This is a genomic window from Vagococcus sp. JNUCC 83, from assembly GCF_053667615.1.
The window spans coordinates 749,022-1,671,767 of record NZ_CM132204.1; the positions used below are offsets into that span (position 1 = coordinate 749,022).

The 922,746-nt window shown below is 33.7% G+C and carries 903 protein-coding genes, 5 tRNA genes, 1 other RNA gene, 10 pseudogenes, 2 riboswitches and 4 other annotated features (2 of these 925 running past the window's edge); of the genes and pseudogenes, 239 read left to right on the plus strand and 680 right to left on the minus strand.

All coding sequences use genetic code 11. The features are described from left to right. A protein-coding gene (locus JNUCC83_RS03500) for a glucose-6-phosphate isomerase (RefSeq protein WP_454460842.1) crosses the window boundary here: on the plus strand, positions 1-320 show its final stretch. 1,030 nt of this gene lie to the left of the window's left edge; only the last 320 of its 1,350 coding nucleotides appear in the window; the start codon falls outside the window, past its left edge; its stop codon occupies positions 318-320. Between the two features lie 56 nt (positions 321-376). Then, complete coding sequence (locus tag JNUCC83_RS03505) at positions 377-1,066, plus strand: DNA alkylation repair protein (RefSeq protein ID WP_454460843.1); 690 nt, start codon at positions 377-379, stop codon at positions 1,064-1,066. Between the two features lie 12 nt (positions 1,067-1,078). Here the strand turns inward: JNUCC83_RS03505 and JNUCC83_RS03510 are convergent, their stop codons facing one another. Then, on the minus strand, positions 1,079-1,252 hold the full coding sequence (locus tag JNUCC83_RS03510) for a hypothetical protein (protein WP_454460844.1): 174 nt from the start codon (positions 1,250-1,252) through the stop codon (positions 1,079-1,081). A gap of 161 nt (positions 1,253-1,413) precedes the next feature. On the opposite strand from JNUCC83_RS03510, the gene JNUCC83_RS03515 reads away from it, so the two are divergent. Both JNUCC83_RS03515 and JNUCC83_RS03520 read left to right on the plus strand, forming a co-directional pair. Then, positions 1,414-1,599 carry a hypothetical protein gene (locus tag JNUCC83_RS03515; RefSeq protein WP_454460845.1) on the plus strand — a complete coding sequence of 62 codons (186 nt, stop codon included), beginning with the start codon at positions 1,414-1,416 and terminating at the stop codon, positions 1,597-1,599. Between the two features lie 36 nt (positions 1,600-1,635). Next, positions 1,636-2,268, plus strand: a complete 633-nt coding sequence (locus JNUCC83_RS03520) for a DUF1361 domain-containing protein (RefSeq protein WP_454460846.1) — start codon at positions 1,636-1,638, stop codon at positions 2,266-2,268. A 100-nt stretch (positions 2,269-2,368) separates the two neighbouring features. Here the strand turns inward: JNUCC83_RS03520 and JNUCC83_RS03525 are convergent, their stop codons facing one another. After that, a complete protein-coding gene (locus JNUCC83_RS03525; protein ID WP_454460847.1) occupies positions 2,369-3,520 on the minus strand; it encodes an FtsW/RodA/SpoVE family cell cycle protein in 1,152 nt (383 codons plus the stop codon). A 243-nt stretch (positions 3,521-3,763) separates the two neighbouring features. Here JNUCC83_RS03525 and trxB point away from each other — a divergent pair, with 243 nt between their 5' ends. Both trxB and ccpA read left to right on the plus strand, forming a co-directional pair. Continuing rightward, complete coding sequence (gene trxB, locus JNUCC83_RS03530; protein WP_454460848.1) at positions 3,764-4,681, plus strand: thioredoxin-disulfide reductase; 918 nt, start codon at positions 3,764-3,766, stop codon at positions 4,679-4,681. Positions 4,682-4,898: 217 nt separating this feature from the next. Beyond that, a complete protein-coding gene (ccpA, locus tag JNUCC83_RS03535) occupies positions 4,899-5,900 on the plus strand; it encodes a catabolite control protein A (RefSeq protein WP_454460849.1) in 1,002 nt (333 codons plus the stop codon). 137 nt (positions 5,901-6,037) lie between these two features. On the opposite strand, the gene trhA is transcribed toward ccpA, so the two are convergent. Then, positions 6,038-6,682 (minus strand): PAQR family membrane homeostasis protein TrhA, encoded by a 645-nt coding sequence (trhA, locus tag JNUCC83_RS03540; protein ID WP_454460850.1) that lies wholly within the window; start codon positions 6,680-6,682, stop codon positions 6,038-6,040. Between the two features lie 118 nt (positions 6,683-6,800). Between trhA and JNUCC83_RS03545 the strand changes: the two genes are divergently transcribed. From JNUCC83_RS03545 to JNUCC83_RS03620, 16 genes are all read left to right on the plus strand, one after another. Beyond that, positions 6,801-7,643: a DegV family protein gene (locus tag JNUCC83_RS03545; protein WP_454460851.1), complete on the plus strand. Its 843-nt coding sequence runs from the start codon at positions 6,801-6,803 to the stop codon at positions 7,641-7,643. A 51-nt stretch (positions 7,644-7,694) separates the two neighbouring features. Further along, positions 7,695-8,558, plus strand: coding sequence for an SGNH/GDSL hydrolase family protein (locus tag JNUCC83_RS03550; RefSeq protein ID WP_454460852.1), 864 nt, complete (start codon positions 7,695-7,697; stop codon positions 8,556-8,558). 13 nt (positions 8,559-8,571) lie between these two features. After that, positions 8,572-9,204: a YpmS family protein gene (locus tag JNUCC83_RS03555; protein ID WP_454460853.1), complete on the plus strand. Its 633-nt coding sequence runs from the start codon at positions 8,572-8,574 to the stop codon at positions 9,202-9,204. A gap of 12 nt (positions 9,205-9,216) precedes the next feature. Continuing rightward, positions 9,217-9,432: a YozE family protein gene (locus tag JNUCC83_RS03560; RefSeq protein ID WP_454460854.1), complete on the plus strand. Its 216-nt coding sequence runs from the start codon at positions 9,217-9,219 to the stop codon at positions 9,430-9,432. A gap of 11 nt (positions 9,433-9,443) precedes the next feature. Then, positions 9,444-10,883 carry a S41 family peptidase gene (locus tag JNUCC83_RS03565; RefSeq protein ID WP_454460855.1) on the plus strand — a complete coding sequence of 480 codons (1,440 nt, stop codon included), beginning with the start codon at positions 9,444-9,446 and terminating at the stop codon, positions 10,881-10,883. Between the two features lie 84 nt (positions 10,884-10,967). Next, entirely contained in the window at positions 10,968-11,534 is a 567-nt protein-coding gene (gene lepB / locus JNUCC83_RS03570; protein ID WP_454460856.1) for a signal peptidase I, read from the plus strand. Positions 11,535-11,546: 12 nt separating this feature from the next. After that, complete coding sequence (gene ylqF / locus JNUCC83_RS03575) at positions 11,547-12,392, plus strand: ribosome biogenesis GTPase YlqF (protein WP_454460857.1); 846 nt, start codon at positions 11,547-11,549, stop codon at positions 12,390-12,392. Continuing rightward, positions 12,389-13,156 (plus strand): ribonuclease HII, encoded by a 768-nt coding sequence (gene rnhB, locus JNUCC83_RS03580; protein WP_454460858.1) that lies wholly within the window; start codon positions 12,389-12,391, stop codon positions 13,154-13,156. Before ylqF ends, rnhB begins: the two co-directional genes overlap by 4 nt. A 55-nt stretch (positions 13,157-13,211) precedes the next feature. Further along, positions 13,212-14,069 (plus strand): DNA-processing protein DprA, encoded by an 858-nt coding sequence (gene dprA / locus JNUCC83_RS03585; RefSeq protein ID WP_454460859.1) that lies wholly within the window; start codon positions 13,212-13,214, stop codon positions 14,067-14,069. 100 nt (positions 14,070-14,169) lie between these two features. After that, entirely contained in the window at positions 14,170-16,251 is a 2,082-nt protein-coding gene (gene topA / locus JNUCC83_RS03590; protein WP_454460860.1) for a type I DNA topoisomerase, read from the plus strand. A 95-nt stretch (positions 16,252-16,346) separates the two neighbouring features. Then, positions 16,347-17,663 (plus strand): methylenetetrahydrofolate--tRNA-(uracil(54)-C(5))-methyltransferase (FADH(2)-oxidizing) TrmFO, encoded by a 1,317-nt coding sequence (gene trmFO, locus JNUCC83_RS03595; protein ID WP_454460861.1) that lies wholly within the window; start codon positions 16,347-16,349, stop codon positions 17,661-17,663. Between the two features lie 130 nt (positions 17,664-17,793). Then, positions 17,794-18,693 (plus strand): tyrosine recombinase XerC, encoded by a 900-nt coding sequence (xerC, locus tag JNUCC83_RS03600; RefSeq protein ID WP_454460862.1) that lies wholly within the window; start codon positions 17,794-17,796, stop codon positions 18,691-18,693. A gap of 21 nt (positions 18,694-18,714) precedes the next feature. Next, the gene (gene hslV / locus JNUCC83_RS03605; protein WP_454460863.1) at positions 18,715-19,263 is read left to right on the plus strand and encodes an ATP-dependent protease subunit HslV; all 549 of its coding nucleotides are present in this window, start codon (positions 18,715-18,717) and stop codon (positions 19,261-19,263) included. A gap of 12 nt (positions 19,264-19,275) precedes the next feature. Then, positions 19,276-20,673, plus strand: a complete 1,398-nt coding sequence (gene hslU / locus JNUCC83_RS03610; protein WP_454460864.1) for an ATP-dependent protease ATPase subunit HslU — start codon at positions 19,276-19,278, stop codon at positions 20,671-20,673. Between the two features lie 21 nt (positions 20,674-20,694). Continuing rightward, positions 20,695-21,489 carry a GTP-sensing pleiotropic transcriptional regulator CodY gene (gene codY / locus JNUCC83_RS03615; protein ID WP_454460865.1) on the plus strand — a complete coding sequence of 265 codons (795 nt, stop codon included), beginning with the start codon at positions 20,695-20,697 and terminating at the stop codon, positions 21,487-21,489. Positions 21,490-21,499: 10 nt separating this feature from the next. Continuing rightward, a complete protein-coding gene (locus JNUCC83_RS03620; RefSeq protein WP_454460866.1) occupies positions 21,500-22,372 on the plus strand; it encodes an aldose 1-epimerase family protein in 873 nt (290 codons plus the stop codon). A gap of 107 nt (positions 22,373-22,479) precedes the next feature. On the opposite strand, the gene JNUCC83_RS03625 is transcribed toward JNUCC83_RS03620, so the two are convergent. Continuing rightward, a complete protein-coding gene (locus tag JNUCC83_RS03625; RefSeq protein ID WP_454460867.1) occupies positions 22,480-23,313 on the minus strand; it encodes a pyruvate, water dikinase regulatory protein in 834 nt (277 codons plus the stop codon). 125 nt (positions 23,314-23,438) lie between these two features. Between JNUCC83_RS03625 and JNUCC83_RS03630 the strand changes: the two genes are divergently transcribed. The 11 genes from JNUCC83_RS03630 to glyS all read left to right on the plus strand — a co-directional run bounded on the left by JNUCC83_RS03630 (position 23,439) and on the right by glyS (position 33,763). Continuing rightward, positions 23,439-23,834, plus strand: a complete 396-nt coding sequence (locus tag JNUCC83_RS03630; RefSeq protein WP_454461321.1) for a Fur family transcriptional regulator — start codon at positions 23,439-23,441, stop codon at positions 23,832-23,834. A 116-nt stretch (positions 23,835-23,950) separates the two neighbouring features. Continuing rightward, a complete protein-coding gene (gene rpsU / locus JNUCC83_RS03635; RefSeq protein ID WP_071456767.1) occupies positions 23,951-24,127 on the plus strand; it encodes a 30S ribosomal protein S21 in 177 nt (58 codons plus the stop codon). Positions 24,128-24,150: 23 nt separating this feature from the next. Then, entirely contained in the window at positions 24,151-24,594 is a 444-nt protein-coding gene (locus tag JNUCC83_RS03640; protein WP_454460868.1) for a GatB/YqeY domain-containing protein, read from the plus strand. Positions 24,595-24,770: 176 nt separating this feature from the next. Next, positions 24,771-25,724: a PhoH family protein gene (locus JNUCC83_RS03645; protein ID WP_454460869.1), complete on the plus strand. Its 954-nt coding sequence runs from the start codon at positions 24,771-24,773 to the stop codon at positions 25,722-25,724. A 22-nt stretch (positions 25,725-25,746) separates the two neighbouring features. Further along, the gene (locus JNUCC83_RS03650) at positions 25,747-27,918 is read left to right on the plus strand and encodes an HD family phosphohydrolase (RefSeq protein WP_454460870.1); all 2,172 of its coding nucleotides are present in this window, start codon (positions 25,747-25,749) and stop codon (positions 27,916-27,918) included. 3 nt (positions 27,919-27,921) lie between these two features. After that, complete coding sequence (gene ybeY / locus JNUCC83_RS03655; RefSeq protein WP_454460871.1) at positions 27,922-28,398, plus strand: rRNA maturation RNase YbeY; 477 nt, start codon at positions 27,922-27,924, stop codon at positions 28,396-28,398. Next, positions 28,382-28,774 carry a diacylglycerol kinase family protein gene (locus JNUCC83_RS03660; protein WP_454461322.1) on the plus strand — a complete coding sequence of 131 codons (393 nt, stop codon included), beginning with the start codon at positions 28,382-28,384 and terminating at the stop codon, positions 28,772-28,774. The genes ybeY and JNUCC83_RS03660 overlap by 17 nt, the downstream gene beginning before the upstream one ends. An 18-nt stretch (positions 28,775-28,792) precedes the next feature. Next, positions 28,793-29,698 carry a GTPase Era gene (gene era / locus JNUCC83_RS03665; RefSeq protein ID WP_454460872.1) on the plus strand — a complete coding sequence of 302 codons (906 nt, stop codon included), beginning with the start codon at positions 28,793-28,795 and terminating at the stop codon, positions 29,696-29,698. A 44-nt stretch (positions 29,699-29,742) separates the two neighbouring features. Further along, the gene (gene recO / locus JNUCC83_RS03670; protein WP_454460873.1) at positions 29,743-30,546 is read left to right on the plus strand and encodes a DNA repair protein RecO; all 804 of its coding nucleotides are present in this window, start codon (positions 29,743-29,745) and stop codon (positions 30,544-30,546) included. 243 nt (positions 30,547-30,789) lie between these two features. Continuing rightward, positions 30,790-31,695, plus strand: a complete 906-nt coding sequence (gene glyQ, locus JNUCC83_RS03675; protein WP_454460874.1) for a glycine--tRNA ligase subunit alpha — start codon at positions 30,790-30,792, stop codon at positions 31,693-31,695. After that, a complete protein-coding gene (gene glyS / locus JNUCC83_RS03680) occupies positions 31,688-33,763 on the plus strand; it encodes a glycine--tRNA ligase subunit beta (RefSeq protein WP_454460875.1) in 2,076 nt (691 codons plus the stop codon). Before glyQ ends, glyS begins: the two co-directional genes overlap by 8 nt. Before the next feature lie 202 nt (positions 33,764-33,965). Here the strand turns inward: glyS and JNUCC83_RS03685 are convergent, their stop codons facing one another. Further along, positions 33,966-36,308 (minus strand): transglycosylase domain-containing protein, encoded by a 2,343-nt coding sequence (locus JNUCC83_RS03685; RefSeq protein WP_454460876.1) that lies wholly within the window; start codon positions 36,306-36,308, stop codon positions 33,966-33,968. Positions 36,309-36,475: 167 nt separating this feature from the next. On the opposite strand from JNUCC83_RS03685, the gene tyrS reads away from it, so the two are divergent. The 30 genes and pseudogenes from tyrS (at position 36,476) to JNUCC83_RS03835 (ending at position 71,688) form a co-directional block, all read left to right on the plus strand. After that, positions 36,476-37,738, plus strand: a complete 1,263-nt coding sequence (gene tyrS / locus JNUCC83_RS03690) for a tyrosine--tRNA ligase (RefSeq protein ID WP_454460877.1) — start codon at positions 36,476-36,478, stop codon at positions 37,736-37,738. A 326-nt stretch (positions 37,739-38,064) separates the two neighbouring features. Next, on the plus strand, positions 38,065-38,796 hold the full coding sequence (locus JNUCC83_RS03695) for an amino acid ABC transporter ATP-binding protein (RefSeq protein WP_454460878.1): 732 nt from the start codon (positions 38,065-38,067) through the stop codon (positions 38,794-38,796). Between the two features lie 12 nt (positions 38,797-38,808). Further along, positions 38,809-39,603: a transporter substrate-binding domain-containing protein gene (locus JNUCC83_RS03700; RefSeq protein ID WP_454460879.1), complete on the plus strand. Its 795-nt coding sequence runs from the start codon at positions 38,809-38,811 to the stop codon at positions 39,601-39,603. Between the two features lie 20 nt (positions 39,604-39,623). After that, positions 39,624-40,268 (plus strand): amino acid ABC transporter permease, encoded by a 645-nt coding sequence (locus JNUCC83_RS03705; protein WP_454460880.1) that lies wholly within the window; start codon positions 39,624-39,626, stop codon positions 40,266-40,268. A gap of 15 nt (positions 40,269-40,283) precedes the next feature. Next, positions 40,284-40,937 carry an amino acid ABC transporter permease gene (locus JNUCC83_RS03710; RefSeq protein ID WP_454460881.1) on the plus strand — a complete coding sequence of 218 codons (654 nt, stop codon included), beginning with the start codon at positions 40,284-40,286 and terminating at the stop codon, positions 40,935-40,937. A gap of 105 nt (positions 40,938-41,042) precedes the next feature. After that, positions 41,043-41,942, plus strand: a complete 900-nt coding sequence (locus JNUCC83_RS03715; protein ID WP_454460882.1) for a deoxyribonuclease IV — start codon at positions 41,043-41,045, stop codon at positions 41,940-41,942. Between the two features lie 90 nt (positions 41,943-42,032). Then, on the plus strand, positions 42,033-42,263 hold the full coding sequence (locus tag JNUCC83_RS03720) for a YneF family protein (protein ID WP_454460883.1): 231 nt from the start codon (positions 42,033-42,035) through the stop codon (positions 42,261-42,263). Between the two features lie 86 nt (positions 42,264-42,349). Continuing rightward, positions 42,350-44,101, plus strand: a complete 1,752-nt coding sequence (locus JNUCC83_RS03725) for an ABC transporter ATP-binding protein (protein WP_454460884.1) — start codon at positions 42,350-42,352, stop codon at positions 44,099-44,101. After that, positions 44,101-45,882, plus strand: a complete 1,782-nt coding sequence (locus JNUCC83_RS03730; protein WP_454460885.1) for an ABC transporter ATP-binding protein — start codon at positions 44,101-44,103, stop codon at positions 45,880-45,882. Before JNUCC83_RS03725 ends, JNUCC83_RS03730 begins: the two co-directional genes overlap by 1 nt. A 178-nt stretch (positions 45,883-46,060) precedes the next feature. Beyond that, a complete protein-coding gene (locus JNUCC83_RS03735) occupies positions 46,061-47,608 on the plus strand; it encodes an FtsX-like permease family protein (RefSeq protein WP_454460886.1) in 1,548 nt (515 codons plus the stop codon). 12 nt (positions 47,609-47,620) lie between these two features. Next, positions 47,621-48,295: an ABC transporter ATP-binding protein gene (locus JNUCC83_RS03740; RefSeq protein ID WP_454460887.1), complete on the plus strand. Its 675-nt coding sequence runs from the start codon at positions 47,621-47,623 to the stop codon at positions 48,293-48,295. Next, the gene (locus JNUCC83_RS03745) at positions 48,288-49,775 is read left to right on the plus strand and encodes a PASTA domain-containing protein (protein ID WP_454460888.1); all 1,488 of its coding nucleotides are present in this window, start codon (positions 48,288-48,290) and stop codon (positions 49,773-49,775) included. Before JNUCC83_RS03740 ends, JNUCC83_RS03745 begins: the two co-directional genes overlap by 8 nt. Before the next feature lie 118 nt (positions 49,776-49,893). After that, entirely contained in the window at positions 49,894-52,215 is a 2,322-nt protein-coding gene (locus JNUCC83_RS03750) for a cation-translocating P-type ATPase (protein ID WP_454460889.1), read from the plus strand. Positions 52,216-52,335: 120 nt separating this feature from the next. Further along, the gene (gene dnaG, locus JNUCC83_RS03755) at positions 52,336-54,183 is read left to right on the plus strand and encodes a DNA primase (RefSeq protein ID WP_454460890.1); all 1,848 of its coding nucleotides are present in this window, start codon (positions 52,336-52,338) and stop codon (positions 54,181-54,183) included. A gap of 22 nt (positions 54,184-54,205) precedes the next feature. Next, positions 54,206-55,324, plus strand: a complete 1,119-nt coding sequence (gene rpoD, locus JNUCC83_RS03760) for an RNA polymerase sigma factor RpoD (protein WP_454461323.1) — start codon at positions 54,206-54,208, stop codon at positions 55,322-55,324. A gap of 168 nt (positions 55,325-55,492) precedes the next feature. Beyond that, complete coding sequence (locus JNUCC83_RS03765) at positions 55,493-56,503, plus strand: DUF1002 domain-containing protein (protein ID WP_454460891.1); 1,011 nt, start codon at positions 55,493-55,495, stop codon at positions 56,501-56,503. 127 nt (positions 56,504-56,630) lie between these two features. After that, complete coding sequence (locus tag JNUCC83_RS03770; protein ID WP_454460892.1) at positions 56,631-57,788, plus strand: efflux RND transporter periplasmic adaptor subunit; 1,158 nt, start codon at positions 56,631-56,633, stop codon at positions 57,786-57,788. Next, entirely contained in the window at positions 57,788-58,495 is a 708-nt protein-coding gene (locus JNUCC83_RS03775) for an ABC transporter ATP-binding protein (RefSeq protein ID WP_454460893.1), read from the plus strand. Before JNUCC83_RS03770 ends, JNUCC83_RS03775 begins: the two co-directional genes overlap by 1 nt. Further along, complete coding sequence (locus JNUCC83_RS03780; protein ID WP_454460894.1) at positions 58,488-59,708, plus strand: ABC transporter permease; 1,221 nt, start codon at positions 58,488-58,490, stop codon at positions 59,706-59,708. The genes JNUCC83_RS03775 and JNUCC83_RS03780 overlap by 8 nt, the downstream gene beginning before the upstream one ends. Before the next feature lie 196 nt (positions 59,709-59,904). Further along, positions 59,905-61,341, plus strand: a complete 1,437-nt coding sequence (locus JNUCC83_RS03785; protein ID WP_454460895.1) for an NCS2 family permease — start codon at positions 59,905-59,907, stop codon at positions 61,339-61,341. A gap of 190 nt (positions 61,342-61,531) precedes the next feature. After that, positions 61,532-62,431, plus strand: a complete 900-nt coding sequence (gene cdaA / locus JNUCC83_RS03790) for a diadenylate cyclase CdaA (protein WP_454460896.1) — start codon at positions 61,532-61,534, stop codon at positions 62,429-62,431. Beyond that, entirely contained in the window at positions 62,421-63,395 is a 975-nt protein-coding gene (locus JNUCC83_RS03795) for a CdaR family protein (RefSeq protein WP_454460897.1), read from the plus strand. Before cdaA ends, JNUCC83_RS03795 begins: the two co-directional genes overlap by 11 nt. A gap of 40 nt (positions 63,396-63,435) precedes the next feature. Further along, on the plus strand, positions 63,436-64,791 hold the full coding sequence (gene glmM / locus JNUCC83_RS03800) for a phosphoglucosamine mutase (RefSeq protein ID WP_454460898.1): 1,356 nt from the start codon (positions 63,436-63,438) through the stop codon (positions 64,789-64,791). Positions 64,792-64,932: 141 nt separating this feature from the next. Beyond that, positions 64,933-65,892, plus strand: coding sequence for an IS30 family transposase (locus tag JNUCC83_RS03805; protein ID WP_454460899.1), 960 nt, complete (start codon positions 64,933-64,935; stop codon positions 65,890-65,892). 249 nt (positions 65,893-66,141) lie between these two features. Then, positions 66,142-66,500 (plus strand): annotated as a pseudogene (locus JNUCC83_RS03810) (helix-turn-helix domain-containing protein); the annotation flags it as partial. Between the two features lie 87 nt (positions 66,501-66,587). Continuing rightward, positions 66,588-66,854 (plus strand): IS3 family transposase, encoded by a 267-nt coding sequence (locus JNUCC83_RS03815; RefSeq protein WP_454461324.1) that lies wholly within the window; start codon positions 66,588-66,590, stop codon positions 66,852-66,854. Between the two features lie 84 nt (positions 66,855-66,938). After that, on the plus strand, positions 66,939-68,180 hold the full coding sequence (locus JNUCC83_RS03820) for an IS256 family transposase (RefSeq protein ID WP_454459153.1): 1,242 nt from the start codon (positions 66,939-66,941) through the stop codon (positions 68,178-68,180). A 179-nt stretch (positions 68,181-68,359) separates the two neighbouring features. After that, a pseudogene (locus tag JNUCC83_RS03825) lies at positions 68,360-68,815 on the plus strand (transposase); the annotation flags it as partial. A gap of 507 nt (positions 68,816-69,322) precedes the next feature. Then, complete coding sequence (gene glmS, locus JNUCC83_RS03830; RefSeq protein ID WP_454460900.1) at positions 69,323-71,131, plus strand: glutamine--fructose-6-phosphate transaminase (isomerizing); 1,809 nt, start codon at positions 69,323-69,325, stop codon at positions 71,129-71,131. 110 nt (positions 71,132-71,241) lie between these two features. After that, the gene (locus JNUCC83_RS03835) at positions 71,242-71,688 is read left to right on the plus strand and encodes a hypothetical protein (protein WP_454460901.1); all 447 of its coding nucleotides are present in this window, start codon (positions 71,242-71,244) and stop codon (positions 71,686-71,688) included. A gap of 111 nt (positions 71,689-71,799) precedes the next feature. On the opposite strand, the gene JNUCC83_RS03840 is transcribed toward JNUCC83_RS03835, so the two are convergent. Next, a complete protein-coding gene (locus tag JNUCC83_RS03840) occupies positions 71,800-73,899 on the minus strand; it encodes a Na+/H+ antiporter (protein ID WP_454460902.1) in 2,100 nt (699 codons plus the stop codon). A gap of 189 nt (positions 73,900-74,088) precedes the next feature. Between JNUCC83_RS03840 and JNUCC83_RS03845 the strand changes: the two genes are divergently transcribed. After that, positions 74,089-74,841 (plus strand): ABC transporter ATP-binding protein, encoded by a 753-nt coding sequence (locus JNUCC83_RS03845; protein ID WP_454460903.1) that lies wholly within the window; start codon positions 74,089-74,091, stop codon positions 74,839-74,841. Continuing rightward, positions 74,831-76,705 carry an ABC transporter permease gene (locus JNUCC83_RS03850; RefSeq protein WP_454460904.1) on the plus strand — a complete coding sequence of 625 codons (1,875 nt, stop codon included), beginning with the start codon at positions 74,831-74,833 and terminating at the stop codon, positions 76,703-76,705. Before JNUCC83_RS03845 ends, JNUCC83_RS03850 begins: the two co-directional genes overlap by 11 nt. A gap of 44 nt (positions 76,706-76,749) precedes the next feature. On the opposite strand, the gene proC is transcribed toward JNUCC83_RS03850, so the two are convergent. Continuing rightward, positions 76,750-77,535 carry a pyrroline-5-carboxylate reductase gene (gene proC / locus JNUCC83_RS03855; protein ID WP_454460905.1) on the minus strand — a complete coding sequence of 262 codons (786 nt, stop codon included), beginning with the start codon at positions 77,533-77,535 and terminating at the stop codon, positions 76,750-76,752. A gap of 132 nt (positions 77,536-77,667) precedes the next feature. Here proC and JNUCC83_RS03860 point away from each other — a divergent pair, with 132 nt between their 5' ends. The 3 genes from JNUCC83_RS03860 (at position 77,668) to thrS (ending at position 82,283) form a co-directional block, all read left to right on the plus strand. Next, a complete protein-coding gene (locus JNUCC83_RS03860; RefSeq protein ID WP_454460906.1) occupies positions 77,668-78,408 on the plus strand; it encodes an ABC transporter ATP-binding protein in 741 nt (246 codons plus the stop codon). Next, positions 78,398-80,029 (plus strand): hypothetical protein, encoded by a 1,632-nt coding sequence (locus JNUCC83_RS03865; protein ID WP_454460907.1) that lies wholly within the window; start codon positions 78,398-78,400, stop codon positions 80,027-80,029. Before JNUCC83_RS03860 ends, JNUCC83_RS03865 begins: the two co-directional genes overlap by 11 nt. Before the next feature lie 319 nt (positions 80,030-80,348). Next, a complete protein-coding gene (gene thrS / locus JNUCC83_RS03870) occupies positions 80,349-82,283 on the plus strand; it encodes a threonine--tRNA ligase (protein WP_454460908.1) in 1,935 nt (644 codons plus the stop codon). A gap of 41 nt (positions 82,284-82,324) precedes the next feature. Here the strand turns inward: thrS and JNUCC83_RS03875 are convergent, their stop codons facing one another. After that, entirely contained in the window at positions 82,325-83,458 is a 1,134-nt protein-coding gene (locus tag JNUCC83_RS03875; protein WP_454460909.1) for a trans-sulfuration enzyme family protein, read from the minus strand. Positions 83,459-83,672: 214 nt separating this feature from the next. Between JNUCC83_RS03875 and JNUCC83_RS03880 the strand changes: the two genes are divergently transcribed. The 17 genes from JNUCC83_RS03880 (at position 83,673) to JNUCC83_RS03960 (ending at position 100,856) form a co-directional block, all read left to right on the plus strand. Further along, positions 83,673-84,032 (plus strand): Rid family detoxifying hydrolase, encoded by a 360-nt coding sequence (locus JNUCC83_RS03880; protein WP_454460910.1) that lies wholly within the window; start codon positions 83,673-83,675, stop codon positions 84,030-84,032. Between the two features lie 58 nt (positions 84,033-84,090). Continuing rightward, positions 84,091-85,509: a cation:dicarboxylate symporter family transporter gene (locus tag JNUCC83_RS03885; RefSeq protein WP_454460911.1), complete on the plus strand. Its 1,419-nt coding sequence runs from the start codon at positions 84,091-84,093 to the stop codon at positions 85,507-85,509. A 115-nt stretch (positions 85,510-85,624) separates the two neighbouring features. Continuing rightward, positions 85,625-86,530 (plus strand): RluA family pseudouridine synthase, encoded by a 906-nt coding sequence (locus tag JNUCC83_RS03890; protein WP_454460912.1) that lies wholly within the window; start codon positions 85,625-85,627, stop codon positions 86,528-86,530. 197 nt (positions 86,531-86,727) lie between these two features. Then, a complete protein-coding gene (gene pyrR / locus JNUCC83_RS03895; RefSeq protein WP_454460913.1) occupies positions 86,728-87,267 on the plus strand; it encodes a bifunctional pyr operon transcriptional regulator/uracil phosphoribosyltransferase PyrR in 540 nt (179 codons plus the stop codon). A gap of 137 nt (positions 87,268-87,404) precedes the next feature. After that, positions 87,405-88,697 carry a solute carrier family 23 protein gene (locus JNUCC83_RS03900; RefSeq protein ID WP_454460914.1) on the plus strand — a complete coding sequence of 431 codons (1,293 nt, stop codon included), beginning with the start codon at positions 87,405-87,407 and terminating at the stop codon, positions 88,695-88,697. A gap of 14 nt (positions 88,698-88,711) precedes the next feature. After that, on the plus strand, positions 88,712-89,638 hold the full coding sequence (locus JNUCC83_RS03905; protein ID WP_454460915.1) for an aspartate carbamoyltransferase catalytic subunit: 927 nt from the start codon (positions 88,712-88,714) through the stop codon (positions 89,636-89,638). Positions 89,639-89,648: 10 nt separating this feature from the next. Further along, positions 89,649-90,932, plus strand: a complete 1,284-nt coding sequence (pyrC, locus tag JNUCC83_RS03910) for a dihydroorotase (RefSeq protein ID WP_454460916.1) — start codon at positions 89,649-89,651, stop codon at positions 90,930-90,932. A 4-nt stretch (positions 90,933-90,936) separates the two neighbouring features. Further along, entirely contained in the window at positions 90,937-92,019 is a 1,083-nt protein-coding gene (locus JNUCC83_RS03915; protein ID WP_454460917.1) for a carbamoyl phosphate synthase small subunit, read from the plus strand. Continuing rightward, the gene (carB, locus tag JNUCC83_RS03920; RefSeq protein ID WP_454460918.1) at positions 92,012-95,191 is read left to right on the plus strand and encodes a carbamoyl-phosphate synthase large subunit; all 3,180 of its coding nucleotides are present in this window, start codon (positions 92,012-92,014) and stop codon (positions 95,189-95,191) included. Before JNUCC83_RS03915 ends, carB begins: the two co-directional genes overlap by 8 nt. Positions 95,192-95,206: 15 nt before the next feature. Beyond that, entirely contained in the window at positions 95,207-95,986 is a 780-nt protein-coding gene (locus JNUCC83_RS03925; RefSeq protein ID WP_454460919.1) for a dihydroorotate dehydrogenase electron transfer subunit, read from the plus strand. After that, positions 95,983-96,903 (plus strand): dihydroorotate dehydrogenase, encoded by a 921-nt coding sequence (locus JNUCC83_RS03930; protein WP_454460920.1) that lies wholly within the window; start codon positions 95,983-95,985, stop codon positions 96,901-96,903. Before JNUCC83_RS03925 ends, JNUCC83_RS03930 begins: the two co-directional genes overlap by 4 nt. Further along, positions 96,900-97,622 (plus strand): orotidine-5'-phosphate decarboxylase, encoded by a 723-nt coding sequence (gene pyrF / locus JNUCC83_RS03935; protein WP_454460921.1) that lies wholly within the window; start codon positions 96,900-96,902, stop codon positions 97,620-97,622. The genes JNUCC83_RS03930 and pyrF overlap by 4 nt, the downstream gene beginning before the upstream one ends. Continuing rightward, positions 97,622-98,242, plus strand: coding sequence for an orotate phosphoribosyltransferase (gene pyrE, locus JNUCC83_RS03940; RefSeq protein ID WP_454460922.1), 621 nt, complete (start codon positions 97,622-97,624; stop codon positions 98,240-98,242). The genes pyrF and pyrE overlap by 1 nt, the downstream gene beginning before the upstream one ends. A gap of 426 nt (positions 98,243-98,668) precedes the next feature. Further along, a complete protein-coding gene (locus JNUCC83_RS03945; protein WP_454460923.1) occupies positions 98,669-99,208 on the plus strand; it encodes a YagU family protein in 540 nt (179 codons plus the stop codon). Between the two features lie 199 nt (positions 99,209-99,407). After that, entirely contained in the window at positions 99,408-99,815 is a 408-nt protein-coding gene (locus JNUCC83_RS03950; RefSeq protein ID WP_454460924.1) for a phosphate-starvation-inducible PsiE family protein, read from the plus strand. 17 nt (positions 99,816-99,832) lie between these two features. Further along, a complete protein-coding gene (locus JNUCC83_RS03955) occupies positions 99,833-100,459 on the plus strand; it encodes a YfbR-like 5'-deoxynucleotidase (protein ID WP_454460925.1) in 627 nt (208 codons plus the stop codon). A 109-nt stretch (positions 100,460-100,568) separates the two neighbouring features. Further along, complete coding sequence (locus JNUCC83_RS03960; protein WP_454460926.1) at positions 100,569-100,856, plus strand: helix-turn-helix domain-containing protein; 288 nt, start codon at positions 100,569-100,571, stop codon at positions 100,854-100,856. Between the two features lie 16 nt (positions 100,857-100,872). On the opposite strand, the gene JNUCC83_RS03965 is transcribed toward JNUCC83_RS03960, so the two are convergent. From JNUCC83_RS03965 to JNUCC83_RS03985, 5 genes are all read right to left on the minus strand, one after another. Continuing rightward, positions 100,873-101,034 carry a hypothetical protein gene (locus tag JNUCC83_RS03965; protein WP_454460927.1) on the minus strand — a complete coding sequence of 54 codons (162 nt, stop codon included), beginning with the start codon at positions 101,032-101,034 and terminating at the stop codon, positions 100,873-100,875. Between the two features lie 93 nt (positions 101,035-101,127). Next, positions 101,128-101,871: a hypothetical protein gene (locus JNUCC83_RS03970; protein WP_454460928.1), complete on the minus strand. Its 744-nt coding sequence runs from the start codon at positions 101,869-101,871 to the stop codon at positions 101,128-101,130. Between the two features lie 30 nt (positions 101,872-101,901). Beyond that, entirely contained in the window at positions 101,902-102,093 is a 192-nt protein-coding gene (locus JNUCC83_RS03975) for a hypothetical protein (protein WP_454460929.1), read from the minus strand. Positions 102,094-102,099: 6 nt separating this feature from the next. Continuing rightward, on the minus strand, positions 102,100-103,800 hold the full coding sequence (locus JNUCC83_RS03980; RefSeq protein ID WP_454460930.1) for an NFACT RNA binding domain-containing protein: 1,701 nt from the start codon (positions 103,798-103,800) through the stop codon (positions 102,100-102,102). Between the two features lie 72 nt (positions 103,801-103,872). Beyond that, positions 103,873-105,405: a cell division site-positioning protein MapZ family protein gene (locus tag JNUCC83_RS03985; protein ID WP_454460931.1), complete on the minus strand. Its 1,533-nt coding sequence runs from the start codon at positions 105,403-105,405 to the stop codon at positions 103,873-103,875. Positions 105,406-105,579: 174 nt separating this feature from the next. Here JNUCC83_RS03985 and JNUCC83_RS03990 point away from each other — a divergent pair, with 174 nt between their 5' ends. The 4 genes from JNUCC83_RS03990 to JNUCC83_RS04005 all read left to right on the plus strand — a co-directional run bounded on the left by JNUCC83_RS03990 (position 105,580) and on the right by JNUCC83_RS04005 (position 109,182). Then, a complete protein-coding gene (locus JNUCC83_RS03990; RefSeq protein ID WP_454460932.1) occupies positions 105,580-106,245 on the plus strand; it encodes a hypothetical protein in 666 nt (221 codons plus the stop codon). Between the two features lie 324 nt (positions 106,246-106,569). Beyond that, on the plus strand, positions 106,570-107,559 hold the full coding sequence (gene trpX, locus JNUCC83_RS03995; RefSeq protein WP_454460933.1) for a tryptophan ABC transporter substrate-binding protein: 990 nt from the start codon (positions 106,570-106,572) through the stop codon (positions 107,557-107,559). Next, positions 107,556-108,437 (plus strand): ABC transporter permease, encoded by an 882-nt coding sequence (locus JNUCC83_RS04000; RefSeq protein ID WP_454460934.1) that lies wholly within the window; start codon positions 107,556-107,558, stop codon positions 108,435-108,437. Before trpX ends, JNUCC83_RS04000 begins: the two co-directional genes overlap by 4 nt. Further along, positions 108,430-109,182 (plus strand): ABC transporter ATP-binding protein, encoded by a 753-nt coding sequence (locus JNUCC83_RS04005; protein WP_454460935.1) that lies wholly within the window; start codon positions 108,430-108,432, stop codon positions 109,180-109,182. Before JNUCC83_RS04000 ends, JNUCC83_RS04005 begins: the two co-directional genes overlap by 8 nt. A gap of 30 nt (positions 109,183-109,212) precedes the next feature. Here JNUCC83_RS04005 and JNUCC83_RS04010 read toward each other — a convergent pair whose 3' ends face one another. Together JNUCC83_RS04010 and JNUCC83_RS04015 are read right to left on the minus strand one after the other, a co-directional pair. Beyond that, a complete protein-coding gene (locus JNUCC83_RS04010) occupies positions 109,213-110,169 on the minus strand; it encodes a Dyp-type peroxidase (RefSeq protein ID WP_454460936.1) in 957 nt (318 codons plus the stop codon). A gap of 111 nt (positions 110,170-110,280) precedes the next feature. Then, positions 110,281-110,718 (minus strand): hypothetical protein, encoded by a 438-nt coding sequence (locus tag JNUCC83_RS04015; protein WP_454460937.1) that lies wholly within the window; start codon positions 110,716-110,718, stop codon positions 110,281-110,283. Between the two features lie 225 nt (positions 110,719-110,943). On the opposite strand from JNUCC83_RS04015, the gene JNUCC83_RS04020 reads away from it, so the two are divergent. Both JNUCC83_RS04020 and JNUCC83_RS04025 read left to right on the plus strand, forming a co-directional pair. Then, complete coding sequence (locus JNUCC83_RS04020) at positions 110,944-112,461, plus strand: UDP-N-acetylmuramoyl-L-alanyl-D-glutamate--L-lysine ligase (protein ID WP_454460938.1); 1,518 nt, start codon at positions 110,944-110,946, stop codon at positions 112,459-112,461. A 192-nt stretch (positions 112,462-112,653) separates the two neighbouring features. After that, the gene (locus JNUCC83_RS04025; protein WP_454461325.1) at positions 112,654-114,261 is read left to right on the plus strand and encodes a bifunctional aspartate transaminase/aspartate 4-decarboxylase; all 1,608 of its coding nucleotides are present in this window, start codon (positions 112,654-112,656) and stop codon (positions 114,259-114,261) included. 88 nt (positions 114,262-114,349) lie between these two features. Here JNUCC83_RS04025 and JNUCC83_RS04030 read toward each other — a convergent pair whose 3' ends face one another. From JNUCC83_RS04030 to JNUCC83_RS04085, 12 genes are all read right to left on the minus strand, one after another. Beyond that, complete coding sequence (locus JNUCC83_RS04030) at positions 114,350-115,540, minus strand: DUF998 domain-containing protein (RefSeq protein WP_454460939.1); 1,191 nt, start codon at positions 115,538-115,540, stop codon at positions 114,350-114,352. A gap of 96 nt (positions 115,541-115,636) precedes the next feature. Continuing rightward, positions 115,637-116,716: a tyrosine recombinase XerS gene (gene xerS / locus JNUCC83_RS04035; RefSeq protein WP_454460940.1), complete on the minus strand. Its 1,080-nt coding sequence runs from the start codon at positions 116,714-116,716 to the stop codon at positions 115,637-115,639. A gap of 576 nt (positions 116,717-117,292) precedes the next feature. Next, positions 117,293-118,075, minus strand: coding sequence for an ABC transporter ATP-binding protein (locus tag JNUCC83_RS04040; protein ID WP_454460941.1), 783 nt, complete (start codon positions 118,073-118,075; stop codon positions 117,293-117,295). A gap of 5 nt (positions 118,076-118,080) precedes the next feature. Next, a complete protein-coding gene (pheA, locus tag JNUCC83_RS04045; RefSeq protein ID WP_454460942.1) occupies positions 118,081-118,908 on the minus strand; it encodes a prephenate dehydratase in 828 nt (275 codons plus the stop codon). Continuing rightward, positions 118,909-119,412 (minus strand): shikimate kinase, encoded by a 504-nt coding sequence (locus tag JNUCC83_RS04050; RefSeq protein ID WP_454460943.1) that lies wholly within the window; start codon positions 119,410-119,412, stop codon positions 118,909-118,911. A 1-nt stretch (position 119,413) separates the two neighbouring features. Beyond that, a complete protein-coding gene (gene aroA / locus JNUCC83_RS04055) occupies positions 119,414-120,703 on the minus strand; it encodes a 3-phosphoshikimate 1-carboxyvinyltransferase (protein WP_454460944.1) in 1,290 nt (429 codons plus the stop codon). A 13-nt stretch (positions 120,704-120,716) separates the two neighbouring features. Continuing rightward, positions 120,717-121,808, minus strand: a complete 1,092-nt coding sequence (locus tag JNUCC83_RS04060) for a prephenate dehydrogenase (protein ID WP_454460945.1) — start codon at positions 121,806-121,808, stop codon at positions 120,717-120,719. A 16-nt stretch (positions 121,809-121,824) separates the two neighbouring features. Then, positions 121,825-122,991, minus strand: a complete 1,167-nt coding sequence (aroC, locus tag JNUCC83_RS04065; protein WP_454460946.1) for a chorismate synthase — start codon at positions 122,989-122,991, stop codon at positions 121,825-121,827. Beyond that, entirely contained in the window at positions 122,991-124,058 is a 1,068-nt protein-coding gene (gene aroB, locus JNUCC83_RS04070) for a 3-dehydroquinate synthase (RefSeq protein WP_454460947.1), read from the minus strand. Before aroB ends, aroC begins: the two co-directional genes overlap by 1 nt. Before the next feature lie 13 nt (positions 124,059-124,071). Continuing rightward, positions 124,072-125,094 (minus strand): 3-deoxy-7-phosphoheptulonate synthase, encoded by a 1,023-nt coding sequence (aroF, locus tag JNUCC83_RS04075; RefSeq protein WP_454460948.1) that lies wholly within the window; start codon positions 125,092-125,094, stop codon positions 124,072-124,074. Positions 125,095-125,110: 16 nt separating this feature from the next. Beyond that, positions 125,111-125,977: a shikimate dehydrogenase gene (gene aroE / locus JNUCC83_RS04080; protein WP_454460949.1), complete on the minus strand. Its 867-nt coding sequence runs from the start codon at positions 125,975-125,977 to the stop codon at positions 125,111-125,113. Between the two features lie 399 nt (positions 125,978-126,376). Then, the gene (locus JNUCC83_RS04085) at positions 126,377-126,901 is read right to left on the minus strand and encodes a GNAT family N-acetyltransferase (RefSeq protein WP_454460950.1); all 525 of its coding nucleotides are present in this window, start codon (positions 126,899-126,901) and stop codon (positions 126,377-126,379) included. Positions 126,902-127,164: 263 nt separating this feature from the next. On the opposite strand from JNUCC83_RS04085, the gene JNUCC83_RS04090 reads away from it, so the two are divergent. Continuing rightward, positions 127,165-127,719 carry a tyrosine-type recombinase/integrase gene (locus JNUCC83_RS04090; protein WP_454460951.1) on the plus strand — a complete coding sequence of 185 codons (555 nt, stop codon included), beginning with the start codon at positions 127,165-127,167 and terminating at the stop codon, positions 127,717-127,719. A 27-nt stretch (positions 127,720-127,746) separates the two neighbouring features. On the opposite strand, the gene JNUCC83_RS04095 is transcribed toward JNUCC83_RS04090, so the two are convergent. The 12 genes from JNUCC83_RS04095 to lepA all read right to left on the minus strand — a co-directional run bounded on the left by JNUCC83_RS04095 (position 127,747) and on the right by lepA (position 138,499). Beyond that, positions 127,747-128,130 (minus strand): VOC family protein, encoded by a 384-nt coding sequence (locus tag JNUCC83_RS04095; protein ID WP_454460952.1) that lies wholly within the window; start codon positions 128,128-128,130, stop codon positions 127,747-127,749. A 70-nt stretch (positions 128,131-128,200) separates the two neighbouring features. Further along, positions 128,201-129,184 (minus strand): choloylglycine hydrolase family protein, encoded by a 984-nt coding sequence (locus tag JNUCC83_RS04100; RefSeq protein ID WP_454460953.1) that lies wholly within the window; start codon positions 129,182-129,184, stop codon positions 128,201-128,203. 199 nt (positions 129,185-129,383) lie between these two features. Beyond that, positions 129,384-129,596 carry a hypothetical protein gene (locus JNUCC83_RS04105; RefSeq protein WP_454460954.1) on the minus strand — a complete coding sequence of 71 codons (213 nt, stop codon included), beginning with the start codon at positions 129,594-129,596 and terminating at the stop codon, positions 129,384-129,386. A 54-nt stretch (positions 129,597-129,650) separates the two neighbouring features. After that, on the minus strand, positions 129,651-130,187 hold the full coding sequence (locus JNUCC83_RS04110) for a hypothetical protein (RefSeq protein WP_454460955.1): 537 nt from the start codon (positions 130,185-130,187) through the stop codon (positions 129,651-129,653). Between the two features lie 121 nt (positions 130,188-130,308). Beyond that, positions 130,309-130,728: a hypothetical protein gene (locus JNUCC83_RS04115; protein ID WP_454460956.1), complete on the minus strand. Its 420-nt coding sequence runs from the start codon at positions 130,726-130,728 to the stop codon at positions 130,309-130,311. 101 nt (positions 130,729-130,829) lie between these two features. Continuing rightward, complete coding sequence (locus JNUCC83_RS04120; protein ID WP_454460957.1) at positions 130,830-132,224, minus strand: aldehyde dehydrogenase family protein; 1,395 nt, start codon at positions 132,222-132,224, stop codon at positions 130,830-130,832. Positions 132,225-132,234: 10 nt separating this feature from the next. Beyond that, the gene (locus tag JNUCC83_RS04125; RefSeq protein ID WP_454460958.1) at positions 132,235-133,569 is read right to left on the minus strand and encodes a dihydrolipoyl dehydrogenase family protein; all 1,335 of its coding nucleotides are present in this window, start codon (positions 133,567-133,569) and stop codon (positions 132,235-132,237) included. Between the two features lie 22 nt (positions 133,570-133,591). Next, positions 133,592-134,293: a YoaK family protein gene (locus tag JNUCC83_RS04130; RefSeq protein ID WP_454460959.1), complete on the minus strand. Its 702-nt coding sequence runs from the start codon at positions 134,291-134,293 to the stop codon at positions 133,592-133,594. A 74-nt stretch (positions 134,294-134,367) separates the two neighbouring features. Beyond that, on the minus strand, positions 134,368-135,531 hold the full coding sequence (locus JNUCC83_RS04135; RefSeq protein WP_454460960.1) for a cupin domain-containing protein: 1,164 nt from the start codon (positions 135,529-135,531) through the stop codon (positions 134,368-134,370). Between the two features lie 418 nt (positions 135,532-135,949). Continuing rightward, a complete protein-coding gene (locus JNUCC83_RS04140) occupies positions 135,950-136,153 on the minus strand; it encodes a helix-turn-helix transcriptional regulator (RefSeq protein ID WP_454460961.1) in 204 nt (67 codons plus the stop codon). Between the two features lie 2 nt (positions 136,154-136,155). Then, on the minus strand, positions 136,156-136,521 hold the full coding sequence (locus tag JNUCC83_RS04145; RefSeq protein WP_454460962.1) for a DUF2178 domain-containing protein: 366 nt from the start codon (positions 136,519-136,521) through the stop codon (positions 136,156-136,158). A 139-nt stretch (positions 136,522-136,660) separates the two neighbouring features. Continuing rightward, complete coding sequence (lepA, locus tag JNUCC83_RS04150) at positions 136,661-138,499, minus strand: translation elongation factor 4 (protein WP_454460963.1); 1,839 nt, start codon at positions 138,497-138,499, stop codon at positions 136,661-136,663. Positions 138,500-138,620: 121 nt separating this feature from the next. Between lepA and JNUCC83_RS04155 the strand changes: the two genes are divergently transcribed. Further along, positions 138,621-139,844, plus strand: coding sequence for a GNAT family N-acetyltransferase (locus JNUCC83_RS04155; protein ID WP_454460964.1), 1,224 nt, complete (start codon positions 138,621-138,623; stop codon positions 139,842-139,844). 45 nt (positions 139,845-139,889) lie between these two features. Here the strand turns inward: JNUCC83_RS04155 and xylA are convergent, their stop codons facing one another. From xylA to licT (JNUCC83_RS04205), 10 genes are all read right to left on the minus strand, one after another. Further along, positions 139,890-141,197 carry a xylose isomerase gene (gene xylA / locus JNUCC83_RS04160; protein ID WP_454460965.1) on the minus strand — a complete coding sequence of 436 codons (1,308 nt, stop codon included), beginning with the start codon at positions 141,195-141,197 and terminating at the stop codon, positions 139,890-139,892. After that, entirely contained in the window at positions 141,190-142,704 is a 1,515-nt protein-coding gene (gene xylB / locus JNUCC83_RS04165; RefSeq protein ID WP_454460966.1) for a xylulokinase, read from the minus strand. Before xylB ends, xylA begins: the two co-directional genes overlap by 8 nt. Positions 142,705-142,722: 18 nt before the next feature. Next, on the minus strand, positions 142,723-143,958 hold the full coding sequence (locus tag JNUCC83_RS04170; protein ID WP_454460967.1) for an MFS transporter: 1,236 nt from the start codon (positions 143,956-143,958) through the stop codon (positions 142,723-142,725). 22 nt (positions 143,959-143,980) lie between these two features. Beyond that, a complete protein-coding gene (locus JNUCC83_RS04175) occupies positions 143,981-144,886 on the minus strand; it encodes an AraC family transcriptional regulator (RefSeq protein ID WP_454460968.1) in 906 nt (301 codons plus the stop codon). 23 nt (positions 144,887-144,909) lie between these two features. Further along, positions 144,910-146,562, minus strand: coding sequence for a glycoside hydrolase family 43 protein (locus JNUCC83_RS04180; protein ID WP_454460969.1), 1,653 nt, complete (start codon positions 146,560-146,562; stop codon positions 144,910-144,912). A gap of 185 nt (positions 146,563-146,747) precedes the next feature. Continuing rightward, a complete protein-coding gene (locus tag JNUCC83_RS04185) occupies positions 146,748-147,143 on the minus strand; it encodes a DUF805 domain-containing protein (protein ID WP_454460970.1) in 396 nt (131 codons plus the stop codon). 150 nt (positions 147,144-147,293) lie between these two features. After that, a complete protein-coding gene (locus JNUCC83_RS04190; protein WP_454460971.1) occupies positions 147,294-148,421 on the minus strand; it encodes a GTPase in 1,128 nt (375 codons plus the stop codon). Positions 148,422-148,579: 158 nt separating this feature from the next. Next, complete coding sequence (locus JNUCC83_RS04195) at positions 148,580-149,989, minus strand: glycoside hydrolase family 1 protein (RefSeq protein WP_454460972.1); 1,410 nt, start codon at positions 149,987-149,989, stop codon at positions 148,580-148,582. 15 nt (positions 149,990-150,004) lie between these two features. After that, positions 150,005-151,876: a beta-glucoside-specific PTS transporter subunit IIABC gene (locus JNUCC83_RS04200; RefSeq protein ID WP_454460973.1), complete on the minus strand. Its 1,872-nt coding sequence runs from the start codon at positions 151,874-151,876 to the stop codon at positions 150,005-150,007. A 91-nt stretch (positions 151,877-151,967) separates the two neighbouring features. Beyond that, positions 151,968-152,804, minus strand: a complete 837-nt coding sequence (licT, locus tag JNUCC83_RS04205; protein ID WP_454460974.1) for a BglG family transcription antiterminator LicT — start codon at positions 152,802-152,804, stop codon at positions 151,968-151,970. Between the two features lie 320 nt (positions 152,805-153,124). Between licT (JNUCC83_RS04205) and JNUCC83_RS04210 the strand changes: the two genes are divergently transcribed. Together JNUCC83_RS04210 and JNUCC83_RS04215 are read left to right on the plus strand one after the other, a co-directional pair. Further along, positions 153,125-154,561 (plus strand): ABC transporter permease, encoded by a 1,437-nt coding sequence (locus JNUCC83_RS04210; protein WP_454460975.1) that lies wholly within the window; start codon positions 153,125-153,127, stop codon positions 154,559-154,561. 24 nt (positions 154,562-154,585) lie between these two features. Next, positions 154,586-155,227 carry an ATP-binding cassette domain-containing protein gene (locus JNUCC83_RS04215; protein ID WP_454460976.1) on the plus strand — a complete coding sequence of 214 codons (642 nt, stop codon included), beginning with the start codon at positions 154,586-154,588 and terminating at the stop codon, positions 155,225-155,227. A gap of 167 nt (positions 155,228-155,394) precedes the next feature. Here JNUCC83_RS04215 and JNUCC83_RS04220 read toward each other — a convergent pair whose 3' ends face one another. From JNUCC83_RS04220 to JNUCC83_RS04240, 5 genes are all read right to left on the minus strand, one after another. Beyond that, positions 155,395-156,021, minus strand: a complete 627-nt coding sequence (locus JNUCC83_RS04220) for a FusB/FusC family EF-G-binding protein (RefSeq protein ID WP_454460977.1) — start codon at positions 156,019-156,021, stop codon at positions 155,395-155,397. A 150-nt stretch (positions 156,022-156,171) separates the two neighbouring features. Further along, a complete protein-coding gene (locus JNUCC83_RS04225) occupies positions 156,172-156,633 on the minus strand; it encodes an NUDIX domain-containing protein (RefSeq protein ID WP_454460978.1) in 462 nt (153 codons plus the stop codon). A gap of 32 nt (positions 156,634-156,665) precedes the next feature. Then, positions 156,666-156,881 carry a hypothetical protein gene (locus JNUCC83_RS04230; protein WP_454460979.1) on the minus strand — a complete coding sequence of 72 codons (216 nt, stop codon included), beginning with the start codon at positions 156,879-156,881 and terminating at the stop codon, positions 156,666-156,668. A 39-nt stretch (positions 156,882-156,920) separates the two neighbouring features. After that, positions 156,921-157,547 (minus strand): TIM44-like domain-containing protein, encoded by a 627-nt coding sequence (locus JNUCC83_RS04235; protein ID WP_454460980.1) that lies wholly within the window; start codon positions 157,545-157,547, stop codon positions 156,921-156,923. 102 nt (positions 157,548-157,649) lie between these two features. Further along, positions 157,650-157,904: a DUF2087 domain-containing protein gene (locus JNUCC83_RS04240; protein WP_454460981.1), complete on the minus strand. Its 255-nt coding sequence runs from the start codon at positions 157,902-157,904 to the stop codon at positions 157,650-157,652. 126 nt (positions 157,905-158,030) lie between these two features. Here JNUCC83_RS04240 and JNUCC83_RS04245 point away from each other — a divergent pair, with 126 nt between their 5' ends. The 3 genes from JNUCC83_RS04245 (at position 158,031) to JNUCC83_RS04255 (ending at position 160,108) form a co-directional block, all read left to right on the plus strand. Then, complete coding sequence (locus tag JNUCC83_RS04245; RefSeq protein WP_454460982.1) at positions 158,031-158,363, plus strand: hypothetical protein; 333 nt, start codon at positions 158,031-158,033, stop codon at positions 158,361-158,363. A 34-nt stretch (positions 158,364-158,397) separates the two neighbouring features. Then, positions 158,398-158,673 carry a hypothetical protein gene (locus JNUCC83_RS04250; RefSeq protein WP_454460983.1) on the plus strand — a complete coding sequence of 92 codons (276 nt, stop codon included), beginning with the start codon at positions 158,398-158,400 and terminating at the stop codon, positions 158,671-158,673. Positions 158,674-158,866: 193 nt separating this feature from the next. Further along, the gene (locus JNUCC83_RS04255; protein WP_454459153.1) at positions 158,867-160,108 is read left to right on the plus strand and encodes an IS256 family transposase; all 1,242 of its coding nucleotides are present in this window, start codon (positions 158,867-158,869) and stop codon (positions 160,106-160,108) included. Positions 160,109-160,361: 253 nt separating this feature from the next. On the opposite strand, the gene JNUCC83_RS04260 is transcribed toward JNUCC83_RS04255, so the two are convergent. The 8 genes from JNUCC83_RS04260 to JNUCC83_RS04295 all read right to left on the minus strand — a co-directional run bounded on the left by JNUCC83_RS04260 (position 160,362) and on the right by JNUCC83_RS04295 (position 166,689). Next, complete coding sequence (locus JNUCC83_RS04260) at positions 160,362-160,688, minus strand: type II toxin-antitoxin system PemK/MazF family toxin (RefSeq protein WP_454460984.1); 327 nt, start codon at positions 160,686-160,688, stop codon at positions 160,362-160,364. Then, positions 160,689-160,922: an AbrB/MazE/SpoVT family DNA-binding domain-containing protein gene (locus JNUCC83_RS04265; RefSeq protein ID WP_454460985.1), complete on the minus strand. Its 234-nt coding sequence runs from the start codon at positions 160,920-160,922 to the stop codon at positions 160,689-160,691. A gap of 117 nt (positions 160,923-161,039) precedes the next feature. After that, positions 161,040-162,584, minus strand: a complete 1,545-nt coding sequence (locus tag JNUCC83_RS04270) for a bifunctional metallophosphatase/5'-nucleotidase (protein ID WP_454460986.1) — start codon at positions 162,582-162,584, stop codon at positions 161,040-161,042. Next, positions 162,577-163,386: a phosphonate ABC transporter, permease protein PhnE gene (phnE, locus tag JNUCC83_RS04275; RefSeq protein ID WP_454460987.1), complete on the minus strand. Its 810-nt coding sequence runs from the start codon at positions 163,384-163,386 to the stop codon at positions 162,577-162,579. The genes JNUCC83_RS04270 and phnE (JNUCC83_RS04275) overlap by 8 nt, the downstream gene beginning before the upstream one ends. Before the next feature lie 15 nt (positions 163,387-163,401). Beyond that, positions 163,402-164,202 (minus strand): phosphonate ABC transporter, permease protein PhnE, encoded by an 801-nt coding sequence (phnE, locus tag JNUCC83_RS04280; protein WP_454460988.1) that lies wholly within the window; start codon positions 164,200-164,202, stop codon positions 163,402-163,404. A 2-nt stretch (positions 164,203-164,204) separates the two neighbouring features. Continuing rightward, entirely contained in the window at positions 164,205-164,954 is a 750-nt protein-coding gene (gene phnC, locus JNUCC83_RS04285) for a phosphonate ABC transporter ATP-binding protein (protein ID WP_454460989.1), read from the minus strand. 75 nt (positions 164,955-165,029) lie between these two features. Continuing rightward, positions 165,030-166,085 (minus strand): phosphate/phosphite/phosphonate ABC transporter substrate-binding protein, encoded by a 1,056-nt coding sequence (locus JNUCC83_RS04290; RefSeq protein ID WP_454460990.1) that lies wholly within the window; start codon positions 166,083-166,085, stop codon positions 165,030-165,032. Positions 166,086-166,272: 187 nt separating this feature from the next. After that, entirely contained in the window at positions 166,273-166,689 is a 417-nt protein-coding gene (locus JNUCC83_RS04295) for a CoA-binding protein (RefSeq protein WP_454460991.1), read from the minus strand. A gap of 131 nt (positions 166,690-166,820) precedes the next feature. Here JNUCC83_RS04295 and plsY point away from each other — a divergent pair, with 131 nt between their 5' ends. Then, positions 166,821-167,453: a glycerol-3-phosphate 1-O-acyltransferase PlsY gene (gene plsY, locus JNUCC83_RS04300; RefSeq protein WP_454460992.1), complete on the plus strand. Its 633-nt coding sequence runs from the start codon at positions 166,821-166,823 to the stop codon at positions 167,451-167,453. A gap of 48 nt (positions 167,454-167,501) precedes the next feature. Here the strand turns inward: plsY and rpmF are convergent, their stop codons facing one another. The 5 genes from rpmF to nrdR all read right to left on the minus strand — a co-directional run bounded on the left by rpmF (position 167,502) and on the right by nrdR (position 171,214). Next, positions 167,502-167,681, minus strand: coding sequence for a 50S ribosomal protein L32 (gene rpmF, locus JNUCC83_RS04305; RefSeq protein WP_071456833.1), 180 nt, complete (start codon positions 167,679-167,681; stop codon positions 167,502-167,504). Between the two features lie 58 nt (positions 167,682-167,739). Further along, positions 167,740-168,300: a YceD family protein gene (locus tag JNUCC83_RS04310; protein WP_454460993.1), complete on the minus strand. Its 561-nt coding sequence runs from the start codon at positions 168,298-168,300 to the stop codon at positions 167,740-167,742. 81 nt (positions 168,301-168,381) lie between these two features. Continuing rightward, on the minus strand, positions 168,382-169,320 hold the full coding sequence (gene dnaI / locus JNUCC83_RS04315) for a primosomal protein DnaI (protein WP_454460994.1): 939 nt from the start codon (positions 169,318-169,320) through the stop codon (positions 168,382-168,384). Next, positions 169,317-170,720, minus strand: coding sequence for a replication initiation and membrane attachment family protein (locus tag JNUCC83_RS04320; RefSeq protein WP_454460995.1), 1,404 nt, complete (start codon positions 170,718-170,720; stop codon positions 169,317-169,319). The genes dnaI and JNUCC83_RS04320 overlap by 4 nt, the downstream gene beginning before the upstream one ends. 29 nt (positions 170,721-170,749) lie before the next feature. Then, positions 170,750-171,214 (minus strand): transcriptional regulator NrdR, encoded by a 465-nt coding sequence (gene nrdR / locus JNUCC83_RS04325; protein WP_454460996.1) that lies wholly within the window; start codon positions 171,212-171,214, stop codon positions 170,750-170,752. A gap of 306 nt (positions 171,215-171,520) precedes the next feature. On the opposite strand from nrdR, the gene JNUCC83_RS04330 reads away from it, so the two are divergent. Further along, on the plus strand, positions 171,521-173,137 hold the full coding sequence (locus JNUCC83_RS04330; RefSeq protein WP_454460997.1) for an MFS transporter: 1,617 nt from the start codon (positions 171,521-171,523) through the stop codon (positions 173,135-173,137). Positions 173,138-173,177: 40 nt separating this feature from the next. Here the strand turns inward: JNUCC83_RS04330 and coaE are convergent, their stop codons facing one another. The 30 genes from coaE to JNUCC83_RS04480 all read right to left on the minus strand — a co-directional run bounded on the left by coaE (position 173,178) and on the right by JNUCC83_RS04480 (position 202,561). Further along, positions 173,178-173,771, minus strand: a complete 594-nt coding sequence (coaE, locus tag JNUCC83_RS04335) for a dephospho-CoA kinase (RefSeq protein ID WP_454460998.1) — start codon at positions 173,769-173,771, stop codon at positions 173,178-173,180. An 11-nt stretch (positions 173,772-173,782) separates the two neighbouring features. Then, a complete protein-coding gene (mutM, locus tag JNUCC83_RS04340) occupies positions 173,783-174,613 on the minus strand; it encodes a DNA-formamidopyrimidine glycosylase (protein ID WP_454460999.1) in 831 nt (276 codons plus the stop codon). An 18-nt stretch (positions 174,614-174,631) separates the two neighbouring features. Beyond that, positions 174,632-177,283: a DNA polymerase I gene (gene polA, locus JNUCC83_RS04345; RefSeq protein WP_454461000.1), complete on the minus strand. Its 2,652-nt coding sequence runs from the start codon at positions 177,281-177,283 to the stop codon at positions 174,632-174,634. A 153-nt stretch (positions 177,284-177,436) separates the two neighbouring features. Further along, positions 177,437-177,799, minus strand: a complete 363-nt coding sequence (locus JNUCC83_RS04350) for a P-II family nitrogen regulator (protein ID WP_454461001.1) — start codon at positions 177,797-177,799, stop codon at positions 177,437-177,439. A 9-nt stretch (positions 177,800-177,808) separates the two neighbouring features. Then, positions 177,809-179,023 carry an ammonium transporter gene (locus JNUCC83_RS04355; protein WP_454461002.1) on the minus strand — a complete coding sequence of 405 codons (1,215 nt, stop codon included), beginning with the start codon at positions 179,021-179,023 and terminating at the stop codon, positions 177,809-177,811. Between the two features lie 132 nt (positions 179,024-179,155). After that, positions 179,156-180,235 carry a DUF1648 domain-containing protein gene (locus JNUCC83_RS04360; RefSeq protein ID WP_454461003.1) on the minus strand — a complete coding sequence of 360 codons (1,080 nt, stop codon included), beginning with the start codon at positions 180,233-180,235 and terminating at the stop codon, positions 179,156-179,158. A gap of 1 nt (position 180,236) precedes the next feature. Beyond that, positions 180,237-180,608, minus strand: a complete 372-nt coding sequence (locus JNUCC83_RS04365) for a GntR family transcriptional regulator (RefSeq protein WP_454461004.1) — start codon at positions 180,606-180,608, stop codon at positions 180,237-180,239. 187 nt (positions 180,609-180,795) lie between these two features. Next, positions 180,796-181,677, minus strand: a complete 882-nt coding sequence (locus tag JNUCC83_RS04370) for a YusW family protein (protein WP_454461005.1) — start codon at positions 181,675-181,677, stop codon at positions 180,796-180,798. A 136-nt stretch (positions 181,678-181,813) separates the two neighbouring features. Continuing rightward, positions 181,814-182,509 carry a Bax inhibitor-1/YccA family protein gene (locus JNUCC83_RS04375; protein ID WP_454461006.1) on the minus strand — a complete coding sequence of 232 codons (696 nt, stop codon included), beginning with the start codon at positions 182,507-182,509 and terminating at the stop codon, positions 181,814-181,816. Beyond that, positions 182,478-182,933, minus strand: coding sequence for a MaoC family dehydratase (locus tag JNUCC83_RS04380; protein ID WP_454461326.1), 456 nt, complete (start codon positions 182,931-182,933; stop codon positions 182,478-182,480). Before JNUCC83_RS04380 ends, JNUCC83_RS04375 begins: the two co-directional genes overlap by 32 nt. A 72-nt stretch (positions 182,934-183,005) precedes the next feature. Next, positions 183,006-184,343 carry a UDP-N-acetylmuramate--L-alanine ligase gene (murC, locus tag JNUCC83_RS04385; RefSeq protein ID WP_454461007.1) on the minus strand — a complete coding sequence of 446 codons (1,338 nt, stop codon included), beginning with the start codon at positions 184,341-184,343 and terminating at the stop codon, positions 183,006-183,008. 111 nt (positions 184,344-184,454) lie between these two features. After that, positions 184,455-185,255, minus strand: coding sequence for a hypothetical protein (locus tag JNUCC83_RS04390; RefSeq protein ID WP_454461008.1), 801 nt, complete (start codon positions 185,253-185,255; stop codon positions 184,455-184,457). Between the two features lie 117 nt (positions 185,256-185,372). Then, the gene (locus JNUCC83_RS04395) at positions 185,373-185,696 is read right to left on the minus strand and encodes a hypothetical protein (protein WP_454461009.1); all 324 of its coding nucleotides are present in this window, start codon (positions 185,694-185,696) and stop codon (positions 185,373-185,375) included. A 123-nt stretch (positions 185,697-185,819) separates the two neighbouring features. Then, complete coding sequence (locus JNUCC83_RS04400; protein ID WP_454461010.1) at positions 185,820-186,257, minus strand: OsmC family protein; 438 nt, start codon at positions 186,255-186,257, stop codon at positions 185,820-185,822. A 114-nt stretch (positions 186,258-186,371) separates the two neighbouring features. After that, positions 186,372-186,809 (minus strand): threonine/serine exporter family protein, encoded by a 438-nt coding sequence (locus tag JNUCC83_RS04405; protein ID WP_454461011.1) that lies wholly within the window; start codon positions 186,807-186,809, stop codon positions 186,372-186,374. Between the two features lie 17 nt (positions 186,810-186,826). Continuing rightward, a complete protein-coding gene (locus JNUCC83_RS04410) occupies positions 186,827-187,573 on the minus strand; it encodes a threonine/serine exporter family protein (protein ID WP_454461327.1) in 747 nt (248 codons plus the stop codon). A 96-nt stretch (positions 187,574-187,669) separates the two neighbouring features. Next, the gene (locus JNUCC83_RS04415; protein ID WP_454461012.1) at positions 187,670-188,272 is read right to left on the minus strand and encodes a DUF5052 family protein; all 603 of its coding nucleotides are present in this window, start codon (positions 188,270-188,272) and stop codon (positions 187,670-187,672) included. A 60-nt stretch (positions 188,273-188,332) separates the two neighbouring features. Beyond that, positions 188,333-190,930, minus strand: coding sequence for an ATP-dependent chaperone ClpB (gene clpB, locus JNUCC83_RS04420; protein ID WP_454461013.1), 2,598 nt, complete (start codon positions 190,928-190,930; stop codon positions 188,333-188,335). Positions 190,931-191,132: 202 nt separating this feature from the next. Continuing rightward, positions 191,133-192,368, minus strand: a complete 1,236-nt coding sequence (gene pepT, locus JNUCC83_RS04425; protein WP_454461014.1) for a peptidase T — start codon at positions 192,366-192,368, stop codon at positions 191,133-191,135. Between the two features lie 13 nt (positions 192,369-192,381). Beyond that, entirely contained in the window at positions 192,382-193,500 is a 1,119-nt protein-coding gene (locus JNUCC83_RS04430; protein WP_454461015.1) for a Nif3-like dinuclear metal center hexameric protein, read from the minus strand. Then, positions 193,497-194,198 (minus strand): tRNA (adenine(22)-N(1))-methyltransferase, encoded by a 702-nt coding sequence (locus JNUCC83_RS04435; protein ID WP_454461016.1) that lies wholly within the window; start codon positions 194,196-194,198, stop codon positions 193,497-193,499. The genes JNUCC83_RS04430 and JNUCC83_RS04435 overlap by 4 nt, the downstream gene beginning before the upstream one ends. Before the next feature lie 133 nt (positions 194,199-194,331). Beyond that, on the minus strand, positions 194,332-196,176 hold the full coding sequence (typA, locus tag JNUCC83_RS04440; RefSeq protein WP_454461017.1) for a translational GTPase TypA: 1,845 nt from the start codon (positions 196,174-196,176) through the stop codon (positions 194,332-194,334). A 125-nt stretch (positions 196,177-196,301) separates the two neighbouring features. Further along, the gene (locus JNUCC83_RS04445; protein ID WP_454461018.1) at positions 196,302-197,069 is read right to left on the minus strand and encodes an inositol monophosphatase family protein; all 768 of its coding nucleotides are present in this window, start codon (positions 197,067-197,069) and stop codon (positions 196,302-196,304) included. Next, positions 197,059-197,388 carry a UPF0223 family protein gene (locus tag JNUCC83_RS04450; protein ID WP_454461019.1) on the minus strand — a complete coding sequence of 110 codons (330 nt, stop codon included), beginning with the start codon at positions 197,386-197,388 and terminating at the stop codon, positions 197,059-197,061. The genes JNUCC83_RS04445 and JNUCC83_RS04450 overlap by 11 nt, the downstream gene beginning before the upstream one ends. A gap of 92 nt (positions 197,389-197,480) precedes the next feature. Continuing rightward, a complete protein-coding gene (locus JNUCC83_RS04455; protein WP_454461020.1) occupies positions 197,481-198,917 on the minus strand; it encodes an ATP-binding protein in 1,437 nt (478 codons plus the stop codon). Between the two features lie 6 nt (positions 198,918-198,923). Beyond that, positions 198,924-199,649 carry a winged helix-turn-helix domain-containing protein gene (locus tag JNUCC83_RS04460; protein WP_454461021.1) on the minus strand — a complete coding sequence of 242 codons (726 nt, stop codon included), beginning with the start codon at positions 199,647-199,649 and terminating at the stop codon, positions 198,924-198,926. Next, positions 199,630-200,007 (minus strand): SdpI family protein, encoded by a 378-nt coding sequence (locus JNUCC83_RS04465; RefSeq protein ID WP_454461022.1) that lies wholly within the window; start codon positions 200,005-200,007, stop codon positions 199,630-199,632. The genes JNUCC83_RS04460 and JNUCC83_RS04465 overlap by 20 nt, the downstream gene beginning before the upstream one ends. Positions 200,008-200,285: 278 nt before the next feature. Further along, positions 200,286-200,933: a pyroglutamyl-peptidase I gene (gene pcp, locus JNUCC83_RS04470; protein ID WP_454461023.1), complete on the minus strand. Its 648-nt coding sequence runs from the start codon at positions 200,931-200,933 to the stop codon at positions 200,286-200,288. 21 nt (positions 200,934-200,954) lie between these two features. Beyond that, positions 200,955-201,875, minus strand: a complete 921-nt coding sequence (locus tag JNUCC83_RS04475; RefSeq protein ID WP_454461024.1) for a DUF979 domain-containing protein — start codon at positions 201,873-201,875, stop codon at positions 200,955-200,957. 14 nt (positions 201,876-201,889) lie between these two features. Continuing rightward, a complete protein-coding gene (locus JNUCC83_RS04480) occupies positions 201,890-202,561 on the minus strand; it encodes a DUF969 domain-containing protein (RefSeq protein WP_454461025.1) in 672 nt (223 codons plus the stop codon). Between the two features lie 282 nt (positions 202,562-202,843). Here JNUCC83_RS04480 and JNUCC83_RS04485 point away from each other — a divergent pair, with 282 nt between their 5' ends. After that, positions 202,844-202,999, plus strand: coding sequence for a hypothetical protein (locus JNUCC83_RS04485; RefSeq protein ID WP_454461026.1), 156 nt, complete (start codon positions 202,844-202,846; stop codon positions 202,997-202,999). A gap of 192 nt (positions 203,000-203,191) precedes the next feature. On the opposite strand, the gene JNUCC83_RS04490 is transcribed toward JNUCC83_RS04485, so the two are convergent. The 9 genes from JNUCC83_RS04490 to parE all read right to left on the minus strand — a co-directional run bounded on the left by JNUCC83_RS04490 (position 203,192) and on the right by parE (position 214,735). Next, the gene (locus JNUCC83_RS04490; RefSeq protein WP_454461027.1) at positions 203,192-203,545 is read right to left on the minus strand and encodes a hypothetical protein; all 354 of its coding nucleotides are present in this window, start codon (positions 203,543-203,545) and stop codon (positions 203,192-203,194) included. Between the two features lie 19 nt (positions 203,546-203,564). Next, positions 203,565-203,903, minus strand: a complete 339-nt coding sequence (locus JNUCC83_RS04495) for a thioredoxin family protein (RefSeq protein WP_454461028.1) — start codon at positions 203,901-203,903, stop codon at positions 203,565-203,567. 45 nt (positions 203,904-203,948) lie between these two features. Beyond that, positions 203,949-204,902, minus strand: a complete 954-nt coding sequence (locus JNUCC83_RS04500; RefSeq protein WP_454461029.1) for a DUF1803 domain-containing protein — start codon at positions 204,900-204,902, stop codon at positions 203,949-203,951. 57 nt (positions 204,903-204,959) lie between these two features. Further along, positions 204,960-205,889, minus strand: a complete 930-nt coding sequence (locus JNUCC83_RS04505) for a manganese-dependent inorganic pyrophosphatase (RefSeq protein WP_454461030.1) — start codon at positions 205,887-205,889, stop codon at positions 204,960-204,962. 149 nt (positions 205,890-206,038) lie between these two features. After that, positions 206,039-206,674, minus strand: coding sequence for a PepSY domain-containing protein (locus JNUCC83_RS04510; RefSeq protein ID WP_454461031.1), 636 nt, complete (start codon positions 206,672-206,674; stop codon positions 206,039-206,041). Between the two features lie 157 nt (positions 206,675-206,831). Continuing rightward, positions 206,832-207,605, minus strand: a complete 774-nt coding sequence (gene pflA, locus JNUCC83_RS04515) for a pyruvate formate-lyase-activating protein (RefSeq protein WP_454461032.1) — start codon at positions 207,603-207,605, stop codon at positions 206,832-206,834. Positions 207,606-207,683: 78 nt separating this feature from the next. After that, a complete protein-coding gene (gene pflB / locus JNUCC83_RS04520; RefSeq protein ID WP_454461033.1) occupies positions 207,684-209,930 on the minus strand; it encodes a formate C-acetyltransferase in 2,247 nt (748 codons plus the stop codon). 304 nt (positions 209,931-210,234) lie between these two features. Continuing rightward, positions 210,235-212,691, minus strand: a complete 2,457-nt coding sequence (parC, locus tag JNUCC83_RS04525) for a DNA topoisomerase IV subunit A (RefSeq protein WP_454461034.1) — start codon at positions 212,689-212,691, stop codon at positions 210,235-210,237. A 28-nt stretch (positions 212,692-212,719) separates the two neighbouring features. Next, the gene (parE, locus tag JNUCC83_RS04530; protein ID WP_454461035.1) at positions 212,720-214,735 is read right to left on the minus strand and encodes a DNA topoisomerase IV subunit B; all 2,016 of its coding nucleotides are present in this window, start codon (positions 214,733-214,735) and stop codon (positions 212,720-212,722) included. Between the two features lie 260 nt (positions 214,736-214,995). Between parE and JNUCC83_RS04535 the strand changes: the two genes are divergently transcribed. Beyond that, complete coding sequence (locus JNUCC83_RS04535) at positions 214,996-216,204, plus strand: MFS transporter (RefSeq protein WP_454461036.1); 1,209 nt, start codon at positions 214,996-214,998, stop codon at positions 216,202-216,204. A gap of 62 nt (positions 216,205-216,266) precedes the next feature. Here JNUCC83_RS04535 and JNUCC83_RS04540 read toward each other — a convergent pair. The 5 genes and pseudogenes from JNUCC83_RS04540 to JNUCC83_RS04560 form a co-directional block, all read right to left on the minus strand. After that, positions 216,267-216,641, minus strand: a pseudogene (locus JNUCC83_RS04540) (transposase); the annotation flags it as partial. A 182-nt stretch (positions 216,642-216,823) separates the two neighbouring features. Then, entirely contained in the window at positions 216,824-218,065 is a 1,242-nt protein-coding gene (locus JNUCC83_RS04545) for an IS256 family transposase (RefSeq protein ID WP_454459153.1), read from the minus strand. Positions 218,066-218,149: 84 nt separating this feature from the next. Then, complete coding sequence (locus tag JNUCC83_RS04550; protein ID WP_454461037.1) at positions 218,150-218,638, minus strand: IS3 family transposase; 489 nt, start codon at positions 218,636-218,638, stop codon at positions 218,150-218,152. Further along, entirely contained in the window at positions 218,617-218,940 is a 324-nt protein-coding gene (locus JNUCC83_RS04555; RefSeq protein WP_454459949.1) for a helix-turn-helix domain-containing protein, read from the minus strand. Before JNUCC83_RS04555 ends, JNUCC83_RS04550 begins: the two co-directional genes overlap by 22 nt. A gap of 113 nt (positions 218,941-219,053) precedes the next feature. Then, the gene (locus tag JNUCC83_RS04560; RefSeq protein WP_454461038.1) at positions 219,054-221,384 is read right to left on the minus strand and encodes a DNA translocase FtsK; all 2,331 of its coding nucleotides are present in this window, start codon (positions 221,382-221,384) and stop codon (positions 219,054-219,056) included. Positions 221,385-221,711: 327 nt separating this feature from the next. Between JNUCC83_RS04560 and sstT the strand changes: the two genes are divergently transcribed. Further along, the gene (sstT, locus tag JNUCC83_RS04565) at positions 221,712-222,956 is read left to right on the plus strand and encodes a serine/threonine transporter SstT (protein WP_454461039.1); all 1,245 of its coding nucleotides are present in this window, start codon (positions 221,712-221,714) and stop codon (positions 222,954-222,956) included. 261 nt (positions 222,957-223,217) lie between these two features. Here sstT and JNUCC83_RS04570 read toward each other — a convergent pair whose 3' ends face one another. Then, complete coding sequence (locus JNUCC83_RS04570) at positions 223,218-224,057, minus strand: SGNH/GDSL hydrolase family protein (protein WP_454461040.1); 840 nt, start codon at positions 224,055-224,057, stop codon at positions 223,218-223,220. A 530-nt stretch (positions 224,058-224,587) separates the two neighbouring features. Next, complete coding sequence (locus JNUCC83_RS04575) at positions 224,588-225,400, minus strand: helix-turn-helix domain-containing protein (protein ID WP_454461041.1); 813 nt, start codon at positions 225,398-225,400, stop codon at positions 224,588-224,590. 210 nt (positions 225,401-225,610) lie between these two features. Here JNUCC83_RS04575 and JNUCC83_RS04580 point away from each other — a divergent pair, with 210 nt between their 5' ends. The 5 genes from JNUCC83_RS04580 (at position 225,611) to JNUCC83_RS04600 (ending at position 230,629) form a co-directional block, all read left to right on the plus strand. Beyond that, entirely contained in the window at positions 225,611-226,129 is a 519-nt protein-coding gene (locus JNUCC83_RS04580) for a hypothetical protein (RefSeq protein ID WP_454461042.1), read from the plus strand. A gap of 83 nt (positions 226,130-226,212) precedes the next feature. Further along, positions 226,213-226,689 carry a DNA-deoxyinosine glycosylase gene (locus tag JNUCC83_RS04585; protein ID WP_454461043.1) on the plus strand — a complete coding sequence of 159 codons (477 nt, stop codon included), beginning with the start codon at positions 226,213-226,215 and terminating at the stop codon, positions 226,687-226,689. Between the two features lie 118 nt (positions 226,690-226,807). Continuing rightward, complete coding sequence (locus tag JNUCC83_RS04590) at positions 226,808-228,334, plus strand: class I adenylate-forming enzyme family protein (RefSeq protein WP_454461044.1); 1,527 nt, start codon at positions 226,808-226,810, stop codon at positions 228,332-228,334. 108 nt (positions 228,335-228,442) lie between these two features. Further along, positions 228,443-228,967, plus strand: a complete 525-nt coding sequence (locus tag JNUCC83_RS04595) for a DUF2165 family protein (protein WP_454461045.1) — start codon at positions 228,443-228,445, stop codon at positions 228,965-228,967. Positions 228,968-229,387: 420 nt separating this feature from the next. Further along, entirely contained in the window at positions 229,388-230,629 is a 1,242-nt protein-coding gene (locus tag JNUCC83_RS04600) for an IS256 family transposase (RefSeq protein ID WP_454459153.1), read from the plus strand. A gap of 203 nt (positions 230,630-230,832) precedes the next feature. On the opposite strand, the gene JNUCC83_RS04605 is transcribed toward JNUCC83_RS04600, so the two are convergent. The 6 genes from JNUCC83_RS04605 to JNUCC83_RS04630 all read right to left on the minus strand — a co-directional run bounded on the left by JNUCC83_RS04605 (position 230,833) and on the right by JNUCC83_RS04630 (position 235,992). Next, on the minus strand, positions 230,833-231,777 hold the full coding sequence (locus tag JNUCC83_RS04605) for a hypothetical protein (protein WP_454461046.1): 945 nt from the start codon (positions 231,775-231,777) through the stop codon (positions 230,833-230,835). Between the two features lie 76 nt (positions 231,778-231,853). Further along, entirely contained in the window at positions 231,854-232,315 is a 462-nt protein-coding gene (locus JNUCC83_RS04610) for a hypothetical protein (protein WP_454461047.1), read from the minus strand. A 2-nt stretch (positions 232,316-232,317) separates the two neighbouring features. After that, positions 232,318-232,752, minus strand: a complete 435-nt coding sequence (locus JNUCC83_RS04615; protein ID WP_454461048.1) for a Panacea domain-containing protein — start codon at positions 232,750-232,752, stop codon at positions 232,318-232,320. Positions 232,753-232,915: 163 nt separating this feature from the next. Next, a complete protein-coding gene (locus JNUCC83_RS04620) occupies positions 232,916-234,037 on the minus strand; it encodes a hypothetical protein (RefSeq protein WP_454461049.1) in 1,122 nt (373 codons plus the stop codon). Between the two features lie 411 nt (positions 234,038-234,448). Continuing rightward, entirely contained in the window at positions 234,449-235,204 is a 756-nt protein-coding gene (locus JNUCC83_RS04625; RefSeq protein ID WP_454461050.1) for a nucleotidyltransferase domain-containing protein, read from the minus strand. Between the two features lie 14 nt (positions 235,205-235,218). Then, a complete protein-coding gene (locus tag JNUCC83_RS04630; protein WP_454461051.1) occupies positions 235,219-235,992 on the minus strand; it encodes a hypothetical protein in 774 nt (257 codons plus the stop codon). 453 nt (positions 235,993-236,445) lie between these two features. Between JNUCC83_RS04630 and JNUCC83_RS04635 the strand changes: the two genes are divergently transcribed. The 4 genes from JNUCC83_RS04635 to tnpC all read left to right on the plus strand — a co-directional run bounded on the left by JNUCC83_RS04635 (position 236,446) and on the right by tnpC (position 239,740). Next, entirely contained in the window at positions 236,446-236,874 is a 429-nt protein-coding gene (locus JNUCC83_RS04635; RefSeq protein ID WP_454461052.1) for a GNAT family N-acetyltransferase, read from the plus strand. Between the two features lie 705 nt (positions 236,875-237,579). After that, a complete protein-coding gene (locus tag JNUCC83_RS04640; RefSeq protein WP_454461053.1) occupies positions 237,580-237,786 on the plus strand; it encodes a hypothetical protein in 207 nt (68 codons plus the stop codon). Next, positions 237,776-238,132 carry an IS66 family insertion sequence element accessory protein TnpB gene (gene tnpB / locus JNUCC83_RS04645; protein WP_454459704.1) on the plus strand — a complete coding sequence of 119 codons (357 nt, stop codon included), beginning with the start codon at positions 237,776-237,778 and terminating at the stop codon, positions 238,130-238,132. The genes JNUCC83_RS04640 and tnpB (JNUCC83_RS04645) overlap by 11 nt, the downstream gene beginning before the upstream one ends. A gap of 105 nt (positions 238,133-238,237) precedes the next feature. Further along, positions 238,238-239,740 carry an IS66 family transposase gene (gene tnpC, locus JNUCC83_RS04650; protein ID WP_454461054.1) on the plus strand — a complete coding sequence of 501 codons (1,503 nt, stop codon included), beginning with the start codon at positions 238,238-238,240 and terminating at the stop codon, positions 239,738-239,740. A 282-nt stretch (positions 239,741-240,022) separates the two neighbouring features. Here the strand turns inward: tnpC and JNUCC83_RS04655 are convergent, their stop codons facing one another. Then, positions 240,023-243,679: a YobI family P-loop NTPase gene (locus JNUCC83_RS04655; protein WP_454461055.1), complete on the minus strand. Its 3,657-nt coding sequence runs from the start codon at positions 243,677-243,679 to the stop codon at positions 240,023-240,025. A gap of 60 nt (positions 243,680-243,739) precedes the next feature. Further along, complete coding sequence (locus JNUCC83_RS04660) at positions 243,740-245,290, minus strand: hypothetical protein (protein WP_454461056.1); 1,551 nt, start codon at positions 245,288-245,290, stop codon at positions 243,740-243,742. 321 nt (positions 245,291-245,611) lie between these two features. On the opposite strand from JNUCC83_RS04660, the pseudogene JNUCC83_RS04665 reads away from it, so the two are divergent. Then, positions 245,612-246,296, plus strand: a pseudogene (locus JNUCC83_RS04665) (IS30 family transposase). A gap of 164 nt (positions 246,297-246,460) precedes the next feature. Here the strand turns inward: JNUCC83_RS04665 and JNUCC83_RS04670 are convergent. From JNUCC83_RS04670 to JNUCC83_RS04715, 10 genes are all read right to left on the minus strand, one after another. Next, positions 246,461-247,087 carry an IS256 family transposase gene (locus JNUCC83_RS04670; protein WP_454461057.1) on the minus strand — a complete coding sequence of 209 codons (627 nt, stop codon included), beginning with the start codon at positions 247,085-247,087 and terminating at the stop codon, positions 246,461-246,463. Positions 247,088-247,282: 195 nt separating this feature from the next. Next, positions 247,283-248,677, minus strand: a complete 1,395-nt coding sequence (gene sufB / locus JNUCC83_RS04675) for a Fe-S cluster assembly protein SufB (RefSeq protein WP_454461058.1) — start codon at positions 248,675-248,677, stop codon at positions 247,283-247,285. A gap of 14 nt (positions 248,678-248,691) precedes the next feature. After that, positions 248,692-249,165, minus strand: a complete 474-nt coding sequence (gene sufU / locus JNUCC83_RS04680) for a Fe-S cluster assembly sulfur transfer protein SufU (protein WP_454461059.1) — start codon at positions 249,163-249,165, stop codon at positions 248,692-248,694. Then, positions 249,152-250,384: a cysteine desulfurase gene (locus JNUCC83_RS04685; RefSeq protein ID WP_454461060.1), complete on the minus strand. Its 1,233-nt coding sequence runs from the start codon at positions 250,382-250,384 to the stop codon at positions 249,152-249,154. Before JNUCC83_RS04685 ends, sufU begins: the two co-directional genes overlap by 14 nt. Continuing rightward, positions 250,385-251,674, minus strand: coding sequence for a Fe-S cluster assembly protein SufD (gene sufD / locus JNUCC83_RS04690; RefSeq protein WP_454461061.1), 1,290 nt, complete (start codon positions 251,672-251,674; stop codon positions 250,385-250,387). A 17-nt stretch (positions 251,675-251,691) separates the two neighbouring features. Beyond that, positions 251,692-252,465: a Fe-S cluster assembly ATPase SufC gene (gene sufC, locus JNUCC83_RS04695; RefSeq protein ID WP_454461062.1), complete on the minus strand. Its 774-nt coding sequence runs from the start codon at positions 252,463-252,465 to the stop codon at positions 251,692-251,694. A gap of 194 nt (positions 252,466-252,659) precedes the next feature. Next, positions 252,660-253,841 (minus strand): cation:proton antiporter, encoded by a 1,182-nt coding sequence (locus JNUCC83_RS04700; protein WP_454461063.1) that lies wholly within the window; start codon positions 253,839-253,841, stop codon positions 252,660-252,662. A gap of 233 nt (positions 253,842-254,074) precedes the next feature. Continuing rightward, entirely contained in the window at positions 254,075-254,920 is an 846-nt protein-coding gene (locus JNUCC83_RS04705; protein ID WP_454461064.1) for a MetQ/NlpA family ABC transporter substrate-binding protein, read from the minus strand. A gap of 19 nt (positions 254,921-254,939) precedes the next feature. After that, a complete protein-coding gene (locus JNUCC83_RS04710; RefSeq protein WP_454461065.1) occupies positions 254,940-255,629 on the minus strand; it encodes a methionine ABC transporter permease in 690 nt (229 codons plus the stop codon). 1 nt (position 255,630) lies between these two features. Continuing rightward, positions 255,631-256,659: a methionine ABC transporter ATP-binding protein gene (locus tag JNUCC83_RS04715; protein ID WP_454461066.1), complete on the minus strand. Its 1,029-nt coding sequence runs from the start codon at positions 256,657-256,659 to the stop codon at positions 255,631-255,633. A 64-nt stretch (positions 256,660-256,723) separates the two neighbouring features. Beyond that, positions 256,724-256,978, minus strand: a binding site (T-box leader). A gap of 168 nt (positions 256,979-257,146) precedes the next feature. Between JNUCC83_RS04715 and deoC the strand changes: the two genes are divergently transcribed. Then, entirely contained in the window at positions 257,147-257,794 is a 648-nt protein-coding gene (gene deoC, locus JNUCC83_RS04720) for a deoxyribose-phosphate aldolase (RefSeq protein WP_454461067.1), read from the plus strand. Positions 257,795-257,849: 55 nt separating this feature from the next. Here deoC and JNUCC83_RS04725 read toward each other — a convergent pair whose 3' ends face one another. The 19 genes from JNUCC83_RS04725 to JNUCC83_RS04815 all read right to left on the minus strand — a co-directional run bounded on the left by JNUCC83_RS04725 (position 257,850) and on the right by JNUCC83_RS04815 (position 275,056). After that, on the minus strand, positions 257,850-258,854 hold the full coding sequence (locus JNUCC83_RS04725; RefSeq protein WP_454461068.1) for an SIS domain-containing protein: 1,005 nt from the start codon (positions 258,852-258,854) through the stop codon (positions 257,850-257,852). Between the two features lie 36 nt (positions 258,855-258,890). Then, entirely contained in the window at positions 258,891-259,712 is an 822-nt protein-coding gene (locus tag JNUCC83_RS04730; RefSeq protein WP_454461069.1) for a PTS system mannose/fructose/sorbose family transporter subunit IID, read from the minus strand. Beyond that, complete coding sequence (locus JNUCC83_RS04735) at positions 259,699-260,487, minus strand: PTS mannose/fructose/sorbose/N-acetylgalactosamine transporter subunit IIC (RefSeq protein WP_454461070.1); 789 nt, start codon at positions 260,485-260,487, stop codon at positions 259,699-259,701. The genes JNUCC83_RS04730 and JNUCC83_RS04735 overlap by 14 nt, the downstream gene beginning before the upstream one ends. Before the next feature lie 18 nt (positions 260,488-260,505). Continuing rightward, the gene (locus tag JNUCC83_RS04740; protein ID WP_454461328.1) at positions 260,506-261,264 is read right to left on the minus strand and encodes a sugar phosphate isomerase/epimerase family protein; all 759 of its coding nucleotides are present in this window, start codon (positions 261,262-261,264) and stop codon (positions 260,506-260,508) included. Positions 261,265-261,344: 80 nt separating this feature from the next. Next, positions 261,345-261,815, minus strand: coding sequence for a PTS sugar transporter subunit IIB (locus tag JNUCC83_RS04745; protein WP_454461071.1), 471 nt, complete (start codon positions 261,813-261,815; stop codon positions 261,345-261,347). Positions 261,816-261,826: 11 nt separating this feature from the next. Beyond that, positions 261,827-262,252 carry a PTS sugar transporter subunit IIA gene (locus JNUCC83_RS04750; protein WP_454461072.1) on the minus strand — a complete coding sequence of 142 codons (426 nt, stop codon included), beginning with the start codon at positions 262,250-262,252 and terminating at the stop codon, positions 261,827-261,829. Positions 262,253-262,321: 69 nt separating this feature from the next. Then, positions 262,322-265,093, minus strand: coding sequence for a sigma-54-dependent transcriptional regulator (locus JNUCC83_RS04755; RefSeq protein WP_454461073.1), 2,772 nt, complete (start codon positions 265,091-265,093; stop codon positions 262,322-262,324). Between the two features lie 80 nt (positions 265,094-265,173). Further along, the gene (locus JNUCC83_RS04760; RefSeq protein ID WP_454461074.1) at positions 265,174-266,520 is read right to left on the minus strand and encodes a DEAD/DEAH box helicase; all 1,347 of its coding nucleotides are present in this window, start codon (positions 266,518-266,520) and stop codon (positions 265,174-265,176) included. Between the two features lie 48 nt (positions 266,521-266,568). Further along, positions 266,569-267,510: an AEC family transporter gene (locus JNUCC83_RS04765; RefSeq protein WP_454461075.1), complete on the minus strand. Its 942-nt coding sequence runs from the start codon at positions 267,508-267,510 to the stop codon at positions 266,569-266,571. Next, on the minus strand, positions 267,507-268,649 hold the full coding sequence (gene alr, locus JNUCC83_RS04770) for an alanine racemase (RefSeq protein ID WP_454461076.1): 1,143 nt from the start codon (positions 268,647-268,649) through the stop codon (positions 267,507-267,509). Before alr ends, JNUCC83_RS04765 begins: the two co-directional genes overlap by 4 nt. Positions 268,650-268,719: 70 nt before the next feature. After that, positions 268,720-269,574, minus strand: a complete 855-nt coding sequence (locus JNUCC83_RS04775) for a DegV family protein (RefSeq protein ID WP_454461077.1) — start codon at positions 269,572-269,574, stop codon at positions 268,720-268,722. 89 nt (positions 269,575-269,663) lie between these two features. Beyond that, a complete protein-coding gene (locus JNUCC83_RS04780; RefSeq protein ID WP_454461078.1) occupies positions 269,664-270,710 on the minus strand; it encodes an LCP family protein in 1,047 nt (348 codons plus the stop codon). A 65-nt stretch (positions 270,711-270,775) separates the two neighbouring features. Beyond that, a complete protein-coding gene (locus JNUCC83_RS04785; protein WP_454461079.1) occupies positions 270,776-271,060 on the minus strand; it encodes a hypothetical protein in 285 nt (94 codons plus the stop codon). An 83-nt stretch (positions 271,061-271,143) separates the two neighbouring features. Then, positions 271,144-271,704 carry an elongation factor P gene (gene efp / locus JNUCC83_RS04790; protein ID WP_454461080.1) on the minus strand — a complete coding sequence of 187 codons (561 nt, stop codon included), beginning with the start codon at positions 271,702-271,704 and terminating at the stop codon, positions 271,144-271,146. Positions 271,705-271,821: 117 nt separating this feature from the next. After that, the gene (locus JNUCC83_RS04795; RefSeq protein WP_454461081.1) at positions 271,822-272,571 is read right to left on the minus strand and encodes an ABC transporter permease; all 750 of its coding nucleotides are present in this window, start codon (positions 272,569-272,571) and stop codon (positions 271,822-271,824) included. Then, on the minus strand, positions 272,568-273,410 hold the full coding sequence (locus tag JNUCC83_RS04800; RefSeq protein ID WP_454461082.1) for an ABC transporter ATP-binding protein: 843 nt from the start codon (positions 273,408-273,410) through the stop codon (positions 272,568-272,570). The genes JNUCC83_RS04795 and JNUCC83_RS04800 overlap by 4 nt, the downstream gene beginning before the upstream one ends. 49 nt (positions 273,411-273,459) lie before the next feature. Continuing rightward, a complete protein-coding gene (locus tag JNUCC83_RS04805) occupies positions 273,460-274,017 on the minus strand; it encodes an RNA 2'-phosphotransferase (protein WP_454461083.1) in 558 nt (185 codons plus the stop codon). 326 nt (positions 274,018-274,343) lie between these two features. Continuing rightward, positions 274,344-274,865 carry a GNAT family N-acetyltransferase gene (locus JNUCC83_RS04810; RefSeq protein ID WP_454461084.1) on the minus strand — a complete coding sequence of 174 codons (522 nt, stop codon included), beginning with the start codon at positions 274,863-274,865 and terminating at the stop codon, positions 274,344-274,346. 32 nt (positions 274,866-274,897) lie between these two features. Then, positions 274,898-275,056: a hypothetical protein gene (locus JNUCC83_RS04815; protein WP_454461085.1), complete on the minus strand. Its 159-nt coding sequence runs from the start codon at positions 275,054-275,056 to the stop codon at positions 274,898-274,900. Between the two features lie 161 nt (positions 275,057-275,217). On the opposite strand from JNUCC83_RS04815, the gene JNUCC83_RS04820 reads away from it, so the two are divergent. Further along, positions 275,218-275,532: a heavy metal-binding domain-containing protein gene (locus tag JNUCC83_RS04820; RefSeq protein ID WP_454461086.1), complete on the plus strand. Its 315-nt coding sequence runs from the start codon at positions 275,218-275,220 to the stop codon at positions 275,530-275,532. Positions 275,533-275,622: 90 nt separating this feature from the next. On the opposite strand, the gene JNUCC83_RS04825 is transcribed toward JNUCC83_RS04820, so the two are convergent. After that, the gene (locus JNUCC83_RS04825; RefSeq protein ID WP_454461087.1) at positions 275,623-275,922 is read right to left on the minus strand and encodes an ABC transporter permease; all 300 of its coding nucleotides are present in this window, start codon (positions 275,920-275,922) and stop codon (positions 275,623-275,625) included. Here JNUCC83_RS04825 and JNUCC83_RS04830 point away from each other — a divergent pair. After that, positions 275,810-276,424, plus strand: coding sequence for a TetR/AcrR family transcriptional regulator (locus JNUCC83_RS04830; RefSeq protein ID WP_454461088.1), 615 nt, complete (start codon positions 275,810-275,812; stop codon positions 276,422-276,424). The two genes, JNUCC83_RS04825 and JNUCC83_RS04830, sit on opposite strands and share 113 nt — an antisense overlap. 68 nt (positions 276,425-276,492) lie before the next feature. Here the strand turns inward: JNUCC83_RS04830 and JNUCC83_RS04835 are convergent, their stop codons facing one another. The 7 genes from JNUCC83_RS04835 to JNUCC83_RS04865 form a co-directional block, all read right to left on the minus strand. After that, positions 276,493-276,939, minus strand: a complete 447-nt coding sequence (locus JNUCC83_RS04835; protein ID WP_454461089.1) for a GNAT family N-acetyltransferase — start codon at positions 276,937-276,939, stop codon at positions 276,493-276,495. A gap of 115 nt (positions 276,940-277,054) precedes the next feature. After that, positions 277,055-278,392, minus strand: coding sequence for a type I glutamate--ammonia ligase (gene glnA / locus JNUCC83_RS04840; RefSeq protein WP_454461090.1), 1,338 nt, complete (start codon positions 278,390-278,392; stop codon positions 277,055-277,057). Positions 278,393-278,424: 32 nt separating this feature from the next. After that, positions 278,425-278,757 (minus strand): MerR family transcriptional regulator, encoded by a 333-nt coding sequence (locus JNUCC83_RS04845; RefSeq protein WP_125958017.1) that lies wholly within the window; start codon positions 278,755-278,757, stop codon positions 278,425-278,427. Between the two features lie 107 nt (positions 278,758-278,864). Then, the gene (locus tag JNUCC83_RS04850) at positions 278,865-280,115 is read right to left on the minus strand and encodes a methionine gamma-lyase family protein (protein WP_454461091.1); all 1,251 of its coding nucleotides are present in this window, start codon (positions 280,113-280,115) and stop codon (positions 278,865-278,867) included. Continuing rightward, positions 280,099-281,343 carry a GTPase HflX gene (gene hflX / locus JNUCC83_RS04855; RefSeq protein ID WP_454461092.1) on the minus strand — a complete coding sequence of 415 codons (1,245 nt, stop codon included), beginning with the start codon at positions 281,341-281,343 and terminating at the stop codon, positions 280,099-280,101. The genes JNUCC83_RS04850 and hflX overlap by 17 nt, the downstream gene beginning before the upstream one ends. Beyond that, positions 281,340-282,296, minus strand: coding sequence for a tRNA (adenosine(37)-N6)-dimethylallyltransferase MiaA (gene miaA / locus JNUCC83_RS04860; protein ID WP_454461093.1), 957 nt, complete (start codon positions 282,294-282,296; stop codon positions 281,340-281,342). Before miaA ends, hflX begins: the two co-directional genes overlap by 4 nt. Beyond that, positions 282,289-283,014: a glycerophosphodiester phosphodiesterase gene (locus JNUCC83_RS04865; protein ID WP_454461094.1), complete on the minus strand. Its 726-nt coding sequence runs from the start codon at positions 283,012-283,014 to the stop codon at positions 282,289-282,291. Before JNUCC83_RS04865 ends, miaA begins: the two co-directional genes overlap by 8 nt. A 133-nt stretch (positions 283,015-283,147) precedes the next feature. Here JNUCC83_RS04865 and JNUCC83_RS04870 point away from each other — a divergent pair, with 133 nt between their 5' ends. The 3 genes from JNUCC83_RS04870 (at position 283,148) to bsh (ending at position 285,022) form a co-directional block, all read left to right on the plus strand. Continuing rightward, complete coding sequence (locus JNUCC83_RS04870; protein ID WP_454461095.1) at positions 283,148-283,315, plus strand: DUF3042 family protein; 168 nt, start codon at positions 283,148-283,150, stop codon at positions 283,313-283,315. A gap of 72 nt (positions 283,316-283,387) precedes the next feature. Beyond that, entirely contained in the window at positions 283,388-283,969 is a 582-nt protein-coding gene (locus JNUCC83_RS04875; protein WP_454461096.1) for a uracil-DNA glycosylase family protein, read from the plus strand. Between the two features lie 78 nt (positions 283,970-284,047). Further along, positions 284,048-285,022, plus strand: a complete 975-nt coding sequence (bsh, locus tag JNUCC83_RS04880; RefSeq protein WP_454461097.1) for a choloylglycine hydrolase — start codon at positions 284,048-284,050, stop codon at positions 285,020-285,022. A 35-nt stretch (positions 285,023-285,057) separates the two neighbouring features. Here bsh and JNUCC83_RS04885 read toward each other — a convergent pair whose 3' ends face one another. The 6 genes from JNUCC83_RS04885 to JNUCC83_RS04910 all read right to left on the minus strand — a co-directional run bounded on the left by JNUCC83_RS04885 (position 285,058) and on the right by JNUCC83_RS04910 (position 288,525). Next, positions 285,058-285,450 (minus strand): rhodanese-like domain-containing protein, encoded by a 393-nt coding sequence (locus JNUCC83_RS04885; protein WP_454461098.1) that lies wholly within the window; start codon positions 285,448-285,450, stop codon positions 285,058-285,060. A gap of 22 nt (positions 285,451-285,472) precedes the next feature. Next, entirely contained in the window at positions 285,473-286,444 is a 972-nt protein-coding gene (locus tag JNUCC83_RS04890) for an ROK family glucokinase (RefSeq protein WP_454461099.1), read from the minus strand. After that, entirely contained in the window at positions 286,444-286,653 is a 210-nt protein-coding gene (locus JNUCC83_RS04895; protein WP_071456978.1) for a YqgQ family protein, read from the minus strand. The genes JNUCC83_RS04890 and JNUCC83_RS04895 overlap by 1 nt, the downstream gene beginning before the upstream one ends. Before the next feature lie 72 nt (positions 286,654-286,725). After that, positions 286,726-287,454 (minus strand): rhomboid family intramembrane serine protease, encoded by a 729-nt coding sequence (locus JNUCC83_RS04900; RefSeq protein WP_454461100.1) that lies wholly within the window; start codon positions 287,452-287,454, stop codon positions 286,726-286,728. Continuing rightward, complete coding sequence (locus tag JNUCC83_RS04905; RefSeq protein WP_454461101.1) at positions 287,441-287,914, minus strand: 5-formyltetrahydrofolate cyclo-ligase; 474 nt, start codon at positions 287,912-287,914, stop codon at positions 287,441-287,443. Before JNUCC83_RS04905 ends, JNUCC83_RS04900 begins: the two co-directional genes overlap by 14 nt. 185 nt (positions 287,915-288,099) lie before the next feature. Then, positions 288,100-288,525, minus strand: coding sequence for a MarR family winged helix-turn-helix transcriptional regulator (locus tag JNUCC83_RS04910; RefSeq protein WP_454461102.1), 426 nt, complete (start codon positions 288,523-288,525; stop codon positions 288,100-288,102). Positions 288,526-288,613: 88 nt separating this feature from the next. Between JNUCC83_RS04910 and JNUCC83_RS04915 the strand changes: the two genes are divergently transcribed. Next, complete coding sequence (locus tag JNUCC83_RS04915) at positions 288,614-289,588, plus strand: FUSC family protein (protein ID WP_454461103.1); 975 nt, start codon at positions 288,614-288,616, stop codon at positions 289,586-289,588. A 21-nt stretch (positions 289,589-289,609) separates the two neighbouring features. On the opposite strand, the gene JNUCC83_RS04920 is transcribed toward JNUCC83_RS04915, so the two are convergent. Further along, a complete protein-coding gene (locus JNUCC83_RS04920) occupies positions 289,610-289,843 on the minus strand; it encodes a DUF952 domain-containing protein (RefSeq protein WP_454461329.1) in 234 nt (77 codons plus the stop codon). 193 nt (positions 289,844-290,036) lie between these two features. Between JNUCC83_RS04920 and JNUCC83_RS04925 the strand changes: the two genes are divergently transcribed. Further along, on the plus strand, positions 290,037-290,774 hold the full coding sequence (locus tag JNUCC83_RS04925; RefSeq protein ID WP_454461104.1) for a GNAT family N-acetyltransferase: 738 nt from the start codon (positions 290,037-290,039) through the stop codon (positions 290,772-290,774). Positions 290,775-290,817: 43 nt separating this feature from the next. Here JNUCC83_RS04925 and rlmN read toward each other — a convergent pair whose 3' ends face one another. The 4 genes from rlmN to JNUCC83_RS04945 form a co-directional block, all read right to left on the minus strand. After that, the gene (gene rlmN / locus JNUCC83_RS04930; RefSeq protein WP_454461330.1) at positions 290,818-291,885 is read right to left on the minus strand and encodes a dual-specificity RNA methyltransferase RlmN; all 1,068 of its coding nucleotides are present in this window, start codon (positions 291,883-291,885) and stop codon (positions 290,818-290,820) included. Positions 291,886-292,009: 124 nt separating this feature from the next. Continuing rightward, on the minus strand, positions 292,010-292,330 hold the full coding sequence (locus JNUCC83_RS04935; protein ID WP_454461105.1) for a hypothetical protein: 321 nt from the start codon (positions 292,328-292,330) through the stop codon (positions 292,010-292,012). 28 nt (positions 292,331-292,358) lie between these two features. Continuing rightward, positions 292,359-293,549 (minus strand): coenzyme F420-0:L-glutamate ligase, encoded by a 1,191-nt coding sequence (locus JNUCC83_RS04940; protein WP_454461106.1) that lies wholly within the window; start codon positions 293,547-293,549, stop codon positions 292,359-292,361. A gap of 146 nt (positions 293,550-293,695) precedes the next feature. Then, the gene (locus tag JNUCC83_RS04945; protein WP_454461107.1) at positions 293,696-295,018 is read right to left on the minus strand and encodes a polysaccharide deacetylase family protein; all 1,323 of its coding nucleotides are present in this window, start codon (positions 295,016-295,018) and stop codon (positions 293,696-293,698) included. 306 nt (positions 295,019-295,324) lie between these two features. Here JNUCC83_RS04945 and JNUCC83_RS04950 point away from each other — a divergent pair, with 306 nt between their 5' ends. Further along, a complete protein-coding gene (locus JNUCC83_RS04950) occupies positions 295,325-296,719 on the plus strand; it encodes a pyridoxal phosphate-dependent decarboxylase family protein (RefSeq protein ID WP_454461108.1) in 1,395 nt (464 codons plus the stop codon). 48 nt (positions 296,720-296,767) lie between these two features. Here the strand turns inward: JNUCC83_RS04950 and JNUCC83_RS04955 are convergent, their stop codons facing one another. The 3 genes from JNUCC83_RS04955 to thrC are packed head-to-tail and all read right to left on the minus strand — an operon-like array spanning position 296,768 to position 299,562. Next, positions 296,768-297,205 carry an ACT domain-containing protein gene (locus JNUCC83_RS04955; protein WP_454461109.1) on the minus strand — a complete coding sequence of 146 codons (438 nt, stop codon included), beginning with the start codon at positions 297,203-297,205 and terminating at the stop codon, positions 296,768-296,770. Next, positions 297,187-298,071, minus strand: a complete 885-nt coding sequence (gene thrB / locus JNUCC83_RS04960; RefSeq protein WP_454461110.1) for a homoserine kinase — start codon at positions 298,069-298,071, stop codon at positions 297,187-297,189. The genes JNUCC83_RS04955 and thrB overlap by 19 nt, the downstream gene beginning before the upstream one ends. Before the next feature lie 3 nt (positions 298,072-298,074). Beyond that, positions 298,075-299,562, minus strand: coding sequence for a threonine synthase (gene thrC, locus JNUCC83_RS04965; RefSeq protein ID WP_454461111.1), 1,488 nt, complete (start codon positions 299,560-299,562; stop codon positions 298,075-298,077). An 83-nt stretch (positions 299,563-299,645) separates the two neighbouring features. On the opposite strand from thrC, the gene JNUCC83_RS04970 reads away from it, so the two are divergent. The 3 genes from JNUCC83_RS04970 to JNUCC83_RS04980 are packed head-to-tail and all read left to right on the plus strand — an operon-like array spanning position 299,646 to position 303,107. Then, on the plus strand, positions 299,646-300,785 hold the full coding sequence (locus JNUCC83_RS04970) for a homoserine dehydrogenase (RefSeq protein WP_454461112.1): 1,140 nt from the start codon (positions 299,646-299,648) through the stop codon (positions 300,783-300,785). Continuing rightward, complete coding sequence (locus JNUCC83_RS04975) at positions 300,778-302,100, plus strand: aspartate kinase (protein ID WP_454461113.1); 1,323 nt, start codon at positions 300,778-300,780, stop codon at positions 302,098-302,100. The genes JNUCC83_RS04970 and JNUCC83_RS04975 overlap by 8 nt, the downstream gene beginning before the upstream one ends. Further along, on the plus strand, positions 302,097-303,107 hold the full coding sequence (locus JNUCC83_RS04980) for an aspartate-semialdehyde dehydrogenase (RefSeq protein WP_454461114.1): 1,011 nt from the start codon (positions 302,097-302,099) through the stop codon (positions 303,105-303,107). Before JNUCC83_RS04975 ends, JNUCC83_RS04980 begins: the two co-directional genes overlap by 4 nt. A 40-nt stretch (positions 303,108-303,147) precedes the next feature. On the opposite strand, the gene JNUCC83_RS04985 is transcribed toward JNUCC83_RS04980, so the two are convergent. From JNUCC83_RS04985 to JNUCC83_RS05015, 7 genes are all read right to left on the minus strand, one after another. Then, entirely contained in the window at positions 303,148-303,450 is a 303-nt protein-coding gene (locus JNUCC83_RS04985; protein WP_454461115.1) for an ArsR/SmtB family transcription factor, read from the minus strand. Between the two features lie 14 nt (positions 303,451-303,464). Next, positions 303,465-305,183, minus strand: coding sequence for a phospho-sugar mutase (locus tag JNUCC83_RS04990; protein WP_454461116.1), 1,719 nt, complete (start codon positions 305,181-305,183; stop codon positions 303,465-303,467). 146 nt (positions 305,184-305,329) lie between these two features. Continuing rightward, positions 305,330-310,096: a Cna B-type domain-containing protein gene (locus JNUCC83_RS04995; RefSeq protein ID WP_454461117.1), complete on the minus strand. Its 4,767-nt coding sequence runs from the start codon at positions 310,094-310,096 to the stop codon at positions 305,330-305,332. Positions 310,097-310,265: 169 nt separating this feature from the next. Then, positions 310,266-310,724, minus strand: a complete 459-nt coding sequence (locus JNUCC83_RS05000; protein ID WP_454461118.1) for a hypothetical protein — start codon at positions 310,722-310,724, stop codon at positions 310,266-310,268. Positions 310,725-310,836: 112 nt separating this feature from the next. Then, the gene (locus tag JNUCC83_RS05005; RefSeq protein WP_454461119.1) at positions 310,837-311,199 is read right to left on the minus strand and encodes a thioesterase family protein; all 363 of its coding nucleotides are present in this window, start codon (positions 311,197-311,199) and stop codon (positions 310,837-310,839) included. Then, complete coding sequence (locus JNUCC83_RS05010) at positions 311,189-312,409, minus strand: CCA tRNA nucleotidyltransferase (protein ID WP_454461120.1); 1,221 nt, start codon at positions 312,407-312,409, stop codon at positions 311,189-311,191. The genes JNUCC83_RS05005 and JNUCC83_RS05010 overlap by 11 nt, the downstream gene beginning before the upstream one ends. Before the next feature lie 13 nt (positions 312,410-312,422). Beyond that, complete coding sequence (locus JNUCC83_RS05015) at positions 312,423-312,770, minus strand: nucleotide pyrophosphohydrolase (RefSeq protein ID WP_454461121.1); 348 nt, start codon at positions 312,768-312,770, stop codon at positions 312,423-312,425. Between the two features lie 126 nt (positions 312,771-312,896). Between JNUCC83_RS05015 and JNUCC83_RS05020 the strand changes: the two genes are divergently transcribed. Next, positions 312,897-313,784 carry a YitT family protein gene (locus JNUCC83_RS05020; RefSeq protein ID WP_454461122.1) on the plus strand — a complete coding sequence of 296 codons (888 nt, stop codon included), beginning with the start codon at positions 312,897-312,899 and terminating at the stop codon, positions 313,782-313,784. A gap of 2 nt (positions 313,785-313,786) precedes the next feature. Here JNUCC83_RS05020 and JNUCC83_RS05025 read toward each other — a convergent pair whose 3' ends face one another. The 10 genes from JNUCC83_RS05025 to JNUCC83_RS05070 all read right to left on the minus strand — a co-directional run bounded on the left by JNUCC83_RS05025 (position 313,787) and on the right by JNUCC83_RS05070 (position 323,042). Next, a complete protein-coding gene (locus JNUCC83_RS05025) occupies positions 313,787-314,332 on the minus strand; it encodes a YpiB family protein (RefSeq protein ID WP_454461123.1) in 546 nt (181 codons plus the stop codon). A 9-nt stretch (positions 314,333-314,341) separates the two neighbouring features. Then, positions 314,342-315,586, minus strand: coding sequence for a tetratricopeptide repeat protein (locus JNUCC83_RS05030; RefSeq protein ID WP_454461124.1), 1,245 nt, complete (start codon positions 315,584-315,586; stop codon positions 314,342-314,344). 26 nt (positions 315,587-315,612) lie between these two features. Then, complete coding sequence (locus JNUCC83_RS05035) at positions 315,613-315,855, minus strand: GlsB/YeaQ/YmgE family stress response membrane protein (protein WP_454461125.1); 243 nt, start codon at positions 315,853-315,855, stop codon at positions 315,613-315,615. 122 nt (positions 315,856-315,977) lie between these two features. Next, positions 315,978-316,253 carry an HU family DNA-binding protein gene (locus tag JNUCC83_RS05040; RefSeq protein ID WP_071457044.1) on the minus strand — a complete coding sequence of 92 codons (276 nt, stop codon included), beginning with the start codon at positions 316,251-316,253 and terminating at the stop codon, positions 315,978-315,980. Positions 316,254-316,480: 227 nt separating this feature from the next. Further along, positions 316,481-317,791, minus strand: coding sequence for a ribosome biogenesis GTPase Der (gene der / locus JNUCC83_RS05045; RefSeq protein ID WP_454461126.1), 1,311 nt, complete (start codon positions 317,789-317,791; stop codon positions 316,481-316,483). A 122-nt stretch (positions 317,792-317,913) separates the two neighbouring features. After that, complete coding sequence (rpsA, locus tag JNUCC83_RS05050; protein WP_454461127.1) at positions 317,914-319,083, minus strand: 30S ribosomal protein S1; 1,170 nt, start codon at positions 319,081-319,083, stop codon at positions 317,914-317,916. A 104-nt stretch (positions 319,084-319,187) separates the two neighbouring features. After that, on the minus strand, positions 319,188-319,859 hold the full coding sequence (cmk, locus tag JNUCC83_RS05055) for a (d)CMP kinase (protein ID WP_454461128.1): 672 nt from the start codon (positions 319,857-319,859) through the stop codon (positions 319,188-319,190). A 67-nt stretch (positions 319,860-319,926) separates the two neighbouring features. Continuing rightward, on the minus strand, positions 319,927-320,547 hold the full coding sequence (locus tag JNUCC83_RS05060) for a LysM peptidoglycan-binding domain-containing protein (RefSeq protein WP_454461129.1): 621 nt from the start codon (positions 320,545-320,547) through the stop codon (positions 319,927-319,929). 48 nt (positions 320,548-320,595) lie between these two features. Next, a complete protein-coding gene (locus tag JNUCC83_RS05065) occupies positions 320,596-322,044 on the minus strand; it encodes a RecQ family ATP-dependent DNA helicase (RefSeq protein ID WP_454461130.1) in 1,449 nt (482 codons plus the stop codon). Beyond that, positions 322,041-323,042 (minus strand): YpbB family protein, encoded by a 1,002-nt coding sequence (locus JNUCC83_RS05070; protein ID WP_454461131.1) that lies wholly within the window; start codon positions 323,040-323,042, stop codon positions 322,041-322,043. The genes JNUCC83_RS05065 and JNUCC83_RS05070 overlap by 4 nt, the downstream gene beginning before the upstream one ends. Before the next feature lie 75 nt (positions 323,043-323,117). Between JNUCC83_RS05070 and JNUCC83_RS05075 the strand changes: the two genes are divergently transcribed. Next, positions 323,118-323,324 (plus strand): ferredoxin, encoded by a 207-nt coding sequence (locus JNUCC83_RS05075; RefSeq protein ID WP_454461132.1) that lies wholly within the window; start codon positions 323,118-323,120, stop codon positions 323,322-323,324. 33 nt (positions 323,325-323,357) lie between these two features. Here the strand turns inward: JNUCC83_RS05075 and JNUCC83_RS05080 are convergent, their stop codons facing one another. From JNUCC83_RS05080 to xerD, 6 genes are all read right to left on the minus strand, one after another. Then, on the minus strand, positions 323,358-325,226 hold the full coding sequence (locus JNUCC83_RS05080; protein WP_454461133.1) for an acyltransferase family protein: 1,869 nt from the start codon (positions 325,224-325,226) through the stop codon (positions 323,358-323,360). Between the two features lie 151 nt (positions 325,227-325,377). After that, positions 325,378-325,956, minus strand: a complete 579-nt coding sequence (locus JNUCC83_RS05085) for an ECF transporter S component (protein WP_454461134.1) — start codon at positions 325,954-325,956, stop codon at positions 325,378-325,380. 124 nt (positions 325,957-326,080) lie between these two features. Then, positions 326,081-326,211: riboswitch (FMN riboswitch) on the minus strand. Positions 326,212-326,266: 55 nt separating this feature from the next. Continuing rightward, positions 326,267-326,989, minus strand: coding sequence for a pseudouridine synthase (locus JNUCC83_RS05090; protein ID WP_454461135.1), 723 nt, complete (start codon positions 326,987-326,989; stop codon positions 326,267-326,269). Between the two features lie 3 nt (positions 326,990-326,992). After that, complete coding sequence (gene scpB / locus JNUCC83_RS05095) at positions 326,993-327,583, minus strand: SMC-Scp complex subunit ScpB (RefSeq protein WP_454461136.1); 591 nt, start codon at positions 327,581-327,583, stop codon at positions 326,993-326,995. A 1-nt stretch (position 327,584) separates the two neighbouring features. Then, positions 327,585-328,334, minus strand: coding sequence for a segregation/condensation protein A (locus tag JNUCC83_RS05100; RefSeq protein ID WP_454461137.1), 750 nt, complete (start codon positions 328,332-328,334; stop codon positions 327,585-327,587). A gap of 12 nt (positions 328,335-328,346) precedes the next feature. Next, positions 328,347-329,246, minus strand: coding sequence for a site-specific tyrosine recombinase XerD (xerD, locus tag JNUCC83_RS05105; RefSeq protein ID WP_454461138.1), 900 nt, complete (start codon positions 329,244-329,246; stop codon positions 328,347-328,349). Between the two features lie 152 nt (positions 329,247-329,398). Here xerD and JNUCC83_RS05110 point away from each other — a divergent pair, with 152 nt between their 5' ends. After that, complete coding sequence (locus JNUCC83_RS05110) at positions 329,399-330,196, plus strand: hypothetical protein (RefSeq protein WP_454461139.1); 798 nt, start codon at positions 329,399-329,401, stop codon at positions 330,194-330,196. Positions 330,197-330,209: 13 nt separating this feature from the next. Here the strand turns inward: JNUCC83_RS05110 and fur are convergent, their stop codons facing one another. Both fur and JNUCC83_RS05120 read right to left on the minus strand, forming a co-directional pair. Further along, complete coding sequence (gene fur / locus JNUCC83_RS05115) at positions 330,210-330,677, minus strand: ferric iron uptake transcriptional regulator (protein ID WP_454461140.1); 468 nt, start codon at positions 330,675-330,677, stop codon at positions 330,210-330,212. A gap of 99 nt (positions 330,678-330,776) precedes the next feature. Next, a complete protein-coding gene (locus tag JNUCC83_RS05120) occupies positions 330,777-331,649 on the minus strand; it encodes a CvfB family protein (RefSeq protein WP_454461141.1) in 873 nt (290 codons plus the stop codon). A 167-nt stretch (positions 331,650-331,816) separates the two neighbouring features. On the opposite strand from JNUCC83_RS05120, the gene JNUCC83_RS05125 reads away from it, so the two are divergent. From JNUCC83_RS05125 to JNUCC83_RS05140, 4 genes are read left to right on the plus strand one after another with little or no spacing between them, the layout of a single operon-like run. Beyond that, positions 331,817-332,683, plus strand: coding sequence for an ABC transporter ATP-binding protein (locus tag JNUCC83_RS05125; protein ID WP_454461142.1), 867 nt, complete (start codon positions 331,817-331,819; stop codon positions 332,681-332,683). Positions 332,684-332,685: 2 nt separating this feature from the next. Continuing rightward, positions 332,686-333,552 carry an ABC transporter permease gene (locus tag JNUCC83_RS05130; protein ID WP_454461143.1) on the plus strand — a complete coding sequence of 289 codons (867 nt, stop codon included), beginning with the start codon at positions 332,686-332,688 and terminating at the stop codon, positions 333,550-333,552. Between the two features lie 5 nt (positions 333,553-333,557). Then, on the plus strand, positions 333,558-334,010 hold the full coding sequence (locus JNUCC83_RS05135) for a LytR/AlgR family response regulator transcription factor (protein ID WP_454461144.1): 453 nt from the start codon (positions 333,558-333,560) through the stop codon (positions 334,008-334,010). After that, positions 334,003-334,410, plus strand: a complete 408-nt coding sequence (locus tag JNUCC83_RS05140; protein ID WP_454461145.1) for a DUF3021 family protein — start codon at positions 334,003-334,005, stop codon at positions 334,408-334,410. The genes JNUCC83_RS05135 and JNUCC83_RS05140 overlap by 8 nt, the downstream gene beginning before the upstream one ends. Positions 334,411-334,429: 19 nt before the next feature. On the opposite strand, the gene JNUCC83_RS05145 is transcribed toward JNUCC83_RS05140, so the two are convergent. The 4 genes from JNUCC83_RS05145 to dnaE all read right to left on the minus strand — a co-directional run bounded on the left by JNUCC83_RS05145 (position 334,430) and on the right by dnaE (position 342,014). Next, positions 334,430-335,590 carry an MFS transporter gene (locus tag JNUCC83_RS05145; protein WP_454461146.1) on the minus strand — a complete coding sequence of 387 codons (1,161 nt, stop codon included), beginning with the start codon at positions 335,588-335,590 and terminating at the stop codon, positions 334,430-334,432. A 176-nt stretch (positions 335,591-335,766) separates the two neighbouring features. Then, positions 335,767-337,521, minus strand: a complete 1,755-nt coding sequence (gene pyk / locus JNUCC83_RS05150) for a pyruvate kinase (RefSeq protein ID WP_454461147.1) — start codon at positions 337,519-337,521, stop codon at positions 335,767-335,769. A 33-nt stretch (positions 337,522-337,554) separates the two neighbouring features. After that, entirely contained in the window at positions 337,555-338,517 is a 963-nt protein-coding gene (gene pfkA, locus JNUCC83_RS05155) for a 6-phosphofructokinase (RefSeq protein WP_454461148.1), read from the minus strand. A gap of 176 nt (positions 338,518-338,693) precedes the next feature. Further along, positions 338,694-342,014, minus strand: a complete 3,321-nt coding sequence (gene dnaE / locus JNUCC83_RS05160; protein ID WP_454461149.1) for a DNA polymerase III subunit alpha — start codon at positions 342,012-342,014, stop codon at positions 338,694-338,696. Between the two features lie 132 nt (positions 342,015-342,146). Here dnaE and JNUCC83_RS05165 point away from each other — a divergent pair, with 132 nt between their 5' ends. Then, a complete protein-coding gene (locus JNUCC83_RS05165) occupies positions 342,147-342,338 on the plus strand; it encodes a YjzD family protein (protein ID WP_454461150.1) in 192 nt (63 codons plus the stop codon). A gap of 38 nt (positions 342,339-342,376) precedes the next feature. Here JNUCC83_RS05165 and JNUCC83_RS05170 read toward each other — a convergent pair whose 3' ends face one another. From JNUCC83_RS05170 to JNUCC83_RS05190, 5 genes are all read right to left on the minus strand, one after another. Continuing rightward, positions 342,377-343,594, minus strand: a complete 1,218-nt coding sequence (locus JNUCC83_RS05170) for a multidrug efflux MFS transporter (protein ID WP_454461151.1) — start codon at positions 343,592-343,594, stop codon at positions 342,377-342,379. Positions 343,595-343,734: 140 nt separating this feature from the next. Then, a complete protein-coding gene (locus JNUCC83_RS05175) occupies positions 343,735-343,914 on the minus strand; it encodes a hypothetical protein (protein WP_454461152.1) in 180 nt (59 codons plus the stop codon). A gap of 102 nt (positions 343,915-344,016) precedes the next feature. Beyond that, positions 344,017-345,384 carry an MFS transporter gene (locus tag JNUCC83_RS05180; RefSeq protein ID WP_454461153.1) on the minus strand — a complete coding sequence of 456 codons (1,368 nt, stop codon included), beginning with the start codon at positions 345,382-345,384 and terminating at the stop codon, positions 344,017-344,019. A 162-nt stretch (positions 345,385-345,546) separates the two neighbouring features. After that, entirely contained in the window at positions 345,547-346,269 is a 723-nt protein-coding gene (locus JNUCC83_RS05185; RefSeq protein ID WP_454461154.1) for a gamma-glutamyl-gamma-aminobutyrate hydrolase family protein, read from the minus strand. 53 nt (positions 346,270-346,322) lie between these two features. After that, the gene (locus JNUCC83_RS05190; RefSeq protein WP_454461155.1) at positions 346,323-346,703 is read right to left on the minus strand and encodes a hypothetical protein; all 381 of its coding nucleotides are present in this window, start codon (positions 346,701-346,703) and stop codon (positions 346,323-346,325) included. Positions 346,704-347,603: 900 nt separating this feature from the next. Here JNUCC83_RS05190 and JNUCC83_RS05195 point away from each other — a divergent pair. Beyond that, positions 347,604-348,134: a hypothetical protein gene (locus JNUCC83_RS05195; RefSeq protein ID WP_454461156.1), complete on the plus strand. Its 531-nt coding sequence runs from the start codon at positions 347,604-347,606 to the stop codon at positions 348,132-348,134. A 12-nt stretch (positions 348,135-348,146) separates the two neighbouring features. Here the strand turns inward: JNUCC83_RS05195 and JNUCC83_RS05200 are convergent, their stop codons facing one another. Genes JNUCC83_RS05200 through JNUCC83_RS05215 form a run of 4 tightly spaced genes read right to left on the minus strand, consistent with a single transcriptional unit; the run spans position 348,147 to position 350,308 of the window. Next, positions 348,147-348,332: a hypothetical protein gene (locus JNUCC83_RS05200; RefSeq protein ID WP_454461157.1), complete on the minus strand. Its 186-nt coding sequence runs from the start codon at positions 348,330-348,332 to the stop codon at positions 348,147-348,149. A gap of 36 nt (positions 348,333-348,368) precedes the next feature. Next, entirely contained in the window at positions 348,369-349,667 is a 1,299-nt protein-coding gene (locus tag JNUCC83_RS05205; RefSeq protein WP_454461158.1) for a LysM peptidoglycan-binding domain-containing protein, read from the minus strand. 47 nt (positions 349,668-349,714) lie between these two features. Next, the gene (locus JNUCC83_RS05210; RefSeq protein ID WP_454461159.1) at positions 349,715-349,924 is read right to left on the minus strand and encodes a hypothetical protein; all 210 of its coding nucleotides are present in this window, start codon (positions 349,922-349,924) and stop codon (positions 349,715-349,717) included. After that, positions 349,925-350,308 (minus strand): hypothetical protein, encoded by a 384-nt coding sequence (locus tag JNUCC83_RS05215; protein WP_454461160.1) that lies wholly within the window; start codon positions 350,306-350,308, stop codon positions 349,925-349,927. It lies immediately after the preceding gene. A gap of 204 nt (positions 350,309-350,512) precedes the next feature. On the opposite strand from JNUCC83_RS05215, the gene JNUCC83_RS05220 reads away from it, so the two are divergent. Further along, positions 350,513-351,511, plus strand: coding sequence for an acyltransferase family protein (locus JNUCC83_RS05220; protein WP_454461161.1), 999 nt, complete (start codon positions 350,513-350,515; stop codon positions 351,509-351,511). Between the two features lie 18 nt (positions 351,512-351,529). Here JNUCC83_RS05220 and JNUCC83_RS05225 read toward each other — a convergent pair whose 3' ends face one another. From JNUCC83_RS05225 to JNUCC83_RS05335, 23 genes are all read right to left on the minus strand, one after another. Continuing rightward, positions 351,530-353,611, minus strand: coding sequence for a BppU family phage baseplate upper protein (locus JNUCC83_RS05225; protein ID WP_454461162.1), 2,082 nt, complete (start codon positions 353,609-353,611; stop codon positions 351,530-351,532). A 19-nt stretch (positions 353,612-353,630) separates the two neighbouring features. Next, entirely contained in the window at positions 353,631-356,348 is a 2,718-nt protein-coding gene (locus JNUCC83_RS05230; protein WP_454461163.1) for a phage tail spike protein, read from the minus strand. Continuing rightward, positions 356,345-357,085, minus strand: coding sequence for a phage tail protein (locus JNUCC83_RS05235; protein WP_454461164.1), 741 nt, complete (start codon positions 357,083-357,085; stop codon positions 356,345-356,347). The genes JNUCC83_RS05230 and JNUCC83_RS05235 overlap by 4 nt, the downstream gene beginning before the upstream one ends. Next, complete coding sequence (locus tag JNUCC83_RS05240; RefSeq protein ID WP_454461331.1) at positions 357,075-359,585, minus strand: phage tail protein; 2,511 nt, start codon at positions 359,583-359,585, stop codon at positions 357,075-357,077. The genes JNUCC83_RS05235 and JNUCC83_RS05240 overlap by 11 nt, the downstream gene beginning before the upstream one ends. Positions 359,586-359,626: 41 nt before the next feature. Next, positions 359,627-359,824 carry a hypothetical protein gene (locus JNUCC83_RS05245; RefSeq protein WP_454461165.1) on the minus strand — a complete coding sequence of 66 codons (198 nt, stop codon included), beginning with the start codon at positions 359,822-359,824 and terminating at the stop codon, positions 359,627-359,629. Positions 359,825-359,829: 5 nt separating this feature from the next. Beyond that, positions 359,830-360,183 carry a phage tail assembly chaperone G gene (gene gpG / locus JNUCC83_RS05250; RefSeq protein WP_454461166.1) on the minus strand — a complete coding sequence of 118 codons (354 nt, stop codon included), beginning with the start codon at positions 360,181-360,183 and terminating at the stop codon, positions 359,830-359,832. Next, a complete protein-coding gene (locus JNUCC83_RS05255) occupies positions 360,183-360,800 on the minus strand; it encodes a major tail protein (protein ID WP_454461167.1) in 618 nt (205 codons plus the stop codon). Before JNUCC83_RS05255 ends, gpG begins: the two co-directional genes overlap by 1 nt. Next, a complete protein-coding gene (locus tag JNUCC83_RS05260) occupies positions 360,800-361,186 on the minus strand; it encodes a phage tail terminator family protein (protein WP_454461168.1) in 387 nt (128 codons plus the stop codon). The genes JNUCC83_RS05255 and JNUCC83_RS05260 overlap by 1 nt, the downstream gene beginning before the upstream one ends. A gap of 3 nt (positions 361,187-361,189) precedes the next feature. Beyond that, positions 361,190-361,588 (minus strand): HK97 gp10 family phage protein, encoded by a 399-nt coding sequence (locus tag JNUCC83_RS05265; protein WP_454461169.1) that lies wholly within the window; start codon positions 361,586-361,588, stop codon positions 361,190-361,192. After that, the gene (locus JNUCC83_RS05270; protein ID WP_454461170.1) at positions 361,581-361,949 is read right to left on the minus strand and encodes a hypothetical protein; all 369 of its coding nucleotides are present in this window, start codon (positions 361,947-361,949) and stop codon (positions 361,581-361,583) included. The genes JNUCC83_RS05265 and JNUCC83_RS05270 overlap by 8 nt, the downstream gene beginning before the upstream one ends. Further along, positions 361,949-362,293: a hypothetical protein gene (locus JNUCC83_RS05275; RefSeq protein ID WP_454461171.1), complete on the minus strand. Its 345-nt coding sequence runs from the start codon at positions 362,291-362,293 to the stop codon at positions 361,949-361,951. Before JNUCC83_RS05275 ends, JNUCC83_RS05270 begins: the two co-directional genes overlap by 1 nt. A 13-nt stretch (positions 362,294-362,306) precedes the next feature. Then, positions 362,307-362,591 carry a hypothetical protein gene (locus tag JNUCC83_RS05280; protein ID WP_454461172.1) on the minus strand — a complete coding sequence of 95 codons (285 nt, stop codon included), beginning with the start codon at positions 362,589-362,591 and terminating at the stop codon, positions 362,307-362,309. 41 nt (positions 362,592-362,632) lie between these two features. Beyond that, on the minus strand, positions 362,633-363,526 hold the full coding sequence (locus JNUCC83_RS05285; protein ID WP_454461173.1) for an SU10 major capsid protein: 894 nt from the start codon (positions 363,524-363,526) through the stop codon (positions 362,633-362,635). A 12-nt stretch (positions 363,527-363,538) separates the two neighbouring features. Next, entirely contained in the window at positions 363,539-364,165 is a 627-nt protein-coding gene (locus JNUCC83_RS05290) for a capsid assembly scaffolding protein Gp46 family protein (RefSeq protein WP_454461174.1), read from the minus strand. Positions 364,166-364,339: 174 nt separating this feature from the next. Beyond that, entirely contained in the window at positions 364,340-364,600 is a 261-nt protein-coding gene (locus JNUCC83_RS05295; RefSeq protein WP_454461175.1) for a DUF2829 domain-containing protein, read from the minus strand. 55 nt (positions 364,601-364,655) lie between these two features. Then, positions 364,656-365,024, minus strand: a complete 369-nt coding sequence (locus JNUCC83_RS05300) for a hypothetical protein (RefSeq protein WP_454461176.1) — start codon at positions 365,022-365,024, stop codon at positions 364,656-364,658. A 12-nt stretch (positions 365,025-365,036) separates the two neighbouring features. Next, the gene (locus JNUCC83_RS05305; RefSeq protein WP_454461177.1) at positions 365,037-366,089 is read right to left on the minus strand and encodes a phage head morphogenesis protein; all 1,053 of its coding nucleotides are present in this window, start codon (positions 366,087-366,089) and stop codon (positions 365,037-365,039) included. After that, entirely contained in the window at positions 366,064-367,539 is a 1,476-nt protein-coding gene (locus JNUCC83_RS05310) for a phage portal protein (RefSeq protein ID WP_454461332.1), read from the minus strand. Before JNUCC83_RS05310 ends, JNUCC83_RS05305 begins: the two co-directional genes overlap by 26 nt. A 12-nt stretch (positions 367,540-367,551) precedes the next feature. Beyond that, positions 367,552-368,928: a phage terminase large subunit gene (terL, locus tag JNUCC83_RS05315; RefSeq protein WP_454461178.1), complete on the minus strand. Its 1,377-nt coding sequence runs from the start codon at positions 368,926-368,928 to the stop codon at positions 367,552-367,554. Beyond that, entirely contained in the window at positions 368,915-369,355 is a 441-nt protein-coding gene (locus JNUCC83_RS05320) for a phBC6A51 family helix-turn-helix protein (protein ID WP_454461179.1), read from the minus strand. The genes terL and JNUCC83_RS05320 overlap by 14 nt, the downstream gene beginning before the upstream one ends. A gap of 66 nt (positions 369,356-369,421) precedes the next feature. After that, complete coding sequence (locus JNUCC83_RS05325) at positions 369,422-370,084, minus strand: hypothetical protein (protein WP_454461180.1); 663 nt, start codon at positions 370,082-370,084, stop codon at positions 369,422-369,424. A 458-nt stretch (positions 370,085-370,542) separates the two neighbouring features. Further along, positions 370,543-371,022 carry a sigma factor-like helix-turn-helix DNA-binding protein gene (locus JNUCC83_RS05330; RefSeq protein WP_454461181.1) on the minus strand — a complete coding sequence of 160 codons (480 nt, stop codon included), beginning with the start codon at positions 371,020-371,022 and terminating at the stop codon, positions 370,543-370,545. Between the two features lie 34 nt (positions 371,023-371,056). After that, on the minus strand, positions 371,057-371,431 hold the full coding sequence (locus tag JNUCC83_RS05335; protein WP_454461182.1) for a hypothetical protein: 375 nt from the start codon (positions 371,429-371,431) through the stop codon (positions 371,057-371,059). Between the two features lie 407 nt (positions 371,432-371,838). Between JNUCC83_RS05335 and JNUCC83_RS05340 the strand changes: the two genes are divergently transcribed. Next, a complete protein-coding gene (locus tag JNUCC83_RS05340) occupies positions 371,839-372,522 on the plus strand; it encodes a DUF4145 domain-containing protein (RefSeq protein WP_454461183.1) in 684 nt (227 codons plus the stop codon). Here JNUCC83_RS05340 and JNUCC83_RS05345 read toward each other — a convergent pair. From JNUCC83_RS05345 to JNUCC83_RS05360, 4 genes are all read right to left on the minus strand, one after another. Then, a complete protein-coding gene (locus JNUCC83_RS05345) occupies positions 372,519-372,683 on the minus strand; it encodes a hypothetical protein (RefSeq protein ID WP_454461184.1) in 165 nt (54 codons plus the stop codon). The two genes, JNUCC83_RS05340 and JNUCC83_RS05345, sit on opposite strands and share 4 nt — an antisense overlap. A gap of 267 nt (positions 372,684-372,950) precedes the next feature. After that, positions 372,951-373,820, minus strand: a complete 870-nt coding sequence (locus JNUCC83_RS05350) for a DnaD domain-containing protein (protein WP_454461185.1) — start codon at positions 373,818-373,820, stop codon at positions 372,951-372,953. Between the two features lie 14 nt (positions 373,821-373,834). After that, the gene (locus JNUCC83_RS05355) at positions 373,835-374,557 is read right to left on the minus strand and encodes an MBL fold metallo-hydrolase (RefSeq protein ID WP_454461186.1); all 723 of its coding nucleotides are present in this window, start codon (positions 374,555-374,557) and stop codon (positions 373,835-373,837) included. After that, positions 374,554-375,453 carry a recombinase RecT gene (locus JNUCC83_RS05360; protein ID WP_454461187.1) on the minus strand — a complete coding sequence of 300 codons (900 nt, stop codon included), beginning with the start codon at positions 375,451-375,453 and terminating at the stop codon, positions 374,554-374,556. Before JNUCC83_RS05360 ends, JNUCC83_RS05355 begins: the two co-directional genes overlap by 4 nt. A 53-nt stretch (positions 375,454-375,506) precedes the next feature. Between JNUCC83_RS05360 and JNUCC83_RS05365 the strand changes: the two genes are divergently transcribed. Beyond that, positions 375,507-376,319, plus strand: coding sequence for a TIGR02391 family protein (locus tag JNUCC83_RS05365; RefSeq protein ID WP_454461188.1), 813 nt, complete (start codon positions 375,507-375,509; stop codon positions 376,317-376,319). Here JNUCC83_RS05365 and JNUCC83_RS05370 read toward each other — a convergent pair. The 8 genes from JNUCC83_RS05370 to JNUCC83_RS05405 form a co-directional block, all read right to left on the minus strand. Then, positions 376,275-376,526 (minus strand): hypothetical protein, encoded by a 252-nt coding sequence (locus tag JNUCC83_RS05370; RefSeq protein ID WP_454461189.1) that lies wholly within the window; start codon positions 376,524-376,526, stop codon positions 376,275-376,277. The two genes, JNUCC83_RS05365 and JNUCC83_RS05370, sit on opposite strands and share 45 nt — an antisense overlap. Next, positions 376,526-378,466, minus strand: coding sequence for an AAA family ATPase (locus JNUCC83_RS05375; protein WP_454461190.1), 1,941 nt, complete (start codon positions 378,464-378,466; stop codon positions 376,526-376,528). Before JNUCC83_RS05375 ends, JNUCC83_RS05370 begins: the two co-directional genes overlap by 1 nt. Further along, the gene (locus JNUCC83_RS05380) at positions 378,459-378,791 is read right to left on the minus strand and encodes a hypothetical protein (RefSeq protein WP_454461191.1); all 333 of its coding nucleotides are present in this window, start codon (positions 378,789-378,791) and stop codon (positions 378,459-378,461) included. The genes JNUCC83_RS05375 and JNUCC83_RS05380 overlap by 8 nt, the downstream gene beginning before the upstream one ends. Positions 378,792-378,855: 64 nt before the next feature. Beyond that, positions 378,856-379,092 carry a helix-turn-helix domain-containing protein gene (locus JNUCC83_RS05385; RefSeq protein ID WP_454461192.1) on the minus strand — a complete coding sequence of 79 codons (237 nt, stop codon included), beginning with the start codon at positions 379,090-379,092 and terminating at the stop codon, positions 378,856-378,858. Between the two features lie 6 nt (positions 379,093-379,098). Then, positions 379,099-379,278 (minus strand): hypothetical protein, encoded by a 180-nt coding sequence (locus tag JNUCC83_RS05390; protein WP_454461193.1) that lies wholly within the window; start codon positions 379,276-379,278, stop codon positions 379,099-379,101. Continuing rightward, positions 379,266-379,472 (minus strand): hypothetical protein, encoded by a 207-nt coding sequence (locus JNUCC83_RS05395; protein ID WP_454461194.1) that lies wholly within the window; start codon positions 379,470-379,472, stop codon positions 379,266-379,268. The genes JNUCC83_RS05390 and JNUCC83_RS05395 overlap by 13 nt, the downstream gene beginning before the upstream one ends. A 15-nt stretch (positions 379,473-379,487) precedes the next feature. Next, positions 379,488-379,661 carry a hypothetical protein gene (locus tag JNUCC83_RS05400; RefSeq protein ID WP_454461195.1) on the minus strand — a complete coding sequence of 58 codons (174 nt, stop codon included), beginning with the start codon at positions 379,659-379,661 and terminating at the stop codon, positions 379,488-379,490. A 70-nt stretch (positions 379,662-379,731) separates the two neighbouring features. Then, positions 379,732-379,998 carry a MerR family transcriptional regulator gene (locus JNUCC83_RS05405; RefSeq protein ID WP_454461196.1) on the minus strand — a complete coding sequence of 89 codons (267 nt, stop codon included), beginning with the start codon at positions 379,996-379,998 and terminating at the stop codon, positions 379,732-379,734. A gap of 59 nt (positions 379,999-380,057) precedes the next feature. Between JNUCC83_RS05405 and JNUCC83_RS05410 the strand changes: the two genes are divergently transcribed. After that, positions 380,058-380,282, plus strand: coding sequence for a DUF2188 domain-containing protein (locus JNUCC83_RS05410; RefSeq protein WP_454461197.1), 225 nt, complete (start codon positions 380,058-380,060; stop codon positions 380,280-380,282). On the opposite strand, the gene JNUCC83_RS05415 is transcribed toward JNUCC83_RS05410, so the two are convergent. Genes JNUCC83_RS05415 through JNUCC83_RS05425 form a run of 3 tightly spaced genes read right to left on the minus strand, consistent with a single transcriptional unit; the run spans position 380,279 to position 381,484 of the window. Further along, entirely contained in the window at positions 380,279-380,482 is a 204-nt protein-coding gene (locus tag JNUCC83_RS05415) for a hypothetical protein (protein WP_454461198.1), read from the minus strand. The two genes, JNUCC83_RS05410 and JNUCC83_RS05415, sit on opposite strands and share 4 nt — an antisense overlap. Positions 380,483-380,494: 12 nt before the next feature. Next, positions 380,495-381,274 carry an ORF6N domain-containing protein gene (locus JNUCC83_RS05420; protein ID WP_454461199.1) on the minus strand — a complete coding sequence of 260 codons (780 nt, stop codon included), beginning with the start codon at positions 381,272-381,274 and terminating at the stop codon, positions 380,495-380,497. After that, positions 381,275-381,484 (minus strand): helix-turn-helix domain-containing protein, encoded by a 210-nt coding sequence (locus JNUCC83_RS05425; RefSeq protein ID WP_454461200.1) that lies wholly within the window; start codon positions 381,482-381,484, stop codon positions 381,275-381,277. A gap of 305 nt (positions 381,485-381,789) precedes the next feature. On the opposite strand from JNUCC83_RS05425, the gene JNUCC83_RS05430 reads away from it, so the two are divergent. From JNUCC83_RS05430 to JNUCC83_RS05455, 6 genes are all read left to right on the plus strand, one after another. Beyond that, positions 381,790-382,113, plus strand: coding sequence for a helix-turn-helix domain-containing protein (locus JNUCC83_RS05430; RefSeq protein ID WP_454461201.1), 324 nt, complete (start codon positions 381,790-381,792; stop codon positions 382,111-382,113). Positions 382,114-382,124: 11 nt separating this feature from the next. Further along, positions 382,125-382,481 carry a M78 family metallopeptidase domain-containing protein gene (locus tag JNUCC83_RS05435; protein ID WP_454461202.1) on the plus strand — a complete coding sequence of 119 codons (357 nt, stop codon included), beginning with the start codon at positions 382,125-382,127 and terminating at the stop codon, positions 382,479-382,481. Positions 382,482-382,570: 89 nt separating this feature from the next. After that, positions 382,571-383,548: an HNH endonuclease gene (locus tag JNUCC83_RS05440; RefSeq protein ID WP_454461203.1), complete on the plus strand. Its 978-nt coding sequence runs from the start codon at positions 382,571-382,573 to the stop codon at positions 383,546-383,548. Between the two features lie 84 nt (positions 383,549-383,632). Next, complete coding sequence (locus JNUCC83_RS05445; protein WP_454461204.1) at positions 383,633-384,076, plus strand: hypothetical protein; 444 nt, start codon at positions 383,633-383,635, stop codon at positions 384,074-384,076. Between the two features lie 70 nt (positions 384,077-384,146). Continuing rightward, a complete protein-coding gene (locus JNUCC83_RS05450) occupies positions 384,147-385,391 on the plus strand; it encodes a hypothetical protein (protein ID WP_454461205.1) in 1,245 nt (414 codons plus the stop codon). Between the two features lie 397 nt (positions 385,392-385,788). Then, positions 385,789-386,967: a site-specific integrase gene (locus tag JNUCC83_RS05455; RefSeq protein ID WP_454461206.1), complete on the plus strand. Its 1,179-nt coding sequence runs from the start codon at positions 385,789-385,791 to the stop codon at positions 386,965-386,967. Between the two features lie 98 nt (positions 386,968-387,065). Here the strand turns inward: JNUCC83_RS05455 and rpmG are convergent, their stop codons facing one another. The 8 genes from rpmG to JNUCC83_RS05495 form a co-directional block, all read right to left on the minus strand. Beyond that, a complete protein-coding gene (gene rpmG, locus JNUCC83_RS05460) occupies positions 387,066-387,215 on the minus strand; it encodes a 50S ribosomal protein L33 (protein WP_071457069.1) in 150 nt (49 codons plus the stop codon). Positions 387,216-387,357: 142 nt separating this feature from the next. Beyond that, positions 387,358-389,475, minus strand: a complete 2,118-nt coding sequence (locus JNUCC83_RS05465; protein ID WP_454461207.1) for a penicillin-binding transpeptidase domain-containing protein — start codon at positions 389,473-389,475, stop codon at positions 387,358-387,360. A 190-nt stretch (positions 389,476-389,665) separates the two neighbouring features. Continuing rightward, entirely contained in the window at positions 389,666-390,160 is a 495-nt protein-coding gene (locus JNUCC83_RS05470) for a dihydrofolate reductase (protein ID WP_454461208.1), read from the minus strand. Between the two features lie 27 nt (positions 390,161-390,187). Beyond that, positions 390,188-391,135: a thymidylate synthase gene (locus JNUCC83_RS05475; protein WP_454461209.1), complete on the minus strand. Its 948-nt coding sequence runs from the start codon at positions 391,133-391,135 to the stop codon at positions 390,188-390,190. Positions 391,136-391,159: 24 nt separating this feature from the next. Next, positions 391,160-393,049, minus strand: a complete 1,890-nt coding sequence (locus tag JNUCC83_RS05480) for an ABC-F family ATP-binding cassette domain-containing protein (protein WP_454461210.1) — start codon at positions 393,047-393,049, stop codon at positions 391,160-391,162. Between the two features lie 150 nt (positions 393,050-393,199). Next, the gene (hpf, locus tag JNUCC83_RS05485) at positions 393,200-393,754 is read right to left on the minus strand and encodes a ribosome hibernation-promoting factor, HPF/YfiA family (protein ID WP_454461211.1); all 555 of its coding nucleotides are present in this window, start codon (positions 393,752-393,754) and stop codon (positions 393,200-393,202) included. Positions 393,755-393,899: 145 nt separating this feature from the next. Beyond that, a complete protein-coding gene (locus JNUCC83_RS05490; protein WP_454461212.1) occupies positions 393,900-394,589 on the minus strand; it encodes a ComF family protein in 690 nt (229 codons plus the stop codon). Positions 394,590-394,593: 4 nt separating this feature from the next. Next, on the minus strand, positions 394,594-395,886 hold the full coding sequence (locus tag JNUCC83_RS05495; RefSeq protein ID WP_454461213.1) for an ATP-dependent helicase ComFA: 1,293 nt from the start codon (positions 395,884-395,886) through the stop codon (positions 394,594-394,596). Between the two features lie 96 nt (positions 395,887-395,982). Between JNUCC83_RS05495 and JNUCC83_RS05500 the strand changes: the two genes are divergently transcribed. Further along, positions 395,983-396,906 (plus strand): alpha/beta fold hydrolase, encoded by a 924-nt coding sequence (locus JNUCC83_RS05500; protein ID WP_454461214.1) that lies wholly within the window; start codon positions 395,983-395,985, stop codon positions 396,904-396,906. A 41-nt stretch (positions 396,907-396,947) separates the two neighbouring features. Here the strand turns inward: JNUCC83_RS05500 and JNUCC83_RS05505 are convergent, their stop codons facing one another. Then, complete coding sequence (locus JNUCC83_RS05505) at positions 396,948-397,502, minus strand: PsbP-related protein (protein ID WP_454461215.1); 555 nt, start codon at positions 397,500-397,502, stop codon at positions 396,948-396,950. A gap of 54 nt (positions 397,503-397,556) precedes the next feature. Here JNUCC83_RS05505 and JNUCC83_RS05510 point away from each other — a divergent pair, with 54 nt between their 5' ends. Next, positions 397,557-398,201, plus strand: a complete 645-nt coding sequence (locus JNUCC83_RS05510; RefSeq protein WP_454461216.1) for a YigZ family protein — start codon at positions 397,557-397,559, stop codon at positions 398,199-398,201. A gap of 20 nt (positions 398,202-398,221) precedes the next feature. Here the strand turns inward: JNUCC83_RS05510 and JNUCC83_RS05515 are convergent, their stop codons facing one another. From JNUCC83_RS05515 to thmT, 28 genes are all read right to left on the minus strand, one after another. Continuing rightward, positions 398,222-398,929, minus strand: coding sequence for a GntR family transcriptional regulator (locus JNUCC83_RS05515; RefSeq protein ID WP_454461217.1), 708 nt, complete (start codon positions 398,927-398,929; stop codon positions 398,222-398,224). Positions 398,930-399,056: 127 nt separating this feature from the next. Further along, positions 399,057-399,248 (minus strand): hypothetical protein, encoded by a 192-nt coding sequence (locus JNUCC83_RS05520; protein ID WP_454461218.1) that lies wholly within the window; start codon positions 399,246-399,248, stop codon positions 399,057-399,059. A 100-nt stretch (positions 399,249-399,348) separates the two neighbouring features. After that, positions 399,349-399,420, minus strand: a tRNA-Gln gene (locus tag JNUCC83_RS05525). An 8-nt stretch (positions 399,421-399,428) separates the two neighbouring features. Next, positions 399,429-399,509 (minus strand) — tRNA-Tyr (locus JNUCC83_RS05530). Between the two features lie 79 nt (positions 399,510-399,588). Further along, the gene (locus JNUCC83_RS05535; protein WP_454461219.1) at positions 399,589-399,795 is read right to left on the minus strand and encodes a DUF2969 domain-containing protein; all 207 of its coding nucleotides are present in this window, start codon (positions 399,793-399,795) and stop codon (positions 399,589-399,591) included. Between the two features lie 84 nt (positions 399,796-399,879). Next, positions 399,880-400,530, minus strand: a complete 651-nt coding sequence (locus JNUCC83_RS05540) for a CBS and ACT domain-containing protein (protein WP_454461220.1) — start codon at positions 400,528-400,530, stop codon at positions 399,880-399,882. A gap of 3 nt (positions 400,531-400,533) precedes the next feature. Beyond that, positions 400,534-401,238 (minus strand): ABC transporter ATP-binding protein, encoded by a 705-nt coding sequence (locus JNUCC83_RS05545; protein WP_454461221.1) that lies wholly within the window; start codon positions 401,236-401,238, stop codon positions 400,534-400,536. Beyond that, positions 401,238-402,014, minus strand: a complete 777-nt coding sequence (locus tag JNUCC83_RS05550; RefSeq protein WP_454461222.1) for an ABC transporter ATP-binding protein — start codon at positions 402,012-402,014, stop codon at positions 401,238-401,240. The genes JNUCC83_RS05545 and JNUCC83_RS05550 overlap by 1 nt, the downstream gene beginning before the upstream one ends. Continuing rightward, complete coding sequence (locus JNUCC83_RS05555; protein WP_454461223.1) at positions 402,007-402,960, minus strand: branched-chain amino acid ABC transporter permease; 954 nt, start codon at positions 402,958-402,960, stop codon at positions 402,007-402,009. The genes JNUCC83_RS05550 and JNUCC83_RS05555 overlap by 8 nt, the downstream gene beginning before the upstream one ends. Before the next feature lie 9 nt (positions 402,961-402,969). Next, positions 402,970-403,845, minus strand: a complete 876-nt coding sequence (locus JNUCC83_RS05560; protein ID WP_454461224.1) for a branched-chain amino acid ABC transporter permease — start codon at positions 403,843-403,845, stop codon at positions 402,970-402,972. A gap of 60 nt (positions 403,846-403,905) precedes the next feature. Beyond that, positions 403,906-405,075, minus strand: a complete 1,170-nt coding sequence (locus JNUCC83_RS05565; RefSeq protein ID WP_454461225.1) for an ABC transporter substrate-binding protein — start codon at positions 405,073-405,075, stop codon at positions 403,906-403,908. A gap of 146 nt (positions 405,076-405,221) precedes the next feature. Next, entirely contained in the window at positions 405,222-405,497 is a 276-nt protein-coding gene (gene yidD, locus JNUCC83_RS05570; protein ID WP_454461226.1) for a membrane protein insertion efficiency factor YidD, read from the minus strand. Positions 405,498-405,555: 58 nt separating this feature from the next. Then, positions 405,556-405,735 (minus strand): DNA-directed RNA polymerase subunit beta, encoded by a 180-nt coding sequence (locus tag JNUCC83_RS05575; RefSeq protein WP_454461227.1) that lies wholly within the window; start codon positions 405,733-405,735, stop codon positions 405,556-405,558. Positions 405,736-405,768: 33 nt separating this feature from the next. Then, positions 405,769-407,067 carry a UDP-N-acetylglucosamine 1-carboxyvinyltransferase gene (murA, locus tag JNUCC83_RS05580; RefSeq protein ID WP_454461228.1) on the minus strand — a complete coding sequence of 433 codons (1,299 nt, stop codon included), beginning with the start codon at positions 407,065-407,067 and terminating at the stop codon, positions 405,769-405,771. Positions 407,068-407,169: 102 nt separating this feature from the next. Continuing rightward, positions 407,170-407,412, minus strand: a complete 243-nt coding sequence (locus JNUCC83_RS05585) for a DUF1146 family protein (protein ID WP_454461229.1) — start codon at positions 407,410-407,412, stop codon at positions 407,170-407,172. Between the two features lie 57 nt (positions 407,413-407,469). After that, positions 407,470-407,889, minus strand: coding sequence for a F0F1 ATP synthase subunit epsilon (locus tag JNUCC83_RS05590; RefSeq protein ID WP_454461230.1), 420 nt, complete (start codon positions 407,887-407,889; stop codon positions 407,470-407,472). An 18-nt stretch (positions 407,890-407,907) separates the two neighbouring features. Beyond that, positions 407,908-409,311: a F0F1 ATP synthase subunit beta gene (gene atpD / locus JNUCC83_RS05595; protein ID WP_454461231.1), complete on the minus strand. Its 1,404-nt coding sequence runs from the start codon at positions 409,309-409,311 to the stop codon at positions 407,908-407,910. Between the two features lie 21 nt (positions 409,312-409,332). After that, positions 409,333-410,247 (minus strand): F0F1 ATP synthase subunit gamma, encoded by a 915-nt coding sequence (locus JNUCC83_RS05600; protein ID WP_454461232.1) that lies wholly within the window; start codon positions 410,245-410,247, stop codon positions 409,333-409,335. Between the two features lie 16 nt (positions 410,248-410,263). Further along, positions 410,264-411,802 carry a F0F1 ATP synthase subunit alpha gene (gene atpA, locus JNUCC83_RS05605; protein ID WP_454461233.1) on the minus strand — a complete coding sequence of 513 codons (1,539 nt, stop codon included), beginning with the start codon at positions 411,800-411,802 and terminating at the stop codon, positions 410,264-410,266. A 37-nt stretch (positions 411,803-411,839) separates the two neighbouring features. Continuing rightward, positions 411,840-412,379, minus strand: a complete 540-nt coding sequence (gene atpH / locus JNUCC83_RS05610) for an ATP synthase F1 subunit delta (protein ID WP_454461234.1) — start codon at positions 412,377-412,379, stop codon at positions 411,840-411,842. Further along, positions 412,372-412,893: a F0F1 ATP synthase subunit B gene (atpF, locus tag JNUCC83_RS05615; RefSeq protein WP_454461235.1), complete on the minus strand. Its 522-nt coding sequence runs from the start codon at positions 412,891-412,893 to the stop codon at positions 412,372-412,374. Before atpF ends, atpH begins: the two co-directional genes overlap by 8 nt. A 62-nt stretch (positions 412,894-412,955) precedes the next feature. Continuing rightward, positions 412,956-413,168, minus strand: a complete 213-nt coding sequence (gene atpE / locus JNUCC83_RS05620; RefSeq protein ID WP_071456694.1) for an ATP synthase F0 subunit C — start codon at positions 413,166-413,168, stop codon at positions 412,956-412,958. Between the two features lie 37 nt (positions 413,169-413,205). Then, a complete protein-coding gene (gene atpB, locus JNUCC83_RS05625) occupies positions 413,206-413,928 on the minus strand; it encodes a F0F1 ATP synthase subunit A (protein WP_454461236.1) in 723 nt (240 codons plus the stop codon). Positions 413,929-414,373: 445 nt separating this feature from the next. Continuing rightward, positions 414,374-414,844, minus strand: a complete 471-nt coding sequence (smpB, locus tag JNUCC83_RS05630; protein WP_454461237.1) for an SsrA-binding protein SmpB — start codon at positions 414,842-414,844, stop codon at positions 414,374-414,376. Between the two features lie 11 nt (positions 414,845-414,855). Further along, the gene (gene rnr / locus JNUCC83_RS05635) at positions 414,856-417,198 is read right to left on the minus strand and encodes a ribonuclease R (protein ID WP_454461238.1); all 2,343 of its coding nucleotides are present in this window, start codon (positions 417,196-417,198) and stop codon (positions 414,856-414,858) included. 8 nt (positions 417,199-417,206) lie between these two features. Beyond that, complete coding sequence (locus JNUCC83_RS05640) at positions 417,207-417,950, minus strand: alpha/beta hydrolase (protein WP_454461239.1); 744 nt, start codon at positions 417,948-417,950, stop codon at positions 417,207-417,209. Between the two features lie 82 nt (positions 417,951-418,032). After that, positions 418,033-418,269 carry a preprotein translocase subunit SecG gene (gene secG, locus JNUCC83_RS05645; RefSeq protein ID WP_454461240.1) on the minus strand — a complete coding sequence of 79 codons (237 nt, stop codon included), beginning with the start codon at positions 418,267-418,269 and terminating at the stop codon, positions 418,033-418,035. 91 nt (positions 418,270-418,360) lie between these two features. Beyond that, a complete protein-coding gene (gene thmT, locus JNUCC83_RS05650; protein ID WP_454461241.1) occupies positions 418,361-418,537 on the minus strand; it encodes a 2-hydroxymuconate tautomerase in 177 nt (58 codons plus the stop codon). A gap of 201 nt (positions 418,538-418,738) precedes the next feature. Between thmT and JNUCC83_RS05655 the strand changes: the two genes are divergently transcribed. Then, positions 418,739-419,563, plus strand: a complete 825-nt coding sequence (locus tag JNUCC83_RS05655; RefSeq protein ID WP_454461242.1) for a transporter substrate-binding domain-containing protein — start codon at positions 418,739-418,741, stop codon at positions 419,561-419,563. A gap of 2 nt (positions 419,564-419,565) precedes the next feature. After that, positions 419,566-420,213 carry an amino acid ABC transporter permease gene (locus tag JNUCC83_RS05660; RefSeq protein ID WP_454461243.1) on the plus strand — a complete coding sequence of 216 codons (648 nt, stop codon included), beginning with the start codon at positions 419,566-419,568 and terminating at the stop codon, positions 420,211-420,213. 126 nt (positions 420,214-420,339) lie between these two features. Here JNUCC83_RS05660 and JNUCC83_RS05665 read toward each other — a convergent pair whose 3' ends face one another. Beyond that, complete coding sequence (locus tag JNUCC83_RS05665; protein WP_454461244.1) at positions 420,340-422,307, minus strand: sucrose-specific PTS transporter subunit IIBC; 1,968 nt, start codon at positions 422,305-422,307, stop codon at positions 420,340-420,342. 210 nt (positions 422,308-422,517) lie between these two features. On the opposite strand from JNUCC83_RS05665, the gene JNUCC83_RS05670 reads away from it, so the two are divergent. Then, complete coding sequence (locus JNUCC83_RS05670; RefSeq protein ID WP_454461245.1) at positions 422,518-423,996, plus strand: sucrose-6-phosphate hydrolase; 1,479 nt, start codon at positions 422,518-422,520, stop codon at positions 423,994-423,996. 15 nt (positions 423,997-424,011) lie between these two features. After that, complete coding sequence (locus tag JNUCC83_RS05675) at positions 424,012-424,995, plus strand: LacI family DNA-binding transcriptional regulator (protein ID WP_454461246.1); 984 nt, start codon at positions 424,012-424,014, stop codon at positions 424,993-424,995. 38 nt (positions 424,996-425,033) lie between these two features. Here JNUCC83_RS05675 and JNUCC83_RS05680 read toward each other — a convergent pair whose 3' ends face one another. From JNUCC83_RS05680 to JNUCC83_RS05695, 4 genes are all read right to left on the minus strand, one after another. Further along, the gene (locus JNUCC83_RS05680) at positions 425,034-425,744 is read right to left on the minus strand and encodes a LutC/YkgG family protein (RefSeq protein ID WP_454461247.1); all 711 of its coding nucleotides are present in this window, start codon (positions 425,742-425,744) and stop codon (positions 425,034-425,036) included. Then, positions 425,737-427,209, minus strand: coding sequence for a LutB/LldF family L-lactate oxidation iron-sulfur protein (locus tag JNUCC83_RS05685; protein ID WP_454461248.1), 1,473 nt, complete (start codon positions 427,207-427,209; stop codon positions 425,737-425,739). Before JNUCC83_RS05685 ends, JNUCC83_RS05680 begins: the two co-directional genes overlap by 8 nt. Continuing rightward, the gene (locus JNUCC83_RS05690; RefSeq protein ID WP_454461249.1) at positions 427,209-427,967 is read right to left on the minus strand and encodes a (Fe-S)-binding protein; all 759 of its coding nucleotides are present in this window, start codon (positions 427,965-427,967) and stop codon (positions 427,209-427,211) included. The genes JNUCC83_RS05685 and JNUCC83_RS05690 overlap by 1 nt, the downstream gene beginning before the upstream one ends. A gap of 110 nt (positions 427,968-428,077) precedes the next feature. Further along, positions 428,078-429,610, minus strand: coding sequence for an L-lactate permease (locus tag JNUCC83_RS05695; protein WP_454461250.1), 1,533 nt, complete (start codon positions 429,608-429,610; stop codon positions 428,078-428,080). A gap of 346 nt (positions 429,611-429,956) precedes the next feature. On the opposite strand from JNUCC83_RS05695, the gene JNUCC83_RS05700 reads away from it, so the two are divergent. Further along, a complete protein-coding gene (locus tag JNUCC83_RS05700; protein WP_454461251.1) occupies positions 429,957-431,141 on the plus strand; it encodes an iron-containing alcohol dehydrogenase in 1,185 nt (394 codons plus the stop codon). 65 nt (positions 431,142-431,206) lie between these two features. Here JNUCC83_RS05700 and JNUCC83_RS05705 read toward each other — a convergent pair whose 3' ends face one another. From JNUCC83_RS05705 to dnaX, 22 genes are all read right to left on the minus strand, one after another. Next, positions 431,207-432,754: a HAMP domain-containing sensor histidine kinase gene (locus tag JNUCC83_RS05705; protein ID WP_454461252.1), complete on the minus strand. Its 1,548-nt coding sequence runs from the start codon at positions 432,752-432,754 to the stop codon at positions 431,207-431,209. Beyond that, the gene (locus JNUCC83_RS05710; RefSeq protein WP_454461253.1) at positions 432,754-433,443 is read right to left on the minus strand and encodes a response regulator transcription factor; all 690 of its coding nucleotides are present in this window, start codon (positions 433,441-433,443) and stop codon (positions 432,754-432,756) included. Before JNUCC83_RS05710 ends, JNUCC83_RS05705 begins: the two co-directional genes overlap by 1 nt. 227 nt (positions 433,444-433,670) lie before the next feature. Further along, entirely contained in the window at positions 433,671-435,446 is a 1,776-nt protein-coding gene (locus JNUCC83_RS05715; protein WP_454461254.1) for an ABC transporter ATP-binding protein, read from the minus strand. After that, entirely contained in the window at positions 435,439-437,169 is a 1,731-nt protein-coding gene (locus tag JNUCC83_RS05720) for an ABC transporter ATP-binding protein (RefSeq protein WP_454461255.1), read from the minus strand. Before JNUCC83_RS05720 ends, JNUCC83_RS05715 begins: the two co-directional genes overlap by 8 nt. A gap of 152 nt (positions 437,170-437,321) precedes the next feature. Beyond that, positions 437,322-438,299 (minus strand): GMP reductase, encoded by a 978-nt coding sequence (guaC, locus tag JNUCC83_RS05725; RefSeq protein WP_454461256.1) that lies wholly within the window; start codon positions 438,297-438,299, stop codon positions 437,322-437,324. Between the two features lie 181 nt (positions 438,300-438,480). After that, on the minus strand, positions 438,481-439,236 hold the full coding sequence (locus JNUCC83_RS05730; RefSeq protein ID WP_454461257.1) for an ABC transporter permease: 756 nt from the start codon (positions 439,234-439,236) through the stop codon (positions 438,481-438,483). After that, the gene (locus JNUCC83_RS05735; protein WP_454461258.1) at positions 439,237-440,115 is read right to left on the minus strand and encodes an ABC transporter ATP-binding protein; all 879 of its coding nucleotides are present in this window, start codon (positions 440,113-440,115) and stop codon (positions 439,237-439,239) included. It lies immediately after the preceding gene. Positions 440,116-440,129: 14 nt separating this feature from the next. After that, the gene (locus JNUCC83_RS05740) at positions 440,130-441,047 is read right to left on the minus strand and encodes an aldo/keto reductase (RefSeq protein ID WP_454461259.1); all 918 of its coding nucleotides are present in this window, start codon (positions 441,045-441,047) and stop codon (positions 440,130-440,132) included. A gap of 12 nt (positions 441,048-441,059) precedes the next feature. Then, entirely contained in the window at positions 441,060-441,689 is a 630-nt protein-coding gene (locus JNUCC83_RS05745; protein ID WP_454461260.1) for a GntR family transcriptional regulator, read from the minus strand. A 1-nt stretch (position 441,690) separates the two neighbouring features. Further along, the gene (locus JNUCC83_RS05750) at positions 441,691-442,845 is read right to left on the minus strand and encodes an ATP-grasp domain-containing protein (protein WP_454461261.1); all 1,155 of its coding nucleotides are present in this window, start codon (positions 442,843-442,845) and stop codon (positions 441,691-441,693) included. 247 nt (positions 442,846-443,092) lie between these two features. Beyond that, entirely contained in the window at positions 443,093-443,665 is a 573-nt protein-coding gene (locus JNUCC83_RS05755; protein ID WP_454461262.1) for a xanthine phosphoribosyltransferase, read from the minus strand. A gap of 48 nt (positions 443,666-443,713) precedes the next feature. Then, a riboswitch (purine riboswitch) is annotated at positions 443,714-443,811 on the minus strand. Next, positions 443,795-445,462: a glycoside hydrolase family 73 protein gene (locus tag JNUCC83_RS05760; protein ID WP_454461263.1), complete on the minus strand. Its 1,668-nt coding sequence runs from the start codon at positions 445,460-445,462 to the stop codon at positions 443,795-443,797. Its footprint overlaps the riboswitch before it by 17 nt. 17 nt (positions 445,463-445,479) lie before the next feature. Then, entirely contained in the window at positions 445,480-447,384 is a 1,905-nt protein-coding gene (locus tag JNUCC83_RS05765; RefSeq protein ID WP_454461264.1) for a coiled-coil domain-containing protein, read from the minus strand. A 169-nt stretch (positions 447,385-447,553) separates the two neighbouring features. After that, positions 447,554-448,423: a 16S rRNA (cytidine(1402)-2'-O)-methyltransferase gene (gene rsmI, locus JNUCC83_RS05770; protein WP_454461265.1), complete on the minus strand. Its 870-nt coding sequence runs from the start codon at positions 448,421-448,423 to the stop codon at positions 447,554-447,556. Between the two features lie 44 nt (positions 448,424-448,467). Continuing rightward, entirely contained in the window at positions 448,468-448,800 is a 333-nt protein-coding gene (locus tag JNUCC83_RS05775; RefSeq protein ID WP_454461266.1) for an initiation-control protein YabA, read from the minus strand. Between the two features lie 14 nt (positions 448,801-448,814). Next, a complete protein-coding gene (locus tag JNUCC83_RS05780) occupies positions 448,815-449,633 on the minus strand; it encodes a PSP1 domain-containing protein (RefSeq protein WP_454461267.1) in 819 nt (272 codons plus the stop codon). A 12-nt stretch (positions 449,634-449,645) separates the two neighbouring features. Then, positions 449,646-450,587 carry a DNA polymerase III subunit delta' gene (locus JNUCC83_RS05785; RefSeq protein ID WP_454461268.1) on the minus strand — a complete coding sequence of 314 codons (942 nt, stop codon included), beginning with the start codon at positions 450,585-450,587 and terminating at the stop codon, positions 449,646-449,648. Beyond that, on the minus strand, positions 450,587-450,916 hold the full coding sequence (locus JNUCC83_RS05790; protein ID WP_454461269.1) for a cyclic di-AMP receptor DarA: 330 nt from the start codon (positions 450,914-450,916) through the stop codon (positions 450,587-450,589). The genes JNUCC83_RS05785 and JNUCC83_RS05790 overlap by 1 nt, the downstream gene beginning before the upstream one ends. Before the next feature lie 17 nt (positions 450,917-450,933). Continuing rightward, the gene (gene tmk, locus JNUCC83_RS05795; protein WP_454461270.1) at positions 450,934-451,587 is read right to left on the minus strand and encodes a dTMP kinase; all 654 of its coding nucleotides are present in this window, start codon (positions 451,585-451,587) and stop codon (positions 450,934-450,936) included. Between the two features lie 14 nt (positions 451,588-451,601). Further along, positions 451,602-452,198, minus strand: a complete 597-nt coding sequence (recR, locus tag JNUCC83_RS05800) for a recombination mediator RecR (protein WP_454461271.1) — start codon at positions 452,196-452,198, stop codon at positions 451,602-451,604. 67 nt (positions 452,199-452,265) lie between these two features. Further along, on the minus strand, positions 452,266-452,580 hold the full coding sequence (locus tag JNUCC83_RS05805) for a YbaB/EbfC family nucleoid-associated protein (RefSeq protein WP_454461272.1): 315 nt from the start codon (positions 452,578-452,580) through the stop codon (positions 452,266-452,268). Positions 452,581-452,604: 24 nt separating this feature from the next. Then, on the minus strand, positions 452,605-454,338 hold the full coding sequence (gene dnaX / locus JNUCC83_RS05810) for a DNA polymerase III subunit gamma/tau (RefSeq protein ID WP_454461273.1): 1,734 nt from the start codon (positions 454,336-454,338) through the stop codon (positions 452,605-452,607). A 169-nt stretch (positions 454,339-454,507) separates the two neighbouring features. On the opposite strand from dnaX, the gene JNUCC83_RS05815 reads away from it, so the two are divergent. The 4 genes from JNUCC83_RS05815 to JNUCC83_RS05830 all read left to right on the plus strand — a co-directional run bounded on the left by JNUCC83_RS05815 (position 454,508) and on the right by JNUCC83_RS05830 (position 458,465). After that, positions 454,508-455,731, plus strand: a complete 1,224-nt coding sequence (locus tag JNUCC83_RS05815; RefSeq protein ID WP_454461274.1) for an SPFH domain-containing protein — start codon at positions 454,508-454,510, stop codon at positions 455,729-455,731. A gap of 18 nt (positions 455,732-455,749) precedes the next feature. Next, on the plus strand, positions 455,750-456,799 hold the full coding sequence (locus tag JNUCC83_RS05820; RefSeq protein WP_454461275.1) for a TFIIB-type zinc ribbon-containing protein: 1,050 nt from the start codon (positions 455,750-455,752) through the stop codon (positions 456,797-456,799). Positions 456,800-456,891: 92 nt separating this feature from the next. Further along, positions 456,892-457,596, plus strand: coding sequence for a TPM domain-containing protein (locus JNUCC83_RS05825; protein WP_454461276.1), 705 nt, complete (start codon positions 456,892-456,894; stop codon positions 457,594-457,596). 107 nt (positions 457,597-457,703) lie between these two features. Beyond that, the gene (locus JNUCC83_RS05830; RefSeq protein WP_454461277.1) at positions 457,704-458,465 is read left to right on the plus strand and encodes an alpha/beta fold hydrolase; all 762 of its coding nucleotides are present in this window, start codon (positions 457,704-457,706) and stop codon (positions 458,463-458,465) included. Here JNUCC83_RS05830 and JNUCC83_RS05835 read toward each other — a convergent pair. From JNUCC83_RS05835 to JNUCC83_RS05955, 25 genes are all read right to left on the minus strand, one after another. Further along, complete coding sequence (locus JNUCC83_RS05835) at positions 458,462-459,454, minus strand: nucleoid-associated protein (protein ID WP_454461278.1); 993 nt, start codon at positions 459,452-459,454, stop codon at positions 458,462-458,464. The two genes, JNUCC83_RS05830 and JNUCC83_RS05835, sit on opposite strands and share 4 nt — an antisense overlap. Before the next feature lie 34 nt (positions 459,455-459,488). Continuing rightward, a complete protein-coding gene (gene galU, locus JNUCC83_RS05840) occupies positions 459,489-460,418 on the minus strand; it encodes a UTP--glucose-1-phosphate uridylyltransferase GalU (RefSeq protein ID WP_454461279.1) in 930 nt (309 codons plus the stop codon). A gap of 17 nt (positions 460,419-460,435) precedes the next feature. Next, positions 460,436-461,446 (minus strand): NAD(P)H-dependent glycerol-3-phosphate dehydrogenase, encoded by a 1,011-nt coding sequence (locus JNUCC83_RS05845; protein ID WP_454461280.1) that lies wholly within the window; start codon positions 461,444-461,446, stop codon positions 460,436-460,438. 101 nt (positions 461,447-461,547) lie between these two features. Further along, complete coding sequence (gene lgt / locus JNUCC83_RS05850) at positions 461,548-462,366, minus strand: prolipoprotein diacylglyceryl transferase (protein ID WP_454461281.1); 819 nt, start codon at positions 462,364-462,366, stop codon at positions 461,548-461,550. Continuing rightward, positions 462,363-463,304, minus strand: a complete 942-nt coding sequence (gene hprK / locus JNUCC83_RS05855; protein ID WP_454461282.1) for an HPr(Ser) kinase/phosphatase — start codon at positions 463,302-463,304, stop codon at positions 462,363-462,365. Before hprK ends, lgt begins: the two co-directional genes overlap by 4 nt. Before the next feature lie 82 nt (positions 463,305-463,386). Continuing rightward, the gene (locus tag JNUCC83_RS05860) at positions 463,387-463,863 is read right to left on the minus strand and encodes a threonine/serine exporter family protein (RefSeq protein ID WP_454461283.1); all 477 of its coding nucleotides are present in this window, start codon (positions 463,861-463,863) and stop codon (positions 463,387-463,389) included. A 12-nt stretch (positions 463,864-463,875) separates the two neighbouring features. Next, on the minus strand, positions 463,876-464,637 hold the full coding sequence (locus JNUCC83_RS05865) for a threonine/serine exporter family protein (protein ID WP_454461284.1): 762 nt from the start codon (positions 464,635-464,637) through the stop codon (positions 463,876-463,878). Positions 464,638-464,865: 228 nt separating this feature from the next. Next, entirely contained in the window at positions 464,866-465,213 is a 348-nt protein-coding gene (gene rplS / locus JNUCC83_RS05870) for a 50S ribosomal protein L19 (RefSeq protein ID WP_079347943.1), read from the minus strand. Positions 465,214-465,331: 118 nt separating this feature from the next. Beyond that, positions 465,332-466,072, minus strand: a complete 741-nt coding sequence (gene trmD, locus JNUCC83_RS05875) for a tRNA (guanosine(37)-N1)-methyltransferase TrmD (protein ID WP_454461333.1) — start codon at positions 466,070-466,072, stop codon at positions 465,332-465,334. Continuing rightward, positions 466,062-466,592, minus strand: a complete 531-nt coding sequence (gene rimM, locus JNUCC83_RS05880; RefSeq protein ID WP_454461285.1) for a ribosome maturation factor RimM — start codon at positions 466,590-466,592, stop codon at positions 466,062-466,064. The genes trmD and rimM overlap by 11 nt, the downstream gene beginning before the upstream one ends. Before the next feature lie 114 nt (positions 466,593-466,706). After that, positions 466,707-467,168, minus strand: a complete 462-nt coding sequence (locus JNUCC83_RS05885; RefSeq protein WP_454461286.1) for a hypothetical protein — start codon at positions 467,166-467,168, stop codon at positions 466,707-466,709. 96 nt (positions 467,169-467,264) lie between these two features. Continuing rightward, positions 467,265-469,598 carry an HAD-IC family P-type ATPase gene (locus tag JNUCC83_RS05890; RefSeq protein WP_454461287.1) on the minus strand — a complete coding sequence of 778 codons (2,334 nt, stop codon included), beginning with the start codon at positions 469,596-469,598 and terminating at the stop codon, positions 467,265-467,267. A gap of 130 nt (positions 469,599-469,728) precedes the next feature. Beyond that, a complete protein-coding gene (locus tag JNUCC83_RS05895; protein ID WP_454461288.1) occupies positions 469,729-470,169 on the minus strand; it encodes a hypothetical protein in 441 nt (146 codons plus the stop codon). Positions 470,170-470,349: 180 nt separating this feature from the next. Continuing rightward, a complete protein-coding gene (locus JNUCC83_RS05900) occupies positions 470,350-473,022 on the minus strand; it encodes a cation-translocating P-type ATPase (RefSeq protein WP_454461289.1) in 2,673 nt (890 codons plus the stop codon). A gap of 241 nt (positions 473,023-473,263) precedes the next feature. Then, positions 473,264-475,120: an LTA synthase family protein gene (locus tag JNUCC83_RS05905; protein ID WP_454461334.1), complete on the minus strand. Its 1,857-nt coding sequence runs from the start codon at positions 475,118-475,120 to the stop codon at positions 473,264-473,266. 8 nt (positions 475,121-475,128) lie between these two features. Then, a complete protein-coding gene (gene nadE, locus JNUCC83_RS05910; protein WP_454461290.1) occupies positions 475,129-475,962 on the minus strand; it encodes an NAD(+) synthase in 834 nt (277 codons plus the stop codon). A gap of 58 nt (positions 475,963-476,020) precedes the next feature. Continuing rightward, the gene (locus JNUCC83_RS05915; protein ID WP_454461291.1) at positions 476,021-476,347 is read right to left on the minus strand and encodes a hypothetical protein; all 327 of its coding nucleotides are present in this window, start codon (positions 476,345-476,347) and stop codon (positions 476,021-476,023) included. A gap of 135 nt (positions 476,348-476,482) precedes the next feature. Continuing rightward, positions 476,483-476,746 (minus strand): type B 50S ribosomal protein L31, encoded by a 264-nt coding sequence (locus JNUCC83_RS05920; protein ID WP_079347925.1) that lies wholly within the window; start codon positions 476,744-476,746, stop codon positions 476,483-476,485. Positions 476,747-476,836: 90 nt separating this feature from the next. Next, on the minus strand, positions 476,837-478,108 hold the full coding sequence (gene rho, locus JNUCC83_RS05925) for a transcription termination factor Rho (protein WP_454461292.1): 1,272 nt from the start codon (positions 478,106-478,108) through the stop codon (positions 476,837-476,839). 1 nt (position 478,109) lies between these two features. Beyond that, positions 478,110-479,387, minus strand: a complete 1,278-nt coding sequence (gene murA / locus JNUCC83_RS05930) for a UDP-N-acetylglucosamine 1-carboxyvinyltransferase (protein ID WP_454461293.1) — start codon at positions 479,385-479,387, stop codon at positions 478,110-478,112. Positions 479,388-479,581: 194 nt separating this feature from the next. Then, the gene (locus JNUCC83_RS05935) at positions 479,582-480,448 is read right to left on the minus strand and encodes a class II fructose-bisphosphate aldolase (protein ID WP_454461294.1); all 867 of its coding nucleotides are present in this window, start codon (positions 480,446-480,448) and stop codon (positions 479,582-479,584) included. Positions 480,449-480,596: 148 nt separating this feature from the next. Then, positions 480,597-482,075 (minus strand): aldehyde dehydrogenase family protein, encoded by a 1,479-nt coding sequence (locus JNUCC83_RS05940; RefSeq protein ID WP_454461295.1) that lies wholly within the window; start codon positions 482,073-482,075, stop codon positions 480,597-480,599. 118 nt (positions 482,076-482,193) lie between these two features. After that, positions 482,194-482,550: a DUF1622 domain-containing protein gene (locus tag JNUCC83_RS05945; RefSeq protein WP_454461296.1), complete on the minus strand. Its 357-nt coding sequence runs from the start codon at positions 482,548-482,550 to the stop codon at positions 482,194-482,196. A 59-nt stretch (positions 482,551-482,609) separates the two neighbouring features. Next, positions 482,610-483,215: a DNA-directed RNA polymerase subunit delta gene (rpoE, locus tag JNUCC83_RS05950; RefSeq protein WP_454461297.1), complete on the minus strand. Its 606-nt coding sequence runs from the start codon at positions 483,213-483,215 to the stop codon at positions 482,610-482,612. Between the two features lie 76 nt (positions 483,216-483,291). Continuing rightward, a complete protein-coding gene (locus tag JNUCC83_RS05955) occupies positions 483,292-483,735 on the minus strand; it encodes a YwiB family protein (RefSeq protein WP_454461298.1) in 444 nt (147 codons plus the stop codon). Between the two features lie 137 nt (positions 483,736-483,872). Here JNUCC83_RS05955 and JNUCC83_RS05960 point away from each other — a divergent pair, with 137 nt between their 5' ends. The 7 genes and pseudogenes from JNUCC83_RS05960 to JNUCC83_RS05990 form a co-directional block, all read left to right on the plus strand. After that, positions 483,873-484,727 carry a lipoate--protein ligase family protein gene (locus JNUCC83_RS05960; protein ID WP_454461299.1) on the plus strand — a complete coding sequence of 285 codons (855 nt, stop codon included), beginning with the start codon at positions 483,873-483,875 and terminating at the stop codon, positions 484,725-484,727. Next, a complete protein-coding gene (locus tag JNUCC83_RS05965; protein ID WP_454461300.1) occupies positions 484,728-486,080 on the plus strand; it encodes an HD domain-containing protein in 1,353 nt (450 codons plus the stop codon). It abuts the gene before it with no gap. After that, positions 486,070-486,882: a sugar-phosphatase gene (yidA, locus tag JNUCC83_RS05970; protein WP_454461301.1), complete on the plus strand. Its 813-nt coding sequence runs from the start codon at positions 486,070-486,072 to the stop codon at positions 486,880-486,882. Before JNUCC83_RS05965 ends, yidA begins: the two co-directional genes overlap by 11 nt. Positions 486,883-486,992: 110 nt before the next feature. After that, positions 486,993-487,351, plus strand: a pseudogene (locus JNUCC83_RS05975) (helix-turn-helix domain-containing protein); the annotation flags it as partial. Between the two features lie 87 nt (positions 487,352-487,438). Further along, positions 487,439-487,636 carry an IS3 family transposase gene (locus JNUCC83_RS05980; protein WP_454461335.1) on the plus strand — a complete coding sequence of 66 codons (198 nt, stop codon included), beginning with the start codon at positions 487,439-487,441 and terminating at the stop codon, positions 487,634-487,636. Between the two features lie 89 nt (positions 487,637-487,725). Then, positions 487,726-488,967 carry an IS256 family transposase gene (locus JNUCC83_RS05985; protein ID WP_454459153.1) on the plus strand — a complete coding sequence of 414 codons (1,242 nt, stop codon included), beginning with the start codon at positions 487,726-487,728 and terminating at the stop codon, positions 488,965-488,967. Positions 488,968-489,153: 186 nt separating this feature from the next. Beyond that, positions 489,154-489,666 (plus strand): annotated as a pseudogene (locus JNUCC83_RS05990) (IS3 family transposase); the annotation flags it as partial. 62 nt (positions 489,667-489,728) lie between these two features. Here JNUCC83_RS05990 and gndA read toward each other — a convergent pair. After that, positions 489,729-491,156, minus strand: a complete 1,428-nt coding sequence (gene gndA / locus JNUCC83_RS05995) for an NADP-dependent phosphogluconate dehydrogenase (protein WP_454459154.1) — start codon at positions 491,154-491,156, stop codon at positions 489,729-489,731. 113 nt (positions 491,157-491,269) lie between these two features. Next, complete coding sequence (locus tag JNUCC83_RS06000) at positions 491,270-492,166, minus strand: DMT family transporter (protein ID WP_454459155.1); 897 nt, start codon at positions 492,164-492,166, stop codon at positions 491,270-491,272. Between the two features lie 194 nt (positions 492,167-492,360). On the opposite strand from JNUCC83_RS06000, the gene JNUCC83_RS06005 reads away from it, so the two are divergent. Next, positions 492,361-494,043 carry an IS1182 family transposase gene (locus JNUCC83_RS06005; protein WP_454459156.1) on the plus strand — a complete coding sequence of 561 codons (1,683 nt, stop codon included), beginning with the start codon at positions 492,361-492,363 and terminating at the stop codon, positions 494,041-494,043. Here the strand turns inward: JNUCC83_RS06005 and JNUCC83_RS06010 are convergent. The 16 genes and pseudogenes from JNUCC83_RS06010 to rimP form a co-directional block, all read right to left on the minus strand. Further along, a complete protein-coding gene (locus JNUCC83_RS06010; RefSeq protein WP_454461336.1) occupies positions 494,033-494,956 on the minus strand; it encodes a metal ABC transporter substrate-binding protein in 924 nt (307 codons plus the stop codon). The genes JNUCC83_RS06005 and JNUCC83_RS06010 overlap by 11 nt on opposite strands. A gap of 142 nt (positions 494,957-495,098) precedes the next feature. Continuing rightward, the gene (dnaJ, locus tag JNUCC83_RS06015; RefSeq protein ID WP_454459157.1) at positions 495,099-496,262 is read right to left on the minus strand and encodes a molecular chaperone DnaJ; all 1,164 of its coding nucleotides are present in this window, start codon (positions 496,260-496,262) and stop codon (positions 495,099-495,101) included. A gap of 142 nt (positions 496,263-496,404) precedes the next feature. Further along, complete coding sequence (gene dnaK / locus JNUCC83_RS06020; RefSeq protein WP_454459158.1) at positions 496,405-498,234, minus strand: molecular chaperone DnaK; 1,830 nt, start codon at positions 498,232-498,234, stop codon at positions 496,405-496,407. A gap of 51 nt (positions 498,235-498,285) precedes the next feature. Continuing rightward, positions 498,286-498,858: a nucleotide exchange factor GrpE gene (gene grpE / locus JNUCC83_RS06025; RefSeq protein WP_454459159.1), complete on the minus strand. Its 573-nt coding sequence runs from the start codon at positions 498,856-498,858 to the stop codon at positions 498,286-498,288. Positions 498,859-498,874: 16 nt separating this feature from the next. Beyond that, positions 498,875-499,921 (minus strand): heat-inducible transcriptional repressor HrcA, encoded by a 1,047-nt coding sequence (gene hrcA, locus JNUCC83_RS06030; protein WP_454459160.1) that lies wholly within the window; start codon positions 499,919-499,921, stop codon positions 498,875-498,877. 289 nt (positions 499,922-500,210) lie between these two features. Further along, complete coding sequence (gene hemW, locus JNUCC83_RS06035; RefSeq protein ID WP_454459161.1) at positions 500,211-501,347, minus strand: radical SAM family heme chaperone HemW; 1,137 nt, start codon at positions 501,345-501,347, stop codon at positions 500,211-500,213. 1 nt (position 501,348) lies between these two features. Further along, the gene (locus JNUCC83_RS06040) at positions 501,349-502,302 is read right to left on the minus strand and encodes a bifunctional riboflavin kinase/FAD synthetase (protein WP_454459162.1); all 954 of its coding nucleotides are present in this window, start codon (positions 502,300-502,302) and stop codon (positions 501,349-501,351) included. Between the two features lie 13 nt (positions 502,303-502,315). Then, the gene (gene truB, locus JNUCC83_RS06045) at positions 502,316-503,233 is read right to left on the minus strand and encodes a tRNA pseudouridine(55) synthase TruB (protein WP_454459163.1); all 918 of its coding nucleotides are present in this window, start codon (positions 503,231-503,233) and stop codon (positions 502,316-502,318) included. 117 nt (positions 503,234-503,350) lie between these two features. Continuing rightward, positions 503,351-504,319 (minus strand): Gfo/Idh/MocA family protein, encoded by a 969-nt coding sequence (locus JNUCC83_RS06050; protein ID WP_454459164.1) that lies wholly within the window; start codon positions 504,317-504,319, stop codon positions 503,351-503,353. A gap of 123 nt (positions 504,320-504,442) precedes the next feature. Beyond that, on the minus strand, positions 504,443-504,790 hold the full coding sequence (gene rbfA, locus JNUCC83_RS06055; protein WP_454459165.1) for a 30S ribosome-binding factor RbfA: 348 nt from the start codon (positions 504,788-504,790) through the stop codon (positions 504,443-504,445). Between the two features lie 30 nt (positions 504,791-504,820). After that, positions 504,821-506,785: pseudogene (gene infB / locus JNUCC83_RS06060) on the minus strand (translation initiation factor IF-2); the annotation flags it as partial. A 260-nt stretch (positions 506,786-507,045) separates the two neighbouring features. Then, a pseudogene (locus JNUCC83_RS06065) lies at positions 507,046-507,154 on the minus strand (translation initiation factor IF-2 N-terminal domain-containing protein); the annotation flags it as partial. 13 nt (positions 507,155-507,167) lie between these two features. Then, positions 507,168-507,473: a L7Ae/L30e/S12e/Gadd45 family ribosomal protein gene (locus JNUCC83_RS06070; protein WP_071456580.1), complete on the minus strand. Its 306-nt coding sequence runs from the start codon at positions 507,471-507,473 to the stop codon at positions 507,168-507,170. Next, positions 507,463-507,762 carry an RNase P modulator RnpM gene (gene rnpM, locus JNUCC83_RS06075; protein WP_117973025.1) on the minus strand — a complete coding sequence of 100 codons (300 nt, stop codon included), beginning with the start codon at positions 507,760-507,762 and terminating at the stop codon, positions 507,463-507,465. Before rnpM ends, JNUCC83_RS06070 begins: the two co-directional genes overlap by 11 nt. Before the next feature lie 26 nt (positions 507,763-507,788). Continuing rightward, a complete protein-coding gene (gene nusA, locus JNUCC83_RS06080) occupies positions 507,789-508,991 on the minus strand; it encodes a transcription termination factor NusA (RefSeq protein WP_454459166.1) in 1,203 nt (400 codons plus the stop codon). Positions 508,992-509,011: 20 nt separating this feature from the next. Next, positions 509,012-509,485 (minus strand): ribosome maturation factor RimP, encoded by a 474-nt coding sequence (gene rimP, locus JNUCC83_RS06085; RefSeq protein ID WP_454459167.1) that lies wholly within the window; start codon positions 509,483-509,485, stop codon positions 509,012-509,014. A 241-nt stretch (positions 509,486-509,726) separates the two neighbouring features. Here rimP and JNUCC83_RS06090 point away from each other — a divergent pair, with 241 nt between their 5' ends. Then, on the plus strand, positions 509,727-510,539 hold the full coding sequence (locus tag JNUCC83_RS06090) for a metallophosphoesterase (protein WP_454459168.1): 813 nt from the start codon (positions 509,727-509,729) through the stop codon (positions 510,537-510,539). Between the two features lie 41 nt (positions 510,540-510,580). Here JNUCC83_RS06090 and JNUCC83_RS06095 read toward each other — a convergent pair whose 3' ends face one another. Genes JNUCC83_RS06095 through JNUCC83_RS06115 form a run of 5 tightly spaced genes read right to left on the minus strand, consistent with a single transcriptional unit; the run spans position 510,581 to position 514,965 of the window. Continuing rightward, positions 510,581-510,979, minus strand: a complete 399-nt coding sequence (locus tag JNUCC83_RS06095) for a PTS sugar transporter subunit IIA (RefSeq protein ID WP_454459169.1) — start codon at positions 510,977-510,979, stop codon at positions 510,581-510,583. Between the two features lie 24 nt (positions 510,980-511,003). Further along, positions 511,004-511,807, minus strand: a complete 804-nt coding sequence (locus tag JNUCC83_RS06100) for a PTS system mannose/fructose/sorbose family transporter subunit IID (RefSeq protein WP_454459170.1) — start codon at positions 511,805-511,807, stop codon at positions 511,004-511,006. Beyond that, the gene (locus JNUCC83_RS06105) at positions 511,794-512,690 is read right to left on the minus strand and encodes a PTS mannose/fructose/sorbose/N-acetylgalactosamine transporter subunit IIC (protein WP_454459171.1); all 897 of its coding nucleotides are present in this window, start codon (positions 512,688-512,690) and stop codon (positions 511,794-511,796) included. Before JNUCC83_RS06105 ends, JNUCC83_RS06100 begins: the two co-directional genes overlap by 14 nt. A gap of 13 nt (positions 512,691-512,703) precedes the next feature. Beyond that, positions 512,704-513,180, minus strand: a complete 477-nt coding sequence (locus tag JNUCC83_RS06110) for a PTS sugar transporter subunit IIB (protein WP_454459172.1) — start codon at positions 513,178-513,180, stop codon at positions 512,704-512,706. Then, on the minus strand, positions 513,181-514,965 hold the full coding sequence (locus tag JNUCC83_RS06115; RefSeq protein ID WP_454459173.1) for a glycoside hydrolase family 35 protein: 1,785 nt from the start codon (positions 514,963-514,965) through the stop codon (positions 513,181-513,183). A gap of 227 nt (positions 514,966-515,192) precedes the next feature. Here JNUCC83_RS06115 and JNUCC83_RS06120 point away from each other — a divergent pair, with 227 nt between their 5' ends. Further along, complete coding sequence (locus tag JNUCC83_RS06120; protein ID WP_454459174.1) at positions 515,193-515,921, plus strand: GntR family transcriptional regulator; 729 nt, start codon at positions 515,193-515,195, stop codon at positions 515,919-515,921. A gap of 39 nt (positions 515,922-515,960) precedes the next feature. Here JNUCC83_RS06120 and JNUCC83_RS06125 read toward each other — a convergent pair whose 3' ends face one another. The 14 genes and pseudogenes from JNUCC83_RS06125 to rpsB all read right to left on the minus strand — a co-directional run bounded on the left by JNUCC83_RS06125 (position 515,961) and on the right by rpsB (position 534,453). Next, positions 515,961-516,941 carry a LacI family DNA-binding transcriptional regulator gene (locus JNUCC83_RS06125; protein WP_454459175.1) on the minus strand — a complete coding sequence of 327 codons (981 nt, stop codon included), beginning with the start codon at positions 516,939-516,941 and terminating at the stop codon, positions 515,961-515,963. Between the two features lie 18 nt (positions 516,942-516,959). Continuing rightward, positions 516,960-518,438 carry a UDP-glucose--hexose-1-phosphate uridylyltransferase gene (gene galT / locus JNUCC83_RS06130; RefSeq protein WP_454459176.1) on the minus strand — a complete coding sequence of 493 codons (1,479 nt, stop codon included), beginning with the start codon at positions 518,436-518,438 and terminating at the stop codon, positions 516,960-516,962. Between the two features lies 1 nt (position 518,439). Beyond that, the gene (gene galE, locus JNUCC83_RS06135; protein WP_454459177.1) at positions 518,440-519,441 is read right to left on the minus strand and encodes a UDP-glucose 4-epimerase GalE; all 1,002 of its coding nucleotides are present in this window, start codon (positions 519,439-519,441) and stop codon (positions 518,440-518,442) included. 13 nt (positions 519,442-519,454) lie between these two features. Beyond that, complete coding sequence (locus JNUCC83_RS06140; RefSeq protein WP_454459178.1) at positions 519,455-520,618, minus strand: galactokinase; 1,164 nt, start codon at positions 520,616-520,618, stop codon at positions 519,455-519,457. Between the two features lie 433 nt (positions 520,619-521,051). Beyond that, positions 521,052-522,044 carry a UDP-glucose 4-epimerase GalE gene (galE, locus tag JNUCC83_RS06145; RefSeq protein WP_454459179.1) on the minus strand — a complete coding sequence of 331 codons (993 nt, stop codon included), beginning with the start codon at positions 522,042-522,044 and terminating at the stop codon, positions 521,052-521,054. Between the two features lie 22 nt (positions 522,045-522,066). Beyond that, positions 522,067-526,398 carry a PolC-type DNA polymerase III gene (locus tag JNUCC83_RS06150; protein WP_454459180.1) on the minus strand — a complete coding sequence of 1,444 codons (4,332 nt, stop codon included), beginning with the start codon at positions 526,396-526,398 and terminating at the stop codon, positions 522,067-522,069. Between the two features lie 80 nt (positions 526,399-526,478). Continuing rightward, positions 526,479-528,179 (minus strand): proline--tRNA ligase, encoded by a 1,701-nt coding sequence (locus tag JNUCC83_RS06155; RefSeq protein ID WP_454459181.1) that lies wholly within the window; start codon positions 528,177-528,179, stop codon positions 526,479-526,481. 24 nt (positions 528,180-528,203) lie between these two features. Beyond that, positions 528,204-529,484: an RIP metalloprotease RseP gene (gene rseP, locus JNUCC83_RS06160; protein WP_454459182.1), complete on the minus strand. Its 1,281-nt coding sequence runs from the start codon at positions 529,482-529,484 to the stop codon at positions 528,204-528,206. Positions 529,485-529,517: 33 nt separating this feature from the next. Beyond that, positions 529,518-530,306: a phosphatidate cytidylyltransferase gene (locus JNUCC83_RS06165; protein ID WP_454459183.1), complete on the minus strand. Its 789-nt coding sequence runs from the start codon at positions 530,304-530,306 to the stop codon at positions 529,518-529,520. Beyond that, positions 530,303-531,037: pseudogene (uppS, locus tag JNUCC83_RS06170) on the minus strand (undecaprenyl pyrophosphate synthase); the annotation flags it as partial. The gene JNUCC83_RS06165 and the pseudogene uppS, both read right to left, overlap by 4 nt. Before the next feature lie 230 nt (positions 531,038-531,267). Continuing rightward, complete coding sequence (gene frr / locus JNUCC83_RS06175) at positions 531,268-531,825, minus strand: ribosome recycling factor (protein WP_454459184.1); 558 nt, start codon at positions 531,823-531,825, stop codon at positions 531,268-531,270. A gap of 3 nt (positions 531,826-531,828) precedes the next feature. Continuing rightward, the gene (gene pyrH, locus JNUCC83_RS06180) at positions 531,829-532,551 is read right to left on the minus strand and encodes a UMP kinase (protein ID WP_454459185.1); all 723 of its coding nucleotides are present in this window, start codon (positions 532,549-532,551) and stop codon (positions 531,829-531,831) included. Between the two features lie 111 nt (positions 532,552-532,662). Next, a complete protein-coding gene (gene tsf / locus JNUCC83_RS06185) occupies positions 532,663-533,544 on the minus strand; it encodes a translation elongation factor Ts (protein ID WP_454459186.1) in 882 nt (293 codons plus the stop codon). A 123-nt stretch (positions 533,545-533,667) separates the two neighbouring features. Beyond that, on the minus strand, positions 533,668-534,453 hold the full coding sequence (rpsB, locus tag JNUCC83_RS06190; protein WP_079345218.1) for a 30S ribosomal protein S2: 786 nt from the start codon (positions 534,451-534,453) through the stop codon (positions 533,668-533,670). Positions 534,454-534,717: 264 nt separating this feature from the next. Between rpsB and JNUCC83_RS06195 the strand changes: the two genes are divergently transcribed. Both JNUCC83_RS06195 and JNUCC83_RS06200 read left to right on the plus strand, forming a co-directional pair. Beyond that, the gene (locus tag JNUCC83_RS06195) at positions 534,718-535,338 is read left to right on the plus strand and encodes a histidine phosphatase family protein (RefSeq protein WP_454459187.1); all 621 of its coding nucleotides are present in this window, start codon (positions 534,718-534,720) and stop codon (positions 535,336-535,338) included. A gap of 75 nt (positions 535,339-535,413) precedes the next feature. Beyond that, positions 535,414-535,986 (plus strand): DUF308 domain-containing protein, encoded by a 573-nt coding sequence (locus tag JNUCC83_RS06200; protein WP_454459188.1) that lies wholly within the window; start codon positions 535,414-535,416, stop codon positions 535,984-535,986. Positions 535,987-536,101: 115 nt separating this feature from the next. On the opposite strand, the gene tnpA (JNUCC83_RS06205) is transcribed toward JNUCC83_RS06200, so the two are convergent. Then, on the minus strand, positions 536,102-536,575 hold the full coding sequence (gene tnpA, locus JNUCC83_RS06205) for an IS200/IS605 family transposase (RefSeq protein WP_454459189.1): 474 nt from the start codon (positions 536,573-536,575) through the stop codon (positions 536,102-536,104). 153 nt (positions 536,576-536,728) lie between these two features. Further along, the gene (locus JNUCC83_RS06210) at positions 536,729-538,075 is read right to left on the minus strand and encodes a hypothetical protein (RefSeq protein WP_454459190.1); all 1,347 of its coding nucleotides are present in this window, start codon (positions 538,073-538,075) and stop codon (positions 536,729-536,731) included. A 119-nt stretch (positions 538,076-538,194) separates the two neighbouring features. On the opposite strand from JNUCC83_RS06210, the gene JNUCC83_RS06215 reads away from it, so the two are divergent. From JNUCC83_RS06215 to rpsT, 6 genes are all read left to right on the plus strand, one after another. Next, positions 538,195-538,824, plus strand: coding sequence for an MBL fold metallo-hydrolase (locus tag JNUCC83_RS06215; protein WP_454459191.1), 630 nt, complete (start codon positions 538,195-538,197; stop codon positions 538,822-538,824). Between the two features lie 125 nt (positions 538,825-538,949). Next, positions 538,950-539,783: an undecaprenyl-diphosphate phosphatase gene (locus JNUCC83_RS06220; protein ID WP_454459192.1), complete on the plus strand. Its 834-nt coding sequence runs from the start codon at positions 538,950-538,952 to the stop codon at positions 539,781-539,783. Positions 539,784-539,925: 142 nt separating this feature from the next. Then, on the plus strand, positions 539,926-541,845 hold the full coding sequence (locus tag JNUCC83_RS06225) for a heavy metal translocating P-type ATPase (RefSeq protein ID WP_454459193.1): 1,920 nt from the start codon (positions 539,926-539,928) through the stop codon (positions 541,843-541,845). Between the two features lie 90 nt (positions 541,846-541,935). Further along, a complete protein-coding gene (locus JNUCC83_RS06230; RefSeq protein WP_454459194.1) occupies positions 541,936-542,478 on the plus strand; it encodes a DUF1836 domain-containing protein in 543 nt (180 codons plus the stop codon). Then, entirely contained in the window at positions 542,471-543,325 is an 855-nt protein-coding gene (locus JNUCC83_RS06235) for a DegV family protein (protein WP_454459195.1), read from the plus strand. The genes JNUCC83_RS06230 and JNUCC83_RS06235 overlap by 8 nt, the downstream gene beginning before the upstream one ends. A 107-nt stretch (positions 543,326-543,432) precedes the next feature. Next, positions 543,433-543,687: a 30S ribosomal protein S20 gene (rpsT, locus tag JNUCC83_RS06240; RefSeq protein ID WP_454459196.1), complete on the plus strand. Its 255-nt coding sequence runs from the start codon at positions 543,433-543,435 to the stop codon at positions 543,685-543,687. A gap of 51 nt (positions 543,688-543,738) precedes the next feature. Here rpsT and holA read toward each other — a convergent pair whose 3' ends face one another. The 7 genes from holA to JNUCC83_RS06275 all read right to left on the minus strand — a co-directional run bounded on the left by holA (position 543,739) and on the right by JNUCC83_RS06275 (position 552,756). Then, a complete protein-coding gene (gene holA, locus JNUCC83_RS06245) occupies positions 543,739-544,758 on the minus strand; it encodes a DNA polymerase III subunit delta (protein ID WP_454459197.1) in 1,020 nt (339 codons plus the stop codon). 48 nt (positions 544,759-544,806) lie between these two features. Further along, entirely contained in the window at positions 544,807-546,966 is a 2,160-nt protein-coding gene (locus JNUCC83_RS06250) for a DNA internalization-related competence protein ComEC/Rec2 (protein WP_454459198.1), read from the minus strand. Positions 546,967-547,096: 130 nt separating this feature from the next. After that, positions 547,097-547,573: a ComE operon protein 2 gene (locus JNUCC83_RS06255; RefSeq protein WP_454459199.1), complete on the minus strand. Its 477-nt coding sequence runs from the start codon at positions 547,571-547,573 to the stop codon at positions 547,097-547,099. 66 nt (positions 547,574-547,639) lie between these two features. Next, complete coding sequence (locus JNUCC83_RS06260; protein WP_454459200.1) at positions 547,640-548,851, minus strand: Y-family DNA polymerase; 1,212 nt, start codon at positions 548,849-548,851, stop codon at positions 547,640-547,642. A 129-nt stretch (positions 548,852-548,980) separates the two neighbouring features. Next, complete coding sequence (gene ltrA / locus JNUCC83_RS06265; RefSeq protein ID WP_454459201.1) at positions 548,981-550,843, minus strand: group II intron reverse transcriptase/maturase; 1,863 nt, start codon at positions 550,841-550,843, stop codon at positions 548,981-548,983. Positions 550,844-551,644: 801 nt separating this feature from the next. After that, positions 551,645-552,031, minus strand: coding sequence for a hypothetical protein (locus JNUCC83_RS06270; RefSeq protein WP_454459202.1), 387 nt, complete (start codon positions 552,029-552,031; stop codon positions 551,645-551,647). Between the two features lie 83 nt (positions 552,032-552,114). After that, on the minus strand, positions 552,115-552,756 hold the full coding sequence (locus JNUCC83_RS06275) for a helix-hairpin-helix domain-containing protein (RefSeq protein WP_454459203.1): 642 nt from the start codon (positions 552,754-552,756) through the stop codon (positions 552,115-552,117). Positions 552,757-552,947: 191 nt separating this feature from the next. On the opposite strand from JNUCC83_RS06275, the gene JNUCC83_RS06280 reads away from it, so the two are divergent. Beyond that, positions 552,948-554,252 carry an ISL3 family transposase gene (locus JNUCC83_RS06280; protein WP_454459204.1) on the plus strand — a complete coding sequence of 435 codons (1,305 nt, stop codon included), beginning with the start codon at positions 552,948-552,950 and terminating at the stop codon, positions 554,250-554,252. A gap of 86 nt (positions 554,253-554,338) precedes the next feature. On the opposite strand, the gene JNUCC83_RS06285 is transcribed toward JNUCC83_RS06280, so the two are convergent. The 10 genes from JNUCC83_RS06285 to JNUCC83_RS06330 form a co-directional block, all read right to left on the minus strand. Next, positions 554,339-555,364 (minus strand): SepM family pheromone-processing serine protease, encoded by a 1,026-nt coding sequence (locus JNUCC83_RS06285; RefSeq protein ID WP_454459205.1) that lies wholly within the window; start codon positions 555,362-555,364, stop codon positions 554,339-554,341. A 13-nt stretch (positions 555,365-555,377) separates the two neighbouring features. Next, positions 555,378-555,866 (minus strand): pantetheine-phosphate adenylyltransferase, encoded by a 489-nt coding sequence (gene coaD, locus JNUCC83_RS06290; RefSeq protein WP_454459206.1) that lies wholly within the window; start codon positions 555,864-555,866, stop codon positions 555,378-555,380. After that, positions 555,859-556,425, minus strand: coding sequence for a 16S rRNA (guanine(966)-N(2))-methyltransferase RsmD (gene rsmD, locus JNUCC83_RS06295; RefSeq protein WP_454459207.1), 567 nt, complete (start codon positions 556,423-556,425; stop codon positions 555,859-555,861). The genes coaD and rsmD overlap by 8 nt, the downstream gene beginning before the upstream one ends. 66 nt (positions 556,426-556,491) lie before the next feature. Then, positions 556,492-556,824: a YlbG family protein gene (locus JNUCC83_RS06300; RefSeq protein ID WP_454459208.1), complete on the minus strand. Its 333-nt coding sequence runs from the start codon at positions 556,822-556,824 to the stop codon at positions 556,492-556,494. Beyond that, on the minus strand, positions 556,811-557,242 hold the full coding sequence (locus JNUCC83_RS06305) for a YlbF/YmcA family competence regulator (RefSeq protein ID WP_454459209.1): 432 nt from the start codon (positions 557,240-557,242) through the stop codon (positions 556,811-556,813). Before JNUCC83_RS06305 ends, JNUCC83_RS06300 begins: the two co-directional genes overlap by 14 nt. Further along, the gene (locus tag JNUCC83_RS06310; RefSeq protein WP_454459210.1) at positions 557,239-558,384 is read right to left on the minus strand and encodes a CAP-associated domain-containing protein; all 1,146 of its coding nucleotides are present in this window, start codon (positions 558,382-558,384) and stop codon (positions 557,239-557,241) included. The genes JNUCC83_RS06305 and JNUCC83_RS06310 overlap by 4 nt, the downstream gene beginning before the upstream one ends. 22 nt (positions 558,385-558,406) lie before the next feature. Further along, positions 558,407-561,835: a pyruvate carboxylase gene (locus tag JNUCC83_RS06315; protein WP_454459211.1), complete on the minus strand. Its 3,429-nt coding sequence runs from the start codon at positions 561,833-561,835 to the stop codon at positions 558,407-558,409. A gap of 24 nt (positions 561,836-561,859) precedes the next feature. Next, positions 561,860-563,059: an FtsW/RodA/SpoVE family cell cycle protein gene (locus JNUCC83_RS06320; protein WP_454459212.1), complete on the minus strand. Its 1,200-nt coding sequence runs from the start codon at positions 563,057-563,059 to the stop codon at positions 561,860-561,862. Between the two features lie 23 nt (positions 563,060-563,082). After that, entirely contained in the window at positions 563,083-563,370 is a 288-nt protein-coding gene (locus JNUCC83_RS06325; protein ID WP_454459213.1) for a DUF1507 family protein, read from the minus strand. Positions 563,371-563,498: 128 nt separating this feature from the next. Further along, on the minus strand, positions 563,499-564,110 hold the full coding sequence (locus JNUCC83_RS06330; RefSeq protein WP_454459214.1) for a superoxide dismutase: 612 nt from the start codon (positions 564,108-564,110) through the stop codon (positions 563,499-563,501). 173 nt (positions 564,111-564,283) lie between these two features. Between JNUCC83_RS06330 and JNUCC83_RS06335 the strand changes: the two genes are divergently transcribed. Next, positions 564,284-565,081 (plus strand): DUF1189 domain-containing protein, encoded by a 798-nt coding sequence (locus JNUCC83_RS06335; protein WP_454459215.1) that lies wholly within the window; start codon positions 564,284-564,286, stop codon positions 565,079-565,081. Between the two features lie 295 nt (positions 565,082-565,376). Here the strand turns inward: JNUCC83_RS06335 and JNUCC83_RS06340 are convergent, their stop codons facing one another. From JNUCC83_RS06340 to mltG, 7 genes are all read right to left on the minus strand, one after another. Continuing rightward, positions 565,377-565,664 (minus strand): HesB/YadR/YfhF family protein, encoded by a 288-nt coding sequence (locus JNUCC83_RS06340; RefSeq protein ID WP_454459216.1) that lies wholly within the window; start codon positions 565,662-565,664, stop codon positions 565,377-565,379. An 84-nt stretch (positions 565,665-565,748) separates the two neighbouring features. Beyond that, a complete protein-coding gene (locus tag JNUCC83_RS06345; protein WP_454459217.1) occupies positions 565,749-566,411 on the minus strand; it encodes a potassium channel family protein in 663 nt (220 codons plus the stop codon). 29 nt (positions 566,412-566,440) lie between these two features. Continuing rightward, positions 566,441-567,073: a response regulator transcription factor gene (locus tag JNUCC83_RS06350; protein WP_454459218.1), complete on the minus strand. Its 633-nt coding sequence runs from the start codon at positions 567,071-567,073 to the stop codon at positions 566,441-566,443. Next, positions 567,066-568,145: a sensor histidine kinase gene (locus JNUCC83_RS06355; RefSeq protein WP_454459219.1), complete on the minus strand. Its 1,080-nt coding sequence runs from the start codon at positions 568,143-568,145 to the stop codon at positions 567,066-567,068. Before JNUCC83_RS06355 ends, JNUCC83_RS06350 begins: the two co-directional genes overlap by 8 nt. Beyond that, positions 568,142-568,873: a cell wall-active antibiotics response protein LiaF gene (gene liaF, locus JNUCC83_RS06360; RefSeq protein WP_454459220.1), complete on the minus strand. Its 732-nt coding sequence runs from the start codon at positions 568,871-568,873 to the stop codon at positions 568,142-568,144. The genes JNUCC83_RS06355 and liaF overlap by 4 nt, the downstream gene beginning before the upstream one ends. A 138-nt stretch (positions 568,874-569,011) precedes the next feature. After that, entirely contained in the window at positions 569,012-569,482 is a 471-nt protein-coding gene (gene greA, locus JNUCC83_RS06365) for a transcription elongation factor GreA (protein ID WP_454459221.1), read from the minus strand. A gap of 168 nt (positions 569,483-569,650) precedes the next feature. After that, a complete protein-coding gene (gene mltG, locus JNUCC83_RS06370; RefSeq protein ID WP_454461337.1) occupies positions 569,651-570,883 on the minus strand; it encodes an endolytic transglycosylase MltG in 1,233 nt (410 codons plus the stop codon). A 246-nt stretch (positions 570,884-571,129) separates the two neighbouring features. Between mltG and JNUCC83_RS06375 the strand changes: the two genes are divergently transcribed. Continuing rightward, complete coding sequence (locus JNUCC83_RS06375) at positions 571,130-571,471, plus strand: zinc ribbon domain-containing protein YjdM (RefSeq protein WP_454459222.1); 342 nt, start codon at positions 571,130-571,132, stop codon at positions 571,469-571,471. A gap of 145 nt (positions 571,472-571,616) precedes the next feature. Here the strand turns inward: JNUCC83_RS06375 and JNUCC83_RS06380 are convergent. Beyond that, positions 571,617-571,689: transfer RNA gene (locus JNUCC83_RS06380), tRNA-Thr, on the minus strand. 1,074 nt (positions 571,690-572,763) lie between these two features. On the opposite strand from JNUCC83_RS06380, the gene JNUCC83_RS06385 reads away from it, so the two are divergent. From JNUCC83_RS06385 to JNUCC83_RS06405, 5 genes are all read left to right on the plus strand, one after another. Further along, positions 572,764-573,516, plus strand: coding sequence for an ABC transporter ATP-binding protein (locus tag JNUCC83_RS06385; RefSeq protein ID WP_454459223.1), 753 nt, complete (start codon positions 572,764-572,766; stop codon positions 573,514-573,516). After that, the gene (locus JNUCC83_RS06390) at positions 573,509-576,118 is read left to right on the plus strand and encodes an ABC transporter permease subunit (protein ID WP_454459224.1); all 2,610 of its coding nucleotides are present in this window, start codon (positions 573,509-573,511) and stop codon (positions 576,116-576,118) included. Before JNUCC83_RS06385 ends, JNUCC83_RS06390 begins: the two co-directional genes overlap by 8 nt. Further along, entirely contained in the window at positions 576,115-577,203 is a 1,089-nt protein-coding gene (locus JNUCC83_RS06395) for a 2-aminoethylphosphonate--pyruvate transaminase (protein ID WP_454459225.1), read from the plus strand. Before JNUCC83_RS06390 ends, JNUCC83_RS06395 begins: the two co-directional genes overlap by 4 nt. Positions 577,204-577,214: 11 nt before the next feature. Continuing rightward, positions 577,215-577,991: a phosphonoacetaldehyde hydrolase gene (gene phnX, locus JNUCC83_RS06400; RefSeq protein ID WP_454459226.1), complete on the plus strand. Its 777-nt coding sequence runs from the start codon at positions 577,215-577,217 to the stop codon at positions 577,989-577,991. Between the two features lie 490 nt (positions 577,992-578,481). Then, positions 578,482-579,012, plus strand: a complete 531-nt coding sequence (locus JNUCC83_RS06405; protein WP_454459227.1) for a P-loop NTPase family protein — start codon at positions 578,482-578,484, stop codon at positions 579,010-579,012. Positions 579,013-579,185: 173 nt separating this feature from the next. On the opposite strand, the gene JNUCC83_RS06410 is transcribed toward JNUCC83_RS06405, so the two are convergent. From JNUCC83_RS06410 to JNUCC83_RS06425, 4 genes are read right to left on the minus strand one after another with little or no spacing between them, the layout of a single operon-like run. Beyond that, entirely contained in the window at positions 579,186-579,821 is a 636-nt protein-coding gene (locus JNUCC83_RS06410) for a TIGR01906 family membrane protein (RefSeq protein ID WP_454459228.1), read from the minus strand. A gap of 3 nt (positions 579,822-579,824) precedes the next feature. After that, positions 579,825-580,589 carry a TIGR01457 family HAD-type hydrolase gene (locus JNUCC83_RS06415; protein ID WP_454459229.1) on the minus strand — a complete coding sequence of 255 codons (765 nt, stop codon included), beginning with the start codon at positions 580,587-580,589 and terminating at the stop codon, positions 579,825-579,827. Between the two features lie 10 nt (positions 580,590-580,599). Then, positions 580,600-581,208: a YutD family protein gene (locus tag JNUCC83_RS06420; protein ID WP_454459230.1), complete on the minus strand. Its 609-nt coding sequence runs from the start codon at positions 581,206-581,208 to the stop codon at positions 580,600-580,602. A gap of 31 nt (positions 581,209-581,239) precedes the next feature. Further along, positions 581,240-582,595 carry a bifunctional metallophosphatase/5'-nucleotidase gene (locus tag JNUCC83_RS06425; RefSeq protein WP_454459231.1) on the minus strand — a complete coding sequence of 452 codons (1,356 nt, stop codon included), beginning with the start codon at positions 582,593-582,595 and terminating at the stop codon, positions 581,240-581,242. Positions 582,596-582,678: 83 nt separating this feature from the next. Here JNUCC83_RS06425 and JNUCC83_RS06430 point away from each other — a divergent pair, with 83 nt between their 5' ends. Beyond that, positions 582,679-583,152 carry a methylated-DNA--[protein]-cysteine S-methyltransferase gene (locus tag JNUCC83_RS06430; protein WP_454459232.1) on the plus strand — a complete coding sequence of 158 codons (474 nt, stop codon included), beginning with the start codon at positions 582,679-582,681 and terminating at the stop codon, positions 583,150-583,152. Positions 583,153-583,162: 10 nt separating this feature from the next. Here the strand turns inward: JNUCC83_RS06430 and JNUCC83_RS06435 are convergent, their stop codons facing one another. From JNUCC83_RS06435 to gpsB, 10 genes are all read right to left on the minus strand, one after another. Then, positions 583,163-583,912 (minus strand): tyrosine-protein phosphatase, encoded by a 750-nt coding sequence (locus tag JNUCC83_RS06435; protein ID WP_454459233.1) that lies wholly within the window; start codon positions 583,910-583,912, stop codon positions 583,163-583,165. A gap of 119 nt (positions 583,913-584,031) precedes the next feature. Beyond that, on the minus strand, positions 584,032-584,616 hold the full coding sequence (locus JNUCC83_RS06440) for a hypothetical protein (protein WP_454459234.1): 585 nt from the start codon (positions 584,614-584,616) through the stop codon (positions 584,032-584,034). Positions 584,617-584,677: 61 nt separating this feature from the next. Further along, a complete protein-coding gene (locus JNUCC83_RS06445) occupies positions 584,678-584,854 on the minus strand; it encodes a hypothetical protein (RefSeq protein WP_454459235.1) in 177 nt (58 codons plus the stop codon). Continuing rightward, entirely contained in the window at positions 584,854-585,534 is a 681-nt protein-coding gene (locus JNUCC83_RS06450; RefSeq protein ID WP_454459236.1) for an NAD(P)H-dependent oxidoreductase, read from the minus strand. The genes JNUCC83_RS06445 and JNUCC83_RS06450 overlap by 1 nt, the downstream gene beginning before the upstream one ends. Before the next feature lie 61 nt (positions 585,535-585,595). Beyond that, positions 585,596-586,486, minus strand: a complete 891-nt coding sequence (locus tag JNUCC83_RS06455; RefSeq protein ID WP_454459237.1) for a class I fructose-bisphosphate aldolase — start codon at positions 586,484-586,486, stop codon at positions 585,596-585,598. A gap of 112 nt (positions 586,487-586,598) precedes the next feature. Continuing rightward, positions 586,599-587,942, minus strand: coding sequence for a TrkH family potassium uptake protein (locus JNUCC83_RS06460; RefSeq protein WP_454459238.1), 1,344 nt, complete (start codon positions 587,940-587,942; stop codon positions 586,599-586,601). Between the two features lie 99 nt (positions 587,943-588,041). After that, the gene (locus JNUCC83_RS06465; RefSeq protein WP_454459239.1) at positions 588,042-589,544 is read right to left on the minus strand and encodes a carboxypeptidase M32; all 1,503 of its coding nucleotides are present in this window, start codon (positions 589,542-589,544) and stop codon (positions 588,042-588,044) included. Position 589,545: 1 nt separating this feature from the next. Next, positions 589,546-590,703 (minus strand): THUMP domain-containing class I SAM-dependent RNA methyltransferase, encoded by a 1,158-nt coding sequence (locus JNUCC83_RS06470; protein WP_454459240.1) that lies wholly within the window; start codon positions 590,701-590,703, stop codon positions 589,546-589,548. A gap of 75 nt (positions 590,704-590,778) precedes the next feature. Then, positions 590,779-591,149, minus strand: an RNA gene (gene rnpB / locus JNUCC83_RS06475) — RNase P RNA component class B. A gap of 19 nt (positions 591,150-591,168) precedes the next feature. Then, entirely contained in the window at positions 591,169-591,597 is a 429-nt protein-coding gene (gene gpsB, locus JNUCC83_RS06480; RefSeq protein WP_454459241.1) for a cell division regulator GpsB, read from the minus strand. Between the two features lie 249 nt (positions 591,598-591,846). Between gpsB and recU the strand changes: the two genes are divergently transcribed. Beyond that, positions 591,847-592,461 (plus strand): Holliday junction resolvase RecU, encoded by a 615-nt coding sequence (gene recU, locus JNUCC83_RS06485; RefSeq protein ID WP_454459242.1) that lies wholly within the window; start codon positions 591,847-591,849, stop codon positions 592,459-592,461. Continuing rightward, positions 592,451-594,712, plus strand: a complete 2,262-nt coding sequence (locus tag JNUCC83_RS06490; RefSeq protein WP_454459243.1) for a PBP1A family penicillin-binding protein — start codon at positions 592,451-592,453, stop codon at positions 594,710-594,712. Before recU ends, JNUCC83_RS06490 begins: the two co-directional genes overlap by 11 nt. 28 nt (positions 594,713-594,740) lie before the next feature. On the opposite strand, the gene nth is transcribed toward JNUCC83_RS06490, so the two are convergent. The 3 genes from nth to JNUCC83_RS06505 form a co-directional block, all read right to left on the minus strand. Beyond that, entirely contained in the window at positions 594,741-595,397 is a 657-nt protein-coding gene (gene nth / locus JNUCC83_RS06495; protein WP_454459244.1) for an endonuclease III, read from the minus strand. A gap of 8 nt (positions 595,398-595,405) precedes the next feature. Further along, on the minus strand, positions 595,406-596,110 hold the full coding sequence (locus tag JNUCC83_RS06500; RefSeq protein ID WP_454459245.1) for a DnaD domain-containing protein: 705 nt from the start codon (positions 596,108-596,110) through the stop codon (positions 595,406-595,408). Between the two features lie 139 nt (positions 596,111-596,249). After that, positions 596,250-597,176 (minus strand): NAD(P)H-dependent flavin oxidoreductase, encoded by a 927-nt coding sequence (locus JNUCC83_RS06505; RefSeq protein WP_454459246.1) that lies wholly within the window; start codon positions 597,174-597,176, stop codon positions 596,250-596,252. A gap of 234 nt (positions 597,177-597,410) precedes the next feature. Here JNUCC83_RS06505 and JNUCC83_RS06510 point away from each other — a divergent pair, with 234 nt between their 5' ends. After that, positions 597,411-598,022: an FMN-dependent NADH-azoreductase gene (locus JNUCC83_RS06510; RefSeq protein ID WP_454459247.1), complete on the plus strand. Its 612-nt coding sequence runs from the start codon at positions 597,411-597,413 to the stop codon at positions 598,020-598,022. Positions 598,023-598,063: 41 nt separating this feature from the next. On the opposite strand, the gene JNUCC83_RS06515 is transcribed toward JNUCC83_RS06510, so the two are convergent. The 17 genes from JNUCC83_RS06515 to JNUCC83_RS06595 all read right to left on the minus strand — a co-directional run bounded on the left by JNUCC83_RS06515 (position 598,064) and on the right by JNUCC83_RS06595 (position 614,369). Then, positions 598,064-599,005 carry a permease prefix domain 1-containing protein gene (locus tag JNUCC83_RS06515; protein WP_454459248.1) on the minus strand — a complete coding sequence of 314 codons (942 nt, stop codon included), beginning with the start codon at positions 599,003-599,005 and terminating at the stop codon, positions 598,064-598,066. Next, entirely contained in the window at positions 599,005-599,334 is a 330-nt protein-coding gene (locus JNUCC83_RS06520) for a PadR family transcriptional regulator (protein ID WP_454459249.1), read from the minus strand. The genes JNUCC83_RS06515 and JNUCC83_RS06520 overlap by 1 nt, the downstream gene beginning before the upstream one ends. A 118-nt stretch (positions 599,335-599,452) precedes the next feature. Then, a complete protein-coding gene (locus JNUCC83_RS06525; RefSeq protein ID WP_454459250.1) occupies positions 599,453-600,679 on the minus strand; it encodes a hypothetical protein in 1,227 nt (408 codons plus the stop codon). A gap of 315 nt (positions 600,680-600,994) precedes the next feature. Next, entirely contained in the window at positions 600,995-601,624 is a 630-nt protein-coding gene (gene upp, locus JNUCC83_RS06530) for a uracil phosphoribosyltransferase (RefSeq protein WP_454459251.1), read from the minus strand. A gap of 81 nt (positions 601,625-601,705) precedes the next feature. Further along, entirely contained in the window at positions 601,706-602,944 is a 1,239-nt protein-coding gene (gene glyA, locus JNUCC83_RS06535) for a serine hydroxymethyltransferase (RefSeq protein WP_454459252.1), read from the minus strand. A gap of 58 nt (positions 602,945-603,002) precedes the next feature. Further along, on the minus strand, positions 603,003-604,040 hold the full coding sequence (locus JNUCC83_RS06540; protein ID WP_454459253.1) for an L-threonylcarbamoyladenylate synthase: 1,038 nt from the start codon (positions 604,038-604,040) through the stop codon (positions 603,003-603,005). Positions 604,041-604,054: 14 nt separating this feature from the next. Continuing rightward, positions 604,055-604,894, minus strand: coding sequence for a peptide chain release factor N(5)-glutamine methyltransferase (gene prmC / locus JNUCC83_RS06545; RefSeq protein ID WP_454459254.1), 840 nt, complete (start codon positions 604,892-604,894; stop codon positions 604,055-604,057). Continuing rightward, positions 604,887-605,957, minus strand: a complete 1,071-nt coding sequence (gene prfA, locus JNUCC83_RS06550; protein ID WP_454459255.1) for a peptide chain release factor 1 — start codon at positions 605,955-605,957, stop codon at positions 604,887-604,889. Before prfA ends, prmC begins: the two co-directional genes overlap by 8 nt. A 13-nt stretch (positions 605,958-605,970) precedes the next feature. Beyond that, positions 605,971-606,546: a thymidine kinase gene (locus tag JNUCC83_RS06555; protein ID WP_454459256.1), complete on the minus strand. Its 576-nt coding sequence runs from the start codon at positions 606,544-606,546 to the stop codon at positions 605,971-605,973. A gap of 126 nt (positions 606,547-606,672) precedes the next feature. Continuing rightward, the gene (locus JNUCC83_RS06560) at positions 606,673-607,026 is read right to left on the minus strand and encodes a prepilin peptidase (RefSeq protein WP_454459257.1); all 354 of its coding nucleotides are present in this window, start codon (positions 607,024-607,026) and stop codon (positions 606,673-606,675) included. A 62-nt stretch (positions 607,027-607,088) separates the two neighbouring features. Further along, the gene (locus tag JNUCC83_RS06565; protein ID WP_454459258.1) at positions 607,089-608,570 is read right to left on the minus strand and encodes a DEAD/DEAH box helicase; all 1,482 of its coding nucleotides are present in this window, start codon (positions 608,568-608,570) and stop codon (positions 607,089-607,091) included. Between the two features lie 191 nt (positions 608,571-608,761). Continuing rightward, entirely contained in the window at positions 608,762-609,745 is a 984-nt protein-coding gene (locus JNUCC83_RS06570) for an ornithine cyclodeaminase family protein (protein WP_454459259.1), read from the minus strand. A gap of 13 nt (positions 609,746-609,758) precedes the next feature. Then, positions 609,759-610,637 carry a sulfite exporter TauE/SafE family protein gene (locus JNUCC83_RS06575; protein WP_454459260.1) on the minus strand — a complete coding sequence of 293 codons (879 nt, stop codon included), beginning with the start codon at positions 610,635-610,637 and terminating at the stop codon, positions 609,759-609,761. A 2-nt stretch (positions 610,638-610,639) separates the two neighbouring features. Further along, on the minus strand, positions 610,640-611,449 hold the full coding sequence (locus JNUCC83_RS06580) for a TrmB family transcriptional regulator (protein WP_454459261.1): 810 nt from the start codon (positions 611,447-611,449) through the stop codon (positions 610,640-610,642). Positions 611,450-611,686: 237 nt separating this feature from the next. After that, positions 611,687-612,490 carry an ABC transporter ATP-binding protein gene (locus JNUCC83_RS06585; RefSeq protein WP_454459262.1) on the minus strand — a complete coding sequence of 268 codons (804 nt, stop codon included), beginning with the start codon at positions 612,488-612,490 and terminating at the stop codon, positions 611,687-611,689. Between the two features lie 11 nt (positions 612,491-612,501). After that, on the minus strand, positions 612,502-613,383 hold the full coding sequence (locus JNUCC83_RS06590; protein WP_454459263.1) for an ABC transporter permease: 882 nt from the start codon (positions 613,381-613,383) through the stop codon (positions 612,502-612,504). 26 nt (positions 613,384-613,409) lie between these two features. Next, positions 613,410-614,369 (minus strand): ABC transporter substrate binding protein, encoded by a 960-nt coding sequence (locus JNUCC83_RS06595; RefSeq protein ID WP_454459264.1) that lies wholly within the window; start codon positions 614,367-614,369, stop codon positions 613,410-613,412. A gap of 514 nt (positions 614,370-614,883) precedes the next feature. Here JNUCC83_RS06595 and JNUCC83_RS06600 point away from each other — a divergent pair. Next, a complete protein-coding gene (locus tag JNUCC83_RS06600) occupies positions 614,884-615,249 on the plus strand; it encodes a YxeA family protein (protein ID WP_454459265.1) in 366 nt (121 codons plus the stop codon). Positions 615,250-615,276: 27 nt separating this feature from the next. Here the strand turns inward: JNUCC83_RS06600 and JNUCC83_RS06605 are convergent, their stop codons facing one another. After that, entirely contained in the window at positions 615,277-616,191 is a 915-nt protein-coding gene (locus JNUCC83_RS06605) for an RluA family pseudouridine synthase (RefSeq protein WP_454459266.1), read from the minus strand. Between the two features lie 86 nt (positions 616,192-616,277). Next, positions 616,278-618,905 carry a cation-translocating P-type ATPase gene (locus JNUCC83_RS06610; protein ID WP_454459267.1) on the minus strand — a complete coding sequence of 876 codons (2,628 nt, stop codon included), beginning with the start codon at positions 618,903-618,905 and terminating at the stop codon, positions 616,278-616,280. A gap of 450 nt (positions 618,906-619,355) precedes the next feature. On the opposite strand from JNUCC83_RS06610, the gene JNUCC83_RS06615 reads away from it, so the two are divergent. After that, the gene (locus JNUCC83_RS06615) at positions 619,356-620,381 is read left to right on the plus strand and encodes a lactonase family protein (RefSeq protein ID WP_454459268.1); all 1,026 of its coding nucleotides are present in this window, start codon (positions 619,356-619,358) and stop codon (positions 620,379-620,381) included. Between the two features lie 69 nt (positions 620,382-620,450). Here JNUCC83_RS06615 and JNUCC83_RS06620 read toward each other — a convergent pair whose 3' ends face one another. The 4 genes from JNUCC83_RS06620 to JNUCC83_RS06635 form a co-directional block, all read right to left on the minus strand. Further along, the gene (locus JNUCC83_RS06620; RefSeq protein WP_454459269.1) at positions 620,451-621,392 is read right to left on the minus strand and encodes an NAD(P)-dependent oxidoreductase; all 942 of its coding nucleotides are present in this window, start codon (positions 621,390-621,392) and stop codon (positions 620,451-620,453) included. Positions 621,393-621,408: 16 nt separating this feature from the next. After that, positions 621,409-622,629, minus strand: coding sequence for a peptidase T (gene pepT / locus JNUCC83_RS06625; protein WP_454459270.1), 1,221 nt, complete (start codon positions 622,627-622,629; stop codon positions 621,409-621,411). Between the two features lie 60 nt (positions 622,630-622,689). Next, complete coding sequence (locus JNUCC83_RS06630) at positions 622,690-622,851, minus strand: LPXTG cell wall anchor domain-containing protein (RefSeq protein ID WP_454461338.1); 162 nt, start codon at positions 622,849-622,851, stop codon at positions 622,690-622,692. Between the two features lie 109 nt (positions 622,852-622,960). Next, positions 622,961-624,616: a peptide ABC transporter substrate-binding protein gene (locus JNUCC83_RS06635; protein WP_454459271.1), complete on the minus strand. Its 1,656-nt coding sequence runs from the start codon at positions 624,614-624,616 to the stop codon at positions 622,961-622,963. A 242-nt stretch (positions 624,617-624,858) separates the two neighbouring features. On the opposite strand from JNUCC83_RS06635, the gene JNUCC83_RS06640 reads away from it, so the two are divergent. The 8 genes from JNUCC83_RS06640 (at position 624,859) to JNUCC83_RS06675 (ending at position 632,113) form a co-directional block, all read left to right on the plus strand. After that, positions 624,859-626,316, plus strand: coding sequence for an ABC transporter substrate-binding protein/permease (locus JNUCC83_RS06640; RefSeq protein WP_454459272.1), 1,458 nt, complete (start codon positions 624,859-624,861; stop codon positions 626,314-626,316). Continuing rightward, a complete protein-coding gene (locus tag JNUCC83_RS06645; protein WP_454459273.1) occupies positions 626,309-627,031 on the plus strand; it encodes an amino acid ABC transporter ATP-binding protein in 723 nt (240 codons plus the stop codon). Before JNUCC83_RS06640 ends, JNUCC83_RS06645 begins: the two co-directional genes overlap by 8 nt. A 51-nt stretch (positions 627,032-627,082) precedes the next feature. Further along, positions 627,083-628,231 (plus strand): pyridoxal phosphate-dependent aminotransferase, encoded by a 1,149-nt coding sequence (locus tag JNUCC83_RS06650; protein ID WP_454459274.1) that lies wholly within the window; start codon positions 627,083-627,085, stop codon positions 628,229-628,231. Positions 628,232-628,294: 63 nt separating this feature from the next. Further along, complete coding sequence (locus tag JNUCC83_RS06655) at positions 628,295-628,558, plus strand: hypothetical protein (RefSeq protein WP_454459275.1); 264 nt, start codon at positions 628,295-628,297, stop codon at positions 628,556-628,558. Between the two features lie 122 nt (positions 628,559-628,680). Further along, positions 628,681-629,559 (plus strand): cation diffusion facilitator family transporter, encoded by an 879-nt coding sequence (locus JNUCC83_RS06660; RefSeq protein ID WP_454459276.1) that lies wholly within the window; start codon positions 628,681-628,683, stop codon positions 629,557-629,559. 23 nt (positions 629,560-629,582) lie between these two features. After that, complete coding sequence (locus JNUCC83_RS06665) at positions 629,583-630,719, plus strand: NAD(P)/FAD-dependent oxidoreductase (RefSeq protein ID WP_454459277.1); 1,137 nt, start codon at positions 629,583-629,585, stop codon at positions 630,717-630,719. A 3-nt stretch (positions 630,720-630,722) separates the two neighbouring features. After that, positions 630,723-630,884, plus strand: coding sequence for an SPJ_0845 family protein (locus JNUCC83_RS06670; protein WP_454459278.1), 162 nt, complete (start codon positions 630,723-630,725; stop codon positions 630,882-630,884). 84 nt (positions 630,885-630,968) lie between these two features. After that, positions 630,969-632,113 (plus strand): IS3 family transposase gene (locus JNUCC83_RS06675; protein WP_454459279.1). Its coding sequence is split into 2 segments (ribosomal slippage): positions 630,969-631,251 and positions 631,251-632,113, totalling 1,146 coding nucleotides; the frame shifts between segments, so codons are not numbered across the junction. A gap of 53 nt (positions 632,114-632,166) precedes the next feature. Here JNUCC83_RS06675 and JNUCC83_RS06680 read toward each other — a convergent pair. After that, complete coding sequence (locus JNUCC83_RS06680) at positions 632,167-632,448, minus strand: glycine cleavage system H family protein (RefSeq protein ID WP_454459280.1); 282 nt, start codon at positions 632,446-632,448, stop codon at positions 632,167-632,169. A gap of 16 nt (positions 632,449-632,464) precedes the next feature. After that, on the minus strand, positions 632,465-632,821 hold the full coding sequence (locus JNUCC83_RS06685; protein ID WP_454459281.1) for an arsenate reductase family protein: 357 nt from the start codon (positions 632,819-632,821) through the stop codon (positions 632,465-632,467). 160 nt (positions 632,822-632,981) lie between these two features. Between JNUCC83_RS06685 and JNUCC83_RS06690 the strand changes: the two genes are divergently transcribed. Next, positions 632,982-633,644, plus strand: coding sequence for a metal-dependent transcriptional regulator (locus JNUCC83_RS06690; protein ID WP_454459282.1), 663 nt, complete (start codon positions 632,982-632,984; stop codon positions 633,642-633,644). A 24-nt stretch (positions 633,645-633,668) separates the two neighbouring features. Here JNUCC83_RS06690 and JNUCC83_RS06695 read toward each other — a convergent pair whose 3' ends face one another. The 5 genes from JNUCC83_RS06695 to obgE form a co-directional block, all read right to left on the minus strand. Further along, the gene (locus tag JNUCC83_RS06695) at positions 633,669-634,856 is read right to left on the minus strand and encodes an FtsW/RodA/SpoVE family cell cycle protein (protein ID WP_454459283.1); all 1,188 of its coding nucleotides are present in this window, start codon (positions 634,854-634,856) and stop codon (positions 633,669-633,671) included. A 3-nt stretch (positions 634,857-634,859) separates the two neighbouring features. Next, on the minus strand, positions 634,860-635,285 hold the full coding sequence (locus JNUCC83_RS06700) for a lipopolysaccharide assembly protein LapA domain-containing protein (protein WP_454459284.1): 426 nt from the start codon (positions 635,283-635,285) through the stop codon (positions 634,860-634,862). Positions 635,286-635,299: 14 nt separating this feature from the next. Beyond that, positions 635,300-636,097: an SDR family NAD(P)-dependent oxidoreductase gene (locus JNUCC83_RS06705; RefSeq protein ID WP_454459285.1), complete on the minus strand. Its 798-nt coding sequence runs from the start codon at positions 636,095-636,097 to the stop codon at positions 635,300-635,302. Positions 636,098-636,108: 11 nt separating this feature from the next. After that, on the minus strand, positions 636,109-637,038 hold the full coding sequence (gene rnz / locus JNUCC83_RS06710) for a ribonuclease Z (RefSeq protein WP_454459286.1): 930 nt from the start codon (positions 637,036-637,038) through the stop codon (positions 636,109-636,111). Between the two features lie 113 nt (positions 637,039-637,151). Next, positions 637,152-638,468, minus strand: a complete 1,317-nt coding sequence (gene obgE / locus JNUCC83_RS06715) for a GTPase ObgE (protein WP_454459287.1) — start codon at positions 638,466-638,468, stop codon at positions 637,152-637,154. A gap of 282 nt (positions 638,469-638,750) precedes the next feature. Here obgE and JNUCC83_RS06720 point away from each other — a divergent pair, with 282 nt between their 5' ends. Next, on the plus strand, positions 638,751-639,503 hold the full coding sequence (locus JNUCC83_RS06720; protein WP_454459288.1) for a peptidylprolyl isomerase: 753 nt from the start codon (positions 638,751-638,753) through the stop codon (positions 639,501-639,503). Positions 639,504-639,551: 48 nt separating this feature from the next. Here the strand turns inward: JNUCC83_RS06720 and JNUCC83_RS06725 are convergent, their stop codons facing one another. Next, positions 639,552-640,085: a hypothetical protein gene (locus tag JNUCC83_RS06725; RefSeq protein WP_454459289.1), complete on the minus strand. Its 534-nt coding sequence runs from the start codon at positions 640,083-640,085 to the stop codon at positions 639,552-639,554. A gap of 222 nt (positions 640,086-640,307) precedes the next feature. Here JNUCC83_RS06725 and mvk point away from each other — a divergent pair, with 222 nt between their 5' ends. From mvk to fni, 4 genes are read left to right on the plus strand one after another with little or no spacing between them, the layout of a single operon-like run. Further along, positions 640,308-641,255 (plus strand): mevalonate kinase, encoded by a 948-nt coding sequence (gene mvk, locus JNUCC83_RS06730; protein WP_454459290.1) that lies wholly within the window; start codon positions 640,308-640,310, stop codon positions 641,253-641,255. Further along, on the plus strand, positions 641,252-642,250 hold the full coding sequence (gene mvaD / locus JNUCC83_RS06735; protein ID WP_454459291.1) for a diphosphomevalonate decarboxylase: 999 nt from the start codon (positions 641,252-641,254) through the stop codon (positions 642,248-642,250). Before mvk ends, mvaD begins: the two co-directional genes overlap by 4 nt. 13 nt (positions 642,251-642,263) lie before the next feature. Then, positions 642,264-643,373 (plus strand): phosphomevalonate kinase, encoded by a 1,110-nt coding sequence (locus JNUCC83_RS06740; protein ID WP_454459292.1) that lies wholly within the window; start codon positions 642,264-642,266, stop codon positions 643,371-643,373. 2 nt (positions 643,374-643,375) lie between these two features. Next, positions 643,376-644,425, plus strand: a complete 1,050-nt coding sequence (gene fni / locus JNUCC83_RS06745) for a type 2 isopentenyl-diphosphate Delta-isomerase (RefSeq protein ID WP_454459293.1) — start codon at positions 643,376-643,378, stop codon at positions 644,423-644,425. Positions 644,426-644,449: 24 nt separating this feature from the next. Here fni and JNUCC83_RS06750 read toward each other — a convergent pair whose 3' ends face one another. The 9 genes from JNUCC83_RS06750 to JNUCC83_RS06790 all read right to left on the minus strand — a co-directional run bounded on the left by JNUCC83_RS06750 (position 644,450) and on the right by JNUCC83_RS06790 (position 650,350). After that, the gene (locus tag JNUCC83_RS06750; protein ID WP_454459294.1) at positions 644,450-644,785 is read right to left on the minus strand and encodes a DsrE family protein; all 336 of its coding nucleotides are present in this window, start codon (positions 644,783-644,785) and stop codon (positions 644,450-644,452) included. Further along, positions 644,782-645,975 carry a nucleotidyltransferase gene (locus JNUCC83_RS06755; RefSeq protein WP_454459295.1) on the minus strand — a complete coding sequence of 398 codons (1,194 nt, stop codon included), beginning with the start codon at positions 645,973-645,975 and terminating at the stop codon, positions 644,782-644,784. Before JNUCC83_RS06755 ends, JNUCC83_RS06750 begins: the two co-directional genes overlap by 4 nt. Positions 645,976-646,036: 61 nt before the next feature. Continuing rightward, on the minus strand, positions 646,037-646,777 hold the full coding sequence (locus JNUCC83_RS06760; RefSeq protein WP_454459296.1) for a class I SAM-dependent DNA methyltransferase: 741 nt from the start codon (positions 646,775-646,777) through the stop codon (positions 646,037-646,039). Then, positions 646,777-647,118: a ribosome silencing factor gene (gene rsfS, locus JNUCC83_RS06765; RefSeq protein WP_454461339.1), complete on the minus strand. Its 342-nt coding sequence runs from the start codon at positions 647,116-647,118 to the stop codon at positions 646,777-646,779. Before rsfS ends, JNUCC83_RS06760 begins: the two co-directional genes overlap by 1 nt. 27 nt (positions 647,119-647,145) lie before the next feature. Continuing rightward, a complete protein-coding gene (gene yqeK / locus JNUCC83_RS06770) occupies positions 647,146-647,745 on the minus strand; it encodes a bis(5'-nucleosyl)-tetraphosphatase (symmetrical) YqeK (RefSeq protein ID WP_454459297.1) in 600 nt (199 codons plus the stop codon). After that, positions 647,735-648,373, minus strand: coding sequence for a nicotinate-nucleotide adenylyltransferase (locus tag JNUCC83_RS06775; RefSeq protein ID WP_454459298.1), 639 nt, complete (start codon positions 648,371-648,373; stop codon positions 647,735-647,737). The genes yqeK and JNUCC83_RS06775 overlap by 11 nt, the downstream gene beginning before the upstream one ends. 11 nt (positions 648,374-648,384) lie before the next feature. Then, positions 648,385-648,696, minus strand: coding sequence for a ribosome assembly RNA-binding protein YhbY (gene yhbY / locus JNUCC83_RS06780; protein WP_454459299.1), 312 nt, complete (start codon positions 648,694-648,696; stop codon positions 648,385-648,387). A 21-nt stretch (positions 648,697-648,717) separates the two neighbouring features. Next, positions 648,718-649,827: a ribosome biogenesis GTPase YqeH gene (gene yqeH / locus JNUCC83_RS06785; protein ID WP_454459300.1), complete on the minus strand. Its 1,110-nt coding sequence runs from the start codon at positions 649,825-649,827 to the stop codon at positions 648,718-648,720. Further along, the gene (locus tag JNUCC83_RS06790) at positions 649,820-650,350 is read right to left on the minus strand and encodes a YqeG family HAD IIIA-type phosphatase (RefSeq protein ID WP_454459301.1); all 531 of its coding nucleotides are present in this window, start codon (positions 650,348-650,350) and stop codon (positions 649,820-649,822) included. Before JNUCC83_RS06790 ends, yqeH begins: the two co-directional genes overlap by 8 nt. 170 nt (positions 650,351-650,520) lie before the next feature. Here JNUCC83_RS06790 and JNUCC83_RS06795 point away from each other — a divergent pair, with 170 nt between their 5' ends. Further along, a complete protein-coding gene (locus JNUCC83_RS06795; RefSeq protein ID WP_454459302.1) occupies positions 650,521-650,817 on the plus strand; it encodes a bacteriocin immunity family protein in 297 nt (98 codons plus the stop codon). Between the two features lie 42 nt (positions 650,818-650,859). Here JNUCC83_RS06795 and purD read toward each other — a convergent pair whose 3' ends face one another. The 15 genes from purD to hutU form a co-directional block, all read right to left on the minus strand. Further along, entirely contained in the window at positions 650,860-652,113 is a 1,254-nt protein-coding gene (purD, locus tag JNUCC83_RS06800) for a phosphoribosylamine--glycine ligase (RefSeq protein WP_454459303.1), read from the minus strand. Between the two features lie 14 nt (positions 652,114-652,127). Then, on the minus strand, positions 652,128-653,675 hold the full coding sequence (purH, locus tag JNUCC83_RS06805; RefSeq protein ID WP_454459304.1) for a bifunctional phosphoribosylaminoimidazolecarboxamide formyltransferase/IMP cyclohydrolase: 1,548 nt from the start codon (positions 653,673-653,675) through the stop codon (positions 652,128-652,130). Further along, positions 653,668-654,246: a phosphoribosylglycinamide formyltransferase gene (gene purN, locus JNUCC83_RS06810; protein WP_454459305.1), complete on the minus strand. Its 579-nt coding sequence runs from the start codon at positions 654,244-654,246 to the stop codon at positions 653,668-653,670. The genes purH and purN overlap by 8 nt, the downstream gene beginning before the upstream one ends. Further along, entirely contained in the window at positions 654,243-655,289 is a 1,047-nt protein-coding gene (gene purM / locus JNUCC83_RS06815) for a phosphoribosylformylglycinamidine cyclo-ligase (RefSeq protein ID WP_454459306.1), read from the minus strand. The genes purN and purM overlap by 4 nt, the downstream gene beginning before the upstream one ends. A 1-nt stretch (position 655,290) precedes the next feature. After that, entirely contained in the window at positions 655,291-656,709 is a 1,419-nt protein-coding gene (purF, locus tag JNUCC83_RS06820) for an amidophosphoribosyltransferase (RefSeq protein ID WP_454459307.1), read from the minus strand. Continuing rightward, positions 656,694-658,916: a phosphoribosylformylglycinamidine synthase subunit PurL gene (gene purL, locus JNUCC83_RS06825; protein WP_454459308.1), complete on the minus strand. Its 2,223-nt coding sequence runs from the start codon at positions 658,914-658,916 to the stop codon at positions 656,694-656,696. The genes purF and purL overlap by 16 nt, the downstream gene beginning before the upstream one ends. A 1-nt stretch (position 658,917) precedes the next feature. Further along, positions 658,918-659,598: a phosphoribosylformylglycinamidine synthase subunit PurQ gene (gene purQ, locus JNUCC83_RS06830; protein WP_454459309.1), complete on the minus strand. Its 681-nt coding sequence runs from the start codon at positions 659,596-659,598 to the stop codon at positions 658,918-658,920. A gap of 2 nt (positions 659,599-659,600) precedes the next feature. Beyond that, on the minus strand, positions 659,601-659,852 hold the full coding sequence (gene purS, locus JNUCC83_RS06835; protein WP_454459310.1) for a phosphoribosylformylglycinamidine synthase subunit PurS: 252 nt from the start codon (positions 659,850-659,852) through the stop codon (positions 659,601-659,603). Positions 659,853-659,854: 2 nt separating this feature from the next. Further along, positions 659,855-660,568 carry a phosphoribosylaminoimidazolesuccinocarboxamide synthase gene (gene purC / locus JNUCC83_RS06840; protein ID WP_454459311.1) on the minus strand — a complete coding sequence of 238 codons (714 nt, stop codon included), beginning with the start codon at positions 660,566-660,568 and terminating at the stop codon, positions 659,855-659,857. A gap of 205 nt (positions 660,569-660,773) precedes the next feature. Continuing rightward, positions 660,774-662,072 carry an adenylosuccinate lyase gene (gene purB, locus JNUCC83_RS06845; protein ID WP_454459312.1) on the minus strand — a complete coding sequence of 433 codons (1,299 nt, stop codon included), beginning with the start codon at positions 662,070-662,072 and terminating at the stop codon, positions 660,774-660,776. Between the two features lie 14 nt (positions 662,073-662,086). Then, a complete protein-coding gene (gene purK / locus JNUCC83_RS06850; protein WP_454459313.1) occupies positions 662,087-663,217 on the minus strand; it encodes a 5-(carboxyamino)imidazole ribonucleotide synthase in 1,131 nt (376 codons plus the stop codon). After that, complete coding sequence (purE, locus tag JNUCC83_RS06855) at positions 663,201-663,689, minus strand: 5-(carboxyamino)imidazole ribonucleotide mutase (RefSeq protein WP_454461340.1); 489 nt, start codon at positions 663,687-663,689, stop codon at positions 663,201-663,203. Before purE ends, purK begins: the two co-directional genes overlap by 17 nt. Positions 663,690-663,765: 76 nt before the next feature. Beyond that, on the minus strand, positions 663,766-665,166 hold the full coding sequence (locus tag JNUCC83_RS06860) for a gluconokinase (RefSeq protein WP_454459314.1): 1,401 nt from the start codon (positions 665,164-665,166) through the stop codon (positions 663,766-663,768). A 125-nt stretch (positions 665,167-665,291) separates the two neighbouring features. Continuing rightward, positions 665,292-668,285: an ATP-binding protein gene (locus tag JNUCC83_RS06865; protein ID WP_454459315.1), complete on the minus strand. Its 2,994-nt coding sequence runs from the start codon at positions 668,283-668,285 to the stop codon at positions 665,292-665,294. Positions 668,286-668,470: 185 nt separating this feature from the next. Then, on the minus strand, positions 668,471-670,495 hold the full coding sequence (hutU, locus tag JNUCC83_RS06870) for a urocanate hydratase (RefSeq protein ID WP_079347592.1): 2,025 nt from the start codon (positions 670,493-670,495) through the stop codon (positions 668,471-668,473). A gap of 248 nt (positions 670,496-670,743) precedes the next feature. On the opposite strand from hutU, the gene hutI reads away from it, so the two are divergent. Further along, complete coding sequence (hutI, locus tag JNUCC83_RS06875; RefSeq protein ID WP_454459316.1) at positions 670,744-672,009, plus strand: imidazolonepropionase; 1,266 nt, start codon at positions 670,744-670,746, stop codon at positions 672,007-672,009. A 78-nt stretch (positions 672,010-672,087) separates the two neighbouring features. On the opposite strand, the gene JNUCC83_RS06880 is transcribed toward hutI, so the two are convergent. The 8 genes from JNUCC83_RS06880 to ftcD form a co-directional block, all read right to left on the minus strand. Next, the gene (locus JNUCC83_RS06880; protein ID WP_079347588.1) at positions 672,088-672,966 is read right to left on the minus strand and encodes a YitT family protein; all 879 of its coding nucleotides are present in this window, start codon (positions 672,964-672,966) and stop codon (positions 672,088-672,090) included. Positions 672,967-672,990: 24 nt separating this feature from the next. Beyond that, the gene (gene hisS / locus JNUCC83_RS06885; protein WP_454459317.1) at positions 672,991-674,289 is read right to left on the minus strand and encodes a histidine--tRNA ligase; all 1,299 of its coding nucleotides are present in this window, start codon (positions 674,287-674,289) and stop codon (positions 672,991-672,993) included. A 130-nt stretch (positions 674,290-674,419) separates the two neighbouring features. Then, entirely contained in the window at positions 674,420-675,973 is a 1,554-nt protein-coding gene (hutH, locus tag JNUCC83_RS06890) for a histidine ammonia-lyase (protein ID WP_454459318.1), read from the minus strand. 68 nt (positions 675,974-676,041) lie between these two features. Next, positions 676,042-677,397 (minus strand): APC family permease, encoded by a 1,356-nt coding sequence (locus JNUCC83_RS06895; RefSeq protein WP_454459319.1) that lies wholly within the window; start codon positions 677,395-677,397, stop codon positions 676,042-676,044. 86 nt (positions 677,398-677,483) lie between these two features. Further along, on the minus strand, positions 677,484-678,095 hold the full coding sequence (locus JNUCC83_RS06900) for a HutD family protein (RefSeq protein WP_454459320.1): 612 nt from the start codon (positions 678,093-678,095) through the stop codon (positions 677,484-677,486). A gap of 14 nt (positions 678,096-678,109) precedes the next feature. Continuing rightward, positions 678,110-679,786 carry a formate--tetrahydrofolate ligase gene (locus JNUCC83_RS06905; RefSeq protein ID WP_454459321.1) on the minus strand — a complete coding sequence of 559 codons (1,677 nt, stop codon included), beginning with the start codon at positions 679,784-679,786 and terminating at the stop codon, positions 678,110-678,112. Between the two features lie 44 nt (positions 679,787-679,830). Further along, on the minus strand, positions 679,831-680,457 hold the full coding sequence (locus tag JNUCC83_RS06910) for a cyclodeaminase/cyclohydrolase family protein (protein WP_454459322.1): 627 nt from the start codon (positions 680,455-680,457) through the stop codon (positions 679,831-679,833). A 13-nt stretch (positions 680,458-680,470) separates the two neighbouring features. After that, positions 680,471-681,370 (minus strand): glutamate formimidoyltransferase, encoded by a 900-nt coding sequence (ftcD, locus tag JNUCC83_RS06915; protein ID WP_454459323.1) that lies wholly within the window; start codon positions 681,368-681,370, stop codon positions 680,471-680,473. A gap of 586 nt (positions 681,371-681,956) precedes the next feature. Here ftcD and glmL point away from each other — a divergent pair. Then, positions 681,957-683,306 (plus strand): methylaspartate mutase accessory protein GlmL, encoded by a 1,350-nt coding sequence (gene glmL / locus JNUCC83_RS06920; RefSeq protein WP_454459324.1) that lies wholly within the window; start codon positions 681,957-681,959, stop codon positions 683,304-683,306. 130 nt (positions 683,307-683,436) lie between these two features. Here glmL and JNUCC83_RS06925 read toward each other — a convergent pair whose 3' ends face one another. From JNUCC83_RS06925 to JNUCC83_RS07040, 24 genes are all read right to left on the minus strand, one after another. After that, positions 683,437-683,730: a hypothetical protein gene (locus tag JNUCC83_RS06925; protein WP_454459325.1), complete on the minus strand. Its 294-nt coding sequence runs from the start codon at positions 683,728-683,730 to the stop codon at positions 683,437-683,439. A gap of 90 nt (positions 683,731-683,820) precedes the next feature. Continuing rightward, positions 683,821-685,326, minus strand: coding sequence for a M23 family metallopeptidase (locus JNUCC83_RS06930; RefSeq protein ID WP_454459326.1), 1,506 nt, complete (start codon positions 685,324-685,326; stop codon positions 683,821-683,823). A 188-nt stretch (positions 685,327-685,514) separates the two neighbouring features. Then, on the minus strand, positions 685,515-686,234 hold the full coding sequence (locus JNUCC83_RS06935) for an MIP/aquaporin family protein (protein ID WP_454459327.1): 720 nt from the start codon (positions 686,232-686,234) through the stop codon (positions 685,515-685,517). A gap of 7 nt (positions 686,235-686,241) precedes the next feature. Then, positions 686,242-688,068: a type 1 glycerol-3-phosphate oxidase gene (glpO, locus tag JNUCC83_RS06940; RefSeq protein WP_454459328.1), complete on the minus strand. Its 1,827-nt coding sequence runs from the start codon at positions 688,066-688,068 to the stop codon at positions 686,242-686,244. A gap of 17 nt (positions 688,069-688,085) precedes the next feature. After that, a complete protein-coding gene (gene glpK, locus JNUCC83_RS06945) occupies positions 688,086-689,591 on the minus strand; it encodes a glycerol kinase GlpK (protein WP_454459329.1) in 1,506 nt (501 codons plus the stop codon). A 151-nt stretch (positions 689,592-689,742) separates the two neighbouring features. Continuing rightward, on the minus strand, positions 689,743-691,236 hold the full coding sequence (locus JNUCC83_RS06950) for a helix-turn-helix domain-containing protein (protein ID WP_454459330.1): 1,494 nt from the start codon (positions 691,234-691,236) through the stop codon (positions 689,743-689,745). Further along, complete coding sequence (locus tag JNUCC83_RS06955; RefSeq protein ID WP_454459331.1) at positions 691,226-692,536, minus strand: NAD(P)/FAD-dependent oxidoreductase; 1,311 nt, start codon at positions 692,534-692,536, stop codon at positions 691,226-691,228. The genes JNUCC83_RS06950 and JNUCC83_RS06955 overlap by 11 nt, the downstream gene beginning before the upstream one ends. 111 nt (positions 692,537-692,647) lie before the next feature. Further along, positions 692,648-693,160 (minus strand): GNAT family N-acetyltransferase, encoded by a 513-nt coding sequence (locus JNUCC83_RS06960; protein WP_454459332.1) that lies wholly within the window; start codon positions 693,158-693,160, stop codon positions 692,648-692,650. A 76-nt stretch (positions 693,161-693,236) separates the two neighbouring features. Next, positions 693,237-694,139, minus strand: coding sequence for an AEC family transporter (locus JNUCC83_RS06965; RefSeq protein WP_454459333.1), 903 nt, complete (start codon positions 694,137-694,139; stop codon positions 693,237-693,239). 212 nt (positions 694,140-694,351) lie between these two features. Further along, the gene (locus JNUCC83_RS06970) at positions 694,352-695,530 is read right to left on the minus strand and encodes a GW dipeptide domain-containing protein (RefSeq protein ID WP_454459334.1); all 1,179 of its coding nucleotides are present in this window, start codon (positions 695,528-695,530) and stop codon (positions 694,352-694,354) included. Between the two features lie 138 nt (positions 695,531-695,668). Further along, entirely contained in the window at positions 695,669-696,124 is a 456-nt protein-coding gene (gene tnpA, locus JNUCC83_RS06975) for an IS200/IS605 family transposase (protein WP_454459335.1), read from the minus strand. 122 nt (positions 696,125-696,246) lie between these two features. After that, positions 696,247-697,671, minus strand: a complete 1,425-nt coding sequence (locus JNUCC83_RS06980) for a GW dipeptide domain-containing protein (RefSeq protein ID WP_454459336.1) — start codon at positions 697,669-697,671, stop codon at positions 696,247-696,249. Positions 697,672-697,703: 32 nt separating this feature from the next. Then, positions 697,704-700,625: a GH25 family lysozyme gene (locus JNUCC83_RS06985; RefSeq protein ID WP_454459337.1), complete on the minus strand. Its 2,922-nt coding sequence runs from the start codon at positions 700,623-700,625 to the stop codon at positions 697,704-697,706. A 216-nt stretch (positions 700,626-700,841) separates the two neighbouring features. Further along, positions 700,842-701,198, minus strand: coding sequence for an IS66 family insertion sequence element accessory protein TnpB (gene tnpB / locus JNUCC83_RS06990; protein ID WP_454459338.1), 357 nt, complete (start codon positions 701,196-701,198; stop codon positions 700,842-700,844). Then, positions 701,188-701,394 carry a hypothetical protein gene (locus tag JNUCC83_RS06995; protein WP_454459339.1) on the minus strand — a complete coding sequence of 69 codons (207 nt, stop codon included), beginning with the start codon at positions 701,392-701,394 and terminating at the stop codon, positions 701,188-701,190. Before JNUCC83_RS06995 ends, tnpB (JNUCC83_RS06990) begins: the two co-directional genes overlap by 11 nt. Before the next feature lie 123 nt (positions 701,395-701,517). Further along, complete coding sequence (locus JNUCC83_RS07000) at positions 701,518-705,018, minus strand: bifunctional glycosyltransferase/CDP-glycerol:glycerophosphate glycerophosphotransferase (RefSeq protein WP_454459340.1); 3,501 nt, start codon at positions 705,016-705,018, stop codon at positions 701,518-701,520. A 40-nt stretch (positions 705,019-705,058) separates the two neighbouring features. Continuing rightward, on the minus strand, positions 705,059-706,153 hold the full coding sequence (locus JNUCC83_RS07005) for an acyltransferase (protein ID WP_454459341.1): 1,095 nt from the start codon (positions 706,151-706,153) through the stop codon (positions 705,059-705,061). 59 nt (positions 706,154-706,212) lie between these two features. After that, the gene (locus JNUCC83_RS07010; RefSeq protein WP_454459342.1) at positions 706,213-706,554 is read right to left on the minus strand and encodes an EamA family transporter; all 342 of its coding nucleotides are present in this window, start codon (positions 706,552-706,554) and stop codon (positions 706,213-706,215) included. A gap of 1 nt (position 706,555) precedes the next feature. Continuing rightward, positions 706,556-706,900 carry a DUF2304 domain-containing protein gene (locus JNUCC83_RS07015; RefSeq protein WP_454459343.1) on the minus strand — a complete coding sequence of 115 codons (345 nt, stop codon included), beginning with the start codon at positions 706,898-706,900 and terminating at the stop codon, positions 706,556-706,558. After that, on the minus strand, positions 706,900-707,616 hold the full coding sequence (locus tag JNUCC83_RS07020; protein ID WP_454459344.1) for a glycosyltransferase family 2 protein: 717 nt from the start codon (positions 707,614-707,616) through the stop codon (positions 706,900-706,902). Before JNUCC83_RS07020 ends, JNUCC83_RS07015 begins: the two co-directional genes overlap by 1 nt. Before the next feature lie 88 nt (positions 707,617-707,704). After that, positions 707,705-709,594 carry a DUF6020 family protein gene (locus tag JNUCC83_RS07025; protein WP_454459345.1) on the minus strand — a complete coding sequence of 630 codons (1,890 nt, stop codon included), beginning with the start codon at positions 709,592-709,594 and terminating at the stop codon, positions 707,705-707,707. 67 nt (positions 709,595-709,661) lie between these two features. After that, positions 709,662-710,057 (minus strand): glycerol-3-phosphate cytidylyltransferase, encoded by a 396-nt coding sequence (tagD, locus tag JNUCC83_RS07030; RefSeq protein WP_454459346.1) that lies wholly within the window; start codon positions 710,055-710,057, stop codon positions 709,662-709,664. A gap of 19 nt (positions 710,058-710,076) precedes the next feature. Further along, complete coding sequence (locus tag JNUCC83_RS07035) at positions 710,077-711,429, minus strand: hemolysin family protein (protein WP_454459347.1); 1,353 nt, start codon at positions 711,427-711,429, stop codon at positions 710,077-710,079. A 100-nt stretch (positions 711,430-711,529) separates the two neighbouring features. Then, entirely contained in the window at positions 711,530-712,642 is a 1,113-nt protein-coding gene (locus tag JNUCC83_RS07040; protein ID WP_454459348.1) for an AI-2E family transporter, read from the minus strand. 112 nt (positions 712,643-712,754) lie between these two features. Between JNUCC83_RS07040 and JNUCC83_RS07045 the strand changes: the two genes are divergently transcribed. Beyond that, complete coding sequence (locus JNUCC83_RS07045; RefSeq protein ID WP_454459349.1) at positions 712,755-713,189, plus strand: GNAT family N-acetyltransferase; 435 nt, start codon at positions 712,755-712,757, stop codon at positions 713,187-713,189. A gap of 51 nt (positions 713,190-713,240) precedes the next feature. Here the strand turns inward: JNUCC83_RS07045 and JNUCC83_RS07050 are convergent, their stop codons facing one another. The 7 genes from JNUCC83_RS07050 to JNUCC83_RS07080 all read right to left on the minus strand — a co-directional run bounded on the left by JNUCC83_RS07050 (position 713,241) and on the right by JNUCC83_RS07080 (position 718,515). After that, on the minus strand, positions 713,241-713,450 hold the full coding sequence (locus JNUCC83_RS07050; protein WP_454459350.1) for a hypothetical protein: 210 nt from the start codon (positions 713,448-713,450) through the stop codon (positions 713,241-713,243). Positions 713,451-713,651: 201 nt separating this feature from the next. Next, on the minus strand, positions 713,652-714,941 hold the full coding sequence (locus tag JNUCC83_RS07055; RefSeq protein WP_454459351.1) for an ISL3 family transposase: 1,290 nt from the start codon (positions 714,939-714,941) through the stop codon (positions 713,652-713,654). Positions 714,942-715,115: 174 nt separating this feature from the next. Further along, the gene (gene ntdP, locus JNUCC83_RS07060; RefSeq protein ID WP_454459352.1) at positions 715,116-715,649 is read right to left on the minus strand and encodes a nucleoside tri-diphosphate phosphatase; all 534 of its coding nucleotides are present in this window, start codon (positions 715,647-715,649) and stop codon (positions 715,116-715,118) included. Positions 715,650-715,764: 115 nt separating this feature from the next. Next, positions 715,765-716,901 (minus strand): A/G-specific adenine glycosylase, encoded by a 1,137-nt coding sequence (gene mutY / locus JNUCC83_RS07065; RefSeq protein ID WP_454459353.1) that lies wholly within the window; start codon positions 716,899-716,901, stop codon positions 715,765-715,767. Between the two features lie 2 nt (positions 716,902-716,903). Continuing rightward, on the minus strand, positions 716,904-717,695 hold the full coding sequence (recX, locus tag JNUCC83_RS07070) for a recombination regulator RecX (RefSeq protein WP_454459354.1): 792 nt from the start codon (positions 717,693-717,695) through the stop codon (positions 716,904-716,906). A 43-nt stretch (positions 717,696-717,738) separates the two neighbouring features. Then, positions 717,739-718,278: a competence protein ComK gene (locus JNUCC83_RS07075; protein WP_454459355.1), complete on the minus strand. Its 540-nt coding sequence runs from the start codon at positions 718,276-718,278 to the stop codon at positions 717,739-717,741. Between the two features lie 36 nt (positions 718,279-718,314). After that, positions 718,315-718,515, minus strand: a complete 201-nt coding sequence (locus JNUCC83_RS07080; RefSeq protein WP_454459356.1) for a hypothetical protein — start codon at positions 718,513-718,515, stop codon at positions 718,315-718,317. Positions 718,516-718,705: 190 nt separating this feature from the next. Between JNUCC83_RS07080 and JNUCC83_RS07085 the strand changes: the two genes are divergently transcribed. From JNUCC83_RS07085 to JNUCC83_RS07100, 4 genes are all read left to right on the plus strand, one after another. After that, complete coding sequence (locus tag JNUCC83_RS07085; RefSeq protein ID WP_454459357.1) at positions 718,706-719,194, plus strand: sigma-70 family RNA polymerase sigma factor; 489 nt, start codon at positions 718,706-718,708, stop codon at positions 719,192-719,194. 87 nt (positions 719,195-719,281) lie between these two features. Further along, entirely contained in the window at positions 719,282-719,491 is a 210-nt protein-coding gene (locus tag JNUCC83_RS07090; protein ID WP_454459358.1) for a DUF1659 domain-containing protein, read from the plus strand. Between the two features lie 32 nt (positions 719,492-719,523). Beyond that, positions 719,524-719,736: a DUF2922 domain-containing protein gene (locus tag JNUCC83_RS07095; RefSeq protein WP_454459359.1), complete on the plus strand. Its 213-nt coding sequence runs from the start codon at positions 719,524-719,526 to the stop codon at positions 719,734-719,736. A gap of 61 nt (positions 719,737-719,797) precedes the next feature. After that, entirely contained in the window at positions 719,798-720,598 is an 801-nt protein-coding gene (locus tag JNUCC83_RS07100) for a GH25 family lysozyme (protein WP_454459360.1), read from the plus strand. Between the two features lie 58 nt (positions 720,599-720,656). On the opposite strand, the gene wecB (JNUCC83_RS07105) is transcribed toward JNUCC83_RS07100, so the two are convergent. The 23 genes from wecB (JNUCC83_RS07105) to JNUCC83_RS07215 all read right to left on the minus strand — a co-directional run bounded on the left by wecB (JNUCC83_RS07105) (position 720,657) and on the right by JNUCC83_RS07215 (position 747,751). Beyond that, positions 720,657-721,796 carry a non-hydrolyzing UDP-N-acetylglucosamine 2-epimerase gene (gene wecB / locus JNUCC83_RS07105; protein WP_454459361.1) on the minus strand — a complete coding sequence of 380 codons (1,140 nt, stop codon included), beginning with the start codon at positions 721,794-721,796 and terminating at the stop codon, positions 720,657-720,659. A 12-nt stretch (positions 721,797-721,808) separates the two neighbouring features. Beyond that, positions 721,809-723,023 (minus strand): nucleotide sugar dehydrogenase, encoded by a 1,215-nt coding sequence (locus JNUCC83_RS07110; RefSeq protein WP_454459362.1) that lies wholly within the window; start codon positions 723,021-723,023, stop codon positions 721,809-721,811. Next, complete coding sequence (locus JNUCC83_RS07115) at positions 723,020-724,219, minus strand: lipopolysaccharide biosynthesis protein (protein WP_454459363.1); 1,200 nt, start codon at positions 724,217-724,219, stop codon at positions 723,020-723,022. The genes JNUCC83_RS07110 and JNUCC83_RS07115 overlap by 4 nt, the downstream gene beginning before the upstream one ends. Beyond that, entirely contained in the window at positions 724,216-725,385 is a 1,170-nt protein-coding gene (locus JNUCC83_RS07120) for a glycosyltransferase (protein WP_454459364.1), read from the minus strand. Before JNUCC83_RS07120 ends, JNUCC83_RS07115 begins: the two co-directional genes overlap by 4 nt. A gap of 9 nt (positions 725,386-725,394) precedes the next feature. Further along, entirely contained in the window at positions 725,395-726,534 is a 1,140-nt protein-coding gene (locus JNUCC83_RS07125; RefSeq protein ID WP_454459365.1) for an EpsG family protein, read from the minus strand. Positions 726,535-726,536: 2 nt separating this feature from the next. Then, positions 726,537-727,730, minus strand: a complete 1,194-nt coding sequence (locus tag JNUCC83_RS07130; RefSeq protein ID WP_454459366.1) for a glycosyltransferase — start codon at positions 727,728-727,730, stop codon at positions 726,537-726,539. Position 727,731: 1 nt separating this feature from the next. Beyond that, positions 727,732-728,856 (minus strand): non-hydrolyzing UDP-N-acetylglucosamine 2-epimerase, encoded by a 1,125-nt coding sequence (gene wecB, locus JNUCC83_RS07135; protein WP_454459367.1) that lies wholly within the window; start codon positions 728,854-728,856, stop codon positions 727,732-727,734. Positions 728,857-728,861: 5 nt separating this feature from the next. Next, positions 728,862-729,971: a capsular polysaccharide biosynthesis protein CapF gene (locus JNUCC83_RS07140; RefSeq protein WP_454459368.1), complete on the minus strand. Its 1,110-nt coding sequence runs from the start codon at positions 729,969-729,971 to the stop codon at positions 728,862-728,864. After that, the gene (locus JNUCC83_RS07145) at positions 729,968-730,990 is read right to left on the minus strand and encodes an SDR family NAD(P)-dependent oxidoreductase (protein ID WP_454459369.1); all 1,023 of its coding nucleotides are present in this window, start codon (positions 730,988-730,990) and stop codon (positions 729,968-729,970) included. Before JNUCC83_RS07145 ends, JNUCC83_RS07140 begins: the two co-directional genes overlap by 4 nt. Beyond that, positions 730,991-732,202 (minus strand): glycosyltransferase family 4 protein, encoded by a 1,212-nt coding sequence (locus JNUCC83_RS07150; RefSeq protein WP_454459370.1) that lies wholly within the window; start codon positions 732,200-732,202, stop codon positions 730,991-730,993. Continuing rightward, positions 732,180-733,088 carry an NAD-dependent epimerase/dehydratase family protein gene (locus JNUCC83_RS07155; RefSeq protein ID WP_454459371.1) on the minus strand — a complete coding sequence of 303 codons (909 nt, stop codon included), beginning with the start codon at positions 733,086-733,088 and terminating at the stop codon, positions 732,180-732,182. The genes JNUCC83_RS07150 and JNUCC83_RS07155 overlap by 23 nt, the downstream gene beginning before the upstream one ends. 2 nt (positions 733,089-733,090) lie before the next feature. Continuing rightward, positions 733,091-733,705 (minus strand): sugar transferase, encoded by a 615-nt coding sequence (locus JNUCC83_RS07160; RefSeq protein ID WP_454459372.1) that lies wholly within the window; start codon positions 733,703-733,705, stop codon positions 733,091-733,093. A gap of 2 nt (positions 733,706-733,707) precedes the next feature. Next, on the minus strand, positions 733,708-735,507 hold the full coding sequence (locus JNUCC83_RS07165) for a polysaccharide biosynthesis protein (RefSeq protein WP_454461341.1): 1,800 nt from the start codon (positions 735,505-735,507) through the stop codon (positions 733,708-733,710). 39 nt (positions 735,508-735,546) lie between these two features. Beyond that, on the minus strand, positions 735,547-736,311 hold the full coding sequence (locus tag JNUCC83_RS07170; protein ID WP_454459373.1) for a tyrosine-protein phosphatase: 765 nt from the start codon (positions 736,309-736,311) through the stop codon (positions 735,547-735,549). Between the two features lie 17 nt (positions 736,312-736,328). Further along, on the minus strand, positions 736,329-737,042 hold the full coding sequence (locus JNUCC83_RS07175; protein ID WP_454459374.1) for a CpsD/CapB family tyrosine-protein kinase: 714 nt from the start codon (positions 737,040-737,042) through the stop codon (positions 736,329-736,331). Positions 737,043-737,055: 13 nt separating this feature from the next. Continuing rightward, the gene (locus JNUCC83_RS07180; RefSeq protein ID WP_454459375.1) at positions 737,056-737,895 is read right to left on the minus strand and encodes a YveK family protein; all 840 of its coding nucleotides are present in this window, start codon (positions 737,893-737,895) and stop codon (positions 737,056-737,058) included. Between the two features lie 128 nt (positions 737,896-738,023). Continuing rightward, the gene (locus JNUCC83_RS07185) at positions 738,024-741,542 is read right to left on the minus strand and encodes a CDP-glycerol glycerophosphotransferase family protein (RefSeq protein ID WP_454459376.1); all 3,519 of its coding nucleotides are present in this window, start codon (positions 741,540-741,542) and stop codon (positions 738,024-738,026) included. Continuing rightward, entirely contained in the window at positions 741,542-742,714 is a 1,173-nt protein-coding gene (locus tag JNUCC83_RS07190; RefSeq protein WP_454459377.1) for a CDP-glycerol glycerophosphotransferase family protein, read from the minus strand. The genes JNUCC83_RS07185 and JNUCC83_RS07190 overlap by 1 nt, the downstream gene beginning before the upstream one ends. Positions 742,715-742,727: 13 nt before the next feature. Beyond that, positions 742,728-743,543 carry an ABC transporter permease gene (locus JNUCC83_RS07195; protein ID WP_454459378.1) on the minus strand — a complete coding sequence of 272 codons (816 nt, stop codon included), beginning with the start codon at positions 743,541-743,543 and terminating at the stop codon, positions 742,728-742,730. A 13-nt stretch (positions 743,544-743,556) separates the two neighbouring features. Then, positions 743,557-744,297 carry a WecB/TagA/CpsF family glycosyltransferase gene (locus JNUCC83_RS07200; protein ID WP_454459379.1) on the minus strand — a complete coding sequence of 247 codons (741 nt, stop codon included), beginning with the start codon at positions 744,295-744,297 and terminating at the stop codon, positions 743,557-743,559. After that, a complete protein-coding gene (locus tag JNUCC83_RS07205) occupies positions 744,294-745,421 on the minus strand; it encodes a CDP-glycerol glycerophosphotransferase family protein (RefSeq protein ID WP_454459380.1) in 1,128 nt (375 codons plus the stop codon). The genes JNUCC83_RS07200 and JNUCC83_RS07205 overlap by 4 nt, the downstream gene beginning before the upstream one ends. Continuing rightward, a complete protein-coding gene (locus tag JNUCC83_RS07210) occupies positions 745,402-746,433 on the minus strand; it encodes an ABC transporter ATP-binding protein (RefSeq protein ID WP_454461342.1) in 1,032 nt (343 codons plus the stop codon). The genes JNUCC83_RS07205 and JNUCC83_RS07210 overlap by 20 nt, the downstream gene beginning before the upstream one ends. 178 nt (positions 746,434-746,611) lie before the next feature. Continuing rightward, a complete protein-coding gene (locus JNUCC83_RS07215) occupies positions 746,612-747,751 on the minus strand; it encodes an LCP family protein (RefSeq protein WP_454459381.1) in 1,140 nt (379 codons plus the stop codon). 195 nt (positions 747,752-747,946) lie between these two features. Between JNUCC83_RS07215 and JNUCC83_RS07220 the strand changes: the two genes are divergently transcribed. Then, positions 747,947-749,083: a glycosyltransferase family 4 protein gene (locus tag JNUCC83_RS07220; RefSeq protein WP_454459382.1), complete on the plus strand. Its 1,137-nt coding sequence runs from the start codon at positions 747,947-747,949 to the stop codon at positions 749,081-749,083. Between the two features lie 7 nt (positions 749,084-749,090). On the opposite strand, the gene JNUCC83_RS07225 is transcribed toward JNUCC83_RS07220, so the two are convergent. Together JNUCC83_RS07225 and map are read right to left on the minus strand one after the other, a co-directional pair. Further along, positions 749,091-750,026, minus strand: coding sequence for a YihY/virulence factor BrkB family protein (locus JNUCC83_RS07225; protein ID WP_454459383.1), 936 nt, complete (start codon positions 750,024-750,026; stop codon positions 749,091-749,093). A 15-nt stretch (positions 750,027-750,041) separates the two neighbouring features. Beyond that, positions 750,042-750,794 carry a type I methionyl aminopeptidase gene (map, locus tag JNUCC83_RS07230; protein WP_454459384.1) on the minus strand — a complete coding sequence of 251 codons (753 nt, stop codon included), beginning with the start codon at positions 750,792-750,794 and terminating at the stop codon, positions 750,042-750,044. Positions 750,795-750,941: 147 nt separating this feature from the next. On the opposite strand from map, the gene JNUCC83_RS07235 reads away from it, so the two are divergent. Continuing rightward, entirely contained in the window at positions 750,942-751,391 is a 450-nt protein-coding gene (locus JNUCC83_RS07235; protein ID WP_454459385.1) for a flavodoxin, read from the plus strand. A 51-nt stretch (positions 751,392-751,442) separates the two neighbouring features. Here the strand turns inward: JNUCC83_RS07235 and JNUCC83_RS07240 are convergent, their stop codons facing one another. Beyond that, the gene (locus tag JNUCC83_RS07240; protein ID WP_454459386.1) at positions 751,443-752,012 is read right to left on the minus strand and encodes a TetR/AcrR family transcriptional regulator; all 570 of its coding nucleotides are present in this window, start codon (positions 752,010-752,012) and stop codon (positions 751,443-751,445) included. Between the two features lie 262 nt (positions 752,013-752,274). Between JNUCC83_RS07240 and JNUCC83_RS07245 the strand changes: the two genes are divergently transcribed. Next, complete coding sequence (locus JNUCC83_RS07245) at positions 752,275-753,513, plus strand: aminopeptidase (RefSeq protein WP_454459387.1); 1,239 nt, start codon at positions 752,275-752,277, stop codon at positions 753,511-753,513. A gap of 42 nt (positions 753,514-753,555) precedes the next feature. Here the strand turns inward: JNUCC83_RS07245 and thiI are convergent, their stop codons facing one another. The 17 genes from thiI to JNUCC83_RS07330 form a co-directional block, all read right to left on the minus strand. Beyond that, a complete protein-coding gene (gene thiI, locus JNUCC83_RS07250) occupies positions 753,556-754,773 on the minus strand; it encodes a tRNA uracil 4-sulfurtransferase ThiI (RefSeq protein ID WP_454459388.1) in 1,218 nt (405 codons plus the stop codon). Positions 754,774-754,785: 12 nt separating this feature from the next. Beyond that, positions 754,786-755,937, minus strand: a complete 1,152-nt coding sequence (locus JNUCC83_RS07255) for a cysteine desulfurase family protein (RefSeq protein ID WP_454459389.1) — start codon at positions 755,935-755,937, stop codon at positions 754,786-754,788. A gap of 125 nt (positions 755,938-756,062) precedes the next feature. Further along, complete coding sequence (locus tag JNUCC83_RS07260) at positions 756,063-757,787, minus strand: septation ring formation regulator EzrA (protein ID WP_454459390.1); 1,725 nt, start codon at positions 757,785-757,787, stop codon at positions 756,063-756,065. A 416-nt stretch (positions 757,788-758,203) separates the two neighbouring features. Further along, entirely contained in the window at positions 758,204-759,031 is an 828-nt protein-coding gene (locus tag JNUCC83_RS07265) for a MetQ/NlpA family ABC transporter substrate-binding protein (RefSeq protein ID WP_454459391.1), read from the minus strand. Further along, positions 759,031-759,708 (minus strand): methionine ABC transporter permease, encoded by a 678-nt coding sequence (locus JNUCC83_RS07270; RefSeq protein WP_454459392.1) that lies wholly within the window; start codon positions 759,706-759,708, stop codon positions 759,031-759,033. Before JNUCC83_RS07270 ends, JNUCC83_RS07265 begins: the two co-directional genes overlap by 1 nt. Further along, entirely contained in the window at positions 759,705-760,424 is a 720-nt protein-coding gene (locus JNUCC83_RS07275; RefSeq protein WP_454459393.1) for an ATP-binding cassette domain-containing protein, read from the minus strand. Before JNUCC83_RS07275 ends, JNUCC83_RS07270 begins: the two co-directional genes overlap by 4 nt. A gap of 195 nt (positions 760,425-760,619) precedes the next feature. Then, the gene (locus tag JNUCC83_RS07280) at positions 760,620-761,447 is read right to left on the minus strand and encodes a DUF72 domain-containing protein (RefSeq protein ID WP_454459394.1); all 828 of its coding nucleotides are present in this window, start codon (positions 761,445-761,447) and stop codon (positions 760,620-760,622) included. Positions 761,448-761,511: 64 nt separating this feature from the next. Continuing rightward, a tRNA-Leu gene (locus JNUCC83_RS07285) sits at positions 761,512-761,597 on the minus strand. A gap of 58 nt (positions 761,598-761,655) precedes the next feature. Further along, positions 761,656-762,099, minus strand: coding sequence for a SprT family protein (locus tag JNUCC83_RS07290; protein WP_454459395.1), 444 nt, complete (start codon positions 762,097-762,099; stop codon positions 761,656-761,658). Positions 762,100-762,111: 12 nt separating this feature from the next. Next, positions 762,112-764,286, minus strand: a complete 2,175-nt coding sequence (locus JNUCC83_RS07295; RefSeq protein ID WP_454459396.1) for a Tex family protein — start codon at positions 764,284-764,286, stop codon at positions 762,112-762,114. Between the two features lie 2 nt (positions 764,287-764,288). After that, on the minus strand, positions 764,289-766,208 hold the full coding sequence (locus JNUCC83_RS07300) for a coiled-coil domain-containing protein (protein ID WP_454459397.1): 1,920 nt from the start codon (positions 766,206-766,208) through the stop codon (positions 764,289-764,291). Between the two features lie 81 nt (positions 766,209-766,289). Beyond that, on the minus strand, positions 766,290-766,676 hold the full coding sequence (locus tag JNUCC83_RS07305) for a DUF1149 family protein (protein WP_454459398.1): 387 nt from the start codon (positions 766,674-766,676) through the stop codon (positions 766,290-766,292). Between the two features lie 118 nt (positions 766,677-766,794). Next, positions 766,795-767,505 carry a beta/alpha barrel domain-containing protein gene (locus JNUCC83_RS07310; protein WP_454459399.1) on the minus strand — a complete coding sequence of 237 codons (711 nt, stop codon included), beginning with the start codon at positions 767,503-767,505 and terminating at the stop codon, positions 766,795-766,797. A gap of 55 nt (positions 767,506-767,560) precedes the next feature. Further along, complete coding sequence (locus JNUCC83_RS07315) at positions 767,561-768,190, minus strand: glycoside hydrolase family 73 protein (RefSeq protein ID WP_454459400.1); 630 nt, start codon at positions 768,188-768,190, stop codon at positions 767,561-767,563. 7 nt (positions 768,191-768,197) lie between these two features. Next, a complete protein-coding gene (locus JNUCC83_RS07320) occupies positions 768,198-768,932 on the minus strand; it encodes a M15 family metallopeptidase (RefSeq protein WP_454459401.1) in 735 nt (244 codons plus the stop codon). Between the two features lie 5 nt (positions 768,933-768,937). Then, entirely contained in the window at positions 768,938-769,498 is a 561-nt protein-coding gene (locus tag JNUCC83_RS07325; RefSeq protein WP_454459402.1) for a hypothetical protein, read from the minus strand. Between the two features lie 121 nt (positions 769,499-769,619). Next, positions 769,620-770,582 (minus strand): aromatic acid exporter family protein, encoded by a 963-nt coding sequence (locus JNUCC83_RS07330; RefSeq protein WP_454459403.1) that lies wholly within the window; start codon positions 770,580-770,582, stop codon positions 769,620-769,622. A gap of 122 nt (positions 770,583-770,704) precedes the next feature. On the opposite strand from JNUCC83_RS07330, the gene JNUCC83_RS07335 reads away from it, so the two are divergent. Together JNUCC83_RS07335 and JNUCC83_RS07340 are read left to right on the plus strand one after the other, a co-directional pair. Then, the gene (locus JNUCC83_RS07335; RefSeq protein ID WP_454459404.1) at positions 770,705-771,334 is read left to right on the plus strand and encodes a hypothetical protein; all 630 of its coding nucleotides are present in this window, start codon (positions 770,705-770,707) and stop codon (positions 771,332-771,334) included. Positions 771,335-771,350: 16 nt separating this feature from the next. After that, entirely contained in the window at positions 771,351-771,956 is a 606-nt protein-coding gene (locus JNUCC83_RS07340) for an FUSC family protein (protein ID WP_454459405.1), read from the plus strand. 134 nt (positions 771,957-772,090) lie between these two features. Here the strand turns inward: JNUCC83_RS07340 and JNUCC83_RS07345 are convergent, their stop codons facing one another. From JNUCC83_RS07345 to JNUCC83_RS07385, 9 genes are all read right to left on the minus strand, one after another. Continuing rightward, positions 772,091-772,780 carry a response regulator transcription factor gene (locus tag JNUCC83_RS07345; RefSeq protein ID WP_454459406.1) on the minus strand — a complete coding sequence of 230 codons (690 nt, stop codon included), beginning with the start codon at positions 772,778-772,780 and terminating at the stop codon, positions 772,091-772,093. Positions 772,781-772,791: 11 nt separating this feature from the next. Continuing rightward, positions 772,792-775,431 (minus strand): DUF4118 domain-containing protein, encoded by a 2,640-nt coding sequence (locus JNUCC83_RS07350; protein WP_454459407.1) that lies wholly within the window; start codon positions 775,429-775,431, stop codon positions 772,792-772,794. Positions 775,432-775,444: 13 nt separating this feature from the next. Next, positions 775,445-775,972, minus strand: coding sequence for a potassium-transporting ATPase subunit C (locus tag JNUCC83_RS07355; RefSeq protein ID WP_454459408.1), 528 nt, complete (start codon positions 775,970-775,972; stop codon positions 775,445-775,447). A gap of 11 nt (positions 775,973-775,983) precedes the next feature. Next, a complete protein-coding gene (gene kdpB, locus JNUCC83_RS07360; RefSeq protein ID WP_454459409.1) occupies positions 775,984-778,035 on the minus strand; it encodes a potassium-transporting ATPase subunit KdpB in 2,052 nt (683 codons plus the stop codon). A 23-nt stretch (positions 778,036-778,058) separates the two neighbouring features. Next, positions 778,059-779,741, minus strand: coding sequence for a potassium-transporting ATPase subunit KdpA (kdpA, locus tag JNUCC83_RS07365; RefSeq protein ID WP_454459410.1), 1,683 nt, complete (start codon positions 779,739-779,741; stop codon positions 778,059-778,061). Between the two features lie 4 nt (positions 779,742-779,745). Further along, entirely contained in the window at positions 779,746-779,820 is a 75-nt protein-coding gene (locus JNUCC83_RS07370) for a potassium-transporting ATPase subunit F (RefSeq protein ID WP_454461343.1), read from the minus strand. Positions 779,821-780,086: 266 nt separating this feature from the next. Further along, a complete protein-coding gene (gene licT / locus JNUCC83_RS07375) occupies positions 780,087-780,923 on the minus strand; it encodes a BglG family transcription antiterminator LicT (protein ID WP_454459411.1) in 837 nt (278 codons plus the stop codon). 109 nt (positions 780,924-781,032) lie between these two features. Continuing rightward, positions 781,033-782,916, minus strand: a complete 1,884-nt coding sequence (locus tag JNUCC83_RS07380) for a beta-glucoside-specific PTS transporter subunit IIABC (RefSeq protein ID WP_454459412.1) — start codon at positions 782,914-782,916, stop codon at positions 781,033-781,035. Between the two features lie 254 nt (positions 782,917-783,170). Beyond that, on the minus strand, positions 783,171-784,601 hold the full coding sequence (locus JNUCC83_RS07385; protein WP_454459413.1) for a 6-phospho-beta-glucosidase: 1,431 nt from the start codon (positions 784,599-784,601) through the stop codon (positions 783,171-783,173). 101 nt (positions 784,602-784,702) lie between these two features. Between JNUCC83_RS07385 and JNUCC83_RS07390 the strand changes: the two genes are divergently transcribed. Continuing rightward, positions 784,703-785,677: a LacI family DNA-binding transcriptional regulator gene (locus JNUCC83_RS07390; protein ID WP_454459414.1), complete on the plus strand. Its 975-nt coding sequence runs from the start codon at positions 784,703-784,705 to the stop codon at positions 785,675-785,677. 121 nt (positions 785,678-785,798) lie between these two features. On the opposite strand, the gene JNUCC83_RS07395 is transcribed toward JNUCC83_RS07390, so the two are convergent. The 19 genes and pseudogenes from JNUCC83_RS07395 to JNUCC83_RS07485 all read right to left on the minus strand — a co-directional run bounded on the left by JNUCC83_RS07395 (position 785,799) and on the right by JNUCC83_RS07485 (position 804,527). Next, positions 785,799-786,314: a hypothetical protein gene (locus JNUCC83_RS07395; protein ID WP_454459415.1), complete on the minus strand. Its 516-nt coding sequence runs from the start codon at positions 786,312-786,314 to the stop codon at positions 785,799-785,801. Positions 786,315-786,330: 16 nt separating this feature from the next. Then, entirely contained in the window at positions 786,331-786,717 is a 387-nt protein-coding gene (locus tag JNUCC83_RS07400) for a DUF4430 domain-containing protein (RefSeq protein ID WP_454459416.1), read from the minus strand. A 153-nt stretch (positions 786,718-786,870) separates the two neighbouring features. Next, positions 786,871-789,657 carry an isoleucine--tRNA ligase gene (ileS, locus tag JNUCC83_RS07405; protein ID WP_454459417.1) on the minus strand — a complete coding sequence of 929 codons (2,787 nt, stop codon included), beginning with the start codon at positions 789,655-789,657 and terminating at the stop codon, positions 786,871-786,873. 274 nt (positions 789,658-789,931) lie between these two features. Beyond that, entirely contained in the window at positions 789,932-790,735 is an 804-nt protein-coding gene (locus tag JNUCC83_RS07410) for a DivIVA domain-containing protein (protein ID WP_454459418.1), read from the minus strand. Positions 790,736-790,749: 14 nt separating this feature from the next. Next, positions 790,750-791,532, minus strand: coding sequence for a YlmH family RNA-binding protein (locus JNUCC83_RS07415; RefSeq protein ID WP_454459419.1), 783 nt, complete (start codon positions 791,530-791,532; stop codon positions 790,750-790,752). Positions 791,533-791,550: 18 nt separating this feature from the next. Next, the gene (locus JNUCC83_RS07420) at positions 791,551-791,814 is read right to left on the minus strand and encodes a YggT family protein (RefSeq protein ID WP_454461344.1); all 264 of its coding nucleotides are present in this window, start codon (positions 791,812-791,814) and stop codon (positions 791,551-791,553) included. A gap of 15 nt (positions 791,815-791,829) precedes the next feature. Further along, positions 791,830-792,453: a cell division protein SepF gene (locus JNUCC83_RS07425; RefSeq protein WP_454459420.1), complete on the minus strand. Its 624-nt coding sequence runs from the start codon at positions 792,451-792,453 to the stop codon at positions 791,830-791,832. Positions 792,454-792,469: 16 nt separating this feature from the next. Continuing rightward, positions 792,470-793,144: a YggS family pyridoxal phosphate-dependent enzyme gene (locus JNUCC83_RS07430; RefSeq protein ID WP_454461345.1), complete on the minus strand. Its 675-nt coding sequence runs from the start codon at positions 793,142-793,144 to the stop codon at positions 792,470-792,472. 319 nt (positions 793,145-793,463) lie between these two features. Beyond that, a pseudogene (gene ftsZ, locus JNUCC83_RS07435) lies at positions 793,464-794,438 on the minus strand (cell division protein FtsZ); the annotation flags it as partial. A gap of 21 nt (positions 794,439-794,459) precedes the next feature. Next, positions 794,460-795,800: a cell division protein FtsA gene (ftsA, locus tag JNUCC83_RS07440; RefSeq protein WP_454459421.1), complete on the minus strand. Its 1,341-nt coding sequence runs from the start codon at positions 795,798-795,800 to the stop codon at positions 794,460-794,462. A 131-nt stretch (positions 795,801-795,931) separates the two neighbouring features. Beyond that, a complete protein-coding gene (locus JNUCC83_RS07445; protein WP_454459422.1) occupies positions 795,932-796,846 on the minus strand; it encodes a cell division protein FtsQ/DivIB in 915 nt (304 codons plus the stop codon). 20 nt (positions 796,847-796,866) lie between these two features. After that, positions 796,867-797,955 (minus strand): undecaprenyldiphospho-muramoylpentapeptide beta-N-acetylglucosaminyltransferase, encoded by a 1,089-nt coding sequence (murG, locus tag JNUCC83_RS07450; protein WP_454459423.1) that lies wholly within the window; start codon positions 797,953-797,955, stop codon positions 796,867-796,869. Positions 797,956-797,957: 2 nt separating this feature from the next. Beyond that, positions 797,958-799,319, minus strand: coding sequence for a UDP-N-acetylmuramoyl-L-alanine--D-glutamate ligase (murD, locus tag JNUCC83_RS07455; RefSeq protein WP_454459424.1), 1,362 nt, complete (start codon positions 799,317-799,319; stop codon positions 797,958-797,960). Between the two features lie 14 nt (positions 799,320-799,333). Further along, complete coding sequence (gene mraY / locus JNUCC83_RS07460; RefSeq protein WP_454459425.1) at positions 799,334-800,302, minus strand: phospho-N-acetylmuramoyl-pentapeptide-transferase; 969 nt, start codon at positions 800,300-800,302, stop codon at positions 799,334-799,336. A 1-nt stretch (position 800,303) separates the two neighbouring features. Further along, on the minus strand, positions 800,304-802,196 hold the full coding sequence (locus tag JNUCC83_RS07465; protein ID WP_454459426.1) for a peptidoglycan D,D-transpeptidase FtsI family protein: 1,893 nt from the start codon (positions 802,194-802,196) through the stop codon (positions 800,304-800,306). Continuing rightward, on the minus strand, positions 802,196-802,585 hold the full coding sequence (locus tag JNUCC83_RS07470) for a hypothetical protein (RefSeq protein WP_454459427.1): 390 nt from the start codon (positions 802,583-802,585) through the stop codon (positions 802,196-802,198). The genes JNUCC83_RS07465 and JNUCC83_RS07470 overlap by 1 nt, the downstream gene beginning before the upstream one ends. Before the next feature lies 1 nt (position 802,586). Then, entirely contained in the window at positions 802,587-803,552 is a 966-nt protein-coding gene (gene rsmH, locus JNUCC83_RS07475; RefSeq protein ID WP_454459428.1) for a 16S rRNA (cytosine(1402)-N(4))-methyltransferase RsmH, read from the minus strand. Positions 803,553-803,572: 20 nt separating this feature from the next. Further along, positions 803,573-804,004: a division/cell wall cluster transcriptional repressor MraZ gene (gene mraZ / locus JNUCC83_RS07480; protein ID WP_454459429.1), complete on the minus strand. Its 432-nt coding sequence runs from the start codon at positions 804,002-804,004 to the stop codon at positions 803,573-803,575. Positions 804,005-804,152: 148 nt separating this feature from the next. Next, positions 804,153-804,527 carry a DUF3397 domain-containing protein gene (locus JNUCC83_RS07485; RefSeq protein ID WP_454459430.1) on the minus strand — a complete coding sequence of 125 codons (375 nt, stop codon included), beginning with the start codon at positions 804,525-804,527 and terminating at the stop codon, positions 804,153-804,155. Between the two features lie 170 nt (positions 804,528-804,697). Between JNUCC83_RS07485 and JNUCC83_RS07490 the strand changes: the two genes are divergently transcribed. After that, positions 804,698-804,817, plus strand: coding sequence for a DUF4044 domain-containing protein (locus tag JNUCC83_RS07490; protein WP_454459431.1), 120 nt, complete (start codon positions 804,698-804,700; stop codon positions 804,815-804,817). 29 nt (positions 804,818-804,846) lie between these two features. Here JNUCC83_RS07490 and recN read toward each other — a convergent pair whose 3' ends face one another. The 16 genes from recN to JNUCC83_RS07570 all read right to left on the minus strand — a co-directional run bounded on the left by recN (position 804,847) and on the right by JNUCC83_RS07570 (position 816,676). After that, positions 804,847-806,523 carry a DNA repair protein RecN gene (recN, locus tag JNUCC83_RS07495; protein ID WP_454459432.1) on the minus strand — a complete coding sequence of 559 codons (1,677 nt, stop codon included), beginning with the start codon at positions 806,521-806,523 and terminating at the stop codon, positions 804,847-804,849. 13 nt (positions 806,524-806,536) lie between these two features. Continuing rightward, positions 806,537-806,983: an arginine repressor gene (locus JNUCC83_RS07500; protein WP_454459433.1), complete on the minus strand. Its 447-nt coding sequence runs from the start codon at positions 806,981-806,983 to the stop codon at positions 806,537-806,539. Between the two features lie 12 nt (positions 806,984-806,995). Beyond that, complete coding sequence (locus JNUCC83_RS07505) at positions 806,996-807,823, minus strand: TlyA family RNA methyltransferase (RefSeq protein ID WP_454459434.1); 828 nt, start codon at positions 807,821-807,823, stop codon at positions 806,996-806,998. Then, positions 807,820-808,716 carry a polyprenyl synthetase family protein gene (locus tag JNUCC83_RS07510; protein ID WP_454459435.1) on the minus strand — a complete coding sequence of 299 codons (897 nt, stop codon included), beginning with the start codon at positions 808,714-808,716 and terminating at the stop codon, positions 807,820-807,822. The genes JNUCC83_RS07505 and JNUCC83_RS07510 overlap by 4 nt, the downstream gene beginning before the upstream one ends. A gap of 2 nt (positions 808,717-808,718) precedes the next feature. Beyond that, positions 808,719-808,946 carry an exodeoxyribonuclease VII small subunit gene (locus JNUCC83_RS07515; RefSeq protein WP_454459436.1) on the minus strand — a complete coding sequence of 76 codons (228 nt, stop codon included), beginning with the start codon at positions 808,944-808,946 and terminating at the stop codon, positions 808,719-808,721. Further along, positions 808,939-810,291, minus strand: coding sequence for an exodeoxyribonuclease VII large subunit (gene xseA / locus JNUCC83_RS07520; protein ID WP_454459437.1), 1,353 nt, complete (start codon positions 810,289-810,291; stop codon positions 808,939-808,941). Before xseA ends, JNUCC83_RS07515 begins: the two co-directional genes overlap by 8 nt. Beyond that, the gene (gene folD / locus JNUCC83_RS07525; RefSeq protein ID WP_454459438.1) at positions 810,278-811,150 is read right to left on the minus strand and encodes a bifunctional methylenetetrahydrofolate dehydrogenase/methenyltetrahydrofolate cyclohydrolase FolD; all 873 of its coding nucleotides are present in this window, start codon (positions 811,148-811,150) and stop codon (positions 810,278-810,280) included. The genes xseA and folD overlap by 14 nt, the downstream gene beginning before the upstream one ends. 169 nt (positions 811,151-811,319) lie before the next feature. Next, positions 811,320-811,967, minus strand: coding sequence for a hypothetical protein (locus tag JNUCC83_RS07530; RefSeq protein WP_454459439.1), 648 nt, complete (start codon positions 811,965-811,967; stop codon positions 811,320-811,322). A 303-nt stretch (positions 811,968-812,270) separates the two neighbouring features. Further along, positions 812,271-812,723, minus strand: a complete 453-nt coding sequence (gene nusB / locus JNUCC83_RS07535) for a transcription antitermination factor NusB (RefSeq protein ID WP_454459440.1) — start codon at positions 812,721-812,723, stop codon at positions 812,271-812,273. Further along, the gene (locus tag JNUCC83_RS07540) at positions 812,710-813,138 is read right to left on the minus strand and encodes an Asp23/Gls24 family envelope stress response protein (protein ID WP_454459441.1); all 429 of its coding nucleotides are present in this window, start codon (positions 813,136-813,138) and stop codon (positions 812,710-812,712) included. Before JNUCC83_RS07540 ends, nusB begins: the two co-directional genes overlap by 14 nt. 24 nt (positions 813,139-813,162) lie before the next feature. Then, complete coding sequence (gene efp / locus JNUCC83_RS07545) at positions 813,163-813,720, minus strand: elongation factor P (protein ID WP_454459442.1); 558 nt, start codon at positions 813,718-813,720, stop codon at positions 813,163-813,165. 37 nt (positions 813,721-813,757) lie between these two features. Continuing rightward, on the minus strand, positions 813,758-814,822 hold the full coding sequence (locus JNUCC83_RS07550; protein WP_454459443.1) for a M24 family metallopeptidase: 1,065 nt from the start codon (positions 814,820-814,822) through the stop codon (positions 813,758-813,760). A 115-nt stretch (positions 814,823-814,937) separates the two neighbouring features. After that, complete coding sequence (rpmA, locus tag JNUCC83_RS07555) at positions 814,938-815,222, minus strand: 50S ribosomal protein L27 (protein ID WP_071456391.1); 285 nt, start codon at positions 815,220-815,222, stop codon at positions 814,938-814,940. Beyond that, positions 815,216-815,563, minus strand: coding sequence for a ribosomal-processing cysteine protease Prp (locus JNUCC83_RS07560; RefSeq protein WP_454459444.1), 348 nt, complete (start codon positions 815,561-815,563; stop codon positions 815,216-815,218). Before JNUCC83_RS07560 ends, rpmA begins: the two co-directional genes overlap by 7 nt. A 22-nt stretch (positions 815,564-815,585) precedes the next feature. Continuing rightward, entirely contained in the window at positions 815,586-815,894 is a 309-nt protein-coding gene (rplU, locus tag JNUCC83_RS07565) for a 50S ribosomal protein L21 (RefSeq protein WP_071456389.1), read from the minus strand. Positions 815,895-815,914: 20 nt separating this feature from the next. Further along, positions 815,915-815,985: a sequence feature (ribosomal protein L21 leader region), on the minus strand. Positions 815,986-816,061: 76 nt separating this feature from the next. Next, entirely contained in the window at positions 816,062-816,676 is a 615-nt protein-coding gene (locus JNUCC83_RS07570) for a TetR/AcrR family transcriptional regulator (RefSeq protein WP_454459445.1), read from the minus strand. Between the two features lie 269 nt (positions 816,677-816,945). On the opposite strand from JNUCC83_RS07570, the gene JNUCC83_RS07575 reads away from it, so the two are divergent. Continuing rightward, positions 816,946-817,019: transfer RNA gene (locus JNUCC83_RS07575), tRNA-Arg, on the plus strand. 88 nt (positions 817,020-817,107) lie between these two features. On the opposite strand, the gene JNUCC83_RS07580 is transcribed toward JNUCC83_RS07575, so the two are convergent. After that, positions 817,108-817,800 carry an O-methyltransferase gene (locus tag JNUCC83_RS07580; RefSeq protein WP_454459446.1) on the minus strand — a complete coding sequence of 231 codons (693 nt, stop codon included), beginning with the start codon at positions 817,798-817,800 and terminating at the stop codon, positions 817,108-817,110. Between the two features lie 139 nt (positions 817,801-817,939). On the opposite strand from JNUCC83_RS07580, the gene JNUCC83_RS07585 reads away from it, so the two are divergent. Then, positions 817,940-819,865: a fructose-1,6-bisphosphatase gene (locus JNUCC83_RS07585; protein WP_454459447.1), complete on the plus strand. Its 1,926-nt coding sequence runs from the start codon at positions 817,940-817,942 to the stop codon at positions 819,863-819,865. Positions 819,866-819,911: 46 nt separating this feature from the next. On the opposite strand, the gene rplT is transcribed toward JNUCC83_RS07585, so the two are convergent. From rplT to infC, 3 genes are all read right to left on the minus strand, one after another. Further along, entirely contained in the window at positions 819,912-820,271 is a 360-nt protein-coding gene (gene rplT, locus JNUCC83_RS07590) for a 50S ribosomal protein L20 (RefSeq protein WP_454459448.1), read from the minus strand. A gap of 70 nt (positions 820,272-820,341) precedes the next feature. Next, positions 820,342-820,542 (minus strand): 50S ribosomal protein L35, encoded by a 201-nt coding sequence (rpmI, locus tag JNUCC83_RS07595; protein WP_071456384.1) that lies wholly within the window; start codon positions 820,540-820,542, stop codon positions 820,342-820,344. Positions 820,543-820,567: 25 nt separating this feature from the next. Next, positions 820,568-821,089 (minus strand): translation initiation factor IF-3, encoded by a 522-nt coding sequence (infC, locus tag JNUCC83_RS07600; protein WP_071456383.1) that lies wholly within the window; start codon positions 821,087-821,089, stop codon positions 820,568-820,570. A 24-nt stretch (positions 821,090-821,113) separates the two neighbouring features. After that, positions 821,114-821,252, minus strand: a sequence feature (ribosomal protein L20 leader region). A gap of 110 nt (positions 821,253-821,362) precedes the next feature. On the opposite strand from infC, the gene JNUCC83_RS07605 reads away from it, so the two are divergent. After that, entirely contained in the window at positions 821,363-822,025 is a 663-nt protein-coding gene (locus JNUCC83_RS07605; RefSeq protein WP_454459449.1) for a pentapeptide repeat-containing protein, read from the plus strand. A 38-nt stretch (positions 822,026-822,063) separates the two neighbouring features. On the opposite strand, the gene JNUCC83_RS07610 is transcribed toward JNUCC83_RS07605, so the two are convergent. The 6 genes from JNUCC83_RS07610 to dhaK form a co-directional block, all read right to left on the minus strand. Next, positions 822,064-822,264 carry a cold-shock protein gene (locus JNUCC83_RS07610; RefSeq protein WP_071456381.1) on the minus strand — a complete coding sequence of 67 codons (201 nt, stop codon included), beginning with the start codon at positions 822,262-822,264 and terminating at the stop codon, positions 822,064-822,066. Between the two features lie 182 nt (positions 822,265-822,446). Further along, positions 822,447-823,436, minus strand: a complete 990-nt coding sequence (dhaQ, locus tag JNUCC83_RS07615; protein ID WP_454459450.1) for a DhaKLM operon coactivator DhaQ — start codon at positions 823,434-823,436, stop codon at positions 822,447-822,449. Between the two features lie 97 nt (positions 823,437-823,533). Further along, entirely contained in the window at positions 823,534-824,670 is a 1,137-nt protein-coding gene (locus tag JNUCC83_RS07620) for a glycerol dehydrogenase (RefSeq protein ID WP_454459451.1), read from the minus strand. Positions 824,671-824,685: 15 nt separating this feature from the next. Further along, positions 824,686-825,054, minus strand: a complete 369-nt coding sequence (gene dhaM, locus JNUCC83_RS07625) for a dihydroxyacetone kinase phosphoryl donor subunit DhaM (protein ID WP_454459452.1) — start codon at positions 825,052-825,054, stop codon at positions 824,686-824,688. Further along, a complete protein-coding gene (gene dhaL / locus JNUCC83_RS07630) occupies positions 825,055-825,633 on the minus strand; it encodes a dihydroxyacetone kinase subunit DhaL (protein WP_454459453.1) in 579 nt (192 codons plus the stop codon). 15 nt (positions 825,634-825,648) lie between these two features. Further along, the gene (gene dhaK / locus JNUCC83_RS07635) at positions 825,649-826,638 is read right to left on the minus strand and encodes a dihydroxyacetone kinase subunit DhaK (RefSeq protein ID WP_454459454.1); all 990 of its coding nucleotides are present in this window, start codon (positions 826,636-826,638) and stop codon (positions 825,649-825,651) included. 165 nt (positions 826,639-826,803) lie between these two features. Here dhaK and dhaS point away from each other — a divergent pair, with 165 nt between their 5' ends. Next, complete coding sequence (gene dhaS / locus JNUCC83_RS07640) at positions 826,804-827,367, plus strand: dihydroxyacetone kinase transcriptional activator DhaS (protein ID WP_454459455.1); 564 nt, start codon at positions 826,804-826,806, stop codon at positions 827,365-827,367. A gap of 28 nt (positions 827,368-827,395) precedes the next feature. On the opposite strand, the gene trmB is transcribed toward dhaS, so the two are convergent. From trmB to JNUCC83_RS07660, 4 genes are all read right to left on the minus strand, one after another. Continuing rightward, the gene (gene trmB / locus JNUCC83_RS07645) at positions 827,396-828,034 is read right to left on the minus strand and encodes a tRNA (guanosine(46)-N7)-methyltransferase TrmB (RefSeq protein WP_454459456.1); all 639 of its coding nucleotides are present in this window, start codon (positions 828,032-828,034) and stop codon (positions 827,396-827,398) included. A 50-nt stretch (positions 828,035-828,084) separates the two neighbouring features. Continuing rightward, entirely contained in the window at positions 828,085-828,864 is a 780-nt protein-coding gene (locus JNUCC83_RS07650; protein ID WP_454459457.1) for a phosphotransferase family protein, read from the minus strand. Between the two features lie 113 nt (positions 828,865-828,977). After that, positions 828,978-830,198, minus strand: coding sequence for an ABC transporter permease (locus JNUCC83_RS07655; protein ID WP_454459458.1), 1,221 nt, complete (start codon positions 830,196-830,198; stop codon positions 828,978-828,980). Beyond that, positions 830,198-830,932, minus strand: coding sequence for an ABC transporter ATP-binding protein (locus JNUCC83_RS07660; RefSeq protein WP_454459459.1), 735 nt, complete (start codon positions 830,930-830,932; stop codon positions 830,198-830,200). The genes JNUCC83_RS07655 and JNUCC83_RS07660 overlap by 1 nt, the downstream gene beginning before the upstream one ends. A 149-nt stretch (positions 830,933-831,081) precedes the next feature. On the opposite strand from JNUCC83_RS07660, the gene JNUCC83_RS07665 reads away from it, so the two are divergent. The 3 genes from JNUCC83_RS07665 (at position 831,082) to JNUCC83_RS07675 (ending at position 833,042) form a co-directional block, all read left to right on the plus strand. Then, positions 831,082-831,504, plus strand: a complete 423-nt coding sequence (locus JNUCC83_RS07665) for an HIT family protein (RefSeq protein ID WP_454459460.1) — start codon at positions 831,082-831,084, stop codon at positions 831,502-831,504. Positions 831,505-831,506: 2 nt separating this feature from the next. Continuing rightward, positions 831,507-831,884 carry a YtxH domain-containing protein gene (locus JNUCC83_RS07670; RefSeq protein ID WP_454459461.1) on the plus strand — a complete coding sequence of 126 codons (378 nt, stop codon included), beginning with the start codon at positions 831,507-831,509 and terminating at the stop codon, positions 831,882-831,884. Between the two features lie 135 nt (positions 831,885-832,019). After that, positions 832,020-833,042, plus strand: coding sequence for a peptidylprolyl isomerase (locus tag JNUCC83_RS07675; RefSeq protein WP_454459462.1), 1,023 nt, complete (start codon positions 832,020-832,022; stop codon positions 833,040-833,042). A gap of 148 nt (positions 833,043-833,190) precedes the next feature. On the opposite strand, the gene lplA is transcribed toward JNUCC83_RS07675, so the two are convergent. The 3 genes from lplA to JNUCC83_RS07690 all read right to left on the minus strand — a co-directional run bounded on the left by lplA (position 833,191) and on the right by JNUCC83_RS07690 (position 836,204). Then, complete coding sequence (gene lplA / locus JNUCC83_RS07680) at positions 833,191-834,198, minus strand: lipoate--protein ligase (protein WP_454459463.1); 1,008 nt, start codon at positions 834,196-834,198, stop codon at positions 833,191-833,193. Between the two features lie 12 nt (positions 834,199-834,210). Beyond that, positions 834,211-834,945 (minus strand): MBL fold metallo-hydrolase, encoded by a 735-nt coding sequence (locus JNUCC83_RS07685; RefSeq protein WP_454459464.1) that lies wholly within the window; start codon positions 834,943-834,945, stop codon positions 834,211-834,213. A gap of 173 nt (positions 834,946-835,118) precedes the next feature. Further along, positions 835,119-836,204 (minus strand): M42 family metallopeptidase, encoded by a 1,086-nt coding sequence (locus JNUCC83_RS07690; protein WP_454459465.1) that lies wholly within the window; start codon positions 836,202-836,204, stop codon positions 835,119-835,121. A 175-nt stretch (positions 836,205-836,379) separates the two neighbouring features. Here JNUCC83_RS07690 and JNUCC83_RS07695 point away from each other — a divergent pair, with 175 nt between their 5' ends. Beyond that, the gene (locus JNUCC83_RS07695; RefSeq protein ID WP_454459466.1) at positions 836,380-837,054 is read left to right on the plus strand and encodes a response regulator transcription factor; all 675 of its coding nucleotides are present in this window, start codon (positions 836,380-836,382) and stop codon (positions 837,052-837,054) included. Positions 837,055-837,079: 25 nt separating this feature from the next. Here the strand turns inward: JNUCC83_RS07695 and JNUCC83_RS07700 are convergent, their stop codons facing one another. The 6 genes from JNUCC83_RS07700 to JNUCC83_RS07725 form a co-directional block, all read right to left on the minus strand. After that, the gene (locus tag JNUCC83_RS07700) at positions 837,080-837,739 is read right to left on the minus strand and encodes a carbohydrate kinase family protein (protein ID WP_454459467.1); all 660 of its coding nucleotides are present in this window, start codon (positions 837,737-837,739) and stop codon (positions 837,080-837,082) included. A 215-nt stretch (positions 837,740-837,954) separates the two neighbouring features. Beyond that, a complete protein-coding gene (nrdG, locus tag JNUCC83_RS07705; RefSeq protein WP_454459468.1) occupies positions 837,955-838,533 on the minus strand; it encodes an anaerobic ribonucleoside-triphosphate reductase activating protein in 579 nt (192 codons plus the stop codon). A gap of 45 nt (positions 838,534-838,578) precedes the next feature. Further along, complete coding sequence (gene nrdD / locus JNUCC83_RS07710) at positions 838,579-840,741, minus strand: anaerobic ribonucleoside-triphosphate reductase (RefSeq protein WP_454461346.1); 2,163 nt, start codon at positions 840,739-840,741, stop codon at positions 838,579-838,581. A 290-nt stretch (positions 840,742-841,031) separates the two neighbouring features. After that, positions 841,032-842,588, minus strand: a complete 1,557-nt coding sequence (rny, locus tag JNUCC83_RS07715) for a ribonuclease Y (protein WP_454459469.1) — start codon at positions 842,586-842,588, stop codon at positions 841,032-841,034. A 248-nt stretch (positions 842,589-842,836) separates the two neighbouring features. After that, positions 842,837-843,898 (minus strand): recombinase RecA, encoded by a 1,062-nt coding sequence (gene recA / locus JNUCC83_RS07720; RefSeq protein ID WP_454459470.1) that lies wholly within the window; start codon positions 843,896-843,898, stop codon positions 842,837-842,839. Positions 843,899-843,992: 94 nt separating this feature from the next. Then, a complete protein-coding gene (locus tag JNUCC83_RS07725; protein WP_454459471.1) occupies positions 843,993-845,207 on the minus strand; it encodes a CinA family nicotinamide mononucleotide deamidase-related protein in 1,215 nt (404 codons plus the stop codon). A gap of 143 nt (positions 845,208-845,350) precedes the next feature. Here JNUCC83_RS07725 and sdaAB point away from each other — a divergent pair, with 143 nt between their 5' ends. Both sdaAB and sdaAA read left to right on the plus strand, forming a co-directional pair. Next, a complete protein-coding gene (sdaAB, locus tag JNUCC83_RS07730) occupies positions 845,351-846,010 on the plus strand; it encodes an L-serine ammonia-lyase, iron-sulfur-dependent subunit beta (protein ID WP_454459472.1) in 660 nt (219 codons plus the stop codon). A gap of 15 nt (positions 846,011-846,025) precedes the next feature. Further along, a complete protein-coding gene (sdaAA, locus tag JNUCC83_RS07735) occupies positions 846,026-846,895 on the plus strand; it encodes an L-serine ammonia-lyase, iron-sulfur-dependent, subunit alpha (RefSeq protein ID WP_454459473.1) in 870 nt (289 codons plus the stop codon). Between the two features lie 63 nt (positions 846,896-846,958). Here the strand turns inward: sdaAA and JNUCC83_RS07740 are convergent, their stop codons facing one another. From JNUCC83_RS07740 to zapA, 7 genes are all read right to left on the minus strand, one after another. Next, the gene (locus JNUCC83_RS07740) at positions 846,959-848,167 is read right to left on the minus strand and encodes an NAD(P)/FAD-dependent oxidoreductase (RefSeq protein WP_454459474.1); all 1,209 of its coding nucleotides are present in this window, start codon (positions 848,165-848,167) and stop codon (positions 846,959-846,961) included. A gap of 92 nt (positions 848,168-848,259) precedes the next feature. Then, positions 848,260-848,553 (minus strand): hypothetical protein, encoded by a 294-nt coding sequence (locus tag JNUCC83_RS07745; protein WP_454459475.1) that lies wholly within the window; start codon positions 848,551-848,553, stop codon positions 848,260-848,262. A gap of 69 nt (positions 848,554-848,622) precedes the next feature. After that, positions 848,623-850,404 (minus strand): excinuclease ABC subunit UvrC, encoded by a 1,782-nt coding sequence (gene uvrC, locus JNUCC83_RS07750; RefSeq protein WP_454459476.1) that lies wholly within the window; start codon positions 850,402-850,404, stop codon positions 848,623-848,625. 99 nt (positions 850,405-850,503) lie between these two features. After that, on the minus strand, positions 850,504-850,815 hold the full coding sequence (trxA, locus tag JNUCC83_RS07755; protein WP_118251152.1) for a thioredoxin: 312 nt from the start codon (positions 850,813-850,815) through the stop codon (positions 850,504-850,506). An 85-nt stretch (positions 850,816-850,900) separates the two neighbouring features. Then, positions 850,901-853,273 (minus strand): endonuclease MutS2, encoded by a 2,373-nt coding sequence (locus JNUCC83_RS07760; protein ID WP_454459477.1) that lies wholly within the window; start codon positions 853,271-853,273, stop codon positions 850,901-850,903. Between the two features lie 64 nt (positions 853,274-853,337). Then, positions 853,338-853,889, minus strand: a complete 552-nt coding sequence (locus JNUCC83_RS07765) for a CvpA family protein (RefSeq protein WP_454459478.1) — start codon at positions 853,887-853,889, stop codon at positions 853,338-853,340. 12 nt (positions 853,890-853,901) lie between these two features. After that, complete coding sequence (zapA, locus tag JNUCC83_RS07770; RefSeq protein WP_454459479.1) at positions 853,902-854,375, minus strand: cell division protein ZapA; 474 nt, start codon at positions 854,373-854,375, stop codon at positions 853,902-853,904. A gap of 154 nt (positions 854,376-854,529) precedes the next feature. On the opposite strand from zapA, the gene rnhC reads away from it, so the two are divergent. Together rnhC and JNUCC83_RS07780 are read left to right on the plus strand one after the other, a co-directional pair. After that, positions 854,530-855,456 (plus strand): ribonuclease HIII, encoded by a 927-nt coding sequence (gene rnhC, locus JNUCC83_RS07775; protein ID WP_454459480.1) that lies wholly within the window; start codon positions 854,530-854,532, stop codon positions 855,454-855,456. Between the two features lie 174 nt (positions 855,457-855,630). After that, complete coding sequence (locus tag JNUCC83_RS07780) at positions 855,631-857,823, plus strand: amidase family protein (protein ID WP_454459481.1); 2,193 nt, start codon at positions 855,631-855,633, stop codon at positions 857,821-857,823. Positions 857,824-857,978: 155 nt separating this feature from the next. Here JNUCC83_RS07780 and JNUCC83_RS07785 read toward each other — a convergent pair whose 3' ends face one another. The 7 genes from JNUCC83_RS07785 to pepA all read right to left on the minus strand — a co-directional run bounded on the left by JNUCC83_RS07785 (position 857,979) and on the right by pepA (position 861,657). Beyond that, positions 857,979-858,296, minus strand: coding sequence for a DUF1292 domain-containing protein (locus JNUCC83_RS07785; protein ID WP_454459482.1), 318 nt, complete (start codon positions 858,294-858,296; stop codon positions 857,979-857,981). Between the two features lie 69 nt (positions 858,297-858,365). Further along, positions 858,366-858,785 (minus strand): Holliday junction resolvase RuvX, encoded by a 420-nt coding sequence (gene ruvX / locus JNUCC83_RS07790; RefSeq protein ID WP_454459483.1) that lies wholly within the window; start codon positions 858,783-858,785, stop codon positions 858,366-858,368. After that, positions 858,782-859,051: an IreB family regulatory phosphoprotein gene (locus JNUCC83_RS07795; RefSeq protein ID WP_071456343.1), complete on the minus strand. Its 270-nt coding sequence runs from the start codon at positions 859,049-859,051 to the stop codon at positions 858,782-858,784. The genes ruvX and JNUCC83_RS07795 overlap by 4 nt, the downstream gene beginning before the upstream one ends. A 93-nt stretch (positions 859,052-859,144) precedes the next feature. Further along, complete coding sequence (gene ytpR / locus JNUCC83_RS07800) at positions 859,145-859,762, minus strand: YtpR family tRNA-binding protein (protein ID WP_454459484.1); 618 nt, start codon at positions 859,760-859,762, stop codon at positions 859,145-859,147. A 29-nt stretch (positions 859,763-859,791) separates the two neighbouring features. Further along, a complete protein-coding gene (locus tag JNUCC83_RS07805) occupies positions 859,792-860,247 on the minus strand; it encodes a universal stress protein (RefSeq protein WP_454459485.1) in 456 nt (151 codons plus the stop codon). A gap of 14 nt (positions 860,248-860,261) precedes the next feature. Continuing rightward, on the minus strand, positions 860,262-860,573 hold the full coding sequence (locus JNUCC83_RS07810; protein ID WP_454459486.1) for a thioredoxin family protein: 312 nt from the start codon (positions 860,571-860,573) through the stop codon (positions 860,262-860,264). Positions 860,574-860,580: 7 nt separating this feature from the next. Beyond that, positions 860,581-861,657, minus strand: a complete 1,077-nt coding sequence (gene pepA / locus JNUCC83_RS07815; protein ID WP_454459487.1) for a glutamyl aminopeptidase — start codon at positions 861,655-861,657, stop codon at positions 860,581-860,583. 176 nt (positions 861,658-861,833) lie between these two features. Here pepA and JNUCC83_RS07820 point away from each other — a divergent pair, with 176 nt between their 5' ends. Beyond that, positions 861,834-862,193, plus strand: a complete 360-nt coding sequence (locus JNUCC83_RS07820) for a PepSY domain-containing protein (protein WP_454459488.1) — start codon at positions 861,834-861,836, stop codon at positions 862,191-862,193. Positions 862,194-862,280: 87 nt separating this feature from the next. Here the strand turns inward: JNUCC83_RS07820 and JNUCC83_RS07825 are convergent, their stop codons facing one another. The 21 genes from JNUCC83_RS07825 to JNUCC83_RS07925 form a co-directional block, all read right to left on the minus strand. Beyond that, the gene (locus JNUCC83_RS07825) at positions 862,281-863,042 is read right to left on the minus strand and encodes a (S)-acetoin forming diacetyl reductase (protein WP_454459489.1); all 762 of its coding nucleotides are present in this window, start codon (positions 863,040-863,042) and stop codon (positions 862,281-862,283) included. 215 nt (positions 863,043-863,257) lie between these two features. Next, positions 863,258-865,960, minus strand: a complete 2,703-nt coding sequence (locus JNUCC83_RS07830) for a YhgE/Pip family protein (RefSeq protein WP_454459490.1) — start codon at positions 865,958-865,960, stop codon at positions 863,258-863,260. Then, positions 865,954-866,451 carry an RrF2 family transcriptional regulator gene (locus tag JNUCC83_RS07835; RefSeq protein ID WP_454459491.1) on the minus strand — a complete coding sequence of 166 codons (498 nt, stop codon included), beginning with the start codon at positions 866,449-866,451 and terminating at the stop codon, positions 865,954-865,956. The genes JNUCC83_RS07830 and JNUCC83_RS07835 overlap by 7 nt, the downstream gene beginning before the upstream one ends. Positions 866,452-866,604: 153 nt before the next feature. Then, a complete protein-coding gene (locus JNUCC83_RS07840; protein WP_454459492.1) occupies positions 866,605-867,288 on the minus strand; it encodes a metal-dependent hydrolase in 684 nt (227 codons plus the stop codon). Between the two features lie 313 nt (positions 867,289-867,601). After that, a complete protein-coding gene (locus tag JNUCC83_RS07845; protein ID WP_454459493.1) occupies positions 867,602-868,315 on the minus strand; it encodes a tyrosine-protein phosphatase in 714 nt (237 codons plus the stop codon). A gap of 13 nt (positions 868,316-868,328) precedes the next feature. Then, entirely contained in the window at positions 868,329-869,108 is a 780-nt protein-coding gene (locus tag JNUCC83_RS07850) for a PhnE/PtxC family ABC transporter permease (RefSeq protein WP_454459494.1), read from the minus strand. A gap of 13 nt (positions 869,109-869,121) precedes the next feature. Then, positions 869,122-869,913 carry a phosphonate ABC transporter, permease protein PhnE gene (gene phnE, locus JNUCC83_RS07855; protein ID WP_454459495.1) on the minus strand — a complete coding sequence of 264 codons (792 nt, stop codon included), beginning with the start codon at positions 869,911-869,913 and terminating at the stop codon, positions 869,122-869,124. After that, positions 869,906-870,718 carry a phosphonate ABC transporter ATP-binding protein gene (gene phnC, locus JNUCC83_RS07860; RefSeq protein WP_454459496.1) on the minus strand — a complete coding sequence of 271 codons (813 nt, stop codon included), beginning with the start codon at positions 870,716-870,718 and terminating at the stop codon, positions 869,906-869,908. Before phnC (JNUCC83_RS07860) ends, phnE (JNUCC83_RS07855) begins: the two co-directional genes overlap by 8 nt. A 2-nt stretch (positions 870,719-870,720) precedes the next feature. Further along, entirely contained in the window at positions 870,721-871,632 is a 912-nt protein-coding gene (locus JNUCC83_RS07865) for a phosphate/phosphite/phosphonate ABC transporter substrate-binding protein (RefSeq protein ID WP_454459497.1), read from the minus strand. A gap of 212 nt (positions 871,633-871,844) precedes the next feature. After that, entirely contained in the window at positions 871,845-872,675 is an 831-nt protein-coding gene (locus tag JNUCC83_RS07870; protein ID WP_454459498.1) for an energy-coupling factor transporter transmembrane component T family protein, read from the minus strand. After that, complete coding sequence (locus tag JNUCC83_RS07875; protein ID WP_454459499.1) at positions 872,672-874,381, minus strand: ABC transporter ATP-binding protein; 1,710 nt, start codon at positions 874,379-874,381, stop codon at positions 872,672-872,674. The genes JNUCC83_RS07870 and JNUCC83_RS07875 overlap by 4 nt, the downstream gene beginning before the upstream one ends. A gap of 56 nt (positions 874,382-874,437) precedes the next feature. Further along, a complete protein-coding gene (locus JNUCC83_RS07880) occupies positions 874,438-874,989 on the minus strand; it encodes an ECF-type riboflavin transporter substrate-binding protein (protein WP_454459500.1) in 552 nt (183 codons plus the stop codon). 9 nt (positions 874,990-874,998) lie between these two features. Then, complete coding sequence (locus tag JNUCC83_RS07885) at positions 874,999-875,856, minus strand: SAM hydrolase/SAM-dependent halogenase family protein (protein WP_454459501.1); 858 nt, start codon at positions 875,854-875,856, stop codon at positions 874,999-875,001. A 79-nt stretch (positions 875,857-875,935) separates the two neighbouring features. Further along, complete coding sequence (locus JNUCC83_RS07890) at positions 875,936-877,141, minus strand: M20 family metallopeptidase (protein ID WP_454459502.1); 1,206 nt, start codon at positions 877,139-877,141, stop codon at positions 875,936-875,938. Between the two features lie 24 nt (positions 877,142-877,165). Further along, positions 877,166-878,017: a MetQ/NlpA family ABC transporter substrate-binding protein gene (locus JNUCC83_RS07895; protein ID WP_454459503.1), complete on the minus strand. Its 852-nt coding sequence runs from the start codon at positions 878,015-878,017 to the stop codon at positions 877,166-877,168. A 19-nt stretch (positions 878,018-878,036) separates the two neighbouring features. After that, positions 878,037-878,717, minus strand: coding sequence for a methionine ABC transporter permease (locus JNUCC83_RS07900; protein WP_454459504.1), 681 nt, complete (start codon positions 878,715-878,717; stop codon positions 878,037-878,039). After that, a complete protein-coding gene (locus tag JNUCC83_RS07905; RefSeq protein ID WP_454459505.1) occupies positions 878,701-879,780 on the minus strand; it encodes a methionine ABC transporter ATP-binding protein in 1,080 nt (359 codons plus the stop codon). The genes JNUCC83_RS07900 and JNUCC83_RS07905 overlap by 17 nt, the downstream gene beginning before the upstream one ends. 340 nt (positions 879,781-880,120) lie before the next feature. After that, positions 880,121-880,355 (minus strand) — a binding site (T-box leader). Between the two features lie 69 nt (positions 880,356-880,424). Beyond that, on the minus strand, positions 880,425-881,852 hold the full coding sequence (locus tag JNUCC83_RS07910; protein ID WP_454459506.1) for a glycoside hydrolase family 1 protein: 1,428 nt from the start codon (positions 881,850-881,852) through the stop codon (positions 880,425-880,427). Between the two features lie 10 nt (positions 881,853-881,862). After that, a complete protein-coding gene (locus tag JNUCC83_RS07915; RefSeq protein WP_454459507.1) occupies positions 881,863-883,722 on the minus strand; it encodes a beta-glucoside-specific PTS transporter subunit IIABC in 1,860 nt (619 codons plus the stop codon). Position 883,723: 1 nt separating this feature from the next. Continuing rightward, positions 883,724-884,563: a PRD domain-containing protein gene (locus JNUCC83_RS07920; RefSeq protein ID WP_454459508.1), complete on the minus strand. Its 840-nt coding sequence runs from the start codon at positions 884,561-884,563 to the stop codon at positions 883,724-883,726. A gap of 252 nt (positions 884,564-884,815) precedes the next feature. Then, on the minus strand, positions 884,816-885,832 hold the full coding sequence (locus JNUCC83_RS07925; RefSeq protein WP_454461347.1) for a branched-chain amino acid aminotransferase: 1,017 nt from the start codon (positions 885,830-885,832) through the stop codon (positions 884,816-884,818). Positions 885,833-887,040: 1,208 nt separating this feature from the next. Between JNUCC83_RS07925 and JNUCC83_RS07930 the strand changes: the two genes are divergently transcribed. The 3 genes from JNUCC83_RS07930 to JNUCC83_RS07940 all read left to right on the plus strand — a co-directional run bounded on the left by JNUCC83_RS07930 (position 887,041) and on the right by JNUCC83_RS07940 (position 891,301). Beyond that, entirely contained in the window at positions 887,041-888,969 is a 1,929-nt protein-coding gene (locus JNUCC83_RS07930; protein WP_454459509.1) for a heavy metal translocating P-type ATPase, read from the plus strand. Positions 888,970-889,125: 156 nt separating this feature from the next. After that, positions 889,126-890,586 (plus strand): ABC transporter substrate-binding protein/permease, encoded by a 1,461-nt coding sequence (locus tag JNUCC83_RS07935; RefSeq protein WP_454459510.1) that lies wholly within the window; start codon positions 889,126-889,128, stop codon positions 890,584-890,586. Further along, on the plus strand, positions 890,579-891,301 hold the full coding sequence (locus JNUCC83_RS07940) for an amino acid ABC transporter ATP-binding protein (RefSeq protein WP_454459511.1): 723 nt from the start codon (positions 890,579-890,581) through the stop codon (positions 891,299-891,301). The genes JNUCC83_RS07935 and JNUCC83_RS07940 overlap by 8 nt, the downstream gene beginning before the upstream one ends. Before the next feature lie 46 nt (positions 891,302-891,347). On the opposite strand, the gene JNUCC83_RS07945 is transcribed toward JNUCC83_RS07940, so the two are convergent. The 14 genes from JNUCC83_RS07945 to JNUCC83_RS08010 all read right to left on the minus strand — a co-directional run bounded on the left by JNUCC83_RS07945 (position 891,348) and on the right by JNUCC83_RS08010 (position 908,301). Further along, positions 891,348-892,448: an iron-containing alcohol dehydrogenase family protein gene (locus JNUCC83_RS07945; protein WP_454459512.1), complete on the minus strand. Its 1,101-nt coding sequence runs from the start codon at positions 892,446-892,448 to the stop codon at positions 891,348-891,350. A gap of 286 nt (positions 892,449-892,734) precedes the next feature. Then, complete coding sequence (locus JNUCC83_RS07950) at positions 892,735-895,596, minus strand: Spy0128 family protein (RefSeq protein WP_454459513.1); 2,862 nt, start codon at positions 895,594-895,596, stop codon at positions 892,735-892,737. A 354-nt stretch (positions 895,597-895,950) separates the two neighbouring features. Next, complete coding sequence (locus JNUCC83_RS07955; protein WP_454459514.1) at positions 895,951-896,661, minus strand: winged helix-turn-helix domain-containing protein; 711 nt, start codon at positions 896,659-896,661, stop codon at positions 895,951-895,953. A 395-nt stretch (positions 896,662-897,056) separates the two neighbouring features. After that, complete coding sequence (gene yajC, locus JNUCC83_RS07960) at positions 897,057-897,425, minus strand: preprotein translocase subunit YajC (protein WP_454459515.1); 369 nt, start codon at positions 897,423-897,425, stop codon at positions 897,057-897,059. 82 nt (positions 897,426-897,507) lie between these two features. Beyond that, positions 897,508-898,653 (minus strand): tRNA guanosine(34) transglycosylase Tgt, encoded by a 1,146-nt coding sequence (tgt, locus tag JNUCC83_RS07965; protein WP_454459516.1) that lies wholly within the window; start codon positions 898,651-898,653, stop codon positions 897,508-897,510. 17 nt (positions 898,654-898,670) lie between these two features. Further along, entirely contained in the window at positions 898,671-899,705 is a 1,035-nt protein-coding gene (queA, locus tag JNUCC83_RS07970) for a tRNA preQ1(34) S-adenosylmethionine ribosyltransferase-isomerase QueA (RefSeq protein ID WP_454459517.1), read from the minus strand. Positions 899,706-899,784: 79 nt separating this feature from the next. Beyond that, on the minus strand, positions 899,785-900,798 hold the full coding sequence (gene ruvB, locus JNUCC83_RS07975) for a Holliday junction branch migration DNA helicase RuvB (RefSeq protein WP_454459518.1): 1,014 nt from the start codon (positions 900,796-900,798) through the stop codon (positions 899,785-899,787). A gap of 15 nt (positions 900,799-900,813) precedes the next feature. Beyond that, positions 900,814-901,431, minus strand: a complete 618-nt coding sequence (ruvA, locus tag JNUCC83_RS07980) for a Holliday junction branch migration protein RuvA (protein WP_454459519.1) — start codon at positions 901,429-901,431, stop codon at positions 900,814-900,816. Positions 901,432-901,542: 111 nt separating this feature from the next. Then, on the minus strand, positions 901,543-901,968 hold the full coding sequence (msrB, locus tag JNUCC83_RS07985; RefSeq protein WP_454459520.1) for a peptide-methionine (R)-S-oxide reductase MsrB: 426 nt from the start codon (positions 901,966-901,968) through the stop codon (positions 901,543-901,545). A 5-nt stretch (positions 901,969-901,973) separates the two neighbouring features. After that, positions 901,974-902,531 carry a Maf family protein gene (locus JNUCC83_RS07990; RefSeq protein ID WP_454459521.1) on the minus strand — a complete coding sequence of 186 codons (558 nt, stop codon included), beginning with the start codon at positions 902,529-902,531 and terminating at the stop codon, positions 901,974-901,976. Between the two features lie 9 nt (positions 902,532-902,540). After that, positions 902,541-904,472, minus strand: a complete 1,932-nt coding sequence (gene mutL, locus JNUCC83_RS07995; RefSeq protein ID WP_454459522.1) for a DNA mismatch repair endonuclease MutL — start codon at positions 904,470-904,472, stop codon at positions 902,541-902,543. Positions 904,473-904,487: 15 nt separating this feature from the next. After that, complete coding sequence (mutS, locus tag JNUCC83_RS08000) at positions 904,488-907,082, minus strand: DNA mismatch repair protein MutS (RefSeq protein WP_454459523.1); 2,595 nt, start codon at positions 907,080-907,082, stop codon at positions 904,488-904,490. A gap of 15 nt (positions 907,083-907,097) precedes the next feature. Continuing rightward, a complete protein-coding gene (locus JNUCC83_RS08005; RefSeq protein WP_454459524.1) occupies positions 907,098-907,478 on the minus strand; it encodes a YlbF/YmcA family competence regulator in 381 nt (126 codons plus the stop codon). 22 nt (positions 907,479-907,500) lie between these two features. Beyond that, positions 907,501-908,301, minus strand: coding sequence for a TIGR00282 family metallophosphoesterase (locus JNUCC83_RS08010; protein ID WP_454459525.1), 801 nt, complete (start codon positions 908,299-908,301; stop codon positions 907,501-907,503). A 146-nt stretch (positions 908,302-908,447) separates the two neighbouring features. Between JNUCC83_RS08010 and JNUCC83_RS08015 the strand changes: the two genes are divergently transcribed. From JNUCC83_RS08015 to JNUCC83_RS08030, 4 genes are read left to right on the plus strand one after another with little or no spacing between them, the layout of a single operon-like run. Next, on the plus strand, positions 908,448-909,080 hold the full coding sequence (locus tag JNUCC83_RS08015; RefSeq protein WP_454459526.1) for an NAD-dependent epimerase/dehydratase family protein: 633 nt from the start codon (positions 908,448-908,450) through the stop codon (positions 909,078-909,080). Between the two features lie 15 nt (positions 909,081-909,095). Next, positions 909,096-909,854 carry a phosphopantothenoylcysteine decarboxylase domain-containing protein gene (locus JNUCC83_RS08020; RefSeq protein WP_454459527.1) on the plus strand — a complete coding sequence of 253 codons (759 nt, stop codon included), beginning with the start codon at positions 909,096-909,098 and terminating at the stop codon, positions 909,852-909,854. A gap of 3 nt (positions 909,855-909,857) precedes the next feature. Then, positions 909,858-910,400 carry a phosphopantothenoylcysteine decarboxylase gene (locus JNUCC83_RS08025; RefSeq protein ID WP_454459528.1) on the plus strand — a complete coding sequence of 181 codons (543 nt, stop codon included), beginning with the start codon at positions 909,858-909,860 and terminating at the stop codon, positions 910,398-910,400. A gap of 10 nt (positions 910,401-910,410) precedes the next feature. Continuing rightward, positions 910,411-911,043 (plus strand): ECF transporter S component, encoded by a 633-nt coding sequence (locus JNUCC83_RS08030; RefSeq protein ID WP_454461348.1) that lies wholly within the window; start codon positions 910,411-910,413, stop codon positions 911,041-911,043. A gap of 186 nt (positions 911,044-911,229) precedes the next feature. Here JNUCC83_RS08030 and JNUCC83_RS08035 read toward each other — a convergent pair whose 3' ends face one another. The 3 genes from JNUCC83_RS08035 to JNUCC83_RS08045 all read right to left on the minus strand — a co-directional run bounded on the left by JNUCC83_RS08035 (position 911,230) and on the right by JNUCC83_RS08045 (position 913,965). Next, positions 911,230-912,948 carry an IS1182 family transposase gene (locus JNUCC83_RS08035; protein WP_454459529.1) on the minus strand — a complete coding sequence of 573 codons (1,719 nt, stop codon included), beginning with the start codon at positions 912,946-912,948 and terminating at the stop codon, positions 911,230-911,232. Positions 912,949-913,150: 202 nt separating this feature from the next. Further along, on the minus strand, positions 913,151-913,471 hold the full coding sequence (locus JNUCC83_RS08040; protein WP_454459530.1) for a hypothetical protein: 321 nt from the start codon (positions 913,469-913,471) through the stop codon (positions 913,151-913,153). Positions 913,472-913,536: 65 nt separating this feature from the next. Continuing rightward, the gene (locus JNUCC83_RS08045; protein ID WP_454459531.1) at positions 913,537-913,965 is read right to left on the minus strand and encodes a NusG domain II-containing protein; all 429 of its coding nucleotides are present in this window, start codon (positions 913,963-913,965) and stop codon (positions 913,537-913,539) included. A gap of 169 nt (positions 913,966-914,134) precedes the next feature. Here JNUCC83_RS08045 and trhO point away from each other — a divergent pair, with 169 nt between their 5' ends. Both trhO and JNUCC83_RS08055 read left to right on the plus strand, forming a co-directional pair. Further along, complete coding sequence (gene trhO, locus JNUCC83_RS08050) at positions 914,135-915,112, plus strand: oxygen-dependent tRNA uridine(34) hydroxylase TrhO (protein WP_454459532.1); 978 nt, start codon at positions 914,135-914,137, stop codon at positions 915,110-915,112. Between the two features lie 336 nt (positions 915,113-915,448). Next, positions 915,449-915,880 (plus strand): DUF3995 domain-containing protein, encoded by a 432-nt coding sequence (locus tag JNUCC83_RS08055; protein WP_454459533.1) that lies wholly within the window; start codon positions 915,449-915,451, stop codon positions 915,878-915,880. A gap of 216 nt (positions 915,881-916,096) precedes the next feature. On the opposite strand, the gene JNUCC83_RS08060 is transcribed toward JNUCC83_RS08055, so the two are convergent. From JNUCC83_RS08060 to JNUCC83_RS08085, 6 genes are all read right to left on the minus strand, one after another. Next, positions 916,097-917,281 carry an MFS transporter gene (locus tag JNUCC83_RS08060; RefSeq protein ID WP_454459534.1) on the minus strand — a complete coding sequence of 395 codons (1,185 nt, stop codon included), beginning with the start codon at positions 917,279-917,281 and terminating at the stop codon, positions 916,097-916,099. Between the two features lie 151 nt (positions 917,282-917,432). After that, a complete protein-coding gene (gene dtd / locus JNUCC83_RS08065) occupies positions 917,433-917,870 on the minus strand; it encodes a D-aminoacyl-tRNA deacylase (RefSeq protein ID WP_454459535.1) in 438 nt (145 codons plus the stop codon). An 11-nt stretch (positions 917,871-917,881) separates the two neighbouring features. Continuing rightward, a complete protein-coding gene (locus tag JNUCC83_RS08070) occupies positions 917,882-920,098 on the minus strand; it encodes a RelA/SpoT family protein (RefSeq protein WP_454459536.1) in 2,217 nt (738 codons plus the stop codon). A gap of 119 nt (positions 920,099-920,217) precedes the next feature. Beyond that, complete coding sequence (locus tag JNUCC83_RS08075; RefSeq protein WP_454459537.1) at positions 920,218-920,973, minus strand: 16S rRNA (uracil(1498)-N(3))-methyltransferase; 756 nt, start codon at positions 920,971-920,973, stop codon at positions 920,218-920,220. A gap of 2 nt (positions 920,974-920,975) precedes the next feature. Further along, positions 920,976-921,923 (minus strand): 50S ribosomal protein L11 methyltransferase, encoded by a 948-nt coding sequence (prmA, locus tag JNUCC83_RS08080; protein ID WP_079347102.1) that lies wholly within the window; start codon positions 921,921-921,923, stop codon positions 920,976-920,978. 15 nt (positions 921,924-921,938) lie between these two features. After that, positions 921,939-922,412 carry a DUF3013 family protein gene (locus tag JNUCC83_RS08085; protein ID WP_454459538.1) on the minus strand — a complete coding sequence of 158 codons (474 nt, stop codon included), beginning with the start codon at positions 922,410-922,412 and terminating at the stop codon, positions 921,939-921,941. A gap of 112 nt (positions 922,413-922,524) precedes the next feature. On the opposite strand from JNUCC83_RS08085, the gene JNUCC83_RS08090 reads away from it, so the two are divergent. After that, a protein-coding gene (locus JNUCC83_RS08090) for a replication-associated recombination protein A (protein WP_454459539.1) crosses the window boundary here: on the plus strand, positions 922,525-922,746 show its 5' portion. Its footprint extends 1,059 nt past the window's final position; the window shows 222 of its 1,281 coding nt (coding positions 1-222); the start codon lies at positions 922,525-922,527; its stop codon lies beyond the right edge, outside the window.

The following is a 922,746-nucleotide window of genomic DNA, read 5'->3' on the forward strand; positions in this document are numbered from 1 at the left end:
ATCAAGACTTAGATGGTTTAGGTTACATTCAAGGAAAAGAAATTGATTTTGTTAACACAAAAGCATTTGAAGGAACACTTTTAGCACATACAGATGGTGGCGTACCAAACTTTGTGGTAAATATTCCTGAAACTGATGCTTACACATTAGGTTACTTAATGTACTTCTTTGAAATCGCAGTTGGTATTTCTGGTTACTTAAATGGTGTAAACCCATTTGACCAACCAGGTGTTGAAGCATACAAGAAAAACATGTTTGCACTTTTAGGTAAACCTGGTTTTGAAGAGTTAGCAAAAGAGTTAAACGAACGCCTTAAATAAGATAGATGACGAGTGCTCGACAAATTTGTCGAGTGCTTTTTTAATGGAGGAATCTTATGGCAACTATACAAGAACAATTATTTTCTTATCAAGACACAACTTATAAAGAATTTAATGCTAGACTAATCCCCACGATAGATCCAGATAAAATTATTGGAGTAAGAATGCCTCAACTTAGAAAATTAGCTAAGGAAATGATAAGAAAAGGTAATACAGAAGAATTTCTAGCTGATTTACCTCATATATACCATGAAGAAAATGTTTTGCACATGTTGATTATTTCCAATATAAAAGAGTTTGATGATGCTATCAAAGCCTATCAAATCTTTTTACCTTATGCAGATAACTGGGCTGTGACTGATTGTCAAACACCGGTAATCTTTAAAAAGAATCCAGTCAAATTGCTTCCTTTTATTGATGAATGGTTGAGTTCAGATCAAGACTATACAGTGCGTTTTGCTATTCTTCAATTAATGACTATTTTTCTAGCAAGTGAGACTTTTAATCACTCGATTTTGGACCGAGTGTGTGACGTAAAAAGTGACGCGTATTACGTCAATATGATGCGCGCCTGGTTTTTTGCGACAAGTTTAGTGAAACAATACGATACAACGCTTCCTTATATTGTCAATCATAGTTTAGACGATTGGACACACTTAAAAACGATTCAAAAGGCACGTGAAAGTTTACGAATTTCACCAGAAGTAAAAGCCTATTTAAAGACGTTAAAAAAGCTTTCCAATTGAATGGAAAGCTTTTTATGGAGCTTTGGTCCCAAACATGTTCATTTTAGGTTTAGGAATTTCTTTATTATGTTGAGCTGCCAACTCCATTGCTTTAACATATAAATCGAGCTTTTGTTCAAGGGTTAACTCTTTTTTTTCAGAAACTAAAACAGCTTGAGCAAATTTTTCTTTATCAATATAAATCATATCTCTCACCCCATCTTAATTAATAATGAATACATTATATCAAATGTCATAAGAAATAAAAATTATTTTTTATGATTATTTTGTGAATTAATTATTCTGTGTTAAAAAAAATGGTATAATATAGGGATACAGAATTTATTAGCAAGTAAGGAGGCAGTAATATGCCAGTTGAGGATTTTGTCAATGAATTATCACATTTAAAAACTATTCTTGTTTTAAAGCGAGGGATAGATATGGAACGCTTCAATCAACTTTACAATGAGGCAATACAGTGTATGATAGAAGGAAAGCAGATTGATAAACAAATGATGGAAGAATTTATTTATTTTAGTAATCAAATAAAGTAATAAGATAATAAATACTATTTAGTAAGGAGGTACTATATGAAAAATATTGTTAGACTTATGAGTTTATTGTTAATCATAGGGATGTACAGTACACGTTTTTCGTTTTTATCACTAAATATCTTATTAGCCTATATTCCGTTAGAGGTGTCATTTCAATTTTTTAAAACAAAAAATAGTTATATTAAAATGGGTTTAGCTGCACTATTTATGCTTTATTTTCCTAATATACCTTATCTTGTGACGGACATTATACATATGGACATTTTAGATATATATAATCACTTTACAGGGGATAGTATAAAAAATTTAGGAGACTGGACCTTAACAATCGTACTATTTTTATCAGTCTTTAGTTTTGTTTTGATTGGTTTTGGTCAGTTATTAAAACTTATGTCGTATGCTAAAAAAAGATTTAAATTATCTACTATACAAGTCAGTATCGGTTTAGTGATCAGTTGTTTTTTATCGTCATTAGGTATTTATGCAGGGAGATTTCCACCTAGATTTCATTCCATAGACCTTTTTGTAAGACCTTGGTATGTGTTTAAAACCATTTTTTTAGATTGGTCATTTATTAAGTTAGAAATAGTTTGTTTATTTTTATTACTTCATTTGAGTATCATAGGAGTTATGACGATGAACAAGTATTTATCAAAATTAAATCTTTAAAAAATCCTAGAAACTGTTGTACTTCCAAAGCTTAGATTTTATCTATACCTTGGGACTACTTCAAATTTTCTAGGATTTTTTAGGTTTATTTAAATAGTGACTATTGTTTTGAGTCCATACCAAAAATTAACCCTAAAGCTAACATTGTGGAGACAAGAGCCGTTCCCCCTTGACTAAGAAAAGGAAGAGGAATGCCTGTTAGAGGTAGCAGTCCAATGGAAGCACCAATATTTTCGACTGTTTGGAACACCAACATGAACACAATACCGACACAAATATAAATATTAAATGTTGAATTGCTACGAATACCTGTATAAAAAATTTGGAAGAATAAATATAAGTAGAGTAAAATAACGGCTGTCGCACCAACAAATCCGTATGCTTCTCCAATAAAAGTAAAAATCATATCTGATTCTCTGACAGGCACGTATACTTGAACACCTGTTGTACCAGTGCCAAACATTCCACCAGAACCGATAGCTAAAAGTCCTTGCACTTGTTGATAAGCAATCGATGTTGCGTATTCAAAAGGATCAACCCAAGCTCTAATACGATTTAACTGGTATTCTTTGAAATGCAAAGATGATAAAATAGATTGACCAAAATCGGTAAATACAAGAAAAATTAACGTTCCTCCGAGTAAAGCAGCTATTCCACCTAAAACAGCCACAATTCGCCAGTTAATGCCAGAAGCAATAATTAACGCTCCCAAAACACAAATAAACACCAGACTGGTTCCAAAATCTTTTTGGACAAACATAAGAAAAAATAAAGGTAATGAATATAAAAATAGTTTTTTAATCATGTTTAAATCAGTATGAATATCTTTAACAGGGACATTTTTGTTATACTTAACTAATTCTTTTGACATAAACAGAATGTATGCTGTTTTTGCAATTTCAGAAGGTTGAAATTGAAAACCAAAGATGTCCAACCATCGTTTTGTATTAGTCAATTCATACATATGTGGGTCATAGAAAAAATACAAGGACCCCATTAAAAGAAGAGAAAATACATAGAACCAGGGAACAGCTTTCCAAATAAAATCTCGTTTGATATACTTGACGCTAAACATTAAAACAGTGCCTATTCCAACGAAAAGAAGTTGTTTTAATGCCTGCTTGACTGGGTTGTTTTGATCATAGTATGCTACCCAATATTGTAGCCAAATACTTAAAATAAGCATTAAAAAAATCGGAAGCAGTAGAGCATAGTTAAAATTATTTTGTTGTTGATATTCTTGTCGCTTCATGCCATTATCTAGTCCTTTATTCAGTTATATTAAAAAATCATGGTTCATACTTGTAATAAGCTACCACTTTTAACTATATTAGTATATAGTAATAATGAAATTAAATGAATTTTTAATCTTTTTGTTGTTATATAATCAAATTTGAAGAAATTTGGTCCAAAAATTTAAGTATCAAGACGTATAAATAGACAATAAAAAAAGAAAAGGTTAAAGTATGAGTAGAAACTATAGGGGGTATTAGTAATGTATGATGTAATTATTATTGGAGCTGGTCCAGGAGGGATGACATCTGCTCTATATGCTTCTCGTTCTGGTTTATCTGTTTTAGTAATCGAACGTGGCGCACCTGGTGGACAGTTGATGAATACTGATGAGGTGGAGAACTATCCTGGGTTTAATTTAATTTCTGGTCCTGACTTAGCACTTAAAATGTATGAAAATTCTTCTAACTTTGGGGCTGAACATGTTTACGGAAATGTTGTTAATGTTGAAAATCATGGCACTGTTAAAAAAGTGATTTGTGATGATGCAACCTATGAAGGGAAAACAGTGATTATCGCTTCTGGTAGTGAACATCGTAAAATAAATATTCCCGGTGAAGAAGAATATGCTGGACGTGGTGTATCTTACTGTGCCGTATGTGATGGCGCATTTTTTAGAGACCGTCATCTAGTGGTTATTGGTGGGGGAGATTCTGCCATTGAAGAGGGAATATATTTAACACAATTTGCAAGTAAAGTAACAATTGTGCACCGTAGAGATGAATTGAGAGCTCAAAAAATACTACAAGAACGTGCATTTAAGAATGACAAAATTGAATTCATGTGGAATAAAGTCCCTATTGAAATCAATGGGAATGATACAAGTGTCCAATCAATAAAATTAAAGGATACAAAATCTAATGAAGTTGAAGATTTATTAGCTGATGGTGTATTTATTTATATTGGCCTTGATCCATTGACTGATTTTGTTAAAGATCTTGGTATTACAACGGAGCACGGTTGGATTACAACTGATGCTCGTATGTCAACAGCTCTACCTGGTATTTATGCCATTGGAGATGTTCGCGATACTGTATTAAGACAAATTGCAACTGCTGTTGGAGATGGAAGTATTGCCGGTCAAGAAGTTTACAACTATTTAAGTAGTTTAGATGATTAAAATAAACTAACTCCTTTGATAAAAATCATGCAAGCATTTTTATCAAAGGAGTTTTTTGTTTAAAAAGTAAATAATGGGTTTAAATTTCTATCGTTTTTTTGTAATTTTCAAAACTTTTCATGAAAACATCTTTAAAACGCTTGCAAAGTTTCTTGTTTTCTGATAATCTATTTGTGACTTATAAATTGACAGTAAACTATTAAAGGAGAACATAAATATGGAAAAACAAACAATCACCATTTATGATGTAGCTAGAGAAGCTGCAGTTTCGATGGCAACAGTATCTCGTGTTGTTAATGGGAACCCAAATGTAAAACCGGCAACAAGAAAAAAAGTGTTAGAAGTAATTGAAAGATTAGATTATAGACCAAACGCTGTGGCAAGAGGATTAGCAAGTAAAAAAACGACAACTGTGGGTGTGATTATTCCAGATGTAAGTAACGCTTATTTTGCCTCTTTGGCGCGTGGAATTGACGATGTAGCAACAATGTATAAATACAACATTATTCTAGCTAACTCTGATGGTAATGACGTTAAGGAAGTTAATGTATTAAATACGTTACTGGCAAAACAAGTAGATGGTATTATTTTTATGGGACACCATTTGACAGAACAAATTAGAGGAGAGTTTTCTCGCTCAAAAACACCCGTTGTATTAGCTGGTTCAATTGATCCAGACAATCAAGTTGGATCAGTGAATATTGATTATGAAGCAGCAACAAAAGATGCAACAAATCAATTAATTCAATCTGGGAATAAAAAAGTGGCCTTTATTTCTGGTTCTTTATTAGACCCAATCAATGGTATCCAACGATTAAAAGGATATAAAGAAGCTTTGAAAGAAAATGGTTTAGATTTTAACGAAGGTTTAGTATTTGAAGCAGAATATAACTATAAATCAGGACTGGCACTACATGATAGAGTAGTTAACAGTGGGGCTAGTGCGGCCGTTGTTGCTGATGATGAATTAGCCGTAGGTTTATTAAATAGCTTAACGGATAATGGCGTAAAAGTACCGGAGGAGTTTGAAATTATCACAAGCAATAATTCTTTATTTACAGATATTGCTAGACCAAGTGTTACAAGTATTTCACAACCACTTTATGATATTGGCGCTGTTTCAATGCGATTGTTAACTAAATTAATGAATAAAGAAGATATTGAAGAAAAAGATATTGTACTACCTTATGGTCTAATTCAAAAACAATCAACAAAATAAAAAAGAGGCTGACTAAAAAGTCTTAAAATAGAAAAATCCCATGACATCAGTTTATTAAAATACTAATGTTATGGGATTTTTGTTTTATTGGTTTAGTGATTTTTATTTAAAAAGTTGTTTGTTGGTCAGACTCTTTTTTATGTATAAAGATAAACTGAAAAGAAAATAAATATAGCACCGGCTAATACAAACAAATGCCAAATGACATGCATAAATTTCAAATGTTGTTTGCTATAAAAGAAGGTTCCAGCTGTATAAGATACCCCGCCCAGTACTAATAGAAGCAAACCGTTAAAACCAAGCCCTTCATAAAGTGGCTTAATAGCAATCACACATAGCCATCCCATTAATATATAAAGAAAGTAGTCAGCTTTACCCCGTTTTTGTAAAAAAATAGATTTGTAAACAATCCCTGAAATAGCAAGTACCCATATAATGATAAACATCGTCCAACCTAGCTTTCCACCAATCGTAACTAAACTATAGGGTGTATAACTTCCTGCAATCAATAAATAAATCGAACTATGATCGAATACTTGGAATACTTTTCTTGCTTTAGTAAAAATTAAACTATGAAATAAAGTTGAAAATAAAAATAAAAGAATCATCGAGGCACCAAATATAGAGTACGAAACGATTCGAATAGGCGAGTGCATTTGAGCCCCTTTTATGATAAGTAAGACAAGACCAGCAATACTAAGTCCAGTACCAATTCCATGGGTAATAGCATTAAAAACCTCGTTTACAATAAGATATTTTTTTGAAAAAGATGGATTGTGCATACTGCATACGCCCTTTCGTTTTTTAGTGAAAAATATTTTCTTTTCTGTTATACTAAATAAACAGAAAAGATTAATATAATTGTACATGAATATTGTTGGTTTTGAAAGAGGTTTGATGATGACAAAAATTAAAATAGTGACAGACTCATCTTGTATTATTCCAGAAGAGAGATTAAAACAAATTGATATCCATACTATTAGTTTATCTATCATGATTGATGGCGTAATCTATGCCAATCAAAATGAACTAGATCCTTTTGAGTTTATGACGATGATGTCTAATTCAAAAACATTACCTAAAACAAGTCAACCACCGATTGGCGAGTTTGTTGACTTGTATGATTCATTAGGTGAAGATGGTAGTGAAATTATTTCTATCCATTTAACAGAAAAATTAAGTGGTACAGTAAATACAGCTAGACAAGCCGCTCAATTATCTAAATCTAATGTCACAGTGATTGACAGTGATTACATTGATCAAGGTTTAGGTTTCCAAGTGTATCAAGCAGCAAAAATGGCTAAAGAAGAAACATATACGGTTGATGAGATTGTTAAAGCAGTAGAGCATGTGAAAGATAATACCCAATTATATATTGGTGTAGCAACACTAGAAAATCTTGTAAAAGGTGGACGTATAGGAAAACTTGTCGGTGCTGTATCAGGATTTTTAAATATGAAATTATTGATGCAACTAAAAAATGGTGAGTTAGAAGTTGTAAGTAAAGGTCGTGGAAATAAAACATTTATAAAATGGGCAAAGGATTTGGAAAAAAAATTGTCTGATTTATCGGTAGAGTACTTAGGGATGTCAGAAGCCTCTGGTGTTGATATTTGTGAAGAAATGAAAGTCATTTTTAAACAAACATTGCCTGACTTAAGTATTCCAATCGTACACACGACACCCCTTGTGGCAACGCACACTGGAAAAGGTGCGTTTGCTGTGATGTTTTATACAGATTAAGAGAATGATAGCAGATCAACTATGGTCTGCTTTTTTAAATGAGGGATTTAGATGAAAAAAATAGCGTCTCATATAAGAAGTTTGTTATTTTTTGTTATTTTGGTTATTATTTTTAGTCTAGTGGGATTACTATTGATTCCTAGAGCTGATAATATCCATCTAACCAAAGAGACAACAGAGACTACTGAACGAATTGAAATGATACGCTTAAGTGCTATTGGGGATTCGCTAACTGAGGGAGTTGGAGATACGACGAAATCAGGTGGTTATGTTCCCTTATTGCAAAAAGATTTATCTGATACGTACCCTGTTGATGTGTTTCAGATAGAAAATTTTGGTAAGTCTGGTGATCGTAGTGATCAAATTTTAAAGAGACTAAAAAAAAATGAAGACATGCAACAATCGGTTTCAAAAGCAAATGCTATTTTATTGACCGTTGGGGGCAATGACCTAATGCACGCTCTTCAACCTAAATTATTTAGTAAAATAACAACGAATAAAATGGAGTCATCAAAAGAGAAGTATTATGATAGATTAGAGGGACTGTATACTGAAATTCGGGCATTGAATCCTGAAGCACCTATTTATCAATTAGGTATTTATAATCCATTTTATTTAAATTTTTCTGAGATTACTGAATTACAAGATATTGTTGATTTTTGGAATAAAAGCTCTCAAGAGTTTGTAAAAAAACAAAATAATGCTTATTTTGTTCCTATTAATGATGACATCTATCAAGGGATTCCAGAAATATCAAAAACGACGGAAGAAAAAATCAAGGCTGAAAAAGATCCATCACTAAATGATTTAATATCATCAGAAGACACGTTTCATCCTAATAATTTAGGGTATCAGATTATTGCAAATGCCTTTGAATTAAAAATGTCTGCCACAAAAGACAAATGGTTAAAGTAGGAGATGTGAGACATTGGTAGAAAATAAAGCAGAAAAGAAAAATAAAATGATAAATTTTTTTAAAAATCCGTGGAAAGTCGCATTTCTTTCTCTTTTAGCAATCATTGTGGCGCTAGTACTTGTAATAGGTTACCGTGTAAGTACGCCAAGGATGAATTATGATGCAAAAAAAGAAACAAAAGTTAACGTAAAAGACCCGATATTAGAAGTATCTATGACTAAAGATCAAGTGACACGTGCTGTGAACTACTATATAAAAGATTTACTTGATAGTTCTGGTGTAGATTACAGTTTTCATCTAGATAAGGAAGCTTTAATCGATGGGACATTTTCTTTATTAGGACATGACACACATTTTTATTTATATTTTGAGCCATTTGTGTTGGCAAATGGAGACGTTCAGTTAAAAGCAAAAGACTTGACTGTTGGAACATTAAACGTTCCTATACCTGCTATGATTAATTATATTTCTCATTCGGTTGATTTTCCTAAATGGGTCGAAATTAATTCTGACGAAAAATATATCACGCTGCATTTGCAACAATTAAAGCTAGCAAATGGTATGAGAGTCAAAGCAGAACAAATCAATTTATTGAATGATCAAATAAGATTTAATTTATATCTAGCTGAAAATAACAAAAAGTAAAGGAGCTATGTTATGAGTTTTTATCAATACATTCAAATTCATAGAGGAAAGTTGCAACAAGATGCTATTTCACTTTTAGCTGAAAATATTTTTGATGACATTCAGTTTCCTAAACAAGAAACGGATTATCATGTACTCTCTGATTACTTAGAAACCAACGCTTATTACGTTCCTAATATGGATGTTTTTGATGAATTATGGGGTATGTACCAAGAAGCTACTAGATAGGGAGTGTTTATATGAAAGAAAGTAAACCTAAAAAAAATCAAAAAACGATTTCGTTTACCAAATATATTGTTACTAGCGTCATTGTGGCTATTTTAGCCATTGGTGGAACTGTATTCATTTATGAATCCAAATCAGGTGTTTCTTCTGTTTCTGCAAAAGATGATCTTGATAATATATCAGATTTAGCAACATTGATTCAACAAGGTTATATCAAAAATGTGGATTCGAAAAAATTGTATGAAGGTGCGATGAAGGGAATGATTGCAGCCATTGATGACCCTTACTCAACCTATTTTAATGCGGATGAAGCAAAAGGATTTGAAGACGATATCAGTGGAAACTTTGAGGGCATTGGGGCTGTTATGACCATGACAAATGATATGCCAACTGTTGCTGAGCCACCAATAAAAGATTCTCCAGCTGAAAAAGCTAAATTACAAGCAGGGGATGTTATTTTAAAAGTTGATGGCAAAAGTATTGAGGGAAAAACGTTAAGTGAAGTTGTTAAGCTAGTGAGAGGGGAAAAAGGAACGGATGTTACGTTAGATATAAAACGTGGGTCTGACACTTTCCCAGTGACTCTTACCCGTGATGTGATTCCTGTTGAGTCTGTTACCGGTAACCTTGATAAAAGTCATAAAGACATTGGCTATATACAAATTAGTAGCTTCAACTCAACCACGTCTGAAGAATTTGATAAGGTCGTCACAAAGCTAAGAAAAGATGGTGCAAAATCATTTGTGATTGATGTGAGAGGTAATCCAGGAGGTATGCTTGACCAGGTTGAACAGATAACTAGTCGTTTCTTAAAAGATAGTAAGCCGATAGTGAAATTTGAAAGTAAACTTGAAGGTAATGAGGAACATGTTGCTAGTAAAAAACTTGATAAAGGCGAAAAAATTACTGAACCAACTGTATTGTTAGTGGATGAGAATAGTGCCAGTGCTTCAGAGATTATGGCGGCAGCATTTAAAGACTCTGCTAATATTGATGTGATTGGGACAAAAACTTTTGGTAAAGGAACAGTACAAACAGTGATTCCTTTAAATGATGGTGCTGAAGTTAAATTAACCATCAAAAAATGGTTAACACCTAAAGGCAAGTGGATTAATAAAAAAGGAGTAGAGCCATCAATTGAAATTGCTAAACCATCGTATATTGACCATAAATTAATTGATACATCTTTAACTTATAAATTAGGATCTATCAATGAAAATGTTAAAGTACTTAATGAATACTTAAACGTATTAGGGTATGATGTTGATATATCTGATACATTTAATGAAAAAACGCAAAAAGCAATTAAAGAATTTCAAGAAAAGAATAAACTTGATGTAACAAGTGAAGCAAACAAAGAAACAGTGAATGAGTTAGAAAAACAGATTGTAGAGTATTGGAAATCACATGATACCCAATATGAAAAAGCGATTGAAACAATTTCGAAAGACTAGTGAAAACTAGTCTTTTTTCAGGAATATCATAAAAGAAAGTGATGAATACTATAGCATTCTTTTATCATTTTATATATGATTAGTATGAGAGAAAGGGTGAATCTAGTGGAAAAAAAGATAGTTGAAACAATTTGGCATTGGCTGAAGATGTTTGTTCTTTGTACAATCATTATATTTATTGTAAGAGCATTTATCTTTGTTCCATTAGAAGTCACAGGCAACTCGATGTCTCCTACTTTAAAAGAACATGATTTTGTTGTGGTAGAAAATTTTTCAACGGTAAAACGCTTTGATATTATTGTGTTTCATGCACCAGATGGAAATACGTATGTTAAACGAGTTATTGGACTTCCTGGTGATCGTATTGAGTATAAAAATGACACACTATATGTTAATGAAAAAAAAGTAGAAGAAACTTTTTTAAAAGATATAAAAAAGAAAAAAAATGAGTATGTATTAACGTCAGATTTTGATACAAAAGAGTTACTGGGTGTTAAAACTATACCAAAAGATCAGTATTTTGTGATGGGAGATAATAGGCGAGTAAGTAAAGACAGTCGTTCTTTTGGCACCATTTCATCCTATTCGATTATAGGAAAAGCTCGTCTTGTTTATTATCCGATAAAAGATATGAAGATTATTAAAGATTAAAGGAGTATTATGATGACAATTCAATGGTTTCCAGGTCATATGGCAAAAGCAAGACGTGAGGTTGCAGAAAAATTAAAATTAGTAGATATTGTGTTGGAAATAGTTGATGCTAGATTACCAATTTCAAGTCGTAATCCGATGTTGGATTCACTTATTCAACAAAAGCCAAGATTAATGTTGTTAAATAAATCTGACTTAGCAGACGTGAAAGAAACGCAAAAATGGCATGAGTATTTTGCAGCCCAAGGCATTTCTTGTTTAGCGATTAATGCAAATGAAGGAAAAGGCATAAATAAAATTACACCTAAAGTAAAAGAAATTTTAGCGGAAAAAATCGAGAGACAACGTGCTCGAGGCATGAAACCTAGACCTGTTAGAGCGATGTGCATAGGTATCCCTAATGTTGGTAAATCAACGTTACTTAATCGGTTAGCTAATAAAAATATGGCTAAGACGGGTAATATGCCTGGTGTAACAAAAGGACAACAATGGTTAAAGACAGGAAAAGATTTCGAATTATTAGATACGCCAGGAATTTTATGGCCGAAGTTTGAAGACAAAGAAATTGGTAAAAAACTAGCGTTAACTGGTGCTATTAAAGATACACTTCTTCATATGGATGACCTTGCTTTATATGGCTTAGAGTTTTTTAAACAATACTATCCTGAGCAACTTGCAGAACGCTATAAATTGACTGAAGAAGATATGACGCTTAATAATGTTGATATGCTTTTATTAATCACTAAAAAAAGAGGATTTCAAGATGACTATGAGCGAGGAAGTGTCATGATTGTTCAAGAGATTCGTGATGGTAGATTAGGCAAATACACACTAGATAGAGTTGAGGACAGTCTATGAGTGAGACAATACAATCAATAAAAGAAAAATTTTCTGTTGTAACAAAGACTGACGACTGTTTATTTCAAGAGTATGCCTCTGATGAGCGTAAAGGTGTCCAAAAGATTATTGAACAAACGCATAATCGATTGGCTAAAGAAAAAATGTTACAAGAACACTTTCAAGAGATGACACGGTACGAAAAAAGTGCAAAACAACAGGGATATAAAGTGATTGCCGGGATAGATGAAGTCGGTCGAGGTCCGTTAGCAGGCCCAGTTGTTGCAGCAGCAGTCATCTTACCTGATGACTTTGATGGCGTTGGGATTAATGACTCGAAACAATTATCCTTAAAGAAAAGAGAAAGCTTTTTTGATAAAATAATGGCCGAAGCTTTATCAGTTGGCATTGGATTTGTTGACCAAGAGATGATTGATCAAGTAAATATTTATGAAGCAACCAAATTAGCTATGATAGAAGCAGTAAATAAGTTGTCTATCTCAGCAGATTATCTATTGATAGATGCCATGCGATTACCTATAGATATTCCTCAAGAAAGTATCATAAAAGGCGATGCTAATAGTATTTCAATTGCTAGTGCTAGTATTATCGCTAAAGTGACTAGAGATAGATTGATGGTTGAGTATGATAAAGAGTTTCCAGGGTATGGGTTTGCAAAAAATGCTGGATATGGCACTAAAGAACATTTAAAACAATTAGATAAAGAAGGCATCACACCTATTCATCGAAAATCTTTTGAACCGATTAAGAGTATGATAAATTAATATAATTAACTCCCTTTTGCGAATGTTTTAATAAACATGGTAAAGGGGATTTTTTATGAATAAGTTAATAATTTTTAGATTGAAGCATGTGAGAGGAATTGGCAATATTGGTCGGTTAAAATTGTTAGACTATATGTCTAATAATGAAGAAACCTATTGTATGCAAACGATGATAAAAATAGCACAAGTAAAACCACAGTATCAAGAGATATTTTTAGAAAGTTTTTCAGAAAGTCAAAATATTACACAACAAGACTTAGACTTATTTTTAGAACAATATGGCATGATCACGTATTTGGATGATGATTATCCAACGTCCTTATCTGAAATATATAATCCACCTATAGCTTTGTTTTACAAAGGAAGAAAAGAGTTGTTACAAACAAAAATGATTTCAATTATTGGTTCAAGAGAGCAAACGCATTTTGGCAAAAACATCATAGAAACAATCGTTCCAGATATTGTCGATAATAATCTAACAGTAGTTAGTGGTTTAGCTAAAGGAAATGACACATGTGCTCAGAAATTAGCGATTAGGCGGCAAGGACAAACGATTGGTGTATTAGGATTTGGTTTAGATAGAGTATACCCAAAAGAAAATAAACGGTTGCAAGAATACATGTATGACAAACAACTTGTCGTGACAGAATATCTACCCAATGAATCACCTCTAGCATTTCACTTTCCAGAAAGAAATCGAATTATCGCTGGTCTGTCTTTGGCAACGCTAGTGATTGAAGCTAAGAAAAAAAGCGGGACATTTATCACCGCAAGCCTTGCACTTGAAGAGGGTAGAAGTGTTTTAGCCATTCCGAATAACCCATTGATAAGTGAGTCTGAAGGCTGTTTAAGTCTTATTCAAGAAGGGGCAAAATGTGTTATTAGTGTAGAAGATATTTTAGAAGAACTATAGAAATCCTTGACAAATCCAAAATCAATAGATAATATGATAAACGATTGCCGAAGTGGTATATATAAAAGCATAAAATGTAAAAAGAGAGAGGGAGAGGGGCATGAGTTACAAATATTTAGTGATTGTGGAATCCCCTGCTAAAGCTAAAACGATAGAAAAGTATCTTGGAAGAAATTACAAGGTCGTAGCAAGCGTTGGACATATTAGAGATTTACCTAAAAGTAAGATGGGTATTGATATTGAAAATAATTTTGAACCTCACTATATAAATATCCGAGGAAAAGGTCCTGTTATAAAGGATTTAAAGAAACATGCAAAAAAGGCGGAAAAAGTTTATCTCGCAGCCGATCCGGACCGCGAGGGGGAAGCGATTGCATGGCATTTAGCTCATATTTTAGATCTTGATTTAGATGATAAAAATCGTGTGGTATTTAATGAAATCACAAAAGAGGCTGTTAAACAAGCCTTTAAAGAGCCGAGAAAAATTAATATAGATTTGGTTGATGCGCAACAAGCTCGACGTATTTTAGACCGTTTAGTTGGTTATTCAATTAGCCCTTTATTATGGAAGAAAGTTAAAAAAGGACTGAGTGCTGGTCGTGTACAATCGGTCGCATTAAAAATGATTATTGACCGCGAAGAAGAAATCAGAAATTTTAAACCTGAAGAGTACTGGAGTATACCTGGAACATTTTTAAAAAACAAAGCGAAATTCTCTGCTAATTTTTATGGTGTAGATGGAAAAAAAGTGAAATTATCTACTGAAAAAGATGTTAAAGCAGTGACAGAAAAGTTAACTGGTAGAGATTATGATGTGGTAAAAGTAACTAAAAAGGAACGTAAAAGAAATCCGGCGAATCCATTTACCACAAGTAGCCTACAACAAGAAGCAGCTCGCAAACTAAATTTTAGAACCAGAAAAACGATGATGGTGGCTCAACAGCTTTATGAAGGAATAAAGTTAGGTAAAGGACAAGGGACGGTTGGTTTGATTACTTATATGAGAACTGACTCAACAAGACTGTCAGATACGGCTAAAAGTGAAGCGTATGATTTTATTGTAGATACATATGGCCAAGAGTTTTTTGATTCTAAGAAAAAACCAGCTAAAAAAGCAGAAGGCGCACAAGATGCCCATGAGGCAATACGTCCATCAAGTGTGATGCGTACGCCAAATTCTATTAAGGAGTATTTGGATAAAGATCAGTTTAAGTTGTACTCACTCATCTGGTCTCGTATGGTAGCAAGTCTTATGTCACCCGCCGTAATGGATACAATGCGTGTCGACTTAACGCAAAACGGTGTTTTATTTGTTGCAAATGGATCTAAAGTGAAATTCCCTGGATTTATGAAAGTTTATGTTGAAGGAAAAGATGAAGGCAAAGAAGAAAAAGATAATATCTTACCTGATTTAGAAGTGGGCGATGTGGTTAAATCAGTTGATATTGAGCCAAAACAACACTTTACGCAACCTCCAGCGAGATACAGTGAAGCAACTTTAGTTAAAACGTTGGAAGAACAAGGTGTTGGTCGGCCATCAACTTATGCCCCAACTCTTGAAACGATTCAGCGTCGTTATTATGTTAAATTAAATGCTAGACGTTTTGAGCCTACTGAATTAGGTGAGATTGTGAATACGATTATGTGTGAATATTTCCCACAAATTGTTGACACAACATTTACAGCTGAAATGGAAAAAGAATTGGATGCTATTGCTGAACATAAAGACCAATGGGTTGATGTCATCAGTCGTTTCTATCATCCATTTGAAAAAGAATTGGCTACAGCAGAAGAAAAAATGGAAAAAATCCAAATTAAAGATGAGCCGGCCGGGTTTGACTGTGAAGAATGTGGCTCTCCAATGGTGATTAAACTTGGAAAATATGGGAAATTCTATGCATGTAGTAATTTTCCTGATTGTCGAAATACCAAAGCCATTGTGAAAAAAATCGGCGTAACGTGTCCAACGTGTAAAAAAGGCGATGTTATCGAGAAGAAAACGAAAAAGAATCGTATTTTTTACGGATGCGACCGATACCCTGAATGCGAATTTACATCATGGGATAGACCAATTGGACGTGATTGTCCTAAATGTCATCACTATCTTGTGCAGAAAAAAGTTCGTGGTGGTATGCAAATTATTTGTAGTCATTGCGATTATCAAGAGGATGTCCAAAAATAATGTTAGGCATCTTTTTCTAAATTGTGTATAATGCTTAAGAGGACAAGAGAACTCACTCTTGTCCTTTACTTAATTACTGAGAAAGAGGTAACTAAATGACAGAAAATAGAGTAACCGTTATTGGGGCAGGACTTGCTGGAAGTGAAGCGGCATGGCAAGCAGCATGCTCAGGCGCCCAAGTTGATTTATATGAAATGAGAAAAATAAAAAAAACACCTGCACATCATACTGACCAATTTGCTGAATTAGTTTGTACTAACTCATTAAGAGCAAATGGTGTTACAAATGCTGCTGGGTTGTTAAAAGAAGAGATGCGACAATTTGGTTCAGTTATTATCGCAGCAGCAGATAAAACACAAGTTCCAGCTGGTGGGGCATTGGCAGTAGATAGAGAAAGTTTTTCTGAAGAAGTAACAAAGCAAGTGTCTAACCACCCAAATATTACTGTACATCATGAAGAAATCACAGAAATTCCATCTGAAGGTATTACAGTGATTGCGACTGGTCCTTTAACAAGTGAGCCTTTAGCAGAAAGCATTAAAGAATTTACTGAGTCAGAAGGATTATATTTTTATGACGCAGCAGCACCAATCATAGAAAAATCGTCTATTGATATGGATAAAGTGTATTTAAAATCTCGCTATGATAAAGGTGAAGCAGCTTACCTTAATTGTCCTATGACAAAAGATGAGTTCTATGCGTTTAGAGAAGCGCTTGTTAACGCTGAAGTAGCACCTTTAAAATCATTCGAAAAAGAAAAATTCTTTGAAGGATGTATGCCGATTGAAGTTATGGCAAATCGTGGTGAAAAAACAATGACATTTGGTCCGTTGAAACCAGTTGGATTAGAAGATCCAAAAACAGGTAAACGTCCTTATGCGGTTGTTCAACTTCGTCAAGACAATGCAGCAGCATCACTTTATAACATTGTTGGATTCCAAACACATTTGAAATGGGGCGAACAAAAACGTATCATTCAAATGATTCCTGGATTAGAAAATGCTGAAATCGTGCGATATGGCGTGATGCATCGAAATACGTTTATGAATTCGCCAGAATTACTTGATCCAACGTACCAATCACGTAAAAAGCCAACGTTATTCTTTGCTGGTCAAATGACGGGAGTGGAAGGTTATGTTGAAAGTGCGGCAAGTGGTATTTTAGCAGGACGAAATGCGGCAAGACTTGCCCAAGGTAAAGAGCCAATTGTGTTACCACAAGAAACAGCGATTGGTGGTATGGCTCATTATATTACGCACACATCAGGTAAACATTTCCAACCAATGAATGTCAATTTTGGACTATTTCCAGAGTTACCTGAAAGAATTCGTGATAAAAAAGAGCGTTACACACAAATTGCTAACCGTGCGCTTGAAGCAACAAAAGAATCGCTAACATTATTTGAAAAATAGTATGTCATCTGACATGCTATTTTTTTATGGTTTGTTTAAAAATGTGTATAATTTTTTTAAAACATATAAATATATTGGTAAAAAAATTTTTTGTATGTTACATTAATTTTATAATTTGTAATGAAAGGGGTTGATTTCGATTGATCACTTAGCGTTATTTATAAGATATTTAATGGATGAGCGACATTATTCATTACAAACAAAACAAGCTTATGAGGATGATGTTACACATTTTTTAGAATTTTTGGAAGAAACAGGAAATTCTGACTATTTAACGATTACTTTTCAAGATGCTAGAATTTATTTAGCTTATCTTCATGATAAAGAGTATAGTCGAAACACAATTAGTCGGAAAATTTCGAGTCTTCGGTCATTTTATCAATTTTTAATAAAAAATGAATGGATTCAAGATAATCCTTTTAGTTATATACAAATGAAGAAAAAAAAGCAAAAGTTACCAAGCTTTTTATATGAAAAAGAATTGATGATATTATTTGAATCAGCATCTGGTGAGAAACCACTGGATAGTCGCAATCGAGCGATTTTAGAGTTACTTTATGCGACAGGGATTCGTGTGTCGGAATGTGTCGCAATTGAGTTATCTGATATAGATATGGATCATTCGATTGTGTTAATCAATGGGAAAGGTGGCAAGCAACGCTATGTGCCATTTGGGTCGTTTTGTCATGATGCATTGGTAGAATATCTATCCACGACACGAAAAGAGTTGATGGAAAAATACAATGAAACCCATCAACGATTATTTATTAATCATAGAGGACAGCCACTTACTGCAAAAGGTGTGCAATATATATTGGATACATTAATTAAAAAAAGTAGTTTGACAACGAATATTCATCCACATATTTTTAGACATACTTTTGCTACACATCTATTGGACAATGGAGCAGATATGAGAACAGTCCAAGAATTATTAGGGCACTCAAGTTTGTCCTCTACACAAATATATACGCACGTTACAACAAGTGCGTTACAAAAAAATTATCGGAATTTTCATCCGAGAGCTTAACTTAGAATAGGAGAATGATTTATGGGATATACAACATTTCACTCAACAACGATATGTGCCGTAGAAAAAGACGGCAAATTTGCAATGGCTGGTGATGGTCAAGTAACCATGGGAGAGTCAGTTGTAATGAAAGGAACTGCCAAAAAAGTTAGACGTATATACAATGACGAGGTTGTTGTAGGATTTGCGGGAAGCGTAGCAGATGCGTTTAATCTTGAAGGGAAATTTGAAGAAAAATTAAATCAATATAAAGGTAACTTAATGCGTGCTGCAGTAGAACTTGCAATGCAGTGGCGTAGTGATCGTGCCATGCAAAAATTAGAAGCAATGCTTATTGTGATGAATGACAAAGAGATGCTAGTTGTTTCTGGTACAGGTGAAGTCATTGCACCAGATGATGGCATATTAGCAATTGGTTCCGGTGGAAATTACGCCTTAGCTGCTGCAAGAGCACTTAAACGAGATGGTCGAGAAGATTTAACGGCTGGCAAAATCGCTAAAGCTGCCTTAAATGTTGCAGGTGACATTTGTGTTTACACAAACCATAACATTATAGTAGAAGAATTATAGGAGATGACTTTAATGAGTACAGTAACAAAAACACCAAGACAAATAGTAGAAGAATTAGATCAATATATTATTGGACAAAATAAAGCAAAGAAATCTGTCGCAGTGGCCTTACGTAATCGTTATCGTCGTATGCAACTAGATGAAGTAATGCAACAAGATATTACCCCTAAAAACTTATTAATGATAGGACCAACTGGTGTTGGGAAAACAGAAATTGCTAGACGACTGGCAAAAATTGTCAATGCACCATTTGTTAAAGTTGAAGCAACAAAATTCACTGAGGTGGGTTATGTTGGTCGCGACGTAGAATCAATGGTTCGTGATTTAGTTGAAGCAAGTATCACGATTGTGAAAAAAGACCAGTACAGTCAAGTTTATTCAAAAGCAAAAAAAGCAGCTGAGAATAGATTGGTTAAATTATTAGTACCAGGTATTAAAAAAGAAAAACGCCAATCAACCAATCAATTTGATATGATGATGCAAATGATGAACGGCTTCCAACAAAATAATGACGAAGAAAAAGAAGAAGTGACCGATTCTATCCGAGTAAGTCGTGAAACAGTTCAATCTCAACTTGAAAAAGGTCAACTTGAAGACAGAGAAATTACGATTGAAGTCGAAGAGAAAAAGCAAACGCCAACGATGAATAATGGGTTGGAACAAATGGGGATTGATTTAGGAGATGCTCTAAATTCATTAACTCCTAAGAAAAAAGTTAAACGAACAGTCACTGTAAAAGAAGCACGTGAAATCTTAATTAATGAAGAATCAGAAAAATTAGTCAATAGTGCAGATATTCATAGTGAAGCGATTAAATTAGCTCAAAACAATGGGATTATTTTTATTGATGAGTTTGACAAAATTACGTCTAAATCTGAAAGCAATGGCCAAGTATCTCGTGAAGGCGTTCAGCGTGATATTTTACCAATCGTTGAAGGATCAATTGTCAATACTAAATATGGAACGATTGCGACTGATCACATTTTATTCATTGCATCAGGAGCGTTTCATTTAAGTAAACCAAGTGATTTAATACCTGAGTTGCAAGGTCGATTTCCGATTCGCGTTGAGCTAGATGACTTAACAGCAGAAGACTTTGTTCGTATTTTAACTGAACCAAATAATGCGTTAATCAAACAATATATTGCATTACTAAAAACAGAAAATATTGATGTGACATTTACAAAAGAAGCAATCGAGCGTTTATCAAATATTGCTTACAATGTCAATAGTGAAACAGACAACATCGGAGCAAGACGTTTACATACGATTCTGGAAAAATTATTGGAAGATTTATTATTTGAATCGCCTGATATGTCAATGGGAGAAATAACTATTACAGAACAATATGTGAATGAAAAATTAGGTAAGATATCTGAAGATGAGGATTTGAGTCGTTACATCTTATAAGAATCGTTTAGGAGTGGTGGTATGAATGATTTATTGCAAAAAACACGGATGATAAATGAATTGCTACAAAAAGAAAATACCATTCAAGAAGAAAAAGAATTGCCTTATTTACAAATGGCGCAAGTATTATCTGATGTTATGGATTGTAATACTTATATTTTGTCTAAAGAAGGCGAATTGTTAGGGTATTCGGCGGTACATGATTTTAACAATGAACGCATTAAAAAGATGATTACCAATCATCAATTTCCTCATTCTTACACAACATTGTTAAAAGATATTCAGCAAACAGTTGAAAATATACCAATTGAAGAAGAATTGACTGTATTTCCATTCGAATTAAAGGCAGAGTTAACCAACTCTTATACGACTTTAATCCCTATATTTGGAGCGGGTACAAGATTAGGTACTATACTGTTAGGCCGAATTAATAAAAAATTCAATACGGAAGATTTTATTTTAGGAGAGTATAGTGCCACAGTAGTTGGGATGCAAATGCTTTATCAAAAATCTGGTGACATCGAAAAGCAAGTACGAGAAACAAGTATGGTACAAATGGCTCTTAAATCATTGTCATTTAGTGAGTTAAAAGCCATTAAAGCTATTTTCGAAGAACTCGATGCTAAAGAGGGTATATTAACCACGTCAAGTATTGCTGATAGAATCGGTATTACACGCTCAGTTATCGTTAATGCTCTCAGAAAATTAGAATCAGGAGGTGTGATTGAGACACGTTCACTTGGTATGAAAGGGACATTTATAAAAATAACGAATGAGCAATTAATTAGTTTATTAGATAAAGAAACTGTTGTATAGGAGTCTTGTCATGACAATATATTTAGAATCAGATACAGCCAAAGTGAAAATCGAAGAGTTTGGTGCTGAATTATCAAGTTTTATTTCAAAAGAAACAGGTGTTGAATATATTTGGCAAGCTGATCCAAATTTTTGGGCACGGCATGCGCCTATATTATTTCCGATAGTCGGTAGACTAAAGAAAAATGAGTATGAATACGATGGTAAAACATATCACATGAATCAACATGGATTTGCAAGAGATATGATGTTTAATGTGGTTGAAAAGACGGATTCAACGGCTATATTTGAGCTAAAACATAATGATGATACACTAAAAATATATCCCTTTAAATTTCGATTATTGATAGCTTATAGGTTAGTTGGTAATGAACTAACCGTAAGTTATGAGGTGTCAACACTCTCTGATGTGATGTATTTTTCTATTGGTGGACACCCTGCCTTTAATGTGCCATTAGTAGAAGGTACAACGATGGAAGATTATTATTTGCATTTTTCACCCTTGAAATCAAGAATCAAGATTCCTTTAAAAGGTGCTTATATTGATAGTGAAGGAAAAACGTTGGCTCAAACAAATACATCTATTCAATTAAATCATGGATTGTTTAAAGAAGATGCACAAATTTTGGAAACAAAAGGAAAAAATGCTTTTTCTATTCTCTCTGAAAAACATTCTCATGGTATTACATTAAGTTATGAAGAATTTCCATTTGTTGGTTTTTGGACACCGAATACAGTGGAAGCGCCATTTATCTGTATAGAACCTTGGTGTGGAATTGCAGATGATGTGTCAAGTTCTGGTAAATTAGAAGATAAAATAGGCATCAATAAATTATCAAAAGATGAGACATTTAACAGAAGTTATACTATGACAATCATGTAAAAAGAATGTTTCTACAATTATAAATAAAAAATCCCACGAAATCAGTATAATTAAACATTGACTTCGTGTGATTTTTTGTTAATTAAGCCATTTTTTATTAGCCTTTTTTATCCAAAGTAACTGGTATCTTCAATATTTAATTCACTTAGAATGATTGAAGCCGTTTCTTCAATTGATAATTGAGCCACATTGATAACTAAACATCCTAATTTTTTATATAAATCATTGGCAAAATCGAGTTCGCGTTTTATTTTATCGATGTCAGAATATGCAGTATCTGGGTTTAGACCATACGATTTCATTCGTTCACGACGAATACGATTTAATACTTTAGGATTATTTGTCAGACCAACAATTTTTTTCGGGTCAACATCCCATAATTGAGGCGGTATGTGAGCTTCAGGTATTAGAGGTAAATTAGCGACTTTTAAATTTTTATTGGCTAAAAATAAACTGAGTGGTGTTTTTGATGTACGAGAAACACCTAATAACAAAATATCAGCTTCTAAAAATCCTTTAGGATTTTTTCCATCGTCGTATTTTACTGCAAACTCCATGGCACTAATTCTTTCAAAATAGTTTTTGCTTAAAAAGTGCATAGCACCGGGCAAACGACTTGGTTCTAATCCAGTTCGTCTTGATAGTTCCCCTACTAGCCCTGAAAGAACATCAATAGTAAAAAGATGATGTTCTTTGCCATAATTATTGGCAATGTTAACTAAGTCTTTAGAAACGAGTGTGTGTAATACGATAGCATCAACTGCTTTTGCTTCTTCAAGAGCGTTGATTAGTTCATCTTCTCGATAAATAAACGCACGTTTAACGATTTGAATTTTTATCTTAGCATCTTCATATTGAGCCATAGAAGCCTGAGCTAATTTTGAAGCCGTTTCTCCTGCCGAATCAGAAATAATAAATATACTGATACGTTGATCGGTCATAAGCACGTCACATCCTTAATGTTTTTACTTTATATAAATTATAGCATATAATATATCCTAAACGGTGATTATTACAAAGTGAGGGGAAAGATTTGCAAAAAGAATTAGAACAAGCCATAACAATAATGAAAGACAATGGATTAAAGTATACTCAAAAACGTTCGGATATCCTTTCTTTTCTCATCGATGAAAATCGTTATGTTGCAGCTCTTGATGTGTTTAATTTTATGAATAGTAAATATCAAGGGGTTAGTTATGATACGATCTATCGAAATTTACGTGACTTTGCTGAATTAAATATTTTAGAAGAAACAGAACTACAGGGTGAAAAAAGATATCGATTTCATTGCGATGTTCACGGTGAACATCACCATCATCACTTTATATGTACATCTTGTGGAGCTACTCGTGAAATACATATGTGTCCAATGGATATGTTTCAAGAACAACTTCCGGGCTGTTTAATTGAAGGTCATAAGTTTGAAATTTTAGGTAAATGCGAGAATTGTTTAAAAAATTAACAATAGGTAGTTGACGAGAAAAACTCAATTAGATATAATATATTGTGAACAGTTTTTTGTTTAATATTACTTTATATAAAAAACGGTTACCAAAAAGTTTGGAGGGAGGGATTTATATGTCAAAAACTGTTGTTCGTAAAAACGAATCATTAGATGACGCTCTTCGTCGCTTCAAACGTTCCGTTTCAAAAACTGGTACTTTACAGGAGTACCGCAAGCGTGAATACTACGAAAAACCAAGTGTTAAACGCAAGAAAAAGTCTGAAGCTGCAAGAAAACGTAAAAAATACTAGTTTTAATGAATGGATCTGATATTATGACTCTATTGAATAGGTTAAACAATGATATCAAAGTAGCGATGAAAGCAAAAGATAAAGAAACGTTATCTGTTTTACGGATGATGAAATCTTCTATTCAAAATGAGGAAATCAAAAAGGGAGATTCTTTATCACCCGATGAAGAATTAACCGTGTTATCTAGAGAGATGAAACAACGTAAAGATTCTTTACAGGAATTTAAGGATGCTGATCGTGATGATCTAGTTGAAAAAGTTTCTGCTGAAATAAAAATTGTTGATCGCTATATGCCTGAACAATTAACTGAAGATGAATTACGTTCAATTATTCAATCTGCTATAGATGAAACAGGTGCGTCATCAATGAAAGATTTCGGAAAAGTAATGGGTGTTGTTATGCCTAAAATTAAAGGAAAAGCTGATGGTCAAACTGTCAACTCTTTAGTAAAAGCAAGCCTAGCATAGGTCATTAAGTTTCTTTATCGTTTGTGTATGAAAAGATTTTTTAGAAGATAGTGATATTTAGTCACTATCTTCTTTTTTATTTAAATGATACTTTTAGTACAACAACCGTCGTTATTTTTTTTATTTGTATATTATGGTATTATTTAGGGTATAAGATAATGAAGGAGCTGTAGTTATTGACGTCAGAAACAACACTAGTTTTTATGTTAGATAAAAATATTGAAAGCAATGATTTGTTTGGTACACATGATAAACACATCAAATTACTAGAGGATTATTTACATGTATCGATTTCTTCGCGAGGAGAAGTTGTTCATTTATCAGGAAGCGTAGAAAATGTTTCTATGGTTCAAGACATATTAACAGCCATACAACAACTTATATTAAGAGGACACAAAATCACAAGTAGCGATTTGCTAACAGCTATTCATCTCGCTAAAAAAGGTCAATTAGACACATTTTTTAGTCTGTATGAACATGCTTTATTAAAGGACAATAAAGGAAACCCAATCAGAGTAAAAAATGATGGACAGAAAAGGTATATAAATGCCATCAAGAAAAATGATGTAACATTTGGTATTGGTCCAGCTGGGACAGGAAAAACATTTTTAGCTGTCGTTATGGCTGTGAGTGCGCTTAAAAAAGGTGAGGTAGAGAAAATTATCTTAACACGACCTGCCGTTGAAGCGGGTGAAAATCTTGGATTTCTTCCTGGAGATTTACAAGAAAAAGTTAATCCATATTTAAGGCCAGTATATGATGCGTTATATCAAATTTTAGGGATGGAGCATACGACACGTTTGATGGATAGGGGAGTAATTGAAATAGCTCCTTTAGCTTATATGAGAGGACGTACGTTAGAAGAAGCGTTTGTCATATTAGATGAAGCTCAAAATACGACAAATGCTCAAATGAAGATGTTTTTAACACGTCTAGGAAATCGTTCTAAAATGATTATCAATGGAGATAAAACCCAGATTGACTTGCCACGTGGGGTAGAAAGTGGGCTTGTTCATGCAGAAAAAATTTTAAGAGGGATTAAAAATATCACATTTATTGAATTTTCAGCTGAAGATGTTGTGAGACATCCGGTTGTTGCTGATATTATTAAGGCGTATGCAGACAACTAAAGGGGAAAAAGGAGTGAGGTAAATGAAAAAAATACAACAAGTACCTAGTTTACTTGGTAAATACTATACACCTCTAATTCTATTTTTGATGTCTTTAATCATGTTTGGTTTAATGTTTGGTAGCGTTAGACAAAAACAAGTAACATATAAAGTTGGTCAACTGTCTAGTGAAACCATTCGTGCAAATAAAACAATTGAGAATAAGAATGAAACTAAGGAAAAACAAAAATTAGCGATGGAAAGCGTGACACCTGAGTACACATATAATCCAGATGTTGAAGCCAAACAAATAGAATATGTCAAAACTATTTTTGACTTAGTAAAGCAAGTAAATGAAACAGCTGAAAAGCAATACACCGATAAAAAAACTAGTACAAAGCCAACAGTTGAAGATAAATTACCCATGCTAAAATCTAATTTTGAAAAGTTTAATCAAAATGATATTGCTTTTTTTCAATCTTTTCCTGACACATTTTATGAGCAATTGCTAGAATTATCTACCAGCGATTTAGATAAATTAGAAAAGTTTGCAGAGGAGACGTTACAAACCATTTTATCTAAACATATTAGAAATTCAACATTACAGGCTGAAAAACAAAATGCTAAAGAATTAGTGCAGTATGATGAATTAGACTCACAAGAGCTAAACTTACTTGTGATGATCTTTGATAAAGCAATCGTTGTCAATGAAGTGGTGAATGATAAGACCACGGAAGCAATGAAAGAGAGCGCAAAAAACAATGTGCTTCCTGTGATGATTTATCAAGGTGAAATTATTGTACGTGAAGGAGAACAGATTGATTCTAAAGCAATGGAGAAAATCAAGTTACTTGGATTAACCAATCAATCGACGTCAACATCTCCCTTACTATCTATGATTTTAGCCATTTTATTACAGGCTATATTAGTGATTTATATTTTGCGCCATTCGCCAAGAGAATTACATGTAAAAAGTGTGACGCTATATGCAATAGCTATCACTGTCAGTGTGCTATTTATGAAGTTGTTATACTTGTTCCAAAAGGATAGTTTAAGTAATGTCTCACTACTATTTCCAGCGGCATTTGGCTCAGTTATTTTATACATGTTCTTAGATAAGCGATGGGGTTTACTAATGGGAATGTTTCAAGCCATTTTTTCTATTTTTATTTTCTATAATTTGGCTGGGACAACTTCACTGTTAGTTATTTCATTATTCTATATGTTTTCTGCATTTGTTTCGACCTTTTTAGTTAATAAACGAATAGGAGCACAGTTAAAAGAAGCTTTCTTTTTACTTATTATCATGCCTATTCTGTTTATGGCAGTATTAGTTATTTATCAAGGATTTAATATTGGTGATAGTCGTTCTATTACTACGCTGTTTATTTCAACAGGTAGTGGGTTATTCTCGTTTATCTTATCCATTGGTTTATACCCATACATTGAACTTCTTTTAACAGATGATAGTGTGATTGTTTTAAACGAGTTAAGTAATCCAAATCAACCATTGTTGAAACAATTGTTGGAAGAAGCACCAGGAACATATCATCATAGTATGATGGTAGCTAGTTTAAGTGCAAATGCTGTGGCGCAAATTGGTGGTAATTCACTCTTAACTCGCGTGGCTAGTTATTATCATGATGTTGGAAAAATAAAACACGCGAACTTTTTCGTTGAAAATTTACCAGATGGCGCAGAAAATCCTCATAATTTCTTGTTACCATCAGATAGTAAAGAAATTATATTCAGTCATGTGACAGATGGTGTGAAAATTTTAAAAGAAGCCGGTATGCCACAATTTGTCATTGATGTATGTCAACAACACCATGGAACCACGTTGATGAAATATTTCTTTATTAAAGAGCAGGAAAGAAACCCAGAAACAACTGAAGAAGCCTTTAGATATCCCGGACCAAAACCACAATCACGTGAAGCCGGAGTCATAAATATTGCAGATAGTGCTGAAGCGGCTGTTAGAGCGATGGATCATCCAACAAATGATAAGATTAAGGAATTTGTTCATAATTTAATTCAATCACGATTGGAAGATGGTCAGTTAAATGAATCAGGCCTAACACTTGATGAAATTGCGATTATTGAGAAATCACTAGTAGATGGCTTGTGTTCAACCTTCCATTCTCGTATTAAATATCCGAAAATGAAATCAGAAGCAGAAAAAATGAAGCAAGAACAAGAAGAAAGAAGGATTTAACTTATGGACTTGGTACTCCTAGATAAAACAGAGTCACTTTCACAAAATCAACTAGACTTTGTGTCAAATATTGTTGAATTTGCAGCAAAAAATGATGCGATACAATTACCTGAAAATACTGAAATGTCAATTACTTTTGTTGATGATGAAGAAATTCATCAAATAAACAAAGAACATCGTCAAAAAGATCGTCCGACTGATGTTATCAGTTTTGCATTAGAAGAAGATGATTTATCTGGTTTTGAATTTGATTTGGAAGAGCTTGGATTACCAAGAAATATCGGTGATTTGTTTATTTCAGTTGATCGAACCAAAGAACAGGCGCAAGAATACAATCATTCATTTGATAGAGAACTTGGATTTTTGGTAGTACACGGATTTCTTCATTTAAATGGCTATGATCACATGAACGAAGAAGATGAGAAAGAGATGTTTGACTTACAAAGAAAGATATTGGATGATTATGGCTTGGAACGATAAGCAAACGGAAAAAAACAGATGTTTTCTTCAATCAGTTGTTCATGCGTTAAATGGGTTCAAAACTGTTGTCAAAGAAGAAAGAAACATGACATACCATTTACTTTTAGGAAGTGGAGCAATTATCTTAGGGTTATTATGTCATCTTTCTTTAAACGAATGGGTATGGCTAGTTTTTGCTATTGTCTTAGTCTTAATGGCTGAAATGATTAATACAGCCTTTGAAGTGTTAGTTGACTTGGTGACAGAAAAAACGTATCATCCATTAGCTAAAAAAGTGAAAGACATGGCTGCGGGAATGGTTCTTATTAGTGCTTTTTTCGCTGTGTTTGTTGGAAGTATCGTATTTTTACCAAAAATAATAGAATGGATTAGGTAATAAGAAAGGACAGTATACATGTCAGAACAAAATTTTAAATCAGGGTTTGTCGCTATTGTTGGGCGACCAAATGTTGGAAAATCAACATTATTAAACAGAATAGTGGCTCAAAAAATTGCTATTATGAGTAATAAAGCTCAAACAACGCGAAATAAAATTCAAGGAATCTATACAACAAAAGAAGCACAAATTGTTTTTATCGACACACCAGGAATTCATAAGCCTAAAAATAAATTAGGTGACTTTATGGTGGAAACAGCTTATAGTGCGTTACGAGAAGTGGATGCTATTTTATTTATGGTAAGTGCAGATATGCCAAGAGGTCGTGGAGATGATTTTATCATTGAGCGTTTAAAAAAAGCTGATGCACCAGTGTATTTAGTCATTAATAAGATTGATACTGTTCATCCAGATGACTTATTACCAATTATTGATGATTATCGTCAAGAATTAGACTTCAAAGAAATAGTACCGATTTCTGCAACAGAAGGAAATAATGTGGAGCGACTACTTGAAACGTTGGTGAATGATATGCCAGAAGGTCCTCAGTTTTTCCCAGAGGATCAAGTAACCGATCATCCAGAATACTTTATTGTGTCAGAACTTATTCGTGAAAAAGTATTGCAGTTAACAGAACAAGAAGTACCCCATTCTGTTGCAGTAGTAACAGAAAGTATGAAACGTGATGATCATGACAAAATCCACATTCAAGCAACAATTATCGTCGAACGAGATAGCCAAAAAGGGATTATTATTGGTAAAGGCGGTAAAATGCTTAAAAATATTGGAACAAAAAGTCGTAAAGATATCGAGAATTTATTAGGCGATAAAGTCTTTTTAGAACTTTGGGTAAAAGTTCAAAAAAATTGGCGAGACAAACGTCGTGATTTACAAAATTACGGCTATAGAGAAACAGATTATTAAACATGGATGTTTCCATGTTTTTTATTCTTTAAGGAGGTGCTGTGGTGAGAGGTCCGCAAGAAGTAAATGGGCTAGTTTTATTTTCTAGGAATTACCGTGAAAGTGATAAATTAGTAAAAATATTTACGGAATCTAGTGGAAAACGAATGTTTTTTGTCCGTCATGCGAATAAAAAGAATAGTCAAATCAACTCAGCTGTTCAACCCTTTACTATGGCAACTTATATTGGTGATTTAAAAGATGAGGGGCTGTCATTTTTAAATTCAGCCAAGGATATTCACCCATTTTTTTCGATTCAACAAGATATTTTTTTGTCAGCTTATGCGACATATATTCTTAATTTAAGTGATGCTGCGATTGATGATAATGTATATGACCCTTTCTTATTTGGTTTTTTAAAAGATTCTTTGACCCTTATTGATGAAGGTTATGACGCAGAAATTATCACTAATATTTTTGAAATTCAACTCCTTCAACGATTTGGCATACAACTTAATTTTACGTCGTGCGCCATTTGTGGGAGCCAAGAAGAGCCTTTTGATTTTTCTGATAAATATCATGGTGTCTTGTGCCAAAAACATTGGTTGATGGATGAACGACGATTTCATTATTCTCCAAGAGCGTTGCATTTTATCAGATTGTTTAATCATATCAGCTTTGAGCAGATAAAAAGTATTAATTTATCTGATAAGACAAAGCAACAAATAAGACAAGTGATTGATTCAATCTATGAAGAGTATGTGGGAATACATCTAAAAAGCAAGAAATTTATTGATGACATGCAAAATTGGCAAGAATTGATTCCAAAACGAGAAAACAAAATTGACAAACAAGACAATACCCATTAAAATAAAGACAACTTATATAGACACGTTGAAAGAACTAAGTAGAAATGTATTGACTAAATGAAGCGAATTTGGGGTAGTGTGAGCCAAGTATTAGTAAACATTTTGAAGGCACTCTGGAGTGTTTGAAATGAAGCTGCCGTGAAAACGGAAGTAGGGTGGAACCGCGAATAGTCGTCCCTATGTTTGATAGATTATTATCAAGCATAGGGGCTTTTTATTATATAAAAAATAGGAGGAGAAACAATGAGTCAAAAATTAACCATACAAGAAATGATTTTAGCTCTACAAAATTATTGGTCAAATCAAGGTTGTATGTTGATGCAAGCATACGATACGGAAAAAGGGGCCGGTACAATGAGTCCGTATACGTTTTTACGTGCGATTGGACCTGAACCTTGGAATGCAGCATATGTTGAACCATCACGTCGACCAGCTGATGGCCGATATGGAGATAATCCAAATCGTTTGTACCAACATCATCAATTTCAAGTAGTGATGAAACCTTCACCAGAAAACATCCAAGAATTATATTTAGATAGTCTAAAGGTATTGGGGATTGACCCATTGCAACACGATATTCGTTTTGTTGAAGATAACTGGGAAAATCCATCAATGGGTTGTGCTGGATTAGGTTGGGAAGTTTGGTTAGATGGCATGGAAATCACTCAGTTTACTTATTTCCAACAAGTGGGTGGATTAGAATGTAAACCTGTCACATCAGAAATTACATATGGATTGGAACGTTTGGCTTCTTATATTCAAGAAGTTGAGAGTGTGTATGAGTTAGAATGGACAAAAGGCGTTAAATATGGCGAAATTTTTGTTCAGCCAGAATATGAACATTCAGTTTATTCATTTGAACAAAGTGACCAAGATTTATTATTATCGTTGTTTAATAGTTATGAGAAGGAAGCAAAACGTGCGATAGAATTAGGTTTGATTCACCCTGCTTATGATTATGTTTTAAAATGTAGTCATATGTTTAACTTACTTGATGCTAGAGGTGCAGTGTCTGTTACTGAAAGAGCTGGATACTTAGCGAGAATTCGTAATATGGCACGTGCATTGGCTAAGGGTTTTGTTGAAGAACGTGAAAAATTAGGATTCCCATTATTAAAAGGATCAGTGGAGGGGGATAACCATGAGTAAACAATTTTTATTAGAAGTAGGACTAGAAGAAGTACCTGCTCATTTAGTAACACCAACATCAAAACAATTTGCTAAAAAAGCGGCAGATTATTTAAATGAAAACCGTGTATCGTTTGACAATATAGAAGTATTTTCTACGCCAAGACGTTTTGCGATTCGTGTTAATGGGCTAGCTGATAAACAAGAAAATATCGAAGAAAAAGCAAAAGGTCCTGCAAAAAAAATTGCACAAGATGCTGATGGCAATTGGACAAAAGCAGCAATAGGTTTTGCAAAAGGTCAAGGTGCCACAACAGAGGATTTATATTTTGAAACAATTAAAGATGTTGAGTATGTCTTTGTTGATAAATTTATTGAAGGACAATCTGTAGAAACTATCTTACCAGGGTTAACTGATGTTGCAGCACACCTAACATTTCCGATTAGTATGACATGGGGAGAAGGGAACTACCGCTTTATCCGTCCAGTACATTGGTTAGTGGCGTTACTTGAAGATAAAATTATCCCTATGTCATTGTTTGGCATCAATAGTTCAAACACATCTCGTGGACATCGTTTCTTAGGAAAAGTTGCGACAATTAATCACTCATCTGATTACGAAACATCTTTAGAAGAGCAATTTGTTATTGTGAATCCTGTGATTCGTCAAGATAAAATTAGTAAACAAATTATAGAGATTGAAGAAGCAAACCAATGGATGATTCCACAAGATGCTGATTTATTAGAAGAGGTTGTTAATTTAGTTGAATACCCTACTGTATTTGTGGGGGATTTCCAAGAAAATTATTTATCTTTACCGTCAGAAGTGTTGATTACATCAATGAAAGAACATCAACGTTATTTTGAAGTATTGGATAATGAGGGTCAATTATTAAATCATTTTGTGTCTGTTAGAAATGGAAACTCTGATTATATTGACAATGTTATAAAAGGAAACGAAAAAGTACTTCAAGCTCGTTTAGAAGATGCGGAGTTTTTCTATGAAGAAGATTTAAAATCATCTATTGAAGATTATGTGCAAAAATTAAAATCAGTGACATTCCATGAAAAAATTGGTTCAATGTATGAAAAAATGCAGCGTGTATCAGCTATTTCTAAGTTAATCGGAACATCTGTTGGATTGAGTGATGCAGAGATGAACGATTTAAAACGTGCCGCACAAATTTATAAATTTGATTTAGTGACATTAATGGTCGATGAATTTCCAGAATTACAAGGAATTATTGGAGAAAAATACGCTAAATTAAAAGGTGAAAGTGACGGTGTTGCGACAGCGATTCGTGAACACTATTTGCCAAAATCAAGTGATGGGGAGTTGCCTGAAACAAACGTAGGAGCTGTGTTAGCTATCGCAGATAAGTCTGACACTTTATTATCTTTCTTTGCAGTTGGTTTAATGCCTAAAGGATCTAATGACCCATACGCGCTAAGAAGACAAGCTTATGGCATCATTCGCATCATTGAAGCCAAAGGTTGGGATTTCCCGATTGTCCGATTACAACAACAAATGAAAGAATTAATCAATAATGATAGTGAACGATTTGGTTTAAGTATTGATTCAGATGATGACGTATTAACAGAATTTATTAAAGGTCGTATGAAACAATGGTTTGGTGGGAAACACATTCGCCACGATATTATTGAAGCGGTATTAGAAAGTCGACAAGAAAACTTGCATACTATGTTTGAAACAGCAGATATACTTGTTAATCATGCCCAAGAAAATGACTTTAGACCAACAATAGAATCATTAACTCGTGTAATTAATTTATCTAATAAGGCTGAAGATGAAGAAATCGGTATTGTTGATCCTGAATTGTTTGAAAATGAATCAGAGAAAAAATTATATGATGCCATTCTTTCAGTTTCTGAAAAAGTTGGTGACTTGACACTTAATGAATTGTATGAAGAGTTACGCAACTTAAATCCATTGATTGAAGCATATTTTGAAGACACAATGGTCATGGCAGAAGATGAAGCTGTTAGAAATAATCGTTTGAATCAATTAAAAATTATTGCTAATATCGCTTTGTCATTTGCTAGTTTAGATCGTTTAATTGTGAAATAGAAAAAGAGTGGGACTTGTAGTGCACCCCAAAAGTTAGACCAAAAAATCTAACTTTTGGGGTGTTTTTTTGTATGTTTTGAAAACTACCTGTTATACGGGTGGTTTTTTCAAAACATACAAAAAAGGAGTAGATTTCTCTACTCCAAAAAGTATAATTTTTAGGGCTCACTACAGTTCCCTTTATTTCTCCAATTAATTATATTTATCGTTTGCTATTTGTTGTTTTACTAAATGATTTCCATGCATCTTTATAGTTCGCATCGGTACCACCAATACCGAATTTAAATGTGCTGTCTTTTGCTCCGTCTGTGGCGTATAGACTGTCAACTTCTTTTGCCCCCTTTAAATTTATTTGTTGGTTATCAACTTTAACTGTTCCAACTTTTTCACCAGTAAATTCGACAACTTTTTCTTTCTTAACAGAAGAATCAAGTGTGAATTTTTCATTAGCTTTAAAAATATCAGGGTTTCTTTGGTAAACATAGTTAGTCATATAAGACCAGTAAACCATGTTTTGTTTATTCCAAGTTGAATTCATTTTTGTATTATCATCATAACCAATCCAACTGCTCATTGTAACACCAGGAGTTGAAGCCGTAAACCAATAATCTTTTTCTAATTCGGATGTTCCTGTTTTTCCAACCCAGTCTGCTCGTGCAAGTGTTGGGTTAACAGATTGTAAAGCTTCTTGTGCTGGTTTCCCTGTTCCGCTTTTTAAAACATCTCTCATCATATCATTCATAATGGAGGCTGTAGCTGGTTTAAAGACTTGGGTTGGTTCTTTAGTATGCTCATAAACAGTTTCGCCTTTTTCATTCGTGATTTTTTCAATGGAGTATCCTTTGTTGTACTCACCTTTGTTAGCTAATGTTGCATAAGCTTCGGTTTCTTCTAAGACAGTTAAACCGTAGTCCGTTCCTCCTAAAGGAATAGATTCTCGGTAAAATTCATCCGGATTTAGTCCAATATTCATTTTGTCAAAGTATTGTTTTGGATCGACATGTTCTAACATATCTTTGTATAAGTTAACTACTGGTATGTTAAGCGACCATTTTAACGATTCTCTGACGGATTTAAAGGAGTTACTTCCTGTGTCAGAATAATTTTTCACTTCTTGACCATTTTTATATTTTAATGGATAATCCGATAATTTTGATTCGGAACCAATGATTCCATTATCAATCGCAGGCGCATAAGCTAATATTGGTTTCATCGTAGAACCAGGAGAACGTCTTGTTTGGAATGCATGGTTATTTTGGTTTTGACTATAATCCCGACCGCCAATAAATCCGTAAATTCTTCCAGTTTGATTGTCCATTAGCACGCTACCGGTTTCAAGTAACTTTCCACTACCATCATCTAGTAGGTAGCCAAAGTTAGCGACGGCATCTTGCATAGCATCATGAGTGTTTTTGTCGATGGTAGAGTGAATGGTATAACCAGAACGACTAATATCTTTTTTTGCCCGTTCAAAGTATTGGTTAAATAGTTCATTGGAAGCATCGATATCTTCTTTTGAGTAACCATCAGCTTCGTAGTAATTTGGCATTAAGACACGTGCAGCTTCATCATATAAGTAAGTATATAAAAATCCATTTTCTGTATCTACTTTAGGACTTGGTGCAATAAAATCTTTTGTTAAATCATAATTTTTTGCAGCTTCATATTCTTCTTTTGTAATGATTTTTTCACGATACATGTTAAATAAAACGTCATTTTTCCTAGTTAATCCAGGTGTTAAATCTTCTTTCAACTGGGCATCGTTAGTGTAGGGTGAATATTCAATCGGACTTTGAGGTAGTCCGGCTAAAAAGGCGGCTTGCGGCAAAGTTACCTCACTGGCATGCACACCAAAAATTCCCAGAGCTGCTTCTTCAATGCCAGCGATATTTTCACCATGATTATTTCGACCAAACGGCGACACATTAAGGTAAGCACTTAATATGTCATCTTTTGACATAAATTTTTCAGTTTTGAGAGCCAACATAATCTCTGATACTTTTCTTCTATAAGATGTTTCATTTGTCAGCACTTGTTGTTTGACTAATTGCTGAGTGATAGTAGACCCACCAGATTTACTTCCAATACCAATTACATCAGATAAGGTTGCTCTAGCAATTGCCTTTGGGACAATACCATGATGTTGATAAAAGTTTTCATCTTCTGTTGATACGAGGGCTTCTTTAATAAAGTTTGAGATATTATCTGATGTTACGTTTGTTCTAATCAAGTCAGATTTTATGACTGAGATGAGCGAACCATCTGCATAGGTTATGCTGGATTGTTGATCTAAATCAGAAATTTTTTTTGTTAAATCTTCTTTATCAGGAACGTCAACAGTTTTGGCTAGGGATGCAAAATAGCCAATACCAGTTCCGATGCCAAGTGTACCTACTGCTAGGATAATAATAATGGCTACTATAAACAATGACCGTAACACTCTGTATGTAACATTGACGACAAAGGGCCAATGATGCTGTGTTTCGGTTGAACTTATTTGATTTTCTTCCTCAATTGGACCATCAAACTTATTGTCCTCATTCAATTTATCACCTCATCTAAAATAATGTGCTCAATTATATTATTTTACAATTATTTATTATACTTAGTCAAATTGTTTTATTTTTCAATGATAAAAATGGTATTTTCATCTTTCTTTTATGAATTGAATAGGTTAAGATTAAAGATGAATAAAAATAAGGAGGAACTAATATGACAACGAGTTTTTTATCAGAATTAAAGGATCGTGGTCTGGTCTATCAAATGACTGACGAAAAAGCATTAGAAAAATTATTGAATGAAGAGTCTGTTAAGTTGTATATTGGTTTTGATCCGACAGCAGATAGTTTACACATCGGTCATTTATTACCAGTATTAACGTTAAAACGATTTCAAGAAAGAGGACATGTTCCTGTAGCACTTGTCGGTGGAGGAACAGGAATGATTGGAGATCCGTCATTTAAAGATGCTGAACGCAGTTTAAACTCTACAGAAATTGTCCAATCTTGGGCAAATAGTCTAAAAAATCAATTATCTCGTTTTATTAATTTTGAGGATAATATTAATCCAGCAATTTTAGCGAACAATGCTGATTGGTTAACAAATATAACTATGATTGATTTCTTAAGAGATGTTGGTAAAAACTTTACAATTAATTATATGATGAGTAAAGAGAGTGTGAAACGTCGTATTGAAACTGGAATTTCTTATACAGAATTTGCTTACCAATTACTTCAAGCATATGATTTCTTAAAATTATATGAGACTGAAGGCGTAAAACTTCAATTAGGTGGTAGTGATCAGTGGGGAAATATTACATCTGGAATTGAGTTGTTACGTCGTGAAAAAGAAGTCCAAGGATATGGTTTAACCATGCCATTAATTAAAAAAGCTGACGGAACAAAATTTGGTAAAACAGAAGGAAATGCTGTGTGGCTAGATGCTGATAAGACATCTCCATATGAATTTTACCAGTTTTGGTTGAATACAGATGATCGCGATGCCATTCAATTCTTAAAATATTTTACATTTTTATCATTAGATGAGATAGCTGAAATTGAAAAAGAATTTAATGAATCACCTCATGAAAGAGCGGCGCAAAAAGCTTTGGCTAAAGAAGTTACTATCTTAGTACATGGTGAGCAAGCGTATGAACAAGCTGTCAAAATTTCCAAAGCATTGTTTAGTGGAGACATCAAAGAATTGACTGGTGAGGAAATTAAACAAGGATTTAAAGATGTTCCTAGTTATGAAGTAACAACTAGTGATGATTTAAATCTAGTGGAATTACTTGTGAATTCTGGAATTGAATCATCAAAACGTCAAGCACGTGAAGATGTGCAGAATGGTGCTATTTATATTAATGGTGACAGAATTCAAGAATTAGATTATGTATTATCTGATCAAGATAAAATTGAGAATGAATTTATTGTTGTCCGACGTGGAAAGAAAAAATATTTTCTTTTAAAATTTTAAGTAATTTTCGTCAATAGTGTCTTCATTTAACTTAAGAAAAAATGATGGTAAACATCTTTTTTTCTTAAGTTTTTTCTTTTTTTAACTAGATAATATAGAGAGAATAATGATAAATAAGTACTTCATTATTTTATTTAATAATCTTTATTAAATAAAATGTTTTAAAAAAAACATTCATTTTAATAAAGTTTTCAGAAATTTTCATTTAAGAAACCTTTACAACTATAAAGTTTTGAGTATATAATTAATTCTTAATAGAAATAAATTAGTTTTTAATGAGAAATGATGGTTATTTATCATCATGATGTAAGAAAGGAGTTTTAACAATGATTACATTTAAAAATGTAGAAAAATATTACGGGGAGTTTCATGCGTTAAAAGATATTAATTTAACCATAGAGACAGGCGAAGTGGTTGTTGTATTAGGTCCTTCAGGATCAGGGAAAAGTACGATGTTACGTTGTATCAATGCGTTAGAGGAAATCACTACAGGTGAATTGATTGTAGACGGGACAAATATTTTTGATCCAAAAACTAATTTAAATGAGGTAAGAAAGAACTTAGGGATGGTATTTCAGTCTTTTAATTTATATGCCAATATGACCGTGCTAGAAAATGTCACTCTAGCACCAATTAAAGTATTAGGCTTAGATAAACAATCGGCTAATGAACGAGCAGAAAAGTTATTAAAACGTGTGGGGATGTTTGATAAAAAAGACTCTTATCCATCCCAACTATCAGGTGGTCAACAACAACGTGTGGCGATTGCTAGAAGTTTAGCTATGACACCTGATTACATGTTATTTGATGAACCAACGTCAGCACTTGACCCAGAGATGGTAGGAGAAGTGTTAGATGTTATGAAATCATTAGCAAAAGATTCTGGTATGACGATGGTTGTCGTGACTCATGAGATGGGATTTGCTAGAGAAGTAGCTGATCGAGTGATATTTATGGCTGATGGCGAAATTTTAGAAGACCGTGAGTCAGAAGCTTTCTTTGATGATCCTAAAGATGAGAGAGCAAAACAGTTTTTAAGTAAAATTATTAGTCATTAGGAGGAAAGGCGTATGAAAAGAAAGTACGGTGTTTACATTATGTCAGTCTTCCTTGCATTTATTTTTTTACTTGGAGGATGCGGGGCTAAGAGTGTCTCTGAAATGAATGTATTAGATAAGATTAAAGAAAAAGATAAAATGGTTTGGGGTGTGAAATACGATACCAAGCTTTTCGGTTTGATGAATATTGAGAAAAGAGAAGTTGAGGGATTTGATATTGATATTGCAAAAGAAATCACTAAACGTTTATTAGGTGATGAGAAAAAAGCTGAATTTGTTGAGGTAACCTCAAAAACAAGAATCCCATTACTAAAAAATGGAAACATTGATGCCATTATAGCAACTATGACTATTAGTGATGAACGGAAAAAACAGGTTGATTTCTCTGATGTTTATTTTGATGCTGGACAATCATTACTCGTAAAAAAAGGGAGTGACATAAAAAGCGTCGATGATTTAACAAAAGATAAAATAGTCTTAGCTGTAAAAGGTTCAACTTCTGCCATTAATGTGAAGAAAAAAGCGCCAGATGTCAAAGTATTAGAGTTAGAAAACTATGCTGAAGCGTTCACTGCTCTTCAATCAGGACAAGGAGATGCAATGACCACGGACAATAGTATACTTTTAGGGATGGCTTCAGAGAATCCTGATTACGAGCTAGTCGGTGGTAATTTTACCAAAGAGCCATATGGTATTGCGTTTAATAAGGGTCAAACACAACTTGTTAAAGAAGTTAATAGTATCTTAGCAGACATGCATCAAGATGGGACATACGACAAAATTTATAAAAAATGGATTAAAGACTAACAGGCAAAGGAGATGAGAACATGTTAGAAATTTGGAATAACTACCATCAAGATATTTTAGCTGGATTAAAAGTCACGCTGACAGCTAGTATTATTGCATTGATATGTAGTTTGATTATTGGGACGATTATGGCGATGCTACAAGTTTCCACTAAAAAATGGGTTAAAAAAATAGGAAATATATATGTTAACTTTTTTCGGAATATTCCCCTATTGATCGTCGTGATGTTTTTCTTCGTTGTTTTACCTTTATATGGGTTTAAATTTGATGGCATTACTTCAGGGACAATTGGTTTAACTCTTTATACGTCAGCTTTTATTGCAGACACTGTTAGATCTGGTATAGAAGCTGTATCAAAGGGACAAAAAGAAGCGGGAATGTCACAAGGACTTAGTTACATTCAAATCATGTTTTACATCGTGTTGCCTCAAGCATTTAAAATTTCGCTACCGTCATTAGGAAATCAGTTTATCAACCTAGTAAAAAATTCATCTATACTAGCTATGGTTACCGGAGCAGACTTAATGTATGCTGGAGATTTAATTGCTAGCACAACATTTAATACACTAGGAACATATACACTGATTGGTTTAATTTATTTATTAATGACCATGCCTTTATCTTACTTGATGAGATATATTGAAACACGAGTTGCAACAAACTAAAAAGGAGTGAATCACATGAATTTTGCTCAAGCATTAACGTTACCAAATTTAAGATTTATTTTTGATGGCTTGCTTGTCACAATCGAGGTAGCCGTCATTTCGATTATACTGAGTTTTATCATTGGTGGTATTTTAGGGGTCATTCGTTTTTTGAGAATCCCCTTCCTGTCAAAAATCGTTGGTTTGATTGTTGATATTATTAGAAATTTACCTCTATTATTAATCATTTTCTTTACTTATTTTGCGCTACCACAAATCGGTATACAGTTTAGTATTTTTTGGTCAGCTGTTGTTGCCTTAACGATATTTGAGTCTGCGATGTTGTCAGAAATTATTCGTGGAGGAATTGAAGCTGTACCTAAAGGTCAAATGGAAGCTGGGCGTTCAACTGGTCTTAACATTATTCAAACAATGTACTATATTGTGTTGCCGCAAGGAATAAAGTTAATGGTGCCGCCGCTTGTTAGTCAATTTGTATCATTAATTCGTGATACATCACTTGCTGTAGTGATATCATTGCCTGAGCTGACACATAATTCTAAAATTATTTACGCTCAGTACCCAAGCACTGTTTTAGTGATGTTTATTGTGATGACCGTTTGTTATTTTGTTATTTGTTATTCATTGTCAAGTTTTGCAAAACGGTTTGAATTAAATTATCAAAAATAATCGGACAATTGTGTTCGGTTATTTTTTTAGGCAATTATCTTGTAGTCGATTAAATAAAACGCTACAATTTATAAAGTAAGTTAATAGGAAATGAGGAATTATGTTATGTTATTAGGGTCTCACGTGAGTATGAGTGGCAAAGAGATGTTACTTGGTTCAGCAAAACAGTCAGTAGAGTACGGGGCATCGACATTTATGATTTATACAGGTGCACCTCAAAATACACGAAGAAAGCCAGTTGAAGAGTTAAACATTGAAGCAGGACAAGCATTTATGGTTGATAATAATTTAGATGTGGCTAAAATAGTGGTTCACGCACCATATATTATTAATCTTGGTAATACAACTAAACCGCAAAATTTTGGCTTTGCGGTAGATTTTCTGCGTCAAGAAATTGAGCGAGTTTCTGCTATTGGTGCAACACAAATAACGATGCACCCTGGCGCCCACGTTGGTGCTGGAGTTGATGCTGGGATTAACCAAATCATTAGAGGGCTAAATGAAGTACTGACATCAGATCAAACACCACAAATCGCTTTAGAAACCATGGCAGGTAAAGGAACTGAAATTGGCCGTTCATTTGAAGAAATTGCGCGAATTATTGATGGGGTGACACATAATGAAAAATTATCAGTCACACTTGATACTTGTCATATTAATGATGCTGGATACAATGTTCGTGAAGATTTTGATGGTGTGCTAGCAGAGTTTGACAAAATCATAGGATTGGATAGATTAAAAGTGATTCATGTGAATGATTCTAAAAATGATCAAGGTTCTCATAAAGATCGCCATGCTAATATCGGGTTTGGGACTATTGGTTTTGACGCATTAAATTATGTGGTTCATCATGATCAATTAAAAGAATTACCTAAGATTTTGGAAACACCTTTTGTTGGTGATGATAAGAAAACAGCTAAAGCACCATACTACCATGAGATAAAAATGTTGAAAGAAGGAAAATTTAATCCTAATTTACTCATAGATATTGAAAATAATGCCTAATTTTGTTAAAAGACTCTTTTCATTAGCGTTGTTTTCTAGTACAATTACATATTGTGGAGTAGATTAATTGGAGGAAGGAGCGTCGAAAAGATGAATACTGGATTAGCTATTTTATTCATTATTATTGCCCTATTATTAGGAGCAGTCGGTGGATTCTTTTTAGCAAAGAAAACATTTGAAGATCAATTACAGAAAAATCCTCCCGTTAATGAGGATATGTTGCGTATGATGATGTCACAGATGGGACAAAAACCATCAGAGAAAAAAATACGTCAAATGATGCAAAACATGACAGCACAAAATAACAAAAAGAAAAAATAAGTTGTTTTGTTTTGGAATGAATAAAAACATAAAAAACGGGTGCTTTTTCGCACCTGTTTTTTTTATGGAAAAAAGGAGTGACTAACTTGAGCGTTTTTAAAAAACTAGCTTGGTTTTTCAAAGAGGAAAAGAAAAACTACATTATTGGTGTAGGGGCATTAATTTTAGTGGCTATTATTCAATTATTACCACCAAGAGTGATAGGGATAGTGGTCGATTCAATTGCTGACAAAACATTAACAAAACAGAAATTATTATTTTGGGTAAGTTTATTGGTTGTTGCAGCGATTGTTGTTTATTTATTACGTTATGTCTGGAGGACGCATATATGGGGCGGTGCAGCTCGACTAGAAAAAAGAATGAGAAAAAGATTGTTTCATCACTTCACTAAAATGGATCAAACGTTTTATCAACGCTATCGTACAGGAGATTTGATGGCACACGCTACAAATGATTTGAATGCTATCCAAAACGTCGCAGGTGGTGGGATTTTAACTTTTGCGGATGCATTTATTACTGGGGCAATTACAGTAATCGCAATGATAATTTTTATTGATTGGCGTTTGACATTACTTGCTTTACTACCATTCCCTTTACTAGCAGTATTGTCTAGTAAACTTGGCGATAAATTGCATGGAGCATTTAAAGAGTCGCAAGATGCTTTTTCTCGTTTAAATGATAAAACACAAGAGACAATTACTGGTATTAAAGTCATTAAAACATTTGGTCAAGAAAAAGAAGAAATAGAAGATTTTAAAGAAAAAGTTGATTATTCGGTTAGAAAGAATAATCGTGTGAACTTTTTGGATGCTTTATTTGATCCATTAATTACTATTATAATTGGGTTAAGTTATATTATCTCGATTTCATTAGGTGGGTATTTAGTTAAAACAGGTAGTATTTCTATTGGTCAATTAATCTCATTCTTTAATTATATTGGGATGTTGGTTTGGCCGATGTTCGCAATAGGTCGTTTCTTTAACATACTACAACGCGGTAATGCAAGTTATGACCGCGTGAACGAATTATTAAGTGAAAAGTCAGCGATTGTGGAAATGAAAACAGGGGTACAGGAACCAGCAAAAGGAGATATTCATTACCATATTGAGTCATTTAATTACCCAGAGGATGAGACAGTTGCCTTAGAAAATATTGATTTTACATTGCATGAAGGAGATACTCTAGGCATTGTTGGGAAAACAGGTGCAGGTAAAACGACATTATTGAAACTTTTAATGCGTGAATACGATGATTATAATGGCGAAATATTATTTGGTGATAATAAAATTCAGCATTATACACTAGATGCTTTATTGCATTCTATTGGTTATGTTCCGCAAGATCATTTTCTTTTCTCAATGACAGTAAGAGACAACATTCGATTTGGTCGCCCAAAAGCAACGCAAGAATTAGTCGAAAAAATTGCTAAACAAGCAGCTGTTCATGAGGATATTTTAGGTTTTTCTAAAGGATATGACACAATGGTTGGTGAGCGTGGTGTTTCTTTATCAGGGGGACAAAAGCAACGTATATCAATTGCCAGAGCTTTACTGACAGAGCCAGAGTTACTGATTTTGGACGACGCTTTATCAGCAGTTGATGCAAAGACGGAAGAACTTATTCTATCTGGTTTAAAAGAAACAAGACAAAATAAAACGACAATCATTACGACACACAGATTAAGTAGTGTGAAACATGCGAAAGAAATTATCGTGATCGACGAAGGAAAAATTATTGAGCGTGGCACACATAGTGAATTGATTGCCTTAAATGGTTGGTACAAGAGAATGTACGACCATCAACAACTGGAACAAAAAATAGAAGGGGGGATAAGTTAATGGAAGAAGAGCAATCAGCATGGTCCAAATCATTTACGATGAAAGAACAAAAAGATATCGTCAAACGATTGATATCTTTTGCAAAACCGTTTCGGAAATACTTTTATGGCTCTTTAATTTTTGCTGTATTACTTGCAGTAGTTAATATTATCTTGCCTAAAATCTTACAGGTTTTTATGGATAATCATTTAACTGATACAAACGTTGCAACCAAAACGATTCTTTATTTTGCTGGTCTATACGGATTAGGAACATTGTTTAAAGCCATTGTTTGGTTTGGCCAGTGGATTTTATATTACAAAGGGTCATTGCAAACATATCAATCCATTCGAGTAAAATTATTTTCTAAATTACAAACAATGGGGATGCGTTATTTTGACCAAACACCAGCAGGATCGATTGTTTCTCGTGTAACCAACGATACAGAGACGTTATTTGATTTTTGGTTAGTGTTCTTAATGGTATTATCAGCTTTATTTGGTATTGTTGCTTCATTTATTGCGATGGCGACGATTAATATTCAATTAATGTTTGCTTGTTTATTATTTTTCCCAATACTTCTTATAATTATTTGGTATTATCAAAAATTTAGTTCTAAAATTTACCGTGGCATGCGCGAGAGATTAAGTCAACTCAATACGAAATTAAATGAGTCCATTTCAGGTATGCAAATCGTTCAGTATTTTAGACAAGAAGATCGATTGGAAGAAGAATTTGAAGAAAATAATAATGATTACTTAAAAACAAAATATGCGATGATTCGTACAAATTCACTACTTCTTGCACCAATTATTAACTTATTATTTGCGTTGGCAACGGCAATGATACTAGCATTTTTTGGATTTAAGTCATTTAACTCGCTAGTTGAAGTCGGCATGATTTATGCGTTTATTTCATACGTGCAACAATTTTTTAATCCAATGACACAAATGATGGACTTTTTAAGTACGTTTCAAGATGGATTAGTGGCAGGTAGCCGAATCATGCGTATTATAGATCATGAAGAGTTAGTTCCTCAACAAAATGAAGGAGCTAACGCGACAATCACTAATGCAAAAATCGAATTTAGAAATGTGAGCTTTTCATACGATGGAAAAAATAATGTTTTAAATAATATTAGTTTTGTAGCCAACCCTGGTGAAACAGTGGCATTGGTTGGACATACTGGTAGTGGAAAAAGCTCCATTATTAATGTGTTAATGCGTTTTTACGAATTTTATGATGGTGAGATTTTAATTGATGATGTGAATATAAAAGATTACCCAATGGATGAATTGCGCGAGAAGATGGGGTTAGTATTACAAGATGCCTTTATGTTTTATGGTGATATTTCAAGTAATATTCGCCTATTAAATCAATCAATTACAGATGAACAAATTGTTCAGGCAGCAGAGTTTGTTCAGGCAGATAAATTTATAGAAACATTACCTAAAAAATATCATGCACCTGTATTAGAAGGGGGATCAAGTTTTTCATCGGGTCAGAGACAGTTGATCTCCTTTGCAAGAACGATTGTAACTGATCCAAAAATTCTTGTGTTAGATGAAGCAACAGCTAACATTGACACTGAAACTGAGACACTGATTCAAGAAGGACTTGAAAAAATGAGAAAAGGTCGCACAACGATTGCGATAGCTCATAGGCTATCAACTATCAAAGACGCAAACCTTATTTTAGTGCTTGAAAAAGGACACATTGTTGAAAAAGGAACACACGATGAGTTGATCCAAAAAGAAGGATTGTACTATGATATGTACCGATTACAAAATAATCAAATTTAACTTTGAACAGATGGTTAGGCCGATAATTGTGGTCTGCCATCTGTTTTTATTTAGACAACTAATAAATGTAGGAAGAAAGTTTAAATTATTTTTTACGAAAATATTAAATTTTAATGAATTTTATAATAAAGGATGATAAAATGATTAATAAGACAATTATTAAAAAGGGAGTGAAAAAGTGAACTTTTTTAAAAGAGCCTTATTGAGTATTCAAAGAAGAAAAGGGAAATCATTGATCTTATTTTTAGTTATATTTATTTTAGGAAACGTAATGGCAGGAGCGATAGCCATTCAACAGGCAACGAAAAACGTTGAAAATAATATCAAAACAAAACTTGGTGCCAATGCTACTGTATCGTTTAATTCAGATAAAATAAATGAGTTAGAAGAATCTGGTAAAGATTTTGATATTAAAGAACCAGATTCTAAAGTTTATAAAGAAATTGGTGAGTTAAAGCAAGTAAAATTTTATGACTATTCAATCATTGATATCATGCAGACTAAAAATATTAAAAATGTCGAGCCTTCTGATGGTAGTTATAGCCGAGCTTCTGAGGGAATGTATTCATTTAATATTAAAGGAGCTAGTCGTCCAGAATTAAGTGATGAACAATCGAAAAAAATTAATTTGGTAGATGGACGTAATTTTAAGGCAGATGAAATAAAAAAAGGGGCGGCTGTAGCGATTATTTCTGATAAAGTTGCCAAAGAAAATAATATACATGTTGGTGATAAAGTCGTATTTGACCGGCAAGTGGTCCATATCAGTCAAGGAAACTCTGGAGAATCTGGAGAAATGGCTACTGAAACGAAATCAAAAGATTATCCAATTGAAATTATTGGGTTATTTGGTGTAAAGGAATTAAATATTGACAAAGAAACAAATAATGACCAAAAAAATACCAATCAAAAGATGGACCAAACCATTGATTTATATGAAAGGTTAAATGTTATTTATTTACCGAATGATTACATTGAAAAAACACAAACAGAAATGTTGGAGTTCTCCTATGATAGCTTTCCTGATAATTACTTAGATGAAAATGAAAAAGTAATGGATAAAGAAACTGTTTTAAAAGAGTTTGCTTACAAATCTGTCCAAGCGACTTATGTGTTGAATAAACCAGAGGACGTTGAAGATTTTCGCTTGCTTGGAGATCAGATACTCAAAGATAATGAGTTAACCTATTATAAAATTGAAGCAAGTTCAGACCAATTTGACTCGATAGCTGGTCCCATTAAAGGCATGGCAAAAATTTCTCGTATTGTGTTAATTGTTTCTGTCATAGCATCAATTTTCATCATCACTTTGGTAACAATTCTATTTTTAAGAGATAGAAAGCATGAACTAGGTATTTATTTATCATTGGGTGAGCAACGCATAAAAGTTGTAGCACAGATTGCGATTGAAGTAGTATTGGTTGCATTAATAGCTATGACGCTATCAGTTTTTTCTGGTAATATGCTAGCACAAGGATTTTCTGATTCATTAATGGCCACAGAACAACCAGAGACCACAGATGAGAACATGGTAATGTATAATTATGGGAGTGCAATAAGTGATGTTAATGTCACAGAAGATGATGTTATTAGCGCATATGAAATTAAACTGACACCATCTTATATTGTTCTTTATTATGTGCTAGGACTAGTTGTTGTGTTGCTTTCAACTGTTGTTCCTCTTGTTTATATCATGAGGCTCAATCCGAAAAAAATTATGATGTAAAGGAGCCAAGTCATGTCAATATTAAAAGCCACTAAACTGAATTATTATTATCAAGATGGTGACACTCGCCGTTTTATTTTAAAAAATACAAATGTGTCATTTGAAAAAGGCAAATTCTATACGATTGTTGGTCAGTCTGGTTCTGGAAAAACCACTTTACTATCTTTACTTGCAGGATTAGATACACCACAAGAGGGTCGAATTTTTTACCAGAAAAAAAATATTGAAAAAATTGGCTATGATGAATATCGTAGAGATTATATCAGTATTATATTTCAGAATTATAATTTGATTCCATATTTAACTTCAGTCGAAAATGTAATGGTTCCAATGGCAATAACAACTAATAAAATACCAGAAAATCAAGAGGAAGTCGCAATCAATTTGTTGGATTATATGGGAATATCAAATGAAAAATCAAAACGATTGGTGACTCAATTATCAGGTGGAGAACAACAACGAGTGGCAATAGCACGAGCCTTATCAACGAATGTAGATGTTATCCTAGCTGATGAACCAACAGGTAATTTGGATGAAGAGATGGAACAAGAGATTGTGAATATATTTAAAATGCTAGCTCATAAACACAATAAATGTGTGATCGTAGTTACACACTCGCCTGAGATAGCCTTGCAATCGGATCACTCCTATCTTCTAAGAAAAGGAGCATTAAAAGAGAATGTCTGATTTTTTATCGAATTTTGATAGTGAGAACTATAAAAATATGTTAAATGAGAAAAAGAATAGAAAAGAATTATCATCAGGTGAAGAAAATGATACAACGTCAAAATCAGAACCATTAAGTGACTTCTCAAGATATGATGAGCAAGAGTTTGATGACGTAGATGATGTATTTCAAGAAGAAAAAACTTATTCAAATGATTCAAAAATAAAAGTTAAAAGAAAACGAAAAAAAAACAATAAGCAGCCAATTGACAGTATCCAATCAGATGGTTTGCCAGACCATGACGTAGAAATTGATCCTGACTATAAGAAAAAACAAATGAAACGTAGAGTTGTCATAGGTATATCAGTTGTTGTCTTATTATTAATTTTTTATGGGATTTATTATCAAATTACGCGAGTCGTTGTTCCAAATTTCTCTGACAAGACAGTGGTTGATGCAAAAAATTGGGCATCTGAAAATAACATTAAACCTGAAATTAAGCAAAAATATTCAACAAAAGTTGAAGCAAATGGCGTTATGAGTCAGTCTGTTTCACCTAATAAAAAAATAAAAAAAGGCTCAAAGTTAGTGTTTACAGTCAGTGAAGGGGCTGATCCGAAAGAGAAGATTAAGCTTCCAGAATTTGAAAAAATGTCTAAATCAGAGGTAGAACAATGGATCTCCAAAAATAAGGCTGAAAATGTGACCATTATTGAAGAATACAATGATAAAATTGAAAAAGGCAAATTTATTAAATTAGACTTTACTGATAAAGAAGTAAATAAAGATAATTATTTACGTCAAGATATTGCCAATGTCTATTTTTCAAAAGGAAAAGAAGTGTTTGAAAAAAATATCTCAGTTCCTAACTTTATTAAAAAGGCAAAATCAGATGTTGAAGATTGGGCAAAGAAAAACGAAATAAAAGTTGAGTACAAAGAAGTTGACTCTGATAAAATTGAGAGTGGATTAGTAGTGTCTCAAACAGTAGCGGCAGACACAAAAATTGCTAAACATGATTCGATGGGTGTTTCTATTTCTGTCGGCAAGGCAGTTGTTGTTCCAAACTTTGCTAATTATTCAGCTGAGGCAGCAGCAAATGTGTCAGGAGATCTACAAGTTATTACGAAAGAAGTTTTCTCAGACAGTGTCCCATTCGGTCAGCTGATTTCTCAATCAGTAGAAGCTGGCAAAAAGTTAACTGGGGACGACAATAAAACTATTAACTTAACTTATTCTTCCGGAAGACCTTATATAAAATCATTCTTTGGTCAACTCGAAGGTGACATTCCTAAACTAATCTATGATAACTTTAATTCTAAAGGAGCAAATGTTACTTATGAGGTATACTATATTGACTCTGATAAAGAAAAAGGTCAAATCGTTAACACTAATGCATATAATCAATATATTGCGACTAATGCCCATTTAGTTTTTGCGATTAGTAACGGGAAATATGCGTCGTTACCGACAGAATCTAACGACAGTGAAAATGAGTAATATGATAAACTCCTAAGCTTTTATAGTTAGGAGTTTAATTATTTGTTAAAACACTTTAAATTGCCCTGATTTATCTATATAATAATGGAAGAAATAATGAAAAGAGAGAGTAGATGGAATGAAAATGAATGAAAAAGGTCTGACGCAAGAAGAAGTCAGTCAAAAAATTAAACAAGGGCAAGTAAATGATTATGTATCTGATACATCAAAAAGTAACAAAGATATTATATTTGATAATGTCTTTACGTTATTTAATTTATTAAATGTTATTATTGCTATTTGTTTAGCACTTGTTGGTGCTTATAGTAATATGTTTTTTATGGCTATTATTATTTTAAATATAGTAATTGGTGTGTCTCAAGAAATACGAGCAAAAAATTTAGTGGCCCAATTATCTATTGTTAATGAGGAAAATGTCGATGTTTACCGAGATAATCAGAAAGTAAGTATCCCAACAACTGAATTAGTGTTAGATGATTTAGTCGTTCTTTCAGCAGGACAACAAGTGCCATCAGATATGGAAATAGTTTCAGGTAGCATTGAAGTAAATGAGGCACTCTTAACAGGTGAAGCTGATTTAATCAAAAAATCAGTTAACAGTGAACTAATGTCAGGAAGCTATGTGACAAGCGGTCAGTGTGTGGGGCGAGTGATTCATGTTGGTAAAGATAATTACGCAATAAAAATTGCTGAAGAAGCTAAAATTCATAAACCAGTCACATCAGAATTGGTTCTATCTATTCGTAAAGTCGCTAAATTTACGAGTTATATTATTATTCCCCTAGGTGTGATTCTCTTTTTAGAAGCGTACTTTTTAAGACAGAGTGACTTAAAGTTATCTGTTGTATCATCAGCGGCAGCTCTATTAGGAATGCTTCCAAAAGGAATGGTACTTTTAATTAGTATTGCTTTAGCAACAGGTGTGGTTAAATTAACTAAGAAAAAAGTATTGGTTCAAGACATGCATTCCATTGAAACCCTAGCACATGTGGATGTTCTTTGTTTAGACAAAACAGGGACAATCACACAGGGTAAAATGATTGTTTCAGAGATGATTGATTTAAGTAGTCACCAGTCTAATATTAATACAAAAAAAATAATGGGAAATTATATCAATGCAACAGAGGATAATAATTTAACGATGCAGGCTCTTCGTTCTTACTTTGAGCCATCAAGTGATTTGACAGTGATTGATGTGTTACCCTTTTCTTCTGATAGAAAGTGGGGAGCTGTTTTATTTGAAGAAATCGGCTGTGTGTATTTAGGTGCACCAGAACGTTTGGTAGCTGAAAATTCAATTCCAACGCAAGTTAATCAAGCCCAAGAACAAGGTAGTCGTGTGTTACTGATTGGGATAGATAAAGAGGTTACAAGTATAAGTGATAGTGTGGGGAATGTTGAAGCACTGTCTGTTTTGGTTATTGAAGATGCCATTCGTGAAAATGCTGAACAAACATTGGCTTACTTAGATAGTGAAGGTGTTGCTTTAAAAGTCATATCAGGGGATAACCCAGTGACAGTCTCAAACGTTGCTCGTCGTGCGGGATTGAAAAAGTATGACCAATTTATTGATTTATCAACTGTTGACACAGAAGAAGAGGTTAAAAAATTGGTTGATGACTATACAGTTTTTGGCCGAGTGAGTCCGCAACAAAAAAAATGGTTGGTTGAAGCATTACGCCAAAAAGAACATATTGTGGCTATGACAGGTGACGGGGTAAATGACATCCTTGCAATGAAAGAAGCAGATTGTAGTATTGCTATGGCTGAAGGAGATAACGCAACTCGTCAAATGGCTAATCTTGTGTTACTAAATTCAGATTTTACTACATTACCAGATGTATTATTTGAAGGACGTCGTGTGGTAAATAATGTGACAAAAGTCGCAAGTATTTTCTTTATTAAAACAATTTATTCATTTATTTTGTCAATCATTTGTATGGTGGCAGCAATTGGTTTTCCGTTTATCCCAATTCAAATTACGTTGCTTGATTTAGCGATTGAAGGATACCCAACATTTTTCTTATCATTTGAATCAGATAAAAGAAAAATAACTACAAAATTCTTGCCAACTGCTTTAAGAAGAGCCTTGCCAAATGCATTATTAGTGATCATCAATATTTTAGTCATTTACTTTATCTCGCCTAAATTTGGGATTAGTGGGATTGATCAAACAACGTTAATGTATTACATGTTAATAGCAGTGAGTGCGATGGCAGTCATAAAAGCTTGTCTACCATTTAATCCATTACGCTTATTTTTAGCAGTAACAACAACTGTGGGTACTTTTGTTGCAGCCATGTTGTTTAAATCATTATTAGAGATTACTTGGCTTAATGCAACGACTCTACCAGTATTTGTGGTACTAGTTATTTGTTCAATAATAGGTAAGTTAATTTTAGATAAATTAATTACTGGAAAAATGGGCTCATTTAACTAAGCGCTAATTGTTGCAAAGTCACTGAATTATGTTATAATTTATTATGAAAAGTTATGTCGTGGTCGCGCTGGATTCAGTGCGACTTTTCTGACTTAATTATGTAAAAAGGGGATGACGATTATGTCACAATTAATCCCTCAAGAATTAATTGATACAGTCAGACAAGAAACAAATATTGTTGATGTGGTTGAAAATTATGTTCAACTAAAAAAATCAGGTAAAAATTATTTAGGATTATGTCCTTTTCATAATGAAAAAACACCGTCATTTACCGTAGCTGAAGACAAACAGATATTTCATTGTTTTGGGTGTGGTAAAGGTGGAAATGTGTTTACGTTTATTCAAGAGATTGATGGGTTAAGCTTTCCTGAAGCAGTTAATAAATTAGCACAACCTCTGAACGTGACGTTACCTAGCACAACTTTCACATCGACTAACCAAATGTCGAGAAATTCGACACATGAAACGTTGATCGATATGCATGAGCATGCTAAAAAATTTTTTCATCATATATTAGTCAATACAGAAGCTGGTAAAGAAGCTTTAGCATACCTCGATTCAAGAGGCATACCGCTAGCTATGATTGAAGAATTTGAACTGGGTTTTTCTCCAGATAATCGAACGATTTTACTAAAAGTTATGGAAAAAGAGTATGATGAACGCTTGTTTTCTGAATCTGGTTTGTTTGTTGAAAGAGAAGATGGGACTTTTTTTGACCGATTTGTCAATCGAATCATGTTTCCAATAAAAGATGAGCAAGGAAAGACGATTGGCTTTTCAGGAAGAAAGTTACCTGTACAAACAGGCGATCAACATCATGACAACCAACCAAAGTATTTAAATAGTCCTGAAACACCTATTTTTAATAAGCGTGATGTGATTTATAATTACCATCTAGCTCGTCCTCATATTCGCAAAATAAATGACGTTTATTTATTTGAAGGTTTTATGGATGTAATGGCTGCTTACATGTCAGGTGTAAAAAATGGTGTAGCAACCATGGGGACCAGTTTAACTGAACAACAAATACATAAGCTAGAACGAATATCTCAAGAGATTACTATTGTTTATGATGGAGATAGTGCAGGGGTAAATGCAACCAATCGAGCGATTGAGTTGTTAACTAACAACACAGCACTAGGTATTCAAGTCGTGACACTACCCAATAAACTTGATCCAGATGATTATCGGATGACTTATGGGAAAACTGCGTTAGAAAATGAGTTGCTTCACCATAAACAAACGATTTTTCAATTTAAAAAGTTCTATTTGCAACAAGAGTTTAACCTTGAAAATGAATCTGATGTTATTGCTTATTTAGACCTTGTGTTACAGGAATTAGCCAAAGTACCTTCAGTGATTGAAAAAGACCTTGCGTTGACTCAGTTAGCAGATGACTTTCAATTGTCAAAAGAGACATTACAAGTTCAGCTAAATGAGTACATCCAATCTCACAAACGTCACCAGTTTAAACAGGTTATTCCTAAAAAAGTAGAACAAGTCATTCCACAAGTACAGCAAGTTAGAAAATTAACAGTTGTAGAAAAGGCTGAAATGCTTTTAATCTATCGAATACTTAGAGAAAAAGCGACATTCAGTAAAATTAGTGCAATTGAGAATTTTTCGTTTGTTCATGATGATTACCAAGAACTATTTCAACACATTGCTAGTTTTTATGAATTATATGGACAGGTCGAATTAGCTGATTTTATCAATTACTTGAAGGAAGATAAGTTACGTAATTTATTAATTACGATTACCATGCAAAGCTTTAGTGAACAAAGCAATGATCGTGAAATAAACGATTGTTTGAGTATCATTGAAAAAGCAGGGATAGAAACTAAAATAAACGCCTTAAAAACGCAACAAAAAGAGGCAAAACAGGTAGGAAATGCAACAAAAGAAATGGAAGTAACATTAGAAATTATCCAGCTACAAAAAGAATTGAGTAGCTGGGGGATAATATAAGGGGGAGTCCATCGTGTCAAAAATGGTAAAAGATGAAGCATACAAAAAAGAAGTAACCAAGTTCATCAAATTAAACAAAGTAAAAGGTTCAGTGTTTTATGATGAATTAACCAACAAATTAGCTACTCCTTATGAATTAGATGCAGATGATATGGATGAATTGATTGAAAAAGTTGAGGATGCAGGAATTAGTGTTGTCGACGAAAAAGGTGAACCTAGTGAACATAGTTTGCGTATAGCCAAAAAAAATCAAGAATCTAAAAAAACAAAAGAAAAAGAAGAAGAGGAAGATTTAATTGCACCAGCTGGTGTGAAAATTAATGATCCTGTTCGTATGTATTTAAAAGAAATCGGTCGTGTCTCTCTTCTTACAGCTGATGAAGAAGTGGCATTAGCCCTTAGAATTAAAGATGGTGATCCTGAAGCAAAACAAGAATTAGCTGAAGCTAACTTACGTTTAGTAGTAAGTATTGCCAAACGTTATGTTGGTCGTGGGATGCAATTTCTTGATTTAATTCAAGAAGGTAACATGGGTCTGATGAAAGCTGTTGAAAAATTTGACCATGAAAAAGGATTCAAATTTTCTACTTACGCGACTTGGTGGATTCGTCAAGCGATTACTCGTGCGATTGCTGACCAAGCGAGAACGATTCGTATTCCGGTTCATATGGTTGAAACAATTAACAAATTGATTCGTATTCAACGTCAATTACTTCAAGATTTAGGACGCGAACCTACGCCAGAAGAAATTGGTGCAGAGATGGATTTACCGCCTGAAAAAGTTCGTGAGATTCTTAAGATTGCTCAAGAGCCAGTATCTCTTGAAACACCAATTGGGGAAGAAGATGATTCTCACTTAGGCGATTTCATTGAAGACCAAGAAGCAACAAGTCCAGCAGAACATGCGGCATATGAATTATTAAAAGAACAATTAGAAAGCGTGCTTGATACATTGACTGATCGTGAAGAAAATGTGTTACGTTTACGTTTTGGATTAGATGATGGCCGCACTCGAACATTAGAAGAAGTTGGAAAAGTATTTGGTGTTACTCGTGAGAGAATTCGTCAGATTGAGGCAAAAGCTTTAAGAAAATTACGCCATCCATCACGTTCTAAACAATTAAAAGACTTTTTAGAATAAAACACGCTAAGGCACTAGTTGACGCTAGTGTCTTTCATTTTAGCTATGAACTTTTATAAAAAGAATGTTAAATAATCATTAAAAAAGTAAATTCATCCTAAAGTTTGATGGAAATCTATTTAGTTTATGATACATTTGTAGTGAATTAAAAAACGAAAAGGTGATTTTATGAATAAATTTAAAAAAATACTATTGAGCTTATCTCTATTATCTACAGTTGGATTAGCAACAACCGTTTCAGCAGCCGAAAAAACGAAAGATGAAGGTTGGGATATTCCCAATATTGCATTGGGAAATGGATTAACAGAGTCTGAAAAACAACAAACACGTGACATCCTTACGAAAGATTTGTCACAAGTTTCAATGTTAAAAGGGACAAATGTTAGTAACATTAATGAATATATTGTTGATGGCAATGATTTAGTGAAATATGTGACAGATGTTCCTGAATTTACAAGCTCGTCTAAAGCTTATTCAAGTGCGTTGATTGCACGTACTAAAAGTGGCTCTGGTGTGACCGTAGATATCGTGACGCCTGATAAAATAACTGCACGAACTGAAGCAATGTACCGCTCTGCAGCAATAACTAGCGGTGTGTATGATGCTTATATACGAATCGCAAGTGTGAGACCCATGGATGGAAGTGGAGCATTAGCAGGGATTTATAAAATATACGATGAGGTAGCACCTGCTTCTGATCAAACCGAGCAAAAAGAACGTGATGAAAAACGTGAAGTGGCTCAAGATCAAATGCAAGTTGTTTCAGCCATTGACAAACAAAATCAGGACAACAAGGATTACTCTTCTGAAAATATTTTAGTTATGCTAGCCGATATCCAAATGGAGCTTCAAAAAATTAATAAAAAACTAAGTGAAATGTCTGATGAGCAAAAGAAACAAGAAGTAACCACAGTGGTTGATGAACAAATTGAAAAAAATGGGTTACAAGATGCTATTACTCCTGAGTTAAAAACTCAAGTAGTTAATAACATGGTTAATTTTTCTAATACCAGTGCCATTACTGACAAAGAATTAACCAGTCAATTATCTGGCTTTAAAGATGATATTGTGAAAAATGGAAAAGAATTTAAAGATAATCTACTCTCTGATGAAAATGTAGAAAAAGCAAAAGGATTCTGGCAAAAAATCAAAGACTTCTTTAGCAATCTATTTAAATAATAAAGTGAACTGTCTAGTATTTTACTAGGCAGTTTTTTTATTAAGGTGGCAATAGGTCTATCGACTGATTTATATCACGTCTTTTTTTTGTATACTAAAATTACTAAAATAAAAGGAGTTCGGAAGAATGGCAAAAAAGAAAAAGTGGATTATTGGTAGTATTGTTGGCTTAGTAGTTGTATCGACTGTTGGAGGCAAGTTACTTCTATCTAAAAAAGAACCAACAGAAATAACTAAGGAACCAAAGATTGAATTTTTTACTGTTGAAAATGTGGATCAAGTTTTTATAAATGGTGTTGTAACCCCTGTCATGTCAAAAGAATTTACTAAAGACACGACATTGGGAAAACTTGGTGATTTAAATGTAAAAAATGGCGAAAATGTCACTAAAGACACAGTTTTATATCAGTACTTGGATGAAACAACAGACTCTCAAATTAGAGACTTGAAGTTTCAAATAGAATCAACCCAAGCAGAAAAAGAAAAAGCTGCAAGACAGATGCAACTAGAAATAAACGAAATGAATAATGTCTCAACAACAGAGTCTGGTGACACACAAAGTATGCCTGTTTCAAAAGAAAGTATTGAATTAAAGTATGATTTAGCAAGCTATGATATAAAAATCAATCAACTTCAAACACAAATAAATGAGTTAAGTGAAAAACAAATCAATAAAGTGGTAGCACCATTCGATGGTCAAGTGATTATCCCACAAGATCAAAATAGAGATAGTGCTATCTTAACCTTATCTTCAACTGACTTTTATGTTGAAGGAAGTGTAAATGAAAAAGATTTAGATAAAGTGAAAGAAAAACAACAAGCAGATGTAAAAACAGTAGCAGATAATAAGTTATACAAAGGTGAAGTGACCTATGTGTCTAATATACCGAATACTCAGCAGTCATCAGAAGGCAGTAGCGGGGGTGGAACTAGCAACTCGTTATCGACTTACACTGTTAAGTTAAGCTTAAAAGATGCTAAAGCGATACGCAAGGGGTTTCACGTACAAGCATCTGTGAAACTTAATGATGAAAAAATTGAGATTCCTAAAAAGGCTGTAAAAGTGGATGACAAAACAAAAGAAGTCTATGTGTTAGTTGACGACTTTGGAACAATAGAAAAGCGAATAGTTGAAACAAGTGATCAAGGAGCGTCACAAGATAAAGTCATTATAACTAGTGGACTAGAAGGATTAGATAAAGTGATTGTGTCTTCTGATACTGAATTAGTTGTAGGTGAGCCAACTCCTGGTGGTGAATCATCAGCTGAAGGAGGGAATCAGTAATGACTCAAGATAACCAAGTGCTAGTTGAGTTAAATGATATTAATAAATACTATCCCGTTGGTAAATCTCAGCTACATGTTTTAAAAGAACTAAATTTATCGATTCATCAAGGTGAGTTTATAATGATTATGGGAAAATCTGGTAGTGGGAAAACTACTTTAATGAACATTATTGGTTTTTTGGATCAGTTATCAGATGGTGAATACATTTTTGATGGAAAAGACGCTTCTAAATTAACTGAAAATGAAAAATCGACCCTTCGAAATGAATACATTGGATTTATCTTTCAACAGTTCTTTTTGATTCAATCGTTAAATGTTGTTCAAAATGTCGAATTACCAATGGTTTATGGTGGTAAAAAACGAGAAAAAGAACGACGAAAAATAGCGTCTGACTACTTAAAGATGGTAGGACTGGAAGGAAAAGAATTTTCAAAAACGACAGAACTATCAGGTGGTCAACAACAACGTGTAGCTATTGCTCGCGCATTAGTAAATGATCCATTATTAATTATGGCAGACGAACCCACTGGAGCATTGGATAGCGAAACAAGCGAGGATATTATGACAATTTTATCTGATTTAAATAAAGAAGGAAAAACTATTGTTATGGTAACGCATGATCCTGATATGCGAAAGTATGCGACACGAGTTGTGTATATGAAGGATGGATTATTCCTATCAGAGGAGGAGTTTATTAATGCTTAAAAATTTACTATTGAGCACGTTTTTAAGTTTACGTGCGCATAAACTTCGCGTCTTTTTGACGATGGTCGGAATTATTATCGGGATTACAGCCGTCGTTACTGTATCTGCCATTGGGGAAGGAATGAAACAAAGTAGCTTAAAAGTTTTAGAGTCAACAGATGCAAACGTCATTCGTTTAGTATATAAAGTCGACTATAGTGATGAGACAATCGGCTTTCAGGATGAAGAACCGTTTGCTTTTGACCGATTAGACTTAAAATTATTACGTGGTCTTGAAGGTGTTGATACAATAAGTGCGGATTATGGTTTTGGTTTTGGGGCTAGAGAATCTGTGACAAGTACATTTGATTTTTTTGATACATCTGGTAGTGGTGAGGTTGTTGCTACGAGTAAAACAGACACTCCAGTTGGTTTTGGTAATAGCTTTACCACCAATCAACTAGAATCAAATAGTATTATTATTACTTACGATACTATGCAAACATCATTGGGGATTAGAAAAGCAAAAGACGTTATTGGTCGCGCAATTGATGTGGATGGTATTAAGTTTGTCGTAGTAGGTGTAAAAGATAAATTAGATGATGGTGCTATGATTATGGATGATTCAGTGTTTTATAATGAGGTACCTAAAAAAGCATTTAATGAATTATCAAAAAATAAACCAATCAATGCTATTAAATTAAAAGCAACTGGAACAAAAGATAGACAACAAATTATTGAACAGGCAAATACGTTACTAAAACAACAACATCCAGATTTAGTTGGTATGTTTGAAGAAGACCGTTCAAATGAACAGGCACGTCAAGAAATCGAGTCAATGCTTCAAGCTGTCGTAACAGGTCTATTGTTTATTACGGCTATCTCTTTACTTGTTGGTGGAATCGGTGTAATGAACATCATGTACGTTTCAGTATCAGAGAGAAAAAGAGAGATTGGAATTAGACGAGCTATTGGAGCAAAACCTGTGACAATCTTGCTACAGTTTCTATTAGAAGCAGCCTTTATCACATTAATCGGTGGGGTTGTCGGTATTTTCTTTGGATGGGGGTTAGCGACACTTATCTCAAGTTTTGCTGAGGGAATCACTGCAATCGTGAGTCCAAGCATGGCTATATTCTCAGCCTCTATTTCTGCGGGGATAGGATTAATATTTGGTGTGATACCTGCCATCAATGCAGCAAAACTGGATCCAATTAAAGCCATTTATCAATAAAAAAACGCACTTAATTTGTTTTTATCAAGCAAATTAGGTGTTTTTTTATAAGTTATCGAAAAAAACACGAACAATACACAGAAAAATATAAATTAATATCAATAAATTGTTGCTATTCTTAAAAATTCATTTTATAATCAAGTCTGTTAGTGATATTGACGAACAAATTATATTATGGAAGGTGTAATGTTAGGAAATGGAAAAGTTTTTTAAATTAAAGGAAAACAATACAACAGTTTCTACAGAAATAATGGCGGGCTTAACAACGTTTTTTGCAATGAGCTATATACTTTTTGTTAATCCAAGTATCTTATCTTTATCAGGTATGCCATTTCAAGCAGTCTTTTTAGCAACTATTATCGCATCAGCAATAGGAACTTTAGTTATGGGATTGTTTGCAAACGTTCCTTACGCTCAAGCACCTGGTATGGGCTTAAATGCGTTCTTTACCTTTACAGTAGTTATGGGGTTAGGTTACAAATGGGAACAAGCTTTAGCAATGGTTTTCTTATGTGGTATTATCAATATTATTATTACAATTACAAATTTAAGAAAGCTGATTATTCAGTCAATTCCTGAAGGATTACAACATGCTATTGGTGGTGGGATTGGAATTTTTATTGCCTACGTTGGAATTAAAAACGCGGGATTATTACAATTTACATCAGATGAGGCATCAATTGTTTCATCAGTTGTAGATGGCGATAAAGCAACAAATGTTGTTTCAAATGGTGGTATTGTACCAGCACTTGCTAATTTTAATAATCCAGCTATTATTTTAGCGTTGATTGGTTTAGTCATTACAACCGTGTTAGTAATCAAAAACGTAAAAGGGGCTATTTTGATTGGCATTATTTTAACAACTATCATTTCTATTCCAATGGGTGTTGTTGATTTCAGTAGTATCAATTTCCAAGAAAATTCATTAGGTAATTCAGTTAAAGAGTTAGGCACAACATTTGGTGCGGCTTTTGGTCCTAATGGTATGTCTTCTCTATTCTCAGATGCGTCGAAAATTCCACAAGTCCTTTTAACAGTGTTGGCATTTAGTCTTTCTGATATTTTTGATACGATTGGAACATTTATTGGAACCGGTCGTCGTACTGGGATTTTTTCAAAAGAGGAAGAAGATTCAGTGATGACAAGTAAAGGAATCAAATCAAAAATGGATAAGGCCTTGTTTGCAGATGCTATTGCTACAACAGCTGGAGCAGTTGTTGGAACAAGTAATGTGACAACTTATGTGGAAAGTGCGGCTGGTATTGGAGCAGGTGGACGTACAGGACTAACATCTGTGGTTGTTGCTATAATGTTCTTATTAAGTAGTTTCTTATCGCCTATTGTTGGTGCAGTACCAGCTCAAGCAACCGCGCCAGCCTTGATTCTCGTTGGTGTGATGATGATGGCATCTTTCAAAGAAATTGAATGGACGAATTTAGAAGAAGCAGTGCCGGCATTCTTTACTTCTATTTTTATGGGTCTTGTATATAGTATTTCTTATGGGATTGCAGCTGGTTTTATCTTCTATGTACTGATTAAAGTAGTTAAAGGAAAAGTAAAAGAAGTATCACCTGTTTTATGGGTAGTTACTGCATTATTTATTATAAATTTTGTGGTCTTAGCTACTCTATAATTAATAAAAAACGAGTATCTAGCAAATTATTTGTTAGATACTTTTTTTATTTAAATATTAAAAAATGTCATTCTTTGTTTTCTAAATATCATCCTATGTTATAATAGGAAAAGTATTATAAAGCATCTATCATTTGGGGGGATCAGTACAAAAGAGCACAATATTTAAAAAATGAAGGGGGAGGAGCAAGATGCTATCAACAGTAATGAACTTGTTCAGACCTGAAATTTGGCAGAACTTATTAAATGAATATTTTACGCTGAGTGTATTGGTTCATATTGTCGATATTTTAGTGGTTTGGTATGTTGTATACAAACTATTAATGTTACTAAGTGATACAAAGGCGATTCAAGTATTTAAAGGGATTGCAGTGATTATCATAGTAAGAATTATCAGTGACTTTTTAGGATTAAATACAGTTTCTTGGCTGATGAATCAAGTAATTACTTATGGTGTTGTTGCAGCTATTGTCATTTTTCAACCGGAAGTTCGTCGAGGGTTAGAACATTTAGGTAGAGGAGCTGCTTTAACGCATTCAAATAAGCAAAAAAGTATGCAACAATCATTTATTACTGCACTGGATGAATCATTGCAGTATATGTCTAAGAGAAAAATTGGCGCACTCATTACGATACAAAAAAATGATAGTTTGATTGATATCATTGAGACAGGTATTCCTCTTGATGCAGACATTTCTAGCCAACTGTTAATCAATATATTTATTCCGAATACACCTCTACATGATGGTGCGGTGATTATTAAGGATAATAAAATTGCGTCTGCCTCAAGTTACTTGCCTTTATCAGAAAGCAATAAAATACCAAAAGAATTTGGCACAAGACACAGGGCAGCTATTGGAATGAGTGAATCATCTGATGCCTTGACTTTAGTCGTTTCTGAAGAGACTGGCGAGGTAAGTATTACTTATAATAAAACTTTTTTACCGGGACTACAAAGGGATGCTTATTTAGAAGTATTAAGACAAGAACTATCTGATGAGCATGAAGAAGAAAAACAATCAGGCATTGCTTTACTTATTGATGACATGAAGAAAAATTTTACAAAAGGAGGCAAAAAAGATGAAAAATGATAGTAAATCTCCTTGGTTTATAAGGATTTTATCTTTGTTTTTTGCTATCCTCTTGTATTATAACGCCAATTCATTTGCAATATCGAATAAACAAGTTAATACAATAACTGAGCTTGAAGCAACAGCTGAAAATGTTCCAGTCAATGTTACATACAATCAAGATAAATATTTTATTTCGGGTTATAAAGAAAGTGTTTCTGTTGATTTGACAAGTAACAATAAAATATTACTTGATAAAGAATCGAATGCTGAAACGCGTGGTTTTTCAATTGTCATGGATTTGACAAAATATAATGTAGGAACGCATGAAGTACCACTTGAAATCGTTGGTTTACCAAATTCTGTAAAAGGAACAATTAAACCAAGTAAATTATCTGTTGTCATAGAAAATAAAGATAGCAATACGTTTAAAGTTGAGCCGGCCATCGATAATAAAATTTATCAAGATGGGTATTCAACAAAAGAAGCCACTATAGATCCAATAATGGTAAAAGTTAGTGGAGCTGAGTCTTCCATTAAAGAGATAGATCGTGTGATTGCTGGAGTGAGTGAAAAAACCAATGTCACAGGTAATTTCTCTGAAAAAGTACAACCTTATGCAGTCAATAAGGCGGGAGAACCACTAAACGTTAAAATAGAGCCAGAAACAGTGAGTGTTAATGTGAAAGTTAATGTTCCAAGTAAGCGAGTTAAAGTGACCCCAGTACAATCTGGGACTATTCCAAAAGGGATTAAAGACTTCACATTTACTATAAAAGATGACATGGTAGATATTGAGGGACCCAAGGAAGTTTTAGATGAAATCAATGGGATTGATTTAAAAATAGATACGACAAATATTAGAGAAACAACGACAAGTTCGTATGCAGTTGTTGTACCAAATGGTGTGAAAGTAACACCTGAAACAGTCTCAGTAACAGTGAAACCAAATGAATCAAAATCGTCGTCTAGTGATAGCAAATAACAATTATATTAATTGTAAAATGAGTTAGGAGAATAGAACAATGGGTAAATATTTTGGAACTGATGGTGTGAGAGGTATTGCGAATAAAGAACTAACACCAGAGTTAGCGTTTAAAATTGGTCGATGTGGAGGACATGTATTATGTCAGCATAGTCACCTAACTGAAGGGAAACCACAAGTTCTTGTGGGTCGAGATACACGTATATCCGGACAGCTATTAGAACAAGCGTTAATCTCAGGTCTTTTATCAGTTGGTATTGAAGTATTACAATTAGGTGTTATTTCTACACCTGGAGTAGCTTATTTAACACGAACTCAAAAAGCAGCAGCCGGTGTCATGATTTCTGCTTCTCATAATCCAGCAGAAGATAATGGCATTAAATTCTTTGGCCCAGATGGCTTTAAATTGTCTGATGATGAAGAAGAAGAAATTGAAGTATTGTTGGATGCTGAAACAGATGTGTTACCTCGTCCGTCAGCATTAGGTTTAGGTACGCTAAATGTTTATAGAGAAGGTGCACAGAAATACATTGAATTTTTAAAGAAAACTGTTGAGGAGCCTTTGACTGGCTTGACTGTTTGTTTAGATGGTGCAAATGGAGCAACAACACCTTTAATTAATCAGTTGTTTGCAGATTTAGATACTGATTTCTACACAATGGGTGTTAGACCAGATGGTTTAAATATTAATGATGGGGTCGGTTCAACTCATCCTGAAGCTTTAGCACAGTTTGTTATTGAAAAAGAAGCAGATTTAGGATTAGCTTTTGATGGTGATGGAGATAGAGTGATTGCCATTGATGAAAATGGACAAATTGTAGATGGAGATAAGATTTTATATATTTGTGGCAAATACCTTGCTTCTAAAGATGAATTAAACAAAAACACAATTGTTGCTACAGTAATGAGTAATTTAGGCTTCCATAAAGCAGTTGAAGAAGCTGGCCTAACAGCTATAACCACACAAGTTGGTGACCGTTATGTGGTAGAAGAGATGAGAAAATCTGGTTACAACTTAGGAGGAGAACAATCAGGCCATATCGTATTTTTACAACACAATACAACAGGTGATGGCTTATTATCAGGTATCCAATTGATGCAAGTGATGAAAGATTCTGGTAAAAAATTATCAGAATTAGTAGCAGATATTGAAGAATATCCACAAAAATTAGTGAATATAAAAGTTTCAGATAAATATGGTGCAATGGATGTTCCAGCTATTAAGGCTGTGATAGAAGAAGTTGAAAAAGAAATGGACGGAGATGGTCGTATTCTTGTCAGACCTTCAGGAACAGAGCCACTATTACGTGTCATGGCTGAAGCACCAACGGAAGATAAAGTAAATTATTATGTCGATAAAATTGCTGATGTAGTCGTTCAAGAAATTGGAATGTAGTGGGAAGAACAAGTGGGGTTGTAATTACTTCACTTGTTTTTTTACTCGCCGATTGTAAAATTAAGCTAGACAAATAAAAAATCATTTGTGATACACTCAAATTGTAATTCCGACAAAAGAAAACAAGGAGAGTGCTCACAAATGACCTATACACATCTTACTACAGATGAACTCGTTTTAATAGAATCTTATTATCATATACATAAAAAAGGAATAATTGTTGCTAAGTTATTAAAACGATCAAAACAGACTATTTATAATGTTTACAAAGCTTTTGATGACGGGTTATCTGCACTAGATTACTATAAAAGATATAAAAACAATAAAAAGAAGTGTGGTAGACGTCCTATTTCTTTACCTGATGATGAAACAGAATATATTCAAAAGAAAGTGGTTCAAGGGTGGACTCCAGATGTCATTATTGGTCGTGCGGAGTTTCCTATTTCATGCTCTGTTAGAACTCTTTATAGATTATTTAAACAGGGAACATTTGACGTGTCATCGTTACCTATGAAGGGAAAAAGAAAATCAAATGGTCATAAAGAAAAAAGAGGAAAACAAGCCTTTAAACGAACTATCCATCAACGTAATGAGGACTATCAACACTTTAATCATGAGTTTGGTCACCTCGAAGGTGACACTATTGTTGGAAAAGATCATAAAAGTGCTATCATCACACTCGTTGAAAGACTCTCAAAAGTAATTATTACACTAAAACCAACGGGTAGAAAGGCAGTAAACATTGAAAATAGTCTAAATAATTGGTTTGATAACGTGCCCAATCATCTTTTTAAATCCATCACATTTGATTGTGGAAAAGAGTTTTCTAACTGGAAATCAGTTAGTAACTTGAATGATATTGATATCTATTTTGCTGATCCAGGAACACCGTCACAACGAGGTTTAAACGAAAATTCTAATGGATTATTACGTAAAGATGGATTACTGAAACATATGGATTTCAACAGCGTTGATGAATCTTTTATTCAATCAATTGCATCAAAAAGAAACAAGATTCCGAGAAAATCACTAAATTACCTAACACCATTAGAAGTATTTTTGAGTTATGTCGATCATGATATTTTGTCCAACTTAATTTGACAATTAAGAACTTAAAGAATAGAAAGATAATAATATATAAAATGAGGAGGGATAGTATGTTATTAAGAAGGATTAGATGGTATATCAAAATATTTTATGGAATCATGATTCTTTCGGTTTAATGGTGTCTCTTTATAAAGGGTCTATATTTGGGATGATTGGTAGGGAACTGACCCCAAAAGATGAGACAAATATAAAAACACCCCTGTTGAATTCATGTAAAATGAATTTAACGGAGGTGTATTTTTTATGGTTAAAAGGATTGCTTATCCAGTAGAAGTAAAAGAAGAAGCTATAAAAATGAAACTTGAAGGTAAAACAACATCAGAAATTATGAATAAACTCAACATTCGGAATAAAACTCAGGTGAAAACATGGTGGAAATGGTATAGAAATGGAGAATCTTATCGATTCTCTCAAGGTGTGGGAAAACAATATACTTATGGAAAAGGTAATGAACACTTTTCACCTTTAGAAGTTCTAGAAAGAGAAAACAAGTACTTGAAACAGGAAATTGATGTTTTAAAAAAATACAAGGAGTTGGAAAGGATGTGGAAAAAGAAGTATTCATAAATTTAGTTGATTCTTATAAAGGAAAACTATCTATAACATGGTTATGTCACTATTTTGGGATAGCTAGAAGTACTTACTATCGTTGGTCTAAGAAAGAATATGTTGCCGATAATCGAATTAAAATGATTGAGCAGCTGTGTAAAGAAAACAAGTTCACTTATGGTTATCGAAAAATCACTTTTTTACTTCGTAAAAAGATAAAAGTGAATCATAAAGTTGTTCAGCGTATTATGCAAAAATATGGATGGAGTTGTCAGGTGAAAATAAAGAAAGAAAAACGTCCTGGTTCTATTTATTTTAAAACTACTAATGTAATTGATAGAGACTTTAGTTCAAGTAAGCCACTAGAAAAACTAACAACAGACATCACTTATGAGAGTGTAATATAAACTGTGTAAGTAACCTACCATCCTAGGTAGTGGATTGCTTCGCGGTTTTTCTTTTTTTACAATAGATTAAAGGAGTGAGAAGCTGTGGCTAAAAAGAAAAGAGACCAAAAATCAGCGAAGTTAGCTCAATCAATTATTGACATCTATCAACCAGAATCGGTTGAAGATATGCAAGAAGCTTTAAAAGATGTTTTTGGACCGATGTTTGAAGCTATGCTACGTGGAGAATTAGATAATCATTTAGGTTATGAGAATCAGTCAAGACAAGAAAAAGAAACTCAAAACAGACGGAATGGATATGGAAATAAAAAGTTAAAAACAAGTTTCGGTGAATTAGACATTCAGGTTCCAAGAGATAGAGATGCTTCTTTTGAACCAGAAATTATTCCTAAAAGAAGCAAAGACGTTTCAAGTATTGAAAGTAAAGTTCTTTCTATGTATGCCAAAGGCATGAGTCAACGAGATATTGCCTCGACAATTGAAGATATTTATGGCTTTACTATTTCTCATGACATGGTGTCGGATATCACAGATCAAATATTATCAGAACTTGAGGAATGGCAAATCAGACCTCTGGCCAAATGCTATGCCTTCTTGTTTGTTGATTGTATGTATGTCACTCTAAGAGAAAATTATGAAGTGAAAGAATGTGCAGTGTATACAATTCTTGGCTATGATTTAAAAGGAAATAAAGAAATTTTAGGCCTTTGGTTAAATCAAACAGAATCAAAAAACAGATGGATGCAGATTTTTGATGAGATTAAAGAGCGTGGAGTTGAAGATATTCTATTTATTTCAATGGACGGCGTATCAGGACTTGAAAATGGTGCTAAAGCTATTTTCCCAGGCGTTGTGGTTCAACGTTGTTTAGTTCATTTAGTTAGAAATGCCCTTCGCTATGTACCAAGTAAGAGTTATAAAGAAGTTTGTAAGGATATGAAGTCTTTTTACAGCGCTTCTTCTTTAAAGGCTGCTCAAACAGCTTTTGATACCTTTCAAACAAAGTGGGCTATTTATCCAGGAGCTGTTGATGTTTGGAAAAGAAATTTTCAACATGTTGAACAACTATTTGATTATGGATCAGCTATTCGAAAAATAATGTACACAACAAATGCTGTAGAGAGTGTTCATTCAAGTTTCCGTAAGGTAACTAAAAAAGGCGCTTTCCCTAATGAGAATGCCCTTCTTAAGCTGCTATATCTTCGAGTAAAAGAACTTCAAAGTAAATGGGAAGGTGGACACGTTCACAATTGGGCTATGGTGCTTAATCAATTAACTGTTAATGATTCTTTTTCAAAACGAGTTGAAAAATATAATCGGTACTAATCAAAATAGGTTGGATATATATAATTTGACAACGAGTCTCTCGTCCTGTGAATTTTTATCGGGACAAGAGCTTTATTAAAAATGCCCTCTTATCCTCGAAGATTATCACAGGACGACTCATTGTCAAATTGTCGTTCTATTATTATTTAAAATTACTTACACACTTAACTTGACAAACCCTCACTTATCTTGATTATGGTCCTAAAAGACTCTATCTTTCTAGCATTATGGATTTGTTTAATGGAGAAATACTTTCTTATACAATAAGTGAAAAACAGGACATATCTTGTGTTTTAGACACACTAAATAAATTACCTAAACTTCCAGATAAATGTATACTTCATTCGGATCAAGGTTCTGTGTATACTTCATATGCTTATTATCACGCAACAAAAGAAAAGAGCATTACCAGAAGTATGTCCCGAAAAGGGACTCCTGCAGATAATGCTCCAATAGAATCGTTTCATTCCATCCTAAAGTCTGAAACGTTCTCATTACACCCAGAGCTTGGAAGCTCTACAATTAGTGTAATTGAAACTGTACAAAATTTCATCAACTATTATAATAAAGAAAGAATTCAACAAAAATACGACTACTTATCTCCAGTTGACTATCGGAAAAAAGTAATCGCATAGGTGTTTTTATTACTGTCTCATTTTAGGGGTTCAGTCCCGTAGTGTGGTATTTTTTTTCGCAACATTGCTTATTAAACGGATGTATGGTGAAATTTATAAAGAATTATCGGAAGCGATAAAACAGGTGAGTGATGACAAACCTATTTAATAAAAAGTATTTGTTTATATAAATCAAATTTTCTTGTTATCGTATCATGTGATAAATATTATGTATATACCAATTTGTATAGTTTTTTTATATAAAGTTATTTTAATGTTGACTGAAACTGTATTAAAGGTTATTATGTTCTTGTTTCTATTTTATATAACTATTTAATTAATCTATACCAATAAAGCGCCAGACCTTTTATAGGTGACGAGGAATGAGTTTATCGAAAATTCGGCGGGTGACTCATAGGGATGTGCACTCTTAAAGGTAAAGACAAAAAACAAAGCAATTTGTCATACAAAACTTTGCCTAAGCAAATAAATAGAAACAACTATTTTAAAAGAAAGTTGGAATAATAAATGTGTGGAATAGTTGGAGTAATCGGTCATAACCGAGCGAAAGATATTTTATTAACAGGATTAGAAAAATTAGAATATAGAGGGTATGATTCAGCAGGGATTATGGTAGCAGATGATTCGACTGCTTACTTAGTTAAAACACCGGGTCGTGTGAGTGAGCTAAGAGCTTTAGCTAATAACGTTCCTGAAGGTCATATTGGAATCGGCCATACACGTTGGGCGACTCATGGCGTGCCAAACGTTGAAAATGCACACCCACATCAATCAACCAGTGAAAAATTTTGTTTAGTACATAATGGGGTTATCGAAAATTATTTGGAATTAAAAAATGATTATCTATCAGAAATAGCCTTAAAAGGTGATACTGATAGTGAGATTGTTGTTGAATTAGTAGATTATTTTTATCGTCAAGGAAACTCTTCCTTTGAAGCGTTTAAAGCAGCCTTAGATAAGGTAGAAGGGTCTTATGCCATTGCTTTAATGGATGTTGAAGATAATAACACATTATACTTGGCAAAAAATAAAAGTCCATTATTAATTGGTATTGGTGAAGAGTGTCATTTCGTAGGTAGTGACGCAATGGCAATGATTAATGAAACCAATCAATTTATTGAAATTAAAGATGGCGAGCGTATTAAATTAACACCAAGTACGTTAACAATATTTGATGAGGAAGGAAATACAGTAAGTCGTGAACCATTTGTGGCTGATATAGATGCCACAGACACAGAAAAAGGCTTGTACCCTCACTACATGTTAAAAGAAATTGATGAACAACCTAGTGTCATGAGAAAGTTAATTTCTGAGTATTTAACAGAAGATGGCGTATCAACCATTGATGATGAAATGGTGTCTCATATGACCTCTAGTGATCGTATTTATATCGTTGGATGTGGGACAAGTTGGCATGCCGGCTTAGTTGGGAAAAAAATCATTGAAGAGTTAACAAATATTCCAGTTGAAGTTCACTTGGCTAGTGAAATGGGTTATGATATGCCAATTTTATCAGAAAAACCTTTCTTCATATTCTTAACCCAAAGTGGTGAAACAGCAGATAGTCGCCAAGTGTTAGTTAAAGTGAATGAGTTGAACTTACCATCACTAACGATTACGAATGTTAAAGGATCAACTTTATCTCGTGAAGCGACTTATACGTTATTGCTGCATGCAGGTCCAGAAATTGCGGTTGCATCAACAAAAGCTTATACATCTCAAATTGCAGTTATTGCTTATTTAGCACAAGCAATGGGTATGAAAAAAGGCATAGAACTAGCTAAAAACATTGATTTAGCTCATGAAATGGCGATTATCGCATCAGTAATGGATTCAATGATTAGTGAAAAAGAATTAATCGCAAACTTAAGTGAATCTTTCTTGGGTCACACTCGCAATGCCTTTTTTATTGGACGTGGTTTAGACTATGCCGTATCTATGGAAGCTGCGCTTAAATTAAAAGAAATTTCATACATTCAAGCTGAAGGATTTGCTGCGGGCGAATTAAAACATGGAACGATTGCATTGATTGAAGAGGGCACACCTGTTATCGCTATTATCACAGATGAGAAAACAGCGAGTCATACGCGTGGAAATGCCAAAGAAGTTGAAAGTCGTGGGGCTAATGTTTTAACTATTTCTCTTGAAAATGTTGCTCATGAAGGTGATGAGTTAGTATTGTTACCAGTTCATGAACTACTAACACCACTAGTTAGTGTGGTGCCTTTACAATTATTAGCATACTATGCAAGTTTACAAAGAGGGTTAGATGTTGACAAACCTCGTAACTTAGCTAAAAGTGTCACAGTAGAATAATCGATTAAACCAACTTTCTTGATAGAAGGTTGGTTTTTTTATGGTATGATAAATAAAAAAAGGGTGGTTAAAATGAAAAAATAAAAGGGTTGGTTTTAATAGGTATCATGATGTGTTTTATAATTGCATTAACAGCTTGTTCAACTAATAAGAATGAAGTAACATCTGCTCAAATTACGTCGGTTGTGAATAATAAAGAGGGATTACAAGAAAATGCTTTTTATAATTTTAATAATGGTAAGTTGGATGTGATGATTAGTTATTCACCATTTGAAAATCCAAATACTAGTCCTTCAGATTCTAATTATGATAAAAAGTTAGATGAAGTCATCGCTAATTTAAACAAAGAATTTCCAAATGAGAACATGACAAAAGACAATTTTGACAATAAATTAGAAAAAACATTTAAAAATGTTACAGTTACAGTAGATAAAGAAAAGAAAAAAGTGACCATTGATGGAAAAGATGTGAAAAAGACATTTACTATGTCAGATACCAATGACAAACGATTGATTGATGATTTTGGTAATGAGTATGAACTGAATTGTAGTGAATGATTTGTTTAAAAAAATCAAGTAAAGAAGGTATTATTAGCTATTTTCTTCCAGTATTTTAAAGGATCTATCACATAAAAACCAGTCTAAGAGAAAATCTCTTAAACTGGTTTTTTAGTCTTCAATATTTGTTTGTAAGAAGGATGTTTCACTATAATTAATCCCTTGACGAAGTTGGTTTGCCATAGTATTTGAAATACGACCTTGTTCAAGTAAGGCTTGGATCATGCCACGTTCTTCATCAAGTACGCGTAAAAAGTAATCTTGATACAATTCTTGATAGCTTAGCTCTTGGACTAGATGATAGTGCTCAATACGATGAACTTTACTTTGATATTCCATCATCAACTGGTTTAGAATATTATATCTTACAGCAAAATACTTATCTGATCTGTTTAGATTATTTTGGCAATCACTTAGCATACTAATAGTAGCTTCAGAACTTTGTACTTCAAGGAGTGTAATTTTCTTTATATTCTCTAATTGATAAGTTTCTGGTTGTCGTTTCAAAAACATATGATAGACGAGTTTTTTTGTTTTCTTTTGTGCTTTATATAAGTATTGTTGCATCATAATCGCAAAGTTACTTGAGTGAGCGCGTTGTTTGTATTTTAACATTTTTAAATAGTTCTTTTCGATGTTTTTAGGAATATCTAGTGTAGGAAGCTGTTCCATCACTTTTTTTGTTTCATATTCGGCAGTTAAATGTCGGTATTCTATTTCGAGTTGGTAATAGATTTCGTTTGATGTGTAATCATCATCTAAGTAAAGAAACCGTAATTGTTTATCTAAATCTTGTAAAATATCATTGATTATTAATTCATTTTCAGGTGTTAATTCTTGCTGTAAACAATGTATCGCTTGTTTTGTAATGAGCTTTCTAGCTTCGATTTCTGGTAATTCAGATGTGTCGCATAATGTGTCAATTGACTCTTGAAGTGTTTCATCACCTGTTAGGACTAGACGTTTCTTTTGCTTAGTGAATATAGGTAAAGTGATGACTGCAACGAGTAAACTCATTAAAATAACGCCACTAGCTAAAAAGATGATGAGGTATCTTTCTTGGAAGAGGTTTCCATCTGGTAAAAAGAAGGGAATAGATAGCACCATCGCCATTGTAACTGCCCCTCTAACACCAGTTAGTCCAGTCAGTACTGCTACGGAAAATTTTGGTTTTAATTCCAATGTTTTTTTTGATTTTAAATAGTCATACCACATGTAAGTATAGGACCAAAATGTACGAATACTCATCAAAATCACCCAAACAATTATCACATAAAGAATGAGTAACCCATTATTTATGCTAGGGTCCACGATTGCTGCTCGCATAGCATAAGGCAAAGTTGAACCAAGTACAACAAACACAATACCGTTTAATAAATAAATAATGATATCCCATAATTTATTGGTGACAATTTTAATTTCAGAGAAACGTCCCCTAAACAAAGGCTCTTGCTGAATAGATAGTACCCCAGCAACAACAACACCAATAACACCTGAGGCATGGAGCATCTCTGCGGCGATAAAAATGATAAAAGGTGTCATAACTTGTAAAGAAGAGTGAAGAATCACATCTTGAATGCCTTGTCTAAGTAAACTACGTTGGACTAAGTAAATCATTTTGTTAATTAAATAGCCAACAATGACACCGATTAAAGTCATATAGATAAAATCACCTGTTGCTTGTTTTAAAGAAAAATAACCTGTTAAAAACGCGGCAAGTGCATATTTAAATGCAATTAAGCCACTCGCATCATTAATAAGACTTTCGCCACTAATCAACGTCATGATCTTTTTGGGTAATTTCACTTGTTCAGCGATTCCTTGTACAGCTACCGGGTCTGTTGGTGATAAGACTGCAGCAAGGGCAAAAGCAAGCGGTAAACTTACTTGAGGGATAAAAACATTGATTAATAAACCACCCGCAATTGTGGTTAAAAAGACTAATAAAATTGCATTTGCAAAAATTGGCGTTCGTAATTCCCACAGCTCTCTTTTAGGGAAATGTTTGGCATCGCTATATAAAAGCGGTGCCACAAACAACAGCATAAACCAATCTGTTTGTAATTCAATATTTATATGTAAAAATAACGCAACAATGACACCGACACCGATTTCTATCAAAGCAGTCGGGATTGATACGAGATAATGACTGATAATATTAGATATAATAACAAGTATTATAAATAAAATAGTCGCTTCTAAAACGGCCATTTGTTCACCTCCATTTTTTATTATATTATTAAGTATAGCAAAAATATGTACAAATAATAGTCTTTTTTAATAAAATTGTGTTAATATTTGAAGTTTGTTAACAAACTTACACTATTGTTCGTTTAAATAAACATATTTACATGTTACTCTATTATTAAGGAAATTGAGAAAAAGAAAGTAGGCTATACAATGTTAGAAATAAATAATATAACAAAAAGTTATGGTACCAAAGAACTGCTCTTTCAAGCACTAAAAGGGGTATCATTATCTGTTGAAGACGGGGAATTTGTTGGTATTATGGGTCCTTCTGGTAGTGGAAAGTCAACTCTTTTAAACATGATAGGAACGATTGATAAGCCATCTTCGGGTGGATTGATGATTGACGGGATTAATCCCTCAGAATTGACTCAAGAAGACTTAGCAAAATTTAGACGAAATGAATTAGGTTTTGTCTTTCAAGATTTTAATTTAATGCCAACGCTGACTGTTGGTGAAAATATTGTCTTACCATTAACACTCGATGGAGAAAAAGTTAATATAATGACAAAAAAATTAAACGATATTTCAGAAATATTAGGCATTGATTCTCTTTTAACTAAGCGAATTGCTAACATATCTGGTGGACAAGCTCAGCGAGTGGCAATTGCTAGGGCGATGATTCATCAACCTAAGTTATTACTAGCTGATGAGCCAACAGGAAATCTTGACACAAAGGCTTCAAAAGATGTTATGCGGTTGTTATCTGATTTAAATGAAAGATTAAACTCAACAATTTTGATGGTAACTCATGATGCATTTGCCGCGAGTTATTGCAGACGAATTATTTTTATTAAGGATGGTGAATTAACGGATGAGATTCATCGTCATGGCACTCAAAGTGAGTTTTATGATGATATTTTAGTAAACTTGAAGCAGTTAGAAGGTGAAGCCGATGACTTTTAAGGATTTTATTTTTAAGAATACCATGCGTAATAAATCGTTGTATTTGGCTTATTTCTTGAGCACGTTAACAACGGTTATGACGTTTTTTGCGTTTTCTGTGTTTTCTAATCATCCAATCCTTCAATCATCTGACATGAATCAAGTTGTTGTGGTTGGAATGAATGTTGCATCAGCCATCATTTATCTTTTTTCTTTTTTTTATGTCTTATACTCAATGGATATCTTCTTACAGTCCAGAAAAAAAGAGTTTGGATTGTTATTAATTCAAGGAATGTCTCCAAAACAACTAAGAAAAATGGTGTTCCAAGAAAATATGATTGTTGGATTTTTTGCCACAGTAATTGGGATGTTAGTTGGCTTAATATTTTCACAAATACTGTTGCTTTTAAGTAAATCAATACTAGGAATTTATCTGCCATTTTATTTTCCATTAACATCCATAATTATGACGTTTATTGCATTTACTTTGCTATTTGTTATTATTTCATTTTTCATCCAATTTAAAATTCCAAAAATGGACGTGCAAGAATTATTAAAAAGTGATGAGTTAGGAAAAGGGTTATTAAAACCATCAAAAATTAAATCATTACTGGCTATCTTAATGATAGGGCTAGGATACTTTATTGCCTTAAATGTTAAGGGAGTACAAGTGGCTATTGTGTTGATTCCTGTTACAGCATTAGTTATTTTAGGGAGCCATTTTCTTTTTAGCCAATTTAGTGTGTTAATGATTTCTTTTTTTAAGAAGAGAAAAGATCGTTTTTGGAAAAAAACAAATATGTTGGTTTATTCTGATTTAGGATTTCGTATGAAAGACAATGCTCGCTCATTTTTCTTAGTCTCAGTGATTACGACTGTTGCGTTTGCAGCTATTGGTTCTTTAACTGGATTTAAAGAAATGAGTTATTCATCGGCTAATGCAATGACCTATGATTTTTATTTATCTGATATTGATGGAAAAAAAGAGGAGTTAGCTAAAAGTTTGGAGGCTGTCCAGACTGAAGTCGATAATCAGTCATTAGACATGACAGAACTTCGCATGAAGATTGTTAATGTCCCATCAACCGAAAAGCTAAACGGTTACCGAGTGATAAGTAATTCCACTTATAATGAATTGGCTAACTTTATTGGCAATAAAAAATTAGTGGATGATAATAAAACTTACCGAGTAGATGCTAAAAATAGTCGCTTACAATCTAACTATAAACAACATTATTTAAAAGAATTACCTGTTCCAGATAATGAGCCAGTTAGTGTGGAAAATTTATCTGTTGAAAAAGAGGTAATACCAGGTTTTCAAAATGTTTATGTTGTTCCAAAACTTGTGTACCAATCTTATATTAAAACATATGGTGTTCAACAAGAAATAGGATGGTTGGCAGATAAAAAAACACATGGTAAACAAGTTTCAGTTGCGAATCGTTTAGAAGATATTGAAGGGTTGCAAAGTAAAGCATTAATCATCCAATCCATTACTGATATTTATACGCCAGTCTTGTTTGTTGGATTTTTTATTGGGGCTATTTTCTTTGTTTCAGCAGGTAGTTTTTTATATTTTAGATTATATAGCGATATGGCTGTTGACACAGAAAAATTTAAGATTGTGTATAAATTAGGGTTTAGTCGAAAAGAGATGAAAAAAACCGTATATAAACAAGTAGCTATTTTATTCTTTACACCAATCATTGTTTCTAGTATTCATGGCTTAGTTGCATTAAAAGCAATGTACGCTATGTTTGACGAAACCATTCAATCAACTGCTTTTGTCGTTATTGGTGCTTTTATCATGATTCAGCTTGTTTACTATTTAGTCGCACGCGAGTTTTATTTTAGAAAACTGTATCATGAGATAACCTCAGATTAAAAAATATCCCAGAGACCAATATGTGGTTTTCTGGGATATTTCTTTTATTTATAACTTTCCATAATGGTATCAATACCCGAAATAGTCGCATATCGAAAGCCGTTTTTTTCTAAAGCAACAACTCCTTTAATAGTTGTTCCACCAGGAGACGTTACTTGGTCTTTTAGTTCTCCGGGATGTTTTTGTGACTCTAATAGTAAATTTGCTGAACCACTCACCATCTTGGCCGCAACATTATATGCTAACTCTCTATCCATACCATACATCACTGCAGAGTCACCAAGCGCCTCCATAAATACATCAACAAATGCCGGACCGCAACCTGCCAAGGTACCAAAAATATCGATTTTATCTGCTGTGATTTCTTCTACAGATCCAAGAATATTCAAAGTATCATGTACGAGTTCTTTTTGTTTTTCTGTTATAGAGTCAGCGTAAACGATGCCAGTTATCCCTTGATTGATTTGAACAGGTGTATTAGGTATGGCTTGGGCAACTGGATAGTTTTCACCTAATGCTTTTTGCATCTCTTTAACAGGAACACCAGCAGAGACTGAAATAATAGGGATTCCTGATGTTAAAACAGATTTTAAATCATTGATAACAGGTAATATAATAGGTGTTTTAACTGCTAGAAAAATAATATCAACTTGATTAAAATCAGATAATTCAGTGGTTAGATGAAACGGAATATCTTTTTGTAAGTCAGTTGCAGTGTTTCCGCGTCCTCCTTTTACTAGTAAATCAGTTGGTTGGATTTTTTGTGAATGTACCCAACCTTTTATCATAGCGCCGCCCATATGACCAGCACCGAAAATACCAATTTTCATGATAGTACCATCCTTTGTTTTTATTTTATAGTTATTTAAAGTATAGAGCTAAAAATATTTAATGACAACTAATATCATACTATATCGCTTTATGATATACTAAATTAAATTTAAATAAAAGGAGTGGGTTGGGTGGAGTTAGTGGTACAAAATGTGGTAAAAAAGTTTGACGATAAATTAATTTTAGATTCAGCAAGTTTTACTTTTGAAAAGGGAAAAATTTATGGTCTTTTAGGAAGAAATGGGGCAGGAAAAACAACTCTGTTTAATTGTATTTCGCAAGATTTATCGATAGATTCAGGGGACATCCAAATAAGTGATGATGGTGATTTGCATTATTTTTCAGATTTAGAAGTGGGGTTAGTGCATGCGACACCAACTGTACCAGATTTCATGACGGGTTATGAGTTTATTAAATTTTTCATTGATATGAATAAAGAAAAAATGTTACATGTCAGAACACCTGATGAGTATTTGGCCAAAGTAGGGATAAAAAAGGAGGATAGACATCGTTTATTAAAAGACTATTCCCATGGGATGAAAAATAAAGTGCAAATGATTGCGACGATGATGGTGCAACCACCTATCCTATTATTAGACGAGCCGTTGACTAGTTTTGATGTGGTCGCAGCGCATGAGATGAAAGAATTGATATTATCCATAAAAAAAGATTCTGTTGTGATTTTTTCTACGCATATTTTACAATTAGCACAAGACTTATGTGATGAAATCGTGGTCTTACATAATGGTAAACTTACTGGTTTTGATCCGAGTAAAATTCACACGAATAGTTTTGAATCAGATATTGTCGCAATGTTATCTGATGATGTGATAGAAGAAGTTGTCGTAGATGGTGATGCCCATGATCAATAAAGTTAAGCCAATACTAAGTGAGTATTTTTCCTTTCAGTTATTTAAAGGAACGACATTTGTTAATGGGTTGTTCTATTTTATCGGTAGAATACCACTCATTGGAAAATTTGTTCCAGTGAGAATGGTCTACGCTGATTATCCTTTAAAAAGAGTTTTTACGTTAATTAAGTTACTTATTTCATTAGCGATTAAAATCACAATTGGCATTGTTCCGTTTTTTATTAGTCTATTTTTATCTAATGTGGTCTTCAAATCGTTTAACTTAACCAGTGTTGATATCTGGTTGCTGGTTTTTGCTTGGTATCTACCGTTATTTGGTGCATTATTTTCCTTACCTGATAAAAAAGAAGTCCTATTTGTTGTCAACTTTCGATTAAATAAGGCGTCTTATTTAAAACGAATGTCGATGTTAATACTTGTGGGAGATTTAGTAATTATCGGGTTTGCTTTGCCTATTTTGAGTAAATCAAACAACTTACCAGTACTTTTAACAACATTATTTGGTCTAAGTGTATACTTAGTATCTAATGCATTATGGATGAGAGTTGATTTGCCGCTATCACTGAAACATAAACAATGGACAATGAAAGTTATACTCTTAGTAGCGATGTTTGCTGTGACACTTGGTGTGATGTTGACCATCCTGTCTCCGATAATGAAACTATTATTTGCTCATCCGCTCATTATTGTGGGACTCATCATTATTAATTGTGTATTGAGTTGGTATTTGATTAAAAGTTACTGGCATTATGAGTCTTTTTTATCAGTTGTAGGGAAAAAATTTAAAAGTGCTATGTACTTTTTTGAAGCGGATGATATGGAGCTAAAAAATAAGACAACAAACTTTACTGAGGGAGTCGGACTGACTAAAAAAATGAGTATTGACGAAAATGTGTCGTTTGAGCATTTGTCTGGTAATGCTTATCTTAATGCGTTGTTTTTTAGTCGCTTTAAAAAAGGGCTCAGTCGAGGAGTTATCATTAAACTTGCTATCATTAGCACTATCGGATTAATTCTTATTGTTGTCAGTCAATTTTTTCCCATGCTCTCAGGTCTATCAGAACTAGAATCATTTATGTATCGATTAGTACCATCTCTTTTCTTTGTTTTATATTTAACGTCTGTTGGAAAAAGTGTGGTTCAAAGTTTGTTTATGAACTGTGATATTTCTATGCTATCGTTTCCCTTCTATCGAACAAAAGAAGCTATCATTAGTGGATTTTTTGTGCGATTTAAAAAAATTCTTTACTACAATAGCCTTGTAAACGGTACGTTACTATTTTGGCTCGTTCTATTTAATTTGATAGTCATGGGGATACGCTCAATTTATTTAATTGGTCTTGTCCTTTTAGTGATGATTAGTTTGACCTTGCTTTTTTCATTTCACGAGTTGTTTGTTTATTATATCCTTCAACCTTTTACCAGTGATTTTGAAGTAGTCAATCCAGTTTATAAAGCAGTGAATGGTATATTCTATTTATTTGCTTATATTAATTTACAACTAAAAACAACTGGTCTTTACTATGCGTTAGGTTTATCGATTGTGTCACTATTGTATGTTGGGATTGGTTTAATGGTCATAAAAAAAGTAGCACCAAAAACATTCAAATTAAAAAATTAAATGTTTACACTTGTTTTCTATTTCTAAAGGTGTTATAACTATACATATAGATAAATAAAAGATAATTGTTGAGAAAGACACCGATATATGAGGGCTATCTGACAGGGAGGAAAACATTATTGAGAGTTTTCTAGATAAGTGCATGTGTTGACCACTTTCGAAAGTTGAGTTGAAACTTGACCGGTCGTACCGTTAACACGCTAGAGGAGACATGTAGTAGTGTCTTAAATATTAGGTGGAACCACGATGATTCGTCCTAGTAGGTCGTTATGACTTACTAGGGCTTTTTTTATTTAAACAATTAAAAGGAGACGATAGTATGATTAACATTACTTTTCCAGATGGCGCTGTCAAAGAATTTGAGAGTGGCTCATCAACATTAGATATTGCAAAAAGTATCAGTAATTCTTTAGCTAAAAAAGCATTAGCAGGTAAATTAAATGGTGAGTTGATTGATTTAGAGAGACCAATCGAAGTTGATGGTTCAATTGAAATCGTGACACCAGACCATGAAGATGCGTTAGGAATTTTACGTCATTCAACAGCTCATTTAATGGCAAATGCCATGAAACGTTTGTATCCAAATATCCACTTTGGTGTTGGTCCAGCGATTGAAAATGGTTTTTACTATGACACTGACAATGGCGAAAATGTTATCTCTGAAGAAAATTTAGAAGCAATTGAAAAAGAGATGATGGCGATTGTAAAAGAAAATAACCCAATCGTTCGCAAAGAAATTTCTCGTGCCGATGCTTTAGAGTTGTTTAAAGAAGACCCATATAAAGTGGAATTAATTACTGACTTACCAGAAGATGAAGTGATTACAGTTTATGAGCAAGGTGGCTTTGTTGATTTATGTCGTGGGGTGCATGTGCCATCTACTGGTCGTATCCAAATCTTCAAATTATTATCGGTTGCTGGAGCATACTGGAGAGGAAACTCTGATAACCATATGATGCAACGTGTTTACGGAACAGCATTCTTTGATAAAAAAGCCTTAAAAGAATACATCAAAATGCGTGAAGAAGCGAAAGAACGTGACCATAGAAAGTTAGGTAAAGAATTAGACTTATTTATGTTAAGTCCTGAAGTTGGCTCTGGCTTACCATTCTGGTTACCAAAAGGTGCAACAATTCGTCGTACAATCGAGCGCTACATCACTGATAAAGAAATCAGCTTAGGCTATCAACACGTATACACACCAATCATGGCAAATGTGGAATTTTACAAAACATCTGGTCATTGGGATCATTACCATGAAGACATGTTCCCACCGATGGACATGGGGGACGGTGAAATGTTAGTATTGCGTCCAATGAACTGCCCACACCACATGATGGTTTATAAAAACGATGTTCATAGTTACCGTGAATTACCAATTCGTATTGCTGAGCTTGGTATGATGCACCGTTATGAAAAATCAGGTGCGTTATCAGGATTGCAACGTGTGCGTGAAATGACATTAAATGATGGTCATACATTTGTTCGTCCAGATCAAATCAAAGATGAATTCAAACGTACATTAGAATTAATGGTTGCCGTGTATGAAGATTTCAATATTACAGATTATCGTTTCCGTTTAAGTTACAGAGACCCAGAAAATACTGAAAAATACTTTGATGATGATGAGATGTGGGAAAGAGCTCAAACAATGCTGAAAGAAGCGATTGATGAATTAGGTTTAGAATACTTTGAAGCAGAAGGCGAAGCGGCGTTCTACGGACCTAAACTTGACGTGCAAGTAAAAACTGCCTTAGGAATGGAAGAAACATTATCTACTATCCAGTTAGACTTCTTATTACCTGAACGTTTTGACTTAACTTATGTTGGACAAGATGGCGAAAACACTCATCGTCCAGTCGTTATTCACCGTGGTATCGTGTCGACAATGGAACGTTTTGTGGCTTACTTAACTGAAGTATACAAAGGAGCATTCCCAACTTGGTTAGCACCCGTTCAAGGAACAATCATTCCAGTTAACTTAGACTTACATAGTGACTATGCGTTTGAAATCAAAGAACAACTAAATAGTTTAGGCTTACGTTTTGAAGTGGATGATCGTAATGAAAAAATGGGTTACAAGATTCGTGAATCTCAAACTCAAAAAATTCCATATCAAATCGTTGTGGGAGATAAAGAGTTAGACAACGGTGAAGTCAATGTCCGTAAATACGGAAGCAAAGAAACTGAAACAGTGAAATTACCATTATTTGTTGAATCAGTGGTTGCCGAAGTGAAAAACTACAGTAAATAGTACAAAAGAAAGACCAAGTCGATTGCGATTTGGTCTTTTGCTTATTTAAGAGCACTCTCTAAATCAGTAATTAAATCATCGCAATCTTCAATTCCACAAGATAGACGAATTAATGTGGAGGTAACGCCCATTTTGATACGTTCTTCTTCTGGCATACAGGCATGTGACATCGTCCAAGGGTAAGATAAAATGGACTCAACACCACCCAGACTGACAGCGACAATTGGAATTTGACATTTATTAAAGAAGTCTGCCACTTTGTCTTCACAACTTAATTCAAAGCTTAACACAGCACCACCAGATTGCGTTTGTGATTGATGAACATTTGCTTGAGGATGAGTTGCTAATCCAGGATAATAAACAGATTTTATTTCATTATGCTGTGATAAAAACTCGGCAATTTTAGCCGCATTTTTAACGGATTGTTCCATACGCAATCCCATTGTTTTGACCCCTCTAAGAAGTAGCCAAGCATCTTCCACACCTAAAATACTGCCTAAAGCTTTTTGATGTTTTTTCAAAATAAAATATAGTTCTTCATCATTTGTCGCGATGAGTCCAGCTAAAATATCACTGTGTCCATTAATAAATTTTGTCGCACTATGAATGACAATGTCAACGCCTAAATCAAGAGGATGTTGATGAACAGGTGTCATAAATGTGTTATCACATGCCGTTAAAATGTTGTGTGTTTGTGCTAAATGACAGACAGCTTTTAAGTCTGTAATCGTTAATAAAGGGTTCGATGGTGTTTCTAAATAAAATAATTTCGTATTTGGTTGAATGGCATTTTCCCATGCTGAAACATCAGATTCATCAACGAAAGTATGTTCCACTCCAAAACGTGTTAGAAATTCCGTCACAATCTGATAAGTGCCACCATAAATGTTTTTTCCTAAAATTAAGTGATCTCCTTGAGATAACATAAATAAAACAGAATTGATGGCGGCCATACCTGATGAAAAAGCTAAACCAAATGTTGCATTCTCAAGAGATGCGATACATTCTTCCACAGCTGTGATGGTTGGGTTACCAAATCGTGTGTAGTTGTATCCCGTGTGATGAAACACATCGTCTTGATGAAACGTGGATGTTTGATATTTTGGGATAGATGCTGCGCCAGTTTCTTTGTCTATGACAGAATAGCCGTGTAATAATTTTGTATTGATATTCATAAAACCCCTCCAATATATTTGAACAGTCATAATATAACTTGAAAGTAACACTATAATGTATGCGTTGTCAACAACTTAATTATATTTTCTATGTATTAAAAAACGTTCATATGAATAAAATTTCAAATAAATTGGCATTTTCGAGAGCATATTTTTTTAATCGAAGGATATTTTGTGTATAATGACAACTATAAATTAGGAATGGAGGATGATTATGTCGAAATTACCAAAACCCATTGGACCTTATTCTGTTTTTCGTGAGGCAGGAAATTTAGTTTTTGTTTCCGGACAAATTCCAATTGATGTTGAAACAGGAGAGATTGTTTCAGAAACAATAGAAGGTCAAGCAACACAAGTGATGGAAAATATCAAGCTGATATTAGATGAGGTTGGAGTTGATTTTAATGCCATTATTAAAACAACTTGCTTTTTACAAAATTTAGAACACTTCAACACATTTAATGACATTTACGGTAGCTATTTTACTGATAAGACGCCAGCTAGATCAGCGTTTCAAGTAGCTAAGTTACCAAAAAACGCCTTATTAGAAGTTGAATTTATTATTCAAAAATAATGTGGTGTAGGATACATAGAAGAGTCAGTTAAGACTGATAAAAAAGGAGATGATATTCATGATAGATGTTCCATTTTTCTCACAGTTTTTAAAAGTGAGTAATTTTTACACGTTGATTGCTATTGTATTGTTAGGTGGTGCAATCATGTGCTTAAGAATACTCAAAAATAGAAAAGTAAGCTTTTCAAAACGCATGATCATCGCTTTAGTTATCGGACTTGTTTTAGGAATTGGTATCGATGTGATAAGTAGTAAGAACGGAATTTATATCGATCATGCTAGAGGAGAAATATCTGCGTGGTTTGGCTTAATTGGTACAGGGTTTTTAAAACTCGTTCAGTTACTTGCGATTCCAGTTGTTTTTCTTTCTATTATAAAGGTAGTGGTGGATGTACAAGGGAATCGGATTAAAAGTTTGACGACACGAACATTCATTACATTATTAAGTACCACAGCAGTTTCAGCCATTGTTGGTATTTTAGTTGTAAAACTATATAATCTTAATGCTGTTAGTTTTGCTGGAGATTTAACTGAGCAAAAATCTGAATTTATCAATAACATTGCAGCACAAAGTTTTCCAGAGTTCTTCTTAAATTTGATTCCAAATAATATTACCAGTGTTATGGGAGATAATGGAAGTATCGTATCCGTTGTGATTATTGCAGCGATGTTTGCTAGTGCAATTCGTTTCTTGAAGGTAAAAAAACCAAAAGAAGTAGCACCTTTTGTTTCATTTTTAGATTCACTCCGAGTAACAGTGAACTCCGTTTTAACTAACGTTATTAAGTTGATGCCATATGGTGTGGTTGCACTAGTAAGTAATACAATTATTACGAATGGTGTTCAATCAATTGTTAGTATGTTAGGTTTTATTGCGGCATTATATACTGGTGTTATCATCATGCTTCTTGTATATGTGGTTATTCTTCTATTTATGGGAGTTAATCCTGTGACATTTTACAAGAAAGCATTCACCACGTTATTGTTTGCTTTCTCATCTCGTTCGAGTGTCGGAACACTACCTTACACCTTAAAAACATTGGAAGATGATATGGGCGTATCTGGCGAAACGTCAAATTTTGTGGCCACACTAGGGACAACAATTGGGATGAATGGTTGTGCGGGTGTATTCCCGGCAATGTTAGGAACTCTTGTTGCAGCAGCAGCTGGAGCGACAATGGACTTTTCATTCTTTGTATTAGTCGTTGTTGTTGTAACAGTTGGTTCAATCGGAATTGCTGGTGTACCAGGAACAGCAACTGTTGCCGCAACCGTTACATTGAATGGTTTAGGTTATGGTTCTGCTATTTCTAGTATTGGTGCCGTGTTTGGTATTGATCCGATTATTGATATGGGACGTACAATGTTAAATGTAACTGGAAGCATGGTGTCAGCTATAGTCGTTGACAAATGGGAAGGGTCATTTAATAAAGAGGCATTTAATGCCCCATCAACACCAACTGAAATAAATGAATAATTTGTAAAAGAGGCGATTATCGTCTCTTTTTTATTTTAAATTCTTCATTGCGCTAGTGAATAGCACTTCATTTTGTGATAAACTAAGTGAGCAAGTTGAATGAAGGAGATAATACATGACACAACTAAATTATGTAGTACAAGATAAAAAGGGAAGAATTGATAAAGTATTAGCTGATGTTTATACTGAGTATTCTCGTTCTCAAATCCAAAGTTGGTTAAAAGAAGAAGCAGTGAAAGTCAACGGAGACATCGTTAAAGCCAATTATAAAGTTAAAAATGAGGACGTTATTGATGTTGATGTTCCTGCACCAAAAGAATTGACATTAGACCCACAAGACATTCCCATTGAAATTGTTTACGAGGATAATGATGTTATTGTTGTAAACAAGCCTCAAGGAATGGTGGTTCATCCTTCTATGGGGCACCCTAGCGGAACGTTAGTTAATGCCTTATTATTTCATGCGGATTCGTTATCTAGTATTAATGATGTGATACGACCAGGGATTGTCCACCGAATAGATAAGGACACATCTGGATTATTAATGGTAGCTAAAAATGATGCGGCTCACATCGCTTTACAAGATGAATTAAAAGAAAGAAAAACATTAAGAAAATACGTCGCACTTGTTCATGGTGTTATTCCACATGAAAAAGGAAAGATTGATGCACCTATTGGCCGAAGCAAAGACAATCGTCAAAAACAAGCCATTGTCGCAGATGGGAAAGAAGCAGTGACGCATTTCACGGTGTTAGAAAGATTTTTAGATTATACATTGATTGAATGTGTTCTTGAGACAGGTCGTACGCATCAAATTCGCGTGCATATGGATTACATAGGTTATCCGATTGTTGGCGATCCTTTATATGGTCCAAAGAAAACCATTAAAGGAAATGGGCAGTTCTTACATGCTAAAACGTTAGCCTTCACTCATCCAACAACAGGTGAGTTGATGACGTTTGATTCTGAGTTGCCAGAAATATTTAAAAAAACTTTAAAAGAAATCGAAAATAATGATTGATATTTGTTGGTTGCTACGTTATACTCAGTACAATAAAACAGAATAGTCCTTTAAGAGTAGTCCAGAGAGGCTAAGAAGGAGCGTGTAATATTTTTAGATAGGGATAAGTGTATCCTTATATAATTGTGACTAAACACAAACCTCTTAACTCTCATGGGTAAGAGGTTTTTTTGTTGGAAAAATAAGGGGGAAAGACATTGACTGAAAAGGTAGTGGTTGATGAAATGACAATGAAACGAGCATTGACACGTATCACGTATGAGATTATCGAACGTCATAAAGGCATTGATGATATTGTGTTAATTGGAATTAAAACACGTGGCATTTATTTAGCCAATCGTATAGCCGATCGCTTAAAACAACTTGAGGGAAAAGACATTCCGGTTGGAGAATTAGACATTACATTATACAGAGATGATAACCATGTTAACGAACATGATACACCAGAAGTTCATGCATCAAATATTCCATTTTCAATTGAAAACAAAGAAGTTATTTTAGTGGATGACGTGATTTATACAGGGAGAACCATTCGTGCCGCACTGGATGCGATTATGGACATTGGTCGTCCTGAAAAAATTTCACTTGCCGTTTTAGTCGATAGAGGACACAGAGAATTACCCATTCGTGCAGATTATGTTGGGAAAAACATTCCAACCTCAAAAGATGAACAAATTATTGTTTCTGTAAAAGAATACGATGATAAAGATGAAATAAAAATCAAACAACTTAATTAAATAAGCTTTTTAATCGAGTACAGAGAGACTAGGAAAAGCAGTAACAATTGGTGGAAAAAGTCAAACACCAATCTGTTTTCGTGCGCCTCGTTTCTAACAATGAAACGAGGATTTTTTATTATAAAGGAGACTGTCAAATGAAAGAAAATTATAGAAACCCAGATGTTGTATTGGATATACACGATAAACCCAAAGGAATTAAATGGCTAGGTCTTAGCTTACAGCATTTGTTTACCATGTTTGGTGCAACAGTTTTGGTACCAATACTAGTAGGAATTAATCCAGGCATCGCTCTATTTAGTTCAGGTTTAGGAACAATAGTCTATTTAATCGTCACAAAAGGAAAAATACCGGCTTACTTAGGAAGTAGTTTTGCGTTTATCGCAGCGATGCAGATGTTAATGAAAGATGATGGGTATCCAGCTGTGGCACTAGGTGCGATTACAACAGGGATTGTGTACTTAATTGTGTCAGCAATTGTTAAACGAGCAGGTTCTGCTTGGTTAGATAAGTTGCTTCCAGCGATTGTGGTTGGACCAGTTGTGATGGTCATCGGTCTTGGGTTAGCAGGAAATGCTGCAAGCCAAGCAATGTATGCAGTCGGAGCAAATGGCGAACAAATTTACAGTGTAAAATACATTGCCGTCGCACTAGTAACCATGGCCTTAACAATATTTTTTAATATGTATCTTAAAGGATTTATGGGACTAATTCCAATTTTATTAGGCATTGTGTGTGGTTATTTTATCGCACTAGCAGTTGGCATTGTCGATGTTGAGCCAATTAGACAAGCAGCATGGTTTGCTTTACCTGACTTTCAAGCGCCATTTGTGACTTACACACCAAAATTTTACTTAACAGCAATTGTGACAATGGCCCCTATCGCGTTTGTGACAATGACAGAGCATATCGGTCACTTGATGGTATTAAACAAATTAACAAAACGAGATTTCTTCAAAGAGCCAGGATTAGATAAAACACTTAAAGGTGACGGATTAGCACAAATCGTCGCTGGTTTAGTCGGAGGCCCTCCTGTGACAAGTTATGGTGAGAATATCGGCGTACTAGCGATTACTCGCGTACACAGTGTGTTTGTCATCGGTGGAGCGGCAGCCTTAGCAATGGGATTAAGTTTTGTTGGAAAACTAACAGCGATTATTCAAAGTATTCCTAACCCAGTTATTGCGGGAATTAGTTTTATCCTATTCGGAGTGATTGCTTCAAGCGGATTGAAAATCTTGATTGATAATAAAATTGATTTTAACTTAAAACGTAACTTGTTGATTGCCTCAGTTATCTTAGTAGTGGGAATCGGCGGATTAACCTTCCAAGTTGGAGCAGTAGCAGTATCTGGCATGGCACTTGCCACATTGTTTGGTATCATTTTAAACCTGATTTTACCTGAGAAAGCAAAAAGTGAATTAGAATAAAAGGAGAGGCTCAAATGATTATTACATCGGAAAAGATAAGTTTAAAACATTTATTAACTGCAGAATCATTAAGCGATCAAGAAGTAATGGGATTAATTAAACGAGCACAACAATTTAAACAAGGGGCTACTTCGACGTTACCCCATCAACAATATTTTGTTGCCAATTTATTTTTTGAAAATAGCACGAGAACACACAAAAGTTTTGAAGTCGCAGAGAAAAAAATGGGCATCGATGTAATAGAGTTTGATGCAAAAACAAGTTCTGTTTCAAAAGGAGAATCACTTTATGATACGGTGCTAACCATGTCAGCTATCGGTGTGCAAGCCTGTGTGATTCGTCACTGGGAAGAAGATTACTACAATGAATTAATTCAAAGTAAAACCATCACCACCTCAATTATTAATGGGGGAGATGGAAGTGGAAATCATCCCACACAATGCTTACTCGATCTTTTAACCATTTACGAGGAGTTTGGTCATTTTGAAAACTTAAATATTGCGATTTGTGGGGATTTAACACACTCACGAGTAGCAAACTCAAATATGAAAATGTTAAAACGTCTTGGAGCTAATCTTTATTTTTGTGGTCCAGAAGAATGGTACAACAAAAAATATGAGGCTTATGGAACTTATTTACCAATAGATGAGGTATTAGATAAAGTTGATGTTATGATGATGCTCCGTGTTCAACACGAACGTCACGATGATAGTGAAAGTTTTTCTAAAGAAGAGTATCATCAGCAACATGGTTTAACGAATGAACGAGCAACAAAAATGAAAGAAAAAGCAATTATCATGCATCCAGCACCAGTCAATCGGGATGTGGAGTTGGCAGATGAGTTGGTTGAAAGCTATCAGTCACGGATTACGCAACAAATGACAAATGGTGTTTTTATGAGAATGGCAATCTTAGAAGCAATATTACAAGGAAAATCATAGGAGGAGACAGATGAACACATTAATTAAAAATGGGCGAGTGGTAACAAGCAGAAATCAGTTGATTCCAGTAGATGTATGGATAGAAAATGAAAAAATTAAAGGGATTGGTACGTTTGATGACTTATCAACTAATTTTGATAAAGTAGTGGATGCAAAAAATGGATTAATTACACCAGGTTTTGTGGATGTTCATGTACATTTTAGAGAACCAGGATTCGAGTATAAAGAAACTATCGAAACAGGAAGTCGTTCAGCTGCTAAAGGTGGATTTACAACAGTCTGTGCTATGCCGAATCTTAATCCAGTGCCAGATACACCAGAGCTTTTAACTGAGATGTATCAACGAATCGAAAAAGACAGTGTGGTTAATATCTTACAGTATGCTCCTATTACTAAAGAGTTAAACACAGAAGAATTAGTTGATTTTAAGGGATTAAAAAAAGCAGGAGCCTTTGCATTTACTAATGACGGTGTTGGTGTTCAAACTGCTGGTGTGATGTATGAAGCAATGAAAGAAGCAGCTGCACTTGATATGGCAATCGTTGCACATACTGAAGATGAAAGTTTACTGTTTGGTGGTGTGATGCACTTAGGAGAAAAATCAAAAGAACTAGGTTTACCCGGTATTATGAGTGCAACAGAATCATCACAAATTGCAAGAGATGTGTTATTAGCAAAAGAAACAGGCGTACACTACCATGTATGCCATGTATCGACTAAAGAAAGTGTCGAAGTGATTAGACAAGCGAAAAAGAACGGTATTCACGTGACATGCGAAGTGTGCCCACATCACTTGATCATGACAGATGGTGATATTACACATGATCATGGTTACTTTAAAATGAATCCGCCATTAAGAGCAAGTGATGATCAACTAGCATTAATTGACGGGTTGCTTGATGGTACGATTGATTGTATCGCAACAGACCATGCACCACATGGACATGATGAAAAAAATCAAAGTATGATAAAGTCACCTTTTGGTATTGTGGGAAGCGAAACGGCATTTTCTTTAATGTACACTCACTTTGTTGAAACAAATCGCTTTACATTAGAGCAAGTGGTGTATTGGCTAACAGAAGCTCCCTCAAAAATATTTAATTTAGAAACTGGCTCACTAAATATAGGAGCAGATGCTGATATTGCCATCTTTGATTTAGATAAAGAAGTGGTGATACCGGAAGAATTTGTATCAAAATCACACAATACACCATTTAGCGGTGAAAGAGTTAAAGGTGATACGTTATACACATTTGTAAAAGGTCAAATGGTTTGGAATAAAGAGGAGGTATAAGGGTATGAAACGATTGTTAATCTTGGAAGATGGAACGTGTTATGAGGGTGAAGGATTTGGCGCTTCAAACTCTGCAACAGGGGAATTAGTATTTACAACGGGAATGAGTGGGTATCAAGAAATGATGACAGACCCAAGTTTTAAAGGTCAAATTTTATTATTTACATACCCAACAATTGGAAATTATGGGATTAATCGAGATGATTTTGAATCCATGTCTCCAGCATGTTCTGCTGTTGTTGTAAGAGATGTTGCTAGAGTCGCATCAAATTGGCGCTCACAAGCAACATTGGATGAGTTCCTAAAAGATAAAGGTGTTCCGGGGATCAGTGGGATTGACACTCGTGCCTTAACCAAAAAAATTCGTGAAAAAGGAGCCATGAAGGCAAGCATTATTGACGTTGTGCCAGACTTGCATCATGCGTATGATCAACTTAGAGCAACTGTGCTATCATCAACACAAGTTCAAGCAGTATCAACAGCCAAGCCATATAGTATTCCAGGAACTGGGGCAAATGTGGTCATTATAGATTTTGGTATGAAGCAAAGTATCTTGCGTGAATTAATTAAAAGAGAGTGTCACATCACTGTGGTTCCTTATGACACAACCGCAAAAGAGATTTTATCTTATCGTCCAGATGGCGTGATGCTATCAAATGGGCCTGGTAATCCTAAAGACTTACCACTGGCATTAAAAACAATTTTAAAACTTCAGGAAGTTGTTCCAATCTTTGGTATTTGTTTAGGACATCAATTATTAAGTTTAGCTAATGGGGCAGATACGTATAAAATGCGTTTTGGTCATCGAGGTGGCAATCATGCTGTTCGTGAGATTGCTTCTGACTTAGTTTACTTTACATCTCAAAATCATGGGTATGCGGTGTCATTAGATAGTCTTGATACCACAGAATTGATGTTAACACATATTGATATTAACGATGGATCGGTTGAGGGTGTGAAACATAAACATCATCCGGCATTTTCCGTGCAATTCCATCCGGATGCTGCACCTGGGCCACATGATGCAGAGTCAATTTTTGATGAGTTTATTGAATTAATGGAAAACTGGGGGAACGAACATGCCTAAAAGAGACGATATTAAAAAAATACTAGTGATTGGATCAGGTCCAATCATCATCGGACAAGCAGCAGAATTTGATTACGCCGGGACACAAGCATGCCTTGCTTTAAAAGAAGAGGGCTATGAAGTCGTATTAATTAATTCTAACCCAGCAACCATTATGACAGACAAAGACATTGCTGATAAGGTGTATATCGAACCAATCACTCTTGAATTTGTCACAAAAATCTTACGTAAAGAAAGACCAGATGCGATTTTACCAACTTTAGGTGGGCAAACAGGCTTAAATATGGCTATTGAACTAAATGATAAAGGTATTTTAGAAGAACTTGGGATAGAGCTTTTGGGAACGAAGATAAGCGCCATTGATCAAGCAGAGGATAGAGATTTGTTTAAACAATTAATGGAAGAACTTAATGAACCAATTCCTGAAAGTGTGATTGTTCATACAGTAGAAGAAGCTGTAGCGTTTGGCCGTGACATTGGTTACCCATTAATTGTACGTCCAGCATTTACTTTAGGTGGAACAGGTGGCGGTATGTGTGATGATGAAGAGTCACTTATTGCTATTACGAAAAATGGAATCAGCTTATCTCCTGTTAACCAATGTTTAATTGAAAAAAGTATTGCAGGTTACAAAGAAATTGAATTTGAAGTGATGCGCGATAAAAAAGATCAAGCCATTGTGGTGTGCCATATGGAAAACTTTGACCCAGTAGGCATTCATACAGGTGACTCAATCGTCTTTGCTCCTTGCCAAACATTATCTGATGTTGAAGTTCAGCTATTAAGAGATGCATCACTAAAAATTATTAAAGCACTAGAAATAGAAGGTGGTTGTAATGTTCAGTTAGCCTTAAACCCAAATAGTTATGAATATTATATTATTGAGGTAAATCCTCGAGTGAGTCGATCTTCCGCTCTAGCAAGTAAAGCAACAGGATTTCCGATTGCAAAAATTGCGGCAAAAATTGCAGTAGGTTTAACACTCGATGAAATGAAAAATCCAGTGACACAAACGACTTATGCGATGTTTGAACCAGCACTTGATTATGTGGTTTCAAAAATTCCGCGTTGGGCCTTTGATAAGTTTGAACACGGAGATAGATTATTAAGTACCCAAATGAAAGCAACCGGAGAAGTGATGGCGTTAGGTCGTACGATAGAAGAATCATTACTAAAAGCAGTGAGATCTTTAGAGATTGGGTTACATCATATTGACTCAGAAGAATCAAAAGACCTGTCAGATGATGAGTTAATCAAACAAATGGTGGAAGCAAAAGATGACCGTTTATTCAGAGTAGCTGAAGGAATTAGACGAGGAATGTCTATCAAAGATATTGCCCAATACACAAAAATTGATATCTTTTTCTTAGATAAAATTAAACGAATCATAGAATTGGAAACATTAGTATCAGAAAAACCAAAAAACTTAGAAACATTAAAAGAAGCTAAACGTTATGGAATAGCTGATAGTGTGATTGCAACGTTATGGGGCACCTCAACAGAAGAAGTATTAAGTTTAAGAAAAGAGTATGGCATCTTACCGGTTTATAAAATGGTGGACACATGTGCTGGAGAATTCGCTTCGGAAACCCCATACTTCTATAGTACTTATGAAGAAGAAAACGAAAGTGTAAGAACGGATAAAGAATCGGTTATCGTATTGGGCTCAGGTCCAATACGTATCGGTCAAGGGGTAGAATTTGATTATGCAACAGTGCATTCGGTGAAAGCCATTCAAGAAGAAGGGTACGAAGCAATCATCATTAATAGTAATCCTGAAACCGTGTCGACAGATTTTTCTATCTCAGACAAACTATACTTTGAACCGTTAACGTTAGAAGATGTCTTAAATGTGGTTGAGTTAGAACAGCCTAAAGGGGTAATTGTTCAATTTGGTGGACAAACAGCGATAAACTTAGCTGAAGGTTTAACACAGCATGGTATTAAAATCATTGGTACAACGTTAGAAGATTTAGACAGAGCAGAAAACCGTGATAAGTTTGAACATGCTTTACAAGAATTAGGTATTCCACAACCTGAAGGAGCTACTGCGACAAATGAATCTGACGCGATAGCCATTGCAGAAAGAATTGGTTATCCAGTGTTAGTTCGCCCAAGTTATGTTTTAGGTGGTCGTGCGATGGAGATTGTGTGGAGTACCAAAGACTTAAAACGTTACATGGTTGAAGCGGTAAAAGCCTCACCAGAGCACCCAATCTTAATAGACCGCTACGTGGTTGGAGTAGAGTGTGAAGTGGATGCGATATGTGATGGTCAAGATGTATTAATCCCTGGTATAATGGAACATATCGAGCGAGCTGGTGTGCATTCGGGTGACTCAATGGCAGTGTATCCTCCACAAACCATCTCTCAACGAGTGATTGATAAGATTGTTGACTACACTCAAAAATTAGCAAGAGGGTTAAACTGTAAGGGGATTATGAACATCCAATTCATTGCGCAAGATGAAGAAGTGTTTGTGATTGAAGTGAATCCGCGTGCCAGTCGAACTGTGCCGTTTTTAAGTAAAGTGACAGATATTCCAATGGCAAAACTTGCGACACAATTAATTTTAGGCCACACTTTAAAAGAATTCGGGTATGAGCCTGGATTGTATAAAGAAAGTCCAATGGTTCATGTGAAAGCCCCGGTGTTCTCATTTGCAAAATTACATGAGGTGGATACTCAATTAGGACCAGAAATGAAATCGACAGGTGAGGTCATGGGAACGGATCAAACAATGGAAAATGCTCTTTACAAAGCGTTTGAAGCAAGTGGCATGCACTTACCCGACTACGGCAATGTTCTGTTTACTATTTCGGATGATGCAAAAGAAGAAGCACTAATTTTAGCTAAACGTTTTTCTGATATCGGCTACGGTATATTGGCAACAGAAGGGACGAGTAACTATTTAAGAGAGCATGATTTAGTCGTTGAAACTGTCGCAAAAATTGCTGATACGACTAATTACAATGTGATTGATAGCATTAGAACAGGTAAAGTCAGCTTAGTGATTAACACCACTGGAAATAGCGCTAAAGAAACTTCGGACGGATTTAGAATTCGCCGAACTGCTGTAGAAAATGGTGTGCCTTTGATGACATCACTAGATACGGCAGAAGCGATTTTGAAAGTACTAGAAGCTAGAAGTTTTACAGCAATATCATTATAAAAAGGGAGATTGAATATGAAGCAAGAGATGATGGAGATTGTCAATCAAGTTGAATTAGCACCACGTATATTCGAAATGACGTTAAGAGGTGACTTAACAAAAGAGATGGTAACACCAGGTCAATTTATTCATATTCGTGTTCCAAGACAAGATTTACTGCTTAGAAGACCGATCAGTTTAGCAAAAGTCAATCATGATAATCAAACGTGTAAAATTATTTATCGTGTGGAAGGCGATGGAACCAAAGTCTTTAGCCAATGTCAGGTTGGAGAGAAACTTGATTGCTTAGGTCCCTTGGGCAATGGGTTTGATATTAGTATGGTAGAAGCTGATGATATTGTGTATGTCATAGGTGGAGGAATAGGTGTTCCTCCTCTTTATGAGTTAGGTCGTAGATTAAAAGAAAAGGGTGCGACTATTTATTTTTTGAATGGATTTGCCTCAAAAGATGTGATGTATTATGAAAAAGAATTTAGTGATCTAGGACAATTACGTATCGCAACAGATGATGGCTCATATGGAACAAAAGGTCATGTTGGAATGTTAATAGATGAGGTGACAGATACTGTTGGAAAACCTAAAGCAATCTATGCATGTGGTGCGCCAGGTTTACTTAGAGCAGTAGAAAATAGCTTTATAGATCATCCTCATGTCTACCTTTCAATGGAAGAGAGAATGGCATGTGGCGTGGGTGCATGCTATGCCTGTGTTTGTCAATCTAAAAAAGACCCTAACATCAATAAAAAAGTTTGTGATGAAGGGCCGATATTTAAAGCTGGAGAGGTGATAATATGAGTCGATTAAGCGTAACTATACCCGGTTTAGAGTTAAAAAATCCTATTATGCCAGCAAGTGGCTGTTTTGGTTTTGGTGATGAGTATGCGAAGTACTTTGATTTAAGTAAACTAGGCGCTATCATGGTTAAAGCAACAACCGCTGACATGCGTTATGGTAACCCCACGCCGCGTGTCGCGGAAACACCAAGTGGGATGTTAAATGCGATTGGGTTGCAAAATCCTGGTTTAGATACAGTGATGACGAAGCAATTACCCTCTTTAGAAAAATATGATGTGCCAATCATTGCAAACGTGGCTGGCTCAACAGTGGATGATTACAAACGTGTGTGTGAAAAAATCGGCGACGCACCAAACGTTAAAGCTATTGAATTAAATATTTCTTGTCCCAATGTTAAAGAAGGTGGCATTGCTTTTGGAACAAACGCTAAGGTAGCAGCTGAGCTGACTGCAGCAGCTAAATCTGTGGCAAGTGTCCCTGTATATATCAAATTATCTCCCAATGTGACAAGTATTGTGCCAATCGCTAAAGCAGTAGAAGAAGCTGGAGCAGATGGTATCACAATGATTAATACATTATTAGGTATGAGAATTGATCTAAAATCCAGAAAACCAGTTCTTGCTAATGGAACAGGAGGATTATCAGGTCCAGGAATTAAACCTGTGGCTATTAGAATGATTCATGAAGTGTCACATGCAGTAGATATCCCTATTATTGGTATGGGAGGCGTGTCAACGGTTGATGATGCTATCGAAATGTACCTAGCTGGCGCAAGTGCTGTAGCAGTTGGAACAATGAACTTTACAGACCCATACATTTGTCCAAAATTAATCGATGAATTGCCTAACAGAATGGATGAATTAGGAATAGAATCAATCGAACAACTAATTAGAGAAGTGAAAGAGGGCAGACAATGAGAGAAAAAAGACCAGTTATTGCTTTAGACTTACCAAGTAAAAAAGCCATTGAATTATTTTTAGCTAATTTTCCTAAAGAAGAATCACTTTATGTTAAAGTAGGGATGGAATTATTTTATCAAGAGGGACCAAGTATCGTGACATGGTTGATTAGTATGGGGCATGATGTCTTTTTAGATTTAAAGTTACATGATATTCCAAATACCGTGTATTCTGCGATGAAAGGATTGGCTAAACTTGGTGTCTCTTTAACGAATGTTCATGCTGCTGGTGGCAAAGAGATGATGGAAGCAGCGTACAAAGGATTAAAAGAAGGGACCTCTAACGGACAATCTGTTCCTAAATTAATCGCAGTCACTCAATTAACCTCAACCAGTGATGAACAGGTCAAAGAAGAACAACTCATTTCTGTTGGCTTAAATCAAAGTGTGCGTCATTATGCGGTATTGACTCAGCAATCTGGATTGGATGGTGTTGTATGCTCGGCTCATGAAGCAAAAGACATTAAAACTCATACGAGCCAAGACTTTGTTTGTCTAACACCAGGTATTCGTTTAGCTAGTGATGAGGTAGGCGACCAAAAACGTGTGATGACACCAAGTAAAGCAAGAGAAAATGGGGCAACGTATATCGTTGTTGGAAGACCGATTACACAAGCTGAAAATCCCTATGATGCTTATTTAGAAATAAAAAAACAATGGAATGGAGAAATAAATTAATGAAACAAGTTGCTAAAGAATTACTCTCAATTAAAGCCGTATCTTTAAGTCCAAATGACCCTTTTACATGGGCAAGTGGTATCAAAAGCCCTATCTATTGTGATAATCGTTTAACGATGAGCTACCCTGATGTGCGTAAACAAGTCGCAAAAGGTTTAGCAAACTTAATTAAAGAAAATTATCCAGAGGTGGAAGTGATTGCTGGTACAGCGACTGCAGGGATTCCACATGCAGCTTGGGTAGCAGAAGAACTGGGGTTACCAATGGTCTATATTCGTGGAAAATCAAAAGATCACGGAAAGAAAAATCAAATCGAAGGACGCATTGATAATGGTGCGAAGATGGTGATTATTGAAGATTTGATTTCAACTGGTGGAAGTGTAATTGAAGCCTCAGAAGCGGCAAAACGTGAAGGTGCTGATGTTTTAGGAGTGGCTGCAATATTTACTTATCAGTTACCAAGTGGTGTTGAAAACTTTAAAGAAGCTAATTTATCATTTGATACACTAACAAATTACGACGAATTAATCGAAGTAGCCATTGAAAATGATTATATAACCGAGTCTGACCGATTGTTACTACAAGAATGGAAAAAAGATCCTGCTTCTTGGTTAAGCTAAAGAGATCAATTATAAACGCACATAGTATAAAGAAATAAGATACTCAAAGACTTTTTATTAGTATCTTATTTCTTTATACTTAGAATTGTTACCCATATGAATAAACATTATTACAACGACATTTTATAGCTATTAACATAACAAAAATATCCCAACAAAACGATATTCATAAAGCTACTAATAAAACAAAAAGCTACAATATACTAAATAAGTATTATAAAAAAGGTTAAATTTATAGTTGAAATGTTCAAAAATATATCGTATATTATACTGGAAAGTTATTCGTTGCACTTTAAAGTGAAATTAATCACAAATAATAATTATATGCGATAGTAAAAAAATAAACAAAGTTTTTTTAAAGGATTTATTATTAGTATTATATTGTTGTTTCGAATAATTTAATTATTTTTTGAAGGGAAGGATTAAATGTTTGAATTGAATAAGCCTCGTGCCTCATTTAAGGAGATATTTGTTAAAAGTATTTGGTTTGGAATAATTTCAGGTATGATTTCAGGCATGGTAAAAATTGGATGGGAAGCAATTTTACCACCTAGAACTATTGCAAGAAATTTAACCAACCCTCCTCAGCAAGTTATGGAATTATTTGGAGTACCTGAGTCATTGACTCATGCCTATGTATTGTATTCTGAGGATCAAAAAGTTTTTTGGTTTTCTTTGTGCTTACATTTCAGTTTTTCAATTGTGTTTTCTGCTTTATTTATTTTTGTTGCACAGTATTGGAAAAAAATTGCTCTTTGGCAAGGGGCCGCCTATGGAATTATTGTGTGGATTGTTTTTCATATTTTATTGATACCTGCAATAGGAGGCATGCCAGCACCTTGGAATCAACCATTTGATGAACATTTTTCTGAATTCTTTGGTCATATTGTTTGGGCATGGTCTATAGCAGCATGTACTTATTATTTAATAGGTAAAGATAAAAAAGGTAATCTTGAAAACATTTAAAGTAAGAAAAATAACATGTTTTTTTTAACGAAAATTCGTGGAAAGATTTCTTTGATAAGATGAAGGGTCACAAAAATGTGGCTCTTTTTTTGTGATCAATTATGGCAAGGTATTAAAAGGACGTTTTTACAGAGTTTTATAGTTGCATTATTAGATACTTTATTATTTAATAGATATACTATTTCATTTAGGAGGATTTATGGAAGAAAAATTAAAAAGAGTTTTAAGCATAATAATGAATGTTTTTCTAGCCATCTTAGCATTACTCATTGTTATTTATATGGGATTTGATTTAGTGAACATTTTTAAACTAATTTTTACACAAAATGATATGGGATCAATTGATTCAATTGCTGATTATATACTTGGTTTCTTCATGTTGTTTGAGTTTATTATTATGACGTTAAAATACATTGAGGATGCTCACAACGTTCCAATCAAATACCTTGTGCTGATTAGTATTACAGCGATTCTAAGACAGTTGCTTGTTGTCCATAACAACGGAGGGCAGACGTTACTTTTAACTATTGCGATTTTGACACTAACACTGACACTTTATTTACTTGAGTTAATTAAAGCGAAAGAAAAGATTAGAAAAAACAAATAACAAAGGATGGTGATGTTATGGGGTTAAATGATTACATAGCAGGTCTAAATAACTTAGAGAAAATCACTCGTGCACCTGGTTTCTTTAAGTTTACTGAACATACTGTGGCTGCACACTCATATCGAGTTGCTTCAATTGCCCAAGTGTTAGGAGATATTGAAGAATACAATGATGTAGAGATTGATTGGAAAAGTTTATATGAGAAGGCTTTAAATCATGACTATACAGAACGTTTTATTGGAGACATTAAAACACCTGTGAAATATGCCAATAAAGAATTACGTGGAATGCTACAGACAGTTGAAGAAAAAATGACCGATGAGTTTATCGCTCAAGAAATACCGGAAGAATTTCAAGCTATTTATCGTAGACGATTGTTTGAAGGCAAAGATGATACCGTAGAAGGGGAGATATTATCGATTGCTGATAAAGTTGATTTGTTGTATGAATCATTTGAAGAAATCGTCAAGAACAACCCAGAAAGTGTCTACAAAGAAATGTTTTTAGAAGCGGTTCAAACCATACAAGGATACAACCATCGTCCTTCAGTACAGTACTTTTTTGAAGAGATTTTTCCAGAATTATTTGATAAGCCATTTTATGGCAAAGAAGAATTTATCATTCAAGTCAATCGATATTTATAATAAAAACTGCTAATTATGATTAGGATAATTGGCAGTTTTTTATTATACTATAAGAGAAGACAATGATATTATCGCAAATGAAATAAAATAAAAAAGGAATGTTCCCACCATGACTACAAATAAATTTGTCTATCCACACCCAATCAATACATTTATTATTAAGCATTTAAAGTATACAGTTCAAGAATTTTGCGAACAATTTCAATACCCCCAGTCAACTGTAGCCACATGGGTGAGTCGAGAACGACGTATCGAGTCGTTGCCAGTGTCGTTTATTTATTCTTTATCACTAGCTACAGGAAAATCGATGGATTGGGTATATGAATCATTACTCGTATTACAAGAAGAGTATGATACTCATCGACAAGAACATAAAAGAACGAAAAAGCACATATAAAAACGAGTAAAATAGCTTACTCGTTTTTATTATCTAATTTAATTTTTCCTTCATAATCAGAAAGATTCAATCCTCTTAAGTGATTAATATCTGTGCCCGTTGAAATTCCAACACCTCGTGTGTCATCATATCCAATTCCACTGTAAAAAATATGATATGTATTGCCTTCTTTTAACATCGCACTACGATATAATCCTTTACCATCAAATCCTATACGTTTTCCTGAAGGGAAGATGATTGGTTTTAGTGTATCCCATGTTTTGTTATCCTTTTATTTAGAATAGTATAGGTTCATAACATGTCGGTCGGATAGTTTATACTCACCACTTGATTTAAATCCGACAACCACCATTTCGTAACCTAAATCAGTTTTTTGGACATCCAAATGCCAGTGATGCATGTTTTCTTCTTCGTACGGGACATTCACTTCGACTGGTTTACTCCATGTTTTACCATCTTTACTATCTCTAGTCCAAATTTTATATCCGTGTGCAACGTACCATACTTTATAACCGTTGTCATCTTTAATAAATACTGGTGATATCCAATCTTCTCCAGGTTTTGTTCCGTCAAAAACAATTTCTTTTGGTGTCCAAGATTTGCCATCTGTTGATGTTCGTTTGTAAATAATTGATTTTTTATTAATGTCATCGACATATCGCCAAAAAACTTCTAGTCGATTATTTTCTTTATCATAGAGAATATGTGTATCAGAATCATATTGCATAGGTGTATTATTCTCATTGAATTTCTCACTTTTTGGTTCATCTAAAGGATTTGCTTCATTAGGTATCCAAGAAACTAAGTCATTTGATTTAAAAACATGCGGGTTTTCATAGATAGCTTTTCCTTTTGGATAGGGTGTTACAGCCATCCAATACTTATAGCCATCTAGCGGCTTGTCAAGTGCGACAACAGATGGATGTGTTGCTTCTATACTCCCATAAACAGAAGGTAAAGTAAGTCTTTCTGTTGCATTTGCTTCTGTCTTAATCTTTCGTCCATTGTAAGTCACGATATTGCTATGATCAATCGTTCCTTTTTTTTATTGAATGTATTGTTTCAACGGATTATAAGTTAGTACACCACCTGCAACAATTAAGACAAGCATTAAACCATTTAATTTATTATTTTTTAGTTCCTTTTTAAACAGATAACGATAGATGAAATAAGATAATGCAAATACAGCTAAACTTATTCCAACTATAGCTAAAAGAACCGTTCTAAAACGTAACATAAAATACTATAACTCCTTTATTTTTTTAATCTCATTGATATCTGGGGTCACAAATAGTGTTTTTTGGTTTTCGTAAATCACAAATCCTGGTTTCGCCCCATTTGGTTTTTTAACATGTTTTACTGCCACATAATCAACAGGGACAGATGCTGACAAACGATATTTAGAGTAATACGCTGCAAGCAATGCTGCTTCAAGAAGTGTTTGTTCATTAGGATTGCTATTTTTTATAATGACGTGAGAACCAGGAATATCTTTCGTATGTAACCATATATCATTTTTGTTGGCAGTTTTTAGAGTGAGTTGATCGTTTTGGATATTATTTTTTCCAACAAAAATAGTATCGCCATCACTTGAAATAAATTGGAGTGGCTTCGATGGTTTGTTTTTTTGTTTTTTCTTATCTTTTGTTTTGTTTTTGATATATTTTTCGGCAATCAATTCTTCTCTAATCAGCTGCACATCACTAGGTGAAGCAATATCAAGCTGAGCTAAAACTGATTCTAAATAAAGTAGCTCATATTTTGCGATTGTTAGTTGCTCTTTAACGACTGCAACACCATTTTTTAATTTTTGATATCGTTGAAAGTATTTTTGCGCATTTTGGTTTGGTGTGAGAGCTTCATTTAAACTAATGGTAATTGGTGCATCATTATCATAATAGTTTGGCAACTCAACACTTGTTGCCCCACGTTTGACTTCATGTAAAAAAGTGGTTAATAGTTCGCCTTTAATACGATAAATTTCAGCATTATCTGCATCAACTAATTGTTTTTCTAAAAGTTTTGTTTTCTTATTTAATTTATTGATGTCATTAGTCACTTTTCTGATGAGTTCACCAGCTTGTTGTTTAACACGATCTTTTTCGGCTTTTCCTTCATAAAATGCATCTAACATATGACTCAGTGTATCAAAATCGAATAGAACATCGTCGTAAGTCTGATAACCAATAGGGGAGAATCGCTCTTTTTTATTGATTAAACCTATTGTGGGTTTGATATGGTTCTCCATCTCGTCAAAAAAATTCGTCCATGTTGTGACTTTATCTGTATCATGGTGTTTTAAACGATACACCAATTCATTAGCTGTGTCTGTTGCAAACCCTTCAAACTGCTGTTGAATAGCTTGTGGTGTGATGTCAGCCATGCTATTTAGCTCTCTAAATAAAATTTCTTTATCAACAGTCCAAGGATTTTGCGTATTTTTTAATGGGGGAGTGATGTAGTCTGCTCCCGGTAAAAGTAAACGGTAACTATTTTGACTCATTCCCACATGTTTAATGGTGTCGATGATTTTATTCGTCTTTTTATTGAGTAAAATGATATTACTGTGTCTTCCCATCAGTTCAACGATTAAAACGATGCTTTCTAAATCACCTAAATCATTGCGACTTTCAAATGAAAATGAAATAATTCGATCATTATTAGTTTGATGAATGTCCTGTAAAATGCTCCCTTCAAGGTATTTTCGCATCGTCATACAAAAATTTGGTGGGGTAGAAGGGTTTTGATATTTTATCGTTGTTAATTGAATTCTGGCGTAATTTGGATTAGCCGATAATAGTAAAGTATGATTTTTTTGATTGTTACGAAACACCAACATTAACTCATTATCATATGGTTGATGCACTTTTGACAATCGACCATTAATTAGTGCTTCTGATAATTCTTTTACCATCAAATGGGTAAATATACCGTCAAATGACATAATAAATCCTCCTTTTTCATTTCGAAATAAATAAGGAGAAACAACAATACATTTGTTATTTCTCCTTTCCTTTTAATTTGGTCCGTTTCCTTTAAACCAACCAGTTTTATCATTGATTGTGACAACATAAATAGGGAATTCTTCTGGCTTGCTATTTGGGAATAATTTTGAATTTTTTGTTGCATACAAGTCGTAGAACCCTACACCATTTTCGATGAATTTAGGGACTAATGTATAGCCACCTTCAACAACGTAGCCACGTTTAATCACTTCTGCAATCACTTTTTCCTGTATCCCTGCATTCCATGCCCATGCAGGATCAGATAAGTCAATTGTTGCATCTTGTCTTGTTCCCCAACGTCCACCGTTAGTTGATGGAGTAGATGAGCTGCCATTTTGAGTTGAATTCGTATTATTATTTTGTTGTGTATTTTTTTCTTCTTCAGCTTTAGCTGCCGCTACTTGTTCTTCTTCTTCTTTACGTTTTGCTTCTGCTTGTTTTTCTTGTTCATCAATCACTTTGCTAACGTCATCAAGGATTTTTTGATAGCGATCTTTTAATTCAGGATCTTTAATCGCAGAAAGTTGTTTGACCGCATCATTATAAACTTGTTTGCTTGGTTCACTGACGACTTTATCTTCACGGTATAGTTTTTCTAGCGTTGTCGTGAAGTCTTTAATCGAAGTCTTTTGATCTGTCGCATCTTTTATCGCTTCATTATAAAGTTTATCAAAAGCTGTTTCTTCTGGATCAATCGCTTTAACAGTTAATTTGCTATCATCTTTAACATACGCATCACTAATTAGTTGGTTTCCTTCGATAACAGGCTTTTTAAATGCTTCGTTAATAGCTGTTAATCGAGCGAACGTTTTAATCGCGTGTTGCATGCGTTCATTTAATTTATCATACTGCTCAGTGCCTTTAACTTCTTTTATTTTTTCTTCGGCATCAGTTATATCTTTTTGAGTAATTCCTTTTTTAAGAAAAACGTCGCCTTGATTTTTCATATATAAATTCTGAATAGCATCGTCAGCACTGTTTGTTAATTTTAAGGTTGTTTCTAATTCGTTTTGTTTTTTCTGAGAATTGTAGACATAGCCACCACCAAAAACGATTAACAGAACGATAATACCAACTAAAATTTTGTTTTTATTATTCTTTTTAGGAGGTTCGACAGGCAATGGTGTTTGTGTTTCTTTCACTCTTGACTGGATTGGTTCATCATGAGTTTCTATTTCTTCTTCGAACTCTGTTGAATCCGTTGAACTTGATTTTGGCTCCTGACTTTGGATACTTTCTTGAAAGACTTCAGTAGATTCGTTTGTTTCATCTCTAGTCTTATCTTCTTCAGTTATTTCCTCAGATTCTTCTTCAGATAAGTCATCTTCTAATCTTGTACGATGTTTGAATGTCGGAATAGAAGGAGTAGGTTCACTAGGTGTTTCTTTACTATATTTACTTGATTCAGTGTTATCATTTACCGTGTCATTTGTTATATTATTTTGTTCATCAATTGGGACAAATAAATCGCAGTTAGGACAATAAGTTTCTCCAGGTTTGAATACATGACCACAATTCGGACATTTTTTTATATTATTGGTCAAAAGAAATCGCTCCTTATTAGTTTGAATAATTATATTAACCTATATATTATAAACCATTAGAGGTAAAAATAGTAGTCAAAAACAAGAATCAATTTTATGAATCTCGTTATGTACTATTCTCAAAGTGTTAAATTTACGTTATAATGTTTCTAGAATACGTAAGGTGGGGAGTAGATGACTGAGTTAAAAGGGCGAGTAAAGCAACTTTTTCGTTCTCTAAAAAAAGTTAATTGGCTAGAAATGATTAAGAGTAATAAACAATTTATTATCATCATCAGTTTCATCACCGTTTTATTTTTAGTGGTGTCAGCGATTGTGTCTGCTGTCAGACCAAATATCAGAGAAAAACAATTAGATGCTATTACTGGTATTCAATCGGAGAATAAACAAGTTGTGCCGATAAAAGAAACTGATATTAAACAAGTATTTTCGGATAAAAGTTCTCATATCATTGCCATTATTGATTCAAAAAATAATCCAAGCATTAATCAAGTTGAAAAGCTTTTGACGAAAAAATCCCCATTAGTGACGATTGACTGGAAGATTGATTACATCCAACCAATCTATAATTTTTCAGATATTTCTAAGGATTATGGACTGAAAGCAAAAAATAATTTTATTGTGATGGAAGATGGAAAAGAAAAAGGACGTTATTCATTTAATACGTTAAAAGGTGGATTTGACACATTAGATGAAAAATTAGTCGATATTATCCAGCCAAAAATAGCTAGAAAAGAACCAAAACGAATCAAAGTTGCTCAAAAAGTAGATGAAAGTTTGACAAGCTCATCTTCAAACGATCAAACACGTAAAACAACAAAAGAAGTTTTTTTTGAATAATGATTGACACTATCAAAATTAAGATGTATTATGATAACAACTTAAAAGAGAAATGAGGAAATTGCCATGAAACAATCTATTGTAAATCAACTAAGTCACTTAAATAGAAAAACATGGCAAACTTGGCGTAGGTAGTTGTATGTGTACACTTAATTGAGTATAGATACGACTTTTAGAAAACATTCTAAAACAGTATCTATGCTAGTGAATAATCTATCTATTCTGCCGCATAGACGTACTATCTATGCGGTTTTTTTGTGATTAAACAAAGACAATAAACCGTAAAAAGGTTTATTGTCTTTTTATTTTTAGGAGGAAAACACGATGAAAAATAAACGATTAAAATACACGGTTTACATGATTCTAGTAGTTTTGGCAGTATTTTTTGTAATAGGATATAACAAACAAGAGGCTAAAGTTAAAAAAGAAATTCCAACAGTCGGGGTGTTGCAATTTGTTAGTCATCCATCTCTTGATTTAATCTACAAAGGGTTTGTAGAAGAAATGGCAAGACAGGGCTACAAAGATAAAGACACGTTGACCATAGATTTTCAAAATGGACAAGCTGATCAGAGTAAGCTCTCAAGTATGAGTCAACAACTCATCAGTAAAAAACCAGATGTCTTAGTGGGGATTGCCACACCAGCTGCTCAATCTTTGGCTAATCAAACAAAAGATATTCCTATTGTTTTAGGTGCTATTAGTGACCCTAAAGCAGCTGGATTAGTGAAAAATAATAATCATCCAGGAGGTAATATCACAGGGGTTAGTGATCAAGCCCCCGTTGAAGCTCAATTAAAACTTATGCAGCAACTTTTACCAAACCTAAAAACAATCGGTATCATTTATTCTTCTGCAGAGGATAATTCATTATCACAAGTGAATCGTTTTAAAGAGGTGGCTGAAAAAGAAGGCTTAACGATTAAAACATATTCTGTTCCATCAACCAATGAAATATCGCAAATGACTCATGTCATGACAGGAGAAGTTGATGCCATCTATACCCCAACAGATAACACTATTGCAAATGGTTTTCAAACGATTGTCTCAATCGCAGATGACGCGAAGATTCCTATTTTCCCATCGGTTGATACCATGGTAGAAGAAGGCGGTGTAGCAACCATAGGAATTAATCAATATGATTTAGGGGTGCAAACCGCTAAAATGGTGGCAGATATTTTAGATAAAAAAATCACAACAAAAGATACACCAATTTATACATTTGATACAGGGGATTTAGTAATCAATGAAGAAAAGGCTGCTAAACTAGGTATTAGCATACCAAATAACTTAAAAGAGGAGGCAAAAAAATGATAGTTTCAACGATTGGACAAGGGATATTATGGTCAGTACTTGGCTTAGGGATTTATTTAACATATCGTATTTTAGATTTTCCAGATTTAACAACTGAGGGGAGTTTTCCTCTGGGAGGCGCAATTTGCGTGACAGCCATTACAAGTGGTGTATCACCGATTATTGCAACGTTACTGGGCATGGTTGGAGGCATGTTGGCTGGGTTAACAACAGGACTTTTGTATACAAAGGGGAAAATACCTGTTATTTTATCAGGGATTCTTGTGATGAGTGCATTAAACTCTGTCATGCTATTTGTGATGAAGTCCCCCAATCTATCGTTATTAAATAAACCAAAACTATTTTCTTTATTCAATTTTGCCCATTTACCAGCAAACTTTGACGTGGTATTTATTGGATTAATCATTATAGCTATTGTTATTGGCTGTTTATTGAGTTTTTTAAATACTGATTTAGGTCAAGCTTATATTGCAACTGGAGACAATGAGATAATGGCAAAATCTTTGGGTATTCATACTGATAAGATGAAAATCTTAGGCTTAGTGGTTTCTAATGGGTTAATCGGTTTGTCAGGTGCATTAATTGCCCAAAGTGATGGGTATGCTGATGTCAACAAAGGGATTGGCGTCATTGTAATTGGTCTTGCATCTATTATTCTAGGTGAACTCTTATTTGGCGAATTGACTATGTTGGAACGCTTTATAGCTATTGTTGTGGGTAGTATTATTTATCAGCTACTTATTTTAGTCGTAATTAAGTTAAGTTTTGATACGACTTATTTAAAATTCTATTCATCAGTTATTTTAGGTATTTGTTTAATCATTCCTGAGCTGAGTAGAAAGTTCAGTACAGCAAAAGGAGGATCGTCAAATGACTAACGCATTAGAAATTAAAAATGGTGTCAAAACAATCTCAAATGGTCGTCACATTATGAATCATCTTAATCTTTTAGTAGAAACTGGGGACTTTATTACTATTTTAGGTGGAAATGGTGCAGGTAAGTCAACTTTATTTAATGCAATATCTGGCCAGTTGAGTTTAACTAGTGGGACAGTCACTATAAATGATGAAGATGTGACAACTAAAAGTGAAGTGTACCGTGCAAAATATATTGCCCGAGTATTTCAAGATCCTAAATTAGGAACAGCCCCACGAATGACTGTTGCAGAGAATTTGCTATTAGCAGAACTAAGAGGAAAGAAAAGAGGGCTTAAAAAACGTCAACTTTCTCAAAAAAAAGAAGCATTCTTTGAACAATGCTTAAAAATTGGTAATGGTCTTGAAAATCATTTAGATACACCAACTGGTAATCTATCAGGAGGGCAACGACAAGCATTAAGTTTATTGATGGCTACTATTCAAAAGCCTGATTTACTGTTACTTGATGAGCACACAGCTGCCCTTGATCCAAAAACAAGTAAACAACTAATGGCCTTAACTGAGAAGACCATCGCAGAAAATGATTTAACCTGTTTAATGATTACGCATCGTATGGAAGATGCTTTAAAATATGGCAATCGTCTGATTGTTTTAGATTCTGGTAGCATCAAGGAAGATTTTAATCAATTAAGTAAAAAAGAACTTGATATGACAGATTTATTAACATTTTTTGATGTGTTGTAAAAAAAGAGACCCTTTGTAGAGTCTCTTTTTTTATTTCAATGTGTCGTCAGCAATTTGAGCCAAAGTATCTCTTGATGGAATGAAAAACAACTGACCAAATAAAATATCAGAAAAACTGAGTAAAAAATCTGATTTATCAAGCATATTTTTTAACATTCCTTTAGTAACTGTCCAATGTCTAGAATAGCCAATAAAGTAGGTACCCGTTTGTCTCGATGCTGGATTAGAAAAAGGAACATTCATTCGAATAATTTTTTGTTCTTCACCATTTATATCAAATTTTGATGCAACATTATGAGCATTTTTAAATTTATCCTTATCTTCTAATTCAAGATCAGTAAATTTTTCTCGTCCAACAGCTTTTTCTTGATCTTCTGTGGCTAGCTGATTCCAACTATCCATGTTATGATGCCATTTTTGAGCAAATGCATATGAACCATTGATAAACTGACTATCTTCTTCACCAATTAACGCATACTCCGCAGCATCCTCCACAGCAGGGGCCTCAGTACCGTCGATAAAACCGATAATGGCACGTCCTTCAAAATAGCGAAAGCCTTTTGTTTCATCAACAACAGTGACATTATCTTTTAAAAATCGCATAAACTGAGTTTGTGCTTCATACACAACGGCTTCATTTTCTCCGCGGATATGGAAAAATAAATCTCCCGTTATCGCAGGCATTGAATATTTTTCGTTCTTTAACGTTTGATAGGTTTCCAGTTCTTTTGGTTTTTGTTTTCCCTCAAATAAGTAATCCCAAGCATCATTGCTAAATCCAATGGCGACTTTTAAACCAGATTCAGCCGTTAAACTAGCATCTCTGATTCTTAGAGATCGAATAATCGCTTGAGATCTATCTACAAACGAGCTGATTATCTCCTTATCTAATTCTCTATTTTTTCGATTTAATTTTAAAATAGTAAATTGAACATGCTCACCAACATCTTTCCATACATCTTGCGCTTTACTAGGGTTTATAGGCATAATAATCGTCCTTTCTAATGTCTCTTTATTATAATAATACGCCATTTATTGTAAAACTAAAAATAAAAACAAAAAAACCAATGACATTTACTATGCACTGGTTTAACTTGATTATTTTTTGGGGATTAATTTAATGATCACATCAGTATTTTCTACACTGTCAACAGGCGTTAAAATAATATCTTTTCCATCCTTTTCCATTTTAAAGACCCCGTTAATATCTAATTGGTCTGTTTTTAAGGTGATTTCATCATCTTCAATTGAGTAGCGAGAAACTGTATCGGTGTTATTTGATAATTGTTTGGCAAATTTTTTATAGAGTTCGTCGCCAACATAATCTTTGTCTTTTTTATTAAATGACTTAGTATCAAGCTTTGAGATTAATTTATCATGGTCAAATCTGACACTTAGGGGAGGTAGTTGTTGATCAGACTCCCTAATTAATGTCCAATCACGTTTAGTTAACTCTTGTTGGTAAGTTAACGGACTACAAGCAACCAAAAAGAGACTCGCAATGATCATTATGACCGCTGATTTGATATATTTCATTATCATTCCTCCGAATCGTTAGATACGTATAAAAATATTTTTACATGTATACTATATCATAAATTTGAGAGATATTGTGAGCATATAAATCATAAATAAAAAGGAAATCGCAATAATATATCCTTTTTTATACACAAACGTGATATCACAAAAAGTTAGACTAGTATTAATTTTAATATTCTATGATATAATAGCACTAAATTATATTAGTAAGGCGTGATTTTTTTGACAATTGCTTTGAAACAAATTGAACAACTATTAAAACAGGAAAATTTATTAAAAGAATTTACATACAATCATTCATGGTACTATAATCTACCAGTGGATGATGATATCTTAACATCTTTGTCTTATGACTCTAGAAATGTTTCAAAAGACACATTGTTTTTTTGTAAAGGGGCTGGATTTAAGGAAGAGTACTTAAAAGATTCCATTCATCGTGGCTTAAAAATTTATGTTTCTGAAACACCTTTCGAGGTTCCTGCATACCTTGGTATTATCGTGACAGATATACGAAAAGCAATGGCGATTTTGAGTATGGCTTTTTATGACTACCCACAAGAAAAATTAAAGTTAGTCGCATTTACGGGGACAAAAGGAAAAACAACGTCTGCTTATTTTCTAAAATACATGCTAGATGAGTTTAATCAACAAAAAACAGCGATGCTTTCAACGATGAATTCAACGCTTGATGGAAAAACATATTTTAAATCTCATTTAACCACACCTGAATCACTTGATTTGTATCGAATGATGCATGAAGCAGTGAAACATGGTATGAGTCATTTAGTGATGGAAGTATCTTCTCAAGCATATAAACTTAATCGTGTGTATAATCTTCGTTTTGATGTGGGAATTTTTCTAAACATTTCACCTGATCATATTAGTCCGATTGAACACCCAACGTTTGATGATTACTATTATTGTAAGAGACAATTAATCAGTCATTCAAAAACGTTTATTGTTAATTTAGATACAACTAATGTCACGTTAATTTTAGAAGAAGCAAAAGACAAAAAGATTCCAACTTTAACCTATAGTGCGACCAATCAAGCGGCTGACTATTACTGGGAAAAAGGACAAGATGATTCGACGCGTTTTACTGTAAAAAGTGCACAGGATAAGTTGTCACTGTGCGCTACTTACCAATTAGGTCTAATGGGTGATTTTAATAAAGACAACGCCTTAGCAAGTATTATGGCAGCCAGATTACTAGATGTGCCCGTTGAAATATGTCAAAAGGGATTAAAAAAAGCCATTGTTCCTGGTCGAATGGAGCAACTAACTCAAAAAAATGGTTCAACGATTTATATTGACTATGCCCATAATAAAGTGAGTTTAACCAGTTTATTGTCATTTGCAAAAAGTGAACATAATAACGGACGAATTATTACTGTTATAGGAAGTACAGGAGATAAAGCAATTTCCAGACGTAAAGACTTTGGTGACGTACTAAATGAGTATACAGATGTAGTGGTTCTAACATCTGATGATCCTGGGTATGAAAACCCAAAAACTATCGCCGAAGAAATCAGTCGCTATATTGTCAATGAGTCTGTAGAACAAATCATTGAACTAGATAGAGAAAAAGCAATAAAACTGGCACTTGATATGGCTCGTCCAGAAGATACTGTTATCTTGGCAGGAAAAGGGCGAGATTTATACCAAAAAATAGAGGGTAAAGATGTTCCTTATTTAGGTGACTTTACAATCACTGAATCCAATATAACGAATCAACAATAAATTTATTATGTTAACCAAATAAGGCTAGTTAGAATTTAATTTCTAATTAGTCTTATTTTATTGCGTTTATTCTATGATAAAAGTATGAAACACATGATCTTTTAGAGAAACTTCCTTACAATAGCTAGAAAGCAAGTTTATGATGATTTAATATATTATATTATTAGATAGCACGTGGAGGGAAAAGCGATGATGGATCAGTCAGAAGAAAAGAAAATAGAAACACTTGGAGCATTTGAAATTAGTAAAAAAATGGTTGAACTGGCTAAAGAAAATAGTAAAGGAAATCCTTACTTAAATGCAGGACGCGGAAACCCAAATTGGATAAACAAAAAGGCAAGACTAGCTTTTTCAAGACTAGTAGAATTTGGTATTGAAGAATCAGAAAGAACCATCTCTGAAGGAGATTTAGTTGGGTATACTGAGTTAGAGGGGATTGCTAATCGATTTAAACAATTTCTATCTCCTGATAATAATGATACGGATGCTTTTTTGATGACTTGTTTAGAGTATTTATCACAAGATTTACATTTAGTATTAGATGAGGTAATCAAAGAATTTGTTGATGGGGTATTAGGTAATTTGTATCCTTCACCGAATCGCGTGTTAAAACACACAGAAATTATCATAAATCAATACTTACAAAGTGTGTTATATCATGGAATTGATTTAGCACAAGACACCACATTATTTCCGACAGAAGGAGGAAGTGCTGCAATTGTTTACACGTTCCAATCATTGAAAGAAAATAAATTAATTCATCCTGGTGATAAAATAGCCATTAACACACCTATTTTTACGCCTTATCTACAAATTCCAATGTTAAATGATTATGAATTAGTTGAGGTAGACTTGTCTTCAAAAGAAGAAAACAATTGGGAAATGAATCCAATGACTATTAAACAATTAAATGACCCCGATTTAAAAGCTTTTTTCTTAGTTAATCCAAGTAACCCAGGTTCAAAGGCTCTAAGTGAAAAAAGCTTAATGGCGATTAAACAAGCCGTTGAGAATAATCCCAAATTGATGATAATTACAGATGATGTTTATGGCACATTTGTCGATGATTTTCAAACAGTCTATTCTGTGGTACCTCATAATACATTACTAGTTTATTCATATTCAAAATTATTTGGTGCTACTGGATGGCGATTAGGAGTCATTGCTCTTCATAAAGAGAATGTTTTTGATACATTAATAGCAGAACTATCAGAGGAAGAGTCTGCCGAACTCGACAAACGTTATAATCTAGTGGTGTTGGATACTGAAAAAATGAGTTTTATTGATCGCATGGTAGCAGATAGCCGCTCGATTGGACTTTATCATATAGCTGGGTTATCTACGCCGTCACAAATCATGGAAGCATTGTTTAGCTTGACTCATTTGGTAATCAGCGATACAACTGATAAATACATTGAATCATCAAAGAAATTAATTAATGAGCGCTATGAAAATCTTCATACAGCTCTAAATTATCAAACAGATGAAAGTCAGAAAAACGCTAAGTATTATTCGATGATTAACATTTATGAATTAGCTGAGAAAAAATACGGAACAGACTTTAAGAAATTTCTTATGACACACTATGAGCAAATCGATTTTTTAGTTAATCTCGCAAAAAAAAATGGCATTGTGCTCATGGATGGGGTTGGATTTGGTGCTAATCCAGGTGATTTAAGAGTTTCTGAAGCAAACTTACCAACAGATGATTATCAAAAGATTGGTGAACAAATGTTGGAATTATTAAATGATTACTACCAAACATTTAAACAAGATAAGAGGCTGACCCAAAAATCTTAAAATAGAAAAATCCCATGAAATCAGTTTATTAAAACACTGACTTCATGGGATTTCTGTTTTGTTAGTTTAGTGATTTTCATTTAAAAACTTACTTTTGGGTCAGCCTCTTGTTATTCAAGTCATTTAGGTGAATACGTGTCACGCTATCTTCATATGATGTTAATCGATTGATTTGTTGCAATAGAAGAAGTATCCAACTAAACGCCAAACCAAACGCAATAATTTCAAAAACAGTTAATGATAAATAACCCACTGTTTCAAATAAAAAATTAGCAAGAACTAGAAAAACAGCAATAGCATAGGACACGACTAAAAACTCTTTGGTCACTTTTGGTAGGAGCCATTTAATACCAATAATTAATAAAATTATGAGAAAAATCAATAAATTAGCTGCTCTGTCGTGCATTTGGTGCCATACTCCTTTATTATTTGGAAAGAAACCAACCCCACCAAGAGACACGGACAAGACAGTCATCAAAACACGTAAAATGGTAATATTTATACCAGTAAAGTCATGATTTTTTAGATTGACAAACAAATAGTCAACTAAAGCAATCATTAATAAAGAAGCTAAGATCAACGTTAAATTAAATGGCCAACTCCGCATAGCATCATTTGTTCCTAAGTAGCTAAAGTTGTATTGCCACCATTTGCTCTGACTATTGGTTAGCATTGCAAAAAATACGCCACCAATAATAACTGCAATCAAAAGAGACACAATCATTGAAGAAGTGAAAATATTAGCTGAATAAATCATATAATAGTTAATGACACAAGCAAAAAATAGAAAAAGAGCACTGGCAGTATAAACATCTAAAGTTGCGCCAACAAATAATTTACTCATCATCCAAAAGAAAGCTGATAATAGTAAAGCAAGTGCTACGGTAAATGAAAAAATAATCGTCGGCACATTTCGCCAATAAATATCCTGTGTGGATTGATTTTTTGGATTTTTTTTACCTTTAATGAAAAAATACGTAAAAGATACCATGCCACTAATTAATCCTAAAGTAATTAAATGACTGGCAATAGAAAAATTGCCCGTTAATGGAATTTGAGTAAGTCCTTTTTTTATAATCGAGTAAAAAAATAGAACTGTAACAATCATCGATGGGTAGATAAAATACTTTAGTGAAATGGATTCATTGTTTTTAATCGTTGTAGGCCTTTCGATAATCAGACGATTCGCCTCTTTTTTTATCTGAATAGTACCAGTTTCATCTTTAACATCATCTAGTAAAGAAGCAGGTAAATCAACTGTATATGTTTTTTTTGACATAGTACGCCTCCTTTATATCATTCCTTCATAAGGATTAGTATATCAAATAAGTAGACATAAAAACATTTAAAAAGCCATTCAACCACGTGAATGACTTTACGTTGTCCATAGATCATTGATAGCTTCTCGTTTTTCTTCATCAACAATATGGGTATATATGGCAGTCGCACTTGTTCCAGTTTGACCTAGTTGATGCGAAACTGTCAGTAGACTATTCGTTTTTTTATAAAGTTGTGTACCAACTGTATGACGCAATTTATGCGGAGTGACTCTCACTTTAAATGCTTCACTGTATTTTCCGACAAGTTTTTCAACGGTCGATTGATCAATTTGTTGAGACGTACCACGATAATAGGATAAAAATAAGCTTTTTTCTGTCTCGCTAGGCTGATAAAGTTGTGAGCGTTGCTCGAGATAACTCACAATATATGGCATGAACACAGATGATATCATTGTCGTATCCTTAAATCCACCTTTACGAATCACTGTAGCTTCCATATTTAACACATCTAAGTCTGACACTTTCATGTTTACTAGCTCTGATAAACGAATACCAGTACCTAAAAATAAGGAAATAATAGCAATATCTCTGATTTTATTTCTTCTAAAAGCATGTTTTGCTTGGTGACTAGACAGTAAATTCTCATACGTTTCATCAATAAAAGAGATAAATTCAAGTGATTCATCACCAATGAATAATTTATTCTCAATCGATCGTGAACGATCTTGAAGTGTTCGTCCAGTTTTTACATTATCCACTTTTTCCATAATATTAATGGCTATATATGGTTGGCCATGCTCATCTGATGTTTGTAGTGATAAAAAATGAAACAATGATTTTAAAGCAGTAATGGATCGTTGAATACTGACATAACTTCTCAGTTGTCCATCAGATGTTGTCCCAAGGCGAGGAGAGGATAAAAGAAATCCTTTATATAACTCAACATCCTCGTAAGATAGCTGTCTTAGCTCAGAGAGAGAAATTTGAGCAGGGGAGCTTTCAATGCGTGATTCTTTAGCAAGCCATTCAAAAAAACGACGAAACTCTTTTGAGTACTCGTATAGAGTTGTGATTGAATAGGGGACAATCCGCTTTTTCTGTATGTATTCTTTTACAAAAAAGGGAAGAGTTGATAATTCTTGTTCTAATCTATTAATTAATTTTTCCTGTGACATAAAATAACCTCCAAACATATGTTTGTTTTAATAATATGCTTATTTTATAATAATGTCAATAAAATATAATTTATTGATGTTTTTTATATAAATATGTCTATGTTTCAAGAAAGATAATACTTTCAAGAAACATAAAAATAAGAGAGAACACATTCTTGTTGTATTGGTATATAACAGATAAACTAAGTCAGATATATAATTTAGATAATTAAATATATTTTTCATTCATTATAAATAACAATATATTTTGATAGTATTTTTAGTCATTATTAATGATGCTTAGTTAATTGATTCATTTTGTTAATCAATTTGGTTACAATGTATTGGATCATAACTGTAGTAAGATGCTAAGATAAATGAATTATTCAAATAAATATCATCAGATATATCAGTGAAATTTAGTGACATGAGCTGTAGATACCTTTAATCAACTATGATTATGTATCAAAAATTAACTTCGTTTAATATATATTATGTAAACCAATTAAAAATAATTTATCTATCAGTAAGATAGTTAGCTCTTCTCTTTCTCTTTCTCTTTGACTAAATAAAAAGTTCTAAAGGTTTATTTAGCCCTTAGAACTTTTTAGGAATCACAGTAAACTGTTCATCAGTTAGTTTAATGACATCCACACTGTGATCATAAAATTCTGTTAAGATATCTGGTTTAAATAAATCTGATTTTAATCCTTGTGCAAATATTTGACCTTGTTTAAGCAATAATACGTGATCCACACTGGTTGGTATTTCTTCAATATAATGAGTTACAACAATTAATCCTTTAGTCGTCTTGTTAGATGCTAGTTGGTTAATTTGAGACAGAATAAACTCCCTAGCAAATAAATCTAGTCCATTACATGGTTCGTCGAAAATCAATAACTCTGGTTGAGCCATCAATGCTCTAGCAATTAACACAAGTTGTTGTTGACCCTGTGACAAGACACCAAATTTCTTTCCAATAATCAAAGTGCCACCAAGGTTAATTAGTATATCTTTTGCTAACTGTTTATCTTCAGCTGTGGTTTTCTCCCAAATACCGATACTTGCAAACTTTCCACTTAGCACAATATCCTCGGCAACATCATATGGTCTGATACGTTGTTTTATATCTGAGCTGATCCATCCGATTTTCTTTTTTAAGTCTGGAATGGAAGTGTTACCAAATGTTTCGCCTAAAATCGTTAACTGTCCACTTGATGGCCAGTCGTAACCAGTGATTAACTTCAATAAAGTGGTTTTACCAGAGCCATTAAGTCCTAATATCGCCCAGTTTTCATCTTTTCTCATTTGCCAGTCTATGTGTTGTAGTATGGGGTGCTTCTCTCTAATAAATGACACGTTTTGACAATTTATTAACATTTATATCACTCCTTTATATCAATAGGATAATATCCTAAATGCTGATACGTTGCACCAAGTAAGGTAATTTCTTCTAAAGCATACTCGATTAATGGAATATTACCACTAATCTCGACGTCAATAATAAAATAATATTCACCTAACTCTGTTTTTAGTGGACGTGATTCGATTTTGCTCAAATCAATTTCTCGCCATGCAAAAGCTGATAATACTTTATGCAAGATTCCTGGTGCATTTTTAGGCAATGTGATAAATAAGGTTAATTTTTCAGGTTTTCGGTCATCATTTTTAAAGGGTTGTTTTCCTAATAACCAAAAACGCGTTTGATTAAATCGATTGTCTTGAATATCTGAGGCGAGTATTTCTAATCCATACTCTATTGCTGCTTCTTTTGAGGCAATTGCAGCAACTGATTGTGCTGGGTTTTCTGCGACGTATTCTGCTGCAAACGTTGTCGATTGAACTTGCTCAATCAAAACATCTGGGTAATACGTTTCTAAAAAATGTTGAGATTGTGCTAAAGCTTGAGGATGTGACACTATTTTTTTAGGAATGATGGTTAAATCATTTACTAACAACTGCTGTTCAATTGGTAAAATAATTTCACGGTAGACTTGTATATCATTTTGATGGAAAAGTCCATCAATACTTGTGTGAACAGACCCTTCTAAAGAGTTTTCAATTGGAACAACGACATAATTAACTTGATTATTCTTTAGTGCTTTAATACAGCTGGTAATGCTTGCGTAAGGTTGTAATTCTTTGTCATCAAAATAACTTGCCGCAGCTTTATAAGTAAAAGAATTTTTTGGTCCTAAATAACCAACCTCCATTTAATCACCTACTTTTTTTAAAATAACATCAGTAATTTCTTCTGGTGTTTTATTTGTTGTATTGACAATATAATCAGCCATCTCTTCATAAATTGGTATTCTTGGTAAAAAAATATCTTTTACCTCTTTTAATGTTTTATTATGAATCAATGGTCGATAATTGATGTCATCTTGTGCAATTCGACGTAGCAATTCATCCAAATCTGTTTGGAGATATACAATAGTTGCATGTTCTTTTAATAACACTTGGTTTTTTTCTTTTAAGATGACTCCTCCACCAGGCGATAAAACACCTGGTGAGGTTAAATAATCTTTTAAGAGAGTTGTTTCCATCTCTCTAAATGCTTCTTCTCCATATTTATCAAAGTACTCAGAAATGGGCATGTCTATATGTTTAACAATCTGCTCATCTAAATCAATTTGAGGTTGTTTCATCTTTTGGGCTAGAAGTTTTCCAACCGTTGACTTTCCAGCACCCATAAAACCTATTAAAACAATGGGCATATTAGTTTCCCCCTCTACCTAAGGTCAACTCTTTAACATCATCGAAAAATGTTGGATAGGACACAGAAACAGCGTCAGATTTATCCATACTCACCACATCCTCAGTTAGCAATGCAGCAATTTGGAGCATCATGCCAATACGATGGTCGCCCCTACTGGAGACGTTTCCCCCATGTAAAGCGGTTGGCCCATTGATGATTAATCCATCTTCAGTTGGTATAATATCTGCCCCGAGTTTTTGTAGTTCTTCAGCTGTCGCATCAATTCTGTTCGTCTCTTTGACTTTTAGTTCTTCTGCGTTTTTGATGACAGTTGTCCCATGTGCTTGTGTGGCTAAAAGAGCGATGATTGGGATTTCGTCAATCAGTCGAGGGATGATATCTCCGCCAATTTCTGTCGGTTGTAACTGACTTGTTTTAACTGTGATAGTCGCTGATTGGTTAGCTGTATCGATGTCACTTAAAGACACCTCTGCTTGCATCTCTTTTAACACATCCAATATCCCAGTTCTTGTCGGATTGATACCGACATTTTTTAGGATGATATTACTATCAGGTACAACAGCTCCAGCAACTAAAAAGAAAGCTGCTGATGAGATGTCTCCAGGTACAATGAGATCTTGTCCGACTAATTCTTGTGGCCCAGATAGTCGAATTTCTTTACCATCAGTCTCTATTGTCCCACCAAATTGTCTAATCATCTCTTCTGTATGATTTCGTGTGGGTTCTTTTTCGATAACGGTTGTTTCCCCGTCAGCTTGAAGCGCAGCAAATAAAATAGCTGATTTTACTTGGGCACTTGCAACAGGCATATGATAGGTAATTGGTGTTAAATGATTATTTGCCGAGATAGAAATAGGTGGAAATTCACTATTGTCATGTCCTTTTAGAGAGGCTGACATGTCGTTTAAAGGAATCATCACACGATTCATCGGGCGTTTATTTAAATAAGTATCACCAAATAAGACTGTATCAAATGGTTGTTTAGCTAAAATCCCCATCATCAAACGAATGGTTGTTCCAGAATTACCTAAATCTAAATCAGTTTCTGGTTTTTTTAACCCATCAAAGCCAACACCTGTTACTCGAATGACATCCCCATCATCTGAAATAGGAACTCCTAACGATTTAAAGGCATTAAGTGTGCTAATACAATCTTCTCCTCGCAAAAAATTCTTGATGGTTGTTGTCCCTTTAGAAATGGCACCAAACATAATACTTCGATGTGAAATAGATTTGTCAGCAGGAACTTGAATGGTCCCTTTTAATGGGTGCTTAGAGATTAATTTCATCGTTGTTTTCCTCCTACTGTGTTCGACAGAGATACTCTGTTTGTTCTTCAATACAAGCTTTTGCTTTTAATAGGTCTTTATCACTTTTAAAACTCACTTGTAAGACCCCAATAATATCTTCACGGGTTTCTAAAATTTTTAAATTAATAATCGATAGCTTTTCTTGCCCCAATAGAGTAGTCACTTCAGCGATAATCCCAGGCTTATCTGGTACGTCAATAAATAAATCGTAAAAGGCTGGAATAGTCCCTTTTTGGTGAATGGGTAAATGATCACGTGTTTCTTTTGCTCGCTCAAAAAAATCATAAATGGCTTGAGAGTTTTTGGTTATCAACCACTCTTTCACCTCATCCATCTGTTCTTGCCAATCGTTTATAGACCCAATCAATGTTTCTTGGTTACTCATCAAAATATCTGTCCACATTTTTGGATCAGATGAAGCAATTCGTGTAATGTCTCTAAACCCACCGGCAGCCAGTTGTTTGGCTCTCGGGTGAAGTTGATTAAACACATCAGCTTGGTTGACCAAACCAGAAGCAATAATATGTGGTAAATGAGATAGCATGGCCGTAATAGCATCATGTTCAGTTGATGATAGTTCGACATACTTAGCATTCGTGCCATTATACAACTGTGTCAATTCATTCACTCGAGGAACATCTAAGTCGTTTGTTATGATGAAATAAGCATTTTCAAATAACAACTCATTGGCCGCAGTGACACCAGATTTATGTGATCCTGCCATAGGGTGACCACCAATAAAGTCAAATGGCATGGTCTTTGCAAGTGTCATGAGTTCTTTTTTTGTGCTACCTGTATCTGTAACAAGGACTGTTTCTTTTAATGGTAGGCGAGCTAATTCATTTAAATAGTTCATTGATATGGATACAGGTGTCGCCAAGATAACAATATCTGCTCTTATCGCACCATCACTAAAGGATACAGGTACTTCATCCACAATCCCCGTTTTTTTAGCAATTAGATTAGTATTTTCAGAATAATCCCAACCTACTATAGTATCAGTTGGGAATTCTTTTTTAATACACTTGGCAAGGGATGCTCCGATTAGCCCAAGACCAACTATCATTATTCTTTTTGTGGCCATAAGTCCCCTCCTACAACTAAAAGTTCTTCGTATACTCTCGGTAGTCTTTCACAGATTGAACGAGTTCTTCAAAAGAGTCACTTTCAAATTTCTCTAAAATTTCATTAGCAACCACCGTAGCAACCACGTTTTCAGCAACAACACTTGCTGCAGGAACAGCCGTACTGTCAGAACGTTCAATGCTTGCTTTATAAGGCTCTTTTGTATCAATATCGACACTTTGAAGTGGTTTGTATAGCGTTGGAATAGGTTTCATCACGCCACGGACAACGATTGGCTCACCGTTTGTCATACCGCCTTCAAATCCGCCAAGATTGTTTGTTCGTCTAGTATAGCCTTTCTTGTCATCCCAAAGGATTTCATCCATTACTTGTGAGCCAGGTAGCTTTCCAGCTTCAAAGCCCACACCAAATTCTGCTCCTTTAAAGGCATTGATACTAACGACAGCTTGTGCGATTTTGGCATCAAGTTTTCGGTCCCATTGGACATAACTTCCAAGCCCTGCTGGTACTCCACCAACTAAAATTTCTACAACGCCACCGATTGTGTCACCTTTTTTCTTCGTTTCATCTATTAAATCACGAATGTCTTGTTCGACCGACTCATCAACGACACGCACGTCCGATTTTTCAGAAATATCTCTGATTTCAGACACTGTCAAACCGTCTGGAACGGTCGCTTGAATCCCTCCGAGCATTGTTACGTGTCCTGCTACATTGATATCTAATTCAGAGAGAATTTTTTTAGCTATGGCACCAATGGCAACACGCATGGTTGTTTCACGTGCCGATGAACGTTCTAATACGTTACGCAAATCATCAAAATGATACTTCATCCCACCAACCAAATCAGCATGGCCTGGTCTTGGTCGAGCAACACGACGAATTTTCTTTTGTTTGTCAGGAACTTCTTCAATTCCCATGACTTTTGTCCAGTTTTTCCAATCTTTATTTTCAACAACTAGCGTCATAGGAGACCCTAACGTTTTTCCATGACGTAGGCCTGATGTGATGCGAACGCGGTCTGTTTCAATCAACATACGGCCACCACGACCATAGCCTGTTTGTCGTCTAATTAATTCTTTATTTATGTCATCTGCAGTGAGTGGTAATCCTGCAGGAAGTCCTTCGATAATTGCTGTCAGCTCTGGACCATGAGATTCACCGGCTGTTATATATCTCACTAAATTTCCTCCTCAATGATGTAATCTTTTATAGTATCTATTGGAATATCAACAATTTTTGCTTGTCCCAATTTTTTTAATAAAATAATTTTTAGTGTATTACCTCGTGCTTTTTTATCATGAGTAATGGTTTCAAAAATAGTCTCTTTATTTAGTGAAATTGATGTTGGTAAATGAAATTTTGACAGCATCTGAATCAATTCATCCGTAATGCCTTGCGGTGTTTGATTAAATTTTTCTGCTTGTGTAGAAATCATCACCATACCAAGGCTAACACCTTCACCATGACTGACGACACCGTAACCCGACGTTTTTTCGATTGCGTGACCAATGGTGTGTCCAAAATTTAAAGTCAAACGATTGCCATGATCAAAGACATCTTCTTCGACAACCCGACGTTTCACATCAAGTGACGCGTGAATCACTTCTTCTGCATGATTGAGCAAATCTTGTTCATTTTTTAATGTGTTTAAGAGGTCCCATAGCTGCTTGTCAGCAATAGCTGCTGATTTAATGATTTCAGCAATTCCTTCTCTAACACGTCTTATTTCTAACGTGTTAAGAACGTTTGGATCAATCAACACGCCATCTGGTTGAGCAAATGTTCCAACTAAGTTTTTGGCTTTACCAGTGTTTACAGCTGTTTTTCCACCGATGCTTGAATCCACTTGCGCTAAAAGAGTTGTAGGAATTTGTAAAAAATGGATACCTCGCATATATGTAGAGGCAACAAATCCGACTAAATCGCCAATTACTCCACCACCCAAAGCAATCACGCCATCACTTCGTGTGAATCCTTTGTCCGCTAGCTCGTCATAAAGATAAGTGGCTTTTTCGAGCGATTTGCTTTCTTCACCATTTGGAACAACCAGCATGGTGACATCAAACCCAAATTCTATCAAGCTATCAATGACATCGTCACCATATAAATTTTCTACTATGTCATCTGTAATAATAGCTACTCGTTGTGGTCGCCAAATATTTGCTACCCATTGTCCACAAGAGTTTAGTAGCCCGCGTTTCACGTCAATTTTATAGTGGTGATTTGGTAAGTTTACTTCAATCATGCAAAAGACTCCTTTAGTTTAGTGATTTAATTTCTTCCATTGCTTTGACCATAATGTTTACTTCATCCATCATTTTTAAATACGTTTTTTCATTAAGTGATTGTTGCCCATCTGACCAAGCGTTTGCTGGATCTGGGTGGATTTCTACAATCATGCCATCTGCTCCTGCAGCGACACTTGCTCTTGCCATTGGTGGCACTAAATCCCATACCCCTGTTCCGTGACTTGGATCGGCAATAATAGGGAAGTGACTCAATTTTTTAATAATAGGAATAGCGCTTAAGTCAAAGGTGTTTCTTGTCGCTGTTTCGTAAGTGCGGATACCACGTTCAATAAAGATAACATCACTTTTACCAGAAATAGCCACATATTCTGCAGCATTTAACCACTCATCAATCGTTCCTGAGATACCACGTTTCAATCCGATTGGTTTCCCAGTTTGACCAACAGCACTTAACAGTTTGTAGTTTTGCATGTTTCTTGCACCAATTTGTAAGATATCACTGTATTCAGCGACCATATCAATGTGGGCTTCATCCATTACCTCAGTGATCACTTTCATGCCAAATTCATCTGCAGCTTGTCGGATGTATTTTAATCCTTCTTCTTCTAACCCTTGGAACGCATAAGGAGAGGTACGAGGTTTAAACGCTCCACCACGAAGCACTGTTGCGCCTCCTGCTTTTGCCATACGTGCCGTTTCACGGATTTGATCTAGCCCTTCAATCGAACAAGGACCTGCCATCGTAACAAAACTACCATCACCTATTTTTAATCCGTCAACATCAACAACCGTATTGTCTGGGTGGAATTCACGTGAACTTAGTTTGTATGTGTTGGTAATACGAACAGTTTTATCGACCCCATCGTAACTGTTAAACGCGATATCTTGAATATTTCTAGTATCCCCTTTAATGCCTAAAACTACTTGCTCTTCTCCAGTATTGACTTGCACTTCTAAATCACTTTCTTCAATACGTTGTACCACTTTATCAATTTGTTCATTTGTTGCTCCTAATTTCATAATAACGATCATCTTATTTTCCTCTTTTCTATGCTTTTTCTAAAATATGTTTGACTTTTTCTATTGGCATATCTTTATTTGTCCAAAGATTAAATGCCTTTGCCCCTTGATACAATAACATATCAAGACCATTAATGGTTTGGCAGCCTTTTTGTTGTGCTTGTTTTAATAATTTGGTTTGTCTTGGGTTGTAAATCACGTCATACACCACTAACTCTTTTCTAAACAGCAAGTCATCTTCTATTAATGACTCATCATTTATCATGCCAACACTTGTTGAGTTGACGAGTAGTTGTGACTGACTAATCGCTTCTTTTAAAGCTTTAGTATCAAATAAATCGGTTAACGTTATCTTACATGTTACGATATTAGACAGTTCCTTTATCTTTTTTTCCATTTCATCAAATCGTTTGCCAGGGCGACTAAAAAGGTGAATGTCCTTAAAACCATCTAAAGCTGCTTGAACCAAAATGGCTGTGGCAGCACCACCTGCTCCTAACATTGTCATCGATTGATTCTTAATAGGGACGTTATTTACACGAAGACTTTCGACAAAACCAAATCCATCAGTATTGTGCCCAATTAGTTTTCCATCAGAGTGAACAATTGTATTTATCGCACCAATTAATTTGGCTGACTCTGATAACTCATCCATATAAGGTATCGCATTTACCTTATGTGGCATAGAGAGATTGACACCCAACATATTTAAGGTTCGGATAGAGGTTATGGCATCTTCTAACTTTTCTGGTACAATATCAAACGCTAAATAAACTGCATTGATACCTGTCAATTCAAAAGATGTCGAGTGTAGTGTTGGTGATAAACTATGTCTAGCAGGACTTGCAAAAAATCCAGCTAATTTGGTTTGTCCGTTTATTTCCATCTGTGTCATAGTGTTCACATTCCTCCTAAATAAAAAAGATGCTCACGTAGATTTTAAAAACCTCTACAGTGAACATCTTTATACTTAATATACAGTATATAAAAAACACCACTATAGATTTTCTTAAGATCTATGTGGGTTTTGAAATCAATCTAAATTTCCTTAGCCATCATAGATACAAACTTCGGTAGTTTGCATCCATACTCTTGATGAATACAAACTTATCTAAAATAGCTAAAGTAGTAATTATTCAGTTGTGGGCTTTTAATAATCTGTTTTATTTTCATGATATTTCCACTCCTGATGTAAGATTGAACTAAGTATAGTCTTAAAATGAGAGTATGTCAATAATATTATTAAAATTTCATTGGATTTATTCTATATTTTTTGAAAATTGTCTATATTGGTTTACATAACAAAATTATCGTTATCTAAATAAATGTGATAGTGATTGACGTTATATCGATTAATAGTCAGTTGCCTGATGAACACACCACCGTTTTTTTCGATTACTTTAATAGATGTTGGATTATCACTACGACAAGTTAGCAACACATGAGTAAATCCAAATTTCTTAGCTTCTTTTAATGTCAAATCTAAAAGATAACTTCCATAACCGTATCCCTGAAATGATGGTGCGATGGAATAACTAATATGGCCACCCTCTTTTTGTAAGTAGTTTGTTAAATGATGTTTAATATCTGAGAGGCCTATCATCACCCCATTCTCGTCAATTAACCCAAAGTGAGAGGTTCTAACTGTTTGTTTATAATCCTTTTCTTTTACTATAATTAATTCTCTTTGCCATTTTTTTAAATCAGTAGCAGTTTGTAATTGATATGAACCATGGATAATATCCTTTGAAAGATTGAACGATTCTTTAAATGCCTGAATAATTGGCAAAGGAACATCTTCTAAGTTAATTAATTTCATTGAGACACCCCATTTTTTAATTTTCGATTTTAAGGCTTTGTTTGGATAATGACCCACTAAAATAAATTTAAAGTGCTTAGAATCGTTTTAAATCCAAAATGATTTTTTTGACTTGTTAATTTTAGTTCACTATATTATGTAAAATAATGAACTTAACTCCTGATTTATCAAGGGTTTAAAATTCTATATTAATAAGTTCATTATTATGTTATTATATAATAAAAATAGTGAACTGTAAAATTCAGAGAAAAGAGTGATAAAATATGTCATATAACGTCCAACCTTTGCGGGCTCAAACTGAAATAGATGATTTTTTATTTTGGTTAAGACGAACCAATCATCCTGAACGTGATACCTTTTTATTTATTTTTGGAATAAACAATGGACTTAGAATGTCAGATATCGTGAAGTTAAAAGTACGAGATATAAAATATGAAAAGCGACCAATTATCGTTGAGAGAAAAACTGGAAAACGAAAAGTTCTCTACTTAGACAATTTACAAGATGTGATAGCAGAATATATCGAGGGAAAAGAAGACGATGAGTGGTTATTTCCTAGTCGTCAACAAGGTGGCCATCTAAAAGTGAATACCGTGTATAAACAATATCAGAAAATTGCCGATAATCTAGGTAGAAAAGATATTGGAACTCACTCACTCAGAAAAACATTTGGCTATCATTATTATCGTAAAACACGGGACATTGCAACGCTTATGGAAATATTTAACCATAGCTCAGAAAAAGTAACGAAACGCTATATTGGGATTACGACAGATGAAATTGGGAACACGTTGGCTGATTTCAGATTGGGGATATAAAAAACTAGCCAATGATTGATTGACTAGTTAACACGTGATTTCGATTTGATTGTCTTCAGGATCTAAAAGCAAACTCTCATAGTACCCATCACCTGTTGTTCTTGGACCACTTAACACAGTATAGCCATCTTCTTTCATCCGATCTGTTAGACTGTCTACTTTTTCTTTTGAGTTTGTTTTAAACGCTAGATGAGTCAATCCAGTTCGATATAAATGCTTCTCCTCATCTCTTTTGTCCGGTCGTGTCATTAATTCAACGCGTGCGCCTGTTTCAAAAGATAAGAAATAAGTTTCTAACCCTGTTTTTGGGTTATAATATTTTTCATTAGCTGTGGCATCAAAATATGTCACATAAAAGGCTTTCATTTTTTCTAAATCATTAACATATAGTGCGATGTGTTCTAGTTGCATGTGAGGACCTCCTTGTACTTAACATTATAACATAAAAAGGACGTTATTTTAATGTAACGTCCTTTATTTTTTAGTTTAATTCTGTCACTGTATAGTCATGAGATACGTTAAATACTGTTGGTTCTTGTGCCGTAGCGAGTTCTTCTGTTAATTTCACTGAAAAAACTTCAGGTGTGTAATAAGGATTAAAGTAGTAGGTCAAATCGGTTAAATTAAAGACTGCACGATACTGTGTATAATCATCATGACCGTCATCTTTGACGTTGACACCTTTAGGAATCGTCAATGTATTTAAAATATGGTAAATGTTATTGACAGCTTCAGCTTCTGTTTTGCCTTTTTCAGTATAAGTTTTCATATAAGTGGCACGAACAAACCGTTCTGGAGAGGTCAATCCACCAGGTAAGCCATAAGTTCCAGAACCTTGTCCAAATGGTTTCGTTGTGTATCCGGCTAAGTCTTTAGATGGATAGTTGGTTGGTTGGATGAATAGATAATTATTCAAGTTAGTTAAATGCCACTCTAAATTTGGACTGTTTGTCATCACACCAACAGGATTATCTTTTATCGTGAGTGTTTCATTATTTGTTTCAACCACGACACATTGACCTGTTTTATCAGATACGATGAAATGTAGTGGGGTTATTGCTGACACCAAATCGTTTGTCACGCCGACTAATACGATGTTTTCACTTAGTTCTTTCAACTCATCAATGCTTCCAACATGACCCAACACCCAAGTTAGAAACTCATCCTGTGTTAAATTAGTTTTCCCATCAACTGGGGCACTCTTATAGCTTGCTTCATTGAGATAATACAATTCTGCAATTGATAGACCTTTTTCATTAACCCCATCAGCAAACATGTACTCTCCCATTTTTTGACCTGTTCCTACAAACGCATAAGTTGTTTTTAATGTTCCTTCAAAATGAAACGTTGATTCATAGTTTCTCGGTATCGCAATGGGCATGCCATTGAGCTCAAAGCCAAAATCCATTGTGCGAGCAAAGAAATTTAATTTATTTTCTGATTGAAATGTGATACTTGTACACATACATATCCCTCCTAGTATTGTTAACTCCTAAATCATACCAAAAACTTCTAGCAAACCATGTTAAATCTATGATAATTTTATAGAACAACAGTGACCATAATATGTCAGTCGTTCTTCTTATCCTATGTTTTATGGTCAGAAAAGTCAAAAAATAACCCCTCTTATTTTGTATAGAGGAGTTATTTTTTACCTATTTATTTTAAATATTAGAACCTTCATCATCTATGTTTGTAGAACTCGAACTGTCATCATTGCTACTATCACCGTATGTCGAATCTCTAGAATCTTTTACAAGTTGATAAATAACGTCATTACCAACCATAAATGAATTACCTTTCTTTTTCATAGTAAATGTAATTTCTTTTTTCTCTTTTGATTTTTCAGGAAGATAAGCAGCATCTCCATAATACATTGAATATAATTTAAGTGTGATTAAATTTTTGATTGCTTTAATATCTTTATTCTGTCATTGTCTAATGAATTCTTCTTCATCGATTCCTCCAAATAATTCAGTTCGCATCGTGCCTATAGGGTTTGCTTCACTTAAACCGGCGTAAGGCGTAATTTCAGCAGTCACCTGAGCTTCGTCGTTAGTGGTTGTTATATTCTTTATTTTATATTCACCTAAAGAATGTGTTGTTTTTAAATAAGCTTTAGCATAGTCTTCTAAAATTTCTGATGCGTAATATTCAGAACCATCAATGATTAAGTAGTAATCATCAAGTTTATTATCGGGATTATAGTTTTCTAGTTGCTTTTCTTTCAACTGCCCAATAATATATTGATCTAGCTCTTCTTTTGTTTGGTTTGTAACATCTTTTACATCTGTTGATTTACCATCATAAACGTATCCCAAAATAGCGTTAGCGTTTTTTTCTGCAGTATTCTCTGCTATTTCTTGACTACTTTCAGTTGATTTAGTAGTCGCTGTATTTTTATTACTCCCACAACCCGATAACAACAATAAACTTGCAAATGTTGTAATTAATATTCTTTTCTTCATAACAAAACCCCTTTTTAACTGTTTTTCATGTATAGCATAACACAAAAAGTTAGTTTTTTGAACATAAAATTACATAAAGTAAGAATATCGTAGTTGTCAGCTTGAGACAAAAGAATGACCTTTATTCTTTTGTTTGTGTTTTTTTATAAAGTGAAAATAATTCGATAATTAATGAAACAAGGGCTAACGCCAACATAGCTAAACCAAAAAGAAACATTAAAAAATAAGGGTCAATCAAGAAATTTAACAGCTCTACTTTCATTAAGCCATTGTACGTGAGACCAAGCGTAATCATGCCAAGTATAAAATATGGCAGAGATGTATGGAACGGAAAATCCGTTTTTTGTGATAAATAGTTAATTAATTCTCGCGTACCTAAAATTAATCCCACCATAATGAAGATCATTCCTAGTAAATAAAGCCATAAAAACCAATTTGGTTGATTATCCACTGGCTTTACATGCAATGATTTTTCAAAAAAGCTAACAGAAAGACCTGTGCCAAATATTATCATGCCAAGCGTTAAAATTATTTTTTTCATTTAGAACTCCTCTTTTTTTATTTGGTTAAATGTATCATATAGCCATAAAAAGCACAATAAAAATAGACAACCAGTCAAGAGCTGATTGTCTAAAAATAGCATTAATTCAGTATGTCCTTTAAGATTTTCCATTTTTTAGCAGTATAAGGAGGCATAATGAGTGATTCAAACGTTTGTGTTAGTTGATTGGCATGTAATATTGTTTTTTCATGTGAAAAGGTCTGAATACTATATTGACCATGATAGTTTCCCATACCTGATGTACCAACACCTCCAAAAGGTGTATCCTCATTTGAAATTTGTAAAATAGTTTGATTAATGCCACCACCACCAAAGGATAATTCCTCAACAAAGCGTTTTTTGTAGTCTTTATTGTCAGAAAATAAATAAGCAGCTAATGGTTTATCACCTAATTTAACAAAACCTATTGCCTCATCTAGTGTATCGTATATTAAAATAGGAAGTAGTGGGCCAAATATCTCTTCTTTCATTAACGAACTATTTCGGTTTAAGGGTAATTGAAACAAAGCTGGTTCGATAAAATTGACAGTGATATCATAACTTCCACCAACGATGATCTCTTCCTGATTATCCTTTAATAAATGGATCAAACGATTAAATGCTACTTGGTCAACTGGTCGGCCGTAGTCTTTATTATGACGTATATCTTGACCATAAAGAGCAATGATTTGTTTTTTTATTTCATCAATGAGTAAAGGAAGATTTCCTCTATTGACTAAAACATAATCAGTAGCGATACACGTTTGTCCAGCATTTAAAAACTTACTCCATACAATTTGTTGCGCTGCATGGCTAATATTAGCATCATCAGTAATAATGCTAGGGCTTTTACCACCGAGTTCTAAAACACAAGGTGTTAAATTTTTTGATGCCGCTTCTAAAATGATTTTTCCAACCGAACTGCTTCCTGTAAAAAAAATAAAATCAAATGGATAAGCTAAAACATCTTTATTTGGAACTTGCATAGGATTGATTGATTTTACATAGTGCGAGTTGAATGCATCTGTTAAAATAACGTCTATCACTGTAGCAATATTCGGTGTCCGTTTCGACGGTCTAACAACCGCACAATTTCCTGATGCAAGTGCGCCAATTAATGGAATCATGATAAGTTGTAGTGGGTAGTTAAATGGTCCAATTATATAAACTATCCCAAAAGGCTCTTTGTAAATCGTTGTTTTGTCTAAAAAAGAATGGATTGCTGGTTTAACTATCTTCGGTTTTAACCACTTATCCATATTTTTTATCATTGAATCAATTGATGATAGAACAAGACCATATTCTGTGTAGTAAGTTTCAAAAGAACATTTATGTAAATCCTTTTCAAAAGCCCAATAAATAGCCTCTTCATACTTGATTAAACTTTTTTTTAAGTTAGTGAGCTGTTCTTTTCTAAATGTAAGCTCTTTTGTTTGGTTAGTGTCAAAAAAGTGTCGCTGAGATGATAAAATGGATTTTAAATCAATTTGAGTCATAGTTAACCCCTCATTTCCAGATTTGAATTAAATCATTTAAAAGAGATGGGTATGCGAAGATTTGTTTTTCAAGTTCACCTTTTGTCATCTCTTTACCAAGCATAAGTGCTATATCATTAATTAGTATATCGGCCTCTTGACATATAGCTGTCACGCCAACTAGACGATTGTCACTATTTCTTATGATTGTTTTAATATAGGCAAGGTTTTCTGATTTTCGTTTAGAATTTAACCAATTCGACATATCATACGTTTCTATTGCAAATTCATTTGGATGTAACTCTGCTTCTGCAGTTGTTACCCCTACTTGTGCAATACGAGGCTCACTAAAAATCGACATAGCTGACACTGGATACTTTATTGGAGAAAACTCTTTTTCTAGTAAATAAGAGACTAAATAGTTTGCTTGGTATGCTGCATAAGTAGCAAGTTTAGGAACAGGGGCATTGGAGCAATCCCCACACGCAAATATATGAGGTTGACTGCTTTGTAAATAGTCAGTTGTGATGATACCGTGTGAATCAACTAGAACCCCTGCTTGTTCTAATTGTAGTGAATCAATTAAAGGAACTCTTCCTGCGACATTATAAACTTTTTCTACTTCAATTGTTTGTCCAGCTGTTGTTTGAACGATTAAGCAGTCATCTTTAGATGAAATGCATTTAATTTCATCGTTAAAACAAAATCTTACCCCTCGTTTTTTATTTATTTCAATCAATTCATTGACAAACTCCTGATCAAAATTTTTCAGTGCGAGCTCATCATGTTGTAAAACAGTCACATCACAACCAAACGCTTTAGCAATTGTCATAAAAGCAAAGGATATAATCCCAGCCCCAATAAATAATGCTTTTTTAGGTAATGTTTTTTGTGTTAAAAAGTCTGAACTATCAGATAAATAGTGGTGTCCTTCAAAAGAAAAAGGTCTCGGTTTAGCGCCAGTCGCAATCACGAATTGTGTGGCACTATACTTAATCCCATCAACCTTAATGTCATTTGGAGAAGTAAATACAGCCTCACCAAAGATTGTCGTAACACCTTCCTTTTTCAAAGACTGTTGATGTTTTTTATCTTCGTCTGCCTCTAATGTGTCAACCCATTCAATGGCGCGTTGCCAATCTAGGTGAGTAGGAGGAATGATTTCATGTTCTGCATAGTGCTGATTCTGTAAAAGATGTTCTGCTAGTGTGACAAGTTCTTTCTTTCTGGTACTACCAACATTATAAACGACGCCACCAAAATATCTTTTTTCTACAATAGCGACCTTTTTGCCAGCTTTACTTAGGCCTTTTGCAACAGTTAATCCTGCCACACCACTTCCAATAACGATTACGTCAAAATCCATTACGTTCACTCCTATCTGCTCATTACTCTGGATCTATATCAATGACTTTATCTTCAATTTTGATTACTTTGGTATAAAAAGCAATACACACTAATAAAATAGCTGTAAACCACAATGACTTATCGCCATATAGTGATGTTAGTCCTGTTCCCACTAAACCACCACCAGCAAATCCGATTAAAACAGCGGTATATAACCAACAATTTTTCCAGCCATCTTTTACACCAGTAAGACCTTGAATAACATAATTAAAAGCTAATTGAACGTTAAGTGTCACCGCAATATTTCCATAAAGCAAACCATCTATTTTATGAAAAGCATTTCCCTGCATCCCAGCAATAAAAGAAATGAGCATACATAAATGAACGATACTAAAATAATGATTGATGGGCGTAAAACCTAAACCTAATAAAATAATCGCTTCAAGAATTAGAATCTCAAATGCCCAAATCTTTTTCTTTTTAACACCTAATATTTCTAATACGGCTGTTGCCATTGAACCTAACCCAAAAAATAAAATTGTTGCAACAACTGTACCAAAATGATCCCAGTTTTTTGTAGCAATCGTTTGTCCGAGTAAAATGATATTTCCAGATTGTACAGTGCTAAATGCTTTTCCAATATAATAAGTGTAACCATCCATTGAACCTGCTGCTATAGCAAGTAAAAAGGCCATCCAAGGTAATTCCATCACTGGATAAGTTGGAATTTTTTTATTATCCATAAATTTATCTCTCCTTATAGTTAAAATAAATAACCTGGAAAAACTGTTATCGTCATTCCAGGTAAAATAAGTGATTATTCAGGTTGTTTATACCAAATAACTGGTTCTGGTTTATCAGGAGTTGGTAATGATTCAGCAAATTGTTTTGTCATATTTAAGTGATCTGCAACCATTTGTGCTGGAGAGGTACCTAACCATTTATTTAATGAAATATCTGAATAATCAGGATTTTTGAAGACTTCGATAAAGCGTAGTGTTTCAGTTCCTGTATTTTTAATATAGTGACCAGCAACGATTGGTACAACACCAACATCACCAGCTTTAAAATCAAACGTACGGGCTAATCCTGATGAATTAAACACAGTCATTTTTGCTTCACCTTGTAGATAGTATTGCCATTCAGCACATTTAGGATGCCAATGCATTTCTCTCATGCCACCTGGTTCAACTTCAACAAAAGCAGCAGAGATTGTTTTTGCGGCAGGAAAAACAGATTGGTCGATGATACGGACATTCCCTGCTTCTGAGATGATAGGTTCTGCTCTATCCATATGGAACGTAAATGGTGATGGCACTTCACCTTGACTACTTGGTCGATTCACATCTTCAATAGAGTCTGGTACATTGGCTTTAAATATATATTTTTCAGATTTTGGTAAACTTTCTAAATCACTTAATTTCTTTTTGAAGTTAGCTGCAACAATGTCTTGTGGTGTATGAGCAATCCAATCAGATAAAAGGAAGGTGTTATTTTCAGAAAAGTCAGCTTCACTAAATACTAATAAAAATTCGCAACCTTGATCTAAAGCTTGTATAGAATGAGGAATCCCTGCTTCAAAATTCCAAAGGTCTCCTTCTTTTACATCATCAATAAAACTGCGGCCGTGTTCATCAATCGCTGTCACACGAGCGTTACCATAAAGCATTAGTCCCCATTCCGCTTCTTTATGCCAATGCATTTCACGGTAAGCACCAGGCTCTAAACTCATGTCAACACCAGCCACATCTTCTGATATTGGTAATTCACGGTTGGTAATTTCTCTTGTCCATCCGCCTTCTTCTAATCGTTGATGTGCATCAGAATAACTAAATCTTAAGTTATTAACTGTTCCATGGTCAGTTGAAGGTGGAACTAAAATATCAGGATTTTCTTTATCTCTTGATAGATTACGTGGTCCATGATCCACCCATCCTTTACCATCTGATTCTCTGAATGGTTCTAATCTTTTGTCCGTCATATTTTATTCCTCCGATTTTAATAATACATATTTATTTTAAGTGACTTAAAATATAAACAAATCATACTCCTTAGACACACTAAAATCAAAGACGATTGGTAGTCTTTTTTGTGAAACTTTTTATACAACTGATTAGTACTTCTATTGTCATCAACTTTCAGTAACCGCTCTAAATGCTTTAGATACAGTAAAAAAATGAAGACATAAAATAGACATAATATTTTAAGGTTTGTTTTATAGAGTTAATACGAGTGAAATTCACAAAATAATTTTCAATTATCATGTTTTTAAATGGAAATTTATAGACTCACATATAATTTTTGATTGATGTTATTGCACAAAAAGGGATTAAATCAACTTGTAAGAGTAAGTTAATTCAATCCCTTTTTCCTTATTTATTTAATAAAAAATCGCCAATTTAAAAATCAAAGACAAATAGTTCCTCTATAGGCACTTCTAATACTCTTGAAATTTTAACCGCTAATTCAAGCGAAGGGTTATACTTTGCTTGTTCAAGTCTTCCTATCGTTTCTCGGCGTATCCCTACAGCTGTAGCTAAATCGTCTTGTGTCAGCTCTTTTAATAATCGATACTTTTTTACGTGTGATTCAAAAGATGCCATCATTAGTCCTCCTTATCATACTTGTAAGTTAAATAAGCCCAACTGTTTAAACCAAGAGCAAAAGTGAAAGAAAAGATAGCTAATGCCACTCTGTATAATCTCTCATAGTCTGTAAACAAAAACCCGCTAATGATATTGGCTATTAGACCAAAAATTAAAGCAATTTGAAAAGCTCTTACTGCCGCTTTGTTTTTATTTTCGATGAGTCTTTCATCATACACTGTTCCTAACTTGTATAACCAGATATATTGGAATCCACCAAAAAATGAAAAGAATAGTAAAAAATTGGGTTCACCATAAATACCTAATATCCCCAAACAACCTAAAAAGCCAAGCAACCAACTTTTATTTGTTAACTCTTTTTTCATAATAAATTCCTCCTGATGTGATATATTTATATCTTTATGATATAAATATATCACATTATAGAATTAATGCCAACTAACTTACATAAAGAAAACCCGAAAAGATGGCTTCTTTTCGGGTTTATTCTTTAATCTTTTATCCTTATTTCTTCTTTGGCTCGTCATCGTCCATTTTAAGAACGGCCATGAAGGCTTCTTGTGGTACTTCGACTGATCCGATTTGTTTCATACGTTTCTTACCTTCTTTTTGTTTTTCCAGTAATTTACGTTTACGAGACACGTCCCCACCATAACATTTCGCCAATACGTTTTTACGTAAGGCTTTAATATCGGTACGAGAAACAATCTTCGCACCAATCGCAGCTTGGATAGGTACCTCAAATTGTTGTCTTGGAATTAGTTTACGTAATTTTTCAACGATGGCTTTCCCACGTTCATACGCAAATTCTTTGTGGACGATAAAACTCAAGGCATCGACTTTTTCAGCATTAAGTAAGATATCCATTTTAACTAAGTTACTTGTTCTATAGCCGATCAACTCATAATCAAGTGACGCATAACCTTTTGTCCCTGATTTTAATTTATCAAAGAAGTCGAAGACAATCTCAGATAGTGGAATATTATAGACGATATTTACTCGGTAATCATCTAGGTAATCCATTGTGACAAACTCGCCACGTTTACGTTGAGAAATTTCCATGACAGCCCCAACATAATCATTTGGTACCATGATTTGTGCTTTCACATAAGGCTCTTCTACGCTTTCAATCACACCCGGTTCTGGAAATTCTGCTGGATTATCAACGACGATTTGAGTGCCATCTGTTAAATTCACATGATAGATAACTGATGGCGCTGTTGTAATTAAGTCCAAATTAAACTCACGCTCTAAACGTTCTTGGATAACATCCATATGTAACAAACCTAAGAAACCACAACGGAATCCAAATCCTAACGCTTGAGACGTTTCAGGTTCGAATTCTAAAGCAGAATCATTTAATTGCAAACGCTCAAGTGCTTCGCGTAAGTCATTGTATTTTGATGTATCGATTGGATACAGCCCACAATACACCATTGGATTCATCTTACGGTAACCATCTAGTGGCTCGCTTGCTGGGTTGTCAGCTAAAGTAATCGTATCCCCTACTTGTGTGTCTTGGATATTCTTAATACTTGCAGTTAAGTACCCAACGTCTCCCACCATCAAGAAATCTCTTGGGACAGCTTTAGGTGAGAAGATTCCCACCTCGTTAACTTCATACTCTACGCCATTACTCATCAGTTGAATGGTGTCTCCAGGTTTTACAACGCCATCAAAGACACGAATGTTTAAAACAACCCCACGATACGAGTCGTAAACTGAGTCAAAAATCAATGCTTTTAATGGAGCATTTAAATCACCATCTGGAGCTGGGACATATTCTACGATTTGTTCAAGAATATCTTCAATCCCAATCCCTGCTTTGGCACTGGCGAGGACAGCTTCACTTGCATCAATCCCTATCACGTCTTCAATTTCTTTTCTCACGCGCTCAGGATCAGCGGCAGGTAAATCTATTTTATTAATAACTGGTAAAATTTCTAAATCATTATCAACCGCTAAATACACGTTTGCTAATGTTTGAGCTTCAATCCCTTGGGCGGCATCAACCACAAGAACAGCTCCCTCACACGCTGCCAAACTACGAGATACCTCATAAGTAAAATCGACGTGTCCTGGTGTGTCAATTAGGTGAAAAATATATTCTTTTCCATCTTTCGCATTATAAGTTAATTCAACGGCATTTAGTTTAATGGTAATACCGCGTTCTCTTTCTAAGTCCATTGAGTCAAGTAACTGCTCTTGCATCTCACGATCAGAAACGGTTTCTGTTTGTTGTAAAATACGGTCAGCTAACGTTGATTTTCCATGGTCAATATGTGCTATGATGGAGAAATTTCGAATGGATTCTTGTCTCTTTTTCATTTCATCAAAATTCATCGTTATCTCCTACTTTCTATTAATCAGCATTTTCAATTATACCAATCTTTTGAGTGTTTTTAAAGTATTTTCAAAATATGTTTGATATAATAAACAGTATAAAACTTTAGGAGAAAGATATATGGAATCAAAAGATGCACATAAGGACTTAACATTAAAGAAAGTCGAACTAAAATATTTGAAACAGTTTAATGAATTGCTTCGCTATGTGTTTCAAGTCACTGACTCGGATATTGAAGAAAGTGGCTACGAAGATGAATCAGAAATTATCCGTGCCAAGCGTCCAGTTTTAAGGGAAGCGGATGTTTACGGTTGGTTCACACAAGATGATGAATTAATCTCACAGTTGGCGATTTATCCTTGTGAGGTAAATATCCATGATACTGTGTATGATATGGCTGGATTGACAGGTGTTGGGACGTATCCAGAATACACTAATATGGGATTAATGAGTGATTTAATCAAATTAGGTTTAAACAAAATGCGTGAGAATAAACAATGGATTTCTTACCTTTATCCCTATAATATTCCCTACTATCGTCGCAAGGGTTGGGAGATTATGTCTGATAAAATTTCGTTTCAAATCAAAGACACACAATTACCAAAACCTGCTGATGTACCAGGCTATGTCGAACGTGAAGACATCGATCATGAAGATGTGTTTAAAGTCTATGAAGCTTTTGCCGAACAAAATCATGGGGCAATGATTCGCTCAGACTTAAACTGGGAAGAATACTGGCGTTGGGAAAATGAAGAAGAACGAACAGCCGCCATCTATTACAGTGCCGATGGTGAGCCTTGCGGGGTGTGCTTTTACTGGATAGCGGAAGAAGTATTTCACATCAAAGAGATGTTTTATTTAAACCAAGAAGCTAGAAAAGGCCTTTGGAATTTTGTGTCGGCTCATTTTTCGATGATTGATTATGTCGATGGTACCACCTATAAAAATGAACCTATCGCTTTTTTATTTGAAGATAGTGAAATCAAAGAATCGATTGAGCCTTATTTTATGGCACGAATTGTCGACGTAGAACAATTTATCAAGCAGTATCCATTTATCACCACTGGTAAACCTTTCCATTTTGTTGTGACAGATCCTATTGCTGAATGGAATAATAATACCTTTAGTTTGATGTGGGATGAGGACAATGAGTTGACCGTAACAAATGAAGTCATTGGCAACCCAGTGTTTATTGATATCCAAACACTGACAGCATTACTTATGAGCTACAAACGTCCGTCTTATCTGTACCGTATCGAACGATTAAAAACGGATAAAGAAACACTTAGAACGTTAGAGAGAATTATTCCAGACCAAGAAGCATACTTTAGTGATTATTTCTGATAAAATCCCACTAATTCACGAATTAGTGGGATTGTTTTATATAAATTAATAAATATAATCATTTAAAATTGATTTTATATATTCAATATGACTAGATTCTAGTTTTGGAGATTCGATGGACAATGCATATTCTGATAGACTTTCTAATGTTTCTTGATTAGAAATTATTTTTTTCCCTATACTACTTTGAAATGAAGCATATTTTTCCTGTTTAATGCGGTCAAAAAATTTATTCTGTTTTAATCGAACAGCATTTTTATATGCTCTAGCATATGTATCCATTCCAGCTATATGAGCTAAGACTAAATCTTCCATTTCCATGGACGAACGCCTAACCTTCGCATCAAAGTTTATCCCTCCTGGTGCAATTCCTCCATTTTCAACAACCTCATACATAGCAAGGGTAACATTACGTAAATCGGTTGGAAATTCATCAGTATCCCATCCTAATAAAGGATCGCCTTGATTAGCATCTAAAGATCCTAATGAGTTATAACTTCTTGCAATAGCAATTTCATGCTCAAATGTATGTCCTGCTAATGTTGCGTGATTAGCTTCTAGATTTAGTTTAAAATCATTTTCCAAACCATATTTTTGGATGAAAGCCATAGTTGTAGCAGCATCAAAATCGTACTGGTGAGTAGATGGCTCTTTCGGCTTAGGTTCAATAAGAAATTGTGGCTTGTGACCAATTTTTTTTGAGTAATCAACTGCCATATTGAATAATCTCGCAATATTATCTTGTTCAAATGATATGTCTGTATTTAATAGTGTTTCATATCCTTCACGACCGCCCCAAAAAACAAAATTTTCTCCATCAAGTTTTTTAGAAATATCAAGGCCTTTTTTTACTTGTGCTGCAGCATGAGCGTAAACATTCGCATCATTTGTCGAACCAGCTCCATTATTATATTTAGAATTCGAAAACATATTAGCTGTATTCCATAAAAGCTTAATTCCTGTTTGATTCATTTTTTCTTTTATTTTATCAGTCACTGTGTCTAAATTTTCAAAAAACTCTTGTAAACTATCACCTTCTGGAGCAACATCAATATCATGAAAACAGAAATAACGTACACCTAAGATGTCACATAGCTCAAAAAATGCATCTACACGATTTAGCGCTGTCTCCATTGGTGTATCTCCAAACCAATTCCGTCTATTAACACTTTGTCCAAAAGGGTCTGATCCATCCTGAGTCATTGTATGCCAATATGCTAAAGCAAATCTCATATTGTGTCGCATTGTATCCCCATTGATTACTTCTTCTGGATTGTAATGACGAAAAGCAAATTTATTATTAGTATCTTTTCCTTCAAATTTTATCGGATTCATATTAAAGTAATTAATCATTTTTTCTCTCCTCTTCTTTATTAATGGTCATTAATTCATGACACAATTTTCTCGTTGATGGATATATTTGTTTATATAGTTGGTAAATTAATTGGTAGGATTTTATTACTTCACTTTCTGGATAATACTTCTTTTTATAATTTACAAAAACCGATAAAAGTTCCTCATCAGTTTTAAACCATTTTAATCCTTTAGCTGCAAGCATTGCAGCTCCAACTCCAGGTCCTTGCTCATTATCAATTGTTATAATTGTTGCATTTAAAATATTGGCTTGAATCTGTAACCATTGTTCACTTTTCGCTCCTCCGCCAGTTGAAATAATCCGAGTATAATGCTGATTTGTTTGTTCTTCCACTTCATCCTTAACCTCTTTTAAACTAAAAGTAATTCCTTCAATCACAGCTCTAGTAAAGTGTGCCATGGTGTGTGATGCATCAATACCAATAAAACTTCCCTTAATTTCACCGTCATTGTATGGCGTTCTTTCTCCCATAATATAGGGTGAAAACAATAAACCATCTGCTCCTTCTTTTATCACTTCGATATCTTCAATTAAATCTTTTATCTGTTTATTCGATGCAAATGTATGCTGAAACCAGGAAAGTGATTTACCTGCCGACAGGGTCACTCCCATACTATATTTTTTGTCACTAAGCACATGATAAAACGAGTGAATTGAACCTGTCGGATCTTTTTGTGTATCACTTGTTAAAAAAACACCACTTGTTCCAATAGATAGTAGAGCATCAGATTTATCAACGACTCCGCACGCCAATGCAGCACAGGCATTATCAGCTCCACCTGTAATTATTTTTACTGAGTGTTTAAGGTTATACTTTTCAATAAAAGATAGATTAATAGAACCAACAATATCATCTGATTTTTTTATTTTAGGTAATTGATTTATATTAATATTAAATTCGTCCAGTATACTTATTGACCAATCTTTTTTGTCCACATCAAGTAATAGTGTACCTGATGCATCAGAAAAGTCAGTATATAAATTCCCTGTTAAATAAAATGATAAATAATCTTTTGGCAATAGTATTTTAGAGACTTTTTTCCAATTTTCTGGTTCATTTTCTTGTAGCCATAGTATTTTGGGTAAAGTAAATCCTTCTAAAGCTCTATTTTCGGTAATATTTATTAATTTATCAACGAACGTTGTATTTAATTCTTTACATTGTTTAGTTGTTCGGCAATCATTCCATAAAATACTTGGTCGAATGATTTGATTATCTTTATCCAATAAAACCAGTGAATGCATTTGGCCAGAAAAGCTAATTCCCTCTAACTCTTCACTCATCGAAGGACATTTAATAAGTAAATCCTCAAATACTTTTTCAAGTGCCTGAATCCAATCTGATGGATTTTGTTCGCTTTTTCCGTTATTTTCCGTATATGTTTTGTAAGTAGACGTCGCTTCACATTCTATTTTGCCTAATTTATCTATTAAGATACCTTTGAGTGAACCAGTGCCTAAATCTATTCCCAAAACGTAAGACATTTTATATTCCTCCTTTGGTTACTTATCAACAGATTTAATTTTTAATATTGAAATTCCACCAATCATTGAACAGATGAATGACACTATAAAAATCATGGAAAAATCAAATACAGAGATAACAAAAGCTGCAATAACAGGGGCTATAGCTTGAGTAACAGTATTTCCCAAATTATAAACTCCTAAAAAAAATGCAACTCTTTCTTTATCAGGGATAACTCTTAAGTTCAATAAATTATCTAAAGAATTCCAAATACCCATTCCTAAACCAGCCATAAATCCATATATAATGATTGAAAGATCATTTTGTAAAAAGAAAATACTTAGTGCTCCAATTCCGATTAATATAGTTGATAACGCAACTGGTAGTTTTAATAGTTTAAACTTATCAGAAATCGGACCAGCAAATAAACCCATAGCTATTCCAAAAATCAACATAATCGTATTTAAAATTTGAATCGAATGTTGAGCTTGGCTAGTATTTTTCCCCATGAAATCAGTTAGTATAAATAATAAATACCCCGTAATTGCAAAATTACCGATACCTTGAAATATCTTTCCGATTAAAGCTAAATAATAATCTCTACCTATCTTCCATGATGGAAAAATTGCGATTGAATCCTTAAAACTTTGTTTGGATTCCTTTTTAGGAAGGTCAACTTCATCATCTTTATTGGATGGTTCCCGTACAATTAACACCGCAATTAGTGTCCCAATAAACGTAATGATACCGAATACAATAAAGCCTAGTCTAAATTGTCCTAAAAACATAGCAGCAAATATTGTAAAACCGTTATTACCAAGTGCCATACCTAAACCACCATAAGCACTAGAAGCTGTACCTTGACTTTCTTCTGGAGCCATATCTATCCATGCAACCATTGGAGCTACTATAAAATTAAGAGAAATTTGCCCAAGCATCCATGATACTAATAAAAATGGTATGTTAGTAGCCTGTGAAGCTAGTATCATCGCAAACATAAAACCAGTGGAACCAATCATAATCCACGGTGTTCTTTTACCAAATCGACTTCTTGTTCTGTCGGATAAAAAACCTGCTATCATATTGGAAAGTGCTGCAACTATCATTCCACATGTTGCAAACAACGCAACTAATTCAATTTTTTTATTGGCATCAATTTCTTGAATAATTGCTGGCAAAAATAAGCTTGAAGCTGCTATATAAGGACCTAACCACGACGCAGGACCTATAATTAATCCTGGAACCAATCTTTTCAAAGGTATTTCTTGACTCATTTTAACCACTCCTCACATCTCATTATTTACATTTAAAATTATTAAACAGTTCTCTCTTATATTTATTAGGAGAATAACCACTCCATTTTTTAAATTGACGAGAAAAATGTGATACATTTTGATATCCTACAATTTCTGATATTTCATTTATGCTGAGCTTAGGCTGTTGCAATAAAAACCTTGCTTCATTAAATCGTAATTTATCCAAATAGTTTTTTGGACTGATAAAATAGACTTTTTTAAATTCTTTTAACATCATGCTCTCACTCATACCTAGTTCCTTAGCTACGTAAGGAATTGATAATAAATAGCGATTTTCATCAGTAGGAGCTTCAGTAAATTTTCTAAAATTACTTTGAATACAATTTCCTATTTGTTTAGCTAAAACTAAGGCTGTACCATTAGAAACATTTTCATTTTTTTCTTCACAATCAGCATAATTAACTAAAGAAAGAATTAATTCAATCAATTGTTTCTCAACATAAAGTTTATCCTGTAAGTTAAATTCCTGTCTTTCTAACAAAAAAACATAGTTATATAGCACATTCTTAATATCTTCAAAATATTTATTATTTTTATCCAAAGAGATTGGGCAGTACATCAATAATGCTTGTTGAATACTTGGGTCACTTATATCAAAATGTAAGCAAAAATAAGACAACCCATTTTTAGATTCACACGAATTAGTATGTGCCATACCTGGTGGAATTAGCATGATTGAGTTTTCGCTTGAGTAAGTTGTAAATCCCTCAAAAGTAGTTTTTTGCTGCCCACTAATGATTAACATAATTTCAAAAACAAAATGTGTTTCAGTTTCCACGGACCAAGGATATGTAACCTCTTGCTTATGACCACCAAATGATTTTATATTTATATCTATGTCAGGTAAATTTACGATTGACTCTAACCAAATAGGTTTTTTATTCATAACTCCCAATCTCCTTATTCTTTTTATTCTCTTGATACTACACGATAATAACTAAAATCTGCAAATGACTCATGTTGGTACGCATCGACTGAACCTATAAAGTTAAATAATCCAGTAAAACCACCTATTTCTCCAGGAGCACCATTCACACCTTCGTCAGATAAGTAACTCACATCAACACCCTCACAAAGAATTAACCAGGTATCGTTATTTTTATAATAAAAGTTGGCTTTCCCGAAGTCATAACATATTTTTAATTCACATATTCCTGTTGACTGACTAATTTTATTGTATGGGAATTCAATTCTTTCTCCTAACTTAGCTTGTAGTATAGTTAAAATGGGAGTATTTGATTCTTCAGAATATGTAAGGTGCAGATAAACCCAATTATTTGAATCATAATAAAGTCCTACACCTGCTGTTTGTGAATAATGTACTGGATGGAATTCAACTTTTGTCATAAGATCATATTTAAAATTGGTAGCTCTAGTTCCGAGAATTGCTGGATTATTTTGAGAAAAGAAAGAGTTTTCCCCTTTAATTCTGAGATAACCTTTTCTTGTAGTAGTGTTCGCCCAATTATTTTCTTGTCTTCTGTATGGTGTCATAAAGGCCCTATCATATTTTTCGTGTTCAAAATCATCATAAATATCAAATTCCTTATTCTCTGCATTATTTTGTTGTTTACTTTTGCCTACTTGCATTAAGGCAAGATTATTTCCACTATCAAGTTCCAACCAATCATCACTGGTCCATCTCATTTTTTGTAAACTTGCTTCTCTTCCCAATGGATTTAAAAGTGTATTAGGAAGTGGCCTTGACATCAAATGAGCTATATAGAAATCACCATCTTCTGTTTCAACTAATGATCCATGGCCAGCTTTTTGCATCATCGATTTTGGATTGTACATTTCAAAATGTCCAGCATCGGGATCACCTAAAGAAAACAAATGCTTAGGAGAAGAGGTGATGATAGGTTCATTAGATGGATGAGGTTCATACGGTCCAAAAATTTTCTTTGATCTTCCGATTTCAACACCATGGCCATAACCTGTTCCTCCAGCTGCTAATATTAAGTAGTACCATCCATTACGTTTGTAAATTTGTGGCGCTTCAGCGCATCCCCTAGTAGTAAATCCATGAGTAACTCTATGCCATTCAGTCAACAAATCCCCAGTTTCAAGATCAATTTCAGCAATAACAATATGTCCTGGAGCTTGATATCCTTCTCGTGTTTCCCATTCTAAAATAGTGACATAATGTTTGCCATCATCATCATGAAAAATTGCTGGATCAAATCCAATAGCTGTAATAAATAATGGTTTACTCCAAGGTCCATATATAGAATCTGAAGACATAAGATAAGAGTCTGAGTTAAATTCTCTACCAGCCATGTTTAACATGTGAGAGTACGCTAACCAATATGTTTTTGTCCGCTCATCATATGATAAATGCGGAGCCCAAATTCCTGCAGGTGTATTTGTTCCACGTAAATCAATTTCGTCTTCCTTTAATACATAGTCTATTAATTTCCAGTGGCTTAAATCTTTTGATTCAAATAATTGAATCGCTGGGTTCCAATGAAATGTTGAAGTAGCAATATAGTATGTGTCTTCTACTCTTATTATAGATGGGTCTGGAGCCATACCAGGTATAATAGGGTTTTGTATCATCATATAAATTCCTTCTTTCTTTTATGTTTGCCATAATCTAAGAATACAGTTCAAGAAAGCGTTTTAACATATCTAAAAAAAGAGTATTTTTACCATTTTTCGTATTTTTAAACAGTAGGTAATAAAAAATAAGACAAGGATAGCACCATAAATTTGGTAAAATCTTTGTCTTATTTTTTATAATAATTTTATATTTCTGATTGATTCACTGGCCATCTTGTTGACTGTTTACTTGGTAAAATCAACGTAATTAAGATAATAATATTTCCAATTGCCGGTAAAAGATAAAATAAAATCCACCAGTTGCTATGGTCTCTGTCATGAAGTCTTCTTGCTCTGACAGTAAAATTAGCTAACCAAATTAAAAAGGTTAAGCCAATAAATATGATGGTTACCAAATTCCATTCTTTAATCACCTTTGTGCCATCTGACATAAAGTCAATGTACTTATAAGCTCCTGTCAAACTAGTGTATAGAGCTAATACAAAGTAATTGACAACTTGTGGCCACCAATATTGAGCCCGTGTCGATGATGCATTCATCACTGTAATGTTACGCCAATATTCTCTATAAGCTTCAAACATCATATCGCCTCCTAAGAAACATTGTAAAGAAAACCGAATAATAGTCAAATATTTGTCTGCTTAATGGATAAAAATTATATATAACAGATGTTTTTTAAAAGTTGGCTATTTGGAATATCAGCTATAATTTTTATCACAAGAAAAAAATTTCTAATGTTTTGGTAAATATTTTGGTAATAGCTCTAATAATAAATCGGTTAGTGCATCAGGAGTCATCGTACTTAAGTCCACTTGTCCCTTAAGAACAAGCTCCATTAATTCGATGTAAGCATAACCTAAAGCACCAGTGATGACCATGCCTACCCCACCTGATATCAACCCTCCACCAATGGTTCCAACTCCAGGAACGAGTTTTGCAATACCACCAGCAATCGATTTCCCAGAAACAATCGCAGTATAAACACCTAACATACTTGCTAACGCTGTTTCAATTTTTTGTTTATCGACGTCAATCCCATATATTGATGTGATTTTTGTCATCATTGCTGTTTGACTTGCTGCCATAACAACTGAATCAGTGCCAATTATAGGACTAAATCCAGTAGTAAAGTTAGCTGCCATTGTTGCTGTGACGACTTTTACAGCTTGATCATGTTTTACTTTTATAGAAGCTTCCTGTGAGTGGATAAATGATGTTTGTAACCCTTCTGGTAATACTGTAACAGTTGTATCTATTAATTCTTCAATACCAAAAATTGCTTGATATTCTGTTGCTTTAGCCAATACCAACACGACATCATTAGCTAAATCAATCATTTGTTCTATTTCATTTTTTAATAAAGTGGCTTCATTTATATCAAAACATTTGGTCAGGACAATAATTACAGGTAACTTTTGTTCAACCAACCATTTGATAAATGAAATTTCAGCCTCTTCAATTCTCGAACCAGAGCCTGAAATGACATACCAAACGACATGAATATCATCATCCATGGTTTCAGTAAACTGAACTTTTTTAATTAATTGTTGAATAGGATGGCGCTTTAATGATTTCACGACGTTTTTAAAATCAAATCCCATGGAGTTAATTTCAAATCCAACAGTGTCGTATATTCGAACTGGAAATCCCTTTTGTTCGATTAAATCTATGCTATCGGTAACTGGTTTTCCCACACCTGTTTTGACAAGTTCTTCCCCAAAAACTGTGTTAATCAATGTCGATTTTCCAACACCACTTTTTCCAGCAATGAGTAAATTAACATTTTTCAACTCTTTATTTTCTTTTTTTACATTATTAAACGTCTCTTCAACATATTTTTTATAATCATCTTGATTCATAATGCCCCTCCTTTTTATCAAACAATATTTTAAATCTAAAAAAGATGTTATCACTGTTGAACAATACACGTTTATTATAATACAGAGTTTATTTTAAGTATATTTAAACTAACTATGGATACTAAAAAACCGCATCTATCGAGACACGGCTTTCTATATTATTTTTGTTCTAGAGATTCTCCATTTGTAGCAATAACATCTTTGTACCAATTAAAACTCTTCTTTTTATATCTCGTCATTGTGCCACTTCCATCATCGTTCCTATCTACATAAATAAAGCCATAACGTTTACGAATTTCAGCAGTTGTAAAACTGACTAAATCTATACAGCCCCAAGAAGTATATCCAATAACTTCAACACCATCTTCTATCGCTTCACTTACTTCAACAAGATGATCATTCATGTAATTAATTCTATAATCATCAATAACTGTTTTTGTCCCATCATCTAACGTGACTAATTCGTCAATGGCACCTAAACCATTTTCAACAATAAAAACAGGTTTTTGATATCTATCATATAATTGATTTAAATAGATTCTTAAGCCAAGTGGATCAATTTGCCAACCCCATTCACTAGCATCTAAATATGGATTTGGAACCCCACCAATAATATTTCCTTTACCATGTTTTTTTGTAGGGTCTGCTGAAGCACAGGCACTCATATAATAACTAAATGACACAAAATCAACCGTATTTTTTAAATCTTCTTTGTCTTGTTCAGTGATAGTTAAATTAATATTATTTTCTTTAAAGAATCGTTTCGTATAACTTGGGTAATACCCTCTCACTTGAATATCAGAGAAATAATAGTTTTCTCTTTCTGACTCAACAGATTTCCAAACATCAGCTGGGTTAGGTGTTAATGGGTAAATAGGGACACCTAAAATCATACAACCAATTTGAGCATCTGGTATAATCTCATGACATTTTTTTACAGCACGAGAACTAGCAACTAATTCATGATGAATCGCTTGATAGATATCTTCTTTTGTTAATTCTTCTATAGGTGTATTGATTCCTCCGCTCAAAAAGGGCACATGAGTAATAGAATTAATTTCATTAAATGTTAGCCAATATTTCACTTTATTTTTATAACGTTTAAAAACCACTTCTACATATTTTTCAAAAAAATCAATTACTTTTCGATTTTTCCATCCATCATACTCTCGAGTTAGATGAAGTGGCGTTTCGTAATGAGACAAGGTGACAAGAGGCTCAATACCATATTTTAAACATTCATCAAATACATCATCATAAAACTTTAGCCCTTCCTCATTTGGGGTACTTTCATCACCATTTGGAAATATTCTAGGCCAAGAAATAGAGAGTCTAAAAACTTTAAAACCCATCTCAGCAAATAGCTTAATATCTTCTTTATATCTATGATAAAAATCTATCCCTTTTAACTTTAAGTTATCTTCAGTTGGAAATTCTTGTGGTGGCTCTTGCCAACCTTTTCGTGTAACATCTTGAACAGATAAGCCCTTTCCTCCCTCATTATAAGCTCCTTCTGCTTGATTGGCAGCTATTGCACCGCCCCATAAAAAATTTTTTGGAAAATTCATCTTAGCTATTCCTCCTTATATTGTATATAAAATAGCATCATTATTAGATACTTTGCCTGAATCTTTTGGTACGACAACATCAATATAGTTAGACGTGTTTGTCACGATAATTGGTGTAACAATCTCGTAACCGGCTTCCTTAACCTTTTCTATGTCTACTTCAATCAATTTTTGTCCTCGTTCAACTTTATCACCTGACTCAACGAATGATTCAAAATGTTGTCCATTTAATTCAACAGTATCAATACCTATATGAATCAACAATTCAATACCTGAGTCGCTTGTTAAACCTATAGCATGTTTCGTTGGAAAAACAGCTGTTACCGTTCCATTAAAAGGTGATACGATTGTATTATTTTCTGGTATAACTGCTACACCATCTCCCATTATTTTTTCTGAGAATGTTGGATCATTGACTTTTTCTAGTAAAGTTAGTTGACCAACAACTGGTGAGTATACTTTTTTTGGATCACTACTAACTGGAATATCTTGTTTACTACTAGTTTCATTATTTTCTTTTTTAGTTTGTACAGTATTATCCTCATTAAACCCATAAATCCATGTAAATACAAATGACAGAATAAACGAACCGATAGCCACAATCAAAGCATTAATAATATTTGAATTTCCATTTTCACCAATAAATTGAGGAATCGACACAAAAGATGGAACTGCAAAGGCATATGATTCCAGATTGACAAAACCAGCAAATACACCCATTATTCCTGAAGCAAGCATTGAAGCATATAATGGTTTCTTAAATTTCAAAGCAATACCATATAAACCAGGTTCTGTTACCCCAGCTATCAATGCAGATAAACTTGCAGCTAAAGCCGTTTGTTTAGTCGTTTTGTTTTTTGATTTAAATGAAACAGCAAGAGCAGAAGCTCCTTGCGCAATATTTGAAGCTAACATCGCTGGCAATATAAGCATGTCTGGATTTTGAAATGATGCAATTAGAAATATTGGTGCAAATGCCCAATGCATACCTGTCATGACAATCAAAGGCATAAAGGCTGCCATCAATCCTAATGCTAACCATCCAGCTTTATCTTGAAGCCAAATCATAATAGTAGATAATCCCTCACCCACAAATGTTCCCAATGGACCAATGACAACTAAAGCTAATACTCCTGAAACAATAATGACTAATAAAGGTTTAGCAAAACTTTGAATAACTGTTGGAATAATCTTATCAAAAAATCTTTCAATATAGCTCATGAGCCATACTACAATCAAAATTGGAATAACGGATGAACCATATGATGCTAAAGTAATAGGTAAACCAAAAATACTTAGGGGATCACCCTCAGCAACCATCGCAACAAAATTAGGATGTAGCATAATACCTGCTACAGTGACAGCCAGCATAGGTTGAACTTTAAATTTTTGTGCTGCAGTGTAGGCTAACATTATGGGAATAAAATAAAATGGGGCATCCCCGAAGAAAGTCAAGATATTAAAAGTCTGAGAGTCTTTACTTAAAAGATTAATCATTGGTAAAACAATTAATAACACTTTAATCATACCACCACCAATTAATGCTGGAATAAGTGGTGACATACAACTTGTGATAACATCGACGATACTATTTAAAACTGAAGTTTTTTCTTTAGGTTCGTTGTCAGATTCACCAGTTTCGAAATGACCTAGTTTGATAAATTCTTTATAATATTTATTAACATCATTCCCTAAAACAATTTGATATTGTCCCCCTTTTTTCATCACTCCCATAACACCAGGAATATTTTTAACGTCATCATCATTTACTAAAGTAGAGTCTTTTAATTTTACTCTCAGACGTGTCATACAGTGAGTTACCGAAGTAATATTTTTATCTTCCCCTAGAGCTTGATATATATCTTGAGATGTTTTCTTGTAATTCATTGATTTTTCCCTCCATAAAATATTAAAAGCATGGCCCATCACTAGTATTCTAGTAATAGGTCATGCTCTGTTAAGATAACAATCCTATTTTTTAATTTAAATTTTTGGTTATTCTTCTTATATGTGCCGTTAGATAAACTAATTCCGTTGCACTTAACTCGTATTGATAATCTTGCAAAATATACTCTTTTATTTTTAAAGAACAAGCATACTCATTTTCATATTTTGTCTTTAATGTCTCTAGCAAGTCATCGTCCTCATCATCGTAATGTTCTTTTGCCAATAGCCTTTGTGCAAAAAATTTAACATGAGTAATAAAGCGATAATAGTCTAATGACGTCTCATCAAATTCTGTATTATAATGAGCTTTTACAATTTCATCAATTTTCTTTGTAATGCTAGTAATTTCATAGGCATATTCATTCGTTTTACTATCGGAAGCATTGATAAAATGCAACGCAATAAATGCAGCTTCATCTATCTCTAGTTCTGTATTTAATTCGGATTTAATGATAGATAACGCCTTTTCTCCAATCGCGTATTCATCGGGATAAAATCTTGCTATATCCAAAATTAATGGATTTTTTAGAACGATGCCTTCTTTATATCTTTCTATTGTCGAATAAATATGGTCCGTTAAATTAATATAAATTGTTTCATTCAAAGCTTTTCCTAATTTAATTTTTCCAAAATTAATAACTTTTTCAGAAACTAAAACATACTCCATCGGCACATTTATCAACAATTCTGTAAATTTGTTTTGATTATTTTTATCCTGCAAAATGAATGTTTTTTCCACTTGGTCCATCTCGACCTCGGAACCTTTCTTTTTGCCAAAAGCGATACCTTTACCCATTAACAATATATCTAAACCCTTACCATTAGACGAGATAACGGTATTATTATTTAATACTCTTTCTATGATCATAGTCAATCTCCTATTTTAAACAAAAAAATCCCATTTAATCATTCAAAAAATGATGTAAATAGGTCTCAGCTCACTCTCGTGATAACTTCCAATTTATTATAAGAAAAAAAATTTAAGTATCCATCAATGCTTACCCTAAGTAATAACATAATGAATTCATCTAAAGAATATCACTTTATTAAAGCGTTGTCAATAATATATAAAATATATCTAATATGAACGACATCACCTCCATTCTACAGACAATCTACAGATTGGATTTATAAAAACTACAAATTCATTTGATATTATCAATTCACCAATAAAAAAGGAGTGATTTTTTGAAAACATTTAGAAGAGTTTGGTGGAACATAGCCAATCAAAAAAAAAAGAATGTAATTTTATTTTTATTGTTTTTCTTAATAAGTATTGTTGTGATTACAGGAATTTCAATAAAACTAGTGGTTGAAGAATCATCTGCTAATGCTAAAAAACAAATTAAAGCAGAGGTAACTTTACAAACAGATCTTATGACGGCTCAAAATGCAGGGAAAATTGAGGAAACTCCTGAATTTAATGCATCAATGGTCAATAAAATAAAAAAAATGCCTGAAGTAAAAAATGTAATTGTAGAGAGTAAGAGTTACATAAATTCTGACTATCAGATGGTTATGACTGAAGAAGAAAAGAAAATGATGGGTAATGTACAAGATGCTGGAATGCCTGATGGGTATAAACAACCTACTCAGTATTTATTTGGTGTAGACAATTTCAACCAAATTGATTCATTTAACAAAGGACAAGCATCTTTAATTGAAGGAGAAGCTCCTTATAAATCAACAAAAAAAAATCCAGTTGTCATTTCAAAAAAATTAGCAGAATTAAACAAATTAAAGATTGGAGACACTTATAAAATTAATGGAGGATACTCCTCAAGTAAACCCGTTGACTGCACTATTGTTGGGCTATTTGACTACTTAGAACCTAAAAAGCAAACTGATTCAAATGCAATGAATTTTGTAGACCCACTTGAAAAAAAAGAAAATAAAATCTATACAACAACAAAAGTCGCTGAGAATACAATTAAATTAGACGATCCGTCTAAACATCAAATGACGTATGATTTTATCAAAATTGAATTAACAAACTCTGACAAAATTGACACAATTATTTCAAAAATAAAAAAAGAATTTAACTATAATTGGACGTATACAAATTTTATTTCTGATAAAGATCAGATTTCTAATATGACAGCTTCTATTGATCAATTATCAAACATTGCTAACATAGTGATATTACTAGGTACAGTGGCGACACTCATTATCTTATTTTTATTTATGTTATTTTCATTTAAGGATAGAATATTTGAGTTTGGCTTACTTTCCTCACTCGGCGCATCGTCATTTGGAATCATGATGCAAACTATACTAGAGTCTACTTTTGTCTTATTAATATCATTTTCCATAGCTGTAGGGGCTAGCCAACCAATTGCAAATACAGTTGGAAACCAAATACTTTCTAATACAGCAGAACAAGCAAAAGAAAACTCAACTACTAATAATAACCAAATTAATAACGGACAAATGATAGTTCAACCTAATATGATTCAAGAAGAAAAAAAAGAGCCAATTGATACTATTTCAATTACCACATTAAAATCAAATATTATCTTGACTTCTTTAGGTATCATCTTTTCTATTTTACTAGTTTCTACATGTGTGCCACTACTACTATTATTAAGAAAAGACCCCAAAACAATCTTACTTCGAACGGAATAAATTACTTATTATAGGAGGAATATTATGTTAACAGCAAAAAATATATCGTTTAAATACCATTACTCTGATGTTTTAACTAACATTAGTGCCACGTTTGAATTGGGAAGTATGTATGCCATTATCGGAAAATCTGGTAGTGGAAAAACGACCCTGCTCTCACTACTATCTGGTCTATCGTCGTTACAAGATGGGGATATTTTATTTGAAGGAACATCGCTAAAACAAATGAATTTGAGACAATATCGTAAAAATTGTGGCATTGTTTTCCAATCATTCAATTTAATCAATTACCTAACGCCCATTCAAAATATTATTCTAGCATTGGACATACAGGGGTATAAGGGAAATAAGAAAAAGAAAGCTAAAGAGATGTTAAAGAAAGTGGATATTACTAATGAGCAAATGACTCGTAAATGTGCTGAGCTGTCTGGTGGGCAACAACAACGTATTGCTATTGCTCGTGCTATCGCAAGTGATGATAAAATCATTTTTGCTGATGAACCAACAGGGAGTTTAGATACAGAAACAAGTCAACTAATCATTAAGCTTCTTAAAGATTTAGCTCACCAAGAACAAAAATGCGTTATCTGTGTGACCCATGATTTAGAGCTAGAAAAAATAGCTGATATCACCTATCGAATTTCTAATGGAAAGCTATATGGTTAACATTGTTGTTATATAAAATACAAAGAGACTTAAATTAAAAAAACCGTTGAAATCAGTGTTTTGGTAACCTGATTTCAATGGTTTTTATTTGTTGAGAAATTTCCAATTAATCATGGCAACTTTTTTGATTAAATAACTTTCTATGATAAATCCAAAAAATAAGTCTATCAATGAGATATTGTATCATAAAAATCGTATAAATGGGTTAAATCATTTAATCGTTTGTTACACTCTTCACTGTCAACGCAGATATAGTTTCCTTTTTTGGTATATGTTCCATCCCCTGCTGATTTAGTCGTAGTCAAAAACATTGAGACGTTACTAATGGTATGACAAATCGTACATACGTTTTTTTTTACTTGTGGTGACATAGTTCCACTTAACCCGACCAGTTTACCATTTCGATAAAACACAACATATTTTCTTTGTGCACCAATATCATTCCATGCAAGGTAAGTTGTTTCTTGCAAATCATACTCGTCTAATTTCGGATAGGTCATTTTTTTAACTTTTTTAAATGACTTTTTAACTTGTGAGTCTGAAACAAGAGGAAATGGCACTACATCCGCTTTTATTATAGTAAATAAATTCTCTGCTTTTGAATTTGTCAATTTAGTATCCATATAACTAGAATAAATTTTTTCATGTAACTCTACACCGAGTATAGTCTCAATAGTGTTAGTTACCATAAGTTGAGATGTTTTTATAACTTGCTTATCATTAACTGTTTTATAAATATCAATCAATCGAGTAATTTCTTGCTTAACTTTGTTGTATTCATATGGTTGTAACATATTACTCTTCCTTTCATTTTGCATAATTAATACTCCAAAGAAAAATAATAAGTTACCTCAAAGTATTAGTCAAACAATAAACTATTTAATGAGTATGAAAGATTATGTAAACATCTCAACCACCTAAACCAACACGATTAAAAATCGTCATCATGTTAGGTGTTGAATACAATATTCCTTAATAATCTCCATTTCATGGCAAGCAATATTATTTGGCAAGTATTTTAAAGAAAAAAAGCGACAATCATTCGTTTCATTGGTTATTTTGATGATATTTCCCGTATAGGATTTTATAAAAAAACCAATGGAAACAAATGAACAAATGTCTCCATTAGGGTATGTGTAAGTGTGTGTTTTCCCACCAAAAACATTCAATAACTCAATATCTTTTTCTGTTGTCTTTAATCCTGTTTCCTCAAAAAGTTCTCGACACATAGCTTTATATGGCGATTCATAAAGTTCAATCGAGCCAGCTGGAAGTCCCCAAAAACCATTATCAGCTCTTTTAACTAATAAAATATTTCCTTCATTAGTAACTACTCCTAGTACACCTGCGACTACTAATGGTCTATTACCAACTTGTTTTCTTAAATTTAACAAATAGTCTGTCATTATTTAAACTCCTTAATCATATTTCAAACCTTTCATTGATTTACATTCTTTCGTTCATTTTCTCTAGCTATATCTTTCTGCAAATCTTTGACAAAATCTTTCGTATCAATCGGAGATCCTTTATTAATACCACCTAATCCAGTATTGACCATCTTTCCCCAACCTTTTAGTGGATCTTTGCCTTTAGCTCGCAATTTATCATTTTTTAAACGTATTTTCTCTGATTTTAATAACTTTTTTTCTGTCATTAGTCCCACCTCAATTTTTTATTAAAAGAAATTAGAAAATTATAGATTTTGAATGTCTCTGACGATAATTTTGTCTCCCACCTTTTCAATAATCCAAATATCTTTAAATGGTATCGGCTCAATATCACCACTTGGTGGTACACCATTTTCTTCAAAATAGTCAATAAGTGTCCCTGCAAATAACACTTTTTTTAAGGCTTTATTTTGTGTCGAACGTGTTACTTTGACTTTATCAATCTGTATATTAGTGACAATATTTTGTTTATTCAACCGTTTATATTCAGCTAGTTTTTGTTGGAAATCTTCATATAGTGTTGGATCCATTTGATCTTTGACTTCTGTCATATCTCCACGACTCCAAGCAAGTTGGATATTTCTAAACAATGATTTGTATTCCCATAATTCTAAATCATCGACATCCATATACATAGTATTTTCTTTTATGGATGTTAGAAAATTTTTCAATAGGATTAGAGGAGCGAGTAAAATAAATAAAAGAGCTCCGAAAATACTATTTCTTCCATTTCCTCCACCAGAACTTCCCCCAGTATTCCCACCACCACCAGCTCGTGCTTCAACTATAACTGGAAAAATGTGATAAAACATAAAAACAATGATGAAAAATACAAAAACATAGCCTAAGCACTTTAACCATTTCTTTTTCATTTGCTTTCCTCCTGAATAGACCATAACTTTTTTGTTGTCTATCTATATAACGTGACAATAGCTATTTAACATCATGTGTACATTTGTTTCCATCTATAATTTTTATTCTTTCTCACTATTCTTTCGATAAATTTTCCCATAATCATCCCTGACAAGGTATTGGTTATCCACCAAAAACCTTCTTAAAATAGCGAAATCATCATAATAGATTTTTAGCACATCATTGATTTCCTTTTCAGTATAATCTTTCTTTGATTCAAATTCACTACTTAGTTTTTCAAACAACAACGTCTTATCTTTTGTCTTTCGTGGAATAGCCGTTAGCTTTCCATCTTTAAAAAATCGCTCGATCGTCATTTTAACCCTCCTTTTTTCGTTTATTATATATAACCTATTACAATCGTTTTTGTTAGATTGATTGTACAACGAATTAGTTAAAAATATGTAGGTAAAATGATATAATCATAAAAAGGGAAAGTGAGGGTGAATCAGATGAAAGGGATGTTTATTGCCATAACGATTGTTAGTTTGTTTGGTAGTCTATCTCGATGGACTCCTAATATACTATGGAAAGACATTTTTTATTTTTTTAGAAAAGATAAAAATGAATATTTGGCATTTAGTAATGCCTTTAGGGGGAACTACTTTTTTATTTCAGGCATTGTATCACTATTATGTTCGATTCTGAGTTTTTTTGTTACTATACAAATTGATAGCAGATATATTTTCCTAGCTTTTTTTATCTATGTCATTATCGCTGAATCAGTGTTACAGCTAACGTGGACTAACCATTTAAAACATAACAAAGTTAACTAAACCTGTTGAATTAAAAATAGCGTGGAGGGTTCTAATGAAAAAAATAATGACACTATTTTTAATGGTTCTAATATTCAGTATTATTTTAATACAAACAACTAAACCACCAGAGATTATGCGTGGAGGATACGGAACATATTTAAGGGAATTAAAGTGTTCAGTGTTAAAAATAACTAAAACTGAGATAATAGCTACTTTAGAAGAAGACACTAGTTCTCCAGAAAAATTAGTAAAAGGAGATAAAATAAAATTAAAATTTGATAAGATAGAAGATGATGATATTAACCCTCAAAAACTAAACTTATTTTAAGGAGAGTTGTTTACTCTGGTGTATTTAATTATTGACGAGACTAAAAACATCGCTGAAGTTAAAATGAATAACCCCAACAAAATAAAAAGTGACTGAGAGTGTAATATAAACTGTGTAAGTAACCTACCATCCTAGGTAGTGGGTTGCTTCGCGGTTTTTCTTTTTTTACAATAGATTAAAGGAGTGAGAAGCTGTGGCTAAAAAGAAAAGAGACCAAAAATCAGCGAAGTTAGCTCAATCAATTATTGACATCTATCAACCAGAATCGGTTGAAGATATGCAAGAAGCTTTAAAAGATGTTTTTGGACCGATGTTTGAAGCTATGCTACGTGGAGAATTAGATAATCATTTAGGTTATGAGAATCAGTCAAGACAAGAAAAAGAAACTCAAAACAGACGGAATGGATATGGAAATAAAAAGTTAAAAACAAGTTTCGGTGAATTAGACATTCAGGTTCCAAGAGATAGAGATGCTTCTTTTGAACCAGAAATTATTCCTAAAAGAAGCAAAGACGTTTCAAGTATTGAAAGTAAAGTTCTTTCTATGTATGCCAAAGGCATGAGTCAACGAGATATTGCCTCGACAATTGAAGATATTTATGGCTTTACTATTTCTCATGACATGGTGTCGGATATCACAGATCAAATATTATCAGAACTTGAGGAATGGCAAATCAGACCTCTGGCCAAATGCTATGCCTTCTTGTTTGTTGATTGTATGTATGTCACTCTAAGAGAAAATTATGAAGTGAAAGAATGTGCAGTGTATACAATTCTTGGCTATGATTTAAAAGGAAATAAAGAAATTTTAGGCCTTTGGTTAAATCAAACAGAATCAAAAAACAGATGGATGCAGATTTTTGATGAGATTAAAGAGCGTGGAGTTGAAGATATTCTATTTATTTCAATGGACGGCGTATCAGGACTTGAAAATGGTGCTAAAGCTATTTTCCCAGGCGTTGTGGTTCAACGTTGTTTAGTTCATTTAGTTAGAAATGCCCTTCGCTATGTACCAAGTAAGAGTTATAAAGAAGTTTGTAAGGATATGAAGTCTTTTTACAGCGCTTCTTCTTTAAAAGCTGCTCAAACAGCTTTTGATACCTTTCAAACAAAGTGGGCTATTTATCCAGGAGCTGTTGATGTTTGGAAAAGAAATTTTCAACATGTTGAACAACTATTTGATTATGGATCAGCTATTCGAAAAATAATGTACACAACAAATGCTGTAGAGAGTGTTCATTCAAGTTTCCGTAAGGTAACTAAAAAAGGCGCTTTCCCTAATGAGAATGCCCTTCTTAAGCTGCTATATCTTCGAGTAAAAGAACTTCAAAGTAAATGGGAAGGTGGACACGTTCACAATTGGGCTATGGTGCTTAATCAATTAACTGTTAATGATTCTTTTTCAAAACGAGTTGAAAAATATAATCGGTACTAATCAAAATAGGTTGGATATATATAATTTGACAACGAGTCTCTCGTCCTGTGAATTTTTATCGGGACAAGAGCTTTATTAAAAATGCCCTCTTATCCTCGAAGATTATCACAGGACGACTCATTGTCAAATTGTCGTTCTATTATTATTTAAAATTACTTACACACTTAACTTGACAAACCCAAGTGACTACTAAATAGTATTAACCATCCCTTTAGTAGTCATTCAATCATATATAAAATCGACGATGAAATCCTTAAATAAACATGTCAATCACTTCTGTGACCTCTATCCAAGTTAACATATCACATTGTTCGATGATTTTTAAGTGTCTCGTTGTATAATCTATCGAACGCAGTTGGTGTGTCACCACCTCACCAGCAATTTTTTGTGGGTGTTTAATGGTGATGTAAGTTGAATATTTTCTATTAGTTGAGGTAATAGGACAGACTAGGCAAAAACCTGTATGTTGATTAAATTCGTCACGGCTTACGACTAAAGCTGGACGACGTTTTTTGATTTCTTTGCCTTTTGATGGGTCAAAATCCATCCAAACAATATCTTTTTGCTTTGGAGCTTCCATCTAATGTTCGTCTCCTTCAGCACCCATAATATCCCACTCAGTGTCTTCTTCTGTCACTGAGTCTCTAAAGCCTGCCCAGTCATCTGCATGTTTAAAAATGTCTTCTTTTTTTGGTTTCAAAATATAGGCATCCCCCACTTTTGAAATCATATACGTGTCTCCGACTTCTGGAGAAATATCTTTTGGAAAAATCGCGCCAACAGAGTTTCCAATCTTTCTAACAACTGTTTCCATAGCTCTCATCTCCTAGTCATTTGTTAAATCAAGTATAACTAGGTTTAACATGTTTGTCAAAAAGGAACGATTGAGATAAAAAAATACCCACTAGGTCATTCTAGTCGGTATAAAATATTATTTTTCTACTTTAAAATCAACACTTGTTTTGGCTTTGTAGGTTGGATGAGTTTGTAAAAAGTTAGAAATGAGTTCTGTCATATCCACTGTCACTTCTTTAATAATTTTTGACGCATCAAACATCGCGTAATTTCCTCCACCAACTGCACGGTATTGATTGATAACAATATCCAGTGAGTCATCCATCTGTACAGGCTGATTTTTATAAGTTAGCTCAGTCACTCGTTCACCTACTGGATTGGATACTTTGACTTTATAGCCCACACCACTGTACATATCATAGTTGTAATGCTCTGTTTTTGGGTATAAAAACTTATCACTCACTACAATCTCGCCATTTTCATTAAGGGCAAAATATTCCGCACTTTGCTCTAAAGCATCTTTCAAGTCTTGTCCTGATACAGTCAAGACTGCCAATGTATTTGGATAAATGTAGTTTGTCACTATGTCACGCATCGTCACGTCAGATTTAAATCCTTTACTGTCATTATCAAACAAAGCAGTTCCAGAAATATCCGCACCTGTGGCATCCATCTGCACATCTTGAATAAACTCAATGTAAGGATGTCCATCTGTTCGTACAGTCATTGGATCAGTAATTGTCATGTCACCGTCAATATGTCCAAGTGGTTGATCTAACCAATTCTCGACTGTATCTAAAACTGGTTTAAATGTTGTGACAATATTAGCATCTGCATCATAATCAGCCATTGTCAATAACTCAGCTGTTGAACCAGTTACTGTATTGTCGTCAGATAATGTCAGGGTTATTTTCCCAACATGTTTGGCTTTATCGCCTGGTTGGGTAACGGGGGTTCCTTTAATTTTTTCTGCAATCACTCGGTGTTGGTGACCTGTCACAAACGCATCAATGCCCTCAACTTGTGTCACAATATCATAGCCTTCGTTTTCACCAGTTAAGTTTTCAGTTGGTTCACCAGTTGTTAAATCTTTTTCAAATCCACCATGATAACTCACAATAACCACATCAGCTTGTTCTCTTAGTTTTGGCACATAATGTTTTGCAATTTCAAGCGCTGATAAAAAGGTTAGACCTTTGATGGTTTCAGGTTGCTCCCAATTGGGAATATATGGTGTCGTTAAGCCTAATATGGCAATTTTTAACCCGTTTTTTTCTAAAATCACATAAGCTTGACCAGTCAGTGGGTCATTATTTTCATTTAAAATATTTGCACAAACGATTGGGTAGTTTAGCTGACTCACTGTATCAAGTAAATAGTCTACCCCGTAATTAAACTCATGGTTACCAAGGACACCAACATCATACCCAACGGAATTCATGATGTCAGCGACTTGTTTGCTGTTTTCTTTCTTTGATAGATAGTAACTCATTGGTGAGCCTTGTAGAAAGTCACCATTGTCGTTTAAAACGATTGAGCTATCTTGTTTTTGTTGTTCTTTCTTTATGGCTGTGACAGCTTTAGATAGACCAAATGGTAAATCTTGGTTGATTGCACGAAAATCGGTTGGGTATAAATAACCATGTGTATCACTGGTTGATAAAATAGTTAGTTTATCCATTGACTAATTTTCCTCTCAAATAGTTTGATATCACTTCGACAATTAAGATTAACACAATTAAACCAATTAAGATTGAGCCTACTTGATGCCAACGATATGAATTCATCGCAAAGATAAGTGGTGCACCGATACCACCGGCCCCTACTAAACCAAGAATCGTTGCGTCACGTAAGTTCATGTCAAAACGGTAAATTGTTATTGACGTAAAGTTTGCAATTAACTGCGGAATAATCCCAAAACGAATTTTTTCAAATGTTGTACAGCCAAACGAATCCATTGATTCTAAAATCCCGGTGTCAATTTCCTCAATCACGTCAACATAGAGTTTCGAAACCATCCCTATTGATGTTAAAGACATCGTCATCACACCAGCAAATGGCCCAGGTCCAGTCACACGAATAAACATTAATCCATACACTAACGCAGGAATCGTTCTTATAATGACAACAAAAGCTCTCATAAATAAATAAACAGGTTTTGGCATGATACTTGGTGACATTAAAAAGGCAATTGGAATAGATAAAATCGCGCCAAAAATCGTCCCTAAAAAGGCAATACAAATGGTTTCGAATAATAAGTATGGCACACCTTGTTTGGTACCATTAAATAAAAGATTAGTATCTGGTTGGACAATCCCTTTTAGGATGTTTACAGCAATTTTTCCGCCACCTTCATCCATAGCATTAAAATTTAATGCAGACAATGACCAGATAAATGCCCCAAGTAAGACAGCTAATAAGATCACGTATTGCTTCGTCTTATTTGGTTCTTTGTTTAATTCAGTTAAAATACGTTGATTCATATATGTCTTCCTTTTCTATTGTAATTTTTTACGGAAATACTCACTAATTGTTTCAATAATTCCGACTGTAATAACTAATACCACAAGAATCGTCCCAACGTTTCCGTAATCACGCCATCCTAGTTGTTCGTTAAGTAAAATACCTAACCCACCAGCACCAACATATCCTAAAATTGAGGCATAACGTAAGTTTCCTTCAAAGTTAAATAGCGATGTCGATAAATAAGAGGGTAAAATAGCTGGAATGACACTATAACGAAAGGCTTGTAATCGTGTTAGGCCCATTGATTCTAGCGCTTCAAAAGTCGACATATCAAGTGCTTCAATTTGTTCATACGTTAGTTTTCCCACATAAGAGATGGTAAAAATAAAGATAGCAACCGTTCCGGCCATTGTTCCTAAACCAAAGACAAACGTAGCGATTAACGCAATAACAATTGTCGGTAACGTTCTTAAGAAACTCAAAATAAGTTTGAACAATGAAGACACAAAGCGATTTTTTACAATATTATTAGAAGCCAGTATAGCAAATGGTACAGCCAATAATGCCCCGATGAGTGAACCCAGTAATGACATTTTAATGGTGTCAAATAACGGAGACCAAACTTTATCTAAAAAGTCCATTTTAGGTGGAAACATAGCTTTTAGCATCACAAAAAACTGATCGCCACGAGTGATTAATTGCGTGAAGTTAAACTGTGTCACTTGAATAGAAATATACATAAAAACCAATACCAGTAGCACAATTAACGGAGTATAAGATGCTTTTTGAACGACTTGTTTTCCATTTGGCAAAGTGATCGTTTTTTTACGCATAGTTATTCTCCTTCCTTATTCCCATCATAGACAGTTGATAAGACGTCTTCTGTCACATCTTTTGATGGACCATCATAAACAATTTGTCCTTGTCTAATACCTATTACTCGATCAGCATATTCTAACGCCAAATCTACATGGTGAATATTGATTAATACAGAAATATTTAAGTCTTTGTTGATTCGTTTAAAGTCATCCATCACTGTTTTTGCTGTAACAGGGTCTAGTGCTGCAACTGGTTCATCCGCTAAAATTACCTCTGGATGGCTAGCTAGAGTTCTTGCTAAAGCCACACGTTGTTGCTGTCCACCTGATAGTTGATCCACTCTGACAAACGCTTTATCTAAAATCCCAACATTGTCTAGTGATTCTAATGCAATGACTTTAACGTCTTCTGGGAAAATACCAAACACACGTCTCCACCAAGGAAGTTCGGGTACTGAAGAAATCATCACGTTTTTTAATACAGTTGCACGTGTAATTAAGTTAAATGATTGGAAAATCATTCCTATTTTACGGCGAAACTCTCTTACTTCTTTTCCTTTAATTTTTCCAACGTTCGTGTCATTGACCATTAGCGTCCCACTAGAGACGTCATGCATACGATTGACACAACGAATAAGTGTCGATTTACCTGCTCCTGAAAGACCAATAATGGCAACAAATTCACCTTGTTCAATTTCTAAATTAATATCTTTTAATCCTACATAACCATTTGGATAGACCATTTGGACATTATCAAACTTTATCATCTTAAAACCCCTTCTAAAAACAAACTGCCATCATCAAAAGAGATGATCGCAGTTTGACGTTTCCTTTTGTTATATTTATTTAGCGTCTTGAACTAATTTTTGTGCTTTTCGTTCATTGTCATAGTCTTTAGGATTTGCTTCTACATATCCTTCATGACTGTAGATTCCAATCACTTTTTTACCTTCATCTGTTTTAGCGATGTTGATAAATGATTTTTGTAACGCTTTTTTCAACTCATCTGTCATTGTTTTAGAGTTTTTACTTACTGAGATTGTGTCGTTGTAGATTGCTGGTGTCACACCAATAACGTTTGTTTCATCCCAGATTGATTTGTCACGACCAAATTCTTTTTTCCAGTTTTCTTCGTTATCACGACGAGCATCAGCATAAGTTAATACCACATCCACTTGACCTGAAGCTAGACGAGCAAAGGCACTACCATAAGAATCTGATTGTACGATATTTTTTAAGTCAGTGATTTTTTTGTCATAGTTTTCATTTAACCATAAACTTGGATAGATATATCCAGCTGGAGAAGAAGAACTCATCACGCTCCATGAAAGGTTATTTAAATCGTTCCATGATACTTTTTCACCTTTATTTACTTTATCTGCAACTGCTTGTCCTTTTGAAGATGGACCAGCAATCATCAATGCACGGTAAGAGTCGACTTGTTTGTCAGTTGGCTTAGTTGGTTTATTTTCATTCCAAACTTTTGCGTCATCTGAATCAATTGATAAACCAGCACGCGTCGCTGTTAAGATTGGTTCAGCACCTTCATCATATAATACATATGTTCCACCAGGAATAAATCCGATGTCTAAAGTACCTGAATCTAAAGATTCTCCAACAGCTTCAAAGTTAGTTCCAACAGTGATATCGATTTTTTTAACATCATATCCTTGTTCTTTTAACTCTTTTTGCATTAATTCTTTCAATGGTTCTGTTGCTGAAACAATTTCCTCTGGGTCTCTTGATGGGACAAAACCAACTGATAATGTTTCAATGGTTTTATCATCCTTACCTTTGTTTGATTCACTACCTTTATCCTTAGCAGAATCGCTACTACATGCGCCTAATGTTGCTACCAACGCAACTAGACCTGTATACTTCCAAACTTTCTTAAACAACGACTGTTCCTCCTTTTAATGTGTGTGTACCCACTTCCTTGAATACTCTTAAATTATAGCATTTCATTTTGTAAAAGCAATTACATTTCATGTTTTTTGTCTTAAAAACGAATATTTTACCATCATTTTACACAAAATTTACGGAAAAGGAAGATTAAAAAAACAAGTGCAATATTGCACTTGTTCCTTATTTTCGTAATTCAATTTTGATGCATCGATTCATGATAACGTCACTTATACCATTTTCGTATAGAAGGTCGGCAGCTTCGTCATTTTCTATACCTAATTGAGCCCAAAAAACAGGCGCATTTGATTTTAAGAAATCTTTTGCCACATCAACTAAAGCTGTACTTGGTCTAAACACATCGACAATATCGATTGGTTGGTCAACTGACTCAATCGAAGGATAGACGGTTTCTCCTAAAATTGTTTGACCAACTTTCATTGGATTAACAGGAATAATTTTATAACCTGCTGCCTGCATCACCTCTGCTACTTGATAACTTGTTTTTTCAGGATTGTCACTTAAACCAACCACCGCTATATTTTTCGCATTGGTCAAAATTTCTTTTACTTTTTTATCGCCTAAATCTTTATAAGCCATAATACAGACCCCCTTTAATTTATGTCCTAATTATAACAAAAATTAGTAATTACTTCTCCTAAAGTGCCTATCCTAATTGTTCGCTCCCTTATTTCATGGTAAAATATGACTGACCTTAAGGAGGATACAATGTGAAGACACTATCGTTATTTTTATTAGCTTATTTATTAGGCTCGATTCAATCAGGCGTGTGGATTGGAAAGATTTTTTATCATAAAGACATTAGGGACTTTGGCAGTGGCAATACTGGAACAACCAACACGTTTCGTGTACTAGGAAAACGTGCTGGAACCACTGTATTGTTTATGGATATTTTAAAAGGAACGATTGCGACTAGCTTACCGATGTGGTTTGGTTTATCAATTGACCCATTATGGTTTGGTGTAGCAGCCATACTTGGCCATACGTTTCCCATATTTGGACACTTTAAAGGTGGTAAAGCTGTTGCGACAAGCGCTGGGATGTTGCTGGCTTATTCGCCAACATTTTTTATTTACTCTGCTAGTTTGTTTATCTTATTTTTATTTTTAACGAGTACAGTGAGTTTAGCTAGTATGATTAGTGCAGTAATTATTACTATTTCAACCGTTGTTTTACCGATTTATGCACCATTTATTCTATCAGAACAAAACTGGCTATTAACATCATTAGCTGTTGCCATCACGTTATTTATTATCATTAGACACCGAGATAATATTAAACGAATCAGGACTGGAACAGAAAACAAAATAAATTTTGGGTTACGTAAAACAAAAAACCGTTAGACTCCATGGTTAGTCTAACGGTTTTACATTTTCTATTAAAAATGTAAATTATGCTTCTTTAGTCATAACGTCTTTTCCATCATAATGACCACATGAAGGGCACACATGATGAGATTTTCTCATTTCACCACAGTTGCTACAAGCTGTTAAACCTGGTGCAGACAATTTGTAATGAGTACGACGTCTATTTTTACGAGCTTTTGACGTTTTTCTTTTTGGTACTGCCATTTAGATACACCTCCCTACTAACTTAAATACGTGACAAGTCACATATATTCCAATCTTACTAGTTGTTATCTTCGTTAAAAAACTCAGATAACTTAGCAAGACGAGGATCAATAGTTGCTTGTGTTTCAGCGTCTAATTCTTCGATGATGTCATCTTCTGAAACAACTTGCCAAAAGTCTCCTTTTGGTAATTCTGTTGATTGCTTTTCTTCTTCTGTTAATACTTGTAATGGTAAATTAAGTAAGATAAAGTCTTCAATTGCTTCTGTTAAATCAATTAAATCTTTTTCCAATACGATTATCAAGCTTTTATCATCTTCTGGTACATCTTTCAATGCATCATACTGTCTTAGTGTCATATATTCTTCGTCTATTACTAGATTCAGAGGTAACTCAACAGGTTCTAACGAACGAGATGATGGTACAGTAAGAATGGTTTCAACAGTCATATGAGCGTAATAACCCAGCTCATCAACTTCTAAAAACCCATTCACTTTAATTGGAGAAATATCAATAATAGATGGCTCTCTTTTCTTTAGAGAGGCGCTTAAATCAATGGTTTCAGAGAAATCTAATTGACTTCCACGAAACTTATTTAATTCTGATAATGCCCATTTCATTCTATCACTCCTTAAGCAACAAAAATAATTATACTAGTCTGTAATTCCTTTGTCAATCAGTTTTTGATAACGAGTCATTCTTTAAAAGTCACTATCCTCTCGGCGATTCTCACCTATCATCGTAATTTGTTTAGATAGGTACTTAATACGTTCCATAATACGCTTTGCTTTAAGTGGCTCGTCGTCCCCTTTTTGTGAAAATCGCAAGTGTTCTTCTTCTAATTGTCTCATATCTAAGTTCGAAGAAAAAAACGTTGGTAACTTTTCTTGCATACGATACTGTAAAATAACACCTAACACATCATCTCGTATCCAAGCACTCATAGAGTCGGCTCCAATATCATCAAGCATCAATATAGGTGTTTTTTTAACCGAATCTATTTTAGATGCCACACTGTCATCTTTTATTGATTGTTTCATCTCCACACAAAATGTTGGAAAATGTAAAATGGTACTCTTTACTCCTTTTGTTGCTAAGCCATTAGCAATTGCTCCTAGCAAATACGTTTTACCTACACCAAACGTTCCATATAAATATAAGCCTTGATGGAAATTATCTGGGTCATTAGAGTAGTCATTCATAAATGTGATAGCTTCACTCAATGCTTCTCGTCTTTCGGCAGTGATGTTAAACTGGTCCAATGACGCATCTTTAATATCTTTTGGCATAGAAATGGTGTGTACCCGATTACGGATCGTTTCGTATTCTTTTTTACGAATTAGCTCTTCTGTTGGTACATACGTTACATCAATGAAATGGTAATTTAAAAATAGTTTTGGTTCGTATCCAGGAGCAATCATTGACGCATCATTTGCTAGAAATTTTTCTTTTTCCTTGACAAATTCATATAATTTCGCTGAGCTTTTTAAAATATCTTCATCAGTTAGTTTATCACGATGCTCTTGAATAAACGATTGAACATCGTTATCTTTTTGGACAATATCCATCAATTCAATCAATCTATCATTAATATTTTGGTTTTTTACCGTTCGATTGAGATGTTGATTAATATGCTTCATGATGACTCACCACCTTGATTAAATTGTTTTAGTTGTTGTTCTAACTGCAATAACTCATCTCCTAAGAGAGGGGTTTCTTTACGAGTAGAGGACTCTTTAGCCCATTCTGGCAGAGTTTCAGTTCGAATTGGTTTTTTTGTATAGTTTTTATTATATGACTTTTTAACCTGTTTATTGACTGATTCTTTTTTGTGATTTTTAACTTGTTTCAGTGCCTCAGAAGCCTTAGTAATTTTATGTTGTGCCCAATCATTGGCAATCGTATTCACCATATTTTGATTGATTGATGGATTGTCCAACACGACTAATGAATAGTGAATCAACATATTAATCACTTCATCTGGTAATGGCGATTGCGTTTTTAAATTTTCAATTGTCCATCGCTCATTTTGAGCCACAAATCCATTTTTTTGTTCTTTGATAGCTTTTAAAAAAACAAGCGGTGGAATTTTTTCACAAGAAACGATTACTTCTATTTCAGGCGTTGTAAACCCTTGATGTTTCAAATCATTTTTATGTCTATCAAGCTGTTGCATAGTATATGTAACTGGCTGATTGACTGATTTATTAGGTTGACTTGACTGATTTAACTGATGATATTGTTTATAAATTCGATGTTTAAATGCCTTAACGTCAATTTGATTGGTCACATAGTCTGTACAAAACTTGACATGTTGGCTCATCTCCAACTCATTAATACCATATAACCCATGCACGGTTAAAACAATTGGTTTAAATTCGTTATCTAAGAAATCTTGATCTAATTTTAGTCCAGATATGCTGTCCAAGAAAAACTGCCAATCAAAACTGTCTGTTTCAGGTACTGTTTTTTTAGTGCTTGGTACGTGTTTCATTTCATTACTTGCTGTTGACAAGATGCTATTTTCTTGAACTAATCTTTCTTGAGAAATATGAAACACATCCACATAATTACTTGTGATATTCGTGTAACCATCCAAATCTATTTTTTTAGGTTTAAACAACTCTATCAAGGAATTAAAACGTTCTTCACCAACACGATCAAGAAGCATTAAACATAAAGCATCATCAGATAAAAATACATGAGGCGGTAAAATATTTTCTAAAAAATAAATATAATGATACCCGTCATCTTTTTTACGCACATATGTTTTGACTAAACCGATTGCTTCTAGTTTTACTCTTGCTTCAGATACCTCTTGTAAGCTATAACTCATCATATCCTGCAACGTAAAATGTCGCGTTGGCTCTTTAAACATTGTTGCATTAGTTATCAAATGTTGATACAGCACTAGTGCATTTCCACCAATAATCGGTTGGTACAATAGGTTTAAAACACGCATATCTTCACCATTTAGTAGGCTATAATAATGAACTTCAAAGGTATCTTTAGGCTTTAAATGGGTCTGTGTTTTAGACACCTAATTCACATCACTTTCTATAAATAACATTACTCGTTTTTTTCTTTATCGATTATTTCCTGAAGTTCTTCTAAAAAGACACTCATATCTTTAAATTGACGATAAACACTAGCAAATCTGATGTAAGCAATCTCATCTAAATTAACTAACTCTTCCATCACGTATTCGCCAATTAAATTTGTAGACACTTCATTGTCACCGATGTTTCTGACTCTTGTTTCAACCCGCTCAACCACTTGTTCCATCTGATCCATGGAAACAGGACGCTTTTCAGCTGAGCGCACTAACCCTCTTAATACTTTTTCACGGTTAAATTCTTCACGTGCTCCATTTTTCTTTACTACAAGCAACGGTGAGACTTCTATGCGTTCAAACGTCGTAAAACGAAAACCACACTTTTCGCATTCTCTTCTTCTACGAATCGCACGATTATCATCAGCAGGACGACTATCCACCACTCGTGAACTACTATACTGGCACTTTGGACATTGCATTTGCTTCACCTCTTCTTAAAACTGTCTCAATAGACGAAATAGTAGCACTATTATAACATGTAACACCACTATTGGTATAGATAAACACGTAATTGTTAGGTATTCTCTGATAACTTGCTCATAGCTTGTTTGTCATTTTAAGAATTTCTTTAGAATATTTTGAGTATACTAGTGACTATTTTGCATCTAAATTAATAATTTTTATACACTTGTAAAAAAATTGTGATTTCGTTGCTTTTCTTGTGACAAGTTGTCACTTTAGGTGTAAGATACAATCGTACTAAAATTATAAGTGAGGTGTTTGAAGTGACAGATGCAACAACTACGCAACAAAAAACAATAAAACACAAATGGTGGGCCCTAGCTATTTTAGCATTATCAGTTTCACTTGTTGTTATCGACGGAACCATTGTTAATGTGTCTATACCAGTCATAATGAAGGATTTGAAATTATCATTTACAGATGCTGAGTGGATCATTACTCTTTATTCTTTAATTTTTTCTTCATTATTGATTACTATGGGACGTGTCGCAGATAATTTCGGACGAAAAAAAATGCTGATTATTGGGATTACAGTCTTTTTAATCGGGTCGATTATGGCAAGCTTTTCTAAAAATATTACTTTTATGCTGGCTGCTAGAACCATTCAAGGGATTGGTGGTGCGACCGTTTTACCGACGACACTTTCAGCAGTAAATGCTCTTTTCTTTGGAAAAGATCGAATCGTCGCTTTTGCTGTTTGGGGATCAGTCATCTCTGGAATGGCAGCTATAGGTCCCTTATTAGGTGGATACTTTACAACTTACATGACATGGCATTGGATTTTCTGGATTAATTTACCGATTGGGCTGTTTATTATCCTTGCGTCATTAAAATATTTACCAGAAACATATGGTGAAAAAATGACAAGTGGGTTTGACTTTGTTGGTTTTATTTTATCAACCATTGGTTTAATTTTACTTGTATTTGGTATTATTGAAGGACGTAATTATGGTTGGTGGCATGTTAAAGGCGATCATTCAACATTATTTAACTTATCTATTATTCCTACTTTGTTAGTAGTCGGTGCCTTATTCTTTGCTCTATTCTTAGTTTGGGAATCACACATGATTAAACAAAACAAATCCCATTTACTCGATTTATCATTATTCAAATTCAAAAGCTTTTCTTTAGGAAACACCATTGCTGGAATTGTGGCAATTGGAGAATCGGGGTTACTATTTTTACTCCCACTATTTTTACAAAATATTTTAACACTAAGCCCAATCAAAGCTGGTGGAATTTTAGCCGTTATGGGACTTGGAGCATTTCTAGCCGGCGGGATGGCATCCTTTATAGTTCAGAAAACATCGGCATCATTTGTCGTTTCTCTTGGATTATTTTTAGAGACTCTCGGGTTTTTCGGCTTCTTTAAAACAGTTGACCCAAATAATGGATTAACTTGGATTATTGTTTGGTTAGTTGTCTATGGCATTGGGTTAGGATTTGCCTCTGCACAGTTAACATCAATTGTGTTAAAAGATGTACCGCCTGCACAATCTGGACAAGGATCAAGTATTCAATCTACTGTCCGTCAAATCGGCTCAGCTTTAGGGATTGCGATTATCGGAACTATCTTTGGGTTACAATTACAACATGATATTCCACACACTTTAGACAATGTTGGCTTACCAACACAAGTCCAAAAATCATTGGAATCCAGTGTTATCGGAAGTGCTGGCTCTTCTATTCGTGTATTAAAACAATCAAACCCTGCTGAATTACACTTAACAAAAGATGTCCAAAATAACATTGTGGCAAAACTTGATAATAACTTTACAAACAGTGTTGTCAAAACAATTGGTATTGCATCTATCATTATGTTAATTAGTTTTGTGTTAACATTTGGCTTGTATAAACGCAAAGACAAAGCCACTAAATAATAATAGAACCACCTGAGCATAAAATTCTCAGGTGGTTTTTTTATCTCTCTTGTTCAAGCCAAGTTTGTACTTGTTTTAGGGTGTCATCAATTCGACCACTATTATCTATTACAACATCAGCTAACTTATTCTTCTCTTCAAGAGTCATTTGACTATCGATTCGTTTCATTGCCTCTTGTTTTGTCAACTTGTCACGTTTCATCAAACGAGATAGTTGAATCTCTTTAGGCACATAACACACCATCACTGAATTCACTAACTCTTGGTATCCACCTTCATATAGTAAAGGAATATCAAGCACTATCAGTGGACGTTGTAATTTTTTTAGCTCTGATATTTTATCCAGTATGTTCTGTCTAATAGCACCCGACAAAATAGCATTGAGTCTCTCTCTCTTTTTACTATCTTCAAAAATCATTGACCCTAATTTTTTTCTATTTAGTGTGCCATCAGCTAAAAGAATTGACTGGCCAAAGTCTTGAACAATCTGCTCAAGTCCTTTAGTGCCTGGTTCAACAACTTCTCTAGCGACCAAATCTGCATCAATCACAGGGATATTTTTTGCTTTAAAATAATCACTGATGGTTGATTTTCCAGAAGCAATCCCCCCAGTTAGTCCTAATAAATACGTCATATGATTTCCCCCTAATCATGTACCACTTGACAGACCGGACAAAAATGCGTGCCACGTTGAGCGACTTTTATTTTTTCTATTGTGTGACCACATCGCTTACACGCTTCGCCTTGTTTGCCATAAGCAGACAAATAAACTTGAAAATTCCCAGCATCTCCTAAAGCATTTTTATACGTTCTAATCGTTGTGCCACCGGCTTTAACAGCAGTCGCCAACACATCAATAATCGCCGTATGAAGCGTAGTAATTTCTTTATCGGTTAAATGACTTGCTACTTGTTCTGGATGGATACAAGATTGATACAATGCTTCATCCACATAGATATTTCCTAAACCAGTCACAAGTGTTTGGTCTAATAATAATGGTTTTATTGCACGATGTTTTTTCTTTAATTGTTCTTTAAAAACTGACAAATCAAAATCAGGTAAAACAGGCTCTGGCCCAAGTTTTTTGATTCCTTTATACTCTTCACCCTGGCCTTTTGACTCCAGTGATAGACGACCAAATTTCCTCACATCTAAATACCGTAATTCTGTTCCATCTGTAAATTGAAACCTAACATGCGTATGTTTCTGGATATCGTCAGCTTGATTGTGATACTCGAATTTTCCTTCCATTCGCAAATGGCTAATCATGTCATTATGACTCAGTTTGAAAATTAAAAACTTTCCACGTCGATCAACATCTAAAATGGTTTGACCAACCAACGTATGAATAAAGTCATCTACTTCAGGCGATTCAATAATTCGTCCCCAGTCAACAATGACGTTGCTTATTTCTTTTCCTTTAACAAGTTGAACCAGTCCTTTTCTAACTGTTTCAACTTCTGGTAATTCAGGCATTCGTTCGACCCCTTTAACTTATTTTGCATCATACCATGTATCGCCGTAACTACTATCAGCTCTAAGTGGCACAGATAAATCAACAGCATGATTCATCGTTTCTTCAACTAGTTTTTGTAAGGCTGGAATTTCTTCTTCTGGCGCTTCAAAAACTAACTCATCATGCACTTGTAATAGCATGGTGGCTTGCATGTTTTCTTCTTTAAGACGTTTATTAATTTTAATCATCGCAATCTTCAAGATATCAGCAGCACTTCCTTGAATTGGTGTATTAATCGCTGTTCTTTCAGCAAATGAACGCAAGTTAAAGTTTCTAGCATTGATATCAGGTAAATAACGACGGCGATGATACAACGTTTCAACATAGCCTTTGTCTTTTGCCTCACGAACAATGTCTTCCATGTATTTTTTAACCCCTGGATACATGGCAAAGTATCTATCAATAAATTCTTGTGCTTCTTTTCGAGTAATGCCTAAATTTTGTGATAAACCGTAGTCACTAATCCCATACACAATCCCAAAGTTAACCGCTTTTGCTTGACGTCTCATATTACTATCGACGTCTTCTGCTTTTTCTATGCCAAACACACGCATGGCTGTACTAGAATGGATATCCATCCCTTCGATAAATGCTTCTTTTAAATGCTCATCATCTGAAATCGCTGCTAACACACGTAATTCAATTTGAGAATAATCAGATGCAAATAATTTCCAACCTGTTTTTCGTGGAACAAAGGCTTGACGAATTTTACGGCCTTCTTCTAATCGGATTGGAATATTTTGTAAGTTAGGGTCCACAGAACTTAACCGCCCAGTTTGTGTTAATGTTTGGATGTATCTAGTATGGATTTTATTGTCTTCAAAAATAACTTTCAGTAAACCTTCCACATATGTTGACTGGATTTTTGCTAATTGACGATAAGATAAAATACTATCTATAATAGGTGACTCACCTTGTAATTTTTCTAACACGTCAACAGCGGTTGAATACCCTGTTTTTGTTTTTTTAATAACAGGCAGTCCCATTTTTTCAAACAAAATCACACCTAATTGTTTTGGTGAATTGATATTAAATTCTTCGCCAGCTAGGTTATAGATTGTTTGTTCAATTTCGCTAAGTCGCTCAGCAAATTCACCTTTCATTTCTTGTAAACGACTCGCATTTACCGTAATGCCCTCAATCTCCATATCAGCTAAAATAAGTGCAATTGGTAGTTCAATATCATAAAATAAATCAGATTGATTTTTGTCGTCTAAATCGGTCATGATTGTCTCGTAAAGTGAGTCAATCGCCACCACTTTTCTTGCTAAATGCTCATAAAACACCTCAGAAGATTCTGGTAAACCTTTTTTTGCTCCTTTTCCGTAGATAACTTCATCACGATCGACATCATAATAATCATAGAAATGAGCGATTTGTGCTAAATCTTCACTGTTATTTGTCGAATCAGCTAAGTACGCTGCTAATAGCATATCAAATTTGATATCATTTAATTTAACGCCATAACGATTTAGTGCCACATATTGTCTTTTGGCATCAAATACTTTTTTCGTTTTATTATCATCTTCAAGCCACTGACCCATTAAAGGATGAGAGAGTAATTCAATATCATCGGACACATAAACTTTTTCTTTATTTCCAAAAGCAAAGCCCACGATTGGAGAAGTATGATAATTTTCACCTAGCATTTCGACATGTAAGGACATATCAGATTGAAACATCTCCTCAGTCAACTCAGTTATCACGTCATAATGAATCGCCACTTTTTCGACTAAATCACTTTCAACATTACTAGTATCTAGTTTTGCAAGAAATGAATTGAAATCCATTTCTTTATAAAAAGGAATCAACTTTTCTAAATCTTTTCCATTATAAGCTAAATCATCAAGTGTCATGTCTAATGGTACATTTGTGTCAATCGTGGCTAATTTTTTACTTAAGAAAGCAATATCTTTTTCATTGATAAGATTTTCTTTCATTTTACTTTTTTTCATCTCATCAATGTGGTCATAAACGCCTTCCACTGAGCCATACTCTTTGAGCAACTTAATCGCAGTTTTCTCACCAATTTTTGTTACACCTGGGATATTATCTGATTGATCACCAGCAAGACCTTTCATGTCGACGATTTGAGATGGTGTTAACCCGTATTTTTCTAAAATATGTTCAGGTGTGTAGCTCTCAATTTCACTGACCCCTTTAACAGTAACATCTACTTTTGTATGCTCACTTGCTAATTGAGTTAAATCTTTGTCTCCAGATAAAACCACAACATCAACATCATTTGATGCATATTTCGTTGCAAGTGTTCCGATGATGTCATCTGCCTCATAGTTATCTAATTCAAAGTGTTTCATTCCAAGCCCTTCAATTAAATCTCTTAAATATGGCATCTGTTCTTTAAATTCACTTGGGGTTTTAGCTCGTCCTGCTTTATACTCATCATAAAAGGCATGTCTAAAAGTTGTTTTTCCAGCGTCAAAAGCAACCAATACATGTGTTGGTTCTTCTTTTGCTAAGATATTTTCTAACATATTGTTAACCGCATATAATGCGTTTGTATGTAACCCATTGTTGTTTTTAAAACGTTCTAATGATTGATAGAGTGCATAGAATCCTCTAAATGCAATACTATTTCCATCGACTAATAATAATTTTTTCTTCGCCATCGTGACACTCCATTTCTATTCTTCTACTAACTATTCTATCAAATTTTAAGAGTGATTGCGAAAGTTAAAAACGCTAGGAGGTATTCTTTTCCTAGTTGCAAATTACTTTTTCATAATTATCTTATTTGCGATAATAGTTTCGTTATATCATGATTAGAGGTCATGTACTGATTCAGAAATGGCTTTGTATCCTCTCTCTCCTGTTCTAATTCTAATCACTTCTTCAATTGGAGAGATAAATATTTTACCAGTCCCAATTTCATCAGATTGACATATTCTCATAATAAGATCCACAATATAATCAACATCTTTTTCAGTTACAATAAAACTAACTGATACTTTTGGTATAAGATTTGTAATGACTTCATTTCCTCTCACATGATTCACTTGCCCTTTTTGTAATCCCACGCCCAATACTTGTACAACTGTCATGCCTTTTATTTCAACATCTGAATCAATAGCCATTTGAATTTCCGATAATTTTTCTTGTTTGATAATTGCTTCTACTTTTTTCATAAAGTCCTCCTAAGAATCCATTCCCATAAATGTTGGATATGCCGTTTCTTCATGTTCTCCAATATCCATACCAATTAGTTCTTGTTGATCTGTTGTACGTATGGGCATAAATAATTTGATTACACTAATAATAATAAAACTTAAAACACCTGCATAAATAATCGTAAATACAATAGACTCTATCTGCGCGATAAATAAATCAACTCCACCGTAAATCAATCCTGTTTTACCACCAATTTCGGGATCGGCAAGCACTCCTGTCAAAACACCCCCAACAATCCCACCAAGTCCATGACACCCAAAAGCATCAAGTGCATCATCAATTTTAATTTTTCTTTTAATAACTGCAATAAAGAAATAGCAAATGGGACTGCAAACCAATCCAATTAGCATACTAGAAAATAAAGATACAAAACCTGCACCAGGAGTTATTCCTACTAAACCAATGACTGCTCCCGTACATGCTCCAACAATGGTCGGTTTTCCATTTAAGTATTTTTCGACTAACATCCAAGAAAGCATTCCTGATGCTGCTGAAATGTGAGTTGTTAATGCAGCATGAATCGCTAAACTTCCTGCTGTTAATGATGAACCTGCATTAAAGCCAAACCAACCAAACCATAATAGTCCAGTTCCTAACACAACGAAAGGGATATTATGTGGTCTGTAATTTTGAAGATGAAACTCTCTTCTTTTTCCGATAACCATTGACAATACTAAACCAGAAATCCCTGAGCTAACATGAACAACATTTCCACCAGCAAAATCAATGGAACCAATTTGTTCAAGGAACCCTTTACCCCAAACCATATGGGCTAATGGTGCATAAACTAAGATTAACCAAAAAGGAATAAATAAAAAAATGGCAGAAAATTTTATTCTACCAACCACAGATCCTGTCATAATTCCAGTTGCAATCAACGCAAACATCATTTGAAAAAGTGCAAATAATCCTTCTGGTATTCCATTTCCTTCTTCCAAAGATACGCCATTTAGAAATAAATGTTGAAAATTGCCAAAAAACATTCCTTCTCCCCCGAAAGACAATGAATAGCCAAGAGAAATCCAAATAATTGACCCAATTCCTGTCGTACAAAAAACCATCATCATAGTATTTATAATGTTCTTTCTTCTCTCTAATCCCCCGTAGAAAAAGGCTAATGCGGGTGTCATCAAAAATACCATCGATGAACACATTAGTATAAACACAATATCCACTTTCATTTACATCACCTCTCATTTTTTTTAATAAATTTTTTATTATTTTATAATAGTGAAAGTATGATTGCAAATAATTTGATAATTTCAATTTTTTTCAAAAAAAAAAGCAAATGATTTCTCACTTGCTTCATTAGTTCATTTATCAATAAAAAAAGAAATAACTAGTATAAACACAATCGGCACAACCATAAAAGCGACCGCTTTCCAGTTTGCAAAATTAATCGTCATACCAATTCCCATTCGTTTTTCTACCCAAAAAGATGGATCCTCTCTATTAAAGTAAAACATGCCCCACTTCCAATACTTATCATCATCGTAACTTGGTGGTGTAACGTTTTCTTGATGTAATCTGGCACCACTTTGTCCATAGATAACCATCAATCCTATAATCGCTAAAAGCATTAACCCTATAATGATCATCAAAATTTTAGACATTGTTTTTTCTGATAGAAATGGCACCACACTTGTCATTTGAATAACGAATATCGTAATTTGGACTAATACAGCAATCACAGCACCCATATAAGATGATATTTTTCTAAAAGATTGACTCCATCTAACTGATTGTTTATCCATTACACGTTGTTTTCCACGCTTATAAGATTCATTTGTGACACTTAAAATAAATGCTAAGACTAACTGAATAATAGGTGCAGAATAAATATTAAACCATGTTTTATCTACTATAGTTGTTGGATTACCTTGAAAGTCCCATTGCATAATAATTTTATCCGGGATAATTGCTTGGTTTTTAATTGTTATAATTATTTCAAATGCGATAATAATGAATTGAATTGCAACTAAAATCCACGTTGGAAATATCGACATGTTTTCACGAAATGACAAATCCAGTGACATTTTTTTATTGGGCTTGTACCCTTCAGAAATTATCTTATCTTTATAACGAAGCATTCGACGATTACACACAAAGTAACTCATAATGCCATAAAGAAGCTGACATGAAATAAATACAATTATTAACATACTTAAGGTTTCATCTGTTACTGAAAATACTCCATCAAACATCACCGATAATATAATAAATAGCAAAGCTACAAGCATATTTTGTAAAAAGTAGGTCTTCTTTAACTTCGCTACGTGCCCACTTTTTTGGGGCATTGTGACACCAAAAACAATGCCACGTTGAGCGATATATGGTGTCATCGCCATGCTAAAGCCTAAAAATAATAATAATACACTCATCATCCAAATCATTTTATTCACGTCCTTTTATTTCAATTAAGCGTTTTTCCATCATATCTGCAATATCAATGTCAAAAATTAGACTATCCACCAACAACTCATCTAACTTTTGCTGAATAGATTGTTTATTCTCAATACTTGTATTAATTTTCTCTGTTTCAGCCACTTTAAATCCTTTTTTTTCTTGAACTAACACCCCTTCATCAACCAATAATTTATAAGCTTTATTAATCGTATGCAAATTGACACCAATATCACCTGCTAACGACCTAACACTTGGCATAGACTGCCCCTTCTCTACGTCTCCTCGAACAATCGCTCGCTTTATTTGAAACATCAATTGACTGTATATCGGGGCAAGACTTTCTGTATCAATCTCTATCATTATTCTCACCTCTTTGTTATATATAGACTATAACAATAATTGTTATATGTCAACTATAACAAAATATCATTCCTTTTTTTACTTGCAAAAAAAAACACTCCTAAAGTCAGATAAAATTTCCAACTTAAAGAGTGCTTTAGATTACTATTATATTTTAAGTGTTTCATAAAACTGTTAATTGTCTATCTTATTTAATTTTAAAATCGATTTTTGATCCATCAAAATATTTTACTTTAAAATCAAATTTCTTGACGTTTTGATCAGCATTTAATTTAGTTAACACATGGTTTTTAATGTCATTTTTTGACATCGTACGAACGTCTACGCCATCAAATATGTCAACGGCGATAGCTTCTGCTTTATCACCTTTAACTTTTGTAAGTGTCGCTTCATTTTCAAATTCAGCTTTTACTCGTCCATCTTTTTTGACATCAACATCTAACTCAATGTCTTTATTTTTCGCTCGATACTCAACTTCGATTTCGATTTCTTTAATATTTTTATCTAATGTACCATTTGATGGCACATCAATCTCTGGTGTTTCGGTTTCTGGCGCTCCAGTTTCTGGTGTTTCTACTTCTGGTGTTTCTACTTCTGGTGTTTCTACTTCTGGTGTTTCTACTTCTGGTGTTTCTACTTCTGGTGTTTCACCTTTTACAACTTCTGATCCGATGTTAACTCTTTCGAACCATCCAGTATTCATGTAAACCACTTTAAATTCTAGATTATCGTTATTTACCATATCTTTTAAAATCCCTTGAGCTTGGCGTGAACTTAAAGACACACGTTGGGCAATTTTAGTGGCTTGAGACCCATTATAGCCTAAAGCTGTCCATGCATCTGTTTTAGATAAATAATCATACATTTTTTGAACATTAAACGCTGATAATTTCACGTTAGTAGCATCTTCTAAGTCTGCTTTCGTAAAAGTAATCACTGATTTTCTAGCTGTTTGAGAAACAACTGTTTTAGCATCTACATCCTGAGTATTAACAACTAAGGCAGATCCTCCCAATGAAATAGTTAGTAATGATAGTGTCGCAACTTTTGTAAATTTCTTTTTAAACATTTATAACTCCTCCTAAAAATTTTATGTATTATCCTTACACCACTACTATATTATAAACAGTACTATTTGTCAAATAATTTTTAAAATTTTTTTCAAAATAAAAAAGAAGCCCTAAAAATGGACTTCTTAAACGTGATTAATCTCTACCAAAAATTCTTACTAAAGCTAAGAACAAGTTGACAATATCAAGATATAAACTTAAAGCACAATATACTGCCAATCCTGATGCGGTTTTTGCCCCGCTTTCTTGGTAAATTAATTTGATTTTTTGGTTATCATATGCAATCAATCCTGAAAAGATGACGACCATTGAATATGAAATAAAGTAATCAACTGGCGCGCTTTTTAGGAAAAAGATGTTGATTAACGTTGCAATAATCACACCAATAACTAAACTATATAATGCATGACCCATCGCACTTAAATCTTTTTTGATAAACACACCTAGTAGAGACATCCCAACAAACATAATTGCTGTTGTGACAAATGCTCTGACAATGGCTTGTTGATTGTACATAGCAAGTGTCACTGATATCGTCACACCCGTCAAAGCTGAGTAGGCAATAAATCCAATAAGCGATTTTGCTGAGTCGTTAAATGCATTTTTCCCAAGATAGACGACTAGTACAAGTTGGGCAATCCACATTCCCCAAAAGAGTAACGGATTTCCAAAAATTACGGGTAAAACTGATTCGGCAAACACATTTAGTACTAAAAACGATATTAACGCACTAATACCTAAGCCTACACCTAAGTACCCATAAACTTTACTATAAAACTTGGCTAAACCTGTTGTATTTTCAACTGTTTGATGTTGTTGATTCATTGACATCTCTCACTTTCTCTTTTGTATTTAGTTCGACAATAACCACCGAATTTAGAATTCGCTCGTCATCATAATCGTAAGCTTTAACAGAAAGAGTCATTGTACGTTTTAGCTCATCTATATTAATGATTTCAAAGTGAAATGTTAATGTTTCACCGTGATACACATTTCTAAGTAAGTTAAACGTGACGTTTACAATATTCCACCCAGGTCCTGGCAAGTGCTTTGACACATTACTTGAAATAATGCCCATCAGCATTATACTTGGAACAATTGGTGCATCATTGATAGTTTCTTCGGCAAATTCTGTTTGAATAAATAACGGATTTGCATCTTTTGTTAAGCCCAGATATAGAAGGATCTGACTGTCTTCCAATGTTTCTGTAATACTTAATATTTCTCCTTCTTTAAATTCAGATATCAATTTAATTTTGTGTTTTGACGAATCGATGATTACCTCTCCCTTCTGCTTTATCTTATCATATTCCTAATTATTCCCCAACTACATGGTATTTGGTCGAGTACTTCCTAGTAAACTTTCATATGCTACTTCAAATTTTTGGACATCTCCAGCTCCCATAAAGATAACCACAGCATCTTTATAGTCAAGCAATGGTGACATATTTTCTAAAGTGATTAAATCGCCACCTTTTGAAATTTTATCCCCTAAATCTTCAATTTTTACTGATCCTGCTTCCTCTCTAGCAGACCCAAAAATATCACATAAATAAACGTGGTCTGCATGATCTAATGACTCAGCAAATTCATCCATTAACGCAATGGTTCTAGTGAAAGTATGAGGTTGGAATACAGCAATAATCTCTTTATCTGGATATTTTTGTCTTGCTGCATCAATTGTTACTTTAATTTCAGCAGGATGGTGTGCGTAATCATCAACAATGACCATATCAGACACTCGTTTTTCACTAAAGCGACGTTTCACTCCACTAAATGTCAACATTTCTTGTGCAACAAGGCTCATATCAAAACCTTCAAGATAAGAAATAGCAATCACACTTAATGCATTTAAAATATTGTGAACACCATATGTTGGAACCTTAAACTCACCAATAACGTTTCCTTTATGGACAATCTCAAAAGATGACCCTTCTGTCGTACGTTCGATATTGATTGCTTGGAAATCATCTGTATCGTTTAATCCGTAATAATAAATTGGCACATCAGCTTTTAGACGACGTAAGTTTTTATCATCACCAAAAGCTATAATCCCTTTTTTAACTTGTTTGGCAAATGATTGAAACGCATCAAACACATCGTCAATACCGTGATAATAGTCAGGATGATCGAAATCAATATTTGTCATAATCGCATAATCTGGTGAATACGCTAAAAAGTGACGACGGTACTCACACGCTTCAAAACAGAAAAATGTGGCATTTGGTTCGCCATGACCTGTTCCATCCCCAATCAAATAACTTGTTGGTTCTATTCCTGAAAACACGTGAGATAACAGACCTGTAGTCGTTGTTTTTCCGTGTGAACCTGTTACAGCAATACTTGTAAAGTGCTTAATAAATTCACCTAAGAATTTATGATAACGAATGACAGGTAATCCTTTTTTTAAGGCTGCTTTTATTTCAACATGACTGTCAGGAAATGCATTTCCTGCAATAACGATCATGTCATCTTGAATGTTAATTTCTTGAAACGGTTTAATCTCAATATTGGCTAATTCTAATTCTCTTTGAGTAAAGATATACTTTTCGATATCAGACCCTTGAACGTTGTATCCTTTTTGATGCAAAATCAAAGCTAACGCACTCATCCCTGTTCCTTTAATTCCGACAAAATGGTATATCTTATTTTTATGCAGTTCCATAAAAAAACTCCTCTATTCATTAATTATAACTATCATGTATTATCTTACAATTAAGATAACAATTCAATAAAAAATACTTACAAGAATCAATTGATCCAAGTAAGTATTGCCTTAGTCAAAATAATAGTTGTCTAAGTGTTGACTTGACTCATCTTTCATAATACCAGACAACGATTTTTCTAAGCGATGATTTTTCTTCTCAACTTTTTTCTCACTCGTATCATCATCTATCATCTCAACTGGATCCATTTCATCCATTAATAATAGGTTTTCCTCTGATACTTTTCTTAGTTCTTTTACTAATTCGGTTGATTCAATGTCACTTTTTTTAGCTGGTGTATCTTCAATCAGGGATGCCGGAATATATTTTGGTTTAAATAATTCTTGCGGATTTTCCCCTGGTAAATGATATGAAGACTCAAACGGCTTACGCTTATTATACTTTTTACGGTATTTCGCTTGGCCATTTCGATCCGTTTCGTAAAGTTTATTTGAAAAAGAAGATTGTGGCGCATTATATTCTTGTTCCACAGGTTCTGCGTAAACTTGGTTATTCATCGTTTTAATTGCCACATCTTCACTATTTAAACTCACCTTTTTTTCTGGTGATGGTTGTGGCGTTGGTTGTTGTTTAACCGTAGCTTGAGTTGGTTTTTTGCGCTCAATTTTACGTTGCACGACTCGGTTAGGCTCTGCACGCTCAATTTCCATTTCTGGTAATCCGTCCTCACCAAAATATGTTGGTTCAGCCACCATCTCTACAGGATCTAAAATAACTTTATCATTATGTTGACTACTAAACGTTTTCCTAGTATTTGATATAGATTGAGGTTGTCTATTTAATTTAACTCCTGTCTCATCATCGTAAGCAGGAAATCTAAAATGTTTACGTTTATCTGAAAAATTCATCATCTATCATTCCTTTAAATTCACTTTATTTATTTTAACATACCTCCTGTGAGAAAACACTAATTTAACGTTAAATAAATAAAAAGCACAAAGTAAAGACTCTGTACTTTCATCATTTTTTTAATGGAATAAATGCCATAAAAATGGAATGTAGACATCTAGTAGTGGGGCAAGAATACCAAAAAGAATTAAACTAACACCAAAAATAGATAACACAATACCGCTAACTTTACGCGATTTTTTCAACGTATAAACGATTAATACAATAATAAGAGCAACTACCAATAAAATCGCTAGCTCGACTGAGCCCATATTTAAAGGATTGCCATCCACTAGTGGTTTAATAATTTGAGAATACAAGAACCAAATTAATTCAATCACATAGATAACAAAAAATCCTTTTAATAATAAGCGATATTTATTGTTCGACTGATTATTTGCCATTAATTCACTCCTCCCTTCTACATAACACAATACGCATTATACCAAAGTTCACACGATTTGTTAATCCTAATAAACCTTAGTCATACAAAAAAACTAGCCTAAAAGACTAGTCTAGTGAAAAAATTATTTAATAATGTACGATTCCATTACAGGAGCGTTTTCAATTGTGTCAGCAACTGGACATGTTTTATTGATAAAACGCACATAATCAGCGATTTCTTCGTCTGTATTGTCTGCATCAATGTAGAAATTTGAAATAATTTTAGAAAAACCAACTTTAGCATTTGGATTTTTTCCAGAAAAACCGTCAGTATCTAACTCTCCCTCTACTTCAACTCGAATTGATTTAAGATTGATCTTATGATAAGCTGCAAAACTTTTAGCCACAATCACTTTACAAGCCCCTAATGACCCTAATAATGCTTCAACTGGGTTCATTCCTGTATCATTTCCACCAAGATTTTTTGGTTCGTCTAATACAAATTCAAAATCTCGTGATTTCACTGAAACTTGTACGCCTTGTGTGTTTTCTGCCACTGTTTTAAATGTTTGAACTGCCATAATAACATCCTCCTCATTCATTATACCTCTTATGGTATCATATATTCGTTATTTGAGAAGTTGTTTTGTCATTTTTTACTATTATACTAGCTTTTTAAGAACGATTCGTTCTGCTTACTTAATAGCTTTATGTTTAATATTTATGAAAAGAGTAGTCATTGTTTCATTGAAAACAAGGGCTAATGCAATCGATACCCCTACCATTATGGCTTGCGTGCCGTAATCGAGTGCTTTCAAATAACTCGACTCAGCTAACGCATCAAATGCTCGGAATACTAATGACCCTGGGACAACTGGCATGATACCAGGAATGATAAAACTTGTGTCTGGACGACTGGTTTTAAAACTTAAAAACTGGCAAACTGTGGCAAGTAAAAAACAAGAAATCAGGGAAGCCATGACTGGGCTGACAAAATTTTCTGAAAAGTTATACAAAAAAGCCGTTAAAGAACCACACAGGCCACATAACACAATGTAGCGTTTTTCTATATTATTCAACACCGAGGTACCTGCACTCACAAAAAAACTAAATAGTACTTTTGTAATCAACATACTTCCACTCCTTCAAATTATAATAAGTAAATAAACGGTAACGTCAACATCACTGCTGTATTTATTGTACTAATTCCCTGAGCCAAACCAGTGATATAATCCCCTTGGATACTCGAACGAATTGAATTGACCAATGACGCTCCTGGTAAAAATGGCATAATACAAGCGAGAAAAATCGAAAATTCACTATCGATGATTTGGTGACTAAATAAAAATTTTGCAGTTATAGAAATAAAACAAGAGGCCACAAAAACAGAGAATATTTGAACATCAACATACGCATCTAGTAACATATAAATATAGTAAGCTAGTGCCCCAACACCAAACGCCACAAACATTTTTGCGGACAAACCACTGATTAACACAAACATTGACGAACAAATCGCCCCTGCACTGATAATCTGAAATACCTTGGAAAAAGCATACGTGTTTCGATCAATTTGTTTTAATGATTCATAAAAATCTTCTAAAGACAGTTTTTTATCATAAAATGACTTAATAGTTTCTTCCATTTTGCCTATTTTTTCAAAATTATAGGAGGTTTTGGTCGCATTAATCATTTTTACTTCATTTGTATCAAGATTAATTAGCACCAAACCAGTCTGTGTCATGAAAATAGAAAAATTACTTAAATTCATGAAACCTAGTAATTTTGTTAACTTCTCTCTGACTTCTACTACTGCGTAATTATTTTCAAGTAACAACTTTCCGTAAAAAAGTGCCACTCGCGTTTCTGTATTGATCGTTGAAACATCTTTGTCCATCAAAAAGCACCACCTTTTTTAAGTATCTTTTTTGAACATTGTATCCTAAAAAAGAAAGAAGACAAACTCATCGCTTCTTTCTTTAACAAACTTTTATTAATCAATCAGAGCTTTATCGTAAATCGTGTAATCACATCGGTAAATAAACAAATATTTTCCGTCAATTAAAATCCCCGTACTCTTTGGGACGTCAGTTGAATACATTGACACTTTATTTCCAGCATAAGTAGCAAGTGGTGTCCCATTTTGACTACGAATCAAAATCACTTTATCTTTTCCTTTAAACGAGTTACTAAAATCGTTCACCATTGAGTTAATCATCGGAACACTTCTTTTTGTATTATTGATATCGACTTTATCAGCATACTCATCAAAAATATTAGTTAATCCTTTTTCTTCAATAATCATGGATGAACCCACATGATGCATTTCATTACGTCCGACAGTGATTTGAATGACACTTGAGTCTTTGCTGTCTTCATCAGTATCAAAGGTATCATCTCTTTCAATCTTCACTGATTTACCTTGTACTTTATCCATGACTTGACTTTGCTCGTCATACGTTCTAACAGTCATCTCTAATCCTTTAAAACTTTGTTCAAACTGTTTAAATGAATTCATAATATCTTGGCAGCCAGATAACAAAATCACCATGACACTAAGTAAGCCTGCGACCATTAACTGTTTCTTCTTTTTCATCTCGTTCCTCCTAAAACTAAAAAAAGCAAAGACACCTTAGCATCTTTGCTTTATATTATACTACTCTTCTGTTTTTAATGCAGTAAATGTCAGTTTACCATCAACGATTTCAATCATCACATCTGTTTTTGGTCCAACTTTTCCTGCCACGATTTCTTTAGCTAAAGGTGTTTCTACTTCTTTTGTTAAGAATCGTTTGATTGGGCGAGCACCATAGATTGGATCATAGGCTTGTTCAGCGATCCAAGTTTTGGCATCATCAGAGATTGTTAATTGAATATCTTGATGAGCTAAACGTCTTGTTAAGCTTTCAGTCATTTTAACAATAATGTCTTTAACATTGTCTAGACTAAGTGGGCTAAACAAGATAGTGTCATCAATACGGTTTAAGAATTCTGGTTTAAAGTGACCACGTAATAATTCAAGAACGCCTTCTTTAGCACTTTCTGATACGTTTCCTTCTTCATCTACGCCATCAAGCAATAATTGTGACCCAATATTACTTGTCATGATTAACACAGTGTTTTTAAAGTCAACCACACGACCTTTAGAGTCAGTCAAACGGCCATCATCTAACACTTGAAGTAAAATGTTAAACACATCTGGATGAGCTTTTTCAATTTCATCAAGCAAGACAATTGTGTAAGGACTTCTTCTTACAGCCTCTGTTAATTGGCCGCCTTCTTCGTAACCAACATAGCCAGGAGGAGCTCCGACTAAACGAGACACACTATGTTTTTCCATGTACTCACTCATATCAAGACGTACCATGTGATCTTCAGAATCAAATAAGTTTTCAGCTAATGATTTAGCTAACTCAGTTTTACCCACACCAGTAGGTCCTAAGAATAAGAATGAACCAAGTGGACGATTAGGATCTTGTAATCCAGCACGAGAACGAATTACCGCATCAGATACCGCATCAACTGCCTCGTCTTGACCAATCACACGTTTATGTAATGTTTCATTTAAGCGCAAGATTTTTTCTCTTTCGCCTTCTTCAAGACGTTTCACTGGAATACCAGTTAATCGACCCACAACAACGGCGATTTCTTTATCCGTTACGACTTCTTGAACCATACGTCCATCATGTTTTTCTTTTTCTTCCAAGTCTTTTAATTCTTTTTCAAGTTTCGGAATAGTACCATGACGTAACACAGCAGCTTCTTCTAAGTCGTAGTTGCTTTCTGCGTTTTCAAGTTGTGTTCTAGCTTGATCTAACTCAGAACGTTTTTCGTTTACTTTGTTTAATTCTTCTTTTTCTGTTTCCCATTGCATTTTAAGCGTATTGGCTTCTTCTCTTAATTCGGCTAATTCACCTTGAAGAATATCTAAACGTTTTTTACTTGCGTCGTCATCTTCTTTTTTAAGAGCCGCTTCTTCGATTTCTAACTGCATTAAACGTCTGGTTACTTGGTCTAATTCAGTTGGCATAGAATTCATTTCCACACGAATAGTCGCACATGCTTCGTCGACTAAGTCAATCGCTTTATCAGGTAAGTAACGATCAGTAATGTAACGATTAGACAATGTACTTGCTGCAACTAACGCATTATCATGAATGTTTACCCCATGATGGATTTCAAAACGTTCTTTTAGTCCACGTAAAATACTAATAGTGTCTTCAACAGTTGGTTCTTTCACTAATACTTTTTGGAAACGTCTTTCTAAGGCCTTATCAGTTTCCATGTATTCACGGTACTCATCAAGAGTTGTTGCACCAATACAATGCAACTCACCACGAGCAAGCATTGGTTTAAGTAAGTTACCAGCGTCCATACTACCTTCTGTTTTACCAGCTCCGACAATGGTATGAATTTCATCGATGAACAAAATAATTTCGCCATCACTATTTTTTACTTCTTTTAAAACAGCTTTTAGACGTTCTTCAAATTCTCCTCTGAATTTCGCTCCAGCAATTAACGAGCCCATATCTAAAGAAATAATGGTTTTGTTTTTTAAGTTTTCAGGAACGTCTTTTTTCACGATACGTTGTGCTAACCCTTCAATAATCGCTGTTTTACCAACACCTGGCTCACCGATTAATACTGGGTTATTTTTTGTTTTACGTGATAAAATACGAATCACATCACGAATTTCTTCGTCACGTCCAATGATTGGGTCTTGTTTTCCTGATTTTACTGCTTCATTAAGATTTGTTCCGTATTTTTCTAGTGCTTCATATTGTTCTTCTTGATTTTGACTAGTCACACGTTCTCCTCCTCTCAAATCTTTAATACGTTCTGTTAACTCAGCTTCAGTGACTTTTTGAGCCATTAAAAAGCGAGTTAAGCTAAAGTTTTTAAGTTTCATTAATGCTAAAACAACGACTTCTGTTGAAAGATAATCATCATTAAAGCTTTCTCTAATTTTGTCTGCTTCTTGTAATAGATTAAATAAGTTTTGACTTAAATTTTGACCATATTGGACATTGCCACTAACAGTTGGTAATTTATCTAATTCATTGTCTACTTCTCTTTCAAATGCATCAACATCTAAGCCGATACCAGCATATAAGTTTCTTGCAAAATGATTGGGTTGTAAAAATATTTTCCACAAGTGGACGATATCAATGTCTTGGTTTTTTCGAGTGATTGCAACTTGTTGTGCTTCGGCAATAGCTTGTTGCAATGTCGTAGTCATTTTTTCTATATTCATATCATTACCCCCTTATTCTCAACTACAATTATTATTTTACATCATTGGTCAAATTTGGTCAAACAAAAAGACTCGACAATTTTTTTATAATTCTATTATATTTATTAGTTTAGCACAGAACGATATTTTTTTGAGTTTCAAACAGACAGTTTCGACTAAAAAACACAAAAAAGACTCGAATATCATCGAGTCTTCAAACTTTTTATGCTTTTTCTTCATTTAGTTTAACAATTTCCACAATTAAGCTAGTCGCTTTTTCCATGCTCTCAACTGCTACGTATTCAAAACGTCCATGCATGTTTTCTCCACCAGCAAAAATGTTTGGTGTCGGTAAGCCCATATAAGAAATTTTAGAACCATCTGTTCCACCACGTACAGGTGCTTTATTAGGTTCAATGTCTAGATTTCGCATTGCTTCATCAACTAAATCAATGATACTCATGTCTTTTTCGATGATTTCACGCATGTTGTAGTATTGGTCAAATAAGTTTAATGACACACGTTCTTGACCAAATCCATCGTTTAATTCTTTCACAATTGATTGGATCAACGCTTTACGTGCTTCAAATTTTTCACGGTTATGATCACGAATAATGTAAGTCATAGTGGCTTCATCAGGTACACCATCTAATTGTAATAAATGGAAGAATCCTTCATAGCCATCTGTTTTTTCAGGCACTTCATCTTGTGGTAATTTATTATGCAAATCAATCGCTACTTGCAAAGCATTAATCATTGTGTCTTTTGCTGTACCTGGGTGAACATTTTTACCTTCGATTGAAATTTCAGCTTGAGCGGCGCTAAATGTTTCAAATTGTAACTCACCAACTGGTCCACCATCCATTGTATAAGCAAAATCAACTGGAAATTCTTCCACGTTAAATTTATCTGCCCCAACGCCAATTTCTTCGTCTGGGCCAAATGCTACCATAATTTTACCATGTTTAATTTCTGGATGATTCACTAGGTATTCCATCGCAGTCATAATTTCAGCAATTCCTGATTTATCATCTGCACCTAAAAGTGTTGAGCCATCTGTTGTAATTAATGTTTGACCTTTGTAGTTAACTAAGTTAGGAAAATCTTTAACTGTTAATTTAAATTTACCTTCTTTATCTAATGGAATATCACTTTGACCATCATAATTTTCAACAAATTGTGGGTTCACACCAACAGCGTTAAAATCAGCTGTATCCATATGCGCGATAAATCCAATGCTACGCACGTCTTTATCCGTATTGCTTGGTAAAGTGGCAATCACAAAACCATTTTCTTCGTTATGGAACACATCAGACATGCCAATGTCTTCTAATTCTTTTTTCAATTCTTTAGCAAACGCAATTTGTGTGGGTGTTGATGGTGTGGTGTTACTTGTTGCGTCCGATCTTGTTTCTGTCTTAACATATTTGATAAATCTTGGCACTAAATTTGTATACATAAATGACACTCCCTTATATTATTTCAAACGGATTGGTATCAACGTCACTTTCAATAAACGTGACATCCCAATCGTTTTGTTGTTTCCATTGATTAAATAATTCGACATAATACTTTTTACAAACAGACTCAATGTAATGTCCTGGGTCAATCACTGATAACCCTTCTTCCATCATATCGTGCGCTGTATGGTAATACACATCTCCAGTGATATACACATCGGCCCCTTTTTTAAGGGCATCTTTATAAAATTTTTCACCACTACCACCACAAATAGCCACTGTTTTTACTTCTTTGTCTTTTGTGTCAGTGGTTAAACGAATCGCATTTAAGCCAAAGGTTTGTTTGACTTTTTCAACAAAATCAAGTAATGACATAGGTTGAGATAGTTTTCCAATACGACCAATCCCATATGTTTTTGATAAATTCTCTAACGGAAAAATATCAAACATAGGCTCTTCATATGGATGTACTTCGTAAATAATTGATAACACTGTTTGATATTGGTGTGGTAAGAACATTAATTCAATTTTTTCCTCTTCCACACTGGTTAAGTCATCAATATCACCTATTGCTGGATTGGCGTTTTCAAGTGGTCGGAAACGTCCAGTTCCATTTGATGAAAAACTTGTGGAATCATAGTCATGATACGCCCCAATACCTGCTTCACCAAATGCTTCACGTAGTGCGTTAGCCTGGGATTTTGGTACATAAACTACTAACTTACGATAAAAGTATTCATGTGTCTTTCGCAAATAATCAGTAGGCGACACATCCAACATGTCACAAAACAGATCATTTAATCCATTATCCACGATGTCCATGTTCGTATGCGCAGCGTATACAGCAATGTCATGCTTTAATAAGTCTGCATACATTTTAGTTTGAAAATCATCAACTAATAGATGCTTCACTGGTCGAAAAATAGGTGGATGCTTAGCAATAATTAAATCGATGTCTTTATCAATCGCTTCTTGTACCACGTCCGGTCTAACATCGAGCGTCATCATCACACGATTAATTGGTTTATTAAGTGTCCCAATATGTAACCCAACTGGGTCTTTGTCTTCAGCTAACTCTAAAGGCACTACTGATTCAAACTGCTGAATAAATTCAGCTCCTGTTATTTTCAAGATAATACCTCCTTGATTAAATCACATTGATGATTGATTTGTGCGATTTTTTCCTCTTGATTTGTTTTAGATTGAGAAAGTTGATTCATCACACGTTCGTATTGTTCTAATTCAAACTGCCATTTTTTCTTAAAAACATCAGAAGATTCTTTCATCAAAAATGGGCCAAATAATTCTTCTGATTCTGTTAATGTCACCTGATTCTCAGAAGCTTCTGCTACAATTATTTCATACGTTTTATCGTTTTCACTCAGTATCTTTTCGTCTCGAATAACGTAATAGTTTTCAACTAACCAACGTCTTAAGACATGAGAGCCAACGTTTGGTTGTAAGATTAACAATTCTTTGCGAGTCAAACATTTTTTGTTTTTGCCACGTTCTAAAATATCGCGAATGAGTGTGCCACCCATCCCGCAAATTGTGATAGCACTCACATCATCATAAGGTTTGATGACTTCTAAGCCGTCTCCTAATCTGACATCTATTTTATCTGTCAGTAATAAATCATTGACTAATTTTTCAGCAGATTCATATGGACCTTTGACGACTTCTCCGGCAATAGCTCCTGTAATCTGATGGTTTAATATTAAATGAGCAGGCAAATAAGCATGGTCAGAGCCGATATCTGCTAAAAAGCTACCCTGTGGTACTAACTTTGCTACTGCTTCCAAACGGTTTGATAATTGTTGATAATCCATATATTCGCCTCACTTTTCATCATTAATCTTATTATAACACTAATCATATTTTTTTAAATGATATTAACAGTATGATTTCTGTTATTTATAAAAAAAGAACCGACAAGATAACTTGCCAGTCCTTTCAATTTAATTAAGCATTGTCTGCTTGTTTTTTACGTTTTGCTGCTTTTTCACGTTCAGCTTTGTTTAAGATTTGTTTTCTTAAACGAATGCTTTCTGGTGTTACTTCACAGTATTCATCATCATTTAAGAATTGTAATGATTCTTCTAATGTTAAGATTTTTGGTTTTTTAATCACTGATGTTTGGTCTTTTGTTGCAGAACGCACGTTAGTCATTTGTTTTGCTTTTGTGATGTTAACACCTAAGTCATTTTCACGAGAGTTTTGACCAACGATCATTCCTTCGTATACTTCTGTACCTGGCTCAACAAAGACAGTCCCACGTTCTTCAATACTCATGATAGAGTAAGTTGTTGCTTTACCTTGGTCGATAGATACTAATGCACCGTTACGACGACCACTTACTAAACCAGAGATTACTGGTAAGTATGAGTCAAACGTGTGGTTCATGATACCATATCCACGAGTTAATGACATAAATTCAGTTGAGTAACCAATTAATCCACGAGCTGGAGCTAAGAAGATTAAACGGACTTGACCGTTACCTGAGTTAATCATGTCTTGCATTTCTGCTTTACGTTGACCTAATGACTCGATAACGCCACCCATGTATTCTTCAGGCGTATCAATTTGTACACGTTCAAACGGCTCACATAAGACGCCATCAACGTCACGATAAATAACGCTTGGACGAGATACTTGTAACTCGTATCCTTCACGACGCATGTTTTCAATTAAGATAGACAAATGTAATTCTCCACGTCCAGAAACGATCCATTTATCTGGCGATTCAGTTTCTTCTACTTTAAGAGACACATCTGTTTGTAATTGGTTTTGTAGACGTTCTTCAATTTTACGAGCAGTCACGTATTTTCCTTCACGGCCTGCAAATGGAGAGTTGTTTACTAAGAAAGTCATTTGTAATGTTGGCTCATCAATATGTAAGATTGGTAATGCATCTTGGTTGTCAACTGGTGTCACAGTTTCTCCAACGAAGATATCTTCCATACCTGAAACCGCGATTAAATCACCAGCTTTAGCTTCATTGATTTCCACACGAGTTAATCCTAAGAAACCTAATAATTTAGTCACACGGAATTTTTTAACTGAACCGTCTAATTTCATTAAAGCAACTTGGTCACCCACTTTGATTGTTCCACGGAAAACACGACCAATCCCAATACGTCCAACATAATCGTTGTAATCAAGTAATGACACTTGGAATTGTAGTGGCTCATCACTATTGTCAATAGGAGCAGGAATATGCTCAATAATTGAGTCTAGTACGTGATTCATTGTGTGTTCTTGAACAGCTGGATCATCAGATAAACTTGATGTTCCGTTTACTGCTGCCGCATATACTACTGGGAATTCTAATTGGTCATCATCTGCACCTAGTTCGATGAATAACTCTAATACTTCGTCTACTACTTCAGCTGGACGAGCAGTTGGTTTATCTATTTTATTGACAACCACGATTGGTGTTAATTTTTGCTCTAACGCTTTTTTCAACACAAAACGTGTTTGTGGCATTGTTCCTTCGTACGCATCAACGACTAAAACCACACCGTCTACCATTTTCATGATACGTTCTACTTCTCCACCAAAGTCCGCATGTCCAGGTGTATCTAGAATATTGATGTGTTTTCCAGCATAGTTGATCGCTGTATTTTTAGCTAAAATCGTAATACCACGCTCTTTTTCAATATCACCAGAGTCCATTGCACGTTCTTGTAACTGTGTATGACCCTCCAATGTATTAGATTGTTTTAACAACTCGTCTACCAAAGTTGTTTTACCATGGTCAACGTGGGCTATGATGGCCACATTACGAATATCTTCTCTTAATTTCACTATTATATACTCTCCTTACTGTTTAAAAACATAAGCAATTGATTATCGCTTAAATTAACCGACTATTCAGTATAACAAAAAAATTCCATGAAAAAAAGTGAAAGTTTTTCATTTTTGATTTATTTTTAAAAAAATTTTTGTATATCACTAAATGTCTGTGGTGTTGCTACAACAAAGTACTGACGATCACCTAAAATATCATAGTCAGAATCTGGGTATTTTCGACATACAAGTCCTAATGCTTCAGCTAACACTGTTCCTGCTGCAAAGTCCCATGGCGCTAAGTTTGAAATATAGCCATTTTGTTTGCCACAGATGACATTTAAAAAATCCAAACCAGCACATCCTAACATTCTCACACCTATAGCCTCTGAAGCAATGTCTTTACTGTGCTCATAATTAGCTGAATACATTCCCACATTACACCCCATCAAGCCATCCTCTAAAGGTAGATTTTCGGGTGTCTCTAATTTTACATCATTTAGAAAAACCCCAATTTCTGGTCCACCATATGCAAATTCATGTTTCATGACATCATAAATAAACCCTAGAAGCGGTTTTCCATTTTCAAAAATACCAACCATGACACAGAAATTTTCCTGTTGCTTAACAAAATTTAGCGTCCCATCTATTGGATCGATAATCCAAATACGCCCATCGATAGTTGAAACATCTCTTCCTGTTCCTTCTTCACCAATGATTCGATCATTTGGGTACGCTTCATTTATTTTATTAACTAAAAAAGCTTCTGTTCCTTTATCAACATTTGTTACCAAGTCACTACGATGTGATTTTTCCTCTACCTTGACTACTTGTTTTAACTCGTTTTTGATGTATTCGCCAGCTTCTTCCACCCAGCTTTTAACTTGTTGCATTAATTCGTTAGTTTCCATAATCTAAGTCCTTTCTTTTGATGAGTCCTGTTTGCTTTTTCTTTGCAACGTTGACTACTTTATACAATGAATAGCCTGTCAGTTCTTCAAATTCACGACCTAATTGACGTTCCTCACCAATACTTTTTACCACTGACTTAAATTCCTTGTAAGTCGCTAAAAAATCCTCTACCGTTATTTTAGATTCATAGGCTGTTTCGACTGCTTGCCAGATCCCCATCACTTGGATTAATTCGTCTGTTGTCCAATCTGGATTCATTGGATAGCTAAAATTCTCTTTCACTTGCTCACCTGTTCTTTTTATAATCTTTCGCTTCATTTAAAAGTGTATCAAAAAAAAAGGCAAAACGATAGTAAAAACGAACAAAAGCCAAAAAAAGACAGTATAAATTTCCTTTTTTGGCTTATCGTTTATTTTTTTATGTCATGATCTGGGAAAGTCACTTTAAATGTCGTTCCCACACCTGGTTCGCTAAATACTTGGATAGAACCTTTATGAAGTTTTACTAGTTGATCAACAATGGATAACCCTAAACCAGATTCACCGTATTTCGTATTTTTACGTGATGGGTCAGCTTTATAGTAGCGATCCCACATATTTTTTTGCTGTTCTTTATCCATACCAATGCCATTATCAGCAATTGATACCACCGTAGCATTTTCCAATCTTTCAAGAGATAGCCTAATCTCGCCATCTTCTGTAAATTGAATCGCATTCGTCGTAATATTGACAACCACTTGAACAAATCGGTCATAGTCGGCACATACCATAATAGGCTCGCTTGTTTCCAATATAAGCTGGTTACGTTTGTCCGTTGCTTTGCCTTTTAGTTGTTCAATGATTTGTTCTAAGACTTCTGTGGCGTCAAATTGTTGAATAATCATTTTTATTTGATTGGTTCGGATTTTTTCATAGTCAAGATTTTCATTAACTAAACGAATCAGTCGTTTTGTTTCATTCTGCATTAGCGTAATGCATTTTTCTTCTTGATCTTTTGGAATGGCGCCATAAGCTATACCTTCTAATAGGCCATTTATTGTCGTCAAAGGGGTGCGCATTTCATGGGCCACATCTGCCATGAAGTTTCGTCTGCGCTCTTCTTGACGCTCAATTTCTTCTTGCGACTCTTTTAACGCAATAGCTAATAAATTAAAGTCAGATGCTAGTTCATCCAACTCATCACCTTTATCTTTTACCTTGATTTGCACATCATAATTACCATTAGCTAATTGGTTAGTGGCTTGTTTCATGCGATCAATTCGTTTTACTTGGAATTTCGCTAAAAAGTAACTTAACCAAATCGCGATAATGGTTGCGATTAAAAATCCTTTAAATAAATCGTTGGTTAGTGATTTTAAACTGGCATCGATACTGCTATCAGGTCTAGATACAAGAAGTAAGCCAATAAATTTTAAGTCAGGTGAAGAAAACAGTGGTTGAATGAATAACGAAGTCGGTTGACTGCTATTTGATAAATGCGTGTTTTTTACCGTTTTTTTAATCGTATTTCCATTTTTTAATGATTCCAATTCTGTTTTCGTCACATAACTTGAGCCACTTTGCCCTTCAAATTCCACCGGATAACTTACTGTCAAATCAGGATTCAACACTGTAAATGCCACTTTTTGTTTTTTTAGTACAGATTGCGACGTATCGAGTGATTGTTGAAGCGTCCAATTTTGTTGTTTGATGTTTTCAATCACAGTATCTGAATACCCTTTAAGTTGTGCGTAAGAAGTTTCTGTCACTGTTCGCTTGGTATACGAACGAAACGAGATACCAAAGATAATCAGCACTGTCAAAATGATCACAACAAACGCAAGCATCTGCTGAAGTAGATATTTCATAGTATGCTACTCTTTGATGTTTGAATCATCAAATTTGTACCCAACGCCCCAGACTGTTTGAATCACCTGTGGACCAACTTTTTCGATTTTTTGTCTTAATTTTTTAATGTGCGCATCAACCGTACGTTCATCGCCAAAATATTGGTAATCCCAAACTAATTCCAATAATTTTTCACGCGAGAATACTTGTCTTGGTTTTCTAGCTAATGTTAATAATAAATCAAATTCTTTTGGTGTTAGACCTGATACTAACTGATCATCAAAATAGGCTTCACGAGTGTTCACGTTAATTTTAAAATGATCTGTTTTAACATCAAATTCTTCACCACTACCTCGTCCAGCGCTTCCATCACTGTCCTCAGTCATTTGTGCACGTCTATGAAGTGCTTTAATTCGAGCAATTAAAGTAATTGGGCTAAATGGTTTTGTTACATAGTCATCTGCTCCCATCTCAAGTCCAATCACCTGATCACTTTCAGAATCTCTAGCTGTCAGCATTATTATTGGGACACTAGATGATTGTTTACGGATTTCACGACAAACCGTCACACCATCCATGGTCGGTAAATTTAAATCTAGTGTAATCATATCCCAAGAAGCTGGGTCTTCCATGAAAGCATCTAATCCTTCTTTTCCGTCGTCCTTAAAGGTCACATCCCATTCCTCATTTAAAAAGAACATTTTCATCATTTCTGAGACAGACTCGTTGTCTTCAATCATTAATAATTTCATGTGTATCCCCCTTTTCATTTTTACCAATCTCGCGGTCGTACTCGTCATTGAACAACTCAAGACGTCGTTCAATTTGATAGAACACACTAACTATCGGTATGCCTATCAAAAATATTTCTAAAATAAAGAATTGTGTGATACCACTACTCTTTATTAGAAAACCTATTAACCATGTGACAATTCCAATTAAAAGCAACACTCTGGCAGCCACTTTTTGAGCATACTTAAATGAGGCATCTGTGTATCTTGCTCTTTGCGTGCGGTACCCATACTTGTTTTCGCGCCTTTTCGAAGGAAAAATCAAATAGATGACTCCTAAAACGGTCATTATCATTCCAACAAAACTAAATATCAACATAACACCTACCTTACATTTCTTCTAATAGTATACTCTTTTTAGAACGTACATGAAACTAAAATGGACATAATAATTAAATAAGCACCTCAATAACTTTACAAAAGTCTTTCATTTATTTCAATATTGATTTATCTCTTTTAAGTAAATATTTAACTTTCATTTACTTGTTTCATTCTTTTGACATGTTTTCTTCTATTTTGTTTAGTTAACAACAAAAAAAGAGAAGATAAGCGCAAATTAACTTCACGTTTTCTTCTCGCTTTTTTCTCTTGTTACGATTAGTGTGTTTCCCCACCAATCGTGCGAATATCTTCTTTGTTGTTAAACAACACAATGGCTTCAAGTGCTTTTTCTAACGAGCGTACAATATCATCTAAACTCATACTTGGTAGATTTGGCTTATCAACGACTTGCGAAGGAATAAATGGCACATGGATAAAGCCACCTTTCATTTTAGGAAACTCTTTATCAATCATGTATTGCACTTGATACATGATATGGTTACATACAAATGTTCCTGCTGTATTCGATACAGCACCAGGTAATCCTGCTTCTTTCATTGCGTTAACCATGGCTTTCACAGGTAACTGTGTAAAGTAAGCTGATTGACCATCTTTTTGAATCAGTTCATCAATTGGTTGATTGCCTTCATTATCAGGAATCCTTGCATCATCGACATTGATTGCCACCCGTTCAGGCGTCACTGAAAAACGTCCTCCAGCTTGACCAATATTAACCACTACATCTGGTTGATGGATTAAAATAGCTTCTTTAACCACATCTGCTGATTTAACAAACACAGTTGGTATTTCAAGTTTTATTATTTCAGCGTCCAAAATAGTATTTGGTAATTTTTTAACTGCTTCTAACGCTGGGTTAGTTGATTCTCCGCCAAAGGGATCAAATCCGGTAACTAAAATTTTCATCTACTTTCTTCCTTTCCTTAACTAAAATGCTAATACGTACATTAACACAATATGAATAACTATCATCACAATAGCCATCGGAGCTTGCGCTTTAATCACGCCATTTGTATCGTCCATTTCAAGCAAAGCAACAGGTAACGCATTAAAGTTTGCTGCCATTGGTGTTAATAGCGTCCCGCAAAATCCTGCTGTCATAGCGAGCGTACCTGCTACAACTGGATCGCCCCCTTGCATCATGACAAATGGCACTCCAATTCCTGCTGTAATGACAGTAAACGCCGCAAACGCATTTCCCATCACCATGGTAAAAATCATCATCCCTAAACAATAAGCAATCACTCCAGCTAAACGGTTGCCTTCTGGTACAACCCCTGAGATGGCTTGTGAAATCACCTCTCCTACACCAGCTGCATTAAACACCACACCAAGTGCTGCTAATAATTGAGGGAGAATCCCTGTTGTTCCGACAGACTGGAACATACGATCAGTGTCCTCTAAGGCAACTTTAGGTGGTGCTTTTGTGATAATCATCGCCACAATCAAAGCCACAATAGAAGCCACACCAATCCCAACTTGTCCTCCAAGCGGGGTATAAGAAATAACTACCGCAACAATCGCTAATAACACTGACGGGAAAAATACCCAACTGCCAAGTTTTTCAGCCGAGCGTTGTCCTTGTTCTTCATCTAACTCGGCTATTTTACCAATTTTGACTTGCTTAAATAATGTTAACACTCCAATCACAGCTAGCAATACCCCAGATACCACATAGGGCATAAGTTTACCTGCTGCAAATATAACACCTAGTATTAACCAAAACAACCCTGTTCCAATTCGGGCGTCATTTGTTTCATCTTTAAAACAACGAACGGCTGTCATCATGGATAATAAACCGATTAAAATATAAAAGAATTCTAAAATTGCTGGAATATATTGAGCCATCTTCTATTCTCCCTTCATTTTTTATATTTTTTTGCTAATTTTCTATCAAATAACCAATTTGATAAAGCGGATAATACCAATGCAATCACTGCGACAAGAAGTGCCATACGCGCAATACTGGCATCACTAACCTCATAGCCTAAATCTTTTAACGTACCATAAATAAGTAACACACCAGCAGAGGCAATAAATGTATTTTGAGCAAAAAAGTTCCCAAAGTTTTCACTAGCAGCTGAACGTGCTTTAATTTTATCCTCGTCCTCTCTTGTGATCTCACCATAAGTATGTTTGGCAGCAGCTTGAGCCATTGGATTAACAATTGGTCGCACAAATTGAGGATGTCCAGACAAACGAAGACCAAATAATCCAGCTAATTCACGTAAAGCTGTATAAAGCGTAATGAATTTACCAGGCGTTAGACCTTTTATTTTTTTAATCAAAATAACTGCTTGTTGTCTTAGGCCAAAACGTTCTGATAACCCAATCATCGGTAACGTCAGTAAAAAAATAGTCACCAATCGATTGTTGACAAATGCTTCTCCTAGCATCGTGAAAAACTCATAAAACGACATGCCTGATACAAGAGCAGTGGAAAGTGCTGCGACAATCACGACGGCTATTGTATCAAATTTAAACATAAATCCGACTAAAATAATTAAAATCCCAATTAGTTTAATCCATTCCATAAAATCCCTCCTAAAATTAACAATAATTAGAAGTATAAGTAACGTTTTAAAGATTGTAAATAGTTTTTACATAAGTGAGTTATTTTTTTAAGTGACATCATCTTCATCTAAAGAACATCATTTAATAACACAAAGTGTCTACTTGATGTTTTTTTACACATTATTTACAAACTATTCATAAACTTCACGCTATTTTTGTTGATTAATAAATTGGTATATGTTAAATTAAGAATGTGGTCGGGCGATACCTTCCATACATTTTTGAAAAGGAGGAATGACATAATGGTATTTACACAACAAGCTATTTCATATCGTGTTACTTTAAATACAGATGAAAACATTTTTATTGTATTTGATGCAACAAACGATGACGTCTTTGCAACTGGTGCTACTATCGAAGAAGCAAAAAACAACTTAAATCTATTAATTAAGGAGTAATGACATTGGACGAATCCAGTTATTAGAGCAAGTATTCACCCACACCACCGGATGAATACTTGCTTATTTAATTTTAACTAATCATGAAACCCTTATCATTATTTTCTGACATCAACTAAAAACCTATTTTTTATAAAAGTGGTATACATAAATTTTTCCTATAAAAAAGACACTGCCTAAAAATAGACACTGTCATTTTTTGTCTTTAATTGGTTGATCATCAAACACTGCTAAAACTTTTCCATTAGCTTGTTTGGTTGCTGATATCAAATACAACGTCTTATCGGGATACTGATCTAATACATATGTATCATCTTTTTCTTTTTCATCTAACGCATCCCAAGACTCAAATTCTTCTTTATATTTTCCTTCAGTTGTTTTAGAATCATCTGTTTGCTCAACTTTTGATAAATCAATACTTCCTGTATCTTTAGCAACCACATCTGGTGCACCACCTTTTACTTGCTCAGTATAAAAGTAGTAACCCACACCACCAATAATGATTAATAAAATTAAAATAGAAAAAATTCGTTTAAAAGTTTTCATATACTATCTCCTTAAAAGATTAGCCCATACTATTAACACCGTCTACTATTTTTTTGACGTCATTATATAGTTCAACAACTGGAACAAACCTTGCTTTTCTTAAATACTCTCTGCCGTTTAAAAACAATAAAATAACTGGTACAGTCATCACTTGATATTCACCTGAAACTTCTGGAATATCAAATGTATTGACATCTAAAAATGTGATATCTTCACTAAACTCAGCTAATTTACTTTCCACTTGTGGTTTTAATCCATGACACACACTACAATTTGGTTGACTAAAATAAACTAGAGTCAATCCTTCTTTTTGTACCAATTCATTTAATTCATTTATTTCTTTTACTTGTTTAAACATTACATTCCCTCTTTTCTCTTTATCATTATATAAAGAGAAATCGGTTTATCCAACTTTTATGCCTAAAAATTCGTATACCCCCACGAGTACTGATTCGTCATCAACTAAATCTTTGCTTTTTAGCCATCCCACTAAGTACAACAAGTCAATCTCATTAAGTGGTAAGTCATCAAATAAAGGTTGCACAATCGTTTTAAACTGATTAAGCAAGTCGTCAGTGATTACCGTAAGATTTAAATCATAGTAGCCATCATTATCTGTCAAATAATTTAAAGCTAACAAACTTTCTAAAAAGATATCTCGTGATGCAATAGGAATCTGACGCCCTTTTTTGATTCGACGTAGTTTTCGTTCGACATAATGAATAAAATACGATGGATTAACATCTCCTAGCAAACGATTTATCGTTGTATACATTTGACTGTTAGTTGATACTTGATACCGTTGTTCATAAAAATATGACGCTAGCGTATGTGTGCCAGCTAATTCATCCAGTCGTTCATATGAATAAATCTCCGTTTTTATACCGGTCAATTTTTGAAGATAAACTGGTAGTGAAAGAATATCATCTAATTTGGGTGATTGCTCAATAAAATAAATGTTTGGTTCATTGCATTCTATTTGACTCATCAACGCATGAATTAAATAAAAACTTCTCTCTTTAGTTGTTATTTCAAGTGTATTAATCGGCTCAAGAGCAACTTTTATCCAGTCTTTAAAAGATACTTCAAGCATCGCCATTCGCTCAGACTGTTGACTACTAGATATGGTATCACCAATTAAACTATATCGACCATGATGTCGAGAAATAACCCCAAGATTGACCCAATCTTCCATTTTTTTCTCGATATTGCTGAATTGTGGCAATGCTCTTTTTATTTCTCGTAATGTCACATCATTTGACTCAGATATGAGGAAGTTAAGGACTTGATCAAATGCGTCATCATTCATTAACTGTCTTTTCGCTGGTGTTTTACTTAATGTAACCAACCGATACATACAGCCGACCTCCTCAGGTTAAAAAAATCTCCAAGTTTCCTCAGAGATTTTATTTTTTTATGCATTAAATGCGTTTGTTAATGGTGGAACCACTTGTTTTTTACGTGACACGACGCCTGCTAATTCAGCTGTATTGTTTTCTAACGTCACACCAAATGCTGCTTCCACTTTTTCTTTTGGTTCACCAACAACAAGAGCCACAGAATTACTGTCTAAAATGTTTGTAATAACTAAAATAAATAAATCAAAGCCATTTTCTGTGTTTTCTTTTGCCATTGCTTCTTCAAGTTCTGTTTGGCGAGCCAATACGTCGTTCACATCAACCGTATTTACTTGACCAATACGCACTGATTTATCGCCCATTGGGAAAGTTTTAGCATCTGCATTGATTAATTCTAGTGCTGTTTTTGTCGAAAGATTTGTTCCAGCTTTTAACATATCTAATCCATAAGCGTTTAAGTCCACACCAGCAATTTCAGCTAATTCTTTTGCTGCTTTGACATCTTCTTGTGTACAAGTTGGTGATTTAAATAGCAATGAATCAGATACAATTGCTGACAACATCATCCCTGCAATATTTTTGGGAATTTCAACACCATGTTCTTTGTAAATTTTTAAAATAATCGTATTAGTACATCCAACTGGTTCTGCACGGTAATAAAGTGGGTTAGCTGTTTCAAAATTAGCAATACGGTGATGATCGACTACTGCCAATACTTCTAAGTCTTTGATGTCACTCACACTTTGTTGTGCTTCATTGTGATCCACTAGCATCACTTGTGTTGTTTCACTTGCACACGTTTCAACTACTCGAGGTGCCTCAACTTTAAAATAATCTAGTGCGTAAGCTGTTTCTTCATTTGGTGTGCCTAAAGCCACTGCTTCGGCTTCTATACCAAGTTTATTTTGTAGATAAGCAAATGAAATTGCTGAAGCAATCGCATCTGTATCCGGATTTTGATGACCAAAAATTAATACCTTTGTCATAGTTATGTATCCCTCCAATTAATGTCATACATGATACATTATATCACAATTTTTATAAAGGATTGGTAAAAATTTAAATTTACATACGACACAAAAAGCCTATCTCATGTAAAAAAGAGATTAGATAAACTCTAATCTCTCTAAATCCATTAATCAGCATCTCTCTCGATAATTTCGCCTGTTTGAGCATTTATTTTGTACTCAACTTCTTTCGTCATTCCTTCTTCAACTGAGACTTCCCAATAAGTAATCCCTAATTTTTCTTTGATTTCCCAATCCACTACTTTACCAAAACCTGCTTCTTTAACCGCAAGATCAAAAATTTCTGACATATCTTTCATATCCGTTAAATTTAATTTGTTTTCTTTACGTTTTACACCATTCTTTTCATCACGGTCAAGCTGTTCAGAACGTTCTTTATGCACTTCTTTGGTATCCGTATTAATTTTTAATTCATATTCTTCGTTATCATCTACCCCTTCAATTGCATAAAAGGTTTTTCCTAAGCTTGTGTCCAAGCTAATAGATGTGATATCTGTGTCTGGATAGTTTTCTTTATAAGTATCAATTGCATCAGATAAACTCACATTATAAACAGTTCCCTCAGAACTTGCAGTTGAATTGTTTGTTGATTGGCTTGATGATACCTTTGTTTGACTAGTTGAATTAGCAACTTGTGAACTTGATGATTTTCCTGTGTTTGTCGAATTAGCTGATTGAGATGAGCAACCTGCAAATACCCCTAATGATAATACTGCGCTACTTAATAAAATTATTTTTTTCATGTATTGTTCTCCCTTTTCTTTATTTAACATACTTTTATTATAAAGGATGCCACATATAATTCAAATCCAACTTAAGAACGATTTTCTATCAGACTATCTGTTGAAGCCTTTCTCAACAAAAAAGATTAGGAAACTAGCTCCTAATCTTTTTCATCTATTATTTAACCGGACGTTTTTCTTTGTACTTAGTATAAGCAGATGTGTGCAGTAAGTCTTGCGCATTTTTAACACGTTCTTGTGTTGGTGGGTCAATGCCTTTTAATGGGTAATCTATCCCTAAATCTTTCCATTTAAACAATCCCATCGTGTGATAAGGTAGCACTTCCACTTTATCAACATTTTTTAGCTCTTCTATAAATGCATTCAAACGAATTAAATACTCATCATAATCTGTTCTTTGAGGCACTAAGACATGTCGTATCCAAACAGGTTGCCCGATATCAGATAGATATTTCGCCATCTCTAAAATATTATCATTTGTGTGCATGGTTAGTTCTTTGTGACCTTGTGGATCGATGTGTTTAATATCGAATAAAAACAGATCAGTGTATTTCAACATCTCATTAAATTTACTAAAAAAAGGTTCCTCAAACGTAAATGGTTTCCCACATGTATCGACTGTTGTATGGATACCATGCTTTTTAGCTTTTTTAAATAAATCAATGATGAAATCAAGTTGAAGCAATGGTTCACCACCACTAATCGTGATACCACCTTCTTCACCCCAGTAAGATTTATAACGTAACGCTTCTTCTAATACCTCATCAGTCGTCACTTCACGTCCCCCACCGATTTTCCATGTGTCAGGATTATGACAAAACTGGCAACGCATTTTACATCCTTGCATAAATACGATAAAACGAACGCCAGGACCATCAACTGTCCCTAAATTTTCTGTCGAATGAATTCTTCCTGTTACTGATTCTGTCATTTTAGTCACTTCCTAACTTTGCTTTAAAAAAAGGATGACCGCTAAAACAGCCATCCTTTTATTTTACTAATTGTTTAATTACATTCTATCATGAGCTGTACGAGAAATTACGTCAGCTTGTTGTTCTGGTGTTAAATCACGGAATTTAACAGCATATCCAGATACACGGATAGTTAAATTTGGATATTTTTCAGGATGAGCTTGAGCGTCTAATAATAAATCTGTTGTAAAGACGTTCACGTTCAAGTGGTATCCACCTCTGTCGAAGTAGCCATCCATTACGTTACGTAAGTTGTTAATACGAGTATCATCATCTTTACCTAAACCATTAGGGTTAATAGTTTGAGTATTTGAGATACCATCTAACGCTGATGTATAAGCAAGTCTTGCAGTTGAGTTTAATGATGCTAAAAGACCATTTTTCTCACCTAAGAATTTGCCATCTTGGTAACTTGGGTTAGCACCTGGTGCTAATGGTTTACCAGCACGACGTCCATCTGGTGTATTACCAGTAGCTTTACCATAAACAACATTAGAAGTAATAGTTAATAATGATGTTGTAGGTGTTGAGTTTCTGTATGTGTGTTGACGTTTGATTTGAGTCATGAAGTAATCCAAGATCCAGTTTGCCATATCATCTGCTTCTTCATTGTCGTTACCATAAGTTGGGAACTCATTTTGTGGCACATAGTCTACTGCTAAACCATCTTCGTCACGGATAACTTGTACGTTACCATGTTTGATAGCCATGATACTATCAGCCGCATGAGAGATACCTGCAATACCAGTTGCAAATGTACGTTTCAAGTGAGTATCCATAAATGCTAATTGTGGTGCTTCATAAGCATATTTATCATGCATGTAATGGATAACATTTAATGTATTAACATACAACTCAGCTAACCAATCTAACATATCTTTGTAACGAGTGATAAATTCATCATAGTTTAATGTATCACCAGTCATTGGACGGAAACGAGGTGCAACTTGTGCTTTAGTCACTTCGTCAACCCCACCGTTGATTGCGTATAACACAGCTTTTGCTAAGTTAGCACGAGCTCCGAAGAATTGCATGTCTTTACCCATAACTGTAGCAGACACACAACAAGCAATCGCACAATCATCTGATCCCCAGTTAGCACGTAATAAATCATCATTTTCAAATTGGATTGAAGAACTTTCTTTCGCAATTTTAGCAGAGTAAGTTCTGAATCCTTCTGGTAAATGAGAAGAATACAATACTGTTAAGTTTGGTTCTGGAGATGGTCCCATGTTTGTTAATGTATGTAAGATACGGAAATCATTTTTTGTCACTAATGAACGTCCGTCAATTCCCATACCAGCAATAGATAATGTTGCCCAAATTGGGTATCCAGAGAATAATTGGTTGTATTCTGGTGTACGAGCGAATTTAACCATACGTAATTTCATAATTAAGTGATCAATTAGTTCTTGAGCTTCTGCTTCGTTGATTACACCATTTTCTAAGTCACGTTGGATGTAGATATCTAAGAAAGCTGAGATACGTCCGATTGACATAGCTGCACCATTTTGAGATTTAATAGCTGCTAAGTAACCGAAGTATACCCATTGGATAGCTTCTTGAGCGTTTTTAGCAGGTTTAGAAATATCAAATCCGTAGTAAGTAGCCATTTCTTTAATGTCAACTAATGCTTTGATTTGGTCAGATACTTCTTCACGTAAGCGAATCACATCATCTGTCATTACTTTGTTACCAACGTTAGATAAGTCTTTTTTCTTTTCAGCGATTAAGAAGTCGATTCCGTATAAAGCTAAACGACGGTAGTCACCGATGATACGTCCACGGCCATAAGCATCTGGAAGACCTGTGATAATTTTATTTTTACGAGCGGCTCTCATTTCAGGAGTGTAAGCATCAAATACACCTTGGTTATGTGTTTTTCTCCAGTCAGAGAAGATTTTTGTCATTTCATCGTCAACTTCATAACCGTTTGATACTAATGCGTTGTTTGCCATGTTGATACCACCAAATGGCATAAATGCTTGTTTCAATGGTACATCTGTTTGCAAACCAACAATTTTTTCTTCTTCTTTAATTAAGTATCCAGGTTCATGTGATGTTACTGTTGCAGGGATATTGTTATCCATGTCGTAAACACCATTTTTTTCATGTTGCACTTCAAATAATTCTTGTAATTTAGTCCATAATTTTTCTGTGCTATCAGCAGCTGGCTCTAAGAAACTGTCGTCACCTTTGTACTCTGTGTAGTTTGCTTGAATAAAATCTCTAACATCCACTTGTGTACGCCATTTACTACCTTTAAATCCATCCCAGTATCCCATAATATGAGAACCTCCTTAAGTTAGTTGTTTCAAAGTTTTAATGTTTAATTTCTTTACATGCTCAGTATAACACAAAAACAGTTTCACGCAAGTGTTATAGTGAAAAAAATTACAATTATTGTTAAAAAAAACACAAAATTCCTTTAAGCTTATGAGAATAGACTTTCTTAATATTTTATTAAGAGTATTTAGAAGCCAAACTGTTTCAATATCCATCTTAAACTGTGTTATAACAGCGATTACATTTTTATATGTGTCCTATAACAGAAAACAGAAGAAATCCCGAAAGATTTCTCCTGCTCAGCTAATCTTGTTTTTCTTTTTGTGACATACTTATTTTGACGACTTCACCATCTACTTTTTCGTTTGAAACAAAGGAACCATTTGATGTTCGATCATTTAAAGGTATATCTTTAACGTCTAATTCATAGAGTTGCCCATTCTCTGTTTCTACTATTATTAACTCGTCATTGTCATTACTTGAAACGCTCGAGAACACACGATGAGGATTACTTTTCAACTCGCGTAATACCATTAACCCACGTTTCGCTCGCCCAAGTTTACTTAAGTCCAATAAGTCCATTTTCTTCACTGACCCACGTTGTGTCACAATAGTTGCCAGATGTGAGGTTTCATTGCTCTTAAAGATATGACTTGCTACTAAATAATCGCCTTCTTTGAGGTTAATAGCTTTTACTCCTGATGCCTTAGCACCGACTGTCGGCACTTCACTTAAATCATACCGTAATCCAAAACCTAAATGGCTGATTAACGTGACATCATACTCTGTTTTTGAATCAATCAGATTCGCACTGATTAACTCGTCAGTCTCTGTTTTTAGTTTCATACACATTAACGGACGGCTCTTATACGTTCGCCAGCTAGCAAATTCACTCATCAATGTGCGTTTAATCATGCCCTCTTTAGTGACAAACACAAATTCTTTCGTCTCATCAAGCATTTCATAAGGAAAGACTTTTAAAATCTGCTCATTTGGTAACAACGTGCTTAGAGTTTGTGAAAAATGTTCACCAACATCTTTCCATTTCTTATCTGTTAATTCATGCACAGGTCGATAAATAATATTCCCCTTTGTTGTAACAAATAACACGTGATGATGTGTGTTTAATTGTGACGCATAAATCAGCTCGTCTGTGTCTTTCATTTCGATATCATCATCTTTTGACGCACCATACGAACGTAGGCTACTGCGTTTGACGTACCCTTCGCGTGTGACACTAACCATCACATCTTCTTGAGGGACAATCACAGCTGTTTCGATATTAATTTCTTCAATCTTATCTTCTAACACTGTGCGTCTATCTGTGTCATAATTTTTCTTCACTTCACGTAATTCTTTTTTCATGACTTTCAATAATTCGCCTGGATGATTGATAATTAACTCCAGTGATTTGATTAATTCTTCTAATTCAGCTGCTTCTTGTTCAAGCGCTGTAATATCCGTATTAGTCAATCGATAAAGTTGAAGTGAGACGATAGCTTCTGCTTGCTCCTCACTAAAATCATGCGCTGAAATCAAATTATCTTTCGCATTTTTTTTGTCTTTACTCTGACGAATAATACGAATCACATCATCTAAAATGGATAAAGCTTTCATCAACCCTAAAACAATGTGCTCACGTTTTTTCGCCTTGTTTAAGTCGAATTGGCTACGATCAATAATCACTTGTTTACGATGGGTAATGTAGCCCTCTAATATGTCTTTTAAACCAACTTGCTGTGGTCTTAATTGATTAATAGCCACCATGTTGAAGTTATAATTGACTTGAAGTTCTGTATTTTTAAGTAAGTAGTTCAAAATCCCTTCTGCGTCAACTTCTTTACGAAGCTCAACCACAATACGTAAGCCTGTTCTATCTGTTTCATCTCTGACTTCAGATATCCCCTCGACACGTTTTGTTAAGCGAAGTTCATCCATTTTTTTGACTAGATTCGCTTTATTAACCTCATAGGGAATTTTAGTAATGACGATTTGCTCACGTCCACCTTTTAACGGCTCGATTTCTGTTTTCGAACGAATAATCACGCGGCCTTTTCCTGTTTCATAGGCTTTCTTCAATTCTTTTTTCCCTTGAAGAATCGCACCTGTCGGAAAATCAGGTCCAGGAATAAATTCCATGAGTTTATCCACTGAAGCATTTGGGTGATCAATTAAATAAATCGTCCCGTCAATAACTTCACCTAAATTGTGCGTTGGAATTTCTGTTGCATATCCAGCAGAAATTCCTGTTGACCCATTGACTAACAAGTTAGGAAAACCAGCTGGTAACACAGTCGGTTCTTTCTCTGTATCGTCAAAGTTCCACACAAAATCAACCGTTTCTTTTTCGATATCCTTTAATAACTCACCACTAAGTTTTGACAAACGTGCTTCCGTATAACGCATCGCAGCAGGTGGGTCACCGTCCATACTCCCGTTATTTCCGTGCATTTCGATTAAGGGCTCGCGTAATTTCCAATCTTGACTCATTCGAACCATTGCTTCATATATACTACTGTCACCATGAGGATGGTAATTCCCCATAATATTACCGACAGATTTTGCTGATTTTCTAAAACTTTTTTCGTATGTATTGCCGTCTTTATTCATCGAAAATAAAATACGACGTTGCACAGGTTTTAGCCCATCTCTGATATCTGGTAAGGCTCTATCTTGAATGATGTATTTTGAATAACGACCAAAACGATCTCCCATTACATCTTCAAGACTAAGATTTTGAATCCCATGTTCTTGATTCATTCTGGTTCTCTCCTTTTATAGGTACTAACTAATCAAACAATTTAATGTCTTCTATGTCTTCAGATACTTGATTTGAGTGATCTTCCATCACCTCATGATTTTCTAAGATACTGCCATCTTCTTCTAGTGTAAATTGAACATGTTCTTCAATCCATTTACGACGAGGCTCCACTTTATCACCCATTAACGTTGTGACGCGACGTTCTGCTCGAGCAGAGTCATCAATGGTCACACGAATCAACGTACGTGTGTCTGGGTTCATCGTTGTTTCCCATAACTGATCAGCATTCATCTCACCAAGCCCTTTGTATCGTTGGATTAAATACCCTTTACCCATGCGTTTTGTAATATCAGCCATCTCATCATCTGTCCAAGCATATTCAAGTTGCTCACTCTTACCACGACCTTTGCTCACGCGATAAAGTGGTGGTAGGGCAATATACACTTTTCCAGCTTCAATCAATGGTTTCATATAGCGATAGAAAAATGTCAATAAAAGCACCTGAATATGCGCCCCATCTGTATCCGCATCGGTCATAATAATCACCTTATCGTAATTAACATCCTCGATATCAAAATCAGGGCCAACACCCGCACCAATGGTATAAATCATCGTGTTGATTTCTTCATTTTTTAATATATCTTGTAATTTTGCTTTTTCTGTATTAATAACTTTTCCTCGAAGCGGTAAAATCGCTTGGAATTTTCTGTCACGTCCTTGTTTGGCAGAACCTCCAGCAGAATCCCCTTCGACTAAATACAATTCATTTTTCTTTGGATTACGTGATTGCGCTGGGGTCAATTTACCAGATAATAACGATTCGCCTTTACGACGTTTTTTCCCATTACGACTATCCTCACGGGCTTTACGTGCCGCTTCACGGGCTTCACGAGCTTTCAACGCTTTTTTAACCAACATTTGAGACAAGTCATTGTTTTCTAATAAATAAAACCCTAGTTGGTCACTAATGACTGTTTCAACAATGGTTCTTGCAGCTGGTGTGCCTAATTTTCCTTTTGTTTGTCCTTCAAACTGAAGAAGATTTTCAGGAATACGCACACTAATAATTGCTGATAGTCCTTCTCTAAAATCACTGCCTTCTAAATTTTTATCTTTTTCTTTTAACAAGCCAGTTTTTCTAGCGTATTCATTAAACGATTTTGTTAACGCAGTTTTCATCCCAACTTCATGCGTTCCACCGTCTCTTGTACGCACATTATTAACAAACGATAAAATATTTTCTGAGTAGCCATCATTGTATTGAAACGCAAACTCAACCTCAATGCCTTCTTTTTCACCGGCAAAATAAACAACTGGCGATAAATCATCTTTGCTTTCATTTAAATAAGCAATAAATTCTTTAATCCCATCTTCATATAAAAAGACATTTTCTTTTTCTTGTCCGTCACGCTCATCTGTTAGTGTGATTTTGATCCCTTTTAGTAAAAAGGCTGACTCACGCAAACGCTCTGATAACACGTCATATGAAAACACAGTTGTCGAAAAAATTGATGCATCTGGTTTAAATGTAATCATTGAACCATTTTGTTTAATTGATGTTTTTGTTTTTTTGAATTTCCCATCAGGATGACCACCATCTTTAAATGATAAAGTCGCCAGTTGGCCATCTTTTATTGTTTCAACTGTTAGTGAGCTTGATAGAGCATTAACAACACTAGCTCCCACACCATGAAGACCTCCAGATGTTTTATAGCCACCTTGCCCAAATTTTCCACCGGCATGAAGAATCGTAAAAATAACTTCTATCGTTGGTTTCCCTGAAGCATGCATCCCAGTTGGCATACCACGGCCATAATCTCTGACGCTTATGCTATTGTCTTTATGTATTGTGACATCAATTTCTGTACCGTAACCAGACAATGCTTCATCAACCGCATTATCAAAGATTTCAAATACTAAATGATGTAATCCTTTAGAGTCTGTTGATCCAATATACATCCCTGGACGTTTTCGTACCGCCTCTAAACCTTCTAATACCTGAATGGATGAATCATCGTATTGTCTATTTATTTCTTTTGACATAGGTAAACTCCTTTTCTACCATCATAACGTAAACAAGTTTCATGCTTGTCCTTATCAATAATAGGCTATCTTTTAGCCGATGTAAAGAACAGGTATTCCCCCATCCTAACGGCAACATCCCTTATTCTATAATAAAACAAGATTTCTTGCAAAGTGAGATTTTCAAGAAAAATATATGAACTTTTTAAATTTAATTTACAACGTTTTAAAAAAACTGTATATTTAATAAATGGTTAAATTTTTTAAGAAAGGACATGCGTATGAATCAAACAAACAAAGATGTTAATTTATCACTACTACTTTCTACGTTATTCTTAGGCTATGTGATAGTCTATATTGATAAATTATCTGTGGGAATCTCTATCATATCAATCAGTAAAGATATCCCAATGACTGAAAGCCAAAAAGGACTCATCTTAAGTGCTTTTTTTATTGGTTATGCTATTATGCAAATTCCTATGAGTTTTGCGATTAATAAATTTGGAGCAAAAAAAGTACTCATCTGGTCAATCTTTATGATTGGGGTATTCGATTTTATCTTTAGCTTTAGCCAAACAGTCACCATGTTGTTAGCCATTAGGCTCTTAACAGGAATGTTAGCTCATTCTGGCTACCCATCCGCTTCAAGTAAGGAGATTATCGATCATTTCCCAATTGAGCGCAGAACGTTTGCTAAAGGGGTTTTAATCTCTTCTTCTGGTATTGCGGGAGTGATTGGCCCAATCTTACTTTCGCCAATCATTGACAAATATAATTGGAAAATTGCGTACACGCTTTTAACAGTGATTGCTATTATTGCGTCATTTATTATAGCAAAAGGCATTCCAACACCGGCAAAACAACAGAATGACGACCTAAGCGAGCAAGACAAAGAAAAAGTTTCTTTATTAAAAATTTGGAACAACCGAAATATTTGGACGTTATTTGCAGCAGCCTTTTTTGTTAATAGCTTACTTTACGGTATTAACAACTGGCTACCAAGTTTTCTAACAAGTCAACGTGGAATTACATTAACCCAATCAGGATTTGTGAGTTCAGTTGTTGGAGTGTTTGCATTGGTAGGTGCAATTGGTGGGAGTCTAGTCGTTAGTAAATTCTTTGCTGAAAAAGACACACTAGTGATCATGATTATGGCAACACTTGGCTCTGTATTTGTCTTTTTATCTTACTACGTTCACTCACTGATTCTATTTATTTTAGTATTAGGAATCGCAACATTATCAATGACTGTTGCGTTTGTCACACTTATGACCATTCCACTAAAAGTATTTACAGGTAAAAACTTTGCACCAAGTTACTCTACTATCTCAACAGGTGGTATTTTGGGTGGTGCCACTGCTCAAATTATTATCGGTGCTTTAGTGGATAGCTCTGGATCTTATTTATCCGCATTTATTTACTTTCTAGCTCTTGGTATTCTAGCAACTATTTCTTTAATGTTTCTTAAAAAGGGCGCTGAAAATTATTAAACATAAAAAAGACTTAGACATGGTGGGACTGAACCCCTAAAATGAGACAGTAATAAAAACACCTATGCGATTACTTTTTTCCGATAGTCAACTGGAGATAAGTAGTCGTATTTTTGTTGAATTCTTTCTTTATTATAATAGTTGATGAAATTTTGTACAGTTTCAATTACACTAATTGTAGAGCTTCCAAGCTCTGGGTGTAATGAGAACGTTTCAGACTTTAGGATGGAATGAAACGATTCTATTGGAGCATTATCTGCAGGAGTCCCTTTTCGGGACATACTTCTGGTAATGCTCTTTTCTTTTGTTGCGTGATAATAAGCATATGAAGTATACACAGAACCTTGATCCGAATGAAGTATACATTTATCTGGAAGTTTAGGTAATTTATTTAGTGTGTCTAAAACACAAGATATGTCCTGTTTTTCACTTATTGTATGGGTTTGTCAAGTTAAGTGTGTAAGTAATTTTAAATAATAATAGAACGACAATTTGACAATGAGTCGTCCTGTGATAATCTTCGAGGATAAGAGGGCATTTTTAATAAAGCTCTTGTCCCGATAAAAATTCACAGGACGAGAGACTCGTTGTCAAATTATATATATCCAACCTATTTTGATTAGTACCGATTATATTTTTCAACTCGTTTTGAAAAAGAATCATTAACAGTTAATTGATTAAGCACCATAGCCCAATTGTGAACGTGTCCACCTTCCCATTTACTTTGAAGTTCTTTTACTCGAAGATATAGCAGCTTAAGAAGGGCATTCTCATTAGGGAAAGCGCCTTTTTTAGTTACCTTACGGAAACTTGAATGAACACTCTCTACAGCATTTGTTGTGTACATTATTTTTCGAATAGCTGATCCATAATCAAATAGTTGTTCAACATGTTGAAAATTTCTTTTCCAAACATCAACAGCTCCTGGATAAATAGCCCACTTTGTTTGAAAGGTATCAAAAGCTGTTTGAGCAGCTTTTAAAGAAGAAGCGCTGTAAAAAGACTTCATATCCTTACAAACTTCTTTATAACTCTTACTTGGTACATAGCGAAGGGCATTTCTAACTAAATGAACTAAACAACGTTGAACCACAACGCCTGGGAAAATAGCTTTAGCACCATTTTCAAGTCCTGATACGCCGTCCATTGAAATAAATAGAATATCTTCAACTCCACGCTCTTTAATCTCATCAAAAATCTGCATCCATCTGTTTTTTGATTCTGTTTGATTTAACCAAAGGCCTAAAATTTCTTTATTTCCTTTTAAATCATAGCCAAGAATTGTATACACTGCACATTCTTTCACTTCATAATTTTCTCTTAGAGTGACATACATACAATCAACAAACAAGAAGGCATAGCATTTGGCCAGAGGTCTGATTTGCCATTCCTCAAGTTCTGATAATATTTGATCTGTGATATCCGACACCATGTCATGAGAAATAGTAAAGCCATAAATATCTTCAATTGTCGAGGCAATATCTCGTTGACTCATGCCTTTGGCATACATAGAAAGAACTTTACTTTCAATACTTGAAACGTCTTTGCTTCTTTTAGGAATAATTTCTGGTTCAAAAGAAGCATCTCTATCTCTTGGAACCTGAATGTCTAATTCACCGAAACTTGTTTTTAACTTTTTATTTCCATATCCATTCCGTCTGTTTTGAGTTTCTTTTTCTTGTCTTGACTGATTCTCATAACCTAAATGATTATCTAATTCTCCACGTAGCATAGCTTCAAACATCGGTCCAAAAACATCTTTTAAAGCTTCTTGCATATCTTCAACCGATTCTGGTTGATAGATGTCAATAATTGATTGAGCTAACTTCGCTGATTTTTGGTCTCTTTTCTTTTTAGCCACAGCTTCTCACTCCTTTAATCTATTGTAAAAAAAGAAAAACCGCGAAGCAACCCACTACCTAGGATGGTAGGTTACTTACACAGTTTATATTACACTCTCTATTGTATAAGAAAGTATTTCTCCATTAAACAAATCCATAATGCTAGAAAGATAGAGTCTTTTAGGACCATAATCAAGATAAGTGATGTCTGTTGTTAGTTTTTCTAGTGGCTTACTTGAACTAAAGTCTCTATCAATTACATTAGTAGTTTTAAAATAAATAGAACCAGGACGTTTTTCTTTCTTTATTTTCACCTGACAACTCCATCCATATTTTTGCATAATACGCTGAACAACTTTATGATTCACTTTTATCTTTTTACGAAGTAAAAAAGTGATTTTTCGATAACCATAAGTGAACTTGTTTTCTTTACACAGCTGCTCAATCATTTTAATTCGATTATCGGCAACATATTCTTTCTTAGACCAACGATAGTAAGTACTTCTAGCTATCCCAAAATAGTGACATAACCATGTTATAGATAGTTTTCCTTTATAAGAATCAACTAAATTTATGAATACTTCTTTTTCCACATCCTTTCCAACTCCTTGTATTTTTTTAAAACATCAATTTCCTGTTTCAAGTACTTGTTTTCTCTTTCTAGAACTTCTAAAGGTGAAAAGTGTTCATTACCTTTTCCATAAGTATATTGTTTTCCCACACCTTGAGAGAATCGATAAGATTCTCCATTTCTATACCATTTCCACCATGTTTTCACCTGAGTTTTATTCCGAATGTTGAGTTTATTCATAATTTCTGATGTTGTTTTACCTTCAAGTTTCATTTTTATAGCTTCTTCTTTTACTTCTACTGGATAAGCAATCCTTTTAACCATAAAAAATACACCTCCGTTAAATTCATTTTACATGAATTCAACAGGGGTGTTTTTATATTTGTCTCATCTTTTGGGGTCAGTTCCGGTATTATTTACTGTCTAAGTCTTTTCTTCTATTCCTCAGTTGGTTCATCATCACTATATGTCATTAATACTTTCCTTGGCTTACTTCCTTCTGAGGCTCCGACAACACCATGTTCTTCTAATTCATCAATCAATCGTGCGGCTCGGTTATAACCAATCCTAAAACGACGTTGCAAGAGTGATATACTGGCTGTTTGCATCTCAATAATAAGAGCTTTTGCTTCATCGAAATACTCATCCAACTCTTCTGTTGAACTACTGCTAGTTGGTGTGTCTGATGGCATCATATGCTCTTGGTAGTCTGCTTCTTGTTGATTTGTCACAAACTCTACAATGTGCTCGACCTCTTCATCTGATATAAACGCTCCTTGCACACGAATTGGTTTATTTTCACCCATCGGCACAAACAACATGTCGCCTCGTCCAAGTAGTTTTTCAGCACCATTACTGTCAATAATGGTACGTGAATCAATCCCACTCGACACGGCAAATGCAATACGAGATGGCACATTGGCTTTTATAATCCCTGTAATAACATCGACACTTGGTCGTTGTGTGGCTAAAATCATATGAATACCAGCAGCTCGTGCCATTTGCGCCAAACGAATAATCGCATCTTCGACTTCGTTACTTGCTACCATCATCAAATCGGCTAACTCATCAACGATGACCACAACATACGGTAAACTTGATTTATTTTCACCGGTCGATTGGTTATGTTTTTTAACCATATCGTTGTATCCGTTCATGTTACGCACACCAAATCCAGCAAATAATTCGTAGCGTCGCTCCATCTCTTCTACCACTTTTTGCAATGCTTGAGCGGCTTTTCGAGGATTCGTTACAACTGGTGTTAATAGATGTGGGACCCCGTTATAAACATTTAACTCAACCATTTTCGGATCAATCATCATCATTTTCACTTGATGTGGTTTAGCTTTCATCAAAATACTTGAAATGATTGTATTAATGCAGACTGATTTTCCACTTCCCGTTGAACCGGCAATAAGTAAATGCGGCATTTTTGTTAAATCGGCGGTCATCACCTCACCAGAGATACTGCGACCAAGTGGCACTTCTAGCAGCAACTCATCGTGATTGTTTTCTGATTCGACGACATCACGAAACGATACCATACTCGTTGTTTGATTAGGCACCTCAATACCAATTAATGATTTCCCAGGGATTGGGGCTTCCATCCGAATATCTTTTGCCGCTAACGCTAATGCTAAATCATCTGTTAAACCAACGATTTTACTAACCTTTACTCCTACAGCAGGTTGAATCTCAAATTTAGTAACAGATGGCCCAAGGCTAGCGCGAACCACCTTAGCATCGACACCAAAACTATCAAATGTCTGCTCCAATACCTTTACATTTTTTTCAACCAACTTATACTCCGCACTTTGATCGGTCAGTGGGATATCATTTAATAACTCAACTGGAGGTAGTTCATAATCCTCGTTTTCTTCTTCTTCAGGCAGATCAAAAAAGAGTGGTTGTTCTTTTTCGGTCTCCTCTGAGGAATTTTTTTTCTCTTTTTTAGGACGTTCAACTGTTTGTTGGTCACGTTTTTTGTAATGATCTTGATAACTATCAATTTCAAGTGTTAACTGCTCTTTTTCTACCTCTTCATCTTCAATTATCAAATTCTGTTGTTTTTTTTTCTCATGCTCAGATGATTCTCTGACACGATTTTCAGAAACTTTTGGTTGATTTTTCTCATTCAGTTTTTTTTTTTCATCACGCTCTATCTTTTTTTCTTTAAGCGAATGAAGCCAATTGGTACCAAATTCAACTACTTTATCAGCAACTTGTGCTACACCAATATTTGAGATTAACAAGCCCCCTGCAACCATGGTTAATACCGCGACAACATAAGAACCAGCTTTTGACACTAAAAAGTAAGTAACAGTATATAATAGCGCGCCAATCATTCCACCACCAACAGACTGAGTCACACCACTTGCTTTTATGTCGGAAGAAATTTTTTGCCATGTCATTCCTAATATATTTGTGTCACGGCTAATTTGCTTAAACAAGCCAATTTCTAAAAATAATAATAACCCTAAGAAAAAGACCATCAGTCCCACAACTAAACTTTTTCGCTTAAATTTTGGGTCTTTTCCCATTAACATCAATAAGGCCCCATAAATAATTAAATAAAGAGCCATCACTAGATGCAAGTTCCCCACAAAAAAACGGAACACATTAGTCATCAGCATTCCAAGAAAACCTAATCTTAAACCTCCTAAAATACCAAATATAATAAATGATACACCGATTAAGAAATAGGTGGTTCTTTCTTGTTGTTCTTTTTGCTTTTTCGTAGGAGCTTTTTTTGTTTTCTTTTTCGCCATAATCTCTCTCCTTTAATTCATCACTCATATTATACTATACTTGCTAAAGTTTTTCTTCACCTTTTACAAAATAAACAAACATACGTTCACGAACGTTTCATCTCATTTAAAAAAAGTGATTCTTATTAAATCACCAACATATTCTTTTTTATTTTTACTAAATCTTTTAGACTTCCAGTGTATCCAAAAACTATGGCACTTCAAATATATTTAAGATGACCTTTTTAAATTCAACGCATAAAAAATTTAATTATTTTATAAATGAGTATTTCTTTTTTTGAAAATTTGAAGTATATTAGATAAATATTATAAAAAGGAGAGAACAATATGAAAAAGATTAGAAAGTTATCATTAATCCAAAAAATCTGTATCGGTATTGTCGTTGGGGCAATCTTAGGGATGTTGGTACCTTCCTGGACTTGGTTGAAGATATTAGGTGATCTCTTTATTGGATCACTAAAGGCAATTGCGCCACTATTGGTATTTTTCCTAATTATTGAATCATTGTCTAAGCACCAAAAAGGCATTAAAACACATATGAAAACCGTCATTATTTTATACTTAAGCGCAACGTTTATTGCGGCATTAGTGGCTGTATTTGCTTCTGAGTTATTTCCAGTCAAACTAGTCTTACCTAATGTCACGGTGAATCAACAAGCACCAGATGACTTATGGAAAATTCTATCTGATATTATCATTGGCGCTGTTATGAATCCAGTTCAAGCTATTATCGAAGGAAATTATTTGTCATTACTTTTCTGGGGAGCTGTAATTGGAACTTGTATGAGAAGTGCGTCTGAAGCAACCAAACATGTGATTGCAGATATTTCTGAAACAATTTCTAAAGTTGTTCAGCTTATTATTCAACTTGCTCCAATTGGAATTGTCGGATTAGTGTTTAACTCTATTTCAGAAATTGGGATTAAAGGCTTAGCTGAATACGGTAAATTAATTTTACTATTAGTTGGGACAATGTTTTTTGTATCATTTATCATATATCCTCTGATGGTATTTTTACTACTCAAACAAAACCCATACCCACTAACCATGTTTTGTATGAAAGAAAGTGGTATCCCTGCCTTTTTCACTCGTAGCTCTGTCGTTAATATTCCGATTAATATGGAATTATGTGAAAAGTTAGGATTAGATAAAGAATCTTATTCTATTTCTATTCCACTTGGTGCAACAGCTAATAGTGGTGGTGCGGCAATTACTATTTCTATCATGACTTTAGCGACTGCCTACACAATGGGAATGACTGTACCATTTCCTCTTGCCTTCTTATTATGTTTATTAGCTGCCATCTCTTCAACTGGTGTATCAGGTATCGCAGGAGGAAGTTTGTTACTCATCCCTCTTGCTTGTAGCTTATTTAATATTTCTAACGACATTGCCATGCAAGTGGTTGGTATAGGATTCATCATTGGTGTGGTGCAAGATTCAGTTGAAACAGCACTAAACTCAGCAGCTGACTTACTATTTGCAGCAACCGCCGAATTTTATGACAAGAAAAAATCTGGTGAAGCCATTGATTTAAACGAACGTGTCAGAGAAGCCAAAAAATTAGTTTAGGATATTAAGAAACCTCCCTCAAACACTGAGAGAGGTTTTCTTTATTTAAGGCGCTAAAAACAAATAAATAATAATAATCTGTTTTTAACACCTGTTGCCTTTGTATCTCACTTGCTATCTGACTAAAGTAACTACTATTTTACCCATGACGTCTTTCAACAATTTGGGACAGTAGCCTATGGTTGTATAGAGTCTCACCTAACAAATTTTATGTAATGTTCATCTATAAAAAGTTAGCCATGAAAAAAATAAACACGATAGCTACCATTCTTTACCTATTACTTTTAACATGTCTTCACCAATTACTTGCATACCTTCACTATTGGGATGTAAACCATCATAAAGGTATTTTTCAGTCGTTTCCTTATTAATTCGCGAATCATCATATAAATCAATAAATCTCACGTTACCGTTATTCGACACTAATCTAAATTTATTTGTTAATTCTTGAATCTTTTCCGGTGGTCTATTATTAAGGGAAGAATAAATCGGTGACACAACATAAATTTTCGCTTGATCATTCATTTCATTAATGTAATTTAGTATCCTATTTAATGCCCCAAGAGTTGTGCGAGAATCAGGATTATTAATATCCCCATACTCACATTCCATCATAATATCATTAGTTCCCGCAAAAACAACAATTATATCTTTATTTAAAACATTTACTTTTTTGTTTTCAACAATATCATAGTATAGTGACTTAGAATCTTTGTTGTTTTTATAGCTTAGTGTTGAACCAGATACACCATAGCTGGATACATTGTAACCTTTTTTCCGAAACTCTTCCTGATATCCAATGATTTTCCCAGTATCTTTTGATCCATTTTTTATTACATTGCCGTCCAGCCAAGTAATCGAATCGCCAATAAATAAAATTTGTTGTTCGTTAATTTCTTTTAATGTCATTAATTCTGGCGATGGAATGGCATGATTTGATTTGGGCAATATCCCATTCTCTTCATATATCTCAGAAATACTAACTTCTTTGCTAGCTGCCAAACTATCTGAATTGTTATTATTTATTAATAAAACTAAACTAAATACGCTTGTTATTAACAACACGCATAAAATTAAGACGTTCTTCTGAAAATTATTCAATATTATTCATCCTTTATCAATTTCAATCAGTTTAAATTATGTCATAAAACATTCATAAAAACAATGTATTTTATATTCAATAAATTCATATTTTTTTATTTTAGTCTTAGCATTTTCTTACACAAGTTCATAAAACATTCTTATATTTTTAGCGTTCATTTAAGGTTTTAAGACTATGATTAAGACAGTTCAAAGAAAGAAGATGGTATCACAAAAAAACAGAGCCAGAATCTTTTGAGTGTGAGAGACTCATCTGCCTCTCACTCTTTTATACCATGTGGGCGAACGTGGTGTTTTCACTCTAAGAGTCTAGACGTATGTTTGTTCTCTATTTACCGAGGTGTAGGTTCGAATCCTACCGTCCACTTAGTACCAATTAATTAACAATCGAAAGGATGATTTTTATGAAGAAAAAAACACTCATTTTTGCAGCGGTCGCTACTCTCCTCACTGCTCCTATTTGGGCTTTTAAGAAACACCAACGACATTCTCTTAATAAACAGACTGGCTTTTATAGCTAGTCTATTTTTTTAGGAACTCTGAAATGCTAAAACTTTTTTGATTAGCTCCTCTTCTTCTTGTGCACTTAATTTTGTTTCGATGACTTTATTATTAAACCAATCTGGGATAGATTCTGTTTTTATGTTAGACTGGGATACTCTTTTAGGCTTAGTCTGTCTTTTTTCAACTTGTAGTCGCTCAAATTTATTTTTTAAGGTTTTTGGGTTTCTAATATGTCGTGCCCAAAACTCATTGGTTTTCAACCAGTCAATCATCTCTTCAATTTCTATTAACTTAATCCCCATGTCTTCCATCAAACGAACGTCATTTGCCCATTGAGATAAATTCACCTCACTCATCTCTTTAGGAAAATCTTTTGACACATTTTCTTTAAATTGCTTGGCTACATCTAATTGACGATCCGTATAACTTAGAGCACTCTGTTTATTCTTTGTCCTATTCTTTTTAGTATTAGTTGTCTTATTCTCTCTACACTTTTCTATCATAGGGTCATTAACGTTTGTTTGTGAGGGCGCCTCTTTTTGTTGGGTAGGCTCTTCAACTAATCTTATATGCCTCTTGTCAATTTCTTTACTATCATTTTTATAGTGTAACTCAACAGTGATAAACCCTTCTGCTTTTAATTGATTGACCCACTTTGATATGGATGTTTTACTTACGCCATAAAGTGTTGCAAAATAATCATTGCTCGCCCAACAATACCCTTGTTGATGACAAAGTGCTGTGATTTCTCCGTACAATAATTTGGCGTTGGCACTAATCGTTTTAGCAAATCTCACCTTAGCTGGAATAATACAATAGTAGTTTGGTTTATCAGTCATTATTTTTTCTCCACCTATCTTTTTTTATCTCTACACTTATATAAACGATTCTCAATTCAATTCTGTCACCTTATTTTTTAAAATAATGAAATAATCGTTAACCTAACTCACAACAAATAACAGACAATCTTCTTGATTTTTATTAACCAACTATTATTTAACTGTGTTATGATATACTATATGACACAGATTGATTAAGGAGAGATAATGATGGATGTGAACTTACTAATGACATGTATAATTGGTATTGGTGTGATAGCAAGTGTACTATTTACTGGTATCCAACTACTACATGCGAAAAAAAATGACTATAAAAAAATAGTCTCAAATAATATTTTTGTTTGGGTAGAAGAGTACAGAGAATTAATTACTCTATTCCTACTAGAATATAATGGTACAAATGATAAAAATGAGTTAAAAAACATGTTGTTTGATATCAAATTACATAGCTCAAACAATAACCCAGACCAAGTAGACTTAATTAATTTACTAACTCTTGCCATCGATTTTGATGAGTATCATGATAAAATTTCTGATGATATCATCCGCCAAACAGATGTTGTGTTAGATAATACTACTAGACTGTTCGCCTTGGAGTATGGGGTAACAGAACAAGAATTACAGGCTAATCATCAAATGATTTATGGTAGCTATAGTCCACTTACTATTCGCTACATCAAGAAAGAAAAAATAAAAGAGTCTAAAAAGAAAGCTACATCAGATAAATAAGCAAACAATTTAAAAAATGCACTGATATGAATTTAACTATCAGTGTATTTTTTTATAAATGATACTAATTAAGGAGAATAAGAATGAAAAAAGGACTGGCACCAATTTTTAATCAAGACACTAAAGTACTCATTTTAGGAAGTGCCCCTAGTGAGCAGTCATTACAAAAACAGCAATATTATGGAAATAATGGCAATCAATTTTGGAAAATTCTTTTTAGCTACTTTGATGAGCCATTTGAAACAGATTACGACAAAAGAATTGCTCTACTACTAAACAATCATCTGGGATTATGGGATGTCTACCATACGTTTGACCGACAAGGAAGCTTGGATACTGCCATAAAAACAGTCGAGCTAAATGACTTTAGCCAAATTTTGACAGAAGCTGACATCCAATTAATCATCACAAATGGTAAAAAAGCGTACGATGAAATCATAAGCCATCAATTATTTTCTAATATTCCTATCATACCATGCATATCTACTAGTGGCGCTGCAAATGGACAGATGAAAAAACGTCAAAAGCAGTGGTATGAAGCATTAAGGATGATGGAATAAAAAAACTTAAATTTTTTACATAACCTATTCTTTTGATATAGAATAACCCATTATTTTATGATAAAATAACTCAGTTAATTGTTCATGTTTACACAATATCATTAAAGGGGTTTTTTATATGAGAAATATACTTGATTATCAACCATTAAATCTTTACACAAACTACAAGGAATCAGCTGAAAATACACCTAATGTTCCGATTATTTTTGATGAAGTATTACCTGCTTTTGCTAACCTTGGTTTGGAAACAACATATGGCAAAAGTCATGAGGACATCCTAAAAAAAGCGTATCAATTAGCTAGTTTAGGGGTTAAAAAAAGCGATAAAATCATCCTATATAAAAGTCCAACATTTGACACCTATTTGCTAGCTGTAGCTGCTTCATACCTAGGTGCCATTCCTGTCATGGTGTCTTACCATCTTCCTCATGAAACAATTGAAGTTTTTTGCGAAAGATTAGAAAATCCATTCATATTATTTGATGACATGACTGCTAAAAATGTCGAGATTGTGCGAAATTCTTCAGATGATAAAAAGATATCTCTAGACACACTGTTAGCTGCTCCTGCCACACCTGTCGCACAAGTTGAATTAGACAAAAACGACATAGCATACATGACACATACATCTGGCACGACTGGTATTCCAAAATTAATTTGCCACTCTTATTATTCCATGGGATGGCGAACTAAATGGCAACGCGAAATTTTTACTAAAATGACGGAACGACAACTAGTTGCATTCCACATCTCACCTGTTCATTCTCGGTTTAATATTGGGGTATCTTCGTTAATGAGCATGGGATTTCCAATGATGCCACTGGCAAACGCGACACCTGAATCTGTCGAACACATGATTAAAAAACACCAACCTATGGCATTAGAGACGCACCCGAATAATTTTGTCCAATGGGCAAGGCTGGCAAAAGAAAAACCGAAAACATTTGATAGTGTTAAATTTTATCACTCCACATTTGATGCGATAAATAATGCGACGATGTTAGCCTTTTTAAACGCATCACGTGACAATGATCCCATCTTTTTACAAGTTTATGGGCAAAGTGAATGTGGGCCAATGATACTACGTGCCCATACGATAGAGTCTTTAAAACATTCTGACGCTCGTGATATGGGTGTTGGACTGGAAGGCTTAACAAAAGCAAGAATCACCGATGCTAATGGGACACTCTTACCTGTTATGACAGATGGACACATCCAATTTTTATCAAAAGGCCGTGCATTAACTTACTATAAAGAAGATGCTCGTTTTGAAGAAAATGTTTATGGCAAATGGTGGGACAGTGGTGACTACGGCATGATGGATGAGCGTGGGCATTTATTTTTAAAAGATCGCCAAGTCGATTTGATTGAAAACATTGATAGCACTCTTGCACTGGAAGACTATTTATTAGATGCCTTGGATTTCTTGGAAGAAGTCGTGATTGTGCGTGGAAAAGATAACTCTCCTCAACCTGTTTTAGCTGTTGTGCCTGGAAAAGAAATGGATTGGGACGCGTGGTGGATGCAAGTAGCAGACCTACCTCACTTAAATGAACCTATCATCAAATCGTTTGATGAGATACCTCATACTGCCACAATGAAAGTTCAAAGATTATTACTGGAGAGATGGTTGAAGGAAGGATAGGAAGAAGGTGAGTATATGAGTTAAACATATCATATAGAGTCAAAATTTTTCAATTATTTAAAAAAATATATTATAATAAACCTAGTTTTTTAGAAAGAAGGTTTATTTATGACAGAGCAAAAAGTTCAAAAATATTTAAAAATTTTCGTAGTTTTTTTATTCGCAACATTTGCCTTATTTGTGTTTATTGGTAATCTAATGGATTTCGACTCCAACTACGAATTCGTTAAACATGTACTCTCTATGGATACAACATTTCCAGGTAATAAACTGATGTGGCGAGCCATAAACAATAAATCATTGTGGTTGATTGCCTACTGGATTTTAATTCTTATAGAAGGAATAGTCGCTTTCCTAGGGTATGTTTCTGTCTATAAAATGTTAAAAAATATCAATAATTCATTAGAAGAGTTTTCTAATGCCAAAGTTTTTGGTTACTATATGTTTGGGTTAGCTTTAGCTCTTTGGTATGGTGGTTTCGCAATATTAGGGTCTGAATGGTTTGCTATGTGGCAATCAAAAGATTGGAATGGGAAACAAACAGCTATGGATATCACAGAAGTAGCTTTAGCCTTTTTAATATTCTACGCTTTACCTATTTTTAACAACAAAAGTAATACAAATCATGAATAAAAAATGACACTATAATATCAATTAATATTAGTTTTATATGCTAACAAAAAAATACTAAGATTAGAAGGTAAAATCAGACGTCTATGATTTTACCTTCTAATCTATTTTTTTAACAATTTATTACCCCACTGACCCTTCCATTTAAAGTAAATGACATCACTCAATCTTTTTACACGTTTTAAACATTGATATATCAATGTTCTTAAATTAATAAATATCATTGATAATCAAATCAGTATATTTTTATCAAGGTCAAAATCAAGGTCAAAAAAATTGGGCGTGTGAGATGTAAGTTTACATAGATTGAGAGATGAGATATCAGAGAGTGTAATATAAACTGTGTAAGTAACCTACCATCCTAGGTAGTGGGTTGCTTCGCGGTTTTTCTTTTTTTACAATAGATTAAAGGAGTGAGAAGCTGTGGCTAAAAAGAAAAGAGACCAAAAATCAGCGAAGTTAGCTCAATCAATTATTGACATCTATCAACCAGAATCGGTTGAAGATATGCAAGAAGCTTTAAAAGATGTTTTTGGACCGATGTTTGAAGCTATGCTACGTGGAGAATTAGATAATCATTTAGGTTATGAGAATCAGTCAAGACAAGAAAAAGAAACTCAAAACAGACGGAATGGATATGGAAATAAAAAGTTAAAAACAAGTTTCGGTGAATTAGACATTCAGGTTCCAAGAGATAGAGATGCTTCTTTTGAACCAGAAATTATTCCTAAAAGAAGCAAAGACGTTTCAAGTATTGAAAGTAAAGTTCTTTCTATGTATGCCAAAGGCATGAGTCAACGAGATATTGCCTCGACAATTGAAGATATTTATGGCTTTACTATTTCTCATGACATGGTGTCGGATATCACAGATCAAATATTATCAGAACTTGAGGAATGGCAAATCAGACCTCTGGCCAAATGCTATGCCTTCTTGTTTGTTGATTGTATGTATGTCACTCTAAGAGAAAATTATGAAGTGAAAGAATGTGCAGTGTATACAATTCTTGGCTATGATTTAAAAGGAAATAAAGAAATTTTAGGCCTTTGGTTAAATCAAACAGAATCAAAAAACAGATGGATGCAGATTTTTGATGAGATTAAAGAGCGTGGAGTTGAAGATATTCTATTTATTTCAATGGACGGCGTATCAGGACTTGAAAATGGTGCTAAAGCTATTTTCCCAGGCGTTGTGGTTCAACGTTGTTTAGTTCATTTAGTTAGAAATGCCCTTCGCTATGTACCAAGTAAGAGTTATAAAGAAGTTTGTAAGGATATGAAGTCTTTTTACAGCGCTTCTTCTTTAAAAGCTGCTCAAACAGCTTTTGATACCTTTCAAACAAAGTGGGCTATTTATCCAGGAGCTGTTGATGTTTGGAAAAGAAATTTTCAACATGTTGAACAACTATTTGATTATGGATCAGCTATTCGAAAAATAATGTACACAACAAATGCTGTAGAGAGTGTTCATTCAAGTTTCCGTAAGGTAACTAAAAAAGGCGCTTTCCCTAATGAGAATGCCCTTCTTAAGCTGCTATATCTTCGAGTAAAAGAACTTCAAAGTAAATGGGAAGGTGGACACGTTCACAATTGGGCTATGGTGCTTAATCAATTAACTGTTAATGATTCTTTTTCAAAACGAGTTGAAAAATATAATCGGTACTAATCAAAATAGGTTGGATATATATAATTTGACAACGAGTCTCTCGTCCTGTGAATTTTTATCGGGACAAGAGCTTTATTAAAAATGCCCTCTTATCCTCGAAGATTATCACAGGACGACTCATTGTCAAATTGTCGTTCTATTATTATTTAAAATTACTTACACACTTAACTTGGCAAACCCAGATATATCATCTCTTTTTTTAATTATTTTTTATTGCTACTGTTATTTTCTTCATTTTCAAAATTATATTTTTTAGCTTTATCCCACTCTATTTTTAGGTAAATTCTTATTATCTCGATAATTTTATCACTAGCAAGTTGATAATACTCACGGATTTCCTCATAATTCTCTAGTGCGACAATACAATCTTCATATTCTTTATACTTTTCAATCGCTTCAATAACATTATTACCTCCAACGATTTCTTCGAAATCAATATCATCATCGTCATCTTTTTCTTCATTGATATCAATCAATGTATAATCTTCTTTGTCCATGGTTTCTTTTATGTTCTCAGCGTTTATATTTTTATCAGTTACTTCAATTTCTAACAAATCAAGCTGAAACAATCTAAATGCTGCTGCATCTCTAATAACTTCGATTTCTTGATAAGTTTTTGAAAAAGTTAGTTTATTTCTCTTAACATGGCTCTTTAACTCATTCAACCAATCAACTATGTAATCATTTTTGTTGTGATTATCTTTTTGATTATACAAAATAGTTTTGTAATTACTAGGTAAATCAATTAATTTACCCTCTAATTTATCCGTATTATGTTTTTTATCATTTGGCCCAAACTGTAAAATCAATAAACTAATGTATCGATAAACCGTTATCCATTGAACTTCTTCATCATTCTCCGAAAATTCGGTTAAACTTGTAACCAAATTAGTGGTAATATCTTTTACATTACCCATCCAATCTATTATTGCACTAGACCTTATATTTGCATTAATCTCTTTATCTCCAAGTTTCTTTTCAAAATCCATTCTTTTTCTTTGATTTTTATTATTAGATATCACAGTAATTATTGTAGAAATAATAATACCTACTAACGCAAGAATACTAACAATAATAGATACCCAATCACCAGTACTCATCCCTTTACTTCCTTCTTTTACTAATTCTATCGTACCGTCTATCTTCATAAGACTCCTCCTTTTTTAACAAGTTTAATTATACACAAAAAAAACACTCTGTTAAGAGTGTGCAGCATAACCATATTTAAGTGTGTTTTTTATTTGATTTACAAACCTCATGTTTACTGTCGTACCATAAAATATGGTAAACACCATTAGTTAAAAGACCAAAAAGTCTTACCTCACCTTGTAACCTTAGAGAATATATCTCGTCATCAAAAATTTTTAATTCACTTAAACGCTCTTTAGCGACTTTATCTAATTGTTCTACCTCAATAAAATGATTACTAGACTTATTGTCCTTCCCGTAAGTTTGCTGATTTATTTGGGACCACGTCATACCTTCAAAGCTTATAAGTTTATCAAGTATATCTTGATTAAAATTACAACAATTTTTTAAGCTCCATTTATCATGGGCATGGTCAATTCTTTTAAATCGCCATACCGGATTCTTCGATAAATAAGTATTCGCATTTTCTTGTTGCCTAGTTGCTTTTTGATTACTACTACGTTTTTTACCTTGGTTTGTTCTCTTGGTTCTACTCATTACTAAATTAACCCACCATAATATTCTTGCATCAAGTCTTTTTCTATAATATCTGAACTGCTTTCTCCATCAGCTAGCTGTCCCCTTGTTTCTCTCCAAGGTCTTTCTTTATGAGTAAGTTCGCTTAAATAATGTGGAGTCTCTTCTCCATAATCATCCAAGACAACATTAATGGTTTCAATTTGTTCATCAGTAAAACTGCTAGTGTCATAACCTTCGAGAAAATCAGCTTCTACTTTATAAATACCTCTGTGTTCTTTAAATAACTCTGTACATACTGGGCCATTTGCCCACGCTTGAAACTCCTCATCAAATAAAGGTACCCCATCCCATGCTAGAGACCATGCTTGACAATAGTATGTAAGTTTTTGTAATTTCATTGTGGTGAGTTCGCCCTTTTGTTCAATAATATATCTTGCAACATTTAAGACAGTCATCACAAATCCCTCCTAAAATTTCATTCCTATTCGAATACAATATGTACTCTATACAGTACAGTTGTAACATGTTGGTTACTGAATTATCAATACAATTACTTAAACAAGCATTTACTAAAGAAAATTGACTTGAAATATCAATTTTGCTTTTATATTATCTTTTTTATTTTTTAGTTAATTCTTCATGCAATCTATCATAACCAGTTTTAACATCTACTAGAATGTTCATATTAGTCTCTTTAGAACTACCATACTTCTCATTAAATTTTGATAATATTTCAGAATCGTTTAAATCTTTTTTCTCAAATTTTTCAAAAATCTCATTTTTCACATCATGATAATAACTAATTATGTAATCATCACTATACAATCCGTTGATTTTTTGACTGATGACAACAAAATAAATATTTGGAATTTTTTTTTCTTTTTCACCTAGCAACGTTTTTTTTACTTCCTCAATGAAGTCTTTATTTAAACCGCTTAGTTCTTCGATTAATTCACCGTCTAATTTATTCAATTCATCCATTAACTTTTCATCATTAAATATTTCAAGATTAACAAAAGCACTTCTAGGATTAAAATATTTTATAATAAACGAATCATCTATATTTTTAAACAAATAAAAAAATGATTTCATGTCATAAGGATTTTTTCCTAATGTAGAAATATTCAAAACAGATAAATCTGCTGCATTATCAGTCTTAATTTTAGTTACCTTTAAAGGTACTGCATAGTCTTTTTCATATTCATATATTTCGATATTAGTTATTGAATTTAAATAATGATTCTTGTTCTCGACTCTCATTTCGATGAAAGGCTTCATTGAAAAACCTGTATGAACTATATCTCCATCTTTTTTTATTTCATCGTTGTCTATAATTTTTTTTACTTCACTAGGTGGAAATGACACTTCTAAATTTTTTTTATTAATTTTAAGTAATTCTGGTGGTGTGACAAGAACTTCATAATCTTGTGGTAATCTAACTTTTCCGATAAATGGAAATATTTCTTGGATATTGATTATTCCGAATAGAAATAATAAAATTATTGTTACATTTTTTAAATATTTCATTATTATTTTGCTTATTTTCTTTTTTTCTCTTCTGATGGAAAACTCTAGATTTTTAAATTTTTCATCTTTAATCATCTTTTCGTGAAAAAGATTTGCTTCATCTCTAGAATCAAATTTTGTTTTTATCTCCACGTTGTTTCCTTCGTTTTTCCCTTCGATTAAATAAATATATTTTTTATTACATATTTTCTTTAGCCCATCCTTGTCACTCATTTAATATTTCTCCTAACCCAATTCATTTAATGTACATTATACACAATAAATGACATTTGATTTAAAATATTTTTGTGCAAAATAAAACTGTGGAGTCGTATATTACGATAATTAAGAGAGCGCAAAATTACGCCACCAAATCATTTTAACCTGTCGTAACAATCCGTTCCGTCATCCTATAATCTAATTCAGCTTGCCAAAACCTTACCTATAACTTGGATTAGATATGCTTAAATCATATCGCCCTTGTGACCGATAAAGATGTCAGTTGCAAAAACAACCTGTTTCTTGTAATTCAATTGCATTGATACGAAAAAGCGCACAAACCCATAAAATTAATAGGCTTATACGCTCTCTTTTCGTATTTATCTCATTTTAATTCGATATAGTCATTTATCAACATAAAAATGACTATTGACCTATCATTTTTAAGAAAAACTCATTCAACGGTTCCCAAGCGTTATCATTCTTATCTAGTGAACTTTGTGCCTGTTTTTCTAAGTTATCGATACTTTCCTCGATGTACTGATTTAACACATCAATTTTATCAACCAAATCCAACTCGTTAACTGATTTTTTCTTCTCTAACAAATCATAAACAATTGGCTTTAAGTCATCTCTTAATTGGTCATCAACAAGTTTCTCAAACTCCATTGGTGGGTTGCTATTGTATTCTAGTACCCAATTAGCTACCAAAATTGGACGTAACACGTAAAAGTATTTCTTAGCTTTTACTTTGTCGTTCTTTAAGTATTCTCGATAATTCGTTTTTGTCATATTCAAATAATGATAAAGTAATTTCTTGTCTGAAAAATATATCTGTAATAGCTCTCTTAATTCGTCAGCTTCAGACGTTTCATGATAAACGATTGGAGACGAACACCACTCAAATAGAGTTGGATTTGATTTATATAGCAATCTTAAAGCCTTTTGAATATCCCAACCATTAATATCTAAAGTATCATCTAGTTGCCATTCTATGACATCTCTTAGCCCTTCTAGCTTCAAATAATCATCCTTATTTCTGATATAAATAAATCTAACGTCATAATCACTATCTTGTGACTCAAATCCCCATGCTCTACTACCTGACTCAACTGCTAGAATAACTTTGACGTTTTCTCTTTCTTCAACTTCTTTAATTTTCTGTTTGATTATTTTATTCATATAATCTACCTCGCTTATTCTCCTAACTTTGCTTTTTCCCATTCATTTTTAAAATATTCTCTTAACAAATTAGTTAATTTTTCAAGCCTTTGATAATTTTCTTGGTTTAATTGAACTATCAATTTCTCATATTCAGAAAATATAGTAATGTTTTCTAAATCACTTCTCTTAAAAGTATCTAAAGAAGATATTTCGTTAATAAACTTCTTACCAACACTTATACTACTCATCACTTCGTCTACAACCTTATTATTCTCATCATTATCACTAAACTGTAATCTTATCAATGTGCTTTTTAAGATTAACTTCTCCATCAATTCATTTTGAATAATTTTCCTTCTGCCTATGTCATTCTTAATTGACATCGTCAATGGATCTAGCTCAAACATCTCCTTATTATCCTTGTTTTCTAATGATTTTTGATAATAATTCTTTTCTAAAAAAATCGCTGCATGTATTTCTGTAAATAAATTGGTTGAATCCGTAATATACTCCGATGTCAGCTTTTTTGTATCATCTATCCATTTTATCCTAGATTTAGAAATGAGATCTGCATTTATTTTTTTCTGTTCCCATTCTTTTTGAAACTTTAGATTTTCATCGGATATCTCTTTTTTTAATTGCCTATTTAGCGTTTCTACTTCTTTGTAAATTTGTCTATCTGCTCCCTCAATTGCTGATTTTATATCAGATTCAGTTAAATCTTTATTTCTCCCTATTCTCGCAGTAATCACTGCTCCAAAAAAACCAATCAAAGCTCCTATCATTGTAAATATTCCCTCAGACATTTATACCCACTCCTTGCAACTCATATAATTAAGATTATACCAAAAAAGCCCCCTAATTAAAGTGAGCTTTCAAATATTAAGTATTCTAGATACTATTTTAACTAAGTCAATTATTTCGACCTAGTTAAGATGGCCGAAATTTCGGCTAACTAACAGAATATCAAATAGTAACCTTATTTAACCAGGTAAGAAATACTAACCACGTTCTAGATAAACCGATATTTTCAGTGTAGTTAATATTACTGGTAACAAGAGATGACACTATTTACAACTACTTATTCAATCAGCGGAAAATTCAGCTTATCTTAATATAGGACTACCAAGCTTTATATTAATGCTTTCAGACATTAATATTATTAGAAATGTATGTCACCAGTCTTATTATACAGAACTTTGGTGTTCCATTTTATTTTTGTTATAATTAGGAAAATCAAAAATTAAAGAGGTAGATTTATGATAAGAGAATTTAAACAAACTGATTTAAATGAAGTTATGCAACTATGGATGGACACTAATATACAAAGTCATAATTTTATATCTAAAAAATATTGGATTGAGAACTATGAAAATGTAAAAGAATTATTACCACAATCAGATTTATATGTGTTTCAAGATGTTGAATCTAATAGGATAGAAGGATTTATTGGTTTAACAAATAATTATATTGCAGGTATATTTGTAAGAGCTGATATGCAATCCAAAGGTATAGGAAAACAGTTAATAGATTATATAAAACAATTTAAATCTGAATTATCTTTAAGTGTATTTCAAAAAAATAAACAAGCAGTTTCTTTTTACCAAAGAGAAGAATTTATAATTCAATCAGAAAATATTGATGAGCATACCAATGAAAATGAATTAATTATGACTTGGAAACAGTAAGATGAATTCAGTTGATTGGTCAGTCATTTTTAAACAACCAATAATTTAACGAACTCAAAATCGACTTGGTTATTTTGCTATTCATCTCTTAGCCAATAAAGACTAACAGTTAGCAAGCACAACTCTGTGCTGACTTATTAAAGTGTTACTCAAAAATGAGTAACAGATAGGCAGTTGAGTATAAGCTAGTACTTGTGACTAATTATACCCTGTTTGTAGGGTAGCATAATTTTGTGCAGCCCCCTCATTATTAAGAATACCTAACAATACAACAGACAATTTTACCCAACGCAAAAAAATTAAGAGTTCATAAAGCAACACTCCCCTTAGTCATAACGCAAAATTGTGTTGAGCTTCCCCTCTTGGTTAATTGATTTTAAAACTAACCAATTATATAATGAACACATAAATGCAGTGGCTTGGGTCCGAATTGCCCAACTAGGCATAATGAAATGTATGCGCCCTGCTCCATTGATAAGCATTAGTTACCTTCATCACTAGTTTAGTGGTGATTTTTTGTTTTCACTAGATTTAAAATAGACTTATAAGATTGCATAAATCTATTCACTTACTCTTTTATCATTCCTTCAGTATCTGCCCACAGATAAATTTTTATTCTGTAAGCGGGAAGTAATAGGGTATCTATGATAAAAGTATACCTTCGGTTATTCTTAAATTACTTAAGAAAGATTGGAGGTATTTTCAATGCCAGAAAAACAAGATATTGTTCCAGTTACATTTGATTCAAAGTTTAAACAAAAAAATGATGGACCGCAATCAACTACCAACGTTACTAAACCAAAGGTTACGATTAGGGTCAAACGAGATCAGATGGATATCACCATCTACAATGGTTGTAATAATTATATTTTAAATGCTGCACTAGGAGTGTTGAACTCTCATGCTAATTAATTATTCAACTGTAAAGAATATTTATGTGGTTTGTGGAAAAACAGATATGAGACGTGGTATAGATGGATTAGCTTCTATTGTTTTAAATCAATTTGATTTAGATGTCTATTCTGATTCACTCTTTTTATTTTGCGGAAATAGTCTCAATCGCTTTAAAGCTTTATATTGGGATGGTGATGGTTTTATATTACTCTATAAACGTTTTGAAAATGGTAAACTGCAATGGCCCAGAAAAGAATCTGAACTAAGATTATTAACTAAACAACAACTTCGTTGGTTGTTAGAAGGTTTACAAATTGATCAAAGCAAAAAGATAGCTCCAGCTATTCCAGGTTACCTCAGCTAAATAAGTATCTAAAATGATAAAAATCTGTCATTTTAGATGCTTATTTGTTTTAAAAAATGTACAATGAAAGAAACTAAGAGAATATAATGATTTGAGGTGATTTCTTTGTCTGAGTTAGAAGAAAAACTTTTAAAACAAGTTGAAGCATTATCTAATGAATTGTCACTATTAAGAGAGCAAAATGAATTCCTAATGAAAAAACTATTTGGTCGTTCGTCTGAGAGAAATACGGATGATAAAAATCAAATAGATTTATTTGATGATGACTCGTCTTTTAATCTAGCAGAGACAACTGAAGAAAAAACCGTCTTTGAGGAAATTAAGTATAAACGAAAAAAGAAAAAAGGTTATAAAGCTGAACTAACAAAGGATTTACCCATAAAAGAGATACATTGTGACCTTCAGGGTCACGAGTGTACCTGTGATTGGTGTTGTACCTCTTTAAAGCACATAGGTAAAACTAAAATAAGAGAAGAAGTCGTTTTTGTTCCTGCAAAGATGTATAAAGAAGTTTACTATCAACACGCTTATGAGTGTCCCACTTGTAAAAAAGATGGTGTTGATACGATAAAGAAAGCAAGCGTACCTAAACAACCGATAACATATAGTTTAGCTTCTCCGTCTGTATTAGCCCAATTGATTCATCAAAAAATTGAAATGAGTTTACCTTTTTATCGTCAAGAAAAAGAATGGGAAGCCTACGAATTACGTGTTCCACGTCGAACACAGGCTAATTGGTTCATTACCTCTTGTGAGAAGTGGTTGACTCCCATTTGGAATGAGTTAAAGAGACAACTTGTAAAAGAGAAATTCATTCATGCAGATGAAACTCATTACAATGTTTTATCTAGCGATAAACAAAAATCGTACTTTTGGCTATTTCGAACGATTGAACAAACTGAACACCCTATTATCTTGTATCATCATGAACTTAGTCGTAAAAGTAGCGTGGCCAAAAATTTTCTACATGATTTTTCAGGCTATCTTCATTGTGATGGCTATAATGCTTATAGATCTGTAGATAATGTGGTACTTGTGAATTGTTGGGCTCATGTGAGAAGAAAATTTTTTGAAGCAAAAGATTCATCTTCAAAAGAGACTCCCGCTAAGCAAGGCGCTGCTTACTGCGACAAGCTCTTTCAGATTGAAAAAGAGATAAGAGAATTAAATGATGCAGAAAAATATCAATTACGACTAGCTAAAAGCCAACCAATTATTGATGACTTTTGGCAATGGATTGACTCTTTTGTCACTTTACCTGGATCAAAACTAGGCAAAGCAGTTAACTACGCTCTTAACATGAAAGAAGGTTTGATGGCTTTTATGAGGGACGGTCGTTGTGCGCTATCCAATAATTTAGCAGAGCGAAGTATTCGACCTATGACTATAGGGAGGAAGAACTGGCTATTTTCAGCTAGCGAGAGCGGAGCAGTAGCTAATGGTGTTGCATACAGTATCGTTGAAACAGCTAAAGCCAACGGCTTGGTTCCAACTAAATATTTACAGTATCTGTTTAAACAACTTCCAAATATCGAAGATATATCAGACTCTGACATACTGGAAGCTTATTTACCATGGTCAGATCAAGTACAACTTAATTGTCGATAGAAATAGGGATCCACTTGTCATAGCATGACACAGCGAATCCCTATTTGGCATATACTCTATTACTTCCCGCTTACGTCTTAAAATAGAAAAATCCCATGAAATCAGTTTACTAAAACACTGATTTCATGGGATTTCTGTTTTGTTAATTTAGTGATTTTCATTTAAAAACTTACTTTTGGGTCAGCCTCAATCAAAGAACAAAAGTTCAATCGTAGTTAGATACGGAGTTAAATCAAAATAGCATGGGCGTGCAAATTTTTGGCAGAATTTTAAAATTATACTTTATTGCATTTTATACTTGATTATAACTTTATCAGAATTAATTTCATATTCAATAAGCTTTTTTTCATTTAGTAATTTTACTATAGCCAAAAAGTCCACTGAAAGGGTTCTTTGTCCCTTACGATTGGCAATTAGAGATACAATTTTTTCGGCTTCTTTCTTATTGAATCTCAACTCATTCAACATCCTGCTAACTTCATTTTCAAATTTACTGACTGTGATTGGAATATCTAAAGCTTTCAAGTAATTAACTATTAAATCTATTGAATAATCTTTTCCTGCTCTACTATCATTTAATAATAATGAGATACCTTCTCTCTGCTTCTCAACATTATCAATCTTTTTCAGTATTTTAATGACTTCATCAGTATTCCAACCTAGCATCTCAGAATAAACTTCATTTTTCTTTTCTTCAAATAGATATAAAAGTACTTCCGAATCGCATAATAAAATATTGTCGAAAGAGTACTCAACTTTATCATGTTTAAACAAGATAACAAGTTTTTCTTTTGAGGTAATATGCTCAATGCTTTCTAACCGATCATCATACAGTACAATATATCTTTCAAACATTTCGATTTGAATTGCATCATTTTTGAGAATTCCAATGTAAATTTTTGATTCAAGTTCTTCATTCTGGTTAAATAAGTTTTGATCTTTGTACAATAGTTCAAAATCAAACTCTTCATTTCCTAAAATACTATCAATCAGCTCAAATTGTGTCTCACCTTCTTCGATAAGCGATTCATAAACAAAAAGAATATTTTTATATGAATGTTCGTATAATTTAACATGCTTGGAAATCCTATTGACTTTATCAAAACTTAATTCCAAATCTTCTAATGACGGGAAAATAACTGGATTAAATGAAATAATAAATTGAATAACATTTTCAAATTCTCCCTCATCACAGCTTCTAAGCCATTTAAACAAAAAATCCTCATCCCATTTGTTTGATAGATTTAGGAGCTCTCCATTTCCTTTGATAAATTCTCTTAGTTTAATACTATTTTGTATGAGGTATTCTATATATACTTCATATTTCTTTATAGATTTTGACTCAAGTTTTCGACGAATAAATGTAATGTTTTCGTATGAAAATTCATAATAGTTATGTTCATAAATAAACATTAAGAAATCTGAATCATTGATAGTTGAAAGTTCTTTCACTTTAATCTCATCAACCAACTTATAAGCTCTTTTTACTATATCAGAACTTTCATCATCAAAAATTGGAATGAAGCTGCCAATATCATTGTTGAGAGTAGTTAGCCATTCACGATTATCAAAATTTTCATTTCTAAAAATTAACCCTTCATATTTCTTTAGAATAGGATTGAGTAAACTTCTATACCCTATTTTAACTTTATTTAATATATAGCTAAGCGTTAATGGTGTCGACAAATTAGCTATGCTTTGCTCTATCAATACTAGGTAAAAAAATTCTTTGAATTCAGTACCTGTAAGAGGAACAGTATTTTTTATTGAAATTTGTTTTAATATACCTTCAATAGTAATATTATTAATGCTTTCAAAATTATCGTTCAGCCAATTTATTAATTTTAGTAAGGCTTTCTTATTATTTAATTCAGTAACATTTTTTAAAATAAAATCGAGTTTATCCATTCCATTTTCGAAATTAAAATCCAAAAAAGTTTGCAAAAAGATTGGATGATTAACTGCATTTATTTTTAACTGAGTGGTTTTATCAGAAAGCAAGTCTTTAGTATATATCCATTCAAGAATAAACACGTTCAAACCATTAGACTCAACAATTTTTTCTAACTTCATTTTTGAGAGTATCGTATTAAAATCATAAAGTACTAAAGTAAAAAAATTCGTTTGAGCATCGTATAGGTTAAAACTTTTAATAAACATTGCATCGTTAACTTCAAGGTAATTACTGGAGATATACATATTATAGTCATTTGCATCTAATATACCTTCACGTATCCCCAGTTGAATATAATCAATATCCAAGAATTCTTTGATTGAGAAGTTTGGTCTATTAGGATTCGATACTCTATCATTTTCAACATCTTTGATAATTCTTAAAATGAGATTATTATTCTCCTGATAGTATGAAGAAATAATTTCTGAAACACTTTTGTAGGTTGATGGGGATTTACTTCCTCTTTGTTTCCTATATTCCTTCGCAGAGAAAAGATATTCCATTTGAAGCTCAGATAAATAATCTAATATTTCATACAAATATAGATTGTTAGAGTAGTGACTATTGTATATAATTCTATCTGAATTATTATCCTTGACGGCAGTATAGTTAGGTTCATCCTTAATCATATTCCAGACATTTAAAATTGCTTGAACAGAAATGTTCATATTGTTTTTTTGTGTATTTATATACAGTAATACACGTGAAATAAATTCATCTTTTCGATTGTTTTCAAGCAACTCATACTCTTCATTTATATCATATAGCCTCGCTATAGACTCTAAATCTGAAAATATCTCATGAATCAAATCATAAAAATTGTAGAATCTACTTTTAAGAATGGCATAATAAAACAGCTTTAAATCTTGAAAACCTTCTTTTTCATGGTGCATATCTTTCATAATCTGATAGTCATTGACAACATCAATTAAGATACGAGGTGAGTTTATATACTGAGAAATCATAAATAAATCTTCATCCACCATGTTGTTGCCATCAAGAATATGTGGGAAATGATTTTTTATAAATTCGTAACTATTTTGATTGTCCATTACTGGGGTAACGTTTACTACAAAATCAAAAAATTTAGTTACTCTACTTTTAAAATCCGATTGATATACTTTTCTAATGTTTACTTCATCGTTCCTAGAGTACTCAGAGAATAGACTGTTTCCTACAGCATAGATAAACTTATATGAATTTTCTTCATCATTTCCATTGAGCAAATTATTTACTTCACGCAGCTGCTGAAATATTTTTAGATTCTCATACCTATCAATATCTTCAATGATCAATAATAAATTCTTTTTTTCTCTTTTTAACAAATATATCAAATACTCTAAATAATCAAACTCTTCACTTGCTATGATTTCTGTAGATTTTGCTAGTTCTGCATCTATTGTCGAAGCAATATTGAATTTATTCACTTTAAAACCTGATAATAGTCTAGGGTATAAATACATTACAAAAAGAACGGAAATTACAATCAAGCTAAAATATTTTAGTATCCTAAAAAGTTCAATTGGAATGCCCAACAAAAGTATGTTCTTTAAAAATGGTATTTGAGAGATTAAATCCCTATTTGTAAAAAAAACAACCAGTATAGAAAAAAGAAATCCTAAAATAGCTCCGAATGTTTTCAAGTTCAAATGTAAACCATTAAACTTCAGGATATTATATTCTAAGTCTTTTTTTGGATTTTGGACAATCTGTTTAATTATATTTTTCAAAAGAACTAAACTATCTGTTACATCATCCTCTAGAGTAAGTAGTGAGACATTGATAATGTCATACTCGTTTTTTTTAATTTCATTTTCTACATATGTTCCAATTATTGTACTCTTTCCAGTGCCATAGTCTCCGATAACACCAATATTATTAATTCCATTCTCATCTTTAAAACAAAAATCTAACGCTTTTTTGTATGTGTTATAATTTTTTATGTCTGCCTTTTTCTCTTTAGGTTTCAATGAAAAAAATTGCATTTTCTCACTCCTTTTTAGTTTTTATCCTCTATGAGAAGCATATTTTCTGTTTGGCTTTACCTATAAATTTTTACTTATTAAATTATGTAAATAATTGTCTAGCTTTTTTATCTCTTTGTTATTAGAATAATCATCATACAAATCAAAAACTTTTGAAAAACCACTCCTGAGACTTATACTTATTCCAATATCATTTTGGGGATAAAATCTAAAATTAGGACTTATAAAATAGCCATATTGTTCCAATTCATCAGCATTTAGTGATGAAATCGTCTCAATTAAAGATGTTCTATACTGAATATATTCTATAAATTGTTCCTTTTGGGATATCCAAAGTATTCTCTTTAGATTAAAAATATTGACTATCCATGTGTCTTTATATTCTGTATCTAAAAATTCTTGAGGTGACTCTGATAGGTTTAAATAATCATCTAGAGTTACTACCACCTTGAGAACTCTAATTTTGGAAGTATCAGGTATATCTATTTTTTTCTTCCTTGATTTCTTATCTTCTGAATCATAATAAATAACCGATTTATTGTTAACAATATTTTTTTTTACTCGGTCACATTGCTTACAAGCATGTTTTATTATTTTATTAAAATGTCTATTTAACCTATTAACAGCCTTCTCTTTATTTCTATATACTTCCTTGAAATCTTGTGCTTTACATTCAACAGCTAAAACTATGTCTCCACATCTAACAAAAATATCCTGTTCATTTCCTTGATCATCAAAATATTTTTTGAAGACAGACTCTTCTCCGAAAAAATCTGCCAAAATCTCTTCTAAGTGATCTTCCAAAATATCTCCCTTGACATTATTTGACTTTTCATTTTCTATTAAATGTCTCAATATATTTTCAAAAATGAATTGGCTTTGAGGTATAAAATAACCGTTTTCAAATGCTATTCCAATTTTTCCTTTAAAAATCTTAGGAATATCTGTTGGGTAAACTTTATCCGGATTTATTTCTGAACTATCAATAAATAAACCTGAAAGAATTTCAATAGGCGGGTTGCCACTAAAAATATTATTCATCTGTTCTCTATCTACCCAATCGTTAGTTAAATCTACTATTTCTCCATTAGAATTCTGTCTAGTGTCCGAAGTGAAAAATAATAATAGTTTACTGATATCGTAGATTGAAAAACCATATATTTTTTTTGATAATTCTTCAAAAATAGAGAACATTTCCAGGTAATCACCAGCTGATATTGATGGATAATGAAAATGAAAATTTAAAAACGTAGAAAAAAACTTCCCATCAGAATCTAACATCTGCTGTGTTTGTTGGTTAATATATAATTCATGAAACTTCATAACAAACATTCTAAACACCAAGATTTCATCGCTAAGCCCCTTATTATGCAAAAAAAATGTAAACTTCTTTTTTTTGAAAGAATACGCCATGAACAGCAAAGCTAGATTAGTTGTTAATTTTAATGAAAGATACACATCTTCAGAGTTCATCTTTTTTTGAAAAATAAGTTGATTGAAAATTATTGATCTTTTGTCTATCGGAATGTTCAAATAATATATTTTAGATATTTGTAAAAGATTTTCAATAGTTTCGCACTCTGTTATACGCTCTTTAATAGATTTTCTCATTAGTAAAATACTTCCCTTTTATTTATATTTATACTCTAAGCTTAACAAAAATCACTAAATATTCAAGATAATGGTTATTCTTCAAAATTATGATAGAGCATCTCAAATTAATTATTTCTTCAGATGTAATCATGCTTCCACTCCATCATAGTGATTTTACACACATAGTTTCAATTATAAACGAATACTACTATCCTTGCTAGATGGCTTTATCTCTTTTTTACTACGCCGATTGTAAAATTAAGCTAGACAAATGAAAAATCATTTGTGATACACTCAAATTGTAATTCCGACAAAAGAAAACAAGGAGAGTGCTCACAAATGACCTATACACATCTTACTACAGATGAACTCGTTTTAATAGAATCTTATTATCATATACATAAAAAAGGAATAATTGTTGCTAAGTTATTAAAACGATCAAAACAGACTATTTATAATGTTTACAAAGCTTTTGATGACGGGTTATCTGCACTAGATTACTATAAAAGATATAAAAACAATAAAAAGAAGTGTGGTAGACGTCCTATTTCTTTACCTGATGATGAAACAGAATATATTCAAAAGAAAGTGGTTCAAGGGTGGACTCCAGATGTCATTATTGGTCGTGCGGAGTTTCCTATTTCATGCTCTGTTAGAACTCTTTATAGATTATTTAAACAGGGAACATTTGACGTGTCATCGTTACCTATGAAGGGAAAAAGAAAATCAAATGGTCATAAAGAAAAAAGAGGAAAACAAGCCTTTAAACGAACTATCCATCACATTTGATTGTGGAAAAGAGTTTTCTAACTGGAAATCAGTTAGTAACTTGAATGATATTGATATCTATTTTGCTGATCCAGGGACACCGTCACAACGAGGTTTAAACGAAAATTCTAATGGATTATTACGTAAAGATGGATTACTGAAACATATGGATTTCAACAGCGTTGATGAATCTTTTATTCAATCAATTGCATCAAAAAGAAATAAGATTCCGAGAAAATCGGGTTTGTCAAGTTAAGTGTGTAAGTAATTTTAAATAATAATAGAACGACAATTTGACAATGAGTCGTCCTGTGATAATCTTCGAGGATAAGAGGGCATTTTTAATAAAGCTCTTGTCCCGATAAAAATTCACAGGACGAGAGACTCGTTGTCAAATTATATATATCCAACCTATTTTGATTAGTACCGATTATATTTTTCAACTCGTTTTGAAAAAGAATCATTAACAGTTAATTGATTAAGCACCATAGCCCAATTGTGAACGTGTCCACCTTCCCATTTACTTTGAAGTTCTTTTACTCGAAGATATAGCAGCTTAAGAAGGGCATTCTCATTAGGGAAAGCGCCTTTTTTAGTTACCTTACGGAAACTTGAATGAACACTCTCTACAGCATTTGTTGTGTACATTATTTTTCGAATAGCTGATCCATAATCAAATAGTTGTTCAACATGTTGAAAATTTCTTTTCCAAACATCAACAGCTCCTGGATAAATAGCCCACTTTGTTTGAAAGGTATCAAAAGCTGTTTGAGCAGCTTTTAAAGAAGAAGCGCTGTAAAAAGACTTCATATCCTTACAAACTTCTTTATAACTCTTACTTGGTACATAGCGAAGGGCATTTCTAACTAAATGAACTAAACAACGTTGAACCACAACGCCTGGGAAAATAGCTTTAGCACCATTTTCAAGTCCTGATACGCCGTCCATTGAAATAAATAGAATATCTTCAACCGATTCTGGTTGATAGATGTCAATAATTGATTGAGCTAACTTCGCTGATTTTTGGTCTCTTTTCTTTTTTGCCACAGCTTCTCACTCCTTTAATCTATTGTAAAAAAAGAAAAACCGCGAAGCAACCCACTACCTAGGATGGTAGGTTACTTACACAGTTTATATTACACTCTCAAAAATACAGACCTTTTCACAGACCCCACACTTTTCAGACAAAATAAAAAGGCTAGGAACACCGTTATATCAATGTTCCTAGCACTTATTATTAATCTATCCCACAGACCCTTCCATCTCATATGAAATCAGTCTATTTAATTCAACGGCATATTCCATTGGCAATTCCTTCGTAAATGGTTCCACAAATCCCATCACAATCATCTCTGTCGCTTCTTCTTCTGACAGGCCACGGCTCATCAAGTAGTAAAGTTGTTCTTCAGAGATTTTTGATACTTTGGCTTCATGCTCCAATGCCACATGACTATTGTGGATTTCGTTAAATGGAATCGTATCACTTTTTGATAACTCATCCATAATAATCGTATCACACTCAATATGTGAAATTGATCCTTCACTTTGTTTAGAGAAGGTAACTTGTCCACGATAATTCACTTCTCCGCCATCTTTGGCGATTGATTTAGAAACAATCGAGCTTGATGTGTTTGGTGCGTTGTGAATCATTTTTGCTCCAGTATCTTGAATTTGATTGGCTCCAGCAAACGCAACAGATAACATGGTTCCACGCGCGCCTTCTCCTTCAAGGTAAACACTTGGGTATTTCATTGTTGTTTTAGCCCCTAAGTTTCCATCAATCCATTCCACTGTCGCACCTTGATCTGCACGAGCACGTTTTGTTACTAAGTTGTACACGTTGTCAGACCAGTTTTGGATAGTTGTGTAACGGCAATACGCATCTTTTAAGGTAAAGATTTCCACAATCGCCGCATGCAAACTATTGCTTGAATAAGTTGGTGCGGTACATCCTTCAACGTAATGCACGCTTGCGCCTTCATCAACAATGATCAACGTACGCTCAAACTGTCCAGTATTTTCAGCGTTAATACGGAAGTAAGTTTGTAATGGCACATCTACTCGCACGCCTTTTGGTACATAGATAAATGTTCCACCAGACCATACTGCTGAGTTTAATGCCGCTAATTTATTATCAGTTGGTGGCACTAAAGAGGCAAAATATTGTTTAAATAAATCTGGGTACTCTTTCAATGCGGTATCAGTATCAGTAAAGACGATTCCCAATTTTTGGAATTCTTCTTTCATGTTATGATACACCACTTCTGATTCATACTGCGCACTTGCTCCAGCTAGGTATTTTCGTTCTGCTTCTGGGATCCCAATGCGTTCAAAGGTTTCTTTGATTTTATCTGGCACTTCATCCCAATCACGGGCTGGTTTATCACTTGGTTTTTGATAATAATTAATCCTATCAAAGTCCATGTCGGATAAATCTGGTCCCCATGTTTGCATTGGCATCTTGTGGAATGCTTCCAGTGATTTCAAACGAAACTCTAACATCCATTCTGGTTCTTCTTTTTTAGCCGAAATGGCACGGACAATGTCTTCCGTTAATCCTTCACCTGTTGTATAGATCGGTTGCACATCGTCGTGAAAACCAAATTTATACTCTTCTAATTGTGGTACCTCACTCACTTGGGTCACACTCCTTATTCTTCACTATGTAGTTCTTCGGTTACAACCGTTTGATTTTCTTCAATAATCCCTCGCTCTAATGCTTTCCACGCTAACGTCGCACATTTTATCCTAGCAGGAAATTTTGCCACGCCACCTAACATCTGAGCATCTTTCAAGACTTTTTTCTTCTCGCCAATGTTCTCACCTTGCACCAACTCTAAAAAGTCCGCAATGATTTCAATGGCTTCTTTTTCCGTTTTTCCTTTTACCGCGTCTGTCATCATACTGGCACTTGCCATACTGATTGAACAGCCATGTCCGTCAAAGGCGATATCATCAATTACCCCATCTTTGATCACCAGTTGTAATTGAATCACATCCCCACAGGTTGGGTTATTCAACTCAATTTGACTCGTTGCTTGATCCAATATCCCTTTGTTGTGAGGATGATTGGTATGATCTAAAATCACTTGTCGATAAAGATTATCTAATCTAGATAAAGCCATTTGAGAAAAACTCCTTTGCTGCGATGATTGATTCGACTAATGAATCGGCATCTTCTTTTGTATTGTAAAAATAAAAACTTGCTCTTGCTGTTGAATGAATAGCCAAATAGCGAAGTAATGGCTGAGCACAATGATGTCCCGCTCGAATCGCCACGCCTTGCATGTCTAGTGCGGTTGCCAAATCATGCGGATGCACACCTTTAATGTTAAAGGCAATCACACCAGTATGTTTACTCGCATCTCTTGGCCCATATAACTCAAACCCATCAATCGCTAGTAATTTTGGCAACACATACTCGACTAATTCTTGTTCATGCTTTGTAATCGTATCTAAACCAATCTCTTCCAAATACTTTATCGCACTTGCTAATGCTATTGCACCAGAAATATTCGGTGTGCCGGCTTCAAACTTATACGGCAACTCTGCCCACGTGCTGTAATCATCATAGACAAAATCAATCATCTCACCACCAAACTCGATGGGTGACATTTTTTCAAGCCAAGTTTGTTTACCATATAACACGCCAATACCAGTTGGTGCACACATTTTATGACCACTAAAGGCATAAAAATCGCAATCCAACTCTTGCACAGATACTGTCATATGAGGGGTTGATTGCGCACCGTCAACAACCATCACAGCACCGACTTCATGAGCTAATTTTGCTAAGTCTTTGACAGGATTGACCACACCTAAGACATTCGATGCATGGGCAATCGACACAATTTTCACACCGGATACGATTTTTTCTTTCGCATCAGCCATATCCAACTCACCGTCTTCAGTCAAATCAATATAGATGAGTTCAGCTTGTTTGCGTTTGGCTAACTCTTGCCACGGCACAATATTTGAGTGATGTTCCATGCGACTAATCACAATTTTGTCACCAGCTTCAACAACTAACTCACCAAGTGACCGTGCCACCCAGTTTAATCCAGTTGTCGTCCCGCGTGTAAACAACACTTCTTTCACACTACTCGCATCAATAAATGCTCGCACCGTTTCTCGTGCTGCTTCATATTGACTTGTCGCACGTTCTGCCAGTGTATGCACCCCACGATGTACATTTGCATGACTGGTTTGCATATACGTAACCAAGTCATTAATAACAGGCGTTGGCACATGTGTTGACGCAGCGTTGTCTAAATAGACAAGTGGCTCATCATTTACTTGTTGAAAAAGAATTGGAAAATCTTGTTTGCGTTTAGATACAGTCATTTAATCAGCCAGCTTTCTATCAATTACTTGAACAAACTCCTCTTGAACAGATTTAACAGGGATTGACGTAATCACAGACCCTAAGAATCCACGTGTTACCAATCTTTCTGCTTCTTTTTGAGGAAGTCCTCTACTCATTAAATAATATAATTCTTCTGGGTCAAGACGACCAGCACTTGCTGCGTGTCCTGCTGTTACTTCAAATTCATCAATTAATAAAATCGGGTTCGCGTCACCACGAGCTTTATCAGATAACATTAACACACGACTTTCTTGTTGTGCGTCTGCGCCTTTTGCTCCTTTGATGATGTGACCAATTCCGTTAAAGGTTAACGTGCTTTTCTCACGAATCACACCATGTTGTAAGATGTGACCAATTGAATGTGACGCTCTATTTGTCACACGTGTGTCGATTCCTTGAATTTGACGACCTGTTGCAATCGCGACAACTTTCACTTCCGCATGAGAGCCTTCACCCACAAGTTCTGAGTCAAAATCAGCGACAACATTACCGTCACTCATTAACCCTAACGCCCAGTCGACACTCGCATCACGCATAATGTAGCCACGACGATTTAAGTATGTGTTGACTTCTTTGCCTAGACGGTCAATAGCAGCAAATTTTACTTTTGCTCCTGGTCTAGCAATCACTTCAACCACGATATTCGCTGCTAACTTTTCAGCTGTTTCACCAACTGATTGGAATCTTTCCAAGTATGTTAACTCACTGTTGTCATCAGCGACGATAAGTACATGTTTCACCATGGCACTACTGTCGTTTAGTTGGTGATAAAACAATGATTCAAATGCGTCTTTTACGACCACATTTTTAGGTACGTATAAGAATACCCCACCGTTTAAAAAGGCTGTATGGAACGCCGTTAATTTATCTTCATCACTTGGTACAGCTTTTGTCATGAAATATTTTTCAACTAAGTGGCTGTGCTCTTTCATGGCTGTAAAAATATCAGTAAAAATCACGCCTTGTTCAGCTAATTCGACTGGCATTTGTTCAAAATAAGTTGTCGTGCGACCTTGAATGATTAATGGATTATCTTCTAGTTCTGTAAAAGAAGGCAAAATTTCCTCATTAATCACTTCATTGTTTAATTCACCGACATTCATTAAAGGCCAACGATGGTATTTTACTCGTTCGATCGCTGGTAATTCTAAGTCATCGATTTTATTTAAAGCCTCTTTACGACGTTCTAACATCCATTGTGGTTCTTCCTGACTAGCTGAAAATAATGTCACGTCGTCAAGATAATCAGTTACATTTGCAGATTTCATTTATCTTGTCTCCTTCATTATTCTTCGTTTTCTTCGTAATCAATTCCTAATTCTTCACTGATTCCTTTGTATCCTTCTTCTTCAAGACGTTTAGCTAAATCAGCGCCACCAGTCATCACCACACGGCCATCCATCATAATATGAACCACATCAGGCACGATATAGTTTAATAGACGTTGGTAGTGAGTGATGATAAGTGACCCAAAGTTATCGCCACGCATTTCATTAATGCCTTTTGATACAACTTGTAAGGCATCAATATCAAGACCTGAATCGATTTCATCTAAAATCGCAAACGTTGGTTCTAACATTAATAATTGAAGAATTTCATTACGTTTTTTCTCTCCACCAGAGAATCCTTCGTTTAAGTATCGCTCAGCCATCTCTTCTGGCATATCCAATAATGCCATTTTTTCATCTAGTTTATCTAAAAAGTCCATGACTGAAATTTTATCATCATCCGCACGTTTTGCATTCATTGCCGCACGCATAAATTCTGCGTTTGTAATCCCTGGAATTTCACTTGGGTATTGTACTGCTAAAAATAGACCCGCGCGTGCACGCTCGTCAACTTCCATTTCTAATACGTCTTCACCATCTAAAAGAATGTCTCCTTTAGTGACAGTATAATTTGGATTCCCCATAATTGCAGCAGATAATGTTGATTTACCTGTTCCGTTTGGTCCCATAATGGCATGAATTTCACCTGTTTTCATGGTTAAATTAACACCTTTTAGTATTTCTTTATCTTCTATTGACACATGTAAATCCTTTATTTCTAAAACGGACATGTTTTTCCCTCCAAATTATTACTTTATTAAAAATTTACTCTGGTTCAATTTTAACCTAATTGAGAATGGACTTCAATTCAAATGTTCTTAAATTGCGATGTTTCTTGAAAAATACACACATAAGAATCACTCTCATTTAATATTTTTGTTAAATAACAAAAAAATGCAGACAATATTGTCTACATTTTTCTTTTCTATGATTCATGCACTGATTTTTCTAATTCATCATGTGATTTATCTCCCAAAGAAATTGTCCATTTCAACAATATTGGGGCAATAACTGTGGTAAAGATAATCACTAACACAAGGGACGCATACATTCCTTGATCAATAAACCCTTTTTCAAGTCCTAAAGCAATTAAAATCAAGGCCATTTCTCCACGTGAAATTAAACTTGCACCAATAATAGCGCTGCTGTTGTTATCAAATTTTTCGATTTTCCCACCTATGAATCCACCGACAAATTTCGTAACAATAGCAAGAGCACTAAATATAACAATTAATAATATGTTTTCATTTAATCCATCTAACGTTAATTTTAATCCGATACTAACAAAAAATATTGGAGCAAATAACGCGGAAGTAATACTTGTTACTTTTCTTTCAACATACTCAGCAAATGGTGTTTGTGAGATTAAGATACCTGCAAAGAAGGCACCAATAATATCCGACATACCAATCCAATCCGCTAGAAAACTGAGTAAGAATACCATGATTAAAGAAAAAGCAACATCTCGTTCTGGAACGATAAAGTATGATAATCCTTTAAGAATAATTGGTAAAATAAATTTTCCGAAGATATAAATAAATAGGAAGAACAACACATTTTTAAAAAGAAATGGTAATACATCTGCAGTAGTTGTATTGGGGTTGACTAGATTTAATACTAAATTCAACAAGATAACGACGATAATATCGTCTAAAATAGATGATCCAATAATGATGGATCCTTCTTTAGTTTGTATGAAATTTAACTCTTTGAGTACCTGAATGGCAATACTTAGAGAAGTCGCTCCGAAGATTAGGCCGATAAACATTGATGTGTCTTGAGAGTAACTAAACGACCTTGAAGCAAAGAAAAATACTATGAATGGGATTAAAACCCCTAGAAGACCAGTGATGAGTGATGGTTTAAAATACTTTTTTAATATTTTTAAATCACTTTCTACTCCAGCAATAAACATCAGTAAAATAACTCCCAAATGGGATAATAACTCAATTGATGCATTGTTTTGTATAATGTTAAATACAGATGGTCCGACTAATATACCAACAATTAAACTCCCGACCACCGATGGAAGCCCAAATTTTAGTGCGACACTATCCGCAATTTTTGTAAATAAAATGATTAACCCTAAAACTAATAAAATATCCATAATCTACCTCTTTTCATTTTTAATTTCGTTATATGAACGATTCCATAATGTTATCATTGACATTTTTTATTTCACCTCGCTTTAGTTTTTTTAATCAAACACTACTCTCACAATTAATCGTATAATAAATAAGAAATGATTTCAAGTTTGAACCCTTACATATAAATATGTAGGCTTTTAACATAAAAAAACATGAGTCGCAACTTATCCTTTGCTACTCATGCTTTTTCATGTTATTGATTCACTATTGTGATGGTACCATTCCATTTTTTATTAACAAAATCAACAATTTTTTTATCATGTAACACTTCGACTAATGCTTTTGTTTTATCTGAATCTTTGTCTTCTGTACGAACCGCGATAATATTTGCATATGGTGAGTTGTTATCTTCCACTAAAATACCATCTTTTTCAGGATTCAACCCAATACCTTCAGCAAAGTTAGCATTGATTGCAACTAAATCTCCCTCTTTATTTTGGTATGTCGTTGCCATCATTGCTGGATCAATGTCATACTTAAAAACAAGTTTTTTAGGATTCTCAATAATATCATCAAATGTTGCTGTGGTTAAATCAACCCCATCTTTTACTTTCACAAGTCCAGCTTCTTGAAGCATACCAATCACACGACCCCAATCAGTTTGAGAGTTACTCACTAAAACAGTCGCACCATCTTTTAAGTCTTTAATATCTTTAATTTTTTGTGAATAGAGTGCCATTTTTTCTAAATGAATCGCTCCAGCATTGGCAAAATCATAGCCTTTTTCTTTTACTTCTTTATTAAAGTATGGGATATGTTGGAAATAGTTGGCATCAATTTCTTTTTCAGCTAATGCTTTATTTGGCAAAATGTAATCTTGGAATGTCACGATTTCTAAATCATACCCTTTTTCTTTCAATAATGGTTTTGCTTCTTCTAAAATTTCTGCGTGTGGCGTTGGAGACGCACCGACTTTAATCACTTTATTGTCTTTCGCACTACTTGAAGAGGCACTATCTTTTGTACTACTGTTTCCACATCCTACTAATGTCAAGACAACTAGTGCTGCCACACCCAATTTAATCCATGTTTTTTTCATTTACTTTTCCCCCTAATGTTTAATTTCGTTTATCTGTTAATTTTACTAATAAATCACCTATCCATTGTAAAATAAATACAATGATTAGGATTAATACCGTTGCTACCATAATAATAGTGTGCTTGTTGCCCATAAAACCACCTTGATAAGCAAGCGAGCCTAAACCACCTGCACCAATCGCCCCAGCCATTGCTGTGAAACCAATCATGGTAATAGTTGTCACTGTGATACCAGAGATTAACGCTGGCACACTTTCTGGTATCAATACTTTAAAAATAATCTGTAATTGCGTTGCCCCCATTGCTTCACTGGCTTCAAGTACACCAGGATCCACTTCACGAAATGCTATATCGACAAGTCGTGCGTAAAACGGCGCGGCTGAAATCACCAATGCCGGTAGCGCAGCTGTCGGTCCTAACATTGTCCCTATTAAGGCTTTTGTGATAGGAAACAATAGGATAATCAATATAATAAACGGTATCGAACGAAACGTGTTGCTAATGATTGAGACAATACCGTAAAGTGTCTTACCAAGAGGTTTGTTACTTTTGCCAAAATAATAAAGCATCAGGCCAATGATCAGGCCGATAATTACCACGAAAAATGTTGAAACAAACGTCATATACAATGTTTCTTTGGTTGCTTTGATAAAATCATCCACATTAATTTCACTAAAATTAAAATAAGTTTCTACTAATCCTTTTTCCATGTTAAATCACCTCAACTCCTACGCCGTGTTGCTCAAAATAAACCAAACTTTCTGATATTGTTGCTTCATCACCTGTTAGTTGGACAAGCATGGTACCAAACGAAGAATTATGAGCTTGTCTAAGACTGGCTTGTAAAATATTGACGTTAATATTAAATTCGTGAATGACTTGTGAGATAACAGTCTCTTTTGCTTTGTCTCCCTCAAAAATCAATCGAACGAGTATACCTTCTGGGTAGTTTTTTAACAAATACTGAATCGCTTCTTCATTTTCTTCACTATCTTCTTGAATATCCTGTTTGATAAATCTAGCTGTCACTTCATGTTCCGGGTGTCTAAAGACAGACAACGTATCCCCTGTTTCAATCACTCGACCTGTTTCCATAACAGCGACTTTATTACAAATTTTTCGAATGACATTCATCTCATGCGTGATTAACACAATCGTCAAACCAAGTTGTTTATTGATGTCTAACAACAAATCTAACACTTCTTCTGTGGTTTGTGGATCAAGAGCACTTGTTGCCTCATCGCACAATAGAATTTCTGGATCATTAGTCAATGCTCTAGCTATCCCCACACGTTGTTTTTGCCCACCTGAAAGTTGACTTGGATACGCATTTTCTCGGCCTTCAAGACCAACTAATTTAATCAATTCACGTGCCTTTGTTTTACGTTCAGCTTTTGGTACATGACTAAACTCTAATGGTAATAAGACATTGTCTAACACCGTTCTTGACCATAAAAGATTGAAATGTTGAAAAATCATGCCAACTTTTTTTCGGTAATCTCTTAAACTTTTTCCTTTAAGTGTCGTGATATCCTCACCGTCTACTTCTATCACACCACTAGATGGTTGTTCTAGTAGGTTTAATAAACGAATCAGTGTGCTCTTACCCGCTCCAGAAAAACCAATTACTCCGAAAATATCACCACTTTTTATGGATAAATTAACGTCTTTAACTGCTTCAACGGTTTGTTTTTTGGTTTTATATGTTTTACATACATTCATTAATTCTATTTCACTCACGTTTTTACCTCCTATATACTGATAACAAAAAAGCTTCCGTCCTTTATCTACTTTACACAAGTAAACAAAGGACGAAAGCATTGTTTCGTGTTACCACCTTTTTTTATTATTACCTCACGATAATAATCTTACCCAGTACGCAAGCTGATTGCTTTAAATACTGTTGTCCAGTAACGGGAACTCCCGAAAAATACTAGCAAAACGCGCTCATACTTTTATGCTCAAAGACCATCTTCTATTTCCTTCTTGTTCCTCTTTCTCACCATCCGAGGTCTCTTTATACAGTCCAAAAATATACTCTTCTTTTCAAAGCAATGATTTATATAAAGCATATATTATCAAACGTTATTTTTATTGTCAACTATTTTGTGAGATAATTGTATATTTTACTCGTAGAGTTTGGATTGCTATTCTATACTAATCATTGTAAAATATAAAGGTAGTAATACAGTAGCGTTTACAAATATTATTTGAAGGAGCTAATTTTATGAATTTAGCAAAATATGTCGACCACACATTATTAAAACCAGATGCCACAAGAGAGCAAATCAAAACATTATGCGAAGAAGCTGCAGAATATGATTTCGCCTCAGTTTGTGTCAATCCTTTCTGGGTAAGTTATGCAGCGGAAATTTTAGCCGACGCAAAAGCAAAAGTGTGTACAGTTATTGGGTTCCCTCTAGGAGCAAACACAACAGAAACTAAAGTATTTGAAACAACAAATGCTATTGAAAATGGTGCTGAAGAAATTGATATGGTGATTAATATCGGTGCACTAAAAAATAAAGAATATGACATCGTAGAAAAAGATATTGCAGCAGTTGTTGAAGCAAGTCATCCAAAAGCGATTGTTAAAGTAATTATCGAAACATGTCTTTTAACTGACGAAGAAATCGTTAAAGCGTGTGAATTATCAGTCGCAGCAAATGCTGATTTCGTTAAAACATCTACAGGATTTTCTACAGGTGGTGCAACCCCTGAAGATGTAAAATTGATGAAAGACACTGTTAAAGATAATGCGTTTGTTAAAGCTTCTGGTGGTGTTCGCTCTAAAGAAGATGCCTTCACCATGATTGAAATGGGTGCTGACAGACTTGGAACAAGTTCAGGTATCCTTTTAGTAAAAGAAGATTAATATAAAAAGATCCATCAAACCTTGCTATTAACAAGATTTGATGGATCTTTTTCTTTTAGTAATCAAATTGACGATAATAACGGCGAATATCTAATGGATGACAGTTCAGTTTTTCAACATAAGCATCTATACGTTGTGTCACACAGTGCATTAACAAATATGACAAGACACGTCCTCTATTTTTTTCACTTATACCTTCTACTGGATAATCTTTTGTGTCAATAAAAGTATAGTTAGCACAAATTCTAGGCAAAAGATTTTTTACGCGTTCTGATAATACTCGCTGCTCATCTTCCCCTAAAAATAATGTTACAGGAGTAGTTTCATCAATGACTTCTAAAGTACCATGTAAAAATTCAGCAGAATGAATCGATTTAGAACGTAGCCAACTTTGTTCTTCCCAATAACACATTGCATATGAGTATACTGCCCCCCATTGGTTACCCGCTCCAATAAAATAGTGAATATTATCATGGCGGTGTTTTTCGGCAAATTCTAACCCAAAACTATCCGCTTTCTTTTCAGCCTCAACTAAGCCTTTTGCTAAATGGTTATCTAATTCAGTATAGTACTCTTCATAGTCATCAAAATCGCCATTTCTATTCATTAAACGATCAGCTACCATAAAATATTTAATTTGTTCTGTTCCTAATGGTTCGTAACTAACGACATAATCACATAATTCAGCCAAAGTGCTATCTGCTTTATCGATAAAGCCAAATAGTGTTGCTCCAACGTCTTTTATTTCTTTTACTGCGCGAACAACCTCTTGTGTCGTACCTGTAACTGAAGATAGAATCACTAAAGATTTTTCAGTTAATCGTCTATTTCCTGTTGTATAATACTCTGCTGCATGCTGGATATAAACTGGTAAATCACTTCTCCCATTCATATATGTTACTGCTTGCATACCCGAAGCATATGTTCCACCGATTCCAAGATAAAAAATATTGTCAAACCCATTATCCCACACGCTATCTACAATTTCCTCAACCACAGGTCTTAATTCTAAAGCCCCTTGTATTGTATCAATTTGTTGTTGTTCATTAAATTTAAGCATTACTCTTCCTCCTAATATTTCATTTGTAATTATTTATTATCCTAAAATGCCATACCAAGTAAGTAGGACACCGATAATCGCTGCACCTAAAATTTGCCATAACACATTGACCTTACGTTTATTTAATTTATAGAAAATATATAATACAACTAAACTCATTAATCCTGGCATCATACCATCTAAAACATTTTGTAAAGTTTGCGCTTCTTCACCGCTACCTAATTTCAATGTAAAGTTAATAGCGACCATTTCATTAGTCATTGCACCAATGACCATAACTCCTAATATAGAAGCAGCTTTTTTAAATGTTTCCATCAAACCAGATTCCTGGATTTTGGTTAAATAACCCACCCCTAATTTATAACCTGACATCATGCCGTAGTATCTCAATAAATAAGCTGGAATGTTATAAATCAAGATAAACAAAATAGGGCCTAGTATATTTCCTTTTTCAGCCAATGAAACAGCTAATCCTGTTGCAATCACTCGGATGGTTCCTATGAAAATAGAATCTCCAATACCTGATAAAGGACCCATCAGAGCTGTCTTAATTGAACTAATTGAAGAAATATCAAAATCTTCACTATTAGCGTTTGTTTCCTCCATTGAAGCAACCACTCCACCTATAAAAGGAACAATTTGTGGTGTACAATTAAAAAATTCCATATGTCTTTCTAAAGAATTTGCATATTTTTCTTGATCTTCACCATACAATTTTTTCATTAAAGGTGACATCATATAAGCAAAAGCTAAGTGCATTTGTCTTTCGTAATTCCATCCAAATTCCATCGGTAAAGAGCGCCAAAAAATACGCATCAAATCTTTCTTAGTCACTTTTTTCTCGTTAGAAATCATCATCTTCTTCCACTCCTTGACTCATTGTAGTACTCATCATACCGTTTGATCCTGTGTTACTAAATTTCATAGTAATAAAAATTAAAACCAATCCAAACATTGCCACACCTAAAACTGGAATATTAAGATATGATGACAACAAAAATCCTAAAAAGAAGTAAGGTAAAATAGATTTGTTTAGAATCATTTGCAATAAAATAGCAAACCCAATAGCAGGTAATAAATTAGCTGATACCTCTAACCCAGTAATGATTTTATCTGGTATCATAGACAATACACGCTCAATTTGAGCACTACCTAAATAAAAGCCCAAGAAACATAGTACGCCACGTCTAGTACACTCTAACAATCCAATTATCCACATAGATTTCGTAATCCCGCTTGCCCGTCCATCAGATGCTGCACGGTCTCCGGAATGTGCTATCATCGGAAATATAATACTTAATAAGTTTCCAATAGCTAAAGACAGCATAGCAATTGGCATAGCAATTGTAATTGCAGCACCTACACCTTTTCCTAAACTAATCGCAAATGCCGTTCCAAGAACCCCACCAACAATCACATCCGGCGGCAAATACGCACCCACTGATATCGCACCCATAAAAATCAATTCCAAAGATGCACCAATAATAATGCCTTGTGTCAAATCACCCAATACTAGTCCCACAAGTGGTCCCATGATAATTGGTCGATTCAATAAGTTGGACCCAATCGCAAAATCCATTGGTCCTAAAAAACCAATTAATCCAATTAATAGCGCGGGCATAATGTCTCCCATTACTAATTCCTCCTTAAATTATTGTATTGTTTTCTTCAAATAGCTAATAGCCTTCTTATCAACATCATAGGGATTTAAAAAATAATTACTTTGAGCAAATTCAAATGTCAAAAAGCCTTGATATTCATGTTCTTTTAATGTTGCAATATCTTTTGATACATCTCTTGACCCTTCTCCCCAAGAAAGGTGTCCTGTCGGCTTACCATCAACAAAATGACAATGTTTAATTTTTTGTGGAAATATTCGATAATAATCCTCGATTGTGTCACCTGCTCGTGCCATTGCGCCAAAATCAATATTAACAAACAAGTTATCATGATTGACTTCATGTAAATACAGCTGAATATCTGTCAATGTATTGACTAGCTTTGATTCTTCAGGTTGTAATGCTTCAAAAACAATAGATACACCAAATCTTTCTGCAAATGTGGCAAGATAATTCATTTTATCTACAGAGCGTTTAAATGCTTCCTTAATATCCTCATTATAGTAAGCCCATCCTGAATTCATTGAAATATAAGGACTTTCTAACTCAGAGGCTACTCTAATCACATTTTCAAAATAGCGAATTGCTTTTTCCTGTAAGTATATATCCCTTGATGCTAAATTATATGGTTTTGGATTACTCTGCTCTGGAGTAACACAAATTGTCGTTAAACCATATTGTTTCTGTTTTCGAATAAAATCTTTTGTATTTTGATACGTACACTGATTAACATCAAAATGATGGGTACATGTCCATAGCTCTAAATGTTTAATCCCATTTTTTTTAAAGATTCATAAAAGTAATCAATCGGGAAATATCTATAATAATAATTCATTCCAGCTAATCTTGAAAACCAATCAAATTTTGTCATTTAAAGCACACCTTGAGCAAATATTTTTTTATCAGATGGCACTTGCCTTATTTCTACTTCAATATTATCCTCAATTAGTTCCTTTAATAGATTTTTTTCATCAGCTGTTACGTTCACAGCTTTTGAGATACTTTCTTTCCCTTCACCTGCTTTTGTCCCACCTAAATTAATATGTTTAATGTCAGGATAGGCTTTGGCTAATTTATACGCATCTTTAATTGATTCAACAACGATAAACAATTTATACTTATCAGTTACTCCACTTTGTAATGCTTTTATCGAGTCATCAATATTTTTTATAACTAGCTTAACACCTTGAGGTTTTGCTAATTTAATTGTCGTTTTTCTCAGTTCATTATTTGGTACATCATCATTGGCAATTAAAATACAATCAGTCCCTAAATCTTGTGTCCATGTAAAAGCAACTTGACCATGTAATAATCTATGATCTACTCTCGTTAGTAATATCATGCAATCTCCTCCTAAAATTCTTCTTCTTCTGTTTGTTGATTATTTTTTATCATCTTGTTGCAAAACTGAATCATACATTTACTACTTTCTAATGATTCTTCAATTAATAACTCTATTGGTTGCCCTCCTTCAATTTGGGTCACTAACTCAACTAAAAACGGAAGATTCATACCGGCAACTAGAAAAAGATTTGGCGTATCAATGTACTGCAAAAATTCATTGTTTACACTTCCACCAAAAATATCGGTTACCACAATGATTTCTTTTCCTTGATTAAGGTTTATTATATTATTTACTTCAGTAGCTAAATCAAATGACTCATCTATATAACAATCCAATGTTGCAATACTTGGTTGTTTACCACAAATTAGTTCCAACGACGATAAAATTCCTGATGCAAATTGACCATGAGATGCTAAAATTATTTTTCTATCCAATGTCCCACCTCCTCACATACAAATAAAAGCAAATAGCATGCCAAAAATATATGACAGCTACTTGCTTTTTTAAAAATCAGACTCAATCATTGATTTATCGGTCTTTTTAAAAATAATATCGTAAACATATGCAACTTCAGAATTTGGGACATTGACACTATAATCGCTTTCAATGACACTAAAAGCCTTTTTAATTAAACATAGCTTGTTTTCATGACACTGTACTAACTGATCATATTGACTGTATGTTTCTATAGGCACATTCCTAATTAATCTTTCAATTAAACAACTAATATGTACGTATAAAGCAATTTTAACATTATTGCTCAAAGTCATATTTAATTGAAATTCTACTTCTCTAAAGAAGTCTTCAATTTCATGAATCACTTTATCTGTATCTAAAATTGTGACAGATTGAATCACCTTTTCTAAAGAAAATAGGCGAATAATTTGTTTGTTGAACATAACCTTTTCTTCCTCTGTCATGACGGAGGATAACCCCTCTAATAAACGACTAGTATCTTGCCCAGATATTAATTCTTCAAGCGAGATATACATTAGGTTTTTAATGTCAGGGTTTTCTGTTCCAACTATTCCTAATACATCATAAATTGAAAAAATACCATCCTCTTTTTTATTGACAGATAGGAAATCATAAGGATAAGGAATAATTTTTAAATCACATGAAGGGGGTAAACTTTTTTCAAGTAATTGACTAATCTGCTTTGCAGTTCCGATGCCCGTTTGACATACTGTCAACAATGCTTTTTTTCTATTCTCTTTAGGATAGATAATTTCCCAATCAAGTTTTGCTGATTCAACAGATTGTTCAATCATTTCCTCAAATGGTAATTTTTTTTGGATATTTTCTCCTATAGATAACGCTAATGGCGTACTAACATTGTTAACAACCACAATGGGCGTTTCAATTTGGTTAGGGAAATATTGATATAATTCTCTTAAAGATCCCATGTCAACAAGAATAACTAGTCCATTCGACAAATCATTTCGCGTACAATAGTCAATAATTTCTTCTGAAATTTGCTTAGTAGTTGTTTCCAATGGCATATCAAACGCCTCAAAAACTTCTTTTTCGAGCAACCGATTCACCACATTTGAAATACTGCTAGCTGTTGCATAACCATGAGCCACTATTATAGCTTTTGGTACCCCCTCTTCTTTTTTCCAATCAATTCTTTTAAAATAGAGGGTTAAAATAATATAATCCATTAAGGTAATATCTAAATCAATAAGAGGTTGGCAAATAGTTAAAATACGACTAACATAATGATAACTATCTGGATAGAACTCTTTAACTTCTTGATTCAACTGTTCAATGATGATCGATAGCTCTTTGTTTTCGGCATACCATTTTGTTGATCCTCGTTGAAGTAAATAGTAACTCAATGCATACACACTATTACCATTAAATTGAATACCATAGGCTGTTTGCATTTGCCGAAATGTTTCTCTAATATATTGAGTTATATACACTAATAATTCATAATGCGTTTGTCGTCTGTGAGAAAATAATAACTGATCAAACAAATGATTAATTCGTTCTTTTAACTCATCCTCACAAGACAACAATTGATTATTATGTTCTTGGTAGAGACCAATTATATTCTCAAAAGTTTCAATAACATTATTTTGATTATTTTGACTATCTTTTACCATTTCTTTTAAACCCGTATGTTGCTTAATCAACAATTTATGATCGTCAAAACTATTCACTAACTGTTCAGTATGTTTAACAAGATAACTAGGTAAATAATAGATAGAAATATCCACAACGTTTTTGCTTTTTTGTTCCATAAAAGCTTTAGCAACAGTAACTTTCACGCAATTTTTTAATTCTCCAATATTCCCCTTAAAATGATTCCCAGCTAATAAATTTATTACTTGTGGCGATATACTAATATCTTTTTGAATAATTCGCCTTTCCGAAATAAAAAATGAGTAAATTAATTCTATACGTTCATTTCGACTTCTTTCTTTTATGGAAGGTAATGTAATTTGAACGGGAATCCTTCTAATGAATGTCGTTAAAAAATTGCTTTCAAGATCTTCGGTGGTGGCAAAGAACAACCGAGTGTTTACCTGTATGGGATGACTGTTATCACCTACTCGGTAAATAATATGCTGATCCAAGTAAGTGAATAACTTTTCTTGAGCCTCAGGATTTAACCGATGTACCTCATCAAGAAATAAAATTCCTTCATCAGCTAATTCAAATATTCCTTTTTGTGTTTCATTTGCTCCAGTGAAAGCACCTTTAACGTAGCCAAATAAATTGCTTGTTAATAATTCAGGATTATTCGCATATTGAGAGCAATTTAACGTAATGAATGGCGCATCCTCTTTAATGAGATCATTCTCAATACAATATTCATACACTAGTTTTACTAAATAGCTTTTTCCTGTACCGCTCTCTCCCGTAATCAGAACCGGTAGTCCATTATTTGGATAGTTTAAAGACATTTTTATTTGATCTATTGCCCTATTTAAACTTTTGTCATGACCAATCATTAATGAAAAAAAATCCTTCTCTTTTTTAAAGTAAGGCTTTTCATTTAAAATATCTTGAAAAGAAGCATAGATATTATGTTGAAGCTTAAAATTTTCTTCTTCAAATATACGTTTACTAAGGTAGACAACTGGTCTAGTGTTAATCTTTATCAATATGCCATCAGATGTTAATTGATTGAGATAATGGCTTATTGTATTTCTTTTCACATTAAATAATTCAGCTATTTTAGAAGCTGTAAACACATCACTGACATAATTAAAATTAAAAAAAGACGTTTGATTATCTAAATATGCAATAATTTTTTCTCTCATGTGCTTAACCTCCTGAAATAATGATACAACAAAAAAGTGTAGAAATCTGTTAAAAAATAACAAATTTCTACACTAAAAAATTAAAAATCTTGTTTTCTTGCTTTACGTTTGCTTCTATTTGATTGACGTTGCTCAATTTTACGTTTCTGTTTTTGATCGTCTGCAATAGCGTAACGAATTTTTTTCTTGTAACCTGGTTTCACTTTTTTCTTCTGTTTTTTTACCATGCCAATCATTGTTGGGTCTAATTGTTTTTGTGTACGTAGACGTTGATCACGTCGATTGCGATCATAGTGGTCCACGATTTCACCTTTTTTAATGGCTTTTGGTTCAAATCTGATACCAAGTTTTTCAAGTTCTGCTAGAGCTGCTTCATCTTTTGGCTCATATAACGTAATCGCAATACCCGGAAGCCCATTACGACCTGTACGACCCACGCGGTGAATAAAGAATTCTAAATCTTTGGGGATTTCAGCGTTAATTACATGAGACACACCTTCGATATCAATTCCTCTAGCAGCTAAATCTGTTGCTACCACAAATTGATAATCTAAGTTTTGGATGCTCTTCATCACACGTTTACGTTCACGTGGCGGAATGTCTCCATGAATTTTTGCAACTTTTAAGCCTTTTTCTTTTAAGAATTCAGTAATCTCATCAACTTTTTGTTTAGTGTTAGCAAAAACCATCGCTAAAAATGGATGCCCAATCGTTAACAAATCATACACTACTTGTTCAACATCTTGACTTTTAGTTGGGATAACCCAATTTTCAATCGTGTCTGAAATAACTGATGTTGGTTTAATATGCTCAACGACTGGGTTTTCCATATACTTTTTCAAAAATGGTTTTAATTTCACTGGTATCGTTGCTGAGAACACTAACATTTGTAAGTTTCCTGGCAGTGTCGCCGCAATCTTATCGACATCTTCTAAGAACCCCATGTCTAGTGTCATGTCAGCCTCATCTACTACAAAAGCAAATGCAGTATGTGTTTTTAATGCGCCACTTTCAATCAAATCTAAAATACGACCAGGCGTTCCAATCACTAAATGCGGTTGTTGGTTTGCTAACTTGTCCATTTGGCGTTTTTTATCCGTACCACCGACATAATTACTCACTCGTAATTCATCATCATAATGACGAGCTAACTGGTTAGCTGCTTGATATATCTGTTCAGCCAACTCACGACTTGGCGCTGTGATGATGACTTGAACTTCTTCTTTTTGCGTATTTATTTTATTCATCAATGGTAATAAAAATGTGTGTGTTTTACCAGAGCCTGTTTGCGATTGTCCTACAACACTTTTTCCTTTATTTATCACTGGAATCAATGTTTCTTGTACTTCTGTTGCTTCTTTAAAACCTATGTCATTTAATGCGTTAATTAAATAATCGTTTAATCCAAATTGATTAAATGTTGTCATTGTATTCACCTTCCTTTACGTTCCTTTGGCATTATAGCACAGTTTCATCTAAAAAAATAATGTTAAAATGACAAATATAAAGACAATATAACTGATTAACGAATACGTCAGAGAAGTCGTCACAAATTTATCATCTGCGCCATACCCTTTTGCAATAATAGGCATAGACGTTTGCACGGGCATCGCAGACTGTAAAATAAACACTTTTAACATTAATGGTGGAACAGGTATTAAAAAAGACAACCCATAAACAATCAATGGTGAGATAATATAGCGACCCAACATCACGCCTACCACATCTTTATCCAATTTAATATTTTTAAAACCAGTTTGATACACGATAATTCCAATAACAAATAATGATAATCCTGTCGTCATGCCACCAATGTAACTTGAAAAATCAACGATTGGTTTAGGTACTGCTATCCCTGTTAACATCCACAACATTCCGACAAAAAAACCTAAAATAGCTGGAGATAACAACTGTTTTAATAATTTTTCCAAACTAACACCTGATGTTTCTAACCGATTGTCTGGATTATCTTGACTAATCATCATAATACCAATCGTAAAGAAAAATAACGTGTTGCAAATATAATACAATAACGCATAAGGAATAGCCTTTTCACCAAAGACTGCCATATTGACCGGCAATCCCATAAAAATCGTATTGGCTGCGGTAAACATGGTGCGAAATGACCCTTTTCTAGTATCTGGCACTTTCGTGATTATTGAGTAAACAATGCTAATTACAAAGGTGATAATAATCGAGAAAAAAGGAATCGCTAAACCAGTAAATAATTCTAAAAACTCATCTCTGGTAAACTGTTGTGTCATGTTTAAAAACATGCTTAATGGTAAGGTGACATTTAACACCAATTTTGAAAACACATCTGCTACATGATTATCAAACCATTTTTTCTTGGTTAGCATATAACCTAAAAAGATAATCGCAAACACAACCAAGATATTTAAATAAGCTGCAATCATGGATGACTAATCTCCTCATTCTCATATACTCTTGGCAATCGATCCGTTAAGCCACACACGATTTCATAGTTAATCGTGCCAATAAATTCTGCGGCATCATCTAACGTATTTTCTAGTGTGCCATTTTTCCCAAAGATGGTAACAGGTGTGCCAACATCGTAGCGTTTAGGCAATCGAATCATGCATTGGTCCATACACACACGCCCCACAATTTCAGCATATTGTCCATCAATAATGACATGATAGCCTTGAAACTTGCGAATCAATCCATCTGCATACCCAATTGGTAACGTCCCAATCCATTCTTCTTTTTCAGCTGTATAAGTAGCTCCGTACCCTATTTTTTCTCCAGCAGAAACTTGTTTAACATGGATGAGTTCTGTTGTCAGCGATAGTGCTGGTTTTAACTCATAAGGTAATGCAAGAGCTTTTCCAGAAGGGTTTAACCCATATAATGCATCTCCAAAACGAATTAAATTACTATGCCATGCATCATGCCACAAAGCTGTCGCAGAGTTTGATGTGTGAATGTAGCGAATCTCTAAATCTGAAAAAATTTCCATTGCACGTGTAAAACGTTTCTGTTGTAACTCAAAATAAGTGGTATCTTTGGTATCCGCACAAGAAAAATGCGTAAAAATACCATCTAATGTCATATGATTTGATAAAACAAATAATTCTTTTGCTTGAATCATTTCATCTTCATCTCTTAGGCCAATACGCCCCATACCTGTATCAATTTTTAAATGGACACTTAATGGATGAACTACAGGATGTTCTGCTAATAATTCTTCTACTTGTTTTAGCCATTCCAATGACGGTGCAGTTAAAGAGATGGTTTGTGAGATAGCTAGGTCAATGTAATTAGGTGAAACATAACTTAACACTAAAATTGGTAAGGTGAGTCCAACTTCTCTTAATTCGAGTGCTTCATCTAAGTTAGACACACACAACCCTTTTGCGCCAGCTTGTTGGGCTGCTTGTGCAACTTTGACTGCACCATGACCATAAGCATTTGCTTTAACGACGGCAAATAACGATTGATCTGCGTTTAATCTAGCTAATTCTTGTTTGACATTGTATTCTATGGCCGATAAATCAACCTCTACTTGACTTGGTCTATGTATACTTTCTATCATATTACGTCACTCTTTTCTCTCAAATTTATTAAAAAAGAAGGATAATTTAAATTATCCTCCTACCATGTCACTATTTTTTAGGAATAACACCTATTCCAATTGATTTTTCACCAAGATGTGTCCCAATAACTGGACCAAAATTACATAAAATAACTTCTAAATCAGCATCTCTTGCTAACATATCCTCTTTTACATGAGTGGCTACTTCGAGATTGTTGCAGTGAATCACATAAAACATACTATCCTGTGGTTTACTAGGAACTTCCTCAAGCACAATATCAATCACGCGAGACAAGGCTTTTTTCTGAGAACGAATTTTTTCTGATAAAATAATGTCGCCATCTTGAAAACGTAAAATAGGTTTAATTTTTAATAATGTTCCAATAATTGCTGCCCCATTTTTTAAACGTCCGCCACGAACCAAATGATTCAAATCGTCCACGACAATGTAGCCTTCACACAAACTTCTCATGCCCTCTAAATGTTTAATAATTGCTTTTGGATCTGCATTTTTATCTTCCGACATTTCTAAGGCAATTTCAACCATTCTACCCATTGGACCACTTGTGATGTATGAATCAAATGGATAAATCTCAATATTTGGAAAATCATTTGACATACCATTTAACGTGGTAATAAACCCAGATATACCAGTAGATAGATGAATACTTATCACAGCATCATAGCCAGATGCGGCTAATTTTTCATACAACTCATATACTTCACCTAAAGCTGGTTGACTTGTTTTCGGAAATTCTTTTGATTGTTTTAGTTTTTCGTAAAATTCTTCATCAGTAATATCAATTCCTTCTTGATAAACAACATCATCAATGATTAATGGAACAGATAGGACAAATAAGTTTTCATGATTATGGTACTGCTCTTGTATATAAGCGGTGCTATCCGTCACTATGGCAATATTCATTGTGTATTTCCTCAATTCTATTTACTACGCTAAAGTTCATATCTTTCATTATAGTTTTCTTAAGGTTTAAAGTAAAGCCTGAACACTATTTATTTACTGAAAAATTTCTGTATAGCTTGTTTGTTCATTTCCTCGTTGATTTCCAACACACTTCCCGCATAATCATAGTATCCATCATTCCATGAGCCTTCAACAGGCACTGTCAATATCTCAAGTGACTTGTGCGAACTAAACACATAACTACTTCCAACAGATAAATAAGTTGTCACTGGAACATCTGTTTGAGTGTATCCAACAACTGCTCCTAACATTTCTGGTAATTTCCATGCATGAAGCGGATTAGTTGCCTGTTTTGTAATAGCACTCATCACTTGTTGTTGACGTCTCACACGACCAAAGTCTCCCTCAGCATCTTTTCTAAAACGAGCATATTGTAATGCTTCATGGCCTGTTAAGTTGGTTTGCCCTTTTTTAATCACAGTACCTTCGACTTCTAAATCTTTTTCAGCCGTAATAGGTAAGCCTCGTGGTGCCAACACGTCAATAATCTTAGGGAATGAATCAAAATTTACCACCGCATAATATTGAATCGACACACCAAAATTATTCTCAATCGTTTGTCTGACCATCTCTGGTCCACCATAAGAATAGGCTGCATTGATTTTATTATACTCAATCCCGTCTTGTGTTGGAATAGCAACAAACGTATCTCTCATGATTGAAACAATCTGAGGTTGTTTTGTCTTTTTATTATAATGTGCAATCATGATAGAATCCGAACGCCCTTGATCCTCTCCGCGCGAATCACTACCCAAAAGTAAGACATTAATACTATCATCTTGACTTTTTTGACCATTAAATGCTGACATTTCGAATTCTTTATTGTCTTTATCAGCTTTAGCTGTGAAATACCCTTTGGCATATCCAACAGCAGATAAGCCAATGATTGCCACTAAAATCATGAACACCCAGAATAGCCATGATTTTTTCTTTTTACGTTTCTTTTTTTGTGGTATCCCTTGATTCGTTGGTGGTGTTGGTGTCGTATGTTTTTCTATGTTACTTTTTTTATCGTTTGATACCTGCTTTTTTGCTTCTTCTTGACGCCTTCTATCCATTCGTGACATGCCAGCCATGGTGCTTCTCTGCTATCATAAATAAAAGATACCTACCATCTAACAGATAGGATATCTCTTCACGTTTATTCTTCTATGTTGTTTTCTTCTAAATCTTGAAAACCAAAGAATTCATTAAACTCAATGGTGATGATTTTGTCTAAACCAATCGTGACTGATTCGACAAAATGAGGTTGACTCATTAGTTTAGCCGAAGACTCAGTTAACTCAAAAACAATAGGTGAAAAATCACTAAATTGTGTTTTCAAACAAATAACTGTAACGTATTGTTCATTTGACATTAAGGTAAAATGGTCTTCATATTTATTATCAAATATAATTTTCCAATCGTACATTGTGTTCCATTCCATTATAAAACACCTCACTTTTTTTCATTTATTATACCACAAAAAAAATCAACAGTCTGTTTAGTCACAGTCTGCTGATTTATAAATTATTTCGCACGTTTCATGTAGTTTCCTTCAGACGTGTTAATTTCTAACTTGTCGCCTACTTCGATAAAGTCAGGAACGTTTACTACTAAACCTGTTTCCATAGTCGCTGGTTTACCAGAACCTGAAACAGTTGCCCCTTTAATTGAAGGTTGAGTTTCTGCAACTGTTAAAACAACTGATGTTGGTAAAGATACCCCAACCACTTCTGTGTCGTAAAATTGAATCGATACTTCCATGTTGTCTAACAAGTAGTTTAATTCATGCTCAATCACTGATACTGGAATTTCATATTGTTCATAAGTTTCTAAGTCCATAAATACTGCCATATCATCTTGGATATATAAGTATTGAACAGCTTTTGTATCAATGTGTGCTTTTTTCACTTTTTCATCCGGACGCATCGTTGTTTCAACGGTTGAGCCTGAACGTAAATCTTTTAATTTCATACGCATAACCGTATTACCTTTACCAGGTTTATGATGGCTTGCTTCTAAAACTTTGATTAATTTGCCATCTTTTTCAAATGTGTTTCCTGCTCTTAAATCAACTGCTGATATCATTTTTCAATCTCCCTTAATAGTTACTAAACGTATCATAGCATAAAATGAGCCATAATAAAATATTCTTATAGTAAAAATGACTAACTCAAATGAACGTTTCACCACTCTTACCAATCATTACTCTGTCTCAACAATCACTTTTTTATAATAAATAACAAATAAAACTGCGACTACAATCATGGTCAGTCCTAAAATAAGAAATTGTTGAAAACTAAAGTCATACGTTTTCCCCTGAACAAAAGATGCCACTACATCTAACATAATACCTGTATACAAGTAATGTGATACTTTTTCCATTGACTCATTTAAATCTGAAAACATTGGAATCATCGTTAATATCAAAACAAACGGCATCATAATATTGTTCGCATTAACTTGAGATTTTGCAACAATCCCTAATAATAATCCTAACATGCAACTAATGAGTGCTGAAACAATCGTCATGAGGGTGTACTGCAACCAGTTAACATTTGCTAAATCTACACCACTTACAAATAGCAGAATATAATTAACAACAATCGTTATTAGAAAAGGAGGAACGAGACTTCCAATAAAAAATTGAATGCCATTAACAGAAGACGTCATCAATGCTCTCAGCGTATTCTTTTCTTTGTCTTCTGCTAACGGTAAGGCAGTCATCATAACGGCTCCCATGCCTATATTAAAAGCCACGCCCATCTTAAGAGCCATCCCCATAAATAGTTTTGTCTCTTCCGGACTCTCAGTCATTGAACTGTACAAAAATTTCATCAGAAGAGTCATAGCAATAGCCATTAAAGGACCAATAAGCGCCGCCGTATTTTTTAACAACATTTTACTTTTTAATTTTATAATAGCATTTGTTTTCACGATATGATTATTTTTCATACTAGCCCTCTTCCTGTCACTTCAATAAAGACATCCTCTAATGTTGGTTCGCAAGAATGAATGGTTTCTATCCTTCCTTCAAGCAACCACTGATTTATTTTTTCTATGTTTTCTTTCGTCTCTTTTAATACGATATTTTCTTTCGTATCTAACGTTATGTTATAAGCTTTATCATTGTTATATTTCAAGCAAATATCTTTTGGTGCGCCAGATTCAATAATATGCCCCTTATCTAAAAGAGCAATTCTATCACACAATTTTGTTGCTTCTTCCATATTATGAGTCGTCAAAAAAATACCCACCCTTTGTTTTTTTAATTCTAAAAATAAATTTTGAATTTGATTAGCTGTAGCAGGGTCCAATCCACTAGTTGGTTCATCCAAAAACAATACTTTTGGTGCATGTAATATCGCTCGAGCAATCACTAATCGTTGTTTTTGTCCTTTAGACAGCTTTCCGGCAACTTGTTTTCTCTGATCTGCTAATCCAACTGTTTCGATTAACTCATCAACACGAGAGTATGGCACACTCAAAATATCAGCGAATACTTTAAGATTATCATACACGGTGAAACGTTCATATACCCCACTTGTATCAGATACAATTCCAATTTGCTCGTAAATCTCTTCATTAATTTTTAGACAATCTCTGCCTAGTATTGTTGCCTTTCCACTGGTTGGTTTTAATTGACCTGTTAAAATCTTGATAGTTGTCGTTTTACCAGCACCACTTGGTCCTAAAAACCCAAAAATTTCACCCTCATCAATCTTAAAGCTAATATCTTTTAATGCTATATGTTCCCCAAATACTTTTTCAATATGGTTTAATTCTAAAATCATATATTTTCCTCTTATTTTCTTTTATTTTAATTATTTCTCTCATCTGCCATTAATCCCCTTCAATCGTAAAGCAATTATTTGAAATATAATCGGATAACCAGACTTTTTCATTGCCTACATAAAAACTACTTCCTTGTGATAAAGCTTTCTGAGTGTCAATTGCCAATATAACCGGTTTTGACGTTTTTCTTTTGCCTACAGATACAGCTGTTTCAACATCCTCTGATAAATGAACATATTGACGATTCATTGGTGTAATTCCTTCTACTTTGATTCCCTCTAAAGCCTCGGTAGACGTTCCATGATATAAAATATCGGGTGGTGTGGCGTGTTGTCTTTTTATCTTTTGGGGTATAGAATGACCATAATAAGCCCGTATATAATTATTTTTAATCTCGTGTCGTTTCTTTTCCGAAGTACCTATCATGTACTCTAAGTCCGATAATTCAATAAATTCCCATTCCTTTTTATGATTTAGAGCATCTAATAACTGATGGACAGGTACCCACCCCTCTTCATCTAGCTCTAACTCAAATTCCCATGGAACATGCCTTAGTGCATAGGACACTTCTTTACTTAACTCATTATACTTAATCTTTTTACTCATTTACTTTTACCTAATCCTTGTATTTAGTTTATGAAAATATCTTTAATTGCTATACTAATAATCTTCTAACAAAAACTGGACCCGTGGACTTCCGAATTTAAACGTTAAATTATGAATCGTATCATTCGTTTGTTTCATCGCTTTCTTTTCAGTGTTTATAAATCCATTGTCTTGTTTGTACTTCTCTCCGAATCTCACATAATTTACATACTTTTATTGAACAATTAGTAGTAGATCACCTTCCCTAAAACTTATCCGTTCTTCTAAAGAATGTTTATCCTCTCTGTTATTCTCCAATGTATTAATTAATAAAATCAATGTTTGTCTTAACCAAACGCACGATTATAAAATAGTGTGCCTTCTATCATCTCTGGCTTTAATTTTTTCATCAGCAAGTATTCTGTTGGCACATCGAGTTCACTAGAGACATGATACGTGTCAGATTGTACATAACCAAAACGACTATAAAAAGCTGGTTCACCTAAAATCGTAATAAACGCATAATCAGTTTTTATTGCTCTTTTTTCCAACTCTAACAAGAGATGAGTACCAATTCCCTTATTTTGATAACTTGGTAACACTGATAAAGGAGCTAACACTAATCCTTTTAACTCATCTATAGCATTTATATCATTTTTTATTACTGCCTCACTTAATAAGCCATGCCCCACAATACTTTTATCTATCGAAGCTACCACTTCAAGCGCTTGATTGTAAGCTGGTGATTCTCTAATCATTTCAACTAATGATGCTTCATCATTATAACCATGTTCACTTTGTTCAAAAGATTGAATGATTAACTCTCTTACATACTGAAAATCTCCAGTTTGGATAGTTCTTAGTTTCATTATTTTAACTCCCTTAATCTTTCATTAATAGTTTAAAAAAAATAATTAATAACTGAAAAAATACCTAATCCCATATTAATCAGAATAGCCCATTGCTGAATCCTAGTTAATTTTTTCCAATCTTTCATAAACACCGTATAACAAATAATAGAAACGATTAACCAGAGGCCAGAAACATATAAATAGTCCATTTTATCTCTCCTAAAAACTAAACCTTTTTAGAAATTATACCATTCAATTAATTTTCTGACGAATTTAACCATAAAGATACAACCTTAGTTGGATATAATCACAAGATTTTAGTTATAAAATAAACAATGTAAAAATAATACAATCAAAGGAGATTAATAACATGCTCATTACAACAACAGAAACTATTCCTGGAAAAACATACGAAATCATTGGCGAAGTATTTGGCTTAACTACTAATTCAAAAAATGTGGTCCGTGATATCGGGGCAAGTTTTAAAAATCTTGTCGGCGGAGAAATTAAAGCTTATACTGAAATGCAAGAAGAATCCCGTGAATTAGCGATTCAAAGATTGAAAGAAAATGCCGAAAAAATGGGTGCCGACGCGATTGTGATGATGCGTTTTGACTCAGGCTCTATCGGGACAGATATGCAATCAGTTGCAGCATATGGCACAGCCGTAACATTTTTATCATAGTATTTCTAAATACAAAAAAACATACCTCTGTTGAATTTATGTAATAACATCCAACAGAGGTATAATATATTAAGCGACTATAATCTATAATTATACTTTCCTATATCGTTTTAACCCGATAATATTCAGTGCTGTAAAGCCTATGATAAATAACACTAACACACATAGGTTAATCCAAATGCTTGATAGCCCTTCGCCTTTTATCATGACATTACTAAGTACCTCTCCAGCATAGCTCAGGGGAAAAATATAACCGATATTTCGTAACCATGATGGCATGGACTCTATTGGAATTAGCCCAGAGAAAAAAATTTGTGGGATTACAATAATCGGAATAAAAAAAGCGATTATATCGGCGATGGAAACATTATTAGTAAAAAAGAACTTCAACGATATCACTATTAAAATGATTTGTTATAAAGCAAAAATTAGTCGAAGCGGGTTCTATCTACACTACACAGACAAATTCGATTTAGTCATCAGCTATCAAAAAGAATTTATGGCTAAGGGAATGAAAATATTATCAAATAAAGGATTTAAAACATTAAAAGAGTTGATGGAGTACATGGTTAATATGCTGATGCATGAGGGAAAGTTATTAGCATTATTGATTTCAGATAATTGGGTAGTTGAAAGCCAACAAACAATGAAACAACTCATGAAAGAGAACGCAAAAAAAAATATACTCCCTTACCTCTTACCTAACATGCCAAACGATACGTACGTTCGATATTTTTTGAGTTTTTATTCAAATGCTCTTTTTGGTGTGCTACAAGAATGGATTCACTCTGGACAAAAAGAATCGCCAGAAGAATTAGTGGCAATTTTAAACAAATTGATTTTTTTTGACACCCCACTCATTAAACAAAACGATGACCACTTTATACGGTAAAAGGATTTTAAAAACACTAAAATCGCACGCTACATGTGTTTATCTACAAACCATATTTAATAAAAAAATTATCTATACTTTTCCATATAAAAATTTAAGAAAGTTTCTCCTCGTAAATGGGCGTTATTTTTTCTGATCACATTATATCCTTGAGACTCAAAAAAGGATTTTGCTGTAATAGAGGCATACGTAGAAATAATAGCTGATGAACAATGTATCTCTAGTTCTTCTATTAACAACCTACCTACTCCTTGATTTTGCCAATCTTTATGCACAAATAATCGATCTAAATATCCGGCATCGGTCATATCACCATACCCAATAAGTTGATTATCATTCGTTAAAACTACTCTAGCGTTAACCGGTATAGATACTTTAAACTGATTCATCTCAATATCCGACCATGCTAATACTTGTTTTTCAGTGTAATCTTTTATATTAACACTTATAATGCAGTCTTTAATCATTGCAATAATTTGATTTAAATAGACTTCTTCATAAATTTTAATAATCACTCACGTACCTCCTAGTACCATTTGATGATCCATTTATTACTTACCCTCATAAAAAACTAGTTTATTCCAATAAAAAAGTTTGTAACCTAATAAAGATTACAAACTTTTTTCCTGTTTAATACATTTCTAAATATTGTTCACGTTCCCACTCAGACACTGATTGACGATAAGCATCCCATTCCATACGTTTTGCTTCCACAAAATTATTAAAAATATGATTTCCTAGTGCTTCTTTCACTACGTCATCTTTTTTCATTGCTTTAACAGCATTGTGCAATGTTGATGGTAAATCAGTAATATGAGCCGCTTCACGTTCTTCTTCTGTCATAACATAAATATTACGATCAACTGCTTTAGGTGGGTCAATTTTACGTTTGATGCCATCTAATCCAGATTGCAACAACACAGCCATAGCAAGATAAGGATTAGCCGATGGATCAACTGAACGCAATTCTAAACGAGTAGATGCTCCACGTGAGCTAGGTACTCGAACTAGTGGAGAACGATTTTTACCACTCCAAGCCACATATACTGGTGCCTCATAGCCAGGTACCAAACGTTTATATGAATTCACGATAGGATTACATACAGCTGTATACCCTCTAGCATGTTCTAATAAACCACCTAAAAAATGATACGCTGTTTCGCTTAATTGATCTTCTCCGTTTTCATCAAAGAATGCATTTCCTTGATCATTAAATAATGACATATTGATATGCATTCCACTACCTGCAATACCATGTAATGGTTTTGGCATAAAGGTTGCATGTAACCCATGCTTTCTGGCTATCGTACGAACAACTAATTCAAATGTTTGAATGTTATCACACGCTTCAATCGCATCAGCATATTTAAAATCAATTTCATGTTGTCCTGGAGCACACTCATGATGAGATGCTTCAACTTCAAAGCCAAGACTTTCTAATTCTAATACTATATCACGACGGCAGTTTTCACCTAAATCCACTGGGGCATAGTCAAAATAACCACCTTGATCATTTAATTTTTTCGTTGCATTTCCATTGTCATCTAATTTAAATAAGAAAAATTCAGGTTCAGGTCCTATGTTAAATCCTGTAAACCCTAATTCACTCATCTCTTTTACAATACGTTTTAAGTTACTACGTGGGTCTCCTGCAAATGGCTTGCCGTCTGTACCATATACATCACAAATCAAACGAGCCACTTTTCCTTTCTCACTCTCCCATGGAAAAACCATCCATGTTGACAAGTCTGGATACAAATACATGTCACTTTCTTCGATACGAACAAATCCTTCGATTGAAGAACCGTCAAACATCATTTTGTTGTCTAAAACTTTATCTAATTGGCTAATTGGAACTTCTACGTTTTTTATTCTACCTAAAATATCAGTAAACATCAGTCTTAAAAATCGAACATTTTCTTTTGCTACGAGTTCTTTGATTTCTTCTTTTGTTGAATAGTTTGCCATTGATTTCCACCCTTTTATTAAAGTTTTAACACCTAGTATCTGTTAAAGCGACTTTCTTTCATTAAATCATTATACAAAGCAATCCGAATCTTTTCTTCTGATAATTTTTCCTGTTTTCTTTTTTCCTTATCAAAAGATGCTTTGATATCTTTAATGGTATACCCATCGTCTAACATGTCTTTTATGTCCAGTAGAAGATCAATATCGTTGAGAGAAAATAATCGATTGTTTCCTTCGTTTCTTTCAGGATGAATTAATTGTTGTTCTTCATAGTAACGAATTTGTCTAGCTGTGAGCTCTGTTAACAACATCACTGATCCAATAGGAAACACAGATTTACTACGTTTTAATTCTCTTTTATTCATTTTTCTTCTCCTTTCATAAAAGGTTAAAAACAGAATAACAGTAAAAAAAAATAAAGTCAATTAATCATGTCATATTATCTCACACGATTAACCAACTTTTTTAATGGTTAAAAAAAGATACTATTTACAGCTTCACAGACCGCAATTTTGACATGTTCATAAGTTAACCCACCTTGAACATATAATTGGTATGGTTCTCTTATTGGTCCATCTGCTGTTAATTCTAAACTACCGCCTTGCACAAACGTTCCAGCTGCCATAATCACATCATCCTCATAACCAGGCATGTATGAGGGAATTGGTAAAACATGCGCATCGATTGGCGAAAATTTTTGAACTGACTGGCAAAACGCAATCATCTTTTCTTTATCATTTAATTCAATCATCTGAATTAAATCCGTGCGTTTATCATTCCACTTAGGTGTTGATTCCACGCCAAAACTTTCCAATAAGCGCGCAGTAAAAATCGCCCCTTGAATGGCTTGACTCACTGCATGTGGCGCTAAGAAAAATCCTTGCAACATCTCATGTGTGCTATAAATCATCGCGCCACCTTCGCCACCAACACCAGGTGTGGTTAAACGGTAAGATACTTTATCAACTAATGCTTCTTTTCCGACAATATAGCCACCCGTTTTAGCAATCCCACCACCAGGATTTTTGATTAGAGATCCTGCCATGATATCTGCTCCAACATCTGTTGGTTCGATTTCTTCAGCAAATTCACCGTAACAATTATCAACAAATACTAATAAGTTTTCATCAATATTTTTTACAAAAGAAATCATCTCACCAATTTGTTCCACCGTAAATGACGGACGTGAATCATAGCCTCGTGAGCGTTGAATCGCGATCACTTTTGTGTTATCAGAAATGGCTTCTTTAATTTTTTCAAAGTCAACTAAGCCATTTTCTTTTAACGCCACTTCTTTATAGCCGATGTTGTACTCTTTTAACGAACCAATCCCATTGCCAGCTACACCAATCACTTCAAGTAATGTGTCATAGGGTGTTCCTGTAATATAAATCAATTCATCATTAGGTCGCAGCAACCCAAACAAGGTTGTCGAAATCGCATGTGTTCCTGAGACGATATGTGGTCTCACTAATGCTTTTTCTGCGTGAAATACTGAGGCATAAACCGATTCTAGCGCATCTCTTCCGATATCATCGTACCCGTATCCAGTTGACGGGGCAAAATGACTTTCTGATACATGATGTTCTCTAAAAGCTTCCAATACTTTTGCTTGATTACTTAAGGCCACATCTTGCATTTTTTGACGTTCTTCGTATATATCACTGTCTACCAGTTTTATTTTTTCAATTAATTCAGGATGAAATTTACCATTCCAACTCATCTTTCTTAACTCCTTTTTCCCAACGTGCCACATTTTTGGCATACCCTATTAATTCATATTCATTGAGTGTTTCATCATACTCATAACTTTCTAGTATTGTCGCTTCTTTTAATTGATTAAAATCTTTCATCTCTTCTGGTGTGTATTGTAACTGATATTGCGTCAGATTTTCTTTTAAAAACGCCAGAATTGCTTGTGTCAACACCTCGTTATCTTCCACTCGTTTAGCTGATACTAAACGATTTGGAAATAATGTTGGAACAAAATCACCATCCAACAGATCCGCTTTATTATAAACAGTCAACACTGGAATGTGGTCCATATCCAATTCATGCAATAATTTTAGCACTGTTTTTTCTTGCTGATCACGATTAGTGGACGTCACATCGACTACATGAAGTAAAAAATCCATCGACTTACTTTCTTCAAGTGTTGATTGAAATGCCTCAATTAACTGTGTTGGTAAATCTTGAATAAACCCAACGGTATCAGTTAATGTCATCTGCGTCCCTGTTGGTAATTCCCATTTTTTCGTTAATGGGTCAAGAGTTGCAAACAACTGATCTTCAGAATACGTATCTGCTTGTGTCAATAAATTCATAATAGTTGATTTACCAGCATTCGTATAACCAATCAAACCAATCTGCATAGTATTTGATTCTTGACGCTTTTTACGACTTCTCTCACGATGTTTTTCTGTTTCTTTTAACTCTTGCTTGATTTGTGTCATTTTAAATCTAATATGGCGCCTATCGGTCTCCAGTTTTGTTTCACCTGGCCCACGCGTTCCGATACCACCACCAAGACGCGACATGCTAGCCCCTTGTCCACTAAGTCTTGGTAATAGATACGATAGCTGAGCTAACTCGACTTGAAGTTGCCCCTCTTTTGATTTGGCTCTGAGTGCAAAAATATCTAAAATTAATTGTACACGGTCGATAACTTTTACTTTCACCATCTCTTCAATAACCGCTGTTTGTCTAGCTGTTAACTCATGATTAAAAATCACCATATCTGCATCTTTTGACGCAACAAGCGCTTCTAATTCGACTAATTTTCCTTTTCCAATAATGGTTCGGCGGTCAAGAGTCGGCCGTTTTTGTGTCATCGTCCCAACCACTTCACCTTGAGCTGTTTGTGTTAAGTTTTCTAATTCTTTCATTGATTCATCAAAATAGTAAAAATTTTCTTGGGTTTCAACCCCAACTGTGATTACACGTTCTATCATGTCATTCCTTCTTTCTCATCTAACCAATCGGCGATCTCACGCTCAAGTAGACTGACGTTAGCTTCGTCCAACACAATATCCCACCATTCAACTGGCATCCGATTTCTAAACCAAGTGAGCTGGCGTTTGGCATATTGCCTTGAATGCTGTTTGACGTCTTCCACTGATTTTTCCAGTGAGTATTTTTTTTCAAAATACGGAAAAAATTCTTTATAGCCAATTCCTTGACTGGCTTGCGGACATTCTAATTCATAGACCATCTTTGCTTCATCAAGTAATCCGTCATTCATCATCATATCCACTCGTTGATTGATTCTATTATATAAAACTTCTCTATCTGTGGTTAACCCAATAAGTTTCACATCAAACGCACTTTTTGACAAATCCATCAAATCAAGAGGTTGCTGCTCGCTAATACTTTTACCTGTTAAATCAAAAACTTCAAGCGCTCTAATCACCCGCTTTCGATTATTCGGGTGAATTGTCTCTGACCCTTTTTTATCCATTTTTTCTAAAGCTTGCCACACTTCTTCATTGGATAAGTTTTCTGCATAGCTCTCCCATTTTTTACGACTTTTTTTCTCGTTATCTGTCAACTCAGATGACCCTAACTGAAAATCATAGATGAGTGATTGGATATAAAGACCAGTTCCTCCCACAATGATGGGTAATTTACCTTGTCTTGCTAACTCATCGATACATTCAGTTGCCTGTGTTTTAAATTCATGGGCAGAGTAGCTGTCTGTTGGCTCTTTGATATCTATTAAATGATGTGGCACACCTTGCATTTCTTCTTTTGTCGCTTTTGCGGTACCAATATCTAATGTCTTGTATACTTGTAGAGAGTCTCCACTAATAACTTCTCCGTTAAATCGTTGGCTTAGTCGAACCCCTAGACTAGTTTTCCCTACAGCTGTTGGGCCAACTATCACCAACACTTTTTGCTTAGTCATGATTTCTTACCTCTAGTGCTTTTTTCGGAAAATCAGTAAATATTCCTGTTAACTGACGGTCAAAACAAAACATCATGTCTGATTCTTTATTGACTGTCCAAGGACGAAGCGTTGGTATGTCTTTTGTTTGATCGATATGACGCTTTAGCCAGCGAATGTCGGAATGAAAACTATTAATATCTCGTTGATTATTAACCCATGCCACCTCACGCTTACTCCCAAAGCCAATAAATGCTAACTCGTAGTCTTTAGTTATGGCTCGCAACCGTCTAACAGTATCTTTATTAAAACTTGATAACACCACTTGATAGGTGACTTTGTTTTCTTCTAGAGCATGCAATACTTTTTGTTCGATTCCTACATAATTTATTTTATCTGTTTTTAATTCGATATTTAATAACCCCGTAAATTGATTAGACTTAAGTAAATCAAGTACCTCGTTTAACGTAGGAATACGTGTATCTTGATAAGATTCAGAAAACCAAGAGCCAGCATCTAACTGTTTTATTTCTGCTAATGTCGCATCTTTAACCCAACCCTTAGTGTTGGTTGTCCGGTTAAGTTTTTCATCATGAATAACCACCAGTTCACCATCTTTTGTTAACTGCACATCTAGCTCAATGCCATCTGCTTTTACATCGATAGCTTCTTGAAATGCCGGTAATGTGTTTTCCGGATGTGTGCCTTTACTACCTCTGTGGGCGATTATTTTTGTCATCTTTATCACTTCCATTCTGTTTCATTCTACCATTTTTATGTAAAATTAATAGTCGTTGTATGCCTTATCACTAGATTTTTATTGTAAAATGCGTATAATAAAGGTATAAATTCAGATAAGGACGTGACTGACTATGAAGAAATTTTCAAAAGGATTTTTAGTAGGTACTGCAACAACTTTAGCTGCTTTAACAGGGGTTGCTTTAGGCGTTAAAAAAGTACTTATCGAACCAATCGAAGAAAAAGAAGAAATGATTGACGATAACCGCAAAAAAGCCATGCGTAAAAGTAGAGCAAGATAATATTTCATTGACCAAAAAATGACTCATTGTTATTTTTTGGTTTTTTATTTACGATGAAAGGAGGATATGACGATGTCTATTAACAGTATAAAAAAACAAATTATGTCAGACCCTGAAAATAAACCCTTTACAGATAAGGGATGGCAACCCATCTTTATGGCCTCTCCAGAAGCAAAAATAGTGATTATCGGTCAAGCACCTGGGATTAAAACACAAGAAAAAAACCAAGTCTTTCGAGATAAAAGTGGCGATAAACTTCGCGAATGGATGGGTGTATCAGAAGAAACGTTTTATGACTCAAAAAAAATCGCAGTACTTCCTATGGATTTTTACTTTCCAGGAAAAGCAACTCACGGGGATTTACCTCCCAGAAAAGACTTTACAGCCAATTGGCATCCTAAATTACTAGCATGTATGCCAAATATCGAGCTGACGATTTTAATGGGGACTTACGCGCAAAAATATTACTTAAAATCATCGATGAAACACACACTAACGGAGACGGTATTTTCATATCAAGATTACTTACCAACCTATTTTCCGATTGTACATTCTTCTCCGCTAAACTTTCGTTGGTTTGCTAAAAATCCTGACTTTGAAAAAAAGATTGTGCCCGAATTACAAAAAATAGTGCATTCTATATTAACTAGCTAAAATATCATAAAAAATTCACCTAAATAAGGGATAAAACGAGTTATACTAATTTAAAATAACGACAGGAGTGAAACATCTATGTGTACATCAGTCAGTTTTAACGGCAATCATCATTTTTTTGGGAGAAATCTCGATTTGCATTACACGTTTAATCAAGAAGTGGTTATTACACCTAGACATTATCCATTTAACTTTAGAAATGGCCTGACAATTAGCAATCATTACGCTATTATCGGCATGGGGCTTATCGTCGATGATACCCCGCTGTACTTTGATGCAACCAATGAAAAAGGATTAAGTATGGCTGGACTAAATTATCCAAAAAACGCACACTTTGCTCCACTAAATCATAGTGACGAGCACATCACAACATTTGAATTCATTCCTTATTTATTGTCACAATGTGGCACAGTCGAGGAAGCAAAACGGTTGTTAAGTGATTTAACGATTACTGAGGAACCCTTTAGTAAAGACATGCCAAATTCACCACTTCATTGGATGCTTTCTGACAGTGTGTCTTCCTTAACCATTGAATCAGATGAAGATGGGTTACATGTTTACGATAATCCTGTAGGTGTCTTAACCAATAATCCACCTTTTCCAAAGCAGTTATTTAATTTAAACAATTACCGACACTTAACAACTAAAACTCCAGACAATACTTTTTCTAGTCACTTATCATTAGATGACTATAGCAACGGTTTAGGTGGTTTGGGACTTCCTGGTGATTTGTCTTCTATGTCTCGCTTTGTTCGCGCAAGTTTTACAAAAGAAAATTGTCTGATAGGTGACACTGTCGAAGAAGATATTCTTCAGTTTTTCCATATTTTATCTTCTGTCGAACAAACTAAAGGCCTGTGTGATGTTGGTAACTCGCAATTTGAATACACTATTTATTCTTCTTGTTGCGACACAACAACTGGTAGCTATTACTATAAAACATATAACAATACTCAAATAAACGGTGTTCATCTCTTTAATGAAGCTCTCGACACAACAGAGTTAATTCACTACCCATTAGTGATGAATTCAACCATTCAATCAGTCAATTAAAAAAGATGCCGGAAAAAATTCCGACATCTTTTTAGTTATTTTTTCTTTGTTTTCCCAGTCCAATTCATATAGCCATCCTTTAAAATATAGATATCTTTGTATCCTTCTTTTTTAAGCAAACCAGCCATATAAATCGCCATACTTGTGCGGTTGTCATACAAATAGATTGGTGCATCTTTACGAATGGCAAGTAAATATTCTTTGTGCGCTCTTGAAATAGTATACGGCACACTTCTTGCTCCTAAAATATGACCACGATTGTAGTCCTCTTTTTCTCGCACATCAATGATTTGAGCTGTTCTCATTGTTTCTTGAAATTTATCTTGATCAATCCACTCAGCAGAACGTTTTCTCTTGATGAAAAAGAATAGTTTATACAATCCATAACTCGCAATAATAATAATTAATATAGTTGTTAATAAATCCACGGGACATTTACCTTTCTATCTATTATTTATCTTTTTTAAACTTTAATGCTAATGATGCCGCTCCAATGACGCCGGCTGAATTACCTAATTCTGCCAATTTCAAAGTGGTACTATCTTTTACTTGTGGGAAGGTAAATTGATCAAAATACATTTGAACTTTTTCTAATAAAAACTCACCAGCCGCAGATACCCCACCACCAATGACAATATCATTTGGGTTCAACATATTGCCGATATTACCACATGCCAATCCTAAGTAGAAACTAACTTTATCAACGACCAATAGTGCAAAGTGATCATTATCTTTCGCTAAATCAAAAACATCCTTACTAGTAATAGCTTGACCGTCATCAATCATATCTTTTAATCTTGATTCACCAGAGAATTCTTCACTCATCTCTCTAGCTAAACGAACCACACCTGTAGCTGATGCCACTGTCTCAAGACAACCTTTTTTACCACATGTACACTCAAAACCATCTGGATCTACGGTAATATGACCAATTTCACCACCAGCACCAGCGACTCCATGTAGTAGGTGACCCTCAGCAATAATCCCACCACCAACACCTGTACCAAGTGTAATAAACGTCACATCAGGTGCATTATTTCCAGCACCTTTCCATCGTTCTCCAAGTGCGGCCACATTGGCATCATTGTCCAAATCAAATGGAATGCCAAATGTTTCTTCCATTGGTTTTTTTATCTCTTGAAGCGTTGACCAATTTAAATTATACGCACCTATGACTGTGCCGTTTTCTTTATCGACAGTTCCTGGTGTTCCCATTCCGATGCCAATAAATTCAGTTGGTTCCATATCATATAAATCTAATCTGTGTTTAATGGATGCAATAATATCTGGCACAATATGAGATCCGTTGTCTTCAATATTGGTTTCAACACTCCATCGTTGTTGAATTTCACCATCTTCTGTTAAAATAGCTAATTTAGCCGTTGTACCACCCAAATCAATACCTATTAATTTATTTGTCATTATTGACCCTCCTGATAATCTTCTTCAAGATGATGCTCACGTTTTAAAACAAGCATGGCTTTTATATACTCCTGTTTATCAATCAAACCTGCTTCTTCAAGCTGTTTTAATTCTATCATCATTAATTCAATATCCCACAGTCTGTTTCCAACATAAATAAAAATACCAAAACGTTTAAATAACTGTTGCACATCATACATTGTTTTCAATTTTCACTACCGACCTTATTATACAGATAACTACTAAGTTTTCCTAGTCAACTCTGTATTTATTTTAATTTTTTATATGCTAAACCCTTTGTAAAGACACCCTACTGATAACAGAACGAAGACAATGAGTGCCAAAATTCTTTTTTTCTTATCAATGTTTCCATTAAATCCAAGTTTATTTGATGGCACACCAACTATGACCATTAATAACAATCCGCTAAGAGCCCCACCAAAATGTCCCATGATATCCACTCCTGAATCAAATAAATTCATCACTAAATTCATTAAAATAAGGAGTGTCATGTTACGAGACATGTATTTTATGGCAGGGTGATTTTTATAAATTTGACCCAAAATAATAAATGCCGCAAAAATACCAAAAAGTGACGTACTTGCTCCAGCAGAAATGGAATTAGTTGAACCAAACGCAAAACTCCATAAATTGCCAAAAATGCCACTAAAAAGATACACAATAAAAAATCGTGTATGCCCAATTAACGGTTCTAGAATACGTCCAACAAAATACAAGCCTAATGAATTAAGTAATAAATGAAAAAAACCAATATGGACAAAAATCGGTGTAATAAAACGCCAATACTCACCATCTAAGACAATTGAATAATGTGTAATCGCTCCGAATTTTTCCAATATATTGACATCTTCTGATCCTGACATTATTCCCTGCTTAAGTCCGACCAGCTCCATCAAAATAAATATTACTATCTGAATAGCTAAAAATAAATAAGTAAAGTACGGCCCACGCTTGAAACGCATCCAACGTGTCGTATTATATTCCCTCATATAGTTCCCCCTGGTTAATACAAATTAATGTATCTACTTTTTTATCATGTGGTTCAGTATCTAGCGTTTCTACTAATTGTTCTTCAAATGCTAAACTGATTGTCTCACCATAAAAGTTGGTTAAATAACGGTCATAAAATCCCCCACCGTATCCAATTCTTTTTTTATCACGCGTAAATCCTACGCCAGGAACAATCATTAAATCAATTGATTGTTTATCATATTTTTCACTGTTCACTGGTTCATACACACCAAATTTAGTTTTTTCTAACTCAGTTGTTTGATCATACTGATGAAAATCCATTTCCCCGAGTTTCCTCGTTTTTGGTATAACAATTATCTTGTCCTCTTTAAATGCTCGTCTTATTAACTTCGTTGTGTCAAACTCATGAGCCATCGGATACGTTGTTGCAATAACCTTAGCTTGTTTCCACTGTGACGTGGCATATAAATAAGACAATAATTCTTCTTCTTGATAATTTTTTTTTTTTTTTGTGTTGCAAGGCGCTTTAATCGACTAAGCACTTCTTGCCTAATCTCTTGCTTCATCTAAACACCTCCTCCAACAGTTTACCTAAATATTATAACACAAGTTATTTATGAACTTTATATAAAAGTTATATTAAGGAGGTTTTAATATAAATATTATAATTTTTTAAAAGTTGTCAATAAGACGTCTAGTGACTGATTAAGCGCAACGATTTCTTTATCGTTAAGCACTTTTGATAAATCATCTTTAAGATAGGTTGTATCAAACGGATTTTTTTCTAAATACATCCTTCCTTGAGGTGTAATAGATACTTCTGTTACCCGTTTATCTGTCTCACTAATCTTTTTTTCCACAAAACTATGAGAAAGCAGCTGGTTCACAATGCGTGTTGTCTGCTGTTTTCCAAAATAAAAATCCTCAGCAATATCTTTCATAGTTAAAGAATCAATTTGTGTTAATCCTAATAAACAGTAATAACTTTCGTAAGTAATTTCTAACTCATTTTTTTGCTTGATGCGTCTTTCGACATTAAAATGCCAATAGGGCAATAATTTTAATAGTTTTTTTGTAATATCGTCCATCATTCACACTCCTTAATTGACTTTTCCATTTTCCTTATGATACCTTATTAGTACGCATTTGTGTACTAATATATTGGAGATGATAAACATGGTAACAACATTAAACACACATATAAAGCAAAATTTCAGAAGCAATCTAATTGATTATACAACAAATTTACTGTTTATCTTAGTCTTTACTCTTATTTTTGGAAGTGAAAATCTTCTACCCATCGTCGCACTTAGTGTCGGATACCTGATGTTTCCCAAAATTAATTTTGGTGTAAAAAATAGTGTATTAGTCATGACTAACTTATTACTATTCCCGATTGGAGGAATCCTGTCACAACTGCCACATAGTCATCCGTTTATTTTATTTTTTATTTATGGCGCGTTCACATTACTCATTTTAGTTTTAACAGCTGAGCCGATTGCATTTCAATATTCTATTCCCTATTTGATTAATTTTTTGTTCTGTCAATCCACTCCTGTTGCTACATCGCAAGTACTAAATCGAATCATTTGTTTAGTGGTAGGAAGTATTTTTTTAAGTGTTTTAGCAGTCATATCAAAGAAAAAACAGCCTTTATCAACTAATCAACCTCTTGGATTAAAAGAACAAATGAAACGCTCATTGACACACCCTTTGTACATCACAAAAATGACCTTAAGTGTATCAATTGCTATGACAGTCGCTATTTTAATCAATGCACCAAAACCTCTTTGGATTAGCATCGTAGCTATGTCACTCACAGAAATTCATTTTAGCGAGACAGTCAAAAAAACACGCGAACGCATTATTGGAACAACGTTTGGCGTGATTATCTTTTATTTATTTTTAGTCAAACTAATTCCCACACCTTATGCGATGGTATTCGTACTAACCGTGGGATTTATCAGTTACTTTTTAGTTGATTACAAACATAAAACCATTGTTAATTCGATTGCTGCCATGAACGCTGCGCTTGTTCTTTTTCCAAGTGGCGTATCAATTATGAACCGATTTATTGGGTTATTTATTGGGATAGCAATCGCCGTTGTGGTGGCTATTTTTGGAGAGTTAATTACTCGAAAAATGAAATAAACAGTGAAGATAGTGTCAACTCTATTTTTTCCTTATACATGAGCCAAATTGAAATTCCTTATCTATAGTTACCAATAGAAAATCTGAAATCACTGCCGACATATTTAATATGCTATAAAGATGTGGATAGTCCACTTTGTAATCATACAAATCTTCTATTTTTAACTTATTCGGATATGTTAATTTATCGACATCTACTTCCAAAACAATTAATTCATCAAATTCTTTATAAATAGCATTAGCAACCTCAATAATTTATTCTTTAAAAGAGAAATGAATAAAGCCATCTCGTTCCAATTCTTTCGGACTATAATATTCTTTTTGTTTAATTATATGCCATTATTCTTTTGAAATCATTCGATAAATAATCATATTTTCACTCCTTTTATATAAATATATCATTATTTATTAAATCTATGTTAAACTGATTAAAAAAAGAGGTGAAAAATTGTATAACAAACTTTTAAAAAAACAGTTTCAAATTGACTTTAATTGCAACGAAAACCCAATGAAACAGTCAATTTTTGTCACCGAAAAAAGCTCCATTGACTCTAGGTATTGGGCTAGAGGTCAAGCAGATATCGTTTGTTTCAAGAATAAACTTCTAGTAAGAACCGAAAATAACAAACTAACAGATGAATTAAAAGAATTATACTCGAATAAAAATAATGAATGGTTTCTAGAACCAGATAATATTTTACATCTAAATCATTTGCTTCAAAAATATCATCTTAAAATTGGAAGAATGGCACCATATTTTATACCTAAAGCAATTATAAAAAAGAATGACATAGACACAAATTTTAAGTTATTTACTCCTTATGATATTGAAAAATTAAAAGTAACAGGTTTTAAATCTGAAGCCTTTTGTTTCTCTGAGCAAGACCCAGATCAACTAGGTTTCGGATATTACTATGACAATAAATTAGTAGCTATCTGTGGTGCTAATAAAAATGGAAAATATACATGGGAAATGGGAGTAGAAATTTTAGATAAAAAATTTTGTGGTCAAGGAATCGCAACGAAACTAATTGAGACATTGACATCAAAAATCCAACATACTGAAAAGCACATTATTCCTGTTTATAGTACTTCATTTTCCCATACAACTTCTATTAATGTTGCCATCAATTCTGGTTTCAAACTAGGATGGGTAGAACTAACTATTACAAAAGACACAAAATAAGCTGATAGAATGGAATAATACCCTATCAGCCTATTAAAATTTTTTATTTACTCTTCTCTTTTTTCATTTGTTTACTTCTTAACTGTCCACACGCTGCATCAATATCAGACCCAAACTCTTGTCTGACAACACAGTTGATGCCATTTTTTTTCAAAATATCATAAAAGGCTAGAGTATCATTTTTTGTGCTTCGCTGGTACAAGTCATGTTCTTCCACCGTGTTATAAGGAATCAAGTTGACATAAGTCAATTTTTTCTTATCTTTCAATAAATCAGCCAGTTGTTGTGCATGCTCTGGTGTGTCATTCACTCCTTGAAGCATGATGTACTCAAAAGTGATACGACGATTGGTTTCTTTTAAATAATAATCCACCGCATCCATCAAACGTTCTAATGGGTACGCTCGGTTAATTTGCATAATAGATGTCCGTGTATCATTGTTTGGGGCATGAAGTGAAATAGCTAGATTGACTTGTAACCCATTTGTCGCAAATTGTTTGATTTTTGGTACAAGACCACTTGTAGAAACGGTCATATGTCTTGCCCCAATTTGCAAGCCTTTTGGATCATTCATAATATGTAAGAAATCCATCACGTTATTATAATTGTCAAACGGCTCGCCAATCCCCATCACGACGATATGACTCACACGTTCACCGTTTCCTTGCTTATCTAAGTAATGTTGAACTTTCATAATTTGAGCGACAATTTCACCGGTCGTTAAATTACGTTGTTTTTTTAATAAACCACTTGCGCAAAACGTGCAGCCAATGTTACAACCAATTTGTGTCGTCACACAAACAGATAAACCATATGCTTGGCGCATTAAAACAGTCTCGATCATATGATGATCTGGCAATTCAAATAAATATTTTACCGTTCCATCTTGCCCTTCTTGGACAACGACTTCGTTCAGAGGGTCTAACACAAAGTTTTCATTTAATAATTCAATTGTTTGTTTAGAAAGATTACTCATCTCAGAAAAATCTGTCACACGTTTTTCATATAGCCATTGCCACACTTGGGCTGCTCTAAATTTCTTTTCACCATTTTTCACAAACCAATCAACAAGTTGAGGTTGCGTTGAATCATAGATAGATGGTTTCATTATTCATTCCTCTTTTCTACTTTGTACACTTAATCACTATATAGGATTTGTATCTACTTTGCAACGACAAACTCACTATCTGTGCATACAAAAAAGCAAAAGAACGAGCTGTTCTCTTGCTTTTTCTTTATTGATTTATGGCATGTACTGTTTGTTGATATAATTTTTCTAGCCTATCAGATAACTCGTGAGACCTGTCATTTGAGTAGACAATCGTTTCAACTGGCGTGGAGATAAAATCTAGCAACTTGACTGCTTGCCACGTATTTCCTTGCTTTTCAAACGTAATTTGTGGGTGAACACTCGTTGCGCCACACGCATCCGCTACTAAGAAAGCAAGTTCATAAGTCATCTCATCCAATTTTCTTAAACGATAATACCCATCATGAATAAATTGTTTCTCTTCGGATAAATGTTGTTTTAAGATGTCCAATTCTTCTTGTGTCATACGCACACATCCCCTTTATTAGCTGTGATTAGTTAGTAAAGTTATCAAAATACCCTTGAATAAAGACAATTGGTGTTCCTTTATCACCACTACCTGATGTTAAATCTGATAATGAACCGATTAAGTCTGTTAATTTTCTTGGTGTTGTTCCTTGTGCTTCCATTAATCCTGTTAAATCATCTGCTTTTGAATCAATGTGTTTTTTAATCGCTTCTTCAAGTTGAGCTCCACGTAAATCAGAGAAGTTGTTATCTGCAAGATATTTTAACTTCACTTCATTTGGTGTTCCTTCTAAGCCTGATGTGTAAGCAGGAGATACCACTGGATCAGCTAACTCCCAAATTTTTCCAACTGGATCTTTAAACGCGCCATCACCGTATACCATAACTTCAACTTGTTTACCTGTTAACTCTTTTAATTTACGTTGAACATTATCCACTGTTTCTTGCGAATTTCTTGGGAATAATTTTACGCCATCATCTGTTGATTTATTTGAACCAAGCAAACCATATTGCTCGTTAAAGCCACTTCCATCAACTGATTCAGATAAAACATCATCCAATGTGTACACTTTTTCCGCACCATTTTGTTCTAATATGCGTTTTGTACGGTAACGTGTGTGAATATCACATGTTAATATATTTTTTGTATAAGATAAAATCGTTTTAGGTTTTTGTGAGAAAATCACTTCACACTCAGCACCTTCAGCTGCGATTAATTCTTTATAATATTCAATATAGTCAACACCTGTAAAGGTATGTTTTTGATAACCAAATAACTCTCTAAATTCTGTTTCAGTTAACGTATCTGTCCAAGGATTCACGCCTTTTTCATCTAATGCATCAAGTGAAATCAAGTGATTTCCCACTTCGTCTGATGGATAACTTAACATTAAAACAATTTTTTTACTTCCTCTAGCAATCCCTCTCAAACAATTTGAAAAACGATTACGACTAAAGATTGGGAAGATAACACCAACTGTATCCTCGTTAAATTTTTGACGAATATCTTCTGCAATTTGATCAATAGATGCATAGTTTCCTTGTGCTCTAGCAACAATTGATTCTGTCACCGCAACAATATCTTTATCTTGGATTGAGAAGTTTCCTTCTTTAGATGCTTCAATCACACTATCAATTACGATAGTTTCCAAGTCGTCTCCTTCATTAATAATTGGACAACGTAATCCCCTTGATACAGTTCCAATAATTCTTGACATAGTATACTCTCCCTTATTGTACAACTCATTTTTTAAAATTTAGTTCCATAAGTACTATACAGTGTTTTGACCCACAAGTAAAATCTAGTCATAAAAAATCATAAAAAAAGATGATTAAATATGCCTTTAATCATCTTTTTAACAAGTTAATTTATTAGTTCATTTGCTAACACAAACGTATAATCTTGGCTCTTCAAAAATTTAATCACATTTTCTAAGCTGTCTGCTGATTCTTGATGGATATCATGCATCAACACAATGCTGTGAGGTTGCAATTCTTTTTTTACTTCCCCTAAAATGGCTGTTGGATTGTGTGTTTTCCAATCAAGTGTATCAATATTCCATAACGCAATTTTCATATCAGGTTCAATGCGTGTCACCCGCTCATTATATGAGCCATAAGGCGGACGTAGTAACGTTGGACGTTCACCTGTAATTTTTTCAATTTTTTGATTTGTGGACTCAATTTCTTGTTTGATACTAGCATCATCTAATTTTATTAAATCTTTATGATCATAAGTATGATTACCGATTTCGTTTCCAGCATCATGAATTTTTTTGACCATGTCAGGATAATTGTCAACCATCGACCCTAACATAAAAAAAGTCGCCTTAATATTGTATTTTTTTAAAATATCTAAAATTTGCTGTGAACTCGTATTATTAGGACCATCATCAAACGTTAAAGCCACTTTTTTATCATCATTTAAGATGGTTGGGTCATTTTTTAGTACTTCTTTTTCAAGTAAAGACAACTGAGTCTCGTATGTTTGTCTTAGTTTTTCATTTTTTAGATTTGTTACTTCTTTATTTAATTTTTTATAGACATCAGACGTTGGCACAGTTTTTACTTTTTTATCTTGTATATAATTTGATAACTCTTTATCAAGTAACACAAGCGATTTGTTTTGCTCTGTTATTTGTTTTACTCCCTCTTCTAACGACGCTCTTTGCTCATCTTTTGGTAAGCTTGCTACACTACTACTCAATTCATTTTCCATTGACTTCGTTAAGGATTGAGCAATTGATAAATTTTTAACCAAACTGTTTTTATTAAACGGTTTTTTACCAAAAATATCATTCATTTCTTGCGAGGTTTTTATTTTCTTTTGTATGGCGTTAACTGTAACCGAATCTTTCGTCAATTCATCCAACAGACTTTTTTTCTGATGTTTAACTTTTCCAGAAATATTAGAAATTCCCTCAACCGTTTTGATGCTTTTATCAACTTGCTCTTTTGCTTTCGTTGTTGTCGCTAATAATTCTTTATTGGTGACAAAGTTCTCCAAATTTTGTTGATTCAACTCTTGAATGGATTGATCAACCACCTTTTTTTCATTAATCACACCAGCAAGCGTTTGTATGGCTTGCTTATCTAAAGTCATTCGACGAACTAAAAATACAACTTCTACCACTAAAATAAGTAATAAAAAAATTAAAATCAATGGCTTTTTATTTTGTTTAATCAATTTTCAAATCTACACCTTTCTAAAATATAACAATTCTATTCTAACAGTAATCATTCAAAATGTTTTAAATTTTCAGGCTTTTTTCATTACAAAATAGGAGGGATTTCTTTATTTTATGACATTTAAATAACATAAACAAAATATTTGTTCATTTTTATTTTTTCCTAGATGAACGACGTTTACTTTTATATCACTCAATTAAAATAACATAAATAATCTTATTTTTATAACAAAAAACGGCACTTTTTTTCATAACTATGTTAGAATATTGTTGCATATGACAAGTACATAGTGGAGGGAAAAAATATGGAAATTCAAGATTATATGAAAGCTTTTATTGATTATTTTTACGAGAACAAAGAAGACATTCAACAAGATAAGCCTATTGAGTTGATAACTGAAAACAACATTGATGATATTAAATCCATGACTATCACTAAAGATGGTCGTGATTTAGCTAGTTTACTTAAAATGTTAGAAGAAACTGTCTATCCTTTTAGAAATGTTAGTGAACATAAGCGTAATTTTGCGTTTATTCCAGCTCCTGTGGTCGATATTTCAAAATTAGGAGATTTACTTGAATCATTTTATAACCCAAATGCTGCAGGATTTTACTCAAGTTCTGGGACCGCGATTATTGAAGAAGAACTTATTGCCTGGCTTTGTCAAAAAGCAGGATTTGATCCTAAAAAAGCCAGTGGAACTTTCTTATCTGGCGGTTCTATGGCTAACTTAAATGCTACGATTGCCGCAAGGGATAAATATTTAGATTTAGATAACATCACAAAAGGTGTCGTTTACATCTCTGATCAAGCTCATCATAGTGTTCATAAAGCACTACATGTTATCGGAATTCCTGACCAACGAATTCGACGTGTCACAACTGATGAACAGTTAAAAATTGTGCCATCTTCACTCCAACAAGCCATTCAAAATGATAAACAAGAGGGTCTTGTGCCGTTTATTGTCATCGCAACTGCTGGCACAACAAATGCTGGGGTCATTGATCCGCTACCTGAGTTAGCAACGATTTGTCAAGAAGAAGATGTGTGGTTACATGTGGATGGCGCGTTTGGGGCATCTGTTTTATTATCATCAAATCACGCCCACTTACTTGAAGGAATTGAACAAGCAGATAGTATCACGTGGGACGCTCACAAATGGTTGTTCCAAAGCTATTCTTGTGCCATGCTTTTAGTGAAAGATAAAACAGATTTACTTAGAAGTTTTAGTGAAACACCAGAATATTTAGAAGATGCTTCAGAAAACGAGCATATCAATACATGGGATTTAGGACTGGACTTGTCACGTCCTGCGCGTGGGGTAAAATTATGGCTATCCCTACAAGCTCTTGGGACAAAAAAATTAGGGAACACTATTGATTACGGCATTAAGTTAGCCGAATACACTGAAACTGTGGTAGAAAAAGCACCACGACTTGAAATAGTAACACCCGCTCAAACAGCCATTATCAACTTTAGATACTACCGAGATGATTTAGATGAAGATAGCTTAAACAAACTAAATACTCAACTTTCAAATAGGATTTCAAATGAAGGCTTCGCGCAAATTTTAACCACAAAACTACATGGCAAAACTGTGTTACGCATGTGTACCATCTCACCAGAAACGACTTTTGAAGATATCGATAAAACAATTGAACATATTTCTCACTGTATTGCTCAATTAGAAAATAACTAAACACAAAAAAAGCCAAAGAAGTATGTTGCTCTTTGGCTTTTCATTTTGTTACTCAATAGATAGTAACTGCAAATGGTTAACCCCTGTTAGTTTTTCCAACTCAACTAACAAATCATTCACCGACACAGATAATTCTTCGATATCAATCCCCATAACGACTGTTGCCGTATCTTGAATGGGAATATTTTGGTTGATGGTTAACACATTTCCACCAAGTTCTGACAAACGGTTTAAAACAGATGACAACAAGCCTTTCTTATCCGTTAAATTAAACGAAATGAGTGTTTTTCTAATTTGTGCGGTTTTATCGGCTACAAACACATGGTCTTTGTATTTATAAAAAGCACTTCGTGACAAGCCAACTTCATTAACGACCTCACTAACGTTTTTGTAATCTCCCGAATTAAGTAACTTTTTTGCCTCAATAACCTTTGAAAATACATCAGGTAATACCTCCTGATTAACAATTAGATAGTTCTGTGACATACTTCTGCTCCTTTATAATCTACCACTAAATCAAGAGCCTTCCAACGATGTTTTAATCCAGACAACGATTGATTGAGTGCTTCTATATCAACTGTTTTTTGAAAAATCCCCATCAACGTTGAGCCACTTCCTGAAATATAAAATCCTTTTGCTCCTGATTCTTTTGCAATATTCTCTACTATATCATACTCGTCAATCAATTTTTTACGATACGGCTGATGAATCCCATCAGCTAAAAAATCGTTCAAATGAGAAGCATTTCCTGTTTTTAATGCCTCCAACAAACACAATAACTTAGCTTGATTGCTAACCACAGTTTTTAAGGGATAACTTTCTGGTAAAACGCCTCTAGCAACAGAGGTTTCTAGTGTAAAATCGGGAATAAACGTGACAAAACGGTAGGAATTGTCAACTGGGTAATGCTGATAAAAAATACGTTCATCAAGTTGGTAAGATGCACTCAAACCACCAAGTAAGGCTGGCACCACATTATCTGGGTGACCTTCAATTTGTGTACAATATGTGACTAGTTCACTTTCACTTAAATTTAACTCGTGCAATTCGTTTGCCGCTAACACACCCGAAACAATACAAACAGCACTGCTTCCTAACCCTCTAGCAAACGGAACTTCACTATCAATCACCAAATTAATTGGTGTCACTTCACGCTGCAAATCCTCTAATACATGTTTGTATGATTGAAAAATTAAGTTTTCTTCTGTCTGAAATTCTTTTGGACAGCCTGTAATAGTCAATGTATCTGATAACGTCACATCACAGTAACCATAGAAAGTGACTGCTAACCCTAAAGTATCAAACCCAACACCGACATTGGCAGATGTTGCTGGAACTTTAATGCGAACCATTGATTACTCACCTACCTGTTTAATAATAATATCCTTCATCTGATCAATATCAATCACTTGATTATGTAAAATCGGAGCATCTTTCAAGTCTTTTAATTGTTTTGGCGCATACACGTTTGTTTTGTCTTCTAACTCATCAATAAGTTTAAACTCATCTTGTGAGCTATCAATAGAAAGTTCTGGTATGTCTTTGCTCACTTCTTGCACAAATTTGTACGGAGAAGCTGTTGATAAAATCACCGTTTTTTCGTTCTTTTCTGGATTATTATCCAATACATAAGAAGCCACAGCTGTATGTGGATCAAGTAAGTACCCTTTTTCTCGATAAACCTTATCGATCTGTTTAGCGACTTCTTCATCAGTGGCAAATCCTGTACCAAACGTCTCTTGAATAGTGCCCAATAACTCATCAGAAATCTTAAATTTCCCTGTTGTCTTTAGTTGATTCATCAAGTCAGATACATAGTCAGCATCTCCACCACTTAAATGGAACAACATTCTTTCCAAGTTAGATGAAATCAAAATATCCATACTTGGCGAGCTAGTTTTTTTAAATTCACGATTTGTGTCATACTCCCCTGTTTGTAAGAAATCATACAACACATTATTTTCGTTTGAGGCACAAATCAATTTGTTGATTGGCAGACCCATTTGTTGCGCGTAATATCCAGCCAAAATATTACCAAAATTCCCTGTTGGCACGATATAGTCGATTTTTTCACCTAATGTGATGTCTCCCGTGTTAACTAATTCTGCATATGAGGCAAAATAGTAAACCACTTGAGGGATTAACCGACCTATATTAACAGAGTTCGCACTTGAAAACTCGATATGATGCTCTTTTAGTAATGACACCAATTCTTTATCATGGAATAAGCGTTTCACATTACTTTGTGCGTCATCAAAATTTCCGTTGATCGACACAATAGCCACATTATCTCCATCTTGTGTTTGCATTTGTTTTTCTTGAATGGTTGATACCCCATTATTCGGATAATAAACAATAATGTCAACCAATGGATCGTTTTTAAATCCTTCTAAGGCTGCTTTTCCCGTATCGCCACTAGTTGCTGTTAGAATCAAATGTTTATTGGTATTATGTTGTGTTTTTGCAGATAAATTAACTAGTTTTGGTAAAAGCGATAAAGCCACATCCTTAAATGAACAAGTTGGTCCATGGAATAATTCTAAAACATAATCCTCACCAACTTTTTTAAGTGGGGTAATTTTTTCATCACTAAATGTATCAGTATAAGCTTCTTTGACACATTCAATGATATCATTTTCTGAAAACTCATTGAAAAATTGGGTAATCACTAACGTCGCAATTTCCTGATAATTTTTATCAAGAACAGTCGCCACATCCAAATTGACATCATCTAAGTTAGGCAAGACAAACAATCCTCCATCAGGACTTAACCCTGCTAAAATCGATTGGCTAGCGGAATAATTAATTGTTTTATTTCGTGTACTTTGATATTTTTTTTCCATCATAACACTCCTTGTCTTTCATTTTAGTCTATGATACAATGTTCACCATATAAAAACAAGTGTATTTTACAGGAGGACTTATTATGAAAATTGCAATCCTTGGTTTTGGAACTGTTGGTTCAGGTGTTTATGAAATTTTACAGCAAAAAAATTTAGCAAAAAAATTTAGCGTAGAAAAAATATGGTCACGTCCGAGTGACACGATTGAGATTCCAAACTTCTGTTCTAATATCGAAGACATTATAAACGATAAAGACATTGAGTTAGTGGTTGAGGTACTTGGTGGCATCGATGTTCCTTTTGAGTTAATCTCTCGTATGTTAAAAAGTAAAAAGCATGTCGTAACAGCCAATAAAGCAGTCATTGCTAAACATTATGATGAACTAACTCAACTAGCAAAAGAAAATGGTGTTTCTTTAAACTTTGAAGCAAGTGTTGGTGGAGGAATTCCTTGGATAAAAAATGTTGAATTGGCTTCAAGAATCGACACCATCTCAAAATGCTATGGTATTTTAAATGGCACATCTAATTTTATTTTGGATACAATGTTAAAAGAAGACGAAGATTTTGACGATGTATTAAAAGAAGCGCAAGAGTTAGGTTATGCTGAAGCTGATCCAAGTGCTGATATTGATGGCTTTGATGTGTTAAATAAACTGATTATCTCAGCTAGAAAAGCCTTTGATAAAAAATTAACACCAGACGACTTCTTTATTCACTCTATGAAACAAATAACAAAAGATGATATCCATTACTTTAAAGACAAAGGTCATATTGTTAAGTATATTGGTGAAATCACTCATGAGGAAGGTGTTATTACTCTTCATGCTGTCCCTGAAACGTGTATTGAGGCGACTATTCCAAGTAATAACAATATCGCAAGTCTTGAAGGGCAAACAATCGGTACCTTAAAATTTTATGGCCAAGGTGCAGGAAAACTACCGACTGCAAATGCGGTGGTCCAAGATATTATTGATATTTCTAAAAATATTTCCTATATAGATACTGACAAAGAAGAAAACAATGCTATAATTGAAAACAAAACAAATCGTTATACATTCATTATTCGAACAAACGAGTCAGTTGATTCTCAGCTAATAAAAGAAGCAGACGGTGACTATCTCATCACCCACCCCATCACGTTAGCTGACATTAGACAACAAACTCAATTAAACGATTCTCTTATTGTTAGAGTGATTACCCAGGAGGACTGGCATGATTAAAGTAACAAAATTCGGTGGGAGTAGTGTGGCAAATGCTACTCAATTTAAAAAAGTAAAAGACATTATTGACAGCGACCCGACCCGTACAGTTGTGGTGACAAGTGCGAGTGGAAAAGAACAATCCGATGACCATAAAATGACTGATTTACTCTATTTATGTTATGAGCACAAACGTTACGGGATGCCGTTTGATGATTTATTTCAGATGATTCGAGATAAATTAACTCGAATTGAAAATGAACTCGGACTCACATCAACTATTTCAGAAGATTTAGATTATTTATATCAAAAATTATCCGATTCCATTGATATTGATTATCTTGTCAGTCGAGGTGAATACCTAACAGCTAAATTATTAAGCAATTATCTCGGGTTTAAATTTATCGATGCCAAAGACATTATTATCTTTAAGCCTAACGGACAAATCGATGAAAAGCGTTCTTGTATGGCCATCCAATCTCTTATTAAACAATCAGATCGTATTGTTGTCCCAGGATTTTATGGTGCCTATCCAGACAAGTCAATTCATCTGATGTCTCGTGGAGGAAGTGATATAACTGGGAGCTTTCTAGCAAATGTCTTGGATGCTGAACGATATGAAAACTGGACGGACGTATCAGGTATTTTAAAAGCTGATCCACGAATCGTTAAAAATCCAAAACAGATTGAAACCATTACATACGAAGAACTACGAGAATTAGCGTATATGGGGGCAAATGTTATCCATGAGGAAGCAGTAAACCCTGTCCGACAAAAAAATATTCCAATTCACATCTTAAATACAAATGACCCGGCAAATAAAGGAACGGTCATTGCAGCCAAAGATAACTCAGAAAAACGTCAAGCCATCACTGGGATTGCCGGAAAAAAAGATTTTTCAATTATTACAGTGGTCAAATCACATATGTCAAATGACTTTGGAACAATTCGAAAGGCGTTAGAGTGCATGGAAAAGTACCGCATCATTGTCGAGCATATCCCAACTGGTGTTGATTCTTTTTCGTTGGTTGTTGAAACAGCAAAATTAAAACCATTTTACTATGAAGTCATGTCCGACTTAAAGGTTAGTACGCAAGCCGATAAAGTAACAGTTATACACGATATTGCGCTGATTGCGATTGTTTCTCGGTTTATGAAAAACAAAACTGGCATGAGTGGTCGCTTATTTAGCGCACTTGGTGAACAGCAAATTAATATTTCACTTATTTCTCAAACAAGTGATGAGTTAACGATTATTATTGGCGTGAAAAATGACGATTACAACACTACAATTCGCACTATTTATTATGAATTTGAAGGAGACGATAGCTTATGAGTAAGTTAACTGTAGCAATTCTTGGAGCCACTGGAGAAGTTGGAAAAGAGATGTTAAATGCTCTGATAGAATACAATATTCCAGTGAAGGAACTAAAATTATTTGCTTCAAAACGAAGCGCCGGACAAAAAATGGCGTTTGGGGACAAAGAGTTAGTCATTGAAACACTAACAACAGACTGTTTTGAAGGAATTGACGTTGTCTTATGTGCATTGGATGATGATATCGCACGTATATATTTACCTGAAGCCAAAAAACAAGGGTGTCTGATTATTGATAACTCTAGTATCTACCGATTAGATGATGATGTGCCTTTAGTCGTTCCAGAGGTTAACCCAGAAGATATCTTCAACCATCAAGGAATTATAGCTAACCCTAACTGTTCGACTATTATTGCCCTTGTTGCGATTGCTAAATTACATAGAGAAGCAACCATTAACTCAATGATTGTGTCAACTTACCAAGCCGTATCAGGTGCTGGCAAGCAAGGGATCGAAGAATTAGAAACTCAAGTGGTTGACGTAGTAAATGGAAAAAGTGTGACACCACATATCTTCCCCTATCAAATTGCTTACAATTTGATTCCACAAATTGGTGGATTCAACGATGAAGGACATTCTAGTGAGGAAATGAAATTACAAAATGAAGGACGCAAAATTCTTCACCATCCAACACTTGATGTCACATGTACCTGTGTTCGTGTCCCTGTCATTCGCTCACACTCAGAAGCGATTACGTTGTTTTTGGAAAATGATGTTAGTGTGGAAGAAGCCCGTCAAATTATCAGTGAAACAAAAGGCGTAAAATTAGTCGACAACCTAGATCAACAAGAATACCCTATGCCTCTTGATACATCTAACCAAGATTTAGTCTATGTTGGACGTATCCGTAAAAGTAAAGTTGGCAATCAATCGGTTTTAACCTTATGGTGTTGTGGAGACCAAGTCAGAAAAGGAGCAGCCACAAATGCCGTACAAATTTTAGAGTATTATATTCATAACAAGTAATGAAAAATCCCCAGACTGTTTTGTCTGAGGATTTTTTTTGCTATTCATGATTGATGTGATTCATATGGTCAAATGTTTGGGATAAAATACTTTTAACGTGTTTGTCATCCAAACAATAAACAACGCTTTTCCCTTCTTTACGTGATTTCACCAAATGATTGTCTCGTAACAACTTCAGCTGATGAGACACGGCTGATTGTTCCATATTAAGAAATTCTGTAATACTACTCACATTCATTTCTTTTTCGGACAAAGCCACCAAAATTTTCAAGCGGGTTGGATCGCCTATCGTTTTAAAGAAACGACTTGTTTGTTCAATCGTTTGAGAACTTAACTCTTTCAACTAGACATCCCCCTTTAAGCACTGTATTTTTCTAATTCTTGAGTAAATGTTTCAATTTTTTGTGCGACAGCCTCTTTCGTTTCAGCCACTGCCCCCATATAAAATTTAATTTTTGGCTCTGTTCCTGAAGGTCTAATAGCAATCCAACTGCCATCTTCTAAAAAGAATTTTAAAACATTAGCCTTTGGAAGTTCAAGTAATTCTTCTTGTCCATTTGCTAAAAATCGTTTTCCTACAGAGTAATCTTCAGTATATCTAACAGATACCCCACCAAATAATGTTGGAAGGTTTTCTCGTACACTTTGCATGATATTAGCTATTTCTTGTAGGCCTTCCATTCCTGATTTGGTTACTGATATCGTTTTTTCTTCAAAATACCCGTATTCTTTATACAACTCTAATAACCCATCATATAAGGTTTGGTCTTTTTCCATATAGTAAGTCGCTACTTCTGCCAACATGACTAAGGCTTGAATGGCATCTTTATCACGTACAAATGGTTTCACTAAGTAACCATAACTTTCTTCAAAACCAAATAAAAATTCAGCCGAATGATTTGCTTGAACTTCTTTGATTTGTTCAGCGATAAATTTAAAACCAGTTAAAACATCTTTCATCTCAACATTATATGATTCACAAATTTTTGTTGGCAACTCACTTGAAACAATGGATTTTAAAACCAAGCCATTTTGTGGTAATTCATTTAAGTCGTTCTTTTTAGTTAAAATATAGTGAACCATCAAACTAGCTAATTGGTTGCCTGTCAATACTCGGTATTCACCATTAGGAAGTTTCACCGCTGCACCTAATCTGTCAGCATCAGGGTCTGTCGCTACAAGCAAATCAGCCGACAAGTTTTCTCCTAAACGAATCGCATATTCAAATGCCGATAATTCTTCTGGATTTGGTGATTTAACTGTAGAAAAGTTTGGATCGGCAATCGCTTGTTCTTCTACAAGGGAGACATTAGTAAAACCAATCTGAGACAACGCTCTTTCACCTAACATCTTGCCAGTCCCGTGTAGTGGTGTAAATACCATGTTAAGCTTCGCGCCACTTCTGTTAATTAACTCTTGATCGATTGTGACAGATAACATGTTTTCTAGATAAATTGTATCAATATCTTCGCCAACAATCGTGATAAAATCGTCTGCTTTCTCTTCTGAAATGATATCAATCATCAATGGATTGGCAACACTTCTAACAAATTCTGTGACTTTATCAGCATCTTGTGGTGGCATTTGAGCTCCATCTGCCCCGTAAACTTTAAAACCATTGTAATTTGCAGGATTATGACTAGCTGTAATCATAATACCAGCCACACAATTAAAATGTCTCACTGCAAACGACAATTCAGGAGTCGGACGTAAACTTTCAAAGACATAGGATACAATGCCATGATTAGCCAACGTTTTCGCCGACTCCATTGCAAATTCAGGTGATTGATGTCTTGAATCATAGGCAATCGCCACTCCACGTTTTTTAGCTTCCTCACCCAATGTATTTATAAATAATGCTAACCCATTTGCCGCTTGTCGAACCGTATAGATATTCATGCGATTAATTCCCGCACCTAAAATGCCTCTCATACCAGCTGTTCCAAACTCTAATGGTGCATAAAACGCATCTTGTAATTCGTTTTCATTTTTTTCTATCTCAGATAAATTTTGTTTTAATGTTGGCTCTAACTCTTCAAAGTTGTGCCATGTGGTATATGTTTCTTTCCAACCCATTTTGTCACCTCATCTTAATTTGTCTCACTCATTATATCATTACATTACCCATTTTACTAAAAAATTAAATGACCATACATAAATTTTTACTATAAAGTTTTTTGATAAAAAAACAGACAACACAATGTGTCATCTGTTTTCTGCAATTAAATTATGTTATCTTGATCGTTTTTTATATTTAAATAACCTAAAGTACTTGTTACAAATAGTAGCACTGCCAATCCTAATAAAGTATAAATAGTATGATCACTCTCACCTGTTGATGGTAATTTCCCACCTGTTGACGGTTTATTTCCAGATGACGAGCTATTATTATTTCCAGTTCCTGGTACATTATTGTCTTTTGATGGTTCTGTTAAAGTGTTGGTAATAATGATATTACCGATATTAGAATCATTAATTGTTGTTGTGTAACCTGGGACTTTAGTAATTTCTTTGACAGTATAAACAATAGCTTTCCCGTTTGATTTTTCGGCCAAGTTTTCCCAGGTGTGACTCCAGTTATTTGCCTCGTTTAACTCGACTGGTTTGCCACTTTCTTTTCCATCGGCATACAATTGAACTTGGATACTATTTGGGCGTTTGCCGTCTTGATTTTGATTGTCTTCCCATCGTTTTGTCACGCTCACACCGGTTTTTCCTGGTGTGTAGTGGTTAGTAATCATTGTTCCGTCTATAGTCGTTGTGTAATCTGGTACACTATTTTCCGTCACTGTATAGACAATTTCTTTACCGTTGTCGTATTTTGGTAAGTTTGTAAAGCTATATTTCCAGTTTTCTTTTTCTGTGATTGTTTTTGTATCGACCACTTTGCCATCCGCTAATAGATTCACTTCGATAGATGTTGGACGTTTGCCATCTTGATTATTCGCATCATCCCAGTGTTTCTCACCCGATACTTGTGTCAACTCTGGCGTATGTGTATTCGTGATGACCACATTACCTAAATCACTGTCATTTATTGTCGTCGTGTAACCTGGCACTTTAGACACTTCTTTGACAGTATAAACAATAGCTTTCCCGTTTGATTTTTCGGCTAAGTTTTCCCATGTGTAACTCCAGTTATTTGCCTCGTTTAACCCAACTGGTTTGCCACTTTCTTTGCCATCGGCATACAATTGAACTTGGATACTATTTGGACGTAATCCATCTTGATTTTGATTGTCTTCCCAATGTTTCGTGACACTCACACTGGTTTTTCCTGGTGTGTAGTGGTTCGTAATGGTCGTGCCATCAATCGTTGTCGTGTAATCTGGCACACTATTTTCCGTCACTGTATAGATAATTTCTTTACCGTTGTCGTATTTTGGTAAGTTTGTAAAGCTATATTTCCAGTTTTCTTTTTCTGTGATTGTTTTTGTATCGACCACTTTGCCATCTGATAATAAATTCACTTCGATAGATGTTGGACGTTTGCCATCTTGATTATTCGCATCATCCCAATGTTTTTCACCCGATACTTGTGTCAACTCTGGCGTATGTGTATTCGTGATGACCACATTACCTAAATCACTGTCATTGATTGTCGTTGCGTAACCTGGAACTTTAGACACTTCTTTGACAGTATAAACAATAGCTTTCCCGTTTGCTTTTTCGGCTAAGTTTTCCCATGTGTAACTCCAGTTATTCGCTTCGTTTAACTCAACTGGTTTGCCACTTTCTTTTCCATCGGCATACAATTGTACTTGGATACTATTTGGACGTAATCCATCTTGATTTTGATTGTCTTCCCAATGTTTCGTGACACTCACACTGGTTTTTCCTGGTGTGTAGTGGTTAGTAATGGTCGTGCCGTCAATCGTTGTTGTGTAATCTGGCACACTATTTTCCGTCACTGTATAGACAATTTCTTTACCGTTGTCGTATTTTGGTAAGTTTGTAAAGCTATATTTCCAGTTTTCTTTTTCTGTGATTGTTTTTGTATCAACCACTTTGCCATCTGCTAATAAATTCACTTCGATAGATGTTGGACGTTTGCCATCTTGATTATTCGCATCATCCCAGTGTTTCTCACCCGATACTTGTGTTAATTCTGGCGTATGTGTATTCGTGATGACTACATTACCTAAATCACTGTCATTGATTGTCGTTGCGTAACCTGGCGTGTTTCCAACTTCTTTAACGGTATAAACAATAGCTTTCCCGTTTGATTTTTCGGCCAAGTTTTCCCAGGTGTGACTCCAGTTATTTGCCTCGTTTAACTCGACTGGGTTGCCACTTTCTTTGCCATCGGCATACAATTGAACTTGGATACTATTTGGACGTTTGCCGTCTTGATTTTGATTGTCTTCCCAATGTTTTGTCACGCTCACACTTGTTTTTCCTGGTGTGTAGTGGTTAGTAATGGTCGTGCCGTCAATCGTTGTTGTGTAATCTGGCACACTATTTTCCGTCACCGTATAGACAATTTCTTTACCGTTGTCGTATTTTGGTAAATTTGTAAAGCTATATTTCCAGTTTTCTTTTTCTGTGATTGTTTTTGTATCAACCACTTTGCCATCTGCTAATAAATTCACTTCGATAGATGTTGGACGTTTGCCATCTTGATTATTCGCATCATCCCAGTGTTTCTCACCCGATACTTGTGTCAACTCTGGCGTATGTGTATTCGTGATGACCACATTACCTAAATCACTGTCATTTATTGTCGTCGTGTAACCTGGCACTTTAGACACTTCTTTGACAGTATAAACAATAGCTTTCCCGTTTGATTTTTCGGCTAAGTTTTCCCATGTGTGACTCCAGTTGTTTGCCTCGTTTAACCCAACTGGTTTGCCACTTTCTTTGCCATCGGCATACAATTGAACTTGGATACTATTTGGGCGTTTGCCGTCTTGATTTTGATTGTCTTCCCAATGTTTCGTGACGCTCACACTTGTTTTTCCTGGTGTGTAGTGGTTAGTAATCATTGTTCCGTCTATAGTCGTTGTGTAATCTGGCACACTATTTTCCGTCACTGTATAGACAATTTCTTTACCGTTGTCGTATTTTGGTAAATTTGTAAAGCTATATTTCCAGTTTTCTTTTTCTGTGATTGTTTTTGTATCGACCACTTTTCCATCCGCTAATAGATTCACTTCGATAGATGTCGGACGTTTGCCATCTTGATTATTCGCATCATCCCAATGTTTTTCACCCGATACTTGTGTCAACTCTGTTGTATGTGTATTCGTGATGACCACATTACCTAAATCACTGTCATTTATTGTCGTCGTGTAACCTGGCACTTTAGACACTTCTTTGACAGTATAAACAATAGCTTTCCCGTTTGCTTTTTCGGCTAAGTTTTCCCAGGTGTGACTCCAGTTATTCGCTTCGTTTAACTCAACTGCTTTGCCACTTTCTTTGCCATCGGCATACAATTGAACTTGGATACTATTTGGACGTAATCCATCTTGATTTTGATTGTCTTCCCATCGTTTTGTCACGCTCACATTTACATTTTTCTTTTGATGGTTTTTAAATTGTCCTATATCTTTTATTTTAATGGTTTGATTATCTTCCGACATATCTTGTCTGGTTAATGTAAATTCTAAAGGTTCTTTTGATAACTCATACCCTTCAGGTGCTTTTGTTTCGACAAAATAGTAATTTCCAACAGTTAAGTTATCTATTTCTACTTTTCCATTATTGTCCGACTTAATACTACTTTTAATTTTTTTATCATCTTTTCCACTTAATTTTTGATACAAATCAAATTCTGCATCGCCTAATGCTTGGTTAGTATCTCCATCAATTTTTTTAAACGACACACCGCCTGTTTGACCAGTGATACTACCTTCTGCAACATTATACATAATAGAGTGAGATAATTTCCAAGAATCTTTTTCACCATTTTTATACTCAATTGTGATTGTAGCATTATTTTCAAATTCAGTGTCCTCTATTAAATCATATAAAGGTTCTGTATAGTACTCTATTTTATATTGCTTGAAATCTGCTTTTTCACTACCATCTACCGGCTTAGCTTTTTCAGTAAAATGGTCAATTCTTGGCAAAATATCAACTTTAAATGATTCATAATACTCACCTTGACTGCTTTTGTTCAGAGTTACATCTTTTGTTGGTAAACCTTCATATTGCCATTCAGCGTTTTTAAAAAAAGCAGCGTCAAATGCAAATGAATTTTGCCAATAACTATTTATTTCAGAAAATAGGATTAATTTTTGCTCTTTTGGTGTGTCTTCAATATAAATATGTTCAATCTCATCAAAAGAATCTGCCTTCCCTAATAATTTCTCTTTTCCTAAATCAATTTGCCATTTAAATATCACCGGATGCTCTGCTGTTGTAATATCAGGTTCTTGTCCCATTTTTTTATTTGCATTCATATCACCAGCATCAACACCCTCTAAACCACCTTCAGATGACCCATCATTTTCTGGTACATTAACAGTAATCTCTTTATCTGGTAATAAAATAGTATTATCAGATCCTTGCTTAATATATTTTTCATTTAAAATATAGTTAAAATTAAATTTTCCAGAAACTAAAGAATGTGTCTCAACGTAATCCGTTGTAAAAGTCATATGAATATAATAGCCATCCGTATCATTTCCTTCAACATCTGCTCTTGCAACCTCTTGAGACCCATCTTTCAAAATAATATTCATTCGATCAACAATTATAAATTCTGGTGGAATTGAAAAATCCAATGTATCCCCTTGTTTAAATGTGTTATCAGGAATTTCCCAATCGTACTCTAAACTATACTTTTCATTGATGTACATAGTATCTCCATCAACTATTTTTTCTCCATCACCATGGAATAACTCAATTCTTGTAATATATTGATCTCCATTTAACACTTTTTTTGTTTTTGCGATAACCAATACCCCACTAATTAATAACGCAGAAATAACCATTGTTATCAATATAATAGGTAAAAATCTTGTTTTTTGCTTACTATTCACTATCTTTCTCCTTACATACATTTTTTAAACACATATAACATAATATCTATTTTTTGTGTGTTTTAAAATTGAATTTTTGTTGTTTTTTTTAGAATTTTTTATGAACTTATATACAAAAAAAGAGTTATACCAAATTTGGTATAACTCCTTTAACAATTATTATTTAATTTTATAAAAACTCGCCATAAACCTCGTCTACTGATTTATTTTCATCGATAACAATATATAAACGATTATCTTTTGAAATTTTGGTTGTTTGGTAGATGTTATCTAGTCCTTCTTGACCTGGAGTTTCTTTGTCTTTGTATGGGAAGTAAATTAAATCACTTGCACCATCATCAAACATAATATCCATTTTCTCAATATCTTGATATTTTGTCGCACGTTCAAACATACCTGATTCTAAACCACCTAAATTAATATCATCTGTCTGTACATGATCTGCTTCACTTAAAATTTCTATTTTAAATCCTTCACACGGTCTAATTTTTTGGAAGTCACTTCCATTAATACGACCATAACTTGTTGATACTTTACTAATCCATAAATCGCCAATGCATTCACGGTCTATTGTCCATGTTTCACCATTTCTAAAATAAAATTTAAAACCTGTCATTGTTTTTGCCATAAATGATCTCCTCTTTCCAATTAGAAACTTATCATCTTTCTTACACATTTATTGTAACACGAGACTGAATAAAAATAAACAACTTTATTAAACTTTTCACAAATTATAACTATTATTTGTTTAGACGTTCCATAAATGACATCACATCAACTTTTACACGTGAGTGATTCCCCGATGCAATGAGTGTTTCTCCATCGTATGCTTTATATGAAAAATTAAATATCTTTCCATCTGATTTATCTAAACTCACAATTATATTAATTAACGCCCCCATCAAAGATGGTTTCAAATGATTGATATCAATATAAGAGCCGACAGATGTTGTGCCTGATTCAAGATCTTTTTCGATAGCGTTCATGCAAACATTCTCTACCATTGCTATTAATCCAGGTGTTCCTAGTACTTGTAGTGTACCAGAACCAAGCTCTTTTGCAGTGTATCTTGTGGTTACTTCAAACGTCATTTCATAATTCATCGTAGAATGCACCTTCCCTTTCTTTTATTTTTTCCAATAAATATTGTTTATCATTCTGCCAGTATCCTTCAACTACTTGATATTCAACATGCTTTAGTGTTTCTCCTAACCAAGGACCTGGTTTTTTGTCGCTATCAGCTAACACATCACGACCAGAAACCGCCAAATCAGCCATATTTTTAATGGGCAACTCTTCGTATGTCATTAAATATTGTTTAGCTTCATTATTTAACCCAAAAAACTCTCGTGTTTCCTCTACTAAATAAATCACTTCTGGCCCAGCCTGATATAACTCTTTAGCTGACCAACTTTTTGTTAAACGTTTTGTATAATAATACATCACACTGTCTAATAAATTCGTCAATCGTTTTGATGCTTTCCATTTTGATAAAAACATTTTAACGTCAGATATATTAATTGCAACCAACAAACAACTCCAAGCTAATTCTTCACTCGTTAATAATTTATTTGGCGATTGTTTGGCAAATACCATCAATTCATTTTTTTTATCCTTTAATCCTGGGCAATACTCAAAACATTTTGTTTCAACGAATGGGACAATACCACGAGCTCTTTGTTGGCCCATCAATAATTTTACCCATTCTATGTAAATTCTTTCAATCGCGATTTTATCTAATAACTGATGATTTTTTAAGATAGCTTGTTCTGTTTCTTTTTCTATATCAAAACCTAATTGGCTAGCAAAACGTAAGGCGCGCATCATACGTAAAGCATCTTCACTAAAACGCTCATCAGGATTACCAACTGCTTTTATCTCTTTTTGATGAATGGATTGAATCCCATCAAATAAATCAATGACATCTCCATCACACGTCATAGCTAGTGCGTTCATTGTAAAATCTCTGCGCTTCAAATCTTCTTCAAGAGACCGAACAAATGTGACGCTATCCGGACGTCGGTAATCTTGATAGGTTGATTCTGTTCTAAAGGTTGTGATTTCATACTGATCATTCTCATACAAAACTAAAACGGTACCATGATCAATGCCTACATCAATGGTTCTAGGAAACATCTCTTTAATTTCTTGAGGGAAAGCACTTGTGGCTATGTCCACATCATGAATAGTATGACCTAGTATGACATCTCTTACACTGCCACCAACAAAATAGGCTTCGTAATGATGCTCCATAATAATGTCCATAACTGGTAATGCTTGTCTAAATTCTAACGGTAAGTCATTAATTTTCATAATTATCTACTTTCTATTCCATACTTTTTGCCTCATCTACTCGTTCAAAGCGATGACTATCTCTAGCATAAAACTTTTTCATGTTATCTTCAAATACTTTTGTCAAATCAATGTCCAAAGAATTTGCCATAATTAATAAAACGATAAACACATCACCCAATTCTTCTTCCACTGTTTTTGGTTTTTCAGATGATTTTTTTGCTTTTTCACCATAATAATGATTGATTTCACGTGCTAATTCGCCCGTTTCTTCTGTCAGTCTAGCTAATTGCGACAAAGGGGAAAAATAGCCTGCTTTAAATTGCGAAATATAGTCATCTACTTCGTGTTGCATATCTGATAGTTTATTAATTGATTTCATGTTAAACTCCTTTAAAATATTATAAAATACACCTAGTTTTTGCAGTCCCTTATCCCTTGTTGGACTCTATAGACAATGATAAGATGAAACTTAGGTATCAGTAAATTTGGTTTGTGGGGGCATATTATGCGTGTAACTAAGCAATTTTTTATTAATTGTATCATGATTTTTATTGGAGCGAGCATTTTTAGTTTTGGTTTGGTAAATTTTAACATGGCAAATAAGTTAGCAGAAGGTGGAATGACTGGGATTGCCTTAATTATTTATAATCTGTTTCATGTCGATCCTGCGTTAACAACACTCGTCTTAAACGTTCCACTGATTTTAGTTGGTTTAAAATTATTAGGTCTTGAACCACTGATTTTAACACTAGTTGGATCACTGTCACTCTCTCTTAATTTATGGGTTTGGCAAAAAATTCCTTTAGCCATTTCTGTCGACAATGATATTTTAATTGCGGCACTTTTAGCAGGGATTTGTGGTGGCTTTGGTAGTGGGATTGTCTACAAGTACGGTGGGACAACTGGCGGAACAGATATTATCGCTAGAATCATCGAAAGACGTTTTGGTATGACAATTGGTCGATCACTTTTTGCCTTAGATGTTGGTGTTCTTCTTCTTTCTTTGACGTATTTATCGTTAAAACAAATGATGTACACCTTGATTACAGTCTTTGTGTTTAGTCGAGTCGTTGATTTTGTCCAAGATGCCTCATATGGCGCAAAAGGCGTCTTCATTGTGTCTGATCATGACCGATTGATTGGTGAAACAATCATGAAAGAATTAGACCGTGGTGTCACATATATCAATAGTGAAGGTGGATTTTCAAAAGAGATACGTCAAATGGTTTATTGTGTGGCAAGTATTAGTGAAATGAGTCGTATCAAAGAAATCACAGATGAGATTGATCCAACAGCATTTATGACTTTCTTTAATATCAATGAAGTGACGGGTGAAGGTTTTACATACAAAGAGTTACAAGAAATTCACCAACAAGCAAAAAAACAAAAGTGAGGTTACTTATCACTTTTGTTTTTTTCTTTTTGATAGACACTTGACCAATAAATAAATGCTTCTTTATCACCAGTATCAATGGCTGAATTTAATTTTTCTAAAATATTATTTAATTTCAGTTGATATTGTTTTTCCCTAAAATCATTCGCAATTTTTTCTACCATCTCTTCCGATAAGGTATCAAACACACTTAAAAAAGGATTTTCTTCTAGCACCGTTTGATAAAGCTCATTAAATTCTCGGTCACTGAAACTCACTTCCAAATACAACGGCTCTTTGTATTTCATTCTGATATCATGAAATATTTGTTGAGCGTCAGTAAACGGCTGATTGTCAATAAACAAAACCATCCCACGATCCATAGTAGAATTATCAGAAATCATTAACCCTCTAGGTGTTTTATCAACTTTTTCAACCAATTCTACACGATTTAAAATAGCATCATGATTTAATAAATAATTTAAAATCCAATAAGCCTCTTTTTCTTTTAACGTGACTGATTCAATCAGCCACTTCACAAATGCTCGTTTGTCCTCTAAATTAGCCATAGACTCACGCTACTCTTCCAATAAAGAGACAATCATCAAATCATCTGGAACCATTGTCAGATAGTTCGCTAAAACCACACGAGCTTTCTCTAATTGTCCTTCTTCTCTTAAGAATAACCCATAATCTCTTAAAAAGTCCGCATCAATATCTAAATATGTAGAGGCTAATTCATAATATTTTTTTGCGTCCTCATATTCTTCTAACCCATTATATGCTTGAGCCAAATACCAATAAGCTTCTCCTTGATCTAAAATATCCAAAGTAGAAACTAAATGAATGGTTTCTTCAAACTCTTCTTCTTTTAACAGTAATTCTGCCAATTTTAATTTTGAAATGTCACTATCTAATTCTAGTGCAATCACTTCTTCTAAGTACATTTTAGCTTGGTCTTTTTGATTTAGTTGATAAGACGCTTCTGATGCTAGATGATAGACTGACACATCATACGGATTGACGTGAATGCCTTTTTCAGCCACTTCTAGCGCTTCTTCAAATCTTCCTTCATCGTATAAAATTTGAGATAGTGGGTAGTAGACTTGGTTGAATTCAGGATTCATCTCACTAACTTTGGTTAATAACTGAATGCTTCGCTCATTTTCTTGAAGTTGGTAATAACATAGTGCCAATTGAAATAGTCTTTCTACTGTTTCACCTTGTTTAATAGCAGACTCTAAAAATGCTACAGCTTGCTCATACTCACCCACCCTTGAAAGTGACACACCAATTCGCTCATCTAAGTCAATTGGCGACTCAAAGGTAGGATAAGATTCCTTAATCGTTTCGTACGCTGTAATAGCCTGTGCATAGTCTTCTGTGGCAAAATACAACTCAGCTAAAGCTAAATCAATGAGTGGTTCATTTGGTAGAATTTGTTTTGCTTCTTTTAATTTTTGTTCGCTAACTTCAGGAATATCCATCATTTGGTAAATATCTGCTAACGTCAACAAACTTTGAGCATACAAGTCACTACTTGGTTTGATTTGTTCTAACCATCCAAAGGCTTCTTCTAGTTTATCTTCTTCGATGGCAATTTCTCCTAAAGAAATTTTTAAACTATCCTCATCTGGATAAAGATTCAATAAATCTTTAAATAATGTGGATGCTTCTTCTAAAAATCCTAGTTGGTATAAATTATCAGCTAGTTGTAACTTTTCTTCTGGCAAATCATTTGATAGTGCCTCGTTAAAATAGACAGTGGCTTGAGCCAAATCACCAGATGATAGTGCCTCTAACATTTGTTTACTATATGACATGTGTTTTCTCCTTAACTAACATACTCTTATTTTTTCTGAAAAATTGATGCAATGGCCACAATAATGATGGCACCTAAAATTGACGGTACTAATGCCATTCCTGCCAGTTGGCCTCCCCAATCATCCCCAAATAATTTTTGACCAATAGCTGAACCTAGAAGACCAGCAATTAGGTTAAACACACAACCTTGCGAATCTTTTTTTCCTGTTATTAACGTTGCCACTGCACCAATAATACTTCCAACAATTATCACTGCTATCCAATGCATCTCTCATCACCCTTATTTTAGTAGTCTAATCTATTCTAATTCATTTTTACGTATTTTCCTAGAATTTTGAATAACTAAAAAAAAAACAAGCACCGAAACAATCGGTACTTGTTTAAACAGTTTTATTTAACTGCGTCTTTTAACGCTTTACCTGGTTTGAATGCAGGTACTTTACTTGCAGCGATTTGAATTTCTTCACCTGTTTGTGGGTTACGTCCTTTACGGGCAGCTCTTTCACGTACTTCGAAGTTTCCGAAACCGATTAATTGAACTTTTTCACCTTCAGATAAAAATTCTTGGATTGAAGTAAATACAGCGTCTACTGATGCTGTAGCATCTTTTTTAGTTAATCCTGTTGCTTCTGCAACTTTTTCGATTAATTCTGCTTTGTTTGCCATTGTTAATTTCACCTCCTAAAAAACAGTCCGATGTTTTACGTGACATCTTTTCTAAATCATCCATTTTGACTTACTCAAAATGAGTGAGTAGAAATATTCAACTACAATATTTCTTAAACAAAGATACCATAAGAACATTGATTTAGCAAGGTTATTAAATGAAATCCTAAATAATTTTACGATTTTATCGTTTTTTTGCAAAAACAAAAACGGTATGTTAAAATAAACTATTTTCGACGTCTTGTAATAATTCGAATTGGTGTCCCTTCAAACTCAAAAGCCCGTCTAATTTGGTTTTCTAAGAATCTTGCATAAGAAAAATGCATTAGTTCTTCTTCGTTAACAAACACAACAAATGTTGGTGGTTTAATGGCTACTTGTGTGGCATAGAAAATTTTCAATCGTTTGCCTTTATCAGTCGGTGTTGGATTAATCGCAACTGCATCCATTATCACATCATTTAAAACAGATGATGGCACACGTAATGTTTGATTTTGACTTACCGTCTCAATGATTCCAGGCAACTGATTTAAACGTTGTTTTGTTTTAGCAGACACGTAGACAATTGGCGCATAATCAAGGTATCTAAATTCAGAGCGAATGTCTTCTTCAAACTCTTTCATGGTATGATTATCCTTTTCCAAAGTATCCCATTTATTAACTACTATGATAATTCCTTTTCCTGCATCATGAGCAAATCCTGCAATGCGCTTGTCATATTCACGAATACCCTCTTCAGCGTTTAATACAACCAGTACCACGTCAGAGCGGTCTATTGCACGCATAGAACGCATCGCACTATACTTTTCAGTATTCTCATAGACTTTCCCTTTTTTTCTCATACCAGCTGTATCAATCATGATAAACTCTTGACCAGTATCTGAGACAAAGGATGTATCAATCGCATCACGTGTTGTCCCTGCAACGTTTGAAACAATCACTCGGTCTTCACCTAGTAGAGCATTAATTAATGATGACTTTCCAACATTTGGTCGACCAATCAAACTAAAACGGATAATGTCATCCTCTTCTTCTAATTCAACTGGTTTGAAGTGTTTGATAGCCTCATCTAGCACATCACCTAGTCCAATACCGTGACTTCCTGAAACAGGAATAGGATCCCCCAATCCAAGAGAGTAAAATTCGTAGATGTCATTTCTCATTTCTGGGTTATCAACTTTATTAACAGCCAAGATGACTGGTTTATCACTTTTATATAATATTTTTGCCACATACTCATCCGCATCTGTAACACCTTCACGACCACTTGTCACTAAAATAATCACATCAGCTTCTTCGATAGCTATTTGAGCTTGGTGTTTAATTTGATCCATAAAAGGCTCATCACTCATCTCGATTCCACCAGTATCAATAATGCTAAATTCACGTCCCAACCATTCAGAATGGGCATAAATTCTATCACGTGTGACACCAGGAACATCTTCCACGATAGAAATTCTCTCTCCAGCCATACGATTGAACAGAGTTGATTTTCCAACGTTTGGACGTCCAACAATCGCTAGTGTAGGGATTGACATAGTCATTCCTCCTTTAACCTTTTTTCTTTTTATCCTTATGTAGTTTAACCCGAAGGCAGAGCCGGTGCAAGATAAATGTTAAATAATTCATAAAAAAAGTCAGCTCGCAAGCTGACTTTTCATTATTTACCTGTTAAATCTTCACCTAACACATCACCCAAAGTAAAGCCTGTTGACTCTTCTGGCATAACGTAGTCTTCTTCTTCAACAACTACTTCGTCTTCTTTTTCTTGCAAGGCTTTGATACTTAAACCAATGCGTTTATTTTCTGCTGATACGTCTAAAACTTTGACCTGAATCACGTCACCCTCATTTAATTCTTCATGAGGTGTTGCGATGTGTTTATGTGAAATTTGAGAGATATGAACTAATCCTTCAACACCAGGTAATACTTCTACAAATGCACCAAAATCTGTTAAACGTTTAACAGTTCCTTCTAATACAGATCCAACACTTGCTTTTGTTTCAATATCATCCCATGGTCCAGCCAATGTTTCTTTGATTGACAATGACACACGTTCTTTTTCAGGGTCAACACTTAATACTTTAACTGTTACCTCATCACCTGAATTTAAAACATCTGAAGGTTTTGAAACATGTGCATGGGAGATTTCAGACACGTGGACTAATCCATCCACACCACCTAAATCAACAAACGCACCAAAGTCTGTCAAGCGAGCCACTTTACCAGTTACCACGTCACCTGCTACTAATTTACCAAATACTTCTTCTTTAGCTTTTGCTTTTTCAGCTTCTAAAAGTGCACGACGAGATAAGATTAAACGATTTTCTGATGGTTCGATTTCAATTATTTTAAAAGTTAATGTTTGGCCTTTAAATTCAGAAAAATCTGAGATGAAATGGTCAGATACCATTGATGCTGGGACAAACCCACGCACACCAACGTCAACCACTAACCCGCCTTTAACCACATCAGTGACAGGACCTTCAACAGTTTCTCCTGCTTTAAATTTATTTTCAATTTCTTGCCATACTTTACGTGCATCTAAGCGACGTTTAGACAATAAATAACTACCATTTTCTTTATCTTTTCCGATTTCAGAAATAACGACTAAATCAATCACATCACCGATTGATACAACATCTGTGACATTTTCAACTGGAATAGTTGATAATTCTTTTAAAGGAATCACTCCTTCAACACCAGCTCCGATAATTCCAACGACTGCTTGTTTATTATCGTCAACTGCTAAAATCTCACCTTGTACTAAATCGCCAACCTTTACATCTTGAACACTTTCAATTGCATCTAACATTGTTTCATCTGACATAATATCCTTATCCTCCTATGCAACACTTACTTGATTTTTCACTACATACTTATATTCTACCTAAAACAAAAACACTTTACTAGTATTATCTATCCGATTTGAGATTAATTTACTTTTTTTAGCTCATTTTCTATAATTTTTACCACTTCTTCTATCGATAAACCTGTGGTATCTACTTTTATTGCATCACTGGCTTGAACAAGTGGAGACTCTTTTCTATGTGAATCATAATAATCTCTGTCTTCGATTTCTTTTTGCAACTCATCTAGACTAGTCATAATTCCTTTTTCGATATTTTCTTTGTATCGACGCTCCGCACGCTCTTTTACACTCGCTACTAAAAAGATTTTTAAATCAGCATCAGGTAACACTACTGTGCCAATATCGCGGCCATCCATCACAATATTTTGCGAATTAGAAATTGCTTTTTGACGATTGACCAATTCTTGTCTAATTTCTTTTATCGCGGCGACTTCTGACACATGATTTGTCACATTTGGCATGCGAATATCGTCAGTCACATCCATCCCATTAGCATAGACATGTTGCACACCATCTACATAATCAAACGTAATCACTAACTGCTTTAATGCCTTCACTAACATACTTGGTTGGTCTAACTTAAGATTATGTTGTAAGGCATAAAGTGTTACCACTCGATACATAGCGCCAGTATCACAGTAAATATACCCCATTTTTTTTGCTAAAATTTTTGCAACAGTACTTTTACCTGCTGATGCTGGTCCATCAATAGCTACTTGAATGTATTTACTCATCTAATTTATTCCTCTTCCTTGTCTACAATACATAATAAAAGTCGTCCTAAGACGACTTTTATTATGTTTATTGAACTCTAATTGGTTGTCCAGGTTGAACGTTTTCAGGTGTTAACCCTGGATTTAATTGATATAATTGGTCTAAAGTAATACCCGCTTCTTGAGAGATTTTCCATAAAGAACGTGTGCTATCTCCTTGACCATAAGCTACGGTAGAACCACCGGCTGATTGTGTCTGATCTTGTGTTCCTTGATTTGGAGTCGTTTGATTTTGTTCTGTTTCATTTTGTGCCACTTGACCTCTTGTTGATGGGTCATTTTTTGGTACTTCAACATCAGCAAAAGATTCTGTTGTACTTGTTGCTGTCGACGATGACTCTGTTGTCGAAGAACTTGATTCCTTTGTTGATGATTCTGTTTCTTTTGTTGAACTACTCACTACAGTTGTTGAACTAGAGGTTGCAGCTGTTTTACCTGCATTCAAGTTCCCACTCATTTGAGAGTATAGAATAGCTCCTGTTGGAATCAACACGATTAAAAATAAAATGACAATGATGCTCACTACAAACCATGTACGCTTTTCTGATTTAGAACGTCGGTTGGTTCTTGACCCATCATCTTCATATATTTCTTGATCCCAATTTTCGTTGTTATCGTTGTTATTATTATTTATATTGTTATCACTCAAGAATAATACCTCCTCAAAATATCTGAAACCATTTTATCATAATTAACACTATCTGTCGCTTGAAATAGCTAAAAAAAACATTTTTTCTAACTTTTCTTTTAATTTTAGTGCCTTCTCTGTCTCTTTTTCCACTACTTTATCTATATTAACATTTGGTCTATGTTCTTGACAATTGTTACAGCAAAATTCCGGCCGTTCCACATTCAACTCATCAAAATACCGATGAATGATCTCCCGTCGACAACCGTTACTCTGACAATAATCCATCATTTTAAAGACATTGAGTTCTTTCTGGCGTTTTTTTGTTGTCATTGTTTGTTTATAATCAGTCCAATCATCCTGACTTGTCTCAATTTGATGTAACCATTTTTTTTGAGTATCTGTCATAGCTTCTACATATTTTTTTCTTTCTTGAATTGATTTGCCTTCTAAAAACAACAAATCCTGTTTTTCCAGATAAGTCTGTTCTTGTAGAAAAAAATGGATGGATTCATCCCCTTTTTGATATAACACAAGAGATAAACTTTGTTGTCCATCCCGACCCGCTCGACCTGATTCTTGCACAAAATCCTCTAAACTATTTGGCAAATGATAATGAATGACAAATCGAATGTTTGGCTTATTAATCCCCATTCCAAAAGCACTTGTTGCGCATAACACACGGATATCATCACGAATAAATTGTTCTTGAATTCTTACTCGGTCCTCACTTGATAAGTCTGAATGATAACTTTGAACAGAGTAAGGTAACCGACTATTTAGATACTCTGACGCTTTATCCGCTTCTTTTTTACTTGAAAAATAAATGATACCAGGTACATTCTTATCCGCTAAAAAATCCTCTAAATAACTGAGTTTGTCCTCAGTTTCGATGACATCATAATAAATATTATCACGATTAACCGATTGAGAAATTTCTAAAAATGGTTCATCCATAAACAGTTGGTGGCAAATATCCTGTTTAACATCTTTAGTAGCAGTAGCTGTTAATGCCAACGTTAAAGGATTACCTAACTGACGCTTGATATCTTTTAAATTAAGATAACTGGGCCTAAAATCATGTCCCCACTGAGAAATACAATGCGCTTCATCAACCACAAACAACCCAATTGTCAGCTTAGACACACGATCTAATACCTCTTTTTGACTTAACGCTTCGGGACTAATAAAAATAAACCGATACTGTTGCAGATGATTTAATACATATTGCCTCGATTGTCTTTCAAGTAAACTATTGATTGCCACTACAGACTTTTGCCCTTGCTTTCTTAACAAGGACACTTGGTCTTCCATAAGCGATATCAAAGGCGACACAATAATCGTTTGTCCACTATTTGTATAGTAACTAGGAAATTGATAGCATAACGACTTGCCAGCTCCAGTTGGTAAAATAGATAAGGTATGCTTCCCATCTAATAAAGCTTCAATGGTTTCTTTTTGTCCTTTACGGAACGCGTCAAAATGAAATGTTTGTTTTAGAAAGGCTTCTAACTTCATTTAATCCCCTCCTCTTTTTCTAACAAATAAAATTGATAGAATCTAAATTCAAAAAATTTTAGTGACGGGATATCCCGCAAGACAAACGAGTATTTCCACTGCTTGTAATCCGGATAGTTTACGACATAGCTCGACAAATCAGACATCACGTTGTCAGAAAGATAAGTCATCAATTGATCAGTTGGTGTCATCATGTTTGCTTCAATAAAATGATCCGTAATCGTACTTTCTTTTAATCTTCTCATTCGTGCAACGTCTTCAAGCGAATGACCTTGTGATAACAAGTGACGGCTTAAATCAACCGTGTCATGTTCTTTTTGTTGCTCAATTAATTGCAATAAAGAGAAAAACAGTGGATAAGTCGTCGGCATGTCATTAATACTATCTAATACTTGATGTAACGCACTTTTATGTAGTAAATAAAGTGACAGCATACTTTGATTTTTTTGTTGTGCTAATTGATGGAGTGTGTAACCAATGACTTTGTGACCAACAAGCTGTGAGACCAATACGTCTTGTTCCTTCTCATTTAAAACCGTTAATACCTGTTGCCATTCCTCATAAAAATCAGATACTAACGTTGTAGAGTTAACTTTCTGTAACCATTTTTTCAATTGAAGTTGCCTAATGGGGTCATTATCAATTGGCAGATAATCATTGTCTTTATAACTTTTATAAGAAATCACTTGTGACGCAAATAATAACATTCGCCAAAATGACTCATCATATTTATAGTATCGATACTCATTAATCTTATAGTGAGAAAAACTCTGATTATCTAATGTTTTTTTGCCCTCATCATTTATGACCGCAAACTCTTTATCCACTTGTACTAATAAATTTTTTTCTACTAACTCACCAATGATCTTATCAAACTGCTCTTTGGTCAAATTAGGAAACAAATTGAAGTACTCCAAAATAACATGTAACTTGCCATAACTTAAAACAGATGTTGTTTTCTTACCTTTTAAAAGATGATATAATGTCGAGTAGCGCATTACATCACCCGAATGAAAAAAATATAATATCATATCTTCTATGAACAAATACTATCACCTCAAAGGAGTTTTTATATGCTATGTAAAATTATACCAGAAAAATGTATTGCTTGTGGTTTGTGCCAGATTAAAGCACCTGAACTCTTCGATTATTATGATAATGGTATCGTAAAATTCAAAGACTCTGATGTATTAGAAAAAAACGTTTCCGACTCAATACCCGAAGCTCTACTTGAAGCTTACCAAAAATGTCCCACAAGAGCGATTGAATTAAAAAAATAATCTATCAGCTGTTTAATGGCTGATAGATTTTTTTTACGGCAACACGTTTAGTACTTCTTCTGCTACTAATTCACTAAATTTTTCTCCGCCCTCAGGAACGAGATGTATCCCATCTTCATCAAACCACTCTCTATGTCCTTCAGCATAACTTTTCCAATCAATCAAATGCGCATTTTTATATTTTTCAGTTGATTTTGCTAAAGTATCATTAACTGATGCTTGCCATGGTCGATCAACCAACGTATTCACAAAAAATACTTGTCGTTCACCAATAATTTTCATTATCTTATCAACATCGCTTTCCTTGAAACTACCATTTGTTCCAAGAACAACTAAAACGACGTCACCTAATTGTTGGTCTTTATCAAGTTTTTCAAATTCTTTTGGACTATCCACTAGTTGTCTACCTACCTCAGCATCAATATGGCTGTGCGGAAAATAATTTTGCAACTCTGGCGCAGCACTTAATAAAACAGAATCGCCAATAGCACCAAGTGGTACTTTTGCAATTTTCTCTTTTTCACTAGGCGTTAACTCGCTAGACTTTGACTCAGTACTTTCAGAACTTGTTGACGTTTTAGGTAATTCAGAACTTGACTCTGTAGTAGCACTAGATTGTTTAACCTTTTCTTTACTCTCAGTTGAACTGGCAAGCTGTTTGTTATGCTCCTCAACTGCTTGTTTATTCTTCTCTAATTTCTTTTGAAGGGCTACAGCAGAATCCATTTTACCAGAAGGAGATACCGCAACACCATACACAAAAGTGCCTAAAAATAGAACAACCACAACCAAAGATGCCACATGTTGTTGGAAGTACACTTTTGACACATTTAATAGTTCACTTAAACGACCGATTCGTCTTATTTTATTTACCAATCGATAGGTAGCTTCTGATAATAAACCAATAATCAATAACTGGATAAGCGCATGCATTAACGCATTAGAACCGTTCCACTTTAATTGATCGGTATAAACCACCATTACCGGTAGTTGCCACAAATATATCTCATAACTTCTTGATCCAATCCACCTAATAATAGGGTTAGTAAGAGCATTACTAAAACTTTCTACCTCTACCATTAATCCTAAAACAATCGTTGATACTAAACTAAATAAAAACATGCCACCACGATAAACCCAAATGTTGCTATCAGACATAATAAACATAGAAGCAACTATCACAAGAAGTCCAACTATAAACGCTGATAATTTTTTCCAATAATTAATCGTTACAAGTTTTTCATGATAGATTCTTAGTAAAAAGGCTAAAGATGATCCCATCATGACTGAAAATAGTCGCGTATCTGTTCCATAATAAATGCGATTAATCGATTCAGGTGTGTAAAAAGCCATCATCAATAATGCTGAAAGCCCCATTATAAATAGAATAATTTGATTAATTTTCTTATAATCTTTTAATTTATAGAGTAAAATAGCTAAAATAATCGGCCATAAAATATAAAACTGGCCTTCTATAGACAAGGACCATAAATGAGTGAATGGCGATTCATTTGAAAAACGATCAAAATAAGAAAAACCATTAGCAATTTGCCACCAGTTATTGACATTTAATACACTTGACGCAATAATCGCTTTAAAATTCAGTAGATACTTACGAGATATAAACGCAAATACACTGCCCGATACAATAAATAAAACGATGAGCGACGGATAAATCCGCTTGGCTCGTCTGAAATAAAAGTCCTTAATTTTAATCTTCTGTCTATTTTCCCACTCAGATAGGAGTATGTCTGTCATTAAATACCCTGATATGACAAAAAATAAAGGAACCCCTAAAAATCCTCCAGATACCGATTGTGGCATCAAATGGTATAGGATCACTCCGATGACAGCAATTGCTCTTAAGCCATCAATCCCTTTGATATATTTTCTTTTATGCATGTTCATACTCCTCTATATTAATAAAACAATATATAACATATATTAAATTAACTTTACAAATATTTCAAACATATTTGTCTAATTTTTATGATTTCTTATAAATTATTTTATTAAAAACAAAAAAAACAACCATCATCTGGTTGTTTTATGTTCAATTACTTACTTTTTTTGCTAATCTCTTTTCAAGCACTGGAATAACTTTTTTATAAACTACGAAAAATGCCACACCAACTGCTGCTCCTTTAATCAAGTTAAATGGTATAATTCCATAAAGAATCATTGTTGAAATAGACATACCAAAATTCATGCCTAACACGTTTAAATAAAATGGTGTGATAACAAAGTAATTGGCCACACTCATAAAGATAGTCATAAGAATCGTTGCATAGATAATACCTTTTACTAAATTTTTGTTTGAATGTTTTTTCTTCATCAAACTATATATTGGCAACAAATAACATACTGTCGCTAAAAATCCTGCACCATTTCCAATTAACGCCCCAAGATTACCACCACTTGTGATAAAATTTAACGTTGATCGGATAAATGCCACTAAAATACCGCTAACTGGTCCATATAAAAACGTCCCAATCAAAATTGGTATGTCGCTAAAATCAAGCTTTAACCAACCAAATACTGGTAATATTGGTATCTCAATAAACATCAAAAGATACGCAATCCCCGCTAGTAGTGATAGTGTCACCATTTTTTCTGTCTTACCTGTGTTCATAAGAAAATCCCCCTATACAGGACCATCCCCGGAAAAGACTTGCATTAAGTACACAAAAAAACTGTTTTATTGCCGTTTACGCGCGCAAAAAACAGTGGTTTACTTGATTGTATACTCAAATAAGCCCTATCTTCTTTACTCCAGACTCTAACTGTCGGTATTGGAATTTCACCAAATCGGCTAATCATCATAGGATAATCAGTTCGTGGACTTTAACCACCGGTCGGGAATTACACCCTGCCCGTGAAGACGACCTTTAATATTTTTATAAGCTCATTATATCGTATATTAAAAATAAAGCAATAAAAACTTACTCTTTATTAGCTAAAACATATAACTGGCTTACTTCTTTTTTTGTTAGTTCTCTATAATCACCAGGATTTAGACCTATTAAATCCAATGTACCAACTTTTTCACGTTTTAATTTCATGACCGGTAACCCAACAGCCGCTAACATATTTTTAACTTGATGATTACGCCCTTCATGAATAATCAATTCCACAACAGATGTGCCTTTTCTCATATCTGTTGAAATGACTTTAAAACGGGCTGGAGCAGTTTTTCTTCCCTCAATTTTCACACCATTTCGTAACGGTTTTAACACTTCTTTTGAAGCAATTCCTTTTACTTTTGCCACATACACTTTATCAATCTCATGCTTAGGATGAGTCAATAGGTTGGCAAATTCACCGTCATTTGTCATTAATAGTAATCCAGACGTGTCATAATCAAGTCGTCCAACAGGGAAAATACGTTCTGGAATACCTGGGAAATAATCAGTCACTACTGGTCGATCCTTGTCATCAGATACGGCTGAAATAACATTTTTAGGTTTATAAAACAGGTAATAAACTGGTTGCTCTTGGTAAATCGGCACGCCATCTACTTCAACTTTGTCTGATTGACTCACCTTTACACCTAATTCAGTTACTTTTTTTCCATTTACTGTCACGCGTCCTGCTTGAATTAACTCTTCTGATTTTCTTCTTGATGCCACACCACAATGTGCCATTACTTTTTGTAATCGTTCCATTTTTCACTCTTCTCTTTCTTCTTCAAATTGCTCTTTAAACCGATCAAAAAATAAATCTGTCGATTCCATCTCTTCATCTAATTCCTCATCCAACTCATGAATATCCGGTAAATCTTCCATACTTTTTAACCCAAAATAATCAAAAAAATACTGCGTGGTTCCATACAAGATTGCACGTCCAGGTCCATCAACCCGACCCTTTTCTTCAATCAACTGTTTATGTACCAATTTCTGGATTGAACCAGAACTCTGCACTCCTCTGATTTGTTCAATTTCAGAGCGAGTAATTGGTTGTTTATATGCAATAATTGCTAATGTTTCCAATGCAATTTTTGATAATTTTTGATTAATGGATGATTGAGCATAATCCTTTAGTAAAGCCGCCAGTTCTTTTTTTGTCGTCATCATAAACCTATCACCAGCTTCTAAAATCGTCAGTGCACGCATATCATCTGAGTCGTATGACTGTTTCAATTCTTCTATTATCTGATAGATAGTTGCTGTTGTTTCATTCATTAAATGACTTAATTCATTTAAACTGATACCTTCTTCTCCTGACACAAACAACAATGCCTCAATTTTTTTTCCTAACATCCTATGTACCTTCTTTTTTAAAAATCTGTATCATTGATTCTCTAGTCGCTTGTTTTACTATTATATCACGACTTTTCATCAACTCTAAAACCGCAAGAAACGTCATCACAATTTCTGAACGGGTATAGACTGTAAATAGTTCATCAAAACATAGCGATTCCTCAGACTTAAGTAAACGCACACGACTTAAAACAAAAGACATCCTATCGTCAATCGTGTAATCTTCCATGATAACGCTCGTTTCCATTGGTTCCATCTCTTTAGCCCGTGTTAGTACGTCATGTATAGCTAAAAATAAATCAATGGTCGTGATTTCGTTTGGCTCAAGTGGTGTACATTCTTTTTCATACTCAGTTAAGTCTGTTGCCTCTTTTGTGAAGTAATCGCCACGCTCTGTTTCCATATCTTTTAATACTGTTGCCACATACTTAAATTTTTTATAATCCAATAGTTGTTGGACTAACACGTCACGAGGGTCCAATGTTTCATACTCACTGTCATTATCTGATTCTATTACTTCTTGTGGCAATAACATTTTGCTCTTTATTGACATCAGTGTGGCAGCCATAACTAAAAATTCCCCAGCCACCTCTAAATCAAGCGTACGCATAGTATGGATATACTCCATGTATTGCTCGGTAATTTCAGCAATAGGAATATCGTAAATATCAATTTCTAATGTTTTAATCAGATGCAACAATAAGTCAAGTGGCCCTTCAAAGATCGCCAATTTTACATTTAATTCTTCCATATATTATCTACCTCATGCTCTTGGAAAATGTTCTTTGTACACATCTGCTAGTCGTTGCTTACTAATATGAGTATAAATTTGAGTGGTCGAGATATCAGCGTGCCCAAGTAATTCTTGAACAATTCTCAAATCTGCTCCATTTTCTAATAAATGTGTCGCAAAACTATGACGCAACGTATGAGGGGTGACTTCTTTATCAATCCCTGCTTGTGTCACATAGACTTTTAGATTTTTCCAAATCCCTTGTCTTGAAAAGTGTTTACCTTGATAGTTTAAAAATAAATAATCATTTGTCGCATCTTTTTTATTTTTTATAGCTAACTCAGGTCGAGATTTTTCTAAATAACGATTAATCCAAAAAATTGCCTGATCACCAAGAGGGACAATCCTCTCCTTGTCACCTTTACCGAGTGTTTTTAATAGCCCGATTGATAAATGCAGATCACTCAGTTTTAATGTAATCAACTCTGTTACGCGAAGACCTGTTGCATACATGACTTCTAATATGGCACGGTCTCTTATACCAAGAGTCGTCGTTGTATCAGGTGCATCAATGATTTTTTCGACTTCTTCAATCGATAAGGTTTTGGGTAACGTTTGTTTTTTCTTTGGTGTGTCAATATAAAGCATTGGATCAGAATCTGTGTATCGTTCTTGACGTAAAAATTGATGAAATTTCCTTAAACTTGAAACCATTCGAATAATAGTAGTGGAAGACTTATTTTCTTTTCTTAAATAAGATAGAAAATCCATAATCACAAATCGATCAATGGCAGCTAAATCATCTATATGTTGTGTCTCTAGGTAGCTCACGTATTGGTTCAAATCACGTTCATAACTGATAATCGTGTTAACAGATAGACCTCTTTCGATTTTTAGAAAATGCAAATATTCTTCAATATAAGTTTTCATCGTCTTCCTCCAGTCAATAGTAATTATTTTAACAGTTTTCTACTCCAAATACTATCTTTAAAATATCAGATGAATTTTTATTATTTTACATAGACATTTCAATCGTTAAATTATACAATAAACGTATTGGTCAAATGGAAGGAGGAACATATGTGTTTCCTAAGAAAGAAACATATAAAAACATCGAATTACTAGATTTTTTAAATATAAATAGTAAACATTATACAGATGAATTTAATGCCATCTATCAGAAAAAAAAGAATTATTTTTATCTGTCTTTAATATTTTTCATCCCTGTTTCTCTCATCCTAACAATTTTTATGATGGTTGATTTTCCTGTTCCTTGGTGGTCATTTCCAATTTTTTTACTCTTCTTTTCAGGATTAGGGTTTTTATTTATTTCGTTGCCCATCTATCAATCATTTATTAAAGAGTGTATTGAAGAAGAACAATATGTTTGCCAACGTATAGATGAACATCTTTCCGAATTGGCTAAACAGGAATTTTTCACAAAAGATGCTAAAGTTAAACGCATGCTAAATCAAGAGTTTGAGCTTATAGCTTTAACAAGTGCCACGCGAGAGGATTTAAACATCATTTTACAAAACCAATCACTCACTACGGCAAACTGCCCTATTTACACAATTAATAATCCACAGTTTAAGCAAACTAAGCGAGTCTTTTTTGAAAAAAGACCACTAAATCCGGTGATATTAGTTAAGTTAAATCTTGTCAATCGGACAACCAAACGCTTGTCTAAACAAGTGATTCTTCCCATTGAATTTGAACTGGTTAGAGGATTAGTGAGTGAGCAAATTATTTTTCTTGAAAAAGAAAACTACCTCGTCAATCCATCGATTCATATTGATGCAGACAATTTTAAACATCTGTATGTGTCGGACCGTGAAACGTTTATGCAAAGAGAACATGCACCACTTTATATCACATAAAAAAACAAGTCATCTAAACATTAGAGGACTTGTTTTTTTCTTGACAAGATTGGCAGATACCATGAAACGTTAATCTATGATCAGTCACCTTAAAAAAGTAATGACTCTCAACAATTTTTTCAACGTCACCCAATAAATCTTCTTCAATTTCATCAATGCTTCCACATTCTAAACAAAGAAGATGATGATGAAAGTGTTTTGCACCTTCTTTTCGCATATCATACCTTGCTAATCCATCATTAAAATTGACTTTATCTAAGACATTTAATTCAGTCAGCATCTCTAACGTACGATATACTGTTGCTAAACCGATATCAGGTGTTTTTAATTTCACTAACATATAAATCTCTTCTGCTGATAAATGATCTTTCTCATTTTCTAATAACACTCTTACAGTAGCTTCACGTTGAGGTGTTAACTTGTAGTTCGCTTCGTGCAACTGATCTTTTATCCTTTGCAAAGCTAAACTTTGCTGTTCCATAGTAGTTTGCACATCCTTTTTTATAATCATTATAATTTATTACTACGAAATAAATCCAATTAAATTATAATTTATCTAATGTACAAAATCAACCCATTCTCAATTAGATGAGTTATCTTTAATCAAATAAGTGTTTCCATCTTTTTGAATGACACGTTTTTCTTTCATTAAAGAGCCCAAAGCTCGCTTAAATTGCCCTTTACTAATCGCAAAAGTTTGCTTGATGTCTTCTGGAGTCGATTTATCGCTAAATGGAATCATTCCATCTTGAGAACGTTCTAAGAAAGTTAGAATCATTTGCGCGTCATCAGAAATCACTTCATAAGCTCTCGGTTTTAGCGACATATTTAACATACCATCTGGGCGCACACCAATCACACGGCCGTTAACCACTTCACCTAAACGTGGTTCATCATATCTCTCAGATGGATGAATAAACGCGACATAATGCTCATCTGTGAATACAAAAGTTCCCACCATCTTTAGTCGATACACAACACCTGTGATATTTTTATTCTTCATTGATTCTTCATCAGCAGCTTTTGACATCGCTAAAAAGGTCATATCATCCGATAAATTCGCCCAAAGTCTCGCCTTTTCATCTACTGATAAACAAACCAACAACTTGTCTCCTTTTTTAGGCCATAGCTGCTTCATCTCTGGCAACTCATCAAGTGAAACTACCACCTCTTTATCAGGTAAACCAATATCAACAAACACCCCTAAATCTCGTCTTGAGTCAACTACTTCAGCAAACCCAAATTTATGTTGTTGAATCTCTGGAATGTTTGTTGTAAAAATTCGATCATGCTTTTGATTTTCATAGCCAAATCCTTCTACCATATCCCCTATCTTAAAATCGCCTTCGGACTTATTTAAATGAAACGTCACACCATTTTTTTGCACAAAAAATAACTGATCGTTTTCATCAATAATTAATCCGCTCCACACGCTACCTATTAAATCTTTCATGTATTTTGCCCATCCTTTCGTTGTTCTCACATTATATCATAATTTATTCGCCAATTAATTAAAAGTTAATAGCAAACCACTTATCTGATTCTTTCGACCTTTTATCTTAAAAACATTTTCTTTTTAGTCTCCCTATTTTATTATACGTCCTAGAGGTGATGATAATTATGAAACTTATTGAAGTATCAAACTTAACAAAAAAATATGGAAATTTTACTGCCCTAGACAACTTATCGATGGATATCTATGCAGGACAACTAACAGCATTTTTAGGAACAAACGGGGCTGGAAAATCTACCACAATCAGTTTATTAACGGGTATCCAACAACCAACATCCGGCAAAATCGACTATAATGAATCCTATAGTAAAGACATTGGTATCGTTTTTCAAAACAGTATCTTAGATAATAAACTAACTGTTTGGCAAAACCTAACCACTAGAGCTTCTATGTACAAACACATTACAACCCAAGATCTTGAAAACTTAATGTCTCAAACAGGTGTTAATCAATTTGCTCATAAACGATATGGTGATTTATCAGGTGGTATGAAACGTAAAGTTGATATTACCAGAGCACTAATCAATCACCCTACTTTAATATTTTTAGATGAACCTACTACTGGTCTAGATGCACAATCTAGAATAGAAATATGGCAACTGCTAAAAGAGTTACAACAAACAAAAAATCTTGCTATTTTTTTAACTACTCACTATTTAGAAGAAGCTGAATATGCAGATAATATTTATATTTTACAAAAAGGACAACTCATTGCACAGGGCTCTGCTAATACTTTAAAAAAGACGTATGGAGAACAATTATTATGGGTGGTTCCCTCTTCCAACTCTTCTTTTTTAAACACTCTAGAATTTAAAAACTATCAAATAGATAAATATAAAGGTATTGGTATCCCTGTAAAAAATTATGATGAAGCTATCCTATTACTAAATAAATATCACAATCAAATACTTGATTTTTCATTTCAACCCATTACACTCTCAGAAGTGTTCATTCAACTAACGAAAGAGGTATAAATATGAAGGCTATTGCTAAGAGAAGTATTTACTTATACTTAATTAATCCAATTAATATGTTTTTTTCTTTACTGGGATCCCTTATTGTATTTTTCCTTTACTTACTATTCATCAAACAAAATATTGTCTCTCAATTCCAAGATATCACATCTTCGACAACTTTAATCAATCTGTGGATGCTAGGTGCTTTATTAACAGTGACTTCATTGACTACCTCTTTTTCTGCCATTGGTCAGTTCACTCAAGACAAATCCTCTAATAAATTAATTGATTTCACAATGACAGATATTTCAGCTACTAATCTACTAAATGGTTATTTCATCAGCTCATTTATTGTTTCACTCATCATGCAAAGCATTGTGTTCTTGTTTGTTATAATATTTTTTCTAATAATTGGCGAACCTTTAAATTTAACTATTAATCAATACTTATCACTTTTTCCAATCATGTTGATAACGTCACTCACTTCGACAAGCTTTAATTTAATGATTTGTGCATTTATCAAAAATGAAGCAACACTAAGAACAATCGGTAGTATCATGGGGGCACTATCAGGTTTTTTGACAGGGGCATACATTCCAATAGGCACTTTAAGTGATTCAGCTAAAAATATCATTCGCCTCTTCCCCTTGTCTTACTCGTCTAGTATGTTTAGATACACCTTGATGAGCCCTTTACTAAACAGTTTATCAAAAGATCAATCACTTTTTCTTGAAAAATTTCTGGGTTTAAATTTTGATTGGAAAACACCATTAAACTCTACCCAATTAAATATTACTGTACTTTTCTTATTTTCTTTTATCTGCCTTAGTATGATATTCTTAATGCGTAAATATATTTTAACAACTACTCTATCTGAAAGGAATTAACTGTTGTGCATATTTTTTTCAAACAAAATAAACAACTTTCAAAAGAAGATATTAATATTCAAATTGAATCTGCTGAACACTCAGACAATATCAAACAATTAAAGCATTATATTAGGCAATTCAATCGGCAACAGTTAATCATTTCTTCTGAAGGTCGATACTATACCGTTGATACCAAAAATATTCTCTTTATTGATGTATTAGGTGACTTTTGTACTATTCATTTAAATGATCGATCCTTAACTTATCGAAAAAGTCTTTCGCAACTTGAAGCAGAATTACCAAAGCATCATTTTGAAAGAATTTCCCGTTATTCTATAATTAATTTAAACTCGATTCACCACATTGACAATAGTTTGTCTGGTAATATGAGTGTTCAACTGATTAATGGTGAGTCATTAACTATTAGTAGAAGGTATTGGAAAAAAGTGAAAGAGAGGTTATTAAACCATGACTAAACAACTAAAAAAACTCATTAATCTAGCGTTTATCGGCTTAGGATTTGGCTCATTTTTTTATTTAATGACCAAACTCTTTTTAGATAATCCAACTACCATTTCCAGATATGAAGTAATCCAGTATTGGATAATGAGCATACTAATCTCATGGTATACATTACTTTTTGAAAGCAATAAACTCTCTAATTATTCTCTTTTCCCTCTTCATTTTGTCCTAACATTTATGACTGTTGTGACAACTAATTACTTAACGCTTTCTGTTTATACCATTAAAGAAGTCATTCTTACCTTTATCATTTTTTTCGTCATTTATGTAATTATTTTTATCACCATATTGATACAAAACAAACAATCAATTGATAGAATCAATCAAATTATAAACAACAAAAGAGATAACTGAGTCATTGCTCAATTATCTCTTATTTTTCTGGTAATTCTTTTTTCCACATTAAAGACAAGAAACTTGTCAAAAGTAACACGATTGCTGACACATAATATGGGTAAAAATGATTAATATCAAATAACATACCAGAAGCCATTGGCCCTAAAATATTTCCAAAACTGGTGAATGTTGAGTTTAAGCCATTGACTGTCCCTTGTCTATCTCCAGCGTGTTTAGACAAGTAAGTTGTAATACCTGGTCGCAATAAGTCAAACGCTAAAAAGACCACAAACGTTGACAAAACAACAACCCACTTACTATCTGTAAAAGCAATAACACCAACAAATATAGCGCTCGCAAAAAATGACACTCTAATTAAACCAACTTCGCCAATTCGCTTAATTATTCCATCGAAAAAGACAACCTGACAAATTAGCGCCAATACGCCACTGACTGTGATAATCGCAGCAATTTCAGACGTCGTAAAATTAAAATTGATGGTCGCCATGATGCTATAGATCGACTCAAACGATTGCAACCCAAATGATGAAATCAAAATAACCACAAACGGGAATGTAAAAATTGGATCTTTCAAAATATCCATTACAGAGCCTTTCTCTGCTATTTGCCCATGAACTAATTGTTTTTCAGGCTCTTTTAATATAAGCATCGTCATAATAAATCCCACAAACGCTAAAAATGCTGCAGCAAAAAATGGCACTCTCATCCCAAAATTCGCTAAAAAGCCACCAACTCCTGGACCAATAATAAACCCACCACTAATCGCAGCGGAAACTAATCCCATCGCTTTGGGACGCTCTTCAAAAGATGTAACGTCTGCTACATAGGCTGTAACTGAAGGCATAATTAAAGCAGCAGCAATACCACCTAATCCTCGTGATATGTAGAGCCAACTAACTACTTGTCCCAAACCAAAAATAAGTTCTGAGATAGCAAATATCAACATACCAATAGCAATAATCAACTTTCGTCCGACTTTATCAGACAAACTACCGGCAATCGGTGAAACGATTAATTGTAACACAGCAAAAACAGAAATCATCAATCCCATCGTTGAACCAGATAAGTGCATATCCTCTTTTAACATCGGCATCACTGGAATAACTAATCCAGCCCCTAGAAAGACTAAAAATAAATTAGATATAGCTAGATACATCATACTTTTTTTATTTATCATCTCTTTTTTCTCCTTCCCTATAAGTCTAATCTAGACTATTCTACACTATCGCTCTAAAAAAAAGCCATAGTTTTTCAAAATATTTTTTTAACCTTCTTTTAAACAAATAAATGCAAATAAAGGGTAGGAGTCAACAACTCCCACCCTTATTGTAATAAATCATTTCATTTTGTTAATTAAATAGTTGTTTCGCCTTCATAGATGTATCCTTGACGTGGATCAATAGTTAGGATTGTTCCATTTGAGATAACTGAAGTAGCATTTTCAACACCAACAACCACTGGAATATTTTCAGCAATTGCAACAACTGCTGCGTGACTTGTTAAACCACCATCTTCAACTACGATAGCTGAAGCTTTTGAAATAGCTGGCATGTAATCTTTATCTGTTGTTTTCACAACTAAGATGGCACCATCTTCCATTGCTTTGTTTGCTTCATCAGCTGATGTTGCTACAATAGCTTTTGCTGAAACAGCTGTGTCACCAATTCCTTGGCCTGCACATAATTTAGAACCAATTAATTGAATTTTCATCAAGTTAGTTGTTCCTTTTTCACCAATTGGAGCCCCTGCAGTAATGATAATTAAATCACCATCTTTAGAGAATCCTGTTTCTTTAGCGATTTTAGTTGCAAGAACAAACATATCATCTGTAGAATCTGGTTTAGATGTTACTATTGGGAATACACCCCAGTTTAACGCTAAACTTCTAGCAACACGATCTGTAAATGTTGCTGCAATAATGTGTGCTTTTGGACGATATTTAGAAATCATACGTGCAGTATGTCCTGATTCAGTCGCTGCAACAATTGTTTGAATATCTAAGTTCTTAGCTGTATGTCCAACTGCTTGACCGATTGATTCTGTCATATCAGTTTTTCTATGTAATTTAAGAGCATAAGCATCACGATCTGTTAAATCAGCTTCTGTACGTACAGCAATGTTTCTCATTGTTTTCACTGCTTCGATTGGGTATTCTCCAGCAGCAGTTTCACCTGATAACATAACAGCGTCAGTTCCATCGTAAATAGCATTAGCCACGTCACTTGCTTCCGCACGAGTTGGACGAGGATTTTTTTGCATAGAATCTAACATTTGTGTTGCTGTAATGACTGGTTTACCTAAAGCATTACATTTTCTAATCATTTCTTTTTGTACAACTGGAACATTTTCAGTTGGAATTTCAACACCCATATCACCACGAGCGACCATTAAACCACTAGATACTTTTAAGATATCATCTAAGTTATCAATACCTTCTTGGTTTTCAATTTTAGAAATAATTTGAATATGTGTTGCGTTGTTTTGTTCTAAAATTTCAGTAATTTCTAAGACATCACTTGGACGACGAACGAAACTTGCAGCGATGAAATCAACGTCATTTTCAATACCAAAACGAATATCGGCCGCATCTTTTTCAGTAATACCAGGTAAGTTAATACTTACGTTCGGTACGTTAACGCCTTTTTTATTTTTCAATACACCTTCGTTTAATACTTTTGTGACGATTTCTTTGTTAACTGAATCAATTTCAATGACTTCTAAATCAATTAAACCATCATCTAAAAGGATGTGGCTTCCTACATGAACATCATCAATTAAACCTGGATAAGTAATTGAGAATTTTTCTTTTGTTCCTTCTACTTCGCTCATAGCAATACGAACAATATCCCCAGTAGTTAATTCAACGATACCATCTTTCATATTATGCGTACGAATTTCTGGACCTTTTGTATCTAGTAAAATCGCAATTGTTTTACCAGTAATTTTTGCTGCTTCACGGATATTTTTAATACGTGCACCATGTTCTTCAAAATCTCCATGTGAGAAGTTTAAACGAGCAACGTTCATCCCTGAATTCATTAATTCAACTAATGTGTCTAAAGATTCACTTGCTGGACCGATTGTACAAACAATTTTTGTTTTTTTCATGTAAAAAACGCTCCTTAGTATTTTTTATTTATATTAGAATGAGATTTGATGATTTAAATCATACAAACTCAAGTCTGGCTGATGTTTCTTTTGTTCTAATGTTTCAACAATATCATTGGCTACAACTTCATTGTTTAATGATCCAATACATAGACCACCTTGACCATTTTTAAGCAAATCAACGGCAAATCCACCAAATTTACTTGCTAATACACGGTCACGTGCAGATGGTGCTCCACCACGAACCACATGTCCTAATACAGACACACGGGCATGGAAATCACCATACTCAGCTAATTGATCAGCAAATTTGTGACCTGACATCACACCTTCTGCTAAAACAATTAAACAATGTTTTTTACCACGATCGCGACCTTCACGAATTTTTTGAGCAACTTGCGCCATATCAAAATCATGCTCAGGAATAATAATGTCATCTGCTCCACCGGCAACACCAGCCCATAAAGCGATGTCTCCAGCGTCACGCCCCATTACCTCAATAATAAATGTACGAACGTGTGATGTTGCTGTGTCACGAATTTTGTCCATCGCATCTAATACCGTGTTAATCGCCGTATCAAACCCAATAGTATAGTCTGTCATCGGAATATCATTATCGATTGTTCCAGGAATACCAATAGCTGGGAATCCACGCTTAGTTAAAGCTAAGGCGCCGTGGTAACTTCCGTCTCCACCAATCACAACTAATCCTTCAATACCAAATTTCTTTAACTGCTCGATACCTTTTAGTTGTCCTTCTTCTGTTGAAAATTCAGGATAACGTGCTGAATACAACACTGTTCCCCCACGTTGAATGATATCACCGACATCAGGAACATCTAATTTACGGATATCACCAGCGACTAAACCAGCAAACCCATAGTTTATACCATAAACTTCCATACCTTCATAAATGGCTTTACGCGTTACCGCACGGATAGCTGCATTCATTCCAGGTGCATCTCCACCACTCGTCAAAATAGCGATGCGTTTCATAGTTATAACCACCTTTACTAAGTTGTACTTACTTTTGTATTTTTTATTATGTAAAAAATACTTAAATCCAAAGACTATTCTACCATTATTTTTGTTAAATGTCTTTGCCTATCCTATAAAAATTGAAAAAAAATTGAAAATACATTTTGTCCTCTAATGTTTTTTTAAGAAACATTTCACTTGAATATGATCATTCCTTCACCTAATAAAGAACTGATATTATCAATTAATTCTGGTGTATCATTTACCCAGTATCGCTTATCTATCAAAGTATTTCGCTGTTTGTGACGAAATATGAGAATAACAGGATGCTCTCCTGGATAGGCTAAAAATATACTTTGTAAATCTGCTAACAATTTATTTGTGTCATTTTCTTCTGTTATATTTATGAAACATTTCATTGTTGGCTTTACATCTTTTGCTAATCGAATATCATTTGCTATGATCTGTAGTTCTTGATTGTACTTACTTTTTTCTACTTTACCACTGATGACATAAACTTCATGTTCCCTTAAAATTGACTGAGCCGTTCTATATATAGTTGGAAATAACGTCACAGACAGTTTTCCCAATTGGTCTGTTCCTTCTAAAAAGGCCATTGACTCGCCTTTTTTGGTTCGTATTTTTTTTATTGTAGACGAATACATCACCACATGAACGACTTGATTAGGTGACAACTCAGATGATTTAGTGATTGGTAAATTAACTAATTTATTGACATAAGAGTCTACTGGATGCGCAGAAACATACGTCCCTAAGTATTCAACTTCTTGTTCTAATTTTTCTTCAACTGTAAAATCTGTACATGTTTCCTTCTTTAAGGTTAACATATCTAACAAATCTACGCTACCACCACTATATTCTATATTTTGTATCATACTATCCAAATCTACAATCAATTGTTTTCGATTTTGATGCAAACGATCAAATGCCCCAATATAAATCAAAGGTAAAATATTTGCTTGTTTCAACCATTTTCCATTGATCCGAATTAAAAAATTTTCCATTGACTTAAAAGGGCCATCTTCTTTTCTAACAGTTAAAATATGTTGAATAAAATCTTTGCGAATGCCTTTAACTGATGATAGTCCATAGATAATCGCTCCTTTATTAAAAGTAAAACTATACTCACTTTTATTGATGTCAGGAGGTGTCAATACTAAACCTGAATCCTTGGCTTCGACGACATATTCATTCATCTTTGTTGGATTATTTTTAACAGAATGCAAAATGGCTTGATAAAAGGCTGTTGGATAATGCACTTTCAAATAAGCCATTTGATAGGCTATAACAGAATAAACCACGGCATGCGAACGGTTAAAACCATAATTGGCAAAACGCTCAATGTAATCATAGACTGTTGTCGCTACTTCTTCTGTATATCCTTGTGTTAAGGCACCTTCCACAAAATGCTTTCTTTCAGTATCGATGACATCTTTACTTTTCTTGCTGATAGCTCGACGCAAAATGTCTGCTTCTCCTAAACTAAACCCTGCCATCTTAGAAGCTACTTGCATAACTTGTTCTTGGTAAACAATAATGCCATACGTGTAGTGTAGAATTGGCTTCAAACTTTCATGCGGATAAATGATTGGCCCTTGTCCTTTTTTACGTCGCACAAAAGCATCTATATTTTCCATTGGGCCTGGTCGATATAACGCATTGACAGACGCAATATCCTCAATAGAAGTTGGTCCTAGTTTTCTTAACACATTTTTTATCCCTTTTGACTCAAACTGAAACACTCCAACAGTTTTCCCTTGTCTAAATAAGTCAAGTGTTTTTTCATCATCTAGCGGGATATCTTCAAGAGATAATTGTTTACCCGTTTGGTATTCTATTGACGTTAACGCATTACCAATAATAGATAAATTTCTAAGACCTAAAAAGTCCATTTTTAATAGGCCAATTTCTTCAACTTCTCCCATCGCAAATTGTGTTAAAGGAATCCCGTTATTTCCTTCTTGCAAAGGAATTAAGTTTGTCAAATCCTGATCGCTAATCACCACACCTGCTGCATGGGTCGACACATGCCTAGGTAACCCTTCAATACGTCTAGCTGTATCAAATAATAATTTATTTTTATAAGAATGTGCTACTAATTCTCGCAATGTTTTTGATTTGTCATAAGCAGCATCTAATGTAATTTTTAAATCTTTTGGAATGGCATTGGCCCATCTGTTTGCTTCATTTTGTGATAAACCAAACACTCGTGACACATCCCTTACTGCCATTTTTGCCGCCAGTGTTCCAAATGTTGCAATTTGGGCCACACGATTTTCACCATACTTGTTGTTAACATACTGCAATAACTCTTCTCTGCGATTGTCAGGAAGATCCATATCAATATCTGGCATAGTGTAACGCTCTTTATTTAAAAAACGTTCAAACAGCAGCTGGTACTCTATTGGATCCACGTTGGTTATCTGCAAGACATAAGACACAAGAGAGCCTGCCGCTGATCCTCGACACGCTGTCACAATGTGATGATCTCTTGCGTATTTCATAACATCCCATACAATCAAGAAATAATCATCGTACCCCATCTCATGAATCACACCAAGTTCCATATCCAATCTGTCTTGATATTCTTGATTCATCTGACCATTCAAACGAAAATCTAGTCCTTTTTGACATAGCTGGCGCAAATAAGTCTCTGCTGTTTCTTCTTTTGGGACAGGAAAACTTGGCAATAATTTTTGATGAAGAGGAATCTCTAATTCCACCATCTCAACCAGTTGTTGGCTGTTTAATAAAGCTTCTTCCAGCTGTTTGTCCTCATACCATGTTTTAAAATCTGTTAATTCAGGCAAGTAATAATCACCTGATAACTGCTCAAAATCAAGTGAAATAACATTTCCACTCTCAATATGCTCTAACACGCTAACAGAAAAATCATCACTTGGATTTAAGTAGCGTACATCTTGTAACGGAACAATCGGTAAGTTGTATTTTTTATAATAATAACGCCAATACTCTAATTCTTCCTCTTTTGTTTTTAAAATGTTTATGCCACCATAAACATGACACTTTTCAAAGGTTTTTAACAACTCAACCGTTCGTTCTTCCATTTGTTCTCTGCCAACTGTTCGTTGTAGCTGGTATAACTCATTAGATTGCCATGGTAGTATCACTATTAAATCTTGAAAATAGTCAAAGACCTCTTCAAGAGATAAATCATTATTTCTATCTGACATCGCTTTTTTTGTGGCTATTTTCATTAACTGATGGTAGCCAGATATATTTTTTGCGATCAAAATGACTTGAGCTGACAGTTGCTCCTTGGTTCTATATGAAAGGGTCATTCCAATAATTGGTTTTATCCCTTGTTTAAGACATTCCTGATAAAATAAAACGACACCATGAAGGGTATCAATATCTGTAATCGCTAAACTTGTGTAACCACGTTCTTTTGCTTTAGCTACAAGTTCTTGAATGCGATTGGTACTGGATAATAATGAATACTCTGTTCTAACTTGTAATTGTCCCAAATCCATGAAACCCCTCCATTAATATTCTATAATCAGTATACCATAATAATCGATTCTCACTTCATAAATAACTCAGTGAATCCTTTACTTTTAAAGCAAAGATTGGTAAACTAATTTTTGAAAAGAGGTGCATTAGACATGGGAAGAATTGTTGTGTTTATTTGGGCAATTTTATTAGGACAAGTCGTTAGTTATATTGGTGGAGCACTTCATGGTGTCTCTGATTATAACTTCACTGGAACGGTGATTGTATCTTTAATCGCTTGTGCCATTGTCATGCTTATTGGTGAAGCCGCAGCACCAAGCGATCAAACAAAAGCTAAAAAATAAAAACATGTAGGAGATATTTTCTCTTACATGTTTTTTATTTAGTGTTTAAATTCATTGATTAACTCACGAAGGGATAACTGGTGTTTAAAGTTAAAAAAACTAATCGTGATATTCATCAAAATCAGCATACTTGTTGCTACAAATACTGACCGGTAGCCAAATCCGTTAGCGACAAGTGAGCCTACCATTGGACCTGCCACTTGACCTAAACTCGTAAACATTTGATTAAAGCTAAAAATACGGCCAACACCATTCATTGGTGTAATTTTACTAATCAAGGTGTTAACTGATGGCATCAGTGCACCAGTTGAAAACCCTAGAAGAAAACGGCACACACCTAATTGAAACGGCGACTGCACTAGAGACATTGGAAAGATGAATAAAAAAGACAAAATCAACCCACCTAATAGAACATACTGACTTCCAATTCGGTCCCCAAGTTTTCCTAAAAATGGAGCTGAGAAAAACTCAGATACCCCTGCAACCGATACAATCAACCCACTCACAAATAAAATGTTGCCCGTTTTACCACCTAATTGTCTAACATAAAGAGTTAAAATTGGACTAATGCTTGTCATGCCAATTTGAATAATTGCTGTTGTAATAAATAGCCCAATTAACACTTTTGGTTGTTTGACTGTTTTAAATACTTCTCTTGTTGACATCATATCTTTCTTTTCTACAGGTTCAAAGTCTTCATGAATAAAAAAGATTGTCAATAACGTGGTCACAAATAAAATACTTCCTGTCACTAAAAACACATTTTTAATCCCGACAGTTTCAGCTAAAAAACCACCGAGTGATGGCCCAATCAAACTCCCGGCTACTGCACCAGTTGCTAATGTTCCTAAAGCCATACCACTTTTATCTTTTGGTGCTTGAGAGGCAATCATTGCTGTCGCATTTGGAACATATCCAGACAACAGACCATTACAAAATCTCATAAATAATAACCAAAACACATTTGGAACAAAAGCTAGAGACCCCATCGTAATTGTCATTCCAGCTGCTGCACGGATCATCATTATTTTACGCCCTTTTCTATCAGCCAAACTTCCCCATAGCGGTGCAACCATGGCGGCTGATAACGCCGTCAAACTAATTGATAAACCCGCATAAAACTCCACTTTATTACTTGGTGCACCTAGTTGTTCAATGTATATTGAAATAAACGGCATGACTAAACTGTAACTAGCTCCAGTAAAGAAACAGCCAATCCACGCAATATACATATTTCGTTTCCAGTCAACCTTCATTGAAATAATATCCACCCTTTCATTTATGCTTATATATTATACTCTAATACCAGCTAAATGACAGCTAATTGTTCATTTATATCAATATTAACAAAAACAATTTATTATTTAAACACAAATGACGGGATAATTATTTAAAACTAGATATTATCAGACAAGTAATAATCAATCGCTTCAACTGATTGACTAATTTGTTCCAACTCTTTTTTTACTTTTTTTAGTCCATAAATTTTTAGTTGTTTTTTATATTCTTCTAATTGTTTTTCTTCAGAATCACGAAAATCTTCATTTACTTTTTTTTGCCAGAAATTTATCGTCATAATCCTCACCTCACGTCTATTATACGGTAGTAAATTTTATGATTCTATACTATGACTTCCTTTTTTATAAAATAGGTTCATTAAAAAAACATCTAGTTTTCACTAAAGATTTTCATCTGATGTTAATTTAAATGTTTTAATAACGAAGAAACTACTAATAATTAGTAACATAAATAAGCAAACCAATGCCACTTTTGATCCAATACTCGTCCCTTTAATAAAATTACTTTGACTAGATTGAAATAAACCAACGACGATGGCTACAAATGATGTTGATATAGCACCCATAAATTGTTGTAATGTACTAAATATGGCATTACCATCATCTTGTAAGTCTTCTTTAATAGAGGATAATCCAACTGTCATTACATTGCTATATGACAATCCAACACCAACCATAAATATTACATGCGATAAAATAATTAACGCCATATTACCTGTTTGAATGACCAGTATTAACATCAACCAGCCTAATACTGCAAATAAAATACCGGTGCCAATTGGCTTTTTAAATCCTAATTTGTCAAGGATTTTTCCAGAAACTGGCGCAAATAATGCCCCAACTAAAGCACCTGGAAACATCATCATCCCTGCATTAGAAGCAGGTACTCCTTGGACAATTTGAATAAAGTTAGGTAAAACAAATGAGACACCTAATAATAAAATTTGATACACTAAGAAAGAAGCCAAATAAATCGTAAAGCGTCTATTTTTAAAAACCACTAAATTGAGCAACGTTTTATCTTTGTTGGTTTGATAAAATAACCAAGCACTGATTAAACCAATAACTAAAGATACCCATCCTAAAGGTTGCTCCAAATAACTAAAGAACATTAATAATCCGGTAAACATCACTGATAAATAGAACACTGCTTTAGCATTAATTGAGTCGCTGACTGATTTATTTTCTTCTGGAATGGCATATAATCCAACAAGTGTTGAAATAATTAAAACAGGAATCAATAATTTGTAAATATAAGTCCAGTCCAACTGAGTCGTTAACACACCGCCATATGTTGGACCCATAGCTGGCGCAATAGATGTGGTCAGATTACCAATACCTATCATCATCCCTCTTTTTTCCATCGGCACTTTGGTTAGTATAATGTTAAACATTAATGGTAATGCAATTCCAGTTGCCATCCCCTGAAATACTCGACCAGCAAGCAGTATAATAAACCCACTAGCAATAGCATCAACAATAACTCCTAATAAAAACAGTCCGCTTGAAACCGCGAACAATTTACGACGACTCACATTTTTGATTAAATATGAAGATAGTGGGACAACAATTGAAATCATCAATAGATAAATCGTTGTCACCCACTGAACTTGAGACGTTGAAATACTAAAATCTTCCATTAACGTTGGAAACGTCACATTCATCGCTGTTTCAATCAACACTCCTGAAAAAGCCATCATACCTGTAGCTAAGACAGCTAAATTAACATGAAATTTCTTTTCTGACATAAAATACCCTCCATTTTTCCATAAAAAAAACGAAACTTATCTCTAAAGATAAATTTCGCCTCTCTCTCGACACAAGTCATTCTTGTGTTATCTGTACGATTTATTCACTTACTAGTTTAAAAAAAAAACGAGTCGTTGTCAACCAATAAAAGTAAAATAAACTTAAAAAGAATTCACCACAAAATCAAACACATCTTTTTCTTGTTTTAGGGTTTGATATGCAAAATCTGGGTGCCATTGTACCCCCAAAATTTTATGAGCATCTGAAGAAGATTCGATAGACTCAATCACACCATCTTCACTTTTAGCAGTTACTTTTAAGTCTTTACCAACTTTGTTCACACTTTGAAAGTGAAAAGAATTTACCATTGCTTGTTCACCATAAATCGGTGTCAGCAAACTATCTTTTTCAAGAAAAACATCATGCGTTGGGATCCATCGTTCAATAGGAGCTTGCATATGGACGATTGGCTCTGGTTGGCGTAAACTCAAATCTTGGTGGAGCGATCCACCCAAATAAACATTGATTAATTGCATGCCACGACATACACCAAAAATTGGTTTTTGCTGGTTTATGGCTTCTTCTATCAATGCCATCTCAAATAAATCACGTTCAAGTAATGACAACTGTTCATTCAGTACTTTCTCATCCTTTAAATAAAATGATGGTGTCACATTTTGTCCACCTGTTAAAATTAATTTATCAATTAAACTGACATAGCTTTTTACATCTTCTGCTTTTCCAAGTGGTAATACAAGAGGTACTCCACCTACTTCTTGAACTGCACGAACATACCCTGCTGGCAAATATGAAATAGGTAAATTGTGCAACGTTTCCCCTGAATCAATGATTTCATTTGCTGAAATCCCTATTATTTTCTTCATTAAACCCTCCTAAATTTTATATTACTACTACTTTAGAAAAACGTTACCTAGTATTACTTAAAATCATTTTGGCTATAAACCGGCGTTAAATGTTCAAAATCAATGGAACCAATTTGCTCATCGAGTTTAGTGATAACTTTTTTCCTTTTTACACTGTAATAAAAATATTCTTTATCATCAGACGATGGTTCAATCACGCCAACATAACGGCCATCCACGTTGTAGATAGCTAAAGGTAGTTCATCCAATGTCTTTTTATCTAAACCATACTCTTCTTTTACTTCCTTTTGTTTTTCATCGTCAAAACTATTAATTTTAGCTAATAATGCTTTTTTTACTTCTCCGTAAACAGCTTTATCGCCAGTTGCTTTATTAGTACATCCCACTAATAAAACCACTACACTTAAAATAACAAATAAATATGCTTTTTTCATATATACCTCCAATAAGAAAACAGTTTTACTAAATATATCATATTTCATAGTATACAAACAAATTTTGGCTTTTAGATTAGTTTAAGAAAATTAGTTTATACTGTCTACTAATAAGATATCTAAAATTAAAACTATAGTTCATACGAAAGGGGTTCTCACTTATGAAAGACTTATTATTTTTACCTTTATTAAAAATAAAATTATTTTTTTTATTACCATAAACATGATTAATACTAGACGTTATCAAAAATATGAAGTAAAGCCAATAAAAATATTTATCAAGCTCTACGTGATATAAAAAATGATTTAACAAAACTAAATAAACTCTACTTTTTTCATTTCAAAACCTCAAGTAACCTTCAATTTGAGTACTCGCTTATTTCTTCAATTCTATATGAAGACTCACATCTAACAAATAAATCGAAAGAAAAAACGGCTCAAAGATTTGCTAATTACGTTAATTTTTAACAAACCGTATTCATTCGATAAATTTAAGCACAAAAAAATAGCTAGAACCCTTACTATACAAGGTTTCTAGCTTATAATAGAAAAAATTATTTTGTTTCACGGTGCTCATTTTTCAGATAATCATATTAAATTATGCAATGCTAAACACCGACAAATAAACACTTTTCAAATTAACTTAGGCATAGCTAAACAAATTTCGAATTCAAAACTATGTCAATTTCATGTCAAAAACAATGCAGCGAACTTATTTCCATAAATAACAATGTATAGTGTATAATATAGAAGAAAAAAGTAGAACGTAAGTATTAATAAGAATTACATAGCAATTTAATTAAAGTTTGCAATTTTATTTTGAATAACTGTATAGGACTATTAAACACCTTACAACCATTCGGACAACACATAGTTTTTACTAAAAAGGAGATAGTATTTATGGAAAGTTTATTAAAAAAACTCAATTCTCTTTTTTGGGAAGAATTACTCAGTTGTATAATGTTTCCATTTCTCTATCTCATGTTGTGTGACTTTTCTCTTACAAAGATAAATTTACCAACATTCTTTAATATTTTAGTCATTTCTATCATTTTAGCTGAGGGAGCCTTATACTGGAAATTGACTATAAATAGAGTGAAAAAAAGACGTGTAATCAATAGATATGTTATTGGAAAAATTTATCATCTATTCAAAATAATAGATATTATACTACTAGTGCTTACAACAATGATTATCATAGGAACGCTAGATAGTTTTACTGAATCTCAAATAGTAATCCAGGTATTTATATATATATTCTCTTTGCTAGAATATATAAACTATTTTCATACTAGGTTATCTTTTTATGGGAAAAAAGGACGTTTCTTTCAAATAAAGAAACCAATAGCAATTTTATTTAGTAATAAGCAAAAAACTAGAACACATATAGCAAATGATATTATTTACTATAAAATGAATAAACAAAAATAAGCCTAATCCAAATTAATGGACTAGGCTTTTAAAATACTCATATTCTACTATGACATGATTAATATTTCCTGTTTTACATATAATCATATCAATAGCTTTAATGTAAGCTCGATTGTAACGATCCATGTCCACATCATCAATCAGTTTTAATTCTGCTTTAAGATTAGACATATCTATTACTAATTTACCTGTTTTCATAAAAGCACCTCCTATTAAGAAGGTACGTAAAAATTTCTATTTAACTCTTAAAGTTGTTCCAGCATAAATTAGATCGCTTGATAAATTATTCAATGATTTAATCTTTTGTACAGTTGTTCCTTGTTTATAAGCAATGCCAGAAAGTGTATCTCCCCAAACAACATGATAGTAAACAGAACTGCTTGTGGCTGTTCCAATGACTTTTAATGTTTGACCAGGATAAATCAAATTAGGATTGCTTAAACCATTCAAACTTACTAATGATTGCCAAGTTGTATTATGTTTTTCCGCAATAGATGAAAGAGAATCGCCATATTTAACGGTGTAAGTTTGTGCTTGAGGTTCTTTGTTTAATGTTTCTTCTGTTTTGTCTGTTATGAGTATTTCGACGTCACTTCGACTAATCCAAGAATTTACATCCGCCAATAAAACTTTTGTTTTATCTGCAGATAATTCAGAAACTTTGTAGCTTGAACCTTTGACGAAATCTGCAATGTATTCACCTGTCGTCCATTTTGTCGCTGAAAAATTGACTTTGACCGTATCACCAACTTTAATATCTTTTTTAGACGTTTGATTTGCTTCTTCTCCAGCTTCTGTTGCTGGTGGTGTTGTTACTGGTTTAGATGCTTGTCCATTTTTATATCCGCTATCAGTAATGCCTGTTAAATCTACGTTACCATCTAATCCACCAGCAATATACGTTGACGTGAACTGAAAAATACCTATTCCGTCCATACTTGGAAAATAGTTGTAATTCGGTTTCGGTGTGACGTTATAGTTTGGATAAGCTGCAATCCATAGCGAATTCGGAAACTCTTTTATAATCCGTTTATAGTCAACGTATTGAAGTGTAAAGGGCTTATAAGAATAATACATTGGTGTATAACCGGCTTCTTTAATTCGTCTCATGCCATACAAAATGGTATCTGTGTTTGCTGTTTTATTGCTACTTGCCCCGCTTTCAAAGTCTAACGCAACAATTGACCCTTTAGGCGTTTGAATTTTAGGCAAGAAGTAATCTAATGTTGTTTTCGCAATGGATAAGCTTCCATAGGTGTCATACCAAATATACGTATGAGCTCGTTTGCCTTGAGCGATTGCGCTTGCCACCTGTGTTTTATATGTCCACTGGTCATATAATCCATTGGAATTATAGCCACCAATTTGAGCAATTGCAAATTTATCCGTTGAGTAACCAAAACGACCTGTTTCTCCTTGATAAATGGCCCAATCAACCCCTTGATCACCTTTGCCAGCATTAACGACTGTTACTGGAGTTAATAAACCTAAACAAATTGCCACTAACAAAATAGACCTACTTTTCTTTTTCATCTAATCATCCTTTCTTTCATAAAAAATAGCCGTCAAATGAATGACAACTACTCTTCTTTATCATTTTCATTTTGGCTATCAACAAAACCTTCAGCTAAAATATAAGAAATCAAAATAGCTGTTGCAGAAATAATACTTGTTACTTTTTCAACTGTGACATCTGCTACGTTAAATGCAAACAAAATAGCGACCACAAAACCTGTGACCGCCATCCAAAATTTGCGACTTGATAATTTTCTTTTCCAATCTATTTTCATCTACTCACCTCCTTTAATTGGTAGTTTTTTCGCTTCTAAATACAAATGCTCACCAGTTCCATTGCCACCTAATTTTTTATACGAAGTAAATATGTACTCTAAATTATCGAGTTCTCCAATTGTTATACTACCTCGATTAATATATTGCGTACACTTTTCGTATAATTTGTCGTGTGCTAGTGCTTGATTGCTTTCTACTAAATTATTAACAAGTGTATCTAACTGTGATACTCGTTCGTCTAGAGTAATCACGCCTTTCTTTCGCCATCGTTTAAAAATATGGTAACTTTGATTTATTCCAAAACCACCAAGTAACACCCAAATACTGTTGATATGATTTAATACACCAACGATCTGTCCCAACATTTCACTTATCTCATTCATAACTCACCTCGTTAAAATATATAATGCAAGCCAAATAGGAATGACTAGTAACAAGCCATTCCCAAATCCCTTGAAAAATTTCACTGTATCACCTCACAAAAAAAGAATGACAAGATAGTCATTCTCTAAAGGAATTCAAATTTCAATAGTATTATTTTTCCTTTCAATATATAATTATCATAATATAAAAAAGGAGTTGTTATTTTGACAGTCAAAAGAGATTATAGGATAGATTTTTTGCGAGCATTAGCCATTATTTTAATCATGTTAGCTCACACAAATCTTCCGAATTTATTATTTAATATTAGAGTGTTTGACGTGGTTCTCATGACGATGCTTATGAGTATGTCATTTGTTCTTACATACAAGCCTAATGAAACTTACAAAGATTATGTTATTAAAAGATTAAACCGGTTAATTATTCCAGCTTGGATTTTTTTAAGTATATTTTTTATTGTTTTTACTATTATTAATATATTTGTTGCCAAGAAGTACAATTTTAATTTAAAAAGCATTTTAGGTTCGTATTCTCTAATTTCTGGTATAGGCTATGTTTGGATTATACGAATTTTTTTTACAATAGCTCTATTCAATCCCTTGCTTTTAAAGGTAAGCCGGTTGACTAATAAAATGTATTCAAAACTCTCTCTTATATCAATACTTTTAATTATTCAGTACATGTTAGCAACTTATGCCAAAGGCTCCAATGGCATTAAGAAATTAATTTTTGATATTATACTTTCTAATTCCTTTGGTTACTTAATTGTCGCTTTGATTGGTATGTATATAATCAAACAGACAAAAAAAGAAAATTTACTTTTGTTACTATATTCATTTATTATTTTTATAATAGGATTATTTTCAACAAACGGAGGAGCTGTTAGTCAATTTAAATATCCTCCATTCCCATATTATCTATCTTATGGCGTTTTAATGAGTTTAATTCTTTGGATGGTTATTTCAAATAAAAAAATATTACCTAAATTAAATAATAGATATACGAATTGGCTCTCATATAATTCTTTAAATTTATACTATTGGCACATTATTCCTGTTTTCACTATTCAGCATTACTTCAGTTCCACCCCAAATTTATTTATACAAATATTACTAGTTTTTTCTTTTGCTATTATCATGTGTTTGATCCAAAATAAGTATTTTAAAAACCTCTTTAATATTAAATTAAAACCAGTTGAACTATAAAATACAACTGGTTTTTCCTTATATTCCTAATATATCACTCACGACAAAATAGTTACACTTATCAAGCACTTCTTGTGTTCCTGATATATTTTTTAGTAGTATACTGTCTGTCACCTTTTGAAAAGTTGACGTGACTGGTAAATATTCATTAAGCGTTGATTGCCAGACAGGCTCTAGCTGTACTGTCGAATCATCATTAAAATTAGTGTTTGTATACGACATCGTTGGTCTGAATTCTACTTTTATCATTGTTTTTCCATCTTTCATACCTGTTTTAAAAACTAAATGACCTACGAACTTATTTTTGTATAATGGACTACCTTTTCTTGTCCAAACTGCTGAAACATAGATTTCATTTTCTACAAAAAAGGCAAAATACTCATCTAAATTAATTCTAAAATTCATACCTGTTTTTTCAGCTAATTTTTTTATTCTTAACTTTTTATTTAAAGATGTCATTTTATCTGTTTGTTCAGCGTATATCGATTTGCCATCTAGCACCATACAGTTAGACACATCAACATTCACATTTCTATTCGTTTTGCTAAAATCAAAAATCGGTGTATTTGTAGAAGTATTGCTAGAAAGATCGTAAGACAAAACTTCTGTGTACATATCACCAAGTTTAACTCCAGCTTTTTTGTCCGGATTAACATTGTCACCAAAAAAACAATTATTAATAGATAATCCAACATGTGGCTTTGTTCCATTTGACAAGTCCATGTCTAGAAACTCATTGCCCTCAAAATATAGATTGTTGAAATTGGCACGTATTAAGTGAGTTGTTGAAATTGCTGGTTGCTTAGAAATCCCTTCAATCACTCCATTTTCAATAGCTAAACTCATCGCAGCATAATTACTTGTACTTGTTTCTGTTAATCTTAAAAGTCCACCTGTCGAAGCTTCGTGTAAGAAATTATCAAACTTAACATCATAAACATTTCGAGCATCGATAAAGTAATCTGTAATATTAATAATGTCAGTATTTAAAATTCTAACTGTTTGTAAGAATTCTTCTGATTTGATAAAGGTTGGTGTTTTATGAAAACTACATCCATCAGTAATCACTTGGATGATTTTTCCTTTGCTTCCTCCTTCAATCAAAGCGTGTTCTGATGTCCCTTCTTTAAACTTAACGTTTTTAAAATATAAACCACCAGACCACTTATCTTCTCTCCCAGAAAACATGAAATCATCTTGTTTATTAATCAGACCTCCACCAGCACCTCGTATGAATAGAAATGGGCGATTCATTGAAACTCTTAGTGTTTCTGTTATCTCATAAAAACGACCTAAACGGATACTGTAATCACGATTATATTGTTCACAAAAATCAATCGCTCGTTGCATAATTTGAGAATCAGTTAATTTCTCACCAAGTTTTACTAAATTGTCAGGATTAATTTCATATTTCCCGATGTTGTCTGAAACGGACAATAGTCCTAACTGATCATCGAAATAATCACCTCTAGATTGTAAACTTGAAAAATGTTTGTCTAACATTTTTGAGTATCTTCCATCAATCAACTCAATCAGAATTTTACCGCCTGGATCAATCGACTCTAAGATTTCTCTGTTGCTTTCTACAAACTTCTCCCACAGGTCTTTTTGGTCTTTTTGATAATCAATCGCATCTTGTTTTTGTTGGTTATAGAAGTCTTGGTATAACTTAAACAATTCTTCTAATCGAATAATATATGAACTGCCATCAGTACATGTTTGGTATTTTGATGGAATGATGTGATAAAAGAATGTTTGTGTTGAATCAACATAAGAACCATCTTCAGTTCTAAATTCAAAATAAGCTGCTTGAAGCGGATTAGCTTGTTGCATGTCATGATTATTCATTGTGTATTGAATAATCCCTTTTTTAGCATCTATGATTTCACCACGTTGTTCGACTACTCTATCTCTTGAAAACTTTGTATTAAAATAGACCTCTTTGATATTTCGTGATGAAAAATCATAAGGTCTATTGTTTTCCGTTACTCGTATTTGCCATGTTTCAGACGTATTATCTTGTCTGACTTTAACCAAGCCAATGTTATTAAATGGTTCCGTTGTAGACAACGTTTTTTTCCATTTTACTATTTTAGTCATTGTCTACCTCCTTATCTATTTATTTAGGTGGAATGACGATTGAAGCAATGTCATTTGGTGAATAATAAGCACGTTCTAATTTCCCACACACTTGTCCTAACTCGGTATTTTGTTCATATGTTTGAATCTTACCGCCCTCTAGTCCTCTAATGACACCAGTATGGCCATAAACACCATCAGCATACCAACTTCCAACACGACCACCACGCGACCAATTAATAATCGCTCCTACTACTAAATCGCTGATTTGCGGATTATTAATAACTTTCCATCCAACAGCTGACCAATTATAAGCAGAACCAATATCTGACGCTGACATGGTATTGCCAATAACATGACTAAATCCATATTTTGTTCCAGCACCTAAACCACATCCGCCTAAATAACCTGAATATTCAGCAGTTAGTCCATAGCATTGACCATTGCCTATTGTTCGACCAACCAAACTTTCTAAATGGTTTAATCCTTCTTCACCTTTTTTACTTGGTACATCTAAGTCTCTAAATAGATTAAACCAGTTTAACGCATACGCTTTACGTTCTGGATGTGCGGCTGCAGGACGTTCAAAGTTTAATTCGAATGCAGTTGCTGCAACTTGTGGGTCTGTTAAATTTTTAAAAGCTGACACACTAGTTGGATTGACTTTACCAATCCATTGTCCATTGTACATACACCAATCAATTAGTTTTCCTTGTGCTTGATATGTAGTGTAATCATCTTTAATACCAGCTTTAGCCATTAAACGCTGAACATATTCTCGTCCATCCCACGTTGGACTTCCGACTAATGGATAAGCCGAACCATCCCACTGAACGCATCCATAACCTGGTCCACTACCACCGCCTTGTACAACATCGGGATTCATACTTGGTCCTGCTTCGCCTTCAACATTTCCTAAAATTCCACATGCTGCTGCTTTAGTATAGCCAAGAGAAAGAAGAATCTGATATAACTCCCAAGCAAACTTTTGACCTTGGTTTGTCAATTCTGGTGGGTATTGACCGTTCCAAGAACCACTTGTTGAGCCACCACCTTGACCGCTACCATTTGTATCAATCTTCACTCCGTTAACGTAAAGACTTCCTTTAATGTTTACTTCGCCAAAAATGTTTGCTTTCGGTTTATCAATAGTAGAATCTGCAGGTATTTGAAAGACGGCTGTTGATTTTCCATTTCCATCGGCTGAATTCAATGAGAAAATATACCCTGGATATTGTGAAATTGCCAAACCATTGACTTTACCAGTGGAAGCACTACTTGATGAGAACAATTGACCTAATATTTTGTCAGACATTACATCAATGAATTTGATTTTTCCATCAAACATATCAATCAAAAAGTTCTCGTTTTCAGCTTGAATTTGCACGCCATTTAAAATACCAACTTTGATAAAATCAGCATTCAATTCTCCATTAATCCCCCAAGCATTCTTAAACGGACCCAACCACCCATCACGAGAAAAACCAATCCCTTTGTTATTAATCGCTATTACATCTTTTGCCGTATCAACAGAATCCGTATCCATAAAATAATGTGTATGTGGTTTGTTTTTTGGATATTGAAGAATACTCCCTCCTTCGACACCATTAATCAATCCCGTTATATAATCTACAAACTCACTCATATAACCTTTTTTAGTTAAAGTTTTGATAGTTTCTTGTAAATCATAGTTTTGTTTAGTAAAAAAGGACATACGAGAATCACCCGCAATAATCTTTTTGTTTTTTTCATTCAATGAATCATAAACAATACTTGTGACCTTACTATCAATATGAATATTGTAAAGCTTGTGATAAACGCTAAAAGTATCAAATAAACCATAGTTCTTCATTTTACTAAATTCTTTTAGCTCTTCGGAATCCGTTAATTTTTCGATGTCTAATTCGATTGATACTTTCGGTTTATCACTACCTGGGTTAATTGATTTAAAATAATTTTTTGCAATTCTATTTAAACTTTTTAAATCTGTTACACCTTGTTCCTCGGTAAACTGAACATGATAAGAATAGACGTCTGGATAATTTTTAATTAAATCACTGTCAACATTATCTCCGTAAATTCGTTTTGTTTGTCCATCATCACCATTTTGTAAATCTGCATAGGGTAAAACACGAGTAATAATAGATGACCAGTCTAACCTTATTTTTAATCCATTGAGATCTTTTCCATATTTGACAGTACCGACATTATCTCGTCCACGTCTTTTTAATAAAGACAGCTTAAAAGGCTCTCTTTTTATTTCTCCACCCCAGTATTGGAGCATTGAACCTTGTTCACCAGCAATACAATTTAAAACATTCCTCGCTTCAAATTGTGTTGATGATTCAGTTTCGATATCAGAGTATAACGCTATATCGGATTTTTGATCCATGTTTTCCTCAATCATTTTCATTGCTTCTTGTCCACTTTTAGAACTAATCTCTAATATCTGAATTTCACGATACCCAAGTTTATACGTTCGTGATTGACCATACACTAAAATTGAATTATTAATTGTATCTTGATATGTGTTTTTGATTTCAAATACGTGATAGTCTTCTTGATCGTTTGGTTTCGCCTTAATTTGATACCCATTGTCAAAATAATCTTTAAATCGACTTTCTAAAGGATATTCTAATTCTAATTCATATTTACCGTTCGCCTCTTCTGTCACATCGCAACGTGAAGTATCCGTTAAAATACCTAATCCGTTGTGTGAAAAATCTTTTTCAGTTGGCAAGTAAATTCTTGGTTTCATATTTTTGTCCACCACCTAGGCAATAATTCAAATCTTGAAACGTTACCTGTCCACTTTATTTGCATTAATTCTTTTGGTAACATTGGAAAGTCTAAAAATGTTGTCTTGTGATCTAGTGTAATCATTCTATTAGTGTCAACCTTATAGCTTTCCTCTAACAAAGAATCGATAATTATCTCATCATCTATCTTTTTTAAATCATATTTTTTTTCGTTAATATAAAAAGAAATATCCCCCTTACCCAAAAGATGAATCTTTGGTTTAGAAGAATAATTTTTCGGATTATACAACTCATCCCCATTTTTTAAATCTATCCATTCTCTTCCAGTAAACGTTTCTTTAAACGGCTTTAAGCTGATTGAGAAATCAAAGGGAATTAAATTCCCATTGACTCGTTTACCTGTAAACGAAGGAGGAGATACAACGATTGCTTGATAAATGTGTTCTCTGTCAAAATAATAATAAAAGTCGCTATATGAATTCATATCTAGCCAATTAGCAATCTTTTCTTCCAAGTGAACAACATCATGCAAATATTGAGATTTTGCATAACATAATATTTTCCATTCAACATTTTTATAATACTTAAAATCAAAAACTGCTGAACTATTTCCAGGTCTTTCTCTCAATTCGATAACGCGACCTGAAGAAAGGCGTTCGGGTCTATCTCTCATAAATACATTAAATTCTTCACTGCTTTTATTATTAATTTGAAATTGTCCTCGTCTAAATTCCACCGAACGCCCCTCCTTTTGGTGCATCTTCTCTATCTTTTACATCTTTTATATATTTTACTAATTGTTCTGCCATTCTCATTAACTGAATTTCAGATAATTCTCCTAATGATTGTAAATTAATATTGAACGTATCGCCGCTTGATGATGATTTCTTATCCTGTGAGCTATTTTGCGTATTGAGTAAGTTGCTTTCAACAGTACCTCTAGATTTAGTTGATAGATTAACAGTCGGAGCGTTTAGTTGGTCCGTAAATTCATTATTTAGTTCTCCCGCTACACCTTTAATGTCTTTTTTAACTAGACCAAAACCTGTCTGTAATCCACTTCTTAAACCATCCATTATAGCTTTACCTGCTGGTATTAATAATTTGCGATCATATTCAATTGGGCCTTTGTGGTCTCGAATCCATCCGCCTATTCCACCAACAAAGTCTTTACCAGCTTCCCAAGATGATTTCAGTCCATCTACAAACCCATCGATAATAGCCTTACCTGCTTCAAAAAGATTAATGTCTTTAATCTTATCAAACCAACTGATAATATTTTCAACAGTATTTGATACATTGTTTATCATTGTATCCCAAGCTCTTTTTGCCCCATCCTTAATATTATTAAATGTATCAATTGTCCCTTGTTTGAGATTATTCCATTGTTTAACTGTTCCCTGAACTAAATTATCTATAAGTGTCGATAACCAACTTTTAAATCCATTCCATAAACTTCTCCCTAATTCAATCGTTGAATTCCAAGTATTTATTGTTCTATCTTTCAATGAATTCCAAAGATTAACCGCTGTATCTACAATAGCCTTAACGTAACCTACTACCATATCTTTCATCGTGCTCCATATGATAGAAGCATTGTCTTTAATAGTGGTCCAAATCAATGATAAATCTTCTTTTAGTTTAGTAAAATCACCTGTAATTAAATCAATTAATAACAATATAGGACCCAATATGACAGATTTAATAATTTCCCATGATGAAGCTGCGATTGTTTTTATCTGTTCCCATAGATTTGAAAACCATTCAATCATTGGAATGAACGGAGAGAATATCGTTGTAACATATTCCTTAAAAGCTCCTGTTATCACATTCCAAACATCAGAAGTAGTTGTTTTAATACTATTCCACATATCTGAAAAGAAGCTAATTATTCCTGACCAAGCTTCTTTAATTGTTGCTATTGAGTCACTGGCCCATGAACTAATTGATTGCCAAGTATCTAAAGCGAAATCTTTAATACTTGTACAAATTGACTCGATTGTTTCTTTCACTGAGTTCCAAGCTTTGATAACAATATCTCGAAATTTATCATTCGTTTTCCATAAATAAATCAATCCTGCAGCTAAACCTGTCACAGCTGTTAGAATCGCTACAAATGGATTAGCTAATATCGTGGTATTTAATATTTGTTGCGCTACAGTTGCTCCTTTTGTCACATCGCGCCATGTTTTAAACCCTTCGACTAAACCTGTAATAATACTTTGAATCTTCAAAGCAGCAGTCAACGTCGCTATACCGCTCGCCAAACCAATTAAAAGAGGAGTAAAAGGCTCTAATGTATCATAGAACTCTTTTACTCCTTTTATTGTTGGAGGAATTATTTCCGCAACTTTTTTTAAACTTGACTCAAATTTTGAACCAAAGTTAGCTATGATTTCACTTATACTTCCAAATCCAGCATCTTTTAGCCCATCATTTAATTTTGTTACAACATCCGCTACTCCACGAACAATCGCTGTTTTTGCGTTTGCTATACCTGTTTTAATACCGGATGTTGAATCACTTGCTATTTGTTGAAGTGATTTTAGACCGCCACCACCATTTTTATTTAGATCGATAAGTGCGTCTTGAAATTGAGTAACTGATATTTTGCCACTCGATAAACCTTCTTTCATTTCACCAGTGGTTATCCCCATTTGTTTTGCTAATGCATTTAACGCAGGACCTAATCCGCTATTAATCATGGAATTCCAAGTTTGTGCATCTACTTTCCCATTAGAAAAAGATTGAGACAACTGAATAATGGCGTTGTCCACCATTTCAGCACTACCTCCAAATCCGAGTATCCCATTATTTAACGCAGAAAATATCTCCTCCGACTTGCTTAAATCGTTGGTAGATGACGCAATTAATTGAACTCCTTTAATCGCACTGTCTAATGGTGTGGGCAACCCATTTATACTTTCTTTTAAAGCATCCATCGTTTTTGACGTTTCTTTAGCACTAAATCCCATATTTTCAAATACTCGATTAGAGTTATTTAATGTATCTACACGGCTAATCGCCCCATCAACACTACTTGAAATAGCTCCCATTCCTGTTGAAATAATTTTAGTTGCACCACTAGCTAAAAAGTTACCAACAAATGATGTCCAAATCCCCCCAAGAGAGCGACCACCTTTTTGACCTGCGTTATCTACTTGCCCATCAAACTTATTTAAGTTTTTTATGGCATTATTCATTCCAGCTGTAAATCCAGATTCGTCGAGTATCATTTTCAACACTAAATCTTCATTGTTCAAAAAGTGTCACCCCCTTAGAACATTGTATTTTCATCGAGATACTTCACATCATTATGCTCTTTAACTGCGTCTCTAAAAGCGAACAATTTCATCAACTCATTTAAATCCGTATTCTCTATTTCATTTAGTGTCCAGCCATTTTCAAGAAGATTTAGCTTTAATTCAATTTCTCTGTATAATGGCGTATAAGGAAAATAGGGATGTTGTAACAAATCAGTTACTTTTTTTTCTGTTCCGAATAGACTGCGTCATACCCTGTAGACACCGAACCTAATAACTGGCCTGTTACTTTTAATATTTCTCTTGCGTCCATTCCATCAAGGTACTCTTGTCCTGTAAATTGACCCTCAAAAATAACTTCTGCTATAAAGTTGTAGCATTCTCTTAGAACTGGTCGAATTTCTTCCATATCGTTCGTTTGAGTTGATTGCTCTAATTTAATTTGTAAATCTGTTGCATCTTCCATTACGGATCCTGGTAATATTTCAGCAGATTTATATTGCTTTGTTTTATATTTTCCATCTTTGCCTTTTATATTTAATTTAATTGTTGTCTGTAACTTACTAGCCATTAATTATCGCCTCCTGTATTTTTCGTAGCTTTATAATTAACTGGTTTTTTTACTTCACTAAACCAGTTTTTAATAACAACAGGATCAACACCATCATCGTCTGAATCGACAGACCACATATACCCAATGCCTGGCACATCAACAAATGTTCCAGTCCATTCTGGATGAGTAAATGTGATAGAATTTCCTTCCTGCGTCTGAGATTCATCACTACTTAATGCAAATTGTCCTTTATACAGAATAGTGTATCGATAATGTCCATTGGATTTTTTTCTCCTATACACAAACGCTCCATCTGGTGCAATGTCATCGCCAGAGCGTAATATACCTCCGCCAACAAAAGTTGCTCCTGAAATATCAGATAGCACTTTATTTGTATAACCGTTTGTTGTTAAAGAAACTTCCGCCCCACCAAAAGCAGTAAATTGATCTTGAACTATACCGTCACCATAATCCTGCGTTGTCTCATAATTAAATGTCGGGCTAATACTTACAGCTGTACCAATCGTAATTGGTGTTCCATATGTTGGGAAATCACTTGTTTCTTCTATTAGTGGAAACCACGTTGGTTTTTCAACTGATATGATTCCCGTAGAACTTCTTTTTGCTTCTGCCATCACTTATCACTCCATTCGATATATTGTGGAAATGCAACAGTGAGATTAATATGTTGCACGCCATCTGTCTCAAACTCTAAATAATCTTCTGGAAATATTTCATTTCCATCAATTTCCAAAACATTAAAAAAGGCCTCACATTGTTCTGTGAAGTCTACAATTTTTTTACTTATTTCTTTACTATTTTTTCTATTAACGAACGCTATATCAACAGCAAACATCTTATTTTGAATATTTATACCAACATTTTCTGTTCCTGAACTTTCTACACTAAGTACTATGTAAAACTCTTTTTTTGATTGCATAACAGAATCAAGATAGATAGTTACACTTTTATCAATCTGTTTTAACTTATCCGTCAAGCACTTAACTACTCTATTTTTCATCTACTATCCTTTCTTAGCAATAATAATCGCCATTTGTTTGAATCTTTTAGGTATATATGTCATGTTAGCTAGATTATTTGCTCTTTGTAACATGAATCTTCCCTTAACAAACCCACCATTTTTAGTTCTATGACCATCGTTAACATATTTAAAATATTTTTCATTATTAACCAACGCACCAACTATTCTGCCTGAAGACAATCTACGAGCTTTCATAATTCTGTAGCCACGCCTTAAATTACCAGATTTAACTGGTGTTAGTGGCGTAATTAATTCTAGAATCTTACCTAAAGAGTCATTCACCATCGCGATTCCTTCTTGCTCTGCAATAGGAGTCCACTTTTTGAAATTATCAATGACTTTTTGCGCATTTGAACTCATACTATACCCTTGTCTAGCCATTTATATCACGTCCTGTCAGATTAATTTCTGTATGAGTTGGATAAAAGAAGGGCTTCTTCGCAAATAATATGTGTTTATGGCCTGTTGATTGCGTAACGGTTAATTTATCACCTTTAACCACATCAATTCCTGGTCTTATAAAAAGTTTTTGATCATCGTACGTTACATTAACCGAGTTTGTTCCTTCAATGACTGGTAAGTCATCTTTTCTAGTATTTTGTGATAGTGCGCATCTTACGTCGTCATAAATCTTTATCCAATTCTGCTCAGTAAGACCTGTTTCCTTATTCTCTACATCATCAAATCTTTCAATTCTACAACTATCTAAATAAGTTGTTGCTAAAATATCCGCTTCATTCATCAGTAAAACCTCAACATGTTATCACAACCAATCAGACGTTTAATTAAATCTTTATGACCACTTAATAAATTTTGAACCTGCCCGTTACTAGATTCATAACTAATAGTCGTATCGCCACGTCTGACAGATGATACAGACTTATCCAGCTCAATCTTCATTGTTTGGTATAAAACCTCTACAACCACATCTGTGAACTTTCCCCAAGGAATAACTTTCCCACAAGTGTTATAAGATTCTATTTCAAGCAAAATTAAAGACAGAACCGATTTAGCTCTGTCTTTATTTACATCTGGCATTTGTTTTTTTAGTGACTCAATGATTTCTTTCTTTTGTTCATCAGTCATAAAGAATCACTTCCTATTCTTCAACTAAATATAGATCCTGCGCCTCATCTAAAATAGCAATAGCTTTTAAATCTGTTTCATCAACAAATAAGCGCCCTTTTTCATTCACAGTAATCAATTTACGAGTTTCTGGATGAACAAACCCAACAAAGTTTTTGCCTTTGTGAGTACGGTATTCCAGTTTGTTAGCTGCTTTTTCAGTTTCTGCTTTAGCTTTTTTATCTGCTGCTTTCTTTGATTTTTCAGCTTCTTTTTGTGCTTTAATTTCTTCTGGTGTTAAATTTTTATTTTCAGTCATTATAATTTCCTCCTAAATTTAAAAGAGAATAGCCTTTAAAACTACTCTCCACCTTCTGCAAGATTTAAAATTGCTCCTGAGTTAGAAGCAGTGTACTCAATTGTGTACTCACCAACGATACCGATACGTTTAGAGTCGGTCGTTTTAGCTAATTCTTCAGCTCTCCACTCACGTAAAGGACGTAGGTTAACATAGTTAGTATCTAAAGCAATGATTGTTCCAACTGGTAAAGACGGTTCGATTAAAATTGAACCACTACCAAAGTTTGAAACGATTGTTCCTAATTTCAAACCAAATGTAACTGTTTCGCCAAAGTTTAAAGTTTTAGTACCTTTGTCAGCTTCGTCTGTGATTAATTCAACCATATCTGGTGAAGCTAATAGCAACTTATCTCCCATATAACCTTTGTCATACATCGCTTTGAACATATTATCAATATCCTTACGAGTTACGGCAGTAGCGGAAGCAGTCTTAATAATGTTCCCTGCATTAATTAAGTTCATAATACCGTTTGTTAATCTACCTTTAGAAGCCGTCTCATCAGCTTTAACCCCCACTAGTAACTTACGATTTAAATCAATTTTCATTTCCATTGCACGTTGAGCAACTTGGTTAGTTAATTCATTACCTACGCCATTAACATCGATAGCATCCAAGGTGCCTGATACAGATGTTGATTTACGGAAAATCTCTGTAAAGTTGTTGAGCCAAACTCTACCAGATTCTGCATCAGCGTAATTTCCACCCTCTAGTTGACCAGATGAGTCATCTTCATTAATGTCGTATTCTCTCCATTTAATTTCAGTTGATTTAGCAGGAGTTGTTTTACCTGCTCCAAGTAACCAAGATAAAAATGGTGTGTTAGGCACTTGCATAGCATTAATTGCTGGCGAAATGTCTAGGTACTCTAAATTTCCAATATTCGTTTTTTTCATGTTTTTTCTCTCCTATATATTTAATTTTCCTAATGATTCGCCTAACAGCGCCATCGGGTCTTTTATTTCTTGTTCTGAACCTGTTTGTTGTTGCTGTTGATTTTTGTTACCAAAAGCATTGTTCATTTCCATGCTTTTGATTGCTTCAGCATGTTTCTCATTAATTGTTGATAAAACACCTGTGAAAGCTTCTACTGCATTTTGAGTAAATTCTGTGTCAGCACTGACAAGATTATTAAGCATAAAATCGGATACTGTTTCTTTTAAATCTTCATCAAGAGATAAATTTGATAACTGAGTCGCAACATAAGTTTTGTTCTCGCTAGTAACTCGTTTTGCTTTTTCTTCTTCAACAACTGCTTTTAGTTGTTCTAGTTCAATTTGTTCTGGTGTCTTGTTATTCTTAGATTCCTCATAACTTTTAATCATTTCTTGTTTGATTTTATCTAAGTTATTCGCTTTCCAAGATTCCAACTGTTTGTCTGCAACTGATTGAGTTTGAGATTGAATAAATTTTTGTGCATCCTCATTTGACTCTACAAATGTTTTAAAATCCTCAAATCCAAATTGCGTTTGCGAACCTTCCTCACCTTCACCAAAAAGTTGCAAATTAACTGGTATTAATTGTTTGTTTTTCATCACACATTCTCCTTTTCGTCCCACGATTCGTTTTAACGCCCCGCATTACGTTTTAGATATAATTTGTACGCCCATAGTTGCTAACGCCCCTACATTCGTTAGTTTTATGTCGTTTCGGACAAAATAAAAAAGCCTAGTGATTAGACTTTGTCGTTACTGCGCTCTGCTCTACTTTTACTCTACTATTTCCCAATCGTTCGATAACATATCGCTTTGACTTGCTAACCAACCAACTTGAACTTGGTTACTAGTTGTTTTGATTGCTAAAACATCAGTGATAGTAGGTTCTCCCTCATATTCTCCGAACCCGTAATGTAAAATACTTTGTAGGTCAGTTCCTTTAACCAAATAAACAAATTGATTTTTGCCATTCCAACCTTTTCTTTTAATACTTTTACCTAACTTTACTTGTTCTAATGCTTGCCCAAAATTCATTTCTATTCCTTCTTTCTACTTTTAGTTAAAATAAAAAAGCAATCGTTAGATTACTTTAAAACCTATCTAGATAATTACCTGTGGCAATTCGTTTCATAATATCTTTTTCTCGTTCAATGTATCCTTTGACTTTTTCTTCCGTAAGAATCAATTCTTCACCATCTAAATTTACCGTTAATTTATTACCTTTGATATCATAAATTTGTTTCATTCCAATACCGTTAGAATTTATCATTATAGATGTACCAACTACTGAATTTCCGTTAATTGTCAATGATCTTGCTTTTCTATCAAGATTGCCACCTGATTTCAAATCTTCCCCTCCGTAATTAAGTGCTTCTTTTTTAGAATGAGTTAACGGAACTTTTGCCCCACAACATGCACAACATTCTCCATCGATTGACCAATGTAAACATCCAATCATTAGTATATCCTCCTATTTTTTATTTAATTTAACCCCAAATTTATCCATCGCAAACTCGTCTAACAAATTACCAAACATTTCTTCATACATTTTATCAATATCATCACTAATATCTGCCATTTTAGGTATTTCAGTGCATCGACATAATGTGTGATAAGGCGGGTGCCAATTATCTTTTATAATTTTCCCGTGACGACCATTGGGTCCGTCTCCACACACGTCACACACTCTTTCATCTTCTGCTGACCAAGATTGCATATCTTTAATACCTGCATCGTCTGCTGCTTTTTTTAACCCCTCAACTGCAAAGTGGGCATATTCTGTTCTAACAAGATTTTCTATTGCTTGTTTAAATTTACTTTCATCTTGTTTGAACATGTCAGCTATTTCACTGTTGTGTTTCATCTTCTTAATCGCTTCTAGTACTCCTTCGCCACTTTGAATAGAGCCAACGATACTTTGTGTCAAACTCTGTTCTAAACGTGATATATTGCCCCATAATCGATTAGAAAATGTTTTTCCACTCCAAGGATAATTTAAAATAGCTTTTAATTCTTTATCAGATAGAACATGAAAATCTCCTGGTCCAACTAAAGTCATAAACAAATTACTATTTGCGTTATACATTCGTTTTACAATGTCCTCTAAATCAGATTTAAGTTTTGAGTTAACATCTTTTGACATTGCTTCATTTGCTAGTATATTAAAAATATCTGAACGCAATTGTAATAATCGGTTGATTTTTGCGTAATCATAAGATGGAAAGAACTCGTCGATAAATTCTTGGTATTTTTTATCGGAGTTCATCAATTCTTTGTAATTTTTATCAATATACTCTCGATACCGTTTTTGATCTCGCAAACTATAATCTGTCATCAATTCTTCATAAGTTATCTTATGTAAATCTGCTTGAGAAAGAAGTTTCTCTTGTATTTTTTTGATGGCCTCTTGAAAAATTGGATTAAAATAATCAAGTGTTTTATTCTCCATTTTCAAACGAATTTTATCTTCTAACTCTTTTCGCTTATTCCAATACTTTTCACTCGCTTTTTGCTTCTTTGACATCAGTCCCACCACCTAAATTACTATAATCGCTGTCTGGGTATTGTTGCTTGCCTTCCAAATCCATCATTTGCATTTCATAGTCAACGTCTTCAACAAATGGTATTTGATTCATAATAGTTCTTTTAGAAACATAAGGCGCTAATTTAGGTAGGGCATCTGCTAAATACCCTATATCTGTCGGCAAACTTCTGCTAAAAGTAAAGATAACTTTATTAACATCTATTTTTTTCTTATCTTTAAATTCCATAAACGCTGAAATTGTTTCTGCTACTTCTTTCAATCCCTCTCTAAAATATTGCTCTTTAGTATTCGTTTTAGCTTCAAGAGCGATTATTTGCCATTTACGAGCTTCACCAGAACTATTGGATTTAAATACCTCATCATTAAAATCAATTGACTTAGTAATTGTAAAAAATGTCTTTTTAAGTAATGACATATGGTATTCGTTATAATCTTTATTCAAATCTTTGGTAACAAAACTAACATTTGCACTTGGGTCAGTCATATTGATAATCCCTAAATTGTTCATCATATTTACTGCTTCTTCTTCGTGTAACCTTGAACCAGTCACCATCATATAAGCTAACTTAAACTGTTCAATCTCGTTCTGTTGGTCGGATAGGCTCCTATCGTATGCATCTGCTATTTCCTCAGCCACATCAAAATCACAATAACGATTTGTATTGTTTTTAAACTCTGACAGATATATACATTTCAAAGGATTATTCACTTCTCCCATGAACTTAAACATACCACTTGCGCTTAATCCGCTGTATTCAACATAACGATTATATGTCGTTATACTGTTAACAGTAATAACTATCATTTCTTCATAAAACTTCTTCAAATGTGAATCATATTTTTCTTTAATTAACACCGCCGAATTTCCAAATCGTTCTGCCTTCCAAGGCTCAATATTAGACGCTCTTAACTCCCAACCGTTTTCAGTTTCTACTGGCTCTAACAACCGAAATGCTAGACCACAAGCGCCTTGAAATCTTGCTGTATCTGAATCAAGCATTGGAAATCTCATATCACTGATATAGTCAACCAATAAATCAAATTCTTGCGGTGTACTAGATTGCTCAATGATATTTCCAAAAAGCTTGTCTTTCATACGCTCTAAAATCGTTCTTTTTTGCTCTGACACATCATAATCCCATTTAATAGGAATTCCTGTAAAATGGTCCGCTGCTTGTTCAACGACTGTATTATATAAACCTGCATGTAATTTGTTATTAACCTTAATAATATTAGTTTTTGGTTTTGGACGACTATCTATTTCATTTTCTTCACTTGTATAAGCTAAGTATTTACGTTCACGTTCATCAAAATAAGGTTTCATATCAGACATAAATTCATTTGGATTAAACAGTTCGTCCTTTATTCGTGTGGAATGCTTTATTCTTAATCTTTTATATTTTTTTAGCGTTAAATCATGACTTATCAACAATCTCACCTCCTAAAATTTAATAAATACTGCTTTGTTATCATCTGACAATGTTTCAACAATTCCTGTCACAGTGTCAGGCGCATCATCATTCTTATTCTTACCTTCTTTTTGATAACTAACCATCGCTTCATAAAATTCTGGCCACTTTATTTTCCAATCAGATGGAAACAGAACATTGTTTTCAACAAGTGCTGAATTGGATAGTATCCTTGATTGTTTATTCGCAGATTGGTGAAACGTCTCGTAATACGCTCCTCTGTAACCTCGCTCTTTAACGATTCTCTCTGAATTACGAGAAAAACCACGTCCTCCAGAGTTTGCCTCTATCCTAACGTGGTTTACTTTATTATTTTTAATTTGCTCTGCATGCGCTATTTCCGTTTCTTCCATCGGTGCTTTAGTATATATAACATCTAAAACTTCTGCCATATGGTCATTCGTTTCACCGAATACAATCGAACATAAATAATCCTTACCCGCGTCAGCAGTATCCGTGTAATTCCAAATCTTGATATATTCTGAACGTGTTTCATATGTAGATAACTTTTGATATAACCGGCCTTTAATATCAATAGGTTCTTGTTGATAATTAGCACTTGCTATATCTGCTCCCATTGTTTTAGAACGTCTAAAATATTCCTCTTTTGACAATACTTCATCGCACAGCATTGTATCTGTTTCTTTGTCGTATGCTTTCATACTAATATGCTTTAGCTTAAAACCCATTTGAGGAAGTTCTTTTAATGCTTTTCCAGCCAAATCATTTGAATGCCAACGTGTCATGATAATAATGATTTTCCCACCAGTCTCTAAACGAGATAACATTGTATTCGTAAACCACTCCCAGTGTTTTTCTAACACCATAGCATTATTAGCTTCCTCAGCATTTTTGATTAAATCATCAATAATAATGATGTCAGCACCAAATCCTGTTGCAGTTCCTGTAGGAGAAGTGGCGAGATAATTATTATACTGTCCTTCTAAACTCCATAAGTTCATAGCGCCATCACCATGCTTAATAGATACATTTGGAAAAATATCAGAATAGACGATAATATTTTCATCTGCTTTCGTTTCCTGTATTGTATTTCTCACATTTTTAGAAAACACTGTTGACAACGTTTCATTATATGAACCCGTCATAATTTTTTTAGTTGGATCGTTGCCTAAAGTCCATTCCACAAATTTACCGCCAGTACGTGATTTTCCATGTCTAGGTGGCTCATTAATAACTAATACATCATGCTTATCATCATTTAAAAATCCTTGTAATTCATCACATAAAGAAACTAAATAATTTCTATTTGGCTTATAAAATTCTTTTGCCATTATAAAACAATAGTGAAAAAAATAGCTCCTCGCTAAATCTTTATCAAGTTGATTCATTTTTATCACTTCCATATCTGCTCGAAGCCAACTCTTTTAATTCCTCGAAAGATAGTCCTACTAAAGAATTTTCTTGCTTAATATCCATCACACCTGAATGTTTCACTTCCTGCTTATCTTTATAAATATCAGCAATTGTTAACAACATCTTTCGATCTTGATGTCCTTTATCAGTCATGGCAAATTTATAGGTAGCATTAAGAACATCAGCTGCCTTTCCTTTAATCAAATCCATTGTTGTATCATTTACTAATTGTCTGAATTCTTCTTTTTTCATTGCATCATAATACTTAAATCTGCTGATTCCTGCCACCTTACAGATTTCAGTAATTGATTTTCCAAGATAATCAGGGTTTACCAACACTTCCAAAAGCCTTTTCTCAGCTGGTGTTGTTTTATATTTGTTATCTTTTGTTAGGTCTGACATCCTTAATACTCCTTTCTTCACAAAATAAAAACACCCACGATTGTGAGTGTTAGAATATTATTTATTTTACCAAAATTCAGCTGTTTTTAAATCTTTCTGTAATTTAAAATAGTCCTCTTTTGCTTTTAAAAAGGCCGCTTCATATACTTCACCAGATTCATTTTGAAATATTTCTATATTGGAATAATTTCTTGTTAATACTTCATTTTTTTGCTTATCCCAACAATATGTAATCATATGTAGATGTTTCGAAGCATCTATTCCTTTTATAAATAAAAAATAATATGAATAATTTATAGAACCGTCCTTTGATGTATAGATAGTATTAAACTTAGATAATCCCGCAGAAGTAGTTAATTTGTTAGGAAATATTCTTTTATACCAAGGTATTTCTTTTAAGAAGTTACTTGTAGGCATTTCTGATACTTTTTTATACTCTCCATCTGTATAAAAAATTATGGCTGTTTTGTCAATAAATCCTGTAACCCTTTCAATACTTGGGACAATTGCTTCTAACTCTACACCATCAATTGTAATCTTGGATGTTAAATCTGGTGTAGTTAATATGTTATAGGTTAATACTTCTTTATTTTTATTATCATAAAAAGTAATTAGTGATAAAAATAAAGCTGCTGATGAAATAATGATTGGTAAAATTTTTGAAAGATCAAATCGTCTTTTTTTTGATTGATAAATTACTGTATATTTTAGTTCAGTATTATTACCCATAGAATACCTCCTTTTTTTAATTATAACAAAAACCCTACCAATTAAGATAGGGGAAAGAGGTTTTCTATCTAAAAAGAACATTCTCGCTACAAGGGAAAATGTATTACATCGCCATCAGTCGACACTAGGCGAAAACTCTTGCTTATTCGTAGGCAAGGAATCGAACCTTGCATGTTGTTCTCCCTACCCCTTTTAAGCTTTCCTTTTTCAGCTAGGCTGTACTCATTGAACAACTTATCCAAAGCTATACTTAGCGTCTACCCTTTCCTCCACTACGATTATTAAAGCTATCTTCATTCAATACCCGACCAGCAAACGCCAGTCGGTCACATGACAAATCTTCAAGTAAGTTGGAGTATGGCAGCTCAACTATTTCTTGAAAAATTACTACGTTATAAGAATAACGCATATGATTCAATACTTACATGCATACAATGAGCGAACATTTAGTGAACATCTCAAAATAAAGTAATCTGTTTATCTTTAGTCCGATTATTTTCAAAATACTCTAGTTCTGAAATCTTCTTTTGTCTGTCATTGTTTGCTGCTTCGTATTCATCAACAAATTTTAGTATGTTTCTGACATTAGCATGTTTTTGTCTTATGTAAGACGTGCTATAACCAGTTTTTTCTGCTATTTCTTCTAATGTCAGATTATCAACATATTTAAGTTTTACTATTTCGTTTTCTATACCTGAAAAAGAGTTAACGAGCTTTATCATTTCTTGTTTTTGTTCTTCCAGCCGTTCTATTTCTTCTGTCATTTTCTCAATACTGTTTTCAAGGGATGATGATCTAGAGTTCTTTTCAATTTTAATTTCTGACAAATCTCCATATACCCATCTATCAAGCTCTAGCTTGCTTTTATTGAGATTCCACTTTAGATATAAAATTTGGTCTTCTAATTCTTGATAATCCTGTAGCCATTGAAACCTCAAAATACCACCCCTTAAAATTTTCGTTTGTTTATTACTATGATCCATTCTCAAATGCTGTTTTTGTTATCTTGTACCCATTCACCTTAATGCCATCTGCCGCTCGTCTTGATGCTGTTGGAGGTGAACACCCCACATATTTTGCAAGTGAATCTGTTTTGTAAAATATTTCAGTGTTTCCATCTTTCTCTGCTGAAAAAACATAGGTTGGTTTTTTCTTACCGTAAATGCTTTTATCACGTTGCGGTGGTTTATCTTTTTTCTCCCGCTTCTTAATTGGAATACCTAACTGCAAACGCAACACGTCTATTTCTTGGCATATTGGACAATTATCTTTTTGACAAAATATAGGTTCATCATGCTCGTTAACCAGTTTTTGAATTCTATTTGCTATTTCAAACAATTTAGCCATTATTTACCATTCCTCCTTAACCTTTTCTTTATTTTGTTCACAAAACATTCTTATTTTTTTAATTTCAATTTAAGTTTTAAACTATATGATTAAGTCAGTTCAAAACAAGAAGGAGATGATTAAAGCTTTTGACACATTGCTTTTTATCAAATTTGCTTTTCTTGTTTATAAGGAAAGTCAAAAAATGTTTCCAAATTATTGAGCACTGGAGGCTCATTTGCCTCTAGTCTCATATTCTAAGCTGTGGGCGAACGTGGTGTTTTCACTCAATGAGTCTAAACGTGTGTTTGTTCTCTATTTACCGAGGTGTAGGTTCGAATCCTACCGTCCACTTTATGGCTAAATTTTTTATTCGGTCTTTTTTCATTCCTTTTATTTGATATAATAAAAATAAAAGGAGTTTTTTTATGGCAAGTAGATTTTTGTGTCCATTTTGTGATTCATATTTTCCAATAATCGACAGTACTTATCGAGAAGTTGCGGCCGCTTCTAACATTTTTAAAGATGAAATTAATTCTGGAAATGGTCGTAGGTATTTTCCTAATGATGAATGTATTGTTAAATTTTATTGTTGTCCTAACTGTAATAAAACATCCATCGAATTATTAGGAAAAGGCTCACAAGTAAAAGACATGTGTTGGAATATTCAACCTGATAGCAATGCTAAAGCATTGCCTGATTATATTCCATCATCCGTAAAACAAGACTATGAAGAAGCTTGTAAAATTGTCAATTTAAGTCCTAAAGCTTCAGCTACTTTATCAAGAAGATGTTTACAAGGGATGATTAGAGATTATTGGAAAGTTTCTGGTAAAAAAAATCTCTATCAAGAAATTGATGCTATTGCTGATGAAATCACCCCTCAAGTAAAAAAAGTTTTAGATAGTGTCAGACAAATAGGCAATATCGGAGCGCACATGGAGAATGATATAAATTTAATAGTAGATATTGAGCCTGATGAGGCGCAACAACTAATAAATTTAATTGAATATTTAATGGAGCAATGGTATATCCAAAGATATGAATCAGAATTGATGCTCGCTTCGATTATTGATATTAATGAATCTAAGCAAGAAGAAAGAAAAATTTAATAATCGTCTTTTTCAGCCAGAAGTTCACCTTTTTTATCCCAGTACTGATGAACTAATCGTACTGGGTTTTCATTTGATCCGTTACCTCTGGTTGCTGTTGTATGAATTACTTCTATTAATTCAACGCTTCTAGGTGTTTCTAAAGTTAAATCTGATTTCATAATTAAATCCCTCCACAGTTAGCTTTTTTTATTTGCATTGCTTGTAGTTTTTTGTAGTTTATTTGTTATTCTCCTTTAAGTTTCTGCCACACATAGGACAGCAATTTATTTCAACCCCTCGACAAACATTTGCACCAGCTACCCTTATAAAAAACTTTCCATCATCTATAATTATGCAACAGTCTTCATATCCACTATCTGCCAAATATCTACCTCTAACATTTATCCCATCACTAATCATTTTTTCACAATACTCACACATATCACTCACTCTCCTTTATACACTTCACCTGTAAATTGTCTAATCTGGGCTTCAAGTTCTGCTTGTTCCTCAGCGCTAACTGGCGTTTCTTTCCTTTTTTCAGTAAATACTTCGGGTACAGTCTCTTTTCGCGTCGGTTTGTTGTAGTTGTTGTATTTAGGTTTTTGTACTTCACGCTTTTTAGTTAGCGCTGCAACATCAGACAATGTTTTAACATTTGATTTTTCCCAGCTTTTCATAATCGCTTCTGTGTATTTAAAACTGTTAGCATTAGCTGCTGCTGATTGTTTTAGTGCCTCGATAACCAGTTCTTCGCTTAGATCGTTACACCAATGATTCAGACTTTCGATGATAAACGAGTTAGACATTCCAAAAACGTATTCGTACGCTTGTACGATGTTTGGCCTATCTACATCTATCTTATTATCATTCTTATCTTTCTTAACATTCTTATTATTGTTCCGTTGCTGTTCCGTTGGCGTTCCGTTGCTGTTCCGTTGCTGTTCCGTTATCGGATTTGCGTATCGCTCAAACCCTTGGTATTCCTCGTAGTTCACTACTGTAAATAGTGTTCCGTAATCGGTAGTTTCAATTTTCAATCGATTTTCTTCGACCAACTTATCAATCTTGTTTTTTATGGTGTGTAACGAGTAATATTTAATCGCTCTTTTTTCGACATAAGCTAAATCTTCTTTTAAATTTCTATATGATCTTAAATACTGCCCTCGCTTTAAATGTATGCCAGCAATAGTGACGCCCTCTTTTGCAAAAACAGCATTTCCGTAAATGTAGAAGAAGATTCTAAATTTTACGACATCAGACCATATTGGATTTTCAAATATTTCTCTACTTGTTTGAAATGCTCCTTTGCTCATAGTTTTGTCACCACCTACGCTACATAAACAGGAACACCGACAAGTTTTTGTGTTTCCTCTTTAAAGATTTTTTCATTGCTATTTGAATCAGATAAATGTAAAAGCCAAACTTCTTGTAAATACGTGCTTTTGTTGTTTTCTATAAATTCTAATGCTCGCTTATAATCAAAATGACTTTCTATAATTCTTGTTTTAAGTTTCTGATTATCAAACAATTTTTGTTCTAATATGTCTTTTGAATAGTTCATTTCAATCATTAAGTGACTGACATTTGGAAACTTATATTTAACGTAATAGCTATCAGTGATAAAAATTAATCTATCGCCTGCGAAATTATCAATCATAAACCCCGATGGTTCTCTAACATCATGCTGTAATTCAAAAGGTGTTACTTCCCACGTACCAATCGTGATTGTTTTTTTGTATGTAATCGTGTTAAAACGATAGCCATCTGTTTTATCTAAACGCAAAGCGACGTCTTCAAACATCGCTTCACGCGTTCCTTTTGTCGAATAAATATCTATTGATGTTTCATCTATTATTTTTTTTATGTATTTACAATGGTCTCTGTGTTCGTGCGATACTAGTAATCCAGCTACTCGAGATAAGTCATGTTTCATTTGTGGCAAAATGCTTTTTAATGAAACACCGCACTCAATTAATAATTGAGAGTTACCATCATCAATTAAGTAGCCATTTCCATCACTGCTAGAGCCAAATGATTTTATGTTAATCAATACGGATCACCTGTTTCTTCTTCTGGTAACAATTCAGTTTCAACTGGTTCAATATCTTCATTGATGATTTCACCGTTTTCTGTCACTTCTTTAGGTGGTTTCGTTTCTTCTTTTACTGGTTCAAACACTTCAGAATTGGCATTTTCTTCGATTTCTTCAATTATTTCAACTTCTTTTCTATTTGCTGAATCATTTTCATATTCGTTTGATGTTGTATTATTAATGGATTCAATCAACAAATCACTATCGTCAGATGTATTAATGAATGCTTTAGCAGCTCTATTAATTACTGTTCTTTTGGCCATTTCTTGTGGGAAATCTTTTTGTACATTTTTTGTTTTCGCTTTGCTCCAAGATGTATCAATTTCCTTTTTAGTCATGACTGTTAAAAATCTTTCGTCTTCGTCTGTTTCTATAATTGCGTAAGCTCCAACTATGGCATTATCACGATTTTTAAATGACGTCTCATGTTTAACTAGTTTTTCTTTACCGTATTCGTCAATTTCTAACTCAAAATCATCGCCATCATAAATCACGTTTGCCCATATGTTTTTAACACCATTCAGTCTTTTAACTACTGCCATTGTCCCGAAATAAGAACGTGTCATTTTTAAAGTGCCGCCGTATGGTACAAAATAACATTGGGTCTTTGCCGGACTTAAACCTTGAATAACCATATCTAACAACGCATTAGCGATGGACTCTCTAGAACATTTTTCTAATAAATTTCCACTTGAATGATTAGTTAGTGCAAAGAATGCTGATTTTAACGCATTAGCATGGCTATAAGACGCTGGAAGTGCTAGACCTTCGTTTTGCATTACTGTAATTTTTGAATTAACTTGATCCGTAATATCTTTTTGAACGATTGCTGGTACTTGTTTTTGATTAGTCATTTTTTATTATTTCCTTTCTTGGTATACTTAATTTAAAAGTGAGGTGAATATAAATGAGTAAAAAAATTGATAATAAAATTATTGAATCTATGTCTCAGATACTTGCAGAGGAATTAACAGGTTCCAAAATTGATTTAATGTTTAATAACTTAAATTTTAATAATTTTGATGCAACTTTAAATAGAAGTTATACTTCTACAAAATGGGTCCGATTAAACGAAACAATACTCTATGAATGTAGAAAGTTAGGTAAAGCTGATCCCTTATTCAAAATTATTGAATATATTACGCAACCTTCGGAATATATTGATAATCCAGACAGTTGGAAAAAACTATTAAATACAATAAATAAGAAGCTAATATTTTATGGTTTTGAAGTTAATGATGCTGGAAAAATTATCAAAATCAAAAGTGTGACTTCTTACAATGAAGCTCAAAAAAGATTAACTTCTTTTACAGAAAGACTTTCACATTACGACATACATCCCGAAGTTTATAAATATTGTAATGATGAACTTTTTACTAAAAACTACTTCCATGCTATTTTAGAAGCTAGTAAGGGATTATTAGAGCGTATTAGGGAATTATCTGGGTCATCTTCTGACGGTTCCACCTTAATTAATGAGGTTTTTATAAATAAGAATCCTGTCATAGTTATTAATGGCAATAGAATTGAAACTTTAACTGAAAAAAGTGAGTATAACGGTTTAAAGAGTTTACTTAATACTATTGTCTATTTCTATAGAAATCCTAAAGCACATGAGCCAAAATTATATAATCCAGCTTCTGAGAGCGATGCCGTTACAGCATTTACTTTAATGTCAATGGCTCACTCTATTTTGGATAATTGTATTCGTGTCAGATAATTTTGAAAAAGCTAATTCAGAAATAACTGCAGTAGACATAGATAAATTAATGACTTTAGTAGTTATTTTTGATACTTTTTTATTTTGCAAACTTGATAGTTCTTCAGACAGATGTTGGTTCAATTGAACGGCATTGTATATCAAACAATCTTGAATTTGTTTTGAATCTATATTTATCGTTTTTTCTAAATTGATATCTTTCGACATTATTTTTCAACCTCCACTCTAAATTCAGTTTGTTCTGCAAAGTTTTGAATAAGTTGTCCGTCAAACTTAATTGGTTCTGTGATTGATTCTGCGTTATCTAAGAATACTGGTGTCGATACATTTAAGCCTTTTGATAATCCGTTTATAATATCTAAATCACAACGTCCACGTTCTCCTGTACTCATGCCAGCTGAATAATCAACTCCGTTATATGTCGCTTCGCATATTTCTTTAATCGCTTCATTTTTCTGAACATCGAATAGCTTGAATGATGTTAATTCGAAGTGACTATTAATACTTTCTTCAAGCATTTTTACTTTTTTGCGAGTAAACTCATCAATCAACCAAAGTTGACGTTCTACTGTTTGATTTTGTTCTTTTAGATCAGCGTCTTCTTTTCTTAGTTCTGTCATTCTTTCTTTTACTGGTGTCGCTTGTTCGAATTTGAATGTCAATTCAATCAATTTGTTAACTTCTTCTTTCACAGTGTCACGTTCTTTTTCGACTTCTTGAACGGCCTGTGTGCTGTCTGATTTAGCAACTAATATCTTTTGTTGTAACTCGTCTATTTCTTTCTTAATCGCTTTATAACTATCTGATTCTTCAAACGTTCCCGTTTCTTCTTTTTGCGAATCTAACTCTTTTTTGACTTCATTGTATTTGGTCATCGTTTCGTTTAATGAAGTTGTGACTTGTTCAAGTTTGACTTGTAACTCGCTTATTTCTTTATCATTTGCCTTAATTTCTTCTGCTACTTGTTTACCTTCAGCAATGTTTTTCTCGATTTTATTTGCTTTATCAAGATTGAAATTAGAAATCATTTCGTCCACTTGATCAGCAGGCAATTTTTGGCCACACATTGCGCACTCTTTTTTATGTTCATCAAATGATAATTCTTTTAGTTCTTTATATTGCTTTAATAAATTATCTTTTGTTGTTTCTAACAACGTCTTAGCATTTAATGATTTGTCGATTTCAAATTGTATACTGTTTTGTGTTTCTCGTAGCTTAGTTCCTTCTGATTGAATGTCAGATAAATCATTGTTTAAGTTCTCCGTAACTAAATTTGAGCTTGCTAAAAATTTATTTTTTTCATCGCTCAATTTTAGTTTTAAATTAGATACCTGTTCTCTATAATCAAGTGTTGAATCACCATTTTGAATAGCTGAAACCTTTTGTTCTGCTTTATCTAGTTTTGTTTGTGCTGCTTTTAAATCTTTTTCTATTTGCTCTTTATCAAGTTCGTCTAATGCTAATCTATCAAGCATATCTTGATTTTCTTGGATTCTTCCAGGAAGTGATTTGATATCAGATTGAATTTTTTTCTTTCTGCTTGCTAGTATTTTTTTAATATCTTCAATTGATTTTCCATCTAATACTTTTTCTAACTCTTTTAGTTCTGGATCATTTGCGATTATTTCATCATCGGTTAAACCAGTTAACCCAATTAAGTATTGTCTTCTAACTTTCCAATCAAGCTGCATAAAGAACCCTGCAGAAATCATAAGTTGTAAAAGTTCTTCTTCCTCAATATCAGATAAAAATTCTTTCCACTCTTTTTCTTTTTTAGGTACTGAATCAATGTAATACTCTGTTTTATCGTTCCCACGCGTCTTTTCAAGTTCACCACGCTTAGTAGTCCAAACTTCTTTTAAAACACGTTTTAACGTCAATTTTTGGCCGTTTATTAATACTTCTGCTTCAATCGTTGGGTCAAGTCCTAAAATTTCATTCTTATCTTTATCTTTTGGTTTTGGATTTAATTTACTTCCGTTTAAATCTTTACCAAACAACAACCATGTGAACCCCTCGCCCAGTGATGTTTTACCAGCACCATTTGGACCAGTAGCTTTTGCAGATTTTTCATTAAGCTCTAAAGTGTAATCTTTAAGTCCTTTAAAGTTCTTGTAGTGAATTGAATTAATCTTTATGTTAGTCATCTAAATCACCGCTTTCTTTCATAGAAAATAATGCTGTTAAAAATCTAAACAAGTTATCTTGCTCACTATCAATCGTTTTAAAATCAGTTTCTTTTTTAATAGCTACTTCAATTAGTTTGAATGGTAAATTTGTTTCTTCCTCAATTTGTTGTTGTAAAGCGATGATACATTCAGCTACTTCAAAAGCATTTCCTCCAGATCTTGCAATTACAATATCCTCGCTTGCATTTATACTTAATGCGAATGATATACCTTGTTTTTCGCACTCTTTAAATAATTCATCTGATAAGTATTCTATTAATTCAAAGTTGTTTTCTTTTGTCATTTCGTGTTAAACTCTCCTTAATTGATATATTTTTGTGACTGATTTTTGCTTGCAGGCGAATCAGTCATTTTTTTGGTTTAAACAATTCATAAGGTTCAATTTCTAAAACCTTTGATACTTTTTCAATAGTTTCAAATTGAATACCTTTTAACTTTCCGTTTTTCAATGATGTTAGAGTATTCCTTGATAATTCAGCCTCTTCATAAATATCAGAAATTTTCAATCGCCTTTCAGCCAACATCACTCTAAAATTTTTAGCCACTGTTTCATTCAAATCTTCTTTTATTACACTAACTATCACTCTTCCTCACTCCTCAAATTCATCAAATTTAGTTAATAAACGATCAATTAGTAATTTGTGAGATTCTGGTAATTTTTCATTTATTTTCGAAAGATCATATCCATAATTTTTAAAGCAAAATCCGTTAAACCAATCACAGATTGTAGTTAACTCGTCCTCAGTAAATTCTATTTTTATTTTCTCCACTCTTCCTCACCACCTTCCAATTTGACTGCTGTCATTGCTGTACTTTTATCGTCACGATTTTCAAATCTCTTTTTACCTGTTGGAGTCGTCATAAACTTAACAGACGTTGGTTTAATATTTAATCGTTCAGCACATTCATCAACTGTTCCAATAAAAAGAAACGTATCGCCTTTATAAATTGCATATTCAACCATTTATGCAATTCCTCCTCACTTTTTTTGTTTTCTGTTTTCTCTGCTAACAAAGTAAATAACAAGGTGCAGTGATACTATAGAAAAAATCAACAACCACCAATTTTCACTGTTATAAAGTGTTAACATAAACGTTGCTGTAATTAATCCAACGTACATATAAGACACTGCATTTATAAATTTTTCGTACATTTTCCTCACTCCTTTCGCTAGTTCTAAAAATACTAAATGATGTGAGTCTTTATTCGTTCGCTGCGTTTCTTTATCTTTTTTGATTCATAACCCAATCTTTACATATCAATCTGTCATAAAATTTTGTTTGTGGACCCATTGTTGCATATGGCATACCGTCATTTTCCCAAACCCTAATGGTAGTTGTTGATACATCAAAATATTCAGCAATCTCTGTTTGATTCAACGGTCTATCAATTCCGACTTCACTTTTAGCTCTTTCAAATTCTTGATAAGCAATATCAAAAATAAATTTCCGCAATGAGTCTTCTGCTTCTTTAGTTAGTATGACTTCCATGATTACACCTCCTACGCTATTTTATTTTTTGCTATAATTACCTCTAAGGAGGTGATTATATGGGTAAAAACCAACATGTTACACGTAATGCTGATGGCTCTTGGAATGTTAAAGGCGAAAATAATACAAGAGCTACGAGCATCCATTCAACTCAACGTGAAGCGCAACAACGAGCTAGAGAAATTGCTATAAATCAAAAATCTGAAGTTGTTATTCATGGTGTTGATGGAAAAATTAGAGCCAAAGATAGTTATGGAAATGATCCACACCCACCAAAAGGCTAATTATATTTTGGGATTAAAACAATTTGATAGCCTTCAGCAGGAATCGCTTCTTCTATAGTGATTTCTGCTATTTTTGTTCCATCATCTTTCTGTACAATCATTTTTGTATACAAATCTTGATTCAAAACTGTTTCAATTTTTTTGTTTTTTGAGAAATTATTTTCACTTTCAACATCGATAGTTACCTTCTCATCTGTCATTTTTGCCACCTCCTACGCTATGTCGTCTAAATTAATGCCATATTTAATAGCAAACTCTTTAACAACTGCAATATAGACTTCTAAAACACGCTTATCATCATTTAAAACGTCTAATTTGTTAAGTCTGTCTCTTTTAGACTTACTTGCTCCTTCATCTGCCATACGTCTACGTTTATTAGTTAACCGCTGGCTTAAGTTAGCACTGGCTCTTCGTTCTGTTTCTTCATAAATCAAATTATTTATTTCTTGATAAGCTCCAAATCCACCTTGTGTTTGTGCCATTCGTTTTATTAGTTTTTGACAATCCTTTCGCCAATCCGTTACATTCAATGCTACGATGTCAGAAATATTATCAACTTTCGTTTCAAGTTTCTTAGTTGCCAACTCCTGTTTTGCTAGAGACTGGAACAGTCCGTTAAACATTTGAAGTTCTGGACTAAGATTTGAAGTATCGAGTTTAGATTTAGGATTGAAATAATTTTCTTCCAATTCATCAAACATGTCCCATGCTTTGTCAGTACCTAACATTTTAGAATGACGACCTGCTCCTTGTTTTGTATAAAGGATAAGTTGTGGACTTCTTTTATCAACTAGGTCGAAATTTTCGACTAAGTTCTTAAACTCTTTTAATTCAGCACCTTCTAGCCTGTAATAATGTTTTCCCTCGACAAACTTATCTTTATTATTATTAAAATTTTGTTTTATCTGTTGTACTGTAGCCCCATAAAATTCAGCTAATTGTTCTGTTGTTAATATTCTTTGGTTTTTTAATTCGATTACTTGTAATTCCATTTAATTGACCTCCTGTTCTGCAATGACAATGTCTAGATAATTTGCAATTTCTTGGCGGTATTCATCTGCTTTTTTGCCTCTTTGATAACCATTAATTACTTGGCTTGTATACACTGGTGATTTACCAATAACATTTGCTAAATCCTGTAGAGTTAATCCTCTTCGACGTCTTTTGATTTCAACTATTTCTGAAAAATCTGTAATTAACACAAAATCACCCTTTCTAATTTTATAATTTAAGCTAAAAAATTAACTAATAGTTGTTGACTTATATCCCACAGTTGTGTACTATTAAGTCATAGTTAAATAAGCGTACAAAAAGCCTATAAGCATACACTTAAACCGTTCCCCAACGATAGTTTGTATAAAATATTGGTCTTATTTGTTGTACTTATTAGCTAATCAATTAGCTTATGAATGAAGTATATCCCACAACTAAATACTTGTCAATAATTAAAATCAAATAGTTGTGTACTTTTTTTGTTTGCGTAAAAATTTAAGGTGGTAATACTATTATGACAATGTTTGAGCGTATACAAGAATTAGCAAAAAAGAAAGATAAGAATTTAAAAACTGCTTCCGAAGAAATGGGATACAGTAAAAATTATTTATATTCATTAAAAACTCAAAGTCCTAAAGCTGAAAATTTAAAAGTTATTGCAGAATATTTTGGAGTAACATCAGACTATCTATTAGGACGTGAAGAAAAACCACAATACACCTCTGATGATTTAGAAGAAATGATTGACAATGCAATGAGTTTCAATGGTAAACCATTATCTGACCATGATAGAGAAGTTGCTAGAGCGTACCTAGAAGGAAAATTTGGTACTAAGTGAGGTAATTACTATTGAAAAAAATTAAGGAGATTTTAAAGAAGAATAATATTGAATTAATTGTAACTGAATTAGAAAATGATGGATTTTGTATAATAAAAAGTAAGACTATTTTTGTTAATTGTTATCTCTCAGAACAAAGAACAATAGAAGTTATTTTACATGAAGCTGAGCATATTCTTTCTCATTCAGATTATATGGAACTTTATAGGGCCTCTTACTTTTACCATTCAAAGTTTGAGAATGAAGCTGATAGCTATGTTATAAATACATTGTTAGAGGATTGTAACTACCAGTATAACTATTCTATGATGTTAGAAGAATTTGGTGTTGGCATGGGATATGATACGAAATATCAACGCTTTAGATAACTTTTAGTTCAAAAAACGTAAATTATTACCCAAAAACACTACAAAACCCTCGTTTAGTTTGGTATGCTAGGTAAAAAGGGGGAGTAAATATGCCGCAACTAATAGCAATTATTTTTTTATTAATACTTTTTGCTTATTTATGGCCAGTATTTGTTGCAGTCGTACTTATATATCTTTTATATAGACTAATAAGATATATAAGAAAGACTATATATTTTAAAAGTACATCTTTTTTGAACCACAAACAAGAAATTGATGAAACTATAAATGATTATAATGAAATAGCACAATATGTTTCAAACTTACCTAAAAATAATCAATTTATAGCAAAAAAGAATTACGACCACTCACATTTAGCCAAAACAACCAATACTAGCCAACACAACTACAAAAGAAATCGAAATTCTAGAAACTTAGAATCTCGAAATGTTTATCCAGCTTCATTAAATATTGTAAGAAAAGCTTCAGAAGAACCTATAAAATATTTGTGTAAGTATTTTAACATTGATGCCACTCCAGAAAATTTAAAACAAATACAAGCCATTGGAGAAAATATATCACGAATTGAAAATGCTATTACGAATCTAAAAAATAGACAAAAAGAAATTGAAAAAGACTTCAATCCTCCTAAATTTATTCTTAAACACTATCATGAGGAATTAATGAATAAAATTGGGATTAACATTCCGAGTATGAATATTCCCTACGCTACTTATATATTTGAATATGTAAGTGCTGGAGGAAACAGCTCCCAAAAAACCACAATTTCTTTTGATTTAGAAACAATTGAAGCTCTATCTCAATTTTTAGTACAAAAGATAAAATTTGCAAAAAGTGCCGAAGGACAACGAGCTTTAATGACTAATAAATTAAGAGAAAACATAAAAAAAAGAGACAACTACACTTGCCAAATGTGTTCAGCCTCTATTTATGAACAAGATTTACTTTTACTAGAAGTAGATCATATTATTCCAGTATCTAAAGGTGGATTATCTACACCAGAAAACTTACAAACTTTATGTTGGAAATGTAATAGAAGTAAATCAAATAAAATTCTAAACACCTAACCACTCAAACGAGTGGTTTTTACACTACAAAATGATGTGTGTTTTTTTTGATATACAATGAAATTTAATTTGGAGGATTTTAAAATGAAGAATTTACCATCAAAACGTTTAACTCTACTAGTATCACTAGTATTAGTAGAATTATTAATTTTAGTTGTGTTTACGCTAACTTATACAAAAATATTATGGGTTAGTTGGAACTCATCAAACGCTCTGTACGGAATTATAGTAACTGCCGTGCTACTTATACTAACTATAATTTTATTCAAAAACAGTTATAATTATTTAAAAAATGCAACTGAAAATACAGAACTAGTTCAAGCAAAATTAATCTCAAAAAAAACTTATTCCTTTAGAAGAAGAAAGGTAGTCATTTGGAAATATGAATATTTTATTGATGGACAGCCTGTTCATAAAACGTACTGGCATCTAAACGAAACTCGTAAAATAGAAGAAAACACTTACTTTGATTTATTTGTAGACAAAGAAAATAAAAACAAAAGTTATTTTTTCTTAGAAGTTAACTAAAAACACACTACCTTCTCTCAAAGAGAAATAGTGTGTAGGAAGAAATATAATTATATTAGAGGAGGATATTATGATAAATCAGCAACAATTTAACAGTGAGGTTTACGGCTATATTTTAAATAATGCGATTACAAATACTCTTAAAGAAATTCCTGTATTGGATTCATCCGTTGATTATTGGTTAGTACGTGCTAAAGGTGGGGCTTTTTATACCGATTTTAATATCAATGGATATGTTGGTATTGGTTGGAATGAAATTTCCTTAGAAGACATTTATAAAGCTAATAATTCTACCGAGACACTAAAAAACACTTTACGAGAGAAATTAGTGACTTCTGAAACTACAACTATTGAAGATAACGAATTTCAAGAAATTGCCTTATTCGATAATTTCATATCTGCGGATGAAGATATAGACGCTAAAACAGAAAGACAATATGGTACTTGGGCCGGACAGTTATTAAGATTTGTAAACAAATTAAAAGTAAATGATATTGTTGTTGTTCCTTCAGAAAGATCTGAATTTTTACTAGTAGGACGAATTACTGGTGATATCTATGAGCTAACAGATGTACAAATTGCTGAACAAGAAAAAACTTCGAATTATAAAAAGTCAGACTTTAAAAAAAGATGGCCAATTAGTTGGTTTGGTTATTTCGATCGAAATGATGCAGATAGTAAATTATATAAAATGATCTATGCTCAATCGACATTATCAAGTATTAATGATTATAAACCATTTATAAATAGAGCTATTTTCCCTTATTACTTACAAGATGGTAACCTGTTTTTATCGATGCACGTTTCTCAGCCTAACGATATTGATAGTGAATATCTTGGACAATTTATTTATCAATACTCATTATTAAATAAACTCATATATTCTGAAAGTAAAGTTGTTAGTAAAGTAAATGTCCAATCTGAAGGTGTGATAGAGTTAATTAATAATGTTGCACAGTACGGCTTAGGTGCTTTTACAATACTAGCTATCGTCCTAGTCGCCCCTTATGGTGGAGAAATGAAATTCCTAGGTCAAACCTTAAAAATTCCAGGGTTATTTAAAGGTCATCAAGAAAACAAGTCTACGAAACTAGAAAATGAAAAGAAAAAACTAGAAAACGACAATAAAGAATTGGAAAAGATAGAGAAAGCAGTTAAATTAGCTGAAGAGTTAAAAGTACCTATCTCTGAATTAGGAATTAAGTTACCTCAAAAATTAGTGGATTCTTTAGAAAAAAATATAAAAAACGAAATAGAAAAAAAATCTCAATCCACTCCATCAAAAAATGAAGAAGACCAAGATACAAAAAACTAATTAGCTTTAAATTCAAAATTTTTAAAACAAAGATATGCTATAAATATAGATATTAAAAAATTAATGCTACTATTTGTTGAAGCTAATCTATCCAATATAAACTGGGACAAAACAAAAATAAACAAGAAAAACGTAATATAAATAATAATATTTGTTATTTTTTTTCTCATAATTTATCCCCCTCATAATCTTAAGTAACTCACTTGTTTCAAGGTAAATATATAGCATATAACAATTTGTTTTCAAGAATTTAATTCAAGAAATATACGATCTTAACAAAAAAAATTCCTATTTGAAATAGGTTTCTTTAATTATATCTATTTTAGCAAATTGAAAGGAGTGATGCAAAATAATTCTCTGAAAATTCGTTCGCTGCGAAATAAAGGAGAAGATAAACATGGCAACATTTAAACAATATGAAAAAAAAGACGGCTCAAAAGCTTGGAAATTCAACGCATATCTAGGTGTTGACTACGTGACTGGTAAGCAAATAAATACCACAAGAAGAGGATTTAAAACAAAAAAGGAAGCACAATCTGCTTTGAATACTCTTATGTATGAGTTTGAAAATAATATAACCAAAGAAGATGAAAAAACAACCACTATAAACGAGATGTACGAACTTTGGTTCGATACTTATAAAGATACGGTCAAAGAAACGACCTATCGACAAACAGACAGACGAATGAAACAATATGTATTGCCAGTCTTTGGAAGTATGATTATCGAACGTATCACACCTAAAATAGCTCAAAAAGAGATTAATAAATGGGCTGAACAATTTGGTATGTATACTGCTTTATTGACCTATCTAACGAAAGTATGTGATTATGCTGTTCTTTTAGAAGTCGTTGACTCTAATCCGTTTAGAAAAATTATTAAACCAAAACGCATAGCTAAAAAAACAGAAAAGAAACTTAAATTTTATTCATCTGATGAATTAAGACTATTTCTTGATTCCACTAAAAAAAGGCTGTCTGAAGCTCCTGATAGTCAACCAGTCCATTTATACTATTCCAAACTAGATGTCGCTATATTTCGATTATTAGCCTTTTCTGGCATAAGAATTGGTGAATGTCTATCTCTATATTGGTCTGACTTAGATTTTGATAAAAACCTATTACATATTTCAAAAAGTTTAACACAAGTAAAAGGTGGCTATAAAATTTCTACTACTAAAACATTCAGTTCCGTGAGAACAATTTCATTAGATCAAGAAACGATAGACATATTAAAAAAATGGAAAATAGAACAAGCAAAGTTTTTCTTACAATATGGTGTGAAAAACAAGCAAGAACTAATTTTCTCTGATTGGAAAGGCAAAGTAACCACTCACCCTAACATTAATGGTAGGTCAAGACGACTGGCTGAGTATGCTGGGTTACCTTGTATTGGATTACATGGCTTTAGACATACCCATGCAACCTTGTTATTTGAAAGTGGTGTAAATCCAAAAGAAATTCAACACAGATTGGGGCATTCTGATATCTCTATGACATTAGATACTTACACTCATATAACATCACAGACCGAAAAAAAAGCCATAAATACACTGATTCAGCACTTTGGCTTTTAGTCCCCATCTACGTCAAAATCTACGTCAAAAAATTTTTTTGAAAATAAAAAAAGCTGTATCCTTTGGTGCGCAAGGGATACAGCAATCATATAAAACTATTATTTTGTTTCACGGTGTAACGTTACTTTACGTTCACGTGGACAATATTTTTTAACTTCTAAACGTTCAGGATTGTTACGTTTATTTTTGTTTGAAAGGTAATTTCTTTCTTTACATTCTGTACATTCTAAAGTAATATTTACGCGCATTATTTTTCCCTCCGAAATAAATTAGATATTCAAGTATCACTTGACACTTGAATATCATATCATGTTTTATTTAAAATTTCTAGTCTTTTTCACAATTTTGTTAAGGAGTTCTCCTTTACAACTTTAAAAACATATTATCCTATTACTGTTTATTATACTCTTCATTATAGGCATTAATAACTTCTTTTAGTATTAATCTATTGGTTGCCATATCATCATCGCTAATTTGCGGAATCATTACGCTAACCGCCACTTTGGGATCATTATAAGGTGCATAACCAACAATCGTACTATTGATAACAGAAATTGTTTTATTTGTTTTAGGATCAACTGCAAATGTTTCGGCTGTCCCTGTTTTTGCTGCAATCGGTAAACTTGCTCCTTGTAATATCGTTCCAGTTCCCATTGAACCATTGACAACTTGATACATTCCCTCTTGAATAATTTCAAATTCTTTTTCTCGCCCTTCGATTTTATTCATGACTTTTGGTTGTATCAATTCTTTTTCTTTCCCTAAATCGCCATTATCTGAGTTTCCATAAATTCCTTTCACAACATGAGGAGCGTATCTTGTTCCACCATTGGCAATAGTTGATACATATTGTGCTAATTGCATTGGAGTATAAGCTTCATAATTACCAAAAGATAAATCTAGGGCACTTGCCATGATGCCAGGAATATAGTTTCCATTTTTATCTTTATAATTTTTATTTAAAACACCGACAGATTCTTGAGGGATGTCAATACCAGTTTTTGTCCCTAAACCAAATTCTTCATATGTTTTACGTAATTTATCAAAAACACTAATATCCATTGGAAGTGACATTCTAGGAACATATTCTGCTCCCATCATACCTAAAGCAATCTTCATCATATACACGTTAGATGATACTTCTAGTGCTTGCTCAGTCGTCAATGAAATTGATGAGTATTGATTAAATAAAGATGATTTTATCGATCCATCACTAAACACAAGCGGCTCATCTACCATTGACTGATTACCTTTTATAACACCATTTTCATATCCCGCCATAACGGTTGCTGCCTTTATAGATGACCCTGGAACAAATGCTTTATTAATTGTCCCTAATGAATCATCAACCAACTCACCTGTTTCAGGATCTTTGCTTAAACCAACCATCGACAACACATCGCCATTATTAGGGTCAGTCACCACTACATAAACACCTGGAGAATAAGCCGCTTTTCCAGCTTGTTCTAACGCTTCAAATTGACGTTTTGCAATTTCTTCTACTTTTCGTTGAAAGTCTAAGTTAATCGTCAACATTAAGTTATCACCCTTTTCACTTGGCTTGACTTCTGTTTTCGAAACAATTTTTTGATCTTTATCTGTTACAACTTCTGCTTCACCTTTTTTACCTTTTAATGTATCTTCATAAGATTTTTCTAAATAACTCAATCCAACACGATCGTTACGTTGATAGCCTTTTTTTAGATACTCATCAATTTCATCTTCAGGCAATCCTTGTTTTTCAGTAGATACAGTTCCTAGTATGGTTCTGATTTGATCTTTTTCAGGATAGTCTCTTTCCCAATCAGTTCCCGCTGACAAACCAGAAATAGCTGCCGCATTTTCACCAACTTTTGCAATTTCTTCGGGTGTTACGTTATCATTTTTTATGGTCACAGGTTGTAGAGCAGCCGCTCCATTAATTCGCTTGAAAATTGATGCTTCTTTCATTTGTTCATCATTAAAATTTACTTCGCTATCTTTGACTTTATCCACTGTTTTCGCATATAAATCACTGTTAGACAACTCCTGACCATTGGCATTTACTTTATCCCCCACAGTCAATCGCTTTTGAGCTTCAATTAGATTCTCAGGGTCTGCCAACCAATAGTCTTTTTTATCTCTATCTGTTAGTTTATCAGGCTCGATGTCGATTAATTTTACAATATCCTGACTAATCTTTCTAATATCATTAGCATTCATCCCTGCTGAACGAGTAAAAAGAATTGCTTGTGTGGCTTTATTATCAACTAAAATATTCCCTTTAGAGTCATAAATATACCCTCTTGGGGCGTTTTCCTCAATAATTTTCTTCTGACCACTCGAAACAATTGTTTTATATTTTTCTTGATTTTTTATTTGTAAATCGGATAATTTTACAATTAACATAGTAAACAAAATAAACACGATAAAAAACAAGATATCTAGTCGTATCGGAACATGAGATTTTGCTTTTTTTTCTGGTTTGTTTTTATTGAATAAAAATTTTCCTTTATTATTTTGACTCATTCATAAATTCTCCTCATTAATAGTGGTATAAAATACCTCCATTATTGTACTCACGATTTAAAGTATCTCATTCTTAAATCTTTTTTTCAATAAAAAAAAGCTGGTTTGTATTTTTTTTAATATTTAGATCAACATGTAAACATAGACTAACGAAAAAGACTGTGAATAAAACATTCAACAGTCTTTTTTATTATGATTGATGGCGTTGGTATGTCTCAAAGTCATGTGGGTAAGGATTATCTGCATTGACAGATCCTTCGCTAGTACTAACTATGTTCCACTCTCCCCAATCAATATAAGGAAAATAAGTATCCCCATCAAACGTCGCTTGAATGAGTGTACGATATAACACATCAGTGTGTGGTAAAAAGGCTTTGTATATTTCACCACCACCAGTAATAAAGGTAATCCCTTCAAATGTTTCAGCATACTCCAATACTTCCTCGATAGAGTGCATCACTAAAGCGCCATTTCCGTCATATTGTTGATCTGAAGTTAGTACTATCGTTTGTCTATTAGGTAAAAGATTTTTGCCCATTCCTTCGAACGTTTTTCTTCCCATTACGATAGTATTATTTTCTGTCATTTGTTTAAAAAATTGCAAGTCATCTGGCAAATACCAAGGTAATTTGTCATCTTTTCCTATTAATCCATTTTCATCTTGAGCCCATATAGCTGCTATCATATTTCTGTATTTCCTCCCAAATTTTCCCTACACCGCAATAGGTGCCTTTATACTTGGATGAGGCTGATATCCCTCAATCTTTATATCATCCATGTCAAAATCAAATACTGATTGTTTCTCTTTATTTAACCATAAAGTTGGTAACTGACGAATGTCTCTTGACAACTGTTCTTCCATCTGTTCAATGTGATTATTGTATAGGTGAGCATCCCCCAGTGTATGGACAAAGTCCCCCACTTCTAAATTGGTTTCATGCGCAATCAGATGTGTTAATAACGCATAACTCGCAATATTAAATGGCACACCAAGAAAGACATCTGCGCTTCGTTGATAGAGTTGGCAACTTAATTTTCCATCTGCTACATAAAACTGAAATAGCGTGTGACAAGGCGGCAATGCCATTGATGGCACATCTTCTGGGTTCCATGCAGATACAATCAAACGTCTAGAATCTGGCGATTGTTTAATCATATCAATCACGTCTTTTAATTGGTCAATCGTTTTACCTGTTGACGTTTTCCAACGTCGCCACTGAGAACCATAAATATTACCTAAATCTCCATGTTTTTTGGCAAATTCATCATCTGTCAATATTTTCTCAATAAACATATTCATCTCTTGTTGATAAGCCTTATTAAATGCCTCATCAACTAAGCTTCTACGTCCAAAATCAGTCATATCTACACCAGTATAGTCTTCACTGTTAACGTATCTCTCAAATGCCCACTCATCCCAAATATGATTATTATTTTGCAGTAAGTATTTAATATTTGTGTCACCTTTTAAAAACCATAACAACTCACTTTTTATCAATGAAAAAGGAAGTCGTTTTGTTGTTAGTAAAGGAAATCCTTGGCTTAAGTCAAATCGCATTTGGTAGCCAAAAAGACTTCTGGTTCCCGTGCCTGTACGGTCTGTTTTTTCATAGCCCTTACTTAATAATTCACGGCCTAGTTTTAAATATGATTCTTCCATAATAACCCCTCAAAAAATAATTTTTTAATCGGCAAATTCACTTAGGTATTCCCAACGCTCTAATTTTTCTTCAAGAGTCTGTTGTGTATCTGTTAAAGTTGCTTGTAATTCTTGTAATTTCACAGCATCACTGTTATTTTCTAGCATTTGTTGATTTAGTGTTTCAACAGCAGTTTCAAGTTGTGCAATATCTTCTTCTATCGTTTCCCACTCAATTTTCTCTTGATAAGTTAATTTCTTTTTGTCGTTTGTTTTAGAGACTTCTTTAATCTCTTTTTTAGGTGTTGAAACACTCGTTTTTTCATGCGTTTCTTTTTCAGCTAATTGTTCCACATAGTCACTCATCGACCCGTAAAACGTCGTCATCTCACCGCGACCTTTAAATACAAGTAACTTATCCATGGTTTTATCTAAGAAATATCTATCATGACTGACCGCAATCACCGCACCTTGAAACTCTGATAAATAATCTTCTAAAATAGTTAATGTTTCCACGTCTAAATCATTCGTCGGTTCATCTAATAATAACACATTCGGTTGTTGAATTAAAATGCTTAATAGATATAGACGACGTTTTTCACCACCAGAAAGTTTACTGATTAGCGTCCCATGAACATGTCTTGGAAACAAAAATCGTTCGAGCATTTCTGTCACACTAATAACTGAACCATCTTGTTGCTTAACTTCTTCCGCAATTTCTTGAAGAAACGAAATAATCCGTTTATTCTCATCTAGCTGGTCGTTCCCTTGAGTATAATACCCAAGACTTACTGTCTCACCTAACTCTATCACACCACTGTCTAATGGTATTTTTCCAGCTATAATATTTAGTAACGTTGATTTACCTGAACCATTTGCTCCAGTAATACCTAGTCGTTCATTTGCTTGAATAAGTAATTCAAAGTCTTTTAATATGACTTGATTACCGATGTTAAAGTTCGCATGCTCAACTTCTATTACTTTTTTACCAAGTCGTTTGGTTGCAGCAGAAAATTCTAAACCACCTTTATCTGTTGATTCACTAACTTTACCTTTCAAATCATGGAATCTGTTAATTCTAGCTTGTTGCTTTGTTCCACGTGCTTTTACACCTGCGCGCATCCACGCTAACTCTTGTTTAAATAACTGTTTATTTTTATGTAAGCTTTTCTTTTCGTTTTCTTCTCTTTCAGCACGTTGTAATAAATACGATTGATAGTTCCCAGTGTATTCGTATAGTTTCCCATCTGCTAACTCAAAAATACGATTAGTGACCTTATCTAGAAAATAGCGATCATGTGTAATCACAATCAACGCTCCTTGATAATGCGTTAAATAATCTTCTAACCACTGGATTGTTTCATAATCCAAGTGGTTGGTTGGCTCATCCAACAACAATAGGTCTGGTGATTGAATCAACACTTGAGCCAACCCTAATCTTTTTTGTTGCCCACCTGATAGCTCCGATACTTTTTTATCTAAAAATAGAATACCTAATTTATTTAAAATCGTCTTAGCGCTTGTTTCAGCTAACCATGCATCTTCTTTATTCATCGCTTCTTCTGCTTTTTCATAGGCTTTTTGCACCAATGGGTTTTCACCATACTGTGCTAAGTCTACCAGTGCTTTTTCGTAAGAGCGAATTGCTTTCATCACGGGTGTGTCGTCATCAAACACCGCGTCTAATACAGAAATATCGTCTGAAAATTGTGTGTCTTGTGATAAGTAACCAATTTTATAATCATTTGGATAGTCTAAACTTCCTTTTTCAGCGTGATCTTTACCAGATAAAATTTTAATTAACGTTGACTTACCAGTCCCATTAATCCCAATCAATCCAATACGATCTTTTTCTTTAATTAAAAAAGAAACATCATCCAATAATTGTTTTGTTCCATAATTTTTATCTAAATTATCTGCTCGTAACAGCTTCATTTGATCACCCATCTCTTTGTTAATCCTAATCAGTTTATCAGATTTAAGGTACCTAGACAAGATAACAAGTACTTATCTCTTATTTTATAACGTAAAAAAACTCTTCTAAAAAGCAAATGCTTTCTAGAAGAGTTTGGTATTCACTAGTAATTAATTGGTTTCAATTAAACCATATTTCCCATCTTTACGTTTGTAAACAATGCTTGTTCCATTTGTTTCAGCATCCTCAAAGATAAAGAAATTATGACCTAACATGTTCATTTGTAATACAGCTTCTTCACTGTCCATTGGTTTTAATGATAAACGTTTTGTACGAACGATTTCTAAATCTGGCTCATCCGCTTTTTCTGTTGATTCGCTTGAAGAAAAGACCATTTCTTTTGTTACATCTAAAGCTGTTTCTCTTGATTTACGGTTAATTTTTGTTTTGTATTTTCTAATTTGACGTTCTAATTTGTCGACAACTAAGTCAATACTTCCGTATAAATCTGGAGATGTTTCTTCAGCTCTAAGAACCAAGTATGGTAATGGAATAGTTACTTCCACTTTAGCATTTTTATCAGAATATACTTTTAAATTAACATGTGCTGTTGATTCGGGCACATTTGTAAAATATTTTTCTAATTTGCCAATTTTTTTCTCTACATATTCTCTTATGGCTTGAGTAACTTCAATGTTCTCGCCTCTTACATTGTATCTAAACATAACTATTACCCCTTTCATCTATCACTAAAACTAAAAAGATAAGATGGCTTAAGATATGAAATAACTCACTCTTATCTTTCTATCTTTATTATAGCGAATTTATCATAAAATGACAAACACTTTGACGGAAAACGCTTTATTATTTTCATCTTGCTAAGGTAAACGTTATCACTTCCTTAGCTTGGCGTTCTAAAAGAGTCTTTTTAGCATGTTGCATCGTGCTTCCCGTCGTATAGACATCATCAACTAACAAAATAACCTTTTCTTTAATGAGGGATTGATTTTCAGGTATGACAACAAATTGATGCGTAGTTTTCAGACGTTCTCTTCTCGTTTTACTCGACTGTTTTTTATTATGATTGCTCTTTTTTAGAAAAGGATGAAACGTGACATGTGCTTGACTAAGAAGTGTCTCTATTTGGTTAAACCCTCTATCTGATAAACGTTTTCGTGAAAGTGGCATAGGGACAACCATATCATAGGACAACCGACTGATTGATTCTTTTATAGGGTTAGAAAAAACGGTGGCTAAAGATTGATTTCCTTGAAATTTATAACTAGACATATAATCTTTCATCGCTTCATTATAAAGATATAGTGCGTGATGCCTAGATAAACTCATGCCTTTTTTCTGCCAATATAAACAATCATCGCAAATCTCATTCGAACTTTCTTTCAAACAATAATAACAGTGCTTTTTAGCTAAATAATGCAATCGCTCAAAATTCATAAAACATGTCGCGCAACACACTGTCTCTTCTATTTCTCTACCAAGTAACAGTTCTCTTAACGATAAATGATATATTTCACTCTTACCGCATAATAAACAAGGCATATCTCTACCTCCGATTCATTTGCTTTATTTCCTTAATGGCTTGTGCGATGGCTCGTGTTTTCCCTTCATGCAGAAATAACACATCCCCATCAGGATAATTACTATGGCGACCCACACGCCCAGCAATTTGAATTAGTGTCGATCGGTTAAATACTTGATGGTCAGCACAGACCACACAAACAGAAATATTCTTAAAAGTAACCCCTCTTTCTAAAATAGTTGTACTTAAAAGCACATCAATCTCTCCCTCTCGCATTTTTTGCACTGCTTCCTCTCTTGTCTTTGAGGCAGCATATACCGCTTCAATCCTTTTATCAGGCCAACGTTTTTTTATCACCTGATGGATAAAGATCATCTGACTAATATCTGGAAAAAATAAAATCAAGGCTTGTTGTTGATTATCTATAAGATGGATAAGTTTCTTTGGCAATATTCCTATTTTTAATCGAGTAGATAACTTATGACAATATTTATCTTCTGGAACAGGTAAATCTCTCCCATGAAAACGACGTGATACAATGCTTTTATCTGTATTCAATTGATTATCTAATAAGTTATTACTTGTTGCTGTCAAAAATACAGACATGCCTTTCTCATGCATTGCCTGTTTTGCACCAAATTGTAACTCCTTTGACTTAACATAAGGAAATGCATCCGCTTCGTCTATCACCAACACATCAAAATAATGATAAAAACGCATGAGTTGATGAGTCGTACAAATAACTAAGGAGGCCCCATCAAACTGGTGGTCAGATGAACCATACAATAGGTTGATAGAAACAGACGGAAATGCTTTGGTCAATCTTGGAAATAGTTCCAAACAAACATCGATACGCGGTGTTGCAATGCCAATATTTTTCCCATCTGACAATCCCTTTTCAATCAAAGGAAATAACATTTCTGTTTTACCAGCGCCAGTGACAGCATGGATAAAATGATGTTTGCCATTCAAATAAGACTCAATCAAGTCGTCAGCTACTTGTTGCTGTCTAACAGTCAATTTCCCCTCCCACGCACAATGAATAGCAGGTTGTTCCTGTCTTTTTAATCTAGGTATACGATACAACTTACTTTTACTTGTCACACGTCCCATATTGATGCAATAAAGACAATAATACCCATCAGTCATCTGACACGCTTGTTTTAATGCGCGATGGCCACAGCGATTGCACTGGATGTATTTTCCAAAAGAAGTCATACCCTTTACTGTTATAACAGTGTGACTAATTTTTCGTTTCCAAAATTTTTTTGGGATGTCTCTTTTTAATAACTGTCTTCCTTGTAATTTGTGGTACACTTTCATCCCTCCCAAAAATAATATACGCTTTATACTAGTGACTGACTTTCAAATAGACTATAATAAAGACAAGTATAATTACGAAAGGACATCATTATGAAAAAAACATTTGTCATTGAATCTTTAGATGGAACAACTGATTTAAATGGGATTATTTGGCATCCTACATCAAAAAAACCAAAAGCAATTCTACAAATCGTTCACGGTATGGCAGAGTATATTGAACGATATGACGCTCTAGCAACTTTTCTTACATCACAAAACATTTTAGTTATTGGTCACGATCACTTAGGACATGGTGATTCAGTCGACATAGAAGACCCGTTGCATGGATTTTTTTGTGAAGGTGATAGTGCCTCAATTGTCGTTGAAGACACGTTTCAAATCACACAATATGCTAAAAGTCGATACCCAGAAACGCCTTTATTTATATTAGGCCATAGCATGGGATCTTTTGTTGTGAGAAATTATTTAAAAAAATATTCGCATTCAGTAAATGGTGCCATATTAATGGGCTCTAGTAATCGAAGAAATGATATCAAGATGGCTGTCAAACTAGCCAAAGCATTAAATACTGTTTCTCCTAGAACCAAAAATCCTGCACTTGATAAATTAATATTTGGCTCTTTTAACCAACCATTTAAACCGGCTAACTCACCATTTAGTTGGTTGTCTAAAAATCAAACGAATGTCGAAAATTACGAAAAAGATGATAGATGCGGGTTTATCTTTACAAATAACGGTTACTACACGTTATTAACTCTTATCGATGAAGCAACGAAAAAACATTGGTTTTCAACCATCCAACGAGAATTGCCTATTCTAATCATAAGCGGCGAAAAAGACCCTGTTGGAAATTATGGTAAGGGACCAAGAAAGTTAGCGTTAGAGTTAAGTGACAACTACTTTAAAGATGTCACTCTTCGCTTATATAACGATTTAAGGCACGAAATATTAAATGAAAAAGAAGCCCTAGACGTCACACACGATATCTATGATTGGCTGTCTCATAGAATATAAAAAGAAGCATGAAGCGTTTCTCTCGCCTCATGCTTTCTTTATTATTCTTTTTCTTTAAACGTTGATAATATATCATCTAACCCTTGAATCGTTTTCTCATCAGGTGACTCATTACTTGTCCATGCACCTAAATTAATAAAATAATCAGGTGTATCGATGAGATATATTCGGTACGTTAGTGTGCGATTTTTTGCATCTTTCATTTCTACACCAAGATAATAAGCATCCCACCCATTTAAATTCTTCTTCTCAGGTTCTAAAACCACCTTAGCTTTGGAGTCATTTAACTTGTTTAAGTACTCTTTTTTATAATCTTCTAACGTTTTATTCCCTTTTTCTTCAAAACCAGCTGACATAAATGACTTAGAATCTTTATTTCCAACTAAAAAAGCAATCGATTTATCACTATTAGGAAATTTACGCCAACCATCAAGCATGTTAAACTGGTATTGGTGGTGATCGTATTCTAATGTATAGACAAGTTTGTCATCTTTTGTATCAGTTGACTCACTTGTTGTGTCATTTTTTGTAGACGTGCAGGCACTCAAGACGAAAAATAAAGCCAACACTAATATTCCTATTCGTTTTTTTTGCATAAATAGTCTCCTTTAGTGACATTCTAATTTAAATATTTTTTTTGGGGGTTAAACATGCTATCAAACTACTATACCATAAAACAAGACGGTGATTATGAAATCGTCATAAAAAAGTCGTCGTTTATTTGCCATTTAAGGCGAATCGAAACGGAAGATGAAGCAAAAGAATACATTCAACAAATAAAAAAAGAACACTGGAAAGCCAATCATAATTGTGTGGCTTATGTTCTAGGCGACAATCAGGAAATCCAACGTTCTAGTGACGATGGCGAGCCGAGTGGAACAGCTGGCGTGCCAATGCTAGAAATGTTAAAAGTCAAAGAATTAAGAAATGTTTTAGCCGTTGTTACTAGATACTTTGGTGGCACTAAACTTGGCGCTGGCGGCCTTATAAGAGCGTATAGTTCGTCTGTTTCAGAAGCCATTGAACACATTGGACTAGTCGAAGGAAAACTTCAACAAGAACTATTGATTACTGTTGATTATTCGGCTCATGGAAAACTAGAACATTTTTTAACGAATCACCCAGAGTATACCTTAAACAACACAGACTTCAGTGACACTGTTACGTTATCTATCATGGTTGATGAGAAAGATGTGTCACGTTTTGAGGAAGAATTAACTAATTTATTAAACGCTCAATTCACATCGAAAAAAGGTGTTCTCGATTATTGTGAAATTCCGATAAATAAATCCTAGAGTCATCGCTCTAGGATTTATTATTTTTCTAGATAAAATTCAAATCGTTCACCAGCATATTGACTTCTTACATATTCAAATGGCGTTCCGTTGTCAAAATACGACACTTGACGTAAACGTAAGACGGCATCACCTTTTTTTAATTCCAGATAATGCGCAATTTTTTCTGATGCGTTTAGAGCCGAAATTGTTTGAGATGATTTTCCAATCACTCGATGTCCATGACTAGCTAGTGCATTATACAATGAACGTGTGATCTCTTCTTTGCTAAAATCTTCAATTAAATGATGTGGAATACTTGCCACCTCAAAACAAATTGGAATATCATCAGAGTAACGAATACGCTCCATTTTTAATATTTTCTGATCCTTTGTTAAACGTAATTTTTCCATTTCACTTGAACTTGGTGCCGTAACAAAGTAGGATAACGTTTTACTTGACGGTTGACTACCTTGAGAACGCACAATATCAGAAAAACTCGTGGTTCCAGTCATCGTTTCTTTGACTTTTTGCCTTGCAATATAAGTACCTGATCCAATCTTTCTTTCTAATATTCCTTCGTCAGCTAGCGTTTGGATAGCTTGCCTTAGTGTCATTCGACTGACACCAAATATCTCAGATAATTCCCTCTCAGAAGGCAATCTGTCCCCTATTTTCCAGATACCATCTTCAATCTCTTGTTTAATCTTATCATGTATCTGAATGTAAACGGGCAACTTTGGAGTCATTCATTCACGTCCTTTTATTTTCATTATCTTTATTATAGCGATTTTTATAAACAATGACAATACTCTAATAATAACAGAGTAAACAAATAAAAAAGGAGCAGTACTAGCTACCCCTTATGACATATTATTAATATCGATTTTTAGCATGCCATTTGCGTTGGCTATGTTTTAATTTCTCAGATTTACTTGGTTCAACATAATCTTTTGTTGGAAATACCATTTGAGCTTTGTCTTTGATATTATCCATTACTTCATTGCTTTTTAGAATATCACGATACTCTAGGATTTGGGATACTAATTTTTCTGATAAGTCGCTCATGTGATTAACTCTCCTTTGTATTAAGTTAAATTTTATACACGTATCATACCATAAAAGAATATAAAAAAAAATCTAACACCGACTTCAGTGCTAGATAATACTGGGCTAGCTGGATTCGAACCAACGAGTGACGGAGTCAAAGTCCGTTGCCTTACCGCTTGGCTATAGCCCAATAACAAATGGAGGGGGGCAGATTCGAACTGCCGAACCCGAAGGAGCGGATTTACAGTCCGCCGCGTTTAGCCACTTCGCTACCCCTCCGTAAGAATCAAGTTTATCAACCCGACTTCCATATAATAACGAATTTCAAAAAAAAAATCAAGTGCTTTTTTAACTTTTTTTAATTATTTAAATTCCAATGTTTCAAAACCTCTTCGTAAGCATCATCTTGTGTTTTATAAACACCTAAAATTCCATCTGTAGTTTCTACTTGAAATTTTTTATCAGAAATTTGAGTCACCGTACCAATTACTTTTTTGCCAATCAATAATTCATCATGATCTGATAATTCTTTAATTTCAACTTCAACAGGTTTATTTTTTTTCATAGTCATTTTCCCGTCCCTTCATACATCGAACTTATATAGAATAACACAAATCTTTCATTTTGTTAAGAGAAAAAAGAGAAGCTCCTAGCCTCTCTTTGTTTCCAAGCAACTGACAACAGTGTAGTGATTTTTTTCTAGAGTATCCTTAAGTTTTAATGCATTTTTTTCGACAATTTGAATCACAATAATCACTTCTTTAGATTGTCGGTACACAACAATCTGAACAATGTTAAACTGACCTTTAGCTAACACACTTGTTAAATCGGCTAAAACTCCAGGGTGATCATCTTTGATTGAGATAGCAACACGTGTGCCATCCTCACCATATCCCGTAATAGCTAAAAACGCATCAAACGCATCAGTACTTGTTATAATGCCTTTAATTTCTTTTTGATCATCTACTACTGGTAACACACCAATATTGAATTCACGCATAATTTTAATAGCCTCTTCAATGAATTCATCAGCCTTAATGGTATGAACATCCTTTATCATAACATCTGATACTGTCATCTTGTTTAATAAATAATTCACCTCATACACACTCAAACTCGTCGCTTTTGATGGCATAGCTTCTTGGATCGTTCCCTCAGTCACCAAACCGACTAATTTATTATCTTTTACAACAGGTAAACGATGAATTTCTTTTTGCCTCATTAAATCCATTGCTTCAAAAACACGAGTATCAGGTGCAATTGTAATGACATCTGTTGACATGTAGTCTTTTACTAACATACTCTATCCTCCTAAATATGCTTTTTGAACTTCTTCACTTTCTAATAGCTCTTTACCACTACCTTTTAAAACCACTTGACCAGTTTCTAATACGTACCCTCGATCAGAAAGTTTTAGAGCCATATTCGCATTTTGCTCAATCAATAAAATGGTCGTTCCCTGTTTATTTATTCGTTCAATAATATTAAAAATTTCGCGAATAAAAATCGGAGCTAGTCCCATTGACGGCTCATCAAGTAATAATAAATCAGGTTTGGTCATCAATGCTCGCCCCATCGCTAACATCTGTTGCTCGCCACCTGAAAGTGTCGCAGCATCTTGTTTGAGACGTTCTTTTAACACAGGAAATGTGTCAAAAATGTATGCCAAAATTTCTTTTTTTTCATCACTATTATTGTGTATAAAGCCACCAAGTTCCAAGTTTTCCATTACAGTCATCCCAGCAAAAATATGACGACCTTCAGGTACCTGTACTAAGCCACTTTTTACAATTGATGGAGCAGATTTTTTGGTTAAATCTTCATTATTAAAAATCATCGTACCATTTGATGGTTTAACAAGACCTGATAAACTCTTTAAAATCGTTGTTTTTCCGGCACCGTTTGCTCCAATCAAACTAACAATTTCTCCTTTTTTTACTTCAAAAGAGACATCTTTTACTGCTTGTATCATTCCATAATGTACAGATAAATTATCCACTTTCAGCATTACTCTTCACCACCTAAATACGCTTGAATCACGCGCTTATCTTGCTTAATATCATCTGGTGTCCCTGAAGCAATCAGCGCACCATACTCTAATACATACAATCTCTCACATACTTCCATAACTAAAGACATATCATGTTCAATCAAGACAATCGTCAACCCAAATTCTTTTTGAATTCGTTTAATCAACTGTGTCAATTCTTCTGTTTCTTGTGGATTCATCCCGGCTGCAGGCTCATCTAAAAACAAAATATTTGGTTTTGTTGCTAATGCTCGTACAATTTCCAACCGACGTTGCTCGCCGTAAGGTAAATTTTTTGCCAGATGGTCTTTTTTTTCCTCTAAATCAAATAATCCTAATAATTTTGTCGCTTCTTCAACCATTTTATCTTCTTTTTTATAAAATGATGGTAAACGTAACATGCCAGACAATACACTTTCTTTAGCATTAGCCGTCATCGCAATAAGGACATTATCTAAAACACTCAAATCTTTAAATAAACGAATATTTTGAAAGGTTCGACTAATGCCAAGTTGCGCAATTTTAAAAGGAGCAATACCGTTTAATTTAGTCGTTTTTCCGTCATTTGTTAATTCAATACTTCCAGATGTTGGTTCATAAACGCCAGTAATCAGATTAAATAATGTGGTCTTTCCAGCACCGTTTGGTCCAATTAAACCAATCAATTCGTTATCTCCAAAATGTAAATTTAAGTCTTGAATGGCCGCTAATCCACCAAAATTCTTTGTTAAATGACTAATGTTTAATTCAGACATGTTGTTTACCTCCTTTAGTCAAAAGTTTTTTCACTGAAAATTCTTTTGTCCCTAATAATCCTGAAGGTTTGAAAATCATAATAATGACTAAAGCAAAAGCATATATAATCATACGAATAGCCCCAAAATCTTGTAAGTACATATTCAATGCACCTAATAATACAGCTGCTACGACTGTTCCTGTCATACTACCAACACCACCAAATACCACGATAATTAAAATATCAATGGATTTCATAAAATCAAAATTTCCTGGAACGATTGTTTGCACATAGCTTGAGTACAAGCCCCCAGCAACAGCTGCGGTCATCGCACCAATCACAAATGCCACGACTTTGTATTTCGTTACATTAACGCCCATTGACTCGGCTGCAATTAAGTTTTCACGTACAGACAATGTTGCTCGGCCTGCTGCGCTATGAATATAATTGGTAATCAAAATCAACGTCACACAAACAAACAAATACACCATAGACCAAGTCACAAATGGTGGGATCCCAAATAATCCTGCAGGACCATTAGTAATATCATCCATATTCATGATTAATGAACGAATAATTTCTGATACTCCAAGTGTTGCAATCGCTAAATAGTCACCTGATAATCGTAGTGTTGGAATTCCTACAAGTAAAGCTACAATTCCAGAAAGGATACAACCAAGCACTAATCCAGTTAAAAAACCAATAATAGAAGGCATTTTTATTGTCATAATCGCTGTTGTATAGGCTCCGATTGCCATAAATCCTGCATGGCCTAATGAAAATTGTCCTGAAATCCCGATAACTAGATTCAAACCAGCCGCTAAAATAACGTTAATTCCTATCATAACCAGTGCGTTTTCTACAACTGGAGACATCATTCCGGTTGAATACGTCGTTGCTAAAATAGCAAATACAACAACCATTATAAAAAGCCATACTCCATTTATTTTCAAACGTTCTTTCATTGTTATCACCTACACTTTTTCCTTAATATTTTTACCTAAAAGACCTGAAGGCTTAACAAGTAATACAATAATCAATATAAAATAAACAACTGCATCACGATATGCGGTAAAACCTAATGCACTAACAACCGTTTCAATAATTCCTATTGCAAAACCACCCAACGCTGCACCAGGAATGATACCAATCCCTCCAAAAACAGCTGCAATAAAGGCCTTCAGACCAGGAGCTACCCCCATCATTGGATCAATACTGTTATAATAAAGACCAATCAGCACACCACCAGCAGCAGCCAATGATGACCCAAGTGCAAATGTAAATGAGATGGTGTAGTTTACGTTAATACCCATTAATTGAGCGGCTTCTGGATCGACACTAGCCGCACGCATTGCTCGTCCCATTTTAGTTTGTTGCACAATAAATTGTAATAATAGCATTAAAAATAACGATGTTAAAATAATCATAATTTGTATTTTACTAATTTGGAATAATCCTAAATCGTACGTAGTATTTTTCATTAATTGTGGGTACGGTCTTGTGTCTGCTCCCACAAAATAAATCATTAATGACTGCAATAAAAATGACACACCTATCGCTGTAATCAGCGCTGCAATACGTGTCGAGTTTCTCAGTGGACGATAAGCTAAAAATTCGATTAACATCCCTAAGATGGCACAAATAATCATAGAAGTAACTAACGTTAAAACTAAACCAAAACCAAAATTATTCGCCACATAATAACCAATAAAAGCACCAATCATATAAATTTCACCATGAGCAAAATTAATTAACTTTATAATGCCGTACACCATTGTGTACCCTAAGGCTAACAATGCGTAAATACTTCCTAATGAGAGTCCGTTGACTAATTGTTGTAGGACATTCATTTGTTCCCCTCCTTTTGAAAAACCAAGGAACGCATATCGTTCCTTGGCTATCATTATGTCTTATGGATTAACAACATCCGCTGATTTTTCTTCGCCTTTTTCAAGACCGATAACAACAGCTGGTTTTTTCGGATTATGATCTTCATCCATTGTCATAGTACCTGTCACACCTTCAAAATCTTTCAATGTTGCAAGTCCTTTTGTTAAAGCTGCACTTGTATTTTCTTTTTCAGCTTCTAGTGCTGATTTAATCATGTAGACAGAATCATAAGATAAAGCATTGAATGAACTTGGTACTTTACCATATTCTTTTTTAAAGGCATCAATAAATGTTTTTACTTTATCAGATGCTGGTGCTTTTTCAGAGAAATGGGCAGTATAGTAAATGTTATTCATGTTTTCTGCCCCAGCAATATCAATTAATTTTGAATCAGAGAACCCATCCGCTCCGATAATTGGTTGTTCAATTCCCATTTCACGTGCTTGCTTGATAATCAATCCTGCTTCTTCGTAGTATCCTGGTAAGTAAATAACATCAAAATCTTTGTCTTTAATTTTTGTTAAAATGGCTTTAAAGTCTTTGTCTTTTGCATTGAATTTTTCATCTGCTACAATGTTGCCTTTAAACGTATCTTTAAATGATTTAGATAATCCTTTTGCATAGTCACTTGATACATCACCAATAATAACAGCATTTTTAGCTTTTAAATTATCACTAGCATAGTTTGCCAAAATAACCCCTTGAAATGAATCTTGGAAACATGTTCTAAACACATATTCTTGTACTTTATCATTAGCTACTGTAATTGAGTCATCTGTTGCTGAAGGTGTAATAATTGGCACCTTAGCTTTTGTGGCATTTGGACTTGCTGCTTTTGTCGCACCAGATGTCGCTGGACCAACCATTCCAATTACATTATCACTGGTTGTTAAACTGGTCGCAATTGTTGACGCTTCGGCTGTATCACTTTTATTATCTTTCACGACTAACTCAACTTTTTTACCGTTAATTCCACCAGCATCATTGATTTCTTTTACAGCTAGCTCGGCTCCTTCTTTTTCTTGGTTACCATATCCTGCTGCTGCGCCAGATAATTCCATGTTTAAGCCAATTTTAACCGTATCAGCATCTTTTTGAGATTTATCATTTTGAGCTGTTCCCCCACCAGGTGTTCCACAAGCTGATAGTAGAATAGTTGCTCCCATAAGCATTCCTAAAAATTTTTTCATTTTACTTTCCCCACTTCTTTATTAGATTTAAATAAGTTATTTATTAATATAAATTAATATTAGTCATAAGTCAACAGAATTTTCAGACAATTCAAAAATAAAAAAATAGACCGTTAATTTTAAACGATCTAAACTACTCATTCACTCTATTTATTTTTTCTATTATACGGTCCTCGATAAGTTTCATCTGGATTTTTTCTTACACTGAATTTCTCTGGTACGTAGTCAATTCCTCCCTTAACAAATGGGTGACACCGTAATATACGAGCCGTCCCCATCACAAAACCTTTAACAACCCCATGATAATTCACTGCATCAATCATATATTGAGAACAAGTGGGATGGTATCGACAGCTTTTGGGAAATAGTGGCGAAATAAATTTTTGATAAAATCTCACCGGTAATATAATTATTTTCTTCATAAATGTTTCCTACCAATTTAAAAAATAACCACCAACACATACTGTTGATGGTTATTAGTTATTTGACAAAATCTACTATATGTTGCCACGTTGCTGAATTAAAAGCATCACTCGGTTGCCCTTTTCCAACATATACATAGCCTATATATATCCCTAAGAAAAATAATCCGACTAACAAAGCAATAACAAAAATAACTAGTAAGACTTGCGTTAATACTCTTTTAGTTATTGAATTCAATTAATTTTCCTCCTTACTAATGGGAAATAGACTCTATCCTACGCTTTCTAAAGATGATTCTTTTGCCATGTTTTCATCAACTCGCTCAATCGTTGCACCAAGTTTTGCTAATTTTTCATGGAATTTATAGTATCCACGGTCTAAATGTTCAAGACGGGTAACGCGTGTTTCATCACTTGCCACAAGTCCAGCAATAATCAAGGCTGCAGCGGCACGTAAATCTGTTGCACTTACTTGTGCCCCTTGTAGTGCTGGTACACCACTTATGTATGCCACGCTATTAGAAGTGCGATATTGAGCACCCATGCGTTGCAATTCATCAAGATGTTGGAAACGATTTTCAAAGACCGTTTCTGTTAACACGCTATCTCCCGAGGCTAATACCATTAACACGCTCATTTGAGCTTGCATGTCTGTTGGAAAGCCAGGATGAGGCAATGTTTTAATATCTGTTGGTTTTAAGTAGTCTGGGCCAATGACACGAATACCATTTTCCTCGTTAATCACATCAACACCCATTTCAACTAATTTAGAAATTAGTGGGCTGTTATGCTCAGCAATTGCATCTTCAATAAAAATATTTCCTTTAGTTGCTGCTGCTGCTACCATAAATGTTCCAGCTTCAATACGATCTTGAACCACACTATGTTCAATTCCATATAAATCTGTCACGCCTTCAATACGAATCGTTTCAGTCCCTGCTCCAACAATTTTAGCACCCATTTTATTTAGGTAAATTGCTAAATCAACAATTTCAGGTTCTCTTGCAACGTTTTCAATAATAGTTGTTCCTTTAGCCTTAACAGCCGCCATCATAATATTTTGAGTCGCTCCAACACTTGGAAAATCAAGATAAATTCTTGCCCCAACTAGTTCATCTGCTACTGCCTCAATATAACCATTTTGCTGAGTAATTTTAGCACCTAAAGCTTGGAAACCTTTTAAATGTAAATCAATCGGTCTTGTCCCAATAGCACACCCTCCAGGCATTGCTACTTTCGCGCGACCAGTTCTTGCTAGTAATGGACCCATTACAACGATAGAGGCTCTCATTTGACTCACATATTCAAATGGAGCTTCTGTTTCTAATTCTTTTGTTGCATCAATTTTAATTGTATTCTCTTCTTGAATAAACTCAACATCAGTATTTAAATACTTAATCACATTATTCATTGTAAAAACGTCTGATAAAATAGGTGCATTTGTAATAGTTGTTTGACCTTTATTTGCAAGTAATGCTCCGGCTAATATGGGTAAAACTGCATTTTTTGCTCCTTCAATTCTAACGTTTCCTTCTAGGCGGTTTCCACCACGTACTGCAATATATTCCATTAATTTTCCCTCCATAAACATAAGGAACTTAGTACAAATCCCAGTTATTATACCATGATTTTATGGAAAAGGAAATTCATTCATATTTTCCTAATAATTTTCTTAGACAATCATCCCTTCAAAGAAATTTCTCACTAGAAAAATAACTTCTAAAAAGAAATTACTTACTTGAAAACCAATGGCTACTGATAAAAAGACATACGCCAATCTAATTTGTCGATCATATTGGATGCCCTTTTTGAATAAAGCATCCAGTCTTAGTGAATTTAATGTCCAAAATGTTAAATAAATAAAAATAAAATGACTAAAAATTCTAACCAATGCATCAATTCCAAAAACATTCATTTTATCACCTCCATATCCTATTATAAAAGAGAAGAAGGTAAAGAAACAAATGTTTCCCTACCTTCTTTTATTCGCTACATTAAGCCTATTTAACGCTCTGTATAACGCTACCTCAGCTCTAGCCATGTCTATTGATTGATTTTGCTCATTTTTTGCTGCCTCTATTTTTTGTTCTGCACGTTTTTTAGCTTGTTCTGCTCTTGAGATATCAATATTTTCTTCCGTTTCTGCACTGTTAGCAATGATTGATACGACGTTATCACGTACTTCAATCACGCCACCATTAACAGCAATCCAGTCATTAATATTTCCTTCTCTATCAATACGTACTGCATCGATTTTTAGAGGAGCAATCAGCGGACAGTGCTTAGGTAAAATCCCAAGCGAACCTGCCTCAGTGTTTGCTACTAAAAAATTTGCTTCATGATCATAAATCAAACCATCTGGCGTTACAATATTAACCGTAAAGGTACTCATAATCACTTTCCCTCCTTGTTAGTAGCCCATTTTTTCTGCTTTTTCGACAGCTTCTTCAATGCGGCCTACACTTCTGAAGGCTTCTTCAGGTAAGTGGTCATATTCGCCATCTAAGATTGCTCTAAATCCTTTAATTGTTTCGTTTAATGGCACATAGCTACCTGGTTGACCAGTAAACTGCTCAGCCACATGGAAGTTTTGTGATAAGAAGAATTGTACACGTCTAGCTCGACCAACAACAACTTTTTCTTCATCACTCAACTCGTCCATACCAAGAATCGCAATAATATCTTGTAATTCTTTGTAACGTTGTAATAAACGCTGAACTTCTGTTGCGACTTTATAATGTTCTTCACCAACAATATCAGGTTCTAAGGCACTTGATGAGGATGCTAATGGATCCACCGCTGGATAAATCCCTTGTTCTGTCAAACGACGTTCCAAGTTGGTTGTTGCATCCAAATGCGCGAAGGCTGTTGCTGGAGCAGGGTCAGTATAGTCATCGGCAGGAACGTAAATCGCTTGAATCGATGTAATCGAACCATCTTTTGTTGACGTAATACGTTCTTGTAGTTGACCCATTTCAGTAGCTAATGTTGGTTGGTAACCAACGGCTGAAGGCATACGACCTAGAAGAGCTGACACTTCAGAACCCGCTTGAGTAAAACGGAAAATGTTATCAATAAATAGTAACACATCTTGTTTTTCTTCATCACGGAAGTATTCTGCCATCGTTAACCCTGTTAAGGCAACACGCATTCTGGCACCAGGTGGCTCGTTCATTTGTCCGAACACCATCGCTGTTTTCTTAATAACGCCAGATTCTTTCATTTCAAAGTATAAGTCATTACCTTCACGTGTACGTTCACCAACACCGGCAAACACTGAAAGCCCACCTAATTCTTGGGCAATATTGTTAATCAACTCTTGAATTAATACGGTTTTACCTACTCCGGCACCACCAAACAATCCAATTTTACCACCTTTTAAGTAAGGCGCTAATAAGTCGATAACTTTAATTCCTGTTTCTAAAATTTCAGAGTTAGTACTTAATTCATCAAAAGCAGGTGCTTTTGCATGAATGCTATCTCTTTCTACATCTTCACCAATTGGTTCACCTAAGTCAATGGTTTCACCTAAAACGTTAAAGACTCTACCTAATGTTTCAGGACCAACTGGAACACTGATAGGACCTCCTGTATGAAGAACTTCCATTCCTCTTTGTAGTCCGTCTGTAGATTCCATTGCAATTGTTCGAACAATTCCATCACCAATTTCAAGAGTTGTTTCTAACACAACTTTTTCTTTGCTACCAGCTTTATAAACGATTAAAGCATCATTTATATCAGGTAAAGCTTGGTCTAATGGAAAAGCCACGTCAACAACGGGACCAATGACTTGGGCTATTTTTCCTACTTTCATCTCAACAATTCCTCCCCGTCATTATTCTAAAGCAGCTGCTCCACCGACAATTTCTGTGATTTCTTCCGTAATAGCTGCTTGACGTGCTCTGTTATAAGAAATGGTCAAATCATCAATGATATTTGTCGCATTTTCTGTGGCACTCTTCATGGCAGTCATACGTGCAGCATGCTCCGCAGTTTTAGAGTCTAAAACTGCTCCATATATTAAACTTTCAGCGTAAAGGGGCAGTAACGTATTTAAAATAGCGTCTGCTGAAGGCTCAAGAGTATACTCTTGTTCGTACGTTTCAGCTTCTTTAGCATCTAAGTCAACGATTGGTAAGATTTTTTCTGCTCTAAATGATGATGATAGTGTATTAACATGATGGTTATAACAAACATATAACTCATCAAACATTTCACTATTATACATTTGTAAAGCAGAATTTACGATACGTCTTACTTCACTATAACTTGGGTAGTCGCTTAATCCTCGCAACTCATAAGCCACTGGAAAATCACGATGCTTGAAGAAATCTGAACCAGTTCCTCCAATAGCCATTAACACCACATTCATGCCATCTTCTTTATCTTTTTTGATGATTTCTAACATGTTTTTTAAAATCGAACTGTTATAACCACCAGCAAGACCTTTATCAGAAGTCACAACAATATATCCAATTGTTTTGACTGGTCTAGCTATTAGCATTTGTTGATACATTTCCATATCTTGCTCAAAACCAGAAAAGTCAGAATTATCAATTGCTGCTAACTGAGTCGATGCTAAATGTGTTGTCATACTTCTTACTTTAGAAGCATACTCTTGAAAGCGTCTTGATGATTGTTCAGATTTCGTCAATTTAGAAGCTGCTACCATTTGCATAGCACTGGTAATTTGACTGGTCTTTTTTGTTGAAGCTATTCTCTTCTTAATATCAATAAGTGAGCCGCCCATGTTCAATCACCACTTTCTAAGATTGTTTTACTTCATCTGCAACAGAGAATTCACTTGAACTGAAAATTCCTTTAAATTCATCAATTGCTTTATCCATATCTTCAGGATTTGGTAATCCTTTTGTTGTACGAATTGTGTCAAAGATTGCTGGATAGTTATTATCCACATATTCAAATAGTTCACGTTCGAAACGTAAAATATCAACAACTGGAATAGTATCCAAGAATCCGTGTGTTAGGGCATAAAGAATTAAGACTTGCTTTTCAACAGCCAATGGTTCATGCACATTTTGTTTTAACACTTCTACAGTTCGTTTACCACGGTTTAATTTTGATTGAGTTGCCTCATCCAAATCAGAACCAAATTGAGTAAAGGCTTCTAACTCACGGTAACTTGCCAAATCAAGACGAAGTGTCCCAGCAACTTTTTTCATTGCTTTAATTTGAGCAGAACCCCCAACACGTGACACTGATAACCCAGCATCAATCGCAGGACGAACACCTGAATAGAACAAATCACTTTCTAAGAAAATTTGTCCATCAGTAATAGAAATAACGTTTGTTGGAATATAAGCAGAGATATCTCCAGCTTGTGTTTCAACAAATGGTAGGGCAGTCATAGAACCGCCACCTAATTCGTCACTTAATTTCGCTGCTCTTTCAAGTAAGCGAGAATGCAAGTAGAATACATCCCCAGGGAATGCTTCACGACCTGGTGGACGACGTAATAGTAATGAGATTTCACGATAAGCTGCTGCTTGTTTTGATAAATCATCATATACGACTAAGACGTGTTTTCCATTGTACATAAATTCTTCACCCATACTTGCTCCAGCATAAGGTGCTAAATAAAGTAATGGGGCTGGTTGTGATGCACTAGCAGATACAACTATTGTGTAGTCCATCGCACCATATTTTTTCAAGATTTCAACTTGGTTACGTACAGTTGATTCTTTTTGACCAATTGCAACATAAATACAAATCATATCTTGATCTTTTTGATTTAAAATTGTGTCAATTGCAATCGTTGTTTTACCCGTTTTACGGTCACCAATGATTAACTCACGTTGTCCGCGTCCAATTGGGACTAATGCATCGATTGCTTTCCACCCTGTTTGTAGTGGTTCTGATACTGATTTACGAGCCATAACACCAGGGGCTGCTGCTTCAATTGGGCGTGTTTTGTTAGTAGCGATTTCTCCCATACCATCAATAGGTTGACCTAAAGGATTCACCACGCGTCCAATCAATGCTTCACCAACAGGTACTTCCATAATACGTCGTGTACGTTTTACTTTGTCGCCTTCACGTATTTGTTCAAAATCTCCTAAAATGATAATACCAACACTATCATTTTCTAAGTTTTGAGCCATACCATAAACACCATTATCAAACTCTAATAATTCTCCCGACATGGCATTTTCTAATCCGTAAGCACGAGCAATACCGTCACCAACATAGGAAACTGTTCCAACTTCATCTACTGTTAACGATTCTTCGTATTTAGCAAGTTGTTGTTTAATATGCGAACTAATTTCTTCCGCTTTTATACTCATGTATCTCACCTCTCACCTTGTCGTTAAACCTAAAACATCAAGCCAATAATTTAGCATGAATACTATTTAATTCTGAACGCACACTTTGATCTATAACTCGATGTTCTGATTCGACAATCATTCCACCCATTATACTTGGGTCTAATTTTGGTCTTAAAACAACTTTATTTGCATGAAATTGTTTTGCCAAACGTTTTTCTAAATCATGTCTTTGTTCCAGTGACAATGCAACTGCTGTCGTTACATTCACTACGATGATACCAAATTGGTCATAATATAAATGTTCATATTCATCAATGATATCAAGCATTTCATTCATTCGGCCATAGTCATACACTGTATGAATAAATTTTGCCATTGTATCACTAAAACTATTTTCTAAGTCTTTGACAATATTGACTTTTTCAAAAATAGATAAGCGATCATCTGATAATATATCACCTAAGTCCGGCACCTCATGATAAACTTCTCTAAGTTGTAATAACTCTTGATAGATTTCATTTACCATGTTTAATTGAGTAGCCTCGGTAAATAACGCTTTACCATATGTTTTTGCGACACTAAATTTCTTATTCATTGTCATCAACTCCTAGCTTATCAATACTTGATTGAACCAACTCTTGATGAGCACTAGCCGACAATTCCTTTTTAAGTATTTTAGAGGCAATTTCAATAGATAAGTCTGCCACTTCTTTTTTCGCATCTTCCAATAAACGTTCTCTTTCAAGACGTAAATCTTCTTGCGCTTGTTTTTTCATTCTTGTTGCATGTTCTTGAGCTTCTACGATAATTGCATGAGCATTATTTTCAGCTACATCTTTTGCTTGAGCAATAATGCTTTGAGCTTCTGTACGAGCTTCTTTTAATTCCACTTCTCTTTGTTTGGCTAAATTAGCAGCGTCTATTTTTGATTGTTCTGCACTATCAATATCGCCAGCTATTTTGTTTTCTCGTTCGTCTAACATTGTTGTTAGAGGTCCCCAAGCAAATTTCTTTAACGCTAATAACAATACAAGAAATGAAACAGAGACAAATAAAATGGTACTAAACGTAGTTTGTCCGGAACTTGCAATCACTAATTGATTAAACATGTGATTACGACACATCCTTCCCTGATTTTCATTTATTTACTTCTTTTTTACTCTTGTATATGTTATTTAAATAATAATAATAAGGCAATAACGACACCAATGATAGGAATCGCTTCGATTAAGGCAACCCCGATAAACATAGTACTTCTTAATTGACCTGATAATTCTGGTTGACGTGCCATTGATTCTAATGTCTTAGAGATAACTTTACCATTACCATAACCTGCTCCGATAGAAGCTCCTAAAACTGCGATAGCTGCTGCAATATATTGCATAACAATTCTCCTCCTAAAAATGTTTTTATACGTTTACTTATACTTCTTCTACTTCTACTTTATGTGAGATGTATACCATCAATAAAGTAGCGAAAATAAATGCTTGGATTCCACCAATGAAAAGCGAGAAGGCTTGCCATATCACTTCAAGTGGCAGAGCCAAAATAAATTTCGTTGGACTACTTGCTCCTAATCCTGCAATCAACGATAGTAATACCTCACCTGCAAAAATATTACCATAAAGACGTAGACCAAGTGTTAACACATTGGTAAACTCTTCGATTAACTTGATAGGTAATAAAAAGCCAACTGGTTTCATATAACTGTTAACAAAGTAACCTTTAACACCTTGTTTTTTGACCCCATAGTAGTTAGCCAAAATAATCGCAATAAATGCTAGTGTTAACGTTACTGTCGGATCAGCGGTTGGGCTTTTCCACAAGGATATCTCACTTGGGAATAAAGTCACTTTTGTAATTAGTCCTAAAGTGTTAGATACTAGTACAAACATGAAAAAAGTAAATGCCAATAAATGATATTGTTTAACTTCGTTTTTCTCAACGTTGTCGCCAACGATTCCACGAACAAAATCAACAAGAGCTTCCATGACATTTTGTTTACCAGTAGGTTTAAGCTTTAAGTTACGTGTACAAAAATACACTAATCCAAAGACAATTAAACAAGTTAATACAGTCATCGTTACGACCGTTCCATCAAATGTTAAACCTCCAATGGTAAACAACCAGGATTTTTCTTCCACCACATTTCACCCCTTTTCTTCTCAATATTAAAACAAATTCAGAAGTTTTTTAGCTTCTGTAACAGTGTATGAAAAAATATATCTTGATACATACATTTTTCCACATAGTGATACCTCAACTCGGTACCGTGATAGACTGTTACTATCGAAACTATAATACCACCAAATGATAAATAACACAAAGTAATTCGGCATAATTCTAACAAGTTTCATATAATTTTTTCGTCAAATTAAAGCAGTCTTAAAAACGACTAAACAGCAAGGTTTTCTCTCATATGAAGACTATTTTTTTCATCTATAATTCTCCTCTTATTTCCGAAAAAACTCTCCAACTTTTATAAAAAAAACGACTTGTTTGTTACCAAATTTAATAAATAACAATCAAACGGTAATATAAACATATATTATCGTGCTAACACACCCCTAATTAAAAAACAAACAAGTGCTAAAATGCACGTTGTTTGTCTCGTAATGCGCGATTAATTTCTCGATTCATATCTTTTCGTTTTAAATCTTCACGCTTATCATATTGTTTCTTCCCTTTAGCTAATCCTAATAATACTTTAGCAAAACCATCTTTTATGTAAATTTTCAAAGGAATTAGTGTCACACCAGGATTTTTCATTTCAGTAGCTATTTTAATAATTTGTTTTTTATGTAGCAATAATTTTCTCGTTCTTAGCGGGTCATGATTAAAAATATTTCCTTGATCATATGGGCTAATATGCACATTCATCAAGTAAGCTTCACCATCTCTGACACGTGCAAAGCCATCTTTTAAATTCACACGACGTTGTCTGATTGATTTTATTTCTGTTCCTTTCAACACGATTCCCGCTTCAAAGGTTTCAAAGACCGAATAATCATGGCGAGCTTTTTTATTCTGAGCAATTAAGTTCCCTTCTCCTTTAGGCATCAATTAACCCCTCATTTCTTCTTTTTTTTCGCTTTTTTATTGACAGATTTATAGAAAGGCTTCTTCCCTTTCTTTGATTTTTTATCTTTTTTAGAAAAATCTGATTTTCCTGTTTGTTTCTTTTTGTCATTACGACGGCTCGTTGACGTTTTTTTATTTTTCTTAGGTAACTCAATTTTTTCTGTCAGCGGTTCAGCTGATAGCAAGTCAAAATCAATTTCTCTCGTATCAACATCCGCTTTCGTCAGTTTAACTCGAACTTTTTGCCCTATTTTATAGACCTTGCCAGTTCTTTCACCAACAAATGCCATATGACTTTCAATAAAGTGATAATAATCATCTTTTAATTGATTTACATGAACCAAGCCTTCTATAGTATTTGGTAATTCAATGAACATGCCAAATTTCGTGATAGAAGTAATAATTCCATCAAACTCTTCATCCACTTTATCTTGCATGAATTCTGTTTTCTTCAATTTATCTGTTTCTCGTTCGGCCTCAACTGCTCTTCTTTCCATTTTTGAGCTATGGTCAGCTATATCAGGTATCGCAGTTTCCCATTTTTGTTTTAACTTATCCGTCACTTTTTCTTTTTCATACGATTTAATTAATCTATGCACAATTAAATCTGGGTATCGTCTAATAGGTGAGGTAAAGTGAGTATAATCCTCAGCAGCTAGCCCGAAATGTCCGACAGGATCTTCTGAATATTTTGCTTGTTGCATACTACGAAGTAACATCATACTAACAACTGGTTCTTCTGCTCTACCATGAACTTCATCTAAAACACGTTGCAACTCCTTTGGCGAAACAGCATCTTTTTTCCCTTTTACCATAATACCAAAATTAGTCATAAACTCTAAAAATCGTTGGACTTTTTCTTCTTTAGGGTGTTCATGAATTCGGTAAATAAACGGTAATTGTCTATCATTGTATGTTTTAGCAACTGTTTCATTGGCTGCTAGCATAAAGGATTCAATCAAACGCTCTGCTGATTTTCTCGTTCTTAATTTAATATCTATTGGGTGACCTTCACCATCAACAACAATATATGCTTCTCGGTCTTCAAATGAAATGGCCCCACGGTTGGCACGTTTATTTTCTAAAATAATATGCAGCTCATTCATTAATTTAAACATCGGCACTAATTCTTTATACTGCTCCATTGTTGTTTCATCTGTCTCGTCAATAATGTCGTTTACTTCATCGTAGGTCATTCGTACAGATGAATGAATGACTGTTTCAAAAATATCGTGAGAAACCACTTCGCCTTCTGGTGAGATTTCCATTTCACAAGCCATCGCCAAACGGTCTACATCTGGATTGAGTGAACAGATGCCATTTGACAGTTTTCTTGGTAGCATGGGTATTACACGATCAGTTAAATACACACTTGTTGCTCGATCACTTGCCTCAGCATCAAGCGGACTATTTTCCGTCACATAGTGTGACACATCAGCAATGTATACCCCTAAAAAGTAGTTTCCATTATCTAGTCTTTCAACTCGCACCGCATCATCTAAGTCTTTCGCTTCTGCGCCATCTATCGTCACAATCACTTCGTCTCTTAAATCGACACGATGGACTAACTCACTCTCTAAAACCTCATCCGGCAATTCTTCAGCTTGCTTCAACGTTGCTTCATCAAAATCAGTCGGTATACCTAATTGTAAAACAATTGATAAAATATCCATACCTGGATCATTTTTATGACCAATCACTTGTTTAACTAGTCCTTCAAAACTATTGGTATAACCAACTTCTGGATAATGTGTCACTTCAACCGAAACCACACTACCATCTTCTGGCTTTATACCTTCTTGGGCAATAAATACTTTATAACGACTTAATTTTTTATCTTTTGGCGTAACCACACCATAAAGTCCTGTTTCTTGTTGTTCACTTTCTGTAAACAAGGTAAAGATCCCGACAATTTGACTCATGCCACGTTCGATTATGTTAACGACTTTCCCCTCTGGTGCTTGTTCTTCTAAAGGGTTACCTGCTTTTAAAATTTCAATTTCAACTTTGTCACCTTCTAATGCGTAAAACGTATCATCTCGGCTAACAAATACATCTGAGTCTTCACCTTCTACAGTAACAAAGCCAAAACCTCGTTCGTTTGAGCGAAATACTCCTTCTAAAACTGTGTCTTTTGTTACCAATTTTATTTTCCCTTTTTGATTAAAGGTGACAAGTTGCTCTCTTTCCATTTGAGCAATTGCTTGGACTAATTCTTTAAAATCATTGCTTTTTTGTAAACCAAGCATTTTTGCTAATTGCTCCACAGAAAATGACTTTTTTTTACTAGACGTCATCGCGTCTATAATTGTTTCTTTTAATGTTTTTCTCATACTTCCTCCTATTCCCATGATAATTTGTGGATAAACTGAACCACATCTTTTTCAAATTGAATTTTATCATGACTCACTGTGATGACATGCGTGCTATTTGGGTACCAATGAACCTCAACAAATGCTTTTTCCATGTCTTTTGCTGCTTCATAAACGCCTTTTGCTCGAACCATTTCATCTTTTGCTGATTGAGCAAGAAACAGTTGTTTTTCAATTTTAGGTAACCCCTCATAAACAGAGTGCACAGTCAAATTAATATCTTTTAACTGTCGTTCAAGTGGTGCTTTTATACTATCAATTTTATCTGTTTTTTCTTCTAAAGAAACATTTAATTTATCATAACGGTACTCACAATATTTTAAAAAATTTGGATAAATATTTGTCGTATCTGCTGGGTCTAATGGTGAAGAAAAAGTCCCCCCTCCAACAAACATTTCAGGAAACGTTTCGATTAACTTCATTGCAAATAATCCACCCATCGATAAACCAAATACAGCAATTTTCTCATGGCCTTCTTCTTTTAAGAATTCCACAGCACGTTTAGCATCTTGCCACCATGTATCTGCTGTTTGATCTAATATATCCATAGGTTCCATTGTGCCATGCCCACTAAACATTGGACAGTAAACAGAAAATCCTTCTCTTTCAAGTCTTCTAGCTAAGGCTCTTACATCATTTGAACTTCCTGTATATGCATGTAATAATAACACCGCTTTATTACTTACTTTTGAGTAAAATGGTTCTACTTTCATTCTCTTAACTCCTTCCAAACCCTTCTTTCAAGTCATTATAACAATAAAAAAATCTCCTGTCATAACAGGAGATAAATTAACATTATTTTGATGACAGATACGCTAATGCAATAGCTACTGCAACCCATGCAAATCCTAAAACTGTTGTGGCACGTTTCATAAATGCTTCAAACCCACGTGCTTTTGTTTTTCCAAATAATTCACTAGCACCACCTGAAAACGCACTAGCAGCACTGTTTTGCTTACTTGGTTGCATCATCACAGCGATAATAATTAAAATGGATAAAATTAACATTAGGGTTAATAAAAATTGATACATATTAACTCTCCTTCTCTTGAACTATAATCATCTGTTCAATTTTATCATACCTTTTTCAATATTACTAGTATGAACAAAGTAGAAAAAGAAACTATTTCATTTTTCCACCCACGGCATAATCTCCTTTTTTCATATCTGAAATAACAATATGGACATTCTCAGTTTGGGCTCCAGTGTTTTTGACAATAGCTTCTGTTACATCTTTTACAAGCGCTTCTTTTTGTTCAGCTGTTCTACCCTCTAAAAGTTCAATATGGACGATTGGCATAATTCCACTCCTTCAAGTTTTCTTTCATTATATCAAACCTGATACCAATAATCAGTTTTTTCATAAAAACAACATTGTTTTTTATTTTAACGAAAACACAGGGTTTACTAAATTTATACATTAATTGCGTCTTAAACAATAGATTTATACTCACTAAAAGCTTTATACTCAGTGGCGACATCAACTTTAAGGAGAGACAACATGAAAAAATCATTACTTATTTTATCAGCATCATTATTATTTTTAATAGGTGGTTGCACAACACAAAAGACTGGAAAACAGTCAAACAATCAATCAAAAGATGAATTAATCGTTGCAACTTCAGGTACGTTATTTCCAAGTTCTTACTATAATGATAAAAACGAATTAACAGGATATGACGTTGAAGTCACTAAAGAAATAGCTAAACGTCTAAATAAAAAAATTACATTCAAAGAATACAATGTCGATGGGATGCTTTCTGCAGTACAAACAAATAAAGCCGATTTAGCTGCAAACGATTTTTCTATCAATAAAAAACGTGAAGAAAAATTTAGCCTATCTGAACCCATCAAATATTCTTTCGGCAGTATGGTTGTGAGAAAAGAAGACAACTCAAATATCTCATCATTAGATGATGTAAAAGGAAAAAAAGCGGCAGGTGAAGCCTCTACTACTTATATGAAAATAGCAGAATCTCTAGGTGCTAAATTGGTTAATTACGACAATGCAACAAATGATCAATACATGACAGATTTAGTCAAAGGACGTACAGATGTTATCTTAAACGACTACTACTTACAAAAAATGGCAGTAGCTGCCCTACCAGATATGCCAGTTAAAATTCTAGAGGACGTTTATTTTAACCTGTCATCTTCTGGATTAATGATAAATAAAGAGAATACTAAACTGAAACACGACATTGATACAGCGATCACAGAAATGAAAAAAGATGGGACATTAGAAAAAATAGCTACCTCGTTTTATGGTGAAGATATCTCCAAAAAACCAAGTGTTACTATTTCAAAAACAATTGAGGTTGAGTAATCATGATTATAGATACAACATTAATGCTTGAGTCTATCCCTTTTGTTTTAAAAGGATTACCTTATACGTTGTTAATAAGTATCACATCATTTATTTTCGGAAGTGTTCTTGCTGGTATCATTTATTTACTAAGACTAATAAACCAGCCTCTAATCAATCGACTATTAATTATCTACTCTTCTTTTTTTAGGGGAATTCCCGCGATTGTATTGCTGTTTGCATTATACTTTGGACTGCCGATACAACTTAATCCAATCGTAGCAAGTATTATGTGTTTTAGTTTGACAAGTAGTGCGTTTCTTTCTGAAATTTTTCGAAGTGCCATGTCAAGTGTTGATAACGGTCAATGGGAAGCTTCAAAAGCCCTAGGAATGCCAACATTTCTTATTACTCGAGAAATTATCATGCCACAAGCCATACGAATGGCCATTGCACCTATGAGTAATGTCGCGATTGATTTAGTAAAAGGCTCTTCTTTAGCAGCTATGATTACTGTGTCAGAGATTTTTCAACAAGCTAAAATTATTGGTGGTCGAGAATTTAATTTTTTATCTATGTATTTTTTAGTTGCCTGTATTTATTGGTTACTTTGTATCATTATTGAAAAAATTCAATATGCATTGGAAAAAAAATTTCCGATCCTATCCTAAAAAAAGCATATCCTTATTGGACATGCTTTTTTTGATTATTTTCTAAACATTAGTTTTACAACAAGACACAATATTGAAAGAAGTAAACCAATAGATAGCACTAAACATTGAACAAATATCTTCCTATTATTCTGGTTGAGTCACAACTAAAATATCTTCTTTAGCCGTCACTTCTTTTTTATCTAATGCTCCAACATCACTAAAGGCATTTGTATTTGTGACAATCATCATAGTTGTTGTGTCATATCCTTTTTCTTTTAACACTTCTAAATCAACCGTTCCAAGTAAATCGCCTTTTTTTACAATATCTCCACTTGTTCTTTCTGTTGTAAATCCATCACCGTTTAACTGCACCGTATCAATACCAATATGAATTAAAATTTCAGCTTTCTTATCAGTTATCATACCATATGCATGTTTTGTATCATAAACAACGGTTAACTCACCATCAGCCGGCGCGTAGACTTTACCATCAGTCGGTAAAATGGCAATCCCTTTCCCCATCATCTCTTGAGAGAATACTGGGTCATTTACGTCTTTCAATTGAACAACTTCTCCAGAAATTGGCGCTTCTAAAACATCATCTTGAACAGTTTCAACCGCTTCTTCTGGATCTTCGTTGATTTCAACTGCCACAGACTCTGATTCACTGGTAGCTGATGATGTTGCTCCTGCTAATAAGTGACTATTTTTCTTACCATAAGCATATGTTGTAACAAACGCAACGACCACGCTGATGACAATCCCAATCATAAAATAAGGAATAGATTTTGGTGCAATCGATATAAAGCCAATCACACTAGCTGGTCCCATCGCTACAGCTAGCACATGGAACAAACCTATAAATGCCGACGCAACACCTGATGCAATCATCGCACAAATAAATGGAAACTTAAGTTTTAAGTTTACCCCAAAAATTGCCGGTTCTGTAATACCAAGTAACGCTGAAATACTAGCAGATGTCGCTAAACTTTTTTGTTTTTCGTTTTTTGTTAAAAGCATAACAGCTAATGCTGCACCACCTTGAGCAACGTTAGCCATAGATGCCACTGGGAAAATAAATGATCCGCCCGTTTTTGCTACCTCTGCTAAAAGAGTTGTTTCAATAGCTGGGAAACTTTGATGTAGCCCTGTAATAACAATTGGTGAATAAAATAAACCAAATACTCCCAGACCCACAGCACCAGTTGTGTCATATAACCAAACCAAGCCATCAGTTAAACCATCAGACACCCCACGCATAATAGGACCAACAAACGTAAATGTTAAAAATCCAGTAATAATAATGGCTAACATTGGTGTAAAGGTAAAATCAAAGGCATTCGAAATACGTTTGTGGAAAAATTTCTCCAAGGTCGCTAAAATCCAAGAAACCGCAAGTACTGGTAAGACAGAGCCTTGATAACCAGCTTGTGCAACGTCCATACCTAAAATATGCCAATAAGTCATTGAACCATCTGCAATCGCATTGGCGACACCATAACCATTAACTAAGTCTGGCATAACCATTGCCATTCCCATTGCTGCTCCTAAATAAGGATTCCCTCCAAAACGCTTAGTTGCTGAAAAACCAACTAAAATTGGTAAAAAGGCAAATGGTGCAGAAGCTAATAAATTAATAATTCCAGCATAGTCTTCTAATACAGGATACATTTGTACAACAGATTGTGGACCAAATAAATTCTCTGCTGTCAAAACATTATTAAGAGCCATCAATAACCCACCAGCAACAAGAGCTGGAACAATTGGTACAAAAATATCAGATAGCACTTTAATAAAACTCATAATAGGGTTTTGTTTCTTATCAGCTGTTGCTTCTTCTTTAGCTTCTGAAGTTGATACTTCTTTCACACTAGTTAGAGCAACTAATTCTTTGTAGACTTTATCGACGTCTCCTGCTCCAATGATAATTTGAAACTGCCCATTCACTTCAAACGTTCCTTTGACTGCATCCATATTATCTAAAGCAACTTGATTCACTTTACCTGAGTCCTTTAAAACTAACCTTAAACGAGTAGCACAATGAGCTGCTGCTTGTAAATTGTCTTTTCCTAAAGCCTCATTTATTTCTTGGGCGACTTTTTTGTAATCCATCATTTCTCCTCCTACGACTATTTATTGAAATCGCTTTTCTTGATTAGATTATGTCATCTTTTTTATAAATTGTCAAACGTTTATCAATAATTTTTTATATATAAAATATGTCTTCTATAATTAAACAAACTTATTATTGTCATACGTTTGACATTTTAAAACAAATACCTTAGTATTTATGTATCGAATACGCTTACTAGGAGGATAATTATGGTTTTAAAAAAAGACTGGACAACACCAGATAGATATCGTAAATACAATGAATGGGAAATTGATTACATGGATGAGTTGGTCAATACTGTGGAGACATCTCCTTGGCGATTAGGTTACCATATTCAACCACAAACAGGCCTTTTAAATGACCCAAATGGTTTTTCATACTTTAATGGAAAATGGCAATTGTTTTATCAATCCTACCCAATTGGACCAGTGCACGGAGTAAAATCATGGGCTCATTTAACATCTGATAATCTATTAGACTGGAATTATGAGGGATTTGCTTTAGAGCCTGACTCAACGTTTGATAGTCATGGTGTCTATTCCGGGTCAGCTTTGCCTGTAGATGATAAGTTACTATTGGCTTATACAGGAAATGTGAGAGATTCTGATTGGCAACGTCATTCTTACCAACTCGGAGCATACATGTCTAAGGATCATACAATTACTAAATTACCAACACCTCTTATTGCAGAGCCACCAAAAGGTTACACACATGAATTCAGAGACCCACAAATTATCCCTTTTGATGATGACTATCTTCTTTTAATTGGTGCCCAAACTGAAAGTAAAGAGGGAAAAGTCTTAACGTATACAAGTACAGACTTAATTGATTGGACTCTAAAGGGAGAATTAAATTACACGAATGATCCAATGGGTTTTATGGTAGAATGTCCAAATCTTGTCTTTTCAAATGACAACGCGATATTGCTTTTTTGTCCTCAAGGCCTTGACACTTCTGTTTGTGATTATAAAAATATTTATCCAAATATGTATGTAATCGGTGATGAATATGATATTAAAAATAACTCAATCAAGCATGCCTCTCATTTAAAAAATTTAGATGAAGGATTCGACGTATACGCCACTCAAGCATTCAACGCTCCAGATGGACGTGCATTGGCCATTAGTTGGGTGGGATTACCAGAAATTGCATATCCGACAGATGATTTTGGTTGGGCTCATTGCCTTAGTCTAGTAAAAGAACTGACTGTTGAAAATAATACACTTTACCAACGACCAGCTAAGGAATACAAAAATTTACGAACTACAAGCCATTCAGTGAATGCATTAACTGAATTTAATAGCGATATGTCATCAAATCACTATGAATTATGCCTTGACTTTAACGATTCAAAAACAGGAAACATCGAATTAATGAAAGCCAAAGATAAAGGTAATGGATTGCTTATTTCCTTTGATACAAATTGTGGTAAAATGATTATCGATAGAAGTCATGTTGATAACGCATTTGCACATGAATACAGCAGTGTCAGAGAATTTGATATCAGTCATCAGCCTCTCACACTACAAATTTTTGTTGATGAGTCACTTGTTGAAATTTTTGTCAATGATGGCGAAAAAGTAGCCACTGCTCGTCTCTTTCCAAACGCGGAAAATACACATATTCGTATTACTTCTGATAGTGCATTTGACTTAACTAGTTATCAACTTCGCCTTACAAACCAATAAAGGAAGAACAATTACATGGCAATCAAACTGACTGATGTAGCAAAAAAAGCTGGCGTTTCACCGACAACTGTGTCACGTGTCATAAATAATTATGGCTCTTTAAGCCAAAAAACAATTGATAAAGTAAATCAAGCGATGAAAGAACTAAACTATCAACCGAATAGCTTAGCTAGATCACTACAAGGAAAGAGTACCCAACTAATCGGTCTTATTTTTCCGACAGTGTCCAATCCTTTTTATGGTGAATTGATCGATAAAATTGAATCAAAATTATTTGAACGTGGATACAAATGCATTATTTGTGATAGTGCCAATAATAAAGAAAAAGAACGAAATTATATTAATATGCTAGCAGCAAACAAAGTCGATGGCATTATTGCTGGTGCTCATAATTTAGGTATTACTGAATATGAAAATATTGAGTTACCTATCGTCTCTTTTGACCGACACTTAGCTGATGGTATCCCTATTGTCGGGAGCGATAATTTTCAAGGAGGCTATCTTGCGACAGAAGTCCTTTATCTAAAAGGGGCTAGAAAAATAGCTATTTTAACTGGATCGCAAAAATCAAACTCGCCAACAAATCGTCGTCTTAATGGTTATTTATCTTTCGTAGAAGAACATGGGTTAACCTCAAATGTATTTAAATTTGATCAAAGTTATCAATCTGTCGCTTTAAAAAATATCGAAATCAAGCGTATTCTAGAAAACGAAGACATCGATGGCTTGTTTTGTACAGATGATTTGACCGCTTTGTTAGTTTACAATCAAGCTCAAGAGCTAAGTATATCCATTCCTGAACACTTAAAATTAATCGGCTACGATGGAACAACATTTATTCAAACATATTTTCCATACCTAACTACCTTAGCTCAACCAATGACTGACTATGCTGACATCCTGATTGACTTATTGATGCAACGCATTGAAAACAGTGAAAAAAAACTTGAAGATCATTACTTTTTACCAGTTACTTATATACAAGGAAAAACTGTCTAAAAAAGCATGTAGAAAATTTTTCTACATGCTTTTTTATATTATAAATCATTCAATACTACGTAGTACATTTTTAAGGGACCATGAAGACCAACTACTAATTGCATCTCAATATCTCCTGAGTTTGACGGACCTGAAATAAAATGAATCGCTGATCCGACAGACTCACCTTTTTCAATTCTTTCAGCGAAATAATTGGCCGCTTGCGTTGAACGAGCGACAATGCTACTTTTTTTAATCAACGAAATATAATGTGTTGGTAAAAAGTGTAACGAACGACCTTGACCAGGTGTGGTTTCCACTACGATAGAGCCAGATTCAGCAAGTAAAAAATCAGCATTAGCAATCACAATATTGGCTTCCTCTGCTTTTTTTATGTTACTATCACGAAATTCTTCACCCTCATCCCAGTAAGAAACAAAGCTGCCGTATTCTGTTTCCAAAAAATCTATTAGTTCTTTAGAAAAACGATCATCTTTGGGCAATAGAATATTTCCATCCCCTGATTGTTCAATCAAGAGTTTCAACGTCTCATGCAGTTGACTTGATGGGATATCCAATAGTTCTGTATGAATATCTTTGACTTTCTCTTTACAAATCCCTAGTAGTTCATCTACATCCTTATCAGCTAGATGAGTTTGAGGCAAATCATTTATTGGCACATACGGATGATCTGCAACATTTAGAGGAGTTGTACCAAGTTTTTCATGTAAATTAGTTAAAAATTTATCACGGTTATGAATATTAGTCATTGTCTGCACCTGCCTTATGATCTTTAAACCATTTTCTAAAGCTATCTTTGTATTTAGGTGGTCTTGGTAAATCCCTAACATCCGTCCAACCTTTAACTAATCCTGGACCTTTATTGATAAATCCGCCAAATTGATACATATTTGTAACAGATGTTGGTGCTTTTTTACTTAATACACCCATCCCACCATGTGCCATATGAATTGCTGAGTTAAATAAAAATGGCGAAGCAGTCCCGCTACCAATGACCTTCATTTGGAAATCTTCAAAACCATGTTTCATTTTTAAATCATCTGTCATCACTTTGCGGTGCTCTATTAATAATTCGTGTAATGGAATCTTCACGGGACATGTTTCTGTACAAGCACCACATAAACTTGACGCATAAGGGAGTTCACCAAACTGTTTATAGCCTCCTAATACTGGAGATAACACAGCTCCGATTGGGCCTGGATAGATAGAACCATAACCGTACCCACCGATATGACGATAAACAGGACACACATTTAAACATGAACCACAACGAATACATTGTAAAACTGGTTGAAACGCTGTGCCTAATGCATTGGAACGACCATTATCCACGATAATTACGTGAAAGTCTTCTGGACCGTCTGATTCGTTCGCATGTTTTTGACCTGCAAACGTTACATATGTTGTTAAACTTTGTCCAACCGCACTTCGAGCTAATAAGTTGTCAAGCACTTCTGCTTCTTTCATCGTTGGAACAATACGCTCCATTCCCATTAAGACAATTTGTGTTTTTGGAATACTAATCGTCAAATCAGCATTTCCCTCATTTGTATCAAGGTTAATCATGCCACTGTCTGCAATCGCAAAGTTACAGCCAGTAATCCCAACTTCTGCTTCAAGGAAAAATTTTCTCATCACTTCACGAGCACATCTAGCTAAGTTAACAGGATCATTATCCCCTTTGTAGCCAAGTTTTTTCTCAAAAACCGCACGAATTTGCTCTCTATTTTTGTGAATGCTTGGAAACACAATGTGTGATGGTTCATCCCAATCATCCATTTGTAAAATAAATTCTGCTAAGTCAGTTTCCATGACACTGACGCCATCAAGCGTTAAAAGCATGGGATCAACGTCAACTTCTGTTGTGACCATTGATTTTGATTTAACAATTTTTTTAGCATTTTTTTCTAAAACAATTTGTTTGACGTATTCATTGGCTTCTTCTGCTGTTTGAGCAAAATAGACATGTCCACCTTGTTTGGCGACATTATCACTAAATTGTTCCAAATAATCTGGTAAGTAGGCAATTGTATGTTGTCTGATACTCTCGCCCAACTCTCGCCACTCTTGCCAGTTTCCTAATTTGTCACGAGCGCCCTCACGTTTTACCCACTGAGCGTCTTGAGCTTTGGCCACAGCTTGTTGCATAAACACATCTTTTTTACTATCTTCTAGTCGTTCCTTAAAAGGTTTTGTACTTGTTGTTAGTCCCATTAGCGTGCCACCTCACTAGATAAATGAATGCGACTATTGTCAACATTTGAGTTTAATACTTCTGCAATGTGCATAATCTTAATTGGATTGCCATCTCGGTTAAATTTACCACCGATATTCATCAAGCATCCCATGTCTGCACTGATTAAAATCTCTGCACCTGTATTAATCACATCATTCATTTTTTCAGTTACCATTTGCTCGGAAATCTCCGGCATTTTAACAGAAAATGTTCCACCAAATCCACAACAGTTTTCGATATGACCTAATGGAATCATTTCTAAGCCTTCGACATGATCTAATAAGACAAACGGCGCTTCTCTTTCTCCTAACAGACGTGTCATGTGACATGAACGATGATATGTTGCTCTGCCTTCATAACAAGCCCCTACATCTGTCAGTCCTAGTATTCGGTAAATAAATTGACTAAATTCATATGTTTTTTCTGCTAATTCAACTGCTTTGGGATAATAAGTGGCATCATCCTTTAGCAACTCTGGGTACTCACGTAACATACCAACGCAAGACCCAGCACCTCCTACGACATAATCTGATTTTTCAAATGCTTCTATTTGATTAATTAGTGTTGCTTTACTCTTTTTTTCATAGCCACTATTGAACGTTGGTTGACCACAACAAATTTGTTTTTCTGGAAAATCAACGTCACAACCTAGTCGTTCCAATACTTCTACCATTGCTATCCCCACATTAGGGAACATCAAATCGACAACACAGCTAGTAAATATACTTACTCTCATTTAGACTCCTCCAAGAAACCACTTGTTTATTTAACTACAAATTTATTTTACCACTGCTAAAAAGATTGAAACACTTTCACAAGTCATTTTTTACTGTTTTTATACATATTTTATAAATAATTCATGACTTTTCCGACTCCAACAACAACTAAACATAAAACTATTGTATAAAGTAAACAATAGAACATTGCTTTTTTAAGTATCACACCTTCTTCTCCTTCTAAACCTGTTGCTCCAGTAGCTATTGCAATACTTTGTGGTGAAATCATTTTACCTGCAGTGGCTCCTGCCATATTTGCTGCTGCTAACCAATAAGGATTAATTTTTAATGTATTAGCTGCTTGAACTTGCAAGTCTCCAAATAAGACATTTGATGACGTGTCACTCCCTGTGATAAACGTTCCAAGTACCCCAATAATAGGTGAGATGACTGGATAGAAAGGCCCTGTTAGTGTCACAAGAGTCACAGCAATAGTATCAATCATACCACTATATCCCATGACTTTAGATAGCCCCACAATAGAGCATACCGTAATTATTGTTTTTCCTAATTGTTTGATAGTGTCCCACAAAATAGCAAACATTTTACCAAAGGATAACCCTTGTATTGCCCCACCTAAAAAGCTGGCAATAAAAATTAGCGTTCCTGGTGAAGATAACCAATCAATTTCAAGTGGTTTAGCGTTTGGTCCATTATAAATATGTAACTCTGTTTTTACACTGGCTAATGCATTATTAATACTTGGGAAAAGAGATGAACTAAAAATAATTAAAAAGAACACAAAAATAAACGGTAACCACGCTTTAACTTTAGTACTAGTTGATTGTTCATCCAATTCGACAGTCTTTGGTTCGCTCTTTTGAAATTTCGTGATAATTACTAATGTTAATAAACACACAAGCGAGCCGACAATTGAAGGTAGCTCAGGTCCCATGTACTTAGTAATAAAGATTTGTGGTACAGCAAAAGTTAATCCTGCGAGTAAAGTTGCTGGAAGGACTCCTCCACCTTTAAAAGCTTTCATACCACGCCCATCAGTAATATATACTAAAACGAATGGAATCAACATAATTAAAGCAAACAATTGAATTGAAACAAAATACGATACTTGTGTCACATCTAGTCCTGTTACTTTAGCTAAAGTTGTGACAGGCAACCCTACTGCCCCAAAAGCTGTAGGTGAAGTATTAGCTATCAAGCACACAATAGCAGCTTTTACAGGTTCCATACCTAGCATCACTAAAATACTTGCAGGAATAGCGACAGCCGTTCCAAAACCAGCTACAGCTTCTAAAAAGCCTCCTAATCCCCATGCAAGTAACAATACTAAAATTCGCATGTCTTTAGTCAACGCGGTCAGCATAGACATGATTGTATCCATACCACCTGACTCTTTACTAATATTATAAATAAATACTGCTGAAACAATCACATAAATAATTGGCCAAAATGCCATCATAATACCGTCTAATCCTGCCGTGACTCCGTGTAATAAAGAAAAATCAAATCCTATCATACTCAATACTATCGTTCCTACAAAACCAATCATACAAGCAATGTCTCCCCTAATATGAAAGACACCTAATGATAAAATCAACCAAACAATTGGAATAATCGCGACAAATGTTTTAAATACATCCATAATTTTCCCTCCATTTATTATTTTGAGACAAGATAATTAGATTTAGAACACCTCCTCTTTTCATAGGGTATTTACAAATCGATATAGAATAAATACTCTATAAAATAAAATAGTTATATAATTATATATACTTTAACACATAAAAAAGTAAAATAAATACATAAAATTAAATTTAAAAAATTAAAACGTTATCAAAGAAACATTAAATAACAAATAGATAACTTTATAAGACACGTTATACTTTTTAGATTTTTCAAACTTAATCAAAATGTACTCAAAAAGAACATATCATTGACAAATATGATAAATAATAAGACAATAACTTCATAGAAATGGGGAATAAATGATGAAAAACTTTGACTTTCATGCACCAACAAACACCTTGTTTGGAAAAGATCAAATTGAAAAACTACCGACTATTATTAGCAACTATGGAAAAACAGTATTACTTGCTTATGGCGGGGGAAGTATCAAACGTAGTGGGTTATATGATAAAATTTACGCACTGATTGGAAAAAATACAACGATTATTGAGTTAGGTGGTATAGAGCCTAATCCAAGATTAACAACCGTCATAAAAGGGGTTGAAATTTGTAGGGAACATAACGTCGATGTTATTTTAGCAGTTGGTGGTGGATCAACTATTGATTGCTCAAAAGCAATTGCTGCAGGGGTATTCTACGAGAGGAACCCGTGGGAATTTGTTGTAGGTGATGGTGAGTCTATTACACAAGCATTGCCTATCATTACTATTTTAACCATTGCCGCGACAGGCTCAGAAATGAACTGGGGATCTGTTATTACAAATGAAGAAACAAAAGAAAAATTAAGTTTCCATAATAGATTAGTTATCCCTAAAGTGTCTATTTTAGATCCAACTTATACTTTTTCTGTTCCTACTTATCAAACTATGGCAGGCTCTGCTGATATTTTTTCTCATTTGATTGAAAATTATTTTAATCAAACAAATGATACCATGGTTCAAGATGGTATTGCTGAAGGATTAATGAGAACTGTATTAAGCTATACACCTATCGCTCTAAAAGAACCTACTAACTATGAAGCAAGAGCCAATTTAATGTGGGCAAGTTCTTTAGCACTTAATGGATTGACTGGTAACGGAAAATTTGGCGTATGGTCTTGTCATCCTATGGAGCATGAACTAAGTGCCTATTATGATATTACTCATGGGATTGGCTTAGCTATCTTAACACCTAGATGGATGGCTCATGTGCTAAATGAAGAAACAGTGGAGCGATTTGCGTTATATGGCCATCGTGTATTTGATTTATCACTTGATGATGATTTATTTATAACAGCAAAAAAAGCAATACAATTAACGTATGATACCTTTATCAGTTGGGGTATCCCAATGACCTTGCCTGAAGTCGGAATTGATGACTCCCTTCTTTTAGAAATGGCTGAACAGGCAGTTAATCATTCCTCTATTAGTACTAAAGCTTATGTGCCATTACATACTAAAGATGTTTTAGATATTTATACTCAATCACTAAAACCAATGATTTTTTAATCAGACAAAATAAAACAAGGAACGCGTCTATTGTAAGATTGCGTTCCTTGTTTTATTTAAGCTAACTAGTCATGAATGACTGGTTTTTGTTCTACTTCTTTTTTTGTATCCACGACATAAGGAATAGATAAATAAAAAGCTGTTCCTAAGTCTACGTGGCTTTTAATGTTTATCGTTCCCTGATAATTTTCTATCAACTGTTGGGCTATTGATAGACCTAAACCATTTCCCCCAGTGTGACGGGCTCTTGCCTTGTCCACTCTGTAGAAACGGTTAAACACTTTTTCTATTTCTTCTTCAGATATTCCTTCACCAAAATCTTGTATCATGACATCAACATATTGATAAGATTTTGAGGCAGAGATAATCACTTCTTTTCTATCTTTTGAATATTTTACAGCATTATCCATTAAAATAATCAAAATTTGTTCAAAGTGATTACGATACATTTTTATTTCAACTGACGTATCTAAATCATCATCGTCTAAATTAAATACAAAATCAGGATACAACATCTGAAAATTACTTACAGTGGTTTGAATCGTTTCTTTTGCCAAACAGGTTTCATTTTTATAATGAAAATCAGACTGTTCGGCTCGTGATAAATCAAGCATCTCTTGCACTAAACTTTTCATACGCGTAATTTCCTGTAAAGAAGCACTCAATGATTCTTCTAGGACTTCCGGATCATCTTTTCCCCATCGATTTAACAAGTTCAAGTGTCCTTCGATCACAGCAACTGGTGTTCTAAGTTCATGTGAAACATCTTCAACAAATTGTTGTTGCTGTGTAATAAAACGTTCCATTCGCTCAATCATATCATTGAACGCTTGTGCTAAATCATAAATCTCATCTTGCGATTTAGGAACAGGCATTCTAAGACCGGTTTTATGAGCTGTTTCTATATTATTAAGAGTTTTAACCATCTTTCTCAATGGACTCGTAAAATAACTCGACAACAAAAAGCTCACAATAACACTGACAAGTAAACCAAATATACCGATTAATACCAAATTACGTAATAACTCAGTACGATATTTATAATAAAATCCTAAGTCGTAAAAACCTTGAGCATAGCCTATCAGTTTCCCTGTTTGACCCGAATACACAGGTTTTAATAACACTAATCCTGTGACATATTCATACGTTTTTATCGTTGTTTCTGATTGTGTGGCCTTATCAAATGGAACATAGCGATTTTTTGTTTCAAATACTAAATCAGCATCTTTATTGTATACCTTTAAATCCATTTCAGGTCGTGAAAGTTCAGAGATAAAACTATTTAGGTTCATCATTGTTGATTCCAAAGTATTAGAACCATAGTAACTATCACCAACATATTCACCTGTCGATTCTTTCAGATAAAAAACAGAGCTGTTAAAACTTAATGGCTCTGTTCCTCTTGAAAGTCTAGTGGTCACCTCAGAAACGGTTCGATTAAACGTTACTTTTTCTTGTTGAATCATTAGATTTGTGCTGATTTGGTAAGAAATCACTGCGAACAATGCAAATAATACTGAAATGACAAGCGATGTTAAAATCGTCCACTTTAACGTGATTGATTTCCAAGAAAACTTTGAGGGCATATTAAACTTTTTATTGAGATAACTCATTATGACCTCATGACATACCCTGTCCCACGAACAGTTTGTATGTAACTATCCTCTCCAGGAACATCAATTTTATTTCTTAAATAACGAATATAAACATCTACCACGTTTGTCTCAACTTCAATTTCATAGCCCCAAACTTTATTTAGTAAGACATCTCGTGAAAGTACCACATTAACATTTTCCATTAAAATAAGTAGTAATTCATACTCTCTTTTAGTTAACTCGATAATTTCATCACCACGACGAACCACACGATTTTCTTTTTCAATTGTTAAATCACGATACGAAAGAGTCGTTTGTTTTGTCACATTCTTATCACCTTCAATATCAATACGACGCAATAACGCTCTTAATCTTGCTAGTAATTCTTCAATAGCAAACGGTTTTACAATATAATCATCTGCCCCATGGTCTAAACCAGACACACGGTCAATCACTGAATCACGAGCTGTCATCATAATAATCGGTGTATTTTTTACTTGGCGAATACGACGGCATACTTCTAAACCGTTTAATTCTGGTAACATTAAATCTAATAATATGGCATCCCAATCTTGTGAAAGAGCTGCTTCAAGTCCAGTACGTCCGTTGTAATGAACCTCTGTTTCGTATTTTTCATGCTTTAACTCTAGCTCCACAAAACGGGCTAAATTTTTTTCATCTTCAATAATCAAAATCTTATTTGACATAAACACACATGCCTTTCTTGTAAACTTATATATACTTATTCATAGTCCTACTCATTATAACGATATTTTGATTAAAAATCTATTATAATTATTTCATAATTTTAAAGAATCCACAATTTATATAGGCTAGACGTACGTTAAAATCATTTAATTTAATGAAAATACTTTGTTATTTGAACGAACTTTTTACAAAACGAACAATCAATAACAGATTGTTCGTTTGTTTTCTATTCAAAGACAAATTGATTGTGATACAATTCGGCATAAAATCCTTCTTGATTTACGAGGTCAAAGTGTGTACCCACTTCAATAATTTCTCCATGATTAAGGACAACAATTAAATCGGCATCCAGAATTGTCTTTAGTCTGTGGGCAATGACAAAACTTGTACGACCATCAATGACAGCTTCCATGGCTTTTTGAATACGACTTTCCGTCACTGTATCCACGTTACTTGTCGCCTCATCTAAAATTAATAAATCAGGATTTGTGATAATCGTGCGAGCAATACTAATTAATTGCTTTTGCCCCACACTAAACACACTATTTTCATCACTAACGTGTGTGTCATACCCATCTTCTAATGAAACGATAAATTCATGAATATTGGCCTGTTTAGCTGCATAAATGACCTCATCATCTGTGGCATCAGGTTTCCCAAATTTAATGTTGTCTTTTATTGTACCTGAAAATAAAATAGAATCTTGTAAGACAATACCAATATGTGATCGTAAACTATTTAAATTGACCTCTCTTATGTCTCTACCGTCTATCTTAATGCTTCCAGAATCAACATCATAAAATCGATTGAGTAAATTCATGACTGTTGTTTTTCCTGAACCAGTTGGGCCAACTAACGCAATCATTTGACCTTTCTTAGCTTCAATCGAAATATCTTTTAAGATAGGATGGTCTGCTTCATAAGAAAAATCAACATGAGACAGCGCAACGTTCTTATTTAGTCCTTCTAATTCAGGTAAATGACGATCATCTGGCTCATCTGGTTGAACAAACACTTGATTCAATCGTTTGGCACCTGTAAAGGCTAGTTGCAACATACTAAATTGAGATGAAATCTGAGTCAACGGCATATAAAATTGTTGCGAGTATTGAATAAATGTAACAATTAACCCTAAACCTGCCGCTTTTTCAATACTGCCACTATTAACTAGCCAACCACCCGCAAAAATCACAATCGCTGTATTTAACAGAGAAATACCTTGCATTGTGGGAAAAAGAAGTCCTGAATACACTTGACCTTTAAAAGTTGCTTCTTTAACATCGTTGTTCACTTTTTCAAAACCTTCAATGGTTTCTTCTTCTAATCCATTGGTGATAATAACTTTTTGACCAGAAATTTTTTCATCAATATACCCATTTAATCTCCCAACACTTTCCTGTTGAATCGCAACTTTTTTCTCTGCTTGTTTAATAATAATGACAGCAAATAAAATTGCAAATGGTGACATTGCTAAAGTGATCCACGTCATCTGGGCATTTTCTCTAAACATCATAAACGTGACACCAATTAGCATGGATACATTTGTCAATACTTGAATCAATGCTTGGTTCATTGTATTTGAAATATTATCTAAATCACTGGTAAATCGACTTAAAATGTCACCATGTTGGTGCGTATCAAAAAATCGAATGGTCATTGTTTGTAATTTTTTAAATAAACTAATTCTCATGTCGTTTGTTGATTGTCCCGTCACACGCGACATCAAAATATTTTGAATAAACATTGAAATAGCATTTAACACATATAATCCAACTAACAATTTTATCACACTAGTAAATGGTGATTTATCCGCATGACCTACCGATAAATAAGCTCCTGCGTATTTCGCCAACTCTTCAATCGCTTTACCGGTAAACTGTGGGGCTTTAACTTGTAAGTAAGTTGAGAAGATAATTGCCATCATTATGACAAAAAATTTAATCTTATATACTTTTAGATAATTCCAAAAGAAACTGATTACGCTAGGTTCTTTATTAGTCAATCTCCTCAACCTCCTTTGATTTCTGTGTGTCGTATATTTCTTTATAGACGTCACTACTTAAAAGTAATTCTTTATGTGTACCTTGTGCCACTAACTTGCCTTCATCTAGCACCAATATCGTATCAGCTTGTACAACCGAAGATATTTTTTGAGCGATAATAAACACGGTGGTATCTGTTAACTCCTTAGCCAATGCTTCTTTAACTAATTTTTCACTTTTAGCATCTAACGCACTTGTACTATCATCGAGTATCAATACTTTTGGATGGCCAATGACCCCTCTGGAAATTGATAATCGTTGCTTTTGCCCTCCTGAAAAGTTTGAGCCACGTTCTTCCACTCGACTCTCAAATCCATCCATTTGTCGCTCAATAAATTCATAGGCTTGAGCAATGGTTGATGCTCGGTATAATTCTTTCTCATCAGCGTCTTTTTGTCCATGTCGTAAGTTATCGGCAATCGTCCCTGAAAAAAGAATCGCTCGCTGTAGCACAATGGCAATCGATTGTCGTAAATCTTTCTTACTCACTTTTTTCAAATCCACGCCACCAACATCGACCACACCTGTCGTTGGGTCATACATACGAGCGAGTAATTGTGCTAGTGTCGATTTACCTGACCCTGTTGCTCCAACAATTCCTACTGACATACCGTGATGAACATCAAACGACACATCTTTTAGTGTGGGTTTATCATCTCCAACATAAGTAAAACTAACCTCTTCAAATCGAACAGACCCATTTTTTATCTTCGATGACTTTGTCTCAGGAAGATAGGTTAAGGTTGGTTTGGTTTTTAAAATATCATTCAACCGTTTAATCGATACCATTCCACGACTAGCCATCATCAACATCATGCCCCCAATGATGATACTCATCATAATTTGCATTAGGTAATTCATAAAAGAAACTACTGCACTAATCGCTTCTATATCTGTTTTAGCAAGGTTTGCTGTAAAATATATAGACATGACAATAGCCAAGTTGGATATCAACATAAAACTTGGAATCATAATAGAAAACAAATTACCTACAGATATAGTATGCTGAGTTAATTTTTCAGATACCTCAGAAAATTTATTAATTTGATTGTCTTCTTGCACAAACGATTTAACCACTCTCATACCAGCTAGGTTTTCTTTTGCAATGCCATTACTTTTTTCAAGATACTGTTGAATTTTTGCAAAATGTTTTCCCATCATGCTAAACACAATCATCACTATTAATACAACTAACACAACCAATAGTATGATAATCCACCACAACTTTGGTAATGTCATCATCGCTAAAATAAAGCTTCCAATGAACATAATTGGTATTCTAAAAATACTTTGAAACATCATCATCACGACATTTTGAATTTGAGTAATATCATTTGTTAAACGAATAACCAAATTACTTGTCGAGAAAGTTTCAATATTCTCAAATGAAAATTCTTGAACCTTTTTAAACCCATCAGCCCGAATATCCGAAGCAACTTCTTGGGATAATTTAGCTGAGAAAATCGTGTTTAGTACTCCTGCTATTAATCCTAAAATAGCAACCACGATTAACAGAATTCCGACTTTTTTTAGTTCATCTTGATTTTCTGTCATGATGGAATTCATTATTCGTTGTAATAATTTTGGTTGCCATAGTTGTGAGCTGACCATTAAAATTGTCATAAATAAAGACAACCCAACTAAAGATTTATTTTGTTTTAATTTTGTTATTAAAATCCCCATGTTTCTCCTCCTCTTATCTATCAGAGATTATAATACATCAATAAAAAAGCTACTGCTAGTATTATGTGTCAAAAAATCATTATTATTTTAACGTTATTAATGCAAAAAACTACCAAGTATCTGACGACTTAGTAGTTCTTCTATTTTCTTTATTAGAATATGTCACCATTGAAAATTGAATTTTTTACAATCACATAGTCCACTTTACGGATGGCTTCAATGTCTTTACCACCTGCATAAGAAATAGATGATTGCAAATCTTGTTGCATCTCATTTAATGTGTCTTCTAATTTCCCTTTAAATGGTGTCCATATTTTTTTACCTTCAACATTTTTATGTTCACCTTTTTGAAATTCTGATGCACTACCAAAATATTCTTTGTATAATACACCGTCTTCTTCTTTCATTTCACCTGGAGATTCTTCATGTCCTGCAAATAGAGAACCAATCATGACCATAGTCGCACCAAATCGAATTGACTTAGCAATATCGCCATGTGTTCTAATCCCACCGTCCGCAATCAATGGTTTTCTGGCAGCTTTACTACATCGTCTCAGTGCAGCTAATTGCCAACCACCAGTACCAAAACCTGTTTTAAGTTTTGTGATACATACTTTACCTGGACCAATCCCAACTTTAGTTGCATCAGCTCCAGCATTTTCTAATTCCCTGACTGCTTCTGGTGTTCCGACGTTTCCTGCAATAACAAATGTCTCTGGTAATTGTTTTTTTAAATGTTTAATCATATTAATAACTGAGTCTGAATGACCATGAGCGATGTCGATAGTCACGTATTCTGGGATAAGATTTTCTTCTTTTAGCGCATTCACAAAATCATATTCTGCAGGTTTTACCCCAACACTAATAGAAGCAAACAATCCCTTTTCATGCATGTCTTTTATAAACTGTTTTCTAGCATCTTCATTGAAACGATGCATAATATAAAAATACCCATTTGATGCTAAGTACTCAGCAATAGGTTCGTCAATAATCGTTTGCATATTGGCTGGCACAACTGGCATTTTAAATGATCTACCACCTAAATATACGGTTGTGTCACATTCCGAACGGCTATTCACTACACACTTATTTGGTACTAATTGAACGTCTTCATAATCAAAAATCTTCATTTCCATCCTCCTAGAGAGTCAAAACGTGATATTGGGAATAAAAAGACGAATATTTATTTTTAAATAACAATTCAATGTTTCTTATTCCTATGATAATCTATCGCATATATAAAAAAAAAGCAAGAGCTTTTATCAAAGTTCTTACTTTTTTTAACTTAATGTTCGCATTTATGAATCATCATTACAAGTTCTGAGTTTTCATGAACTGTAATGAAATTAAAACAAACATTAAGGTCATTACTACAACAATTAAATTATTCATAATCATTATACCAGTTGTTGAAAAATTCAACGCTAATGGAATAAATGATAATAAGCTAGTCACTGCTGATTGCAACATTCCTAAACCTATAAATAAAAAGAATGTTAAATTATTTCCTTTAAGTATAATGGTAGCTGTTGCAATAATCACTAAACTGTTAATGTAAGAGACAAAACTTGAAGCAATCATTCCTAAAAATGAATACCCAGCCATATTTATCCCAGCCATAAACCCTGAAAAAATTGATTGAATATCAGCAACTTGTAATATTTTAAAGAAAATCAAAGCAAATGGGATAAAAACTAGAATAAACGTCAAGATGATATTCCATAGAAACATTGCCCCAATTTTAGCAAAAAACAACTGTGTTCTGTTAACACCTGATGATACTAACATGCTCATAACATTATTTTTATAATCCATCGATACTAAATGAAATGGGTATAAAAACATAAAAATCGTATTAGCAATAATTGTCAGAACAAGGAACACGATCATAAAACCAAAAAAATAATCATTAAACAGTCCACTGTTTTGAGTATAATTGTCAATAACATATGTAAAATAAATGGTGACAAAAATATTAATAATTGCAAGTATCCCTGTTGCCAAAATATATGTTTTATCTCGTACATACTTAAATAATTCCATTTTAAAAATTTGTGATGCTGTCATTTAGTTACTTCCCCCATTCAAATGATTATCTAGCAATGTGACTTTTTTCATTTCTAATATATCGACGTGTTGGTGATTTAGATGTTCTTTTACATCTGACCAACGTTCATCCTCAATATCTATCCGCACATAACCATTTGGTAATACTTGAGAGTAGTAATTAAGTGCCTCTAATATTACAAGAAAGGCTTCTTGATTTGTTGTATCTATGTCTCTTATTTTTTTATTTTCAAGTTCTACCAACGATACTTGCTGCATCATTTGACCTTTTTTCAAAATAATGACTTCCTCACACAATGTTTCAATGTCACTTTTTACATGAGAAGAAATAATCAGTGTCATCCCTTCAGATGTCATCTTTTTTAAATAAAATTTAAACCAATCCACCGTTTCACTATCAAGCCCTCTAAACGGTTCATCCAAAATTAAAATTTTTGGATCATGTAATAAAGCAATTAATAAAATTAGCTTTTTGACCATGCCATAAGAATAAGTTTTTACTTTTCTTCCTAAATACTCAGAAATATTCAGTTCTCTTGCTAGTGCTTCAGCTTTTGTTTGGTTAAAGTCACCACGTAACCCTGAAAAATACTCAATGTTAAACCAACCAGTTCTTTCTTTATAAACAGACGCACCATCTAATACAATCCCTAAGTTAAATAAAATACCATTATCATCTCTCACAGACACACCATTTATTTTGACATCACCCTCATAATCAGTAATGATGTTTGTCATACACTTAAATAAAGTGGTTTTTCCAGCCCCATTTGGTCCGATAATACCATAAGAATGTCCTTTTTTTAGACTTAAGTGATCAATCGATAACACTTCAAGTCCACCGTATTTTTTTACTAAATGATTAATTTCGATATCCATACTTTTTTCCTTTTTTATAATAATTTATAACCAGATGCTTGATATAATTTATACCATTCTTCTCTAGTCAACGTTATATCCGACGCTTGTGCAATTTCTTTTATTCTTTTGTCATTCATGCTTCCAACAATTGTTTGAATATTCGCAGGATGACGATTGATCCATGCGGTAGCAATAGCAGTTGGTGTCACTTGATAGGTTTCAGCAATTGTCTGTAACGCATTATTTAGTTCTTGAAAGTCAGGATGATCAATAAATACGCCATCAAAATAACCGTATTGATATGGTGACCAAGCCTGAACTGTGATATTATTTATCCTCATGTGATCTAATACGGCACCATCTCGGTTAATACCTGTGTCATTTTCCATGTTAACATTCATATTTGCTGCAACCATTCCAGCATGTTTCAATCCAAATTGTAATTGATTAACCACCAGCTTTTCTGACAAAGCTTGTTGCAATAAATCAACTGTACTTGGTGCAAAATTACTGACACCAAAGAATCTGACTTTGCCTGATTTTTTAAGTTGATAAAACGCTTCAGAAACCTCTGCAGGGTCCATTAAAGCATCTGGTCGATGTAATGCTAGAACATCTAGGTAATCTGTGTCTAGACGCTTTAAACTCTGTTCTACTGATGACACAATATGTTCAAAAGAAAAATCATAATATCCTTGCCTAATACCACATTTAGATTGAATATATATGTTCTCACGTGTTATCCCTAAATTTTTCCTAGCTTCACCAAATACACGCTCCGAGTCGCCACTTCCATATATATCTGCATGATCAAAAAAGTTTATACCAGACTCGATTGCTGTTTGTAAGACTGCTTCAATTTTTTCTTTTGGTAAACCCGCCATTCTCATACAGCCAAGTGCAAGTTGTGACGCCTCAATTGATGACGTCCCAAGTTGTATTGTTTTCATTTAATACCCTCCTTATAATTGTTGATCAATTAATTCTAAGTTCAAACGATTGATATAAACACGTAATTCTTTTCGTGCCACATCAAACTTTCTATTCAAAACAGAAGAGGCTATTTTCTGACTTAATTTCATTGTTTCATCATACAAAAAGTCAATTGACACATTTGGAAAACTAACTAGTGTTAACGATGACAATTGCGTTAAAATGGTTGTTTTCATCAAATCATTATCTAATGGCATCAAAAAATTTCGCCAAAACAAATGATAATACTCTTCTTTACTAATATAAGACTGTTGTTCCAACGATTTGAAAGATAAAAACGACTCATTATCAATCAGATATTCTCTAATTTGAAGTTGAAACAAATAATGTGAACACAACAACTCAATCATCTGAGTGCGTTCAATAAATTCTTTATTACTAATACGTTCTTTTTTTACGACAACGCCTCGATTAGTTTCTTTTTGCAAGTACTTTTCTTGCATTAACTGTTCTATAGCACCTCTAATAGGGGTCCGACTCACTGACAACTCATTTGCTAAATCTTGTTCGATAATATGATACCCATCCAACCAATTGTCTGTTTCAATTTGTTGTTTGATATAATCATATACTAATTTTTGTGTTTTTCCTTTTTTCACTCTAACCATCCTGAACATCAACAGAATCACTAACCAACCCTGTATATTTTATTTCTTGCAAACTCTCTTCCAAGTTTGTAGGAAAAACTTGTGCTAATGCATATAATTTTTCATGTTTAAATCCTTCATAAAGAAAAAATTGCCACTTATTTTTCTTGTCCATCAAATCATATAATTCAGACTTTTTATCATTTGGTATTGGCAACAAGTAAGTCGACGTTAACTGTTTAATACTTGGAATTGAAAAATTACAAATACTTTTAATATGTAAATCAAATATTGATAGATTACATGAATTTATGGTCAATAAATCGTGCTCTTTAGGGAACGTATAAATATTATTGACATATAAGTTATCCTCTTCCGTCAAAAAAAATGTGACTTTTACCGTTCCAGAAACACCCAACTCAGATGCGACACCTTTAGTAATTAGCTCCATTTGATCTACTGTCTCTTTTTTCAAATCATACCATTGGTCAAAGGATTCTATATATGGGATGTCGCTAATATATGTTGGTTGACTTTTCATTAAAGGGAAAATAGTATAATATCCTTCATCATTCACACATAACGTCACTTCCCACTCACTTTTCATCTCAATATAGGACTCAACAATGCATAAGCCATTTTGAATAAGAGGAACAACATTATTTATTTCATAAGGATTTCTGATGATTAAACTATTGTCTTGATTATATAATTTTCGTTTATCTTGCTTTACTATACACGGGTAACCAATTCTTTCAGCCGCATCGTAAACATCAGAAACGACAACCGCAGATTCATATGGTGTAATATTTATTGAATGCCCATCTAAAAATTGCTTCTGTAAATAACGATTCGTCAAAATAGACTGTGAATAACTGTTCTGTGAAAACACGGTTTTTTCTGATAAATGATCGAACGTGCTTTTATCTAATAATTCTGTAACGACTGTCACAATATCAGATACATCAGATAGCTTTAACAAAGAAACAGCATCATTTATATCACTAACAAAATGAGTGTCGGCAGATCTTCCGGCTATACAATGTATGGATTCAGATAAAACGGCTACTTTATACCCTAGCTTTTTTGCAGACAATACCAATTGATAGGATACAACCCCTCCGCCAATTATACCTATTGTACTACCAGGTAAAATTTTTTCCGACAATTTTTTTCACTACCTTCACCTTTTCTTTTAAAACACTTTAATAGTATCAATCTATTGTTAATGTGTAAAGGTTAAACAATAAAAAAGCAAGGACAGATAATTCCATCACTTGCTTTTTTATTAAAAGATATACGATATATATTATCATTTTATCTACTTACTTTAATCTATACCAAATTAATTTAACATTTTTTTGATTTACAAACAATATTGTCTTTTTATCTTAACATAACTATTTTCTAGATAATTATTCCACAAACGTAATCTCATTATTTTTAAGTGAAGCCACTCTTGCAAGTGAGTCAACAATATAGCCTTTTTCTTCTAGCAATTGACGTCCATCTTGAAACGATTTTTCAATAACAATCGAAATTGCCTCAATTGATGCTCCTGCTTGTTTACATAGTTCGATTAACCCTAACGCCGCCTGACCGTTTGCTAAAAAATCATCTACTACTAAGACATTGTCACCTTCGACTAAATATCTATTTGAAACAGCAATCGTATTCGTTGTTTGTTTGGTAAATGAATATACTTCCGAAGTGAGTAGTTCACTATTCATGGTTAAACTTTTTTGTTTTCTTGCAAATACGACTGGTAAACCTAAGTGTAGTCCTATAAATACAGCTGGGGCAATCCCTGAAGACTCAATGGTTACAATTTTTGTCACACCTTTATCTTTGTATGTATTTGCAACATGTTTTCCAATATCATTCATTAGTTGTGGGTCAACTTGATGTGTTAAAAAACTATCTACTTTTAAAATATTTTCATCCAATACTCTACCTTGTTCTATAATTGCTTTTTTTAATAATTCCATAATCTTCCTCCAAATAAAATAACCCCTTTTACATAAGTAAAAAAGGGGTTATTAACCTTTATTACCTATAGACTGATATTTACGGTATCAGGTAGAGACGACTTTCCTTATTAAAGTCATATATAAGTACTATTTTTTTGTTGTCAGAGAAGTTAATTTGGTTGGCGAAAAACTCTCAGCTAACTGAGTGACCATATTAATGCCTAATTCATTAACAACCTCTGCTGGTGAAGCTTTTTTCGCTTCTGATTTATCTGCTTTTTTCTCTTGTTTTGGTTGTTTATCATATTGCGTTAAATTATATGTATCTATAATACCATTTAATCGTTTATGATATTTTCGATCTTCTTTGTTCTGTGCTGTTAAATAAGCTGTAACTTTCCTAGCAGTATCTTTTTTAGAGCGTGTCATTTCTGAATATGTTGTTTCGTCTTTTTTAAGCTCAGCAACATAATCTTCTATGGCTTCATCTGTATTAGCATATACTTTGTATTCTCTAGTATCTAACTTGGTCTTTTTAGAGTCAACATCTGTCACCAACGTCTCCAACTTAACAGATTTATCGTTATTTTTTCCTTCTATTTGGAAAAGATTAGAACTCTCAGATAAGTCATTTAATCCAGAATTACTCTTAATTACTGCTTCAGCAAGTAACACTGAGGCATATAAATCGTTTTTATCAGCAATTTCTTCCACTTTTGGAGCAATTCCTTTGATAAATTTTTCAGTTTCTTTTGTTTTTTCAACTTTTTCTTTTGTTGGTTTAGCTGAATCGTACTGTGTTAAATCATATGTTTCTATTAGACCATTTAATTTTTCATGATATCTAGAGTCAGAAGCGTAACGCCCAGTCAAATACTTAGTTGCCTCTTTATAGTCCTTCGTATTTGATTTCCAAGCTCCTTGATAAAAAGTTGATCGTCCAGATACCCCACCTGACATTAACATAGCATAATCTTCCAGAGATTCTTTATAACTTGGGTATTTTCTGAATTTGGCATTAACAGTAAATAAACCACCGTCTCCACTTTCTTCTAGTGTCGCCATTTCAACTGACTCACCTTTATATGAGCCTTTGATACCAAACAAGTTATAGTTAGGTGTTCTAGCAAGGCTGCTATTTCCAGACCCACTTTCAAGAATGGCTTGAGCAATCATAATTGAGGCATATAAATTTTTCTTTTGTCCAATTTCTCGAGCGTCTTCTCCAATTTCTTCAACAAATTCTCCAGTAGTTTGATTACGAACATATGCTATGGGTGACGTGTCTTTCTTACTTTCATCACTGGAAGTATCTGTTTTTTCATTACCCTTAGAGCTTGTTGTTGAACTGCCATTTGAGACAGGTTTTGACGTAGATGCACTTGGCTTCTTACTAGAACTTGTACTTTCAGAAGTCGAACTACCTGTGGACGACCCAGTACTGGATGAACTGCTTCCCGACGTTGAACTACTAGATTCTTCGGTTGGTTTAGATTCAGAAGTTTCAGCCGGTGGTGCTTCGCTCGAGCTTTCAGTTCCCTCAGGTGTTTCAGCCGGCGGTGTCGTTTCAGAGCTTTCCGTTGGAGAATCTAAATCCGTAGCGTCAGCTTCTGATGTTTCTTTAATGTTACTTTTTAATAGATTTTCATTGACATTCAAGCTAAATAAAGGCTTTGGGGCAGAGAAAGATTCATCTGTCTTTGATACCGCTATAACTTCTAATACCGGCATACAAACTGACATAACGGACAAACTAACTCCAAGGATTGTATTCACAAATACTTTTTTTGACTTGTTATTATTTTCTTTTTTCAACTCTTCCCCACTCCCTCTTATATGCGATCGATGTCTCCAATATTTTCTAATTTTCTTAATAATTCTGAGAAGACACTTTCAGATTCATATTTAATCGTTTCTAATTTTCGATAGTAATTTCTTGCTTCTTGACTGATAGTACTTAATTCTGATTCAGCATCAACAATGCGACGTTTTGCTTCTTGATTAGCCGTTTCAACAATCTCACGTGCTTTTGCTTGTGCTTCAATCATTACTTGAGCAATGTCTGATTGATTCATTCCCATTTGTTGTTGTGCTTTTGCTCTTCTAAGTTCTTCTTGAGTTTGACGAAGTTCTTCTTGTAAAATTGCAACGTCTGACCCTTTTTCAGAACGTAAACGTTCTACTTCTGTTTCTAATTCTTGTGCACGATTTCTTTCACTGCTCAAATCAGTTAGACTTGTAGTCAAACGTTCTTGCTGAGATCTCATACCATTAATTTCTTGTTCTAATTCATCAATAATACGTTGACTCTCACGCAATTCCGCTAATTCTTTTTCTAATTTTTCAGTTTTGCTTAATTGATTTTCAAGATTTTCAGTCATTTGCGTTAACTCCTGTTCCATTTTCTCACGTTTTTCATTAGCAACTTGTGCTACTGATTGTTCTTCTTGATACTTAGCTGTTAATTTTGCTTCTAATTCTTTTGATTGTTGGAGTTCATCTTGTAATTCAGTTAATGCTCTCTGAATATCTTTTAATTCTAGCAATTCAACTGTAGTAGTGCTCAACTCATCTTCAACATTTTTTAATTTTGAGGTTAACTCTTCATTCGTTTGACTCAACGTTTCAATTGCTTCTTTATTGCTTTCAATAATTAAATCTTTTTCTTGAACTTCATTTTCAAGCGTAGAAATGATTGACTCTTCAGAGCCATTGCCAGCTTCTCTTAGTTCTTTCAATGAGTTGGTTAATGTCACATTGTCTTCTTTAACTTGGTTTAATTCTTCTGTTAATTGAGTAATACCTAATTCTTTTTCTGATAATGTTCTTGTTAATTCTTGAACTTCATCATCTTTTTCATTAGACTCATTTGCTAGACGTAGCACATCTTCATCTTTAATAGCAATTTGTCGATTTAACTCTTCAATTTCTGCTTCTTTTTCTGATAAAACAACTGTTAACTCTTGTACTTTTGCTGTATTTTCATCTAAAGTAGCTTCTACTTCTGCTAAAGATTTACTTGCTGTTTCAAGTTTATTGACAAAATCAAGAATTTCTTCGTCTTTTGTCTTAACTTCTACTTCAATTGACGTTAACTGTTTTGTTTTTTCCAACAACTCAGCTTGTAATTTTTCATTTTCATCTTTTAATATACTATTTTCTTCTTTAGTATGATTAAAATCTAATAATTTTCTTTCTAGTTGTTGTTTATCATCAAGGATTGTTTCATAACCCTCAATTTGACTACTTAATAAATCATTATGCTCTTTTAATTTTTTCGCCTCATCAACTTCTTTGACATAGCCATCTTTTTCAATTAATAATTGATCTATTTGAGCACGTAATTTTTCATTTTCGTTTTCTAACACACGTAAGTCTGATTGATCTAATAATCCCATCTCAAGTGGTGTACTTAAGTTAGGTTCTTGAGTATTTTCCTCGGTAGAAATGTTTTCACTACCACTAAAAGCAGACTCTGTATAAAATTGATTTGATTCATTGTATAAATCATCCACATCATCTTCACTGTCGTCATCTTTCGAAATTAAGGGGATACTTGGTTCTTGTACTGCATCCTCTTCCTCATAGTAGTAATAGTAATAATAGTCGTCGCCATCATCCTCTTCACTATCATAAAACAATTCACTTGTCGTTTGAGCTACCTCACTGGAATCATATTCTTCTTCATAATCCTTCTCTGGATCATCGTTTTGTCTTCTTAGCCATCTATTAAACAACCAACTTTCACCTCACTATAATTTACTTATCTCTTGTATCGAATTCTATAATTAAGCACAAAAAGTTGATTATAGAAATTGTACATATATAATGAAATTATATCACACAGTCATTATTATGCAAGATTTTTCGGACTATCTGTTTTTCTTTAAAAGCTTTCAATCAATCTTATTGTTGGTGATATTCCTTATACACTTCTTGTTTTTTTATCCCTCTAATTTTAGATGCTTCTTTAATAGCTTCTTTAGCAGTTATTCCTTTTGTTTCTATCAATGAATCAACATGCTCAACAACTGATAATGAGCCATCATAACTCATCTCATTTTGCGTAGTATATTTATTTTCTAATAGTAAACAACACTCACCCTTGATTGTATTTTGTGATAAATATTCTATTAGTTCATTCATATCACCACGTAAATATTCTTCATGTAGTTTAGTCAACTCTCGGCACAGCACTAATCGCGTGGTCTCCGGAAAAACTTGGGACATCGTCTCGATTGTTTTCAACACTCTATACGGGGACTCATAAAAAATAAGTGTGGCTGAAATCTCCTTTAAACGTGATAATTCATTCACTTGTTCTGATTTTTTTCTCGGTAAAAACCCATAAAAATAAAAAGGTTGAGGAGACAATCCACTAGCTATTAAAGCTGTCATGCCAGCAGTTGCACCAGGTATGGACACAACAGAAATATTTTGTTCAATGCACGCTACAACCAAGTCATGTCCAGGGTCACTAATTGAAGGCATCCCTGCATCACTCACTTGGGCAATGTCTTTTCCTTCTTTTAATAACTGAACAATAGACGGAATTTTTTCATGCGAGTTATGCTCATGTAAGCTTGTTTGTTTGGTTTGTACGTCAAAATGATTTAATAATTTTTGTGTGTTTCTTGTGTCTTCGCTTGCAATTAAATCAACCTCTTTTAATAGCCTAACTGCACGAAAGGTCATATCTTCTAAATTGCCTATTGGTGTTGGTACTAGGTAAAGCTTTCCATCACCTTCTTTTGAAAAACTTTTTTGCTTATTCATTAATTTCCTCCTTAAAAAAACTGGTAGGAAAATTCCCACCAGCTTTATTTACCATAAATCATACTGGAACAAAACACACATTCTTCTTGATTCTCACGTCTTGAGCCATAGAAATCTTTACACACATGAAAGCCTTGTTCATATAATTTTTCTAAATTTAGTCTTGATTTTGATAGCTCTTGTTTCCCATCATCAGCCGTTTCTTGCTTTTCTAACTTATCTAATTTGTCATGAAGATGTTGATTTTCTAATTTAAGATTTAAGTTTTCCTCAATCAAATCATCAACAATCGGTTTCATCTCTTTCACCTGATATAACATGGTTTCTAGTTGACGTTCTACATTGACTAACTCATCATATAATTTTATTTTATCCATGCTATTCTTCCTTTTTAACCATTTTCTTTTTGAGTCGCAACTAACTCATCATATTGATACTCAACTGGGGTTTCTCTTGAAACAAGTTTTACTTTAATGACTTCACTTAGTAAATTTAGACCAATCACTTTTCCCATACCATCAGGTGTTTCGACTTTTTCACCAAAGTCGGGCATCATTTTTCTTAATCTCTCGTACTCGTCATTTTCATAATTTAAACAACACATCAATCGACCACATAACCCAGAAATTTTCGTTGGATTTAAAGATAAGTTTTGATCTTTAGCCATTTTTATTGATACAGGGACAAAGTCTCCTAAAAAAGTACTACAACATAACGGACGACCACATGGACCGATTCCACCAAGTTTTTTTGCTTCATCTCTAACACCTATCTGTTTCAATTCGATACGTGTTTTAAAAATAGCTGCTAAATCCCGCACCAACTCACGAAAGTCAATACGACCATCAGCGGTAAAACTAAACATCATTTTACTACGATCCAAAGTATACTCTACATCAACTAGCTTCATTTCTAGCTGATGTTCTCTTATTTTTTTCTTGGCAACACCAAACGCTTCTAGTGCATCTTGTTGATTTTTTTCAACTTGCTCCAGTTGCTTATTTGTCGCAACTTGCAAGATAGTATTCAAATCATCCGGCAAATCCTGTTTATCTAGTTCTTTACTTGGTAAAGCCACCTCTGCAACATTTTTCACCTTTTGTGATTCCACAACTACTTTTTCTTTATAACTATATTGTTCACCTTTTTTCGGTAAATAATAATAAATTCGTCCTGATTGTTTAAATCTAACGCCAACTACTTCTACCACAGTGCATTCCTCCTAATGAGATGTCATAATTCTCAAAGCCAGTTGTTCACATGTATTCTGAAAACTAACATTCGATGCTAGTTTTTGTTTTGATTCAGTAGCAATCATAATCATTTTAACATAGTCAACCTCATTAGAAAACTGTGTATTTACCTGTTGACGCATCTTTATCTTCATCATCGCTATTAATATCTCAAGGAATTGCCGTTGTTGATTTTTATCTTGTGCATGCTTAAGTAAATATTGTTGCACAAAAAGAAATGCTCTCGAATCTTTTTTTTCAAAATATTCTAGCCACTTGGTTAATAGTTTTTTAGTCTCCTCAAACCACTCATCTTCTACTAACGCATGTGCATCATCAACTGAATTGGTTAACTCAACTAACAGCTCCACATTAGAGAAGTTATCAGCTTTTAGTTGCTCCTTTAGTTGTTTTTTAGGCATTTGTTTTAAAACAATTATTTGACATCTTGACTGAATTGTTGGTAACAAAGCCATTGCATTATGCGTTAGAAAAAATATATACAGTTGACCATCTGGCTCTTCGATAAATTTCAATAAACTATTCGCTGATTGGACGGTCATTTTTTCGGATTCACTAATTATCAACACTTTTTTTCTCGATTCAACCCCACTACTAGTAAAAAACGATTTTGTCTGTCTAATTTGGTCGACCTTTATAGTTTGTCCATCTGGCTCTAAATTAGCAATATCTGCATGCTCATCTTGCTCAATTCGTAAACATGACCGACATTTTCCACACGGACTACCATCCCTTTCAGGCTCCTCGCAAAATAATCCCTGACACATATATAAAGCAAACTGCTTTTCTTCTGTTAAATTATTTCCTTGAATAATATAGGCGTGACTTAATGTCTGTTCTCGAAAAACATGTGTCATTTTTTTATAAAGCAATGGTTGACGTTGATGGATAGTTTCTTTTATCTTAGTCATTAAAAATGATAAAATCCTTCCACTGGCATCACAAACACTGTTGCTCCACCTACTTGAATTTCAATTGGATGAGTCGACTGAGCATCCATTGCTATGTCCATAGAAATAGGTGGTGTCATGTATTGTTCTCGTGAATGACAGACTGATTTTATAATTTCTAACACTTCTTCAACCCGTTCATCCTCAATCCCTATAATAAAGGTCGTGTTTCCAGATTTTAAAAAGCCACCAGTTGTTGATAATTTTGTTGCTCTAACGTTTTCTTTATTAAATGTTGTTTGTAAACGAGAACTGTCTTTATCTTGTATAATTGCTAATAATAATTTCATCATGCTCACCCTTTACTTTAGTTAATAAATAAAATTGGAAATGTTTCTTTAATCAAAGTATAACAATTATCGACCACATTTTCTATTGATTGACTTGCATCAATCAGCTGAACTCTCTCTGGTTCACTTTCTAAAATGTCTAAATAAGCTGAGCGAACTTTTTCATGGAATTCAAGAGATTCTTTATCTAATCTATCTAAGTCTTCTTTTTTTCTTCCTTTATTAATCCGACTTAAGCCAACTGATGCTTCAACATCTAAATAAAGTGTTAAATCAGGGTAATGACCTTCAATCGCAAAATCATTGATTTCTCTGACTTCTTTTATACCAATGCCTCTTGCTGCCCCTTGATAAGCTATTGAGCTATCAATAAAGCGGTCGCACATAACAAGATGGCCTTTATCTAAAGCAGGTAATATTTTTTCAACCAAGTGTTGTCTTCTAGCGGCTGCATACAAAAGAGCCTCTGTTCTATCATCCATCATGGTATGAGTCGGATTTAAAATAACCTGACGTATTTTCTCAGAAATGGGAATACCACCAGGTTCCCTAGTTGTCACTATCTCAGTATCAATATCATTTGATAACTTTTTTACCAATTCATTGATTACCGTTGATTTTCCAGCGCCATCAGGGCCTTCGATGGTAATGAATCTTCCTGTTCTTAGCATGTTATCCTCCCTCATTATAATTCAGTTCTACCTTCAACAGCTTTTAATAAAGTAATTTCATCCGCGTATTCAATGTCACTACCTACTGATAGTCCATGGGCTAAACGTGTCACTTTAATGCCAGAAGGTTTAATTAATCTTGAGAGGTACATGGCTGTTGCCTCACCATCTGTTGTGGCATTTGTAGCAATGATAACTTCTTGAACCTCTTGGTTATGCAAACGTTTAATTAAACTTGCAATGTTTAAATCGTCTGGACCTGTTCCATCCATTGGAGAAAGCACACCATGAAGCACGTGGTACAGTCCTTTATATTCTCTAACCTTTTCAAGCGACATCACATCTTTTGTTTCTTCAACCACTAAAATGGTCGATTGATCACGGTTTGGGTTTCGACAAATGTCACATGTTTTTTCTTCGGTAATATTGCCACATATCTCACAAAAATGAAGGTCTCTTTTGACACTAATCAATGATTTAGCAAAATCTGTCACATCTTCTTCTTTCATATTGAGTGTATAAAAAGCTAATCGTGTCGCTGTTTTTGCGCCAATACCTGGTAATTTCATATAACTATCTATCAATTTAGCAATTGGTGCTGGATAATGCATGAAAAACTCTCCTTTTATCTGTCAAAAAACAGGAAGTTTCCCTCCTGTTTTCTTATCACTATTCTCTTTATAAGCCTGGAATTGCTTTAGCGTATTTTCCCATGACTTTCTCTGTTTCAACATCAATTTTTTCAATCACTTTGTTTGTCGCATCTAACACTAAATCTTGTACCATCTCTGGATCTTCAGGGTCTAGGACATCTGGTTTAATGTCAATACTTGTGACTTTTTTTTCACCAGTCATAGTAATTTTTACTAATCCATTACCTGCTTCTGCCTCAAAAACTTGAGCATCTAATGTTTCTTTAGCTACCGCCATTTCCTTTTGCATTTTTTGTACTTGTTTCATCATACCTTGCATATTTCCCATTCCACGCATCATTTATATCGTCTCCATTTCTATTGATTAATCTTCTAAAATTTCAATTGCTTGTTCGCCAAACATTTTTTTAGCTTCACTAACTAGCACATCTTCTTTTGGCTCTTGTGTTTCCTCAGTATTTTCTGATTTTGATAAGTCTGTTTGCGAAATAAACTGTTGTCTCAGCTCTTGCCAGCTATCTTTTGGTATACTAATTAGTGTGGGTGTATACCCTATTAAACGGTTAAGACTATTATACACAGCCTCTTGTAATTCATCATCATTACTTGCTTTTTGGCACAATATATCATACTCAAACGCAATCACCAGACCCGTTTCACTCGCAGCTACCGGTTCACATGCTTTAAGCATTGCACGTTGTGTCACAGTCAATAACTGCAACAAGTCTACCCATACATCTCTGACATTCACTAAGTGCTCTTTTGTGGCTTTTTCTAATATTTGATACACTCGTTCAGTCGGCACTTTATACAAAGGTTGTTTCGCTTTAGATGTACTACTCTTTGTTTTTTTCTCAGGTGTTGTCGTACTGTTTTCTTGCAATCTCTCAATTTTTTGTTCTAATTGCTTAATTTTTTGAGTCAATTCTTGATAACCAGACGAAGAAGCTTCTTTCTCGGCAATATCAGTTACTTGACTATCTGTTAACACGTTATTTTCCGAAATAGATGGTTTGACAGATAGTTCACTTAACTTAATCGTCAACACTTCTAAATAAATAGATGGTTGAGACGTGAACTTCATATTTTTTTGCATATCATTTAACTCTTCAATCCAGTGATACAACATACGGCTATCAATTTTTTTAGATAATTCTTTAAATGAGTCACTAATTATCGACATTTGAGACTCAACAACAGAGGGCGCTTGTTGATAAATCAGCATATCTCGGCAATGAATCAATAAATTCTCAACAATTCGATTGCTTTCTTTGCCCTCATTTAACATATCATCAACCAATTCTAGAGCTTGCTGAGCGTCTTTATTAAAACACGCCAAAAAATAATTATCCATCATTTGACTGGTTAGACTTCCAGTAACTTCTAGAGCATCCTCGACACTTAACTTACCATCACTAAACGAGATGAGTTGATCCAAAATACTTAACGCATCACGCATCCCACCTTCAGCAGAACGAGACACAATTTTTAACACTTGATCATCGTATTCGATGTGTTTTTCATTTAAAATATAGGCTAATCTATTCTCAATCTCTTTAGACTGTATGCGTTTAAAATCAAACCGTTGTGTTCTTGAAATGATTGTTGCCGGTATTTTATGTGGCTCAGTCGTTGCAAGAATAAAAATCACATGTTCTGGTGGCTCCTCAAGCGTTTTTAACAAAGCGTTAAACGCACCAGTTGATAACATATGCACCTCATCAATAATATAAACTTTATAAGGGACTTGTGTAGGAGCATACTTTACTTTATCACGAATGTCTCTAATTTCTTCCACACCATTATTACTTGCAGCATCTATTTCTAACACATCATTAATTCGCCCTTCAGTAATGCCTATGCAGTTTTCGCACTGATTACACGGTTCACCATTTTGCGAATGCTGACAGTTAATGGCTTTTGCAAATATTTTAGCCGCACTGGTTTTCCCAGTTCCTCTTGGGCCTGTAAAGAGATAAGCATGTGATACTTTTTGTTGCATAATTGCATGTTTTAACGTTTGTGTAATAATACCTTGACCAACTAAATCATCAAACGTCTGTGGTCGCCACTCACGATATAATGCTTGATATGCCACATCAACACTCCTCTCCATTTTCAATCTTCTCTATTATAAGTTAAAAGTAAAAAAAATTCTAGCCATGTCTTTGCCAAAATTTAAAATCCACCTTGCGCCCGATTGTCGCTTATTTTCAACTATGGTAAACTTAGTTAAATGACGTAATCAAACGAAAGTAGGGATAGTTATGGGATTAATAAAAGCAGCGGTAAATTCTGTTGGTGGTGGATTAGCCGACCAATGGTTAGAAGTAATCGAACCATATAATTTAAGTGATGAGACAGTGATGACAGTCGGTGTCCCTGTTCGAAAAGATAGCAAACGTCAAGGAAATAAAAAAGGAACAGATGGCTTTATTACTGACGGCTCAGTCGTTTATGTCTACCCTAATACGATGATGTTACTAGTCGATGGCGGAAAAATTATCGATTTTACAGCAGAGGAGGGTTACTACACAGTAAATAACGCAAGTGCTCCTTCTATGTTTACAGGAAATTTAAAAGGTGCTATTGAAGAGTCGTTTAATCGTTTCAAATTTGGTGGATTACCCCCTCAAACACAGCAAGTAATTTATATCAACTTACAAGAAATTAAAGGAATAAAATTTGGCACACCAAGTCCACTCAACTATTTTGATAATTTTTACAATGCTGAATTATTTTTACGAGCTCATGGTACTTACTCTGTTAAAGTAGTTGATCCGATTCTTTTTTATAAAAACGTGTTACCAAAAAATAAAAATCATGTGGTAATTTCAGACATTAATGATCAATTTTTATCAGAATTTTTATCTGCTCTTCAAACATCCATTAACCAAATGTCTATGATGGGTGAAAGAATCTCATATGTCCCTTCAAAAAGTATGGAACTAAGTAAATTTATGTCATCTGCTCTTGATGAAGAATGGACAACTCTTCGTGGTATGGAAATAGTTAGTGTGGGTGTAGCAAGTATTTCTTATACAGATGACTCTCAACAATTGATTAATATGAGAAATAAAGGAGCTATGCTGTCTGATGCTTCAATACGTGAAGGATTTGTACAAGGTTCTGTGGCACAAGGTCTGCAAGATGCTGGTAGCAATCCTAATGGAAGTGTCAATGGCTTTATGGGAGTTGGCATGGGCATGAACACAACTGGTGATTATTTAAGCCAAAGCTCTAAAGGCAATCAAGAACAAATGCAACAACAAAACAACACATCTAACCAAGATACATGGACATGTCCAAATGATCAAACTGAAAACACTGGTAAATTCTGTTCAGAATGTGGCCAAGCAAAACCTGTGCAACAAGCTTCTTCAGGTATTCAGATGAGATGTGAAAATTGTCATAATATCGTGACGATTACAAATCAAATGCCAAAATTTTGTCCAGAGTGCGGGGCTCCTTTTAAAGGATTACCTTTATAAAAGAAATGAGGTTTTACTATGTCTGATGTTATTTCTCATAAATGCCCTAATTGTGACGGGCCATTGCTTTTTGATCCTAGTAATCAAACATTCCATTGCGAATACTGCTTGAGTGTCTTTGATGAAGGTAATCTAGATTCTAAAGAGCAACAAGAAACGGCTGACAATCTTAATCAAACAAGTGAAGAACTGTTTAATCTTTATGATTGCCCTTCTTGCGGCGCTCAAATCGTCACAGATGATACAACAGCAGCAACATTTTGTTATTATTGTCATAATCCAGTTGTGCTAAAAGACAGAGTAAGTGGGGAATTTTTACCAAATAATATCTTACCTTTTAAAATTTCTGAAGAAGAGGCAAAAGAACAATTTTTATCATGGGCAAAAAGCAAAAAATTTATTCCAAAAGACTTTTTTGATGAATCTCAAATTGAAAAAATCACTGGGATTTATTTCCCTTATTGGAAAACAGATGCGACAACAAAAGGGCGTGTTGATGCAACTGGAACAAAAATCACTGTTTGGCAAGTCGGTGAAACAGAATATACGCGTACACGTCGATATAAATTAACGCGTGGCGGAATGATTGAATACCGTGATTTAATAAAGAATGCCTTACAAAAAAACACTAAACAAGTCATGATAGAATCTGTTCAACCATTTCCTTTAATGGATATCACTAACTTTGACTCAAAATATTTATCAGGGTTTCAAGCCGAAAAAAGAGATTTAGAATTTTCTGATATTGAGCCATCCTTAAAAGGAGAACTGTCTCATTATACACAAGCAATCTTGGAAAATGAGATGCAAGGTTTTACAACTGTTTCAACCAATCGCTGTGACAGTGACATCCTAAATCAGTCAAATAAGTATTTGTTACTACCTGTATGGGTGGTCACATATCAATCCGAGACTAGTGATGAACCATATTACTACGCGATGAATGGTGTCACAGGTAAAACAAGCGGAAAATTACCAATTAATAAACCCAAACTGATTGGTACATCTATTTCTATAGGAGTCTTAATGACTCTACTCATTTTAGTTGGGGGGTATTTGCTATTTTAACTAAACGACGATTTTTCATTGCACTATTGATACTCTCTATTTTTATGATTAGTTTAACTTCCTTAAAAACTTTTGCCGCAGAGACAACTCGTGTGTTTGATCAAGCAAATCTGCTATCTTCTGATGAAAAAGAGTCATTAGAAAAAGACATTACTGCTTTTAAAGAACAAACCAATCAAGATTTTGTGTTTGTTTCAACGACAAATACAAATGGAAAAACATGGGAAGAATATGCTGATGACTTCTATGATGATAATGGATTTGGCCAAGGTGATGAAAAAAATGGTATGCTGTTTTTAATTGATATGGAACATCGTAAATTTCATATATCAACAACTGGTAGCATGATTGACATACTAAACGATCAACGTATCAACCAAATTATCGAAAGTAGTACAGATGATATGGTAAATGGTGATTACCATGATGCTGTTAAGACTGTTTTAACAAAATCAGAAAGCTACGTCGCTGAGGGACCAGCTACAAATTCACATCGTGTGCCTCGTGAAAGATCAAAAACAAATTATATTGTTACTTTTATCATAGCGCTTATCGTTGGTATTATTACCGCAGTTAGCTTTTACGTATATATATCTAGAAACTATTTACTAAAAAAAGCGACTTATCACTACCCATACTATGAAATGAGCACTCTTAATCTAACTGAATCTAGGACATCGAAAGTATTTGATGTGACGACTACAAGACACATTCCTAAACCTCCTCCAAGTAGTGGGTCAAGCACTCACATGGGAGGAAGTGGAACAAGCCATGGTGGCGGAAGTGGGAGCTTTTAATAAAAAGTAGACCTTGCATTGATTGCAACGTCTACTTTTTTTATTCAGTTTTAAATATTGCTTTCTATGGAATTTACAGCTACTCTTAATTAAAAGGAGTGATATTTATGAGAACTGTTACAAAAAAAAGAATGATTCAACATATACCTGTTTTAGAAGTTGTACCTGAAAATGCACAATATGACGCACTTCCTTGTGTGGTTTTTTATCACGGCTGGCAAACCTCTAAAGAATTAGCTTTAACACCTGCAAGAAAACTTGCTCAATTAAACATGCGTGTCATTTTACCTGATGCCATGTATCATGGATCAAGACGCGTTGAACATCGCTCGACTATCCCATCATTTGCTTTTTGGTCTAGTATTCAACATAATTTAATTGAATTTAATCTGATTAAAGATTATCTCTATCAAAAAAATTTTGTATTAAACAAACAACTTTCAGTCGGCGGATTTTCCATGGGTGGCATGACGAGTGCTGGATTATTAACCAAACACCCCGACATAATTTCTGCTGCTATTTTAATGGGAACACCTGATTATCAAGGATTTATCGATCGTTTAATTTTTTATAGTCATAAAAAAGGTATCACACTCCCCCCAGATTTAGAAGATAGTTTAGCTTGGACTAAACACTATGATTTAAATACTCAACCAGAAAAGTTAGATAAACGCCCCGTTTATTTTTGGCACGGGACAGAAGATCAAAAAATTCCTTATCACGCTAGTCACGATTTCTATGAAAAATACAGACATGAATCGTTTGGCCAACGTATGGTATTTGACACTGGAATTGATGAACCACACATACTCACTATTAATACCATGGAGACAATGGCGACCTTTTTAAATCAACACTTTATCCACTAAAATTTGCTGATTATTTCTTCAATATTTTTTATCATAACAGAAACTGTTCCATCAGGATTGTTAATGAATTCAACCATCTCTGGATTATTAAATACATCACTTGGAATAGACAGCTCTATGCCATTAGCTAGTTTGAACTTTTGTTTACTGTACTTTTTCTCATATTTCACAATATTTTCTGGGATATCTTCAGTAAATTTTGTTTTTTCTATTATTTCTTGGTACTCTTCCTTGGCTGAATGATTGTCTTTAAACACGACATCTGCCACTTTTTGGGTATCTATAATACCCTCTGATTCAATGCTTTCAAAAATAGCTTGTTGTGCTTGACTCAAGCTAACATATTCCTCTTCGTTGTAACGTTTAGCTACTTGTTTAACAGCTTTTTTTACAATATTTAATTTTTCGCTAACAGTTGGCAGTGGATCAAGTTGCAATAACCGTTCAGTGATGTAATAACGTTTTTCTCCTTCAAACATATAACGTTTTTCAACAACTTTAGTTGATAAATCAGATAAATTAACAATAAAGCACTCATCAATTTTTTGCGTAACTGCTGGAAACACCGTACGATTTAAAATAATATTGTTTTGCATCACATCATCCACGTACGTCACATGGTGTGTAAACTGTGGCTTATAATTAAATTTTATCACTACAAGCGAGTGATTATCCTCTAAATCAGTTGTTTCTAAAAATAACACATCTCCACTGGGTGCATCTTCACTAATGGCTAGAGTATCAAACATGGTTTGCGCTATATGTTGACTTGCTTGTATAAAATCACCTTTAACAGCTTTTACAAATGGTACAATGACATTGTCATCTGACAATATGCCATGTTTATACTCTGCCTTGTCCAATCTTTTTAGGACGGTTTCCATATATTGACTCACATGGAACTCACGTAAGTCTAAGTTTGCTTGCGAACAAATCAGCTGCCCAGAGTCTTTATCAATAATATGTAAAATTGCGTTGATTATTTCCATTATTTCCTCCATTAAATAAGAAAAGAGAAGGGAATTATTCCTTCTCTGTTTTTTTACTTTCGGTTTTTTTGTTTGTTATACCTTTTTCTTTTTTGATGTCTTCACTCAAATCTAATATCAATTGAGCTAAATCATCTTTAATTTGAGGGTGTTTTAAGCCGTATTCAATACTTGTTTTCATATACCCAAATTTATCACCCACATCATAACGAGTTCCTGTAAAATTATGGGCAAAAACTCGTTGTGTTTTATTTAATGTATCAATAGCATCTGTTAATTGAATTTCTCCACCAGCTCCTGGCTCTTGTTCTTCTAAAACTTGGAAAATTTCTGGTGTTAATAAATAACGACCAATAATAGCCATGTTACTTGGCGCTTTATCTACAGGTGGTTTTTCGACAAAGTTTTTTACATTAAATAAATTCTTTTCAACTTCTCCACCAGGATTGATGATACCATACTTAGACACTTCTTCTTTTGGTACTTCCATCACTGCAAGAGTTGAAGCATGAGTCGCATCATAATCGTTAATCAACTGTTTAGTCAACGGAATATCATCTTCCATAATATCATCACCTAACATCACAACAAATGGTTCGTTGCCAACAAATGATTTTGCTTGTAACACTGCATGACCTAAGCCTAGAGGATGTGATTGACGAATAAAATGCAAGTTTAATCCAGTTGTTTCCTCAACAAGCTCCAATAATTCTAATTTGCCTTTTTCTTTTAAATTTGTTTCAAGTTCTAAGTTTGAATCAAAATGATCCTCAATCGGGCGTTTGGCTTTGCCTGTTACAATTAAAATATCTTCAATACCTGAAGCCAGTGCTTCTTCTACGATAAATTGAATTGTTGGTTTATCAACAATTGGTAACATCTCTTTTGCCATTGCTTTTGTCGCCGGTAAAAAACGTGTCCCTAATCCCGCAGCTGGAATAACTGCCTTTTTAACTCTAACCATGTGTTTATAATCTCCTTTTATAATTCTTGCTCAGATTTATGTTCTCTAAGCATAATATTTTTCACAGTATCAGATACCTCTTTATGATTATAAATAACATCATAAATTGCTTCAGTAATTGGCATTTCGATATCGCGTTCTTGTGCCAACTCATAGGCTGCTTTAGTTGTATAAACTCCTTCAACAATCATGCCCATATTATTAAGAACATCATCTAAAGAATTGCCTTTACCAAGTAAATAGCCTGCTCTAAAATTACGTGAATGCTCGCTTGCACACGTCACCGCCAGATCACCAACACCACTTAACCCAATAAACGTCAATGGATTAGCTCCCATCGCTACACCTAAACGACTAATTTCAGCTAGGCCACGTGTCATAATAGCTGCTCTTGCATTATCTCCATAACCTAGCCCTTTAAGTGCGCCTGAGCCAAGTGCTATAATATTTTTTAATGCTGCACCCATCTCTACACCGATAACATCTGTATTGGTATAGACTCTAAAATAGTCATTTGAGAATAATTTTTGCACGTACTCAGCATCTTGCATCGAGCTTGAGGCTGCCGTTATGGTTGTAACATCTTTAACAGCCACTTCTTCCGCGTGACTTGGTCCTGATAGTACGACCAACCCTTTGCGATGACTAGGAGAAATTTCTTCTTCTAAAATCTCTGTAATACGTTTATGTGTGTCTTGTTCCAATCCTTTACTTGCATGGATAATGATTGGCTCATTTTCACACACACTATCAAATTCTTTAGAGACTTCTCTCATAGCTTTCGTAGGTACAACAAACAATACAGCATCAGCCTCTTTAACTGCTTCTTTTAAATTTGTAGTAGCTACTAATTCTGCAGGTAATGTAATATTCTTTAAATAATGTTCGTTTGTATGTTTGTTATTTATCTCATCAATTTGTGTTTTTTTGTTTCCCCAAATCGTCACGTCATGACCATTTTCAACGAGAACCATCGCTAAAGCAGTCCCCCATGAGCCTGCTCCTAAAACAGCAATTTTTTGTTTCATAGATTTTTTTGTCTCCTTTTAAAAAACATTGATGTAACCATTTTATCATAGCTTAGTAAAAGAAGTAAGATGCGAGACAGATTAGTCACACATCTTACTACTTATTTAACACTATACGACCGATTATAATAGGGTAAATCTTTATTTTTACGACGAATAACGATTAAACATAACGCCATAATAAATAATATCGCAGAAAGAATTTGAGAAACTCTTAAGCCTCCGAAAAACATTAAACTATCTGTCCTCATTCCTTCAATAAAGAAGCGTCCAAAAGAATACCATAAAACATAGGTTAGGGCTATTTCACCTTGTTTAAAGAAATGGTCCTTTCTTCTTAGTAAGATAATAACGATAAACCCAAGAATGTTCCACGAACTTTCATATAAAAAAGTAGGTTGACGATATGCGCCATCAATATACATATTTTCTATAATAAAGTTTGGTAAGTGAAGCTTCATTAAAAAAGCTTTTGTCGTTATTTCACCAAAGGCTTCATGATTCATAAAGTTTCCCCAACGGCCAATTGCTTGTGCTAATAATACACTCGGTGCTGCCACATCTAAAAATGTCCAAGTATTAATAAAATGATGTCTCGTATAAAAATACAGAACCAAGCCACCAGCAATTAATCCACCATAAATAGCTAAACCTCCATTACGTATCGCAAATATCTCAATAGGATGCTGGGCGTAGTATTGCCATTCAAAAATTACATAATATAACCTTGCTCCCACTATTGAAATAGGAAGCGCCCACAGCATCATATCTATCACGTCGTCTTCTTTTAATCCAACTCTGACCGCTTCTTTTGTAGCTAACCATGAGACTAAAACAATCCCAGATACGATAATAATGGCATACCATTGAATACCTACACCAAAAATATGAAAAGCAGTTGGATTTATAGTAGCAATCATTTATCCATCTCCTTATCTTTTTCAGAGTTTTCAGCAATTAATTGTGCTAAATTATTTTCAAATTTTTTCGTTGCATCATATCCCATTGTTTTCGCTCTAAAGTTCATAGCTGCCACCTCAATGATGGTTGCGACATTACGCCCATTTGAAACTGGAATTGTAATTTTAGGAACTGGAACATGTGCTAAATCAATCGATTCTGTTCCCGATCCTAAACGATCAAATGTGTTATCAACACTCCAGTCTTGCAGGTTCACCACTAAGGAAATATGCGCATGATTTCTCACAGCACTTGCACCAAATAAATTCATGACATCAATAATCCCTACCCCACGGATTTCCATTAGATGCTCTAAAATTTTAGGAGATTCACCAATAACAGTACGCTCATCCTGACGATAAATATCCACGCGATCATCGGCAATTAATCGGTGTCCTTTTTTGATTAATTCAAGACCTGTTTCACTTTTACCTATTCCACTACTGCCCTGAATCAATACACCTAACCCATACACTTCCACCAAAACACCATGGATAGAAACACGTTCGGCCAACTGACTTTCCAGAAAGTTGGAAATCATACCAGATAATCGTGACGTAGAAATAGTGGATTGAATCACTGGAATTTCTTGTTTATTGGCTGCTGTTACCAATTCTTCTGGTACATTTAATCCACGGGCTATAACAAAACATGGTGTATCTTCATTACATAATTTTTTAAAAATCATTGATTTTTCAGCTGTCGTCATTTTTTCAATAAAGGTAATTTCTTTCATTCCTAAAACTTGTATCCTATCATAGGGATAATAGTTAAAATACCCTGTCAACTCTAAACCTGGCCTTGAAATTTCACTAGATGACACACTTCGATTTAGGTAATCTTCACCTGAGTAAACGTCAAGATGAAGTTGATTGACAATGTCTTTGATTTGAACCATTTGTTATCACTTCCTTACTTTTAATACTCATCTTATTCATTCTAACATTTTAAGGAACATGTGACTATCTTTTGAGACCGTTTTACTCATCAAGATGATTATTTTTTTTTTCAATAAATGGTTCTTGTTCAATTTTCATTTTTGCTGCTAAGAGTATTTTTGAAATAGCTTCATTTATGATAAAACCAATGGCAATTGCCCCTCCAACTAGACACGCTTGAAAACCGTAATGTAGAGCTACGTCATAGTGTTTCTCAGTTAAATTATTAAACGTTTTAAATAATAATCCACCCGGCACAATTGGCATGATACCTGGCATATTAAACACTAAACTAGAGACATTTTTCCATTTACTCAATAAATGAGATAAAAAAATCAATGCTAATAAAGCAATAAGTGAAGACATTGCTTCACTGAAAGACAATATTGTACATATATAGTATACAAACCACGTAAACATCCCCGATAAACCACATAGTAACGTGTAATCTTTTTCAATGTTATATAAAATAGCAATGGCACAACCAGCAACAAAACTAAAGAATAATTTTATAAACATCACATCATCTCCTTATAGCACGCTTGAAAAAATAATCGCCACTGGTAGCCCAAGCATTAGAGCAGTACTAAAGGCATCCATTGATTGAATCATTCCAGTTAAGTAATTTCCATCCATCATCGCTCGAATCGCATTTACAAAAGTGGTGCCTGGTAAAAGCGGCATAATGCAACTAAATAAAATGGAGTATGGTTCTTTGATTAAGTGAATTTTGACTAAACCAACAATTAGAAAACAGATAATGGTTGAATACGATAGGATTGAAAATATATTTATTTTAGTGGTTTCTTTAATTTTTAAATATAACCAATAACCAATGATTCCTAGCAAAAAGGTGGTAATAAAATTCCAACTCAAGCCATTAATAATGACGTTCATCCCTCCACAAACTAATGCAGCACTGATGATTCTAACTTTTCTAGGAAAGGAATATGTTTTTTTATTGATTACTCTAAGCTCATTTAAAAAATTTTGAGTATCTAATTTATTAGCTAAAAAGTCATTTAAAACTCTTTCTACACGAAGTATTTTTTCAAAGTTATATCCAGATTTCTCAACTGGGATCATTTTGACTGTATTATCATGACGATTTATAATGATAAAACTTGTTTCAGCATTAAACGTTGATAACTCATCCTTTTCAATGTTTAAGTGGCTGATAATTTTTTGAATATTAGCATTTATCATGTCGCTTGTTGCGTTACTTTCTTGTAAGATTTTTCCGTAAAGTAAACAAATCTGCACTATGTCATCAAAATTTGTTTGAGAGGCCATTCTTTTTCCTTCTTTCATACAGAGTACCAAGACTACTATAACGAAAAAAAATTCCTATTATAGTGACATAATAGGAATAATTGATGATTTTTTAATTACTTCATTTCACATTTGTTATTTCTAAATAACGCTTCAAACTACTATTTGTATTACTTACCTACAATATTTCAATGTCGTAAAAAAAGAACCCTATTTTCATAGAGTTCTCTACCTGTCAATCTGAAATGATTAACGACGGATTTCTTTAATTCTTGCTGCTTTACCATGTAATGCGCGGATGTAATAAAGTTTCGCACGACGAACTTTACCATAACGGATTACTTCGATTTGAGCAACACGTGGTGTATGGATTGGGAAAGTACGTTCCACACCAACACCATTAGAGATTTTACGTACAGTATAAGTTTCACTAATTCCAGCACCACGGCGTTTGATTACCACACCTTCGAATAACTGGATACGTTCACGAGTACCCTCAACAACTTTAGCATGTACACGTACAGTGTCACCAGGTCTAAAAGCTGGGATATCAGAGCGTAATTGTTCTTTTGTAATTTCTTCTATTAATGGATTCATGTCCACATTCTCCTTATTTTAAACACTCATATGTATCTTACACAGCGGAATGTTGTGATAGATGAGCCATTTGACTCACTAAAACATCATAGCACATTTACACGTTTCAGTAAAGAGGCTATCTATTTTTTTCTTCGTTTTTCACTTCTTCTAATAGCTTTTCCATCTCTTGTGTTAATTCGATAGTTTTAAGCATATCTGGTCGCCTTAAAAAGGTTCGTCTAAGAGATTCTTTTAATTGCCATTCTTTGATTAATTTATGGTTGCCATTGGTTAAAACATGTGGCACTTCCATTCCCTCATAATTTGCAGGGCGAGTATACTGTGGATGCTCTAAAAGTCCGGTTGAATGAGAATCTGTTTTAGCTGACTCATCATTTCCTAAAACATCTGGTAATAATCTAACAGTCGAATCAATCATTACCATAGCACCTAGTTCTCCACCTGTTAATACATAATCTCCAAGCGACACTTCATCTGTCACTAATGAGCGAATTCTCTCATCATACCCCTCATAATGGCCACATATAAAAACTAGGTGATCTTCCTTAGAAAATTCTTCGGCCATCTCTTGATTGAATTGCTTGCCTGCTGGATCAAGCAAAATTACACGCGGTTTTGTTTGTGCGTCTTCTTTTATGAAAGTTAACGCATCATGTATCGGTTGAACCTTCAACAACATGCCTGCTCCACCACCATATGGGTAGTCATCAACTTGTTGGTGTTTGTTAGTTGAAAAATCACGGAAATTTCTCACATACACATCCAATAATTTTTTATCTATTGCTTTTCCCAAAATAGATTCAGTTAACGGCCCTTCAAACATCTTTGGAAAAAGAGTCAATACATCAATTCTCATCATCAATCAATCCTTCTGGTATATCAACTAAAATTTTCTTATCACCCACATTAACATCTAAGACAACAGATTCAATATATGGAATTAAAATGTCTTTTTTGCCCGGTTCCTTGTGCTTAATTACCCATACATCATTGGCTCCTGGTGAGAGTATCTCTTTAATTGTTCCAAGAGTTTTTCCTGTTTCATCGACTACTTCACACCCGATAATTTCATGATAATAAAAAGCATTTTCTTCTAAGTCACCAGTATCTTCTTTTCTTATTTTTAAGATACCATCACGATATTTTTCAACATCATTAATAGTTGGATGGTTGTCAAAACTAACAATATCAAAGTTTTTATGTTTTCTATGAGATGTTATCGTTAACTCTACAACGTCTTTTCCTTCTTGAAATAAATACAAAGTGTTCCCTTTTTTATATCGCTTTTCTGGAAAATCTGTTTGAGAAATAACTCTCACCTCACCTTTAATCCCTTGTGTATTAACTATTTTCCCAACATTTAAATACTCACTCACTGATTAATTCCCTCATTTCACATAGTTCATTTTATTATTGTAACATCTCATGTTTACCAAAGCGAAACATTTTAAAAAGCACTGGCAAAATTAGCCAATGCTTTTTGTTTCAAACTATTTTCCCTCTAATAATTTAATCGACTCAATCGAATCCCCTGGTACTTGTGGTGGGATAGAAAATGTCAGTGCTGGCGTTTTTGTCAATGTAAATTCTATAAGCGTACCATTTTTTATTCTATCACTATGTTTGGTTTGATCAAACAGCTCTTTTGTAACATTTAACACGACACCGTTTGAATCAAGAACATCATGAATCGCATCAGGATCGCTAACAACATCGACCGATTCGAATGTTAACATAACCGTATCTTTATTCTCCACTGGATCCGATGTTAGTCTTCCTTCAAAGATAGGATTAGCTTCCATAGTAGTTGATTCATTTATTGAGCTTGAAGCAATCTCACCTGTGCGTTTAGTCGTTTGTCCCTCACTAGCAGATGTGCTTACTCCTGAAGAACAACCAGAGATAACAAATACTGCGCTCACTAACATACTACCTAAGACCATTTTTTTCATTTTACTCTCCCATAACAAACTGAACTTTATAATATAATTATATACTATATGAGAAATATATCTTTTTTAATAATAAAATATGAATTTTGTGTTAACTTATTCTTTTAGTAGTTTATGCACTATTTTTCGAATAGAATAAAAAGTTAAAATTGATACCAACATCAATGGGATGTAAACCATCGCTAATTGACCATTATAAATATTCACCAATGAGAAAATTTTATCAAAAAATGTAAAAATGCACAAGAACAATATGACTAATATACTTAAAAGCCCTTTAATCTTTGTTGTTAACGGCTTAGCTATCTCTCTTAAAACAATAAACCCAATAAACCCTGTTAATAAAACAGTAATCGTTGATTTTTCTTCATAAGACCATCCTAACATATTACCTATGACTTCAATGGCCATTGTCATCACAACAACCGTTAATCCACTTGCTAAAGGCGGTTCAAAAACATTTTTTAAGAATGTTCCCTTTATTGGCTGAGTGTTTGGTCTAAGTGCCAAGAAAAACGAAGGAATCCCCACAGTTAAAGCATTGATTGGACTTAATTGAATCGGTTGAAATGGGTATGGCGAACTAACAAATATATAAATCGCTGCTAAAAATAGTGAATAAACAGTTTTTGTTAAATAAAGAGAAGATACTCGTTGGATGTTATTTATGACTTGCCTACCTTCTAATACCACATCAATCATTGAATCAAAATTAGAATCAAGCAAAACAAAATCAGCAATACCTTTTGCTGCGTCACTACCATTTGCCATTACAATACTACAGTCTGCTTGTTTTAATGCTAAAATGTCATTCACACCATCTCCTGTCATACCAACAACATGATTTTGCTCTTGTAGTGCCGTCACAAGCTTTTTCTTTTGCTCGGGTGATACACGTCCAAAAATACGATGACGTTTCACAATATTTGGAATCTCATCATCAGAAATTTTACTCATATCAATTGACTTTTCTTCATGTGACACTCCTGAACGTTTGGCAATTTGAGATACTGTCTCAGGATGGTCTCCAGATATAATACAAATATCAACATCCTCTTTTTTAAAATAGTCCAATGTTTGTGGTGCTTCTGGTCTAATTTCATCTTCTAAATACACAAATCCCAACAACGTTAAATCATCAGGTAAGACTTGTGTCACTTCTGTTGTTGTACTTTTGGCTACAGCAATAATTCTTAAGCCTTTTTCAAATGCTTCTGACATTTTTTTTGTTTGTTTATCAGAAAATGTGTTAAATAAATACTCAGGTGCTCCCATAAAATACGTGTGATTATCATTAAAGGAAATCGCACTCCATTTTCTGGCAGAGGAGAATGGAACCTGTTTTTTAGGTGTTAATTGTCTATTAGTATCGTTAAAATAAGCCATTAATGCTAATCCAGTCGCATTGTCTTCATTTAACCCTTTAACCATTGAACCAATGATTTTAGAAAAGTCTTCTTTGGAATATTCATGGTCACTTGCTGGTTCAAACTCTACCACTTTTAATTGGCCGCTTGTCAGTGTTCCGGTTTTGTCTAAACATAGAACATCGACTCTTGCTAGTGTTTCTATGGCTCCCATCGTTTGAACTAACACTTGTTGACGACTTAGTTTAATCACACCAACAGCTAAAGCAACAGTCGTCAGTAATATTAATCCTTCCGGAATCATGCCCATAATTGCTGCAGTACTTCCCAAAATGGCCTCATTTAACTGAGTACCACTTGTGATACTTGTTATCATCAAAACGGCCCCTATAGGAATAATAACCATCGTAAGTAAACGAATCAACCGATTCATCATCATGATGAGTTCACTGTAGATTCCTTTAGTCTGTTTAGCTTCTACACTTAATTTATAACTATAACTTTCCTTACCAACATGTGTGGCTTGCATCAAGGCACTCCCACTGACAATAAAACTTCCAGAGTAGACTTGTGAACCAACTTTTTTTACTATGGGATCTGACTCACCTGTAAGTTGAGATTCATCGCATTCCATGCCCTCTGTTTCTAAAATAATGCCATCAACAACCACCTGTTGCCCTCTTTTTATAGTAATCAAATCATCTTTGACCACTTCATTTTGAGGGATTTCTAAGACTTTATAATTTCTAATCACACTAACTTTTGACTCACTCAATAAGCTCAGACGATCAATATTATTTTTTGCTTTTATTTCTTGGTACACTCCAACGAGCGTATTAGATATAATAACTCCTAGAAATAAAAGATTTTTATAACTGCCAGTAAAGATAATAAACCCAGCAATCACTAAATTAATAAAATTAAACAACGTAAAACTATTTTCGAATAAAATTTGTTTTAATGTTCGAGTGGTCTTGGGTATGGCTTGATTTACCTCACCACGTGCTATTCTGTTTAATACCTCTTCGTCAGTTAAACCTGGATAGGATTTTTTTTCGGTCATTTTATCCTCCCCCTAAAACTATTTATGTTATAAGAATACCATTTATTCAAAAAACTGTCTGTTTACTTAACTTTTTTATCAATTATTTAATGTATTAAAAAAAGAGATGACCGTTATCATCTCTTTTTTACTATTTATTCATAATAATTTGTGTGATTCGTTGAATACAAAATGAAATGCTATCAGTCGCCTCATCTTGTTTTATTTCAGATGTATTAAATGCCTCAACCTCAACTTTTGCATGTTCTGCGTCAATTGAGTCAACCATTTCTTGACATCCTTCAACATAATCCTTAAACGCTTTTTCCAGCTTTTTATGAATGCCTAATACCTTAACAGGTGCTTTTAAATGAAGTAATGAATTCTCCATCACACGGTATTCTTCTGTCCCAGTAGAAAATTGGTTTTTAATCTCTGTTAGTTGCTCAACAGATAAATTGGATAGTTTATCTTCATCAATAGCCTTACGAACAATTTCATATGATGGGTTCATTTGCTCCCCAACCTTTTCAGACTCTGTCACAATGGCATTGATTACTTGCAAATACTGTCCTATATTTGGCTTTTTCAACGTTATTCCCCTTTCTCTATTACCCTTGTTCATTTTACCTTTTTTTAAACAAATTTTAAAGGATTTATTGCAATCTTTTTCTAAAAATTACAACACACTAATTTCAATATTATAGATATACCTTTAGTTTGTCAATATAAATAAAAAACTACCCAAAATAGATTGGATAGTTTTAACGTCCTATTTATAAATTGTTTTTCTTTGTACCCATTTAACTAATTCTACGATTGGTAAAATAGCAAATGAGCCAATTAATACTGCTAACCATTGATGCCCGTCTAAGTGAGCTACTTTAAATAAATCGTTAAATCCTGGAACAACGATTGTTGCTGCCAGTAACACGAATGACAACAGGATGGCATAGTTAAAGATTTTATTTCTAAATGGTCCCACTTTAAACAATGACTCATGAACAGATTTTACGTTAAATGCATGGATTAATTGGATTAAACCAAGTGTTGCGTAAGCCATTGTTAACGCATCTGCATGAATGGCGTCATAACTAGTGTGGACTGGATTATTAATAGCATACATGTAGACACCTAACGTCAACCCAGCTTCTAAAATCCCTTGATAGATGATACTACTCATCACACCACCTGAGAAGAAATCAGAATCTCGTCCACGTGGTTTATGCTTCATGATACCTTTTTCAGCAGGCTCTAAGCCTAATGCAATCGCAGGGAATGTATCAGTTACAACGTTAATCCAAAGCAGATGGACTGGTAATAAAGTATCCCATCCAAGCATTGTCGCAATAAATAAGGTTAATACTTCCCCTAAGTTTGCAGCAAGTAAGTATTGAACGGTTTTTTGGATGTTAGAGAATACTTTACGACCTTCTTCAACCGCCACAATAATAGTTGAGAAGTTATCATCTGCTAACACCATGTCGCTAGCACCTTTAGATACTTCAGTACCAGTAATTCCCATACCTATACCAATATCGGCAGTTTTAAGTGCTGGTGCATCATTTACCCCATCACCTGTCATCGCTACAACTTTTCCATCTTTTTGCCAAGCTTTTACAATACGTACTTTATGTTCTGGAGACACTCTAGCATATACAGAATATTTCTCAATTGAATTTGCCAATTGTTCATCTGACATATTATTTAATTCGCCACCAGTAATCACTGCATCATGTTGACCTTCTTTTAGAATACCTAAACGAACAGCAATTGCTTCTGCTGTATCTCTGTGGTCACCTGTAATCATAATTGGTCGAATACCCGCTTCTTTAGCAACACGAACAGCTTCAGCAGCTTCTTTACGTTCTGGGTCAATCATTCCAACTAAACCAGAGAAAATTAAATCTTTTTCAACATTTTCACTAGTTAAGTCACTTGGAATCTCATCAACAATCTTATAAGCCATAGCAAGAACACGTAATGCTTGTGTGGCTAATTGTTTATTTGTTTTTAATATTAAGTCTTCTTCTTTTTTATCCATTGATTTTATGTCGCCATTAACATCATATGACACACAACGTTTTAATAATTCATCTGGTGCACCTTTGACAGCAACAAAGAATCGACCATCTGGTAATTTATGGAATGTTGACATTAGTTTTCTATCCGAATCAAATGGTACTTCTGCTAAACGTGGTTCTGCTTTCAATTGGGCGGCAACGTCAAACCCACGATCTTCACCATATTTAACTAACGCTGTTTCTGTTGGGTCACCAATTAATGTGCCATCATCAGAAATTTTTGTGTCATTACAAAACGTCATAATTTTTAATGTTGTATTATCTAATGGAATATCTTTTGAATTTCTAATTGACTCATTATTAGTAAATACTTCTTCAACAGTCATTTGATTTAACGTCAATGTTCCAGTTTTATCAGAGCAAATAATATCTGTACTTCCTAGTGTTTCAACAGCAGGTAATTTTCTTACTAACGCATTACGTTTAGCCATTTTTTGTGTTCCTAAGGCTAAAATAATGGTTACAATCGCAGGTAACCCTTCTGGGATTGCCGCAACTGCTAATGATACAGAGGTTAATAGCATTTCCATCCAATCATGTCCACCACGTAACATACCGACACCAAACATCACGATACAGATAAAAATAATCGCAATAGACAACACTTTACCTAATTTGTTTAAATTTTCTTTTAGTGGCGTATTTGTTTCGTCAGCTTGAGCTAACATGTTAGCAATCTTACCGACTTCTGTGTTCATCCCTGTACCAGTAACAACACCCACACCACGACCATATGTCACATTACTATTCATATAAGCCATGTTGATACGGTCCCCAATACCAACATCTTCTTTATCTAACACAACATCTTTTTTCTCAACAGGTACTGACTCACCCGTCAATGCTGCTTCTTCAATTTTTAATGACGCTGTTTCAATCAAACGCATATCAGCCGGAATCACATCACCAGCTTCTAGTAAGACAATATCTCCAGGAACTAAATCCGTACTTTTCACTGTTTTCGTTGTGTTATCACGACGGACATTAGCATTAGGGGTAGACATATCTTTTAGTGCTTCAATCGCTTCTTCAGCTTTTGCTTCTTGAACCACACCGAAAATTGCCATAATAAATACCACGACAATAATCATGATTGCCTCAACTTGGTCTCCCATAAAGAATGAAAGAACAGCTGCTGCTAATAAAATAATGATCATAAAATCTTTGAATTGGTCTAAGAATTTACTAAATAAACTCTTTTTCTTCCCTTCATCCAACTGATTATGACCATACTCCTTAAGGCGTTTGTCTGCTTCAGCAGTACTCAACCCATTAGGAGTTGTTTGCAGTTTTTCTAAGACTTGTTTGTCATCTTCGACGTAAAACGCATCGTTTAACTGCTTCTTTTTTTGATCTGACATCTCTTTTCCTCCTTTTAATTTGGCGCATCCCATAAGTCAAATAAAAAAAGACCTATGTATGCTTAACTACATACATAAGTCTCACTATTTAAGATAATACCAGAAATACATGATGATTTCGATTGGTGGCATTACCGCAGTATGTAGACTGCCAGTTACTCCCTTATGAATAATTCTAATTGATTATATCATGAAAGTTTTTAAACTACAATTAATTCATAACTTTCTTTAAAAATTCATCTTATGATTGAATATCAAACATTTTTTGACCATATTTTTCGCCAGATACTAAATCATACACAATCATTTGATAAGCTTCATATAACTCTCTTTCTTCTTTTGTAAACGAAACTTCTTTTTCCCATTTCCCATTAACGTAATACATTTGTTTTTCAAACGCTGGTAACATTTTTTGTAACTCTAATAACAAAACATTAAATCCTGTTTGCTCAACAGATGAAAACTTAGTAATTAAACTTGAAAAATAAAACGGACTCATGATTTCTTCTTTATGTACCCCTTTTGATAAAGTATCATAAATCAAATACTCCGTTAAATGGGTTGTAAATGGGTTGTTTTTTTCAACGATATCATCTGGGTAGATAGATGGCAGATGATCTCCCCAAAACACAACAATGGTTTGTTGATCTAATTCATTGATTTCCGTAATAAATTGTTTCAGCGCATCAGACGTATAAGAAATATCCAATGCATAATTATCAATGGATGCATTTGATGTAGACGTTGTTAAGGTATAAGGTGATGTCGTGTATTTGTTATTATAAGGCATATGTGTCTGCATGGTCACAAGATGGACAAATGATGATTTGTCTGATTCTTTTATAATATCAAGTACCTCATTAAAAGCTGAGGAGTCAGAGATATATCCATTATCAGATAATTTATCTTTATGCGTCATGGTGTTTTCATCTAAAAATTTGTTAAACCCTAACACATTGTACACATCTTTTCGTTTATACATCGATGTATTATACGGATGTATGGCCACCGTTTGATAGTTTTGTTGCTCTAAACTCGACACAATAGATGGAAACTCAGTTTTCTTAGGTAACATCATCGTGTAAGGTGTCGTCATCTGAGGATTTAGTAATGCCATAGAAATACCTGTCAACGCTTCAAATTCAATATTTGCCGTTCCACCACCATAGTTTTGCGACAACATCTCACCAGAGTAGACCGAATTACGAGCGACTTCTCTAAAATTAGTAATTGGACTTTTGTTTAATTTAATACCATCTAATTTGTCTGGATCTGAAAAACTCTCAGACATGATAAACACAACATTTGGTTTATCTTTGGCTTGTTTCTTTGCATTGTTTTCTTTTGCTAGTTTGTTGTACTTTGTCACGATTTTTTCAACAGCTTCTTTTGAATAGCCTTTGGGTTCATCCATTGCCTCAACATTTAAATTGTATAAAAATCCACCCATAAAGCCTGTATTATAGTAATTCATTTTTTGACTATATGGAATCCATAAAGCTGTCTTGTTAAATTCTTTACGCAATAGATTATTAGGATTGTTAAACTGACTTGCATATAACAGTCCTGCCAGAGAAACCACGAAACAAATAAGGCGAATGATTTGTTGCTTTTTACTCAGACGAAGAGAACGATATAGAGCATATAAAAAACCAAGTAATGCAATAATAATTATTACAATAGCTAAAATAAAATAAGTAGTTCCTATAATATCTTTCATCATAGTAAACTCAAATATCATTTTCAAGTCATCTGGATAGATGGGTTCCATTCTCAACAACATTTTTTGGCTGTTGGCGACTCCTAATAAGCCAATACTAATCATATAGGTACTATTTCCCACAAGGAACGAACCACTCAAACTAATTAGAAACATATCTAAAAATAAAAGCACTAAGGTTCCAAGTAAGAATTTTTCAACATGCCACTGAGTCGAAAATTTCCAAGCTAGTGAAAAGTCCCAAGTATTTTGACTTAATTGTAAATAAAAATTACTGACATAAACGATGATTAATGTGAATAATATTTTAGTGAGTGGGTGGGTGATGAGTCGCTTGAACCATGATTTTTTCTTATGATCTTCTAATCTTTTTTGTATCCTTGTCTCTATCTTACCCAAAATGTATCTCCTAGAGTAATTGGTAAATGTCGTTTGTGTTCTGATTTTTTGTACCAATTTTCAATAACTTCTTGATCTGCTTTACTCACTTGTTTTCCTTCTAAATAATCATCAATGGCATCATAAGTCACACCTAGAGCATCTTCATCTGAAATCATTGGTTTGTTTTCTTCTAAATCAGCTGTTGGAATTTTCTCATACAACGAACTATCTGCTTTTAGTTCTTGTAACAAAGCTTTTCCTTGTCGTTTGTTTAATCCAAAAAGAGGTAAAATATCTGCAGCTCCATCACCAAATTTTGTAAAAAAGCCAGTGATATTTTCTGCCGCATGGTCAGTTCCGATAACTGCACCATTTTTTTGGCCGGCGATAGCATATTGGGACACCATACGCTGTCTTGCTTTAATATTACCTTTATTAAAGTCACTGATATCTATACCCGATTGTTCTTTCAATTCTTTCACTAAAGCATCCACACTTGGTTTAATATTCACAACATATGACTCGTCTGGTTGAATAAAATCCAATGACTTTTGGGCATCTTCTTCATCATTTTGCACGCCATAAGGTAAACGGATAGCAATAAATTTATATTGACTATCACCTGTTTCTTCTCTTAACTCACTCATAGCCATTTGTGCTAATTTTCCAGCTAAAGTGGAATCTTGTCCCCCACTAATCCCTAAAACATACACTTTTAAAAATGGATGGGCTAACATGTAGTCTTTTAAAAATTGAACACGTTTCATTATTTCATCTTTTACTTCTATTTGAGGTGCTACTTGTAAATTTTTTATAATTGTTTGTTGTAAATCAGTCATATCAATCTCTCCTTATAATTAACCCATATTTTACCATAATTATACAAGACATAGACAATCATTCATTCTTTTTTAATACTTTTGATAAAAAATTAGCAGAAAAAAGAGTCTGTGCCTTTTCAAGTGGCAACCAATACACGATATGACTATGGCTTAATTTTGGAATTATTGTCTTTGGTGATAGCGATGCTCGGTAAAGAAATAATGTGTCATTTTGTTCAAAATATTCCTGAGTCGTCTGCTCTATAATATCAATTAATTCAATATGATTAAAAGCTAAATCCAATTCTTCTTTACCAAAGCGTTCGATTGATTCTATCGTTGTTTCAGCAACATGTGGCTCCACCTCAAGAAGATGTTTTTCACCACTTTTGGAAGCATACACTAAAAATTGATTATGATGTTCTACCCATATGATGACTCTAAATCGTTGATTACCTTACGAATCATTCATCTAATCATTCCTTTCAAAAAAAAAAGATTCCTGATAATATACCAGAAATCTTTTTGACACCGAAGATTACTCTGCAGCGTTTTCGTCTTTGAGACCATATTTTTTGTTGAAACGATCCACACGTCCGTCTGCTTGTGTAAATTTTTGACGTCCTGTATAGAATGGATGTGAATCTGAAGTAATTTCGACACGAATGACTGGGTATGTGTTGCCATCTTCCCATTCGATTGTTTCTTCAGATGTTTTAGTTGACCCAGATAAGAATTTGAACCCTGTTTGTGAGTCCATAAATACTACTGGATGATATTCTGGATGAATTCCTTGTTTCATATTTCTCTCTCCTTTGCCCTGATTCATTTGCTGAAACAGAGTTATTATTACAACGATATTATATTAACATGTCCGTCTTATTTTAGCAATTTATTTTTTTAAAAAAGAGACATCTTTAAATGTTTCAAAAAATGTTGCATTGTCTTTTGTTTTTTTCAAGAATGTCAACAATTGGTTAGTTGAATTGATTGAATCGCCTTTCATATGACGACGCAATTTCCAAATTTCTTCTAAATGAGTTGGTGCCATGAGTAATTCTTCTTTTCGTGTACCTGAGCGTTTAATATCAATCGCAGGAAATACACGTCTTTCAGATAATTCTCTTGATAAATGAAGCTCCATATTCCCAGTTCCTTTAAACTCTTCATAAATCACGTCATCCATACGACTTCCAGTGTCAACTAAAGCAGTGGCAAGGATAGTTAAACTACCGCCTTCTTCAATATTTCTAGCCGCACCAAAAAATTTCTTTGGTTTATAAAATGCTGCAGGATCAATCCCTCCACTTAACGTTCGACCACTTGGTGGAATAACTAAGTTATAAGCTCTGGCTAAACGTGTGATACTATCCATTAAAATGACAACGTCACGCTTATCTTCTACCAAACGTAGAGCTCTTTCTAAAACAAGTTCGACAACTCGTGTATGATTTTCTGGCATCTGATCAAAAGTAGATGATACCACTTCACCATCAACACTTCGCTCAATATCTGTTACTTCCTCTGGTCGTTCATCAATTAGTAACACAATTAATTCCACATCCGGATAATTTTTCGAGATGCCATTAGCAATTTCTTTAATGACACTTGTTTTACCAGCTTTTGGCGGGGCAACAATCAATCCGCGTTGACCAAATCCAACTGGAGCAAACAAGTCAATCATTCGTGTAGAGAGAGCTGTCTTAGTCGTTTCTAAAATGAGCTGTTTATCCGGATAAAGTGCGGTTAACGCCGGAAAATGAGGACGTTGTTTGGCTTCTTCTGGATTTTTACCATTAACTGTTTCAACATGCATTAAGCCATAATAACGCTCGGATTCTTTTGGCGGTCTTGCTTTACCTGCTACTTTATCTCCATTACGTAATCCAAACCGTCTAATTTGAGAAGAAGAAATGTAAATATCTTCTTTACTTGGTGTATAGTTAATTGGACGCAAAAAACCATAACCATCGTTTGATACGATGTCCAAAACACCTTCAACCACGAAAAATCCTTGTTTTTCAGCTTGTGCACGGATGACTGCTAAAGATAGCTCTTTTTTATTCATTTGACTATAATACGGAATTTTAAAATCTTTTGCATAAGCATAAATTTCTTTTAGGGTTTTTTGTTCTAATTCACCCATCGTTAAATAATCGCGCATATTATCCCTCTTTATTTGTGCCTTCTTCCATACGGATGTCAGCACCTAAATTTGTTAGTTTATCGATAATGTTGTCATACCCTCTTAAAATATTGTCAACGTTCGAAATTTTAGTTGTCCCACTAGCCATCAATCCAGCTGTCACTAAGCAAGCTCCTGCTCTTAAATCACTGGCAGTCACCTCAGCCCCAATTAGCTCTAAATCTTCCTGGCCATTTAGTAAAATCATCTTACCTTCAATATTTGCATTAGCTCCCATACGAACTAGTTCTGGAATATGATTGATTCGTTGCTCATAGATGGTGTCTGTTACGATACTTTTACCATTAGCTTTTAAAAGAAGTGGCGTTATTGGTTGTTGTAAATCTGTCGCAAATCCAGGATATGGTACAGTAGTCACATTAATTGGTTTTAAATGTTTTACAGGATGAACCTCTATGCTATCCTCACGAATAGTCATCGGTACACCCATCTCGTCCAATTTAGAAATGAAACTTTCTAAGTGTTCATAGATAACATTTTGCACCACAACCCCATCACCACATGCAGCAGCTAACGCTAAATAAGTCCCAGCTTCGATACGGTCAGGGATAATTGAATGTCGACAGCCCTTTAATTCTTTTACGCCATCAATTCGGATTTCATTTGTTCCAGCTCCACGAATTTTTGCTCCCATATTATTTAATAAAGTGGCAACATCAATAATTTCTGGCTCTCTAGCGGCATTTTCAATGACCGTTCTACCATTAGCTTTTACAGCAGCTAACATCACATTAATCGTTGCGCCAATTGATACCATATCCATATAAATACGTGTACCTTCTAAGCCATCTGGCGATTTCAAATATGTTGCACCGTGTTCAGTTGTCACAACTGCTCCAAGAGACTCAAATCCTTTGATATGCAAGTCAATTGGGCGTGGTCCAAGATAACAACCACCTGGTAAACCGACAACTCCTTCACCAAATTTTCCTAGTAGTGCTCCCATAAAATAATAAGATGCTCGTAAACTATTGATTTTTCCACTTGGCATAGGAATAGATACCATATTTGTTGGATCAATTATCATGGTGTGATTTTCAAACGTTACCTTTACACCCATAAGTTCTAGTATTTCTTTTAATGAATGAACATCTTTAATATCTGGAACACCTTCTAAAATAACAGGAGAATCTGCTAAAATTGCCGCAGGTATTAATGCAACAGCGCTATTTTTTGCTCCACTAATTGTAACAGTTCCTTTTAATTTTTTACCGCCGTTTATAATTATTTTTTTCATTTGTTTATAATGACCTCACTTTAGTCTTGAAAAAAGCCGCTTAAAATAAGCAGCTAAGTTTATTTCAATATTCACATACATAGTTGTATTCTATCATACTCTATAAATGAAAAAAAGCGATTGGAAAATTTATTTATGGACAAAAAAAGAGCAACCGACATTTAGCCAGTCACTCTTTATCTATTTAGGTTAGATTATGCCTTACCGTTTGAACCAAACCATTCAATACGTTCTTTTACTAAATCAGTTACAGCTTTAGTACCTGGCGCTAATAATTTACGAGGGTCAAAACCTTTACCTTCTAAGTCTTTTCCTTCTTCGATATATTTACGTGTTGCAGCAGCAAATACTTCTTGACATTCAGTGTTAACGTTAATTTTTGATACGCCTAAAGAGATTGCTTTTTGGATTTGGTCTAATGGAATACCAGAACCACCGTGTAATACCATTGGTTTACCATCAATTACTTCAGCAATTTCAGCTAAACGATCAAAGCTTAATCCTGCCCAGTTTTCTGGATAAGCACCATGAATATTACCAATACCTGCAGCTAAGAAGTCAATTCCTGTTTCAGACATCGCTTTACATTCAGCTGGATCTGCTAATTCACCAGAACCAATAACGCCGTCTTCTTCTCCACCGATTGATCCAACTTCACACTCTACAGAAACACCTTTAGCATGAGCTTTAGCTACAACGTCTTTTGCTTTTTCTAAGTTTTCTTCAAATGGTAAGTGAGAACCATCAAACATTACAGATGTGTAACCAATTTCGATACATTTTAATGCATCTTCATATTCACCATGGTCTAAGTGTAATGCTACTGGAACTGTAATTCCCATTGAGTCAATTAAGTCTTTAACTAAATCGTAACATACTTGGTAGCCACCCATATATTTTGCAGCACCCATAGAAGTTTGAATCATTACTGGAGAATTAGATTCTTGTGCACCTTGTAAGATCGCTTTAGTCCATTCTAAGTTGTTTGTGTTGAATGCACCGACTGCGTATTTACCCTCTTTAGCTTTTTTTAACATTTCTGTTGCTGATACTAATGCCATAATTAAATTCCTCCTATTATGTTATCACTCTATTTGGTATAGGTGATACTTAACTAACACAATTATTTTAACACTGTTTGCTTTTTTTTGCTAGTCAAATCACAATCTTTGACGTTATTTTCAGAAAATTTTATTTTTGATTATTTTCTTAATATAAATTGAACCCTGTTTCTTTTGTATCAATATAAATATTTTTAAATTGGCTGTAAGCATCAAGAATTGCTTTATGCGTTTCTCGACCTATACCAGATTTTTTATACCCACCAAATGGTGCACCAGCAGGAATTTGATTATAAGTATTTACCCAAACGCGACCTGTCTCCATACTACGACTTACTTTGAGTGCTGTGTTGATATTTTTAGTCCAAACACCCCCACCTAAACCGTATTCAGAATCATTCGCCATTTTAATTACTTCATCAACTGTTTTAAATTTGATGACGACTGCTACAGGGCCAAAAATTTCTTCTTGAGCTACTTCCATATCATTTGTTACATTTGTTAAAAGTGTTGGTGCAACATAACAGCCCTTGCCTAAATCACCGTCGAGACGTTTTCCACCAGTTAAAATAGTTGCACCTTCTTTACGACCTACTTCTACGGCATCTAAAATTTTATTGACTTGTCCCTCATTTACTTGAGCACCCATTTGGACATTTTCATCAAGTGCATCCCCTACAACTACTGCTTCAAATTTTTCTTTTAATTCAGAGACAAACTTATCGTAAATACCTTCTTGTACAAAGATACGAGATCCAGCACAACATACTTGACCTTGGTTAAATAAAATACCAAGTTGTGCTCCCTCAACAGCTTTTTCAAAAGGCATGTCATCAAAGAAAATATTAGCAGATTTCCCACCTAATTCAAGCGTTGCTGGAATTAATTTATCAGCTGCTGCACGAGCCACTTTATAACCTACTTCTGTTGATCCAGTGAAAGCCAACTTATTAAAACCGTCGTGTTGCAACATATAATCGCCAGATTTTGAGCCCTTACCTGTAATTAAATTTAGCACACCATTTGGTAGCATTGGACCAATCAACTTAACTAACTCTAATAAACTTAAAGAAGTAGATGATGACGGATGAATAACAATTGTATTTCCTGCTGCTAAAGCTGGTGCTAATTTCCATGCAGCCATGAGAATTGGAAAATTCCATGGAATGATTTGTCCCACAACACCAATTGGTTCTCTTAAAATCAGCGTTAAAGTATCCTTATCTAAGGCTTGAGCAGAACCTTCCTCGCTACGAATTACTCCAGCAAAATATCTAAAATGATCAGCACTAAGTGGCACATCAACCGTTTTAGTTTCACGAATTGGCTTACCATTGTCTAGTGACTCAATATAAGCAAGGTGTTCCATATTTTCGTCAATTACATCTGCAATTTTCAATAAAAGATTACTTCTATCTACCAGTGACCAATCACGCCATGCTGGTAACGCTTTTTGAGCAGCTTCAACGGCCGCATCAACATCTGCATCGACAGCATCAATAAATGTTCCAATTTTTTCACCATTTACCGGAGAAAAACTATCAATCGTTTCACCTTTAGCTCCTTTTGTCCATTTCCCATCAACAAACAACTCATATTCTTTGTATATGCCATTAATAACCGCCATATCAATTCTCCTTTTGCTTTTTTTTATTTTGGTATAGTTATAATTGTATATGCTTTCATTTTAAAATTCAACCATTATGCTCAATAAAAAAGAGTAGATTTCTCTACTCAAAAGCGGTTTAATTTTTAGGTTCTACGTCATTCTCCAAATTTTTCTGTTCAATTTCTTTTCCCAAAAAGTATGAGATTGCCGTGCGAATAACAACAATTCCTCCAAGAATCACAATATCTTGAGTCGTTGGGTTTAATATTGTTTCTATTATATCTGAGGCAATCAAGACTTCTAAACTCAGTAAAATATATGATCCTAGATACAATTTTATTTGATTATTCCTTAAAGATATCTCTTCTCTAGTTCCACTACTAAATTCATTTTTAGTAAAATCTATCATTGCTTTAGCCACACCAACTAATAAAATAATAACTGAAAACGTATTAAGCACAAAAATTAGTTTATTTACAACATCATGGATCATTTCATTTTCTCCTTTTTCTATGGATAAGCAAAAAAGAGCATCATACGATACTCTTTTTATTATAATTCTTCGTTATCCTCATCATCGTCATCATATAAATCATCTTCTTCAACGATAGTTAAGTCTTCTTCTACACCTTCTGGCACATCATCATCAACATCATTATCAGCACCTATCTCAGATAAGTCTGTCGTATATTCTTTAATTTCTTTTGTTTCGTCTTCTTCATCCTCATACAACTCATCATCATCGTCATCATGATCTACTAAGTCTAAATCTTCTGGATCATCATCATTATAGTCAATTGCATCATCATCTGTTGCGATGAAAGCATTAACTTTTTTACGTTTCTTACGACGTGGTGTTTCTTCTTCATCTTCATCCACACCAGATACTTCCTCATCAATTGAGTCGATTGGGTACCAACTACGTAATCCCCAACGATTATCTCCTAAAGATATGAAGCTGCCATCGATATTTAAGTCTGTGTAAAATTGCGGCAAAATGTCACGAATTTCACTGTCTGCTTTTTCTAAGTAATTTTGAATTTCATTCACTAAATCACTAAAATCAATGATATCTCCACGTTGCTTTAAGATTGCATGTGCAACTTCAATCATTGATAATTCATTTTTATTTACGCCCTCAAAAGCTTTAATTTCCAACTGACACACGTCCTTTCACAGTCTACTCTTTATCATACAATAACTGATGTTTCTTTGCAATTTAAAATTTTATGAATTAATGTGACTCGCTATAATTTAGCACTAAATGATACGCTCCTAAATTTTCATCTCCAGCATATAAATCATAATCTATCATTAAACTGCCTGAGTACGGTTTGTCTTTCAAACTAATATGTAAATGATTAGTCATCGTTGATATGTGCATCATCCCATAAGGCGTTGCGTATGTGGTTTCTCGTCTTTCTTCGTATGAAAAATTTAGCTTCATCTTGACTTCACCTGAGCGAATCAAGGTAACCTCACCATTGGGATGAATTTTTATCGTGACAGGAACAGCTGTTTCGACTCCTTCTAATAGTTCTTCATAACGCAAATAAATGATGTCATTAATGACGACCATATGACCTGTGACTTCAACGATAAATTCTTTCAATTCATTTTCTTGTGTTACTTCTGTTTTTACTAAAATATTAACTGGTGTTTTTTCTCTTTGAGACAATCATTTCACCTCTTTATCTTTTTATTTATTTTGTCCTTTTTTAAATAGTTTGTCAAACCATTGTCATTTTTCTTAAATCCTTTTCGTTTCTTGAGAGAATCGGTATAATGAAGACAACAGAAAAAGGAGTTGTATATATGTCGTCAAAATCATCTGTTGTTTTATTTGAACAACTGAACTTAACAAATGAAGAAAAATACCATCCATTTATTTTAACCGATATACTGGCAGACTACGCGGGAGAACTTCAAATACCTATTGTTCATTTTTGGACAATGAGCGACCAATTAATATTAGGGATGCAAGATACTCGTGTTACACATCTAGATGACGCTATTCGCTCTGTCGAAAAAAATCATTACCACCCAGTTGTACGAAATTCTGGTGGATTAGCTGTGGTAGCTGATAAAGGTATTTTAAATTTTTCAATGATTTTACCACAAGAATTTACAAATCAAACAAGCATTAATAGTGGCTATGAAATCATGAAATCTATTTTATCATCTGCTCTTTCTGACTTTAATGTCTCCGTAGACTCGTTTGAGGTCGTTGACTCCTATTGTCCTGGGGAATTTGATTTAAGCATTAATCAGAAAAAATTTGCTGGGATTGCTCAACGACGCATAAAAAAAGGGCTAGGAATTATGATTTATATCAGCGTCAATGGTAACCAAGAAAAACGTGGTGAACTAGTAAAAGAATTTTATGAGGCTGGATTAAAAACAGACTTTGGCAAAGGACCCTTCCCACCAGTCAATCCTGATTCTATGAAAAATCTATCCGACTTATTAAATCATGACCTGAGCGTAGAAACAATGCAAACTCTTATTTTAAAAGCGGTGAGTGAATCATTTACACTTAACCAAGACGAACAAAACGCATTTGATGCTTTTATAAACTCGAAAGAAACAAAAGAAGCCTATCAAAAGGGGTTTCTGCGAATGGAACAACGAAACGAAGGCATTAATGCTATTTTAAAGGAGATTAAATAATTGATTGAAAAAGTATTTAGAGACCCTATCCACCACGATATCAAAGTGGAACATCCAATTATATTAGAATTGATTAACGCAAAAGAATTCCAACGTTTGAGACGAATTAAACAACTTGGGACAACATCACTCACGTTTCATACAGCTGAACATTCAAGATTTGGCCATTCACTTGGTGTGTATGAAATCACACGACGCATTTGCAATTATTTTAAGAGAAACTATAGTATCGATGAATTTGGTGAAGATGGTTGGGACGACTCTGAGCGACTCATTGCCTTATGTGCTGCTCTACTGCACGACGTTGGACATGGGCCATATTCTCATACATTTGAAGCTATTTTTAAAACCAACCATGAACAATTTACAGTCGACATCATCACGTCAAATCATACCGAAATAAATCATATTTTGCGCCAAGTATCAGAAGACTTTCCACAAAAAGTAGCGAGCGTGATCGCAAAAACTTATCCTAATAAGCAAGTCGTTCAATTGATTTCAAGTCAAATTGACGCTGATCGCATGGACTATTTACTACGAGACGCTTATTTTACCGGAACAGAGTATGGAACCTTTGATTTAACACGTATTTTACGCGTCATTAGACCGCATAAAAGTGGGCTTGTTTTTAAAGTAAGTGGCATGCATGCTGTGGAGGATTACATCGTGAGTCGTTATCAAATGTACATGCAAATATATTTTCATCCGGTATCTCGTGGTATGGAAATGGTCTTGGATAGATTATTGCAACGAGCACAAGATTTATACACAAAAAATAAAAATTATTTTGCAAAATCCTCTCCTCTACTTGTTCCATTCTTATCTCATCAGTTTACATTAGAAGATTATTTGGCTTTAGATGATGGGGTACTAACTACGGCATTTCATATGTGGAGTCAATCAGATGATGCCATCCTAACTGATTTATCAAAACGCTTTTTAAACCGTGTGCCATTTAAGTCAGCGACGTTTTCAACGGATACATTTACGATGATTCCTGATTTACAAGAACTCGTTGAAAAAGTTGGCTTTGACGAAACCTACTATACTGCGATTAACTCTAGTTTTGATTTACCTTATGATTTTTATAAACCTGAAAAATCAGAAAATAAGACACAAATTGAGTTGATTTACCCAGATGGAGAATTGATTGAATTAGCGAGTGCGAGTGAGTTAGTTCACGCAATCGCTGGAGAAACAAAAGGCGATCAACGTTTTTATTTCCCTAATGAAATGCTTGCATCAGGGACGTTAGACAACTATACTTTATTTGAAGACTCCATTAATACGTTTAATCAATCAATAAAAAATGGAGAAATAATTAAAAAGGACGTGTCATATTTTGGGAATTAAAATGGTAACAATCGATATCGATGGAACACTAGTCGATTCTGAAAGAAAACTTACACCAGCAGTAAAAGAAACAATAAAAAAAGCATCTGATCAAGGGATAGATATTGTACTAACAACTGGTCGACCATCTATTGGTGTCATCGATTTAGTCAAAGAACTTGGCCTTGAAAATGATCATAGCTTTATCATCACTTATAATGGTGGCATGATTCAAAACGCTGGTACAAAAGAAGTAATTTTGAGACACTCATTGTCTTTAGAGGATTATCAAGATGTCGAATTATTATCTAGAAAATTAGGCGTGCATTTTCACGTTCAAGATGCTGATACAATGTACACAGCCAATTCAGACATCAGTCCTTATACCATTAATGAAGCTACTATCACAGGTATTCCATTACAATATAAACCTGTTAATGAAATGACTAAAGACATCAAACTTGTCAAAGCAATGATGATTGATCATGAAGACATTTTGGATGCAGCAATTAAAAAAATCCCACAAGAATTTTATGATAGATTCTCCATTGTTAAAAGTGCGCCTTACTACTTAGAAATACTTGATCCTAAAGCAACTAAAGGCGAATCAGTAAAAGAATTAGCAGAACACTTAAACATCAAACAAGATGAAGTTATGGCAATCGGAGATAACGAAAATGACCTATCCATGATTGAATATGCTGGAATTGGCGTTGCCATGGGTAATGCTTTAGATAGTGTTAAAAAAATTGCTGATAAAATCACAAAAACTAACGACGAAGATGGCGTTGCTTATGCCATTAACGAATGGGTATTAAAATAAGAAAAAGAAAACCAGTCACTATTAAAGGAACTGACCCCAAAAGATGAGACAAATATAAAAACGCCCCTGTTGAATTCATGTAAAATGAATTTAACGGAGGTGTATTTTTTATGGTTAAAAGGATTGCTTATCCAGTAGAAGTAAAAGAAGAAGCTATAAAAATGAAACTTGAAGGTAAAACAACATCAGAAATTATGAATAAACTCAACATTCGGAATAAAACTCAGGTGAAAACATGGTGGAAATGGTATAGAAATGGAGAATCTTATCGATTCTCTCAAGGTGTGGGAAAACAATATACTTATGGAAAAGGTAATGAACACTTTTCACCTTTAGAAGTTCTAGAAAGAGAAAACAAGTACTTGAAACAGGAAATTGATGTTTTAAAAAAATACAAGGAGTTGGAAAGGATGTGGAAAAAGAAGTATTCATAAATTTAGTTGATTCTTATAAAGGAAAACTATCTATAACATGGTTATGTCACTATTTTGGGATAGCTAGAAGTACTTACTATCGTTGGTCTAAGAAAGAATATGTTGCCGATAATCGAATTAAAATGATTGAGCAGCTGTGTAAAGAAAACAAGTTCACTTATGGTTATCGAAAAATCACTTTTTTACTTCGTAAAAAGATAAAAGTGAATCATAAAGTTGTTCAGCGTATTATGCAAAAATATGGATGGAGTTGTCAGGTGAAAATAAAGAAAGAAAAACGTCCTGGTTCTATTTATTTTAAAACTACTAAGAGAGTGTAATATAAACTGTGTAAGTAACCTACCATCCTAGGTAGTGGGTTGCTTCGCGGTTTTTCTTTTTTTACAATAGATTAAAGGAGTGAGAAGCTGTGGCTAAAAAGAAAAGAGACCAAAAATCAGCGAAGTTAGCTCAATCAATTATTGACATCTATCAACCAGAATCGGTTGAAGATATGCAAGAAGCTTTAAAAGATGTTTTTGGACCGATGTTTGAAGCTATGCTACGTGGAGAATTAGATAATCATTTAGGTTATGAGAATCAGTCAAGACAAGAAAAAGAAACTCAAAACAGACGGAATGGATATGGAAATAAAAAGTTAAAAACAAGTTTCGGTGAATTAGACATTCAGGTTCCAAGAGATAGAGATGCTTCTTTTGAACCAGAAATTATTCCTAAAAGAAGCAAAGACGTTTCAAGTATTGAAAGTAAAGTTCTTTCTATGTATGCCAAAGGCATGAGTCAACGAGATATTGCCTCGACAATTGAAGATATTTATGGCTTTACTATTTCTCATGACATGGTGTCGGATATCACAGATCAAATATTATCAGAACTTGAGGAATGGCAAATCAGACCTCTGGCCAAATGCTATGCCTTCTTGTTTGTTGATTGTATGTATGTCACTCTAAGAGAAAATTATGAAGTGAAAGAATGTGCAGTGTATACAATTCTTGGCTATGATTTAAAAGGAAATAAAGAAATTTTAGGCCTTTGGTTAAATCAAACAGAATCAAAAAACAGATGGATGCAGATTTTTGATGAGATTAAAGAGCGTGGAGTTGAAGATATTCTATTTATTTCAATGGACGGCGTATCAGGACTTGAAAATGGTGCTAAAGCTATTTTCCCAGGCGTTGTGGTTCAACGTTGTTTAGTTCATTTAGTTAGAAATGCCCTTCGCTATGTACCAAGTAAGAGTTATAAAGAAGTTTGTAAGGATATGAAGTCTTTTTACAGCGCTTCTTCTTTAAAGGCTGCTCAAACAGCTTTTGATACCTTTCAAACAAAGTGGGCTATTTATCCAGGAGCTGTTGATGTTTGGAAAAGAAATTTTCAACATGTTGAACAACTATTTGATTATGGATCAGCTATTCGAAAAATAATGTACACAACAAATGCTGTAGAGAGTGTTCATTCAAGTTTCCGTAAGGTAACTAAAAAAGGCGCTTTCCCTAATGAGAATGCCCTTCTTAAGCTGCTATATCTTCGAGTAAAAGAACTTCAAAGTAAATGGGAAGGTGGACACGTTCACAATTGGGCTATGGTGCTTAATCAATTAACTGTTAATGATTCTTTTTCAAAACGAGTTGAAAAATATAATCGGTACTAATCAAAATAGGTTGGATATATATAATTTGACAACGAGTCTCTCGTCCTGTGAATTTTTATCGGGACAAGAGCTTTATTAAAAATGCCCTCTTATCCTCGAAGATTATCACAGGACGACTCATTGTCAAATTGTCGTTCTATTATTATTTAAAATTACTTACACACTTAACTTGACAAACCCACTACTAATGTAATTGATAGAGACTTTAGTTCAAGTAAGCCACTAGAAAAACTAACAACAGACATCACTTATCTTGATTATGGTCCTAAAAGACTCTATCTTTCTAGCATTATGGATTTGTTTAATGGAGAAATACTTTCTTATACAATAAGTGAAAAACAGGACATATCTTGTGTTTTAGACACACTAAATAAATTACCTAAACTTCCAGATAAATGTATACTTCATTCGGATCAAGGTTCTGTGTATACTTCATATGCTTATTATCACGCAACAAAAGAAAAGAGCATTACCAGAAGTATGTCCCGAAAAGGGACTCCTGCAGATAATGCTCCAATAGAATCGTTTCATTCCATCCTAAAGTCTGAAACGTTCTCATTACACCCAGAGCTTGGAAGCTCTACAATTAGTGTAATTGAAACTGTACAAAATTTCATCAACTATTATAATAAAGAAAGAATTCAACAAAAATACGACTACTTATCTCCAGTTGACTATCGGAAAAAAGTAATCGCATAGGTGTTTTTATTACTGTCTCATTTTAGGGGTTCAGTCCCTAAACTAGTAACTGGTTTTTTTCATTATTTATTTTCTTCGCCATACCAATCATAATGGAACACGCCATCACGGTCTTTACGTTCATATGTATGTGCACCAAAGTAATCTCTTTGTGCTTGGATAATGTTAGCTGGTAAATCTTTTGTACGATAAGAATCATAATAAGAAATAGCTGATGAAAAAGTTGGTACAGGGACACCAGTTTCTACAGCTAACGCTACGACGTCACGCACAGACTGTTGGTATTTTGTAGTAATATCTAAGAAATAATCATCTAAAATTAAATTTTTGATTTCTGGATTGCGTTCATAAGCATCAGTAATTTTTTGTAAGAATTGCGCACGAATGATACATCCTGCTCTAAATATTTTAGCAATATTACCATAGTTTAAGTCCCAACCATATTCTTCACTTGCCATACGCATTTGTGCAAAACCTTGCGCATAACTCATGATTTTGCTGAAGTATAGCGCTTGACGAATTTTTTCTACAAATTCTTTTTTATCACCAGTAAATCCTTTCACTGGAGGTGCTGGGATAATCTCACTTGCGGCTACACGTTCTGTTTTTAAAGCAGAAATATAACGGGCAAATACAGACTCAGTAATAAGTGGTAGTGGTGTACCTAAATCAAGAGCATTTTGACTTGTCCATTTTCCTGTTCCTTTATTCCCAGCTGCATCTAAAATAACATCAACGATTGGCTTACCTGTACCTAAATCATCTTTACGCGTTAAAATATCTGACGTAATTTCAATTAAGTAACTATCAAGTTCCCCGGCATTCCACTCTTTAAAGATATCTGCCACTTCTTCTACAGATAATCCTAGCACGCGAGTTAAAATATCATATGACTCAGCGATTAACTGCATATCTCCGTATTCAATACCATTGTGTACCATTTTTACATAATGACCAGCACCATTTGGGCCAATATAAGTCACACATGGTTCTCCGTCTTCGGCTTTCGCTGCAATTTGTTCAAAGATTGGTGCAACTAATTCATATGCCTCTTTTTGTCCACCAGGCATCATAGAAGGGCCTTTTAATGCTCCCTCTTCACCACCAGAAACTCCTGTACCAATAAAGTTAATACCAGAAGTTGCAAGAGCTTCATTACGACGGATAGTATCTTTAAAATAAGTATTCCCTCCGTCAATTAAAACGTCTCCTTCATCTAAGTATGGAAGCAAACTTTCTATCGTTAAATCAGTTGCTTTCCCTGCTTTAACCATTAATAAAATTCGACGTGGTGTTTCTAAAGAATTAACAAATTCTTCTATCGAATAAGTTGCTACTAAATGTTTGTCAGGATGTTCCTTAATCACTTCTTCTGTTTTTGATGAAGTACGATTAAAAATAGAAACAGTGTACCCTCTGCTTTCAATGTTTAGTGCTAAATTTTTTCCCATGACGGCCATACCGACAACACCAATTTGTTGTTTAGACATACATCTTCCTCCAATTCTTTTTTCAAAAAAGCAATGTTTTGTTAGCTTTATGACATCTTGCTAATAATTATAGCCTATTTTACCTAAAATATAAATAGACTTGATTTTATTCGTTAAACATCACACCTTGATAATAAAAATACCGAAAAAATAATTAAAAACATGCTGATAATTTCAATCGGTTTCAATACCAATCCTAAAAATAAGACAGAAAATAATGCTGAACTTAATGGCTCAAAGGATGTCAGTAAACTTGAAAACTGCGGTGGAATATACTCAGTACTCTTTAATAAACAAATATATGAAAAAACAGTCCCTATAATAGCTATCACCAAAATACCTAGTAGAACACCTGGTGTCATAGTAGGAACATCTCGCCAAACGGGGTGATAAATTTGAAACGCCAAACCGCCAATTAACATTCCCCATCCGATAATTAAGGTTGTCCCATATTTTTCCATTAATTTTCTTGGTTGAATAATATAAAATGCACCCAAAAATGCTGACAACAACCCCCAAAACAACCCCATAGGTGATATCGCCAATTCATTAATATTTCCTTTGGTGACAAGTAAAAAGGTACCTACCAACGAAATACCTATACTGACTAAACTTAATTTATTTGGTAATTCTCGTTTTTCTATAATAAAAAAAATAACTAACAATATCGGTGATAAATATTGTAAAATGGTAGCCGTTGATGCATTGCTTACCTGTATAGCCTTAAAAAAAGAATACTGCAATCCAAGAACACCTAACACACTAAAAATAATCAACTGAATCAATTCTTGTTTATCTTTTAAGGGTGAGAGGCTATCTTTATTTCCTTTTCCAATTTGATACAGTAAAATCAAACAACCAGCAACCATCATTTTTATGCCCACTAACCAACTTGCAGAAATATGTTTTGAAGACATTAAATATTCGGCTACAACGCCTGAAGCCCCCCAAAACACACCTCCCATAATAGCCAGTATCATACCCTTTAACTTACTACTTCCTTTTTTCATGACATACCCTCTCCCATCGCCTTATTTTACAGTGAAAGGGTTTAAAAAAACAATAAAAGAGGCTAACCCAAAAGTCTCTAGAATAAACTAAAAGGAAGAAAATCTTTTTTCGATTTTCTTCCTTTTTTGACGTAAAAAATAGCACTATCCTATATAATTAAAGTGACGAAACCAAATTAAAAGGAGTGCTATTTATGTATAAGAATTATAACACGAAACAGGTTACTTTATCACTGAATTTAGATATTTATTTAGAAGAAAATGATATCGCTTTTGCGATTGATGAATTAGTAGAAAGTATCCCTGTGGATGTGTTCTCAGTTTTTGAGCATCGAATGGGAAGTTCGTCTTATCATCCAAAAATGATGTTGAAGCTTATTCTGTGTGGCTACACTCAATCTATTTTTTCAGGAAGAAAGATAGAAGCTATGTCTAAAGATAGCATTCGTGCCATGTGGTTAACGCAATCACAGACACCTAACTTCAGAACAATTAATCGATTCAGAGTGAACCCACTGGTTCAACCGATACTTCAAGAATGTTTTATTCAATTTAGAAATCAGCTTGTTTCTCAACAATTAATTGATGAAGAAGCTATTTTTATTGATGGAACAAAGTTAGAAGCCAACGCAAATAAATATACCTTCGTTTGGAAAAAGAGCACACAACGTTATGAAGAATCTTTGAGAGAGAAGTCAAAGTCCTATTATCAACAACTTGTGGAAGAGCAAATTATTCCATCTATTTGTTCAGAAGATGATGAGTTAAACACAGAAAATTTAAAACAAATCATTGATGAGTTGGAAATGAAAGTAAGTGATTTAAGTACTAAAATTGAAAATACTTCAGATGTTCAAGAGAGAAAAGAACTTCGTTCTGAGCGTAAAGAGCCTAAAAAAGCATTGAAAGCTTTTTCTAACTTTATCTATAGAAAGAAAAAATATAAAGAACAACATGATATTTATAACGGTAGAAATAGCTACTCTAAAACAGATCATGATGCCACTTTTATGAGAATGAAAGATGACCACATGATGAATGGTCAGTTAAAACCTGGATATAACGTTCAAATTGCAACCAATCATCAATACGTTTTAGCATATGAAACATTTTCAAATCCAACGGATTTTAAAACAATGATTCCTTTCTTAGATACTATCAAGAAATCTTATTTTGACTTACCTAAATACATTGTGGCTGACGCAGGTTATGGTAGTGAAGAAAACTATCAAGCAATTTTAGATGATTTTGAAAGAACTCCATTAATTACTTATACAATGTATCAGAAAGAACACACTAAAAAATACAAACAAAATCCATTTATTCCAGATAACTGGATTTATAATGAATTGGCAGATACTTATATTTGCCCGAATAATAGAGAAGTCAAATTTAGAAATTACTCTACTCGAGTGGATAAATCTGGATTCAAAAGACAACTTAAAATGTATGAATGTGAGTCTTGTTTAAATTGCCCAGTTAGAGCATTATGTACTCGTGCGAAGAGTAGTAAAAATCGAGTGATTCAAAAAAATGGGAATTGGGAATATTTTAAGGCTCATGTAAGAGAGCTTTTGAAAGAGGATGTCACAGGAGAAATATACCGTCAAAGAAAAATAGATGTTGAACCAGCCTTTGGAAATCTGAAGGCTAATTTGGCATTCAATCGATTCTCTGTAAGAGGAAAAGATAAGACTTCACAGGAGCTGGGATTTGTGTTAATGGCACTAAATTTAAGAGAACTGAGAAAAAATAGGAAGAATATTAGTAAGAGATCACGAAAAAACAAGCATTCTGAAATGAGAGGTTTCATTTTGGAATGCTTGTTTTCTGTAAAGAGACTTTTGGGTCAGCCTCTTCCATCGTTTATTTTATAGTTAATTTTAAATGATCTAAATTTGTATACATAACAGACAAATAATCTTCTCCATCATCCATTTGCTTTTGAGTTAAACTTTCTAATGGATTTAACTCTGAAAGTGTCGCTCCGGTAGCACTAGTGATTGTTTCAGCGACTTTTGATGAGGCACTACTTTCAGTATAAATAATCTTGATATTATCTTTTTTCACCAAGTCTTCAATATGTTTTAAGTCTTTAGGCGTTGGCTCTTGATCTGGTGAAATACCAGAAATAGCAACCTGTTTTAACCCATATTGCTTCGCTAAATAAGAGAAGGCAGTGTGTTGTGTAACAAATGTTTTTTGGGAAGCATCTTTTGTCGCATCAACATAAGCTTGATTTAACTCATCTAGTTTTTTAATAAAATCAGCTGATTGTTTTTCATAACTATCTTTATTAGGCGTGTCTACTTCAACTAAACCTTTTGTGATGGTTTCCACTTCTTTTTTTGCTAATACTGGATCTAACCACACGTGTGGGTCTAGTTGATGATTGTGTGAATCTTCTGTTTCATGTTCATCTTCTTCAGAGGCCTCCATTAAATCAATCCCTTGACTTGCTTCAATCACTTTCACTTTTTTGGTATCAATTGATGCCAAAACATCTCTTACCCACGTTTCCATTTCATTTGAATTATAAATAAAAACATCAGCATTTTGAATTTTTGCCAAGTCTTTTGCACTTGGTTCATAATCATGTGGCTCAACACCGGCTTCCGTCAATACAGTCACATCAGCTTTATTTCCTGTTACTTTTTTTGCAAAATCATACATTGGATAAAAAGACGTGACAATATGTAATTTATCGTCATCTTTTTTCTGTTGTGTGGTTTGTTTACCACAAGCAACAAGTAATCCAACTAAAGATAATCCTAAGATTATTTTTGCCATACGCTTCATAAATACAGTCCCTACTTTCTGTTAAATCGTAAACATTACTATCTAATAACACATCATACGTGCTTTGCACAATTTTTTCAAGTAAAAACAAAAAAAGTAAAACAGCAGAACGGTTTTACTTTTTTTATTCACTTTATTTTTTCTTTTTCTTATGATTTTGAGAAAAAGCATCTTTGACTTTATCAAAAAAACCTTCTTCTTGCTCCACTGCAGCTTTTTCACCATTTAACTCTGCAAATTGACGCAATAGTTTCTTTTGGTCTTCTGTTAATTTAGTTGGTGTATCAACCGTCACAGTAACTTGTTGGTCACCATTTCCGTTACCACGAAGTTTTGGCGCACCTTTACCTTTTAATCTAAAGGTTGTTCCTGTTTGAGTGCCTGCTGGAATTTTTAATTTGACGCGACCATGGACAGTAGGTACTTCAATCTCATCACCTAATGTTGCTTGAACAAATGTAATATGATGATCATAATAAATTTCAGAACCATCTCTTTCAAAAATCGGGCTATCTTCTACACTAAAGACAACATATAAATCACCATAAGGTCCACCATTATATCCTGCTTCACCTTGTCCAGAAAGACGCATTTGTTGACCATCTTCAACTCCTGCTGGAACAGTGACTTTAACAGAATGTGATTTAATCATGCGACCAGCACCATGACATGTTTCACATTTTTCTTTGATGATTTTTCCAGTTCCTTGACACTCATCACATGGTTGTTGGCTCATCATACGACCAAGCGGTGTTTGTCTTTCAACATTGATCACACCTGAACCATGACATTTTGGACAGTTCTCTGGATGTGTTCCTGGTTTAGCCCCACTACCGTGACAAGTTGCACACTCATCCTCTCGGTTATAACGAATGTTTTTTTCAAGTCCAAAAACAGCTTCATTAAACGTTAAATCTAATGTGTACTGTAAATCAGAACCCTGTCTTGGCGCATTAGGATTACTTGAACGTCCTCCACCGCCAAAGAATGATTCGAAAATATCTTCAAACCCACCAAAACTACCACCAAAATCTTGGAAGTCTCCACCACCAAAACCACCAGCACCAAAGTTAGGATCAGTACTTGCATGGCCATATTGGTCATAAGCTGCACGTTTTTGTGCGTCACTTAATACCTCAAATGCTTCAGAGACTTCTTTAAATTTTTCTTCAGCATCGGCTTCTTTATTTATGTCTGGATGATATTTTTTGGATAGTTTACGATAGGCTTTTTTTATTTCATCATCTGTTGCTGTTTTAGATACTCCTAAAACCTCATAATAATCTCTTTTGGCCATATATAACTAACCCTCCATTTTTTCTAAAACCTCTAAATTCGTTTAAATCATACCACAATTTAGTCAAATTTAGAATGTTTTCTCGTAATAATCAAGAGAAAAAGCCAAAAGCACAATGCTTTGGCTTTTTTCTTAACTCACATTATTTTTCGTCGTCGTTGATTTCTTCAAAGTCTGCATCAACCACATCATCCGCGCCACTTTGTGCTGCTTCTGGATTTTCTTGTGCTTGTTGTGCTGCTGCTTGTTCATATAATTTAACAGTCAAAGCTTGGACGATTTCATTTAATCCATCACGTTTAGCTTTCATGTCTTCAATATTATTAGCTTCTACAGCTGCTTTTAATTCATCACGAGCATCTTCTGCTTTTTTCACTTCATCAGCATCAACTTTACCTTCTAATTCGCCTAAAGTTTTATCAACTGAGAATAATAAAGCATCGATATCATTACGTAAATCAACTTCTTCTTTACGTTCTTTATCAGCTTCAGCGTTTGCTTCGGCATCTTTCACCATACGTTCAATTTCTTCATCTGTTAAACCTGAAGAAGATTTAATTGTAATAGTTTGTTCTTTTTGAGTGCCTAAATCTTTCGCACTTACGTTAACAATACCGTTTTTATCGATATCAAATGATACTTCGATTTGTGGCACACCACGTGGAGCTGCAGGAATATCTGTCAATTGGAATCTTCCTAATGTTTTGTTGTCAGCTGCCATTGGACGTTCACCTTGTAATACATGGATATCAACGGCTGGTTGGTTGTCTGCTGCTGTTGAGAAGACTTGTGATTTACTTGTTGGGATTGTTGTGTTACGGTCAATTAATTTAGTAAACACGCCACCCATTGTTTCAATACCTAATGATAATGGTGTTACGTCTAATAATACAACGTCTTTCACATCACCTGTGATTACCCCACCTTGAATAGCAGCACCCATCGCTACTACTTCATCAGGGTTAACAGATTTGTTAGGCTCTTTTTGAGTTTCTTTTCTTACTGCTTCAACTACTGCTGGAATACGAGTAGATCCACCAACTAAGATAACTTCATCGATTTCTGAAGTTGAAATACCAGCATCTTTGATTGCTTGGCGAACTGGAATTTTAGTTCTTTCTACTAAGTCAGATGTTAATTCATCAAATTTCGCGCGAGTTAAGTTTAACTCTAAATGAAGTGGTCCAGCTTCTCCAGCTGTAATAAATGGTAAGCTGATTTGAGTGCTTGTTACACCTGATAAATCTTTCTTAGCTTTTTCAGCAGCATCTTTCAAACGTTGAACTGCCATTTTATCTTTAGATAAGTCAATGCCATTTTCTTTTTTGAATTCTTCTACTAAGTAGTCAATGATTTTTTCGTCAAAGTCATCCCCACCTAAGTTGTTGTCACCTGCAGTTGATAATACATCAAATACGCCATCACCTAGTTCAAGGATAGATACGTCAAATGTACCACCACCTAAGTCAAACACTAATACTTTTTCGTCACGGTCAGTTTTATCTAAACCATAAGCTAAAGCTGCTGCAGTTGGTTCGTTAACAATACGTTCTACTTCTAAACCAGCGATTTTACCAGCATCTTTAGTTGCTTGACGTTGTGCATCGTTAAAGTAAGCAGGAACTGTAATAACTGCTTTATCCACTTTTTCTCCTAAATAATCTTCAGCAAACCCTTTGATGTATTGTAAAATCATCGCTGAAACTTCTTGTGGAGTATATGTTTTTCCTTCAACTTCTACTTTATATCCAGGTTCACCCATATGACGTTTAATAGAAGAAATTGTATTTGGGTTTGTTACTGCTTGACGCTTAGCAACTTCACCTACTTGGATTTCTCCATTTTTAAATGATACAACAGATGGTGTTGTACGGTTACCTTCTGGGTTAGTAATAATTTTTGCTTCTCCACCTTCTAATACAGCTACTGCAGAGTTTGTTGTTCCTAAGTCAATACCAATTATTTTACTCATATTAAAGATCTCCTTTGTCTAATTAATTTATTTTTAAAAGTTAAATGTATATTATTGTGTCACAACCACCATTGCAGGTCGTAAAATACGTTCATGTAAAACATAACCTTTTTGCAACACTTGAACAATCACATCAGAATCTTGTCCATCTTCAGCTGGAACAGTTTGAACTGCTTGATGTAAATTAGGATCAAACGGTTCTCCTTCAGCTTTAATCTCTTCGATTCCTGACTCTTTAAAAGCATGTAACATACTTTCTCGAACCATCTCGATTCCTTTTTTCATTGCTTCACCATGCTCATCACTCACTTCAATCGCTAACGCACGATCTAAGTTATCTAGGGCTGGTAGTAATTCTTTTGCTAGTTCTTGCGCTCGATATCTAGATGCCTCTTCGCGTTCTTTTTTATGTCGATTTCGCATATTAGCAATCTCAGCTTGAGCTCTTAAGAACTGATCTTCCATCTTATCCAAATCTTCTTGAAGTTTTTCTTCGATAGATTCTTCAGAGTCTGTTTCTTCTATTATTTCTTCTGTTTCAACAGCATCATTATTTTCTACCGTTGCTTCGTTGTCTTTTTTTTCTTCCTCAACTACGTTATCAACTGATTCATCTTTTTTCACTTATGTCAGTCTCCTTTCACTCTCCACTATTTTCCAAATGTCGATAATATGTTTCTAGATGTCTAGAAAGCTCATCCGTCAAAACATCCATTACTCCTAACAGTTTCGAATAGGACATGTTAGCAGGTCCTAAAACAGCTACTAAACCTTTACCTCGTTGAAAAACATCGTATGACCCTGTAACTAAACTCATGTTTTGTAACAAGTCATTGTTTAGTTCCTCTCCAATCTTAATATCAATTTTCCCCGTTGTATCAGAGATAAGTAACTCCGTTAATTTGTCTGTATCACTGATAAGAGAATAAACTGATTGAAACTCGTTTGGGTTTGTTATAGCTTCAGAACTAAGTAGGTTCATTCCGCCACCAACATAGATTTGTTCATCAAATGCTTGATTAAACACATCTTCAAACAAGAACAAGATGTTACTTGAATTACTAAAGTAACGTTGGAGTACCAAAGGAATCTCTGTTCGAAGTTTGTGGTAAACTGTCAAAAGTGTCTCTCCCAACAATCGATCATTGATTATTCGAATCATTTTTTCGATATCTTCAGTTGATACTGAGTGTGGAATTGAAAACACTTGACTCTCAACATATCCTTCATCAATCACAATAATCGCCATCAACTGCCTAGCATTTAATGGTACAATTTGAAACCCTGTCAGTCGTCTTTCTTTTACTTCAGGTCCTAGTGAAAAAGCAGTATAGCTAGTCAACTCTGATAAAATATTAGCCGACCACTCAATAATCTCATTTGTAGCATTAAATTTTCGATTAAATAATCGTCTGATATGTTGAACATCAGTAGAACTTATCGTACTTGCGTCCATCAAATGATCGACATAATAACGATACCCTTGCATTGAGGGGATTCTACCAGAAGACGTGTGCATTTTTTGAATAAGACCAAAATCTTCCAATTTCGATAACTCATTTCGAATCGTTGCTGAACTAACAGTAATCCCATTATTCATCAAGGTCTTCGATCCTACAGGTTGTCCTGTTTCAGTATAGAGTTGAACTAACAATTGCAAGATGTGTTCTTGTCTACTACTCAACATGCGAATCACCTTCCTTATTAGCACTCATTTCTATTAAGTGCTAACTACATTATCAAATATATCAAGGATTATTTTTTTTGTCAACTAAAAGCACCTCTTTTTTAGCACTCTTTTCAATCGAGTGCTAATTTTTATTTAATAACGATAAAATACTTGATGTATAAAGGATTTGTCTTCATTATCCTACAAAAATAAGAAGATTATCACAAACAATTGTCACTTTATTTTGTCAAAAAAAAGAGAATAACAAAAAAACAGCCTAATTTTTTCACTTTAGACTGTTTTAATCTTATTTTTCTAGTAAAAACTTCTCAAAAACATCATTTCCTAAAATTAACCCTTTATCTGTTAACGACATAAATGAGTCTTTCACTTGTAACATCCCATCATCCATTAACTGTGTAGCAATCTCACCATAAACCGTTTCAAACGTCTGATTAAATTTCTCCTCAAAACGTTCCAAAGACACGCCTTGTTTTTTACGAAGCCCTAAAAACATCTCTTCTTCCATTTGATGTTTGATGGTTAGATTTTCCGTTGTTATAGTTGGTAGCTTATCTTCTCTTAATGGTTCTAGGTAATGTTGGATAGGCCCGTGATTTTTATAGCGAATATTCCCTAAATAACCACTGGCTCCTGCGCCTAGACCATAGTAGTGTTCATTATTCCAATAAACCAAGTTGTGACGACTTTCTTTTCCAGGCTCACAAAAATTACTCACTTCATAATGGTGCTTTCCTGCTAACGTCATCCGCTCAATTGCACGCTCAAACATATCTCCTTCGACATCAATGCCAGGCAGATGAAGTCGGCCTTGTCTTGCCCAATTATAAAACATCGTCTTATTTTCTAAGATAAGAGAATACATTGAATAGTGAGGTAAGTCTAATCCCAATGCTTTATCTAATGTGTCTTCAAAACTTTCCATCGTTTGGTTTGGCAAGGCATAAATTAAATCAATACTCACATTAGAAAAATCCGCTTTTTCTAATAAATTCATCGTATCAAAAACGTCTTGAGCAGAATGTTTTCGTCCAATTTTTTTTAGTAACCTGTCATCAAAGGTTTGAACTCCCATTGATAACCGGTTCACCCCATGCGTTTGGAGTACTTTAATCTTATCAAGTGTCAAATCACCAGGATTGGCCTCAACGGTAAACTCATCATTTGGGTCAAAGGGGAGTAAATCTTTTATCCCACTCAACAATCTATCTAGTTGTTTGGCTGATAAAGAAGTCGGGGTCCCACCACCTATGTAGATGGTCTCTGTTTTATCAGATGGGTAAGTTTGCTGGGTGAGTTTAATCTCTTTTAGTAACGCTTCAATGTATTCATCCACAGGTTGCCCTTCAATAAACACTTTATTAAAGTCACAATAAAAACAAATATGCTCACAAAAAGGAATGTGGATATAAGCAGACGTCATATTATACTAGTCCTCCTACTTGTTTGAAATACTTCCTTGTGTCTTCTTCATCTTGTGTTAGTTGCGCGATTAATCCTTCTACGTTGTCAAATTTTTTCTCGCCACGTAAAAAATGTAACCATTCAACACTCACTTGTTCACCATAAATGTCATCAGAAAAATCTAAAATATTGACCTCTATTGTCATTGGTCGATTACTTTCAAATGTGATATTATAGCCTATTTGAGCCATTCCCATATACCATTTGTTTGCTACTTTGATTCTCACAACATAAACACCGCCTGTTGGTAATAAAGCAAACGATGGAACTTTTATATTAGCAGTTGGGTATCCTAACAATCTACCACGTTTATCACCATGAACCACAATCCCAGTTGTCTCATATGCATAACCCAGTAATTTATTGGCTGCACGCATGTCGCCAATTTTCATACATTCTCGAATAGCCGTAGAACTCACTTTTTCTTCATTGTCACTTAATTTTTCAACTTCTACTACCTCGAATCGGTTATTAGCATACTCTGGTAATATGCGCATATTAGCCACATCTTTTTTACCGTATGTATAATCAAATCCAGCAACAACAACTTTAGCATGTAAGCCAACCATGTACTCATCGACAAAAGCTTGTGGTGAAAGGTTGGCAAAAGAAGACGTAAATTCAATGACATATAAATAATCCACGCCAAGTTGTCTCATACGTTCTTCTTTTTGTTCTATTGTCGTGATATATTTCATTTTTTTATGATCAATCTTTTGAAACACCACAGCTGGATGGTGATTAAATGTCATCACTGCTAGTTTAAGATGTTTCTTATCAGCTATCTGTTTAGCTGTTTTAATGACTTCCTGATGTCCTCTATGTACTCCATCAAAAAAACCTAAAGCTAGAACCACCTCATCTTTAGGTAATTTATTTGGATCATAGGGATGGTGTATATTGATAATTTGCATATTTTGTACTCCTTTAATCGTTTCGTATTACTTTAATTGGTTTAAACATCCCTGGTTTACTTGGGTGTTTGCCATATAAACTAACTAATCGTTCATCAAAAAATAACGCAATAAGTTGTTCGCTATCATAATCTGAAAAAAATGATGTCGGCATAACTAAACCATTTTTTATTAGTTGGTATTCTTCTAAAGTTAAATTCTTTCTTTGAAAAGATTCAACTGCTCGTTCAAGCGGATAAAAAATATCTAAACTTTGATTGTTTTCAACCTTTTCTTTAATTTGTTCTAACGTGATGGCTTCTTTAGCAGTAAATCCTCCACTTGATAATCTTGTTAAATCAGACATGTGCGCTGCATACCCTAATTTTTCACCTGTATCTACAGCTAACGTTCTGACATAGGTTCCTTTGCCACAATCAACTTCAAAGCGCCAAGATTGTATTTGCTCTCTCTCTGAAAATTCAGGTTGAGTGATGCGTTTGTATTGATGAATAACGGTTTGCCTGACAGGACGTTCAACGGTTTCACCTTTTCTAGCGTAGTCATATAATCTTCTACCGTTCACTTTTACTGCAGAATACATAGGAGGAATTTGTTTAATCTCACCAATCATCGACTGCATTGCTTCGTCTATTTTACTATCAGCTAAAGGAGACACTAAAGGCGTTTTCTCTACCACTTCTCCACTCGCATCTTCTGTTTCTGTTGAAAAACCTAATGTAATTTCACCTACATAAACTTTGTGAGATTCTTGCAAATACTCGACAACTTTGGTCGCTTTTCCAACACAAATTGGTAACACCCCATCAACATCTGGATCTAGCGTACCACTATGACCAACTTTTTTAGTTTTTAATATTTTTCGTAACTGGAAGACACAATCATGACTTGTCATGCCTCGTGGTTTCCATAGAGGAATAATTCCTTCCATTCATCTTCTCCTACTCTTTACATGATTTCCTAAATATTATAGCATACTTACTTGCGTAAAAAAGGTAAAAGGATTTTAAGCCAACAAAAAAAGGAGGTCTCCCTCCTTTTGATTTGATTAAGATAATTCCCATCCCCACTCGCGTCTCATACCATCCATTAATCCGATGACGCGTTGAGTAACTTCTCGGCAATCTGGTACATGACCCAAATCAGCTTCACTTGCCAAATGATTTAACATGTCCATCTCATAAGTGAAGATATCTCTATCATTTCCGTCTTCAATGACTTGAGTTGTTCCATTATTGTAGAATATTTCAGCTGTAGTTGCTCTTGGAAAATCATCAATTTTTAGATAACCTTCATCACCTGTAATTAAAATTTGTTTTGGTAATTTCCCTCTAAATGACAAGGTCACACTAGCTAACTCATTATTAGCTGTTTTTAAAACTGTCACAGATTTTTCATCAACACCACTTGGAGCCATTACAACCTCAGATGAGACTAACTCAATATCTGTTCCTAAAAGATATACCGCTGCAGATAGACCATATGGCCCAATATCAAATAAAGCCCCACCGCCTTTTTCTAATGAAAAGAAGCGATTATTAACATCATATTCTTTACAGCTACCAAACGTAATATTAGCTGCACTAATTTTTCCTAAAGTATTTTCCTTTAGAAAGCGACTAACTTCATGAAACATTGGCATGTAGAATAACGTGACTGCTTCTAAGATAACAACATGATGTTTTTTAGCTAATGCAAACAATTCATTTGCTTCTTCCGATGTTAACACCATCACCTTTTCACATAAGACATGTTTTCCTTTTTCAATCGCTTTTTTTGCATAATCATAATGTGTTTGATTAGGTGTAGCGATATAAACACACTCTAGTTGGTCATCATCCAAAAATTCATTGTAATCAGTATACCCGTTATGAAGATTATGTGTTTCTCTAAATGTGCGTAAAGATCTTTCGTTTCGATTGTACACTGAGTGAATGGTATATTTTGACGTATCGATTTGTGTCACAAACTCCGTAGCAATCACACCAGTACCTACTATTCCAATATTTTTTATCAATCGAATCGCCTCCTAATTATTCTTCTTTTAGTGTATCATAATTCTTTTTTTAGCGTTAATGATAGCCTATAATGGTTAACAAAATTAAAAAGGCTAGAGAAAACTATTCCCTAACCTTTTTAATTAATCTTTATTTAGACCTCTTAATAGTTCATCAATGTGATTACCATATTCAACTGATTCATCTCTAGTAAACGTTATTTCTGGTGTTTTATAGATGCTTAATCTATGACCCAGTTCACGACGAATCAAACCTGTCGCTTTGTCTAACCCTTCTTGAGCTTTTTGTTTATCAGATGCTTTATCACTTAATAAACTATAAAAAATAGTTGCTTCTTGTAAATCACCTGTGACTTTTACGTCAGTAATACTTACATCTTGTACACGTGGATCACGTACTTTTTTATGTAAAATATCGTTCACTTCTTTTAAAATTTCTTGAGCGACACGACGATCTCGGTAATTTGCCATAATACTTATCCTCCTCAAATGAATGAGCGATTATTTTTTAACTTCTTCCATGATGAATCCTTCAATGACGTCATCAACTTTTACGTCATTATAATTTTCTAATGTTACACCACACTCAAATCCCATCTTAACTTCTTTAGCATCATCTTTAAAACGTTTCAAGCTTGCTAAGTTTCCTTCATGAATTACAATGCCATCACGAATCAAACGAATGCCACAATCACGACGAATAAATCCTTCTGTGACGTAACAACCTGCAATCGTCCCAACTTTAGATACATTGTAAGTTTCACGAACTTGCATTTGTCCTGTAATTTTTTCAACAAACTCAGGATCTAGCATACCTTTCATGGCTGTTTCGATTTCTTCAATTACTTTATAGATGATTCTATGTAAACGAATATCGACTTGTTCTTGTTCTGCTTGGGTACGAGCTTGCGGTGTAGGTCGCACGTTAAATCCAACGATAATCGCATTACTTGCTGAAGCAAGTGTGATATCACTTTCGTTAATCGCTCCAACTGCTGAATGGACGATTTTAACACGTACACCTTCAACATCTATTTTAGTCAAACTAGCAGCTAAGGCTTCAGCAGAACCTTGAACGTCCGCTTTAATAATAACATTAACTTCTTTCATTTCGCCATCTTTAAGACTTTCAAATAAGTTGTCTAATGTCACACGTTGGCTCACTTGACGTTGCTCTAATAATGCACGTTTTGCTCTTTCTTCACCGGCAGCACGAGCAGTTTTTTCATCTTCAAAGGTAACAAATCTGTCACCAGCTTGAGGAACATCATTTAATCCCGTAATCTCTACTGGTGTTGCTGGTCCAGCTGTTTTATCACGACGACCAATATCATTTGTCATCACACGCACACGTCCATGTGTGTTACCAACGACAATAGGATCTTGAACATGTAGTGTTCCTTGTTGTACTAATAATGTGACAACAGGTCCCTTACTTTTATCTAAACGAGCTTCTATAACCGTACCGATAGCGCGTTGCGTTGGATCAGCTTTTAAATCTTCGACTTCTGAAACAAGTAAGACCATTTCAAGAAGTTCATCGATGTTATCACCAAATTTAGCAGAAATTGGTACAAAGATGGTATCTCCACCCCATGATTCAGGAATCAAGCCGTATTCACTTAATTCTTGCATTACACGGTCTGGGTTAGCTGTTGGCTTGTCAATTTTATTCACTGCTACAATGATAGGTACTTCAGCTGCTTTAGCATGGTTAATAGCTTCCACTGTTTGAGGCATGACACCATCATCTGCTGCTACAACTAAAATCGTAATATCAGTAATACTTGCTCCACGCGCACGCATACTTGTAAACGCCGCATGTCCTGGTGTATCTAAGAAAGTAATTGGTTTGCCATCGATATCAATTTGGTAAGCACCAATATGTTGGGTAATTCCACCAGCTTCTCCAGAAGTTACTTTTGCGTTTCTTAATGTATCTAACAATGTTGTTTTCCCGTGGTCAACATGTCCCATAACTGTTACAACAGGTGGACGACTTACCAATTTATCTGGATCAACCACATCTGGTTCAAAGAATTTGTCGATATCTGCTACATCTTCTTGAACTTTTTCTTCAGCTTCAATACCATAATCTGTCGCTAATAATTCAATAGTATCTTTATCTAATGCTTGATTTTGATTTACCATAACGCCTAAAAGGAATAATTTTTTAATAATTTCTGCTGGTTCACGGTAAATTTTCTTCGCAATATCAGCCACGTTCATACCTTCAGTGTATACTAACACTTCTGGTAATTCTTTAAACTTACGTGGTGGAACAGCTGGTTTATTAGATGTTTGCTGTTTACCTTTACGATTATTACGTCGCTTATTATTTTTGTTATAGCGATTATTTTGATTGCCTTGATAAGGACGATTCCCATTATTGTTACGGTTTCCGCCTTTATTTTGGTTATTATTGTTTCCAGTTGAATTATTGTTACGATTTTGTTGATTTGTTGTATTTCCAGCTGGTTTTTTTGTTGCACTTGCTGATGTGTTTTGATTGTTATTTGGTTTATTCGTTGGTTGTTGTTTGTTTTGGTTCTGTTTATTCACTCGATTACCCTTACTGTTATCATTATTTTCTGATTTTTTGTCAGAATGATTATTTTTTTGAACTGGTTTTTGGCCAGTTTTATGATTATTGTTATTAGTTTGTCCCTTAGCTTTTGAAGGTGCTAATAGGTGTTTTACTTTATCAATGTCCGAATCATTTAATGAACTCATATGATTTTTTACATCCACACCTGCGGACTGAGCTTTTTCTACGATATCTTTACTTGGAACATTTAGTTCTTTTGCTAATTCATATACGCGTTTTTTACTCATTCTCTCACCGTCCCTATTCTGTCATTAGTTCACACATCTTTCGAGAGAATCCTGTGTCACATACTCCGACAATCATACGATTTTTCCCAATCGCTGAACTAAGTTCTGCTGAAGTACATGGTGAAATCAGTTTTGTATGGTAACTATGACACTTATCTCTCATTTTTTTTTCGGTATTTTCACTTGCATCACTTGCTAAAATAACCAAATTTACAGTATTTTTTCTTACAGACTGTAAGGTTGTTTCTTCACCGGTTACAAGCTTACCAGCTTTCATTGCTAGACCTAAGAGGTTAAGAAATCGTTGTTTATTTTCCATTTCCGAATAACTCTCTCCTTGCTTTTTGATGTGATACATAATCTAGCAATTCTTGATAGAAGTCATCTGTCAGTGTATCGTTTAACACTCTATCTAAAATCTTTTGATCCCAACTTTTTTGGACAACATCTGGCTCCATAGATAAATAAGCTCCTCGACCAGGCATTTTTCCAGTTGGATCAATCGAAATCTCACCTTCTTTAGAACGAACGATACGAATCATTTCTTTTTTAGGTTTCATTTCATTTGATACCACGCATTTACGCATTGGAATTTTTCTTTGTTTCATCTACTTCACCTCCGAAAAAAATGGTGTTATTCTTCATCTTTTTCAACAGTCGCAACAATTTCTTCTTCGATAATGTCGTCTGTTGCTTCTTCAACTATTTCTTCAATAGCCTCTTCTAAGATGTCTTCAACTACTAATTCTTCATTTGCTTCAAGTACTTCTTCGATTAATTCTTCTTCATTTTCAGCGGCAATTTTTTCCCACTCAGATTCAGGCTTGATATCAATTTTATACCCAGTCAACTTGGCTGCAAGTCTTGCATTTTGTCCACGTTTACCAATCGCTAGTGACAATTGGAAATCTGGTACAACGACTGTACATGCACGTTGATTTGGTTCAAATATAACATCCAAAACTTGTGCAGGATTTAATGCATTTGAGATAAAGACTGCTGGGTCTTCGTTCCACTCAACGATATCCATGTTTTCGCCCTTTAATTCATTAACAATGGCTTGAACACGTTGCCCTTTAGGACCCACACATGTACCAACAGGATCGATGTCTTTATTAGCAGCAGTCACTGCAACTTTTGCTCTATCTCCTGCTTCTCTGGCAATACTAATGATTTCCACTTCACCATCATATACTTCTGGAATTTCTTGTTCAAATAAACGTTTTAATAAATCCGGATGGCTACGACTAACGTATACTTGAGGCCCTTTTGATGTATTTTCTACTTTAGATATGTAAACTTTAATGCGATCGTGTGGTTGATAAACTTCATTTGGGATTTGATCTTGTTTTGATAATACCGCTTCGATTTTTCCAAGATTGACATAGATGTAACGATTGTCTTGACGTTCCACAATCCCTTGCATAATTTCATTTTCATACGCACTAAATTCATTATAAATAATTGAACGTTCTGCTTCCCGAACACGTTGCAAAATTACTTGTTTTGCTGTTTGTGCTGCAATTCGCCCAAAATCTTTTGGTGTCACTTCAAAACGAATCATATCACCAATTTCATACGCACCATTGATTTTTAATGCTTCTTTTAAGCTGACTTCCAATTGAGAGTCCATCACTTCTTCTGTTACTTCTTTAACAGAAAAAATATGCACGTCTCCTTTTTTCTCATCAAACTCAACTTCAACATTTTGTGCTTGACCATAATGACGTTTATATGCTGACACCATTGCTGCCTCTAGTGCTTCTATTACGATACTTTTTGAAATACCTTTTTCGCGTTCAAGAGCGTCTAGCGCTCCTAACATTTCCTTATTCATGTATTTCCTTAACCTCCATTTTAAAATTGAATAGCCAATCTCGCTTTGGCAATATTTTTTCTATCAAATGTCATTTCTTTTTCTTGCGTTTTTATTTTTACTAATAGGGTTAGCGTCTCTGGGGTTACCTCTTTTAAGAAACCTTGATACTGCTTTTCTCCATCAACTGCTTGATAAAAAGAAACATTTATATACTCATCAATTGCATTGATATAATCTTCTTCTTTTTTCAACGGTCTTTCTGCCCCAGGTGAAGACACCTCTAAAAAATAGGCTTGTGGAATCGGATCTGGTTCGATCGTGTCAAGTTTTTCACCTAACGCCTCACTGACTAGTGCGCACTCATTGATGTCGATGCCTCCATCTTTATCAATAAATACTCTTAAAAACCAATTTTTTCCTTCTTTTACATATTCAATATCTACTAAGTCAAATTGATAGCTTTCCAAAATCGGATTAACTAAGTCAGTGACTATTTCGACTACATTTGCCAATATTTTCGCCTCCCTATACATTTTCGAGAAATTCATCAAAAAGAGTGAGCGTCAACACGCTCACTCTCTCCACTCATATCACACACCATTATGGTAGCATATTTTTGTTAACTATTCAATGTTACGTCACTCTTTTTGAAAATATCGTTAAGTTTTTTTTAAGTTTTTCAAATTTAATTCTTTGTTAGATATTTTTTGTTAACTTACTAGAGCAATAGTTTCGTCATGGGAGGAAAATAGAATGAGTAAAACAAAGAAAATCCTGGCTGGTTTAGTTCTCACTCTACCGATACTTTTAATTGGTGAGGGACTTCGTGAAAATAGACAACTGGATAGTGAATCGATTATTATTACAAGTCAGCATCCACATAAACAAGAGGTTAAAATTGCCCACCTTTCTGACTTACAATTCCCACGAATTCGCGTAAACCAACAACGCTTATTAGAAGAACTCATCAAACAACAACCTGATGTCGTTTTTATTACAGGTGACACAATTGATCGAACCGAAAATGTGGAAAAAACTGACTTTTTTAGCTTTTTAGAAAAAATAACCACTCATTTTCCAACGTATGTGATTAATGGCAATCACGAAGAAACAAATCCCGATTATGCTCTTTGGTTACAACGTATGAAACAAAGTCATGCTGTGTATCTAGAAAACACTCTAACTACACTGACTATAAAAGATAGAGCATTTAATTTAATTGGTTTAAGCAATCGACAAACAACGTTACCTAGTGACGAGTTGGAGAAACTGGATGCTAATCTTGATACATTGATTCTTGCACATCATCCAGAATTATTTGCAGACTATGTTACTTCTTTCAACAACCCATTAGCCGTATTTAGTGGCCATGCTCACGGAGGTCAGTGGCGTTTGCCCTTAACTGATGGTCTTTTAGCACCTGACCAAGGCTTTTTCCCAAAATTAACTAGTGGATTATATATCAAAGATAACTCCCACTTGATTGTTAGTAGAGGATTAGCAAATAGCACGTTCCCATTACGTATCAATAATTATCCGCATTTGATTTTTACTACAATAAAATAAACAAAAAGGCTTGGGCCCCCACGTGCCAAAGCCTTTTTTGTTTATTCGTCATCATCGTCCATCTCAAGCAACATTTGATTCACTGATACAATGTTTTTTACACCACTATCTAATAGATCAACTGGTTGCTCAGTCAACACACTATTAATAAAACCAATCACCATCGGCATGTTCATACCAGCATACAATGTAATGTCCTCACCTGATAAAATCATTTTAGAAATCACATTACACGGGGTTCCACCCATTAAATCTGCTAAGACGATATAATCATCCAACTCGTTTGTCGCTTCAATAAACTTCTGTTTAAAATCTTCTTGCCCTTCATTTGGCAAAAGTGGGACAGTTTTGATTAATTCTTGTGGTCCCATAATCATCTCTGTACTTTCCTTTAATGCTTCACAGAAACTTCCGTGACTAATTAATACCAAGTGAGTCATTGTGACACATCCTTTAACAAATAATTATTTTGAAATAACGCCTAACGCTGATAAAGCAATACATACAACCAATACAATGAAGATAGCTCGTGTAGATGTCATGTTTTTCTTACCTAGCATCCAATAAATTAAGCCTACGATTGCTGCTGGTAATAAACGAGGTAAAATCATGTCTAAGTTATTTTGCATATCAATAGTCAAATCACCAATCACTGGTGCCCAAGATAACTTTACATTTACCATTGTTGCAACCAAAGCTCCAACCATGAAAACTCCTAGTAGTGTTGCTGCATCAGTTAAAGCAGTTAAACGATGTTGCATAGTTGTTACTAAAGATACCCCTTCTTTATAAGAAAACTCTAGCTGTTTCCAACGAAATACCATTACCGCAATTTGAGCTGCAATCCAGATAAATATCCCTGTTGGGTTTCCGTTAATTGCCATGTTCGCTGCTAAAGCCCCAAAAATGGTTGGAATTAATGCCCCAAAGATTGAATCCCCAATCGCTGCAAACGGTCCCATTAAACCAGCTTTTAAACCTGATACTGTTTCTTTAGAATTGTAGCCTTCTTTTTCTTCAACAGCCAAATCAATTCCTGTAATCACAGTATTAAAGAAGTTAGATGTATTAAAGAATTGAGCATGTGTTTTCATCATTTCTTTTAATTCATCTGTGTCATCGCCATACATTTTTCTTAATTGAGGTAAAATAGTAAACAAGTAACCTGAACCTTGCATTCTTTCGTAGTTCCAACCTAATTGGAAGGTAAATAAGCTACGACGGTTAATCTGATTAAAATCTTCTTTTGTTAATTTATATTTCGTCATCTTCAATTTCCTCCTCAGCTGATGGATTGTCTGACTTATTATTTACTGGTGCGCTTGTTTGAGCAGCATACCCATTTTTATAATGAATGGATGCAAAAGCAAAACCGATTAAAGCCACACCTAACATTGGTAAACCGTTAAAGACTCCTTGGAAATCTTTCACAACACTAGCAACACCAGCTCCAAGTAATTGGATGTTACCAAATACTGTTGTTAGTAATGCTGTAATCACAAAACCTAAAATTAAGTAAGGGAAATGTTTTTTGACTGGTAAATAACGTAATAAAATAGCAAAACCGACCGCTGGAAGAACTGCTCCGGCAACTGATAATCCATCGCCTAACCATTTTAAGCTTCCGTTTAAAACAGCCACTACTTGTTCCACTAATCCACCACCAAATGCTAATGCTAAAAATACTGGAACCATTCTTGATAATGCCCAAGAAAATCCACCAAACAAGAAGTTTCTCTCGATTCCTTTATAATCCATATTATCAATTGCTGTATCGATACGATGAGCAAAGAATGTATTGGCAAAACGTCCCAAGATGTCCATTTGGATCATTAAACTTGCCACTGGAACCGCAATCGCTGCAATTGCTTGCTCTGGGTTCATTCCTAAAGCAACTGAGAAGGCTGTTGCCAATATTGTTCCTGAGTTGGCATCAATTTTTGAAGCGCCTCCAAAAGTTCCAACTCCTAAAACAGTTAACTGCATACTCCCACCAATTAAAAGTCCTGCTTTAACATCTCCCATCACAAGACCTGCAAACAACCCTGCAAATACTGGTGCACTTAGTGAAGAATAAATTTGTAATTCATCAAGAATCTGATACCCTGCATATAATGTTAATAATAGCACTTGCCACCATAGTATTGTCATTGATATTTCCTCCTTATTTTATCAAAATTGACATAAAGTCTTCTGCTTTATCACTTGGAACCATTTGAGCGACTAATTTTACTCCCTTCTCATTTAATTTATTAAAGTAGTTGATGTCATTATCATCTACGTTAATTGACTTAGTAATTGATTTTGTTGTATCACTTTGAGACATATTTCCGACATTGATTTCTTCAATTGGAACACCAGCTTCAACTAATTCATATAATGTCTCAGGTTTTTTAGCAACAATTAATAAACGTTGTGAATCATATTTTCCTGCTAGAATATTTGCTGCCGCTTTTTCAACAGGTAACACACTTAACTTCACACCAGATGGCGTTGCTAATTTTAGCCCACTTTTTTCAATGGCATTATCACACACCACATTATCGACAACCATAATACGAGAAATATTCAATTTTGTTGTCCATAAGTTTGCCACTTGTCCATGTATCAATCTTCCGTCAATTCGTACGCCTATAATCATTTATAATTCCTCCTCTATTGTTTTCACAATTGGTTTTTCCACTAAATTAATGTGTTCTTGGTACTGACCTTCTGTTTCAAAAACGATAAACTCATTATCACCTTCTTGTAATAGGCCACTTGGTATATAAAGTGTCATGTAAGGACCTTTACTCCAAAAACGGCCAATATTCACACCATTGACTAACACAATGCCTTTTCCAAAGCCTGTCATATCAATGTATGTATCACAAACTTCTGCTATATTAACGTTATATTGATAAAATGCTGCTTGGTTTTCCAACCACTCACCTGAAAAATCAATCCCTTCAGATGTTTCAAATGACAACGGATAATGTTCCCATTCAGTGATAAAATGTAAATCTGACATCACGCCTGTTCTAATTCCCTTACGTTGTGTGTCTGCAAATAATTTATGTCCATAATTTACTCGGCCCATGTTTTCCATCAAAATATCTAATTGATTGCTTTCCTCAACTAATGGAACAGTTATATTATCACCAATTTCTTGTTGATATTGTGTTGCCATTAAGGTTTCATTTAAATAAAAATGAAGTCTATCTCTACCATCAATGACTCGATAATATTCTTCATCTTTATCTTTTAAGACATTGGTTCGATATAGCACATAACCAGTATTTTGGTTTAACTCGTCCATTGTTAATGGATATTTTGACTGAGTTTTTGTAGCCAATGTATCGAGCGTTGAGAATAAGCTCACTTTATCTGATAATGGAACAGATTTTTTAGCCATTGATTCTTTAATCAAAGGTTTGCTTGTTTTATTATCAGGAAACATCTCTTGAATTAACTCTTGAATAAGATAATACTTTTTAGTTGGGTTTCCTTGTTCATCAAGAATGGCATCATAATCATAAGAAGTAACCTGTGGCAAATCAATCTGCCCTCGTGCTGAGCAACCATTCATGAAACCAAAGTTCGTCCCACCATGGAACATGTATAAATTGATGCTTCCAATCTCGATTGCTTCTTTTACCGCATCTCTTAATTCTTCTGGATCTCGCCTAATCACATTATCTCCCCAACGATTAAACCAGCCATCCCAAAATTCCATACACATTAATGGGAATGTCTTATTGTACTTATCAAAAAATGCTTGTAATTTATCAAAATTTTCTTTTGCTTTAGACCCAAAATTACCAGTAGGCAGAATCCCCTCTTCAATCATACTACCGGCTTCTAGTGTTGCTTGCCATGCGCCATCAGAAGTAAATAGCGGCATCACAATACCTCTATCCAACATCATCTGTTTCAAAGCACTTAGATACTCTTTATCTTCCCCATAAGAACCGTATTCGTTTTCAATTTGGAACATCAACACATTGCCATTATTAACTAATTGATGTTTAGCTAATCTAGGGAGTAATTCATCGTAATAGTCGGCTACATGTTGTAAATAGTTTGTATCACTACGCCTAATTTTCATTGCTTTGTCTTGTAACAGCCACGCCGGAAATCCGCCAAACTCCCATTCAGCACAGATATACGGTGACGGTCTAACAATCGCATATAGTCCTAAATCTTGCGCTATCGATAAAAATCGCTCAATATCTAAGATGCCATCAAACCTTACATTGCCTTTTTCTGGTTCATGCAAATTCCACGAGACATATGTTTCTACTGTGTTAAATCCTAAAGCCTTTAGATTGTACAACGAATGATACCAATCATCAGGATGCACCCTAAAGTAATGAATCGCGCCAGATAAAATTTTAAAAGGTTGACCATCTAATAAAAAATCCTCTGAAATTTCAAATGTCGACATTACCTCACCAACCTTCTTCCATAATCCAAACCTAATATACTAGGACTTGGTATACTAAGATAATATCACTTTTTTAAACCGTTTACAATGTTTTAAACTTAGGTTTTTTAGTATTTTTTTATAAAAGTTTAAAAACTTATTTTAATTTAAGAATCATTGAAATAACAATAAAAATGAAGTAGGATAACTATAAGTTAGGGTATGAAAAATAAAAAGGGGAATACCATATGATTCCAAAATATTTATATATAAAAAATGAATTACTAAATGAAATCAATACTGGAATATTTAGTCCAGGAGATCGTTTTTATAGCGAGTCAGAGCTTGCTCAAAAATATGATGTCAGCTCGATTACTGTCATACGAGCGTTGAAAGAACTTGTTTTAGATGGGTATTTATATAGTGTAAAAGGCAAAGGGCGTTTTGTTAGCCAAGGGAAAAACCAACAACTTGTTCGCTTTACCGATGTTGAAAAATACCCTGACCACAATACAGATGTCAAAGTCATCAGCATTCAGCCTATCGATGACGACACGATTCGCCAAAAACTTAGTGTGTCAGGAGACGTCACCATTTATGAATTTAAACGTGTCAGATTAAGTGATGGGGAGCCTTTCTTTTTACAGTACTCATATATACCAGAAACCTATGTAAAAAAAGAAGATTTAAAGCACCCTGAAAGATTTCAATCCATCTATAAAAAAATGGAGATAGATTATAATTTTCACTTATCCACCTCTCCATCAATTGAGTACTATCAGATTCTTTTTCCAACACCACCACATGTTGCCTCATTACTAAATATGAATGAAAATGAACCGACCAGTTTTGCTCAGCGAACAACTTTTTTGGATAATGGCGCTATTGTTGAGTACATCGAAAGCTATAAACGTTGGGATTATTATTGTAGTAAAGTTGAGAGCACTCATAGCGTGTCTCCTCCAATCACAGAATAAAAAAACAGATGCTTTTTACCGGGCACCTGTTTTTTTATCTTAATGTGTTTGTCTTTTGATTAATTGAGTTGATACGTCAATTGTTACAGGCGTATCAATACCAGTATCTAATAGCGTTAATAAATGACTCACCGCTAAATTTCCCATGACTTCCGTTGGGACATGTACCGTTGTTAAACTTGGTGTCAAATACTTAGCCACACTAATATCATTAAATGAAATCAATGCTATGTCTTTTGGTACGGACATATTTTTTTCATGCAATGCTTTTAACGCCCCCACCGCAATCGCATCACTTTCTGCAAAAAAGACATCAACAAATTCTTCTGGAGTGGTTGTTTCAATGTAGGTTAACATGCTGTTATATCCTGATTCTACACTAAAAGACATTTCCAATACACAGTCTAAAGAGGCGTTTTCTCCTAAAAAATGCGACAACTTATTTAAACGATCATCAGCAATTAATTGACGACACGTTTTCGTGTATTCTAGTCCTTGTAACACTCCTACAGAACGATAGCGTTGTTCTTCAATCAATTCTGCGACAGATTGCATGGCTTTCTCCATATCAACAATAACAGATGAAAACCCATCAGCTGACGCATCATAATCAATAAAGACGATAGTTTCAGAAGATGCAGACATTTTTTTTATTTCACTCTTGTCAAACTTTCCAAGTGCCAATATGCCATCCAAGTCTATATCTGTTAAACTATCCAACTCACATTTTATTAATTCAATCGATAATTCTTCGGCTCGTTTTTCAATCCCTAATCGAATCGCCAAATAATAAATATCCTCTAACTCTTCACTAGGTTGGTACCACTGAATCAACCCAATCTTTTTTTGTTGCTTGGGCTTATTTTTATGATGTTTGGTGTAATTTAATTCCTCTGCTACTTCAAATATCCGTCGCTTTGTTTCTTCGTTAATGGATAATGTTGTATCATGATTTAATACGCGAGAGACTGCTGCCGGTGACACACCTGCTTTTGTCGCAATATCTTTTATAGTCGCCACCTTGTTTCTCCCCCTTTTTTATAACGTTGACATAAATCGTCTAAATCCTTGTTGTCCAAGCTCGTCTCGTTTATAGACACCAGCGTCTTCTAACACATGAAGAAACACTTCTCCAATCCCCTCTTGCAATCGTTCATCCACATTTTCTTTAGTAATTGCCTGTGTTTCTTTTATTTTTTTTGCCCAATCAGCATGGTAGTCTGCCATATTATGCTCTTGATTTAGTAAAAATCGTTTCACATCTTCCATCTCTTCTTTTAATCTTGGCGGTAAAATAGCTAGTCCCATAACCTCTATCAACCCAATATTTTCTTTTTTAATATGATGGTATTCAGGATGCGGATGGAAGATACCATCTGGATAGCGCTCAGATACATTATTATCACGTAAGACTAAATCCATTTCATATTGGTCATCTGCTATACGAGCAATTGGTGTCACGGTGTGATGTGGTGTCCCATCGTCGCTATATGCAACGATTTCAAGAGATGGGTCTGAATAATCTCGCCATTTAGTTAAAATATAATCAGCCGCCTCTACAATAGCTTTTTTATCAGAACTTCTCAATCTTATCACAGACATCGGCCACTTGACGATACCCACTGAGACATTTTTAAATGACTCTAAATCATAAGTTTCTTCAATTGGTGAGGATTCAATCGGAAAGTCACATCGACCACCTTGATAATGATCATGTGACAAAATCGATCCTCCAACGATTGGTAAATCTGCATTCGATCCCACAAAATAATGTGGAAAGACATCTAACACACTGACTAACCTTGTAAATGTTTCTTTATTGATAGACATTGGTCGATGAACAGCTGAAAAGAAAATACTGTGTTCATTATAATAAGCATACGGTGAATATTGAAAGGCCCAAGGTTCATCACATAACGAAAAACGTATCACTCGATGATTAAAACGATTTGGGTACCCAATACGACCAGCAAACCCTTCGTTTTCAAGACACAACATACACTTAGGATAATTAGAATTTGACACGATGGCTGCTTTTTTAATTTCTTTAGGATCTTTTTCAGGTTTTGATAAGTTAATCGTAATATTCAATGTGCCATAGTCACTCTCATAAGGAAACTCGATGTTTTTTGCAATCGCTTGTGTTTTTATGTAGTCATTTTCCTTACTAAGTTTAAAAAAATTATCCGTCGCTTTTTTCGGTGACTCTTCGTACTCTTTATTAAATCGATCATTCACTTCTTTAGGTGTTGGTGTCACGATATCCATCAGTTCACCAATTAACACATCTTTTTCATGCAGTGACTCATTAATTTCCCCTGTTTCTATTGCTATCTCTACTAATTTTGTCACAAGTTCAACTGGTAGCCAGCCACCTATTTCTGATTCTTTTTGATAGTCATCTAATCCCAGTAAAAATAATACTTTATTCGTTAGATAAACACGATCCATTTCATCCCATAGCCCCGTAGAAATAGCATATGAAACAAACGTTGTTACCCATTTATTTGTCATCATCTTAGTCTCCTTTTTCTTCGTAACCATAAGGATGTGTTTGATGCCAGTTCCATGCCGTTGAAATTATGGTTTCTACATCAGTATACTCTGGATGCCATCCTAATATGTTTTTTGCTTTGTCATTTAAAGCCACTAATATCGCAGGGTCACCTGCACGTCTTGGTGATAGCTCAAAAGGTATCTCTTGTTTAGTCACACGTTTGGCTTCGTCTAATAATTCTTTCACAGAAAAGCCATGACTACTGCCTAAGTTGATAATTTGACTGTCATGATGACTATCCAAATAATCCAGTGCCAAGATATGAGCATTCACCAAATCTAACACATGAACATAATCTCTAATACATGTGCCATCAGGTGTTGGGTAATCATTACCAAAAATTTGTAATTTTTCTCGTTGGTGAAGTGCTACTTGCAAAATAATCGGCAACAAATGGGTTTCTGGATTATGCGCTTCACCGATAGAAGCATCAGGCATCGCACCAGCTACATTGAAATAGCGTAATGACACATATTTCATGCCATAAGCATTGTCACACCATCTCATCATTTTTTCCATCATGAGTTTGCTTTCACCATATGGATTTTTAGGATTAGTTGGTGTCAATTCACTAATTGGTGTTTCCTCTGGTTCGCCATAAGTTGCCGCTGTTGAAGAAAAGACGATCTCGTTTACATGGCACTCATTCATCACTTCTAGTAATACTTGCATGCCATAGACATTATTATTAAAATATTTCAAAGGATTTTCGACAGATTCACCTACAAGAGAACTTGCTGCAAAATGAACCACTTGCTCAATTTTTTCCTTTTTAAAGACGTCACTTAAAAACGCTTTATCGCGAATATCGCCTTCGTAAAATGTCGCATTTGGATGGATAGCTTCTTTATGTCCTGTCAATAAATTATCAACAACGACAACCTCGCGACCACTTTTAATTAACTGAGCCACTGCATGAGAGCCAATATACCCTGCACCACCTAAAACTAGAACTTTCTTCATAAGAACTCTCCTTTTATGATAATTTTCGTGTGCCATCACCAATTGATGCTTCATAGAAATCAGCGGCATACCCTATTTTTTCTTCATACTCTTTACCGACAGATTGTTTAAACTCAGCAACATTGTCTTTATTGACTAACGCAATCGCGCACCCACCAAATCCAGCTCCTGTCATTCTTGCTCCTAAGACACCTGGTTGTTTTTGAGCAGCAGCAACTAATGTATCCAACTCAATTCCTGTTACATCATAATCTTCTTTCAGTGACTTGTGGGAAGCATTAAGTAACTGACCAAATGTTTCTAAATCGCCATCTGTTAAAGCTTTTTTAGCTTCAAGTGTGCGTTCATTTTCTGTAATAGCATGTTTTGCGCGTTTTCTATCGACTTCATTATCTATGTATTGGCTATATTGATTAAACTCTGCCACACTCAAGTCACACAATGACGTGATATCTACATGTTGTTGCAATTGTTTTAGGGCATCTTCACACTCTCCACGACGTTCATTGTATTTAGAATCAGCTAACTCGCGACGTTTATTCGTATTCATAATCATAATGACATACTTTCCAAACACAGCTGGCACAAGTTCGTATTCTAGTGTAGTTGTATTTAATAAAATCGCGTGGTTTTCTTCACCCATCCCTATAGCAAACTGGTCCATAATTCCAGAGTTTACTCCGATGTAATTGTTCTCCACTTTTTGTCCAAGTTTCACCAAATCCAATCTTGGAATATTTAAGCCGCACTCATCTGAAATAATTAATCCTGTTAATAATTCTATGGAAGCAGATGATGATAGACCTGCCCCATTAGGGATAGTTCCGTAAAATAACATATCAAATCCGTGAGTGATGTCATAGCCTGATTGTTTTAGTAAATAAATTACCCCCTTAGGATAATTTGTCCAATCATCTTTCTCATTGTACTCTAGCTCTGATAATTTGATGTCTTTGATACCAACATCTGGAAAATTCATCGAATAAAAACGAATCACATCATCTTCACGTTGTCTGACTAATCCATATGTTCCAATTGTAATTGCTGCAGGAAAGACATTTCCACCATTATAATCCGTGTGTTCACCAATTAAATTAATACGTCCTGGAGAAAAATATTCTGTGTCATTTTTTTCTTCAAATACCTCTAAAAAAGTTTGTCTTAAATTCGTTAACATCGTTTCAGCCTCCTAGTAAATATTTACTAAATTTATTATATACTTTACTGAATGCGGTTGCAATGGATAACAAAATACTTTTAAATTTATTTTTTTTAAATGGTAATAATACATCTAATAGTTTATTATCACCTACATTTTTTCTTATCTCACTAAACATTTATTTAATTTGTCTTCTCTCATAGACAAAGTAAAACAAGAAGTTCGTCCTAAGAAATTATTATTCTTTATGGCATAAAAATTCAACCAAATACAAAAATAGACATCCATATTATAAATAATTTTGCTCTTCTTAAAATCATGAAATTTATCTTACTTTCTACTAATTTTTTCAAATGAACAACGTGATTATAAAAATAACCAATCTTTATTTAATCCATAGAAAAAAGCCAAGAACGAAAACCGTTCTTGACTTAATCTTATTGACTATTTATTATTTTTCATAGCCATGTGGGTGGCTTTGATGCCACTTCCACGCACTAGATATGATTGTTTCGACATCTGTGTATTGTGGGTCCCATCCTAACACTCTTTTTGCTTTGTCGTTTGAAGCAACGAGCATTGATGGATCCCCTGCACGCCTTGGGGCAATCTCAGATGGTATGTCTTTACCTGTCACTTTAATGGCTTCATTTAACAACTCTTTCACTGAAAATCCATTGCTACTGCCAAGATTAATAATTTGGCTGTCATCATGTTCCGATAAATAATTTAATGCCAAGATATGCGCATCCACTAAATCAACCACATGCACATAATCACGAATACATGTGCCATCTGGTGTTGGGTAGTCATCACCAAAAATCATTAATTTTTCACGTTGATTTAGCGCAACTTGTAAAATGATTGGCAATAAATGCGTTTCAGGTGTGTGGTCTTCACCAATTGAGGCATCAAGCATGGCACCTGCCACATTAAAGTAACGTAGCGACACATATTTTATCCCATAGGCGTTATCACACCATTTCATCATTTTTTCCATCATGAGTTTGCTTTCACCATATGGATTGGTAGGATTTGTTGGCGTTTCTTCAGTAATCGGTGTCATATCTGGTTCACCGTATGTCGCTGCTGTTGATGAAAAGACGATTTCTTTTACACCAAATTCATTCATCACTTCAAGTAACGTTTGCATGCCATAAACATTGTTATTAAAATATTTTAATGGATTTTCTACAGACTCACCAACTAGTGAACTGGCCGCAAAATGTACGACTTGATTGATAGGCTCTTTGTTAAACACTTGTGTTAAAAAAGCTTTGTCACGAATATCTCCCTCGTAAAATGTCGCACGGGTGTCCACGGCTGCTTTGTGCCCCGTTAATAAATTATCTACGACCACTACATCTTTTCCACTATCTAATAAACGTTTTACTGCATGAGAGCCAATATATCCTGCTCCTCCAAGCACTAGCACTTTTGCCATTTGTCTTCCTCCTAAGTTTTCCTTATAACATATCAAATAACGACAATTGATTTTCATCTGGCAAATCTTTCAATACACCATTATCTGTCATATATTCAATCAATGTTTTTGACACTTTTCCACGATTAGATAAATCTTCTTTTGATAGAAATTCTTGTTCTTCACGAGCTGCTACAATTTGTTTAGCCACGTTCAATCCTAAACTTGGCACAGAACGAAACGGAGCAATCAACGTATCCCCGTCAATAACAAAATTTTCAGCATCTGATTTATACAAATCAATCATATCAAATTTAAAGCCACGTTCTAGCATTTCGTTTGCAATTTCAAGAACGGTTAACAAGTTTTTTTCTTTGGTTGATGCGTCCATTCCTTTGTCCGTAATTTCTTTCATTCGCGCTTTAACGGCTTCTTTACCTTGTGACATGGCTACAATATCAAAGTCGTTGGCACGCACTGAAAAATAAGCAGCATAGTAAAGGATTGGATGATGCACTTTAAAGTAAGCCACACGCAATGCCATCAACACATACGCTGCAGCATGGGCTTTAGGGAACATATACTTGATTTTCAAACAAGATTCAATGTACCACTCTGGCACATTGTTTGCTCGCATCTCTGCTTGCCATTCATCTGGTATCCCTTTACCTTTACGCACACTTTCCATGATTTTAAACGCTAAACCATCTTCTAAGCCAGCATGCATTAAATACACCATGATATCATCACGACACCCAATGACATCGGCCAGTGTGGTGGTTCCCTGACGAATCAATTCTTCTGCGTTACCTAACCAAACATCCGTCCCATGTGATAGTCCAGAAATTTGTAGCAACTCAGCAAAGGTGGTTGGTTTTGTTTGTTCTAACATGCCACGGACAAATTTTGTTCCAAACTCTGGAATACCAAGTGTCCCTGTTTTTGAATAAATTTGCTCTGGTGTTACCCCTAAAACTTCGGGACCAGAAAATATTTTCATGACTTCTGGATCATCTGCTGGAATTGTTTTAGGATCAATTCCTGATAAATCCTGTAACATACGAATCACTGTCGGATCATCATGACCAAGGATATCTAGTTTTAACACATTGTCATGAATCGAGTGAAAGTCAAAGTGAGTCGTGCGCCACTCAGAATCTTGATCATCAGCTGGGTATTGAATTGGGGTAAAGTCATACACATCCATATAATCAGGAATAACAATAATCCCACCCGGATGTTGTCCAGTGGTTCGTTTGACGCCTGTCGATCCTTTTGCCAATCGATCAATCTCTGCCCCACGGAAACTCAAATCATTGTCTCGCTCATACCCTTTAACAAAGCCATATGCTGTTTTATCAGCTACTGTACCAATCGTTCCAGCACGAAAGACATAATCTTCTCCAAACAACACTTTCGTGTAATTATGAGCCTCTGGTTGATACGTTCCAGAGAAGTTCAAATCAATATCGGGTACTTTATCCCCATGGAAGCCTAGAAAGGTCTCAAACGGAATATCATGTCCATCTTTTGACAGAGTAGCCCCACATTTTGGGCAGTCTTTTTCTGGCAAGTCAAATCCTGACCCATAACTACCATCTTCAAAGAACTCTGAGTATTGACACTCAGGGCATAAATAATGAGGTGGCAATGGATTAACTTCTGTTATCCCTGTCATCGTTGCGACAAAGCTTGAACCAACAGACCCACGTGACCCAACAAGATAGCCATCTTGTAAACTCTTATGCACCAATTTTTGTGAGATTAAATAAATAACTGAGAACCCATTTCCGTTAATACTTTTTAACTCTTTTTCAATACGTTTTTCTACAATCTCAGGCAAATTTTCACCATAAAGTCGATGAGCTTCATCGTAGCTTAATTTTGTGATTTCTTCTTCTGAGCCTTCGATTTTTGGTGTATACAAATCTTGCTTTACAGGAACCACATCTTCACACATATCCATAATTTTTCGCGTGTTATCAACCACAATTTCTTTGGCTTTTGCTTCACCTAAAAAGCTAAATGAATCAAGCATTTCATTTGTTGTCAAAAAGTGAACGTCTGGTAATTCGTAGCGATTTAGAGGATTTGCTCCCCCCATCGAGTTAACTAAAATCTTACGGTAAATAGCATCTTCCTTATTTAAGTAGTGAACATTTCCTGTTGCTACAACTACTTTGCCTAAATCGTCCCCGATAGAGACCAAATTAGTCATGATATCTTCTAAGTCAGCGTCATTTTTTACTAATTCTGCTTCAATCAACGGAGCGTAGACATGTTTTGGCATGACTTCAATATAGTCATAGAACTTCGCACGTTTTTTGGCTTCATCGACACCTTTTTGCATCATCGCTTCAAAAATTTCACCATTGCTACAAGCTGAGCCAACTAACAGCCCTTCACGCAATTCAGACAGCTTCGAGCGTGGAATTCGTGGCACACGGTAAAAATAATTCACATTGGACATAGAGATTAACTTAAATAAATTTTTTAAGCCTGCCTGTGTTTGTGCGAGTATTGTCGCATGAAATGGACGTGCTCGTTTGTAGGCGTCTCCCTCACCGATATGCTGATTAAACTCATCATGAAAATGCACCCCAAATTCTTCTTGTGCTTTTTTAACAAAAATCCAACACAAATGCCCTGTTGCTTCCGAGTCATAAATTGCACGGTGATGTTGTTCTAAGTTAATATTGTATTTTTTAGATAAACGATTTAAACGATGAGATTTTAATTCTGGATGCAACAATCTTGATAATTCCAAAGTATCAATGACAGGGTTTGGTGCTTCTGGCATATCATATTTTTCATAACTCGTGTTTAAGAATCCCATATCAAAACTAGCATTATGAGCGACTAAAATACTATCTCGGCAAAATTCTTCAAACAAGGTCAAGACTGCTTTTTCTGATTTAGAGCCTTTCACCATATCATCTGTAATACCTGTTAGGTGAATGGTCGTCTGCGACAATGGATGCCCTGGATCAATAAATTGCTCAAATGTGTCAATAATGTTTCCCTTGTGCATCTTTACAGCGGCTAACTCAATAATCGTATCATAAACAGCCGAAAGACCAGTTGTCTCCACGTCAAATACCACATAAGTTGCATCCGTCAAACTAATATGCTTTGGATTATAGGCGATTGGAACCCCATCATCAACGATATTGGCTTCTACACCAAATAAGACTTTTACCCCATTTTTTTGGCCGGCAAAATAAGCTTCTGGGTAAGCCTGTGCACCACTATGGTCAGTAATCGCAATACCTGGCATCCCCCATTTTCCAGCTTGAGCGACTAAGTCTGCAGCACTATTTGTCGCATCCATCGTACTCATATTAGTATGGACATGAAGTTCCACCCGTTTTTCGTCTTCTGGTGCAGTATCTTTTCTTAACTCTTTTTTGACCTCAACTAAGTCCTGACAGTTCATCACCAAATCACGCATAAAAGTATCTTCTTGGATACTCCCACGCGCTCTTAACCAACTACCTGTTTTTATCGCCTCAAAAATCGCGACATCTTTTTCGTTATTAGAAAATTTCTTTACAGCAAAAGAAGAAGAATAATCTGTCATCTTGACAATTAATAGCTTTCTTCCCGAACGTAATTCACGAATCTCTTTATCAAAAACAAAGCCCTCGATGGTGACACGACGTTCTTCTTCAGTGATATCTTCCATACGGGTAATCATTTCATCACTTGGAATAGTTCTTCCCAGTTGAATAGGACCCTCATGTTCAATCGTTTCCTGTTTTTTCTTTTGTTGCTGATTTTTTTCTATAGCAGCTGCCGTTTGTTTCATTAACTCTTCGGCTTGTTCTTGTTGACGTTGTTCAAACGCTTTTTGAATATCAGATTCTTTTGTGTCATCGATTCGAACAACAAATTTAAAGTCTGGAAATCCATAACATTTATATAGGTCACTAAGATAACCTAAATGTTTTTGACTTAAATATTTTTCTACCCCATCATTTTCAACCAATAAAATAATTTGTTGGTCCTCAACAAATGGTGGCGTCTGTAACAATGAGTTTTTGACGACATTTGTCATCTCTTCATTGTCTTTTAACACTTGATACCAATAATCTGCCAATAAATCATTTGTTATTTCTTTATTTTGGCTAGTGACTTTTAATGATGTCTTTGCAATATCTTTAAATGCTGTCTCTAAGTGAGTCATAAGCAGCTGATAATGACTCATTGGTAAGATATGATGAAACCCTAAATTAAACTCCCATAGTCGACTTTTTTTATGTACAGTGACTTTTTTTACTTCACCTGTTTCTAAAAGAGGATAGTTGGATAATTGGTCATCTAAAGCAATTTGTTTTACTAACTGAGCGTATAATTCTGTTGGTGACAGACTCATGTTCATCCCCTACTTTCCTTTTTACATTATACATGAAAAAGGTCCTTAGTAAATAAAGACTAAGAACCTTAAAGGCTTTGTTACTTATTCAAAATATTTAGTGTGGCATATAATTCATCACGTCGAATTTCTAATTCATCTTGTGTTTTCTTAATTTTCACTTCGATGATTTCTTCTTCTGCTTTTTTACCTACAGTGATTCTAAATGGTGCACCCACTAAATCAGCATCTTTAAATTTCACACCTGGACGTTCTTTTCTATCGTCTAACAACACATCTAGCCCATAGGCTTCTAATTCTTTTTCAATGTCTAAAGCCAATTGCCATTGATGCTCGTCTTTTGGATTGATTGGAATAATATGAACATCAAATGGTGCAATCTCTGCTGGCCAATTAATGCCATCCCCATCAGACATTTGCTCAGTAATAGCAGATAACAAACGACTCACACCAATACCATAACATCCCATTTGAACAGGAATAGCTTTTCCATTTTCATCTAAGACTTCAGCTTTCATTTTTTCAGAATAAAACGTGCCAAGTTTAAAGATATGACCTAATTCAATACCACGAGTAAATTGTAATTTTCCAAGACCATCAGGAGAAATTTCTCCTTCTTTAACTAATCTTAAATCAACGTATTCAACTGGTTCAAAATCACGACCTGGATTCACATTAATAATATGATAGCCTGTTTCGTTTGCGCCCACTGCTGTATTAGATAAATCTTGAACATATAAATCAGCTAGCAATTTAACCGTATCTGGCAAACCAACCGGACCTAGTGAACCAAACTCAGCACCCAATACTTCTTTAACATCCTCATCAGTTGCTGGCTCTAAATTAATCGCATCTAAATAATTTTTTAACTTCACATCATTTAACTCATGGTCCCCACGTAATAAAATCATCACTGGTTTACCATCAGCCATATATAATAATGACTTCACTGTTTTTTCTTCTGGCACAGATAAAAATTCAGATAATTCACTAATTGTTCCTACGCCTGGCGTTTCGATTTTTTCTAATTCAAGTGGTGTCTCATGTGATTTTTTAGAGGCATAATAACTTGTTGCCATCTCTAAGTTAGCTGCATAGTCACTTTCGTTAGAGTAAACAATCGTGTCTTCACCAATCTCAGCAATTGCCATAAACTCTTTAGAGTCGTTACTTCCCATCGCGCCACCGTCACCAATAATAATACGATAGTTTAACCCACAACGGTCAAATATTTTTTTATAAGCTTCTTCAAAATCATTAAATCCTTCATCTAAACTTTCTGTTGATGCATGGAAAGAATAGGCATCTTTCATGATAAACTCACGACCACGTAATAACCCAAAGCGAGGACGTTTTTCACCACGGTATTTAGATTGGATTTGATATAGATATAATGGTAATTTTTTATATGAATTCACATCTTTACGAATCAAGTCTGTAAATGTTTCTTCATGTGTTGGTCCTAAAAGATATTCTTTGTCGCCATCAGCTGTGAATGTCATTAAAGCATCGCCATATGTTTCATAACGGCCACTTTCACGCCATAAATCAGCTGGTATAACAGCTGGTAATAACATTTCATTGGCATTGATTTTTGCAAATTCTTCGCGCATAATTTTTTCAATTTTTTGTATTACTTTATATGCAAGGGGTAAATAAATATAGTAGCCACTTGATACTTGTCTGATATATCCTCCGCGAAGTAATACTTTATGACTCATTGCTTCAGCTTCACTTGGTACTTCTCGTAAAGTTGGCATAAAAAATTTTGATTGTTTCATTCTGATAAACTCCTCTAAAATATATTATTGAATAAAGAATCGTTGGATGTCATTCCATGTTACAGCAACCATTAATACGACTAAAATAACAACCCCTGCCATTGTAATCATCACTTCTTTTTCTTGACTCAATGGTTTGCCTCGAACACCTTCATATAAATTAAGCATTAATTTTCCACCATCTAATCCTGGCAAAGGAATGAGATTCATGATACCTAAGTTGACTGATAACATCGCTGTAAATGATAAAATAGCGATCATTCCACTATTGGATACAGACTCAGACAATTTAAAAATCATGACTGGCCCACCTAGTTTATTAATACTAAATCCAGTGATCAAATCACCCAAGGCTTTAAAAATAGTCAATGAATTTGCTGCCATTTGTGTGATACCGTATTTTATTTTACCAATAAATGACAATGGCGTAAACTTGCTGCTCATCTGAATCCCAATCATTCCTGCTTTAGGATTTTGTTCATTTTTTTCTGGTACGACATCAATCGTACGTTTTTCACCTGTATCATTTTCTAATACTAAAGACACGTTTTTATTTAAGTTTGATGAAATTTCACTTTGTATGTCTGTAAAGTTTGGTGTTTCTTTACTGTTAACTTGTACAATTCTATCTCCTGGTTTTATCCCAGCCTTATCTGCGACACTATCTTTCACGACTCCTCCAATAGCATTAGAAGGGTCTTCTGTGTATTTACCACCTTGCATAAAGGCTACAAGAATAAATAAGACAGCAGCTAAAATAAAGTTATTCATCGGTCCAGCAAAGTTTGTCATCACACGACGACCTAATGACGCTGATTGAAATTGCACATCACGTGGGGCAATTTGTGTTTCAATGCCATCTTCTTCAATAATAGTTGCATCATGAGACACTGGGAACACTTTTTCTTCAGATTCGTCCCCATTCTCATAACCTTTTATAAATAACTCATCTTCCAAGTCATAGGCAATTAATTCAACAGGCACGCTATTTGGTAATTGAACTTTTTGCGTTGGATTGATTTTTGTTACCACACCATTTTCATCCAACACTAGAGATAGATGCATCCCTGGTGACAATTCTCCCTCATCTTCACCCTCGCCAGCCATGCGGACATATCCTCCAATAGGCAATAAGCGTATAGTGTACGTTGTGCCATTATGGCGATGATAAAATAATTTTGGGCCCATTCCAATAGAAAACTCTCGGACTAATATGCCTCCGCGTTTTGCAAAAATAAAATGCCCAAACTCATGAACTAACACGATTAAACCAAAAACAAAAATAAATGTTAAAAATGTTTTCATCAGAACATCCTTTCTACTAATCAGTTAATGTATTTAAAATAATCCTACTATATGCATAAAAGGAAAAACAAATAATAGACTATCAAATCTATCTAAAATTCCTCCATGTCCTGGTAAGATGTCTCCTGAATCTTTTACACCGTAATAACGTTTATATGACGATTCAACAAGATCACCTAATTGACCAACAATAGAAAATAAAATAGTTAATAATAACATCACTATCGTTCCATAAGTTAATGGCCAAATAAGAGTATAAACTAATGATACCACCATAGCAGAAGCAATGCCTCCAAGAGAGCCTTCGATTGTTTTATTAGGAGAAATATCAGGTGCTAATTTTCTTTGACCATATTTTCTCCCCACCATATAGGCACCAATATCTGTTGACCAGACAATCAACAGTGCATACATCAGAACGTGTAATCCTGTTTCTCTGGCAGAAATAAAATTTTGAAACCCTGTTCCAACATATAAACTAACCAATACTGGAAACCCAATATTATCAAATGTAAACTCGTTTTTTGAGAAAACCGGTAATATCAATAATGCCATCACAATCAAATAAAATAATGTGTTTCCATTGACTGTTCTTGGTAAAAAATCATACCAAGTCGATCGAGGTAAAATCAACAATACAGTTCCCACAATTGCTAGTATGCCTTCTGTTGACTTTATTTCTAATCCTTTCATTCTAAACAGCTCAAAAACTGCGATTCCACCTAACATTGCCATTACTATTTGCAGCGGCATTTTTCCAATGACGATAAGCGGTATAAATAAAATTAACGCCACTACCGCTGTAATTACTCTTTGTCTCATTTCGTTGCATCTCCTTCTGTTTTCAATCCCCCAAAACGACGCTGACGTGTTTGATATGAACCAATCGCTTCTTCTAAGTTTTCTAAACTAAAGTCAGGCCAAAAACTATCAGTGAAAAATAGTTCACTATATGCGATTTGCCATAGTAAAAAGTTACTTATACGTTCCTCTCCACTAGTTCGTATTAATAAATCTGGGTCTTGTAAGTTTTTTCCTAAACTTGCGGTCATCAAATAACTGGAAAACATATCCTCATCGACTTCATCGATATTATTTCCTTGTTTTACTTCATTTAACAACTCATTAACAGCTGTTAAAATTTCTGCTCGACTCCCATAGTTTAACGCAAAATTAAGTATCATTCCTGTATTATGCTTTGTTTCTTCAATCGCATTTTCTACCGCTTTTTGCGTGTGTTTTGGCAAGTACTCTTTGTACCCCATCACATTGACTTTGACGTTTTCTTTAACCAATTCTGGTACAAAGACATCAAAAAAGTCCACTGGTAATTTCATCAAAAAGTCTACTTCACCTGACGGTCGTTTCCAGTTTTCAGTTGAAAAAGCATATAACGTTAATACTTTAACCCCTAATCTACTTGCGTATGTCGTAATTTTTTTTACATTATTCATACCTTCTTTATGGCCAGCAATACGTGGCAATCTTCTTTGCTGCGCCCAACGTCCATTACCATCCATTATGATTGCTATATGCTTAGGTATCTCTCCCTCTGCGGAAAAGGTTGTGTTTTTTTCTTCTCCATTTTTTTCCTTTGTTTGCTTAGTAAATAAATTAAACATTAAAAAAGCCCCCTCAAAAGACTTGAGCATTTAAACATGCACTCATCTTATTGTAGCAAATGGGACTGGAAAAACCTATAAAAAAAAAGAGAATCCTCCTTTTTTTAAAAGAAAATATAAAAAAACAAGCCACGAACTTCATCGTGACTTAATTTTTGTTATTAAACATCTAAAATTTCTTTTTCTTTATCACTAACAATGGCTTCGATGTTTTTAGCACTAGCGTCTGTCAATGCTTGAACATCTTTTTCTAATCCACGCAATTCATCTTCAGATATTTCTTTGTTTTTTTCTAATTTTTTTAATTCATCAATTGCATCACGACGAATATTACGAATAGCAATTTTAGCATTCTCGCCTTGTTTATTTACTTCTTTTGCGATGTCTTTACGACGTTCCTCTGTTAATTGAGGAATCACTAAGCGAATCACTGTCCCATCATTGGTTGGTGAGATACCAATATCACTTGCTAAAAGTGCTTTTTCAATGTTTTCCATAGCAGATTTATCAAATGGTGTAATCATTAATACACGTGCTTCTGGAATAGTAATAGATGATAATTGGTTTAATGGCGTTGGTGCACCATAATAATCTACTGTAATACGGTCTAAAAGACTTGCATTTGCACGTCCTGCTCTGATTTGACCTAGCTCACGTTGCAAGCTCTCCTCAGATTTTTTCATTTTTTCTTTTGCATCATTTAAAATCACTTGACTCATCATTTATTTCCCCCTTACTGTTGTTCCGATTTGTTCACCTAAACAAACGCGTTTTATATTTCCTGGTTCATTCATGTTGAAGACTACTAAAGGAATATCATTATCCATACTTAAACTACTTGCTGTCGAATCCATCACAGATAGTCCTTTTGAGATAACTTCCATATGTGTTAATTCTTCAAATTTTGTCGCATTTATATCCAACTTAGGATCGGCAGAATATACACCATCCACGTTATTTTTAGCCATTAATATAACGTCTGCGCCAATCTCAACAGCTCTTAGTGCTGCAGTAGTGTCTGTTGTGAAATAAGGATTTCCTGTTCCACCAGCAAAAATTACCACACGACGTTTTTCTAAATGACGAATAGCACGACGTCTAATATAAGGCTCAGCTATTTGTCTCATTTCGATAGATGTTTGAACACGAGTTGGTACACCTAAATTTTCAAGCGTATCTTGAAGCGCTAAACCATTCATCACAGTTGCAAGCATTCCCATGTAATCTGCTTGAGAACGTTCCATTCCCATTTCAGCACCAATATTTCCACGCCAAATGTTTCCACCACCAACAACGATAGCTACTTCGACTCCAAGATTATGAATTTCTTTGATTTCCTTAACCAAACCATTTACAACAGCTGGGTTAATACCAAAACCTTTTTCTCCAGCCAATGCTTCTCCACTGACTTTTAGTAACACTCTACGATATTTAGGTTCCACCATTTTTTTTGCCTCCGATTTATCCTTAAGTCCAACTATAAAAATTATAGTAATTTTTTCAAAAAAAAGGAGCGCATATATCATAACAACAATAAATGCGTTCCCGATGACTAACTATTTGCCCATTTGACTTGCAACTTCATCAGCAAAGTTTTCTTCACGTTTTTCCATACCTTCTCCAACTTCAAAACGTACGAATCCTTTAACTGTTCCACCTTTAGATGCAACAAATTTTTCAACAGTCATATCTGGATCTTTAACAAATGGTTGGTCTACTAAACAAATTTCTGCTAAGAACTTGTTCATACGGCCAATAACCATTTTTTCAACGATTTTTTCTGGTTTACCTTCGTTTAATGCTTGTTCTGTTAATACTTTTTTCTCATGCTCTAATTCTTCTTGGGATACTTGGTCTTTAGACACATAACGAGGGTTAATAGCTGCAACGTGCATAGCTACGTCTTTTGCTACAACGTCATCAGTTGTTCCTTCAATAACTGTTAATACAGCGATGCGTCCACCCATGTGTAAGTATCCACCAAAAGCAGCATTATCATCTTTTTCTAAGATTTCAAAACGACGGAAACTGATTTTTTCACCGATAACTTGAGTTGCTTCAATTACATCAGATTCAATTGTTCCAGTTGATGTTTTAATTTTTAACGCTTCTTCCATAGTAGCTGGTTTGTTTTCAGCAACTAATTTAGCAATATTTTTAACTAAATCTTGGAATTTTTCGTTTTTAGCAACGAAGTCTGTTTCAGAGTTAACTTCAACAATAGCAGCTGTATTGCCAGCAACGTATACATTTGCTAAACCTTCAGCAGCGATACGATCATTTTTCTTACCAGCTTTAGCCATTCCTTTTTCTCTTAATAAGTCGATAGCTTCTTCCATTTTACCTTCAACTTCAACCAACGCACGTTTAGCATCCATCATGCCAACACCTGTACGTTCGCGTAATTCTTTTACCATAGAAGCACTAATTTTACTCATTTATTGTTTCCTCCCAAGTGTTTGTATTTGTTTTAAATGAAAAAGCTATCTAAGACAATTGACAAAACCATTGGCTACTTTGTTCACCTTTGCCAGCAGCCCTAGACAGCTTTAATTTATTTATTATTCAGCGTTACTTCCTTCAACAACTTCAACGATTTCTTCGATTGAAGGAGCTTCTTCAGAAACAACTTCTTCTGTAAATACTTCTTCTACGATTTCATCTTCGCCTTGACGACCTTCGATGAATGCATCAGCCATTTTACCAGAAATTAATTTAACCGCACGAATTGCGTCATCGTTTGATGGGATAACTACATCGATCTCATCTGGATCACAGTTAGTATCAACCATAGCAACGATAGGAATATTTAATTTATGAGCTTCTTGAACGGCAATACGTTCTTTACGTGGGTCAACGATAAACATAACATCAGGAATTCTTGGCATATCAGCGATACCGCCTAAGAATTTTTCTAATCTTTCACGTTCTTTCATTAAACCAGCAACTTCTTTTTTAGGTAAGACTTCAAATACACCGTCTTCTTCCATAGTTGTGATTTGTTTCAAACGTGCAATACGTTTTTGGATTGTATCCCAGTTAGTTAATGTTCCACCTAACCAACGATGGTTAACATAGTATTGACCTGAACGAATTGCTTCGTCTTTGATTGCTTCTTGAGCTTGTTTTTTTGTTCCTACAAATAAAGCAATTCCGCCTTCTTCTGCGATGTTTCTCATATAGTTATATGCATCATCTACTAAGCGAACTGTTTTTTGTAAGTCAATGATATAAATACCATTTCTTTCTGTGAAGATATATTTCTTCATTTTTGGGTTCCAGCGACGAGTTTGGTGCCCAAAGTGTACACCAGCCTCTAATAACTGCTTCATGCTTATTACTGCCATTTGTGTTTCCTCCAATGTGGTTTTTATTTTCCTCTTAACAGCATCACTTTTTTTGTGGACTTAAAATGTTTAAGCACCTCACAAAAAATCAGCCGAAAATGTGGATTTGATACTACTTTACTGCAGCACCTTTGTTAGTATATAACAGCTATATGAGAAAATCAAACTTTTTTGCCTATTTTTTCTTTCAATCTAATTCTTTTTTACTACACTTCTATTTTACGGTATACTTAACTTACTATTATAAGGGAGGATTTTTGCTACATGACAACTTTTTACTGTATGAGACATGGGAAAACAGAGTTTAATCAAGCAGGCGTATTTCAAGGAGGTTTATCTGACTCTCCACTATTAGATGAAGGAGTCGAAACAGCCAAAAAGGCAGGCAATTACTTACATGATGTATCCTTTGACCGCGTGATTATTTCACCACAAAAGCGAGCACAAGACACAGCAAATGCTTTTCTTTCAGAACATCCCTCTACTCCAATCATTGAAACAGTGACTGACATACGTGAAATGGAATTTGGTTCATGGGATGGCACACTTGAAAAAAATTACGATGGGCAAACACAATTTGAACATCTAAAACATCGTCCACATCTTTATGACCCAACTGAATTTGGTGGAGAAAACTTTCAGACATTACTGAATAGAACAAAAACAGTCTTTGAAAATTATGCAAAAGAATACCCTAATGACACTATTTTAGTTGTCTCTCACGGACTCACTTTGCAAACCATTTTGAAACATTTTCAAGGGATTCCTATCAGTGATATTCGTAAAGGTGAACTACTTGGTAATACCAGTATATCTATCATCGAATCAACAAACGGCTCTGATTTTTCTGTCACTCAATACAATGACCTCACGCACACTCTTTAATCTTTTTTATCTACTCAGCCACTTTATTTCGTGGTAGAATAGAAAAGTTCGATTAGATTAAAGGAGTGTCAATAAATGAAGCAACTCGGTCTTAAAGTATTAACATTTGCAAAAAAAATTGAATGGCATTCATTTTTAATGGGCAGTTTAATGATGATTTTCGGTTTTATTATGGTGTTTCATCTAGACTCACAAATCAAACAATTCAGTATTATTATTGGGCTTATTGCCATATTAAAAGGTTTTTTGAATTTTAATTACTATTCAACGAACGTTCGACTAGAACCAAAAGAAAAATGGCATATTATCTATCTCATATCAGGTATCGTTAGTGTTCTGATTGGATTATTTATTATTTTTAATTTTTCAGCAACCAATAATATATTGTGCGTGGTTGGCGGTTTTTGGTTTATTTGGGATGATATTCCTCAAATCATTCTAAGTGAATTAGAATTCATTAATAACCCACGAACACTTATTACCTTTAGAATCATCCAAGGTATCTCGATTCTATGTGGGATTGTGTTAATATTCCAGTCATTTATCCCACTTATTAATCCATTAATGTTTGCTATTTGTTATTATTTTCTCTCTGGAGGAGTCCTTCTTTGGGAAAACTATCAAGTCATAAATCAAAACCTCCAGTGAGAACTGGAGGTTTGTTCTTCGGCTGAAAGCCTCTATTACCGGCTTGAGCCTGAAAGGCTCACTGAAACGGTTTCCCTCATGCACCACATTCACTCGCTGATCCTAAAAGGATCTATTATTTCTTTTTATTTTTCTCTCCTGTAAACGGATCATATTCTTCAAATAATGTTAGTTGATCTGCTACATAATCTTCTCGAATTTGATTTCTTATGTATTCCTCAATTTGTTTCTTATTTCGTCCTACTGTATCAACATAGTAACCCCGACACCAAAATTTTCTGTTACCATATCTATATTTCAAATTAGCATGTCTGTCAAAGATCATAAGACTGCTTTTTCCTTTTAAGTAACCTATGAATCCTGAAACACTTAATTTTGGTGGAATACTTACTAACATATGAACATGATCTTTACATGCGCTAGCTTCAATTATTTCAACACCTTTTCGCTCACATAATAACCTTAGTATTTCTCCGATACTTTGTTTGTATTTTCCATAAATAATTTGTCGTCTGTATTTAGGTGCAAAAACTATATGATACTTACATTTCCATGTTGTGTGTGATAAACTTTGATTGTCCTTTTTCATAAGGAGCCTCCTATATGATTGATATTTTGTGGTCGGGAAACCAAATTTATCTTATCATTTTAGGAGGCTTTTTTAATACCACGCTGAAAGCTCTTTAGAACCACCCGCATAGCAGGTGGTTTTCAAAACATATAAAAAAGAGAAGCTAATCTTTTATTTAACAAAGATAGCTTCTTTTTTTTGCCCTCTTCTTAGTAAAACGAGTGCTGTAAGAAAGAAGAACAATAACCAATATTTACTAATATCCATGACATAGATAGCATTAAAATCTGTTTGTTTATAGGTATAACTATGTAAAATACTGTCCAAAGACACATGATGTGACAATTTACTAACAACCAATAACACGCTCATCATGAGTAATTGATGTAAAATGCTCCCGATATTTCCTAAGCGATACTTAGCTATTAATCTAAAGTCACGTGGCAATACTGGATAATGATATACAGCCTGATTTAACTGTGCATTAAACATCGATACCACAACACTTAATGTAAATACCCCAACATAAAATAATTGGTGTGTGGCAAGTAAGACAAAACTAAGGATTAAACCATACACAATACCTTTTTCTTTATCGTGTACTTTTTTCGATAAGATGGGTGAAAGGATAATAGACGTTAAATATAGGCTATAAATAATCATTAATGAGGATTTCCCATGATTTATCATTTGATATAGCGTACAAAACACTAAAATAAAATTAGTCAACATCCCTTTATAAATCATCAGCCCACTTTCCAACTTAGTAAATTGTCGCTGTCTCGTGATTTTTTTGTAGTAGATAAAATAAATGACTAATAAAATCCCTATTACAACCATCAATGTCAGTAAAAAAGTGGTTTCCCCTAATTTCTTATCACCTTTAATAATAAATACACTAAAGAAACCAACAAAGAATAAAACCACTGTCTCAATGGTAGAATAATTAGGATAAGGTATCGTTTCATCTAATGTATAAGTTGGATAAGTTAAAAAAATCCCCGACAATAAGAGCAAGTTAAGACCTAAAAATAAAAATGTTCCTACTATTGATACATTAATTAATTTAAATAATATGAACGAAAATATTACCGCAAACACTAAAGAATATAACTGACTACTGCTTTTATTGTTAAAATCATTTAATGTTCGCTCATGAAACATCACAGTCATATAACTTGGAAACATTAATCCAGAACACATTCCAAGGAGGCTTCCTGCAATCCACCCAAACATGATAGATTGATTTATTAATAAACCAAATAAACACCCGACAATTCCAAGTGATACTGAGACAAATAGTAATTTTTGCATAGGTAATGTTTTTAGTCTAATCAAAAATAATATCGTTGTTTTAAAACAATAAAAAAATAATAGCGGTAATAAAAACACAAACTGCCGATTATTTTGTAAAAAAATGTGTACTAAAATAAAAATAGGAAATAAATTCATCCCATTGACCAAAATAAACGGAATAAATTGCAATGTTTCTAATCGTTCCTTTAATCGCTCCACCATATCGCCCTCTTTCTTCTTGTCTAGTTTACAATATTTTACCTTTTACCACAAAGTTCTTTATACTTTAGTAAAATCTTTTTTTTCGTTATAATACAAATAAAGTTAAAGGAGGAATAAACGTGTTAACAATCAAACAAATTCCAACAGGAGCTATCCAAGAAAACTGCTATTTAATTTATAACGACACATCTTTACTTATTGTCGATCCAGGTGATGAAGCGAAAAAAATTGAACAAGAAATTGATCAATTAGATGCTAAACCTGAAGCTATTTTAATTACTCACGCACACTATGATCATATTGGTGCTGTTGATGATATTAGAGATAGATACAATATTCCTGTGTATATCAGCCCAATCGAACAAACTTGGCTAACTGATCCTCAACTGAACTTATCAGGATTAGCTCGTCATGACGACATGGCAGATGTGACTGCTAGAGAAGCTGAGTTCGAATTTAAAAACTACGATACATATACTATTGGTGACATGACTTTCAAAGTTGTTCCAACACCTGGTCACTCTCCTGGTAGTGTGAGCTTTATTTTTGATGAGTTTGTTGTATGTGGTGATGCTTTATTTAGAGGAAGTGTCGGTCGAACTGACCTACCTTTTGGTGACTCACAAACACTTCTTTCTGGTATTCAAAAAGAATTATTTACTTTACCAGACGAAACAAAAGCCTATCCAGGCCATGGACCTGTTACAAGTATTGGCCGTGAAAAACGAGAAAATCCTTTTTTTAACTAATATAATTTGTATACCCATAGACAATTTTTTGTCTCTTGGGTCTTTTTTATTGTCAAAAAAACATTTGGTTTTAAAAAAAGATAAGGTATACTTAATGATGATAAAAATAAAAAGGGGAATTAATAATGGATTTTTATAATATACTAAAAGTAATCTTCCTTGGAATCGTCGAGGGAATTACTGAATGGTTACCTATCAGTAGTACTGGCCATCTTATTTTAGTTGACCAATTTATAAAGCTCGATGCTTCAAACGATTTTAAAGAAATGTTTAATGTCGTCATTCAACTTGGCGCCATTTTGGCAGTTGTCGTTTTATATTTCAATAAACTAAACCCATTTGCTTCAAATAAAACTAAACTCGAAAAAAGTGACACTTGGTCTTTATGGTTTAAAGTAGTCGTTGCTTGTATTCCAGCTGGTGTACTAGGTATTTTATTTGATGATTTTCTTGAAGAGCACTTCCACAAATTTGTTCCAGTTGCTATCATGTTAATCTTGTATGGTGTCTTGTTTATCATTGTTGAAAATCGCAATAAAACTATTAAACCAACTACAACTACCTTAAATCAACTAACCTATAAAACGGCCTTTATCATTGGTTTATTCCAGGTACTGAGCTTAATCCCTGGAACATCTCGTTCAGGAGCAACTATTATCGGAGCAATGATTATCGGTTGTTCACGTTTTGTAGCAGCTGAATTCACCTTTTTTCTAGGAATTCCAGTCATGTTTGGTGCTAGTGGTGTAAAGATTTTAAAATTCTTACTAAAGGGCAACACATTTGGATCGCCAGAAATTATTTTATTATCACTTGGAACCATCGTTTCTTTTATTGTTTCCATCCTAGCTATTAAATTCTTAATGGGATACATCAAGAAACATGATTTCAAAGTTTTCGGTTGGTACAGAATCATTTTGGGAACGATCATTCTCATTTACTGGCTAACTACTTTATAATAATAAAACTTTTAAAGAAGCGATTCGTCGCTTCTTTTTTAGAATCATTCTCATTGATAACGACTATCAATCCCATCTAGATTATAACTATTCTAATCTAGTTTTTTTTGTGTTACACTTGATTCATAAGGAGGTAACACAAATGTCTTATATTAAAGAAAACAAACAAATGCTTGCTACAATCATCTGTGGTGTCCTAATGTTACTAGGATTTATTGTTGATAAAAATAACATGCCATTTTCTCCTATCATTTATATAATTGGGATGATTATAGGTGGATACTCACAAACCAAAGAAGGAATTGAAGATACGATTGAGAATAAACATCTTAGTGTCGATTTATTAATGGCTCTTGCTGCAATTGGTGCCTGTACCATCCAATTTTATTTTGAAGGAATTATGTTAACCTTTATTTTTTCATTAAGCGGGTCCTTAGAAGAGTACACAACAAGTAAAAGTAAAAAAGAAATTGAAAATTTAATGGCGATTCAACCAGAAAATGCCTTCCTACTAATGCCTGATAATTCCACAAAAGAAGTACCTGTCGAAGACCTTAAAATAGGAGACAAACTGTTAGTCCCTAAAGGAGCCAGTGTACCTATTGATGGTGAACTACTTAGTGACCATTCCTCCATTGACGAAGCAGCAATTACGGGCGAATCAATTCCCGTTGAAAAAACTTATCATGAGGCATTGTTTGCTGGAACAATTAATGTTGGTAATGCCATTTCAATGGTTGTTACTAAAGAAGCGAAAGATACATTATTTAGTAAAATTATTCAATTAGTTGATGAAGCGCAAAATACTCCCTCAAAAACTGCGAGTTTTTTAGATCGTTTTGAAAATGTTTATGTTAAAGCTGTTTTAGTCATTGTTCCATTAATGATTTTTCTACCTTATGTCTTTTTAGGATGGAGTTGGAATGAGAGCTTCTACCGCGGTATGGTGCTATTAGTTGTGGCGTCTCCTTGTGCATTAGTCGCCTCAGCTACCCCTGCTACCCTTGCTGCTATCTCTAATGGGGCAAAAAATGGAGTACTGTTTAAAGGTGGTGTCTTTCTAGAATCCTTATCTGATCTAAAAGCTATCACATTTGATAAAACTGGGACACTAACAAAAGGCATTCCTGTAGTTACCAATGAATACTTTATAGGTGATAAAAATGATGAAGCTATCTCTGCCCTTGTTACTATTGAAAAAAATTCAACACACCCTTTAGCGAATGCTATTGTCCGTTTTTATCAAGAATCAACTATTACTATAAATGAGGCGTTGTTAGTTGAAGAAATTGCCGGCTCTGGCATGCAAGCAACTCATAATGAGACATTGTGGAAAGTTGGAAACAGCGATTTTGTAACAAATACAGACTTAACTCATGAAACAAAATATAAAACACTACAGCTACAAAAAGAAGGAAAAACAGTTATTTATCTCTCTAAAAATAACCAAGTGGTTGCATTTTTTGGTTTACTTGATGTACCAAAACCTGAAGCAATCGATTGTGTTCGTTACTTTAATGAAGCAGGTATTACTACAACAATGTTAACTGGTGACCACCATCAAACAGCTAATGCTGTGGCTAAAATAGTTGGTGTCGATCATGTCATTGCAGACTGTTTACCTGAAGATAAAACTATTTTTATTAAAGAGCAAAAAGAAACAGTCGGAACAAACGCCATGATTGGTGATGGCATTAATGATGCACCCGCCCTCGCTAATGCAACGATTGGAGTAGCTATGGGGCAAGGAACTGATATTGCAATTGATGTAGCTGATATTGTATTGATGCAAAACGATTTAAATAAACTTGCGATGAGTCATGAGTTGTCTCTTAAACTTAAAAAAATCGTTACAGAAAATATTATCTTTTCTATCTCCGTTATTGTCCTATTAATTATCTCAAACTTTTTACAAGTCATTAACCTTCCACTAGGCGTTATAGGGCATGAAGGAAGTACCATTTTAGTCATACTAAATGGTTTAAGAATGCTTAAACCTATCTCAAAAAAAACATCAACTCCTAGATATCAAACACAATCAGAAACAAAAATTGCTCATTAAAAGATTAGGCTTATGGTCTAATCTTTTTTTATTGTCATTTCATAAACTTTATGATATAGTTTTTAAAACTAGATAAAGGAGTTTTTAATATTGAATGATACTCCACCGATTAATTTAACATCATTTAAATTACCTTTGTGGGATGAGCTACCTGACATTGATGTTTATATGGATCAACTTGTCACAATTGTTGACCGCTATTTACATCCTTTATCGGCCAATGGTGTTCCTTTTAAACCACTGACTCCTTCTATGGTAAATAATTATGTGAAGTTAAAATTAATTCCCAAACCTAATAAAAAGAAATATAACAGAAAACATATCGCTAGAATTATTGTCATTACGATTTTAAAACAAGTATTTGACATCCCCTCAATACAACAAAGCATTGATCTACAAATTGAGGATACAAATTCAAAAGAAGCTTACAATTTATTTTGTGACTACTTACATGAATCACTTCATGCATTTTCGACGCAGGGTGAAACAATTATATTTAATAACCCTCAAACAGATATCGCTCCCATTCGTTGGGCATGCATTACGATTGTTAGTAAACTTTTTACTGAATGTGCATTAATGACAACATTAAACACAATAGATAACAAGGAGATGGACACACAACATGACTGAAAAAATTGCATTATTAGTAGACTCTGGTATGGATATACCTACAGAAGCAGCTCAATTAGAGGGCGTTTTCATCGTTCCTCTTAGTATCAATTACTCAGATGGCAGCTATTTAGATAACATCGAGATTAGTGCAGCAGAAATATATAGTCGTCTAGATGAAGAAATTCCAACTACATCTCTTCCCTCACTTGATATTATTGAAAAAACTATTAACCAAATAAAAAATGAAGGCTACACGCATATTTTAACAGTAACCATTTCAAGTGGTCTTAGTGGAACTCACAATGCTCTTAGATTACTGTTAAATGACCACCAAGATATTAAATCACATATTATTGATACTAAAAGCATTGGAATTGGTGGTGGTATTCAAGCGGCTTATCTAAAAGATTTAATCGATAAACATTATAGTTTTGACTCTTTGGTTGAAATTGGCGAACTTCTTCCTAAAAAAGGACGTGTGTTCTTTAGTCTTCCAACACTAGAATACTTAAAAAAAGGCGGAAGAATTGGGCTGGTTACCTCTATTATTGGGACAGCTTTAAACCTAAATCCTGTTATTTCTTGTAATAACGAGGGAATCTATTATACTGTCACAAAAGCTCGCGGCAGAAAAAAAAGTTTACAAAAAATGATTGACCAATTAGTTGATTTTGCAGGAGATAGTACCGATTATCGTATAGGAATTGCTTATGGAACCTGTATTGATGAGGCTGAAAATGTAAAAAAAATCATTGAAGAAAAACTTCCACATGCTGATGTTGTTTATTTTGATGATGTTAGTCCTGTATTAGGCGTTCATACGGGTCCGGATGTCATTGGTGTCACAATTTTAGACTTAAATTAAGAAACATTGTAATTAATTTATTGCAAACTGATTATGGTTTCTGTATAATGAGAATGTTGATTACATATGATTTATCAATGTAAACTCTATGTCGGAGGTGAAAACAAATGCCAAATATCGAATCTGCTATCAAACGTGCGCGTACTAGCAAAATTTCTAACGAGTCTAACTCTGCTAAATTAAGCAAAATGCGTACTGCTATGAAGAAATTTGAAAAAGCTGTAGAAGAAAACGCTGATAACCAACAAGAATTATTAGTTGCTGCTACACGCGAAATTGATATGGTTAGTGCTAAAGGATTAATCCATAAAAATAAAGCAAACCGTGAAAAATCACGTTTAGCTAAAAAAATCGCTAAATAAAAAAACTTGATTGACTGAATCTTTTGATTTCTAGTCATCAAGTTTTTTCTTTTATTTAAAGTCTTTCATTAAAAATAATTCAAATAACACATTGGCATCCATATACCCCGACTTCATTTTATAATCATTTTCCACTAAATAATCAAAAATATTACCTAATGTTTTTAACTCGAATTTTTTTGCTTCTTGAAGCGATAATTTTATACGATAGGGATGTATTTTCAGCACGTCAATCATGTTGCTTTGCTGATAGTGTCTCTCTGCCATAATTTTAACTTGAACCAATAATCTAAATTGGCTAATTAATATAGCATTTATTTTGATAGGCTCTTCACCTTGTAACAATAATTCTTGATATAAGCTAAGAGCTTTTTCTTTTTGATTGGATAAAACATATTTTAATAAATCAAAAATATTATGTTCCAATGTTCTAGGTATTAACTGATAAACCATCTCTTTCGATATTTTTTTTGACCCAGTGGACGCTAAAAATAATTTATCCAATTCATTCATCATTTGGCTTAAATTAGCATTCGTCAAATAGATCAATTCATCAAAAGCCTCTTTACTAATTTCATAACCTTCTGCTTTTATCGTATCCGCAACATATTGACTAGCTAAATGATTATCCATATTTGACACATCAATCAACGTCGCTTCTTTTTTGAGCTTTTTAACAATCTTCTTTCTCTCATCTAACTTTTCATACGGTGCAACAAAAACCAAAACAGTGGACGGTGACGGCTCATCTAAATAATCTAATAATGTGTTTAAATTATGCTCAACATCTGTTTTCTTTTTTTCACCTGTCAAAAAGTAAGGTTCTTCTAAAAAAATAATTTTTCTCTCACCAAAAAAAGGAATGGTCTGAGCTTCTATCATCACATTGTCCAACAACTCTTGTTTCATATCAAACGTCATCAAGTTAAACGACTCTTCTTCTTTATTCATCCCTGATTTTACTAGCTGTTGTTTAAATTTTTTTATCAAGTAACGTTCTGTACCTAGTAATACATAGACAGAATCAAATGTTCCTTCTTTTACTTTTGCTAACTCAGTTTGAAAGCTCACTAATACCACTCATCCTTTTCATCTTCTCTTCTCCATTTTAACAGATTTTCATTTCACTGACCGAATTTTTAGCATGTCTTTTTTAAATGGTAGCCATTTTTGATATATCATCCCTTGTTCATCCGTCCTAAAAATACTAATATTTTCATTGTTTAACGTTTCCAATGTTTCCTCTGAAGGATGATTAAATCGATTGTTTTCACCAAGGGATATGACTGCTTGAGACGGAGCTACTTCTTTAATAAATGCCAGATGACTAGATGTTTTACTTCCATGATGGCCAATTTTTAGACAATCTGCTTTCAACTCCCCATTAGGATACTGTTGTAATAATTTTTTCTCACCATCCTTTTCCAAATCTCCCATCAATAAAAAAGTCTTTTGATGAATGGTCACTTTCAATACTAACGAGTCATCATTTTGACCATCTCCTTGTCCATTAGGGTATAAAGGTTGTATCGCAATCGATGGTAAGGATAATTTAGTTTTTGATGTCATCAATTCTATAGTGTCAATCAGTATCATTTTTTGTTGCACATTTGGTTGTTGGTAAGTCCCTGGTGTCATTAATACCTGTTTAATTTGTATCTCACTTGATAACCGGTCAATGTCTCCAAAATGATCTTCATGCGCGTGTGTGAGGAAAACACCATCTAAAGTTGACACTCCCCTACTTTTCAAAAATGGGATTAAAGTGTAATCTGCTTGTGCCTTACTTTTCTTTTTTTCTTTCCATTCTTCTTTTTGAAAGGATAAACTGCCACCTGTATCGACTAAATAATTTCCTTGATGAAAAGGGAGTTGAATAAACAAAGCATCTCCTTGCCCAACATCAACAAAAGCAATCATGCCAAAAGGATTTAAATACTTCATTCCAATAAATAAAGACGGACTACACACTAAAAATAACAAATGAATTTTAGAAAATGTCTTTATCTTTTCGAGATGGATTAAGAAAACTAATTGCAGCACTAAAAGGACTATCAATACATACACTGGAAACGATCCTGTGGTTACTTGGAACAAGGTAAACCCTTGACACCACTCAGCAAAAAGATGAACACTGGCTATGACTCTTTCAATAAGATAAATCAAAACATCAGGTAACCAAAAAGAAACGATCAGAGCTAAAGAAAGTAATGGCAAGATAAGTTGAAAAAGAATAGGGGTAAAAATAAGACTATATAGACTGGATAAAACGTTAAATTCAAAAAAGTAATAGCATAAAAGAGGCAACGAGAAAAAGGTCAATAGTAGCTGAAAAACAATCGTCTGAGGCAATCTCTTCATCCCTTTTATGATTGGATAGATAAATATAATTAAAAAACTCAGATAATAGCTGAGCTGACCACCAATATTAAATAGCACTGTTGGCATAAATAAACTATGTACAACTAAAGTCATACTCCAACAATCTAACGAGCTTAACTGCCATCTATAATGACTGTTTCCCTTTTTTAGTAAGTGTTGAACACTCGCTCTGACCACACCAATACTATAACCAGTCATACCAATAAAAAATAATAAAAACAATAGCTCAATAACAGATGTTGCTTCTTTTGTTAAACCAATTCTTAACAAAATAAGTTGAATGATTCCCACTAAAAAAGTGACATGTATACCAGATAAAGCAAATAAATGTGCCAAACTAAGTTTATTCCAAACTTCTCGGTTGTCACTGTCATTTATCCCCAATAGCAAACTTGACATGTAAAAAGCTGTATATGGTAAAAACGTATCGTCAATCATAAGGTGAATACGCGCGCGATAAGAAGATAACCACTCCAATGGTCTAAAAAAAGTCAGTGTCGACTCTGTAACTTCATAAATTGTCGTCAACTTATACACGCTAACGAGTTGTTTCGACTTTAAATAATCTGCGTAATCAAATCCATTTAAATTCCGTTTGGCTTGTGGGATGACTTTTTCTTGGTTGCTTTTTATGACGAGTGGTTTAGTTAATGACAATAGATACGCCTGTTGTTCTTTAGTTTCTAACTTATAGTGCAGTAAATAATTCTTTCCTTTATTTTTAGCCCTAGCTTTAGCAAAATCACCATCTACTTGGATAGTATCTGGTAAGATGGTCCAAGTTTCAACACTTTCATTAGGAATAACATCCACTCTAGATGACTCTGTAACATAAAAAAATACTGCTGATAAACACATTGATACCATACAGATAATGATTATTTTCTTATGTTTCAATCGATATACCCTAAAGCACAGTAACCCAATAACAAGAAATAAAAGCCAATGTGGTTTTAGTAAGCACGACAAACAAGTAACATATAAAATCAATGGATAAAAAAAATACCCCTTAATAGAGGTATGTTTCTTATTCATCATCTTCTCCAAATGCCAATGTTTCAAAATACTCCTTTGACAGAGTTACTTGATTGATAGTCGCACCAGCTTGTTCAATCAGTTTCATTGCGTAGTCATCATTTCTATAATCTTTTAAGTAGTGTATCGTTTTAATCCCTGATTGTAAAATCATTTTAGTACATTGCAAACAAGGAAAATGAGTGACATAAATTTCAGCACCATCAGTCTCTACACCGAATTTAGCACACTGTAAAATAGCATTCATCTCTGCATGGATGGTCCGAACACAATGCCCATCAACTAAATAGCACCCATCATCAATACAATGAACATCCCCAGTAACAGAGCCATTATAACCACCTGCTATAATTCGTCTATCTCTCACGATTGTTGCGCCTACCGATAACCGTGTACAGGTACTTCGTAAAGATAATAACTTACTTTGAGCCATAAAATATTGATCCCAAGGAATTCTTTCTCTACCCATTATCTGACCTCTTTTTCTTTGAATTACATTTATTGTAATAGATTTTTCTATATTTAACCACTTTTTTTAAGTTAGACCATCCATCCCACCTGCATGACCACCAACTAAATGGCTTCTATCGATCGCCGTTGCTCCCTCTAATAAACTCGATGCATGGATAATGGCATCAAAACCAAATCGTTTTCTAATAATATCAATTGTTTGATCAAGTAATCTATCGTTTAGAGTGTCACTTGGTTCGTCAAATAAATTCAATTGGATAACTTTATCATCTATTAATTTTGAATAACTTACTGCCAAATTTCTAACCGGCTCACCTGTATAATAGGTATCAAATAATTGAAAACAATACTCTACTAACTCTTTTGATAAATTAGTCGCATCGACCTTCATTTGCCTATGAAATCCACGGTCATAACTATATTTAGAATACCCTATCGAAAGAGACACACATTGTGTTTGTAGACCTTGTGAGCGTAACCTTGTCGCTACTTGCTCAGCAACTTCCTTTATCACTATTTTTATTTCTGATAGGTTAGTATAGTCTTTTTTTAATATTTGACTGTTACCTAAACTCTTTGACGCTGGCTTGTATCTCTCCGTGATATTAGAACGGTCAATGCCCCAAGCATGCGCAATAAGTTGTTGCCCAATCACACCAATTGGATGTTTGATTTTAAAAAAATCATAATGGGCTAAATCATAAACGGTGTAGATACCTAAATTGTTTAACCGCTTTTCCATTGCTCGATTAATTCCCCAAAAATCAGTTAAGCGTGGAATCGTCCAAACAGTCTGCGGAACATCATGATAACGCCATTCTGCCATCATATCGTCATTATTTTTTGCTTCATTATCTAAGGCTAACTTACTAAGTAACATATTATCGCCTATACCGATCGTACAGTATAGACCCATTTCATGATAGACATCACGTTTAATTTGCTCTGCAAATTGATAAGCATTCATCTGAAACAATTTTTTCGAAGGTCCTATCCTAATAAACGTTTCATCAATCGAGTAAACTAATATATCCTCATCTGCGACATATTTTCTAAATAGTTGATTGATTTTTATATTTTGTTCGATATATAAAGTCATTCTAGGTGGGACAATCCATAAGTCTGGGTGCTTAGGAATCTCGTAGCGACGTGAAACATTAGTGATTCCCAACTCTGTTTTTGCTCTAGGTGATGTTGCTAAGGCCAATCCTCCTGGAGAATCCGCGCCACTCATCACAACCAACAATGCTTCTAAAGGATTTAATCCTCTTTTCACACATTCAACAGATGATACTGATAGGTAAGCTTTTGAAATAATCTCCAGCTTTTCCCCCAGTCCACACCGTACGTGAGACTTTCACCTCATACGGCGTTCCATCAAAGTTTACTAACAAATATCATACAGTTATAGATTCAGCGACAATTCACAATTTTTTGCTTTTTTACGAAACTGATTGATTATCTCAAGTTGAGAGCTAGTAATCCTCATTTTTTTCAAAAGAGGTGATGCTCTTTCTCTATTTTCCTCATGAATAATTGAATGTAGGTCTCGATGAATGATAACTAAATTCTGAAAGTTATCCTTGCCACCAAGATTTCTTGGAATAATACGATGACAGTATATATCAGGTAACTCTAAGAACTCTTTTGTTATCTTACATCTACCACGTTGTGATGAATATTTAGAAACTCTATTGTCTCTAAACTCAACGCTCTCATTTGGATTATTCTTATTCATAAGTTGATTAATTATATCGATTGGAAAGGTGAGGTACTTATGTATTAGTATACGTCCTTCGGGCGTATACTTACAGATTCCCTTCTTTGGTAACGATGTATGACTATGCTTGATAAATCCCAAAGGAATCATCGGATAGCCATTAATCCACCTTAGCTGCTTTGAGCGTGCATAGTTTTTCTTAACGAAGTCACTAGGTGGTTGACCAACTTTTTTAACGTCTAATCGATTTTTGATGATAATCATAATGCGTTGATTGATTCTGGGGCAGTCCACACTAATGTGCGTTGCCTTTTTATAATATTGATGAACTCCTACAACCATAGAATTATACTTAACTAATTGCTTTTGTAATTCTTCCTTATTAGGGGTATGTTGAATTACCTTTATTTGCTTTGCTAAATTATCCGAAACTTTTTTCATAGCTTTAGAACACATGTGGGTTTCAATGACAAAAGTATTTCTTTTCCGTACTAGTTTCATAGTAAAACCGAGAAATTCAGATTTTTGTTTTTTCAGATTAACCACTTTAGATTTTTCTAAACTGATATTGAGCTTTAAACGCTCTTTCAACCATAGTTTAGTGGCTAAAAATATCTTATCTGCATCATTACGTTTTCTGCAAAATATTTTGAAATCATCAGCATATCTCACAATATAAATTTCTTTTAACTTTGAACTACGCAGGGCTCGATATTTATTGCCTTTATTCCAATAATCCTTCTCAGTATGATAACAGTCGTATTTGTGCCTTGTAGGGTGAGTTTCCCATTGAGACGATATCCACCAATCAAGTTCATTCAGAACAACATTTGCAAGAAGAGGAGAAAGTATTCCACCTTGTGGAGTTCCTTTTTTAGGGTGTTCAATCCGCCCATCGTTATGAATGATAGGTGCTTTAAGCATTGCCCTAATTATTCCTAAAAGCCATTTATCTTGGATTCCTAATGACCACAGTTGCTTGATAAGTTTTGAATGATTTACATTGTCAAAGAAACCTTCGATGTCAATATCCACTACAAATGTAAGCTTAGACAATTGTGCTAATTTAACAGCCTGTGCAAATGCATGATGTGCCGACCGATTAGGTCGGAACCCATAGTTTTTATCATGAAATTTAGCTTCCATAATAGGTTCTAAAACTTGCAATAGACATTGCTGAATAATCCTATCCCAGATAGTTGGAATACCCAACGGTCGAGTTTTTCCATTTGGTTTGGGAATTTCGACTCTTTTTACTGGTTTGGGTCTATATTCGGAAAATTTGGATTGTACTATTTTAATAAAGTTAGCATTAGTTATTTCTTTTAAATCATCAATATTCTTGTTATCAACGCCTGGAGATATACTTCCAGAGTTTCCTTTAATATTTCTATACGCTAATAGAATGTTACTTGGCGAAGTCACAATTTCCATGAGATTATGAAAAATATGATTATTGCAACTATTTTGGTATAAATTATCAAAGCTATCAATCATGCCATAATATTCCATATGGCGGATTGAGTGTGAAGCTGATACATTTTCCATAGCACCGCCTCCTTTCGGATATCGGCGTTTATTTTGTCATACTCGATTCTATGGATTGCATCATAACTGTTAGTAAAACTAATTGACTTGTGGCTATCCCTCCACAGTTTATTATCACTGCTTCATAGGTACTGTGCCACTACTCTCACTAGTGTAAATGAGCTTATTATACTTCGTCTCAACCGCTTCAAAGGAGATTAGTCCTCCACGTTCACTAGCTTTCAACGTTCCAATGATTCTATCCATACATTTACTTTTAGGTACTCACTCTGAACCTGTGACTTTCCAGTGCCTGTAACACTGCACGCTCATTCATATCTACGATTCTTACTAAACCGCAAGTCACACCCTGTGTCACAATTTATAATTTGTGCGGGTAAGATACATTTCTATACCCCAAGCCTATAGATTCGTACATTCGCAAGTTCGTCAGTACATTTGCACATTCTTACCATGAGTAATTTGTGGACTCCCGACCTATAGGTTACACTATCCACCTCTGGATAGTTTTCGATTGCAAGTAAATTTGCAATTACGGTAACTCTCAGCCGACTTCACCGAGCTTTTGACAATTTTATTCTAACCAAATAGGATTGCCAATCGGAGTATTAGAGGGAGCACTTCAGGTCGTTACACCTTCATTTCACTCCTCAAATCATTAGTTCCACACAAGAAAATCTTGTGTGCCTAACCTTTTCAGTTAGGAACGTTTCGCACCGTAAAAACTTTTCATATCAACACACAAAATATCCTCTTGCAGTTCTTTATTATAATCAAAAAACTGATTTGTTTGATTACTCATTACAACTTCGATGAACTTTCATACCATTTTTTATCAGAGACTAGCTCTATATGCCTAATTAACGATAACTCTATTGCAAGATGATCCACATAAATGGTTGTTTCAGTAAATCCTGTGATATGACCTGTTAGCTCATTAAAAAAACTACCAGTATCTACATCAGCAATATTTGGTTGAATATTAACCCTAAAATCTTTTACAATTGCGTCATTGACCACAGCCATAATGTCCTCCAAATCCATCATAGGCTTGCTATGATTTATCATATTGGCTTGTTCTTTCATATGATGAATTTCTCGAGTATGTTCAGATAAATAAAATCCTAGATACTTCTTTATTCCTCTATCATGATAGTAATGATTCAACTCAATTGGATTACTTTTCATATCAATCATCTCTCTTTTCTATAATTAATAGACTTTTCTTAAAACAATTATACGAACCTATGTTCTAAAAGTAAAGAGAAATATTATATAGTAATAGATGATTTTAATTGTTCAAACGTTTTTTCACCAATGCCATCAACTTCTTTTAATTCATCAATTGATTTAAATGAACCTTTTTCTTCACGATACCTAAGTATATTTTCAGCTTTTTTTTCTCCAATTCCATTAAGTGTTTTTAGCTCCTCAATTTCTGCTGTATTTAGATTAACTAACTGATTTTTTTCACCATTTGAATGTGTCCCCTGATTTTGATCTGTCTTTTGAGAGGAGACAACCTCTGCTATTTCCTCTCCTTCTTTTGGAATATAGATAACCATCTGATCACTGACTCTTTCTGACAAATTAATTTGCTTATCATCTGCCTCTTTTAAAAATCCACCAGCCAACTCAACCACATTTAAAACTCTCATAGTAGCATCTACTTTATAAATACCGGGTTTAGTTACTGCCCCTTTAATATCGACATACATGTCATCTACAATAGGGTGACTACTAGATTCATTGGTTTGATTGATTGCATAACTACTACTAATTTGAGTGTGGGTATTAATCATTTCTTTCTGAGGTTTAAAAATGAGTCGTAAGATAATACCTAAAAATAAAACAGCCACTACTCCACCAATCATAAATTTATACTTGGTCTCTAATTTATTAAAATAATCCATAACCTCCTCCTTTCATCGATAAGATACGAAAAAACACACAACTTAACTTTAAGGGCTCTATAATTTAAAGGACTGATGAATCAAATTTTGATTCATCAGCCCTTTTTTAGTTTATTTAAATATAAAACATGTCGTCTATCTAGTAAAATTGAAGTACCACCAAAAATCTAAGATAGAAAGGACAACATGTCATGAATAATCATATCAAAAAAATGTTACGAATGACAGATGAACATTTAGATTTAACAAATACGGAGGAATATAAAGTTAAAGGGAAAAACACTTTAGTTATCTTTGGAGTCTATTCTCCCATGCCTTCGGCTTGTAGGAACTGTGGTTCAACTATTGTTGATAATGAAGGGAAAAGTGTCGTTGTTAGAAATGGAAAAAAGGAAGTAACTATTCAGTTAGATTCTTATCAAAATATGCCCACTATTTTAAAACTGAAGAAACAACGATTCCATTGTAAAAGCTGTTCGCACAATTGGACGGCACAGTGTTCTATTGTTGAAAAAAACTGTCATATCAGTAAATTTATTACTTTGAAGATTTTAGAATTATTAACTGAGAAAGTCTCTATGACATTTATAGCTAAACAATGCCACGTTTCTTTAACGACAGTTTTAAGAGTTCTTAAGTCAGTTGAATCACAACTCCCACAACAACTTAAACCACGGTCCTTTCCAGAAGTTTTAATGGTAGATGAATTTAGATCTCACGCTAGTTATGAAGATAAAATGAGCTTCATATGTGCTGATGGAAAAACAGGTGAATTAGTGGACATTTTACCTAGTAGGAAATTAGATAAAATAATCCCTTACTTCAATCGCTCTCCGTTGGAGGAACGGGAAAAAGTTAAATTTTTAGTAACAGATATGAATGCAGCTTATTTTCAATTAATTAAAAAAGTCTTTCCTACTGCTAAGTTAATCATTGATAGATTCCATATTGTAAAGCATTTGAACACCGCTTTTAATGATTTTAGAATCCGAGAAATGAAGAGATTAGTTACCAACAAGAAAAAGTCAAAAGCAAATAAATTAAAATCAAACTGGAAATTACTTCTAAAAAATCAAACAAATATTTCCATTTCAAATTTCAAGACCTGGAGAAGTTTTCCTTCTCCAAAGTATCCTCTTTTAACGGAATCTATGGTGATTGATCGACTACTGTCATTCTCTTCTGATCTAAAAGAAGCTTATGACATCTTCCATTTACTAATGTATCACTTTAGAAACAAAGATGGGCATTCCTTTTTCGAACTATTGAAAAATCTACCTGATAGCTTGGATACACAATTTAGAGATAAAATAGAAAATCTGATTTCCTATGAAGTAGGTATTAGAAACGCCCTAAAATACAGTTTTTCCAATGGAAAACTTGAGGCTAAGAATACTCATATAAAAACTCTTAAGAGAGTTTCCTATGGATTCAACTCATTTACAAATATACGCATAAGAATTTTCTTGATCAACGACCTTATTAAAATTAAATAACTAAAAAAGATGATAAATCTGAGAATAATCTCAAATCTATCATCTTATAAATCCAACTCATCAGTCCGATTTGACAAAGAGCCACTTTAAGTCGTGTGTTTTTCTAAATAATTTATCGCATCTTGAATCGTTTTTACTGGAACAATTGTCAAGTTTAATTTATTTTTTTTAGCGGATTCTTTAGCCACTTCATAATTGGTTTTCCCATCGGATTCATTATTAGGAGCAAAAAAGATAGTTGCGCCTGCTTTTTCAGCAGCGACTACTTTTTTATCAATCCCACCAATGTCACCGACCTCTCCTTGATCATTTATAGTTCCAGTTCCTGCAATATTTCGCCCTTTTTTTAAATCTTTATGGCTTAACATACTATAAAGCTCTAAACTAAACATCAATCCAGCTGATGGGCCACTAACACCTTGTGTATCAAACTCTATTTTCTTATCTGTTTCAATAGATGTTTGATCCACCACAGTCACTCCTATACCTGGTCGATTAAGTTTAGGTAATTTAATAATATGACCTTCGACATTTTCTTCTTTATCATCTCTTTTATAACCTATCTTCACCGTATCATCCACAGACATTTTTTTCAATTCACTAATAAAATTATCCGACTCCAATACTGTTTGATTATTCAACTTTGTAATAAGGTCACCTACTTCAAGTTTTTTATAAAAACTTGAATAGTCTGCCACAGATAACACATAGATTCCTTTGTAAATCCGCTTATATGGTATATCCGCCAATTCTAAGGCAATTTGGATTGCTTCATTTTTAGAGTTTTCCATATTATACTCTTGGATACGGTCATATTCTCCTGATTTTGAGTCCCCTAATATATCTTGTTTAGGAACCAACTCAGCATTTTTATCAAATTTACTTAACAATGCAGTGAGAACATTAGCCTTTTGAACTTGAACTGTTGTCATCATGAATGAGCCTTTTTCTGTATCTTTTTTGCCATCCACTGTTATAATATCATTTAATTTATCCGCACTTCCAGGTGATTCAATATAATATGGTAAAGGGAAAATTAACACTAAAACAACCACTAAAACCCCTAAAATTTTTAGATAAAATGATTTATTTTTAAAATGCTCTTTATTCATGATTATAACCTTCTTATTTAAATTTTAACTTGAGTGCCTCATTAACTGTTTTTGGTACAAAATCAGAGACATCACCTGTAAATTTAGCAATTTCTTTAATCATACTAGAACTAATATGATTATACTCTTCATCAGAGATCAAAAAGATTGTTTCTATATGAGAAGACAAATGCTTATTCAATACCGCTATACTTTTCTCGTATTCATAATCCATCTGATTTCTAATGCCTCTTATTAAGTAATCAGCACCTAACTCCTTAGCGATATTAATCGTTAAATCATTATCACATAAACGAACAGAGACATTTTTGAGACTCTGCACTTCATCTTCAATAAACACTTGACGTTCTGTCGCTGTAAAAAGCGTTTGTTTTGTTGTATTAGTAAATACGCCAACAACTAATTCATCAAACAATTTACTAGCTTTTTCAATTGTATTTAAATGCCCATTCGTAACAGGGTCAAAGCTACCTGGAAAAAGAGCGATTCTTTTTTTAGTCACTTAACTCCTCCTCTAACTCATAAATTTTTACTTTTGTTATACCATAATTTTGTTCTTTTTTTAAGACTAATTGACCAATGATATCTGGTAATATAACATGTTTATCCATCTCACATATGACTTTTGCATGTTTTTTTAATAAATTTAATGATTGTAATAATAACATATTTTTTTCTAATTCTTCCTTGGCATAAGGCGGATCTAAGAAAACAACATCACAACTAACGGTTTGTTCTGCTAAAAAATTTAAGGCTTTTTTAGCCTCTAATTTTTTTACAACAAACGAGTCTACTTGTTTAGTCATAGTGACATTTTCTTGAATAACTTTCACTGCTGGAAAGAAAACATCAAAACAATACGCTTTTTCCATCCCTCTAGAGATGCTTTCTATCGCTAAATTGCCACTACCACTATATAAATCTAAACAAACCCCTCCATCAAAATAAGGCCCAATCATATTAAAAATAGATCCCTTAATTTTATCTGAAGTTGGTCTAGTATTATCCCCTTTTAATGATTGTAACTTTCTTCCTTTAAACTCACCTGCAATAACGCGCATGTATTTCTTCCTCTCTATGTAAAACTAATGATAAAAAAAGTATTTGTCTTATGCCAGACAAATACTTTAATCATCAAATTCTGCTAAGCGAATTTCAGTTTTTTGCTCTTCAAAATCTAACGGCTCATCATGACAATCTTGGTTACCCAGTCGATTAGTAAAGTTCATATTAATATCAGGTCTATATGACTGTTCAACACTTCTAACAAAAAATTGTTTATTCAATTTTTCAACCGTTTCATCAACTAACGCTTCATCAACGTATAAAATAACGTATTTCATTTTTTTAGACACATAATAAACGTAGCCAAATTTCTTTAAATTTCTTAATTGTTTTAAACTATATACCCAGACAACCAAGCCTCGTCTTGGGGTTAATTCTAACTCATTTGTTAACATGACATGTTCCTCCACAACCTTTTTTAGCAAACTCAAAAAAGGGATTTCCTGCATCAACTTTTATCGTTTTAGATATCGTTTGGGCAATATCTAGACCTATATAATCTAATACATTTTGAACAGTTGTTTCATTTGCTTTAAATTCTGCAACTAAATCATTAACATCAAGCGCTCTTTTTGATTTTCGTAACGCGCGTCTTGTCTCTTTAAAATCAGGAGCATACTTACCATAAGGTTCAATTCTTTCAAATGCTTCTTTTTTTACTAAAAAATCAGATAATAATGCTGAAACTTCTTTACTTGTTTCCACTCTATTATAAGACAATAGATAATCAGCTACAAATTGACTGCTTAACACATCTTCTGCCACTTGAGCTGCTTTATCTTCTAAATCAAATAACTCATCATTATAAATCATCTCTTATCACTACTTTCAGTGGTTAATACAGTATTATTTGCTTTTTGATTAAATAAAACCAATACTTGATTTTCATTATAGGCTATACCAATGTACTCATCTTTTGCATCCTTTATTTCACGTTGATCAAATCGATTAACAAACCAATTTGTTACAATAAATGGAACATCTCCCATACTTTGAACAAATAACCCATGCGTATTTTTATCAAGTGGTTTGCCTAATTTTAACAATCGATCCATTTCTTCATCTGTTAACAAAAGACTGTCACTTGGGTTACTTGACTCAATTTTTTCTTGCCATTGTTCCCAACGCTCTTCTTTTTTTATCACTTGTTTTGGTTCTTTATCAAATTCTGCTAATGCTCGTTGACTTTCAAGAACAAGCTCTGTATCTAACTTATAAGGTTTACGATTAATTCTCTGACGAACAATATTTAACACAGTAAATAATTGTTGCGTATTCGCTTGATTAAACATTTCCCGTTGCTCCTCAGTCAGTTCGACTTTAGGTATCTTAGTTTCTTGACTCAATTGATACGGAATCATCTCAACCAAAGTGCTTTTACCCACGTAACGTATTCCTAATAATTTACCTGTATCGTAATTAAAATGAAGTAACGCAAAAGTGCCATTATCAAATGATATAAGTGGTCGATAATTCATATCATCTTCTGTTAACTCTATTTCGTATTTTTTATCTTTGTAGTCAAATTCAAAATTCGGATAAATTGTTGTTATTTCTGATATATCACCTAATGTCATATCCATATTAAAGGGTGCTGTATCAACTTGTGTCCCTAAAACAAAAACACTTGATACTTTATTATCAGTCAGCTCTACCTGATAATAATCCGTCGCACTATTTCCATAGACTAACCACTTACGATTGATTCCAACTGGCCATTCTTTTTTAGGATTTGGCATTTTTTCCAGTAACTCTTTCTCAGTTAGACCAATTACAGTTGTCATTCCTGTAGCAGCTAATTCATTATGCTGAGTTGACTTACTAGGAGGCTTAATCTCATTAACCATTAACTCGTCTACAGATTTAGGAGATTTTTGTGACAAGACGACTGGCTTCATGTAAAAAAAGGTTAGAACAATAAAAAACACTAATAAAAACTCTCCCACACGCCGCATCTTGTCACCTCCTTAACTAACATTAGATTGTTAACTCTACCAATAAATCTCCTGCTTGAATTGGCTCTTCATCTACAACTAATACACGCTTAACAATACCATTTCGCTTAGCATAAATAGTTGTTTCCATCTTCATTGCTTCTGTAATCATGATAGGGTCACCTTTTTGTAACGAGTCTCCAGGTGCGACAAGTACTTTTAAAACTGAACCCGGCATTGTCGCTGCCACATGAGCATCATTAGTTGGTTCTGCCTTTTCTTTAGCCATGACAGTCGATTTAATATTACTATCTTTAATGACAATCTCACGACGTTGACCATTTAGATTAAAGAATAACACACGATTTCCTTCAAGATTAGGTTCACCAATTTCATCTAAGGTGATAATTAACGTCTTACCTTTTTCAATACGAACTTCCACTGTTTCTCCTACACGCATTCCTTGGAAGAAAGTTGGTGTATCAAGTAATTCAATATCTCCATAAGAATTATACATTGTCATATAATCTAAGAAAACTTGTGGGTACATAATATAACTAATGACTTCTTTATCAGTTGGTTCGCGGTCAATTTTCCCTGCTAATTCTTCCTTAACTTTATCAAAATCAACTGGTTCTGCTAAACTACCAGGGCGAACTTGGATAGACGGACGACCATTTAAAATCGTTTCTTTTAATTTCTTAGGAAACCCTCCAGTTGGCTGACCTAAATCACCTTGGAAGAAACTAATCACTGATTCAGGGAAGTTTAATTCGCTTCCTCTTTCTTCTATGTCTTCTTCCGTTAAATTATTTTGAACCATAAATAAAGCCATATCTCCGACAACTTTTGAAGATGGAGTTACTTTAACAATGTCACCAAATAAATAATTGACACGTTCATACATTTTTTTGATATCATCCCAACGCTCGCCAAGACCAACTGCTTTAGCTTGTTGTTGTAGGTTAGAATATTGTCCTCCTGGCATTTCATGTTGATACACTTCCGTTTGTGGGGCATTGATACCATTACCAAATGGTGCATAGAAAGCACGAACATCTTCCCAATAATGATTGATTGTTTGAACAGACTCAATATTAATATCTAAATCTCGGTCGCCATTTTCAAGAGCATAATACAAACTACTCATACTTGGTTGACTAGTTGAACCACTCATGGCACTCATTGCCACATCGACAATATCAACACCAGCTTTTGCTGCAGCAGAATAAGTAATAATTCCATTGCCTGCTGTATCATGTGTATGAAGATGGATTGGTAAGTCTACTGTTGCTTTTAATTCAGAAATCAAATGATAAGCTGCTTGTGGTTGTAGTAACCCAGCCATATCTTTAATGGCAATAATATGAGCACCCATATTCTCTAAATCTCGTGCCATTTGTTTATAATAAGCCATGTTGTATTTTGGACGACTTGGATCAAGAACATCCCCAGTATAACAAATTGCCGTTTCTGCTATTTTGCCAGCATCACGAACATATTGAATACTTTTTTCCATTTGTGGTAACCAATTTAAACTATCAAAAATACGGAAAACATCAATGCCTTCTCTAGCTGCTACTGTTATAAATTCTTTAATCACATTATCTGGATAATTTTGATAACCAACAGCATTAGACCCTCTAAATAACATTTGGAATAAAGTATTAGGCATTAATTTACGTAATTTTTTAAGCCTCACCCAAGGGTCTTCATTTAAGAAGCGGTAAGCCACATCAAATGTTGCGCCTCCCCACATTTCTAGTGAGAATAATTCTGGTACAAGTTCACTTGTTTCTTTAGCGATACGTTTTAAGTCAGTTGTTCTAACACGTGTTGCGAGTAGACTTTGATGAGCATCTCTAAAAGTTGTATCTGTTACTAATACAGATGATTGATTTTTTACCCAATCAACCACAGCATCAGGTCCTTTAGCATCTAAAATCATTTTTGGTGTTTCTATTTTAGGTTTTGAAGAGGCTGTAATTTCAGGAATTCTAGGTGATGAATGGTATTTTTTCTCATGTTTTCCAATACCAGGAAAACCATTCACTGTCACCTCACCTATATACTTCATTGTTTTATTACCCCGGTCACGCATTTTAGGGAAAATAAATAACTCATCCGTTGTATCAATAAACGTTGTTGTCGCTTCACCACTTGTAAAGAGTGGATGAGATAAAACATTATATAAAAATGGAATGTTTGTTTTAACACCACGAATTCTAAATTCCTTTAACGCACGTAACATTTTTTGGACGGTTTGTTCAAACGTAATACCATGAGTACACACTTTTACTAACAATGAATCAAAGAATGGTGTGACCATAGCTCCAGCAAAGGCATTCCCTACGTCTAGACGAATACCATAACCACCCGGAGAACGATAAGTATCAATTTTACCAATATCAGGTAAGAAGTTATTTAATGGATCTTCTGTGGTGATACGACATTGGATCGCATAACCATGAATATGAATCCCCTCTTGTTTAGGTAAACCGATGTCTTTATGCAAATCTTTTCCCATTGCAATTTGTAATTGAGAGGTTACGATATCAACATCTGTAATTAATTCTGTGATTGTATGTTCTACTTGGACGCGTGGATTAACTTCGATGAAATAAAAACTATCTTTATCAACTAGAAATTCCACTGTTCCAGCATTAATATAGCCAACATGCGACATTAACTTAACCGCCGCTTGACAAATTTCTTCACGTTTTTCAGCTGACATTGAGAAACTTGGTGCGACTTCTACTACTTTTTGGTGACGACGTTGAACTGAACAATCACGTTCAAATAAATGAATGACGTTGCCATGTTCATCTCCTAAAATCTGCACTTCGATATGTTTTGGATTAACAATGTATTTTTCAACATAAATCTCATCACTCCCAAATGCCGCTTTTGCTTCACTTTTAGCACGCTCGTAACCATCAAGAGCTTCTTCTTTGTTGTGAGCCACACGCATACCGCGTCCCCCACCACCTAAAGCCGCTTTAATCATAATTGGGTAACCAAATTCTTCACCAAATGCTACAACGTCATCCACTCCATTAACTGGTCCATCTGTTCCAGGTATAGATGAAATGCCTGCTTCTTGTGCAGCTAATTTTGCTTTAATTTTATCACCAAAAATGTCTAAATGGTGTAAGCTTGGACCAATAAATTTAATGCCTTCTTCTTCACAACGTCTGGCAAAATGAATGTTCTCAGATAAAAATCCATATCCCGGATGGATAGCATCTGCACCACATTTTTTTGCGACTCGAATGATATCTTCTATATCTAAATAAGCATCAATTGGTTTTTTACCTTTTCCAACTAAATATGCTTCATCTGCTTTAAAACGATGGATGGAGCGATCATCTTCTGTTGCATAAACCGCCACTGTTTGTAGATTTAATTCTGTACACGCTCGAAATACTCTGATAGCTATTTCACCACGGTTAGCTACTAATACTTTCTTCATAATTTACATCCCCCGCATTTTTTATTAATCATTAAACATCAATAATAGTTGAGTATCATCGTACTCACCCTTATCAAATTTCTTACGTTTTTCATCTGCACTAATGTTTAAAGCAAAACCAACACCAATGGACAGTGTTACTAAACTAGAGCCTCCTTGACTTAGAAACGGAAATGTTACACCAGTCAAAGGGATAAGTCCTGTAATTCCACCAAGATTGACAAACACCTGAATGAGCATCATACCTGCAATTCCAATACACATCAGTGAATTAAAATAGTCACTTGAGCGAATACCTATTGAAAAAATTCTTAAAATCATAAAAATTAATAATATTAACAAGATTAAAGAAATAATTAATCCCAATTCTTCAACTACAATTGAAAACATAAAGTCCGTCTGAGCATTCGTTAAAAAGCCCTTTTTTTGAATACTTTTACCAAGTCCCAGACCAAACCATCCTCCGTTATTCAAAGCAAAATATGAGTTAATCATTTGATGTCCGTCGCCTAAAGGATCTTCAAATGGGTTAGTAAACGTCTTAAATCGCTTATAAACATACATCATTCTTTTTGGAAATAATGATCCGCCGAATAAGGAGATAAACTGAATAACAAGCGTTGAAACAACCACACCACCTACAATGGTGATGACACTATACAAGTAAGGAATTCCACTAGATAAGAGCATAATAAGAGTAATTAAGATTAAAATAGCTGCCCCCCCAGTATCTGGTTGTATTAACACTAAAAAAATTAAACAGCCAATCAGAATCATTGGCTTTAATATAGCATCTTTAAAGTGTCCCAAAATCCTATCTTGTCGTCGTGATAATATATAAGCTAAATACCATATAATAATAATTTTTAAAAATTCAACTGGCTGTATTCTTATAGGACCTAGCTCTAACCAACCATCTGCTCCACCACCACTAACTCCTAAACTAGTGAATTTGGTTAATACAAGTAACGACCCTATAGCTAATATAGCAGTCATAATAAACTGTTTATTCTGAAACACCTTTGTTTTCATTTTATATATAAATAAAATAGCAATTAGACCCACAATAAAAAAGCCACCTTGCTTTAAAGCCTCTATAGCTAAGCCTTGTGAATTCACCGAACTCGCACTATAGACCATTAAAATACCTACTGTTGACAATATCAAATAGGGTACCAGAATAAAATAATCTAAGAACACTGTTTTCTTTATTTTTTTATGCACCGATCAAACAACCCCCAAATCCATTAACGTCTCGACTCTTTTTCTTCTTGATAAACTAAGTTATATACTTTGTTTAACTCTTTTTCTAGCTCAATAATCATATCAAGCCCCTCTTGTTTATCAATGACACCGATGGAGTGAGCAAATTCTATTTGTTTTGAAAAGCCAAACATTTGTGTATCAACGACTTCTTCAAAGGCTTTGCATTGGGCAATACATTGATGATTTCTTTGATTTGTTAGTAAGTACTTTATCTTATTTGCCTCAAGTTCTAGTGCACCTATTACTGTTTTTTTAGATAATTCTAACATTCAAACTGCCCTCCCTTTTATTTTCGTTCATTATACCACATTCTCTTCAAACATTTGTTTAACTTTTCATGCATAACATCAAATTTTTACAAAAAAAAGGAAAGCAATCATTGCTCTCCTAAAAATACTTATTTTTGAACTGCTTTATAACGATTATTTACTTCATCCCAGTTAATAACATTGAAAAATGCTTTCACATAATCCGGACGAACATTGCTATATTTTTTATAGTAAGCATGTTCCCATACATCAATACCTAATAAAGGAGTTTTTCCTTCAGTTAATGGAGAATCTTGATTTGGTGTTGACATGATTTCTAATTTCCCATCATTATCAACTAACCATGCCCAACCAGAACCAAAGCGACCAGTTGCTGCTGCTAAAAATTGATCTTTAAAATTATCATAGCTACCAAATGCACTTTCAATTGCACCTTTAATAGCTCCAGTAGGTTCTCCCCCACCATTAGGTCCCATAATTTCCCAGAAGAATGCATGATTTGCGTGTCCGCCACCATTGTTTCTAACAGCCATACGGATATCCTCAGGTACATCACTCAAATTAGTAATCAATTCTTCAATTGATTGCTCACCCACTTCTGGATGTTTTTCAATTGCCGCATTTAAATTAGTGACATATGTATTGTGATGTTTATCATGATGTAATTTCATTGTTAATTCATCGATATGTGGTTCTAGCGCATCATATGCATATGGTAAATCTGGTAAAGTATAAGTCATAATAATAAAGCCCCCTAAATTTTTTGATAATTATGAACAATTTCAATATACCATTGAAACAATATAAAAAGCAAAAAATAAAACTGAGAAAAGAGAATTTCTCGTTTCTTGTATTCATCAGTTAAAAGCGTTACAATGAATAGTAATTCAATTTATCTTTTAAAGGAGTTATTATGCGAACATTTAACTTAATAAAATCTAGTTTTAAACAACCCACCATACTATTAGAAGGTCGAAAGAAGAAAGGGTTTCATGTTTTCTTATACTTATTATTACTAGCTGCGATACTCTCGTTGCCGGTTATTTACCAAACGACTCTAATCACGAAAACCATACGAGAAGATGGGGAAAAAATCATTCAAAAATTACCAGAATTTTCTATAAAAGATGATACTCTTGTTACGAAAGAAAAAACAGATGGCTTCATTTATCAAACGGATTCGATTATTTTTACGTTTGACCCTAATGATAAGCGAACTAAAAAAGAAATTGAATCAGATGCAACAAGTAACGTGCTTGTCATTGGTTTATTAAAGAAAGAAATCGTGATGATTCTACCAAGAGTTGGAACAACGACTGACATTATGGATGATAATGTATTAAGCATTCCATACTCTACTCCACAAGCAAATATATTGAACAAAAATGTCTTGGAACAACTATTTGCTAGCAATACAAGTCGTTCAATGTGGTTTAGCATTATTTTCTTTGTCACATGGTTCATGGTATTCTTTAATTTATTTATGGATATTGTCATACTTGCTTTTTTTGCTAATTTATTTACCAAGTTTAGATTGATTAGTTTTAGATACAAAGATGTCTTTAAAATAATAGTTTATGCTGCAACATTGCCTAGTCTTTTAACTGCTATCCTACAATTTGTGTGGCCTACTATCTCATTTGGTTCAGTAGGTGTTGCCTTAACACTATTAATTTATTTTAATGCTTTACCAAAACGAACAAAAAAATAATTTAGTAAGTAATTTGCTAAAAATCATTTTTTAATATAAAAATTATACACCTCTAAACAAAAAACATATCGTTTTGTTTAGAGGTGTACTTTTTATTAATATGCTATTTAACATTTATAGCTCTTTATCAAATTGAACTGATGAGTTACATTTATAAGATTAATCATCTTTTTTGTTCTGTTCTATTAATAGATTTTATTTTCTATCATTACTATTGAATTAAATTGATAAAAAAAATCTATTAAATTTTTGTACAATATTGTATGTTTCAAATCAACTATTTACATTAGCGATATTATTCATAGATAAAGTTAGGCTCGTTTAATGTCTCATCAATGCCCACTGTTAATGTATAATTTGTAAAAAACCAGTCATCTGCTTTTTCCGTAAAGTAAGTAATACCGTCGATTTTTTTGGTGACTAGGGCATCTTCAGGAGACACAAGCTGAATCCCTGTAGAAAAGCCTACATGTACGTTAGTACTCCCACCATATTTTCCAAAAATACGAACACTGTCCCCATTTTGCAATCCCAATTCATCTACAAACCATTTGTGTGCATCGTCTGTTACTATAAGTTCCATTTTATCTTCCCCCAACTATTCGGATGTCGAACTTATTGTAACATATAGTAAAACATTATCTTTAACAACATGCTCACAATCATGTTATTTCATTTTTGCATCGAGATAATCGACATCATCATTATGACCAACTACTAGTAACACGTCCCCTTCCAAAATAACTTGCTCAGCAGGAGGTGAGACAATCAAATCATTTTTTCCACGTCGAATGGCAACAATAGTGACATTATAATGTTTTCTAAAATTAATTTCTTGAATTGTTTTATTAAAGAAATGTTTGTAATTGACACGAATCTCAGCCAACGAATAATCATCTGATAATTCAATAAAATCAATCATGTTATTTGATGTTAGTTTATGACCTAATCGAAATCCCATATCTCGCTCAGGATGGACAACTAAATCCGCACCCACTTTTTCTAACACGCGCCCATGATATTCATTTTGGGCTTTAGCAGTAATATGAGGAACGCCCATCTCTTTAGCCATCAATGTGACTAAGATACTTGCTTGAATATCTTCACCAATTGTCACAATCACATGATCAAAATTTCTTAATCCCAACGAACGTAATGTTGCTTCATCTTGTGCATTAGCTAAAACTGTATGAGTAGCTATATTCATGTATTCATTTACACGATCTTCGCAATTATCAATTGCTAATACTTCTTGGTTTGATTCTACTAATTCTTTACACACACTACCACCAAAACGTCCTAATCCGATAACTGCAAATGTTTTTCTCATGTAAAATTATCTCCTTAATGATTTCGTAATTATTTGACAATACCATGTTTGAATGCATAAATTGCCGCCTGTGTTCGATCATCAACATCTAACTTAGATAAAATATTCGACACATGTGTTTTTACGGTTTTTAATGTTATAAATAATTCATCTGCTATTTCTTGGTTACTTTTTCCTTCAGAAATTAATAATAAAATTTCTTTTTCACGATTGGTTAAATCTTCATGTAATACATGAATTTTTGGTTTAGATAAACGTTCCATCATTTTACTCGTGACTTCAGGTTCTAATACTTTTTCACCATTATAAGCTGAACGAATGGCATTTGCTATATCTTTTGCGGATGAAGTCTTTAATAAATAACCAGCAGCACCTGCCTCAATAGCTGGATAGACTTTTTCATCGTCAATAAAACTTGTGACAATAATTACTTTAGCTTCTGGCCATTCAGACAATATTTTTTGTGTTGCCTCAATTCCATCCATCACTTCCATCACTAAATCCATCAAAATAACATCTGGACGTTTTTCTAAGGCTTTTTCATAACCGATAAGCCCATTTTCAGCTTCTCCTACAACCTCTATATCTGGCTGTATTGATAAATAAGATGACACACCTAAACGAACCATTTCGTGATCATCGACTAGCAGTACTTTAATCATCACGTTCCTCCTTTAAAATCGGTACTTTGATTTCTATACTTGTTCCTTGCCCTTTAAAACTAACTATACGAGAGGTGCCACCCATTCCTTGGACACGTTCACGAATATTCTGTAACCCATAGCTACCTACTTTTTCTTCATTTACATCAAAACCAACACCATCATCGACTAATCTAAGTAACACTGTTTGATCAATTTTTTTGAGATACACTTCTAGTAAGTTAGCTTGAGCATGACGTAGTGTGTTTGATAGTAGTTCTTGACTGATTCTAAATAAGTTATCTTCAATAGAGCTAGGAAGACTGACATCTTCAATTTGCCACTTTAGTTCTATATTAATCTTTGTTTGTAATTCTTGCAATAACATTTCAATTCCCTGTTGCAATGTTTTTTCTTCTAAGTTGATTGGTCTCAGATGAAGCAACAACGCACGCATTTCGGATTGAGAAGTATTAATAATACCTGCAACCACTTGAAGTTGGGATTCGATAATATCCGGTATATCATCCATGTCTTCTACTGCTTCATTTAGAGCTGATAACATCATTGTTGCAGCAAATAATTGCTGACTGACTGAATCATGGAGCTCTCTTGCAATTCGTTGGCGTTCTGACTTGATGATATCTTCCTTTGATTCTCCATCCACATACTTAGGTACAGCACTTAGGTCTTGCAATTCTTTTGACATAGCTAACATTTTCGAACGAACATTTTGAACATCTTGCTCTAATTCATCAATAAGGCCATCTTCTTGATAACTTTTTTCTTTATCTGAAAAAATAAGATGATCATAATTCCCTACACTTAAAAAATGTAATTGTTCTTCTATTTTCCCATAAGTGTGTCGGTTAACCAAATATAAGATAGAAAACACGATACCACTCACAGCAATCGCGATAATAACGATGTACACTATAATTGGAACTTTAAATAAGCGGGTCGTTATTAATTCTAGCATCCATTTGCGCTGACTGTTAGCAAAAAAATATGTATAAAGCGTAACGATTAACACAATAAACGTCAACAAAAAGGTATAGAAAAAAATGAGAGGTCGACTCTTTTTTGACATCATACACGAATCACCTCTAAATCACCAAATAATGTGTTGGTTATAATTTTCAATCGTCTTTTTGACTCATCATAGTCATCGCTGTAAAGTTTCAACGATTCGTTATTCAAATAATAGACCTCTTGCTCAAAATGAGCAGCCCCACGCATGCTAGAGTGTTCTAACATAATCCCAATGCCTGTAGGGACTAAAATTCTTGTACGGCCAAACCCTTTTCTTATGATAATGACATTATCTTCTTTAGGAAGCAATGTATTTCCTAAATCAATGATTGTATCTCCAATCATCACAGAAAAATTAATATCATCCCACTCATAAGTATCGCTACCTAAACGTTGACTTCCTACCCAGGGTCTCTTGAAACGCTTACCAGCTCTTGATTGTCTGGTCGTTGTTTGAATCATCTTGATTTGTTTTTTCTTCCACGGGGTAAAATTAAACAAACTGACTTCGGATACTTCCCCCATAACCAACCCAAAATAGATAACAGCCAAAACCAAGGCTAACCAGATTGCTGGACTACTAAGTAGACTTAATACCATAATAATAATCGAGGCAATCAATTGAAACTGATTAAATGATGTTTTTTTTCTTTTTTTTAAAGCATAAAAAAGATTAATAATGGCAAACGTTAAAAAAATAATTGCTGGAACATTACCTAACATTTGATAAAGAGCCCACAATAATAATAGTGACTCAATTACAACAAATACTCTCAATGAGCTACGCATAATAAACCGGCTCCTTTTTAGTTTTCTTTTCATTTATTATAACGTTTCTTATAGAATACACACAACTTCAAAAGATTGAATCTTTTATCAGACTTAAGACTTAGACTCAAAAGAAAAAGTTATGCTAAAGCATAACTTTTAAGAAATTTTTTGTATTTTTACATCCATGCTACCACCTGGTGTATCAATCGTTACTGTTTCATTTAATTTACGGCCTAGTAACGCTTTTGCTATCGGAGAATCATTTGATATTTTACCTGCAAATGGATCTGCTTCTGCACTACCAACAATGGTGTATTCTTCTTCTTCTCCATCAGGTAATTCTATAAATGTAACTGTTCTTCCTAAAGAAACAGTATCTTTGTCTGTACTATTATTATCAATAATTTGAGCCAAACGAATCATATTTTCTAATGTTGTAATACGTCCCTCAACAAAAGCTTGTTCGTCTTTAGCTGATTCATACTCAGAGTTTTCAGATAAATCTCCAAAACTTCTAGCAATTTTTATGCGTTCAACAATTTCTTTTCGTTTTACTGTTTTTAACATTTCTAGTTCATCTTCTAATTTTTGTTTACCTTCTAAAGTCATAGGATAGACTTTTTCCATAGCACTCTCACTTCTCCTTAACTAATTCAATCTTAGTTTATTTCTAGTAAAGGAATAGCTTTCCTAGATAACTAGAAAAGCTTCCCTTATTTAATATACACAACACAATACCACGTTGTTTGAAAAATGTAAACTCTTTATTTTATGAAAATTTATTATATATCTTTATCAATTGTTTTTATCATCAATATATTGTTTTTTGTTCACTAAATGTTCATCATATGTTTTTGCATAATATACTTTACCAGTAGATACATCGGCTAAGAAATACAAAGCATCAGTCTCTTCTGGTTTTAAAACAGCCTCTATAGCGTCTTGACTTGGGTTATTAAACGGACCAGGTCCTGTTCCTTTATTAATATATAAATTGTAAGGTGAATCAATTTGTGTATCCTTTTCAGACAGATGGACTTTATGTTCATCCATAGCATATAAAATAGAAATATCTGACTGGATTGGCATATCAATAGCTAACCTATTTAGGAATACTTGTGCAATTTTTCGTCTATCTTCAGATGTGACACCTTCTTTTTCAACTAAAGACGCCAATGTTAATACTTCTTGCACGGTCATTTTCTTAGCTTTAATTTCATCGTAATATGGTTCTAATACTTGATTTGTCTTATCAACCATTTGGGTTACCAAATCTTTGACTGGTACATCTTTATAATAATAATACGTTGCTGGATACAGATACCCTTCTAAACGATAACGCGGATCCTTTGCTTCTTTAGCGCTTGTTAAAAGGGCTGGATATTTCGCCACAAGCTCGTTAAAATAATCCTCATCCTTCATAACAGCCAAAAAGTCGTCTTTAGGTAATTTTGTTTCTTTACTAAATAATTCTGCAATTTGATCCACTGAGTATCCCTCAGGTATGGTTATTTTCGCATCCGCTAATGAAACTGGCTCATCTGTCCCACCCTCTTCTAAACTATTTGTAATAGCTTCAAGTGTCATACTAGGAGACATTTGATAATAACCAGCTTGAAAATTAGCTTTATTATTCATCTTCACATAATAAGAAAAGACCAAACCGCTTTTTATAATTTTCTTTTTTTCTAAAATTTGTCCAATTTGTTTACTACTACTACCTTGCGGAATTTCTACTTGAACAAGTTTTTCATTGCTACTATCTAAAGGTTTTAAACTTGATGTAAAATAACGGTACGCATAAAACCCTGCAATAGACAATGTTAAAACAAGCACGGCTACAATAATTAGGACAATTTTTTTCACCATATTATTTTCTTTTTTTCTACCATTATAGTTTTGTTGTTGTCGTCTTGCTGATGGTCTATCTCTATTTCGTTTATAAGTCTTTTCATCATCTTCACGAGATGCTTGGTTATCTATATAATTTGTCGTGTCTTCTTTATTTGTCGAATCATCAGTCTTCATTGAATCCAACACATAGTTTTTTAAGTCTTTACCCGTTTTGTGTTCTTCATCACGATTAAAATCATCATTTCTATCAGTCAAAAAAGGGGCCTCCTTTTATTTAAATTTGCTCCTACCATTATACATGATTATTTAAAAATTCCAAATAGGTTATTATATTTATCAACATCTCTTTACTTTCTATGACTACACCTTTCTTTTTTATAACAAATAAGATACAATAAAATAAATTATCGAAAGGAGGGTATGACAGTGGAAACATTGCCAAATTGCCCAGAATGTAATTCATCTTATACTTACGAGGATGGACACATGTATATTTGTCCAGAGTGTGCACACGAATGGTCATCACAAGAGTCAACTGAAACAGCTGAGAATGTAAAAACAGATGCTTTTGGAAACCCATTAGCTGATGGGGACTCTGTGACAGTCATCAAAGACTTAAAAGTCAAAGGTGCTAGCCAGCCTATCAAACAAGGAACAAAAGTTAAAAATATACGTCTTGTTGAAGGTGACCATGACATCGATTGTAAAGTAGATGGATTTGGTCCAATGAAATTAAAATCAGAATTCGTTAAAAAATTATAAAAAAAGAAGAGGCTGACCCAAAAATTTTAAAATAGAAAAATCCCATGAAATCAGTTTATTAAAACACTGACTTCATGGGATTTCTGTTTTGTTAGTTTAGTGATTTTCATTTAAAAACTTACTTTTGGGTCAACCTCTTTTTTTAAGCCACCTGTCGGACTTGAACCGACGACCCCCACCTTACCATGGTGGTGCTCTACCAGCTGAGCTAAGGCGGCATATTTAAATTACAAATTATATAATACTTAGTTTACCAACGTTTGTCAATAATGGAATAACAATAAGAGCTCGATTATTGTTACTACATTGTGCTCTTATCTACCATCTTATCATTTTTGCTATCACTTTTACATCTTCTTTCTATAATATGGAATGAATTTTTTACTAGCTAAAAATATAGGTCTTAGATAACTCAGCTATCTCTTTTGAATTATTATCATCAAGCTCTAGCTTTTTTCCTAAAATTCTTTTTTCTACTTTTGCTAGTGTAGTTCGACTCGTTCTTAGTTTTTCACTGGTTGCTAATTTAACTACATTTCTGGCTTAAAAATGTTTTAAATAAATATGGCTAAATCAGTTTGTTATAAAGCCAACTACCATACCTACCAAAAAATCAACACTCCTATAATTACCAACATACTCGCGAAACCTTCTAAAACATAACTTATTTGTATTTTAAGTTCATGTTTAATTAATGTATTTCTTCTTGATATGTATTGCTAGCCCGTTCACTAATATTATAATGTTCAACGTATCATTTGGTATAAATCAAGTGATACATTTTTCTGTTGTTATATTATAGAAAAAAGATACGTCTTTTCTTTTCTTTGGATAGTTTTTTATATCCTTCTAATTTGTATATGTCAATTCCTCAGCTAAACGGTAATTAATTCCGACTTTTTTTTTAACAATTAATATGTAAATTTTAATCCACATTGATCTGAGATAGTTTCTACTTTTTTTGGAACATTCAATGTTTATTTCCTTTAAATTAGCTTTTGGCTTTCTAAATTTTACTCCAAAATAATAAAAAACTCATAAAAGTATTAATTTTCGACATCCTTGACTCTTAATAATAATTTTTAAAAGGTCATCTTAAATTGTCATAAAATAAGCCCCTCTTTGTTTTTCATTAAGTATAGATAACTCACTTTATCGATCAACTAGTTATAATCTGTCTGATCAATGTAAACTTAGTGTCTAGTTTGTAAATCTAGAGTAAAGTAAGTTGTTTATATTCTATCGAATGATTACACTGAATAAAGAAAATATCATAATATGGAGTTGATAAAATGCTAGAATTATTAAATATCAATAAAAGTTACGAAGGAAATGCTATATTAAAAAATATTAGTTTAACTATCAATCAAGGTGAGATTGTATCAATTTTAGGACCTAGTGGTAGTGGAAAAACAACATTATTAAATTGTATTTTGGGAATGGAAAAAATAAATAATGGTCAAATTATTTATGATGGAAAAAACATTACTAACGTACCAATGAAAGAACGAGGCTTTAATATTGTGTTCCAAGATTATGCTCTATTTCCTAATCTAAATGTTTATCAAAATATTACATATGGTTTGAATAACAAACCTAATGTATCATCTAAGAAAGAAGTGGATGAATTAATCAAATTATTTGAATTGGAAAAACATTTAGAAAAACAAATTAATAAATTGTCTGGTGGACAAAAACAACGCGTAGCCCTTGCAAGAACTATGGTAATGAAACCTAAAATACTTTTATTGGATGAGCCTTTAAGTGCGCTGGATGGCGTCATTAAAGAGCAAATAAAGAACAAACTCTATACTATATCTAAAGAATTTAATTTAACAATGATTATTGTCACTCATGATCCTGAAGAAGCACTCACTTTATCAGATAAAGTGCTAGTGATTGAAGAAGGAGAAATTTCTCAGTTCGCTGAACCGAAAGAAATTATAATGTCACCAAGTAACTTATTTATTCAAAATTTTATATTAAAACAATTAGAAATAAAAAGGAATAATATTTATAAATTATTTGGAGAAATTTATGCTTAAAGTGAACAAAGAAAGTAAAATTATTTATATTTTAATTAGTTGTTTGTTTCTTGTTTTTCTAATAGTACCAATTATGATATTAGGGATTAATTCGTTTCTAACGAGCGGAAATTTATCTATAGAAAATTATATTAATGTTTTAACAAACCCTAAATTTTTTTCTTCACTAAAGAATAGTTTTATCGTGTCAACCTGTAGTGCAATTGTATCAATGCTTATTGCATTTATGCTATCTTATACATTGCATTTTACAAGAACAAATCATTGGATTAAAAAAGGAATAAGTTCAATTTCAGTATTGCCTATGTTTTTACCTAGTATCACATATGGCTTTGCGATTATGTACGCTTTTGGTAAACAAGGTATCCTAACTAAAATATTGGGGAATCAATTATTTAATATTTATGGATTTCACGGATTGGTATTAGGATATACTTTATATACATTACCGGTATCGTTTCTTTTACTAGATAATACAATGAAATATATTGATAAAAAATTTATTATTGTATCAGATATTATGGGCGATCCTTCTATTAAAAAATTTTCGAAAACTATTTTAGCACCGTTATTCGTTACTTTGATTAGTGGATTTATACAAGTCTTCTTTTTAAGTTTTACCGATTTCGGTATTCCAGCTTCTTTAGGCGGGGAATATACGGTAATAGCTTCGTTACTTTATAACGAGATGTTAGGAACTGTATCAAATATAGGAAATGGTGCAGTGATTTCTATAATAATGTTGTTACCAAGTATTATTAGTGTGTTGGTATTGAAATATATTGCAAAATATAATGTGAGGTATGACAAAACATCAGATATTGTATTACCGACTGGTAAAGTAAGAGATGTGTCATTTTCAACACTATCCATTATTATTAGCGTAATTATATTGTTCATTTTTGCTACTATTTTCATCGTTCCATTCACTAAAAATTGGCCTTATGACCTTCAATTTACTACCAAATATTTTGTCGAAACGATTAAATCAGCTAACTTATTAAACGTCTATCGTAATTCTTTAATAGTAGCTATTATGACCGCAATTTTAGGAACATTGTTATCCTATTTCAGCGCGATTTTAGTTACAAGAAGTGAATTATCAAATCGCTTTAAAATGGTATTAGATTCATTTAGTGGTGTGTCAAATACTATTCCAGGAATGGTATTAGGTATTTCTTTTCTTTTAACATTTAGTAATACATTTTTGCAGTATACTTTTATTATTTTGATTGTAAGTAATGTTATTCATTTTTTTTCCACACCGTATACTTTAGCAAAAGAAGCATTAAATAAGATTGACTCAAAGTTTGAAACAACAGCTGAGTTAATGGGTGATACATGGATTAAATCAATCTTTAAAATTGTTATACCAAATTCGCAAAAAACTCTTTTAAATATTTTTTCATACTATTTTACCAATTCAATGGTAACGATAAGTGCCGTTATCTTTTTAGTTGGTGCATATACATCAGTCATCACAACTAAAATTAAAGAGTTGCAGCATTTTGGTCAGTTCAATCAAATTTTCATCTTGTCTTTACTCATTTTAGTAACGAATTTATTTATCAAAGCGGTTGTTTTGGGAACCTCTGTAGCAATTGAAAAATCTAATCATCGTGTTAAAAATATCCTGTATGCTGTGTCTTCATTAGCATTATTAGGTCTAGTATTTTCTACAAGTATGGTTCAAGGTACATCAAGTAAGGTCGTAATATACTCTAATGCTGATGAGGAAGCTATAGAAGTAATGCAACAAACATTAGATGAGAATGGGTATAAAGATGAATATATTATCCAATCATATGGAACAAGTGAATTAGGTGGAAAAATAAAAACTGAAGGTAAGAATATAGAAGCTGGCATCGTCACACTAAGTAGTTATTATATTGAGGACGCTCAAAACACTTACAATATGTTTTTACCATTCAATATCACCAATAAACCAATCCAAGAAGTGGGAAATTATACCTATCCAATCATCGGTTTAGAGGGGGCTTTAATTGTTAATACTAATTTACTTGATGAGAAAGGATTGAGTAAACCAACTTCGATTAAAGAATTAGGTGATGAAAAGTATCGCGGGTTAGTATCTATTCCGGATATTCGAGGATCTAGTACTGGTTGGTTGTTGATTCAAGCATTAATTAGTGAATATGGTAAAAATCAAGCTAAAGAAATTTTAAGTAACATTATTAAAAACGTCGGACCACATTTAGAAGAAAGTGGATCCGGTCCATTGAAAAAAGTAAGAACTGGAGAAGTTGCTGTTGCTTTTGGTTTGAAACATCAGGCAATAAAAGATAAAAATAGTGGCTTACCAATTGATTTTGTCGATCCAGTGGAAGGTAATTTTGTTCTGCAAGAGTCACTAGCCATCGTTAATCATGGAAAAAAAGATACTGTCGAAAAGATGGCTCAATTATTATTGGACAAAGGTAGAAAAGATATTTTTAGTATCTATCCTACACCTTTATATACTAATGAAGTGTCAAACGGTACAAAAAGTAAAAACATTAAGATGTATGATAAGAAATTAACTATTGCGTTACTAGAAAAACATAAAAAATTCTTTGAAGAAAGCGAGAAATTAAGCAAATGAACACATATAAATTATTGACACCAGGACCATTAACAACAACAGATACAGTAAAAGAAAGCATGCTAGTTGACCACTGCACATGGGATGACGATTATAAAAGCATTACGCAAAATATTAGACAATCTTTATTAGATTTAGCAAAAGTTAGTAATAAAGACTATACAACTGTTTTAATGCAAGGCTCAGGAACATTTGGTGTAGAAAGTGTTTTGTTAAGTGTCATTCCAAAAAATAGTGAGTTATTACTTTTAAGCAATGGTGCTTATGGGGAAAGAATGACCAACATATGCCAACGTCATGGTATAACATGTCACACATTGGATATTTCTTACGATAGAGTGTTTGATGCCAATGAAGTGAGAAAAGTATTAAATACAAATAACAATATTGGGTATGTCGCGATGGTTCATAGTGAAACAACTACTGGAATTTTAAATAATATCGAGGAAATCGGTGAGGTGTGTAAAGAATTTGATAAAACGTTTATTGTCGATGCAATGTCTAGTTTTGGCGGAATGGATATTCCTGTTAGCGAGTACGGTATAGATTATCTCGTTAGCTCTGCAAATAAATGTATTCAAGGCGTACCAGGTTTTTCTTTTGTAATTTGTAATAAAGATAAGTTTATGCAAACTGAAGGAATTGCTGATTCTTTATCACTTGATTTGTATGATCAATGGAAAACAATGGAAAAAGATGGTAAATGGCGATTTACCTCACCAACTCATGTTGTATTAGCTTTCCAACAAGCAATCAAAGAATTAGCTGTTGAAGGTGGTATTACCGAAAGAAATAAACGTTATCAAAATAACATGACAACCTTAATTAATGGTTTTGAAAAATTAGGATTAAAAAGTTATTTGGATGAAGAAGTTCAAGGACCAATTATTGCCACCTTTGAATACCCAAGCGATGACTTTTCATTTGAAGAGATGTATGAATTTGTAAAAGAACGCGGATATGCAATTTATCCTGGTAAATTATTAAATATGAATACATTTCGTATTGGAGTAATAGGTGAAATCTATGAAGAAGACATTAATAAATTAATTGATATTATGAAAGAATACTTTGAAAGTAAGTAGGGGGAAATGATATGATAACGATTGAAGGAATTATTTTTGACTGGGCAGGTACAACAGTGGATTACGGATGTTTTGCTCCGGTTCAAGCGTTTAAAGAAACGTTCTCAAGCTTTGATATTGACGTAACAATGGATGAAATTAGAGAACCAATGGGTACGTTAAAATGGGATCATATTCAAACAATGTTATCTATGCCAAGAATTAATCAACAATTTCAAGATAAAAATGGTAGAAATTTCACTGATCAAGACGTTGATGCATTTCATGACGAATTTGTAAAAAAATTAGATATTAGTTTGGTTAGTCATACAAAACTAAAACCAGATACATTAGAATGTATGAACCATTTGAAAAGTCAAGGAATCAAAATCGGATCGACAACTGGTTTTACAAGTGAGATGATGACAGTCGTTTCCAAAGAAGCTACTGGACAAGGGTATACGCCTGATGAAGTTGTAACGCCTGATCAAGTAGGCGGATACGGAAGACCATATCCTTATATGATTTTTGAAAATATGAAAAGATTAGAATTAGAAGAAACACGTAAAGTAATTAAAATCGGTGATACTATTTCTGATATACAAGAAGGTGTTAATGCAGGAGTAATCACAATCGGTGTTCTTGAAGGAAGTTCTATGCTAGGGTTATCTATTGAAGAATATAATCAATTATCTGAAAATGACAAAAATGAGAAATTCGCTGTTATTTCTGAAAAATATAAAGAAGCTGGAGCTCAGTATATTGTTAAAAATTTGCTTGAACTAATAGAATTAATTAGTTACTTGTAATGCCCCACACTGTTAACAATACCTTCTTAATTATTAATGCAGGTCTAGCATTGAGTCGCATTAATAATTTTTATTAAATTAAACTAATTAACTCAAGTATATAAGATGATAATTCCAATTTATTCTTTTTTTAGTTAGATTGAGGAGAGTTATTAAACTTACTAAAAGGTTATCATTATGTACATGATGATAATTGATCTAAATTAATTTGACAAATAGAATAATATAAAAATAATTTTAAGCAATACAGTTTAGCAACTAAACTGATATAGCATATCTAAATAAAAAACTATGTATTACCTAATTCATCAATGTTTGCCAATGATATTTTATTATAATCATTCACCTTTATAAAAATATAAATATTAGTTTTATTACCATACTCTTTATTTTAGCTGAATATTTCTTATATAAAACAGTATTTTATTGAAAAAAATCGTTATTTATTGTACGATATGTATAGAACGATTGACTGGAGACTGTATAAAGGATGAAAATACGAATTATTGGTTACGCTGGTAGTGGAAAAACATCCCTTACCCTGGAACTACAAGAAAAATACCACATTCAAGGAATTTCTTTAGATGATTACTTGAAAATTAAAGATAAAAATCAACGATACTTAGAGCTAAGCAATCGTTTAAACAAATTACCAAATTGGATAGTGGAAGGCGTACAAGTTAGTCGTTGGACTGAAAAAAGCACCAATGATGCTGATTTGATTGTCATTTTAGACTATCCTTTATCATTAACGCAATATCGTGTTACAAAAAGAGCCATGAAACAGTGTTCTCAACGTAATAAATCCTTTTCACAACGAAAAAAAATCATCAAACGCATGTTTAAGTTATATAAATGGAATCGCCGATTTAAAAAAAGACTTCCTGATATCAAACAAAATTTATATACAGATCACGCAAAACTTTTAATTTTAGAATCTCCAAAAGACGAAAAACGTGTCCACAGAGAATTAAAAGCTACTTTACATAAAAATAACAAGAAAAAATCCAGCAAAAAATAAGTTTGATGTCGATGAAGAAACTCATCCGTACCTTTTTTACATACTGTACACTAAATCGTGTTGATAGAATTTAATCTATCAACACGATTTAGTGTACAGCCCTAATAAGCAACGAAAGTCAATCGACTTTCATTGCTTATTGTTTTTTATTTTTACCCGTCCAGCTCTTTTGACTAAGCTCCGTTTTTTCTTAATTCTTTTTTCCCTTTAAATAAAAGTAATAATAAAAATAGTATAAACAGTACAAAGAATAGTGCGAAACAATGGAAAAAATAATCTTGTGGTAATACTAAAATAATCGGATCTGTTTCTGGATAAAAAATCCACGCATCATTGTTAAAAAAGACTTCATGAAAAAGTACAAAAAACTGATCAAATGCTACAATCATAAAGAAAGCTAATGCTCCTAAACCAAACAAAATCCCTCTAATCATCGTCAACAGGGTCCATACCATTTTTGTTTTAATTAAACGATATAGATACATCACACTTGGGATTAATGTCACAAAAAAAACAGCATAGTTTAATTGAAACAAACGTTTAACCTCAAGAAAATGAAAAGCACCTTCTGTTGAAGTCGGGAAATCGTTCATAGAAAGAGTCTTTACCCAAAAAAAGTTTAAATATCGCATCAGTTCATCATAATTCGACATAATGGTTTGTCTACTATAATCAGTATACTCTGTAATCCCTAAATAATTTATATCAAAGGAATACAACCATCTTGCATTAATTGTCAAAGTAATTGCTAGACTCAATAAAAACAAAATCAATGTCACTCTTTTTAGTATTTCTTTTGCTTTTACCACACGTTATACCTGCCACTCATCTAAAGACTTAACAACATTTGTTGGAGCAATTGGTAGTGTTGCGACATCTTTTTCTTTAGTGAAACCTGTTAGGACTAAAAGAGTATCAATATCATTATCAATTCCTGCACGAATATCAGTCTCATAGTTATCCCCTACCATCATTACTTCACTGGCACGTAACTGTAATCGTTCAAGTGCTTTTTCCATCATGACAACTTCAGGTTTACCAATATAAGTTGCTCTTTGTTGTGTTGACGTTTCAATAGATGCAATTAAGCTTCCAGCTCCGGGCATTAATCCTCTATCAGTTGGAATATTTTTATCAGGATTAGTCCCTATAAAGTGAGCTCCTTTTTGAATTGCTAATGTGGCTACTGCTAATTTTTCATATGTCAAATCAGTATCCAATGCGACCACAACATAATCAGGTGTTTCTTCATCTAAGATAAATCCCGATGAATAGATTGCTTCTTTTAGTCCTTCTTCACCAATAACGTACACTTTGTCACCTAAATCCTTGTCTTTCATGTAGTCAACTGTTGCTAAACTAGCAGTATATATGGTTTCCTCTAATACATCGATATCAAATGATTCTCGTAATCTTGTTTGTACTGCTTTTGGTGTCTTAGTCGTATTATTTGTCACAAATAAAAAAGGAATATTCTTTTCTTTTAATCTGTCAACAAATCGCTTTCCAGCATCAATTGGTTGGTTTCCTAAATAAATAGTGCCATCTAAATCGATCAAATATCCTTTATATGTCATTGGTTAGCTCCTATTCTTCTTTTTTCTTTATTTTAAAATGACGTTCCTTTGTAGTGTTTGAACTATTTTTATTTGATTTGTTATTTTTTTTATTTTGAGTTTGATTATTTCTTTGTTGATTATTATTGCCTTTATATTTATTTTTCTTATTATTTCTAGCATCGTATTTTTTTTCACTAGTGTGGGCTTGTTTTTTATTCTTAGTTGGTTTAAAGCTAGTGGAGCGCCCTTTTCGTTTAAACTCCCCAATTTGTTCGATAACAAAATATGCACAGCCAAAATTACAAAATTCATACAAGTAATCATTCAACGTATTAATTTTTGCATCTAGTGGCGCGCTTTTAAAGTCATCTTTAAAGAAGCCACGCAAACGTAATTGGTCATATCCCCAATCTCCAACAATGTAATCATACTTTGCTAAAACATCGTTGTAACGTTTAATCAACGCTTCATAGTCAAACCCATCACGATAGTCTTTGACCAATCGATATGTTCCATTCGCCAATGGAAAAGAGTCAGGATGATAATTTTCAAGCATTTCCAATAAGACTTCATCTACTTCTTCTGGTTGTGTCTCTATAGATTCTATTTCTTCAACTTCTTTATATTTTTTTGCCATACGTAGTTACCTCTATCTTTTCATGTTAAATTTATTGACCTAAATACTCTGATAGATAGTTTCGTAAAAATTTTGGTCCTAAAATTTCAATGTCTCCAGCAATTTCAATTGTGGGAAAGAACGGAACAAAAGCTAAATGATCTACTGTTACAAAACTATATTGTTTATCTAAATAAATTGGCTGATTTAGCCAATATCCTTGGTTTAACGTTTCATCATAAGTAAAGCCATCATACCATACTTCACCAAAATATTTCCCTCTAAATTTCATTCCAACTATTGGAAACTTGCGTAAAAAATCGCGATTTTTTATAACTTCTTTGGCTAATCTTAACAAATCTCGACCTTTTAAGGTCACTTTAATTAAATTCATAGGATGAGGCAAGCTGGTGTGTATATCCTTAGCATTAATTTCTCCTGGACCTAAATCAGTTAAAAATAAGCCAGAATTAATCATTGAAACATCGCATCCACTACTTTTTTTCATCGCTTTTAAAGTTGTTAAAATAAGAGTGTCTTCTTTAGTAAGCTTTTCAGCTAATGTTGCTACTTTTGTTTCCTTTAATAGTTGGTTTCCTTTTATCATAAACTGACTAACTTCTTGTTCATCAGATATATGTTCCTTCAAAGAATCCACAGCCGTTGTTGTCGCTATTTTTTTTGTAATAATAGAATTCGTCAGCTCGAGTGTGACGTCTCCTACATATTCTCCAAACCGACCAGCTGCACACAACAACACACCATTTTCTATTAAACCTTCAGGCAATAAATGATGTGTATGTGAACCGAGAATCACATCAATTTCTGGAAATTCTTGGGCCATTTTTTTATCATCGTTGATACCTAAATGAGATAATAATATAATGACATCTACTTTTTCTGATAACTCAGCGACCATCTCTTTTGCACATTTATACGGATTAAGAACTTGCCAACCAAACGGAAAATAACTTAATTCCATGGGAGCTGTTAAACCAAAGATTCCAATTTTCGTTCCTTCACAACTAGTCAATATAATATATGGTTTAGCCCAACTAGGATAATGATTTGTTTGTCTATCCAATAAATTACTTAAAACAATCGGAAAATTTGCTTCTTGATACAAACGATTTAACACGTTTTTACTATTAGTGATTCCCTCATTATTTCCTATTGTTACAGCATCATAATGAACCTGATTCATCAACTCAACGTTTGCGACACCATTGGTAGCTTCTGTTAAAGGATGTACCCTATCCATAAAATCACCAATATCAAAGGTGAATACACTTGTCTGTGTTGTCATAAAATCAGTTGTCTGATCTTTAATCCACCGTCTAATTTTTGGCCACTTTTCTAAATGTGAATGTATATCGTTTGTATGCAATAAATGAATGACTTCTTTCATGTTTAACGTCCCTTCTCTTATCTTTTATACTATCATATCTTATAAAAATTGGGTATTATGATAAACAAAAGGAGTGAATTTATATGCCATACAAAGTTGGTCACCTGTTACTTGATATTAAAGCTAGTGAGGAAGGTATAACATCTATTCATTTTATAACACCTTCACAAGAAACTAGTGTGTCACAATCAGATAACCCTCTTATCCAACAATGCTTAGACGAAATCAATCAGTTTTTAAACAAAAAAATCACCACTTTTTCTATTCCTTTAGACATCCAGACAGGAACTGAATTTGAAAAAAGTGTTTGGTCTGCTTTACTTAAGATTCCATATGGCCAAACGTCTTCATATAAAGATATAGCAATAAAAATTAATCATCCGCGTGCCTATCAAGCAGTCGGGCAAGCCTGTAAAAAAAATCCCATCCCTATCGTCATCCCTTGTCATCGGGTAATCAGCAGGTCTGGAAAGTTAACTGGTTATTTTGGAGCTTCAGAATATGGCTTAACTATTAAACAATCACTATTAACATTAGAAAAAGGAAATCGATACTGATTTCCTTTTGTTATTTAGTATAAAGTTTTTGCATATCTTCAGAGAATGTTTCAGGTAAGTGCAATATGGTGGTAAAGTAATTATCCACACTGCCATAATGTTTCTCTATTAAATCAAATGCATAATCAAGATAAGCTTTATCTACATTCAGCATCACTAACATGTGATCAAGTTGTTGACTTGTGGCACCTTTTTCTTTCATTTCAGCAAAAATTGCCTCATTAGCTGCCTTACGTGAATCATTTGTTTTAAGATAATCTTCTTCGATTGCTTCCTTAGAAACATTTAGACTATAAAGGATAAGTGCTGCTCCAAATCCTGTACGGTCTTTTCCAGCATAACAATGGAACAGAGTTGCTTCATTAGGTTGATTAATAAAATCACTTAAAAATTTTGAGTAGCCCTTCTGTGCATTTTCTGATAATACCAATTCTTCATAAATAGTCATCATTGCTTTTTTAGGATCATATTTTGGATTTAGTAATTCTTCTAAGCTCGCTCCTTGCGAGGCAGTCGCTCCTAAGATATCAATATGTTCGTATAAAACACCTGCTAAACGATCATCAGGACTTTTACTAACTTCTATATCGCCTCTAAAATCAACAATCTTTTTAAGTCCATATGTTTCAATGAGTGATTGTTTATCCTCTGGTGAAATATTTACAACTTCACCGCTTCTTAAAAATTGATGATTAACCACTCTTTTATTATCAAGTGTTTGAATGTCTCCTAAATCTCTAAAATTTACTAAAGTATCCATCCAGTTTCCTCCTAAGAAAAACCATTATTTTCACTACAACTTATAGTTTACCAAACTTACGTTTTATTTAATAAGATTAAGTTTGAATTTTTTTCAAAAAAATATAAAAAAACGGTGAATTATCCACCGCTTACTGACGTCATTTGATCTTCGACGTACTCTATTTTTATACTTTTTGCTATCTCTTTTAAATTTAATATTTCTTTATTGGTTAATTTTTCATTACCAAACATTGTCACCGAAAAAAGAACATCTCCTGTTCTAGCTTTGTACATCAATGTTTTTTTGTCTTTAGAAAACTGAAGGGCCTCTTCCATTACTCCTAAATACTGTACAGGTTCTGCTTCATCCCACTTTATTCCATCCAATACATAGCCAGCAATCTCACCATACATTTTTTGGGTATTATCAAACGCATCAATTTGTATATAGTTCTTTCGATTATTTTCTTGCTGAAAAGTGCCCCAAAGTGATTGTTGTGTAAATTTTCCTTCAGATAAAATGTCATATTTTTCATTATTAAAACTAATTTTTGAATGACCCACTAGCATGTTATTAACGACTGTACTACGTTTGCCTTTTTTATCTTTAACAACCATCCCAACAGTACTTTCCGTGGTTTCATTTGTTTCTTTCTTCTTATCACCACAACCACTTAGGCCAACTAACAAGAAAAGTAATATCAGATAATTTACGTATTTCATTGGCTCTCCTATTAAATATGTTTTTCTTTACTATAACAAATTTCTACTGAAAGATAAATATCTACCACTCTTTAGGGCTCCATAGTAACCCATCAATTTCAGATTCGGCTTGATTAATTCTTGTGTATTGTTCGATTAATACCTCTTCAAGTCCTTTTAAAAAAGCTGTCACTTCATAAATTTGTGTTTCTTCTTTTAAAAGTGATAATTCATTTAGTATCCATTGTTTTTCGTCCACTATTCTGACCTCATTTCTTCTAATGTCATGAGTAAATGCTCTAATTCCAATCGGTTATTTTCGATAGACTCCTCAATAAATACTAATCGCTGATTTGAATCACTAATTAAATTATTTTTTCGTAATTCTCTTAAGCGCTCAATAAACCAAGCTTCTTTTATAGTAAATCGATCACTATTTTCTTTGGTTAAATATTGTTGATAATTTACTAACAATGCTTTCTTTTCATCTTCTTTTAAATATGAAAATAAAGACACGGTAAATGGTGTCAAATAAGTCATTTGGCATTTATATGCTATTGCTTGAAAAGGTTTAAGTAACTCTGATATTGAAAAATGTTCACTTCCACCTGCTTGAAAAGCCGACAATTTTTGTCCCGTATTTATAACGATACCTAATTCTTTTCCCTTAAGTTCTGATTGATACAAAGATTTCGTCAAGACTTTTTCCAACCACTTGTATAAAATATCTGGTGCGGCATACCAATACATTGGAAATTGAAAAATAATTCGGTCATGTTGGCGTAATAATTCTTGTGTTTTTGATAAATCAAAATTTGGTAACTCTTTTTGAATATCATAAATAGTAACTTGCGATAAGCTGGCACTACTTTCTTTAAAAAATGATTGCAATCCAGATTCATCAGAATTTGGATGGGCTATAACAACTAATGTTTTCATAAATGTTCTCCTAAATAGTTTCGATTAAAAAGACCATCTGTTAATCAGATGGTCATCTATATTATGTATTTGACGCATTAAATATAGCATGTAATGTTTGACGTAGATGGAAATCAAACTCTAAATCACTTTCCTGATAACTTAATCCTTCAGTTAATGCTCTTGAAAAACTAGCAATCATGTCATGATTCTCACTCAGTTTTTTGTCTGCTTCCGTTTGTCTTAAACCACTAGACGACGCAAGCATACGTACGATATGAGGAAACTCTAATAAATCATGATAAAAATCAGGTTCACTAGGTAATGTTAGTTTAAGCATGATTTTTACATGTTGATCTAATTGAGACAACTCATTTGCTAGTGCTTCTTTCAAATAAATTTCAGCTTGTTTTTTATCAGGAATATGTAACTCAATATCAGGTTCTAACATTGGGAGGTATCCTAGAGCATAAACTTTTTTCGCTAACTCAAATTGTTGTTTGACCAACTGATTAATTCCTTCTTTATTAGCAGAACAAACTAGTGAACGGTATTTAAAGCCAATAAAAGGAAAGTCTTTTGCTTTTTCTACTAAGTCATCAAATTCTGTTAAGTCTGCCATTTGTTGAACACCATTTATTTGGGGTGCTAATCCTTGATCAATTTTTAAAAATGGAAGTATCCCTTTTTTATCCCAAAGATAATTTGGCATTGGTTCTGAAAAAATAGTTCTCTCTAGTGCATCTTTGTATAAAATAACACCTAATACATATTTCGATGAAAACTCATCGCTGATAATCATACGCGTGCGCATATCATGAATAATGTTATGCATTTCTTCAGAAGTTTGATATGCTTCATCCGGCACACCATATTGTCTTAAAGCTCCTGGTGTACTTAAGTCACCTTGATCCATTGCTGCAATAAATCCCGGATGTGTTTTTACAATCGTCAATGTTTTTTCATCTAACATGTCACATTCTCCTTTATTTTTAATATGCTCATTATAATACATAACAGATACAAAATTAAATTAAAATTTGAAAGTTTTCAAAAAAATATTATCATTAACTCGTACAACAAGTTTATCCAATCAATACAGTTTCTTTTGGATAATTAAATTTATTACCTACATCATTAAGTTCTTTTCTTAGTAATGCATACATGACTGTATACAACCCAACTCGTCCGATAAACATTAAACACATAATAAGTAATTTACCAAAAATAGTCAAATGTGGCGTCAACCCCATTGTTAGACCAACCGTAGCAAAAGCAGACACCACTTCAAATAAGACATATTCAATACCAGAATAAGGTGGACTATACTCAGTCATTGACAGTACTAGCGCACTAAGTAGACACAATAAACTGGCAAAAAAGAATAAAACAAAAGATTTCATAACAATATTTCTAGGAATTGAACGTTCTTGCCACTCTGCTTCGTCTCGCCCCTTTAAAGTACTCACTAACTGGACAAGCAAAACACCTAAAGTTGTGGTTTTTATCCCACCAGCTGTTGAACCTGATGTTCCACCAATAAACATCAAAACAATCGTTAGTATCAGCCCAGCATAACTCATTGAACCATAATCAATTGATGCAAAGCCTGCTGTTCTTGGTGTAACACTTAAAAAGAAGGTATTAGTAATTTGTTTAAAGAGTGACATATTATGGAATCTTTCAGTCACTGCAAATAAAATAGTTCCACCGATTAAAAGACTCAAGGTCACTGTTAGAGCTATTTTAGTATGTAACGACAATCGTTTATGTTCTTTTAGATGGATCAAATCATACCAGACAATAAAACCAAATCCACCTGAGATGATAAGCCCTGAAATCACTAATAATACATAAGGATTTTGTTGATAACCTAATAAACTATCACCAAATAAATCGAAACCAGCATTACAAAAAGCTGATATAGCATGAAATAAACTATAAAATATTCCTTTTCCCATACCATATTGAGGTATAAATTGAAAACCTAGTAATATAGCCCCTAATAATTGAACACCAACTGAAAAACGCACAACAAATTTTAGTAACTTAACAACGCCACCTTGATTATTTAAGTTAAGCATCTCTTTAATAACTAAGCGTGATTGCAACGATACTCTTTTCCTAAACATCATCGCCACAATAAGGGCTATGGACATAAAACCAAGGCCACCTATTTCAATCAAAATCATCATAATGACATGGCCAAATGGACTAAGCACTTGAGAAATATTAATCGGTGTTAATCCAGTCACACACACGGATGATGTAGCGACAAACAATGCATCAATATAACTAAGATGTTGGCCTGTTTGATGGCTGATTGGTAAAAACAACAAAAATGATCCAATAAAAATAATAATTAAAAACATAAGGGAGATAAACTGTACTGTATTAAATCGTTTAAATCCTTTTTTTTGAATTTCCATCTAGCTTCTCCTCTAAATTATCATATCTGACTATTTTAACCTGTATACAATACTTTCTCAATAAAAAAAGTTACAGAATCATCTGCAACTTTTAAAAAACTATTTTGCAACGTTGTATACATTAAAGTATAAATCTTTCATATAATCAATCAAGTATTGTGGGTTTAATTCCTCACCTGTTGCTTCAACAATTAATTCATTTGGTTTTTTAGAACTACCATATTGATGGATACGTTCAGTTAACCATTCTCTGATCAATGAGTAATCATCACTTGCTAATACCTCTTCAACATTTATGTCTTTATTCATTGCATGATACAGTTGCGCAGCATACATATAACCTAACGCATATGATGGGAAGTAACCAAAACTTCCGCCTGCCCAATGAACATCTTGCAACACACCCTCTGTGTCATTTTCAGGACGAATACCTAAATACTGTTTATATTTATCATTCCATACTTTTGGTAAGTCTTTTACTTCTAAATCACCATTAAATAACATTTTTTCAATCTCATAACGAATAATAATATGGAGAGGATACGTTAACGAATCAGATTCAATTCTCACTAAACTTGGCTGTGTTAATTTTAATCCTTTGTAGAAGTCTTCTGTTGAAATGTCTGCAAATGTTTCACCTGTTAATTGTTTTAATAACTCAAATTGTTTGTACCAAAATGCCTGGCTTCCTCCAACAATAATTTCATTAAACAATGATTGAGATTCATGAATGCCCATAGAAGTTCCGCCTGATAACGGAGTATAGTCAAATTTAGCATCGACATTTTGCTCATACATCCCGTGACCTGCCTCGTGGATAACGCCTAATGTAGCCATAATAAAATCATTATCATCCCAACGAGTTGTAATACGAGCATCATTACGGTTTAGATTTAACATAAATGGATGAACGGTATCATCTAAGCGACCTCTTGAAAAATCATAGCCTAGCTGTTCAACAATTTTTGTCACAAATTCTTTTTGAATTTCTTTAGGGACAGTTCGGTTGATAAAATCGGTATTAGGAGTTGTACCTTTTTCTTCTAACTCTTTTCGAATAGACATAATACCTTCTTTAACTTGGGCAAAGACATCATCTAATACTTCTACTGTAATACCTGGTTCATACTGATTTAATAATACATCATAATCAGTTGCTTCATCTTTACGCCATAGTGGAATAAACTCTTTGGTCATGGCCACAATATCAGTCAAAATTGGTTCAAAAATAGAGAAATCTTGTTTTTCACGAGCCGTTACCCAAACGCTATGTGCATTAGATAATAAACGCGAATACTCTTGAAAACGATTTGCGGGAATTTTATTATTTAAGTCGTAATTTTCTTTAGTTTTCTCAAATACTTGCTTTCCAAAATCAGATAATTCATCAGGATGAGCTGAAAAGTATTCCATATACTCTTTCATTATGTCATTAGTTGATTTATCAAAGGCCATTCCTGCTAAATAACTAGACATTTCAGCTCTATATTCAGCTCCTTTTTCTGGCATACCTGTTTGGCTATCCCATTCCGCTAAACCAACAGCTTCATTTAATAACGCTATTTCTTTTAAATAAGCTAAAAACTCTTGTTCTTTACTCATATTAGTTTGCTCCTTCAGTTTTTGGTTTTCTTGGTGGACGTGTTCCCCAATATTGGAATAAATCTGTTCTAAGTGCTCCATTATACAATTTGCGTTTTTTAGTCGCTTTTGCGCCATAATAACTTTCAAACTGCAAGTCACTAGTTAATATATATTTACTCCATGTCTTAAGTGGGCGGTAAACATCTCCCATTTGTTTATACAACTCTCTAACAGCATCTTCTTCGCCTAGACGCTCTCCGTAAGGCGGATTGGCTACAATCACACCATATTCTTTATCTGTTGTAAAATCACTTAGCTGCATTTGTTTAAACGTGATGTCCTCACCTAATCCGATTTCTTCAGCATTTTTTTTCGCTATTTCAATCATTTTAGGGTCAATATCAGTTCCCAAAATATCTAATTCAGTCTCATAATCTACCTGTTCATCTGCTTCAGCACGCAATCGTTCCATAATAGAATCATCCACCCAAGGCCAAGATTCAAATAAAAATTCACGATTAAATCCGGGTGCCATGTTTCGACCAATTAGCGCAGCTTCTATACAAAACGTTCCCGAACCACACACTGGGTCATAAAATGGTCGATCTTTTCGCCAAGTCGTTAAAGAAATAATTGCTGCTGCCATATTTTCTTTTAACGGCGCTCCACCTTTTTCTAAACGATACCCTCGTTTAAATAAACTAGGTCCAGTCGTGTCGATTGTTATAGTCACTTTATCCTTTAACAATGCTACTTCAATTGGAAATTGTGCGCCTGTTTCTGGTAATCTACCATATCTTGAGTAATACTCACTCAAACGATTAACAATTGCTTTTTTTGTTAACGCTTGGCAATCAGATACACTAAATAGCGTTGATTTAATGGATTTACCGGATACAGGAAAATTAGCATCCATTGGTAAAAAATCTTCCCAGGGTAGCTCTTTCACTTGATCAAATAAAGACTCAAACGTTTTTGCTTCAAATTCTCCGACAACAATTTTAATTCTATCAGCTGTTCTAAGCCATAAATTAGCTCGTCCAATGGTTTCAATGTCTCCATAAAAAATGGCTTTACCATTTTCCACTTCACATTCAATTCCCATATCTCTTAGTTCTCGACCGACAAGTGCTTCTATACCACTTGCTGCTGTTGCAATTAATTTATATTTTTTCATGTTTGTAACTCCAATTAATTTTATTTTAGAAAAAAAGCCTTCCATCAAACTGGAAGGCTCCCTGATGTTGTAATTTTCTATAAGCCATGTTCTGTATTGATTACTGCCAGGTAACACTAATCAACGATAATCATCTGTCTACAGAAATTATTCTGTCCCATCTCTAAGTTCATTTCCTTGAGACAGGTGCCCCTACCATTGTTTGGGTTGCTCGCTCGAGGGGTTTACCCGTTCCACTGATTTTATTTCTAAAATCACTTCGTCACTGTGGCACTTTCAAGGATACTTTAGCATAGCAAGGCCGTAGCTATTTTTCCTGCCGTTACCTCTAATAAGAGGTACCTTAATTTATGGTTTCATTAAGCACGAACACTACAAACATCTCAGTTTGTGCGAGCATGGACTTTCCTCACCTTACGTTATGTAAACTGCGATTATCCGAAAATTACAAATTATATTGTTTGTTTAGAATCGACGAGTAGCGCCTAAATCATCATTATTTAATACTTTTTCTACGGCTGATGACAAAGATGCACGTGCTTGTTCATTTACATCAACTTTCACAGAACCAGATACTTCTTCTAATTTTTTACCAAAAACTTCTTTTTCAAGATTCGATAAACGTTTTAGAATATCAAAATTTGTCACTGATGTTGGATTTGGCACATCTTGCTTCATACGAGAAAGAGTTGCTTGGCTTTGAGTCAATTGATCTACCTTGTTAACCAAACGATGATTTTCTTCTCTTAATGTTAATAATTCTTGATTATATGTTTCATAATCTTTAATGACCGTATCCAAGAATTCATCTACTTCAACTGGGTCATATCCTCGTACTTTTGATTTAAATTCTTTCTGTAAAATATCTCTTGCTGATAAATTTAATTTAGTCAATTAATACACCTCATCATTTATGTCATTTTTAAAATATTTTTTCACTTTTATGTCGCATATTATTTCATATATGTTTAGAAATTATGTTACTCTCCATATTATACTATAATCAGTTTTGCCTTGTAACACAACTCTTTTAATAAAAAAATTAAAAATTTAGTAATTTCTTGTATATTAAATTAAGTTTATTCTATTTTCCTTTTCATTGTATTTCAAGGTTTGATATAATGGTCAAAGGAGTGTGGTATTTTGGCTATTAATTATCCTAATGGTGTCTCTAAACACTATGAAAAGGCAAATAATAAAAAGAAACAAAAATCTTTTTCTAATCGTGGAATGTCTTTTGAAGAATATATCAATCAAAGTAACGCCTATTATTTATCAAAAGGCATGGCTGTTGTCCATAAAAAACCAACGCCCGTACAAATTGTTAATGTAAACTATCCCAAAAGAAGTGCTGCTGTCATTACCGAAGCATACTTTAAAGAAGCTTCAACAACTGACTACAATGGTATTTATAAAGGTTATTATCTTGACTTTGAAGCAAAGGAAACAAAAAACAAAACCTCGTTTCCTATTAATAACTTTCATGAACATCAGATTATGCACATGAAACAATGTCTTAAACAACAAGGGGTTGTCTTTGTACTGATATGGTTTTCCACTTTACAACGTTGTTTTTTTCTACCCGCTAAATATGTCATTGATTATTGGGAACACAAGGAAAGTCAAAGAAAATCTATCCCGTTTTGTTTGATAGAAGAAGTTGGGTATGAACTACAATTAGGCATGGCTCCAATTGTACCATATCTGACAGTTATTGATCACTATATATTAAAAGGAGATTCTATTTATGGAAAATAGTTTAATTGGGAAAAAAAAGCCCAACAAGAAACAAAAAAAACGTAATACAAAAAAAATTTTGTTGGTTACCCTAGCTGTCATACTTTCACTTATTATTATACCTATTATTGGTGGTGCAGGGCTTTTCTTTTATTACGTAAAAGATGCTCCTACCCTTGATTATAAAAAACTAGAAGATACACGCTCATCAAAAATGTATGCTTCTAATGGTGAAATGTTTTTAGAAATTGGTGAAAAAAAACGTGAAACAATCGAACCTAATCAAATTCCCCCAGTGTTAAAGCAAGCGATTATTTCAATTGAAGACAAACGCTTTGAAAAACATGCTGGAGTTGATCCAATACGTATTGTCGGAGCTGCAGTATCAAATATTAGAGGGACGAGTAGACAAGGTGGAAGTACCTTGACCCAGCAGTTAATTAAATTATCCTTTTTCTCAACTAAAAAAGAAGATCAAACCATCAAACGTAAAGCCCAAGAGGCGTGGTTATCTGTTGAACTTGAACGTAAAAAATCAAAGGATGAAATTTTAACCTATTATATCAATCGCGTTTATATGGCAAATGGTGTATATGGTATGCAAACGGCAGCCGAAACGTATTTTGGTAAGAACCTAGGTGACCTATCTCTGGCACAGTATGCTTTACTAGCAGGTATGCCACAAGCTCCGATTGATTACGACCCTTATACTCATCCTGATTTAGCGACAAAAAGAAGAAATCTTGTTCTAAGTGAAATGTATAAAGATAAAGTGATTTCTAAAAAAGATTATGATGAAGCCAAAAACACAAAAATAGAAGATGGATTAGTGACACTTAAAGAAGATTCAACAACCCAAGTTGTTACCGACAACTATGTGAAGCAGGTGATTGATGAAGTACAAAAGAAAACAAAGAAAAATGTTTATACTGATGGATTAGATATTTATACCAATATGGATTTAGCTGCTCAAACCTATCTATATAATCTAGTGAATAGCGACAACTCTGCTATCAACTTTCCTGACGATAAATTCCAAGCAACTGCAACTTTAATTGATGTAAAAAATGGTGATGTTCGCGCACAAATTGGTGGGCGTAACGTAGGCGATGGTGCGATGAATGACAATAAAGCCGTGACAGCAAAACGAAACATCGGTTCAACTGCTAAGCCATTAGTAGCCTATGCTCCAACGATTGAAGACTTAAATTATGGGTCAGGTCAAGTTTATGCTGATGCACCGTATAAATACTCTGATGGGACTCCGGTTTATAACTATGATAAATCTTATCGAGGCAATTTGACAATGCGTGAATCATTAGTTGATTCCAGAAATATTCCTGCATTAAAAGCTCTAAAAGAAGTAGGAGATGATAAATCAAAAGAATTCATTTCTAATTTAGGATTAAATAATAACGTTTATGAGGGAACTGCTATTGGTTTTGAATCTTCTTCGGAAAAATTAGCGGCTTCATATGCAGCCTTTGCTAATGGCGGTGTCTATTATGAGCCAAGCTATGTTAGTAAAGTAGTTTATGCTGATGGAACGGAAGAAAGCTTTGAATCTCAAGGAAAACGAGCGATGAAAGAATCGACTGCTTTCATCGTTACCGATATGTTAAAAGACGTTATTAACCGCGGAACTGGAACCGCAGCTCAAATCGATGGTATCGTGCAAGCGGGTAAAACTGGAACTAGTAATTACGACGATGATGTATTATATAAAGTAAAAGGAGAAGGAAGTCCAGATATTACCTTTGTCGGTTACACTCCTAAATACTCATTAGCAGTATGGACTGGTTATGATGATTACTATCAACCTGTAACATTGTATAATCAACAACTTGCAATGGATATCTATCGTCAATTTATGTCTTATCTCTACCAAAACATAGAGCCAACAGATTGGAAGCAACCTTCTAATGTTGTTCGAATTGGCAATGAGGTTTATGTAAAAGGACATACAAAACAGAATCAACCTTCCTATAGTAATCAATCCAATGACACAACTTTCTATAATTACTATGAAGAAAATACAGTTACTACCCCTTCTTCTAGTAAAGAAAATACGAAAGCTGATAGTGAAAAAGAAGAAATAAAAACTGAAGTTTCCCAAGAAAAACCAGCAGTTGAAAATAGTAAACCTGATACAAGCTCAGATAATGACACGCAGACTAACCAAAGCGGTACAAATAATAGCGGAAGCAATAATGTCACGCCCCCTGCACAAGATATTAAGCCACGCAGTAACACCTCAAAAAAAGATGATTAAAAAACAAGGAATGATGCTAATTTAGGCATTATTCCTTGTTTTTATTTTTCATATTTTTTTGACCTTCAGCACACAAATCCAACAATAAACAACCATCACATTTTGGTTTTCTAGCGGTACAATGATATCTTCCAAATAAAATCATTGTATGGTGGGTATCTACCCATCGTTCTTCAGGTATTTTTTTCATCAGTGTCTCTTCCACTTCGTCAACTGTTGCTGATTGTTTACAGATTCTCAATCGCTTACTTACACGTTCCACGTGAGTATCTACAGCAATGGAAGGGACATTAAACATATCTCCAGCAACTACATTGGCCGTTTTTCTACCAACTCCTGGCAAGCTCATCAGCTCTTTTTTCGTTTTGGGTACTTCACCGTTAAATCGGTCGACTAACATTTGAGATGTCTTGATAATATTTTTAGCTTTCGTCTTATACAATCCGATGGTTTTGATACGTAGCATGACATCCTCTAATGGAGCTTGAGCTAACGCTTCAGCGCTTGGGTATGCTTCAAACAAATAAGGGGTTGCTTTATTTACAGATACATCCGTTGCCTGTGCACTTAAAATAACAGCAATTAAATATTGAAAGGGTGATTCATGATTTAACTCACCTTTTGCGTCCGGATATAATTCTTTCATCAAATCAATCGCTTCAAGTGTTTTCTTTTTTGATAACATATTTTCTCCTATTTATCCCCCGGATTCAACCAATTGTACATTGGAATTTCTGGTAAGTCTGATTCTTGACTGGTGGGTTTTTTAGCATCAATTTCCTGTAATCGTTTTTTTTGATCTTGTTGTACCAGTTGTTTACTAGTTAAATTTTTTCTCTCCCAATTCAGTAAAATCCTATCCATATATTTTAAACTATATGCCTGGTTTAATATTGCTTCTCTCAAAGCTAACTCGATTAATTCCACAGAATACTTGTCAATATCAAGCCATTGTTGGATTGTTTCTAATTCTATTGGAGATAAAGAACGTCCAAACTCCTGTTCAAATTGGTTAAATAAAGAAGCTTTCTTATCATCTATTATCTCTGATATTTTTTTTTCGTTTTCTTGTCTCATCACTTGTTCAATTTTTTCATATACTGGCATTAAATCATATCGATCTTCAGTTTTTCCAGCAATATTTGGTTTAGTTTCTATTGATATAATGCCTTTTGTCATTAATTCTTGTACCATTTGATAGCCAGAATCGATGGACAAAGACATTGGTTGTGTGATTTTCTGCATATCTGGAAAGTAATCTCCTTTTTCCTGATAGCTTAATAACTGAAAATAAAATAATAACTCTGAATCTGTCATACCCACGTGCTTATAATAGCTAAGTAATAAGTTCGATACGTTGGTTGTACCACTTTTTAAAAAAGTATCCAAAGATACCATATTCTCACCCCTTCACCTAAAGTATAACAAAATAAATATAAAAAAACAGAATACCGCTCCTAAAAATATGTCGTACGCCCCAAAAGTTAGATTAAAAAATCTATTTTTTGGGGCGCACGACATTTAAATTATCTTTTTCCTAAATTATCGGTAGAGAAATCTGTCTGTATTGTGTAATAATTTCTTCGTGTAATTCTTTTACTGTTTTAATTTGATCTATGGTTCCTATAATTTGTCCAGCCATGACTGATCCATTAACCATGTCGCCTTCTTTAACAGCTTTATATAACGAACCAATGGTTAATGCTTCTAACTTATCTCTAGATACTTCTTTTGCTTCAAGTTCTAAATAATGTGCAGTCATTTCATTACGAATATTTCTAACAGGCGCACCGTTTCGACGCCCAGTTACAACTGTCGATGTTTCATTTGATACGAGAATTTCATTTTTATAGGGATCAGAAACAGGACATTCTTCAGTCGATAAGTATACTGTTCCCATTTGAATCCCTTTGGCCCCTAATGCTAAAGCTGCAGCTAATGAGCGTCCATCCGACAATCCACCTGCTGCTACTACTGGGATAGTCAATGCTTTAGTGGCAGCAGAAACCAACGGAAACGTACATACCTCACCAATATGCCCCCCTGCTTCCATTCCTTCGACAATAACAGCGTCTGCTCCTAATTCTTGCATTTTTAGTGCTATTTTTACGTTAGGAACAACAGGCATAACTATCACATCATGTTCTTTTAATCGTTTCATATAAGGTTTAGGCGTTCCAGCACCTGAGGTAATAATCTTTACATTTTCCTCAATCACTACATCAATGATTTCATCTCGATTTTCCATCATTAGCATTACATTAACTGCAAAAGGCTTATCTGTTAGTTGCTTTGTTTTTCTAATTTCACCTCTTACTTGCTCAGTCGTCATTCCTCCTGAAGCTATGACACCTAGTCCTCCGGCATTTGATACCGCACTAACTAATTCAGATGTTGAAATTTTTGCCATTGCTCCTTGAATAATTGGATACTTTATCCCTAATAATTCATTAATTAATGTCATCTTTATCCTCTTTCTGTTTCCTTACTTTGTGAGTCAATTCCTTAAGTTAATAGTACTCGTTATTGATAACGATTTCAAATCACTTTTTCTTAAGCTAACTATTATAAAAACTAATAGTTTTAAACTGTATGCTAATACCTCTTTAAAAAAAGCTTTGCTATTTTTCACAAAATACTTTATATTAATAGTTACTGATAATTAATAAGTAAATTATAAATGAATCGAGGAATTATTATGGCAAATGTATTAGTTATTAAAGCACACCCTTTAACAAAAGACGGATCGCGTACTCTAACTGTTTTAGATGCCTTTTTATCATCTTATGAAGAAAGTCATCCACATGATACAGTAGAAGTAGTAGATGTTTATGAAGATGATGTCCCAGAAATTGATAAAGATATTCTGACTGGTTGGGCTAGTTTAAAAGAAGGAAAAGAAATTAGCGATGTTCAAGCTAAAAAAATTGAACGTTTTTCTCAATTAACTGAACAATTTCTGAACTCTGATAAGATAGTTATTGCTAATCCACTTTGGAATCTAAATATTCCAACAAAACTAAAAGCATGGATTGACACTATTGTTGTAGCAGGAAAAACATTTAGATACACTGAAGATGGAAAAGAACCATTAGCTCCTGGTAAAAAAATGATTCATATTCAAGCTAGCGGCGGCATCCACTCCGGTGAAGATACCTCATCACAATACATCAAAGAAATTTTTAATTTTGTCGGTGTTGAAGAGACAGATGCTATCGTTATTGAAGGGTTAGATTATCAACCTGATAAAGCAGATGAGATTTTACAACAAATTATTGTTAAAACAAAAGATATCGCAAAACAATTCTAAAAACATAAGGTTACATCAAAATCAATGATGTAACCTTATGTTTATGCTTTATTTTGAATGACACCAGACAGTACACCACCAATAGGAAAAACAATCCAAGAAATAAACCATCCGTCAAATAAAAATCCCCAAGCAAAGAAGATTAATAAAATAACTAACCAGTAAAGAGATTCAAATCTTTTATAACCTTGAAACCGTCTAATATCTTGAAATGAACTATTTTCAGCTAATCCATTTTCTAATAAAAAATTATAACTACCTTGAATATTTCCAGCGTAAATAAAGAAAAAACAAGCAATTGAAGCAATTAACAAGAGAGAACTTGCCCCCAGATCATCACCAAACCCCATAAAGTAAAGAAACATAACTGAAGCAACAGACATAACCGACAAACCAACACCCAAGACAATGGATAGAATAAAGGAGCGCTGATACTCTTCCTTTGCATTCTCCAGAAGATAGCGATCTTCAGTATTTAAAATAAATCCTTTTTTTAAATAGTCATACGATGACAATTTCATACCGCCCATAATAAACAAGGCTAATCCCCCAAATCCGCCTAAAAATAAAACCATAAGTCCCAAAGCTGGATTAAATCTTTGGACAAACAAAAGAAAACTGCTAATTGCTATACCAATCGACACCACACCACTACCAATCATCACTCCTGTCAGTCTTTTAGTTTCAAGATATTTTGTAATAACAGACTCCGTTAATATTGGAAGTCTAGGACTAATCACTTCTTGATAATCATCATCAGCTCTTTCTTCCATAGAAATATCCAAAGAATCCAGGAGTTCATCAATACTTCCAAACTCAGCAATAACTGTTCCTAATGCTTCATTTTCTGCTTTACCTTCTTCCATCAACTCTAAATATTTTTCTTTCATGTTTAAAAGGATGTCTTCCTTAATAGATTGTAGTTCCATTGTTCGTGGTAAATTGACAAACATGGCATCCACATAATTTTCAATGACTTTCATTATAAATCCCCTCCTAAAAAGTTATCAATGACTTCTTTTGTTAACGACCATTCTTCTTTTTTTTCTAAATAATACTGTCTTCCTTCTGGTGTAATTTTATAGTATGTCCTTTTTTTCCCAAATGTTTCATTTCCTGGATAAGAGGTGATGTACCCATTTTTTTTTAAACGGTTAAAAGCAGAATACAGTGTTGTTTCTTTTATAATATATTTTCCATTACTCTGTTCTTTAATTTTTTTTGAAATCTCATAGCCATAAGAATCCTCATCAATCAAAAGGGAAAGTATTAATGGATCATTATACCCACGGATAATATCGCTACTGATCATTCAATCACCTCACAAATTACTTTATCTATCGTAGTAAATAGAGTCTATCATTTTTACTACGACTAATCAAGTAATTTTGCAAAGAAAAAAACCGTCACAATGACGGTTCACTAACGATTTATTTTTCTTGATAAAATGACATAGGCCATTTATCAAAAAATGTGTTCATAAATAACATTGGCATCATGTAAACAAATTGTCCTCCTAAAATGCCTAACATTGGATGTTCTAATCCTAAATGATTGCCACCAAATGGCCATAAATGAAGTGTCTTAAGCCAAAGTATTCCAAGAACAGATCCAATTGAGATAACAATAACTAATTGAATCAAAATACGTTTCCATGCTGATGGGACGATATTTTTATTAGGGTAATCATCAAAATGGTGATGCCATGTGAGTAAGACGTTAATAATTGTTAAGACAAATGAAGCGACTGCTAAGTCTGGATCAATTCCTACTTCATTTGCAATAGGTGTTAATAGATTGCTTAAAATTGGTAACATGACAAATGCCCCTATAACTGAGATAACTAATCCGATTAAACCAGAAATTGGTTGACGTGTTGTAAATAACTTTTGAGGATAACCTTCTGCTCCTTCTGCTGGTAGTAAAAAGAAAAAGATAAATAACTGACACCAAGCAATTGCCGTTGACCAAGAACCAAATGGAACTTGCGTAATAGCTACTCCATCAATTTGTAGTTGGAAAAAGCTCGGAACGATAAAAACAATCCAGTTAAATAATGCTAAAAACAGACCTAAAAATAACGTCCCAAATGACATAGACCAACTTGATTGACTTCGTTGACTAAATGGGTATTTCCCAAATAAACTAACCAATGGAATTTGAGTAAGTATTACAGATAAAGCAAAAAAGTTAATAGCCGACCAACCTTTTATAGCTAGTAATGCCTGTGCCTCACTATTTGGTCTGAATAATACTTGCCAACTAAATGGTTCCCACCATAGACCTAAAAATGTGACAAACACACTAAAACCAATCGCTCCTACTAAAAATGCTAATAGAGTATATCTAATCCCTGTTTTTAAATGTGACAAGTTTTTAGAATACTTTCCATAATTTCCTAAATTTAAACTAAACCATACCCACGTTGAAATTACTAACCAAAAAAACGTGCCTTCAACAGACTCTTTAAAAAAGTGTCCATGAATGTCTGTGGGTAAGTTATTGAGTGCTTCTCCTCCAATTAAACGAATAATCAATTGCCAAAAATTAGACCAAATAATCCAACCAACTGATGCAAATAAAATTAAAAAAATAACAGATATGATACCACTTACCACTGGATGTTTAATTTTTTTAGCTATTACTATATTTTCCATAACCTTCTCCCTTAAGCTTATTATTTATATTGTTTATATATTTGCGCAAAATATAAGTTTAATTTATAACGCATTGTAATCGATTACAAGTTATAAAAAATTATGGTATCTAATAGTTATTTTAATAGGTTAAAAGTATTGACTTTATTTTAAATATAAGGAAGAAGCAAAAAAAGAGGCTGACCCAAAAATCTTAAAATAGAAAAATCCCATGAAATCAGTTTATTAAAACACTGACTTCATGGGATTTCTATTTTGTTAGTTTAGTGATTTTCATTTAAAAACTTACTTTTGGGTCAGCCTCTTTTAATCATATTATTTAGTTCCAAATAAACGGTCACCTGCGTCACCTAATCCTGGAACAATATATCCTTCATCATTTAATTTTTCATCTAATCCAGCAGTATAGATGTCTACATCTGGATGCGCTTCTTGTAAAGCTTTCACACCTTCAGGAGCTGCTACTAAACAAACAAATTTAATATTTGTTGCCCCGCGACGTTTTAATAAATCAATAGCCATAATTGCTGAACCGCCTGTCGCTAACATTGGATCAACAACAAACAACTGTCTTTCCGCAATATCTGCTGGTAATTTGACAAAATACTCAACTGGCTCTAATGTGTCATGATCACGATATAAACCAACATGTCCAACTTTAGCTGCTGGAATTAACTCTAGCATACCATCAACCATGCCAATACCTGCTCTTAATATCGGGATAATCGCTACTTTCTTACCTGTTAACGTTTTTTGCACTGACGTTCCCATAGGTGTTTCAATTTCAATGTCTTCTAATGGCATGTCACGAGACACCTCATAAGCCATTAACATAGCAATCTCATCAACAACTTCTCTAAAAACTTTTGTCCCACAATTTTTTTCTCTGATAATTGTTAACTTGTGTTGAATTAACGGATGATCTATCACTTGAAATTTTCCCATAATGCGATTCTCCTTTTAAATTTTATTCTTATCTATTGTAGCCGAAAAAAAGGTAATTGACTAGTCAATTACCTAAAAATTTTACTTATATAATGGATGTTTTTCTAGTAATTCAGCGACTTCTTTAGATACTTTTTCCAATACACTTGCTTCGTTGTGATACGTTAGAGCTTCTACAATTAATTCAGCAACTTTTTTTGCATCATCTTCTTTAAAGCCGCGTGTTGTAATTGCTGGTGTTCCAATACGAATACCACTTGTCACAAATGGACTTTGACTTTCAAATGGGATAGTATTTTTGTTCACTGTAATATGCACACTATCTAAAATAGCTTCTGCTTCTTTACCAGTCAATCCCAAACCTGTTACATCTATTAAAAGTAAATGATTATCTGTATCTCCACTAATTAAACGTGTTCCAGGGGTTTGATTAATCACTCTTGCCATAGTTTTAGCATTAACTAATACTTGCTTACTGTAGTCTTTAAATTCGGGTAACAACGCTTCTCTAAATGCAACAGCTTTTCCTGCAATCACATGCTCTAGCGGACCACCTTGGATTCCAGGGAAAATGGCACTATTAATCTTCTTAGCTAATTCTGGTGAGTTAGTTAAAATTAGTCCACCTCTAGGACCTCGTAATGTTTTATGAGTAGTTGATGTCACAATATCGGCATATGGAACTGGATTTTGATGTAAACCTGTTGCAACTAATCCAGCAATATGAGCCATATCTACCATTAATTTAGCCCCAATGCCATCAGCAATTTCTCTAAATCGTTTAAAATCAATGTCTCGAGAATATGCACTAGCACCTGCTACGATTAATTTTGGTTGGTGTTTTCTAGCTAAAATATTGACCACTTCATAATCAATCACTTCTGTCACAGGATCAACACCATATGATACAAAATTATATGTTTTTCCACTAAAATTCACAGGAGAACCATGAGTTAAGTGCCCTCCAGCAGTTAAATCCATCCCCATTACAGTATCGCCATCTTCAATCAATGATAAATAAGCAGCTGTATTAGCTTGAGAACCTGAGTGTGCTTGCACATTAGCAAAATCTGCTTGAAATAAGTCTTTGGCACGATCGATAGCCAAATTTTCAACTACATCAACAAATTCACAGCCACCATAATATCTGCGTCCAGGGTAGCCTTCTGCGTATTTATTTGTTAAGACACTTCCTTGTGCCTCCATGACTGCTTCTGAGACAAAATTTTCTGAAGCGATTAATTCAATCGTTTCTTGTTGTCTCTTTTTTTCATTGTCAATTGCATCCCATAAAACAGCATCTGATTTTCTATAATCCATTTACAACCACACTCCCGATTTTTTATACCATTGTACCATATTTCTTGATAATTACTATTTAATTTCTAAAAAACGTTTGATTTGCTGCTTTTTTCAAACGATTCATGTACCCCATGTTTTTACTAGTTTCTTCATATCCTTCAGCAAGGATGATGCCATCAAATCCCGTTAATTCAGCATCTAGCTGTCTTAACCCACTAAAAAGGTGACGCATAGCAGATATTACATCTTTTTTTTCAGATAAAGGATAATAAGTAAATACCGAATAATCACTTAAATCATCATAAATTTGGTGACTAGATAATATCGCTATTTTTTTTCCTTCTTTTTGATAATAGCTAATCGCATTTTGCCAATCACTTATTTTATCTTTTACAATCACTACATCTGTTTCTGGTGAATAATGTTTGTATTTCATTCCTGGTGATTTTGGTGCTTGATGATCATCAACCAAATGATTATCTACGAATGTCTCCCCAATTATTTGTTCAATATCTTCTTTTGTGATGGCTCCTGGTCTTAGAATAGTTGGTTTATCTGGCTGAGTCATGTCAATAACAGTTGATTCAATTCCTACCTCACATTCTCCATCATCTAAAATGGCTTCGATTTTCCCATTTAGATCGTTAAACACATGCATTGCAGTGGTAGGAGAAGGTTTTCCAGACGTATTAGCACTTGGACCAACAAGTGGCAGATTAGATGTTTTGATTAATTCCAACGTAACAGGATTATTAGGCATACGAAATGCTGCATTATCTAGTGGGTGTGTCATGCTAATAGATAAATTTGCCTCTTTAGACAATGGTAAAATGACTGTTAAAGGGCCTGGCCAAAAAGAATCCATCAAATGATTCGCTTTTTCAGGTATCATTGATACATACTTAGAAATCATCTCTTTTGATGCCACATGAACAATTAATGGATTATCACTTGGTCTGCCCTTTGCCAGATAGACTTTTTTTACTGCATCGATATTTGTCGCATCGGCTCCCAATCCATAAACTGTTTCAGTTGGAAACGACACCAGTCCACCTTCTTTAATCACATTGGCAGCTTCTTCTACGTCCTTTTGATGATAGATTTTTGTCTTCATCCTTACACTTCCTTTTAATAAACTTTAATCATACGGTCATGACCTGACATATCTTGTACCACTTCAACGGTTTTTTGAGGAAATTCCCTCTGAAAAATTTGAGACACACTTTCTCCTTGTCTGTATCCAATTTCCAAGTAAATTTTTCCGTCCTCATTTAGCCTATTCTTAGCTTCCATGGCAATTTGTTCATAAATAGCAAGCCCATTTTTATCAGCAAATAGGGCCATCTTAGGTTCATGTTCTCTCACAGATATATCCATCTCACACCACTCATCTTGACTAATGTACGGTGGATTCGACACGATAATATCAAACGTCTCATCACAAACAGGTTTTAATGTGTCCCCTAAATAAAAATCTATCGCTACATCTAATGATGTTGCATTTTTTCTGGCTACATTTAATGCATTAACTGATAAATCCACAGCCTTAACTTGCCAATTGGGTCGATTTTTTTTCAAGGTTATTGCTATAACTCCTGTACCAGTTCCAATATCCACTACTTTTTTTTCAGTCATATCATTTTCTTTTAGACATAATTCAACCAATTCTTCTGTTTCTGGTCTAGGTATCAAAGTAGCCTCCGAAACAAAAAAACGTTCTCCATAAAACTCACAAGACCCTATCAAATATTGTGGTGGATAATCTTTGCTGATTTTTTCTAAATCGTTATTTAATCTTTCTAATAACTCACTAGGAACTTCTTTACGAAAATGTCCTAATAACTCAGTCTTAGTCCATTGATTGTATTCTAACAATAAGTATTCGGCAATTGAAACATCTTTCCCACGTTCTTCTAAAAAAGAAGAAGCCCATTTCAGGACTTCAAAATAAGTGACTGGCTTATCCATTTAGTTTCTCCAATTGAGCTGTTTGATCGTAAATAATCAAAGCATCCACAATTTCGTCTAATTTTCCAGCTAATATTTGGTCTAATTTTTGAATTGTCAAACCAATTCGATGATCTGTGACACGGTTTTGTGGGAAATTATATGTACGGATACGTTCTGAACGGTCTCCTGTACCAACAGCAGATTTACGGTTCGCATCATATTCACTACGACTTTCTTGTTGAAGTTGGTCATAAACTCTAGCACGTAGTACCTTCATCGCTTTATCTCTATTTTTAAGCTGAGAGCGCTCATCTTGCATAGCTACAACGATCCCAGTAGGAATATGTGTCAAACGAACAGCAGATGCTGTTTTATTTACATGCTGACCACCAGCTCCACTGGCATGATAGATATCTACGCGGATGTCTTTGTCCTCTAAATCTAGTTCGACCTCTTCAGCTTCAGGTAATACCACAACTGTTGCTGTTGATGTATGCACACGGCCTTGAGATTCAGTTGATGGAACACGCTGCACACGATGTGCACCACTTTCATATTTCAATTTAGAAAACACACTATCACCTGTAATCATCACTGTGACTTCTTTGTAGCCACCGATATCCGTTACATTGGCATCCATCACTTCAAATGTCCAGCCTTGATTTTGGGAGTAACTTTGATACATCTCAAATAAATCCCCAGCAAACAATGCCGCTTCATCCCCACCTGCAGCTCCACGAATTTCCAAGATAATATTTTTATCATCATTAGGGTCTTTAGGTAATAAAAGAATTTTAATACGCTCTTCTATTTCTTCTTTTTCAGCTTTTAATTCTGATAATTCTTCTTTGGCCATCTCTTGCATATCATCATCAAGTTTTTCACCTAATAATTCTTCCGTATCAGAAATACCTTCTGTAACTTCTTTATATCGACGATAAACTTCTACCGTTTCACGTGTATTTGCCTCTTCTTTTGATAATTCCATGAAGCGTTTTGTGTCATTTACGACATCTGGATCACTTAGTAACTCTGCTAATTCTTCATAACGATCTTCAATAGCTTGTAGTTGATCAAACATTTTCTTCATCCTTTCAATTTGACAATGGTGGATTAATATAGTGCTTACGACATACTGGATAATATGCTTCATTTCCACCTATTTGAATTTGTTCTCCTGTATAGACAGGCTTATCATTATCCATTCTTAAATTCATTGTCGCTTTTTTATGACAAAACCAACAAATTGTTTTTAATTCTTCAATTTTATCTGCATATAATAACAAATATTTAGAGCCCTCAAACAACTCATTTTTAAAATCATTTTTCAAACCAAATGCCATGACCGGTATATCAAGTTCATCGACTACCTGAGCAAACTGAATCACATGCTTTTTTTCTAAAAATTGTGACTCGTCTACTAAAATGCAATAAGGTTTAGTCGCCATTTTATCAATAATATTAAACACGTCTGTTTCATGAAAAATAGGGATTGCTTCACGTCTTAAACCTATTCGACTGGAGACAATTCCTATATCATCTCGCGTATCCAAACCGCTTGTCATTAATACAACAGGCTTGTCTTGTTCTTCATAATTGTGAGCAACTTTTAAAATTTCAATTGTTTTCCCACTATTCATTGCACCGTATTTAAAAAATAATTGAGCCATGTGTTTTACTCTCCTTAGTTTATCCTATGATAGTATACTGTAATTTCAGAAAAAAATCATCCAATCAACTGTTTTTTTACTATTATTATTGGATATTTTCACTAAGAACCAGTTAAGAGCCCAGTTTTATATTTTGTAATTAATCACTACAACACTTATAAACCATAACACATTTAAACCAATAAATAGACTTAAACTTTCCAACGAACAACATAATAAGACGAATAGTAACCCTGAAACAACTTCCCAACACATACTTTGACTAGGAATCGTTGAAAAACAAAATAAACACGTTCCTTTTAAAAATAGAAAAGAAAATACAGGAACCAGTTCGTACCATGAAAGCTCATGCCTACAAACACTGCAATGTGATTTTGGTAGTACAATTGACTGACCTTCTCTTGTGCGTTGACCAACTAAAACAAAAAAAGAAGCCAAACTAGCTCCTAGAAAAAATAATACAATATAACTAGATAACATGTTATCACACCTTCCTTATTACAATATATGCAAAAAGAAAAAAGAGTTCTTAAAAAACTCTTTTATTGGTGATACTTTTGTAAGTCTTGTTCATATTTGGTGACATTTGACTTATTGACTTTTCTTAAACGTCCTTTGATTGGCTTTGTTTGTAGTGTCTGTAACACTAAATCACCCTTGCCATTTAATATGTCAACAAATGTTGAGATATCAAGTAAATCAATCACCCCGATATCATCTGCAGTCATACCGTCAATTTGACATAGTGCGCCGACAATATCACCCGCACGCATTTTTTGTTTTTTTCCAGCATTAATATGGATCTTCATAATATCCTCATTAAAGGATAGGCTTTTTTCTTTTCTAAGCTTTGGAGACTCTAATTGTCTATCTAAAAATGGGCGTGTCATTTCTTTAACTTGTTCACGATTTGGTCGTCTCATCTCTTCAAGGCTCTCACCCTCTTTAGCCATTATTGCTTTAAAAGATGATTTATCCTTAGAGTTAATAAATGAAATAGCCTTACCACTTTTTTCAAAACGCGCTGTTCGTCCAATACGATGCGTATAAGTTTCCACTTTGTCAGGGATATCATAATTCACAACGAGTTTGATATCAGACACATCAATCCCACGAGCTGCAACATCGGTTGCAACTAAGCAGTGAATATAGCCACGTTTATAATCTTTAATCACTCGTGTTCTATCTCGTTGCTCCATGCCACCATGTAACATTTCACAGTTAACACCTAATAGTTTTAACTGTTTTGTTAACTCCTCAACCATGACTTTTGTATTACAAAAAATAATACTTGTTTCGGGGTTTTCAACAATTAGTGTGTCTTTAAATTGAGCTAGTTTTTCATCATCTGCGACCCATTGATAATACTGAGAAATTCTTTTCTTATGATCATCAGTTTTTTTTATTTCCACATACACTGGATTTTCCATGTATTTTTTAGATAATCGTTTAACCGCATCAGGCATAGTCGCTGAGAACAAGGCAGTCGTCCGATTTTTAGGCAATCGTGGCATAATTTGATCTAATTGCTCAATAAATCCCATCGCAAACATTTCATCTGCTTCGTCTATAATAACTTGATTAATCCGACTTAAATTAATGGTTTTTTGCATGATATGATCATACAACCGACCAGGAGTAGCGACAACAATGTGTGTGCGCTGTTTCAGTTGTTTCACTTGCATTTGATAAGAACTTTTTCCAAATAAACTCACGACTTTTAATCGCTTGTATCGTCCAATATTAAATAATTCATCTTGAATTTGTGTGGCTAACTCTCTCGTTGGCGTTAAGATTATCACTTGAGGATAACGTTCTTCCCACTCCACACTATTGCAAACAGGAATCCCAAAAGCCGCTGTTTTGCCGCTACCTGTTTGTGATTGAACAACAATATCCTTTTGTTCTAGCAACAAAGGTACGACTTCTTTTTGGACATCAGTTGGCGCATTATACCCTAATACGTCCAATGCTTCAATGATTGACTGATCTATCCCAAATAGATTAAATTTATTTTCTGACATGTTAACATCCTTTATAAAATAAGTTAATTCCTTATTTTCTTTATTTTAGCTTTATTAGTGTAACACGTTTTATCGAAATTACTAGCACAATTGTTTTATTTTTACCATTCTAGTAATCTTAAAAATTTTTTTATAATCATATAAATGCACTAAATAAAAAATCAACCACAACTGTGATTGATTTTTTATGATTATACAGTTAACCCAATATTTTGTTCTTTGGCTTGTTCAACCATTTTTTGTGCGACATAAACATCCAATACAGCTGATCCCACTGTTTTAAAGATAGTGATGTCTTCATCTTTTTCTCTGCCTTGTAACTTGCCTAACCCAAGTTCTCCTAATTCACCTGCATATTTGTCTTTTGATACATAACCATCTTCTAGTGGCTGCATGAAATCTCCTGCTTCTTGTAGCACGCCATCCATTGTATCGAAAATAACTAAATCAGATGCTTTGATAATTTCTCTTGGAATTTCACACATGTCATGAGTATACGCCCCAACACCATTTATGTGAGCTCCTTTTTTCACCCAGTCACTAGAGAATGTCGGACGTTTAGATGTTGTCACACTTGTGATGATATCTGCTCCTTCTACACATTCTTTAGCCGTTTGAGTTGGGATTGTTTTAACATTAAATTTTTCTGACATTTCTTTTGCAAATGCAGAGGCTCTATCAAAATCAATATCGAAAATTCTTACTTCTGTTAAATCTCTAGCAGTTAGCATAGCCCATAGTTGACCTTCTGCTTGACCACCCGTTCCAATCAGTGCACCAATTTTAGCATCTTTCCTTGCTAAAAGTTCTGTTGCCGCTCCTTGAACAGCTCCTGTTCTTAATTGTGTTAAGTAGGTGCCATCAAGCATCGCATTCACTATTCCTGTTTCAGCATCAAGAACGACCATCGTTGCTGGCACACTTGGAATATTTTTCTCGATATTTTTTGGGTAAACAGATACAATTTTGACTCCCAAAGCGTCTTTGCCACTATCACACTCAACATACCCTGGCATATAAAGACTTTGTCCCTCTGCGTTTGGCACAGGTATATTTGTTCTTAATGGAATAGTCGCGCGACCTTCTGAATAGATTTTTAATGCCTCAAGCGAAGCATCCATTGCATCTCTCATATTAAAACATTTTTCAATCTCTTCTTTTTTCAAAAATAACATATTCTTTTCCCCCTTAAACTGTTTGTGATCCTTTTTTAAGTTGTGCAGCTAACATTGAATATGAACTATAAAGTAGTACAAAGATTACAACCCATTTCAACATATAAGTATTTAATGATTTAACTAGAAAAACTGCGACTAATACCCCTAAAACACCAAATATTGAAGTAAATAGTGTGATTTTTCGACTGTATTCGCCAAATTTAATAAATTGAACACTCCCAATTGGTACAGAGAATGTACAAGCTCCCATCATAATTGGAAAAGCGGCAATTGGATCCATACCTAATAAATAAACAGTAACCATGGTTAACGCATATGAACCAATACCGATATTATTTAAAGCACCATACACAAAAAGTAAAAAGGCTGCTAGTATCAGTTTACCACCATATAATTCTGTGGCTGTTCCATTTGATTGAATCCAATTTACTTGTCCAGCAAAAATTAAGAATGCTGCAATAATTAGTCCCACACCAACGAATTTTTTTATCGTATCTTCAGGTAATTTAACAACAAATTTTGGTCCGATATAAGCACCAATAACTTGTGCAATGATACAAATCGCTAATGTTTTAATTCCCACATTGACTCCTGAAATATATGACAATGCCATTGCTGCTACAGGGATGACACATTGTGTATTTAGTGTCCCTGGCAATTTTTTCATGTTTACCCAGCCTAATTTAGGATATAATACTGTTCCTATTGCAAAATCCGAAATGCCAAATGTCGATAAGAAAAACATAATAAACGATGTAAATGGTAACCATTTAACATTTGCCTTTTCTTCTTTAAATTCTTCTTTATGACTCATTAAATCTTTCACAAACGTAAAAGCGAAAAACCCATTGACTAATATAATTAATGTTAACAAAACTGTTCTGACCATGATTATTCCCCCTTAAATATTGAACGCACTTTTTGAAATTCGTGACCATATTGACTACGTAATTCTTGTGGTAATTCTTCAATAATTTTAAGTGTATAAGCATCATGTTTAATGTATTCTTTTGATAAACTAACCATCGCGTTGTTTTTTGTCCAAGTCACATCTGTTTGCATTGATTCTTCTGATAACGTTCCAAATACAACTTCTTTTTCATCACGCACAATATTAATCCAACGTGAGCCGAAATCATTTAATTTTTCTTCTTCGAAACCATGTTTATAATAATGATTTAATGGCAAATCGTAACGATGTTCTTTATCAAATAAAATAATGACACACTCTTCCAATCGTTTCTCAGCTTCTTGTAATAAAAATAATAGCTCACTACTGATATCTTGTTTCCATATTTGAACCAATAAACTTTTTTTAGAATGCTTGATTAAATGCTCTACTTTTTCTAAAACATGAGAATACCCATCAATTTTCCATAGTAACTCTTCTTCTTCTGCTTCTTTTATCTCACCCAACTGTTTATCCAACACAGTTAAATCTTTTTTGACATCTTTTTCTAATCGTTCAATAAATTCATCTGAAGATATTGCTCGATACAACTTTGGTTCTGATTTATTCACAATAACTAAATTCTTTTTTAATAACTTTTCTAAAATATTATAGACTTTTGAACGTGGTACACCAGATTGTTTACTTATTTCATAACCAGTTAGCTTATCTTGCTCTAACAATGTGGTGTAAACTAAAGTTTCCATTTCAGAAAAATGATATTTTTTCATTATTTGTATTATTGTTTCCATAATTTTTTCAACCTCTTTTTTAGTAGCTACCTTAGTAACTACTATATCATAAAATAACGATTTCACAACTGTTTTGTGAAAATTATAACATTAAACAAACCCTTTTTAAATCAATTTAACTAACATTATTTCATTTTAAATCGTTTAAATAGAACTTTTATCACAACTAAATTCTTAAAAAAATTCACGAACAAAAAACCTCAAATCAAAATGATTTGAGGTTTTCATTAATTGACATTAAGATAAAATCAGTGCATCATCTGTCAAAGCTGTGCCGCTATTTTTTTGGAATAAATCCATTAAATCTTGAACGTTTAATCCAGCTTTCTCATCTTCACTAATATCTACTACAATTTTTCCTTCATGAAGCATTACCAATCGATTACCATATTTTATAGCATCCTCCATATTATGTGTAATCATCAATGCTGTTAAATGATCTTCACGTACCATTTTATCTGTTAATGATAGTACTGATTGACTTGCTTTTGGATCTAGAGCTGCTGTATGTTCATCTAGTAATAATAATTTCGGTTTAACTAACGTTGCCATCAAAAGAGTCAATGCCTGTCTTTGTCCTCCTGATAATAATCCAACTTCTTTTTTTAACCGATTTTCTAATCCTAAGTCTAATCTTACTAATTGCTTTCTAAATTCTTCTCTTTGAGCATCTGTTACACCTAAAGACAATCCTCTTTTTTTACCTCGAGAATATGCAATAGATAAGTTTTCTTCAATACTTAATCTTGTTGCTGTGCCCATTCTTGGATCTTGAAACACTCTGCCTATGTGTGCTGCTCTTTTTTCTGTTTTTTGTGTAGTAACATCATCTCCGTCTAACAAAATATGTCCAGAGTCCACTGCTATATTACCAGCAATGCAGTTCAATAAGGTTGATTTTCCGGCTCCATTTCCACCAATCACTGTGACAAAATCACCATCGTTTAAAACTAAATTCACACCTCTTAAGACATGATGTTCATTGACTGTTCCTACTTCAAAGCTTTTATGTATATCTTTTAATACTAAAGTTTCTGACATAATGATTCCTCCTAGTCATTGCTGATTTTTTTTTTATTAAATTTATTTTTTATTAACGGAGATGACAAACAAATGGTTAGAACAATCGCTGAAAATAGTTTTAAATCTGTTGGCGCCACACCTAAATATAAGACAAGAGAAATAATAAATCGATAAACAATTGATCCTAAAATAATTAAACATAATCGCTTAACAAAACTCACATCTTTAAATAATACTTCACTGATAATGACAGAAGCTAAACCTATAACAATTGTTCCAATCCCCATACTAATATCTGCATAACCGTTACTCTGAGCCATCAATGCTCCTGATAAAGCAATCAATCCATTAGAAATCATGTACCCAATAATTTTCATAGTATCAGTATTAATTCCGTTTGCCTCACTCATTGCAATATTATCCCCAGTAGCATGTATTGCTAAACCAATCGCCGTTCTAAAAAATAAAAATAAAAACAAAATGACAATAGCAGAAGCAATTATCCCAACGATTAAAGTTGCCATTTGGTTCGTCATTCCTAATTCATTAAAAAAAAGCATGACAGTTTTTTTACCTAACAATGACACATTCGCCTGTCCCATAATTCTTAAATTAATAGAATACAATCCCGTCATTGTTAAAATTCCGGCAAGTAATGCTGGTATTTTAAGTTTCGTATGCAATAATCCCGAAACAAGTCCTGCTAATAGGCCACCACCCAGTCCCATTAATGTTGCAATTAACGGACTGGTTCCTGATACAATTTGACTAGCACTAATAGCTGCTCCCAATGGAAAACTTGCCTCTGCTGTCAAATCCGCTACATCTAAAATTCGATAAGTTAAATAAACACCAATGGCCATAATTGACCATAAAAAACCTTGAGAAACACTTGAAATTATTATATCCATCACACATCACTCCACTTGTCTTTGTCTTATTTTATTGTTGTTGGGTCAATCCCCAATGCTTCAGCCATCTCTTTATTAACAACTAACTCTAAATCTTTGGAAGTTTCAACGGCTAAATCAGCTGGTTTTGCTTCACCTTTTAAAATTTTAACGGCTAGTTTTCCAGTTTGACGTCCTAATTTATCATAATCTATCCCGTAAGTTGCCAATCCCCCAACTTTTGTATCCTCTGCAGCCCCTGTGACAATTGGTAACTTTTTATTTTTAGCAATTTCTCCAACTGTGGACATTGTGTTAGCCAACGTATTATCAGTTGGAATATAAACCCCATCCACTTCACCTGCTAAAGCAGTCATCACTTGTTGAACATCATTTGTTGATGTAACGGTTGATTCTTTCACTTTAACGCCTTTTTTCTCGATTGCTTTTTTGGCTAATTTAGCTTGAATCACTGAATTTTCTTCGCTTGAGTTATAAATGATTCCTATCGTTTTAGCGTCTGGCACAATTGATAGCAAAAGATTCGTTTGTTTATCGATTGGAACCATGTCACTAGTTCCTGTTATATTTTTACCTGGTTTTTCATTACTTTCCACAAGTCCTGCTGATACAGCATCTGTTACTGCGGTAAATACAATCGGTATATCTGTCGTTTCTGTCGCAACTGAAATAGCTGCTGGTGTTGCTATTGTTAATATCACATCACTTTTTTCTTTAACTAATTTTTCACTCATACTTTTTAAATTCGCTTGATCCCCTTGAGAATTAAGTGAATCTATTTTGATATTTTTCCCATCCTCATATCCTGCCTCTTTTAACTCTGCTATGAATCCCTCTTGCGCCTTATCTAAAGATTTATGTTCCATATATTGAAGTATGCCAACCTTTTTCATACCATCATCAGAACTGCTTTCTTTATTGCCACATCCTACTAATAAACCTAGTGCTACTAATCCTACTAATCCTCTTAATACATTTTTTTTCATTTGTTCTTCCTCCATTTTTTCTATTCTACAACTTAAGACCACAAAAAAAGCACTGGCTAGATAAAACAATCTAAGCCAATGCTTCAAATAGATAGACCTTACACTATCTAAAAAATATAAAAGCCACTTAGATTATTTTAACAATCTATGTGGCGAAAGTTGCTCATTAAAATTCCTTAGCCCCATAGATACAAACTTTTCCGGTTTGCATCCATGTTATACATGTCTACAAACACTATCTAAAGTAGCTAAAGTAAAAATTATTCAGTTGTGTTGGGTTCTGATGTTTGTTAATCATATCAAGTTCCTCACAATCTAAAATTTATAATCGTAGTATATCTTAATTTATTATGTGATGTCAATCTTTTTTCTCATTTTTTTTTAATTTTAAGATACTTTTTTCCCGGTTAACTATGTCAGTCTAAAGAATGAGGTAAACATCCATCTACAGAGTCGTTTTCAATAACTTTTATTTATTTATAATATGAGATGAAATAAAGAGGAGGACTATTACATGGCACATTATAAAAGAGTTATTTCTGCTATTATTTTAATTGCTTTTATTGGTACACCGATGTATTTATATCATAAATATCAAGGTGGAACGTATTACTATGCAAAAATTACACAGAATCCTATTTCAACAAATGATGCTACCGATAACAGTGGTATTAAACAAGGATCGATTTATACCTATGACTTACCTAGCTTCGACAAAGAAGGAAAAGAAAAAAATATCGAATTTGACGTTTACAAAGACAAACCTCTAAAAGAAAATGCCTACTTAAAAATAAAGGTAAATGACATCAAAGGTGTTCTTAGTTGGGAAGAAGTCCAAAAAAGCGACCTACCTACTAAAGCAAAAAACAATTTAAGTTAACAAAAAGAACTAGAGAGCAGTTGGCTCCTAGTTCTTTGTTTTCTTTATAAAAGATTTTGGTACTTTTGATTTAAATACCATTTTTTTACCAGTAGTCGGGTGGGCAAAAACTAGTGTTGTTGCATGCAAACCTAATCTCTTTAACGGATTACTCGTTGCCCCATATTTTTTATCTCCAACAATCGGATGTCCTATACTTTCCATATGAACCCTAATTTGATTTTTACGACCTGTTTCTAAAGCCACCTCAAGTAAACTATAATCATTATTTTGACGTATTACGTTATAATGTGTGATAGCTTTTTTACCTCCATTATCATGGGGACTTGAATAAACTTTAAACGTTTTGCTTTCAGTTAGCCAAGATGTAATCGAACCTTTTTCTTTTCTAACTTTTCCTTCAACTAAAGCAGTATACACTCTTTCTTGAACGGAATCTTTCCAAGTTTCTTGTAGCTTATGCTTCACAGGTTCTGTTTTAGCAAATAACATTACACCGGACGTGTCTTTATCTAGTCTATGAACAATATACACTCGATTTTTTTGATGATCTCGTTTCACATATCCCATCAACTGATTATGTGCAGTCGGTTCATTTCCCTTATCTGTAGCCACAGAAAGTAGTCCTGCTTCTTTATCTATGACAATAATATCATCATCCTCATACATCACAGACAATCCAATCAGTGCCTTTTCTTTGATAAGCGATTCATTACTTTGAATACTAACTATATCACCCACTGTTAGTTTTTCATTATGTTTAGTTGTTGGTTTATCATTAACTGATACTTGACCTCTTGTTAAAATAGATTTAACGGAATTTCGACTTTTATTAATATGCGTTAATAAAAAAGGTAATAATTCGGACTCTTCATTCACTGTAAATTGCGTTGATTGAACATTATTTTTATGACTTGATTTAACATGCTTATTTTTTTTCATTATCTACCTAACTCTTTCTTTGTTACATATTGCCTTCAAGAAACATCTTACTATACAATGCAACAAATAAAAAGGTAAAAAATCAATTACTCATCTCTTCTAAAATGTAATTTCACAAGTTCAGTCACAAATAACGGCAATATTGAAAGGATAATGACAATGATCCAATGAATAGGTGCCAGTGGAACTAGGAATAACGCATTACGTAAAAATGGAACAAGTGTCAATACTGTTAAAATTGTAAGTGAGAGTAAAACCATCTGAAACATTTTTTTATTCGATGTGAACCCTATCTTAAAAATGGACTCACTACTGCGACAATTAAATGCATGGATAACCGATGAATAGCCAATAATTAAGAAAATCATTGTTTGAGCAACATCGTGACTAGGACCTACTTGGTTTGATATTGTAACAAATCGCCCTATAAAGTAGCCAAAAAGAGAAATAATCGTAAACATCACACCATTCCATCCTATTATCTTACCTAAACCATCCGCAAAAATGCTTTGATTTTTTGAAATAGGTTTTTGATTCATAAAGCCGTCCTCTGGTTTTTCAACGGCAAAAGTAAATCCTGGAAGTCCATCTGCAACAACATTGATAATCAATAAATGAATTGCCATAACAGGGGCTCCCCATCCAAATAGAATAGCGAGTGTTAGTATGAAAACTTCCGAAATATTAGCTGTTAATAAAAAATTAATTGCTTTTCGAATGTTCGCATATGCTGTTCGTCCTTCTTCGACTGCGTCAATGATAGTAGCAAAATTATCATCTGTTAAAATCATATCTGAAGCACCTTTAGCGACTTCAGTACCAGATATTCCCATAGCACATCCAACATCTGAGGCATTAAGTGCCGGTGCATCATTTACACCATCTCCAGTCATCGCAACTACTTCTCCTCTAGCCTGCCATGCTTTAACAATCCTAATCTTATCTTCGGGGCTGACTCTAGCATAGACATTATAATTAACCACTTCTTCTTTTAATTCCTCATCACTAAGCAATGACAGTTCATCTCCACTTAAGGCTTCTGATTCTGATTTTAAAATACCTAACTCTTTTGCAATAGCTGAGGCAGTCACGATATGATCTCCCGTAATCATAATAGTACGAATGCCTGCTTTTTTTGCTCTCTCAATTGCTGCTTTACTTTCTGGTCTAGGCGGATCAATAATACCTATTAATCCCAATAATGTTAGATCTTTTTCCAGTTCTTCTTCATCCAACACATCTGGTAATTCATCATAATACTTAAATGCTACGGTGATCACACGCATGCCTTTTTTACCAAAACGTCGATTAATCGCTGCAGCTTGTTTAAAATCACCATCTTTACAAAGGGGAATGATATGATCAAATGATCCTTTGGTAATCGACACATAATTTTCGCCATTTTTTTGAACAGTTGTCATCATTTTTTTATTAGAATTAAAAGGAATTTCAGTAATTCTTGGTTTTTCTAAATCATACTCACTTTTTCTGATATCATTATCATCTAATACTTTAACAATCGCCTGTTCTGTAGCATCCCCTATAATCTCATCAACACCATCTGTTTCTTGTATCGTTGCATTGGAGCATAGACTAGCCATTTTTATAACATTCATGGCCCCATCTGTCATGCTATTTTCAACATCTATAATATTATAGCCATCTGTCCATACTTCTTTTACAGTCATTTTATTTTGTGTTAGTGTCCCTGTTTTATCAGAACAAATAATTGAAGCACTTCCCAATGTCTCTACTGCAGGTATTTTACGGATAATCGCGTGTCGTTTGACCATTTTTTGTACCGAAACAGATAAGGTAACAGTTACAATCACCATCAGTGTTTCTGGTATCGCAGCGACAGCTAGTGACACAGCAGTCATAAACATCTCTAAAATCGGTTCTCCTTGAAGTAATCCAATAACAAATACTACAAATGCAGCAGCTAATGCCAAGTAACTGATTTTTTTACCTAAAGCATTTAAACGATGTTGTAATGGTGTTTTTTCTACCGTTCCTGAGGATAACAGCGAAGCAATTTTTCCCATCTCTGTTTTCATTCCTGTTTCAGTTACAATAGCTAATCCACGTCCTGTATTAACTAAACAACCTGAATACACCATATTCTCTCTGTCACCAAGACTAGTCTCCTCTTTAAACGTTATATCGCTATTTTTTTCAGAGGGTAAACTCTCTCCTGTTAAAGGTGACTCATCAATACTTAATTCATTACTCTCAAGTAACCTTGCATCAGCTGGAACAACATCACCTGTTTCAAGTTCAATAATATCACCTGGTACTAGTTCACTTGATTCTATGATTTGTTTTGTTCCATTACGAATAACAGTACAGGTCTGTTTTGTTAGTGCTTGTAATGACTCTAGTGATTTTTCGGCATTTCTTTCTTGGTTGGCTCCAAGGAATGCATTTAAAATAACGATTAAAATAATAATCGCTCCTTCTAAAAAATGCCCATCTGGTTGCGTAATGTTAATTGTAATAGAAATAATAGCCGCAACTAATAATATAATAGTAGTAACATCTAAAGAATGATGAATAATTTTCTTTAGAAATGATTCTTTTTTTTGTTTATCAAACGAATTTTCACCATACTCATTTCTTAATGTGGAAATTTGTTCGTTAGATAAACCTTGGTTTTCTTTTACTTGATACTTTTTTAATAATTCGTCAGATGTTTGTTGATAATTTTCTTTCAAATCTTATCCTCCTTATAATCTAAAAATGCTTATTTTACGTCATTATGGGTATAGGTCTATATAGCAAATGAGGGTACTATATGTTGTTGATGAAACAAGGGGTATGCTTAATTGTAGAAGATTAGTTAAAATATAGGTCCTTTCTCACATTTTCATTTAACTTATATATAATGCTAGCACAAATAGTTGAAAAGATTCAAAAATATAATATATTATATTTTTTATAAACGGCAATATAACATAAAATTGGTGATATTTTATTAATGAGAGCCTTCTTATGTTTGTTCATAGTAGTCAATTATACTTTTAGTCACTAAATTATATAATAATGAGCAAATAACACGCACTTTTTAATTTAATTTTAACGTTTAATGTGGTGATGATTCAAAAAGTGTGTGACTTTTATTTTATGTTATAATTAATCTATCAATTTGAAAGGAATGAGTACATTTGGAAAAATTTTTATTAGGCTCATACACACGACGAATTAGTGAAGGTATTTATGGCATCACATTAAATACTGAAAAGAAAGAACTCGTTCACTTAACACACTTAATCAAGGAAGATAATCCAACTTATTTAGACGTTTCTGATAAAGGTATTTTATATTCAGTGGCTAAAGATGACGATTTAGGTGGGGTAGCTAGCTATAAAAAAAATAATAACGGCTCGTACTCTTTAATCAACCGCGTGATGGTTGAAGGAGCACCACCTTGTTATGTAGCAGTTGATAATGACCGCAATGTTGTATACGGAGCAAATTATCATCAAGGTATTCTATACTCTTACAAATTAGCTGAAGATGGTTCATTGTCGTTAGCAGATAAAATACAAGATGATGGGAAAGGTCCTCATGAAAATCAAGATGGCCCTCATGTTCACTATGCCGATTTAACACCTGATAATCGATTAGTCGTTTGTGATTTAGGAAACGATACGGTATACACATACGATGTATCAAACAAAGGTAAATTGACAGAGGTCGCTAAATTTATTGCAACCCCTAGAACCGGACCACGTCATCTAGTTTTCCATCCTGAAAGACCAATTGCTTACTTATTTGGAGAATTATCAAGTGATGTACTGGTATTAACATATGATAGCAAAACAGGAAGCTTTAAAGAAATCCAAACCATCTCTACTTTACCTGACACTTTTTCAGAATTTAATGGTGGCGCTGCTATCCGTATTTCTAAAGATGGCAAATTCTTATATGCTTCAAATAGAGGACACAATTCTCTCGTTGTATACAGAGTATCGGATGATGGGCAATCCTTGGAAACACTCCAATGGATTTCTGTAGAAGGAGACTTTCCTCGCGATTTTAATCTTTCAAATGATCAAAATTTTGTAGTTGTAGCTAATCAAAATTCAGATAACTTAACGCTTTTTGAACGAGACAAAGAAACTGGTCTATTAACACTTTTACAAAAAGATGTTTTTGCTCCAGAAGTTGTGTGTGTAAAAAATGATTAACATAAAAAAACAAGTGATTCTATAAGTCACTTGTTTTTTTATGTTAATCATACTAGATAAAATGGCATTCTAATATCCTTGTTCTAAATCAACACTATTCCTCATCGTATTACCAGAAACATATTGTTCCAAATTATACTCAAATATGCCAAATGCTCGCTCATTATATTTATCTGTTGCTCCAGAAATGTGAGGGGTAACCAATACATTTTCTAGTTTCCACAACTCACTATTTTTAGGTAAAGGTTCTTCTTCAAACACATCAAGCGCAGCAAAAGCAATCTGTCGTTTTTTTAGATGCTTAATTAAAGAAACCGTGTCAACAGAACTACCTCGTCCCATATTAATAAATATTACCCCTTCTTTCATTAAAGAAAAAACAGTATCGTTAAAATAGTGATAAGTCTCTGCTGTCCCTGGCATTAAGTTGATTATTATATCCATTGAACCCATTAAGATTTGTGCTTTACTGTAATCAAATGTTTCTTTAAACTTCTCAACGTTACGACCACTACGGTTTACCCCAAATACTTCACAATCAAAGACTGCTAATGTTTTTGCTAATTGTTGGGCGATGCTTCCTGTACCAAAGATTAATACTCGTTTTCCAACTAAATCAGTCCCCGTAGTATCAATCCCCCACGCGCTTCTTTCTTGTTTTAAGATAGACTCACGTATATTTCTCGTATAACTAAACAACATGCCTAGTACACTTTCAGTCATCTGATGTCCATGAATTCCACTCGTTGTGGTGACAATAATATTTCTTTGGTTTAACTCATCCAATGGTAAATAATTAACGCCAGCTGACAAAGTTTGTACCCATTTTAGATTTGGTAGAGAGTTTATGTCAGGTAAAGAATCTGACCACCCATAAATAACTGTCACCTTTTGTAAATCATTTTCTGTAACGTCTTCTAAAGAAACTATGTTCAATGTTGGCGCAATTTCACAGACTGTGGTGATTTGACTAGATGATAATGGCACACAGCTTAATAACATCTTAGACATAGTTAGCCCCTCCTTTTTACTCACTTAATTTAACAATCTCAATTAGTGTCCTAGCGACTGTTTGCATTGATTCAAGAGTAATGAACTCATATTGCCCATGAAAGTTTTCTCCACCCGTAAAAATGTTTGGAGTAGGAATCCCCATAAATGAGATTTTCGATCCATCTGTTCCCCCTCTAAATGGTGTGATAATAGGTTCAATATCTAGATTTTTCATCGCTTGAATAGCAACATCCACACTTCTCATATCTTTTTCGATGATATCTTTCATATTGTAATACTGATCGGTTAATTCTAGCGAAATTCTTGGTCGATCAAGAGTATTATTCATTTCTCTCACTAAACGTTCAATATATATTTTTCTGTCATTAAACCGTGTAGAATCATGATCCCTAATAATATAAGTCATTGTTGCTGAGTCTATGCTTCCTTCTAAATCATGCAATAAATAAAACCCTTTATACCCTTTTGTTTTTTCAGGTACATCAAGTTGTGGTAATGCTACATCTATCTGTATGGCAATTTTTAAAGCATTAACCATCATGCCGTATGCTGTTCCAGGGTGCACACTCGTACCATCAATTTGAATAACAGCTTGAGCAGCATTAAATGTTTCGTATTCAAAGTGTCCTATCCTTCCACTATCAATTGTGTAGGCATATTCTACTGGAAAATAAGATACATCAAATAAATCAGCGCCTGTTCCTATTTCCTCATCTGGACCAAAAGCTACATAGATATCCCCATGCTCAATATCTTCATTAGCAATAAAATAATCTAGCATCTCTAATATTTCAACAATGCCCGCTTTATCATCTGCGCCTAGAAGAGTGGTGCCGTCGGTTGTTATCAATGTTTGTCCCACATAATCATTTAAGTTAGGAAATTCACTGACTTTCATCACAATTTCTTTTTCATCATTTAAAACAACATCTTGACCATCATAATTTTCAAAAATATTTGGCGCTATGTTTTCTGCATTAAAATCTGCTGTATCTAAATGTGCAATAAACCCTATAGCTACTGATTTGTTAGTCGTGTTTTTGGGTAACTTACCTGTTAAAAAACCATTTTTTTCATTATAATGTATCGCATCCAATCCCATTTTTTCTAACTCTTTTTTTAATATCATGGCAAATTCTACTTGAGTATTTGTCGTAGGAATCGTCTGACTAGAAGCATCTGAGCGGGTATTTAATTTTACATAGCTAATAAATCGTTCTAATAATTTTGACATAGTGATTTCTCCTAACTATTTTAATATAAAAAAACACCTACTTATATAGGTGCTCGTTTATTATTCTTCCTCTTGATCATTATCCGATTTTTTCTTTTTAAATAATATAATACCTATAATGACTATTAAAGCAATACCAATATATGGTAACCAATTCATTATAACTTCACCTGTTTGGGGTAGCATCTTATCCGCCTCCTTTTTTGCATACTTACAGTTAATGCATCGAACCTATTATACCAAATTATTTATTTTTTTGCACAATTATCCAGAGTATTTTAAATAATACTATTAATAAAAGCATCGAAGATTATCTCCGATGCTTTTAAACTTACTCTACAGACATAAATTTATAATCGTAAGGTGCACCAGCACTATGACGTACATACCCTTTGATTTTAGGATTAATTAAATGACCTTCCACTACTTGATACAATGGAATAACAGCGTAATCTTCACCTAATAATACTTTTTCGGCATCTAAATAATTTTGCCATCTAGCTTCTAGATTGGTTGCGTTGGTTGTTCTGGCTTCTTCAATCAATTTATCATAATTAGGATTTGAATATTTTCCTTTATTGTAACTGTTACCTGTAACAAACAAATCTAAGAATGAGCTGACATCATTGTAGTCTGCCCCCCAACCTGTAACAACCATCTCAAAATCACCTGCTGTTGTTCGGTCTAGACGAATAGGTTTAGTCACTGTGACAACATCTGTTTTAATACCTAGTACATCTTTGTATGCACCTTGCAAATACTCCGCAATTTTTTTGGTTGAATCATTGTCATCTGTTAAAATTTCAAAACTAATAGTATCAATGTTCAATTCTTTTTTGGCCTTTTCAAAATATTCTTTTGCTTTCTTTTCATCAAATTCTTTATATTTTCCTGAGTCATCAACAAAATCTTTACCCGTTTTTGGATTAGATGCTAACGTTTTTGGCACAATCCCTGTAACTGCTTGGGAGCCATCCCCTAAAACATTATTAACAATTGCTTCGCCATCAACTGCGTACGATAATGCTTTACGTAAATTTAGATTATCAAAATGTTTGTCTTTTTTCTCTTGGTTCATCTCTAAATAAATTGTTCGTCCATCAGGAACACCCACAAAATTTTCATCTGCTTGATATTGTTTTGCCAACTCTCCACTAATTATAACGTCATCTAGTTGATTGTCTTCGTATAAATTCAAAGCAGTAGAAGCCTCTTTTACCACTTGAGCTTCAATTTTGTCCATTTTAACATTATCTTTATCCCAATAATCTGGATTCTTTTCATACGTCCAATCAATATCTGATCCTGGTCCATCAAAATTTGCTAAAACAAATGCGCCGTTATATACTGTTTTGTCGCTTGAGCTGGCATAATCTTTACCAAATTCATCCACAGCTTTTTTATTTAATGGATAAAATGTTGGAAATGCTAATAAATAATCAAAGTAAGGCGTAGCATTTGCAAGTGTTATCTTAAGTTCATAATCATTCACTGCTTCTATTCCTAACTCAGATGGTTCCTTTTTACCATCTATAATATCTGATCCATTTTTCACATTTTCAAACAAATACGCATACTCAGATCCAGTTTTTGGGTCTACCACTCGTTGCCAAGCATAGACATAATCCCCTGCAACAACTTTATCTCCATTACTCCACTTAGCATCTTCTCTAAGTTTAACAGTATATTCTAATCCATCATCACTGACTGTCGCCTTTTCTTTCGCTCCGGCTGCAATAGGTTTATTTTTTTCATCTAACCGATAAATACCTTCATAAATTTGATTTAACACACCGAAACTAACTAAATCAGTAGCATTAGCAGGATCTATCGATGCTACTTCCTGAGGAATGGCTAACTTAGCTATTTGTTCTGTTGTACCTTTTGCTTCTTTACTATCTTTACTAGATGTATCATTTCCCCCACAAGCCGCCAACAGCCACGTTGCGCTAAACAATAGCAATCCTGTTTTTAATTTTTTATTCATATTACTCCTCCTATTCCTACTAATTGAGCTTTATTTTACCTGTTAAATTAGAAAAATTCAATCTTTTTTTAATTATTTTTTAATTTATTTCCGTTTAATGACACCATAAACTCATTTAAAATGTATAAAAAAAGTAAAAAACACGAATATTCCTATTTTTTATTCATTTATTCATTTTTACTTGAATAATAATTAATTACACTCTATAATAAATCACATGATAAAAAGAAAGGAGTTTTTTTATGAATCTTAAAGAAAACAAATCGATTAAGCTATTATTTATTATGATTGTTACCCTCTTTAGTTTAATTTTACCGACCCATTCATTGGCCGCAGAAGATTCTATTCTAAAAGGAATTAAAGATAAGGGTGTTTTAACTGTTGGATTATCTGCTGATTATGCGCCTTATGAATTTCATGCCACGGTGGATGGTAAAGACAAAGTAGTTGGAACCGATATTTTAATCGCACAAAAAATTGCAGACGATATGGGGGTTAAACTTAAAGTTGAAGAATATGGTTTTGATGCACTGATTGGTGCCTTAAAAACTGGAAAAATTGATTTAATCATTTCTGGTATGTCCCCATCTCCTGAACGTTTAAAAGAAGTTGATTTTTCAGACCCTTATATGACTGTTCAACAAAAAGTTGTCATTAGAAAAGAAGACAAAGACAAATTCAAGACGGTCGAAGATTTTAATGGTATTAAAGTAGGTGCTCAAGTACAATCGATGCAGGAAGAATTAGCTAATAATGATTTAAAAGCTAATACCGTTTCTCTTCAACAAGTACCTGATATTATCTTACAACTTCAACAAAAGAAAATTGATGCTGCAGTGATTGAAGAGCCTGTCGCTGAGGCCTATTTAACACAAGACGAGTCATTAATGTTTGCTGATTTAACGTTAGATAACGCAAATAAAGGAACGGCTGTTGCTTTACAAAAAAATGCACCTGATTTTTTAAAGCTTGTTAATACGTCTATAAAAGAAATCAACGACAAAGATTTAATGAAAGATTATAAAGAAGAAGTTATTCCTTATATGTTCCAAGATGAGTCATTTATGAAAAAATATGCCCCATATTATATTAAAGGAACGGGATACACTATTTTCTTAGCTTTCATTGGGGTGCTTTGCGGGAGTGTGTTAGGAACCTTACTTGCTTTGATGAAATTATCAAAAAATAAATTATTTAAAGGCATTGCAGTGGTCTACATCGAATACGTTCGTGGTACACCTTTACTTGTCCAAATCTTTTTAGTTTTCTTTGGACTAAACGTGATTGGTGTTAACTTAAGTGCGCTTGCTTCAAGTTGTGTGGCGCTATCCCTAAATAGTGGTGCTTACGTCGCTGAAATCATTCGTGCTGGTCTTAATGCTGTAGACAAAGGACAAGCAGAAGCCGCTCGATCACTTGGGATGAGTCAGAAAAAAGCCATGCGATATATTATTATGCCACAAGCCATTAAAAATATATTACCTGCCTTAGGTAACGAGTTTGTGACTGTCATTAAAGAATCTTCTGTAGTATCTGTGATTGGCGTATCTGAATTGATGTTCCAAGCTGGTGTCGTACGTGGGGCAAGTTTTAAACCCTTCTTACCCATTTTAATTGCGTCATTTATTTACTTTATTTTAACCTTTACACTCTCTCGTTTACTAGGTGTTGCTGAAAGGAGAATTGGTGCTCATGATTAATATTAAAGACTTAAAAAAATCTTACGGTGATAACGAGGTCTTAAAAGGGATCAACTTAAACATCCACGCAGGTGAAGTGGTGGTCGTCATCGGTCCATCTGGTAGTGGAAAAAGTACCTTTTTACGTTGTTTAAACCTACTTGAAACACCCACTAGTGGTGTTATCGAATTTGAAGGACAAAATCTACTTGATCCTAAAGTAGATATCAATCAATTGCGTCAAAAAATGGGCATGGTCTTCCAAAACTTTAACCTCTTTCCTCATAAAACCGTGTTAGAAAATTTAACGATTAGCCCAATTAAAGTGAAAAATGAGTCCAAAGAATTAGCCGATAAAGAAGGACTATCATTACTTGAACGTGTGGGGTTACGTGATAAAGCCGATCAATACCCTAAAAGCTTATCCGGTGGCCAACAACAACGTGTGGCGATTGCGCGAGCGTTAGCCATGCACCCAGATGTGATGTTGTTTGATGAGCCTACTAGTGCCCTCGACCCTGAGATGGTTGGGGAAGTTCTTGCCGTGATGAATGCATTAGCCGAAGAAGGGATGACGATGGTCGTCGTCACCCATGAAATGGGCTTTGCCCGAGAAGTAGCCAATCGTGTCATTTTTATGGACAAAGGAGTCATTCAAGAAGAAGGAACACCTGATGAGATATTTTTACACCCAAAAAATGAAAGAACACAAGACTTTTTAGAAAAAGTACTATAAAATAAAGTCAAAGGTTAATCCTTTGACTTTTTATTATTAAGGAGGAGACGAATGAATAAAGATAAGTTAAAAACATATTACCAGGTACCTAATGAAAACTTGTTAATGGAGTTTACAGATTTAGCAAGCAAAACCCCTAATCTAATAAATCTTTCTATTGGTGATCCTGACATTACAACCCCTAAAGAAATCATAGACGCTGCGTTTAAGGACGTTTTAAATGGTCATACTCACTATACAGCATCTGACGGGAGTGATGATTTTTTAACAAGTGTTAGAAATTTTTATAAAGATCGCTATGGCTTATCCTTTGAAAAAAATCAAATCAGAGCAACAGTTGGTGCCTTGCAGGGAATGTATCTCACTCTTCAAGTCTTATTAAATGAAGGAGATGAGGTCATTATACATGAACCGTATTTTTCTCCTTATAAAACACAAGTTATTGAGGCCGGTGGTACGCCCGTTATTATTCCGACCTATGAAAAAGATGGCTTTCAAATTGATCCTCTAATTTTAGAGCAAGCAGTGACAAAAAATACAAAAGCAATTATCATAAATTCACCAAATAATCCTACAGGTGCTGTTTTTTCTAAAGAAACATTGACTGACATTGCAATGATTGCCAAAAAAAATAATCTATTTATTTTAGCAGATGAAGTATATGAGGCGTTTACTTTTGATAGTGAGTTTACACCAATGGCTTCTCTTGCACCAGATAATACCATTACATTTAGTAGTTTTTCTAAAACATTTGCAATGACTGGTTGGCGAATTGGCTATATGATTGCTCCAAAGTATGTCAATGATGCTTGCCACTTATTATCAGAAGATGTGACCTACTCTGCTCCAACACCTTCTCAAAGAGCTGGGATTTACGCTTTGGATAATTATGAAGCCGTATCTAAAGATGTCATCGCACTGTTTAAAACGCGACTTGAGTATATCCAAAAAAGAGTGGATGATATTCCATTTCTAAGTTTACATGCCTTAAAGGGAAGCATCTATACCTTTATCAATATCAACCAAACAGGATTAAATTCAATTGACTTTTCAAAAAAACTTTTAAAAGAAAAACAAATACTAGTTATTCCTGGGGAAGCATTTGGCAAAAGTGGTACAGACTTTATTAGACTAGCTGCCACACAAGATATTCCTGTTCTAAAAGAAGCATTTGATCGAATCGAGAAATTGACATTTTAAAGCATATCTATTAATGTTCTTGTATCTATTTTTATGATACACTACCTTAAAGGAGAGATGATTATGCCAAGAAAACATTCACTTATTGAATTAAAAAACCGCGTTCTTTCATCAGATATGTATATTACAGAGGGAAAAATTGTCATTATTTATAATAACTCCGAACGTTTTGTTTATGATGACATCGAATTTTTTGAATTAGTTTATAGTGGAAATGATTTATACCTAAACTTTTCAAAAAAAGGAACGGATGAATCATATGATGATCACATTAACCTAACAACTGTACACAATATTAATGGAGTTTTAATTAACCCTGCTGCCTAGTCCCAATGAATTTTGGGGCTTTTTATTTTATTTTTTAGGTTACCTTAATATTTTTTTCTATCTTTTCTAAATACAGGTTTGTCTGATATACTTGCATTCGTATTATTTAAGGAGTGAGTTTATTGACAAAGAGGATTAACGAAATAAAACAAGCTGAAAAAGGGGCAGTTATTAGTATATTTGCTTATATATTTTTAGCTGTCATCAAACTAGCAGCTGGTTACTATGGTCAATCGCAAGCCTTATCAGCTGATGGGTTAAATAACTTTACTGATATGATTGCTTCTATTGCTGTATTAATTGGACTAAAAGTATCACGAAAACCGGCTGATAATGAGCATCGTTACGGGCATTGGAAAGCCGAAAATGTTGCTTCATTATTAACTTCTTTAATTATGTTTGCCGTTGGTGTTCAAGTTGTGATGGATGGCATACGTTCTATTATTGATAAACAAATGGAACACCCTAGTCAATTAGCTGCTTACGTTGGACTTTTTTCAGCGGCTGTCATGTATATCGTGTATCTTATCAATAAAAAAATTGCTGAAAAAAATAATAGTCAAGCTCTTCATGCTGTGGCAAAAGATAATTTTAGTGATATGCTAACAAGTATTGGAACGTCTGTTGCTGTGTTTGCTGCTTCTTTTAAACTAGGATGGCTAGACACGTTAACAGCAATTGTTATCGGTTGTATTATTTTGAAAACAGCTTTTGAAATTTTTAAAGAAAGTACATTTTACCTATCAGATGGTTTTGATAAAGATTTGTTAGCTTTGTATAAAGATGATATTCTTAATATGGATGGTGTTATGGACGTTGTTAGCATTAGAGCTCGTAGTCTTGGAGCAAATGTTTTTCTAGATGTTGTGGTATCTATGAATCCTAACTTAACAGTAGAAAAAAGCCATACTCTTGTTGATAATCTTGAAAATCAATTAAAAGAAAAATATGATATCTTTGATATTGATGTTCACGTTGAGCCATTCTATCCAAGTAGTTAATAAAAAAATAAGGATATGATTGTATGTCAAATAAAAGAACCATTGGAATTATAGGTGGTGGCATAGTTGGTGCAACATCCGCCTTTTATCTATCAGACGATTCATCTATTGATCTGACACTGTTTGATGATGGCCACGGACAAGCTAGTTCAGCCGCTGCTGGGATTATTTCTCCTTGGCTATCACAAAGAAGAAACAAAGAATGGTATTATTTAGCTAGAGAAGGTGCTCGTTTTTATAATCAATACATAGCTGATTTATCTAAATATATAGACACTCAGAGCATTTACCAAAAAACTGGCACTATATTATATAAAAAAAACCAAAAGTTGTTAGATAAACTAGAAAAAATCGCCTATGATCGATTAATAGATGCACCAGAAATTGGTGAGATATCCCGTTTAACTTCTCAAGAAATAAATAATAGATGGCCCTTTATCTCGTCTCAAAGTGATGCACTGTTTATCACGGGTGGGGCAAAAAATGATGGCGCCAATTTGATTAAAGGAATTCATCGTTTATTACATGAAAAAAATCAGTTAAAAAAAGAAAATGTTCAAAAGATTAGCTATCAAGATAATCAGTGGTTGGTACATACATCAAATCACGTTTTTACTTTTGACTCATTAATTCTAGCAGTTGGGGCTTGGTTACCAAATTTACTGGAGCCTCTTAATTATACTGTCGACATAAGGCCTCAAAAGGGGCAACTATTAGAAATACAATCTAATCTAGAAACGTCTGATTTACCTGTTATCATGCCTGTTGGTGAGTCTGACATTATTCCATTTCATGATGGAAACATTCTGCTTGGAGCAACTCATGAAAATGATAAGGGATTCGATTTAACACCTGATCCAACACTTTTAAATCAATTAAAAGATGTTGCTAGTGAAACAATTGTATCCATTTCAACTTATGAGAGTAAACATAATCGCGTTGGAACAAGAGCATATACTTCAGACTTCCTTCCCTTTTTTGGTGAGGTAAATGGATTAAAAAATCTATTTGTTGCTAGTGGATTAGGATCTTCTGGGTTGACAACCGGACCAATAATTGGTAAAACAATGGTAGATTGGCTTCACAATAAAGAGACGAAATTTGAAGAATACAAACACCTGCCCAATCACTATATTGTACCAAAAATAATGGAGGAATGACTCATGGGATTAACGTTTAAGCGAAAAGATTCACTAGAAAAAATGTTTGAAGAATTTGCCATTGAACCGAAAGAAGATAAAAAAGATAAACCTGAATCAGAAAAGACAACTATTAACTTTTCTGTCAGTGACCAGACAGAATCAAATAAAAAAAATCCACAATAAGGAACTGACCCCAAAAGATGAGACAAATATAAAAACACCCCTGTTGAATTCATGTAAAATGAATTTAACGGAGGTGTATTTTTTATGGTTAAAAGGATTGCTTATCCAGTAGAAGTAAAAGAAGAAGCTATAAAAATGAAACTTGAAGGTAAAACAACATCAGAAATTATGAATAAACTCAACATTCGGAATAAAACTCAGGTGAAAACATGGTGGAAATGGTATAGAAATGGAGAATCTTATCGATTCTCTCAAGGTGTGGGAAAACAATATACTTATGGAAAAGGTAATGAACACTTTTCACCTTTAGAAGTTCTAGAAAGAGAAAACAAGTACTTGAAACAGGAAATTGATGTTTTAAAAAAATACAAGGAGTTGGAAAGGATGTGGAAAAAGAAGTATTCATAAATTTAGTTGATTCTTATAAAGGAAAACTATCTATAACATGGTTATGTCACTATTTTGGGATAGCTAGAAGTACTTACTATCGTTGGTCTAAGAAAGAATATGTTGCCGATAATCGAATTAAAATGATTGAGCAGCTGTGTAAAGAAAACAAGTTCACTTATGGTTATCGAAAAATCACTTTTTTACTTCGTAAAAAGATAAAAGTGAATCATAAAGTTGTTCAGCGTATTATGCAAAAATATGGATGGAGTTGTCAGGTGAAAATAAAGAAAGAAAAACGTCCTGGTTCTATTTATTTTAAAACTACTAATGTAATTGATAGAGACTTTAGTTCAAGTAAGCCACTAGAAAAACTAACAACAGACATCACTTATCTTGATTATGGTCCTAAAAGACTCTATCTTTCTAGCATTATGGATTTGTTTAATGGAGAAATACTTTCTTATACAATAAGTGAAAAACAGGACATATCTTGTGTTTTAGACACACTAAATAAATTACCTAAACTTCCAGATAAATGTATACTTCATTCGGATCAAGGTTCTGTGTATACTTCATATGCTTATTATCACGCAACAAAAGAAAAGAGCATTACCAGAAGTATGTCCCGAAAAGGGACTCCTGCAGATAATGCTCCAATAGAATCGTTTCATTCCATCCTAAAGTCTGAAACGTTCTCATTACACCCAGAGCTTGGAAGCTCTACAATTAGTGTAATTGAAACTGTACAAAATTTCATCAACTATTATAATAAAGAAAGAATTCAACAAAAATACGACTACTTATCTCCAGTTGACTATCGGAAAAAAGTAATCGCATAGGTGTTTTTATTACTGTCTCATTTTAGGGGTTCAGTCCCTAATTGTGGATTTTTTTATTTAACAATATATAACCAAGAACCTTGTTCGTCAAGAATTTTTGGATTTTTTTCAGCTTCTTCGTTGATTGCTACAACTTTACCAGCTACTGGTGAGTCATATTCAACTACTGCTTTTTCAGCTTCCAATTCAACCACAGGATCTCCAACGTTTAAATCCTTACCTACTTTTGGTAACATCGCAAAAGTAATGCTTCCTAAGTCATCTTGGGCCGTTGCAGTTAGTCCAACTTTTTTACCTTCTTCAACTTCTTTAACCCATAAATTTTTTTCTGACATACCAACACATCCTTATTTAGTTTAACAATAATTCTTCGTATTCGGCTTCTTTAAACCCTAACAGTACTTTCCCATCAACTTCTAATATAGGACGTTTAATTAGCATACCATCAGCAGTTAATCGAGTTGCTGCTTCATCTTTAGAAAAATCATTCACAATATCTTTTAATTTTTGTTCTCTATATCTTACACCACTTGTGTTAAAAAAACGACGAATTGGATAATCATTTGTTTCCATCCATGTCATCAATTGTTCTTTAGTAGGTGGTGTTTCAATCATATCTATTAACTTATATTCAATATTGTGCTCGTCTAACCAAGCAATTGCTTTTTTACATGTTGAGCACTTTGGGTACCAATAAAAAGTTGTCATTTTCTCACCTTCGCTTCTCTTACTTAATATATCTATAGTATATCATATCAATTATTAAAAAAAAGGATTCATTTTTTCTTTTTACTGATATATTATCCCATTTTATGATAGAATATATTAGTTAATATATTTTAGCGATATTTTTGTAGGAGGGACAAGCATGTCAAGATCTTCCAATAAAGAAGACTATTTAAAAGCAATTTATGAAAATAATGGAATTGACGAATTTGTTTCAAACAAGACACTCTCCCAACATCTCCATGTATCCCCTGCATCTGTCAGTGAAATGGTAGAAAAATTGCAGAAAGATGGGTTGATTGAGTATAAACCATATACTGGTGCAAAACTAACTTTAGACGGCTTAAATCAAACGATTGTTATCATTAGAAACCACCGTATCATCGAAACATTTCTTTATGACAAATTAGGCTATTCCTTATATGACTTACACCACTTATCTGAAGAATTAGAGCATGTAAAAGACTCTGTTTTTTTTGATAGATTATATGACTATCTAGGTAACCCAACAAATTGTCCCCATGGTGGAATTATCCCAACTGAAGCACATTACCGCGAGCAAGCGATTATCCCTTTAACTGAATTTAACATTGGTGACATGCCTATTATTGGTCGAGTAATGGATGATGTTTCTGTTTTAACGTATCTTGATACCATTAACTTATCCATTGGAGACACCATTACAATTATTGATATAGATGATTTTAATGAATTAATTATTTTTGAAATTAATAAAGATGGTTCTAAACACCATATCAGCCATAAACAAGCACAGATTATTTTCTCAAGTACTGAAAAAAAGTAAAAAAACAGCAGATATAGCAATAAGCTATATTCGCTGTTTTTTTACTTTTTTAGTAGAATAATGGTACCGCATATTCATCACCAATCCTACCCCTATCATACTACTCACCAAAGCTGAACCTCCTTGACTGATAAATGGTAATGGAATACCAGTTAAAGGAAGTAATCCAATATTTGCTCCAATATTTTCAAACACATGAAATAAAATTAACATAACGACACCCGCCGTGACATATGAAAAAAACACATTTTTTGTCTCAAAACAAGCATTGATTAGGCGATAAATCAGAAGAAGATACATGAGTATGACAAATACACTTCCGATAAAACCAAAATTTTCTGCAATGACTGAAAAAATCATATCTGATGATCTCACAGGTACATGCACATCAGACACATTAAATCCTTTTCCGAAAAAACCACCTGTCGCTATAGCTAAAAGTGCTTGAACTTGTTGATAAGACTGACCTGTTGGATCAAAAAACGGGTCTAACCATGCGTCAATACGAGCAAATTGATAGGATTTAAATCCGAGTTTGTATAAAATTTGTCTACCATTTTCAGTAGTGACTAAAAATATTAAGGTCGTACCTATTACAGCAAATCCCCCGACAACCGACAAAATAATTTTCCAAGATATACCTGACACTAAAAAAACGCCACCTAATATAGCTAAAAATACCAGCATGGTCCCAAAATCATTCTGTAAATTTAACAATATTGCAATGGGTAAAGTCACTAGTATCATCTTACCAATTAACAAACCATCTGTTTTTAAATCACGTACTTTATGCTCTTGATTATGTCGGGTTACAACGTATGCTAACATTAAAATATATAAAATTTTTACTAATTCAGCTGGTTGAAACGTCAATGAGCCTATGCGAAACCAATTTTTCGACCCCGTTTCAATTGCCAGAGCTGCATCATAAAAAAACAATAGAGCAATCATGAGAATGATACCAAATCCATAAGCATATGGTGTGAGTCGCCAGATAATATCTGGCTTTATGACCATTGTCACATACAAAGCAGAGGCTCCTATGGCATACCATAATACTTGTTGTAACATTTTTTTTATAGCATCAGCCGAAGAATATTCTCCACTAATTGCAACATACATCGACATTAACCCTATAATACTGAGAAAAAAAACGGGAAGCAAAATACGATAGTCAATGAGGTGATACTCTCTTTTTTCTGAACGTAACATAGGCTACCCCTTTATCGTGTCATCTGAGCTACCATCTTCAGATGTTGTCCGTGTGTCGGATGTATTACTCATCATTTGACTTACTAACTTATGGCGAAGATCTGAAATTTCAAGTTCACTCTCTTTTAATTTTTGCTCAAGGGTTGTTATCTCTTGTGAAGATGTTTCATCCACAGGTGTTGATTTCAAGTCAGAAATTTGTTGATTTAGCTCTTTGATTGCACGATTTTTTTTCCAAATAGTACTAATTGTCCCAATTAACGCAATAATAGCACCGATAATAACAGAACCAATAATAATTAAGACTAGTGGCACACGTTGTTTAGTAAACATAAAATTAATTGTAATTGGTTGTGCATTGATTACAGCAAATAACACAACAACAAATAATAGTAATAGTATAACAATTGTTTTAGTCGTATTTTTCATAATTATCTCACTCCCTATTTTTTATTAAACAGTCCTCCTGCTAAAAAATCCCCTAACTTTGGGAACAGCGTATAACCAATACTTCCTAACTCCATCATCCACGGTGTGTTAATTTCTCTTTTAGATGTTCCAAAATGATTCACTACCGTTTTAGCTAGTTTTTCTGGCTCTGTTACAAACGCAGACACTTTGTCTAAATAATCACCAGTTGGATCAGCCGTATCAAAAAAAGACGTTCTCATTGGCCCTGGATTGACAGTTAAAACATGTATACCAAAAGGTTTTAATTCTAACCTAAGAGCATTAGAAAAACCAAGTACCGCAAATTTTGTTGCCGCATAAACACTAGAGTTTGGTGTGGCCATTTTTCCTGCTTGTGACGCGATGGTTACAATGTGTCCAGATGTCGCATCAATCATTCGTAAAGCTATTTTTTGTGTTAGTGTCATCAACCCTAACACATTCACTGAAAACATCAACTCAATTTCCTCTTTAGATGTCTCAACAAATGGTTTAAATATCCCCACACCTGCATTATTTACTAATATATCAACTGTTATATTTTCTTTTTCTAAAAAATGTATCAAATCCTCAACACTTTGATAATCACTAATATCAAGTGATTTAATCATCACTCTTCCACTTGTCATTTGTTGTGCTACTGTTTGTACACGTCTTAGTTGTTCCATATTTCTAGCACATAAAATTAAAGTTGCATTTTTTTTAGCTGATTCGTAGGCTATCTGTTCACCTAATCCACCAGATGCTCCAGTAATTAAGACTGTTTTTGTTTTTAAGTTTTTTTTCAACATATTATCCTCCTTTACTTGATTAAAGGAATATCAAACACATCAAAATCTTTCACTATGGTTGATTGCCTAAAAACACTTTGTGCTTCATTTTGAAGTTCAAGTGCCTGTCTTCCAAGATAACGAGCACTAATGTGTGTTAAGTATAAATTTTTTACATTCGATTTTTTAGCAACAGTCGCTGCCTGTAGACTTGTCGAATGATAATAATTACGTGCCAATTTACCTTCTGAAGCACTAAAGGTACTCTCATGCACTAGAACATCAGCGTTTTGAGCTAAAGTGTAACAATTTGCATGTGTTCTTGTATCTCCTAATATCGTAACGATGCGGCCTTTAATATCTGGCCCTAAATAATCTCGACCGTTAATGACTCTTCCATCTTCCAAAGTGATTACTTCACCGTCTTTAATACGTTTATAAATTGGTCCAGGCATAATATTTTGTTCTTTTAATTTTTGAACATCTAATTCTCCTGCATAGTCTTTTTCAACTACACGATACCCGAAACATTCTATCCTATGATCTAAATAATCACAGTAAACACTAAATGTCTTATCATCAAAAATAAGACCCGGCTTGTCGATTTCGATAAATTTAATTGGGTATTTTAAATGAGTATCAGAAATTTTAAGACATAACTCAATATAGGCTTTTACACCTTTTGGACCATAAATTTCAAGTTGCTCTGTTCCTCCTTGAAACGAACGACTGCCAATTAAACCCGGAAGTCCAAATATATGATCTCCATGCAAATGAGTAATAAATATTTTAGCAATTTTTCGAGGTCTAATGGTTGTATTTAAAATTTGCTGTTGAGTTCCTTCCCCACAGTCAAATAACCATACTTCATTTCTTTCATCTAATAATTTTAAAGCAATGCTTGTCACATTGCGCTGCTTGGCAGGTACTCCTGCACCTGTTCCTAAAAATTGTAATTCCATTTTTCCCCTGCTTTTCTTTTCATTCTTTTTCACTATACTATTGTATCAATTTTTAAAGAGTATCGCACCTTTAAAACAAAAAAATGAGAAAGAATCTCTCTTTCTCACTTCCTTTAATCAACAAATTCAAACTCAAAATCTTTGATTCGTACAATATCCCCATCTTTTGCGCCCATGGTTCTAAGTGTCTCATCGATCCCCATTCCACGAAGTTGTCGCGCAAATTTCATTGTACTTTCTTCTCTATCAAAGTTAGTCATGACAAAGAGTTTTTCTAGTTTATCACCAGACAATACCCATGTGGCATCATCATCACGCGACACACTAAATTCTGGTTCGTCTTCTTTAAATGTATAATTTACAACGTCATCTTCTTCCTCATCTTCAAAAGATAGCGGAAACTCTGGCGTTACTTCTAATAAATCTGCTGTGGCATTTAATAATGGAGCCACACCTTGTTGTGTCACACCTGATATTGGAAATATTTTTATATCATCTTCCCATTCATCTGTTTTTAATTCAGCCAGTTTTTCTTTAAAAATTGCTAAATTTTCTTGAGCATCAGGCATATCCATTTTATTTGCAACGATTAATTGAGGGCGTTCCATCAAACGTAGATCATAAGATTCCAATTCTTTATTGATAAGTAAGTAATCTTCAAAAGGATCTCGGCCTTCCATTCCACTCATATCTACCACATGTAAAATAACACGAGTTCTTTCGATGTGACGTAAAAACTGTGTACCTAGTCCAACACCTTCTGATGCCCCTTCAATTAACCCTGGCAAGTCTGCCATAACAAAACTACGACCATCACTTGTTGTCACCATTCCAAGATTAGGAACAATCGTTGTGAAATGATAAGCGCCAATTTTAGGTCTAGCTTTAGAAACAATTGATAATAACGTTGATTTTCCGACTGAAGGAAATCCAACTAAACCGACATCCGCCAAAACTTTTAATTCCAATTCTAATTTTCTTTCTTGTCCTGGTTCACCATTTTCAGAAATTTCAGGTGCAGGATTTCGAGGTGTGGCAAAACGAATATTTCCTCGGCCACCACGACCACCTTTAGCAACTAAAAGGGTTTGTCCTTTGACAAGTAAATCACCTAAAATTTTCCCTGTCTCAACGTCTCTTACAACAGTCCCCGGAGGAACACTGACATAAGTATCTTCAGCACCTCTACCATGCATTCCTTTACTCATACCATGCTCACCTGGAGTTGCTTTAAAGTGACGGTTATATCTAAAATCCATTAAGGTACGTAATCCTTCATCTACAACAAATATAATACTTCCACCACGACCACCATCTCCACCTGCTGGTCCTCCATCTGGAACATATTTTTCTCTTCTAAAAGCCACCATGCCGTCTCCGCCATTACCAGCCTTTACGTCAATTGTTACTTGATCTAAAAACATGGACATGTGAGTCCACCTCTTTTCTATTAAAATCTCTTTTCTATTGTATCTGTTCACTTTTTGTTTGTCCATAAAGTTATCATGCTATTAACTTTATTTTAACTTATCAAAGTGATTTACCATTACTTAGGATATAGTCTTTTATTCGTCAACGCAACAAAAACATAATAATAACAAAAATTTATTTTAAATTTTAAGTTTAATCCCCTTTTTCTATTTGGCAAGAGTTTTAAAGTCTGTTACTATAATAAAGAGTTTACAAACTATTATTTTATGGAGGCTTTATTAATGAAAAAACATAAATGGTTACTTGCATCAACAGCTTTAGTGCTGTCTTTAGCACTGTTTACAGCATGTGGCAATGAATCATCAAAAAGTAAAAGTAGTTCATCAAGTACAAAAACAGAGCAATCAAGCACATCAACCTCTGAATCAGTAGACATCAATTCTTTAGAGTTGCCACAACTTTCAACTGAAGTAGCAAAAGATGAAGATTTAGTTGAAATGGTGACAACAGAAGGATCAATCAAAATTAAACTATTCCCTAAAATCGCACCTAAAGCTGTGGAAAATTTCATGACACATGCTAAAGACGGTTATTATGATGGTTTACTCTTCCACAGAGTTATTAATGACTTCATGATTCAAGGTGGTGATCCTGAAGGAAATGGAACTGGTGGAACAAGTATTTGGGATAAACCATTTGAAGATGAATTTTCAAACCAACTTTATAACATAAGAGGAGCCTTATCAATGGCTAATTCTGGTGCTAATACAAATGGTAGCCAATTTTTCATCGTGCAAAATAGCGATGATATGTCTGATGGTTTACTTGCTGAAGATGTCCCAGCTAAAATTATCGATGCATACAAAAAAGGTGGTTCTCCTCATTTAGATGGTAAACACACTGTTTTTGGGCAAGTTATTGAAGGCATGGATGTCGTTGATAAAATCGCAAAAGCAGAGACTGGTGAAAATGATAAACCTAAAAAAGATATTAAAATTGAAAAAATTAACATTTTACAAGAAGCAACTGAATAAAACTAAAAACTTTCTACTAAAGATTAACTCTTTAGATAGAAAGTTTTTTTACGATTTATTTAAAAAATAAGTATCTGATATAGAGGTAGCAATCGAAAAAATAATAATTATTCCGTTAAATTGTAGATCAAATGATTGGTTCAATAAACTAATAAGACCAATTAAAATAACCGAATAAGCAATAACATTTATACTAAAAAGTACAAATTTGGGTAGATTAGGCCATTTGTTGTGTAACCACGGAATTAATAGAGAGTCTTTCATTTTTTTCTGTCTAGAATAACTAATCGCCATTGTAAGAAAAACAGAGACTATGAGTGTGATTATCCCTACAAGAACATAACTACTCATATCAACCATGCCAGAATCTAGTGAAAATATAATAAATTCAGAAATATACATAATAATAAAGACAATTCTTAAATCAACTTGTTTTAATAAAGTGAACACAACAAGCAATATTAAAGTAATCATGGATACTAAAATTGGGATGATATCCTCAACATTATTTATCCCTACGTAAAGTGCCATTAATAATATAGTTCCTATAAATAGACATGAATCAATGATTTTTTTATTCATACCATTATACCTCCCTTTTAAACAGATTATATCTTTTTAATATTTACTTGTCTATTTATAACACGACATATACTTTATTTTTGTCTGTTAACTATTTTTTTATAAAAAGAATATAAGAATTTATAAAATATTAACGAGTTTTAGTTGTCCTATTGTACTTTATTGTATTATGCTTAAAGAGATTCATTTTTATGAAACGTGATAAATTAAAGGAGTTTATACATGTTACCAAAACAACAAGGAATTGGACAATCACATGGAAAAATTATCTTACTGGGCGAGCATGCAGTTGTTTATAATTATCCATCGATTGCTATACCTTTTCCTAAAACATCCATTAAGACAATTGTAAAAAAAGCAAATAACCATCAAACCATATCATGTGATTTTTATTCAGGTGTAATAGCAGAAATGCCTGAACTATTAGATAGTTTAAAAGAAGCGATTCGATTGAGTTTAAAAACACTTCACTATGAAAACTATCCATTATCTATTGAAATAAATAGCTCCATACCTGCTGAAAGAGGAATGGGCTCTAGTGCAGCAGTTGCTGTAGCGACTATACGCGCGATTTATGATTATTTCAATACAACTTTATCTCAAAAAGAATTACTTGAGTTAGTCAATACATCTGAGAAGATTGCTCATGGTAACCCTAGTGGTCTGGATGCTCTTATGACAAGTACTTTAACTCCCTATTATTTCATTAAAGGAGAAAAGGAAATTCCTTTAAACATGGTGTTAGATGCCTATTTAGTTGTCGCTGATACCGGGCAGACAGGACAAACAAGAGAAGCAGTCGAGAGTATTAGTCAAAAGCTACAACAAAAAAATTCATTGCATTATCAACTTCTAATTGATTCTTTAGGTGAATTACCCAAAAAAGGGAGAGTAGCTTTAGAAACAAACAATGCTGAACAACTTGGAAAATATATGACTCAAGCTCATAACATGCTAAAAGAGCTTGGTGTATCATGTAAGTCTCTAGATACTTTGGTCGACACTGCCCTTTGTTACCATGCACTAGGTGCCAAATTAACTGGTGGCGGTCGTGGCGGATGTATGATAGCATTAGCAACGGATAAAAAATCAGCTCATGCTATTGCCAATGCACTAGAACAAAATGGCGCAAGGCAAACATGGGTATATGAAATGAGTGAACATTTATGAAACAAATCGGTAGATGTCGTGCTCACACGAATATTGCCTTAATTAAATATTGGGGAAAAAGAAATGACGAACTTTTTTTACCTATGAATAGTAGCCTATCTTTGACACTTGATGCTTTTTATACAGATACGTCAGTAACAATAGATACTGACCTCAAAGAAGATGAATTTTATTTAAATGGCATAAAACAAGATGAAAAAGAAACAACAAAAATTAGTCGCTTTTTAAATTTATTTCGTCAAGTAGCTAAAGATTATACTTTTGCTAAAGTCGAAAGTTATAACCATGTGCCAACAGCCGCAGGTTTAGCTTCTTCTGCATCAGCTTTTGCTGCACTGGCTGGAGCCACAAATACTGCTTTAAAACTTAATTTAGACAGACAAGTCCTCTCAACTTTTGCCCGTCAAGGAAGCGGAAGTTCCACACGTAGCATATATGGTGGTCTAGTAGAATGGAATATGGGAAAAGATGATTTATCACAGACCAGTCACGCTATAGAAATTGATGATGCTTCATGGGATATTGGAATGATTGTCATCGCAATTAATAAACAACAAAAAAAATTATCTAGTCGCATTGGTATGAAGTTAACCGTTGAAACATCTCCTTTCTATCCTGTATGGGTTGCAGAAGCCCAAAAAGATTTAATAGCGATTAAAGAAGCTATTAAAGCAAAAGATTTCGTGACATTAGGGGAGATTACTGAATCAAACGGGATGAAAATGCACGCAACGATGCTTGGAGCTACTCCTCCTATTTCTTACTGGGAACCTGACAGTGTTAAAGCAATTAATAAAGTTAAAGAAATTCGTAACAATGGTATTCCATGTTATGTTACAATGGACGCTGGACCAAATGTAAAGGTATTATGTAGGCAATCACAGATGTCGGACATATTAAATAAGTTAAAAGAAAGTTTTACAAATGATCAGTTGATTTGTTCTAAAGTGGGAGAGGGCATTAAAGAATTAACTGATGAAGAATGGAGTTATTAAAGGGGAGATTTTTTTGATTAAAGCAAGTGCACCAGGAAAATTATACATTGCCGGTGAATATGCTGTTTTAGAACCTGGAAACCCTGCGTTGATTGTTGCACTAGATCAATTCATTACTGTAACGCTCAAACAAGCAGATAAACAAGGAAGTATTTGTTCGTCATACTCAAACGGTATTTCAATTCCTTGGACAAGAAAAAACGGGAAATTTTATATGGATGAGAGAGACAATCCTTTTTCTTATATTGCAAGTTCTGTTACCATTGTCGAATCTTATTTAAAAGAGTTAGGTTTACCATTAAAGTATTTTGATTTAACAATCGAAAGTGAATTAGATAATAAAGATGGTCGTAAATATGGGCTTGGCTCAAGTGGGGCTGTGACGATTGCGACAATTAAAGCAATCTTACAATTTTATCATATTAATTACGATGCTGAACTTTTATATAAATTAGCCGCTATCACTCACCTTTCACTACACAGCAACGGGTCTTTTGGGGATCTAGCTGCTAGTTCATTTGAAGGATGGGTTGCTTATTCATGCTTTGAAAAAGATTGGGTTTTGGATCGTTTAGCAGATAAAACTCTGCCATTAGCTGAATTATTAAAAGAAAAGTGGCCTAAACTGATGATTGAGCCTCTTGAAGCGCCGACTAATTTAGATTTATATATTGGTTGGACTGGTACGCCTGCATCAACAACTCTTCTAGTTGACACAATGAATGACGAGCAACACGAAATGAATGGCTTTTATCGTGATTTTTTAGAAAAAAGTGCAGAGTGTGTCACTGATTTAATTGAAGCATTCAAGCAAGGAGATATTGATAAATTTCAAGAAGGCATCCGTTTAAATCGTTCACTTTTAACCTCTCTAGCTAAAAAAAGTGGGGTTGACATAGAAACCGATGCGTTGCTAAACCTATGCCAAAGTGCCGAAACTTTTGGTGGAGCCGCTAAATCTTCTGGTGCTGGCGGTGGTGATTGTGGTATTGTTCTCTTCAAACAAGAAGATGATGCCTCGTCTATGTTAGATAAATGGGAACAACATGGCATCACCAATCTCCCGTTAAAAGTCTATCGTACACCAAATGCAAACCATCAACCAATCAAGATGGAGGCATAATCATGACTAGCTCTTGGAATAGAAAAGATCAACATATTCATTACGCTGAAATGTCGTATCATGCACCTAAATCAAACGGTTTAGATGGTGTTCGCTTTGTACATCGTTCTCTGTCAGAAATAGCTGTGGCGGATGTCTCTTTGAAGACGAATTTAGACACACTTCAATTGGATACACCCTTTTTTATCAATGCGATGACTGGTGGTAGTGATAAGGCAACAATCATTAATAAAAATTTAGCGACAGTCGCTAAAGAAACTGGACTTGCTATGGCTGTGGGATCTATCAGTATTGCACTCAGTGACTCTTCTTTAAGCGAATCTTTTAAAATTGTACGAAAAACTTATCCTAATGGCACCTTATTCGCTAATTTAGGAGCACATCATTCTGTGGAAAATGCTAAACGTGCTGTTGATTTAATAGAAGCTAATGCTCTGCAACTTCATCTAAATACACCTCAAGAATTAGTCATGCCTGAAGGGGATCGAGACTTTTCTAATTGGTTAAAAAACATCGAAAGTATTGTTAAATCATCAGAAGTTCCTGTTATCATCAAAGAGGTCGGATTTGGTATGTCACAAGAAACCATTCAACAATTAATAGATGTCGGTGTAACCCTGATTGATGTGGCTGGCAAAGGCGGTACAAACTTTATTGAAATTGAAAATGAGCGTCGGGATTTAAAAGAGTATTCTTATCTGTACGACTGGGGTCAATCTACAGCGGAATCTCTATTAGAAGCACGTCTCTTTTTACCCAAAGCAACATTTATCGCTTCTGGTGGCATAAAAACACCACTTGATATGCTAAAAAGTTTTGGATTAGGAGCATCTGCTATTGGTTTGTCAGGCGAATTTCTTCATTTGATTCTAACCAAAGGAACGGATGAAACCATCAAACACATTTCACGGTTTAAAGACGAACTGACTCACTTAATGGTATTGATTGGTGCCAAATCGATTGACTCGATTAAAGACAAACCATTCGTATTAAGTCCCGAATTAATCAATTGGTGCAATCAAAGACAAATCCCTATAAACAAAAAAGTGTAGTATGGATAGAGTAAATCATCCATACTACACTTTTATATAGGCATATCCCATTTGTTGTCGTTCAACCAGTCTGTAAACTCCTGATTGAACAACTGATATATTAGTCAGAAAGTCTTGTGAATTTATTTGTTGATTCGTCATTGCTTTTTGACAACTTGAAAAAGTAACAACATTCTCTAATGTTATCTCCTCAATTTTTTTACATATAGTCTCATTAAGATACCCTTTAATAGCTGGTCCGTTTGCTACGACTTCAATAGATTCATACCCTTTTTCTCCACATACTTCTACAAAATTTCTGACATTTGCTAAACATATCCCCCACATTTCTTCATCATGAATGTGAAAAACTACTTTCATACGATCCCTCCTCTTATATAAATAGGTGATTGGTAATAATCTTGCTCCACTTGATTGGTGTCATTAACTAATTGATAAATTTTTCCAGCTCGAATATCTAATGATAATTGCGATCCATTTTTTTGATCAACTTTAGTAATAATCGGTAACTTTGTATGATTTTTTTCTTGATTTAAAAACTGACGACCTTTTTCATTAAATCCTAATACCCTAATATAGGGATTATCCCAAACTTCATGTACCTCACGTTCTATCACATTTAGTAACAAATAGGTTGCTAAGCGTTGTAGTCTAGTCCATGTATATCGCTTTGTTTTAACCATAGATAAAAACTCTGACATACTGTTTGCCGTTTGGACTTTTTCTTTTAAGCGATGTTCTAGTCCTTCACCTAATTGATAGGTATTTGATATATCATGAGTCGAATGACTTAATAGGTGATATTTAAATAACAGCCAATAATCATCCCAAGAGCTTAATTTTAAGCTAGTTAGTTGTTCTATTGTCTGTTTTGGTACTGTATGATAAATGCTTGTCATGTCACCTTTCAACACTTTTTCCCTAATACCAGTTGCGCTAGAAAATTCTTGCATCAAAATATTTTTTTCATGGTATCCAGAACCTTTACGATTAATCGCCACTATGTCCATTGGATGTGTGTATTTGGCATTTTCTTTTGCATATGCCATTCCTAAAATATGATTAGGTGATGAAAAATCTAGTGGAACATTAGGTAATATTTCACGATAAATTTGTGTCATCTGTTGTGGATAGCTCTGACCGTTATTCTTAATTTCTTGATAGCATTTATTTATCAATGACTCATTTTCAATATATTCTTTACCAAACTGATTATAATTTATTTCTTCTACTGAATCAGTCCCAAAGCATATAGTGCCTACATTCAAACTTTGTAATAATTTTATACCACCTTTAGCAAAGTAATCTGCCGACTGAACAGCATAAGCAAAAGGCAACTCTATCACTAAATCTGCCCCGTTTTGTAACGCAGTGTTTGCTCTATGCCATTTATCAATAATTGCTGGTTCGCCTCGTTGCAAAAAATTCCCACTCATCACTGCAATCAAAACATCTGCCTTTGATTTCTTTTTAGCCTCTTCTAAATGATACTTATGACCATTATGAAAAGGATTATACTCAACGATGACTCCACAACTTTTTAACTTCATCGTGTATTTCCCCTCTCATCCTATTAAAAAAGCTCAGAGAATTAGTCTCCAAGCTTTCCTTTTATTTTTTACAAATAAAGAACCAACGTTTAGATTCATCGAGTGGTTCATCATCTGTAAAATCAGCACATACCATCACATCTCTAAATCCAGCTTTAGTAAGCAGTGTTTTATAAGTGTCAATGGTGTACGTTCTTTCTTCATGCAGTTCATCGTATCGCTTAAACAACTCTTCTTGGCCTTTTTCTTTCACAAAAAAGGTCAGAAAATGCTCCACACTAAAAGGGACTTCTCCAGGATAACTTTCCCATAAAAATGCAAAATCATCCGTCTGATAGTGATAGCTATATTCTGCAAATTCTTCTTCGATTTTATAAATTGAGTGAACATCAAATAAAAATATCCCCTCATCTTTAAGAGTTGAATACACCTCTTTAAATACTGTAGAAACGGCATTTTCATCTGGCATATAACACAATGAATCAGAATAACAAGTCACCACATCATACTGAGCCCTTTTTTTTAGATTCAGCATATCTCCAACTTCAAAAGATAATAAGTCATCATCCTCTGTGGTTCGTTCTTTTGCCAATTCTATCATTTGTTCTGATAAATCCAACCCTGTCACTTTATGCCCAAGATTTGCTAATTCAACAGATAAAATTCCCGTACCACAAGCTAATTCTAATATAGTTTGTGACGTATTTCCGATATGACGAGTGGTGAAGTCAAGCCAGTCTTCATAAACTGATTCATCCATGACCTCATCATATATTTTGGCAAATGTTTTGTAGATAGTCATTAACTAACTACCAAATGATCAAGATTAACAAGTGGTGCATCAGACCATAATTTCTCTAAATTATAAAATTCTCTCTCTTCCCCATAGAAAACATGAACAATGACATCACCTAAATCAATTAAAATCCAACGAGCAGACTCTTTTCCTTCAACACGTCTTACATCAACGTTATGCTTGTATGCTTCATCAATGATTTCTTTTGCAATAGCTAACACTTGCTTGTCACTATTCCCATGACAAATCACGAAATAGTCCGCTAATAAAGAGACGTTTGATACATTTAATCCAACGATATTCTCTGCACGTTTGTCATCTGCTGCTTTTACTACTAATTCTAAAATCTGTTCACTATTAATAATGAATCCCTCCTAATTACTTACAACCCAATAATTGTATGTTTCTAACGTTTTTGGGTAAATCTTTTTTTTACTTTTTAACAAATAATTTAATGTGTGATAGGTTTCATAAGCTACCGCTTCATCTAAGTTTTTATCAGCGATTTCGCGAGCTTCTTCAACACCAGGAAAATCACGACCATCTTCAATATAATCTGCAACATAAATCACTTTAGATAGTTCACTCATCTCTTTTGCCCCAGTAGTATGAATTGTAATGGCATCAAGAATTTCTGGATCTATAATCCCAAGTTCTGTTTTTACTAGATAAGCTCCTAAGATACCGTGCCATATAGCATTGCCATATTCTATTAGTTCTAGAGAAAAACCTTCAGATTGAATGCATGCAATCATCTCTTCGTCTGGTCTTTCTTTAGCATAGTCGTGTGTCAAGGCTGCAATACTCGCTTTCTCTTTTGAAACATGATGTTTCTCCGCTAACTCTAATGCTTTTTTTTCCACACGTAACACATGTTGAAATCGTTTGTCTGACATTTGCTCCGCTACTTTTTCTAGTAACTCATCGCGTGTTAAATCAGTATATTTTTTACTATAAACTAACTCAGTTGTCATTTCTATACAAGTCCTTTTTATGTATATAGTCTCTCACTCTATCTGGTACTAGATAATTAATTGGACAGCCTCGTTGAATGTTTTGACGAATCATCGATGAACTAATATCCATTCTAGGCGAATCTACCCAAATCAGTGGATATTTAGACGTTTCTGAATACCCACTTCTTTTGATGGCAACAAATTGAATCATGTTTACTAGTTCATCAATTTTATACCATTTGGGCAAGTAATCAACCATATCTCCACCTATAACAAAATAATAATCCGTATTTGGATTTTTTGCAATCAAAGACTCCATTGTATCATAAGTGTAACTTTTCCCTTGTCGATAAACTTCCGCCAACTCGACTTTTAAATACGAACTTGACTCGACAGAAAGCTCCAACATCTTCACTCGGTCCCGTGCATCAATCACTGTTTTTTTATCAATATGAGGTGGTTGGTAAGTTGGCATTAGGTAAAACTCATCTAACCCAAGTTGACCATAAACTTGATCAGCCATCACTAAATGGCCGATATGCACTGGATTAAATCCGCCACCCAAAATACCTACTCTTTTCCGAGGTTTTTTTGCAACGTCTAACGTCTCTTGTACGATGGTTTGATTGTCCACATGAGTTGTCATAAGTAAAACTCCTATACTTTTCTTACAAGTGGTGATATTTTTTGATATTTTTCTTTAGAAGATGGTCGATACAACACGATAATGCGCCCAATAATTTGAACAGCCGAGCAACCAAGTTCTTCTTCCATACGCCATGCAACGTCTTGAATATCTTCATCAGTGTTTTGTAACAAGGTTATTTTAATCAATTCTCTTTTTTCTAAAATGTCATCCACTTGATCATACACTGTATCAGTCAATCCATTCTTTCCAATTTGTACAATCGGATCTAAATGATGCGCCTGACTTCTTAAAAATCTCTTTTGTTTTCCACGTAATTCCATATATGTTTTAATCCTTCTTTCTTAAATCAACGCTTTTCTTATCACAACATCTACACCTTTTGGCGCCCATCCAGCAACCACGCATGGCTTTGGAATAGTCACCCATCCAAGACCCGCAAATACTAAATCTGTTTTTTCTTTGACCGAAAACTCAAAACGAACGAGATCTGGAAAATCTGCTACTTCATCTTCACGTGGTGGTTGCAGTAATCCACCAACATGTTTGACATAAAAATCACTAGCTGTAGCAAGTTTAGTACGATGAAGAACTAGTTCATTTGACACATAGGCAATAAATCCCATTTTGTCACCTTGAATCACATCAAAACGAGCCAGTCCACCTAAAAAGAGCGTTTGACCATCACTTAATTGGTAAACTTTTGGCTTAATTTCTTTAGTTGGCGATACTAAACGTAAATCTTTTTTCCCTAAATAATGAGCCATCTGATGACGATGAATAATTCCTGGTGTATCAATTAAACAACTACCATCTTCAAATGGAATTTCAATTAAATCAAGTGTTGTTCCAGGAAACTGAGACGTCGTAATCACATTATCGACCCCAGCTGATTGTCTAATAATTTCATTAATCAATGTTGATTTTCCAACGTTTGTCACTCCGACAATGTATACATCACGACCTTCGCGATATTTATCAATCAACTCTAGCAACTCACTGATATCTTGTTTACGTTTTGCACTTGTTAATGTCACATCAACTGGACGTAAACCAGCCTCATGCGCACGCTCTTTCATCCATTGAATAAGACGTGGTTTCTTAAGAGATTTTGGTAAAATATCTGCTTTATTTCCAACTAATAAAACCGGATTATCACCGGCAAAACGATGCAATCCTGGTATCAAACTACCATTAAAATCAAAAATATCAACCACATTAACAATTAGTGCATCAGTATCTCCTATTTTATTTAATAATGCTAGGAAATCGACATCTGTTAAATCGACATCTTGAATCTCATTATAGTGTCTTAAACGGAAACATCGTTGACAATATAACTCACCTGACTCCATTCCTTTATCAAGTGCTGATTGTGGCGTGTAGCCAATTTTGTTGGGTTCGTTTGTTTGTATCGTTGAGCCACACCCTATACATTTTAATTCTTCAGCCATTTAATGATGTCCTCCACTTCATATCTGGATGTTTTTTTAATAAATGAGCCATGATTTTCTTCTCCATTGCTCTATTAATTCGGGTATTCCATGCATCTGTTTCAACAATCGGTTTAACTAAAATAGTTCGGATGCCCGCACTATTTGCCCCTTTAATATCAGTCATCAGCTGATCACCAATCATAACTAAATTTTTACTAGGCAAATTATAACGTTTTTCAACCTCTTTAAATCCCTTAGATAAAGGCTTCATTGCACGAGATACATAATCAAGACCTAATGATTCAACTGCTCGCTCTATACGAGAAGCTTTATTGTTAGAAACTACTATCACTGGAATATTTGCCTCTTTCATACTCTGAATCCACGCTAACAATTCGGGTGTACCATCAGGATTATTCCAAGCAATCAATGTATTGTCTAAATCAGTCAATACAGCGTCAATTCCTTTAGATTTTAACTGGACAGGAGTAATATTATAAATTTTATCAATCATCCATGTTGGTTTGTATTGGTTAAACATATCTTCTTCCTTTCAAAAAAAATAGAGGCTCTGAGGCACTCTATGTCATTAGTTATTATACGCTATTTTATAACTTTTTTCATCAAAAAGATATAATTTGAAGTTTACAGAAAAAAAGACTAAACTATAGAAAATTAAGACGAATTTCTAAAGATAAGGAGTCCTCGTTAATGCCTAATAAAAAAACTAATGAACAGTTACTTTCTTTAATCAATCAGCTATTAACTGAAAACATCCCTTCTAACGAAAGTAGCATTCTGATTAAAACAAAGCATGAACTTGAAAAACAACGCTACTTACCAAAAATCATTTCTGAGTTGAAACAGGATTTAACGCCTTTAGCTGCAACTGGAAAACTATCAAAAGAAACAGGGAAATTTTACCTAGCTATAACAAATTATCCGTTTAGTAATAACAATCTTGGTGGGGGATTAATAAGTGCTTTTGGAAATAACCTAAAGGGGTAAAAAAACAAGTAGCCAATTCTTTGTGCGAATTGACTGCTTGTTTTATTTCCCAATATCTTTTCTATAATAAAACTCTTCAAGTCGTTGTTTAGAAAGCCAACTATAAACATTTTCTCGCGCTTCTTCTAAAGTTTCTCCACTACTTTCTACCATAAAAACCCGCCCACCATTTGACACAAGATGGTTATCTTTTTTATCGACTCCTGCAAAAAATAAGTTTACAGTATTATTTTCTAGTTGAATATCTAAGTTCTTACCTTTATCATATGCCCCAGGATAGCCTTTTGCTGAGACAACGACACCTAAATCAAATCCTCTATTTTTCCAAGAAACATCAATTTCCTTATTATCAAAAATTGCTTCAATGACTTCAACTAAATCCGTCTCTAATCTTTCTAATAAAACTTGGGTCTCTGGGTCACCAAACCGGGCATTATATTCGATTACTTTAGGACCATCCTTAGTTAAAATCAGTCCCGTATAAAGGATGCCTTGAAATAAACGTTCTTCTTTTTTCATTGCTTCAACAGTTGGGTACACAATATTTTTTAATGCTTCTTGGTACACGTCTTCATTGACATAAGGAACAGGACTATAAACACCCATTCCTCCAGTATTTGGCCCCTTATCTCCATCAAAAATTGCTTTGTGATCTTTAGCTACTACCATAGGATACACAACGTTTTTTCCAACAAAAGATAATAAAGAAAATTCTTTACCCACTAAAAACTCTTCAATAACGATTTTAGGACAAACACTGCCAAATACATTGTTTAATAAATTATCTTCAACTGCTTGCTTAGCATCATCAAATGCTTCAGCAATAACTACCCCTTTACCTGCTGCAAGACCATCTGCTTTTATGACAATTGGGAAATCTTGTGTTGATAAATAGTCAATCGCTTTTTTATAGTCTGTAAACGTTTGATAAGCGGCTGTAGGGATGTTATATTTCATCATCAATTGTTTTGAAAAATCTTTTGACCCTTCAATAATAGCCGCTCGTTGAGTTGGACCAAATGCTTTGATGTTATTTTCTTCCAACAAATCGACTAACCCTTCAATTAATGGAACTTCTGGACCAACAAATACCCAGTTAATATGATGCTTTTGACAAAAATCAACGATAAATTCTTGATCATTTTCAGATGCATTAACCAGTTTTATACCATCATACTCCATACCAGCATTTCCTGGTAAACAATAGACTGTCTCAACTAACGGACTTTTTAATAGCTTCTTACTTATCGCGTGTTCTCTACCACCACTACCAATCACTAGTAATTGTCTTTTCATCACATTTTCTCCTCTTAGTGTTTAAAGTGTCTTTTACCTGTTACTATCATCGCTATTCCATAGTCATTGGCAACATCTATTGACTCTTGATCCTTCACACTACCGCCTGGATGAATGATGGCTTTAATACCATGTTTCGCAGCATATTCGACACTGTCTGGCATTGGAAAAAAGGCATCACTTGCAAGAACAGCACCCTTAGCCAAATCTCCTGCCTGATCAACAGCTAATTTTACCGAACCAACACGATTCATTTGACCTGCTCCAATACCTAATGTGTGGTGATTATTTCCAACAACGATTGCATTACTCTTAACAGATTTTACAACTAACCACATTTTTTTCAGTGCATCTATTTCTTCTGCGGTAGGCAATGTTTTTGTGACAACACTCCATTGTGTTTCGTCATCAACAGATGTATCAGATTCTTGAATAAGCAATCCTCCAGATACACTGACTAATTCCCATTCTGGTTGATTTGGTGTTGTTGTATCTAGTTGAAGCAATCGTCTATTTTTCTTTTTCATTAATAACTCTAGGGCACCATCAGTAAAACTTGGTGCGATAATAATTTCTAAGAACAGATGGTTTAGAGTATCTGCTAAATCAGCATCAATTTCTCGGTTAAAAGCTAGGACTCCACCAAAAATAGAAATTGGATCACTTTCGTAGGCTAAACTATAAGCTTCATGAATCGTTTTTCCAAACCCAACACCACAAGGATTCATATGTTTTACAGCCACAACTGTCGGTTCACTATATTCTTTTACTAAATGAATCGCAGCATTAGCATCTTTAATATTGTTATAGGATAGTTCTTTACCATGAAGTTGTTTAGCTGTACCAATACCTGTTTCTGACTGGTTATCTGTTGATTGATAAAAATAGGCTTTTTGATGATTATTTTCACCATATCTTAAAGTATCTGCTTTATAATATTCCAATGATAATTTATCTGGTAAATCTGAGTTGTCTTTAGCACTATCATTCAAATAATTTGCTATCGCATTATCGTAACTAGAGGTTGTTGAAAAAACTTTTGCTGCCAAATATTGACGTGTTTTTAATGTTGTATCACCTGAGTCTTTGAGCTCTGATAGCACAACATCGTAGTCAAGGCTATCCACAATAACTGTCACACTTGCAAAATTTTTAGCAGCACTTCGCAACATACTTGGCCCACCAATATCAATTTGTTCAATTGCTTCATTTTGAGTCACATCTGGTTGAGCGATTGTTTCTTTAAAAGGATACAAATTAACACAAACTAAGTCGATCGTGTCAATCTGATGCTCTTTTAAGGTGTTCATATGTTCTGGATTGTCTCTTCTAGCTAATAATCCTCCATGGATCATTGGATGTAGAGTTTTTACTCGGCCATCTAACATTTCAGGAAAGTTTGTTATTTCTTCAACACTTAAACACTTAATTCCTGCTTGTTCTAATGCTTTTTTAGTTCCTCCTGTAGAGATAATATCGTACCCTAAGTTCACTAATTCTGTTGCGAAGTTTTCAACTCCTGTTTTATCATAAACACTAATCAATGCGTGCTTTTTAGACATGATCAAATTCCTCCAAGATAAATTGATTTAATATAGTTGGTAACACTCTATGCTCAAGTTGATGCATCTCTTCTTCAAGCTCTTCTAAAGTCATCTGACGATTAATCGGAATACTCTCCTGATAAATAATCGGGCCAGTATCAACCCCTTCATCCACTAGATGAATAGTTACACCCGTTTTTTCATCAGAACCCTCATAGGCTTCTTTGATGCTTTTATTCCCTGGATATTTCGGTAACAAAGAAGGATGTAGATTAATGATTCTTTTTTTATAATGATCTAACAACGTTGGTCCAATAATTTTCATATAACCAGCTAAAACAATTAGGTCGATTTTCTCATTAATTAACATCGTCAAAATAGCTGTTTCATACTCTTCTTTTGTTTGCTCGGGTAATTTTTCTATAACAAAATAAGGGATATCATACTTTTTTGCTCGCTCTATAACATAAGCCTGTTTTTTATCACAAAATAAACAAGCTAGTTCTCCTGAAATAAGTCCTTGTTGACTTGCTTTAACGATTGCTTCAAAGTTAGATCCATTACCTGAGGCAAAAACAGCAAATCTCATACTCTCTCTCCTTTAAAATGAACAGTACCAGTCTTTCCTAATCCCACTTGACCAATCGCATAAGCATGCTCACCGTTATCGTTGATGTAATCTAACACAGTTTGAACGTCTTCTTTATCAATTGCTAATACCATACCAATTCCCATGTTAAATGTACTAAACATATCTTTTTCACTAATATTTCCTAACTTTTGTAATACATTAAAGATTGGTAAAACGGGCCATGTTCCTTTTTCGATTGTGGCTGATATATTATCTGGTAACATTCTAGGAATATTTTCATAAAAGCCTCCACCCGTAATATGAGCAATGCCTTTGATTTTTTTCATCTTGATAAGAGGTAACACACTCTTTATATATAATTTAGTAGGTGTCAATAAAACGTCCTCTAATGTTTTTTCAGATAGCTCTTCTAATTTAGTATCTAAAGTGTAGTCATTATCTTTAAACAATATTTTTCTAACTAATGAAAAACCGTTTGAGTGAATTCCACTTGAAGCAATCCCTATTAAAACATCTCCTTCGGTAATAGTAGATGAATCAATTAACTCAGATTTTTCTGCTAGTCCTACTGCAAATCCTGCTAAATCATAATCATTTTCACCATACATATCAGGCATTTCTGCTGTTTCTCCACCAATTAAAGCCATCTTTGATTCCACACAGCCAGTTGCGACACCTTCAACTATTTTTTCAATTTTTTCTGGATACGTTTTTCCCGTTGCAATATAATCCAAAAAGAATAATGGTTCTGCTCCCTGTGCTAAAATATCATTGGCACACATTGCCACACAGTCAATCCCTATTGTGTCATGCTTATCAGCCTCGATAGCTAACATCAGTTTTGTTCCAACTCCATCTGTTCCAGAAACAAGCACAGGCTCTTTCACTGAATATTGACTTAAATCAAAACACCCACCAAAGCCACCTAATGCACTCATCATCCCTAAACGTTCTGTTCTTTTTGTATGAGCTTTAATTCTTTCTACTACTTCATATCCAGCTTCGACATTCACTCCTGATTTTTCGTATGCAGTTGACATATTAGCCCTCCTTGTTTTCTCTGTATTCATAATCATATAAAGGTGTTGGGTAGTCACCATTAAAATAAGCCATACATAAACCATTGTATGGTGCATCTAAATTTAGTCCAATCGACTCAATCAATCCATCTTCACTTAAAAATTCTAGTGAATCAGCTTCGATAATCTCGTGAATTTTTTCAGTCGAATAATTTGCAGCAATTAATTCTTCCTTAGTTTGGATATCTATACCATAAAAACATGGATAAGCTAATGGTGGAGAAGAAATACGAACGTGTACTTCTTTGGCACCAGCCTCTTTTAACAGGCGAACAATCCGTTTTGAAGTCGTTCCTCGGACAATCGAATCATCCACTAAAATAACACGTTTTCCTTCGACTACTCCACGAACAGCAGAGAGTTTAAGGCGCACACCTTCTTCTCTTAATTCTTGAGTTGGTTGAATAAAGGTTCTTGCTACATACTGATTTTTAACCAATCCCATTTCATATGGAATTGAGCTTTCTTCAGCATACCCACTAGCTGCTGATAATGAACTATTTGGAACACCAATAACCATATCAGCTTCTACAGGGTATTCTTGAGCTAATCTTTTTCCCATTCTTTTACGAGCAGAATGAACATTAATTCCTTTAATATTAGAATCAGGTCTCGCAAAATAGATATATTCCATTGAACAAATAGAATACATAGTATCCGTTGTAAAACGATGACTATGAAGACCTTTGTCATTAATTTCAATAATTTCTCCAGGTTCTACATCTCTTACAAAAGTCGCACCTATTGTGTCTAATGCACATGTTTCACTCGAAATCACATAAGCACCATTTGACAGTCTACCTATTGATAATGGCCTAAAAGCATTTGGATCAAGTGCTGCATACATAGCATCATCTGTTAATAAAAGATATGCAAAGCCACCTTTAACACTGTTTAGAGCTTCAGATAATTTATCTATAAAGGTATCCTTTGCACTACGACGAATTAAATGCATTAAGATTTCTGTATCAGAGTTCGAATGAAAAATTGCACCGTCTTTTTCCAACTCTTTTCTCAATGTTTTCGCATTAATCAAATTTCCATTATGAGCTAAGGCAATATCCCCATCATAAAAACGAAAAAGAAATGGTTGAATGTTTATAATATCCTCTTCTCCACTTGTACCATAACGAACGTGACCAATTGCTGATGTCCCTTTTAATTCACGTAACGTTTCTGGATTAGCGAACACCTCGTGTAGTAACCCCAAACCACGATGACCATGCAGGCGATTGTTTTCTAATGAAACAATCCCCGCTCCTTCTTGTCCTCTATGTTGCAAACTATGTAAACCATAATAAGTGATTTGACTTGCATCTTTATGATTCCAGACACCAAACACACCACATTCTTCATTTATTCCTTTTATTTCATGAGACATGGTATTGCTTCCTCCCATACTTTTTTGGCTTGACTGACTGGTAATTCAAATTCATTATCAGAGGTTTGAACTTGAATCATTCCACTAGATGTTACCTGTCCTAAATATGTTGCATCATCTTTTAACAATGTTTCAAATGCTTCTTTATTTTCAGGAGCAACACTGACAACAAACCGGCCAGATGTTTCAGAGAACAATAAACTGCTTGCTAAATCTGTCTTAATGTCAATGCCCAATTCGTTACCAAAAGTGGATTCAATAAGACTAATTAATAACCCACCTTCAGCACAATCATGAGCACTAGATACATAACCAGATTGGATGGCATTAAGCAGTTTCGATTGGATAATGACCTCATCTTCTAAGTTTACAGGTGATAATACACCTGAAATAGAGCCTGTCATTAATTTTTGAATTTCACTACCTGAAAAATCGTCATTTGTTTCACCTAAGACATAAATCAAATCATTTTCTTTTTTAAAATCTTGTGTTGTCACATGAGATAACTCCTCAACCACCCCTACCATTCCAATCATTGGTGTAGGATAAATTGATTGATTATTTGTCTCATTATAAAGTGACACATTTCCAGAAATAACTGGTGTGTCAAATGCTTCACATGCTTGAGAAATTCCTCGTGCTGCTTGATCTAATTCATAGAATCCTTCTGGTTTTTCTGGAGAACCAAAATTTAAACAGTCTGTAATAGCTAGTGGTCTTGCTCCACTTGCAACAATATTTCTAGCGGCTTCACTCACTGCCATTTTTCCACCCTCTTTAGGGTTTAGATATAAATATCTGGCATTGCAATCGGTTGTCATGGCAAGAGCTTTGTTTGTGCCTCTTACACGCAATACTGCAGCATCACTACCAGGTCCAATCACTGTATTAGTACGAACTTGCGAATCATAAGTTTCATACAATGATTTTTTAGATGCAATGGTTGGTTGAGCTAATAAATCCAACGTTACTTTTTTTAAATCTGTTATGTTAGGTATGAAGGTTTCTTCTTTTTCAAATTGAATCATACGTTTTGGTTTTTCTTGCTCATTATGATAAACTGGTGCATCTTCAGCTAAAGAATCTACAGGAATATCTGCTACTTTTTCTCCTTGGAAAAATAGTTTGTAGCGTTTATCATTTGTCACATGACCAATCGTCACAGCATCTAAGCCATAAGATTCAAATAAATCGATGACTTGTTTTTCTTTTCCTTTTTTAATACACAGTAACATTCTTTCTTGTGACTCAGATAACATCATCTCATAAGGTGTCATCTCTGTTTCACGTTGGGGAACATCATCTAAATATAGTTCCAAACCAGATCCAGCTTTTGAAGCCATTTCAGAACTTGATGACACTAATCCAGCTGCTCCCATGTCTTGAATTCCAACTAAACAATCTGAGTGATTTAAAATCAAATCAAGACATGCTTCCATTAATCCTTTTTCCATAAATGGGTCACCAACTTGTACAGCTGAGCGTTGTTGTTCCTCACCTTCAACAAACTCTACTGACGCAAATGTTGCGCCATGAATCCCATCACGTCCTGTTTTTGCACCAACATACATAATCGGATTGCCAACGCCTTTTGCTTGTCCTTTTTGAATATCTTCATGCTTAATCAAACCCACACACATGGCATTAACTAAGGGATTTCCCTCATAACACGCATCAAAGGCAACTTCTCCACCAACTGTAGGGATACCAATACTATTACCGTACCCACCAATACCGGCTACGACTTTTTCTATCAAATATTTCGTTCTATTTGTTTCTATTTCTCCAAAACGTAAAGAATTAAGCATGGCAATCGGTCTAGCACCCATACTAAAAATATCTCGAATGATTCCGCCAACACCTGTTGCTGCTCCTTCATAAGGTTCAACAGCTGATGGGTGATTATGACTTTCAGCTTTAAATACAACAGCTAATCCATCACCTATATCAACAATACCTGCTCCCTCACCCGGACCTTGTAGTACATGCTGATTTGATGTTGGAAAGTGTTTTAATACTGGTTTACTATTTTTATAAGAACAGTGTTCACTCCACATTACTGCAAATAAACCAGTTTCGGTGTAATTAGGTAAACGTCCTAATATTGAATCTGCGATATATTTATACTCAGAGTCTTTTAATCCCCACTCTTGATAAATTTTCGAGTCTCTTACTTCTTCTGGTGTCATTGTTTGTGTTTTTACCATGTTATGCTGTCACCTTTCTTAAATGATTTACGATTGATTGAAATAATTTTTTTCCGTCTGAGCTTCCTAGTAAGTCTTCCATCGCACGTTCAGGATGCGGCATTAATCCTATCACGTTCCCTTCTTTATTCGTAATACCAGCAATGTCTTCAAGACTACCATTGGGATTTGTTCCTTTATAAGTAAAAATAATTTGATTATTTGCTTTTAATTCTTTTAATGTGTCGTCATCACAATAATAATTTCCCTCTCCATGAGCAATTGGTAAAGTGATAACTTCATTTTCTTGATAGCTATTGCTAAACATCGTTTGGTTGTTTACAACAGTTAAGTCCTGCATCCCACAAATAAATTTCAATGATGTATTATTTAATAAAACACCTGGTAAAAGCCCTGTTTCTGTTAATATTTGGAACCCGTTACATGTACCAAATACAGGCTTACCTTCCTTAGCAAATTCTTTTACAGCCTCCATAACTGGGCTCGACTTAGCAATCGCACCACATCGTAAATAATCACCATAAGAAAATCCACCTGGCAATAAAATAACATCATAACCAGATAAGTCTGTTTCTCTGTGCGACACATATTCTGCTTCTTCACCTATCACGTCTTCAATCGCTAGTAATAAATCTTGATCTCCATTTGACCCTGGAAACACGACAACACCAAATTTAGTCATGGCTAATTTACCTCCGTAATCGTAAAATCATACATCTCCATATTTGGATTAGCTAACAACTGGTCACTAATTTTTTCTACTTTTTCTCTAGCTTCTTCCGCATGACTTGCTTTAATTAAGAAGTCAAATACTTTTCCAACTTTAATATCAGATACACCATCTTCACCTAAACGTTTAATCGCTCCTTCGATAACTGCCGCCTGTGGGTCTAAAATCGATGCCTTATAATTTACATATACTCTTACTTTAAACATGATTAGTTTCCTCTTCTTTCTTTTAATCGTTTTTCTACTTCTTTATATACACTCACCAAATCACCTGTATCTTTACGATAAACATCTTTATCTAGAGATACTCCTGTAGTTTTATCCCATAAACGACACGTATCTGGCGTTACTTCGTCGGCTAGAATAATATGTCCCTCATTGTCACGTCCAAACTCTAATTTAAAATCTACTAACGTTAAATTAATGGATGAAAATAACTCTTTTAATGCCTGATCAATTTTTAACGCTCGGTCTTTAATAAAAGCGACATCTTCTATTGATGCAATGTTTAAATAATCAATATGATCTTCATTCATAAAAGGATCATCTAGTGCATCATCTTTATAATAAAATTCTAAAATCGGCTTTGGTAATACTAATCCCTCTTCTACACCAAAACGTTTGGCAAAACTTCCTGCTGAAATATTTCGCACAACGACCTCTAATGGAATAATATCAACTGCTTTGACTAATTGCTCGGTCTCACTTAGCTGTTTAATCCAATGATGCTCAATTCCTTTAGACGATAAAAACTTGAAAACTTCTGAAGTTATTTGGTTATTTAACTGTCCTTTTCCAGTAATTTCGTCTTTTTTCTTACCATTCAATGCCGTTGCCTGATCTAGATAAACAAGTCTTAACTCATCTTTTTTTTTGGTAGAATGTACGCTTTTAGCCTTACCTAAATATAAAACTTCTGACATTTTTCGTTTCTTCCTTTCATATTCGTGAACATTTAAAAATAAACAGACAATATTATTCATTTAACAAGTATATAGTAACAAGAGTTTTTTTGAACGTCAATTATTTATTAACGATTTATCTAACTAATCATTTTATCGTTCGCTTTTTTATGTTATTTATTATAAATAAAAGCTCGCGAAACTAAATTTCGCGAGCTTTTACTTATTATTTTTCTAATCCTACTCTATCAAACAAATCATTTACATGTTTCAAATGGTAGTTATAATCAAACGCATCATCTAATTCTTCTTTAGATAAAACAGACATGATTTTTTCATCAGCTTCTAGTAACGGCCTAAAATCAGTTTGTTCGTCCCATGAAACAGCTGTTTTAGGTTGAACTAAATCATATGCTTCTTCACGAGACATCCCTTTATCAATTAATTTTAATAAAACTCTTTGACTGTATATTAATCCAAACGTCGCATTCATATTGCGTTTCATGTTTTCAGGGAAAACAGTTAGATTTTTAACAATATTAGTAAAACGTTGTAGCATATAATCAAGTAAAATCGTTGAATCTGGGATAATAATACGCTCAGCAGATGAGTGAGAAATATCTCTTTCATGCCATAAAGACACATTTTCATACGCTGTGACTACATGCCCACGCAAGACACGAGCTAAACCAGTCATATTTTCTGATCCAATTGGATTCCGTTTATGTGGCATTGCTGATGAGCCTTTTTGCCCCTTTGCAAAAAATTCTTCTACTTCACGTGTTTCTGATTTTTGCAATCCTCTAATTTCTGTCGCAAATTTTTCAATACTCGTACCAATCAATGCAATGGTTGCTATATACTCAGCATGTAAATCACGAGGTAACACTTGGGTCGAAATTTCTTGAGGTCTAATCCCTAATTTTTCACAAACAAATGCTTCGACTTCAGGTGGCGTATTAGCAAATGTTCCGACTGCCCCACTGATTTTTCCAGCTTCAACACCTTTAGCTGCATGATCAAAACGTTTAATATTTCTCTTCATTTCAGAATACCATAGAGCCAGTTTGAGACCAAACGTCGTTGGTTCAGCGTGGACTCCATGAGTTCGTCCCATCATAACAGTGTATTTGTGTTCCAACGCTTTTTCTTTTATGACATCTAAAAAGTCAGCTAAATCTTTGCGTAAAATATCATTAGCTTGTTTCATTAAATACCCATAAGCTGTGTCGACAACATCAGTACTTGTTAAACCATAGTGCACCCATTTTCTTTCTTGTCCTAAACTTTCAGAAACAGCACGTGTAAATGCCACAACATCATGACGTGTTTCTTGCTCTATTTCTAGAATACGGTCAATGTCGAATGTCGCATTTTCTCTTATTAATACGGTATCCTCTTTTGGAATTTCTCCTAAACTAGCCCATGCCTCAGCTGCTAATATTTCAACCTCTAGCCAGGCTGCATAACGGTTGTCATCTGACCAAATATTTCCCATTTCTTTACGAGTATAACGTTCTATCATTGCTTTTTCCTTTCTTATTGCCAAATATTTTGAGTTTCAATCTCTTTTAGTGTGTCTGAAATACTATTTGATAATATCGTAATGTGACCCATTTTTCTACCTGGTTTTTCAACTTTTTTTCCATAAAAATGAAAATTCCAATTATTTTTTTCAGTCACGACTTGTTTTGCTTTTGTTTGTTCTTCACCAATAAGATTAACCATGATAGCTGGTGAGAATAAATCAATGTCAGGCATTGCCCACTGACAGATTCCTAAGATGTGCGTATCAAATTGACTAGTTGAGCATGCTTCAATCGTATAATGTCCAGAGTTATGTGGCCTTGGCGCAATTTCATTAACAATAATCTCTTCATCTTTTGTGACAAACATTTCAATAGCTATCGTCCCACATGCATTTAGTTCATGACTAATCGATTTTGCGAGTCGTATGGCTTCTTCTTGGCACTCAATGCTTATTCTGGCTGGAGCGATGCTTGTAAATAAAATATTATTCAAATGATGGTTTTCAGCAACCGGAAACACGCTCACTTCATTATTAAGATTGTTTGACACAATCACTGAAATTTCCTTTTCAAATGGTACCCACTTTTCTAGTATACAAGTACTTTGGTTTAAAAGTTCTACACACGTTTCAATGTCTTCTTTTGAATGCAATACAATTTGTCCTTTTCCATCATACCCACCGACAATGGTTTTTAACACACAAGGTACACCTAACTCTGACACAGACTCTTCTAATTGATTGATTGAAGATACTACTTTAAACGGTGATACTGGAATAGCATGTTTCACTAAAAATTCTTTTTCCAACTGACGATTTTGTGAAATTCTAAGAAGTTTCAACCCTTGAGGTAACTTACCTATTTTCTCAAATGGTATCAATACATCAGCATTAACATTTTCAAATTCATACGTCAATAAATCTGAGCGCTCAGCTAACTCATTAATTGCCTCGACATCATCATAATCAGCCAATATATGCCAATCAGAAACCTGTGCTGCTGGACAATTACTATTTGGATCAAGCACACCAACTTCAAATCCTTTTTCTTTTGCACTAAGCGCCATCATTTGCCCTAATTGTCCTCCACCAATAATACCGATTGTTTGCGGAGGTAGAATGGTCTTATTCAAAAGAGTCACCACTTTCTAATACTTTTTCTTTTAATGATGCACGATAATCATGAAGTTTTTCTCTTATTTTTTCATCATTAATACCAAGTATTTGTACTGCCAATAGTCCTGCATTTTTTGCTCCTGGTTTTCCAATAGCCGTTGTAGCAACCGGAATTCCACCTGGCATTTGAACAATAGATAGTAAAGAATCCATTCCTTTTAAACTTTTTGATTCTACAGGAACCCCTATAACTGGTAATGTGGTTAATGCAGCTACCATGCCTGGCAAGTGAGCTGCTCCTCCTGCCCCTGCAATAATCACTTTATAACCTTTTTCTTCTGATTCTTTTGAAAAAACGAACATTAAATCGGGCGTTCGATGTGCCGAAACAATCTTTTTATCATAAGAAACATTAAATTTATCTAGAATATCACAGGCCTCTTTCATTGTTTCCCAGTCTGACATACTCCCCATAATTACAGCTATATCACTCATGATTACTCTCCAATCTATCTTTTTTTTCATTGTAACAAGTGATAAAAACTCTGTCAAAAATATACGTAAATTTAATCAATTATTTGTTTTTAATGTTCGTTTCTAACTCTTTTTTAAAGCTATTATAACTTTTATTATAAAGATAATGATTTTCTTCAGTGTAAAATGTTCGACGATGATCTGATAATAAATATGTTTTAACAGGATTGATTAAATTAATTGCCCCAAAATTTGGTTCATTGTAAATGGATTGAACCACATTTTGACCAAAAATATCCGCAGCCATCATAGTCAATAATTCATTAGAGAAAAATCCCCCATTGATTGTTATCTCTCTAGGCTCTAACTCAACCAGCTCACTAATATAGCGTAAATTATAAAAAATCCCTTCAATCACGCTACGAACCATGTGATGTTTTGTGTGCTCTAAACTTAAGCCTATAAACTGCCCTTGTGGTGTTGATTGCCAAATTGGCGCCCTTTCTCCAGCTAAGTATGGGAAAAATAGCAAGCCATCACTTCCAATAGGTGATAAATTAAGCGAACCGTTTAATTCTTGATAAATAGATTGTCCTTCAAAGAAGATAGACTCTGCCCATGTCATAATTTGACCACCATTGTTTGTCGCTCCACCGATGACCCAATAGGTATCATTTAAGTAATAACAAAATGTTTGTCCAGAGTCATCTAACTCAATGGTTTTTGATAGTTTTCGAACAGCCCCACTCGTTCCAATAGTTATAGTATTTAGCGTTCCATTAGCCACGTAGCTTGCGTAACTTGCCAGACAGCCATCACTTGCTCCTATGTACACAGGAATATTAGGTGTCAAGAACATGTCATCAGCAACAGTCTCTAACAATGGCGCATAGTAGCCTGTATCAACTAACTTAGCTAATAATGACTCATTAATCGCTAAGTTTTCCAGTATATCTTTGTCCCATGTTTTATCATGGATATTAAATAAACCAGTTGCTGAGGCGATAGAATAATCAACAACGAAATTACCCGTTAATTTCTCCATTAAGTAGTCTTTCATCCCAACCCAACGAATGACATCTTTAAACCATTTTTCTTTTTTAAAATGCCCAATTTTGGCAAATGGTGACATCTCATGAATAGGTGTTCCCGTTTTCCTATAATATTTCAGATAATCTTTCTCAGTTTTTATGTCATCAACAAACGGCTTACTTTGTGCATCAAGCCAAATATACATCTCTTCGTCTTTTCCCTCAACAACAGGCATAATACTATGCATAGCTGTTGTTAAAACCACGGAATCAATATTATACCCTTCTTGCGTTAATGTTCTAATCCCTCGAACGATTTGACGATAGATTTGTCCTGGACTTTGAAACACTTTATTTCCTCGATTAGTAAATGTCTCTATTGGTAAATTGAGTTGCTCGATAATAGTGTCTTTTTCAAAAATTTGTAATTTTATATTGGTCGTACCAACATCGATAGCTAAAGGATACATGTGATATCCACCCTTCTTTTTCTTTATATCATCATTTTAACATCAAATTGATGTTGACACTAAATTTCTTGGAGCATCTCAACAAAAAAATTCGAGTGTCTTTAAACAGAGACTCGAATTTTTTATTAGATGATTTTTAATTGATCTAATTCATAGGCGTCTTGGTAGTCATTTAAGTACTTATATATACCTTCTTTTTCTAACACATTGTCAATATCATCATTATGATACACATGATAATTAATGTATTTAGCGTACTCAACCATGCCAATATCTCGACAATTACCCATACGTTTTGCATGTTTACTGGCTTGTGAGAGATAAAACTGAGATTTTTGTGAATGCTTTTTGTGGGCATACAAAATAGATAAATACGCATCAAGTTTTGCTCGTTTCCAATAGAAATTTAAACTAGAAAAAATTTCTTCTGCTTTTAAAAAGTAAATTTCTGCTTCATTTATGTTTCCTAGAGCAAATAAAGCAACCCCTACATTAATATAAAAAATGGTTAAACTTGAAAGAGCTTGGTTACTTTGACATAAGTCTATCGCTTTTTCAAACATCAAAACGGCATCCTGATATTCGCCATCATTTAGTTTAATTTCACCTAAATAGTTGTAGGCTGCAGCAATACTAACCGAATATTTTTTACTGATTTCTTCTGTTAACATAAATGTATTAATAGACTCTTTTAAGAGCTTTTCAGCGATTGTATTATTTCCACTCATCATATGATATAGCCCTTTTAATCGCAGTAGAATACCAATTGATTGATGATTATTTTCCTTAATAGATAAATCTAGTGCTAATTCAATATAATAAATCATCTCTTTTGGCTCATTGATTTGGATATAATAATAAATCATTTGTTTATACCCATTTAACAAATAAGCATGATCGTTGGACTCTTTCGCACGAAGTAACACACTTTGAATATTTGCCACACCACGCTCGTATTCACCATACTTAATTAAAAAACGGCCCTCAAGGTACAAGTACTGTAATTGGAGTAAATGATATAATTCTGTCTGTTTCTCATCATCATTTAACTGGAGTAACCGCTGATTTATTTTTTCAAATTGTTCACTCGCCCAGTCTTTATTAAAGCTAAATGGATCAATCCCGTATTGTCCTTCTACTGGAAACAGTTCATGATAAAATCCGAGGTAGCCTTCAAAATATTTCAAACGATACTTAAGCCCTTTTAACTCGTCTTTTCCATGTTTATAATGATAAGCAATCGTATCATACTGGAGAATATCGTTGCCACCGGGTTTTAACTGTGTTTCTAAAAATTCGGCTATTTTATGATGCAAAACCCGTTTTTTAGCAAGAGACTGATTCATGTAAACAAATTCACGTAATTTTACATGTGTAAAACTTGTTGCGATTTTATCTCCCACGGCTTTTTCCACAAGAATATTTTTTGATACTAAATTTTCTATCATCGCCACAATATCATAACTTGACTTATTTATTAAAAATACTAAGCTATCGATCAATGCATAATCGTAAAAATAAGAGATGATAGACACTAACTCTTGTTCTTCTTCCGTTAAATATAAAAAACGATTGCGTAAGGCATCTTTCATCTTAACTGTCATCGTATTTAAATTAGTATTGCTATTTAAAAGAGAGACGTATTCAATTAGGAAAAATAAGTTGCCTTCTGTATGTTGGTAAACATTATCAACAATCGTTGTCGTCACCTCAAACTGAGGGAGTTTTTTTCTAATAAATCCATCAGTTTCCTCATAAGAAAATGGCTCTAAATTAATCACCGATAATTTGCCACTTTGTTTCAATGTATTAATAAACTTATCTAGCGGATAACGTTCAACTGATCTTGCTGATATTAAAAACATCGCATTAGTGTGACAATGTAGCATGACTGTCGTCAATAACTCTAAACTAGATTCATCCATCCACTGAATGTCATCAAATAAAAAAATTAGTTGCTGTTGCTGCGATAATTTATTAATTGCTTCAATCATCAAATCTGAGAGCATCTTTTCTTTGTAAGGTTCTGTTTCACCATGAGAAATCACATCCAAAAAAGGTTGTGTAAAATTTGGAAACACTTTTCGTATCACCTTTTGCCAAACTTCAGGATCAATGACATCTTGTTCTTCAATGACATCACTTAGTTGATCAATTATTTTTTTCCATGGACGTAACAAATGCTTTTCTTCTGCTTGGTAACACTGTGTTTCAATAATTTTAAAATCAGACGAGACACTATCAATCGCTCGGTTAATTAATGCACTTTTTCCAATGCCTGCTTCACCTCGAACAACAAATGACTGATAAGGTTGACCACTCTTAAATGCCGCAAAATTGACAGAGAGCTGCTGCAACTCTTCAGAACGACCATAAAATAATGAAGAAAAACGCTGATTTTGCGTTGTATTTTCTGAAACAATCCTATCAAGAGAGACCTCATAGATTGATTTTGTTTGTTTATTAGGTGTCACACCAAGCTCAGACTTTAATAAATTTGATAATTTATGATACACATCAACAACTTTATTATCTCGACCTTGTTGTTGATAAAAGGTCATCAAATACTGATAATTTATTTCATTAAATTCATCAATAAACATCAGTTGTTCAATGGCTTCTTCCACATGCTCATTAACTCCCTCTGCAATATCCTTTTCGATACGACGATGGACAGTTTCAACAAACTTTTTTTCAAAAAAGCTTTTCATTCGAACAACCCAAAAATCAAATCCTTCACAATCTTTTAAATAAAATCCTTTTAGAAATTCACCTTTATATAAATAATAATACGTTTCAGGATCTTGAGTAAATTGTTCCACATCACTTGTTAGATTAATCGAATCATTCAACATTAATAGTGATTTATTAGGTGAAATAATTAATTCCATATCTAGACTTTTATTGGCTTGATAAATAGCATTTCTCAAGTTTTTCTTAGCATTTTTATCACTTTTATCTGGCCAAAGTAACCCTGACAACTCATCTCGGCTAACTGTTTTATTGATTAATAAATAGTAAAGCATGGCATTAATTTTCGAAAAAGAAAATAACACAATTTCTCCATTTAGACTCACTTCAGGTGTCCCAAACAACTGACAATTTAAATAGCTTCCCATACGTTTAAACTCTCCCCACTTTTACCAATCATTACTTACTAATACACATATACCCTTCCACTGTAATTATACTATTTCACTGTCATAAAAGAAATCGTTTTCTAGTAAATCATTAGAACAAAAAACCCTCTCACAGAATTTTGTAAGAGGGTTTAGAGATTTGGATAGGAAGTCCACTCTAATCGTTATTTAAATAATTCACTGACTGCTGATTTTACTTTCGCTTCATCAGCTAAATATGGAATGGTAATATGATCTGATCCTTTTCTCATTTCATTGTATTCCATTGATGTTTCAATCGCATGGTCATTTCTTGCCCAACTACGACGAGCAACGCCACCCATAGTGTCCCATGCAATCGCAGATTTGATGATTTCGTCTGTTAATTCAGTTCCATCTAATACTAAACCAAATCCACCATTAATAGATTTACCAATACCAACGCCACCACCGTTATGTAAAGCGATTAAACTCATACCACGAGCAGCATTTCCTGCATAACATTGTGTTGCCATGTCAGCCGTTACATTACTTCCGTCTTTAATATTTGATGTTTCACGGAATGGTGAGTCTGTTCCAGATACGTCATGATGGTCACGACCAATCATCACAGGGCCAATTTCCCCACGGCGAACCATTTCGTTAAATTTAAGTGCAATATTCACTCGGCCCATTGCATCTTGATATAATATACGAGCTTCTGTTCCAACAACTAATTTGTTATCTTCAGCATCACGAATCCAGTTGTAGTTATCACGGTCTTGATAACGACGAGTTGGATCGATTACTTCCATAGCTGCTCTATCTGTTGCCATTAAGTCTTCATGTTTACGTGATAAACATACCCATCTAAATGGACCATAACCATAATCAAATAACATAGGTCCCATAATGTCTTCTACGTATGATGGCCAGATAAATCCATCTTTATCATCCACACCATTTTTAGAAATTTCTTTAATTCCTGTATCATAGATAGCTTTCATAAATGAGTTACCATAGTCAAAGAAATAAGTACCTTTGCTTGTTAATGATTTAATCACGTTAAAGTGACGAGCCAACGTGTCATCAATCATTTTTCTAAATGTTTCTTGATCTTCAGCAAGTAAACGAGTTCTTTCTTCAAATGTAATACCTACTGGACAATAGCCACCTTCATATACGTTATGACAAGATGTTTGATCTGATAATAAATCAACATGAATATCATGTTTGTCAACATATTCAAGTAAGTCAACAATATTACCATGATACGCAATAGATGTTGAATCTTTGTTATCTAAATATTCTTTAGCTAATGTCATTGTTTCTTCTGGTGTTTCAGTCACATGACTAATCCATCCTTGTTCTAAACGAGTATCGATACGAGAACGGTCAACTTCCGCCACAATTGTCACTGATTTAGCAATCTCACCAGCTTTACCTTGAGCCCCACTCATACCACCTAGACCTGATGTTATGAATAGTTTTCCAGTTAAATCTCCATCATCTGGAATTCCTAATTTCAAACGACCGGCATTTAATAATGTATTAAATGTTCCGTGTACAATCCCTTGAGGACCAATGTACATCCATCCTCCAGCAGTCATTTGTCCGTAGTTTGTGACACCCATTTGTTCTGCGATTTCCCAGTCGTGAATATTGTCATATTCCCCAACAAGTAAACCATTTGTGATGATGACTCTTGGAGCATCTTTTTTAGAAGCAAATAATCCTAATGGGTGACCTGATTCAAGAACCAATGTTTGTTCGTCAGTCATCTCTTCTAAGTAACGTTTAATTAATTGATACTGCATCCAGTTTGAACAGACTTGGCCTGTTTCACCATAAGTCACTAATTCATAAGGATATAGCGCAATGTCAAAGTCTAAGTTATTATCAATCATCACTTGCATTGCTTTAGCTGCGGTACATTTTCCTTTATACTCATCTATTGGTTTACCATAGATGCGTTCTTTTGGATACCAACGATAGCCATAAATACGACCTCTTGTTTTTAATTCTTCTAAGAATTCTGGAATCACTTGATCATGAAATTGTTCTGGTACATAACGAAGTGCATTTTTTAATGCTAATTCAGTTTGTGCTTCAGTTAAACGGAATCCTCTGTCTGGGGCACGACGAATGCCTTCTTCAAATTTCGGCATATCTGGTAACACATCTGGTAATTTAATCGTCATCGCTTTACTAATATCAGTATTTTTAATCATTTTACTTCCTCCTTAGTTTATCTTGAGTTACTTATCTCTTTTCCTGTAGACATAAGTGAATGAATCATTAAGTTATGACCTTAGTTTATCCTCCTATAGTCTATTATGGGTCAATTCACAGCAAAAAGTCTCTTTTTTTCTCTTTTTTTGTAAAAAAATTTTTTTGACCCTTTTTAGATGATACAAGACTACATTATATTCATTAAATGGTTATAATTAGTATAGAAATAAAAAGGAGGAACTTTTTCATGCAAGCAGATAAAATATTAGTACATTTTAGTCAAATTTTTTCACCGATAGATAAACAACGCGCTTTAAAAGGAAGCGAAATGTCTGAGGCAACCATTATTGAAGATGGGTATATCGCGATTAAAAATGGTAAAATCCTCAAAATCGGTAGTGGACAACCTGATGAGTCACTAATTGGTGATCATACTAAAATCCATGATTATACAGGAAAACTTGCAACACCAGGATTGATTGATTGTCATACTCACTTAGTATATGGTGGCAGTCGTGAAAATGAATTTGCCAAAAAATTAAATGGTGTCTCTTACCTAGATATCTTAAAAGAAGGTGGCGGTATTTTAAGTACTGTACGCTCAACAAAGAATGCTTCTTTTGACACACTTTACGATAAATCAAGTCATTTATTAGATGAGATGTTAATTCACGGTGTAACAACGGTTGAAGCCAAAAGTGGTTATGGTCTTGATTGGGAAACAGAAAAAAGACAAATGAATGTGGTAAAAGAATTAAATCATACTCATCCAATTGATTTAGTGTCAACATTTATGGCAGCTCATGCCATTCCTGAAGAATTTAATGGAGATGGGGATGCGTTTATCGATCAAATCATCACTGAGATGCTTCCAAAAGTAAAAGAAGAAAAATTAGCTGATTTTTGTGATATTTTCTGTGAAACTGGTGTATTTACAGCAGAACAATCTCGTCGCTTACTTCAAGCAGCAAAAGACTTAGACTTCAAATTACGGATCCATGCTGATGAAATTGATTCAATCGGTGGCGTAGACGTTGCAGCTGAACTTGAAACAGTGAGTGCGGAACATTTAATGGCTGCTACTGATGAAGGAATCAAAAAAATGAGTGACGCAGGTGTTATTGGTAACTTATTACCAGGGACAACGTTCAGTTTAATGGCTGATACTTATGCTCCTGCTAAAAAAATGTTAGATGCTGGAATGGCGATTACCCTGTCTACTGACTCAAACCCTGGAAGCTGCCCGACAGCTAATATCCAATTTATTATGCAACTTGGTTGTTTCAAAATGCATTTAACACCAATCCAAGTATTTAATGCTGTGACAATCAATGCTGCTTACTCAGTTGGTTTAGGGGAATCAATCGGAAGTTTCACAGAAGGAAAACGTGCTGATATTGCCGTGTTTGATGCTCCAAATATTGATTACCCATTGTATTTCTTTGCAACAAACTTAGTCGAAGATGTTTATAAAAATGGAGAATTGGTTTCAAAAAATCGACAACTTGTGTAAGTCTTATTTTTACCTGTCATGTGAAAATGAGTTTATAAAAAGCCACCTAGCAAATCGCTAAGTGGCTTTTCTATTGATTTAAAATTCAAAATCATCAAATTTTCCAATTGTGTGGACATTTTCTGAGATACTAACAAAGGCCTCATTATCCGCTTCTTTGATTGCTTCTTCCAATAATGGCATTTCATAACGTGTAATAACCGTCAAAAGAACCACTTTTTCACGGTGATCATACGCTCCTTCTGCTTCATTTAAAATCGTCACACCTCGAAGTAATCGCACCTTAAGTTCGGCTATCACTTTTTCAGGCTGTCTAGTAATGATTAAAGCTTGCATTTTTTGTTGTTTAGTAAAAATAAAGTCAGTCACTTTTCCACTCACAATAATTGATAGCAAACTATAAAAAGCATACGGAAAACCAAATAGATAGCCTGCTGCTATTACAATAATCCCGTTGATTACCATCGAAATTGAACCGATACTACGCCCTGTCTTGCGTCGAATCACAATAATCCCAATATCAAGTCCACCTGTAGCAATACCATTTTTTAGTGCTAACCCTAAGGAACTACCCCCTATTGCCCCACCAAACAGTGCACAGATAATTGGGTCTTTAGTTAGTACAATTTCAGGTACAATGCTAATTGCAAGGGATGCCGCTGTCACACTTATTAAAGTAAAAATGACAATTTCTTTATTCATTTTTCTCCAACCATAAATTAAAAATGGTAGATTCATCAAATAATAAATGACCGATATCGACAAACTCACGCCAAACCATTTTTCAAAAACAGTGTTTACTATTTGAGAAAAACCAGTGATACCACCAGTATAAATTGAAGCTGGATGCCAGAACATGTTCAAAGCAATCGCGTATAATAACGCGTATAAAAATATAACCGTTAATTTACGAGTATAATCAGCAATGGTACTAGAGTCCTTGCTAAATCGTTTCATGATAAGTCTCCTCCAAAGATACGTTTACTCTCCTATAATGTTGTTGTAAACATTGCTAAAGGATGTATAAACATCATCTAATGAAACGGTTGTCTCTTCACCTGTCACCATATTTTTTACACGAACAATTTTTTCTGCTAATTCTGATTCACCAATAATCAAAACAAGTTTAGCATTTAATTTATCTGCAGACTTGAACTGAGCTTTTGCTTTACGATTTAGAAAATCTCGTTCACAAACAAATCCTGCTTGTCTTACTGCTTGAGCTAATTTTAAACTTTCACAGTTTGTCTCTTCACCTAGGCCAACAACATATACATCCACGTTGTTTGCTTCAGGAATTTCGACTCCTTCAGCGTCCATTGTGATTAAGACACGTTCAATTCCCATACCAAACCCAAATCCTGAATCATGACTATCTGGTCCATTAAATTCTGAAACCAATCCATCATATCGTCCACCAGCACAAATCGTCGTAATGGCACCATTAAACCCAGGAGCATTACTCATAATTTCAAACACAGTATGATTGTAGTAGTCAAGACCACGAACCATTCTATGATCGACTACATATTCCACACCCATTGCATCAAGTAATGATTTCACTTCTGTGAAGAAAGCAGTTGATTCTTCATCAAGGTAATCTAAAATTGATGGGGCATTCTCGACAATTTCTTTATCTTTTTTATCTTTACTATCTAATACTCTAAGTGGGTTAGTATGTAAACGACGTTTTGAGTCATCACTTAATTGGTCACTTAAAGGCTCTAAATAATCAATTAAGGCTTGGCGATAAACCATGCGATTTTCTCGTGTTCCAAGTGAGTTAATCACTAATTGAGTATGTGTCACGCCTAAACGTTTAAAGAAATCTAGTGCAACCAAAATCCCTTCAACATCTGTTGCTGGATTACTACTACCTAATACTTCAATCCCCATTTGGTTAAATTGACGTAAACGTCCTGCTTGAGGGCGTTCATAGCGAAACATTGGGCCAATATAAAAAGCTTTAAACGGATTTTGATGTTCCGGTCCGAATAATTTATGCTCAACGTATGAACGAACTAATGGAGCAGTTCCTTCAGGTCTAAGCGTAATATGGCGATCACCTTTGTCTTTAAAATCATACATCTCTTTTGTCACGATATCAGTTGACTCACCAACACCTCGTGTAATAACTTCAATATGTTCAAACATTGGCGTTCTGACTTCATGAAAGTCATATTTTTTTAATACGTCACGTGCAGTTGATTCTACAAACTGCCATTTTTCTGATTCACCTGGTAAAATATCGTTTGTTCCTTTTGGTTTCTGATATTTCATCGTCATACACCATCCTTTTCTCGTTATATTCATACTACATAATATTGATTCGATACTCAATAGTTATCACGACTTATTTACAAATAAAGCTCTGAATCTTAATCAATTCAGAGCTTTATAAGTGGTTTATTTATTTTCCAAAATCAAATTCGATATCTAAGTCTACAACTTCTTCAACAGCTTTTAATAATTCGCCATTGATTAATACATCTGTGGCTTTTTCTAATTCATCATACATTTCAATGTCTTTATCTAAATCAATGAATTTCACATATTTTCTAAATACGTCATACGCTACTTGAGTTCCTTTACCTAATACACCACGGTCTTTAATGAAGTCAATAGCTTGACATGCTGCCATCATTTCAGTTGCGACGATACGACGAGAGTTTTTCGTAATATCTCTAGCAGTTCTAGCTGCTGTTGTTCCCATACTGACAAAGTCTTCTTGGTTTTCACAAGATGTAATTGAATCCACACTTGCTGGATGTGATAAGATTTTGTTTTCTGATGCTAATGATGCTGCAGCATATTGTGTAATCATAAATCCTGAGTTAACGCCTGGATGTTTCACTAAGAATGAAGGCAAACCACTTAAGTTAGTATTTACCAAACGTTCCACACGACGTTCAGATACGTTACCAATTTCAGCAGAACCAATTCCTAAATAGTCAAATGGTTGTGCCATTGGTTCACCGTGGAAGTTACCTCCTGAAATAACATCTCCACTACGAGTGATAATTGGATTATCTGTTACAGAGTTAATTTCGATTTCCACTTTTTTCTTCACGTAAGCCACAGTATCTTTACTTGCACCATGAATTTGAGGCATACAACGTAATGTGTAAGGATCTTGTACACGTTCAGCTGTTGCTTGTGTTGTTAAGGTACTTCCTTCTAACATGTGACGAATATTTTTCGCTGTTGCAAGTTGCCCACTTTGAGGACGAATAATATGTAATTCTTCATCAAAGACATTTACAATACCATTGTGTACTTCTAATGATAATGCTCCAGCAATGTCTGAAAGTTTTAATAACTCGATTGAATCATGTGTTGCTAATGCGCCGATTGCAGTTAAAACAGTTGTGCCGTTAATTAAAGCCAAACCTTCTTTTGCTTCTAAGTGAATCACTTCAACACCAGCACGAGCCATTGCTTCTTTGCCTTCAAGCAATTCACCATTGTAATAAGCACGTCCTAATCCTAGCATTGGTAACACCATATGTGATAATGGTGCTAAATCTCCTGAAGCTCCTAATGATCCTTTTTCAGGGATATGTGGCACGACACCTTTGTTTAGCATTGCCATCAATGTTTCAATAGTGCTTAAGCGGATACCTGAGTAACCTTTTAATAAAGAGTTGATACGGATTAACATAATAGCACGTACTTCGTCTTCTCCTAAAGGATCACCAAATCCACTTGAATGAGTACGAATTAAGTTTTCTTGTAATTGTCTAGTTTCTTCTTGTGGGATACTTACTTTAACAAGGGAACCAAATCCAGTATTGACACCATAAGTTACTTTTTTACTTTCGACAATATCATCAATAATTTTTCTTGAAGCATTGACTGCCTCGATTGCTTCTTGTGATAACGTAATTTTTGCCCCTTTTCTAGCTACCTCTACCACTTGTTCCAATGTTAAATCGTTACCTGTTAATGTAATTACTTCAGTCATTACTATTTCCTCCTAAACTCATTTTCAACTTAATAACTCACTTCACTCATTTAATACTCTTTAACCCTTTATTTCGCTTTACTTGCGTTTTTACCATTTAGTACAAAATAGAATATTGCAGCAATCACAATACCAATACCACCAGCAATTAAACTCTTACTATTGGCACCCATTGCAAGCATCCACACACTAACTACTACAGCAAGTATTGGAATCACTGGGCCAAATGGTAATCTAAAAGCTGTTTGAACACCTGGATTTTTCTTACGTAAGAAGATAACGGCGATTGCGGTTGGAATATACTGAATAAATCTAAATACTACACTTAATTCTGCTAATTGTTCGAAACTTCCACTTAATAATAATAAACAAGTTAATATACAAGAGATGATAATTGCCACATAAGGTGCGGCTTTTTTATTTTTCTTAGAAACAATTTTTGGTAGTAATCCCTCATCAGAAATACTTGCACCATAACGAGGAATCATCATTGAATCCCCAACATTTAATCCAAGTATTGAAATGAGTGCACCAATGGAAATAATCCATCTACCAGCAGGTCCTATCATCATAGCAAACGCATCTTGTACAGGGGCATTTGTTTCTAAAATACCTACGCCAAGCATCGCAATTGTTCCAGCAATAATCATGAAGTAAAGAATTGATACGATACTAATTGAGCCCATAATCGCTTTGGGAACATTTTTCTTCGCATTTCTCATCTCACCAGCTACAACGGGTAAAGCTTCAAATCCAATGAACGCATAGAATACTGTCATTGAAGTTCCAGCCATTGCTTTAGATATGGTCATACCTTCTTTTAATTGTAAGAATGGTGTAAAGTTACCAGCGTCAAAACCATTTTTAATAAAGAAAATACTCATAAAGGTAAACGCAATAATAGGAATCAATTTTGCGATTGTGATACTTATGGTAAAAATTTTGGATGTTTTAAGTCCGGTACTATTAATAATAGATAATAATATCACTAAAATAACACTAATCGCTTTATTATGCCCTTCTAATGCAGGTATTGTAACAATTAAAAGTTTGGCAAATCCTGCTGCCATTGCTGACCATGCGATAATCGTTACAAACCAACCTAATAGTCCAACGATAAATCCAACTAAATCACCAAAAGCTGATTTAGAATATTGGAACGCACCACCATTTTTGTCAAAATAACACGCCACTTCAGCAAAACATACTGCCAAAAGTAACACCAACACCGCATCAAATACCATGGCTAATAGAGAAGCTGGTCCTAAATCTCGATAAATTGTTTGTGGTAATAAGAAAATACCTGAACCAACTACTGCATTAATACCGTAAAGTGTTGCACCACCTAAACTAAATTTTGAACTTTCTGAGTCTATTTCGGTTAATTTAATCTCATCAACCGGTGTTTTTGTTTCGGTAATCATAAGGGGCCCCTTTCCGATCATCTGATCGTTAACATAATTTGTTCATTTTTAATATATAAAAATGCTTCCTATCCAAATTATTTTTATTAGAGCGACTTTTCATTTTTCCAAACAACAACTTCGACAACTGCAGGTGATTGTTGTGGTTGATGAGATTCTATACTAATCATCGAAATCGTACGACCCTCGTCTACCATAACACAATCTCCAGCTTCCAACTTTGCAATATGTTCTCCCTCTTGGTCTGTATAAGTCATTAATCCATCCGTTAACATATAATAAAAATATCTAATACACGGTAATAATTGTCTTTTTTTAACAGTTGACATAGCAGACATTTCACTAACATAGGTTGGTTTAAAAATAACGTTAAAGTCTTGACATTTTCCTACGCTTTTTGTTTTGTCTGATCCATCAAAAGCATCAACTTCAAACGGTTTCATTTTTTTATTCACAGTATTAGATGTTGATTCATGTGTTAACTCTAGCGGATAATTCAATGACATCAACAAACGGTTATAGCCAGGTAACGCTGAAAAGATACTTTCTTCTACTTCTACAGAAGCTGTAGAAATTCGGTAGTCAAACTTGCCAGGCTCATACTTACCTGTTGGTGGGTGGAGAAAGACTTGCGTCGTTTCTCCACCACTCCAACACGATGTTTGATGATCATTTTTTCTTAATAAATGATACGCCATCTTTTTTCCCTCTACTAGAATAATCCAGTAATGTTACCTTCTTCATCAATATCAATTCTTTCAGATGCAGGTGATTTTGGTAATCCAGGCATTGTCATAACAGCTCCTGTTAAGGCAACAATAAAGCCTGCTCCAGCTGATACTTTAAGATTTTTAATGGTAATAGTAAAATCTTTTGGTGCACCAACAAGGGTCGCATCATCAGAGAATGAATATTGTGTTTTTGCCATACAAATTGGTAATTTATCATAGCCTAATTCTTCTAATTGTTTCAATTGTTTTTTAGCTGGTCCAGTTAATTCAATTCCTTTACCACCATAAACTTTTTGGACAATCTTAGTTAATTTTTCTTCGATTGAATCATCTAAGTCATAAACATAACTAAAGCTATTATCTTGTTCTGCTAATTCCATTACTTTTTCAGCTAACTCAATACCACCTTCACCACCGTTAGCCCAAACATCAGATAAGACTACTTCAACACCACGTTCTTTACAAGCTTTTTCAACTGCTTCAATCTCAGCATCTGTATCTAATGGGAATTTGTTGATTGCAACGACAACAGGCAATCCATAAACTTCTTGAATATTTTCAATATGTTTATCTAAGTTAGTTAATCCTTTAACAACTGCTTCCACATTTTCTGGTTCTAATTCTTTTTTAGGCACGCCACCATGCATTTTAAGAGCACGAATCGTTGCAACTAATACAACTGCATCTGGTTTAATATTACCTAAGCGACATTTAATATCGATGAATTTTTCTGCACCTAAGTCTGCACCAAATCCTGCTTCTGTAATGGCATAGTCTGCATATTTCATTGCCATCTTAGTTGCAATGATACTGTTACATCCATGTGCAATATTAGCAAATGGTCCACCATGGATAATTGCTGGTGTATGCTCTAGAGTTTGAACTAAGTTTGGATGAATGGCATCTTTAAGTAATGCAGCCATCGCACCTTCTGCTTTCAAGTCTCCTGCAGTCACTGGTTTTCCTTCAAAGTTGTAAGCAACTACCATATTCTTAAGTTTTTCTTTTAAATCTTCGATGTCATTTGATAAACAGAGAACTGCCATAATTTCTGAAGCCACTGTAATATCATAGCCATCTTCTCTTGGAACACCATTCACACGGCCTTGTAATCCATTTACAATATGACGTAATTGACGATCATTCATATCGACTACACGTTTCCATGTAATATTACGACTGTCAATTCCTAGTGCGTTTCCATGATGAATGTGGTTGTCAATCAATGCTGCAAGTAAGTTATTTGCTGCGCCAATCGCATGGAAGTCACCTGTAAAGTGTAAGTTAATATCTTCCATAGGGACAACTTGTGCGTGTCCACCACCAGCTGCGCCACCTTTAACACCAAATACTGGTCCTAATGAAGGTTCACGTAAAGCAATCATCGCTTTTTTCCCTAATTTAGTAAAAGCATCAGCTAACCCAACAGATGTTGTTGTTTTTCCTTCTCCAGCTGGAGTTGGAGTAATAGCTGTTACTAAAATTAATTTACCATCTTTTTCATTTTCTAATTTTGTTAGATTACGTGCATCTAATTTTGCTTTATAATTTCCGTAAAGTGTTAAATCTTCTTCTTTTAATCCTAATGGAGCCGCTACCTCTTTAATTGGTTTCATTTCAACTGAATTTGCGATTTCGATATCTGATAAATGTGTCATAACTTTTTCTTCAACCCTTCCATTTATTAATTAATAACTTTAATTTACACTACTTTTAACGTTTCTTCATAGATTTCATCGGCTAATAAACAACCTTTTGCTAGTAACTTTTCTCCATCTTGTCGATAAGATGAAACAAACTCTTCGTTTTTAATGCCTGATAAGTTAATCAAGACATTTAGCCATGCACCTTGTAAACCAGCTTTTAAGTTTAAAGCTGCTACACCCAAGTCACTTGCTGCATTAATGTTTGATTTACCCACTGCTCGTTTAGTTACTTCTAGTGCTTCAACCATTAATTTCATCATATCTAGTGGTGATTTAGCAGCACCTTCTAATGCTGATTGCATTGCCGCACGTCTTGCTGCCTTTTCATCATCTGTTTCTTTTGGCATACTAAAGACTGCTGAGACCACATTAAATGCTTCAGTATCTTTATCAATCGCTTCTAATAAATGTTTTTGAAGTTGTTTTGTTTCATCGAAAACTAATTTAATGTCATCTTCATATTCAGCATATTTCTTTTTACCGATTGTTAACTCACATACCATTTTTGTTAAAGAAATCCCCATTGTTGCAGATAACGCCGCTGCTGAGCCTCCACCAGGAGCTGGAGCATCTGATCCCAATGTTTCAACAAATTCACTTACTGTTAATTCGACTAATTTCATCTTTAGCAACTCCTTAATTTAATAAATGATTTTCTAGTACTTGTTTACCATAATCAAAATCTTCAACTTGTAAATAATATTCCGCGCAATCTATTAAAGCTTTTGCTGGAGTTAATCCAATAATTTCACTACCAATAATATTGACACCATAACGTTTTGCTTCAAAACGAATCGTTTCAAACACACGATATAAAGGAGTTCCCTCAAAATTGACCATATTCATTGAAACTTGTGCAATGTTTCTATCTTCTAACATCACGCCAATACCTTTACAATATTTGAATCCACCACCAGATGCACGGATAATACGAGCAATCTTGTTAGCAATATCAATGTTATCAGTATCTAAGTTTACGTTAAATGCTACTAATGGCATTCTAGCACCAACTGCTGTAATCCCTGCTGTAGGGTGAATAGCTCTCTCTCCAAAATCCGGTGCCCATTCTTCTTCTTTAAGTTTTTCAGGCATTCCTTCAAATTGTCCTTTACGAACTTTAGCAAGGTTTTTACGTGTTGGAGCCGAAGCTGACTCTTCATATAAGAAAATTGGAATATTTAATTCATCATTTATTCGTTTAGCAACTTTTTTAGAAATATCAATACATTCTTCTAACGTAACATCTTTAATAGGAATAAATGGAACAACATCAGTCGCTCCCATCCTTGGATGTTCTCCTGTATGTTTTGTCATATCAATGTTTTCACTTGCATATTTTACTAATTGAAAAGCGACTTCTTGAATGCCATCTTCATCACCTACTAGTGTAAAAACACTACGGTTGTGACTTTTGTCAGATGAGTGATCAAGTAAAGTGACTCCACCAACGCTTTTTGCTACGGAAACTAACCCATTAATGACTTCTTCATTTTTACCTTCACTAAAATTTGGAACACATTCAATAATTTTTGCCATAATAAACGACATCCTTTCAAAATATGATTTTAATACACGTAAAACTATGTACAAATACTATAACCTACTTTTATACTAAAAAGTAAGATTTTACTTTTTTCACTCCTTTATTTTCTTAAAATAAAGCACACTCTTTTTAGATAGCGCTTTCATAAACAACCAAAGAATAGCACCCTTTAAATAACAAGTCAATAGCACATATTGATTAAAATACACTCCTAGTTACTTAGGCTAATAGTTTATTTTTTAAAAGAATTTTATTGTTATAGCCAAAAGAAAAAAGTCTAAAAAAAGCGAAATTAATCATCAAAAAACTTTTGACCTTTTTTTGACAACTGTGCCATTCAATGAGGTTGAACCGTTGACAAAACTTGATTTATAAAGTCTTTTAATAATAGATACTTATTATAAATTGCCAACAATCCATATCCTATAGGAAATAAATCATATAACCATAAAAAGAAAAAAAGGAAATAAAAATCTAAAAGCAATAGTTTTATAAAAACGAGCTTTGACGTTTTTTAGTTAGATAAACTTGGTTAAAAAAATAATTAAATAACAAAAAATATTTTTAGAGGTGATAAAAATGACAAATTACTTACTAGTTGATTTTGGCAGTACCTTTACGAAATTAACTGCTGTTGATAGTCAAAAAAGAAGTGTTTTAGCAACAGCCAAATCTTACACTACAGTTGAAACAAATGTCCTCATCGGCTATAAAAAAGCGTACGATGATCTCCAATATAAGCTAAATAATTTGGTATTTGATGAAATATTAGCTTGTTCTTCTGCAAAGGGCGGTTTCAAAATGGTTGCTATTGGTTTATCGCCAACACTCACTTCCGAGGCTGCAAAGCGAGCTGCTTTAGGTGCTGGAACAAGAATTTTAAAAGTTTTTAGCTATGGATTAACACACGAAGACATCAAAGAAATTGATGCTCTCAAGCCAGATGTTATTTTATTAAGTGGTGGAACAAACGGCGGAAACGAAAAAAATATTTTAAATGACGCTAAGTTATTAAACGAACTTTGTTTACATATACCAATATTAGTGGCCGGAAATAACGACGCTTACCCTAAAATAAAAGCGATTTTAAAACAAAATTGTAATAATTTCCATTTTACAGAAAATGTCATGCCTCAAATTAATCAGTTAAATGCCGAACCAACTAGAAAAATTTTACGTGATATATTTATTAATAATATTATTAAAGCAAAAGGTATGGGAGACGTTCAAACTCAAATTACCGGGGAAATCCTCCCTACACCAACGGCTGTTTTATACGCTGCCCAACTATTAGCTGAAGGAACTCTAAATAAGCCAGGGTTTGGCAATACGTTAATTATTGATATTGGTGGAGCAACCACTGATATTCATTCTATCGGAGAGGGTAAAAAACCATCAGACAATATTATGTTTGATGGATTAGAAGAACATTACTGCAAACGAACAGTGGAAGGTGATCTAGGGATGAGGTATTCTGCTAATAGTCTTTTGGAAAGTGTGACATATTCATCTTTTAGTGATTATATTGACTTAAATGAAAATGTTCTAAAAGAAAAATGCAACTTTAGAAGTCTACATCCAAACTATATAGCAGAAACTCCCGAAGAAATAGAATTAGATAATACCATTGCAAAACTAGCTGTAAAAACGGCTATTTCTCGACATGCCGGTTATTATAAAAAAGAACAAACACCATCACGAGTCATCTATCATCAATACGGCAAAGATTTACGACAGTTTCATACAATTATAGGAACTGGTGGAATAATTGTTCATAATAAAAAACCTGAAAACATTTTAAAATCATTATTTTCTCTTACTGATGATTTAACTTTAACACCGGAACAAAGTGACTTATACATTGATAAAGAATTAGCTTATGATTTAGCTTTAAAACATTTAAAAAAGTTAAACTCAAAAAGAGATTGACCCAAAAGTCTCTAAAATAGAAAAATCCCATAAAATCAGTTTATTAAAACACTGACTTCATGGGATTTCTGTTTTATTAGTTTAGTGATTTTCATTTAAAACGTTGCTTTTGGGGCAGCCTCTTTTTAAATTAGAAGTAATTAGTAATAAATGCTACAGTTTCTGCATCTAATCCTAAATCAGCAAAATCATCTTCAAATTTATCAAGTTCTTTTTCTTCGTACTTATCATATTTGTCAACATCATGTAATAAACGTTTGATTTCATGTAATGCTCTTCGTTGAACATACCATTTTTTAATCTCATGTTTTTTATCAGGGGCAGCCTCTAAACTAATTTCTTCGTCTAAGTATTTGTCTAATTTTTCCATTACTTTTGCAATATCATCTAATACTTTTTCTTCTTTTTTTTCATAGTTTGTCATAGAACTCTCCTCCTAAATTTTTATTACACCTCAATTCTACTACTACTTCTCAAAAAACGAAAATGATAACCCTCTAAAAATAATTGTTATTTAAAAATCAAAATATGAAGATGGATTTAAATAATGTTTCCACATATCTGTACTAATACCAAAATGTAAATGACTTCCTGTTGAATTACCTGTACTACCTACTAATCCAATAACATTTCCACTTGTTATTTTTTCACCAAGAGAGACATTTATTGCATTAAGATGGAAATAATTTGTGTACAAATCATTCATATGTTTAATAATCACGTAATTACCTGCTGAAGGATCAAATCCTGTACCAACAACTACGCCATCACTAGATGCTAAAACTGGTGTGTTAGCTGCTATAGCCAAGTCAATACCATCATGATGTTCACTTCCTCTATAGCCAAATGGACTAGAAATTACATATTTTTCATCTAAAGGTAAAGCAAAATAAGCCGTTTTTTTAGTCTCTGGGTTCATAATCTCATATGTATCGATTTCTCTATTGTCTTTTGTCACACGTTTTCCTTTTTTTACTGCCTGATCAAAATAGGTTAAGTCGTATGTGTCTATCAACGCATTTAATTTTTCATCGTATCTCGTATCAGTTGCATAACGTCCTGTTAAATAAGCTGTGGCTTCTTTGTAAGTTTTTGCTTCTTTTTTACTTGCGCCTTTATAAAAATCTTCATTTGAAGAAATACCTTTTTTCATTAATTCCGCATAGTCTTCTAGCGATTCTTTTACTGAAGGGTATTTTCTAAATTTGGCATGAATACCGTATAGTTGGCCAGCCCCATTATCTTCTAGTGTATAAAACGGTGCTGACTCTCCTTTGTATTCTCCTTTTATCCCAAAAAGATTATAATTTGGATGCGTCGATAAAGAACTTTGACCACTACCTGATTCCAAAATAGCTTGTGCGATCATAACAGATGCGTATAAATCATATTCTTGACCAATTTTTCTAGCAGCCTCACCAATCTCATTGATAAACTCTTGCGTCGTTTTTGTCACAGCAAAAGTGATAGGAGAATTATCTTTATTTACTGTTACAACACTTGTATCCCCAAAATAAACATTATCAGATTGTGCAGGAACACTAGTAACTGGTTTTGCTTCTGGTTTTTGCTCTGGTTTCTCTTCTGTTTTTTGCTCTGGCTTCTCTTCTGGTTTTTGTTCCGGTTTCTCTTCCGGTCTTTGTTCTGGCTTCTCTTCTGGTTTTGATTCTGGCTTCTCTTCTGGTTTTGATTCTGGCTTCTCTTCTGGTTTTGATTCTGGCTTCTCTTCTGGTTTTGATTCTGGCTTCTCTTCTGGTTTTGATTCTGGCTTCTCTTCCGGTTTTTGCTCCGGCTTCTCTTCCGGTTTGTCTTCTGATGTTTCTTCAGTCATACCAACATTAGTAGATTCTTGATTTGCATCTAGAACACTTTCCTCAACATTAGTCGATGTTTCTGATACTTCTTGACTAACTAATTCATTATCCGATTTATTTATTTCATTAGCTTGTACAATGCTACCTACCGATAAACTTTGACATACTAACGTTGATAATAATATATATGGTGTAATTTTTTTCATTTCTTTGTCCCCTAACAATAATTTTTATACAAAAGGTTACAACCTCTTTATAAGTAACATCTTTGTTTATATTATGAGTTATTTGTAAAACAAATACAAGTTAATAACACAAAACTAGTATATTTTTTATATTAAAAAAACTGTCAGACTAGAATGATCTACTCTAACAGTTTCTATTAATTTTATTTCTATAATGGGATCATCATCCAGACAGCTGCTGCTAACGCGCCACCAACTAATGGTCCAACAATTGGTACCCATGAGTAGCCCCAATCAGAACCACCTTTATTTTTGATTGGCAAAATTTGATGAGCAATACGTGGCCCTAAGTCACGGGCTGGGTTAATAGCATAACCTGTTGGTCCTCCAAGTGATAACCCAAGTGATAAAATCAAAATACCAACAACAACTGGATTAAAACCGTCAGCAAATGTATTTTGTCCAAATGATAATAATCCAAATACTAACACAAATGTTCCAATAGCCTCAGTCACTACATTTGACGCATAATTTCTAATCGCAGGCCCTGTTGCAAAAGTACCTAAAATAACAGCTTCATCTTTTGTTGCTTCAAAGTGTGGTAAGTATGTTATCCAGACAAAGATAGCACCCACTATCCCACCAAGTACCTGAGCGATAAAGAATGGTAAAACCAAATTCCAAGAAAAATCACCAGCAATAGCTAAACCTAGAGTAACCGCAGGATTTAAATGAGCTGGTCCCATAAATCCGGATACATACACAGCAATGGTAACTGCTGCTCCCCATCCTAGTGTAACAGCAACCCATCCAGCACCTTGAGCTTTACTTTTGTTCAAGCTGACTGCTGCAACAACGCCATCTCCAAGTAATACCAATATTAATGTTCCTAAAAACTCACTAAAAATTTGTAAATTTGTCGCATCCATTGTATTCTCACCCTTCTGTCTTTAAATCATCTAAATTTGATTTAGACATTTCCTTTTCTAACTCTTTTTTATAATGTTCCGTTTCTGCTTTTGTCCAATTAAAATATTCAGACATTGCAATAATAATAGCTTCTTTAATTTCTTCTAAGCGGTTACGTTTGAACAACAAATAGTTCGTACGACGTAACACATAATCAACGGGTGTCAGCGTCAACTCTTCTTCAAGCGCATACATTAAACTCATTGACTCAGCTTTTGATAAGCCTGAAAAATTAGCAGAAGTATACGATACAACTTTCTTAGTATTTGCACCATATAGATTAGCAATATCTTCTGCCTCAGCTTCGGATAAGCCAACTTCTTTGGCAATTTTAGTAAATTCTTCTGTCATTTCACCAACCTTAGTAGCATCAAACTCACCACCAGAAACAGGATAATTTTTTGAGTCTACTAACGTATATTCTTTATTAAATTGCTCTTTTAATAGAGAAGCAATCACTTCAAGTGCCCCTTCAGCCATCAAACGATAATCAGTAATTTTCCCACCAGCTAATGTTACTAATCCATCACTTGTAACATCTAAACTACTTCCACGAGAAACAGATGATGAAGAAACTTCTTTTTCTCCACTACTTGTTTTCACTTGTTTGATAGTTTTTTCGATAGTTTCTTTAGAACCTTCACCAGACTCAAATTCTTTTACAGATTGGATAACCAAATCTAAACTTTCATCAGATAATTTTGTGTTTGATCCACCATTATAATCTGAACCAGCATTTCCTGAGATCAATGGTCTAAGTCCTGCCCAACTAGCTTCAATATCAGATAAAGTGATATGTCTATCTGGGAATCTATTATTGACAACTTTTAATAGATAATCAACATCTTCTTGTGTCACTGTTGGATTCATTAGATCCCCAGTATAGTCTGTATCTGTCGTTCCAAAGTATGTTTTGTTTTCTCTTGGAATAACAAATACCATACGACCATCCGAAAGACCTGTATCAAAATAAACGGGTTGAATCACTGGTAACTTATCATAATCAACAACCAAGTGAACACCTTTTGTCGGTCTCATCTGACTAGTCACACTATCATCTTTTGATAAATTACGAATGGTATCACTCCATGGACCAGTCGTATTTACTACAACATTAGCATGAATGTCATAGCTTTCATTAGTTAACATATCAGTAACATGGACACCTGAAATTTTACCTGTATCATCATAGATAACCCCTGTTACTTTTGTTTTACTTAACAAATATGCTCCATCTTCATGTGCTTTTTTGATATTTTCTATCACTAACCTTGCATCGTTGTTTTTAAAATCAAGATAGATACCACCACCAAGAAGTTTTTCTTTAGATAAATGAGGGCTGACTTCTAACACTTCTTCTTTTGTTAATAATCTATTTTCGTATTTTGTCCCAGTAACATGAGCTAATTGATCATATAAATCCATTGCTACTTTAAGTGAGAACAATGAAAAAGTATTATTCGGCTCATCATAGATTGGTAACAACATCGGATTTGGTTTCGGAATATGAGGAGCTATCTTTTGCACATTTGCACGTTCATTCACAGTATCCGAAACTACTTCGACATCAAAGGTTTTTAAATATCTGATTCCGCCATGAACTAACTTTGTTGAGCGAGAAGATGTTCCTTCAGCAAAATCTTGCATTTCAACCAATGCTGTATTCATCCCAGAAGCCGCGGTCTGCAATGCCAGACCCGCTCCTGTAATCCCCCCACCAATAATTAATACATCAACAGAATGATTTTTTAAATAGTTGATACATTCTTGTCTTGTTTTTAAAGAAAAACTCATTTTTATCAGTCCTTAAGTTATTTAATTCGTTTAAACATTTGTGTTGCTTTCACAGCTTCTTTCCAACCTTCATACAATTCAGTCCGTTCTTCTTCAGACATATTAGGTGTAAAGGTTTCGCCTTCTTGAGTAAATTCCTTCAATTCATCTAAGTCTTTCCAAAATCCAACAGCTAAACCAGCTAAGTACGCTGCTCCTAGTGCGGTTGTTTCAAGATTTGACGCGCGTTGTACATTGATATCTAATATATCTGCTTGGAATTGTAGCAATGAATTATTGTTAGCTGCTCCACCATCAACTTTAATCAATGGAATTTTCACACCAGCATCTTTTTGCATTGTATCAATGACATCTTTTGATTGATAAGCAATTGCTTGTAAAGTTGCTTTGACAAAGTCTTCTTTTGTCGTACCACGTGTTAAACCAAATACTGCACCACGAGCTTCTGAATCCCAGTACGGAGCACCTAATCCGGTAAATGCCGGGACAACATAGACACTATTGTCACTAGTTGATTCATTGGCTAATTGTTCTGATTCAGCAGATGAATCAATCATACGTAAGCCATCTCTTAACCATTGAACAGCTGATCCAGCAACAAAGATACTACCTTCTAAAGCGTAATAAACTTTACCGTTGATGCCATAACCAATTGTTGTTAATAATTTATTATCTGATAGTTGTGGTGTTTCACCTGTATTCATCACGATAAATGCACCAGTTCCATAGGTATTTTTGATAGAACCTTCTTCAAAGGCTAATTGACCAAATAAGGCTGCTTGTTGATCCCCTGCCATACCAGCAATTGGTACTTCACTTCCATAGAAGTGGAAACTTTGTGTGTAACCATAAATTTCTGAGTTGCTTTTTACTTCTGGCAACAATGATTTTGGAATGTTTAATAATTCTAAAATATCATCATCCCATGTTAAATCATGGATGTTATACATCATTGTTCTTGCAGCATTTGAATAATCTGTTACGTGAGTTACACCGTTTGTTAATTTCCATAATAACCACGTATCAATTGTTCCAAAAGCTAATTCACCTTTTTCAGCTCTTTCTTGTGCTCCCTCAACATGATCTAAAATCCAACGAACTTTAGTTGCTGAAAAATAGGCATCGACCACTAATCCAGTTTTTTTATGAATCATATCTGCGTAACCGTCTTCATTTAACTTTTCAGCTAATGGAGCAGATTGTCTTGATTGCCATACCACTGCATTATATATTGGTTTACCAGTTTTTCTATCCCAAATGACTGTTGTTTCTCGTTGATTTGTAATACCTATACCTTTAATTTGTGTTGGTCGAACACCTGACTCAATTAAAGCGCCAGCAATGACTGATTGTACGGAATTCCAAATTTCATTGGCATTATGTTCTACCCATCCAGATTCAGGGAAGATTTGTGTAAATTCTTTTTGCGAGCTCCCAACACTTTTTCCAGCTTTATCAAAAATAATTGCTCTAGAACTTGTTGTGCCTTGATCTATAGCCATAATATACGTTTTTTCTGTCATGATAATTCCTCCTAAACACTTAAGATAGCGTTTTCTTTTCGATAGATTCATTCTACCCTTTTTTTTATAAAACAAACAGTCAATATTTATTTAATTTTAAAAATTATTGACTGTTTCGTGTTTGTTTACAACTAAATACTAGTTATACCAATTATATATGAATTTTCTTTAGATTAAGTTCTTTGCCCATTTTACGAGTTGAAATTTCTCTAATTAATTGTGTAATATGGATAACATCGTACATGGTCCCTAACTCAGATAATAAATAAATCTCAGATTTTATATTTTGTAAAGCCTTATTACTAATCACTAAATCATATGTTTTATCTTTATCATACTCTGAACAAGTTACTCCATTTAAACAATTGATTTCTTTGATTAAACGAGTTGTTGCGACTTCTTGGTACACATCTTCTAATATCAATTTCACGCCAATTGTCACCGTACGATTAATTTGACTATCAATTAAAGCAATCACATGTAAATATTGTAATTTTGCATACTCAATAAGTGAGCTATTTTCCTCTTTAGTAAGTCCTAAATAATCGCCTTCAATAGAATCAAATAAAGAATTTATTAAAGGTTGTATAACATGTGCTGACCAGTCTTTTTCTGTTTCAAATATATAATCGCGTGAAAGAACCTCTATAATACCTCTAAAAAAATATAACCTGTAATGAATACGAGATAAGTAATAATTGACTTGATTTTCTAATTGGTGTGACAGTTTAAGTGGGGCATAATATAAAATTAATGATTCTAAAATAAATGTATCAACTAATCCCACTGGACTAAATTTAGACCTTAAAATGGTGTATTTATAGAAATCTTTTTGTGACAATGACTGAAAACTCATTAAAAAGCAAAAATGTATCATTGCTTCCTCTTCATCAATTTCAACAGCATAGTGACCTAATACGCGTAGGACGATTGATTTTAATTCCAAATACAGTGTATCTTTCTCATAAGGAATCATATGTTCTTTTAGTACTGTATAAATAGGCACAGAATAGCTAATTCTCTTTTTAGAGATAATCAACCAAAGATTTATCCGCTTTACATTTTGCTTAGAAAATGAAACATCTAATCCTCTTTCAATTGCTTGAATAAGTGACTGTTGCTTCAATGAGACCTCTTTATTGTTATAATCATCTAGGTACCAGTAAAAAAGATAATAAAAATACCTAATTTGGCTTTCTTCTCCAACTAATTTTCCTTGCCAAATTGTTAATCCAAATTCTTTTAGAGAGACATTTAATTCTTTAATTTTACGAAATAGTGTTGATTCACTAATTCCGATACGACTTGTTAATGCCACTGTTGAATACTCAAAATGATGGTATAAATAATCCATAATTTGATATTTAATTGACTGTTTATAAAATAACGTTTCAATCATCGTTATTGAAAAACTCGGTGCCAACTCTAAGCTAATATTTACACCATCATAGGATAACTTGGCTAATGATTCATAAACTTTATTTATCCATAGAACATCTTCAATATATGTTTCAAGGGAAGATTTACTGATTTCTAATTCCTTAACGAGAGTTGAAACATCACACGTACCACCCTTTAACATCAAGAATTTAAGCATCATCAATTGTTTCGCTTCTTTTTTTTCAAGTAACTCCTCAAACCTCACGACACTCATCCCCTTTTTCAAACACATCGGAAAAATCTAGTGACGTATTAGCAAAAACAGCATTGTAAAAATGAGGTAACTGACTTAACGTTCTTATATCAATTTCCTCTTTAATCATTAACGCAAACGTATTTATCTTATCGAGTATCGGTTCTTTAGATATCAATTGGACGCCAAGTAATTGATAATTTAAACTATCATAAACTAATTTTACATTAACCGTATTTTTTTTAATGGTTGATAGTGGTAACTTAAGTATCACACTGTTAACTGGTGCTTCATATAAAAAACTCTCAGATTCCATTAATCCAGTGCTCGCTAGATAATAATCAAATAATTTAATACCTATTGTTTTTAACATTGGTCTAAGTGGTTCATTCTTTTCCATAATATTTTTTGCACACGTGATACTCGTCTGAACAGCATTAACAATTAGTGGCGCATAAATTCTGGTATTAAACAGAAAACTTGGCACTTGAATCAAGTCACCTATAGCGTAAACATTCGAAATAGATGTTTCCAAATAATCATCAACGTATAAGGTATTGTCACTGTTTGCTCTAAGCTGATCTTTAAAAATAGACAACTCTGGACGAACGCTGTTAGCGCTCAATATAAGTTTTTTTGATATATCCACTGTGTTTCCACTTGATAATACTAATTCAGATTCATTAATTTCCTTCACTGTCTCACTAAAATGAAAGGTTAAATTTTCTATATCCCCTGTTTTTGTATAAAACGATTCTAAAAAATCTTTATCAAAATACTTATACAATGGATAATCCATCGTTTCAATAATATCCACTTTTTTCCCTTGATTAACCAATCCACTCGCAAGTTCCATCCCTGCTTGACCAGCACCGATGACTATCACTTCATCTACCTCGTTAAGCCGATGTAAAGTCAATTCTGCAGATTCTTTGTCTTTGTATGTCATCATGTGATTGTATATGTCATCCATTTTAGCTGATTTTTGTGATGATCCTGTAGCAAGAACTAATTTATCATAATTTTCTTGACCATTATTTGTCATTATTGTCTTCTCACCAAAATTGTAAGAAAACACCTCAGTATTGGTTAATACTCCAATTCCCATTTTTTCTATTTTTTCTTTATCCATAAAATAAGCATCATCTAATGAACTGATTTCTTCAATTAAAACCATTGACAATCCACTTGGTATATAGCCTATTTTTTCTTTCTTTTCTAATAAAATAACCTCAAAAGATGGATGTAGTTCCTTTGTTTTAAGCGCACAATGAATGCCTGCAAAAGAACCTCCAACAATTACTATTTTCATTTGTATTCCTCCATCAATTCGTTAAAAAAGCGATTATAGTTAACATCAAAAAAAACACTCTGATACTATAATCGATTTTAGCAAATATTTAGCTATTTTTATATGTTTCCATCAATCTTCCATTAATAATTCATAGGCAAATCGCTCACCATCAATATCAGACTCCACAAAAACAATGCCACGATAGACAAACTTAAACTTTTTTAGCAAGTGTTGCATACTCAAATTTACACGATGAGTATCAATTCTAATAGATGAATACCCTTTACTTATGGCAATACTTATAATATTTGAAAAGAAATAATTTGCTAGCCCTTTTCCTTGATAGTCAGAAGAAATCGCTACACGATGAATCACTACATAATTATCTTTTTTCTCCCAATTATCTAATATCTTGTAATCCTCATCTTCTTGATTAATCATTGCTAGATAACCTACAATGTTTCCTTGATAAATTAATACATAACCAAATTTATTTTCCATATCTGAGATGATCATTTCTTTATTTGGTTTACCCTCTTGCCACTGGGGGCTACCATTTTTTCGCAAAACTTCTTTAGCTTCATCGATGATTGTTTCAATTAGTGACATATCTTTTTTTTCAGCCAATCGTGTATAAATCATTGTCAGTTACCTCCATAGTTATTTTTAAGAAGTATACCATAAAATAAAAAAAGCATCTTTTCAGATACTTTTTTCACTATATCAATGACATAATAATTGGTAATGTAACCATACTCGTGACGGTCGTTAGTGCAATGTATTGTGATACTTTCGTTCCTTCACCAGCATATTCTTCAGCCAAAATAGCATCCAAAGACCCCACTGGCATTGAAGCAAGTAATACTAACACACCTAAAATAATTGGATCTGAAATAAATACTTTTAATATTGGAATAAATATAATCGGTATAATAATTGCTCTGACAAATAAAAATTGTAAGTTATCTTTATTGAAGAACAGTTCTTTTAATTTCACTTGTGAGAACAAACTACCATTAATAATCATTGATAAGGAAGCTGTCATAATCGATAAATCGGTATTAAACGTATGAATAGGTTTGGGTAACTTAACACCAACCATAAACAATAAAAATCCGACAACTGCAGCGATAATAGCTGGTGTCGTAATAATACTTCTCATTCTAATTTCTCTACTATTGGATAAAAACATGATTCCAACAGTGAATAAAAACAAGCTAGTTACTGTATTACACACAACTAGAACAATCAAACCAACCTCACCATATAATTTACCAACAATAGGTATCCCTATAAATAAGATATTAGAAAACGTTAAACTAACTGTCCATAGACTGCGTAACATTCCTTTTTTTCTAAATATTGTTGCGATTAAATATGTTACTAATAATGTTGCAATAATCATAATAAAAGTATAAATAGCTGTTTGTCGCATCATTATAAGTAATTTGTCACTTTTATCAACTTGAAAACTATTAATAATAGCTGCTGGTAGTGCAACGGTGGTTAATAGGTACCCAATATAAATATTAGCCCCAGGTGAATATTTTCCTCGTTTATTTAACCAAACACCTACAAACATAAAAAAAATCAACACGATTGTTTCATTAAACACAGTCATTCCCAACTTATTTTCCCCCAATTCTTTGACGCCAACACCCCTACTTGTAAAACGTCTGAACTTATTTTATAGCTGCAATAAAAGACTGTCAATGTAGAGTTTATAAAGAATAGGCTTACATGAAATTATTTTTTTATTAGAAGTAAAAAAAAACAAAAAGAAGCTATAGAGAAATTTATCCCCTATAACTTCTTAGCATCATTCAGTATGTCCTATTTTAAATCACTAGATTTTATCCAACCTTGCGTTTGTTCACCGTCAATTGTAAACTCTGATTCAAACCACTGTCCACTTGGTGTTTTTACAGATTTTGAGACTTTTATTTTATCACCTTTTAAATTAGCAGTTGTACCAATTTTTTTAGTATAAAAATCATTGTATGGTGTATCATAGATATGAGCAACGTTTGTTTTTATTTCTTTTGTTTCATTCACATTAAGCGCCACATATTTTTGATTTAAATCAGTTGATTTTACCCAACCTGTCACTTTTTTCTTATTTTTGTAAAAGCTACCTTTATACCAAGTACCATAATCGGTTGTAGCTTTCTCTGTATATACAAAAGGAACATTTTGCATACCTTTTAAATCTGTAATAGTCTTTGTGCTGTCTTTTCTATATGGTTCATTATATACTTCCCCATAATCTTTGTTAATGTAAAATTGTCCTTCTACTACATCATAGTTAGTGTAGTAGCTCAAATCTGTTGATTTTACCCAACCTGTCATTTCCTGATTTTCCATGCTAAATATTGCTTTATACCATAATCCTCTAGGATTTTTTACCTCTTCTGTGACTTTTACATTTTTATTGGTAATAGCTGATGTAGAACCAATTTTTTTAGTCACTCCATCGTTATAAGGACTATCGTAAATGTCACCATTCGTCACATTAGTAACTTCACGTGTCTCATTCAACTTACTAGAGCTATAGCTAGTACTTAAGTCTGTTGATTTTATCCATCCATTTATTTTCTTCCCATTACGTATGATTGTACCATTATACCAGGTACCATATGATGTTGTAGCTTTCTCTGTATAGGTGAAGTAAGCATTTTCCATATTATTTAATTCATCAACTGTTTTAGTTTGGCTACCTCTATATGGTTCATTGTATACTTCAGCGTAATTACGATTTAAATAAAGACTGCCCGAAGTATTGTCATAATCACTGTAATAGCTTAAATCTGTTGACTTTATCCAACCTGACCTACCATCTGATAAAATTGTTTTATACCATTCTCCGTAGCCAGTCGTAACTTTTTCAGTAAACACAACACTTTGTTTATATAAATCTGCTGTTGAACCAATTTTACGCGTTTCAGATTCAGACAAAAATGGGCCATCGTAAATATCACCATTTTTTTGAGTCACAACAAACTTTTTATTCATAGATACGGATGGTGATTGTTTAGTAACTATCCACCCGTGAAAACGGGTGGCTTTTTAATAGCCCTAGAAGGGCTCACTACTCGCATACCCTCTAAAGAGGGCTTTTAAAAGACTGACAACCGCTATTTGAGAAGACTTTTATTTTTTAAATGGATCCATATATTCTCGTTTACTTATACTATCTCTTACTCTGTCATCTGCTTCTTGTTCTCGAATATATTTTTGTATTGTCTTTTGATTTAAACCTACTGTGCTAACATAATAGCCTTTCGACCAAAAACTTCTATTTCCATACTTATATTTCAAATTTCCATGTTGCTCATGAATTAGCACAGCGCTTCTTCCTTTTAGAAATCCCATAAATCCTGAAACTGATTCCTTTGGTGGAATTCTTACTAGCATATGTATATGATCTGGCATTGCATGAGCCTCTATTATTTCGACATTTTTCATATCGCATAATTTTCTTAAAATTTTACCTATATATTTTCTCAATTCCCCATATATCACTTTTCTTCTATATTTTGGGGTAAAGACTAAATGATACTTACAATTCCATCTTGTATGTGATAGAATTTTATCGTCATTAGACATAAAGAAACTCCTTTCGGTTCTCTTATAGCGGTTGGTAGCCACTATTTAGTATATCGAAAGGAGTTTCTTAACGCTAAAGCTATTTCCTCCACGCGCATTACGCGTGGTTTTTTTGTTGAACACTACTTCGTGTTCAACTGACTAAAGTCATTAATAAAATCTGTTGACTTCATCCAACCCGTTATTCTTCTTCCATCCACTACTGTTGAGCCATAATACCAATCCCCATAACCAGATGTTGCTTTATGAGTAATTGACACAGGCTTATACTGTTCATTCCGTAAAATATTTAGTGTATTTACGCCTGGATAATATGGATCAGAATAAACATAAGCTGTATTTCCTTTTAAAATAAGTTTTTCTGAATAACTTTGTTTGTTAATATAGTCGCTAAATTCATTTGACTTTATCCATCCATTAACATTTTTCCCTGCTTCGTTGTACGTAAATTCTTGCCATACTCCATACCCATTTTCCACTTGTTTAGTTACTGTGACCTGTTTTCCTTTAAGCCCATTTGTTGTTTGTTTTCTATTATCCCCAGATTGGTAGGGTCTAGAGTATACGTCTGCCCCATTAGTATTAATAAAACGTTGTACGTTCATGTTTTGCTCACTAATAATATCATTTTTATTAGATCCTAGTTTGAATAATAAAATTTTAGTCCATGGTCTACCAGCTTTTATATTGCTCATTCTATTTTTATCATATGAGTGCCACATCTTATTCTCACTAGATGTACTTCCCCAGAAAAAGCCAATATGGGGATCATAACCTGGTATAGAATAATCCGGTTCAAAGTAAAGAATATCTCCTTTTTCAGCTTTACCACTAGATAATAACTGAGAAACTGAATTAAACTCATAATACTCAGTATTTCTACTTAAAGCATCTCTCCAATTATAAGCATTTGCTACATCTCCCCAGGCATTTGCTACTCGAGTAATCTGACCTAAATCTCCACCAGATCGTTTAAATGCCGTAGCAACAAACCCTGTACAATTCATTCCTGGACCAAAACGGTTAGGAGCACCGTTAGGACTCATGTTTTGCTCACTTGGTATCCAAATACTTCTAAAAGGTGTTCCAAGATAGAAATTATCACGTTCATGACTTTGTAATTCCTTTAATAATTTCGCCTTAGTTGTTCCCATATATTCAGCAACACCTAATTTTCTTGATGCACGACTCATCATTCCAAAGAATGGACCACTTGAAGCATAATCAGTATTGTCTTTAATATACTGTAATACTTTTTCTTGTTCTTCTGGTGTTTGAGCTGTTAATGCTAATTCCGCCATTTTTTGATATTCTTCTTCTGCAGATGTAGTGTTCTGACTATCTTCTTTGTCTTGCGTACTTTCAATTGTAGTTGATTCTGAAGTGTCTTTAACTGATTCAACTGGAATACTAGAACTACTTGTTTGAGATTCTACTTCTATTCCACTACTCATCGATGAACTATTTGGTGTTGTACCAACTGCTATAGTTGTTAATGGTTGTCCCAATAATAACAAAGAAAACAATATAACTCCTGATTTTTTCATAATATCCTCCAATATTTTATATCTATATTTTTTTAATCTAAATCAACAGACTTTATCCAACCTGTTTTTTCATGACCATTTTGAGTGTACTTAGCTTCATACCATAAGCCATTAGGTGTCTTAACCCTTCTGGTACTTAAAAATTTCTTTTCTTTAATGTCTGAGGTAGTTCCGATTTTTCTTGTATGTTTTTCGTTGTAAGGTGAATCATAAATATCACCTGATAAATTAGTAATATATTTCATTGAATTAATTTTTTCGTCAATATAGTTTAAATTTAAATCTGTATTTTTTACCCATCCGCTGACCAGTCTACCATTTTGTATAAAGTCACCTCGAAACCATGTTCCATATGCTGTTGTTGCCTTAGCTGTATAAGAAAATACAACATTTTTCATATTAGTCAACGTAGCAATTTGTTTTGTTTTATGTTGTTCATACGGACTATCATAGACTGAACCGTAATCTTTATTTACATAAAACAATCCTCTTACTACTTCAAAATGATCATATTTTTCTATATCTGTTGACTTAATCCAACCTGTTACTACTTTATTATTAATAGTGAATTTAGCTTCATACCATAAACCATAAGGTGTCTTCACAGATTTTGTCACGTTAATACTCTTATCTTTATAATCCTGAGCAGTCCCTAACTTTTTAGTATATCCCATATTATAGGGAGAATCATAGATATCACCATTCTCATTTATTACATAGCGAGTATCATTTTCGCTATTATAGGTATAGTTCTTATTTAAATCTGTTTCTTTAACCCATCCTTTAACAGGTTTTCCATTTTTTATAAATTCACCTTCGTACCAAATTCCATATTCATTTGTTACTTTTGATTTATAAGAAAAAGGAACGTTTTTCATATTATTTAAATTATCTATTTTTTTAGATTTACCATATTCATAAGCTGAATCGTATACATCACCGTAGTCCTTATTAACGTAAAGTTTTCCACTAACCACTTCTTTTTTTAGTGTATCTGTTGACTTAATCCATCCAGTCATTTCTTTGTTATCTATTTTAAACGTTGCTTCATACCACAAACCGTATGGTGTTTTAACTGAACGAGTCACATGAATTGTTTTATTTAAGTAGTCAGTAGTGGTACCTATTCTTTTTGTATAACCTTTATTATAAGGTGTGTCGTAAATATATCCCTTATTAGTGAGAACTTCTCTAGTATCATTTTCATTATTTGAAATGTAAGTAGTTGAGAGATCCTTATCTTTAATCCATCCCTTTACAGCTTGGCCATTTTTTATAAATTCTCCTTGATACCATGTTCCATATTTGGTAGTTGCTTTAGCAGTATATGAGAACACAACATTTTTCATATTAACCAAAGAAGAGACTTTTTTAGTAGATGTTCCCTCGTAAGGCTCGTCAAATACATCTCCATAGTCTTTATTCACATAAAATAGACCTGAAGTATTTTCATAATCTGTGTAATCACCTAAGTCATTAGACTTGATCCAGCCTGATTTTTGTACACCATTTTTAGTATACGTTCCATAATACCAATTCCCGTATCCAGTCGTAGCAGACTTGGTAGCCTTAAATATTGTTCCATTAATTCCTTGTGTTGTATCAATCTTTTTAGTTGTTTCTATATATGGTGTATCATATACATGTCCTTGGTTCGTCTTGATATATAAATTTTTATTAACATTTTGGTGATTAATAACATCATCTAAATCCGTTGATTTAATCCACCCTGAATAACTAATCCCACCTTTAGAATAGTTAAATTTATACCACAAACCATAATCAGTCTTAGATTGTGCAGTCAAATACACTAATTGATTTTTCATTCCTGCTGTTGTGTCTAGTTTAGATACTCCAGAAGTATATGGTCGCTCATATATTATCCCTGTATCTTTATTGATAAATTTCCGTTTGGATATTGGTGTCTGTTCAAATGACTCTACATAAGATGGATTAGAGAAACTTCCCTTATAGTCAATATTGACATCAAAAAGCCTATTGGACACTCTATCACCAACAAATTTCATTTGGCTACTCCATTGCCAAGCTGATGAAGATTGATACAATAGATTGTCCTTTGAAGGGCTATTAACAAAATGAGCCTTCCATGAAAACTGATCTCCACCTAATTTTGTCATATCAATAATACCTGGTTTAAACCAACTAGCCATACTGTAGTGATGTACATTCTTATAGCCAAATTTGTTTGATAGTGTAGAAGCAAAGTACAGTGAGTTTTCTGTCATACGACCATTATTCATTGAAGATTCTTCTGCATCATTTACTAATATTGTATCAGTACCAAGACCTAAATTTCTTGCTGCATTCGCAAAGTATGTTGCTTCAGCCTCTGCTCTTTCTTTATTAGTAAACCAGCTATAGTGATATGCACTGACTTTTAATCCAGCAGCCTTCGCATTATTAATTTGTGATTTAGCATAAGGATTAGTATAAGAAGTGCTTTCTGTTAATTTAACAACAACTCCTGTCACACCCTGCTTTTTCATATTTTGATAATCACTAACTGTGATTTCTCCTTGATGTGAAGAAACATCAACAAAATCCATACGTGGTAAGTTTTTATTATTAGACAATAATGCTCTAGAATCATCATTACGGGTCATCATCTTAAATGTGTCACCCATTGCTTTTTGATTTTCCTCGGTAACAATGACCTCTTCAGCATTTTTTATATTGTCTGGTTCTGCTTCAATTTCAATTGCTTCACCGTTTAAATAAACAACTTCTTTTTTATTTTTAGTCTCACCAGATGATGTTTCTTCATTATTATTATATAAATCACTAGATGAAACATCAGTAATACTTGTACTATCAAGTGTTGTACTATCACTTATATCTTGATTATAACTAGAATTTGTTGTTTCAGATGCCATTGATAAGATTGGCGTACTAAACAATAATAGACACAAACCCGTATTCATTCCTTTTTTCATAATTTCCTCCTCAAAAAAGTACATATTTTTCACGTTATTTACATTATACATTATTACCACTATTTTTAAAAATACTATTTTAAACAGTTCCATAAGAATTTTTTATACTAAAAAATACAAAACACTCCTATAAACAAAAGTAATCACTTTCATCGTACATTTTTTAAAACAAATAAGCATCTAAAATGACAGATTTTTATCATTTTAGATACTTATTTAGCTGAGGTAACCTGGAATAGCTGGAGCTATCTTTTTGCTTTGATCAATTTGTAAACCTTCTAACAACCAACGAAGTTGTTGTTTAGTTAATAATCTTAGTTCAGATTCTTTTCTGGGCCATTGCAGTTTACCATTTTCAAAACGTTTATAGAGTAATATAAAACCATCACCATCCCAATATAAAGCTTTAAAGCGATTGAGACTATTTCCGCAAAATAAAAAGAGTGAATCAGAATAGACATCTAAATCAAATTGATTTAAAACAATAGAAGCTAATCCATCGATACCACGTCTCATATCTGTTTTTCCACAAACCACATAAATATTCTTTATAGTTGAATAATTAATTAGCATGAGAGTTCAACACTCCTAGTGCAGCATTTAAAATATAATTATTACAACCATTGTAGATGGTGATATCCATCTGATCTCGTTTGACCCTAATCGCAACCTTTGGTTTAGTAACGTTGGTAGTTGATTGCGGTCCATCATTTTTTTGTTTAAACTTTGAATCAAATGTAACTGGAACAATATCTTGTTTTTCTGGCATTGAAAATACCTCCAATCTTTCTTAAGTAATTTAAGAATAACCGAAGGTATACTTTTATCATAGATACCCTATTACTTCCCGCTTACCTTTCATCTATAAGAGTATCATTCAATAGCAAAATATTTATTTTTTCTTCATAACTTTCTTATACACAATTTCACTAGCATTTCCATTATCATATTGATTAAACTTATCACTAAAAGCAAGATATTTAGCTTTATTATTGGCAATATATGTATCCATATTTTTTAATATATCAATCAAATCATTTGTTGTATAAGCTAGCTCACCTGGAGCTTCTTTTTCAAAATCAAAATAAAACCCTCGAAGTTCATCTTTGTATTTATCATAATCATATACATAAAAAATCATAGGTTTATCCAGCAAGGCAAAATCAAACATCACTGATGAATAATCAGTAATTAACATATCAGACACTAAATAAAGTTCTCTAATATCACTATCCATAGAGACGTCTCTCATAAAATCTGAATAATTACTTAAATCGAAATTTGCCTTAGAAAAATGATGTAATTTAACTAAAATAAAATAATCATCACCCAATTGTTTAGACATCTTTTCAATATCCATAGCAAGTGTAAAATTCCCTTTCGTACGCCAGGTTGGTGCGTAAAGAACTATTTTTTTATCACTTGGTAAATTATACTTTTCTTTTAGCCTCTCAATATTTTCTCTAGTATTATCAGCAAATAATTTATCATTTCTAGGGTAACCCGATTTTATAAATTCTCTATTAAATTTAAATGCTGATTTTGAAATATCACCAACATAATCGCTCGGTATAAGCAGATAATCCCAACGGTTATTTTTAGCAATATAAGTATCAACATAATGCCGTTTTATTTCATTCGGTGAATCTAACCCTAATTTTTTTAATGGAGTACCATGCATTGTTTGTATCTCAATAGCATCTGAACGTTTTTTATAAAAATCTGGAAAATTCACATTGTTGACTAAATATTTTGCGCGTGCCAAATAATAGTAATATTTTAATGAATTAATCTTAACTGTTGTAACATTTCCATCAACTTCATGAAAAGCATCTTGTAAAAAAACAATATTTTTAATTTTTTTATCATTTTTCTGAACATATTCACAAAGAGCTTGAGGATTACAACTGTATTCTTTACCCCAATACGATTCATAAACTGCTATATTTTTTAAGGGTAGTTTCCTCATTATAGGATAAAAAATATCTCGTAAAAAAGCTTGACGTCTTGGACCATCTTCAATTTTCTTCCAATGCTTCGTTTGAGATAAAACAGCAATAGATGATCCTCTTAGATGACGTAATTCAAAACGATAGCCGAGTTTTTCATATCTATATCTATCAATTCCTTGATTTGGAAACACAACTTCTACATCAAATAATTCTTTTTCATTGTTTGTATGTGGCATAACCAAAAATAATCGGTATAGCTTTTCTGATAAATTCAGTTTTTTACCCGTTAGTAAAGAAATAGAAAACTCATAAAAAACCCTATTTTTCTCAAATGAGGTGGATATGGGCTTATAAGTATACAAACTATTTTCTAAATCAAATAATTTTAATGTGACGTCATTTGAATCTAAATTCCAAATATCTGCTTTATTCATCGATAATTTCACGATTACTTTATTTGCCTCTTCAAAATAAGCATTTTCTAGTACTGCTCTATAGTCAGTAATCGCTAATTTCAATTCGTTTTTTACATAATAATCAACTTTTATTTGTTTACTTTCATTAAACATATAAATAGTATCTAAAATATTAGTATCAACAACATAGTTATCTTGACCAATCAAATCATAACTTTCGACTTCACTAGTGAAATCTAATTCAGTTTTATCAAATAAAAATTTAAAAGAATTATTGTTAACATTACTTTCGACAGAATGTATCATCTTATTAGTTAAATAAGGATTATCATAAAATGAGGTTCTTAAGAAATATTCAGATGTATTTATTTCGTTAACATTACTATTATGTTCTCCAGTAATTTGTAGTTGATTATTTACAAAACTTATAGCACGAATAATATTTTCAACTTCTTCAAGTTGATATTTAAATTCCCAAAAAGAATTATATTCCACAGATAATTTAATAAAGTTTTTTAATCGATATTTTGGTCGCGTTACAAATCCAGCAATAGGTGACCTTAGATTCTTCGTCACATGAATACCTTGGTTATGTATAACTATTGATACATAGTTTGACCCATCCATAAATTTTTCATAGTCAAATTTAGCAGGATCAATTTCTAAAGAAAAACCAGAATAAGAATAGTCATATAAACGTTTTAGTGGGTTTTTGCTATTTTTTACTTTACCACCATACATTGTTTTGACATCTTTTCGCTTAGAAGGTTTATAATGACTAACCAATTCACAAGTATATCCTGTTTTTTCATTGTTTAAATAAAAAGAAAATGATATATCTTTAGAAGTATCTAAATGGTAAATGTAAGCAAATCCTTCAATTTTCAAATTAGTTGGTGTCTTCCAACTAACTTTTTCGATTCTAGTCCTCATGTCAAATGTATTATTAGCCACTTGCTGTTGAGATGTTAGACAATCAATAAATGGAAAATGATAGTAAAAATTATGACCCTTTTTATAGGGTTTCATATCTAAATCATGTCGTGTTTCTAAATCAACTAATTTAATAAAATCATCAATACGTCCCTCTTTAATTAATTGATACTTCAATCTCTTGATAACAACTAACTCTAGCATTGTATCATCTGAAACATGAGACAAATATTCTTGTAAATATTTTATTAATAATTGATTAAAATCTGGTTTTTTTTCTTTTAAATAGTTGATATATATTTGAAAATCCATATTTAAGTTTTTAAAATCAAAGGCATCTTTGATATCTTTATTTGTGCCCTTTTTTTCCATAAACTCCCAAACCATTTGTATTGCTTTTAAACGGTCAGATAAATTATTAATATTAGATCGTTGCTGTGTAATGGATTGATCACCCTCGTCACGTGCTCTCCATAAATAAGTAGTTTTCGTTAAGACATCGACACTATCAGCAAGAATATGGCTTGGAATGGTCACCGGTATATCTTCATAAAGCATGCCTTCTGGAAACTTAAAGTCATGTTTTTTCCAAAAGGAGGATCGATATATTTTATTCCATGCTGTTGTATCATACAAAAGTTCTTTATGAGTACGTATTGAAATTTTCTCATAGTTTTCTCTAAAAACATGGTTATGTAATGTCGATTCAAATTGACCATTAGAATTAAAACGAATAACATTTCCAATCACAAAATCAGATCCCGTTTTCTCTATCGTATCAAGCATTTCTTTATATGAATTGTTAGGAATAATATCATCTGAATCAGCAAATGTTATATATTCCCCTTTAGCCATAGCAGCACCAACATTTCTACTATGTCCCAACCCTTGATTTACTTTTGTCATTCCAATGAAGTGATCATACTTTTGTTCATATTCTTGAACAATTTCATATGAATTATCAGTTGACCCATCATCAACCATGATTACTTCATAGTTTTCAATATTCTGCTTTAATAAAGAATCTAAGCACTCTTCTAAATAATTACTTACATTGTATACTGGCACAATGATAGATAATTTAATCGACATTAATGTTCCTCCTGAATTTTACATATACATCTTCGTAAACTTAATTTATTTCTTTCATTGTTATTTTCGCTATTAAAAAGTTAATACTATTTGTTAATATTTTTATTAATGGATTCAAAATCATACTCAATAAAACACCAATAATTGTTAATATTAACCCGACAAATAAACTATATATAAATAATCTGATTCCTCCGTTAACTAAATGTCCTCTAAAAACCTCTTTCCATAACCAACCCGAAATAACAGGTGTACTTTGAAATAAATACACCCCTAGTATCATAGAAGCAATATAATTAATAACCCGATTATTTTTTATATTTAATTTCATAAATGTTAAAAATAGAAAAATTGAAATAATCAATATAAATGGACTGTAATCTCTTGTTACAAAAATATTTGTATACCAACCCATAAATTCTTTCACAAAGTAGTATCCTGTATTAGTTGGTTTACTTAAAATAATAATTAATACCCATGTACACAACATAGTTATAATAACACTTATTATCATCTTAATGAAATATGTAATAGCTTTTTTATCAAATTGATTTTGAAACAACTTGAAATATGCTCCTAATGCATACATAAATATAAACCAACTTAAATGCGAGCTAGTCGTTCCCGCCTCAAAATACAACATTGGCCATACAGAAAAAACGATAAAAAACAATACCAAAAATCTAGAAAAAGCTTTTTGATTTAACTGATTAAATCCTTTGTTAATCAATGGAATTAATAAATACAACTGAAAATATGCTGTTATGAACCAGTATCTATTAAATAAGATTGGCAACATACTATTCACTAGATCAGTCCATTTTAACGTTGTCCCTTGAATATGAAAGAGAACAGTTACAACATATAAAACTATAGAAAAAACCGTAACCTGAACAATAAGTTTTATAATACTTTTTATTTTAATATTAGATTGAATCATAAAATAACCAGTTATCATCACGAAAACGTTAACTCCTAATTTTCCACCAATCATTAAAAATGTAATTAACAGACGATACAATTGTGAATGACTCTCAAAATCCCAGGGCGTCCATATTGCGAAATGATGAATAACAATCATAAATATAGCGATTATCCTCAATAATTCAAAATTAGAAAATCGTTGTTTTTCCATATTTTTTCTCCCTTATTTTGGCTTTAAAAAAAAGCAAGAAATTAACATTCTTACTTTATTTACCCCTTATTTATTAATAATGTCCCTATTAAAATCAAAGCTATACCACATATTGCGTACATATTAATGTCTTCTTTTAACACGACAACAGAACCCACTAAAATTAATACATTCGTTAAACCTAAACCAAGGGGAACAATAAAACTTACATCAGATTTCGAAATAATAATCATCCATAATACAAAGCTAATCAGGTAACACAATAGTCCTAACACACTAAGAAATGGGATATTCATATTTAACTGACTATTTAATAATTTGATAGACATATCAGACGATCCTAATTTAAACAAAATGATACCTGATGAAGATAAAATGACATATAAAACAAACAATAACATATTATTTTTCTCCTTTATCCACTTTTTCTTTTAAAATAGATACTTCTTGAATAAGTGATTTTATATCATCAGTTTGCTTTGTTGTGTACTTTGTAAAAATTATTAACTGAAGTAAGCTAAACAAAACAGCCATTACAAGAAGAAAATTCGACATTGTTTCAAATCCAAATAAATCCGAAAAATATTCCGGAATTTGAGGAAAAATTGAAAAAACAAGCATAACTGTCCCTATAGCCAACCACATTAAAGAATATTCTAAAGTAAAAGTAGCATTTTTTATTAGTCTTATGATAAATACTAAAAATAACACAGATAAAATAATCATCGTAATTGATATACTAGTCATTATTTGTTCCCCCTACGCTTGTTTAAAAGTATAATTGATATCAATACTTCCACCATATACCGAACAGACTTAATTGGTGTTATTGATGACTTTCCTTCTTCTCTTTCAAACATTTTAACACCAACTTCATCTACTCTTTTTCCTAACATTAGTAAATAAGCGTTTGTTTCAGGTTCAGGGTATTTTCTAGGATATGATTTTGCAAACATTTCAAGGACTTCGCGATTTGCCGCCCGATATCCTGAAGTAACATCCAATACAACTTTTCCAGTTTTCATTTTAATAAAAAATGAAATCAAATTAATTCCCATTCTTCTAGAAAAAGAAGTTTTAAAATCTGAAGGTGAGCCTTCTGTAAATCTAGAACCAATAATAAAATCTGCTTCCCCATTAATTATTGGTTCTATTAAGTTTTCTATAGAATAGATGTCATGCTGACCATCACCATCAAACTGAACAGCAACATCATAACCATTATAATAAGCGTAGATATAGCCTGTTTGTACTGCTCCACCAATTCCCAAATTTTTAATCAGGTGAATATAAGGAATTGAATTAGCTTGTAAAATATTTTCAGTATTATCTGTAGAACCATCATTAATCACGATATAATCTAGCGTAAAATTGGCATTTTTTTTGTATTCTTCTATCGATTGCGATGTTTTTACAATACTTGCTTCTTCATTATAAGCTGGTACTATTACTAATACTTTCATTTTGTCTCCTTAAGTGTCATCCAATGACTTGTTAAACGTTTCTTTATACATCAAAATATTATACCACAACTATTCTTTATTTAATAGTTTAACTAGAAGCAATGTTTTTTTCTCGATAGAGGTAAATTGTGAAGCAAAAAATGATAGGCATTACATATACAAATGGTAATCCATATCGTAAATAACCTCGAATAACGGGACCTGCAAAAATTGTTAACAAAAGCATTAGCATCGGTAATATCGCTAAGATGCCAACATTCAACCTGTATCTAATAGATAATGCAAATAATACCAAAAGGACAATCACACCAAAAGAAAAGCTACTTAATAATCCTAAGATTGGTAACGAATCAACTAATCTATAACAAGCTGTCAACATTTTTTGTACACCTTTTTTACTTTCAGTTTTTTTTATGCCTAGCTTATTCATTAATGCAATATAGGTTTCGCCTTCTTTTTTTTGTTGTACATCATATCCATATGTTAGCGTTGAATAGTAATAATTATAATTTTCTGGACTAAACAAATAGTAATTCTGTGCGGCAGTACTTTCAACATACGTTATAGGATGTTTTAAAAACATTTGAAACCATACTTTAAAATAATCTTTTAATTCCTGATTTGTAACATCTTTAGGCGTTGTCCTTTTCACAGCATCCGAAATGATAGGATTGTATAATTCACCAAGACCATCATAATACATGACAGCTTTTATTTTATCTTTTTCATCTTTTGTTACCTCATCTGGAAATTTTTTTACATATCTGGCTGTTTGTTGAAACGGAATTGACAACATTTCACTTTTTCTAACATCTTCTACCATATTATATTTTTTTTCTAGCGATCGATCAATTAGCTGTGACGTGACTATCGGAACAATTAAAACAATCATCAAAATTAAAGTTGGTAACATTTTTTTTATCTGATGGTATTTGACTGATAATACACAGTCAAATAATAACTTAATCCCAAATATAATAACTAATGGAAACATCATATAGATTCCATTTTTTCTAAATAGAATAACTAATGTCGCCATTACTATAAAAGAGATACCATAAAGTATTTGGGTCACAGTAGTTTTATTTTTATCAATATAATATAAAATAGCTATGTTATATAGTACTAATAAACTACTAGTAAAAAATATATCTTTTGTGGTTACTAGAAGCATACCCAAAATTGCTGGACTAAATGCACCGATAAATATATTTATCCAAACATAAAAAGTAGGTAATTTCATTTTTTTTATCGTTAAACTAGTTAATGAAAAACCAAAAAGAGTCATTAATAATTGTGGAATGTTACTTAAAAACAGACCTAAACTAGCATCCCCTAGCTTTCTACCTAAACTTACTGTTAAACCCAACATGATTGTATGTATCGGTGGGTGAGCGTTTGTTATTGGGATTTCTCCATAATATTGTTTTAACTGTCTAAATGAATCCACCACTAAGATACTAGGATAATTAATAATAATAACTGGAAGCCAACAAATTAATACAATAATAAAAGTCGTTATGAATGGATGATTTGAACCTATTTTTTTTAAAAATCCTTCTTCTGGTTTAGGTACTTCAATATTTGTTTGTTTTCTTATAAATGCTCCCACAAAAAGTTGAGCAATATTAAATAGATATGTATAGGTGTATAGAATTATCAAACTGATTACTATTGCTGATATTGAACCATAAACAATAGTTAACCCTCCTGTTGAACTGATTGCTACTCTAAATAGTTGATTTAAAGCTAAAAAAAGACTCACACACCATTGTATAATAGAACAATGTTCTTTTTCAATAAAGTGTCGATTTTTGTATAAAAAATAGAATAACAAAATAGTTGCAGCATTCAGTAAAGTTGCATTTTCCATCAAACTATTTTTTAAAGAAACTAAAAATGATTGACCCTGAGTAAATGTAAAATTCAATCCTACAACTAATATGATGGAATTTACAAAATATTTTAATTTAGACATCACTTTCTCCTTTGTTAATTAAACTCAATAAGGAAATTAAGAGACCTATAGTCCTTAATTTCCTTTTTTATTTTTTATTCAAATCTTTCTTAATCTGTGTTGTGGATATTTCTGGTGTGCGTTCAAGATAGACAACATCTGCACCTGTTTCTTTTACAAAATCAAATTGGCCTTTCCAGTCATCACCCATAACAAACACATCTACTTTAAATTCATCAATATCTGTTATCTTTTGATCCCAGCTATTTTCTGGGATAACTAAATCCACATAGCGAATGGCTTCTAAAAGCATCTTTCTTTTTTCATAAGAAAAATAACATTTTTTTTGCTTTTCATCCCAATTAAATTCATCAGTAGACAAGGCAACGATTAAATAATCTCCTTGTTCTTTTGCACGACGTAATAAATTAATATGTCCGTAGTGTAATAAATCAAATGTTCCATATGTTATAACTTTTCTCACGGTTATACCTCACTATCTATTAATCCTCATCGCGTGATTTGTAATATTTATCTTCTTCTTCATCTTCAACTTCATTGATTGTCACCAGTATTTCTAGTAAGCGAGTACCTTCTGATTTATACGTTGTTAAGTCTATATGATCAACATGAATCGTCAGACGCTCATCTTTTTCAGGAATGACACCCAGCTCAGTAATCATAAAGCCGGCCATTGTATCAACATCTGTCATAGAAATAGTTGTACCAAATTTTTCATTAAAATCATTAATTGGCATACGAGCTTCAATTAAAAATTCATTGTCACTAATTTGATTTAACAAATGGTCAATCGTTAACTCATCAGATTCATCATCTATTTCACCAACAATTTCTTCTAGTAAATCTTCAAATGTTACTAAACCAGATACTCCACCATATTCATCTAACAAGATAGCCATATGGTTTTGTGTTTTCTTAAGCTCTAGCAATAAATCATCAATAAATATTGTTTCAGGAACATATAATGGTTCATGAATCACATTTAAAAGATTTAGATTTTCAAATCCTTTGCTTCGAGCTTCTTTTAGTAAGTTTTTCAAATGCAGTATCCCAATGACTTTATCTTTATCATCATCATAAACAGGGATTCTTGAGAAATTGTTTGCTAAAACTTTATCAATATTTTCTTCTGCAGAATCATGGATATCTATCATAAAGGCTTCTGTACGAGGAACCATTACTTCACGTGCCATTGTCGTATCCAAATCAAAAATCCCTTGCACCATCTCTAACTCATCAGAATCTAGCACACCTTCATTTGTCAGCAAATAAGCCATCTCTTCACGAGTCATTCGTTCATTTTCATCATCAAATGTCATTGGTGTGATGCGACTTAATAAGTTTGTTGAACTTGACAATAACCACACAAACGGTCTCATCACTTTACCTAATAATGTGATAGGTCCCATTACAAAACGCGCTACTTCCTCAGGCCTGTTTAAAGCAATTCGTTTAGGATATAACTCGCCAAATACAATCGAAATATATGTTAATAAAATCAACACAATCACTTGTGAGGCTTGTTTTGCCCAAGCTGCTCCACCAAAAACTGGTGCCAATTCTCTAGCAAATGAATTAGCCAAAGATGCCCCTGACAAGATGGTCACTAATGTAATCCCTACTTGAATTGTGGATAAAAAATTACTAGAATCATTGATCAATGCCAATAATTTTATAGCTGTTTTATTTCCTTCTTCTGCTTTACTTTCTAACCTGTTTCTATTTACCGATATAACGGAAACCTCCGCAGCGGCAAAAAACGCGTTTAATAATGTTAATACAATCAAAATAATAATATTGATAAAAATAGACTGACTCTCGGGGTCAGCGTTCATAAGCTTTTCTCTCCTAACTTTTTCGTTCTTTTTAATATTCCTCCAAAAATCGTATCATAAATATCAATTAAATTCAATATAAAAGATATATCTATACCTATTATTTAACGGGAGTATTTTCTTTCTTGATTCGCTTATCAAGTTGAACCATATCATAAACATAAACAACAATTGTTTTACAGACTGCATAAAATGGTACACCTAAAATCATTCCTAGTAAACCAGCGATATTCCCTGCTACAAGTAAAATGATAATAATCGTTAGTGGATGAATATCTAAACTTTTTCCAATGACATTTGGGTAAATAATGTTGCCGTCAATCTGTTGGACAACCAGTACCACTATACACGCAAGAACCGCCTTAATCGGGTCTGTAAATACCGTTACAAAAAGTGCTGGTGCTAGTCCAATATATGGACCAATGTATGGAATCATGTTTGACAGACCTGCTATCACACCAAATAAAAAAGCATAATTCACACCAATTAACATATAACCAATACTTGTTGCCACACCAACAAACAAGCACTCAATCATTTGACCACTAATATATTTTGAAATAGTTTGACTCATTTTTATCAGTAGTTCTGTCATTTCTTTTCGATGTGTTTCAGGGAAAAAACGTGTTACATTTGGTAAAAAACGTTCCCCATCTTTTAACATATAAAATAAAATAAATGGCACAGTAAAAATAATCATCACAATCCCTGCCATAGAAGAAATAAATGAACCCAATCCATTTCCTAGGCTAGATATCGTCGTCTTGATAATATTTCCAAACGACACATTCCATTGATCTAAATATTGTTGTATATCAACATTTTTCATAATAGGATGATGAGCTACTTCATTAATCGTTTTTTCTATTGCCACATAGAAATCCGGTGCAGCTTTTGTCAACATGGTCATTTGTTTAATCAAATTAGGAATAACTGACATAATGAGCAATAACACAACACCTATCAAAATAATCATGATAATCGACACAGCCCATGTCCTTTTAATGCCTTTTTTAATCATAAATTGTAAAATTGGGTTGAAACAATAAAATAAAAAACCTGATATAATAATTGGTGCAAACATCGTGGTAAACAACGTACCAATAGGTTTAAATATAAAATTAATTTTTGTTCCTACTAAAATTAATGTCGCGATAATCAATAATTCTAATGACCAAAACATTAATTTAGAAGCTTTAAATTTTTGTAGCATAGATTCCCCTCGCTTTTTCTAGAATTCGTGTACACTTATTATAATCTATTTGTTTTAAAAAAACTGCTAATTTGGTAAACTTATTGAAAACCATAAGAAAAGAGGATACATTATGACCAAACTTCTTCACACAAAAGATCTTAACTCTCCTGTCTATAAAGACGCCAAACAAATCAGACTAAATGTTTTTGTCAAAGAACAACACGTTCCAGAGTCAATAGAAATAGCCAATGAAGATCAAGCTATTCACTGTGTCATGTACAATGATGACGACACGCCTCTTGGAACTGTCAGATTACTACCGATTGATGATAAATCGATGAAAATCCAGCGTATGGCAGTAGAAAAAACAGCACGAGGTTTAGGAGTAGGCAAACAATTAATGCTTTATGCAGAAAAAGTCGCTAAAGATCATCAAGCGACTGAAATAATATTAGGTGCTCAAATACAAGCTTTAAATTTCTATGAATCTTTAGGATATGATTCTTTTGGTGATACTTACATCGAAGCAAATATCAAACATATAAACATGAAAAAAACGGTATAAAAATAAACAGGACAACTTTTGATAAAGTTTCCTGTTTTTTTATCCAACGTTTTACATTTCTTTAATCGACATTACTTGTTTTTCTTTGCTGTAGTCAATAGATGCTTTTTTTGGTATTGTAAGCACTTTTTTTTCAGGTTCAACGACTTCTCTAATCACTTTTTCAGAAGCAGCCATCCTTGATTCATGCACTTTTAATACTACTAAGCCAATACAAAGCACCGCACTTACTAAGCATAGAATAGAAAGTTTTTTCTTCACTTAAATACCCTCCTTTATTCATCTTAAGGAAAGTATAGCACAATATTTTCAAATAAAATTGTTATTTTTTTCGTTTGAAATACTAAAAAAATAACAAAAGACTACATTTCCTACTTTGTAGTCTTTTTTGTGGCTCTTTGTCAACTACTGTTGGTAAGGATTAATACGTTAGAATTTAAGATCTAGAAAGCATTTATTTTTCTAGATCTTTTTTGGTGATGTAAAGGTAGATTCTTTTAAACAAATTGATAGTCGTAGCTTAAAATTATAAAAACTTCTCATGCCATAGGCATTACGCTTAATGACTTTAATGTGGTTATTCATACATTCTAATGGACCGTTTGAATAAGATGTTTCAAAGGTGTTTTTTATTTCTTCTCGATATTTTTTAAATGTTTTGAAAACAGGAATAAACTCTTTAAATCCTGTTGGTTGATTAATTAATTCCAAAAATAAAGAATAATCCTTTGTTTGAATCGCTCTTAAAATTTGTTGATAGGTGTTGTAAGCCTCTGTCAATTTAGAATCATAGGTAAGTAAGCGTTCAAGTAATTCTTTTTCAGAAAGATACGCTTTAAAGGATGGACGCCAATGCTGTTGGATATAATCTAATTTGTCATAGCTTTTTTGAAGTAATTTCCAATACTTTTTAATTCGTCTATAGATAACCCCGTTATCTTTATATTTTAATTGAGTCATTATTTTAATCCGTATCTTTTGAAATGCCCTGCCGAGATGTTGAACGAGATGAAATTTATCTAAAACGACTTTAGCGTTAGGGAACACTCGTTTAGTTAAAGTAATGTAAGGTTGATAGATATCTGAAACGACATAGTTTACTTGTTTTCTATTAGCTAGAGAGAAGCCATTAAAATAATTCTCAATTTTTGGTAATCTTCGATCAGGTAGAATATCAATTAATTCATTTGTTTCACCGTTCATCATAATAAAACTCATTGAACCAGCTACTTTTTTAACAGATTTAAATTCATCAAAATATAGTACAGATGGAAGTTCATAACTATACTTCTTAATCGGTTCATACCACTCTTTTAATACGCGAGAGACAGTTGAAGTTGAGACGCTCGTTTGTTTTGCGATATCACTCATGGCGTGTTTAGAGGTTAACTGTTTCGCAATGAGACGTTTTAAATTATTAGAAATACAGTTGTTTCTAGAAACAAAAGGGGTATCTAAAACAAAAGTCGTATCACATTTTTTACAAAAGAAACGACGTTTTTTTAATCTAATATAAGTAACATATTCAGAAACACTAGGCATTTTAATTAGGCTAGTTGTATATCCCCATTTAATAATATTAGAGTGATTACTTTGACAATGCGGACAGCATTTAGGGGATTCTTCTAAAAAGCCATGGAATATCCGAGAGAAAACGCCTTTTATTTTTTCAGTAGATAAACAATTTTCATTAAAAATAATATTTAGGTCTAGTATATTTAAGATATCTTTGATAGTCTGTGAATATGACATGTGGTATCCTCCTTAGTTTGTTTTTTCTCAATTTCATTCTAACGGATATCACATGTTTTTGTATACAAAAAAACTGTCGGTAACTTGTGTTACCAACAGTAGAAATTATAGAGCCTCTTTTGTTATCATTTTGATTGCTTATCAAACCCTGAGTTTACGAAACAGACAGGTATTTCATTTTCTTGACAATTGTTGATACCGTTTATACCAAATATCGACATACTCATCAGAGAAAGGGCCTTTTCCCTCATTAATCCAGTCTACCAAAATCTTTACATTTTCTTTAAGAACAATATCAATTTCATTTGGGTACTTCATTAGTTTTCGATGGTCTTCATATTCATCAACATCCAATAAACGTTTTTCACCATCTGGAAACACTTTGATATCCAAGTCATAATCAATATATTTTAAAGCCTCCTCATCCAAAATATATGGTGAGGCAAGATTACAATAGTAGGAAACTCCTTTCTCTCGTATCATAGCAATTATGTTGAACCAATATTTTGTATGGAAATATACAATAGCAGGTTCACGCGTTACCCATCGTCGTCCATCTGATTCTGTCACAAGTGTGTGGTCATTCATTCCAATTATCGAACACTCACTTGTTTTTAGGACCATAGTATCGCGCCAAGTTCGATGTAAACTTCCGTCATGCTTGTAACTTTGGATCGTGATAAACTCTCCTTCTTTAGGAACACGCATCACTATTTAATCCTGCTTTCCTTGACAATTTATGCCAAATTTTCACATGGGTACTAACAATGCTAGTTAATACCAATATCAGAATTATTATAGCATATCTTCCCCAACTATATCACTAATTATTCATACTTTTCTTTAGTAAGTCGACCATCTTTTGCTGTGGCTTTGGAAAAACATAATCATTAAAATCCTCTTGATACACCCACTCTTGGTTCCCCATAGTCGACATACCATCTCTAATACTTAAGTCTTCCACCACTAAAATGTGCCACTTTCTATGACTGAAAATATGTGTCACCACTCCTAGTAACTTTTTATCTTGAAGAGAGGTATCTTTTTCATCATACAAAGATAATTGTTCAGCAACATTTGGCTCATCCTCATATCGATCATAAGACTGGGACAATCTATCATACTCTTTTTTACTAATTTCTGTCATCGGAAATGTCCACATATTAGAAAGTAAACCATCCGTCGGTCTTTTTTCTAATAAAAAAGCTCCTGTCTTGTTTCTAACAACATCAGCAACATAATAAAGTGGCTTCGCTTTTTCTTTTTTCTTTTTTACAGGATACATTTCTATCGTATTTGTCTGTCGCGCTTGGCAATATTGACTAATTGGACAAGTATCACATGATGGTTTAGTTGGTGTACAAATCGTTGCCCCTAAATCCATCAACGCCTGATTAAAATCACCAGGTTCAGTTTGTGACATAGTTTTTCTCACATAAACATCAAATACTTTTCTTGTTTTAGCTAGTGCGATATCCTCAGACAAACAAAATAAGCGACTATAAACACGCATCACATTACCATCAATTGCTGGCTCTGGCAATGAAAAAGCAATGCTACCAATCGCTCCACCTGTATAAGGTCCTATTCCTTTTAATGACAAAATATTTTCTATCGTCTCTGGCATGTTCCCATCAAACTTTTCAACAATCTCTTTTGCTGCATGTTGCATATTTCTTACACGTGAGTAATAACCAAGCCCTTCCCAAGCTTTTAACAGTTTATCCTCTGGTGCATTTGCTAGTGCATCAATTGTTGGAAACCACTCCATAAACCGATTGAAATAAGGAATGACAGTCACTACTTGTGTTTGTTGCAACATAATTTCAGATACCCATACTCTATATGGGTCAGTTGATTTTCGCCATGGTAAGTCACGCTTTTCGCTATGATACCACGTCAATAACTCTTTCTGAAAATCATCTATTTTTGCTTGATTCCAAGTAAATCTTTCTGCCATCGCTACTCTAACTCCATCTCTTTTTCTTCTATATATCGGTTAATGTCATCTATCTTAAACCCTTTTTGGTATAAACTTTGCTTTATTTTTTGATGTTTTTTTCTAGTTTCTAGTCGCTCATGTCGACGCCAGAGTTTGTCCCCTTGCTTCACTAATAAATCATACTCATTTTCCTCATCATCAAACTCTATTCCTGCGATAAGTTGAGTAATCACATCTGAATGAAATCCTTTGATAAATAATTGCTGACGAATTTTATTGAGTCTTTCTTTTTGACTATTTTGCTGATACTTTCTAGCCATTTTCTCAACTAATTTTTCACCTAACTCCAACTGATGTATGTCATCAAATAATCCCATTGCTTCTTCTATTGTTTCAGAAGGAACCCCTTTTTTCATCAAAAATTCTTTGACTCCTTGAGGTCCTTTATCTGTTGTGCGTATGGCTGTTCTAACATAGCTTTCTGCAAAAATCTTATCATCCAGTAAAGCTAAATCTTTTAATTTATCAAGGATTATTTTTACTTGTGTGTCATCAATCTCATGTTTTTGTAGATAATCTTTGATTTCTTTTTCACTTCTTAATTGATAACTTAAAAAATTGAGTGCTTTTTGATACCCTATATCAAAACTTGCTTCTTCTTTTATCTGTTGTAACAACTCATCTGATACTTCACTATCTTTGAGTAATCGGTGTTTGACAAGTGAGTCTTCTGATACGACAATCTTTAACCCACTTTTTGTTGTTAATAAATAACCTGTCTTTTCTTTTTTGATGCTTTGAACGACTTCCATCTTATCTAGCCTCCTTGCATCTTTTTACTATATCATATTTTTATCAAATTTTATCCCAGTAACTATCATATTCATCGATAAATTCTCGTATAGTCAGCGACTGATTAAACTGTTGAATGACTAAAAAATAATCAACTTTCTTACGACATGTTTGTAACCTATCCTCATCAATCGTATGATATTTTTCCTCAAAATGTTTGACTCGGTTCATTAGATAATCTCCTTTTAAAAAACCATGTTCCTCCAGTAAGTCATATGCTTTAGGAAAAAAATACGTCACATGTTGAGTCACAGCCTTGTTCATTCTCTGACTAAATGCTCGACATCCATAATCCAGGTCAATCCCCATATAATTTTTAAAATTAACTGATAGTCTCCCTCGCTCTAATTTATGAAAATTAGTCACATACATTGGATTAATAAAACTGGTATTTTTTCTCACCGTGCCATTTAGTGGCATAAAAATAAGATGTTTGTCGATCATTGCTTTTTTATAACTCTTTTGTTCAAAACGATGATATAGCTCAAGTGTATTGGATACTTTTTGAAATATTTGTTGGTGAGTATCATTGTACTCAGTCATTAATTCCTGAGTGGTTGAGGTAGTTAGGATAGGAAGTTAAGTAGAGGAAAATAGCAGTGTGTTATAAGCGGTCCCTAAATTAGACACATCATGCACAAAATAAACAGCTTCTGTCAGGGAAGTTTGACCTGTTTTTATACTACATTCTAGAAACACGTTATATAAATCATCTAAAGCAATCGAATCTCCGTGAATTAATTCTTCATACATCTTGACTTTATCACCTTTAATACCCATATACATCTCTCCTACACACGTTTTTTAAATACACTTTATATTAACATATTAAACAAAATTTAGAAGCGTTTTCATACAAAAATAGATATTTTTACGCAAAAAATTCATGTTTTGGTTTTTCCTTGATTTTCCATTTTTATCTATACTCACAGTGGCTAGCCAAATGATAACTTGAAAGGACATACCATTTATGGAAGACACACTCTTTACTACCTATCATTCACTTATCTTAGGCGCATTAAATAAATGTCACATGACACCCTCTCATCCAGAGTTTGATGATTATTTGCAACATGCTCGAATCGAATTATTACTAACATATAGAGACTATGACAAACAATCTGAGGATAAACCACCCTTTAGACCATTTGCCTATCAAAAAATCTATTGGGCAACACTTGATAAACTCAGAAAAGAGCAGAGACGTATCGACAAAGATATCATAGAAGATACTCATTTAGATTATTTGTCAGAAGATACTGATTTTTCGTCTTGTCTATCAACCACTGATTTATACTATCGACTGCTAGAAACACTCTCAATCAGTGAAGAAAAATTTTTGAATGATCGCTTTTTTAATCAATACACTATTAGCCAAATAGCTGATAAACACAACGTTTCTAGGAAAACTGTTTACCGTTGGCGAGATGGCGTGAGAAAAAAATATAAAGAAATTTGAAAAAAGGGGTAACACTTTTGGTTTGGGAAACGTTTATATAAGTGTAAGGCGCGCAACTTACTAAACTAACAAAAGGACGTGACGAACATGGAAAAAATCTTTGACAGTAAAAAATCGATCTTCTCATTTAAAGCAGTAGGTGAGGAAAAAGCTCGTAAACAAACACTAGCTAACCTAAAAGAAACAGCCACAGATGAAAACATTTTAGATTTAGGCGACATCTTTAACTCTTTAGCTCCAACTGATGAACCTCTAGAAACATTATCAGTTGTTAACACACATCACTATGATATGTAATACCAAACACACACTACTAGGAGGAATTACCCATGAAAAAATTAAACTTAACTTTTTTAAACGAAGATAACAAAAAAGCGACGCTTGTCCCAAAAGTAGCCAATCAAAACTTATCAAAAGATGAGGTGAAAGATGCAATGACTGCCATCTCAGCCTTAGAGATTTTTGAAGCAAAAGGAAAACAGCTCTATGTCACACCAACTTCAGCACACTATAGTGAAACGATTATTACAGAGTTGTTCTAACACATTAGACGACGTTTTTCATAAGCGTCGTCTTTTCTTATACTAGAAAGGAGTTTTATCTATGTTAAAAGTGATTGATCTATCAAACCACCAAAGAGGAACCAACCTAGACACACTAAAAGCTGATGCGTTTATTTTTAAAGCAACAGAAGGCACTTACTTTATTGATGACACGTGTGATATTTTTGTCCAACAAGCAAAAAAGTTAAACAAACCATATGGTGTCTATCATTTTTTAGATCAAAATGATGTGATCAAACAAGCAGAATTTTTCTTAGCTAATACTCAAGGCTACATCGGTGAAGCCATCCTTGTTCTTGATTATGAAGGATATGGTAAGCAAGGAGCAAAAAAAGCCAAAGAATTTTTAGATTATGTCTACAAACAAACAGGTGTTAAACCTCTCATCTATATGAATGAAAGTGACGCCAACTCAGATGATTGGCTAGATATTGTCGCTGGTGATTATGGTTTGTGGGTCGCTAAATACTCTCAACATACCCCTGTTGTCAAACAATGGCCAAGCTATGCTATGTGGCAATACACCAGTACACCTGTTGATACCAGTCATTTTTACGGTGATAAACTCGCTTGGGAAAACTATGCCGCACCAAAAAAATCTATCACACAACAAAAGGACGCTTATCACACAACAGGAAAACGATTTGAAGCATTAAGAACACTCGTCATCCAAGCAGATGAATCATTTAAAAAAGCATCTGGCATGCACTTTTCCAAAAGTACTATCTTTGATATTGAGCAAATTTGCCACACCAAAACAACAACGCATGCTTGTATACTCTATAATCATCATAAGGTATTTGTTACACTTCACAAGGATTATGTTAGAAAGATAGATTAGGATAAAAAATAACCCTCCACAAGAAATAAAATCGATTTCTTGTGGGGGGATTTTTTATTTATTCAAATAAAGGTAATTCTTCAACTTCTAACCCAAAATACTTTTTAATTTCGTTCACAATTCGTTTACTTGCCAAACCATCACCATATGGATTTTTTGCTTTTGACATCTTTTTATATGTTTCTTGATTAGATAATAATTCTATCATATTCTCTTTTACTATGTCATAATCTGTTCCTATTAGTTTTAATGTTCCCGCTTCTACACCTTCTGGACGCTCAGTTGTATCTCTCAATACAAGAACCGGAACATTAAATGATGGTGCTTCTTCTTGAACACCACCAGAATCACTCATGATAAAGTAACTTCTATATGAAAAATTATGAAAATCAAATACATCTAATGGTTCAATCAAATGAATACGCTCATGATTTCCTAAAACGTCATTGGCTAATTCTTTTACTTTAGGATTAAGATGTACTGGATAAACTAAATGAATATTTTCATAATTATCTACAACTTCTCTTGCTGCTTTAAAGACCTCTCTCATAGGCTGGCCTATGTTTTCGCGACGATGCATTGTCATTAAAATTAATTTATCATCTTCACCTATATTTTTTAACGCTTCATGACTGTAGTTATCTTCCACTGTTTCACTTAATGCATCAATCACTGTATTACCAGTGATTGATATTTTTTTTGAATCTTTTCCTTCATTAATTAAATTATTTGCACTATTTTGAGTTGGTGCAAAGTATAAATCACTTAATACATCAATCATCTGTCTATTTGCTTCTTCTGGAAACGGTGAAGATATATTCCAAGTTCTAAGACCTGCTTCTACATGTCCTACTTTCACTTGATTATAAAATCCAGTTAAACTTGCAGCATAAGCAGTCGTTGTATCTCCATGAACAAGGATAATATCAGGTTGTTCTTTTTTTATTACTTCATCTAATTTGGTTAATGCTCGACTTGTAATATCTGATAGTGTTTGATTTGCTTGCATGATATTTAAGTCATAATCAGGTTTTATTTTAAAAATATCTAAAACCTGGTCCAACATTTCTCTATGTTGAGCAGTCACAACTACAACTGACTCTAGTTCCTCATGTTTTTCTATTTCTAAAACAAGAGGAGCCATTTTTATTGCTTCTGGTCTTGTACCAAAAACTGACATAACCTTAACGTTTTTCAATTGTATTCTCCTCTATAATGTAATAGCTCCTGGAATAATATTTTGAGTGTCATATACTACTACAGAATCTAACATATTACTATTTTCAATAATATGTTTATGACCTACCATTATGATAACTAGTTCAAGTCCATCCATAAACTCATTAAAGTCCATCACTTGATTTTCAACAATTTTATTTTTAACCATTGGATCATAAGATTTTAATGGCTTAGATAAGTGACGTTCCATGGATTCAAACATTTGTAATGTTGGACTTTCTCTCGTATCATCAACATTCGGTTTATATGTTAATCCATATACTCCTACTTTTGAAAAATCAGTAATATTTTTTTCTTTCATAATTTGAGCTACTTTTTTTAATACATAGTCTGGCATAGAATCATTTATATGTCTAGCTGTTGTAATAATATTAGTTAATTCTGGATAGTCTCCTACTAAGAACCATGGGTCAACTGAGATACAGTGCCCACCTACTCCAGGTCCAGGATTTAATATATTTACACGTGGATGCATATTAGCTACTTTTATAATTTCATAAACATCCATATCATCAAAATCACAAATTTTTGCTAGTTCATTAGCAAAAGCTATATTAATATCTCTAAATGTATTTTCTATTACTTTACTCATTTCAGCTGTCTTAATATCTGTAACAGCTATATCTGCTTCGCAGAAAGTTTGATAAATTTCTTTTACAATTTGTCCTTTATCAAGATTATCTGCACCAATTGTTCTTGAATTATATCTTAACTCATGAATCATATTACCAGGTAGGATTCTTTCTGGAGCATGTATTAAATGAATTGTCTCTCCAATTGTAAATTTATACTCTTCAATCAAAGGTCTAATATATCTATCAATCGTTCCTGGAGATACAGTTGATTCAATAATCAATAATGTATTTTCTACACAATTTTCTAAAACAGTTTGTACTGCTTTTATAACATATGTAGGATCAATTTTTTTATTGTCCTTATCATAAGGTGTTGGCACAGTTACGATATATTTGTCTGTCACTTGATAATCATTACTGAATTTAATACCTTTAGAAAGAGCCTCTTGAAATAATTCATCTAATCCTTCTTCTTCAAATGTTGTTTTTCCCTCATTTAAAGTTTTAACTAAACCTTTATTTACATCTGTACCAACTACACTATTACCACTAGCTGCTAACATTAATGCAGTGGGTAATCCTATATAACCTAAACCTATAACGTTAATCATTTTTTTTCACTCTTTCTTAATTTTATAAATAATAATATATGAATAAATAAGAACCTGTAACTATTAGCTATTAGTACAGCTACTACAAAGCCCATTAGTCCAAATAACTTAGTAAGAACAATCCCTAATATAATGTATAAAAAACCATAAGAAAACTGGATAAATATTTGCCATTTAATATTACAATACTTTAGCGTTAACGGCTGTAAAAGATTAGATAATATTAAAATAATCGCTCCTAGACTTGCTAAGATATAATAGGGTTTTATGCTTAAAACAAAGTCTGGATAGAATATTTTAATAAAAACTGGAGAAATAATAATTGTTACTGCAAATAAGAATAGACCAAATATCGTAGAAATAATTGATGTTAACTTATATGTTTTCCACTTAGATAATCTATTATCTTTAGAAATATATGTTAAAATAACACCTGAAATAGGCTGTAATACAATACCTGACATTTTACCTATTAAAGAAGACACATAAAACACACCTACATCTGCGGTACCAAGTAATGGCGTTAATAAAAATCTATCAAGATACAACATAATATTCGAAATAGAATTTGATAACGCTAAATCTCCAAAACTTTTATATACATACTTATTGTTATCGCTAATTTTAAACTTTTTAATATCTGATAAAAATCTAGTTGTAAAAAATAAAAAAATGAAAGAAAATAATTCCCCTATAAAAAATACAAGTGTCCAATCATTGAAATGAGTATATATCATTACTCCAAGAATATAACCGATACTTGTCACAGTCATATGAATTAAAATATATATATAATTTAAATTAATTCTATAATACACAGTCAAATAAGAACGTAATAGGATTAAATTACCTGTAATAATTAAGATTATATATTGCTGAATATTTATGCTATTTAAGAAAAATAATAAACTTGATGAAATGATTATACTATTCAATATTACAGATAGAATTAGCAGTTTTAAATAGGATGTATTATCAGTTTTTTTTTCCTCATTTATGAGTTTTATATTATTTAAGCTTCCACCAAAAATAACCCCAAAAGCATTGATAAGTCCCTGAATGGTTAAAAATACTCCAAAATCTGAGCTGTTCATAGTTTTCCCAAAAATTGGATAAACTATGAATTGGGTAGCTACTGTAAAAATCATCGTTGCTGCAATATTTAAAATACTATCCTTCACGATTCTGTGTTTCATTTTACTTCTCCTAAAATTTGTCTCCATGATTCTTCTAAATTAACTATTTGTTTATTATAGTCACGTAATGAAAAACTATCTAATATTTTACTATATTCTTCGTCTGATATTAGGTATTCTTCATTACTAATAATTCTATCTAATATCATACTTGCCTGATTAATGTTATTTTTTTCATATAAATTATCGTGATGAAAAACTCTTTCTATATTAGAATCTTGTTTTTCTAAAACTGTTAATGTTCTACAGACTTGACTATGTAAAGCACTCAGTGTACATTGCTTTGGCCATATACAAACATCTGAAGCACTATAATACTTGTACAGTTCTTCATAAGGTACACTATCTAAAAAAATACACTTTTCTTTGAACTCAAATTCATCATATCTATTTAAAAATAATTGTTTATATTCGCTATCAATATTTCCTACAAATAAAATTTTCAATTTGTCGATATTATCTATGGATATCCCCTCAATAATATCAAAAATTAAGTGGGGTTCTTTATAGTAATCTAATTTTCCTGTATACGTAATTAATATTTCATCATTATTAATATGTAATGAATCTCTTATTCTGTTTCTCTCAATATTAGAATAATACATAACAGAGCCATCATATCCATGAAGTAGTGGGGCTTGCTTATCTTTTGATATACCAATACTAGATAAATACTCTTTTTCTTCTTCTCCAAGATAATAAATTTTTTGATATTTTTTAGATGCTATTTTAGAAAAAAACAAATTATAAAACTTTATAATTTGTTCTCTTAATCTATTCTGACTACCTGACTTAGACATATGACAATCTCTAAAAATAGGATACTTTTTATTTTTTAAAAGTATTAAATCTTTAAAGTCGACAATTCCATGAAGATATAAAACGTCCGGATTTAATTCATCTATCTTTTTGAATAGTTTTGGAAAATAATACCTACTTGACAATATAAATTTCGGTTTAATTCTCATAATGGTTAAATTATTAAATCTATTTAATAATTTCTTATCGAATTCTTTCAACTGTTTGATATTATCAGAAAATATTGGAAGATCTGAAGTTATTATAAATACATTATTATTCTTATTTTTACAATGTTGTTTTATCATTTCATTTATTTGATACCCTGCATTTGGTTCGAATCTATCTTCCACATGAATAATATTCATCTAAACACCTCAATATATATTTTGTATGTATGGCGGTACTTCCCTATACCTATATAAATCCCCTTTGTTAAAAATAGAAATATAAGGATAGTCGAATACTCTATTGGATAAATTTAAATTTGCCTGATTCTTTTGCCCGTTAATCTCCTTAACGTAAAAAATTGGCATTATAATAAAAATCAATAAAATAGACACTGTTACTCTAATACTTTTTTTAGTTTTAAAAAGTAAATTCGGTATCAAAAATAACTCCAAAATTTTAAAATATACATGTACCCTTGATGCTATTAAAGATTGGCTTGCCAAAAGCATATATAAACTAAAACCTATTAGATAATATGTAATCACTCTATTTTCTAACTCATTTAAATTTTGTCTATTCATGAAAACTAGAAACATAATAATACATACCATTATTAATCTAGACAAAACAGCAAATAAACTCGTATCTATAAAATTATAACTAGCATCTATACCAAATGGTTCTATTAAACTAAAAAAAATGTTTTTATTAGATATTATAGAAACAAAGTATATAGCGAAGCTTGATAAAAATATGAATAGTAACTTATATGAGTCCCAATTAAATCTTATTATTAATAATATAAATAGTACAAGTACACTTGTATGAAATAAAGAGAATATAATTGTTCCAATTGAAAAAGCAACGTATTTATTTTTCAATAATAGTGGATACAATATTGCTAAACTCATCACTAATGTTAACCCTTGTCTATAACCACTATTCGCATAAGTAAAATAATACATCGTGTAGTATATAAGTAGTGTTAGATTAATATTTTTCGAATACTTTCTTATTACTATATACAAAAATGAAAACATTATAAAAGATATAAACATATTGTATCCATAATATCCAATTCCTATTCTCTTAAATAAAGATACTGATAATTTATAACCTATCTCACCATGTATTGAATCCAGTGCCATACTATTACTGCCAAACTCGGGTATTAAATTATATAAATAGAAATAATTAAAATAATCACTTCCTACTCCAAATCTAAAAAAGTTTAACACAAAAATAAGAGCAAAAGCAATATTAAACACTATAATACTATTTTTTTTAGACAAAGTATTTAAGAACGATGAAATAGCTAAAAAACAAAAAATCACAAAATATAGCATTACTACATATCCTCCTTGTTTTCATATACTTTGATATATTCTTCTACCATTCTTTCTTTGGATATATATGCTAACGTTTCGTTTGATACTTCTAAGTTTTTATCACTAATTTTGGCTCTTAACTTATTAATAGATTTAATAATTGATTTTGTATCTTTTTTTTCAGTGGTCTCCCCAAGTGAATCAAATATCATTTCTCTATTCCCACCAGTATCAAATAATATGACTGGTGTGCCACAAGCTATAGCTTCTAAATTAGTAGTAGGATAGTTGTCTTCCAGTGTTGGATTTAAAAACACATCTACTTTTCTATACAAATCAGCTAGAGATTCTTGATTAACTGTTCTTTCTTCATGAATAATTCTTTTATGAAGAATTTGATTTTTTCCTAATTTTCCGATTATATGTATATTATATGAGTCGTCTAATCTATTGCATAGCTCATTAAAATAAACTAATCCTTTTCTTTCATCCCATATATTAGCAACTCCCAATATGGCTAATTTCTCTAATTTTTTTTGATCAAGGTCATTTATTTTAGGATAAAATATATCAGTATTAATTCCATTATTAATCGTCATCACGATACTATTGGTAAAAAAACTTTTTTTCACCATTCTATTTAACCATTCTGAAGGTGTTATAATAATTAACTCATTATAATTAGATAATAACTCTTTCTTTTTTTTATAGTTTCTAATAGAATTATTTTTTAATATAGACTTAGGATACCTTTTTAAATTTCTCCTGTCTTCACGTGTTGGTAGGATGCCATTCTCATAATCTATATATGCACTATGAGGAGAAAATGGCCAACAATCGTGAAAAGTCCATATTACTTTCCCCTTAAACTCATTTTTTAAAAAGTTAAATAAAACTTCTATATTAAGGTAATATCCATGTAAATTATGTAAATGGATTACATCAGGTTTGTATTCTTTTATATATCTTATAAATTTTCTTGTAGGATTTTTTGAATTAAATCCTTGATTATCGAAAACTCTTGATTTAACCCCATCTATATAGTTGTTTAATTTTGAACCTATTCTATATGTATTGTAATTAGAGTTAGCATCACCTCTACCATAGGCAATAACACATTCATGTTCTCTTTTTTTTAATTCATCATATAAGTCAACACAGATTTTTCCAGTACTGCCACTTCCACAAACTGAATTAACTAATAATACTTTCATCCTACTTCCTCCAAACTACTCTATTGACATAGTCTGTATAAGACAAAATAATTCTTAAAACTTTATCTGATACGTTTGGCATAGAATAATCATAAACTTCTCTCAATGTTTCGTTATCTTGAGTATCTAAAACGGCCAATCCTTGCATAATTCTTTCTTCTAATAAACCAACCATCATCACACTAGCTTCTTCCATTGCTTCTGGTCTTTCGTGTGCTTCTCTTATATTTAATGCTTTAAACCCTAAAATCGATGATTCTTCACTTATTGTCCCACTATCACTTAACACAACTTTTGCATTCACTTGTAGAGCATTATAATCTATGAACCCTAAAGGTTTAGATAAAATAATATTTTCGTGTAATGACACATTCTTTTCTTCAATCATTTTACGGGTTCTTGGGTGTGTACTAACTAAGACAGGCATATCATATTTCTTAGCTACTGCATTTAAACTATCCATCAAAGCTCTAAAGTTTACTTCTGAATTAATATTTTCTTCTCTGTGTGCTGATACGACAAAATAATGATCTTTTTCTAGTCCCAACTTTTCTAAAACATTAGATTTTTTTATCTCATCTAGTTTAGAATGAAGTACTTCATACATAGGACTTCCAGTTTTTATCACTCTATCAGCTGGTAAACCTTCTTTTAGTAAGTATTCTCTTGCTATTGAGCTATATGTTAAGTTGATATCAGCTGTGTGGTCTACTATTTTACGATTTGTTTCTTCAGGTACACGCTGATCAAAACATCTATTACCAGCTTCCATATGAAAAATAGGTATTTTTCTTCTTTTGGCTGCAATAGCACTCAAACAACTATTTGTATCACCTAAAACTAATAAAGCTTCTGGTTGGACTTCTTCCAAAACTTTATCTACTTTGATTAAAATATTTCCAATCGTTTCTACAGCTGTACCAACAGCTGCATCTAAGAAGTAATCAGGTTTTCTTAAGTTAAAATCATCAAAAAATACTTCATTTAACTCATAATCATAATTTTGCCCTGTATGAACTAATACATGTTCAACAGCTTCGGATTCTTCTAATTTATTCATTACTGAAGCTAATCTAATGATTTCAGGTCTAGTGCCTACTACTGTCATGACTTTAAGTTTTTTCATTTCTTTTATACCTCCAAAAAATACGTATCTGGTTCATTTGGGTTAAATGGTTCGTTTACCCACATGACAGTAACCATATCTTTATCTCCTAAGTTTTCAATATTATGAGTATAACCAACTGGTATATCAACTACTTCCAATTTTTCCCCTGAGACAAAATATTCAATAATATTATCTTCATCTGGTTTTCTATAACGAATCACACCTTCACCACTTACAACTAAGAATTTTTCATTTTTAGTATGGTGCCAATGATTTCCTTTTACAATATGTGGTTTAGAAATATTAACAGATACTTGTCCTGCATTGGTCGTCCTTAAAAATTCAGTAAATGAGCCTCTATCATCAATATTCATTTTTAGCTCGTAAGAAAAATCATCCTCAGATAAAAAGCTTAAATATGTACTGTACAGTTTTTTAGTAAAATCATCACCAAAATCTGGTAATACTAAGTTCTCTCTACTCTCCTTGAAACTCTTTATTGTATCAACAATCCATCCTAATGTTTGTTTATGTGTAGTTGGTACAAAACAAAAGTCCTGTGTTCTAGATTCTTTATCAGACAAACAATTTATTAATTCCTTAACAACATCATCTATGTATACAAGTTCTAATAGTGTTTCACGGTTATTCACTTGGATAGGCAGGTCATGAGAAATGTTATAACAAAATGTCGCTATAGCACTGTTATAGTTTGGTTTGCTCCATTTTCCAAAAACATTAGGGAAACGATAAATCATGGTTTTGATACTATATTCTTTCCCATATGACTTTATTATCTCTTCGCCTTCACGCTTACTGATGCCATAAGGATTATCTAATTCAGCTTGTATTGAGGAAGATACCATAATCGGTGCTTTTTTATCAGACAGTGTCAAATAATTGATTAATTTGTCTGTAAAATCAACATTTCCTTCTCTAAATTCTTCATCAGTTTGTGGTCTATTAATCCCGGCTAAATGAAAGACAAAGTCAGCTTGTGACGTATATTTTTTTAATTCACTATCTGTTGTTTGTCGGTCAACTAATAATAAGTCATCGTACCCTTGATTTTTTAATTCGGCTACCAAGTTTTTTCCTATAAAACCATTTGAGCCGGTAATTAAAATTTTCATGCGTTATTCCAACTTTCTAATTCTTCTCTGACATACTCCAATGTTAACAATTTTTCTTTGATTTCCTCTACACTCAATTGATAGGTATTATGAGAATTGTACTCAACTTGTTCAGTCAATGCCTCACTACCGTCTTCAAAGAATTTATCATAGTTTAAGTCACGATTATCTGCGGGTATACGGTAATAATTATCAAATTCTTCCGCTTTGATAAATTCTTCTTTAGTTAATAACGTCTCATATAGTTTTTCACCATGTCTTGTACCAATGACTTCAATATTGCCATCATAATTGAATAATTCTTTTATTGCTTGAGCCAAATCACCTACTGTAGATGCTGGGGCCTTTTGCACCATAATATCACCAGTATTAGCATGTTGAAAGGCAAATATGACCAATTCAACAGCTTCTTCTAAACTCATTAAATATCTTGTCATATTTGGGTCTGTAACAGTCAATGGTTGATGATGTTTTATTTGTTCAATGAATAATGGAATAACTGACCCACGTGAAGCCATGACGTTTCCATAACGAGTTCCACAAATTAACGTTTGATCCTCAGGTACATTACGTGACTTAGAAACAAATACTTTTTCCATCATAGCTTTTGAAATACCCATAGCATTTATAGGATAAGCCGCTTTATCTGTAGATAGACAGATAACTTTTTTAACTCCTTCTTCTATAGAAGATTGAACGACATTATCTGTTCCTAATACATTTGTTTTTACTGCTTCCATTGGGAAAAATTCACAAGATGGTACTTGTTTTAATGCTGCTGCATGAAACACATAGTCTACACTGTGCATCGCATTTTTTATACTATCTTTATCTCTCACATCCCCTATGTAAAATTTCAATTTGTCATTTTTAAAATGTTTTCTCATATCATCTTGTTTTTTTTCATCTCTTGAAAAAATACGTACTTCTTTAATATCTGTATCTAAAAAACGTTTCATGACTGCATTACCAAATGAACCTGTCCCACCTGTAATTAATAAAACTTTATCTTTAAACATTTACTTTTCCTCCAATATATCTTCCAAATCTTTTAATAAACTTAGTTTATTAAATTTTTCATTTGATAATGTCAACGCATTTATAGACATTGATTTTATCTGTTCTTTATCTATACTAGATATATACTTTATATTTCTATATAAAGCATCTTCATCTTCACTTGGTCCCCACACACCTATGTTATTATTTTTAATTATATCTTCTAAAACTCCATCAGAAGCAACTACTATCGGAACTCCCATAGCAATGATTGATTGAAATTTTGCCGGTATAGTAAGTGAATATATTGGATCTTTACTCAACGAAATCAACGCTGCATCTGTTTGTGACATAATTTTTGGTATTTCATTAGCTGGAACTGGATTATAAAACTTTATAAAATTATCTAAATTCTTTGACTTTGCTTCTTTCATTAACTCTTCTTTATATCTACCATCACCTATTAGATTGATACTGATATTGTTAACACCATCATTTATCAGTTTTTCCACTGTCTTTGGTAAAACTGATAAACCTTGTGCATACCCAATATTTCCAGCAAAAGTAATGTTGAACTTATCCGTGTCAAACAAAATCTCTATTGATTTTTCGTCTGTAGGCTCGTAAAAGTCTTCAGCATATTGTGGCCAGTATTTTATTTTATCTTCATAATTTCCAAGCTGTTTAATATTATCTGTGAATTGCGGCGATGAAACTAATATTGTTGAAACATTATTATATATATACTTAACCATATTCGTTATTTTATTAACTATATATTGATTTTTTATACCGCTCATGCTCACAAAGTTTTCTGGCCATAAATCCATTACATAAATATGTGATTTTATCTTTCTCTTCTTCGCATAAAGAACACCTGGTATAGCTTGTGTCATTGGAGATACTTCATATATAAAAACTGAATCATAAACTTTTCTAGTAAAAAAAGCCCACAAAGATCCGCTTATCAAAAATGAAAGATAATTTAGGGATAATCTTATAGGGTTATTCCCTCGAGATATAATTGGTATTCTTATAATATTAATTCCATCAACCGTTTCTTTTCTTTTCTTAAAAAGTCCGTATCCTGAATAGAACTTTCCCTTTGGATAGTTAGGTATACCTGTCAATACTGTTACATCATATCCATCATCAATCAATTCTTTACAAATATCATTTATTCTAAACTGTTCAGGGTAAAAATATTGACTAACTACTAAAATTTTTTTCATTAACATCACTCTCTGTTAGTTCGATTGTTTTTTTATTATCCATAAAACTATCACAAGTTAATTGTTTTTTCTGATACACCAAGTTACCAAATGCTTTATTGGTTAAATCTCCAATTTTACCTGGTACATAAGATAGTAAGTATACTGACCAATTCATAAAGCTAAATAGCTTAATATTCTTTCCATGTGCATGTGCAATTTCTTTTACCATATGACTTGTTCTAACATACTCATTATTCTGAGGATAGAAGATACCTACTCTAGGAATATCTATCAATTCTTTCAGAAATATATTCAAATTACCTACATAAAGCATCGAGCGTTCATTTGGTATATCAGGAAAAACTGGTAGTTTTAATGCAATTTTCCGTAGCATTGGATAATTTCCTCTGCTACCTGGACCATAAATCATTGGTGGTCTAACTATAGATAAAATAAATGTTTCTGTCATTAGTTTTTTCAACTTGATTTCTGCTTGAAGCTTACTATCTCCATAAAAACTTGAAGGTGTAGGGACTGTATCAGGAGTAATAACTCTTTTTTTTCTAATACTAACATCTTCACCATAAACAATGATTGAACTCATATAGATAAATTGAGATGATTTATCACCTCTATCAATCTTGTATTTATTTGCCACATCATATGACAAATCACAATTTACATCGTAGTATCGTTTCTTTTCTTCTTCACTGACCTTACCAACATCAGCATGTGCAATCCCAGCTACGTGTAACACAACATCGTACACAGAAAAGTCCTGAGTCTTCCAGTCCTCTCCCCTAACAGAGATAGTGTCGACTTGATACTCAGGATTATCTTTTATATAAGAAGCAAAGGAGGTGCCAATGTAACTTGTTTTTCCAGTAATAAGTATGCGTTTCATGGTTACTCCTCCTCTACATTTGTTTTAATCCCTGTTCCACCTTCAACAACACCGTCGGACTTAAATACTGATACAATCGTGCCAAAGAAACACTTAGCATCCATCCAAAATGATTCATGCTCTACATAATAGCCATCCAATGATGCTTTTATATCAATTTCTAATTCATCACGACCATTGATTTGAGCCCATCCTGTCAACCCAGGACGTATATCATTTGCTCCATACTTATCTCTTTCTTCTATCAAATCTTCTTGATTCCACAAAGCTGGTCTGGGACCTATGATTGCCATATCACCTTTTAAAATATTAAATAATTGCGGTAGTTCATCCAAACTAGTCTTTCTTAAAAACTTCCCAACTCTCGTGATAAATTCATCAGGATTTTTCAATAAGTGAGTAGGCATCTCTTTTGGTGTATCAATTTTCATTGTACGAAACTTATAAATAGAAAAAAGTTTTTTATCCTTACCAACTCTTTTCTGCGTAAATACAACTGGCCCTTTTGAATCAACTTTTATCGCTATCACTAGGATGAGTAAGAGTGGGGATAAAATAATAATCCCCACAAGAGATAGAATAAAATCAAAGATTCTTTTTAAAAATTTAATGTACATTTCTACTCCTCACTTGATTGATTAGCAAAAAGCACCAACTCTTTTGCCAATTCTGTATAATCTTCTGGTAACTCGTCAAGTTTTTTCATGACCTCATCATATGTAAATCCATTGACATTACCGACAAATATTTTTTCGTGAACTTGTTCTTTCGATCGTTCTTTATCAACCAGTAGTTCTTCGTAAAGTTTTTCTCCTGGTCTGATACCACTTTCAACTATTTGTATCTCATTTTCTGTATAGCCACTTAGCTTGATGACTTTTTTAGCTAAGTCAACAATCTTAACTGGCTCACCCATATCTAAAATAAATATTTCGCCACCTTTTGCTAAAGCACCTGATTGGATAACCAATCGGCTTGCTTCTGGTATGGTCATAAAGTAGCGAGTCATACGAAAATCTGTGACGGTCACTGGCCCACCTTTTGCGACTTGCTCCTTAAAGAGTGGCACCACACTTCCTCGGCTACCTAATACATTACCAAAACGCACGGCAGAAAATTTTGTTTTTCCTTTGCCGTTAAGTCCTGTGACAATCATTTCAGCGATTCGTTTTGTCGCTCCCATCACATTTGGTGGTTTTACCGCTTTATCAGTAGACACCATCACAAAACTATCCACGTCATTTGCTAGGGCTGCTTCAGCAACATTTTTTGTTCCATAGATATTGTTTTTTAGCGCCTCAGACGGGTTATATTCCATCAAAGGGACATGCTTATGAGCGGCAGCATGATAGACGATAGACGGTTTGTGTTGATTTATCACATCAAACATCCGTTTAGCATCTCTTACGTCCGCTATGGCTGGCACTATTTCTGTGTTTTTATCAGCATAGTTTTGTCTTAATTCTTTTTCTATCAGGTAGATAGAGTTTTCTCCGTGACCTAATAAAACAAGTTTTTTAGGAGAAAAAGCCATAACTTGTCGACAAATTTCTGATCCAATCGATCCACCTGCACCTGTAACCAATATCGTTTCATTTGCCAACTGTGTTTTGATTGACGCCATATCAAGTTTGACTTCGTCTCGTCCGAGTAAGTCCACCACATCGATTTCACGCAACTTTGTGACTGAGACTTCTCCCATTGCTAAATCTTCAATTGACGGGATTGAATTTATTGTGATATCTAACTCACGTGTCACGTCTAATAAATGTTCATACTGACTTGCGGTCATCGACGGGATGGCAACTGTTAATACATTAACCTCGTATTCTTTTACCAGTCTTGGCAAGTCATCGATTGAACCAACCACTTTTAAACCGGATAAATAAGTATTCTTTTTATTGATGTCGTCATCAATAAACCCTTTAAAGTTTAATCCCAATTGATTTGACTTATAACGAACCGTATTATAAAGCAACTCACCACCATCACCCGCTCCGATAATAAAGGCATTGTCACATTTTTTATTGCCTTTATTGTGATACATATGCAAGTAGTCAACAAGCAAACGCCAAGTCACACGTGAACTGATAATCGTCAATAATACAATAAAATAAGCTAATAATATCTGTAAATGTTTGATTGAAGACGATGTGAAAAAGCCTAGTACGATATACTCCAAAATACTTGAAGCTGTGACTGCGAAGAATATGGAAAGAATGGCATTGATACTTGTGTATCGAGTCAAGCGATTAAAAACTTTAAAAAACGACCCAAAAATCAAATATAGTATAATCTGCAAACCTATCACTTTGAGAGGGATAGGCTCATTTATTTCATATAAAAAATTAGTATAAAAACTAACCAAAACATTTGCTAAAATGATAATACACGTGTCTACCCCTATTAAGATAGACATCTTTACTTTACGGCTCACAACAACGACCACCTAACTTTTTTAAGAAAATATCCAGTGTTTTTTACCTGACACAACAGGTTCTACCTTTACCTCATCCCCGTTAACAATATCTTTAGTGATTTGTTCAAAGGCTTGTCTCTTTTCTTCTCCAAACTCTTTTTCAAGTAACTCATACGCTGCCTTAGTATAAAAACCTCGCGAAGACACATTGTGTGCATCAGATGACAGCATATGCGCATGATTGTGTTTAATCATTTGCCGTGTCACACGCTGAATTTTTTTCCCAAACTGACCGATATAGCTACCATTAGTAACCTGTGTCAGACACCCCATCTCAATGTATGGCTCCAACTTTTTGGGTTGCTCCAAAAAAACATTATTACGCTCTGGGTGAACAATAATCGGCCGATGACCGGCACGACAAAGTTCTGATAACACGCCATAAGCATAGTCAGGTACTGTAGAAAACGGAAATTCAATTAGCAAATAAGTATCCGTTAAGTCTGCAAATAAAATCTCATCCCTAGTCATTCGTCTTGATAAATCAGCCGAGATCCGTATCTCTTGACCTTCAAACAACGTTAGTGGAATGTCTTGTGCATCAAGTACTTGCTGCAATTCGGCAACAGAGGTAATAATATTTTCTTTTTTATTAAGGTAGTGACCATTATTATAATGAGGTGTACAGAGTATGTGAGATATTCCTTCTGATACAGCTGAGCGTGCCATAAATAACGAATCATCTATTGTCTGAGCTCCGTCATCTATTCCTGGTAATATGTGACAATGTAAATCGACAAGCACAATACTCTTCCCCCTTTTTAACTGTAATAATAATCCGTGTAACTTAGATTGCTCTCTGCAAAGTAAATACACCCTAAAATAGTTGAATCTACTTTTTCCAATAACTCAATCGTTCGTTGTAATTGTTTCTTGTCCGTGACATTGCTTCTTACAACAACAGACACACCATCAAGATGCGCTGCTACCAACTGAACATCTGTCACAGTAGATGCAGGTGGCATATCAAAAATCACAAAATCATATAACTGTTCTAATACTTTAATTAGTTTTTGCATTCGAGTACTCGCAAGGAGCTCTGATGGATTAGGTGCTTTAAACCCACTTGTCATCACATCTAAGTACGGAATGTTACTCTCTTGAACAACTTCCCCCACTGACAATTGTTTAATACTTAAGATGTTACTCAGTCCAACTGTATTATCCAACTCAAATGTCATATGCGCAGTTGGTCGTCTCATATCCGCATCAACTAGTAATGTTTTCATCCCTAATTTGGCAAACATAACCGCCAAGTTGGCAGCTGTTGTTGATTTCCCTTCACTCGGTCCAGCTGATGTAATCGCAATACTTTTTGTTGGTGTCTCATATTGAGAATGCATGATATTCGTACGGATTGTTCTAAATTGTTCTGAAATTGGTGAATTTGGCTCAATGACAGTAAACAGCGTTGCTGGTTTAGGTGCTTCCAATTTTGTGGCTTTATTTCTAACATTTTGATTCCTTCTACTCATGACGTTCTCCTTTTTAATATCTATCCTCAAATTCATTGATTGGCTTTAAATCAAAATCAAGTCCATCAACTTCAGTATTTAATGAATTTTCATATACATCACTAACTTCTAAGAATAACTCTTCATTGATTAATGCATTTTTTTGTAATTTTCTAATCTCTGTCATCTCTCGTTCACTAACTAGTGGCAATGTGCCAAGGATTGGAACACCTAATGTTTCTGTTACATAATCTTCAGAACGTACAGTCCGATTAAATAACTCGCCAAGTAAAGCTAACATCACACCAACAATCAATCCTAATACAGCACCAATAGCAATATTTACTTTTTTATTTGGTGACACAGGTTGATTGTTAGGGGTAGCTTTTGATGCAATCGAAATTTTATCTGTATCAGTCATTTTTACTGCTTCTTTTTGAAAAACTTCTGACACAGTATTGGCAATAGCAGCTGACTCGATTGGGTTATCTGTTACTGCTTTAATAGAAAACAGTTGTGAATTTTGATTTTGTTCCACTGAAATAGCACCTGTTAAGAAATCTTCAGTGATGTTACTCATCCCATCTTTCACTAAGATATCTTTTGCTTTTTCTGTGACTGGTGGACTTTTTACTAAGTCTTTATATGTATTGATTAACAAAAGATTTGAGTTGATTTTATCCGTATTGAGATTTGTAGCGTCTGAACCCTTTGTTTGAACAACCAACTGTGTGGTAGCACTATATTTAGGCGTGATAACAAAAAGTGTCACAACGGTTGAAATGATTGTCCCTAAAATCAACATACTGACAATCAATGCCCATTTCTTTTTTAATAGTTGAAATATTTCATCTAAACTAACTGTTTCTTCCATCGTTTCCTCCAAATTATCTGTGTTTCTTTTTTATTTTTTTCTGTATATTAATTCACTACACATTGTGCAATTATATCATAAAAAGATGGTTAAAGTGAACACCTTTTTTGTTATATAAAACATTTTAATCATATTTGTGTTATATTATAAAAATCCAATATTGCTTTTTTATTGTATTGAACTGGATTAAATGTTTTGAAATGTTTTTTCTTTTTAAGAGTGGCATCCATCGCATGAAACACTCCTGTTGCATCATTTGTTTTAGCTAACATCCCGTATTTACCACCGTCTAACACATTACGACAAGCTGGTATATCAGTCGATACTACTTTCATTTTTAATGTGAGTGCTTCTAGCAAAACTAATGATTGTCCCTCATAAATTGACGTTAAAACAAATATATCACAATATGACATAAATATGTATGGTTTATTTACTTGTCCAATCATAGTAATCTCATTTTCTAAAGATAGTTCCTGAATTTTTTTCTTTAAACGATTCTTTTCCGGACCGTCTCCAATAATATAGAGATGTCCCTTTTGATAGGTTTGTCGATACAAGTGAAATGCCTCTATCAATAAAAACTGATTTTTTTCTTCAGATAATCTTCCGACTGTCACAAATGTTGGTTCATCTGTCTTAGGAAAGTTAAAAAATTGTCCATCGTTGTTCATCACACCTTTTGAAAAATCAAATGAGACAGTTTCTTCTTTTACCCACACATCCTTATGATTAATCGTAACTTTATAAAAAGTTTGATGTGTGTTAGTTACTAGTCGTTTGCTGACTTGAATTTCTTTAGGTACGTTTGACAGCAAACCTTTTTCAGATAACACATCTTCGATTGAAGCGAATATCTCGATTTGTTCTTGATTAAAAACGGCTGAAAATGTTATTTCTGTCATTTCTAGAACAAATGGATGACTAACTTTTTCCATAGATAGTTCTTGTTCTTTAATCTTATAGTGAGTGCCATCCTTTAAGCGAATCGTGATCCACCCTGTTTCCTTATCTTTTGAAAGTAATAAAGCATCTGTGCCAAGAGGCAACTCTATTTTTTTAGCTGTATCACCTTGTGTGTCATAAGCTGATACTGGTTGTGTGATTTGGACCATCTCATTTAGTGGTTCTATGCGAGATAGATGAGTCAATTTGTCCAGTCTCTGACGATTTGTGCGCGAGAAAAGTTGGTTCAGCATTTTTTTGAGTGGTCTTTGGCGAAACATTGAAACAGAACTCATTGGTCTTAATGCAGTCGGTTTTACCCAACCAAGTGCTTCTTTTCCATTTGATATCAAGTAACTTGTCCCAGTGAACGTCACAACTTTTTTTGTCACCAAGACATATAGCTCATCAAAGCCAGATAATGACATGATTTCTTTTGACTCATCTAAACCAACTGGTGCACTGTAGAGCGTCGTATGGTTATTGACGCTTAATTTGGATAATTCATAACTATCCGTTTCTGTTTGAATGCTATCTGACAGCAACCTAACATGGGCATGATTAATCCAACCAATATAACAATCGTCTTGACTAATTTTTAAATACGTCTCATCATGGTATCGAAATTCACCTAGAACTGTTACTTCTTCTTTTGGTAAGTACTTTGATATGGCTTTAACGTATGGACTGTCTGGTCTCATATCATAAATGACAAGTGACTCTTCTTGGTATTTTAAACACCCATTTCTAAATAAACGTGTGGTTGGTTTAGCTTTTGTTGTTTTAACAGGTCCATCTTTCGATAGTATTTCTTTAATGTTAAGTAAATTTTCTGAATACACAAATTTAGAAGAATTCGCATATTCTGATAGATTTTTTTTATTAATATCACTAATGACACTCGACACAGATACCAATTTGTCATAAAAATCATACACACTAATAATCCCTTTGACATTCATTTTGTGGATTTTCTTTCCATTTACCTCTCTATCCATGTCAGCAAGCATGTCACTATGTAGGTAACATATTTTCTTTTGAGAAGATGTTCCAAGTATTGTCTTTGTCCAGTACAAACTATACCCACTAAAATCAATGCTGACATCAAATACTGTTTTGCCTAACAAACGTCTAGCATCTCTTTGGTAAATATCGATAGGGAACTTATCTTTTTTCGATTGATTGACACCTTTAATGTGGTAATACAAATCCTGATAGCTCTCACTAAATGTATAGATTGGCTGACCAAAATTAAACAGTAGAGACACTCCTTTTGGTATTGAGTGGATGGAATCAATTTGTTCTTGTGATTTTGGATTGTCGAGTAAGCATGTTACTGAATATCTATCATAATCAATATTAGATAATAAATTTAGAAAACTACTAGTAATCCCATTTTTTCTCAATCCACCTGGATAAATCAACAGTGATTCTTTTTCTGTTGATTGCTTGATTGCTTTTATTTTGTCAGACAAAGGTTTCTCAAAAAACAAATAATCAACATAGCGTTCTGTGACATGTCCATCATCATATGGGACATACAAACGTTTAAATCGCTCATAATTCCAGCGAGTTTCCTCTACTTTTTTTGGCAAGTCTTCAATGATTGCTATCAGCTCATCCAAATTAAAGGCAACAGGGCCAGGTAACTCGTCATAATCAAAGTATTTTCCACGCTCATGACTATATAAATCATCATCCCAACAATAAAAAATAATCGGCTTATCTGTCACAAGATAATCAAAAAAAATACTCGAATAATCAGTAACCAAGCAATCGACACATGCTAAAAGTTCGTTCGTATCAATCCCATCTGGTATGAGATAAGGCAGTAACGTTTCTTCTTTCATCGCTCGATCATAAATAAATGGATGCACTTTAATTAAAATGTTGTATGTTTCACCAAATTTGTCGCGTAAAATTTGTGTTTCACTGATAATTTGTCTTAATTCTTGCTCTGTATAAGAAACTTCTCCACTTTTACAAGTTGGTGTGTAGAGTAAAATCTGCTTACTCAAATCTAGAGATACATGTCGCTCATGTAATGAACGAATCAACTGATCATGGTTTTTATTAAATGTTGCATCCATTCTAGGATAGCCACCTTCTAAAATCACGCCTTGATAGTTATTTCGCAACCGATAGCTATCCAAGAACATCGATGTCGTATGTTCATTAGGGCTAATCAACACATCCGCCATAAAAAAATTACGAACCACATTGCGAGCTCCACTAGGATTTCCTGGAATATCAAATCCCATTGTTTTAAGTGGGGTCCCGTGCCACGTATTGATGTAAGTTTGCTCATCTTTGATTGTGACAAACGACTGAAACGTAGCATTATTTATTAAATATTCTGATTTGGCTAACCGTTTCAAATAGTCTTCTGAGTTTCGCTCGACAAATAATACATTCGTATAGTCTTTATAACGTGCCATAAAATAAGTCATCTCTTCAGACGACTGGATACTCCATATGTGTGTGTATACTTTATCTCTATCTGTTTGCAATAAATAATTAAATATAGCAAACGGTGAGTCTGTTAATGACTTTCCATCTCTGCTTTCATACAGTATTGTATTTTTTTCCACAGATTCATTGATATAAAAGCGCGTGTATGTTTCAACTCGTTTTCCAGTAGGTGATAGTTTTGTTTTAACAAACGGTTGTGCTACCCGTTTTGCTGGCGATAAAATTCCCATTAGTTCTCACTCATTTCTTTTTTTATAATCTCTGCAATCGCCTGTGCTGATTGACCTGTTTCATCATTGCAAAACATTTCTTTAAATGCTTCAAATTGTGTATCTACTTTAAAATCATCTAACTGTGTTAACTGATTGAGTAACTCATTTGGCTCTTTAACGATTGGACCAGGCAACAGTGTCTGAATTGGTAAATAAAAACCACGAATTGCCGTTTCATATTGTGTGGAGTCTGGCATAAAAAAGAGCATTGGTCGATTCATTAAACTAAAGTCAAATAAACAAGAAGAATAATCGGTGATTAACACATCGCTAATTAGCAACAAATCACTCATATCATATCCTGTCGACACATCAATCACTTGATGGTTTGACCAAGAATCAACCGCCAAATTTTGCGCCACTAAATAATGCATGCGAACCAGTAACACCATATCATCACTGAACTGTTTTATAAATTCTTCATATGGAAAATCAATACTAAACTGATAACCATCAGATGTTCTGTTGTCTGTTTCACGCCAAGTTGGGGCATACAACACAATTTTTTTATGTGGCTCTATGCCTAAAGATGCTTTTAATTTTTCCGTTTTATCATGGTATTGCGTGTTGTTTACCAGTTGATCATTTCTTGGAAAGCCTTTTTTAATCAGCTTTCCCCTATAGCCAAATGCTTCTCTAAAATGAGACGTTGTGTAATCGCTTGACGTTGTTAGATAATCCCAACGTGATGACTCTGCCAAAAACTCTTTGTCGTAACTTTCTTTTGTATACCCGGGTATATTTACCTCTTCTATATCAACACCAATTCGCTTAAGTGGTGTCCCGTGCCATGTTTGGATGTAAGTTGTTCGTTTATTTTTTATTAACCATAAAGGTGTTCGTGTGTTAATCACCCAAAATTTTGCTCTAGGCATGACAAAAAACCAGCGTAAAGAAAAACGGCGGACATGAGGGACCTTTTCTTCTTTAAAGGTCTCCTCGTATCCAGTCGTTACTCCCCACACTAGTTCAAGTGTTGTGTCTTCTTTTTTTAAATAATCGTAAATAGCTTTTGGATTGTCACTAAACTGCTTACCATGAAAGCTTTCAAAGTAAACGATATTTTTTTTCGGTAAATAGCCTAATAATCTAAACCAAATTGAAATCAACGTTTCTATTATTTTTTTCATGGTAATCTCCCTTTTAGATAAAGTCCATAAATCGTGCTCTAAATTTCATATGAATGTGCGACCCTACTATTAAAAGTACACCCACAACTAACCAGAAAAAGATGGTTTGAACCCCTTTTTCCCAGAACCAATGACCAAATAATAATGAGTCTCTAAATCCGTCTATTATATAGTAAATTGGGTTTAATTCAAGTAGTCGTGTGACCCAAGCGTGTTTGGTCCCTGCAAAAATACGTTCAAATTCCCAGATTGGCCCAGATAAATAAAATAGTAACCGTAAAATAGATTGAAGCATGATGTGATAATCTCGTACTAATACTGATATCGTAGAATTCAATATACCAAAAGCAAACAGAAAGGCAAACATACAAAATAAATAATAAAAATACTGTAACCAATATATATTTGGATAAATTCCAACTGAAAACATAGAGATTAACAAAATAATCATCATCCAACGGTAACTTTTAAAATTACTTGCCATATTAACAGTTGGCAAAATACTTACTGGAAATTTCATTTTCGATACCATGCCGATTTGTTTATAGATACTATTTGACTCACCCAGTATTGAGCTATTGATAAAGAACCATGCAATAATCCCAACAAGCATCCAAATAATATATGGTACACCATCTATGTCTTTACGTTTCATTCCAAGCCCAAATACAAGATAATAAATCCCGATTTGTATGGCTGGGTTTAATACTTGCCACAACAAGCCTAAGTAATGGCTTTGATACGTAGCTTTTTCTTCATATTTCGAAATACGACGAATAATCCCAAAATTTTTAATTTGTTCTGTAATTACGGTCTTTACGTCATTCACGTTTTAGCTCTCCTCACTGTTTACTTTGTTTTAAATGCCACATTAATCCTTTTGTGACAAACAAAGGTACTTGAAAAATACGATTAAATCGTTTTGGGTTACTAACTGAGCGATACAACCATTCTAAATTTGTTTTAATAAAAAATTCTGGTGCACGCTTAACCTCTCCACTGTAAACATCAAAACTACCTCCAACTGTTTGAAACACTGTTGGATTAAGTTGAGGCATATAGCGTTGCAACCACTCTTCTTGTTTTGGTGAACCCAAAGCAACAAACAAGACATCTGCATGTTGTTCATTGATTAAATCAATGATTTCTCCACTACTTTTTTTGTCATACCCATCAAGCCATCCACTCACTTTGATATTCGGATACTCTTTTTGAATGTTCCGTGCAGCTTGAGCCACGACATCTGGTTTTGCCCCATATAAAAAAATAGACTTTTTATTTAAGTGACAAAATTCCAATACACTAGCCATCACGTCAATACCTGCTACACGTTCTTTGATATGTCCTTTTGTCCATTGAGACATCTTGACCACACCAATACCATCAGCAAACCGATGCGTGGCGTGATCAATAAATGATTTCACACATTTATTTTTTTCTGACATTAAAATGATTTGAGGATTAATGCTTGCTAAAACCATTTTTTGATGATGGTCAAAATACCAATCTAAATCTTGTTTAATGTCTGACATAGTCAAATGATCAACAGGTGTATCTAAAATATACTCTACCTTATTCTTCATTTTTCTCCATCCAATACTTCCTTGATTTCGTCAATAACTCGTTGTGTTGCCTGTCCATCATTATATGTGTTCCACAATTGATTGAATCTATTGTTATCACGGCTAATTCTATCGTTAAGTTGTGATATGACTTCTTGCGTGGTATGTGCAACCTTCCCTGGAAAATCATTTTCTATTTTTGGTTGAATTCCCACTTTTTTACGATACTCCTCTTCATCAGGCCAATACATGATTAATGTTTTATCTGGATTAGCTAGCGTAAAATCAAAAGCAACTGAGGAATAATCTGTTATTAAACAGTCAGCTTGCTTAATATAATCATCGGCTGACTGGTTAGATGCAATCCATTCGATATTTTTAGTTGATGTTTTTGACATATCAATATGAGGATGCAATTTTACTTGCAATACATCTTTTGTTTGCAATTTGTTGGATAATTTATCTAGATTCAATAACCAACTGTCGATTGGAACACCTTCTCGGTAGGTCGGCAAATACAAAATACGACGATAATCCTTGTCTTGTCTATGAGCTGATTGTAATAAGTTATCTGTCCGAGGAAAACCTGTGTAATGAATTTGTTCATCAGACAACCCGTAACTTCTTTTAAAAACATCTCCCATTTTTTTAGAAGCAACAAAGACATAATCAAACGAGTCATACACACGCTTAAACCGATTGATATCACTCTTTGAACGATGAGTCACCGATTTATCTTCTAAACCAAATTGCTTAATCGCACCTGTTGCATGCCATATTTGATAGACCGTTTGTTGATGACTAAACGCAATATCTCCTAAAATGGCAAAATAATTATCCGCTATAATAACTTTACTCTGGCCCATTATTTTTATACTTTTAACAAGTCCAACAACAGAATCTAAATCAACAATTGAAATACCGTTTTCCGCTAACTCTTTTGCCTCTTTTTCACACACTTTTTTGTATAAAACAATGACTGATACCTCTTTTGCAAGATCTTCTATCAATCCTTTATTGTTGTTGGGAAAACTCATCAGATAACAAACTTGTTTATTAATTTTGTTGGTTTGAGTCATTTTATTTATCAGTCGAACAAAAAAACTGTACCCATTTTTTAACCAACTAATGACTATATGTTTCATCTATCTTATCCAGTGACTGAGTTGTCATTTTGGCTAGTTGCTCTGTTTTTTCCCTATTGGACTCAGAAAAATATGATTTAAATGATCGGCCCCTCACTTGAATCGTTCCAAAGACAAACAAACCAATAATCATTCCTACTAAAACTATCTTAGTTAAAAGAGACATTGTACCAATTGCAGGACCTCTTAATGCTGATTTTCCATGGCCTCGTTCAGAAGCAATCTCTTTTAAATCATCTACACTAAAGTTCTTTTGTTTTTCTTTGTACCCATTTTGATACTCTTTTTTTTCTGATTCAGGTAGTTCTCTAAACCATTTAATAAACTCATTATAATTTGCTACGACTTCTTTTGTATCACCATATTCACGTAATTCACCATAATGTATCCACGCGACTTTATCACATAGTTTTTTTACTTGATTCAATGAATGTGACACAAAGAAGATTGTTTTACCTTCTTTTTTAAACTGTAAGATTCGATCCACACATTTTTGATAAAATGTATCATCCCCTACAGATAATGCCTCATCAATAATTAAGACATCGGGATTATTATGCACCGCAATTGCAAAACCCAGTCTAGAGCGCATCCCGCTAGAGTAGTTTTTTACTGGTTGGTTAACAAAATCACCAATATCAGCAAACTCTGTAATGTCTGGTAAAATTGCATCTACTTCTTCATTTGTTAGTCCTTGCATCAAACATTTTAAACGGATATTTTCAAGTCCTGTTAATTGAGGTTTTAAACCTGCTCCAATAGCAATAATAGATGTTTCACCTTTAATCGTCATTTGTCCAGTTGTTTGAGGGATGATTCCTGCTAATATATTTGATAGCGTTGATTTTCCTGACCCGTTAATTCCAATCAGACCAACTGCTTCTCCCGGATAAACTTTTAAGTCAATTCCACGAAGTCCCCAAAAATGAGGCACACTTCTTTCAGAAAATTTAAATAAGGCTTTTATTTTATCTGATTTCTTCTTATATAAATCATATTCTTTGGTAATCATCGCTAATTCTACTTTTGGATTTTCTTTTTGATTCACGTTGACCCATCCTATTCTTTTTCAGTTCATTAAAACTACACCATTTTACACTATTATATATATTTTATCAAAGTTTCATCGTAAATTTAAGTCATTCTTCATCATTTAAAAAAGAGTTTGAGGGAAAATTCCCACAAACTCTTTAATAATCATCGATTGCCATCCCGTCTTGTGGATAAGTTCTTGGATCTACTATCCCATCTGTTTCAAAAACATAATCTGTTTCATCACGTTCATCCTGTGATTCAAGATTTAACGATAGCCTCATTTTATGCGAAATATAATCTAGACTATCCTTATTAAGACCTACCATGCTTTGATCACCATAGGTATAACTCATCCAAGAAAAAACATACGAGTTAAATTTATAATCTTTTGTTAAGCCAGATTGAGCAATAGCTAGTATGCGATTTGGTGGCATGTCTGTTGTAATATGTCCATCTAATGCATTTAATATGCTTTTATATTTAGCGATAGATCCGACTTCCATTGCTTTTTGAGCAATAGCTTCTAACACTTCTTGTTGTCTTTTTCCACGTTCCACGTCATTATCGATGTAGCGTGTTCGTGCAAAGGCTAATGCTTCTTCACCATTTAAGTTGTGCTTACCTTCTTTTAATTTAACCACTTTTTTACCTTTTGCATTTTGCTCGGTTAGCGTAAAGGGAACATCTATTTCTATCCCGCCTACTGCATTTACCACGTCTTCAAATGCTTGAAAGTCAGCCGTTGCGTAATAATTAATAGGAACATTTAAAAGTTCTTCCACAGCCGTAATAGAGCCTTCTATCCCACCATGCGCATATGCGGCATTTATCTTATCATTTCCATCAAAATTTTTCGTTTGTATATGCGTATACGTGTCACGTGGAATACTTACCATACTCACTAAGTCATTCGATGGATTAATGGTTAAAAGAATCATCGAATCAGTTCTAGCACCACCCGTTCCTCTCGTATCTTCTGCATCGTCATCTAAACCTAACAATAATATAGAGATAGGGTCTTTCTGAACGTCAATCTTGTCATTTTGAACCTGTGCTGTCTCACGTGGCTTATAGGCATCGTTTAAAAATTTATTGCCATCAAGTACCATCTTCGCGCCATATACAACAATACCCAAAAGTGCGATTAGTAATATAACACCCAAGACTTTACTAATTTTGAGGAGTCTACTTTTCAGACCAGCTTCTTTTTTGCGACTTTTTCTTCTAGAGCTTAACGAGCTAAACTCTTCTGTTGAATGTTTTTTTGGAGTTTTCTTATTCTTTTTTTTACTCACTCTATCTATCTCCTAAATATAAAATAATAAAAAAAATGATTTCAATCTAGGACAGTATAGCATAATGTGATGTTTTTATGGAATCAATCTTCTATTTTTAACATTTTTTAAAGAATTCTTATAGTTAGAATAGAATTGTTTATTCAATAGTTATCGTGTTATAATATGTCTTGAATTCTGAAAGTAGGTAAGAGAATGGACTTTATTTTTGAAATATCATTTCGTTTAGTTTTAACGATGCTCTTTGCTTTCTTGATAACTCCTTTAATTCGAAAATTAGCGTTTATTATCGGTGCAGTAGATCAACCAAATAAGCGACGTATTAATACTAAACCAATGCCTACAGCAGGTGGCCTAGCTATTTTCATCACATTTTCATTATCAATTTTATTTTTATTTAATGATATTATTCCGACTAGCTATGCTCTTCATCTAATCATTCCTTCAGGGATTATTGTTATCACCGGTTTAGTAGATGACATTTTTGAAATAACGCCAAAACAGAAAATGATTGGAATTATTTTAGCGGCATTATACGTGTGCTTTGTATTTGATATTATTATGCATTCTATCACATTGCCATATTTTGGCACGATTGAATTTGGTTGGTTAAGTTATCCTATCACTATTTTATGGATTGCTGGTTTAACAAATGCGATTAATTTGATTGATGGATTAGATGGACTAGCATCAGGTGTTTCTATTATTGCTTTGACAACAATAGGTATTATTGGCTACATTGGAGCATCAACAGGAGCTGTAAACATTTTTGTGCCTTTAAGTATTTTCATATTACTGATGAGTACGATAGGTTTCTTTCCTTTTAATTTTTATCCAGCAAAACTTTATTTAGGGGATACTGGGGCATTATTTTTAGGATTTTTAATATCATTGCTTTCGTTGCAGGGGCTTAAAAATGCCACATTCATCTCACTAATTACTCCACTCATCATTTTAGGAGTACCTTTAACTGACACAGTATTTGCAATGGTGAGACGTGTACTAAATAAAAAACCTATTTCATCAGCTGATAAAATGCACTTGCATCATCGCCTTATCTCACTGGGATTTACACATCGTGGGGCAGTAATTATGATTTACTGTATGGCTCTCATCTTCTCATTAATATCATTTTTATATTTGTTTACTAATACATGGGGGACTATTTTCTTAACAATTGCGTCTCTACTTGGGTTACAATTATTTATTGAATTAATTGAGTTAAGCGGAGAAAATAGGCAACCACTATTGCATACATTAAAGTTTATTGGAAACAAAGCATATCGAAAACAAAAATTAGCAGAACATGAACAAAAAAAAAAGAAAGACTAACTCACCATTAAACTGAGTTACCTTTCTTTTTTTCATCTCTTTTTTCTTTCACCCGTTGCATTTTATTCTCAACATAATTGCCGACAATACTCCTTTTGGGATTAATTGGACCATATAAAAATTTCTCGGCAGTAACGTTGATTACTCCTCCAATAATGATAATAGACGAGGCAATATTTAACCAGAACATAAAAAGAATAAATCCTCCAATAATGCCGTAACTCGAAATTTTCCCTGAAAAATGTGTCACATATAAACTAAACACCTGGGTTACCAACATCCAGGTTAATGTTGTAAAAACTGCACCAAATAAAATCGTTTTAAAATGAATCTTTGCACTGGGTAGAAAATAATAAATACACGTCATCACAACAAATAAGACAGAGATTGTCACTGGCCATCGTAATGTTTGAAACGTCGATAGTATACTTTCAGGCATACCCACTATTGGCAGTAAGTGCTCTAATATGACTTGACCAAATCCCATGATAAACATTAAGACCAACAAGGCCAACATTAGTAGAAACACCATAAAAAAAGATAGCAATCGTCTGATAAATTGTGTTTTTTGCTTGGAAACACCATACGCTTTATCTAAACTAATGCGTATGCCATTAATCCCTTTACTAATAGCCCAAAATGTTCCTATTGCTGAGATAGATAACAATCCGCCATTGCTTTTTGTCAACAAATCTTCAATTGTATCCTTTAAAACCTTATAAATATCTGGTGGTAACAGCTCTCTGATATATGGATAAATCTGTGTTTCATCAATTTTTAAGTATGGCAATACATTACCTATCACAATCAAGAGAGGAAAAAATGACAGTAACATATAGTATGTAACAACAATTGAATAGATTGTTACATCCGCTTGTTTTAAAGTTGAAAAGAAATCTTTTATAAACGAGCGCCACCCTTTTTTTGCTATCATCTTTTCCATTGATTGTTAGCGCTCCTATTCACTTTGTTGAGTTAAAATTTTAGGTCCATCGGCAGTAATAGCAATAGTATGTTCATACTGACAACTTAGGCCACCATCTTTTGTTCGTGCTGTCCAACCATTATTGTCCATTTTCATTTGCCATGTTTCAGTATTTACCATTGGTTCGATCGTAATAACCATGCCTTCTTTTAATCTAGGTCCTTTTCCTGCTTGCCCATAATGAGGAACAGATGGCGCTTCATGAATGGTTGGTCCAATCCCATGACCAATAAAATCACGAACAACTGATAAATTTTCACCTTCTACATAAGTTTGAATGGCATGTCCAATATCACCGATACGATTGCCTACTGTTGCTTGTTCAATTCCTTTATATAGGGCTTTTTCAGTAACTTCCATTAAATGATCTATCTCAGGTGTTGACTCACCTACTACATACGCCCAACATGAGTCAGACATCGCTCCTTTTAAATCAATACACATATCTACTTTTATCAAATCACCATCTTTTAATGGCGTTTTTCTTGGAAATCCGTGACAAATTTCATCATTGATACTACAACAAGTCGCATATTCATACCCTTCATAACCGATTTGTGCAGCGATTCCACCATTTTCTTCAATCATATTTCTAACAAAAACTTCAATATCCCAACTTGTAATACCTGGTTTAATAAAGTCTCTTAACGCTTCATGTACACTGGCTAATAATTGACCAGATTTTTCCATCTCATCTATTTCTCTCGCTGATTTTAATGTAATCATTATACTCGCTCCTTTTCATTCTGTGCATTACTTATTCTAGCATAAAGACATGCTTTCGACAAAATCGAAAAAAGATAAACAGTTGAAAAGTATCTTGTATTTGATATAATTTTTCTATTCGATTAATTCATAGGAAAGAGGAAAAATATGGCAGTCGCAAAAATTGTTTATGCAAGTCTGACTGGCAACACAGAAGAAATTGCTGATATTGTTGCAGAAAGATTAGAAGAAAAAGGCTTAGAGGTAGAAATTGAAGAATGTACACAAATAGATGCTATTGACTTTTTAGATGCTGATATTTGTATTGTAGGAAGTTATACATATGATGATCTCCTGGTTCCTGATGAAATTGCTGATTTTTATGACGATCTGTTAGAACTTGATTTAACAGGAAAAATATATGGTGTCGTGGGATCTGGAGATACATTTTATCCTTGTTTTTGTCAGGTAGTTGACCAATTTGAGAAAGCCTTTCAACAGACTGGTGCAACCAAAGGCGCTGAATCAGTGAAGGTTGATTTAGCTGCCGAAGAAGAAGACATTGTTGCTCTAGAAGCTTTTGCAGATTCTTTAATAGAGAGTTTAAATAATCAATAATTACCATAACTGCAATAAAAAAAACAGGAAATAGCTCTCGTCTCCTGTTTTTTATTTTGTTATATGAACATTTGGGTGTTCTATTGACATATTAATTGTATTTTTTATAATAGTTTCCATCTCTTCAATTGTTGGATGAGCTCTTTTTGAAGCAGCTAATGATGATAAACCTATACTCATCACCCAACAATTAGTAAAAATAGCTTCCTTCACTTCATCACTTAATTTTGAATAGTTGTCATCATTATTTACTTTTTCATAGAATAAATCGTGAGTAAATTTATTTAGTTTCACACCACTTTCATGATTATCCACAAATAAAGATTTATAAAACACACTATCTTCCTGAGCAAACTTGACATAATTAATTGTTAAATCAACAATACAATCATCTGTATACGTACGATTATATATTTCATTTCTTAAGCCATTTGCCACTCTATCAATAAAAACTTCTCTTAACTCATCCATATTTTTAAATTCTAAATAGATTGGTTGAGTTGATGTTTTCATTTTGTTGGCAATATTTCGTGCAGTAAATCCACTAAACCCCTCTGTAGAAATCACTTCATAAACAGCCGATAAAATATGTTCTCGTGTAATTGTCTTTTTTCTTGCCATAAAAAACCTCTCCTTTGTTCTTAAAATGTTTATAAAACGAACAATACGTGTCAAGCTATGGTTATTTAATCTCATTATAACACGAACTCCCGAGCAAACAAGTATATATATCAAAAAACATACATTTTTTTGATAAAAAACCATTTTTTACGGAATAAGCCATGAATACGATAACAAAAATTTTAAGATTAATTATTTGGTTTGTTATAGGTATTATCCTATGCTAAGATATTGTTATTATACAAATTGGAAGGATGATATTATGGCATTAAAAAATTTTGATAATTTATTACAAAAATATGCGGAATTAATTACTAAAGTGGGAGTTAATGTATCGAATTCCCACACTGTTGTATTGAATATACAAGTAGAACAAGCCACACTTGCTCGTTATATTGTAAAAGAAGCTTATAAATTAGGAGCAAAACAAGTTGTTGTTCAATGGTCTGATGACACAGTGAATCGCGAATTTTTCTTACACGCTGATGATGAAGTGATTTCTACAGTCCCTGAATATAAAATAGATGAAGCCAATGACTGGGTTGAAAAAGGCGCTAGCCGAATTAGTGTTATTTCTCAAAATCCTGATGCTTTTACAGGGGTTGATGGTGAGCGTTTGGCAACATTCCAATCAGTGAATGGAAAAGCAATGATGCCTTTAAGACAAGCCACTCAAGCAAACAAATTAAGTTGGACTGTTGTTGCTGCTGCTGGTAGCGACTGGGCAAAAAAAGTCTTTCCAGAATTATCTTCTAATGAAGAACAGGTTGATGCGCTATGGGAAGCAATATTCAAAGCCTGCCGTATGTATGAAGAAGACCCAATTGCTGCATGGCACAAACATGATGAAACACTTGAAACAAAAGCTGCAGAATTAAATGCTCAACAATTTGATGCACTTCATTATACAGCACCTGGAACTGATTTAGTAATTGGATTGCCAGAACATCATCATTGGGAAGGCGCGGGAAGTAAAAATGCTCGTGGGGAACGTTTTATGGCAAACATGCCGACTGAAGAAGTATTTACTGCTCCTGACTGTCGTCGTATCGATGGTGTTGTATCAAGCACAAAACCTTTAAGTTATGCTGGAAATACGATTGAAAACATGGTATTTACCTTTAAAGATGGAAGAGTGGTTGATGTAACAGCTGAAAAGGGTGAAGAGGTTCTTAAAAAATTACTTGAAACTGATGAAGGGGCGAAAAGCTTAGGTGAAGTGGCTCTTGTACCAGATAGTTCTCCTATCTCTCAATCTGGCATTACTTTCTTTAACACATTATTTGATGAAAATGCATCAAATCATTTAGCTTTAGGTAGCGCTTATGCCTTTAATATTAAAGGTGGGACTGAAATGACCGAAGAAGAATTAGCAAAAGCTGGTTTAAATCGTAGTCAAACGCACGTTGACTTCATGGTCGGATCAGATAAAATGAATATCGATGGTATCAAAAAAGATGGGACGCATGTTCCTGTTTTTAGAAATGGTGAATGGGTATAATATCAAAAAAGAAGTGGAATCATATCCACTTCTTTTTTATTATTAAAATAAGTCATCCATCTCTTGTGTACTTGATTGTAAAAATGAGTCAGTTGATTTTATTTCTTCTATTTGTATAGATTCTATTGCTCTACTGATGAGTCCATCAATGTCTAATCTTTCTTCGTATTGACGAACTTTATCCACTTTTGGTTTTGTTTTTGGCTCTGGTGGAGCAAAAATTGTACAACAATCTTCAAACGGTAGTGTGGCTAAAGTGAACGTGTCAATTTTTTCTGCGATTTCTATTATTTCTGATTTATCTAACGTAATGACTGGACGAATAATTGGCGTGGTCGTCACGTCATTTATTGCTAGCATACTGTACATTGTTTGAGAAGCAACTTGACCTAATGACTCCCCGTTAACAATTGCTAACCCGTGTCTTAGATTTCTAATCTCATCCGTTAATCGCAACATAAAACGTCTAGTGACAGTCATCCAGTACCCTTGTGGAACACTTCGTTTAATTTCTTCTTGTATTTCAGTAAATGGCACCGTGATAAATTGAATTTTTCCAACATATGGCGTTAATTTTACTGCTAAGTCTTTTGCTTTATTCAATGATTGCTCACTCGTATAAGGTGGACTATAAAAATGGACCGCTTCAATTTCAACACCACGCTTCATCGCCAAATAACCAGCAACGGGCGAATCAATTCCACCTGAGAGCATTAACATGCCTTTACCACTTGAACCAACTGGTAAACCAGCTGCCCCAAATATCGTCTCACAGGATAAGTAGGCTGCCTCATTACGCACCTCGACTTCCATACGAATATCTGGTTGAACCATTTTTACTTCAATACCTTCTATCCCATGAAAAATGGCTGCTCCTACTTCTTTGTTAATATCATTGCTATCCCAAATAAAGCCTTTATCTGAACGTCTACTTTGTACTTTAAAGGTTTTTCCTGGTTCCCAAATATCTTTTACCATCTCGACTGCTGTTTGACAAATTAATTCTGTCTCTTTTTCAACACGCACAACAGGCGAAAAACTTTGAATACCAAAAATTGGTTTTAGCTGCTCCATCACTAAACGGTCATTCTCACCATTTAAAATTAGATGCATCCTATCTCTATCTGCTCTAACCTTTACATTAGGGTATGCATGAAGACTTTGTTTCACGTTGTAAGCTAGTTGATTAATGAATAGGCGTCTGTTTTTTCCTTTAGTTGATAATTCGCCATAACGAATCATAATTTCTGTTGCTTTCATTGAGGTCCCCTCTTACGAATATATTTTAGAAAACTTTTTATATAATTGATTAAATATAATTAAAAATTGTTCCACTTCAGCCATTGTGTTTTGATGATTCAAACTGACTCTGACAGCTGTTTCTGCATATTGATGTGTGACTCCCATCGCATGAAGTGTGCTACTATCTGTTTTTTGTTTACTAGAACAAGCACTCGTTGTTGATATGTAGATATCTTTTTCTTCCAATGCATGAACTAACACCTCACCACGTACTCCTTTTAGACCAAATGTTAAGATATGTGGTGCTGATGATTCTTCGTCTAAAGAAGAAAATATTGTTACGTGTTCATATTGTTGTAATCCTTTAGCTAATGACTCTTTGAGATGTCTAACAGCTGATTCTTTTCTAGATTGTTCATCTGTTGCTAAACGCAATGCTTTTGCCATGGCTACAATTGCTGGCGTATTTTCAGTACCACTTCTTTTATTATGTTCCTGACCACCACCTGTTAATAGTGGAGAAAGCTTAGCGCCATTACGCCAGTAAATAAATCCAACGCCCCTAGGTCCTTGAAATTTATGCGCGGAAAACGTGACAAAATCAACACGTTTTGTTAAATATTTTTCGACAGGAATTTTTGTTATCGCTTGAACAGCATCAACATGATAATGAATCGATGGATATTTTTTTAGCATCAAACTTATTTCTTCAATGGATTGAAGCATGCCAACCTCACTATTAACAGCGACAGTTGAAATCAAAATCGTGTTGTCCGTCACTAATTTTTCTAATTCTGTCACATCAATTAATCCGTCTTTAGTAACGGGACAAAAAGAAACATCAAACCCCAATTCTTGCAATTGTTTTGCTGTATTTGTTACTGATGGGTGTTCCACGCTCGACACAATCACGTGATTGCCAAATGGACGCTTTTCAATCGCTGTTCCTTTTAATACCCAGTTATTTCCTTCAGTTCCTCCACTTGTAAAAAAGATTTCTGTCGCATCAACACCTAAAATTTCTGCTATTTGTTGTCGTGACTTTTCAAGTAAAACAGAAGATTGTTGTCCCAAACGATGTAAACTAGAGGGGTTGCCAATAAAACGTTGACTTACTTTGTTGTACGTATCGAGTACTTGTGGATGAATCATCGTTGTTGCACTATTATCAAAATATATCATATCGTCACTCTTTCCTAAAAATTCACTACTCATTATAACGTGCTAGTTTTAAATCATCAACTAAGTAATTTAACCATAAAAAAAACCAAGAAAACAACGTATGCTTTCTTGGAATTTTAACACTCTTAGATTGTTGTGTCTTTATTATCAAAATAATATTTTCTAATACGTTCTGTTGCTCCTGGTTCGATTCGTTCAATCGCCTCAGAAATAACATCTAAAGCATCTTTGTATTGATGCTCTCTTGAGAATAGACTCAAACTGCGATCAATTGCGTGTTTTATATCTGGATGAGAGAAACGGAAACGGTTAGCGTACTGAATCATTTGTTCTGTTAATGTCGAACTATCAATCAACTCATTCGTTTTTTCACGAAGCGTGCGCATGTCTTCATCACAAACAGCAACTAAGTGATCGATATGATTCATATCTATTCTAATTTTATTAAGCTCTTGGCTTAGTTCTTCGATTCGTTCTCCAGTTACAAAGAAAAATTCTAAGTAACTACTTGGGATTCCAGGTAAGCGTTGTTTTTCAACATAACGTTTTAACATACGCAATTCTAATTCATAGTCATCAATTTTTTCGATTGCCTTACGTTCTCTAGGAGCAAAATCCTTAATAGAACGGCTAATCTCAACTTGCCCATTTTCGATATCTTTTAATTGGGCTAGACTCTCGCGGTAAAAAGAAGCTACTTGTGAGAAGATTGCTTCTTTATTTTTCATTTTTTCTTCAGTTTCGTCAAATTCTTTTTGTATTTCTTCCATCTGAGCTTGGAAGCCTCTGACACTTCCCAATTCATTGTTATTTAAAATATAACTTTGAGAGACGTGATCCAATTCAATCATTAATAAATGATTGTTTTTATCGGCATGTTCTAATAGGCTGGTTAATTTTGCTTTATGGTCATTTACATAAACTCTTGAAGAAATTTCTTTTTCCATGATGTCATATAAATGATCAATTTCTTTAGCAATTTCAGTATTTAATTTCGAAACATTTTCAATTTCTAATTTTTCTAAATTAGACAATGTTGATTCTACTTTTGTTTCAAGTTTTTCAACATTGACTGCAACCACATCATTTTCAAATACATAGTGGTCTTTTTGTAATGTTTCATAGCCTTCTTTAATTTCCTTTAATTGTTTTGGAAATACATTTGTTAATGTATCAACTAAAGGAGGAATCTGCTCAACAATTTCTTGTATCTCATATGTTCTCTTTTCAGCATTTTCTAAAACAGTTCGAGCTTCCATAGGGTCTCCAGCTGTATTTAATGCAACAAATTGAGTAAAATCGCGTTCAACATTTTGAATTTGTTTTTCAAGTTCACTATAAGAAATACCATATTTTTCAGAGTTTTCAGAAACTGTGTCACTAATTGATTCATAAGCATCTAGTGCTTTTTGCACGGCCTCAGAATTTCGTTCTTCACTTTCACGTAATTCTTTTAGCCCCTGACGGATTTCTTCTACTTCTTTTTCCATCCCATCTAATGTTTCATTAGCTTCTACAATGGCTTCTTTAACCTTCATTAATCGGTATGTCTCATTTAAATTTTCAATTTCAAAAATTAGGCTTTCTAGTTCAGCGAAAGATATGGTAGATATATCAACCCACTTTTGGTTCCATTCCCTAAATGTGTTTTGGCTTTGGCCTACTAAATGCATTTTCTTTACTTCATCAACTTCTTCAAGAACTGGTAAATCAAATAGCGCGATTTTACGCTGTTCTAATTCCTCCAATTTATCTTGGTTTCTGCGTTTCATAAAGAAAGCAGCTAAGTAAGCAGCTACTGCTAGGATAATTACTATAAGTAATACCCACAACCAGGTTTTAGTATTCATGAAATTTCCTCCATATATGTTTGTGACCACTACCCTTTCGACTCACCAGAAATACGAGGAAAAATGTCTATTTATAGTACACTTAAAACCTCTTTTTCATACAATTGATCAATATATTAGAAAATTTACATCTAAGAAAGATTATAGCACATTCGCTACTTTCTATCACTAGTTTATTCTAAAAAAGTCATTTTTTAACTTTCACAGCCTAAACTAATGAAGATTGTACCTCTATTAGTATAACTTATCTGTTTAAGCTTTAGCAAACAAAAAGTAAATTTCATCAAGCAAATTTATTTTTTGTTATTCTCTCTACTAAGTTCTGTTGTGCTAAATTTCAAAAACATATAACTTAACCTCAATAGCGCACTGTAGAATAACTAAAAAAGGCACCTGAAGTCAATCAGGCGTCTTTTTTAAAATGCTGGAATAGCTGTTTTGCTGTGCTCTTTTTCAATGTAGTCTTTAACAGCTTGACTTGTCATTGCTTTTTTTAATGCTTTAATCTTTTCAGATGATTCATTATCTTCTCTAGCGACTAACGAAATAGCAAATCGTTCATCTACCGTATTTTCCAATAAAATAGCATCTTCGGGAGTTAAGCCAATTTTAGCAATATATGCTGGATAGTTATATACCATCGCTACATCTTTTTCATTATATGCTTCTGCTAAATTTAACAAATCTACCGATAAAAATTCTAATTCTTTTGGATTTTTTTCAATATCTTTTAGTGTGCCGTTAAATCCCACACCTTCTTTTAATGTGATTAATCCTTGCTCATTTAAGATAGCTAACGCACGACCTTCATTAGACACATCACTTGGGATCGCAATTTTTGCTTTGTCTGGAATCTCATCTACCAATTTATAGTCTTTTGAGTAGTACCCTACTTTGGCATTATATATTGGTTGAATGGCAACTAATTGAGCATCTTTTTCTTTATTAAATTTCATCATATATGGTTTATGTTGTGCAAAGTTAGCATCAACTTCTTTACTTTTTAACATTTCATTGTATTGAATATTATCAGTGACTTGGACAAGTTCAACATCCCAACCATCTTTTTTCGCCTCTTCTTTTGCCACAATAACAATATCTGTCATTGGTGGGGCTTGAGAAGCTACCTTAATCACTTTGTCTTCTTTGGGTGTTTCTTCTTTTTTACCCTCTTCTACTTTTCCACATGCTACTAACCCTAATGTCAAACCTAATAACATCATAAATTTTATACTTTTTTTCATTACGGCAACGTCCTTTTATCTAATTTTTTTGCTATTTTATATCCAATTAATTGGATACATCCAACAAGTAAAATCATTATGACAATAGCAATCATCATGACCGTATATTCATAACGTTGATAGCCGTATCGTATCGCGAAGTCTCCAATCCCTCCGCCACCGACTACCCCCATTACTGTCGAATAAGATACCAAACTAATTAACATCGATGTTGCACTTAATACCAAGCCACTTCTAGCTTCAAGCCATAAAAAATGATAGATAGATTGCCATCTGGAAATACCCAATGAATTAGCCAAATTTAGCACACTTTGAGGGATATCTAGAAATACTTGCTCGCAAAGTCTACCAAAAATTGCAATGGCAACAATACTTAACGATACAGAAGCTGATTTTGGTCCAAATCCAGTACCTACAATAATACGAGTTAATGGGATTAAAGTAACAACCAATAATAAAAATGGAAAAGAGCGAATAATGTTTACATAACTAGATGCTACATGATAAAGTAATTTTTCCTTCCATGTCCGCTTTTGCCGACATACAAATAACGTTGTTCCAATGATTAATCCTACTATCAAACCAAAGATCATACTGATAGCCATCATATACATGGTTTGCTTTAGCGACATCATTAATTCAGGGAAATAAATCATCGCATCGTTTAATGCTTTCATTGAGCCAACCTCCTATATGCCTTAGTCGGATAAGATGTTTGCTTCATTTCGTCACTCATAGGAATAACAGAAACAATGTTACTAACACGTCCTTTATCTAAAATTAAGCATTCATGACAAAAAGATTTTACTTTATCTAAATCATGGCTCACAAAAACAATCGTTGGTTGGCATTCTTGATGAACATCTTTTAAAATATCTAAAATTAACTGTGCATTATAATCATCTAGTGCACTTGTTGCCTCATCAAGCAAGATATAAGAAGGATTAATCACTAACGCTCTTGCCAAGGCGACTCGTTGCTTTTGCCCACCACTTAGTTGTGAAGGAAAAGCCTTCGCATAGTCCAATAATCCAACTTTTTCCAACCAGTAAAGCGAATTAGTTTTGTCTCTGACACCTTTTAGTTTAAGGGGGAGATGGACATTATCTAATACATTTAAATTGCTCAACAAGTGATATTCTTGAAAAATCATGCCCATTTTTTGTTTTATTTGATTTGTTTCTTTTCGATTTAACCCCTTACAATTCACACCATCTATTTTTAAACTGCCACCATCTATTTCAGTTGTTAGATTTAAAATATTGAGTAAAGTTGACTTTCCTGAGCCACTTTCACCAACTATTCCATAAATAACACCATCATTAATAGTTAAGGTGATGTTATTTAGATTAAACTCATCATACTCTTTATTCACCTGGTTCAACTCTATCACTATTTACGACTCCTTTACGCATACGGTACTGCTTATCGACATCCCACATAGTAAAGGCTCTCATAAAAAAAGGCAAAATTACCATATAAAAAAAGAGAAAAACTGGTAAACAGTCTCTCTCTTTTTAGAATAACTTATTGATAACACTCACTTTATAAATAACGTATCGAGTTTTCGTACATACAATTTTGTTTTTTAAAATAAATTTAGCTGTGTTGGATTTAGCCCTTTATAATCTATACCTAATAATTTTTTCAAAGACAAACCATTTTCTCCAGCATCTCCACCGGAATTATTATTGAAAATCACTACAGTTTGTTTGGTCTCAAGTTGTTTAACTTCATTTGCTAACCATTTTAACTCCTCATCAGTATAACGGTAGAGTGTGCGTTTTTTTCGCCAATCACTTGATTTTTCTGCCCAATATCTCTTATTTCTACCATGTAGTCTTATATAAGCATACCCTGGAGTGGTAATCTCTGACAAAAAAGGGACTGAACGACGGGCTACTTGTGGCTCATCAACAATAACTAACGTATAACCTTGGTTTCGCATAAATAACAACATGTCTTTTCTTATGGTCTCACTATACCAAGTCTCACTTCTAAATTCGAGTGCTATAGGATAGTCTTTAAATCGTGTTCTTAAATTTCTTAAGTACTCTACGTTTTGTTTATTACAAACAAAATAACTTGGAAATTGACATAAAACGGATGAGAGTCGTCCATTTTCAACTAAAGGTGATAAAAATAACTTAAAAGCATCATCCATTAATTGTTGGGTGTCATAATAGTCTTCACATTTAGCATGATTAGTCATTGCTTTAAATGCCTTTACGATAAATGAAAAAGTATCAGGCGTTTCATCCACCCATTTTTGACTGACCGTTGGAAATTTTATCCCATAAAACGATGTATTCATTTCAACAATAGGAAATAAAGAAGCATACTCTGATAATGTTAAAAATGATTTGTTTAATAATTTACCATGTTCTTTAAATGTCGTTAACCCTATATCTATCAATTGTTTCAATCCTTTTCTATATATAAAAAAAGTACCAGATCTTAGTGACCTGATACTATAACTATGCGAGAAAAGGGACTTGAACCCTCACGAAGAATACTCTTCACAAGATCCTTAGTCTTGCTCGTCTGCCAATTCCGACATTCTCGCTAATCGTAGTGTTATTCTACCATAAAATACTAGTCATTTTCTACTATAAATTTATTTATTACGATAAATAGACTAATTTCCCACCACATTGACAACGGTAGTTTACTAAATTTAAACGTTTTTTTCGTTGAAATTGTTGATGACACTGACAGCATTCAATCATGTAACTTTTTCTTTGTAATTTTTCACGCAGTGGTGGAGTAAACCTTAAGCCATTCACTTGCTTCAATAGTTCTTTAAAGTCTTTATCTTTATGCTGATAGCCTTTATTTTCTAGATGCAAATGGTAATGACATAGCTCATGTTTGATAATACCTATCAATATACGTTCATCATAACTTTCTAAAATGGCTGGATTAAAATCTAACTGGTGGGTTGATAAATGATATCTCCCACCAGTTGTTTTTAATCGTTTATTAAATGACGCTTGATGATTAAATGGTTTGTTAAAATAGTCTAATGAAATTTTTTCCACTAGTTTTTGCAGATCTTCATCTAACATCTTTGTCACTCCTTATTTTGACGTTGGTTCAATCATCGATAGAGTAATTCGTTGTTTTTGTACATCCACATCCATAATCCAAACAGTCACCACATCACCTACAGCTACAACATCAGTCGGATGTTTTATATATGACTGACTTAATTTTGAAATATGTACTAACCCATCTTGTTTCACACCAATATCAACAAACGCACCAAAATCTACAACATTTCGTACAGTTCCTTCAAGTTGCATACCCGGTTTTAAGTCTTCCATTTTTAAAATGTCTTTTCTTAGAAGAGGCGCTGCTAAATCATCACGCATATCCCGTCCAGGCTGTCTTAATGCGTTAATCACATCTTTTAATGTCTCTTTACCTACTGAAAGTGACTCACTCATTTTATCAATCAATACGTTTTCCAGAATACTATTCGTTTCTTCTGTACCAATACTAGATATATCAATTGATAATTCTGATAATAATTGTTTAACTAAGCCATAGCTTTCCGGATGGATACCAGTTGTATCTAAAATATTTTTTGCATTTGGTATTCTTAAAAATCCAACTGATTGTTCATAAGCTTTTGGCCCCAATCTTGGGACTTTTTTTAGACTTGTTCGGCTAGTAAATTCACCATTTTCTTCACGATAAATCACAATATTTTTAGCTGTCGTTTTATTTAACCCAGCAACGTGTTGCAACAATTGCGCACTTGCCGTATTGACATTAACACCCACTTGGTTAACAACCATTTCAACCACAAAATCCAATTGCTCACCTAATCGTTTTTGTGACACATCATGTTGGTATTGTCCCACTCCAACTGCTTTTGGATCAATTTTTACTAACTCTGCTAACGGATCTTGTAATCGTCGACCGATACTAACCGCACTTCTTTCTTCAACTTGTAAATCAGGGAACTCTTCTCTAGCTACATCGCTGGCTGAATAAACTGACGCACCGGCTTCATTAACGATGACGTAATAAACACTGTCGCTCATCTCTTTCAAACATTCTGAAACAAAAGCTTCTGATTCCCGACTAGCTGTTCCATTTCCAATTGCAACCATCTCAACCCTATATTCTTCCAATAATTTTATAAATTCTGGTTTCGCTGCTGCTCGTTTTTGTGCATTAGCTGGCTTATGTGGATAAATTACATGAACGGCTAATAATTTTCCTGTTGGATCAACAATTGCTAATTTACAACCCGTACGATAAGCCGGATCAAACCCAAGCACTACTTTTCCTTTTAAAGGAGGTTGTAACAATAGATTTTTTAGATTCTCGCCAAAGATTGTAATAGCTTGCTCATCAGCTTTTTCTGTTAATTCATTGCGTATTTCTCTTTCAATTGCAGGACCAATAAAACGTTTATAGCTATCTTCATACGCTGAACGAATATAAGGTGTGGCAATACTCGATTCATTTTTTATTAAATGACGTTCAAAATACTGAAAAACTCTATTACTATCAATTTCAATAGCAACTTTCAACACGCCCTCTTTTTCTCCACGATTTGTCGCAAGAACGCGATGTGATACCATCTTTTTCATTGGCTCTGAAAAATCATAGTACATTTCATACACACTTTTTTCATCCAATGATTTATCTTTCTCTTTGGTTGTATATAATCCTGTTTGCATCGTCATATTTCTTAACCATTCGCGATATGAAGGCTCATCACTAATTATCTCAGCAATAATCTCATGTGCTCCAGATAACACGTCTTCTATGATTAAAATGTTCTTTTCTTTATTTATATAGTTTTCAGCCTCTACTTCAATAGATCCTGTTTCAGGAAAAGATAGTAACCAGTTGGCGAACGGTTCTAAACCATTTTCTTTAGCAATGGTTGCTTTAGTACGTCGTTTTTGCTTAAATGGTCGATACAAATCTTCCACGCGTTGCATTTTTTTCGCTGATTGAATTTTCTTCTCGAGTTCTTTTGTTAGCTTCCCTTGCTCACTAATTAAACGAATCACTTCTTCTTTTCGTTTAACTAACCCTTCAATATATGCATGTCTTTCTTCAATTTCTCGAATTTCTACCTCATCTAAGCTACCTGTTTGTTCTTTACGATAGCGAGCAATAAAAGGAACCGTATTTCCTTCACTTAATAAGTGCAATACGGTATCAATTTGTTTTCTACTTATATTTGGTAATTCTTTTTCTAAAATTTCAAAAACTTGTGTGTCTGGCATAATTAATCATTCGTCTCCCCATCAAAAAAATGCTTACTTGATTTAAAATAACGTCTCTCTAAATAATCAGATAACGCTTGATACGCTTTTAAGCGCAATAAAACTTCCTTATCCATAATAACATATTTTTTTGATAGTAATGGTATCTTAACAAGATTTTCTAACTCTTCAAAGAATTCACCTGATTCTGACACATAGACCTCACTCCAAGCTAATTCACTTTCGCCTGTTGCATTTACCTGCATTATATTAGCCTGATACCAACGATATTCTAAAAATTTTAATGATAGACGATACTCTCGGTATTCTTCAACCGGTACTTTTACGTCAACTGTTTCGGCATCATCTGCTTTTTGAAATAATTTCAATATACCTTGATCATCATAACGTTTTTTTCGTTTGTCTTCTATATTATCAAAGACCGTTTTGGAATGCTCATCCATACCTTCTTCTTGTTCTTCAACCAACGTTTGATCAACAAACTTTTGCAAATATGCCACTCTATCACTTAATCTATTAACCTCTTTTAACAACCGTTTCATCTCATTTTGATAATAGGTATTCTCTTCGCCTAGCCTTTGATTCAATTGTCGCAAGTTAATTACATCATTTTGTAGACTTGATTGGTTCGCTTCTGAACGATTTCTTTCTTCTTCGAGATTAGACTCAGCTAATTGACTTTTATCAATCCATTTTTTTAACTTTTTCTCAAGCTCCCAGTAAGAACTTTTTTGTTCTTCAAGTTGTTCGCTTATATTTTCTTTTTCCATTGCCAATTTATCTAGTTGATTTTGAACAGATTCTTTTTCAAATTTAATTTCTTGTATTAAAACTACTTGTTCATTTTTTTCAATCGTTAATTCATCAATCGTTGCTTGCATTTTAAATTCTGTTGTGGATGCCATAACGAGTTGTTGTTCTTGATAAGCGATGGTTGATTCAAATTCTTTAGTGTCTTGTTGGAGTTGTTCTCGTAGTGCATCTTTTTCTATTTTTTCTTGTTCAAGATTTTCAGACAATTCTTTATTTTGATTTTTCAAAGAAACTAGTCTTTCTTTTAATGACTTTAATTCTTTTGACTGTTTTTCTTCTTTTTCAGCTAATATATTTTTACTATCTGACACTTTTTCTAATGTTGAAGTTAGTACTGTGTTATTTTGCTCTAAATCACTAATTAACTTATTAGCGTCTCCTAATTCTTTTGAAAGGACATTAAATTTTTGCCTGTAATCATCACTTTTATGATTGGATTGTCTCTCATTATACGAACCAACCTGAGGATTAACATTCTTACGTTCTCCATTACCAAAAGAAGTTGTTTTCTTTTGTTGAACTCGCTCTAGATTTTTTTGTAATAACTGATTTTCTTTTTCAATTAAATCTAATTGCTCCATTAGAGCTCTCTGCTCTCTATCTTGGTTTTCACTCCACTGATTCACAATTTTGTCTTGCTCCAAAAGCTTATCTTGTAAGCTTTCTATTATCATGTCTTGTTGGTCAAGTGTGTCAATATTAATCACGGGTTTATGAAAAACAGGTTCAATTGTTTCCAAAGAGTTAGTAGCCGCATAAGGCTCTGTTAATAATTCTTGCACTGTTTTAAAAAAATGTTTAATTTCAGGATCATCTAATAAGTTGTTTACACCAAAAGAAATGTATAACTTTATAAATCCAATGTCATTGATATGATAGAATGCCTTTTTTATTGGGTAAATAGCTAATACAGAATGCCAACGCTGAAAAAAAACAGTTAGCCTTTGACTAATCTGATAAGCAAATACAGGATCAAATAATACTTCTAATTGATTTATAAATTGCTTTTCTATGATAGGTTGATTTACAACAATAATAGACTTTTTACGGGGCTTTATTTTTTCTTTCTTAAATAAACGCATACTAATTTTCCCCTGTTCCTTTTCCATTATATTACCTCCGTTTTTCGTTAACTCAACTACAATGAAACTAAAAAAGTGTTGTTATACAACAACACTTTTTTAGACAATTTAGCCTTCTTGAGAAAAGTTAAGTTGTACACCAGGCTTGTCTAGTGCAATCTCTGTTACTTCATACGTTAAGCGCTCAATTAGAACAAATAAAGGATGGACTAATTCGTTCACTTCCTCAGATGTTAGATCCTCTATTTTTTCAACTTTACGACCAACAGTTTGAACAAATTGTGCCACATCTCCACTAATTGCAATATTTTCTAGTATAATTTTAAATTCAATTCTTAATCCTAAAAGTGAATTATTTTCTGGATCAATAGCCATTTCTTCTGTTATTTCAAAAGGATTTAAACTAACGTTAATAGACGTTTCTTCTGAATGGTCTTGTGGTAACGCATCATAATGGTAAGTTTGTACAAATTCTTGTTGTCTTTTTAATTCCATTTTCTTCTCTCCTAAATATCTTCTAAATTTATATTATTGATATATCTACCTTTTATATTCTACACGAATTTCCCTCATATTTAAATGTTAATCTACGTTTATTTGTACAAATTTATTTTTATTGATTAAAAAGGTCGTTTTCATTATTTTCTTCTTTCTCCACTGCACGATAGTTTTGCATCTTTTTACTAAAAAGTGCCCCGTTTGAAGGTGGAGTATAAGTAATCGCATTAGCCCCAGCTTTAATAGTTTCTAATATAGATTCCTCAGTAGGTCCTCCTGTTGCCATAATAGGAAATAACGGATATCTTTCACGAATCATACGCACAATATGCGCTGTGTGTTTTCCACCACTAACATTAAGTATCTGAACACCTGCAGCAATTTTTTCATCGATATCTGTAAATTCTGAGGTTACTGTACCAATGATTGGTATATCTATAGTCTGAGAAATATCGTAAATCGTTTCTTTAGGTGTTGGTGCATTCACAACAACACCGATTGAACCATTAGCTTCAGCAAACATGCTCATATTAACGGAACGATTTCCTTGGGTTAAGCCTCCACCTACTCCTGAAAAGACAGGGACATCGGCCGATTCGATAATTGCTTTTGTTATCGTCGGATGTGGCGTAAATGGATACACTGCAATCACAGCATCTGCATCAATATTACGAATAATTGCAATATCTGTTGAATAACAAATAGACTTAATTCGTTTTCCATAAATTTTAATGCCTGAACAATTCCTAATCACACTTGGCACATGAATGATATCTTTTCTTAAATTCGTCACAATTTCAGGTGCAATTCTTTTTTCTCGATGCATAATAATTTCTCCTCCAAAATAAATTGAACTTTAATATAAATATTAAAGTTCAATTTTAATGATCGTATTGATCTAATTTGTATTGATTAATAAGCGCTATTAATTTTTCCGCATATCCTGGGTCTGTTGCATACCCGGCAACTTGAAGAGCTTTAGCGGCAGTTTGATAATCATCTGCCAAAAGAACACCTTGATACAAATAAGGGTCCCAATCAACGCCTTGTACAAATAATAGTGTATGATCTCTAATGCAATCAGACCAACTTGCATAAACTTTAAAATTCGCTTTAATACTCACCCATTTGCCATCTTTATATTCTTTGGTTTCAAGTTTAACCGAATGATCATTGGGACTAAATGATTTTATGCCAAATAAATTATTATACTTTGCACTTAATTCACTTGTTCCCCAATCAGACTCTAAAATAGCTTGAGCCAAAATGATACTGGGCATGATTCCATGACTGGTCTGCATTTCTTTAGCTACTGGAACAATATCATCAATAAAAGCTTGTTTATTTGTTGTATTAGTTGAATCAGATTGAGTCTCAACGGTTGGATTGCTCAACCCCCTTAGACTCAATAAAAAAACAACAATACTAACAAACAATAATAACATTCCTAAAAGTATAGGCAACGTCATCTTTCTAGAATAGCTATTTTTTCTTGTGTATTTTTTCGCCATAAATTACCTACTTTTTAATCATTTCAACATATTCTTCTAACGACAAATTATGCTTCTTCATATATAAGGCATTGGCTTTACCAACATAACGAATATGCCAAGGCTCATAGTTAATTCCCGTGATTTTTTCTTTGCCTTTTTCGTATCGAACAATAAATCCATAATCACAAGAGTGTGCTTCAATCCATTTTCCCGCAGGCGTATCCCCAAACTCTCCCTCTAACATGTTTCCTTGGTTATACCAATCTTGTTCTAAAATATCAATTGCTAATCCAGTATGATGCTCGCTTAATCCTGGCTCAGTTAAATATTCCATTGCTTTCTTCTTAGCTTCTTCATCAGACAATCCTTGAGATTTATATGAAGCAATGTCTCGATTAACGATTGCCGTTTGTTCTGCCACTGAGCGATAACCAGAAATCGTGATAATTTTATAGTTTTCTTTATTAGCCGCATCTACTAATTCATTGAATGCACTAAAAATTCTACTGTCTATTTTTTCACCATTAGGTAATTCTTTTAAACTCGTTGGTTCTTTTTCAATTTTGTTATCTTTATTTACTAAAATCAAATCCCAATCGGTCACTTTACCTGGATAAATAGCTTTCGTTTCAATTTTTGACACCTTATTACCCTTTGTATTTTCTGCTTTTTCTACTACTTCCTGGCTGCCCCCAGCTTTGAACCATACTCCTAAAACAATGAAGCAACAGATAATACCAACAAATATTTTTTTAGCCATTAGGCCTAATCATTCCTTTTATCTTCGCCATTTTCTTCAGCGTAAGTGTCCGTTAAATTTTCATCTAGCCATTCCAACAAGTCGACTTTTGATTCTTCTATCTGTTGTTGAACAATTCCTGGCATGAAAAACTCTAAAATATCATCATACCCCCACTCGCCATAATTCATGACCACACGAAGTACGACAACATGTTTTTGCGGGGCATTTAATAATTCTTGGTTACTAAAACGTTGTTGGGTGATAAGTTCTACATTAGCCACACCTGATTTTATCCATGTATTGGCTATCACTGTTTTAAGTCGTTTGTATTCGACACTTGCGTAATTTCTTTTTTCTGGAAACATAATTGTCTGGCTAACTATTTTATGTAGCAACATCCATTCATAATCAGAAAATAAATTTTTTATTTTTTGCATTTTATCTTTAGGTAATTGTGCTATACCTTTTTTCCAATCAGACCACGTCTCAATTGGTAACTCTAAAATATTTTTACAAAATACGTCTTCACTAATAAATTGATCTCTTATACGGTCTAACATAATATTAACCATTGCTTGATGCATAATACGTCATCCTCTTTTCTATAATTAAATCAATACAAGATATAATATCACATACTATTCTACTATATTTGGAAAGAGTTTTGAATTAAATACATTGATTGGTTCAATAAGTTTAGAAAAACTACAACATTTTTTCATTCATTTGACTAAAATTCACTTTAATATCAATAAATGTTTGAATTTGTAACAACAATTGATACAATTTTGCCCGATTCTCAAATTCTGTCCGAGTTTTTGGTAATGGTTTGGTTTCATACATTTGAAATACCTCTAAGACATTTTCTTTTAAAGCCAAGCCATCATTATTCTCATCGTAGGTTTCTGAAATATTTAACAATAATTGCTCTACACTTTCGGATACGTCTTTGTCAACAGAGATTTGCTTAATTAAACTATTCATGTCTTCTAATGTTTCAAATTGTCTTAATCTCATATTAAAATAACTTAAATAATATTCGTCTTGAGATAGTAATTGATTGTCCATATGACGTTTTGATAATTGTTTTCCTTGTTTAATGGATTTGGACAATCCCTCTAATAAAGCATTACACTCATTAGAAACATCTTTTCGATACAATAGTTCAGAAAATTGTTGTAATAATTTTTGGATAGTCTGGTCAACCACTTGTTTATTATTTTCTATATCCTCTTTAACACTAGGCATATGTAAATTCGCAATCAGTGCTAAAGTAATTCCGATTAACAATAAACCAAAGGCATTTAATATTAACCAAGGAGCCATGGATTTTTCATTTAAAAAGTGCGTCATTAAAACTGAGTTAATTGGGACGATTTCAGGCATTTTCCATTTTCCAGCAATAGGAATATAAAATAATAATAACAAACAATAAGCTAATGGGTTATAACCCACCACGTGATACCAAAAAAATGCCATAATAGTCGCTAACATAAATGCTAGAATTCTTCCTACACCAATTTTGACAGATGAGCGTTTTGTATTTGTGACACTTAATATCGCCACAACACCGGCTGTTGAAGCATATTTAAATCCTAAAATGGTGGCAATCCATATCCCTAAAGATGCTGTAATTGCCGTTTTTATCGTGCGTAATCCAATTTTCATACTACTCCTCTTTTCACAAGTTTATCTTTATTCTATTTAAAGTCAAAATTTGTTTCTCGTCAAATACTAGAAAATTAACGCCGTATCGTTTATCATAAGATTATATTGAGGAGGATTGTATTATGACGAGAATCAAACCATTTATTACAGTGTGTATACTCTTGTTCACTTTAAGTGCGTGTGGTATCACACAAGAATTAGACCAATCAGTAACTGTTACTAATAATATTAATCAACAATTAAAAGAAGAAAAACAAACGATTTCCTCTTTAAATGAACTGATTGAAACATTCCCATCAACGTATGATAAAGAAGTTCATGAAGAACACCTAACTGATATATTAAACAACTCTACTAGTAAGTTAAACAAAAGTTACAATGAACGAGAAGAAATGTTATCAACACTTAAGAAGGATAATAAAGCAATCAAATCGTACAATAAAGAGCTTAAAGGAATAATTGCTAAAAAGGCTGTAGACGTAGATAACACAAAACTTATTGCTATTCAAGGAAGCTTAGATATTATTATTAATAATATCGAGTCATTGCAGCTCTACTTGGAATCAAGTCTATCGCAAGAAAAAGAATTATATGAAGATATAACTGTTGAAACAGCAGATGCTTTATTTTCTGCTATTGATAGGGCAAATGGAGCAACATTACTTGTAACAAACGAAACGTTGCAAAACATTTCATATACGACAAACTTAATTAATAATTATCAAAAAGCTGTTCCCTCAAATCATAAATAGGAGGCTGATTATCTAGATGGTTATTGGAAAATATCGAATTGGCCTTAGAACTTTAAAAACTGCCATTGCTGTTATGTGTTGTATTGTCTTTTTTCATCTTACCCACCGAGGGTCACCCATGGTAGCAACACTTGCTGCCGTTTTTGCTTTAAGAGAAGATATGTCAACAACCATGAGTTTTGGAAAATCTAGAATATTAGGAAATACTATTGGTGGGATTTGCGGGATTTTATATTATATTTGTTTATTGAAATTACCTAATCAATCAATCGGAGAAATTTTTTTAGTCCCATTTTTTGTTCTAATTACTATTACTGTCTCCATTCGTTTAAACAATCAAAAGGGAATTATCGGTGCTGTTGCCACTCTTTTATTTTTATGCTTTTCTATTCCAAAAACAAGCTCTTTTACTTACGCAATAGAGAGGGTCATTGATACATTTATTGGTACTTTTTTTGCCATCGTATGGAATTACCTCATCAAATCACCACTTGAGGACAAAGAAGAAACTCTTGAAGATAAAAAAGAGGCGTTAGAAGAAAAAAAACAAGAAGTCATAACATTAGAAAAAGAAATAGCAGACTTAGAAAAAGTCGTACCACCAGACACACCATACGATTAAAAGAGGCTGACCCAAAAGTAACTTTTTCAATCAAAATCACTTAACTATCAAAATAGAAATCCCATGAAATCAACGTTGTAATTAACGGATTTCATGGGATTTTTTATATTCTAATACTTTTAGGTCAGCCTCTTTTAATTTTGTTCTAGCATACGATAACCAATTCCAATTTCAGTCATAATATATTCTGGTTCAAGTGGGTTGTCTTCAATTTTTTTTCTGATATTCGACATATTGACACGCAGTGTTTTACTTTCATTTGTATATGGCCCCCATACTTTTTTAGATATAAATGAATGCGTCAATACTTTACCCATATTTTCAGCTAACAGTTGCACAATTTTATACTCATTTGGTGTCAAGTGAATCTCTTGACCTCGTTTACTAACTAAATGTTTTTCAACATCAATGCACAAATCGCCATTTATCAATTGCTTCATTGCACTGGTTGCATTATTCACTTGATTGTAGTGCCTTAAAGTTGTTCTAATCCTAGCAAGAAGTTCTGGTGTCCCAAAAGGTTTAGTAATATAATCATCTGCTCCTTCATCTAATGCTTCTACCTTTACTCGCTCATCATCTCTAGCTGAGATAACAATCACAGGCACCCCACTATCTTTTCTAATTTGTTTCAACAACTCTAATCCATCTTGATCCGGCAATCCTAAATCTAACAAAATTAAATCCATTGGCCACATTCGATAGGTGGATAAACCTTCTAATGCAGAGTGTGCAACATATGTTGTATAAGCTTTTTTTTCTAAAACTGCTTTCATGAAATCAGCAATCACTTGATCATCTTCTATAATTAATACAGTTGGCATACTAATTCCTTTCATTTTAGAGGCAGTGTAAATGAAAAAATCACGCCGCCTTCTGGATTTTTGTCTACAGATAACTGTCCATCATGTGCCATAACGATGGTTTTAACAATCGATAATCCAATTCCCATTCCATTTTTTGAATCAATCGGCGTCTCCTGTCTTGTCGACTCATTTAGGAGATACGAGCGCTGTTCATCACTCATACCAATTCCGTTATCTTTCACACTAAAACGAACAGCGTCTGGTAATGACGTCACATCAAAATAAATCGGTGTGTCACTCTTTGAATGTTTGATAGCATTTTCGATTAAATTAAACAAGACTTGTTCAATTAAAATGGCGTCCATTGGCACAAAGAGAAAGTCATCTGGCAAATGACTAATGACAACACTCCCAGGGTAACTTTTTTTAATACGTTGAAGAGCTATTGAAGCTACTTCCTCTACTGCTTCTTCTTGTTTTTTTACTTTCATGGTTTCTTCGTTAATGCGAGTGACTGATAATAAGTTCTCTACCATGCGAATGAGCCAGTCTGCATCTTCTTGGACACCCTGTAATAACTTCAAATTCATTGCAATATGACAATCATTCGAATTTAAATCATTAATCACTGTTTCAACTGACCCTGATATACCTGTTAAAGGAGTCCTTAAGTCGTGAGAAATCGCTCTAAGTAAATTCCCCCTCATTCGTTCCTTTTCACTTTCTAGTATAATACGTTGCTTATCAATGACTAAGTTATTTTGTTCAATCGCTAAAACTAACTGAGTAGAAATTAATTCTAAAAACATCACAATGTCATCTGTCATCACCTTTTGTTTATTACTTTCAATTCCCATCACTGCTAAAGTGACACCATTTGAGAGAACTGGTATGTAAAGTGCATCTGACCCCATTAACGTGTCAGTCCCGTAGCCAGCTTTTTTTTGATTAACAAACGACCAATTAGCTACAGCCAATTCATCTAATCCGCCATGGTAATCAGCATCATTTAGCACGTTTGGATTTAATATTTCTTCACCATATAAGACTACTCGACGACTTAACGTATCTGATAAATAACGAGCCGTTACGTTTAGTATTTCTTTTTTAGTATGAACAGATAAAAACTTTTTATTTAATTCATATAATATTTCTAGTTGTTGTTCACGCTTTATTGCATAAGTTGCCTGACGTTTTATTTGTATCATTAAATTACTGATTAATAGTGCAACAAATAGCATAATAACCATCGTTAAAATGTACCCTTCTTTGTACACACTTAACGAAAATAATGGTGGTACAAAAAACCAGTTAAAAACTAAAACACTTAAAACAGAAGACACAATAGACCAAATATACCCCTTAGTTAAGCGTGCAATTAAAATAACGTAAAGAATATACACTAAAATTATATTTTGATCCCCTATTTTTAAATAAGTTCCTACTTCCGAAAAGGCTGTTGCTAATAACAATCCGACTAATGTTACATAAAAATCACGCCAATAAAAATCTACTGATCGATTCTTTTTTTCTTTATTAAAATCATTGACGATGTATTTTTGTGATTTATATGGAACTAAATGAATATCCACATCCGGTAAAAAAGTCATCAGCTCATCTTCTAAAGGAGTCCTATAAAAACGGATAAACTTTGAACGATTGATCAATTTTCCCATGACTAAATCCGTCACATTTCTTTTTTTAGTAAAAGTCACTACAGTTTCTAAGTAATGGTCGCTTTCGACAACAACCACTTCGGCTCCTAGTTTTTTAGCTAACTTCGCACTATCAGACTCATCATGATCAGAAAGGTCCTCTACGATTTCTAAAGCTAACCATTCACTGCCAAGTGCTGTAGCAAGTCGTGACGTCCAACGTAAACACTTTTCAGTCATACCACGGTTTCTGTTATCGATTAATGTGAGCATTTTGGTATGAATACCTGTTGGTTTCACCATCTCTTGCTGATTCATCACATTTATATGATCTGAAGCTCGGCGAATGGCAATGCCACGTAATACCGACAAATTCTCAGGTTTAAAAAAATTAGATATCGCTTTTTTTGCATTTAATTCCGTATAAATTTTTCCATGCTCTAATCTATCAATAAGCTCTTCAGGTTCAATATCAATCACCTTTATTGAACTATTATCAAAAAAAGTATCTGGCACTGTTTCATGAACTTTGACACCTGTTAACGTTTCAACAATGTCATTCAAGCTTTCAATGTGCTGGACATTAACCGTTGTATAAACATCAATCCCTGCCTTTAGCAACTCTTCAATATCTTGGTACCTTTTTTTATTTCGAGCCCCTGGTGCGTTGGTATGTGCCAACTCATCCACTAAAATGACATCAGGATGCTGCCTTAAAGCCTCATCTATATCAAATTCGTTCAACGTCATTCCTTTATAATGTATGGTTTTAGTGGGTAATACTGACAAGCCTTCAACTAATTTTTTTGTTTCAGGTCGCGCATGTGGCTCTATATATCCTAGAAGCACATTTTTACCCTCATCTTGTAATTCATGTGCTTCCTTTAGCATCGCATAGGTTTTCCCTACACCTGCTGCATACCCGAAAAATACTTTTAATTTTGCTTGGTTCTGGCGCTCTTCTGTTTTTTTTACCTTTTCAAGTATGTCTTGTGGATTCTGCCTCTCATCCATTGTTTAACCACCTTTATGTCATGTCATCTAACGTGAGGTTTACCTTTAAAACATTCACTCGTTTTTCAGTTGTGCCACTAATAGAACCGCCTTCTGTATAATTAGTGATTACTTTTTTGACATTTTCTGCAGAGATTCCTCTAGCTTTTGCAATTCGCTCAGCTTGAAACATAGCAGATGCTAATGAAATATGTGGGTCTACGCCACTAGCACTTGCAGTCACTAAATCGACTGGGACATTTTCCCCAACTTCTTCCACACGACTAGCAACTAACTCTTTTTGTTCGTCTGATACTGGGGAAAGTTGACTTACTTCTTGAGGTCGACCATGTAAATACTTATCTTCTGTAAACGACTGACCTATCAAACTTGATCCTACTGTCACTTTTTGTCCATCTACCTCTTTTGTGATTAAACTGCCATTGGCTTTATCGCTAAAAAATGTTTGGCCAATCACTGTAACAACTGATGTATATAATACACCACATATTAGCGTAAAAATCAACACTCCTTTAAGAGAAGTGATAATTATTTTTTTCATGTTCCTTCCTCCTAAAACATAACTAATGTCAACAGCATATCAATGAGTTTTATTGCTATAAATGGAGCAATAATTCCACCAAGCCCATACACAAGTAAATTATGACTTAATATTTTGTTAGCTGGTTTTTCCTTATACGATACACCTTTCAATGATAAAGGTATCAACGCAATAATAATTAACGCATTGTAAATAACTGCTGATAAAATTGCCGTTGTTGGATTTGTTAAATTCATAATATTTAGTGATTCTAGCGATGGGTAAATGCTGAAAAACAGCACTGGAATGATTGCAAAATATTTTGCAATATCATTTGCAATACTAAATGTTGTGAGTGCCCCTCTAGTCATTAAAAGCTGCTTACCAATTTTTACAATGCTAATTAACTTCGTCGGGCTTGAATCCAAATCAATCATATTTCCAGCTTCTTTTGCTGCTTGTGTTCCTGTATTCATCGCGACAGCAACGTCTGCCTGTGCAAGTGCTGGTGCATCATTGGTCCCATCCCCCGTCATGGCAACTAAGTGCCCTTTTTCTTGATAATCTTTAATTAAGCTCATTTTATTTTCTGGTGTTGCTTCAGCTAAAAAATCATCTACACCTGCTTCGGCTGCGATTGCTGCGGCTGTCATTGGATTATCTCCAGTAATCATTATGGTTTTAATCCCCATACGTCTCATATCCTCAAATTTTTCTTTCACACCATTTTTTACAATATCTTTTAAATAAATAACCCCTAATACTTGTTTATTTTTAACAACAACTAAAGGTGTTCCTCCTTCTGATGCTACTCGCTGAACTAATTTATCACACGACTCAGGATAACTACCGCCAAATGATTCGACATAAATCTTCATTGTATCGGCAGCGCCTTTGCGAATTTCGTCTCCTTGATAATCAATCCCACTCATTCTCGTTTTAGCAGTAAACTCGATAAAATTTACTTCATGATGATTTAGCTCTCGACCTCTAATATCAAATCTCTCTTTTGCTAGCACCACAATGCTTCGTCCTTCAGCTGTTTCATCTGCCAAAGAAGACAATTGTGCTGCGTCAGCTAGGTCTTCTTCTGATATACCATCAACAGGTAAAAATTCACTCGCTCGTCTATTTCCTAACGTGATTGTTCCAGTCTTATCTAATAATAAAATATCCACATCACCAGCTGCTTCAATTGCTCTCCCACTCATCGCAATCACATTTTCTTTGTTTAAACGACTCATCCCAGCAATCCCGATTGATGACACAAGTGCACCAATCGTTGTTGGTGCTAAACAAACAAGTAAGGCTATCACAGTGACAAGATTTAACATCTCACCTTGTCCTGCCAACTCACTTGAAAATTTTGTAAACGGTAATAACGTCACTGAAACGACTAAGAAAATGATCGTTAACATGATTAAAATAATTTGTAACCCTATCTCATTAGGTGTTTTCTTTCGTTCCGTTCCTTCAACCATAGAAATCATTTTATCTAAAAAAGATTCGCCGCTTTCTGATGTTACTTGTATCACTAAAAAATCAGATACAATAGTTGTTCCCCCTGTTACAGCACTTCTGTCGCCACCAGATTCACGAATAACTGGAGCCGATTCTCCAGTAATGGCACTCTCATCCACTGAAGCAGCCCCTTCAATCACATCTCCGTCCATTGGAATTTGCTCCCCGGCTTCAACATAAACCAAATCACCTTTTTTTAATTCTGATGATTTGATTGAAATAAATTGTTGTTTTGCAATGTCTTCAATACTATTAATTTTACGAGTCAACACATCTTGTTTCGCTTGTTTCAAACTTGCAGCTTGTGCTTTCCCACGACCTTCTGCAATAGCTTCAGCAAAATTGGCAAACAAAATCGTTAACCATAACACAATAGCCACCGTGAATATAAAGTAAGAACTCGCTCCTTGATCACTCATAAAACTTAAAAAATAGATAACAGTTGAAAGTACCGCACCTATATAAACGACAAGCATTACTGGATTTTGAACTTGTACACGTGGTGATAATTTTTTTACCGATGCTTTTAGGGCATCTTGAAGAATATGTTGTTTATGTTCCATGATTCATTTCCTTTCTGACTAACTTATTTCGTTAAAAAGAATTCAGCAATGGGACCTAGTGCCATAGAAGGTAAGAAACTAAGTGCGCCAATCACTAAAATAGTAATAATTAACATTACTGTAAAAGTAGTGTTGGTAGTTGATAATGTTCCTGAACTTTCAGCTACCACATTTTTTCTTCCTAAATTAGAAGCCAAAAAGATAATAGCTGTCATTGGGATAAAGCGAGAGAGTATCATAATCACTCCTCCAAGCATATTTAAAAAGACAGTATCTGTCATTAAACCAGCAAAAGCACTCCCGTTATTATTAGCTAATGATGTCAGACCATATAATATTTCAGAAAAACCATGTGGTCCAGAATTTGTTAAATAAGTCATGGCTTCAGGATGTAAAACCATCATCATCGTGCCGAGCAACGTAAGCAATAATGGGGTTAAAATTACCAAACAAGCCATCTTCATATCAAAAGGTTCAATTTTTTTCCCTAGATATTCTGGTGTTCGACCAACTAAAAGACCTGCAATGAAAATAGCTAATAAAATGAAAACAATCATGCCATATAAGCCACTTCCAGCACCACCAAAAATAATTTCTCCTAATTGCATTAAAAACATTGGAATCAATCCACCCAATGGCGTAAAACTATCAAGCATAGCATTCACTGATCCATTAGAAGCTGCGGTCGTACTAACAGCCCATAGACTTGACCATCCAATGCCAAATCGCGTTTCTTTTCCTTCCATATTCATTTGACCAATAACTTGACTATATTGTGGACCATAATATTCAGTTAATGTCACACCAATCATAGCCGCGATTAAGAAACCAAATGACACAATCATAATCGTGCGTCCTTGCTTCCAATCTTTAACAAATACCCCAAATGCAACAATTAAAGCTACAGGAATCAATAAAATTGATAGGTTTTCAATAAAGTTACTAATAACAGTTGGGTTTTCAAACGGAAAGGCTGAATTGCTTCCAAAGTAACCTCCACCATTCGTTCCTAATTGCTTAATCGCTATTTGACTAGCCACTGTTCCAAGTGGTAAAAATATTTTCTCACCTAATTCTAAACTTGTTGTTTCAACAGATGTTGCTAATGTTTGTACGACTCCTTGTGAGAGTAATATGACTGAAACAATTAATGATAAGGGAATTAAAATATACAAAATCACTCGTGTCATGTCTTGCCAAAAATTACCTAGCGTTTTTGTGTTTTTTTCTTTAAACCCTCTAAGTAGAACGTATAACACTGATATTCCAATGGCAGCTGACACAAAGTTTTGCACAGTTAAACCAATCGCTTGGCTAAAAACCGATAATGTGTTCTCTCCTGCATAAGCTTGCCAGTTTGTGTTTGTCACAAAACTTGCCGCTGTATTAAAGGCCAAAGACAAATCAAGACCTGGTAACCCTTCTGGATTTAGAGGTAACAATCCCTGACAAATTAAAATCAAAAATAACACAATAAATGAAACACCACTAAAGATTAAAACACTAAATGCATACTCTTTTCCTCGCATCGACTCTTTTGATACAGGACCCAAAAATTTATACACAATGTTTTCTATTGGTTGAACTATTTTTGTTAGTAAATTATGCTGATTCGTCATCACCTTATTTATGTATAAACCTAAAGGTATGGCGATAATAATTAACACAGCAAAGAAAATAATTTGCATCATCCATAATTGATTCATGTGACTAATCCCCCCAAAATAATTGATAAAATAAATATAAAAGTAGACTAATGGCTACAATACCCGAGATAATTATCATCAATTTTCCCTTCCTTTTTTTAAGATGTATTCATCATAACAAGCTTTTTATAAAGATAGTGTTAATCTTTAAGTGTCATCTTTATACAATCTTTACACTGATATAGATACATTTAAAGTACCCTAGATACAAGGAGGTTTTTAGATAAACTACAACACCTTCTATTAACATCTAATCACCTACCTGAGTTAAAAAAATAAAAAACCGCATTGATAGAATTTATACTATCAATACGGTTACTTATATGTGTATTTCTTTACACAGAGTCATTTGGTAGTAATGACTCTATTAATATGAATCGTTAAGTAAATTATTTCAGAATGACCAATTGAGATATCTCGTTTAGTTGATAAATAGTCTTTAATTCTTAAACTACACTGAAATGCTTGTGGGTATTTTGATTGCACTAATTCATACAAAAAATCATCTGTCTCTTCACTTAATTCATTGTTCATTAATCGTTGCACAAAGAACTGAATATGCGTAACCATTCGTTGATAATTCGTAGAATTTTCATCAAACTCACGACCAAAATATCTCCTAATAATGTTTAAAATATTTTTTACCAATTCAGTATTTTTCATCGTAGTTGTCATGTCTTGATAATCTGTCACACTATTAGCTAAATGTAGCGCTATAACACCTGCTTCTTCTTCGGTCATAGTGACACCCAATCTTTTTTCCACAATATCAATCCCCTGCATCGCTACATTAAACTCTTTTGCATAAAACTTTTTTATATCAAATAATAAAGGATTAGGTAATGATATATTTTCTTGTGCTCTTTCTATCGCATAAAACAAGTGATCTGTTAAACTTAAATAAGATTTTTCAGAATAATTATAACCAATCTCTTTTTCAGCTAATAACATAATCTCTTTTGATATTTCAATAATTTCAGGAGGAATTTTTTCAACAAGATTTTCCATCTCTTGCCTTTCACTTCCAGATTGATTCACAAACATCTTTTCAACGGCTGTTAATGAAAGTTTATCTCCTATTTTTTTATTAAAAGCAATTCCTTTTCCCATGATTACAACTTCTTGCTGATCTTTATTTTCAGAAATTACCACATTATTATTTAAAACTTTTTTTATAATCATCACTAGTGTCCTTTTCTTAAAACGTTGATATGATAATTAATCCTTGTTACATTATACATCCTATAAATAATTTTTAACAGATTTATTTATCACATCTTCCAAAACACTATTATTTTACAACAACTAATAACTCTTCACCCGATACAACATCTTGTTGATCTAATGTTAAAATGTCTAAAAATTGATCTGAATTTGTCACAACAACTGGCGTTACTACAGGTTTTCCAGCTTCTTTAATATAATCAATATCAAAGTATCCAAGTAAATCACCTTGATTTACCTTATCACCTTGTTTGGATTTAATATCAAATCCTTTGCCTTCTAATTCAACTGTATCCATCCCAATATGAATCAAAATTTCTACGCCATCTGTCGTTGTCATACCTATCGCGTGTCCGGTTGGAAATACGGTCGTTATTTCACCAGTAGCTGGAGCATACAACTCACCTACTGTTGGATTTATAGCAATACCTTTTCCTAATGCACCTGATGAGAACACTTCATCTTTCACTTCAGATAATGGAACAATTGTACCGGTTACAGGAGAAACTAATTCTTCTTTTGTTCCTGTTTGTTGAGTTGTTTTATCATTTGACGATGTATTATCAGTCCCTTGAGCGATTACTTTTTCCTCTTTATCAAAACCTATGACTATTGTTATAATAAAAGCAACCACCATAGATACAATGCTCCCTATAATTCCAGCCATCACATTTGATCCGACACCATCGATTGTACTAACAAATCCTGGTATAGACAGTATACTGATTAAACCACTGGCAAATAATTTTACGCCAGCTCCACCTATAATGGCTCCACCGACAGCCCCACCAATACAAGCTGCAATAAACGGTTTTTTTAGAGGTAACGTTACCCCATAAACAGTTGGCTCTGTAATACCAAAAACAGCAGTTAATGTACCTGATAATGCCAAAGCTTTTCTTTTTTCGTTTTTTGTTCTTAAAAATACTGCAAATGCTGCACCAGCCTGAGCTAAAACAGCCCCTAATAACATTGGAGATAGTGTATCAAAGCCATACTGTGTTAAATTATTTAAAGCAATTGGTATTAATCCCCAGTGCATACCAAACATAACAAACACTTGCCATAAACCACCCATCACAGCTCCAGCTAAAATCGGGCTAAAATTAAAGATTGCTGTATAGGCTGTTCCTAATCCTGACCCAATAATTGTTCCTAATGGGCCAATTGCTACAAATGTTAATGGTACCATAATCATAATAGTTAACATAGGAACTAAAATAATTTTTAAAAACTCTGGAACAATTTTTTTCATAAACGTTTCAACATATTTTTGTAACCAAACAAATAAAATAATTGGAATAACCGTTTGCATATATCCTGTTGGACTAATAATGACAGGAATTCCCATAAAATTCAATGAAGCTTGTTCTGAAGCCATTTGTGTAATTGAAGGATAAAGTAATGCTCCTGCAATTGACAATGCGATAAAGGGATCTGTCTTAAATTTCTTAGCAGCTGTAAATGCGACTGCAAATGGTAAAAATTGCATTAAACCATCTGATGCGGCATACAGAATTTGGTAAGTACCTGACTTATCTGTCAATACACCTGTTAATAGTAAAACAGATAATAATCCCTTTAATACCCCTGTTCCAGCTAATGCACCTAAAAATGGCGTGAACACACCTGAAATGATGTCAACAAATTTGTTAAATATATTACTATCTTTCTTTTCTTCGTCTGTAGATTCACCTAATCCTGAAATATCAAGTAACTCATTATAAACTTCAGATACTCGACTACCCACAACGACTTGATATTGTCCTCCACTTTGAACCACTTGAATCACGTCTGGAATATTTTTTATCTCCTCTGTCTTTGCAAGTGACTCGTCTTTTAATTTAAATCGCAAACGCGTGGCACAATGCACCACACTATCTACATTTTCTTTTCCCCCAACTAATTCTAAAACTTGTGTTGCTAACTCTCTATTAGAAAGCTTTGCCATGATAATTCCTCCTTACATTTTTGAATGCAAAAAAGACCTAAATTGACCAAAATAGTCTACACAAACTAATCCCAGCTATACTTACTGAGACTAACTCTGCCATTTACTATTTCATTCAATTTAGGTCTTGCCTGCCTAGCAGTTACAATCCTTTATAAAAAGATAATAACATGTTTACGCTTTCTTGTAAACAATAAATATACATTTATTATAAAAAGACTTCAGAAATAGTATCCAAAGTCTTTCAGAAATTTTTAGTTACTTAGGTCTTCTCCATTTGTTTCAATTACTTTTTTATACCAGTCAAATGATTTTTTCTTACTACGATTAAGCGTTCCATTACCTTCATTATCACGATCAACATAGATAAATCCATAACGTTTTTTCATTTCACCAGTTCCAGCACTTACTAAGTCAATACAACCCCAAGTTGTGTATCCTAACAAGTCTACACCATCAATTTCTACAGCATCTTTCATAGCTTTGATATGCTCTGCTAGATACTCAATACGATAATCATCTGCTACATAGCCATTTTCATCTGGTGTATCGATAGCGCCAAGTCCATTTTCAACAATAAATAAAGGTTTTTGATAGCGATCATACAAATCGTTTAATGTTATACGTAGTCCTAATGGATCAATTTGCCAACCCCATTCGCTTGACTCTAAGTATGGATTTTTCAATGATTCAAAAATATTACCGCTTGTTTGTTCATTAATGGCTGGATCAGTTGATTGAAGTCTTGAGGAATAATAAGAGAATGACACAAAATCAACTGTATGTTCTTTCAATAAGTCTAAATCGCCTTCTTTGATTGGTAAAGTAATACCATTTCTTTCCATCTCTTTCAACGCATACGCTGGGTATTCTCCACGAGATTGTACATCAATAAAGAAATAGTTTTCTCTATCAGCTTTTCTTGATGCCCACACATCTTCTGGTTTACTTGTATAGGCGTAGTTTGCACCAGCTGCAAGCATGCATCCAACTTTATTTTCAGGATCAACTTCATGCGCAATTTTTGTTGCAATTGCACTGGCTAATAATTCATGATGAGCCGCTTGATATTTTATTTGTTCTTTGTCTTCGCCTTCTTCAAAATACAAACCAGCTCCCATAAAAGGGGCATGTAAAATCATGTTAATTTCATTAAATGTTAACCAATATTTGACAAGTCCTTTATAGCGATTAAAAATGACATGACAAAGGTTTTCATAAAATCCAACCATTTCACGACTTCTCCACGCACCATATTTTTCTACTAAGTGCATTGGACAATCAAAATGAGTGATAGTCACTAATGGTTCGATACCATATTTTTTACATTCCTTAAATAAGTCTTCATAATACTTTAACCCCGCTTCGTTTGGCTCCTTTTCGTCACCCTTTGGAAAAATACGAGACCAAGCAATAGATAAACGATACGTTTTAAATCCCATTTCAGCAAATAATGCGATGTCTTCTTTATAGCGATGATACATGTCAATGGCTTCTTTAGCTGGATAAAAATGATTGTCATCAAAATTAAACATTTTCATTTCACCAGTAATAACGGCTGCACGGTCTTTACCGACTGGTGCTAAATCCACATTAGCTAATCCACGTCCATCTTCTTTATATGCACCTTCACATTGGTTAGCAGCTGTTGCGCCACCCCATAAAAAGTCTTTTCTAAATCCCATAATATTTCCTCCTTGTATCTTTTATAAATTTATTCTACCTTGTGGGAACATTCCCATGTCAAGATATTTTTGGTATAATTTTTATAAATGGAGGTTTTAAAATGACAACTATTATTGATGTAGCAAAAAAAGCAGGTGTTTCAAAGTCAACAGTCTCTCGTGTCGTAGCAAAAAACGGATATGTTAGTGATATGGCAAGAGAAAAAGTAGAACAAGCGATGGATGAATTAGGCTATATTCCAAACATGATAGCCCGAAATTTACAATCTGGACTGACTAAAACAATTGCTTTCATCTCACATGATTTTAATCAATACACTAGTATTTTTCTTAATGCATTTACTAAAACTGCGTTGAAACATGATTTTTATGTTAACTTATATGTCACTGGAGGAGATAAAGAGAAAGAACTAGATGCCTTAAACCTTATGAAATACAAACAAGTCGATGCTGTTTTTATATTTACTAGAAGTAATTCATGGGATAATATCAAACCCTATAGAAAATTTGGACCTATTTCAACTTGGCATCGAATTGATTCTCCCGATATTTATTCTTCTTATGTTAATCAATATGATAGCTATTTAATGTCTTTAGAATTTCTACTAAGTCGTGGTTACAAAAAAATTGGCCATGTTTTAGGCTTTGAAAACAATAAAAACACGCTTGCTCGTATCGATGCCTTAAACCATTTTTATGATAAACACACTGAACTAATTAAAGAAAATGAATGGATTTTTTTAAATGCTAAACATCAAAAAACTGGAAGAATTATCGCAAAAAAATGGCATAAGTCAACTAATAGACCGGATAGTTTAGTATTTTACACAGACTTTATTGCTGCAGAATGTATATCAGAATTAGAAAATTTAGGCTATAATATTCCTGATGACATAGGGATTATGGGATTTGATAATAATGATATAAGTGACATTGTCCATCTAACAACGGTTGATTGCCACCTAGAAACACAAGCAATGAATTGTTTTAATTATCTATACAATACATTAAAATACTCTGAGTTTTCACCAATAGAAATTACGCAAGATTTAGTCATACGATCATCAACAAGATAATACTAAGAATAGTAATCAGAAATTACATTTGGCTAATATACTGTGGAATGATTAGACCCTGTTGTACCATCTTAAACTTGTATAACAAAAAAAAGAGCGGACTTCTCCACTCTTCATCCGCTTAATTTTTTCTAACACTCTCTTTCGTAATAATACGAACAAATGGCTTTTTTAATATGACATAAAAAAAGACTGTACCAAAAACGTGTAGCATATCAAAACTCATTCCCGTAATATAATACGCCCAAAAATTTGTTACACCAAAAAAAGGGGCTAACATCAGAGATACTAAGAAACCATATCCTATACCAGAAAGAGCACAAACAATCAGTTGCATCCATAATGCATCTTTTAAAGAAGTAACTTTTTTTAGTATGAATACCAATAATATCACACACCAAAAAGATAAAATTTGGGCTATTGTCCAAATTCCCATACCCAAATAAAAATTAGTAATTAGAATAGATAGAGCACCTACAATCATAGCTTGCAAACTCCCCATATATAAAGCAATTAAAATCAGTATCGCTGTAATTGGTTGGACATTAGGTATCCAAGTCGTTAGTAATCTTCCAACAACACAAAATGCCGTCAATAAAGCAATCATTGTCAAATCTCTGGTTTTAATATATTTCACAAGAATCACCTATGCATTAATCTAATTTTGATAAATCAAAAACAATATCATCACCATCGGATACTTGTGTTTCTTGTACCCCTTTTTCAGCTTGTTTTCCATTAATTGTATACAACCAGTATTTATTTTCTTTTTCATTTTGTTTATGACCATTGATTGATGTAATAAACCCTTTTGTGTCTTCAATGTCATAATTCTCTTTTAAAATATCATACAACACGTCAGCTTTTTTTACCGTGATATTTTTAGTATTAAATTCTTTATGATCTTCTTTCAATACAATATTTACAGTTGCTTTTGCTTTAGTAGATTCAATTGTTTTTTTGCTCTCTTGTTTTGCCCCACAAGCAGTCAACGTGATTAAAATAGTAGTTCCTAACACTAAACGATTCAATTTTTTCATTTTTTTCTCCTTTAAATTCACCTATACATAAAACATTCATTAAAAAAGTGAAAGAATCTCTTCTTTCACTTCACTAAGTCATTTTGCTTATAAATTATATACCATTGATATTTCTGATGATATATATGTTCTTAAACAGTACCTAAAATACTTTTACTCTAATCCCTCAGCTACAGCTTCTGGATAAGTAGTTTCAACAATATCCGCACAACGATTACATAGAGTTGGTAAATCTTTATGACTTCCAACATCTTCCTTAATGGCACGACAACGTTGACAAGTTTCTCCCGGAGCTGGTTCTACTAAAATTGACATATCATTAAAGGCTATAGCATTATCCGGTGCTTTTGTAGACGATTTTTCAACAACCAAATCAGATACTATTAATACTTGTGCTAAATTAGTATTTAATGCATTGAGTAACATTGCTGTTGGTTCATTTGGATAAATCGTTACTTTAGCTTCAAATGATTTTCCAATTAATTTACTATTTCGTGCTTCTTCTAAAGCTTTTAAGACATGTGTTCTGATTTCCATAAAACCATCCCACAATTCCATAATATCATCTTGATCTGGGTATGTATCATAACCTGGCAGCTCAGTTAATTGAACATATTCTTCTTTCTCTTGTAAATGAGACCAAATTTCTTCAGAAGTAAATGGTAAAATTGGTGTCATTAATTTTGTCAATGCAACTAAAATATCATAGAATACTGTTTGCATTGCACGACGTTCATGATTGTCTCCTGCTTCGATATAGACAACATCTTTAGCGAAGTCTAAATAAAATGCTGATAAATCATTTGTACAGAAGTTTACTAAACTCTTATAAACTGTAGAGAATGAGTAGTTTTCATATCCTTTATCACGAATCGTTTTTATCGTTTCGTTTAATCGAATCATCATATATTTGTCCACTGAACGTAATTTATCGTAGTCAACACGATCTTTCTTAGCATCAAAATCAGATGTATTAGCTAATAAGAAACGCATAGTGTTACGAATTTTACGATACACCTCAGCAATTTGATTTAGTGTATTCATATCAACTTTAACGTCAGATTCATAATCCACACTTGATACCCAAAGTCTTAAAATATCTGCACCCATTTGATTGGTTACTTTATTTGGCTCAATCGTATTTCCTAAAGATTTACTTTGTTTACGTCCTTGTGGGTCTAATGTAAATCCTTGTGATAATACTGCTTTATATGGCGCGACACCATTAATTGCAACGCTTGTTGTAATACTTGAGTTAAACCATCCACGATATTGGTCAGATCCTTCTAAATATAAATCAGCTGGGAATGATAAATCACTTCTTCCACGTAATACAGCTTCGTGTGATGATCCAGAATCAAACCAAACATCCATGATGTCAGTTTCTTTTGTAAATTCTCCATTTGGACTTCCTGGGTGAGTAAATCCTTCAGGTAATAAATCTTTTGCTTCTTTTTCAAACCATATTTTTGACCCATGTTCTGCAAAAAGAGTTGCAACATGATCAGTTGTTTCAGGTGTAATAATTGCGTCACCATTTTCAGCATAGAAGACTGGTAATGGAACACCCCATGCACGTTGTCTAGAAATCACCCAGTCTCCACGGTCACGAACCATATTATAAAGACGTGTTCTTCCCCATGGGATAATCCAATCCACTTTTTCAATTTCAGATAAAATATCTCCTCTGAATTTATCAATTGATGCAAACCATTGTGGTGTTGCACGGTAAATAACAGGTTTTTTAGTACGCCAATCATGAGGATAACTATGTGTAAAGAAGTCTAATTTTAACAAATGTCCACTTTCTTCTAGCATTTCTGTAATCATAGGATTCGCTTTATCATAGAAAATCCCTTCAAATCCAGGAGCTTCATCAGTGTAACAACCACGAGAGTCAACTGGAGAAATAACATCAATACCATATTTACGACTCACAATATAATCGTCTTCCCCGTGTCCAGGAGCTGTATGAACTAATCCAGTACCCGCATCCAATGTAACATGGTCACCTAAAATCAAACGAGATTCTCTGTCATAAAATGGATGTTGCGCTGTTAGATTTTCTAACTCTGTTCCTTTTAATTCTTTTAACACAGAAACATTTTCCCAACCAATTTCTTTTGTAACAGTTTCTAATAATTCTTTTGCTACAACAAATTTTTTACCATCTGCTTCCACAACAACATAAACATACTCTGGATTCACACTGATAGCTAAATTAGCTGGTAACGTCCAAGGTGTTGTTGTCCAAATAACAAAACTTGTGTCATTATCTAATACATCTTTACCATCTTTTACATCAAAAGCCACATAAATTGACGCAGATTTAACATCTTTATACTCAATTTCTGCTTCAGCTAATGAAGATTCACTTGATGGAGACCAATAAATTGGTTTTAATCCTTTATAGATATAACCTTTTTCTGCCATTTTTCCAAACACTCGGATTTGAGCTGCTTCATAATCTGGTGTTAGTGTAATATATGGATTGTTCCAATCACCTGAAACCCCCAAGCGTTTAAAATCATTACGTTGTTTATCTACCTGACTTAACGCATACTCTTTACACATCTCCAAATACTCAGCTCTAGGCATTTCTTTACGTTTAACACCTTTTTTAGTTAGAACTTGCTCAATAGGTAAACCGTGTGTATCCCAACCAGGAACAAATGGTGCACGAAAACCTGACATTGATTTAAAACGGACAATAATATCTTTACTCACTTTATTAAGGGCATGTCCCAAATGAATGTTTCCATTAGCATATGGAGGTCCATCATGCAAGATAAACGTAGGTTTGCCTTCATTTAACTTTTGTCGTTGACCATAAATATCTTTTTCTTCCCATTCCTTTTGCCATTCAACTTCTCTTACTGGTAAATTTCCTCGCATTGGAAAGCTTGTTTTTCCCAAATGAAGAGTCTCTTTCATTTTCATATTATTTATCATCCTCGCTTATTTTTATGTATAAAAAAAACTTCGTCCCCTTATAAAAGGGACGAAGTCATCGTGTTACCACCCAAAATTTAGCACGGAAAACCTTCCATACTCTCTTGTAGACTTTAACGACTCTCACCGAAGTACCTTACTCTCGTTCAGGTATTTGTTATGCAAAGGATCTTTCTTAATCCATTGTCTTATCGGGTTTCCACTATCCCCAACTCACTAAAAGAATAGATTAAGCTTTTCTGTTTTACATAGTTACTTTGTATTATTTAACTCTTGGACGTGTTGCACGTTCCACTTTATTTAGTTTTTTTGTTTCTTCATTTTTTTCAGCTGGTTGTTTAGCTGCTTTTTTATCTGCTTCACGTGTAGTAGATACGTTTATTTCAGGTTGTTTAATAGTTGTCTTATTCTTTGGCGCATTATCGAATGAAGGCTTCACATTCACAGCTGGAGAAGTTGGGGCAACCCCATTGGCTGCTTCCACAGCATCTAAAACTTGCTTAAATGCTTGATGACTACTATCAACATAAGCACCAAATGGTTTCAAGATTTCATCCCATTCATCACTTTGGACAATTTGTAATTGTGATTCTAATAAAACTGATAGGTTTCTGTGGAAAATACGTGTTTTTTTCTTCAAATCATCGGTCTCTACAGCTAATTGACGTGCTCTTTCACTAGCTTCAGTAAGAATTTGGTTTGCTTTGTTTGTCGCACCAGTAATCAATTCATCTGACATTTTGTTAGCATGTGCTAAAATATCTTCTGATTGTGCTTGTGATTGTTGGATTGCTAAATCAGATTCCCTAATAGCATTTTCTTTCAATTTATCAGCTGTATCTTGCGCGACAATAATAGATTGATTCAATGAATCTTTTAATTCATTGAAGTAGCTCAATTTATCATTTGCTTGTTTTACTTCTTTTTCTAAAGAACGATTTTCTTGTGTCAATTTTTCAACTTCTAAAGCGATTTGATCTAAGAAATCATCAACCTCATCACGATCATACCCTTTAAATTTTGCATTAAAACTCTTATTTGTTATATCAATTGGTTTAATTCCCATGTTTACACTCCTTGCTACTTTCTTAACACTCTAATTTTTAAACGTATTTTGTCTTTTTTTGTTTTCCCTAATGTTTCTAATAATTGGACACGCCCTAGTCCACGAACCGAAACAATATCTAAATAATCAACCGGAAAGTCAACTCGTTCAACTTCAGTCCAGTTTACTTTAGCCTTTTTTGACTCAACAATCAATTTTGCACGTTGTCTAGATACATTATATACTGTTGAAATAATATTATCAATTCTTAATGATGAGATAGTTAAGCTTTCTTCCATCCATTCCTCAGTTGGGTGTAATAAATTTTGCCAACTTACTTCGTCAAATTTTACGCCAAATGAGCCTATTTTGTCAACTTGTTGCACAATATAATTAGCTATTGATTTTTTTAAAAATACTTGCCACCGAGATCCATCGGTTATAATATCACCAATAAATTCTCGCTTGATTCCAGTACTCATTAACGTTCCTAAAATTCTACCATGCGTTAATTGACCAAACTTTATTGGATACTTAATTTCATAGACTGACACATCATAATCTGTTTCACTTGGTTCATAATAATTTGGATATAAAATAGCACACTTTCTTTCAGAATTTTCAAATCCACCAAAAAAAGATAATAAGATATCATCCCTTTTTCCAACCAATGTTTTTAAAATAAACATTTCCCTAGGATTTAAGAATTCAGTAACAACTGGTGCATACTGCATCTCAACTTGTTCAATCCAGTTACCTACTGTATCAATAAAAGGATGCTCGTCCTTGCGAAAATGCTGATACACATTAGCTTGCAAAAAACTCACATCCTTTCTTTAAATCATATAAATTAACCTTGCTAATATTATAATTAACCCTTTACCTGCCAATTGAAGAACAAATATTGCCACAATAATTGTAAAATCAATCGGACCTACACTAAGATTTAAACGATCAAACATACTCAAATATGGTCTTGATATTCTTATAATAAATTGTCCAATCTTTGAATCATAGGCACCTGGAAACCAAGAAAGTAAAGCATAAATCACTAACACATATGTATAAATCTCTATTGCTTTAGATATTAAAGCTATAATCAAACTAACACATCCTTAATATTCAGTTAAATGATTTGTGATTATATTACGAGTAATACTTGAATCCACATCTACATTAGCTGGTGTACAAATAAATATATCATCACCTAATCGTTGAATATCGCCATCAATTGCATAAACCGCACCCGTCATAAAATCCACAACACGCCTTGCAGGATGTTCATCCATTAAACGAAACGATAATATAATAATCTCTTTTCTAAATAGAGCTTGAGCAATTTGTTTACAATCGATATAGTCTCTCGGCTCATACACCGTTACTTTTCTATGTTGTCTAGCAACCACCATACGTTTATTACCATTTGAGGTCGGTTGATAGGTATTCATTTCAACTATTTTTTCGTTAGTATATTGGTTTTCTGGCTCAGTAACTTTTATATCCTGTGTAACAGCTATTTTTGCTGATGACTCAGATGCTCTTGATTCTTCATTTACAATAATGTTTTCATGAGTCTTGTCTAATGTTGTTTTAGATTGCTTACTTACTACAGGTTCTTTATCAATAGTAATTTCTTCTACATCTTCATCAACAAAAGGTTCATTTTCCACATAAGTATCATCTCCTGATACTCCAAAAAAATCAGAAAACCGTTCACCAGCCTTATTGAATATCTTCACTCTATCACCTCTCCCCCTAAGATTCGAAAAATCTCGAACCAATTCTTACAAAGGTAGACCCACATTCAATCGCAGATATAAAATCTTGACTCATTCCCATACTAAGTTCGTTGCACGGAGCATAAGTAAGTTTTTTCTTTGCGACATCAATTTGTAATTTTTTTAATTGGCTAAAATATTGAGATAATTCGTCAAGACTTGAATCAATAGGAGCCATGGTCATTAAACCAACAACTTCAATTCTATCAAAATCTTTTAAATCCTTAATGAAGTTTTCTAAATTTTCTGGAGAAACGCCTTGCTTTGAGCTTTCTCCAGAAACATTTACTTGAACAAAACATTTTATTGGTTTCGTTGCTCTTTTTTGTATTTCTTGTGCTAAAGATATCTTATCTAAGGCATGAAAATAGTCAATTACATTAATAACTGCTTTTACTTTCCTTCTTTGTAAATGACCAATAAAGTGCCATTTAATGCCTCTTGTATCCTTTAGATAATCTTGTTTTTCTAATAATTTTTCCATTCTATTTTCAGCTAAATGCTTGAAACCTAAATCAACCATCTGCTTTGTGGTCATGTTATCAACAGATTTAGTCACACAAATGACTGTTATGTCTTCTACTGATCTCTGACTGCTGTTACACGCTTGTTTAACATCTTTTTGTATTGTTTCAACATTGTGTCGCAGTATTTCCAGATTCAATCTAAGTCACCCCTTATTTTTTTCTTCTAAAGAAAGGAGGTGTACTTAACTCATCTTCAGCTTCGATTGAATGCTCACTATCTTGATTAGCATTATCATATTCTTTACGATCAAGCGTTTCGAATTGTGTTTCATCTGGTACTTGTCTTGTAGATGGTTCGCGTTTTAAATCCCAATCTCCAAAAGCACTTGTTTGAGTTGTTCTAGTTGATTCAACTTCTGGTACTTCACGAATTGGTTCTTGAACTGTTCTAGTTTGACGTTGTTGCACCATGCCATTTTGAGTTGCTACACTGTTTCTGTTCATTGGTTGACGTTCTTTTTTACCAGGATCAATTCCTGTTGCTATAACTGTTACGACAATTTCGTCACCTAATTGATCGTTAACAGATGTACCTAAAATAATATTAACTTCTCCACCAGTTGCACTTGCAACAATTTCAGAAGCATCTTGAGCTTCAAATAATGTCATATCCGCTCCACCAGTGATATTTAATAGTACTTGTTCAGCACCTTCAATTGATGTTTCAAGTAACGGAGAGGCGATTGCTTTTCTTGTTGCTTCAATAACTCGATCTTCACCATTCGCTACACCGATTCCCATAAGTGCTGTTCCTTGATCTTCCATTACCGTTTTTACATCGGCAAAGTCCAAGTTGACATACCCTGGAGATGTAATTAAATCGGAAATTCCTTGTACACCTTGGCGCAATACATTATCTGCTTCTCTAAATGCTTCTAACATTGGAGTACGTTTATCTACGATTTCTAATAAGCGATTATTTGAAATAATAACTAATGTATCCACATTTTCTTTTAAGGCAGAAATTCCTTCTGCAGCAAAACGACTACGTTTTGGTCCTTCAAAACTAAATGGACGTGTAACAACACCTACTGTAAGAGCACCTTGTTCTTTAGCAATTCCAGCAACAACTGGTGCGGCACCTGTACCTGTTCCACCACCCATTCCTGCTGTAATGAATACTAAATCAGCACCTTTTAGAGCTTCAGCAATTAAATCTTCGCTTTCAGACGCTGCTTTTTCACCAATGTCTGGTAATGATCCTGCTCCAAGTCCTTTAGTAAACTTAGGTCCTAATTGAATAACTGTTTCTGCTTTTGAATGTTGTAAGGCTTGAACGTCTGTATTAGCAACGATAAATTCAACACCTTTTACTCCTTCATCAATCATACGGTTTACAGCGTTTCCGCCTCCACCACCAACACCGATAACTTTAATGACAGCACCAGTGTTTACAGTATTATCTAATGAAAATTCCATTATTTGCTTCCTCCTAGACTATTAGTCAAATATATTGGATAAGAAACCTTTTACTTTTCCGCCAAAACCTTCTTCTTTTTCTTTTGCAGGTTCATTTACTGGCACCTCTGTAACAGGTTCTTTTGCTTGCTGAACTGTTTTTTCATGTTGTTTTGTTTCAACAGGAATTTCTCTTGCTGGTTTTGATGCTCGTTTTTTATCACCAGTAACAGCCAACTTAGTCACATGATAGACTTCATCAAGTTGAGCAACATACTCAACAATTGCTATTGCGTTAGCATAAACAGGGTTACGTAATCCCATATGGTTTGGAACATATAATTTAACGTTTGTTCCAAACATATCTGCTGCTAATTCAACAACACCTGGTAAACTAGCCGCTCCACCAGTTAAGATTACGCCTCCTGGTAGATTTAATGCATCAATGCTATCTAACATCAATTTCGATTTTGAGAAAATTTGTTCAACTCTTGCTTCTATTATTTCTGATAAATAGCGTTCATTCACTCTAACAGGCTCATTTTTTCCAATTACATCAACTGGAAATTCTTCGCTTGGAGATGTTCTTTCAGGATAAGCATATCCATAATTGATCTTTAATGCCTCTGCATTTGTTAAAGATGTATTTAATACGACAGAGATATCTTTTGTAACAAATTCTCCACCTTCTTGTTCAACATGTGAAAATTTTAATTCACGTTCATACATCACAGAAGTGGTTGTTTGTCCACCACCCATATCAATGATGGTTGTACCAAAATCTTTTTCTCCATCAGAAAGAATTGATGAAGCTAAAGCAAGAGGAGTAATAACCATTTCGTCAATTATTAGCCCAGCTTTTTCCACACATTTTTGAATATTATGGACGATTGTTTTTGGTCCTGTATACAACAAGCCTTTCATATCCAAACGAACACCAATCATACCTCGTGGATCTTTAATCCCCTCAAAACCATCAACTTTAAATTCTTGAGGAATCAATGTAATAACTTGACGCTCTGGTGGTGTTGATCTTACTACAGCTGCAGATGCAACATTTTTGACGTCTCTATCCGTAATTTCTTTTGATTCATTGTTTACAGCAATCATGCCTTCACATTTTTCAACTTCTAAAAGGTTGGCAGGAATGCCCACACTCACACTTTTAATTTGAACACCTGATTTTTCTTCTGCTTGTTTTATTGCTCGTTGTACAGATTGGACTGCTTTATCAATATCGATAACAATCCCACGATCCAATCCTTTTGATTTAGCATTTCCTACACCAATAATGTTAATTTGATTTTCTATGTACTCAGCTACAACAACTTTTATTGATGTTGTACCGATATCAAGACTTACATATATTCCTGTTTTTGCCATGAAAGGTCTTCCCTCCTATAATTCTAACAAAGTCTTCCTTTATTATATGCATAATACCTCACACCATTCTATCATAAATAGTACTATGAAATAAAGAAGAATACTTTATTTGCTAGTTTTTTTTCTGAACGTTAAAAACCACTATTTATACTTTCATTGGAATTTTCGTTCGATAAACCATCACTTGCGCTACTTTCTTGTGTTTCTAATGGATACGAATAAACACCAGTTTTTCCTGCTTCCATGTCTATTACACTTTTATTTTTTAATTCAGCAACAATTTTATCATAAAATACCAATTTATCCGCAATTGTTGTTGATAACCCTATTACTTCATTACCGTCTTTCATTTGTAGCTTAATTCTAAATGGATTTGTCTTTGTTGATTGCGATTCAATTGATGTGATCTCAGATTTGATTTTTGGAGAAAAATGATCATAGGATGCTAATAGAGAGTCAAGCCCTTCTCCTTCTTTAAATCCAATTAATTGAGGTAAATTTTTTTCCGAATCTATGGCTTTTTCAGTTAAAATTTTTCCATTTGATAATACTGGATACAAACTATTATTTTTTGACAATACAGCTAGTACATCATATTCTGTTATATTAATACGAAAATGATTAAATTTAGTAATGCTTAATTTAGCTGATTTTATTCTTGGATTTTTTTTTACGACCTGTTGCATGTCTTTTGTTTTATCAAGATATTGCAACCATATGTTATCCCCGACTTGCAACTGACTAGCTGTTATGATTGACTGCTTATTTGCCTTACGCACGCCATCAACTGTGATACCTTGAAGTTTACTTAATGGTGAAATAATATAAAGAATTATAAGAATACCTGCAGCCAAAGTAACTAAGATACCAGTGAGTCTTCTAGTTAATTTTTTTTCCTCTACAGGTGTTAAACCCGTAAACGGCGACAATTTATGAATTCGTTTCATTTTATCTGGTTTATTAGCTTGATAATTTACTATGTCAGCCTTTGATGTTTTATCTTGCCTTTTATTGCCATCTTTATCATTTTCGTTTTTGTATGACATACTTACTAGCCCCCCTTAAATTAGGTTAGTTCTTGAATCAATTCATACAATCGATCCATCGCATCTGGAATACCTTCTTGTTTAGATGCTTTTGCCATATTATGTCTATAATCATCATTCAACATTAATTGATCAACTGTTTCTACTAATAATTCCCCTGTTAAATCACTGTCTTTAATCATCAAAGCTGCTTGCTTATTGACAAGACTCATTGCATTCTTTGTTTGATGGTCATTTGTAACATTTGGACTTGGCACTAAAATCGAGGGCAAGCCTAATGCTGTTATTTCAGCCATACTTGTCGCTCCTGCCCGACCAACAAGGGCCTCTACGCTAGCAAGAACATCAATCATATTATCAATATAAGGAACAACTGCTACATTATCTAATCCAGCAATGACCTCTTTTTGACTATCAAACTCATTGTAATAAATCGTGCCTGAAGCGTACAATACTTGATATGGTTTATTTTCAAATAATGGCAAAGCCTCTTTCATAGCATTATTAATTGTTTGTGCCCCACGACTTCCTCCAAAAATGACAATAGTCGGTTTATCTGATTGAAGATTAAACTCTGTTAACACATCTTGTTTTTCAACACCCACAACTTCTTGCGCTCTTGGGTTACCAACTAATGCTACTTTTTCTTTAGGAAAATAGTCTGCCGCATCAGAAAAGCAAATTCCGATTTTATCAGCATACTTCGATAAAAACTTATTTGTCATACCTGCCACACTATTCTGTTCATGGATAATTGTTGGAATATTTAATTTGCTTGCTGCATAAACAACAGAACCACAGACATAACCTCCTGTTCCTATAACAACATCAGGCTGAAATTCTTTAATATAGTTTTTAGCCTGTTTTATACTTGTCATAAATAAGTATAATGTTTTGAAATTTTTGAAGGTCAACGATCGATAAAAGCCTTGAATATCAATTGTCTTAAATGGGATATCTTGACTAGGCACTAGTTTACTTTCTAGTCCTTTTTCAGTTCCAATATATAAAAATTCTGATTCAGGATATTTTTCTTTTATGTAGCGAACAATAGAAATAGCTGGATAGATATGACCACCTGTTCCACCACCTGATACTAGTACTCTCATTTTTAATTACCTACTTGTTTAGTTATTTCTGATATAAACTCTTCGCCACGTGTCTCAAAATTAGGATACATATCCCAGCTTGCACACGCTGGGGATAATAAAATAGTGTCCTCAGCTTGTGCCATATACAATGCTTTTTCTACTGCTTCTTTCATTGTATCCACCATAAAAATATGTTGCACATTGGCCTGTTCAGCAGCATCTTTTAATTTATTTTTTGTCTCTCCTAATAGGACAATTGCTTTTAAATGACTAATTACAGGAATTAATTCATCAAATTCATTTCCTCTATCCAATCCTCCTGCAATTAACACCAATCGAGAATTTTCAAACCCTCCAATGGCATTTTTAGCTGCTAAAATATTAGTTGCTTTTGAGTCATTATATATGCTTACACCATTATACTCACCAATGTATTCTGTTCTATGTGGCACGCCTGAAAATGTTGATAATGCCTTTTTTATGGACTCATTGTCTATCCCATAAACTTTAGCTACGCAAATAGCAGCCAACGCATTTTCAATATTATGTGAGCCTGGAACACCTAGCTCACTTGCTAACATGATTTGTTCATGGTTATACATTAACCATTCATTTTCTAAATACGTTCCATTAGTTACTTTTTTTGTAGAAAATTCGATAATAGTCGCTTGAGATTGTTTTGATAACTCAACTAATTCTGGTTGATCACCATTAATAATTAACGTTTCAGAATCTGTCATATTACGTTGAAGATTCCATTTAGCTTTGACATATTCTTCTCTAGAACCGTGATAATCTATATGAGCCTCATATAGATTTGTAATCACAGCAATTTTGGGTTTGAATTCTGTTATTCCCATCAACTGAAAGCTTGATAATTCAGTGACTAACACATTCTTATCAGTTGCTCTTACAACAACATCACTTGTTGGAAAACCAATATTTCCAGCCAGTAATGCTTTATTTAACTTATAAGTATCAAAGATTTTTTTTATCATCGTTGTAGTTGTTGTTTTACCATTTGTTCCGGTAATCCCAATAAACGGAGCTTCTGATACTTGATAAGCTAGTTCAACTTCTGTAATAATCGGTATATTTTTACTGATTGCTTTTTCGAGAATAGGATTCGTATATGGAATCCCTGGATTTTTAACAATTAAAGAAAAACCTTCATCAAGAAGATCTAAAGGATGACCATCTGTTATGACTGTTATACCAGCTTCTAATAATTCTTGTGCTTCTTTATTTTCTGATAATTTTTTAGCATCATTAACTGTTACAAAAGCACCTAATTCGTGAAGTAACTTAGCTGCTGCTACACCACTTCTAGCTAAACCCAACACTAAAATTTTTTCATTTGCATAACGTTTCGATTGTTTCATCCTTCATAATCTCCTTAATTATATAAAATCCCTAAAGTAATTGCTGACATAACTAATCCTACTATCCAAAAAACAATATCTATTTTCCACTCAGACCATCCGCTCAGTTCAAAGTGATGATGAATAGGTGACATCTTAAAAATACGTTTCCCTGTTAATTTAAAAGAAGCTACCTGTAAAATCACACTTAATGTTTCTATTACATAAACTAATCCTACTAATAGTAATGTCCATTCTTGATGCAATAATATGGAAATAGCAGCTAACATACCTCCAAGAGCAAGAGAACCAACATCTCCCATAAATATTTTAGCAGGTTTTTTATTAAACACTAAAAAGCCAAATAACGCACCAACTGTCGCTAAACAAATTAATTGAATAGCATATTGATCTTGCTTATAAGCAATAATGGCATATGTTCCAAATGAAATCATTCCTAAACCAGACACTAAGCCATCTATTCCATCCGTCAAGTTAACCGCATTAGAAAAACCTACTAACCAGATAACTGCAAAGATTCCATAAAACACACCTAGGTCAACATTGCCAATAAATGGAATAAATAAATCGTCTGTCATACCATTTGATTTCATGATTGTATACAGTATTATTCCACCGACAATTTGTCCAATGAGTTTTTGTTTTGAATTTAATCCCAAATTTCTTTTTTTAAAGACTTTAATAAAATCATCTAAAAACCCTAATAGTCCATATAAAAACATAATAAACAGTATACTCCAAAAAGAAAAAGTCAATTCTTTCTGCCAAGCACCAACAATGAGAGACGTCAATAAAATACTTGTTAAAAACACCACACCACCCATAGTTGGTGTGCCAGACTTAGCTAAATGTCCTTCTGGGCCCTCTTCTCGAATGGCTTGCCCCATTTTTTTCATTTTGAAATACCCAATAAATAGTGGCATCACCATAAATACAAATGCAATACCTAATGATAATGGTATTAATAATTCTACTCCAATCATGTTATTCTCCTTTATCTGTTGTGGTGTCTACTTTAAACGCATGCTTTAACATACCATTTGAAACTTCAGCAATCATCTGCGCTGGAGAACCGTACTCACCAGTAACTACTGGTTTTTTCATTGTGACGTACATAATGTATTCTGGATTTTCTGTTGGTGCAATTTGAACCACAGAATAGATATAATCATTTGTACCTGTTAATAGTTTCCCATTTTCAAAAATCTGTGCCGTTCCAGTTTTTGCAGATACATTAACCCCCTCAATATTATAAATACCATAACCTGTACCATATATTTCATCGTTAACAGTATCTTGCATGTACTCCAAAACAGTTTTAGCTGTATCAGCTTTAATCGGTTCACCGACAACTTCTGTTTTAATTTCTTTTTCTTTTCCATCTTTATCAACCATTTTTTTGATATAACGTGGTTTTAACATTTTCCCATCATTTGTTATGGCTGTATAAGCTTGCATCATTTGCATATTCGTCACTGATATAGCTTGTCCAAAAGATGTCATTGCCATATCCACGGGGTTTTTATCGCTAATACTTCCTGTTGATTCAAGAGGGAGTCCTGAGTTTGTGGAATGACCAAACCCGAAACGCTCTAAATATTCAGGCCAAATAGAACCCATTTTTTGTTCTAAATTAACCATTCCGACATTACTTGACCAAGACAACGCTTGTCTGTATGTTAACGTCCCTTTTCCAGATGGAATCCAATCACTAATGGTTGCATCATATAGCTGAGTTTTTCCTGAAGCAAATGTTTCATTATAAGGAAATTTACCTGAATCTATTGCAGCTGCCACAGTAAAAACTTTCATGGTTGATCCTGGTTCAAATGGTCGCTGAACGAGTAAATTCTCCCATACTGGATCTGGTTTACCTTTTTCTTTATACAATCCTTCTTTTGTTTGGGGATCAAATGTCGGTCGCTGGGAAGCCGCCAAAATATCTCCTGTTTTAGCATCCATTAAGATAGCTGTCATATCTTCTGGTTTTGCTTTTTCATTGACACTATCCATCAAATCTTCTAACCGTGTTTGTAAATTAGTATCTAGCGTTGTATAAATATCTTGACCATCTTTAGCTTTTTTATCAATTACCTCAGTTCCAGGTAATTCATTTCCTTTACTATCTTTTTGATAATACTTAAATCCATCTTCACCTTTTAGAATACTATCATAGGCATTTTCTATACCCAAACCATTTTTACCACTTAACTTACTATCTTCTTTATTGGTATCTTCTGGTTGGGCATAGCCAATAAAGTAAGAAGCAAATTTACCATTAGGATACAATCTATCAGGATGTTCTTTAAAGTATATACCTGTTATCTTCTCTTTTTCTAAAGCATCTTGAATATTGTTTTTAGTTTCTAAGCTTAAGTTTTTTCCTTTTGAGCCAAACTCAACATTTGTTATTAACTTACCTTTTTTATTTTTTTTAGGAGTTAGCTGTTCTAACACTAATTGTTTATCAATTCCAGTATATTTATTTAATATATCGGCAATTTTATCATGATCTTTGTCATGAACAAACAACTCAACATTATTAATCCCTTTATAGTTTTTATCAAGTTCAGCATATAACGAATAAGAAGTAGCATCTTCAGCAAGTGGTAGTCCATTACGATCAAAAATGGTTCCACGTTTTGCTTTGATAACGCTACTTCCTTGATATATTTTTTGTCTTTCTGAATCAAGACTTTGTGATCCCACTTTACCAACAGTTATAATATAAACAAATCGTAAGGATATAATGGCAAATACTGCAATTGTTGTATAAAACAGAATAACCCCTACTTTTTTTCTATTTCCTGCTGGTGTTAAACTTTTATCCTGTATTTTTTTATTTATCTTTTTAAAAAACTCTTTTATTTTATTCATTATTTGATTTTCCTTATATTGTCCTCATGCATCTGCATACCTGCATCTTCGGCAATTTTTTTCAAACGGTCAGTCCGTTGCAACTCATTTTTTTCTTGATCTAGAGTTTCAATATCCTGTTGCATTTGTTTTTTATCTGCTTGAATGGAAGATATCGCTTCTTCCTCACGATTAATATAGGTAGTCATACGAATAGTTGCAACAGCTAAACATAAAAAGGTTCCAACAAATATCGTAAAAATAAATTTTTCAAATGTTGAAACTTTTTTCAGTTTGCTTTGTGAAATCATTGGCGCTTGTACTTCTTCCAATGTCACATTCTCCTTTTCAGGTGAATTAACTGGAGAATCATTGTATGAAATTTGACTATGCTTTTCTGGCAAAGACATGTTAAATCACCCTTTCAGGAGTTATTTTTTCTATAATTCTGAGTTTAGCGCTACGTGAACGATTATTTAATTCTAGCTCTTCCTTAGAAGCAACAATTGGTTTTCGATTAACTAACTTTATGTCAGGTTGATACTCAACTGGAACCACTGGTAAGCCTGGAGGTAAATCTTGTGGCACACTATATTCTTTAAATACATTTTTTACCAACTTATCTTCCAACGAGTGGAACGTTATCACACTGATTCTTCCACCAGGTTTTATCAACTCAATGGCTTGTTCTAAAGTCTCACCAATCACATCAAGTTCACTATTTACTTCTATTCTAATAGCTTGAAAAATACGTTTGGCTGGATGACCACCTTTTCTTCTTGCAGGAGCTGGTATCGCTTCTTTAATAATCTCAACCAATTCTCCAGTTGTTTCAATCGGTTTTTCAACGCGTTTTTTCTCAATTAGGCGAGCTACTTGCTTTGAAAATTTCTCTTCCCCATATCTAAAAAATATTTTAATCAACTGTTCGTAAGTGTAGTTATTCACCACATCTTTTGCTGTTAAAAGACTAGTTTGATCCATCCTCATATCTAGTGGTGCATCCTGATGATAACTAAATCCCCGTTCTGCTTCATCTAATTGCGGTGAAGAAACACCCAAATCATATAGAACACCATCAACCTCATTGATGCCTAATTTATTCATTTGTTCTTTTAAAAAACGAAAATTACTTTTTATAAATGTTACTTTTTGTTGTTCAATTTCTTCTTGTAAGAATTGTTTTGCATGTTCAATCGCTCGTTCGTCCTGATCAAAGGCATATAAATGACCCGAATCAGACAACTGTGATAATAAATATTTACTATGACCGGCACCGCCTAATGTGCAGTCTATATATACACCATCTGGTTTAATGTTCAATCCATCTACTGTTTCATTTAACAAAACAGTAACATGTTTAAATGTTTCTGACATATTCATTCTCCATTACTTGCTTATATTCCAAAATCGATTAGTCCTTCCGCAATGTCATCAAAATTTTCTTCAGCTTCTTTTGAAAAAGCTGTCCATCTTTCTTCACTCCAAATTTCGATACGATCGGAAACACCAATAATGACACAAAGTTTTTCTAATCCAGCAAATTCTCTTAATTTTACTGGTATGTTAATACGTCCTTGTTTATCTATTTCACACTCAGTTGCCGCGGAATAAAAGAATCGAACGAATGTCCTAGCATCTTTTTTTGTAAGTGGCATATTCTTCATACTTTCTTCAAGTTGTGACCACGACTCTAACGTATAACCAAATAAACACCCATCCATCCCTCTTGTTACGATAAAACGTTCACCAAGAGTGTCTCTTAGTTTAGAGGGTACGATTAGACGTCCTTTTGAGTCAATATTATGTTGGAACTCTCCCATAAACATAATCTGGTCACCTCAAATTGCCACTCAATAGTTTTAGTCTACCACATTCCCCCACATTCTACCACATTCTTATAAAAAAAATTATAATTTATAAAAAGAGTGTATATCATAACAAAAAGCACCTTCTATCACTCCTAGAAGATGCTAATTATTTTTGTAAAAACATAATAATACTACCAATTATCAAAATAACATAAATCATTAATGTAACCAAAAATGACACACGCCACAATACTTTAAAATACCGTTTAAAATTAATTTCGTGAAACCGATAAGCTAACAAAATAGCTATAAACATTCCAATGAAAAAAATCATCAAAAAAACATATGGCAAAAAGCTTTTACCCAATGTTCCTTTTGAGACAAAATGAATGCCTATAAAAAAGAACAACGTGGCTATATCAGGTGCTTTAACACCATACTTTTTATCTATAGTCGTTTTTTTTACAAATAAATTGCTTGCAATCATTATAATAACTGGAAATAAATACCAGAAAAAGAGTGATATAGTAAATTTAGGCATTCTATTTTTCCCTTCATTAATCATTCATTTACTTTCATTATAAGCATTACAATCGATTCTTTCAATTTATTTAAGTAATTTTTTACATTTAATTGATTTTCTTGCTATTTTGATAACTATCATTGTAGAATATAAAATAGTAACTATATAATTGGAGTGAATTATAAACAATGGATAAAAAACCAAAATCTACATTTAGCAAAATCACCAAAGTAGTTATCTGGATTATGCTTATTGCAACAGTCGGAAGTATTTTATTATCAGCTTTAGCTGCCACTGGTGTCATTTAAAAAAGAACGTTGACCAATTATTAAATTGGTTAGCGTTCTTTTTTAGCAATAGCAAGTAATTCTTTAGCATGTTCTTTGGTTAAATCTGTCACATCCGCACCGGATAACATTCTAGCAATTTCATTTACACGCTCGTCATCTGTTAATTCTCTTACTTGAGTTTTTGTACGATTTTTTTCAACTAATTTTCTAATAAAATATTGCGTATCTGCCATAGCTGCAACTTGAGGAAGATGAGTAATACAAAGTACTTGTGAACGTGACCCTATTTGATGTATTTTTTCAGCGATAGCTTGTGCCACACGACCACTAACCCCTGTATCTACTTCATCAAATACAATACTTGTCACAGACTTAGTACTTGAAAAAATAGTTTTAAGTGCTAGCATAATCCTCGATAATTCTCCACCAGATACAATCTTATTTAACGGTTTGAGAGCTTCACCAACATTAGTAGATAAATAAAATTCTATTTTGTCTTTCCCATTTATCGTTAATGGTATATCCTGAAACATCACCTTAAACACAGCATGTTCCATATAAAGACTTTTCAATTGTGTCATGATATCTTGTTCTAATTTTTCAGCTATTTTACGTCTTTTCTCACTTAATTCCTCAGCTAAAATTAGTAGCTCACTTTCCATTTCGTTTAATGATTCTTGCAATGTGGCAACATCCGTCGTCGTATCTAATTGTGTCTCTAATTCAGTTGAAATCTTTTCAAAATATGCGATGACTTCTTCTACTGTATCCCCGTATTTTCGTTTTAATTGTCTAATCACATCTAACCGGTTTTCTATCACAATTAATCGTTCATCATCCATTTCTAGTTGTTCCAATGAACTGTTTACTCTACCGGATGCTTCTTGCAATGAATAATAAGCAGTTCTAATCAAATCGGTTGTTTCAGAGTAATCACTATCAATTGATTCAATATGTTCCATCTCAGACATAGCTGCCCCACTTAACATCACCGCATTTAACTCATCATTGTCTAAATAGTGATATGCTTTTTTTAATGCATCAGTAATTTTTTGAAAATTAACTAATCTCTTTCTTTCTTCCAACAAATTTTCTTCTTCACCAGAAACTAGCTGAGCAGATTCTATTTCTTTGTATTGAAATGTTAGCATGTCCATTCGTTGCACAAACTCTTTTTCATTATTAATTAAATGAGTCACTTTTGTTTTAAGCTTATCATATTCATTAAATTTATCTTGATATGAAGATATGCTTTTTTTGACTTCTTTAGATGCATATTGATCTAATAATCGCAAATGATTTTGAACGTGCATTAATTCCTGATGCTCATTTTGTCCATGAATATCAACAATATAGGGACCTATTTCACGTAATGTTTTTGTCGTCACTAGTTGACCATTAATTCGACAATTATTACGTCCAGTTCGGTAGATTTCACGTTGAATCACTAACTGGCCATCAGACGGTTCTATGCCATTGTTTGCTAAAAACTCAGCAACGTGTTGATTATCTGACACATAAAACGACCCTTCAATACGACACTTTTCCTCGCCATCTCTTATATAATCAGCTGAACCTCGACCACCAACTAACAATCCCATTGCATCAATAATAATCGATTTCCCTGCACCTGTTTCACCTGTTAAAACAGTCATTCCTTCCTTAAAAGGAATTGTTAAATTAGAAATAATCGCAAAATCTTGAACCATTAATTCTTGGATCATGTCACTTCACCTCTTATGTCATTGATAAAATATCTCTTTCTATCATACGTGCCTGTTCATTCGTTCGTGTAATAATAAGCAGCTTATCATCGTTAGCAACTACTGTAAATAAACTATCTTCATAAATAATTTCAACTAACTTACCTATTATAACCCCAACACCTGGTTCCAATTGAAGATTGATAAAATTATCCATTATTGCTACTTTTATAAAAGATGTTTTCATCATTGCTTCTAACCTTAGCTTTTCAGATGTATCATTTTTAGGCAAATAATATCTAAATTCACCAACATCATCAACTTTCTTAATCAAATTTAACTCTTTTATATCTCTAGAAACTGTTGCTTGTGTGACAGGAACACCTCGTTCTTTTAATAAGATGACCAATTCTTCTTGCTTGCCAACATTTTCTTCCAATATAATTTGCTTTATGACTTTTTGACGTTCAGACTTTCTCATAGTTGACTCCTCTTATCCATGTAATTGAGTATGAGCTCTTTCAACTAACTCGTTTGTGCTTTCTAGTCCTAAAAATGTTCCAATTTCTTTAGATGGTCTTAAATAAGCTAAAAACTCAATATTACCTTCACCACCTGTAATTGGAGAAAAATCAAGATTCAACACATCAAACCTTGCTCCAGTCATCATTTCTATCATTCGTTGTAGCACGTCTTCATGTACTTTTTTATCTCTTACTATCCCTTTTTTTCCTACTTGGTTTTTCCCTGCTTCAAATTGAGGTTTAATTAAAGCAACTACTTCTCCATCCTCAGAGATAATCTCTCTTAAAACAGGTATAATTAATTTTAAAGAAATAAAAGAAACATCTATGGTCGCAATATTAGGTTGTCCTAATGTAAAATCAGATAATTTAGAATATCTAAAATTTGTTTTTTCCATCACTTCAACTCGAACATCTTGACGTAGTTTCCAAGCCAACTGATTGGACCCCACGTCTAATGCATAACTCATTAGTGCCCCATTTTGCAAGGCCACGTCGGTAAACCCACCTGTTGAAGACCCAATATCAAGTAATCGCTTATTTGAAAAATCAATACCAAACATCTTAATCGCTTTTTCTAACTTTAATCCCCCGCGAGACACATATTTTAATACCTGTCCTTTTAATCGTAACTCAGTCGTTGTAGGTATTTTTTCACCTGGCTTATCGTATCTAATATTTTTTTCATCACATACTAAACCTGCCATCACAGTTCTCTTAGCTTTTTCTCGTGTTTCACATAGCCCTTGCTGAACGAGCAATACGTCAACACGTTCCTTACTAACTTTACTTGTCATTTTATTTCCTTCAATTCTCTTAAAATTTCATCTAATAATGTTTGGGTATTACCCAACTTCAACTCTTCTTTTACCTGTTTTAATGCTGATTCTGCTTGTTCACATTGCTGATAAAAGGCTTCCTTCGCTTTACCTAAGCCCAATAATGACACATAAGTCGATTTTTCAAGACGTTCATCGCTTCCTACACGTTTCCCAATTAACCGCTCATCTCCGATAACATCTAATAAATCATCTCTAATTTGAAAAGCTATTCCTAAAGATGTTGCATAATCCATTAAAAAGTTAAACACTATATCATTAATATCTTTTAAAACACATGCCATTTCAACAGATGCCTTAATCAACGCCCCAGTTTTCTTTTCATGAATCTTCTGTAAAACATCTAAAGAAACTTGTTGGTGCTCTGCTTTTATATCTTCTACTTGTCCTGCAATCATCCCACTAGAACCAGATTGGGTTGCTAGTAAGTTGATTAATTGAACTTTTTTATCAGCATCAATAACAGCAGTAGCTAATATGTGAAAAGATTCTGTCAATAAGCCGTCACCAGCTAATATAGCTAATGCTTCACCAAATTGTTTATGATTCGTCGGTAAGCCACGTCGTAAATCATCGTCATCCATAGCCGGTAAATCATCGTGGATTAATGAATATGTATGAATCATTTCTAAAGAACTAGCAACTTTATACTCTTCTTTCGTCAATTCAACATCTAATAATTCTAGCGTTGCTAAAAAAAGCAGCGGACGAAATTTCTTTCCCCCAGCTTTAACTGAATAAACCATTGCTTCATACAATTCATCACTAACTGTTTGCTCTTTTAAAAATGCACAAATTGTCTCTTCGATAATAGGTGAAAAACGCCCGGCAAACTCAGAGTACTTTGACATAATTACTCTCCTTTAGATTCAAATTCAATTTCTTGTCCTTCACTACTCATTACTTTAGTTAATGTTTTTTCAGCATTAGCCAATGTCTGTTGACATTCTTTACTCAGCTCAACACCACGTTGAAATTTTTCTAGAGCTGTCTCTAAAGGAACATCTCCTGATTCCAATCCTTTAATAATTTGTTCTAACTCTTCCATTGATTCCTCAAATGTTTGCTTTTCTTTACTCATCTTCCCCATCACTTTCTATTTCTTTTACAACTGCACGTAACCGACCATCAGAAACATTCAATGTAATTTCATCTGATACGGTAACATCTGAAACACTCTTAACAATTTGATTATCCTTAGTCACATAGGTATATCCTCGACTCATCGTTTTCAACGGACTTAATAAATCCAAAGAGTCGCTAAATTGGTACAATTGCTTTGTTTTATCTCTAATAATTTGCTGCATCGCACGTTCTAAGTTCTGTTCTAAGTATTTTTGTTCTTGGGAACGTCTTTTTATTTGTTCACCAGGATTTTTTACCATCAATCGCTCAGATTTTTTTTGCCACTGGCTATTTTTATAGTGTAGCTGATTGCTCATAACTTGTTTTAACCGATGATCTAAATTATCTAATTGTAAATAAAATGCTTCATATAATCTATTTGGATGTTTAAACATAACTGATTGACTGGCTTTATCATATCTAGCCTGTTTATGTTTTAATTGATTGTCTAACGCATTGAACAATCTAGATTGTTTTTCCCTAATTTTGAGTAATTCTTCTTGTAAAACAGGCACCGCAAGTTCAGCTGCTGCTGTTGGTGTTGCCGCGCGTACATCTGCTACTAAATCGGTTAATGTCGTATCTGTTTCATGGCCAACCGAAGAAATTATGGGTGTTCTTGATTCAAAAACAGCACGCACCACTTCTTCTGTATTAAATGACCATAAATCTTCAATAGATCCACCACCACGTCCAACAATCATTGTATCAAAATTACCAATAGCATCCACTTCTCTTACTCTTTGGGCAATCTCCTTAGACGCTCCTTCTCCTTGAACCTTTGTAGGAAACAATACTAACTGAGCTATTGGGTATCTTCTTTGTACAGTGGTTATAATATCCTTAATAACCGCACCACTTGGACTAGTAATTACTGCAATTCGCTTTGGATACTTCACTAACGATTGTTTATGGGTTAATTTAAATAGACCTTCTTTTTTAAGTGCCGATTTTAATTGCTCATACGCTTGATACAAAGCCCCTATGCCATCTGGTTCCATATGGTCAACATATATTTGATAATTACCTGAAGCCTCGTAAAGAGAGAGGCGACCAACCACTAAAACTTTCATTCCCTCTTCAGGTGTAAATTTTAATTTTTGGTATGCCCCTTTAAACATCACCGCTGAAATCTTAGCTTTATCATCTTTTAAACTAAAATATTGGTGACTATTTGCTCGTGCTCTAAAATTTGATACTTCACCAGTCAAATACACTTTTTCTAAATATGGGTCTGCATCAAATTTACGTTTTAAATATTTTGTTAATGCTGTGACCGTTAAATAATCACTTGTTGTCATGGCTTTCCTCTCCACAATGTTTTCTACCTTGAGACATCGTTTGTTCCATTAGCATTGTTATTGTCATTGGACCAACACCTCCTGGGACTGGTGTAATCGCACTAACTTTAGGTAACACATCACTGAAGTTGACATCACCAACAAGTTTTCCTTCGTTATTTCGATTCATTCCAACATCAATCACAACTGCGCCCTCTTTTACGTACTCAGACGTAATAAATTCTGCTTGACCAATTGCAACAACTAATATATCCGCTGTTAATGTCTCTTCTTTTAAATTTTTTGTTTTTGAATGAGCGATAGTCACTGTAGCATCTTCATTTAACATCATATGCATTAATGGCTTTCCTACAATATTACTTCGGCCAATAATGACGACTTTTTTTCCAGATAACTTAATATCATGCTCTTTTAATAGTGTAATAATACCAAAAGGGGTACAAGGATGCATATCAGGATCACCCACAAAAAGTTTCCCTACATTTAATGGATGAAACCCATCCACATCTTTTTTAGGATCAATTGCCAGCAATACATTTTCTTCATCAATATGTTTTGGCAACGGTAACTGAACTAAAATACCATCCACTGTACTATCTTGATTATATTCTTCAATAATACTTAATAAATCTTTTTCACTTATCGATTCATCTAATCGCTTTACTACTGAATGGAAACCGATTTTTTGGGCCGATTTTTCTTTGTTTTTTACGTATACTTTACTAGCACTATCTTCTCCTATTAGAATCACTACTAATTTAGGTATACGGTAACCTTTACTTTTCCAATCCGCCACTTCATTAGCTAACTCAGATTGCATTTTATTTGCTAATGCTTTCCCGTCTAAAATTACTGTCATCGTCTCCATCCCTTCATTTATTAATTACATTTATTCTAACATACTTACTTCTAATTAAATAAAAATCAACAAAAAAAACTAACTATAACAATACACCTTGCTCTTTTATAAGTGTATTAATTACAATTAGTTCTTATTATACTATGAATATTTTTTTCGACAATAAAAATTACTGCACATCTTCATTGGAATTTACTTCTTCTAAAATACTATCTGCTTTTTCTCTTAATTCTTTCACATCAGTTCTAGCTTTTTCTAATTTACCATCTTTTTCTTTGTCTAATTTCGATAATTTTTCAAATTGCTTATCTAATGCCTCTTTTTCACTATTTAAATGATTCATCTTTTCAAGAACTTCATTTTTTTCAGCTTCTTCCACCCGTACTTGTTCCTGATACTTATTAATTTCTCCAGTGTAATAGGCTTGATTTTCAGCCAGCTCAGCTTCTCTATAGTCATCTTTAGCTATTAAATTTTTCTTCTGTGTTTCTATAGTACTATTTAATTCAGTAATTTTACTCTCTAAATTTTCTTGTTCTATGTTTAAATTACTAATTGATTGTTCTTTTTCTAAAATAATTTGTTTAAGTGACTCTTTTTCTACTAATTCTCTTTCAAGCTTGTCTCCATTGTTTTTTAATTTATTATCTCTTGAATCAACAGCTGTTTTTAATTTATCCAAGACAACTTCTATTCCTTTGATATCGTCTTCTCCACCCCAAAATAAATCACTAGCATACACAACAATTCCACCAACCAATAAACACACTACCATACTACCTAACATTAATATTCGTTTGCTAACTCTTTTCTTCATTCATTTACTCTCCTCTTTATAGTTAAAAATACGCTATAAATCAGATCTGTTCCTTACTTCATATATGTCTGTGCCATTAACCACTTTGTGAAAAAACATATTTTTTCACTGTTATTAATTGTTTCCTTTATATTACTCAATTCTCCAAACCTCTTATACAGCAAGAGTAATTATGCCCAACCCAGTATAAGTTAGCAATGTTTATGCTTATACATGACAATTTATACCAATTAAAGAGGGTTAAAGCTTCACAAAAAAAAGCAAAGGAAATCAATTTTCCTTTGCTTTTTTAAGATAACCGATTTACTTTTGAGTTTCAATATCACCTAGTACAGATGATAAAACACCATTAATAAAACGTTTTGATTCATCATCACTATAAGTCTTAGCTAACTCTAATGCTTCATTTAAAGACACTTTGTTAGGAACATCTGTTAAATATAACATTTCGAATATTGCTAAGCGCAAAATAATTAAATCAGATTTAGCTAGACGATTAAGTTTCCATCCTTTCAGATGTTTTTCAATCGTTTCATCCAACACATCTTGTTTCTCATTAATCCCTGAAACAACCACTTCTAAATAAGTTGGAATCACTAAATCTTCTTCTAATTCAGACTTTTCATCCATTAACGATAACGTATAGAAAATCGAATCAATAGCAACTGCATCTTCTTGATACATCATTGAAAATATCGTTTGAAAAGCTACTTCTCTTAATTGGTGTCTTGTTAATCCCACTCTAATCTTCCTCATCTTCTGAATCAAATAATTCATTTAAATCTGGCAGTGTTGTCTTTTCTGGAACGACTCCCACAACATGCACATTTACTTCTGCTATTTCTAAATCTGTCATATATAATACTTGTTGTTTTACTTTTTCTTGCATATCAATCGCTGTTTTTGGTACTGATACACCATAATTTAAGAAACAATATAAATCAATTTTTATATTTCCCTCATCATTAGTTAGATAAACACCTTTATCATGGACAGAGCTTCCAAAAAGCTCAGCAACATTAGATGCCAAATTACCGCGCATACCATAAACACCAGATACTTTTGATGCAGCAATTCCTACTATCACTTCAATTACTTCAGGAGCAACAACAATTTCTCCGTCAATCGCTTGGTTTTGGTTACTTAATACCAAATTTTTATTTTCTGACATTAAACTTCCTCCTTTAGTTTATTACTATGCACGAGAAACATAAGAACCATCAGATGTATTAATTATTAGACGATCTCCAGCACTAATAAAGAATGGCACTTGAACGACTAATCCAGTTTCCATAATAGCTGGTTTTGATCCTCCTGAAGAGGTATCCCCTTTAATACCTGGCTCTGTTTCTTTGACTTCTAATTCTACCGTATTTGGAAGATTTATTCCAATAGTTTCTGTTCCATACATCATAATATGACACTCAGAATTTTCCAATAGGTAATTTAACTCTTCTTCAATTTGTTCATGAGGTAACTCTAATTGCTCATAAGTATCCATATCCATAAAGACATAGTTACCACCAGACTCATAAAGATATTGCATTTTTTTATTATCAATTTGAGCTTTAGCCACTTTTTCCCCACCACGAAATGTTTTTTCAGCAGTATTTCCATTACGTAAGTTTTTTAATTTTGTACGAACAAATGCGGCACCTTTTCCTGGTTTCACATGTTGAAATTCAATTACTCGGTAAATATTACCATCTACTTCTATTGTCAAGCCTGTTTTTAAATCATTGACTGATATCATCAGAATCCTCCTAAACGACTGGTTTTCGCATATTTATCTATAAAATAATAAGCTCTTTTGGAGAATGTGTCAATCGGTCAATACCATCTTCTGTCACTAGCATATCATCTTCAATACGCACGCCACCAATACCTGGTAAATAAATACCTGGTTCATTTGTAATCACATTCCCTGGAACAAATGCTTTTTCTGCCAATTTAGATACGTTAGGCCCTTCATGAATTTCTAAACCAATACCATGACCTGTCGAGTGCCCAAATGCTTCTCCATATCCTTTTTCAGTGATATAATCTCTAGCAATTGCATCTAATTCTACTCCAGTCATTCCTGGTTTTGCTTTATCTAGTACTAATTGTTGGGCATCTTTTACCACTTGGTAGATTTCTTTTAGTTTCTCACTTGGTTCACCTAAAGAAATAGTTCGTGTCATATCAGATACGTAACCATTATAATAACAACCAAAGTCAATCGTAATAAAATCGCCTTCTTCAATAATTTTGCCACTTGCTACACCATGTGGCATTGCTGAACGTAACCCACTTGCCACAATTGTATCAAATGACACACCACTTGCACCAAGACTTCTCATGTAAAAATCTAACTCATTTGCTACTTGAATTTCAGTCATTCCTGGTTTGATGTATGTTAAGATATGCTCAAATGCTGCATCAGCAATTTGACAGGCTTTACGGATGGTTTCAATTTCTCCGATATCTTTTACTTCACGAAGTGTTTCAATCACACCAGTGATAGGCATTAGATCAACTTCTACTAATTCTTCTAAAATAGTATATTGGAAAAATGATACTGTCTGTTCTTCAAACGCCATATTTTCAACATTAGATTGACTAACTAAATCTGCAACCACTTCAAAAATTGGTTTGACGTTTTTTACAATTTCATAACCTTCACATTGCTCACTGGCCTGTTCAGTATATCTAAAATCAGTGATGAAATAAGCTTTATCTAACATAATCAACGCTACACCCGTTGTACCGGTAAATCCTGTTAAATATCTCAAGTTATATGAATTAGTAATCAAAAAACTATCTATTCCGCGTTCGACCATTTTTATTCTTAATTTTTCTACACGTTCCATCATCTACGTCGCCCTCTTTCATTATACTACTTTTCATTATAACAAACTTGTGAGTGAAATAAAATGAAACAACAAAAAAAGCAACCTATTCATTTGAATAAGTTGCTTTAACATTTAATTATTTAGCCACTGGATAAACTGATACTTGTGTTTTTTCGCGACCTTTGCGTTCGAAACGAACCACACCGTCCACTTTTGCATACAATGTATCATCTCCACCACGACCAACGTTTTCACCTGGATAAATTTTTGTTCCGCGTTGACGGTATAAAATTGATCCACCTGATACAGTTTGACCATCAGCACGTTTAGCACCTAAACGTTTTGATCTAGAGTCACGACCGTTAGTAGTAGAACCTCCACCTTTTTTATGGGCGAATAATTGTAAATTCATTTTTAACATGGGCTTGCACCTCCTTGACTAAGTTTAACTTGTATAAATGCTTGATTATCAGCTTCGATTGAGCGTAGCCCAATCAATAAACTGTGAACCAATAAATTTGTTATATCAATTTGTCTATCAGATAAATCATTTAATCTTTCAAAATAAAGATACCCTGATTCCATCTCATAAATGGGCATATACTCTGCTAGCTCATTAATACTATTTATTGTATTAATAGATAACGCAGATGCTGCTGCACACACGATATCATAACCAAACGGTCCAGATTCGGCATGTCCATCCATTTCAAATGATAAAAAATCACCGTTCCCAGCTTGCTTAAATTCAGCTCGTATCACAATCAAACCTACTTTCTAAAAATTAGGCATTAATTGCTTCGATCATAACTTTTGTATAAGGTTGACGATGACCTTGTTTACGATGGCTGTCTTTTTTAGGTTTGTATTTGTAAGTAACAACTTTCTTTTGTTTTCCTTGTTTTTCAACAGTTCCTTCAACAGTTGCTCCTTCTACAAGTGGTGTCCCAACTTTTGTTGATTCTCCACCTACTAAAACGACTTCATCAAACACAACTTTACCGCCAGCTTCTACGTCTAATTTTTCAACGTAAATCGCTTGACCTACTTCTACTTTAACTTGTTTTCCACCAGTTTTTACAATAGCGTACATGTTTGTTCCGCACCTCCTTCTTCTTTACTTAGACTCGCCGTCACAAGCGACTAATGTTCTTAATACTTGTTTCGTGCGGTTGTAGTTGTGGTGCACACAAATACAACATTAACATATTATCAAAAAAAAAGAGAACAGTCAATAACTTTTGACCATTCTCTGATATTTTAGATAGTCTCAGACACAAAAAAGTCAGATAAACCAACTTCAATAAATAACTCTGAGCGGTACATTTTTGATACCATCGCTGCAATATAATGATTAGCGTAAATTTGCCCCTCGTTTACCCATGCATTTGCGATTCCTAATAAACTATATACTACAAAATTATTGACCAATTCTTTTGGCATTTTTCGAACAGGTATAGAATTACCATAGTTAACGTGAGCTAACACATAATCATATAAACGTTCGCTAAACAATACACGATAATCTTCTGCATCGTTTTCATTAAGTAACGTTACAAAGAACTCTGGTGAATTCCCGATATATGAAAACACGCGATCTAAAACGATTCTTGGTATTTGTTTTTCTTCATCACCTTGATACGGCACATATTCAACAACAGATTCATAGAAATCTTCAATAATTTCTTCCATAATTGTTTCAATAAATGTATCTTTATCACGGTAATGCAAATAAAAAGTTCCCCTAGTAACGCCAGCTTGATTTGTTAAATCTTTAATGTTCATTTCACTTAAACTGCGTGTTTTTAACAAATCTAAAAAAGCCTGTCTTAATTTTTTACGAGTTTTAATGACTCGTGGATCAATTTTCCCCATATATATATTCCCCTTACACCTAAATTAATTGTATATTGCTTAATTTCCCCATAATATCAACAATACTGTTGTAAGTATACATCATACTTCTAGTTTTTGTCTAGTATTTTTAATTTTCGTTTGTTTATCATCCATTTTTTCTTTTTAATTTCCTTTTAGAACAAGTTTTTTAATAATTAATTTTTTTATAAAAAAACTGTTGACTATTCTTTAAAAATTGTATATGATTATTCTGTTGTTTAAAACAACCAATATTTTTAAAACGTCCAGTCGCAGTAGCTCAGCTGGATAGAGCATTCGCCTTCTAAGCGAACGGTCGGGGGTTCGAATCCCTCCTGCGACGTTATTTAAACCAATTGATAAGCTGTTTATCAATTGGTTTTTTTATTGTCTTAAACTAATAAAAAATGAATGTGAGTCTCACACATCCATTATTCCACTATTAAATTAACGTTTTCAACTTCTTTAGAGATCATTAAAACACCATCACCTAACGGAAGAATCGTCACTGACAATTCCTCATTATCTAATACTGCGTCATATAATTTATTAAGTTTTCGATGAATCGTACGTTGACTTTTTGGTATTTCTTTTGTGTCATGCATGACAGTTCCAGCCTGAAAAACATCATCAATCATAATTACGCCACCTTTTTTAATCAAGCGCAAACACTCAGGTAAAAATTCGATATATTTTGATTTAGCACTATCCATAAAGATAAAATCAAACGGACCTTCTAGTGTAGAAAGAATATCCTTAGCATCCCCCTCAAGCAACGTGACTTGATTGGTTATCTCTAATTTTTCAAACGTTTTTTTGGCTCGTCGAATCATCACATCAAAGCGATCAATCGTTGTTACATGACCATCTTCTCCCATAGCGTCTATCATTAAACTAGCTGAAAATCCAATGGCTGTACCAATCTCCAACACATTTTTAGCATGAATTTGTTTAAGAAAAAACCTTAGAAACGTTGCTGTTTCATTTGGTATAACCGGGACACCTGTTTCTTTAGCTTCTTGTTGAATTTCCCCAACTTTTCCTCTCATTTCAGGTTGTCTATATCTAATTAAATCAATTATTTCATCCTTCAAAACTGGTCGATGCATCATTTCATTTCTCATGTTTATCCCCTTTCTAACCTATAAGATTATACAAACTTTTAATGCATTTGACAATTAGGTAAATTTTACTAATTGGTATAGATTGACTATCTGTATTTGTTATACTACTATTAACTAAAAAAGAAAAGGTATAAGGTATATGACTAACCAAAACAAATATTTAGATTTACTCTATAAACAATATAAAACTAAAGAAAATATCGTCAGTGAGATCATAAATTTGAAAGCGATTCAAAACCTACCTAAAGGAACAGAACACTTTGTTAGTGACCTACATGGGGAATTTAATGCTTTTCAACACTTACTTAGAAACGGTTCTGGAAATGTCAAAGAAAAGATAAACGATGTCTTTAACAACGAATTAACTGACAAAGAAAAACAGACGTTAGCTTCTTTAATTTATTACCCTGAACAAAAGTTAAATTATTTAGAAAAGCATATCGATACAAATTGGTATAGACAAACAATCAACCAATTAATTCGTTTAATAAAATTTAGCGCAAGTAAATACACACGTTCTAAACTCAGAAAATCATTACCCAAACGATTTTCTTATATAATCGAGGAGCTACTTTATCAAGTAAAAACAAACACAGATAAAAAAGAATACTATAACCAAATTATTTCTGATGTTTTAAACCTAAAACAAGGAAATGATTTGATTATCGATTTATGCTACACTATCCAACGCTTAGTGGTTGATCATTTGCACGTTGTTGGGGATATCTATGATAGAGGACCTGAACCCGACAAAATTATCGATGCTCTGATAGAATACCATTCTGTCGATATCCAATGGGGAAACCACGACATCATCTGGATTGGGGCTGCTGCTGGCTCACCATTATGTATGATGACTATTATTAGAATCTCTGCTAGGTACAATAATTTAGATATTATAGAAGACACATACGGGATAAATTTGCGACCTTTGTTAACTTATGCTGAAAAATATTATATAGATAATCCAGCTTTTAGACCCAAAGTTACACCAGAAGATCAATCATCTAGCGAAGAATTACTAGAAACAACAAAAATTCATCAAGCTGCTGCTATTTTACAATTTAAACTTGAAGAACAATTAGTACAAAGACGTCCTGAATTTCAAATGAATCACCGACAACTTCTATCACGGACTAATTTCAACAATTTAACTGTATCGATTAAAGGCATAGACTATCCCTTAAATAATACATGTTTCATGACAGTTAACCCTAACAATCCATCAGACTTAACTTTGGAAGAGAGTGATGTTAGCGAACGCCTAATGCATAATTTTATTCATTCAGAAAAATTAAAACGTCACACTGACTTCTTAGTAAAAAAAGGAAACATGTATTTAATTTATAATGATAATTTACTCATTCACGGATGTGTCCCTTTAAATAATGATGGGTCACTAAAAGAATTCAAACTACATCAATCAACCTACAAAGGAAAAGACCTACTAGATTTTTTTGAAACTAGTTTGAGGAAAGCTTACAATAATCCAAATGAGCATACGGATTTTGATACAGATATATTATGGTATTTATGGTCTGGAGAAAACTCTTCGTTGTTTGGAAAAAGAGAAATGACAACATTCGAACGTTATTTTATAGAAGATAAGACAACACATATCGAAAAAAAAAATGCTTATTACACACTAAGAGAAAAAGAAGAAACCATTTCATTTATTTTAGCTGAATTTGGTTTATACAAAGAAGACAGTCATCTGATAAACGGTCATACACCGGTTAAAGAAATAAAAGGGGAAACACCTATCAAAGCAGGCGGAAAGATGCTTGTTATCGACGGAGGTTTTTCAAAACCATACCAAAAAACAACAGGAATTGCCGGTTACACCCTACTATATAATTCTTACGGTATGCAGTTAGTTGCACATAAACCTTTTTCTTCCATAGAAGATGTCATTCTACAAAATGATGATATTGTATCAATAAAAAGGATTGTTGACAGACCACTGGAAAGAAAATATGTTCATGATACAACTATTGGTGCAGCACTCCAAGAACAAATAAACGACTTAACAAAACTATTAGATTATCTGCCAACTAAAATTTAATAAAAAAAGAACTAGCAACTTAAATTAGTTTGCTAGTTCTTTTTTATTATTTAGCCAAAGCAGCTTTTGCTTGGTCAGCTAACGTTGAAAATGCTTCTGCATCATGGATAGCAATATCAGCTAACATTTTACGGTTCATATCAATGTTTGCTAATTTTAAACCATGCATGAATTTAGAATAACTTAAACCGTTCATACGAGCTGCTGCGTTGATACGAGCAATCCATAATTTACGGAAGTTACGCTTCGTTTGACGACGATCTCTAAATGCGTATTTATAAGAAGTCATCACTTGTTCTTTTGCTGTTTTATATAATGTATGTTTTGAGCCATAGTAGCCTTTAGCTAACTTAAGCACTTTTTTACGACGTTGGCGAGTTACTGTTCCACCTTTTACACGTGCCATGATAATTCCTCCTTGAGTTGTTCAATATTTCAGTATATAAGTATTTTAGTTATTATCAAAAACTAAAAAATTATTTCATGCGAGTTAATTGTTGACGAATGCGTTTGTAATCGCCTTTTGATACCATTGCTGGACGACGTAATTGACGACGTTGTTTTTTAGTTTTTCCATGGAAACGGTGACTAGTAAATGCGCGATGTCTTTTTAGACCTCCACCACCAGTACGTTTTACACGTTTTGCTAATCCACGGTGTGTTTTCATTTTTGGCATGTTATTTTCCTCCTCAGATTTTTACCTACTTATCTGTTTTTGGTGCAAGCATGATAAACATACTTCTACCATCCATTTTCGCTTTTTGTTCAACAACTGAAATATCATTTGTTTCATCCGCTAAGCGATTTAAGACGTTCTGACCAATTTCTTTATGGGTAATCGCACGACCTTTAAATCGGATAGAAGCTTTCACTTTATCACCTTTTTCAAGGAATTTACGCGCGTTACGCAACTTGGTATTAAAATCATTGACATCTATCGTCGGGCTCAAACGAACCTCTTTTACATTAATGACTTTTTGCTTTTTACGGGCTTCGCGTTCCTTTTTCTGTTGCTCAAAACGGAATTTTCCATAATCCATGATTTTTGCAACTGGTGGTTTAGCGTTTGGTGATACTAAGACAAGATCAAGATTTGCCTCTTGAGCAATTCTTAAAGCTTCTACTTTAGATTTAACACCTAGCTGTTCTCCGTCTACTGCAATTAAACGTAGTTCTCTTGCACGAATGCCGTCATTCACCATATTATCTTTAGCTATGGTCATTCACCTCCGAATTTATTAGAGAAAAACACAGAAAAAACGAGCTCTTTATTATGATAAAGACCCCGCACCAAAATAGTTTTTGATAAAATATCAAAACTAAACGTTATCTAGCCCAACAATTTTTCATTGTTAAGGCGAGAAGCGGGTGCTTCTGCTTTAATTTCTCAACTTCATCATTGTATAATACAAAAACATGAAAGTCAATAATTTTTTCAGTTTAATTTATTCCTTATGCTATAATAACGTTATCACACTAATTAAAGGAGTACTCTTATGAAAATCAAACAACCTATGCTAGATTTAGTGTCACTTTCTCAAATGTATGAATTTCCTAATATAAATTCAGATATACCTTTAGAAAAATGTTACTTAGAACAATTAGATTCTCATCACTTTGATTCAATCAATCGAGTGATCATCTCTCAAAATTTTTGGCAAAAAACAACGTTTGCTAATCAAATAGGTGAAATGATTGAAATAAGCGATTCTATTTTCGAGTCTTGTGATTTTTCTAATACTGAGTGGATTAACAGCTCGTTTCATCGCGTCATATTCAAAAACTGTCGACTAATTGGAGTAAATTTTGCAGATTCTTTTATTAATCATTGTCAATTCATCAACTGCTCATTATCTTTTTCCTCTTATAACTTTTCAAAAATAAGATTTACCCAATTTACAGACTGCGACTTATCTGAATCCGAATTATCTAACTTAGATTGGAAAAATTTAAGGTTAGATAATTGCAGGATAAATAAAACAGCCTGGTTAAACACTTCTATGGATAAACTAAACCTATCTAATTGCCAATTTGAACAACTTTACTTTTCCCCAGATACTATTAAAGGCTTAATTGTTAATATCGAACAAATAATATCTATCGGTCTTGCTTTAGGTTTAACATTAGACGAGCCTCTAGAAAATAAAAAAACCACCTAAGTTTTATCTTAAGTGGTTTTGTTTAATTTAAAATTAGATTAAGCTTTAACGATGTTAGTTGCTTGAAGTCCACGTTGACCTTCTTCAACATCAAAAGTCACTTCTTGACCTTCTTCTAAAGTTTTGAATCCGTCACCTTGGATAGCTGAGAAATGTGCAAATACATCTTCTCCACCTTCTTGAGTGATAAAACCAAAACCTTTTTCAGCGTTAAACCATTTTACAGTTCCGTTTGCCATGTTGTGTTTCCTCCTTATTATCGCGTAATCATGTACGCATATATTTGTTGCAATAAATGTGACGCTTAATAGGAGAAATGTAAACAGAATGTTAATTTTCCTAAAACGAATCAAATATACTACGCTTATAAATATAACACGAGTTTCATTTAAATACAACCTTTTTTTTAAATAAATTATTTTCACCAAGCAAAAGCATCTGTTTCTTTCTCTAAATAGTCTAACCAAACATCCTCAACTATTTCAAGCAACGTCAATGAAATACCTGCCATATTGGTTGAAGTCATATAGTTTCCTGCTTTTTTAAATACAACGTCTACCTCTTCTAATTCCAATAGTCGTTTTACATCATTAGCAAAAATATATTGTTCCATAATTGTCGTGGTTCCAAGGCCATTTACTAAAATTGCAAATCGTTTATTTGCATAATTGTCATATTGTACTAGCAATTTGTTTAACAATTCGTTGGCTAAATGTTCTGATGAGACAAAAGGTTCACTACGATACCCTTTTTCGCCATGTATCCCTATACCAAAAGAGATTGTATTGCTTTCTAATTCAAAATTATTTTTTTCACCACTTAAACTTGTGCCACTAGATAAAGCTACGCCTAAACTATTCATTGCATTAACAATATGACGACCCATCTCTACTAGCTCAGACAATGTTTTCCCTTCACTCGCTGCCGCACCTAGTATTTTATGTACCAATACCGTTCCAGCAACCCCACGTCTTCTTTTTTTGAGCGTATCAGTTTCAACAGAACAATCATCATTTACAATAACATATCCAACCTTTTGACCTTCTTGTTCAGCCATCTCTTTAGCTTTCAAAAAATTGATCACATCCGCTTCAAAATTTTTAATGATCAGCAAAACACCCAATCCTTGATCCGTTTGTTTTATAGCTTGATAGATTTCTTCTGCTGACGGGGGGACGAAAATTGGTCCACTCACAGAAGCGTCTAGCATATTTTCCCCAATATAGCCAAAATGAGCCGGTTCATGTCCACTACCTCCACCGCTAATAAGTGCTACTCTGTTTGGTGTTTTATTTTTTCTAAGTAATATGCCCGTCTTAGAGACGCGAGTTAGTTTATCCTGATGAATGTATGCCACACCATTTAAAACTTGCGAAACGCTATCTTTTGGTTTATTTATAATACGTGTCATAACATCCTCCTTTTCTTCTCACGTTCCTAGTCTATCATAAGTCAATAAAACAATAAACAGCCAGAATATAGGGCATTCTGACTGTTTAATTTATTTATTATTGGTTATGTTTTTCTTTATAGTCACGACCAATTTTATCTGCGGCAATAATCGCTGCAGCCACTTCTTCTTCAACAATAGGGAAAGGCATAGAATGAATTGATTCTTCAGGTATACACGCTTTTTCAGCAACTTCCATTGCTTCTTCAAACGTAATACTTTCCACCCCAATATCTTCTAAACACACTGGTAAACCAATTGATAAACTAAAATCAAGCACCTCATGTAATTCTTTTTGTGACGCATTTTCTAACACTAATTGGCAAATCACACTAAAGGCAACTTTTTCACCATGGAAATATGAATGAGTTCCTTCTAAAGCTGTTAATCCATCATGAATCGCGTGAACAGCTGCTAATCCACTACTTTCAAATCCTAAACCAGATAATAAAATATTTGTTTCTACAATATTTTCTAATGCTGGTGTCACCACATTGTTATCACATGCGATTTTTGCACTATAGCCATTTTCAAGTAATGTTTCATAGCACACTTTAGCTAATGTATAAGCTGCAATTGTATTCTTAGCAGGTGCTGTTTCTTTTGTTACATAGCCATTTGGTAAACCGGCATTCACATTTGAAAATGAATTCGCTGTTGCTCGTGCTTCAAATAATGTTGATAACGCATCCCCCATACCTGATACTAAGAAACGAGTTGGCGCGTTTGCGATAATTGTTGTATCAACCATGACGACACTTGGACTTTGTTTAAAGTAGGCATAATCATCAAATTCACCATCATCAGTGTATAAAACAGCTGAATGACTTGTTGGCGCATCTGTTGCTGCAATCGTCGGTACGATAATTAAATTATCTCCTTCAGCCACACATTTTGAGGTATCAATGGCTTTACCTCCTCCTAAACCAATCACACAATCTGCTTCATTTTCTTTAGCAAATGCTTGTAATCTAGCCACTTCTCCGCGTGAACACTCACCATTAAAATGGCTTGGAATAAATGTGATACCAAATTTTTCTGCTGTTTTGTCTAATTTTTCTTGCACGCGATTGATATCATCTTGATGTGCGATTAAAAGAGCTGTCTTTCCAAATGTTTTAACATAATAACCTAAGTTCAGTAATTCATCTTCGCCTTGTACATATTTTGATGGACTAATAAATGCTTTTCTCATGATATTTCCCCCTAGTTATTTTACCTTTAATTCGCTTAATTGTTCTTCAATGGTTTTTATATCAGCACCAGCTTGTATTAACGCGGCCGCTGTATAACTACTTTCAACTAATGCTGTATCATATAAAATGACATTTTTATCTGTCATGTCCATTGCTAATTCTAAATTCATTTTGGCACTTCCTAAATCATAAAACGCTAGAATAGTGTCTGCCTCGTTTGCTTCAAATGCTGACATAATCGTATCAAAACTTGTTCCAATACCATTATCTTCTAAACCGCCAGCTGTTGTAATCGAAACATCTTTGGCTACTTCTCTAATCAAACGTGTAATTCCTGTTGTAATTTCTGATACATGTGATACTAATACAATTCCTAAACTCATCTATTTCACTCCTGCTTCTATCATGGCTTCAAATAGGTAACTACTAGACATAGCACCCGGATCAATGTGTCCAATAGAACGTTCACCCAAATAAGAGGCACGTCCTTTTGTTGCTTTCATTTCTTTAGTCAATTCAGAAATTTCTTTAACTTTTTCTTCTGTTAAAGAACCTTCTTTTAGAGAATCAATCACTCGTGACCATGTATCAAGCATTGTTTTTTCACCTGGCTCACTTTTTCCACGTTTTTGAATTTCACTCATGCCACCTACTAAAATCGTCACTAAATCATCTGATTTCATTGATGCTTTCGTCATTCCCATAAAAGCTGATCCATATAATGGTCCAGATGCCCCACCAACTTTACTGATCAATGTCATAGCTGCTAATTTAAATACATCTGTTGGTGTTTCTGGATTTTTCTCTTCGATGGCTTTCATCATTTCACTTGTTCCACGAGCCATGTTAGCTCCGTGATCTCCATCACCAATTGGTGTATCTAACTCACTTAAATATGCTGTGTTTTTGTTAACTTTATCTGTAAATAATTGCAACCAATTTATAATTTGTTTTGTTTCCATAAATGTCTCTCCTTTTTACCAAGCAATAGTTGTAACAGGTGCTTTCAATGCTTCTATCCACTCTGGTGTATCTAAATGAATCATAGTTAACGATAAACCTTCCATATCAATTGATGTCATAACGTCCCCAACTTTTTTAAAGTCAATAACTAACCCATCTTTTTCTAATAGAGCTTTTACATCATTCATAAAGACAAATTGCTCCATTAATGGAGTACCACCTAAACCGTTCACTAAAACACCATATTTATCGCCAGATTTCCAATTAAACTCATCTTTTAGTTTTCCAACTAATTCTTCGGCTAATTTTTTTGATGACTGTAATGTTTCTTTACGATAGCCAGGTTCACCGTGAATTCCCACACCAAATTCAATTTCATCTTCGGCTAAAACAAACCCTGGTTTTCCTACTGCCGGTACAGTTGCCCCAGTTAATGCTACACCTAATGTTTTAATTTCTTTAACTAGTTTGTCCCCTATTTCTTTAATTTCAGTTAATGATTTACCGTTTTCAGCTGCATGGCCTAAAATTTTATGAACCAAGATTGTCCCTGCTACACCGCGTCGACCAGCTGTATATGTACTGTCTTCTACCGCAATATCATCATCAACTAACACCGTTTCAACGTCAATTCCTTCCATTTCTGCTAAGTCTTTTGCCATTTCAAAATTCATCACATCACCAGAATAATTCTTGATAACAAGTAAGACCCCAGCACCATCATCAGCGGCTTTAATTCCTTCTAGTACTTGGTCAGGAGTTGGCGAAGTGAAAATTTCTCCACAAACAGCGGCACTTAGCATACCTTTCCCAACAAATCCAGCATGTGCAGGCTCATGACCACTTCCCCCACCACTGACTACACCAACTTTATTACCAGAAATATTTTTCTTAGCAATCACATTTGTTTCAGGAACACGTGTCACTAAATCACTATAAGCATAAGAGAGTCCTTCAAGCATTTCATTTAATATGTCATCTGTTTGATTAATTATTTTTTTCATCGTCGCTTCCTCCGTTTTCTTATCTATGTCTGTATTATATAAAGAAAAGGCTTTCTTTGTAATGGACAGTTTTAGATATGTGTCCGCTTTCAAAGTAAAAGTTTATTTGTTTTTTTTGTTTTTGCTTGTTATTCTATAGACACGGTTAACTAAAGGAGGTCTCTCATGGCGTCAACGGGTTCTTTAATCACAAAAAAAGTCATCGCCTACTCATTAAAAGATTTATTAAAGACAACTCCCTATCAAAAGATATCTATAAAAGATATTATGGCAAACGCTGAATATCGTAGACAAACATTTTACGATCACTTTACAGATAAAGAAGACTTGATTGTTTGGATTTATCAACAAGAATTAACTGAAATCGTAGAACATTTTATCAATTATGATCATTGGACAGTCATCATAAAACGATTGGTTGATTATTTCGAAAAAAACAAATTATTTTATCAAAAAACATTACTGGAATCCTACATCTTTGATGCTCAATTATCAGACCAATTGAAACAATTTGTTCTCTATCTCTTAACAACTCACCACACAAATGGCGGCAAGCAAACAACTACACCAAAAGATACAGCTTCCTTTTATTCATTTGCTATAACTGGTACTATCAAAGATTGGTTATTTCATGATTGTCGAGTCGACAAAAATCTACTAACCTCTTTTATCACTAATCAATTATTCCTTTTATTAGGTGAAAACAAAAAAACATCTTTGCCCTCTTAGATAATGAGCAAAAAGATGTTTTTTATATTTATTTAAAGGTTGCTACTAATCGGTAAATTGGTTGCCCTTTTGAAGAAAATTTTTCTTCATACTCTGTCATAATATTTCCTTCAAAGTCACTATTATGCAAATCAAGCCATACTTGATTTAGAGTCATGCCATACTGTGATAAACTTGCCAAGGAATACTCGAACAACCCTTGATTATCTGTCTTAAAATGAATTTGCGCACCGGGTTTTGAAATAGTCTCATAAGTTTTTAGAAATGTTTTATAAGTTAGGCGTCGTTTTTCGTGTTTTTTCTTTGGCCAAGGATCAGAAAAATTCAAATAAACTTGTGATACTTCTTCATTAGCAAAAAATTCCGTTAAATCAGCCCCATTAACTAATAATAACTGCAAATTTGGTAATTTTTCTTCTAATTGTTTTTCTAGTATTGAAATCATCGCATTTGTTTGTAATTCTATACTAATGTAATTGATATCAGGATGGGCTTTAGCCATCTCTACGATAAATTGCCCTTTACCACTTCCTACTTCTATATGGATTGGCTGATTTATTTCAAAACGTGATTGCCATTTCCCTTTCCACTGGCTACCATCTGTCAAAATATACTGTGGATTCGCTTTTATTGTATCCATTGCTCCTGGTTTATTTCTTAAACGCATTGTAAATTCCTTTCTATAAAATAGCCCCTTGACCTTAGTCAAAGAGCTACTTAAATATCATATATTTTTTTTAAAGTTAACATGTAATTTGATACTTGTGTCATTTCTTTTCTAATATAGCTTCTTCTAATTTGTTGTAGTAAATTCATACCTACATACCAATAAATTCGCTCAATTAATTCTTCGTCAGCTTTCACTCCATATAATGACAACCAATAAGACCAATCATTTTTATCCACATACTGACCTAAAATAGTTCCTAAATCATAAGCAGGGTCTGATAAAACAGAGTAATCCCAATCAACCAAATATAATTCTCCATTAGATGCTAACATCCAATTATTGTGAATGGCATCTCCATGACAAGCCACAAATCCATGTGAATTATATGAAGGAAGGTGATTTTCTAAGTATCTAAATACTCGCATCAAGTAATCATCGTCTTTGAGGTCTTGGGGTAAATCTGTTACATAATCTTTTAGAAAATCAAACGCTGTTTTTTCAGCCCCGTCCATTCTTTTTAACATTGATTTCAACGATTCTGATTGGTGTAGATAACGTAACATATGAGCAACATCTTCATTGTGTGACATTTCTTCTATTTCTAACTGGCGACCATCTAACCACTCTTGTGCAGTTAAAATATCTCCATTGCTTGTTCGTTTGGTCCATAATAATCTAGGGGTCAACCCTTCCCTAGACAAAGCCGCCAAAAAAGGTGTCGAATTACGCTTGATAAAGACTCTTTCATTTTCTTTCATACCTTTATACGCTTTTCCAGTATCCCCTTTGATTGGTTGGAGATTCCAGTTTTTATCAAAATTAAACATGTTCATTACTCTCCATAATTGTCCTTTACTCACCTTTACCATCATTCAACTGTTCCACTGTAGGATTTCGAAAATTTAGTATAACATATTTCTCTCAAACTTTTTCATCTAATTTATTTTTTTTCAATTTTTTTTAGTCTCATAGGTAGATAACCCCAAGATAATAGAGCAAATACTAGTATAAAGATAGCCATCAGCTTACTTCCAGCTATAATATCACCTAACGCGACAAAAGAAATAACACTATATAAAACTGTCATAATCCCAATGATACTTCTAATAAGAAACAATACTGCTCCCGACTTTTGTTTATAAGAAATTGGATAAAGTTGTGTCATCAACATATAGTCAAACGCATGATACATTGGAATTAATTGAAACCCTAGTAGATAAATAAATAAACTACCTAATATAGCCATTAACCAAAATGATTTAGTAAAAAACAGCAACACTGCCCCTACGATAACTAAACGGATCACTAGACTACTGTACTCAGAGCCTCTTGCTACCACTCTAGCATATAAATACAAATAGGTATTTTCAGACGTTTTCTTAATCTTATTTAATACACCATCCAAGTATTTTCTTCGTTTAACATCAGATGACAGACCTGGTACATCCGTGAATAGATTAAAGAACGAATACAAACGTTTCATGCGTTTGCGCTCACTACTAATACTTTTCTCCCAATTTAACTGGCTATTGTCGACTGTTTTTCTACTTAATATAACTAAAACAACACTAATAACTACAGCTATCGCCATTCCAATATAAAAAGAACCATACAAGCTAATAAATAAACTGACAACGCCACCTATTAACCATACCATCCTATGAAAAAGAACTAATTTTTCAGAATTTAAGTATAATGACTCTAATTGTATCCATAGGTCAGAATATTTTAATACAAGTAAACTGATAATAACTAATACAGCCATTGAAAAATCAATACTTTTTGTTGCAACGACTAATGGGAAAGTTATGCCTACAACTAATGAAATACAAATTGCGGGAAAAATCATAGAATAATTAAGCCCTTTTGTTAAATAATTTTTCATGGCTCGTTCTTTAGGTAATAAGAAAACCATATCTGCTTCCTGCATTAGTGTACTTAATTTACCGATAAAAAGACTAACTAACCATAATGCAATAACGACAAATGGCATCCATATCACGTTAGGTGTAAGTGTTTTTAAGTATTCTGAATAGTAATAGCCAAACCCACCTAGCCCCACCATACAAATCAAAATAAAATGATCATTCATGACATACCTTAAGTATTTAAGCATTCTTTTTTGATGTTTTGCTAAACGTATTTTATAAAAATCTAACATTAATTTCCCTCCTCTTTTGTGAGGGATAAATAAATATCATCTAATGAAGAACCTGGAAGTTTAAACTCTTTTTGTAAATCAGTTAACGTGCCATTTGCTATTACTTCTCCATTATGAAGCACAACAAAACGATCACAATAAATTTCAGCTGTAGCTAAAATATGTGTTGACATTAAAATAGCAGCGCCTTGCTGTTTCATTTCATTCATTAGCTCTAACAAAGCATTTATTGCTAAAGGGTCTAAACCTAAAAATGGCTCGTCTATGATATATAAACTAGGCTCAGTTAAAAAAGCACATAGAACCATAACTTTTTGTTTCATCCCTTTAGAAAAATGCGTAGGAAACCAATCAAGTTTGTTTTCTAAACGAAATAACTTAAGTAAATACTCCGCACGTTTCAACGCCTCTTCTTTTGGAATATCATAAGCCATTGCTGTTACTTCAATATGTTCTCTTAATGTTAATTCATCATACAATATTGGACTTTCTGGTATAAAGCCAATTTTTTTACGGTAAGAATCAGGTGAACTAAAGATTGTCTCGTCATCAATAGTAATTTTTCCTTTTTGAGCATTTAACAAGCCAATAATATGTTTAATAGTTGTACTTTTACCAGCACCATTTAGCCCAATTAAACCAACCATTTCACCAGATTTCACTTCAAAATTTACAGATTTTAATACAGGTACATGGCCATAGCCACCTGTTAAGTTTTCTATTTTTAAGCTCATTGATTTTCCTCCATTATATACTAGAATGATTATATCATATTTCGTTCATTTACTTACTTTATTTTAATCTTGTCTCTCCTAACTTTCCATTCAATCATGATAATGGTACACTAGAACAGAATAGCGAATAAACCTAGGAGGAATACAGAATGACAGATTGTATTTTTTGTAAAATAGTGGAAAAAGACATCTCCAGCTACCCAGTTTACGAGGATGATATAGTTTACGCTTTTTTAGATATTACCCAAACAACAAAAGGACACACGTTGGTCATTCCAAAAAAACACGTCACAGATGTTTTTGAGTATGAAGAAAAACTTGCTGGAGATGTGTTTGCCCGAATACCTAAAATTGCACGAGCAATCGAACAAGCTTTTCCTGACATGGTTGGTCTTAATATTATAAATAACAATAAAGAAGCGGCATACCAAAGTGTCTTCCACTCACATATTCACCTTATCCCAAGATACGGCAAAGACGATGATTTTTCAATGACATTTGCTGATAATGGACAAAATTATTCAACAGATGATATGGTTGCTATAGCTCAAGCTATTAATGAGGAGATTTAATGGTGAAAAAGAAGACTAAAAAGAAACAATTTTCGGGAAAACAATTTATAAAAGGTTTCTTAGTTGGAGGTGCTGTTTTTGGTGGTACAGCACTACTATTAGCTCCACGTTCAGGAAAAGAGACACAACATCTCATTACTAATAAGATAGAACAAGACCTAAACTTTCTTTTAACTTTAGGAACTCAAGTTGATAATACAAAAGTACAAGCTAATCATTTAATCATCTTATCACAAGAAATCTTACCCGTTTTCGAGAAAGAAACAAAAAAAAGTTTAAAAAAATTCGAATTCAAAGCTAAACCTAGAATAGAAAAAATCAAAGAACAGCTCACTAAAATTGAGCAAGACTTAACAGAATTTAAGAATACTTTTGAGTAATAAAGTATTAAAATATTTATAAATTCTTCTTAACTTTTTAGATTACCTATTTAGTTTCATTCTATTTATGGTATAATAATAAACATGTTTATGGTAATTCATAATATTTACTGAAAATTAGATTGGAGAATCAACATGAAAAACAAAAAATTTAAATTAGCCGCAGTTGCTTTACTAAGTATAGTTACATTAGCAGGTTGTTCAGGCGGTAAAGATATCGTAACAATGAAAGGTGGTAAAATCACCGACACACAATTTTTCGATGAGCTGAAAAAAAGTTCAACTTCATCCGAAACTTTAGTTAACATGATTATTCAAAAAATCACATTAGATGACTATGGTAAGAAAGTCGATCAAAAAGAAATCGATAAACAGTATGCTTCTTACGAGAAACAAAATGGCGGTAAAAAGCAATTTGAAGCGTTACTGAAACAAAATAACATGGATGCAAAACAATTTAAAGACAATATTAAACAAAGCTTAGCTTTCCAAGAAATGCTAAAATCTCATATCAAAGTGACAGATGCTGACATAAAAGAAACTTGGAAAACATACCATCCACAAGTTGAAACACAAATTATGTCGTTCGATTCAAAAGAAGATGCTGAAAAAGCGTTGAAAAAAGTAAATGATGGAGAAGATTTTGCAAAAGTTGCTAAAAGTGACTCTCATGACACGACAACCAAAGAAGATGGTGGGAAAGTTAAATTTGACTCAACTGCAACAACAGAACCTACTGGTGTTACTGTCCCTACTGAAGTGAAAGAAGCTGCTTATAAATTAGAAGATGGCAAAGTTTCTGATTTAATCACTGTACAAAATCAACAAACTGGTGCTGACGTTTACTACATCGTGAAAATGGTTAAAAACAAACAAAAAGGTAATGATTACAAACCTTACGAAAAACAATTAAAAGAAATTTTCGAACAAACTAAGATGGCTGACGCTACATTCCAACAAGAGGTTGTTGGTAAAGAGTTAGACAAAGCGAACGTCAAAATCAAAGATTCTCAATACAAAGATATTTTAACTCCTTATTTACCACAAAAAGAAACAAAAACAAGTGAAAGTAAAACATCTAACTCAAAATCAAGTAGTTCTTCAGAAACTAAATCAACTGATTCTAGTAAAGAAGAAACAACTGAATCAACTAAATAACAAAAAGAGGCTGACCCAAAAGTATTAGAATATAAAAAATCCCATGAAATCCGTTAATTACAACGTTGATTTCATGGGATTTCTATTTTGATAGTTAAGTGATTTTGATTGAAAAAGTTACTTTTGGGTCAGCCTCTTTTTATTAATATTAATATAACAGTTCAACTAAATCCTTTGCTTCAATGTTACCAAAATATTTTTTCACATCAATTGTTTCAACAGCTTTTATGATGGACTCTTTATCATATTTCACACCAGTTAAAATATCCTCGACATCAGCAATTTGACCTAACCCAAAGAAATCACCAAAAATACGAATCTCTTTAATTTCACCATCAGATACATTCATCTTTGCTTCAATGGAACCAATTGGAAATCTCTTACGTCGAACGATATCAAATTCAGGTGAACGACCATAATTCCAATCCCAATTTCTATATAGTTTATCTGAAATGTCGTTAATCTTCTTCCAATCATCTTCAGTTAATTTATAGTCATTCACATCATTAATATCGGTTGTTTCAAATATCTTTAACAAAATTTCTTTTCTAAAATCTTTTGTCGACATATATTGATACTCATCAGATAAAAAGGGCTTGATATTTGTTACTCTTGAACGAATGGATTTAATGCCTTTTGACTCAATTTTATCTTTTCTCACTTTCAAAGCATTAACTACTTCATTTACATCACTATCAAACATTAATGTACCATGAGCAAACATGCGTCCATTTGTCGCATACATGGCGTTTCCTGAGAATTTTTTATCATCAATCACTAAGTCATTTCTTCCTTTTAACTCGGCTCCCTCTACCCCTAATTCATGTAGAGCGTCAATGATAGGTTGTGTAACTTTCGCAAAGTTTCTAAATGACTCCCCATCATCTGGCATAATAAAACTAAAGTTTAAATTTCCTTCGTCATGATAAACTGCCCCACCACCACTTAAACGGCGCACCACGTGGATACCATTTTCTTCAACATAATCAACATTAATTTCTTCAATAGTATTTTGGTTACGTCCAATAATAATTGATGGCTCGTTAATATAAAACAATAATATCGGCTCATCTATCGGCATCTCTTGAACCAAATAAGTTTCAATTGCTAAGTTAATCCTTGGGTCTGTAATTTCTTCATTTGATACGTAAATCATGAATACAACTCCTTATAATGTAATAGTTAAATTTATTTTCGCTAATTGGACAGGGATATCCTCAGCATAGTGCTGTGTTTGTTTTAGAACTTCTTGCAAATCAAGAGATTGATTCAAGTGGCTAATAACTAACTGCTTCACATTGGCATTTTTAGCTAATTCTCCCGTTTCTTTTGTCGTTAAATGTGCTTTATGATACTCATTTCCTTCTAAGAAATAAGTATCTGTTATTAATAAATCAGCATTATGACAAAACTCTGCTAACCCTTTTAAGTAGCCTGTATCTGCTGTAAAAACAAATACTTTCCCAGTAGCTTTTTCGACAATCCGTGTCGCAAAACAAGGTACAGGATGAATTGTACGCATAAATGTTACTTGGAATGGACCAATCTCTAATTCATCATGTTCATAATAGCCGATTCCTCTAGAAATACCTGGCATAGTCAATTCTTTAAACTTCTCTTCATTTTCAGTGTGACCATATATTAGTAATTCTTCTACTGGTTGAACAGGTTTTAATTGCCTTAAATATTGTAAAACACCAACATCGGCAATATGATCATGGTGATAATGTGTCAATAACACAGCATCTAAAGTCAATGGGTCCAACTTTTTTTCTAGTCTAACGAGTGTTGAGCTACCGGCATCAAGTAATAATGAAAAATCACCTGATTTTACAAGATAAGATGTTGTCCCTTCACCATTAAAAGGGTAACCACCCCAGTAACCTAGTACAGTAATCTCCATAATAAGACTTCCTTTCCATACAATAATATCCTACGACGAGTCAATAAAAGATACAAATACTTTCATTCTTTTTCTAAATTATCTCTAAAAACTCATCATAATTTTCTTTTTCCAATACAATTTTGTTCTTTATAAAAAATAAACAGATACCTTTAAGTACCTGTTTATTTATTTTAATACGACGTTAACTCTTTTACCTTTTCTGCATCTAATCGTTTGACAACTTCTGTTACTAATTTAACTGTATTTAAATAATCATCTTCATGAATAATTGAAGTATGTGAATGTAGATAGCGTGTTGCAACGGTTATTGCAAGTGATGGTACCCCATTACGTGTCAAATGTTGCATCCCAGCATCTGTTCCGCCTCCAGTAATGACAGTGTATTGGAATGGAATGTCTAATTCTTCTGCGACTTCAATGACAAAATCACGTAATTTTCTATGTGGAATCATTGACGCATCAAAAATTAAAATTTGTGGGCCTTCACCTAATACAGAGTCAGCTTCTTTTGGTGTCATACCTGGTGTGTCTCCTGCTGTTCCTGTATCAAGAGCAAATGCAATATCTGGATTGACTAAATGAGTACTTGTTCTAGCGCCACGTAATCCGACTTCTTCTTGCACATTGCTTCCAGCAAATAAAATATTAGGATGCCCCTCTTTTGCCAAATTTTCTAATACTTTTAATGACACGGCTGTTCCAATACGATTATCCCATGCTTTTGCTAATAAATATTTTGAGTCGTTTAATCGTTTGTATTCGATATATGGTGTAATCATATCTCCTGGTTTTATGCCCCACTCACTTGCTTCATCTTTACTTGTTGCCCCAATATCGATAAACATATCAGCGATATCATAAGGTTGTTTTCTTGCTTCAGCTGATAGAACATGAGGTGGTTTAGAGCCTATCACACCATGAATTTCTTTACCATTAGATGTTGTGATTGTTACTTGTTGGGCCAACATAACTTGTCCCCACCAGCCTCCTAATGTTTGAAATTCAATAAAACCTTTATCAGTGATTTTAGTCACCATGAATCCAACTTCATCCATATGGCCAGAAATTAAGACACGTGGCCCTTCCTTTTCACCAATATGACGAGCATTAACGCCTCCTAACCCATCAAATAATATTTTATCTGCATAAGGTGTCGCATATTTTTTGAAAATTTCTGTCACTTGGGTTTCATTTCCTGGTACACCTTTTGCATCTGTTAATTCTTTTAAAAATAATTCTTCTTTGTTATCTAACAAACTAGTCACCTCTTCTAAATTATTCGGTAACTTTAGTATAGCATTTTTACAAGTAATATAAAAAGAGGATGATTCATTTAATAGTCCTAATATCTTTTCAATCTCTAGACCTATGTTTTACTCCTATAACTTTTTTATAATTAGTTTACAAAGGTAAAATAAAGGAGAACGACAAATGAAAATTATGCTAATCGAACCTAATCAATCGTTACATAATATGTTAAGCAATCTACTAGTTTCTCATCATTTTGAAGTTATCTCTGCCACTTCAAACCATTTTTTATTTGATACTATTTTTGAAGAAAACCCTAACCTCATTATTATCAATCGACAATTGAATCAACTTGATGGCTTTTTTTGGTGCAAGGAAATTAGAAAACAAACAACTATCCCTATTATTTTTCTTTCAACAAATAATTCCATAAATGAACAAATCACCGCAATGAAAGCTGGTGCTGATGATTTTATCAGTGTGCCTTTTTCAACTGATTTATTTAGTTTAAAAATACAATCAATGATACGGCGAACTAGCCAGACACCTCAAGATGATAAATCTTTTATCATCTCACACAATGGTCTGATACTTAATACAGAAAACAATACTTTAGCTACTAGTGATAGCTCTGTCGACCTTAGTAACAACGAATGTCAATTATTGGTGATGTTGTTTAGAGAACACGGAAAAATCGTAAAAAGGGAGACTCTCCTAAGAAAATTATGGAAAGATGAACGATATGTAGATAATAACACTCTAACAGTCAATATCAATCGTATTCGTAAAAAAATGAAACAACTTGGTGTGACATACACAATTCAAACAAAAGTCAAACAAGGCTATTATATTCCATAAAAAAAAGAGGCTAATCAACCTCTTTTTAAGCTAGTTTAGTAACTTGAATTTTATCTTCCAAAAAACATTCATCAAACAAACTATCTTGATTTTTAGAAGCAATGATACCACCTATGATAGCCTGTTTTACAATATAATCTATTGTTTTTTCCATATTTTCTAGTCCTTTTGCTAAACCATATATCACGCCATCATGATCTAACACTTCATCTAATTGTTCGATAGTTATCGTGTATAATTCGCCATTATAAGATACATACCCCCCACTTTTTTTATGATAGATGACAACCATTGGTACATCTTCGAATAATGGATCTGTGAGTATTTCTGATGGTAACATATTCTCAACAACCTCTTTAGATAATGACAGTAAGGCTGGAATCATTTCATTTTCTATACAAAGGGCATAAGGTTTTAAATCACTACTCAAAGCTTGCTTTATAGCATCTGCTCCACCATCAAATAAAATAAGAGGACGAAGTTTTTCTTGATGAAACAACTTATCATATGGTATTTGAGCATAGTCATCTGATACGATAACTGCCACATCACTACCTTCTATAAATAGTTTGTAATCATCTAACTTATTACTATACAACGGAACATTTTCTTGTGTTGATTGATTAAATTGTTGCTCAAATAGACTATCTTCTGATAATCTTGCATCATTTAATAATACTAACAATGGTATCTCTCCAGTGGTAGACGATAATTTTTTTATTATTTTTTGTTGATAATCGACTTTCTGAGATAACTGATTACTCTAGTTTCCTGATACCGTTACAGATACAATCACATATAACACCCCTAATCATTAATAGCATTATTATCACAAATAAGTTTAACTTTTTAAGGATAAAAACATAAAAAAAAGATGAATACTATACGTATCCATCTACATTAACGATAATAGGCTTCCTTATCTAAACACTTATCCCAAATGACCACATTAGACTGAGACAATGATTTCTGAACATCAATAATTCGTTGATTACTACTTCCTCTAAATTGCAACGTCAAATCTCTTTTTTCTAATTCAAAACGTCCATCCACAAGCACATCAATCAAGCCTAATAACTCTAATTTATCCTCACTATCTACCAATAATTCTTCAAATGTATAGCCAGACCACGACCAAATGTCTTTAGTGTGGCCAAATTCCTGTCTCACTCTTTTTACAAGAGATAAACACACCTCTGTATTTAGGAAAGGTTCGCCACCTAATAGTGTTAATCCTTGGACATAGTCATGGGATAAATCTTCAATTATTTTATCCTCTAATTCGTTTGTATAAGGAGTACCATATCTAAAGTTTTGAATCGCTCGATTAAAACACCCTTTACAAGCAAACAAACACCCACTCACGTAAATACTACAACGAACCCCTTCACCATCAACAAACATAAAGGGTTTATAATCTGCGATATACCCTTGACTATAATCTTTTGATACCCATTCTTTAGGTTTTGGATTTCTCATTATTGGACTCCTTTTTCAAAATAAAAAAGAGTAACAAACTCTTTTTTATTTCATATGTTTTACTCTAGATGAAATTTCTTTATGTCGACCATGTACCATAGGTCTAGCTTGAGGATTTCCTAAATAACCACATGTTCGTTTCACCACATCGCATGTTTTAGGGTCATTGTTGTGGCACTGTGGACATTCAAAGCCTCTCTCTGTTGGATTAAAATCTCCTTCAAAGCCACATTCATAACAATGATCAATCGGTGTATTTGTCCCTAAATATCCCACTTTATCATAGGCATAATCCCACACGGCTTCTAATGCTTTTCTATTTTGTTGTAAAACAGGGTATTCACAATAATGAATAAACCCACCTGAACAATATTTAGGATAATCTTTTTCAAAATCTAATTTTTCAAAAGGTGTTGGATTTTTTCTCACATCATAATGAAAGCTGTTTGTGTAATAATCTTTATCAGTAATATTTTCAACTTCACCAAATTTTTCTTTATCTAAACGACAAAAGCGATCGGTTAAACTTTCACTTGGAGTTGAGTAAACACTAAAGTGATAACCATACTGATTTCCCCATTCATCTGTGTGTTGTTTCAAGTAACTTAAAATATCCAGCGTGAACTGTTTAGCATTAGGGTTATGTTCCCATTCACCACCAAAGAAAGATGAGGCTACTTCATACAATCCAATATAACCTAAGGACACTGTGGCACGTTTATTTTTAAACAATTCATCAACTGATTCATTTTTATTGAGTCTCTCTCCAAACGCACCATACATATATAGTATTGGCGCATTAGCCGGTGTCGCTTCCTTACATCTTTGAACACGAAATACTAACGCATCTTTTGCAATAGCTAGTCGCTCACCAAGTATTGACCAAAATTTTTTAATGTCACTATTAGCTTCCAGAGCAATTCTTGGTAAATTAAGCGTAACGACACCTAAATTCATTCGACCTGCATTGACTTCTTTTCCATCTTCATCTGTCCATCCTTGAAGAAATGAGCGACACCCCATAGGTACTTTAAAACTTCCAGTTAACTCAACAATTTTATCGTAGTTAAGTACATCAGGATACATTCTTTTAGTCGCACACTCTAAAGCTAGTTCTTTAATATCATAATTTGGATCTGTTGGTTTTAGATTTACACCATCTTTAATGGTAAAAATTAACTTAGGGAAAATCGCTGTTCGATGTTCTCCACCCAGACCTTTAATTCGATTTAAGAAAATTGCGCGTTGAATTTCTCTTTCAAACCAATCTGTTCCAAGTCCAAATCCTAATGAGGTAAAAGGTGTTTGTCCATTAGAAGTAAACAATGTGTTAATCTCATATTCTAAACTTTGCATTGAATCATAAATATCTTTACTTGTTTTTTGTTTTGCATAATCCTCATGTTTAGACTCATCAGCTATCCACTGTTTAGCATCTTCTAAATGTTTTTCATAGTTTTTCTTCGCAAAAGGAGCTAAAAATTCATCAATTCTATCTGCTGAACATCCACCATATTGACTCGATGCAACATTGGCAATAATTTGTGATATTTGAGCAGTAGCTGTTTGGATTGACTTAGGTGATTCTACTTCAGCATTACCAATCTTAAATCCGTTATTAAGCATACTTTCAAAATCAATCAAACAGCAATTCGTCATTGGAGAATATGGATGATAATCTAAATCATGGTAATGAATCTCACCTTTTTGATGCGCGTTTGCTACATGGCTAGGTAACATTTTCAACCCAATTGATTTTCCAACAATTCCAGCTGTTAAATCACGTTGTGTATTAAACACATCACTATCTTTATTGGCATTTTCATTGACTAATCGTTGATCTTTGTCTAATAATTTTCCAATTGTTACATTGATATCTGTTGACTCAGCTCTTTCAAAATCACGTTTCGTACGATAATTAATATATTCTTGTGCCAAAGCATACTCGCGATTTTCTAATAAGATATGTTCAACAATATTTTGTATTTCATAAATCTTAACATCTTTAGTGAATCGGTCATTAATCTCTGAGACAATGTTTGATACAAGCCTTTCAACTTTGATAGAAGATATCTCATCAATAGGTCCATTAACTTTATTTTCTGCTTTTAATAATGCTTGTGTTATTTTTTGTAAATCAAATTCGACAATTCGTCCATCACGTTTAATGACATTAATGGTGTGTAGCCCATCAAACCCCTTGCTCATTTTTTCTTTTAATTCTACAAAATCTATCATTTTCACCATGCTCCTTTTACAAATTCATCTATTATCATACCTTAACAAGATGTCTTTTTCAACTATATATAGTATTATCATTTTAATTTAAAACAAATAAACACTATATATAGTTATAAAGGTTGGTGTGTAGCATTTTTGTTTATCAATTTTTATTTTGTTTTTTTATTCACTAATATTTTTAGTTAAGTAATAATTCAATCTATTATTTGTATTCAAAGAAAAAAAGACCTTAGATTTCTCTAAGGCCCCTTTTGTTATTATTTAGCGTAATCTACTGCTCTTACTTCACGTACAACAGTTACTTTAATGTGTCCAGGATATTCAAGCTCATCCTCAATTCGCTTACGAATGTCATGCACTAAGATAACTGCTTCATCATCTGTTACTTCATTAGGTTTAACCGCGACACGTATTTCACGACCTGCTTGAATCGCAAAACTTGTATCCACACCAGGAAAATCATTTGCTATACTTTCTAAACGTTCTAAACGTTTGATATAGTTTTCTAATGACTCACTTCTAGCTCCTGGTCTAGCAGCTGATAATGCATCAGCTGCAGCAACCAATACTGAAATAACTGATGTAGCCTCTACATCACCATGATGTGAAGCCACTGCATTAATTACTACTGAATTTTCTTTGTATTTACTTACCAGCTCTGTCCCAATTTCAACATGCGAACCATCAACCTCATGATCTAATGCCTTACCGATATCATGTAGTAACCCTGCTCTTCGTGCTAGTGTCGCATCTTCACCAAGTTCTTCGGCTAAAACACCGGCAAGTTTAGCGACTTCGATTGAGTGATTTAACACGTTTTGACCATAGCTAGTTCTAAATCTCAAACGACCCAGTATTTTAATTAAGTCCGGATGTAACGAATGAACGCCTACCTCAAATGCAGCATTTTCTCCATACTCTCTGATTCGTTCATCCATTTCTTTACGAGATTTTTCCACCATCTCTTCAATACGAGCTGGATGAATACGTCCATCTTGAATTAGTTTTTCTAGCGTCATGCGTGCGATTTCTCGTCTAATAGGGTCAAATCCCGATAATACTACCGCTTCAGGTGTGTCATCAATAATCAAATCAATCCCTGTTAACGTTTCAAGTGTTCGAATGTTTCGCCCTTCCCGACCAATAATCCGACCTTTCATGTCATCATTAGGTAATGTCACAACTGTTACTGTCAATTCAGAAATCTGATCAGCAGCACTTCTTTGAATCGCTAGCGCTAACATATTACGTGCCTTACGATCTACTTCATCTTTCACACGCTGTTCACTTTCTTTAATCATCATGGCTCTATCATGAGATAGTTCAACCTTCATCTCATCCATAATGATATTTTGTGCTTCTTCTTTAGATAGATTAGCAATACGTTCTAATTCTATCTCTTGTTTTTCAATTAAGGTTGATACCTCTTTTTCCCGCTCATCAATCAATTGTTTCCTTGAATCAAGCTTCTCCTCTTTGTCTTCAAGTGAGCGTTCGCGTTTTTCTAAAGAGTCATCTTTTCGATCAAGATTATTTTCTCTTTGTAATAGTCTATTTTCTTGATTTTTCAGTTCAGCTCTTTCTTCCTTCAGCTCACTTTCAATTTCTAATCGGTACTGTTGATTCAGTTCTTTCGCTTCCAACAAATGCTCTTTTTTTAGAGTCTCAGCCTCTTTCTTGGCTTGTCGAATAATCCCGGTGGCAGTATTATTCGCTCCTTCTATAGACTTCTTATGTCGAGTCATGGCAATAAAATAGCCAATTGCTAGACCTACAATTAAACCGATGATAGCAAGGAGTATCGTAGCAGCCATAAAAACACCTCCATACTATCTTTATTATTGTGTTATTCGTAGATATAAAACATTTCACTATGACTAAATCATATGCAAAAATATGAATGTATATATTTAACTATACATACTATATTCTAATCTTTGTTAAAAGGAGTGTCAACTTAAAAAGAGAGCAAATCTTAATCCAAAAAAAATAAACTACGACATAGTGTTTTATAAATAACATATTTCGTTATTTTACATTAATGCCATAGTTTATTCTAATTTTATTCTTCCAACTCTAGCGATACTTTTTCTGTATTATCATTATCTTCAAGTGTTTCTTCTACTGCTTCAACACCATCCATATTATAAGCTAGACGAACTTTTTGATAGATTTCTTCTCTCATTTCTGGATGATCAATTAAATATTTCTTTGCGTTTTCGCGTCCTTGACCAATACGTTCTTCTTCATAAGAATACCAAGCACCACTTTTATTGACGATATCTTTATCAGAAGCCATATCAATCAGTTCACCTTCTTGTGAAATTCCTTCTCCATACATGATATCTACTTCTGCAATCCTAAATGGCGGAGCAACTTTATTTTTTACAACTTTTATTTTGGTACGATTACCAATAATATCAGTTCCAGATTTTAATTGTTCTGCACGACGCACTTCCAAACGAACAGTGGCATAAAATTTTAAGGCTCTACCGCCAGGAGTTACTTCGGGATTACCAAACATTACACCAACTTTTTCACGAATTTGATTAATGAAAATCGCAATAGTTTTTGTTTTATTAATTGTTCCAGACAATTTCCTCAATGCTTGAGACATTAAACGAGCTTGGAGTCCCACATGAGAATCACCCATTTCCCCATCAATCTCAGCTCTTGGTACTAGAGCTGCAACCGAGTCAACTACGACAATATCAATCGCGCCACTTGAAACAAGTGCTTCGGCAATATTTAACCCTTGCTCTCCAGTATCTGGTTGAGATAATAATAATTCATCAATGTTAACCCCTAAAGCACTCGCGTATTTAGGATCTAGTGCATGTTCTGCATCAATAAACGCTGCTGTTCCTCCCGCTTTTTGTACTGAGGCAATCGCATGTAAAGCAACCGTTGTTTTACCTGAACTCTCAGGTCCATATACTTCAATGATTCTTCCTCTAGGGTAACCACCCACACCTAGAGCTGAATCTAACGCCAAAGAGCCACTTGATACCGTAGAAATTTGTGTATCAACTTTCTCACCAAGTTTCATAACTGACCCTTTACCAAAATCTTTTTCTATTTTTTTTAATGCAGCATCTAGCGCTGCTTTACGATTATCTGACATGAATGTACCTCCAGTTATATTTATCTCTTCACTTTATAATACTTTTTTTTTACATAAAAAGCAAGAAAAAAAGCGAACAGATATTCGTGTATTGCTAGCTGTTTTTCCTTAAAAAATTGTATCCGTGTTTAATCGCTCCATCTTTAATATAGTCTGTATGGCGTTTAAATATTCTTCTTTTATTTAACACACCATCTTTTGTCCCCAAGAAGAACCACACGATTCCTTCAGGTAAATCATCATTTCCTTTTTCCACATCTCCTATAATAACCATAACATAATCTGTTGAATAACGATTTAGACCATAATTAGCTAGGCCATCTCCTAATAAATCGATAGTCGAAGTATTAAAGTTCGTTCCTAATAACGAATTTATATTATCTTTATCATTTATAGATAAACTGACTTTCAAGGCTTGATTAGCACCTGAAACCTCCATTCCTCGAGTATAAAACTGTCCATCCGTTAATAAATCGATAACTGACAACGTTTTTTCTTTTTTCATCAGCTGAGTAATTGCAACGTCTTGTATTGTCAAATCTTCCCCATATCCATAAAAATATTCTTTTTCAATGGCTAATATTTTTTCTTCCATCTCATCAAGTAAATGATGGGCTGTTTTTTTATCAGAACTCTGTGCCGTCAATCTTAACATAACTTCATTAGATTTTGCATAAGGTGCAATCGTTGGATTTGTTTGTTCATCAATTAATTGAGATAAATCTGTAACTAATTGTGATTCACCTATATCAATAAATCTTAAATAACGAGATACCAATTCTTTATGCTGTGGATTTAATTTTTTGAGTAGAGGAATGGCTTCTTGTTTAAACATCTCTGTTAGTTCACTTGGTGGACCAGGAAGCAATAGATAATATACACCTGATACCTCTATAAAAATACCACATGCTAGTCCTGTTGGATTTTGTAAGGTGATTCCTTTTTTAAAAGTTAGTGCTTGTTGTTTATTATTTTCTGGCATGATCTTATCTGTCGAAGAAAATAGATGATAAATTTTTTTCAATGCATCATTATCATATTCAAGTGGTTCACCTATATATTCACTAACTGCCTCTTTAGTCAGGTCATCTGTTGTTGGTCCTAACCCTCCACATAAAATAATTAATTCACTTCGTTTTGATGCTAAACTTAATGTCTCTAACACTCTTTTTTTATTATCACCTACCGTTGTTTCAAAATAAACTTCGTAACCTAAATCTGCTAACTCTTTTGACAAAAAAGCGCCATTTGTATTAACTATTTGACCTAATAACAGCTCTGTTCCAACAATAATTAATTCTGTTTTCATCTCTATTCCTCCACTCACAAATTAATATACGTTTTTTTCCATTTTATCACATTATATTTAAATAAAAAAAAGAGTTATTTCAAAATAAATAATACTCTTTATGGTAAACTAATGTTACTAAAATCAACATACGGAGGAAAAATATGGGACAATATAATAGCGTTTTCGACATCATTGGACCTGTCATGATTGGACCAAGTAGCTCACACACTGCAGGTGCTGCTAGAATCGGCAAAGTAATCAGACGTATATTAGGCGAACAGCCTTTATCAGCTGATATTTATCTTTATGAATCTTTTGCAAAAACTTATAGAGGGCATGGAACAGATATCGCACTAGTTGGTGGCCTATTAGGTATGGATCCAGATGATGATCGCTTATCTAAGTCTCTAGAAATCGCACATGAAAAAGGAATGGAGGTGGCATTCATTCCCAAAATCGAGAAAGCTGATCATCCTAATCAAGTAAAAATGGTTTTAAAAACCAAAGATCGTTCAATGACTTGCACTGGCATTTCTATTGGTGGCGGATCGATTCAAATATCAGAATTAAATGGTTTCAAAATTAATTTAGATTTTTCTACTCCAACTTATATCACTTTTCATCAAGATAAGCCTGGTGTCGTTGCAAACGTTACAAAATTATTATCAGAAAAAAGTATCAATATTAGTACGATGACTTTAACTAGAGAAGCTAAAGGTGAAAAAGCGATGATGATTATCGAAGTCGATAACCGCGTAGAAGGGTTACTAGATTCGCTAAGAAAAATTGAATACATTGATGCGGTTGATTTTTTCAACTAGAAAGGATAAATAATTATGTTTCAAACAATCGAAGAATTAGTCGCTTTAGCTCATGTTCACGGCTCTATTGCTGAAGCTATGATTCAAACAGAAATTGATATTTCACAACGATCTCGAGAAGTTATCATTGAACATATGGAAAAAAATCTTTCAGTTATGTTAGCTTCAATTGAAAAAGGGGTAAAAGGCGTAACCTCTGTGACAGGTTTAACGGGTGGCGATGCTCCGAGAATGAACGATTATATTAATAAAGGTGACTTTCTAAGCGGAGAAACTATTTTACGCGCTGTACAAAATGCGATGGCTGTCAATGAAGTGAATGCTGAAATGGGATTAATTTGTGCTACACCAACGGCCGGGAGTGCTGGTGTAGCTGCTGGAGTACTATCTGCTTTAACCAAAGAAAGACATTTAACAAAAGAACAACAAATCAATTTTTTATTTGCAGCAGGAGCAATCGGTTTAGTTATTGCTAATAACGCCTCTATCAGTGGGGCTGCTGGTGGTTGCCAAGCCGAAGTTGGATCAGCAAGTGCCATGGCAAGTGGTGCGTTAGTTGAAACATGTGGTGGTACCCCTGAGCAAGCTTCTAACGCTGTCGCAATTACTATTATAAATATGCTTGGTCTAATTTGTGACCCTGTAGCAGGATTGGTTGAAATCCCATGCATCAAGAGAAATGCATTAGGTGCTTCTCAAGCGTTTATCTCAGCAGATATGGCACTAGCTGGTGTACAAACTGTTATTCCTGTTGATGAAGTTATAGAAGCCATGCATCAAGTAGGTATGCAAATGCCGTCTGCTTTTAAAGAAACTGCTGAAGGTGGATTAGCAGCAACTAAAACTGGGAAAAAAATTATGCATCAATTATACAACAATAAATAATTCAATTATTTTAAGAAATAAAAAATCATCTCTAGGGATATCCTTAGAGATGATTTTTTATTTTTAATGATAATAATCAAAACGACCTTTTTTAATAAGGGTTCCTGCAGTCCCAACATCAAGAAGAGATTTATTAATGATACTTTTCTTGACAATTGATCCCATATAGCCCTTAACTTCTTTTCCTCCAAGAATTTGACCCATTCCAACATTATTGCCAATTGAGGCCACTGTTCCTAACGATTTAAAAGTAAAAGCTTCAGTTGGTTGTTTTTTTAATAAACGAGCAATGTTATTTGCAGCAGCTTCACCTTGCTTAATCGCGATTTGAGCTGTTGTAGGGAATGGTCGGCCAGACTCTTCGTCCATTACAGCACTCACGTCACCAATCATAAAGATATCAGGATAACCTTCAACACGTAAATCTTTTTCAACCATCACACGTCCGCGACGTTCAGCAAATCCAGACTCACCTACGACATGGCTTCCTTTTACACCTGTTGTCCAAATAATAGTATGAGCATGAACTTCTTTTAACTCACCATTTTCTTCATAAACAACAGCATGTTTTTTAATTTCTTTAATTGGTGTTCCAACTTTAAATGTTACACCACGTTTTTTCAAAACATCAATACCAAATTGTCCTAATTTTTCCGAAAACATTGGTAGCAGTGTTGGCATTGCTTCGATACAAGTAATTTTTACTTTATCCATTGGGAAATTCATTGTTTTAGCAAGTTTAGGAATACGGTTAGTAATTTCTCCTAAATATTCAATACTTGTAAAACCAGCACCACAAACAACAATAGATAAATCAAGTTCATCTTTTGATTGTTGATAGTTAGCTAATGCTTTATCTAGATGCGCTTGAGCTGCCTCTGCTGTCTTGATGTTTACTAATGGTAATGAGTAATCATCTACTCCTGGAATACCAAACGTTTCTGATTCAAATCCCAACGCCATAACTAAATAGTCATAAGCTAACTCACCAGTGTTTTCTAACAACACTTTTTTGTTATCTTTTTCTACTTTGATAACTGTATCTTTAATAAATTGAACTTTTTTAGTATCAATAACATCAACGATATTAAATGTAATTTTACTTGCAGGTTCAGTTCCTGCAGCCACTTCATGTAATTGTGTTGATTCATAATGATATTCATTTTTGTTCACTAAAATAATATCTGCATCAACGTTTTTTTTGCATAGCTCTTTTGCTGTTTTTAGGCCTGCGTAGCCTGCCCCCAAAATAACGACTCTAGGTCTGCTCATTTTTTATTCCCTCCAACTTTTATTCAATGGACACTATATGCTTTTTTCACAAAAATGTCAAAGTTTTTGACTGTGAAATTAAAAACAAATTTTTAGTTTTTCAGCGTTCTAGAGTAATACCAAATACTCGCTATTGTCACCAAACTCACAAACGCTCCATAAATGAGTAAGTGATTCACAAATTCGCTTCTTGATAAACCAAAAGAATTTAGTTCGATTAGAATAACGCCTAACCCTAAAACAAATGCACTCATAGTCAGTTGAGATGTTCTAGCTAACACTTCTAATCCGACTTGACTTTTTTTAGCTTTACTCACTTGGCGATAATAAACAAACATACTCGCAAATATAATAACTAACGTAACAATTTGTATAATTAAACTCATGGTTAAGACTCCTCTATTATCGAATTAAAAAAATACGTTGTAAATTGTAACATTTTTTTAGGCTTTTGACTAATTTTTTATTGAGTGTAAGTGTTGGTATACATTGTTTGCGATATTTTTAGGTAAGCCTATTTCAATTAATTCTTCAACACTAGCCTCTTCAATTTTTTTCATCGATTTAAACGTCCTTAGTAGCATTTTTTTCCTCTTAGGTCCTAGGCCTTCTATTCCATCAAGTTTCGATGCAAAGCTTGTTTTACTACGTGTTGAACGATGGAAAGTTATCGCAAATCGGTGAACCTCATCTTGTATGCGTTGCAGCAAGAAAAACTCTGATGAATTTCGCTTTAATGGTACGACGTCTAAAGCAAGACCAAATAATAATTCACTGGTTTTATGTTGATCATTTTTTGCCAAACCAGCAATTGGTATATCTAGTCCTAATTGATTATCAAGCACATCTTGCGCTGCATGAACTTGTCCTTTTCCACCATCAATCAATATTAAATCTGGCATTGGCAAGTTATCTTTTATTACTCGGGAATATCTTCGGTAAATAACTTCTTTCATAGAAGCATAATCATCCGGGCCTTCTACTGTTTTTATTTTAAATTTACGATAATCTTTTTTTGAAGGTTTACCATCAATATAAACAACCATTGCCGATACAGGGTCTACTCCCATGATATTTGAGTTATCAAAAGCTTCGATGCGATTTGGGGTTGGTATTTTCATTGCCTGCCCTAACTTTTCCACTGCACCAATTGTTCTATCTTCTTTTCGTTCTATTAGATTAAATTGTTCTTCCAAATAAATTTTGGCATTTTTGTTCGCTAGATTAACTAAATCTTTTTTTTCTCCTCTTTTGGGCTGTAAAATTTTAGTTGGTATCATTGCTTCTACTAGCGTTTTATCTAATTCTTTTGGTAATAATATCTCTTTAGGAATAAAATGGTGATTCTCCTGATAAAACTGACCGATAAAAGTCAACATGTCTTCTTCCGGCTCATTATAAAAAGGAAAATCAAAGACATTACGCTCGATTAACTTTCCTTGTCTGACAAAAAACACTTGAACAACCATCCAACCTTTATCGGCATAATAACCAAATACATCTCGATCGACAAAGTCGGCATTTGTCATTTTTTGTTTCGTCATAACACTTTGAATGGATTGAATTTGATCACGATATTCTGCCGCTTTTTCAAACTCCATATTTTCAGAAGCTTTTATCATTTTTTCTTCAATTTCTTTTTGAATATCTGTATAACCACCATTTAGAAACTTTTTAATTTCTTCTACCATCTCTTTATATTTTGCCTCTACCACAGGATTTACACAAGGTCCTAAACATTGCCCCATATGGTAGTACAGGCATACCTCATTTGGCAGATTTTTACATTTTCTAAGTGGGTAAATCTTATCCAACAATCGTTTGGTCTCGTTGGCAGCTTTCACATCAGGATAGGGACCAAAATAAATAGCATTGTCTTTCAATACTTTTCTTGTGATAAGTAACCTTGGTGCTTTTTCATTAGTAATTTTAATAAAAGGATAGCTTTTATCATCTTTTAACATGATGTTATATTTCGGCATATTTTTTTGAATCAAATTAATTTCTAATAGTAACGCCTCTGTGTTTGATTCTGTAATAATCGTTTCAAAATCAACAATTTCACTAACTAATCGTTGCGTTTTTTCATCATGTGTTCCAGTAAAATACGAACGCACTCTATTTTTTAATATTTTAGCTTTTCCAACATAAATAATCGTGTTATTTTTATCTTTCATCAAATAGCACCCTGGCTGATCCGGTAGCAAAGCTAATTTATTTTTTATTCTATCATTCACTCTGTCAATCTCCTTGTACAGTCTTCTCTGTCAAGTATACAATTTGTTGAAAAAAAAATCATTCTATAGTGACTATTCACCATAGAATGATTTAAACTTTTAAAGATATTTATTAAATACTTGCTCTAATTGTGGTTTTTGTTGAACCCCAATCATTTGTTCAACTACTTGACCATCTTTTTTAAGTAATAAAGTTGGGATACTCATAATGCCATGCGCTTGACTAGTTTGAGGATTTTCGTCAACATTTACTTTAACGATTTTTACTTTGTCTTGGTATTCTGTTGCGATACCATCTAAAATAGGTCCTTGCATACGACATGGTCCACACCAAGGTGCCCAAAAGTCAACTAAGACTAACCCTTCATCTGTTTCCGTTGCAAAATTTGCATCTGTTATATTTTCTACCATATTCATTCATCTCCTAAATAATCTTTTACTCTATGAATTGATTATACTATTGGGGGTAGTAAAATTCTAACAATCTGCTCACATTTTAGAAACTAACAATCGTCGCACCATCGCCACCTTGATTACCTGGGGCAAAATTATATTTTTTAACACGGCGATTATTTTTTAGATAGTCTTGTACTCCTTGTTTAAGAGCTCCTGTTCCACGCCCATGAACAATGGTTACTTGAGGATATCCTGCAAGTAAGGCAGCGTCAATATATTGATCCACCTCAGCTATAGCATCTTCGTATCGTTTACCACGTAAATCAAGTTGTGTGGAAACTGATTGACGACTACCTCCACTATCACTTTTTACTGTAGATACACGCATCTTTGATTCTTTTTCTGGCGCGATTCGTGTCATACCATCTTCAGAGACATTCATTTTTAGAATACCTAACTGTACTTGCCACTCTTTATTGCCAACTTTTTCAATTAATGTCCCACGTTGACCAAATGCTTCAACTAAGACATCATCGCCTGCTTTAAATGATTTTTTCTCTTTGGCTTTTTTCAACACTTTATTTTTCTTCAAATGCGTTTCATCATGTTTCAAGTTTTCTAAACTAGATTTCACTTCAATCAATTCATGCTCTTTAACTGCCTGATTATTTCCTGTTCGAAGTTGCATTTGACGTATATTTTTAATCATTTTTTCTGATTCTTCTTGTGCGTTACTGATGATGTCATTGGCTTCTTTTTTCGCTTTGTTCATTTCTTTTTCACGTTCAGTAAAGAACAGTTCATATGCTTCTTTTAAATCATGGTAGAGAATTTCAGCTTCATCCGCATAGTGACGCATTTCTAGGTATTCTGTTTCGGTCATTTTACGTTGATTTTCTAAATCAGAAATCATATCATTTAAATCTTGACTTTCACCATCAATAATTTGTTTTGATTGTTCAATAATTTCAGGAGATAATCCTAATCGTTTTGATATTTCAAATGCGTTACTTCGACCAGGAATTCCAATCAGCAAATGATAGGTTGGACTTAAAGTATCTACATCAAATTCCATACTAGCGTTTATTGTGTTAGCACGGTTATAACCATAAACTTTTAACTCAGGATAGTGAGTCGTTGCCATAACATAGGCACCAATCTCTCCCACTTTATCTAAGATAGAGATAGCTAGTGCTGCCCCTTCCTGTGGATCTGTTCCTGCTCCTAACTCATCAAATAATACCAAACTATCTGAGTCAAGATTATCTAAAATTGACACAATATTTGTCATATGTGAAGAGAATGTTGATAAATTCTGTTCAATGGACTGTTCATCTCCAATGTCAGCATAAATATTTGAAAAAATTCCAATACTACTTTCCTCATCAACTGGTATTGGTAACCCAGCTTGTCCCATTAATTGAAGCAAACCTAACGTTTTAAGTGTAATTGTCTTACCACCTGTATTAGGTCCGGTAATCACAACAGCTTGATAGTCTTTTCCAATCACAATATCATTTGGCACAACAATAGTTTCATCAATCAATGGATGTCTCGCTTGCTTTAAATACACATCTTTGTCTTGACTAACTCTTGGTACAACTGCTTTTAACTGTTTAGCAAACAACGCTTTAGAATTAATGAAATCAAGTTTACCTAATACAAACGCATTTTGTAAAATATCATGCCTATAAGGTGCCAATTCATTAGATAGCTCTGCTAAAATACGTTCAATCTCTTTTCGTTCTGCTATTTGATGTTGTCTTAAACGATTATTTAGTTCAACTACTTGCCTTGGCTCAACAAACACTGTTTGACCTGATGCACTCTGGTCATGAACCACGCCACCAAAATGGCTACGATATTCACTTTTAACCGGAATAACATAACGATCATTTCTCATTGTCACGATGGTATCACTTAAATAATTCGAATTTTTTCCACCAAGAATTCCGTCAAGTTGCTCTCTAACTGCCTGTTCAGATCGTCTGATACTTTGTCTAATTTGTTTTAATTCAGTTGATGCCTCGTCTGTCACATGTCCATCCTCATCAATGGATCTTTTAATTGTTTTAGCTAAATCTGGTAAAGCAATCATTTTTTCTGACCACTCATATACACGGTGTAATTCAATATCCGCATCTTTTAAATCATCAAAAAACCGTTGAATTTCAAGGACTGTGGTCAACACTCGACCAACTTGTGCTAACTCTAATCCATTTAGCATAGCCCCTATTTCAATTCGTTTCATGTGAGGTTTAATATTTTCTAAACCAGGCATTGGAATACCACCACGTAGGCGCAAAACGGTCATGCCATCTTCTGTTTCCATTAAATTGTCTTCAATAGCTTCATGTTTATGTGATGCTCTCAACTCATTGACATGGTCTAAACCAGGCTTGGTCACAATATACTGTGATAACATCTGTTTAACTTTATCAAATTCTAATACATCTTCTATTTTCTTTTTCATTTTATGTCACTTCCTAAAATACGACTTATGTAAATAAAGAGCCTACTTCTATTAGGCTCTTTTCTTATAGAATAATTTGTTTAATAAACCATTGGTAAAGATTAGATGACAATACTGGTGTATGTTCAATCATCGTTCTTGCAGTACCTGATTTGGCAAAAGCGTTCTGTATAAATTCTATTGGAACCATACTTAATATAGTCAAAATAATCACTAAACCTATATAAGTTAAGGCTAAATTAATTAATCCACCAATTAGCTGATTGCTTTTATTAACTAATGGAATAAATGTTAATCTATAACATAACATTCCGACAAATTTAGTAATCAGATAACCAATCCCTAACACAATCAAAAATCCAAATGCTGCATAAAATGCTTTGTCTAAATCAAATAATAGACTACTGTCAAAAACACTCAACTTTGTCCCTTGTGTTGGAGCTGGATAAGGAATGAGTAATTCAATTTTTTTCCCGACTGTTTTATATAACTCTTTTGCCATAAAAAAACTAATGGCATATCCAACAAAATAGACTAATTGCAAAGCAAACCCACGTCTATACCCTGCATAAAATCCTGTTAATAATACTAATATACTAATTACTGTTAACATCATAGTAAAACCTACTTATTTTTTATTTGATGGAAGTTGATTTTTTTGCTTATTATTGCGTTTTATTTTCTCTTTCGCTTGTTCATTAACTACTTTCTGAATTTCAATTTGGTTTAACATCTCTTCATCAGTCAACTCACGATTTTCTTGCATTATTTTCTTTCTAGCAGCTTTTTCTCGAGCTTCTATTTTATCTAATTTTTCTTCCAACTCAATCATTTTTTCCAATTCATCTTCTAAATCACAAACTTCTTTTTTTAAATCAAGAATTGTTTCTTGTTGCTTTATTTGTACTGATAACGTATTGATAGCTAATAAAATAGCTGCTTGTTCTGTTGACAAATTAGGTGAACTTTTCATAATATTCTCAAGTTGCTCATTAGCTAATTGATTAACAATATCCATATGATAATGACTTTCTTTTCCTATAATAGTGTATGTGTTGCCACCAATTGTCGCTTTGTATCGCTTATTCTCTTCAAGAGCCATTTTAAATCCTCCCATAAATCCTTCACTAAAAAGAAACATCTTAATTATATATGACTTTCTTTTAATTGACAATTAAGCGAGTGCTAACTTAAGAATCATTCAAAAGAAAAAACATGTTATACTTAACATAAATTTATTATAAAGGAAGTTAACGATGCAACAAACCATTACTTTATTAGCTACAGACACATTACTAAAAGAATTATCTACAGCATACGAACCTTTTTTCCAAAAAGCACCCCCACATGCATTGTTTCAAGCGAAAATACCAGGAGTTGTAATCACTGCTTACCAATCCAAAAAAGTAGTATTCCAAGGAATGAATGCTGAAAAAGAAGCAGCCATGTGGGAAAAACGTGGAGCAGGGTCAACTCAAAAAAAACAAACGACTAATTCTTCAAACTCATTACCAAAAGATTTTGCTACATGGAATGTTATTGGAAGTGATGAAGTTGGAAATGGAAGTTACCTTGGCCCAGTGGTTGTTTGTGCTACTTATGTTGATCACTCTCATATGCCATTGCTAAAAGAACTTGGCGTAAAAGATTCTAAAATGCTTACAGATAATGACATTAAGCGAATTGCCAAAGAAATTATCCATGTGATACCTTATAGAAAACTCGTTCTAACACCAAAAAAATATAATGAGATACAACCTGAGTACAATGTTAACCGCATGAAAGTTGCCTTGCATAATCAAGCAATTTTTTTACTCATGCAAGACATCAAACCAATTACCCCTAAAGGTATTTTGATAGACCAATTTACACCTGAATCAAATTATCGTAAATACCTATCTAAAGAAAAATATCCAGTGACTAAACCTTTATTTTTCACAACAAAAGGGGAACAATACCATCTATCTGTTGCCGCTGCTTCAATTATTTGCCGTGCAGAATTTTTAACTAGCTTAGAAGCAGCCAGTAAAGAACTTGGTTTTGATGTTCCTTCTGGTGCTGGACAAAAATCCGATCTAGCTGCAGCTAAAATTATTAAAAAAGGCGGTAAGCCCCTTTTAGAACAATACGCAAAAATTCATTTTGCTAATACACAAAAAGCATACAACCTTATTAATAGATAAAAACAAAATTGTTCACTTGATTTTCCGTTCTGTCTTTTAACTACTATTTTTTTTATTTATTAAAACACATATCATTGTTTAAAATTTAAAATAACCTCGTTAAGAATAAACAAGGTTATTTTTTCTCTTTTTTTTCTTTACACTATATAGAGTTTGAAAAAAAGGAGAAAAAATATGTCTATAAAAAATCATATCAAATTATTACTTGCCACAGCATTACTATCTGTTGGTATACATACTCAAGCAGTCGAAGTTCCTGTCACTGCAACGAGTCGCTCAACCATTGTTACTGATACATCACAACACGTGCCTCTAACAACTGATGAATACATCTCTATGAGTGCGACTGATTTAGCAAAACTAATAAGAGAGAAAAAAGTCACAACGGAAGAACTAATTGATTTAGCATTTCAAGTTAATGCCATAGAAAATCCTAAAACAAATGCATTAATTACAACAAGAAAAGAACTTGCTTTAAAAGAAGCTAGTGAGATGGTAGACAAAGGGCAACCTTTTTTTGGTGTTCCGATTGTCGTGAAAGGCTTAGGCCATAGCATTACAGGTGGTAGTAATTCGAACGGATTAGCTTTTAATAAACATCTAACAACAAAATTCACGGGAAGAATTGCTAAATCACTACAAGATTTAGGTTTTGTCGTCATTGGACAAAGTAACTATCCTCAACTCGGCTTAAAAAATGTGTCAGATTCGACATTATACGGACCTACATCGACGCCGTGGAATTATCATTATCATGCGGGTGGTTCATCTGGTGGTTCTGGAGCAGCTGTTGCTTCAGGAGTGGTTCCTGTTGCATCTGGTAGTGATGCTGGTGGGTCAATCAGAATCCCTGCCTCATGGAATGGCCTTGTTGGCTTAAAACCTTCTCGAGGAATTATTCAGGGAAATGCCAAAACAGGTCAAGTGGTTAATTTTCCAATTGCTAAAAATATGGAAGACACAACGGCATTATTTGAAAACTTATTAATATCTGATATTAAACCGGCTCCAACTAATCTTACTGGATTAAAAATAGGATACACAACGACTTCACCTGTTGGGACACCTGTAAGCGAAGATGCCAAACAAGCGATTATGAACGCTGTACACTTTTTAAACTCGAAGGGATTTGTTACAGAGGAAATAACGATGCCAGTTGATGGTGTCAAACTTATGCATGGTTATTATGAAATGGCTACTGCATCTGGAAATTTGGCAAATTTTTTATCACAACAAACATTAAAACGAAAATTAACCATTGATGATGCTGACTTAGTCACATGGGCTCTTTATCAAGCGAGTGAGTTTGTCCATAAAGAAGATTTAGAAAAAGTGAATGCATACAACGATGAAGTAAAAAACGTAATGGAACAACTTCATCAAGAGTTTCCATTAATCTTAACGCCAACAACAGCATCGACTGCTCCAAGTCTTGATGAGATACTATTAAAACCAGAACATGCTGAACAAATTAGACACATCAATGAACTAAAGACAAAAGATGAACGAATGGAAGTTGTCTACAATCAATGGCTTACCTCTTTAGCCTACACGCCGTTTACTCAGTTGGCCAATCTAACAGGAGAACCTGCTATTAGTTTACCAACTTATGTCAGCAAAGATAATCTACCTTTAGGAATACAGTTTAACGCTGCGACAAACCAAGATAGATTGCTACTAGAAATTGGAAAACTATTTGAAGAGAATAACCAGTTTAAACAACTACATACTAAAAGAAATATTAGTGTCCCTGAAACAAGTGATACAATGATTTCAACAAGCGAGTCAACAACAGAAACGAAGCCTAGCACTTCTTCAAGTAGTGAAATTAAAACCACTCAATCAAGTGACAGTGACACTACCAAGCAATCTGAAAATGAATCGACACAAGAAACGACTAATATCACCAATGAAATAACTTCAGAAAGTAGCACTGCATCTACTACGCAAACAACAAGTAAAGAATCAAGTAGTCTAACTGCTAATACTTCGGAGACAATAGAGACATCAGTTAATAGCAGTCAAACAGAACTTAACGCTACGTCATCTTCTTCTGTTCTAGTAAATGAAGATGAACATATTTTAAGCACTCTTAATCCTGAAATAACTAGTAGTAAAAAAACAAGTACTAGTGAACAATCAAACGAATCAACTCGTTCAAAAACTAGTGAAACAAGCAGTCAGACAGATACCAATTCTCAGAAATCAGTTTCTAAAAATAAAAAAATAAATAAAGATAATCAAGAAATTAAATCTTTATCTCGTCTTCCTAAAACAGGAGAAGTCGTTCAAAAATATCTACCACTTATAGGCATTCTAATCATTGGTTTAGCAATTATTTTTATATATATGAAAAAGAAAAAATAATGACAAAGAAAACTGACAGTTGATTTATTTACTGTCAGTTTTTATATACCATTACTAATTTAAATCTTACTGGCTTCCCCACTTGTCAAACTACTAAACATAATAAAAAAGCTAAACCCAGTTATATCAAGGGTTTAGCTCTTATTTTAAGATGTTTAATCTTCTTCTGATTCGAATGTATTGAAAACTTCTTCAATCATGTCCCATTCAGCTTCTGTTTCAATTTCCATCAAACGTCCTTCTGCTTCATTATCAGCTTGTTCATAAGCATACGCTAATAATTCTACTTCTTCGCCTTCTGGTGTGCTTGCGTCATATAATAACACATAATCTTTTCCAAATTCTTCTTTTCCATCAATGGTTAAATGAATACGAAACAGTACTTCATTTCCCTCGTCGTCAATCAATGTAATTAAATCGTCAGTATCATGATCGTGGTCATGATCATGATGATGTTCATGTTTGTCTGTCATTGTTTATTCCTCTTTTCTGTTCATCTTTACTTCCTCATTCATTATACAAAAAAAAAGACAAAAAGGCTATTAAACCTTTTTATCTAAATAATTTTGAAGAATCATCACAGCTGCTAATTTATCAATCACTTTTTTCCGCTTAGCTCTAGATGTATTAGCTTGTTCAACGAGCATTCTCTCAGCAGCCACTGTAGACAATCGCTCATCTTGATAAACAACTGGTAAGTTAAACGTTTCTTTTAATAAATCACCATAAGCCATTGCTGCTTCCGCTCTTGGGCCAATCGTATTATTCATGTTCTTAGGTAAGCCAACAACAAATTCCGTCACTTCATATTGTTTAACCAACTCAGCTACACGATCAATACCAAACTCGCCCTCATCTTCATTAATTTTTATAATTTCTAACCCCTGGGCTGTCCAACCTAACAGGTCACTTACAGCAACACCAACAGTTCTAGATCCTACATCTAATCCCATTTTTCTCATAATAGATTGATACCATTATGTACTAAATAGTTTTTTACTAACTCTTCCATAATTTCATCTCGTTCATGACGACGAATTAAGTTACGAGCATCTTGATAACGTGGAATATAGGCTGGGTCTCCTGATAATAAGTAACCAACGATTTGATTGATTGGGTTGTAACCTTTTTCTTTCAATGCCATATAGACAATCGCTAATGTTTCACTTACTTCACGTTTATTATTATCCCCAAAATCAAATTGGACTGTTTCATCAATAAAACTCATTGCAATTCCCCCCTTTAATATGTCTCTTGATGTTATTTTAACTCATAGTCGTTAAAACAACAATTATTAACTCAAAATTTTATAAAGTATTAACTATTGAGGTAAATTAAAACGAGTTCCTACTTCATAACTATCATCTAATTCTAAAATACCTTTTTCTTGTGGGGCATTTGGTAAACGTAATTCTTTTGCAGAGCAAACCATACCAAAACTTTCAACACCACGTAATTCACCTGGCCAAATAATTAATCCATCTGGCATCATGGCTCCAACCTTTGCCACAACTACTTTTAATCCTGCTTTGATATTAGGAGCCCCACAAACAATTTGTAAATGCTCTCCATTATCAACTTCAATATCATTAACAGTCAGATGATCTGAATCTTCATGTGGTACAGAAGTGTGAACATATCCTACAACAAATTTTGGAGTATTATCTACTTCAAATTCATGGGCAAATCCTGCCTCTTTTACAACTAAATTAAGTTCTGTAATTTGTGACGGTGATAGTTCTATCTGACCATTTCCTTTTAGATTTGTGATATGGTGTGATGCTTCAAAAATATTCCATCCCAAAATTTGATCTGTTTCTTTATCTAAAATACAAGCAACATTGCCTTGTTTTACGACAGAGACGTCTTTGTTTTTTCCTTCAGCAATGACGATAATTAGTGTGTCTCCCACTGCTTCTAAATTATAACTAACAATCATTAATTTCTTCCTCACCATTCTTTTCGTTTTTATTCTGGTCGAACAACTAGCACGTCACATGGTGCAGTACGAATGATGTGATCACTCACACTTCCCATGACTAACCTTTCAACCGCATTAAGTCCTGATTGACCAACCATAATTAAATCTGTGTGATATTTTTCTGGCAATTCTGTTGCCATCATCACTTTAGGAGATCCAAATTCAAGTGTTGCCTTTACATGGTCATACCCTAAATCTTTTGCTATTTTTTTATAGCTTTCAAGTAATTCTTTAGCTTGATTTGTTTCTTCTTGTACAATATCTGGAGAAAATGTAGAGAATGCCATGGTTCCACCATATAATTTATTTTCAATAATATGGGCAACAACTATTTCTGCATTATTACGTTTGGCGACTGCTACAGCTTTTTCAAATGCTTGCTGTGCTTGTTCGCTACCATCTGTCCCAACTAAAATTGAACGATATTCTTGTGACTCTAACATACTATCTCCTCCTTTTATAATTCACTGATAAATGCCATAATTTCTTCTTTCGTTTTACGGTTTTTACTAACAAAACGACCAATCTCTTGTCCGTCTTCTATCGCAACAAAACTTGGTATTCCTAATATATTCCATTGTTGACATAAATCAATAAATTTATCTCTATCCACTTGAACAAAGGTAAATTCAGGGGAACTCTCTTCGATTGATGGCATCTCTGGTTTAATAAAGACACAATCGCCACACCAATCTGCGGTAAAGAAAAGCATTGTTTTTCCTTTTTCCAATGGTTTAGCTAATTCTTCATAAGTTGTTGGTATTAACATACTTTCACTACTTTCCGTATATTATTGTATTTACTTCTGTTTTATCCAATGTCGTCATTAATTTTAAGACCATTTCTCTAGCTGCCTCATAATCTTTAATACTAAACATAGTTTGATGGGTATGAATGTATCGGCCTGGCACACCAATCACAGCACTAGGAACACCATCATTTGCCAAATGAGCTGCTCCAGCATCCGTTCCACCTTTTGAAACAAAGTACTGATATGGAATATGATTATCTTCGGCTAGCTGTAAAATATATTCACGCATACGCCCTAACATAATCATACCTGGATCAAAAATTCTTAATAAGAATCCTTCATCTAATTGACCATTAGCATCTTTTTTACCTGACATGTCATCAGCCGGTGAACAATCTACCGCAAAGAATAAATCAGGCTTAAATTTATGTGTCGATACTTTCGCTCCACGTAATCCAACTTCTTCTTGTACGTTTGCTCCAGCGATAAGTGTATTTGGTAATTCTTGGTCATATAATTCTTCCAAAACATCTAAAACAAGCGTGCAACCATAGCGGTTATCCCATGCCTTAGAAATAATACGTTTACCATTAGCAGTTTTAATCGTTTCAGCTTGCGGAACGATGCCATCTCCTGGACGCACACCAAACTCTTCTGCTTCTTCTTTTGATACAAATCCTGCATCAAACAAAATATCTGCCACATCAATACCTTGTTGTTTGTTTGCTCCTCTTAACAAATGAGGAGGAACAGATGTTGAAATAATCGGATAATCTCCTTTTTTGGTTTGTAAAGTAAAACGTTGCGCTGATACGGTATAAGGATTCCATCCACCTAAAGGGACTACTCTAAATAAACCATTTTCTAAGATTTGACTCACCATAAATCCAACTTCATCCATATGTGAAGCTAACATGATACGAGGTGCTTCGTTTGATTTATTTTTACGAATACCAAACACGCCACCTAATCCATCATATTCGATTTTATCAACAAAAGGAGCCATTTCTTTAGCCATGACACGTCTCATATTGTCTTCTAATCCACTGACACTTTGTATTTCTGTTAATGTTTTTATACGATTAAATAATTTATCATCCATGATTATCTACTAATTAAAAAATTAGTAGGTCACCTCTCTTTCTATCTTCAATTAATTATAACATAAGCTTAGCATAGGAAAAAACCAATCACTTTAATTCCTACTTCTTTTTTTCTTTCCATTTTGTCCATTTATGCTACAATAAGAACATCAGTATTACCATAGGAGGTAACGACATGTTTCAAAAAAAACAAAAAACAAAAGAAGTTTATCATCATGGCTTAACGACTGGTTTAGGAATTGGACTGGCAGTAGGATTAGTTGCTGGTTCTCTTGCAACAAAATGGTACAAAGACAACAAAGTATTATCTGCTGATGATATTTTAGAACAAGTGAAATCTGACTTTTTACAAGATGGACCAATAGAAGGCTCTTGGATACATTTTAAAAAAGAACCTTTAGACAAATTTGCGATTAAGACAGATGTTTATACTGGTGGTATTTCTCGTATCGAAGAAGGACGACTTGTCCAATACGAGTTTACAGCTGATGCCCACACTGGATCAATTATCGATATCCATAAAATTGAAGACTAATAAGTTGCGAGTACGCGTTTAAGTACTCGTTTTTTTATTATGCAAAAAAACTCCCAGAATCATTCTGAGAGTTCTAAACCATTTATTTTAATGAAATTGCATACCACCATCAACAATAATTGTTTGACCTGTAATGTAATTTGAGTCAGGACCTGCTAAAAATGATACAACATTAGCAACATCTTCTGGTTCAGACAAACGTTTCATTGCGATATCTTTTGCAAATGTTTGCATTCCCCATTCATCATCTTTTCCTGCATTTTTACCAACTTGATGTGCAATATCAAACATCATTGGCGTTTTTACAATACCTGGTGCGTAAGCATTTACTGTGATGCCTTCTTCAGCTAAATCACGGGCTGCAATTTGAGTCATTCCACGAACCGCAAATTTTGATGAGCTATAAAGCATCAAGTTAGGATTTCCAACAACACCTGCCTGAGATGTTGCATTAATTACTTTACCGCCATGACCAAATTTACGGAACATTTCTGTTGCAATTTGTGTCCCCCATAGAACACCACCAACGTTAATATCATAAACTTTTTTGAAAAGTTCTGGTGTAATTGTTTCAATTGGTGTTGTTGGTGCAATACCAGCATTATTCACCATCACATTTAAATCACCAAATGTTTCAACGATTGATTCAACTACTGAAATTAATTGATCTCTATCTGAAACATCAGCTGTTGCAGCAAAAAAATGTTCACCTAATTCTTCAGCAGCTTTTTTAGCAATTTCTTCATTATAGTCAATAATCCCTACTTTAAACCCATCTTCGTGTAATCGTTTAGCAATGGAAAATCCAATCCCTTGTCCAGCGCCTGTAACTATCGCAACTTTACTCATATTCTTTCCCCTTTTTTTGGTTGTCATTATTTTTTCTTGTTTAGTATACTGCTACTATTAATTTGTTGTAAACGACTTTTTTATTGTTATTTAATTTATTGCTAAATACCCACATTTTATACTTTCATTAACCTTTTCCTAAATACACTATTGTTTTATTTACAATAAAAAAAGAACCTAGATTTATTCTAGATTCTTTTTTATATCATTCAATTTTAATGAAGAATTCGTCCTTCTTTTAGGTTGTCTCCTACTTTTTTAAATAATCTTTCTGCACGTGGGTACAAAATGTATCCAGCCACAAAGAATCCAATAGTAATACTTACTAAAATAGTTATTGCTTTAAGAGCTGATGGCCAGTAAATCCCGCCCACAGATTCTCTCAGCAAATTAACAGCATAGGTAAATGGAATGTAAGGATTAATTGCTCTAAAGAACGGGCCTGACATTTCAATTGGGAAATTCCCTCCACCAGCTGAAATAGAAAGAACTAAGATAATAATCGCAATCCCTTTCCCAAGATTATCAAATAAAGCAACCAGTACATAGACCATCATCATAAAGGCCAAATCAATGATTAAAGCAAACACGACATTCCACACTGGATTTTTTGTATAAGTTCCTAACAATAACTGATTTCCTACTGTAACAATTAGCGCTTGGAAGAAACCAACAACTAAAAATGTTCCCATACGTGCTAAAAACTGTTGGCGTTTAGAGTAACGTCCTATTTGTTCTTCCTCTAAATGAAACTTAGTTGAGGCTATACTTGAAAATAGCACGGCCCCAACCCATAAACAAAGTGCTGTATAAAACGGCGTACTCGCTGAGCCATAATTTGGAACAGGATAGACATCCTTCGTTTTTAGCTTAACTGGACTTGAGATAAATTTACTTTCGGCATTTGCATCACCTTTAAGGTATTTTAATGCTTCATCTAAATCAATGTCTTTTTCACCTTTTCTGATAGCATTTGCGGCTTTTTGAACACCTTCTTTAATATTTGGCCAGTCTTCTTTAATCATTATTTCAGCGGCATTTAAAGCCGTCTCTAACTTAGGAGCTTTTTCATTTACTTTCCCCATTGTCGACTTTACATCGTCTTCAATTCCTGGTAGATCATTTTTAATAAACGCTGTTGCTTTATTCATTTTACTTTGTACTACCGGAAAGTCATTTCTAAAAAAGTCCGCTCCTTGATTGATACCATTAATAATCAAGTTCATATTACCATTAAGCATCACATTAGCTGTGTGAATTTCATCTTGAATCGCTGGCATTTCCTTTTGATACTCTTTCAAGAATGATATTGCTTCATTAATAGTATTCGTTGTATTCTTTAACAAACTATCAAGAGTTTTCATTGTATCATCAGCGATAATTGTTCCTGTAATATTTTGAGCAGAATTAAGCATATGCTGTACATTGGTTAATGTTTGATTTACTTGTGCTTCTATTTCTGTTGGATTAATTGATACAACAATCTGATTTAATGTGTTACTAATTTCTGTCAATTTTGCTTGCAATTTAGCAGGTGCGGCTGCATAATCTTCCCAATTATCTAAAATAGACTGAACGTTGGCTTGGGCATGACTCACATGATTTTCTAAATCATTTAACTGAGACAAAGCATTAGAAAAATCAGGTGCATTTGGCAAACTAGCTAACTGGTTTAATGTTTCTTTTAACGATTGAATGAGTTGTAGTTGCGTGTTTAGCTGCGTGTTCAATTTTTCCAATTGAGCATGAATTTGAGCAGTATGTGTTTCCGTATCTAATGCTGCAAGATCTGCTGCTAATTTACCAGATACTTTTGATAACGTATCTAGAACTTCTAAACCTTGTGTTAATCCCTCTGTCACAGTAGGCAAAACATCAGCAATTTCTTGTAGCTGTTTTTTCAACTCTGGAATCATGCCATCTGCTGTATTGATTAATTCTGTCACATCTGGTAAAACCTTTTGAGCTGTTCCAATGACTTCTAATCCTTTTGTTGCTTCATTAATCGCATCATCCATCATTTGAACAATTTTATCCATATCATTATCAGCTTTATTAAGTTGCGTTCCTGCATTCTTTATTTTAGGAATATTTCCTTGAACGTCATAAACTATCTGACCATACTGAGCAATTTCAGGTAGCTTATTATTTAAATCAACCACTTTATCTGTTGTTTTATTTAACTCAGGAATATATTCAACAAATTCATTAGCCAAGGCTAACTTATTTTTAAATTCTGGCATTTTAGCCTGTAATTCTAACACTTCTTTGGTGTATCCATCAATCTCATCTAAGTTTTCATCTACTGTTAGAATCTTAGCCGTAATTTTTCGAATAGATGGTAAATTGGCATCCAAGTTAAAACCTATTTCATTAAACACTTCTAATAATGTTTTGCTAGCCGTTTCTACAAATTCAGTCGAAATTGTGTCTTGAATGGTCCCTGCCCCTTTATCTGAAATTTTAGGAGCAATCGCATTGATTTTTTGATTCACCTGGTACTCAATTTCTGGATAATCAATTTCGCCTTTAGTAAAACTCAATAAATTTTCGGTAAAGTTTTTAGGTAAATATAATCCTGCATAGTATTTTCCCGTTTTAACTTTATCATCTAATTCTTTTTTAGATGAAACAAATTGCCACCCAATGGTTTTATTATCCTTTAAGTTTTCAACAATTTCATTCCCAATATTGATTTTTTTTCCTTTCAAATCAACTGTCTGATCGTCAGAGTAAACACCAATTTTTATGCCACCAGTATTAGAATAGGGATCCCATAATGCCGCAATGTTAAACCACGCATATAAAGATGGGATAATCATCAATGCAATCATCAAAACAAACGTTAATTTGTTATGAAAAATCCTTTTCCAATCTAATAAAAATAATTCCCATACATTTTTAATTCTATTTAACATTGAATTGACCTCTCATCTTCTATAAAATCATTCCAATTTCTATGTGGTATTTCACCATATTCACGAAAAACATCTGATAATATATCTTTTACTGTGATTCTTTCTAACTCTTCATTCCATTTCCTATCGGCTTTTGAAAAACATTCTGCTATTTGCTTATCACCTGTTTGAGCAATCTCAGTAAAGTCACTAAATGCTCGTTCTAATACACCAATTTTGGGAAAAGAATGAAAAGGCTCTTCTATTGCTTCTACTATATTAAGTAGTGTAATTTCAGATAAATCTTTTTTTATATAAAAACCACCATTATTCCCCGAAACACCCTCTATAATATCTGATACAACTAATTTCCTAAGTAGTTTTCTAATATAAGAAGACGACACAGATAGTTTTTGATAGATTGCGATTGATGACACTGGAATGTCTTTTTCCTGTGTTGATAATAATGCCATAATCGCCAATGCTTGCTCTGTTGCATTGGTTAATTTCAAGGTATATCACTTCCTCTCATTTCTTACATTGGGCTATTATAGACTTTTTTTATCCACAAAGCAATAGAAATGGTTCTGTTATTTTTATTTTCTAAATAAGGTGTGTTTTCGCAAAAAAAAGAACAACTCAGTAAAGAATTGCTCTGATATTTTTTAATATTTTACAAAATCACCACTTTGTAATACTTTACCGCGTTGTTCAGATAGTTGATCTACAAATTTTTCTGGATTTTGTTCAATAACTGGGAACGTATTATAGTGAATAGGTACGGATACTCTTGCATCAATCGTTTTAGCAGCTTTCACGGCATCGTTAATTCCCATTGTAAAGTTATCACCAATCGGTAGAAAAGCAATATCCACATCAAAATCGTCTGCAATAAGTGACATATCATTATAAAACGCTGTGTCCCCTGCATGATATATTATCCTATTATCAATATTAAATAGAAATCCAGCAGGTTCTTCCATATAAATCATTTGCCCATCAAGTTCATAACCACTACTATGCTGAGCAAAAATCATTTTTACAGTGCCAAAAGGAAATGCAAAACTGCCTCCTAAATTCATATGATGAACGTTTTTGACACCATGGCTTGTTGCAAAATGACACACTTCAGGTATTCCCACAACATGTGCATTATTTTTCTTTGCTAGATAGACCATATCTCCCACATGATCTGCATGACCATGAGTAATAAAAATATAATCAACATGTATCTCCTCTAGCACTAAATCGGTCAATTTGTTTCCAGTAATAAATGGATCAATAAGAATATGAGTGCCATCATTTGTTTCAATGCTTACAACAGAGTGGCCATGATAACCAATCTTCATTTTTCATTCCTCCTTAAATTTACTAACTTAATTATATCTAATCATCTCCTACAACTCAAAAAGCTGAATGATTCTTCATCCAGCTTTTTCTGTTGACTTGTTGATTAGAAGAATAGATAACAAAAAACGACTAGGGGGATAGTGTTCATTGTTATAAAAATCAGGTTTTATTTCTTTGACAAGTCATTTTACTATTCAGTTAAATATTAATAAGTGGATTGTAGCGATATCATATTAATGATATTCTCTACATTTATACTATACTTCTTTACTGTAAAAAATAAATCATATCGTTGTAAATGATATGTAAAATTTACACTTTTTGTGTATAAGCTTCTTTGATTTCTAATAACATCTCTTCAGATAATCCACACTCTTTTAAGTAGTTAATTACTGTGCCATATTTTTCAGAAATTAAAGGCAATAACTTTTCCATATTATGACGATCAGAATACATTAAATGTTCATAGCCTTCTGGTGTCACTAACGCTTCATTGGCTGAAAGATAAGTATAAGATGTTTCATAATTAGCGATAATATCCTTCTCATCTACCTCAAGTAACCCTAGCAACAATGAAGCTAAGACACCCGTTCGATCTTTTCCTGCTGCGCAATGAAAAATTAATCCCTTCTCTCTTGATTCATGAACAGCTGTAAATAATTCTTTAACAATAGATTGTTGTTCTTCAATCATTTGCACATAAAAATCATACAATGACATGTCTAAATTCGTTTTAGAAATATCTTGAATATTTTCATCAACTACAAAAGGAATATGATAATTACGAACTATTGAACTTTTTTCTAATGGGTAATCTGAAGCTGCTCTTTCATTATTAGTTCTTAAATCAATCACGGCTCCTATACCATATTCTTCTAAAAATGCCACATCGTTATCTGTTAAACGACAGACATCGTCACTGCGAAATAATTTTTTCCATGCAACAATATTTTTATCTTTTGTCGGTATTCCGCCTAAATCCCTTGTATTAAAGGTTGTTTCTAATGGTAATCGCTGATAATACATATATCTTCTCCTTTTATATCGCTCTTTTCATACGAGTAACAAGCATTTCAATGGTAAACATAGTACAAAAAATAATTAACACAATAAATGCAATTTTTCCATATTGATAGCCACTGATTGTTCTAGTTAACAAGGTTCCAATACCACCTGCTCCAACCATCCCTAAAGAAATAGATTCAGCGACATTGCCTTCCACTCGAATAGCTAACCAGTTTAAAAACGATTTATAGACATTCGGTAAAATTCCTTCTTGTATTAATTGAAACCAACTAGCTCCTGTAGATTTCATTATTTCTATCACTTGTACTGGTACTTCTTCAATACTACTAATAAAAGACTTTGTTAAATAACCAACTGTTGGGAACATCATCCCAATAATACCTGCTAATGATCCAAATCCAAGACTTGCAACTATCATTAAAATCCAGACTAAAGATGGTATAGCACGAATTACTGACATAATTCCTTTAATAACTGCTGATAAAAAAGGTAGCGGTGAAATATTATCTGCTCCTAGACAAGCTAGAATAAACGAAATAATTGCACCTAAAAATAAAGAAGCAATCGCCATAGAAAGTGATAATAAAAGCTCTGAAAAAACCGTCCCAATATCTGATGTGTCGATGGCTAAAAAATTTTTAATTACTTCTCCTGATTGCTCAAATCTCGATAAAAAAGTCACCATATCCAAGTTTAAAAATCTTGCACTGACAATAAATAAACCAATGGCAAAGATAGTAATAACGACTGTTCTTATTCTATCTTTTTTTTGTGTTAATGGGATATCATTCACTGATTTATTCCTCCTATAAAATCCATTTTCTTAATTTATTCACAACAAACTCAGTCATTAGAACTAGAGCAACTAAAATTAAGATTAATGCCATAGCTTCTTTGTACTTGAATAAGCGAATATTTGTTTGAATCATAATACCAATACCACCTGCTCCAACCATCCCTAAAATAGCTGATGCTCGGATATTAATTTCAAAAGAGAAGAACGTCCAGTTTACCCAAGAAGGGAAGAAAGCTGGAATGATACCATGTACTAGTAATTGTGCTGGCGATGCCCCTGTTGCTTTTAATGCTTCAAGTTTGCTATCAGCAATATTATTCATCTCTTCTGCGTATGATCGTGTCAAAAAACCAAACGTTGCAATAATCAACGCTAACAATCCCACCATATTTCCAATACCAAAAATATAGACAAGTAAAGAAGCCCAGACTAACACTGGTATATTTCGAATAAATGATACAATAAATCGTATAGCTATTCTTACTGGAGCAAAAGGATTGATTGATTCAGCCATCAATAAGCCAAAGATAAAAGATAATACAGCTGAAACATAGGTACCAACTACTGCAAATAACAAAGTTTCAATAATCAGTGATACATAACTAGAAAATCCTGAAAAATTAGGTGGAAAGAAATTCTCACCAAAAAATGAAAACACACTTGGTAAAGTCACAAATGGTGTTAATGGATTAACTTTTAAATAAATAAAAGAATAAGCAATAACAACAAATAATAATCCCACTGTCACTTTCTTTTTTATGCTTTTTTGTTGTGTTAAAGAAATAGGTGCTAAACTATCCATATACTTGCCCCTCCTGAGTAATCGGAACCACAGGTATGCTTGTAATCTTGTCAGATTGAGGTTGTTCATTATTGTAGATTGTTTCAATCATATCAGTTGTCAATTCTTCAGGTTTTCCATCAAAAACAATCTCGCCTTTTCTAACACCAATAATACGAGTTGCACATTTTTTCGCAACGTCGACCTGATGTAAGTTAACAATTGTTGTTACACCTTTTGACTCTGTAATATCTTTTAATTGACTCATTACAACTTCTGAGGATTTTGGATCTAGTGAAGCAATCGGCTCATCAGCTAAGATAAGGGCAGGATGTTGCATTAACGCTCGGCAAATCCCAACACGCTGCATTTGGCCACCAGACAATTCATCTGCACGTTTATATGCTTGATCCTCTAATCCTACTTGTTTTAATAAATCCATTGCTGTTTTGCGATCTTCTTGAGAATATCTACCAAATGCACTTGTAAAAAATGATACTTGGCCTAGTTTCCCATGAAGAACATTTTTCAAAACATTTGTTCTCTCTACTAAATTATAGTGTTGAAAAATCATCCCAATATGTGAACGTAATTTTCTTAATTCTTTTCCTTTTGCTTGTGAAATAGATTGATTTTCAAACAACACCTCTCCAGAAGTTGGAGCCGCTAATTGATTAATTACACGAATAAGCGTTGACTTCCCTGCACCTGATGGGCCAATGATTACTACAAATTCGCCTTCGTCAATAGATAAAGAAACATTATTTAATGCTTTATGTCCTGTTTTATATTCTTTATTAACATTTTTTATTTCTAATAAAGTCATCTTTATTCTCCTTTTATGTCTAACACTTTAATAATATCTTTTACGCCTTCGTAATCTTCATCTTTTGCTTCAATAAATCTTACGCTGTCATCTTTATAAAAAGCTTTAAAATAATCTTTATCGTCATAATTCAAATAAAAATCCCTCAATTTCTTTTTCAACTCATCTGGTAATTCTTTTCTTACAATATATGCGGCATTCGGAATAACTTGGGTTTCATCAATAATTTTAAATTCACCCTCTTTAACTAATTTAGCATCATACATACTTTGTAACACTTGTCCTGCTACTGCAGCTGCATCATAATCTCCCTTTGATACACCCATGACACTAGAATCATGTTTTCCAGAATATGCCACTGTTTGAAAGAAATAATCAGGCTCTTCTAGTTTAGCTTGTTCTAATTTTAATTTAGTTACTAATTCATATTTAGGATATAAATATCCTGATGAAGATGCCGGATCCACAAATGCAAAATTAGTTCCTTTCAAATCTTCTAATGAATTAATTTTATCATTATCTTTTTTAGTGATAAATACTGTCCGATATGCTTCTTTACCTGAAGATGATGTTGTTACTAATGGTTCAACTTCTACACGCTGTTTCGCTTGGAAATAACTCATTGGTGAAACCAACAGCACATCTAGTTTTTTATTTTTCATTGCTTCGATACCAACTGCATAGTCAGCACCTTCCATAATTTCGACTGGAATACCTAATGCTTTACTCATATCTTCTTGAAATTTTTTGTTTTTTCCACCAGCCTCAGGATTATTCTCATCTGGCATTGTTACAATGGTAATTTTATCTGGCATGCCATCCTCTTTTTTAGATTCTTCATTACTTGAGCCACAGGCTGCTAACAATCCTATTGAAGCGATAACTGACAGCCCGTAAAATAATTTTTTTTTCATTTGATTTTTTAACCCCCATATTTTTATGTTAAAGCGAGTATAACTTTTTTATGTAAATTTCAAAGTCTTTTCTATGTAAAATTTTTGTATAAAAAAGCTAAATCAAGAGTGACTTTAAGTAAAAAATTACTCCACTAAAAAAGAAACCACCCGAAATCAAAATGTTAGTAAATTGATTTCAGGGGGTTTCTTATCAGTCTCTTAATTAATTATTAGAAGGGGTTATAAAATCTACCTCCGTTAAATTTTATAAGTAATAAACTACTTAGTAATATTAAAATTGAAATAACAATAGCGATAATATCAATTATACGAAATGGTTCTTCAGAATACCATGTGCGTTTCTTTTTTTGACCAAAACGTCTCAATTCCATCGCCGTACTTATCACTTCTATTCGTTCAATACTTGACAAAATGAGTGGAAAAACAATTTGTATTACACCTTTAATTCTTTTTAAAATAGGAGCGTTGGAGCCCATTTCTAATCCTCTAGCTTGTTGAGAATTTGATATTTCAAAATAAGACTCTTGTATATCTGGAATATAACGAATAGCCAAAGATACAGCATAACAGGCTTTATAGTTAATACCTATTTTATTTAGACTTGCCGCAAACGAGCTAGGGTTAGTAGTTAACAGGAAAATCAATACAAAAGGAACTGTACTAAAATACTTTAGCATTAAATTAAATTCATAAAACAGTTGTTCTTGAGTTAAAGAGTATCGACCAATTCCTTGAATGATAACATGTTTACTACCATACAGTTTAACACCATATTCAGGTGAAAATAAAAAAACTGTTAATAAGTTCAACACTGAAAACACAATAATAAATTTTACAACAAAAGAAATATCTGACCACTTTATCTTTGATATTTTAAATAAAATAATTGATAAAAGGCTCATAATAATTAAAAAACGTGTATCATAGGTCGTCATACAAGCAATTGATACAATAATCAACATAATTAATTTGGTCGTTCCACTTAACTTATGCATAAATGTGTCATTAGGAATATAGCCCAATAATTGATGCTCTTTCATCTTGCTTTCACCCCACGATCAAACTTTGTAAATTGCTCAACGAATAGCGTTGGATTTTCCATTCCAATATAAAGAGCTAATTCATAAAGACTTGTTTCTTTTAATGAAGCTTTTTCTGTTTTGTCTAAAGATGTGAGAAGTTCCGATGGTGAAGTATCAGATATTATTTTCCCATCAGATAAAACGAGCGCTCTATCTGTATATTCCAACATTAAATGCATATCATGCGTTATGATAATAATTGTCGTTTCTTGCGTTCTATTTAATTCTTCTAAAAATGTCATCATTTCAGTATAATGCTTTAAATCCTGTCCTGCTGTTGGCTCATCTAAAACAATCATTTCAGGATTTAAAATCAAAATAGAAGCAATTGTCACTCTTTTTTTCTGGCCATAACTTAATGCAGAAATCGGCCAATTTCTATAAGGATATAGTCCACAAACGCTTAATACTTCATCAACTCTCCTGTCAATCTCTTCTTGAGAAACTCCTCTTAGTTCTAACCCTAACGCTACTTCTTCACGAATCATTTTCTTTGAAATCATTTGATTTGGGTTTTGCATAACAAATCCAATTTTTTCAGATCTTTCTTTAATTGATAGTTTAGAGAAATCTTCACCATTCCATGACATGTCACCCGTTGCATGAATAAAACCACAAATAGCTTTGGCCAAAGTCGATTTACCAGCACCATTTGGTCCAACTAAACTAATCATATCACCTCTATTGAACTTAACAGAGACATTATCTAACGTTTTCTTTAAGTTAGAGGCGTACTGATAACTAACACTACTTAAGGATAGTAATGGAATCTTTTCTGTCGTTTGTTGACTATCTTTTTGTTCATCAGACCATTTATTCAGAAATGGTCTGATATATTCTTTATCTAGTCTGTCAATCGAGGACAAATCTTTAATATTTTCTAATGGAATACCCGCATACTTTAATGCCGTGACGTACAAAGGTTCTCTAATAACCTGTTCTCCTAATAAATCACTATGCAATAATTCATTGACCGTCTGATTTGCGATAATTTTCCCATCAGAAAAACAAATTACTCTGTCAATTGGATAGTTCAATACATCTTCTATACGATGCTCAATAATAATAATCGTATTATTTGTTAATTGATGAATATCATCTATTAATTTCATCGCTTCTATTCCAGATTTTGGATCTAAATTAGCTAGTGGTTCATCAAATAAAAGAATAGGAGATTCATCAACTAACACGCCTGCTAAAGAAACACGCTGTTTTTGTCCACCTGACAAATCTTGGGGTTTATGGGTCATCATCGTTTCTAAACCTACTTCTTTACCCCACTTAGATACCACTTCTCGCATTTCCCCAATAGACACTTCATCATTTTCTAATGCAAAGGCTATATCTTCTCCGACTGTCATTCCTATAAATTGTCCATCCGTATCTTGTAAAACAGTTCCAACATCAAAAGATAAATCAAAAATACTACTTTCAACAACATTTTTATTATTAACCAGTACCTTACCTGTTACTCCACCTGGATAAATATGTGGTATCAAACCATTCAAGCAATGACCAAATGTTGATTTTCCACTGCCACTAGCACCAATAACCAGTACCTTTTCACCCTCAAAAATATCAAGATTAATATCTACTAAAGTCGGTTCTGCTTGACTATCGTATTTGAAGGTCATTTTTTCAAATGATATTATTTTTTTCTCCATATTCTTCTCCTAAACCTAAGAAAAGTCGAAAAATTAAATTTTCGACTTTTTTATTATTAATCCTTAGTAAGGCTTCCTTTTTTTGTTTTAGAAGCCGCATATGCTTTCATCAATAATGTTCCAACAACACCAACAGATACTGCATTCACTATAAAACTCAAAACACCTTGTGTATAAACTTTGCTGGCAGGTTCTGCATAAATCAATACATCTAATGTTGGTGCTAAACCTATCCATATAATAGCATTAAATACTATTTGTAACACATTAAAATGTATCATTTCACTTTTATTTAAAATACCTGTATTCAAATTAATTTTTCGTCCTGCCCATCCTAAAGCAAACCCTAAAACACCTGAACAGATAATCCAAGACCACCATGCACTACCATATGTTGTAAAATCTTTTATTGTATGACCAATAAAACCAATCAAAAAACCTGCTACTGGTCCATAAAGTGTACTCATCAATGCTAAAAAGCCATAAGCAACTTGAATTTCTGTATTTGGAATACCCGATGGTATGGCAATAAATTTAAATAGTATAACGAATACTGCCGACCCTATACCAACTGCTACAATGTCTTTTACTGTCAATTCTTTTTTCATTTTTTTCTCCTAATCAAAAATAATTTTTGGTGCTTTTCTAATTTCAACTTTCCAATCAATTCCAGTTCCTATATTATACAGATCTGAAAAAGAATCTTGATTAACTGCTATACCAATATTTACTAAAGAATTAATATATACAAGTGGTTCTCCTACATTAACATCTGCAAAAGAACGTGTAAATTGCATAATATTTTGATAAACTTTATTTTCTTTATGGTAAATTGTTACTTGTAAATTATCTCCTCTAGAAATATTAACTGTCTTTAAATAATCTGATGGAATATTGGTCCATAACGAACCAAAGCGTACATCTAATACATCAATGCTTCCTTTTATGATACCATCATCTACTACTGATTCAATAATTTCTAATGTTTCAATGTCTGTTGATTCTACAATATCGCCTAACTCTTCAAAGGTAATTTGATTAGAAGCTAATCTAGCTCCATTATAAGCATAAACATCTCTTCCGTGAAACGTATGACTTTCTTCTGAATGAGGTAGTCTTGATTCTACTTCATTAATTAAACGTATTTCCTCAATACCGTCATAATGTAAAATATGTGTTAATGAACCATTGTCAGGTGTAATGATGTAATGCCCTGATATTGTTTTAGCAATAATACTTTTTCTATTGCTTCCTACCCCTGGATCTACAACTGAAACAAAAATCGTTCCTTCAGGCCAGTATTTCACTGTTTGATATAAGCGATAAGATGCTACCCAAATGTCGTATGGTGGAATATCATGTGTTAAATCGTGTATTGCTATATCTCCACCAACCATATGTGCTACACCATACATGGCGCTAACTGCTCCATCGACTAATCCAAAATCCGTTTGTAACACTAAATAATTTTTCATGAATATTAACCTCATATTTCTTTAATTATGTTCGTTTTTCATTATACCATCATTTAATTTATTTTCGCATCCTTTTTCACTAATTCCCCTTTAATTTTTGTTCTTGATGTTCTTCTTTCACTTTATTCAACAGTTCTTCATCCAACAATAAATCAAGTGCTGTCTCTGCTAATAGTTGGGCAGCTATTCCTATTGAATTTAATCCTTTTTCACTTTTTGCAGCTGCTTTAAATTCTTCTGAATGTCCTGCAATGTAATCATCTGATATAGAAGCAGTCGGTTGTATCGTTGGAATGACTTGGCTAACATTTCCTACATCTGATGAACCTAAGTTTTGACGTTCTCCATTATAAATTTCTTCTTCTGAAATGCCTATTTTATCAAAATGACTAACAAAAATATCATCAAAAGATGGTGTTACAATGATATCATCCACGCCATTTTGAAATAAGCCAAATTTATAGTCTGCACCAGTCGAGAAGGATGCTCCCTTAATAATATTTTCAACTTTTTGATAGACCTCATCTAATGTTTTACGATTAGCAGCTCTTAAGTAAAATCTTGCTGAAGCATATTCGGGGACCACATTTGCAGCTACACCACCATTAGTAATAATTCCATGTATGTTAACATCCTTTGGCAGATGCAACCTTAATCCGTTTATCCCATTAAATACTTGAATCACTGCATCTAACGCATTAATTCCTTTTTCAGGTGCCGCAGCCGCATGAGAAGCCACTCCAAAAAATTCAATATCAACAGGATCATTTGCTAATCCTAAAGCTGTTTTTCCATATTTATGCCCTGGATGAACACAAAGGGCAGCATCGACATCATCAAAAAATCCCTCTCTTACAAAACTTCCTTTAGCAGATCCATTCTCTCCACCTTCTTCTCCAGGCGTTCCGTAAACTCTTATTTCTCCACCAACTTCATCAATCACTTGTTTCAATGCACTCGCTGCCAATGCTGAATAATTTCCAAACAAGTTATGACCACATGCATGCCCAATGCCAGGAAGTGCATCATACTCTGCTAAAAAAGCTAAGGTTGGGCCAGGTTTACCCGATTTATATCGTGCATCAAATCCAGTATGATGTCCGGCTACATCTTTTTTTACCTCAAAGCCTTCTTCTCTTAGTTGATTAATCAACACGTCAGATGAGTAAACTTCATAATTACTCACTTCTGGATGTGCATGGATGTCCAATGCTAGTTCTTTATATGTCGGTAATTGATTTTTGATATAATTTTTAATAACAGTTGATTGATTTGCTCTTGTCATAGTCCTTTTCTCCTTTAAATAGCCTTATTTTTTACCAAAAGTATCCCATGCTGGAATACTTGATCCTTTAGATGTTTCTTCTATTACCTTTTTTGTATCCTCTGTTTGATAAGCTTCAACAATTTTTGCATATGTTTTATTATTTTCATCTTCTTTTCTAACAACAATAATATTGACATATGGTTTAGATGTTTCATCCACTGGTTCTAAATAAATAGCATCTTTTACAGGACTATACCCTGCATCAACAGCTACACCACTATTGATGACTGCTGCTGCAACATCTTGTAGTGAACGTGGTGTTTGGGAAGCATCTAATTCTTCAATTTTTAAATTTAATTTATTCTCTGTAATATCACTCACAGTTGGAGCCTGTTTTTTAGCAGGGTCTACCTTAATTAAACCTACTGTTTGAAGCAGTAATAATGCCCTACCACCGTTTGTAACATCATTTGGAATAGACACCGTGTCGCCATCTTTTAATTCTTTGACATCTTTTATTTTTTCAGAATAAATTCCTAATGGTGCATTTACTGTATTACCAATTGATACTAAATCTGTTCCGTGCTCTGCATTAAAATTATCTAAAAAATATTGGTGTTGGAAAGAATTTAAATCAATGTCGCCATTATCAAGTGCAACATTCGGTTGACTGTAATCAGTAAATTTCACATATTCTAAATTGATTCCTTCATCCTTTAATCTCTTTTTAACGCTATCCCACACATCAGTATCTGAGCCTACAATACCTAGCTTAACTGTTTTATTTTTTTCACTTGATGAGTCCTTAGACGAATCACTTGATCCTGATCCACATCCAGTAATAATTAATAATACACTTAAAATCCCGATAATATATCCAATAGTTTTTTTCATTTTAATTTCCCCTTTTAATTTAATGAGTTATTTTTTTTATAATAAAATTACTAATTCCCTGACAAATAAATACGATTAATAAAATAATAATCAAAGCTGCCCATGTTACATCACTTTGAAATCTATTGTGTCCTCTTGAAATAGCTAAGTTACCGAGACCGCCTGCTCCAACAGCACCTGCCATAGCAGTTAAACCAATGACATTAATAATTGTTAAGGCTGATACTCTTACTATTCCCGGTAGTCCTTCTTTTAAATAGACTCTAAAAATAATACCTATCGGACTTGTACCCATAGCTTCTGCTGCTTCAATCACACCAGAATCTACTTCTAATAGTGCGACTTCAATTTGTCTAGCAAAAAATGGGACAACTCCTGCTACTAAAGGAACCAATGCTGCAGTCGCCCCGATTGTTGTTCCCGCAATGACTCGTGTGACAACATTTAATAAAGCTAGTAAAATAATAAATGGAATAGAACGAACCACGTTTACTATCTTATCTAAAATATGATAAACATATTTTTGTTCTAACAATCCAGCAGGTCTTGTCACAACTAATATAACGCCAAATATTAAACCCAATATCCCAGCAATAATAGCCGTCCAAAATGACATATATAACGTTTCAAGAGTCGCTTGCTTAAACTCATCTGGAATTTGACTCACGTTTGGTAGATACTTCTCAATTAATCTTTGCATAATGCTTAACTCCTTCCACATCAATTGTCTCTTTTGCTTGAATAATTGTAATTTTTACTCCCTCAGCTATTAAGTATTTAATTGCTTCTTGACGTTTTTCTAATTCGCCAGTTAAACTGACAACCAAACTTCCCAATGGAACATCTTGTATAATTTCTACATTGCCATACAAAATATTTGCTGATACTTGAAATCGACTATAAAGTTGCGATATCAATGCTTCATTAGTTTGACTTCCTATATAAGACAATTCTATTAACCACACATTATCTGATGAGTCTATAAAGGATTGACTAGATACTATCGTTTCTAGAGCTTGGTCGATATGAGAGGCCGTTCTGATAAACGTTTGAGTTAGCTCTTTTTCTGCTTGACTAAATAATGTCACGCTATCTCCTTTTTCGACTATCTCCCCATTTTCCATCACGGCAACCTTATTACAAATTTCTTTGACTACTTGCATTTCATGTGTAATTAATACTATAGTCAAATTTAAACGTTTATTTAATTCTTTTAGCAATGATAAAATTTGCAACGTTGTTTTAGGATCCAGTGCACTCGTTGCTTCATCGCATAGAAGTATTTCTGGATCATTTGCCAATGCTCTAGCGATAGCAACACGCTGCTTTTGACCTCCAGATAGCTGACTAGGATACGCATCATGCTTGTCAGATAATCCCACTAATTCTAATAATTCGGTTATTTTTTCTTTTCTTTCTTGTTTAGATTTCCCGGAATACTTTAATGAAAAATCCACATTATCAAAAATAGTTCTACTTGCCATTAAATTAAAATGTTGAAAAATCATCCCAATTTTTTGTCTTTCTAGTCTTAAATTTTTTCCTTTTAAATGAGTTATGTTTTCACCCTTTATGATAACTTCACCTGATGTAGGTCTTTGCAATAAGTTTATAACTCTGACCAGCGTACTTTTACCAGCACCGGAAAAACCAACTATGCCATAGATATCTCCCTTATCAATCGTTAAATCAACATCTCTTACAGCATGAATTTCTCTATCCGGTTGATGAAATGTTACTGATATATTTTTTAATTCAATCATTTTTTGCCCTCCAATTTAATAATAAAAAACGTCCTCAAGAAAACAAACCCTGTCATTTGTTTTCTTGAGGACGCTTGTGCGTGTTACCACCTCTAATTTGATTAATTTTCACAAATTAATCCTTATCAAGTACTATCATACTCTAGCAAGTTAACGGTTGCGCTCGTTGAATTCTTACACTTATCCTGCTCGAACTCAAATTACTCAATGGCCATTTTCAGATAAATCATCTTTCCTCTTCTCAGCTTATACGAGGTTCTCTGTATAAAATGCATTTAGCTTACTTACCATATCATCGTAAAAAAATATAAAAAAAGTCCTTTGATACATAAAATATGTATCAAAGGACGAATCATCGTGTTACCACCTTTGTTTAGAAGAATTCTTTCTTCCCTTAGCCCGACAAAACTTCTATCGGCGTTTCTTTTAACGGTGAAACTATCTCCGAGAATACCTACTTATCGATATTCTTTCCTCATAGGCCATTTTCCACTCATCTGAACTTAACTCTTTTCACCAAACAGAGTCTCTCTAAAAAGCATCAAAGTGTACTTTCCTAATCAAACAGAACGTTATTTATCTTGTGACTATAATTTACCTGAATATCTTAACAATGTCAACACCAAATTTTAATGTTTTTTTAATTAAATATTTTTAGCATTTGTTTTTATCAATTCTTTATACCAGTTAAAAGATTTCTTCTTAGTCCGATCAAGCGTACCTTTTCCATTATCATCTAAATCGACATGTATAAAACCATATCGTTTACTCATTTGACCTGTGGTAGCACTAACTAGATCGATTGGACCCCACATTAAATAGCCAAAACATTCTACTTTATCTACTTCCACAGCTTTTTTTATTTCCGATATATGTTTTTTTAAATAATCTATTCTATAATCGTCATTAATTCCCCCATTATTCTCTACTACATCTACTGCTCCCAAACCATTTTCAGTAATAATAATCGGTTTTTTATAGCGACGATAAGTATAATTTAATAAATATCTAATACCAATTGGATCGATTGTCCATCCCCACTTACTTGTTTCTAAATATGGGTTTTGAAGTCCTCCAAATAATGCACTCTTTTCGTCAGCTGCACCTTTGTATTCTGCAACAGATGAAGCATAATAGTTCATTCCTATAAAATCAATTGTCCCCTTCTCAAAAGCTTCGACGTCTTCTTTAGATAGCTCTATATGGATATCTAATTCTTCATATTCTCTTAATTTATACACTGGGAAAGAACCATCACACATAGCATCTATTTGATAAAAATCACGATCCATTTGTTTAAATGCATTCATTATATTTTCTGGATTACAATCACGCGGATAGACTGGCTCGATGCCAAAAACACAACCTATCTGATTTGTTTTATCAATTTCATGACCTTTCATAACAGCTAAACAACTTGCCACTGTCATATTGTATCCTATAGTTGCCAATGTCTGTGCTTTGTTCTCTATATCTGAATATTTTAATCCTGCAATGATGTATGTAAAAATATCACTGGCTTCTGTTTGAGGGTCAATATGATTCATTTCATTGAAAGTCACCCAATATTTTACTTTTCCTTTTAAGGCTGTAAACATCGTTTCACAAAATCTGATGTAAAAATCGACCACTTTTCTATTGGTCCAAGAACTGTATTTTTTCACTAAATTAATTGGCATTTCAAAATGATACAATGTCACAATTGGTTCGATATTATTATTTATCAATTCATCAATCACTGACTCATAAAAATCCAATCCTTTTTGATTTGGTTCCATATCATCACCATTTGGATAAATTCTAGACCAATCAACCGACACACGTAGTGCCTTAAACCCCATTTCTTTAAATAAAGAAATATCTTCTTTATATCTATGGTAAAAGTCTATTCCTACATGAGATGGATAACGATTATCTTTATTTAATTCACTATCAATTTGGCGAGGTGTTTCATATGAACCAACCGTTACTAAATCCATAATGCCTATACCTTTTCCATCTTCATTCCAAGCACCCTCAGTTTGATGAGCTGCAATACTGCCACCCCATAAAAAATTGTCATTATTATTCATAATATCCTCCTTATTTAACTACAATATTTAATAATCCTTCATCGTAAGAAATCATTTCTTTATTCGTTGGAATAACATCTAAATAGTCATTCGTATTAGTAATAATACACATAATTGTAGGATCATATCCTTCTTTTTTCAGTCCTTCAAAATCAACTGTACCTAATTTTTGCCCCTTGTTTACGGTATCCCCAGAATTGATAATCATGTCAAAATACTTTCCATCTAATTGAACTGTATCTATCCCTATATGAATTAAAATCTCTACACCTTCATCGCTTTTTATTCCAATAGCATGTTTAGTTGGAAACAACACTTCAATCGTCCCATCAACAGGTGAAAATATATCATTCGCATTGGAGATAATTCCTACACCTTTACCCATTGCTTCAGATGAAAAAGCTTTATCAGAAACATCTGCTAGCTTAACAGTGGCTCCACTAGCTACTGAAACAACTTGAATACTTTCTAACGTGGTGTTTGTCTTATCTGCTTTATTTGATTCTTTTATTTCATTCTCTTCTTTTTCTGATGGTATTCCTAACAAATAGGCAGCAACTGTCGATACAACAAAGCTTATAACTACCGCTATAATCATAAACCAAAAGTTTTTAAAATCCCCATTCTCCCCGATGTAAGAAGGTAATCCCATTAGTCCCCATGCAACTGAGTATGCCTTTACACCAGTCAATCCCGCAAACAGACCTCCTAGTCCACCACCAATCATAACTGCGATAAATGGTCTTCTGAATTTTAAAAATACACCATAAATTGCGGGCTCTGTAACACCTAATATTGCTGATACTGTCACAGTCCCAAACAATTGTTTTTGCTGTGTTTTTTTCGCTCTTAAAAAATATCCTAGCATCGCTCCACCAACTGCAATATCTGAAATAGTAGCAGATGATATAAAAGCTGGGTCAAATCCATTAGCTGAAATTAAAGTAGCGACTACTGGCATGATAAAATTTCCTGCTCCTAACATAATAATGAAAGGTTGCAACGCAGAATATAGCATCATAACAAACCAACTACCAACATACTCCATTAACAAATTAAAGAATTGGATAATCCCCTCACCTATATAGTACCCAATTGGTCCAAACACTAACAATGTTGCCGGCAAAGTAATTAACATGATCAATAAAGGATTTAAAAAATAATGCAATGTACTTGGAATCACTTTTTTAAGGAACTTTGTTACTCGCCCCATAAACCAAACAGCAATTAAAATTGGAATAAAACTATTAGAATAAGTTATTTGGGGTAAATTAATACCAAATACTCCCAATCCCTCTACACCATTAATTTGCTCAGAAACAAGGGTTACAGCTAAAGCAACTGCTAAATATGGACTTGCTCCCAGTCTTTTAGCACTGCTCATTGCCATTAGTACAGGTAAAAAGTAAAATACAGCAGTTTGTAAAGCAGAAAAAATCTGATATGTTGGGCTATCTGGAGATACTAATCCAACTAGCGAAATGATTGACAATAATGCCGCTAATAAACCAGCACAAATAATTGGTTCTAAGATAGGAGTCATTGACTCTGAAACAACATCTAAAATAGATTTAATAATTCCTTTTTTCTTTTCTGGCTCCACCGACTGATTATCATCTTTGTTCATTCCTAAATAATCCATCAAATCTACATAAACATCATTCACATGAGTTCCCACAATAATTTGATATGCAACATTGTTATTCACTACATCAATAACACCATCCACTGCTTTTATTTTTTCAGTATCGGCCTTGTCTTCATCAACTAATGTAAATCTAAGTCTAGTCATACAGTGAACAACTGCTTTTATATTTTCTTTACCTCCAATTAGATTAACAATTTTTTCATTAAAACCTCTGTATGTCATTTTAATCTTTCCTTTCTATCAATCGATTTATATGTATCATTAAATACGTCATCTCACTTTTAGATAATTCATATTGATATTTTGATAACGTATAGTCTTTAATTTTAGATATCACTGAATAAGAAGAGGGATAGGCTGCTCTCACCTGCTCATATAAATTTAGTGTATCGGTTTCTTCATACATTTCTTTATTGTTTAAGCGACTAATAAAAAATTGCAAATGTGTAACCAAGCGAATGTAATTAATACTTTCTTCGTCAAAAACAATATTAAAATGATATTTGATAATGTTTAAAACATCTGTTAATGTTTCGATTTCATCTATTTTTTCATTTAAGTATGTCTTTTCCTCTTGAGCATTAATAAAGTGTAGTGCAATTGAAATTGCTTCATCTTCTGAAAATTCAATCCCAAAAGATTTATTCATTGCAGAGACAGCTTCTAGTCCAATGTCATAATACTGTGGATAGAATTTTTTAACTTCCCATTTTAATGGATTAACAATGAATTGCCCTTTTTTTATTCTCTCAAAAGCAAAAGAAATATGATCTAATAATGTTAAGTAAAGATAATCATTCATGTCACAATTAAGATTTTTTTCGGCCATTTTTACAATATTATTAATAAGCACTATCACTTCATCGGATGTTTTAGATAACAGATAACTAAAATGTTCTAATCTTTCTGTAGAATCTAAGACATAAATTTTCTCTATCTCATTCGTGTTAATCGTCTCTCCTTTCTTTTTTTTAAAAGAGATACCGGTAGAAAATACTATTGATTCATGTCCTCCCTTGATTACAATAGCTGTATTATTATTGATTATTTTTTTTATTTTCATTGAAGCCCCTCCTAAAAAATAAAAGAACTCAGAAAAGTAATGTCAAAAAGACATTTCTATCCTGAGTTCTGCCTACTCGAAGTAGTAACATAACTGTACTTAATAATCTCAAAAGATTATTTTATTTTTATATAAATAATATACGATATTAAAAATATTTTGTCAACGGTTTCAAAAATAAAAAATAACGTTTTTTACAAAAAAGCTACTCTTATAAAAAAAGCGAAACAAGAAAACGTTCCGCCTTAAAAATCACACTTTCGTAATCCAACCTTCAGGTGCTTCAACATCACCAAATTGTATTCCTACTAGTTCATCATATAATTTTTTCGTTACTGGACCAACTTCTGTTTCAGAATAAAACACATGAAAGTCATCTCCAATTTGTATACCCCCAATAGGTGAAATAACAGCTGCTGTACCACATGCCCCTGCTTCTTTAAACTCGTCCAAATCTTCCAAATACACATTGCCTTCAGATGTTTTCAATCCTAATCTTTCTTTAGCTAAATAAAGTAAAGAATATTTTGTGATGCTTGGTAAAATAGAGGGTGAATAAGGTGTAATGAATTCATTATCTTTTGTGATACCAAAAAAGTTTGCTGATCCTACTTCTTCAATTTTAGTATGAGTGGCAGGATCTAAGTATATACAATCTGAAAAATGTCTATCTTTTGCAATTTTACCTGGATATAAACTTGCTGCATAATTTCCCCCAACTTTAACAGCTCCTGTTCCATGAGGTGCTGCTCTATCATATTCAGATATAATGAAATTTGTTGGTTTCAAACCACCTTTAAAATAAGGCCCTACAGGTGTACAAAATACTGTAAATAAGTATTCTGGCGCTGGTCCGACACCGATTGCATCACCAACACCAATCAATAATGGTCGTAAATAAAGTGTTGCTCCACTATCATATGGTGGACAAAATTCTTCATTAGCTTTGACAACTTGTCTTACTGCATCAATAAACATATCTACTGGTACCTCTGGCATCATTAACCGATTAGCACTCACCTGCATTCGTTTAGCATTTTCATCCACTCTAAATAAATTAATAGACCCATCCTTACAACGATAAGCTTTTAATCCTTCAAAACATTGTTGACCATAATGAAGTGCCATAGAACCTTCGCTAATATGTAGTACATTATCTTCTGTTAACTTCCCCTTAGACCATTTTCCATCTTTATAATGAGCTAAGTAACGATAGGGAGTTTTTATATAATCAAATCCTAAATTATTCCAATCTAATGCCATGACAATCCAGCCTTCTTTCTAATGTTTCTCATTTTTTTCTCATTTTACCATAATAGATTCTACATAACTATCTTTTTTAGATTTTTATTACTATAAATTAAAATAGACAACACTAAAAAGATGTTGTGCATCATCAAACAATTTGTTATTCATCAGTTCAAAGGTACTTCCTATAAGTGACCTTGATAAATATATCTGTTTTAGTTTTATTTACCAACTTGTTAAAGATGAATAGGATTATTTTAACGGTCTACCCCATCTTAAATTCAGTACCTCTATGGAATTAAAAATATAAGAGAAAAGCCAATATTTAAAGTAATTGACTCCATAATAGAGAACCTAAACAGATAGCCTCCAATAAAAAGAAGCACTAAAAAAGATAAATGTAGTCATAGCAAGCACTATGATCAATGCATTTACCTAAACATAAGCATGCTTATTTATATAACACCTAATCAAGATGGTTATCATAAATACAAAAAAATAAATCAATTACTTTCAATTGAATAACTCGTTTCTTTTCATTCTGAAGAAGGTTATCAAAAAGTCTTAAAATAGAAAAAATCCCATGACATCCATTTGATAAAACATTGGTTTCATGGGATTCCTTTTTTGTCAGTGAAGTGATTTTTGCTTAAAAAGTTACTCTCAGATAAACTTCTTACTGTTCACTTTATATTTCTTCTATTACTTCTTGTAATACCTCAATTTGTGCAACACAACGTTGAATGTTTAGTTCATTTTCAATGTAATTGATAGAATTTCCTAATTCAGAGAGGCGTTTTTCTTCCAATCTTTCTTGTTCTTTTTTTAATTCTACTATTTTTTATTAATTTTTTCACCTATAGCCATTGTTTTTCCTCCTTAAAATATACAATTATTCAACACACTACTTTACCTTGAGACGTTTCCTATAAAAATTATCTCAAATTTGTCTAAAGAAACCACTGAAAACCTAGTAAATTTTATGGTTATCACGCTCCCTACATTTACATTTTCATAATAACACCATTTTTCTTAAAAATAAATTGAGACGCACTATCTATCTATGTCATAATATTAAGTTTTTTCACTTACATAATTTTTTAACTTCACTAAAATTATTTATAGAAATATATTGAAGTTTCAGTTGCTTTTTTACCAACAAAGATATATAATTTAAATATGAATAATCAATCATATGAATATATTTCAATATAAAAGGAGATGGAAAAATGACCCAATCACAACAAGCAACTCAACATAACCATAAAAGCTGTAATCATTCTCATGAACATGAGCATGGCAATCTTCCTGTCATACTATTTTTTACAGGTTTAGCCACTTTTGTTATTAGCTTAGTTTTACCTACAGGCGCCCCAAAAACAATCTTGGCATTATCAACCATTGTCTTATCTGGGTACCATATTATGATGGAAGGTTTTGAAGATACCCTTAATGAAACAAAACGGCTAAAAAAATTTACACCAAATGTCCATGTGTTGATGTCACTTGCAGCAATAGGAGCTGCTATCATCGGTGATTATACAGAAGGTGCCTTACTAATCTTAATATTTGCAGCTGCCCATTTTTTTGAACATTATGTTGAAAATAAAAGTAAAAAAGAAATTACTTCTTTAATGAAAATGAACCCTACTGATGCCAAATTAATATTAGCTGATGGATCAACAAAAACAGTTGATGTATCTAGCCTAAAAATAGGTGACCACTTGAAAGTGTTGAATGGTGAGCAAATACCAACTGATGGAACAATCCTTTCTGGTTATACTTCTATTGATGAATCGTCAATAAATGGGGAAAGTATTCCAGCTGAAAAAACGGTTGGTGATAATGTATTTGGTAGCACAATTAATGGAGATGGAACGATAACTATGGTTGTAACTAAAGATAGTTCTGATACTGTGTTTGCGAAAATTTTACAACTCGTTAATCAATCACAATCAAATTTATCAAAAACCGCAACAAAAATTAAACGATTAGAACCAAAATACGTGACAGGTGTCATGGTTTTAGTATTCTTATATATTATTTTAACACCACTACTTTTTAATATGACTTGGTATGATAGTTTCTATAAAGGGATGGTATTCCTTACTGTTGCATCTCCTTGTGCATTAGCAGCTAGTGATATTCCAGCAACACTGTCTGCTATTTCTAATCTAGCAAAACGTGGCGTATTGTTTAAAGGTGGCTCATACTTATCAAACCTTTCAGAAATTAAAGCTATTGCTTTTGATAAAACTGGTACACTCACTGAAGGAAAACCTAAAGTGACTGATGTGCATTTTGTTGATTCCATTAACAATGAACAAACTTTTTACACTGATTTAATTGTTGCCATGGAAAAACAAGCCAATCACCCATTAGCAAATGCAATTGTGGAATCAATCGAGATTGTTAATGATATTCCGTTGACTATTGATAATCAAATTGGTAAAGGATTAGTTTCTAAATACAAAGGTCATACATATAAAATTGGTAAATCTTCACAATTTACAAATGTTTCATCAGATATTGAATCGTTTGAAAGACAATATGCAGAAGAAGGAAAAACAGTTGTTTTATTCTCTGAAGATGATAAAGTCATTGGCCTAATTGCCATGATGGATTTACCTAACCCTAAGGCACAACAACTTATCGCTTATTTTAAAGAAAACCATATTCATACTACTATGATTACAGGTGATGCAGAAAGAACTGGTCGTGCTGTGGCAAGCACGTTACACATCGATGAAGTGGCTGGTAATGTGTTGCCTGAGAACAAATCTCAAATCATTACGTCTCTTCAAGGAAAATACGGACTAACTGCTATGATTGGAGATGGTGTTAACGATGCTCCTGCTCTTGTAAAATCTGATATTGGTGTAGCAATGGGAGATGGAACTGACGTAGCTATTGATGTAGCTGATGTTGTTTTAATGCAAAATGACTTAGATAAACTAGGTTATGCTTATCGCGTATCTAAAAAATTAGATAGAGTGGTTAAACAAAATATTGTCTTTTCGATGTGTGTCGTTGCCCTATTAGTCGTTTTAAATATATTTGGTCGAATGGACTTGCCAATTGGTATTTTAGCACATGAAGGCAGCACACTTGTTGTATTATTTAATGGTTTAAGACTTCTTACTCCTTTAAAAAAATAATAATCGATTACATACCAAGAAGTTTTCTTCTTGGTATTTTTTTGTATAAATAACATAAAAACAATGAATATTCGTCTTTTTTATTCAATTATCCATTTTTGTTTGTATATTTATTTATTTAGTAATATAATACATTCAATCAAAAGGAGTGATTATATGAAAGAAAAATTAACCCAAAAAAATAGGATTATGTTACTGCTACTATTACTTAGTTTGTTTTTATTTTTTCCTAAAAATGTTCGAGCAGAATCGGTTGATCCTTATCTCCAAAAAATTAAAGATAAAGGAGAAATCACTGTTGGTCTATCTGCTTTCTATGCCCCTTACGAGTTTCATGCAACTGTAGACGGGAAAGACACAATTATTGGAACAGACATATTAATCGCTGAAAAAATTGCCAAAGATATGGGAGTTAAATTAAAAATCGAAGAATATAGTTTTGATGCACTTCTCGGTGCCCTAAAAACCGGAAAAATCGATGTCATTATTTCAGGGATGACACCTACCCCCGAGAGGCTAAAAGAAGTTGATTTTTCAGATTCTTATATGACTGTTCAACAAAAAATCGTGATTAGAAAAAGTGACAAAGATAAGTACACGTCACTTAACTCTCTAAAAGGAATAAAAGTAGGCGCACAAGTCCAGACCAAACAGGAAGAACTTGCTAATGAAGAGTTACAGGCTGATACTGTTTCTTTACAAAATGTTCCAGACATTATTTTACAACTTCAACAAAATAAAATTGATGCTGCAGTGATTGAAGAACCTGTTGCTGGAGCCTATTTAACACAAGATAAAACACTGATGTTTGCCAATATCACAATTAATGACTCTGACAAAGAAACAGCTATTGCCTTACCTAAGAATTCACCTGATTTATTAAGTCACATTAATCAATCAATTAAAGAAATTAATGATGAAAAACTTATGATTCAGTATAAAGAAAAAGTTACACCTCTTATGTTTCCCGAAACTTCTTTTCTAAAAAAATATGCCCCATATTATATTAAAGGAACAGGATACACTATTTTCTTAGCTTTCATTGGGGTGCTTTGCGGGAGTGTGTTAGGAACCTTACTTGCTTTGATGAAATTATCAAAAAATAAATTATTTAAAGGCATTGCAGTGGTCTACATCGAATACGTTCGTGGTACGCCTTTACTTGTTCAAATCTTTTTAGTTTTCTTTGGACTAAACGTGATTGGGGTTAACCTAAGTGCGCTTGCTTCAAGTTGTGTGGCGCTATCCCTAAATAGTGGTGCTTACGTCGCTGAAATCATTCGTGCTGGTCTTAATGCCGTAGACAAAGGACAAGCAGAAGCCGCTCGATCACTTGGGATGAGTCAGAAAAAAGCCATGCGATATATTATTATGCCACAAGCCATTAAGAATATATTACCTGCCTTAGGTAACGAGTTTGTGACTGTCATTAAAGAATCTTCTGTAGTATCTGTGATTGGGGTATCTGAATTGATGTTCCAAGCAGGAGTGGTGCGTGGGGCAAGTTTTAAACCCTTCTTACCCATTTTAATTGCGTCATTTATTTACTTTATTTTAACCTTTACACTCTCTCGTTTACTAGGTGTTGCTGAAAGGAGAATTGGTGCTCATGATTAATATTAAAGACTTAAAAAAATCTTACGGTGATAACGAGGTCTTAAAAGGGATCAACTTAAATATCCACGCAGGTGAAGTGGTGGTCGTCATCGGTCCATCTGGTAGTGGAAAAAGTACTTTTTTACGTTGTTTAAACCTACTTGAAACGCCCACTAGTGGTGTCATCGAATTTGAAGGACAAAATCTACTTGATCCTAAAGTAGATATCAATCAATTGCGTCAAAAAATGGGCATGGTCTTCCAAAACTTTAACCTCTTTCCTCATAAAACCGTGTTAGAAAATTTAACGATTAGCCCAATTAAAGTGAAAAATGAGTCCAAAGAATTAGCCGATAAAGAAGGACTGTCATTACTTGAACGTGTGGGGTTACGTGATAAAGCCGATCAATACCCTAAAAGCTTATCCGGTGGCCAACAACAACGTGTGGCGATTGCGCGAGCGTTAGCCATGCACCCAGATGTGATGTTGTTTGATGAGCCTACTAGTGCCCTCGACCCTGAGATGGTTGGGGAAGTTCTTGCCGTGATGAATGCATTAGCCGAAGAAGGGATGACGATGGTCGTCGTCACCCATGAAATGGGCTTTGCCCGGGAAGTAGCCGATCGTGTCATTTTTATGGACAAAGGAGTCATTCAAGAAGAAGGGACACCTGATGAGATATTTTTACACCCAAAAAATGAAAGAACACAAGACTTTTTAGAAAAAGTACTATAAAACCAAAACACGTTTAGCCTTCTATTTTTGGCTAAACGTGTTTTTATTATTTATTTACGTAGTTTTCTAAATCATAAATAGCTTGCTTTAACTTATTTTTAGTGATTTCAATAGGTAGTAAATGAACCTCATCCATCGAATATATAGTATCAACTATGTTTGTAATAATTTCATCATCATTAGGTAACAAATCCATTTTCGTTAAACTTAAGGGAAAATCCATTTCCTGATAAAAAGGTAATAAATAATCAATTTCCTGCCAATTTTGTTCTAAAGATAATTGATATAGTATACCGTATGCCACTTTTTCACCATGTAAATAGTTATGACTTTCAACAATATACTGACTTATTGCATCATGTATAGCATGAGCTGCAGCCGTTCTCGCATATCTATCTCCAAACCCTCCAACTACTCCTGCTACAGCAAACACGATTTCAGACAAACGGACAAACTCATCAGAAACAATTTGATTTTTCATGTCTTCAATCGCTTTATTACTATTTTCCATTATTTCATCTTTACATAAAGTTGATACATGTTTAGCAATATTTAAAAACGGTTCTTTCGTATATTTTTCTTCTTCTAAAATAGTAATAGTTTCATACCACTTCGCAAGTGTATCTGCCAACCCTGCGATAAAAAAGTCAATAGGTGAATCAATGACTAATTCTGGATCTGTTATAAAAAAACTAGCTTGGCGATAATAATATTCTATTATTCCCTCAGATTCACCACTTTCTTTATACATCACTGACAAAGCAGTCCACGGAGCACAATTACTCGCTAGTGTTGGAATAACTCCAAAGTTCACATTAGATTTATAAGCAGAAAAACCAACTAAATCCATCAACTTTCCACCACCAATACCGATAATGAAGTCAATGTCATCCCTCTTCACTGCATCTATTACTTGCCTCGCCCCATAATAACTACACTCGCCAGTGTACTGGTGATAAAAAAATTTAAAGTTTTTATCTTCTAAAAAAGTTAATTTAGATTTTGCTTTTCTATAAGATATATCACCATGAACAATTAAAATATTCTTTGCTTGAAAATTTTTTAAAACATCTGAGACATAATCAATTGCTCCTTTATGATATCTATAAAATTGTGGGCCCGGTTTAACAGTTAAGTCCATTAACATAATACACAACACTCCTTTTCAATACGTTATGTGAACAATTATTGATAATAATTTTACTCTATTTTTCTATAGTTTGATAGACCTTTTCATAAATAAAAAAAGAGGCTGACCCAAAAGTAAGGTTTTAAATGAAAATCACTAAACTAACAAAATAGAAATCCCATGAAGTCAGTGTTTTAATAAACTGATTTCATGGGATTTTTCTATTTTAAGATTTTTGGGGTGCACTCTATATCTCTCGTTTATTTTTTAATAATGTAGACACTTTATAAAATTATATTAATCGTTATTTACTTTTTTTTCTATTCAACCAAAATAGCATTACAATTGATAATAGAATTAACTCAACTAGACTATTATAATTTGTATAACTTTCACCTGTTTGAGGTAAAAATTCATTCTTAGCATTACTTGGTTTGTTACTTGGTTTGTTGCTTGGTTTGTTACTTGGTTTGTTGCTTGGTTTGTTATTTGGTTTGTTACTTGGTTTGTCATAAATATTCTTGAATTCTATGTCACCGTCATATAATGCTTCCGCTTCTAATTGACCCGCTTTGTCTGTCACATTTACCGTTACATTTAATGCTTTACTATCATACGTTACACCTGGTGCGTTCCCCTTTACTTCGTGAATGCTGTATGTGTATGTTCCGGCTTTATCGTAACTGATTTCGTCAAAGTTGACTTGACCCGCTTGGTTCGTTTGACGTTGCAATACTTTTCCGTCATGATCGCGTAACTCAAACGTGAACTCGCCATCCACTAAATCGCGTCCACTTAAACTTTTCTTCGCCGACAAGACAACCGAACCACTTGATGGTGTGTAACTATTTTTAAATTCTGCTCCGCCGTCATATAATGCTTCCGCTTCTAATTGGCCCGCTTTGTCTGTCACATTTACCGTCACATTTAATACTTTACTATCATACGTTACACATGGTGCGTTCCCTTTTACTTCGTGAATACTATACGTGTATGTTCCGGCTTTATCGTAACTGATTTCGTCAAAGTTGACTTGACCCGCTTGGTTCGTTTGACGTTGCAATACTTTTCCGTCATGATCGCGTAACTCAAACGTGAACTCACCATCCACTAAATCACGCCCATTTAAACTTTTCTTCGCCGACAAGACAACCGAACCACTTGATGGTGTGTAACTATTTTTAAATTCTGCTCCGCCGTCATATAATGCTTCCGCTTCTAATTGGCCCGCTTTATCTGTCACATTTACCGTCACGTTTAATGCTTTACTATCATACGTTACACCTGGTGCGTTCCCTTTTACTTCGTGAATGCTGTATGTGTATGTTTCGGCTTTATCGTAACTGATTTCGTCAAAGTTGACTTGACCCGCTTGGTTCGTTTGACGTTGCAATACTTTTCCGTCATGATCGCGTAACTCAAACGTGAACTCGCCATCCACTAAATCGCGTCCACTTAAACTTTTCTTCGCCGACAAGATTACCGAGCCTGATCTGGGCTCTGATTTATTAATGACTTTAAATCCTTGCTCCATACTACCTTCAACTTGTCCTTTGGTATAACCAGAAGCTTTCCAAGGTGACCCATCTTCATTTACTTCTTCGACTGTATAATTAATTTTTTGACCATTTTCATATTCTGGGAGATGCGTCCAAACTATTTTATCAGATTCTAATTGTTTTATATCACCAACTTTCTCCCCATTTTTTATGAGTTGAAAATAAACAGATGGTCTATTAAGTTCCTCCCCCCCACTCCAAATTTTTTGAACTTCAACATCGATTGATTTAACTTCATTTTCAAATACTTGATTAATTACTGTATTTTCTTTATTTATTATAAACTCAGTAGACAATGGATTATCTTTTTCAAATTTAATATAAGATGGTGCATCAATTTCAGTAATTATATATTTTGAAGGGGAAAGGCCTTTGATATTGATTTTCCCTTCATTATCTGTATGTGCTACAATAAATCTATTGTCTTCACTTAAAATATAATTGTTTGCATTTTGTACGCTAGATAAGATATTTATCTCTTTTCCATCGACTCTTTCTATTTTAAATTTAACATTAGGAATAGGATGAGTTGTTCCTTTTTCATATTTCACAACACTTAAAGTCCCTCTTATTGTCCCCTCACCACTAGCTCCACTATGATATACAGTTGTTTGAGCATGTAGATCATCCTCTGAAACTGGCCACTCAGACTCATTTACTCCATGTATTTTTACAGAAGAACTATTTTCAACAAATTTTATCTTGTCATCATCTAATACTTCTTGAGTCAATCTTGCTTTTAAATTAATCGCTACTTTAGTTCCTTCAAGAATATTACCTGACGCAGTTATCTCTATTTCTTTATCATTTTTAAAATTTACATTGATACCTTGTGATGCTGCTTGATCTAGCGTCATCCACTGATTATTTCCATCAAAATATTCAACATTAACTGCATAAATCTCAGCTTTGTTTTTTTCGATATCCCAAGTCATTGTGTTATTTAAATTATCATTTATAACATAATAGACACTTCCACCACTAGATTTTTTTGCTGCATTTAACGTAAATACCCAAGTAGCATGTTGCGGGTCTCCAGCATAAGAAATACCTTGTTTACTATACACATTATCAGTTTCAACTCCTGAATCACTGTGAGTGTATAAAACATTAATATTTTTTTCATAATGTTTACCTTGTCCAATTGTAATAGTGCCAGTATTAGTCTCATCTGTATTAGTGTTATGACCTTGTCCCATCACACTAAACTTACCCTTTACATTTTCTAAATGCGAGGCATCTTCTGTAAACTCTATGTTAATTCCTTGACTACTAAAGGATACATTTGCAATATGAACACCTTCTTGATAAATTTTTTCAGTATTGTTAGGTAATGTTACCAATACTCCATTTGTAGAAATTGGAATATTCACAACTTGACCTGGATAAACAGTATACCCATCTCCTCCAAATGTTCCTTCTATAGAAAAATCACGACCATAATCTATATTACTAGGTGTTACCTCCAATGAAGTAATTTCCATTGGTAGTCCTTCAGCTTCTACATTGATAGTAAATAATCCCACTATATTAGATACTGACAATACAAAGATCAGTAGTATATTATTCATCTTTTTTATTATTTCAATTTTTTTCATTTTTATCATATTTCCTCCAATTTTTAATTCTTTCATTTATTCGTCAAAATTGTTGCTTTAAATATTCAAAACCATCACCCCTACACTTGTCTAATTTCATGTTTCCCCTCCGGAGACAGTTATAACAAATAGGTTTACAATAAATTCACTAATAAAAATTAATCAAAATCAAGTTTTTTTAATAAAAAAACTCATTTTTTATACATGTAGAAAAAAATGAGACTGACACAAAAGTAACTTTTTTAATAAAAATTACTAAACTAACAAAATAGAAATCCCATGAAGTCAGTGTATTAATAAACTGATTTCATGGGATTTTTCTATTTTAAGACCTTTGCGTCAGCCTCATTTTTAAAGCTTTACTTATATTACATGTAGATACATTTCAAATTCTTCTTGTGGAAATTTTATATCTAATTCATTTTTCCAATATTTTTCAGTTTCTATTAACAATTTTTTTATTTGAAATAGGTCTTTCGTGTCATTAAAATTTAAAATAATTCTATGAAGCATCTCACAACTACCTAAACAGTCTTCTCTAAAAGTTGCTAAAATCCTATTAATAACAAGCGTCGAAAACGCAAAATTATCTAAACCTATAGATAACCAATAGATAATATTAGAATGGATCTCCTGTTGCTTTTGCAATGCCCATGGATAGTAATTAGATTCAAAATATTGTCCTTTATATATTTCTAATAAATCAATGACTGTCTGATCTGTTTGTTCTTTATGTAAAATGACCCTTAGAGAATCTAGATCACTATTTACTTGAGTGTTTAAAATATATCCTCCACTCTCATACTTAATAATATCTTTCATACCATATTCTGATAGGTCTTTTCTTAGTTGATACAATACTGTATGAAAACTTGTTTTTGCTTCTTCTATGTCTAAATGCGGAAAAAGATCATACATTAACTGATCACGGCTAACTGGATGTCCATAATGATGAAATAAATAAAAAAGTAAATCATAAACTCTTTGGTTTTTTAACTTTATCACATTATTATTTTTATCAGTAATTTTAGAAAATCCTAAAGTATACACCTTTAATCCTTTTTGCTTTTTCATATCCCCTTACCCCATTCTATATTTAATGTTATATATACGTTATATAATAATATATATAACTAAAAGTACATAAAAAACGCACAAAATGTGCGTTTTTCTATTATAATATAATAAACATTGTAATATAGTTAAATATATATGTTAAAAATTACATTTTGAGTAATATGACTATAAAAACGTATTTTTATTCAAAAAAGATGATAAAAAAGAATAAAACATATTTGTTAATATTAATTATGGATAAAATTGCATAAGAAGAGGCTGACCCAAAAGTAAGTTTTTAAATGAAAATCACTAAACTAACAAAATAGAAATCCCATGAAGTCAGTGTTTTAATAAACTGATTTCATGGGATTTTTCTATTTTAAGATTTTTGGGTCAGCCTCTTCTCATTCTTATTCATTCTCTTTTTTTTCTTCATCAGATGTTGGTTCTTCGACCACTTCAACTTCAGTTACTTCAACTTCGGGTTCAACAACCTCTACAACTTCTTCTGTTGTAGTTGGTGTTGTTGGAGCCTTAACTGTTCTTATAGATCCTCGTTCAAATTCTAAATAAATCCCTTCACAATCAAGAGTAACTGTTCCTTTGTCTTTATCTACTTCATGAACGATTCCATATAGACCACCAATAGTGACAACTTCACTACCTGGTTGCATACTATCCAATACTTGTTGACGTTGAGCCTGTTGTTTCTTTTGAGATCGACTCATAAAAAACATCATCCCACCCATGACTAATATTAATGGTATCAATGTTTGCATAACTTAATTCACCTCTTTCTTTTTCACTCACCTATAACTGTAACAAATTTTTATTTGTTTAACTACAAAAATTCTGCAAATTTTAAAAATTCTTGGCATTTTCTTTATTAAATCCATATTCTTCAAAAAATGCTTGTCTAAATTCTAATAAATTATCATCCATAATCGCTTGTCTTACTTGTTTCATTGTATTAAGCAAGAAATATAGATTGTGGTAAGACGTCAAACGAATACCAAACGTTTCATCACACTTAATCAAATGACGAATGTAAGCTCGTGTGTAATTTCGACAAGTGTAGCAATCACATTTTTCATCAATTGGACGATAGTCCTCAGCAAATTTCGCATTTTTTACAACTAAACGTCCTTGACTGGTCATACATGTCCCATTTCTTGCGATACGTGTTGGTAACACACAGTCAAACATATCAACCCCACGAATCACGCCATCAATCAGTGAATCTGGTGTTCCAACTCCCATTAAGTAACGAGGTTTATTTTCTGGAATCAGTGGTGTGGTGTATTCAAGCACCTTATTCATCTCTTCTTTAGGCTCTCCTACTGATAATCCTCCGATAGAATAACCAGGAAAGTCTAATCCGACTAATTCACGTGCACTTTGTTCGCGTAAATCCTTGTACCCTGCACCTTGAATAATACCAAATAACCCTTGTCTATCAGGATTTTGATGAGCTTTTAGTCCACGTTCAGCCCAACGTGATGTTCTTTCAATCGATTTTTTCACGTAGTCATGGCTTTCTTGGAATGGCGGACACTCATCAAAACTCATCATAATATCTGGTCCCAATTTATTTTGAATTTGAATCGCTTTTTCTGGTGATAAAAACATCTTAGAGCCATTCAAATGGTTTCTAAAATGTACCCCTGATTCTTCAATTTGACGCATGTCTGATAGTGACCATACTTGGAATCCACCAGAATCTGTTAAAATCCCTTGATCCCAGTTCATAAATTTATGTAAGCCACCTGCGCCTTCGACAATGTCCTCACCAGGCCGTAACCATAAATGATACGTATTGCTCAAAATAATCCCGGCACCCATCTCTTTTAGTTCTTCTGGTGCCATCGTTTTTACAGTCGCAAGCGTTCCTACTGGCATAAACATTGGTGTTGGAAAGGTTCCATGAGGGGTAATAATCTCACCTAATCTTGCACCAGTATGTTTTTCTTTTTTAATCAATCGATATTTAATTGCTGGTTCTGTCATGTCTTTTCTCTCTTTCTTTATTTAACAAACATCGCATCCCCAAAACTAAAGAAGCGATATCTTTCTTTTACAGCATGTTCATAGGCATGAAGCACATGTTCTTTTCCTGCAAACGCACTAACTAACATAATCAATGTTGACATTGGTAAATGGAAATTAGTTAAAAATGCATCCACTATCTTAAATTCATAGCCTGGCTTAATAAAAATATCAGTCCAGCCGTTATCTTCTTGTAATTTGCCGTCAAATTTTGTCCCAATAGTTTCAAGTGTTCTAATCGACGTTGTCCCAACTGCCACAACTTTTCCACCTTGCTCTTTGACAGTATTCAACGTGTCGGCTGCTTCTTTTGTTAAACGATAAAATTCACTATGCATTTTATGATTTTCTACATCATCGACACTGACTGGTCTAAACGTTCCAAGTCCAACGTGAAGGGTTAAATAGACTAGCTTAACACCTTTTTCTTCTATTTTTTTCAAAACATCAGGTGTGAAATGTAAACCGGCTGTTGGAGCGGCAGCTGATCCATTTTCTTTGGCATAAACCGTTTGATAACGGTCATTATCACTTAGTCTTTCTTTGATATATGGTGGCAATGGCATTTCTCCAAGTGATTCCAAAATTTCTAAAAACACACCATCATAAGAAAAGGTAATCATTCGACCGCCATGTTCTAATTCCTCATCAACGACTGCTTTTAGAGCGCCATTACCAAACGAAATCACCGTTCCTTTTTTGGCACGTTTCGCTGGCTTAATTAACGTTTCCCATGTATCTCCAGTAGTATTTGTTAGTAATAACACTTCTAGGTGTCCACCTGTATCAGGCTTTTCTCCGTGAAGTCTAGCAGGAAGAACTCTTGTATCATTCATAACAAGAGCATCTCCTTCGTTTAATTCATCTATAATCGCAGGAAATTGAGTGTCTTCAATTGCTCCTGTTTTAGAATCTAATATTAATAACTTTGATGATGCACGATTTTCAAGTGGCGTTTGTGCAATCAGTTCTTCTGGTAAATCAAAATCAAAGTCAGAGGTTTTTAATGTCATATCCTCACCTATTTCCTTTCTGTTCCTTCTCCTGTTGTATTTTAACACTTTTAGTCTCAAATAAAAACAGTCTGATAGTCTAACTTTCTTGATTGTAAGGATAACCTAAGTGTTGATACGCATATTCTGTTACGATACGTCCTCTTTGTGTGCGTTTGATGAACCCTTTCTGGATAAGGTAAGGTTCATACATGTCTTCTACTGTTTCACGTTCTTCACTGATATTTACAGCAATGGTCGTTAACCCAACTGGTCCACCATTGTATAACTCAATCATCGCACGAAGTAATTTCTGATCGACATAATCTAGTCCCTTATCATCTACTTGAAGCATTTTTAATGCATTATCAGAAATAGCTTTGGTTACGATTCCCTCACCAGTGACTTGTGCAAAGTCTCTCACCCGTTTTAACAAGCGATTAGCAATACGTGGTGTGCCACGCGAACGTCTTGCAATTTCATACGCACCACTTTCCTCAATTATCACATCAAAAATATCTGACGAACGAATGACAATCTCTTTCAAATCCTCTTCATTATAATATTCCATGTGACAAATTATCCCAAAACGATCTCTTAAAGGAGCTGATAGTATACCTGCTCGTGTCGTTGCCCCTACTAATGTAAAAGGAGGCAATTCAAAATGGACAGGGTGAGATGTTGGGCCTTGTCCAATCATAATATCCACATAAAAATCTTCCATCGCTGAATACAACAGTTCTTCAGCAACTCGTGGCAAACGATGGATTTCATCGATAAATAAGACATCACCAGGTTCTAACTCATTTAGTATTGCAACCAAATCTCCTGGCTTTTCAATAGCCGGGCCACTCGTTGTCTTAATACTAACGCCCATTTCATTAGCGATAACCATCGCCATCGTTGTTTTACCTAATCCAGGTGGTCCATAAAGTAAGACATGGTCGAGTGCTTCATTTCGTTGTTTTGCAGCCTTTATATAAATTGTCAACTCTTCTTTCACTTTTTGTTGGCCGATGTATTGCGATAATCTAGTTGGCCTAAGTGATTTTTCTACCAATTCTTCTGTGTCTAATGTTTCAGAAGAGACAAGTCTTTCATCTTGTTCTGACATTTTCTTTATCAGTCCTTACTTTTTCATTAATAATTTCAACCCAATACGTAAATACTCATCCGTTGTCTTGTCTTGATAACTCTCAAGCTCTTTTTTAATTTTCTTAATTTCTCTTTCAGAATAACCAAGTGCTTTTAATGCTTCGATTGCTTCATCTAGTTGTTGTGTTGGCTCCACTGTAAATAAATCTTCTTGTGTTAAAATAGCACTTGTTTCGGGTACTTCGATGGCCACATCATCTAATTTTCCTTGTAAATCCAAAATCATCTGCTGCGCCGTTTTTTTCCCGACGCCTGGAAATTTCGTTAGATACGTTGCGTCTTGCGCTTCGATTGCTTGAACTAATCCTGCATGATCGTCTAACGCCATGATAGCTAACCCACTTTTGGGTCCAATTCCTGAAACACTAATTAATTTTAAAAATAATTGTTTTTCCTCAAGTGTAGCAAACCCATAAAGTAAATGAGCATCATCACGAATGACTTGATGCAAATAAACGGTTACTTCTTGATTTAAATGAGCTGAATAGCGAAACGGGTTCGCCACAGCAATTTGATAACCTAGGCCATTTGTTTCAATGACTATATAATAAGGGCTCGTAAATGTTACTACCCCTTTGATGTATTCATACACTATTATTTCTTCCTTTCACGTACGCATGTTCCCTAAAATTGTACCATATCTCACACATTTATCCTATTCTTTCCTAACTAAAAAAGCCCCCATAAACATGGGAAGCTTTAATTAGTTAAAAAGAGCCAGATACTCACTGTATCCCTCTTTTTCTAACTCTTCAACTGGTACAAAGCGTAAAGCCGCACCATTAATACAATATCTCAACCCACCTTTATCTTGTGGGCCATCTGGAAACACGTGCCCTAAATGAGAATCTGCTTTAGAACTTCTTACCTCTGTTCTTACTCTAGCAAGTGTTGTATCTTCAAGTTCTTGTAATGTTGCGATAGGCTTAGTAAATGACGGCCATCCACATCCTGCGTCGTATTTATCTGTTGAAGAAAATAATGGCTCGCCGCTTACAATATCAACATAGATGCCCTCTTTATCAAACCGATCATACTCACTAGAAAAAGGTCGCTCAGTTCCACTTTCTTGTGTGACTTGATATTGTAATGGTGTCAATTTTTGCTTTAACTCTTCTTTATTTGCCAACTGTCTCACCTTCCTAATTGTTTAAATAACTGATTTAGATACCCTACTGGTAAACCTACGATAGAAAAATAATCTCCTTTAATTTCTTTTACAAAGACACTGGCTCTGCCTTGAATGCCATAAGCACCTGCTTTATCCATTGGCTCTCCAGTTTTAATGTATCCTGTAATGTCTTCAGAGTCTAAATCATAAAATAACACATCAACAATTTCAACCTGTTCATATGTTTTTTCAGGTGTTATCACACAAACAGCTGTCATAACTTGATGAGTGTTCCCACTTAGCTTTTCTAACATACGATAAGCATCTTTTTCATCGATTGGTTTTCCCATAATATCATTATCTAACACAACCGTTGTATCACAACCAATCACTGTTTCATTAGGATAAAGTTTAACGATTTCTTTAGCTTTTTCTCGAGCCATACGACGAACATACTCTTTAGGCATTTCACCTACATTAACTGTTTCATCAATATCAGCTGGACTAATCGTAAAATGACTCGTGACAAACGATAATAATTCTTTTCTTCTAGGTGATGCTGATGCTAATATCATATACATCCTTCTTTCTTAATGGGGCTCTTGAATTCGTTTGAATAATTTTTCCATGTCTTGATTGGTAAAGTGAATCAAAACAGGGCGACCATGTGGACAATTAAATGGGTTTTCACACGTTTTTAATTCATCTAGCAAAGCTCTTGTTTGTCTTTCATCCAAATGATGATTGGCTTTAATAGATTGTTTACAACTCATCATGATAGCTGTTGCTTCACGAAACGATTTAACATCTACTTTCCCTTCTTCTAGAAAAATATCAATCATCTCACGAATAGTAGCTTCCTCTTTTCCGGCTGGGTACCATGCTGGGTGTGAACGAATGATAAAACTTTGCTGTCCAAAGTCCTCTAGTTCAATTCCTACTTCTTCAAATACATTTAAATTTTCTTTTATTTTTAAATAATCATCAATTGAATACTCTAAAATGATTGGAACAAGTAATTGCTGTTTATCTTCGCCAACATCCCCAATTTTCTCTCTAAAATACTCATACTTGATACGTTCTTGAGCGGCATGTTGATCAATAATATAGAGTCCCTCATCACTTTGAGCAAATAGGTACGTACCATGCATTTGACCAAAATAGTCAAGATGAGGAAAATCATGTGTGCTCTGTTCTTCTGATATGTCGTGAGTGTCAAAATCAGCTACTACGTCATCTTTTATAGTACTATCTTCTGAAGGACGACTTACGGCTTCTGACACATAGTCTGTAGTTTCATCAAGCGTTTCAGACACACCATTTGTATAGTCTTTGGCCTCTTTAAATAATTCTTTTTCTTCGTTATTCTTTAAGTAAAACTCACCTGTTGAAGAGTCATAAGCTAGATTAGTATCTTTTATCTGTTGTTTTCTCTCAAACGGTTTAGCCGATTGTTCAAAAGGTAATTGTTGTTGTTCTACTTTTATAGTATCTACTTGTTTTTGAAATGGTTTTGTTTCATTAACACGCGGAATAAGTACTTCTTCACCAAGTGATTTAGCAATACTTGTCTCAATTAGTCGTGTTAATTCCTTTTCTTTACTTAACCGTACTTCTTGTTTAGTAGGATGAACATTCACATCCACTAATAAAGGGTCCATCTCTATTGATAAAACAGCAATCGGAAATCTCCCTACCATCAGTTTAGAGCCGTAACCAGCCACAATCGCTTTATTTAAAATAAAGTTCTTGATGTAGCGTCCATTAATAATAAGAGAAATATAATTTCGACTCGCTCGTGTGACTTCTGGTAAAGAGATGTACCCTTTTAATTTAAAATCCAAATCAGTACCAGAAACTTCAATCATTTTTTTTGCTGTGTTAACACCATACACTCCTGCAATCGCCTGTTTTAAATCTCCACTTCCCAGTGTTCTTAACATGTGGTGTCCGTCATTAGTCAAAGAAAATGCAATATCAGGATGACTCATTGCCAAACGGTTTACCACATCTCCTATATTGGCTAACTCAGTCTGCAATGTCTTCACATATTTCAATCTAGCAGGGGTGTTAAAAAATATGTTTTCTACAGTGATACTTGTTCCTTTACGAAGTGAGTGAGGCTTATGTTCTTTTACAATCCCTCCAGATAAAAAAAGATAACTGCCTTCTTCACCAGTTGAAGTTTCTAATGTCACCTCAGAAACTGAGGCAATACTTGGTAGGGCTTCTCCACGAAATCCTAAGGAACGGATACGAAACAAATCTTCACGATTATGAATCTTACTTGTTGCATGCCGTTTAAAAGCATTTAATACGTCATCTGTTGCAATTCCTTCTCCATTATCAATTACTTGGATTTTTTTTAATCCTGATTCCTCGATAAAAATATCAATTTTTGTACTACCAGCATCAATCGAGTTCTCAAGTAACTCTTTGACGACCGAAGCAGGACGCTCAACGACTTCACCGGCAGCGATTTGGTTTGCTAAAATTTGTGATAGTTCTTCAATTTTCGCCATGCTTCTAGCCTCCTTTTACTGCACTTTTTTTTGTAATTCTGACAATATATTTAATGCTTCTAACGGTGTCACACTTAATAAGTTTAACTGCTTTATATCATTAATTACGTCATTTGATTCTGGTGTTTCTTCACCAAATAAAGATAATTGAGCACCTTCTTCTAAAGGAGTAGTATCGACTTCTTCAGTTATGATTACTCTATCATTTTCTGTAGTATGTACAGCCTGTGACTCAAAATTTGCCAATAAGTCAGATGCTCTTTTCAATAAATTAGTAGGTAAACCCGCAAGTTTTGCTACATGAATTCCGTAACTTTTGTCTGCCGGTCCTTCCATCATTTTATGAAGAAAGACCACCTCACCGTTTTCTTCTACTGCACCAACATGTCGGTTGCTCACACCAGACAACTCATCTTCAAGTACAGTAATTTCATGGTAATGTGTTGAAAATAACGTCTTAGCGCCCACATATTCATGAATATACTCAATAATCGACTGAGCTAAAGCCATACCATCATAAGTTGCTGTTCCACGACCTAATTCATCAAACAAAATCAAGCTATTCGGGGTAGCAAAACGTAAAGCTTGATTAGCCTCCATCATTTCGACCATAAACGTACTTTGTCCAGAAATTAAATCATCCGATGCTCCAATACGTGTAAATATCTGGTCAAATATTGGGATAGTAGCAGTTTCTGCAGGAACAAAACAACCTATTTGCGCCATAATAACCGTTAAAGCAAGTTGCCTCATATAAGTACTTTTTCCTGACATGTTTGGTCCAGTAATGAGTAAAATCATTGTGTCTTGGTCCATATCAATACTATTAGGGACATACTCTTGACTACCTAACACTTTTTCGACCACTGGGTGACGACCATTTTCAATATGAATGACTGATTGATCAGTGGTCATTTCTGGTCGAACATATTGATATCTTTCACTGATTTCAGCAAAACCTTGCAAAATATCTAAGGTTGCTACCGCTTTAGCTAATGATTGCAGACGGTCAATCGATTCTTTAACGATTTCTCTCACATCTAAAAACAAACGGTATTCTAAATCTTGTGATTTTTCTTGTGACTCTAAAATAAGAGTTTCCATCTCTTTTAATTCTGGTGTGATATATCTCTCTGCATTGGCTAATGTTTGCTTTCTTTCATAACGATCAGCTGGCACATCTTGAATATTACTTTTCGTCACTTCAATAAAGTAACCAAACACTCGGTTAAATTTAATTTTTAATGTTTTAATGCCTGTTGCTTGTCGTTCTTTCGCTTCCATTTCTGCTAACCATTGTTTCCCATTTTTCATCGCATCTCGGTAGGTATCTAGTTCGTTATTATACCCATCTTTAATGACATTCCCCTCTGTAATAGATAAAGGAGCCTCTTCATTAATTGACTGTTTAATTACCTCTACCAAATCATCCATTGGTGTTATTTGTTCTAACAATGTCCCAAATTGACCATTGTCTAAACCATTAATAATCGATTGAATCATAGGAATTTGTTCTAAAGATTGTTTTAATTGGAGTAAATCGCGGCCATTGACTGTTCCAAATGCCACTCGCCCAGCTAGACGTTCTAAGTCATACACGTGACGTAAATATTCTTTTAAGTCCATCCTCTCAAAATAAGCTTTAGCTAAACTATCAACCATTTCTTGTCGCTCGTTAATGGCAGATAATTTGAGTAGCGGACGATCAATCCATTGTTTTAATAAACGGCCACCCATGGCTGTTTGTGTCTCATCAAGCAACCATAAAAGTGTCCCTTTTTTATCTTTTGAACGAATCGATTGCGTTAGCTCTAGATTATATTTAGAGTAATAGTCCATCTTTAAAAAATGACTGGGTTCGTAGACTTGAGCTTGTTGCAGATGACTTAATTGTCTTTTTTGAGTATCCGAAAGATAAGAGAACAATGTTTTGATTGATTCTTTAGCTAAACTATCCTCTACCTTTTCCATCAAATAACTCACTTGAGCATCGGGTTCACTTATTTTTTGTATAGACTGAACGATTGATTGCATATCAAACCAGTCTACTAACTCTTGCGGCAATTCGCTGCCGATTACAATTTCTTTTGTTCTTAGCGCACTACATTCATTTTGGACAGTCTCCATATCAAATAATGTCGCTACTTTTATTTCACCTGTACTTAAATCTGTATATGAAAAACCATAGTGACTACTTTTTTCATCATAAACAATCGCTGTTAAAAAATTGTTTTGTTTAGCATCAGACTCTTGTTTTCCTAAAGCCGTCCCTGGAGTCACTAACTGTACGACTTCTCGTTTCACCATACCTTTAGTCGTTTTAGGGTCTTCAACTTGTTCACAGATAGCCACTTTATAGCCTTTTTCTACTAAAATATCGATATAATTGGCTGCTGAATGATGTGGTACCCCACACATTGGAATAGGATCTTCCGCATTTTTATTTCGACTAGTCAACGTCAACTCTAATAACTGTGAGACTTTTTCGGCATCCTCGTAAAACATTTCATAAAAATCACCCAAACGATAAAATAAAAAAGCATCTGGATACTGCGATTTTATCTCAAAATACTGTTGCATCATGGGTGTGTGTTTTGTTTTTTGTGGCACACAATCACTTCCCTACTATTTTTCATTTAACTTTTTTTCTAATGTATCATTAACCCTATTTTGCAATAATGAGGTGAGATGGTGCAATAAATCGTTGGCTTCAACTAAACATTCTCTGTATTCTAAAACGAGCGGATGATTATCAAATGCTTCTTGTAATTCATCTGCTTGACGTAATGCCTCTTTTTCTGCATTGGGTTTGTCATAGTGAGCATATTTGACCGCATCTTTTTGAAGTTTCTTGATGTCTTCTACCATCTCTTTTAAACCATCATGTTCATCAATTTTTTTCTCGATTTTTTTATAAGCTTTTATGGTGTCATGTTTTTCAAGACTATCAAGTAGTTCTGATAGTGAATGATTAATATTATCGTCATAGACTTCTCTTTTTTCCATCCATAAAAGCTCCTCTCTTTATCTATTCTCTAAATGGACAATCCGCACTTATTGTATTTGCTTCTATCTTTGTTGCTTTTCCAGTCTTATCATCAATGTCTATCACACAAAATGATAAAATGGATCGACCGCTAGTGACAACCTCGAATCGATGAGGCAAAGCCGTACGGAATTTTTCAATAACTGCCGTTCTTTCCATCCCTAAGATTCCATCATAAGGCCCCGTCATTCCAACATCTGATAAATACGCTGTCCCATCTGGTAAAATACGGGCATCGTTTGTTTGTACATGAGTATGTGTTCCTACAACAGCAGATACACGACCATCTAAAAACCAACCCATTGCTTGTTTTTCACTAGTCACTTCCCCATGAAAGTCAATAAAAATATGTGACGTTCTTTTTGAAGCTTCTTCAACTAATTTATCTATCACATCAAACGGATCATCTATTGGTGTCATAAATGTCCTAGCTTGTAAATTAATAACAGCTAATTCTATCGCGTTGACTTTAACATAAACAATCCCTTGTCCAGGTGTTGTCTCTTTAGGAAAATTAACTGGTCGCACCATTTTTTTTGCGTCCTGGATAAATTCAAAAATATCTCGATTATCCCAAGCATGGTTACCTAAAGTCACGACATCTGCCCCATCTTGTAAGATTTCTTTATATATCTTTTCTGTAATCCCACGACCTGCCGCGGCATTTTCACCATTAACAATTGTTACTTGGGGACGATATTTTTTCTTTAATTTTGGTAGATAGGTGCCTAAAGTTTCTCTCCCTAAAGACCCCACAACATCTCCAACAAATAATAAACGCATTTATTTTCCTCTTTTCTAATTAGCTACCTATATATTTTAACAAGTTTCAAACCTAAATAAAAGAAATCAAAATTTTTTCTATCTTTCATTCTGTTCTTTTTATGTTAGAATGATAAAAATAGTGTTTATTGAAAGGATGACTTACTATGTCAAAATCGTTAATTATCTTTGGAGGAAGCGGTTTTATTGGTAGACATATCTGTCAAAAAGCGTTAGAAAAAGATTACCTAGTTTACAGTGTTTCAACGCATGGAAAACCCGATATAAATGAACAATGGATCAATCATGCGAACATGACTTGGATCGCTAGTAAAATAGATCAAAAAGAACTTTGGCAAAGTCAGCTCCCAACAACCGCACACTATTGTATGAATTTGATTGGCATATTAACACCAACAAAAAACAAAACCTATGAAAATAGTATTATTAGACCAAATAAACTTATCAGTCAGTGGGCTGAAACTCATCATATACCTTATCTCTTTTTATCAGCCAGATTTGGCCCACTTGGTTATATACGCGCAAAAAAACAAGCTGAATGCTATCAATCAACTAAGCAAACTCCAGTGACCATCGTTTATTCTGGTTTAGTTGTAGACCAACAATTATTTGTTAAACGATGTCAAGCAACAGTACTAAAAATAGGGTCTAATGTCCCTGTCTTGTCACATTGGTGTAGAAAAGTATATCCTATAGAAGTTCAAAAACTAGCAACACAATTATTAAATATAACCATCTCAACTGATAAGAAAAGTAAATTAGTTGATTTAACACAATAAAAGGAGTGCTCTAAAGTGAATGTATTAATTACTGCAGGAGGAACATCTGAAGCCATTGATTCTGTTAGAAACTTAACAAATCACGCGACAGGCTCGCTAGGTAAAGTAATCGCTGAAACATTTAGTGACCATGTCGACCATATTTTTTATATTCATGGACCAAAAGCTGCTTTGCCAGATAATCCTAATATAACTTTTTTCCCTATCTCTTCTGTCAGAGATTTAGAAAAAACGATGAAGCAATTACTAACAACAACGACTATTCATACAGTCATCCATAGTATGGCAGTGAGTGACTATGAACTAGACTATACAACGTCAGAAGTTGACTTAGCAAAAAATTTAGCCCACATCATTTCGACGAAAAACATTTCTGACGAAGAAGACTTGGAACAATTGATAAAAGAAACGCTTGTGTCTCATTCATTAGCAACACACACACAAGAAAAAAAAATACGCTCAACATCTGAGCAACTAATCATTGCGCTTAAAAAAGCACCTAAAGTGATTCATTCTATAAAAAAATGGCAACCAACTACCCAACTTATTGGATTTAAGCTATTGGTTGACGTAGATAATTCTGACTTAGTCGTAGCTGCAACAGATAGTATTAAAAAAAATAAGGCTGACTATATTGTGGCTAATGACTTAGAAAATATTTCAGCCGATAAGCATGAAGCATTAATTATTGACGAAAATGGCATCAAAAAACGATGCCAAACAAAACAAGATATCGCGACTAATCTATTAATGCTTAGTTTACAGGAGGTGTAAATGATGCCTAGAGTATTGTTAGGTGTTTCAGCAAGTATTTCAGCTTATAAAGCAGCGGATATTATCAGCCGTTTAAAAAAACAGCAAATTGACGTGGAAGTCATTATGACAGAAAATAGCACAAAAATTATTCCAGCTTTGACACTTCAAGTTTTATCGAAAGAAACAGTTCATACAGATGTCATGTATGAACATAATCCAAGTGACATTAATCATATTGATGTCGTTAAACGAGCAGATTTATTTTTAGTTGCACCGGCCACTGCCAATATTATTGGTAAAATGGCAAATGGTATTGCCGATGATATGCTATCCACAACTGCATTAGCTGTTCATGATATACCAAAGTTCATCGCTCCAGCTATGAACACATACATGTACACTAATCCAGCTATGCAACGAAATCTAACCCAATTAGAAGACGATGGTTATAAAATCATAGAGCCAAAAGAAAGTTTACTGGCGTGTGGTGATTATGGTAAAGGCGCATTAGCTGATGTCGATGTGATTGTCGAAATCATAAAAAATCAATTAATTAACAAATAAAAGGAGTCCCATTGTGAAAACAAGACGTTTAACATTAACTGCTATATTTTTAGCGATTATCATTTTATTTTCTTTTACCCCACTAGGCTTTATTAACTTAGGGTTTATAAAAGCAACACTCGTGCATATACCTGTTATCATTGGCGGTATTGTTTTAGGACCTAGAATTGGTGCTTTTTTAGGATTATCATTTGGATTACTTAGCATGATCATTAATACTATGACACCTTCTGCCTTATCCTTTGCTTTTTCACCATTTGTCCCAGTCATTGGAACAAATAATGGTAGCTTTTGGGCAGTCGTCATTGCTCTCATTCCAAGAATTTTAACTGGTGTAGTTCCTTACTTTGTCTATAAATGGTTAACATCTACCAATAAATTACCTGATAGATTGTCACTCTTTTTCTCAGGTGTGGCTGCTTCAATGATCAATACCTTACTCGTGATGAACTTAATCTATCTCTTGTTCCAAGATGCTTACTCTCAATTAAAAGGGGTAGCCATTGGGTCAGGCCTTTATAAAGCTGTTTTAAGTGTTATTTTTATTAATGGTGTCCCAGAAGCACTAGTAGCCGGTATTGTGGTTAGTGCCATTACAGGAGTCTTAATAAAAATCTACCAAAAAGGTGGACAGCATATTTAATGTAAAAGTTACATTTTTTGAAAAGATATCTTATCAAAATAGCAATATTAATGTTTAAAAATAGTGTAAAAATATAGTTCTATCTTTGTTAATAGAGGCTAAAGTAATTCTCTAATTGTCTCGTTTCAAAACGAATATTTAAAGTTGTTTTTTCGAACGGTTATGATAAAATAAAAACAGACTTCATTATGAGACATAACCCGTACAAGTCGTACGCTTGCTTGTGTACTTATAGCAGTCTAGAGGCTGACCCAAAAGTCTCTTTACAGAAAACAAGCATTCCAAAATGAAAACTCTCATTTCAGAATGCTTGTTTTTTCGTGATCTCTTACTAATATCCTTCCTATTTTTTCTCAGTTTTCTTAAATTTAGTGCCATTAACGCAAATCCCAGCTCCTGTGAAATCTTATCTTTTCCTCTTACAGAGAATCGATTGAATGCCAAATTAGCCTTCAGATTTCCAAAGGCTGGTTCAACATCTATTTTTCTTTGACGGTATATTTCTCCTGTGACATCCTCTTTCAAAAGCTCTCTTACATGAGCCTTAAAATATTCCCAATTCCCATTTTTTTGAATCACTCGATTTTTACTACTCTTCGCACGAGTACATAATGCTCTAACTGGGCAATTTAAACAAGACTCACATTCATACATTTTAAGTTGTCTTTTGAATCCAGATTTATCCACTCGAGTAGAGTAATTTCTAAATTTGACTTCTCGATTATTCGGGCAAATATAAGTATCTGCCAATTCATTATAAATCCAGTTATCTGGAATAAATGGATTTTGTTTGTATTTTTTAGTGTGTTCTTTCTGATACATTGTATAAGTAATTAATGGAGTTCTTTCAAAATCATCTAAAATTGCTTGATAGTTTTCTTCACTACCATAACCTGCGTCAGCCACAATGTATTTAGGTAAGTCAAAATAAGATTTCTTGATAGTATCTAAGAAGGGAATCATTGTTTTAAAATCCGTTGGATTTGAAAATGTTTCATATGCTAAAACGTATTGATGATTGGTTGCAATTTGAACGTTATATCCAGGTTTTAACTGACCATTCATCATGTGGTCATCTTTCATTCTCATAAAAGTGGCATCATGATCTGTTTTAGAGTAGCTATTTCTACCGTTATAAATATCATGTTGTTCTTTATATTTTTTCTTTCTATAGATAAAGTTAGAAAAAGCTTTCAATGCTTTTTTAGGCTCTTTACGCTCAGAACGAAGTTCTTTTCTCTCTTGAACATCTGAAGTCTTTTCAATTTTAGTACTTAAATCACTTACTTTCATTTCCAACTCATCAATGATTTGTTTTAAATTTTCTGTGTTTAACTCATCATCTTCTGAACAAATAGATGGAATAATTTGCTCTTCCACAAGTTGTTGATAATAGGACTTTGACTTCTCTCTCAAAGATTCTTCATAACGTTGTGTGCTCTTTTTCCAAACGAAGGTATATTTATTTGCGTTGGCTTCTAACTTTGTTCCATCAATAAAAATAGCTTCTTCATCAATTAATTGTTGAGAAACAAGCTGATTTCTAAATTGAATAAAACATTCTTGAAGTATCGGTTGAACCAGTGGGTTCACTCTGAATCGATTAATTGTTCTGAAGTTAGGTGTCTGTGATTGCGTTAACCACATGGCACGAATGCTATCTTTAGACATAGCTTCTATCTTTCTTCCTGAAAAAATAGATTGAGTGTAGCCACACAGAATAAGCTTCAACATCATTTTTGGATGATAAGACGAAGTTCCCATTCGATGCTCAAAAACTGAGAACACATCCACAGGGATACTTTCTACTAATTCATCAATCGCAAAAGCGATATCATTTTCTTCTAAATAAATATCTAAATTCAGTGATAAAGTAACCTGTTTCGTGTTATAATTCTTATACATAAATAGCACTCCTTTTTAGTTGGTTTCGTCACTTTAATTATATAGGATAGTGCTATTTTTTACGTCAAAAAAAGGAACAAAATCAAAAATAATTTTGTTCCTTTTAATTTTCGTTAAGAGACTTTTGGGTCAGCCTCGTTTTTTTAATTCTATATCATAATACAATATTCTCTACAAATGATAATACAGAATTCTTATTCTATTACTCACTATAATTCTCAAGATTTATGATTATTTGTTTAACGACTTTGGGTGGAGGTATATATCTTCCAGATTCATCAGATTGTGTCGCTTTTAAGTCCAATTTACCTATACCCGACAATTCACTCAACTCTGATAACGAAAGGCCCTTTCTCTCGACAAGATACCACATGTAATTTAAGTCTTTATTGCGTTTAACTGAATAATACTTAGCAATAGATAACAAAAATAAATAGGCCACCATAAACCATACTTTTCCAGAAATTAGTAACAATATACAATAAATACCTAAAATGATATACAAATAATGTGTTTTTTTCATTATCACTGCACCTCACTTATTTAACTTCATTATAACAAAAAACTCTTACTTTTTCGTAAGAGTTTTTAGTACGTCATAATCATCTCATCTTCATCATTATCTGGATTTTTCGCTTTAATTTCTATAACAAGTTGATGAGGTAAACAAATGCTTGTCTGCCCCACTCGACTAATCCAGCTAGTCATAACTGCTATCTGATCTGGACTATTGTCCTCTTTTACCCGTATACGAGTGCCATCAACTTCAACAATATTGTACTTATCTCCACCTGGATAATACGTTTTTTCAAAATGTTTTGTATGTTCATTCAACTCAAACCGGTCAACTTCTTTACCTTTTATCGTTACTATAGCGATCGTTCCGCTATTATCTTTTTCTTTTGCTTGATTCATTCCAAATACTATATACGGAACAAATGATAAGATTATCAAACAAATAATAACCACACCATCCATGTACCGCCACTGTTTCTTTAATTCATGCCATATTTTCATCTTGTTATTTCCTTTCAAGCACTACTCTTAGTAAGATAACGTTAAAATCAAAAATCGTCAACTTTTTTATTTAAATATCTTTATATATACTTGTGAAAAAAACATCAATATTGCTATTTTTAAGACTTTTCTCTATAATTATCTGATACAAACTCTAGGAGGAATTACAGTGTCAAAGTATCAAGTATTATTATATTATTTATATGTCCCTATTGAAAATCCTGAAGAATTTGCTAAAGAGCACTTAGAATTATGTAAATCTATGAATCTTAAAGGCCGTATCTTAGTCGCAAATGAAGGGATTAACGGAACTATTTCTGGTTTAACAGAAGATACACAACGTTATATGGACTATATGCATGCTAATGAAAAATTTAAAGATACATTCTTCAAAATCGACCCAGCTGAAGAACAAGCTTTCAAAAAAATGTTCGTTCGCCCACGTCCAGAATTAGTATCTTTAAAATTAGAAGATGATATCAACCCATTAGAATTAACTGGAAACTATTTATCTCCCAAAGAATTTAAAGAAGCAATCTTAGATGAAGATACAATCGTCATTGACGCAAGAAATGACTATGAATATGATTTAGGTCATTTTAGAGGAGCTGTTCGTCCAGACATCCGTACGTTTAGAGAATTGCCTCAATGGATCCGCGATAACAAAGAAAAATTCATGGATAAACGTGTTGTGACTTACTGTACTGGTGGAATTCGTTGTGAAAAATTCTCTGGCTGGTTAGTTCGTGAAGGTTTCAATGATGTTGGTCAATTACATGGTGGTATTGCTACTTACGGTCATGATTCCGAAGTTCAAGGTGAATTATGGGATGGTAAAATGTATGTGTTTGACGAACGTATTAGTGTTCCTATCAACCATGTTGACCCTGTTGTTGTTGGGGTAGATTGGTTTGACGGCTCACCTTGTGAACGTTATGTTAACTGTGGAAATCCAGAGTGTAACCGACAAATTTTATGTTCTGAAGAAAATGAAGCAAAATATGTGCGTGGTTGCTCTCACGATTGTCGTATTCACGAAAGAAATCGTTACATCACTGAAAATGACATTACTCCAGAAGAATGGATGAAAAGAATTCATGCTTTAGGTGAAGAATTTGATGTAGAAAGAATGGAAACTGTACAATAATAAAAAAAGCTGAGAAGAATTTTCTTTTCAGCTTTTTTTATATGGTTAAAGCAAAAAACCACTAGATTCCTCTAGTGGCAAAAAGGAGTTGTTTATTTACTTTGGAGGAGTAAATAAAATGAAAAAGTTTTGTTAGGGTTGTTTTGTTGGTATGAACATATAATAACCTCTATTTATGAAAAAAAGATGTCTTTTTTTATTCTTTTTGTGATGTTTTACTTAAGAAAAAGTAAAGATAACTCTTTAAACACTATGTTATGCGTTTTAAATGTTGAATAAAAGTCGTATACTTAATGCACTAATAATATTAAAAATACATAAAAAGGGTGTGTTACTATGGCGTTTCTTTTTTTCTGGTTATCTATCATTTTACTTATCAGTATAGGTCTATTACATGTTTATTGGGCCATTGGTGGAGAACTTTTGGGAGATTATGTGCTACCAGAGTACAAATATAACCTCAAACTGCAATTCTTTAATAAAAAACCAGGTCCTTTAATGTGCTTGTTAGTAGCATCTGCATTTTTCATCTTAACTTTTTTAGAAATAATCTATCACTCTCACATTGTAAATACTAATTTTATCTCAATTTTATTGATGTTAGCTTGTTTTGTTTTTACTGCTAGAATCATTGGTGAATTTAACTGTTTAGGCATATTCAAACGTGAAAAAGATACCCTATTTGCCAAGATGGATAATAGAATTTACATTCCTATCTGTGTCTACTTACTCATTTCACTCATTATTCAGTTAACAGTTATTAAGTAATCTATACACAATAAAAAAGCCACTAGATTTCTCTAGTGGCAAAAAGGAGTTGTTTATTTACTTTGGAGGAGTAAATAAAATGAAAAAGTTTGTTAGGGTTGTTTCGTTGGTATGTTTATATAATAGTCTCAATCCATGACCAAACCATGTCCTTTTTTATGAATTTATATAAACTTTTGCTTAAGAAAATATAAAGATAATTTTCAAATATCTTTCCTAGCTTTCTTTATACAACTTAAATCCTGGTATCGTCAACATAATACATAAGCTCACTAAGTAAATTGCTGATAGGCAAACTACAACAGCTGTTAACGAGTAATTATCCATTAAAAATCCTATCACGACTGATGAAAACCCACCAATAGCTCTTCCTAAATTCATGATGACGTTATTAGCTGTCGCCCGAATTTCTGTTGGATAAAGTGAACTGATGATTGCACCGTAACCGCCGTACATACCGTTAATGAAGTATCCTACTAACATTGTTGAAAAGAGTAAACTCCACTGACCTTTAGCTAAAACAATCAAGTAAACTGATAGAGATGAAAAAATTAAAAATACAGCAAATGATAATTTCGGACCAAGTTTATCCATCACCGTTCCAAATGTTAACATCCCTAAACTCATTCCAAATATGGTACTAATCATCCATAATGACGATCCAGAAACAGAAAGTCCTAATTGCTTCTGCATAATTGATGGTAACCAATTCATCAACCCGAAATAGCCAGCAATCTGTACTGTCACCATCAACGTTAATCCGATTGTCTGCCAAGTGGTTTGTACATCTTTAAATAATAATGACAATTTTGGTTTCTCACCATTTTCTTGGCGTTCTTTAAAACTATCTGGTTCTGTCAACCCTCGTCGAATAAATAAAACAAAAAATATTGGTAGCACTCCAATGACATACAGCATTTTCCAACCTAACACTGGAATAATCAATGAAGCCAAAACTGCCGCAACAATTGCTCCTACTTGTCCACCAATCGCTACGACAGAAGTTGCTCTTGCTAAATTTTTCTTAGAAAATGTTTCAGAAACAAGTGACATACAAGCACCATACTCACCACCGGCTCCAATTCCGGCTATAAAACGAAATAAATAAACTAGGTAAATATTCGATGCGAAAAACATTAATAATGACGCAATAGAAAATGTAATAACTGTATATGCAAATACTTTGACTCGTCCTATCTTATCGGCTAAAAGACCAAAAAAAATACCACCTGCCAACATGCCCAAATTAGTAATAGTGGAAATAAATCCCGCCTGAGCACTTGTAACCTGTAGTGATGAAATAATAGATGATAATGAGAATGCTAAAAACATGATATCCATGTTCTCTAAACCGATACCTGCTGCTGTTGATACTAAAACTTTTCGTTGATACTTAGACACGAACAATCTCTCCTTCTTTTAACCATTTTTACTATTAAATCATAATTATTCACAAAAAGAAAGAAAAATTTTCATTTATTTATCATTTTATTTATCCAACTAGCATAAAAAAGATATCAAACGACTATTTAATAGCCGTCTGATATCTTTTTTATTTGTCATAGATAATAGTAACAGGTCCATCATTTTTTATATCAACTAACATATCTGCGCCAAACACGCCTTCTTTTACTTCTAAGCCTTCTTGTCTTAACTGCTCGTTAAAGTAATCATAGAGCTTACTTGCCATCTCTGGGTGTCCAGCTTTAGCAAAGCTTGGACGATTTCCTTTTTTTGTATCAGCTAATAAAGTAAACTGAGAAATAGATAGAATCCCCCCACCTATTTGATGAATATCTAGGTTCATCTTACCTTCCTCATCTTCAAATACGCGTAGCTTACTAATTTTTTTTGCTAGATAATCTGCTTCTTTTTCTGTGTCTTTTTCTGCTATGCCAACTAATAACACATATCCTTTATTTATAGCATCAACTTCTTTATTATCTATTGAAACAGATGCTTCTGACACACGTTGCAGTACAACCCGCATGCTATTTTCACCTACCCTTTTGTTCTTTTCACACTATGAACATCTGGTATGTTCTTAATTTTATCAACAATTTGTTCTAAGTGAGCTAGATTCCGAATACTAATAGTCAAGTGAATCACGCCCATTTTATTTTTAGCTGTTTTTGCTTCAACACTCATTAACTTTTTCGTATTGGCATTAACAACTAGTAACACATCATTTAATAAACCTGAACGATTGTAACCATATATTTCTAAATCCGCATTGTATTCTTGTTCACTATTTGCTGCTGTATCTTCCCATTCAACTTCTATTTGACGCTCTTTCACTTCAGGTGAGCTGTTCATATTAGGGCAGTCTTTACGATGGATAGATACCCCTCGTCCTTTAGTGATGTATCCCACTATTTCGTCTCCTGGCACTGGATTACAACAACGACTAATTCGAACCAACAAATTATCTGCTCCTTGAATAACGATGCCACCTTCATGACGAATTTTCATTCGATTGGCTTCTTTTTTCTGAGCTGATTGCTTAATTAATTCTTCGTTTTCTTCTTGTTGTTTCTTAATACCACGTTCTTTTCGTTCTTTTTCAGTCAAACGATTAAACACGACTTGTGCAGTAATTTCTCCAAAGCCCACTGCTGCATACAAATCATCTAATTGTTGGAAAGCAAATTTTTCTAATGCATCATCAACTTTTTCTTTTGTTAAAAAGTCTTTTGCTAGAAAATCATTATCCTCAAACATTTTTTCTAGTTGGTGTTTCCCTTTATCAATGTTTTCTTCTCTATCACGAATTTTAAAGAAGCGTTTGATTTTATTTCTGGCTTTACTAGTCACGACCATATTAACCCAATCTTGACTTGGTCCAAATGAATTTTGAGAGGTCAATACTTCGATGATATCACCATTTTTTAATTTGTAATCAAGTGGCACCATCTTGCCATTTACTTTTGCACCAGTTGTCTTATTACCAACTTCAGTATGGATGTTGTACGCAAAATCGAGTGGCCCTGACCCTTTTGGTAACTCTGTCACATCGCCTTTTGGTGTAAAAACATAAACTTTATCACTAAAGATTTCACCTTTAACATTATCCATAAACTCAGATGCATCATAGTTTTCATCTTGTAATTCGATAATTTCACGTAGCAAACTAATTTGATTAGCATTTTTATCTGTTTGCTGCTCTGTTTTTCCTTCTTTATATGCCCAATGAGCTGCTACCCCAAATTCAGCAATTTGATGCATTTCATGTGTTCTGATTTGGATTTCGATTGGACTACCATTTGGTCCAATAATTGTTGTATGAAGTGATTGATACATGTTTGTTTTTGGCACAGCAATATAGTCTTTAAAACGACCTGGTAATGGTTTCCATTTTGTATGAATGGCTCCAAGAACAGCGTAACAATCTTTAATTGAATCAACAATCACTCGAATCGCAAGTAAATCATAGATTTCAGAAAACTCTTTTTTCTTATCATGCATTTTACAATAAATCGAGTAAATATGTTTTGGTCGACCGTAAATTTCACCGTAAATTCCTAATTCTTCAGTCGCTTCTCTAATTTCTTCCACAGCTTGAGCCACATACTGCTCACGCTCACCACGTTTTGATTTCATCAAGTGAACAATTCGGTAGTATTGGCGAGGGTTTAGGTAATGCAATGAGCGGTCTTCTAACTCCCACTTAATCAAACTAATCCCCAAACGATGAGCCAGTGGAGCATAGATTTCCAACGTTTCTTTTGCAATACGTCGTTGTTTGTCTTCTCGTAAATGATGGAGTGTTCTCATATTATGGACTCTATCAGCTAATTTAACCATGATAACACGCAAATCTTGGGACATAGCTAATAGCATTTTACGATGATTTTCTGCTAACTGTTCTTCATGCGATTTGTATTTAATTTTCCCTAATTTTGTCACACCATCTACTAACATGGCAACGTCTGGACCAAATTCTTTTTCTAAATCTTCTAACGTCACGTCTGTGTCTTCTACCACATCATGTAAAAATCCTGTAGCCACAGTATGAGGGTCCATATTTAATTCAGCCAATATTCCTGCTACTTGGATAGGGTGGATGATATATGGTTCTCCCGATTTTCTAAACTGGCCATCATGTGCTTTTTTTGCGTAATCACTTGCTTTTTCAACAAATGCAACATGCTGAGGGTTCATGTATGTCGATACCATTTTTATGACTTCTTCAGCGGTTAAATCTTTTTCTTTTGGCATGTTTTCCCCTCCTTATGAAAAAAAAGTACCTGATTAGTACTTTTTAACTTTAGCTTTTATGTCTCTTATTATAACCCACTTAAAACATTATTTTCAATTTATCGTGATTTTTTAGTGCTTTATTTTTTTCTCATCTCCCACTGATAACTCATAGCAGATAATGCGTATAGTGGCGCAGTCTCTGCTCGTAAAATACGTGGCCCTAACGCACAACTTTTCACGTTATACTCTTCTAATACCTTAATCTCATCTGGTGTTAAACCACCTTCTGGACCAAAAATAATGAGTAAAGACTCACTAGGTTTACAAGCTGATAACGTGGTAGCAAACTGGCTTTTCTCACCTTGCTTACTAGACTCTTCATAAGCCACTAAACAATACGTGAAGTCCTTTGCTTTTTCTAATAATTCTTTAAAAGAACTATATAGTTGGATATTGGGTACAACTTGCCTGTGAGATTGTTCAGATGCCTCTTTTACGATTTTTTCCAAGCGTTGCGTTTTCTTAACTCGTTTTTTCTCATCCCATTTGACGACAGACGTTTTTGAAGGAAAACCAATCAATTCATGCATGCCAAGCTCTGTGCCTTTTTGTGCGACTAATTCTAGTTTATCGCCTTTAGTATACCCACAAGCGATCGTCACATTGACTGGCATCTCTTTTTGCATCTCTTCTTTTGAGACTTCACTAAATATAATCGCAGACTCTTCTATGGACACAATGCTTGCTTTAATGGCCACTTGGTTTTGAAAGACTAAAAAGCATTCATCATCTACTGTCATACGCATCACATTTCTCGCATGATGAAAATCGCTGTCTCTTAATTCAAACGTTGCTTGTTCGTCATAATCATATGGCAAAAAATAACGTTGCATGTTTAATCCTCCAATTGTTTTTTAACAATGATAGCATACCAATCTTTTTGTTTGAATAATTGATCCACAACAAATGATTCTTTTTCTAATTCTTCTAAAATCATTGGGACTTTGTCTTCGATAATTCCTGAAATAATCAGTGTTCCATCATCTTTCAGGCAACGATGTGCGTCTTTTAACATCAGCACAATAATGTCAGCCAAAATATTCGCCACAATGACGTCTGCTTTTTTATCTACACCATTTAATAAGTCATTAGCTGAAACATGTACGTCTTTTGCGATAGGATTTAATGCCATATTTTCTTTTGCGGAATTAACCGCAACCTCATCTAAATCATAAGCAAACACGTCTTCTGCTCCTAAAAACTTACTCGCAATACTTAATACGCCAGAACCTGTTCCCACATCTAGCACTGTCTCTCCACCACGTAATGTCACCTCAAGTGCTTGTAACGTCAAACGTGTGGTTGGATGTGTGCCTGTTCCAAATGCCATGCCTGGATCAAGATAAATGATATGCTCATCAGGATTGTTTGGTGTATATTCTTGCCATTCAGGTACAATCGTTAAATAACGGCTAATATTGACTGGGTGATAATATTTTTTCCAAGCAGTTGCCCAGTCACTTTCTTCTACTTCAGAAGCAGTGATGCTATGTTCACCAATGTCTAAACCGAATGTCGAAAGTTCTTCTACTTTTAGTTGAATACTAGGAATAATTTCTGGTAAAAATAATGTTTCTGGGAAATAAGCAATCACTTCTGCCCCCTCTTTTCGATGAGAAAACGTATCTTTATCTAAAATCTCTCCAAAAGGGTCACTTTCAAAATTCACTAGGTCCATTGAGTCCTCAATAGCTACCCCGTTAGCTCCTGCTTCCATTAAAATACTTGATACTGCTTCTACTGCCTCACTGGAAGTAATAACAGATAATTGATTCCACTTCATTGTCTAATCTCCCTTTTAATACTTTGGATAAGCTACCATAGCTGTCTCGTTATTATTTTTTTTCATCTCTTCAAACGCCGCATCATTCCACACTAATTCAAATGTTTCAATGGTTTCATCATTTAAAAAGTCTAATAAATCATCTTGTCCATTCACTAATACTTCTGCTAAATAGTTTGCTAACGCTATGATATCTCCTTTTGTCATTCCTTTTTTACGATTAAATGGAATCACAGTTAAATATTCTAATTCATCAGGTGTTTGTTTATCATCAGCATATAAAACTAAACTATCTTCAAATTCTATCACTTCTTCTTCAGATTGCGTTCCTTCTTCATCTTCAATGACATCATTTAATTTATTTTCAGCAAATAGCACAACAGATACTTCTATACGATGTTGTTTGACATCCCAATCAATGGCGAAGTCAAAGTCTCCTAAAGATTTTTCAAGTTGTTTTTCTAATTCTGTTAACATGTTGTCTTTCATTTTTTCACACACTTACACTTTCTTTGTATTGTCTCTCCTATCATACAAAAGTTGCTAGCATTTGTCATTACTAATCCTATGTTATAATGAGTTTATTAAAGGGGGAAGATAGATGAATAAGCCTCTCGCTTATCGTATGAGACCAAAAACGATTGATGATGTAGTTGGCCAAACCCATTTAGTTGGTGAAGGAAAAATCATTCGCCGCATGGTTGACGCTAAACAACTTTCTTCTATGATTTTATATGGCCCACCCGGAACTGGAAAAACAAGTATTGCTAGTGCGATTGCAGGTTCAACTCACTATGCTTTTCGCATGTTGAATGCTGCAACA

What these genes read in the sequence shown, in the direction of transcription:
- JNUCC83_RS04485 (WP_454461026.1), top strand. Translation starts at nt 202,844, where the DNA reads ATGGTATTTACACAACAAGCTATTTCATATCGTGTTACTTTAAATACA.
- JNUCC83_RS07185 (WP_454459376.1), bottom strand. Translation starts at nt 741,542, where the DNA reads ATGGGAATTTTATCGCCAGCAAAACGGGTAGCACAACCGTTTGTTAAA.
- JNUCC83_RS05450 (WP_454461205.1), top strand. Translation starts at nt 384,147, where the DNA reads ATGATAAATCAGCAACAATTTAACAGTGAGGTTTACGGCTATATTTTA.
- JNUCC83_RS04500 (WP_454461029.1), bottom strand. Translation starts at nt 204,902, where the DNA reads ATGTATCGGTTGGTTACATTAAGTAAAACACCAGCGAAAAGACAGTTA.
- JNUCC83_RS05285 (WP_454461173.1), bottom strand. Translation starts at nt 363,526, where the DNA reads ATGAAAAAAACGAATATTGGAAATTTAGAGTACCTAGACATTTCGCCA.
- truB (WP_454459163.1), bottom strand. Translation starts at nt 503,233, where the DNA reads ATGGAAGGAATTATTCCTCTATGGAAACCACGAGGCATGACAAGTCAT.
- pheA (WP_454460942.1), bottom strand. Translation starts at nt 118,908, where the DNA reads ATGGAGGTTGGTTATTTAGGACCAAAAAATTCTTTTACTTATAAAGCT.
- JNUCC83_RS05700 (WP_454461251.1), top strand. Translation starts at nt 429,957, where the DNA reads ATGAAAAACTTTGACTTTCATGCACCAACAAACACCTTGTTTGGAAAA.
- JNUCC83_RS04745 (WP_454461071.1), bottom strand. Translation starts at nt 261,815, where the DNA reads ATGATATTACTAACGAGAGTAGATCATAGATTATTACATGGTCAAGTT.
- nth (WP_454459244.1), bottom strand. Translation starts at nt 595,397, where the DNA reads ATGTTATCAAAAAAGAAAACACTTGAAGCGATTGATTTGATGAAAGAA.
- rpsU (WP_071456767.1), top strand. Translation starts at nt 23,951, where the DNA reads ATGTCAAAAACTGTTGTTCGTAAAAACGAATCATTAGATGACGCTCTT.
- JNUCC83_RS07515 (WP_454459436.1), bottom strand. Translation starts at nt 808,946, where the DNA reads ATGAGTAAAGAAAAGCAAACATTTGAGGAATCAATGGAAGAGTTAGAA.
- galE (WP_454459177.1), bottom strand. Translation starts at nt 519,441, where the DNA reads ATGAAGAAAGTTCTAGTTTTAGGTGGTGCAGGGTATATTGGCTCTCAT.
- JNUCC83_RS05685 (WP_454461248.1), bottom strand. Translation starts at nt 427,209, where the DNA reads ATGGGACTAACAACAAGTACAAAACCTTTTAAGGAACGACTAGAAGAT.
- JNUCC83_RS04765 (WP_454461075.1), bottom strand. Translation starts at nt 267,510, where the DNA reads ATGATTGCAGCTTATTTAAATATCTTGGTTGTGTTTGCGATTATCTTT.
- JNUCC83_RS03695 (WP_454460878.1), top strand. Translation starts at nt 38,065, where the DNA reads ATGATTACATTTAAAAATGTAGAAAAATATTACGGGGAGTTTCATGCG.
- JNUCC83_RS06460 (WP_454459238.1), bottom strand. Translation starts at nt 587,942, where the DNA reads ATGGAAATTCAAAAAAAAGGATTTAAACGATTTAATACAGTACAGTTT.
- JNUCC83_RS05865 (WP_454461284.1), bottom strand. Translation starts at nt 464,637, where the DNA reads ATGGCCTCTCAAACAAATTTTGATGACATAGTGCAGATTTGTTTACTT.
- JNUCC83_RS07220 (WP_454459382.1), top strand. Translation starts at nt 747,947, where the DNA reads ATGGACTTTATTTTTGAAATATCATTTCGTTTAGTTTTAACGATGCTC.
- JNUCC83_RS06555 (WP_454459256.1), bottom strand. Translation starts at nt 606,546, where the DNA reads ATGGCTCAATTATTTTTTAAATACGGTGCAATGAATAGTGGGAAAACA.
- JNUCC83_RS06995 (WP_454459339.1), bottom strand. Translation starts at nt 701,394, where the DNA reads ATGCCAGAAAAACAAGATATTGTTCCAGTTACATTTGATTCAAAGTTT.
- JNUCC83_RS04170 (WP_454460967.1), bottom strand. Translation starts at nt 143,958, where the DNA reads ATGAGTCAAGAAATACCTTTGAAAAGATTGGTTCCAGGATTAATTATA.
- frr (WP_454459184.1), bottom strand. Translation starts at nt 531,825, where the DNA reads ATGAGTCAAGTGATTTTAAATGATGCAAAAGAAAAAATGAAAAAATCT.
- JNUCC83_RS05295 (WP_454461175.1), bottom strand. Translation starts at nt 364,600, where the DNA reads ATGAATTTTGGGCAAGCATTAGAACAAGTAAAGTTAGGTAAAAGTATT.
- JNUCC83_RS07350 (WP_454459407.1), bottom strand. Translation starts at nt 775,431, where the DNA reads ATGGATGAGAGGCAGAATCCACAAGACATACTTGAAAAGGTAAAAAAA.
- JNUCC83_RS05935 (WP_454461294.1), bottom strand. Translation starts at nt 480,448, where the DNA reads ATGGCATTAGTATCAGCAACAGAAATGTTAAAAAAAGCTAAAGAGGGT.
- JNUCC83_RS06645 (WP_454459273.1), top strand. Translation starts at nt 626,309, where the DNA reads ATGATTAATATTAAAGACTTAAAAAAATCTTACGGTGATAACGAGGTC.
- JNUCC83_RS07055 (WP_454459351.1), bottom strand. Translation starts at nt 714,941, where the DNA reads ATGTCATATTCACAGACTATCAAAGATATCTTAAATATACTAGACCTA.
- pyrF (WP_454460921.1), top strand. Translation starts at nt 96,900, where the DNA reads ATGAGAGAAAAAAGACCAGTTATTGCTTTAGACTTACCAAGTAAAAAA.
- JNUCC83_RS05370 (WP_454461189.1), bottom strand. Translation starts at nt 376,526, where the DNA reads ATGTCGAAAGATATCAATTTAGAAAAAACGATAAATATAGATTCAAAA.
- nrdD (WP_454461346.1), bottom strand. Translation starts at nt 840,741, where the DNA reads ATGAGCAAGGGGTTTGATGGGCTACACACCATTAATGTCATTAAACGT.
- JNUCC83_RS04755 (WP_454461073.1), bottom strand. Translation starts at nt 265,093, where the DNA reads ATGAGAGAAAAAATTATTGCATATTTAGATAATCAAACGTCTTTTTTT.
- JNUCC83_RS06220 (WP_454459192.1), top strand. Translation starts at nt 538,950, where the DNA reads ATGGATTTTTATAATATACTAAAAGTAATCTTCCTTGGAATCGTCGAG.
- JNUCC83_RS07290 (WP_454459395.1), bottom strand. Translation starts at nt 762,099, where the DNA reads ATGTTAGATGAAGATCTGCAAAAACTAGTGGAAAAAATTTCATTAGAC.
- JNUCC83_RS06695 (WP_454459283.1), bottom strand. Translation starts at nt 634,856, where the DNA reads ATGTTACGTTCAGAAAAAAGAGAGTATCACCTCATTGACTATCGTATT.
- JNUCC83_RS05465 (WP_454461207.1), bottom strand. Translation starts at nt 389,475, where the DNA reads ATGAGTCAAAATAATAAAGGAAAATTTTTATTCAATAAAAACAAACCA.
- JNUCC83_RS03650 (WP_454460870.1), top strand. Translation starts at nt 25,747, where the DNA reads ATGAAAAAAATACAACAAGTACCTAGTTTACTTGGTAAATACTATACA.
- JNUCC83_RS04875 (WP_454461096.1), top strand. Translation starts at nt 283,388, where the DNA reads ATGTCTATTAACAGTATAAAAAAACAAATTATGTCAGACCCTGAAAAT.
- JNUCC83_RS06115 (WP_454459173.1), bottom strand. Translation starts at nt 514,965, where the DNA reads ATGTCGACATTTGAAATTTCAGAGGATTTTTTATTAGATGGTCAACCT.
- yhbY (WP_454459299.1), bottom strand. Translation starts at nt 648,696, where the DNA reads ATGGAATTACGTGGAAAACAAAAGAGATTTTTAAGAAGTCAGGCGCAT.
- hutU (WP_079347592.1), bottom strand. Translation starts at nt 670,495, where the DNA reads ATGATTAAAAATACTGATATTAGTAAAGCGATGACGATTAAATTACCA.
- galE (WP_454459179.1), bottom strand. Translation starts at nt 522,044, where the DNA reads ATGGCAAAAGTGCTAGTGCTTGGAGGAGCAGGATATATTGGCTCTCAT.
- JNUCC83_RS07610 (WP_071456381.1), bottom strand. Translation starts at nt 822,264, where the DNA reads ATGGCAAACGGAACTGTAAAATGGTTTAACGCTGAAAAAGGTTTTGGT.
- JNUCC83_RS06150 (WP_454459180.1), bottom strand. Translation starts at nt 526,398, where the DNA reads ATGAGTCTGTCACCAACAGAATTATACGCTCAGTTAGTAAAACAAATT.
- glmL (WP_454459324.1), top strand. Translation starts at nt 681,957, where the DNA reads ATGACAAATTACTTACTAGTTGATTTTGGCAGTACCTTTACGAAATTA.
- proC (WP_454460905.1), bottom strand. Translation starts at nt 77,535, where the DNA reads ATGAAAATTGGTATTTTCGGTGCTGGTCATATGGGCGGCGCTATGATA.
- JNUCC83_RS05005 (WP_454461119.1), bottom strand. Translation starts at nt 311,199, where the DNA reads ATGAATTATGAAATGACGTTTGAAGTAACCACAAGATACACTGCAAAA.
- JNUCC83_RS05230 (WP_454461163.1), bottom strand. Translation starts at nt 356,348, where the DNA reads ATGAAACCAAGAATTTACTTGCCAACTGAAAAAGATTTTTCACACAAC.
- JNUCC83_RS08025 (WP_454459528.1), top strand. Translation starts at nt 909,858, where the DNA reads ATGCCTAGAGTATTGTTAGGTGTTTCAGCAAGTATTTCAGCTTATAAA.
- JNUCC83_RS05065 (WP_454461130.1), bottom strand. Translation starts at nt 322,044, where the DNA reads ATGAAGTTAGAAGCCTTTCTAAAACAAACATTTCATTTTGACGCGTTC.
- JNUCC83_RS04575 (WP_454461041.1), bottom strand. Translation starts at nt 225,400, where the DNA reads ATGACTGATAAACCAAACTACTATTGTATTATTCCAGCTAAGGTGAGA.
- JNUCC83_RS07005 (WP_454459341.1), bottom strand. Translation starts at nt 706,153, where the DNA reads ATGGAAAAACAACGATTTTCTAATTTTGAATTATTGAGGATAATCGCT.
- JNUCC83_RS04215 (WP_454460976.1), top strand. Translation starts at nt 154,586, where the DNA reads ATGTTAACAGCAAAAAATATATCGTTTAAATACCATTACTCTGATGTT.
- JNUCC83_RS05210 (WP_454461159.1), bottom strand. Translation starts at nt 349,924, where the DNA reads ATGAAAATAGATTGGAAAAGAAAATTATCAAGTCGCAAATTTTGGATG.
- JNUCC83_RS04850 (WP_454461091.1), bottom strand. Translation starts at nt 280,115, where the DNA reads ATGAGTTGGAATGGTAAATTTCATCCTGAATTAATTGAAAAAATAAAA.
- tnpB (WP_454459338.1), bottom strand. Translation starts at nt 701,198, where the DNA reads ATGCTAATTAATTATTCAACTATAAAGAATATTTATGTGGTTTGTGGA.
- pflA (WP_454461032.1), bottom strand. Translation starts at nt 207,605, where the DNA reads ATGACAGAATCAGTAACAGGAAGAATTCATTCGACAGAAAATTTAGGG.
- JNUCC83_RS05340 (WP_454461183.1), top strand. Translation starts at nt 371,839, where the DNA reads ATGGCAAGTAGATTTTTGTGTCCATTTTGTGATTCATATTTTCCAATA.
- thmT (WP_454461241.1), bottom strand. Translation starts at nt 418,537, where the DNA reads ATGCCAATCGTCCATATTGAACTTTTAGAGGGTAGAACAGCTGAACAA.
- JNUCC83_RS05290 (WP_454461174.1), bottom strand. Translation starts at nt 364,165, where the DNA reads ATGAAAAACAAACAATTAATACCAGTTAATTTGCAACTTTTTGGTGAA.
- JNUCC83_RS04025 (WP_454461325.1), top strand. Translation starts at nt 112,654, where the DNA reads ATGGATCAGTCAGAAGAAAAGAAAATAGAAACACTTGGAGCATTTGAA.
- JNUCC83_RS07870 (WP_454459498.1), bottom strand. Translation starts at nt 872,675, where the DNA reads ATGAAAGAGCATCAATTATTGGGCTATATTCCTAATGACACATTTATG.
- dtd (WP_454459535.1), bottom strand. Translation starts at nt 917,870, where the DNA reads ATGCGGGTTGTACTGCAACGTGTGTCAGAAGCATCTGTTTCAATAGAT.
- JNUCC83_RS07905 (WP_454459505.1), bottom strand. Translation starts at nt 879,780, where the DNA reads ATGATTGAATTAAAAAATATATCAGTAACATTTCATCAACCGGATAGA.
- mutL (WP_454459522.1), bottom strand. Translation starts at nt 904,472, where the DNA reads ATGGCGAAAATTGAAGAACTATCACAAATTTTAGCAAACCAAATCGCT.
- JNUCC83_RS07200 (WP_454459379.1), bottom strand. Translation starts at nt 744,297, where the DNA reads ATGAAGAATAAGGTAGAGTATATTTTAGATACACCTGTTGATCATTTG.
- JNUCC83_RS03880 (WP_454460910.1), top strand. Translation starts at nt 83,673, where the DNA reads ATGTCGAAATTACCAAAACCCATTGGACCTTATTCTGTTTTTCGTGAG.
- JNUCC83_RS05255 (WP_454461167.1), bottom strand. Translation starts at nt 360,800, where the DNA reads ATGGCAGAAGCAAAAAGAAGTTCTACGGGAATCATATCAGTTGAAAAA.
- JNUCC83_RS05305 (WP_454461177.1), bottom strand. Translation starts at nt 366,089, where the DNA reads ATGTCAAAGAAGCAAAAAGCGAGTGAAAAGTATTGGAATAAGCGAAAA.
- JNUCC83_RS04200 (WP_454460973.1), bottom strand. Translation starts at nt 151,876, where the DNA reads ATGAATTACAAGAAAACATCTCAAGATATATATCAAGCTCTAGGGGAA.
- JNUCC83_RS07260 (WP_454459390.1), bottom strand. Translation starts at nt 757,787, where the DNA reads ATGAATACTAAAACCTGGTTGTGGGTATTACTTATAGTAATTATCCTA.
- JNUCC83_RS03795 (WP_454460897.1), top strand. Translation starts at nt 62,421, where the DNA reads ATGAAAAATGATAGTAAATCTCCTTGGTTTATAAGGATTTTATCTTTG.
- JNUCC83_RS05040 (WP_071457044.1), bottom strand. Translation starts at nt 316,253, where the DNA reads ATGGCAAACAAAGCAGAATTAATCGAAAAAGTTGCAGAAGCAACAGGA.
- ileS (WP_454459417.1), bottom strand. Translation starts at nt 789,657, where the DNA reads ATGAAAATGAAAGAGACTCTTCATTTGGGAAAAACAAGCTTTCCAATG.
- JNUCC83_RS03805 (WP_454460899.1), top strand. Translation starts at nt 64,933, where the DNA reads ATGACCTATACACATCTTACTACAGATGAACTCGTTTTAATAGAATCT.
- JNUCC83_RS07485 (WP_454459430.1), bottom strand. Translation starts at nt 804,527, where the DNA reads ATGCCTAAATTTACTATATCACTCTTTTTCTGGTATTTATTTCCAGTT.
- scpB (WP_454461136.1), bottom strand. Translation starts at nt 327,583, where the DNA reads ATGTTAGGAAAAAAAATTGAGGCATTGTTGTTTGTGTCAGGAGAAGAA.
- JNUCC83_RS07090 (WP_454459358.1), top strand. Translation starts at nt 719,282, where the DNA reads ATGGAAAAAATCTTTGACAGTAAAAAATCGATCTTCTCATTTAAAGCA.
- JNUCC83_RS05420 (WP_454461199.1), bottom strand. Translation starts at nt 381,274, where the DNA reads ATGGAATTACAAGTAATCGAATTAAAAAACCAAAGAATATTAACAACA.
- JNUCC83_RS05275 (WP_454461171.1), bottom strand. Translation starts at nt 362,293, where the DNA reads ATGACTGATGAACAAAAGAAAGAAATCATTGAGTCACTAAAAAAACAA.
- JNUCC83_RS06515 (WP_454459248.1), bottom strand. Translation starts at nt 599,005, where the DNA reads ATGAAAGTCATTGAAAATTATGTGGATGCCATGTTTGTCAATTTACCA.
- JNUCC83_RS07820 (WP_454459488.1), top strand. Translation starts at nt 861,834, where the DNA reads ATGTTTCAAAAAAAACAAAAAACAAAAGAAGTTTATCATCATGGCTTA.
- JNUCC83_RS06010 (WP_454461336.1), bottom strand. Translation starts at nt 494,956, where the DNA reads ATGGCAAAAATAATCTTAGGATTATCTTTAGTTGGATTACTTGTTGCT.
- JNUCC83_RS05260 (WP_454461168.1), bottom strand. Translation starts at nt 361,186, where the DNA reads ATGAAAAATAGAGTAGTTAAGTGCTTGACGGATAAGTTAAAACAGATT.
- JNUCC83_RS03740 (WP_454460887.1), top strand. Translation starts at nt 47,621, where the DNA reads ATGTCAATATTAAAAGCCACTAAACTGAATTATTATTATCAAGATGGT.
- JNUCC83_RS06590 (WP_454459263.1), bottom strand. Translation starts at nt 613,383, where the DNA reads ATGGATATAATAATTTCAAGTGTTTCTCAAGGTTTTTTATGGTCAATT.
- JNUCC83_RS03630 (WP_454461321.1), top strand. Translation starts at nt 23,439, where the DNA reads ATGAAAGACAATGGATTAAAGTATACTCAAAAACGTTCGGATATCCTT.
- glyQ (WP_454460874.1), top strand. Translation starts at nt 30,790, where the DNA reads ATGAGTCAAAAATTAACCATACAAGAAATGATTTTAGCTCTACAAAAT.
- xerD (WP_454461138.1), bottom strand. Translation starts at nt 329,246, where the DNA reads ATGAAAACTTATATTGAAGAATATTTGCATTTTCTAAAAATCGAAAGA.
- thiI (WP_454459388.1), bottom strand. Translation starts at nt 754,773, where the DNA reads ATGAAAGCAACAGAAATTATGATTCGTTATGGCGAATTATCAACTAAA.
- JNUCC83_RS03765 (WP_454460891.1), top strand. Translation starts at nt 55,493, where the DNA reads ATGAATAAATTTAAAAAAATACTATTGAGCTTATCTCTATTATCTACA.
- JNUCC83_RS05690 (WP_454461249.1), bottom strand. Translation starts at nt 427,967, where the DNA reads ATGAGAGTAAGTATATTTACTAGCTGTGTTGTCGATTTGATGTTCCCT.
- JNUCC83_RS05325 (WP_454461180.1), bottom strand. Translation starts at nt 370,084, where the DNA reads ATGGGTAATAATACTGAACTAAAATATACAGTAATTTATCAATCAAAA.
- JNUCC83_RS06685 (WP_454459281.1), bottom strand. Translation starts at nt 632,821, where the DNA reads ATGACAACTTTTTATTGGTACCCAAAGTGCTCAACATGTAAAAAAGCA.
- galT (WP_454459176.1), bottom strand. Translation starts at nt 518,438, where the DNA reads ATGATGACAAATAAATGGGTAACAACGTTTGTTTCATATGCTATTTCT.
- JNUCC83_RS05030 (WP_454461124.1), bottom strand. Translation starts at nt 315,586, where the DNA reads ATGTCATATAGTAAACAAATGTTAGAGGCACTATCATCTGGTGATTTG.
- miaA (WP_454461093.1), bottom strand. Translation starts at nt 282,296, where the DNA reads ATGACTAAGCAAAAAGTGTTGGTGATAGTTGGCCCAACAGCTGTAGGG.
- JNUCC83_RS03660 (WP_454461322.1), top strand. Translation starts at nt 28,382, where the DNA reads ATGGCTTGGAACGATAAGCAAACGGAAAAAAACAGATGTTTTCTTCAA.
- rnpM (WP_117973025.1), bottom strand. Translation starts at nt 507,762, where the DNA reads ATGAAACAAAGAAAAATTCCAATGCGTAAATGCGTGGTATCAAATGAA.
- JNUCC83_RS04635 (WP_454461052.1), top strand. Translation starts at nt 236,446, where the DNA reads ATGATAAGAGAATTTAAACAAACTGATTTAAATGAAGTTATGCAACTA.
- JNUCC83_RS07725 (WP_454459471.1), bottom strand. Translation starts at nt 845,207, where the DNA reads ATGAAAACAGAATTAATTATTGTTGGAACAGAGCTGTTATTAGGTCAA.
- bsh (WP_454461097.1), top strand. Translation starts at nt 284,048, where the DNA reads ATGTGTACATCAGTCAGTTTTAACGGCAATCATCATTTTTTTGGGAGA.
- dnaE (WP_454461149.1), bottom strand. Translation starts at nt 342,014, where the DNA reads ATGGATTTGGGACAATTACAAGTTAGAACAGAGTATTCATTATTATCC.
- JNUCC83_RS05900 (WP_454461289.1), bottom strand. Translation starts at nt 473,022, where the DNA reads ATGTCAGATCAAAAAAAGAAGCAGTTAAACGATGCGTTTTACGTCGAA.
- rnhC (WP_454459480.1), top strand. Translation starts at nt 854,530, where the DNA reads ATGCAACAAACCATTACTTTATTAGCTACAGACACATTACTAAAAGAA.
- JNUCC83_RS05335 (WP_454461182.1), bottom strand. Translation starts at nt 371,431, where the DNA reads ATGGCTAAATTGTTTGAAATAGCAAATAGAATTCAAAAACTGGTTAAC.
- JNUCC83_RS06585 (WP_454459262.1), bottom strand. Translation starts at nt 612,490, where the DNA reads ATGTCAGAAACTTTAGTATTAAAAGATATACATAAAAGCTTTGAAGTA.
- JNUCC83_RS05755 (WP_454461262.1), bottom strand. Translation starts at nt 443,665, where the DNA reads ATGGAATTATTAAAAAAAGCAATTATAGAACAAGGTAGAGTATTGGAT.
- JNUCC83_RS04435 (WP_454461016.1), bottom strand. Translation starts at nt 194,198, where the DNA reads ATGGATTATCAACAATTATCAAACCGTTTGGAAGCAGTAGCAAAGTTA.
- JNUCC83_RS03835 (WP_454460901.1), top strand. Translation starts at nt 71,242, where the DNA reads ATGTGTTTTATAATTGCATTAACAGCTTGTTCAACTAATAAGAATGAA.
- dnaK (WP_454459158.1), bottom strand. Translation starts at nt 498,234, where the DNA reads ATGAGTAAAATAATTGGTATTGACTTAGGAACAACAAACTCTGCAGTA.
- JNUCC83_RS04295 (WP_454460991.1), bottom strand. Translation starts at nt 166,689, where the DNA reads ATGGCTTATAAAGATTTAGGCGATAAAAAAGTAAAAGAAATTTTGACC.
- JNUCC83_RS07470 (WP_454459427.1), bottom strand. Translation starts at nt 802,585, where the DNA reads ATGTCTTTGCCAGAAAAGCATAGTCAAATTTCATACAATGATTCTCCA.
- JNUCC83_RS07740 (WP_454459474.1), bottom strand. Translation starts at nt 848,167, where the DNA reads ATGAGCAGACCTAGAGTCGTTATTTTGGGGGCAGGCTACGCAGGCCTA.
- JNUCC83_RS07685 (WP_454459464.1), bottom strand. Translation starts at nt 834,945, where the DNA reads ATGGAGATTACTGTACTAGGTTACTGGGGTGGTTACCCTTTTAATGGT.
- liaF (WP_454459220.1), bottom strand. Translation starts at nt 568,873, where the DNA reads ATGCGTAGCTCATTGAGAGTATTTGTTGTAATTGAGTCACTATTATTA.
- JNUCC83_RS04610 (WP_454461047.1), bottom strand. Translation starts at nt 232,315, where the DNA reads ATGAGTAGAACCAAGAGAACAAACCAAGGTAAAAAACGTAGTAGTAAT.
- JNUCC83_RS07885 (WP_454459501.1), bottom strand. Translation starts at nt 875,856, where the DNA reads ATGAAAAATTATTTAGTGTTACAAACGGATTTTGGATTAGTCGATGGA.
- JNUCC83_RS07910 (WP_454459506.1), bottom strand. Translation starts at nt 881,852, where the DNA reads ATGAATAATAATGACAATTTTTTATGGGGTGGCAGTATTGCAGCTCAT.
- JNUCC83_RS07620 (WP_454459451.1), bottom strand. Translation starts at nt 824,670, where the DNA reads ATGAGAAAAGCATTTATTAGTCCATCAAAATATGTACAAGGCGAAGAT.
- JNUCC83_RS03885 (WP_454460911.1), top strand. Translation starts at nt 84,091, where the DNA reads ATGATAGATGTTCCATTTTTCTCACAGTTTTTAAAAGTGAGTAATTTT.
- JNUCC83_RS07320 (WP_454459401.1), bottom strand. Translation starts at nt 768,932, where the DNA reads ATGGCTAAAAAAATATTTGTTGGTATTATCTGTTGCTTCATTGTTTTA.
- JNUCC83_RS04560 (WP_454461038.1), bottom strand. Translation starts at nt 221,384, where the DNA reads ATGGCGAAAAAGAAAACAAAAAAAGCTCCTACGAAAAAGCAAAAAGAA.
- dhaL (WP_454459453.1), bottom strand. Translation starts at nt 825,633, where the DNA reads ATGGAAACAAAACAAATTATAAATTGGTTGCAATTATTTACAGATAAA.
- JNUCC83_RS04140 (WP_454460961.1), bottom strand. Translation starts at nt 136,153, where the DNA reads ATGGCATCTTTTGAATCACACGTAAAAAAGTATCGATTATTAAAAGAG.
- JNUCC83_RS04115 (WP_454460956.1), bottom strand. Translation starts at nt 130,728, where the DNA reads ATGAAAAAAATAATTTTAACGCTTGGCATGATAATATTTGGCACAGGT.
- JNUCC83_RS04660 (WP_454461056.1), bottom strand. Translation starts at nt 245,290, where the DNA reads ATGAGAAAATCTATTAAAGAGCGTATAACAGAGTGCGAAACTATTGAA.
- rnz (WP_454459286.1), bottom strand. Translation starts at nt 637,038, where the DNA reads ATGGAATTACAATTTTTAGGAACAGGTGCAGGAGTACCTGCCAAGCAG.
- JNUCC83_RS07145 (WP_454459369.1), bottom strand. Translation starts at nt 730,990, where the DNA reads ATGTTTAAAGATAAAGTTTTATTAATTACAGGTGGGACAGGTTCATTT.
- JNUCC83_RS05125 (WP_454461142.1), top strand. Translation starts at nt 331,817, where the DNA reads ATGAAACTTATTGAAGTATCAAACTTAACAAAAAAATATGGAAATTTT.
- JNUCC83_RS04190 (WP_454460971.1), bottom strand. Translation starts at nt 148,421, where the DNA reads ATGAATCAAGATGATTATAAAAAATATGTTGAAGAGACGTTTAATAAT.
- JNUCC83_RS06395 (WP_454459225.1), top strand. Translation starts at nt 576,115, where the DNA reads ATGAACACATATAAATTATTGACACCAGGACCATTAACAACAACAGAT.
- JNUCC83_RS07500 (WP_454459433.1), bottom strand. Translation starts at nt 806,983, where the DNA reads ATGAGAAAGTCTGAACGTCAAAAAGTCATAAAGCAAATTATATTGGAA.
- ntdP (WP_454459352.1), bottom strand. Translation starts at nt 715,649, where the DNA reads ATGCGTGTTCCTAAAGAAGGAGAGTTTATCACGATCCAAAGTTACAAG.
- rseP (WP_454459182.1), bottom strand. Translation starts at nt 529,484, where the DNA reads ATGAAAACATTTTTAACATTTATTTTTGTTTTTGGTTTAATCGTGTTA.
- JNUCC83_RS04800 (WP_454461082.1), bottom strand. Translation starts at nt 273,410, where the DNA reads ATGATTTTAGAATTAAACCATATTGAAAAAGTATTTGGGGAACATATA.
- atpD (WP_454461231.1), bottom strand. Translation starts at nt 409,311, where the DNA reads ATGAAAGTAGGAAAAATAGCCCAAGTCATTGGTCCCGTTGTTGACGTG.
- JNUCC83_RS07075 (WP_454459355.1), bottom strand. Translation starts at nt 718,278, where the DNA reads ATGACTGAGTACAATGATACTCACCAACAAATATTTCAAAAAGTATCC.
- JNUCC83_RS06270 (WP_454459202.1), bottom strand. Translation starts at nt 552,031, where the DNA reads ATGAAAAGTAATCCAATTGAGTTGAATCATTACTATCATGATAGAGGA.
- JNUCC83_RS08010 (WP_454459525.1), bottom strand. Translation starts at nt 908,301, where the DNA reads ATGCGTTTATTATTTGTTGGAGATGTTGTGGGGTCTTTAGGGAGAGAA.
- JNUCC83_RS06405 (WP_454459227.1), top strand. Translation starts at nt 578,482, where the DNA reads ATGAAAATACGAATTATTGGTTACGCTGGTAGTGGAAAAACATCCCTT.
- JNUCC83_RS06570 (WP_454459259.1), bottom strand. Translation starts at nt 609,745, where the DNA reads ATGTTATTTTTGAAAAAAGAAGAGATTGAAAAATGTTTTAATATGAGA.
- JNUCC83_RS06255 (WP_454459199.1), bottom strand. Translation starts at nt 547,573, where the DNA reads ATGGGTAGAGAAAGAATTCCTTGGGATCAATATTTTATGGCTCAAAGT.
- mvaD (WP_454459291.1), top strand. Translation starts at nt 641,252, where the DNA reads ATGAAACAAATCGGTAGATGTCGTGCTCACACGAATATTGCCTTAATT.
- hslU (WP_454460864.1), top strand. Translation starts at nt 19,276, where the DNA reads ATGAGTACAGTAACAAAAACACCAAGACAAATAGTAGAAGAATTAGAT.
- JNUCC83_RS06970 (WP_454459334.1), bottom strand. Translation starts at nt 695,530, where the DNA reads ATGAATAAAAAGTTTGTTGTGACTCAAAAAAATGGTGATATTTACGAT.
- JNUCC83_RS03715 (WP_454460882.1), top strand. Translation starts at nt 41,043, where the DNA reads ATGTTATTAGGGTCTCACGTGAGTATGAGTGGCAAAGAGATGTTACTT.
- JNUCC83_RS07315 (WP_454459400.1), bottom strand. Translation starts at nt 768,190, where the DNA reads ATGGCGAAAAAATACACAAGAAAAAATAGCTATTCTAGAAAGATGACG.
- xerS (WP_454460940.1), bottom strand. Translation starts at nt 116,716, where the DNA reads ATGTCACAGGAAAAATTAATTAATAGATTAGAACAAGAATTATCAACT.
- JNUCC83_RS07205 (WP_454459380.1), bottom strand. Translation starts at nt 745,421, where the DNA reads ATGAAACATATAGTCATTAGTTGGTTAAAAAATGGGTACAGTTTTTTT.
- JNUCC83_RS06965 (WP_454459333.1), bottom strand. Translation starts at nt 694,139, where the DNA reads ATGACTGTGTTTAATGAAACAATCGTGTTGATTTTTTTTATGTTTGTA.
- JNUCC83_RS05410 (WP_454461197.1), top strand. Translation starts at nt 380,058, where the DNA reads ATGGGTAAAAACCAACATGTTACACGTAATGCTGATGGCTCTTGGAAT.
- JNUCC83_RS04890 (WP_454461099.1), bottom strand. Translation starts at nt 286,444, where the DNA reads ATGACAAATAAATTAATAGGTATTGATTTGGGTGGTACAACGGCTAAA.
- JNUCC83_RS05240 (WP_454461331.1), bottom strand. Translation starts at nt 359,585, where the DNA reads ATGATACTCGACGAATCTGGATTTACAGCTGGAATGAATAATGCCATA.
- JNUCC83_RS04820 (WP_454461086.1), top strand. Translation starts at nt 275,218, where the DNA reads ATGCTCATTACAACAACAGAAACTATTCCTGGAAAAACATACGAAATC.
- ftcD (WP_454459323.1), bottom strand. Translation starts at nt 681,370, where the DNA reads ATGGCAAAAATTATTGAATGTGTTCCAAATTTTAGTGAAGGTAAAAAT.
- JNUCC83_RS08005 (WP_454459524.1), bottom strand. Translation starts at nt 907,478, where the DNA reads ATGGAAAAAAGAGAAGTCTATGACGATAATATTAATCATTCACTATCA.
- JNUCC83_RS05365 (WP_454461188.1), top strand. Translation starts at nt 375,507, where the DNA reads ATGAGTAAAAAAATTGATAATAAAATTATTGAATCTATGTCTCAGATA.
- JNUCC83_RS06690 (WP_454459282.1), top strand. Translation starts at nt 632,982, where the DNA reads ATGTCAAGATCTTCCAATAAAGAAGACTATTTAAAAGCAATTTATGAA.
- JNUCC83_RS04415 (WP_454461012.1), bottom strand. Translation starts at nt 188,272, where the DNA reads ATGAAAAAGAAGAAACAGTTAATGGTCGCAGGCTTACTTAGTGTCATG.
- rsmI (WP_454461265.1), bottom strand. Translation starts at nt 448,423, where the DNA reads ATGAATAAGCAAAAAAGTTTTTCAAAAGAAGGTGATGGAAAGCTTTAC.
- JNUCC83_RS04230 (WP_454460979.1), bottom strand. Translation starts at nt 156,881, where the DNA reads ATGACAGAAAAAAAGTTATTAAAATCAGAGAAAATACGTTTAAAAAAT.
- sufU (WP_454461059.1), bottom strand. Translation starts at nt 249,165, where the DNA reads ATGGCTTTATCTAGATTAGATAATCTTTATCGACAAGTGATTTTAGAT.
- JNUCC83_RS04030 (WP_454460939.1), bottom strand. Translation starts at nt 115,540, where the DNA reads ATGTCAAAAAAAACATATACAGTTGATTTACCTGCTTCTTTACTAGAT.
- JNUCC83_RS05375 (WP_454461190.1), bottom strand. Translation starts at nt 378,466, where the DNA reads ATGACTAACATAAAGATTAATTCAATTCACTACAAGAACTTTAAAGGA.
- JNUCC83_RS05180 (WP_454461153.1), bottom strand. Translation starts at nt 345,384, where the DNA reads ATGTCAGAAAAGAAATTTCATGTTAATTTAGCTGTCTTAGCTACAGGT.
- JNUCC83_RS05265 (WP_454461169.1), bottom strand. Translation starts at nt 361,588, where the DNA reads ATGGCTAGACAAGGGTATAGTATGAGTTCAAATGCGCAAAAAGTCATT.
- nusA (WP_454459166.1), bottom strand. Translation starts at nt 508,991, where the DNA reads ATGAATAAGGAAATGTTAGGAGCGCTAGACGCTCTTGAACGCGAAAAA.
- ruvX (WP_454459483.1), bottom strand. Translation starts at nt 858,785, where the DNA reads ATGAGAAAAATGGGATTAGATGTAGGATCTAGAACTGTTGGTGTTGCT.
- JNUCC83_RS06960 (WP_454459332.1), bottom strand. Translation starts at nt 693,160, where the DNA reads ATGATTTATACACGATTGGCTGAAAAAAAAGATATGTCACTAATTGAA.
- JNUCC83_RS04010 (WP_454460936.1), bottom strand. Translation starts at nt 110,169, where the DNA reads ATGCCTATAAACCCTAGTAAAGCGCAAGATGTATGGAAAGATGTTGGT.
- trhA (WP_454460850.1), bottom strand. Translation starts at nt 6,682, where the DNA reads ATGCACAATCCATCTTTTTCAAAAAAATATCTTATTGTAAACGAGGTT.
- JNUCC83_RS04505 (WP_454461030.1), bottom strand. Translation starts at nt 205,889, where the DNA reads ATGACAAAGGTATTAATTTTTGGTCATCAAAATCCGGATACAGATGCG.
- JNUCC83_RS07010 (WP_454459342.1), bottom strand. Translation starts at nt 706,554, where the DNA reads ATGTTATTGTTTGTTTTATATGTCATTTTATCTTCATCAGGTATCATT.
- JNUCC83_RS04865 (WP_454461094.1), bottom strand. Translation starts at nt 283,014, where the DNA reads ATGACAAAAATAATCGCCCACAGAGGTAGTAAAGGCACACATCCGGAA.
- JNUCC83_RS03730 (WP_454460885.1), top strand. Translation starts at nt 44,101, where the DNA reads ATGGAAGAAGAGCAATCAGCATGGTCCAAATCATTTACGATGAAAGAA.
- JNUCC83_RS07115 (WP_454459363.1), bottom strand. Translation starts at nt 724,219, where the DNA reads ATGAAACACAGAATCGTGAAGGATAGTATTTTAAATATTGCAGCAACG.
- JNUCC83_RS08045 (WP_454459531.1), bottom strand. Translation starts at nt 913,965, where the DNA reads ATGAAAATATGGCATGAATTAAAGAAACAGTGGCGGTACATGGATGGT.
- JNUCC83_RS04710 (WP_454461065.1), bottom strand. Translation starts at nt 255,629, where the DNA reads ATGGAAAAAGGATTAGTAGAAACTTATTTTAATTTTAGTGAAATTAAT.
- JNUCC83_RS03785 (WP_454460895.1), top strand. Translation starts at nt 59,905, where the DNA reads ATGGAAAAGTTTTTTAAATTAAAGGAAAACAATACAACAGTTTCTACA.
- yajC (WP_454459515.1), bottom strand. Translation starts at nt 897,425, where the DNA reads ATGCAAACATTGATACCATTAATATTAGTCATGGGTGGGATGATGTTT.
- JNUCC83_RS04785 (WP_454461079.1), bottom strand. Translation starts at nt 271,060, where the DNA reads ATGGAATGGAACACAATGTACGATTGGAAAATTATATTTGATAATAAA.
- JNUCC83_RS03550 (WP_454460852.1), top strand. Translation starts at nt 7,695, where the DNA reads ATGAAAAAAATAGCGTCTCATATAAGAAGTTTGTTATTTTTTGTTATT.
- JNUCC83_RS03875 (WP_454460909.1), bottom strand. Translation starts at nt 83,458, where the DNA reads ATGAATATCAATACAAAATTATTACACGGCTATTCTGTCATAGACAAA.
- ylqF (WP_454460857.1), top strand. Translation starts at nt 11,547, where the DNA reads ATGACAATTCAATGGTTTCCAGGTCATATGGCAAAAGCAAGACGTGAG.
- JNUCC83_RS07000 (WP_454459340.1), bottom strand. Translation starts at nt 705,018, where the DNA reads ATGTCGATTAAATTATCTATCATTGTGCCAGTATACAATGTAAGTAAT.
- thrS (WP_454460908.1), top strand. Translation starts at nt 80,349, where the DNA reads ATGATTAACATTACTTTTCCAGATGGCGCTGTCAAAGAATTTGAGAGT.
- dhaS (WP_454459455.1), top strand. Translation starts at nt 826,804, where the DNA reads ATGGCGTCAACGGGTTCTTTAATCACAAAAAAAGTCATCGCCTACTCA.
- JNUCC83_RS04780 (WP_454461078.1), bottom strand. Translation starts at nt 270,710, where the DNA reads ATGGCTGGCATGTCACGAATGGATAGAAGGCGTCAAGAAGAAGCAAAA.
- JNUCC83_RS04620 (WP_454461049.1), bottom strand. Translation starts at nt 234,037, where the DNA reads ATGAGTGACAAGGATGGGCTAAAGAAAATATGTAATAAAAAATATATT.
- tnpB (WP_454459704.1), top strand. Translation starts at nt 237,776, where the DNA reads ATGCTAATTAATTATTCAACTGTAAAGAATATTTATGTGGTTTGTGGA.
- JNUCC83_RS06670 (WP_454459278.1), top strand. Translation starts at nt 630,723, where the DNA reads ATGGGATTAACGTTTAAGCGAAAAGATTCACTAGAAAAAATGTTTGAA.
- JNUCC83_RS07920 (WP_454459508.1), bottom strand. Translation starts at nt 884,563, where the DNA reads ATGAAAATAAAAAAAATAATCAATAATAATACAGCTATTGTAATCAAG.
- mutM (WP_454460999.1), bottom strand. Translation starts at nt 174,613, where the DNA reads ATGCCTGAATTACCAGAAGTTGAAACAGTTAGAAAAGGACTGGTTCAA.
- JNUCC83_RS06340 (WP_454459216.1), bottom strand. Translation starts at nt 565,664, where the DNA reads ATGGAACTTATAGTAACAGACGATGCACACAAATGGTTTGTAGATGAA.
- phnX (WP_454459226.1), top strand. Translation starts at nt 577,215, where the DNA reads ATGATAACGATTGAAGGAATTATTTTTGACTGGGCAGGTACAACAGTG.
- JNUCC83_RS04810 (WP_454461084.1), bottom strand. Translation starts at nt 274,865, where the DNA reads ATGAAACTAAGAACTATCCAAACTGGAGATTTTCAGTATGTAAGAGAG.
- JNUCC83_RS05280 (WP_454461172.1), bottom strand. Translation starts at nt 362,591, where the DNA reads ATGACTGAAAATAAAAATTTAACACCAGAAGAAATTAAAGCACAAAAA.
- JNUCC83_RS06095 (WP_454459169.1), bottom strand. Translation starts at nt 510,979, where the DNA reads ATGACTCACTTGGTATTAATTAGTCACGGAAGTTTCTGTGAAGCATTA.
- nusB (WP_454459440.1), bottom strand. Translation starts at nt 812,723, where the DNA reads ATGAGGAAGATTAGAGTGGGATTAACAAGACACCAATTAAGAGAAGTA.
- murA (WP_454461228.1), bottom strand. Translation starts at nt 407,067, where the DNA reads ATGGAATATATTGCAGTACGTGGTGGAAACCGCCTAGAAGGAAACGTT.
- sufD (WP_454461061.1), bottom strand. Translation starts at nt 251,674, where the DNA reads ATGAAATCTGCAAATGTAACTGATTATCTTGACGACGTGACATTATTT.
- JNUCC83_RS07300 (WP_454459397.1), bottom strand. Translation starts at nt 766,208, where the DNA reads ATGGAAAAGGAACAGGGGAAAATTAGTATGCGTTTATTTAAGAAAGAA.
- trmB (WP_454459456.1), bottom strand. Translation starts at nt 828,034, where the DNA reads ATGCGTTTAAGAAATAAACCAGGAGCAATGGATACAATAAAAGCGAAT.
- JNUCC83_RS06705 (WP_454459285.1), bottom strand. Translation starts at nt 636,097, where the DNA reads ATGTTGAAAAAAAACTTAAAAACAAAAACAGTCTTAATTACTGGAGCA.
- JNUCC83_RS04145 (WP_454460962.1), bottom strand. Translation starts at nt 136,521, where the DNA reads ATGAAAAAAGAGTTAACAAATAAAAGTTGGTTGCTTGGCTTTTTAGGT.
- JNUCC83_RS04490 (WP_454461027.1), bottom strand. Translation starts at nt 203,545, where the DNA reads ATGAAAACTTTTAAACGAATTTTTTCTATTTTAATTTTATTAATCATT.
- yidD (WP_454461226.1), bottom strand. Translation starts at nt 405,497, where the DNA reads ATGAAGAAAATAATTATATTACCGGTGAGATTTTATCAAAAATTTATT.
- JNUCC83_RS05445 (WP_454461204.1), top strand. Translation starts at nt 383,633, where the DNA reads ATGAAGAATTTACCATCAAAACGTTTAACTCTACTAGTATCACTAGTA.
- JNUCC83_RS03960 (WP_454460926.1), top strand. Translation starts at nt 100,569, where the DNA reads ATGACTACAAATAAATTTGTCTATCCACACCCAATCAATACATTTATT.
- licT (WP_454460974.1), bottom strand. Translation starts at nt 152,804, where the DNA reads ATGATCATAGAAAGAGTATTAAATAATAATACCGTTATCTCGTCTAAT.
- JNUCC83_RS08070 (WP_454459536.1), bottom strand. Translation starts at nt 920,098, where the DNA reads ATGCCAAAAGAAAAAGATTTAACCGCTGAAGAAGTCATAAAAATGGTA.
- pepA (WP_454459487.1), bottom strand. Translation starts at nt 861,657, where the DNA reads ATGGATGATAAATTATTTAATCGTATAAAAACATTAACAGAAATACAA.
- dnaJ (WP_454459157.1), bottom strand. Translation starts at nt 496,262, where the DNA reads ATGGCCAAAAGAGATTATTATGAGGTTTTAGGAGTATCTAAAACAGCA.
- JNUCC83_RS05200 (WP_454461157.1), bottom strand. Translation starts at nt 348,332, where the DNA reads ATGAAAACAGGTAAATTAGTAATAGATATGTCTAATCTTAAAGCAGAA.
- JNUCC83_RS06910 (WP_454459322.1), bottom strand. Translation starts at nt 680,457, where the DNA reads ATGAAATTAGTCGAATTAACAGTAAGTGAATTTGTTGAAACATTGGGA.
- JNUCC83_RS07890 (WP_454459502.1), bottom strand. Translation starts at nt 877,141, where the DNA reads ATGACAAGAGCAAATCAATCAACTGTTATTAAAAATTATATCAAAAAT.
- JNUCC83_RS06560 (WP_454459257.1), bottom strand. Translation starts at nt 607,026, where the DNA reads ATGTTATCTAGTTATATTGTATTATTTTTTCTAGGAGCTAGTTTGGCT.
- pepT (WP_454459270.1), bottom strand. Translation starts at nt 622,629, where the DNA reads ATGTCAAAATTATTAGAACGATTTATTAGCTATGTAAAATTAAATACC.
- JNUCC83_RS05505 (WP_454461215.1), bottom strand. Translation starts at nt 397,502, where the DNA reads ATGCAAAAAAAACGAATAGGAATATTAGTGTTGGCTTTATTTTTCGTC.
- JNUCC83_RS05835 (WP_454461278.1), bottom strand. Translation starts at nt 459,454, where the DNA reads ATGGAAATAATCAACGCAATTTTACATATTATTGATAAAGACTCTGGG.
- mraY (WP_454459425.1), bottom strand. Translation starts at nt 800,302, where the DNA reads ATGATTGGAGTAGAATTATTAATACCATTATCATTAGGTATTGCATTT.
- JNUCC83_RS06795 (WP_454459302.1), top strand. Translation starts at nt 650,521, where the DNA reads ATGCCTAATAAAAAAACTAATGAACAGTTACTTTCTTTAATCAATCAG.
- JNUCC83_RS04935 (WP_454461105.1), bottom strand. Translation starts at nt 292,330, where the DNA reads ATGACACAAGAAGAATTGGACATCTTAAAACAACATTTATCCGAAGAG.
- JNUCC83_RS06040 (WP_454459162.1), bottom strand. Translation starts at nt 502,302, where the DNA reads ATGCAAATTATCAATATACACCATCCCTATGATCCAAATAAATTACCT.
- JNUCC83_RS05130 (WP_454461143.1), top strand. Translation starts at nt 332,686, where the DNA reads ATGAAGGCTATTGCTAAGAGAAGTATTTACTTATACTTAATTAATCCA.
- JNUCC83_RS06760 (WP_454459296.1), bottom strand. Translation starts at nt 646,777, where the DNA reads ATGACTATCTACAAAACATTTGCCAAAATATATGATGAGGTCATGGAT.
- JNUCC83_RS03560 (WP_454460854.1), top strand. Translation starts at nt 9,217, where the DNA reads ATGAGTTTTTATCAATACATTCAAATTCATAGAGGAAAGTTGCAACAA.
- JNUCC83_RS05600 (WP_454461232.1), bottom strand. Translation starts at nt 410,247, where the DNA reads ATGGGCGGCTCACTTATTGATATTAAGAAGAGAATAGCTTCAACAAAA.
- JNUCC83_RS05510 (WP_454461216.1), top strand. Translation starts at nt 397,557, where the DNA reads ATGCTATCAAACTACTATACCATAAAACAAGACGGTGATTATGAAATC.
- JNUCC83_RS05675 (WP_454461246.1), top strand. Translation starts at nt 424,012, where the DNA reads ATGGCAATCAAACTGACTGATGTAGCAAAAAAAGCTGGCGTTTCACCG.
- JNUCC83_RS06985 (WP_454459337.1), bottom strand. Translation starts at nt 700,625, where the DNA reads ATGAAAAAAGGAATGAATACGGGTTTGTGTCTATTATTGTTTAGTACG.
- JNUCC83_RS04370 (WP_454461005.1), bottom strand. Translation starts at nt 181,677, where the DNA reads ATGTTTAAAAAGAAATTTACAAAAGTTGCGACACTATCATTACTAACT.
- JNUCC83_RS06595 (WP_454459264.1), bottom strand. Translation starts at nt 614,369, where the DNA reads ATGAAAAAAAATGTATTAAGAGGATTAGTAGGATTAGTAGCACTAGGT.
- JNUCC83_RS03510 (WP_454460844.1), bottom strand. Translation starts at nt 1,252, where the DNA reads ATGATTTATATTGATAAAGAAAAATTTGCTCAAGCTGTTTTAGTTTCT.
- JNUCC83_RS06435 (WP_454459233.1), bottom strand. Translation starts at nt 583,912, where the DNA reads ATGGATACTTTAGTAAATTTTAGAGATTTAGGAGACATTCAAACACTT.
- JNUCC83_RS06420 (WP_454459230.1), bottom strand. Translation starts at nt 581,208, where the DNA reads ATGGCAAAAAAATATAAAGAAGTTGAAGAAATAGAATCTATAGAGACA.
- tsf (WP_454459186.1), bottom strand. Translation starts at nt 533,544, where the DNA reads ATGAGTAAAATTAGTGCTTCTATGGTAAAAGAATTACGCGAACGTACA.
- JNUCC83_RS04405 (WP_454461011.1), bottom strand. Translation starts at nt 186,809, where the DNA reads ATGTTGATTACAAAAGTACTATTTAGTTTTTTTGTGAGTGCAGGTACC.
- JNUCC83_RS05560 (WP_454461224.1), bottom strand. Translation starts at nt 403,845, where the DNA reads ATGAATGTCCTACAACAATTAGTCAACGGACTCTCATTAGGAAGTATT.
- mutY (WP_454459353.1), bottom strand. Translation starts at nt 716,901, where the DNA reads ATGGCAGAAAGATTTACTTGGAATCAAGCAAAAATAGATGATTTTCAG.
- JNUCC83_RS05545 (WP_454461221.1), bottom strand. Translation starts at nt 401,238, where the DNA reads ATGCTGAAAGTGGATAATTTATCTGTACATTATGGAATGATACAAGCA.
- obgE (WP_454459287.1), bottom strand. Translation starts at nt 638,468, where the DNA reads ATGTCCATGTTTTTAGATCAAGTAACAATTGACGTAAAGGCTGGTAAT.
- JNUCC83_RS07080 (WP_454459356.1), bottom strand. Translation starts at nt 718,515, where the DNA reads ATGGGTATTAAAGGTGATAAAGTCAAGATGTATGAAGAATTAATTCAC.
- JNUCC83_RS04845 (WP_125958017.1), bottom strand. Translation starts at nt 278,757, where the DNA reads ATGAATAAAAGAGAATTAAAACGTAGTAAATCTGTGTTTCCTATTGGA.
- JNUCC83_RS05190 (WP_454461155.1), bottom strand. Translation starts at nt 346,703, where the DNA reads ATGAAAAAAGCATATTTATTTGTTATTTTAAGTGTAGTGGTTTTATTA.
- JNUCC83_RS03525 (WP_454460847.1), bottom strand. Translation starts at nt 3,520, where the DNA reads ATGAAGCGACAAGAATATCAACAACAAAATAATTTTAACTATGCTCTA.
- JNUCC83_RS06565 (WP_454459258.1), bottom strand. Translation starts at nt 608,570, where the DNA reads ATGTCAGAAAATAAATTTAATCTATTTGGGATAGATCAGTCAATCATT.
- licT (WP_454459411.1), bottom strand. Translation starts at nt 780,923, where the DNA reads ATGATTATAAAAAAAGTTTTAAATAATAATGTGGTAATTTCTGAAAAT.
- JNUCC83_RS07025 (WP_454459345.1), bottom strand. Translation starts at nt 709,594, where the DNA reads ATGTCTAAATTAAAATATTTTGTAAATTCCATCATATTAGTTGTAGGA.
- rpsT (WP_454459196.1), top strand. Translation starts at nt 543,433, where the DNA reads ATGCCAAATATCGAATCTGCTATCAAACGTGCGCGTACTAGCAAAATT.
- JNUCC83_RS07390 (WP_454459414.1), top strand. Translation starts at nt 784,703, where the DNA reads ATGACAACTATTATTGATGTAGCAAAAAAAGCAGGTGTTTCAAAGTCA.
- greA (WP_454459221.1), bottom strand. Translation starts at nt 569,482, where the DNA reads ATGGAAAAAGTCTATCCTATGACTTTAGAAGGTAAACAAAAATTAGAA.
- murG (WP_454459423.1), bottom strand. Translation starts at nt 797,955, where the DNA reads ATGAGAGTACTAGTATCAGGTGGTGGAACAGGTGGTCATATCTATCCA.
- JNUCC83_RS06275 (WP_454459203.1), bottom strand. Translation starts at nt 552,756, where the DNA reads ATGGATTATTTTAATAAATTAGAGACCAAGTATAAATTTATGATTGGT.
- JNUCC83_RS06070 (WP_071456580.1), bottom strand. Translation starts at nt 507,473, where the DNA reads ATGGAAAATAAACAACGATTTCTTAACCTCTTAGGTCTAGCAATGAAA.
- JNUCC83_RS06905 (WP_454459321.1), bottom strand. Translation starts at nt 679,786, where the DNA reads ATGACACATTTATCAGATATCGAAATCGCAAATTCAGTTGAAATGAAA.
- JNUCC83_RS07045 (WP_454459349.1), top strand. Translation starts at nt 712,755, where the DNA reads ATGACCAAACTTCTTCACACAAAAGATCTTAACTCTCCTGTCTATAAA.
- JNUCC83_RS06430 (WP_454459232.1), top strand. Translation starts at nt 582,679, where the DNA reads ATGCCATACAAAGTTGGTCACCTGTTACTTGATATTAAAGCTAGTGAG.
- JNUCC83_RS06385 (WP_454459223.1), top strand. Translation starts at nt 572,764, where the DNA reads ATGCTAGAATTATTAAATATCAATAAAAGTTACGAAGGAAATGCTATA.
- JNUCC83_RS04375 (WP_454461006.1), bottom strand. Translation starts at nt 182,509, where the DNA reads ATGTCAATGAATCAACAACATCAAACAGTTGAAAATACAACAGGTTTA.
- JNUCC83_RS05720 (WP_454461255.1), bottom strand. Translation starts at nt 437,169, where the DNA reads ATGGGGATTTTAATAACAAAATTAAAACAAAATAAATCTTTAGTTGGG.
- JNUCC83_RS05945 (WP_454461296.1), bottom strand. Translation starts at nt 482,550, where the DNA reads ATGATCCATGATGTTGTAAATAAACTAATTTTTGTGCTTAATACGTTT.
- JNUCC83_RS07235 (WP_454459385.1), top strand. Translation starts at nt 750,942, where the DNA reads ATGGCAGTCGCAAAAATTGTTTATGCAAGTCTGACTGGCAACACAGAA.
- trpX (WP_454460933.1), top strand. Translation starts at nt 106,570, where the DNA reads ATGAAAAATAAACGATTAAAATACACGGTTTACATGATTCTAGTAGTT.
- JNUCC83_RS06300 (WP_454459208.1), bottom strand. Translation starts at nt 556,824, where the DNA reads ATGTTAACAAATGAGTTAGAATTAACCCCAAGACGAGGCTTGGTTGTC.
- JNUCC83_RS05140 (WP_454461145.1), top strand. Translation starts at nt 334,003, where the DNA reads ATGACTAAACAACTAAAAAAACTCATTAATCTAGCGTTTATCGGCTTA.
- JNUCC83_RS07295 (WP_454459396.1), bottom strand. Translation starts at nt 764,286, where the DNA reads ATGCCAGACACACAAGTTTTTGAAATTTTAGAAAAAGAATTACCAAAT.
- JNUCC83_RS04105 (WP_454460954.1), bottom strand. Translation starts at nt 129,596, where the DNA reads ATGTATTATGGAGATGCTGCTTATCTTCCTGAAAAATCAAAAGAGAAA.
- JNUCC83_RS07895 (WP_454459503.1), bottom strand. Translation starts at nt 878,017, where the DNA reads ATGAAAAAAACTATTGGATATATTATCGGGATTTTAAGTGTATTATTA.
- glpO (WP_454459328.1), bottom strand. Translation starts at nt 688,068, where the DNA reads ATGAGTTTTTCTTTAAAAACAAGACAAGAATGTATCAACTATTTAAAA.
- JNUCC83_RS06465 (WP_454459239.1), bottom strand. Translation starts at nt 589,544, where the DNA reads ATGAGTAAAGAACAAGAGTTTTTAGCTTATTTAAAAGAAATAGCGTTA.
- hutI (WP_454459316.1), top strand. Translation starts at nt 670,744, where the DNA reads ATGCAAGCAGATAAAATATTAGTACATTTTAGTCAAATTTTTTCACCG.
- JNUCC83_RS04950 (WP_454461108.1), top strand. Translation starts at nt 295,325, where the DNA reads ATGGAAATTCAAGATTATATGAAAGCTTTTATTGATTATTTTTACGAG.
- nrdR (WP_454460996.1), bottom strand. Translation starts at nt 171,214, where the DNA reads ATGCAATGTCCAAAGTGCCAGTATAGTAGTTCACGAGTGGTGGATAGT.
- thrB (WP_454461110.1), bottom strand. Translation starts at nt 298,071, where the DNA reads ATGGTTCGCATTAAAGTTCCAGCAACATCTGCCAATGTCGGTGTTGGG.
- JNUCC83_RS03955 (WP_454460925.1), top strand. Translation starts at nt 99,833, where the DNA reads ATGGGGTTAAATGATTACATAGCAGGTCTAAATAACTTAGAGAAAATC.
- JNUCC83_RS03890 (WP_454460912.1), top strand. Translation starts at nt 85,625, where the DNA reads ATGACACAACTAAATTATGTAGTACAAGATAAAAAGGGAAGAATTGAT.
- JNUCC83_RS04390 (WP_454461008.1), bottom strand. Translation starts at nt 185,255, where the DNA reads ATGATGAATTTTTCAGATAAACGTAAACATTTTAGATTTCCTGCTTAC.
- JNUCC83_RS03950 (WP_454460924.1), top strand. Translation starts at nt 99,408, where the DNA reads ATGGAAGAAAAATTAAAAAGAGTTTTAAGCATAATAATGAATGTTTTT.
- JNUCC83_RS04130 (WP_454460959.1), bottom strand. Translation starts at nt 134,293, where the DNA reads ATGGATAATAAAAAAATTCCAACTTATCCAGTGATGGAATTACCTTGG.
- JNUCC83_RS03505 (WP_454460843.1), top strand. Translation starts at nt 377, where the DNA reads ATGGCAACTATACAAGAACAATTATTTTCTTATCAAGACACAACTTAT.
- JNUCC83_RS06900 (WP_454459320.1), bottom strand. Translation starts at nt 678,095, where the DNA reads ATGGCGTATCATTTATTAAGAAAAAATGATCATCAAACATCGTGTTGG.
- JNUCC83_RS07155 (WP_454459371.1), bottom strand. Translation starts at nt 733,088, where the DNA reads ATGAAACGCATACTTATTACTGGAAAAACAAGTTACATTGGCACCTCC.
- JNUCC83_RS04090 (WP_454460951.1), top strand. Translation starts at nt 127,165, where the DNA reads ATGTCATATAACGTCCAACCTTTGCGGGCTCAAACTGAAATAGATGAT.
- JNUCC83_RS06325 (WP_454459213.1), bottom strand. Translation starts at nt 563,370, where the DNA reads ATGTTAGAATTATCTAAAAAAACAGTAATAGGTGCACTAGAACTTGAG.
- JNUCC83_RS07540 (WP_454459441.1), bottom strand. Translation starts at nt 813,138, where the DNA reads ATGTCAGAAAATAAAAATTTGGTATTAAGTAACCAAAACCAAGCGATT.
- JNUCC83_RS03750 (WP_454460889.1), top strand. Translation starts at nt 49,894, where the DNA reads ATGAAAATGAATGAAAAAGGTCTGACGCAAGAAGAAGTCAGTCAAAAA.
- rny (WP_454459469.1), bottom strand. Translation starts at nt 842,588, where the DNA reads ATGGCTGCTACGATACTCCTTGCTATCATCGGTTTAATTGTAGGTCTA.
- JNUCC83_RS05820 (WP_454461275.1), top strand. Translation starts at nt 455,750, where the DNA reads ATGTCTGATGTTATTTCTCATAAATGCCCTAATTGTGACGGGCCATTG.
- JNUCC83_RS04685 (WP_454461060.1), bottom strand. Translation starts at nt 250,384, where the DNA reads ATGACTGTATCTAAACGCAAACAAGATTTTCCAATTCTTTTTCAACAA.
- JNUCC83_RS04120 (WP_454460957.1), bottom strand. Translation starts at nt 132,224, where the DNA reads ATGACTCAAATTGATTTAAAATCCATTTTATCATCTCAGCGACACTTT.
- JNUCC83_RS08085 (WP_454459538.1), bottom strand. Translation starts at nt 922,412, where the DNA reads ATGAAAGACAACATGTTAACAGAATTAGAAAAACAACTTGAAAAATCT.
- JNUCC83_RS05360 (WP_454461187.1), bottom strand. Translation starts at nt 375,453, where the DNA reads ATGACTAATCAAAAACAAGTACCAGCAATCGTTCAAAAAGATATTACG.
- dhaK (WP_454459454.1), bottom strand. Translation starts at nt 826,638, where the DNA reads ATGAAAAAAATAATTAATCAAACAGATGACATATTAAATGAAATGCTT.
- JNUCC83_RS06925 (WP_454459325.1), bottom strand. Translation starts at nt 683,730, where the DNA reads ATGACAAACTATGAAAAAAAAGAAGAAAAAGTATTAGATGATATTGCA.
- sdaAA (WP_454459473.1), top strand. Translation starts at nt 846,026, where the DNA reads ATGTTTCAAACAATCGAAGAATTAGTCGCTTTAGCTCATGTTCACGGC.
- JNUCC83_RS07380 (WP_454459412.1), bottom strand. Translation starts at nt 782,916, where the DNA reads ATGGCAAAGCTTTCTAATAGAGAGTTAGCAACACAAGTTTTAGAATTA.
- JNUCC83_RS05440 (WP_454461203.1), top strand. Translation starts at nt 382,571, where the DNA reads ATGCCGCAACTAATAGCAATTATTTTTTTATTAATACTTTTTGCTTAT.
- JNUCC83_RS04585 (WP_454461043.1), top strand. Translation starts at nt 226,213, where the DNA reads ATGAAAAAAGGACTGGCACCAATTTTTAATCAAGACACTAAAGTACTC.
- JNUCC83_RS04100 (WP_454460953.1), bottom strand. Translation starts at nt 129,184, where the DNA reads ATGTGTACAAGTATCACATTTCAATCAGAAAATAAATTAAATTTCTTT.
- rnhB (WP_454460858.1), top strand. Translation starts at nt 12,389, where the DNA reads ATGAGTGAGACAATACAATCAATAAAAGAAAAATTTTCTGTTGTAACA.
- JNUCC83_RS06200 (WP_454459188.1), top strand. Translation starts at nt 535,414, where the DNA reads ATGAAGCAACTCGGTCTTAAAGTATTAACATTTGCAAAAAAAATTGAA.
- JNUCC83_RS05705 (WP_454461252.1), bottom strand. Translation starts at nt 432,754, where the DNA reads ATGAGTTATCTCAATAAAAAGTTTAATATGCCCTCAAAGTTTTCTTGG.
- yqeH (WP_454459300.1), bottom strand. Translation starts at nt 649,827, where the DNA reads ATGGCTGAAGAATTAAAATGTATAGGGTGTGGCTCAACGATACAAACA.
- recR (WP_454461271.1), bottom strand. Translation starts at nt 452,198, where the DNA reads ATGCATTATCCAGCACCAATTGCTAAATTGATAGATAGTTATATGAAA.
- JNUCC83_RS05380 (WP_454461191.1), bottom strand. Translation starts at nt 378,791, where the DNA reads ATGACAAAAGAAAACAACTTTGAATTAATAGAATACTTATCAGATGAA.
- JNUCC83_RS07110 (WP_454459362.1), bottom strand. Translation starts at nt 723,023, where the DNA reads ATGATTAACGTTATAGGTTTAGGTTATATAGGATTACCCACTGCATTA.
- JNUCC83_RS03930 (WP_454460920.1), top strand. Translation starts at nt 95,983, where the DNA reads ATGAGTCGATTAAGCGTAACTATACCCGGTTTAGAGTTAAAAAATCCT.
- JNUCC83_RS08040 (WP_454459530.1), bottom strand. Translation starts at nt 913,471, where the DNA reads ATGAAAAAAACACATTATTTGTATATCATTTTAGGTATTTATTGTATA.
- rho (WP_454461292.1), bottom strand. Translation starts at nt 478,108, where the DNA reads ATGCGCGATTATTTAACGATGGGTGAATTAGAACAAAAAACCCTAAAA.
- rpoD (WP_454461323.1), top strand. Translation starts at nt 54,206, where the DNA reads ATGGTAAAAGATGAAGCATACAAAAAAGAAGTAACCAAGTTCATCAAA.
- lepB (WP_454460856.1), top strand. Translation starts at nt 10,968, where the DNA reads ATGAGAGAAAGGGTGAATCTAGTGGAAAAAAAGATAGTTGAAACAATT.
- JNUCC83_RS04050 (WP_454460943.1), bottom strand. Translation starts at nt 119,412, where the DNA reads ATGCCCATTGTTTTAATAGGTTTTATGGGTGCTGGAAAGTCAACGGTT.
- JNUCC83_RS06355 (WP_454459219.1), bottom strand. Translation starts at nt 568,145, where the DNA reads ATGATGTCAAAAAAGAGTCGACCTCTCATTTTTTTCTATACCTTTTTG.
- JNUCC83_RS08075 (WP_454459537.1), bottom strand. Translation starts at nt 920,973, where the DNA reads ATGCAACGTTATTTTTTGCCATATGATTATGACGAACAAGCAACGTTT.
- JNUCC83_RS06490 (WP_454459243.1), top strand. Translation starts at nt 592,451, where the DNA reads ATGGAAAATAGTTTAATTGGGAAAAAAAAGCCCAACAAGAAACAAAAA.
- JNUCC83_RS07325 (WP_454459402.1), bottom strand. Translation starts at nt 769,498, where the DNA reads ATGCATCAAGCAATGGTTAATATTATGTTAGACCGTATAAGAGATCAA.
- JNUCC83_RS04615 (WP_454461048.1), bottom strand. Translation starts at nt 232,752, where the DNA reads ATGACTGTCTTAAATGTTGCAAGATATATTATTGAACAAAAGGGCGAA.
- zapA (WP_454459479.1), bottom strand. Translation starts at nt 854,375, where the DNA reads ATGGCTCTTGAAGAGAATAAGCGATACAAAGCGACAATTGGTGGCAAC.
- efp (WP_454461080.1), bottom strand. Translation starts at nt 271,704, where the DNA reads ATGATATCAGCAGTTGATTTAAGAGCAGGAAACACATTTGAAAAAGAT.
- JNUCC83_RS07675 (WP_454459462.1), top strand. Translation starts at nt 832,020, where the DNA reads ATGAAAAACAAAAAATTTAAATTAGCCGCAGTTGCTTTACTAAGTATA.
- JNUCC83_RS07310 (WP_454459399.1), bottom strand. Translation starts at nt 767,505, where the DNA reads ATGCATCGAGAAAAAAGAATTGCACCTGAAATTGTGACGAATTTAAGA.
- JNUCC83_RS07035 (WP_454459347.1), bottom strand. Translation starts at nt 711,429, where the DNA reads ATGAACGCTGACCCCGAGAGTCAGTCTATTTTTATCAATATTATTATT.
- JNUCC83_RS04225 (WP_454460978.1), bottom strand. Translation starts at nt 156,633, where the DNA reads ATGACAGACTATTTGTTAAATTTAAGAAAACAAGTTGGTAATAGACCA.
- JNUCC83_RS06935 (WP_454459327.1), bottom strand. Translation starts at nt 686,234, where the DNA reads ATGGATGCGACAAATTTACAAATTTTTAGTGAGTTTTTAGGAACATTA.
- JNUCC83_RS05790 (WP_454461269.1), bottom strand. Translation starts at nt 450,916, where the DNA reads ATGAAATTATTATTAGCAATTATACAAGATAAAGACAGTTCTCGTTTA.
- folD (WP_454459438.1), bottom strand. Translation starts at nt 811,150, where the DNA reads ATGACAGTAATTTTAGACGGGAAAGCATTAGCAAATAAAATGCAATCT.
- JNUCC83_RS04730 (WP_454461069.1), bottom strand. Translation starts at nt 259,712, where the DNA reads ATGATGATTTCTAACGAGAAAAAAGTGACTAAGAAAGATTTGATGCGT.
- galU (WP_454461279.1), bottom strand. Translation starts at nt 460,418, where the DNA reads ATGGTTAGAGTTAAAAAGGCAGTTATTCCAGCTGCGGGATTAGGGACA.
- JNUCC83_RS05015 (WP_454461121.1), bottom strand. Translation starts at nt 312,770, where the DNA reads ATGAAATCAATTAATAAACTATCAGATATGCAACACGAAGTAGATGAC.
- JNUCC83_RS06505 (WP_454459246.1), bottom strand. Translation starts at nt 597,176, where the DNA reads ATGACATTAATTAATGAATTATTAGGGATAAAGTATCCAATTATTCAA.
- JNUCC83_RS07130 (WP_454459366.1), bottom strand. Translation starts at nt 727,730, where the DNA reads ATGAAAGTATTATTAGTTAATTCAGTTTGTGGAAGTGGCAGTACTGGA.
- JNUCC83_RS07345 (WP_454459406.1), bottom strand. Translation starts at nt 772,780, where the DNA reads ATGCCAACTGTATTAATTATAGAAGATGATCAAGTGATTGCTGATTTC.
- JNUCC83_RS05695 (WP_454461250.1), bottom strand. Translation starts at nt 429,610, where the DNA reads ATGGATGTATTTAAAACATTTGTCGCGATTATTCCAATTGTTTGGTTG.
- JNUCC83_RS06600 (WP_454459265.1), top strand. Translation starts at nt 614,884, where the DNA reads ATGGCACATTATAAAAGAGTTATTTCTGCTATTATTTTAATTGCTTTT.
- JNUCC83_RS07150 (WP_454459370.1), bottom strand. Translation starts at nt 732,202, where the DNA reads ATGAAAAAAATTTTAGTAGTTAGTCAATATTTTTACCCTGAACAGTTT.
- JNUCC83_RS06225 (WP_454459193.1), top strand. Translation starts at nt 539,926, where the DNA reads ATGTCTTATATTAAAGAAAACAAACAAATGCTTGCTACAATCATCTGT.
- JNUCC83_RS04395 (WP_454461009.1), bottom strand. Translation starts at nt 185,696, where the DNA reads ATGGCAAATAATCAGTCGAACAATAAATATCGCTTATTATTAAAAGGA.
- JNUCC83_RS07765 (WP_454459478.1), bottom strand. Translation starts at nt 853,889, where the DNA reads ATGATGTTAACAGTAATTAGTATATTAGTATTATTAACAGGATTTTAT.
- JNUCC83_RS04655 (WP_454461055.1), bottom strand. Translation starts at nt 243,679, where the DNA reads ATGCAATTTTTTTCATTGAAACCTAAAGAGAAAAAGGCAGACATAAAA.
- JNUCC83_RS03515 (WP_454460845.1), top strand. Translation starts at nt 1,414, where the DNA reads ATGCCAGTTGAGGATTTTGTCAATGAATTATCACATTTAAAAACTATT.
- JNUCC83_RS03945 (WP_454460923.1), top strand. Translation starts at nt 98,669, where the DNA reads ATGTTTGAATTGAATAAGCCTCGTGCCTCATTTAAGGAGATATTTGTT.
- JNUCC83_RS05475 (WP_454461209.1), bottom strand. Translation starts at nt 391,135, where the DNA reads ATGGAAGAATCATATTTAAAACTAGGCCGTGAATTATTAAGTAAGGGC.
- JNUCC83_RS04240 (WP_454460981.1), bottom strand. Translation starts at nt 157,904, where the DNA reads ATGACGATCGAGCGATTTTTTAAAGATGGAAAGCTAACGGCTATTCCA.
- ybeY (WP_454460871.1), top strand. Translation starts at nt 27,922, where the DNA reads ATGGACTTGGTACTCCTAGATAAAACAGAGTCACTTTCACAAAATCAA.
- JNUCC83_RS07830 (WP_454459490.1), bottom strand. Translation starts at nt 865,960, where the DNA reads ATGTTAAATAGAATTAAAAATGTATGGGAATTATTTTTATTAGATTGG.
- JNUCC83_RS05120 (WP_454461141.1), bottom strand. Translation starts at nt 331,649, where the DNA reads ATGAAAGATTTAATAGGTAGCGTGTGGAGCGGATTAATTATTGATGAA.
- secG (WP_454461240.1), bottom strand. Translation starts at nt 418,269, where the DNA reads ATGTATCAATTTTTATTAACCCTAATGTTAATTTTATCCATTTTAATT.
- JNUCC83_RS05730 (WP_454461257.1), bottom strand. Translation starts at nt 439,236, where the DNA reads ATGACAGCATCACAAATTTTTAAAATGGAATTATTTAAGTATGTACGA.
- JNUCC83_RS05585 (WP_454461229.1), bottom strand. Translation starts at nt 407,412, where the DNA reads ATGAATGTTTTTGGAATTGATGCATTGGTTAGAATTTTTAGTCATTTT.
- JNUCC83_RS04445 (WP_454461018.1), bottom strand. Translation starts at nt 197,069, where the DNA reads ATGGAAACTAACGAATTAATGCAACAAGTTAAAAGCTGGGTGGAAGAA.
- JNUCC83_RS06140 (WP_454459178.1), bottom strand. Translation starts at nt 520,618, where the DNA reads ATGTTAACGAATTTAAGACAAACTTTTTTAGAGGTATTTGAAGAAAAA.
- trmD (WP_454461333.1), bottom strand. Translation starts at nt 466,072, where the DNA reads ATGAGAATTGATGTATTGACTCTTTTTCCAAAGATGTTTGAAGGGCCG.
- JNUCC83_RS07935 (WP_454459510.1), top strand. Translation starts at nt 889,126, where the DNA reads ATGAAAGAAAAATTAACCCAAAAAAATAGGATTATGTTACTGCTACTA.
- wecB (WP_454459367.1), bottom strand. Translation starts at nt 728,856, where the DNA reads ATGAAAAAACTTAAAGTCATGACAGTAGTAGGCACTAGACCTGAAATC.
- JNUCC83_RS07695 (WP_454459466.1), top strand. Translation starts at nt 836,380, where the DNA reads ATGAAAATTATGCTAATCGAACCTAATCAATCGTTACATAATATGTTA.
- ruvB (WP_454459518.1), bottom strand. Translation starts at nt 900,798, where the DNA reads ATGTCAGAACAAGATGAAAGACTTGTCTCTTCTGAAACATTAGACACA.
- JNUCC83_RS04555 (WP_454459949.1), bottom strand. Translation starts at nt 218,940, where the DNA reads ATGGTTAAAAGGATTGCTTATCCAGTAGAAGTAAAAGAAGAAGCTATA.
- JNUCC83_RS06330 (WP_454459214.1), bottom strand. Translation starts at nt 564,110, where the DNA reads ATGACTTATACTTTACCAGATTTACCATATGCATATGATGCGCTAGAA.
- JNUCC83_RS05555 (WP_454461223.1), bottom strand. Translation starts at nt 402,960, where the DNA reads ATGAAAGAACGTTTGAAAATAAATGGAGTATGGCTTTTTATAATGGTT.
- sufC (WP_454461062.1), bottom strand. Translation starts at nt 252,465, where the DNA reads ATGTCCGTTTTAGAAATAAAGGATTTACATGTGTCAATAGAAGATAAA.
- purC (WP_454459311.1), bottom strand. Translation starts at nt 660,568, where the DNA reads ATGTCAGAAGTTTTATATTTAGGTAAGGCTAAAAGCGTACATTCTACC.
- JNUCC83_RS05735 (WP_454461258.1), bottom strand. Translation starts at nt 440,115, where the DNA reads ATGGATATCGAAATTAATCATTTAGTAAAAAAATACGGTGGACTTGAA.
- glyS (WP_454460875.1), top strand. Translation starts at nt 31,688, where the DNA reads ATGAGTAAACAATTTTTATTAGAAGTAGGACTAGAAGAAGTACCTGCT.
- JNUCC83_RS07175 (WP_454459374.1), bottom strand. Translation starts at nt 737,042, where the DNA reads ATGAGTAGAAGGAATCAAAATGTTAGAAATAAAGCCACAAAATTGGAA.
- JNUCC83_RS07165 (WP_454461341.1), bottom strand. Translation starts at nt 735,507, where the DNA reads ATGTCTATCTTAATAGGGGTAGACACGTGTATTATCATTTTAGCAAAT.
- JNUCC83_RS06000 (WP_454459155.1), bottom strand. Translation starts at nt 492,166, where the DNA reads ATGAAAAAAGGAAGTAGTAAGTTAAAGGGTATGATACTGGCTATTATG.
- JNUCC83_RS04595 (WP_454461045.1), top strand. Translation starts at nt 228,443, where the DNA reads ATGACAGAGCAAAAAGTTCAAAAATATTTAAAAATTTTCGTAGTTTTT.
- JNUCC83_RS08055 (WP_454459533.1), top strand. Translation starts at nt 915,449, where the DNA reads ATGGCGTTTCTTTTTTTCTGGTTATCTATCATTTTACTTATCAGTATA.
- purL (WP_454459308.1), bottom strand. Translation starts at nt 658,916, where the DNA reads ATGGTAAAAACACAAACAATGACACCAGAAGAAGTAAGAGACTCGAAA.
- JNUCC83_RS06720 (WP_454459288.1), top strand. Translation starts at nt 638,751, where the DNA reads ATGAAAAAACATAAATGGTTACTTGCATCAACAGCTTTAGTGCTGTCT.
- rpmI (WP_071456384.1), bottom strand. Translation starts at nt 820,542, where the DNA reads ATGCCAAAAATGAAAACACACCGTGGATTAGCAAAACGTGTAAAACGT.
- JNUCC83_RS05540 (WP_454461220.1), bottom strand. Translation starts at nt 400,530, where the DNA reads ATGTTAGTAAAAGACTACATGTCAACAGATGTCATTACAATTGCACCT.
- JNUCC83_RS07400 (WP_454459416.1), bottom strand. Translation starts at nt 786,717, where the DNA reads ATGAAAAAATTGAATCGTTTAGTGTTAGGAACTACTATTTTAATCACG.
- JNUCC83_RS06540 (WP_454459253.1), bottom strand. Translation starts at nt 604,040, where the DNA reads ATGAAGACAAAAATCTATCATCAAAAGGACGTAGAAGAAGCTGCCAAT.
- JNUCC83_RS06235 (WP_454459195.1), top strand. Translation starts at nt 542,471, where the DNA reads ATGACTGAAAAAATTGCATTATTAGTAGACTCTGGTATGGATATACCT.
- JNUCC83_RS07040 (WP_454459348.1), bottom strand. Translation starts at nt 712,642, where the DNA reads ATGCTACAAAAATTTAAAGCTTCTAAATTAATGTTTTGGTCATTAGAA.
- JNUCC83_RS07990 (WP_454459521.1), bottom strand. Translation starts at nt 902,531, where the DNA reads ATGTATATGATATTAGCATCAGCATCACCTAGAAGAAAAGAATTATTA.
- sstT (WP_454461039.1), top strand. Translation starts at nt 221,712, where the DNA reads ATGAAAAAGATTAGAAAGTTATCATTAATCCAAAAAATCTGTATCGGT.
- JNUCC83_RS07270 (WP_454459392.1), bottom strand. Translation starts at nt 759,708, where the DNA reads ATGAAAGCATTAAACGATGCGATGATTTATTTCCCTGAATTAATGATG.
- JNUCC83_RS06335 (WP_454459215.1), top strand. Translation starts at nt 564,284, where the DNA reads ATGCGAACATTTAACTTAATAAAATCTAGTTTTAAACAACCCACCATA.
- rpsA (WP_454461127.1), bottom strand. Translation starts at nt 319,083, where the DNA reads ATGTCAGATGAAACAATGTTAGATGCAATTGAAAGTGTTCAAGATGTA.
- JNUCC83_RS07180 (WP_454459375.1), bottom strand. Translation starts at nt 737,895, where the DNA reads ATGGAAGAAACAGTTAGTTTAGATGAAATATTTCAACTATTAAAAAAG.
- JNUCC83_RS04735 (WP_454461070.1), bottom strand. Translation starts at nt 260,487, where the DNA reads ATGGGAGACATTATGCCCGCGCTATTAATTGGATTAATTGGTTTTTTA.
- pyrC (WP_454460916.1), top strand. Translation starts at nt 89,649, where the DNA reads ATGAACACATTAATTAAAAATGGGCGAGTGGTAACAAGCAGAAATCAG.
- JNUCC83_RS03980 (WP_454460930.1), bottom strand. Translation starts at nt 103,800, where the DNA reads ATGTCATTTGACGGTATATTTACCCATTTGATGGTAAAAGAATTATCA.
- glmM (WP_454460898.1), top strand. Translation starts at nt 63,436, where the DNA reads ATGGGTAAATATTTTGGAACTGATGGTGTGAGAGGTATTGCGAATAAA.
- rpmF (WP_071456833.1), bottom strand. Translation starts at nt 167,681, where the DNA reads ATGGCAGTACCAAAAAGAAAAACGTCAAAAGCTCGTAAAAATAGACGT.
- pfkA (WP_454461148.1), bottom strand. Translation starts at nt 338,517, where the DNA reads ATGAAACGCATCGCTATTTTGACGAGTGGTGGAGATGCACCTGGAATG.
- JNUCC83_RS06165 (WP_454459183.1), bottom strand. Translation starts at nt 530,306, where the DNA reads ATGAGACAAAGAGTAATTACAGCGGTAGTGGCGTTAATTTTATTTATA.
- lgt (WP_454461281.1), bottom strand. Translation starts at nt 462,366, where the DNA reads ATGATTGCTACTATAAATCCAACTGCTTTTCATATTTTTGGTGTAGGT.
- phnE (WP_454460988.1), bottom strand. Translation starts at nt 164,202, where the DNA reads ATGCGTAAAAAAACGATCACTTTGCCAAATGGAAAACAAGTCGTTCAA.
- JNUCC83_RS04465 (WP_454461022.1), bottom strand. Translation starts at nt 200,007, where the DNA reads ATGTTGATATTTAGTTTTGTTGGAATGATAATGACCGTTTTAGGAGTC.
- JNUCC83_RS03545 (WP_454460851.1), top strand. Translation starts at nt 6,801, where the DNA reads ATGACAAAAATTAAAATAGTGACAGACTCATCTTGTATTATTCCAGAA.
- JNUCC83_RS05680 (WP_454461247.1), bottom strand. Translation starts at nt 425,744, where the DNA reads ATGACTAATATTCATAACCGTGATAAATTTTTAACTAATTTACATGAA.
- hprK (WP_454461282.1), bottom strand. Translation starts at nt 463,304, where the DNA reads ATGGTTCAAATCAAAGACATTGTCAATCAACTTCATCTTGACGTTTAC.
- JNUCC83_RS04980 (WP_454461114.1), top strand. Translation starts at nt 302,097, where the DNA reads ATGAGTAAGTTAACTGTAGCAATTCTTGGAGCCACTGGAGAAGTTGGA.
- JNUCC83_RS05590 (WP_454461230.1), bottom strand. Translation starts at nt 407,889, where the DNA reads ATGAGTACCTTTACGGTTAATATTGTAACGCCAGATGGTTTGATTTAT.
- JNUCC83_RS06635 (WP_454459271.1), bottom strand. Translation starts at nt 624,616, where the DNA reads ATGAATAAAAAATTAAAAACAGGATTGCTATTGTTTAGCGCAACGTGG.
- JNUCC83_RS03745 (WP_454460888.1), top strand. Translation starts at nt 48,288, where the DNA reads ATGTCTGATTTTTTATCGAATTTTGATAGTGAGAACTATAAAAATATG.
- phnC (WP_454459496.1), bottom strand. Translation starts at nt 870,718, where the DNA reads ATGACTTTATTAGAAATAAAAAATGTTAATAAAGAATATAAAACAGGA.
- JNUCC83_RS05960 (WP_454461299.1), top strand. Translation starts at nt 483,873, where the DNA reads ATGTCGTCAAAATCATCTGTTGTTTTATTTGAACAACTGAACTTAACA.
- JNUCC83_RS07330 (WP_454459403.1), bottom strand. Translation starts at nt 770,582, where the DNA reads ATGAAAATTGGATTACGCACGATAAAAACGGCAATTACAGCATCTTTA.
- JNUCC83_RS03565 (WP_454460855.1), top strand. Translation starts at nt 9,444, where the DNA reads ATGAAAGAAAGTAAACCTAAAAAAAATCAAAAAACGATTTCGTTTACC.
- JNUCC83_RS05010 (WP_454461120.1), bottom strand. Translation starts at nt 312,409, where the DNA reads ATGAAAATTAATGACTTACCGTTAGAATTTAGACAAGCATTACCAGTT.
- tnpA (WP_454459189.1), bottom strand. Translation starts at nt 536,575, where the DNA reads ATGAAAAAGGACAATCAAAGTTTATCACACACAACATGGAAATGTAAG.
- JNUCC83_RS06860 (WP_454459314.1), bottom strand. Translation starts at nt 665,166, where the DNA reads ATGTATCCTTTAGCTATCGATGTTGGTACGACCAATATAAAATTACAA.
- JNUCC83_RS04900 (WP_454461100.1), bottom strand. Translation starts at nt 287,454, where the DNA reads ATGAGGGAATATAATACGACACGTTGGATGCGTTTCAAGCGTGGGCCG.
- JNUCC83_RS06680 (WP_454459280.1), bottom strand. Translation starts at nt 632,448, where the DNA reads ATGTCAGAAAAAAATTTATGGGTTAAAGAAGTTGAAGAAGGTAAAAAA.
- JNUCC83_RS07015 (WP_454459343.1), bottom strand. Translation starts at nt 706,900, where the DNA reads ATGACTAGTATATCAATTACGATGATTATTTTATCTGTGTTATTTTTA.
- JNUCC83_RS07335 (WP_454459404.1), top strand. Translation starts at nt 770,705, where the DNA reads ATGACGAGAATCAAACCATTTATTACAGTGTGTATACTCTTGTTCACT.
- codY (WP_454460865.1), top strand. Translation starts at nt 20,695, where the DNA reads ATGAATGATTTATTGCAAAAAACACGGATGATAAATGAATTGCTACAA.
- coaE (WP_454460998.1), bottom strand. Translation starts at nt 173,771, where the DNA reads ATGACGTATTTATTAGGACTAACTGGGGGGATTGCTTCTGGAAAATCA.
- murC (WP_454461007.1), bottom strand. Translation starts at nt 184,343, where the DNA reads ATGGAACTGCATAAAAATAAGATATACCATTTTGTCGGAATTAAAGGA.
- JNUCC83_RS06450 (WP_454459236.1), bottom strand. Translation starts at nt 585,534, where the DNA reads ATGAAAACATTAGTTGTTATAGCCCATCCAAATTCTGATGAATCTGGA.
- purB (WP_454459312.1), bottom strand. Translation starts at nt 662,072, where the DNA reads ATGATAGAACGTTATACTCGTAAAGAAATGGGAAATATTTGGTCAGAT.
- JNUCC83_RS04940 (WP_454461106.1), bottom strand. Translation starts at nt 293,549, where the DNA reads ATGTCAAGAATTATTGGAACTGTATCAAGGGGATTACGTTGTCCAATT.
- JNUCC83_RS05185 (WP_454461154.1), bottom strand. Translation starts at nt 346,269, where the DNA reads ATGAAGAAAATAATAGGGATTTCAGCAAATGAAATCATTGATTCAGGG.
- prfA (WP_454459255.1), bottom strand. Translation starts at nt 605,957, where the DNA reads ATGTTTGATCAACTACAAGCTATTGAAGATCGTTATGAAGAATTAGCA.
- JNUCC83_RS05090 (WP_454461135.1), bottom strand. Translation starts at nt 326,989, where the DNA reads ATGGAACGATTACAAAAAGTAATGGCACATTGTGGTGTGGCATCAAGA.
- JNUCC83_RS07845 (WP_454459493.1), bottom strand. Translation starts at nt 868,315, where the DNA reads ATGTATTATCAGCGATTACCATTAGAAACAACCTTTAATACAAGGGAT.
- purM (WP_454459306.1), bottom strand. Translation starts at nt 655,289, where the DNA reads ATGTCAACTGCATACGAAAAATCAGGAGTGAATGTCGAAGCTGGATAT.
- JNUCC83_RS06210 (WP_454459190.1), bottom strand. Translation starts at nt 538,075, where the DNA reads ATGGTGGAGCGATTAAAGGAACGATTAGAAACATTGCAATTTATTCCG.
- JNUCC83_RS07940 (WP_454459511.1), top strand. Translation starts at nt 890,579, where the DNA reads ATGATTAATATTAAAGACTTAAAAAAATCTTACGGTGATAACGAGGTC.
- lepA (WP_454460963.1), bottom strand. Translation starts at nt 138,499, where the DNA reads ATGAATTTTGATGAAATGAAAAAGAGACAAGAATCCATTCGAAATTTC.
- JNUCC83_RS05215 (WP_454461160.1), bottom strand. Translation starts at nt 350,308, where the DNA reads ATGAATGAGATAAGTGAAATGTTGGGACAGATCGTTGGTGTATTAAAT.
- JNUCC83_RS07530 (WP_454459439.1), bottom strand. Translation starts at nt 811,967, where the DNA reads ATGAAGAAAAGAGTTAGCAAACGAATATTAATGTTAGGTAGTATGGTA.
- JNUCC83_RS07445 (WP_454459422.1), bottom strand. Translation starts at nt 796,846, where the DNA reads ATGTCATACAAAAACGAAAATGATAAAGATGGCAATAAAAGGCAAGAT.
- JNUCC83_RS04535 (WP_454461036.1), top strand. Translation starts at nt 214,996, where the DNA reads ATGAATCAAACAAACAAAGATGTTAATTTATCACTACTACTTTCTACG.
- JNUCC83_RS05655 (WP_454461242.1), top strand. Translation starts at nt 418,739, where the DNA reads ATGAAAAAATCATTACTTATTTTATCAGCATCATTATTATTTTTAATA.
- JNUCC83_RS04450 (WP_454461019.1), bottom strand. Translation starts at nt 197,388, where the DNA reads ATGAAGCGAAAGATTATAAAAAGAACAGGTGAGCAAGTGAAAGAGAAT.
- JNUCC83_RS07655 (WP_454459458.1), bottom strand. Translation starts at nt 830,198, where the DNA reads ATGTTAGATTTTTATAAAATACGTTTAGCAAAACATCAAAAAAGAATG.
- JNUCC83_RS07190 (WP_454459377.1), bottom strand. Translation starts at nt 742,714, where the DNA reads ATGAAAAAAATAATAGAAACGTTGATTTCAATTTGGTTTAGATTATTA.
- alr (WP_454461076.1), bottom strand. Translation starts at nt 268,649, where the DNA reads ATGATAGAAAGTATACATAGACCAAGTCAAGTAGAGGTTGATTTATCG.
- map (WP_454459384.1), bottom strand. Translation starts at nt 750,794, where the DNA reads ATGATTACATTAAAATCAGCGAGAGAAATAGATGAGATGGAAAAATCT.
- JNUCC83_RS04310 (WP_454460993.1), bottom strand. Translation starts at nt 168,300, where the DNA reads ATGAAATGGGCATTATCAGAATTAAATAAGTTTCGTGGAAGTCAATTA.
- JNUCC83_RS03780 (WP_454460894.1), top strand. Translation starts at nt 58,488, where the DNA reads ATGCTTAAAAATTTACTATTGAGCACGTTTTTAAGTTTACGTGCGCAT.
- JNUCC83_RS06100 (WP_454459170.1), bottom strand. Translation starts at nt 511,807, where the DNA reads ATGACGAAATATAAATTAACAAAAGAAGATTTTAATCAGATTAACCGT.
- JNUCC83_RS05270 (WP_454461170.1), bottom strand. Translation starts at nt 361,949, where the DNA reads ATGAATGAAGCGGATATTTTAGCAACAACTTATTTAGATAGTTGTAGA.
- JNUCC83_RS06090 (WP_454459168.1), top strand. Translation starts at nt 509,727, where the DNA reads ATGAGTAAAACAAAGAAAATCCTGGCTGGTTTAGTTCTCACTCTACCG.
- JNUCC83_RS06315 (WP_454459211.1), bottom strand. Translation starts at nt 561,835, where the DNA reads ATGAAGAAAGTATTAGTAGCTAACCGTGGTGAAATAGCTATCAGAGTA.
- JNUCC83_RS04175 (WP_454460968.1), bottom strand. Translation starts at nt 144,886, where the DNA reads ATGAATAAAAAACCTATTTGGTTAGAGTCAATCGTAAATTTACCTGAC.
- JNUCC83_RS05550 (WP_454461222.1), bottom strand. Translation starts at nt 402,014, where the DNA reads ATGTCTGAATTAAACATTAGTCATTTAACAAAGAATTTTGGTGGATTA.
- glyA (WP_454459252.1), bottom strand. Translation starts at nt 602,944, where the DNA reads ATGGATTATAGAAAATCAGATGCTGTTTTATGGGATGCAATTGACAAT.
- JNUCC83_RS07900 (WP_454459504.1), bottom strand. Translation starts at nt 878,717, where the DNA reads ATGCAAAGATTAATTGAGAAGTATCTACCAAACGTGAGTCAAATTCCA.
- JNUCC83_RS06350 (WP_454459218.1), bottom strand. Translation starts at nt 567,073, where the DNA reads ATGATTAAAGTACTGCTAGTCGATGATCACGAAATGGTTCGTTTAGGT.
- JNUCC83_RS06790 (WP_454459301.1), bottom strand. Translation starts at nt 650,350, where the DNA reads ATGTTTAACCAATACAAACCAACATGGATGATTGATAAAATTTATAAT.
- JNUCC83_RS03705 (WP_454460880.1), top strand. Translation starts at nt 39,624, where the DNA reads ATGTTAGAAATTTGGAATAACTACCATCAAGATATTTTAGCTGGATTA.
- JNUCC83_RS06620 (WP_454459269.1), bottom strand. Translation starts at nt 621,392, where the DNA reads ATGTCTAAGATGTTATTAAGCTGTGTGCCATTATCATCTAGTCAAATC.
- yqeK (WP_454459297.1), bottom strand. Translation starts at nt 647,745, where the DNA reads ATGACAACTGAGTTAGTTTATAGTAAAAAATATACTGATTTAACACGC.
- JNUCC83_RS04000 (WP_454460934.1), top strand. Translation starts at nt 107,556, where the DNA reads ATGATAGTTTCAACGATTGGACAAGGGATATTATGGTCAGTACTTGGC.
- JNUCC83_RS03620 (WP_454460866.1), top strand. Translation starts at nt 21,500, where the DNA reads ATGACAATATATTTAGAATCAGATACAGCCAAAGTGAAAATCGAAGAG.
- JNUCC83_RS04125 (WP_454460958.1), bottom strand. Translation starts at nt 133,569, where the DNA reads ATGGATTTTGACGTAATCGTTATTGGAAGTGGTGTGGCAGGATTAACT.
- JNUCC83_RS05535 (WP_454461219.1), bottom strand. Translation starts at nt 399,795, where the DNA reads ATGAAAAAAAATAAACCTGTTGAAGTTGAAATTAAAGAATTATCAGAT.
- dprA (WP_454460859.1), top strand. Translation starts at nt 13,212, where the DNA reads ATGAATAAGTTAATAATTTTTAGATTGAAGCATGTGAGAGGAATTGGC.
- JNUCC83_RS07955 (WP_454459514.1), bottom strand. Translation starts at nt 896,661, where the DNA reads ATGAAAAAGCAAAAAGGATTAAAGGTGTATACTTTAGGATTTTCTAAA.
- JNUCC83_RS05845 (WP_454461280.1), bottom strand. Translation starts at nt 461,446, where the DNA reads ATGAAACAAAAAATTGCTGTTTTAGGAGCAGGCTCATGGGGGACTGCT.
- atpF (WP_454461235.1), bottom strand. Translation starts at nt 412,893, where the DNA reads ATGTTTAATCAATTAGTGATTGCAAGTTCCGGACAAACTACGTTTAGT.
- JNUCC83_RS07550 (WP_454459443.1), bottom strand. Translation starts at nt 814,822, where the DNA reads ATGATGGAACGTGTAGAAAAATTAAGAATAAAAATGGTCGAACGCGGA.
- JNUCC83_RS03520 (WP_454460846.1), top strand. Translation starts at nt 1,636, where the DNA reads ATGAAAAATATTGTTAGACTTATGAGTTTATTGTTAATCATAGGGATG.
- JNUCC83_RS07795 (WP_071456343.1), bottom strand. Translation starts at nt 859,051, where the DNA reads ATGAGTTTTATTGATGAAACAGTCCAATTTGATTTTGGGGATAATAAT.
- JNUCC83_RS06980 (WP_454459336.1), bottom strand. Translation starts at nt 697,671, where the DNA reads ATGAAAAAATCAGGAGTTATATTGTTTTCTTTGTTATTATTGGGACAA.
- JNUCC83_RS05025 (WP_454461123.1), bottom strand. Translation starts at nt 314,332, where the DNA reads ATGGCTAATTTAGAGGACAAACGAGCATTTGTGAAGTGGCTGATTGAA.
- JNUCC83_RS04640 (WP_454461053.1), top strand. Translation starts at nt 237,580, where the DNA reads ATGCCAGAAAAACAAGATATTGTTCCAGTTACATTTGATTCAAAGTTT.
- nrdG (WP_454459468.1), bottom strand. Translation starts at nt 838,533, where the DNA reads ATGAGAAATCCAAAACCTAAAGAATGGGTATCAAAAGATTATAGTCAA.
- JNUCC83_RS07915 (WP_454459507.1), bottom strand. Translation starts at nt 883,722, where the DNA reads ATGACATACAGAGGTTTTAATGAAAAAATTGTTAATCTAATTGGAGGT.
- JNUCC83_RS04590 (WP_454461044.1), top strand. Translation starts at nt 226,808, where the DNA reads ATGAGAAATATACTTGATTATCAACCATTAAATCTTTACACAAACTAC.
- JNUCC83_RS03865 (WP_454460907.1), top strand. Translation starts at nt 78,398, where the DNA reads ATGATCAATAAAGTTAAGCCAATACTAAGTGAGTATTTTTCCTTTCAG.
- JNUCC83_RS04350 (WP_454461001.1), bottom strand. Translation starts at nt 177,799, where the DNA reads ATGAAAAAAGTAGAAGCAATTATCAAACAAGAAAAATTATCGGAAATT.
- JNUCC83_RS05860 (WP_454461283.1), bottom strand. Translation starts at nt 463,863, where the DNA reads ATGTTTATAAAATTATTCTTTAGTTTTGTTGCTGGTTGTGCCATTGCT.
- hslV (WP_454460863.1), top strand. Translation starts at nt 18,715, where the DNA reads ATGGGATATACAACATTTCACTCAACAACGATATGTGCCGTAGAAAAA.
- aroA (WP_454460944.1), bottom strand. Translation starts at nt 120,703, where the DNA reads ATGAAATTAATCTCTAAGCACCCATTAAAAGGGACCATTCAAGTTCCT.
- purN (WP_454459305.1), bottom strand. Translation starts at nt 654,246, where the DNA reads ATGAGATTTGCTGTTTTTGCCTCAGGTAATGGATCTAACTTTGAAGCA.
- JNUCC83_RS05195 (WP_454461156.1), top strand. Translation starts at nt 347,604, where the DNA reads ATGGAAAGTTTATTAAAAAAACTCAATTCTCTTTTTTGGGAAGAATTA.
- JNUCC83_RS06605 (WP_454459266.1), bottom strand. Translation starts at nt 616,191, where the DNA reads ATGAAAAAAAATAAGCATGTTAAATCAAGTCATAAAAATAATGTTCAA.
- JNUCC83_RS05395 (WP_454461194.1), bottom strand. Translation starts at nt 379,472, where the DNA reads ATGGTTGAATATGCAATTTATAAAGGCGATACGTTTCTTTTTATTGGA.
- aroB (WP_454460947.1), bottom strand. Translation starts at nt 124,058, where the DNA reads ATGATTGAAGTAAACTTACCAAATCACCACTATAAAATTGACGTGAAA.
- JNUCC83_RS06895 (WP_454459319.1), bottom strand. Translation starts at nt 677,397, where the DNA reads ATGATTACCGAAACAAAAACACCGGTTGATGAGATTAAATTAACCGAA.
- parC (WP_454461034.1), bottom strand. Translation starts at nt 212,691, where the DNA reads ATGAATCAAGAACATGGGATTCAAAATCTTAGTCTTGAAGATGTAATG.
- JNUCC83_RS03775 (WP_454460893.1), top strand. Translation starts at nt 57,788, where the DNA reads ATGACTCAAGATAACCAAGTGCTAGTTGAGTTAAATGATATTAATAAA.
- hpf (WP_454461211.1), bottom strand. Translation starts at nt 393,754, where the DNA reads ATGTTTAGATACAATGTAAGAGGCGAGAACATTGAAGTTACTCAAGCC.
- JNUCC83_RS04460 (WP_454461021.1), bottom strand. Translation starts at nt 199,649, where the DNA reads ATGAAATTATTAATGATTGAAGACAACGAGTCTGTCTCAGAAATGATG.
- JNUCC83_RS05145 (WP_454461146.1), bottom strand. Translation starts at nt 335,590, where the DNA reads ATGATAAATAAAAAAAGTATGATGTATCTAGCTATATCTAATTTATTT.
- glpK (WP_454459329.1), bottom strand. Translation starts at nt 689,591, where the DNA reads ATGACAGAAAAAACGTATATTATGGCTATAGATCAAGGCACAACAAGT.
- JNUCC83_RS07020 (WP_454459344.1), bottom strand. Translation starts at nt 707,616, where the DNA reads ATGAAAGTATTAGTAATAGTACCAGCTTATAATGAAGAAGCAAGTATT.
- atpE (WP_071456694.1), bottom strand. Translation starts at nt 413,168, where the DNA reads ATGCAATATATTGCAGCAGCTATCGCAGTTTTAGGAGCTTCTATCGGA.
- JNUCC83_RS07340 (WP_454459405.1), top strand. Translation starts at nt 771,351, where the DNA reads ATGGTTATTGGAAAATATCGAATTGGCCTTAGAACTTTAAAAACTGCC.
- JNUCC83_RS07095 (WP_454459359.1), top strand. Translation starts at nt 719,524, where the DNA reads ATGAAAAAATTAAACTTAACTTTTTTAAACGAAGATAACAAAAAAGCG.
- JNUCC83_RS05405 (WP_454461196.1), bottom strand. Translation starts at nt 379,998, where the DNA reads ATGGAAGTCATACTAACTAAAGAAGCAGAAGACTCATTGCGGAAATTT.
- JNUCC83_RS04015 (WP_454460937.1), bottom strand. Translation starts at nt 110,718, where the DNA reads ATGAAATATATCAAATCAGCGGTCATAATGATCATTGCGAGTCTCTTT.
- JNUCC83_RS04040 (WP_454460941.1), bottom strand. Translation starts at nt 118,075, where the DNA reads ATGTTAATAAATTGTCAAAACGTGTCATTTATTAGAGAGAAGCACCCC.
- rpsB (WP_079345218.1), bottom strand. Translation starts at nt 534,453, where the DNA reads ATGGCAGTAATAAGCATGAAGCAGTTATTAGAGGCTGGTGTACACTTT.
- JNUCC83_RS07580 (WP_454459446.1), bottom strand. Translation starts at nt 817,800, where the DNA reads ATGAGAAATGAAATGATGCATCGACCAGTTTTGAAGGATGAAATAATT.
- JNUCC83_RS06640 (WP_454459272.1), top strand. Translation starts at nt 624,859, where the DNA reads ATGAATCTTAAAGAAAACAAATCGATTAAGCTATTATTTATTATGATT.
- JNUCC83_RS05815 (WP_454461274.1), top strand. Translation starts at nt 454,508, where the DNA reads ATGGGATTAATAAAAGCAGCGGTAAATTCTGTTGGTGGTGGATTAGCC.
- JNUCC83_RS05035 (WP_454461125.1), bottom strand. Translation starts at nt 315,855, where the DNA reads ATGCATTGGATAGCAGTGATAATTGTTGGAAGTATTATTGGTGCAGTG.
- nadE (WP_454461290.1), bottom strand. Translation starts at nt 475,962, where the DNA reads ATGACTGATTTACAACAAACAATTATAAAAAATTTACAAGTAGCACCT.
- dnaI (WP_454460994.1), bottom strand. Translation starts at nt 169,320, where the DNA reads ATGAAGCATATTAATCAACATCTCAATCGAACGGTAAAAAACCAAAAT.
- hflX (WP_454461092.1), bottom strand. Translation starts at nt 281,343, where the DNA reads ATGATAGAACGTGTAATCACAGTTGGGGTTGAAACCCAAGAAAATTTT.
- sdaAB (WP_454459472.1), top strand. Translation starts at nt 845,351, where the DNA reads ATGGGACAATATAATAGCGTTTTCGACATCATTGGACCTGTCATGATT.
- aroF (WP_454460948.1), bottom strand. Translation starts at nt 125,094, where the DNA reads ATGATCGTTATTATGAAATTAGGAGCAACAAATGAACAAATTGATAAA.
- JNUCC83_RS04830 (WP_454461088.1), top strand. Translation starts at nt 275,810, where the DNA reads ATGGACTCTATTGGAATTAGCCCAGAGAAAAAAATTTGTGGGATTACA.
- JNUCC83_RS05400 (WP_454461195.1), bottom strand. Translation starts at nt 379,661, where the DNA reads ATGTACGAAAAATTTATAAATGCAGTGTCTTATATGTACGTTGGATTA.
- ytpR (WP_454459484.1), bottom strand. Translation starts at nt 859,762, where the DNA reads ATGATTGTTAGTTATAATTTAGAAGCAGTGGGAGACACACTAATTATC.
- JNUCC83_RS05350 (WP_454461185.1), bottom strand. Translation starts at nt 373,820, where the DNA reads ATGAGCAAAGGAGCATTTCAAACAAGTAGAGAAATATTTGAAAATCCA.
- topA (WP_454460860.1), top strand. Translation starts at nt 14,170, where the DNA reads ATGAGTTACAAATATTTAGTGATTGTGGAATCCCCTGCTAAAGCTAAA.
- JNUCC83_RS04815 (WP_454461085.1), bottom strand. Translation starts at nt 275,056, where the DNA reads ATGGACTATTTATATGTTTCTGGCCTCTGGTTAATCGTTTCTATTATT.
- JNUCC83_RS04060 (WP_454460945.1), bottom strand. Translation starts at nt 121,808, where the DNA reads ATGGCCACAAAAAGAATAATGATAGTTGGTCTTGGGCTAATCGGAGCA.
- JNUCC83_RS05940 (WP_454461295.1), bottom strand. Translation starts at nt 482,075, where the DNA reads ATGGCGGTTATTAATGGCATATACAAAGAATATGAGTTGTTTGTTGAT.
- purQ (WP_454459309.1), bottom strand. Translation starts at nt 659,598, where the DNA reads ATGACTAAATTTGGTGTTGTCGTGTTTCCAGGGTCAAATGGAGATCAA.
- murD (WP_454459424.1), bottom strand. Translation starts at nt 799,319, where the DNA reads ATGAAACAATCGAAACGTTATGCAAATGAAAAAATTTTAGTGTTGGGT.
- tnpA (WP_454459335.1), bottom strand. Translation starts at nt 696,124, where the DNA reads ATGTCTAATGACGATAAAATTCTATCACATACAAGATGGAATTGTAAG.
- JNUCC83_RS04355 (WP_454461002.1), bottom strand. Translation starts at nt 179,023, where the DNA reads ATGAAAGTGGATATTGTGTTTATACTAATGTGTTCATCGATGGTATTT.
- JNUCC83_RS06415 (WP_454459229.1), bottom strand. Translation starts at nt 580,589, where the DNA reads ATGACATATAAAGGATATTTGATCGATTTAGATGGCACTATTTATTTA.
- rnr (WP_454461238.1), bottom strand. Translation starts at nt 417,198, where the DNA reads ATGAGAAAAACATTAAAAGAAACAATTATAGACGCGATGACGTCTAGT.
- ftsA (WP_454459421.1), bottom strand. Translation starts at nt 795,800, where the DNA reads ATGGCAAAAACAGGAATATATGTAAGTCTTGATATCGGTACAACATCA.
- cmk (WP_454461128.1), bottom strand. Translation starts at nt 319,859, where the DNA reads ATGAGTAAATACATTCAAGTAGCTATTGATGGACCAGCATCAGCAGGT.
- JNUCC83_RS04630 (WP_454461051.1), bottom strand. Translation starts at nt 235,992, where the DNA reads ATGTCTGAGGGAATATTTACAATGATAGGAGCTTTGATTGGTTTTTTT.
- trxB (WP_454460848.1), top strand. Translation starts at nt 3,764, where the DNA reads ATGTATGATGTAATTATTATTGGAGCTGGTCCAGGAGGGATGACATCT.
- rpmA (WP_071456391.1), bottom strand. Translation starts at nt 815,222, where the DNA reads ATGTTAAAAATGAATTTACAATTATTCGCCCATAAAAAAGGTGGAGGT.
- JNUCC83_RS06310 (WP_454459210.1), bottom strand. Translation starts at nt 558,384, where the DNA reads ATGCGGCGTGTGGGAGAGTTTTTATTAGTGTTTTTTATTGTTCTAACC.
- gpG (WP_454461166.1), bottom strand. Translation starts at nt 360,183, where the DNA reads ATGGCTAGTAAGTTACAGACAACAATTAAATTAAATATAAAAGGCAAA.
- JNUCC83_RS04360 (WP_454461003.1), bottom strand. Translation starts at nt 180,235, where the DNA reads ATGATTTGGATGATGAGTGTATTATTATTATTTTTAGGCTTTAGCATG.
- phnC (WP_454460989.1), bottom strand. Translation starts at nt 164,954, where the DNA reads ATGATAAAGTTTGATAATGTCCAAATGGTCTATCCAAATGGTTATGTA.
- JNUCC83_RS04700 (WP_454461063.1), bottom strand. Translation starts at nt 253,841, where the DNA reads ATGGATATTTTATTAGTTTTAGGGTTAATCATTTTATTTACAAAAATT.
- infC (WP_071456383.1), bottom strand. Translation starts at nt 821,089, where the DNA reads ATGACCATAGCTAAAGATAATATGGTGAATGACGGCATTCGTGCAAGA.
- JNUCC83_RS06470 (WP_454459240.1), bottom strand. Translation starts at nt 590,703, where the DNA reads ATGAAAAAATATAAATTAATTGCAACAGCAGCAAGTGGTATAGAAGCA.
- JNUCC83_RS04795 (WP_454461081.1), bottom strand. Translation starts at nt 272,571, where the DNA reads ATGAAAAATAATCATATCGTGAAAACAAATGCTATTATAAAATTAAAA.
- mraZ (WP_454459429.1), bottom strand. Translation starts at nt 804,004, where the DNA reads ATGTTTATGGGAGAGTTCCAACATAATATTGACTCAAAAGGACGTCTA.
- JNUCC83_RS07570 (WP_454459445.1), bottom strand. Translation starts at nt 816,676, where the DNA reads ATGGGGAAAATTGATCCACGAGTCATTAAAACTCGTAAAAAATTAAGA.
- JNUCC83_RS07510 (WP_454459435.1), bottom strand. Translation starts at nt 808,716, where the DNA reads ATGTCAAAGTACTCTGAGTTTGCCGGGCGTTTTTCACCTATTATCGAA.
- kdpB (WP_454459409.1), bottom strand. Translation starts at nt 778,035, where the DNA reads ATGGAACATAAACAACATATTCTTCAAGATGCCCTAAAAGCATCGGTA.
- JNUCC83_RS05455 (WP_454461206.1), top strand. Translation starts at nt 385,789, where the DNA reads ATGGCAACATTTAAACAATATGAAAAAAAAGACGGCTCAAAAGCTTGG.
- JNUCC83_RS07880 (WP_454459500.1), bottom strand. Translation starts at nt 874,989, where the DNA reads ATGAAAAAAGAATTGACAGTAAAAGACATTGTAGCAGTTGGTATAGGG.
- recX (WP_454459354.1), bottom strand. Translation starts at nt 717,695, where the DNA reads ATGGAAGTCGTTCAAAGCATCAAAAAAGAAAAGACAGGTTATTTATTA.
- JNUCC83_RS07305 (WP_454459398.1), bottom strand. Translation starts at nt 766,676, where the DNA reads ATGGAATTAAAAAGACAACAAGAATTTGTACAAACTTACCATTATGAT.
- xylB (WP_454460966.1), bottom strand. Translation starts at nt 142,704, where the DNA reads ATGTCTTACGTTTTGGGAATAGATTTAGGCACTGGTTCACTCAAAGGT.
- JNUCC83_RS07410 (WP_454459418.1), bottom strand. Translation starts at nt 790,735, where the DNA reads ATGGGAATTAAACCAATTGATATAACAAATAAGAGTTTTAATGCAAAA.
- JNUCC83_RS04775 (WP_454461077.1), bottom strand. Translation starts at nt 269,574, where the DNA reads ATGAATATTGCCATAGTGACGGATAGCACCGCTTATATACAAGAGCAG.
- JNUCC83_RS04410 (WP_454461327.1), bottom strand. Translation starts at nt 187,573, where the DNA reads ATGGACAAAGATGTTTCAACGATCAATACAGAAACGCGAGTGGCACTT.
- JNUCC83_RS05225 (WP_454461162.1), bottom strand. Translation starts at nt 353,611, where the DNA reads ATGACTAAAATAGTAAAATGGAAAAAAACGTTGTCTACAACGGAACCA.
- JNUCC83_RS07120 (WP_454459364.1), bottom strand. Translation starts at nt 725,385, where the DNA reads ATGAATATTATTCATGTGGAAGATAGATTCGAACCAAATGCAGGGTAT.
- JNUCC83_RS05920 (WP_079347925.1), bottom strand. Translation starts at nt 476,746, where the DNA reads ATGAAACAAGGAATTCATCCAGAATATCATCCAGTAGTATTTATGGAC.
- JNUCC83_RS04975 (WP_454461113.1), top strand. Translation starts at nt 300,778, where the DNA reads ATGATTAAAGTAACAAAATTCGGTGGGAGTAGTGTGGCAAATGCTACT.
- JNUCC83_RS06390 (WP_454459224.1), top strand. Translation starts at nt 573,509, where the DNA reads ATGCTTAAAGTGAACAAAGAAAGTAAAATTATTTATATTTTAATTAGT.
- JNUCC83_RS04135 (WP_454460960.1), bottom strand. Translation starts at nt 135,531, where the DNA reads ATGACGGACAAAAGATTAGAACCATTCAGAGAATCAGATGGTAAAGGA.
- hisS (WP_454459317.1), bottom strand. Translation starts at nt 674,289, where the DNA reads ATGAAATATCAGAAACCAAAAGGAACAAACGATATTTTACCAGGTGAA.
- queA (WP_454459517.1), bottom strand. Translation starts at nt 899,705, where the DNA reads ATGACATTAAAAACCTCTGACTTTGATTTTGATTTACCAGAAGAACTG.
- JNUCC83_RS04760 (WP_454461074.1), bottom strand. Translation starts at nt 266,520, where the DNA reads ATGACAACATTTAATCAATTTGGATTAAACGATTATTTAATTAACGCA.
- JNUCC83_RS05415 (WP_454461198.1), bottom strand. Translation starts at nt 380,482, where the DNA reads ATGACAGATGAGAAGGTAACTATCGATGTTGAAAGTGAAAATAATTTC.
- JNUCC83_RS05070 (WP_454461131.1), bottom strand. Translation starts at nt 323,042, where the DNA reads ATGCGCTACTCGACATTATATCATCTTTTAAAAGGTAAGAAAACAACA.
- JNUCC83_RS06285 (WP_454459205.1), bottom strand. Translation starts at nt 555,364, where the DNA reads ATGAATAAAGAGCATTTTAAAAATAAATCATTTTATCTAAAAATTTTA.
- tyrS (WP_454460877.1), top strand. Translation starts at nt 36,476, where the DNA reads ATGACAACGAGTTTTTTATCAGAATTAAAGGATCGTGGTCTGGTCTAT.
- JNUCC83_RS05165 (WP_454461150.1), top strand. Translation starts at nt 342,147, where the DNA reads ATGGGAAGAATTGTTGTGTTTATTTGGGCAATTTTATTAGGACAAGTC.
- murA (WP_454461293.1), bottom strand. Translation starts at nt 479,387, where the DNA reads ATGAAAAAAATAATTATAAACGGCGGTAAAAAATTAAAAGGAACTGTT.
- JNUCC83_RS04235 (WP_454460980.1), bottom strand. Translation starts at nt 157,547, where the DNA reads ATGAAAAAGAAATGGTTAAAGTGCTTAGGCTATGTTTTTGTATTTTTC.
- JNUCC83_RS05480 (WP_454461210.1), bottom strand. Translation starts at nt 393,049, where the DNA reads ATGAAGCTGTTACGAGCAGATAATTTAGATAAAAATTATGGAACAAAA.
- JNUCC83_RS04870 (WP_454461095.1), top strand. Translation starts at nt 283,148, where the DNA reads ATGAAGAAATTTTCAAAAGGATTTTTAGTAGGTACTGCAACAACTTTA.
- JNUCC83_RS05430 (WP_454461201.1), top strand. Translation starts at nt 381,790, where the DNA reads ATGACAATGTTTGAGCGTATACAAGAATTAGCAAAAAAGAAAGATAAG.
- JNUCC83_RS04955 (WP_454461109.1), bottom strand. Translation starts at nt 297,205, where the DNA reads ATGTCACAGAACTATCTAATTGTTAATCAGGAGGTATTACCTGATGTA.
- JNUCC83_RS06955 (WP_454459331.1), bottom strand. Translation starts at nt 692,536, where the DNA reads ATGAAAATAGTAATTGTTGGAGGTTCTTTTGCAGGCATTCATTGTGCG.
- JNUCC83_RS05565 (WP_454461225.1), bottom strand. Translation starts at nt 405,075, where the DNA reads ATGAAAAAATTTTTAGGAATGCTTATGGGAGCAACTATTCTACTATCA.
- JNUCC83_RS06345 (WP_454459217.1), bottom strand. Translation starts at nt 566,411, where the DNA reads ATGAGAAAAACATTTGCAGTTATCGGATTAGGACGTTTTGGTGGTAGT.
- JNUCC83_RS03965 (WP_454460927.1), bottom strand. Translation starts at nt 101,034, where the DNA reads ATGTTAAAAGAAGGCAATACATATCATATTTTTTACAGTGGAATTGGA.
- JNUCC83_RS05205 (WP_454461158.1), bottom strand. Translation starts at nt 349,667, where the DNA reads ATGAAAAAGAAAAGTAGGTCTATTTTGTTAGTGGCAATTTGTTTAGGT.
- rsmD (WP_454459207.1), bottom strand. Translation starts at nt 556,425, where the DNA reads ATGCGCGTTATTGCAGGTGAGTTTAAAGGAAGAAAGTTACAATCATTA.
- pcp (WP_454461023.1), bottom strand. Translation starts at nt 200,933, where the DNA reads ATGAAAATTTTAGTTACCGGATTTGATCCCTTTGGCGGAGAATCAACT.
- JNUCC83_RS04580 (WP_454461042.1), top strand. Translation starts at nt 225,611, where the DNA reads ATGGATGTGAACTTACTAATGACATGTATAATTGGTATTGGTGTGATA.
- mvk (WP_454459290.1), top strand. Translation starts at nt 640,308, where the DNA reads ATGTTACCAAAACAACAAGGAATTGGACAATCACATGGAAAAATTATC.
- JNUCC83_RS07265 (WP_454459391.1), bottom strand. Translation starts at nt 759,031, where the DNA reads ATGAAAAAAAGTATAAAATTTATGATGTTATTAGGTTTGACATTAGGG.
- JNUCC83_RS07605 (WP_454459449.1), top strand. Translation starts at nt 821,363, where the DNA reads ATGAAAATCAAACAACCTATGCTAGATTTAGTGTCACTTTCTCAAATG.
- JNUCC83_RS04365 (WP_454461004.1), bottom strand. Translation starts at nt 180,608, where the DNA reads ATGATAGAGATTGATACAGAAAGTCTTGCCCCGATATACAGTCAATTG.
- JNUCC83_RS05020 (WP_454461122.1), top strand. Translation starts at nt 312,897, where the DNA reads ATGCGTGTAACTAAGCAATTTTTTATTAATTGTATCATGATTTTTATT.
- JNUCC83_RS03700 (WP_454460879.1), top strand. Translation starts at nt 38,809, where the DNA reads ATGAAAAGAAAGTACGGTGTTTACATTATGTCAGTCTTCCTTGCATTT.
- JNUCC83_RS06580 (WP_454459261.1), bottom strand. Translation starts at nt 611,449, where the DNA reads ATGGAAACAATAATACAAATAATGAAAAAATATCATTTTTCTGAAATG.
- JNUCC83_RS06105 (WP_454459171.1), bottom strand. Translation starts at nt 512,690, where the DNA reads ATGACAATACTATGGTGGCAAGTGCTATTATTAACATTATATGCAGGG.
- JNUCC83_RS07240 (WP_454459386.1), bottom strand. Translation starts at nt 752,012, where the DNA reads ATGGCAAGAAAAAAGACAATTACACGAGAACATATTTTATCGGCTGTT.
- JNUCC83_RS06700 (WP_454459284.1), bottom strand. Translation starts at nt 635,285, where the DNA reads ATGAAAAATACGACTAAAACAATTGTTATACTATTACTATTATTTGTT.
- cdaA (WP_454460896.1), top strand. Translation starts at nt 61,532, where the DNA reads ATGCTATCAACAGTAATGAACTTGTTCAGACCTGAAATTTGGCAGAAC.
- JNUCC83_RS07385 (WP_454459413.1), bottom strand. Translation starts at nt 784,601, where the DNA reads ATGGGATTTAGAAAAGACTTTTTATGGGGTGGCGCAACAGCTGCTAAC.
- pyrE (WP_454460922.1), top strand. Translation starts at nt 97,622, where the DNA reads ATGAAACAAGTTGCTAAAGAATTACTCTCAATTAAAGCCGTATCTTTA.
- atpH (WP_454461234.1), bottom strand. Translation starts at nt 412,379, where the DNA reads ATGAATAAGAAATTTAGTGTCGCAAAAACATATGGTAAAGCGTTATTT.
- mltG (WP_454461337.1), bottom strand. Translation starts at nt 570,883, where the DNA reads ATGAAGACTGATGATTCGACAAATAAAGAAGACACGACAAATTATATA.
- aroE (WP_454460949.1), bottom strand. Translation starts at nt 125,977, where the DNA reads ATGACACAGATGGAAATAAACGGACAAACCAAATTAGCTGGATTTTTT.
- fur (WP_454461140.1), bottom strand. Translation starts at nt 330,677, where the DNA reads ATGGAACAGCAAAGTTTAGCTTTGCAAAGGATAAAAGATCAGTTGCAC.
- rbfA (WP_454459165.1), bottom strand. Translation starts at nt 504,790, where the DNA reads ATGGCAAATTACCGAGATCGTCGTGTCGCTCAAGAAATTTTAAAAGAA.
- JNUCC83_RS07245 (WP_454459387.1), top strand. Translation starts at nt 752,275, where the DNA reads ATGGCATTAAAAAATTTTGATAATTTATTACAAAAATATGCGGAATTA.
- JNUCC83_RS06775 (WP_454459298.1), bottom strand. Translation starts at nt 648,373, where the DNA reads ATGACAACTCATGTGGACAATCAAACCATCGTACAAGAGACGTTAGAC.
- JNUCC83_RS05080 (WP_454461133.1), bottom strand. Translation starts at nt 325,226, where the DNA reads ATGCATAAAAGAAAATATATCAAAGGGATTGATGGCTTAAGAGCAATT.
- purH (WP_454459304.1), bottom strand. Translation starts at nt 653,675, where the DNA reads ATGTCTAAAAAGCACGCATTGATTAGTGTTTATGATAAAACAGGAGTT.
- JNUCC83_RS03845 (WP_454460903.1), top strand. Translation starts at nt 74,089, where the DNA reads ATGTTAGAAATAAATAATATAACAAAAAGTTATGGTACCAAAGAACTG.
- JNUCC83_RS06520 (WP_454459249.1), bottom strand. Translation starts at nt 599,334, where the DNA reads ATGATCAGTAGCGATATTATCCGTGGGTATAATGATCCATTAATACTT.
- JNUCC83_RS04990 (WP_454461116.1), bottom strand. Translation starts at nt 305,183, where the DNA reads ATGGGTTGGAAAGAAACATATACCACATGGCACAACTTTGAAGAGTTA.
- JNUCC83_RS05520 (WP_454461218.1), bottom strand. Translation starts at nt 399,248, where the DNA reads ATGAGCGACTTATCAGAAAAATTAGTATCCCAAATCCTAGAGTATCGT.
- JNUCC83_RS04910 (WP_454461102.1), bottom strand. Translation starts at nt 288,525, where the DNA reads ATGGACGATATTACAAAAAAACTATTAAAATTATTGCCCTATTGGCAT.
- ltrA (WP_454459201.1), bottom strand. Translation starts at nt 550,843, where the DNA reads ATGGAAAATGTATCAGCTTCACACTCAATCCGCCATATGGAATATTAT.
- glmS (WP_454460900.1), top strand. Translation starts at nt 69,323, where the DNA reads ATGTGTGGAATAGTTGGAGTAATCGGTCATAACCGAGCGAAAGATATT.
- JNUCC83_RS06650 (WP_454459274.1), top strand. Translation starts at nt 627,083, where the DNA reads ATGAATAAAGATAAGTTAAAAACATATTACCAGGTACCTAATGAAAAC.
- efp (WP_454459442.1), bottom strand. Translation starts at nt 813,720, where the DNA reads ATGATATCAGTCAATGATTTAAAAACAGGCTTGACAATAGAAGTAGAT.
- JNUCC83_RS06425 (WP_454459231.1), bottom strand. Translation starts at nt 582,595, where the DNA reads ATGAAAGAAGTCATTCATTTATTGCATACAAACGATATACATTCACAT.
- JNUCC83_RS07505 (WP_454459434.1), bottom strand. Translation starts at nt 807,823, where the DNA reads ATGACAAGTAAAGTTAGTAAGGAACGTGTTGACGTATTGCTCGTTCAG.
- atpA (WP_454461233.1), bottom strand. Translation starts at nt 411,802, where the DNA reads ATGAGTATAAAAGCGGAAGAAATTAGTTCGCATATTAAACAACAACTT.
- JNUCC83_RS04180 (WP_454460969.1), bottom strand. Translation starts at nt 146,562, where the DNA reads ATGATGATACAAAACCCTATTATACCTGGTATGGCTCCAGACCCATCT.
- JNUCC83_RS06725 (WP_454459289.1), bottom strand. Translation starts at nt 640,085, where the DNA reads ATGAATAAAAAAATCATTGATTCATGTCTATTTATAGGAACTATATTA.
- JNUCC83_RS04260 (WP_454460984.1), bottom strand. Translation starts at nt 160,688, where the DNA reads ATGGAAGCTCCAAAGCAAAAAGATATTGTTTGGATGGATTTTGACCCA.
- JNUCC83_RS04915 (WP_454461103.1), top strand. Translation starts at nt 288,614, where the DNA reads ATGGTAACAACATTAAACACACATATAAAGCAAAATTTCAGAAGCAAT.
- tmk (WP_454461270.1), bottom strand. Translation starts at nt 451,587, where the DNA reads ATGCTAAGAACAGGAAGATTCATTACCATCGAAGGCCCTGATGGCGCT.
- JNUCC83_RS06865 (WP_454459315.1), bottom strand. Translation starts at nt 668,285, where the DNA reads ATGGGAAGCTATTTAAATTGTCAGTTGTTTGGGACACCTGAAGTGAGT.
- JNUCC83_RS08015 (WP_454459526.1), top strand. Translation starts at nt 908,448, where the DNA reads ATGTCAAAATCGTTAATTATCTTTGGAGGAAGCGGTTTTATTGGTAGA.
- clpB (WP_454461013.1), bottom strand. Translation starts at nt 190,930, where the DNA reads ATGAATATAGAAAAAATGACTACGACATTGCAACAAGCTATTGCCGAA.
- JNUCC83_RS06120 (WP_454459174.1), top strand. Translation starts at nt 515,193, where the DNA reads ATGATTCCAAAATATTTATATATAAAAAATGAATTACTAAATGAAATC.
- JNUCC83_RS07355 (WP_454459408.1), bottom strand. Translation starts at nt 775,972, where the DNA reads ATGAAAAAAATAATTATCACTTCTCTTAAAGGAGTGTTGATTTTTACG.
- JNUCC83_RS05515 (WP_454461217.1), bottom strand. Translation starts at nt 398,929, where the DNA reads ATGACTCCAAAGTTGCCCGTTTACATTCAGATACATGATAAGATTAAA.
- JNUCC83_RS04455 (WP_454461020.1), bottom strand. Translation starts at nt 198,917, where the DNA reads ATGAAATATCTACTTCAGCAGATGCTTGCGTTTGTTGTGATCATTTTG.
- JNUCC83_RS07780 (WP_454459481.1), top strand. Translation starts at nt 855,631, where the DNA reads ATGTCTATAAAAAATCATATCAAATTATTACTTGCCACAGCATTACTA.
- JNUCC83_RS06575 (WP_454459260.1), bottom strand. Translation starts at nt 610,637, where the DNA reads ATGGTCAGAACAGTTTTGTTAACATTAATTATATTAGTCAATGGGTTT.
- hutH (WP_454459318.1), bottom strand. Translation starts at nt 675,973, where the DNA reads ATGACTGAAGTAATTACATTAACAGGTAACGATTTAACATTGGAACAA.
- JNUCC83_RS06655 (WP_454459275.1), top strand. Translation starts at nt 628,295, where the DNA reads ATGCCAAGAAAACATTCACTTATTGAATTAAAAAACCGCGTTCTTTCA.
- xylA (WP_454460965.1), bottom strand. Translation starts at nt 141,197, where the DNA reads ATGATTAATTACTTTAATATGAATCCGATAAAATTTGAAGGAAAAGAT.
- dnaG (WP_454460890.1), top strand. Translation starts at nt 52,336, where the DNA reads ATGTCACAATTAATCCCTCAAGAATTAATTGATACAGTCAGACAAGAA.
- JNUCC83_RS07210 (WP_454461342.1), bottom strand. Translation starts at nt 746,433, where the DNA reads ATGATTACCAAAGAATATGATTTATATAAGAAGAAATCAGATAAAATA.
- JNUCC83_RS07665 (WP_454459460.1), top strand. Translation starts at nt 831,082, where the DNA reads ATGACAGATTGTATTTTTTGTAAAATAGTGGAAAAAGACATCTCCAGC.
- JNUCC83_RS04970 (WP_454461112.1), top strand. Translation starts at nt 299,646, where the DNA reads ATGAAAATTGCAATCCTTGGTTTTGGAACTGTTGGTTCAGGTGTTTAT.
- rpmG (WP_071457069.1), bottom strand. Translation starts at nt 387,215, where the DNA reads ATGCGCGTAAATATTACTTTAGAATGTACAGAATGTAAAGAAAGAAAT.
- JNUCC83_RS05300 (WP_454461176.1), bottom strand. Translation starts at nt 365,024, where the DNA reads ATGATTGGATGTTTACATTGGTCAATCGATGGAGAATGTTGTGCATGT.
- JNUCC83_RS05670 (WP_454461245.1), top strand. Translation starts at nt 422,518, where the DNA reads ATGGTTTTAAAAAAAGACTGGACAACACCAGATAGATATCGTAAATAC.
- JNUCC83_RS03925 (WP_454460919.1), top strand. Translation starts at nt 95,207, where the DNA reads ATGAAGCAAGAGATGATGGAGATTGTCAATCAAGTTGAATTAGCACCA.
- JNUCC83_RS07225 (WP_454459383.1), bottom strand. Translation starts at nt 750,026, where the DNA reads ATGGAAAAGATGATAGCAAAAAAAGGGTGGCGCTCGTTTATAAAAGAT.
- JNUCC83_RS04475 (WP_454461024.1), bottom strand. Translation starts at nt 201,875, where the DNA reads ATGGCTCAATATATTCCAGCAATTTTAGAATTCTTTTATATTTTAATC.
- JNUCC83_RS07660 (WP_454459459.1), bottom strand. Translation starts at nt 830,932, where the DNA reads ATGAGCTTAAAAATAGAAAACTTAACAGGTGGCTATGGCCATGTACCT.
- JNUCC83_RS04095 (WP_454460952.1), bottom strand. Translation starts at nt 128,130, where the DNA reads ATGCAACTAGAACACATCGCACTATATGTTAATGATTTAGAAAAAATG.
- JNUCC83_RS06510 (WP_454459247.1), top strand. Translation starts at nt 597,411, where the DNA reads ATGGCAAATGTATTAGTTATTAAAGCACACCCTTTAACAAAAGACGGA.
- JNUCC83_RS07745 (WP_454459475.1), bottom strand. Translation starts at nt 848,553, where the DNA reads ATGAGTTTAATTATACAAATTGTTACGTTAGTTATTATATTTGCGAGT.
- trmFO (WP_454460861.1), top strand. Translation starts at nt 16,347, where the DNA reads ATGACAGAAAATAGAGTAACCGTTATTGGGGCAGGACTTGCTGGAAGT.
- JNUCC83_RS04805 (WP_454461083.1), bottom strand. Translation starts at nt 274,017, where the DNA reads ATGAGTAAAAAGATTAAGTATAATGAGTTAAGTAAAGAAGTGTCCTAT.
- JNUCC83_RS04510 (WP_454461031.1), bottom strand. Translation starts at nt 206,674, where the DNA reads ATGAAAAAAATAATTTTATTAAGTAGCGCAGTATTATCATTAGGGGTA.
- JNUCC83_RS05980 (WP_454461335.1), top strand. Translation starts at nt 487,439, where the DNA reads ATGATTGAGCAGCTGTGTAAAGAAAACAAGTTCACTTATGGTTATCGA.
- JNUCC83_RS03990 (WP_454460932.1), top strand. Translation starts at nt 105,580, where the DNA reads ATGACTGAGTTAAAAGGGCGAGTAAAGCAACTTTTTCGTTCTCTAAAA.
- JNUCC83_RS05320 (WP_454461179.1), bottom strand. Translation starts at nt 369,355, where the DNA reads ATGTCAGACCTAACAAAAGATAACAAATATAAAACAACACCAGCTGAG.
- JNUCC83_RS06930 (WP_454459326.1), bottom strand. Translation starts at nt 685,326, where the DNA reads ATGAAAAAAATTACACCATATATATTATTATCAACGTTAGTATGTCAA.
- JNUCC83_RS06750 (WP_454459294.1), bottom strand. Translation starts at nt 644,785, where the DNA reads ATGAAAGTAGTTTTTCACATTCATGATGAAGAAATGTGGGGGATATGT.
- JNUCC83_RS04495 (WP_454461028.1), bottom strand. Translation starts at nt 203,903, where the DNA reads ATGTTTAAACAAGTAAAAGAAATAAATGAATTAAATGAATTGGTACAA.
- phnE (WP_454459495.1), bottom strand. Translation starts at nt 869,913, where the DNA reads ATGGATAGTTTAGCACCTATTTCTTTAACACAACAAAAAAGCATAAAA.
- rsmH (WP_454459428.1), bottom strand. Translation starts at nt 803,552, where the DNA reads ATGTCAGAAACATTTAAACATGTTACTGTTTTGTTAAATGAAACAGTA.
- JNUCC83_RS04705 (WP_454461064.1), bottom strand. Translation starts at nt 254,920, where the DNA reads ATGAAAAAAACATGGATTAAATTGGGTGTGGCAGCACTAGTTGTCTTG.
- JNUCC83_RS07085 (WP_454459357.1), top strand. Translation starts at nt 718,706, where the DNA reads ATGGAAGACACACTCTTTACTACCTATCATTCACTTATCTTAGGCGCA.
- deoC (WP_454461067.1), top strand. Translation starts at nt 257,147, where the DNA reads ATGAATTTAGCAAAATATGTCGACCACACATTATTAAAACCAGATGCC.
- rplS (WP_079347943.1), bottom strand. Translation starts at nt 465,213, where the DNA reads ATGAATCCATTAATAGAAGAAATTACAAAAGAACAATTACGCTCTGAT.
- JNUCC83_RS05885 (WP_454461286.1), bottom strand. Translation starts at nt 467,168, where the DNA reads ATGAAAAAAATGGTCTTAGGTAGTATGTTAGTGAGCGCAGTATTTGTT.
- gndA (WP_454459154.1), bottom strand. Translation starts at nt 491,156, where the DNA reads ATGTCTAAACAACAAATTGGTGTTGTCGGTATGGCCGTCATGGGAAAA.
- JNUCC83_RS05075 (WP_454461132.1), top strand. Translation starts at nt 323,118, where the DNA reads ATGCTATGTAAAATTATACCAGAAAAATGTATTGCTTGTGGTTTGTGC.
- JNUCC83_RS03900 (WP_454460914.1), top strand. Translation starts at nt 87,405, where the DNA reads ATGAAAGAAAATTATAGAAACCCAGATGTTGTATTGGATATACACGAT.
- JNUCC83_RS03915 (WP_454460917.1), top strand. Translation starts at nt 90,937, where the DNA reads ATGAAACGATTGTTAATCTTGGAAGATGGAACGTGTTATGAGGGTGAA.
- JNUCC83_RS04005 (WP_454460935.1), top strand. Translation starts at nt 108,430, where the DNA reads ATGACTAACGCATTAGAAATTAAAAATGGTGTCAAAACAATCTCAAAT.
- JNUCC83_RS06440 (WP_454459234.1), bottom strand. Translation starts at nt 584,616, where the DNA reads ATGAAATACGTAAATTATCTGATATTACTTTTCTTGTTAGTTGGCCTA.
- JNUCC83_RS07465 (WP_454459426.1), bottom strand. Translation starts at nt 802,196, where the DNA reads ATGAATAAAATAAAAGAGTTTTTTAAAAAGATAAATAAAAAAATACAG.
- JNUCC83_RS04155 (WP_454460964.1), top strand. Translation starts at nt 138,621, where the DNA reads ATGGAATCAAAAGATGCACATAAGGACTTAACATTAAAGAAAGTCGAA.
- JNUCC83_RS07840 (WP_454459492.1), bottom strand. Translation starts at nt 867,288, where the DNA reads ATGAAGATTGGTTATCATGGCCACTCTGTTGTAAGCATTGAAACAAAT.
- JNUCC83_RS07865 (WP_454459497.1), bottom strand. Translation starts at nt 871,632, where the DNA reads ATGAAAAAAAAATTATTTTACGGGCTGTCAGTTATCGCTTCAATAGGA.
- JNUCC83_RS03905 (WP_454460915.1), top strand. Translation starts at nt 88,712, where the DNA reads ATGATTATTACATCGGAAAAGATAAGTTTAAAACATTTATTAACTGCA.
- JNUCC83_RS04085 (WP_454460950.1), bottom strand. Translation starts at nt 126,901, where the DNA reads ATGAAATTAATTAACTTAGAAGATGTTCCTTTGCCAATTATTCAGGCA.
- JNUCC83_RS06195 (WP_454459187.1), top strand. Translation starts at nt 534,718, where the DNA reads ATGACAACTTTTTACTGTATGAGACATGGGAAAACAGAGTTTAATCAA.
- JNUCC83_RS05775 (WP_454461266.1), bottom strand. Translation starts at nt 448,800, where the DNA reads ATGGATAAAATAAAATTATATGATGAGTTAGTCAATGTAGAACGTCAA.
- JNUCC83_RS07805 (WP_454459485.1), bottom strand. Translation starts at nt 860,247, where the DNA reads ATGTTAGAGTCACAAGAATATCGTTCAATTTTAGTTGGGACAGATGGT.
- JNUCC83_RS05345 (WP_454461184.1), bottom strand. Translation starts at nt 372,683, where the DNA reads ATGAAATCAGATTTAACTTTAGAAACACCTAGAAGCGTTGAATTAATA.
- recN (WP_454459432.1), bottom strand. Translation starts at nt 806,523, where the DNA reads ATGATCCAAGAATTAATGGTTCAAGATTTTGCGATTATTTCTAATTTA.
- fni (WP_454459293.1), top strand. Translation starts at nt 643,376, where the DNA reads ATGACTAGCTCTTGGAATAGAAAAGATCAACATATTCATTACGCTGAA.
- JNUCC83_RS05170 (WP_454461151.1), bottom strand. Translation starts at nt 343,594, where the DNA reads ATGAAGGTTGACTGGAAACGAAATATGTATATTGCGTGGATTGGCTGT.
- JNUCC83_RS03975 (WP_454460929.1), bottom strand. Translation starts at nt 102,093, where the DNA reads ATGTTACGTTTTAGAACGGTTCTTTTAGCTATAGTTGGAATAAGTTTA.
- JNUCC83_RS07930 (WP_454459509.1), top strand. Translation starts at nt 887,041, where the DNA reads ATGACCCAATCACAACAAGCAACTCAACATAACCATAAAAGCTGTAAT.
- JNUCC83_RS06665 (WP_454459277.1), top strand. Translation starts at nt 629,583, where the DNA reads ATGTCAAATAAAAGAACCATTGGAATTATAGGTGGTGGCATAGTTGGT.
- hemW (WP_454459161.1), bottom strand. Translation starts at nt 501,347, where the DNA reads ATGACGTCTGCTTATATCCACATTCCTTTTTGTGAGCATATTTGTTTT.
- JNUCC83_RS04625 (WP_454461050.1), bottom strand. Translation starts at nt 235,204, where the DNA reads ATGAATAAAATAATCAAACAGAAAATTAAAGAAGTTGAAGAAAGAGAA.
- xseA (WP_454459437.1), bottom strand. Translation starts at nt 810,291, where the DNA reads ATGACAACAAGTGATTATTTAACGGTCACAGCATTAACAAAATATTTA.
- trxA (WP_118251152.1), bottom strand. Translation starts at nt 850,815, where the DNA reads ATGGTAGAAAATATAACAGATGCAAATTTTGCAACGGAAACAGATGAA.
- JNUCC83_RS06455 (WP_454459237.1), bottom strand. Translation starts at nt 586,486, where the DNA reads ATGTTAGATGAAAAAACATTGACGATTGTAAAAACACATCCGGGATTT.
- prmA (WP_079347102.1), bottom strand. Translation starts at nt 921,923, where the DNA reads ATGAAGTGGAATCAATTATCTGTTATTACTTCCAGTGAGGCAGTAGAA.
- JNUCC83_RS07255 (WP_454459389.1), bottom strand. Translation starts at nt 755,937, where the DNA reads ATGATATATTTTGATAATAGTGCAACAACGATGATTCATCCACAAGTA.
- JNUCC83_RS06110 (WP_454459172.1), bottom strand. Translation starts at nt 513,180, where the DNA reads ATGATTATAGGCGTACGAATTGACGGAAGATTGATACATGGACAAGTG.
- JNUCC83_RS07160 (WP_454459372.1), bottom strand. Translation starts at nt 733,705, where the DNA reads ATGTACATTAAATTTTTAAAAAGAATCTTTGATTTTATTCTATCTCTT.
- parE (WP_454461035.1), bottom strand. Translation starts at nt 214,735, where the DNA reads ATGTCAAAAGAAATAAATAGACAATACGATGATTCATCCATTCAGGTA.
- JNUCC83_RS07490 (WP_454459431.1), top strand. Translation starts at nt 804,698, where the DNA reads ATGGATAAAAAACCAAAATCTACATTTAGCAAAATCACCAAAGTAGTT.
- JNUCC83_RS08035 (WP_454459529.1), bottom strand. Translation starts at nt 912,948, where the DNA reads ATGTATAAGAATTATAACACGAAACAGGTTACTTTATCACTGAATTTA.
- JNUCC83_RS06500 (WP_454459245.1), bottom strand. Translation starts at nt 596,110, where the DNA reads ATGGTATCTTTGGATACTTTTTTAAAAAGTGGTACAACCAACGTATCG.
- JNUCC83_RS04480 (WP_454461025.1), bottom strand. Translation starts at nt 202,561, where the DNA reads ATGGAATGGATTAAACTAATTGGGATTTTAATTATTTTAGTCGGATTT.
- pflB (WP_454461033.1), bottom strand. Translation starts at nt 209,930, where the DNA reads ATGGGATACTGGGATGGATTTAAAGGTAGTAAATGGCGTACACAAGTG.
- tgt (WP_454459516.1), bottom strand. Translation starts at nt 898,653, where the DNA reads ATGACAGAACCAGCAATTAAATATCGATTGATTAAAAAAGAAAAACAT.
- JNUCC83_RS07825 (WP_454459489.1), bottom strand. Translation starts at nt 863,042, where the DNA reads ATGAGTAAAGTTGCGATAGTTACAGGCGCTGGACAAGGGATTGGATTT.
- JNUCC83_RS05470 (WP_454461208.1), bottom strand. Translation starts at nt 390,160, where the DNA reads ATGATAGCAGCTATATGGGCTCAAGATGAAAATGGATTAATAGGAAAA.
- JNUCC83_RS05660 (WP_454461243.1), top strand. Translation starts at nt 419,566, where the DNA reads ATGATTATAGATACAACATTAATGCTTGAGTCTATCCCTTTTGTTTTA.
- JNUCC83_RS03850 (WP_454460904.1), top strand. Translation starts at nt 74,831, where the DNA reads ATGACTTTTAAGGATTTTATTTTTAAGAATACCATGCGTAATAAATCG.
- thrC (WP_454461111.1), bottom strand. Translation starts at nt 299,562, where the DNA reads ATGGAAAAAAAATATCAAAGTACACGAAATAAAACAATTAATTATTCC.
- kdpA (WP_454459410.1), bottom strand. Translation starts at nt 779,741, where the DNA reads ATGAATCAATTATGGATGATGCAAATTATTTTCTTTGCTGTGTTAATT.
- JNUCC83_RS06375 (WP_454459222.1), top strand. Translation starts at nt 571,130, where the DNA reads ATGACAGTGGAAACATTGCCAAATTGCCCAGAATGTAATTCATCTTAT.
- JNUCC83_RS06280 (WP_454459204.1), top strand. Translation starts at nt 552,948, where the DNA reads ATGAATAATCATATCAAAAAAATGTTACGAATGACAGATGAACATTTA.
- JNUCC83_RS05100 (WP_454461137.1), bottom strand. Translation starts at nt 328,334, where the DNA reads ATGGAAGAATTAAATGTAAAATTGGCGATCTTTGAAGGGCCACTTGAC.
- JNUCC83_RS04250 (WP_454460983.1), top strand. Translation starts at nt 158,398, where the DNA reads ATGAAAAAAATAATGACACTATTTTTAATGGTTCTAATATTCAGTATT.
- JNUCC83_RS04110 (WP_454460955.1), bottom strand. Translation starts at nt 130,187, where the DNA reads ATGAAGAAAAGAATATTAATTACAACATTTGCAAGTTTATTGTTGTTA.
- JNUCC83_RS06155 (WP_454459181.1), bottom strand. Translation starts at nt 528,179, where the DNA reads ATGAAACAATCAAAATTTTTTATGCCAACTTTACGAGAAGTACCAAGT.
- JNUCC83_RS05665 (WP_454461244.1), bottom strand. Translation starts at nt 422,307, where the DNA reads ATGGATTACAAAAAAGTCGCCCAAGAAATAAATGAGGCTTTAGGAAAA.
- JNUCC83_RS04195 (WP_454460972.1), bottom strand. Translation starts at nt 149,989, where the DNA reads ATGAATTTTCCAAAAAATTTTTTATGGGGCGGTGCAATAGCTGCCAAT.
- rplU (WP_071456389.1), bottom strand. Translation starts at nt 815,894, where the DNA reads ATGTACGCTATTGTAAAAACTGGTGGAAAACAAGTTAAAGTAGAAGTA.
- JNUCC83_RS03840 (WP_454460902.1), bottom strand. Translation starts at nt 73,899, where the DNA reads ATGGCCGTTTTAGAAGCGACTATTTTATTTATAATACTTGTTATTATA.
- der (WP_454461126.1), bottom strand. Translation starts at nt 317,791, where the DNA reads ATGTCAATCCCTACACTAGCGATTGTTGGACGTCCAAACGTTGGAAAA.
- JNUCC83_RS07760 (WP_454459477.1), bottom strand. Translation starts at nt 853,273, where the DNA reads ATGAAAAAGAAAATAGAAGATGTATTAGAATTTGATAAAGTTAAACAG.
- JNUCC83_RS05175 (WP_454461152.1), bottom strand. Translation starts at nt 343,914, where the DNA reads ATGACGATAAATTTCTGGCAAAAAAAAGTAAATGAAGATTTTCGTGAT.
- JNUCC83_RS07785 (WP_454459482.1), bottom strand. Translation starts at nt 858,296, where the DNA reads ATGACAGACAAACATGAACATCATCATGATCATGACCACGATCATGAT.
- lplA (WP_454459463.1), bottom strand. Translation starts at nt 834,198, where the DNA reads ATGATTTACGTATCAAATGAAGAAATTACAGACCCAAGGATTAACTTA.
- pyk (WP_454461147.1), bottom strand. Translation starts at nt 337,521, where the DNA reads ATGAAAAAAACAAAAATTGTTTGTACAATCGGTCCAGCAAGTGAATCT.
- upp (WP_454459251.1), bottom strand. Translation starts at nt 601,624, where the DNA reads ATGGGAAAATTTCAAGTGATAGATCATCCGTTAATTCAACACAAGTTA.
- JNUCC83_RS07950 (WP_454459513.1), bottom strand. Translation starts at nt 895,596, where the DNA reads ATGATAAAAATGAAAAAAATTGAAATAATAAAAAAGATGAATAATATA.
- JNUCC83_RS06305 (WP_454459209.1), bottom strand. Translation starts at nt 557,242, where the DNA reads ATGATTTATAATGATGAGTTATTTGATTTAGAAGATAAAGCAGCTCAA.
- JNUCC83_RS05710 (WP_454461253.1), bottom strand. Translation starts at nt 433,443, where the DNA reads ATGTCAAATAAGATTTTGATTATTGAAGATGAAAAAAATTTAGCCCGT.
- rplT (WP_454459448.1), bottom strand. Translation starts at nt 820,271, where the DNA reads ATGGCACGTGTAAAAGGTGGAACAGTAACTCGCCAACGTCGTAAAAAA.
- hrcA (WP_454459160.1), bottom strand. Translation starts at nt 499,921, where the DNA reads ATGTTGAGTAGTAGACAAGAACACATCTTGCAATTGTTAGTTCAACTC.
- guaC (WP_454461256.1), bottom strand. Translation starts at nt 438,299, where the DNA reads ATGAAGATTTTTGATTATGAAGACGTTCAATTAGTACCAAATAAGTGT.
- JNUCC83_RS07100 (WP_454459360.1), top strand. Translation starts at nt 719,798, where the DNA reads ATGTTAAAAGTGATTGATCTATCAAACCACCAAAGAGGAACCAACCTA.
- JNUCC83_RS07945 (WP_454459512.1), bottom strand. Translation starts at nt 892,448, where the DNA reads ATGTTAATGGACTTAACTGTTAAACCGGGCCCACAATTTTATAGATAT.
- pyrH (WP_454459185.1), bottom strand. Translation starts at nt 532,551, where the DNA reads ATGGTGGAACCTAAATATCGTAGAGTGTTACTAAAAGTCAGTGGAGAA.
- JNUCC83_RS07585 (WP_454459447.1), top strand. Translation starts at nt 817,940, where the DNA reads ATGACTAACCAAAACAAATATTTAGATTTACTCTATAAACAATATAAA.
- JNUCC83_RS03815 (WP_454461324.1), top strand. Translation starts at nt 66,588, where the DNA reads ATGATTGAGCAGCTGTGTAAAGAAAACAAGTTCACTTATGGTTATCGA.
- JNUCC83_RS05500 (WP_454461214.1), top strand. Translation starts at nt 395,983, where the DNA reads ATGAAAAAAACATTTGTCATTGAATCTTTAGATGGAACAACTGATTTA.
- JNUCC83_RS04265 (WP_454460985.1), bottom strand. Translation starts at nt 160,922, where the DNA reads ATGGAAACAGTTGTTAGAAAGATTGGAAACTCTGTTGGCGCGATTTTT.
- smpB (WP_454461237.1), bottom strand. Translation starts at nt 414,844, where the DNA reads ATGCCTAAAGGAGAAGGGAACTTAATTGCTCAGAATAAAAAAGCTCGC.
- JNUCC83_RS03625 (WP_454460867.1), bottom strand. Translation starts at nt 23,313, where the DNA reads ATGACCGATCAACGTATCAGTATATTTATTATTTCTGATTCGGCAGGA.
- purF (WP_454459307.1), bottom strand. Translation starts at nt 656,709, where the DNA reads ATGTCTCATGAAATAAAAGGAATAAATGAAGAATGTGGTGTGTTTGGT.
- polA (WP_454461000.1), bottom strand. Translation starts at nt 177,283, where the DNA reads ATGGCGAAGAAAAAATTATTATTAGTCGATGGAAATAGTATTGCATTT.
- JNUCC83_RS03640 (WP_454460868.1), top strand. Translation starts at nt 24,151, where the DNA reads ATGACTCTATTGAATAGGTTAAACAATGATATCAAAGTAGCGATGAAA.
- JNUCC83_RS04220 (WP_454460977.1), bottom strand. Translation starts at nt 156,021, where the DNA reads ATGTTACAACCATATGAATACAACAAAGTTAAGCAAGAAATTACTCGA.
- glnA (WP_454461090.1), bottom strand. Translation starts at nt 278,392, where the DNA reads ATGGCAAACTATTCAACAAAAGAAGAAATCAAAGAACTCGTAGCAAAA.
- era (WP_454460872.1), top strand. Translation starts at nt 28,793, where the DNA reads ATGTCAGAACAAAATTTTAAATCAGGGTTTGTCGCTATTGTTGGGCGA.
- JNUCC83_RS07875 (WP_454459499.1), bottom strand. Translation starts at nt 874,381, where the DNA reads ATGGAGAAAAAAATAATATCATTTGAAAAAATGACCTTCAAATACGAT.
- JNUCC83_RS03720 (WP_454460883.1), top strand. Translation starts at nt 42,033, where the DNA reads ATGAATACTGGATTAGCTATTTTATTCATTATTATTGCCCTATTATTA.
- JNUCC83_RS04185 (WP_454460970.1), bottom strand. Translation starts at nt 147,143, where the DNA reads ATGTTTGAAGCTTATAGAGAATATTGGCGTAACATTACAGTGATGAAT.
- JNUCC83_RS05785 (WP_454461268.1), bottom strand. Translation starts at nt 450,587, where the DNA reads ATGACTAAGATAAAAGAAACTATCCATCAACGTCAACCATTGCTTTAT.
- ccpA (WP_454460849.1), top strand. Translation starts at nt 4,899, where the DNA reads ATGGAAAAACAAACAATCACCATTTATGATGTAGCTAGAGAAGCTGCA.
- dhaM (WP_454459452.1), bottom strand. Translation starts at nt 825,054, where the DNA reads ATGAGTTTAGGAATTGTATTAGTATCACATGTATCAGAAATTACAACA.
- JNUCC83_RS04725 (WP_454461068.1), bottom strand. Translation starts at nt 258,854, where the DNA reads ATGCTTAAATTTAATGAACAACAACAAATTGATACAATACAAGGGGCT.
- recA (WP_454459470.1), bottom strand. Translation starts at nt 843,898, where the DNA reads ATGTCAGATAATCGTAAAGCAGCGCTAGATGCTGCATTAAAAAAAATA.
- JNUCC83_RS06525 (WP_454459250.1), bottom strand. Translation starts at nt 600,679, where the DNA reads ATGGAAAATATAGTAATAGCTAAAAAAATTAAACATCCAGTGGTAAGT.
- JNUCC83_RS07140 (WP_454459368.1), bottom strand. Translation starts at nt 729,971, where the DNA reads ATGAAAATTTTAATTACCGGCTCAAATGGTTTTATAGGAAAAAACTTG.
- JNUCC83_RS03710 (WP_454460881.1), top strand. Translation starts at nt 40,284, where the DNA reads ATGAATTTTGCTCAAGCATTAACGTTACCAAATTTAAGATTTATTTTT.
- JNUCC83_RS05890 (WP_454461287.1), bottom strand. Translation starts at nt 469,598, where the DNA reads ATGACCGAAAAAAAATCCTATCCAGGTTTAACTGACGAAGAGGTATTA.
- JNUCC83_RS03770 (WP_454460892.1), top strand. Translation starts at nt 56,631, where the DNA reads ATGGCAAAAAAGAAAAAGTGGATTATTGGTAGTATTGTTGGCTTAGTA.
- JNUCC83_RS05740 (WP_454461259.1), bottom strand. Translation starts at nt 441,047, where the DNA reads ATGAAAACAATACAACTTGGGACGTCATCAATTGAGGCGTCACAACTT.
- terL (WP_454461178.1), bottom strand. Translation starts at nt 368,928, where the DNA reads ATGAATCAACTTGATAAAGATTTAGCGAGGAGCTATTTTTTTCACTAT.
- JNUCC83_RS05640 (WP_454461239.1), bottom strand. Translation starts at nt 417,950, where the DNA reads ATGAAAGTAGAACCATTTTACTCAAAAGTAAGTAATAAAGCGGTGTTA.
- prmC (WP_454459254.1), bottom strand. Translation starts at nt 604,894, where the DNA reads ATGGATAAGCCAGTCACTTATTTTGAAGTCCTGAAATGGGCTTCTTCT.
- JNUCC83_RS05805 (WP_454461272.1), bottom strand. Translation starts at nt 452,580, where the DNA reads ATGATGCGTGGAATGGGAAATATGCAAGGTATGATGAAACAAGTACAA.
- purD (WP_454459303.1), bottom strand. Translation starts at nt 652,113, where the DNA reads ATGAAAAGACAATTACTAGTGATTGGTAGTGGTGGTAGAGAACACGCG.
- JNUCC83_RS06755 (WP_454459295.1), bottom strand. Translation starts at nt 645,975, where the DNA reads ATGAAGTTAAAAAGTTGTGGAGTCATCGTTGAGTATAATCCTTTTCAT.
- JNUCC83_RS07650 (WP_454459457.1), bottom strand. Translation starts at nt 828,864, where the DNA reads ATGTTTAATTTTGATAAAAACTGGAATCTCCAACCAATCAAAGGGGAT.
- JNUCC83_RS04270 (WP_454460986.1), bottom strand. Translation starts at nt 162,584, where the DNA reads ATGGATAAACTAACTATTTTATCAACCAGTGATACACATGGTTATTTA.
- JNUCC83_RS06880 (WP_079347588.1), bottom strand. Translation starts at nt 672,966, where the DNA reads ATGAAACGATTTAGCAAGGACTCTAGTACCATTGCTGATTATACTCGT.
- dhaQ (WP_454459450.1), bottom strand. Translation starts at nt 823,436, where the DNA reads ATGACACGTATTATAAATAAACCAAAAGATAGCGTTTCGCAAGTTTTA.
- JNUCC83_RS07125 (WP_454459365.1), bottom strand. Translation starts at nt 726,534, where the DNA reads ATGCTATATTTTGTGATTTTTTGTTTTTTAGCTATTTCATCGTTCTTA.
- pepT (WP_454461014.1), bottom strand. Translation starts at nt 192,368, where the DNA reads ATGTATACAAATTTAGTGCCAAGATTTATCAAATATGTTAAGACAGAA.
- JNUCC83_RS05830 (WP_454461277.1), top strand. Translation starts at nt 457,704, where the DNA reads ATGAGAACTGTTACAAAAAAAAGAATGATTCAACATATACCTGTTTTA.
- JNUCC83_RS05085 (WP_454461134.1), bottom strand. Translation starts at nt 325,956, where the DNA reads ATGAACACAGGTAAGACAGAAAAAATGGTGACACTATCACTACTAGCG.
- JNUCC83_RS05000 (WP_454461118.1), bottom strand. Translation starts at nt 310,724, where the DNA reads ATGGCAAAAACAATGACAGGTTTTAAATTTTATTTTAGAAATGGTGAA.
- JNUCC83_RS06005 (WP_454459156.1), top strand. Translation starts at nt 492,361, where the DNA reads ATGTATAAGAATTATAACACGAAACAGGTTACTTTATCACTGAATTTA.
- JNUCC83_RS04400 (WP_454461010.1), bottom strand. Translation starts at nt 186,257, where the DNA reads ATGGCAGTTCAAACATTTAAAACAGTGGCAGAAAACACACAAGGCGTA.
- JNUCC83_RS05490 (WP_454461212.1), bottom strand. Translation starts at nt 394,589, where the DNA reads ATGCCTTGTTTATTATGCGGTAAGAGTGAAATATATCATTTATCGTTA.
- JNUCC83_RS07810 (WP_454459486.1), bottom strand. Translation starts at nt 860,573, where the DNA reads ATGTTAATACCAACAACTTATGAAGAATTAGCTAAACCATTGGAAAAA.
- phnE (WP_454460987.1), bottom strand. Translation starts at nt 163,386, where the DNA reads ATGAATCAACGTATTTTAACTGAATTAAACAAAGAACCAAATAAGACG.
- purS (WP_454459310.1), bottom strand. Translation starts at nt 659,852, where the DNA reads ATGTTTAAAGTAAGAGTATATGTAAATTATAAGGCATCGATTTTAGAC.
- carB (WP_454460918.1), top strand. Translation starts at nt 92,012, where the DNA reads ATGCCTAAAAGAGACGATATTAAAAAAATACTAGTGATTGGATCAGGT.
- JNUCC83_RS04605 (WP_454461046.1), bottom strand. Translation starts at nt 231,777, where the DNA reads ATGAAGATAGACGGTACGATAGAATTAGTAAAAGAAGGAAGTAAAGGG.